This window comes from Ignavibacterium sp., from assembly GCF_025998815.1.
GTDB lineage: Bacteria > Bacteroidota > Ignavibacteria > Ignavibacteriales > Ignavibacteriaceae > Ignavibacterium.
The window spans coordinates 2,191,515-3,114,260 of the sequence record NZ_AP026678.1 but is presented as its reverse complement, the minus strand read 5'-3'; the positions used below and the strand labels follow the sequence as shown (position 1 = coordinate 3,114,260).

Below are 922,746 nucleotides of genomic sequence, written 5' to 3'. Positions count from 1 at the left end.
GATTTTTTTAATCTGAAATCAAATTCATTCAAATTAATATCATCAACAACAATAAGAACATCCTGAACCGGAATGTTGTAAGAACTAATCAGGTCCTTTACAGCTATTCCGGAATTATTAACATAAGTTGTTGGCTTTGCCAGTATAAAAGGATTTCCTTCAACATCCCCTTCAGTAAAATAATAATCATACTTTGAAGGTATGAATCTAATTTTTTGCTTTTCAGCAAAATGATCTAATGCAAGAAAGCCCACATTGTGCCTGTTGAACTGATATTTTTTACCAGGATTTCCAATTCCAACAACGGCATGCACAATGAGTTATTCTTCTTCCTCTTCTTTAGGTTTACCTTTGCCAATTACTTCTGGTTCTGCAGGAGCTTCACCCTCAGCAGCAGGGACTTCCTCTTTCTCTGCACGAGGATGAGTAACAGAAACAACCAAAGCATCGGCACTTGTGATAAATGAAATTCCCGGAACACTTAAATCAGAAACATGAATAGAATCTCCGATTTTAAGATTTGTTATATCAACTTCAATATGTTCGGGAATATCTGTTGGTAAGCATTCTACTTCCAGCTTGTGGGCAAAATGCTGAACAACTCCACCTTCTTTTACTCCAATAGCGGTTCCTTTTAATAATACCGGAACCTCGAATTGAATTTTTTCTCCAACCTGCAAACCAATTAAATCAAAGTGAACAATTTTATCCGTAACAGGATCAAACTGAACATCTTTAATTACGCAGTCATATTTTTCACCACTATCTAAACTAAGAGAAATCCAACTTGTTTTGGATGTGAATACCAATGGCTTTATTGCCGATTCAGGTACTTCTATAGTAATCGGTTCGTGATGTTTAGAATAGAAAACACCCGGAACTTTACCACTTTTTCTCAACTGATTTAAAGCTGATTTAGTAGGTGTTTGTCTTTTCTTTGCTTCTAAAGTTACTTTATCCATATTTACTCCAGATTCTAATTATCCTTTATCTATGTTAAATAATGAACTGATTGATTCATTGTTATGAGTTCTGATTATTGCTTCTGCAAATAAACCCGCTGCGGATACAACGGATATCTTTTCGCATTGAGTCTCATCAATATTTATAGAGTCAGTTACATATAGTCTTTCTAAATCATCGCAATTCTTTAATCTCTCAAATGCTTTTCCCGAAAGAAGCGGATGAGTGATTGCTCCATAAATTTTATTAGCACCTTTTGCCTTCAGAGCATTTACTGCACCAACAAATGTTCCGGCAGTGTCAATTAAATCATCAACAATTAAAATATCTCTTCCTTCAACTTCACCTATTATATTCATCACTTCTGCAACATTTTGCTTTGGTCTTCTTTTATCAATTACAATCAAACTTGAATTAAGCATTTTTGCATAAGCTCGTGCAATCTTTATTCCACCAACATCCGGTGAAACGATTGAAAGATTTTCTGACAGACCATTCAAACGATTTAAGAACACTGATGATCCGTAAAGATGATCAAAAGGTATATCAAAAAAACCCTGGATCTGTGATGCGTGTAAATCCATTGCAATTACACGGTCAGCACCAGCTTCAGTTATAAGATTAGCCATTAGCTTTGCTGTGATTGCAACTCTTGGCTGATCTTTTCTATCCTGTCTTGAATAACCAAAGTAAGGAATTACTGCTGTTACTCTTTTGGCTGATGCTCTTCTTGCAGCATCAAGCATAATCAGCAATTCCATTATGTTTTCAGCTGGAGGATTTGTTGATTGAATGATGAAAATATCTCTTCCGCGAATATTCTCACCATATTTTACCCAAATCTCGCCATCACTGAATCTTTTTAATTCAATCTGTCCTAAATCAGTACCAATCTTTTCAGCAATTTTTTGGGCTAACGGAAGGTTAGAGCTGCCCGAAAAAATCATAAATTCTGTTGAAATCATAAAATCCTTCTCAGCTTTTTAAAAAGCAGAGGCGAAATATAACCAAAGCACTCTGCTCTGTCAATAAAATTTAACTTCTGCTAACTACGGTTAATTAATCTTTTTTCTTTCGGAAAAGGTAAAATATTACCACAAGCAATACTAAACCGGCTAAATAATAAATCCATTTGGGTGTTTCTTTTAATTTGTATGGCTTAAAGGTAACTGATATGGTTTTACCCCTACCAATCTCATTCAAATTGTATTGCCAGGTTAAAATGTTTTTCTTTTGGCTTATAGCGTTATGCGTAATTATGTCTCCACGGATTTCATATACATATTTTACAAAAAATTTTGAACCATCAATTCCGAATCCTGTGGTTACCGGAGGAATAAACTGAGTAAAAATTTTCTGATTTGATGCTCCATCCTTTAGTGAAAATTCCGATTGTGCAAATGCCTTAATCGTGTTTAATGAATCAATGCTGCTGAATTCTATTTTTATCACGGAATGAATTGTTGAGTCGGTACTATCTGAATAGGATGTAATATCCAAAATTTTTACGAAGGGTGAGCTGAATTCATTGCGGATCGAATCAGGAATAAATATTCCGAGATTTGCAACTGATTTTCCTACCGTTGAATCCGGTATGTGCATCCAATAATGAATTTCCATATTTCCGGAACCATCCGGATAAATGAGAACCCTTTGTTCATAGTTAATGCAACCTGCTAATAAAAATGCCAATACAACTACAGAAAGAAAATTCTTCATTCACTGAAACCTGAATATTATTAACTGCATCAAAATTATAGAATTTTTTAATAATTCTGCTTAAGTTTGCCCACAAAATTTTAAGGAGATTGAGTTTATGCCTACATACGACTATAAATGTTCAGTATGCAATTATACATTTGAGTATTTTCAGTCAATGAAAGATCAACCACTTACAACTTGCCCAAAGTGTGGTGGTCAACTGAAAAGATTAATTGGGCCGGGAGCCGGACCAATATTTAAAGGTAATGGATTTTATCAAACCGATTATAAAAATAACTCTAACAACTCCAATTCAGGTAGTTCTAAGAAGAATAACACAAAAAGTGAAAGCACTGTAAAAGAAGCTGCTGCTTGAAAGGATATTCTGATTGATAAAATTAAAGAGACAACGAATTAGGTTGTCTCTTTTTGTTTAAATGCCTGATTAAGTTCTAAAACTAATTATTTATTATCAAAGAGTTTTACATAATCCAGATTTACTTTTTAGTAATCCAAACCTATCGAAAAATAAAATTTTGGTTCTGACCATTTTTCTACGAAATATGCCCAGGCAACATCAAACTTAAGTAAGAATCCTAAAAAGTAAACTCGTGAACCAACGCCGGTTCCAATGAGTAAATCCTTTGTTCTCGTTTGACCAAATTGATTTTTATCAAACAGTTGAAGTTGTTTGTTATCATTCCAGGCAGTGCCGATATCAAGAAATACAGTACCAAGAATGTTAGCAAAGAATAATGGAATGCCACGCGGGATTAAATAACCAATTAATGGATACCGGAATTCATAATTCATCAATGCGTATTTAGTTCCAATTCTTTCGGAATAATCAAATCCGCGCATTGGTAAAACAACTGTGAGAAATGCAAAATCAGTAGTAGAGTTAATCGGAATTTCTGTTGTTGCAAAACTTCGATTAATCCAGTTTTCAGTTCCTCCCATAAAAAATCTTTGGGCATTAGCGCCGGTTGAATATCCACCCGAGAATCTGATTGCAAAACTATAATCGGTAAAAAACCTGAAGTAAGTTCTGTAGTCTCCGGTTGCTGTCCAGAAGCTTAAATTCTTATTGCCAATTCCCGGGTTCCCGTATGTATCAAATCTGTATCTGGTTCCTTCAATTGGAGAGGTGTAACCCCAGAGCACATTGTCGTGAACAAAAGCTAATTGCGGAACAAAGAAACTTGCTTCTTCAAGCGGCACTGTATAGTCATCAAGATTTTCACTTCTTACATTCATATAACTTACGCCACCTTCAAATCTGTAAAAACGATTCAAAGGATAATTTGCATTTACAGATAGCTGAAAATTTCTGAAGCGATAGAGATTTATGTAATCACCTCTGATAAGATTTACAAACCTTGCTGTGTGAAATCCTTCAACACCATATTTAATTCTTCCACCGAGATAATAATAAGCTAAACCGTAATCACTGTTCTTTAAATCAATCTGTAAACCGGTAACACCAATCAGGCGGTGGTCACCAAGCACATCACTGAATGATAAAATTGTTGTACCAATAAGTCCATAAAAAGTGCTGTAACCAGCGTTTGCATAAACAAGGTCTGGTCCGAAAGTAACTTTATACTTCCTCACTTTGAAATTGCCTTCATCATCAAGATTATCCTGTGGCATAAATAAATTGGAAATCTGTTTTGCAGAATCCTGCGCTTGTGTAATTCCAAAGATATATCTTGAATAGTCTCTTTCAGCTTTACTTAAAGTGTCATTCGGATCAACCACATTTCCGGTAAAGATTGTAATATCATCAGCATTCTTTTGAGTTGTATCAGCGATGGCTTCATCAACAACAACTATTTGCCCATCTCCATCTAATTCTTTCTTACGCATTTTTTCAATAAACAAAGTTGGCTTCAGAGGTTTGAGATTTGTCTTTGGTTCAAATGGATTGTTCATAAGAAAGATATTAAATACAGATTCATAAAGCGAAGAGAAAGCCATTTTCTTTGTGTCATAAGAAAGCGAAAGCTGATACAATCCGGTAAGTGAATTTGTAATCGGAGTCAGATCAGTTTCTTCATTTGCAACTTTTAGTGAATTATCATCTCGTTTGTGGTCAAAAGTATAGATATTATTAATTCCGTTTATATCAGAAATGAAAATTAGATTTTTTCCATCAGCACTTTGATGGGGAAAAGTTTCATCACTTTCTGGAAGATTAGTTATTCTTTCAATTCTTCTATTCTCGAGGACAATGCGGTAAATATCTTTTTGCTTATAGTCTGTATTGTAGATTGAAACTCCATCAAGAACTTTATCAGTTTTAATATTATCACCACGATCTGAAGAGAAATAAATATATCGGTCGTCGTTTGACCACGATGGATCATAATCACCAAAAGAATCATTAGTAAGATTGGTTAATACATTCGTTTCAAGTTCATAGATATAAACATCGGATTGCTTTTTATCCTGTCCGATAAATGCCAATCTGGTTCCGTCGTGAGACCATGTTACACTGTGAATAGCTTCAAGTTTAACAGGAAGAGATTTTCTATCTTCTGTGTTTACATCAATAATGTAAATTATATCATATCCGTTACTCTTCGCTGAAAGAGCAATTTTATTTCCATCAGGTGACCAGGTTAATCCCGGAGTTAAAATATTCAGTTCTTCAAAATCCGGTGTTCTGTTTCCTTTCACAATTCGCTTGATAATTTTACCATCAATCGCATCCATTATAAAAACATCAAAATAAAAATTTCTGTTTGAAATAAATGCAATTTTATCTCCCTGAGGCGAAAGCGCAGGAGAAGTGTTATAAAATCCATCATCATTTTTTGGATTAGTAAGTCTCTTAGCGAACTGTTCCGGATCTTCTCTAAGCGCAATATCAGGCCAATAAGTTTTTTTAATTTCTTTTTTCCATCTTTCACCAAGTTCTTTCAAATCAATTCCAAGTGTTTGACGAAACGCTTCGGGAACATTTCCAACTCCTTTAATCTTATTCATAAGTTCACCAATTTTCTGGCGGCCATATTTATTTGCGATATAATAGAAAACAGATTGTCCGCCACGATAAGCAAAGTATCCATCAAGGTTCATCATATCAGGAAGATTTTCACTGATTGTTGCATCACGCAAAAACATATCTGTGTCAACATCCCAACCTAATGCTTCATATTCTGCTAGTCCTTCAGAAAACCAAATTGGGAACTGAAGCGAAATATTGCTTGAAATGATATTCTGAATTGAGCCACCATAATACATATCATTCATTACTGCGTGAACCAATTCGTGATGAATAAGATGTCTGAACTGTTTATATGAACCAGTAAACTGAATTACAACCCTGTTTTTGAATAGCTCTGTAAAACCCTGAATACCTTCGCTGAGATAAGTGTCCGTTACATTTGTTTCCTGAAAATCATTCTGCGAATTGTAAACAATAATTGTAATTCTGCTATTGATTTTATACTTAAAAGTATTTTGAATTGAACTTAAAGCATCTTCAGCAGCCTGCGCAGTAAACTCTGTTAAAGTTTCACCACCTTCATTAAAATAAATATCGAAGTGATCAGTCTGAATGTAATACCAGACATAATCTTTGTATTGAACTTTATTTTTTCCAAACTGTGCAAAACCAGTTTGCGAAGTGATAACAAATGCGAATAAGATTAAAAATATTTTCTTCATAAACTTTATCCTCGTTTATTCAACAATGAGAAAGTCCAATTCAAGTCTTTCTTCATTTACTCTTACAAGTTTAACACTAACTTTATCTCCAAGTCTATACATTTTTTTAGTTCTCTTTCCGATTATTGCATATTTCTTTTCATCATAGATATAAAAATCGTCTTCCAGATCTCTCAACCTTATGAGTCCTTCGGCAAGAATATCAGTGATTTTTACAAAGATTCCAAAATGAACAACACCCGAAATAATAGCGTGAAATTCATCTCCCACACGATTTGACAATAATTCAACCTGTTTCAGTTTAACCGAATATCTTTCGGCTTCCATTGCTGTTCTTTCACAAGCAGAGATGTGTTCGCAAATTTCTTCAAGCTCTTCAAGTGTATAACCAGGAAGTTTTGGACTTTCAATGTATTTGTACAAAAGTCTGTGAACAAGTAAATCACTATATCTTCTGATTGGTGAAGTAAAGTGCGTGTAATATTTAAATCCTAATCCGTAATGTCCAATATTTCTCGGTGAATAAAATGCTTTTGCCATAGAACGAATTGCAAGTTCATTGATAAGCGGCTCTTCTTCTTTTCCCTTAACCTGATCAAGTAACTTTTGAAACTCACTTGATTTCTTGATTAAGTTAGGATTAACCTGATATCCAAGCGATTTAACAAAGCGAACAAATTCAAATATTTTTTCCTGATCAGGTAAATCGTGCACACGATAAACAAACGGTTTTGCTTCTCCTCTTTTGGGTAAAGCAATATGTTGTGCAACAATTTTGTTGGCAAGAAGCATAAACTCTTCAACCAGCATATTGCTGTCTTTCATTGACTTGATGTAAGCTTCAAGTGGTCTCCCATATTCATCAAGTTTAAATTTCACTTCAAGAGTATTGAAGTCAAAACTTCCCTCTTTCATTCGCTTGCGTCTTAATATTTTTGCGAGCTTATCAAGGTTCAGTATATCCTCAGCGAAATCTCCTTCACCTGTCTCAATTATTTTCTGAACTTCATCATAATTAAATCTTCTTTTGGAATTGATGATGGTCTTCTTTATCTGATAATCAACAATTCTTCCTCTTGGAGTCATTTCAACAATTACAGAATAAGTAAGCCGATCTTCATTCGGAACAAGCGAGCAGATGTTATTAGAAAGGTTTTCCGGAAGCATTGGAATAACTTTACCAACAAGATAAACGCTATTTCCTCTTTGTTGTGCTTCCTGATCAAGAAATGAATCATAATCGACATAGTGAGAAACATCAGCTATATGAATTCCAACTATGAAATTGCCGTTTTCATTTTTCTCTATTGATAATGCATCATCAAAATCTTTTGCATCTTCAGGATCAATTGTAATTACATTCTTTTCACGGAAATCAACTCTGTGTTTTAATTCCTCGGAAGTGATTTCAAAAATTATTTCATCGGCTTCATTTACAACACTGGACGGAAAGCGATATCTTAATCCAAATTCTTTTGCAATTGAAGTTACTTCTGTGTCAAGAGAACCTGGTTTTCCTAATACTTCAATAATTTCTCCGATAGGATTTTGCGTTGGAATTTCCCAAACAAGATTTCCAACCACAACTTTATCACCGACTTTTGCTGAGTTAATCTTTTGTGGATCAATGTAAATATCACGATGGATTGTTGGTTCGTCAGGCGTAATGTAATAAAGTGATTTTTCTTTCTTAAGAATTCCGACATATTCTTTACGCTTTCTGGAAATGACATTTACAATCTGACCTTCAAGATTTCTTCCCTTCTGTTTTGCAAAAAGAACAACTTCAACTTTATCACCATCGAATGCAGTTCCAAGATTCCTGGCAGCGATAAAAATATCGCTCAGTTTGCGGTTATCCGGAATCACGAATCCATAACCACCTTCAGTCAACTCGAGTGTGCCAGTTATTTTATTTGTTGAAGGTATTTGATTGAGCTTGAATCTCTTGCCGGTTCGTGTGAGAAATTTTTCATCATAAAGTTTATTCAATGCGCTTTTTAATGCTTCATACTGATGATCAGAGTTTGCATTTAAGCGTCTGGCAATTTCTTTTGCTTTGTAAGATCTGCCGGGATTTTTTTTGAAGAATGCTTTTAATTCTTTTTTCATTAAAATTCGAATAAATATTTTAAACCGATTTCATTATAAAGCTCGGCGTTTACAACAGATTGATTAACAAAAGATTCTTTTCTTTCGAGCTTCAGCAAAAGTCTTCTTGAAACAGGCCAGTTAATTTTAACACTTGCTCTGCTAAGGTCCTGAAATACTTCTGTTGTTCCACCAATCTCATATCTGAAGTTGCCAACTTTGCCAATAAGACTGAATTTCGTCTCAGTTCCAACTTGTCTGAGCTGTATACTTCTAACATAATCACCGACAAATTGATTCAATACTCCGCCCAAAACAGAACCAGCCAGATCAGTTGCAACAGAAGCGACCGCGCTGCGTTCCTGAGTTGTTGCACCATCAGTAAATTTCCCTGAAATAATAAAGAAGACAGCATCGGATGGTCCTTTGGTTGGATCTCTCTGATCTTTCTGAATATTCTCTGCTCCGATATAAACTCCAATGTTTTCAGGATCTTTCACAAAATTCTGGTTGAGCTCGCTGAGCGGACCTTTTAATTTTATTTTTACTGCTACTTCCTGTTCTGTTGTTCCGCTTTCAGTTACAGGAGTATAGTAATCTTTATATGTTGCAGTTATGTCTATCAGCGGATTGCTTATGTTTTCAAATTTTATATTTCCACTTGCTTCAAAAGTCTTAATGAAAGTAAGCTTTGAACCTTCGAGAAGATTGAACTGTCCGCTGGTTCTCTGAAGTCCATCAACAGAAGTCAGAATCACATTTCCATCTAACACGGCAGTTAAATCCTGATTAAGTTCTTTTGAAAGCATAACAACAATTTTGGCTTCAGTATCAAGTTTAACATCAATTGTATAATTAAAAGTGCGCTTTCCATTAGTTGGAAGACTTGCAATTTCTCTTCTCTCAAATTCAAGTAACAAGCTATCAAGCTGAGACTCAATTATACTTCTTGAACTATCTGAATTTATCCATCTGTATTTGAAATCAGCAGCACCTGAATATGCAGATTTTGAAAGTGGGAAAACCAGATCAGCTTCCGTTACACTGATTGGCATATTCAAATTCATCTGCGTTTCATTCATTTCAAAAGTAATATCGCCTTTGGTTTGAATTACCAAATCTCCGTAAACATTCGGATTAACTTCCTTTGATATTTTATCCAGTACTTTTAAATCGCCATTAAATTTGAATTCAGCTGTTGACAACAAAAACTTTTTAAGTGTAATATTTCCGCTTCCTTTAATTGAGCCACCATTCTTTGTTCCTAACTGATTACTTAGCGAAATACTTTCAAAAGATATCTCTTCATTATCCCAATAGATTTTTGAATCAAAATTATAAACCAGATTATTAAATAAAGATTTAACCGTTGTTGAGTTGAAAGAAAGATAACCAGTAACTATTGGGTTATCAATTTGTCCTTCAAGATAAATTTCTGTTTCAAGAAAACCGCTTTTTATTTCAAGTGTTGGAATAAGATTTCCAAGAGAAGCCAGATTGAAATTATCAGAAAAAACATGCAAGTTAATTTCTTTAACAGGTTCATTTAAACTATCAGTCTGAGAAAGATTTAGCGGAATGTATCCTACTATAGAAAGTTCCGGTTCATTTATTCCTTCAGTTCTGTTAACAATTCTGATATCTGTGTTTAACAGATTATTGTCATAATCAAACTTAGCGATAAGCGAACCAAACTTTTTCTCATTAATAACGATATCACTCAGTGAGGCATCAATATTAAAAACAGGATTAGAAATGTTGCCTGTTAATTCTCCTTTAATATTAATACTGGAATGAATATAATTTTCCGGAGTGAGCGACAAGACTTTTTCACTTATTAGTTCGCTGCTTATATCCTTAACGCTTAGCGTAACCTTACCATCAGGACTTTCACCAAAAAACCCGTTTGCAATTATTTTCCCTTTTGCAGCATCAAGAACAAAATTATCAAAAATAAAATCGCCTTTGGAATAATAAATTCTCAGATCACTTTTGTTCTGAATCGGAATGCCTCTGTAGATAATGTTCAAATCAGAAAAATTGAACTTTAGAGTATCATCAGAAACTTTTCCACGTGCGTTAATATTGTAACTAAGATTATTCTGAATAAATCCACCGGAGGAAATTTGTAATAAGTCATTATCATAATTCACATTTAATCTGACATTGTAAAAGTTAGTACCAGCATAAATCCTATCAGAAGCAAATCCAACTTTTATGTTTGTGTTTATAGTGGAATCTGGTTTTCGTTCATTAAAAAGATTTACATTAAATCTTGATTGAGTCAGAAACACAAGATTTGTTGGTGACATCAACTTCAAATAGTTAAGATTGGAATTTAGTACTAACTCTAATGTGCTTGAAGTTGCTTTAATATTTCCCGTGATCATTCCACCGATTTCAATTTCATTCGAATTAATTTTAAGCGGAACAAACTCTTTGAAATCAAGAAGAATATCAGCGTAGAAAACCGAGTTGGTAATTACAGGATTATTAATCTGAATTTGAGTTGTCGCTTCATTTTCGATTCCGAGCACAGGATTAATTTTTTCCTTAATCTGATTAATGATAATCTGACTTTCATTTGCAAAAGCTTTAGCCAATGTTGTGATATAGAAATCACCTTTAAGAGTAATATCAGCAATATCAGAAACAAGATTGATAACTTTAATTCCACCGTCATTTCGTCTTACATCAAGAATTAATCTTGTGCTGTCAATTTCATATTCACTGAAGGAAGAATTTTTAATATCCGTAATAAGAAATAAATCCATACTATCCGGATTAAAGCCACGACCTTCTTCATCAAGACTGATATTAATTTTTGAATTTAAAGATTCATCATTGAGCAACTTTCCAATGTTAAGGTTATTTACAAAACCATCTATTTTATGATAAGGGTCATTCTGATTTAAGTAATCAACAATACCATTCAATGAAACATTCGCAGTGTCTGATAAAAGATTTAAATCAAACTGAATTCTTTTATCCTTTGCTGAAGCATTAATCTGAAAAGAGTTAATATCCAGTTTACCAAATGAAGAATTTAACGCATCTAACTGGACTTTTGCATTAACTGTTTCGGGATCAGTTCCTTCACCAATAATTTTAAGATTAGAATTGATTCTGCTCGGAATTCCGGTGAAAGTAGAAAAATCAAAATTTTCAGTGAACAATTCTGCATCATATTTCATATTATCGGATGAGAAATCGAGAAAGGATTTTCCTTTCAGTTTTCCCTTTTGAGATTCGAGTGCAAATGTTGAAGTAAATGAATTTGGTGTTCCAATGTATTTTAATTCATTAAACTTAATCAGACCAAAATCTTTATAATCATTAAATGATTGTGATTTAAGAATTGTACCGACATCAGGTAAAAAAATATATGAATTATCCAGTGAAGCGTTAATTCTCAAACTATCCGGACCGAGAAGATTTTTTAATTCGGCATTTGCAACAATCGAAGTTCTTCCTGTATAAAGTTCCAATTTTTTAACAAGCAAATCATTCATCGTTCCGGTAACACTTAATTTACCATTCAAATCACCACCAAGCATATCTAAATCAGGAAAAAAAGTAGAGATTGCATTGAAATTTAATTTATTGATATCAAGATCAATACGAAGTGGTGCAGTTTTAAGATCTTCTTCAGAGAAGTTTTCCAGGAAATCAACATAAGTAATACCTGCAGATAAATTAAGCTCTGTATCATCCGTTTCAATATTCAGATTATCAATTCCGGCAGCATTTCTTGTTAATAAAAATCTTCCCGACAAATTTTTAAGATTGAAAAATGTAAAGTTTGGTTCGAAAGAAAGTTTATCAATCTGAAGTTGATAATCATATTTATTCAAATCAGCGAATGCAGAAAGTGAAAGATTCAGGTTTTTGATTCTAAAGTCATCAAAATTCATCGAAGGATAATAAGCAGTGCTGCCAACAAGATTATATTTCTGAAAAGAGAAATTTATATTGTTAAGTTCAAGCGAAGCTACCGTAATTGTGAAAGGAAATTCTGATTTAGTTGTGTCTTCAGGTTCTTCCGATGAAGGAAATATTTTAAGCAGATTCAATTCACCATCTTCTTCTTCAACAAGTTTTGCATTCACATCACGCAGCTCAATGTGACGAGCATAAATATTTTTGAATAAAAGTTTAAGCGGACTTGTTCTTAATTCAATAAAACCAACACTTACAACCGTATCTTTCTGCAATGAAGTAAGAACAGCATTTTTTATCTGAAGTGAAGTGAAAATTGTTCCATCAATTTCTTCTACAGAAAGACTTCCTTTTATTTCTTTATTTAATGTTTCAACTAAAGTATCGCGTAGCCATTCTTTAAAGAAATTTGTCTGAGAAATAACAAATACAACCATCAGCAAAAAAATTAATCCAACTACAAAGTAAACGATTGTGTTTACTATGTACCTTAGAACACGACGCCAGGCTGCTATTTTTTTTTCTTCAGGCAATTTTATTTGTATCTGCTTAGAATTGTTTGAATAATTTTTGAAGTTGATTGGTCATTTACAAATTCAATTGTTTTAACTTCTCCGCCATTTGCTTCAACAACTTCTCTTCCGACAATTTTATCGATTGACCAATCAGCACCTTTAACTAATATATCCGGAATTAAATCTGAAATTATTTCTGCCGGAGTATCCTCATCAAAAAAAGTAACATAATCAACGGGTTTTAAATTAGAAACAATAAAAGCTCTTTCATCCTGTTTAAGGATTGGTCTTTTATCGCCTTTAATTCTTCTTACAGAATCATCTGTGTTAAGACCAACAATAAGAACATCCCCGAGTTGTTTGGCTTTTACAAGATAATCAACATGACCAGAATGGATTAAATCAAAACAGCCATTGGTGAAAACAACTTTTTTATTTTTTGATTTTAGCTCTGCTCTAACTTTTTTTATTTCATCCCGTGATAAAATCATTTTCATTTATTTTCTTTTAAAATTGTTTCGAATAAATAATCTGCTTCAATTGGAACAATTCCAACTTCTTCACAAACGAGTCCACCAGCATAATTTGCAAGATAAGAAGCTTCAATTACATCAGCACCTGCAGCAAGTGCAATTGTTAAAGTGGAAATAACCGTATCACCAGCACCTGAAACATCCGCAACCTTTCTTGCTTTAGTTGGCATTCTTCTTTCACCTTTACCTTTTTCAAAAACTGCAATACCACCTTCACCAAGAGTAAGCAAAATGTTTTTCGCATTTAACTTTTTCAAGAGAATATTCCCTGCTTTAGAAATATCTTCATCGGTTTTGATTTTCATACCTAACACATCTTCAGCTTCTTTTCTGTTTGGTTTGAATACTGTAACATTTTTGTAAGCAAAGAAGTTATGAAATTTCGGATCAACTGTAATCAGTACATTCTTCTTATTAGCGAGTGAAATAATTTTTTTAATAAGTGATTCCGAAAGAACTCCTTTATTGTAATCCTGAAGAATTATTCCATCAATCTTATCAATTATGCTTTCAAGATATTTATAAATTTTATCCTGAATGTTTTTGTTAATTGTATTCTTGCTTTCTTTATCAATTCTAACTACATGCTGGCTTCCGGCGATAACTCTTGTTTTAGCTGTTGTTGGTCTTTCATCATCAATGATAATTCCATCGTGAGAAATATTCATTTCCTGCAGAAGTGAATTAAATATTGAACCAAAGCTATCGTAACCGATTACTCCAATAGGTTCGGGAATTCCACCAAGTTTAAGAATGTTTAGTGCACAGTTTGCAGCTCCGCCAAATCTGAAAATTTCATTTTCAACTTCAAGTACAGGAACCGGTGCTTCAGGTGAAATTCTTTTAACATCTCCCCAGAAATAAATATCAAGCATCATATCGCCCACAATCGCAATGCGTTTATTTCTGAAGTTCTTTTTTAACTGTAATAATCTTTTTTCAGGAATTTTAATCATACTTTTTCTCTGATTATTGAAATTTGATTTGCAAAATAACTATAAAATAAGATGGTTAAAAAGGCAGGTTAACATTCTCACGAAATGATTGAATAGCTATCTGACGCCCCATTTGGCAAGCGGATTTGAGATTGTAATTCTTACAATTCCATTATCTGTTCCAAGCCAAAGGTAATTACCATCAAAATGGATTTTTCTGATTGTGGAAGTTGAGATATCAATCTGATTAAGATCAATCGGGATAACTTTTTTATTCAAACGATTTATCATATACAATCCTTTGCCATATTCGGATTTATCCTGCATCCGAAATTCATAAACACCGGCGAAGATATAATTGCCAACTTTTTCCAAAGCATAAATTCCATTTCCTCCAAGTCCATTTGCTTTACCTATTCTTTCCCAATTTAATTTTCTGTCATAAACATAAATTCCACCAATATTGTATTGAGGTTGTTCTTTCGTTATGAACTCATCCGTTCCGAACCAAATAGATTTTTTTTGAAAGAGAATATCAGTAACTGATACAGAAACACCTTCACCTTTAAACCAGCGACCTTTGTTTGTGAAATATTCCCAGGCAGTATTTTCATCTTTTGTTTTCAAGTTTAGTTTATGAACGCCGCTTTCAGCTCCAAACCAGATTGCGCTATCACCTTCTGCAGAGATACAGTTAATGTTATTTGTTTTTGAATTACCATTTATCTCTTTGTTGTATTCTTTGTAAGTGTTGGTTTTAAGATCGAACAATGTGATGTTTCTGAATCTTCCAATCCACAGTTTGTTGTTTCTTAAATCAAGATATAAAGTTCTTATCCAATTCCCGAACTCACCACCATCGGAAAATTTTTTGAGTGTCCATTTTTTAGTTTTCCTGTTAAAGATAAAAAGACCTTCATTACCACCACCCCAAATAAAATTTTTGTTAACCGCAACGCAGTGGAATAAATCATTATTTAATTCACTGGTTTTTGATGAGTAGTTGGTCCATTTGTTTTCTTTTGGATTGTATTGATAAATTCCCTGTCCGTAAGTGGCAACCCAAATTTCATTATCAAATTGTTTGATGTCAGTAATAAATGCTTTTTCAAGAAATAATCTTGATTCAATCTGAGCAAAAATTTTTTCTGAAGGAGAAAACAAGATTAGAATAAGTAAAAAACCAGTAAACTCAATACAATGATTTTTTTTATTGGAGAGAAAACTCTTTAACATCAACATCCGCATTAAAATGTTTTTTGAAACCTTGAATTAAACAATCAGAAAGATATTCATAATTAATTTCCTGTTTAAGAATTGACCTGAGATCAATTGTGGTTTCTGCAATTTCATTTTTTATCTGGGATTTTCTTTCATCATCAACATTCAGATAGTCTGTAATTTTCAGATGAAAATCTCCGCACAAAATTGATCCGTGCTGAAGAACAACTTTTCCTATTTTCCTTTGTGCACTGCCAACAAGTTTTTTATTTCTGAAATTTATTTCGCTCTTTGCAGATACAGCAAAACAAATTGCACTTTTATCTTCCTTATAAAAATTTTTGAAATCAACCTGATTGTGTTCTAATTCTAATTCGTTTAGTGAAGTATCAAATAAAATTAATCCTTCTCTGAGCGCAACATTAATTTCATTATAAATTTCTCTTGCAGAATAAATCAGTTCCAAAGGAAAAACAACCGAGTAAGTTAGTTCCTCTGAGTGAAGAATTGCTCTTCCTCCTGTCGGTCTTTTTACTACATCAATATTATCACTGAATGCTTTTGAGTAATTTACCTCATCCAATCTTTGATTTGCACCATGCGAAATACAATAAGGTTTCCATCTATAAAGTCTTAGAATTGGATTGGAAGGAAAACTTTTGGCAAGTTCAATATCAAAGTCCATATTGAATTTACCATTATTCTCTCCGGAGAGAATCACATCAAACTTCATTTGCCAATAATTCCTCGCTTACTCGAGCGGATAAATTCAACAACATGCTGAACATGTTTGTTATCAATTAATTCCTCTTCAATTTTCTTTAATGCCTGCGATACATTTAATGATTTGTCATAAATATAATTATAAGCCTTCTTCAGTGCTTCGATATCCTGAGTTGCAAAACCACGACGACGCAATCCTATAACATTTAATCCTGCAAACCGAAGTGGTAAATCTCCGCAAAGAATATAAGGTGGAACATCCTGAACAGCGCGCAAACCTCCGCCAACCATCGCGTGACAACCAACTTTACAAAACTGATGAACTGGTGTCATTCCACCAATGATAGCATAATCTTCGATATGAACATGTCCGGCAATCTGAACTCCATTTGCCAAAATAACATTATCACCTATTTCGCAATCGTGGGCAACATGTGAATAAGCCATCAGCAAACAATTTTTTCCTATTCGAGACATCTTTGTTTCTTTTGTTCCTCTGTGAAGAGTAACGAACTCATGAATCACTGTATTATCACCAATTATGAATACAGATTCTTCATTACCAAATTTTAAATCCTGAGGAACATGTGCGATTGAAGCAGATTGTTTAATCTTAACTTTGTTCCCGATTCTTGCACCATCATAAATAACAGCGTGAGGACCAATTTCACAATCATTTCCGATTTCAACATCATCCTGAATAATTGCGAACGGACCGATTTTATTATTATCACCAATTTTTGCTTTGGGGCTTACAATCGCGGTTGGATGAATAGAATTCATAAAAATTACTCTTCGGTTTTTTGTTCTCTATCTACAATACCAGCCATAAATTCAGCTTCAGCAACGAGAACATCATTAACATAAGAACGAGCAGCCATCATCACAACTTTACTTTTCTTCTGAGTTAATTCGACTTCCATAAAAAGCTGATCACCGGGAACAACAGGTTTTCTGAATTTGGCATTATTTATCTGCATAAAGTAAACTAATTTTTCTTCCGGATTTGGAAATGAGTTGAGAAGAAGTATTCCACCTGTTTGAGCCATTGCTTCGAGTATCAATACTCCGGGCATTATCGGTTGACCAGGGAAATGACCAACGAAGAAAGGTTCATTTACAGTAACTGATTTTACACCAATTACTTTTTTATCCATATCGAGATGAATTATCTTATCAACCAAAAGAAATGGATAACGATGCGGAAGAATTCTCTGAATTGCATTCGAATCGAAAACAACTCCTTCTTTCTTTACAAATTGAAATTTCTTTACAAGTTTTTTCTGTTGATAAAGTTTTCTTATCTGTTTTGCAAACTCAACATTTGCTTTGTGACCAGGACGAGCCGCAAGTATCTGAGCTTTAATTGGTGCACCAATCAATGCCAAATCACCCATTAAATCAAGAAGTTTATGCCTTACTGGTTCATTCTTAAATCTTAATTCTTTATTGTTCAGAATTCCTTTTTCACCTAAAACAAAATTTTCAGTTATTCCGATTTTCTTACCAAGTTCTTTCAGTTCATTATCATTTAAATTATGATCTACAATTACAACAGCATTATCCAAATCACCACCTTTAATCAAGCCCTGATTTGCAAGTGCTTCTACTTCACTTAGAAAACAAAATGTTCTTGCAGGTGCAAACTCTGTTACGAATTCTTTTTCAAGATCAAATAAACCAGTATGCTGACTGCCCAAAGCCGGATTCTGATAATCAACCATTACAGTAATTCTGTAACCATCAAGCGGAAGTGCAACAATATCAATTTGTTTTTCTTCATTGTGATACATTACAGTTTCATCAATCACAAGATAATCTTTTGGTGCTTCCTGCTGAACGAATCCTGCTTTCTGCAGAACCTCTACATAAGGTAAAGCACTTCCATCACCAACCGGCGGTTCAATTCCATCGAGCTCAATTATGATGTTATCAATTTGTAATCCTACGATTGCAGCTAAAACATGTTCTACTGTATGAACTTTAGCTTCACCAATTCCGATTGTAGTACCTCTCGAAACATCAACGACATGTTCAGCAACAGCAGGAATTTCCGGATTACCTCCCAAATCAACTCTTACAAATCTGATTCCGGTATTTTCTGCTGCAGGTTTAAAAGTCATCGTGCATTCAGTACCTGTATGAAGTCCGATTCCACTCATCGATACTGGATTAGCAATTGTTCTTTGTGTTTGAATCATATCCTTTCCTGATTTTATTTAAATTTTTTCGTGAGCCAAAATAAAAAGACAAGCTCATAAATACAATTTAAACGCTTCCTGATAATTATAATTGAAGGGCTTAATCACAAATTTTCACAACATCATTTAATAATAACCTGATAAAATTATTTTCAGGTTCGCTCATAATAGATTAATTTAACATTAGTTCTTCTCAACTCTTTACAACAACAATTCAACGGAGATTTGCTATGAAAAATTTATTATCTCTTACGGCAATCCTGACTTTATTTTTTCTTATCAATACTTCGGCACAGGTGCAATCAGGTACCTGGTCAGTAAAAGAAGGTCAGGCAGGATATAATCTTCATACCAATCAGGGTGAACGAGCAATGACAATAAGCGTACGCTTTCCAACACCATTCGAGAATAAACCAAAAGTTGCGTTGTCAGTTACCCAGATTGATGCTGATAAAAATGCAAATCAAAGATATAATGTTGAAGCAATTTCCATTTCGAGAGATGGTTTTACAATTAAAATAAGAACCTGGGCAGATTCAAAAGTATTCAGTATCAGCGGCTATTGGATAGCTCACGAATAATTAAACCATATATTTTTCAGAGAAAAAGATGAAAGCTAAAGTAATCATCACATTAATTCTTGTTGCAATATTTATTGTGTTTGTTATTCAAAATATTGAAGTAATAAATATTCACTTTTTGTTTTTCTCATTCCCTATATCGCAGGTACTGCTGATGTTTCTTGTTTTTGCTATCGGAGTAATTGTGGGAATGATGTTACCCGGTTTGCTTTCTAACAAAAATAAAAAAAGTGAGGTTTCTGATAAATGAAAGCCAAATTGATTTTGCTTATTGTCTCCTTTTCTGTTTTATTTTTTGGTTGTTTGAAAGAAATGCCTGATAAAGAACTAACCGTTTCAATTGAGAGTGAAGATCCCATTAAAAACTTACAGAAGCTTACACCTGATGAATTTAAATCCAATGTTCTGATACTTGGTGTTCCACCTTTGAATGTACTTAGGAAAGATTTTTCTCCAGCTTTACTTGATAGTTTGATTTTTGTACTAAAAAAATTCAATCCATCCTTAATTTGTATTGATGGAATATCACCCAAAGAAATAGAAGCATTTCAACATCTTGATGATTATCATTCAAAGCTTGTGAGTTCGCTTGCTCCTAAAGAAATTAAATTAGCTGAATTAGTAAGAAAAAAATATAAAATCAGTTACTCTAAAGCTGCTGATGAAGTTGATTCTTTGCTAAAAAAAGATTATTCACAAATTTCGTTTGATGATCGCTTGGAATTAATAAAAAATTTAATTGCTGCTTATGATATTTACAGTGCTTCGCTTCAATGGAGTTATTTTACAAAGGAAGAAAAATCCAGAGCTGAAATTGAACCATCAATAAAAGACGAGCTGGAAAATCTTGTAAACTCTAATGATGAAAATAGTTCAATTGGAATTCGGCTTGCCAGGCAATTGAAAATTCAAAAAATTTATCCGATTAATGATTACTCGGATAAATTTTATCTTGATAAAATTTCCGACAAACTTTATGAAGAAATGTTGATTAGTGAGGTTTATCTGAATTCACGAAAAGATGTTTTAGATTTTCAAACAGACAGAACACTAAAAGAAGGTTTGGCAAAGAAAAATCTTCTTCCATTTTTCAAACATATAAACTCATTAGATTATCTGATAAATTCATCAAATAAAAATTGGGGAATCTATTATAAAATGTTTCTTGATTCCGGTTTAGACAGAACAAGAGTTGCCCTTTGGGAAATGAAGTGTCTGAGAATTGCAGCAAACATCAGAGAGATAAGTTCATTCTATCCGGGCAAAAATGTTTTGGTAATAATTGATGTTTCTGCAAAACCTTTTCTTGAAGAATACTTAAGTTCAATGGGTGATGTGATTGTATCAAGTCTGGATAAGATTAATTAAAAGTAACACAACGATTTAAGATTGTAGTATTTATGGCTGCAGAATTTCAAAGAGAATTGGTATAAAGAAAAGATAGTCGCAGTTATTCTCTGCGACTATCTTCAAATCAACTTACACTTTCATTTTCTCAGTCGGGACTTTGGCTTTAGTTGAAACTCCCAACAGAGAATATGCAGGACAGAAGCCCATAAATGCAGTTATCAATGGAACAAGTCCTACTAATCCCCACCAACTTTCATTAAGATATCCGATTACAATAATTGCAAGACCAAGAACAATTCGGATAATTTTATCAGCGCTTCCAACATTAGCAGTCATTTTGACCTCCTTTAGTTTATTGAGAGAATTTTATTTTAACTTCTGATTCTAAAATACAGTTGGTGAGATGCAGGAAAAGTGACAAAGTCACAATATTATTTTTTTAGTTTTTCTTCGAGGGCTTTTGAATCAAGAATTGTGATACTTTTCCGGGAAAGAGTAATCAGGTTCGAATCTTCAAATTCTTTCAATAATCTACTCACAACTTCTCTTGATGTGCCAATATCGCTCGCAATTGCATAATGTGTTTTCAGAATTTCTTTATGACCAGGTTTGGCATTTTTAAGAAGATAATTAACAAGTCGTTTATCAACATTTCTGAAAATTATTTCTTCAACAATTGTGATTATATCAGCAAGTCTGTTACTTAATAAACCAAAAACATAAGAGCGCCAATGCTCATATTTATCAACCCATTCCAATAAAATTTCAGCTGGAATTGTTAAAACTTCGGTGTCAACTTCTGCCTGAGAAATTGCAGGAAATTTTTTCTTTGATAAGATGCAGGAAGCTGTAAGAATACACGAATCACCTTTGTTCAAATAGTAAAGTGTAATTTCCCTTCCGTTATCTGCAATTTTATAAACTTTTATTGAGCCATTCAGAACAAAAGAAAAATTTGAACAACTATCTCCTTCTGTTGAAATTATCTTCCCTTTTGGAATTCGGCTGTAAACCGATTGAGAAAGAAATTCCTCTGCTCCGGCTTTACTATAACCTTCCAGAAAAGGCAAGGCATTGAGTAATTCAGCTTGACTTATTTTTTGTCTGTTCAATTATATGATCTCTGCTTAATCTTTCTTCGGTAGCAGGTTCTACATGAACCAGAACATTTGAAATCTGTGGAAAGGTACTCTTAAGATAATCCTTCACATTGTGGGCAATTTCATGACCATCGTGTACTGTAAGATTACCATCAACGATTATGTGAATATCAATAAAATAGTCAAGTCCCATTTTTCTTACATAGCATTTATCAGTAGCAATCACTCCATCAACTGAGTTTGTTGCATTAATAATCTCCTGATTGATTTCTTTAGAAGGTGCTGCATCCATAATTTCATCAAGTGCAGGCCTTAGTAACCGATAAGCGTTAAAAATTATAACTCCGGAAGCAAACAAAGCCGCGAAATCATCAGCTTGTTCATAACCCTCACCACCTATTAAAGCAATTGAAATTCCAATGAATGCAGCACCGGAAGTTATAGCATCACTCCGATGATGCCAGGCATCGTTTTTAACTGCAACGCTGTTTACATCAGTTCCAACTTTAATGATGTATCTGAAAAGAAGTTCTTTTGTCAGAACAACAACAACCAACACTATTAAAGTAAATGGTGCCGGTGCATGATGTGGAGTTATTATTTCGTGAATGCTTTGTGTGATTATTATAATTGCAGCAACAAACAAGGCAATTGCAACAACTATTCCTGCAAAAGGTTCTGCTTTTCCGTGTCCATACGGGTGCTTCTGATCAGGAGGTAATTGGGCAATCCTTAATCCGGCTAAAACTATAATTGAAGTGAAAACATCAGAAGCAGATTCGATAGCATCAGCAACAAGTGCATATGAATTTCCCATTATGCCTGCAATTGCTTTAATTGCTGCAAGCAAAATGCTTGTGATAATTCCGAGTATCGTGGTACGAATTCCTTTATTAGCTGCTTCGAAGGAATTATTAGTGGTTAATATTTTTTTCTTCTTTAATGACATAAAAAAATTTTTTCTATGGGTTAAGCTATGAAAATTTAAATGAAAATATTATTTCTATTTTGGCTCCCATGCAGAGCCTTCACACGGAATAAAATCCTTCGTGGGATGCTTATCATACTTCATACAAAGAACTGCACTTTCATCAAAATGTTTACAGCTCGAACATAGCGAGGACTCAAGAACTTCTTTATTTTTCTCAACAAATTTTCTGTAGAAAGATATAGCTGGTGAGATTACAAAAAGATAAAAAGAAAGAGATACAATCAGCCAGAAATATTTCTCGCCCCAAACATCTTTACTAAACCAAAGAATTAAAATTAAAAATGCGGTTCTAATGATTGTCCAGAAAACTAATTCACCCATAAAATGCTCATTAAATGTCGGAAAAATTTACACTAAAATACATAAAATCTTTAGAAATTTGCTGATTTTAATATAATATGTTATTATTAGAGCGGTTCATTTGAAAAATTTGGCATGGAGGGCATAAAAAAAGCCACATTTAAGTGGCAATTTTTACTTGTTGTGAGCGCGGGTGGGCTCGAACCACCGACCCTCTGCTTAAAAGGCAGATGCTCTACCCCTGAGCTACGCGCCCTTAAAAATTTGAGTGCCAAATATATAGAACACTAATTTTTTATACAAATCATTGATAATTATTTAATGGTGGGATATGACAGAACTGGCAAAAAATTCTAAAATTCTCGTTTGTGATGACGAGGAAGCTTTATGTTACCTTCTTAAAGAGCAGCTTATCGAAGAAGGTTTTAATGTTGACGCCGTTTATGACGGCAAATATGCAATCGATGCAATTAAGCAAAAAAATTACGATGTTGTTCTTCTTGACCTTAATATGAGAGAGGTTCAGGGTGAAGAAGTATTGAAATTTATAAAAGATGAATATCCTTCGATAGAAGTAATAATACTTTCTTCACAAACGGAAATGAAGAAAGCCATTCAATGTATCAAAGCAGGTGCTTATGATTATATTCCGAAACCGCATGACCCCGAGGAATTAGTTTTAACAATCAACCGTGCGCTTGAACACAAAAATCTTCTTTTAAAGACCGAAATTTTAGAAAAAGAATTCCTTAAAAAACATCCTGTTAATATTATCGGTTCAAGTAAAGCTTTACACCGTGTTTTGACTTTGGCAAATAAAGCGGCAATGTCTGATTCAAATATTTTGATTGAAGGCGAAACAGGCACTGGTAAAGAATTATTTGCAGAATATATTCATAAGCAATCTGCACGAAAAGATAAACCATTTGTGGCAATCAACTGTGCATCATTGCCAGATCAGTTGATTGAAAGCGAATTATTCGGACATGAAAAAGGTGCTTTCACAGATGCAAAATCTACAAAGCAAGGTCTTGTTGAAATTGCTCACGGCGGAACTTTGTTTCTCGATGAAATTGGTGAACTTAGTTTATCACTTCAACCGAAACTTTTAAGATTTCTTGAAAATGGTGAATACAGAAGAATTGGTGGAGTAACAAATCTGACTTCAAATGTGAGAGTTATTGGGGCTACAAACAGAAATCTTTTGGAAGAAGCTGAAAACAGAAATTTCAGAAAAGATCTTCTTTTCAGACTGAATGTAATAACTTTAACTATTCCACCATTAAGAGAAAGAAGAGAAGACATAATTCCGCTTGCAAATTATTTTCTTGAATCAAAATCACCAATAAAGTCACCAAAGAGACTTTCACCTGAGGCAGCAGAGTTGTTAATGAATTATGATTTTACTGGAAATGTCAGAGAACTTGAACACATAATTGAAAGAGCAATTATTTTTGCAGATGGTGATGTAATCAAAGCGGAAGATTTAAATCTGCCAACTTCAAGAAGTGGCGTTGTTGCAAGAGGTAAAGGTCAGGTTGAAATTCCATCCGATATTTTAAGTATGGAAGAACTTGAAAAGTGGCATATTGAAAATGTTCTGAATGCAAACAAATGGGACAGAACACAAACCGCAATGCAACTTGGTATCAGTCCGAAGACTCTTTACACTAAAATTAAAAAATACGAACTCAAGCAGAATTGATTAAATGTCTGATGATTTGTTAAGAAGAATTAATGCAGCTGATTTATTTGAAATTCAGAATACAGGAATTGCATTAGCTGATAAAAACTTTAAAGTTACCTGGTTCAATAAAAGCTTTAAAAAGACTGCTGGCACCGGAAGGATAAAAGGAATTTCGCTCAGCAGTCTTTTTAATATAACATTACCTAATGAGAACGAAGTAATTTCGGGTTCCAAATCAATAGTTGTTCCTCTACCTTCTTACGGAAAAAATTTAATCATCACTCCAATATCTCAGGCAAAAAAAAATAATGAAGGGGCTTTCTTTGTAGAACTTTATCCTCTGTCAGATTACAGCGGTGATGTTCAAAATGACCAAATAATTCAGAATCTGAAGTTCCAGAAAGAGCTTCAGGAAATTTTAGTGTTACTTCTTAAAGAAAAATCAGTTGAATTAATTTCAGAGGAAGTTTTATCGAGATTATACAACATTACCAAGAGTGATTTTGGTATTGTCGTGCTTTATGAAAGAGATGATAAGCGTCATTACATTTATTTTGATCCTCAGAATGTAATTTCATCGAAAGAAGAAATTGAAAAAGTTTTAAGTTACAATTCTTCTTTTATTACAAAATGGCTCGATATAAACAGAAGACCTTTACTCGCATTAAATCATCAAAATAATATTGGTTATGGAATTGTTCAGTCGTTGAATTGTGAATCAGTTTGCATTGCTCCCTGCTATTTTGATAATGTTCTTGAGTCTGAAATAATTCTTGGAAAATTAAACAGTACTTTCTCGTCATCCCACATAAGTATAGTTGAACAATTCGCTACGATACTATCATTTGCAATAAGTAACATCAAGACACGTGAATTAAATCAGGCATTGGAATCAAGATTATTGCAGGCACAAAAACTTGAAACAATCGGGAAACTTTCAAGCGGAATGGCTCATGATTTTAATAATCTTTTATCAAGCATCTTCGGTAGCTTGAATCTTCTGAGAAGCAGAGTGCCTGCATCTGAATCTGTAACAAGATTAATCGATAATATTGAGAACTGCTCCGTTCGTGCTAAAGATCTTACAAAAGGATTATTATCATTTGGAAAACCAACACCCAAGCGAAAAGAAATTGTTTATCCAAATCTTTTACTAAACGAATTAATAAAAGTTATTATTCAAACATTTCCAAAGAATATTACTATTGAAGAAAAAATTGAAAATAATCTTCATAGCATTTTAGGAAACAGCACTGAAATTTATCAGATACTTCTTAATCTTTGTGTTAATGCAAGAGAAGCAATTGAAGGTAAAGGCAAGATTACTATTTCAGCAGAAAATATTCTTATTGATGAAAAGAATTCAATCAACTTCCCTCTTCTTGATAAAGGTAAATATGTTAAGCTTTCTGTAAGTGATACAGGCGTTGGGATTGACGAAGAAAATCTTTCAAAAATTTTTGATCCTTACTTTTCAACAAAGCAAAAAGAAACCGGCTCAGGGTTGGGCTTATATGTTACTTACGGAATAATAAAAGCACACAATGGTCATGTTGATGTTTCAAGCAAAGTTGGTGAAGGGACAACATTCGATGTTTACATTCCTGCTTTCGAGCCAAATAAAATTGATAAAACCAAATCAGGAAATAAAATAATAATGCTCGCTGACGATGAAGAAATGTTGAGTGACATCCTTGGTGAGATGCTTGAAACTTATGGTTACTATGTTGTTAAAGTAAAATCATCCGAAGAAGTGATTCAGGTTCTGACTGAAGAAATAAAAGTTGATTTACTTATAATTGACTATAACATGCCTGAAATGAACGGTCTTGAATGCGTGTCTGAATTAAGGAAAAGAAATTTTAATATGCCGGTAATTCTGTCTTCAGGAAGTTTAAGTTTTGATGATGAAGAATTAAAGAAAGTAAATATCCAAAGTAAACTTTTGAAACCTTATGAATTCGAAACTATGTTAAAGACAATTCAGGAACTGCTCTAATTTACTCTAAAACATCCTTGCCTTCATCTATCTGATCTTCATCCAGTTTAACCATTTTAATATTAGAAGTATACTTCGAAAGAACAGGTGTTCTTATTTCATTAAGTTGATTTAATACTTCCGTAATTTCTTTGATTGCAATATCGATATAATTCATTCGCTTTAAAATCATCTCTTTGGAAATTTCATCTTTCTCTAATTCTCTTTTTATCGCAGTTGATGATAAGCTTAATAATGTCAGTGGTTGTTTGATTTTATGATTTGCAGTTACAACAGTAGCCATAAAAGTATCTCGCTTCTCTGCCTCAAGCAGAAGCTTGTGTGCTTCAGATAATTTCAAAGCAGATTTAACTCTTGCAAGAAGTTCAACTCTGTTAAATGGTTTTTTAATATAATCAAAAGCTCCGGCTTCAAGTCCTTCTTTTGTATCTTCAGCGCCGGACTTAGCTGTTACAAGAATTATTGGAATATCTTTGGTTGCAGGATCATTTACAAGTCTGCGACAAACTTCAATGCCGGTAATATCAGGCATCATAACATCAAGCAAAATTAAATCAGGTAATTCTGTCAATGCTTTTTCAATACCTGTTGAACCATTGTATGCGGTTATTACTTCATAACCTTCATGCTCCAATCGGTCCTGAAGCATAAAAACATTTTCTGGTAAATCATCAATTACTAAAATTCTTTTCATAAATTATTTTGTTTAGCTTTTGAGAAAAGTTGACTAATCTTTGCTGATATTATCGTTGAGTTAACTGGTTTTGGGATGTAATCGTTAAATCCAAATTTAAGTATTACTTCTTTATCACCGGACATTGCTTTTGCAGTTACTGCAAAAACCGGAACATCGGATATAGCTTTATTTAATCTAATATTCTTCAGTGTTTGAAAACCATCCATTCCGGGCATCATAATATCTAACAAAACTAAATCAGGTTTGATATGATCCAACATTTTAAGACATTCATTACCGGATTTTGCCAGATATGTTTTATAGCCCATTGACTGCACTAATTCATTCATTGTAAAAAGTGTATCGGGATCGTCATCAACAATTAAAATTTCTTCTTGTTCTTTCGAAATGTTTTTCCGACTTGAGATAGTTTCGGAATCATCTTTCTTGATGTGTTGCTTAATTGGAGATAATTGTTTTGATTCTTCCTGAAGTTTGATTCTGTCGCGGACAATTTTCAGAACATCCATTGGATGTCCCTGAGATTTTACTGCGATATGTTCAACAATCGAATTAAGGGATTTCTTTTCATCATCAGTCAAATCTTTTGCTGTGCTAATTATGATAGGTATGTTTCTGGTTGTTCTGCTCGATTTAAGTTTATGTGTGAGCGAAATTCCATCCACTTTAGGCATAAGTAAATCAATTATTATCAAATCAGGCTGAACTTCAGAAATTTTATTGAAAGCATATTCGCTATCCTGAATATATTCTATTGAAATATTTTCAGATTTAAACGCTCTCTTAAATTTTTCAAACTCAAGTTCGTCGTCATCAACAATTACAATCTTTTGAATTTTTTTCTGTGTAGATGCTTCAAGTTTATCAAAAGCTTCAAGAAGATTATCGGCGTTTATTGGTTTAACAAGATAATCGAAAGCCCCCAAACCAACTCCAATACTTTTATCACCAACAAAAGAAACAAGAATAACGGGAATATCTTTCGTCGCTGGATTTTCTTTTAGCTCTTTTAATGCAGACCACCCATCTTTATCCGGAAGAATTACATCCAGAGTAATTGCAAATGGCTTATTTTCTATTGCAAGCTTGATTCCACTTTCTGCATCAGATGCGAAGATAACTTCATAACCTCGCGTGGTGAGATATTGTCCGATTGTAAAGCGTACATCAGGATCATCATCAATAACAAGAATAGGTTTGTTTGTATTTCTTTTTGCAACCTCAAGTGAATCAATTTCAAAATCTTTGTTCCATAAGTCACTTCGATAATTAATTGGAATTGTAAAAGAAAAGATTGAACCTTTTCCAACTATACTTTTAACCCAGATTTTACCACCAAGTAAATCGATAATCTTTTTGGAAATTGCCAGACCTAATCCTGTTCCACTATATCTTCTGGTTGTTGAACCATCTACTTGTCTGAATTCTTCAAAAATAATTTTTTGTGCATCCTCAGGAATTCCAATTCCGGTATCGCTAACGGAAAAGACCAAATAATTATCATCAGTCATAGCAACACTTAATTCAATATTTCCTTTGTCTGTGAATTTAACCGCATTACCGAGAAGATTAATTAGCACCTGCGTAACTCTGCCTTTGTCAGTAGTGACTATAATTCTTGTATCGCATTTACGATTTACAGTGAATCGTAATCCTTTTTCATTGACAAGCGGTTGGATTGTTGATGCAACATCTTCAATAAGTTCTTCCAGAAGAATCTCTTCTTCACGGATTTCCATTTTGCCTGCTTCAATCTTTGATAAATCAAGTATGTCATTAATAAGATTCATCAATCTCTTTCCGCTTTTTAATACTACTTCAAGTCTCTCACGGTTTTTATCATCAAGCTGAGCTTTGTCAAGAATCAGTTCAGTTAAACCAAGAATGGAATTCATTGGAGTTCGAAGTTCGTGCGACATACTTGCAAGGAATTGTGATTTTAACTTTGTTGATTCCTCTGCCTTCTGTTTTTGGATTTCCAGTTCTTTTGCTTTTTCTTTAAGCTGGTCAGAAAGTTCCAACAAAGTTTTATTCTGCTCTGTTATCTGCTTATTCTGCTTTTGCATTTCTTCGTTAAGGCGACTTAGTTCCTTCACAAAGTTTTCTAACTGAACAAAAGCTTTTGCATTAGTCAGACCGATTGCAAGTTGATCCTGGATTTTTGAAAGATAATTAATCGCTTCATCAGATGGCTTGTTCAATGAACCGAACTCCAGAACCGCTACAACTTTATTTGAATAAATTACAGGTCTTATGTGCAGATATTTAATTTTGATATCAAAAATTCCTGTCGAAGCAACCGGAAGAAAATTTTCAGATTCTATTGTCAGTGGTTCTTTAGTTTCAATAACTTTTTTATAAAAAATATTGTTCTCTACTGCAATTTTATTGTTTCCAAGTCCGAACGAAGTAATAAAACTAATCTCGTTATCATCGACTGAATAAATTGCACCAACAGTAAATCCGCAAGTGTTAATAATCTTTTTCAGTGCTGCTTCAGATATTTCAGTTAAAGAGGGATTTTGATTAATAAGAGTTATAAACTCAGTGTAGTCATTCATCGCTTTCTGATTTTTTACAATCTCATCAAGCATAAGATTGAACGCATCACCTAATCTGGCAACTTCATCCTTACCTTTTATAAGTACCCGTGTATTGTAATTGCCACTTCTTATTTCTTCTGTTGCAAAACTCAACTCACCAATCTGTCTTCTTATTTTGTTTGTAAGAAGGTAAGTAAGTATCAATGAAATTATAATTCCAACAAAACCAATGATGAACAAAACATTTTTTAAGGTATCCCTTAGGATTGCTGCTTCACCCATTTTGTTAAAAATCAGAAAAGAAAGATTGGTCTTCAGAACTTCATCTGAACCAGTTTTGTACAAGGTTGCAAGAATATCAGAAGCTTTAGTTCCCTGAGTATAAATTTCAAAACTATTCTTGCTCTTCAAATAGTTATATGCTGTATTAATAAGGTAAAGGTATTCTCTGTTAACAGTTGGATTTGAAAGCTCTGCTGCTGAATTTTCCCAAATAACGGCAATCTCTGCGTTTATTCTTTGTGCTATATCGTCAATAAATCCAGCGTTTATTATTTTGCCATAGATATAAGTTTGTCCTTCAAAATTTTTTCTTTTAACAATGGCAAGAGGATTAATTTCCAGAAATTTAGAAACAGTTTTTACATCCGGATTGATTAAAACATTTTTAGTTAAATAAATTTTTTCAATTGTTTTTTCATCATCTTTAACTGAGATAACAAAGTCTAATGTCCTGGAATTAATAAATTCAGTTTTATTTTTGTTTTCAAGAAATGATAGTAATTCTTCATCAAGATCAGATAACAATTTCTGAAAAGAATAAATAAAACTATTTGATGAATTGATTAGATTTTTGGTTTGCTGTGAGTTGAGTGTATTAAAAATCAGAGAGTAAAAAACTGTGGCGGCTGAAAGAAGAATAATAACTACTACAGTAAAATTTATTAGCAGTATTCGAAAGCTTATTTTCATTTGGTATCATTATCTCTACTCTTTTTGGAGTACTTTTCTGATTGTAATCAGTAGCTCGTCAAAATCGTAAGGTTTGCTGAGGAAATCATTCGCACCCATTTTAGCTGAATCAATAGCACTTTTAACATCAGCATAAGCCGTAAGAACAATCACTTTAGCTTTAAGATCACGATATTCCATCTCTTTCAGCACTTCAAAACCATCAATCCCCGGCATTTTAAGGTCAAGAAGCATTAGATCAACTGATTTTTTTCTCAGAAAATCTAATGCTTCAAAACCATTATTTACATAATTTACTTCGTAACCAACTTCTGAAAGTTCTTCACTGAGCACTTTGCATAAATTAACATCATCATCAACTATCAAAATTGATTCCATTTTAATTTACCTGTTTTCAATTGATTCAGTACCGTTGAGCTGATAATATTTAATTCTGTTGTTTGATTCTACTCTTTCCTTAAGAATTAAATTATCAGAAGTTGGATTGTTATGTCTTTCCTGCAGAGTAGGAAGCAACTCTGCTTTAAGTAATATTACCAGTTCTTTCTTTGTAACGGTAGTTTGATCCGACCCGAATAAATATCTTAATCCGAAAAACCATCCGGGCAAATCTTTCAAGAAAGGAATTCCATTTCTGGTCTGAGTTTCTTCGTTAACAAACAACCCACCAAGAACGGTCTCTTCGCCGTTGAGCATAAGAATCTGAGTAGAAGCGTTAGTCTTTCTGATTTCTGTCGTTTGTTCATTGAGAGAGAATGAACTTCTTTCAACAAGGATTTTAAGAAGTATATAATCAATTCCCTTCTCATTATAAATATATGGAGTAACTTCAATAATAGTTCCGGTTGGGAAGAACTTTTCAACAGTGTTTCCGGCAAAATCTCTGGTTCTAACAGAGAAATCTGAACCGACCTGAATTCTTCCCTGATTTTTATCTCTCACAACTACTGAAGGATTAGCGATGATTTCACCAAGGTTTTCTTCTTCGAACCATCTGAACAAAGCGGTTGCCTGACCGAAGAAACTTCCTACTTTACCAGATGCTTCACTTGTAATGTTTAATTCTGGTGGTCTTGTTTGCTGCTGTTGTTGCGAAGTGGTCTGAGTAAATAATTCAGCACCAACATTCCAATCTCCTTTTGATAATAATATTTTCCAGTCGATTCCTCTTTTCTTAGATTCTGAAACATTCATTTCAAAAAAGACAGCAGAAATTTTCACTTCTCTTGTATCAAAGGATGCATATTCTGGTAAAGATTTTAATTTATCTTCGCCAGGTCTCTTTACAATTATTACATCTTCAGTTTCTTCGAAGATATAACCATTATATTGAACAATAACGAGTAATGCTTTATCGTATGGCATACCTTCGATTTCAATTCCGATTGGATCTTTAGAATCAACTGTAGAAACGATTCTCTTTCCGGTAGTCATTTCACTCACTTTACTTAACAAAGCAATTGCTTCATTAAATGGAAGTGACTGAGAAAGAGTCACTAACTCATCGGGATTTCTGAAAGTCTTGAATTGTTTTTCAAGACGCTGCTGTGGGAGAACATCCCCAATTAAAACAAACACAATGATTAAGATTGAAGTTATTGTTTTCATTTTACTTCTCTTATTTTTTCTTATTAAACTCTGAACGATCTAATTCAAGATCTACATTTTCTATTATACCACCTTTATTAAGAACGAAGCTGACTTTGCTGTTCTGATAATCAATTTTAGTAAGATAACCCAGATAAACCTGCTCACCTTCCCAAACAAGATAAGTATTACCTTTAGTGTCAGCTATGAAAGCACCCTCAGGAATTAATGCAAGCAATCTTGCACCCTGAACATCAAGTAAACCATCAACATTAGGCGGAATCTCATTCCTGATCAACGGGAAGAATGCATCATAAATTTGACCAGTTCCAAGATTGTTTTCAACAGGCACAGCAGGTGCAAATCTGCTGTCGGTGGAAAAATATGCCACAACATCCATTGTAAAATTTACAAGGAACAATGGATTTTGGTTTTTATCCGTCTTAACAAGGTTTCCGAAACTTATAGTTTTGATTTTCTTCAACTCTTTACTCTGTTCGATTGCATAAATTAATCTGTACACTTCGTTGAAGTAACCAAAACCCGAAAGTTTATAGGAATGAGTTATAAACTCTTTATCCTGTTTTTGGTCTAGATATTCAACATTCACTTGTGTCTGGTCCGAAAAACCAGCAATGATACCATTAATAAAGTTAAAGAACTTTATAGATGATAGATTTTGTGGAATGTTGAATTTCCGGTTTGCAAGTATCGAGTCCAGTTCTGCTGATCTTTTTGCTAATTCCATATAGCGGTTGTTAAGCTCAACAGGGTCAATCACCTTTGCGTTAAGCTCTTTAAGTTTTTCTCTTTTTTCATCCAGCTTTTTGCCCTGGATAAAAATAAGATAAATTAGTCCCGCTGCAACTATTATAACAAGAAGACCAAGAAGAACCAGAGTGCTTCGTAGTTTTTTATTCATGTTTCTTCGGGTATGATGATATATCAAAAATTATATTGAATTTATATGCATTTTGCTCTCTAAGCGGTTCATAAAGAACACTCTTGAGAGTTGCTGATTCCAGGTTAGTTGCGAACTCACTAAGTGCAGGTCTGTCAAGGCCGTATCCTTCAAGTAAAACGGTCGGACCATCATCCTTGGAAATTCTTGAAAGCCATAAGTTCTGCTTTCTTCCTGCAAATGTAGAAATATCACTTATTACTTCGTGCCATACACCCGCACCAGCAGAAGCTGAGTCAAGAATAGCAACTGTTTGATCAAAGCTGTTAATCTTTCCTTCAAGTTCTGCAATCCTGGATAGAACTTCTTCATTCTGCCTTAACAGCAAAGTCTTCTGAGTTATTTCCTGATCCATCTGAGCAGCATCTTTATTATTCTGCAATACTTTTAGTGTAATCAAAAATGGAGCTAAGAATAATAAAGGTAAGACTGCGAAACTGTGCCAGGAAAACTGGAAGAACTTCTGCTCTTCAGAAATGTACTTTGGAAGAAGATTTATTCCTTTATGTTCTTTAGCAAGTTCATCAAAATATTCGGTGGCAATTGCCATCGGAACACTGAAAGAAGAAATCTTACTCTTTACTTCATCATTCAATGAAGAAAGGTCAAAATCGTCAAACTCAAGACGACTTACATTTGCTTCGGGAAATGTACCATAGAAAGATAGAATAAGATTTTCAGAATCATCTTCACCACAAACGATAATATTATCAAGTGATGATACACCACCTGTTTCCATCTCAAGAAGTATTTTTGAGAAGTAAACATCGTAAGTATGAAGATTAAGTGTACCTATATCAAGTGTAGTTCCGATGTGTTTTAATTTTCTTCCGTGTAAGAAAATTAATTTACTGTATTCTTTCCCGATATAGACAATCAGACTTTGATCATCCGGGAAGAATTTTTTGCGTTTAGCCACATAGTAAGCAAGTGCAACATCGGCACTTTTAATTGTAGGCACTTTGAAGAACTTCTTGCCGAAATGATTTGCAATTCCGTTGATCAGATTTACACAAGCAACTTGTCCGTCGACGAATGCTGCAAGTAAACCACCGTCGGAAAGTTCTGTATAGTCAATACTGCCTTTCTCCACATTAATATTTTTTGAATCTCTGATTTCATTAATCAAAGACTCAATAATTTTCTGAGGTTTAAGGTCTTTTCTTCCCTCATAAGTATGATAGAAAATGGCAGGTTCTGTAAGTGCCGGGATGAATTCAACTTTCGCAGGATTGATATTCTTAAATGCCTGAGCCATCGCAATGATGCTCGGAGAATCTGCTTCACCGATTAATCCTGCTGCTGCTTCAGGATTTGAATCAATCCCTTCAAGTTGAAGTCCTTCTGTATCGAGACTAAAGGGGGTAGTTGATTCTGTTCCAACTTTAGGAGACACAACATCAACTGCGGCAGTACTAAGCACTTTAAGCTTCGTACTTCCTTTTTCTTTAGTCACGACTGCAAGTTTTGTATCGTTGCCTTCGCAATATATGCAGGCGATTGTCTTCATTTTTTATGCTGCTAGTATTTGATGAATTCTTGTTTTGTTGTTTGCGTAAGTAATTGCTGTTTCCAAAGAAATTTTCTTCTCCAAATATAATCTCTTTAAATCTTGTTCCATAGTGATCATTCCCTGTGCGCCACCCTGATTCATCATCATATAAATTTCACTTGTGTTATTATTTTTTATTGCTGCTTTAACACTCGGGGTAACAATAAGTACTTCTTTTGCAAGAACTCGCTTACCATCCAGACTCGGAACAAGTTTCTGTGATACGATTGAAATAAGTACATCAGCTAATCTGTTTCGCACACGCTCCTGTTCTGTAGGATGAACTTCTGCTATAATTCTGTCGATGGATTCAACGGCAGAAGAAGTATGTAATGTTGAAAATACTTTATGACCTGTGTCGGTTACTTCGAGAGCAGCCATAATAGTATCCGGGTCTCTCATTTCACCAACGATTATAATATCAGGATCTTGTCTTAATGCCTGTACAATTCCATCTTTAAATGTTGCAACATCTCTTCCTACTTCACGATGTTTAATCAACGAAACATTTGAAGTGTGAACATATTCAATAGGCGCTGCAATTATTATGATATGACAAGGGTCAAATTTATTATGATGATCAACAATAGAATCAAGTGTTGTTGATTTACCGGAACCAGTTATACCTGTAATCAGAGATAAACCAAATTTAATATAACCATGGCTCATTGTCCGGACCACATTTGGATGAAACTCTAAACTCGCAAGTGGTCTTATTGTCTGGTTAATTGCTCTCATATTCAGAGTCAAAGTATCCAGATCAAAATAAGCATCTGCTCTGAATCTTACATTTACATTTCTTCTTTCATAAAGAAAAGTGTAACTGAAATCCAGGTTTTTATTTTCCCAAAGGTGTTTTCTTTGATTAGTATTCAGAAGGTTAATTATAATTGTTGCTGCTTCATCGTCTGAAAATTGCGGGAGGTCCTTTGCTCTTTCTTTATTACCATAGACTCTCATCCAGATATAACCGCAATTACCATGACCACCGACTTCAATATCTGAAGCATCGCGCTCAATCATACTAGTGAGAAATTTATTGAAAAGTTTACGGAGAAGTATTTTATCCTGATCTTTAATCTTGTCGATATTCTCTATTATATAATGAACACGATCAGGACCAAACAAGCCTTCGGGAATTGTTCTGCAGAAAACTTCAAGTACTTTTTTTTCTTCTTGAACGTTCACAATACTCCCTAAAATTTATTTTACATATATAATATTATATATAAAACTATACCAGACTTAGGAAAAAGTTTTAGTTACTTTTAGAATTTTTTTTATTCAGTTATCCTTAAATGTAAGGTAATTTTTACAAGGTGCAATAAAATTTTACTGTTCTGTTGTATTTGCCAGAACTTCTTCAATCGATGTTAAACCCATTTTAACTTTCTCTAAGCCGGCTTCCCTCAAGGTGAGTGTTCCATCTTTTCTTGCCTGTTCACGAATTTTTTCTTCATCAACTTCTTCACCTGCTTTAACTATAATATGTCTTATCTCTTTTGTAAAATATAATGCTTCGTGAATGGCAATTCTTCCTTTATATCCAGTATGATTACACTGATCGCAACCAACTGCCTGATAGATTGTATAATTTCTCCATTCAGCAATATTTAAACCAGCTGCCTGCATTAAATCTTCGTCGAAGTTTACAACTTTCTTTTTACAGTTATTGCAAAGTCTTCTGATAAGTCGTTGAGCAACAATAAGATTAATTGCATAGGCAATTAAGAATGGCTCAATGCCCATTTTATACAATCTTGATACAGCGCTTGGAGCATCGTTCGTGTGGAGTGTGGAAAATGTTAAGTGACCTGTATTAGCAAGTTTTATAGCGGTCTCAGCGGTCTCTCTATCTCTCATCTCACCAACTAATACAATATCAGGATCATGACGAAGTATAGACCTTATCGCTTGCTCAAAGTTCATCTTGAATCCAATCTTTAATTGTCGCGCACCTTCTATTACATATTCAACAGGATCTTCTACAGTAAGCACATTCACTTCTGGGGTGATTACCTGGTACAAAGCTGCAACTAATGTAGTACTTTTACCACTTCCCGTAGGACCGGTTAAGATTACCATTCCCTGTGGTTCGTTGATGGCTTTTTCAAATGCCTTTCTGGCGTAGCCCGCCAGACCTAATTTATCTAAATCCTTAATAACTTTTCTGTCATCAAGTATTCTTATTACAACACTTTCAAATTTGTTTTTAAGTTCAGTGCCAACCATTGGAAGAATAGAAACACGAAATCTTATAATATGATTATCAATCTCTCTTTGTATAAATCCATCCTGCGCCATTTCTCTTTCAAATCTGTCCATACCTTTTGAACGGTCTTTAACTACAGCTACAACAGCTTCTGGTAAAGTATTTTCCTGTGTGTGCCATAACTGTAAGTTTCCATCAATTCTGAACATAATATCTGTTTTATTTCCGGAGCGAGGAATGAAGTGTATATCACTTGCACCTTTTCTAACTCCTTCAATCAAAGCACCTTCAACAAGATTTATAAGAGCACTTCTATTTATTTCAGCTTCAAGTTCCTGTTCATCAATACCACTGTCATCAACGGGCGCTTCAAGAAATTCCTGCTGTTCTTTTTCAAGTTCCTTCAGGAATTCATTTTCAGGTGGGAGAATTATATTGATTAGTTTATCGTAATCTTTTTTCTTAATGAAGATTACTTCATGTTTTTTAGCATTTAAACCAAAAGCAATTTTAGCAATTTCTCTGTCAGTCGGATCGGTTGCAGCAAGTATAAGTTTATCACGATTTTTATCATCAAACATAAAAGGAATGACGCCATGATCAAGCATCATCTTCTTTAAGTTTTCTCCACCACTTTCAATTAGATTCCGAATTAATTGTAAACGACTTTCCGGTATTTCTTCAGGCTTGGTATCTAATTCACGGAAAGCATATAGAATTGCAACTTCACGGAAAATTACATCGTGATCATAACCAAAATCCTGCACAAGTATCTGCGCAAGATTTCTTTTGACTTTGCTTTTATCATTGTTCTTGGCGTTAATAGCCCTCTCAAGTGTCTGAGCATCGATTATCCCCTTTTTGTAAAGGAGATAACCGATTTTGTCGCTCATCTCGAGATTTGTATCAATCATGCTGACTCTGAATTCCGTATTAGTTGTTACTGATGCTGTTCCGGGGGTTTTAGGTCTTACGGTTGCAGTTTCTGCGGACACTAAAGTCAATGCAATCATAACAACCATTATTATCATAGCAATGGCAACCTGAATAAGTTCAATTAAGTTTTTGAGTTTATAGACTGTCTCAGCTTCATAGTAATTTGCTAAGCTGCAATGCCGTATTCTTAATGGTTCCGGTTTCCTCACCTGAGTGAAATCTTGACAATGCAGTTTCAGTAAATACACCTGAAGCTTCGAATGCTTCTGTAACTCCAACACCTTTTTTAATCATAAGAGGAATAGCAACATTTTTAATTCTGTCTTCAAAGTATCTGTTACCGGCAGCCTCTGCAGCAATTCTTATAGGTTCAATACTTTCTGCCGAACCACTGTATACAAGGCATAGAAAACACGACAGAAAACTTCGATTAATGTTTTGTGAATCAGATGGACCGATAACCGGTAATGTCAAAATCCATTTATCGATCAAGTACGCACCTTTATCTGTACGTGAAAAATAAAACAAGTGCAACCGGCGGAATTATCATAAAAGCGGCCACAAGATAAGGATTCTCAATCAAAAAATCACTAATCTTTAATGTAAAAGCAGTCATAGGGGGTAACTCAACTCCGAAGCGAACAAACAACTTTGCTGTTTCAGGGAAAGATATATCCGACATAGAAAATAACAGCCAGGAATAAAACAAACACAGTAACTAATAGGAGTGATAAGAGCGCTTCTTAAGTTTTTCCTGAACTCCTGTCTTCGCTCAAGAAACTTTGCTGTAGCTTTATAAATCTCAGTCATATTACCAGACTTTGAAGCAAGGCCAAGCATATAAGCAGTAAACTTACCAAATACATCCTGATACTTTAAAAATGTAACCTGGCTGTCAGCACCTTTTTTAAGTTCGTTATTAATTTCTTTTAGAGTGTTTTTGAGAGTTGCATTCTGAGTATCATTAATAAGCAGGTTCAGAATTTCACCATAGGAAAGTTTTTGCTCTAATAGTTCAGCACTGATTTTTACAAAGGTAACTATTTCCTGAACTGGTGGCTTTGCCTGAAGATCTATCAGCTTTTGGTTAACAGAAATTACTTTGTAACCAAGTCTGGTCAAAGCATCCTCAACTTCCTTTTTGTTGAATGCTTTCTGTTCACCTTTAATTGGCTTGTCATTTCCTTTTTGGGCTTTATATAAGAAAGTTCTCTTCTTTTCAATTGAAAGAACTTTTAATTGATTCTTCTCAGCAAGGGCGGAAAGTTTTTTCTTACCTTCACTAAGTGCATTAGCAGAGAGAGTGTACCGGTTATTGTCTGGCCGTTGACTTTTTGAGCTGTAAATTTGAATTCAACCATTTCTCACTCGTGTTTGTTTTTATTATCTACACAAGTGTCAAATATAGTTCCAGAATTTAAATGCGTTTTTTGTATTAAATAATCGATAGCTTTTTAATCGGATTTTAAAAAGTGATATGCAAAAAAGAAACGATAGTGTAAAAAATTCTTGCAATACACTTCAAAACATGTTGATTTTTTTCTTATAGTTAATTGAAAAGAAATAAATTTAACTTCAACTATCTTCAGCTCAGATGACTTATCCAGATAATTATGAAAAATTACTGCAAGTTTAAAATAAAAAGAGCTGACATCTCTGCCAGCTCTGTTACTGATCAGGATAGAGAACTAGTCATTTACAACTGAAACAATTGATGTATCACGAACAGTTGTTGTAACTGTCCAGGTATAGTCGTTTGGTGTTCCTGTTAGAACTACATTATCGGTACTAACTACAGCATTCCAAGAACCGGTTGGAGTATTTACAAGTTTAGAAGGAATAGTCCACCCTGTAAATGTGTTTCCACCACCGCCCATTGCTGTGGGTTTTTTGTAGTACTGCTGAGCTAAAGCACCGAGATTTGTACCCTCAGATACCATTGTATCTTTTGCTGATTCTTCAGCATTTGCGTTGAAAAGGTTAATACCAACTACTATAGCGATACCGACTATGATAACGCCAAGAACGATTAAGAGAAGTTGTTGTTGACCCATTTTAGATCTCCTTATATTTGTTTGTTATGAGTTAATTAAGTTATTGTTTAGTTAATGACTTCAGTTTTAATGCCATTTCGATCTACTGTTGTTTTACTTCAACTAATACGCCAGATGTAACATATTCATTACCAACTTCCGGTTATTACCACACTATCGTTGATAAACTTGAGCTGTATAATTACCATTATGTTGTGATTTCAATTTATTTGGTATATCCCAACCTGAAAAGAATATTCACCACCACCATACAGTCTAGCTTTCTTGTAATACTGTAATGCTAATGTTCCTATATTTACACTTTCATTTATTACAGTATCTCTCTTGTTTTCAACTGAATGAAGCTTTGAAAAGCATAAATACCGATAATACTGCAATTCCGACTATTATTACACCTAAAACTATTAAAAGTAATTGTTGTTGTCCCATTTTATTTTGCCTCGCTTATTTTTGATTATTAATTTTTATGCCGATGTGAGATGAAGCTGTTTAAATTTCTTCATCTAATTCCTATCTTATCGGCAAATTCTACAAGCAATATTTACAAGAACAATTCTTAGTTACAATCTTAATCAGAACACTTTAATTTCGCTTTCGGTTTATAATATTCAAAGAATTGTGCCAGTGCATCTTGGAATCATTACTATAGAAGTGAGATGAATTTTGATGTAGAAATAGGTGGAAAAATCGGATTTGAAATTTTTCCCGATAATTTTTACTGAAATTCGGTAATTAATTCTTGATACTCAGTACTGGTAGGAATGTTCAGAGTAACGATCAGCATCGGAAATATTTTCTTACTAACTGGGTAATCTTTTCCAGAAGAAATCTTAAGATCTCTCAGTTCTGAATATAAGGTCCTCAAATCCGGACTAAGTCGAATAATCGGGATAATCTTTCCTATGAATGAAAGTTATTAATTATTTTGCTTTGTCAATTCTATTCCGTGTATCGATCTCATATCTGGCTCGTGCTTCAATCATAAATCCAATCAGATGATAAATATATTCGTGAAAAATTGTTCTCTTTTCGCAGAAATCTCGTTTTCTTCGGTAACTGATAAAATTGCACTATAAGCACTATCGTTTGATACCCTGAAACAAAGTCCTTCAGGTATAAGTCGTTTTATCACCCAGATTAAACTTACCCTTTCTGTATGTAATCCTTAAATACATCAAAAGTAATATAATAATCATTCTTTCAAAAGATTTTCCACAGAACCAAATTTTTGCTTGACATCTAATTTGTAAGAAGGAAGAGGTAAGCATTTCAACGCCAAGTACTTCAACATCTTTTCTGTAACCAAGTGCATACTGAAGGAAAAAAGATGGAGCAGCAAACAAAGGCCAATCACTGGTAAGTAGAATTTTATTTTGAGGTATTTGATTCAGAACTTCTCTGCTATAGTCTTCCACAATAAAATCTTTACTTCGATCAATCTTCAGGAAAATTCAAATAAAGTTGCCAAAGAATTATAATCTACAAAAGAAACCCAATAGAAGCGGTTGAAATTTTTTGGAAACAGTTGAAAGGACTGCAACAATTATTGAAGATGCTATCGAAAATAATAAAAATATTACGAGGAAGTACTCATCTATATCCGGAATGGAATAATTGAGAACAAAGAATAATGATGTGGCTGATAAGAAGGAAATAAAACGTTCTTAATCTCTTCATAAAGCTAAATAAAAAAATCAGACCACTAAATACAGTAAGTAATGAAGAAACCCAAATTCACCTCCCGTAAACCCAGTTTGTTTATTGAAACTTAAAATATTCAGGAACTGATATGTCTGTTGTCTTATTGATTCAGCTCCCTGAAACATTTTACTCTCATAGTATTTCCCTCGTCACATAATCAATTAAAGCCGGGAATGATCTTGGCTCATTCATAAAAGTAAATTCAGGATTGCTCTGAGCTCGGAACATCATCAACAAATAGAAAAAGAAAGCAATTGAAAAAGAAATTAAGAATAATCTGATGAAGAGATAAAATGATTGTTTTTCAAAACGATTGATTAAGAAAAAGAGATAGACAGTTGCCGGCAAAAGATAGAGTGTCATCATATGATTCGAAAACGCCAACCCAATCATAACAGCAGTAAAATACCATTGTTTATTTTTTATCGTTTCAGACTTGAGATGGTTTATTAGGATACTAATCAACGAAAATATTATAATCGAAGTTAAAAATATTTGGAGAGAATAAACTTCAACCCGAGTTGCTTGCTTCCAAAAAGTTATACTGAATGCATAAGTCAATCCCCCTATTATAGATGTAATTATGAATAGTCCAACGATTAAATTTTAATTTTGATAACGCAGGAAATCTAACTTCATTTATGAATAAATTAAAATTGAACAGTACTTTCTCAATTAATTTTATTAAAACGACGACTGTAAATGAATTAAAAATGCATTGTAAAAGATTTAACTGAAATATTAATGGTTGAGCAAAAGGAATTTTCGAATAAATATAACCTGTAATTGCAAATAGTGGATAACCTGTCGGATGAGCAATTCCCCAGGTCGCCTGCACAGCAGCAAGTTCACCTGAATCAATTTCTCCAATAGAACGAGATGTTGTTAAATAATATACAACAAAAACAAAAATACCTGTCAGGATATGATAAGATTTTGATAGAATCCTAAAAAAAATTTCCGATCGATTACTTGTCATCATATAAAAATTAATATTAAAGGATTTTGTTTTTAATTAACTCAACTAAAGTTTTTTCAGATAATTTATAAGATGGAAAATTATTTTGAATGTCTTTAGTAATTTTTTTTGCAATATCTATTTTATTGAACTTTAGCTCATAAAGTAGCCGCTGCTCAAGCATATAAGGGATTAATTCTCTGATATATTTTTCGGATTCACTAGAAAGATATTTACTAAATCTTACTTTGTTCTCAACAAAATCAATCGGATAATAGCTGCTGTCAGTTCCAATCATAAAAAAATTTCTCATAGGAATTAAAGAAAAATGCTCGGGAATTTTTAGAATCCCTTTGCTAATAAGTTTATATGCGACATCGAATGCCACATATGTATTCGTCATAGGAATTAAAACATAATCTTTATCATAAATTTGTGTTGACTTAAATTTCCTATACCAATCAAATTCTATGTAACCGGATGGACTTATTATGTTAACATCCTTTCGGAAATTCTCAACATTCTGATAAAACAAAGCCGGCGATATTATTGAACTCCAGTTATCTGTCAATAATATCGAGTTTGGTGGTAATTCTCCAATTGAAGATTTTAAAAAGTCTTCTATCACAAAAAATTCAGATCTATCGGCGTATTTATAATTTACAAAGAACTGCAACACAATTAAGAAAGCTAATAAAAGAAAAACAATCCGTTTTAATAAAATTCTGACATCGATAATTAAAAGTAAAAAGATAACAGGCAGAACAGAGGCAAGACTCAATATCCAAAATGCAACCAGAAAATATTCGTTAATATCAGGAATATGATAAATTAAAGCGGTAGCGATCGAAACAATTAAAATTAAGTATTGATAAAGTGCTAATTCTCTTTTAAGAAAAGAAATAAGTATTACCCCGGCTATTCCCAGAAATAAAGATAACCCAAATTCCCCCATCGAAAATGTCGAAGGGATAAAATTAAAACTGAGCATCTTTAACAATTTGTAACTTTGTTGAAGTAATCCTTCAGTGCTATCTAAAACATATTTTGAATATTCTTTTGCAGTAATATGATCAATTAACCGATGAAAATCAGAAGGGTCGCCATATGACCAGGGCGGAGAAGTTTGCGCTCTGAACATCATCATCAAATAAAAAACTGAAGAGATAGAAATTCCAACTAAGACAAGAATCAAAAATCCTTTAATACTGTCTTTACTAATTTTATTAATAAGAAAAAATAATATGAAAGTAGCAGGCAATAGGTAAATTGTCATTAAATGATTTGAGAAAGCTAATCCAATTAATATTGCAACAAGTAGCCAGTCTTTTAATATTTTTTTGTAACATTTTTCAGCTAAAGAATTTACTTCCTTTAAGAAAATTTTCAGAGAATTATATACGATAAGAGATGTAAGAAAAATCTGTAGAGTATAAACTTCGACTTTAGTACTGTTTAGCCAAAATGTTGCACTAAATGCCAGCATTAATCCTGAAAAAATAGAAATGGCAATTTTATGAGATTGCGGAATATTGAAATTAATCTTTGATTGAAGAATTTTTTTATTAAATATTAGTTCCAAATTGTTTAATAATAATAAAGAGGTCTTTATTAAAACTATAACTGTTAATGTACACCAAATGGAATTCAATAAATTCAATTTGATTAAAGTTGAAATTGGTAATGGGATTTTACTAAATAGGAAACCAAGCAGAGAGAAAAGCGGATAACCGGTTGGATGAGGTATACTAAGTGTAGCTTGTGCTAATGCCAATTCACCAGAGTCAAATTCACCGATGGATCTTCCAACAGTCAAAATATAAACCAGGAAAACAAAAAAGCCAGTTAACTCAGTGTAATTTTCAATGAAAAAATTATATGGCCTTTTTGAATCTGTCATTCAATTATTTGTCAACTACCTTACCTTTATATGCAATTCTCTTAATTGAGCTTCATCAACATACGAAGGCGAATCATCCATCAGTGAAATCCCACTGGCAGTTTTTGGAAATGCAATTACATCACGAATGGAATTTTCTCCTGCAAATATCATAGCCATTCTGTCAAAGCCAAATGCGATTCCGCCGTGTGGTGGTGCACCATATTTGAAAGCATTCATCAAGAAGCCGAATTTTGTCTGTGCTTCTTCTTCAGAGATTCCGAGAACTTTAAACATCTTTGCTTGTAATTCGGAATTGTGAATTCTGATACTTCCACCGGCAATTTCATTTCCGTTAAGTACAAGATCATAAGCTCGTGCTTTAACTTTTGATGGATCAGTTTCCATCAGCGGAATGTCTTCAATTCTTGGTGATGTAAATGGATGATGCATTGCATAATATCTTTTTGTTTCTTCGTCCCATTCGAATAATGGAAAATCAGTTACCCAAAGCAATTTTGGTTCCGAATCAGGTTTAATCAAATCAAGTCTGCGCGCCATTTCTAATCTGAGTTGTCCGGCAATGTTAAGTGTTTTAATTCTGTTACCTGATAAGATGAAAATTAAATCGCCGGCTTTTGCATTCAGTTCTTTAATCAGATTTTGTTTTTCTTCATCTGTAAAAAATTTCATTGTTGGTGATTCAAGTTCAAGTCCGCTATCTGTCTGTTTAACTCTTATCCAAATTAAACCTTTTGCACCAAATCCTTTTACAAAATCTGTGAGCACATCAAGTTGATTTCTCGTATATTCGCCACAACCAGGGTGCAAGTAAACCTGATATAATTCCATCACTTTCGATTGCATCTTTGAAGACTCTGAATTCAGTCTTCTCAAAGATGTGATTTAGATTTTTCATTTCGAGATCAAATCGTAAATCAGGTTTGTCACTTCCGTATTTTTCCATTGCCTCATCGAATGATAATCTCGGAATCGGAGTCTGCAGGTCTTTATTCCAGATTTCTCTGAACATTATTTTCATCAATCCTTCAACAATCTGGAAATATATCTTCCTGATCGACAAAAGACATTTCAACATCAATCTGAGTAAACTCCGGTTGACGATCAGCTCTTAAATCCTCATCACGAAAACACTTTACGATTTGGAAATATCTGTCAAGTCCGGAAACCATAAGTATTTGTTTGTAAGTTTGCGGAGATTGCGGAAGCGCATAGAACTTTCCTTTATGCAACCGGCTTGGTACAAGAAAATCTCTTGCCCCTTCGGGGGTACTTTTCATTAGTACCGGAGTTTCTACTTCCACAAAATTATTCTGATCAAAATATTTTCGAGTAAGTTGATACATTTTATGCCGAAGCAACAAATTTTTCTGAAGTTTCGGTCTTCGTAAATCCAGATAACGATATTTCAATCTTAAATCTTCGTGAGTATCAATATCATCTCTGACTGGGAAAGGCGGTGTTGCTGCTTCATTAAGAATAATAAGTTTATTAACCATCACATCAATTTGTCCTGTTTCAAGTTCCGGGTTTTCTGTTCCTTCCGGCCGTTTTCTAACAACACCTTCAATTGAAATTACAAACTCACTTCTTAGATCTTTTGCTTCGTGATGAGCTTCTTTGTTAAAAGTTGGTTCAAAAACCACCTGAGTTATTCCGTAACGATCACGGAGCTCTATAAATATAACTCCGCCAAGGTCTCTTCTTTTATCAACCCAACCGTGAAGAATTACATTCTCTCCAATATTTTTTTCTCTAAGTTCACCACAAGTGTGAGTTCGTCTCTTAAAATGCATCTTAAGTTAAATACTCCTTCATTATTTTGTGGGCAAAGATAAATATTTGCCTGTGGCTATACAACAAAGCTCAAAATACTTGTTGTATTTGTTTCTTAAGTTAAACAACAATGAATGCTTACTTTTTACAAATATCAAAACTTATAATAAAAGAAAGATTTATATTTCGGTATGAACACAATAGAAATTATCCGCAAGAAGAGAGATAAACATTCTCTTACAAAAGAAGAAATAGAATTCCTTGTTTCTTCATACACAAAAGGTAAAATTCCCGACTATCAGTTTTCTGCTTTTCTGATGGCAGCTTTCCTAAATGGTTTGAACAAAACCGAAACTGCTGCATTAACAAAAGCAATGCTTTACAGCGGGAAGGTTGTTGACCTTTCATCAATCAAAGGCGTTAAAGTTGACAAACACTCAACGGGTGGAGTTGGTGATAAAACTTCACTTGATAATTGCACCAATAGTTGCCGCTGCAGGAGTTTATGTTCCAATGATTTCCGGAAGAGGTCTTGGTCATACTGGTGGCACTTTAGATAAACTTGAATCAATTCCCGGCTTCAGAACCGATTTGAATCTGAAAGAATACAAGAATGTTTTGAAGAAAACGGGCGCTGTTCTAATAGGACAAACAAAAGAAATTGCACCAGCCGATAAACTTATTTATTCACTCCGCGATGTTACTGCAACAGTTGAATCAATTTCTTTAATTACCGGAAGCATTATGAGTAAAAAACTTGCTGAAGGAATTGATGCACTTGTTCTTGATGTTAAAACCGGTAACGGTGCTTTTATGAAACAAATGAAAGATGCAGAACAACTCGCCTATTCCCTTTCCGATACTGCAAAAGCATTTGGCAAAAAATGTCTTGCATTTATAACCGATATGAACCAACCACTTGGAAATTATATCGGTAACTGGCTTGAAGTTTATGAATCAATTGAAGTATTAAGAGATGGTAAGAAAAACGACTTAACAGAACTTTCTTTAATACTTGCCGGTGCGATGATTTATCTTGGTAAAAAAGCAAACTCGCTCGAAGATGGAATTGAAAAAGCGATAACTTTATTAAACTCCGGAAAAGCTTTCGATAAATTTTTGGAAATTGTTAAAGCTCAGGGTGGAGATATCTCCTATATAAAAAATCCTGCTCGGTATCCAAAATCTAAATATCACAAGAAAATTAAAATGTTGAACGAAGGTTTTCTTTCTTTTGTTGATACTTATGAAATCGGAATGGCTGCAATTGACCTTGGCGCAGGAAGATTAAAGAAAGAAGACAGGATTGATCCGAAAGCGGGAATTATCTTTCATTACAAATTGGGCGATAAAATTAATAAAGGCGATGTATTTGCAGAGTTATTTTCAGATTCGGATGAAAAAATTAAATTAGCAGAAAATAGAATCCTCAATGCAATTAAGTTATCTAATAAAAAAACTAAAAGTCCTCTGTTAATTAAAAAAATAATAAACTAAAGGAGACAGGTTATGGCAACAAGACAAGAAATAGCAAAAGAACTTCAAAAAAGTTATTGGATGGAAATAGAAACAGTGATGAATTACATTTCCAACTCAGTTAATCTTGATGGTGTAAGAGCAGAGGAAATAAAAAAATCTCTGGCAGTTGACATTGCCGAGGAATTAACTCACGCTCAGACTCTTGCAAAAAGAATAAAAGAACTGGATGGACTTGTTGAAAGTTCAATGCACTTTAAAGCTGAGCAGAAATCTCTGCAAACAAAAGATGATACCACTGATGTTGTATCTGTAATTGAAGGAGTGATTGAAGCTGAAAAAGGTGCAATTGAGCAATACAACAAAATCATCAAACTTTGCGAAGGTGTTGATTATGTTACTCAGGATATGGTAATCGGTTTGCTTGCTCAGGAAGAATCACACTTACGGGAGTTCAAGGGCTTTTTAAAGGAATATAAAAAGTAATTTACATCATAATAACTGCCTTTAAAGCCACAAGTCAAAATTATCACACAATGTTAATGCGACTTGTGGCTTCCTTTATTATAAACCACTTCAAATGTATATTTAACAAGTAAAATAATCTTTTTAAGAGGAAAATATGCTATTTATTTTAGCTTCTCTTGCAGCAATTGCAGCTTTGTTTGTGCATATAAATGCAAAGAAAAAATTCAACAAAGCCGAAGCTACTTTTTCACTAATCGGATTTTTAGTTGCATTGTTCATCGCATTTGCGCAATTGTTCACAGTCATCCCAGCCGGACATGTTGGAGTAATTGATTTTTTTGGTAATGTTAGTGATAACACTCTCTATCCCGGAGTTAACTTAGTTAATCCTCTTGCAAATGTTGTTAAGTTCGATGCAAGAACACAAGAGTTAAAAGAAGAAATGACGGTGCCTTCAAAAGAAGGTTTGAGTGTTCAGTTAGAAATTAGTTTACTTTATTCTTTAAGTTTTCAGAATGCGAATAAGATTTACAAAACTGTTGGCGAAGACTATGTTGACAAGATTGTTGTGCCGCAATTTCGTTCAGTTGTAAGAGGTGTAACATCAAAATATGAAGCAAGAGCTTTATACACAGCTGAAAGAGAAAAACTCGCTAAACAAATTGAACAGGAACTTACATCTTTAGTCGGTCCGCGCGGAGTAACTATTGAAGCTGCAGCATTAAGAAAAATTACCCTTCCTCCAGGACTTACAGCATCAATTGAAGAGAAGCTTAAAGCTGAGCAGGAAAGTCAGAGAATGCAATTTATTCTTGAAAAGGAAAGACTCGAAGCAGAACGAAAAAAGATTGAAGCACAAGGAATATCTGATTTTCAGAAAATTGTTTCGCAAGGAATTAGTGAACAACTTTTAAAATGGAAAGGCATCGAAGCAACTGAGAAGCTTGCAAACTCTCCTAATTCAAAGATTGTTGTAATTGGATCCGGCAAAGAAGGTTTACCAATAATTCTTGGTGGTGATAAATAAATTCAAATTAAGTTAAATATTATGATACCTTTCATACATACTTTGAATGCTCTTCTTCCTTTTTTCTATCTGATTACCTTTATAATCTATTTATATGATTTTTATAAAGGCGGAGAAAAATTTCATAATTCTAAAAGATTATTTTTATTTCTGACTTTACTTCTTCATTTCCTTTATCTTATGCTCAGAACAATTGAGTTTGATCATCCACCTATTACAAATGTATTTGAAATATTTACTGTGCTCGCTTTCTCAATCAGCTTTTCATACTTTATTCTTGAGCTTGTTACTGATATCCGCGGAACAGGAATGTTTATTATCATCATTTCAATTCTGTTTCAGATAATTTCTTCATTCTTTATTGAAGATCTGATTGAAGTGAAGGAAGTATTACGAAGTAATTTACTTGGAAGTCATGTTTTCAGTGCACTGCTTGGATATGCCGGAATTACTATATCAGCCGTTTATGGATTTCTGTATTTGATTCTTTACAAAGAACTCAAGACAAGTAAATTTGGATTAATATTCGATCGACTTCCTAATCTGGAAGTACTTGAGAAGTTAAGTTTTTATTCTGCAGTTATTGGTTTTGTTCTACTTACTATTGCGATTATAATCGGAATTATCTGGTTGCCTCAGGCATTTCCGGATTTTTCATACACTGACCCAAAATTAATTGGAACAATGCTCGTATGGATTTTATATGGCATTGGTTTGATAAATAAAATTACCGGTAAATGGCGAGGCAAGAAACTTATAATACTTTCGATAATTGGTTTTACACTTGCAATTTTCTCAACTATTCTAACCAACTTTTTAGCAAGAAGTTTTCATTCATTTTATTAAGATACGATGAACTTATTAGGAATATCAATTAATCACAGAACTGCTCCGGTAGATTTAAGAGAAGCACTTCACTTAAGCGAAGAAGAAATCCGGAATCTTATTCAACAGACTAAAGATAAAATTTTATCTGAAGGAATAGTTATATCAACCTGCAATCGTACTGAGATTTACGGAATTCCGAAGCAGGAAGGAATTACTCATCTCGATCTACAGAATCTTATAATCAATTTTAAGTCGGCTGCAAAAGTTTCCGAAGAAAATTTTCAGAAATTTATTTCAAGAGAATCAGTTGAACATTTATTCAGAGTTGCAACTGGAATTGACTCACTTTTGATTGGCGATAATCAGATTTTCAAACAGGTGAAAGATTCCTTCATCATTTCTGAAGAGATGAACTTTGCAGGATTTTTAGTCAAGCGTTTAATGGATGCTGCCGTTCGTGTTGGCAAAAGAGCAATCAATGAAACTGCAATTAGTGAAGGTGCTGTCACCGTAAGTTACGCAGCTGTTCAACTTGTTGAAAAGATTTTTGCAAACCTTTCTAAAAAATCTGCTTTAGTAATCGGAACAGGAGAAACCGGAGAGATTGCTGCAAAACATTTAAGAGACAGAGGAATCGGAAGACTTACATTAACTAATCGTACTTTTGAAAAAGCAGAGAAGCTTGCAACTGAGTTAAATACTGCAGTCTTCCCTTTTGATACATTCAAAGAACATCTTCACAAGTTTGATATAATTATCAGTGCTACGAGTTCTGAAAATATTATCCTTACAAAGGATGATATTGAAAAGACGATGAAGAAAAGAAATTATGAGTCACTCGTTATAATGGATATTGCAATTCCGAGAGATGTTGATCCGGCTTGTAAAGATATTGATTATGTTTTTTATCATGATATTGATTCGCTGAATGTAATTGTGCAGCAAAATCTCGCAAAGCGACGGAATGAAATTCCGAAAGTAGAAAAAATTATTCAGGAAGAACTTGATGCTTTCTTTGATTGGTATAATTCACTTCAGGTTGCTCCAACAATTAAAGATCTGAGGGATTACTTTGAAGCTATTCGTGCAGAAGAAGTTGAAAAGAACATAAACAAATTTTCTGAAGAAGACAGAGAGAAGCTTGAGATAATTACCAAAAGAATAATCAATAAAATATTGCATCATCCGACTGTTGAATTGAAAAAACTTTCGGATGAAAACTCCGCTTCAGATTTATCTTCAATTAAGTTAAGTGTAATCAGAGAATTATTCGGTCTAACAGGAAATAAACAAAATCAGCAGGACAAAAATTGAATAAAAAATTAATAATTGGTTCACGCGGTAGTGAGCTTGCACTTTGGCAAGCAAATTTTGTTAAAAAGGAATTAGAAAAAAAACATCGCGGTCTTTCTGTTGAAATTAAAATTATTAAAACTAAAGGCGATAAAATCCTTGATGTTGCTTTGTCAAAAATTGGCGACAAATCTCTATTCACAAAAGAACTTGAAGTTGAATTACTGAATAAAAGAATTGATTTGGCTGTCCACTCACTCAAGGACTTACAAACTCAGATACCTGAAGGATTAAAATTAGCAGCAGTTACAAAGCGTCACGATGTTGAAGATGTTCTGATTGCCAGAAAAAAAGGAACAACAATTTTTTCACTTCCTGAAAATGCTGTTGTGGCTACAGGTTCATTAAGAAGAAGAGCACAGCTTCAGCATCTTCGTCCGGATATTAAAGTTGTAGATCTTCGCGGAAATGTTCCATCAAGAATAAAAAAATTTCTTGAATCTGATTGGGATGGAATTATACTCGCTCGTGCAGGAGTCGAAAGACTTGGTCTGAAAAAGTATATCTCATCATACATTAGTAAAGATGAAATTCTTCCGGCAGTTGGGCAAGGAGCTTTGGGAATTGAAATTCATTCAGAAAATCTTTTTGCCTTTGAACTTGTGCAATCTATTCATCATAACGATACTTTTATCGCAGTAACTGCTGAAAGAGCTTTACTCAAAGCACTCGAAGGCGGATGTCAGGTTCCCATCGGAGCTTTTGCGGAAATTAAACCCAACGGACTTTATCTCGATGCAATGGTTGGAAGTCTTGATGGTTCCATTACATTCAGAAAAAAAGTTCGTGGGAAAAAAGATGAACCGGAAAAACTTGGTAAGTCACTTGCAAAAGATTTGCTTAGAGCCGGTGCAAACAAAATTCTGGAAGAAGTTTATAACAATTCAAGAAAATAAAATGAAAGCAAAAAATTTTATTAAGCTTTTATCTATCGGAACACTTTTGGTTTTGATAACATCCTGTTCTGGTTCCAAGTTTGATTATGATGATACAGACATTCCGATTTATGTATTTAAGAATGCTGAGAAATATATCGCATCAAAAACCGGAGAAAACTTTTTTGAAAATTATATCCAACCTGATTTTGATAATTGCACAAAAGTTGAAAACGGATATTTTCTTGTTTATAAACTTTATGTTCCGGAAAAACCTTTTGTTAAAGGTGATATCAGATTTATTGTTGATACTTTAGGCAATGTAAATAATAACTTTGATGTATTTGGAATTCCTGAATGTGTTAAAAATCCCGGTGACTGTAAATTCTCTATTGACGAAAAAAGCGCGAGAGCTATCGCCGAGCAGCACGGACTTGAGAAAGGAATTAAGGATTGGAAATTATCATTCATTTATGATCCTGTCTATGGTAAATATGTCTGGAACATAAATTCAACTCTTACAGAAAATGAAGGTGAATTTGGTTACAGAGCAAGTGGTCAGGAAATGATTATTGATTCATCAACAGGCGAAGTACTTTCAAAAAATGATTGGAAAATCAACTGAGTTTGGTGTGAGTAAAAGCAGAGCTGTATTAAAGAGACAAAGAAAAGAAATTATTATTGATAAAGCCACAGAACTTTTTGCGAGGAAAGATTACTACGAAGTAATGATGGATGATGTTGCCCATCTCAGTAAAGTAGCAAAAGGTACTTTATACAATTACTTTGATTCAAAAGAAAAGCTTTACGAAGAAATCATTAATTCAAATCTCGAAAAGTTAGTAGCTTCAGTTAAATCAGGTTTGAATAATGAATCTTTCATAATCGAATCTCTTTATTCTTATGTTTCATCATTATTTCAGTTTTTAATATCACACAAAAACTTCTTTAAAATTTATTACAGCCATCTTTCCAAAGATGATGAAGTTATTAATTCTGCAGTTAAATTGAAGACTGAGGAGTTGAGTTCATTACTTAGTGATATTATTTATAAAGGGAAAAGAGAGAAATTGTTCAGAGATGTTGAGGAAGATTTTGCCGTCAGATTAATTATTGGAAATATTTTTAATTCAGTTAAAAGAAGTATAGAAAATAATTTTTCAGATGAACAATTAATTTCAGAAAAAGAAAATCTGTTTGTTTTTATTCTACACGCAATTTATGCCGGATTTGAAAACTCGATGATAAGACCTTTAAAGAACAAAACAATTGTATTAACCAGAACAGTTGAGCAATCTGCCGAATCAGCTTCTGCATTCAGTGAGCTTGGAGCAAAAGTTATAATCTTTCCTACTCTTGAAATCGTTCCGCCAACAAGCTGGAAAAGTTTTGATGAAGTAATATTTGGTAAAGATAGAATTGATTTTCTGATTTTTACTTCTGCACACACAGTAACAATGTTTGTCCAGAGATTGGATGAACTTCAGAAAGAATTTGATTACTCAAAAACAAAAGTAGTAGCAATTGGAAGTAAGACAAGTCAGGTTTGTGAACAATATAAAATTCCTGTAAATATTATTCCTGAGAAATTTTCAGGCGAAGGTGTAGTTGAAGCATTATCAAAATATAATCTTAAAAACAAAGTTGTATTTATTCCCCGCTCTGCAATTGGTCGTGCTGAACTACCCAAAGGATTAGAAGAGCTTGGAGCAATCATTAAAACAGTTCCTGTTTATAATGTTTCTCTTCCAAGAAAAAGTGTTATTGAAGAAAGTCTGAAACAATTAAAAGGATCAAAGCCCGATGTTTATGTTTTCACAAGTCCATCTACTTTCGAAAATTTCCTGACTATTATGAAAATTGATAATCCGACTTTGTATTTCAAAGGTGTTGATGTAGCTGCAATTGGTCCAACAACCAAATCAGCAATTGAATCGAAAAAAGTTAAAGTAAGCATTATGCCTTCTGAATTTACAATCAAAGGATTAGCAAATAAAATGATTGAGTATTATCGTTCAAAAGAAAAATAACGGAGTTTATTTTGGAAAAATTAAATAATGATTTATTCCTTCGTGCGTGTAAAAGACAACCTGTCGAAAGAACACCAATCTGGATAATGCGTCAGGCCGGAAGATATTTACCTGAATATCAGGCAGTTCGTGCTAAAGCAGATTTTCTTACTATGTGCAAAACCCCCGAACTTGCTGCTGAAGTGACAATTCAACCGATTGATATTCTTGGTGTTGATGCTGCTATAATTTTCTCTGATATACTTGTAATTCCGGAAGCAATGGGAATGCATCTGGAAATGCACGAAGGCAAAGGACCGATTTTTCATAAACCTATCAGAAATGAAAATGATGCGAAGCAATTAAAGAAAGTTATTCCTGAGAAAGAATTAAATTATGTTTTGGATGCAGTAAGATTGACAAAGAAAGAATTAAACGGCCGAGTCCCGTTGATTGGATTCAGTGGTTCACCATGGACACTACTAACTTATATGGTAGAAGGTCGTGGTTCAAAGAATTTTTCTGAAGTAAAAAAACTCATCTATAACAATCCGAAACTTGCTCATAAATTGCTGAATGATCTTTCGGATACCATTGCAGATTATCTTTCTGCAAAGATTGAAGCCGGTTGTAACGCCGTTCAGATTTTTGATACCTGGGGAGGAATTTTATCACAAAAAGATTTTCTGGAATTTTCTCTTCCTTATGTTGAAAAAATTATTACTCAACTTAAAAGAAAAGATGAGCCGGTTATTTTCTTTGCAAAAGGAGTTCATCATAATTTGATTAAGATGGCTAATATCGGAGCAGATGTTCTTGGTCTTGATTGGACTATGAATCTTGGTGATGTAAGAAAATTGGTTGGTAATCGTGTTGCACTTCAGGGCAATCTTGATCCTACTGTTCTTTATGCAAATAAAAATTATATTAAGCAGGAAGTAATTTCTGTGCTTCAATCCTTTGGTGAAGGAAGCGGACATATATTCAATCTTGGTCACGGTGTTCTTCCTGATGTTGATCCCGAAAATGTAAAAGCACTTGTTCAGTATGTGAAAGAAGAAAGTAAAATATTTCACCACAGAGACGCGGAGACGCAGACAAATTGAACAGAGATGAATTAAATAGACTGGGATCGATTATTTTAGATGCTTCAATCGAGGTAAATAAAATATTATGACCTGGATTATTGGAGAAAGTTTATGAATTATCTTTATTTAAAGAATTGACACTAAGAAAATTAAATGTAAAAAGACAAGTACCTGTTCCAGTTTTATGTAAAGGTGAAGATTTAAATGCTGAATTCAAAATTGATATTTTGGTTGAGAATGAAATAATTATTGAGTTGAAAGCAGTTGAAAGTTTACTTCCTGTTCATACTGCGCAACTTTTAACTTATCACGGATTAACAGAAAGGAACTTGGATATTTAAAAAACTTCAATGTTCCCAATTTAGTTGAAGGTTTTAGAAGAATTGTTAATAATTTTTAACTCTGCGCCTCAGCGTCTCAGCGTTTAAGAAAGGAGATATCATGTTCGAAATAGACTTAACAAAATTCAAAAAATATGACAAACCCGGACCTCGTTACACGAGCTATCCAACTGCGCCGCAGTTTAATGAAAACTTTACTCACGAAGATTATCTCGATGAAATAGTTAAAACAAATTACGGCGAGAATCTTCCTGATTTATCTCTTTACTTTCATCTTCCCTACTGCGATACTCTCTGTTACTTCTGTGGCTGCAATATGATTATTACCAGAAACAGAGACAGAATAAAAGAATACATCAGCTATGTTAAAAAAGAAATTGATCTGTTGAGACAATATCTTCTTCCTGACAGAAAAGTAGCACAGCATCACTGGGGTGGAGGAACTCCAACTCATCTTAGTCCGGATGAAATAAATGACCTTGCATCATACATCAATAAGAATTTTCAGTTCAAACCTGATGCAGAAATTAGTTGTGAAATTGATCCGCGTGAATTGACTAAAGCACATCTTGAAGCTTTGCGTAATAACGGATTCAACAGAATAAGTATGGGTGTTCAGGACTTTAATGAAAAAGTTCAGAAAGCTGTTAACAGAATTCAACCTGAAGATATAACCAGACAAACTGTTAACTGGGTAAGAGAACTTGGATTTCACAGCATCAATCTTGATTTAATTTATGGATTGCCTTTCCAGACAGTAGAAACTTTTGCAGACACAGTTGATAAAATAATTGATATCTCACCGGATAGAATTGCAGTATTCAATTATGCGCATGTTCCCTGGATGAAAAAACACATGGCACTTATTCATCCCCAAGATATACCTGCACCTGAAGTAAAACTTGAAATTCTAAAAATGACAATTGAAAAACTCACTTCAGCTGGATATGAGTTTATTGGAATGGATCACTTTGCGAAACCTAATGATGAACTTGCTGTTGCAATGAGAGAGAAAAAGTTATACAGAAATTTTCAGGGTTACAGCACAAATGCTGGTGCAGACCTCTATGCAATGGGAATTACTTCCATCTCACAACTGAAGAACATTTATGCGCAGAATTATAAAACCGAAAAAGAATATTACTCTGCTTTGGATGAAGAACGATTGCCAACTGCAAAAGGTTATCGCCTGACTGAAGATGATCATTTAAGACGTGATGTAATAATGAAACTGATGTGCAATTTCGAGTTGGACTTTGAAGAAATTGAAAATAAGTACAACATCAACTTTAAAAAGTATTTTGCCTGGGGATTGAGTAACCTTAATGAGATGATTGATGATGAATTAATCGAGCTTACCGATAAAGGTCTGAAAGTAAAAAATATGGGGAGAATGCTCATCCGTAACATCGCTATGAACTTTGATGGATATATCGAACGAAAGGAAGATAAGGCAAAATACTCGCGTACAGTTTAAAAGCTTCCTTAGACATTAAAAGTTACACTGAGAATAATTCAGAGATATCACGGAGAACCACAGAGATAAAATGACCTGAATTATTATTCAAATGCAAGTATTCTGTTGTAGATAAAATCGAATGAAAAGGTTTTTGATTCTGTTCTCTTCTCAACATACTCTGCAACTTTTTCTAATCTTTTTGGAATTGCAAGAATTTTTTCCTGAGCTTTTTTAGCAGCTTCATTTAAACCTGTAATCAATTCAATTTCCCAGAACTTAATTGCTTCTTCAACAATGTTTTTATAATCTCTCGGACCATAAATTCCAACTCTTCTTACAACATCAGCCATTTCTCTAAAGTTAGGCATTGAAAGTCCCGGCATATCAATGGCAGGCATTATTTCAGATGCTGAAACCATTGCGCGATTTGGATCAAGATTTAAAACTTCTTTAAATACATTTCTGTAAAATGTGAAATGCTTTGCTTCGTCTGCAGCAATGTTACTGAGTATTCCATTCAATAATGGTTCATCCTCGCCAACAAGTTTGCCTGTATTTTTATGTGAAAATTGAGTTGCTCTTTCCTGCAAAGTTGTATAGACAAAAACTTTGTATGGATCTTTATCCCAATCAGGATTAAAGCCTGCTTCCTGATAATAGAATTGCATCATTTCAACTTCTTTAAATCTGAACAAGCGTGAATCTCTTGCATAGTCACGAAGAATATTTCCGTGGCGATCCTCTTCTGCTGTCCACATATTATTCCATTTGGACCAGAAACTATCTGAGCCAAGATGATGAGCAATCAATCTGTGAAAGTGTGGTAAACCTTCTTCGGTTAAAAGATTAAGAGCAACGGCAACTCTTGCCGGATCTTTAATTCCTTTTGCCCTTTCTCTAAGTCCATCAACAATTTTATTTTGGTCATCAGAGTTTTTCTCATCCACAGGAAGAAAGTCACTTGAAAACCAAAGTTTACGCTTTGCAATATGTTGTTCCATCCATTGCTTAACTTTTGATTCGAGATAACTTAAAACTTCGGTTTTACTCTTAGTTTCATTTAGTTCTGTGTTTTTATCATTTATTAAAATTTCCATAATAGATTTTTCTTTCACTTATTGATTTATTTGAATTGAATGAAGCGAATGGTAATGCTCAATCAATAGTAATTGTTTTCAATTACTAAACAATATTAGGAATGTTTCGTTCAATTAGGAAGTGCGAATAAGAGTATTTACAATTTATTTACACTAAAGGATTTAATCGCTTGGTCTTTCGCCCATTTTTGCTGTTGCAAAGAAATCGTTATAAAATCTTTGAGTGTATTGTTCCACCAATTCATCTCTTCTTTTTTCATCAGGTGATGTGACAATAATTCCTGCGTGGTATTCTTTTTTCAATCTCCAGTAAACTTCGGGATCATTATAAACAGATAAATCAGGCCATTGTTGTTTTGCCAAAGAAGTAATTATTCCCGCGAAATAATTTTTTGGTGTTGGGAGCTGATAATCTTTTTCACCATTCAGAATTTCAATTTTAGCCCATTCACGCCAGAGATTTATCCCTGTTGCAGCTTCAACAAGTACAGAAAGATTTGCACCGCCTACTCTTGCTGATGTTTCAAGAAAATAAAATTTCCCGTCTTCAGATGACTCAATATATTCCGAATGAGAGACTCCCTGCTTAAGCCCGAGTGCTTTCAACAATTGTTTGTTCAACTCAAGAACTTGTTTTGATTTTTCATCATTAGGATTTAAAGTTTTACTTGTAAATACTCTTCCCTGATGTGCAACTTCAAAAGGCGGAGTTCCATAACGACTTGCAACTGCGTATTTGACTTCGTAGTTATATACAATTGAATCGACATGATAAATATTTCCCGGTACAAATCTTTCCATCAGAAAGAATGATTGTTCATCGCCAAGGAAATTTATTCTATCCCAAAGCTCCTGTTCATTATGAACTTTCTTTAATCCGTAAGAACCGGCGAGCAATCTTGGTTTCACCATATATGGAAATGGTACTCGCTTGATAAAATCATTAATTTTGTTGTAGTTAAGAACATGCTCAAATTCAGGAACAGGAATTCCGACTTCTTTAGCACGCATTCTCATTGCAAGTTTATCTCGGAAATATCTTGCAGTTGTATCGCCCATTCCACCAATTCTTAAATGTTCTCTGAGAGCTGCAGCTCGTTCAACATCAAAATCATCAAGTGCTACTATTCTGTCAATTTTCTCTGTTCTTGCCAGATAGCTAACTCCGTAAATAACATCTTTCATGTTCCAGTCTTTGTTTTTATCAGGTATATAGAAAATATCATCTATACTTTCTCTTGGCCAGTCAGCATTCTCAAGACTTTTGGATGTAAGAAGCAAAACTCTGCAGCCCTGAGCTTTAGCTTCTTTCATAAAGTCATGACCTTTTTCATAACTTGAGACGCAAAGAATTGTTAGCATATTTCCTCCGTGCTGATATATTTTAATCTAAATTGTCCTTGAGCGATTTGTTATTCAGGCAATAAGATTCATTAATAATAATTTGTAGCAAAGATTAAATTTTATAAATCAAAAATCAAATCTTTATTTATCAATAAGTCTCATAACCGGATATACATTTTCTCCTTTATCAAAGAATGAAGATTTTCTGTAGAAGAAATCTAATCTTTCCAAAGGATTATTTCTGAATTTTTCATCTGCTTCTAATCTTCTGTAAAATTCATTTTTCAATGATTGATCATTATCTATCATCACTTTTGCATAAGGTTCCATTACATAAGCTTCAGCATATTCTTTTCGTTCAAAGAATGCGTTGAAAAATCCCCAATGAACAAATGAATCCGGTGCATCTGGTTCAAGCAGATTTACTATTACTCGCAAAGCTCTTTGATTCGTCGGAACAACATAAGTTCCTTTTGGACATAAAACATTTTCTTCAAAGCAAACAGTATCGAAAGATGGAAGTTGTCTGCCTTCATAAGGTCGCGGTGCAAAATTTACATTTTTAAATCTGTAACGCTCTACTTTAAATATTTTATCACTTTGTAATTGAGTTAATTTAATATGATGGTGTTTTAAAACTCTGATAATATTTTCAAATTCCTGCGGAATAAGATAAGCTTCGGGTACAAATATTTTTTTAGCAGATTTTGCCTGATTGAAAATTGGTATTTCTATTTCAATTGGTTTGTTCGTGTATTTACGAACTGTTGAACCTGTGATTTCACTGTATTCATCATACCACTCAAAACCTTTGAATAAGAATTTTTCAAACTTACCATTACTTACAAGTACAAGTGGAAACTTCTTTTTCTCAACCAAATAATTTTTAACAGGATTTTTATCTGCCTGATTATTTATAATCATTATCTCTTTGAAGTTTTCATTCAAGAACTCAAGTGTATGTTCCATCATCGATTTGGTAGAAAACACACGATTGGCGAATGGTTTCAAGCTGTGAGTTTCAACCAGAAGGCAAACACGATTTTGAGCAGCACAGTAGCCGTGCGAAAGTCTTGGTGGCGATGGTAAATCAAGTATTCCGGATTCAACAGTTCCATCTTTGAATTCCATATAAGGCCCAATTATAAATCCATCATCTTCTACTTTTTTATGAAGATAAGGAAGATATTTATTCTTAATCCACTGAACTAAACTCCGGTCAATATTCTGATGAGTTTCAATTCCATATGTAACATGATATTGATAATCAGCACCATTCGTTGTGTGATTATCAATCATAAAATCCGGGAGCCATTCATTAAACAGTTTGAGAAATGATTGGATTTCCGGAGTGTCAGCTTTAAGATAATCACGATTGAGATTTAGGTTCAGAGCATTTGTTCGCCAACCCATTTGCTTTGGACCGTTTTGATTCGGACGATTGAATGGACTTATTCTTTCGTGTCCATCTATATTTAATACAGGAATTATTAAAAGAATCAGATTATCCAACAAATTAGATTTTTCTTTTGTAACAAGAATCTCACGAAGCAAAAGCATGCAAGCATCTTTACCTTCAATCTCACCGGAATGAATTCCATTCTGAATCAGGACAATTGCTTTTTTAGTCTTCCTGGCTTTGTGCGGAGTAAATGCTTTATCCTTTGAAACAATTATTACTTTTAATTTCCTACCTTGCGGAGTCGTTCCAATATCCTGGATTTTAACATAAGGAAAATTCTTTTCGAACTTCTCGAAATATTTTAGTGTGGCGTAATAATCAGGAGATTCAGTCATACCTGATTTTTCGAAATGCGTCAACCAGTAATTCATTGATTTAACTTTTTGTGATTGATAGACAAAGATAAAAATGTTGTAAATAAGAAATGAATTGTAATACTCTGAATCAATTCACTGACAAAGGCAAATAAATCCTGAATGTTGTTCCGATACCATATTCGGATTCAACTTCAATTTTGCCTGAGTATGAATCAACAATGCGTTTTACGATTGATAATCCGAGTCCTGTGCCGCTTATATTTTTTGTGAATTCATTCTTAGCCCTGAAGAATTCTGAAAAGAGTTTTTTCTTCTCTTCTTCTTTCATTCCAATTCCGGTGTCTTTTATTTCAGTGAGAAGGAAGTTCCCTGTTTGGTTGATACTTATCGTTATACTTCCCGAAGGTCTGTTATACTTGATTGCATTACTGATTAAATTGGTGAATAATCTTGTTATTTCATCTGCATCTGCATCAATACAAAAACTATTCTGTTGATAATTAAAATTAACAGTGATATTTGATTTCTGAATTTCAACCTGGAACAATTCAAGTATGTTTTTAATAATTTCAGTCAGACAGATTTTTCTTATTTCTCTTCTCACTGTTTTTAATTCCATTCTTGATATATCAAGAAGATCATTTACCATTTTCAGTAAACCATCAAGCCGAACCATTGATCGTTGAATATAATCTTTTTTCTGCTCCTCATTCAATTTAATGTTTTCATCAATCATCAATTTTAAGAAACCATAAACAGCAGCAATCGGTGCTTTTAATTCGTGAGAAACCATTGAAACGAACTGGGATTTTATCAGCTCAATTTTCTTCAGCTCAGTTATATCTTTAAAAACAATTACAACTCCGGCAAGATTATCACCAGGATGAAAAACAGGTGAAGCAGTCGCTTCGATAAAAAATTCACGATTTGGTTTTACCTCTAATTGAATTGTGTAAGACCTTTTTTCTTTCGAATCTGAAAGAAGAAATTTATTTATCAGTTCAAGTATTTCAGGGCGAAGTTTGTCAAGAATATATTCTTCAACTTTTATTTCGGAAAGCTCAAGGAACTTATAAACAGCAGGATTAAAGAGAACAGCAAGACCTTCTTTGTTAACAACAAGCACTCCATCAGTTATTGAATTGATAATTGTGTTAAGTCTTGTTTTTTCAAAAGCAACTTCAAGTAATCTTTCTTCTCTTTCTTTTCTCCATTTTTCTTCTTCAAGTAACAGTTGTCTTTTCTGATAACCGTTTTTTATCTCTGTAATTAGTTCTTCGGGCGTGAAAGGTTTTGGGATGTAACTTTGTGCGCCAAGTTTTGTTGCTTCAATTGCAGTATCATAACTAGCAAAAGCAGTGGCAATAAAACAAACTGTGTTCGGAAATTTTTGTTTAATGTTTTTAAGAACTTCAATCCCTTCAATATCAGGCATCTTTAAATCAATGATGGCAATGTCATAATCATTCTTCGTCCCGAGTTCAATCCCTTCCTTTCCGTTTTCTGCAACATCAACCTCATAACCTTCCATTTCTAAAAGTCGCTGCACACCAATGCGAAGACCTTTCTCATCATCAACGACTAATATTTTTGGTTTTGCGTTCTGCATACCGGTTAATGGCACACTGATGACACAGATCTGGCTGATTATCGCAGATTAAATCTGTGAAAATCAGTTGAATCAGTGTTATCTGTTTTCTATTTCCTTTGGTTCAATTCAAAATAATTCTCAAGCTTCTGAACAAACTCATCAATAACAACTGGCTTGTTAATCAGTTCATCAGCATTTATCCACTCTCTTTCTTCGCTTGTCGATGCACCGAATTTAAATCCAGTGTCATAAGTTGCAGAAGTTAATATGAAAACAGGAATGTTCTTTCCGTGTTCATCTTTTTTAATACGATGACAAAGAACAAAACCTGAATCATACTCCTCCATAATTAAATCTATCACACACGCATCAGGTTTTATCTTTTTAAAGATTTCCCAACCTTCTTTTGCACTGTTTGCAGTAATTACTTCATAACCTTTTGATTCAATAAGAATTTTATTTTGTTCAAGAAGATCGAGGTCATCATCAACTAAAAGTATTTTCTTTTTTTCATTCATAATTAATCTCTCCCATAATTTTTTCTAACCATTTGATAATTGATTCTTCGGTAAAGTTATTTTGAATATTGTTCCTTTACCTTCTTCGGAAGTAAAAGTAATATTTCCTTTATGCATTTTAATAATTCCGTATGAAATTGCCAGACCCAAACCCGTTCCTTTCCCAATACTTTTAGTAGTGAAGAAAGGAGTAAATATTTTACTTTGATTTTCTTTTGGAATACCTATGCCTGTATCTGAAAATTCAATCGTAATTTCTTTATCAGTGCAGTTCAAATTGACAGTAAGTACTTTCTTTTCAGACTCACTCATTGCATCACAGGCATTTTTAATGAGATTAATAAAAACTTGTTTAAGTTGATCTTCATCAGCTATAATCTTACAATCATTATTGGCAACATTTAAGATAAAATCAATATTTCTGTAAGATGGATTTACTGTAAAAGGTTTTAAAACATCTTCAACAGAATTTTTAACATCAAATTCCCTGAGATTTAATTTTCCCTGCCGTGCAAAGTTCAAAAGATTTGAAACTATATTTTTACATCTGTTTGCTTCTTCTATGATAAGTTCAAAGTCAGATTTATATCGATCATCATTATAATATTTTTCAAGTTCTTTCTTCAGCATTGAAGTATAAAGCAGAATAGTGCCAAGTGGATTATTAATTTCATGTGCAACACCAGCAGCCAGCTGTCCGATTGATGCAAGCTTCTCTGCTATTCTTAATTGTTCCTGAGTGTTGCTCAAATTTTCATAAGCGTTTCTCAGTTCATCAATAAGATAAGGCAAACACATTTCTTTTTCGGCAAGACCTTTTGCAATAGCAATAGCATATTCGCGACAGGTTTCATATCCACAAGCACCACAATTGAGTTCATCTTTGGGCGTGAACTTTTTTGTCTGTGCAAGTATCTCTCTGATTTTTTCTTCGCTCGGCATTGGCCGCCGCTGATTATCGGCTTTAAAATTTCTTATGAGATTTAATTTTCTTGCATTGTAGAGATTACTTTTCCAGACTCTTCTATCAACATTATTAATTTTATCGTTGATGTAATCAATAACTTTTTCTCGTCGTGAGTAATAGTTCAGAGTTGTATCAATTGCAGGACCGCTGATACAACCTTCACAGAAAAGAATGTCAGTAAACTTTGCATTGATGTTGTTATGAGCAATCTCTTCAATTATCTCAAGCACTTTTTTCTTTCCTTCAACAACAATGATATCTTTTTCGAGTACATCATCATTTATATCTGTTGTTTTAAGTAAACCTCCTGCAAGCGGATAAGCTTTTCCCATCATTGCATGTGGAGGATCAAATTCACTTTCTTCAAGTAAATTTATCTCAATCTGTTTTTCATCAAACATTTCTTTTAATTCGTGAAATGTTAAAACAGCATCAATCACTCCATAAACTTCATCATCAACAGCTTCCTGTTTTTTTGCAACACAAGGACCAATGAAAACAATTTTGATTTCATCGCCCGATTCCTGTTTAAGATATCTGCCAAGCGCAATCATCGGTGAAACAACTTTTGCAAGATTGGGAACAAGCTCTACATAATATTTCTGAATGAAGCTAACAACTGCAGGACAAGCCGAGCTAATAATAGTTTTATCAGCTTCTGATTTAAGAATTTCAGAATAATGATTTGCAATAAGATCAGCACCGAATGCAGTTTCAACTACCTGAGTAAATCCAAGTTTCCTCAGTGCTGTTGGAACTTTCTTATAATTTTCCGGAAATGAAGCGGCGAAAGAAGGCGCAACAATTGCAACTGCTTTGTTTGTATGAAGGAGTTCAAATGCGAGATCAATTTCAGATAAAATTTGTTTAGCATCCTGCGAGCAGACTTTAACACAATGTCCGCAAGCAATACAACGCTCCTCAATAACCTGCGCCTGAGCATCCACAACACGAATAGCCGCAGCCGGACATTCTCTTATGCACGAGTAACATCTTTTACATCTATCGCTTATTGTACTGACTATTGCGTGATTCATTCTTCCCTTCGTGTCCCTTAGTGCTCTTTGTGTCTTATTGGTGAGAAATGAGCTTTAACCAATTAGACAGTTGGAACACTTAGCTGCATCCTTCGACAAGCCTGACTGTCGTCAAGCAAGCTCAGGATGACATTTATGATAATATCTAATTTCTTAAAACCTTTTTCTTATCAAAGTACTCAGTATGAAGAATCTCATGAGCTTTGTGAGAATTTGGTTCACCGAAAAATTCTCTGTACAAAGTCTTAACTGATTCATTCTCGTGTGATCTTCTGTGCTTTGCATTCTCATCAATCTGATAAAGTACTTTAACACGTTTCATTACTTTTTCCGGTTTCTGATGAATTGGTTGTCCGCCACCGTTGATGCAACCACCGGGACAAGCCATCACTTCAATGAAATGATGTTTTGATTTTCCTGCTGCAACTTCTTCAACAATCTGCTTAACATTACCAATTCCATTCACCACTGCGATATTGATATCCATCCCATTGATATTGACTGTTGCTTCTTTAACGCCTTCCATTCCGCGTATTTCTTCAAACTCAAGTTTATCAAGTTCTTTTCCTGTAAGTTTCCAATAAGCAGTTCTTAATGCTGCTTCCATTACACCACCGCTTGTTCCGAATATTGCAGCAGCTCCGGTTGATTCTCCCAGCGGATTATCAAATTCACTTTCAGGCAAATCATTAAAATCAATTCCTGCAATTTTGAAGAAGCGAACTAACTCTCTTGTTGTCAGAACAGCATCAACATCAGGCAGAACTTCTTCTTTCAGTTCAGGTCTGGCGGATTCATATTTCTTAACTGTGCAAGGCATTATCGAAACGACAAAAATATCTTTTGGATCAATTCCCATTTTTCTTGCATAATAGGTTTTAAGAACTGCTCCCTCCATTTCGTGTGGAGATTTACAGGTTGAAATATGATCAAGTATTTCGGGATTGTTCATCTCAGCATATTTAACCCAACCGGGACAGCAGCTTGTAAACATCGGTAGTGAACCGCCATTCTGAATTCTGTTAATTAATTCGGAAGCTTCTTCCATAATTGTTAAGTCAGCGGCAAAGTTTGTATCAAAAACTTTTTTGAAGCCGAGGCGACGAAGTCCGGTAACAAGTAAACCAGTAACATCCGTACCTAAAGGCATATTATATTCTTCACCAATTGAAGCACGAACAGCAGGCGCAACCTGAGCGATACAATATTTTTTTCTGTCGTAAAGTGCAGAAGCTACTTCCTTTACAGAGCTTTTTTCTCTTAATGCTGCTGTTGGACATACAAGAATACATTGTCCGCAAAGAATACAATCGCTTACATTCAATCCTTTGTTGTAAGGAGTTGTAACGATTGATGCAAATCCTCTTTTCGTAAAATCAATCGCACCGATTTTTTGAACTTCGTGACAAGCACGAACGCATCTGCCGCAGAGAATACATTTTGCAGGGTCTCTTTCCATCGAAGCGCTTGAGATATCAATTGCGTGAGATTTTGTTTCACCAACATAACGATGCTCACGAACTCCGTATCTCTCGGATAAATCCTGCAACTCACAATTTTTATTTCTTACGCAGATTAAACAATCCTGCGGATGATTTTCCACAAGTAATTCAACAATAGTTTTTCTTGCTCTTCTTACACGAGGCGAATCTGTTTCAACAACTAATCCATCGGAAACGGGATAAGCACAGGCAGGTGTTAATCCTTTAAATCCTTCAACTTCAACAGAACATATTCTGCAAGCTCCGGATGGAAATAAGTTTTTCATATGACATAAAGTTGGAATTGTAATTCCAACAGACTTTGCAGCATCAAGAATTGTCATTCCTTCTTCTGCATTTACTTTTATTCCGTTTATTGTTAACTGAACCATTTGTTACTCCGAAATTTTCTTTTGATTCTATTGTCATTCTGAGCGAAGCGAAGAATCCTGAGCTATCAAAAGTTTCATATCATTTAAGTTTCAGAAGATTCTTCGTAATCCTTTGATGGATTACTCAGAATGAAATTTTCAAATTAATTAACATTTATCGCTTCGAATCGACAGTTTTCTACACACATTCCGCACTTAATACACTTTTCATCAAGTATATAATGTGCCTGACCTTTTTCTCCCACAATTGCTTCGACCGAACATTTTCTCAAACAGATTCCACATCCGGTGCATTTCTCATTATCAATTGTGAAAGTAAGAAGTTCTTTACAAACTCCGGCAGAACATCTTCTATCGTATAAATGTTCTTCATATTCTTCACGGAAATATCTTAATCCGGATAAAACAGGATTTGGTGCTGATTGTCCTAATCCACACAGTGAAGTATCTTTAATTACATCAGCGAGTCTCTGTAAGTGAATCATTCCTTTAAATCTTAACAACTGTTCATTCTTATCTTTGCCGGATGAATATCGCTGAGGAATTCTTTCAATAATTTCAAGCATTCTTTTTGTTCCTTCACGACAAGGAACACACTTACCACAACTTTCCTGCTGAATGAATGTTAAAAAGTATTTTGCAACATCAACCATACAGGTATCTTCATCCATTACAACAAATCCACCCGAACCCATCATCGCACCAATTTCCTTGAGTGATTCGTAATCAACCGGTGTATCAATCAGATGTTCAGGAATGCAACCACCTGATGGTCCTCCAATCTGAACTGCCTTAAATTCTTTTCCATTTGGAATTCCACCACCAATTTTGAAAACAACATCTGCCAGAGTTGTTCCCATCGGTACTTCTACAAGACCGGTGTTTTTAACATTACCACTAAGTGCAAAAACTTTTGTGCCTTTAGATTTATCCGTTCCGATTTTTGCAAACTCTTGTCCGCCCATCATTATGATAGGAGGAACATTAGCAAAAGTCTCAACATTATTTATAACTGTTGGTTTACCCCAAAGTCCGGCTTGCACAGGATATGGTGGACGAGGTCTTGGCATTCCTCTTTTACCTTCGATAGAAGCTATCAGTGCTGTTTCTTCACCACAAACAAAAGCACCTGCTCCTTTTTTAATTTTAATGTGAAGTGAAAATCCCGTGTTAAGAATGTTGTTTCCGAGAATTCCATATCTTTCACAAAGGTTAATTGCATTCTGAAGTTTTTCAATTGCAAGCGGATATTCGGCACGACAATAAATGTAAGCTTGCGAAGCTCCGATTGCATAAGCAGCAATCATCATTCCTTCAATTACTCTGAAAGGATCACTTTCAAGAAGTGAACGATCCATAAATGCACCAGGATCACCTTCATCAGCATTACAAATTAAATATTTCTGATCTGCTGTTTGTTTATGAGCTAATTCCCATTTCTTTCCCGTTGGAAAACCTCCACCACCTCTGCCTCTTAATCCACTGATAGAAATTTCTTTAATAACTTCTTCGGGTTTCATCAATCTCACAACTCTGTCAAAAGCTTTGAAACCACCATAAGCTAAGTAGGTATCAATTGAATCAGGATTTATTACTCCACAATTTGATAAAACAATTTTTCTCTGAAATTCGAAGAATGGAATTTCATTTATGTTTCTTGCATCATGATTTGTTTTGCCGTGAGTTCCCAAAAGTTTTTCTTTGAAGATTTTCTTTTCAACCAACACAGTATGTAAAAACTTAGGAACTATTTTGGGAATTATTTCGCAGTAAGAAACTCTGTCTTCACCAGGAAGTTTGACATCTACAATTGGTTCAACAGCACAATAACCAATACATCCTGTTGATTCAACGATAGCTTCAATGTTTAATTTTTTTAATTCCTCCTGAATTGCCTCTTTAACTTTTCCGGCACCAGAAGCAAGTCCGCAAGTTCCCATTCCAATTATTATGATTGGAAGTTCGTGTTCTTCATATCGCAATCTCTTTCTTAATGATGAAATTTCAATCCGACATTTCTCATCGCTGTGACAAAGTGGACCTTCTGTGCAGCACTGAATAAAATGTTCACAAGGATTTTGCGGTGTGTGCCAGCATTTTTCACAACATAGCTGATCAAAGTTTTTCATTCTGCCACCTCTGCTTTCTCGGGCTTTTTACTTGCCGGTGCAGTTTGATATTTCTTTAAAATTTTTGGAATGTCTTTAACGGTTATCCTTCCGTGATAATCATCATTAACCAGAATTACAGGTGCGATTGAGCAAGCACCGATACAATTAACAACTTCGATTGTGAATTGCTTATCGCGGGTAGTTTCTCCTGCTTTAATTCCGAGTTCGCTCTCAAGTGCATAAAGAATATTTGCTGAGTTTTTAACATGACATGCAGTTCCTCTGCAGACACGAATAATGTTTTCCCCTAATGGAGTTAATCTGAACTGATTGTAAAAAGTTGCAACTCCGTAAACTCTGCTTAAAGGAACTCCAACAAAGTCTGAAATATCTCTTAATGCGTTTTCAGGTAAATAGCCATAAATATTCTGAATATCCTGAAGAAGCGGAATCAGACTACTTCTGTCAAGCGGTTGATATGATTCAAAAATTTGTTTGTGCATTTTGTCCTCAATTAGTTAAATCGCAGTCACTGGATTTTGTCATATTAAATGCCATCAGTTAACAAAAAAAAGATTTTTTTAAATAAAAATTTCAAATCAACACTTTGTAATCAGCAAATAAATTTTCTTGTAAGTGAGAAGTAGTTTACTGAATTGAGGAATTATTTTGTGATTAATATCCTATATGGAAAATCATAATTCCTGATAAGAAGGATTTACTTTAAAAAATAATTATTCAGATATGATAAATTCTATAAGTTGTGAATTTCGATTGAGGTAAAAAACTACTTTTTGATTTTCAAATAAAGCGGCGGGAACGGGACCAAAAACTTTTATCCATTTCCTGTCTCTCATAAAATTTTCAAGTTCTGAGAATGGTCCAACCTTATAGCATAGATGATTTAGATGATTTCCGAATTTTTTGAGCGAATTGAAGGATGTTGAATTTTCATTTAACGGTTCAATAAGCTCAATATATGATTCATTAAAGTTTTCATATAAGGCAAGTTTCGAGTTCTGAATTTTATCTATTACTTCCCTGACCTTTTTGTTCGGAAGCATTTGTTTTTCATATTGCTCAATTGAGTTTACTACTATACCGATATGATGAAATTTGAAATTCATTAACTTTTAAAATATTTAACGACAAAATAAAAAAGTCTTATCATAAACCGAAAGTTTATGAATTGAAGAACTTAGCATTTAGTTTTATTTTTAAGGGAGAAATATTTATTAACTATCGGGCAATTAATGATTTCAGAAAAACTTAAAAGTATTATTCTTCGAGAGCTTAATTTGTCAGAATTCGAATTGAAAGAAGAAACTCAGGCAAATCAAGTCCCCGGTTGGGATTCTTTAAAAAATTTTACAATAATCTTAAGTATTGAAGAAGAATTCGGAGTTAAATTTTTAACAGAAGAAATTCTATCGATTAAAAATGTCGGAGATTTACAGAAATTACTTGAATCAAAGATTAGTAATAACTAAACCCCGGAAAATCTAAATTGAAAATTTATTTCTTATCAAATTACTCGATTGAATTATTATTCGATTCATTCAAAAAAAAATTAAATAACAATTCAATTGATTTTGAAATTATTTATCCCGGATTTAATCAATATCTGACTGAAATTTTAGACTCTAATTCGAAGTTGTATCAAAGCAAACCGGAAATTGTTTTTTTAAGTGTTGATATAAACTATTATTTGACCTCACACATTGATATAAAAAACAATCCGCCAATCTCTGAACAAGCTAAAAATCAGATTGATCAGCTATTCGATTCAATCAAAGCAGTTGCAAAAAAACTTCCCACTTCCATGATTTTTATTGATAACTTTTTTCTCGATTCATCTCTCAGCTTTGGTACGCTTGAATATAATTATTTCGGTTTGGAATCTTTTATCAATCAACTGAATAACAGACTTTTGGATTTAACCACAATTTTCAGAAACATCCGAATTGTAAATGTGAATGGGTTGATTAACAAGCATGGTCAGAAAAATATATTTGATTACAGATTATATTATCTGGCAAAGTTCAGGTGGAATAAAAAAGGTATTGAAGAATTTACGAATCTTTATTTATCACATCTAAAAGCCTATTTAGGAATTCGTAAAAAGTGCATTGCACTTGATTTAGACAATACTTTATGGGGCGGAATTATCGGACAAGACGGAATAGAAAACATCCGGTTAAGTTTAGATGGTGCTGGGAAAGCGTTCTACGATTTTCAACTTGCATTGTTAAATTACTTTAAACAGGGAATCATTCTAAGTATTTGTAGTAAAAATTCAGAAAATGCGGTTCAGGAAGTGTTTGATAAACATCCATATATGGTTTTGAAACCCGAACATTTTGCAATAAAAAAAATTAATTGGAACAACAAAGCTGAAAATTTAATTGAAACTGCTGAAGAACTTAATATCGGTTTAGATAGTATTGTTTTTCTTGATGATTCAAAATTCGAAAGAGAATTAATCAAGCAACAACTGCCTCAGGTTGAAGTTCCCGAATTGCCGGAAGACCCTTCGCTCTATACTAGTTTCCTCAGAGAACTTGATTATTTTAATTTTCATCAACTCACTGATGATGACTTTAAAAGAAATGAAACATACCGATTAAACTCAGAACGAAAAAAACTCGAAAACTCGTTCAATGATATCAAAGACTATCTCCGCTCCCTTCAAATGAAAGTTTTAATAAAAGAAATTGACGATTTTACCTTCCCGAGAATTGTTCAATTAATTCAAAAAACAAATCAATTTAACACTACGACTAAGCGTTACACCGAATCAGAAATTAGTCAAATGCGAAATTCTGACAAGTGGAAAATCTATTCTTTTTCTGTTTCCGATAAATTCGGAGATAATGGAATTGTTGGAGTTTTTATTCTTGAGTTCAATACTAATAAATCCGAAGTTTTTATTGATTCATTTATTATGAGTTGCAGAGTCATAGGACGGGAGATTGAAAACGTGATTTTATATTACATCATTAACCTTGGGAAGAAAAACAATATTAACAAAATTTCTGCTCAGATTATTCCGACATCTAAAAATGAACCTTGCAGAGATGTTTATAAAAAGTTTGGCTTTAAACAAGAAAATGAAAATAAATGGTTATTAAACATTTCAGATAAAGAATTTGAATTGCCCGATTATTTTGAACTGACCTCTTTATAAAAGAAAATTGTTTGACTATCACCTTCAATTGGGGATTGGGTCCATTTTTTCATTGTGTAATATTTGATGATGTTTTGATTATTCTTTCTGATAGTCGCTCGAACAGTTCCGACATTTCTTTTCTTTAACTCCTCAAAAAATTTTTTATATAAATCTTCAAGTATGAAAAAACCAAGGTTCATCCCGGACTTAAAACTTGAATCAATACCAAAACTAATAACGCTATAAATTGGTTGTTTTAGCTGTTGTTCATACTTACTTATTTCAGAATATTCTTCCTTACCAATCAGCGTTCTGAATTTTGGAGCAAGAAAAAGAAAAAACCTTTTATCAAAAATTAACCAGGGCTTTTTAAGAAATGATAAAATTGTTGGAACTAATAAATCCCTATTCATTTTACTTTGAAAACCCAAACGAGCTCCACAGATATATCCTATCGCTCTTTTTTCATCTTCATCAAAAGCACAGATAATAAAACTATCAAATTCATTTTTAGTACTAAGCCATTTCAAATACTCTTTTGTATAATGATTTCCAAGGCGCGAGTTGTAGTGATCCTTAAATGTTTCCCGATGAATTCTGATTAAGGATTCTAAAAATTCTGGTTTTAATTCTGAATAAGTTATTCTCATAAAAAAATTATTTTAACTGTACGAAATTAAGTAAATCCCACAATGATAATTTTTAATATATATATGAAAAAGATTTAATAAAGATTTATTGGGAAAGCATAAATAAATTAAAATGTTATCAACAAATAAAAATATTAAAAAATTGCCTCATTTCGTTATAATGGTACAAATTATTGTTTACTGAATTGAGGAATGACTTTGTGAGGTGGAGCAAAATATTGTTGCGGACAATTTTTGAGAAGATAGAACAACTAAGTCTTGAGGATTAAATACAATTTAAAAGATTTAATTTCAAAGCAATGGAATCGGTGGAACACAATGAGTTTACTTATTGAAAACAACTTAGTAGGGTTTAAAAAATCTTTGAATAAACTTGATGAAGATGAAAATATTTACAAGACTTATTTGGGATTAACTTTCAGTCTCTCCCACTCGGTAATTGCTTCTTCAAATGGACGAAGTGCACGAGGAATTGCTCCGTGCATATATGAAATAAGAACACCGTAATTAACTATTGGTACATCTAAAAGTTTTGCTTCATTCATTCTGGTTAACATTGCTCGTCTTGTGAGCATGCATCCGCCGCAATGAATAATTAGTTTATAATCGGAAAGATTTTCAGGATAATCAGCACCGTGCGCAATATCAATCTGCAAATCCTTTTTCGTATGATTTCGTAGCCATCTTGGAATTTTAACAGTACCGATATCATCTGCCTGAGCGTGATGTGTGCAAGCTTCTGCTATTAAAACTTTATCACCATTCTCAAGTTCTTCAACTCTTTTTAATCCTCTCACAAAGGTCGGAAGATCACCTTTATGCCGCGCCATTAAAATTGAAAATGTAGTAAGCTTTACTTTTTCCGGAACATCTGCCGCAACCCTCATTACTGCCTGGCTATCGGTAATAACCAAATCAGGATAGTTTTTCAGATTATCAAGTGTTGAACGGAGTTCTTTATCCTTACAAACAATTACTATTGTGTCTTCATCAAGTGCTTCACGAATAGTTTGTACCTGAGGTAAAATCAATCTTCCTTTTGGTGCGCCCAAATCAATTGGAACAACCATTACAACGACATCACCTTGCGAAACAATATCACTTATTAGTGGTGGTTCAATTTCAGCAGGAAGCATCCGAATCATTTTTCTTTTTAATTCATCAATTCCAACTTTCTCTTTGCATGAAACTTCAAAGTGGGTAATGCGAAGTTCCTTGAGTTCATTAAGTAACTGTGGATTAACTCCATATTCAATTTTATTTATTGCAACTATGTAGTTGACAGAAATTTTATCAAGATACGCTAACAATTCCAACTCTTTACTTTGTAATTGTTCTCGTGCATCGAGAACGACAAGTGCAAAATCAGATTGTGAAAGGATTTTAATAGTCTTACTTATTCTCTTTTGACCGAGTTCACCTTCGTCGTCAATTCCGGCGGTATCAACTAACACAACTGGTCCGTAAGGTAAAAGCTCGAATGCTTTTTTGACAGGGTCGGTTGTTGTACCTGGAACATCAGATACTATTGACAAGTCCTGACCAAGAAGAGCATTTACTAAAGAAGATTTACCTACATTTCTTCTTCCGACAATTGCTATATGGGGACGATTTGCTTCTGCTACTTTACTCAATGTTTACACCTATTTCACGATTAATTATTTCACTTAATTTTTGTTCATCAATAAGATTTTTTTCTTTCAAAAAAGAAATAAAAGCAACATTATTTTTATAAGCTTCTTTTACCCATTCAGAAATTTTATCATAACCAAATTCATTAACTAGAATTGCTGCTAAAGCAGAAGATCTTAACAAATTTTCTCTGCATCTAACTTTGTTTGCCTTGATGCCTTTAATACATTTTTCTGTTAAATTGTACAAAGCAACTTTCATAAGAGTTAAAGATTTAAGAAATAAATGAGATATTGCCGGCAGAAATGCATTCAGTTCTAAATTTCCACTTCCAACAAGATTGGTAATTACAATATCGTGACCTTTTACAAGTTCTGCAATCTGGATTGTATTTTCCAGAATTACCGGATTTACTTTACCCGGCATTATTGAAGATCCTGCTTGCATTTCGGGTAAAATAATTTCGCCAATCCCGCCTAAGGGTCCACTTGAAAGTAAACGAAGATCATTACAAATTTTTATCAGAGATGTTGCTCCTGCTTTTACAAGTCCGTGTGCCTCAACGAAAACATCAATGTTCTGAGTTGAATCAATTAAATCTTCAGATTTAGCAATTGGTAATCCTGTAATTTTTTTAAGTTCTGAACAAACATTAAGAACATAATCTCTGTGTGCATTTATTGAATTACCAACTGCAGTTCCGCCAAGATTTACCGAACGAAGTCTTTCTTCACCATTATATAATCTCCATCTGTCTCTGGCAATTGCCTGAGCAAAAGCACCAAACTCCTGTCCCAAACTAATTGGAACTGCATCCTGTAATTGAGTTCGTGCAAGCTTAATTACTCCGCTAAATTCTTTTTCCTTCTTTTGTAATTCTATCTGGAGAAAAGCAAATGCATCAGTCAACTCTCTCAAAAGATTAATTGAAGCAATCTTGAAAGCAGTCGGGAAAGTATCATTAGTAGATTGAGAAAGATTAACATCATCGATGGGATGAATAAAATAATATTCCCCGTAATTTCTTCCGGAAAGAGCGATTGCAGTATTAGCAATAACTTCATTAATATTCATATTAAGCGAAGTTCCCGCACCGCCCTGATAAGGATCAACAACAATCTTGTCGTAAATAAGAAGAGACTTTCCTTCAATAGCATCATTTGTCTCGTCGATTAATCTGTCAATAGCTTCAACGATGAATTTATATTTGTTTAGTTGAAGAAGTCCAACTTTATAATTTGTCTCTGCGGCAGCAAGTTTGACCTGCAGATAAGCTTTAATTAAATGTGGATTTATTCTTTCACCGCTTGACGGGAAGTTATGAATCGCTCTGTAAGTATGAATTCCATACAATAATTTATCTAGTAATTGAACTGAACCAAATATGTCATTTTCTGTTCTCATAAGTATTTCCAGAAATTTCAAATAGTGTTCCACAAGATTTGAGTTTTACTAGTGCATTTTGTAGGTAATAAACGCATAATATCTTTCACATTTATTAAACAATATCAAATCATGAAAAAGCATTTCTCTTTTTTAAGAATAATTCATAAATGAATGTTATCTGATAAAAATTTTTTAACCTTTCTGTGGTATCATAGTTGCATCAAGTGGTTGAACAGATTAATTCAACAGTGCAAAGAAAAAGGCACTACTTATTAGAACTAATATTCCGAGGGAATTATGGAGTTTATAAACGAATCATATATCAATTCTCTATTAGAAGATGAAAAACTGAACGATAAAAATCTTCAGCGCGAAATAATTCAGAAAGCATCAGATGCTAAAGGATTAACATTAAGAGAGAGCGCTGCGTTACTGAATATTTCTGACCCCGAGCTTTTAGATGAACTTTTTCACAAAGCAAAAGAAGTAAAAGAAAAAATCTATGGAAACAGACTTGTTCTTTTCGCACCACTTTATGTAACTAACCTTTGTGTAAATAATTGTCTTTACTGTGCATTCAGAAAGGATAATAAAGAATTAAAGAGACGAACATTAACTGTTGATGAGATTGAAGAAGAAGCAAGATACCTCGTTCTTACAGGACAGAAAAGAATTCTGCTTGTTGCTGGCGAGCATCCTAAAAAAGCAAGTATGGAATTTTTAGGTGAAGCTATATCAAGAATTTATAGTATAAACATCAACGGAAATAATATCAGACGGCTTAATGTTAATACTGCACCGCTTACTTTGAACGATTTTAAATTACTAAAAAGTTTCGGAATTGGAACTTATCAGTGTTTTCAGGAAACATATCATTATAAAACTTATAAAGAAATGCATCCGTCCGGACCGAAATCAGACTTCGCATGGAGACTTTATGCGATGGACAGAGCACTTCAGGCAGGAATTGATGATGTTGGAATCGGTGCTTTATTCGGATTAACTGACCATCGTTTCGAAACCCTGGCTCTTCTAATGCACGCTGCCGACTTAGATTTTAAATATGGAATTGGCCCGCATACAATTTCAATTCCACGACTTGAACCAGCACTTAATGCGCCTGCAGCAATGAATCCACCTCACGCAGTTGACGATTTATCTTTTAAAAAAATTGTTGCTGTTATCAGACTTTCGGTTCCATATACTGGAATTATTCTCTCTACACGCGAAAGACCTGAACTTCGTCGTGAATTGTTTGAAGTTGGTGTTTCTCAAATAAGTGCCGGAAGCAGAACTGCTCCGGGTGCTTATAAAGAATCCCAGGAAAGTCTTGATGAACATGAACTTGAGCAATTCCAGCTTGGTGATCACAGAAGTCTTGATGAAGTTGTGAAGGATATAACTTCACTTGGTTATATGCCAAGTTTCTGCACCGCTTGTTATCGCTCAAACAGAACCGGCGACAGATTTATGGAACTTGCAAAAACCGGAAACATAGGAAAGATATGCGTTCCAAATGCTATGGCAACTTTTGAAGAGTATCTTAATGATTTCGCTTCTGAAGAAACAAGAATGATTGGGAAACATTTTATTGATAATGAACTTAGAAAACTTTCCGGTGCAACAAAAAGAAGAACAGAAGAAATGATTCAAAAAGTTGATGCCGGTGAAAGAGATGTGTATCTATAAAAATTAGATAAGAACCGGATTATGAAACGGGAAATTTACATAGCTGAAGGCAAAAGTCTTTATGATGTTCTGAGTAAACCGGAATTGGATAAAAAAGATATTGTTTATCTTCTGAGTTTAAATGATGAAACAGAGATTTCTCAACTTTTTAGAAAAGCTGATTCGGTAAGAAAAGAATTCTGTGGTGATGATGTTCATCTTCGAGGAATAATTGAATTTTCAAATTATTGTGAACAGGATTGCATTTATTGCGGACTGAGGAAAAGCAATAAGCATTTAGAACGATACCGTATGAGTATTGATGAGATTATTGAAACAGCCAGGAAAATTTTTTCTGCTGGAATTAAAACTGTCGTTCTTCAATCGGGAGAGGATTTTTATTACTGCAAAGAAGATATTACAAGAATCATTAAAAGCATTAAAGATAATTGCGATGTTGCAATAACTTTAAGCTTAGGCGAAAGAAGTTTTGAAGAATATAATGAATGGAAATCTGCCGAAGCTGACCGATATTTACTTAAACACGAAACAGCCAATGAAAAATTATATTCGGCATTACATTCACATCAGAAACTTGAAGAACGTTTAGCTCACTTAAAATATCTGAAATCAATCGGATTTCAGGCGGGCAGCGGAAACATTATCGGTTTGCCCGGTCAAACAATTGAAGATATTGCGGATGATATTCTTCTTTGCGAAGAAATCGATTGTGATATGTGTTCATTCAGTCCGTTTATTCCATCACCTGAAACTCCGATGAAAAATATTCCTCCGGCAGATTTAAACTTAACATTAAAGACAATGGCAGTAGCGAGAATTGTTTTAAAAAATGTTCACATTCCAGCAACAACAGCTCTTTCAACACTCACTCCTGAAGGCAGAAAATTAGGATTAAACGTTGGTGCTAATGTAATAATGCCAAACTTCACTCCTGATGAATACAAAGACAAATACAGAATTTACGCTAACAAAAAAACCTACGACCCTATTGAATACGTATCAGAACTAAGACAAATGATTCATTCGATGGGAAGAAAAGTTGGTGAAGATAAAGGACATAGTTTTAAAAAATAAAAATCTTAAGTATAAAAATATCTTATACTATTTACTTTTAGTAATTTTCACATTAGTTTTAAGAAGCCAATCTCGAGGTAAACAATGAAAATTTACTGCTTATTCTCAACATTTCTATTATTACTAAATTCAATATCTTATCCCCAATGGCAATGGATAAGCCCAATTCCAACTGGAAATGATCTTTTGTGTACACATTTTTTTACTGAAGATACTGGTTTTATATATAGCTCTAAAGGTGAAATATTTAAAACAACTGATGGTGGAGCTAATTGGAATTTAGTAGAGAAAAATCTTGAAAAAGCTGCTGTTATAAACATTAAATATTTAAATCAAAATACTGGGTACATGTTAACAAGAGAAAAATTATTCAAAACAACTGATAGAGGAAATTCTTGGTTTGAATTAAATACTTCTAATCATTCAGGATTTAATGGAATCTATTTTTTAGATATAGGAAATTTTTGGATTGTTGGTGATAGTGGTTTAATTATTCATTCAACAAATGATGGTCTAAATTGGTCTAATCATTCATTAAACACTGGATATAAAAATACAACAATTTATTTTTTAAATGATTCATTGGGTTTTATTGGAAGAGAATTTTATACTAGTCTAAAAACTACTAATGCCGGATTAACCTGGAGCACCGTTCAAACTTCCGGTCATATGCTGATAACCAAATACTTTTTTTTAAATTCTGATACAGGTTTTGCAATAGGCAGGCAAGGAAAGATTTTCAGAACTACTAACAAAGGTCAGGATTGGCAAAATGTTTCACCATTTAACACATACAAATTTATAGATGCTTACTTAACCACTGATAGTATCCTGGTTTTATTCTCAAACACTGGAGAAATTGCTAAAAGCAGCGATTATGGTAACAGTTGGATCGCTCATTCACTGGGAAATTTTATATCCGATTTTTTCTCATATGTAGATTTCGTTAATGATTCAATATTCTATATAGTAGGAATAAATGGCAATATCTATAAAACAAATGATGCAGGAAATAGCTGGCAAAAATTGCGAAAAGGTTTAGAGATTTCTATACATGATATCAGCTTTATAAATAAGGATTCTGGTTGGATTTTAAGTAGTGTAGGGGAAATATTCAAAACAACTGATGGTGGTAGCAATTGGATAAGGCAAATTTCCGACAGCAGTTATCTTGCACTTAATAAATTATTTATTGTGGATGAAAATATTGGTTATGCTGTTGGACAAAAAATATTGAAGACTACCAATAGTGGAAATGATTGGACTAATATTTATGAGGATGGCAAGATTTATTATACTTGCTTTTTCTTAGACAGTGCAAAAGGATTGGTCGCAGGTCAGTATGGAAAAATCCTCATAACCACTAACGGTGGAAATAATTTTATAACTATTAACGATTCTGGTGGAAGTCCTTTAGTATCTATGTTTTTTGTCAATGAAAATGTCGGTTTTATAGGTGGATTAGGTACACTATTAAAAACAACTGATGGTGGCTTTAACTGGATTAATATTCAGGTGAGTGATAATTATATAAATGGTATTTTTTTCTGGGATGCTAGTAATGGTTGTATTGTTTCTATGGATAAAATTTACAAAACTAATGATGGTGGTCATACTTGGGTTAATACCTATACAGACTCGATATCAGACTGGTTTATGGACATTGAGTTCATGGATGAACAAGTTGGAATTGCCGTTTCAACCGGAGGTAATATTCTAACTTCCAACGATGGTGGCACATCTTGGATAGCAAACAAATATGTTACTAATAATCTTTCAGCCATGTGCTCTAGTCAAGATTCTTTGGTTTGGATTTGTGGCCCTGGAGGTAAAATTCTTTTTTCAACAATCAATCAAATAACATCTGTTGAAAAAGATAGTATAAATTATAATTTATCGTCTTATAAATTATTCCAAAATTATCCAAATCCTTTTAATCCCAGAACAACAATAACTTATGAGATTAATACTGCAGGATTTGTTAAACTCATTATATACGATCTACTGGGTAGAGAAATTAAAACTCTCATTAATGAAGAAAAAATGCCAGGGAAACATTCTATAGATTTTATTAGTGATAATCTGTCAAGTGGAGTTTATTTTTATCAATTAAGATTTAATAATTATATTGAAAATAGAAAAATGATGCTTCTCAAATAAGGAAGATTATTCTTTCACAAAATAAGATTCCTAATTCTTGACTAAATATTTTTTATAATAAATGTTTCAAATCTATAAAACTTCAATTGTGAATGCTTAATTTGTATCTTCAACCATTACATTCACAACTTCACTAAATCCATTCAGTTCAGGATAATACATTAGATAACCTTGTGCAGGCATTATTTTATATTCACCCGGAATTTGTGCTCTTATGATATATGAGAATTCCATTTTACTGCTACAATTGGTAACAAAGAAAGCAACTTTTTCATCACGATATTCTCTGTCAGCATAATGCCAACGCCAGGGTCTATAGCCCCAATCATCATAAATCGGATAATAACTTTCACCTTCTATTGCATAGCGATCAATATCTTTTACAACTTCAAAACCTGAAGGCAGCATATCTTCAAGAATAAAGTACTCCATTTCGGAAGATTTTGTTTCAACATAAGTTTTAACTAACAATTCTTTACCACTTGTTATTTGTCCGTTGAACTTTTCTTTTACATAAATAATTTTTCCATCAACCTGTTTTGGTTCGAGTGTAAAATATTCTCTCCTAACTTTGAAACCATTTTCATTATTCAGCGAATTAAAATCAACAGAGAAGTATTCCGTTAATCCAGAGAAATAAACTTTTCCGTCTCCGGATTTCTGAATAATAATTTTGTTCTTTCCCTTTTTTAACAAATTATCTTTTGAAGCAGCAAGTGATATTTCTTCAGGTTCTGTGTAAATATCATTTTTAGAAAAAGTTTTTGAGAAAATTTCCTTTTCATTTACAGACACCTTGATAGAATAATCAGGGTTTAATTCTTTGGTCAGTTTCAGATAATCTGTTAATGCAAATATCACATTCGCAGTCTCCTGAGTTGAACGCCAGGAAAATCCTTGTTTCTTTTTCAACAACCATCTTACTGCCTTTGATATTAACTCACTATCACCTTTAACATTGATTATTGCTTTAACAGCAAATGCAGTTCCTTGGACATTATCATTCTGCCAGCGATAATGCCAGGTTTCGCCACCCCAAACTGCAAATCCGGATTCCTCCCTGGCAAGTTTAATCAACCTATCAGCAGTTTGGTTTGCTTTTTCTTTTTCGCCAAAATTATTCAAAGCAATAGTTATAAGAGCAAGGGGATATGAACCCAGATCTCTTTTTAGTAAAACATCAATTGTTTGATAGTAAAGTTTCTTCTGATAATCGAAATCTTTCATTGCATAGCTTAAGGAGTATATCATATATGCAAGTGTCGTTTCGTCAATTTTAGGATCAGCAAGTTCTATTTGCTTTCTCAGATTTTTTAATCCTGATTCATAAATAGTTTGGTCAATATTATAACCGGCTTGTTTTGCAAGAGTTAAACCATAAATAACATAAGCAGTCATAAAAGGATTTGTATTGTCATTCGTCCACCAACCCCAACCACCGTCAGAATGTTGAAAATCATATAATCGTTTCAGTCCGGCTTCAACATATTTGGGAAGTTCTTCAATGGTTTTTGAATTCAGCGGAGCCGAAATTTCTTTAAAAGTATTTGCAACAATAACTGTTGGCAAAAACCTGCTCATAGTTTGTTCTACGCATCCATAAGGATAGCCAGCTAAATCATCCAATGCTTTAAGAATTGTTCCTGCAAGAGAAGGAGAAACGGAAAAAGAAAACTTTGCGGAAAGCAAATCAATGTTCTCAGGAATTTCAAACTCCAGTGTTTCATTAATTTTGTTCTCTGAAAAATTCGCAACCAATGGATTGACTATTTTTATTCCGTTGGGAAGAATAGGTACTTTTAATTCAAGTGCATCTGACTCCTCATTTGTTAATGCTTCAACTTTTAGTTTTGCTTCGCCTAGTGGATAATTAACTTTACATTTCCAATCTATCCTTAACTCAGAGTTAGCAGGAATATTAACTTCATAAATTTTCTTACCGGAAAAATTACTTGAATAAGAAACTGAATTTATCTTCGATGCCAGAAGTAAAAGTCTATCAGATGTGAATTCAACTTTAGTTTTCTTCTCAGTTGAAAGGTAATTATGAACAATGGTAGATATTATAACTTCATCTCCTTCTCTTAAGAACCGAGGTGTCTCCATTCTCACTAACAAGTCTTTTCTGCTTATAAACTTATCAACCTTCTGACCAACTTCTGAAGATTTTGTAATGCCTTTGACAGTCGTTCGCCAGGTAGTAAGATTATCGGGAATACTAAATTGAACTTCAGCAACACCATTATTATCAGTTACAAGATTTGCTTTCCAAATCAGAGCATCCAGAAAGTTCGAACGAATTTCGGCCTGAACATAATCTGTCTTTTGTTCAATCACTAATTCGGAAAATTTAGCTTTATCTAATTGTTCTGATTCGAATACAACATCTCCGCTAATACGCATTGCATTTGTAGTTGATCGTTGAATCATCGGTCGTTCATCGGAAACCATAACTTCATACATCTCAGGAATCATTGTGCGGTCAACTCTTATATCGTATCTTCTATCAGAATCAAGATTAAGAAATTCAATCAGTTGCATTCCTCCTATTTTTTTCCTTACAAGATAAACCTGATATTTCCCTACTCTAACATCCTTAAAGTAATAATTACCAAGTGAGTCAATATCAGATTGATACCTTCTTTTATCTCCTAAGAGAAGGATTTTATACTCAGTTCTGGTAATTGATGAATCTTCAAAAGTTACTTTTCCATAAAGTTTAATACTTTTATAATTAACCGGTTGTGATGGTTTATCAGAATTGAAATAATTCATCTCGAGAAATGTCGCCTCTCTGCTGTTTGTCGAGAACCTATAACTTTTTAATGAGTTATAAACCGGAAAGTAGCTTTGTCTTGGAGAATAAAAGAATGTTTCAATCGGCTGGGTTTGGTCTTCTTTGATTGCGTAAATGCTTTCATCAACTACTCCGAATGAAAGCTCAGTATTTCTGACCGGATAACCACGATAATTTTTAACTATGATTTTATAACTCGCTTTTTCACCTGGTTTGTAAACTTGTTTTGATGGTAATAATTCAATATCAAGAAATTTATCTTTAGGTAATACTCCGATTAACTTTGAGGTTGAATATAACATCCTGCCATTGATATAACTTACCGAGATTGAAAAACTCGGTGAAAACTTGTCTGTAAGTTTTTCTTTGATATGAAATGAGTTGTTGTTCGTTACTACTTTTCTATAATTAAAGATGTCGTCGCTTTCATAAGTTAAAAGCAACTCCTGGTTTTCATTCGGGACAAAAATAACAGCATTCAACTCTTCCCCTTTTTCATAAGCATCTTTATCTGTAACAATCTCAAGTCCTGATGAAGTTCTGTTGTAGTAATAATCTTTATAATTACCAATAAAAAATGAACTTGAGGCATTAATCTCTCTACCTTTTTCATCTGATGCGAAAACGGAATAACTAAATCGCCCTGTAAGATTGCCTTTAGGTCTGAAGCGGACTAATGAATTACCTCTTTCATCTGTTTTGCCAAACAAAGTGTCAGATATAATTCCCGGACGCATCAATTTATCCTGAGGATAAGTAATGATTACTTTAAAGTCAGTCGAGACAGGTTTATCATTAAAATCAAAGCAGTTAATTCTCAACTTTACTTCTGAATCAGTACCGTAAAAATACTTTTCAGGTGAGGTTGAGATTGTGAAAGAACCTCTCGTAACAAAAAAATCAACTGTACCTTCGGTAGCTCTTCTTGATGCATCAGTTACAGTCGCCACTACAGAATATCGGAAATCATTTTCTATTTTATCTTCAATAGAATAATTGAAGTGAAATTTACCTTCATCATCAAGTTCGCCTTCAATCTGTTGAATTAATTCTTTTCCACCGCCGTAGTAAGGAGACCACTTTTCGAAATTACGATAGAACCATTTGTACTCTGAAAAATACCACCAGGGACGCCAGAATCTTTCACGGTAAATGTTAACTTGAACAATACCATTTTTTACCGGAGAACCAAAATAATAATCTGCTGAAACAATACCGTTAATCTCATCTCCCGATGAATATTGATTCTTATCCAATTCAATATTCACTTTATATTCTGGTTTTTTATATTCCTCAACTGAAAAGGAACCATAATAATCTATCCCATCTACTTGAAGAAGGATACTGTAATTTCCCAAATCAGCTTCCTCATCAAGAATAAAGTTACCTGCAACGGTTCCAAATTCATTCGTTGTTAATTCTTTGAAATAAACTTCCTTGTTCTTTGGGGATTTTATTCTTACAGCCACTTTCTTGCCTGAGAAATTTTCCAACTCATTTTGGTTGACTTTTCTCATAATCGCCTTAAAGTTGACTTCCTGAGCTGGCCGATAGACTGGCTGGTTGGTATAAATGTAGGCCGTTAATTTTACAGCATTGCTTTGATCGAAATAGGAATAAGGATTGAAAACCAATGTTTCATCATCAGTAAAAGCAAAAATCTGAACCACTCCATTCGTTAGTTTAGTGTCTCTTAGCTCCTTAAATACAATTCCATCATTATCTGATTTTTGCTCAAAAAGAAAATTACTTCCAGCCAGAACTTTGAATTTAGTGTTCTTAATGAATTTTCCCGTTTTGGCATCAGCAACATAAGCCAGAATTTTCCTGTTGGATTTCTTGAATACAATTGCTTTATCCGTTACAACAATTGGACAATATGCTATTGCCTTCCCATTAACCACTTGTAAGAGGTAGATTCCGGGTGAATCGATTTTGCCAATGTTTATATTCTGATTATATCCTGAGAAGATATTTTTATCTGACCATTGCCTTATCAAACTCGTATATTGAAGCAGCAATTCGGTATCCTTACTCCATACATCAAAATTGTAGGTCCGTCTATTTTCGTCCAATTTGGAGAAAAAAGTCTCTATGTCATTGATTTTTAATAGTTTGTAGGAAAACTTATTCTTAACCGGACTATAAAGATAAAGATTTACTCTTACCTCATCCTCGGGTGAAAAGGTAGTATAATTCGATAAATAGAATCTCGGTTCAATCTTAGCAACTGAAAGGTTGATATTGGCCGATGCGGTCAAAATAAGAGTTACTAAAGAAAGAATTAATATTCGGAGAACTATTTTTGAATTTTTCTTTGACATATACGCTCCGGATTTTTTAAGCTTATACAAATATACAAAGTAAAAGTGCCCAACAGTCTTAAAACTACTTTTAATAAGAAGATTTCAACCTATAAACCATTAAAGTCGAATATTTAACTGGTTGTGATATAGATTTTCTGCGGCATAAGTAAATTGTTCAGTCATAAATGTCGGGTTAAATTTGTACTGTAAGTTATGTTAAACAAATAGTGAGGTACTTATTGAGATCGATAGTAAAAGCATTATTATTTCTGGTATTTATTGCGTTGGTTGGTTTTACATTTGTAATTAACGACGATGATACACCGACATTGCCAACCACGGATGCCAACGAGATCTCATTAGAAACAAAACTACCAAACTTTGATCCGAGCTTAGTGGATTATGTTGACCTCGGAACAATGAAAGCTTCCTGGTATGGACCAGGTTTCCATGGCAGGAAGACCGCAAATGGTGAAAAATTCGACCAAATGTCCTATACCGCAGCTCATAAAAGTCTTAGGTTTGGAACTTTGTTAAGAATCACCAATCCTAAAAACGGTAAATCAATCGTCGTTAGAATTAACGACAGAGGTCCCTATATCGAAGGCAGGGATTTGGACCTCTCTAAAGCTGCTGCCCACGAATTGGGATTGATGAGAAAGGGAGTTGCCAGACTTAAGGTTGAGGAGCTGAAAATTAACGGTTTGGACGAAATGGTAGCCAATTAAAATATTGTTTCTATTAAAACTGCACCTGGCAGGTTAACCCGACTCAAAAAGTCGGGTTTTTTTATGCCCATTTAGTTTTCTTTACTAAATTTGTATATGCTTTGCCTGAAAAATAAAACTAAGCCTGAGTGGATTAAATTTGCATTGGAAAATCTACCTTCTATTATAATGGATCATGCTCATTGTGAAAAGAAGGCAGCTGGTACAGGTATGAGTCTGCTTTCGACTTATTTTGATAAAAAAGAAATTTCTCTCATTATGTCTGACCTGGTTGAAGAAGAAATTGGTCATTATCGTTCGGTGATTAAACTTTTGGACAAAATGAATTTGACTTTGGGAAGAGATGAAGGTGATGAATATGCCAAAAGTTTGTTATCATTTGTAAATAAAAATGAGCCAATGAGAATGCTTGACAGACTACTGACTGCGGGCATTATTGAAGCACGTTCTTGCGAAAGGTTACAAATTCTTGCCGAAAATATAGAGAATGAAGACCTGAGGAAATTTTACAAAGAATTGTCGGATTCCGAAGCCGGTCACTATGTTACTTTTATAAAACTTGCTAAACTTTATTTTGATGAGGAATTGGTCAGAAAAAGATTGGATGAACTGACCCAAATTGAAGCTGAAATTGTAAAAAATTTACCCAACAAACCCTTGATGCATGGATAATGAAAAAACTTAATCTCGGTTGTGGAAAAGACTTAAAGGAAGGATATATAAATCTGGATATCGTAGATTATGGCGGAAACCAGATTCATGATCTGAATTCTTTCCCTTACCCTTTTGAAGATAATACATTCGATGAAATATTCGCTTCTCACATTCTGGAACATATAAATAATTTTAATAAAACTATCACCGAGCTTTACAGAATCCTGAAGCCAAACGGAATTTTAATCGTTTATGCTCCATTTTTCCTGAATACTAAGTATTTCGGCGATCCTGATCATAAAATTCCTTTTTCTATCCGAACATTTGACAATTACGAGTACATTGGAAATAAAAAGCTAAAGTTTTATGAAAAATGGAAATTGGATCATAGAACTAACTATGAAACCGGAGCTCAGTTTGAAGTTTTGGAGAAAAGATTTATTACTTCTCATTTCCCCATTCTGAAATGGATGGATTTTATTGTTAATATCGAGCCCGTTATCTATGAAAGGTTCTTTGCCGGAATTTTCTCGCCAGAGGAAGTTTACTTTAAACTACGAGCTATCAAGTAAATAAGATTATCCGTGATATGTTTTCCTTTTGTTCGGACTCTTCCTGCACTCATCTGAACAGCAATATTCATTTTTAACTTTACATTCGTGACAGCATACAATAATTCTATCGCAATCAACATTATGGCAATTGATGTAGTAAGAAGTGGGTTCGCCACAGAAATAACATTTTGCTATATGCTTCAATTCCGGTTTTGAATTTGGTAAGACAACTCTTCTCTCATCAAAGACAAACATTCCGCCTTCCCAATAAGTATCAGGATATTTTTTTATAAAGTTGAATATTCCTCCATTTATCTGATAGACCTCCTTAAATCCTTTTTCGACAAGATAAGCTGAAGCTTTTTCACATCTTATTCCGCCAGTGCAATAAGTTACCACCGGCTTATCTTTGAATTTGATAAGTTCTTCATCAACATATTTTTTCCATTCACGAAAATTTTTGAGAGGAGGTGTGATTGCATTCTTAAATCTTCCAATCATACTTTCATACCAGTTTCTCGCATCAATAATCACAAACTCTTTTCCTTCCTCATAAAATTTTAAAAGCTCTTCCGGAGAGAGTTTTTTACCACCATGCTCGAGCTTAACATCCTCCAAATCACCGTGAACAATTTCTTTTTTCAATCTAACATGTATTTTTTTGAAGGCGTGTGAATCCGAATCATCTTCTTTAAACCAGATATCAGAAAATTCGGGATAGCTTGTCAGATGTTTTTTATATTTTTCTATATTTTCCAGTGTTCCGGAGACTGTCCCATTAACTCCTTCTTTTGCAAAGAAAACTCTTCCAAGAATATCATTCTGTAAACACCAATTCAAATGTTCTTCAACTAACCTTTCCGGGTTGGGTACTTCTACATATTTATAAAAAAGTAGAACTTTGTAACTATTCATATGCTCATCTAATTTTTTAGAAACGATAAATAATCAGAATTAAAATATTCAATTTTACGAATGAAGAATAAATTAGATCTACTCTCCCTGAGCTTTCGAATATCCTAATTCGCCATCAAATAACTGAAGTTTTTCGATATGCATCCATTTGATTCCATAAGCAGAAACTTCTTTGATTAGGTTAAAAATTTCTTCATCACCGATATTAATTAAGTTATCATTTTCATCTCTGGCTACATATCGGCATCGATGATGATCCACAAGCCAGATTTTGGGCAATGGTCCGGGATAGACCTTTGTACCTCGATTAGAAATCATCTTAAGTTTAAGCTTACCTACTTGCTCTGGCATTTTTGGAATTCCACCAGGATTTTCTACGAATATATCAACTCCGTGACAATCCTCGGTAACTTCTTTATGAGTTGGGAGAAGTTCACTCAAAATTCTTAGTGGAGAAGGTTCTTTGAACTCATCTTTAGCCGGCTCTTCTAAATGAGAGATGATTGCATTAGCAAATTCAACCGTACCGGCTTTACCACCAAGGTCTCTTGTTTTAATTCCATCTTTCAGAGTTTCAATAAGTGCTTTTTCAATTCTTGCTTTTGTCAGATGAAGACCAATATGCTGCAACATTTGAAATGAAGATAACAAAAGCGCAGTTGGATTAGCAATTCCTTGTCTTGCAATATCAGGTGCAGAACCATGCACTGATTCAAATATTGCAACATCATCACCAATATTTCCACCGGGAGCTACTCCCAATCCGCCTACTAATCCTGCCGAAAGGTCGCTGACAATATCGCCATACAAATTCGGAAGAACCAAAACATCAAATCTTTCAGGATTTGTTACGAGCTGCATACAGGTATTATCAACAATTAAATCGCTTGATTGAATTTCCGGATAATCTTTTGCAACTTCATAAAAACATTTGAGAAAAAGACCATCTGTCAGCTTATGAATATTTGCTTTATGAACTGCCATAACCTTTTTTCTTCCATAAAGTCTTGCCATTTCAAAAGCATATTTTGCGATTCTGATTGAACCCGGACGAGTAATTAATTTTAATCCTTGTGCAACATCTGCTGTTTGATGGTGTTCAATGCCACCGTAAGTGTCCTCAATATTCTCACGAACAATTATTAAATCCACATTATCAAATCTTGTTCTTACACCAGGTAATGACTTTGCAGGACGAACATTAGCATACAACTCAAGTGATTTTCGCAAAGTTACATTTACAGATTTATGCCCTGTTCCAACCGGAGTGGTAGTTGGTCCTTTAAGCGCAACTTTATATGTCTGAATAGCTTCTAATGTATCTTCGGGAATTCCTGTTGGATGTTTTTCAATTACATTTAATCCCGCCTGTTTTTCAATCCAGGTTATTGGAACTTTAGCAGCATCAAAAATTCTGACAACAGCATCCGCTATTTCTGGTCCAATGCCATCGCCTTTTATCAAAACGACTTTAAACATTATAAAACCTTATGGTTAATTTATCGGATAATTCAGGTGTGCAAATATAATGAAGATAGGATAATCAGATGTGAGATTTGAAATCTATTTCTTTTCAACCTCTTTTGTATTATCTAGATTTTTCAGGACTGATAAATCAATTTCTCTATCGAATACAACAGAAAATACAGAACCTTTACCCTTTTCACTTTCAACATGAATTTCCGCATGATTTATTTCTGCATATTTTTTAACTAAAGCCAAACCAAGTCCATTGCCTTCATATTCTCTCTTATGGCCGGAATGCTCCTGAGAAAATGGAGTGAAAATATTTTGGAGATATTCCTTACTCATTCCGATTCCGGTATCACGTACTTCAACTTTAAGTTTTTTATTTGGCTGCTCTCTTAATATTACATCAATAAATCCTTTTTGTGTGTATTTGATTGCATTACCAATAAGATTCTGGAAAATCTGATTTACTGTATATCTGTCAGCAGTAATAAAAGTACTACCTGCAAGATTTGTGAAGTTAAGTGTAAGTCCTTTGTCTTCACTTAATGAACGGAACTCTTCTGTTAATTTCTTCAGATCATCAGATAAACTGAAACTTTCGTAATGAGGTTTATAATTACCACTTTGGACAGAAGACATATTCAAAATCATATCAATAGTTCTATGTAATCTCTTGCCGGCACTTTTAACTGAGTCAAGGATTACTTTCATTTCATCGTCACCCTCGGGAATTAAATCTTCAAACAGTGGAATTGAAGTTAAGATTACATTTAATGGTGTTCTGATTTCGTGTGACATCTGAGCAAGAAAAGCAGTTTTGAGTTTATCAGACTGCTCTGCTCTTTCGAGAGCTTTAATCAATTCCTGCTGAGCACGTTTAATTGCAGTTATATCAAGCAACTGCATTATATAATGGTCAATATCACCATTCTCATCTTCTACACCAACGGATTTCACTATTACATTTATTTCTTTACCATCTTTTTTAATCAATTTCTTTTCAGAATTGATATCAGAAATTCTGATTACACTTTCATTCTTACTATTCTTTATTATGTAAAATGGAATTTCATCTTTTTCAAAAAGGTATTTGATTGGCACACCAAGCAATTCTTCGTTATCATAATCCAGAGTATCACAGAAGGATTTATTAATGCTCATTATTCTTCCTTCAGACGATATGATAACCATTCCAATTGGTGCATTTTCAAAAAGAAGTTTGAATTGCTCTTCACTCTTCTTCAATATTCGTTTTGCATATTCCTGTTCGGAAATTTCCGCTCCAACTTCAGATAATCTTTCCCGAAGAACATCAGTTATTTTCTGATCAAGTTTTTCATTGTTCTCAGCTTTTTTCTGTAACTCATCAAGAACATCATTTATTTTGTCAACAAGCAATCCTAATTCATTCTTACCTTCATACTTAATTTTTACCGTATAGTTACCCTTTATAGTTCGGTCTAAAGCTTCAATAATTGCAAGAATTGGTCTGAATGAAAGTAAACTGAGGATATAAGTAATTATTATTCCAGTCAGCAAAACGGTTAAGCTGAAAAGTGCAGTTAAAAGTTTTATTCTTTCTAACTTCGATATCTGTTCTGATGCCTTAAACCCTGCATAAAATTTACCAGCAAGAATTTTTGTCGGATAGAGTTGTTTAGCAATTCTATAAATCTGTTTATCTGCAGAGATTCCACCTTCTACATCTGATCTTATGTAAAGATATTTTTCTGCCACATCAAGATTTATTGCATCAATAAGTTTTCCTCGACTGTTTTCAATTACAAGGTACTCAGCATTATTGAGCTCGGCTAATCTTTGTAAAAGTTCTTTATTATCAATTGAGTCAGTCCAAAAGAATTGAGGATTTTGTTCTAAGTAGTTTGCGAAAATAGAAGCTTTATATTCAAACTTTTCTTTGAGGTCGGTTTCAAATTTATCGGTAGTAAAAACATAAATTACGGCTGATACGATTATGAAAAAGATTGCAAATTCAATGGTGAGTTTTAACTGCAGTTTTTGTGAGTAATTTTTCATAATATCCCCGGGAAACCAAAACTCCTTTTATTTTAGGTTAATTTTATTTCCCAAAGATTATACCGAGTTAAAAATTCGATTATTGAAGAAAATTAAAGCTGTGGAATATTTATTTGCCCCAAATTGAGAATAAATTTGAAAAAATAACCTGTTTAGCTGATAAATTTTTTTATATACGAATCAACATCAAATTTCCTTTTTGCACCGTTTAGATTCATATATCTGATTTTACCAAAAACTGGTCTTTCTGTCCAAGCACGATCATGAACTCCACCAACTGACCAGGCACAACCAACATAGCCATTCGGATCTCTGCCATCAAGCTCATATTTATCATTAAGATAAATTGCAATCTTTAATGCATCCTCTGGTGATTTACTCCATTCAAGAATTTTTTTTGCCCAGTACATTCTCATATAACCGTGCATCTTTCCGGTTTTTACCATTTCAAGTTGAGCAGCATTCCATAAATCTTCGTGAGTTTTTGCTTGCTCAAAATCTTCAAGCGAATAAACAAATTCTCTTTTATCTTTTCTGTGCTCATTAAGTGTGTTCTTTGCCCAATCGGGAAATCCATCAAATGAATCGTATTTTGGATTGAAGTAACAAAAATTATCAGATAATTCTCTTCTTACAATTAGTTCTTCAAGAAAGGATTGTGCAGAAGGATGATTTCCATAAAATTGTTCTACTGTTAGCGCAATTCTTTGTGCTGAGATTTGTCCAAAATGCAAGTATGGTGAAAGATTAGATAAAGCATTTTTATTTGGATCGTTTCTATCTTCTGCATAATTATCGAATATGTTTTCCAGAAAATCTTTCAATACTTTCTGAGCATTTGCTTCTCCCGGTATTAGCCAGTCAATTTCTTTTACATCAAGATTTATATTCAGAGATTTCTCTGCTTTAGACCAATCAATAGATTCATAATTTAATTCGTGATTTTTCATAACCTTCAGCTTGGGAAATTCATCAAGAAATTCCGGAAGTGCTTTGTGAATTTTCGGTCTAATTGTGTAAGCACCAAACTCAACTTTATTCGAAACATAAAGACAAGGAACGATATTATGAGCATCAACTTCATAAAAAGGTATGGAAATTTTTTTAGCAACATCCCGTTTCCAGATTCTTTTGATCCTTAGAGGGTCAAAGTCACTAACCAGAATTGCTGCATTTATCCTTTTCAGAAAATCAGGAATTTCTTTTTCAGGATTTCCGAGTGAAAGGACGAAAGGAATTTTGTACTTCTTTAGTTCCACTTCTAATTGCTCAATTCCTTTCAGCATAAAACCATACTGTCTGATTGTTGCTTCCAGAAAATTCGGAACGAGATTAAATAAAACTAGGAGTGGTTTTTGTCTCTCTAATGCGAGTTGCTGAGAAAATATTAAAGCCCAGTTATCGTGAACTCGCTGATCTCTGCTCATCCAATAAACAATCGGACCGGGAGTTTCATTTCCTTTTTGAAGTAGCCGAACTCTTTTTTCGTTAACCATTATTAAATATTTTTTTTAGGAATGAATCTGCAATTTTCAGATGTCTGTTGAGTTTTGCTCCATCCATTTTATTCAACTGTACAACCATCATACTCATTCTCGGATTTTTTTCAAAGACTTTCTTATGCTTATAAATAAATCTCCAGAATAACGCATCCCAGATTTCACACCAATCAGCTTTATCAAAATTACTCATTTTTCTGATATAGTTGGAAGATGAGATGTAAGGTTTAGTACAGATCAATCCACCATCAGCATACTGACTCATTCCATAAACATTAGGAACCATTACCCAATCATAAGCATCAATGTACATTTCCATAAACCATTTGTAAACTTCATTCGGATTGATTTCACAGAGCAACATAAAATTTCCCAGTATCATCAATCTTTCAATGTGGTGTGAATATGCATTATCAAGAACTTTCTTAATGACATTATCAACAGGTTCAATTCCTGTATTGGCATCATAAAATGCTTTGGGCATTTTTTTATGAAAACCAAAATAATTGGTTGTTCGCTGTTTTACTCCTTCGAGCAAATAAATTGCACGAATATATTCACGCCAGCCAATAATCTGCCGGATAAAACCTTCTAAAGAATTTAATGGAATATTTTTCTTCTTGGAAATTTCAATTGCCTGATTTACTATCTGAGTTGGAGTTAATAGCCCTGAATTAACCAACGGAGATAACAATGAGTGAAACAGAAAATTCTCAGTTTTATCAATTGCATCTTCATAATCACCAAAAAGTTCTAATCTGTGCTCAAGAAAATCATTTAACCAATCTTCGGCTTGTTCAAATGTTACCGGATATTGAAAATCAAAACTGTTACCAGGATTATCCGGGAAATATTTTTCAACATATTCTATTGCTTCAACAACAAAGTCTGATATTTCGGGAAAATTAATTGACGGAAGTTTTATGTTAGAAGGAAGTTTCTTTCTGTTATCTTCATCAAAGCTCCATTTGCCGCCAGCCGGTTTATCATTATCAACCAGAATATTCAGTCTTTTTCTTTGTTCAATATAGAATGATGCCATCAGATATGTTTTTTGCATTGAGAAGAATTCTTTAAGAAATTTTTCATCGGTTAAAAACATTGGCGACTCATATCTAACTAAAACTTTATCAATGTTTTTCGACATTTTCTGTAATCGCTTCTCAAGAATAAAATCAGTAACATCTGCATAATGAAATGAACTGACTTTCACTTTATTGAATATTGTTGACAAATAATTTGAGCGAACATCTTTACCAAAATTTGAATAATTGATATAAACAACTTCATATCCATTATCCAATAAATATTTCTCATATGCTTTCATTGAAGCACGATGAAAAACGAGTTTCTTTTTATGAAATGATAAAGGATATCGCACATCCTTAAAGAAAAGTGGATCTTCGATAAGATAAATTATTCTGCTTTTCTCAATTGCAGGATGATTCCTGAAAAGCTGATGTGGAAATATTAGTGTTATTTCATTCATAATGCAGTAAACTAATTGCCTGGAAATTTAGTTCACTAATAAAATAAAAAAGGCAGCCGATGTGACTGCCTTATAGAGAATTCATAGTTTAGATTTCAATACTTCACACTGCAACCATAGGGAGTTGAGCTTTGAACTGATACTTGCTTACCTGAGAGAATTTCATCAAGTGCTGATGAAACATAATTCTTTGCTTTCTGTATGTCTTCAACATCGGTACTTGCTTTATCATCAATTCCTCCCGCATAAACAAGCTTTCCGTCTTTGTTAATAATAAACATGTGAGGAGTTGTTTTGGCTCCATACATTTTACCAACTTTACCATCTTCATCAATCAGATATGCCGTGAACTTTGCACCATGCTCTTTACTTCTTTTATTTATTTCATCAGTAGAAAAATTACCTTGCTTACCCGGCGCCGATGAGCAAACAGCTAACCAAATTACATCCTGCTTGGTGTATTTTTCCTGAAGTGATTGCATGTTTTTCGAGTTGTAGTGTTTTTTAACAAACGGACAATCGTAGTTTATCCATTCCAGCACAACTACTTTACCTTTAAAGTCACTTAAAGAATGTTCTTTGCCATTTGAGTCTTTCAGCTTAAAGTCAGGAGCTGCTTCATTTAGTTTTGCTGACTGCGCAAAAAGTGTTGTGCTCAGAAAAAAGATGAATGAGAAAAAGATTTTTAGTTTCATTGTAACCTCCTTTAGATATTATTGATTAGTTTAGTTTTACACTGATTTCATATCCAACTTTCTTAACTCCTTCTTCCGATGAAATTTCCAATAAAAGAATTCCTTCAATTAAATCAGGCGTTTTTGTTTTGAATTGATCATATTCGATTTCAAGTTGAATGGATTCATCATTCCACTTGAAATTCTGAGAAAGACTATTTCTGAAAATTCCATTTTCATAAGGGATAAAGTGTATGCTTTTAATTTTTTTCAGATTTAATCTTTGAGAGGTAATACTCATTAAAACTTTGTCTGCAATTTCTTTTGCATCAATCTCAATAAAAAAATTTTTTTCAGGTATTTGATTAAGGGCATTTTTAAAAAGTTCTTTTATTTCTGTTGAAGATTGATGAGTGGAATTCAAATCAAATACCTTACTTACTTCTGTGTTAAACGGCTTACAAACATCTTTACAAATAAGTGATTTAAGTTTTACTCTGATTGGAAATGAATTTAATGTTCTTTCAGTAGGCAATATTATTTGAAATGGAAATAATACTTTGTTTTCGTAACCATAGCTTGCATAACCTTCAAACTCAAATATTTTTGGAAGAGGCCATTTTAATTCTGTTAACCTGAAATTTTCGGGTAAATCAAATTCAAATGAAGTTGGTATTCCGCTATCACCGGAATTTCGCCAGTAGATATGCCAATCTTTTTCCAAAGAAACTAAGATTCCTGCATTGATTAAAGTATCATTTACAGAGTCAAATGAATCAAACACAATATCAGCGCTTGCCTCAACAGTAGAATTAGATTGGGCTTGAAGATATACCGTACAAATCACCAATAAAAAAATTCCAAAGTGTTTCATTTCCGATTAGTTTATTTATTGATTTGAAGTTAAAACAAGAATGTCAAATAAAAAATTCAATTGGCTGTATCAGTAAGAATTTCTATCCCGATTGGACAATGATCAGAACCCATTACATCAGAAAGAATAAAAGCATTTTTTACTTTGTCTTTAAAGTTTCCTGAAACAAAAAAGTAGTCAATTCTCCAGCCGATATTTCTTTGACGTGCCCGGGTTTGCATATTCCACCAAGTATAATTTCCCGGTTGATCGTTAAACATTCTGAATGTATCCACAAAACCATTTGCTAAAAATTTATCGATCCATTGTCTTTCGATTGGAAGAAAACCTGATGTTTTCTCATTTTCTTTCGGTCGTGCAAGATCAATTTCTTTGTGTGCAGTGTTCACATCACCACAAACAATTACTTTTCTTCCTTGTTGTATCAGTTTATTAGCATATTCAAGAAAGGCATCATAGAAGTCCAATTTATATTTTAATCTTTCATCCGACATTTTACCATTCGGAAAGTAAATGTTAAACAAAACAAATTCTTTGTAATCAAGGATGAGTGTTCTTCCTTCATCATCAAATCTGGGAATATCAAAACCATATTTAACATCAACAGGATTTAATTTAGTATAAACTGCAACGCCACTATAACCCCTTTTAACTTTTGAAGATGAAAAGAAAGATTGATAACCATTTATCGAAAGTAATTCTTTTGGTAACTGAGCCGGATGAGCTTTTGTTTCCTGCAAACAAAGAATATCAGGAATTTCTTTCAAGACCCAATCTACAAAACCTTTTTTGTGAACAGCACGAATACCATTAACATTCCAGGAAAGAAGTCGAATAGTTTTCATATAAACAAACTCACATTAATAATTTTAGAATTAAATCACCAATAACATATCCAACTGCTGCTACACCGAAACCAACAATAAACATATCAAATCCGCTTCTGAAAATTCCTCGTCCTGTGAAAAAACTTCTTGCCGCACCAACCAGAAAATGAGAAAGCATTGAAATAATAAAAGAACTCCATATAGCAACCGGACCTTTCAGAAAGAAAAACGGAAATATCGGGATCAAAGCACCAATTGCAGTTGATAATCCTGTTACCCAACCTTCAGTAAGAGGACTAATACTTCTTTCTGCTAAACCAAGCTCTTCGTGCATTTTATCATCCAATGCTTGTTCTGGATTCTGCATTATTTCTTTTGCCCGTTTGAGTGCTTCGTCTTTTGAAATTCCTTTTGCTTCATAGATTAAGGCAAGCTCTTCGGTTTCAAGTTCTGGCATTAATTTAATTTCCTCAGCTTCCATAGCTTTTTCATGTTCATAAACTTCTTTTTCACTAACAGCAGCCAAATAACCCGATGAACCCATTGAAAGAGCATCAGCTATCATTCCGGCAATTCCAGAAATCAAGATGATATGGGGATGAGCAGCTGCGCCAATTACTCCTGCAATTAAACCAAAGTTTGCAGTTAGACCATCGTTAAAACCATAAACAACATTTCTTAATAAACCGCCTGATTCTGCTGTATGCCACGGTTCGGATTGCGCCCCTGATGAGGACATTAATGATTGTGCGTGCATTGCAGAATCCTTTGCCAATTTCAATGCAATATCTTTCGTTTGAGATGAATCGGAATTTTTATACAAGTTCAGATATGATTTTACTTCTGATGATTCTTCCATCAACATCATTCTGTTAAGAAGTGATGGACCATACTTTTTACTGAATTTACTTAATAGCTTTGCTTTAATTGTTGGTTTAAGATTTTCGAAAGGAATTGAATTTTTTTTCAGATGTTCTATCCAAACATTTACATGTTTGTTTTCTATTTCAGATAATTTTTCATAAAGCGATTTCTTTTTCTCATCTTTTACAATTTCAGACAGAGTTTTATAAAGAAAAGCTGCATCAATTTCTTCCTGCAGTCGTTTCTTCCAGATTTTTTTCGTTTTAGAATCTACCATATTATTCATCATTAATTAGTTAATAATCTCCAGATTTGTGTAACAAAAAATGTTATAGTTAGTCCCATCGCTATTGGGAGAAAAGTTGAAACTAAAGTCCACTTCCAGCTTTTTGTTTCTTTATAAATTGTAAAGATTGTTGTTGAACAAGGATTGTGTAATAAACTAAAAAGCATAAGATTAATTCCGGTAAGAAGTGTCCAACCTCCGGCTTGCAGAATAGAAGCAACATCAGCAGTGGACTCAAGTTCAAACATAACTCCGCTACCAGCACCAACTCCCTGAATTCCGAGATTTGCAACTGTTAACATTAAAATTGTAGGAATAACAATTTCATTAGCAGGAATTGCAATTATATATGCGAGAAATATTACACCATTAAGTCCGAATACAAATGCAATAGGATTAGCATATCTGATAAAATGATTTGCGATAGAGACTCCATCAATTGTAACATTTGCAACAAGCCAGATTAACATTCCCGCTGGAATTGCAAACACTATTGCTCGCCATAATACAAAAATCGTTCTGTCGATTAAAGAAGTATAAAGTGTTTGAAGAATTCTGGGTGGTCTGTAAGGAGGCAATTCAAGACTAAATGCTGAAGCTTCGCCTTTTAATAAAGTTCTTGAAAGAAACCATGACACAAGTAAACTAAATGATATTCCCAACACAGCTACAAACACTACTGCGGCAGCTGAAACTATTCCTGCCAGATATGCTGGAACAGCACTACCAATAAAAACTGTTGCTATCAAAATTTGTGTTGGCCATCTTCCGTTACAAAGTGAAAAGTTATTTGTTATGATTGCAATTAATCTTTCTCTCGGTGAATCAATTACTCTTGTTGCAATTACTCCTGCAGCGTTGCAACCAAACCCCATTGCCATTGTTAATGCTTGTCTTCCGTGGGCACCAACTTTTTTATAAAGTGGATCCATATTAAAAGCCACTCTTGGCAGATAACCAAAATCTTCGAGCAAAGTGTATAATGGGAAAAAGATTGCCATTGGAGGAAGCATTACACTTACAACCCATGCCATAGCCAGATATGCTCCGTCTATTAATATTCCGCTTAACCACCAGGGAAGTCTTATATCAGTTGCAAATGCTTTCAAAGCAGGATGAATTGTATCAACCAATAAATTTGCTAAAAGTCCGGAAGGATAATTTGCACCTTGAATTGTTAACCAGAAAACTACTCCGAGCATAATGAACATAATAGGAAAGCCGAGGTACTTGCTTGTAAGAATCTTGTCTAATGTTCTATCGAAACTGAACGCTACCTCTTTGTCCGGATACCTGACTGTTTTTTTAGCAATATCAGAAGCGTTCTCATAAATATTTTCCATCAGAATATCATGAATATTTTCACCAAGTTCCCACCGAAGCTTGTTTGCTTCTGCGATTATTCTTTCCCGTGGATCAAAAACTTTTTCCATATTCTTTTACCTTATAATTACACAACAGTTATTTACACTATGCTTCCTGTAATTCAACAACTTTTGGTGAATTGAGATTTCCAAGTTCACCACTTCGTATAGCATCAATTATGTTCTGGTCTCCTTCAAGCAGTCTTAGAGCAACCCATCGTGTATTCGGAAGATTCGGAAATTCCTGCTGAATTGCTTTGCTTAATTTATCTATGGCTTCATTCAACTCTCTTGATTTACTTTTAATCCGGTAAGGTTTACATATATATGAACCTGTTGCAACTTCATAAATATACTTTAAAAGCTCGGTCATTCCTTCTCCCTGTCGTGCAGCAGCAGGAACAACGGGTACACCAAGTTCTTTTGATAGTGTTCGGGCATCAACTTCAATTTTATTTCGTCTTGCTTCGTCCATCAGGTTCAAACAAATTACAACACGGTCAGTTATTTCAAGAATTTGTAATACGAGGTTTAAATTTCTTTCAACACGAGTTGCATCAATAACAATTACTGTAACATCCGGCTGACCAAATAATATAAAGTCTCTTGCTACTTCTTCATCAACACTTGTTGAAAGAAGTGAATATGTACCTGGCAAATCAACTAGTTTGAACTTTTTACCATTATACTCAAAACCACCTTCGGCTCTTGTAACAGTTTTGCCAGGCCAATTACCAGTGTGTTGCTTTAACCCGGTAAGATAATTAAAAACTGTACTCTTGCCTGTGTTCGGATTTCCGGCAAGTGCTACAACATAATCAAAACTACTCATATCAATTCCAAGTTTTTTAAGATTGGAAAGATTATGAGCAGGACAATTAGCACAATTATCATTCATAATCAATTTTTCTCCTCATCTTTAACAAGATAAATTTTATCTGCTTGTTCTTTTCTTAATGCAATAGTAGCTCCTCTGACACGATAAGCAACAGGATCGCCGGAAATACTTTCAAGCTCGGCTTCTATTTCAGTACCAGGCACTATTCCTAAATCCATCAATCTTCTTCTTTGCTGTCCTCTTAAAGATTTTGCAATTCCCATTACAATTCCTTTTTCTCCAACTTTCAGATGTGAAAGAGTTTTCAATTTACCTTCGACAGGTTTTTCAAATTTTATCGGACCAATTGTAATACTTTTTGCAATTAATGGTGAAAGGATACATTCCTCTCCATTTGCTTCAAACTTTACTCTCTTATCATTTACTTCAATCATTCTTATCTGCATTCCCGGGTATAATCCTTCTGCAAGAATCTGACTGTAGATTGCGTGTGGTTCATCTTCAATATGAATTATAGTTGCCATTTCACCAGGTTGCATTTCAGTAAGATGCTTACCAGCTTTTTCAGGAATTTCTCCTGATGCGGTTGGTATTGGATCTCCGTGAGGATCAAAAACCGGATTGCCAATTTGTGCAGCTAACTTATCAGCTTCTTCTTCTGACAATTTATGTTCAATTTCTTCAGCAGCTTTATGCCATTCTTTTTCTGTCATACTCGTTTCATCAGCAAGAAATTTTTCCCACAATCTATGAACGCGTATTACTCTCAAAGCATAAGATTTACCCTCAGAAGTGAGAGCCAGATAATCCCTGTCAACCTGAAGCAATCCCATATTCTGAAGTTTTGCCACAATACCGGCAGCAAAATCTGCAGAGATGCCAAGATTACCTGCAATACTGTTTAATGTGCAATTAATATTGTTGTATTCACAGTTATAAATGAATTTCAATGCATCTTCGAGAAGAGTTTTTTGATTTGCATTTTTATTTTTTATCAGTAAAGTGATTAACCCGTTTTCAGGTTTCACCAAAACATAAACCAGAAGTATAATTGCAAATCCTATAAGCAAAAGTGTTAAAGGTTCACTCATAGTCTAATCGTCCTTTTGTATAAAAATATTTGAAGCGATCTTTTTGCTCAGACTTACTTCGTTTGAACTGGTCTTAATTAAAACTGAACCATCGAATTCAAGTTTGTCTTTTACCGAAATTTTTTGTCCAATTGTTAATCCTTGCCGTGTTGCGTATAAAAGTAATTCACTCTTAAAATCGCTTATCCGTGCAATTATTCCTTTATCATTTTTGTTGAGTTCTGATAAAGCTATAACAGGCTTATGTTTTGGAAGTGAACCCGATTTATCTGGAATCGGATAGCCGTGAGGATCAAATTTCGGGTAATTTAAAAACTCTTCAAGTTTATCAACTAACTCATCAGATGACGAATGCTCGAGCTTTTCAGCTTCATCGTGAATTTTTTCCCAGGGCATATTAAGTGTTTCATAAAGAAAAGTTTCCCAGAGACGATGCTTTCTGATCATATTGACAGCATACTTTTCTCCTTTTGATGTAAGCTTAATTCCTTTATACTTTTTGTACTGAACAAACCCATCAACGGCAAGTTTCTTAAGCATATCCGTTACAGCAGCAGGAGATATTTCAAGATTTTCTGCAATTAAATTTGGTTTAATTTCACCAGCTTCATCACGAAGTTTATAAATTGCACTCAGATAATCTTCTTTAGAAATGTTTTTCATTTAAGTCCAGTTTATTTAATATTTAAGCTCACTTAAATTTATATTAAAGTAAATTAAAAGGCAAAGATATTTCTTTGCCCTGCTTTTTTAATTATTCTTTTTTAGATAATCATCCAGTTCATAAATGGAGGCAATATGTTTAACATTCGGATATTTTTTAAGTAACTGATTTGAATTTTCTTCTAACGCTTGTCCGCCAACAATAATTTTCTTGGTTGGGAATAGTTTTGTAAGGCTATCTACAACTTCAAGAAAACGAGCAAGATTCAGATAGAGACTCCACGAAAGTGCTATTATATCAGGATCGGATTGTTTAACAAATTTAAGCAACTCTCTTAAAGGAACTGATGCACCTAAATAATAAGTTTTCCAACCATTTATTTCGAAGATATGTGCAACCATTTTAGCTCCGATTTCATGAAATTCTTTATCAATACAAGTTACAACTGCTTTATTCTTGCTATTAGTCGGTGAACTCGGAGCATACTTGCTAATCAATGCTTCCACAATCTGAGTTGCCATATGCTCTTCTGGAATTGTTATTTCATTATGATCCCAAAGTTTTCCAATCCTGTAAAGAGCTTTTTGAAAAAGTTCGACATATATTTCCTTTAAATCTACTCCTTCATCAATCAGTGTCTTTACTATTTCCGAGCATCTTTCCTTATTGCCTTCGACAAGATTGTTATAAAAGTCTAAAAAGTAAGATTGTTTTATTTGTGACATTGTTTTTAAAAGATTGTTGATACTAAAATGCTAATAATAAATGTAATTTCAGAGTAAAAAGTTCCCAATACCATTGCGAAATAATTTCTGTTTATCAATCAATTAGGATTCTATTCCTTTTCGTGAGGTAACGCCTTTTGAATAATAATGTTTGATTTCTTTCATTTCAGTTACCAAATCAGCTTTTTCAATCAATATTTCAGGACAATATCTTCCGGTAAGAATAAGCTCTACATCAGCAGGTTTATAATTTATAAAATCAATTATCTGTTCAACCGTTAGAAGTTTAAAGTAGATTGATACAATTGCTTCATCAAGAATTATGATATCATAATCTTTACTCATCATTTTAATTTTAGCTTTGTTCAATCCATCAATTGCTTTTTTAATTTCTGATTCATCGGGCAATTGTTTCTTATAAACAAATTCATCGCCGCAGAACTGCTCTATTGTTATAAACTCGTTTAGTAATTTCACACTCTGCAATTCTGAATAAGGATATTCTTTCATAAACTGTGCGATGTAAGTTTTTAATCCAGCACCAGCTGCTCGCAGTGCTTGTCCCAAAGCAGCAGTAGTTTTACCTTTTCCATTACCAGTATAAATATGAATAAATCCTTTTGATAACTTTGACATTAAATTGGATCTCCATATTGTTTGATAAATCTTACCCTTTCATCTGGCGTAACTGCAACTTCCCAATAATGTTTAAACATACATCCTGCGAGACAATCACCCCATCCCATAACAAATGTATAAATCTTATTCGAACGGGAGTAATTAAAAACTATATCATTACCATCACCAATAAGACCATCAGGACCAGCATCGAGCACACCATCAATTTTTTTGAAGAAATTTTTCAGAGCAAGTAAATTAAGAGGTTTAGATGAAATCAATGTGTGGTAATTACTAAAATACCACCTTTCACCAAGTTGTAAATCATATGTTAGTATCAAATCATCAATCTGCTGATATCCGGTTAATCTTTGTCCATTTATCCAGGCACGAGTCCATTCTTTTGTTGTATCAACCACAACGATTAATCGGGTTAAACTTGGATCCTCCCGAGCATGAATTTTAAAGTTGTCCACAAAAACGTTTATCGGACGATAGTTCTTCAAATTGTAAATACAAATAAGTCCGCGATAGATTTCATCAATTAAATTCTCATTAATTTCAGCTATGTTGTCTCTGGCAAAAGTATCTGCTATCATTATTCTTAATGCAAGAATTGAAGCATCCGTTTTGTAAAGAGTTTTTATAGAATCCGGGATTATTCTATCGTTACTCGTTGACTGTAAATAATCAGATGACCAATCGTGGTAATAGCCATCCTCCATCGATTCATTTAATTCACAGGAATTATTCATGAGTATAATCATAATAATGAAAAACAACTTTATTAAATCTTTCATTTTTATAACTCCTGTTTGATTTAGTTAAGTTAAATCAATCAGTTGACTAATTTGGAAAATTCTTATCACTTACAATTCTATTAATCTGCAATAAATGTCTTTGGTTATGTAATCGGATGATTTCTAAAACATCCGAAAAATTTTCTTTGATAAGTTTTGAAGCTGGTGAAGACATCACATATTTATTAAAATCAATATTGAGAGATATTGATACAAGATTTATTAAATCCTTTTGAATATTTATCAGTTTATCAATAACAGAATTATCAGATGAACTTTTTTCAGGTTTGAATACCGAGAAGGTCTTTGTTTTCTTAACATTGGCAGGATCAACTGCTTTTATTATCAACTTTCCGAAAAATTTATGTTTAACAATTTCTTCAGAGTCATTACAACTGATTTGCTTTTCAGACAACTGTTTTTCCATTTCATCAAAATACAGTTTGTTTGTTACTGCAAGATGCTCAACACATTCAGCAACACTCCATACATCAGAAGCTGGTTTCCAATTAAGTTGATTATCATTTAATGAATAAAGCTTATCAATTTCTTTAACAAAAAATTCAGAGTCGGAAATAAAATTTTCTTTAAGTTCTTTAATTGTCTGTTTCATAAAAATCAGGTTTCTTTAATTGTAAAAGTTTGTCCAATATCATCAATAACCAAATTAATTGAATAATTCTTTGATGATTCTTTCAGCCAGGATAATGGCTCAGTGATTGGCTCTGTTCCTTGCTTAAAAGTTTTAGTATGGATGGGAATAAAATATTTTGCTTTCAAATGTTCTGTTGCCATTATCAAAGCTTCCTCGGGATTACAATGATTTTTTCGCCAGGGACGATAAGCACCAATTGGCATGATTGCAATATCAATCTGTTCATCAACATCTTTAAACTTATCAGTCATTGCGGTGTCACCACCAAATAAAATATTTTTTCCTTTATAAGAAATGAGATAAGCGTTGTAACTTCTGCCATCTTCAAAAAATCCTTTCGAACGATCACGTTCCCAGGGATACCTCCAACCGAAATGTTGCACTTCATAAGCTTTGAATCTTATATCCCGAATCATAATTTCTTCATTCCAATCGACTTCCTGCAAAGACTTCCATTTCAGGTCTGCAATAACATCCATAGTATTAAAAGCAGTTAAGCAGTCAATTTTATTAGGAAACTTAGTTGTGATATCAAGTAAAGTCTGATAATCCATATGGTCCATATGAGCGTGTGAAAGTAAAATAATATCAGGTTCGGGCATTTCGTCAATATTCAATGCTGGATGAGTAAAGCGACTTGGTCCCCAGGTAATTCCAAGAAAATAAAGACCTATTCTTTCATACAAAACCGGATCGGTTAAAATTTTAACTCCAAAAAAATTAATCAGTACTGTTGAATGACCAATCCATGCAATATTTATTTCATCATCTTTCCACAAAGATGGATTTGGTTTGAAATTAATAGATTCATCCTCGGATTTTGAGTAAACTTCATTCCGAAAAAAGATAAACCCAAGTAAAGAAAAAATTGAAGTTCTAATAAAATCTTTTCGTTTCATATTCCTTTTTAAAATTTCAAACAATCTTGTGAGGAGATAAATTCACTTTAAATATTGTAAGATTTTCTCAGTAATAAAACTTATTTTTTGGGTGAATTATTCAGAGGTTAAGATGCTTGACATAATTATTTTACTGATAATAGCTGCTATCACTGGCAGTATTGGAAGAACACTTGTTGGATTTAAAAAAGGTGGATGCATAATTTCAATCGTAGTTGGCTTTATCGGTGCTTATTTCGGAACAATTCTGGCAAGAGAGTTTAACTTTCCCGATTTGATTTCATTTGAAGCTGGTGGCATTAAATATCCAATTATCTGGTCAATTGTTGGTGCTGCTTTATTTACTGCCATTCTCACTTTAATTGTTCCAAGGAGTAAGGATTAATGGGTTCAAAGTTCAATGGCTCATTTGAACAAAAGAATTCACTGGATAGTTTTATAAAATTATTTCGTGCTTCTGAAATTGTAAAAAGTAAAATCGCAGCAGTTACAAATTCTTATGGTTATTCTGATGGTCAGTTTTATGTGCTTGATGTTCTCTATCATCTCGGAAATCTGCCGCAAAAGATTTTAGCTGAAAAGATAATGCGAACTGAGGGTAATATGACGATGATCATAAACAACCTTCGTAAGCGGAAAGTAATCAAAAGAAACAGAAGCAAAGATGATGGAAGAGTTCATATTATTTCATTAACTGAGAAAGGCAAGTCAGAATTCGAAAAAATTTTTCCCGCTGTTGTGGTGGAAATAGAAAAAATTTTCGAAGCATTAAATCCGGATGAAAAAAATTTGTTACAAAATCTTTGTAAAAAATTAGGACTTTATTTAAAGCAGTAAAAACTTATTTAAAATTAATTTATGAAGGCAGTCTTCAGGGATTAGATGTCAGCCTACTCTTTAGTTCTTTTATTTCTTCTTCGAGCTTTTTAATCTTGTCAGCATAATCAGGCAGATTTCTTATGTGAGCTTCTAATTTCTGAGAGGTTCTTAATTCTTTGGCAGGATAACCAAAATAATATCCTGGTTTCTTTATTGATTTGGAAATTCCCGATTGAGCCATCAGTACAACATTATCTCCGATTTCAATATGTCCAACGATTCCAACTTGTCCTGCTATAATAACATGATTACCAACTTTTGTACTACCAGAAATTCCTGTCTGTGATGAAATGACAGTATCTTCGCCAATCACTACATTGTGAGCAATCTGAACTAGATTATCTATTTTGGTTCCGCGCTTAATTATTGTAGAACCTAATGCAGCTCTGTCAATAGCAACATTAGCACCAAGCTCAACATCATCTTCAATTATTACATTTCCAATCTGTGGAATTTTCTGATATACACCTTTCTCATCAGGATTAAAACCAAAACCATCACTACCAATTACAGTTCCGGAATGAATTATAACACGATTACCAATTTTGCATTTTTCTCTGATGCTTATGTTGGAAAAAATCAAACAATCATTTCCAATTTCAACATCTTCATAAAGGATTGTGTTATGAAATATTTTTGTGTTATTACCGATGCGACAACCTTTCGAGATAACTACATTCTTCCCAACAGCAACATTATTTCCCAACCTTGCCTCAGGATGAATGAATGCAGTATCATCTATTCCTGATAGTGGAAATTCAGGTGTGAAAAATTCACGAAGAATTAGGAAGAATGCCTTTTCTGGTGACTCAACTTCGATGTAGGTTATATCATTTCTTGTTTTTTGAAGATCAGGTTTGACTAAAAGAGCTGATGCTTTTGTTGTACTCTGAAATTTTTCGTAAGCTGGTAGATAGATAAAAGATAAATCGCCGGATTTTGCTTCGTCAATTTTTGCAACAGAATTAATAATTGCGTTTTCATCTCCGATTATTTTACCGGAGACTAATTTGGCAATTTCTTTTACTGTAAGACTAATCATTTAAATTTTAAGTTTGGCAAGAACCTTTGCAGTTATATCATATTTATCTTTTGCGTACAAAATCATTATGTCACCACTTCTATCAAAAACAAAATCGAGATCGTCTTCCTGTGCTACTTCTTTAATAGCATTAAAAACTTTATTCTGAACAGGTTTCATCAATTCATCCTGTTTCTGAAACAATTCACCGTTTGTTCCAAATTTCTTTTCACGAAATTCTGCAATCTGATTTTCAAGTTTAACAAGTTCTGATTCTGTTTCAGCACGGGTTTGCTCAGACATTATGAGTTTTCTTTTCTCATAATCATCATACTTAGTTTTCCATTCTGATTCAAGTCTGTTTAATTCAGTTTGCCATTCCTGAATAAGTGCATCAAGTCTTTGTCTGGCATCCTGAACATCGGGAAGTTGATCCATCAGCGCATTTGAATCAATGTAACCAATTTTAAGCTGAGCGAAAGTTAATGCCGGGAAAAATAAAAGGACAAATACAAAATATTTTTTCATTTTTAATACCTGCAGATTTTTTCTGAGGAAAAATTACAATAAAATAAAAAAGTTCTCCCACCAAAAATTATGGGAGAACTTTTCAAATATAAAATTAGCTGCCTCTTTTAAGTGTATCCAGGACTTTGAATGTTATATCAAAAGCAGAGTCAGCATAAAGTAAGAGAATGTCTCCGCTTTTATCGAAAACGAAAGACATACCTTCTTCTTTTGCAACTTTCTGAATTGCATCATAAATCTTTTTCTTTACAGGAGCAAAAAGTTCTTCCTGCTTTGCATAAATTTCTCCGGTTCCCTGCTGAAATTTCTGCTTTCTGAATTCAAGAATTTCCTGTTCCATCTTTACAATTTTCTGCTGAGCTTCGAGCTTTTTATCGTTAGGCATTGTTTCAGCCTGCTTCTGATAGTCCTGAATAGCTTTCTGATATGCCTGTGTCATAGAATCAAGTTGAGCTGACCATTTATTGGTTAAAGCATCAAGATCACCCTGAGCTTTAATTGCTTCGGAGAATTGTGTAAGAATAACTTCCGAATCAACATAACCGATCTTTAAAGGAGATTGTGCAAATAATGTAGTTGCAAAAAGAACGGAAAATAACACTAAGTACTTTTTCACTTTTTAATCCTCTTTCTTTATTTAATGTTGAACATTTATTAAAATCCTTTTCCAAACTGAAAATGGAAGAGCCACGCAGGATCATTTCCATTTACAGCTTTACGATCGAAGCCATAACCAAGATCAAAACCTATTAAACCAATTGGATTTATCAGTAATCTTGCACCAAATCCAACTGATCGACGGAGGTCAAAAATATCTGTTTTCTCAAAACTTTCAAAAACATTGCCTGCTTCAGCAAATGCCAGAACATATAATGGTATTGGTTCAATTGATACAGCTAATCTTAATTCAGTACCAAACTTTGCCATTACTCTACCACCGATGACTCTGCCATCAACATTTTTCGGACCAACTGATCTGTCATCATATCCGCGAAGTGATGTTGTTGCGATAATTAAACCATTTCCACCCATATAATAAAATTCAAACGGTTGGATGTTTGTACCTCGAACTATTTCATCAATGTATCCGAGATCAGCAATTGTATATAATGTTATTCTGTTTGTATTGAAAAGTCTTCTATACCATTCTGATGTAAAACCGATTTTCAGATAATCAACATCACCAGGTAAGAATGGACCTCCGGAAATTTCTGCATCAAGTTGTATTGAAGAACCGATTGATGGGAAAATTGGATTATCAATATCTTTTCTTGCAATCAATGCACCTAAAGTATATTGGTTGGTTTTACCTTCGGCATAAAAACCTTGTCCTTCGAGCACATTGTTATATTGGTATTTGACTCGACCTTGCACATAGAAAAAATCATCAGGCCAGCGAAGTTTACGCCCAACTCTAATAGTAGCACCTGTTTGTCTTAAATCATAAACATACTGTTGCCTTGTATCAAAGACTTCTGCACCAACAGAAGTTGGAGTATCAAACAACCAGGGTTCTGTAAATCCAAGTGTAAATGTTCTATATAGACTACCAACACCAAATTGCCAGTTGAAACTTAATATCTGACCACCACCAAGTCTGAATGGCTCGGTTATAGAAAAGTTTGTAAGTGTTATTCCAACTGCTCCGCTAAATCCAAAAGCACCACTATATCCAACTGATGCATTTAAATAATCGCTTGATTTTTCTTCAACCCGGAAAGAGATATCAACAGTGCTGTCGCTTGCTAGTTTTGTTCCAATTCCTTCTGCACCATAGAGTTTTTCTACATTAAAGTATTGAAGGTTTGCAAGATTCTGAATGCTCCTTAAGAGCAGCCCGCGATTGAAGTAGTCTCCGGGAATAGTATAAAGTTCTCTTCTGATTACTTTCTCTTTTGTTTTATCATTACCTTCAATATCAACTCTGTTTACAGTAAATTGATTTCGCTCTTCAATTCTGATTTCTATATCAACTGAATCTTCTGCTACTTTAATTTCCTTTGTCTGAAGATTGAATGTAAGATAACCGTTATCAAGATATAGCGAAGATACATCTGTTTGTTTTTCATTTCCTCGTAAATTCTTTTCAAATTTTTCAGCATCAAAAATGTCACCTTTACCAATATCTAATCTTTCTGCAAGAATGCTGCTTGGATAAACAGTGTTTCCAACCCAATTGATATTTCTAACTTTATACTGAGGACCTTCATAAACTTCCATCCGAATTGTTAAATCTTTTTTATCATTGGAATAAATTAGTGTATCGGAAACTATTGCAGCATCCCGGTAGCCATTCTTTCTGTAAAATTTTACGATTGCTTGTTTATCTTTTTTATAATTCTCAAAATCAAATTTGCCACTTCCCCAGAATTTCCACCATTTTGCTTCATTAATTTCATCCATTGCACCTTTCAAATCACCTTCATCGAAAGCTTTGTTACCAACAAATTCAATTTTTCTAACACGGACTTCTTCACCTTCCTCAATAATAAATTTGATAATTACTCTGTCCTTAATTCTAGAAATCAAATCAGAATATTTTGTATCACCTCTGTCATAGCGGTATTCATACTCATCCGAAAAATCTTTTTCATTTCTCCATCTTGTGATAATTTCATCTTTGGTTGTATCAGCGGCAAAAAAGGTATAGAATTTTTCCTGAATTTTTACGCTCAGCAAACCTTCTTTTTCATATTCTTTAATAATCTTTTGTTTTAGCTTGGCTATGTCCTGAGGTTTAATGACAGTGCCTCTGAGAAAGGTAACATTCTTTTCCAAATCACTTGTGCTTAACTCATCATTGCCTTCAAAAACAATTCGTTCGAATCGCGGATATTCTTCTACTTTAATCAGAAGAAAAATTCCATCACCAATTTCTTTATCAATCAATAGCTGAACATCTTTAAAAATATTGAGCGCCCAAAGATTTTTTATTGCATTGATAGTCTTATCTCCCGGAACCTGAATTTCATCATTAACCTTTATACCGCTTGCAGAGATAATTGCATTTGCATCTGCAGTTTTATTCCCGGAAACAGTTATACCAAGAATCTTATAAACTTTTGTTTGTCCTTGTGCAAAAGCACTTTGATATGAAATAATAATTGAAAGAGCAATGAATAGACTAGCTAATCTGAGAAGGAAGTTTTTCTGCATTCGTAACGCCTTTTGAGTTGACTTCTTTTTTAATTTGTTCACTAACTTTACCAAATCTTCTTTCACGCTTTTGAAATGCGCGGATAGATTCATACAAATGATGCCTGTTAAAATCAGGCCAATAAATATCAGTAATCACAAATTCGGAATAAGCAATTTGCCAAAGAAGAAAATTACTTACTCTGAATTCACCGCTTGTTCTGATAACCAGATCCGGGTCGGGCAAATCTTTAGTAGTTAAAAACTTTGAGAACAATTGCTCATTAATTTCATCTGGCTTCAAATCACCTTTTTCAACTGCTCTGGAAATCTTTTTTACTGCTTCAATAATTTCCCATCGTCCACTATAACTTAGAGCAAGATTCAGAATCATCTTTTTATTATTCTTTGTTCTTTCGATATCAGCTTTCAACTGTTTTTGAACTTCGTATGGAAGTGAATCAGTATCACCAATAGTTGTAAGCCGTATATCGTTTTCGCAAAGCTCATCGACACGATCGCGCAGACTATTAAGCAATAATCGCATTAAAGTTGAAACTTCTTCCTTAGGTCTTTTCCAGTTTTCGGTTGAAAAAGTATATAAGGTTAGATACTTGACACCAATTTCAGCACAAGCTTCAACTATGTCTTTGACGGTATCGACACCTCTTTTGTGCCCTGCTACTCTTGGAAGTCCCCTTTTTTTAGCCCATCTGCCATTTCCATCCATAATAATGGCGATGTGTTTGGGAATTTCACCGGACTTTTTCAGTTCATTCTGTAGTTTTTCATCAGAAGCTGATTTTTTCTTACTCAATTTCAAATCCTATTAATGATTGAGCGTGTAAAGTTAAATTCGGAGTGTTAGAAAATCAAGAAATTAAACAGTAGTATTATTCGGATTGATTAATTAAAGCGTAATATTTACATGATTTTTTCAGGAGAAAATCACATCATTATTTCTTCTTCTTGTTGGTTGCTCAATATTCTGTTTGTCAATAATCTGAATCAAACGAATATTTTTCCTGACTTCTTCGGGCAAATCATCAACAAGACTTTTTGCTTTCCTGTAATTCTTTAATGAAACACCAACGAATAGCGCAACCTTCTTACCATTATATTTAGTTTGCCGTGTTGATAGATAGGCAATTTTATTCTGAGTTTTAGCTATATCAAAAAAGTCCTCGTCGTTCAAAACAATTCCGATGGCATATGAATCTTTGTAGCGGGCGATAACATCCACATCATAAATACCCACTTTGTCAGGTTCTGGTAGATAAGTTCCATACTTTCTGCAAACAGTCAGATAACCTCTTTTCCAAAATTGCTCAATGAGTGCATCAACATCTTTTCTTCTATCGTAATTCATAATAACCTCCTTATGAAGCCATTGGAATAATAGGAATTACCGGAGAAAATTTATAATTATCGAAAACTTTTATGTTCGCCATTTTTTTGAAATCAAATTTTTTAACTTCATTAGTTGAAGACACTTTTGCATATAAAACCTTATTACCATTTCTGTCTTTAGCAACATAATATGGCTCAACAACCCATTGATGCAAACCATAATAAAATCTGATTTTATTTCTGTTTTTTATTGCCTCACGGAAAATGTCAGTTTTCATTTTAAACTCCTTTTTAATTAAACCATCTTAAAACGCCGATTACTTTCCCAACAAGTGAAAAGTTATTTTTTTCAGTAACGATTATTGGTTCATACTTTTCATTCTGTGGAATGAGAAAAACTTTATCGTTTTTCTTTTCATAATTCTTGACCGTAATTTCATCATCAACTCTTGCAACAACAATATCATGCTGTGATACTTTTTCATTTGGATTAACTATAACAAGATCACCGTCGAAAATTCCGGCATTTATCATACTATCACCTGATACCTTGAAAGCAAAGCAATTTTTACTATTTCCAAAAAAGTTTGAATCGATTGCAATTGTACCATCCAGATTTTCCTCTGACAGAATCGGAGAGCCAGCAGCAACTCTACCAACAACCGGAATTGAAATGATTTTTGAATTGTACTCGATTGTTGACGAATCAGATTCATCAAAAGATTTTTTATTAAGGGTAATTGCTCTGCTTGCGTAACTTTCAACTTTCAGATAACCTTTCTTTTTTAAGGCGTCAAGATGCCGCTTCACTCCAAATGTTGAAGCTAATCCAAAGTGTGCCGCAATTTCTCTTAAAGTGGGTGGAAATCCGTTATCTTCTACAAATTTTTGGATATAACTAAGAATTTCTTTTTGCCGGTCGGTTAATTTGTTTTTCATTTTACCTGCTCATTTGTTCACTACAAATATAGTGCTCTTGTGTGCACTTGTCAAGATTAAAATGAAGGAATTTTCGAGATTATTTTAAAAAGAAAAAGGCATCAGCTATTAACTGATGCCTTAAAATGTTTTTTGAAATTTGTGTGGGATTATACTTCTATTGCCTTCTTTTCAACTTTGAATATCCAATTGTGAGTATCTTCCTTTTCTCCGTAGTGAATTGCAGTTAATTCGTTGAACAACTTCAAATCGAGTTCACCAACATTTCCATTATTTATCATCATATCTTTTCCTTTGTAAGAAAGTAAACCAACTGAGGATATAATTGCTGCTGTTCCTGTTCCAAAAACTCCAACAAGATTTCCGGAATCATACGCGTCAATCACTTCACGAATTGAAATAAGTCTTTCAGTAACATTTAATCCCCACTCTTTTAATAATTGAATAACTGATCTTCTTGTTACACCTGGAAGTATTGAGCCAGTAAGTTTTGGTGTTGCAATTTCATCTTTGAAATGGATAAAAATATTCATAGTTCCGACTTCTTCAATATATTTTTGTTCAACACCATCTAACCATAGAACTTGAGTAAAACCTTTTTTTGCAGCTTCATCAGCAGCTAACAGACTTGCTGCATAGTTAGCAGCAGTTTTACATTCACCCAAACCTTTTCTTACTGCTCTTACATAATCATCCTGAGCAAGAATTTTTACCGGTTTAAATCCCTCAGGATAATACGCACCAACAGGTGAAAGAATTATAATAAACTTATAATTATATGAAGGTCTAACACCTAATGCCGGATCATAGCCAAACATAAATGGTCTTATGTATAATGCTTCTCCTTTCTTTGTTGGAATCCAATCGCTGTCAATTGCAATAAGTTCTTTCATTGCGTCAAGAACAAATTCAGTATCAACTTCAGGCATACAAATTCTTCTTGCTGAGTTATTTAATCTTTCAAGATGTGTATCAGGTCTGAATATCTGAATTTCATCATCAGCAGTTCTGAATGCTTTTAATCCTTCGAATATCGTTTGTCCATAATGAATGAATGAAGTAGCCGGATGAAGGTATAATTCACTGAGAGGTTTTATTGTTGCATTGTGCCAGCCCTTTTCTTTCGAATAATCCATCTCAAACATATGATCGGTAAAGTATTGACCAAACCCTAACTTCTCAGGAAGGATAATCTTTTCTTTTCTTTCTTTTAAGATATAATTGATTTTGTTTTTCATAACTGTTCCTTCCAAATTTTTTAATGCTTATTTGCTATTTAAATAAATTAGAGAACAAAAGAAATTGAATTCGACTTTAAATCACTGCTGACTAACAAATTTTTCAAAATATCAGCATCCAAAGAACATAATCAAGAATAAGAATTAAGGCTGCTGAAACAACAAATGATCTGATTGTTGCTAAACCAACGCCCTCTGCACCGCCTTCAGTTCTGAAGCCGATATGGCAACCAAGTAAAGCAGTCACTCCACCAAAAAAAATTGTTTTAACTAATCCGGCAATTAAATCTCCCATTATAAAAAATCTTTTTACTGAATTAAAAAATACTGCAAATGAAACTCCAAGAAAGTAATTTGAAACAATGTAAGCTCCAAGAACTGCGATTGCATTTGCAAATATTACCAGGATAGGCATCATTATAATCGCAGCAAGAAATCGTGGCATTGCCAGAAATCTTATCGGACTAATTGCCATTGTTTCAAGAGCATCAATTTGTTCGGTAACTTTCATCGTTCCTAATTCTGCTGCAATTGATGCACCAACTCTTCCAGCAATTACTATTCCGGTTAAAACAGGACCCAATTCAGTTATGATTGCACGACTTGTTGCGCCACCTAAAAATGATAATGGGGCAATTCCTTTTAACTGATAAGCTGCTTGCCATGCGGAAACCGCGCCGGTGAATATCGCAATAATCAAAACAAGTGGTAATGAATTAACGCCAATATGTTCCATTTGGAACAAAATCAATTTTCTGCTGCGAGGTATTTGAGGGAAAAACTTAATGATATTACCAAGAAGAGTGGAGATTTGTCCAAACTCCTGAAAGAAAAGTAATGTTTTATTCCCAACCGATTGTAAGAATTTTGTTATCAAAATAATTCTTATTTTTTGTATCAGAAATTTAATGAAACCTAAATTGCCATTGAAAAAAATTTATCAATGATTTCTATATCAATACATTTAACCAAAAAGAGACAAATAATTATTTCACAATTGAGAAATAATAGTGATAAAATGGAGTAATATTGTCATTTTATTGACTGTTGGTGGCACATAAATTATTCTAAATAATATGCTGTGCCTAAACCATTTCACAAAAAATTTATAATTAAATGCTGAAAAATTGGAAAATAAATTTAGAAATAATGCTGAAAAGAACTTTGATTTGAAGTCATTTGAAATTTTAAATGACCTTCCGATCGGTATTATCATTTCAAACAACAATCTTGAAATTGAGTTCATCAACAGAACTTTTCTGAATTTATGTGATTTCTATAATATTTCCGTTTCAGGTAATTTAATTTCTCAAAGTATCTTTTCAATCTCACCAATTTTCAACTCTCAGCTTAAAGATGAAATTGAATCTCTGCTGAATGGTTATCCTTTCGAAAAAGAAATCACAAATCCGGAATTACAGAATAAAGGAATATTAAGACTTATTCTTAAAGCCAATCCATTATTCGAAAAGAATGAATTCAGTGGAGCGGTATTTATAATTGAAGATATTAAAATTGTACTTGAGGCGATTTCAGATTACAGAAAAAAGCTGAGTCATCTGCAAAGTGTGATTGAAAAAAGTTATGATTTTTATTTTGTGCTTGCTGATGATTTCTCTGTTCTTCAGCATTCAAGAGAGCTTCCTCAAGAGTTTAATCAAATTACAGAAATTTCCGGATTCAACGATTTCAAATCAATTCTTACTCCACAAAGCAATTTTGAACTGATTCAAAATCTGGAAAAGTGTTTAAGCACTAAAGACATTACAACTCTTGTTTGCGAAACAGTTAATCATTCCAGATTTGAATGTCGGATAATTCCGGTAATAAATCAAAAAGAAGATATCCTTTTATTCTATCTTTTCTTCAGAAATATTGCGAATGAAATTATACAGGCAGAGTCATCTTCTGTTTTGTCTGAAGAACTTAACTACTATAAATCGTTATTTAATGCTTTTGATGAAATTGTTTTTGTTTATGATAAAGACAACAAAATTGTTTTCCTTAATTCTCAGGCAGAAAAATTTATCGGGAAAAAGAAAGCCGAACTTTACGATAAGCAAATTCATTTGTTCGTAAAGTTTTTAACTAAGGACTTTATCAAAGGGATTGAAGATAAACTTATTTCCAAACCTTTTCACAGAACTATTATTACTGAGTACGATGATTTAAGAAATAAAATTGTTCTGGAATGCACATTTACCAAACTTGAAGATGATAAAGATCATACGATTGTAAAATGCGAAGACATTACTTCAAAAATTCATTTTGAAGAAAATCTTATATCATCGCTCAAAGGGCTAAAACAGACAATCCTAAAAGCCCCTCAAATGATTTGTCAGGTTGATTTGAATGGACAAATTCTTTTTGCAAATGAAGCTTTAATCTTCACACTTGGTTTTAATGAAGAAGATCTTTTAGGCACAACAATTTACAACCTCATTGATCCCGAATATTTTGACAAAAATGTTTTTGAATTATCAGCATTCAGTGCAAAGCCATCGAGTGAAATTGAATTGCCAATCAGAACAAAGTGGGATACTCCGATTAATTTGCAATCTGTGTTCGTTCCTGTATTTGATGAGCTTGGAAACCTGCAGCATATAAGTTGTTACTTCAATCATCTGGAAGAGATAAAATCAAAAGAAAAAGAATTAAAACTTTATCAATCACTTGTTGAAGCATCAAATGATGGAATAGCTTTGGTTCAGGATGGAAGAATTATAATTGCGAACAAATCATTTGCAAACATTTTTGGTTATGATAGTGGTGAAGAATTACTGAACAAGGAAGTTCTTGATCTTTCTTCAAACGATGATATAATAAAAGTTGCAGAGTATTTCAGGTTACTTGAGCGAAAGAAAGAAGCGCCGTCACGATTTGATTTTCTTGGTAAGAAAAGAGATAACTCTTATCTCCATACTGAAATTTCCGTTGGAACTTTTGATGTTGATAAAAAAACTTATATAGTACTAATTGCGAGAGATATAACAGAAAGAATTCGTGCACAGAAAGCAATCAGAGAATCTGAAGAAAAGTACAGAAACATCACGGAAAATATTGATGACTTCCTCTTCACATTCGAAAGAATTGGATTTAGCTTAAGACCTGTTTTTTGCACATCATCAATTCAAAAAATTTGTGGATACACACAAACCGATTTTCTTTCCGATTCAAAACTGTTTCTAAAGATTATTCATCCTGATGATTTTAAGGTTCTTAAACCAAAGCTGATGAGCTTGCTTAAAAGCCGTATTCAGCTTTCAGGTGAGTTCGAGTTCAGGATTATTAACAAACAAGGAAATATTGTTTGGGTAAGAACAAAATTAAACTTAATTAGATCAGGCACAGGCAGGATTCAGAAATTATTTGGACTTGTAAGCGATATAACTTTCAGAAAGAGAGCAGAGGAAGAACTGAGAAAGTCAACTCAGAATCTTATTAAACTTAATGAAACGAAAGACAGATTTATCTCAATAATTTCACACGATTTAAGAACTCCTTTCAGCTCAATACTTGGCTTTACGGATTTGCTTGAAAACGATGATGAACTTTCTGATGAGGAAAGAAAACAATACATCAAATATATTCAGGAAGCTTCGCGCTCAATGCTTTCACTTGTTAATTCGCTGCTTGACTGGACAAGATTGCAAACCGGCAGAATAAGATTCGAACCACAGAAAATAGATATTACTGAGATTATCAATGATTCAATTTCTGCATTGCGTGGCTCTGCAATTCAAAAACAGATCGAGATAAAAAATGAAATAACCAACGAGTTGTTTTTGTTTATTGATAAAAGTCTTATTGCCCAGGTTTTCAATAATCTTATTTCAAATGCTATCAAATTCACAAACCGTGAAGGCACAATAACTATTAGTGCAACCCCTGCAGAAAATAAACGATTTGTAAAATTCAGTGTAAAAGATACAGGAATTGGTATTCAACCAGAAGATTTACCTAAGTTATTCAAAGTCGACTCTAAGTTTTCAACTGAAGGAACAGCAGGAGAAAAAGGAAGCGGACTTGGCTTATCATTGGTAAAAGAAATAATCGAAAAGCACGGCGGAACAATTTGGGTTGATAGCAAACCTGGTGAAGGATCTGATTTTCAGTTTACATTACCGGTTGCATCTGCAAATATCCTGATTGTTGATGATAGCAAAACTGATCGCTTACTCTATTCAAAAATTCTGAAGAACATTACTCCGGATTATGATGTTGATGTTGCTTCTAACGGAAAAGAAGCGCTTGAAAAAATTCTGGCTTCACCACCCGCACTTGTAATTACGGATCACGGAATGCCTGTTATGAACGGCTATGAATTTGTTAAAGAGTTAAAGAAAGCTGATATAAAAGGAAAACCGCCTGTGATTGTTTTAAGCAGTGATATTGACAGAACAATCGCTACAGATTATCACGAACTTGGGATTGAATTTGTTTTTCAGAAACCCGTCAATCTAAGTAGCTTTAAACAGGCAGTTGAAAAGTCGCTTCATAAAGGATTATCTATCAGCTGACTTTGAAAAATTTTTATTTCTTTTATCCAACAAAAAAGGCGAGTTATTCACTCGCCTTTTCTGATTTTTATAGATTCAATTACTACTTCACTAGCATCATTTTACGTGTTAAAGAAACACCATTAGCTTCCAAAGTATAGAAGTACATTCCGCTTGCCATATTTGGCGCACCGAATTTTACTTCGTAAGTGCCCGCAGTTTGCTCCTGATTAACCAAAGTTACAACTTCCTGACCCAGGATATTATAAACTTTTAGCGAAACAAGACCTTCTTTAGGCAAACTATATCTGATTGTTGTTACAGGGTTGAATGGATTAGGATAGTTTTGCTCAAGAACATAAGTTGCCGGAACAACATCACTAATCTGATCAACTGAAGAAGTGAAATCACCAAAACGATTATTGATAACAATTAATCCACCAGGTGCCTGGAATAAGAATAATCTGTGGTTCTGACCGAATCCAGCTTCATTATCAAGTGGATTTGAACCACCATTAACAGTATCAGCACCAGGATACATAACACCAAATTTATAAGCATAATTTCCGGCATTTGTTCCAGCTGGAGCAGTAACTGTTATAGTCCATTTGTTTGTTTGAGGAATTCTCTGAAGAACTTTCATCTGTCCTGTAGTAGTATCATCTGCACACCAGCAGCCACCTGAGTTCCAGCTTCCTAAGAAGTCTGCACCGCCACGCATACCTACGAATTCAATCTGATCAATTGGAACAGGTTCATTGTTGTAAAAGTTAACAGCTCCTGTCATATCAACAGTAATCTGAACATTGACATCAGAACTCAATGGTGCAAGAAGTGGGAAAATTTCAGGAACAATAACACCAAGATCCTGAGTAGTACCATCAGCTTCAAAAGTAACTACTCTGTTTGGTCTGTCTTCCCATCCAGTATTTGCAAATCTGTTATCAGGATAAGCTTTAAATTTCCATTCCTCATTTGCACCAAGGAAACCTGCAACATCTAAACTTGTTGTATAAATTCCCGGGTTGAATGGATCTGTATTAAAGAGTCTTCTGTTACCTTCATTAAGTACAGTTCCATTGCCTGACCAGGTCATTCCCATAACAAGCAGTGAGTCGGAGTTTGGATCAAAAGCACCACCAAGACCAATACCGAGAATTCCACTTATATCTGCAGTGAAATTAAAAGTATTTGTTACAGCTGTTCTGTACAAGCTATCATTGTTAAACCAATAAGTAGGTAGAACAACGCCAGGTGCTTGAACAGTAAAAGTTCTGTTCGGTGAACCTTCCCAACCATCAGGAGCGATTACGAATTTAAATTCATAATTATTACCATTGGTGGAATTCGGGAAATCAACTGTAAGAGTGTAGATGGTATCACCATCTGTATCACTCATAGCAAATAAGTTTCCTTGCCAGTTGCCGCCTGGGTCACCAGCGTCAGCCTGGAAATCTCCTCTGATCACAACCTGATCAGTAGATGGGTTAAATTGACCCTTGAAAGCAGCTACGCCCATATCAACATTAAATGTAACAGGAATTGTCTGAGCGAAGCTGAATGTAGTGAAAAGCATCAAAGCAGTAATCACTAGTTTTTTCATATTATACCTCATATTTAGTTAGGTGAATATTTTTTATAGACCAACACTTAAAGAGAATCTTGACACTTCATTAAAAATTCCGAGATTTGAATAGCTGTAATCAAACTTAGCAAAAAAATCCCCAAAGTCATATTGAACACCTACACCTGCAGTCAGACCATCAGAACTTTGGGAAGAAAATAATTTGTCGTTCTTATCTTTGAACAAACCATAATAGCCACCGCGCAAAAATAACATATTGTTCCAACCAACTTCAACACCAACATTTGTGTGTGTTGATTGGTTATTAGGAATCACAGCATCAGATGTTAAAGTAACTTTCCACTGTTCAAAAAAATTCAAATCATAAGCAAGCCCGACTGTAAAAACTAACGGAAGAGGCCAACTATCTGTATCAAGAGAACCTGCAATATTCGGATTGTTACCGGCATTTGAAGGATCAACATCTATTGGTCTCTTCAAATCTTTTCCATCAAGTTTCATTTCGGTTCCGAAATTAGAAATGTTTGCACCTAATCTTAATCCATCAAGTTCTGTGTAGAACAGTAAACCAATATCGAGAGCAAATGCAGAAGCACTTTCGTTCCAGATTTTCTGAGTTATGTATTTTACGGTTCCACCGATTGAAAATCTGTCTGTTAAATTGCGTGAATAAGATAAACTCACTGCAAGATCATTTGCTGACCATTTCTGACCAGTGCCATCTGGTTGGTCAGGTGTGGTTATCTCTTCTTCACCATAATCAAGTTGGTTTATACTTACACCCACGGCATTATCATCATCGAATTTGAATGCAAGCCCAATCCAGTTAAGTCTTGTATTAACAAGCCATTCAGCAGTGGTTACGGTAAACTCACTTCTGTTCATTCGTGATAAACCTGAGGGATTCCAGAATGAAGTTGTAGCATCATTAGCAACTGCAGAGAAAGCTCCTCCCATTGCAGTAGCTCTTGGTCCAACAGGAATTGTTAAAAAGTTTGCAGCAGTAGTTCCAACTTTCGATTGTGGAATTATTAAAGCGCTTGCTGCTATTATTAAAATCAGAGAGATTATTTTTTTATTCATATTAAACTCCACTTAAAATCTTATTTAATAATTGCAAGTTTGCCAGTCTTTTTCTCACTTACGCCATCCATTTCAACAACATAGAAATAAACTCCATATGCAACATCCAAACCTTCTTTTGTTCTCACATCCCAAACAACGGTGCCATCATTTAAATCTCCATCGTGTTCAATAGTTTTAACATGATTTCCACTCGAAGTATAAATATGAACTCTGCTCTTTGGAGGAAGATTTGTGAAGTAAATAACTCTTTCACCCCTTCCTCTTACAGTCGGTGGAAGTGGCTGTTCATAAACATTTGATACGACATAAGGATTTGGAACAGCTTTGACTCTTTCAAGTTGCTGCAGAGCGCTGTTAGGATCGTAAGCTGGTTTTGATGTTGAGAATGTAAATACATCCTGACCAGTTAATGGTTTATTTATATAGAGGAATAAAGTGTCTCCACCTATTGGGAAATTCGATGAACTATCACCGTTAAAAGTTATTCTCCAGGAGAATTTCTTTCCTTCAGCGTCTGAAAGAATCACAACATCATTAAATGATATGGTATCTCTTCTGAATGGTGAAAGTTCACTGAATCCAAATTGAACTCTAACGGGATTATTTTTATCAGTAATATCATACGCTCTGAAATTTACAAGCTTCGCAGGAGGCGCTGAGTTACCGAAAATCTGAGTTAATTTATTAGAAGAATCCTGATAAGCATCAGTGAAAACTAACATATAATCTCTTGGATATTTTGTAGCACTTAGATTTGCAGAGACAAATTGGTCCACAGTAAATCGCAAATTACCGGGTCTGTTGTTATTCCATCCACTTCTGTTTCTGTCGAGTCTGATGCTATCCAACGATTGATATGAAGGGTCGATTGATAATCTTGTTCCGTTAAATACTATTCCGTTTTCAGGTTGAATTGCTGCATTGTTTAATACCACATTATTAGTTGCAAGGTCAATAACAGAATATTTATCAGATATGCTGATACTATCTTTAAGATTACCTGGTGTTACATAGTATTTATCGTTGAAAACAATTTTATAATTTTTGTCAGCAACTCTTGTCGGATCAAGAACCTCAAAATAAGGGACCACATTTGAGTAACCGCTTTCTCTGGAAGCAGCTAATCCCGATGCCGGTGGAACATATCCGGCAACAGGCGCATTTGGAATTATTGCGACTGTGTTAATGTCTGTTGAAATATTTCCAAGAGCGTCCTTCGAAATAAATCTTGTATTCTCTGATGGGAAAATATCTTTTGTTGGATCTCCTCTGTCATAAGCAACTACTGCGTAATAATAAGTTCTTCCGTTTATAACATCATTATCAACATAGAAATTCTGAATACCATTATCAGAACCAAGATAGAAAGGAGCACCGCTTGTTAATTCATACAATGTTGCTGATGGAACAAACAATCCTTTTACTCCATTAATCAAATCAAATTGAGCAATAGGTTTGTAAAACACTTTGTTTCCATTGAAATCCGTAATTTGCAGTGCGTCAGATAAATCAGGATCAGTTCCTTTATAAATTTTATAACCTTCAAAATCCTTTACTCTTAAAGTTGGATCAACGGACTCTTCTGCAACTCGATCCCAATAAAGTGTAACTTTTCCATCACCGGCAACTGCTGTAACTGTTGGTTTTTCCGGTGGTTTTGGGAAATTGTAATTAGCATTATAAATAGTCTGAGCTATTTGTTTTGTCTTAAGAACGGCTGGGAAATCTGATCCGAAAGCAAGCGCTAATGAAAATCTCTCAGTCTTACCTGCAAGCAGTGGAAAATAACCTGAGCCATAAATAAAATCACCATCTTCGCCACGGATAGCAACATTATTTACGATTGATCTTGGTACCTGGAAAAATCCTGGTTTCATTCTTCTCCACATATCAAAATCATCACTCATCGTAATAACACCGGCAGGCACGAAATACTGAAATGATGTCAAACCAATCTGGTCTGATTCATCAACATCAGTAGCATCAAAGTTTGGTTCACCTGGTGTTGGAATACCATCGCCTTCACCAAAGTCATTTGTACCAGCTTTTCCATCTGCACCAACATCATCAAATTCTGCATCCCAATCACAATCATTATCAGCTAAATCACTTCTCGACTCATCGAGCATTTTATCAGTTGTTCCAAGATTTCCAACAAAATCTTTGTACATAACAGGTGCAAGCTGATCAATCAGGACAATCGGAACCTGTCCTGATCTGTCAATTTTTAAAACTCTGTAATGAACAAGAAAGCTTTCATCAATAATTCCGTCAAGGTCATTATCAATTCCATCTATCGCATTTGGATTAACTTCACTTGACTGCTGAATAAAATCCCCTTCTCTTAATTCTGTAACACCCGGCTGAAGGAAGAAAGGAACTCCCATCGAATAAACAGTTACTGTATCATTTGGCATGGTGAAAGCAGTTCTTTGAAAAGTATTCTTATCAATCAAGACTAATTTTTGTCCTGCCTGAACAGTTCTGGGTTGAAAATCCGCTTCAACAAAGTTTGTTGCGAAAGGTGAATAACAATCATAGCCGTTATCATTATCTGCATCGTTATCAATGCCATCATATTCGTTTCCGGGCGATTCAAGAAATGCATAAGCAATGTAGCCGACTTGTGTAGGATCAGGTAACCACCTTGGATTTGCAGATGGAGAAATATATCTGTCAAAATCCCAGGTATAAGTTATTGCTTCGCGTATGTCGAAGAAGGATACATCATCATTCCATTCAGGGTTTTCTACTCCAACATAAGTTCCGACCAATACACCAAACACTGCCTGATCATAATTTTCAGTTCCATCATTCTTAATATTATAAAGCCAGAAAATTACATCCTGGGCAAGGAAGTTTGACCACTGAAGTCCTCTCACCGAAACCTGAATTGCCTGTCCTCTTCTCGAGGCATCCAGACTATCAGGCAAGAATCCATAAGATAAATAAGCTTCCTGATCCCGGTTATCATCCATCCAGAAATAACTTTCCTGATCAGCATTTAGTTGTCCTCTTCCAAAAAATCCGTTCCAGTCAACCTGAGGAGTAACATCTTTTCCGTCAATAATTATCGGATCACCAGAGTAAGTCCAATCCGGATAATCTGGCCAGAATGGAGGCCAGGTTTCCGGTTGATGACTCATCGCAACACCTTTACCGACTTCCTTGGTAAATGGATTGGCAAATCCGGGAATTGGTTCGAAAGTATAAGAACCACCAATGCCACCTTCTCCACCTCCGGGACGATCAACCGGCGTAATTATAACAGAATAAATTGTATCAGGTCTGTTAAGTGAATCCGGTCTCCAATCTCTTATCGGAAGTCTGAGTCCAACAAGTGGTGAGACATCGCCAACATATCCATTAGCGTCATAACGCCAGGCACCTCTTGGTCCTTCATTACCAGGTTGAGCAATAACTCCGTAATTTGTAAACACGGTTCTAACCTGATTACCGCGATGAACTCCAACTTTTCTGAAATTAGGAGTTCCTCTTTCTGTAATTCGCTGTTGTGCAAATACTTCCAATGGAAGCATTGATAACAAAGCTAAAACTATTATCAGATATTTAACATTTACTTTCATAATTTTTAATCCGTTTTTTTCCATTAAAAGAATAATGTTGCTCCAACTTCTATTCTTCTTGGTTCAGAATAAAATGTTGGGTTTCGGTAATATTCATCAAGTGTATTAACTAATTCAGGATTTCCCTCTCTGCGTCTTAAATATTCATCAATTGTAAAATCTGCTGTGCCGCTGTCGTTGTAAACATTAACCTGATTCTGAATATCAAACAAATTGTAAACACGGGTGAAGAAACTAATTTTCATAAAACCAAGCTGAATATCTTTATAAGCTCTTAAATCAACATTGAATGAAGATGGTTTAAGTTCGCTATTTGTTAACAACGCCGATAGATTAAATGATTGTGTCGGAGTATAAGGAAAACCACTTCCATAAGAGCCAATCAAGCTAAAGCCCCAATCAGCTTCTGATGTATATGAAAATGTTGCATTAACCGTATGAGTCTGGTCCCAATCTAATCTGACTAACTGAATTTCTGGTTGAGCACCACCGGCGATAGCATTTCGTGTTGCTGCCGGATCAGATGCATTCCCTTTTGCTGATTGGAATGTGTAATCAATTGTAGCTGACCAGTTGTTCGACAATCTTTTTGTTAATGTGAAAACAATTCCTTTAACAAATCCAAAGTCACTATTCACAAACTGACTGTAAGTGGAAGTTCCGCCAAATATTCTTATTTCATCTGCTCTTGTTCCGGCAAGATTTCTTATATCTCTGAAATAACCTGTTAAGTCAAAAGTGATATCATCAGTTAAAGCTTGTTGCAATCCAATTTCACCACTTATTGTTTGTTGTGGCTTTAAGTCTGGGTTACCGGCAATTCCAAGGTTACCAGTTCCGAAACCAAACTTATATTCAGGGTTAGTGAAGAGAATATCAAAGTTTGGAATCTGGAAAAAGTGTCCGTATGAAAAGTGAATTACTCCTCTGTCGGTAATCGGAAAAGCTATACCAAGTCTTGGACTAAGTTGTATTTTATCAGTTGGATCTTTATACCATTTAGCTTTTCTTTCTTCAAGCGAAAGAGCAATATTTTCCGGTTTCTTTGGTCTGTAAACATCAGGATCAGTTGGATCAACCAGAAGCTTTCCATCTGGTTTAAAATAATCCATACGAACACCAACATTTATGATCATTTCATTTAATTCAATTTTGTCCTGTAGATATGCAGAAAATTCTATTGGCTTGCGGATATAACGATTGATGTTAAGATTTTCATTCGGGTCATCCGGATTAGGTATGTATCTTCTGACGAAAGGATTTCTTGTAACTCTTGGGTCTTCTGTATTTAGTGGTTGCATAAGATAAATATCATCAAATCCGAGGTTGTGATAATTAAATTCAACACCAAATTTTACCATATTAATTTTATCAACCTGCGAGGTGAAATCCCATTTCACACCGTAAGTATTTGTAAGTCTCTTAAAGTTTCCTGCCTGAGTTCCACCTGTTCTGAAACTTGGAACCTCAGCCGGCTGTTGACCGAGCAATACATCATTAGTATATCTTGGATCATTCGGATCTTCATACACATACTGTTTGTAACTCTTGAAGAAGTATGTAAAGTTCAGAGTGTAAAATGAATTTGGAGTAAGTGTGTGAGTTAAACCGAGAATGTTTGTATATCCTTTTCTGAATCTCTTATAATCACCATCAGGATTATAGGCAAATGAATGATCGTAATCCTGATAATCAACCTTATCGAGGAAATAGCTATAGTTTATTTTAAAATTGGTAAATGGTCTGTAAGTAAGTTTTCCCTGACCATAAATTTTTTCGTTCCAATTCATCGGAACAATTTTGCCATCGCCCAAACCACTATCAGGATTAACACTTAAAATATATCTTTCTGCAAGCGGGAAAGATGCGCCGCGATTTTCAGTTATGTTCCAAGGATTAAACACTCTCTTTCCGTTTATCCATCCGCCAAAGTAAATATATCTTGCATTCAGATAAAAGAATAAAGTGTTCTGAATGATAGGACCACTGAAACTTCCCTCGAAATTTCTGATATTAACTGGCTGAAAGTTTTTGATGTCGCGGAAGATTTTATCGTTAGTGCTGTAATAATCACCAATATAAGAAGTGAAAGTTCCGTTAAACTTATTATCACCATCTTTTGTTGCGATGTTAACATAACCAGAAAGTGCTCTTCCATATTCAGCATTAAATGCACCACTGATAAACTGAAGTTCCTGAATTGAATTTGCATTCACATCAACAACCGTTGAACCATCGTAAACATCTGTTACAGGAACACCATCAATTGCATAAACAACTTCACCTTTTCTTCCACCACGGACTGAGCCACCAACAATTCCTGCTTTAAGATTTAATACTTCCTGAAATTCAGTAACCGGCAAAACAGATATTTCATCAGCACCGATTATAGATGTTGACGAAGTTAAATCTTTAGTTACAGGTGGACGAGTTGCTACTACAACAACTTCTTCTTTCAGTTCAATACTTGTTTCATAAAGCGTAAAATTAACCTGAGTTGTCAGGTCAATTGAAACTTTAACTCCCTGAACAGTTTGCGGATTATAACCAATTGCAGAAGCTTTAAGATTGTATGTTCCCGGCGGAACTCCGATGATACTGTAATTCCCATCAATATCAGAGGCAGCACCATAATTAGTACCTTCAATAATGATATTGACAAAAGGAATACCTTCGTTACTTGTTCCGTCGATTACTTTACCTGCTATTTTACCGCTTTGTGAGAGGAGTGAAGTTTGAAATGAAATAAATATTAATAAAATGAAAATAAATTGGTAAGAAAATTTTTTCATGCGGACCTCCGCTGAGTGTTATGTTTCAACATTTTTAATTTCCTGGAAAGTGTAACAATTATGCTATAACTAATTCTCTCAAAAATTTTGTCAAAAATAGTTGTCCGTGCTTTAATTACCAATTACTTATGTCATAATTAAAGGGCAATTATTAGCCACATACAATGACTGAGAAACAACACTAATTATAAAATTAGTTCAGAAAATTTATTTTAAGGTCATTAAAAAAATATCGGAAATACAACCACAAAAGAAATTTGCTACTGCGGAAGGTTTAAATTTTCTAAATCTATTTATTCAGATTTTTTTTATTGTAGTATTCTGTCATTCCTCCGGTAACATAAATCGACTTATATCCGTTTTTATTTAAGAACTGTGAAGATGCATAAGAGCGATTCTGAGTTCGGCAGATTACGTAGATCTGTTTGTCTTTATAAGGTTTTAATTCATCTATCCGGTCAGGCAATTCCTGAATTGGGATGTTTATTGCTTTATTAATTTTACCTAATGGTCCGGCTAGTTCAGCAGGAGTTCTTACATCGAGAATGATTACAGATGAATCCTTCTCAATCAGATTTATAAATTCATCTATGTTTATTGAAGGTACATCAGAAGTTGATTGTGCAAACATATTGAAAGTTAAAATTATGAATAATGTGAATAACGCAGATAATTTCATTTAAGTTCCTTTAATTATTCGTCGCAGTCCGAAAGGTTCAGAAAATTCATTAATCGTTTGTGAGCATCCTGAGGAATCTCAACATTGTATTTTTTGTAAAGATCAATTGTAAGTTCAACGGTTTTAAAATAACTCTGACATCCTGAACAATTATCAAGATGATGTTTTATTGCAATACATTTTTCAGAGTTCAGGTCTTCACCTAAACTTTCACAAATGTGCTGCATAACTTCTTTGCAATTTGGATTTTCTTTACTCATCGGCTGAATGCCTCATTTAATTCTTTTCTTAAAAATGCTCTTGCTCTGTGTAATCTTGATTTAACTGCAGGAACAGATAAATCTGTTGCCTTTGCGGTTTCTTCAGTAGATAAACCTTCAACATCACGAAGTAAGAAAACAACTCTGTAATCCGGTGCAAGTTTATCTATTGATTCATCAAGTATTCTTCTTAGTTCATCGTTTTCAACATTAAGATTCGGAATTCTGCTCCAGTCAGCAACATATCTATCTTCATAAAGATCATCTTCATTATCTTCATTTATCGAAACAAAGTATCTGTTTTTTTCTTTTCTCGCTTGCATCAAACAGTGGTTGGAAACTATTCTGTATAACCAGGTTGAAAGTTTTGAGTTTCCATCAAACTGATTTAAGTGTTTTACCATACTCAGAAAAGTTTCCTGCATTATATTTTCAGCTTTTTCACGGTCGCGACAAATCTTAAAAGCAAAATTATAAACTGTTTGTTCGTGATCTTTTACAAGTTTTGCAAGCGCTTTTCTGTCACCATTTTTAGCAAGTTCTACTAATTCTTTTTCTTCCATTGCGTAAGATGATTTAGGAAAAATTTGGTTTCTTTTTGTGTAAAAATACCAAATAATTTTATTATGAACCTATTTTAAGCGGTTTTTCTTGACTTCTGTCAATCAACTTAATGGCTTAAATTTTGCCAAAATTTGATGTATTTAATAAATATTAACAGGAATACAAGTAAATGATTGCCACAAAAAATAACGATTCAATTTTTCTGAATATTCTTTTTAACGGAATAAAAAATAATTCCCTTCCAGTAAATCTTAACGGAAAATTGTATGAGGATTTTAAGGAAGGCGAAATCATTTATGAAAGTGGTGAAGAAAGTAATTTTGTTTATCTGGTTGTTTCAGGAAAAATTAAGATTAAAGAAAATGGTGTTAAGAAATTACAATTCAGAAGGGAGAATGAATTCTTTGGTGAAAAAGAAATTATAAAAAAATCCAACCGAACATCTTCAGCAATGGCTGAAACTGATTCAACTGTTTATAAAATCAGTAAACAGGATTTTGAAAATCTTTTGAAGAATATTCCAACCATAAAACAAAACATAATTGATTTTACTAATCTCACTGAAGAAGATTTCATTTCAGAAAGTCCGGATGAAGAACAACCCATTCAAAACGAAGAAACAAAAGATGAATTGGTTGATGTTGAAAATAATACTCAACCTGTTGCTGAAGAAAATAACAATAATGGAAAAGAGAAGATTGAACTTCCGGATTATCTTAAAGAGCTTGATGAGTTCGAAGAAATTTATCATAATGATGAAATAAAAGTCGAAGAAAAAAAATCAGAACCGGAAACTGAATTTCAGGAAATAGATCCGGAAGAAGATTTTGAATTATATAATCAAAATGAAGATGAAACCTTTCTTGATGCAGATTTCGTTTATGAAAACAATCCTGATGTTGAATTTAAAGAGGAAATAAACGATGTAGCTCAAGAACAAGAAGAACAAAAGGAGGAAGAAGAGCAAGCAAAAATAGTTCCTGTTGAAGAAGAACTTGAACCAATTCTTGAAGAAAAAATCAGTCTGAAAAATTTTAATCTTATTCTCAACCAGATTAGTGCAAATCAAAATCTTGATTTAACAGTTCAATCCATATTGAAAAATTTTCTTTTGCTTACCGGTTCAGATCGAGGATTAATTTTTCTTTATGATGAAAAGAAATCAGAATTAATTCCTGAGTATAACATCGGTGGCAAAACCGAAATTCCTTCTGTTAAGTTACCGGATGGAATTACGGGAAAAGCAGCATCTTCTAAAAAATTAATATTCGTCCCAAATCCTGAAAGCGATGCAAGATATATAGGTAGTTTCGATAATCCATTTGAATTCCCGGCTTCAAATGTTATTTATCTTCCACTGCTGGACAATCAACTCGACCTGCAAGGATTTGCAACTTTATCATTTAATGAAGAAACTCTTTCAGAAAATTTCATAAGGCAGTTAAAGATTTACAGCATCCTTGCTGGCGAAAGTATTCTGCTTTCAAAACAACTATCGCTTATCGAATCCAAGAAACATTTAAGTGTGATTGGAGATGTATCTAAATTTTTGCTTGGCGATATTAAATCCCCGATGCTTACAATAAAACATTACACAAGCATTATTTCACGATTTGATATTCCCGACGAAATAAAAAGAGTGATAACATTACTTACAATGCAGGCAAATTCTGTTCTCGATCTTCTTCAATCTACTTCTGACTTTGCTGAAAAAAAATCTAACATTAGAAAAACTTCTGTACAGTTAAATGATTTATTAAACAACATTCTTGATTTACTATCTGAATTTGTTGAATCAAAAAACATAAAGCTTTATAAAAAGTTTGCTCAGAACTGTACTGTTAATATTGATCCAAGAAAATTTCATGTTGCAATTTATGAACTGATTAAATATGCAAGTTCAGAACTACCTTCAGGTGGAAAAATATTTTTCAGTACAGAATATCTTGGCAAAGAAGTTCAGATAAGAATTTACAACGAAGGCAAATTTCAACAACCGGAAAGATTCCCGCTTGTTTCAAGAGGTGATTTAAGTTTAGACATAGCTGACTTTTTCCTGAAAGCAATGAATGCAAACTTTAATGTTGCTGAAAAAAGTAATGGCGGAGTTATCTTCATTATTAGTATTCCGGTTACTTCAAATTAAAGTTGCAGGGATTTATTTTCCCTGTTGATGAATTACAATTTAATCACAATACTCGGACCGACTGCTGTTGGCAAAACAAAACTTGCCGCTCAGCTTGCACATCATTTTAACGGCGAAATTATTTCTGCTGATTCACGCCAGGTTTACAGAAATCTCGACATTGGAACAGGAAAAGATTTAAATGATTATGTGGTTGAAGGAAAATTAATTAATTATCATTTGATTGATATTACAGAACTTCCCGAAGAATTTAATTTATTCGATTTCTACAAAAATTTTTTCAATTACTATCATCAGATAAAAGCAAATCATAAAACACCGTTTCTAGTTGGCGGAACAGGACTTTATCTCAGTTCAATAATTCAAAATTATGATTTGAAAGAAGTTGAAAATGAAAAGGAGTTTAGGAGTTCTCTTCAACAAAAATCTTATGATGAATTAAAAAAGATTTTACTCGAATTAAATCCGACTCCGCATAATATAACTGACTTTGAATCGAAAGAAAGAATTATTCAGGCAATTATTGTAGCAAAGGCACAAAAGCCGGTTGAGAATAAAGTAGAGATTCATTCTTTGAATATTGGAATAAATCCCGGTAGAGATGTAGTGAAGAAAAGAATAAAAGAGCGACTTGAAAAAAGATTGAAAGAAGGAATGATTCAGGAAGTAGAAGCACTGTTGAATAAAAATATTGAACCGAAAAGATTAATTCGCCTTGGCTTGGAATATAAATTCATAACTGAATATTTAATCGGTAAGATTTCATTTGAGCAGATGAAAAACGATCTGTACAAAGCAATCTGCACATTTGCAAAACGACAAATGACCTGGTTCAGAAAAATGGAAAGAGAAGGTGTACAGATATTCTGGCTTAATGAAGCTGATTTCAATAAAGCAAAAGAAATTATACAAAGTAATTATGAATTCGTTTGATAAACTTCCGGACTTTGTTGAAAGATATCTGAAAAAATTTTTTTTTCATGCCTGGATAATTTCTAATGATTACAAAAAACTTTTTGAAAATGTCATTGTCATTCCTTCGCTTGCAGAACTTGAACAACTTCCTAATTGTCTGAAATCATTAGAACAGAACGATGTAACTTTGCTCAATAAAACATTAGTACTCGTTGTTATTAACAACTCCGTAAGTTCTGATGATGAAATTAAATCAAATAATAAAAGAACAATTCAATTACTAAAAAGCTATAAAGGTAATCTTAATCTCTCATTCATTGATGCAGCTTCAAAAGGGAAAGAATTGCCTGATAAATTTGCAGGAGTTGGTTTAGCAAGAAAAATTGGTTGTGATTTAGCATTAAAAAAATTTGATTATAGTTCTGACAGTAAAAAAATCATTTTCTTTCTTGATGCCGATTGCACCGTTAGCTCTGATTATCTTTTGAAAGTTACATCAGAATTCCACAAAAAAGATTTGCACTCTGCTGTGATTGAATATGAACATCTTTATTCGGAAGATTCCCCTGAAGCTGAAGCAATTATTTGCTATGAAATTTTTCTGCGATATCATCGTTTGGGGTTGAAGTTTGCAAAATCATATTATGATTATCACACAATTGGTTCAACAATCATTTGTGATGTGCAATCATACATAAAAGCCGGCGGAATGAATAAAAGAAAAGCCGGTGAAGATTATTACTTTTTAGAGAAGCTTGCAAAACTTGAAAAGATTTCTACTGTTTCAGAACCACTTGTATTTCCTTCATCAAGAAAATCCTGGCGTGTTCCTTTTGGAACAGGACAAAGAATTACAAGACATTTAAGTAAAAAGCAAGATGAGTATGTTGGGTATAATCCTGAATCATTTAAAATATTAAAGAATTGGTTAAACTATTTTTCATCTGATAATGTTAGTGATACAAAAAGCATTCTTAATAAAGCAAAAGAAATTAATTCCGGACTTTACTACTTTTTAATAAGTCAGAATTTTGAAAGAGATTGGGAAAGAATATTAAAGAATAATCAATCGGCAGAAGAGATTCAGAAACAAAAAATTTACTGGTTCGATGCATTCAGAACACTTAAACTGATTCACTATCTCAGAGACAATGGATTTCCAAATATCAATTTGTTTGATGCGGTTGATCTTCTTCTTCAATGGTTGAAAATAAAATCCAATCTTCATCGTGATTCAGAAATACCGGACATAAAGATTCAAAAACAATATTTATTATTTTTAAGAAAGATTTTGAGAGAAAGATTTTCTGATGATAATTAAAACCAAACAAGACGAATTACAGAACTATCTGACTGATGCTTCAAATTATAAAGGAAGTTGTGAAGCAGTTTATATCCCTCAGAACAAAGAAGAGCTGAGAAAAATTCTCAAAGAAGCAAATGAACAGAAAACAAAAGTAACTATCGCCGGTGCAGGCACAGGTTTAACCGGCGCAAGGGTTCCGGAAGAAGGAATTGTTGTTTCAACAGAGAAACTAAATCATATTATTGAAATCAACACCGAAGAAAATTATGTAATCGTTGAACCTGGAGTTTACCTTTCTCACTTACTCGATGAGTTAAAAAAAGTTAACCGCTTTTATCCTCCCGACCCGACAGAAAAAAATTGTTTTATTGGTGGAACTGTTGCAACGAATGCTTCTGGCGCAAAAACATTTAAATATGGTGCAACGAGAAATTTTATTCTGGAGCTTGAAATAATTTTATCAGATGGCGATGAGATTTATCTCAAACGGGGAGAAGTTTTAGCAAAAGGAAATAAATTAAATCTCACAACAAAATCAGGAAAAGAAATTTCACTCGACCTTCCTGAAATAAATCTTCCTGTAACGAAAAATGCTTCCGGTTATTTTATCAGACCAAAAATGGATGCAATTGATTTATTCATCGGTTCGGAAGGAACACTTGGAGTATTTACAAAAATTAAATTAAAAATTCTTCCTTATCCTGAAAGAATAATTTCAATGGTTGCTTTCTTTAAAGATGAAATTGATGCAATAAACTTTGTTGACAGAGCGAGAGATATTTCTTTTCAAACCAGAGCAAAAAATCTTTCTGATGAAATTGATGCTCTGGCATTGGAATTTTTTGATAGCAATTCATTAAAATTTTTATCTTTTGATTTCCCGAACATTCCGCTGAAATCAAATGCAGCTGTTTGGTTTGAACAGGAAGCAACTCTTTCCACTGAAGATAAACTAATTGAGAAATGGTTTTCATTAATCTCAGAATATAATATTGATGAAGAAAAAATATGGTTTGCTACCAATGAATCAGAGAGAAAACAAATAGAAGAATTTCGTCACGCAATTTCCTGGAAAGTGAACGAATACATTACAAGAAACAATTTCAGAAAGCTCGGAACTGATGTTGCCGTGCCTGATAATGAAATGAAAAACTTTTATCATTTCCTGATTAATTTAATGTCAACATCAAATATAGATTTTGTTTTGTATGGTCATCTTGGTAATTCACATTTTCATTTAAACATCCTGCCAAAAAATGAAAATGAATTTCTAAGTGGTAAAGAACTTTACCGAAAGATTTGTCTTAAAGCAATTGAGCTCAAAGGCACAGTATCTGCCGAGCATGGAATTGGTAAAATTAAAACTGAATATTTGCTTGATATGTTCGGAAAAGCGATAGTTGAACGGATGAAAGCGATAAAGAAAGAACTTGATCCGAATTACATACTCGGTGTCGGGAATATTTTCAGATAATCATATCTTTTGAAGCAATTTATATATTATCAAAATTTTTCTTCAATATTATTTTTTTCTTGCTAAATAAATATTGTATATACATATTTAAGTAAAGACTCATCGAATTTTCTGGGCTAACAATCACAAATTATTTCAGGAGGTACTATGAAAAAAATCTATTTACTTCTCATTATTTTTTTATGCACCATCTCGATCTTTCCTCAAGCTGGCTCTGTTGAATTGAGAACTGGTGGAGGAACACTTGTAAGTACTCATGCATCAATTGCAGAAGCATACAATGCTATTCCAACTCCATTAAGCGATTCTTATTTAATTGAAATTCTTCCGGCTTATGATCAAAGCTCTGAAACCATTCCTATTACTCTTGGAGCCAAGGATGGCGCAAGTGCAACAAACACGATCACAATCCGGCCGGCTTCAGGAAATTCCGGTGAAATAATTTCAGCAACATCAACAGCTGGAGTTCTGATATTGAATGATGCAGATTATGTTATTATTGATGGAAGACCAGGAGGAGTTGGCAATTCTCCCGATTTCAAAATTCAAAATCTGGCAACTACAGGTACAAATTCGAATTCAATATGGTTACAAAACGGTGCTTCTAATAATGTTATCAAGTATGTGCATGTTCTGAATAACACTCAAAACACAGCCGGACCAAGAGCTATTGTTATTGGGACTTCGACTACAACGGGTAACGATAGCAACTTAATAACTAATTGTAAGATAGAAGGTGGAAGAAGCGGAGTGGGAATCGCTGGCTCTACAACTGTTCCAAACAATAACAACAGAGTTTCTCAATGCGAAATATTCAACTGGGGTTATGCGGGAATATGGGTAGTTTCCGGTGGAATGAACTTTACAGCAGACTCAAATAAAATTTATCAGACTGTTGGTGTAAGTAGTACAATTGTTTCCGGAATTATTATGACAACCATGGCTGGGGCTACATATGATTTAAGAAAGAACTGGATATATGATTTGCAAACTACTTCCACTTCATCATCAAGCATAAGAGGAATTTATTCGGCCGGGCCTGCTGCAGGAACGATTTTTAACGTTGAAAATAATATGATTTCAAATACACTCGATAATCTGAATGCTCAAACAATCGCCGGAATTGATTTTCGTGGAAGCAATGCTTACACAGCAAACATTTTTTATAACACAGTTCTGGTTGGTGGAAATCATTCAGGAGGCACTGCCGGAGCCACTACTTCTGCCGGAATAAGAATAAGTGCATCTGCTATAACCTTAAATATGAAAAATAATATTGCAATCAATCAGAGGACCGGTGGAAATGTTAATCATATTGGGTTTGCTCTCGTTGATACAAATGGTACTTACGATATTGACTATAACTGTTATTATGCTGATGGAACCAATAGTTTCCAGACATTCGTTGGTACTACGGGATATAATGATTTAACTGCTTACAAAACTGTTTTAGCACCTAATGAGCAAAACAGTATATTTAAAAATGTATCTTTCGTCTCTGTAACTGATTTACATCTGGTTCCTCCCTCCGATGGTGATTCTGATTTGGCTGGTTTACCGTTAGCAGGCATTCCCGATGACTTTGATGGTGATCCACGTAATAATCAATTTCCATACAAAGGCGCTGACGAAGCATCAACAATTCCGGTAGAATTAAGTTCTTTTACAGCTTCTGCTTCGGGAAATTCTGTAACTTTGATATGGTCCACTGCAACCGAGACAAACAATTCAGGATTTGCTATTGAAAGAAAATCGGATAAAAATGAATGGACAACAATAGGATTTACAAGAGGTAAAGGTACTTCAACCGAAATAAATAACTACTCTTTCACCGACAAAGGACTTATTCCAGGAACTTATTATTACCGATTAATACAAATTGATTTTGACGGAACTTACAAATACTATTTACTAAACGAATCAATCGAAGTCGGAGTTCCGGATGAATTTACTTTATCACAAAATTATCCGAATCCATTTAATCCGAGCACAACAATTGAATTTTCTTTACCAAAGGATGCAAAAGTAAAACTGGTTATTTACAACAGCATTGGTGAAGAAGTTGCAACATTGGTAAACAATCAGTTAAGCGCCGGATATTATAAGTACAATTGGAATGCATCTGATTTAACAAGTGGAATCTACTATTATAAATTAATTTCTGATGATGGATTTTTAGTTAAGAAGATGATGCTATTGAAATAATCTTCGATAAAGTTAAAAGAAAAACCCTCGTCGAAACCAGGCGAGGGTTTTTAGATTTTTTTAGGGTAAGATTTCTTTGAGACTTGAAACTAATTTTTATAGTTTAAAAATATTATTTAATATTTTTTAAGTTCAAGAAATCAGAAAAACTTTGGGTGATATATTTATATGGCAAAAAAATCGAAAAACTCCGAAAATGATCCCATCGAAAAACAACTCTGGAAAGCTGCGGATAAACTTCGCAAAAACATCGACGCTGCGGAATATAAACATATTGTTCTCGGTTTAATCTTTCTGAAATACATTTCGGATTCATTTGAAAGACATTATGAATTACTGAAGAAAGGCGAGGGTGAATACGAAGGCGCCGACCCTGAAGACAGAGACGAATACAAAGCGGAAAATATCTTCTTCGTTCCGCCGTCCGCAAGATGGTCTTATTTACAAAAACGGGCAAAGCTGCCTGAAATAGGAAAAGACATCGATTCCGCAATGGACGCCATTGAAAGAGACAACCCTTCGCTCAAAGACGTCCTTCCAAAAGTTTATGCGCGCGGCAACATAGACCCGACAAATCTCGGCGGCTTAATTGATTTGATAAGCAACATTTCAATGACTCAACAGAACGGCGATTTTCTTGGAAGGGTTTTCGAATATTTCCTCGGACAATTTGCTCTAGCCGAAGGTAAAAAAGGCGGACAGTTCTATACACCACGAAGCGTGGTTGAATTATTAGTTGAAATGCTTGAACCATACAAAGGAAGAGTTTACGACCCTTGCTGCGGTTCCGGAGGTATGTTTGTTCATTCCGAAAAATTTGTTAAGAGTCATCAGGGAAATGTAAATGATATTTCAATTTACGGACAGGAAAGCAACTTAACTACCTGGCGTTTGTGCAAAATGAATCTTGCAATTCGTGGAATAGACAGTTCTCAAGTTAAATGGAATAATGAAGGTTCATTTCTCAATAATGCTCACAAAGATTTAAAAGCTGATTTCGTAATTGCAAATCCACCGTTTAACGATAGCGACTGGAGCGGCGAACTTTTGAGAAAAGATGCAAGATGGCAATATGGAATTCCACCTGTTAACAATGCCAACTATGCGTGGATACAACATTTTATCTATCACCTTGCACCTAACGGACAAGCAGGATTCGTGCTTGCAAAAGGCGCACTTACATCCAAAACATCAGGTGAAGGTGAAATAAGAAAAGCTCTCGTCGAAGCCAGATTAATTGATTGCATTGTAAACCTTCCTTCTAAACTTTTTCTTAACACACAAATTCCGGCAAGTTTATGGTTCTTAAACAGAAATAAAGAAAATGGCGCTTCGACAGGCTCAGCAACCATTTTCAGGAATCGTAGGGATGAAATACTTTTTATTGATGCCAGAAATATGGGGCATTTAATAAATAGGAGAACAAGAGAATTTTCCGAAGAAGATATCCAAAAAATTGCAAGCACATTTCATAATTGGAGAAATCCCGACGGAAAATACGAAGATATAAAAGGCTTCTGTAAATCAGCCACAATCGAAGAAGTTGCGGCTTTGGATTATGTTCTCACTCCCGGACGTTATGTTGGTTTACCTGATGAAGATGATGATTTTGATTTTAATGAACGCTTTACAAAACTTAAAGCCGAGTTTGAAGAACAGCTTAAAGAAGAAGAAAGATTGAATAAACTAATAAAAGAAAATTTGGAAAAGATTATATTGAACTCTTGAAGTCACAATTTGTGACCTCATAAAAACTGAACAAGTGACCGCAAAACGCAAACGGTTTTAAAATTATGGCAAAATCAAATAAAGATATTGTTGTTTATAATTCCTCCGATATTCAGAAAAAGATTTTTACTATCCGTGATGTTCAGGTGATGCTTGATAGTGACTTAGCTAAATTTTATGGAGTCGAAACCAGAAGATTAAATGAGCAGGTTAAGAGGAATATTGAAAGATTTCCTTTGGAATTTATGTTTCGTTTAACTGATAAAGAGTATAAAAACTTGATGTCGCAAATTGCGATATCAAGTGAGAAACACGGTGGAAGAAGAAAACTACCTTATGTTTTCACCGAACAAGGAGTGGCAATGCTCTCCGCTGTGCTTAAAAGTGAAACAGCAACGGTCTCTGAGGTTCTCGAAGAGACCGTTACCCCAAATTTCGCTTCGAGTGCCTCAGCCAACAGCAAAGTGAAAAATATTAAAAAGGTTGTGAATAATGAATAAGTGGAAATATTGTAAACTTTTGAAGGTTGTGGCTGATGAGCGATGAATTGAACAAGCCGAAATTTGATAAATTGAATAAAGCGAAGGACACTGAGCCTGTCGAAGTGTCCGAGCGTAACGCCTTGAACTTGTCGAATAGCGATGCGCTGAACTCATCGAAGCGTGACTGGAAAGAATGTAAACTTGGTGATGTGATTGACATTTGGTAATGGTAAAGCGCGACCTGAAAAAGAAGGTTCTTTTCCTGTTTATGGTGGTAATGGGGTATTAGGATATGCCAATGAGTTTAAGCTATGATGGAGAAACAATAATCATTGGAAGAGTCGGCGCTTACTGTGGAGCAACTTACTACGAAAATAGACCAATATGGGTTTCGGATAATGCATTAGCAGCCAAACCTAGGGATAAGAATATCACAAAGTTTTTATATTATTTTTTGAAAAACCTTGATTTGAAACCAATTAGCAGAAGGCTCAAGCCACCCACTTGTTACTCAAACTTTACTGAATTCAATTGAAATAAAGATGTACAGATAATATTCCCGAGCAAAAATCAATTGCCGGTGTGCTCAGCAGTTTAGATGACAAAATAGACCTCCTCCACCGCCAAAACAAAACCCTCGAAGCAATGGCAGAAACACTTTTTAGACAGTGGTTTTTAGATAAAAAAACGACTGTAGGAAAATTAGGAAGTCTTATAAGTGAAACTTTTGGAGGTGAATGGGGCAAAGAGAATCCTATGGGTGATTTTAATTATCCAGTTTATTGCTTAAGAGGAACTGATATCGCTGACCTTCAATTAGGGTTAGCAAAAAGAACACCTTTAAGATATATAAAAGAAAAAAAATACAAAAAAATAGAGTTGCAGAATGGTGATTTAATTATGGAAATATCTGGAGGATCAGATGAACAATCTACCGGAAGAACAATTTTAATTGATGAAGATGTAAAAAGTCTTTTTGACCATCCATTGATTTTTTCAAATTTTTGTAGAGTAATGAGGCCAGTCAATCCAGAGTTCGGATTATATTTAATTTGCTATATTTTTATGCTTTATAAACAAGGTGAATTTTATAATTTGGAAAACGGGAGTTCTGGCATACGAAACCTTGATTATAAAGCATTTCTATATGAATTGGATTATGAATTGCACGAACATTCTGATATGATCAGAATTTAGCAAAAAAATAAAACCTTATATGGACAGAATGAGTAAAAATAAACTTCAAATCCGCACGCTCGAAAAACTGCGGGATACATTGCTGCCAATGCTTATGAGCGGCGAGGTGAGAGTGAAATATTAAACAAGCTCCGTAGGAGCGATATCTTTTTGTTTATTGAAATGAGTGAGATTTCACGGCTACGCTGTTTTATTTTATTGCATCTTTTATTTATTACAAAGATTTTGCAGCTACGCTGCATAGCGATACAAATCCAATAAGGATAAAATTTTTGCAAGAACAAATAAAACAAGCTCCGTAGGAGCGTAATCTTTGTAAAAGTGAAATGAGGAATAGCTAAAAGCTCCGTAGGAGCGATATCTTTTGGTATATTGAAATGAGTAAGATTTCACAGCTACGCTGTTTTATTCTATTGCATCTTTTATTTGTTACAAAGATTTTGCAGCTACGCTGCATAGCGATACAAATCCAATAAGGATGAAATTTTTGCAAGACAAATAAAACAAGCTCCGTAGGAGCGATATCTTTTTGTTTATTGAAATGAGTAAGATTTCACGGCTACGCTGTTTTATTTTATTGCATCTTCTGTTTATTACAAAGATTTTGCAGCTACGCTGCATAGCGATACAAATCCAATAAGGATGAAAATTTTTGCAAGAACAAATAAAACAAGCTCCGTAGGAGCGTAATCTTTGTAAAGCAAAACAAGAAATAACTTAAAGCTCCGTAGGAGCGATATCTTTTGGTATATTGAAATGAGTAAGATTTCACAGCTACGCTGTTTTATTCTATTGCATCTTTTATTTATTACAAAGATTTTGCAGCTACGCTGCATTGCGATACAAATCCAATAAGGATGAAAATTATGCAAGACAAATAAAACAAGCTCCGCAGGAGCGTAATCTTTGTAAAGTAAAACAAGAAATAACTTAAAGCTCCGTAGGAGCGATATCTATGTAAAATGGCAAATACTTACACACAACTATACGTACATATCATCTTCGCAGTAAAAGGCAGACAAAATCTAATTTCTGAAAAGCATCGCGAAGAATTGGAAAAGTACATTTGCGGTATCATAACTAACAAAAATTCAAAACCATTGGCTATTTACTGCAACCCGGATCATACGCACATACTTATTGGAATTAATCCGTCAGTTTCAGTTTCGGATATCGCCAGAGATATAAAAGCAAACTCGTCAAAGTTTATTAACGGAAAAAAATGGATTGCGGGTAAATTTAATTGGCAAGATGGTTTCGGGGCGTTTACATACGCCAAATCTCAAATAGACGCTGTTGTAAAATATATTCTAAATCAACCGGTGCATCATAAAAAGAAAACATTCAAGGAAGAGTATATAGAGTTTTTAGAAAAATTTAATGTTGAGTACGATCCAAAATATTTATTTGGTTGGAATGATTAAGATTTCACAGCTACGCTGTTATTACTTATGTTTTCTTACGTTCTATTACAAAGATTACGCAACTTCGTTGCTATCTTTGCAAAATTCTTTATTCAACAAAAATCTGCGGTTCAGACAATGAGAAGGATGATAGAATGCGACATTGGACAGTTCACCATCGAACTTTTCAAAAAACTGCGGGACACGCTGTTACCTGAGTTGATGTGCGGAGAAGTGAAAATGAAAAATTTAAAAAGCGAAACCCCGCCGAAGCGGGGTCAATCCAAGAGAGCTACTCTTGGAGATGTTCTTGTGATACAAAATTAAAAAAGTCTGTTTAATTAATCAAGAAAAAAAATATGAGTAACCAAGAAAAAGTAATGGTGTATGTAGATGGTTTTAACCTTTATTTCGGAATTGTTTCAAAATATCCGAATACTAAATGGCTTAATATTTGGCAACTTGCTCAAAACATTTTGAAACCTCATCAAAGTCTAATTGGAGTAAAATACTTTACTTCTTTAGTATCTAACAATCCTCAAAAAGAAAAAAGACAACGTGATTTTTTAAGCGCTATTCAAACTACTCCTGTCCAAATAATTTATGGACATTATCAATCGACACCAACTTCTTGTAAAAAATGTGGACATTCGTGGAATGACAATGAAGAAAAAATGACAGATGTTAACATTGCGGTAAATATGATTACTGATGCAATAGAAGATAAATACGATACTGCAATTTTAATTTCCGGCGATAGTGACTTAGTCCCGGCAATAAATTCAATTCACAAATACTTTCCCCAAAAAAGAGTTGTAGTATTATTTCCTCCGGATCGACATAATATAAGCGTAAAAAATTCTGCCAAAGGTTCTTATATTCTTGGTCGTAAAAAATTAGTTGCGTCACAATTTCCACAAGTTGTTACTACTTCGTTAGGTTATCAAATAACAAAGCCTAAAAGTTGGTGAAATATGTTTAGTAAATTGATAGAATCCGATATCGAACAATTCACTATCGAGCTTCTCGAAAATTTAGGTTACGAATATGTGAGCCCTGCATCTATTTCTCCCGACGGCGATCAACCCGAAAGACAAACATTCGACGACGTTCTTCTCATAAACAAATTAAAGAACGCCGTTGACAGAATTAATCCGACAATTCCAGCAGAAGCAAAAGAAGACGCGATAAAACAAATACTGCGAATAAGCTCGCCCGATTTAATTACAAACAACGAAACATTCCACAGAATGCTCACCGAAGGAATAAATGTAACTTACCGCAAAGACGGAAATCAAAGAGGTGATTTGGTTTGGTTGATTGATTTTAAAAATCCCGAAAACAATGAATTTACGGTTATCAATCAATTCACGGTGACTTCGACAAGCTCAGTCACCGGTACAGTTATTAAAAGGCCCGATGTAATTCTTTTTGTTAACGGAATTCCTCTTGTTGTAATAGAACTTAAAAACGCAGTGGACGAAGAAGCGACTATAAAATCCGCATTCAAACAAATACAAACCTATAAACAAACAATTCCTCAGCTATTTACTTATAACGGCTTCGCAGTAATTTCCGACGGATTGGAAGCCAGAGCAGGAACAATATCATCGGACTTTTCAAGATTTATGGCGTGGAAATCTGTCGACGGAACAAAAGAAGCGTCGCATCTCGTAAGCCAACTGGAAATTTTGATTAAAGGAATGCTGAACAAAAAGACTTTACTTGATTTGATACGACATTTCATTGTATTCGAGAAAAGCAAAAAGGAAGACCCCGTTTCAAATCTTACATTTATTCAAACAACTAAAAAATTAGCGGGTTACCATCAGTATTTCGCGGTTAATAAAGCAATAGAAAGAACCTTGCAGGCCGCTTCGGAAAACGGAAACAGAAAAGGCGGCGTTATCTGGCATACGCAAGGCAGCGGCAAATCGCTTACAATGGTTTTCTATGCCGGCAAAATTGTTCTGCAGTTGGATAACCCAACGATTCTTGTAATTACAGACAGAAACGATTTGGACGATCAGCTCTTCGATACTTTTGCCGATTCGAAACAACTGCTCAGACAGGAACCGGTACAAGCTGAAAATAGAGAGCGCCTCAAGGAATTGCTAAAAGTTTCTTCGGGCGGAATTGTTTTCACAACCATTCAGAAATTTTATCCGGATGATTCATTTACAAATAACAACACATCATCAGTAGATTCCGGATCAGAGTTTGAATTGCTCTCCGACAGAAAAAATATAATTGTAATTGCTGACGAAGCTCACCGGACGCAATACGGTTTCAAAGCAAGAACGATAGATGAAAAAGATGAAAATGGAAATCTTATTGGTAAAAAAACGGTTTACGGTTTTGCTAAATATCTCAGAGACGCCTTGCCTAATGCTACATTTATAGGTTTTACAGGAACGCCTATTGAAAAAACGGACAAAAACACACCGGCAGTTTTCGGCGACTATGTGGATATTTACGATATTGCTCAGGCGGTTGAAGACGGCGCTACTGTCAGAATATTCTACGAAGGCAGATTGGCAAAAATTAACTTGAGCGAAGAAGGCAAAAAATTAATTAAAGAACTTGACGCTGAACTCGAAAACGAAGATATAACTTCCACTCAAAGAGCTAAAGCAAAATGGACTCAACTGGAAGCATTGGTGGGAAGCGAAGACAGATTAAAACAGATAGCGGCGGATATTGTTTATCATTTTGAAGAACGACAGAAAGTTTTTGAAGGCAAAGCAATGATCGTTGCTATGTCCCGCCGTATTGCGGTTAAACTCTACGATGAAATTATTAAGCTCAGACCCGACTGGCACAATGAAGATTTGAAAAAAGGGAAAATTAAAGTTGTAATGACGGCGGCATCTTCCGACGGACCCGAATTAGCAAAGCATCATACCACGAAAGATCAGCGCAGAGTTTTAGCCGACAGGATGAAAAATCCCGACGACGAATTAAAAATTGTAATTGTTCGTGATATGTGGTTAACCGGATTTGATGTTCCCTGTCTGCATACGCTTTATATTGATAAACCGATGCAAGGTCACACTTTAATGCAAGCTATAGCAAGGGTCAACAGAGTATACAAAGACAAACCGGGCGGTTTAATAGTTGATTATCTGGGAATTGCCTCCGACTTAAAACAGGCGCTTTCGTTTTACTCTGATAGTGGCGGCAAAGGCGATCCCGCAATCGCTCAGGAAAAAGCCGTTCAATTGATGTTAGAAAAACTCGAAATTGTATCCAGAATGTTCCTCGAAAAACCGGTTAAACCTTACTCAAAAGATTACGAAGAATTAGTCAAAGATCCATCAGTTCCCTATTTGGGTAAAGATAAAGGATTGTTGTACGAGCAATACTTTACCGCAGACGCAAAAACAAAGCTCGATATTATTTTGGCTGCGGAAGAACATATTTTAAGTCTCGAGAACGGAAAGAAAAGATTCATTGACGAGGTAACCGCGCTGTCAAAAGCATTTGCAATCGCAATCCCTCACGAACAGGCGCTTGATGTAAAAGATGAAGTCGCATTCTTTCAAGCTGTAAAAGCAAGGCTATTAAAATTTGACTCTTCGTCACCAGGAAAGTCAAGCGAAGAAATTGAAACAACAATTAAGCAAGTTATTGACAAAGCTCTCGTTACCGATAAAGTAATTGATATTTTCGACGCCGCCGGAATTAAAAAACCGGATATTTCTATTCTGTCCGAAGAGTTTCTTATGGAAGTAAGAAACATGCAGCATAAAAACATAGCGTTGGAAACTTTAAGGAAATTATTGAATGATGAGATAAAGTCAAGGATAAGAACGAATCTTGTTCAGGGTAAAACTTTAATGGAGATGCTGGAAAAATCGATTAAAAAGTACCATAGCAAAATATTAACAGCCGCCGAAGTAATTGAGGAATTAATTGCGCTTGGTAAAGAGATTCAAAATTTAGACAAAGAACCGAAAGAAATGGGTCTCTCGGATTTCGAATACGCTTTCTATACGGCAATAGCAAACAATGATAGCGCAAGAGAAGTAATGAAAAAAGATAAATTAAGAGAATTGGCTATTGTTCTTTACGACAGAGTCAGAAAAAACGCCACGATTGATTGGACATTGAAAGAAAGTGTAAAAGCTAAACTCAAAGTAATTGTTAAGAGAACACTTCGTCAATATGGCTATCCACCGGATATGCAGAAGTTGGCAACAGAAACTGTTTTAAAACAAGCAGAGCTGATTGCAAATGAATTGACCGCTAAAGTTTAGAAAATGCGTACTATTTCTTTACCTTCTTAAAACTTGTTCCTTCTTTTGTATCCTGAAGAATCACTCCGAGATTTTTTAGTTCATCTCTTATTTTATCTGAGAGAGCATAGTTTTTATTTTGTTTAGCTTCTGTTCTTATTTTAATAAGTAGTTCAATCAAATCATTTTCAAGTGAAGGAAGACTTTTCTGCTTTTCAAAGTTTACAATTCCTAGAACTTTTTCGGCTGTTTTTTTAAGAAAAGCTTTTGCATCACTAAAGAATTGCTCATCAAGATTTTCATTCTCAGCAATAACACGATTTACTTCCCGTGTAAAATCAAACAGCACTGCAGTTGCCTGCGCAGAATTGAAATCATCATCCATTGCTTCTTCAAACTTTTTATACCATTGCTCAAAATTAAACTCAACTTTTTTGCCTTCAACTGATTTTGCCAGTTCTTCATTTAGTTTATCAGCAAGATTCTGAATTTTCTCAACACCTTTTTCTGCTGCCTGCAAAAGCTCATCACTGAAATTAAGAGGACCTCGATAATGTGCCTGAGCAAAAAATAATCTTATCGCTTCAGCAGAATATTTTTTAAGAATTTCTCTTGCGGTGAAAAAGTTGCCAAGTGACTTTGACATTTTTTCTTCGTTAATGTTGAGAAATCCAAAATGCAGCCAATACTTTGCGAACGGTTTTTCATTCGCAGCTTCACTCTGCGCAATTTCATTTTCGTGATGCGGGAAAATCAAATCATGTCCGCCAGCGTGAATGTCGAATGACTCACCTAAAAGTTTACAGCTCATTGCAGAGCATTCAATATGCCAGCCGGGCCGACCTTTTCCCCAGGGACTTTCCCAATATGGTTCGCCTTCTTTTGCTTTTTTCCACAAAGCAAAATCAAGCGGATGTTTTTTCTGTTCATTTACTTCTACTCTGGCACCGGCTTCAAGTTCTTCTGTTTTTTTACCACTTAATTTTCCATAGTCCATAAACTTTGATACATCATAAAAAACATTTCCATCAACATTGTATGCAATACCTTTTTCTTCGAGACGCTTTATCATTTCAATCATATCATTCATAAATTCTGTTGCACGTGGATAATATGTAGCGGGCTTTATTCTTAGTTTTTCAATATCAGTAAAAAATTCTTTGATGTAAAACTCAGCAACTTCCTTTGCAGTCTTTCCTTCTTCATTTGCCTTCTTAATTATTTTATCATCAACATCAGTAAGATTCATTACAAAAGTTACAACATATCCTTTGTACTCAAGATATCTTCTGACGATATCGGATATAATAAATGAACGTGCATTACCAATGTGGAAATAATCATAAACTGTTGGTCCGCACATATACATTTTAACCAAAGGCGGATTAAGCGGAGAAAATTCTTCTTTTTGTTTTGTAAGTGTGTTATAAATCTTAAGCATATCAGTCTTTGTTTTGATTTTAGCAATTCAAATATAACAAAATTGGTGTTTGTAATCGGAGTGATTTATCACGATAAAAATCTTACAGCAGGATTCAGATTGCTGTATGAACTGTAACTATATGTAGAGACTTGCCATAGTAAGGCTCTTCATTCAATTCATTCAGCCATTCAAAGATATATCCATTCTATTAAAGACTAATCTTTCTGAATATCATAATTTTAGTCAAAGTTGAGTATCATCCTTCGCAATCATTTGCTAAGACTTTGATTTGGTTAATATGTAAGAAATTAATTTCTCAGTTTTTCCAAAAGAAGCTTAAAATCCTGTGGTAATTCCGAGTCAAAGCGAACAATTTTTTTTGTGTGCGGATGAATGAAACCAAGTGTTTTTGCATGCAATGCTTGTCGGGGCATTATTTCAAGAAGATTGCTTACACGACTTTTTATTTTAGGTAAGTCACTGCCGAAATGAATTTTATCACCGCCGTAAGTTCTGTCGCCAAATATTGGTCTGCCAATTCCAGAAAGATGAACACGAATCTGGTGTGTTCTGCCTGTCTTTAAATTCAGTTTTATATAAGATGTAAATTCAAATTCTTCAATTACTTCATAATAAGTAATTGCAAGCTTTCCTTCACTTTGACTGATAGTAAATTTTTTTCTGTCTGATTTACTTCGTGTAATGTTAGTTTTTATTTCACCTTTTTTATCAGGAAGTTTTCCCCAACAGACAGCGTGATATTCTCTTTCTATTGAATGCTTTGAAAACTGTTCGGCAAGTTTAGCATGAGTAAAATCATCTTTAGCCACCACAAGCAAACCACTTGTGTCTTTATCAATACGATGAACAATTCCGGGTCTTCCGGCATCACTCAGTTCACTTAGTTTTTTTGTATGATGAAGCAGAGCATTTACAAGAGTTCCCGTATAGTTTGCATATGCAGGATGTGCAACCATTCCAGCGGGTTTGTTTACAACTATCAGATAATCATCTTCATAAACAATGTCGAGAGGAATTTCTTCCGGTTCAACATCTTCAGGTCTTGGAGTGATTGGTTGAATTGCAATTATAACATCGCCGGGTTTCACAGCGTAATTTGCTTTAGCAGGATTTCCGTTTACAGTAACTAATCCTGCTTCAATTGCTTTCTGAATTTTTGAACGGGTTGCGTTTTCAATCTGATTGACAAGAAAAGTATCTAATCGTTCCTTCTTTTTTCCATCAGGAACATTAATCTGATACTTCTTTTCGGTTATCAATTTGCTCATTGGTTTCTTCTGCTGTACTGACTGAATCTTCCGCAGAAGTTAATTCATCAGTTATGATTTGATGTGTTGTATTAGTTGTTTCAGCAGTGGCAGCAACCAAAGACTTTTCAATTTCTTTTTCTTCTTCGTGTTTCTTATAAAATAAAATTAAAATCAGAACGCCTACTGTTACGGCAGCATCGGCAATATTAAAAATTGGCCAGCGGTCATAACTTCTTCCGAATATGGTGAAATTAAAAAAATCAAAATCGAAGAAGTCAACTACTCTTCCGTAAAATAAAGGTGCATAACCAAAAATAATCCCGTAAAAAGTCCTGTCAATAAGATTACCAACTGCACCACCAAGAATAAAAGCAATTGCTACTCTTAAGCTTAAACTTTTGTTCCTGATAGCATAGAGATAAATCAACAAACCAATGCTTGCAACTAAAGAAAATAATGAGATTGCTAATTTGAATCCATCACCCGGATCAAAACCGAATGCCATTCCGGGATTTTCTATGTAAGTTAATCTGAAGAAATCACCAATGACAGGAATGCTTTGTCCGTAGTACATTCCATCAAAATTGAAATTTAGAAATGGAATGGAAAAACCTTTAACAAAAATTTTGCTAAGTTGATCGATTATTACAACAGCAATAGAAATATAAATTACTTTCACTCTGAAAAATCACTCCAAAAATCTTATCAAAAATAAAAAAAGGGGTTTGGCAATTCGATGTGAAATTCCTTACCCCAAAATCGGTTTACTTCTTTTCCTGTCTTTGCTTCATTGGTAAGCACAACTGACTGTGTGGAACGGCTTCCAATCTTGCTTTTGGAATAAGCGGACAGGTTTCACACAAATGCTGAGGTTCCTCAATACATTCAATACAAATTCCATAAGTACCGTTTTCAATTCTCTTTAATGCATCTTCAAGATAACCTAAAAATTTTGTTTCTCTCTGTGCATAGAGAAAAGTTTTTTCTCTTTCCATTGCATCGGTTCCCTGCTCAGCCATATGAAGTGAGTAAGGAGAATTTTCGTTAATGTACTCACCTGTTGAAGGATCGAGCATTTGTTCTTTCAGATTCTGTAGTTGTTCAAGAATTTCGTCACGCTTTTCAAGAATTATTTTCTTGAAGTGTTCGAGATCTTTTTTACTATATCCTTTAATCTTCTTTAAAGCTTCGGCTTTTCTTCTTGCTGCTTCAAGTTCTGCCTGATAGATTTCATCAATCTTGCTTTCATCTTCAATTGCTGCTTCAACCTGTGACTGAACTGCCGGCTGCTGCTTCAATGCTTTTTCTTCTTTAGGAGTTAATTTCTTCTTCTCGACTTTATTCTCTGTCTTAACTGGTTTTTTAACAGTTTCTTTCTTTACAGAAGTTTTCTTAGCAACAACTTTCTTAACTTCTTTTTTCTTTACAGCTTTCTTAGCAGGTGCAGCTTTTTTCACAACCTTTTTAACTGTTTTCTTTGCAGGTGCTTTCTTCACTTTTTTCTTTTCCTCCTTGCCTTTTTTTATCGTGGCTTTTTTAATTGGTTTCTTAGTTTGTTTTTTTGCCATTGTGTTTTCCTCCTTCGTTAAGGATTAAATCTTCTCGATTCGGATAGAGCATTCATAGTCACCGATTTTCCAATCTTGTCTGAATCCTCCATCTGAAATTTGTTCTGAAATTATTTTTTCCGCAAGAGTTTCGTTAGAAATATAATCAGAAAAGTTATTTATTGCTTTAACTAGTTCTGAATTTCCTGTAAAGCTTATGTTAATTTTATCCGTTACATCAAACCCAGCGTCCTTTCTCATATTCTGAACACGATTTACAAATTCTCTTGCAAGACCTTCTTCAATAAGTTTTTCATCGAGCTCTGTATCGATTGCAACTGTAACACCTTCTTCAGATTCAACAACCCAACCTTCAATCTGATGACTCATAATTTCAACATCATCTTTTGCGATTGAAAGTTTCTCACCATCAACTTCAATTTCAATATTCTCACCCGACTCAAGTTTTTTTATTTCATCCTTACCAAAGTTTTTAATTATTTCAGCTACAGCTTTTACTTTTTTCCCAAACCTTGGTCCGATTGATTTGAAGTTAGATTTAGCAGTTTTGTTTACGATTTCGGAGTCATCATCAAGAACGACTAATTCTTTAATGTTTACTTCATCAAGAATAACATCTTTCATTTTTCCAAGAGCATCTCTTCTGTCTTTTTCAACAACAACCATCATTCGTTTAAGTGGCTGACGAACTTTAAGATTATTCTTTGCGCGAATTGCTCTGGTCAGATAAACTACCTTCTGAGCAACATCCATTTTCTCTTCAAGTTCAGGTTCTCGGTAAGTGATTGATGGAAAATCTGCGAGATGAACCGATTCATAATTTTCTTTTTTTGTAACTGTATTAAGATTTCTGTAAATCTCTTCAGCAATAAACGGAGCGAACGGTGAAGTTAGCTTTGAGACAGTAATCAAGCACTCATACAAAGTCTGATAAGCAGAAAGTTTTTCTTTGTTCATCTCTGACTTCCAGAAACGACGACGACTTCTTCTCACATACCAGTTTGAAAGCTGATCAATTGTGAAATCACTTACAGCACGAGCAGCTTTAGTTACATCGTAAGCATCCATTTGTTTTTCATATTCTTCAACCAAAGCATTGAGTTTGGAAATTATCCATCTGTCAATCTCCGGTCTTTCACCATAAGGCACAAGTGAATCACTGAAATTGAATTTATCAATATTAGCATAAAGTGCAAAGAATGAATAAGTGTTTACAAGTGTTCCGAAAAATTTTCTCTGAACTTCAACTAATGCTTCTTCATCAAACAATGTTGGTCGCCATGGCGGACTGTTAGTAACCAGATACCATCTTGTTGTATCCGCACCGTATTTATCAAACAAATCAAAAGGATCAACAGTGTTTCCTCTCGATTTGGACATTTTCATTCCATTTTTATCAAGAATCAATTCATTCACAATCACATTTCTGAAAGCAACATTGTCAAATAACATAGTTGCGATTGCGTGAAGTGTGTAAAACCAACCTCGTGTCTGATCAATTCCCTCGCAGATAAAATCAGCCGGGAAAAATTTCTTTTCAAAGTTTTCTTTGTTTTCGAACGGATAATGATATTGTGCAAACGGCATTGCGCCTGAATCAAACCAAACATCAATCACTTCAGGAGTGCGTTTATAAATCTTACCATTTTTTTCAAAAAGAATTTTATCTACAAATGGTTTGTGCAAATCAATATTTTCAACATCAGCAACAGAAATTCTTTTACCGTTTTCTTCAATGAATCCCTGTTTTAATTCTTCAATACTTCCGACTGCAAACATATCACCATCATCACTAATCCAGATTGGAAGTGGTGTTGCCCAGAAACGATCGCGCGACAAAGCCCAGTCTTTATTTTCTTCAAGCCAATTACCAAATCTTCCAGCTCCAACTTCAGGTGGTTGCCAGTTAATTGTTTTATTCAGCTCAACCATTCTGTTGGCAATTTGAGTGGTGCGAATAAACCAAGATTCTCTTGCATAATAAATTACCGGAACATCCTGATGACGCCAGCTAAAAGGATATGTGTGAAGTATCGTTTCTTTCTTATAAAGTTTTCCATCTTTCTTTAGCTTAAGGATTATTCCGTTATCGGCATCTTTAACAAATTGTCCTGCAAAATCCGTTACTTCGTCGGTGAAAACCCCAGAGCGGGTGACCGGTTGAAGCATCGGAAGGTTGTATTTTTTCGAAACCTCATAGTCATCGGCACCAAACGCAGGTGCAATATGAACGATTCCTGAACCATCTTCCGTACTTACAAAATCACCTGCAATTACATAGAAAGCTTTCTTGTCAACATCACAATAATCGAAAAGTTGTTCGTATTCGATTCCCAATAAATCTTTGCCTTTCATCTCTTCAAGAATTTCATAATCACCATCAATAACTGACAATCTGTCTTTGGCAAGAATTAAAACTTTACTGTCAGTTCTGATTTTCACATAATCAATCTCAGGGCCTACAGCAAGAGCAACATTTGAAATCAATGTCCAGGGAGTAGTTGTCCAAACGAGGAAAAATTCATCAGCATCCGCTCTTTGAAATAAAACATAAACTGAAGGATCTTTTGTTTCGCGGTAACCAAGTGCAAGTTCGTGAGATGAAAGAACAGTCTCTGATTTCGGATCCTGAGGGACAATTTTATAATCTTTATAAATAAGACCTTTATCGAATAAAGTTTTAAGTGCCCACCAGACCGATTCGATATATTTGTTATCAAGAGTTATGTAAGCGGAATCAAGATCAATCCAGTAACCCATTCGGGTTGTCATCTTTTCCCAAAGATCGAGATAAGTAAAAACTGATTCGCGACATTTCTGATTGTACTTTTCAATTCCGTATTCAATTACTTCGCTTTTGTGTTTGATACCGAGAAGTTTTTCTACTTCAATTTCAACAGGTAATCCGTGAGTGTCCCAACCGGCTTTTCTTTCAACCCGAAATCCTTTCAATGTTTTATAACGGCAAACAAGGTCTTTTAATGTTCTTGCCATTACATGGTGAATTCCCGGTTTACCGTTCGCAGTTGGCGGACCTTCATAAAAAGTGAATGATTTGTTTTCATCTCTGGTGGTAACACTTTTTTCAAAAATTTTATTTTCCTGCCAGAATTTGAGAATCTCTTCTTCAATTTTCGGGTAATTAATTTTTTCTAAATTTTGTTTGAACATAGTTTCTCTGAAGTTGATTTTATAAATCCTTGTATTTTTTAATCAGTTCTTTCTCTGCCTGAATAAATTCTTTTAGTTCTCTTTCTATTCTTTCTTTTTTAAGAATAATATTTTTTGCCTGAGCTTCAGCATCGGTTAGAATTTCTTTTGCTTTTATTTCAGCTTCTTTCAGCGTCAGCTCAGCTTCTTTCTTTGAATCAATAATATTGTCTTCATAGATTTTAAGTTTTTCGCGAAGTATCACTGCTTCTCTTTCACCGCTAAGCACTTCCTGAACTGCCATTCCAAAAAATCCCATTGCACCAAGGGTAATATTTCTTAAACTAAAAAGAATCAGGTTTTCAGTAATTATTTGATTTGTTCCAAAGTATTCACTGAAGAATGTAACAGTGATCAGACTTAGAATAGTTATTGCAACGATAATTGCAAAAAGTACTTTCCCACCGTGATGCCAGCCAACCTGACGGTTGATAAACCATCCGCTTGCAAAACAAAATATTGAAAGCACGAACCAAACGACGAAATTATATTCACCAAAGTTGAATAAATCTGTGTTAAGAAAATTAGAGGTATAAATAAATACAGCAATCAAAAATGCAGCGAAATAATTTTTCAAAATATTTTTTAATGACACTGACATTACAACCTCTTAATTACTTCTTTCATAATCAAAGTCATTTTCGGTTCAGCTTCCATAGCTGTGTGAATAATTTCTTTAACATCAACTGGTTTTAGTGAATCGGGGAAACATTCATCGGTGATTATACTTATTCCAAGCACTTTCATTCCCATATGATTTGCAACAATATTCTCAGGCACAGTTGACATTCCAACAACATCAGCACCGGTAGCGCGAAGAAATCTGTATTCAGCTTTTGTTTCGAGATTTGGTCCCGGAACAGCAACATAAACACCCTTATGAATTTTTATTTTATTTTCCAGAGCAACTTCTTCTGCAAGTTTAATAAGCTCAAGTGAATATGGTTCACTCATATCGGGAAATCTTGGTCCAAGACTATCTTCATTTTTCCCAATAAGCGGATTATCTCCAAGCAGATTTATATGATCAATCATCAGCATCAAATCGCCTTTGCGATAAACTGGATTCATTCCGCCGCAAGCATTTGAAACAAGCAAAGTCTGAACACCAAGAAATTTCATTACACGAACGGGATAAGTAATTTGCTGCATCGAATAACCTTCGTAGTAATGAAATCTTCCCTGCATTGCAACAATTTTTTTTCCGTTTATTGTACCAAAAATTAATTTGCCCTGATGTGATTCAACTGTTGACAAAGGAAAGTGCGGAAGTTCAGCATAATCAATATGATTTTCGATATTTATTTCTTTAACTAATCCACCAAGTCCGGTTCCGAGAATAATTCCAATCGGGTAATTATCAGTGGTATGTTTTTTTATTACTGAAATCGTCTCGTTAATTTTGTTCAGAAGTTCACTCATAATAATTTCTCCACAATATCATCAATATTCAAATCAAGCTTTTTGTTTTCATCTTTGGTTTTCTTTTTCTGAACAACAACTTCTTCATCAATGTCTTCGATTTTTACCTCAAGTAAATGTGCCTGCGAACTGATAATCGCTTTAAGTCTTGAAATAAGCATATCTTTTTCTTCGCGAAGATTCAGAACTGCGTTTCGGATTTCATTTGCACTTTCTCTTGCTTTCTCAACAATCTGAGCGGCTTTTAATTCAGCTTCTTTAATCATCAATGCGGTTTGCTTCTTTGCAGATTCAATTGATTTGGTAGAGCTTTCCTGAGCTTTAAGTAAAGTATCCTGAAGATTTTTTTCAATCTTTTTGAATTCTTCAAGCTGCTGATTTAAGGTTTCGACTTGTTGCTTTAGTTCTTCATTTTCTTTGAGAAGTTCTTCAACATCGTCGGCTATTCTTTCAAGAAATGCTTTTACTTCATCAGGGTCGAAACCACGCATTTTTTTTGAAAACTCTTGCTGCCGGATTGAAAATGGTTGAAGTTTCATACTTGTCTCCAGTCTTTGGAGTAATCCCGTTCACCAAAAATTGCTGAGCCAATTCTCAACATAGTTGAACCTTCTTCGATAGCAATTTCAAAATCGCTTGTCATTCCCATCGAAAGCTCAGTAATATTTAATTCAGATTTGTTCAATTTATCTTTCAATAATCTTAAGTCTCTGAAACTTTTTCTTATCAGATTTTCATCATCAGTTAAAGGAGCAATTGTCATCAATCCAACGAGATTTACATTTTGATATTTTTTTGTTTCTTCTGCTATTCTGAAAATTTCTTCTTCATTAGTTAAACCGGATTTTGTTTCTTCATAAGATGTTTTCACTTCGAGCAGAATTTTCTGAACTTTGTTTAATGAAGAAGCTCGCTTATTAATTTCTTCCAATAACTCAATACTATCAACTGAATGAATATACTCAGCTGCTTTAACAGCGTATTTAACTTTGTTTTTCTGCAATGTACCTATAAAATGCCAGATAACCTGATTACCAATTTTTTCAAACTTCAGCATCAATTCCTGAGCACGATTTTCACCAAAATCCTTTACGCCTGCTTTATTAGCTTCCAGAATTGCATCAGTACCAAAATATTTTGATACTGCTATCAGTCTGATTTCCTCCGGATTTCTGCCAACTTCTTTACATTTTCTTTCTATTCGTTCGCGTAATCTGGCTAAATTTTCGGCAATCATTTCAAAATTAAGGTTGTGAATTTATCTTGTAATGCAATAAAAAACAATTAAAAGAGCATTTATAAAAGATTTGAAAAAATCTTAGCAAATATAATCTTATTTTAGCTGAAGTAATTAAGAAAAATTCTTTATTCATTTCAAATCAATGGAAGGTGTATGAAAAAATTTATATTGTTCGTAATTGCTTTAACAATTGTTTTGGGTTTTTATAAAACAAGCTTTGCTCAGGAAAGACCAATTCAGTTAGCTTTGTTTAATCCTGTACAAATTTTCCCGGAGAATGAGTCAATTGCAGGTTTAAGAATTTCGATTCTTTACGGAAAGAACAGAAATGTAACCGGAGTTGACTGGGGCTTTGTTAATTCTACCACAGGTAAGCAAGTCGGTTTACAATACGGATTTGTTAATCTCGTTGATGGTGGATTTTTAGGTTTAGAAGCCGGCTTTGTTAACATTACTGATTCTCAGTTTGAAGGTTTACAGTGGGGATTTGTAAACTATCACAAAGGCAAAGTCAGTGGTTTACAATTAGGGTTTATCAATTATGCCGGTAGTATGAAAGGACTTCAGATTGGATTGGTAAACATAATCAACAAAGGTGGAATGTTTCCATTCTTCCCGATTGTGAATTGGTCATTCTAGGAAAAGTTAAAGTATAGAAAAATGGCTCAATAGTCTATTGATATCATCCTGAACCAGTCTGTTAGTGGACAGGTTTGGGATGACTCTTACGAGAAAGTATCTACTCATTATCTGATAATATTTCTTTCAGCTTTCTGATTGTTAATGGTGCGCTTCCTTCATAATGATTATTAACATTTACATAAACATCGGTCTGTTTCTCGGATAAATAATTAATTATTTCCACAATTTTTGGTAGCTCTTCATCTTTGGGTTCGACAATTTGATTCCACACATTTCCTGTTTTCTCCTCAATGCCTGATCTGTCAGGTCCGTGAAGCCGGATTACAACCGGACTTAAAAGTAATTCTTTTGAAGTTTTAAAGACTTCCCATATCGGTGGCATATAATATCCTTGAAGAAATACCATCGACAATTTATTCTTTTTAAGGAATTCAAAATATTTTTTGTTAAGATAGTTTGGATTACGAATTTCAATTCCTAATTGATATTCAGTTTTAATGTTTTGAAGAAAAGCTTCAAACCTTTCCACAAACTCAATCTGATTGCTCATCTTTTCCCTATTCAGGTATTCAAACTGAAACATCAAAACACCAATTTTATTTTGCATAGGTTTCAGAGTTGAGAGAAATTCATTAAACAAATCCGGACTTAGAAAATGAGGATTTGGTTTCAACTCTTCAGATTTATTTTTTCTGTAGAAATGTGTAAGAGTTATACTGTTTGGAATTTTTATTGTAAATCTGAATTCATCTGGAACAGATTCAGCGTAAAGTTTCACATCACTTTCTTTTGGAAGAGAAATTTTATTCACTGCATATAGTGACCAGAACCACTGATCTATCTCAACAGAATTAAATTGTCTGGAATATTCTTCAAGCATATTAATTCCTTTTGGCTTGGAATATACTAATCCTTCCCACGAATCATATTTCCAACTACAAGTTCCGAAATAAATTTTTGATCTTTTGTTTTTCATTTTGTAATTGTGTTTTTTATATCACAAAATATTGAATAAACAGCAACTACTCAATTCCTTCATCTAATAATTAGTTAACTTTGTTTCGAACTTTAAAAAATTTTACGGAGATTATTATGGGAATGGAATTATTAAATCAGATTAAAGAAAAAGCAAGATTGAAGAACAAAACTATAGTTCTTCCTGAATCTCACGATGAAAGAGTTCTCAAGGCAGCAGAAATTTTAACCAAAGAAAAAATTTGCAAAGTGATTACCCTCGGAAATCCTGATAAGGTAAAATCTGATGCTCAAAAACTCGGAGTTAATCTTACCGGAGTAGAAATTATTGATCATCAACCTCATCCTAAGTTCGATGAGTTCTCAAACATTTACTATGAGCTAAGAAAGCAAAAAGGAATGACTCAGGAACAAGCTAAAGAGACTATGAAAAGGGATTTGTTTTTCGCAGCGATGATGTTAAGAGAAGGCCTTGTTGATGGAAGTGTTGCTGGTTCTTTTGCATCGACTGCAGATGTGATGAAAGCAGGAATTCAGATTGTCGGAATGCCTGAAGGGATTTCAATCGTATCAAGTTTCTTTCTGATGATATTTAAAGACAGAACATTCAGTTTTGCTGATTGCGCCGTTGTTCCAAATCCGGATGCAGAACAACTTGCTGATATTGCAATTTCCACTGCTGATAATCACAAAAAATTAACAGGCGAAGAACCACTTGTAGCTATGCTTTCATTTTCGACAAAAGGAAGCGCAACTCACGAACTTGTTGATAAAGTTATTAAAGCCACTGAGCTTGTAAAATCCAAAAGACCAGATTTGCAGGTCGATGGTGAACTACAATTTGATGCGGCAATTATTGAATCAATCGGGAAAAGAAAAGCTCCGAACAGTAATGTTGCCGGTAAAGCAAATGTACTAATCTTCCCCGACCTTAATGCCGGCAACATAGGATATAAAATTGCAGAAAGATTGGGCGGTGCTCAGGCAGTTGGTCCAATGGTTCAGGGATTAAGAAAACCATTCTTTGATTTGAGTCGCGGCTGCAGCGTTGATGACATTGTGAACACAACTGCTATAAATGTTCTGATGGGTTAAAAATAAAAGGAGCGAACAAATAATATTCAATTAGATTGTTCGCTCCTCAAATTTTTCTGGATAACTAAATAAGTTTGTTTGTTTCCTCAGCCAATTTTTTAATCACATCAACTGCAGATATACCTTCTGCTTCTGCTGAGAAGTTTGTTATTATACGATGACGAAGAACCGGAAGCATAGCTGCTTTAACATCATCAATATTTGGAGTAAATCTTCCCTGAATAACAGCCCGACTCTTTGCTGCAAGAATCATATATTGAGAAGCTCTTGGGCCAGCACCCCAGGTAATCCACTGTTTAATAAAATCAGGTGAATTACCATTTACAGGTCTTGTCATATTTGCAACTTTAACAGCAAACTGAATTACATTATCAGAAACCGGAACTCTTCTTATCAAATCCTGAAAAACTAAAATCTCTTCAGCAGTAACAACTTTATTAAGCTTAGCATTGTAACCGCTTGTAGTTGTTTGAACAACTTTTATTTCTTCTTCATAAGTTGGATAATCAAGCCATAGATTAAACATAAATCTGTCAAGTTGCGCTTCGGGCAATGGATATGTACCTTCCTGCTCAATGGGATTTTGTGTTGCCAGCACAAAAAATGGTTCGGGAAGCGTATGAGTTACTCCGGCAGCAGTTACTTTGTGTTCCTGCATTGCTTCTAACAGTGCTGCCTGAGTTTTGGGTGGGGTTCTGTTAATTTCATCAGCTAAAATCATATTTGCAAAAACCGGCCCTGCAATAAATCTGAAATTTCTTTTTTTGCTTAATTGATCTTCTTCCAAAACTTCAGTTCCAGTTATATCTGAAGGCATAAGATCAGGTGTGAATTGTATTCTGCTGAATTTCAGATCCATTACTTCTGCAAGAGTTTTGATAAGAAGTGTTTTTGCAAGTCCCGGAACACCAACAAGTAAACAGTGTCCTTTAGACATCAAAGCAATTATAAGTTGATCAATTATTTCGTCCTGACCAACAATAACTTTTGCAATTTCAGATTTTACTTCCGTGATTTTTTTATTAAGCTTTTGAACAAGCTCTACATCATTTTTATTTTCAATTGAAGTCAATTTTTTTCCACAGTTTGTTTATAAAATCAGATTCTTACTTCCCAGTAAATTTTTTGTTTTAGTTCGGCTATCCATTTCTGATATTCTTTTTGTTTTTTGTATTCCGTTGCCAGTCTTTTCAGTTCATCAAAATCTTCTGTTAGACTTACTTTGTGTTCCGGAATTCTTGTCTTCAGATAAACAATATGATAGCCATAAGTTCCGGGGGCATACTCAAGTCTTCTTGGAAAGCTGATATCTCCTTGTTTCAATTTACCAATTGCATCAAGTAAAGGTTTATCGAGTTGATTTCTATAGAATGTTCCAAGTTCGCCACCAAAGACTGCTGTTTCTTTATCTTCACTATATTTTTTTGCATAGTCTTCAAAAGTTCCGAAATCTTTGATTACACTATCTCTGATTGCTGTAAGGAATTCTATCGTCTGAAGATCTGCATCTTCATCAGCTTTAACTTTTATTAGTATATGACGAGTGTGAATTGATTCGCCTCTTCTTTCAAGAAGTTGAATAATATGAAATCCAACAGGAGTTTCAACAACATCAGAAAGCTCTCCTTCTTTCAATCTGAATGCAACGGATTCAAATTCAGGATAAAAAACTCCTTTCTTAACGAAGCCAAGATCACCACCTGCAGCAGCACTTCCCGGATCTTCGGAATATTTCTTTGCAAGTTCAGCAAAATCTGCTCCGGCTTTTATCGAATCCAGAAGTGCCTGAGCTTTTTCTTTAAACTTTTTCTTGATTCTTTCACTTGCTTTTGGATTTTGAAAGATGTGATAAATTGTAACTTTTTCGGGAATCATTCCAAGACTGTCTTTGAATGTTTTATAAAATTCTTCAACCTCAGGATATGTAACAGTAATGTTTCCGAAATTTTTTTCCTGAAGTCGCTGAACCATTACATTCTTTTTAACATCATCGCGAAGTTCTCTTTTAATTCTGTCAATGCTCATTCCGTATTGCTTTTCGATGTTTGCAACCGAACCAAGTTGCTGAGTTAATACTTTTATCTGATAATCAATTCTCTGATTTATTTCATCTTCAGTAACAATTATTGAATCAAGCTCTGCCTGAGCATAAAGTAGTTTTTCTTCGATCAGAGAATTAAGAATCTGCTCTTTGAGTCCCGGAGTATTTGGATCAATTTGTCTCTGAGCAGCAAACATTATTGCCTGGAAATCTAATTCACTCTGAAGAATAATTTCATTATCAACAACTGCAACAACTTTATCGAGTGCCTGCTGAGCAAATGAAATGTTAACTAAAAAAAGAATTATCGCAATTAAATTAAATTTCATTTCAATACCGTTCCTTTATTACTATTTCACTTTTAGAGTAAAGTTCCTTTAAAAAGTTCTCAAATTGTTTTGACTTTTGTTCGTCAATAAATCTTTTTTCAACTTCCTTTTCAATAACATCAAAAGGTAATACTTCAAATGCATTAAACTTTCTTTTCAGTTGTACAACATTGTATGTCATCTGTTTATCTCTTATAACAATACTTACTTCATCAGGCAGAAGAAATTTAACTGCATCTGCAACTTCAACAGGATAAATTTCTGTCAGCTCTTTAAGGCTTCCTCTCTCAGAAAATATAACTGAATTATTTTTGTCAAAAAATTGTGTGGCTTTTTCCCAATTACTTTCAAGAACAATTTCTCTGAATCTGATTGCAGTTAATTCATCTTTAAATCTTGCATGATTTATCAAATATGTTTCAAAGGGTCGAATAAAATAATTTTGATTCTTTTCGTAATATTCTAATAAGTCGGATGTTTTAAATTCAACTTCTGTGTCATTAAAAATTTTTTGTATCAATAAAGCAATCGCCAGTTTTTTGTAAGAACTCTGTAAAATATTATTAAAGTTATCATCATCAGTTATTCCTTCATCGAGAGCTTTTTGGTAAAGAAGTTCGTTATAAATCCAATCTTTAATCAATGCATTTTTTTCGGAAGCATCGAGGTTTGAAGTATCAACCAGGGAAGCTAATTCTTCCCTGGTCAGATATGAATCATTAACTTTTGCAAGATAGCTTTTCTGTTTTTCTTCTTTCGAACAACTTGTAAAAAGTATAATTAAAGATAACAGTAATAACTTATCAGTTTTCAGCTTTAAAAGCTTTTGAAAGTTCATCATAAAAGATAACTGGTTGATACTTCTTCTTTAACGAAGCAATGTATTCATTTTCAAGTCGTTTACTTTCTGCTTCCTGGAATGCGCCGGTTACTTCGGCTCTTGCTTCTTCAAATGTTTTTAATCTGGCTGAATCTCTTGCATCAAGTCTTAATATACAGAAGCCATTAGCTTGTGAAAACACTTCTGTGAAGTCACCAATATTTTTCAATTCATTTGCTTTTCTAGAAAGTTCTGAATTGTTCACTGGTGTCAGTTCATATTTCCCACCTTTTTCTTTCATACCAAATCTTTCGGTGTTCTTTGCAAGGGAATCAAAATCTGCTTTGCCTTCTTTCAACAAATTATAATAGTGTTTTGCAAGCGAATCATTTCTAACCCAAATTTCAGTGAATGCAACTCTGTCAGGCCATTTATAGTTTTCTTTAGTCTTCTCATAAAATTCTGAAAGTCTAACAGAATCTATTTCAACTTTATTCCACACTTCATCTTCCTGAAGTTTGAATATGAATATTCCGTTTTTATAATCTTGCATTAATTCTGCGAACTGAGCATCAACCGTATCTAAGCCCATTGCTTTGAACTCAATCAATTCATCATTGCTGTATTTTGTTACAGCTTTGTTGAGAATAATTTTATCGAATCTCTTTCCGGTAAACTCAGTATCTTTTTTCATTCTGTCATAAAACGGAGAAAATGTTTGTTTGACATTTGCATAAGAATAAACAACTTCATTACCAACTTTATCGAGATGCGGATAATCTGCTCCAATTAAAATCGAATCGGAATTTTCAATAATCATATCAAAAACATTTTCATTAACAGTAAAGTTATATTCTTTCTTCAGATTATTTACATAATCATTGTATATATCCTGATATCTTAATCTTTTCAGAATGTTTTTGAGATTTTCTTTATCCTGTTCAAATGATGGAATTTCTCCTCTTTCAAGAAGCTTGATAATGTGATAACCAAACTGAGTTTCAACCACATCAGAAATTTGTCCCGGCTCAAGATTGAAAGCAGCTTCATCGAACTGCTGAACCATCATTCTTCTTTCAAAGAAACCGAGATCACCACCTTTGTCTTTTGTTCCTGTATCATCAGAATATTCTTTTGCGATCTCTGCAAAGTCAGCACCTGCTTTTAACTTTGCTACAACAGTATCAATTTTAGCTTTTGCAGCGGCAGAGTCAACTTGTCCTTCAGAATTTGAAAAACTGGCAAGAATATGTGCAGCATGAATTCTTGGTATTCTTGGTTTTCTGTCTGTTACTTTTATTATGTGATAACCAAATTTAGTTCTTACCACTTGAGGATAAATTGAATCTTTTGGAGTTTTGTAGCAAGCATCTTCAAATTCATAAGGAAGCTGACCGGCAGTGAAGTAGAAAATATCTCCGCCTTTATTTTTTGAAAACTGGTCTTGTGAATGAACAGCAACCAGTTCTTCAAAAGTTTTTAAACCTGATTTGATGCTGTCGAGAAGAGATTGTGCAAATTGTTTAGCGGCTTCATCACCACCTGATTGTTCCGGTCTTATCATTAAATGACTTGCACGAACCTCAGTTTTTCTTCTTTCATACATTTCTTTGAGATTAGGTTCAACTAAATATTTCTCCTGAATGTAAGTTGAGCCAACTTTCTTTTTATAATCATTAAGTTCATCGAGCAAAGCTTTGTCTTTATCATATCCGCGCTCGTAAGCATCTTTTAATTTCATTCTGAAATTCATATAAAGATCAGCAAAGTTTTTGTAATTGCTCAAGCTATCTTTTGATGCACGCTCATAGCTTCCGGCATTCTTCGAATAAGCTTTTTCAAACTCTGCCATAGTTATTTTATCATCATTAAATTTTCCTACAACAATTTCTGAATGTTTTGTTGAACAGGAAATTAGAAATAATATCAGGACAGTAATTGAAGACTGTTTAAGCCATTGAATCATGATTCACTCCTTATTTTTTACAATTTGAACACAAAATTTTATTTAACCACTTTATAAAATCAAGGTAAATTCCGTTAAATGGTATAATCATTTTAACAGAATCATCTTCTTTATTTCAGAATAATTACCTGCTTGCAATTTGTAAAAGTAAGTTCCGCTTGACAGATTTGTAGCGTTAAACTCAATCTCATAAAATCCCGGTAGCTTTTCTTCATTAACGAGAGTTGCAATTTCTCTGCCTAACAAATCATAAACTTTAAGCGTAACAAATTGCCGACTGCCAATTGCATACTGCAGATTGGTTGTTGGATTAAACGGATTGGGAAAATTCTGATGTAGTATAAATTCCTGAGGTATTTTAATATCAACCATCACTTCAGTAGTATAACTTTCATCACCATTGTAATCAATTTGTTTCAGACGATAATAAATTTTATCTGATTTAATATCATTATCAGTATAAGTATAGGTTACACGATTTGTAGTTGTGCCATTTCCATTTACAAAAGCAATAGTCTGGAATTGTTCGCCATCGTATCTTTTCTGAACCTCAAAACCATAATTATTTTTTTCTGTAGAAGTAATCCAGGTGAGTTCTACAGCATTACCAAGATAATTTGCTGTGAAACTTGTAAGCTCAACAGGAACAGCAATTTCATTTAAAGCATCAAGTGCTTTGAGAATTCCCCAACCATAGAAATTATCAGGAGTATTACTTCGTGAAGATGTTTGTCGAAGTATGGTTCTTAGTTGAATCGGAGTTAAGTTTGGGTTTGCCTGAAGTAACAAAGCAACGACGCCTGCGGAAAGCGGACAGCTGAAAGAAGTTCCGCTTACATAAGTGTATTGAGTAGTGCCTGATGAACGGGCAGCATAAACATTGCTACCCATCGCCATAAAATCAGGTTTAATTCTACCGTCGAATGTTGGTCCAAAAGAACTGAAGCTGACACGAGTACCAGATGCATCAACAGCACCGATAGCAAATACACTATCACCGTCTGCCGGCGCTACTAATGAATTTGGTGTACTTCTCCAGCCTTCATTGCCAGCAGAGTTAACAACGACTATTCCTTTTTTCACAGCAAGATCAGCGGCAATCGTAATGATTGCTGTATTACCATTCATATCCTGCCAGGTGTAACTTGTAAAAGGCGGATCATATTCCAAATATCCAAGTGAAGTAGAAGTTACATCAACTCCAATGCTATCAGCCCATTCAAGTGCTGCGACCCAGTTATCTTCTTCAACGGGTGTTTCGCTATCAGTGTTTTCCGTTTTTGCAAGAATGTAATTTGAACGGTAAGCCGGACCAATCAGATTGCCGGGTGCATATCCACCAATTACAGAAAGAGTATTTGTTCCGTGGGAACCAGTTCCCATATCTCCTTCATCGCCTACATTCGGATCACCGTTAACAAAATCCCACATTGCAATTATATTCATTGAATCGAATGCGACATGCGCAAGGTTATTAAATCCTGCGTCCATTACACAAATTGTTACACCGGAACCATCATAACCTAAATCGTGAACTGCGGGAACCTGAAGTTGATTAAGCTGAGTATATGACTGTCCATAGTTGAGTGAATGAACTCCTTCCGGCTGCGGACCATAATTAAATTTTTCAATTCCGTTCTGATTAAATTCAAGTTCATCATCAGACTTTTTAAAAGTCTTCACCACATCAACAGATTTTATGAAGTTAAAACTTAAAATATTTTCAATCGTATTTTTATCTGCATATCCGCTAACTGCATTCAACCATTTTGATTTTTGTTTAATCTGAAATCCGTTATCTATCAATGTTTGAACATATTCCTGATTCAGTGGCAAATCTGTAAAATCAATTAAATGCTCGGAATCAACTTTTGCTCTTCTCTGAAGAGATTTTTCAGATAAGATTAAGTGGGGATTTGAATAATATGATTGCGGGGAACCGCCTTTGTCAGTAAAATAAATCCATACTAGAATTTTCTCTGATGCATTTACTGAGTTTAGCTTCGTTTCAAGTGCCGGAGAAATCTTCTGAAGCATTGATTGTGGATTAATAAAAATGCTGGTAAGTATTACCAACACAAGAACTATCTTTTTCATAGCCGACCTTATATTATTTAACTCTCGTTCCGTTTTTAACTTTTTCAGGAACAGTTAAAACATTAAGACCACCGTCTTCTTTTTCAACTGCCAGAATCATCCCCTTTGATTCCAAACCCATTAATTTTGCGGGTTGCAAGTTAGCAACAATCACTACTTTTTTACCAACCAAATCTTCGGGATTATAACTTTTTGCTATACCTGCAACAACCTGTCTTTCTTCATTTTCTAATTTTACTTTGAGGCGAAGCAGTTTTTCACTTTTCTTTACTTTTTCTGCCTCAATAACTTCTGCAACTCTAAGTTGTACTTTCATAAAATCTTCGTAAGAAACCAGTTCATCTTTCTTTGCTTCTGTTTGATTTGTTGAACCAAGTTTATTTATCTGAGCTTCAATTTTTTCATCTTCGATTTTTGGGAATAGAATTTCTGCCTGATTTAGTTGATGCCCTGCTGCAAGCTGAGGTTTACCACACAATTGCCAATCAACCGGCTTTGCATTCAACATCTTGAAAAGTTTTTCAGATGAAAATGGCAGCACAGGTGAATATAATTCAGCTAATGTGTAAATAGCTTGCAGGCAAATGTTGAGCGTAGTTCCACATCTTTCTTTATCTGACTTTACAGTTTTCCAGGGCTCGGTGTCATTGAAATACTTATTTCCTTCACGCGCAAGATTCATCAATTCATTAACACCATCTTTTATTTTATAATGTTCAAACAGGTCAGCTATTTTTTGTGGATAAGATTCGATAGCTTTCAACATCTCTTCATCAATTTTTTCAAGCTTCCCGAGAGATGGAACTTTTCCATCAAAATGTTTGAACACAAAGGTAAAAGTGCGGTTGATAAAATTACCAAGTATATCAGCAAGTTCGCTGTTGTTTCTTAACTGAAATTCCTTCCAGTAAAAATCCGTATCACGATTCTCAGGTAGATTTGCCGCAAGGCAGTAACGCAAGGGGTCTGCAGGAAATAAATCGAGAAATTCATCAACATCAATTCCCCAACCTCGACTTTTTGAGAATTTCTTACCTTCAAAATTCAAAAACTCATTCGCAGGAACATTTTGAGGAAGACAATATTTATCAGAGTTGCCTTCATTCCACGCCATAAGAATTGCAGGAAAAATTATTGTATGAAAAACAATATTATCTTTCCCGATGAATGCAATGTATTTAGTATTTTCATCCTGCCAATACTTTTTCCACAAATCAGGTTGATTAACTTTTTGCGAATATTCTTTTGTTGATGAGATATATCCAAGCACTGCTTCGAACCAAACATAAATTACTTTTCCATCAGCACCATCAATAGGAACTTTGATTCCCCAATCAAGGTCTCGTGTTATTGCCCTGTCTTTAAGTCCGTCTTTAAACCAACCACGACAATACTGAAGCACATTTTCTTTCCAGCCATATTTTTTATTCATTTCATCAATGTACTTTTCAAGTGCCGGTTGATACTTACCTAATGGAAAATACCAGTGAGATGTTTCTTTTAGTACAGGTCTTTCTCCGCTAACTTTACTTACCGGATTTATCAACTCAGATGGATCATATAACGAACCACAAACTTCGCATTCGTCACTTCTTGCCTGCTCGTTTCCGCATTTTGGACAAGTGCCTTCAACATATCTGTCGGGTAAAAACATTTTAGCTTTTTCATCATAAAACTGGAGTGATTTTTTTTCAATCAGTAATCCTCTGTTATAAAAGTTAAGGAAAAATTCTCTCGCAGTTTCGTGATGAATAGGAAGACTTGTTCTTGAGTAATTATCGAAGCTAATTCCAAATCGTTCAAATGCTTTTTTATTCTGCTCGTGGTAACGGTCAATTATAACTTTTGGAGAAACTTTTTCTTTATCAGCACTGATTGTGATTGGAACACCGTGTTCATCAGAGCCGCAGATGTAAATGACATCATCTCCATTTAATCTTTTATAACGTACATAAATATCTGCGGGAAGATATGCTCCGCTTAAATGACCAAGATGAATTGGTCCGTTTGCATAAGGTAAAGCAGATGTAACAAGAACTTTTTCTTTAGCCAATTTATAATTCCTGAATATTTTCTAAATAAAGAACATAAATGATTTTGAACTATTCAATAAACTTTACTTTCAATCCTGCTTTTTTAGCTGCGACGGATTGTCTTTTATCAGATGTTATAAATAAATCCGGTAACCAAAGAATTGCAGAGGCAATGTGAATAGCATCAAGTGTTCTGAGATTATTTTTTTCAAGCAAAGTTATTGATTTAGAGACAACTTCCGGAATAACATTAATTATTTCCAGCTCTTCAAACTCTTCTATCATTCTGTTTTTTATTGTCAGATAATCTTTTCTTTTAATAACTTTTTCGCGAAGTCTTCTGTTTAATGCTGAAATAATTTCAGGGAAGCATATACTTGAAACAGAAATAACCGAAGCATCAATACATAATGATTCAACTTCATCGCTTCCTGTCTCTTCAATAAACCTTTTTGCAAAAGCAGAGGAATCAAAAAACAATCTCACTTTTCTCTTTCTTCCAAAATTGCAGAAGATAAATTTCTACCTTTTATTACCAGTCTTAGTGCAGGTTTCTTCAAAGGTTTCTCCCCTTCTTCAATTTTATCTGCAGGGACAATCTTAGCGATTGGTTTTCCATGTCTCATAACAATTACCATTTCACCTTTTTCAACGGCTGAAAGGAGTAAAGAAGCGTTATTTCTGAATTCAGTAAAGTTTATAGTTCTCATATTTAATTTCTGATTATTTTGTACACGAATGTACAGAATTCTCTCTACATAAAAAAGTAATTGAAATTTACTTTTCGTAGTTTTAGGATAACAATTACAGGATTTTATATGAAAAACATTAAGATCACTTTAGTCTTTACATTAGTTTTACTGATAGATTGTTTTTCTCAAACTATCCCAACATTTATCACTGACAGTCTTGATACTTATGTTAATCGTGGACTTCAGCAATGGCAAATTCCCGGCGCTGCTGTACTTGTTGTAAAAGATGGGCAAATTGTGGTTGCGAAAGGTTATGGAGTAAAAGAACTCGGAACAAATGATAAAGTTGATGCAAACACTTTATTTATGATTGGCTCAAATACAAAAGCATTCACAGGAACAGCATTGGCACTACTTGAGCAGGATGGAAAACTTAATCTTGAAGACAAAGTAGTAAAGTATCTTCCGGATTTTAAAATGAAAGACGAATGGGTTACGCAACATCTGAATCTTCTTGATATTGTTTCTCACAGAACGGGACTTGAAACATTTCAAGGCGATTTTATGTATTGGACATCCGATTTAACTGCTGATGAAGTAATTCAAAAATTCGGAATGCTAACTCCCAAATATGATTTCAGAACAAAGTATGGTTATACAAATGCTGGTTATGCAATTGCAGGAAAAGTAATTGAGAAAGTGTCCGGACTGACCTGGGCAGAATTTGTTAAAGAGAAAATCTTTAAACCGCTTGAAATGGACAGAACAGTCCCTTTATCTGTAGATTATATGAAAGCAGAAAATATTGCAAGACCTCATACATTTGTTGATGGTAAGATGAGTGTTATTCCAATTCAAAATATTGATAATCTGGCTCCTTGCGGAAGTATTGGTTCATCAATTAATGATTTATCGCATTGGGTTATTGCACAGTTAGACAGCGGCAAATACAATGACCAAACTGTTATTCCATTTTCGGTAATTCAGGAAACGAGACAACTTCTTTCAATTCAAAGAAGAGTCCGGCATCCTTACAATAAAACACATTATTCACTTTACGGAATGGGTTGGGCATTTCAGGATTACGAAGGAAGAGAAATGATTATGCACACAGGCGGTGTAAATGGATTTGTTACTTCTGTTACTTTAATTCCGGAAGAAAAACTTGGAGTAGTCGTTTTAACTAATACTGATCAAAATGCTTTCTTTCAATCTTTGAAATGGGAAATTATTGATGCTTATCTTGGTTTACCTTATAGGAATTATGATTCAACTTTTTATGCGGGATTTGTTAAACGACAGGAAGCAAATAACAAATGGCTAAAAGAAGTTCGAGATTCTGTAGCGATGAAAATCAAACCTGAATTAAGTTTATCAGAGTTTGAAGGAAAATATAAGCATGAGGTTTATGGTTTTGCCGAATTGAAAAAAGTTGGTGATAAACTTGAACTAACATTAGAACATCATTCCAAACTAAAAGGGAAACTCGAGTACATTGGTAACAACAGATTTCTTTGCACTTACTCAGATCCGACTTACGGAATAAAAGTTTTTCCGTTTGAAATTGAAAATGGTAAAGTAAAATCTTTTGATTTATATGTTGATGATTTTATTGATTACGAGGCTTACAAGTTTGTTAAACAATAAATTTATTTATGTCTCGATTCAAGTTCTGTAATTACATCAGATAAATTAATATCATTATCCTGTAACATTACAATTAAATGATAGAGCAGGTCTGCGGATTCATAAATAATCTCGCGCCTGCTTTTATTTTTAGCAGCAATGATAACTTCCGTTGCTTCTTCTCCCACCTTCTGAATAATTCTATCAGAACCAGATTTAAATAATTCTGTTGTATAGGATCCTTCTGGCAAATTTTTCTTTCTCTGATAAATCAAATCATTTAAGTATCCGAGAAACTTCAAATTATTTTTTTCTAATCCAAAACAGGAATAGTTACCGGTATGACAGGTTGGTCCTTGTGGTGTTGCATAAACAATGATTGAATCATTATCACAATCCGTGATAATATCTTTTACGAACAAAAAATTTCCTGAGGTCTCTCCTTTTGTCCAAAGTGCGTTTTTAGTCCTGCTGAAGAAAGTAACTTTATTAGTTTCAATTGTTTTCTTAAGTGCCTGCTCATTCATAAATCCAAGCATAAGTATTTTGTCAGTTTCCGAATCAACAATGATTGCGGGAATTAAACCGTTTAGCTTACTGAAATTTAATGTTGAAATGTCAATCATAATCTTACATTTACTCCTTTTTGAAAAAGAAAAGATTTTAATTCTGAAATTTTTAATTCCTGATAATGGAACAAACTTGCAGCTAGACAAGCGTCAGCACCAGCATTGAAAGCATCAAGAAAATGTTTTTTATTTCCAGCACCACCAGAAGCAATAACAGGAATGTTAACAAGCTTTACAAGATTTGAAATGAATTCAACATCATATCCGCTTTTTGTTCCATCTTTATCCATTGATGTAAGAAGTATTTCACCTGCACCAAGATATTCTACTTTCTTACACCACGAATAACCTTCCCAATCTGTTTCTTCTCTTCCACCTTTGATAAAAACTTTGTAATTGTCAGAAATCTTTTTTACATCTACTGCAACGACAATTGCTTGTGAACCAAATCTTTTTGCTGCATCCGAAATCAGTTTTGGATTTTTTATAGCTGAAGTATTTAATGAAATTTTATCTGCACCATTGTTAAGCAAATCCGAAATGTCTTTAATGTCTGAAATTCCTCCTCCTACAGTAAAAGGAATTCTAATAACAGAAGAAACATCTTTAACCAACTGAATTAATGTTTTTCTCTTTTCAATTGATGCTGTTATATCAAGAAAAACAAGTTCATCAGCACCTTCCTGATAATATCTTTCAGCCAACTCAACTGCTGAGCCCGCATCACGGAGATTTATGAAGTTAGTTCCTTTTACAACTTTACCATCTTTTACATCAAGACAAGGAATAATTCTTTTAGCCAGCAATTTTCTTTAACTCCTTCAAATCAATTTTATTTTCGTAAATAGCTTTACCAACAACTGAAGCATAGATATTTAATTCTTTTAGTGAACCTAAATCCTGCAAAGAGCTTATTCCGCCGGAAGCAATAAAATCTGCAGAAGGAAATTCAGACAGAAGATTTTTGTAAAGTCCGAGATTTGGTCCTGTAAGCATTCCATCTTTCTTGATATCTGTGCAAAGAAATGTTTTTACATTTTTTGAAAGACAATATTTTATGTGATCGCTCAATCTTACTTCAGAATTTAATGTCCATCCTTTAACCATAACATAATCATCTCTGACATCAACTGAAGCAATAATTTTTTCAGGACCGATTTCCGAAATAATTTTTTCAAACTCTTGTTTATCGATTACTGATATTGACCCAATAACTAATCTGTCAACTCCTTTATCAATCAGCATCTTTGCATCACTCAGATTTCTAATTCCTCCGCCAACCTGAATTTTAAGTTTTGTTTCTGCTTTTATTCTACCAATCAATTCTGTAATAAATAGTTTTCCGGATTTGGCTCCTGACAAATCAACTATATGCAGCCATTCAAAACCAAAATCAGAAAAGGTGCGAGCCATCTCAAACGGATCATCGGAATAAACTTTTGCAGAATTGTATTCGCCTTTTTCAAGTCGTACAAGTTTGTTATCGAGAATATCAATTGCAGGAATAATTTTCATAAGCTTAAAAAGTTTTTAATTATCTGGATTCCTTGTCCAGCGGATTTTTCCGGATGAAACTGAACGCCAAAAAAATTTTTATATCTGATTGATGACGAAAAGTTAATCTCATAATTACAAACCGAAGTTGTAAATTGATTCTCAGACAGATAATAAGAATGAGCAAAATAAAAAAACGAATTTTCAGGAATATTTCTTAATAGATTTTCGTCATCGAAATTATTTATACTATTCCATCCCATATGTGGCACTTTTGATTTTGTAGAATCAAATTTTTTCACATCAACAGGAATAACATTCAAACAATCGGCATCACCTTCTTCGGTTTTTCTGCAGAGCAATTGCATACCAAGGCAAATTCCAAGAAAAGGTTTAGTTAACTTTTTAATTGGTGATATCAAATCAAGTTGCTGAAGTTTACTCATAGCACTTAAAGCTTCGCCAACTCCGGGTAAAATAATTTTTTCAGCATTTGAAATAATTTCTTTATCGTTTGTCAAAACAAACTCAGCGTTTAAATCTTTCAGAACATTTATCACTGAAGCTGTGTTTCCGGCACCATAATCAATTAATGCAATCATAATATTCCTTTCGTTGATGGAATACGATTATTGTTTCTTTCATCAAATCTTGCAGCTTCATTTAATGATTTTGCAAATGCTTTGAATATTGATTCAATTTTATGATGATCATTTTCACCTTTTGCTTTAATGTAAATGTTGGCTTTCATTGAATCTGCCAATGCTCTGAAAAATTCTTTTGTTAACTCTGTTGGGAATTCACCTACTTTTTCTCTTTTGAAATTACAATTGAAGTTAAGATAACTTCTCCCACCCAAATCAATTGTGCAAACTGCAACTGAATCATCCATTGGAATAAAAAAACCATAACGCTGAATTCCTTTTTTATCACCAAGTGCTTTGCGGATTGCTTCTCCGAGAGCAATTCCAGTATCTTCAACTGTATGATGTTCATCAATTTGTAAATCACCTTTAACTAAAATTTGCAGATCAAGATTTGCGTGTCTTGCAATTTGCTCAAGCATATGATCAAAGAAACCAATTCCTGTTTTTATTCTTGATTTGCCGTTTCTATCAAGATTCAACTTAACAGAAATTTTTGTTTCTTTCGTGTTACGAGTAACAACTGCTTTTCTTTCAATTGTGTTTTTCAATTTAACTTCCTCAGGGTTTTAATTAATAAATCATTTTCCTCCTGATTACCAACAGTAATTCTCAGACAATTTTTAAGTCTTTCATCATCATTTCGCATTCGCACTCTGATTTTTTTATCATTTAAATAATCAAATACAAATTTGGCATTATTCATTTCTACGAGAAGAAAGTTAGCTGCAGAAGGAAAAATCTTTTTTACAAAATTCAACTTTGATAATTCTATGATTAATTTTTCTCTTTCTTCAATGATATTCTTAACAAATAAATTTTTTCTTTTGGAATTTTGAATTGCTTTTCTAATCGTATTGGAAGTTAGTTTATTTATTGTGTAAGGAGCTTTTATTTTGAAAAGAAGATTAATAATCAACTCATCAGCAATACAATAACCGCAACGAACACCTGCAAGTCCCCAAGCTTTTGAAAATGTTCTGGAGATAATAACATTATTAAAAGCAGAGATTTGATTGATGGATGAATTTTCTTCAGCAAAATCAATGTATGCCTCATCAATGAAAATTATTCCTTCAAAACTTTTAGCAAGACTTTTTATTCTTTCTACGCTCAATAAATTGCCAGTCGGATTGTTTGGCGAGCAAAGAAAAATCATTTTGGTATTTCTATCAATTGCGTTTAATGTTTTTTCCAGATTCAAATCAAAATTCTCATCAAGATTGACTGACTTAACTTCAACATCATTAACAGCACAAGCAACCTGATACATTCCATAAGTTGGTGTTGGGATAATTACATTTGATTTTCCCGGTTCGCAAAAAATTCTGATTGAAAGATCAATTATCTCATCAGAGCCAACCCCAAAGAAAATTTTATCGGATGATATGTTGATTACTTCCGATAAAGCTTTTCTTAATTCTTTTTGATGTGGATCCGGATAACGATTTAAATCAACTATATCAGATTCGATAACACTTCCAAAAGAGTTTTCATTTGCGTCCAGAAAAATTCCATCCTGATAGATATCTCGCGCTGAGGTGTATGGCTTTAAATTCAAAATATTTTTTCTTACCAATGTTTCAATGTTTCTCATTTCAACCTCACTTTAACAGCATTAGCGTGCGCCTGAAGAGACTCTGTTTCAGCTAATTTGATAACTGTTTCCGATAAATTTTTCAAACCTTGTTTACTGATTGACTGAAATGTTATAGCTTTCATAAACATCTCAACACTAACTCCACCGGTTGATTTCGCAAATCCGTAAGTCGGCAGCGAATGATTCGTACCTGATGCATAATCTCCTGCACTTTCCGGTGTGTACTGACCGACAAAAACAGAACCAGCATTGATAACTTTGTTTAAGAATTTATCAGCGCTTTTTATGTTGATGATAAGATGTTCGGGTGCGAACTTATTTGAAAAATCAAATGCGTCTTCAATTGATTTTGTTATCAAACAAAAAGAATTTTTTAACGAAGCTTCTGCAAAATTTTTTCTATCCAAAAATCTTAATTGATTTTTTATTTGCTTTACTACCTGTTGATAAAGTGTTTCGCTGTCAGTAACTAAAATTGCTAACGAATCCTTTCCGTGCTCAGCTTGTGATAATAAATCAGCGGCAACAAAAGATGGATTGGCAAATTTATCTGCAATTACAAGAACTTCACTTGGTCCGGCAATCATATCAATCGAGCAGCCATCAGGATCAATACTAACCAAACTTTTTGCCTGAGTTACATACTGATTTCCCGGTCCAAAAACTTTATCAACCTTTTCAAAGTTCTCATCACCATAAGCTAATAATGCAATCGCCTGAGCACCACCGATTTTTATGAATTCACTTATGCCGCAAAGTTTTGCAGCAAACAAAATTGATGGATGAACTTTATCATTTGTTGGTGATGCTGCAACAACTCTTTTACATCCGGCAATCTGCGCAGGAATGCCAAGCATTAGCATTGTTGAAGGAAGTGGTGCTGTTCCTGCAGGTATGTATAATCCAACATTCTCTATTGGAATAATTTTTCTTTCACACTTTACTCCTTTTACTGTCTCAAAAAAATAGTTTTTAGGAATTTGTTCTTTGTGGAATTTATAAATGTTTTTGTAAGCGGATAAGATTGCTTCCTTTGTTTTTACATCAAGAGTTTTTTCAGCTTCTTCGAATTCGCGTTTGGTTACATATATTTCCTTTGAAGAAAATCCATCAAACTTTTTTGCATATCGCAAAGCTGATTTTATTCCGTTTGATTTAACATCAGATAAAATATTTTCAACGCTTTTCCGAACAGAAACTGATGAAAGATTTTTTCTTTTAGTCAGTTTTTTTATTTGTGCTTCACTGAGATTTTTTAAGTAATATTTTTTCATATGATTATATTCTCAATTGGTAATAATAAAATTCCCGATGCGCCGGCCGATTTCAGATCATCAACAATTTCCCAAAATTTTTCTGCTGGTATAACAGCATGAACAGCAAGTGATTCATCATCAGCAAGTGGCAGAACTGTCGGACTTTTAAGTGATGGAATTATCTGCAAAATATTTTTAAGAGAATTTTTAGGAACATTCATCATAATGTATTTTGAATTCTTTGCATTAAGCACGGATTCAATTCTTGAAAGAAGTTTAAGAAAGATTTGATATTTATCCGAATGATTTTTCAGATTTTTATTTTTTATAAGAACCGCTTCTGATTCCAGCACACTGATTGATGATTTCAGTTTATTCAGCTTCAAAGTATTTCCGGTTGAAACAAGATCACAAATGTAATCTGCAATACCAAGTGACGGAGCTGCTTCAACACTTCCACTAATGTTAACAATCTTTGCATCAATTTTATACTGTCTGAGGAAGTCTTTAAGAATATTTGGAAATGATGTTGCGATTCTTTTACCATTTAGATCTTCAATGTCCCGTAAATCATCATTTTCAGGAATTGCAATTCTCAGACTACATCTTCCAAATCCGAGTTTCGTAACTACTTTTACATCTGCTTTGGTTTCGTAAAGAACATCCTGTCCAACAATTCCCAGTTCAGCAACACCATCCTGAACATATTCAGGAATGTCATCATCACGAAGGAAAAGCAAATCAAGTTTAAAGTTCCTTACACTAACAACAAGTCTGTCGTTAAATTTTTCTATATCAAGATTGCAATTTTTAAGCAACTGAAGAGAGCTATCAGATAATCTTCCGCTCTTCTGTATTGCAAGTTTCAGATTTCCATTGTTTTTCATTTAAACTCCTTTAAAACAAAAAACCCGACTTACGCCGGGTTTAGTTCAATTATGTTTCTAACAAATTAAATACACATCACCGGCGCACTCCAAGAGCGTTAGAATGATGATGATGGTGATATGTATTATTAAAATTTTTCATCGCTTGCACAAAAATAAAAATTATAAATCATTTGTCAATAAGAACTGTGAGTTTAATTTAACTTTGGATATCAAAGAATACAGTTCTACAGATAAAACTTTCTTTCAAAAAAATTTTCTTAAGTTTGAGCAGTAAATTTTTATCATTATTAATTGGAATGTTCTATGAAAAACCATTCAAAATTCGATTTTCAAACCAAATGTGTCCATTCCGGCATTGATGAATATGAATACGGAGCAGTAGTTCCACCGATTTATCAAACTTCAACATTTAAGTTTAAGAATGTAAAACACGGTGCATCACTCTTTGCAGGCGAAGAGAAAGGTTATATCTACACAAGAATGCTTAATCCAACTGTCGAAGCAATGGAAAATGCTATTGCTGCTTTGGAAGGCGGACATAAAGCGCTTGGTTGTGGTAGCGGAATGGCAGCAATCAGTACTATATTTATTACACTTCTTCAATCCGGAGATCATGTTGTATGTTCATCTGCTGTTTACGGACCAACAACCACGGTACTGAATACCGTAATGAAAAAGTATGGAGTTGAAACCACTTTTGTTGATTCATCAAACAGTGAGAATGTTAGAAAAGCAATTAAACCAAACACAAAAGTAGTTTATATCGAAACTCCCGGTAACCCGACGCTTTGTATTTCTGATATTGGGGAGATCTCGAAAATTGCTCATGAACATAAAGCTACTGTTGTTGTTGACAATACTTTTATGAGTCCGGCACTACAAAATCCGCTTTTACTTGGAGCTGACATTGTAATGCACAGCTTAACAAAATTTTTAAACGGACACGCTGATGTAGTTGGTGGAGTAATTGTAGTAAAAGATGAAGAAACATATCAGCAGTTCCGAAAAACATTAAATCAGCATGGCGGAGTAATAGATCCGTTCAATGCTTTCCTTGTACATCGCGGATTAAAAACACTTGCAATCAGAATGGAGAAGCATTGTCAAAATGCACAAAAGATTGCAGAATGGCTTGAGAAACATCCTCTTGTAAAATCAATAAGATATCCGGGATTAAAATCTCATCCGCATTACAAAACAGGATTAAAGCAACACAAAGGTCCGGGCGGAATGATATCAATTGAATTAGCTGGTGGAATGGAAGCCGGAAAAATCATGATGGATTCTGTAAGATTATTTCAGTTGGCAGTAAGTCTTGGCGGTGTAGAAAGCTTAATTCAGCATCCGGCAAGTATGACACATTTCTCAATGGGTAAAGAAGCTCGAGAAGCTGCAGGAATTACAGATGGTTTAGTTCGCATATCAGTTGGAATTGAAAATGTTGATGATTTAATTGCAGATTTGGAGCAGGCACTAAATAAGGTGAAAGAAAATATTCCCAAAGAATTTGAGTTGCATGTTTGATTTGAACGTTTAATAATATTAGAGAGCGGACAACTTGTCCGCCCTTTTGAATTTTATTTAAAATCCCCTCTCCTTATGCAAAGCATCCTGTGGAGGAGAGGGGTTGAGGTGAGGCTTACTTAACCACCATCATTTTCTTACTTGAAGTAAATGAGCCTGCCGTTAGTTTGTAGATATAAACACCGCTTGCAAGACTGCTTGCATCAAACTCAACCTTATATCTTCCGGCTTCACGGTACTCATCCACCAATGTAACTACTTCGTTGCCAAGTATGTCGTACACTTTTAGTGTTTGATGACTGGCGACCGGAGACTGCCAACTGATTACTGTCGTAGGATTAAACGGATTCGGATAATTCTGACTCAATGCGAATTCTTTCGGAATTGTTTCTCCCAGATAATTCAATTCTTTTTTCTTTCCTTTTGCCAATGCACTTCCATTATCAATCCTGTCAACCATCGAAACTTCCGGTGTTATGTTTTCTTCTATTCGTAATCTAAGCTTTACTATCCTTTGACCGATTCCCTGTGTGTTGACCTGATACAATATATTCTCAAAGTCGGTAAGATTGTTCTGATCATAAACCACATCGTCAAATACTCCGAGTACTTGTCCTGTATTAATATCAACCAACTCTACCTTAAATCTTACCTGTTCTCCCTGAGAAAACATTCCCGATATTGTACTGCTGTCCACTATACCATATTGAACAGTGTACTCTAAGCCGCTGTTATCTGTTACTTCAAACGGCTCTGTTTCAAGATACTGATTAAGAAGGTTTACATTTGATATATCTACCTCAGGCGAACATTCGATAAATCCTACTTTCTGATCATCTATTGTTATGTCGCCCAATGCAAAATATATCTCTCCACCGTTTTTTCTCAACACTCCCGTTCTTCCGTTTGATACAACCAATCCATTTGATTTCTGAAGTGAATAATAGGTATTAAGATTTGAAGAGAGTGTAAAATAATACGGCTGACTTGTTGCCTTGAAAATATTGGCATACATATTTGTTTTTCCGTTACCGTTGCTTATTTGTACATCTTTACCTGGTATACCAATTATTTCATAAATGGACCTAAGATTATTATCAGCAAATTTTACAGTTGAGTTGTTCTGACTCCAGGCAAATGCATAATATGTATTGTCATTTGATTTATTGATATTAGGTCTGGATACATTACTGCCAAATGACCAGAAACGACTGTTTGCAGGGTCTTTTAAAACAACTGCACTTACAACAGGGTCTTCATCATTCCAGCCAAGCCAGCAGACTCTTGCACCCGTACCCAATGCTATTATAGACGGTGAAGTGTGAAACATATAACTGCTACCGTTTGATATAGTTGAATAATTAGTCTGTGAGATGTTTCCATTACCGTCTTCAACAAGTTTGCAATAGAGAATTGCTCCTGATTGTTCCCAGGCTAAGTGAAATAATTGACTTCCTCCATTAGGATGGATATAAGAATCTATTGTTGGGTTTAAAGAATAATTATTAGTGTTTGGAATCACCCCCTCTGAAGTTATACTCCAATTATCAGGATTAATCAATACATAATAAAGACTGGGATTGCCACAAAAAGGTGCATTCCCTGTTTTCCAGACTACCAATATTTTCGTCAGTGCAAATTGACTAAAAGAATAGGTTATGACTGGTGTTGCGGTATAATTTTCATTACAGGAGTAAAATGATAATCTGAGATATGCATTATCGAAAGAAGGCTCATACTGATACACCTTTAGTTCTCCCAATTCCTCAAACACAACAAGAGGAAAGCCATTGTAATTACAGACTGCTGGATTCTTTGAAACATTATTGGATAGCGGTAATCCGTGATTAGTTAATTGCCATTGTACTCCGTTGTTGGTACTTTTTTCAAGCCAAACTCTATTCATACTTTCATAGACATTATATAACACTCCATTAGCATCTCTAAATAACTTCCTCTGGCTGCCTTTTGAATAAGCGTAGCTGTTATTACTTAGCTGCGTACCTTTAAGGTTTGCCTGTACTGTTGCTCCTTCCTGCTTGAAGACAACAGGTGTCTGAAGTGCATTTGCATCCTGAAACTCTGCACTGCCCTGCGGACTTGCACTCCAGTTCTGAAAATAAAATTTATGTGTCCTGCCCGTTTGCTGTAAGTCTATATTCTGCACTGCATCTGCTTTTACGGAGTAGTAGGGTTTGTTAGGATTGTTTGGGTCAGGGACTTGATTTAAGAAGACGCCACCTGTTGTATAACTGTACTTACCAGTCGGTTGATAAGGGGAAAGTGGGCGTGGTGTAATGTAATTGCCCATTCCTAATTGATTATCATTTTCATCAAATACATACCAGGGATCACTAAACCATATGGGTAATTGATCATTAAAACTCACACCGTCTATCAGATTTCGAATCGTAGCACTCCGTAAATCGATAAATTGTGCATTTTGATCAATATCCCCTTCTGAAGTTACGTCAAAATCTCTTATTAAATAATAAAGTGATAAATTATTGTTCCAATTATTATGCTTTTTTAACTCAGACATAATAAATCTTTCATTTTTTGTCTTAACAGAGTATGTATTGTAACTGAGAATTCTAAAATCGCCAGAGTTAATAACATCATTATTATTTAACAATAATTGACCACCCAAGTTAAGCTGTGAATAGCTGTTACTAAACTTTACAGCTCTCTTTGCAGATACCGATGCCGAAAAATATCCTTGTCCACCGTTTCTTCCTGGTGTGAGACAAATTGGTATTAGTACAATTTTATTAATTTCTCTTTTTATAACTTCTATCGAACCATCGCCATAAGAATTAATTGGAAAAATATGTTTTGTAAAATTATTGTAACCATTATCAACAATGTATAATGCTTTCCATTCAATATTATCTTCACCGTTCATAATGATGTTTAAAACCTCGTAGTTCCCACTAAAAGTGATGTAATTAACACCACCCAATCCACCCATTGAATCGAATGATTTATTACCCGTTGGATATGAGTTATAATTTTTTATTTTTGCAGTAGGGAATAATCTTTTTAATGTGTTTTGATCTGCTCTTTCACCTGTGAAATATCGCCATACAGCATACTCTGTTAATGCAAGAGTCAGAGACTTCTCGTGAATTGGTTGTGATAGTATGAAATCTATATCGCTCATAATATTTTCACCAGGATTTTGGCCCATTCTTTCCCAAATATCTCTTATTATATCATTATCATTTGTCCATTCAACTAAAAACATGGGCCAGATAAAACCAGCATAAGGATATAAACCTATTCCTCTGCCTTGGGTATCAATTCTTAATTCCGGATCGTTTAATGGATCTACACCCCAAAAATTCTGGAAGTATTGATATATTTCAAAACCATAAATGTATTCACCAAAATAAGTTGCGCAATTTTCATAAAACCAAAAGTTATTTGGATAACCATCTCTGTAAGTATATGCGAATTGAGTTGCATGGCTAAATTCATGAGCAACGACAATCCTTAACTCACCATTGTTATCTCCATCCTCTAGGTTATTTCTGATTTCAATAAAGCTTGGGGCCCATTCATTTGTCCAAGAATTATTGAACTCTGCTTTACAAACACCTTTGGCGCCAGTAGATAAAATGTAAATATCATAACGATTATCCCCGCCTCTATTATCATCCGGTGGTGGAATTAACCAACCCCGCTGGATACAGATTTCTTCATACGCAAATTCTGCATAAGTAGCTACATTATTAGCATAAATGAAGTTAGTTTCGTAGGTGTTGTAATGTATTATAAAGTGTGTTGTATAAATCCTATCAGGTAGATTCGTTGGTCTTGGGTCCGATTCAAGTGATAAATTTACTATACCGATACAGGTAGAGTCCGTAAAAGCAAACATATTAAGATAGCCTATAACGAATAACAATAAAAAAAGTAACTTGTACATTTTAACCTCCATTAAATTATATTTATTATGTAAATGACTGCGGTTGAACCAACAATACCATAATAGCTGTAGCCAACAGCTACCAATAATTTATTTTTCGTATCAATCTTTAACAGATACCTATCCTGGTTCTTTAACTCTGTGATTTCCTTGTAAGTAACACCGTTAAAATGTCCTATCAGACTGTGCTGCCCCGATATGAATATATTATTGTGCGCTGTACCTCTTATTGTAAAGGCGACGTCAGAAAAATTAGGTGTTACTCTTTTTATATTAAGAATATTGCTGTCTGGTTGTCTATATATTTTACCCCAGCTAGCAACATATGTGAAAAATTTAGAGTTTGACCAAACACCTGAAATTGGACCTATATACTCATTATTATTTTGATTGTTTGGTGAACCCTCATATACTTTATTACTATTCTTCCCAACATAACGTAAAAGTACAGTTAAAGCATAACTGCTATTATATCCGCATGCCCAGATTGTTTCACCAACACTTCCCCAAACATCAAGTAAATCCACATCTGTCCCGCTTTCTATCTTCGTCCACTTTACTCCATCCCAGTGGGCTATGTTGCCATTGTTGCCTACCGCATATAAATCCTCACTCGAGCTGCCCCAGAGTTTGTTGATTGATACTGGTGTACAAATTGGCTCTGATTGGCTTTGCCCATTCCATCTTACCACTTGAGAACCATCCATTCCAATCCAAATATCATTCGGTCCGAAAGCAAAAATTGATTTTGCAGGATACGAACCCATACTTTGTTGACCACAAAAAGTATAAAAATATATCCTCTTCAACTCCCACTTAGTTCCATCCCAGTGGACTGCGTTGTATGCGTTCGGGTCAGGGTTGCCGAGTGAGTCAAGCATATAAATCTCACCCACTGCCCAGATGTTGTTTTCATCTATTATCGCTACATCGTAAAGCGTGCTGCTGCTGTGCTGCCCAAACTCCCAGCTCTGCCAGGTAAAGTCGTGGCTTGTGGTGTCCATTGTCGTTACCGTAAGCTCATTGCTTGAATGCCTGCCTTCGGCAGGGAAACCTGAATGATTGAATGGTTGAATGCCTGCCTTCGGCAGGTAAAGCTGAATGGTTGCCTGGAATTTGTATGTTTTGTTTGGCAGTAGTGAGTCAACATAAAGCAATGTATCTGCACTCAAAAGACTGATTGTTTCAGAAAGATTACCGTCTTGCAGCAGATTCATGGTTGCTGGCAGTTGGAGGTTTGTGGTTGTAAGTTTTATCCACGCCTCTGTGCAGCTTACATCTTCAAGTTCAAGTTTAAGCTCTGCCTCAAGCTTTGGCTCTGTGGTTTGCTTGCAGGATGTTGCAAACAGTAGTAGTTGTATAATCAATGTTAACAATGGCATATAGGTTTTTGATTTCATTTTACAATCCTGACTGATATTGCTTTGGTTCAAAATTAAGCTTTTCAATTAAACAAAACCAGATGTGTAAAAAGGGACTGAAATGTAATTAGCTAAGTTGTCAATCGTTAATTGATGGGAGGGGGTAATTGTTTTCGAGACTAAAATGTTATTTTGCTGCAGATGACTACTGAAGCTAAAAGACACAAAACAGAATTTTATGCTGTGCTTTAATATTACGACAAAATTGGTAGTTAATCGCATAGACTGCTCCACTTAACTCTAAATATTTCAAATTTTATTCCTTCAGATTTTCTTCGATTAGAAAAAATTTTTGAAGTCAGTGATTATTAACATCAAAATGTAAGTAAAGATTACAAGTTAAAATTAAAGAGGTGCAAAAATATTTTACGACAAAAATGGTGACAACTATGATTAGTAACAGGTGTCAGTTATGATGATATAAGAAAATAAGGAAATAAGGTAAAAGGTATAAGGGAAGATTAGGTTAATCAAAATAGTTTAAAGTTTATATGAAAAATTGTTTAATTCAGAACTTTATAAATTAACATTTAATTTTATTTTTAATTTAAATTATTAGTTAAGATTTTATATTGAATGGGATTGCTTCTTTAATTCTGTAACTCCCTATTATCGTTTTCTATCTTCTCTTCACCGACATTTTCCTGCCATTTACCGATTTTATGTTTGCCACTTAGTATATTTAACTTACTTTTCCATCAGAAAAAATGCATTACAGCATAAAGGAGACTGATATGGAAGATATCAACAACAAAACTGACAGAAGAATGTGGCTCGGTGGGGCATTCATTGTTCTAGGATTTCTTTTTTTCCTGAACTCACTTGACATTCTTGATTTTAGCATTTCAAGAATAATTTTCTCCTGGCCTTTCTTCTTTTTGGTAATTGGTGTTTTCATAACACTAAATACCAATAAAAAACTTCTTGGAGGAATTTTATCCGGACTTGGTGCAATATTTTTAATTCCAAAAATTTTTCCAAGCGTTGATTATAACGGCACAATTGTATTGGCAATAATATTCATTGCTTTAGGATTATATATAATTCTTAATCGTCGCGAAAAAGAAAAAATTGCTTTTGATCAGGAACGAAAGGATTATATTGATGATGTTGCAATCTTTGGCGGCGGCAATAAAGTAATTACTTCTGACAACTTTAAAGGTGGGAATATTACTGCTGTGTTTGGCGGTTCTGAAATAAATCTTAAAGGATGTAAACTTGCTGAAGGAACTAATGTAATTGATGTACTTTGTGTATTTGGCGGAACAACTTTAATTGTACCTCAGGATTGGAATATCGTTTTGAATATAACTCCAATCTTTGGAGGATTCTCAAACAAATTAATTAAAGATCCTAACGCAATTGCTGATCAGAATAAAACACTGATAATAAAAGGTCTGGTTGTTTTTGGCGGCGGTGAGATAAAATCATATTTATAACTGAATATGTTTGGAAATCCTATATTAAAAAGCCCGAAGAACTTTTTACTCTACCTTTTGTTTTGCGGTGGCTTAGCAGTTTTATATGTGAACCTGATCATTTTTGATAGTAAGCTTGATTCAAGTGTTGCACTTATTGATGTTTTAGCTTTTAATTTACTTCTGACAGGTATCGGAATAAACTATTGGTTTGCAGCAAAGTACTTATCAATAGAAAACACACAGGTTCCTAAAATAATTTTCAGTCATTTACTCGGTGGAGTATTTGTAACATTGTTCTGGCTGATAATCGGTTACTTTATTTCTTTCAGTCTGGTAAATGATCAGTCATCATACTCAACTTTCTTTTTTGCAACATTAAAGCTGAGAGTAATTGTAGGTTTACTTCATTACTTCTTACTTACTGCATTCTATTACATAGTAATTTATTATTCAAGCTTTCAGGAAAAACTCGTAAAAGAAACTGAACTGAGAAACTTAGTTACCGAAGCTGAATTACGTTCTCTCAAATTTCAGATAAATCCGCATTTTATTTTCAACGCGTTAAACTCAATGAGTGCTCTTACAGAAATTGATCCCAAAAGAGCAAAACAGATGATTATCAAGTTAGCTGATTTTCTCAGATATACTTTGGCAAACAATGACAGACAAAAAAATTCTCTTGCAGAAGAATTGAAAAACATTAAACTGTATCTCGATATTGAAAAAATCAGGTTTGAAGATAAGTTCGAATTTGTAGAGGAAATTGATGAAGCTTGTAAGAATACAGAAATTCCTTCGATGATACTTCAACCACTATTTGAAAATGCGATAAAACATGCTGTGTATGAAACGCTTGACAAGGTAATAATAAAATTAACTTGCAAACCGATTGAAGGATTTCTTAAGATAAGTTTATCAAACAACTTCGAAGGCGAATCACATAAAAAAGGTGCTGGTGTTGGATTAAAAAATATTCGTGAGCGATTAGCATTGATTTATCATCAGGACAATCTGCTTGAAGTGAAAAAAGAAAACGGTACATTTACAGTAAACATTTTTATCCCCTTGGATAAAACCATTTAATAAGCTTAACAGAACTAAAATCTATTTTTAGAAAATGCAAAACAAGATTAAAGTTATAATTATTGACGATGAAGCACTCGCACGTCAGATAACAAAAAATTATTTAAGCAAGCGAGACGATATTGAAATCATTGCCGAATGCTCAAACGGTTTTGATGCAATAAAAAAAATTAACGAGCTAAAACCTGATTTGATTTTTCTTGATATACAAATGCCGAAACTTACCGGCTTCGAAATGCTTGAATTGATTGAAAATCCTCCTGTAATAATCTTCACAACAGCTTATGATCATTTTGCAATTAAAGCTTTTGAAGTAAATGCAATTGATTATCTATTAAAACCTTTTTCAGAAGAGCGATTTAATTCAGCATTGCAGAAAGCAATTGGTCAGCTTGGCGACAGATTCAAACAAAATTCAGCAATTGAAAACATAATTAAAACCACTGATGAAAAAATTGAATTCCTGGAAAGAGTAGTAATTAAAGATGGTTCAAAGATTACAGTAATTCCGGTTGAAGAAATAAAATGGATTGAAGCTCAGGATGATTATGTTTTAATCAATTGCGACAAAGGTAGATTTCTCAAACAAAAGACTATGAAATATTTCGAGACTCATCTCAACGAAAATCAATTTGTAAGAGTTCATCGTTCATACATTATTAATGTTGATTTCATTCAACATCTTGAGCAAACAGAAACAGAATCCTACCGATTAGTATTAAAAAACGGAAAAGAAATTCCCGTAAGCAAAACGGGACTTCAGCGATTAAAGAATACCTTATAACAATTTTTTCCTGATAACACTTGACTTTAAACTCAGGTTGATTTAAGTTTTTATCGTTTGAAAAATAAAAAACGATAAAATCTATGTCCACCGAAGAAAAAATTAAAAAAGAACTTATTCAAAGATTCGGTGATGCTTACAAAGCTTTCGGATTAAATAAACTGATGGGACATATAATTGCGCTTCTCCTCTTCTCACCTGAACCATTATCCCTTGATGATATAACTAAACAACTTGGCAGAAGCAAAGGACCAATCAGTCAAATCGTTAGAAGACTTCGTGACAAAAGACTAATCCGAAAAGCCTGGATGCCGGAAAATAATCGTAAAGATTACTATGAAATTGAGCCGGAAGTTTTTGAACATGCTTTCCGTAATAATCTTGAACTCATAAAAAACAACAAAAGGATAGCTACTCAACTTAAAGAAAAAATTAAATCGGCAAACAAAGCATCACTTGCAACAATAAATACAAGAATGAAAGAAATGGAATTATTTTATTCATTAATGGAAGAGCATTATAATGCCTTCCTGAATGAATGGTCAAAAGAAAGAGCAAAACTTTACAAGTAATTTATTTTTAACTAATCGTTTGAAATTTTTCAAACGATAAAAATCAGGAGAGAATAAAAATGAAAAGATTGGAAAACAAAATCGCAATAATAACCGGCGGAGCTCAGGGAATCGGGAAAGCAGCAGTAAAACGATTTGCAGAAGAAGGTGCTGTTGTAATTATCTGGGATGTTAATGAAGAAAAAGCATCTGCAACAATAAATGAGTTAAAAAATATCAGCAGCAGAATTGAATTTAAGAAAGTTGATGTTACTAAACTTGAGTCTGTTTCTGAAGCAGCAAAAAAGATTATCGATAAATACAATAAAATTGACATCCTGATTAACAATGCCGGAATTACACGAGATGCTTCTTTTCTAAAAATGACTTCAGAGCAGTGGCAACAAGTTATTGATGTTAATTTGACAGGTGTTTTTAACTGCACTAAAGCTGTTGCTCCATTTATGGTCGAAAAACTCTACGGAAAGATTGTAAACACTTCATCGGTTGTTGGACTATATGGAAACTTTGGTCAGACTAATTATGTAGCAACCAAGTCAGGTATAATTGGTATGACTAAAGTTTGGGCAAGAGAGCTTGGAAGAAAAGGAATTAATGTTAATGCAGTAGCTCCCGGATTTATAGCAACCGAAATGGTTTCTACTGTTCCGGAAAAAGTTCTTGATATGTTAAAAGAAAGAACCCCTCTCGGAAAACTTGGTGATCCTGAAGATATAGCTAACGCTTATCTTTTCTTATCAAGCGATGAGGCAAAGTTTATTAACGGCGCTGTATTAAGTGTTGATGGTGGATTAGTTCTATGATTAGAAATGCTCAAATAGTCGCTTCGGGGATGTATGCCCCCGAAAGAGTTTTACCTAACTCATATTTCAATGAGTTACTTGGTGAAGATGTTGATACCTGGCTGAGAGAAAATCTTACAATCAGAGAACGAAGATGGTGTAATGAAAATCAATCAACAGCGGATCTCTGTGTTGAAGCAGCCAGAAAAATTCTTGATGATGCAAAAGTTAAACCTGAACAAGTTGATCTACTGATTATTGCAACTGATACTCCGGAATATATTTCACCATCTACAGCTTCTGTAGTGCAGTATAGAATTGGTGCAGTGAATGCAGGAACTTTTGATATCAATACTGCTTGTGCCGGTTTTGTTACTGCTTTGGATGTGGGTTCAAAATTTATCATTGCTGATAAAAGATATCAGAATGTTCTTATCATTGGTGCTTATGCAATGAGCAAGTATTTGAACCTGCAGGATAAAAAAACTGTAACACTTTTTGCTGATGGAGCTGCAGGAGTTCTTCTGCAACCGATTGAGAAATCTGAAAAAGGTTTTTTAACAAGCAAACTTTTTACTGACGGTCAGTACTGCGATTGGATGGGAATTTATGCCGGAGGAACACATACACCTGTCACTCACGAAATAATTGACAGAAAAGACCATCTTTTGAAGTTCGTAAAAAAATTTCCAAAAGAAACCAATCCAACCACATGGACTAAAATGATTAAAGAAGCTTGTGATGAGCTGAAAATTCAACCAGGTGATATTAACCATTATTTCTTCACACAAATTAATATTAACTCCATTTGGGAAACACTTGATAATCTTGGCGTTACAAGAGAAAAGGGATATGCAATTATGGATCGCTATGGTTATACTGGCTCAGCTTGCATTCCAATGACATTTGATGAGATCAGAAGGAAAGGATTGATTAAAGAAAATGATTTGTGTTTGTTCATTGGTTCCGGTGGTGGGTTAGCTTTTGCATTAACAATATTCAGGATGTAAAAATGGATATTGCATCAAAAGAATTAGTAACAGCCGGCTGGATTTTAGTTTTGGCTTACAGTGCAGTAATTCTGTTTTTTGTTTTTCGTGGTGCAAGAAAAACAAAAGACATAAATGATTACGCTCTGGGAAGTCTCTTATTCTCCCCTGTCGCTGTAGGATTATCACTCGCAGCTTCAATGACAAGTGCTGCAACATTCATAATTAATCCTGGTTTTATAGCTTACTACGGATTGAGTGCTTTTTTGTCTTACGGAATTTTTTTGCCAATTGCTGCAATTACTTCTTTAATAATTCTGACTAAAAGATTTCGCAAACACGGCACAAGCGTTAAAGCATTAACAATGGCTCAGTGGATGGGAACAAGATATCAGAGTAAAGGATATTCATTATTCTTCGCTTTCCTTTCTTTGCTTCTGATCACTTTCATTGTACTGATATGTGTTGGATTAACAAAAGTTCTTTCAAAGACTTTGAATGTTGATGAGTTTACAATCCTGATTGGAATAGTAGTTTTTATTTTCGGTTATATGATGTTTGGTGGCGCTAATTCGATGGTTTATACTAATACAGTTCAAGCAATTATTATGCTTGTGGTTGCCTTCATTCTGTTGGGTTCCGGTTATGAACATTTCAGTAACGGGATTAATAATTTCCTGAATAAACTTGCATCAATTGACCCAAAACTTGTTCAGACAACAAATGATTCAAGTTTTCTTTTCAGAGATTATTTTGAAATAATTATTGCTCAGATGGTAGTTGGAGTTGCAATAGTTTGCCAACCTCATATCATCACTAAATCTCTTCTTCTTAAAAATGATTCTGATGTAAACAGATATCTCATCACTGCTTCAATAGTACAGATGATTTTCTTCCTCGTTGTCTTTACCGGATTATATGCACGAATTGAATTTCCTGATTTAATGATTAATGGTTCTACACTAAAACTTGATGGCGTTATTCCGGCTTATGTCGTTAGAAAGTTTCCGGTATTTGTTGGTTTAATTGTAGTAATGGGATTAATCTCAGCAGGCATTTCAACACTTGAAGGATTAATTCAATCAATCTCTACAACTATCACTACAGATATTATTAAACCTTTGTTCGGGAAATATTTATCAACCGATGAGAACAAAAGTAAGTCATCACTTATACTGATTAATAAAATTGTCATTGCAGTTATCGGATTGATTTCAATTTATCTTTCATATGATCAGCTTGTAAATCCAAAACTCAGCGTAGGAATATTTGCACAGAATGGTGTTTATGCTTACTTCTCAGCAGCGTTTGTTCCGATTTTATTCGGAATGTTTTTTAAGAATGTATCAAGACTTTCAGTGGTTTCTGCTTCATTAGTTGCAATTGTAGTTCACTTTAGTTTTTTCTACGGACATATTAAAGTTCCATTTAGCATTGCAACAGGCGAAAACCCCGGTGTTGCTGCTGCTATTGCAATTTTATCATCGGTATTTGTTGGTGTGGTGATTCATTTAATACAAAGGAGAAAATCCAATGTATAATTTTCAAACTGACTGGCTTGCAAAGTGGGCAAAATATACTCCAAACAGAATGTTCATCAGAGAACATCAAAGAGATGTTCAATGGACTTATTCCGATTTTAATAAAAGAACAAACGCACTGGCTGAATTTTTAGTGAATCAGTACAAAATAAAAGAAGGCGACAGAATTGCCATCTATTCAAAAAATAAATCTGAGCATGTAATTTTATTTCTTGCCTGCATAAAAATCGGTGCTATTCTCATTCCATTAAACTTTCGTCTTACACCAAGAGAACTTGACATTTTAATTAACGATGCTGAGCCATCAATCTTTTATTATGATGAAGAATTTTCAGATCACATTCCAAAAATTTCAGCGGTTCAAAAAATAAAGTCAGTAAAAAAATTAGAAGAGATTGAAAAGTTTCTTTTGGAAAATTCCGTTCAATCAGATTTCAATCCTTCCGAAATATTTTCCGAAGATACTCCGGTAATGATTCTTTACACAGCAGGAACAACAGGATTGTCAAAAGGAGTTATCATAACACACAAAATGCTATTCTGGAATTCTGTTAACACTGGATTAAGATTAGACTTAACTTCAAAAGATCATACTCAAAGCTTCGCTCCGTTTTTTCATACTGGTGGCTGGAATGTTTTATTCACACCATTTCTTCATCACGGTGCTTCGCACACACTGCTTACTCATTTCGATGCTGATTTGATTTTGCAACTGATGGAAAAGGAAAGAGCAACAATACTATTCGGAGTTCCAACAATGCTTCAGATGATGGCAGATTCACCGTTATTTAATAAAGTTGATCTATCATCAGTGAGATATGCAATTGTTGGCGGTGCTCCTATGCCGATTCCGCTTATTAACATCTGGCATCAGAAAGGAATTTTTATAAGACAAGGTTACGGATTAACGGAAGTAGGACCAAATTGTTTTTCGCTTCATCAGGATGATGCGATTAGAAAGAAAGGTTCAATTGGCTTTCCGAATTTTTATATAGATGCAAAAATTATGAAAGACGATAATACAGAATGTGAACCGGATGAAGTCGGAGAGCTATGGCTTCGCTCCCCTGTTGTAACTCCCGGTTATTGGAGAAAAGAAAAAGAAACTTCAGAAGCTATTACTGATGGTTGGTTTCACACAGGTGATCTAGTAAAAAAAGATAGCGAAGGATACTTCTATGTAGTTGACAGGAAAAAGAATATGTACATCAGTGGTGGTGAAAATGTTTATCCCGCAGAGATAGAATCATTTCTTTATACGAACAACGCAATTAAAGAAGTAGCAGTTATTGGTGTACCTGATGAGAAATGGGGTGAAGTTGGAAAAGCTTATGTGGTGTTAAAAGAAAATTCATCATTAACCAGTGAAGATGTTATAAAATACTGTCTTGGAAATCTTGCCAAGTATAAAATTCCAAATTATGTGGAATTTTTAGAAGAGTTACCAAAAAATGATGCTGGTAAAATTGATAAAAAGAAATTGCTCGAATTACACTTGAATTCAATTAACAAATCTAATAACTAAATGAAAGGAGCTACTATGAAAAAGCTACTTATCTTCGCACTTTTTGCTTCATTGACATTCTTATATGTCGGATGCGACAGCAGTGATGACAATGGAACAACTCCTCCACCACCACAAGATCCGATTGTTGGTACCTGGATTTCAGAAGGCTCTGATGTTGCACCCGGATTGGTTGCCACATTAAAAACAGTTCGCATAGTTGCTACATTTAATGCAAACAATACCTATAATGTAGTTGCAACAGATAGTGCCGATGCTCAGGTAACCTACTCAGGAACTTATTCTGTAACTGAAAATGCCGGAACCTCTATAAAGTCAATTTCATTAAATCAGACTGTTCCAACTTCGGTAACCTCGCAGGGAATTTATCAGGTTGATTCGGATGGATTTCTTAAATATGAGGTGATTCAGACTACACCTGCAATTCCTGGTTTTACTCCTCCAACTGCAGCAGAAGGATTTGGAAGTACCAAATACAATGGAGTTCCACTTGGACAAACCTGGATTCAGAATTTTGTTCCTGCTAATCCAACAAAAGAATATCTCGTAGGAACCTGGGTTTCTGAAGGTGATAATGTTGCACCAGGATTAAAATCCACTCTCAAGACTAAGAAAATTGTTGCTACATTCAATGCAAACAATACGTACACAGTTGTTGCAACTGATAGTTTTGATGTCAGTGTTACTTATACCGGAACATTCACAACACAGGCAAATTCAAATACCTCAATCAGAAACATTACATTGAACCAAACAACTCCAACTTCTGTAACATCGCAGGGAATTTACAGAGTTACAACTAAAGACTTGACTTACGAAGTAATCCAAACAACTCCTGCTATTCCCGGCTTTACTCCCCCAACTGCAGCAGAAGGATTTGGAAGCACAAAATACAATTCTATTCCTCTGGGTGCAACCTGGATTCAAGTATTTGTTAAGCAATAATTTTTTCAATCAGGACGGCTACCTATGCCGTCCTTTTTATTTATTAATCATTGGAGGTTAACCAATGAAAAAAATCCTGATAATATTTTTTCTTGTTTTAATAAATATCATTTCATTCTCGCAGGATGATAACCGATTAAATGATCCACCGCCAAAAGAGTTTCAGTTTATAGGTTACTCATTCACAAGAATGACATCTTCCAATATCACACCAACTAATGATATTCTTCAGGGACAAGTGATTGGAAGATTATTCGGCCAGAATTCAACCAATACAGTTCCGCAAACCTCTGTTTATCTGGAACAACGATTCGTTCCTTTTATGGTTTATAAACCATCAATACTTGATGGCTTTGCAACTTTCAGAGCTTTGTTTAAAATTGATTATACCTGGGGTGATCAGGCGTATGGAGTTGGTAATAACAGAGGTGGAGCTATCAATGCAGGTCAAGTGAACATGCAAACTCTTCTTGCCAATGTTGAAATCAAACCCGACGAAAGGGATTGGAATGTTGTTGTTGGTCTGCAACGACTTTTTGATAATGTCCGTGACCCAAATGTAAATACATTACAGACTGCTCAAACAAGCGGCTACAAACTTTCATTTTGGGGAACTCAGGCAGTCGGAGTAAACATATTTGCGGATCTTTCACCTGTTACAAAAGGTCGTGCGGGATATTTTCAGTTGTGGGAAAATGAAATAAGTAAAAATGATGATGTCTCTTTGTGGATGCTTGATGTTGAATCAAGAGTTACTCCATTACTTGAGATTGGTGGAAGCTTATGGTATGTGTGGGATAAAGGAAAGGGCTCCGGTGGAATATCAGTACTTGGACAAGGACTAAACAGTGCTCTCGCAGAGTACAACGGCGCAACAAGAATAAAGCTTCCCGGTAACATTCAAAAGTATGAAGCAAACTTATTCTGGCTTGGAAGCAGATTTTCATTCAACAGAGATTTTCTTGCTGGCAGATGGTGGTTAGACGGTTTCGTTATGAGTAATCTCGGAATGATTGATACAGTCGGCTCTTCAAACGGTAAAGTTTCTGATGTGGTTGCACTTACAGCAAATGCTTCAATCTCTTATAAATATGGAATGACTGCAAATGATAAAATTTCTTTTGAGGCACTATACACAACCGGAGATAAAAACGGAATAAGCGATGGAACATTGAATAGTGTTATAACAGGAAATGTTTATGGTTCACCGGTTGGAATTTACAGCGCTCACAGAGCTTTACTTCTATTCCCGGACCCACAAGTAGTTAACAGATATTATTCTGCTGTTCACGATATTTCAAATATGGGACTTGGGGTAACTGCGGCTTTCTTAAACTTATCAAAAGATTTTATCCCAAATAAATTCTCAGGCAAAGTTGGTTTTGCTTCTGCTATTTCAAATGTAAAACCTGATGGCGGTGATTCATATATGGGAACAGAAGTGAATGTTGAGTTTAAGTATAACCTGAAAGTTTTTCTCACATTAGGCGTTAGTGCTGGTTATCTTGTGCTTGGAGATTTTTACAATTCACCCAATGTAACTTATGACAGAACCCGTCCAAAAGATCCATGGACATTCTTCACAACTTTAAGCTGGTTAATGTTTTAAGGAGGTATGAAATGAAAATAAAAAACTTTTTACAGTTAATCGGGTTAATTATACTTCAGGCATGTTCCGGTGGTTATCTTTATTGGGATAAACCAGCTTTAGAGTTCGATCAGATTGATTATGGATTTAATACAAAGAGAGCATTAGATAATCCCTACATTTCTTTTATTGATGAAGGTAAAGGCGAACAGACTGTCGTTCTCATTCACGGACTTGCAAGTAATGCAGGTTTCTGGCGATATAATATTCCCGAATTGTCAAAACAATTTCGTGTGATTGCTGTTGATTTGCCCGGATACGGAAAATCACAAAAAGGGAATTACCCCTACACACTCTCTTTTTATGCTGACGCAATAAAAAACCTGATTGATGAATTGAATCTTAAGAATGTTACACTTGTTGGACATTCAATGGGCGGACAAATATCAATAATCTTTGCTCTGAAGTATCATGAAAAACTTTCAAAGCTTGTGCTCGCTGCTCCTGCTGGATTTGAGGAATTCCAAAGAGGCGAAGGTGACTGGTTAAGAAGCGTAATAACAATGTCAGGAGTTAAAGCAACTACAGAAGAAGGTATCAGAAGAAATCTTTCAAACAATTTCTATAACTGGTCTGATAAATGGGAATGGATGGTTGAGGAAAGAGTAAGAATGAGGAAAGCAAAAGACTTTGATGAATTTGCGTATACTGTTGATCGCTGTGTTGATGCTATGCTTGATGAACCAACTTATAATAAACTTTCAGGAATAAGAGTTCCGACACTTATAATTCACGGCAAATATGATGGACTAATTCCAAATCCTTATCTTAATCCCGGCTTCCCTTCTGATGTTTTTGAAAAAGGGGAAAAAGAAATTCCAAATGCTAAAAGAGTTGAAATAGATTGTGCAGGTCATATGATTCAAATTGAAAAGCCGGAAGAATTTAACAACGCAGTAATCAACTTTTTGAAATAATTATTTCTGAGAATTAGCTGGATGTTTTGATTGTTCTTTGAGTCTTGGTGTCTTGGTTGCAACAGGAAAAATTATTCAATGCCACCAAGTCACCAGGACACAAAGTTAAAATGAATTGGTCAACCTTATCGCAAAGATTAATTATGTCTGAAATATTTTCTATTATGGTTTATCCTTTCGAAACGAAGTTCATTCAAGTTGATGATTACAGAGTTGCTTATGTTGATGAAGGACAAAGTAATAAAATCATTTTATTCCTTCACGGTCTTGGTAGTTATATACCTGCGTGGAAGTTCAATATACAAGAGCTCAAAAATCATTTCCGATGTATTGCAATGGATTTGCCTGGCTTTGGAAAATCTGACAAGAAAATTCATTCGGGTTCGATGGAATTTTATAGTAACATCGTTTTGAAATTTATCCAATCAATAGGAGTTGCCGAAGCAAATCTTGTTGGGCATTCGATGGGTGGGCAAATTGCAATCAACTGTGCACTGTATTTCCCTGACTTGATTGATAAGTTAGTTCTGATTGCACCAGCCGGCTTTGAAAGATTTACCAAAGAAGAAATTCAGATAATAAAAAACATTACTAAGCCCGAAAACTTTTTAACGACAGAGATTGACCAAATTAAAACTAATTATGAGATGAGTTTCTATAATTTTCCTGAAGAAGCAAAGTTTTTGATTGATGACAGAATTAAAATCTCAGAAGATGATGAGTTTTACAATTATTGTATTGCAATATCAAATTCAATTTCGGGAATGATTGAACAACCAATATTCGAAAGACTAAAGGAAATAAATCAACATACTCTTGTTATCTTCGGAAAGAATGACTCTCTCATCCCTAATAAATACCTGCACAGAACTACTACAGAAGAAATTGCAAAATCAGGCTGTGCTGAAATTCCACATTCAAATCTTATCCTGCTTAATGAATGTGGACACTTTGCACAGATAGAAAAATCCGAACAAGTTAATCAGGCAATTAAAAATTTCTTACTGTAACCATCAAACAAAACTTTTAGGAAATTTTATTCTCAGAGCTTCTGCTATTGTTTTCGCCGACTCTTCAAAAGTGAGTGCACCTGTATTAAGAATTAAATGATAAAGTGTTGGGTCTTCCGGATCACGGAAGAAGTGAGTCTTCAAGTATTTTTTTCTGTTTTTATCTTCTCTCTCAATGTATTCAATAGCTTTTTGTTTGGAGTAGCCAAAGACTTCCCGAACATGATTTATTCTGTTTTCTAATGGTGCAACCAGTCTGATATGAAATGCATTCGGAAGTTTTGAAGTTATAACATTTCCACCGCGACCTACAATAATCGCTTTACCCATACGGGCAATTTGTAAAATCGTTTCAGTGGTTTTGTGCAGCAAAGTCCAATCAGATGGTTTCACGCCAAGTAATTCATATACAGCATCGTTTATGTGCTGATATTTTGTTTCAGCTAAATAGCTGCTCACAATAGATGGCAGATTATGATCTTCAATTACTTTCTGAATTAATTCTTTGTTAAAATAAGTCCACTTTTGTTCGGACTCTTTCGTTTCTTTATCAAGTATTTTTATCAGATGTTCTGAAACCTCATAAGAACCAGCACCTGTCTGACGGGAAATTGTAATACATGGGAATTGTTCTTTTCTTCGTTGTGTTTCTGTTGCTTCTTTGGAGTGAGATTCGATATAACGCTTACATTTTTCGTAAGCTCCTAAGGTTAACATCGCACTTTCCTCCTTTCTATGGAGTTGTTTTGATGTGAATATTTTTTAAGAACGGAATTTTAATCTTCTACTGGTTCAACAATACCTAACTGAAACCACGATTTTATTTTCTCGTGTTCTCTGCCATCGTAAGTTTTATGAAAGAACTCATTCTTCGTTCTGTCATACCAATAATCTTTTGACCAATGATTTACATTCAGAACAATCTGGTCAATCGCATCAATGATATAGCTTAATTCATCATCTGTCATTGTTGGATGCAGCGATAATCTTACCCAACCCGGTTTTTCACTTAAATCACCTTCATCAATTTTTTCAGTTATTCTTCTTGAACGATTCGGATCAACATGCAAAAGATAATGACCGTAAGTTCCAGCGCACGAACATCCGCCGCGAACCTGAATACCAAATCTGTCGTTCAGCAATTTTACAATCAGATTGTAATGAATATCATCAACATAAAATGAAATTGCTCCAAGACGGTGTTCAACATTATCTGCAAGTATGTGGAGATTAGGAATTTTTCTTAAGCCTTCAAAAGCAATATGAACAAGTTCATCTTCACGGGCTCTGATATTCTCAACTCCCATTTCTTCTTTAAGTTTTATTGCAAGAGCGGCTTTAATAGTTTGAAGAAAAGCAGGCGTTCCGCCATCTTCCCGAATTTCAATGTTAGAACTGAATTTATGTTGTCCCCACGGATTAGTCCATTCAACTGTTCCACCACCTGGCAGATCAGGAACTTTATTCTTGTAAAGTTTGGAATCGAAGATAAGCACTCCGGATGTTCCGGGTCCTCCAAGAAATTTATGTGGCGAGAAAAATATTGCATCAAGTTTTGCTTCGGGATCTTCGGGATGCATATCAATCTTTATATAAGGTGCGGCACAGGCAAAATCAACAAAACAAAATCCACCATTACGATGCATAATTTTTGAAAGCTCGTAAATTGGTGGTTCAATTCCTGTAACATTTGAAGCAGCAGTGAACGCACCGATTTTTAACTTCCTGTTTTTATGTTTTATTAGTTGTTTTTCAAGATCAGAAACATCAACAAGACCATTTTCATCCGGTTGGATAATTACAACATCCGCAATTGATTCAAGCCAGCTTGTATGATTTGAATGATGCTCCATATGAGTAATGAAAACAACGGGACGAAGTTCTTCGGGAAGTTTTAAATAATCAATCAGTTGTTCTGGAACAATCAATCCTAAAATTCTTTGGAACTTCCGAACCATTGCTGTCATTCCGGAACCAGCAGTAATTATAACATCATCAGGACCAGCATTACAATGTTTTTTGATTATCTGGTGAGCTTCACGGTAAGATAAAGTCATCAGTGTACCGGTTTCACTTGCTTCGGAGTGAGTGTTTCCAACCATTGGTCCGAAGGTATTAAGAAGTTTTTCTTCAATCGGACGATATAATCTTCCGCTTGCAATCCAATCTGCATAAACAAGTTTTTGTTCTCCGTAGGGCGTCAAGAAAGTTGCATCAATTCCAACAATATCTTTTCTGAATTGCGCGAAGTATTTTTCTAACTCACTCATACAACAACCTGATATTTACTATTTGAAATATAATAATTTGTCCCGCTCAAATCATCATATCTAAAACCGATTGTTAACACTGTTTTTAGCTTTGATACATCGTTTTTTAATATCTATTTTTATCCATCAAATCATTTGAGGTTTTATTTATGAAACTTTCCGGAACAATCAAAATTTTATTTGGAATTTTATTCACCATCAGTATTGGATGTTCCTCGCAAGATGACAATGACAATCCTCAGATTAAACTGCCTCCCGGATTCAGAATCAGTATTTATGCCGATAATATTCCCAATGCCAGATCGATGGAATTAAGCGAAAGCGGAATTTTATTCGTAAGCACGAGAACTGCAGGAAATGTTTATGCTTTAATTGATAATAATAATGATTTCAAAGTTGATGAAGTAATAACAATTGCATCCGGACTTGATATGCCAAACGGAGTTGCTTTGAAGGACGGCGATCTTTATGTAGCTGAAGTAAGTCGAGTAATTAAATTTCCTCAAATTGAAAAAAATCTTCGAAATAATCCGACTTACATTGTTGTTCGGGATGATTTTCCAACCGCAAGAAGTCACGGTTGGAAGTTTATAAAATTTGGTCCTGACGGAAAACTTTATGTACCGGTTGGAGCGCCTTGTAATATTTGTCTGAGTGAAGACCAAAGGTTTGCTTCGATTATGAGAATGAATCCTGATGGAAGTGAACTTGAAATTTTCGCACACGGAGTTCGTAACACTGTTGGATTTGATTGGCATCCGATAACAAATGAATTATGGTTCACAGATAACGGAAGAGATATGCTCGGTGATGATATTCCGCCTGATGAACTTAATCACGCACCTGTAAAAGGATTGCACTTTGGTTATCCTTTTCTGCATGGCAAAAATATTCTAGATCCCGAATTTGGTTCACAGGCAGATACTTCACTTTACACCAAACCTGCTCAGGAACTCGGACCACATGTTGCAGCACTCGGAATGGAATTTTATACCGGACAAATGTTTCCTGAAGAATATCGTAATCAGATTTTTATTGCTGAACATGGTTCCTGGAATCGCTCAAAGAAAATCGGATACAGAGTTTCTCTGGTAAGATTAAAAGGAAATAATGCAGTCAGCTATGAACCATTTGCCGAAGGTTGGTTGAAAGGTGAAACTGTCTCAGGAAGACCGGTTGATATTGAGCAAATGCCAGATGGTTCATTACTGGTTTCAGATGATTTTGCGAATGTGATTTACAGGATTACTTATCAGCAATGATTGTGTTGTTTAATAAACCTTTTAATGTATTATGTCAGTTTACTGATAATGAAGGAAGAAAAACTCTTGCAGATTTCATTCCGATAAAAAATGTTTATCCCGCCGGCAGACTTGATTACGACAGCGAAGGATTAGTTTTACTTACCGATGATGGAAAACTTCAGCATATAATTTCAGATCCAAAGCATAAGTTGCCAAAAACTTACTGGGTTCAGATTGAAGGAATTCCAACGAAAGATGCATTAGAGAAATTAAGAAAAGGCGTTTTGCTAAAAGATGGGATTACAAAACCAGCAAAAGTCAGATTGATAAATGAACCAAATATTTGGGAAAGAATTCCACCAATCAGATTTAGAAAAAATATTCCGACAAGCTGGATTGAATTAACAATTTCCGAAGGAAGAAACAGACAAGTCAGAAGAATGACGGCGGCAGTTGGCTATCCGACATTGAGATTGATAAGATATTCAATTGGTGAATGGAATTTGGGAAATTTGAAAGTTGGAGAGTATCGGATTGTAAAAGGCAGAGAGGTAAGAGGTAAAAGGTATATGGTATAAGGAATAAGGATATAAGGTTGGATTGGATGAATCTTCATTGTAGGGTTCGGACTCTGTCCGAACCGCAACAATTCAACACATCAGGAACGAACAGGAGTTCGTTCCCTACAAAAATAAAATTGATTAATAAAAAAGAGCGGGTAATTAACCCACTCTTATTAGATTTAACTCAATAATATCTAAAAATCCCTTCTCCTTGGGATGGCACAGCCATTCCTAACGGAAGAGGGATTTAGGGATGAGGCTTACTTAATCACCATCATCTTCTTGCTTGATATATATGAACCTGCCGTTAGCTTATAGATGTAAACTCCGCTTGCAAGTGCACTTGCATTGAATTCTACTTTATAACTTCCCGCTTCTCTGTATTCATTTACTAAAGTAACTACTTGATTACCAAGCACATCATATACTTTTAATGTTTGCCAACTGCCTACTGGCGACTGCCAACTGATTACTGTCGTGGGATTAAACGGATTAGGATAGTTATCAAATAGTTTGTACTCGGTTGGTATTTCTTCAGAACTCGCGGTGAACATTGGTTTGTTTATTCCTTTCAGGTACAAACTGTCTGTTTCATACCTCCCTACTGTCTTCAGTATATATGCCTTGTTTCCTGTTGTTGTAGTTGTATTGAATGTCAAATCTATTCGCTCTGTTGGTCTCAATTCCCCATAATTACCATCTACATTGTTTAGCTTTCCCTTTATCTCTCCATTTAACGAATGTAATGCACTGTTTAATGTAAGAGTTTTAGTTTTTACTGTCCGTAAATTTATTACAAATGCAAAGTAATCCAACTCAAGTGGCTTATTAACTTGTAACTCTATTACTCCAGATGGCAGATTAGTTATTCTCTTGCTTATTATACTTTTATTTGGTCTGAGGAAGAATTCTGTTATCGGAATTATCTCTGTTACTTCTTCTCCCTGTTCTGTTATGGTTTGTTTCCTTAAATTCATTCTCAGTGAACTTAACCTTTTCTGAGACGGTGGTGGCTCTACTCCTCCAAGCACTACATCACCATCTGCTTCAACTCCTTCTGTAAACCGGGTGATTGTTATAACATCTCCAACATTTAGCTGAACTGTTACCGAGTCCATATTCCCAAGTGCGGAAGTTATATCTGTTTGACCATTGAGCATTATCCTCAGTGGTATTGTTGAACTGTAGTTTATTACCTGTCCTTGTTCATTTACAACTATATTCTCTCCCTGGTTTGCTGTTGCTTCAATCAGAGATATCTGATCAAACCAGCTATGCTCTGTCTGTGGCTCGTGAACTGTAAGTTTTATCTTATTATTTACGGGTGTTATCGGAGTATTGATAAGATAATAGTCTATTACATCTTTACCAGGGTTTCTTAGTGATGTAATAAGAAGAGGATTTTCATCGAAGAGCATTCCATTCTGTTCAAATGAAAGAGTTGGACAACCATTACAATCACTGAGTATAGGAGTATAACGCATAGTGCTTTCACCTACTGAATTGCTTACCGTACAACCAAAATCCCAGGTAGGTCCTTCAGCTCCAAGAGCAACTGCATCTGCGCTGCTGTAAGTAATTGTACATCTGTTTGAATTTGGACTAAAGTTGACTGTTACACCCGAAGGAGCATTATATGAAAACCAGTTATAAGTTAAATTACCATTACCTTGAGAAAGATTAACATAAACATATCCTGTTGTACCTTTACATATTGGATTGGGCGATTGTGTGAAGTTGGAGATTACAGGGGCAATCATAGGTTTTCCTAAAATAATAAATCTTTTTGAAGGGTTATAGGGAGCCCATTCATTAACAGATACTCCCCGACTATCATACTTCAAATAATAAAAATATGTAGCTAGAGTAATTGAATTTGAAGTAACTGACTTATATACCCATCCTGTTGCGTTATTTGGTTCATCAGAAGAGTAACCTTCAGAATCAACAAACCATCCCAATGGTGCCTCTGAAAATCCATTTAAGGTAATTTGTACTTTATATTTATCACAGATATAATAACCTGAAGCCAAGTCTGGTTTAGGCGGGGTTAAAAATCTAACCGGAATGTTTTCACCAATCCGATTAATAGAAGCAAAATCCTCAAAATAATTGTAGTCAGAATTTAGCTGTGATTTTAGTTTTGCCAGGGATTTACCGGCATCAAGTCGACCCCAACCATATAAATTATCCTTTCCTAGAGCACCGATATCTGTAGCATTTTGAGTAATTAAATCTTTTACTTGTTGCTCTGTTAAGTTAGGATCCAATGAAAGTATTAAAGCAGCAACTCCTGATACTTGAGGACAAGCAGCTGATGTCCCACCGAAATCTGACATATCATCCCCAGAATTTTTTCCAGCGCTTCCCATTCTGTCTAAAGTCCTTATATCCTGATCACCACCTATAGCAGTAATATCAATTCTGCTCCCTCTTGAACTATAATTTGCTATGGTTCCATATTTTGTAATGGCACTAACACATAACACTCCCGAAACAGTAGCAGGGTAAGTTACAAAACTTCCTGTATTTCCAGCAGCAAATACAACTATACAACCTTTTCCACTTCGTCCATTTGTTCTTGCATTATTTATTGCATTAGTTATAGCTGGCCATGTAAAACCATTTTGCGTGTAGCCCCAGGAATTACTTAATACATCTGCAGCTCCATTATTCCAAGCCCAATTTATACCATCTGCTATTTCATCATTAGTTGTACCGGGCACAAAAATATTTATGGTTAAGATTTTGACATTTGGAGCAACTCCTCTAACATTAATGTCATTGTGAGATGCTGCAATTATCCCAGCACACGCTTCTCCATGATATTCACTCATATACCATGGGGCACCATTTCCACCAGTATGTGGTGTGTAACCACCTACTATTCTACTATTTCCACTGCCATCTTTAAGATCATTGTGAGCTTCTACCCCGTCATCAATCACTGCAACTTTAATAGCTGAAGAACCTTTTGTTATATCCCAAGCTTCCGGGGCATCAATATCTGAATCTAGAACTCCCCCTATTCCTATTTGCTTGATATGGTTTAAAAAATATTGTGCGGAATAAAGTGGATCTTCGTGTCTTTCGATATTAGCAATAAAATCGGGATGACAATATTCAACAATACCACTTTCATAAATTTCATTTGCCAAAGATACTAGATCAACATTAAGTCCTGTGATCTTAATCTGAGGAGTTCCATAATGTGTATAATCAAATACAGCCCTTCCATTTATGATCTTTATAAGATCATTTAAAGCAACTCCTTCTTTTAATTTGAAAGAGATTCTATTTGTTGGTCTGAGTGGCGTTACACCGTTAGCAATGTAACCAAAGGAATACCACTCAATATCCTCCATCGTTAGGCCAATAGAGTTTAAAATTTCACTTTCTAGCTTTTGGTTAGCTCTTTCAAATATTAGGACCACCATTTTTTGGTCTCCCGATACAATTGCCTCAGTAAGTTGGGGAATGTTTTCATAAATAGATTTTGTGTTCTTATAATATCTTTCTTGCTTAAAAACTACTACTAATGTAGTGTAGTCGAAAACAATACTAACCCTCTGATCTCCTGCCCAAAAATAATTATTATTAGCAGTTAGTGTAGGAGAAAGGGTGAATACTGCAACTAATACAGTAATTATCATCATTATAAGTTTCATTTTTTTTACTCCTTTTTATATAATCCTTCGGATTGGAATAGGTTTACATTATTTTTATTTTTAATTAACAAACAAAAAGATGCCCGTTGGTTAAATCCAACGTCATTCCATCAGCATCATTTGTTTGTGTTTTATAGCCGTCATTGTGTTACGAGCACAGTGACGGTTTTCTTATTTTGTCATTCCACATTCACCTCCTTTTATTTGCTGTTATATATTTTCCCATCCTGACATTACGGGGAATATTTGTATAAAATCCCATAGAGTCATAAGAAACAGGATAATAATCTATTATTTGCCCATTCAAAGCATCTGCTTTAACTAGCCATGCTTTTACTCCGTTCTGAAAATCAAAAGCTACGGTTGGTGTTATAAACAGAGTGCGATTATCTTCAGCAACAGTTATTCTATCAGAGTAATAAAGGTTATTTATTAAAACACCCATTGTATTACTTTTTACATCGTAACGCCAAACTTTCCCGGAACTAGGGAAATTGTAAAGATGGCCTCCGGGATCGCTGATGTAAATACTTTGTCCATCAGGGCTAATTGCCAATTGTGAAAATGCTCCGACTTGAAATTCATTTATAATTCTTTCTTGAGTGAGATCAATTATAAAAAACGATCCGAACCCACCTAATCCTCGCCAATTCCAAGCTGACAAAAACAAAAATTTATCATCTGGAGTTATGACAAAGTCAACATCAATAAGACGTGGGTAATCAATACTATTAAACAATTTTATTTTTTTAATTACTTTCATTGAGTCAAGATTGTAAATTCCAAATCCAACGAATTCACGATTCTCAACCATTCCAAAGTAAAATACATTATTTTTTTTTGAAGCATAAATACCAGAATACGAATCGAAGATAGAAGAAGTGTCTTGATGTATTAAACTAAGAGATGCTCGATCAAAAATATCTATTCCTTTATAACCATAAGCAATCAAATATTTTTCGTCATAACTTTTAATTAATAAAGCTTTTGCATAGGGAAGCTGTACACCCTTAGTAATAGTAAGAGGTCGCAAGTTACATGAATATATAGAATAGTCAGCACTTCGCCCCCAACACGAATACCAAGTACTATAATCTGGGGAGAATTCAATTGTCCAAGGAACACCAGGAGCTGTTATCATACTATCAATTAATTCAAGAGAATTTGCATTGAGAATCCAAAGTCCTGCAGTACCATCCATAGAAAGATATACCGCGGCATCTTCTGATAAAGGTATTAAAGTCGTATCCTCTACATCATTCACATCACAAGAAGCAAAGAATAAAAACAGTACTGAAATTAAAATCTTTACCCAGAACATATTGTAAAAATTATTTAAACTGGTCATATAATATTTTTTTGTATTCATTTTGGTTTTAATATAAACTTTAACAAAATACATTTTAATTAAATTTATAACCTCAAAAAATCATAGTCAAATAAAACCAGAGGTGTAAAAAGGGATTGAAATGTAATTAGCTAAGTTGTCAATTGTTAATTGATGGGGGGGGGTAATTGTTTGTGGCGTGCAAATGTTATTTTGTCCCAAATAAATATAGAAAGTAACTGATATGAAAGTGAGTTTTATTCCGTGCTTTATTGCTGCGACAAATGTGGTAGTTAATCGCATAGATAGCTCCTCTTACATATAAATATTACAAATTTTATTCCTTCAAATTTTCTTTGATTAGAAAAAATTTTTGCGGTCGGCTTTTTAAAATAGTAATAGGCGAGTAATACTTACCTGTAAAAAGTAAATGTTTGTAAAATTTCTTTGCGACAATATTGGGGACAGATTTGTCGGTGAGAGGTATGAGGAATATGGTATAAGGAAATAAGGAATAAGGATATAAGGTTAGATTGGATTAATCTTCATTGTAGGGTTCGGACTTGTCCGAACCGCAGAAAATCATTCAGGAACGAACTGAAGTTTATTAACTGTTAAATTAATTCTCAGGCGGTGGTGAAAAGAATTTTTTCTTTATCATAAAAGAAAAATAAACTACTGCAATCCCGACAATCAATACAGCAACAAGAGGAAAAAGTATTGCGATTACAGATAATGCCGTTGAACTTGTTGCTTCGACAGTTGAGACAACCGGATTGGCAGTTCCACCAGTTAAAGCTGAAGATTTTAATCTAATAAGTCCCGTAGCTGCGTGAATCGTTCCGGCAACTCCTCCACCGGCAATTAAAGCCAAAGCCCATTTCACTAATGGTGAAAATTCTGTTACAACTGCGCCCGTTAAAATAATTCCGGCAAAGATTGAAAGCGGATGTTCAATTGTATCAAGAAAATTATCAAGCCAGGGAATGTAGTAAGCTCCTATTTCAACAATTGTTGCAACTGAAAAAGCAACCAATGCAGGTAATGTTCCAATCCATTGAAAATATGTCGAGAGCTGAAGATTGCCTGTATAAGCAGCAATTGAAACAATTAAAAACGGAATGAAAATTCTGAAACCAACTGCGGCTGCAAGTCCGACTCCGACAAAAACACTTAAGATTAATTCCAACATTTTATTCTCTTCCGACTATTAAAGAATAATTTTAATAACTCATATTAGTTAGTTTTACTTTACCACGGAATATCCAATAAATACTGATAGTATAAGCCAGCACAAAAGGAACTCCGATAGCCGCAATGATTAACATAATCGTCAAAGTCTTTTGTGAAGATGCAGCATTATAAATCGTGAGACTGAATTCGGGATTTGGGTTTGAGAGAACTATGTTTGGAAAAATTCCAACTGCAAAAAGTGCAAGCAACGATGCAATGCTTGCTGCAGATGAAAGAAATGCCATAAACTCTCTTCCGTGATGAATCTCTCGTGGGATGTTTGCAATTGCAAGCATATTAATTAAAGCCAAAGCAAAGAGCGGTGGAAAATCTTTAAAATGTTTGGCCATATTCGGGAAATATATCAATGTTGCCATCGTGGTAGTTACATAACAAATCACAAAAAAAATAATTGAATTATTCACCCAACCTTTTAATCTCTGATTCAGTTCGCCTTCTGTTTTGAGTACACCGTAAATTGAACCATGCATCATGAACAATGCAACTGTTGTAATACCGACTAAAACTGTGTAAGGATTAATCATATTCCAGAATGTTCCAACATACTCTTTGTTTGCATCGAGTGGAATTCCGGTAATAATATTTCCAAGCGCAACACCCATCAGGAAAGCAATTAGAATACTTGCAACACTGAAAGCTACATCCCACATTTGTCGCCACCATTTCATTGGTCTTTTACTTCTGAATTCAATGGCAACTGCTCTGAAGATTAGCATAAAAAGCAACATAATTATTGCATTATAAAATCCTGAAAACACAGTTGCATAAACATGAGGAAAAGCTGCGAATAATGCTCCACCACCAGTAACCAACCAAACTTCATTTCCATCCCAAACGGGCCCGATTGAGTTAAGCATAATTCTTCTGTCAATATCTTCTTTTACAAGAAGATGAAGAGCACCAATACCAAGATCAAATCCATCAAGTATTGCATAACCTGTAAGCAGTAATCCAATCAGAATAAACCAGATTGTATTTAAGTCTAATGTGAATTCCATAATCATTTCCTTTAAGCTTTTGGATGACCAATTTCCGAAGGAATTAAATCCGCTTCCTCAGGTCCGTGTTGTATTTTATTATTTAACAAATAAATGAATAGAATGAACAACCCGATATAAATTAATGTGAACATAATGAGTGAATACCATACTTGTCCTGCCTGCACTGCTTTTGATAATCCTTCTGAAGTTTTCATTAATCCATAAACTATCCACGGTTGTCTTCCGACTTCAGCGGTAATCCATCCGACCTGATTTGCAATTTGAGGAAGAAGAACTGAGAAAACGAATATCCACAACAACCAACGATGTTTGAACAATGTTCCTTTCCACCAAAGGAAAACCCCTAGAACAGAAATAGCAATCAGCATAAATCCAATTGCGACCATTAAATGATATGCCTGAAATACAATATTTACAGGTGGTCTTTCATCTTCAGGAAAAGAATTTAATCCGGTAACTTTTGTGTTTGCATCCCAGCCAATTAAATAACTAAGCATCGAAGGAATAGCGATTCCGAATTTTACTTCCTGATTATCTTCATTAACCCAACCAAACAAATACAATGGCGCATTTGTCTGATCATCAAATACAGCTTCCATTGCTGCAAGTTTTGCCGGTTGATTTTTTGCAACTCCAACAGCACTCTGATGTCCTGTAAACAACTGAAACAAAGAAGCAATCAATGCCATTACAAGTGCAATTTTAATAGAGGATTTTGCAAATCGAATATGTTTGTCTTTAAGTAGATAATATGCAGCAACACTTATTACGAGAAAAGCTCCGGCTAACCAACAACCTGAAATTGTATGTAGTAATCTGTCAATTGAGGAAGGATTGAATACCATTGCCCAGAAGTCAGTAATTTCTGCACGGGCATTTAAACCTTCTCCAACAATGTGATAACCCGCAGGAGTTTGCATCCACGAATTTGCAACCACAATCCAGATTGCACTAAACATTGATCCGAGCGCAACCATAAGTGTTGAGAGGAAATGCATTTTGGGTCCGACTTTATCCCAGCCAAAAACCAAAACAGCCAGAAAACCTGATTCAAGGAAGAAAGCAAAAATACCTTCGGCAGCAAGAGCGCTTCCGAAGACATCTCCGACAAATCTTGAATAAGTTGCCCAGTTTGTGCCGAATTCAAATTCCATTACTATTCCCGTTGCAACACCAATAGCAAAAGTTAAAGCAAACACTTTAACCCAGAATTTTGTCATCTGCTCATAAAATTTATCTTTTGTTTTCAGATACATTCCTTCTGTGATTACCATAAAAACGCCCAAACCAATGCTGAGCGGTGGGTAGATATAATGAAATGCAATTGTTACGGCAAATTGTAATCGGGAGAGAATCTCAACATCCATACTTTGACCTAAGATTTATTTTTTTGTATAAGCAAATTAGCAAAAGTTAATTGCTGGTTAAAGTGATTTTTGTGTTTTAAACAATTGTCAAGTATTTCAAAATTATTTCTTAAAGAGATTTAATCTCTCGGCAAAATCTGCTGCAAAATTTTTCATCAGCATTGCAGTATCTGAATCCTGAGTTGCACGCTGATAAGATTCGGCTAACTTTACCAGCATCTGATGATAGTGAATATTCATTTCTTCAATCAGCATTTCTTTTGTCCACAAGTCGAGACCCATTGTGACCGCATCTTCTTTATCCCAAAGAGAAAGAAAAAGAGTTTTAGCTTCTCGTGTTCCATCGAATCCTGCATCATCAGCTTCCCACTGAATTTTCTCAGGAAGATTTTTTTCATCAAGTTCAACAGTGAAAACTATTTTGGATGTTTTATTCATAACGGTTTTTCCTTTTTAAGATTAATACTTCTGATACTTTGCGAATTTATTTTTAACCATTTCATCATTGATATTGACAAATTTCCCTTCTGAATCTTTTAACCAGATTTCTCCAAGATACCTTCCGTATTTTTCTTTCGAATCCTTTATTGTCTCTATAATTATTTCTTTATCAAGAATTAAATTTTTTAGAAAATCCCGTGAAGCTAATCCTTTATTTCTTTCTTTGCCTTTTAACTCCGGGGCATTAATTCTGTTCAGACGAATTTTTTCTCCCCTAATCCATGTATGCAATCCCAAATCAATATCAATTGTACAGGTGTCTCCATCATAAACAGAAGTTACTTTTGCTTTATAGTGATATAATTGTTTATCCATTTTCATATCCTTTTATTTTGGTCAATAGCTGATTATTTTGATGCGCCAAAATTGGAAGATTAAATTGAAAATAAAAATTCCGTTTATACTTGTACTACTGTTTTCATCAAGTTTATTTGCTCAAGTTGCAATAAGTGCAGGAACAATACTTGGTGCCAGTTCATTCAGCAGCAATTCTCCTTCAGTAGGAGGTTTTGCTTCGGGACTTTTTATTGAAACTGATACTCCATTATTTGAAGAAGTTTTCCCGAGACTCGGAATAACTTTTATGAAAGACATTAACGCAGTATTACCTAATAACAGAAAAGCATATTATCCATCAATGCTTGGATTAAACTTTAAAGGTGTTACTTCACAATATTTTGATAGTAAAATTTTTCTTGAAGAAGGAATTGGTTTACTTGCTCTCAACGATAAAACTTTTGTTGATAAAAATTCCTGGGAGTTTGGTTTGGCACTTTCATTTTTAGCCGGATATGATATGAGAGATTTTAACCTAAGAGGATTAAAAACCGGTGCGGCAGTTGAGTATGGTTTAACTTTTACAGGTTCACTTCCTTCTTATCTGAATTTTTATCTGCAGTTTCATTACACTTTTTAGTTTGCTGTACCGATTTTTACCATTAAACCAAAGCTTGTTGTGATTTATCTTTGAACAGAAATTTTAAGTAGAAAAATGAAAAAGATTGTCCCTATAATAATTTTAATTTGCTTTCAGTCTGCATTAGCGCAGGTTAAAGATGGTTTTATTATTGCAAGATTGAAATACAATGGCGGAGGTGATTGGTATAATGATCCTTCCGCAGAAGTTAATTTGCTGAAGTATGTTGCAGCAAATACAAACATCAAAACAATTCCTGAATATAAATTTGTTGACATTCAGAGCGATGAAATTTTTTCTTATCCTTTTCTTTTTATAACTGGTCACGGCAACATTGTATTTAGCGATGAAGAAGTAAAACGCTTAAGAACTTATCTTGAAAACGGTGGCTTTCTTTACATTGATGATGATTATGGAATGGATAAAGCTATAAGAAGAGAAATGAAAAAAGTTTTTCCTGATAAAGATTTTGTCGAACTTCCTTTTTCACACAAACTCTTTAATATTTATTACAAGTTTGATAATGGTGCTCCTAAAACGCACGAGCACGACAAAAAACCACCTCAGACATTCGGAATTTTCATTGGCGAAAGAATGGCTGTGCTTTATACTTATGAATCAAATCCAAGTGATGGCTGGGCTGATCCTGAAGTTCATAAAGATCCGGAAGAAAAAAGAATTGAAGCACTTAAATTTGGTACTAACATTATTCTATTTGCACTAAGTCAATGAGTGAATCGCAATCAAAATATTATAGCGAAATAATCAGTAAGCTAGAAAAACTTGTCAGAAAAAATTTTTCATTGATTACTGCCAAAGGATTGTTGATAAGTCTTTCAATCATAATTGCTGCATTATTCCTGTTTATACTTGCGGAATCATTATTCAGATTTTCAGCTTCAATAAGAACTATACTTTTTTATAGCTGGGTTGTAATTATTATTTCATCACTTGCTTACTTTGTGTTCATTCCAATACTTAAACTATTCAACATAATCCCTTCGAGAAATTATTTTGAAACCGCTAAGATTGCCGGACTTCACTTTCCTTTTGTTAAAGACGAGTTACTTAATTCACTTCAACTTGTTAATGGCACTTCAACAATAAATCTTTATTCAGTTGAATTAATTGATGCGGCATTCAGTAATGTTTATCAGAAAGTTAAAGACATTGATTTTTCCGAAATCATCTCATTCAATTCACTCAAAAAACATTTCACAAATTTTATAGTAATTGCTGCTGTTGTTTTATTTTCGGTGTTGCTCATCTCACCAATCGCTACTGCAAGCGGAAGATTTTTCAGTTATGGAAAAAAATTTATTCCTCCTGCAGAATTTCAGTTTGAGGTTTTTCCCGGCAACACCAAAATCACTAAAGGAGAAAATGTTGAAGTTAAGATTAAAGTAACCGGAAAAGATCCTGGCGAAATATTTTTAGCAGAGAAAGATGTTACAGAAACAGGATTTACAAATCATAAACTTGAAAGAGATTCGGTGGGAGTATATTCCTACAAATTTCAGAATATCAGAAACACAACAGACTATTTTGCTTTTGCTAAAGAAATAAGAAGTGAAGAATATAAAATTGAAGTAACCGATCATCCTGTAATAAAACTTCTGGAAGTAAAAATTATTCCTCCGGCATATTCAAAACTTCCTGTAACCGAACAGAAAGATAATGGCAACATCACGGCACTTAAAGGTTCAATAGTAGAATACAAGTTGATTGCAAGTAAAGAGGTTAAAAGCAGTAAAATAGTTTTTAGTGATTCAAGCGAAGTTCTGTTAACCTCAAACAATAATCAGGCAAGTGGTTCAATCAGAATCTCGGGCGACAAAAATTATCAGATAATTATTACTGACTTAAACAATGATAACAATCTCCAACCGGTAACTTATAGTATTAAAGCCCTTGAAGATGCTTATCCGTCAATTGAACTGAACTTTCCAAGAACTGATATCAATCTTCCGGAAGACAATCGCGTTCCAATAAATCTTAAAGTTTCTGATGACTTTGGATTTACAAAACTTGTTTTGAACTACAGATTATCTTCATCACAATACGAAAAGCCGCAAGAGAATTTTTCACAGATTGAAATTCAGTTTGACAAAAACATCAAAGAACAGTTTGTTGATTACATCTGGAATCTGACAAAACTTTCTCCCGCAGTAAATGATGTGTTTACATTTTATCTGGAGATTTTTGATAATGATAACATCAGCGGACCAAAATCAGCAAAGACACAAACAATAAATCTTCGTGTTCCATCGCTTGATGAAATTCTCGCTCAAGTTGATAAAACGCAGGATGACGCACTGAAAGAACTTCAGGAAACAATCAAAGAAGCTCAGGAACTTAAAAAAGATATTGAGCAGATAAATCGTGACTTGAAGCAGGATAAGAAAGAATTAACCTGGGAAGAAAAACAAAAGATTGAAAAGGCACTTGACAAATTCGAATCTCTGCAAGAGAAAATGCAAAGTATTTCTGAAAAACTAAAAGATGTTCAGAATGAACTTCAACAGAATAAACTGCTTTCAAAAGAAACACTTGAAAAATATATGCAGCTGCAGGAATTGATGGAAGAAATGACAAGTGATGAGCTGAAAAAAACTTTGGAACAAATGCGACAAACACTTGAGCAGCTCAACAGAAATATGACTCAGGATCAGATGAAGAATATGCAGATTGATGAAGAGAAATTCAGAAAAAGCATTGAACGAACTATGAATCTTCTGAAGAGAATTCAGATTGAACAAAAGATTGATGAAATGCTTAAGAGAACAGAGAGAATGAATGAGAAACAGGAGGAACTTAGTAAGCAAACAGAAAAGAGTAATCCTAACGATCAAAAGGAAAATGAAAATCTAAGCAAGCAGCAGGATGAAATAAGTAAAGAGCTTCAGAACCTTGAAAACACAATGGAAGACCTTAAAGAAAAAATGCAGGATATGTCAGATGTTCCGAAAGAAGAGCTTGACAAACTGATGGAAGAGTTTGATAAACAGCAGAATGAACAGCTTTCAAAACAGGCATCACAAAATCTGAAGCAGGGACAAAAACAGAATGCACAAAAAAATCAGAAGCAACTGAGCAACAATATGCAGCAGATGCAGCAAATGATGCAGCAAATGAAAGATCAGATGATGCAGCAAAATCAGATGCAGACTTTTACTGATATGATGAGAATAATCGATAATCTGCTTTCATTATCAAAGAAACAGGAAGAATTAAAAAATCAATCGCAAAAACTTGATCCAAACTCATCACAATATCAGACACTGGCTCAGCAACAGAATGAAATTAAAAATAATTTGAACAAGCTACTTGAACAGCTTGCACAATTATCGCAAAAGACTTTTGCTGTTACACCTGAAATGGGTAAGGCGCTCGGACTTGCAAATAAAAATATGGAGCAATCACTGAGCAATATGCAGAACAGAAATCCAAAAAATTCTGCGATGTTTCAGCAGGAAGCTATGGGAAATATGAATCAGGCGATTATGATGATGAAAAGTCAACTTGAATCAATGATGCAAGGCGGAAGCGGACAAGGAGGAATGATGTCTTTGCTTCAACAGCTTCAGCAATTATCCGGTCAACAGATGACATTAAATAATATGACTCAAATGTTACAGCAAATGCAACAAGGAAATCTGAATCAGGAACAGCAGGCACAACTTCAGAGACTTGCTCAACAGCAGCAGTTAATTCAAAAATCACTTGAGCAACTTAATAAGGAAGCAAAAGAATCCGGCGAGTCAAAAAAAATTCCTGCAAATCTTGAGAACATCGCAAAACAAATGCAGGAAGTAATTACTGATATGCAAACCGAAAAACTGACTGATGATTTAATTCAGAAGCAGGAAAGAATTTTATCTAAACTTCTTGATGCGCAACGTTCAATCAATGAAAGAGACTTTGAACAGGAAAGAAAATCTGAAACAGGAAAAAATATTGTAAGACAAAGTCCTTCAGAGCTTAATCTGCTTAAACAAAAGAAAGATTTCCTGAAAGATGAGATTGATAAAGCAATTCGCGAAGGATATAGTAAAGATTATGAAGAACTCATTCGTAAATACTTCGAACTTATTCAGCAAGAGGTAAAACCTAATTGATATAAGTTTGATTTACTTTTCATTTCATACTATTTTCAGACCTCAGGAAACCTATCTTTATGAAGATGAGCAACATTTTGGAAAAAGATAAAATACGTGAATTATTACTGGAACATTTTGATCATCGGGCATTTTTACAATTTGGTGATTGGAGAGAATTATTCCTCAGTTTCTTTGATATATCTCAGGAATTGATATTCGTTCTCAATTCAGATGGATTTGTGGTTGCAGCTAATAATTATGGATGCAAAGAACTTGATTATTCACCCGCCGAGGTAATTGGTAAACACTTTACCGAATTCATTGACTCAGAAAGTATTGCAGCCGCAACAGATATGATTGACAAAGCTCTCAAAGAAGGTTCATCATCACTTGAAGTTCATCTAATTTCCAAATTCGAAGTTCCAAAGCTTTTTTCGATGAATGTCCGGACTGTAAAAAACGGTGAAAAGATTGCAGGACTATTAGGAGCAGGTAAAAACATAACCCAGGTAAAAAAGCTTGAAGCTGAGCTGAAGGAACTAAAACCCAAAATGATTGAACTTGAAAGATTGATTAATCTTGAACGCTCAAGAGTTCTTCAGCAAAAATCTGTTTTGGAAGAATTAAATAAGATGAAAAATGAATTTATGTCGAATATCTCTCACGAACTCCGGACACCGCTTGCTTCAATAGTTGGATTCTCTGAAACAATTGCTTCTGATCCGAATATGCCTGATGAAATGAAAATAGAATTTAATTACATAATTCTTAACGAAGGTAAAAGACTTGCCAGATTGATTAACGAAGTGCTTGAACTTTCGCGAATGGAAACAGGAAAAATTGTTCTGAGCAAATCAAAAATTGATATTGTTCGTACTTTGCAAAAAGTTATTGATGAATTTGTGACTCAAGCCGTAGAAAAAAATATTACTCTTAGTGTTGAACTGCCCGATGCCGAATTATTGATTGACGCCGATGAAGAAAGATTAAGAATGGCATTAAGAGCAGTTCTTAATAATGCAATTAAGTTTACAAAAGAGCTTGGCAGAGTAAAAATTATCCTTAACAACCTTTTCAGGGAAGTAGAAATTATCGTTGCCGATACAGGAATTGGTATCCCGCAAGACCAATTGCCTAATATTTTTCAGAAATTCCATAAAGCGAACAGACCGATTGAAGAAGCAGAAGGCGTTGGGGTTGGATTGGTTTTTGTAAAACAAATTGTAGATTTGCATAAGGGATTAATCAATATTCAAAGCGAAGAACATAAAGGAACAACCGTAATTATTCGATTATTAAAAAACATAAAGGATAAAAACTAACAGGTTCTAAATTGGAAAAACTTATTTTTATTGTTGACGACGAACAGGCGATTTCCAAATTGCTAACTTATTGGGTCAGAGATAAATGGAAATATAACGCCGAATCATTTGCTACGGGGGAAGATGTTCTTAAAAATTTACACAAACGTCCGGATGTTGTTCTGCTTGATATAATGTTGCCCGGATTAGATGGAATAGAAACATTAAAGCGAATAAAAGCTTTCGATGAAAACTTGCCGGTGATAATGCTTTCTGCACAAGGTAGCATTGAGGTTGCAGTTGACTCACTTAAATTCGGTGCATACGATTATTTCACCAAACCTATTGACCAACAAAAACTCGAGCTTGCAATTAAAAATGCAATTAAGAGTTATGATTTAACCAAAGAGTTACAAAACCTTAAAGAGAATGTTAAACAAACCTATAGCTTTGATAACATAATTTCTGCTGATGGGAAAATGCAGGATGTCTTTAAGCTTGTCTCAAAAGTTTTGGATAACGACATCTCTGTTTTGATTTATGGTGAAAGCGGAACCGGTAAAGAGCTTATCGCAAGAGCTATTCATTACAACGGTAAAAGAAAAGACAGACCTTTCATAGCAGTTAACTGTGCTTCAATTCCAAGAGAATTACTTGAAAGTGAATTGTTCGGACACGAAAGAGGTTCATTCACAGGCGCTCATCAGCGGAAGCTTGGTAAATTTGAAGTAGCCAGAGGTGGAACAATATTCCTTGATGAAGTTGGTGAGCTTGAAATGGTTTTACAGGCAAAACTTCTTCGTGTAATTCAGCAGAAGGAATTTGAAAGAGTTGGTGGAACTGAAATAATTAAAACAGATGTTCGTATAATATCAGCGACCAACAAAGACTTAAAGAAAGCTGTAGAGAATAAAGAATTTCGTGAAGACCTATTTTACAGATTGAATTCATTCCCAATACACATTCCACCATTAAGACAAAGACGTGGTGACATATTAATTCTCGCCGAACACTTTCTAAAAAAGTTTAATGAAAAACTCGGAAAGAATTGTAAAGGATTTACAAGAAGAGCATTAAAACTAATTTATGATTATAGCTGGCCCGGAAATGTTCGTGAAATGGAAAACACTATCGAACGATGTTTGATTATTTCCGAAGGAGAAATGATTGATGTGGATGATCTTCCACCGCATATCAGAACTGAAGATTATCCTGCAAGCTTTGATTTTGCGGGACCATTATTTACTGACGATACAATAATTCCATTCGAAAAATTAAAAGAAGAAGCTATCAGACATGCTCTTAAAGTAACCGACGGTAACATTGTTGAAGCAGCAAAAAAGCTTCAACTTGGAAGAGCAACAATTTATCGTCTGATGGATAAATATGGCATTGAACATTAAACTCTGGGAGTAAAATGTATATTGAGAAAAAAAATATCGGTGATGTTCTGATTGAAACAATAAATCTTCATCGTGCAACACTTCGTGAAGCCGAAGAATTTAAACAACAACTTACCGAAGATATTGAACTTGGAAACCGGAAAATAGTAATTGATTTATCTGCCTGTGAATTTATTGATTCAACTTTTCTTGGTGCTCTTGTTGTTTCACTCAAGAAAGTAACAAATCTTGGTGGTGATTTAAGACTTGTGGGTTTTCAACCTGCTGTTAAGTCAATGTTTGAGCTTACAAGAATGCACAGAGTTTTTGAAACTTTCAACACGGTTGAAGAAGCTGTTGATAGTTTCGGGAACTAATCTTAAAATAAATCTTTAATTTGATAATACGATGAGAGATGCGGATAAGAAATCTATTTTGGTAATTGATGACGATATAACCATTCGTAAACTTATTACTCACCATCTTAAATTAAACAACTATTCTACGCACGAAGCAAAAAATGCTGAGGAAGCTTTTCAGATTTTAAAAGAAAAACAAATTGATTTGGTGCTTTCAGATGTGACAATGGATGAAATGGATGGATTTGAATTTTGTGAGAAAGTACGCAGCAATGAAAAACACAGATTTTTACCTTTCGTATTTGTTACTGCGAAGAATACACTCGAAGATAAATTCAAGGCAATTGAATCCGGTGGTGATGATATAATCACAAAACCATTCGATATAAAAGAACTGATTCTTAAAGTTCAGGCACTTCTTAAACGAACAGAAATTTACCGCACATACGGATTGAAGAAAAGTATTCAGTCAACTTTCACCGAAAGAAAAACCAGAATTCTGTTTGTTGATGATGATGTTACAATAACAAAACTTTTTAAGTATAATCTGGAATCAGCAGGATTTGATTGCAATACTGTAAACAGTGTTGATGAAGCACTAAAGGTTGCCAAACATTACCATCCCGACATTATCATATCTGATATTATGATGCCTGGAACCAATGGTTATGATTTCAGAAAAAAATTACTCGAAGATGAAGAGTTGAAGACTGTTCCCTTTATCTTTTTAACCGCTAAAGCTACAGATGAAGATATTCTTGAAGGGTATGATTTAGGAATTACAGACTATGTAGTTAAAACTGCCGGTCCAAAGATTGTAATTGCAAAAGTTTCAGCAATTATCAAAAGCTTGAAAGACGAAAGGAACAAAGCCATTTCTGAATTGCATCAGGCAGCTTCTTCATTGGGAGCTAAAGTTGTACCTGACAGAGCACCAACTTTTAACGGATATGAAATCAAACAATGGCATATTCCTTATCGTGGAATTCCTGGTGGTGATTTTATTGACTACTACAAAGTTGATGATAACAATTTGCTTATCATTCTTGGCGATGTAATGGGTAAGAAATGGGGCGCTTGGTACTTTGCTTTTGCTTATGCAGGTTATATCCGGAGTTCAATCAGAGGGACTCTTCAGTCAGTTGATGCATATTCTCCCGCAGAAATTCTCAATCGGGTTAATGATGCTGTTTATCAGGATTCAAAAATTTCAGAAGTGTTTGTGGCGATTTCTGTTGTTTTAATTAACAATAAAACTTTTGAATTAAAATATTGTGGCGCTGGTGATTCACCACTAATCTTTAAGGAAACTATTTCTAATCAGATAAAGAAAATCAGTTCTGATGGACTGCTACTTGGATTTAATAAAAAAGGAAATTATTCTGATACGCTTTTGCAACTGAAAAGTGGCGATATCATTCTGATGATGACTGATGGAATAACTGAATCAAGAAATAAAGAAGGAAAGCAATTCGGTGAATTCAGACTCGAAGAAGTTTTGATGAGCAATGAATTTAATCATTCACCAATGGAAAAACTAAAAGAAGAATTTATCAACTTTACAAACCAATCTTTTGAGGATGATATAAGTTTAATCTCGGTGCGATTAAAAGATTAATGAAATTCTGCTGCCTGAAGTTTTTCTGCTTTATCAGCTAATTTCAACTGCTCAATCAGCTCGTCTAACTGACCTTCCATAATGTTTGAAAGATTGTATAATGTTAATCCGATTCTGTGGTCTGTAACTCTGTTTTGTGGAAAATTGTATGTACGGATTTTTTCACTTCTGTCACCGCTTCTAACCTGAGATTTTCTTTGTGCAGAGATTTGTTCCATCTGTTTACGCATTTCCATATCATAAAGCCTTGCCTTTAAAACTTTCATCGCTTTCTGTCTGTTCTTCAATTGTGATCTTTCATCCTGGCATTGAACAACAATACCTGTTGGTAAATGAGTAATACGCACAGCAGTTTCAACTTTGTTAACATTCTGTCCGCCAGCACCACCGGAACGGAAAATATCGATCTTTAAATCGTTTGGACTAATCTCAACTTCAACATCTTCAACTTCGGGTAATACTGCTACGGAAGCTGCAGATGTGTGAACTCGTCCGCTTGCTTCAGTTTCAGGCACGCGTTGAACACGATGAACACCTGATTCATATTTTAAATCGCCATAAACATTATCGCCACTTACTGATAAAATAACTTCTTTAATTCCACCAAGACCGGTTTCATTCAAATCGATAATTTCATATTTCCATCCTCTTACTTCAGCATAACGAGTGTACATTCTAAACAAGTCATTAGCAAAAAGAGCAGCTTCTTCACCACCGGTTCCGGCTCTTATTTCCATTATGACATTTTTATCATCATTGGGATCTTTGGGAAGTAACAACACTTTTATTTCTTCTTCAAGTTTTTCTCTCTGAGCATTAAGTTCATCCATTTCAGCATAAGCCAAATCAACCAAATCTTTATCGGTAGAGTTATTTATTATCTCTTTATTCCCTTCAATGTCCTTCAGAATTTTAACATATTTTTCATAAACCTGTACGACATCCTCTATTTCGCTTTTTTCCTTATTCAAAGCGATCATCTTATCAGGATTGTTAATATACTCGGGATTCGAATATAATTCATTAATCTGATCGTATCTTTGTTTAACTTTTTCAAGTTTATCTAAAAAATTCATCATCTTTCTCTAATTTTGGTGCGCAAATATAAAAAAGACAGCACACATTTTCTAAGTTATTAAAAGGTTGATTATGAAGCTTTACGAACAAATAAAAACTGTTCAGATAATATTTTTTGCATTACTTACAGGTCAGTTAATTTTTCTTTTCATCTCTGTTTATCTCGTGCAGTCCGGGAATATTAAATTGAATGAAGATTTATTTTTAATCCTGTTGATGATTGATCTGATGATCGTCTTTCCCGCAATAGTTTTGGGGCCTATGCTCTATCGAAGTTTCCTGAATAAAGCAAAATCGGGATTATCACTTCCTGAAAAATTTAATATGTATCGTCAGGGAGTAATAATCAAACTTGCATTGGTTGAAGCTCCGACTATTTTTTCAATTGTTAGTTATTTGCTGACTGGTTCAATTGTGTTCTTAATCATAGCGATTGGTGTATTGGTTTTATTTTTCTTCCATAAACCTACGATTGAAAAATTTGCTGAAGATTTTAATATTCCTTTATCTGAATTAGAGTGAATTGAACAATAAATTTCAGTTATTTGTTTTCAGAGATAAAAGCTAAATATGAAAAAATTTGATATTCCACAGTTTTACAGAAGTTCATTTATTACAAGAATCAAAAATGCGCGAAAAGACCTGGACCCGCGCAAAAAAGATTTTTCTCCGACAAAATTAGATTTTGGTCCGGTCAGATTTTTATTGGCAAGACATTTTGGATTTTGCTATGGTGTAGAGAATGCAATTGAAATTGCATACAAAACGATTGAAGAAAATCCTGATAAAAGAATTTTTCTTTTAAGTGAGATGATACACAATCCCGGAGTTAATCTTGATTTACAAAAACTTGGTGTAAAATTTTTAATGGATACTGCGGGAAATCATCTGATTGATTGGAGCGAATTATCAAAAGATGATATTGTTATTATTCCTGCATTTGGAACAACCCTGGAAATTGAGCAGAAGTTAAATGAACTTGGAATTGATCCTTACCGCTACAACACAACTTGTCCGTTTGTTGAAAAAGTCTGGAATCGAAGCGAGCAACTTGGGAAACAAAATTATACGGTGATCATTCACGGGAAACATTACCACGAAGAAACAAGAGCAACATTTTCGCACAGTAAAACAAGTGCACCTTCTGTAATCGTAAGAGATATTAACGAAGCAAAGATTTTAAGCTCGTTTATTTTAGATGAAAAGCCATCGGAAGAATTTTACAATATTTTTGCCGGTAAATATTCAGAAGGGTTTGATGTTAAAAAAGATTTAGAAAGAGTCGGAGTTGTTAACCAAACCACAATGCTTGCAACAGAGACTCAGGAAATTGCTGATCTGCTGAAAGCTACTATGATAAAAAAATATGGTAATGAAAATCTGAAAGATCATTTTGCCGATACTCGCGATACCCTCTGCTATGCAACCAATGACAATCAGGAGGCAACATATGCACTGTTGCAAGAGCAAGCTGACTTTGCAATCGTTGTTGGAGGTTATAACAGTTCAAATACATCTCACATTGTTGAACTATGCGAGGAGAAACTTCCAACATATTTTATTTCTTCGGAAGAAAAAATTATTTCCTCAACTCAGATAAAACATTTTGAAATTCATTCTCATCAGGAAAAAGTTACCAACGATTTCATTCCAGCTAAAGACAAAGTTGATATTATTTTAACAAGTGGGGCAAGTTGTCCCGACACAGTAGTTGAAGCAGTATTAAGAAAAATTCATTCCTTCTTCCCGGACGCAAAAGAGATTGAAGAGGTTGTTGGAGAAGTTATAAAATGATTAGGTATAATCATTCCATAAAGGGATTTAGTTTTAATAATGTTGAATGAAAGTCCTTGACTAAACGATCCATCAACTCTTTCACAGTTGGAATATCATTTATCAAACCAACTCCCTGTCCGGCTTCAAGTTCACCTTCAATTTCATCACCTTCAAATATTCCTGCACGCTCTCTTTTATTTCCAAGAAGTTCTTTTAATTTCATTTCATCCCAACATTCTTCTTCTGCTTTAATAGCACGCATCGCAAAATCATTTTTAATCATTCTTACCAAGCCAATTTTCTTAAATGCAAGTACAGTATCGTTATCCTTTGCTTCCAGAATTTTTCTTTTGTAGTTGTCGTGAGCAGAAGATTCAACAGTTGCAGCAAATCTTGTCCCGATTTGTACTCCTTCAGCACCTAAAGCTAAAGCAGCAATTATTCCTCTTCCATCAGCAATTCCACCTGCTGCAATTACAGGAACTTCAAGCGCATCAACTAACTGTGGAACTAATGCAAATGTTGTAATCTGATCTGCACCATTGTGGCCGCCTGCTTCAACACCTTCACCAACAACAGCGTCGCAACCTGCTTCCTGAGCTTTTAATCCATACTTAACATTAGGTACAACATGAATAAGTTTTATTCCATTATCCTTTAACAATTGAGAAAACTTTTTCGGATGACCTGCCGAAGTAAAAACGATTTTGACTTCTTCTTCAATTGTTACTCCTATAAGTTCATCCGCATCACCGCGAAGTAATGGTATGTTAACTCCAAAAGGTTTATCTGTGGCAGCTTTACATTTTTTAATATGTTCCCTTAATAAATCCGGTTTCATTGACCCGGAACCAATTAAACCAAGTCCACCACAATTTGAGACTGCCGAAGCAAGTTTCCAACCGGAAACCCAAACCATTCCCGCCTGAATAATTGGATATTGGATTCCAAATAATTCTGTAATTCTTGTTTTCATTATGTGCTTAAATCCTGGTTAAAATTCAGCACAAAGATAGATAATTCACTATAAAGATTTATTGTATATCATGAAGAGATTGGCTAAGTTTGTAACCTGAAAATCAACAAAAGCATATAATAATAGTTAAAAGGGATAACAAATTATGTCATTTTACTTCACTTCCGAATCAGTATCTGAAGGGCATCCTGATAAAGTTTGTGATGCGATTTCCGATGGAGTTCTTGATGCTATAATCAAACTGGATCCAAATGCAAGAGTTGCGTGTGAAACTTTTGTTACAACCGGGCTTGTCCTGGTCGGTGGAGAGATAACAACTTCAGCTTATGTAGAAATTCCCGAAGTTGTTCGTGCAACAATTAAAAAAATTGGTTATACAAGCGCTGATTATAAATTCGATGCTGAATCCTGTTCCGTGCTTAATGCAATTCATTCACAATCTCCTGACATAGCAATGGGTGTTGATAAAGGCGGCGCCGGAGATCAGGGTCTGATGTTCGGTTATGCTTGTGATCAAACTCCCGAACTTATGCCAATGCCAATTATGTTTGCTCATAAATTAGTTAAACGTTTAGCTGAAATCAGAAAGAGTTTTGATGGATTTATGCCTTATCTCAGACCAGATGCAAAATCTCAGGTTACAATTGAATATGATAATGAATGGAAACCAATTCGTGTTGATACAATTGTTGTTTCAACTCAACATGATCCTGATGTTACTCAGGAAAGAATTAAGCAGGATGTGATTGAAGAAGTGGTGAAAAAAGTTATTCCCGCAGAAATGCTCGATGGCAAAACCAAATATTTTGTTAATCCAACCGGAAGATTTGAAATAGGCGGACCTCACGGTGATAGTGGTTTAACCGGAAGGAAAATAATAGTTGATACATACGGTGGTTGGGCACCACACGGCGGTGGAGCTTTTTCTGGTAAAGATCCTTCAAAAGTTGATCGCTCAGCTACTTATGCCGCAAGACACATTGCAAAGAATGTTGTTGCTGCAGGTTTGGCAAAGGAATGTTTGGTTCAGGTTGCTTATGCCATAGGTGTTGCTGATCCGGTTTCAATTTTTGTAAACACCAAAGGCACAGGCGTTATTCCTGATACAGAAATTGCAAATATGATTTCTAAAGAAGTTGATCTCACTCCAAAAGGAATAATTGAACGTCTGAAATTAAGAAGACCAATTTATCAAAAGACTTCATCATATGGTCATTTTGGTAGAACAGAAGAAGAGTTCACCTGGGAAAAACTTGACCTTGTTGATGTCTTTAAAAAATATGCTTAAAAAATATAATGAAATTGAATTCTTATGCTGATTATATTGTTGAAGAATTTGATTAAAAGTTTTTAATAAAAATGTAAGGATAAAATAAATATGAGTACAGCAACAGAATTAAAGATAGACCTTTCACTTCCCTACAAAGTTAAAGATATTTCATTAGCCGAATGGGGAAGAAAAGAAATTAAATTAGCTGAAGCTGAAATGCCAGGTTTAATGGCATTAAGAGAAAAATACCGCGATTCAAAACCACTTAAAGGAGCCAGAATTGCCGGCTGCCTTCATATGACGATTCAAACAGCGGTTTTGATTGAAACCCTGATTGAATTAGGCGCCGAAGTCCGTTGGTCATCCTGTAATATTTTTTCAACTCAGGATCACGCTGCTGCTGCAATTGCTGCTGCAGGAATTCCGGTATTTGCCTGGAAAGGTATGACTGAAGAAGAGTTCAACTGGTGCATCGAGCAGACTTTATTCTTTGGTGATGAAAGTCGTCCTCTTAATATGATTCTTGATGATGGTGGTGATTTAACAAATATGGTTCTTGATAATTATCCGGAACTGGTTAAAGGAATTAAAGGAATTTCTGAAGAGACAACAACAGGTGTTCACAGATTGTATGACAGAATGAGAAACGGTACTCTTCCGATTCCAGCAATAAATGTTAATGACTCAGTAACCAAATCAAAATTTGATAACAAATATGGTTGCCGCGAGTCGCTTGTTGATGCAATTCGCCGTGCTACTGATTTAATGCTTGCGGGTAAAGTTGCTGTTGTTGCCGGTTTTGGTGATGTAGGTAAGGGTTCGGCTGAATCTTTACGCGGAGCTCATTGCAGAGTTATTGTTACTGAAATTGACCCAATCTGTGCACTTCAGGCAGCGATGGAAGGATATGAAGTTAAGAAGATGATTGATGCAGTTAAAGAAGCTGATATTATTGTCACTGCGACTGGGAATAAAAATGTTATCACTGAAAAACACTTCAGATTGATGAAGGATAAAGCTGTCGTTTGTAACATCGGTCATTTTGATATTGAAATTGATATGGCTTGGTTGAATAAAAATTATGGTCATACCCGCGATACAATCAAACCTCAGGTTGATAAATACACAATTGATGGTAAAGATATAATTGTTCTTTCGGAAGGAAGATTGGTTAATCTTGGAAATGCTACCGGTCATCCATCATTTGTTATGTCAAACTCATTTACAAATCAGACACTCGCTCAGATTGAATTATGGAATCATCCTGAAAGATATGAGAATAAAGTTTATACTTTACCAAAACATCTTGATGAAATGGTTGCGAGACTTCATCTTGCTAAAATTGGTGCTGAATTGGATGAATTGACTCCTGAACAAGCTGAGTATATTGGTGTTCCCGTTGAGGGTCCTTATAAACCTGATTATTACAGATATTAAAATCTTCAAGGGCTTGAGATTTCAAGCCCTTTTTTTATGATTAAAAATGTATCAGGAGCGAACGGGAATTATGTCCCTACATTTTTAATAAATCCTTTAGTGCTTCTTCAAGATTTTCAAACTTAAACTTATATCCGGAACTTAATAGCTTATCTACACTAACTCTCTGACCCATTAAAACAACATCGCCAGCTTCACCTATTGCAAGCTTAAGTGCAAATTTTGGAACTGAAAATAATGAAGGACGATTTAAAACTTTTCCAAGTGTTTTTGCAAACTCTTTCATTGTACAGATATTGGGCGAAGCAGCATTGATAGCACCTGATAGATTTTCATTTTCTGCGGCGTATTTATAAATCCCAACAATATCATCGATGTGTATCCAGGGGAACCATTGTTTGCCATTTCCGATTGGTCCACCAACAAAAAGTTTAAATGGTAGTAACATTCTTTTTAATGCACCATCTTCTGTTGATAAAACTATTCCTGTTCTTATGCTTACTCTTCTTACACCAACACTTTCAACTTCAGAAGCTTCTGATTCCCAAACTTTACATACTTCAGCAAGGAAATCATTTCCAGATGAAGAATCTTCTGTTAGAATTTTGTCTCCACCATCACCATAATAACCAATACCTGACGCAGATATGAAAACCTTTGGTTTGTTTGAAGAATTTTTAATCACATCAGCTAGAGCTTTAGTTGTATCTTTTCTTGAAGTGATAATTTCCTTTTTGAATTCATCATTCCATCTTTTTGCAAAAAGATTTATTCCTGCAAGATGAATAATGACATCTGATTCAGAAATTTTATCAGCCCATTTTAACGGATTACGATAATCCCAATCGACATATTCATAATCCTTTTTAAGAACATCCCTGGCTCGTATTGAATTTCTTGAAAAAACTATTATGTGATAACCAGATTTAAATAGTTCCTCAGATAATTTTTTACCAATTAAACCGGTTGCACCGGTAATGATTATTTTCTTCATATTGTTCCCTCAAGAAATTGTTTCCGTATTCTTTCCGGAAATTTTTCAATGGCATATCTAAGCATTGTTCGTGGCATTTCTTTATAATGTTTTAGTAAAAATTCTGTTTCGACATCACCATTTATTTTACCGATTTCTCTTAACATCCAACCAACCGCTTTATGTATAAGATCATGTTTATCTTTTAATAACAAGCGTGAAATGTTAAGAGTTTCATCAAACTGATTTTTTCTTATAAATGCTAATGTTGATATGATGGCAATTCTTCTGTCCCAAAGATTTTTTGATTGTGCTAAATCGAATAGAATTTTTTTATCTCTGTTCAACAAATAAGTTCCGATAATTTTAGGCGCTGTCAGATCAACTAAATCCCAATTGTTAATTCCCTTTCGGTTAGTAAGATAAAACCTATAAATTTTTTCTCTTTCATTTTCATTTGCCTTATTAAATTTTTCAACCAGTATTAGTCCTGCGGCTAATCTTTCTTCGTGCACTTCTGATGCTAGGAGAATTTTCAGTTCATTAAATGTTAGTTCAACAAATCTTTTCGCAATTGTTCTTGTTACCGGAACTTTGATTCCATAAAAAATGTCACCTTCACCATACTCCCCTTTTCCGGTTTTGAAGAATCTTTGGAGAATTTTAGCTTGTTCAGGGTTCTTCTTATTCTTCAATTCTTTTCTTAAATCACTCAGGCTCATTTAACCATAAAAATTTTTATTTCAATATTTCCTTCAACCAATTAAGCATTGTTTCCAAAGCAACAGGAGAAATTGTTTCTTCAATAACACCATATTCACCAATTGTTCCATACAGTGAAGTCTGAAACAAATGATTCAGTCCGGCTAATTCCTTTATGAGAAAATTCTTATTACCACCTCGTTTTAATGCTTCTTCAATTGCGGGTAGGTTTTGCTTTGGCGGAACTTGTAAATCTTTTTCACCATTTATTGCAAGAACCGGACATTTTATTTTCTCAATAAATGGTCGTGGATCAAATTTCAAAAATGTTCTGAACCAGGGGCTTGTCGCAATCCTGATTTCCATTTCCATATAAGTGTTTAAATCACCATAACGCTGTTTTTCTTCATCAGACATTTTCTCGAATTGTTGTCGATACTTTGCTTTTAATTTTTCTTTCATCTCTGATTCACTATAATCAGACTTTAAAATTGAATAAACTTCCCTTACTCCATTTAATATTTCCTGAATTTTTTCTTCGCTCTGTCCCTCAGCTCTGTAAATTAGTTCTGTCTGAAGATAAAGAATTGAATCACCAGGTAAACCAGGACCAGCCATTAAAACTATAAAAGCTATGTTATTATCAGTGGATGCTTATTGAATCATTTATTACTTTTACTTCGCCGCAAGGAATTCCTTTAACTCCCTGATCAGGACTATCAAGTGTTGCAGAATATATTCCATCTGAAAATTGGATATTGAAAACAATTGTAAGTTGAATTCCATTTGGCAATTTTAATTTGCCCGACCAACTTCCATTCAAATCATTTTCCTGTGCATTTAAGTTCAGAGTAATTAAAACAATCAGGAAAGAATACAGTATCGTTTTCATTATTCACCTCTGTAAAAATTAATTAAAAAATTTTCTTATTAGCCAGAATAATAATGTAAGAATCACACTCAGCAGAATCATACTTGTAATTGGAATAAAAAGTTTAAAGTTCGGTTTATCAACAACAATATCACCAGGCAACCGGAATAATGGAATTTTAGAAATGTATGGCCAGAGAAGTCCAATCAGAATAATCAGTGCTCCAAAAAGTATAATAATTTTTTGAGTGTTACTCATTCTTGATTACCTCCTCAAAAAATTCTTCAATCACTTTGTTATAGTTGAATGCAAGTTTTGTTTTCTGTATCTCATCAAAACTAAAATACTTTAACCTTTGTCCTTCGGTAAGAATTATTTCACTTGGATTAAGATTAATTCTTTTCCAGAAAATAAAGTCGGTAAGATTATCACTTGTATAAATTTTGAATAAACGAAAATCAGATAAGGATTTTAGTCCGAGCTCTTCTAACATTTCTCTTCGGATTGTAACATCGGGAGTTTCCCCATCTTCTATTCTTCCACCCGGAATATCCCATTGATTCGGATATGGAATCTCTGGTTTATCATCACGCAATAATAACAACACTTCATTGTTGTTATTGATTAAGATTATTCCGGCTCCAAATTCCATCTTATTTACTTGAGATTTTTGAAGAAATTTTGCTTAAATTGTGAAGGGGAAAAATCCTTCCAACTTCCCGTTATTATGGAACTAAATATAAATCAATTTGGTTTGAACTATTGTATGAAAAATCATAAATCAAAATCAGCTATTATCATTGGCTCCGGATTAGGTGGACTTTCCACAGCGCTCCGTCTTTCTCATCTTGGCTACGATGTTACTGTCATAGAGAAATATTCAAAACCAGGTGGAAGATTGAACCAACTTAAAATTGAAGGGTTTACTTTTGATGTTGGTCCTTCTTTTATGAGTATGAGTTACGAGCTTGATGAACTTTTTAATTCGGTTGGAATTAAAAATCCAATTGAACTTGAAGAACTCGATCCACTTTATCAGGTATATTTTGAAAATGATTCAAGACCTTATAAAATTTGGAAAACACTTCCGAAGCTCGAAGAAGAGTTCAAAGACATTGAACCAAATCTTGCTGCTAAAGTTGAAAAATATCTTTCGAAAGCCGGACAATTTTTCCACGACACCGAAGACAAAGTTGTTAAATCAAACTATGAAAATGTAGTTGATTATATTCTGAAACTTACACGAGTTCCATTAAAACATCTTCCATATCTTTTCAGAAAAATGTGGACAGAAGTTGAAAGAAATTTTGAGTCAGAACAAGTTCGTGTTATTTTCTCACTTGTTGCTTTCTTCTTAGGTTCAACACCTTTCCAGACTCCGGCAATTTACTCGCTTCTTAACTACACAGAAATGAAACACGATGGTTATTGGAAAGTTAAAGGTGGTATGTACAGAATTGTCGAAGAGTTAATGAAAATTTTGAAAGAGCGAGGAGTAAAATTTGTTTTCAATACAGAAATTGTTGGAGTTGCAAATTCAAATGGTAAGTTAAATTCTTTGATTGACAGAAACGGAAAAACCTGGGAAGCAGATATTTTCATTTCAAACTCTGATGCTGCTGCTTTCAGAGGAATGATTTTAGGACGAAAGAAATTTTCTGAAGAAAGACTTGATAAAATGGATTGGACTTTAGCACCATTTACAATTTATCTTGGTGTTAAAGGAAAGATTGATTCGCTCATGCACCATAACTATTTCTTAGGAAGTAATTTCAGAGGTTATGCTGATAAGATTTTTACTTCATCCATAATTCCTCAAAAACCTTATTACTATGTTAATGTATCTTCCAAATCAAATCCTGAGTGTGCGCCGGATGGTTGTGAAAATATTTTTATTCTTTGTCCGGTTCCTGACAGAAGATATAAAAGTAACTGGGATGACAAAGAAGAAATTGCAAACAATATAATTAAAGATTTATCTAACAGAACCAGATTTGATATTGAATCAAACATTCTTGTTAAAGAAGTCTATTCACCAATTGAGTGGGAAAAAATGTTCAACCTTTATAAAGGTTCAGGATTGGGATTAGCTCACGGCATCAATCAGGTTGGTGCTTTCAGACCAAAGAATAAAGATGAAGTGTTTCCGAATTTATATTATGTGGGCGCTTCTACAACTCCGGGAACAGGACTTCCAATGGTTATCATCAGTTCAAAACTTGTTACAGAAAGAATAAAGGCAGACTATGGAATTATACAATAAAACATCTTTCAACATCAGCAAACTGGTTACCAAAACATATAGCACTTCTTTCAGTTTAGGCATTGCCGCATTTGCGCCTCATTACCGTGATGCCATTTATGGTATTTATGGATTCGTTCGTCTTGCTGATGAAATAGTTGATACATTTCATGGTTTTGATCAAAAGAGACTGATGGAAAATTTTAGAAAAGAAACCGAAGAAGCTTTAAAAACCGGAATCTCTACAAATCCCATTTTACAAGCATTCGTTCAGACTGTTAATGAGTATAAAATTGATTATCACTACATTGATGCATTCCTTAAAAGCATGGAAATGGATTTATCAAATTCATATTATGAACACGATGAATACAAAGAGTATATTTATGGTTCAGCAGAAGTTGTTGGCTTAATGTGTCTTAAGGTTTTTTGTGGTGATGATAAAGAATTATTTAATCGTCTGATTGCACCTGCACGAAGTTTGGGTTCTGCATTTCAAAAAGTAAATTTTCTTCGCGACATTAAAAGCGATATGGAAGAAAGAGACAGAATTTATTTGCCCGGAATAAATCACGCTCAGAAAATTGATGACGAAAGTAAAAAGAATCTTGAAAAAGATGTTGAAAGAGAATTCAAGGAGGCGCTTGAAGGAATTAAAAAATTACCCTATGGAGTTAAGCTTGGAGTTTATTCAGCTTATCTTTATTACCTTGCATTGTTCAGAAAAATTAAACGGATGAAAGTTAAAGATTTAATGAAAGGAAGAGTACGTGTTTCTAATCCGACTAAGCTTGCTTTACTTCTAAGAGGTTTAGTTGAAGTAAGGTTACTTAAACTAACTTAAAATTATTTTATCCTAACTATTTTGCCGGTGTAAAAAACCGGCTTTTTTATGAGCACATATCTGATAATTAACATACTCATTATAATTGTACCGCTTATTTTATCTTTTGATAAAAATCTAAGATATTATAAAAAACTTCCGCATTTAATTTTCTCAATTCTAATTGTAAGTACAGCGTATATAATTTGGGATATCTTTGCAACAAAGCGTGGCGATTGGGCATTTAATCCAGACCATCTTGTGGGTATTTATTTTTTTGGATTACCTCTTGAAGAAATTTTATTTTTCATTACGGTTCCTTATTCCTGTGTTTTTATCTATGAAACAGTGAAATTCTATACTAAAGAGAAAAGATTTCAGCTTGATAAAAAATTATTCCTGATTGGAGCCATTGCACTGATTTTATTTGCAGCAATTTTTAATTATCAACATTACACCTTTACTGTCAGTATTTTTACAGGATTATTTTTTCTGTTTGCAGTTTATCTGAATTTGGATTTACTTAATTCATTTCACTATTGGCTCACAATGCTGATAAGCTTTATTCCGTTTCTGGTAGTAAATTATTTTCTCACATCAATACCTGTTGTAACTTACAATGATTCTGCTTTCTTTGGAAAAAGATTTATCACAATACCACTTGAAGATTTTCTTTATTCATTTTCTATGATTTCGCTCTGGATATTGTTCTATGAATTATCAAACAAAAGAAAGCGATGAAGAAGATTGCAATCATTGGAGCAGGTTTAGGTGGCTTATCTGCTGCAGCACGACTTGCAAATGCAGGATACGAAGTTCATATTTTCGAACAAAATTCTTACGCAGGTGGCAAAGCTGCAGAATTTTCTGAACAAGGATTCAGGTTTGATACCGGTCCTTCTCTTCTCACAATGCCTTATGTTATTGAAGACCTCTTTAACGAATGTAGCGAAAATATTTCTGAATATCTGAAGTTGGAAAAGCTGGAAACAATTTGCAGATACTTTTACAGTGACAAAACTGTAATAAATGCTTATTCGGATATCGAAAAGTTCGGAGATGAAATTTCCGAAAAAACAATTGATGATGATGAATCTCTTAAAGAATTTTTTAATTACTCTAAAACTATTTTCGATTTAACGGCTGATTTATTCTTATTCAATTCACCTTCATCATTAAAAACTTTTTTCAATAAAAAGGCATTTAGAACTTTATTTAACATAAATAAAATTGATTCATTCAGAACTGTCCATCAGGCTGTTTCGGATTTTTTCAAGGATAAAAAACTTATTCAATTGTTCGATAGATATGCTACATATAACGGCTCCAATCCCTATGAAGCTCCTGCTACACTAAATATTATTCCTTATGTAGAATATTTCCCTGGAAGTTATATGCCCAAAGGTGGGATTTATTCTATTACAAAAGCATTGACTAAACAATGTGAAAAGAAGGGAGTTAATTTCCATTTTAATACTAAAGTGGATAAGATAATATTAAAAGAAAAAATTGCTGTTGGATTAAAAATTAATGAAGACCCAATCTATTTCGATAGAATAATTTCAAATGTTGATGTGAATTTCACATTTCAAAAACTATTGGATGGTATTAGAACTTTCGAAAGCAGACGATATAATAAACTTAAACCATCGCTTTCAGGAGTTGTTTTTTATTGGGCAGTAAGCAAAAAATTTGACGAGCTTGAAACTCACAACATTATCTTTTCAGACGACTATAAAACAGAGTTCGATCAGCTTACCAAACAAAGACGATTGCCTGACGATCCTACTATTTACATTTACATTTCGAGCAAGTTAAACTCTGATGATGCTCCAGCCGGAAAAGAAAATTGGTTTGTAATGATAAACTCCCCTTTTGATGAAGGTCAGGATTGGGAAAATGAAATCCGGAATGTAAGAAAGAGAGTTCTAGAAAAAATAAATCGAACTCTTGAAACAAAGATTGAAGATTTTATTTTGTTTGAGAAAATTTTAACACCTAAAGATCTTGAAATCAAAACGGCTGCATTTCGTGGTAGCATTTACGGAATTTCTTCCGATAAAAAAACCTCGGCGTTTCTTCGTCAACAGAACAAATCGAGAACAATAAATAATTTATATTTCTGTGGTGGCAGTGCTCATCCCGGTGGAGGAATTCCGCTGGTAATTCTTTCAGGAAAAATTGTTTCTGACATAATTAAGAGTGAAGACAAAAAATGATTAAAGCAGAAAGAAAAAAGTGGGCTTTGTTAGTATTCGATTTTTATATTGAAAGATTATTAAAAAAATATTTTAAGGATTTCAGATTAATAAATTCTTTTCCTGAAACATCACCTGAGAGAAGTCTTGTTGTAGCGCCAAATCATTTTTCGTGGTGGGATGGATTCTTTGTTTATTTTTTACTTAAGAAGAAAACGAATAAAAAAATTTTTATTATGATGCTTGAAAATCAGTTGCGGAGATATTGGTTCTTTCAAAAGATTGGATGCTTTTCTACAAATCCCGCTAACAAGCAATCTACTGTTGCTACATTGCGCTATACATTAGATTTACTTGAGAATCCCGATAACTGTGTTGTTATTTTTCCACAAGGAGAAATTGAACCATTTGAAAAAACTTCTCTGAACTATAACGAAGGAATTGAATTTCTTGCAAGGTATTTATCAAAAGAATTTGATATTCTTCCTGTCGCTAATAAAATATTTTATTCAAATGAAAAACTGCCTTTTATCTTAACCAGAACAGATAAATTGATTCAGTCATCAGAAATCAAAAATGATAAAGAAGTTTTGTCAGAAAGGTTCAATGAAAACATAAATAAGCTAAAGAATGTTTTATCAACTGAAGGTGAGAGTATTTTTTAATCTATGATTACGATTGTTTATATAATCTCTGCAGTTATTGTTTCAATAATCTTTGTAGTTTCAATTATTAATTTTTTTACTGCGCCTGTTATTGAAGACAAATTCGAATTGAAAGAAGAATCAAAGCTAGTTTCAATTCTTATTCCTGCCAGAAATGAAGAGCATAATATATCAGATTGTGTGAAAAGCTGTCTTCATCAAACATATTCAAACAAAGAGATTGTTGTACTTAATGATAATTCAACTGACAGAACTTATGAATTGCTTCAACACTTTTCTGATAAAATCAAAATAATAAATGGCTCTGATTTACCCGAAGGTTGGCTTGGAAAGAATTGGGCTTGTCATCAACTCGCTAAGGAAGCAAGTGGTGAATATTTACTATTCATCGATGCTGATGTTAGACTGAATGAAAAAGCTGTTACATCAGCAATCAACGAAATGAATTTTTCTGAAGCCGGAATGTTATCTGTTTTCCCGACGCAGATTATCAAATCATTTTCGGAGTGGTTAATTGTTCCATTAATGAATTGGTTACTTTTGGGATTTTTACCTTTGATATTAGTTCACAAATCAAATAACAAATCTTTTGTTGCAGCTAATGGTCAGTTTATTCTGTGGAGAAAAAACATTTATCACAAAATTGGTGGGCACAGCAGTGTCAAAAATAAACCTGTCGAGGATATGGAGTTTGCACGACTTTGTAAATCAAATGGTATTAAGATAAAAACACTTCTGGGAGGTAATTTTGTTTTCTGCAGAATGTATTCCAATTTGAAAGATGCAATCAATGGATTTTCAAAAAATTTTTTCCCGGGATTCAATACAAGCGGATTAACTTTTCTTTTATTTGTCTCACTAATAACACTTGCTTCGTTAATTCCTTTGATGATATGGGAAAATTTATTTTATTCGGTTTTACTTCTTACTCTTATAATTTTTTCAAGAATATTTATTTCAATTAAAAGCAAGCAAAATGTTTTTGCTAATTTACTTTTACATCCAATACAAATGATTTTTGTTTTTGTTGTGGGAATAATTTCAGTTTATAAAACCTATAGTGGAAAACTCGAATGGAAAGAAAGACGAATTTAACTTTTACTAAAGAAGAAATATTTATTTATCTGATTTATACAGTAGGAATTATCGGGCATCTTACCAGCTCTCTTATAAACTATATGAAACTTCTTACACCATTGACTTTATTGATTACAGGCGGAGTTGTTTTGTTTTCTTCTTTAAGTAAAGCAAATAAAAATTTTTTAGCTTGGATAATTTTAACTTATGTAACAACATTTTCTTTAGAAGTAATTGGTGTTAAGACAGGTCTGGTTTTCGGTTCTTACTGGTATGGTGATACACTTGGTTTAAAGTTTCTTGATGTTCCGGTTATAATCGGATTTAATTGGACAATGGTAATTCTTGGAGCAATTCTTTTATCAGAAAAATTTCTTAATAAGAAAGTAATGATAATTATTTCAGCTTCACTGATGGCAACTGTATTTGATTTTTTTATGGAACCATCTGCAATAAAACTAGGTTACTGGAACTGGTCTGATATTTCTGTCCCGTTGCAGAATTATCTTGCCTGGTTTTTCATTTCAATGATATTTACAATTTTATATTTTAGAATGGGTATTAAACTTAAATCTGATTTACCGATTAAATTTTTTGCAACGCAATTTATTTTTTTCATAATTCTTTTTGTCTTTATGAGGTGAATATGGGAGTTTTAATAGCAATCACAATTATTTCTATCTGGGCGTTACATCTTTTTTACATTTTAAATTTTGCAGAGGTTAATTTTTCTTCACCTTTGTTTTATTTACACATTTTAATTCAGGCATATCTCTATACCGGATTATTTATAACCGGACACGATGCGATGCATCGAACTGTTTCTAAAAACAGAATCGTAAATGATTGGGTTGGAAGAATAGCTACTTTTCTTTTCGCAGGAATGTCTTACAACAGATTAATAAAAAATCATTTTATGCATCACAAACATCCGGGTGAAGAAAAAGATCCTGACTTTAATACCAAGTCGCAAAATTTTTTCTTGTGGTGGTTAACATTTCTGTATAGATACACAACCGTTACTCAGCTTATAGTTATGGCAATTGCATTTAATGTATTGAAAATCTGGTTTGATGAAATTTCTATCTGGATGTTTTGGGTAGTTCCTGCTTTTCTTGGAACATTTCAGCTTTTTTATTTTGGGACTTATCTGCCTCATAAAAAACCTCACACAGATGAGATGCAACCACACAACGCAAGAACATTAAAGAAGAATCATTTAATTGCAATGTTGACTTGCTACTTTTTTGGATATCATCACGAGCATCACGAATCACCACACACACCGTGGTGGAAGTTGTATCAACTAAAGTGAGTACTCTTTTGCTTCGTCGAGAACTTTAACAAGTTCTGATTTTCCGAAAGGTTTAATAAGAAATTTATTCGCACCGGCGTTATAAAATTCTCTGATTTTTTCTTCGATGAATTCACTTGAGATAACAATTATAGGTCTCTTGTAAGGATCATTTTTCTTTATGTCCTTACAAATCAGAATTGCCTGCTGCCAGAAATTCTTCTCAACATCAAAGACAATATGACTGAAAGAATTATCGCGTGTTAATTCTATTCTGAAATCCCTTAAAGTATAATTAACTATCTGATAATCCCTTTTCAGAAATGCTCTTATCAGCTCATAAGTTTCGCCGACATTATCAAGCATAAGAATTTTTTTGGATGCAAGAATTTCTGCTTCTTCTTTATCATCATATTTAATCTTACTCGATGATGTAAGCGGAAGAGTAAAAGTAAAAGTTGAACCGACTCCTTTTATGCTATCAACAAGAAGAGAACCACCGACTTTTTCAAGATATCTTTTGGCTAGTGCCAATCCAAGTCCGTTTCCTTCATAGCTTCTTCCTATATTCAAATCTTCCTGACTGAATGGTTGGAAAAGATGATCAAGATATTTTGTAGATATTCCTATGCCTGAATCACGTACTCTGCAAAGAGCCAGATTCTTATCTTCCATTACATCTACTTCAACTTCAATAAATCCCTGATTGGTGAATTTAACGGCATTACTGAGCAGATTATTAAATGCATTCATAGTGCATTGAACATCAGTATCAACGAAAACTTTTTTGTGAACGAAATTAGTTCTTATTTCCAATCCTTTTGATCGTGCTGCTTCTTCATACTGAGCTAAACTTCCCTGAATTATTCCCACCAAATCTGCTGTTTCAATAGTAATTGAATAATTGCCAGCTTCAATATGAGCAAACTCAAGCATCTGATTTATGGTATTAAATAATCTTTCGCTTCCACTGTGAAGGTTATCGAGATAAATCTTATCCTCTGTGCTTATTTTATCAGAAAGATTTTCTTTTATGAGAGACGAATAACCCAGAATAATATTAAGTGGAGTTCGCAGTTCGTGAGATAGCACATTCAGAAAATTATTTTTTAATCTTTCAGCTTCTTTACTCGCATCTCTAGCCCTTTTTATTTCCTCGCCGGTAAGAACCTGCTCTGTTACATCTTCGTGAATAAGCACTGCATATCTTTCGCCATTATTTTCAAATCCAAATACACTGGTTTTTATAAGAGGAACTACATTATGATGTGAACGAAGTAATGAATCCTCAAAATGTTCTATTGTTTTTTGTGAAAGATTATTTAATGCCTCACTAATTAAACTGATTTTACCCTGCTCTCTCATCACAAGATCATTAAAAACAGAGTATTCAATAAGTTCATCCTGAGAAAATCCCCACATTAAAGTGAAAGCTTCATTTACATAGATTATTCTTCCCTCGCTGTCAATTACTTCAACAGGAAAAAGTAATCGATTGTATAATATCTCTAAATATTTTCTCAGTTCATCCATAAATTATTTCAGAGGCAATGATATCTGAATTGCTGTTCCTTTTTCAACATCTAAAAATTTCATCTCACCATTATGTTTTTCGATAATACTCTTACACAAAAATAAACCGTAACTATTATTTCTCGGAGTGTAATTATTCACAATATCGTCTTTTATTTCTGAAGGCATTCCTGGCCCATCATCCTGAATTATAATGTGATTATAATCATCAGAAGTAAATGACTTGATTGTGATCGTTGCATCCTTTTTTGCATTAACTGAATTAGTAATAAGATGAACAAGAACATGCTGTATCTGTTCAGAATCAAAACTACAAGGAGGAATATTCGTGAGTTCTGTATTAAAAGTAGCAAGTTGAAATTTTTTCATCGGCACAAGATACTTAATCACAGACTGAACTGTCTTGTTCAAATCATTTGTATCTTTCACAAGGTTCATTAATGATGTTTCGAGCAATACCTGTGCATATTTCTGAATGCTTCTGATACTATCTGTTGAAATTTTAGCTTTTAATTTAAGTCTGTCAAAGATTATTGAGTCTTTAAACTCCGGACGTTTTTCAAACAGCTTTTGAATATCATCTATCATTCGGTACAAACTTTCTCCTTCAAGTAAAGCGAGGTGAACAAGCGATTGCAATGACTGACCAATTTCAGAATCAATACTTGATTTAAGTGCTTTTCTCTCAGCTTTTACTAATTGTTCATTTGCTTCCTGTAGTGCTTTGTTTGCATTTAACTGAGCATTGTATAATTGTGCATTTCTTATAGCACTCGCAGCTTGTCCTGCAAGAATTTCAAAAGTGTTTGTTATATCTTTTTCTTTAATCTTATGAAGTCGTTTGCTATCAACATAGATGACACCAATTTTTTGTCCGTCTGTAATCAATGGTGAGCAGAGAATTGTCTGAAGGTCAAGTCGTACAATACTTTTCGAAGGGACAAACATTGCATCACTTTGGGCACCTTCAATAAATCTGGATTGCCCGTTGTAAAAAACATCTTCTACGACTGAGGAACTAACCTGGAAAAGTTCTTCCGGTAATTCTTTATTATTGGAGTCCAGACCAAGTTTGAATTCGAGTTTACCAGTCGGAGATTTGAGAACTATAAAACCTCGCTCTGAATTTGTGAGGCGGATAGCATTTTTAAGAACGAGTTCTAAAACATCTTCCAGAACCAAAGAACGGTTTATGCTATTAATAATATTTAATATTATTTCAAGATTTTTTGTTCGCTCAGTGCTTTCCTCTTCAATCAGCGAAGTTTTAAGTCCCGCGTCTATATTTTTTTTAAATTCTGAAAATTTCATCTGTTAAATTATATAGAATAAACATTGAAAGTTGGCAAAAATAATACCGTCCAAATGAAGCAAAAAAATTGCAATTGTCAAATCTCTCAGGTAAAAAATACTCAAAAAATTTCTAATCTTTAAGTAATTTGTAGGAAAGAAACCACTCCCAGTTATTTCCATTATCCCACCAAGCTTTAGCAATGCCTGCGGAGAATGTCGATTCAAGATTAGACCAGTGGTTAAACATAAAATTAATCTGCGCTCCAACATCAACCAACTTTTTACTCATTTCAGAATTGACAAGTAATCCCTGCGTGTAAATTGAAATGTTGATATTTTTAAGTGATTGAGAAAATAATTCGATATTCGGAATTCTAATAGGTGGAAGATTATTAGAAATCATTAACTTAAGAAATTTATCAGTTGCGATACTATAAATAGGAACTCCGGGAAATCGAAATACTTTTTCAAATTGTTTAACCGGTTCATTTTCAATTTCCCGGTTACCAAATCCACCGAAATAAAAATATCCTTGTAAAAGATCAGGATCAGTTGTGTGATAGCCAGCTGAGAGTTTTAGATGCAAAGCGTTATGTTTGAACAAAAATAAATTGTAATTATCCCATTCGGCGTAAGTTCCAACTGCGTACTTTGGATCATCCGGAGTCGAAGCATACGCAATAATATTAAATCTCAATTGATTACCGTACTCCCAATCTACACTACCAATAGTTTTTCTCAGATCTCTTACATCAAGTTCAGTTTTAAATACTGCAAAATCCGGAATTTTAATTTCAAGCAAGTTATCGTTAATAAATTTTACCCCAGTATAAACAGAAAGCTCTGAATTATATTTTATCTTAAGTGGATTATCAAAAACGATGTAATCTGTATAGCCAATTGCAGAGCGGTTTCCTAACAACGATTTTTTTCTTTTATTGAATAAATCATAAAAATCCGGTGCATTGTGGTCAAAGGCCAGAGAAAATCTTTGCTTAAAGTTATATTTGGTTCTAAGATGATATCTCAGCTTCTGATTTTTTTCTTGAAATGGAGAAACTCCCGTTTCAATAACAAATTCCTGAATGAGAAGTGGGTCAGTTATGTGAGCAAAAATCCCAAGAACTTTCCTATCCTGAAATCCGGTGATTACAGGAATGAATGTTTGAAGATTTAAGTTCTTCAAACTGAAGTAACTATTTTCATCGCTGATTTTGTATTGCTCAATGTTTCCATCGTCATATTTAATCATCCAGTCAGCAACTTCGGGAGATTTTTTTAATATGTTTTGTCCCATATAATTAATTGCAGGTAATTTTTCTACTCTCTGATTCGGAACGATAACAGGAATAAATCCTTCTATCGAATATTCAAAAGCAAACAGAGAATCTTTGCTTATCTCAATCGGTCTGAAAAGACCTTTTATGGTATGCGTGACAGGAATAATTTTTCCATCCTCAATATTCATTTTATAAATATTCGAAACCCCATTTGTGTAAGCATTCCAGTATAATGTTTTTCCGTCTTCAGACCAGGAAACATTTTCAGGTGTACCTTCTGAAGTAATATTAAGATATTGAAGTCCTTCTTCTCTGTTAAGTTTTTTCAAGTCAATCAGAATTATGGATTGCTCACCAGAAACTTTGTGCAAAACTGCTGCGAGTAAATCACCAGACGGATTTGCTGCAAGCTGCTGAAGTTCATCACCTAAAGGGAAAACGGTAAGAACTTCTAAAATTGTATAAGGATATTTACTTTTTACGAGACTAACTTTTCCACTCGAATGTCTTACTCCGAATAATTCGTGAGTACTCTGCGCAACTGTTAAATGCCCCACTCTTGAATCTGGAAATAATTCCCTATGTTTTTTCTGTGTGAGGTTAAACAGATGAACATCTCTATATAACTGATTATTATTTGTCGTGTAGAAGAAATTATTATACTCTTCATCGAAAGCAGACGAAGCAACTTGAATCATACTAGGCGAAGGTAGAGTTCTAAAGTCATTTATAGTTCCATCGTAAAGATTCAATGTTCCCATCGAAGCTAACTTACCGGATTTGTGATAAACAAAGTGAATCGAGTTTTTCTTTTTGTCAAAGTATGGTTGTCCAACCCAACCGAGAGATTCTTTATTGATATAACGAATGTCGGTTGTTTTTATACTGCTCAGAATTTGGATATTTGATTTTTGAAATTCAGCTTCTCTATCAGAGAATTCTTTCCACTCCTCATAAAATGATTTACCAAATACATCATAAAATTTTCCTTTGTAAGAAGGATAAAACTCTGATTTTTTTGTATTGAACCACTCAATAACTTTTTCGGCGCCATATTTAATTGCGAGATGTGAGATAAACCTGGCACCATACATATAAAAAAGATGTTCGAGCAAAACAGTTTCGTGAGATTCAATTTCCTCAATTTCATTTTCTGTCGGGAATTCTATTCCATCAGCTACTCTTGAGCGAAAATACATTTCATCAAAATTGCCAAGAGTTCTTCCAAATCCTCCGCTTAACCAGGTTTCAAAAAAAACAGCGATTGCTTCCTGATGCCATCTTGGTGTGTACCTATTATGATTTGTAATCAGTGAGTAAAAAGTAGTAAGTGGCTGAGTTTTATCCGGGTTAACTTTACCAAAAACTTTTCGAAGTGCATCTTCAAAATCGGAATCCATATCATTTACAAAAACATGAACTAATTCGTGACTTAGCAACCAATGATATCTTTCGTTATACGGAACAACTTCATAGCCAGGTTCTAAAGGTTCAATTTCAAGTCTGATATAATTTTGTGGAACTGAAGTGGTAGCAGCAAAACCATAATCATTAACATCGTAAGTGTTAATAATGATTTTCTCGTTCGGATGAAAATCATAAAATCTGCTCAAAGCTTTAAAAGAATTTTCAGCAGATTTCAACAAATAGTCAGCTAGATGAGAGTGTGCATCTCTGTAAATTAGTTTAAAGTGGTCGCTTTCAATTGTGTACCAGCTTCCGAAATCTCTTTCGGCTATTCTGATAATAATTTCGTTATCAGATTTACCTTTCAACATTTCGGTAACGGTCTCATCTATTTTCAATGATACCTTAATCTGAACAAAATCTTTCTCATTTTGTATTACCAAATTGTTCAGAATTGACCAATCACCATTTTCAATTAATGAATCCGTTTTTGCCCGTACATTCCATAAATAGATAAAAAGATCTTTCCCTTTATAATAATTGTACAGATTTTCAATTTTTCTGTCTGTTAGAATTCTGATCTCAGATTTTTCGTCACTTTCTTTAATGCTTAGCGATAATAATTTTATAGGTAATTCTGGTTCTCTGAGAACAAACTCTTCTGATTTATCTGTAACTCTAATTCTGGTTGAACTAATGAACTGAAGATTCCTTTTCGTGTAAAGATTAATTACAAATGTAAATTCTTTCAGAGGTATGAAAAGTCTGTCACCCTCAAACTTTGGAATTACTGCTAATTGATAAATTTCCTCCTGGTTAGTTTTTTTATTTTTCAGTTTGGTGAATGGATTATCTGCATGGATTTCAATAGTTACACTATCATAATCTGCGATTAGAGTATTAACATCTCTTTGTATGAAAAATTCCAATCCCTTAAAGAACTGAATTGCATCCACATAGATAATTCCATTGGAGTTATAAGTTTCAACAGGATAAATTTTTGTGTCCGTTATTAATGTTAACCTGCTTGATGTCTGTTGCGGGAAAGAAACAGAACAGGTAAAAATCAGAAATGCAGTAAAGAAAAATTTCATCAGCAATAAAATATTTTGTAAAAATCAAAAGCGAATATATACAAAAAAAGCCTTCATTAATTTCTAATGAAGGCTCTCTCGAGAAAGCTGAAAGTTTATTTTACCCAACCCCAACGTCCGCCGAGTTCCTCTAACTGTGAGTTAGATTTTGTCCAGCCGAATCTTCCGCCGAGCTCCTCTAACTGTGAGTTAGATTTTGTCCAGCCGAATCTTCCGCCGAGCTCCTCTAACTGTGAGTTAGATTTTGTCCAGCCGAATCTTCCGCCGAGCTCCTCTAACTGTGAGTTAGATTTTGTCCAGCCGAATCTTCCGCCGAGTTCCTCTAACTGTGAGTTAGATTTTGTCCAGCCGAATCTTCCGCCGAGTTCCTCTAACTGTGAGTTAGATTTTGTCCAGCCGAATCTTCCGCCGAGCTCCTCTAACTGTGAGTTAGATTTTGTCCAGCCGAATCTTCCGCCGAGTTCCTCTAACTGTGAGTTGGATTTGTTCTGCAGAACCATCTTATCTGCTTTTTCAACATTGCTGTTAGTCGAATTTTGCTGTTGAGTGATCTGTACATTCTGATCAACTCTGTAACGAACAGCTTTTTCAACCTGAGCAAAGGTTGATACAGCAAATAAAACAATTACTGCAACTGCAGTGAATCGTAGCATAGCTCCCACCATATGATGTGAATGGATGAATTATTAATTATTTTCTTTTGACACACGATTAAAAGGGTATAAAAACCCCTTTTTTAGCAAGAGTTTAAGAGCAATGTGAGTGCCATCAAGTATGATTTATAAAATTGAAAATTTTTAGGAATTTGCAGAGAAGATGTAAATTTTTACCGAAATTGAAGGTTATTTATTGCCGAATTGTAAATATTTTTTACAGCTTGAAAGCGAAAAATTATCGCTTTTTCTTTGATAAAAGTGCATCAAGCTTTGGCCTTGAAACTCCAAGGAATCTGGCTGCCTGAGACTTATTTCCTCCAACTTTTTCCAATACCTGAATAGCATAATACTTTGATAACCTTTTTAAGTCTGTAGTGGCATAATTTAAATCGAGACGAATTACCTGAGGTGGAATTTCTTCTGCAGTGTTTGAAACTTCTGCATGAATAGGTGCTGATTTTATAATATTGGAAAAATCTGTCATCTTCAATTCATCCTGATCAGTTAAAAGCACAGCTCTCTCGATAGCATTTCTCAACTCCCTCACATTGCCTGGCCAGGTATAACCCAACAAAAAATGTTTAAGATGAGGTTGAACTTTCTTTATTGATTTTCCAAACTCTCTATTAAATTCATTAATAAAGTAATCAGCAAGAGGAATTATATCTTCCCTTCTTTCTCTTAAAGGAGGAATTTCTATGGTCACAACATTAAGTCGATGATAAAGATCCCTTCTAAATGTACCTTCTTCAACCATTTTAACAAGATTTTTATTAGTAGCTGAAATTATGCGGGCATTTATAGGGATATCAACTACACCACCAATTCTTTTGATAACTTTTTTTTCGATTGCTCTTAACAATTTTGCCTGAAGATTCAAACTTATGTCACCTATTTCATCCAGGAATAAAGTGCCGTTTCCAGCTATTTCAAATAAACCATATTTTCTTATTCTTGCACCAGTGAACGCTCCTGCTTCATAACCAAATAACTCTGACTCAAGCAGAGTTTCAGGTATTGCGGTGCAAACAATATCGACAAAAGGTTCGTATTTGAATTTGCTGTTATGATGAATTGCTCTTGCAAAAATTCCTTTTCCTGTTCCCGTCTCACCTAATAATAAAACATTTGACTGGCTGTTTTCAGAGACCCGTTTGGCTAATGAAACTACTTTAGTAAATGAAGGTGATTCTCCAATAATAAACTGAAAATCATATTGACTTTGAGACAAAGATGGATCGCTATCTTTATTAGTCAGATAAATTTTATTTAGAATGAGCTCCTTCAAACGATTAACAAATTTCATTATTTCATAAGGAAATACAAATACATCATTGATCCCAAACTTTACAATTGTACTGACCAGAAGCGCATTATTGTTACTAACTACAGCAAGGAATTTATTAGGATGTTCTTTAACCTGCGGACCTATCTCAAACAACATTTTTGAATCGAGTGATTCAGGTTGGATAATTATTATAGCATTCTCTTCCGGAACAAAATATTTTACATTCGTATAAACAATTGGAATACTGTCCAGTTCTATCTGCTTCAATGCTGAATTCAGCATTACCATATCATCGCTATCAGAAAATATTTTTATTTTAATTTTGTTGGAGTTCATTTTCTTTTACTTTATCACTTAGTTTTTTGAGGATTTCCAGAGCATTTTTTCTTTCTTTTTTTTCCAGAAATTTAACTCTTATTCTCGGATTTGAAATAGAATCTGCTATTAAATTTATAAGCTCCAATGCATAAAGTCTGGGTTTCTTTGCGCGGTGATAGTTACCTCTTTCAAGATACATTTCCGTTATAGCAACAAGAACTTTCCAGGTTAATTCACTTATGCTTTCATTTTCCAATTTAGAGTATGCAGATTCGAAATATTCCAAAGGAGATTTCATACCTTCAATCTTGTCGTAACGAACTATTAGCCCGTTAATAAAGTCAATATAAGCTGTAAAGTAATTACTTCCATTGTCTAACTTACTGAATCCTGAATGTTTAATAATGTACAGCGAATCATTTGTTCTGTTGTTATAACAAAATCTTTCAAGAATTACAAAGAATAAGTCTCCAAATAAACTCTGATTATTTTCATCTACCTTATCAAGCAGATTAATTACCTGGTCAACAGGAATCCGTTCGTCCTTTAAAATCATTGACATCAATTTCAAGAATTCATAAGTATTTGCATGTTCGTCTGTTAAAAAAGACCTTGTGTAAGAATAGTATTCAAATTGATTAATGATTTTTTCCAATTCGGATTCGTCACCAATAGTAAACCAAAATTTCCCCAGTAAGAAAAGAACTCTTAATTCTTCATCAACATTTCCAACCAAACTAAATTTTTCCTGTGCCTCAATCAATGATTCATAAGCATTTTGAAAATCGCATGAATTCAGATATGCTTCCCCTAAATTTGCATAACATAGACCTTCGAGATATTTGTTATTCTGAACTCTGAACAATGCTTTAGCATTTTTTAATAATTGGATTGCCTCTTCGAACTTAAGATCATCTAAAAACATAACTCCCTGATTCATTTGAATGGCTGCTTGTTGTTCATAATTACCCAATTTAATATTTATTTCTAATGCTCTAGAGATACATTTTTGGGCTTCGTCTTTATCGCCCAATGAGTGATTGATATAGGCAAGATTTAAATAAATACCAGCTAATTTTCCAAAGGATAAGGTCTTCTCAAATTCAGCGATTGCTTCATTAATAAGTTTAATAGCATTTTCTATATTTTTATTCCAATTGTACTCAACAAGCCCCTGTATATTAAGTAATCGACCTTTATCTTCTGAATCTAAGAGATCAAAACTTTTTCTTATTTCATCAATGTACGAAATTACCTTATCAAAATTCCCAAAATCAAACTCCAAATCAGCAAACTCAAAAAGAATTCTGTTCTTTAATTTGATATCATCATTTTTATACAGTTCATTAAATAAGTTTTTTGCTATTTCAAATTTTTGAGTATTTTTATAACCAACGGCAGCAACAAATTTCAATTCATTTTTAAGCTCAACATTTAACTTTTCAATTTTAATTTTTTCAAAATTTTCAATCACAGATTTGTAATCACTTAACTTATAATTTGTTCTTACAAGCTCAATTAAAAATTCCTGCTTCGTATCTTCGTTTAGGTCAAAGCTAAGAACTTTTTCAAGCAATGATTTTTTGTATGCGAATGCTGAGATTTTTTCTGCAGTTTCAATTTCTTTTTTAAGTACTTCGGCACTTTTTTCATACTCACCTGCAAGTTCATACTGTCTGGCTAATTCAATAGTATTAAAATTCGGGAAAAGTTTCTTTATCGTATTAGCAATAACTAAATGATATTTTGTTTTAGAACTGATTGTAGAATAAATATAACTTTTAAAGCTTACGGAATTAATGCGAGGTGTATTACTCAGGTTCAGTGAGTCAATAATATTTTTCTTTTCAAGTCCGTTGATAAGTTCTTTTAATTTATCCGAATTAATACCAAGCAATCCGGCAAGAGCCATCTGATCTATTCCGATTTCAAATGCAGAAATCAGTTGTGCAAGTTTCAATTCTTCTGCGGTAAGATTGCTTAACCTTATACGATAAATTTCTTCATTTGAACTTCTTAATGCAATCTCAAGCTCTTCAGAAACACTGAATGTAATCTCTTTGCCGGAATACTTTAAAATTCCAAGAACAATCAGATCTTTTATAAACTGTTTAATATTACCTGGTAATAAATCAGAGTAAAGTCCGATTATCTTTTTTAATTCTCTTTTGGGGAAATTCTGCCAGTAACTGATTTCAATAAAATCAGCAAGCTGACTATCAGTAAAATGAGAAATTTGAAATTCCCTGATATTAGCAAAGAGATTTATTGAGGAATCTAAGTTTGCATTTTCAGATAATAATATTTTAACATTGTTTATCTGAAATACTGGGAGAACTTCTTTCAAAACATCTTTTACAAAATCATCATAAAGATTGAAGTCATCTATTAGAATAATTGGGTTTGAATTTTTTAATGCTGAATCGGCAAAAACTTTAATCTTCTGAACAAACTCTTCTTTGTTACTGTCGAACAAAGAAGGCAAATCCTGCAGAAGTTCTCTTGTGTAGTTATCATAAATAGTTTTTGAATAAAATATTTTTTTGAAGATATACTTTACTGCATCAATACCTGACTTAGCGCTGAAGTTTTCAATTAATATTGTGTTTTCAAAATTTTCATATATCTCGATGAACAATGCAGTCTTTCCCGAACCTTCTGCACCTTTAACACAATAAATTTCATTATTCTTTATATCAGCGAGATACGAGCGAATAATATTCACTGCATCTTTTCTATTGGTAAAAATTTTCGCCGGCAGAAAATCTTTTGTTATCTCAATGTTAATTTCAATTCCCAGTTCTTCCAATACCTGAAGACTATTCTGATATCTGAGAGAAGCATCTTTATTTAAAAGTTTTTTAATTACCGAAATGAGCTCTCTTGAATATCTCGAAGGTGGAAAAATAAATTGTTGTTCAATTTGTGCTTTGTATATTTCAACTTCACTATCTGCTGAAAATGGAAATCTTCCGTAAACAATTCTGTAAAGCAAAATTCCAAGCGAATATAAATCAACAGTATGATCGTGATGTTCCCGTTTCAGTAATTCAGGAGCGATGTAATGTGCTGTTCCTCTTACTTCGATATTCAGCTCGGTTAACTGATATTCAGCAAGTCCGAAATCAATTAGTTTTATCTGCGGATTGTTTCCATTTACGCTTACTAAAATGTTTTCGGGCTTTAAATCATAATAAATGTAGTTTGATTGGTGCAGATAGTAAAGAACTGCACAAAGCTGTTTAAGAATTTGTTTTAATTTTCTTTCATCAATCAGTTCTGTATAAGCTAATAATTCTTTGGATGGAAAATATTCGAGAGTAATGAAGTCGGAGCCATACTCAATCTCTAAATCTTCAGCATCTTTAGTTACAACTGTACCGAATTCGAATGCTTTTATAATGTTGGGGTGATCAAATTTCTTTATTCTGAAAAACTCTTCGCGGAAAAAATCTTTTTCATCTGGCTTAGCACTAACAGGTAAAAATTTTATAGCTATTTCTTTGTCCGGGAATTCAGAATCAATCGCAGAGAAAACCTTACTGCGTCCTTCTCCAAGTTTTTTCTTAATTATGTAACGATTGTTTATCACTAACTGATCTTCGGGTTAAAGAATTTATTAACTTCTTTTGCAATATTATGAAATGAAAGCAAAGTTAAAACAAGAACAATTCCCGGAATAAAAATCATCCACCACGCTTCTGAAATATATTCCTGTCCTTTTTCAATCATCGCTCCCCACGAGGGATATTCACTGCCTGCTCCTAAACCTAAAAAACTTAATGAAGACTCAGCAAGAATTACATTGCTGAATTGAAAAACCAGATTAACAGTAACAGGAATTATTATTACAGGAATTATTTCCTTCGCTAGCAACTCTGAATTACTCAAACCAATTTTTTGTGCTGTGATAAAAAAATCTTTCTGCTTTACCGATGCAACTTCTGAACTGACAATTTTATATAAACTCATCCAACCCGAAAATCCTAATACGACTATTACAGATAATAAATTATTTCCAAACAATGCCAGCACAAGTATAACTAAAAATATTGAAGGAAATGACAAGAACAAATCAGTCAGACGATTCAAAACTGTGTTGATGATTGCATTGCCTGTTGAAGCAATATATCCCAAAACCAATCCGAGTAATAATGATATGATTACAGCCATCATTCCGATAAAGATAGAAATCCGTTCACCGAAAATTAATCTTGAAAAAATATCTCTGCCAAATTCATCCGTTCCAAGAAGTACCAATTCTGACTTAATAGATTTAACTTTATCAACAGATAAATCAGTACTTCCACCACCTGAATTGAAACGATACGAATTCTGTTTTAATGAATAGCTTCTGACAAAAATTTTATTCTCGTCAAATTCTTTCAACAAAACTTTTTCTTTAACTAGTAAAAATTTTTCTTCAATAGAATCAGATGTTGGTGAATCTTTTGTACTTAACTCAATTTGATAAATGTTACTCAGTGGTGAAAGTAATTTTATTTCAGAAATATTTTTTTGATAATCCGGATGTTCCCTTGTAATTAAAGTTGGGACAAAAAAACTATAAACCAATAAAATGATAAAACATCTGCTGAAATTAATTTCTGCCCCTAGAAATTTGTTTCTGAATTTTGATGATAAAAGAAGAGAAGGAATAATAAACATAACTGCAAGAGCAAATAGAGAATCAATTAGTTGAAAACTGATGTGTGAAGAAAGGAATTCAAAGTTTTTAAAAATTAAAATAACAGTTAACCAGAAAAGCTCTACTGTTTGAATAAGTAAATCAACTCTGAATATCAGAAGTATTATCCAAACGAACAGAACAAAGTGCCATAATTTTATTTTATTAAACTTCTTCAACTTAAAATTTCCTTCCAGATTCTTCTGTCAATTTTAACCTTGATTAAATCGAAGATGAAGTTTGATAAAATTATAAATAAAGCTGATATATAAGCACAGGCAATAACCATTGGAAAATCTCTGCTCAGAATTGAAGCAATCATTAATCTTCCCATACCCGGCAGACTGAAAATCACTTCTGTAACCAGAGTTCCACTTAATAAAAATCCAAGTTCAATTCCTGCAACTGATAATATTGGTTTGAGCGAATTTGGAAGAACATGTTTTCTTAAAATTATTTTATCACTAAAACCACTTGATTTCAGATAAAGGATAAAATCTTTATTCATAACATCTTCAATTCCATCTCTGAAGTAATTAAAAAACAAAGCTGCTCCAGGTAATGATAAAGTTAATAAAGGCAAAATGAGATGAGAAGCAATATCTTTTATCTTTCCAATAAATGATAGATCATCAAAGTAGATAGATTTAAATCCATTTGATGGAAGGATATCAAGTTGCACAGCGAATAAGAAAACCAAAATCAATCCAAGCACAAAGCCAGGAGTAACATACAAAATGATTGATGATTTCTTGAAAAGTTTATCAATGAAACCACCTTTTCTTTTTATTGAAAGTAAAGCAGTATAATATCCAAGCGACAGCTGAATTAATATGCTGAACAAAGCAAGCATTAAAGTAACCGGTAGAAACTCAGAAATAACTTTCAGAACAGGCATTCTGTATTCGTACGAAATTCCGAAATTGCCGGTAAAAATATTTTTCAGAAAATTTATGTACTGAAAAAAAATTGGTTCATCAATATTGAAAGATTTTCTGACTTCCTGTGCAAGTTCAGGACTGAGCTTTGGTGAGATGTACTTTAGTGATGGATCGCCCGGCGAAATTCTGATTAGAATAAATACCAGAGTGATTACAAGAAACAATATCAAGAATGATGAAAGTAATCTTTTAAGAATTAAATATAACTTTTCTTTTGTCATATTAATTCTCTAATCTCCATTCCCAGATTCGTTGAATAGATCCGAAGGGATTAATAGTAATATCTTTAATCCGGTTATTGTAGCAAACCACATTATCAAACCAATATAGAAATGTTACCGGCTGATCTTCTGAAATTATTTTCTGAAACCGCTTCATCAAATCTACATAATCATTGTGTGAATGTTTTTTCTCCAACTCAAGAATAATTTTATCAGCTTCATTACTTTGGTAACCGACAAAATTCATTTGCGTTTGATTGAGGTCAGAGTACCAATACGATTTGAGATCAATTGGAAGCGGAACAAACCAGGCAAGAATCCATGCATCAATTTTTCTGTTAAGCAATGCATCCATCAAAACTCCAAACTCCACCTTCTCAACTTTAACATCAATACCAACCTGTTTCAGATTGTTTTTGATTACTGTTGCAGCATATTCACGCAATGGATTTCCTGAAGGAATGTTAAGTGTAAATGAAAATTCCATTTTATCTTTTTCAAGAATTCCGTTTTTATCTTTGTCTATCCAACCAGCTTCTTTTAAAAGTTCTTTTGCTCTGTCAGGATTATATTCAAATCCTTCTAATGAATTATCGTATTCGTTTATAAATATTTCCGAGATTGGAGAATTACACAAAGAACCAAAACCCAAGAGATATTGATCAAGAATTTCTTTTCTGTTAATTGCATAGGATAATGCCTGTCTAACTTTTTTGTCACCAAAAAATTTGTGCGGTTTTATTTTCTTTGTTTCAGAAAAATATTTTCCATCAATATTATTCCAACCCACATAATCATATTGTCTTCCTTTTACAGAAGCTAATTTTAAATTTTTCTGAGCACTCAATTGTTTTGCATCCGAAGGACGAATGTCTTCAGCAAAATCAACTTCACCTTTTTTTAGTTGAGTTAATATTGAATTGTAATCCGGAATAATTTTGAAAATCACTTCATCAATCATACTATCATCATAAAGAAAAGAATTTTTATCAGATTCAAGTATTATGAACTGATTTCTTTCCCACTTCTTAAGTTTATAAGGTCCACTTGTAACCGGATTAAAATTTATTTCTGCTGTTTGAATTTCACTTCTGTTTAGTTTTTCATAAATGTGTTTTGGAATGATAGGGAAAGCCAAATCAAATAAAGAGATTACTTTATCTGGCAGGAAATTAATTATCAGATGAAAAGAGTCTTTTACAGCAAAAGTTTTTCCGAGATTAACTTCTCCTTTTTCATTATGATAAAAGTTTTTGAACATTCCATAAAATCTGCTTTGAACTTCCCTATCAGAATAAATATCAAAAGAATAAATAACATCATAAACAGAAATTGTTTTTCCGTCGGACCATTTAGCATCTTTTCTCAGATAAATATCAATAGAAGTTGAATCTGAATTCCACTGCCAGCTTTCTGCAAGCATTGGAAAAGCTTCTACATCTCCTTTTTTTTCGTTCCACTTTAAATCAAGCAAATACAGAAAAAGATGATCAGTAATTACTCCTTCATTTATACCGAATGCATAAATCGGATTAAGTGTTTCTGGTTCAGATTGAATTGCAATAACAACTCGTGATGATTTATTAATTTCTTCCTTTTCGCAAGAGGCAGAAATCAAAAGCAACAACAAAAGAGGGAAATAAAATTTCAATCTCATATTTTTGATTGAGCAGTAATTAGTAATAATTCGTGTGATAATTTATAATTTTGAATTACAATTAAAAAGAACTCTTTTACAAAGGATTGTACCTAATGCTTAAGGCAGAAATCAAAAAGATTTCCATAATCAGAGATGAAATTGAAAAGACACTATTAAGCAATATTGCTTTTACACTCCTACCAAATCATATCTATACAATACTTGGCAAAAACGGAAGCGGAAAATCTACTTTAATTAAATCATTAACTATACTTAATGATAAAAAAGTTTTCAGAGTTGAGGGAAAGATTTTCTGGGACAATATAGATTTATTGACAGCAAGCGATGAAGAATTAATTTCAATCAGAAAAAATCAAATCAGATATGTTTTTCAGGATTGTGTCAATTCTTTTGATCCATTAAAAAGAATAGGATATTATTTTGATACGATGCTCAATAATAAAAACGAGCTTAATGATTTGTTAGAATATTTTAATCTTCCTGAAGAAAAACTGCTTGGTAAATTATATCCATACGAATTGAGCGGAGGAATGGCGCAAAGAATTTCTGTCGTGCTGGCAGCAATTGCAAAACCAAAATTACTAATACTTGATGAACCAACTTCAGCAGCTGATACGGCAATAATTAATTTATTAATTCATTTCCTGCACGATTATGTTTCCAAACACAATAGTACTGCTCTGATTGTTACTCAGGACTTATTGTTTGCCCAAAAAGTTAGTGATATGATAGCTGAAATTAAGGATAACTCCTTAACTGAATTTGAATCAAATATTATCGATGGAAATAAATGAATAACTTATTAATTAAATGTGAAAATTTGTTTTATGCAGTTGTTGAAAAAAATTTTCTTAAAGAAGAAAAAAAAGTAATACTGGAGAATCTTTCATTTGGCATTCTTGATAAAGAAATATTTTCAATTGCCGGCGAATCCGGGAGTGGCAAAACTACTCTTGCTAAAATTTTGGCCGGAATAATTCTACCAACAAAGGGCGAAGTAAAATATTTTTTTAGTAACAATTTTCATTCGAATAAAATTTCTGCAGTTCAAATCCTTTTTCAGAACAACGGCGAGCTGATAAACCCTTACCGCACAGTTGAATCAATTCTGAAAGAAGCAATTGAGAAAAGTGGAAGCAATGCTTTATTCGATTCTGTGGATAAGCTACTTGACACTTTTTCACTTGATTATTCAATCAAAAAACAAAAAGGATATTCTCTCAGCGGTGGACAACAACAGAGAGTCGCGCTCGCCAGAATTCTTGCAGTCAATCCACAGATGATTATTCTTGATGAACCATTTTCTGCGCAGGATAAAGATTCGGTAGAAAATTTAGTTTTATTAATAAAAGATATAAATAAAAATTTCGGGAAAACTATTGTTTGTATTTCACACGATATAAATACAATAAGGAATATTTCTGATAGGATTTTGATAATGAAAGAAGGAAAGATTGTTGAAATGGGAAATGTTACAGAGATATTCTCAAATCCTCAAAATGACTACACAAAATTTCTGATAAAAGCTTCTGAACTTGAACTTTCAGCAGAAGAAGTAAAAAAATTTCTGAAAGAGTATGAACAAGACCAACGCAATAAGAATTCTTGAAACACACAACATCTCTTTTGATGTAAAAGAATATCAAGTCGATGAAAATGATTTGAGTGGAGAAACTGTCGCAGAAAAAATCGGAGCAGACCACGAGGAAGTTTTTAAAACCCTCGTTGCAAAAGGTGATAAAGAAAGTTATTGTGTTTTCTGTATTCCTGTTAACTTCGAACTGAATCTAAAAAAGGCAGCTAAAGCAAGCGGCAATAAAAATGTGGAGTTAATAAAAGTTAAAGAGCTTTTCCCCTTAACAGGATATGTGCGCGGTGGATGTTCTCCGATTGGAATGAAAAAATTATTCCCGACATTTATTGATGAAACAGCTCAATTGTTCGAAAGAATTTATATCAGTGCCGGCGTAAGAGGGATGCAAATTCATATAAATCCCGAAGACTTAAAAAATCTTATTGAAGCTGAATTCGCTGATTTAATTTGAACTGATAAAATTTCTTCGAAATCCTATCAAATAAGATTAATAATTAACCCATATACCTTATTCCCTTTCACCTTATTCCTTTATACCATATTCCCTTATTCCTTTTTAACCTTAACACCTCTTTCATTAAATTTCATTCAGTAAATGAAACTTTTTCAAATAATTAAAGTATAAGCACAGTTGGATAAACAGGAATTAAATCTTTTGACAGATGAAGAACTGATTCTTGAGTTTCAGAAAAGCAATGACCAAAGAGCTTTTGAAATTCTTGTTGAAAGATTTAAGAATCCTTTGATAAACTTTGTATTCAGATTTTTAGGTGATTACGAAGCTTGTGTTGATGTGGTTCAGGATACATTTGTGAAAGTTTACAGATATAAAGATTCATATACTTCGGTTGCAAAGTTTTCAACATGGATTTACACGATAGCGGGCAATCTTGCACGATCTGAATATCGAAGAAGAAAACGAAATAGCTTTTTCTCTATAAATAATTACGGAGAAGAAGGTGAAAATTATGAGATTCCTGATAACAAGCTTAGACCGGATGTTGAAACTGATAGTAAATTCAAAGCACAGAAAATTCAGGAAGCATTGTTAAAGCTTAAAGAGGTTTATCGTGAAGCTGTTATCCTTAGAGACATTCAGGGATTAACTTACGAAGAAATTGCTGAGATACTTGGAATTGAAGAAGGAACTGTGAAATCAAGAATTAACAGAGGTCGGGCACAATTGCAAAAATATCTGAAGAACATTTATAAAGATTGATTGAATATGGAAGAAAATATTAACAAGCAGTTATTAGACGATTTGAAAAATCTTCCTCAAATTTCTGCACCAGCAGATTTTGAAGAAGAACTTTGGAAAAAAATCTATTCTAAACCAGAGAAAAAAATAACATTCTGGCAGAAGATTTTATCTGTAAATAAATTTATTCCTGCTACTGCAACTTTAGCAGTTCTGATTATTATTTTCTTTTTATTGAATAATAACTCTTCAGATTACGAGGACCCGTTTATGATTGAACCTCCTGTTAGGACAGATATAATAACTGTATCCAATGAAGATAATGAAGTAACCAATATGATTGAGCAAAAACAGAAAGCAGAACAGCAGGAGTGGAAATCAACTCAATTAAGTAGGAAATCAACTGAAGAAAATTCTATAGCTCCGGAGATTGACTCTTCCTCCAAAGATAAAGCTGAAATGCCAACTTCAGTCAGTCAGGCACCAGCTGTGATTAATGACCAGGTTGAAAGTGGTATTGAAAAAGAAGAATTAAACTTTATGAAGCGAACTGTTACAGAACAGGAAAAACAGGAAATCCTTGAATTAAAGAAAAAAATCAAAGCTTCTGAAATGCCTAAAACTGAATAAAGCTTTCTGTTGGCTATAAAATGCTTTGGATTAATTAAGTCAGAAAGATATATTTGTCCACGATTTTTGAAAAAGAAAGGTGATTATATATGAAAAAAGGAATTCATCCTGAGTACAGACCTGTGGTTTTTCAGGATCCTTCTTGCGATTTTGCTATTTTAACCCGTTCGACTATAAAGACTAACGAAACAATTAAGTGGGAAGATGGGAATACTTATCCATTAGTAAAACTTGAAATCTCAAGCGGGTCTCATCCATTCTTTACCGGTAAACAGAAACTTGTTGATAGCGCCGGAAGAGTAGAAAAATTCAAAAGAAAATACAGCAAGAAGAGTTAATAAATTTTTCCCTCAGCAAAGCCGGTTACTCAGCCGGCTTTTTTATTCTACTCTTTAATTTAATTCATAAATTTAATAGAGTATCTTACCTCAAAAAGTATTAATTTTTCAAACAAATTTTTATGAGATAACAAAATGCAGATATGCATATTTGAGGATATTGAATTCTCTAATCTTGAACCTTTGATTTTCAACCGTCCTGTTTATGATTTGATTTGCGGGACGAGCACACTTAAAGAGAAAATTCTAAGAAGTTATGGTAATGTAAATTATTCTCTTCATACAAGACCGTATCTAAAAGCTTTGGTTGAACAGCAAAATCCCGGCATTTCTGTAAATCAGATTAGTGATGATTATTGTCTCTTTATTAACGGGAGAATTATCGCTCCCAAAAATCTTTCTGAAATTTTACCTTTGATTGAAACAGAGGATAAGGTTTTTGTGAATGAAGAAACTGTTGTAGCTGCATATCTTTCAGGTGAAAGATTAAAAAAAAGGAAAAGCTACCTTAACGATTTATTCTCTATTTCTGATTTTGAAGGTGTTCCGATTAAAATTGTTGATATCAAATGTGCAAAGTATATCTGGGATTTGATGAATTTAAATGGAAAGCAAATAACTGAAGAAGCCGATTACTTCATTAACGAAACCAGAAATAATTATACAAGTATTCTTCCTTCAAGTGTTCACACTATAAAACCGGAAAATATTTTTATTGGTAAGAACACAATTGTTAAACCCGGAGTTGTACTTGATGCATCAAACGGACCGATAATTATTGAAGAAGATGTGGAAGTTTTCCCGAATGCTGTAATTGAAGGACCTTGCTTTATCGGTAAAGGAAGTAAGATTAAAAGCTGTGCAACCATCTATGAAAATGTTTCTATCGGAAGTGTATGTAAAATAGGTGGTGAAGTTGAACAATCTGTGTTTATGCCTTACTCAAACAAACAACATTCTGGTTTTATTGGACATGCTTACATCGGAAGTTGGGTAAATCTTGGTGCCGATACTAATAATAGCGATTTAAAAAATAACTATTCTCCCGTAAAAGCAACATTAAGCGGAAAAGAGATTGAATCCGGATTACAATTTCTTGGATTGATGATGGGAGACCATTCCAAGTCTGCTATCAATACAATGTTTAATACGGGAACGGTTGTTGGTTTTTCGTGTAATATTTTTGGTTCAGGTTTTCCGGATAAATACATTCCATCATTCAGTTGGGGCGGTGCCGAAAAAATGATTACTTATGATCTTAAAAAAAGTATGGAAACAGCTAAAGTTGTGATGGCAAGAAGAAAAGTTGAATTTACAAAAGCCGATGAAGAGGTTTTTAAAACAGTTTTTGAATTAACAAGCAATGAAAGGCAAAAGAGAGGATTATGAATCATTCAGAGGAATTGAATAATATTTCTAACGAAGAAAATCTTTCACAATTTGGTGATGAACAAACAGAATCAAAAGAAGAATTTCATCTTGAAGAACATAAAGTAGTTGACCTTTATCAGGGAGTCAGAGGACTTGCTGTTAAGATTTTGAACAGAGTTGAAAAAACCGATGCATATCTTGAAAAGCTTCTTGATCATGAAATGCGCAACTCTGAATTAAGCGGGCAGGATAAAGCTCTGCTTTACGAAATTGTTCACGGAGTTACAAGATGGATGGGCAGACTTGACTGGATATTAACCGGCTTCTACAAAGGTCAGTTTTCCAAAGCAATTCCAAACCTCAGAAACGGATTGCGCGTTGCTCTTTACCAGATTTTGTTTCTCGATAAAATTCCTGATCACGCTGCTGTTAATGAAGCAGTTGAGTTTGTAAAAAAACTTCAGGGACAAAAACCTGCTGACCTTACTAATGCTATTCTCAGAAACATTATCAGAAGTAAAAATGCAATTCGTTATCCTGACCCGGAAGAAGATTTAATCGGATATCTTGCTGCTTATTATTCTCATCCATCGTGGATGGTTAAAAGATATTTGGAAAGATTCGGTAGAGAAGAAACTGAAAAACTACTTCTTGCAAATAACGAAAAACCATATCTTACTTTAAGAGTAAATGCAATTAAAACTAATCCCGAAGATTTTGGTAAACTTTTGGATTCAGTTCATCTTAAATATCGTCGGGGCAGATACAATCCCGAATTTTTCCAACTGCAAAATCTTACCAACATTACAGCGTGGGAATATTTTGCAAAAGGATATTTCAACATTCAGGATGAAAGCACCGGTTTAGCCTGCAAACTGCTTGATGTTCAACCAGGTATGAGAGTTCTTGATATGTGTGCAGCGCCCGGAGGGAAAACAGCTTTTCTTGCCGCACTTATGCAAGATAAAGGTGAGATTGTAGCGATTGATAAATTCGAAGCAAGATTAAAATTATTAAGAAGAAATAACGAACGGCTTGGTTTAACCTGTGTAAAAACAGTTGAAAGCGATGCGCTTGAATATGAAGGCGAACCATTTGATCGAGTGCTGGCTGATGTGCCTTGTTCAGGAACGGGAACACTTTCAAAGAAGCCGGATATAAAATGGAAAAAAGATATTTTTGATATCAGAAAAATGACCGAAACTCAATTGAAGCTTTTAAAGAAAGCGGCATCGTTGGTTAAAGTTGGTGGTGCAGTAGTTTACAGTACTTGTTCAATTGAGCAGGAAGAAAATTTTGAAGTTGTGAAAAAATTTCTTGAAGAAAATCCTGACTTTGAACTTGAGTCAGCAAAAGGAAAATTCTCTGATGATGTGATTGATGAACATGGTTGCGTTCAGACTTTTCCTCATCGTCATCAGATGGACGGAGCTTTTTCCGCAAAACTTGTACGCAAAAAATAATTCAACAACAATTAGATAGTTAAAAAATATGCTGGATAAATTTGCTGAAGAATTAAGAGAACAGAGAGAAAAATCCGGAATAACTATTCAACAGATTGCTGCTAAAACGAGAATCGATAAAAAATTTCTTGAAGCAATTGACCAGGGAAATTTCAGTTTCCTGCCGGAACTTTATGTAAAGGCTTTCATAAAGGAATATGCATCTGTTATTGGACTTGATGGTGAAGAAACTGTTAAAAAATTTATTATAGCCCGCGAAGGAAAAGATTATAATGAAGTTCTTGAACAGGAAAAACTTGAAAAAGAAAAAGCAAAAGAAATTGAAAAGTCAGAAAGCACACAACCAAAACAAACTGTAAAGACAACACCTGTTAAATCCTATTACGACGATTCACTAAACAAAAAAGAACAGGGTGACTCTGATGGAGATAAAACAAAATTAATGTATGCAGCAATCGGAGGGATTGTTGTTATTGTAATTGCAGTGCTGTACTTATTTGTTTTCAATAAGTCCGATGAAATAATTGTAGAGGAAACTCCGATAGAAGAAATTGTTGCAGATAATTCACAAAGATTTGAAGAAGAACCATTGCCTGCTTCGGATTCCGTAATTCCTGCAGATAGTTTGTCATTCGAAATTTCGTCAAGCGAAACAACCTGGGTAAATATTATTCCTGATAACGGACCGGCAATAGAATTCATACTTTATCCAAACCTGAGCAGAAAACTAACTGCACAAAATTCAATTGCAGCAACAGTTGGGAATTCGGGTGGTGTTTCTATTAAACTAAACAATAAACCGATTGAGTTCTCGGGAAAATCAAAAGCAGTAAAACATTTCAGAATTGACAGGACCGGTAAACTTGAATACTTAAACACTCCACCAAAATCCGGACAATAAAAATGAGCGAGAGTGTTGAAAAAAAAATTCAGAAGCTTCGAGAGGAAATTAATAAGTACGATTATCACTATTATGTACTTGCCCAACCATTGATAAGCGATGAAGAGTATGACAAGCTTTATAAAGAATTAGAAAAACTTGAAGCAGAAAATCCACATTTAATCACACCGGATTCTCCAACACAACGGGTTGGAAAAGATTTAACAAAAGAATTTAAACCAGTTAATCATCTTGTTCCTATGCTAAGCTTAGCAAATACTTATGATGAACAGGATGTTTATGATTTTGACAGGAGAGTTCGTGAAGGATTGCCCGAAGGAGAAAAAGTTGAATATGTCGTAGAATATAAAATTGATGGTGCATCGGTCAGTTTAAGATACATTGATGGGAAACTTTTTACAGCTGCAACGCGCGGTGATGGAACAGTTGGAGAAGAGATTACAAATAATGTTAAAACAATCAGAGCGGTTCCACTTAAAATCAAAAAACCTTCCGGCACAAATTATAAGTTGAATGATTTTGAAGCACGCGGCGAAATTTATATGAACATAGCTGACTTTGAAGAGTTGAACCGACGACAAGCTGAAAAAGGTGAAAAGCTTTTTGCCAATCCGAGAAATTCAGCAGCAGGAACTTTGAAACTTCAAAATCCACAGATTGTTGCAAGCCGTAAACTTAATATTTTTCTTTACTCTCTTATCAGTCTTGAAGATGAATTTGAATCTCAATCAGAAAATCTTGAATTGCTGAAACAAATGGGATTCAGAGTTAATCCCGATTACAGAGTCTGCAAGAATATTAACGAAGTATTGGACGTTTGCAAAGAGTTCGAAACAAAACGCGATTCACTCGAATATGAAATTGATGGCGCTGTAATAAAAGTAAATTCAATTCGGCAACAGAATATTCTTGGCAGCATTGCTAAATCTCCACGATGGGCTGTAGCATATAAATTCAAAGCAAAGCAGGCATTTACATTTGTACGCGATATTGTTTGGCAGGTTGGAAGAACCGGCGCAGTGACACCTGTTGCAGAACTTGAACCGGTTAAGCTTGCAGGTTCAACAATCAGTCGCGCTACACTTCACAACTATGATGAAATAAAAAGAAAAGATATTCGTGTTGGAGACAAGGTAGTAATTGAAAAAGGTGGTGATGTGATTCCGAAAGTTGTTGCTGTAATTACCGATGAAAGAAAAAAAGACAGCAAGCCAACTCTACCACCGGAAGTTTGCCCTGTTTGTAAATCAAAACTATATAAACCCGAAGATGAAGTTGCACTTTATTGTGAAAACCCCGAATGCGCGGCTCAGATTAAAGGCAGATTAATTCACTTTGCTTCAAGAGGAGCAATGGACATTGAAGGACTTGGTGAAGCTTTGATTGATTTGTTCGTTGAAAAGGGATTTCTTAAAACATTTTCCGATATTTACAATCTAAAGAAACATCGCGAAGAATTAATTCAGATTGAAAGACTGGGAGAAAAAAGTGTTGACAATCTTCTCAAAGCAATTGAAAAAAGTAAATCACAACCGTTTGAAAAAGTTTTGTTTGCACTTGGAATCAGATATGTTGGAGCCGGAGTTGCACAAAAACTTGCAGAACATTTTGGTAACATTGATGCTCTTATTAAAGCTGATGAAGATGAAATTCTCTCAGTCTATGAAATTGGTCCCAGCATCAGCAAAAGTCTAAAACAATTTTTTTCAGATAAACATAATCTTGAACTGATTGAGAAGCTGAAAAAAGCCGGACTTAGATTTTCATCAGAGCAAAAGAAACCTGTAAAAGACAATTTCTTTAAAGATAAAACTTTTGTGCTTACCGGAACTCTTTCAACTTTTTCAAGAGATGAAGCTGCTGCAAGAATAAAAAAACTCGGAGGCAAAGTTGCTTCATCGGTCAGTAAAAATACTGATTATGTGATTGCAGGAGAAAAAGCGGGTTCAAAACTGGATAAAGCAAAATCGCTGGGCGTAGGAATTATGAACGAAGAAGAGTTTCTGAAATTACTTGAAGAGAATAAAGTCTGATGATAGAACTGATAAAAAAGAAAACTGCAGAAATAATTGTATCGGGTAAACTGAAACATCAAAAAAACCCTGAGCTTTCGTTCTCTTCGGCGCTAAAGAAATCATTTTCGTTTCTTGTATTGATGCCTGCAGATGAAAAAGATTACAGAGAATCTTTTGAGATACTTGATTATTTAGATAATCAGGGAAAAACATTAACCATTCTGACAAATGATTTCAGAGTAAGTCTTCTTCCCGCAAAGTTCAGAAATAAAGCTATTGGTTTTGCGATAACTGAAGTAAGCAAACTTAATCTTCCCACACACAAACTGACTGAAAGATTACAGGAAAAACTTTTTGATGTTGTAATCGATCTAAACAGAGAAGAGAATTTATTTTATAGTTACATCGCAAATGTTGTTAAGTCAAAAATCAGAATCGGATTCAAGAAGAGAAAAGCTGATTCTTACTATAACTTTTTAGTTGACGGAAGTGATAACGATTCAGCCAAATCATACAATAATTTCTTAAATTGCATTAAAATGTTTTAGGAACTTTAAATGAATTACGAAACCAGAAAAATCGGCGACATAACAATTTTCAAACTGAACGAACAAAGACTTGACACAAACATTTCAGGATTGCTCAAAGGTGAATTCACCAAAATCCTTAAAGTAGATGAAGTGAAAAAGTTTATAATTGATTTAAGTCAGGTCGAAAGCTGTGATAGTTCCGGTTTAAGTGCCATTCTGGTTGCAAACAGAATAATTTCATCAACAGACGGACAAATCAGATTAGCTTCGCCGGGTGAAAAAGTTCTCTCACTTATCAGGATAACTCAATTAGACAGAGTTTTACCTGTAACCAAAACAGTAGAAGAAGCTATCGAACAATTAAAGTGAGAATCTTTTAACAAACTCGCTGTCTTCTTATCGGATTAAAATTCCCTTCTTAAGCAATATTCTCATTGAGCATATCAATAAAAAAATCATAGAATCAGTTAGTGTTATTACAATTTTTTATCAATTAAATAAAAGTACTTTTGCAGGGAAATTAAATTTTTAGGGAAAGAGTTTGCCCTACCCGCAATGTGTTATTTGTTCTTCATAATTATTATTCATAATTCTCTTGTAGAGACTTGCCATGGCAAGTCTCTACAATTCAGTCTTTCAATTAATGTGTAAAGTTATTCATTTGAACTATTTCGTTAATAACATTTTCTTGTTTTGTACAAATTCACCAGCTTGCAGCTTGTAGATATAAACTCCGCTTGGAAGATTTGACGCATTAAATTCAATTTCATAATTTCCTGCTTCTCTGTACTCATCTACTAATGTGGCCACTACCCTTCCCAACACATCATAAACTTTTAGTGTTTGCCAACTGCCTACTGGCGACTGCCAACTGATCTTTGTTGATGGATTGAATGGGTTTGGGTAATTCTGATAGAGATTGAATTCTTCCGGTAACGTATTACCAATATCATTTACATCAGTGATTTTATTTCTTTTCCAGAATAATGATTTAGTTCGATATGGTGGCCAGTGGTGTTTTTGCACTATAAATTCAGGCACACCGTCTGAATCAAGACCGGCTACGTCAGTTCCTTCATAATAATCCTGACTGTTATCCCAAGTATCTATTATGAAATCAAGATAGAATTTTCTTTCCGGTGAGTATTTGAAACAGAATACCAATGTACCGTTGTTAAGGAATATTTCCTTTACTCCGTCTCCGTCAACATCAACATATCTTATTCTTCCGTAAATTCCGGAGAAAAGTCCGCGTATATCTATCTGGTAAACAACCTGATAAGTACCGTTTCCATCCGGCTCAAGCACAAATACTCTTGTTACGCCTCCATAAAGACTGCTTGAAAAATCACTCCCTACCCATATCTCATTCTTTCCGTTGCCGTTCATATCTTCGCTCATTACAGAAAGAAATGCATTCAGAGTTTCAAGCTGAATCTGGTACTCAACCTGAATGTTATTACCCGATACATATTCATAAATGAAATAATTACCATCTATGCTTCCTGTACTGAAATTATTTTTACCGTCATTATCAAAATCCCCAGTTGCAAATCCGAATGTAAACCAGTGCGGTGATGGTCTGTGGTAATATATCAGTTCATAATTATTTATTGCCGGATTATATCTTGCCACGTGATTGCTTAATGCCCAGATACTATCTAATGAACCTGCATCAAGATAATAAATAATCTCCTGCACTCCGTCGTTATCAATGTCATAAAAGGTTACATCATTGGGCTGGTAAACCGATGGGAATGGGTGATAGATGAAATTAAGCTCTCTCACATAGCTTGTATCACCTGGTTGCCTGAAAACACGTAAAGAATTGTCTATACCTCTGCAAATTATATCGAGTAATCCATCATTTGTGATATCTCCAATATCGTAAACAGGGGCTAAGCTATCAGATATTTCGGATTTAAAAACAAATAACGAATCATTCAAATTTTCATAAAGGACTCCATAGGCAGATGTATCAGTTGTCTGGAATGCATAAATCTCATTTCTACCATTGTTATTAGCATCTGTGACTATAAATTTAGCATCACCAATATAATTAGCAGCATTCAGCTCTCCCCATTGCCTGTAAAGGTTTTCCCAGTAAACAAGGTTTAATGTATCAAGCTCTATTATTAAATCAGCATCTGTTGCATTTTCCGGTTCGGTGTAACTTTTTATGTCTTTCATCCAGCGCAGGTTGGTTTGCTTATTGTATATCTCTGCTATGCTGTCTGCATCTATCTTAACTTCATAGTTTGGATTTCGCTTCAGTTCTTCTATTGAATATGATTGTGCAGAAAGCAATAGAAAGGGAAGCAGGGTTAATATTAAAACTATTTTTATTTTTCCCGGCAGGACCGGGATCTTCGACATTTTATTCATCATTTATTACCATTAAATTTTTTCTACCAAAACTAAATAAATTGGGAAAGAGACTTTAATTTTCTTTAAACTATGTAAACCCCGTTGTATAAGTAAAGGGACAATTATTTGACGTGCAGCAGAAGATATTGAGGAAGTTATTTTTGTTGTGTTTTTTTTCAGAAGCATTGTATGCTTCATAAAGCTCTGTGTTGTTCTGAGTTGCATACTCTATCCATTTCCGCTCCGCCCAACAGAGAGAGAGAGAGAGAGAGAGAGTAAAACCGTGCCAGAATAATTTTCAGAAACTTCTGATTAAATATTCTTGTCATAGCGAGCCTCCTGCCTGACGGCAAAGCAGAAGTGAAATTTCTAAAGCTAATTAAATTCAAAGACTCTTCACTTCGTTCAGAGTGACAGATGAGTAATACTTTAGTTATCTTTTTTAATAACTTCCAGTAGTAAACAGGAATGATTTTCGTGCTAATTATTCCCACCGTCCACCCAATAAAAATCTCAAACTCAAATAGCAAAAATTTTTTCTTAAAGTCAAGTTAAATTTTTATGAAAATTAATTTTGCCGGTTTCAGACTTCTATATTAAACTCCTTTTTGCAAAGCTTTTCTTCTGAAAAATCACGGAATTATTCCCTACTTTTATATTTGATATATAATCTTTTCTTCTGTTAATTGAACTCTGAATTACCGATTTTTGCAGAGGTAATTTAAACTACTGAATATTATATGAATTCTGTTAAAAGAATAAACCCGGAACTCTTAAAAAAAATTAAGCTCGTTGTATTCGATGTTGATGGAACACTGTTAAGTGATGAAGGCATAATCGGAGAAAAATCTTTTACTCTCATTAAAGAATTAATGAAATCAGACATTAAAATTTCTCTGGCATCCGGAAGATTACATTCAGCGCTGGTTGAAATTGCTAACTCAATAGGAACATCAACGCCTTTGATTTCACTTGATGGAGCTTTGATAAAAAACGGCAAAGGTGATATAATTGTTCATAAATCAGCATTGAGGAAAAGCATCGTAAACAAATCCATTGAACTTGCTGAAAAATATTTTGTAAATATTGCTCTCTGTCATTCAGAAGCAATTTATTACACAGAGAATAATTCACTTATTCCGATGATACTTGATAAGTTTGGTGCTTTATACAAAGAAGTTGATTCGTATGATAGTTGCAAAGAGAATACACTTGAAATTGTTTATGCCGGTGATAACAGAAGAACTATGGAATATCTTCGCGACAGATTAAGCTTTCCTTTTGCGTTCGGAACTTCAGTTTCATTTTTTCGTTCTCATTCTCACGATAATATTTATTATCTTGAAATCAAAAAATCCGGTTCTACAAAAGCAAAAGGTTTGATTAGATTGTTGAAATATCTTAAACTTAATCCTTCAGATGTGATGGTAATCGGAGATTGGTATAATGATATTCCGATGTTCGAGACAAAAGCATTCAAAGTAGCAATGGCAAATGCTGTTCCCGAATTGAAAAGAATGGCAGATTGTGTTCTAACCAAAACAAACAACGAAGATGGAACCTCAGAAATTCTTGAGGCATTATTAAACGCAAAAAGAAAAAAGTAATATGAGCGATAAGTCTAATCCGGTTCAATCCAAAGGAATAAAAAGAAAAACTTTAATTTTTCTTATAACTACAATTGTGATTGTCTTTATGTTTCCTAAAGGTGAGTCACTTGATTTTCAGGTGAGTGAAGGAACCATCTGGACAAATGAAGATTTGATTGCGCCATTTAGTTTTCCGATTCTTAAAGATCCTCTTGTTTATGCAAGTGAAGTTAAACAGGCAGAAGAATCAGTTTATCCGGTTTTCGTAAGAAGAGAAATTAATATTCAGGATACAATTAAATCTTTCAACAAATATCTGATTGAAATATTAGATGAGAACCTCAAACAGGAAACATCCAATGTTTTAAATCCGACCTTCTTCTCTCCGGAAAATTTTTCTCTAATGTTATCTCTTCACAAAGAATACAAGAACTCAACAAGAAATCGTAAACCTTTAACTGAATATTTTGATTTGATAATTCCCGTCATCGAAAAATATGCTAAGAAGGGTTTGCTTAATATTACCTCGAGAGAAAGAAAGAAGGACAGTATTGCGGTAAGGATTGGCAACATTGATAAAATTGATCCTATAACAGAATACAAATTGCTTGACGAAGCTAAAAATGAGATTAAAACTGAAATTGAAAACCTCATTCTACCTGAAGATGTAAAGAAAATTTTAATTGAGTACGCGAACAATTTTACAATTCCAAACCTTATTTACGACCCACAGGCAACGGAGCTTGAGATTGAACAGGCAAAAAACAGTGTACCTCGTTACTCGGGAATTGTTAATGAGAATGAAAGAATAGTTGCAAAGCACGATAGAATAACCAAACAGGTTAAACTGAAAATTGAATCCTACAAAGAAGCCAAAGGCGATGAAGTTAGTCAGCTTGATTCTGCACTTCAATTCCTTGGAAAGTTTTTACACATCGGAGCATTGCTTGCTATATTCGGAATTTATCTTTATCTGTTCCGTAAAAGAATTTTTTTCGACACCAGAAAGGTTTTACTTATTTCATTTCTCTTCATCTTTTTATCATTCATAACATTTCTGGTTAATTCAGTTACTATTAAAGCTCCTATTCAGTATCTGATTTTCATTCCGGTTGCATCAATGATACTTACAATTACTTTTGATTCGCGTGTAGGATTTTATTCAACTGTAATCATAACACTTATTACTGGAGCTTTGCGTGGTAATGATTATACTTTTATGGCAACCAATTTCATTGCTGGTGCTTTATCTGTTTATACCGTTCGGGATATAAAAAACCGGACTCAGATTTTCAGATCGTTCCTTTTTATTATGATTGGTTATCTTACTTCAATCTTTGCCTTTGGGCTTGAAAGATTTGCCACACTGAATACAATGCTTTATGAATCTGCATTCGCTGTTTCAAACGCTTTGATAAGTCCCGCATTAACTTACGGACTTCTGATTTTCTTCGAACGAATTTTCAGAATTACAACAGATCTCACTTTGCTTGAACTTTCAAACTATGAAAGACCTTTGTTGAGAGAACTTGCTACAAAAGCTCCCGGAACATTTAATCATACATTAATAATGAGTCTGATTGCTGAATCTGCAGCAGAAAAAATTGGTGCTCATACTTTACTTGCAAGAGTTGGCGCACTTTATCACGATATCGGTAAGACAATTTCACCACACGCTTTTGTTGAAAATCAGATGAAAGGAGAAAATCTCCACGAAAATTTAAAGCCCGAAGAAAGCGTTCAGATTTTATTAAGACATGTTCAGGAAGGAATTGAACTTGCAAAACTTAATAAGCTTCCGCAGGAGATAATTGATTTTATTCCAATGCATCATGGAACAACTGTTATGACTTTCTTCTACGAAAAAGCAAAAGAAATTTATGGCGAAGAAAATGTTAATGTTGAAGATTACAAATACAAAGGACCTAAACCAAACACAAAAGAAACTGCAATTGTAATGCTTGCTGACGGATGTGAATCAGCTGTCCGTTCGATAACTGAGCCGGATGAAACTAAAATTGAAAATATGGTAAACACAATTATCAACTCTCGTTTGCGTGATGGTCAGCTTGATGATTCGCCGCTTACTTTTGCAGATATCAAAAAAATAAAGGAAGCTTTTCTTAATATTCTGATTTTACAAAATCACAAAAGAATAAAATATCCGCGTCAACAAGAAGCTGAATCAGGTATTGATACAACAGACAATAATTGATGGAAAGTTTTCTTAAGGAATATCTCGCAACTCTTAAAGTTGAAAAAAATCTTTCTGAGAATACTATTAATTCTTATAAAAGCGATTTGACTTCATTTCTTAATTTTATTTCTCAATCAGGAGTTGATGATTTATCTGATATAAAAGCAAATCAGATTGCTTCATTCTTTAAACTTCTTAAAGATGCGGGATTAAATGAAACCTCGGCAGCTAGATATTTTTCTTCGCTGAAAGGATTTTTCAAATATCTTTTCAGGAATGATTACATTAAATCAAATCCGATTGAAAGAATTTCTCCACCTAAGATTTCAAGAAAACTTCCTGAGGTTTTGAATGTTCGTGAAATAAATGCAATACTCGATCAGCCAAATGTTAAGCATACAATTGGCTTGAGAGATAAAGCTATTCTTGAAGTTTTTTATGCTTGCGGCACAAGAATTTCAGAGCTGATAAACATTAAACTGAACGATCTTTTTCTTTCGGAAGAAGTTATCAGAGTTTTTGGTAAAGGTTCTAAAGAAAGATTGATTCCGATTGGTTCATCAGCAATTAAATGGGTTGAAGAATATCTTCAGAAAAGCAGACCAATACTTGCAAAGAACTATAAAAGCGAAAATTATCTTTTTCTGAATCAGCGCGGAACAAAATTTTCCCGAATGGGAATCTGGAAGATTGTAAATTATTATGCCAGGCAGGCGGGTATTGAAAAGAATGTTCATCCGCACACATTCAGACATTCATTCGCAACTCATTTAATTGAAGGCGGAGCAGATTTACGAGCAGTTCAGGAAATGCTTGGTCATGCTGATATTTCAACTACTCAGATTTATACTCACATTGACAGAGATTATATTAAGTTAGTTCATAAAAAATATCATCCGAGAGGTTAAATGCCCGAGATTCAATTTAGTGAAAAGCTTGTGCTGTTTATAAAGTTTATTCCTGTTTTTCTTATTTCAATTACTATTCATGAATTTGCTCATGCTTTTTCTGCAAAGAAATTTGGAGATACAACTGCTGAACAGCAAGGAAGGTATTCTTTAAATCCTGTTAAACACATTGACCCGATTGGTTCTTTACTGTTACCGTTTTTATCTTTTTTCAGCGGTGCATTTCTGATTGGCTGGGCTAAACCTGTTCCTGTTAATCCAAATAATTTCAGAAATCCTTTAAGAGATAATGCATTAGTTTCTTTTGCCGGACCACTTTCAAATTTCTTGCTTGCAATAGTTTTGTTTTCTGTCTTTGTTGCTTTACAAAATACCCAATCAGGATTAACAAATATTTTTTACTACGGAACTGTGTTCAATATATTTTTATTTTGTTTTAATCTGTTACCCATTCCTCCGCTTGATGGTTCACACATTTTATTTTCAATCTTTCCAAACAGATTTACTGCCCAATGGTTGAATCTTGGTTTTTACGGTTCACTGATTTTATTGTTTTTTATTTTCAGTCCTTTGTGGAAATATTTTCTGATGCTGATTAACTCAATCCTGAAATTGTTTTTATTAATTGCAGGGATGAGATGAAACTATTTCTGATAAATATTTTAATACTTCTATTTTTACTTTCCTGCAGAAATAGTGATGAAAAAAATCCCGCTGATGATCCGGCAATTAAAGAAGCGTCTGTTGCGATAGTTAAAGAACTCAAAGGATTTTATTTCGTTGGAATGAATTCAAGAATTCCTTCAATCTATTACTATGATTTTGTTAATGATAAAATAAAACTTATAAAGAGCGGAAAGGATGAAAAGATTTATGAACTTGAAGTTGCACCAGATGGAAACGCATTTTTCTATCTCACATATACGGCATTGAATAAAAAAATTGCTATTCCGGAAATCAATGGAATTAAAATTTTCAGATATGAACCTGCTGTTGACAAATCAGAACTGCTACAAAGCTTAAAACCGGCAATCCAACTTTATTCTTACTGGATGGATAATGATCGTTTCAGAGTTGTAGCAATTTCGTTTGACGAAATTGTTGCATCATATCTGAATAAAAATGCGTTGACATTTAATTACTTCGGTAAGCTCTTATCAGATGAGAATGAATTATTCGACATTGTAAAAAGCGGTTATCCCGTAGTTGAAACGCCGGCTTTAGCTAATGTTTCTCCGTTGAAACGATTTGAAGTAATAGCAAAGAATGACTCGCTGTTAATCAGAAATAATTATGATGGCACAGAGAAGAAATTAAATCTGTTGAAAAATAATTTATTAAAAATTGCCTGGGCAGATAATCTTCAACAGGTAGTTTTATTTATGAAGAACCCTGAAGCTGATAAAACTGATGCAAGTCACAATATTATTCTCTATGATTTGTTAAAGAAAAAAATTGTTAAGACTTTTGAAGAGAAAGGAATAAAAAGTTTTTTGTTACTGGGAGATTATTTGATTTACGATTATAAACTTTCACAGAATTACAGTATAAATATTTTTCAGCTCAGCTCTATGAAAAATATTAAAACACTTTCTCTGAGAGATGGCTGTGCTTTAAAAAGTTTACCGATAAAATGAATACATATTTAAGAATCATTAGTTATGTTAAGCCCTATTGGAAGCATCTTGTGCTTACATTCATCTTTACAATTTTTTATGCTCTGCTAAATGGCGCTTCTGTTTATTTAACAATTCCATTGCTCGATACACTTTTTCAGGAATCAGCAACAAAGAAAGTTCAGCAGCAAACTCAGATTGAACAGGCGAAAAGTATTTTACCGGATTGGATTAAAGAAATTCAGCGTTCGGTTACCAAATCTTTTAATGAATATATTCTCAGTGGAGATAAAGCTGATATTCTGATAAAAATTTGTTTTGTCATTCTGATTGCATTTCTGTTCAAAAATATTTTTGCTTATCTGCAGGGATATTTTATGTCTTATGTTGAGTACGGCGCAATGAAAGACTTACGGGATGAAGCTTATCAGCATTTACATAAACTTCCAATAAGTTATTTCAAAAGAGAGCGCGTCGGAAATCTGATTTCACGATTTACAAATGATGTTAATATTGTCCAGTCAAGTATCTCTGCGACTTTTTCAAATCTTATCAAAGAACCTTTAACAATATTAGTCTTTCTCGGAATTGCTCTTAGCATCAGCTGGCAGCTAACATTATTTGCATTGGTAATACTTCCCTTTTCAATGGCAATTATCGCATGGATTGGATTTAAACTCAGAAGACAAACAACAAAACTTCAGGAAAAGCTTGCTGATATTACAAGCGTTCTTCAGGAAACAATTTCAGGAGTAAAGATTGTTAAAGCTTTTGGGATGGAAGAGTTTGAGAACAAAAGATTTATGAAAGAGACGAAAGAATTTTTCAGATTGGTTTTAAGAATTGTTAGAGTTCGCAATGCTTCTTCACCATTAACTGAATTTCTAAGTGTAATTGTAGGTGCTTTTATTATTTACTACGGCGGACTTTTAGTACTTGAGAAAAATACAATCACTGCAAGTGAATTTTTAGGATTCCTTTTTGCAATTTTTCAGATGATGCCACCGATTAAAGAATTAAGCAGTGTGAACAACAGAATTCAGGAAGCAAGTGCTGCCGGCGACAGAATTTTTGAAATACTTGATACCGAACCGGATATCAAAGATGCAACCGATGCAATAGAGTTGAAAGAATTTAAAAATTCAATTCATTTCAAAAATGTTTCTTTCAAATATGAAGATTCAGAAGAATGGGTTTTGTCAGATATTAATTTCTCAGTTAATAAAGGAGAGATAATCGCATTGGTTGGTCCGAGTGGTGGTGGTAAGTCTACACTTGTAGATTTGATTCCAAGATTTTATGACCCAACAGAAGGAAAAATTCTCCTTGATGATCTTGATATTAGAAAATATACTTTGAAGTCTCTTCGTTCAAAGATGGGAATTGTAACTCAGGAAACTTTTCTTTTCAACACAACTATCAGAGAAAATATCGCATATGGATTAACTGATTGTCCGATGGAGAAAATAATTGAAGCTGCTAAAACAGCAAATGCACACAACTTCATTATGGAAATGCCACAACAATATGAAACAATTATTGGCGAACGAGGCGTTAAACTCTCAGGTGGACAAAGACAACGATTAACAATTGCGCGTGCATTATTAAAAAATCCGGAGATAATGATTTTTGATGAAGCAACTTCAGCACTTGATAATGAATCTGAAATTCTTGTTCAGGAAGCAATCGAAAGATTAATGGAAAACAGAACTACTTTTGTAATCGCTCACAGATTAAGTACAATCAGAAATGCTACCAAGATTATTGTAATTGACCGTGGAAAAATTATTCAGCACGGAACTCACGATGAGCTTATTTCAGATGAAAAGGGCCTCTACAAAAAATTATATGAAATGCAGTTCAGAGATAACGGTGTTTAATGGATAATCTTATCAAAAGCAGATTTTCTGAAAAGATTATTTTCACATTCCTTTCTTTACTTGCTGTTAGTTTTGTGCTTTCATTATTTGTAATGCAACTTGCCGGAGCTTTGCTATTCATTTTATGGTTGTTCGAAAAGAAAAATGAAAAGAGAAAAGCATTTGATACAATCACAGCATTTATTTTGATTTTCGGTTTAGTCAGATTAATAACAATATTTCTTTCGGAATATCCACAAAGCAGCTATGAGTCAGTTTATAAAGAAGCTCTTTTCTATACAACTGCAGTCGCTTTACCATTTTATTTAAAGACACTTGAGAAGAAAAAAGTAATTGAATTGATGTTAATATTCATTTTAGGTGCTGCTGTAATTTCAATCATCGGAACCACAAGATTTTTTATTGGAGAAGTTGAAAGGGCACAATCTTTTTCTTCAAGTTATACGGTTTTTTCAGGATATCTTCTCACTGCTTTTGTTTCTGCACTTTTCTTTCCAAAGAAAGATAAAAATCTCAGTCAGCAAATATTCTGGGCTGTTGTTTACTCAATAATTTTCATCGGATTATTAACCTCACTTGGAAGAGCAAACATTGCGATTGCACTTTTAGCGTTATTAGTTGCAATTGTTTTAAAACAAATTCCTGCAAAACAAATCATTCTACTTTTGATTATTGCAATTATCGGATTTGGTGTTTATTCAATTCGTCCATCAAAGGTTATTGGAGAACGAGTTGAAAACATTACACAACTTTCTGACAGAGATATAATCTGGCAAGGCGCAAAAGAAATTTTATTTGAGCATCCGGTTTTTGGTTTTGGTCCGAGAAGTTTTCAGCAGGCATTTCCTCTTAAAGATAAATTTGCTGATAAAGGAATCGGCGGCTGGCATAACGATTTTCTTCAGATTTATTTTGAAAGCGGAATTATTGGTTTAATTTCTTTCCTGGTGCTTCTTTATGTAATTATCACAACTTCAATTAGTCAGATAAGAAATAAAAAAACAGATGCGGAATTAAAATCTCTTTCCACATCTGTTTTAGCTTCTGTAATTGCTCTGATTCTTTCTGCAATGGTTGCAGGATTTATAACTTCTGTTGTCTTATCAATTGTGTTTGTTTTTCTGATTTCGTTTTTATCAAGAATCGATTTTGAACTAATCCACAATCAAACTAATTAAAGAAAAATCTGAAACCAATTCCACCATTCATTGAAAATTCTGTGGCAGGGATTAAATCCATTATCGGAGCGATTTCGATGAACACATCAACCTGACTACCGCGTGGAATCCATACTAATCCAAGCACGCCACGGAAACCAATTCTTGCATCTTCATCTTCCTTAAATTTCATTCTCAATCCCGGACCATAATAGAGCGCAATATTTTCAGATGTCTGAAACATATTTGATGAGTGAAAAAGATAATCACCGTGAATATGCATCCTGCTTTTCTTCTCGAAAGAATAACCAAGTCCGAAATCAAAAGCATTTGTGCCTGAAGTCCAGTATTTTGCACTCAAACCTGTTGGTGAACCTATTATAGCACCGAGACCAAATCCTCTTGATTGAGCAAAATGTGTTGTGCCTGATAGAGCTACAAATAGCAACACAGCTACATAAAGTTTTTTCATTTTAATCCTTCCATTTCATTTTAAGTGACGCCGCAAATTTATCAGTATCGAAAGTAACTACAAAGGTAAATTTGTGATAAGAAACCACTTTGGTTTATTTTTCTACAAACAAAAATTCTTACTTCGGAGATTAGAAATGGCAAAAGAAAATAATTCAAACGAAATAATTAAAACAATAGAAGAACTCTCAACAGATTTCAGGGGTTCTGATGAGATTGCAATCATTCTTGCTGCAGGACATGGAAAAAGAATTAAATCGCAGCGATCAAAAATGCTTCATAAAATTTGGGAAGTTCCAACCGTTGAAAGAGTTTATCGTGCATGCAAAAACGGTATTGAGAATTGCAACACTGTTATTGTAGTTGGAATAAAAGCACTCGATGTAATGAAAGTAATCGGTAAACGCGAATCAAACAAGTTTGCTTATCAGAAAGAACAGAACGGAACAGGACACGCAGTACAGGTTGCACTTGAAGTTATTCCCGAAAGTGTTAAAGATGGAATTGTTTATGTTCTTCCGGGAGACATGGGATTACTCGATGCAGCAACAATGAAAAAATTCCGCGAAGATTTTCTTCAATCCGGAAACGATATGATGGTTCTAACCGGAATTTATAAAGGCGACCCGAAACAGAATTACTACGGAAGAATCGTACGCGTCAAAGAAAAAACAATTGATGGAAAATCATCAGGCGAAGACTTTGGGAAAGTGATTGAAATTATTGAGTACAAGGATATTCTCGCCTTAAGTGATGAAGCATTATATATTGTTGAATACAAGAAGAAAAAATATTCATTCACTAAAACCGAGTTACTTGAAATTAATGAATTCAATTCCGGTGTTTATGCTTTTAAATATTCAAAGCTCAGAGAATTAATTGGCAATCTTAAATCAGATAATGTGCAGAATGAAATTTATATCACAGATTTAATTTACCTTTTCAATCAAAAAGGTTACTCTGTTGGTGCTGTTTCACCTGAAGAAGATTATGTCGTGATGGGTTTCAACGATAAGAGCGTTCTTAAAGAAATGGAAGCAATCGCAAGAAGGAAAATTTATGATAGATTGAAAAACATAATCGAGATTGCTGATCCTGATGATTTCTTCATTCACGAGAAAGTTGTTGAGCAAATTGAAGAGATGGATAAGAAAGGAGTTCCTCTTGATATAAAAATTGGTAAAGGTGCATACATCGGTGAAAATGTTAAACTTAATTACAATATAGATTTTGGTCGTGCAACTTATGTTGATGGAAATGTGATTTTCGGAAAGAATGTAAAACTCTGGCTAACCGTTCATCTTTCTTGTTTCCCCAATCAGCAATTGATTATTGGCGATAATGTCGAAATACTTTGGGGAGATATAATTAAAGGTAATATAGTAATCGGAGATAATTCACGAATTGAATCCAGTGTTAATATGACCGGCAGTGATGAATATCCATTACGCATCGGCAAGAATGTTTTGATAAAAGGAACGAGCTATTTATTTGGTTCAATCGTCGAGGACGGATTATTTATTGAGCATTCAGTTCTTGTAAAGAAAAAAGTAAAAGCAGTAAAAGACAAAAATGGAAACATAAAACCCGTACGTTACTTTATTCCGAAACCGGAAGGCGAAGATCTACTCGAAGAGATTGATTGAAAACTTAAAAGCCCTCAGTATTGAGGGCTTAAGTTTAGCTCGCTAAAACTTTATTGAAATGTCTTGTTAGTGCGGCTTTTTTTCTTGAAGCATTGTTCTTGTGAATTATTCCTTTAGCAGAATTTCTGTCAATCAATGCAACAGCCTCTTTATAAAGCTTTTCTATTTCTTCTTTTTTATCTGTGGCTAAAACTTTTTTATACATTGTTTTAATTCTTGATTCAGCCATCTTATTGACAAGTCTTTTTCTTTCACTTGACCTGATTCTCTTTTTAGCCGATTTATGATGAGCCATTACTTAATCCTTATTTTTTCCTAAAATTTGCGCACAAATATATAGCTTCGTTCATTTGATGTCAAACCTCGACTTTGTAATTTTGCACACATTTATAGAGAGAAATTTCCGAATATTGTTTATTTCTTAATGATAATTAACAATGGCTAAAATAAACGAGATATATTATTCAATTCAGGGCGAAAGTTCATTTGCCGGAATTCCCTGCGTTTTTGTAAGATTTACTTATTGCAATTTACGCTGCACATATTGTGACACTGCCTATGCTTTTTATGAAGGTAGAGACGCTTCTGTTGATGAGATAATTTCAGAAATCCAGGAATATAAATGCAAACTGGTTGAAATTACCGGTGGAGAACCTTTAGTCCAGAGAGAAGAATGTCTTGAACTGATGAGAAAGCTCTGTCATCTTGGTTATCAGGTGATGATTGAAACCGGTGGAAGTCTTCCGATTAACGATATAGATCCGAGAGTTAAAATCATTATGGATTTAAAGTGTCCCTCCAGCGGAATGATGAAGAAAAATTTGTATGATAATATTTATTTTCTTAAACCAATTGACGAAGTAAAATTTGTTATCGGAACCAGAGAGGATTATGATTGGGCAAAAGAGATAATTACTCAATACGATTTATCAAACAGATGCACAGTTCTTTTCTCACCTGTGTTTGGTCAGATTGAACCTGCAGATATAGTTCACTGGATACTTGAGGATAATCTACCAGTGAGATTTCAATTGCAGATGCACAAATACATCTGGCATCCGGAATCGAGAGGAGTTTGATATTAAGAGATTTGACTAAAAATCATATTTGCTAATAAACAATATCAGAAAAAATTATCGATGAAAAATATATGAAAATTGCAAAAGAATTTCGTTGGGAGATGGGACACCGATTGCCCGAACATTTTGGTCTTTGTAAAAATATTCACGGTCATTCCTACAAAATGATTGTTGAGTTTGAAGGTGAATTAAACAAAGATCAGATGGTTATTGATTATTACGATGTGGAAAAAATAATCAATCCGATTATCAATAGGCTTGATCATGCTTTTATGGTTAACAAGAACGACAGTATTGTACTTGATTTTCTCGAAAAGATGAACTCAAAGAAAGTTGTTGTGGATTTTGATGCAACTGCAGAGAACATCTGTAAATTTCTGTTAAGTGAAATCAGTAAATCCATTTTGCCTGAAAATATTAATTCAGTTAAAGTTCGTGTTTATGAAACCCAGTTCGATTATGCTGAAGATACCCTTCAATTAAAATGAACAGGAAATTTAAAAGACCAGCAAAACCTCTGTTCAATCAAAAGAAAAAATCATTCACAAAAGATTTTTCAAGATTTAAAGTATTTCTTGAATACGAAGGCACGAGATTTTCAGGTTGGCAGAAACAACCAAATGCAAGAACAATTCAAGGTGAATTGATAAATGCTTGCGAAAAAATTTTTGGAGATGATTTTGTCGATTTACAAGGTTCGGGAAGAACAGACAGCGGTGTTCACGCACTTTGCCAGGTCGCGCATCTTGATGCAAAAACCGTATTAGCACCTGAAATTATTAAACTTAAGCTCAATGATTTACTCCCTTACGATATAAATATACTTGAAATTGAAAAAGTAAAAAGAAATTTTCACGCAAGACACGATGTAAAAAGTCGTAGCTACATTTATCAGATTTCCAGAAGAAGAACAGCTTTCGGGAAAAATTTTGTTTGGTGGATAAAAGATAATCTTGATTTCGAAGCAATGAATTCTGCATCCAAAATATTTTTGGGAATGCACGACTTCGTTTCATTTTCTGATGACGATCCTGAAGAAAAATCCACAAAAGTTTTGATTGACGATATTCAGTTGAAGGAAGAAGACGATTTAATTGTGATAAGAATTATTGGTTCCCATTTTATTTGGAAAATGGTAAGAAGAATTGTTGGAGTTCTTGTCGAAGTAGGAAGAGGAAAAAAATCTGAAGCTGATATTCTGTTTTATCTTAATAACCAATCAGATGAACCGGCAAGATTCACTGCTCCGCCATCCGGATTGTTTCTTGAAAAAGTTTTTTATGAAGAGGATGAATTCAATAAAGAGTTTAATTCTTTAATCAGAGTAAAAAATTTTTTAAATCTTTAAGCGGAAAGGGAAAGTACTTCCACAACAATTAATCTTATCCGACCATTTTCTTAAGTCGATTTATCTCATCTCGTAGATAAGCTGCTCTTTCAAATTCCAAATCTTTAGCCGCCTGATACATTTCTTCAGTTAACTGTTCAATTAAATCCTTTTTCTGATCTTTGCTCATATATTTTAATATTGGCTCTGCAACCTTGGAAAATGAATAATCTGGTTTGTCTTCTTTCTTTCTTACTTCTGCAAGAGATGTTGACGAAAGTATTTCTTCAACTGTTTTATAAATTGTTTCCGGTTTGATTCCATGCTTTTCATTGTACTCCTGCTGAAGTTTTCTTCTTCTATTAGTTTCCTCGATGGTCTTACGCATAGATTCAGTAATTATATCAGCATACATAATTACTTTTCCATTTACATTTCGTGCTGTTCTTCCTGCAGTCTGCATTAACGAACGTGCACTTCTCAAAAATCCTTCTTTATCAGCATCAATAATCGCCACAAGAGAAACTTCGGGCAAATCAAGACCTTCTCTTAAAAGATTTACACCAACCAACACATCAAATGCACCAAGACGTAAATCACGGAGTATCTCCACTCTTTCAAGTGAATCGATATCGCTGTGTATGTAACGAACCTGAATTCCAATTTTATCAAGATAATCTGCCAGGTCTTCAGCCATCTTTTTCGTAAGGGTTGTAACAAGAGTTCTTTCTTTTCTTTCAACACGCTTTCTAATCTCTCCAATCAAATCATCAATCTGTCCTTTAATTGGTCTTACTTCAATTTCAGGATCGAGTAAACCTGTTGGACGAATTATTTGTTCAACAATTACTCCGCCTGATTTTTCAAGTTCATAATCGCCTGGAGTTGCACTGACAAAAATCACCTGATTAAGCATTGATTCAAATTCTTCAAACTTCATTGGTCTGTTATCAAGTGCTGAAGGCAGGCGAAATCCGTACTCAACCAAAGTTTCTTTTCTGCTTCTGTCGCCGTTATACATTCCTCTGATTTGTGGAATCGTAACATGAGATTCATCAATTACCATCAGAAAATCATCCGGGAAATAGTCAAGAAGGTTAAATGGTCTTGTTCCCGGAGCTCTTCCGTCCATATGTCTTGAATAATTTTCAATACCGCTGCAATAACCAATTTCTTTCATCATCTCAATATCAAATCTTGTCCTTTGTTCAAGCCGGGCAGCTTCAAGATATTTTTCCATTTTATTCAACTCATCTAATCTTTCCTTAAGCTCTAACTCAATGTTGTGAATTGCTTTTTGCATTTTGTCTCTGTCGGTTACAAAATATTTGGCGGGATAAATGGGAACTGATTCGACTTCACTCAAAACTTTTCCTGTGACTGCATCAATTATATTAATTTTTTCAATTTCGTTATCCCACAATGAAATTCTTATTGCTTCTTCATTCTGATAAGCAGGAATTATTTCTATCACATCTCCTCTTGCACGGAATGTTCCCCGACCAAATTCTGCATCATTTCTTACATAATAAATATCAACAAGCTGACGAAGAAATTTTTTCTTATCAATTTTTTCACCTTTTCGAACAAAGATTATCTGATTTGCATATTCATCAGGTGCACCGATTCCATAAATACAACTGACACTTGCTACAACAATCACATCTCTTCTTCCTTCAATCAAAGCGGTTGTTGCTTTTAGTCGCAGACGATCTATTTCTTCGTTAATGGAAAAATCTTTTTCGATATACAAATCTCTTGAAACCACATAAGCTTCCGGTTGGTAATAATCGTAATAGCTGATAAAAAACTCTACTGCATTATGTGGAAAGAATGATTTGAACTCTGAATAAAGCTGTGCTGCAAGAGTTTTATTATGTGAGATAATTAATGTTGGTTTATTAACCTGAGCAATTACATTAGAAATTGTAAATGTCTTTCCACTTCCTGTTACACCAAGCAGTGTTTGAAATTTATCACCGCGTTTTATTCCCTCAACAAGTTGCTTTATTGCTTCCGGTTGATCACCGGCAGGGGCGTAGTTAGAAACAAGTTTAAATTCATTCATATCTTTAATCTACTTCAACGGCGTGAGCGTGAAATCCTCCCTGAGTTAAATGTCCTTTCAAAATAATTGTTTCGGCTTTATCAAAATCCTTGGGTAACTGCAATGCTCCGGAGACCATCATAACTTTTCCATTCCGGTCAACAACATAAAATACAATTTCACCACCTTGCATATTTACTCCACGTTCATTCAAAAGTTTAACGCGAATGTCTTTTACCGCATTATTATTCGGATCAAAATCATTAAAAGACCCTAAATCGGATTTGCCAGCAAAGTAAAAATTATAAATAACAAAGATTACCAAAGCAATTAAAAGTGGTAAAATAATTTTTTGCAAAAATTTCATATCACTTTCCTTTTGTTATTAATTTGCAAACAAATTTACTCAAAACAAGTTCAACAGTTCAATGCAAATGAGGATTTTATGAACAATAAAAAATTCTGGATTGTTATTTCTGCTGTATCGGGTTTTTCAGCTGTTGCAATCGGTGCTTTCGGTGCGCACGGATTAAAAGAGAAGCTAACTGCCGAAATGCTCGAGGTTTATAAAACCGGTGTACTTTATCATTTGGTTCACACGGTTGTTTTACTTTCACTTGCTTTATCGGAAAAAATTAAAACTAATGTGCCATCAATATTTTTTTTGGCAGGAATAATTTTATTTTCATTTTCACTTTACATCTACTCAACGAGCGGAATTAGATTTTTTGCAATGATAACTCCTTTGGGAGGTGTTTCATTTCTGATTGGATGGTTGATGATAATAGTTAGTGTAATGAAAAAAAAATTCTTAGTTGATAAATAGAACTATTTTACAATAATATTATTTGGTCGGGTAAAACGGACATTGAAATTTTATTCATTAAGTAGTCAGTTACGAAAAATTTTAACCAAAATACTTATACCTTCCACCCTTCCTCCCAAATTGCATTGCCCTTTATTTGACAATATATTTGTGAGTTAATTTTTAAGCATTATTAAACGATAGGATGCCTTTGAAAAGTAAGTTTTTTCTTGTTTTTACTACGATTTTTGTTTTGTTTAATCTCTCCGTTTTTCCTCAAATAGTTTTCAGAGATTTACCTAATTACAAAATAAATACATCAGATTTACTTTTTTACGATATAACCGAGACCCGACAGGTTATTCCACTTAACGGAATATGGAAAGTCTATCCGAAAAACGATCCGGAAAAATCTGTTAATATCAATGTTCCATCCGTGTTTAAAGGTTCCGGTGAATTTATTTTTCAGAAAAATTTTAAGCTTACTGAAAAGCAAATAAAAGAAAATAAAATTGACATAGTATTCTTCGGGCTGAACTATTCTGCTGATATTTCTCTGAATAAAATTATTATTTACAGACATACTGGTGGTGATCTTCCGTTTACTGTAAGACTACCGAGAGATATTTTGAAATCCGATGGCGATAACATTATTTCTGTTTCACTGGTTTATAAACTTGATGCCGAAAACACTATTCCTCTTAAACAAAGATTTTTCTTTCCGCAGAATTTTGGTGGACTTATCCGGGATGTTTATCTGCATCTGATACCAAACATAAATCTGCAAAAAACTGAGTTAAGCTCTTCAATTGACTTTAAGGGAAACAAAGCAACTGTTACTATAAATTCTCAAATAGTTAATAATCAATTCAGAAATCCTGGCGACACACTTCCGGAGCTATCAAACTTTACTTTTGTAACTCAGATTTTTTCTCCGGACGGAAGAACATTTTCGGTGAGCGATAAAAAAGATTTTGAACTGAAGCGCAACAGAGAAATTCAGATTAAAAATTCTTTAACTATTTCGAATCCGGTTTTATGGTCGCCGGAAAATCCTCAATCATATCTTGTAAGATTAGAAATCTTCAGTGGTGGAAATCTGATTGACAGATATGATCAAAGTATTGCTCTATATTCTTTAACTGCTTCAAATGAAAATCTTCTTTTGAATAATCAGCCATACAAACTAAACGGAGTAACATACATTCCATCATTCAAAACTTTTGGAAGTATGATGACTTACTCTCAGATGGAAGCAGATATAATCAAGATAAAAGATACCGGTTTTAATTCAGTTAGATTTGCTAAATCAATTCCTCATCCATATTTACTCAAGTTGTGTGAGACATACGGACTTCTTCCAGTAGTTGAATTACCACTTGGCAATATTCCCGAGGGACTTTCAAACTCAATAAACTTTACTGCAAGAGTTAAAAATTATTTAAATCTGCTAATTGACGCTTACAGTAAATTCTCTGCTTTTTCTGTTCTTAATCTTGGCTCATCATTTATTCAGAAATCAGAATCTCACAGATCATTTTTGAATAACATTTCTTCTTTCGTAAAATCGAAAAGAAATGTTCTTGTCGCGGCATCTATCTTCAGAACTGAAGCTGATGAAGTTGAAGGAATTGATTTATATGGAATTGAAATATTTAATAATTCTGTGAACAACTATGAGAACGAAATAAAATCACTTCAGGAAAAGATTGGTAAAGGCCGCCTTTTTATTTCTGATGCAACATACACAGCAAGCATTGGACAAACAGATGGTTATGTTAATGAATATTCATTCGAAGCACAGGCAAAATTCTTTGAAGATTTATTAAATTTTTCAGAACAGAATAATCTTTCAGGATACTTCGTTAATACGATGTTCGATTTGCGAGGAGATTACGCTTCTCTTACTTCCGGTTATGATGAAGACAATGTTTACAAAATCGGTTTGATAACTGAAGACAGAAAACAAGAACGTCTCGCTTATAAAGTTATATCAGCAAAACTCCGGAATGCAGAAAGAGTTACAATTCCAATCGGTGCAAAAAAAGATGATGCTCCGATGATCTTTATTGTTACAGGATTATTACTTGCTTTGGTTATGGGTGTACTTGTCAATTCTGGTAAAAAGTTTCGTGAAGATGCATCAAGAGCATTACTTCGTCCATACAACTTTTTTGCTGATGTGCGTGATCAAAGAATTATTTCAGCATATCATTCTATCTATCTAGCAATTGTGGTGAGTCTTGTAAACGCATTGATTTCCGCAAATGTCCTTTATTATTTGAAGACAAGTTTTTTCTTTGAAAAGTTTTTACTTTCTTTCGGAAGCCCGGCTATTATGAGCGCTGTAAGTTATCTTGCCTGGCATCCGTTCAATGCGATTGTTTGGTTGTTCGTTATAACAATTATGGTTTTAATTATACTTATGCTTTTAATTAAAGCTGCAGCATTTTTCGTCAAGACAAAAGTTTACTTATCAAGTACATTCTTTACTGTAATCTGGTCTTTGCTTCCGATTGTTCTTCTTATTCCTGTTGGAATAGTTTTATACAGATTACTCAATGCAGATGTTGCTAATCTTTATATTTTCATTTCTCTTATTATTATTAAACTCTGGCTACTTTACAGATTGATAAAAGGCATCTATGTTATTTACGATGTAAATCCATCAACAGTTTATTTTTATAGCATCGTATTTATTTTAGGAGTGATAACAGTTGTAACTGTTTATTACGAAGTTAACAGCTCAGTAGTAGAAAACATTTTACTAACATTAAAACAATTTAACATTATTTAAGTCACTTGTATCTATCAAAGCTTGAAATATTTGGATTCAAATCTTTTGCGCAGAAAACCGTAATTAATTTTAACGAAGGTATCACTTCGATTGTAGGACCAAACGGTTGCGGTAAAACCAATGTTGTTGATGCTATAAGATGGTGTCTTGGCGAGCAAAGAAGTGGTGTTTTACGAAGCGATAAAATGGAAAATGTTATCTTTAACGGAACTGCTAACCGCAAACCAATGGGAATGGCTGAGGTTTCGCTAACGATTCAAAATACCAAAGGAATTCTTCCTACCGAATACACTGATGTTACAATTACAAGAAGAATTTTCCGTTCCGGTGAAAGTGAATATCTTCTGAATAAAAACCTTTGCAGACTTAAAGATATAACAAATCTTTTTATGGATACCGGAATTGGCGCAAATGCCTATTCGGTTATCGAATTGAAAATGGTTGAAACTATTCTGAGCAGCAAAGCAGAAGAAAGAAGAATTCTCTTTGAAGAAGCTGCCGGAGTTAACAAATATAAATTACGAAGAAGACTAGCACTCAGAAAACTTGATGAAGTAAAAGCAGATTTAACCAGAGTAAACGATATTGTTTCTGAAGTTGAAAAGAAAGTTGCTTCACTTGAAAGACAAGCAAAAAAAGCCGACAGACACAATGCCCTTTCTACTCAGCTAAGAGAACTTGAGCTTGATTTGGCTGAAAGAGAATTTGCATTATTCCACATTAAGATTGATGAACTGAAAAAATCCCGCGAAGATAATTTTCAAAGAAAAATTCAGATTGAATCTGATATTGCAAGACTCGAAGATGAAATCAAAGATGCCCGTGATAAGCTTTTGATTATCGAACAGGAGCTTGCTGAAAAAAGAAATCTGATTACCGAACAGACAGACAAAATTTATCAGGTTCAGAAATCACTTTCAGTAAAGAATGAAAGAAAAAATTCTCTCGAAAGAAATAAAACAAAATATTCCGAAGAGCTTATCGAGCTTGAAAACGAACTTCGTAATGCTGAAGAGTTAATTTCAAGCGGAAGAAAAAATCTTATCACCTTTGATGAAGCACTTAAACAAAAAGAATTACAGAAGCAGGAAGTTGAAAAGCAGCTTGAAGAATTAAATTCTCTTTTAGAACAAAAAAGAAGTGAATTGAAAAATCATTCTGATATTCTTCTTTCAAAAGTAAAAGAGATAAGCAATAAAGAGAATGAACTGAAGAATGTTGAAAAATCTTTATCGGATTTTTACACCAGAATTGAGAAACTGAACGAAAAGATTCAGAATATCTCGAACACGATTGCAAAAACTGTTGGCTTTGTTGAAGAACTTGGTAATGAACGAGATGAAACAAAACGAAAGATTGAAGAAGCAGAACAACTTTTCGTTCAGAAGCAAAATGAAAAACTTAAGCTCGAAGGTGAGTTAACTCATCTCAAAGAAAAGGAAGTTGAACAAAAAAGTTTAATTAAATCAATAAAAGAAAAAGCCGAGTTCATTCAGAACCTGATTGAAAATCTTGAAGGCGTTTCGAAAGGTGCAAAAGCATTACTTGAGAATAAGTCCTGGCTTCGCGGTGAAACGACTATTCTTGCTCATATTGGAAACACAGATGAAAAATATCGCTTTGCAGTTGAAGCTTCGCTGAAAAACAATCTCAACAATATTCTTGTTGAATCAATTGATGATTTGTTAAAAGGAATTGAATACTTACGAAATAAAAAAATCGGGAAAGCGTCATTCTTCTTTCCTCCAAATGGAAATGAAAACAAACAAAGTTTCTTTGATAAAATTCAGAATTTCATTCTGAAGAATAAAGCCAGGAAGCTTTCACGGGAATCAGGTTTCATCGGATGGACTATCGATTTTATACAAACAGATAACAAGTGGAAAAATTTCTTTGATAAAATTCTTCAAAGAACCTGCATAGTTGATAATCTCGATTCAGCTTTTGCACTTTATAAAAAATATCCGCAATTCAATTTTGCAACTCTCAATGGTGATTTGATTTCAACTGATGGAATTATTGAAGCTGGTAGTGAACCAAAACTTGATGATTCGCTCTTCGGAAGAAAGCAATTGCTTGAGAATCTTAAAAATGAATTGCCATCTCACGAAAGAAAATTAGTCGAGCTTCAGAAAGAAATTCTCTGGAAAGAAGAACAACTAAATGAAATTGATTTAGCTGTGCTTTCTGAACGCGGCAGAATGCTTGTAAATGATCTCGCAAATGTTGAAAAGCAAATTGCACAGTTTGAATATGAGATTAAAAAATCAAATGATGAATCTGATAAAACACAGAAAGAAATTCAGGAGTTTGCTGCATTAGCAAATGAACTTGATAATCAGAAAATTAAAGTCTCAGAAGAGCTTTCTGTTTTGAAATTGCAGCAGGAACAACTTAATTCCGAACAAACAACGCTCGAAGAAGAATTCCGTCTGGTCAGAACAAAGCATGATGAAACACTTAACATTCTGAATAATCTTAAAATCGAAATTGAAAGAACAATCGGTGAAATAAAAAACACCAACAATGCAATTGCACGAGCCGAAGAATCAATTTCTTCAATCAAATCAAATATTGAAAGAAGAAAGAATGATATAGCATCTGCCGAGGAAGAAATTCAAACCATTCACACAGAGTTGGAAAGCGAGAATCAAAACCTACGATCGCTTGAAGATGCAAAAAATGAGCTGAACAAACTTCTCGAAGAAGTTGAGTCAAGATATAAAGAGTCAAGAGAAGAAGTGAATAAAAAAGAAAGCGAGTTAAAACAACTTCGTAATGAAAGAGAACAGCTTTCAAATCTTATTCATAAGTCAGAGATTGATCTTAAAGAACTTGATATGAAAAAAGAATCTCTGGTTGAACACATTAAAGAATCATATTCACTTAATCTTGAAAAGAAAGTGTTTGAAGACCTTGACACATTCAATTTCAGCGAAAGACATACGCAGGTTCAGGAAATAAAAGATAAAATTAAAAATCTCGGTCCAATCAACCTTCTTGCATATTCCGAATATGAAGAAGAAAAACAACGACTCGAATTTCTGCACAAGCAAAGAGATGATTTAATTGAATCAGAGAAAGATGTTATTAAAACAATTGAAGAGATCAATCAGACTGCTCAGGCGCAATTCAAAGAAACTTTTGATAAAATCAGAGAGAACTTTATTAAGATTTTCAGAACACTTTTCGATCCCGGCGATGAAGCTGATTTAAGATTGGAAGAAAATGAAGATCCTCTTGAAGCAAAAATTGAAATCATCGCAAAGCCAAAAGGTAAACGACCACAATCAATTGATTTGCTTTCAGGTGGTGAAAAAACACTCACAGCGATTGCATTGCTTTTTGCAATCTACCTTGTTAAGCCAAGTCCGTTTTGTATACTCGATGAAATTGATGCTCCGCTTGATGATGCAAACATTGATCGTTTCACCAGAATTTTGCACGAGTTTAAAAAAGATACTCAGTTCATAGTTGTAACCCACAATAAAAGAACAATGGAAGCAGCTGAAACTATGTATGGCGTAACGATGCAGGAAGAAGGAGTTTCGAAACTTGTTGCGGTTCGCTTTAATGAAGATTTTGATTTTGTGGATAAATAACTTTTGCTGATGATAAAAAGAAAACATATCGCATTAAAATATTGGCTTGTCACTTTTATTCTTTTCGGCTCAATTTTTCTGAAAGCACAATGGGCTTATGATCCTTCAACTAATACAAAGCTTGTTGTAAATCCTTCAGATCCGATTAATATTTTTTCAGTTAGTGATAAAAAAGGTGGCGCATTCATAGTTTGGCAGGATACCAAACTACCACAGAAAACTGATGTGCTTTTTCTGCATGTTAACAAAGATGGTGAAACAAGTTTTCGCTCTGATGGAAAATCTGTTTCTCTTAGCCTTGAAAACAAATACGAACCTCAATCAGCTCTTCACAACTCAGGTGATTTGTTAATATTATGGAAAGAAAAAATTTCTGAGAACGCATCAGAGATTTTTATTCAGAGAGTTAACAACAAAGGATTAAGATTGTGGAGCGATTTCGGAGTTCAATTAACAAGACTGAATAAAGAAATAAAAGAATATTCTGTTGATGTTGATAAAGATGGTAATGCGACAATTCTTTTCATAACCAAAGAGAGCAACAATCCGGCGACATCAGTATATGTTGTTAAACTGAACTCATCGGGGAAAATTATTTCTGAACCACAAAAACTATTGAACTCTTCTGAAAGTAAAATAAGTGATTGTAAAATTTTATCAGTTACAGATAATCAGTACTTTATAAGCTGGCTTGAAACAAAGGAGAGTCGGGCTACTCTGTTTTATAGTAAAATAAATCTTAACAATGATTCGGTTTTAGTTCAGAAGAAAAATATTTCTAAACCGACTGAAAATGTTTTAAGCTTTGAATCTTCGCTTATTGGCAATGAACTTTATGTTATCTGGTATTCACACGAAAAACAAAAAAGTATTTATCATCAACTCATTTCTAACGATGCAAATTTTAAGTGGGGTTCTGCAGGGAAACTGGTTACAACAAAACGCGGACAGAATTCCAATCCACAATTCGCTTTTTCAAACAAAAATATTTTTGTCAGTTGGGTTAACGAATATGGTAATGACAAAAATATTTATGCACAGCTATTTGATTTCAACGGTAGTAAACAATGGAAAGATAATGGCGCAACTGTAATTGAATATGAAGGCGATCAGTTTGGACAGAAAGTAATTTACGATAACAGAGATAATTATATCATTGCCTGGATTGACAGAAGATTTACCAAACAATTTGGAAATATCTACGCACAGAAAATCAACTCAAATGGTGAACTGCAATGGACTAATAACGGTGTTGATCTTGGAACTTATACAAATTCGGAGAAAAGTTATTTAAATCTTTTACCTGATGATCACGGTGGTGCAATTGCGATTTTCAAAGACAAGCGTGAGAAGAAAAGTGAAATTTACGGACAGAAAATTTACTCAACCGGTACTTACGCCGGCCAAATTCTCGGATTGAAATGCGAACCCGAAGGTGATACAGTTAAAGTCTTTTGGTATGCTGCAAATGAAAATGATGATGTTGTTTATGAAGTTCAACGGAAGCTAAACTCAGAGGAAAACTGGCAAACTGTTGAAGAACTTAAAAAAGGAAATTCAGCAACTATAAATTATTATGAATACGAAGACTCTCCTGATTCAGAAGGTTTGATTTCATATCGTGTAATTCAAAAATCAAAAGGCAATCAGCAAATTTCAGAAGTTGTTACTTTAGAAATTGTAAAGGAAGAATCGGACTATGCTTTATTTCAGAATATTCCCAATCCGTTTTCCGAAACAACATCAATAAGTTTTATTCTGCCAAAAGAAGAATTTGTTGAAATAGAACTTTATGATGTTAGATTAAATCAGTTAGGTACGATTACACAAAAAACTTTTCCGGCAGGAAAAAATACAATTACATTCGATTCTAAAAGATTAAGTCCGGGTGTTTATTTCTACAAAATGAAAGCTGGTGATTTTGTTGCTGTAAAGAAAATGGTTGTAAGCAAGTAATGGATGGAAGTAAACTTAAAGTGTTTGTTGACTTTGATGGAACAATTACAACTGAAGATGTGGGCGATTCAATTTTCAGAAAGTTTGGTGAACCAAAATGGGTTGAAACAATTATTGAGGATTTACACAATGATAAAATTTCATCCAGAAAATGTTGGGATTTATTGTGTGCTTCGGTTAACAAGATTGATGAAAACGATTTAAACAAATTTATAGACGAAATGAAAGTTGAACCGACATTTAAACCATTTGTTAATTTCTGTGATGAAAATAAGATTGAATTGTTTGTATTGAGCGATGGATTTGATTACTACATCAAAAGGATTCTGGAGCGGGAAGGATTATCCAATCTGAAATTTTTTTCTAATAAACTTCGGCTTATTAGTGGAAAATTAATTCCTGAATATCCTTACTTTAATCCGGACTATCCCTCTTCAGCAAATCCAAAACAGAATCATATAATAAACAACAGCAGCGATGATGATTATACAATTTATATCGGTGACGGAAATTCAGATAAAGAAGCTTCTCAGTACTGTGATTACATCTTCGCAAAAAATAGTTTACTGAAATTCTGTGAGCGCGAAAGAATTTCATACTGGCCATTTAAAGATTTTAATGATGTCACAATAAGAATCAAAGAATTGCTTTCAAAAAAAAGATTAAAGAAAAGACATCAGGCACAAATAAAAAGAAAACACGCATACGAGGCAGAGTAAAATGAAAAAACTTGCAGAACTTTTTTTCAGATACAGAAGCTACACACCAATTCCTTTTTTAATTGTTATGATAATTTTTGAAAACGCTTCTGTTTCATCATTGATTTCCGGTTTTATAATAGCACTTATAGGTGAAGCAATACGACTTTGGGGCGTAAGTTGGGCTGGCAGTGAAACAAGAACAACAGGCAAAGTTGGTGGAACTTATCTTATTATCAGCGGACCTTTTGCTTATGTTCGCAATCCGCTTTATGTGGGAAATATTTTGATTTATCTCGGTCTCGGAATAATGTCCTATGCCCTTTTTCCCTATCTTCAGATTATCGCTATGCTGTTTTTTATAATTCAATATTATTTAATTGTAAAAGCCGAAGAAGAATATCTTTTCAGTACTTTCGGAGAGCAGTATAAAAAATATTTTAACAATGTTCCAAGATTTTTCCCGAGATTTACTCCGCATCGTGATAGCAGCGTTGAGCAACCTCCATTCAAAATTAAAGAAGGACTAAAATCCGAACGCAGAACTTTGCAGGCATTATTTGTTGTTTCGCTTTTAATACTAATTAAATATTACATAAGTAATTCATAAGATTAAATTAAATGTCAAAATCTGTTTTGATAATTGCTGGCGAAGCTTCGGGAGATTTACACGGTGCTGCTTTAGTTAAAGAGTTAAAAAAACTCAACTCCGAAATTAGTTTTTTCGGAATAGGTGGCAGCAGAATGAAAGAAGCAGGATTGGAATTAATTTATCATTCTGATAGAATGTCTTTTCTTGGATTTGTTGAAGTTGTAAAACATCTGCCATTTATAAAACGAGTTCAGAATCAATTGCTTGAAGAAGTAAAAATAAGACAGACAAAATTTGCAATACTTATTGATTATCCGGGATTCAATATCAGCATTGCAAAAAAATTAAAACAGCTTGGTGTTGAAATTTATTACTACATTTCACCTCAGGTTTGGGCTTGGGGAAAAGGTCGTGTTAAAAAGATTAAAAAACTTGTAAGGAAAATTTTTGTCGTCTTCCCTTTTGAAGAAAAATTTTACAAGGACAAAGGTGTTGATGCTGAGTTTGTTGGACATCCTTTGGTTCGTGAATTAAAAGAGTATAATTATCTTCACAAAGAAGAGATGATTAAGAAATTAGACTTACTGCCTGATAAAGAAATTTTATTACTTTTGCCCGGAAGCCGCAAACACGAAGTCAAAGATATTTTTCCACAGATTTATACCGCAGCGAAAAAAATTTCCGAAAATTTCAATCTGCAAATTGTCGTAGCTTGTGCTTCGTCTGTTGATGAATCGCTTTTGAGAGAAGTAGTACATAAAAATGATTACAAAATAGTAGCAGGTTACACTTACGATTTAATGAAACATTCAAAACTTGGGATAATAAAGTCCGGAACTTCAACACTCGAAGCAGGATTGCTTAATCTGCCAATGATTATCGTGTATAAGACAAGTCCATTAACTTATCTTATTGGTAAGACATTAGTTAAACTTGAGAATATCGGAATTGTAAACATCCTTCTTGGGAAAACTCTTCTTCCCGAGCTTATTCAAAATGATGTTACACCAGAAAAGATTTTCTCTGAAGCAAAAAATATTTTGACTGATTCTGCAAGGTATAACTCAATACGAAATGAACTAAATAGACTTTGGGAATTACTTGGAAACCAAAACGCAGCAGAAAACACTGCGAAAAAAATTTATCAATTGATGAATGAAAAAAGTTAAACAAAGTATTCTCAGACTTCTCGGAAATTTATTACTTAAATGGGCAATCAATTTATTGTGTAAAACTCTCAAGGTTGAAAAAGTAAATAAAGAAGTCATTGATAAATTAAAAGAACAAAATCAGAATTATGTTTTAGCATTCTGGCATTCAACGATGCTTCTTCCCTGGTTTGTTCACCGAAATGAAAACTTTGCTGCACTTACCAGTTTGAGTAAAGATGGTGATTTACTCGCAAGACAACTTAAAAGCTGGAACTATAAAGTTGTCAGAGGTTCGAGCAGTAAAGGCGGTGATGTTGCACTTGGAATTATGATTGATTTGGCAAAGAGTAAATATTCAGTTGCTATAACGCCAGATGGTCCAAGAGGTCCGGTTAGAAAATTCAAAGCCGGAGCGGTAATCACAGCCAAAAAATCCGGAATACCCGTTGTGCTCGCAGGAGTAGGTTTTCAAAAGAAAAGAAAGCTTAAAAGCTGGGATAGTTTTGAGGTACCAAAATTTTTCAGCAAAGCAAAAATTGTGTATTCTGAACCGATTTTCGTCAATTCTGAGCTTTCTTATGAGGAAACTTCAGAAATAATAAAAAAATGTGAGCAAATACTTAACGAACTGCAGGATTCTGCATTAAATTTGTGATTTAAAATGATGACTTTTTTGAAAATACTGCTGACACCGTTTGTTCCTGTTTACGCTTTGTTGGTTTCATTAAGAAATATGTTCTTTGATAAGTCTGTTTTCAAATCAACAAAAGTTAATGCTAAAGTAGTTTCGGTTGGAAATCTTACGATTGGTGGTTCAGGTAAAACTCCCTTTGTAATTTACTTGACTAATCTGCTTAAAAAATCAGGATACAAACCATCGGTTTTAAGCAGAGGTTATGGAAGAAAAACAAAAGGATATATTCTTGTTTCTAAAGAAGGCGAACCATTAATTGATGTTCAAAACTGCGGAGATGAAATTTACCAAACAGTAATTGAATGTAAAGTTCCGGCTGCAGTTTGTGAAGACCGTGTAGAAGGCGCGAAAAAATTACTAAGTGAAGTTGAATCAAACATAATTGTTCTTGATGATGGATTTCAGCACAGATGGATTGACAGGAATCTCGATATCGTTTTATTTGACCAAAAATTTCTTCTTGATAATTCTGCTTTCAATCAGTCTTTACTACCATTAGGAATAATGCGTGAAGGTTTCGGCTCACTTAAAAGAGCTGATGCGATTATAATAAACAGAAAATTCTGTAAAGAAATAAATAACAATTTGATTAGTAACTTTAGCAGATATCGGAAACCTGTATTTACAGCTTACTATAAAGCAATAAGTTTTGTTGATATGACCAGAAAGACTGAATACTCTCTTGAAGAATTTAACGGTCAGGAAAGTCTGGTTATTTCTGGTATTGCAAATCCAACATCATTTCTCACCATTCTTCAGGATGTTGGTGTAAGCACAAAAAATAAAATTGTATTCAGAGATCATAAAAATTATACATTAAAAGAAGTACAGAAAATCAGAAGAGAATTTTATCAGACTAATTCTCATTCAGTAGTAACAACAGAAAAAGATGCTGTTAAACTTCTTCAGTTCTCAAAAGAATTTGATGATATCGATATCTTCTATCTGAAGATAGCACTTTGTATGGATGATGAAGAATCCTTTAAGGAATATTTATCAGAAAAACTTAATTAATGTTTCCAGAAATATTGTAAATCTTTTTACGGAGGTAATGTAACAATGGCAAAAACGCAGAAATATGTGTACTTCTTCGGCGGTAAAAAAGCTGAAGGTAAAGCTGATATGAAAGCTTTACTCGGAGGTAAAGGTGCTAACCTCGCTGAAATGGTTAATATAGGTTTACCGGTTCCTGCCGGTTTTACTATCACAACCGAAGTTTGTACTTACTATTATAAAAACAACCACAAATATCCCAAAGAACTAAAAGCACAGGTTCTTGATGCTCTCAAAAAGGTTGAAAAAGAAATGGGTGCCGTTTTTGGCGATCCAAAAAATCCTTTGCTCGTTTCTGTTCGTTCCGGTGCAAGAGCTTCTATGCCAGGAATGATGGACACAATTCTTAATCTCGGATTGAATGATGTAACTGTTCAGGGACTTATCGAAAAAACAAGCAATCCAAGATTTGCTTACGATTCATACAGAAGATTTGTTCAAATGTATGGAGATGTTGTTCTTGGCTTAAAGCCAAAAGACAAACACGAACACGATCCTTTTGAAGTAATCATCGAAAACAAAAAGCATGCTAAAGGCGTTAAGCTTGATACAGAATTAACCGCCGATGATTTAAAAGAATTAGTTCACGAATTTAAAACTGCAATCAAAGAAAAAACCGGACACGATTTTCCGGATGATCCGATGGAACAACTTTGGGGTGCAATTGGTGCTGTATTCGGAAGCTGGATGAATGAAAGAGCAATTGTATATCGTAAACTGAACAACATTCCTGAATGGTGGGGAACTGCTGTTAATGTTCAGTCAATGGTATTTGGAAATATGGGAGAAGATTCAGGAACAGGTGTTGCATTTACTCGTGATCCTGCTACGGGAGAAAATGTTTTCTACGGTGAGTATCTGTTTAATGCGCAAGGTGAGGATGTTGTTGCTGGTATCAGAACTCCGCATCCGATTTCAGAACTTGCAAAAGAAAATCCTGCTTTATACAAACAACTTGATAATATCAGAAAAATCCTTGAAAAGCATTACAAGGATATGATGGATATTGAGTTCACAATTCAGCAAGGCAAATTATGGATGCTTCAGTGCCGTGTTGGAAAGAGAACCGGATTTGCAGCTATCAAAATGGCTGTTGATATGGTTAAGGAAAGATTGATTTCGAAAGAGGAAGCTATCTTAAGAATTGAACCAAATCAGCTTAATCAATTACTAAGACCAATTTTCGATTCTGAAGAAAAGAAAAAAGCAGTTGAGTCCGGAAGATTAATTGCAAAAGGATTAAATGCTGGTCCGGGCGCAGCATCTGGTAAAGTTGCGTTAAGTGCTCAGGATGCTGAAGAGATGGCTAAGAATGGTGACAAAGTAATTCTTGTAAGAATTGAAACCTCACCAGAAGATATTAAAGGAATGAATGCTGCTGAAGGTATTCTTACTGCAAGAGGCGGAATGACTTCTCACGCTGCACTTGTTGCGAGACAGATGGGTAAAGTTTGTGTTGCTGGTTGCGGAGCATTAAAAATCAACTATGCTGATCGTTCAATTACTGTTGAAGGCAGAGATGATGTTTTAATTAAAGAAGGTGATTACATTTCTATTGATGGATCAACCGGTGAAGTAATTCTTGGTAAGCTTGAAACCAAACCTTCAGAAGTAATTCAGGTGCTAATCACAAAAACACTCGATCCAAAAGATTCACCAACATTCCAGACTTATAACAGTCTGATGAATTGGGCTGATAGCATCAGAAGACTAAAAGTAAGAACAAATGCTGATCAACCTGATCAGGCATCAAATGCAATTGCTTTTGGTGCTGAAGGTATTGGACTTTGCCGAACAGAACATATGTTCTTTGGTGAAAACAGAATTATGTCAGTTAGAAAAATGATTGTCGCAGATACAGTTGAAGAAAGAAAAGCTGCACTTTCAGAATTACTTCCGCTTCAGAGAGAAGACTTCGAAGGAATATTCAGAGTGATGAAAGGATATCCGGTTACAATCAGAACACTTGATCCTCCATTACATGAATTCCTTCCTCATACAGAAAAAGAAATTAATGAACTTGCTCAGGCACTCGGAATTAGCTACGAAACTCTTAAAGCAAAGATTGACAGTTTACACGAATTCAATCCGATGCTTGGTTTCCGTGGTTGCCGACTTGGTGTTCTCTATCCTGAAATTACAGAGATGCAGGCAAGAGCAATTATTGAAGCTGCAATCAATGTAATGAATGAAGGTATAAAAGTTAAACCTGAAATAATGATTCCGCTGGTTGGTCATGTAAACGAATTCAAATTACAGGAAGATATTGTTAGAAGAGTTGCTGCAGAAGTAATGCAGGAAAAAGGAAAGAAGATTGACTATCTCGTCGGAACAATGATTGAGTTGCCTCGTGCTGCTGTTACTGCTGATGAAATTGCAACAAGAGCAGAGTTCTTCAGCTTTGGAACTAATGACCTTACACAAACTACTTTCGGATTATCAAGAGATGATGCAGGTAAATTCCTTCCATTATATGTTCAACAGGAAATTCTACCAGCAGATCCTTTCGAAACAATTGATCAGCAAGGTGTTGGTAAATTGGTCGAAATGGGAACAAAGCTTGGTCGCTCAAGCAGACCAAATCTGAAAGTTGGAATTTGCGGTGAGCATGGTGGTGAACCTGCTTCTGTTGAATTCTGTCATAGAACCGGATTGGATTATGTAAGTTGTTCACCTTTCCGAGTTCCTATTGCAAGACTTGCTGCGGCTCGTGCAGTTTTGAACGAAAGAACTACTAAGACGACTAAATCAAAAGCTGCTGCAAAACCAAAAGCAAAGTCTGCTAGCAAAACAAAAGCTAAAGCAAAAAAGAAAAGCACAAAATAAGTAAGAGAAAATTAGCAGGCGGGAACATCTCTCGCCTGCCATTTAATAACAAAAATAAGATAAGGTGATCGTATGAAATTATCAGATTTCAGTTATAACTTGCCCAAGAATCAGATAGCGAAATATCCCGTTTCACCAAGGGATAAAGCAAAGTTACTGGTTCTTGACCGTAAAACTGGCGAAATGCAAGACAAGCATTTTTATGATGTAGTTGATTATATGGAAAAAGGTGATGTGCTTGTCGTTAATGAAACTAAAGTATTTCAGGCAAGACTATATGGAAAGAAGGAAAAGACCAATGCTAAAATAGAAGTTTTCCTCTTGAGAGAGTTAAACAAGGAAGATTGTATATGGGATGTAATTGTTGATCCGGCTCGTAAGGTTCGAATTGGTAATAAAATTTATTTTGATGATAATCTCTGGTGCGAAATTATTGATAACACTACTTCAAGAGGAAGAACTGTAAGATTTAATCAACCCGGAAAAGTTTTTCAGATGATTGAAAAAATTGGTTTGACTCCTCTTCCACCATACATCAAACGCGACCCTGAACCAAGTGATAAACAAAATTATCAGACAGTTTATGCTAAAGTTGATGGTTCAGTTGCCGCACCAACAGCAGGATTACACTTCACAGAAAAACTTTTACAAAAAATAGAAAAGAAAGGGATTCATATCGTTCCTGTAATTCTTCATATAGGTTTGGGAACATTCAGACCAGTTGAAGTTGAAGATTTAACAAAACACAGAATGGATTCTGAATATTATGAAATACCTGAAAAGTCTGCTGAAATTATTAACAAAGCATTAAGAGAAAAAAATAATGTCTTTGTTGTTGGAACTAGCACATGTCGTGCTTTGGAAACAAGTACAACCGCAGAAGGATTTGTAAAACCTGCTCGTGGCTGGACAGATAAATTCATCTATCCACCTTATACTTTCAAGGTTACTCAGAAACTAATAACGAATTTCCATGCTTCTGAATCGACATTGCTTTTGCTTGTTGCAGCGTTTGCCGGAACAGATTTGATAATGAAAGCATATAAGTATGCTGTAAAGAATAAATACAGATTCCTGAGTTACGGCGATGCAATGTTAATTTTGTAAAATGATATGAGCGTTATTGCTATTATTCCCGCTGGTGGAAAAGGTTTAAGAGCTGGCAATGTTGATAAAAAAGGCATTGCCACTCCTAAACAATATCTAAGAATCAACAACAAAGAACTGATAGCTTACACATTAGAAACCTTCCAGAAAAATAAACTGATTAATCGAATAATTATTGCCGCAGAACCAAACTATTTTGATTTACTAATAAGAATCATCAATAAATATAAATTCACTAAAGTTAAACTTATTGTTGAAGGCGGAGAAACAAGGCAACATTCGGTTTATAATGCATTACTTTCCTCAGATGCTAATGATAATGATTTAATTGTTGTACACGATGCTGCAAGGGCACTACTTCCTGATGCTGTCTTAACAAATTCTATAAAAGTTGCAAAAGAGAAAGGTAACGCACTTGTTTGTATAAAAGCAAAAGAGACTTTGATAAAGGCACATAAATTTGTTGATGATTATCTGAATCGAGACGAAGTTTATTATGTTCAGACTCCGCAGATATTCAAATACAAAGACTTGTTGAAAGCCATGAACAAAGCATTCAGAGAAAATTTCATTGGAACAGATGAATCAATGCTTGTTCAGAGAATCGGAAAGAAAATTAATATTGTTGAAGGTTCAGTATTTAATTTTAAGATAACCACACCAGAAGATATTGAGTTATATGAAAGATTGGTTAAAAATTCTAATAATTAAATCCATTCGAAGAATAATCACAGATAAGATTTAGATATGTCTAAAGTATAAGATTTGTTATTTGACTCGAATATCAACTCCAGCATTTTGATAGAAACCTCCTTATAATACAAGCAAATTACAAGACGATTACAGGTTGTAGAGACTTGCCATGGCAAGTCTCTACATTCAGTGATTCAATTAATGTGTAAAGTTATTCATTTGAACTATTTCGTTAATAACATTTTCTTGTTTTGTACAAATTCACCAGCTTGCAGCTTGTAGATATAAACTCCGCTTGGAAGATTTGACGCATTAAATTCAATTTCATAATTTCCTGCTTCTCTGTACTCATCTACTAATGTGGCCACTTCCCTTCCCAACACATCATAAACTTTTAGTGTTTGCCAACTGCCTACTGGCGACTGCCAACTGATCTTTGTTGATGGATTGAATGGGTTTGGGTAGTTTTCCATTAATTTGAATTCTCCTGAATTTATTGCTGTAATATCTTTACCTAAAAATTCTGCTCTCGTTGTCACTCCGACACTAAAATCTGAATAGTGGTTCCCTATATCTTTTGCTCTTATTTTATATGTTAATGTAAAATCTCCTGCACCCGGTGCATACAAATAATCATTATCAACAAAATAATTATTTGTTGTTGTCCCGATGTTTTGCCATACTCCACCCAGTTCAGCAACTTTTCTCCATACTTCATAAAAAGAAATATCTGCTTCATTATTTCTTGTCCAGCTTACTCTTACTTTATTATTTCCCGGATTTGCACTTAGCTGTGGGTTCTGTGGTGCCAGTGGTGCTGCATCGTATTGTTTGTACCTTAAAAAATTATCGCTGCCTCTCATAAATGTAAGAAATAAATCATTCGATACGCTTGTAAATCCAACATTTCTTCCATAGCTTGGATCAGTATCAAGAAGGATTGGGCTTGTCCAGATTGAACCATTAAAAGACCTTTAAGCCAAGCCAAAGTTGGGTTCAACATATTCCGGATAATAAATAAGATGAACATTATCATTTGTCGTTTTTGTAAGATTAAAGGCATTACCTGATTCTTCAATTGAATAAGCAAGCGTTGATGGACTTGACCAAGTTGTTCCCGTAACACTTCTTGTTCTGTACAATAAATCATTTCTAATTAATCCACCTACATTTACCCACTTTGCATAAAACATAAACAAAGTGTTTCCTCTAACCAACAATTTTTCCTTAACTGTTTCTTCCGAGCCAGAAACAACAGGCTGAGGAGTTTGCCAAACACCATCAAGTCTGTCTCTTGTTACAGCATTACCAGGAACCCAGGGATCATCATAATATGATGTGTTGAAAGAGACGTGAACCCTACCAGCCGAAAATGAAACCGAAGGACGACCACCGAATTGTGCTAAACTGTGGTCAGTTACATTTTTGAATTCTACCCATTGGTTGTTTGATGGATCTAATCTATAATAATAAGTTTCAAAGTTCGGGTAATTATCTCTAGTAGCCCATACAATATGAACTCCAAGTTGATCCTGATATTCAGCATCAACACCGTTACAAAGATTTGTCGTTGTATTAATATTATAAGGCAAATTACTCCAGCTTGTACCACCATTTGTTGAATATTTCCCTTTGATGTTGTTGCTTGTTTTATATAGGGCATAAATTATATTGTTTGAAGCAACAATGTTTGGGAAATCCCCGTTGGCTTCCATTGTATATGTTTTATTTACGTCTACAATTCCTGATGAATTGAGATAAAAATATACTATGTTTCCATTTGTTCTTTTAATTAGGACGTGAATGCCCGAAGCATTTGCAGCTAAATCCATTTTTTCAAGATTTGGTTCATTAATGGAAGTCATAACTGTGCCGTTCCATCCTTGTGCTAACGCAAAGGAACAGAATAAAGCAAAAAAGAAAAATATCTTTTTCATTTTTTAATTCCTTTATTTTAATAAAACTGTTTTTATTGTCTGCCGATAGTTACCGGCTGTCATTTGAATGAGGTAAACACCTCCGGGGAGTATGTTTCCTTCATTGTCTTTCCCGTCCCATTGAATTTTATGTTCTCCGGATGGAAGAGTTTTTTCTAACAGCAGTTTTATTTCTTTCCCTAAAATGTCATAAACTTTTATTGAAACATTTTCTGTTTTATTTAAACTAAACTTAATATTAGTTTCAGGATTAAAAGGATTCGGGTAGTTTTGATGCAACATTATATTCGATGGAAATATTTCATCATTCTTAACACTGGTCGTGCTATCAGGTTTATATATTTTAGTTAAATACCTACCAATTGTTGATTGACCCTCTATAATATGATACATTGAAATCAGAATTTCATATTTGTCAGTACTTTGCAGGTCATACATTATTGCTCCCATATAAACCTGATATTCTTCCTCTGTATTAAGTTCATTTTGCTTAATGTAATAAACCCCATAAGTATGATGATTTTTACTTCCATTGAACTTAAGAATCAGGAAATTATCATCAATGCACACAGCAACCTCTTCAGTTCCATTATTATCAACATCAATTGCCTGCATATTACCCGCATAGAAAGACATTATCCCAACAAGATCAATCCTTCCAACTGCTTGATAACTGTTCTCTCCATATGTTTCAAATATTGTTATCCTTGTTGTGCCTATACCGTTATAGTAAGCATCAGCTAAGACCCAGAACTCCGGCTTTCCGTTTTTATCAATGTCATTTGTCCAGGTATGAACATAAGCATTATTGCTTTCTACACTTCCCTGCCAAACATCGGAATATTGGTTATCACCTTCATTCTCAATTACGAAAACCTTTCCTCTGACAGTGCTGAATACAATATCTGTTTTTCCATCGAGGTCAAAATCTCCGACTGAATAACCGCCTATACCAAGGTCAATTGGATCGGGTACTTGAAAGTGATAAACAGAATCAAAATTATTTATTATGGGATTATACTCAAAGATGTAAACATTCGATGCCTTATCAAATACTAAATCAGTTTGCTGATCGCCATCAAAATCTCCCAAAGTAGGATCATCGAGTTGATAGGGCAGATCAGGATTAAATATAAAATTCAAGTTCGTTGCTAAAGATGTGTCAAAAGGTTTTGAGTAAAATCTCTGTTCATATGGTGTCAAAATGGAGGGTGTAAAATGAACTTCCTTTTTCCCGTCTCGATTTACATCATAAATATTTCGAATGTGTACAACAGTATCGTATTGAAATATCTCATAAAATATTTCAAAATTATTTAATTCATAAACTGTTACAGGTTCTGCCAAATCAGAAGATGAAAAATATTTTCTAGCGCCGTACAATTCTTGTTTACCATTATTATTAACGTCATCTATCCTTAAATAATCATACTGCAAATTGCTTATAGGCACTTCCTGCCAGAAAATGTATTTCTGGTAATAAAGTGTTGTATCAATTGTCGTAAGGTCTATTATTGTGCTGTCAAAGGTTGGGGAGTAAGTAGGTTGGTTGCGGGTCGCGTGTGGTTGGTAGTCAGCAATATTCTTTAGTATTGTTTTGCCCTCCGGAAATTCTATTTTTATTATGTCCTTTTCTACTTCGGTTACTTTTACTCCTTCTCTTTGTTTCAACCTCTGTAGTTTTTCTTCTCTCGTATTATATTTTGTTTGAGAGTAAGTTAAACCAACCGTAGCAGCTACTAATAAACTTAAGACTAAAATTCTATTTAACATCTTTTTTACCTATTTGTTTTTTACTTAGGGAAAGAAATAATTACTGTGTTTTTAATGTCATACTTCGACAATCCTGCCTACCGTCAAGCGGGCTCAGTATGATAATAGATTTTCTTACGCTATGTAAAACCCGTTGTAAAAGATTTTTCATATTTGCTGCAGAAGATATTGGGGAAGTTGTTTTTGTTGTGTTTGTTTTCAGAAGCATTGTATGCTTCATAAAGCTCTGTGTTGTTCTGAGTCGCATACTCTATCCATTCCCGCTCCGCCCAACAGAGAGAGAGAGAGAGAGTAAAACCGTGCCAGAATAATTTTCAGAAACTTCTGATTAAATATTCTTGTCATAGCGAGCCTCCTGCCTGACGGCAAAGCAGAAGTGAAATTTCTAAAGCTAATTAAATTCAAAGACTCTTCACTTCGTTCAGAGTGACAGATGAGTAATACTTTAGTTATCTTTTTTAATAACTTCCAGTAATAAACAGGAATGATTTTCGTGCTAAATATTCCCACCGGTCACCCATTAAAAAATCTCTAACCCAAATAGCAAAAAATTTTTCTTAATGTCAAGTTAAACTTTTATGAAAATTCAGAGTTAAGATTCTGTCAAATATTACCTTTCAACTTTTTTACATTCTCAAGTATTGCAGGCAATACTTTTCCTGCTTCGCCAAAGAATGAAATGTCTGCAATTGATGATACTTCTGTTTCTTCGATGTTCACTTCCACAATGTATGAACCAGCTCGTTTGGCAGTATAAACTAATCCTGCAGCAGGGTAAACTACTGCAGAAGTTCCAACAACAAAAAATATATCTGAATTGATTGCTGCTTTTTCACTTGCTTCCAGTTGATCAGCTGGAAGGAATTCACCAAACCAGACAACATCAGGACGAATCAATCCTCCGCATTTACATTTGGGAACGCCTTCTGAAAAATCTAATTCTTCGTTATAAAATGTTCGGCAATTGATGCAATAATTTCTTTCAATGTTTCCGTGAAGTTCATAAATTTTATTGCTTCCTGCACGACGATGAAGATTATCAATATTCTGTGTTACGACTGTTACATCATTAAAGTACTTTTCAAATTCAGCAATGGCAATATGTCCGGCGTTTGGTTTCGATTCGTGTATAATTTTTTTTCTGTGATTGTACCATTCCCAAACCATTTGCGGATTTCGTAAAAAGGCATTGAAGTTTGCGAGTTCTTCAGGTTTGAGTTTATTCCAGATACCATCTTTACCACGAAAAGTTGGAATCCCCGACTCAGCAGAAATTCCTGCGCCACTAAAGAATACTAACTTTTCAGAGCCGGATAGTTTGTCAATAAAATCAGTTGTTAATTTTATATCAGACATTGTTTGGTGAGATAAATTTTAATAATAAACTAATTAAAAATTGAGCTGTCCAAAAAGAAGAACATTGTCATAATGACCCGTTGACTAACAGATGTCGAAACCTGGCGTTTTGAATTCTATTCACACTTCGACAGGCTCAGTGTGACATAGAAAAAACTTATTGGACAGCTCAATAGCTTTTGCGAAATTAAATTTAAAATTACTATTCGTTTTTAATTTTTTCGTAAAGTTGTTTTGCTTCTTCCAAAACTTTATTATCATCTTCGTCGGCAACCGGCGCTTTTTCAATTTTCAGTAATAAATCTTTTGCTTTTGTATACTCATCTTCTTCCACATAAGCTTTTGCAAGTTCGAGCATAAACATTCGGAAATTCGGTCGCAGTTTATTAGCAGTTTCTAAAAGTTGAACAGCTTTTTCAGTATCACCCCAACCTAATCCGAGTGGGAGACGAACAAGGTAAGGTTTTTCACAAACTTTCAAATGAGTCCTGCCCAATACATAATGAGCTAATGCCTGGACATAATTTCCACCGTTTCCAAGTTGAATTGCTTTTTCACAATCTGACTTTACATCTTTAACAGTTCCAATTGCAGAAAAGACTCCTTCGAAAAGAGCAATTCTTCCATTAGCTATTGCCCTTCTTACATAAGTTATTGCCTGATTAGGTGCCATCTTTACGGCTTTATCTGCATACTCAAATGCTTTTTTATAATATTCGAGTTGAGTATCCTTCTCTTTATCAGTTTTATCGGGTAAATGTTCGCCAATATCAATATAAGCCCGGCTTAATCGCCAGTAAACTTCGTAATTGTTCGGGAAAAGTTTATCTGCTTTTAAATAAACTTCGAGCGCTTTTTGATTTTCGAACTGCGATACAAGATTGTCCCCCTCTTTTAATAGCTCTTCTAATGTTTGTGGAAAAATCAGAGAAGAGCAAAATACAACAAGAATTAACAGCAAAGTTTTGTAATTGAAGGGATTCATAATTTATCCTTTTATTAGTTAGTCAAATAAGGTTTTGTTAGTTAAATCTGAAAAATCTTCCAGATCGTGACTATATAAATCTGTTCCTGCAAGATTTATAAATCTTGTCCATTTACTATTCTGTTTAATTTCCGCTTGCAAAGTTAATTTGTATGCATTCACTTTTGCACTTAGTTCATCGGCATGGTAAAGTGTTATTGCTTCAAGTGTTTTGGGAACAACAGGAGAAGCGTGTTCAAGTTTTCCCTGATGACTTAATATCAGATGAAGCAAATTAATTTTTAGCTCTTCCGGAAAATCTTTTATTTTTTTTATTTCCTCATCAACTATCATAGAAGCAATTACAATATGTCCAAGCAGTTTTCCTTTATCCGTGTATTCAAAAGCTGAATCAAAACTTAATTCTTCAATTTTACCGAAATCGTGCAACATCGCTCCGGCAATTAACAAATCTCTGTTAAGCTCCGGATGAATGTCACACATCAAATCACATATCTTAATTATTTCGAGAGTATGTTCAATTAGTCCGCTAATGTAGCTATGATGCCAAAGTTTTCCTGCCGGAGCAGTAGTGTATTTTTCAAATCTTTCATTAGAAAAAATATTTTTAATAAGTCTGTTCAGGTGAGGATTAGATATTTTTTTTATCCGGTTTGTGAATTCTGTTTTCATCTCATCAAGATCACGATGAGACCTTGGAATGAAATCCAGAGGAGTAACATTATCTTCTTCTTTGGCAAGTCTTATTTCCGAAATTTTTATTTGTGGTGCACCCTGATACTCATCAAGCTGACCTTTTACCTTAACTACAGTACCTGTGTTAATATTGCTTTTTATGTTTTGGAAATTTTTTACATCGTCCCACAGATTTGACTGAACTGAAAGAGATTTATCACCCAGCTCCAATGCTATGTACTCTTTATTCTGTTTGGTTAATCTCAAATCACTTCTTTTAACTAACAAAAAATGATTTATTATATCACCTTTTGATAACGAAGCTAGTTCTGGTTGATCAAGCATTTTTCAAAATCCTATTGTTAAAGATCAAACTAATTAATACACAATGAAATATTTTCAGTAAGCTTATCTGGGTCAACAGGTTTAGTTAGAATAATTTTAACACCAATTTCCTGATAAGATTTAATTACATCTTCATCATAAGAATTTATAAGTGCTATAACCGGAGTATTAAACCTCTTATCACCACGAATGATAGATTTAATAAACTGAACTCCATTCATCAACGGTAACTCGTGAGAAGAAATAATCACCGAAGGATGTTGTCTCAGAACATAATTTATCGCTTCAAAACCATTATCAGCACCATAGACTTTAAATTGTGGGAATTGCTCTTTAATCATTCTTTCAAATCTGAAATAATCTTCCTTATTATTTTCTACAAGAAGAATACTATTCTCAGCACTCGGGACTGTAAAATGGAATTCACTCCCTTTACCTTCTTTCGAATAAAACCACACTTGCCCACCGTGTCGCTCAACAATTTCACGAACGAGCGATAAACCAAGACCCGTTCCTTTTTCCCCTTTCGTTCCGCGTGTTGAGAACAGCTTTTCAAACTTGAAAATTTTGGATTGATTGGATTCGGGAATTCCAACACCTTCATCAATTACAACGAACTCAACCATTTCCTGATTAAATCTGTCAACTGTTATTGACACCGATTTCCCTTCAGTTGAAAACTTTATTGCGTTACTAACAAGGTTTGTTAATGCCTGCAGAATTAATCTTTCATCCGCTTCGATGTAAATGGATTCGGGAACATTGGATTTTATTTCAATATTTTTTCTGATTGCATTGCCTGTAAGATTTGAGATACAGTTGAAAACTATTGACTGCGCCTGAATTCTTTGTGGAGCAGGATTTAACCTGCCAATTTGCATATTCGACCAATCGAGAAGATAATTAATCAGTTGTAGCTGATTAGAAGCAGAATCGTGAATGAAGTTAAGATATTCATTCCTATCGTTTTCATTAAGATTGGGATCGTTCATTAATACTTCGGTAAAACCGAGAATGCTGGAGAATGGTGCACGCAAATCGTGTGAAAGCACAGAAAGAAAATTATCTCTTGTAAAAATTTTATTTTGTTTATCCTCTACAGATTTTAAGAGTTCGTTCTCTCTTTCTTTAAATTCTGTGATATCAATTAAAGATGCTTTAAGAAACAAAATACCGTTCACATTTTTATACTGAACAACTTTTTCTTTAAGCCAAAGTATTTTATTGTCTTTACTTTTAATTCTGAAATTGTGTTCGAAGAAATTTGTTTTTCTTAAAGGAGACAGAGAATCGTAAGCTTTGTTGTATGCCGGAACATCTTCTCTTACGACTAATGATTTAAGTCCTTCAGGTAATGCCTGTATTTGCTCGCCACTATAGCCAATAACTTTTTTAATGTTACTTGAGTAAATACTGAATGTATCTTTACCATATTTTACACCGCTCCACCAAAATACATCTTCAAATTCTTCGGGAATTGTAGGAAGCACTTCTTTGAGCTGATTAGTATAAGTACTAAGGTGGCTTAGATTAAGATTATCAGTAAGATCATTAGATTTAATTGTATTTTTGCTCTTGTTCATTGCACTTTGTAAATATGCCTCGTAAATATAACAATAAAACAAAAACAGTGTTAAATGAACTTTATACTGATAAAATTGTTTAAAAATTGGAGTTAAAATTTTATTCAAGGAAGATGAAATACATTAAAATTTATTTGGTTATACTTTTATCATCAGCAAATATTTTTGCTCAAAATGGTTCCGGAGAAATCGTTGGTTCCGTTATTGATGCAGTGACCAGACAACCTCTTATCGGGGCAAATGTAATAATATTAGGAACCAATTTTGGTGCAGCGACTGATATCAACGGGAAGTATTCAATTAAAAATGTTCCCGCAGAAATGTATCAGTTGAGAGCTTCAGTAATTGGATACAATAACAGAGTGAAAACTGATGTAATGGTTCAACCGGGAAAACAAACTCAGGTTGATTTTGAACTATCTCCACAGGCAATTGAAATTGAAAATGTCGTAGTCACTGCAGATTATTTTGGCAAAAATATTCTTGAACCAACAAGTGTTAGAAATTTCAGTTATGAAGAATTGAGAAGAAGCCCCGGTGGTTTTGAAGATGTAATAAGAGCACTGTCTGTTCTTCCCGGAGTTGCACAGGCTGATGCAGGAAGAAACGATTTAATTGTTCGTGGCGGAGCTCCATCTGAAAATCTTTACCTTGTTGACGGAATTGAAGTACCAAACATTAACCATTTTGGAACTCAGGGCGCAACAGGCGGACCTTTAAGTTATATCAATCTTGATTTTGTGAAAGAAACATCATTTTCAACAGGTGGATTTCCTGTTTTGTATGGTGATAAACTTTCTTCAGTATTAAAAATAAATCTTCGTAATGGAAGAACCGACCGCATTGGTGGCAAAGCTACAATTTCAGCTTCACAATTCGGATTAAATGCCGAAGGACCATTGTTCAATGACAAATCATCTTTCATATTTTCTGCAAGAAGAAGTTATCTCGATTTTATTTTTAAGTCTGCCGGATTTTCATTTGTCCCTGAATATTACGATGTGTTAACAAAAGCAGATTACAAACTCGATAACACAAATTCATTCTCTTTCCTGTTTGTTAGTGCTTTTAACAATGTAAATTTCTTTAACGATGATGCTGATAAGAGATATGACAATTCCAGAATATTAGGCAGTGATCAAATACAATATTTTACCGGATTCAGTTATCAGCGACTTTTCAGCAATGGCTTTATGAATTTATCAATAGGCAGAAATTATACGGACTACGACACACAACAGAGTGATTCATTGTTAAATCCGATATTTAAGAACAAATCCAAGGAGGAAGAAAATAATCTAAGATTAGATGTCGTTCATAAATTTTCTTCCGTTACTGAAATGAATTTTGGTGTAACTGCCAAGCTGATTGAGTTTGATGCTGATATACTTTTCCCAACATTCATTACTTCATTTGGTGATTCATTACCAATTACTTCACTTAGCAAGTCAGAAAATTTCTTCAAAGGTGCATCTTATCTTAATTTTAATTTTCTATTGATGAAAAGACTCACAACTAATCTCGGAGTAAGAGCAGATTACTTTAATGCGATAAAAAACAAATTTTATTTCAGTCCAAGATTTTCTGCTTCTTATATGCTAACACCTATCACAAACCTGAATTTCAGCACAGGCATATATTATCAAACTCCGTCATACATCTGGTTGATTGCAGATGAAAAAAACCGCGAACTTAAAAATGTAAGAGTGAACCAATATGTACTTGGTTTTGATCATCAGTTAAATGAAGATGCTCTTCTTAAAGTTGAAGGATTTTATAAAGATTATTCTGATTATCCGACAAGTCTTGTGAGACCATACCTTGTATTAGCAAATACCGGCGCTGGTTTTTCAGGAAGTGATGATAATTTTTCTTCATTCGGATTGGAACCCTTGGTAAGTAATGGTTATGGTAAATCTCGCGGGGTTGAATTATCTGTGCAGAAAAAACTTTCTAACACCCCTTACTATGGAATTTTAAGTTTAACCTACAGCAAAACTGATTTTACATCTTTAGATGGAATTGAAAGAGACGGAACTTATGATCAAAACTGGATTTTCAATTTAAGCGGTGGTTATAAGATTGATAAGTATTGGGAAGTTAGTACAAAATTCCGTTTTGCTTCCGGAAGACCTTATACACCGTATCAACTTGATGGCAGCCAGTTAGTTTCTGATTACAACAGCAGAAGATTAAAGTCAGCTCATAGTCTTGATATAAGAGTTGATAAAAGATGGTTCTTCAGTGGTTGGACATTAATTACTTACATTGATGTTCAGAATGTCTACAACAGAAAAAATCCGAGCGGAATTCGTTGGGACAGACGAGAACAACGAATTGATGAATCAGCTTCCATTGGAATTTTACCTTCAATAGGAATTAGTGCTGAGTTTTAATGTCAAAATAGTACGCAGATTTTTATGATTAATTATGATTCCCACAAATCATATTAATCTGCGTACAAATAACTTCACACAACAAACACTTTAGCAATGTCAACAAGCAGTGATGGATTATTCATTAGCGCTGTCGTAAAAACTTTTCCCAGTGTTCTCTTCTCAACCGGAATTTTAAGTACAGAATGAGCAATGCTATTGAACTTTTCATCGGAAAAATTATAAATGCCTTCTTTTATTCTGTTAAAAGTTTCATGTCGTTTACCGAGTCTGTCGTGCCAAGCTTTATCATAAGTTAAGATATGATCAGGCTTATTCATCTTAACTGCTTCAGCAGCTATTCTTCCTGCAATTGAGCCACCAATCATTCCGCTTGCAATTCCACCACCACTTAACGGATTAACCTGTCTGGCAGCATCACCAACAAGCATTATTCCTGGTGCAGAAATTTTTTCAAGCGTAATTGAACAAGGCACTCCGCCAGCTATTTTAGTCAGAACAGGAGCATTTGGATAATGTTTATTCATAAAATCATCAAGAAAAGATTGTGCTGATTTTTTCTTACCGATTATTCCACTTACTCCCAAACCAATATTTGCTTTATTATGACCTTTAGGAAAAATCCAGAAGTATCCGTTAGGTGCAACATCTTTTCCAAAATAAAAGTAAAGCGTGTTTTGATCCACAGGTATATTTGCAGCAGTTATTTGAACCGCACTTTCCATATCACGGAAATCAATATGAGTTTTAAGTCCTGCCCATCTACCGACTCTCGATTCAACACCATCAGCAGCAATTACAACTTTGGATTTAATTTCTTTTTGCTCACCGTTGAATTCATACTTAACTCCGTTAACTTTTCCATCGCTATCGAAAAACAGTCCATTTACATAAGCACGTGTTACTATTTCAGCTCCGGCTTCAGCAGCAGTTCTTGCAAGTTCATAATCAAAAATTCTTCTTTCGAGTACATAACCTGCTTCACCAAATTCAATTATTACTTCTGTTCCATCAGGTGCATTAAATGAGAACTTACTAATTCGTGCCGCAATCCATTTATCATCACTTGCGATAAATTCTTCAACTCCCGCTTTACTTATTGCTTCACCACATCGGACAGGATAACCAACATCTCTGTCTTTCTCAAGCATCAGTACGGAAACTCCCCGTTCTGCAGCAAATCTTGCAGCCATACTTCCAGCCGGTCCAGCACCGACTACTATTATGTCGTACTCTTTATTCACTACTTCAACTATAAAATTGTTAATAGGCAATAAGCTGTAAGCAATAGGCAAATATTTTAAAGTTTATCAGCATTTCTCAAATAACTTTGCGGATTTTCAATCATATGATTTAATAATTTTCCAATTTCTTCTGAAAGAGCCATCAATTCTTCATAAACATCCTTTTTTATGTAATTGCATTCTAATGCAAATTGTAGCCAAACCTGAGTTTCAGAGTTTTCCATATCAGCATCGGAGGTTTTAGATATAAAATAAGATTCATATTTTCTTTTCCTATATGCCTCCGCAATAGATGTACACACCGATCGGGATGATCTTCTGACTTGATCTGTTAAAGAATATATTTCTTCTTTTGGGAAAGTTTTTGAGCAATGAAATATTTTCATTGCCATATCGAATGCCTTTTTATAAACAGTTAAATCCCTGAAAGACTGTTTCATAAAATTTTCCCTTCATCTATTTAGTAAAATTATAAAACCGATTTATTATCATTTGCCTACTGGCTTTTGCCTACTGCTTACTTGAAATCTCAGACTTAATATTATTTTAAAGCAACTCCGTCCTTATTAAATTTAATCACTTCAATCGGGCAAGACCAAACACACTTTGCACAATTAGTACAGCGTGGATCGATAATAAATATTTCTGCTTCTTTCAATTCAATTGCATCCTCCGGACATACTCCAACACAGCAACCACAAAAGTCACATCTGTCCGGAAGAATTTCTATCATTAATTTTCCGGTTTTCGCCTGACGATATTTAATTTCTGAATTTGACAAGTTTATTAAGTTAGATTAAATCCTTTGCGAAGTTAATCAAACGCTTAAACTTGATGAAATGAATTTCAGGATTGTTTAATAAGATTGAACTCTAGTGTAACCGACTCGGGATTAACATTAAAGTCAAGCTCAAGAGGAATTGTATTATCATCGATATGATATCTTAAATTCTGTGGAGAGATAATCAAATCAAAATTTTTAATTACCTCATATTGAGTTGAAAACACAAAAATCTTAGAGGAGTTTTCATAGTTTAATATTTTTATGATGTAAGTTTTATTATCATCATAAAAAGTTCGGGATGTAACAGTTGGTTTGTTGATGTTTTCGGAAGCAGCGGCAAGTATTAATCCATTTACTTTGCGTTTCTTCGCCTGCTCAACAGGATAAAGCTTAATAATATTAACCGGGTTATAAGCTGGAATCTTTTCTGCAATTAATTGTTTTTGTTCGGGAGTTAATTCTAATTGTAAAGAATATTTCAAGTCAGTAAAAAATTCTATTTCTTCTTTAAAGTCTTCAGAATTTTCCAAATATGAAATTTTTTCCTTTGATAACAGTGTCGGAAAGAAAACAAAATCAAATAAATCTTTTTCTGTTATATGTTCTCGCAATTTATAATCCTCATTTTATACTGTATATATAGTTAAAATTTTTGCTTTTTCGGAAAATGAACCGGGTAGAAATTAATGGTCTAATTCCTCAACAATGTATTGTTTAAGTAGTTTGAAAAGATATTCGAGAATATTCTGGTAGCGAAGTTTATACTCTTCAAAAGTAAGATTAGCGTAGTTCAATAAAAAATATTTATGCAAACCCGGATTAACTCCGCCGTTTTTTAAATCAACTGCAATATCAATAAGTGTTTTCTCAAAAACCGATAATTCATTATTTCTTAACTTACCTTTTTGAATATAAGTTTTATTCAGCTTCTCCAAAGTTCTCTTAATTGCAAGATCAACTAAATAATCCATATCTTTTTCTTCAATTTGCAATGATGTTGATTCCTGAACTGCAAAAAATGTAGTATCCGTTTCTTTAAGTTTAAATATCAATAAGTTTAAAGGAATTGCGGAAGCAAATGATGTTTCGGCATTAAGATAATTAAAGATTTTTTGAATAAAATTTTCACCGTACTTAAACAGTTCTATTGGAAGCTGATTAAATTCCTGCTCCGGTATAATTTTTCCACTTATTTCTTCTGAATTATCAGGAACAATATAAACACATCCCAGATAGTGAATTTTTCTAAACGAATTTTTCTTTATTTGATAATTAACTTTATCCAGAAGTTTAGAAAAAAATGGATCAGCTTCGCGAAGAAGTTTGGCAATATGCTGATTAACTTTGGAACGAATAATATTATTAAGAAACCTCTGTGCCTCGTGCTCATTATCCACTGCTGGCTGCCATTTTTTCAACGAGTCCTGTAAAACACAAAAATTATTTTGCTCGTCAGTCCCAAATAAAGAAGCGATTGCTTCAAGCGCAAGCTCATCAGCTGTAATTTCCTCCGAAAGGAGAACTTTTCTAACACGACGATGATTTAACCTTATATAATGAACAGCAATTTTAAAGGAAACTTCGATTAATTTGTTTCTTGAAGCAGAACAATCAAGAGATTGAAGTAAGGGTAATATTTCAATACCGGATTTCATTTAGCTCAAACATAAAAAATAATTTTGAAATTTTCCGAAACGGCCAAAAATTTTTTTATATATCATCATAGAAGCACCTCTGTCCCTGAATATGAATTTGCTTGGGGGATTGAAAGCCGCTGAAAGGCGGCTTTTTTTAATTTAAAAATTCTTCTTTTCTCAACCATTTTCCATCTTTCCAGTATAGCACATTGCTTATTAAAATTTTTTTATACTCTTTAGTGTCTGTAAAGGGCGGATTTAAATTGCCGTGTGCAACAAGAGAATCTCTGATAACTCTGAAATTGCTTCCAATTATAACATCTGATACCGTATAATTGGTATCAATTTCATAAGCCACTGTGTAGATTTTGGCTGAGAATTCTATGTGCGTTGTTTTAAAATTAAATAATGTAAAGGAAAATTTTTTCATTTCCTGCTTGTAGGATAGATCAAAAAATACGATCCCCGTCGTTCGATGTCCAACCAATATATCAAAATCATTTTTAGGAATCCTTAAATATGCAACGAGATTAGCTTCTTTTTTGTCTTTAATAATATATTCCTGTTTGGTAGGCCTGTAACCATCAAGGTCATTTAACCTTAATATCCAGAAAACAGCATCTTCATATCCATTATCTAATCCACAGGCAATAATTTCTTGTGCCCCATCACGATCAGCATCGAGTACTAATCCTCCATAAGTGTGTCCTGATCCCCAAAATGTTTCTTTAATTCTTTTTCCAGTTTGCAAATTTATTCCTGAGATAGCTGAACTGAATGAAGGTCCGTTATTTGCCCAAAATAATAAAATCTTTTCACCCTTATATGAGGTGGTGTCTATAAAATATAGAGAATAAATCGGCGGCAAATCTTCTCTTTCGGAATAGACCGTATCCTGAAAATTAAATTCCCATATTAAGTTTTGATTTTTATCAACACATAAAATTGTTCCTATCTCACTGTAAATAAAACCATCTTTTAACCTGTTTTTTACAAAAATGACTTCGTTTGAACCATCATTATTAATATCGCAGATTTTGAAGAATGCTTTTACAGCTCTTGGATCACCCAAATTCCTGGTATCGAAAGGATAATCAATTTGCCATAGAACTTTTCCATTTTTGTTTTTTATATGTGCTTTTTGTCCATCTAATGTTACTAGTGCAGGATTGTCATCAAAGTCAATTGTCAGAAGTGCTGTGAACAATACAGTTAGCAATAGGACAATAATTGTTGTGTAAATGTTTTTTCGTGCAAACTTTTTGGCTCTTACAACAGGATTCTGTTTTTTAATTGTCACTACATTTCTTCTGCTGAGTAAATCCTCAAGATCTTCAACAGCAACTATTTTTAGATTTCTATCCGGATATTCAGACTTTAATTCTTCGAGCTTCCCTTTTGCAGATGCTTCATCTTGTTTTGGAATTACAAAATGACTTACATCAGAATAAAATATTAATTCTGTTTTACGACTTATAATATCATTACCAACGGATAAGATTTTTCCATCCTCCGAAAGCCTTCCGGTAATTGCAATTCCCTGAACACTTTCAACAAGATATTTTGCGTTGTAATAGTTAAGTAACTCTTCTATAAACTTTATTGTTAATGCTGCGCCCAAAGAATTGCCACGACAAAATCCTGTTCGTTTATTAAAATGAATTATGACTTCGTGATAATTATCCAAATTTCTGATAAAATCTTTTACATAATTTTTTGCATTCATCCAAGAAACTTTAATCTGTTCTTCAAGCAATTGCTCAAGTTCTTTCTCACTGGGTACAATCAGAAAGTTATCGGAATTTTTGCTCTTGTTTATTTTAACAGTGATGGTCTCAAGTAAACCGAAAACAGTTTCATCGTGATTATAACTCTCAAGCAAAGGAATAATTAAATTTTTATCATCGGAAATTATTTCTTTACCATTTAATGCGTTGTTTAATTTATCATTCCAATCAGAAACTTTTTTGATTGCTTTTTCAATTTGCAGATTTAAAGAAGTGAGATACGGTAATGAATTCAAAATGCTCAGAATAAATTCAATGCGATCTAAATATTTCGGAGTGAATCCTTCAAGTGAAGAGTTAATTATTGAATTGATAAAATCAAATGATAGTTCGGTTGTATAAGCTTCAATAACATTTTGATTATCAGAAGATAGGATTTTTTCAAATACAGGAAGGTAAAGCCACAATTTTAATTTGTTGGAGTAGTATTCTGAAGATAGATGATGAATTTTTTTTAACTCATCCTCAATCTGTAATAGTAAAGAAGGTCCGAAATTCCCCGACATAACCCTCAACAGAAAATGTGCGGCTGTAAAATAATAAAAATTTTTTAAGAAGCTAACAAACGCTTATAATTTTTGTCCGGGAATAGTGATTTTAACTTCCCTTTTCTTTTTTTCCAGTTCCAGATTTTCTCTCATCAAATTCAAGGCGATTTCTTCACTGTCAGCATTTGCAATTGCTTTCTGATTTTCAGAAATTTTAATGTCAATATGTAATTGCCTGAATTTTGTTAACAAATCTGCAGTATATCTGTAAAGATTATTTTCGGAGTTGATTGATGGATGCTTTTCAAACCAGGCGTGACTTATAGTGTGCTGCTCGATAGTAATTTCACGGAGGTAAGATTGTATTTCATCATCAAACAAAGAAATTAAATCAGCAGGATTTGAGTTGGCTTCCTTACTAAAGTAATCTTTTATCTTCTCGAAAACTATTCTGTGAATTTCAAGTTCTAATTCTTCCACATCAATGTGTTCCAATATCAGTTCTATTATCACCGAATCATTTTCAAATAAAAGTTTGATTATTTCCTTTTCAATATTATAAAACTGAGGTGGAATGGACTTAATCTTTTCAGGTATTAAAACTTTCTGCGAGATCTTTTCTTCTTTATAAATTCTCTGCGTCTGTGTTCTTGCTATTTTCTTTTCTTGTTCAAGCGCTTTTTCAAGTTCCTTTTCAAGCAGCTTTTCTCGTAAATTAAATTTCTTCGATATGGTTTTGATGAGAAGATTCCTCTTTAATTCATCATCAATTATTGCAATCGGTTTAACGAGATCACGAATTGCTTCAGCAGCTTTTGTCGGATCGTCAAACATTCCCTGTTTTTCATAATAAGCTGTCTGATACTCAAGAAAATTCTCTGCTCTTTTTATCGTCTCTTCAAATTCTTCTTTACCGTATTTATTAACGAATGAATCAGGGTCCTCGCCTGATGGAAGTGTTGCAATCTTAACATCAAAATCTTTTCGTAAAAGTATTTCAATGCTTCTCATAGAAGCAGCTATTCCAGCGGTATCTGCATCAAAAAGAAGAACAACATTTTTGGTATAACGGGAAAGTAGTTGTGCCTGCTCATCAGTGAGTGCTGTTCCCGAAACAGCAACAACATTTTTAATTCCCGCCTGATAAAGAGAAATCAAATCCATATAACCTTCAACAATGATTGCTTTATCAAGTTTTCGTATCTCATCCTTTGCAAATGAAAGTCCGTATAAAACTCTGCCTTTTACATAGATTATTGATTCAGGTGAATTTATGTATTTGGCACCTGTATCATCTTCGCGAAGTTTTCTTCCGGCAAAGGCAACAACCCTTCCGTTCGGAGAGAAAATCGGAAAGATTATTCTGCCGGCAAGTTTATCATAAACTCTTCCATCCTTGTTTCTGCCAATCAACCCGAGCTGAAGAGCTTTTTCCAAATCAATATTTTTTTGTTTAAGAAAGCTTACAAGATTTTCCCATCCGTTGAGTGCATAACCTAATCCGAATGCTCTCATCGTTTGAACTTTTATATTTCGTTTCTGAAAATAATCTCTCGCTATCTGGCCTTCATCATCATTCAAAAGGTTGTTTGAAAAATATCTTGCTACTTCTGTGTTAATGTCAAAAAGAATTTCCTGCTCTGATTGACCTTCAGGGATTGAATCATCATAGTTCAGTTCAATTCCCAATTGCTCGGCGAGTTCCTGAACAGCTTCTACAAAAGAAATTTTTTTATACTCCATCAGAAACTTGAAAACATTTCCGCCGTTGTGACAACCAAAGCAATGATAAATTTGTTTTTCATCACTTACAGTGAAAGATGGTGTTTTTTCGGAATGAAACGGGCAAAGTCCGATATAGTTTCTTCCTCTTTTTCTCAACTGCACATATTCGGAAACAACATCAACAATATTTGCAGCATTTCTTATTTCTTCTATTTTAGATTCGGATATTCTCATATCTCAAATATACAAAGTTTGAAGCTCACTAATTTTCGGTTTTCTGCATCGTGTCAATTCTATTTATATTTGCCAAAAATTAAATGAATAATTGCCATTTTTCAGTTGAACGATATTTTAATTACTGGTTGAAACTATTTTTATAATTTTAAGGTTTTAATAGCTGTATGGAAACTAAAATTGAAAATCTGAAAAAATATTGCAATAGTCTTACTAAATATTCAAGATATAAAACCAGAGAAGTTTATATCGGTGATATTCCTTTAGGTGGAAACAATCCAATCCGTATTCAGTCAATGACAACTACCGACACAATGAATACGGAAGCTACGGTTGCCCAGACAATAAGAATGGTTGAAGCTGGTTGTGAGTATGTTAGAATAACCGCACCAAGTATAAATGAAGCACGCAATCTTGAAAATATTAAGAAAGAACTTCGCAAAAGAGGTTATAATGTGCCGTTGATTGCTGACATTCACTTTACTCCAAATGCTGCTGAACTTGCCGCAAGAATTGTTGAGAAAGTTCGCATCAATCCCGGCAATTATGTAGATAAGAAAAAATTTGAACTGATTGAATACACTGATGCAGAATACGAGGCTGAACTTGAAAGAATCCGGGAAAAGTTTGTTCCTTTAGTTCGTATTTGTAAAGAGTATGGAACTGCGATGCGAATCGGAACAAATCACGGCTCATTATCAGATAGAATTATGAGTCGTTATGGAGATACTCCTCTTGGAATGGTCGAGAGTGCACTTGAGTTTTTAAGAATATGTGAAGATGAAGGATATCATAACATTGTTCTTTCGATGAAAGCGAGTAATCCGCAAGTTATGGTTCAGGCATATCGGCTTCTTGTTAACAAAATGGAAGCAGAAGGAATGAATTATCCGCTTCATTTGGGAGTAACAGAAGCAGGTGGTGGAGAAGATGGAAGAATTAAATCAGCATTGGGAATTGGAACTTTGCTTGAAGATGGATTAGGAGATACAATTCGTGTTTCTCTTAACAGAAGATCCTGAATTTGAAGCTCCAGTTGCTATTTCACTTGCGAACAGATACAAAGGGAGAGAAAATCATCAACCAATTAAACCAATTGACGAATCGCCAATAGACCCATTCAATTACAACAAAAGAAAAACTTTTGAGATACTTGGTATTGGAGGTTCAAATGTTCCAAGAGTTGTGGCAGATTATTCAAACCGAAAAATTACCTCTCAAAAAGATTTGGAAGACATCGGATACACTTATGATGAACCAAGCGATAAGTGGTTTCTGTCAGATACTGCTGCAGATTTAATTTATCTCGGAAAAGAAACACTGCCCTTTGATTGTCCGAATGGTTTGAAAGCTATTTACGATTCTGATGTCTGGCAAAAACTTGAAAATCCTTATAACAGTTATCCGATTTTTGATTTAAAGAGTTATCTGATTGGCAATAAAAAATCAGATGAATTAAACTTTGTAAAAATCAATTCTGAAATTCTTGAAGATGATAACTTCAAACTTATCAAGAATGATAAAACAGCAGTATTGATTTTAGAAACGACCAATCTCCACGGAATGGCAGATCAAAGAAGAATTTTATTCGAATTGATTTTGCAGGATTTTCAAAATCCGGTAATCATAAAAAGAGATTATGATAAAATTTCTTTTGAGAATTTACAGCTTTATTCTTCAACTGATCTTGGTGCTTTGCTTATTGATGGATTTGGTGATGGCGTTTGGCTAAATGTTAATGAACTTACAAGCAAAGAAGCTGAAACCGGATTGTATGTTAAAAGCTTCATAAGGAAATCCGACTCCAAAGAGAAAGTAATAAACCGTTTACTGTTTAATATTCTTCAGGCAGCACGACAGAGAATTTCCAAGACTGAATACATTGCTTGCCCAAGCTGTGGGCGAACCCTATTTGACCTTCAGGAAACCACTGAAATGATTAGAAAAAGAACTGAACATCTGAAAGGTGTAAAAATCGCAATTATGGGTTGTATCGTTAATGGTCCTGGTGAAATGGCAGATGCTGATTATGGTTATGTTGGTTCAGGCGTGGATAAAATCACACTATACCGTGAAAAAAATATTGTAAGAAGGAATATTCCCACAAAAAATGCAGTGGATGAACTCATCAACCTGATCAAAGAGGATGGGAAATGGGTTGAGCCGTGATTTTAATCTCAACGCTTTCATTGGATATTTTGGACTATCATATTATATTTATAAACCAAATTATGAGAAGACTAAATCCAAAAGAATTGAAGCTACTTTCGATATCACTGAAAAATCTTCAAAACTCAAGTAGAAAATTTTAACCGAAATGCACCCCATAAAAGGGTGCATTTTTTTTGCTTTATGACGATTGAAAATATTACAAAATACATAGAGACCTGGGCACCAAAAGGTATCGCCTGGGAGAGAGATAATGTTGGTCTGCAGGTTGGCTCATCTCAGCAAAAAATAAAAAATATTCTTTTGTGTCTTGATGTAAACGAAGATGTCGTTGAAGATGCTATCAAAAAGAAGTGTAATCTGATTATAAGTCATCATCCCCTGATTTTCTATCCAATCAAAAAAATTACCGCAGGTGAAAAAACTTCCGATATTATAAACAAACTAATTAAAAATGACATCGCGGTTTATTCATCACATACTAATCTGGACTTTACAAAAGACGGTGTAAGTTTTCAATTAGCAAAAAAACTTGGATTAAATTCCATAAGATTTCTAAAAAATATTTCCGAAAATCTTTCGAAACTTGTGGTATTTGTACCCGTTGGATTTACTGAAAAAGTTGCTGAAGCCATTCATAATAGTGGTGGTGGAATTATTGGAGAATATACAAATTGCAGCTTCAGACTAATTGGCAAAGGAACTTTTCGTGGCTCTGATAAATCAAATCCATCAATTGGTGAAAAGGGTAAACTTGAGTTTGTTGATGAAGTAAGGTTAGAAATTCTAGTAAATAATTTTGATTTACCGAATGTTATTACTGCGATGAAAAATGCTCATCCTTACGAAGAAGTGGCTTATGATGTTTATCCATTAAAGAATGAAAATGTTAATTATGGAATGGGTGCATTTGGCGAACTTACTGAGGAATTATCAACAAAAGATTTTCTTAACTATGTATCCAAAAAACTTGGAATAAAAAATTTCAGATATACAAACGGCAAGAATAAAAAAATTAAAGCAGTAGCTGTTTGCGGTGGTTCAGGAAGTGATTTGTTAGCGACTGCAATTCATAATAATGCAGATGCATTTATCACTGCAGATATAAAATATCACACATTTCAGGATGCTGAAAAAAAATTACTGCTAATTGATGCCGGACATTACGAAACAGAAATTTTTATTCTGGATGAAATCGAAAGAAGACTGGAACAATTTATTAAAAGTTCCGGAATAGAAATTTATAAGTATAAGGGCACTACAAACCCGATAAGTTTTTTTAATAACTAAGGAGAAATAAAAATTGCAAACGCGATTAAAAATTCTGTATCAACTACAACTTATTGATGATCAACTTGATGAACTCGAAGAGCTTCGCGGTGATCTTCCCAATACAGTAAACACACTTAAAGCTCAGATAAATGAACTTCGTGAAGAAATAAAAAAGAAAGAAAAGGAGAAGGAAGAGTCACTAGAAAGAAGACAACTTAACGAAGAAGAAATTGAAAAGCTGAAAGAAAGCCAGAAGAAATTTAAAGCTCAGCTTTATCAGGTAAGAAACAATAAAGAATACGATGCTCTTACAAAAGAAATTGATCATACCGAGGAAACAATAAAAAGACTCGAAGCTGAAAATGACGCTCTTGCTGATAAGAGTAAAACTTTGAGCGCTGAAATAGAAGAAATAATTCCAAAGGTCGAAGAACTGGAAAAAGAATTGAAAGAAAAAGAAGCTGACCTAAAAGAAATTATTAAAGCAAACGAAAAAGAAGAGAATAAACTACTTGAAGAACGGAAGAAAGTTGAAGCATTGGTAAAAAAACCTGACCTTTCCGTTTATACAAGAATAAGAAAAGCGAAAAAAGGAAAAGCCGTAGTAACAATTAAAAGATCTGCTTGTTCAGGATGTCACAATATAATTCCGTCTCAGCGACAGCTTGAGATACGAAGAAATGATAAGATATTTACCTGTGAATATTGTGGTAGAATCCTGGTTTCGCAGGAAATTGCTGAAGAAGTAGAAAAATCTGTTTAAGTGTCTGAAACTGTCTGCTGATTTAAGTCAGACAAATATTTATATTCTCATTAGAATTATTTCAGACACAGAAATAAATTCATTTAATTAAAAAGTAATTGGCAGACTGATCGTAAAGCGATTGGTCATTTTAAAGAATAATCTGATAGACAAACCGGGCAATTGCCCCGATTAGTTCGGGGAGGAAAGTCCGAACTTCATAGAACAGGGTGCCGGATAACATCCGGGTATCCCAAAAGGGATAACTGATAGTGCCACAGAAAAAATACCGCCTCGACTTCTGTCGGGGTAAGGGTGAAAAGGCGAGGTAAGAGCTCACCGCTCCAACAGTAATGTTGGAGGTCCCGATAAGGGATTCCGCATTTGCGGAACACGGCAAACCACACCCGAAGCAAGGTCAAGTATAAAGGTCGTTTCTCTTCGGAGAAATAGAGTTGTTCGCTCAAATGATCACTTTGTGATCGCGATCTTTGGGTAGACCGCTGGAACCTGACAGTAATGTCTGGTCAAGATAAATAATTGCCATCCCTCTCGTCATTTGACGGTTTGATGGGATACAGAATTCGGCTTACAGGTTTGCAGCTATCAGATTTGTTCTTTCAAAATCTTAAATAACTATTTTATGATCAACAAGCGTTGGAAAATTAGAGAAGTTGAAGACTCATTTACAATCAAAACTCTTTCTGAATCACTGAACATTTCTGAAGTTCTTGCAAAACTTCTTGTTCAGCGTAATATCAAAACATTCTATCAGGCAAAAAAGTTTTTCCGTCCTTCTTTAGAATACCTGCACGATCCGTTTTTAATGAGAGGAATGGATGTCGCAACCCGCCGTGTAATTCAGGCAATTACTGAAAATCAGTTAATATTCATTTACGGTGATTATGATGTTGATGGAACCTGTGCAACTTCGTTGTTATATCTCTTTCTGAAAGAGCTTGATGCTAATGTTGATTTTTATATTCCCAAAAGACTTGAAGAAGGATACGGACTTTCCAAAGAAGGAATTGATTTCATTAAATCCAAAGATGCATCACTTGTAATTACAGTAGATTGCGGAATTACTGCTGTTGAAGAAACCGATTATGCCAAATCTCTTGAGCTTGATGTGATTATTTGCGATCATCATCAACCAAAAGATGAAATTCCAAAAGCGCTTGCTGTACTTGACCCTCTGATTCCCGAATGTAATTATCCATTTAAATATCTTTCAGGAGCGGGAGTAGCATTCAAATTAGCGCAAGGTGTTTCAGAAAAAATTGGCAAGCGTGAATTACCATTGGAATATCTCGATTTAGTTGCACTTGCCGGTGCAGCAGATATTGTCCCTCTTACTGATGAAAACAGGATTCTTGTTAAAACTGGTCTTGACAAAATAAATCAAAGTCCTCGTGCAGGTATTGAAGCTCTGATTAAAAGTGCCGGACTTCAACCAGGAACTTTAACTTCAGGCCAGGTTGTCTTTACAATTGCACCAAGAATAAATGCTGTGGGAAGATTAGGTGATGCACGACGAGCCGTTCAACTGCTTATTACAAACAATCCTGATGAAGCACACGAACTTGCAAAAGTTCTTGAAAGCGAAAATTATGAAAGAAGAAAAATTGATGTTGATACTTTTGATGATGCTAATCAACTTGTTGAAAATTGCATTGACCTCAAAAATGAACTTGCAATTATTCTTCACCAGGAAGAATGGCATCCGGGAGTAATAGGTATTGTTGCTTCGAGATTAGTTGAAAAGTATTATCGTCCAACAATTATGCTTACGACTATTGACGGAGTAGCAAAAGGTTCTGCACGAAGCATAAGTAATTTTAATATTTATGAAGCACTACAGAAATGTGAAGATATTCTTCTTCACTTTGGAGGTCATCAGGCAGCAGCAGGACTTGCAGTTGAAATTGATAAGCTTGAAGAATTTAAAGCCAGATTTAATGAGATTGTTAAATCCACAATAACCGAAGAAGATTTATATCCGGAAATTCTGATTGACTCAACAATTAAATTTTCTGAGATTACTCCAAAATTTATGCGTGTTTTAGATCAGTTTTCTCCATTTGGTCCGGAAAATATGCGACCAGTATTTTTAAGTGAAGGAGTTGAGCTTTCCGGATGGCCAAAGCTAGTTGGCAACAATCATCTTGTTGCATCATTCAAACAGAATTCGGCTCTTAAAGTATTTGATAGCATTGGTTTTAACCTTGGCGAATATTTAGATTTGCTTTTGAAAAATCAGCGTTCAAAGTTCGATATTGTCTATATTCTGGATAAGGTTATTAAAGACGAAAAGGTTTATCCACAATTAAAATTAAGAGATATCAGATTACACGAATAAGAAATTAAACAGGAGATAATTCGATGTCAGGTCATTCAAAATGGGCTACAATTAAAAGAAAAAAAGCCGCACTCGATGCTAAAAAAGGAAAAATTTTTACGAAGCTTATTAAAGAAATTACAATTGCTGCAAGACAAGGTGGTGGTGATCCGGCAGGTAATCCAAGACTTCGGCTTGCAATTGATAATGCTAAATCAGAAAACATGCCTGCTGAAAATATTGAACGTGCAATAAAGAAAGCTACCGGTGAGCTTGAAGGAGTTACATATCACGAGTTAACTTATGAAGGCTATGGTCCCGCTGGAGTTGCGATGCTCGTTGAAGTGGCAACAGATAATAAGAACAGAACCGTTGCCGAAGTTCGACACATATTCAGTAAGCACGGCGGCTCACTCGGTGAAACCGGCTCTGTTGCATGGATGTTTGAAAGAAAAGGTGTTATTACTATTCCGAAACAGGATAAATCTGAAGATGATATTCTTGCAATTGTTCTCGATGCCGGCGCAGATGATCTGCAGACTGAAGAAGAATTTTACGAAATCACAACATCTATCGAAAATTTTGAACCTGTAAGAAAAGCTCTGCAGGAAAATAATCTTAAGGTTGATAATGCATCTCTTCAGTGGATTGCAAAAAACACAATTGAAGTAAAAGGTGAAGATGCTGAAAAAGTAATGAAACTAATAGAAGCTCTTGAAGATTGTGATGATGTGCAGAATGTTTATTCAAATGCTGATATTGATGAAGCATCAATAAAATAAATTTTAATTTTTCTGGTGGGATTTTTACTTAACAGTTTAAATTTCACCAGATTTTTATTTATAAAATTATGACAATCATTGGAATCGATCCCGGAACAAATATTACAGGTTACGGGATAATAAAATTCTCCGGCGGTTCATTGAAAAGAATTGACAGCGGAATTATCAGATTACCATCCTCAAAATCAATTCACAAAAGACTTGAAATTATTTATGATGAGCTGTATAAATTATTAAAACTTTATAAGCCGGATGAGTTTGCAATCGAAACAGCATTCTATGGAAAGAATGTTCAGTCAGCGATGAAAATAGGTTATGCAAGAGGAGTATCAATTCTTGCAGCTGTTCATAACGGGATTAGTGTAAGCGAGTATTCGCCAAGAGAAGTGAAAAAATCAGTTGTAGGAAAAGGCGCAGCTTCAAAACAACAAGTGAATTATATGATTAAAAATATTCTTGGCTTATCCGAAGCAAAGATGAAGTCTGATGAAAGTGATGCATTAGCAATAGCTATTTGTCATGCATTTCGCCTTAAGCGTACAAAGTCTGTTAAGAATGATTGGAAAACTTTTATAGAAGCTTTTCCCGAAAGAGTAATCAGCTAAAGGAATTTAATCGTGATAGGATATCTAAGAGGAAAAATAATTTCTGCAAAACCAACTCAGATAATTCTGGATGTAAATGGTGTAGGTTATCTTGTAAACATTTCAATCAGCACCTTCGAAAAAATTTCTGACCAAAATGAAATTTCACTTTTCATTCACACTCATGTCCGCGAAGATGCTCTATCTCTTTATGGATTTTACACCGAAGTTGAAAAAGAAATGTTCGAGCTTCTTATTTCAATCAGTGGAATTGGACCTAAAGTAGCACTAAGTATTTTATCCGGAATTTCTGTCGATGAACTTCAGAATGCAATTCAGACAGAGAATGTTTCCAGATTAGTTTCTGTGCCCGGCGTCGGAAGAAAAACTGCTGAAAGAGTTGTGTTGGAACTTAAAAGTAAAGTTGGATTTATCGAAACTGCAGTTACAAAAGGTTTTGATTATACTATTAAGCAGGAAGCCGTGCTTGCCTTATCAACTTTAGGATATAACCAGAAGGTAGCAGAAAAAATTGTAAGAGAATTACTTAATGAAAATCCTAAACTTTCACTTGAAGATTTAATCAGAAAATCTCTTTCGGAACTAAACAAATAAAAATCAGGAAACACTACAACTCAAAGTTACAAGCCCTTCAATTCCTGCTTCAAGTTTATCGCCTTTATTCACTTTACCAACTCCTTTTGGTGTTCCGGTAAAAATCAAATCGCCTTCTTCAAGAGTCATAAGTGAAGAAACATATTCAACAAGTTCTGCAGGTTTAAACATCATTTTAGCAAGTGGATCTTTCTGTTTGTATTCACCATTAACTTTAAGATAAATTTCTTCATTAAGTGAAAGTTGATATTCTGATTTAAAAATGAAATCAGAAATAACTGCAGAAGTATCAAAGCATTTTGCAATAGTCCAGGGATGACCTTTTTTCTTAAGTTCGGATTGAACATCGCGTAAAGTCATATCCAGTCCTACACCATAAGCAAGAATTGCATCCTCAGAAGTTTGATGATCTGCATTTTTTATTGTTTTGCCAATAAGAAGAACCAGTTCAACTTCGTGATGCATATCGTTTGAAAATGCCGGATAGAGAATCGTTTCACCCGAATAAATCACTGCACTTGCTGGCTTAAGAAATACAACCGGTTTTTCAGGAATTTCATTTCCAAGTTCGTGAATATGTTCGACATAATTTCGACCGACACAAACAATTTTTCTTATTGGTATTTGACGATTTGAGTTTTTGATTTTAGCAGTCTTCATATATTTTTTTAGAGGTTGCTGTTAATAGATTATCCACTTCGGTTAATTTCATAATCTAAATTATTAGAACAATTAAAAATATTATTACAGCAACCTCTAATCAAATATTTAGGAATTATCTCAGCAACACCATCTTCCTGGTAGCATTAAAGTCTTCCGTTTTAAGATGATAGAAGTAAACTCCACTTGACAGATCACCTAAATAAACATTTATAGAATAGCTTCCCGCTTCTTTTGGTTCATCAACAATAGTTTTGATATTTCTGCCAAGTATGTCGTAAATAGTTAATGTTACCTGAGTTGATTTGGGTAAATCGAAACTTATTGTTGTGCTTGGGTTGAATGGGTTAGGGTAGTTCTGATACAAACTGAATTCCTTCGGGATAATTTTGATTCTTTCATTTTCTATCGATTTTCCTCTTGTACTTAACAATTCTGATATTATTTCTGAATAAGAAGAGTTTGTAGAAGTGGTTAAATATCCCGCTGCTCTTTTACCAACCAAAGTATCGGGTTCAATTAACAATGATGTTGTTAGTATGTCAATCATTCTGTATAGAGCAATATCATTATTTGACGCATTTTGAATATCGCTTTCAAACCTTGCCAATGCTTCTTCATAATTCTTTGACCACACAAAACATAAACTTGATAAATGTTTTAACACACCTATCATTATACTATCTGTTTGAATAGATGATTTCAGTAGATAAAACTGATGAAGCTGATTAAATTCATCTGGGGCTGAGTTTGTTATTGTTGCAATTTCATACAAACGTAAATATGCTTTAAGACTGTTTCTAAGTGTTCCGTATAGTTCAATAATGTTTTCATATTTATTCTTTGCCTGCGTAAATGACTTTGCATAGAAATAACTATTTGCCATTGCATATCTAGTTTCTATGTCCGACAATTGAGAAATGTTATTCATACTTGAATAAACAGTATCAAACACTTCACCATTTTGATCTGTAAGCAAAAGAATTTCTGAACCTGAAGAATAATTGCAGGGTTCGTTAAGATATCCTTCGTATTCAACGGTAATATTTTCCCCAAATCTTCCTTCCGGATTATGGTTGTTTATTTCACCCCAATAATTTTCTGCTGCATAGATTGTTTCTTCAATATGATCACCATCAATCAGGTAAAGATAATTGCAATGCAAAGCAGGGTCCTCTCTGTCATCAGCGATTGTATTGCAGCCGCCTTTAAGCTGAATATTTGAATTGGATAAATATATTTCACTGTAACTTGGGAAAAAATTACAAAGTCCGTTTTCTCTGATTGTATTATAACCGGAAACAGGATAAACATCATCATTGATTATAGTATATGAAAGATTAGGGTTCGAATAAGCTCCCACATAAATTCCATTTTCTGTATTTGAAGTTAATACATTTGCACCAATATTTGGTGAAGAACTCCCAAGCTCAATTCCATATTTAAACCCAGAAATACTATTTCCTCTTATTTCTCCATTGCAAGAAATAAGAGAGATTCCGGCGCCGGGAATATTCTGCTGCTGAAGTGATAGATTATTTGATATAATATGAGGATATGAAATCTGTGATAAGAAAATTCCTGTTTTTTGCAGAGATGAAATTTGTGAAGAAGAGTTGAACTGGTTATTGATTATTCTGATTCCATTCCCATTAGCAGCATTTATACCAAATGATTTAAAGTCAAAAAATGAATTATTGCGGATTAGCGGATTAAGATTATTAAGATTCAGAAGGTAAACGCATTCATTATAACCCGTGAATGAACAATTTTCTATTTTAAGGGAAGAAATCGATAAATCATTATTAGCCGTTGCAAATGATACAGAATAAACCGGTAATTCAGTTATTGGACATAAAAAATTACAGTTTTTTATTGTAATATTTTGATCTCGATTGACAGTTAAAGCTTCATCTGAATTCTTAATAATATAGATTCCTTTTAAAGTATTAAAGTATGAGTTCCTGATATTTAAATTTTTTATTTCATTGATTTTTACAGCAATACCATTTATCGCATCCGATACAAAATTACAACTATCTATTGTCAGGTTTCTCACTCCGACAGCATTTATGCCAACATTTGAAAAATTATTAAAATTATTATTTGAAATTAGTGCATCAACATCATTTAAATCTTTATCGATATCTAAAAAAATTAAGGGTCTAATAACATCTATAGTATAGTGAAAATTATTATCTGTGATTTCCAAAAAATGTATTCTATTTCTGCTTGAATGTATATTTAAAACAGAATTGATAAAACTACAATTAGTTATTTTAAGAGAATCAATCTTATCAAAAATAATGTCAGCAATAGAATCAGATCCATTAAAAATTATACGATTGTTTGCAGTACCGATTGAAACAAATATACCAGAAAATCTTAATTCTGAATTATATTTTTTGATAATTTCAGTACCCGCTAAAATATTTAATACACCTTCACTTATAAATTTTGAATTATTAAAAAAGCTTAAACTTGAATTAAAACCAACTGCTATTTCACCTTTGGAATTCACTAAGGAATTCCCATTTAATACTAATGCAGCATTGTCTCCAACATACAAAAAACCGTTTGCTGTCAAGTTGATTTTTGAATAGCCGGAAAGAATCAATGTGTTATTGCTTTCTATTATCAAACTACCATTGACAATGATATTACTATTTCGTTTTAAGTTAAAAGCCAAACCGCCTGCAATTGTAAGAGTTTTTCCTTCCGGAACGATTATTCTGCCGACAAAATCTCCACCAGTAATAGTTGTATCAGAAGTAACGGTTATAGTTTCATAGTTATAAATCCTTGTTAATGGATCTCCAACAATAACATTTCTCCATGCTAACATAGACATCCCCTGATAGGCGGCATCTATCTGATTATATCCAATTGCATAATATGGAAAATAAATGTTATCCTTTATTACACCCGTGGTAAAAGGTTCCCAAACATGACCAGCACCGCCTGTTCCGCCCATTAATAAAAATTCTGTCATTAATCCTTGTACTCTCGGTCTTATAGTTCCAATGCTCCATCCGTTATAGGATTCATAAGTATTGAATATAGCACCATTAGCATAGTTAAAATCCAGAGTGTCCTGAATATAAGTGATTGGCATCCCTTGATGAACGCCTGCAGAAGTGTAACCGATAACGCTATCCAAGCTTGTTGTTATCCATTCAGTTATGTTATTATTATATTTAGTAGAAAATCCTAAATAGTTTAACTTGTTATAAGCCTCAGTAATATCTCCGCTACCTGGTCCTCCTCCATCTAAAATCCATGTTTTTTCTCCGGATTTGTCTGCATTAACAGACTTATCAATAATATCTGTAATAATTTCATAGCTTAGCCCATCGAGTCTGCTGACAAGATATGATAATTTATAGTTCCAACCATTCCATGTACCTGTATAATGATCGGGTAAAAATCTTGCGTTCATTTGATAGTCGGGGTCTTGATTAAAATATGGATTTGATATAAATGGTATAGAGTAACAATCAGGAGCTGATGGATCGCACGAGGCGTAGCATTGCGTGGTATAAGCGTTAAATATTGCTTCTACAAAATCATCATAATTTGGTGTGTTAAGCATTGCTAATAGTCCATCTATACTGATATTACCCGGCACACTCCAATCACCTACAGCTTGAATTTTGTAAGGAACCCCTTGGCACATTACAATATAACGTATAGTTTCTGTGAGGTTATTGTTTACCAAATGGGTTCTGATGGGGTTTGCAACCTCTTCAATAAAATACTGCCAGGCGTGGAATTTTGCCGTGTCAACACAATGAGTAGAATCCCATTTTGCCCAGGTTGAATCCACTATATTTTGGTCATCAAAGCCAAGCTTTACAATATGCGGGTCTGACCAGTCGCCTACGCTTATTGGCTTGCGGGGGAGGTCTAATTCAACAACATTCGTTGGATAAGGTATTCCCCTTGCATTAACATAATAATGCATAATAGAATCCGACAATGCAACATTTCTATTGTAAACCACCAAAACATTCTCAGGACCTGGAATGTTTGCATTGGTTTGTCCATCTGCTATGTTATGATAGCAGAGAAGAAAGAAGAAATAAGAAAGAATAATATGTTTCATACATCCTCCTTGTATTATTTTATTATAGTTAGTTTATTAACGACAGTGAAACCACTGCCGGTTATCATCTTATAGAAATATACCCCTGAACTAATGCCTTCAGAAGTTAACATAACGGAATAGTATCCTGCTTCCATTTCCTGTTCTTTAATTTTTTTTATTTCTCTTCCAGTAATATCATATAATATTATCTTTACAAATGTCTTTTCCGGTAAGTTAAAATCTATGTTTGTGGTAGGATTGAAAGGATTAGGGTAGTTTTGCGAAAGATAAAAATTAAGCTTGTTTATGTAATCAACTTCTATCTCATCACTATATTCATACTGACCATTGAAGTCAATTTGTTTTAAACGGTATTTATATTTACCGAAATAAGATAAATTATCATTATAGTAGTAATGCTTTATTGATGTAGAGGTCCCCACACCATTGATAAAAGCTAAATTTGTCCAATCAAATTCATCCTCTTTTTTTCTTTGAATAAAAAATCCTTGATTGTTGGTTTCTGTAGCAGTAATCCATTTCAAAGTAACTATATTTCCCTCAAGCTCAGAATTAAAACTAATTAGTTCTACCGGCACATCTTCATCAAAATATTTTATAACTAACCCTAAATCACCAACTGCATAACCTAGCCCTGCTCCGAGTAAACTAATCCCATTTATTCTTACCCCATTTAATTCATTGAAGTCTTTCCAGTCTTCACCAGCATTTAAAGAGCGATAAGTTTTGAATCCTGTAATAAAGATAATATCATCATAATGACTAAATCTTGCTGCTATGCTAAAACCTGTTATACCAAGGATTATATTCCATGTAATACCTCCATCTATAGACTTATATAATATATTGCTTTCAACAATAAACCCATTTAAAAAATTTCGAAAATAGATATCCCGACTAAAACCAATATTTATATTACTTTGATGAACCCAATTATTTCCTCCGTCAGTAGTTTTATAAGGCCTTGCATTTGAATTAGCTGTCCAACCATATAACGAATCAACAAAATAAATACTAGAAAAAATAACACTAATACCTGCATTCAACTGAGCAAACCAGTTTTCTCCAGAATCAGTTGTTTTAAGTATTCCTCCTCTTGTGGTTACTGCCCAGCCGGTTGTTGGGTTAATAAAGAAAAACCTGTTTATCAATCCTATTGTATCTGTTAACCCTGTTCTGTTTACAACATACCAGCTATTACCTGCATCTGTTGTCTTTACTATTCTTGCGGGCATACCACCTCCAAAGCCTGTTAAGCTGTCTGTAAATATCACACATCTTAACGACCCGGTAAACGCATTGGAAGGGAAATTTGGCAAGCCAAACCAGGTTATTCCTCCGTCTGTGGTTTTGTATAATGGTCCGCCAGTCCATCTTCCATCTGCTGCATAACCCGTAAGTTCATCTGTAAAGAAAACATCAACAAATTGTGCATTAAGGAATAACCCTTCCCAGTTGTCATATCCTCCTGTGGTTTTGTTTATCCATAAGGTGCTTCCAACCGAGTAACCAATTCCACCGGGCAGCAGTTCAAGTTCCCATTCACTTAAATTTGGTGATGGAGGACTAAACCAGGTTACACCTCTATTAGTAGTTTTTCTTATTCCCCAGCTATCTCCTCCGTAAGTACCTATCGTATAACCTGTATCAGCATTTATAAATTTTATGCTGTTAAGTTCATCGTGCTGCAGGCGGTTGTTTTGTACCCAGTTTATTCCGCCGTTACTGCTGTAAACATTCTTTCCGTTAAATCCTGCTGCTGCTATATGCAGAGAATCAATTATATCTATCGCATATAATGCGCTTGCATCACCTGCCTGGTGTTCAGTCCAGGTGTTTCCTCCATCAGTTGTCTTTAATATTTTTCCTCCTCCACAGGCAATCATTCCATATTGTTCATTAAGAAAATCTATTGCCCAGTAATGTGCATTTAATCCTGCACTAACAGACTGCCAGCTTAATCCTGCATCTGTTGTTTTTAGTAAAGTCTGGTTTAATCCGCAGGCAAAACCCAAAGTATCATTCAGCATTTGCAATCCCCATAGGTCATTTGTTGTTCCGCTTGGTATTTGTTCAAATGTTTCTCCTCCATCACTTGAGCGAAGTATCATTCCATTATAACCTGCTGCTATTACTATTTGTCCATCAAAAGAATGCACTTTAAGAAGAAGTGTTGTTGTATTTGTTTCTGAGATTGTCCAGTCATCTCCTCCATTAGTTGTTTTGATAACAGCACCCAAATTCCCGACTGCCCAGCCAATATCAGTATTGACAAAGTGAACACCAAAATAAGTTACTCTTGGTATCCGGGGATGAAGTTCTGTCCATACTCCTGTGCTTTCTATTGGGAATAATCTTCTTTTTTCTTCAAGCATATCTTTATCTGAGTAGTATTCATCATAGCTTATGTATCCTTCCTGCAATGCTATGCCGCGGCGGTATTGGATGGGTTTGGATTTGGCTGTATCCTCTTGCCGGGCAATAATAAAATCACATAGTGACAAGCAATTCAACAATAAATAAATTATTATTATGCTCTTTCCCGTATAATGGGATTTTACTGTGTTTAACATTTCCTTATCTCCAAATCGTTGTTCTTAATACTTTTAAACTTAAATTAAAATTTCATAAGCCTCACCACATTTACCGCAGGTATGTTGCGGGCGGTGGTGTAGTATTGCATAACTGAATCGAAAACCCAGCCTAAAGTATCCATAGGTCCGGTTGGTTGCTTATAAACTACCAAGACGTTTTCGGGTCCGGGTATGTTAGCATAGGTCTGTGCTTTTGCAAGACTATTGCAAAGAAGAATGAAGAAACAGAAAACAATGAAATGTTTCATATCAGTGCTCCTTATTTTATTTGTGTTATTTTGATTACTGCACTGTATCCAGTGCTTGTTATCATTCTTACAAAATATATCCCCGACGGGAGCTTAACATTTTCTAATGTCGTTGTATATATTCCTTTCTCTTTTTCCTCATTTACCAATTCTAAAATCTTTTCACCTTTTATATCATATATTGAAATGTTAATCTGGCTTTTTACGGGAACTTGATAATCAATTATTGTTAATGAATTAAAGGGATTAGGATAGTTTTGAAATAATTGGTAGGATGTAATAGTTAAATCAGAATTAACCTCTATAACTTTTGAATACTCGAAACTGCCGTTAAAATCTAATTGCTTCAATCTGTAGTATTGAATTTCAGACGGAATTTCATTATCAGTAAATGAGTAATAATTTAAGTTTGTAGTTGTACCACCACCTTCGACAAAACCCAAAGTAAACCAGTTTTCTTTATCAAATGATTTTTCAATTTCAAAACCTTTATTGTTAAGTTCCGATGCTGTTTGCCAGGTTAAAATTATTTTGTTGTTTTGAGTTCTTCCTTCAAAGGATATTAATTTCACAGGTATATATGTTGTGTCATCGTATCTTAAAATTAAGCCAATGCTACCTCCAGCATACCCAATAATGTCGGTAATAGCAGAAAAACCACTAAACCCAGTGGGTACATCATTACTTAAATCAATCCAATTATTTCCTGCATTGTATGTTATATATGTTTTATACAAAATAATATTTGACACAACGGAACCAGCTACCATCCAATGAGATTCATCAGGAAAAAGATAAATGCTTGATGCACCTAAGATTGCGGGAATCCCTGTCCAGTTTAATCCACCATTTGTAGTTTTAAAAAGTGAAGTATTAAGTGATGACCGACGGGCTACCCAGCCAGTATCTAAGTTTTGGAAATAAACATCTGTTGAAAAGGTAAATGGTATATCTGTTCTTTGAATCCAGTTCTCTCCCCCATCAGTAGTTTGATGAACATATCGTGAGGTTGCCCATCCATTGAAACTATCAACAAAAAATATGCTTGTAAAGCTGTCATTGATATGAGTAAACTGCACAACCCAATTATCGCCGCCATCTGTTGTTTTATAAATATTACTTCCTCCTACTGCCCAGCCAATTAAAGGATTAATGAAAAAGATTTTAGTTGCCTGCCCTGCGCCATTTGTTGCATACCAGTTTTCTCCACCATCTGTTGTTTTATATATTGTACTGCTACCTGAAAATCCTGTTAGACTATCCAGAAATAAAATATCATAATTCCACTCCGGGCTGTTTTCTATTATTTCATAAGTAATGCCTCCATCTTCTGTCTTATATAGTTTTTCGCCAAGTGATGCGCTTGCAAAAAAGCCTTTCATCTCATTTATAAAAAATACATCGCTCCAGTTTTTATTAAGAAATAAATTATAACCTTTGTTAAATCCATCTTCTGTTTTTGTTACAGTTAAGCCAGCTCCAACTCCATAACCCAGGTCTTCATTAAGCAACTCAAACTGCCATTCTCCTGCAGCACCAAATCCGGGATTAAACCAGCTTTGTCCTCTGTCTGTGGTTTTGTGCAAATGTACTGTTCCTAGTGTAATATATCCTGTATCCCTGTTAATGTATTGTATCCAGTTTATTGATAATGCTGTGTATTGGTTTTCTGTCCAGGTTGCTCCACCATCACTGCTGTAAACATTCTTTCCATAATTTCCCGCTGCTGCTATGTGTAAGCTGTCTATTATATCTATTGTGTATAAATCCTGTGTGCTGCCTGCCTGGTACTCTGTAAAACTTTGTCCTCCGTTTGTTGTCTTTAATACTCTTCCCTGACTACAGGCAATCATAAAATAGTCTTTTGTTAAGAAATCAAACTGCCAGTAGTGATAATTATATCCTGTAACAACCGCCTGCCAGCTTAAGCCCGCATCTGTTGTTTTTAACAGAGTATTATTTCTTCCGCATATCCAGCCAAGTGTATCGTTCAGCATCTTGACTCCCCACAACTCCTGTGTGGTTATGCCTGTTAATAAACTAAAACTTTCTCCTCCATCAGATGAGCGTAGTATTGTTCCGTTATGCCCTACGACTATTACGACCTGTCCGTTGTAGCTGTGTACTTTAAGAAGTATTTCACCTGTTGGTGTTGGAATTGTTTTCCAGCTTTGTCCGGCATTTGTGGTTTTTATTACTGCTCCCCATAATCCAACTGCCCAGCCAGTGTCAGGATTTATAAAATCAACACCTATGTAATCAACTCTTGGCACTTTGGGGTTTAGTTCTGTCCAAACGCCTGTGCTTCTTAACGGGAAATATTTTTCTTTATCATTTGTGTGGTAGTTTTCAAGAAATGTATTATCGTTTCTCTTGTAGTGAAGCGTTTTTTGAGTTGTATCCTGCACTTGCGCAATAACAAATGGGCATTCATTTATTAAAAGCAAACTAATTATCATTATACATATTTTTAATAATTTTTTCATCTCTTCCTCAATTGCTGTTTTAGTTATTCTTACAGTTACATAAAACTAAGTATTTTGTTCTATTCTTTCTACTAAAAGTGCATCTTCATTTTCCATTGTTTCACCGAGATGAGTTAGTAAATTGGCACATATAACATTCGTTCCTCTGCTGTCGGCATCTTCTTTCCGTGCGTCAATTCGGAAAGGCACTCCTTTGCAAAGTACAATAAATCTTATTTTATTTTTGAGAGTATCACCATTAACAACTGTGGTTTTGAGGTAATTTGCAATTGGTTTAGCAATCCTTTCATTAAAGTATAGCCAGGCGTGGATGCTTGGTGTTAAGGAATTCTGATTAATACTATCTCTTATTATTTCGCCTTGCTGGTCTAATATGATCCTGTGAGTTATGTTTGATACGGGGTCGTAAATATCATCGTCTATCAGGTTTGTTAAACCTAAAATATTTGATTCTGGTATTTGCCGTGCATCTTTATAATACTCTTTAACAGAATCTGACACAAATCCTAAAGTATCTGTCAGACCAGTTGGTTCTTTATAAACTACAAGAACATGTTCTGGTCCAGGCGGATCAGCAAAAGTGGGAGTTTGCTGAGCTTCTACAATATGATTGTAGAGAGATAAAAGAAACAGAATTGTAAAAAATTGTTTCATAGTAACCTCCGATTATTTTATGATTGTTAGTTTTTTAACAGCGGTGTATCCGCTGGTTGTTGTCAGCCTATAGAAGTATATACCAGAGCTTAATTCACCTCCTTTCAATTTTATGGTATAATATCCAGGCTGTTTTTTTTCGTTAAATAATTCTTTTATCTTTCTTCCAGTTACATCGTATAACGAAATGTTAACAAACGTTTCTTCTGATATTCTATAGTCTATTTTTGTTTCGGGATTAAAAGGGTTGGGGTAATTCTGAGAAAGAAAAAATTCCGAAGGAGTTCCAACTTCAACTTCTAATATATTTGAATATTCAAAAGTTCCATCAAAATCTATTTGCTTTAATCTGTAAAATAATTTTTGAGAATTATTTTCATATAAATTATCAGTAAAAGTATAATTACTAATTTCTGTAGTTGTCCCATTTCCTTCAATAAAATCTATTATTTCCCATTCAGTTTTATTCGTACTTCTTTCAATTTCAAACCCTTTATTATTTAGTTCTGATGCAGTTGACCAGTTTAATATTATATTATTACCATTAACATTTGCAGCAAAAGAAGTCAGCTCTACAGGGACATAAGTTGTGTCATCATATCTTAAGATTAAGCCTAAATTGCCAACAAAGTATCCCAATTTATCATTTGGTGCAGAGAAGCTAACTAATCCTGTTGGTACTTCTTCGGTGAACTCTAACCAGCTATTACCAAAATTATTTGTTATATAATAGCGTGAAAAACCAATGATGAACCAATGAATCGGGTCGGGGAAGAAATAAAATTTTCTAGCTCCTGTAACTTCAAGGATTGGATCCCAGTTTATTCCACTATCAGTTGTTTTAAAAAGTGAATTATTTATGGAAGAATATTTTCCAAACCAGCCGGTATTTATATCTTGGAAATAAACATCATCTGAATTCCAAATAGTCGTATTTGTTTGCTGAACCCAACTATCTCCACCATCAGTGGTTTTATACGGTCTTCCACCAGCCGTCCATCCATAAAGCGAATCAACAAAGTGAATGCTCTGAAAGATAACATTCGCGCCAGCATTCAACTGAGCAAACCAGTTTTCACCAGCATCCGTGGTTTTTAGTATTCCGCCTCTTGTTGTTACTGCCCAGCCGGTTGTTGGGTTAATGAAGAAAAACCTGTTTATCAATCCTATTGTATCTGTTAACCCTGTTCTGTTTACAACATACCAGCTATTACCTGCATCTGTTGTCTTTACTATTCTTGCGGGCATACCACCTCCAAAGCCTGTTAAGCTGTCTGTAAATATCACACATCTTAACGACCCGGTAAACGCATTGGAAGGGAAATTTGGCAAGCCAAACCAGGTTATTCCTCCGTCTGTGGTTTTGTATAATGGTCCGCCAGTCCATCTTCCATCTGCTGCATAACCCGTAAGTTCATCTGTAAAGAAAACATCAACAAATTGTGCATTAAGGAATAACCCTTCCCAGTTGTCATATCCTCCTGTGGTTTTGTTTATCCATAAGGTGCTTCCAACCGAGTAACCAATTCCACCGGGCAGCAGTTCAAGTTCCCATTCACTTAAATTTGCTGATGGAGGACTAAACCAGGTTACACCTCTATTTGTGGTTTTTCTTATTCCCCAGCTATCTCCTCCGTAAGTACCTATCGTATAACCTGTATCAGCATTTATAAATTTTATGCTGTTAAGTTCATCGTGCTGCAGGCGGTTGTTTTGTACCCAGTTTATTCCTCCGTTACTGCTGTAAACATTCTTTCCGTTAAGTCCTGCTGCTACTATATGCAGAGAATCAATTATATCTATCGCATATAAATCATTTGCATCACCTGCCTGGTGTTCTGTCCAGGTGTTTCCTCCATCTGTTGTCTTTAATATTTTTCCTCCTCCACAGGCTATCATTCCATATTGTTCATTAAGAAAATCTATTGCCCAGTAATGTGCATTTAATCCTGCACTAACAGGCTGCCAGGTTAATCCTGCATCTGTTGTTTTTAGTAAAGTCTGGTTTAATCCGCAGGCAAAACCCAAAGTATCATTCAGCATTTGCAATCCCCATAAGTCACCTGTTACTCCGCTGCTAACCTGTGTAAATGTTTCCCCTCCATCTGTTGAGCGGAGTATCATTCCATTGTAACCGCTTGCAATAACAACCACCCCATTATAACTCCGAACTTTTAGTATTAGAGCTGTTGTGTTGGTTTGGCTTACTGTCCAACTACTGCCTCCATTGGTTGTCTTTATCATTGCACCGAGATCACCAGCTGCCCAGCCGGTATCTTTGTTTATGAAATGAATTCCCAGATAATCTACTCTTGGTACTTTGGGATTAAGTTCTGTCCAAACATCTGTGCTTTGTAAGGGAAACTGTCTTCGTTTTTCTTCAAGCATATCTTTACCTGAGTAGTATTCGTCATAGCTTATGTATCCTTCCTGCAATGCTATGCCGCGGCGGTATTGGATGGGTTGTTTGTCTATTGTATCGGGTAAAGTTTGTGACAGGATAAATGAATTCAGCAGAAGATGCAAAAACAGTGCTGCGGAAAAGCATTTGGATTTCATTACTGCTCTCCTTTGGTGATTAGCTTAAATAAAATTATGAAATGGGATTTTAGTTAGCAAGAATTTAATTTAAAAATTATTATGCCCTGAATCTTAGTAAATAAAAACTAACTCAAGTTTTCTGTTTTTTCTTTGTTGCTGCGGGGAATAAAATATTGTTTAATATTAATCTGTAACCGGGTGAGTTTTTATAAAGATTTAAATCAGTTGGCGGATCTCCAACAGCGTGTTGATAATCTTCAGGATCGTGTCCACCGTAGAAAGTAAAAAATCCTCTTCCGAAATTTCCGTGAATGTATTTAACCTGGTCAGTTCCCTGTCGTTCAGCAAGTATTGTAACAGAATTTTTAATAAGATTTTTTCTGAACATTGTTGTCTGACCCATAAACCCACGAATTACATTCACATGATTTTGTGTCAACATCGTCGGCACAGGATCATATTTGGCTGAGAATTCAAACAAAGTGAAATAATCATTTTCCATATTACCAACTTCTAATGGTTGGATGTCAATATCACTATACTCATAAACATAAGGATTCATTTCAAGTTTGAAATTTGTAAATGCAAGCGTCTTGCTGTAATCAAGTTTTGACTGTGCCTGAGGGTCTGCAGGATCACCATCATACATTTGAGCACATATATCAACATTCTCGGCTGCAAGAGCAATATCATAAGAATCAGTTGCGCTGCACATTGCAAAGAGAAATCCTCCCTGCCCGACATAAGATTTAATTGTTCTTGCGACTTCTTTCATCATTTCAGAAACTTTCTTAAAACCGTTCTTCTTTGCATTATTTTCATAAGCGATTTGCTGATCTATATACCATTGAGCATTGCTGAAACTAGCATAAAACTTTCCATACTGTCCTGTAAAATCTTCGTGATGAAGATGCAACCAGTCATACTTTGATAAATCACCACGCAGGATTTCATCATTCCAGATTTTTTCATACGGTACTTTTGCATATTCGAGCACAAGAGTAACTGCATCATCCCAGGGTTGAAATCCTGGCGGAACATAAACAGCTATCTTTGGAGCTTTTTCTAATCTTACAACATCCATATTGTTATCTTCACTTTGAATTTCTGCATAGATTGCGCTTGCATCCGACATTGAAATATTTTCCGAATAAACTCCTTCAACCAGGCATTCAGTTGCGATTTCATTTGAGTAATCTATAAGAAACGAGCCGCCGCGGTAATTCAGTAACCAATCGGCTTTATAACCTTTTTCCAATGCGTGATAAGTTATTCCATAAGCTTTGAGATGATCGGTTTGTTGTAAATCCATAGGAATAAAAATTTTTCCTTGTGGAAAAGAAAAAGATGAAATTAAAATTAAAGCGGAGATTATCTGGGTAATTTTCATAAATATTAAAGAAATTGGCTGTCATTTCAATTTAACACTGTCAGTCTTCGACTAGCTCGGACTGACAGATTAAATTTAAAACACAATTTGATTCATTCACTTAAAAATTAAATTAACTTAATCAGACAGCTCACAAAAAATTATTAAGCAGACTTTGCATCAGCTTTAATATAAATGGGTTCAGCACCATTTTCTACTACATCACGGGTTATGATACACTTTTCAACATGCTTTTTATTCGGAAGCTCGTACATAATATCGAGCATAAACTCCTCAACAATTGAACGTAATGCTCTTGCACCCGTTTTCCTTTCGATGGCTTTTTTGACAATCGCTTCAAGTGCAAAAGGATCAAACTCCAGATCAATTCCTTCCATAGCAAAAAGTTTTTTGTACTGTTTTATAATCGCATTCTTAGGTTCGGTAAGAATGCTCTTGAACGCTTCCGGACTTAAAGGATGAAGTGGAGCGATAATAGGTAATCTTCCGATTAGTTCCGGAATAAGACCAAACCGCAGTAAGTCTTCAGGTTGAATAAACGGCAGTAAATCTTCCTCTTCAATGTTTTTCTTTACATCAGCATTGAAGCCCATTTTATTTTTGTTAATTCGTTTGGCAATAATTTTATCAATACCTTCAAACGCACCACCGACAATAAAGAGAATATTTTTTGTGTTCAGATTAATCAGACTTTGTTCGGGATGTTTTCTTCCGCCTTTTGGTGGAATTCCCGCAATCGTTCCTTCCAGTATTTTAAGAAGTGCCTGTTGAACACCCTCACCTGAAACATCTCTGGTAATTGAAGTGCTTTCACTCTTTCGTGCAATCTTATCAATCTCATCAATGTAAACAATACCCTTCTGAGCTCTTTCAAGATTATAATCTGCTGCCTGAAGTAAATGAACCAAAACAGTTTCAACATCATCGCCAACATAACCTGCTTCTGTAAGAGTTGTTGCATCTGCTATTGCAAAAGGAACATCAAGTATTTTTGCAAGTGTTTGTGCAAGTAAGGTTTTTCCAACTCCTGTTGGTCCTATTAAAAGAATGTTGCTCTTTTCGATTTCAACATCATCGAGTTCAAAGAAACTGTTTCTTGAGGTTATTCTTTTATAATGATTATAAACTGCAACGGAAAGAATTTTCTTTGCTCTTTCCTGACCGATTACATAATCATCAAGAGCTTTTTTAATTGTTGCCGGTGTATGATAACTCCACTTCGGAGTTTTGTAATATGAATTGTTATTGTTATAAGCAGCAAGATTTGTTTTCAGAATATCTACACTGCTTTGCACACAAATATCACAGATATAAACATCAGGACCTGCGATGAGACTATTTACTTCACTACTATCTCTTCCGCAAAATGAACATTTGATTATTTTATTTCCTGGTTTTTTAGACATCAGTTTTACCTTCCTTCATTTTTTCTCTTAGATGCTGAATTCTTTCTCTGGCTTCATCAAGATAGATTGATTTCGGAAACCTGGCAAGTAGTTTCTGATATGAATCTATCGCCTTTGAAAAATCAACTATTCCATATTCATAGATTTTTGCTGTCAAATATAAAGCTTTGTCAGAATATATGTTTTTCTCTTCCTCATCAACAATTGCACCCAATTTCTTTAATGCTTCCGGATAATTATTCAAGGCCATTTCCATTTCTGCACTTCGTAATTTGCAGATTGAATGAAGAACAAATGCCTGTGGATTAAGCGCTATTTCTTCATAAAGATTTTTAGCTGTTGTAAAATTTTTCTGCTCGGTAAAAATTTCAGCTTTACAAAATTTCACAAGGTTAGACGAATCATTCTTTGCTGTGTTCAATATAAGTGAAAATTCCAGTGCATCATTAGTTAAATCATTCTTAGTATTTAATGTAACCTTCTTCAGTGCTTCAATTGCTGAATTAAAATTTCCTTCGGATGCCAGAATTTTGGATAACTGAAGTGATGCAATGTTTCTATCATCTTCAAAAACCCGGTTACTGTTTTGCGCTGTAAGATATTTTTCTTTTGCAATTTCAACCTGACCAGTTTGAAGATAGATGTTTCCCAACTCAATTAGCGCTTTTGGAAAATATGTTGAAGTCGGATAAAGATTTACAATTTCATTTAATTGCTCTATTGCTTTTTCAGGTTTGTTGTTCACATAAAAAAGAATCAGTGCAGAACGATATCTTGCTTCGATTGCAATTTCAGAATGCTTGTATAAATCGGCTACCTCTTTATAAGCCGAAAGAATTTTCCGGGTTTTTTCTTCACTCAAATATGTTGATGAATAAAATGTCTTCCACTCAGGATTATTTTTTCTGAATTCCTGAAGAACAATTAACTCGAGTGTTTTAGTCAACCCAAGTTTGGCATTAGCAATTAGTTTAGATTCCGGAAAGTTTTTAATTACATATTCAAAAACATCTTTAGCAAGCTGAAAGTTTTCTTCATTCAGTAAGAAGTTTGCATAATCAAGCAGAAGTTGACCGCCTGAATTCCGGGCTTTGTCCACATCAACATAAAGCTCAAATGCTTTGTCAAATTCTTTGTTTTCGACCATCAGTTTTGCAAGCAATAGTTTGAAGGAAACATCCTGAGATTGATATTCCGATACAACTTTAATAGTTGGCTTTAACGCTTCGGGTTTATTAATAAAAGAAAAAATCTTTGCTTCCACTGTTGAATAAAGTCCGGGATTTTTTTTAAGCAATTCACAATATTCTTTCGTTGCATTTTCATATTGCATAGTTAGTGAATACAATTCACCTAAGTCAAAAGCATACAATGTAGGATCTTCTGATTCTTTCTTTCCTCGGTTTAATATTTCAATTGCAGTTTCAAATGCTCTTCTTTCAATTGCATAATTTGCAATAACTCTGAAATTAATGCTGTTTCTGTTTGCTTTGGAAAGAGGAATTTCCCAGACTTCTTTTGCTTTTTTATAATCACCCATCATATAGTAAACAGAACCAAGCTGACCAAAATTATTAGGATCCTGAGGATACATTTTTATTCTTGACTCGAGCAAAGAAATTGCTGCGTTATAATTTTTTGAGGTGATATAAAGATTTACAAGTTTGTTAAAATAATTTGGATTTTGGGTATCCTTACTATAAAGCTGTTCAATTATTTCGATAGCTTTTGAATAATTACCCTGCTGCTCGTAAGCTTCGGCAAGCATAAACTGATTTGCATCAAAAGGGTTATGCTGAGCAACGAGATTGATGCAACAAAAAAGGATGAATAATATTTTCTTCATATCAGTAAAATATAAATTCTTTGTTTGCTATCAAGTGTAAAAAAATCTTATTAAAGATAGTCTAAATGAATGATAAGCATTATATTGGGGTTGTATTGTAAATTACTTATTCACTAACCATCATAGAGGCTCAAAAATGAAAAAATTCTTTTTACTCGCTTTTGCAATTTTGTTATCTATTTTCATAGTTTCCTGCGATTCTGATAAAAATGAAAATATGAATTCCGACATTCCGCCCGACCCATCTGGTGTAAATGTTCCAGCACCCACTAAAAACAATGTTTTACCCACAGCAACATTTAATCCGGTTGGAAATAGAATACAAATCAATTTATTAGGTTTGTTAGATCCAGCAACAAATCAACCATTGAATATTGCATATAATGTTAGCAACCCACAAAGTTCATCTATTTTTGTCGAAGAGGACGGAGTTGTTAAAGGATTAAAAGTAACAAAAGTTGGTTCGGGAACTGTACTGAAGGCTGATATTGTATTCCTCGTAGATAATTCAGGTAGTATGGATGAAGAAGCAGATTCAGTTGCAGCAAGTATTATTGATTTTGCAAATTTTCTGCAGGCAAATGGACTGGATGCAAAATTTGCTGTAGTTGGTTATGACTACGGAGTTAATGGTGGAATTAATTTTACAAATGCTCAAACTTTAAGTAATTATCTCAACAGATCAACGGGTACCTATAGAACATATAACTTTTCCGGAGCTGACAGTGCTTCTCTAACAAATCGTGCTTATCTTTTTGGATATCCAACAGGAGAAAATGGAGTAATTGCAGCAATATTCGCTGATAGTGTTTATGCCTGGAGATCAGGCGCACAAAGAGTATTCATTAATTTTACTGATGAACCAACCCAATCAAATGGTTCTGAGTGGAATAATGCAATGGGCTGTTCACTGCTTGGTGGAAAAGCCACAGTTCATACCGTATTCAGTGAAGATTCAACTTATTACTCTGGATATTGGAGCAACACAAATGAACGTCCTTGGGAACTTTCAAAATGTACTGGAGGAACAATTAAATTTATTCCAAATGATGCTGCAGGGTTAAGTCTGAGAGATTTGCCTGTTGCCGGTGCATTGGCAAACAGCTATCTTGTTGAATATGTATCATCGAAAACAGGACAAGCCCACACTGTTAAAATTACAGTTTATACTTCCACTGCCGATGGTGTAAGAACTTACAATATCAGTTATTAAATTCACAATAAACATTCATCAGATTTGAAGCCAGCTTAATGGAGCTGGCTTTTTGTTGTAATATTTCTTCCATTTTCTAAATCAGAAATTTGAATCACAAAAAGTGAATTTTTTAGTAATTTTTTTGTTTTATTTATCGTCCTCCTGCTCTATTACATTGATAATCTTTGCATTCTTTGATACTTTTCAATGTTAAATTATTAGAAAATGAAGAAAGTTTTAATATTAGGTTCTACGGGTTCTATTGGAGTTAATGCTCTGAATGTAATACGGAAATTCCCCGATAAGTTTGAAGTCGTGGGTTTAACGGTTAATTCAAACATTTCCGTTCTAAAAGAGCAAATTGATGAATTCCATCCTGAATTCGTTGTCGTAAAAGACGAACAAAAAGCTAAAGAATTATCTCAAATATTAAATTCTAAAGTTGAAATTTTCTCAGGCGAATCCGGTCTAATTAAAGTAGCCCAAAGCAAAGATTTTGATATTCTGATTGGTGCAATGGTTGGGTTTGCAGGATTGATTCCAACTCTAGAAGCAATTAAAAGAGGTAAACGAATTGCACTGGCTAATAAAGAAACACTTGTTGTTGCGGGAGAAATTGTTACTCGCCTGGTAGCAGAAAACGGCTCTGAAATTATTCCGGTTGATTCAGAACACTCGGCAATTTATCAATGTCTTATTGGTGAAAATTTAAAGGAAGTTGAAAAACTAATTCTTACTGCTTCCGGCGGACCTTTTCTTAACAAAGACAAATCCGTATTCGATAATGTTACTGTTGATGAAGCACTTAATCATCCGAATTGGAAGATGGGAAGCAAAATTACAATTGATTCGGCAACAATGATGAATAAAGGGCTTGAAGTTATCGAAGCACATTGGCTGTTCGGATTACCATTTGATAAAATTGATGTTGTAATTCATCCGCAATCGATAATTCATTCAATGGTTCAGTTTGTTGATGGTTCTATAAAAGCTCAGATGGGTTTACCTGATATGAAACTGCCAATTCAATATGCTCTTTCTTTTCCTGAAAGATTTGAGAATGATTTTGTAAGGACAGATCTTCCACTGATCAATAACCTGACTTTCTTTGAACCGGACTTTGATAAATTTGAATGTCTGAAACTTGCTTATAAGGTTCTTGAAACCGGTGGAACAGCACCTTGTATTCTAAACGCTGCAAATGAAGTTGCTGTTGATAAATTTTTGAAAGGATTAATTAAATTTTCAGATATACCAAAGTTTATCAATACGGCGCTCAATAAAATTGAAAATCATTCGAACCCTGATATTGAAACTATCATCGAATGTGATAAATTAACACGCAAATTTGTAAATACTTTGAATTAGTTAAGGAGATCATCTTTTAATGGATTATATAATTTATTTTGCAATAACAATCGGAATACTCGTATTCATTCACGAATTTGGTCATTTTGCTGCTGCCAAATTAAGTGGAATGCGTGCTGATGTTTTTGCAATTGGATTTGGCAGAAGACTTTTTGGCTGGAACAGAAAAACCGGATTTACTTTTGGCGAACTTCCAAAGGATTTTGATGGCGAAGGTCATACTGATTACAGATTATGTCTTCTTCCGCTTGGTGGCTATGTAAAAATAGCCGGAATGGTTGACGAAAGTATGGATGCAGAATTTGCTGATCGACCTCCTCAGCCATGGGAATTTCGTGCTAAACCATTGCTTTCAAAAGTATTTGTTATTACTGCCGGTGTGATAATGAATTTACTTCTTGCCTGGTTGATTTTCTGGGGTGCTAATTTCTTTCAGGGAAAACCATTTACAGAAACAACAACAATAGCTTATGTTGAAATTAACAGTCTTGCCGACTCTCTCGGTTTTAAGAGCGGAGATAAAATTCTGAGTATAAATGGTAAAGAAGTCAATAATTGGGAAGATGTAAGAAATGAAATTTTTATTAACACACTTGGTGAAGATGTTCGGATTTCTTTACTGAGAAATAATGAAACTATTTCACTTACGATACCGAGAAATAAAATTCCGGATGATGAAACTCAGGCAGCTTTTCTTTTGCCCGAAGGCGTTAAACCTGCTGTTGGTGAAGTATTAAAAGATTCTCCGGCAGAAAAAGCCGGATTCAAATCAAACGACATTCTTCTTGCAGTAAATGATGAAGTTGTTTTTACACCCAAACAAGTTACTCAGATTATTTCATCAAATAAAGGAAGTGAAATTAGTGTAAAAGTTCTGAGAGACAAGGATACAACACAGCTTGCTGTTGTTCCGAATAATGAAGGTAAAATTGGTGTGGCAATTGGGACAGTATTCACAGGAAAAGTTCATTACAAAACTTATGGCTTCTTCGAATCATTTTATTATGGTTGGTTAGATATTGTAAGGATGACTGATTTAACATTCAGTATGCTTGGTAAAGTTTTCTCAGGCAATATCGAATTCAAAAAAGCATTTGGCGGACCTATCAAGATTGCACAATATGCAGCAAAATCTGCTGACAGTGGACTCTCGAGTTTCTTATATTTTCTTGCACTTTTAAGTTTAAGCCTGGCAATACTTAATATAATGCCTTTCCCTGTTTTGGATGGCGGACATCTTGTAATGATTGTGGTAGAAGCAATTATAGGAAAAGAAATTCCTGTTAAGATTAAGCTTGCAATTCAGCAGGTCGGTATGGTTTTGCTTCTCCTCTTAATGGCATTTATAGTTTACAACGATATTCTTTCACTTTAATCTTATCGTAGCTCAACTCTCCGGGGTTGAGCTACTTTTTACAACTCTCATTTTTCCCTTTTATCAAATTTTATAACCATTCATAAAATTATATAGCCACTCCCTTTTAAGGTTATTTATGTTAACTCAGAAACTTTAATTCTATTTTGTGTTTTATGGGATTATATTTGTTTCAGAATTATGATAATCAATGACAATTAAACTTTAATTAAAAAATAGATGAACCTGACGAGAACCTGGATATATTGGATTTCGCAATTTTCTGGCTGGACACTTTTTGTTGTGCTAAACATTCTGATCTCATCCACTTTTGAGGAATTTAAAAGCGAATATATTTATTCCTGGATATTCCTGGGAATACTTGGACTATTTTTAAGTCATCTCTACAGAAATTTTATTAAAAAACGCGGATGGAAAAATCTTTCACTGAAATCAATTGTACCAAGAATTTTTATTGCAAGCTTAATACTTGGTATTATTCATTTCATATTAGTTTTTCTTTTTAATATTGGATTCAAAATAATTTCCATTGAAGAATATCAGCTTGGCGGGATTATTGCAAGATTAGTTAACCTTAGTAGTTTATTTTTATTCTGGTCAGTGATCTATTTTGCTGTTCATTATCTTGAAAACTATAAAAAAGCAGAAATTGAATCTTTAATCTTTGAAGCCGCAGTTAAAGATTTCGAACTCAAGACTCTTAAGGCACAATTAAATCCTCATTTTATTTTCAATGCAATGAATAGCATTCGTGCTCTTATTGAAGAAGATCCTGAATCAGCAAAAAACGCTGTTACCAAACTTTCTAATCTGATGCGCTACACTTTGAAGATAGAAAGAACCGAGACTGTTCCACTTGCTGAGGAATTAAGAACAATTAAAGATTATCTTGATCTGGAAAAAATCAGATTTGAAGAGAGATTGAATTATAAAATTAATTCAAACTCTGAAGCTGACAGAGTTGAAATTCCACCAATGATGATTCAAACGCTTGTTGAAAACGGAATAAAACATGGAATTTCAAAATCTACTTCCGGTGGTGAAATAAATATTGATTGCAGCATTAATTCTGATAAATTATATATCAAAATCATTAACACCGGAAGCTTTGATGAAGAGCAACTAAAAAATTCAAAAGGATTTGGAGTTAGCAATACAATTCAGAGATTAAATTTACTTTACGGTGAAGAAGCATCTTTCATAATTAAAAATATCAATCACAATCAGGTAATTACTGAAGTAAAAATACCTTTAGGAGGAATAAAACATGAAAGCTTTAATTATTGACGATGAAAGACTCGCACGAACTGAATTAAGAAGACTGCTTGAACCTTTCAAGGATATTCAGATTGTTGGCGAAGCTGTTAATGCAGATGACGCTGCCGAGAAAATTGCACAACTGAATCCCGAGTTATTATTTCTTGATATTCAAATGCCGGGCAAAAGTGGTTTTGATTTACTTGAAATGCTGGATAAAGTACCGAAAGTTATTTTCACAACTGCTTATGATGAGTATGCACTAAAAGCTTTTGAATATAACGCGCTCGATTATCTGCTCAAACCAATTGAACCCAAACGACTTGAAGAAGCAATAAGAAAAATTGTTGAGCACGAGAAAAAAGATGTGCAGGTTAAATCTGCTTTGCCTGAAATTTTGTCAGCAGAAGATCAGGTGTTTGTGAAGGACGGAGATCGTTGTTGGTTTGTGAAACTTGAAAGAATAAGACTGTTTGAATCCGAAGGAAATTATGTAAGATTATATTTTGAAGATAACAAACCACTTATTCTCAGAACACTCAACTATCTCGATGAGCGATTAGATCCAAGGTCATTTTTCAGAGCAAACAGAAAACACATTATTAACCTTAAATGGATTGAAAGTATTGAACCATGGCTTAATGGAGGATTGTTAGTGAAACTTAAAGGCGGACAAAAAGTTGAGGTATCTCGCCGGCAAGCTGTTAAGTTCAAAGAAATGCTTAGTCTCTGAAAGCTAATTAAGGAATTCCCAGGCAATTCCAAATCTGAAATTTCTTTCAGGCATTGGATAGTAAGATGTAATGTAGTATTTCTTGTCGAAAATATTTTCGATTATAAAATATACTATTGCCGCTCTCCTTACTTCTCCCGCTAAAGTAAAATCCAATCTCGTAACAGATGGAACTTTAAGAATTCTTGTTTCAACTGAACTGAAATTTTGCTCTCCGATATAAGTAAAAATGAATCCTGTTTTAAGATCAAGATTATTATCAAATAAGAAATCATTATAGAACAATCCTGTTCTGCTGGTAAAATCAGGAATGAAATATAATTCGCTTCCGGAAGGAGAATTGTACAAAGCGTTCTGAGATTCAAGAAGAATAAAACTGTACTTTGCTTTTAATGAAAATCCTAAAGCACTTGTTTTCTCCGCTTGTTTGTAGTAGTGGTAGTAATTTGCAGAGTTAACAAGATATTCGTTTATGATATAGTATAAATCTGCATTCAGAAAATCATTCGAGAAATTAATTCCGGATTGAAAAAGAAAAGATTCCTTAGCTGATGATGAAGTTGAATAAACATCAAGGAATGAACCGCCTAAATAAAATTTAAAATTATCATTTAACTTATAGTGCACATCTGCTCCAGTGCCTGAGTTACTCGGATTTACTGAATAACCAAATGGAGATATGATAATCTCGGAATCGTCAATAATTATTCCTCTTTCAAAATTCTTATCAACACTTGAGTATTTATAGAACAAGCTAACATTTAGTTTGTCCTGCAGTAACTTTGCCGAAAGAATTCCGCCAAGAGAGAATACTTTAAACTCATCTTTTAAAAAATATGTATCAATAGCAGGGAAAATTCTGTCATCTCTTATTCTTGCTGATTGTTTTTGATTCTCGTAATCAACAAAAAGATTAAAATCAAAATTCTTGACCGATAACTTATTCCTAAAAGATAATCCTAAAATTTTTTCTTCAGTATAATCAAACAAAACATCTCTTTGGGAGACTTTACTAAATCTGTAATAAAGATGTAAATCTGATTTCAACCAATTGAATAAATTCGTTAGTAAACTCAATTTCGGAAAATGTTGAAGTGTCTTTAATTCATCGTTTGGATTATTCACTGGAGCTAAAAAATTATCATACAGAATTGAGTTGACATCAGATGTTAAAGCTGAGATGCTATCTATATCAACTCCACCGTTAAAACCAATTTTATAATCGTTATAATTATACGAAGCAATGAGATTAATATCATTAGAAAGAAAGTATTTCAATCTTGTTTTAATTTGCCATATGCTGAATTCAGTATTGCGAAAAGTGCTGTCTTTAATTCTGTTTGTTATGTCAAAAGAAAATAAAAAATTTTTTGAAACCAAAGCATGAAAATTTGCATCAACACTTGCTTCTCTGTCTGGTCCCTGTATGTATCTTATTCTTGAATAAGGTTGTTTAGGAATAAAATCTCTTGTAATAAAATTGACAGTAACAGGATACATATAACTGCCATACAAAAATCCTCGTGGCAATGGCAAAACTTCAATCGAATCAATATCTTCTGTTTGAATCAGATTAAGATTGAATGAATTGCGGAATCTGTCGTTAAGCGAAATTCCATCAGACATCCAGTTAACAAATGGATTTCCGATACCATATAATAATACTTCATTCGGATAACCAACGAAGCCATAATCTCTTTGAAATGATAAAGGAAATTCGTTCAGCAAGTCGCCGGCAAATCTGTAGTTGCTTTTAATTATTCTTTCACGAGAAATAAAAAGATTGTTCTGTTCAAGTTCTTCAATTGTTAAAATGTTAACTGAATCTGTTTGAACAATAAATGTAGAATCGGGAATAAGTGTTGTGTCATCAACTGTTTGATTAAGATGAAGCGAATCAATTACCTGAGCGAAAGAATTTATTGAGATAAGCGTAATTATGGTTAACAGCTTCATTTTTTTTTCCTGAGATTTGCATATCAAATATATGTTCCATTTACAAAGACATCAAAGTAAAATTCAATAGCTTATGCTCTTACAATATATTAAATGGCTATCGGAACAAATGCAGCAAGAAAAAATATTGTTGCGAGAATATTTCATTTGAGATAAAAACTCTTTATTTTCGCTTGTGTAAATAACAAACAATTACATTAACATAAAGGAGAGGGCATATATATGGCCGCAAAACCAATGACCAAAAATCAGATTCTTGATCATCTCGCAAAGAAAACCGGCGTTACAAAAAAATTAGCTGGTCAATTTCTTGATGAGTTCGTTTCTCTTGCTTACAAAGAAGCAAAGAAATCATTTGTTATTCCAGGTCTTGGAAAGCTCGTTGTTGTTAACAGAAAAGCAAGAATGGGAAGAAATCCTGCTACCGGTGAAACAATGAAGATTCCTGCAAAGAGAGTTTTGAAATTCAGAATTGCAAAACAAGCTAAAGATGCTGTTCTAAAATAGTTTATTCCCACTCTCACAATAGTATTGCTTTCTACTCATAATTGGCGGAGGATGTAGCCCACTACTGACCTTCGCCTTTTTTATTTTAAATTTAATTTGAAAAATCTTCTTGTGAAGTAAACATTCTATTATTAGTCCTGAATTCTAATTTCTGATTTCTTATATTTTGAACAACAAAAACTCATCTTTATTTATATGAAACCAAGATCAGCAAAAATCAAAGAACTTAGTCTGGAAAATGTTTTCAGTGCACGCATCAAAAAATTTCAAAGATTGATGCGTTATAAAATTCGTGAGATACTTCTTGTTTCAAGCATTTATGATAATTACCTGTTCGAAGAAGATGGAAGACTTTACGAACTGATAAGAGAAGAATATCAGAATCTGAATTTAAGTCAGGCACCGGAAATAACTCATGTAACAACAGGCGAAGAAGCTCTTGAGCTGTTAGCTTCTAATGAATATTCCTTCGATTTGATTATTACAACGCTTCATATTGAAGATATGCATGTTATAAAGTTTGCACAGATGGTTAGACAATCCGGCAACAATGTTCCTATTATTCTTCTCGCATACGATAACCGTGAGAGAAAAGATCTTGTAATGAATTATGATACTTCGATCTTCGAGAGAATTTTTATCTGGAGCGGCGATTACAGATTGCTAATCGGAATGATAAAACTTGTTGAAGACAGAATAAACATTGATAATGATACTAAAAATATTGGTGTGCAGGTAATCATTCTTGTTGAGGATAATGTAAAATTTTATTCTTCATACCTTCCAATTATTTACACTGAAATTTTCAAACAGTCACAAAGGTTGCTGGAAGAAGGTGTAAACATTACTCACAAATTTTTACGAATGCGTGCAAGACCGAAAATTCTTCTTTGCACCAATTATGAAGAAGCATGGAATTATTATGAAAAATATCATGAATATATTCTTGGGATTATTCTCGATATTAATTTCAGACATCAGGGAGTAAAAGACCCTGAAGCAGGAATTAAGTTCGCTCAGAATGTAAAAGCACAACAAGATGATATACCGATTTTACTTCAGTCAAGTGATTTGAAATTTAAAGACCGCGCAACAAGCATCGGTGCTGCATTCCTTCATAAAAATTCTCCAAGATTGCTACATGACTTGCGTGACTTTATGCTCGATAATTTTGGTTTTGGTGATTTTATTTTTCAAACTCCCGAAGGAAAAAGAGTTGGCAGAGCATCAAATCTGGATGAGTTGGAAGAAGCACTCGAAAAAATTCCGGAAGAATCATTAGCATATCATGCTCAACGAAATCATTTTTCCAAATGGTTAAAAGCGAGAACTGAGTTTTGGCTTGCTCATAAATTAAGACCAAGAAAAGTAAGCGACTTTCCATCTGTTAATGACTTAAGACTTCATCTGATAAATTCAATAAGAGAATATAAAAAACTCCAGAGACGCGGTGTAACAATAGATTTTTCAAAAGATAGTTTTGATCCCAAAAATACTTTTGCAAGAATTGGTGGTGGCTCGCTTGGTGGAAAAGCAAGAGGGCTTGGATTTATTAATACACTTATAACCAATTACGAAATCTCTAAAAAGTTTGATGGTGTTGAAATTTCAGTTCCATCAGCCGTAGTAATTGGCACCGAGGTTTTCGATCAGTTTCTTCAGATGAACAACCTCGAATCATTTGCTTATCAGGAAACTGATGATTTACTGATTACTCAGAAATTTATTGATGCCGAAAAATTTCCGGAAGATGTTCTGGTAAGATTGTACGATTTTCTTGAATTGGTTAATACACCTCTGGCAGTTCGATCATCAAGCTTGCTTGAAGATTCTCAGTTTCAACCTTTTGCCGGTGTTTATGAAACTTATATGATTCCGAATAGTAATCCTGATATTAAAGTGAGACTTGAAGAATTACTTCAATCAATAAAATCAGTTTATGCATCAACTTTTCATCAGCGTGCAAAGGATTATCTGAAAGCAACTTCATATCGTCTTGAAGAAGAGAAAATGGCAGTGATCGTTCAGAAGCTTGTCGGCTCAAGTCATGAAAACAGATTTTATCCTGATTTTGCCGGTGTTGCAAAGTCTTATAATTTTTATCCATCTCATCCTCAGAAATCCGAGGATGGAATTGCACATGTTGCTTTGGGTTTAGGAAAATTAGTTGTTGAAGGTGGAAATTCTGTAAGATTCTGTCCGAAATATCCCAAACACTTACTACAATTTTATTCAACCAAAGAGACTTTGAGAAATTCGCAATCATATTTTTATGCGCTCGATCTCAAAGGTACGCTTTCAAAGAAAATTGAAAGCATCGAAGATACTTTAGTAAAAAGCTATAATCTTGAAATTGCCGAGAAAGATGGAACACTTGGAAATGTAGCTTCTACTTATTCTCCTGAAAACAATACTATCTATGATGGGATATCAAGAGATGGTATTCGTGTTGTAACTTTTGCGCCAATATTAAAACATCAGATTTTCCCTTTACCTGAAATATTAGATTTACTTCTTGATCTTGGTGCATGGGGAATGGGAACTCCCGTAGAGATTGAATTTGCTGTTAACCTCAATCTACCTCCTGGCGAACCAAAAGAATTTGCAATGCTGCAAATGCGTCCGATGGTTTTAAGTCGTGAAATTGATGAGCTCAGAATTGTTGATGTCAAACAGGAAGACCTTCTTTGTAAAAGCAATCATGTTTTGGGTAATGGAGCAATTGATGGAATTTATGATATCGTTTTTGTTGATAAGGAAAAATTTGATCGTTCGAGGAGTAAAGAAGTTGCTGCTGAGGTAAGTAAATTTAATCATGTGTTATTCAATGAAAAACGACCTTATATTCTAATCGGTGTTGGAAGATGGGGTTCACTTGATCCGTGGCTTGGAATCCCTGTTACCTGGGATCAGATTTGCGGAGCTTCAGTTATCGTTGAATCAGGATTTAAGGATTTTCAGGTTGCGCCATCACAAGGTTCACACTTCTTTCAGAATCTTACTTCATTCAGAGTTGGATACTTTACTGTTAACTCACTGGATAATTCCGATTTTATAGATTGGGAATGGCTTAAATCTCAACCAGCTATATCAGAACTGACTTTTACAAAACATCTTCGATTTGATAAACAAATTGCAGTAAGAATTAATGGTCACGAAAACCGGGGAATAATTGTTAAACCCGGCGTTGATATTTCGGAAAAATAATTATTAAAGCTTGGCTCCACCTATATGAAATACAAAAACCTTAATCTTGCTTTTCTGTATGAAATTGTTGTTGGCTTCGGATGTATTCTATCTGTTGCAATCTGGGGACAAAACGGATTGGCAACAATTGCTTTAATTGCTTTACGTCCAATCATACTTGAAAAAGAGCAGATTAAAGATGAAAAAAATTATTTCACACTTTCATACAAAATACTTTCGAGCAGTATCGTAATTGTTGCGATGCTTATCATAGCAATATTTATAATATTAAATTTTGTACCTCACTTAATTCCAAAACTTCCGCCTCGCGATAAAATTCTTTTTCTGCTTCTTCCTTTTTTTCTTATGACTCACGGTGTTGTCGGATTTATGTACAATCAGAAACACTGAATGTTTCCAAACTTTTTTGCTTTTATTTCAATATCTTTCGAAAGAAAAACTGAGTAATAAATGAACGAGTTTCTTGTAATACAAGACATTGTTATAATTCTTTTAGTTTCACTTCCGATAATTTTTATTTTCCGAAAAATTAATCTTCCCTCTCTGGTTGGATTTCTGTTAGCCGGAATGATTATTGGTCCTTATGGCTTTAAATTGATAAAAGCAGTTGATGAAATTGAAGTAATGGCAGAAATAGGCGTGATACTCTTAATGTTCACAATCGGTCTGGAAGTCTCATTCACACAAATAAATAAGATTAAAAAAATCTTAATCACAGCGGGTGGACTTCAATTTCTGATTACATCAGCAATTGCATTTTTAATTTTTGCTTTTGCAGGTATACAAATAAACCAGGCAATCTTTCTCGGGTTTTTAGTTGCTCTTTCGAGTACTGTAATAATTATGAAGTTACTTTCGGAAAGAAATGAATTAGAAAGTCCTCACGGAAAAATTTCCGTTTCTATTTCACTGTTTCAGGATTTAATGATTGTACCGCTGTTCTTAATTCTGCCAATCTTAAGTACAGATAAAAACATCGATACAATAAATGCCTTAATAAAAATAGGAGTTGCCTTTGGTGCAACTGCTATTTTGCTCTTTGCGGCAAAATATTTTATGCCTCCAATTATTCATCAGATTGCACGATTGAGAATGCGCGAAGCTTTTACTGTTGGAATTATTCTTCTGATTCTCGGAACTGCATATATAACTCATCTCGCCGGATTATCTTTTGCAATCGGAGCTTTCATTGCCGGATTAATTTTAGCTGAATCTGATTATAATCATCAGATACTTGCAGAGATTCTTCCCTTGCGAGATGCTTTTAATAGTATATTTTTCGTCTCAGTTGGATTGCTTTTGAATATTCATTTTGTTATCGACAATCCAGCACTTATTTCAGGAATAACTGTTTCTGCATTTTTATTTAAAACGCTCATTATAATTCTTATTGTCCTTGCCTTGAAATACCCTCTGAGGATTGCAATACTTTGTGGAATTGGACTTGGACAAATTGGTGAGTTCTCATTTGTTCTTGCTCAGGCAGGAACAAAGTTTAATTTAATTGGCAACGATATTTATAATTCATTTCTTGCTTCTTCAATATTTACAATGATTCTTACACCTATAATTTTTCAACTTGAACCATGGATTACCAGACAAACAGCAAAGCTTAAATCACGAATCGATGATGAAGAAGTTAAATATGCCGAAAAACTTTCTGCTCATGTTATTATTGCCGGTTATGGATTAAATGGAAGAAATCTTGCAAGAGTGTTAAGGGAAACAGGAATAAAATATATTGTAATTGAATTGAATCCCGATACTGTCCGACAGGAAAAGCAAAATGGTGAATTCATAATGTTTGGAGATATAAGTCGTGAAGACATTCTCAAAATAGCCGGAGCAGAAAGAGCTAATGTAATTGTCTTTGCTATCTCCGATCCGTTGATAACAAGAATGAGTTTGAAAGTTGCTAAAAGTCTTAATCCTTCCATTTATGCGTTGGTACGAACCAGATATATTAACGAAGTTGATGAGTTGATAAAACTCGGTGCTGATGAAGTAATTCCCGAAGAGTTTGAAACTGCTCTTCAGATTTTCAGAAAAGTTCTGGAAAAATATCATATTCCATTAAATGTAATCATGCAGCAGGTTACACTGCTAAGGCAAGAGTCATATTCTCTCTTACGTAAAGAAGGAATGGATATTTCCGCATTTACTCACCTCGATGAAATTCTGGCTCAGGGACTAACCGAAACTTTCTTTGTAAACGAAGAAAATCCGTTTATTAACAAATCCCTTTCCGAAATTAATCTTCGTGCACAAACAGATGCAACAATAATCGCTATTGTTCGCGATGGAAATATGATTTCCAATCCTTCAGGAAAAGATATTCTGATGGCTGGAGACACAATAATTCTCTATGGCACTCACAAATCGGTTGACCGTGCGATTGAATTATTGAATGGTGGTAAGTTTGAGTAAATCATTTCTGTTTAGCCGTTAAAATATTTTTCCATTCATCATTAAAATATTCTGTTCAAGTAAAAGTTTTCTCGGCTCATCAACTAACAGAATATCTTTACATCAGCTAATTATAAAAGGTGAGAAACATGAAACATTATTTAACCACACTTCTGCTTTTAACTTTTACTCTAATGAGTAGTTCTTTTGCCTCAAATCTTTTCAAGAAAGATTTGGAGCTTATTCATCATAAAAATTTTAAAATCGAATCCGGAAAACTTCTGAAACTTTCTACAGATGGTGGAGATGTGGCAATTACTCCCTGGCACAGAAATGAAGTTGAGGTAAAAATTTACGGGAACGAAAACGCTAAAGAGAAGTTCGAGTATTATTTTGATGCCGATGATCAATCCATCAACATCAAAGGAGAAAGAAAAAAGAAGTGGAATTTCTTTTCAAATATCAGACTGAAGTATGAAGTTAAAGTGCCCGCTAATTTTAACCTCCAAATTTCAACTGCTGGCGGAGATATAAAAGTTGGCGCTGTTAATGGCGAAATTTCTTTAAATACATCTGGTGGAGATATCTGGGCTGACAGACTTACCGGCGTAGTAAAATTAAACACTTCAGGCGGAGATATTAAAATTTTCTCAAACGATGCCTCAATTGAAGCAAGAACTTCCGGTGGAGATATTACTCTTGAATACACAGGACAGAATAAAGGAATTGAACTCAGAACCTCAGGTGGAGATATTGAAATAACTTTACCCTCTGACTTCGGTGCTAAAGTTGAGCTTTCAACATCTGGTGGTGATGTTTCCTGTAACTTTAAGCTTAATAATGTTGAAAAGATGAGCAGAACAAGAATTATTGGTGAAATAAATAATGGCGGTAATAAACTTATCGCAACAACATCAGGTGGAGACATAGGAGTTCGTCGCAGATAAATTCGGTATTTAAATTAAGATTGGCTCGTAATTATAGCCGAGCCAATCTTCTTCACATTTTGAAATTTCAAATTCATTCCTGATTTTGACATCAACAAATTTTTAATTGCCAGAATGAGTAAAAGAATAATCTACAATTACCTGAATGATGATGAATTACTGAGAATTTCAAACACAATTAAAGATGTTGAAAAGAAAACCTCTGCTGAAATTCTTGTAGTAATTAAAGAGAGAAGAAATTTTTTTGAGAAACGAAAATCAATCAGAGAACTTGCAGAAACTGAATTTCAGAAATCCGAAATTACAGCAACGATAGAAAAAACGGGTATTTTAATTTTTATTTTACTAACTGATAAGCAATTCTACATTCTTGCTGATAAAAAAATCAGTGACAAGATTGAACAAAAAATTCTTGACAATATTGCAAATCAAATGAGCAACACTTTCCGCTCAGGAAATTTTCCAAAAGGGATAATTGAATGTATAACTGCTCTGTCCGATATCCTTTCAAAACACTTTCCTGTTTTACCAGATGATATTGACGAAATATCAAACAAAGTAAGATTTTCTTAAAGACTAAACTCATAACATCTCAGATTTAATAGGTCACTAAAATTTCCCTCTTTTTTTTGGAACTATAAAAAAAATACTTCGGTTATGGAATTATCATCCATAAACTAATCAAAGGAGTCACTATGAAAAAACTAATTGCTCTTTTTGTCTCATTCCTGTTTCCTTTCATTTCGGTTGCTCAGACAGATGTTCTTTACAGCTCTAAAACTTCAGGAACATCCAAAGGAGAACCTATAAAAATTGATCAAACTGAAAGTACTGTAATTTTTCAGGATGATTTTAATGGAGATAATACTGAAACAGGTCTTAATTCCCGTGGCTGGATCACATTAAATGTTGATGGGGGCGGAACAACTTCCTGGTTCCAGGGAAATCCTACAGTATTTAGCGCTTATGAAGGCCCTACAGATGGTTATGTTGGTCAGAATTATAACGGAGCTAATGGATTTTTAATTGATCAATGGCTTATTTCTCCACCGATAACTGTTAATGCAGGAGATACTTTAAGTTTCTGGCATCGCTCGCCCGATAACTCAACTTTTGATGATTCAATATTTGTCAGATATTCAACTACAGCAGGTACTACTCCTAATGATTTTGATGTTACCTGGGGAAGATATAAAGTCAGCAATACAGGTTGGGCAAGATGGACAGGAACTTTTCAACACTCTGGTACAGTTCGATTTGCAATTCAATACTATCACACTAATGGTGGACCAAGCGGAAATTATTCAAATTATTTTGGTTTAGATTATTTGCAAGTTATTTCATCAAGTTCTACTGCAAGAGTTCAGGTTATTCATAATTCAGCCGATGTATTAGCCGATCCTGTTGATGTATATGTAAATGGAACTCTTGCTCTAGATAACTTTGCATTCAGAGCAGCTACTCCATTTATTGACTTACCTGCTGGTGTTACATTAAATATAGGAGTTGCACCAGGAAATAGTACATCTGTAAACGATACATTAAAAAATTTCCCGGTAGTTTTATCTGCTGGAGAAAAATATGTTGTTTTTGCAAATGGCGTTCTTAATCCAAGTCTTTATGCAGCAAATCCTGATGGAAGATCAACAGCATTTACTTTATTTGTAAAGCCACAGGCAAGAGAAACTGCTGTAGGTAGTGGAGTTGATATCTTTGTATTGCACGGGTCCACTGATGCCCCGACTGTAGATGTTAAAGCAAGAGAAGCAGGCAACCTTGTGCTTGTTGATGATGCTGCTTATGGTGATATCACTCCTTACTTTACCGTTCCGGCTGGTGACTATACATTAGATCTTTACCTTGCTGATGGAACAACATTAGTTGGTTCATTCATAGCGCCACTCTCAGGATTAGATGGAAGCTCTTTAGCTGTGTTTGCTTCAGGATTTTTAAGTCCTGCTGGCAATCAGAATGGTGCTGCATTCGGTTTGTTTGCTGCGCTTGCAAACGGAACAGTTGTACAACTTGTTCCGGGAGTTGTTCCTGTTGAGCTCTCTTCATTCACAGCAAGTGTAAATGGTACAAGTGTTTCATTAAATTGGACCACAGTTACTGAAACAAATAACCGTGGTTTTGAAGTACAGAGAAAATCTTCCGAAGGTGATTTTGTGACTGTTGGTTTTGTAAACGGAAGAGGAACAACTACAGAAATTCAGAATTATTCCTTCACTGATTCTGATTTACCAATCGGAAGCTACGCATACAGATTAAAGCAAATCGATTTTGATGGTAAATTCGAATATTCAAAAGTTGTAGAAGTATCTGTTATCGCTCCAAAAGAATTTTCTTTAGAGCAGAACTTCCCCAATCCGTTTAACCCAAGCACTCAGATTACTTTCAATCTGAAAACTGATTCTGATGTAAGCTTGAAGGTATTTAATCTTTTAGGTCAGGAAATTGCAACCTTAGTTAACGGAAGATTATCTGCAGGTACTCAGCAAATTGAATTCAGAGCCGACAATCTTTCAAGTGGTGTTTATTTCTACAGAATAGATGCAATAGGCATTGATGGTACAAACTTCTCTTCTACAAAGAAAATGATTTTAAGCAGATAGATGATGGTTGGATAGTTAGTTAGTTGCTCTAAATGAAAGCCGGCGTAAGCCGGCTTTTCTTTTTAATTTGCTTTCATTTCTGATTCGTAATGATCCCGATATTTTTTTATCGCTTCGAATATATATGCTGCCATTTCTTTCTGACCAGTCTTTGAAGCAAGATATTTCGCATCGGAAGGATTAGATAGGAATCCGGTTTCAATCAAAACATTTGGCATTGATGCACCAACGAGTACATAAAATCCTGCCTGCTTAACTCCTCTTGAACTTAACTTCGGATGTTTTGTAAACTCATTATGAAGTAACTCTGCAAATTTTTCTGAGTAACGCATATATGCAGACTGAGCCATCGAGACTAAAATAAAATTTTCATCAGTAAGTTTTTGATATCGCTGTGGATTTTCTTCATACTGAATTACACTGTTTTCGAACTCGGCAATTGCTATTGCTTCTTTGGTTCTTCCGGGACGCAAAAGATAAACTTCAAATCCATTTGCATCTGTAGGTTTTTTAGGAGTTGAGTTACAATGAATGGAAATAAAAAGTTTTCCGTTTTTTTCGTTTGCAATTTTTCCGCGTTTATATAAATCAACGAAAGAATCATCTTTTCTCGTAAAGACAACTTTAACATCTTTCATCTGAGATTGAATTAATTTTCCAAGCTCCAGTGCAATTCCAAGATTAACATCCTTTTCTTTAACACCGTTTACTCCAATGGCACCTGCATCTTTTCCACCGTGTCCAGGGTCTATCACAATAACATCAAATTCCCATTTTTCTTTTTTAGGTGATTTATCCGTTTTTACAAAAAGCTTATTATGAATTGTAATAAGAATATCGTTACTCTTTTCAACATTTATTACTTCGTTTGTAGTGTATTCGGGTCCGACAAATATTTTTAACTCCAGATCATTACCAACATTTCTTGATTGAATTTTTTTTACGACACCACCAGTTCCTTCAAAACCTGTATTTGAAATATCTGCATTAACTTTTCTGAAGATAAGTGTTAACACTCCATCTTTGAATGAACTTGCATAAGAAGGAATTCTTTTGTTTGATTTTAACCTGATTAAAGTGCCGTTTGCTTTTTCATCTATTTCCAAACCGGTTACTTCAAATTTTGAATCTGATTTAACTTCACTAAGATCCGTTTGAATTGAACCACGTCTCAGAATCAGTTTATTCGGAGCTTCATACTTTAAGGTTGTTCCCAGGAATTTTTGCAATACATCAACACTATACTTTAATGGTATGAAAATCTTATCTGCCACATAATAACTTGATGTTGCAAGTTGATATACTTCCTGCGAATTTTTTCTTCTATCAGTAATAACTATGAAAGGATTTCTTGAAGATACTTTGAACAAATAACTATCATTCTTTAATTCAATTTTCTTTGCAGACTGATTATAGTAATAATTAATCTGCGATTTATCAGCAAAATCCTTAAGCGACAAATAATAAGTTCCCTCTCTAATGAATGCAGGAACCGGGAAAGTTTTTGTTCCATCAACAATAATTATCTGATTCTTATTCTGCGATAGAATATTAACAGCTAATGAAATAAAAATCAGAAAAGATAAAAGTCTGTGCATTCTTCTATCCGATAAATGGAAACAAAAAACCGGATTTTTCTTTATACGATTTGAATTCTTCCGGTAAATATTTTTGAAAAAGTTTCTCTTCTTCCTTTGCACGAAGTATAAGAAATGGTATTTGAATTAAAGTCAATGGTAATAAGATGTAACTAAGAGTTGCAAGCGCTCCGGCTAAATCTACAAAAATTTGTGAGAGATACTGTGGATGACGAATTATTTTGTAAGGACCGACTTTAATAATCTTATGCTCTTTTCTGATTGCAATCTCCTGTGAATAATATTCTCCCAAAGTTCTGAAAGACCAAATTTGTATCCAGGAGAAAATCAGATAAACAACCAAAGCAACAACTCTGAGCGAAAAGTATTTCTCTTCATACACTAAAGTACCAATCTGAAAAACTGCAAGAATCAATACTAACAGATTAACTGTTGATATTGCCAGAGGAAGAGTCTGTAAATAGGTTTTTGGCTTATCACGAAAAACAGCAAGTTTGTCTTTAACACCTTTTTTTGCTGCACCAATGTTTGCTGCAAAAGTAGCAATTATGTTAATTGCAATCAGAATGTTTATTGGGTCCATCGTACTTCTTATTTTTTTTCGCACAAATTTAATGATTATTGCAGTAAGAGGAAGAAAAAAATTTAGGTATTTGCTTTTATCCAAAAGCATCATTCAAATATTTATATCAACACACACCAATTAATTCATTTTGTTCAAAGGTAGATTTAATAAATCCTCGCACAGCACTGAACATATTACATTATCTAATCTATTTTCATTATTTTTATCAGAAATTTTTTAATCTATGGAAACAGATAAACGAAAAATAGCTGTTGTTGCTGTAAGTGGCGGAATGGATAGCTGTGTAACCGCTGCAATCGCCAATCAGGAATATGAACTTGCATTAGCTCATATTAATTATGGACAAAGAACTGAAAAACGAGAGTTGAAAGCTTTCAACGATATTGCAGATTATTTCAATGTAAAATATCGCTTGATTATAGACTACACTCACCTTTCAAAAATAGGTGGTTCATCACTAACTGATTTTAATATTAAAGTCAGTAAAGCTAATCTCAACAATAAAGAAATTCCCTCTTCTTATGTTCCATTCAGAAATGCGAATATACTTGCCGCTTGTGTTAGCTGGGCAGAAGTAATCGGAGCAGAAGCAGTTTTTATCGGCGCTGTGTATGAAGATTCATCCGGTTATCCTGATTGCCGCCCTGAATTTTTTGAAGCATTTGAAAAAATGGTTGAGCTTGGGACAAAACCTGAGACACATATCAAAATAAAAACTCCAATCATAAACTTTTCAAAAGAACAAATTGTTAAAAAAGGCATAGAGCTTAACGCTCCATTGCAATTAACCTGGAGTTGTTATCAAAATGAAGACGAAGCCTGCGGCATCTGTGATAGCTGCGCTCTTCGCTTAAGAGGATTTCAAAAAGCAGGAATTGATGATCCAATTCCATATAAAACTAAACCAATTTATATCTAACAAAAGGAACAAATATGAACGATAAGAGAAAAATTCTTGAAGTATTTGAAAACAAATATCCGGACAGAGATTATACAATTACTCATGTTGCACCTGAGTTTACTTCACTTTGTCCTAAAACAGGGCAACCGGATTTTGCTACAATTACTGTTGAATATATTCCTGATTTACTTTGTGTTGAATTAAAATCACTTAAACTTTATTTCCATTCATATCGTAATGATGGAATTTTCTATGAAAGTCTGACAAATCAAATTCTTGACGACCTTGTTGCTGTTGTAAAGCCAAGATATATGCGAATTACAGCTGAGTTTAATGTTCGTGGTGGAATTTCTTCAGTTGTTGAAGCAGAATATTACAGCGATGATTATTATGATGAAGACATAAACTTTTCTTAAAAATGTAATTTGAATAAATGACTGAGCTGTTGCAAATAAAAAAAACTTTTCATTCTGAAAGACATAAAATTTTTTCAGAGCTTCACAAAGATTCTGATGCACTTGAGTTCAGCAAGAAGTACAGCATTCTTGTTGAAAATACAATCAGACAAATCTTTTCTGAAGAGAAATTCTCTTTTTCAATTGCGGCAGCAGGAAGTTTCAGCAGAAGAGAACTCTCTCCTTATTCTGATATTGACTTGATGATAATAACCGATAATGTTGAAAAACACAGAACTGAAATCGTATCACTGATAACAAAACTCTACGATGCAGGTTTTGAAGTTTCTCACACTGTAAGAGAATTTTCTGACATACCAAAGTTCCGCGATTCTGATCTTCACGCATTCACACAATTCTTTGAAACGAGATTTATACTTGGAGATTTCGGAATCTACAATAATTGGATTAGTACATTAATTAATTCAATTGATCAGAATACCGTAATGAATTTGCTCAGGGAATTTATAAATGATCAGAAACTGCGATATTCAAAATTCGGTGACTCTCCGAAGATGCTTGAACCAAATATTAAAATGTCTGCTGGTGGATTGAGAGATTTACAATCAATTGAGTGGATGTTTATACTTGATCATAAAGATTTAATTAACTGGCAGTTTGAGCAAACACAAACCGAAGCACTATTAACTGTATTAACAGAAAATAAATTTACAACCGAACAGGAATCGGCAAAGATTTTATCTGCTTACAAGCACATATTGAGAATCAGACATTTTCTTCACCTTATTACAAAAAGCAAAACAGACCGATTTGAATTTATGCATCAGCAAAAGCTGCTTGAAGTATTTGGTTTACCGCAAAGTGAACTTCGGAATTTTATGAAAGAATATTTTGAAGCAGCAAATACCATTTATCGTTTTTCCAAATCGGTGTTAAAAAAATATCTGCTCGAGGTTCTTGAACCCGTGCCTGATTCACTAGCATTTGAATTAGATGAGGATTTCATAATTAAAGGTAAAGTTCTTTCTGCAACCAAACCTGATGAGCTGTCTTTCTCAGATATACTTCGTGCATATTACTATCGCGGACTTCATAATCTCTACTTTGATGATAATCTCAGAAGAGCAATTATCGAGAAAGTCTCAAATCAGAAATTTGATTTAATTGAAAGTGAATCATCAGTATTTTTCAGAGAAATACTTCGACTGCCAAGAAATGTTGGCGATACTCTTTATGCAATGAATGAACTTGGTGTGCTTGGCGCTTTTCTTCCGGAGTTCAGAGAGTTAAATGGTTTTATGCAACCGGGAGTTTATCATTGTTATACTGCAGATGAACACACACTCGTTACAATCAGAAATTTAGAAAAGCTTGCAAACGACGATTCACATCTTGGGAAAATTTACAGAAGCATTTCCGAAAAGGAAATTCTTTTTCTTGCAATGATTTTCCATGACATTGCCAAACCAATCAACATTGCAGGGCACGAACTTTTTGGTGCTGAAATTGCATCATCGGTTATGTTTCGTCTCGGTTATGATGAAAGTGAAGTGGATAAAGTAGCATTTCTCGTTCGTAATCATCTTTTAATGGAACAAGTCGCCTTCCGCAGAAATCTTAACGATCCCGAAACTCTTAATTCATTTGTTTCAAACTTCAATACTACCGAAGAACTTGATTTGCTTTACCTTGTTACTTATGCTGATTTATCTGCTGTAAATCCCGCTGTGTGGACAACCTGGAAAGCAGAATTGTTATATGAACTTTACAGAAAATCCCGTGCAATGATTGAGGATAAAATTTCGGGCGAAGAACTTCTTTACTCAAATACTTACATAGTTCCTAAAGAAATTTCTAAACACTCCGACTTAATTTCTGAATCGGATGTAAAAGAACATCTTGAATCAATGCACGATGATATCGGATACAAAAGTCATTTTTCTGAAGAAGAAATTGCCAGACATATTGAAGAGATTGGAGCAGAGAAAGAAATTGCCGTAATGTTTAAAGAGTTTGGTGATTATACAAACATAACAATCATTACAAAAGATTTTCCGGCGCTGCTTTCAAAGCTTTGTGGAGTGCTCGCAATAAATGATGCGAATATTCACGACGCAAAAATTTTCACCCGAAAGGACGGAATTGTTATAGACACTTTTAATGTAACTGACTTTCGAACACATAAAAAAATTGATCCTTCCAAATATCAAAAAATTGAAAACGATTTAACTAAAGCTCTCACAGGTTATCTTGAAGTTAATAAAGAAGTTTCAATGTTAAAATCAAGATGGAAAAGACTTGAGCAAAAGTTATTTAAAAGAAGCGGACAGGTTAAAGTAAGCTTCGATAATCACGAGCGTTATACAATAATAGATGTTTTTTCTCCTGACCGACTTGGCTTTCTTTATCATATCACTCGAAAGATGAGTGAGCTTGGTCTGGTCATTCACTTTGCAAAAATTTCTACGAAGGGTGATGATATTGTTGACTCATTTTATGTTCTGAATCAAAGCGGCAAGAAAATTTCTCCTTCCGATCTGGCATTTATTAAAGAAGAACTTATCAATACAATCGAACAGATTTTATAATCAATAATGATTTTTTCTTAATCTGTTTTTCATTTCTCCGATTTACTTATTACTTATTTCCAGTAGGAACATTCCTTCATTTGGAATAATGAACTTAAAAATATCTTTAAGAGCCACTCAACATTATTTTTTTATTCATTTGTTTTATTCATAAGAAAATTTTATTTGCTAATTTTACCTCACTTATTAAAAAAATAATTGAGGAATTACATTGAACTTTATGGAAAAAGAAAAGCCGATTGGAGTTTTTGATTCGGGCATCGGCGGATTAACTGTTGTTAAAAGACTTATGTCGGTTTTGCCGAAAGAAAGTATAGTTTATTTTGGCGATACTGCAAGAGTGCCTTATGGTTCAAAATCGAATGAAACGGTCATTGAATATTCAGTTCAGAATACAAAGTTTTTACTTAAGAAAAATGTAAAAGCAGTTGTAGTTGCCTGCAACACAGCATCATCAATTGCACTGAACGAATTAAGAAAACAATTTGATGTTCCTGTAATTGGCATGATTGAGCCGGGCGCTGAAATGGCTGTTAATCAGACAAAGAATAAAAAGATTGGTGTTATCGGAACAAGAGCAACAATCACAAATAAAGCTTATTCAAAAGCTATTACAGAAATTAATCCTGATATAGAAGTTTTTGAAAAAGCTTGTCCTTTATTTGTTCCACTTGCTGAAGAAGGTTGGATAAATCACAAAGCTACTTATGAAATTGCAGAGGAATATTTAAAAGAACTAAGAGATAAAGAGATTGATACACTTGTGCTTGGTTGCACACACTATCCTATTCTCGCTGATGTAATTCAGGATGTAATTGGAAAAAATGTTAAGCTTATTGATTCAGGAGTTGCATCATCAGAAGTTGTGAGAGAGGAACTCAGAAGAATCGGATTGGAAACGAATTCTGCTGTTCCTGGGAATGCATTCTTTTATGTAAGTGATATTCCAACAACCTTTAAGCAGGTAGCGGAATTATTTCTTGGAAAGGAAATAAAGGAAGTTGTAAAAGTTGATGTATCAGAACTTGGAAAGTGATGGTGCTACTTGTTAAATCCGGAAAATTGGTGAAGGAAAGAAGGTAGAGAGGAATAAGATATAAGGAAATAAGGTGTAAGGGAATAAGGTATAAGGAGTAATTTTGAGCAGGACTCGGTCTCTGATTGAACCGATGTATGAAAATAAATCAGGAACGAACAGGGGTTCGTTCCCTACAAAAAAATGTTAAATAAAAGAAAGAGCGGACAACTTACCCGCTCTTTATAATTTTTCACAAAGAGTTTAGAATCTTTTCTGATTAAGTTCTAAAAAACATAATTGTCATTCTGGGGAGCGAAGCGACGAAGAATCTTCCTTCCAACAAATCAGAACAAAGAGTGACAAATAATTCCTGGACTGTTAAATTAATTTCATTTTTAATCTCCTTTTTTTCAATTTCTTTTTCCAACTATTATAATTGCTTTATGATATATTGCATTCTCCACCTTTGTTCCGACTCCTACTATAGTATTCAGTTTTGAATCAGCACCATACAATGCTGATGTTGATGTGAAGTCTATATATACTTCTCTTTTATTTATTCCATTGTAATGATTAATGCTTGAGCTTGTACCAACCGTATAAACATCATTTGACTTTTCTCCCGTTATCCGATATACTCGTCGAGGTATTGGAAATAAATATTTTGTCTGATTATTTATTCCTATGGTTTCTCTATATATGCCTCTGTTACTTGAAAGAAATAAATTATTGTCTATTACTTTTGAACTGTATATTATGTTTCCGTATGGATCGATGCCATTTATATTATTATTATACCAAACTGTTCTTGTTTGATAATTTGTTAGTCTCAACAGCACACTCTCACTCTGATCTAAAGAGTAGCCAGTAATAAACAAATCATTATCATTTCCGGATACAGACTTTAAGTTCACAGTTGTCCCGCTCTCTATCTTCGTCCATTTACGCCCATCCCAGTGCGCTATGTTGCCATTGTTGCCTACCGCATATAAATCCTCACTACTGCTGCCCCAGAGTTTGTTGATTGATACTGGTGTACAAATTGGCTCTGATTGGCTTTGCCCATTCCATCTTACCACTTGAGAACCATCCATTCCAATCCAAATATCATTCGGTCCGAAAGCAAAAATTGATTTTGTGGGATAAGAACCCATACTTTGTTGACCACAAAAAGTATAAAAATATATCCTCTTCAACTCCCACTTAGTTCCATCCCAGTGGACTGCGTTGTATGCGTTCGGGTCAGGTCTGCCAAGTGAGTCAAGCATATATATCTCTCCCACTGCCCAGATGTTGTTTTCATCTATTATCGCTACAACATACAATGCACTGCTGCTGTGCTGCCCAAACTCCCAGCTCTGCCAGCTAAAGTCGTGGCTTGTGGTGTCCATCGTAGTTACCGTAAGCTCATTGCTTGAATTTGTTATTGATTGATTTGGTAACTGTATGATTGTTCTGAATCTGTAACTCTGATTTGGCAGCAGGGAATCAACATAGAGTAATGTGTCTGCACCCAACAGTTTGATTGTTTCAGAAAGATTACCGTCTTGCAGCAGATTTACTGTTGCTGGCAATTGGAGATTTGTGGTTGTCAGTTTTATCCAAGCTTCTGTGCAACTTACATCTTCAAGTTCAAGTTTAAGCTCTGCCTCAAGCTTTGGCTCTGTGGTTTGCTTGCAACCAAATAGCAGTATAGTCATACTTAAAAAAAGGAATAACTCAACAGAGCGTAGAAATGGTTGAGTGATTGAATGAATGAATGGCTGAATGAATGGTTGAATGACTGAATGATTATTAAATTGATTGATTGACTTATAAAAGGATAATATTAGCATTAGGATTTCTCCGTTGCTGTTATCAATAATACAAACACTGTGCAAAAGAAAATTAGTTTATCGTTGCTTCAAAAACCAGATAAATTTAAAGATTCCTCACTTCGTTCGGAATAACTTAATAAATTTTTTCAGAGGTTTGTGAACTCAGAATGTTGTAAAAAAGTTTGACGATAGATTTGTTGACAAGCTGATTAAAAGGAAAACAAAATTGTCATTTTGAGCAGCGAAGCAACGAAGAATCTATATTCTACGAACATTTTAGAATCTTCATTGTAGGGTTCGGACTCAGTCCGAACCGCAAATCAACACATCAGGAACGAACAGGAGTTCGTTCCCTAAATTAGTTGAAAACTAAAAGACAAATGTTAATCCTAACTTGAATTGATCAAATGATAATGGAGCTTCGCTTTTAAATGGCCAGTTCATTTTTTCCTGTCTTAATTCATAAATACCATAACTCAGAGCATTCTTTAGTACGAAACTAACAACAGGACCAGCATAAGGTGAAGACTCAAAAATTTCATCTATAAATTTATCAAGTAATCCCTGTGCAGCAGATTCAATGATTGCACTTCCCGCCCATTTCCAGAAAAGATGTCTCTGAAAAACTATTGATCTTTCATAAGAAGCATCCAGCATAAGATTATCAATCATTTTTATTCTTATTCCACCAACTCCGCCTGTTCCAAATCTGAATGACTCATCGTATAAATTCAGAGTTTCAATTTCTGAATCAGGGAGTAAAGTGAGAATATTCGGATATTTGAAATCAATTCTGGACCAGTTTAATGTATATCCATTGTATAAAATAAGTGCTGAACTTTCGCCAAGTTTATAACCAAAACCTTTTGTTCTTTCAAATCCCAAACGCCACATATCTGATTCAATCTCTAATCCAACAGGATCTTTACCGGAAAGTTTATTTGATTCATTTGATATATATAAATTTCTGTAACTGTGATTTATCAAATCATCTTTTCCCCACGCAGATTTGTCTTTAATATATCCTAATTTCAGTTCAACTAAGTTTGGTTTAACGAAACCTTTGTTCATACCATTTCTGTTGATTTGACCAAAGCCATAATTAAGAGAAATAGCAGGACGGGATTTTGAAAAACCGAAATCGAAATCATCATCCCAACTCCATTTCCAATCCCAGTTTTCACTTTCGTCCCAATGCCACTTCCATTCTTCATTTGTTTTTGTGGAATCTTCCTGAGCGAAGACAAGTGATGATAAACTGATAAAACTCATTACAATTAAAGGGTATATGGATTTCATTTTTAACTCCTTTTTCAAATCAAAATTAGAAATATTTCTTCAACTCAAAAATATTCAGGAATTATTCGGGAGTGTATTTATTTATAACAACAGAACTTTAATAATGATAAGTGGTGATATAATTTGATATCAGGATTTTGCATTTAGCAAATACTTAATCACTTCATCAAGATAAAGATGAAACCTTTGTGGAAGGTTTTTATACTTTGATGCAAATTTAGATTTGAGCATTTCAAAGTCTTTTGATTCAAACGAATTGATATCTTCTTCCAGATTTTCAATCCACAGGTTAAACTTCTGTTCAACTCTTTTTACTACATCAGCTTCATCACTATTTGCAATTTGCCTTATTGTAACATTCTTATCGAAACTATTTTCTACAAAAAGTTTAAAAGAATAACCACGAAAATTTTCTGCAACAATTGTTCGATTAATGTTTCCCAATTCCTTTGCTGTTTCAGTTATGGCTGAGTGAGAAAATTTCTTTTGTCTCAGACTCTGAATTACCAAATCTTCAATATTCGTTTTTACTGCACTGGTTATGTTATCAGGCAAATCTCTGAGTTGAATAATATTCCTTCCTTCCGACGAAGCAAAGATGACTGCACGTTTAATGACTGATTCAAGTTCTCTAACATTTCCTTTCCAGTCATATTCATTAAGAGCTTTTAGTGCCGCAACTGAAATATTAATCTTCTGTTCAGACTGCTTTAACAAATAATCAACTATTATATCAATGTCTTCTTTGCGCTCACGAAGCGGTGGAAGGTTAATATTTATAACATTAATTCTGTAGAACAAATCCTCACGAAATTTTTTCTCACTTACAAGCTTCTCAAGATTTTTATTTGTTGCTGCAATTACTCTTACATTAACTTTTTTCGATGTAGTAGCGCCAACCTTTTCAATATCACCTGATTGAAGAACTCTCAACAGTTTCACCTGAAAATTTTCTGATGTTTCACCAATCTCATCCAGAAAAATTGTACCGTTGTCAGCTACTTCAAACTTACCCTGTTTGTCTGAAACAGCACCTGTGAAAGCTCCTTTAACATGACCGAATAATTCACTTTCTAACAAAGTTTCTGTTAAAGCTGCGCAGTTAACAACAACAAAATTTTCTTCCGCTCGCTTGCTAAGCTTATGAATTGCATTTGCAACAAGCTCTTTACCCGTGCCGCTTTCACCAGTAATTAAAATTGTTGAATCGGTCGGTGCAGCCTTTTTTATCAACTCAACTACTTCATTCATTTGCCTTGACCTATATGCCATTCCAAAAAATATTTTTGCTTCACTTTCCTTTAATTCATCAGCTTCGGCTAAATCCTCTTTGTTTTCTTTAAGCCGGTTTATTTCTTCCTGAAGTTTTTCTATTTCGGATTTCAGGATATCAGATTTATCTCTGCTTACGCCTTCCGATTGCTTTTTAAGTGATGTGAGTTCTTCTTCCTTTTTTTGCAATAATGATTTTAATAATTCTTTTTCCTTCTCTGAAATATTCAGTTCTTCTTTACTTTCAAAATACAATTGAATTAACTGTGCAATTCCGGTAAATGCAAAGCCGAGCAGAAAATATGAAGCATTTAATTTCTGATAAAGAATTTCCTGGACCACAAATACTATTATGATGAAGCCAATAAAGAATAACAGATAAATTATTGCTGACTTATCTTTAAACTTTTCAGTAAGATATATCATCAGCAAAATCAATAGCACAAATGCAAAAGAAGAAATGATATTTAAATCATCACGGAAATATCTTTCATTAAGAATATTATCTGTTGCAAAAGCGTGAAGTGCTAGTCCCGGTAATTCATTATCAAATGGTGAAGTAAACTGAGGCGCAATTTGACTATCAGTTACTCCAATCAGTACAATTTTATTTCTGAAAATTTTTTCAGCTTCCTCTTCCCGATTTACTAAATCAAAAAACTCAAGCAGTGAATAACTTTTGAACTTACTCCATGATGAAACAAAATTTATTATTATGTTTTTATCAGCAGATGTTTTATCTGATAATTTAACTGAAAAAGCTTTTTCAACCTGATTGAAACTTATTAGTTCAGATGGAACAATAATTTCTTTCGAACCAATAAAATTAATATGTCCTGTTTCAAATGATTCATTAAGAAGTTTGGGAGTTGGAAAACTCAATGAGTCGGTGAAGTAAACACCGTTTCTTTTATAAATTTCTCCTGCAACGGAGCTAAGTACAACATTTCCTGCATTTGAAATTTCTGATTCCAGGAGATTATCATAAACTGTTTGTGAAGTAATTCTTGCAGAAAGAAAAACTTCCAAACCGATTTTTTTTACTCCCAAAGATTTAAGATTACGGATTAGCAAAGCGTAATAACTTCTTTTCACAGGCCATGGACCAATTCTTTCAATATCTTCGCTTGTGATTTTGATAAGAATTATTGATGAGTCGGGTGACTTTTCAGGCAGAACATTTTTAATGAGACTTTCGGAGGAATGATTTATAGATTCCTCTATGGCAGGGATAAATAAAACAGAAATAATTGCAATAAAAAGTAAAAATATTTTGAGCAAAAGGAACTTATTTTTTTGTAAAAAGCTTTTAAGCATTAGTAAATTTGTTTCAGGAATTTATATCGAAATATACAGAATTTAGTCAATAAGCTTTTTAATAATTTTTCAAGTGGCATAATGAATTTAGATAAAAACCAACTCTACAAGATATCAAGATTAAACAGCAACTATCCAAATTATCAACAAATAATAAAACTCCACAAAGAAGCAATCGAAAATGGTCAGGATATTTACTTTGATCCTGATACAGGATTTGCTGTATTAACCGCAGAGTTCCTTTTAAAAAGAGGTTATTGCTGCGGAAGCGGTTGCAGACATTGTCCGTATGAAACAAATAAATGATAATGAAATCCAATAATAATACGGCAACTTTAAATCAATCATTAATTATTAAAAATCCACTTCAATACATATCAACGGAGCAGTTATGAAATTAAAAAATTTCATTCTCGTAATTCTATTAATTGTTTCGACAACTTCAATCTTTTCACAAAATGAAGACAAGAAAGAAGACAAATCACCTTACAAGTCTTCAACTTTCAGCGGATTAAAATTCCGTTCGATTGGACCAGCAGTAACATCCGGCAGAGTAACTGACTTTGCAGTAAATCCAAACAACTATCACGAATTTTATGTTGCAGTTGCTTGTGGCAATGTATGGAAAACTACTAACTCCGGAACAACCTGGGAGCCAATATTTGATTCATACGGTTCACATTCAATTGGTTGTGTAACTCTCGATCCGAATAATCCTCATGTTGTTTATGTTGGAACAGGAGAAAATAATTCTCAAAGAAGTGTTAGCTGGGGCGATGGGCTTTACAGAAGTGAAGATGGAGGAAAAAGTTTTAAGAAAATCGGATTGGAAAAATCCGAACACATTGCAAAAGTGCTTATTGATCCCCGCGATAGCAAAGTAATTTATGTAGCTGCACAAGGTCCTCTTTGGGGAGATGGTGGACAGCGTGGACTTTATAAATCAACTGATTATGGAGCTACCTGGGATTCTGTTCTTTATATTAGTCCAAGAACTGGTGTAACTGATGTTGTAATGGATCCAAGAAATCCGGATGTACTTTATGCTGCTTCTTATCAGAGAAGAAGACATGTCTGGACATTGATAAACGGTGGACCTGAAAGTGCAATTTACAAATCAACAGATGCGGGAAAAACCTGGAAGAAACTTGAATCCGGTTTACCTTCAGGCGATGTGGGAAGAATAGGATTAGCAATCTCACCAGTTAATCCCGATTTTGTTTATGCAATAATTGAAGCCGCAGATGATGCAAGTGGATTTTACAGAACAACAAATCGAGGTGCGAGCTGGGAGAAGATGAGCGACTACAAAAATGTTAGCGCTCAATATTACTCTGAAATTTTCTGTGACCCAATTGATGTTGATAAAGTTTATGTTCTTGATACATTCTCATCAATAACTACTGATGGTGGAAAAACTTTCAAACAAATTTCTACCAAAGGAAGACATGTCGATGATCATGCTTTCTGGATTAATCCAGATAATCCTTCTCACTATTTAATTGGTGGTGATGGTGGTATTTATGAAACATTCGATGCCGGAAATACTTTTCATTTTAAAAACAATCTTCCAATTACACAATTTTATCGCGTAAGTGTTGATAACTTCCAACCGTTCTATCGTGTAATGGGAGGAACACAGGACAACAACAGTATGATAGTTCCTTCGCAAACCATTAATGAAGAAGGAATTGTTAATGCTGATTGGATTCCACTTGTTGGAGGTGATGGATACGAAGCACTCGCAGATCCATCTAATCCAAATATAATTTATTGTTTATGGCAATATGGTGGTTTAACAAGATATGATATGCAAAGTGGTGAGTTATTCAGTATTAAACCTCAGGAAAAAGAAGGTGAAGAACCTTACAGATGGAATTGGGATACTCCGCTAATAATAAGTCCGCACAGTAATACAAGACTTTATGTTGCAGCCAATAAATTATTCCGAAGTGATGACAGAGGAAATAGCTGGCAGGCAATAAGCGATGATTTAACAAGAAGAATTGACAGAAATAAATTGACTGTTATGGGAAAAGTCTGGAGTGTTGATGCAGTTGCAAAAAATGCTTCGACATCTTTCTACGGGAATATAGTTTCATTAAGTGAATCACCTTTGGTAGAAGGTTTAATTTATGTCGGGACAGATGACGGACTAATTCAGGTAACTGAAGATGGAGGGAAAAATTGGAGAAGAATTGAAAAATTTCCAGACGTTCCGGAGACAACTTATGTAAGTTGTATTTACGCATCTTTATTTGATGCAAACACTGTTTATGCAACTTTTGATAATCACAAGCGAGCTGACTTCAAACCTTATATCCTTGTAAGTAATGACAGAGGAAAAAGCTGGAAATCAATTACCGGGGATTTGAAAGAGCCATTCGTTGTTTATTCAATTATACAGGATCATATCAAACCGGATTTACTATTTATCGGAACTGAGTACGGAGTTTTCTTTACCATCAATGGTGGAAAGAACTGGATTCAACTTAAAGGAAATCTTCCAACAACTGCTGTTCGTGATCTTGATATTCAAAGACGAGAAAATGATCTTGCGTTGGCAACATTCGGACGAGGTTTTTATATACTTGATAATTATTCGCCTTTAAGAGATATAACTGAAAAAAATCTTGAGGAAGAGAATTTCAAAATCTTCCCGGTTAAAGATGCACTTATGTTTATAAAACGTAATGCTACTTTCAGTTCACTTGGTTCATCTTTTTATAAAGCAGAAAATCCACCATTCGGAGCAACCTTTACTTATTATGTTAAGGAAGCTCCAAAGACTTTGAAAGAACAAAGAAAAGAAAAAGAGAAAAAATTAATTGAAAAAGGTGAGCCTGTTTATTATCCAAGTTGGGAGGATTTAAGAAAAGAAGATGACGAAATAAAACCTTATCTTTTATTTACTGTTTATGATGATGCGGGAAACATCGTCAGGAAAATTAAAAGCGATGTAAAAGAAGGTATTAACAGAGTTAATTGGGATTTAAAATATCCCTCAGCTAATCCTGTTAAAAAGGCAGATTCACAGGATGAAAGTGGTTATCCCGTAATGCCGGGAAAATACAAAGTCAAAATGACACTTTATGATAAAGGAGAATTTAAACAAGTTGCTGGTCCTGTTGAGTTTGAAGCCAAAGTACTGAACAATGTAACATTACCTGCTGAAGACAGAACTGAATTAGTTGCTTTCCAAAAGAAAGTAACAGAACTTAATCGTGCTGTTCAGGGAGCGATTGAATCTTCTAATGAATTAAAAAATAAAATTGTTTTAATTAAAACGGCACTTTTAAGAACAGAAAACGCTCCACACAAATTATTAGAAGAAACAGATAGAATTGCTTCTGAAAACACATCGCTTTACAGAAAACTTGCCGGTGATGATGTAATTGCTAAAAGAAATGAACCGGTTTATCCAAGTATTGCAGATAGAGTTGGTGAAGTAGTTTACGGAATGTGGCAAACAACATCTGCACCGACACAAACTTATCGTGACAATTATCGCATTGCTTCGAATGAATTTAAACCAGTGTTAAGTGCGTTGAAAAAGCTTATTGAAGTTGATTTGAAAAATCTTGAAAGTGAATTAGAAAAATTAAAAGCACCATACACACCGGGAAGAGTTCCTGACTGGAAAGATTAGTAATCTTTGCGGCTTTGCGTCTCTGCGTGAAATACTTCGTGCAGAGGCGCAATTGAGCTGCAGGTTGAGAACTTTTTAATCTCTCTCAAAAAGATTTTTACAACAAAAAGAAATCACTTTATTCCTTTTACTAATTCCTCACTCATCTCCCACAAATTTTTCTGTAAGGCTTTATCATAAGAAAGTTGTGAAGATTTTTTTTCATTCATATCAAAAAAATATTTTGCTGTTTGTCCTTTTACTTCAACTGAATTAGCCAGATAAACAATTGTTTGCGCAGCTTGTTTTGGAGTAATCAATTGTCTTTTCAATAAGTAATAAACAAGATGTTTAATCCAGAACTTTAATCCGTTATTCCTTGCGAAGTTTGTTGCCACGCCACCTGGATCAACTGCGAACACACCAATCTTATGATTACTTAATCTTTCAGCCAACTCATAAGTAAAAAGAACATTAGCCAGTTTAGAATTTGAGTATTGCAATCTTCCATCATAAGTGGATGAATCAGATATATTTTCAATCAGCCCTTTCCCTCCGCCGTGTGCCGCAGAAGAAATATTAATTATCCTTGCATCGTCAGAATTTTTTAATAAAGGAAGTAGTTCATTTGTTAAAACGAAATGTCCGAGATGATTTGTAGCAAGAGTTAATTCAATTCCCTCACTGGTTAACTGATGCTGAAGAAATCTTGCACCGGCATTATTTATCAACACATCAATTCTGTGATAATCATTTTTTATTCTCTCACTTAGCATCTTTACTTCTTTAATTAATGAAATATCAGCCACATAGTAATTAACTGTCGTATTATTATTTCTACTTTTTATTTCCCGAACGACTTTTTCACATTTGTTTTCATTTCTTCCGATTAAAATCAATTCATAATTTTTTTTCGACAGCTCAAATGCTACAGCTTTACCAATACCCGAAGTTGCACCGGTTATAAGACAAATTCTGTTATTCATTTTATACTTTCCAGTTTTTCTAAAATTTTTACCATTGCAAAAGTATCAAGCTTGCAATATTCAAGAAGTTGATTTCTTTTTTCTTTTATTATTTCAGAATCACTTTCCCCAAACAGACTTTCAAAAGTAAGTGAAGCTAATCCGCCTTCATTGATAGCCAGATTATCATAATTTAATTCCGGTACAAGTGCCGGCAGAACATATTTAATTGAATAGGAACCTTTCATTTCATTTGTGTAGTAATATTTTTTCTGGAAAGGAATTATCAAATCTTTTATTCTACCGATAATATTTTCAATCTGCTTTTTGTATTTCGGAAATGCCTCGGCAATTTCTTTAAGTCGTGTTATCTCAAAAGATTTATTATACACAAGGATATCGCCCCTGGAATCGATAGCATTTATCAGATTCTCAATAAATGGAATTCTCGGATCATCTTTAGCTTCAGCAAGAAATTCATAATGTTCTAAAGCACTCCTTTTATTTTTTTTATAATGTAGTGAATACTGAAAAGGTATTTGCATATATGGTCTTGAGTTATCAAACATTGGGATTGCCGGTTGAAAGGTTTCGAAGTCCATAAAGTAAATGGGATAATTAATCTCAGATAAAAAACTTTTTATTGCATCCGCATCAATAAGATTTTTTCCATTCCTGAAAACATCAACCTGAATCTTTGCCCCTTGCGGAAGATTTATTTCATCAGTTATCTCATCGAGCGAAATTATTCCGCTTCTGTACATTTGGTATTTAGTCGAAAGATGAACACCGCTCAAATCGAAAACAGAATTTTCCGGAATATGTTTTCTGCAATAATTATAAAAGCCACATAAGTAAGGCGAATAACAATGTACGCCAATGTCAATTTCCGGAATTTTACTTTGTGATAGTACTTTTTTCAATCTGCCAATATTTTCTTCAACCCATTTTTGTAATGACAGAATTTCTTCGAGTACTGATTCAACAATAAACAATTGCTTTAAATCCAAATCTCCATTTCTTACATACTGATTATTTATATATACAATTGAAAAATCTTTGATACGATAACCTGAATTTGATATCACCCAATATTGAAGTGCTGCATCCATCAGATAAACATCAGTTACAGAAGTCGAGCTTTTAACTTCAAATACTTTCAAGCCGGACTTATTATTTACAAGAATATCTGCAACTGAAAGTACTTCGTCAAATTGAAAAGCTGCTTCGTAAATAATTTTCTTACCTGATTTCAGACTTTCTTTAGTATTAATTATTGCCTCATCATAATCTGTATGAGATTCGGGAGACAAATCAATTCCACCGGGGAAAAGTTGTTGCGCAAGTTTTCCAACATCAGTACCTCTTTTAAAAATTGCCTTCTGCATTTCAGAAAGTTCATCCATCTCATCATAATGATATTTATAAAGGTAGAGATGTTTTTCGCATTGAATTCCGCGAATAAAAGATGATTTGCTAAGAAGATGAGAGCCCATTTAATGTGTCCGAATAGATTATCAAATGACTTTTAACTGCTATACAAATTTAGTTTATTTGCAATAAGATTGGAAAATTTTTGTTAATGTAATTCTTATGAAAAAATTCAATTTCATATTTGTTTCCATTTTTATCCTGATATTTCAAATATTGAGTTTCGCGCAGGATAAAAGGTATACTAAAGGTGCAGAGAATGGATATATGTGGATTGATTATGAAAAGTATTCAATTATGCGCGATATGAAATATGATTATTTAAGCTCAATGCTTGAGAGACAAAGAGTTATCAACTTATTTCAGTTCAATTATGATTCGCTTGGTTGCAGAGATGATATTAAAAATTTGTTGGAACAGAATAAATTGAACGAACTTGACTTAAGTATGATGGTTAAAAAGATTGACCAGTTTTACAGTGATGATAAGTTAAGAATTGTTCCGATTGTTTTTGCTTATTGTTATTGTATAAAAGAATTGTCGGGAAAATCGAGGAAGGAATTAACTGAGTACTTAATCAAAATTCTGAAGTTTTCAGAATCAGAAGAGTAGTGGTTCATCAGGTTTCTTTTTTACTTTCTTTTCTTTTTTCTTTTGCTGACTTTTCAGAAAATCACCAAAGTCTTCCTTTGCAATGATATAGATTTTTCCCACCTGTTCAGCTTTAAGATTTCCGGAACGAATGTGATAAAGAACCGCTGAATGACTTACATTCAGCAATTTGGCTACTTCCTGAACGCTGAAAAATTCTCGCATTGATAATCCTGCAAATATGAATCAATCTTGCTGAGGCAATTTAATCAGCATTCGAAACATATTCAATCTTCATTGAATGTTTTAAGCTCGTGAATTATGTTATCTGAGAAGAAATAAAAATTCATTCCTTCAGGAAAATATTATGAAGCTAGCACAAAAAATTTTTACTGTTTTGTTGTTAAGTATCGCAATGGCTTATCTTGAATCTGCTGTAGTTGTTTATTTAAGAGAGCTTTATTATCCAAACGGTTTTACTTTCCCATTAAAAATAATACCCGAAAAAATTTTGATTATTGAACTTGGAAGAGAGCTTGCAACAATTATAATGCTTGGAACTATAGCATTGATTGCCGGGAAAAAATTTGTGGAAAAAGTTGCTTACTTTTTATTTGCATTTGGTGTGTGGGATATTTTTTATTATCTGTGGTTAAAGGTTTTTATCAATTGGCCCCATTCTCTTTTGACTGATGATTTACTTTTTCTTATCCCCGTTCCCTGGATTTCTCCAGTTCTTGCACCGGTTTTAGTATCAGTAATCTTTATTTTATTTTCTGTTGTTGCTTTGAGGCAGAATGAAGCTGGTAATAGAATTAAATTTATGAAATCAGATATTATACTTATTCTAATTGGCGTGATTCTGATTTTATTTAGCTTTGTCCGGAACTTTGAAGAAAGATTAAATTCAACTTCTCCGGTTGAGTTTATGTGGGGAGTTTTTCTCGTTGGCTTGCTGTCTTTATCCGCCGGATTTCTTCGAACTGCATTATCAATTAAAAAATAAATAAATTTCTCGCAAAGACGCAGAGCCGCAAAGATTAAACTCTCTGCGACTCTGCATTTGCAAACTTAATTTATAACATTTCCATCTTTATCAAGTAAAATCGGATCACCAAAACCAAGCTCTTTTAATTTATCGAATTGAGTTGCTTTATCACCTACAATCAAATAAATCATCTTATCAGGGTGCAGATATTTTTGTGCAATTGTTTTATGCTCTTCAATTGTCATATCCTGAATTTGTTTTTCCTGATTCTTTACATAATCAAACGGAAGATTATATTTTGCAATTTGTGAAAGCATCACACGCAAAGCACCAATTGTTTCAAATCTTAAAGCATTAGACTTCAACAAAGAATTTTTTGTGAAGTTTATATCTTCAGGAGATATTCCATTACGATATTTAATTATCTCATCCCTGAAAATCTGTGCCGATTCTAATGTAGCATTTGTTTGAACTGCAGAAGTAGCTATAAAATAGCCGGGCAACTCTGTGCCACGGAAATCTGTTCTGGCGCCATAAGTAAATCCTTTTTCTTCTCTCAAAATCAGATTTACAATTCCGTTGAAACTACCACCGAGTTTATAATTCATTACATAAGCTTTGAAATAGTCGGGATGTGTGTAAGAAATTCCCAAATGTCCTATACGAATTTCCGATTGTTTTGCGTTAGGAAAATCAATAAAGTAAACAACAGCTTTATCTGTCATCTTTGGTTCAGGATAAGTTTTAATCGTAACCGGCTTTTCTTTCCACTTATTTTCCAAAGCTGAAAATGTTTTGACCACATCATCTTTATTAATCTTGCCTACAAAAGAAATGCTTGCAAGCTGAGGTGCAATATTTTTTTCGTAGTAATTTTTCAAATCATCTAGAGTAATTGCATTTACAGATTCTTCTGTTCCAAGAATATTCTTTGAAAAAATATGTTCATCTCCATAAATAAGCTTGTTAAAAACATTCGAAGCTACTGCGGCAGGATTTGATTTACCTCTTCTTATGCTCTCCAAAGTTTCCTGTTTCAATCTTGCAAATTCCTTTTCATCCCATCGGGGCTCTAAAAGAATTTCCTCAGCAAGTTTATAAACTTCATTAAACTTAGAACTAAGGCAATTTGCCTGCAACACAATTGATTCATTCGTTGCAAAAACATTAATACGTGCGCCAAGTTCTTCGATTGCATCTTCAAGTTCTATCGGAGTTTTGTTTTTTGTTCCCTGAGTCAGCATTCTTGCTGTAAGATTGGCAACTCCAACTTTGTTCATATCATCCTGCAATAAACCGCCTTTGATTTCAATCTGAAAATCGAAAAGAGGTAATTCGTTATATTCAATTCCGTAAATCTTAATTCCGTTTTTAAGTTGTGCATCCCATACTTTTGGAACATTGATTAAAGGATCTGCACCAAGCGCCGGAACAATGTTTCTGTCGAATGAAGATGGAATTGGATCAACTTTCACCTGATTGTCAGGATTTGAATTGCGTGCCTTTATTTCTTCTTCATTCAATGGTTTGATTTGCTCTTCGGGAACTACAAATCTTTCAGAAGGCGAAGCAACCAAATCGGTTTTGCCGATAGGAACAAAACTTGTCAAAACATAGTTTTTATTTTTAATATATTTATTATAAACACGCCAAACATCTTCTTTTGTAACTGCGAGACTGTTTTTCAAATCTTCCGAAATGAAATCAGGTGAGCCGGCATATTCATTATACTGTGCTAACTGAAATGATTTGCCCAATACACTTGCAATCCGGTTATAAAAGCTTGTTTCGATTCCTGCCTTAATTCTTTCCAGATCTTTATCCGTAAAACCTTCTTTCTCAAATTTTTCAAATGCTTCAAAGATTGCCTTTTCTACTTCGGTAAGATTTTTATCCGGGAAAGTTCTTACTCTTATTCTGAAATTACCTGCGAGTTCACTACCATTTTGAAATACGCTTACAGAAGGTGCAAGATTTTTCTCTTCAACTATTACTTTGTAAAACGGTGAGCGTTTCCCTTTTGCCAGCAAATCTGCCAAAACATCAAGTGCATAGCCATCTTTATTAAATTGTTCAACTGTTGGGAATACCATATTTAATTCAGGTGACTGTGCAAATTTATCTTCATAAAAAGCTCGCTTAATTTCTTTCAGTTGAACAGGCATCGGTTTAAGATCAGTAACGGGGGCAGAAGGTTTTAATTCACCGAAATATTTTTCAATAAGTTTTTTTGTTTCATCCTTATCGAAATCGCCTGCTACTACCAGTGTTGCATTATTTGGACCATACCAGGTTCTGTAAAAATCATGAACATCTTTTACGGTTGCATTCTGTAAATCGATTAATTCACCGATAACTTCCCAACTGTAAGGATGTCCTTCCGGATAAAGAAGTTTGTCGATTACATAATTTGTATGTCCATAAGGTTGGTTATCAACTCTTTGTCGTTTTTCATTCTGAACAACTTCCTGCTGATTAAGAAAAGCTTCCTGAGTTACTGTTGGTAAGAGATAACCCATTCTGTCTGACTCAAGCCAAAGAACAAGCTCCAATGCATTCTTTGGAACAATCTGATAATAAATTGTTCCATCCTGCCATGTTCCTCCGTTAAGTGTTCCTCCATTTTCCTGGATGTATTTGAAGAATTTATCCTGACCTACATGTTGGGATTCCTGAAACATCATATGTTCAAAAAGATGAGCAAACCCGGTCTTACCAGGTTTTTCCCTGTTTGAACCAACATGATATAAAATCGTAACAGAAACTATCGGATCGGATTTATCTTCATGAAGAATTACCTCAAGTCCATTTGAAAGTTTATACTTTTCATAATCAAGCTTAAACTTTTCAGCGGACTGCGGAAATAAGACCACAGTAAAAAGCACTAAAAAAGTTGCTAAAGAAATTTTTTGCGAGAACATTTTTCCTCCGTATATAGAATTTTAGGACACAAATATCGGAAGAGAAACGTATTTACAGAAATGGAAAAATGACGAGCGGTAATAAAATTATATTAATTCATTTCAAATAAAGCTGTGCTCAGTTTCTTTTTCTCATTTCTGTCTTTAATGTAAGCTCTGAAAAGGGCTATTGAAAAAACTGAAACTGAAGAAACTAAAATTGCAATCCCCAATAACATTGGATTAATCCTTCCGAATAGAAAGTGAAGTGCCTGAATGGCAAAAAATATCATAAAAGATTGGGCTACAAGAATTATGTTTGTATAAAGCCTCGAGTTCATAAATCACCATAATTTTTGCGTTAAACTTAATCCCTGATTATTAAGCTAATATTAAGGGAATGTTAAAGAATTGTTATCTATTTGGGAAAGGAAATCCGGTGACACGAATAAGACTATTATTAGATTAGAGGGTTTAAGAGATCTTTATAATTGCAGTTACTTTAATGTAAAATGAAGTCATAAGAGCTTTTAATGATTTTCATATAGAATTCAAATCATTAACTAAACGAAAATCATTAAACATATCTGAAATGTATTTTTTCAGTTCATTCGGTTCAATAATCTCCATTGCATCCCACCAACTGATGCACCAAGCAGCTAATCTGTTAGTTATTGGTTGATTGGTTTTTAAAATTATGCGTCCATCAGATTGTTTTTGTATTTCAAAATCTTCGAACCAGATTTTATAGTAAAGTTCCTGTTCAACTTCTGGAACAAACCTTAGTACAATTTCTTTCATTTCGCCAGATTTCTCTTCAACAGAGGCTTTATTGAATTTCTTTTTTGTAAGTGACAGTTCCTTAATTCTACTTAAGTAAAAAGTTTTCAAGATTGTTTCATCGTCCTTTACTGCGTGTAGAATCCAATTATTGTTTGTTTCAATAAGATTATACGGTTTGAGTAAATATTGTGAGGTAATATTGTTTGTCAGTTTTTGATATTCAATTTGAATAACTGTCTGCTCTTTAACTGCCTTTGCAAGCAGAACGATTTTGGAAAAGAACCTCGGATCAATTTTAGAATATGTATTTATTGATTTAGTAAAGTAATCGGAATTTAGTTTTATAGAAATATAATATGAAGCGAGGGTGACTAAATCTTCTTTTTTAGGTTTGTTAAGAATTTTGATCCCCGATTTTCTTCCAAAAGCTTCTATTCCTAATGAGCGATAATACTGGAGTATTCTTGATATGGTGATTTCTTCTACATTGAATTGTTCTGCTGCTTGTGATTTTGTGATCGATTCCCCATTTAGAAGTTTTGCAAGCAGTTCTACTTTTCTTACCGAATCGAGATAATTTTTATCACTCATAATTTTTCAATAAATAATATAATTAATTAGTCGTGACTAAAACTAAAAATCGGGGATTTTTTCAGCTCGTTTACAATTTTCCTGACATAAGTATCAGTAAAATATTTATGCCTATTCCGTTTACTTGGATGATAACAAAGAATAGATTGATGTTTATCACTTATTGTAACTAAGCTATGTTTTATCAGTTCGATATTTTTCTTAAAGATTTTTCTTAATAAATCTTGAAAATCAGTCTGATAGCTGACTCCCAAACAAATAAACACTTTTGGTTCTTCTAATATGTGAAATTCCTTTATAAAATTGTTAAACGCATCAATTCGCTCCTCCCAATAATTCTTTTTCCATTCATCAAATGATGAAACATGAAAATACTTTTCAACAAACAAACCAAAACTATTATCTGAGGTATTGTCCCTCCCGATAGGAAACAAATTACTAAGAAAAATTTTTACTTCGGAATTGCCTATGCTTGATCCAGTATATTTTGAATTACATAGATTATTAAAAATTTCTAAAATACCACTGTAAGTAGGGTTGTTATCTGCCTTTTGTTTAAGCTCTTGTACCTGAATATCCAATAACATGGTGTTGATTTTATCTTCCGTGATATAATATGGCTTTCCCTGGGAGTTTTCAAAACAATCATAAAAAACATTAAGCTTTTTTATTTCATTTTGTTCATCTTCCATTTTGAATTCTCCATGTTCATCAATTCCAATAAACCAGAGAGGTGATTTTGGATCACCATAACCAATAAAATTATTCAGTGCTCTTAAGTTCGGGCTCATAGATTTTTGAGAATTTATGTCAATCCAATTTATAAAAATATTTTAAACTAATTATCCTTGAATGATAAGAAATGTATGATTTCTCTTAGCAAATTAATAGCAGTTATGGAAATAATAATCATCGTAATAATATTTTACTTGTTAGGACCCTTAGTCAAAGGATGTATGAAAATATTTCTTATTATCTTATTTATAATTCTGATATTAGCATCACTTGACTGAAATTAGCGGTCATAATTTTAAAAATTAAATCTAATATTTTCTCTTCTGTCGCTTTGTATAAGCTTTAGAAGCCAAGGATCTATATCAAGACCGCTTCTCTCTATATTCAGAAACTCTAAGGAGTTCATTTCAAAAATATCCTCTGGTAAAGATTCTAATTTGTTCCCTGAAAGATTTATGTATCGTAGATTCTCCAATAAAGTTATTTCTGCTGGCAATTCTACCAGCAAATTATCGTTCAGGTGGATTATTTCAAGCTTCTCAAGTTTACCGAACTGATTGGGAAGACTTTTTATTCTGTTCGCGGACCAATAAGCTTTTTTGAGATTTTTTAAATTAACAATTGATTCAGGTAAGTAGGAAAGATTTCTGTTTCCTTGTAACATAAACACCTCGAGATTTTCAAGATTACCTATTGATTCGGGTAATGACAATATTGAGGTGTTATTGATCGTTAATTCTTTTAGGTTAATTAAGTTACCAATTGACTCAGGTATTTCTTCCAGGAATTTAGTACTCAGTTCAAAGTGTGTAAGCGATTTCAGCTTGCCAATATCTTCCGGCAAAGCATTCAAAAGCACATCACTGATCTCAAGTTTCTCTAGCTTTCTGAGATTGCATAATTCAGCAGGTAGTTCAAACAAAGTATTTTCTCTAATACTTAGTTCCTTTAGGTTTTTTAATTTTCCGATTTCTTTGGGAAGATATTCAATTTCATTTTCATCAAGAATTAAGTTCTCAAGTTCCTTTAGTTGACCTATCTCTTTTGGAAGTTCAGATATGTTGTTATCTGAAAGATTAAGAGTCTTAATTCCTTTAAGTTTAAATATTTCATTTGGAACTTCTTTTAGGTTTAGGCTTGACAGGTTTAACATACCTGAATCAAATTCAATGAAATCCATAAGAATGGCTTTTAAGTTCCGTTCATTTGTTTCATTGGTTAATATTATTTCCGGAACTGAAGTTTCAAAAGTAAAATTCCATTCTTCCGGATTCTGAACCTTGGTATAGATTTCGGATGTAAGCGAATATTTCTTCTTGATAAGGGTGAAAACTTCATTAATAAATATTTGAAAATCTTTCCATTTAGGATCTATATCAATGTCCACTATTGTGTTTTCATACGTCTCCAAGAAATACGTCTCTTTATTATCTTCATCTAAACAACTGAAAACCGAGTAAATGATATCGGATTCCTTATGATATTTAGCCTTAGCAGCAGCTATCCAATGACACCTAAAATATCCCGGGCACTTAATTTTTGTAAGTAAAGCAACTTCAATATTTTCGCAAACAAATGCAGCAGTGAATTCTGCTGAAATTATATCTCCATCAAATTTGCTCATATCTTAATCCGGAATGTTGTTACTTCTTTTATTGTAGGAATTTTATTTTCCGTTAATTTAAGTATTTGATTATTCTCTAAGGCAACTGAGGCTAGAGATTCACCTTCTTTAGAAATAAAATCCACTTCAAACAATCTGTTAGATTTGTAGATATATATTACTGTCCCGACAGTGCCTTTTTGAAAAGGTGGATTGGAGATGTCCTCCTTTAGGTAAATAATATCATAAAGATTAAATTGTTCCACTGCATTAAATAAGAATTAAGTTAAGTAATTCAATGTCTTTTGTTTTTTCTTTGTGAAGCCAGATTGTTTTCAGATAGAATTTTTTATTATTTATAGCTATACTTGTCACATATTGTATCCTGTAAATAAATCCAAGTTTATAGAGAACCTCGATGTGAAGATATTCCTGCTCAAGAGGGATACGATTAAGTGATTCAATCAGCGTTTCAACATTTTCAATTGAAACATTTATCCTTGCAAAAGCCTCTTTCGTAAATCTGCCCATAAAGTGATCTTTGTTAAGTAAGTAATCAGTAAAAAGGCTTTTATTAATTTTTGGTTTTAGATTATCCGGGAGTTTCATAAAAGAATAATTTTTTATTGGTAAGTATAGTTGGTGAGAAAAAGAAATTCTTATCATTGGATGATAAAAACTTATTGATTTCTTACATCGTGGCCTCGGAACTTCGTCAAAAGAGGTTTCTTAAATGACAACTTATTAGCGAGTGGATCTTGGTTGACCAGATAAAAACAATATTACTTTAATAATCCCTTACTTCTTTTATTGAATGCAATTATACTAATTAGTAATTATGAGTTGATTTTATTTTTGCCCTCGACTAATCTTCAATTGTGCTGGCTTGGGGAGTGCCTAAAATTGTAATATGTTTAAAAGTAATGACCATTTCAATTATAGGATATCTTATTAAACAATTAAATGTTCTTTTGATAGTGAAAAAATTGCTCAGAAAATTGCTTATAAACTAAGATTGTTACCCTTAAAAAAAGGCTAAAAATACAATTAGCAATTTTGTGGTAATCAGAGACAAGTCCGCCGCGGCGGATTGAACCTGCAACTTTCATTCTATAATTGTTTTTAGGTATTCTCTACCTACTCCGGTTTTTAACCACTTCTCTCTTTTCAATGCTTCTGTCTTATTATCAAATTCTTCTGTATAAACTAAGCCCCAGTTTGTTCCTCTCTTTGTCCAGAATGATAACGACTTGTTAAAACAAAAAAACCCTCACAAAGTGAGGGTTTTTTTATTTTTAGTAGCGGGGGCAGGACTTGAACCTACAACCTTCGGGTTATGAGCCCGACGAGCTACCAATTGCTCCACCCCGCGATATAAACTTTTTATTTGAGTTTTTTGTGAATCCCTTGAGAGCTAATACCTATTGGGACTCAACCCCGCGATGTTTAATTTCTTCTAAAATCGTGTGCGAATATAATCAAAAATGCGCGGCCGAGCAAATGAGTTTTTTTGCTCTAACCATCAACATTATTGAAACTTGATGCAATTCCATCAAGTGTTTGAGAGCGAACATGAATTTCGTTCAGCTTCTGAATCAAACGAAGAATAACTTTTCGTTTTTCATCTACAAGTTCGTTCATAAATGAACTTACTTCGGGAATGTTGCATTCATCAAGAACACTTTCATAAAATCTAACCATTGCTGTTTCCCGACGCAAAGCTTCATTCAATGTAGCGCAAGTATTTTTACAAGCGTGCTGGCATTTGATATCATTTTCTGCCATAGCTAACCTCTGTTGTTTTCTTTGAATTTAATTGCTGAACTATCAAGCAAGCTCAGCTTGTTTAACTAATTCTCTTCCACGATTCAATGCCTGTTCATTCAAAGGAATAAGATTGTGCCTTCTGGGTGGAAGAGCTTTCTTTAATGCTTCGATTAAGGTTTCAATTTTCAGTATTGGTTTCTTCTCAAGAAACGCTCCAGCCATAATCATATTTGCAACTTGTTTAGCATTAAGTTTATCAGCTTCTTCAATAGCAGGAATAGGTATTATTTCAATATCGGTTCTTGTTGGTGGATGAATTACAGTTGATTGTTCATATATCAACAAGCCACCAGGTTTAACTGCTTTTTCAAATTTATCAACTGATGGTTGATTAAGAAGAATTGCTGTATCAAATCTTGTAATTATTGGTGAACTGATTCTTGAGTCGGAAACGATTACTATACAATTAGCAGTACCACCACGCATTTCAGGACCGTATGAAGGCATCCAGCTTACTTCTTTTCCTTCAATCATACCGGCATAAGCAATTAATCTTCCCATCGAAAGAACACCTTGTCCACCAAATCCGGCAATAATTATTTCTTGTTCTTTAATCATTTCATTTTCCTCTGATTTAATTATTCTTTTGGAACTTTAAGATCACCAAGTGGATAATATGGGAACATTACTTCTTCAAGATATTTAATTGTTTCAACTGGTGTCATCTTCCAGCCGGAAGGGCAGTTTGAAACAACTTCAATAAAACATGTTCCTTTGTTCTGCATTTGATATTCAAAAGCTTTGGTGACAGCTTTTTTAAGTTTTCTAACTGCATTTGGATTATGAACGGATTGTCTTGTGACATAATAAGCGCCAGGCAATTGAGCAATCAATTCAGTAATCTTTAACGGATAACCAGCCATATGAACATCTCTTCCATATGGTGAGGTTGAAGTAACCATTCCGGGCAAGGTTGTCGGAGCCATTTGCCCACCAGTCATTCCGTAAATTCCATTGTTTATGAATACAATGAGAATATTTTCACCACGGTTAACTGTGTGTATTGTTTCAGCAGTTCCAATTGCTGCTAGATCGCCATCTCCCTGATAGGAGAAAACTAATTTATCGGGAAGAACTCTTTTAATTCCGGTAGCTACCGCACTTGCTCGTCCATGTGCAGCTTCCTGCATATCAATATTCATATAGTGATAGGCAAATACAGAACATCCAACAGGTGCAACACCAATTGTTTTATCCTGAATGTCAAGTTCATCAACTACTTCCATTAAAACATTATGAACAACGCTGTGGCCGCAACCCGGACAGTAGTGATATGGAACATCAGTTAATGTATCCGGTCTGCAAAACACCTGTTCGAGCTCTGTCCCGTCTTCTAATAATAATTTTTCATTCATTTTAATTTCTCCTAATCGTGAAGCACATTTTGTTTTTCAAGAATTGATTCAACTTCGTGAAGTATTTCTTCAGGAGTTGAAATCATTCCACCCATTCTTCCTTTGAAATAAACCGGAACTTTTCCTTCAACAGCAAGGCGAACATCTTCAACCATTTGTCCTGCATTCATTTCAACATCAAGAATAAATTCAACTTTTTCAGAAAGTTCGGCAATTCGTTTATAAGGGAATGGATAAAGAGTAATTGGTCTTAACAATCCAACTTTAATTCCTTTTTCTCTGGCAAGATCAACAACCTTCTGACAAATTCTTGCAGAGAGTCCAAATGCAACCAGCAGAACTTCGGCATCGTCTGTTTGAAACTCTTCCCATCTGACTTCACTTTGCATATCTTCATATTTTTTCTGGAGCTGAAGATTAACCTTTTCCATTTCTTCCGGTTGAATGAAAAGCGAAGTAATGATATTATGATTTCTGTCTTTAGTCTTGCCTGTAGTTGCCCAGGGAGCTGGAGTTTTTGGTAATCCACCATCGGGCGGAAGAACAACTTTTTCCATCATCTGGCCGAGAGCACCGTCAGCAAGTATCATAGCAGGATTGCGGTATTTCTCAGCCAGACGAAATGCATCGAATACAAAGTCCGCCATCTCCTGAACAGATGCCGGAGCTAATACAATAAGGTGATAATCTCCATGACCACCTCCCTTTGTGGCCTGAAAATAATCACCTTGCGATGGTTGGATTGTTCCCAATCCAGGACCACCACGAACAACATTTACAATTAAACACGGAAGTTGTGCTGAGGCAATGTATGATATACCTTCCTGCATCAAGCTGATTCCAGGAGAAGATGATGAAGTCATAACTCTTGCACCAGCACCAGCAGCACCATAAACCATATTTATTGATGCAACTTCACTTTCTGCCTGAAGAACAACAGTCTTTTTATCTTTTCTGTTTGGAACTTCGCGCATCAGATATTCAATTACTTCTGATTGCGGAGTAATGGGATAACCAAAATATGCATCTATGTTTGCACGAATCGCTGCTTCAGCAAGCGCTTCGTTACCTTTCATTAAGCGAGGTTCTTCTGTTCTCAATTCTTTTTCCATATAAAAATTCCTTTACTCTGATTTAACCTGAGTTTTCTTTGAGGGTTTAGCTTGTCTGTAAACTGTTATCGCAGCTTCGGGACAAACTAAAGCACAATTCACACATCCTGTACAAGCATCGTAAATCAGTTCCACATATCTGTAACCTTTTTCATTAAAATTTGGTGATAGACCGAGTGCATTTTGCGGACAGGCGACAATGCAAAGCTCGCATCCTTTGCAAATCTTTGCATCTATTTTAACCGTTCCTTTAATCATTGCTATACTCTTGAATTATTATTAGATGTAAGAAGAAACCAACCTTAGTGCCATACATTCCATAGCATTATATTATTAAAAAGGTTGATTATAGATTAAATTTTTCAGATTTAGGAAGTGAGATTATTAGAGCTTTCCTAAGTTTGAGAAGGTATTTTACTGTTAGCAATTATCAACCAATGAAGGTTAAATCAAGTGAGTCCGTACCAAAATGGTTTATATGAAGATTTAATGCTTTTAACCAAGTCAGTTTCAAGTGGTCCTTTGTTTATAATTTCTATATTGGATTTAAGATGGTTTATATCAGTTGTACCAATAACAGATGAATGAACTCCATCAGCAAAAGCACTGAATCTTAAAAATATCTCAAGCCAGTTTTTTTGATCAGGAAGATTCATTTCTTTCCATCTTATCCAATAATCTTCCGCATAATTACCAACGGGTCTTTCTGCAAATCTCCATGGTGCATTTGCAATTGCTCTTTTAGCTATTACGCCAAGATGTTTTTCTTTTGCAAGTGGAATTAAATTATTCAGTGAGTGTTGATCACAAATATTTACAGAAGTCATTATGCTATCAAACTTATTCGAATGAATTGCATATTCAAGTGATTCATTCTCTCCCGAGTAAGCCGCAAATTTTATCTTTCCCTGTTCTTTAGCTCTTTGCAGTGCTTCAATAACTTCTCCTCTTTTCAGGATGTTTATATCACAGGAATGCAGATGAACAATATCAATGTAATCAGTTTTCATCGTGCGAAGTGCTTCTTCAATTCCGGCAAGAACAATTTCATAAGTCCAATCCTGATAACCATCTATTCCATAACCAACTTTAGTTGAAAGAATAAAATCATTTCTTCGATGTGAAATAAATTTTCCTATTCTTTCTTCGCTTGCGTAATAACCGCGAGCTGTATCAATAAGATTTATTCCCAAATCAAGTGCTGTATTTAATAATTTATCTACCTGTATATCAGGTATATTATAATCACCGATCTCGCCGGCACCAAATCCAAGTGCTGAGACATTTAAACCTGTTTTACCAAATTCTCTGTAAATCATGTGCACTTAATAATTCTCTGTGGCTCTCCGTGTAAGTCCGTTTGGTTATTGAGTCGCTTCTCGTAAATCTTTGCCTTCCCTAACCATTCTGGAAAAGAGTGAAAGATTTGGATCGGTTAAAAATTTTATCCAGAGTTTTGTCCACGATTTATGATACACCAGATTATCATAAAACTCCGGAGCAGTTGCTTTTACTTTAGGAAGGTTATTCCATGGAATTGAAGGAAAATCATGATGTTCATTATGATATCCGACATTCAGCGCTACAATGTTAGCCGGACCGTAATAGCTATAAGTCTCCTGTGGTGGCGCAATAAGATAATGTTCCTGAATCCATCTCGCACCAAGCGGATGAAAGCCAATTGAAAAGAAAAAAGAAAATACGAGATAAAGAAAAGATGTCCAGCCGAAAAAGATAATTACCAAAGCATCAATACCGAAAACAACAATCCAGTTTATGATAGTCCAGAAATTCATAAATGGAATATCTTTTAATCTGGGTGTGCGCAATGCCTGAAATACCGGGAACATCATTTCCCAGAAAGCTTTCCCAATCAGAGAATTTCCAATCAGCTTTGCTTCCCATTTGCTTGCAAGGTCTGCATCAAGATAATAATCGCCCTGATATGAATGATGTTTCAGATGATAACTTCTGAAAGAAATTGCACTTGGTACAACATTCGGAATATCAGCCAGTATTCCTGCAATGTGATTCATAATTCTGCTTTTGAAAATTAGGTTGTGTGCAGCTTCGTGAATAAGAACATAACAAGCATGATTTGCAAATGCCCCAACAAAGAAGGCAACAATAAGAGCAAGCCACCAGGACTGATCTTTTAACAAGTAGGCAACAAATAGTTGTAACCCTGTTACGAATAAAATAATCAGAAAACTATAAGGATTTCTTCCTATAAAATTTCTTACTTCGGGATGAGCGTTTAGAATCGCTCTCGTTCTTATTTTATGTGGCTCTGGTTGATTTGAATATTGGAAATCTTTTTTTGAGGTAGTCATTTTAGATTTGTCCTTAAATAATTTTTCTCTTCGACAATTCTAAATTAGCACTCAATTATTTAAAAAATAAAAGCAGACCCGTTTAATTGAGTCTGCTTTCATTATCAATCATCAAAACTTAAAATGCCGAAACAAAGCCAAGGTTCATTTTGCCATATTTATCAGTAAAGTTGTGTGAATATTCAGCGACCAATCTAATATTCCTTCTTAGTACATAACCGAAATGAACACCAAGTTGTTTGAGATTTAACTCTCTGAAGTCCGATTCAATCCAGTTAAAAATTGCTACGCCATACCATTTACTTGCATCTCCTTCTGGCCTGTAAATAAGCTCGCCAAAAGCACCACGGGTTTTTGCATCAGATTTATTATCCACAAACAATGCATTATCATCATTTCTTTCAATGTATTGCAAATTCAATTCTAAAGGATCGAAGGAAATAGTCGCATCGCCTCCAACCATCCAAAGTTGATTTGTATAAGTAATATCCGAAATAGTTTTTTCTTCTTTACCATAATATCCAAGTGCTCCAAGTCTTAAGTGTTCACCGGCATCCTGTGATATTCTTCCAAAAAAGTTTTTATACTTATCATCATCAAAAACATTTGAAACACCCTCTCCGATTCCATTTCCATTCACAACTTCAATTGTTAAATCAGTTCCGGATTCAAACCCGTAGTTTAGCATAATTCCTCTGTCATAAGTCAAATCAACATTAGATAAACCAGGTCTTACTTTGTAGATATAATAATCATCTCTTGTTAATCGAAGTTCTCTTTTGAATACCGGATCAGAAACCTGAAATTGTCCGATTGTAAAATCAAGTTTGCTTCCGAATAAATCATTGAACATTAACCAGGCATCTTCAATTTTTCCTGGTTCACCATTCTCAAGAATATAGTAAACATAATAAGCAACATCTTTCGTGATTGCACCACCAGAGAGGATTTTAAATAGCAGCGGTGCATTGAAATCAGATTTCTCAAGATTGCTTTGATTGTATGTAACATAACCTTCCAATCTGAAAGCTAATGGAACATCACGAATAAGAGATAACTCAGGATCACCTGTATCAAGAAAATATCGCGGTGCATCCTGATCTTTAAGAACGAAACCATTTGCAGCAAATTCTTCTGCATAAGGTTTCAATTTTGGGAATGGAGAATGACAAGTTTTGCAAGTCATATTGTATTTCCTTGCAAAAGCTGGAATAGCAAGAACTTCGCTTGCAAAGAAAACAATTACGATTAAAATCAAACCCGAAAGTGATAAAATTTTCTTCATTTCATTCCTCTTTTTTTTAAGATGTCACCTTACGACTGCCTGACAGCAATCAGACATGCCCAAGTGTGACTTTGTTAAACATATGTCAGGTTTCGACAGTCTCAACCTGACAACAACATTAATTCTTTCAGTAGTTAAAACGGCTTACAGAAAAATTACTGCAACACCGTAACATAAGTTGTATGTTCATTTACTTTTATGGTCTCGTATTCATCAGCCGGAACATTAAGAAATCTAGCGACCGAAGGAACAAGCCGTTGATAATAAAGTGTTGCTGTTACTTTCATTTTTCCGGGTGCAACATTATTCGGCAAGTTGAATGTTAATGTTTCAAGCTTTGTCTCACGTGGACCAATTCTGTAATCAGTTCCCAACGACTTTGTGTTCCATTGCTGAATGGTCATTCTTCCCTGCGGATCAAAGTAAGCCATTCTGAAAATCCGATCGCCTACGGGAACATCTCCATCTCTTCTGACTCCTTTAAAGTTAGGATCATTCTTTGCGATACTCATATCCTGATACGCAAGATCATCAGAAGCAATTGTATATTCTTCTCCCGGAAAACCTTTCTTATCAACTTTCAGATGATAAACTTTTCCGGCAGCGTCAACTGCTTCAACATGCATCCAAACAATTCTGTCTTCAACAGAACCTGAAGGAAATTTATGTCCGGTCTTTGCATTGAAAAGTGCAACTGTGAATTTAACAGCTTCACCGGGTTCTGCCTCATTCAGGTCAGGATGAATTCTCAGTTCAATTGTACCCTGAACTTTTCCCGGGTCATGTGCACCGTGAAAGAGATGTTGCTTAGCATCAGGATATTTATTTCCCATCGCAGCTGTGTAACCTTCTGCAGGTGGCATATGACAGGTTTGACACTGAACTCCTTGTTTTGAATACGGTCCTTCTTTCCATTCAAGATGTGTTGATTTTACCCAAACACCATAAGGACTTTTTTCGTTATGGCATGTTCCGCAGAATTCAGCTGTTGATAGAAAATCATTTTTCTGAATCTGATGCTCTGGTGATTCACCGGTTCCTCTTGTTCCATATTTAGTATTTCCGGGATTTAAAATGTAATTGAAGTTGTAGGGTACATCGCCTTTAAATCCTGAAATTGAATGACAAACATCGCAGGAGACACCTTCATTTGCTCTTGTTTTAAATTCAGGTCTTTTGGGTGGAACATCACCTGCAGCAAAAGCCAATGGTGAATGACAACCATTGCAGCCTGCTTTTACTTCTGCAACGACCGGATCCTTTTCAGCATGCGGAACAGCAAGCTCAAAGTATTCAATTTCATCCCAATGATGCGTAAATGCCTGTGACATCATAGCTTGTTTCCACTGCTGATAAAAATCTGCATGGCAAGCTGCACCACAATACTCCGGTGTTTTAAAGTCATCGTACTTAAATGCACCAAGTAATTCGTTTCCGGCTTTCTGCGGATAAATACTTATCACAGAAAAGGCAAGCAACAAAGAAAGAAGAAGTATTTGTCTCATAACCCACCTCTTATAATAGAAAATTATTGAGAAAATAAATTGAAAAGATTTTTTTTATCGATGAAAGTTCTATTGATGACATTTTTCATAATCCGATGCATATTAATTCCCCTGACCAATTCAAAACTAAAAAATATTTTTTTAAAAATCTTTTCTTAAAAAATAAAAAACGGAAAGCCGACTAATTATGTCGACTTTCCCGAATAAAATTAATTTCGTGATTGATTAGTTAGCAACTTTAATCTGAGGTATTCCCGTTAAACATTTATTAAAAGCAGCAAGATGACTTTCCGAAGCTGATTTTAAATTCTGATAAACACGAATTATATCCGGATTATCAACAACATTATTTAATTGATTCTCAAGATCAGTTATATCAAGTTCCTCGATTGTCTTACCAACCATAAATGCCTCATAAGCACTAACATTTCCCTGTGTAACATACTGATCATAGAGTGCCTGAAATTGTGGATCGGAGAATACTCCAACTTCATCATTTGTAATTGGATCCTCAACACCATATTTAACAAGCAATCTTTTTACTGCTTCCATATGTGCTTGTTCTGATACCTTAATGTTCATAAATACCTTGTAGTTCCAGGTATTTCCCAAAGTTGTATAAACATCTCTTGCAAGTTTCTCTTCAAGACGCATATGAATTAATCCATCTCTTTCTTCCGGCGATAAATCAAAAACTACTAATTCCGGTTGAAGTCCCTCGGTTAAGTTTGCTTTTGAAATTGTTCCTGATGTTTCAGGTGATGTGATACTGCTTTCGGTATTGCAACCGAAGAAGAACAAGAAAGAAACAGAAATCAGAATTGCCAAAAGTGATTTGAAAGTTTTCATTTTTATATCTCCTATATTTTTTGATTATTTAATTAGAATGGGACAGCCAAACTGACTGTCCCAAACCTTTGTTTGTTTATTATCTTCTTCCACCTCTTGTATAACCCTTTGGTCCGGTTCCATCACAATTGCCTGTACCTGTACCACTACCTGAGCCATATCCAGTACCATCCTTTGGACCAACTCCATTATTACCTGTACCATCACCAGAACCAAAACTGTTTCCGCCAAATTTGTTCTGATAATTTTTTCCGTTCATAAATTTCTGTCCAGTTCCATCCTGTGGTCTTACAAAGTCAGGATCTTTTCCGTTTGGAATTCCATCGCCGTCAGAATCAATAGCACGATCGTTAATTCCATCACCATTAAGATCAACAAATCCTTTTGAGTTGTTATTTCCTTTGCGGAATTTTGAGCCAGTATAATCTTCATCTCTTCCGTTTGGAATTCCATCACTATCTGCATCCGGTGCATTATCATTATAACCATCACCGTTAGCGTCAACGAATTTGTTACCGTGTTCTTTGAACTGGGACTGAGTTTGGGTTTGGGTTTTAATTTCGTTCTTCACAGTTGATTTAACCTGGTTCTGATTTTTTACCTGGTTATCCTGTGAAAAAAGATTTGAAACAGAAAAAACAACTGCAAGCACTGCTATTGCAAAAGTGCTTAAAAGATTTTTTGTTTTCATTTTACTACTCCTTTTATTTTGTTAATGAATTATTGTTTCGGATACAGTTAGCCAAAGGATGTGCCGAATAAAAGATGCGTTTTTTAATACTATAAACAGGGCTTACAATTAAGTTCGACGATGTGGGCGAGTTTAAACGACTTGTTTGTCGAAAATAAAATCTGATTGATGTAAACTTTTATAATTCTTTATTAGCATAAAATTATAAATTAAGTTTGTATATGAAATTTCAGATAAAACTACCACCGAAAGCTATCATTTCAATTTCTTCAATCATTGCTTTGGTTATGATTATCTCCTCATATGTAGAACTTAATCAAAGCAAGAAAGAAATCTTTCAGCTACTTTACGAACATTCAAGCTCACTTTTGCAATCAATTATTATCAGCAGTGAAAACACTCTTAATTCAGGATTCGAAATAGAAGATATTGTTACAGAAAGATTACTTGATAATGCAAGATTAATCAGAAAGCTTGATAGTCTGAATGCTCTTAACAAAGATGAGTTGATAAAAATTGCCGGGAAAAATAATCTTTACAGAGTGAATGTGTTCGATAAAATTGGTAATCGGGTTTTGTCTAACAGAGTTCCTGAACCAGGACACATTCACGGTGAAGAAAACATAAACAGATACGAAGAGTTGGCGCCAATTCTTAAAGGAGAAACAGAAGAATTAATAATTGGATTAAAGAAAGCCGAATTCAGTGACGAAGAACGCTATGCTGTTGCTGTTGCCAGAGTCAATAATAAAGGCGCAATAGTAGTGAATATGGATGCAAAAGATTTTCTTGAGTTCAGAAGAAGAATTGGTATTGGGGTAATTCTGCAGGGAATTTCAAATCATCACGGAATTGAATACATAATTCTTCAAGACTCATTGGGAATTTTAGCCGCAACAGAAAAAATTGATAGCGTCGAATCAATCTCTGAATCAGAATTTTTACAGAATGTAATTAAATCAGATTCCGTTTTCAGCAGGGTTATTAAATTGAATGATAATGAATTGTATGAAGTTTCAAGAAGATTTATGCTTAACGGTGATTTGGTGGGAATATATCGTGTTGGTTTATCGCTTGAAGATATCAGAAAAGTTGAAAGCAGGATGCTGAGAAGACTGATAATTATCTCACTGATACTTGCAGCGATATCAATCATAGTATTAAGCATGATTTTCACAAACCAGAATCTGAAAAGTATTTCAGATGAATATCAAAGATTTAAAACCTTTGCATCTTCGGTTCTGGAAAATATGACCGAAGCAGTGATTGTATTTGATAAGAAAGGAATAATATCATTTATTAATTTATCAGCAGAAAAACTTTTTAACATCAAATCATCCGATTACCTGAACAGAAAATTATCTGAGTTAAACAATTTGATTGAAGAAACTTTTCTTAAAAAATTATCTGCACACGATAGTAAAAGTTTTGAACTGGATATATCACTCAACAATGAAAATAAGACTCTATTCTGCAGTTTATCTGAATTGGAAGAAAATCAGAATGAATCAAAATTTATTGCGGTAATCAGAGACATCACTGATATAAAACTTCTTGAGGAAGAAGCCAGAAGAAATGAAAAACTTTCTGCAATGGGTGAATTAGCTTCCGGAGTTGCACACGAAATCAGAAATCCGATTAATGCAATTGGAATGATTGCTCAAAGACTTAATAAAGAATTTACACCAACTGAAAATCAGGATGAGTATAAAAAGATTACAGAGCTTTTGAGAAATGAAGTTAACAGAATAAATAAAATCATTACTCAGTTCCTTAACTATGCTAAACCACTTGAATTAAAAATTTCACAAATAAATTGTTCCGGATTCTTTGAGGAGATTTATCAACTTTTCATTCCGCAAGCGAATCAAAAAAATATTAAGTTCATCAAACAAGGCGATGATAATCTGATTGTAAGATTTGATGCAGATTTAATTAAGCAATCTTTGATGAACATAATTCAAAATGCATTTGATGCAGTGAATGAAAAAGGCAAAGTGCTTTTAAAATATTATCTATCCGGAAATCACTTTATAATTGAAATATCTGATAATGGAATTGGAATTACGCCGGAGCTTCAGAAAAAGATTTTTGATTTGTACTTTACAACTAAAAAAGATGGTAACGGACTTGGATTAAGCATTGCACAAAAAATTATTAATCAGCATAACGGAACAATTTCAATCAGCAGTAAAATAAACCATGGAACAACATTTAAAATTAGTTTGCCAATATGAACAAAGAATATTCGATTCTAATCATAGATGATGAAGCAGCTCAAAGAGAAATTCTTAAGGGATTTCTTGACAAGAGGGGCTTCAGAACATTTACAGCTTCATCAGGAAATGAAGGTCTTGCTTTTATAGATAAAGAACAGATTGATATAATTTTATCAGATTATAAAATGCCGGATAAAACCGGAATTGAAGTTCTTGAAGAAGCCAAAAGAATTAATCCTGAAATCAGTTTTGTTTTGATGACTGCTTATGGCACAATTGAAAATGCAGTTAAAGCAATGCGGCTTGGTGCTTATGATTATCTCTCTAAACCTGTTGACCTTGACGAACTTGAATTGCTAATCGAAAAGATAATTGAAAATAAAAATCTTAAATCCGAAGTCTCTTTTCTCAAACAACAGCTTCAGGAAAAATTTAAGATTGATTCTTTTATTTCTTCTTCACCAAAGATGCAGGAAGTGTTAAGCGTAGCTGCACGTGCTGCTGAAAGCAAAGCTACAGTTTTAATTACAGGAGAAAGCGGAAGCGGCAAAGAAGTGCTCGCGAAATCAATTCATTATATTAGTTCAAGAAAAGACAAACCATTTGTTGCGGTTAATGTTCCTGCTCTACCGGAAACTTTGTTGGAAAGTGAATTATTTGGTCACGAAAAAGGTGCATTCACAGGAGCAGATAAAGCCCGAATCGGAAGATTCGAATTGGCAAATAAAGGAACTATTTTTCTTGATGAGATTGGTGACATACCAATGAACCTTCAGGTAAAGTTACTTCGCGTTTTACAGGAACATAAGATTGAACGGCTTGGCTCAAATGAAAGTATTGAAATTGATGTTAGAGTAATTGCAGCAACACATCAGAATCTGGAGCAGAAAATTGAAGATGGAACTTTCAGAGAAGATTTATTTTACAGATTAAATGTGATTTCAATTCATATCCCTCCGTTAAGAGAAAGAAAAGAAGATGTGATGCCATTGATTGAGCATTTCATTAAAAAGTATGCTGAAGAAAATGGCAAACCCAAAATTGAAATTTCAAAAGAAGCAGTAGATTATCTGATGAAGTACAATTATCCGGGCAATGTGCGAGAACTTGAAAACATTATAGAGCGCGCTGTTGTGCTTTCTCGACAAAACATTATCACAGTTAATGATCTTCCCTCAAATGTTAAAGGATTTAAAACCGAAACTGATCCGATTCTTGATGAGAACAAAACACTTAACGAACAGGTTGAGGCACTTGAGAAAAAATTAATTTATGATGCTCTGATGAGAGCAAACGGAAATCAATCGCTTGCAGGTAGAATGCTCGGAATTACAGAGAGAAATCTGAGATATAAAATGCAGAAGTATGGAATTAAAAAATTCGGGGACTAAAAGCCATAATCAATTGAAAATGAAAAAATTGTATTCGAGTAATCATAATAAAAATCGTTCGACTTATTCCTTATATAATTAAATGTTGCAGATAAGACAAATCCACTTATAAATCTATCAAGATCGTACTCAATCCCTAATCCAAAACTAAATTGATTATCTTTTCTTAATTCGTTCAGTTCAGTTCCAAATAAATCTGCAGCAAACAAGCCATTGAAAAATCTTCCTGAATATCTCAGTTCAGAGCTAAGCTTTACATCATCTCCAAATATTTTTGTGAAGCCAATTCCAGCATCAAAACTATCGAAGGCATATAAGTCATTAAAAATTTCTTCTTCATAATAAATCAATGAATCGTTTACCACATAGCGACTCTTATCGGTAAGATTTTTTCTATATATCAAGAAAATATTTCCACCGGTATTTTCAGAAAAGGATTGAGCTATATTAAGATGAAATTTTATGAACGAACCATCATTTGCATAACCTTCAAAGTTGTACTTATCAAAATAATTTTTGTAATTAAACTCAGATGATATCATTAACGAAGTTTCGCTCTCAAAATTTGAAATCCATTTTAGGAATGCTTTATGTTCATAATTTGAGAACACACTGAAGTTCGTGTATTCATTTCGCAGAAAAATATATCCTGGCAAAATGAAATTCGTTTCTGATAATGAATGTCTGTAATTAATATAAGCTGAAATCTGTCTGAAATTATAAACTTCAAACTCATCGCGATTATTTCTAAAAGAATAGTTAACTCCGATGTTCAACGGATTATAATCTTCTGAAAAAAGATGAGTGTTAACGATTCCGACTTTATTGGAATTAAATGATTTTATTTTGTTTGTTTTGTAATCACCTAAAACACCTTCATAATAAAACTGAAGATTGTTGATTTCACTTTCAAAATTGTAAGCAGTACCGATTTGAAGATTGTTAATCAGATCAGAAGTGTTCAGATAATTGTTATAGATATTGTCATCATAAATTAACTGATAGCCGGTATAAAAATTAAACTGAGAATGAATTTCCGAATTAAGAAGAAATAAATTTATCAGAAGAAAAATTGGCAGGAGAGAATTCTTAATCATAAATTTTACTTTCCACCATGATAACCATTTTGTTGTTGTGAACCACTTCCGGAACCACTACCAGAACCAGAGCCGTGTGGACCACCAGGACCTTTCTGACTACCACTTCCTTTTCTGTTTCGCATCTTATTAAAGCTAAGTCCACTTTGACGGTTATCGCAGATTCCATCACCATCTTTATCAATGAACACATCCATCTTTGGTCTGTTAATATTTTTTCCATCTTCCGGATTTTCTTTTGAACCAACTCTTTCCTGAATTCTGTTAGTCTCTTTCTGCTGAAGTTGAATCTGATTTTGCTCACGATTCATTTCTTTGTTTCTGACTGAATCGGGTGATGTCTGCGCAAAAGCTAAACCCGATATGATAAAGAATATTATCAATAATGTTTTCATAATTGTTCCTCCTGATTTGAATTTCCCAAAGAGAGTGCCAGAGAAAAATTCACTATATCACGGATAAATCCATTCAAAATTAAAAATGTTCGACGAAAAAGATGAGTTGCGACCAAATTGACGAATGAAGCAAATTTTAATTAAAAATTAAGTTTACAAATAGCAAACAAAAGAACCCTAACATTATTTATGTTTGAAATGTAAATTCAAACAGACTTTAAGGGGAATATTTATGAAAACAATTCTTTTAATTCTCATTGGAAACAGAAAGCAGGCAGCAGTTCAGGTTCAGAAAGTTTTGACCGGATGGGGCTGTATGATTAAAACAAGATTAGGGATTCACGACGGTGTAATGGAAAATTGCAGCGACGAAGGGTTGCTGATACTTGAACTTTATGGCGACAGAAAAAAGATGGAAGAGCTTGCGCGCAAAGTATCTCTGGTTAAAGGCGTTGCTTCAAAGCTTATTGATATAAGTATTTTTGATGGCGAAAAAGTAGAAAAGAAATTAAAGGGAACAAAAAAAGTTACACGCAAGGCAACGAAACAATAAAACAAGCGCCGGGTTTTCCCGTTTCCTGGAGCCGTGATGGGCTTTGCAGTTTAATTGTGCCGTGATGTTTTTCAATTATCTCTTTAACAAATGACAAACCAAGTCCGGCTCCTTCGGTAACCATTTTTCTAATATTGCTTGCACGGAAGAAATCCTGAAAAATTTTTTCCTGCTCATCCTTTGGAATGCCCGGACCATTGTCACAGAATTCAACGAAGCAGGTTTTATCTTTATTATAAAGTTTTACTTCAACTTTTCCGTTTTCATAATTGTACTTAATTGCATTGCCAAGAAGATTTGAAAATGCAATAAGAATCAGAAACTGATCTCCCTTTATTTTACAGTATTCTTTTCTTTCATCAATAAGCTTTATCTCAACTGATTTTGACTCTGCAAATTGTGAATGTCTCCGGATTGCAGATTTTAATAAATCTATCATTTCAAACTCTTCTTCATTAACCTGATCCATAAGTTTCATCTGAGAAACTTTCAGAACAGTGTTAATCATTTCCAAAGCTTCGTCTGATCTTTTCTTTGCGCGTTTCAGTTTTTCTTCAACAGCTTCATCTAAAGGTCCGAGAAATTTTTGTAAAACCAAATCAAGATAAGAATGCATTGCATTAAGCGGAGTTTTAATTTCGTGCACAACACCAAGAATGTATTTTGTCTTTTCTTTTTCTGCCTGATTTAGTTTATCAATGTAAGAATAAAGCTGTTGTTCCTTCTGATAAAGCTGTCGCGCAATATTATTTGTAAGCACAACTGTTATCAGAATAACCATAGCAAAAACTATGTTCACAGATAACACATAATTAAAATCCTGATGTAAGTGAAAAGGAATAAACCCCTTGATATGTTGATGGTCAAATAATCCATAATACTCACCAACTGTAATTCCCCAAAAAACGAAAAGAACAGCAAATGCAAATGAATAAACAATTATGCCGGGAAGAATCAGACTTCCAACTATCATATGAAATATCAGGAAGAAAATTAGCGGGGACTCAACTCCACCCGAGTAATAAATGAGTATCAGAAGCATTGACAAATCAAGTATCATCTGTACGATGGAAAGATGAAGCGGATTGAATGATTCTGATTCGTGTTTGAGAAATTTTCTTATATAATGAAGTGTGATATTATATAAAAGAATGAATGCAGTACAATATTGAAGAGAAGAAATCTGATCATCGCTTAGTTCAATTGAAAGAAAAAATTTATAAGAGACCATAAACAAAGCAAGAATCACCACCGTAGCATAACGCAGTTTTATGAACCAGAGATTCCGCCGTCTTATCGACAGCCAGAACTCTTCATCGTGAACAGCCCAATCAGGAATAAGTTTAATCATTCTCCCCTACAGTAAATTAAAAAAGAACATAAACTTAATAGTGTATCAATCTTTTTTAAGAAATTTTTATATTATTTATTTCTTCCTTATGAATTAAACGATGACCTTCGAATACTGTAAGTATTTCTATTCTTCTCTTTTTTAACAAATAAACAATTCTGTAATTTTTATATAATAATTCTCTGATAACTTTAATTGAAAACTCAGGAACTATTCGTCCTCTTTCAGGATTTTTGGACAAACTTTCAGCAAGAGTAATAAGCTTATCAATTAATTTTTCCGCAGCGATAGGATTATCTTTCATAATAAATAATTTGATTTCATTTAATCGCTCTACTGCTTCTTTTGTCCAATAAACTTTCATTTAATTAAAAGAGCTATTTTCTGATTAAAGCTTTTAGCTCAGTACTGGATATAACATCACCTTTCTCAGCATCAGATAATCCACGGGCAACAGATTCGATAAATTCTTTAGTCTTCCTGAGCTCATCAAACTCGGCAGGAGATAATAAAACTCCTGCCGGTCTACCGTTTTGCGTAATTACTAAAGTATTTCCTTTGTTCTGAATTTCTTTAAGAAAAAAAGCTAATTTCGATTTGAACTCGCCAACAGGAATTATATCATTAGATATATTTATGTTTTTCATAACAGCTCCGTATTTTGTCTTTTTACGGACTTAATATAGCACATTATTCCAACTTAATCAATTTATAAAAAATTAAAGCTGTTAAGATCAACAATGATTTCCAACCTATCCTTATTGATCGAAAAACTTGACAAGTTCCGCGCTATACAAGTTTATCTACGCTATATACTTACCTCTTTTTACATAATGAGTATGAAGCAGTTTATGAGATTTATGTCCGCAAGGTCCATCAGTTAAGAATAAATCATATAACTCTGTTATATGTCTGTTTTCGTGAGACTTTCTTACAGGCAATGATTTATCTTCATTATAAATTGCTTCGGCTCTCTTCTTTCTTATTTCTTCATTAGTCGGAATTGGTTGTCCACCACCTCCCAAGCAACCACCGGGACAAGCCATAAATTCTATGAAATGACATTCGCTGAACTTACCACCAGCTTTAATATCTTCCATTACTTTCTTTGCATTTGCTGTTCCGTGACACACTGCAATTTTAAGTGTTGCACCTTTAAGCCAATTCCAGTCAGGGACTAAGTGCTGCAAAAGTTTTGGGACCGGACCAACTTCAGTAATTGGAATTTCGGCATAACGAATTCCTTCAAATCCGCGCACAGGAGTAATGTCTGCATTTGCATAAACATCTTCAACTCTTTTCCCTGTTACAAATTCTATCACAGACCTTAGGGCAGCTTCCATCACTCCGCCCGTTGCACCAAAAATTAATCCTGCACCTGAAGCTTCACCAAAAGGATCATCAAAATGTGATTGAGGCATTTCCGGCAAAAAGATTCCTGCTTCTTTTATCATCTGTGCAAGTTCTCTTGTTGTTAAACCATAATCAACATCTTTGTATCCACTTGAATTCATCTCAGGTCTGTTGCATTCAAATTTCTTTGCAGAGCAAGGCATTAGTGCAACTGACACAATATTAGCAGGATCAATTCCGGTTTTCTCTGCATAGAAAGTCTTTATCAATGCACCGAACATTTGCTGTGGAGACTTCGCAGAGCTCAGATTATCAATGTATTCCGGATAAAAATGTTCAAGATATTTTACCCAACCTGGTGAACAGGATGTAAACTGAGGAAGAGCAACTTTTTCTTTTTTCACAAGAGCTTTGTACAGACGAAGAATAAGTTCTGTGCCTTCTTCAATAATTGTTAAATCAGCGGTGAAGTTTGTATCAAATACTTTGTCAAATCCGATTCTTCGCAAAGCAGTATTTAACTCACCTGTAAATGATTTACCGGGACCTTGTCCAAACTCTTCACCGATTGCTGCACGAGGAGACGGAGCTGTTTGGATAACTACATGTTTTGTCGGGTCATCAATTGCAGCCCAAATTTCATCTCTCGGATCGTTTGCCCGCAATGCACCTGTGGGACAACGATTGATACACTGACCACAATTTATACAGATTACTTCAGCAAGAGGTTTTTCCAAAAATGTTCCTATGTGAGTTCTGTGTCCTCGATCTATTGCTTCCAGTACACCAACTTCCTGAAGATCAATACATGTTCTTACGCATCTTTTACAGAGCACACATTTATCCATATCTCTGACAACAGAGTATGATGAATTATCAACTTCAAATCTTGGTTGAGTAACATGACCAAAGTTATAATGATCAACACCGTACTCTTTTGCAAGTGATTGTAGCTCACAATTATTATTTCTGAAGCATGAATAACATTCGCCATAATGTTCACTGATTAATAAATCAATGATATGCTTTCTTGCTTTGCGAACTGCGTTTGTTGTTGTTTTAATTTTTATCGGTGCAGTTATCGGAAATGCACACGAAGCCTGAAGCGTTCTCATTCCTTCAACTTCAACAACACAAACACGACAAACACCTGCGACACATAAATCTTCGTGATGACAGAGCGTTGGAATATGAATCTGTGCCTGTTTACAAGCCTCAAGTATTGTTGTACCGAAAGGAACAGTTATTTTCTTTTCATTAATTTCAACAGTAATGCTTCCACCTAAATACTCAGGATGTTCCGGCTTTGGAATTACATGCGGTTTCTGACTAACAGGTGCGCGTAATGATTTTTTATCTTCCATTTCTACCTCCGTTACCGCGATTGAAAATTTCATCTTTAAAGTTTTCTAAAATTGAAATGAATGGATTCGGGCTTGACTGACCCAATCCACATTTTGAAGCAAGCTGCATCGTTCTTCCGAGATCTTTCAGTTTGTTAATGTGAGCAAAAGTGTAGTTACCCTTTTCAATCATTTCAACTCCTTCAAGCAGCTTAACATTTCCGATTCTGCAAGGCGTGCATTGACCGCATGATTCATCAACAAAAAATTCCATAAAGTTTTTGAGAACTTTCAGCATATCTCTGCTTTCGTTAAAAATCATCACAGAGCCACCTGTTGGAATATCTTCATAAGCAAGTGTTCTGTCGAATTGGGATTTGGGTATGCAATGACCGGAAGCTCCGCCAATCTGAACAGCTTTTGCATTTTTAGCTCCAACCAATTCAAGTAACTCAGATACTTTTGTTCCCCACGGAAGTTCATAAACACCAGGTCGTTCACAATCGCCCGAGACAGAAAATAATTTTGAACCTGATGATTTATCAGTTCCGTATTTTGCGAACCACTTTCCGCCTTTAACTACAATGTGTGAAACTGCCGCAAGTGTTTCAACATTATTAACAGAAGTTGGTCTTCCGAGAAATCCGGTATTAATAGGATAAGGTGGACGATTTCTTGGTTCGCCGCGATGACCTTCAAGTGATTCAATCAATGCTGTTTCTTCACCGCATACATAAGCACCTGAACCTAGAACAATTTCAATATCAAAATCAAATCCTTCTTTACGAAGAATATTTTTTCCGAGAAGATTATCTTTTCTCATTCCTTCGAGATAATCTTCAAGCGGTTTCAATAGATATTCATACTCACCACGTAGATAAACGATACCAAGCTGAGCTCCGATTGTATAACCGCCTACAACCATTCCATCAAAAACAAGCTCAGGATATTCCATCAATAAAACTCTGTCTTTGAATGTTCCGGGTTCGCCTTCATCTGCATTACAAATGATAAATTTCTTTTCAGCTTTTGCTGCTGCAGTTAACATCCATTTTGTTGATGTGGGAAATCCCGCTCCGCCTCTTCCTTTTAATTTTGAATCTTTCAATTCAAACAAAATATCTTCGCGGGACATTGATAAAGCTTTTCTTATTGCGTCGCCTCTTTTATACTCTGAGAAAATTACCGGACCTTTGCGGTCTTTTTTCTCACCAAGTTTTACTTCTAAATGATTCTGCATATTCACCTCACTTTACCTTTGCCAAAAGTTCAACTGCTTTTTCCGGAGTCAGATTAACAAAAACCTGATCGTTAATTGCCATCGCAGGTCCCATATCACACAGTCCAAGACAGTTAGCATATTCAACAGTGAATTTATTGTCTTTGGTTGTTTCGCCGATTTTAATTCCAAGTTCTCTTTCGATTGCTTCAACAACCTGTTTCTTTCCTTTCATATCACAGGAAATTGTCTGACAAATTCTTACAAGATTTCTGCCTTTTGGATTTGTGTTAAGGAAAGCAAAGAAAGATATAACGCTGTAAACTTCTACAGGATGAATATTAAGTAATCGTGCAACTTCCTGCTGAGCAAATTCAGAAATGTGTCTGTGTTTCTTCTGAATTTCATGAAGAATCATCAGAAGTGCCGAACGATCATTCCCATATTTTTCTACATAGCTCTCTATCTCTTCGGAGAGAGCGTTTTTTTCTACAACTAACATTTCACTCTACTCCTTTGATTGAATTGCTAATAGTTTTTCAACTTTGTCAATTAAAGTCTCAGGAGAGATAGGTTTCTCAACAAAATCATCAACAGGAATCATTTCACCGGCAGCAAATTCCAATCCCAAAGTTTTTGAAACGGATGTGTACATTATAATCGGAGTTTCTAATTTTTCTCTCCTTAATTTTTGAGCAAGGAAAAAACCATCATCAGGTTCGTTCATCATTACATCAAGAATGATGAGATCGGGATTTTGCTCTTTGATTATTTTGTAACCATCATCAGGATTTGTGGCTGTGATTACTTCATATCCTTTTGATTGCAGAACAAGACTGCTTGCATCAAGGATATCAGGATCATCATCTATGATAGCTATTTTAGCCATAAGTAATTCCCCTATGTGTAAAGTGGATAGATAGAAATTATTTACTTTTATCAACTCGCTTTTAAGCACAACTGCAAAGGCATGTTAAATGCCACTTTACTCCTCAGTAAAAAATTATTTTAACGCAAATAGTGACAGATAGAAATGCAGAGCCAATTATTTTTTCTTATTAGTAAGAAGTTTTATTTCTCAAACTCAAAGAAGTCATAACAAATATCAGATATTGCTAAATGCGAAATGATGAAGTTTAATCGGACAGGATTAACAGTTCCGGATAAGAACATGAATTTAGTAAGTGAATGCCTAACTTCGGTAGATAAAATGAATGCCTACCTTCGGTAGGTAAAGTTGAATGATTGTCTGACTTTGGTAAGTGAAGTTTAATATTCGAATATAAGAGAATTTTTGTTTGCTAGATGTATAGAGTATGTTCGGCAAAAAATTCTTTATACTAAATTTCGGGAAATAAAATCAATTATCACTTCAATCAATTAATTTCTTTGGATAAATAACTTCCTTACTTCAGTAACATAATTTTTTTTACTACTCTTGAATTAGTATAGCTTACTGAAACCAGATAAACTCCGGAGCTTAAATTATCAGATGTAAATTTATAATAATTTTTTCCTGCTGAAAGATTTTTTAACTCATCGTATTTAACTCTATTACCAAGTATATCGAATACTTCGATAGTAACATCTCCGCTATAAGGAAGATTGAATTGAAGTTTTGTCTGATTGTTAAAAGGATTTGGATAATTTTGAAAAACTTCAAAGTTAGTTGGAATATCATTTCCCTCTTCAACAGAAACCAAGTCTCTATTTACTATTGAAAAAGCGATATCAGGATTTACTGTTAACGAATTAAGTGTTAATGTGCTATCACTTCCAACAACCTGGTTAAAGCTCTGAAGTTCATCGCCTGTATTTGTATTGTAAATAATAACACGGTAATTGCCGGGAATTAATTTTCTGATAATGTAATTACTTATCTGTTGCGCAGGCATTCCGTTGTTGAGAACATATCTCCAATAAAAATTTTTATGAGATGAATAATAGTAAACCTGATTTCCACTTTCTTCTGCAATTCCCCATCCACGAACATCAGCATTAGAAATCTGAACATCAGCATCTTTAAAGTGATATCTGTTAAACGGAATTTTTTTGAAGAATGTTGAAACAGGTTTATAGACGTGGTATAAGTTGTTGTTTCTTAAATTGTCAGGATTCCAGAATAATCCACTAACTCCGCCATCATTCAGATGTCCCCACAAATAACCCCTTAACCAAATTCCTTGAGTATCAAGTGCAAGATCAGGATCGGGTGCCTGGTCTCCCGGCATATCAAAATCTGTTTCGCCTATAATTACTGGTTTATTTCTGAGTGGATCATTTCCAATATGTTTTGAATAAATGTAAGCAAGTGCAGCAGGATCATTTTTCATCTGCTCACGGTTATAAGTTTGTCCCGCAAATGTGCCATTATTTAAAAATCCTGTTGTCATTGCATAAGCGTGAACATCTCCGTAATCACTGTTTGATGAACTCCAGTATTCCGGAACCCACATTGCCCAAAATGAAGTTGTGGTTAATTTCTGATAAGGTGAATGAGTATTGAAGTAATCAGAAAAATCATTGACAAGCTCAAAATAACTTCCTGGTGCACCTTCGTTAACAAGCTCAAAAGAATGGATTGCATCAGAATAACCCCAACGAGCGATAATGTTTCGCCAATAATATTCGTAAAGTCTTCTGAGTTTGCTTCCAGCAGGCGCATCAAAACTTCCGTTGTAGTTGCTCGGATATCCACCTGGATCTATATGATTGAGTATATAGTCGTCTTTTTCGAATATCACAACTTTGAAATGGACATTTTTATTTGTCGCTTTGTCAACAAAGTAATCAAAGTATCTTGGTTTAATAGGGTCGAGGTAGTAATGAGGATTAGCACTCCATTTACTCATAATATTTTCTGAAAGACTGCCATCAGGAAAAACTTCCTGCAAAAGAATCATATCAATATAAGCTTCACCAGTTACATCGCCTTCAAGCACTGCATAGAGAAATGGCAATTCAGTTTCATTACCTGAAGAAGTATAGTTTGCAACTCCGATTATCCAGTCTGTTGATCCTTTAACAGGTCCATATACTCTGTTGCCAACATTTAAATTAACAATATCAGTTCCTGCCCAGCCGGAAATTTTAAGCGAGAATCCTCCATTATTCCCAACAACATTTTCAAGTTTATATCTAATTGTAATTCTGTAATTGGTATTTGGTTTAATGTTCGTTCCACCATCATAAAAACCTCTGAAAACTGCTGGAGTATTCAGATCATTAATCGCCGGTGATGCAATACGAATACTAAAATCACCATTCTTGTATCTTCTGTTGAATCGGTACAACGGTGGATTCATATAACCATTGTTTGTCATCTGATGATGAGAAGTCCAGGCACACCAGGGATCAGAAAATTGAGAAATAGAGCTTAACCAGATTCGCAAAAGATTAATTCCGTTTTGTGAGTATGTATTTACTTTGAAATCCATTTTCTGAGGAGTATCGGTTCCATCATTAAAACCCAATCCAAGAAATGAAGAGCCCGTTGAATATTCAAAATATTTATTATTCTGTTCACTTACTTTAAGATATCCTTTGTTTTCAGATTGAACTACATTGATATTTCCAAGCGAATAAGTTTTTGTCCCCAAACTGTCAGTTGCAACCAGAGTAACAGAATATTGTCCCGGTTCATCGAAAGAAGCTCTTACTTTCCAGACATATCTTCCGGTAGGAAGAAGATAATTGTTAAATCTTTGATAAGGCATATCATAGAATGCAGGAAATGTGATTACTTTATTGCCTTTTGTAAAAATACAATCAACTGTTACACCTTTTCCTGTATTCAGATTCGAAGGTAGATTTTCTTCGTAAGGGAACCAATAATTATCTGCCACGGAATTCAAATCAAATTCTATTTCCAGCTTCTCAAAAGTTCCAACCTGATTTGATGAGAAGATTACATTGCCGAGAATTGGTCCGTCATAATTTGCTGGTTTTCTGTAAACGGTAAATTCTTTTTTATAAAAAATATTATTCGGAAGCTTTGCTTGTAGAATGATTTCATTCTTACCAAATCTTAGAGGAAGATTAAAAGAAAAATTATTTCCGTTGAGTAATGGATTCCCGCTTTGATGATTTTTTTCATTGAACCAGAGAAATTCATTCGGTGGAGAAGAGAGTGTCCCCTGAATATTCAAGGAAGGTTGGTCAGTTTCAAAATAATCTCCCTGAAATGGGGAGGTAAGCTGAATGACAAAGTTTTGCGAACCTGATACAGTAACATATTCTGTTGCAGATACAATTCCTCCATCATCATCTCTCAGAAATCCTGTTATAGAATGATTTCCCGGCGAATAGAAAATATGTGTTGCTTGTTCACCTTCGTAAAAAGATCCATCGCTTGTCTGGAAATAAAATCCTTCAACTACGCCATCAATATCATAACCTGCAATGCTCATATTAACAGTCAGAGGTGCACTTCCGGAATTTGGACTAACTGAAAAGTTTGTTAGTACCGGATTGAGATTAGTTTGATTCTTTACAAACAGCTTTACTTCATCAATGTTGAAAGAAGCATTCCATCCATTACCACCAAAAAATCCTATCTGCAATCTAACCAAAGATGAAGGTCCCGAATTAAAGTGAATTGCAAATTGTATCCACTGATTTCTTGGTCTGTTTTCCGGGGAAATGAAAATTGAGCTACCGAGTGAATTCCAATTATTGTCAAGAACTTCACATAACGCTCCACCCCAATCACTTCCGGTAAAATTATTTTGCAGATAAATCCAGAATGTAACTTTGTACTCGGTGTTCTGCTGAACATTTATTATTTGGTCAATCATTCCCTGTGCATTGGTAAATCTTGCTGAATAGTTACCTGAATATTTTATTGAACCATCAAGTATTGCCGATGAACTCCAACCATTAAAACCATTTTCAAATCCGCCATTAACCAGAAGATTTTGCGGTGGTGTTTGTGGTAATACTGAGATGACAATTGATATTACAACTAAAAATATCTTGGTTATGCTTTTCATTTTAACAAAACTGACTTAATTGTTTTGGTTATAGTTTTTCCTGAGTTCAGATTTTCAGAATAAATTGCAATCAAATAAACCCCAGAAGAAATATTCTTTGGTGACCATTTGAATGAGTACTCACCTGCAGTAATTATTTTCTCTTCAGATATAGTGTCAACAAGTTCGCCAACAACAGAATATACTTTCAAACTAACTTTCGAAATTTCAGGCACTGTAATTCGAATGATAGTTTGCGGATTAAATGGATTAGGGTAAACAGGATATACAAAAAATTCTTTCGGGATATATTTATCATCAATGCCTACAAGTGTTGTGTTGAACTGAACCTGATTAGAAATCTCTGATATATTACCAAAATCGTCAGATGATTTTACCGCTATATAATAAACAGAATCATTGCCCAGAGCAGGGATTCTTAAAGTATCAACTTCGCCGGCAGCTTTAACAGATTTATTAAATGGAATTTCAGGATACTGATTCCACTGACTATTGTTTATTGGTGAATTGGAATATTTGAAATAATAATTAAATGGTCTTCCCAGCAATCCATTATCCGAAGGAGTGGTCCAGATCAGATATCCTGTTGAATCAATATATTCAACTCTCAAGTCAGTAATTGCAGAAGGTGGAATTGAATCGTTAAAACTTCTAACATCAACCCAATCAGTTTGTCCATAAAGCTCAATTGCATCAACAAGCATTTCGAGCCAGTGAGAATCACCAATACAATATGGAGCACTTCTGGTGTAAAGTGAAAACTGATTTGCATTTCTTTTAACTATCCATCTTTCAATTGGTGAAGCCATTCCACAAACTTCTGATGGTAAACCGACAGATTCATCTCCTGTCCATCTTGACCAGTAAGGAACAGATCTAACCCACCATAATGGAAATTTATTTATTTCGTTTTGATGATGCTGAAGAACTTGTTGCTGATAAAAGTCGTCAAGAAATCTGCATATTTCTGGCGAGATGTTCAGATAAATCCAGCCCATAAAAATTAAATCTCTTGCTCTGTCCGTATCATAAGGATAAGGCGCATCCCAACCACTGAACCCATTATAAGCAAAATTCATTGATGATTGAATAAGTCCTGTAAATGTCAGATAACTATTTATATGATTTGTAACTGTCTGAAGCATTTGGTTATCATTCATTATCTGAGCCATTCTTGCTACTGCAACTGCAGCACTTAATCCACTCAGTAAATTTAATTCCCGATTACTGTGCTGATTATAATACTGCTTTATGTTACTCCAATTTTCCTGAATAATTGCAAAATCTTTTGAGTTATACGCATAAAGCCATATGCCATAAAGAACATGTAAAACCGGTCTGTTGTCCAGCGAAGACATATTATCATATCCCCAAATTTGGTCAAGCTGATGATATTCTCTTCGCTTTCCTTCTGTTCTGCTAAGAATAGGATCATTACGTCCCCACGGAGTTGAGATTGGATTTGATAGTTCCTGCCGGATATAATTTCCTACTTGCTGCCTCTGAGCAGGAGTTAGGTGTTTATATGCTTTGGCAAGTGTTGTTATTACTCTTGCTGGTTCGAGATAACTGAAATATGTTTCCCAGATTATATCTCCAAAATAAACCCGAAGTGGTGCCAGAGCATTGTATCTCAGAAGCGTATCAACTTCCTTGCGAAGTTCGTTTATCATTTCAGAAGGTGCATTCACATTATAGGTAACAGGTGTTTCCCAGATATACTTTGCTCTGTTCTGGGCAAATATTGAAATCGAGATAAAAACTATTATTAAAACTATCCTGCTTTTCATATCAAACTCCTTATGGTTTTCTTTCTATGCAAACTATGCCGTAAGGTTCTACAATAAAGATATATCCGCCGGCAAATGAAGGAGCGATTCTGCCCTGCCAATGAGTCTGTGGATTTTGAGGTAAACTACTCTCATCAGCAACATAAGAAATATCTGAACCAGTAAAATTGCCTCCGTCGCGGATTTGAGCTTCGACCTGAACATAAACATGATTTGCGTTTGAAAGATTAATCATTTGTGTACCACGAAAATTCTGCCGCATCCAGATTTGATTTCCTGAAATTGAAAGTGCATATAGATTATCTGATTCAAGCATCCACATTCCTGCATAAGTTCCAAGATTTATTCTTACACGTTTACCATCATTCGGATCAATTGACATCAAATCCATTCCATAAGCTGAACCAAAACCAACTGTCGGATTTGTTAAAGTTGGAAATCTGGTTTTAAACCAGCTCAGAACTCTGCCCTGATTATCAACAACCATTGAAGGTGGTGGTGAGCCACATCCGTCATTAGGTCCTGAAGCAACCTGAAATGGTTGTTCAAGCTGTGGAAGATTAAAAACATATTTTGTTCTCCAATCTGGGGAAGCAAAAGGATACGGACTATTTCCTTCTAACCAGTTAAGAATTTTTGTTTCTTCATCCTGAAAAGAATTTGAACCTGCCATTACTTCTTCCATCATCCACTCGCTGCCAAACATTGCAGCCGGTACTGCGGTTACATAAACCCTGTCGTTGAAAATTACCGGATGCGTATCCCTGAATGATTGTCCGTAAACTCTTTGTGAATTCAGTTTCAAACCGGAATTGTGATCAATTAAATGCACATTCATATCTTCAGAACAAACTACAAGATAATTTTGATTAGCTGCCGGAGTTGATTGAACCGGATAACCCAACTCGATTGTCCACAAAGGCAAACCACTTTGCAAATCAAGAGCAACAACTCTACCTGAATGATCAGCACAAAATACTTTTCCTGAATTTATTACCGGAGCGATTGTTATCGCTTTCGGAAAAGTGTAACTCCAGAGGATATTCCCTTCCGGGATATTCAATCCAAATATTTGTCCATAAAGATTTGCAAATACTGCAACATTTCCCTCCACTGCAGCCGATGAAACAATCGGATAGCCAAGATTAACTTTTCTGATAGTCTCTCCATCAAAAATCCTGACGAAGTAAGCATCCCCTTCCATTGTTCCGAAAAACAGCAATGAATCATTTGCAACAACCTGAACATTACCAGAAATCGTAAAGTTGATATTCGATGGAAGTGGGAATGAATAACCAGGACGAGAGTTTAAGTCGTGTGGCCAGCCGGGATGGCTGCTCATATTTCTAAGTGTAAGATTTTCTCCAACCCAAAACCATCTGACACGATAAGGTGGTTGTATTTGTGAGGTTACTCTTCCGTGATGTTCTGAGTTTTGCTGAAATTGTTTCCAGTTTTGTGCTTCACTATCAACATAAAGCATTAAAATTAAGATTATATTGATGAATATTTTCATAGTCATCCTCTTGATAATTGACCTCTCAGATATAAAAATTTTTTAGTACATCTTTCCGGTGCTTTGATAAGAGCAGAATTTTACTTTCATTAATTGACAATTTTTTAGCCAATACAGATTCTAAAAATTCAAAAATTTTATTTACAATAACTGAAAATTTTTCGTGAATAATAGGAAAGTTTTTAACTGAATTAGTAATAATTACAATTCAGATTTCAGCGACTAAAAAAGAATGTTTCAGCGATAATGTTACGACATTGAACGAATAAATGAATGGATGAATGAATGAATGGATGAATGGATGAATGGGTGAATGAATTTCATTGAAGTAATAAATATTATCTATTTACTACCTGGCGTTAATATGAATAATTAGTCTTAACAGAAAAATCTCTTACTTCCTTATCAGTCCGAGCAAAAGTGCAGATAAAATTCCCAAACACAAGCAACTAATCCACAAAACCATTGAACCAAAATTCTGATATACAACTGTTCCAAGCCAAGGACCGGCGGAGAAGGCAAAGCTGAATGTCATTTGATAATATCCCATATACTCGCCTCTTCTGTTATCTGGTGCAACTTCTGAAGTATATGCTGCAGTGACGGGAAAGAAAATCATTTCTCCGAATGTGAAAACTGCAATTGCAATTACTAATGGAATTAATGTCTGTGCAACGGCAAAAAGTCCGAATCCAATTGCTGCCAATAATGCACCAAGCACGAGAGACTTTTTATAAGAAATTTCACTTAGCAAATCATTTAAAGGAACTTCAAGAAAAATTATCATTACAGTGTTTATTGCACTTAAAAGTCCAAACGCTGCAGTAGAAAAACCAAGCTCATCTACAATATATAAAGGCAAAGCACCGAGATGCTGAGAGAAAACCAGATTAACCGGAACTACAGCAACAAGAAAGAATAGAAAAAGTTTGTCAGAAAAAATTCTGATTTTTTCTTTTGGTTCAATTTCAGGAACCTCAGAGCTTGAAGCTGATTGAAGCGATGTCCATTTAACTCTGCTCAGATAAATCCACGATGCAATTGATGAAAGTGCGTTGGCATAGAACAAAAAATGAAAATCAATAAGAGTCAGAAATCCTCCTATTACCGGACCAACACTCATTCCGGCGTTGATTGCCAATCTGTTTAAAGCAAAAGCAATTCTTCTCTGAGATGGTTCTACAAGCTCTGAAATTAATGAAAGATTTGCCGGACGAAATGCTTCATTAATTGCAGCAAGAAAAAAAGATGCAACGAGAATGAGATAGTAATTATTAAGAAAAGAATAGAGAATAAAAAATAATCCCGAACCAAGTAAAGCAAATTTCATAACTTTAAGAGAACCAACTCTGTCAGCAATTCTACCTGTTAATGGTGCAGCTAGGAATGCAGCAATTCCATACACAAGTAATGCTGTGCCGGCTTCAGCGGGTGAAGTCCCGATTTTTTTAGTAAGGTATAAAGTAAGAAACGGCAGAACCATTGTTCCCGAACGATTAATGAGTGAAGTGAAAAACAACACCCACATATCGTGCGGTAAACCTTTTAAACTTTTCTAGGGATTCATTAAATAAAAATTTTTTGGAAAGCAATCTAAAAAGAATTGTAACCAAAAAATGAATTAATTAAATGAGCGGTGAAATAATTCAAAAGAGAATTATTGAATTCCCACCTTCGGTAGGTAAAGTTGAATGCCTGCCTTCGGTAAACAAAGTTGAATGTTTGAATTATAATAAATTGTCATTTCGAGTCCGATTTATCGGAGGAGAAATCTTTCAAAATGATTAGCATAAAACCGGATGCCTACCTTCGGTAGGTAAAGATGAATAAAAAATTAAAATAAAATTAATTGCCACGCTCTTCAGAGCGTGGACAAAATGTTAACTCAAATTATATGGACTTTAGTCCAAATACTTTTATTGATTATTGGGCTAAAGCAAAGAGTATTTTCTGGAATTATATTTTCACCGGCAGAAATGCCGGTGCAATTAGAAGTATCAATTAATAAATCAATTTATCATTCCCAATTCCTGATTTATTGGAAAGAGAAATCCTCAATTTTGAATGAATGCTTGCGTTCCGTTAGCACAGCTGAATTCATACCTTCGGTAGGTAAAGATGAATAAAAAATTAAAATAAAATTAATTGCCACGCTCTTCAGAGCGTGGACAAAATGTTAACTCAAATTATATGGACTTTAGTCCAAATACTTTTATTGTTCATTAGGCTAAAGCCAGGAGTATTTTCTGGGATTTATTCTCACCGGCATAAATGCCGGCGCAATTAGAAGTATCAATGAATAAATCAATTTGTCATTCCCAATTCCCGATTTATTGTAAAGAGAAATCCTCAATTTTGAATAAATGCTTGCTTTCAGTTAGCAAAGCTGAATTCCTACCTTCGGTAGGTAAAGATGAATAAAAAATTATAATAAATTTAATTGCCACGCTCTTCAGAGCGTGGAAAAAGTAAACTCTAATAATATGGACTTTAGTCCAAATACTTTTATTGTTTATTGGGCTAAAGCACGGAGTATTTTCTGGGATTTATTCTCACCGGCATAAATACCGGTGCAATTAGAAGTATCAATGAATAAATCAATTTATCATTCCCAATTCCTGATTTACCTGAAAGTTTAACCTTTACTTTTGAATGAATGTCTGCTTTCTTTAGTGAAAATTAGAAATTGATCAATTGTCATTTCGACTCCGACTTGTCGGGGGAGAAATCTTTCATCACGATAAGCATAAAACTTTAGTCCAATTACTTTTATTGATTGGGCTAAAGCCCGGAGTAATTTCCGGGATTATATTCTCACCAGCATAAATGCCGGCACAATTAGAATTACGAACAAATGAACCAATTTGTTTATCCAACTTTACTTGCCTTTAGACAAATAACAATTTTGAAAGAGTATATTGACTTAACACAATTATTTTTTTAAGTTCAAGCAGAAAAAGAAAGAATACTTTTGCAGGGAATAAGACAAAATATTTTTTCAACCTCCGGCAACAATTCAGTACTTAAAAGCAAACCGAAGTTACCCGAGCAGGTAATAAATGTAATACGAGTAAATCACTATAGTTCAAAGACTGAAGAGGCATATATAAGTTGGATAAAGAGATTTATTCTTTTCAACAATAAAAGACATTTCAATGAAATGGGACAAGACATAAAAACAATACAAGAATTGCTTGGACATAAATCTATAAGAACAACTATGGTTTATACTCACGTTATGAATAAATTTAAGGGAGTAAGGAGTCCGCTTGATAGTATTTTATAATAGGGTGTTGACTATACGGAAAATTTAAGTGAAAGTATTTGAAAAACAATAAAAAATAAAGTTTTCGTTAGAATATAGTATGCAGAACCGCCATGCATACTATACGGAATTTTGGCGGGTTAAATAATAGTTATACACTCAAATTAAGCTTAGTATGAAGAGCAAAATTATTATTTATTGTTTGGGTTTGATACTGATAGTAGGATGTAACGAAACCATAAAAAGCCCTATAATTGAAGAAGAGCATTACTATTCTGTTGAAGGAAATATCTATTTTGAGGGTGTCCAATTGCAAGGTGTTGAAGTATTTTTAGGATTATTAACTTGTTTAAGTGATAGTAATGGATATTTCAGATTTGATAGTATAAAAGCTGGTCAAAGTTTGCTTACTCTCACTCATCCGAGATACATTCCATTGGATACTTTGCTCATTATTGATAAAAATATTATTGTTAATATTTCTCTTTTACTTAGAAGCAACTCTTTTTACCCTTGTAATATTGGCAATAAGTGGTTTTACAAAGAACCTCATAGTAATTATGAATTATTTATTGAAGTTATTGATTCTGTGCAGATAGATAATGAAATATATTATAGATTTTTATATGCTGAATTCGCACCTCATTTTAATGATACATCAAAGTACATATATCTGCGCCAAATTAAATCAGATACTCTTTATGAGTACAGTTGCAATGAAAAACAATTACTTGCTCCTTTTTTATCAGTGATTAATCAAGAATTTATTTTTAAGAGGTGCACCTTATATAGCACTAATATTTACGATAGTTATCTATATGAATCGAATGATGATTTAAAGAAATTCTACTATAGATTAAGATACGCTTTGGACGGTGATTTTGATATTACATTTCAAAGAGGGATTGGAATGGTTAGATATATGAATCCACCTTGGATAAATTATATATTAGAAAATTATGAGATTAAATATTAGTCGTGTATAACAAGTGCATCAAGCCGACAACGTTTTCGCACCTGCCTGCCGGCAGGCAGGTTTGGCATTTGTGCAATTTAAAAGTTTGTAATTACGTTTTGGCTTTGTTGTTTAACGTTGTTTGTAAATGTAAGTTTGTTTTAATTAAAAAGTTATTTAATAAATGTGTTATTGTTGTCCGTTAGCTAACGGATGGGCAGCGGGTTATCGGCAATGCCGTTATGTGGTTTAAAAGGTATGCTAATCAACATATTTAACTTTCTTCTTTTTATAAGTCTTTTGTTACCAATTGAATTATTAGCTCAAAAAGATTACGCGCTAATTTATGATTCGTCATACATTTTTAATATCCATTCTAATTTATCTCCTGTTATTGGAAAGTTCACTATTTTAAAAACAAAAGATGAAAATAAACGAACGAATATTTATAAGATATCAATTTTTAATTTTAAGGATAGCTCACTTTCTCAGGAAATTGTTGATACGTCTGATTACTCTAATTTTTGGCCAGACATTATTTTCAATGATTTTAATTTTGATGGGTATAAAGATATTAGCTTGGTTACATATAGAGATGTAAAAGCACAAGCATTATATGATTATTGGATATACAACCCTCAAACACATTTATATGAACTTAGTGATGAATTTTCGGGTCTACTCTCTTGTGAAGTAGTCTTGGACTCTACGTCAAGAACCATAATCTCAACTTGTCGTGATGGGTGTGGAGGATTGTGTTTTACTATTTCAGTATACAAAATTGATGAAAATCATTTAGTATTAATTGAAGAAACTAATGCTGAACAAGAAATTACTAATGATAAATGGCGAATTAAAGTTACAACCCAAAAGTTAATTGATGGCGAAATGAAGATAACCAATGTTCAGTATCAAGATGAGTAATAAAAACCACCTAACCGCTTAAAAAGTAAAAAGTCCCCAAAGGGGCAGGCAATAGGGCATAAAAATTTAAAGGGACATAAGTCTCAAAAAGTTCTTTAAATAAGTTAAAAATGGATAACTGCTTTCACTATATAAACTGAAGTGTGCTCCACTTTCCAAATACAATTTTATAAGATAGCATTTATTAGTTCTTACTTATGAGTTTGTTTCCAGGTACAATAATCACAAATCAATTTTCCTAAAATCAATAATGCGATTTCCATCATTTGAAAAATTCATTTCATAATTAACAATCTTTAACTCAATAATTTTGAATTAAACTCAAATAAAAAATTTTTTCAGGTGGCACAAATTCTGAAAAAACAGAGCGCGCACTTTTAATGTGTTCACATTTGTTATTCAGAAACTATATAAAGAGTTTATGTCATCAAAAACATTTCGTGGTGGTGTTCATCCAAAAGAATACAAAGAACTAACCGAGCATCTTCCTTTTGAATATTTTCCAGCTCCGGATGAAATAATTCTTCCTCTCTCACAGCATCTCGGCAAAGAAGCAAAACCATTAGTAAAAAAAGGTGATGAAGTAATTCTTGGTCAGCTTGTTGCTCAGCCAGATGGATTTATATCCGCGCCAATTCATTCATCAGTTAACGGAAAAGTTTTAAGCATCGGAAAGGAAGTTACTCCGCTTGGATTTCCGAAAGATTCAATTGTAATTAAAGCATCGGAAAATTCCGTTGATAAAAAATTTACTTTTCCACCATTAGATCCCGAAACAATTACTCCCGATGAAATAAGACAAAGAGTTGCCGAAGCCGGAATTGTTGGTCAGGGTGGCGCTGCATTTCCGACTTATGTTAAACTTTCTCCACCTAAAGATAAAGTGATTGATGTAGTAATCATCAACGGTTGTGAATGCGAACCTTATTTAACACGCGATTACAGATTTATGATTGAACGACCTGATGATTTAATATCCGGATTAAAATTGATAATGAAAGCACTCGGAGTAAAACGCGGAGTAATTGGAATTGAAGATAACAAACCCGAAGCAATTAAAATTCTCTCGCACAAAGTTGAATACGAAGAAGGAATTGAAGTTGTATCTCTAAAGACAAAATATCCGCAAGGCGCTGAGAAGATGTTAATAAAAGCTGTAACAGGAAAAGAAGTTCCACCGGGAAAATTACCAATGGATGTTGGAGCGGTAATTCAGAATATCGGAACAGCAATTGCAATTCACGACGCAGTTGTAAAAGGTGAACCGCTCACTCACGCAGCTTTAACTGTCTCCGGATTGGGAATTCGTCAACCAAAGAATTTGTATGTACCTGTTGGTACAGCGATTCAAAATATAATTGAGTTTTGTGGTGGAGTAACTGAAGACGCTGTGAAAATTATTGTAGGCGGTCCGATGATGGGTATTGCTCAGTATGATTTACAAGCACCGGTTATGAAAGCAACTTCGGGAATACTTGTGCTTACAAAAAAAGAAGCCACCGAAAGCGAAGAAACTCCATGCTTAAGATGTGGTCAATGTGTTGATGCTTGTCCATTAAACCTTATGCCAACAAAACTTGCGCGATATACTCAGTTAAAAAGATATGAAGATGCAGAAGGAATAGGAATTACTGTTTGTATGGAATGCGGAACCTGTGCTTTCACTTGTCCGGCAAATATTCCTTTGGTTCAATGGATAAGATTAGGCAAACAAAAAGTTTTACAAATGCAAAAGGAAAGAGCTACGACTAAGTGAACCTGAGTGTTCTTAGTAGCTCAGTGGTAAAGTTTTTTTACCACTTAGACACTTAGCGCACAAGAAACACTAAGAAAGAATTATGGAAACAACAATTACAGTAGAACCAAAACAAAAAGTGTATTTTGATTTAACTACATCGCCACACTTGCATTCTCAATGGTCAACTGCAAAGGTGATGTGGTTCGTTAATCTTGCTTTAGTTCCTTGCATTGCATCGGCATTAATCTTTTTTGGAATTCAACAAATTCTGATAATGCTTGTAGCAGTTTTATTCGCAGTTGGAACTGAAGCTGCAATACAGGCAATAAGAAAAAAGAAAGTAACTTTGTTTGATGGCAGCGCTGCACTGACAGGATTGTTACTTTCGTTAACACTTCCGCCAAATTTTTCTTTATCAGCAACAGCTATTGGTTCTGTTGTTGCAATCGGATTGGGCAAACAAATTTTTGGTGGAATTGGCTATAATATTTTCAATCCCGCTCTTGTTGGAAGAGCATTTTTACAGGCAGCTTTTCCGGTGCAGATTACAACCTGGACGAAACCAAACTACGCAGTTGATTCAATTACGAGTGCAACTCCATTAGCAGCATTCAAATTTGATAATCTTCTAACAGAAACTTATTCGCTTGCTATCGGAAATGTTGGTGGTTCTTTGGGTGAAACTTCTGCAATCGCTGTTTTGATTGGTGGAATTTTTCTTATCGCTGTTGGAATTGTTAACTGGAGAATTCCTATCTCAATGATTATTGGAATGTTTGTGTTTGGTGGTGCTTTGTGGATAATCAATCCGCAACAATATCCTTCGCCTGTTTTTCAAATCTTTGCCGGAAGTTTTCTTTTCGGTGCGATGTTTATGGCAACCGATTGGGTAACATCTCCAATCACAGGAAAAGGAATGTGGATTTTTGGTTTGGGAATTTCATTGGTGCTTATTCTAATAAGAACATTTGGTGGATTGCCAGAAGGAGTTATGTATTCAATTTTATTTATGAATGCTTTCGTTCCGATTATTAACCGTTACACAAGACCGAGAATTTTTGGTGAGCAGAAAGAGGTGAAGAAATGAAAGTAGTTCACATCGTTGCAACGCTTACACTAATAGGAATTATTGCGGGCGGATCATTATCACTTGTGAATAACTGGGCTGCACCCAAAATAGCTTTAAATCAGAAAGCTGAAACTGAAAGAGCAATCTTTCTCGTTCATCAGGAAGGAAAAAATTATGAACAACTGAACGCAAATGGTTTTGAGGTTTTTAAAGTCTATGATGAACAAAAAAATTCACTGGGTTATTCGCTTGTTTATTCCGGCAATGGATTTCAGGGTAAAATAAAAATTATGATTGGTCTTACAGAGAATTTAAATAAAATCACTTCGATTGAAATTCTTGAGCAATCAGAAACTCCGGGACTTGGAACAAAAATTCTTGAACCACCATATAAAGATCAATACAAGGGATTAACTCCTGTTCCAGCGATTAAACTTGTAAAAGGAATTCCACCAGAAAACCCAAATGAAGTTCAGGCAATAACCGGCGCAACAATTTCATCCCGTTCTGTTGTTAACATAGTTAATGAAGGAATATCAAAGTTGAGAGAATCATTAAACAAAGGAGCAGCAAAATGAAAAAACAGGTTTCGCTCCTTAAAGAATTCACAAAAGGTTTGTGGGAAATAAATCCGACATTCAAACAAATTCTTGGAATGTGCCCAACGCTTGCAGTAACAGTTTCTGCAATCAATGGAATTGCTATGGCACTTGCTACAACTTTTGTACTTGTCTTTTCAAGTTTGCTTATTTCACTTGTAAGAAAATGGATTCCAAATCAGGTTCGAATAGCTTCGTATATCGTTATCATTGCAACATTTGTAACTATAGTTGATTTGGTTATGAAAGCTCAGTTTGTTGAACTCAGTAAAGCTCTCGGACCTTTCATTCCTTTAATTGTAGTTAATTGTATTATCCTTGGCAGAGCAGAAGCATTCGCATCAAAGAATAATCCATTAAGATCTGTTCTTGATGCACTTGGAAACGGTGCGGGATTTTTAATTTCACTTTTTGTGCTTGGAAGTATCAGAGAATTAATTGGTTCGCGAACAATACTTGGCTATCAGATTTTACCAAACGGTTTTGAGCCATGGTTGATAATGATTTTACCTGCAGGTGCATTTCTGACTCTCGGATTGTTAATGGGATTTGCAAATCTTTATATCGAAAGAAAGAAAAACCTTGAAAGAGAATCTCTTATCGCGCAATACAAACGTGTTGGCAGAGAAGAAATCACAGATGAAGTTTTGAAAGAAGCAGGAGTTTAAAGATGGAACTGTTTATAATTTTTATTTCAGCAGCACTGATAAATAATTTTGTTCTTTCTTACTTTCTTGGCATTTGCCCTTTTATCGGAGTATCAAACAAATTAACATCAGCCATTTCGATGGGAATGGCTACTACATTTGTAATGACATTAACTGCAATAGTAAGCTGGTTGCTTTACAACTTAATTTTAATTCCGTACAACCTGGACTTTCTGCAAATTCCATCTTTCATTTTAGTTATTGCATCACTCGTACAGTTTGTTGAAATGGTAATCAAGAAAGTCAGTCAGCCACTTTATCGTGCACTTGGGATTTTTCTTCCGTTAATCACAACCAATTGTGCGATACTTGGTTTAGCATTGTTAGCTTCTATGCGCAATTATAATTTTCTTGAAAGTGTTATATTTGGTTTGGGTGCCGGAGCAGGATTTACTCTTGCTTTGGTGATTATGGCTGGAATAAGAGAAGAGCTTGATTTGGCAGATGTTCCAAAACCATTTCGCGGCGCACCAATTACATTAATTGTTGCGGGAATTTTAGCGCTCGCATTTATGGGCTTTGCCGGAATGATTTAGTTTTAATGTCATTCTGAACCCCGATTAGATCGGGGTGAAGAATCTATGTAGTACAAAAGATCCTTCACTTCGTTCAGGATGACTAAGAAGTCGAAATAAAAATTATAATTTGTTTGAAATTTATCGTCTGAAGTTTGAAAGTAAAGGAGAAAAAATGATATCAAGAAGAAATTTTTTGAAACTTGCAGGATTAGGTTCCGTTGCAATTGCTGCGGGTTACACAACTAGTAAATTTACCGGTAATTCAAAGTCTGTGAATTTTGTTGTTCATGGATTTATTCCTGCAGATGAAACCATAATTGAAAATCTTGTTTTATCATTTAAGAATAAAATTAAGAGTAATGCAGAACCAGTTGTGTTTGCCGATAGTAAATTCGGTGAAGTAATTGTAAAATATCACAATCAGCATTCAACTGATCTTTTTAAGAACAACGGTAAAATTGTTTACAGATTAAAACGACTAAATAAACAAGTTGATTCGGATATAATCATAAGCGATTCTGCAAATCCAATTTATTCAATAGATGAGTTGAATTATTCTTTCAATGAAATAAGAAGAAACATAAGAAACAGAAAAGCTGATTATTTATTCACCGCAGAATACAAAGAAGAAGATTTAATCTCATCAATCTTTAAGTCAAACAAAAAAGAAATCGTAATTGAAAATGAAAAAGGTTTGGTTGATCGAATTTCCCTTGATAAGAATTACAAAAACATTTGGATTGATGGTCCACAAGGTAAAACAGGATTAAAAATTGAAAACGGTATTGCACAAGTTCATACTTCTGCTTGCAGACACGGAATTTGTAAACACTCAATTGCAACAGAAGTTGGAAATATAATTGCCTGTGCGCCAAACAAAGTTTTAATAAAAATTGAAGCAGTATAATTTGAAAAGAGTTACTGGTTACACAGTCTTAGCATTTGTTCTTTTTCTTATTGGATTTTTCATTGCGAGAAACAACAGCGATGAAGTAAAAACATTTAAACGAACACAGATTTTACTTGGAACAGTTGTAGAAATTCAGGTTCGTGACAAGGATGAGAAAAAAGCTGAAAAAGCTATTTCAAATGCATTTGCCGAAGTAAAAAGGATTGATGATTTGTTCACGACTTACAACGAAGAAAGTCCTGTTTGGAAGATTAATATTTCATCAGAAACGATAATTAAAATAGATGATGAAATTTATAACCTTCTGATTCTTTGCGATTCTGTTACAAAAATTTCTAACGGCTGTTTTGATGTAAGTCTTGATAACTTAACGCGAGCCTGGGGATTTTATACTGATAATCCTCATCTGCCAGCAAAGACAGCAATTGATTCGGCATTGCTTAATAGTGGTTGGAACAATGTTAGGTTAATTGGCAACAATTCAATCATTAAAAAGAAGAATATTGGATTTAATTTTGGTGCGATTGCCAAAGGTTACGCAGTTGATAAAGCAATTGAATTACTTAAAACATTTGGAGTTCAATCAGCATTAGTAAATGCAGGGGGAGAGATTAAAGTAATTGGGAATGATTGGAAAGTTGGAATTCAACATCCTCGTGATGAAAGAGATATTGTTGCGGCAGTTAAACTTGAAAATAACAGCGTCGCAACATCAGGTGATTACGAACAGTTCTTTGAAGTTGATGGGATTCGTTATCATCATATTATTGATCCCAAAAGCGGATATCCAGCAAGAGGATTACAAAGTGTTACAATAATTAATCAATCAAATACTTTTGCAGATGCTCTTGCAACAGCAGTTTTCGTGATGGGAAAAGATAAAGGACTGGAATTAATTGAAACTCTTGATGATACTGAAGCAATGATAATTGATGAAAAAGGAAAGATTTTTTATTCATCGGGATTTGAGAAGTTTTTAATAGAATAAATTGTGGAGTCATGCTGAATCTGCCTGTCGGCAGACAAGCTTGTTTCGGGATCTATGATACATTTTGAAGATGCTGAAATAAATTCAGCATGACAAAGTAAAAGGAATAAATATGGATATAACATTAATAATAGCTATCGCCACAATGGGCGGACTGGGATTTATCTTTGCAGGTGCTCTGGCATTTGCAGATAAAAAACTTCGCGTGGAAGAAAATCCTAAAATTGCTGAAGTGAATGAAGTGCTTCCGAATGCAAATTGCGGAGCTTGTGGTAACGCAGGATGTTATGACTTCGCAGTAAAAGTTGTAAACGGTGAGGCAAAAATTAACGGTTGTCCCGTTGGCGGACAGGAAGTAGTTGATGAAATTGCCCGCATACTCGGAATGGAAAGTTCACAAAGTGTTAAACTAGTTGCAAGAATTCTTTGCAACGGCGGACTTGCAGAAGCAAAATTCAAAGAAGGTGTTGAATACATCGGACCTGAAAGCTGTGCTGTTAAAACAGTAGTTGCTGGTGGAGAAAAGTTGTGTTTGTACGGCTGCCTTGGTGGTGGCGATTGTGTTGAAGCTTGTCATTTCGGTGCAATTTTCATGAATGAAAATGGATTACCTGTAGTAGTAGAAGAACTCTGCACAGGTTGCGGTCAGTGTGTTGAAGCTTGTCCAAGAGGTGTGATTGAAATTCATCCTGAAGACAGAGAGCTGTTTGTGTTCTGCAAAAATCATGATGATCCGAAACGCTCAAAAGAAGTTTGTAAAGTAGCTTGTATTGGTTGCGGAATTTGTGCACGCAAATCTGATGGCTCAATTGTAATGAAAGATTTTCTGCCGGAGATTGACTACTCAAAACTTGATATATCAAAAATTCCTTTTGATAAATGTTCAACCAAAGCAATCAGATTTGTTCATCCGGAAAAAGCTGCTGAGATATTGAAAGAAGAAAACATAGAAGTAAAAGTAAATTAACTGTAGGGACAGGGCTTGCCCTGTCCGATTGAATTAGAAGTAATGGGAAAGGCAAGCCTTTCCCCTACAGAACAACATCATATTAAAATGTATAAAGAAGAATTAACAGAATCCGGCATCGTTAAAGAATCAAAAGATGGAATTGCAGAAATTATCATTCCAACTTCTGCTCACTGTGAGGAATGCACAGCAAAAATTTATTGCAAACCAAGTTCAAATTCTGATAGAACAATAACCGTAAGAGATTCTATCGGATTAAAACCCGGCGACTTTGTTCTTGTTTCAGTTTTCGGATTAAATATTCTCCAAACTTCTTTTTTCATATATGGTTTACCATTACTCATTCTGATTTCAGGTTTACTATTGGGATTTAAATTGTTTGATTATCAGAAGGAATTCTTTTCAACTATCTTCTCTTTTTCACTTGTAGCTATCTATTACTTTGCTTTAAAACACCGACTTAAAAAAATCAGCACTCCTTTGGAATCAAGGATAATCATTCAACGATACGCCAAAAATTTGTAAATTCGGTTGCTTAATTGACGGAATTTATGCAAATTCCGTCAGTTAACTGACGGAATTTTTATGATTATACCAAGAATTGCCTTAGAACTAATACAAAAGAAAATAACATCTGGTAAGGTTATAGTTTTAACCGGAGCCAGACGAGTTGGAAAAACATTCCTTATTTCGCAATACTTAAAGAACTTAAATGAAAAATATCTTCTGTTTAATGGTGAGGATTTTGCCGTCCATGAGTTATTTAAGAGAAGGAGTATTCAACATTATAAAAATATTATCGGTGATAACAAATTATTAGTAATAGACGAAGTTCAGAAAATTCCTGATGTTGGGAGAATATTAAAACTTATAGTAGATAATTTTTCTGATTTGAAGATATTAGTATCAGGATCTTCAGCGTTTGATATTTCGAATGAAACAGGCGAACCTTTGACAGGAAGAAAAAAAGAAATCATCCTCTTTCCTATATCTGAATCAGAATTAAAAAATTTCGAAAAGCCACAAGAAAAGTTTGATAATCTTTCATTAAGATTAATCTTTGGTAATATGCCGGAAATTTTATCAATAACTTCTACTCAGGAAAAAGCAGAATATTTAAGAGAGATTGTAAATTCATATTTGCTAAAAGATATACTTGCTTTTGAAAGTTTAAGGAATTCAGATAAACTATTCTCTCTATTAAAATTAATTGCACTTCAAATCGGTAGTGAAGTTTCTCTTCAAGAGCTTGGTAAACAATTAGCAATGTCCAAAAATACAATAGAAAGATACCTGGATATACTATCTAAGGTCTTCATAATTTATAAACTTACTGGATTCAGTAGAAATCTGAGAAAAGAAATTGTGAAAAATTCTAAGTGGTATTTTTATGACAATGGAATAAGAAATGCTATTTTGGCTAACTTTAACTTACTAAATAATCGGAATGATGTGGGAATGTTATGGGAAAATTATATGATGAGTGAAAGATTAAAGTATAATCATTATAAAGAAGTGATTTATAATAAATACTTTTGGCGTACTTATGATAAACAGGAAATCGATTTAATTGAAGAGAGAGGGGGTAAATTGTTCGCGTTTGAATTCAAGTGGAATCCGACCAAAGTCAGAATTCCGGCTGCCTGGAAATCCGCTTATCCTGATTCAGAGTATCAACAAATAAATAATCAGAATTATTTAGAATGGGTTTAACAAATTGAAATGTCAAATAAAAATAGCTCAACTAAAAATGTACAGGTAAAATTATGAAACCAGTTCTTGTTCTTCTCCTTTTTACATTTCAGATTTTTGCACAAGTGCAACCTGATGATGTAAAATCATTCACGCTAAAAAACGGAATGAAGTTTTATGTTCTTGAAGATAACTCAATTCCGAATGCGAATATGTATCTATTCTTCAAAGTAGGTTCACGAAATGAATACATCGGTATTACCGGAATTTCCCATTTCTTTGAACATATGATGTTCAACGGCGCAAAGAAATACGGACCAAAACAATTTGACAGAGTAATGGAAGCTAATGGCGGCTCCAATAATGCTTACACTACGGAAAACATCACAGTCTATACGGATTGGTTTCCAAAACAATCACTTGAAGTTATTTTTGATCTCGAGTCAGACAGGATTGCAAATCTAAACTTCGACCCTAAAATGATTGAAAGCGAGAGAGGTGTTATACTTTCGGAAAGAAGCACCGGACTTGAGAATAATCCTTTGGAACAACTGTGGCAAGAACTTCAGGCAACAGCATTTGTTGCTCATCCTTATATGTGGCCAGTGATTGGGTGGGAATCAGATATTAAAAATTGGACTAAAGAAGACCTCGAAAATTATTTTCACACTTACTATGCACCGAACAATTGCGTTGTTGTTATAAGCGGTGATGTGAAATTTAATGAAGTAAAAAAGTTAGCCGAAAAATATTTTGAGCCAATTCCGGCCGGACCAAAACCAAGAGACGTTCACACTATTGAACCTGAACAAACCGGTGAAAGAAGACTTTTTGTTAAGCGCGAAGTCCCATCTCCATACCTGATGATTGCCTATCATGTTCCTCAAACCGGTAGCGAAGAATATTACGCTATTGAATTACTTAATTCGATTTTATCTGAAGGTGCATCCTCACGATTGTATCAATCAATTGTTGAACAGAAACAACTTGCTATTGAAGTTGGTACTTACTATCCAAACGCATTTGATCCTACACTTTTTTACTTCTACGGAATTTGTAATGACGGAGTAAAAGCATCTCAGTTAGAAAAAGCTATTCTTGAAGAAGTTGATAAAGTAATAAACGAAGGAGTCAACGAAGCAGAACTTCAAAAAGTTAAAAATCAAAAGCTGATGCAGTTTTACAGAACCACGGAAACAATAAACGGAATGTCAAACACAATCGGAACTTATGAATTATTCTTTGGAGATTATAAAAAATTATTTACTGCGCCGGATGATTACAAAAAAGTTACCGTGAGTGATATTCAAAAAGTTGCTGCAAAATATTTTACCAAACAAAACAGAACCGTTGGCATTCTGAACACGGAGGAAGAACAATGAAAAAATCAATAAAGCAATCATTAACAATAGCCATTCTTGGATTAGTAATTACAAGCTCTTTAAGCTTTGCACAATTTAAACTTCCGCACTACGAAGTTGTTGAGTTGAAAAACGGTTTAACAATTTATCTGATGGAGAAGAAAGATGTTCCATTGATTTCTTTTGCTATGGCTTTTGATGCTGGCGCAATAAAAGATGGCTCAATTGCCGGACTTGCATCATTTACTTCCGAAGCACTGAAGTTTGGAACTGCAAATTATTCCAAATCACAAATTGATTCTCTTTTCAATTTTTATGGAAGTAATCTTTCAACCAATGCAAATTATGATTACTCCGGATTATTCGCTCAGATTATGAAGGATAACTTTGAAACTCTTCTGCCTGTTCTGAGTGAAGTTGTTTTAAAACCAACCTTTCCATCCGATGAAGTTGATAAAAGAAAGCAAAGATGGCTTGCAGAATTAGATCAGGCAAAAGAAAGTCCGAGAAGAGTTATCGGTGATTACTTCAACAAATTAATTTTTGATGATGCTCCTTATTCAAGTCCTGTAAACGGCACTAAATCATCTATTCAGAAAGTTGATACTCAGAACATAAAAGAATTTTATTCAACCAATTACCGGCCGGAAACTTCTGCAATTGCAGTGGTTGGCGACTTTGAAACAAACAAAATGAAAACTCTTCTCGAAAAGTATTTTGGTAATTGGCAGAACACTTCACCAAAAATTATTTCTGATGTGAGATTAAATCATAAAACATTTGAAGAACCACGAGTTTATCTGATAAACAAAGACAATGCATTTGAAACAACCTTTATGATTGGTGGTTATGGAGTTCCTATGAGTAATCCCGATCAGATTCAGATTGATGTTATTAACACAATACTTGGTGGAAGATTTACATCATGGCTTAATGATGAGCTTCGTGTAAACGCCGGCTTAACTTACGGTGCTCGAAGTCGTTTTAATTCTTATAAACATTCTGGCACTTTCTACATTTCGACTTTTACTGCAACAAAAAACACAGAAGCAGCAATTGAGCTTGCAGTTAAAACTTATAATCGTTTATTTGAAAAAGGAATTGACGAGGCAACGCTTAATTCAGCAAAGAATTATGTAAAAGGACAATTTCCACCAGACTATGAAACATCATATTCTCTTGCATCATTTCTTATTCAGAAATATGTTTTTGGTATTGATGATTCTTACATAAACGATTTTGAAAAGAAAGTTGATGAACTCGATGTGAAGAAAGCTAACGAGATAGTTAAAAAATATTTTCCGAAAGAAAACTTACAGTTTGTACTGATTGGTAAAGCAGATGCAATTCGTGATGTTGCGAAAAAATATGGGAGAGTAATTGAAAGAAACTTAAGTGAAGATGGGTTTTAGTTTTTGTCATAAATTCATTCAAATCGTTGGGGAAGTCTGTAAATAATATTTTGGTCAATCAGCATCCCGACAAGTCGAGATGCTGATTTTAAAGTGTTTGCAAGATTAGAGACTCTTTGTCGCTTCGCTCCCTAGAATGACAAATTTGTTTTCTGTTCAGACAGTCTCGATTATTCATCAAAATTATTTCTGAAGTTTATTAAAAATGTAGCCACCTTTTTCTGCTCCCCAGACTTGCTCATCTTTATCATTAAATCCTCTATCCCAGCTTATCATTTTATCTTTTGTAATTACAACTTCAGTAGTGGCATAAGTTGCACCACGAAGATTACTCGTACAGTTTTTATCAACTGTACTTCCAATAAAAGTATTTTCATCTTTTCTTTTAATTATTACTTCACAACCATCCCGTGCTTCAAGATTTTCCGGTGAAAGTTTATCGAACAAAGAAATGTCTTTCCATCCGCCAACAAAATTCTTTTCATCAGGAATTGAATAAATCACACTTTTAATAACATCGTTGTCTTTAAAAATGTGATAAATTCTCTGTCTGTATGGTTTATCTTTATTTGCTGCAACAGCCTGTTCCACATATAACCAATAACCATCGTTTCTGCTGTTCCAGATTCTATGCATTTCAAGAGAAATGTTATAATAATCCGAATCGTTTTTAGATTGTTCTTCACTGTTGAACGAACCAATCATCCAGGATAGAAGAACATCAATGTCAGAATTAATTTGAGCAGAAATCTGAGTTGAAAGAAAAACAACAAAGAACAAAGAGAGAAGTTTTTTCATAAGATTACCTTTTTTACTGTTAAGTTTACGATAAACGAATTTAATTTCTCACCCTAAAAAATATCATCGGAAAGTAAATAAAATCAAAATTACGAAGATGTCTTATGCACGATATTTAAAAATATCGTCACTAATAAATCATATTATTTTATTCCTGTTTCCAAATCAACAAGTCAAAAGCAAAACTGTAACTTATACTTTAGTTGGATGAGCAAACTCCAGCACCTTTGGCTGAACAAGTTTTTCAAAATCTTTGTACTGCATTTGGATTAACTCTGTATGAGTACAAGAATTAAAATAAATATACTCATCTTCTGTTAAAGCTTTTGCTACATAAACATCCATCCCATACAGATTTCCAAAAGGTGGCATTGCACCAACCTCGCAATCCGGAAACAGGTTCATAAATTCTTTTTCATGAGCAAGTTTAACTGCGTCAGTTCCAAGTTGCTCTTTTAATTCCTCAACATTAACCTTATAAGAAGCTGGTAGAACTGCCATTGCAAGTTTTCCCTTTACATTTATCATAACAACCTTTGCAAGACTTTTTCCGGGAATGTGTGTAACAGCGGCAATCTCCTGAGCTGTAAATGCCGGAGAATGTTTTATTGTTATGTATTTTATATTGTTCTCATCTAAGTAAGAACGAAGTCGTGCTGATGGCATATTAAACTCCTTTCCTAAACTATTATTCCTTGCTTTGAAATTTCATCAGTAAGTTCAAGAAATCTTTTATATGGAATTGCGATAAGACTTTGTGCCTGATAAGCTCCGTTTGCAAGACTAATCATAGAAACTTTTGCAGCAGTTTCTTCATCAGGCGCTTCATAAATATCCAGAAAGTCATATTCACCGAGAAGTGCATAATGTGCAATGAATTTAACTTCGGGACATTTTTCTTTTACTTGTTCAAGCCAGTTACGGCCGAGTTTAGCACGATCTTTAATTTGTCTGGCTGTATCAGCAGAAAGTTTGGTGAGAAGTATAAAGGTCTTCATAAGCGCTACTCCTTTCTCTTGTTAATAAAAGAGTAACTCAGAGGAAAATCAGAAGAGTAATTTTTAGTTTATTTAAAACTAACAAGTAAAAATTAATTTCTCAAAGCTTCACAAAAGTCAACTTTTTTCCATTACCATTCTTTAAACTAAGGCAGTTTATTTCGATATTAACATAGGATTTTTTGATAACTTTTTTTTGAATGGACATATTAAATCTGAAAAGCAAAGTTGATTATCTGATACTCGCTGCCGCCTTAACAATAGTTATCATTGTAATCGGTTTACTGATTTTTGTGAACCAACGGCAGTCCCGCCTCGAAGAAGGCGAAAAAGAAATCACCTCAGTTGCAAAATCAAAAATAGAGTACTTAACAAGATGGTACTCAGATGAGTACAATGATGCAATTACCATTGTATCCGGAAAGTCATTATTAAAAAAAATTAAGAACTGGATTTCAGAACAGAATCAATCCAATGAGAATGAGTTAGTCGAAGCTTTATACCAACGGAAGTTTGAACACGATTATGAGAACATCTACATTGTTAATGAAAAAGGGGAAATTGTATTACCTGCCGATGAAAATTCTTGCAAAGAAAAATATATATCAACACTAATTCAATATTCTCCGAAAAATTTTGAAGTTCTGTTTTCAGACATCTTTTATTGTGAAGATGAAAATCATAGTCATATTTTTTTCATAGCTCCTGTAAAAGAGACAAATTATTCCGTAGCATTTGAATTAAATCCTGAAACTTCCGTTTATTCTCATCTAACTGGTTGGCCAACTAAATCAAACACTTCTGAAATATACTTAGCCCGGCAGGAGAAAGATTCAGTTTTAGTCATCAGCGAATTGAGATTTAAGAAAGGTTCAGCATTAAAACACAAATATTCTATTGATGATAAAGAAGCTGCTGTTGTTAGAGCTGCAAAAGGACATTCCGGTATTCTTTACGCAACGGATTACAGAGGGGAAAATGTAATTGCCTATGTGGATAAAATCCCCGGAACCAATTGGTTGTTCGTTGCTAAAACAGACATTAACGAGATTCTTTCGGATTTCAAATTCGAAGCTTTGCTTCTTGCTGTATTTATTATTTTGTTAGTTTCAATGCTTTGGCTGGGATTGGCTTTTTTCTTCAATTATCGACAAAAGAATTTGTTCCGAAATTTGTGGCGCTCACAGGCAGAATTTCAAACAACACTTTACAGCATTGGTGATGCAGTTATAACTACAGACAGAGAAGGAAAAGTTAAATATCTTAATCCTGTTGCTGAAGAACTAACCGGCTGGAAAGAATCTCAGGCACGCGGAAAAAAGCTGAACAAAGTTTTTTATATCATCAATGAAGAGACTCGTCAGGAAGTTGATAATCCGGTTGATAAGGTTTTGGAAAAAGGAATGATTGTTGGACTCGCTAACCACACTCTTTTAATTTCAAAAGACGGAAGAGAAATACCAATTGCAGATAGCGGTGCACCAATCAAGGATGAAGATGGAAATATAATTGGAGTTGTGCTTGTTTTCAGAGATCAGACAAAAGAAAGAGAAACAGAAAAAACTCTGAAAGAAAGTGAAGAAAGTTACCGTGGATTGTTTAACAGCGTTCAGGAAGCAATTTATATTCAGGATGAAAACGGTGTATTTCTCGATGTCAATGAAGGCGCTGTTAAAATGTATGGATATGACAAAGAATATTTTATTGGTAAAACACCTGAGTTTGTGAGTGCTCCGGGATTAAACGATCTGCCCAAAGTTGTTGAATGTGTTAAAAAAGCTTTTAATGGTCAACCTCAGCAGTTTGAATTTTGGGGAGTAAGAAAAAATGGCGAGGTATTTCCTAAAGATGTCCGTCTTTATCCGGGAAAATATTTCAATAAGAAAGTGGTAATTGCGCTTGCACAGGATATCACTGAAAGAAAAAGAACCGAAAAAGAACTTATTGAAAGAGAAAGAGAGTATTCATCTTTAATTAGTAATTTACCCGGCTTTGTATACAGGTGTGCTAATGATAAAGATTGGACTATGTACTTTATTTCGAATGGATGTGAAGCAATAACCGGTTATACCTCCGAAGAATTTCTATTCAACAAAAAAATTTCCTTTAATGATATAATTCATCCTGATTATCAGACCAAACTCCATTTGATTTGGGAAGATGTTCTTCAAAACAGAAGTACATTTGAATTTGAATATCCAATCATTACAAAAACAGGTGAACAAAAATGGGTTTGGGAGAGAGGTTATGGAATATTTTCTGCAAACGGAGAATTACTCTTTCTCGAAGGATTTATAACAGATGTTACTGAACGAAAAAGTGCTTCTGAAAAATTAAAACAAAGTGAGCAAAATTACCGACAGGTTATCGAACATCTTCCGGACGCAGTTGTAATTCATCGGGAAGGGAAATTCTTATTCGCAAATTCGGCAGCTTTGAAACTTATGGGGGCAAAATCATTCGATGAATTTAGAGATCTGCCTCTAATGAAATTTGTCCATCCTGATTATCAACAAACAGTTAGCGAGAGAATAAAGAAAGCTTTAGTTACTAATAGTCCTCTTCCAATGATTGAAGAGAAATTTATCACTCTGGAAGGACGAATTATCGATGCTGAAGTTACCGCGATTCCAATTATGTTCGAAGGTAAACTCGCAGTTCAAACAATTATCAGAGATATTACTGATAAGAAGAAAGCTGAGCTTAAAATTCAGGAAACTCAACAGCGAATTGAAGAACTTGTCAACACAATTGACGGTATTGTGTGGGAAGCAGATGCTCAAACATTTCAATTCCGATTTGTTAGTAAAAGAGCGGAGAAAATTCTTGGTTATCCAACCAGTGATTGGTTAAAAGAAAATTTTTGGGCGGATCACTTGCATCCTGATGATAAAGGATGGGCGATTAATTTCTGCATTTCAGCTACTCTTGCTGGAGAACCACACCAATTTGAATACAGAATGATTGCTGCAGATGGCAGACTTGTTTGGTTCAGAGACAATGTGACTGTTGTAAAAAAAGATGGTAAGCCATATTTACTTCGTGGAATATTGGTTGATATAACAGAGCAAAAAACTTTCTCAGATAAAATAGAAGCTTCTGAAAAGAAACTTCGTTCAATTTTCAGGGCATTACCCGATATTTTCTTAATACTTGATTATGAAGGCAGATATATTGAAATAGCGCCATCGAATGAAAATTTGCTTTATCGCCCTGCACAAGAACTTCTTGGAAAAACATTACATGAGGTCTTTCCAAAAGAAACTGCTGATAGATTCTTAAATCTTGTCCGCACAACTCTTTCAACAAAGCAACCAGCAACAATGGATTATGATCTTGAAATAAACGGTAGAAATATCTGGTTCTCGGCAACAACAGTTCCTTTTGAAAATGATAAAGTCATTTATATAGCCAGAGATATAACTGAAAGAAAGATTTACGAACAAACTTTGCGGACAAGTGAGCAAAGATTACAAGCAATCTCTTCCTTAACTTCAGATTATTTATTCGCAACAGAAATTGACGAAGATGGAAATAGTAGAACTACCTGGGTTGCCGGTGCGTTTGAAAAAATGACTGGATACACCGTTGATGAATATATAGCGATTGGGGGTTGGAGAAGCACTTTACATAAAGATGATATTGAACTTGACAGACACGCTTTTGAAAAACTGCAAAGGAATGAAGATGCAGAAGTTGAACTCAGAACATTTCATAAAGATGGTCACATTGTTTGGGTAAGAAGTTATGGACATCCAATCTGGAGTAAAGAAAAAAACCGTTTAATTGGTATCGTTGGTGCCGTAAAAGATATCACACAGGAAAAAAGAAATTCCTTAATAAAAGAAATTCAATACAATATTGCAGAAGCTTTAGTTACATTCAAATCACTTCCTGAACTTTTTGAGATTGTCAGAAAAGAACTTTCAGCGATTATAAATGTCAGAAACTTTTATATCGCCCTTTATGACGAGAATACGGGAATGTTCAGAGCCGATATTGAAGAGGACGAACTGGAAGAAAATCCTGAATGGCCCGCAGAAGGTTCGATGTCTGGTTACATTATTAAAACCGGCAAATCTTTAATGCTTACCAAAACTGAAATTGAGGAAATGATTTCTAAAGGTGAAGCCGGAATGATTGGAATTATTCCTCAGCAATGGGTTGGTGTTCCCCTGAAAATAAGCAACAAAGTAATCGGAGTATTGGTTGTCCAGAGTTATAGAAATCCAAAGAGATACGATTTCGCAACTCTTGAATTGCTCGAGACTGTTGCAAATCAATTGAGCATATTTATTGAGAGAAAGCGTGCTGAAGAAACCACTTTCAAGCTTTCAAAAGCTATTGAACAAAGTCCGTCAAGTATTGTGATAACTGATATAAACGGGAATATTGAATATGTTAATCCGAAATTCTCTCAGATAACAGGTTATAATCTCGAAGAAGCAATCGGACAAAATCCAAGAATTCTGAAATCAGGTACACACGATAACAGCTTCTATGAAAATTTATGGCAGACAATCCTTGCTGGCAAAGACTGGCGAGGCGAATTTCATAACAGAAAAAAATCCGGCGAACTTTATTGGGAAGAGGCTGTTATCTCGCCACTATTTAATGAACAGGGAGAAATCACTCATTTCATCGCTGTTAAAGAAGATATAACTGAAAAGAAAATGATGCTTGAGCAGATTGTTGAATCAGAGGAAAGGTTCAGATCGATTTGGGAAAATTCTTTGGATGGAATGAGATTGCTGGATGAGAACGGAATAATTGTAGATGTAAATCCCGCCTATTGCAAATTGGTCGGAATGAAACTTAATGAATTAAGAGGGCGACCACTTAATACAGTATATGAGATGAAAGATTCTTCAGATGAATCAGTTAGAAAGTTTAGAGAAAGATTCAGAAATAAAACGGTTGATAAAAAATTCGAGGTTGAGACGAACCTGTGGAATGGAAAGAAAATCTGGCTCGAGCTTTCAAATTCATTTATTGAATTTCCCGGAAGTAAAACTCTGCTTCTCAGTATATTCAGAGATGTAACAGATAAGAAACAAATGATTGATGAGTTGATTGATGCAAAAGTCAGAGCAGAGGAAATGAACAGAGTAAAGTCATACTTTTTTGCAAATATGAGTCACGAACTGCGAACACCTCTTGTGGGAATTCTTGGATTTTCAGAGGTGCTTAAAGGTGAACTTAAAGACCAACCAGATCTTTCAAGAATGATTGATTTGATTAATACTTCAGGCCAGAGGTTGCTCGAAACATTAAATATGATTCTGAATATCTCAAAGCTCGAAGCAGGAAAGCTTGAAGTCAGATTAACTGATGCAAACATTATTCCTCTTCTTGAAACATCATTTAACTTGTTTTCATCCATCGCCAAAAAGAAAAATCTTGAATACAAATTAATCAAACCCAAAGATGAAATTATTTGTAGAATTGATCCGTCATTATTCCAGAATATATTTAACAATCTTATAAACAATGCTGTTAAGTTTACAAAGCAAGGAAGTATTGTTGTAAATGTAAAACTGAACGATGAAAATGTTACAATAGAGGTTTCTGATACTGGAATAGGAATTCCTGAAACTCATCAGGCAGTAATTTGGGAAGAATTCCGGCAGGCAAGTGAAGGTATTAACAGAAGTTTTGAAGGCACCGGACTTGGCTTAACAATAGTTAAGAAATACACAGAACTCCTCGGCGGTAAAATTAGTTTGAAAAGTAAAGTTGGAGAAGGAAGCACATTTACCGTTGAGTTTCCTCGTGTAAAAGCAAAACTTGACCCTGATTTAGAAAAAGCTGCTGAACGTATTCAAAGGCAAATAGAAAAGCAGCTAGCAAGCCTTAATTACCAGATTCTTTATGTTGAAGATGATTCCGCAGCGATTGATGTAGTTTCACTAATGTTAAGAGGTATGTACTCTCTCGATTTTGCACGTAATGCTGATGAAGCTTTATCAAAAGTTAAAGCAAAAAAATATGATGCAATTCTTATGGATATAAATTTACGAAGAGGCATGGATGGTTTGCAGCTTACACAATTAATCAGAGAAATGCCAGAATACAAAGAAACACCTATAATTGCCCTCACAGCATATGCAATGGAAAAAGAGAAACAGGAATTTCTTTCGAAAGGATTATCTCACTATTTATCAAAACCATTCCGAAAGAATGATTTGTTAATGTTATTGCAGAATATATTCACAAAGAAATAATTTTTTTAATCTCTCATTGCCCACTTCTTCAGGAATTCCATAAACTTTTGTTCATCATAATCTTTATCTTTTTCCAGCACACCGGTATCCTGTGAATGTAGAAATTTTCCATCCTTATCAAGTACAAAGAAATGAGGATATCCTGGAATTTGTGGATAGTTGGAAAGAAATTTTTCGTTTTTATTTTCTTTGCTGTAATTGACTTTTAAAACAACAAAATGTTTATCTAAAAAATCTTTTATGTCTTTGTGAGATTCAATAAAAGAATCGATCCTATGACACTAAATGCACCATTCTCCACCAACATCAAGAATAATTCTTTTGTTTGTTTTCTGTGCATATTCAATCGCATTTTTAAGATCTTGCTCTGGATTTCTTGTGGGATCAAACTTTTTGATAGTTTCATACTGCTGAGAAAATAATGGTAAAGTAAAAATCGTTAATGTTATAAATAAGATTATTTTCTTCATAAAATTTCCCTTTCTCTCAAATTGCATATTTGATTACGACGAATCCGCCTATTAATAAAACGGTAAAAGCGATTGCCAGCCAGTTAAAATATTTGTCAATAAAAGTTCTTATCTGTGGCCCGAATTTCCATATCAGAAAAGCCACCAAAAAAAATCTTGCACCTCGACTTATGACTGAAGCAAAAACAAACATCGGTAAATTGATATTAAACGCACCTGACGAAATAGTAATTACTTTATAAGGTATCGGCGTGAAGCCGGCAGTAAAAACAATCCAGAAATCGTATTGATCGTACATTTTCTGAACATCGAAAAAAAGTTTTTCCGTAAAGCCAGGGATGTTATTAAAAAAAAACATTGCAATTGAAGTGAATTCGTTTGAAGGTGTCCACCACAGAAAATGTCCGATGGTATAACCAAGCAAAGCACCCAGAACTGAAGCAATAGTGCAATTTAGTGCAAACCTGAAAGCTTTTGTCGTAGCACCAAGTACCAAAGCAATCAAAAGAGCGTCCGGTGGTATTGGGAAGAAAGATGATTCTGCAAAAGCAAGAATAAATAAAGCTATCGGTCCATAAGGAGTTTCGGCCCAGTGAAGAACCCAGTCGTAAAGTTTTCTTAACAATTTCATTTTAACCAAAAAATATTTGTGCAAACATAAGTATTTACACTAAAGTTGAAAACTTCAAAAGCAAAAATTCATTTTATAAAAATGAAAATCCGCCCGTGATTTAGAACACTTCTTTAAATTGATGCAGTTAACTCTTTCAAAAAAAATAAGTTACTGCCCTCTTGACTATGGCACAAAATTGTTTAATTTTTAGCAGCCAAAAATTTGGCGAATTTATAAACAATTAAAAGGAGATTCTATGAAGATTTCTAAAGTTCATTTTTTATCAAAAGGGTTGGCGATTCTTTCGCTTTTCTCTTTTATAATAATTTTTTCTTCATCCGTTTTTGCTCAGGATGGAGTAAAGGACAATCGTTATGGCGGTTATGCCCGTTTATACAGTATGGGCGATAACCCTTACATCGTTGATCCGGATAATATCAAATATAATTCTGCTTATTCATCAGTTTATTCAAATTTCTTTTGGGGAGATATTGGCGGAAACAATGGAAATCCGGAAGATGGATTCGGACAATTTGTGGGATTCAACTATCAGGTTTCTAAAGGATTTACACTAGGTGCTTTACTTACCAGAAATGATTTCTTATCAAGCAGCTCTATTGCTTACTTAGATCCAAATAATGTTGTTGGAATTGTTAACTCAAATCCAGCAGCAGATGTAATTCCTTTGAATAATAATTTTACATTATTGGGTTCCTATAATCTTGGAGATTTTACAGTAGGTTTGGGCGTTTCTTATGCTTCAACCACAAATGATTTCAAACCGGCAACAGGTAATGGTGATAAAAACAGTGCAAGCCAATTTGGTTTAAATTTAGCTACTGTTGGTAAAATTTCTTCCACATTCAGTTTGGATGCTGCATTCTCTTTATCGATGCCTTCAGCTACTTACACTCCGGGAACTGGTGATAAAGAAGAAGCTTCTGCAACAAATTTAATGTTTAATGCCCGTGGATTCTTCAAATTAGGTGGCAAGTTTTCTTTAGTTCCATCAGTAATGTTCTACAATTCAACAGGAACATATAAAGTTGGTAGCAATTCAACTGATTTACCATCATTTATGGGGCTTGGTGTCGGTGCAGGATTGGTTTATCAGAGCGGTAGCTTGTTAATTTCTGGTGGTCCGGCATTTATGTACGAATCACAGACAATCTCATCAGTCTCAGGCGTTAGTCCCGAACTTTCTGATTCACGCATAGTATTCCCTGCCTGGAATCTTGGTGCTGAATGGCAGTTTACAGAATGGTTAGTTGGTAGAGCAGGTTATGTAGCTAGCACATTCTCACTAACAAATCAAACAATCGCATCACCAACTACAGTTGATGAGAACACACGTACTGGTTTTGGACAAGGCGATGTAAGACTTGGTGTGGGTTTCCGATTTGGTGGTTTTACACTTGATGCAACAGTCAACGATGATGTATTAAGACAAGGATTTAATCTTATCGGCGGCGGTGTAAGATCATTTGCATACTTATCAGGAAGCTTTGCCTTCTGATTTTATTTTCAATGGGGTTGTAGTCCCACAACCCCTTTAATTTAAATTTGCAAAATTTTAATGATTATTTATTTTTGCATCGTACTAAATAACTAAACTTTCAACAATCGCAAGGGTAATCATATGAAAAAACTTCTTCTCGTTCTATTTGTAACTGTATTCGCAGTTGCATTTACAAACGCTCAAAGTAAAATGGGCGCTTCTGTTCAGGGTTTAGTTTCATTCCCAACCGGGGATTTCGGTGATGGAGCTGGAACAGGATTTGGCGCTACCGGTACTTTTACCTACTCAGTATCTCCAATGTTAGATGTAACCGGATCAGTAGGATATGTTAAATGGGGAACAAAAGAAAGCATTCCTGGTTATGAAGTGTCTTTCTCAGATATTCCAATATTAGTTGGATTGAGATATGCTTTCGGCAAAGGGCATTTTCTACCTTATGTCGCAGCCGAAGCAGGATTGCATATGCTGGCTTCTTCGGTTAAAGGCTCACTTTTCGGATTCACGATTGACGACTCTTCTACCGAAACTAAATTTGGCATCGCACCCGGAGTTGGTTTCTTATACAAATTTAATCCTAAAACCTCACTTGATGTGACAGCTAAATATAATATGATATTTACTGAAGGATCATCAACCACGCACTTAAGTGTTAATGCCGGTGTAGCTTTTGCATTATAAAATTTAACACATAGTTTCCAAATCAGGCGGGCGAAAATCTTGTCCGCCTTTTTTATGCACTTCGAATTCAACTTCTCAATAGTTTATCTTTGCAAAAGTATTTTTTTTAATTTATAAAGGACTATTTATGAAATTTGAGCGCAATGCTGGAATTCTTCTTCACCCGACTTCCCTTCCTTCGAAATACGGAATTGGAGATCTCGGAAATGATGCTTTTTTGTTTATTGATTTTTTAGAGAAAGCAGGACAAAAACTCTGGCAGGTTTTTCCTCTTGGTCCAACCGGATATGGTGATTCGCCTTATCAATGTTTTTCTGCATTTGCCGGAAATCCAAATTTAATTAGTCCTGATAAACTTAAGGATGAAGGATTGCTTTCAGATAATGACTTAAAAGATATTCCTGACCACAATCCACATCAGATTGATTATGGTCAGGTAATTGAATATAAAAAATCATTACTCAGAAAAGCATTCCAAAATTTTAAAGATAAATTCAAAAGTTATAAGAATGATTTTGAATCCTTTGAAAAAGAACATTCAGATTGGCTCGATGATTTTTCCTTTTTCATGGCTGCAAAAGATGCTCACGGAGGAATTGTCTGGAAGGATTGGGATAAAGGTCTTGTGCACAGAGATAAAAAAACGATGAGTGAATGGAAAGAAAAATTATCCGACGATATTTTTTATCACAAGTTTGTTCAATATGAATTTTTTAATCAATGGTATGCTGTTAAAGAATATGCAAACTTAAAAGGAATTAAGATAATTGGTGATATGCCTATTTTCATTGCTTATGATAGTGCAGACCTTTGGGCAAATAAACATTTGTTCACCGTGGATGAAAACGGAAAACTTGAAACAGTAGCGGGAGTTCCACCGGATTATTTTTCACCGACAGGACAACTTTGGGGTAATCCTCTTTACAAATGGAAAGAAATGGAAAAAGATGATTTCCTTTGGTGGAGAAAAAGATTTGCAAATTTGTTTAAGCTGGTTGACATAGTTCGTATTGATCACTTCAGAGGATTCGAAGCTTACTGGGAAATTCCCGGCGATGCACCAACAGCTGAAACAGGCAGATGGGTTAAAGCTCCCGGAGAAAAATTATTCAAATCAATTATCAATCATCTTGGTGATGTTCCTATTCTGGCTGAAGATCTTGGTGTTATTACACCTGAAGTTGAAGCATTGAGAGATATGTTTAATTTTCCCGGAATGAAAATACTTCAGTTTGCTTTTGGTACTGGTATGGAGACAAAATTTCTTCCACATAATTATGTTCAGAACTGTGTTGTCTACACCGGTTCTCACGATAATGATACAACGCGTGCTTATTTCGAAAAAGCAAAACAGGATAAAGATTCAGATATTTATGAGCATATGCAAAAATATCTTAACTATTTTGGTGATGATGTGGTATATGAATTAATTCGTTTGGCTTATGCTTCTGTTGCTAATCTTGTAATCATTCCGATGCAGGATATTCTCAATCTTGGCGGTGAAGCACGAATGAATTTCCCGGGGAAATTAGGTGGAAACTGGACATGGAGATTTACCTGGGATCAAATTGATAAGAATCTTCATCTGAAATATCTCGGTCTTGCAAAGCTTTACGAAAGACCGCCTGCACCAAAAAAGGTTGAAAAAATAGAGACAGTAGAAGCCGATTAAAAATATTATAAATAATTCAGAAACTAATTTTCATATACTTAATCTAACATCAATAAAAAATCAGGAGATTGAATTGAAAAAAATATTTTTATCATTCGTTTTAATACTTTCAGTATTAGCAGGTTGTAAAAAAGCCGGCACAACAGATAATCTTGATTGGGAAACAAATCTGGAAACAGCTTTACAAAAAGCTCAGAAAGAAAATAAAACTGTTTTAGTGAACTTCACCGGAAGCGATTGGTGCATCTGGTGTCAGAGATTAAGTAATGAAGTGTTTTCACAAAGCGAATTTGAAAAATTTGCAAAAGAAAATCTGATACTTGTAAAAATTGACTTCCCGAAAAACATCGAGCAATCGATGGAAACAAAAATGTATAACAATCAGCTTGCTCAGAGATTTGGTGTAGAAGGATTTCCAACAATATTTCTTTTGAATAAAAACGGAGATGTTATTTTACAAACCGGATATCAACCGGGCGGACCAGTAAATTATGTTAATCACTTGAAGTCTTATATGTAAAACATTTTTTATTTGCAGCACAGACTTTCATTAAATTATTTTTTAATGATGTCTGTGCTGCCTCTTATTTTAATTCTCTCTTCTTTAATACCTTCCTAAATACTTTCGCTTTCACTAATTTTGACCACAAAAATTTCAAAAGATTATGTCAAAAACTATCGTAGTTATTGGTGCAGGAATTTCAGGACTTACAACAGCCTACCTTCTTTCTAAAAGAGGATTTAATATCAGAATATTAGAAAGAAAATCTGAAGTTGGTGGCTCAATTGAAAGTATTAAAGAAAATGGTTTTCTGTTCGATCGTGGTCCTAACAGTGCACTTGAAACAACTCCATTAATATCACAACTTGTAGAAGAACTGAATCTAAAAGATGAACTACTATACGCAAACAAGGCAGCTAATAAAAGATATATTTTAAGAAATGATGAACTACACGCTCTTCCGATGTCTCCGCCTGCTTTAATCAAAACAAAATTATTTTCTACAAAAGCAAAATTCAGATTACTCGCAGAACCATTTATCGGACGATCAGCAGATGGTTACTATCAAAGTCTTGCAGAGTTTGTAAGAAGAAGACTCGGACAGGAATTTCTGGATTATGCAATCAATCCTTTTGTTGCCGGAGTTTATGCCGGGAGACCTGAAGAGTTGAGCGTTAAATCAGCATTCCCAAAACTTTATGCTTTGGAAGAAAAATATGGTGGATTAATTATCGGAACAATCAGAAGCATTCGAGAAAGAAAAAGAAGAGCTGAAAAATCCAAACAGTCTGCAAAAATGCTGTCATTCAAGAGCGGTATGATTGCTTTGCCAAAAGCAATTGCTAATTATTTTGGAGATAGATTAATCCTTTCCGCAGAAGTTAATTCTATAGATAAAACTGCTGATGGATACATTGTATCATACAGACATAACGGAATAGATGAAGCAATAGTCTGTGATGCCGTGCTTTCCACTGTTCCATCTTATGTTGCCGGAGATTTATTTACAAAATTCAACGGGAAATTTAAAACACATTGTGATTCAATTTATTACCCACCAGTATTGGTTTATTTTCTTGCTTACAATAAAAAAGATATTCAGCAGCCGCTTGATGGTTTTGGTTTTTTAATTCCGGAAAAAGAAAAAAAATCTTTTCTTGGTGCTTTATGGAGTTCAGTTATTTTTCCATATCGTGCAGATGATGGCTTTGCTACTTTTACTTTATTCATTGGCGGAAGCCGCAATCCCGATTTTGTTAAAGAAGACAGGAATAAATTGCTCGAGAAAGTTAGAAGAGAATTTGAACATTTGATGAAAATAAATGGTCAGCCGGTTTATTCTGCTAACAGATTTTGGGAAAAAGCTATTCCACAGTACAACATTGGTTACATTGAACACGAAAGATTTTTTGACGAATTTGAAAAGCAAAATCCGGGATTATTCATAAGTGGAAATTTCCGAGGTGGAATTTCTGTTGGAGATTGCATAAAGAATGCAGAATTAGTAACTGAAAAAATTGTAAATCAATTATAACTTATTAGTGACTTTGGTTCTCATCGTGAACATATTTTTTCGCAAAGAGTCAAGGCCGCTAAACAAAAAAGGAGATTAAAATGTCAACTTATCCGATCATTCGTCACCGTCGTTTAAGATATAATCCTATTATCAGAGATATGGTGAGAGAAACCGTTCTTACCAAAAACGATCTTATCTATCCATTGTTTGTTGTTCCCGGAAGCAATGTAAAAAATCCGGTTAAGTCAATGCCGGGAGTTTATCAAATGTCTATCGATAAAATTGTTGAGGAATGCAAAGAAGTTCGGGATCTTGGAATTCCTGCAATCATTTTATTTGGAATTCCGGAACACAAAGATGAAAAAGGTTCTGAAGCTTATGACCCGGAAGGAATAATTCAACGAGCTGTAAGGGCAATTAAAAAGGAAGTAAAAGATTTAGTTGTTATAACCGATGTATGTATGTGTGAGTATACTTCACACGGGCATTGCGGACTTTTACACGGAGAAGAAATTCTTAACGACGAAACAGTCGAACTCCTTGCAAAAGAAGCACTCACTCACGCTCAGGCAGGCGCAGATATGATTGCACCATCTGATATGATGGATGGAAGAGTTGCTGCAATCAGAAAAATTCTTGATGATAACGGATTTAATAAAATTCCAATTATGAGTTACGCCGCTAAATATGCAAGCGGATTTTACGGACCTTTCAGAGATGCGGCAGAATCAACTCCGGCTTTTGGTGACAGAAGATCACATCAGATGGATATTGGTAATATTAACGAAGCAATTCGTGAAGTTGAAGAAGATATTAAAGAAGGTGCTGATATTGTTATGGTTAAACCAGCGGGACCATATCTTGATGTAATCAGAGAAGTGAAACAGAGATTTGGAATGCCAACGGCAGCTTATCAGGTTAGTGGTGAGTACTCAATGATTAAAGCTGCTGGTGCAAATGGATGGATTGACGAAGAACGCGTAATGGTTGAAGCGGCATTTGCGATTAAAAGAGCAGGCGCTGATATGTTCTTAACATATTTTGCCAAAGATTTAGCAAAGTGGATAGATAAAACAAATAAATAGTTGGTGTATTAAATCACAAAAGAAGAAATTAACATTCTCGTCGTTCGCCAGCATAATCAGATTGGCGATATGTTATGTTCATTGAGTCTTTTTAAAGCAATCAAAAAAAAGTATCCTGATTCTTACATTACTTTAGTTGCTTCCAAAACAAATTATGAAATACCTTTTTTTGAAATCAATCCATATATAAACCGTGTTTTGATTTATGATAAATCTTCCTCCAAAACTGTTCTGAATTTTTATAAGCAACTTCGTGACAGGAAATATCAGTATGGCTTTGTTCCTTCTACAATAAAGATTTCGAGAACATCACATTTGATTAATTTTTTATCCGGTGCGAAGGTAAGAGTTGGTGTTAATTCTGTTGATGGAACTAAAAACAAATCGGCATTTTTACTTAATCTTAAAAATGATTTTACCTGGAAAAACAAACATCAACTTGTTCGTAATCTTGAAATTGCAAGACTTGCAGGATTTGAATTGACAGACGATGAGATGGACGAAATAAAATTTTCATTCACTGAAAATGAGATTACTTTCGCAAAAATGTTTCTTAAAGAAAATTTTAATAATTCTTCAAAGAAAATAGTTGCATTTCATCCCGGCGCTGGTAAAAAAGCGAACACTTATCCAACAGAAAAATTTATTCAGTTAATCAAAATGATTTATCAAAAATACAGGAATTATATTTTAATTACTTCCGGGTGGACTGACGATTTAATAATCAGCAAAATAAAATCTGATTTGGATAATGAAAAAATTGAATATACAATTGCCCACAATTTTCCTGTTAAAAAACTTGGAGCAATTTTATCACTCGTAGATCTTTACATAACTAACGACACAGGAACAATGCACATTGCAGGATTTTCGGGAGCTAAAATGATTTCTCTTTTTGGTCCGACTAATCCTTATGAATGGGCACCAATAAATAAAAACTCTTTCTTCATTAAATCACAAACGGAAAAGATTGAAGACATAGCCGTTGAAGATATTTATACTCTGGCTGAAAAAGTAATTGAACTAAAATGAAAATAAATCAGAAAAGAGTTTTTATAAGATTTTATGAAGAGTTAAACGATTTCCTTCCAAAAGAAAAACAGAAAAAAAGATTTACTCACAACTTTATCGACAGAACCTCCGTAAAGGATTTGATTGAATCACTTGGTATCCCTCACACCGAAGTTGATCTGATTCTTGTTAATGGCAAATCGGTTTCATTTAACTATCTTATTAAAGACGGAGATGATATTTCAGTTTATCCGGTTTTTGAAAGTCTTGATATTTCAGATGTGCAACATCTTCGTCCGAAACCTTTGCGTAAACCAAAATTCATTTGCGATGTTCACCTTGGAAAGCTTACAAGAAATTTAAGAATGTTCGGAATAGATGTTCATTATAAAAATAATCTGAGCGATGAAAAAATCGTTGAAGTAGCGCTATCAGAAAAACGTACAATTCTTACAAGAGATATTGGCTTATTAAAAAGAAGCGAAGTGACTCATGGTTATTTTGTGCGAAATGATGATCCTGAAAAACAAACATCAGAAGTCTTGCAAAGATTTCAGCTTCATAAAATAATCAAACCGTTCACACTCTGTCTTGAATGCGGCAATAAGTTGGTAAGAATTGCAAAGAAGGATATCATCGATTTGCTTCCCGAGAATGTTAAAAATCAACAAAATAAATTTTTCTATTGCGTCAATTGCAAAAAAATTTATTGGGCAGGAAGCCACTTTAATAACATGAATTTGTTCATAAAAACATTTTCGAAAATGTTTTAATTAATATTTCATTTCTTTTTTCCTCTGCTTCTTTAATCCGATTTTCTTACATTTACACAAAAGTTTTACAAAGGGAATATTAAAATGAAAATCAATAAAAATCTTCGTTTAATTGTTTTGTTAAGAGAGATACTACACGATAGATTTAATCTTGAAGAAGACAAAGCATCTGAAGAAGAAATTATTGAGAATGTAAAAAAAGGAATTGAGTTCCGCGGAATGAATCTGTGGGTTTTAATTTTTGCAATCTTTATCGCATCAATAGGATTAAATGTAAATTCAACGGCTGTGATAATCGGTGCAATGCTTATCTCTCCGCTTATGGGACCAATAATGGGCATCGGATTAGGAATTGGAATAAACGATTTTGAGCTGATAAAAAAATCTTATAAAAATCTTGGCGTTGCTGTTTTAATAAGTGTAATCACTTCAACATTCTATTTTCTTATTACACCACTTAGCGATGCTCAATCAGAATTACTTGCAAGAACAACTCCGACAATATGGGATGTTTTTATTGCATTATTTGGTGGGCTTGCCGGAATAGTTGCTGCAACGAGAAAAAGTATAAGCAATGTAATTCCGGGAGTTGCTATCGCCACAGCTTTGATGCCTCCGCTTTGCACTGCTGGATTCGGACTTGCAAGTGGTAACCTGTCATATTTCTTCGGAGCGTTTTATCTTTTTTTTATAAACAGTGTGTTTATTAGTCTTGCCACTTATATCATCGTTAGGTTTATGAAATTCCACAAGAGAGAATTTCTTGATCCACTAAAAGAAGTGAAAGTTAAAAGGTCAATAATTGCAGTTGTTCTTATCACAGTTATTCCAAGCATTATTATGGCTTACAACATTGTTAACAGAACCTTCATTGAAAAGAATGCTCAACAGTTCATTCAGAATGAATTAAACTTTCCAAATTCTCAGGTAATCAGCAGAAAAGTTAATTTTGATTCCAGTCGTGTGAAGATTGAAGTATTTATGCTTGGGGCACCAATTGAATCAAGTTTAATTGATATTGCAAGACAAAAGTTACCCAAGTATAAACTACAAGATGCAGAGCTGGTTGTAAAGCAAGGGGTTGCGGAAGGAAGTCGTGTTGATTTAAGTGCACTTCGTGCCGGAGTGATCGAGGAACTTTATCGCAAGAATGAAGAGATAATTAAAAACAAAGACAAACAGATACAATTGCTGGAAAGTCAGATTGCATTGTATTCAAAAAATCAATTTAATGTAGAAGAAATATCCCGGGAAGCCAAAGCTCTTTTTAATAACATTACTGAATTGTCTGTGCAGCGTTCTTTTGTGATGAACTTTAAAGAAAATAAAATTGATACTGTTACAATCGGATATGTAAGATTTGGCTCTCGAGTTTCCGGAACTGAAAGAAGAAAGCTTAATAACTGGCTTAAAGAAAGAACTAACTCCGATAATTTTAAGTTGATAGTTAATTAAATATTATGAGTTTGACACTAACTGAAATTTTTGTTTATCCTATTAAATCGCTCGGTGGAATCTCTTTAACTGAAGCTTTTGTTGAGCGAAGAGGACTTCAATACGATAGAAGAATGATGCTTGTTGATGAGAATGGAATATTTATCACTCAAAGAGACTTCCCGCAAATGGCATTATTAAAAACAAAAATTGAAGATAATACTTTAAAAGTGTATCACTCTCAATTAAACCATTCAATCATTCTTTCACTCAATAACGAAAATGTTACCTCACTTAATAAAATAAAAGTGAAAATCTGGGATGACATCTGCGAAGCTTCCCTCATATCAAAAGAAGCAGATGATTTTTTTTCTGATATGATTGGTACAAAATGCAGGTTAGTTTATATGCCCGAAGATGAAATAAGAATTGTTGATCGTGAAAGAAAATATGTGACTGATGAACACATCGTTGGTTTTGCTGATGGATATCCTTTCCTGATAATCGGACAATCATCACTTGATGATTTAAATCGCAGATTAGAAAATCCATTACCAATAAATCGTTTCAGACCAAACCTGGTATTTTCGGGAGGACAACCTTTTGAAGAAGATAATTGGAAAGACTTTTTTATTGGCGAAATAAAATTTCGTGCTGTAAAACCTTGTGCGCGTTGTGTAATTACAACAACCGATCAGCAAACTGCGGAAAGAAGTAATGAGCCGCTGAGAACTCTTTCAACATTCAGAAGAAATGGAAATAAAGTTTTGTTCGGAATGAACCTGGTTGCTTACAATTCTGGCAATGTAAAAGTTGGTGATAATATTACACTTCTTTAGTTAGCTTTTAATTACTTGTTGTACCCCGAAGAAGTAAAACAAAACCATCCGGAAAAAAACTCTTTTAGTGTGTTGAAAAATCAATTCAAATTTCTTTTATTCACGGCAAAAAATTCTGATTGGTATGAAAAACACTTTATTATTTTTTCTGATTACATTTTCTTTCCTTTCCTGTTCTTCAAACAGAGATTATTTGCCCGAAGAATTCTGGGGCATGAAGTTGAACAGAAAACTTACCGGAAAGGAAGCTAAGGATTTTGTTGACAAGCTGCATTTTCAGAATGTTGCAACAGAAAAAAATGAAGTTGGATTTTATACTGGTGAAATTGGTAATGCAACAATCTACATAACTTATTACACTGATGAAAAAACGGCATATCAGGATTTCAGGAAAATGACCGGGAAAATATCTCCGGAGAACTCAATGTTTGTTCGGGGAACTTATCACAATATAAATAACAAACAACTTTATAGTTGCATGGGACTTGGTCAGGTGCATTATGTTTTCGCACACCAGAATCTGTTATTCTGGATTTCTGTTGACCCACACTTCAGTCGCAATTTTCTGGATGAATATATGAAGCTTGTAATGAATTAGATTTTATACAAGCAAAATCATTTTAGCAACATCATTTTTCTTGTTTCAGAGAAATTACCAACCTGAAGCTTGTAGAAATAAACCCCACTTGGCAGTTTAGAACCAGCCGTGTAAGATATGAAATGATATCCTGCTTCATAATATCCATCAGTTATTGTTTCAATCTCTCTTCCAAGCAAATCATATAATTTTATTGTTTGCCAACTGCCTACTGGTGACTGCCAACTGATTTTAGTACTTGGGTTGAATGGATTCGGAAAGTTTTGTTCAAGATAAAATTCATTAAGTAAACTTTTATCGTCTGATTCAATTGAATTTGGTTCGAATGGTGAGAAGAAAATGAGCATATTATCAATTGTTGCACGCCATAAACCCCAACTGTGTCCTTCGTGGCGTTCTTCCCAACTTAGCTGATAATTATTTTGAAGAAGAAAATCTCTGAAGTTTCTCATATTTGCAGGTAACGAACCCTCATAAGTTCCCCAAACCGAACACCATTTAATATTTTTTACAGGACCATTTACAACAAGATTATATGCTTCGTAATTGTTTGGCCAGAATGCACCTGAATGTAATCCACAATAACCAAAAACCTCTGGATGATTGTAACTTATCAGTGCGGAAATGTTCCCTCCGAATGAATCTCCAAGTACAAGTCTTTTATCTGCAGAAGCAATTGTTTTAAAACTTGCATCAATGTAAGGAACCAATTCATTCACAAAAAATAATCTGTATTGAACGCGAACTGAACCGGCATATTCTTCGTTTCTGTTATTTGGTCTGACAAATACAGCAATAACAGGATTGATTTTATTGCTGTCTATCAGATTATCAATCACATTTACAGCGCTTCCAAGCGTTATGTATTCAAATCCGTCCTGAAAATAAACTGTTGGATATCTCTCTGCTGAAGTAGAATCATATCCTGGTGGAAGGTAAATTCTTAATTGATAGTAAGCGCCAACATTTATGCTATAAATGGTTTTGTTTACAATCGTACCGTGAGGAATATTACTTCGATAATTAATTTCCCATGGCTGAATGTAATCCGGCATGGCAAGCTCTGAATTAGGTCCGAATCCACCACTTACCTGTCTCGGATTTTCCGGATCAAGTATCCAATCATTTCCATTTCTTACAAACTTATAATCGAGTCTTGCATCTGATTCAAAAACTTTGGAGTAGTACCAGAAGTTTGTTCCTGAAAGATTCGTCATATTCCAGTTTGGAGTCCATCCGTTAAAATCTCCGGCAATTGAAATTGAGCTTACACTTCCGCGATAAATAAAATTAGCCGAGTCGCCGGTTATAAAAGGAATACCCTGGGTTCTTGCATAAACAACAAAACTATCAACTGCAGTTTGTTTTGAAGTCGGATCAGGAAGTGAATTAACATAATTTATAAACTGCTGAAATTGATTTTGAGCGTTTACAGTTGCAACTAAAATTAATAGAAGGATTGTTAGATATAATTTCATAGTATTACTATTTTTAATTAATCATTTATTCTAAAATAATCAGAGCATTTCAAAGATGGACATATCAAAATTTATCGCAAAGCACAACAGCAAATTTGATTTATCAAAATTTAAAACCGATTACACTGCAGATATTGATTCTAAAGATCAAGCTGAAAAGATGTTGAAAAAAAATATTGAAACTATGGCTGAGCTTCAGGATAAACTTTATGCGCAGGACAAATATTCAATTCTGATAATCTTTCAGGCAATGGATGCTGCAGGTAAAGACGGTGCAATAAAACATGTAATGAGTGGACTTAATCCTCAGGGCACTCAGGTTTATAGTTTCAAGCAACCATCAAAAGAAGAACTTGACCACGGTTATCTGTGGAGAATTCAGAAAGCGGTTCCGGAAAGAGGAAGAATTGGAATTTTCAATCGCTCACATTATGAAGATGTTTTGATTGTAAGAGTTCATAACTTAATTAAGTATCAGCAACTTCCGGAAGAGTTAATTGATGATAATATCTGGGAAAAAAGATACCGGCAGATAAATGATTTTGAAAAATATTTATATGAAAACGGAACATTTATAATCAAATTCTTTCTAAACATTTCCAAAGAAGAGCAGAAGAAAAGATTTTTGTCAAGAATTGAAGACCCGGCAAAGAACTGGAAATTTTCTGCTGCAGATGTTGATGAAAGAAAATTCTGGAATGAGTATATGAAAGCATATCAGGATGCAATCTCAGCAACAAGCACAAAATACGCGCCCTGGTATATCATTCCGGCTGATAAAAAATGGTTTGCGCGTTTGGCTGTAAGTGAAGTGATTGTTCAGACAATGAAAAAACTGAAGCCGGATTATCCTAAACTTTCTGATGAACAAATAGCACAACTTCAGAAATGCAAAGAAATCCTGCTGAACGAAAAATAAAATTTGGTTCTTCTATTTAGAAAAATATCTAAGAGTTTCTTCTCCTGGTTTTGACTCAATAACAATTGTCATCCAAACTTTAATAAAGGGATAAAGCTTTTCTGATGAACATTTTCCAACTCCGTTAATCCTTTCCTGTTACCTTTCTTTGAATTACAACTTAATGCACGAAACAATTTAAAATTCGTTTAAGTCTTAATAATCAGAAATAATAACTAATGAGGTTAATATGAAACAAATAGCTACAACAAAAGAGTTTGGATATTTTTTTCTTTCCATTTCTTTTTCATTGCTACTTTTAACTGCCTGTTCTTCGGGTGAAACTGTCAGGAACTCGGAAACTGCAACAGCGGACAAAACCTTCATTTTCAAAGATGGAAGTGACAACTATCGAGTTGAATTCGATGGAGATAAAATCAAATCGATTTATAAGAATAATCAGAAACTTCCCGACAATGAGATAGATAATTACAAAGATCTCGTTATGTATGAATTAAAGAATCTCACAAAGGATTCCTATTCTAACAAGGATAAATCAAAACGAATAAAAATTTTTATTGATAAAGATTCTGCCGGGCGGGATACATCAGAGTCAGATGAAGATGAATTTGACTTCCCGATGTCATTCAAATTTAAAATTGATGATGACTTCCTAAAAGATATGAGAATTGAACTTGACAGTATGCTGAAAGAATTGAAAGACAAAGATTTTGAAATCCACATAAATCCTGATGATATGAAATCAGAGATGCACAAGTTTAAAAAGCACTTCAAAAATATTATTCCACCAGAACCACCTGAATTCGACAGAGATAAGTTCAAAGAAGAAATGAAAAAGTTTCGTGAAGAGATGAAAAAACTTGATAGCATTGATATTGATTTGAAAGGAAAGTTCAGAGATTTAAAGAAAAGAAACATTGAAATTATCGAATTGAAGAAGAATGCAGCTGAACACAAGAAAACAAAGTCTTTTGTAAATGAATTAAAGGAAGAACTTGTTAAAGACGGATACCTTGATTCGATTGATTCAGAGTTAAGATTCAAGATGAATGACGATAAAATATCTGTTAATGGTCAAGATTTGCCAAAGGAATTAGTAAATAAATACAAAGAGCTTTTCAAAAAACATCACGAAAGAGATTTTGATGGACAGATTTTGATTGAGATTGAGTAAATGATAAAAATATCTCTCCTCTTCACCTTATTCAAAAGCCCATCTGTCGATGGGCTTGATTTTTATTACGAACAAAAATTTTGCTGTTCCTCACAGCATTTTACCGCTTGTGAATTTTTAACAACCACTTAACAACTCCGTTACTATTTTTATAATCAAAATTTCTTCATCTATTGAACAATCACGGGTCTCTAATGAAAAATAAACTGATCTTTAATTTACTTGGACTCATTCTGTTTATCTCTCCATCATTTTCCCAAAACAGGATATTAAATCTCGACGATGCAATTAACATCGCTCTTGAAAACAATCGTGATATCAAGCTGGCAAAAATGACCGTTGAAAAAGCTGGTGCTGCTGTTGATGAAGCATTTGGATATGCGCTTCCAAGTCTTGATTTAAATGGAACATTCACTCACTTTTTGCGCAAACCCAAAATGCCTTTCCCGGATTTCGGAGCTTTATTAAAAAACGCAACCTACTCAATATTATTTGACGAAAATGTTATTCCGAGAGATAACAACAAATTCGTTCCGGTTGAAACACAACTTCAATCATTTGCGCAATCAAATAACTATGAAGCACAACTGCTTCTTACTCAAACTCTGTTCAGCTCAACTGTGTTTCGTGGAATTGGTGCTTCAAGAATTTATTATAATTTATCAAAAGCAGAATTGAATAATACAATTTCAAAAACTGTTTTATCAGTTCAGACAACTTTTTATGGTGTGTTACTCGCAAAACAACTCTATGAAATAACCAACGCAAGTTTTCTGAATGCGCAGGATAATCTCAGAAATGTTAAAGCACTATTTGACCAGGGACTTGTATCTGAATTTGATATGCTTCAGGCAGAAGTTCAGGTTGAAAATATTCGTCCTCTTGTTTTACAAATGGAAAACACTTTGAAGAGTGCAAAAGATGGTTTGAAAGTTTTACTTGGTATTCCACAGGAAGAACCAATTGATATAACAGGAGAAATTGTTTATACACCCGAAGAACTTCCTGATGAATTTGATTTGATTTCAGAAGCGCTTCAATCAAATTTTGGTTTGAAAAGTCTTGATCTGAAAAAACAAGTTGATGAAGCATTCGTTCAGATTGATGTTTCTGAGTATTGGCCAAACATTGCAGCATTCGGAAGTTATTCTTATGCTGGCTCATCTGATAAATGGAATTTTCAGAATTATTCCTCTCTTACGGTTGGTTTAAGTTTTTCAATCAATCTTTGGAAAGGTAACAGAACAAAAAACCGTGTTGAGCAATCAACAATTACTTACAAGCAAACCGAAGAACAGATGAATCTTTACAAAGATTTTCTTGTAACGCAGGTAAGAGCAAAGTACAGCGAGTTAAAACGGGTTCAGACACTTGTTGATGCTCAGAACAAAAATGTTAAAGTTGCAGAGCGCGCTTACGAAATTGCAAAAGTAAGATATAAAGAAGGAACGGGAAGCCAATTAGAAATTCAGAATGCTGATATTGCTTTGAAACAAGCGCGAACAAATTATATTCAATCTGTTCACAGTTATCTTGTTACAAAATTTGAAATGGATCAACTTCTTGGAAGAACTAACCAGGAATATTTATTAAAGTACGAAACAGAATAAGTTTAAGAATTCAGGAGTAATAATTAAATGAAATCAATAATTCAAAACACAGCTTTAATTTTTTTCATCACAATTGTTTCGCTTCTTATTGTTTCCTGTGGTGATGATAAACCGGAATCAAAAAGTATGGATGAAATAAGAAAAGAAGAAGGCGTCCCGGTTCGTGTTGAAGAAGTGAAATATCAACCGTTCACAAAATATCTTACATTCTTCTCAAAACTCACCGGAATAAAAGAAGCGACCAAAGGTTCAATAGTTGGTGGAAAGATTGAAAGAATTAACGCCTCGGTGGGTGATTATGTTCGTGAGAAACAGGTAATTGTTGAGTTCGATGTTTACAATCCGGGCGTTCAGTATGAACAGGCAAAATCAGCTTATGAAAATCTGAAAAAGAATTACGAGCGTGTTAAAGCATTGCTTGCAGCGGGAGAAACATCTCAGGCAAATTATGATGCAATCGAAACACAATATCTTGTTGCAAAAAGAAATTATGAATCTGTACGACAAATGCTTTTTATCGAAGCACCTTTTGATGGAATTCTTGTTGATATGAAAGTTAATCCCGGCGATAATGTGAAAGGTGATGTGCCTCTTTTCACCGTTTCTCAAACAAATAAGATGAGAAGCAAAATCTGGGTTTCTGAAAAAGAAATTTCCCAGTTCAAAAAAGGAATGAAAGCAATCACTGAATACAATGGACAGCAGTTTGTTGGAAAGGTAGTTGAAATTTCTTTGGCAATGGATCCTGCAAAACAAGCATTCTTTGTTGAGGTTGAATTTGATAATCCGAAAGGAATAATTAAAAGTGGCGTTACAAATGAAATAAGAATACTTACTTATGAAAAACCAAATGCAATTATTATTCAGAGAAATCTGGTTAACCACGATGAAAATGGAGCTTATGTTTTCGTTGTTCAGAACGACAAAGCTGTTAAAAGATATATAACAAACGGAAATGAAAGCGGTTTGTTTTATGAAGTATCCGGTGGCTTGCAGGTCGGTGATATGCTGGTAGTTAAAGGAGCATCTCAACTTGAAGATGGCTCAAAAGTAAATGTGATTCAATAAAAAGGAATTGAAAAATGTTTCTTGCAAAAATATCAATTAATCGTCCTGTTCTAACAACAGTTGGAATACTAATCTTTCTTATTTTCGGTTTAATTGCTTACAACAGATTAAACCTTAATCTTCAACCTGATGTGGAAATTCCCTTTGTTACAATACAAACCGTTTATCCCGGAGCAGGACCAAAAGAAATCGAAACATTAATTACAAAGAGAATTGAAGATGCTATATCAACAATAAGTCAGATTGAAAGAATAGAATCATACTCATTGGATGGTGCTTCAATTATAATTATTGAGTTTCAGCTTGGCAAAGATGTTAATGTGGCAAATCAGGAAACAAAAGATAAAGTGGATGAAATCATTAACGACTTACCAACCGATGCAAAGAAACCTATAGTGCAAAAAGTTGACTTGCGACTGTTCCCGGTTGTTGATGTTGTATTAAGCGGAAATCTGGATTCACGGCAACTTTATGAAATTGCTGATAAAACTCTAAAAGATCGATTCTCACAGATTGATGGAGTAGCAAAAGTTCAGATAACTGGTGGGCAAGAAAGAGAAATCCGGGTTCAGCTTGATAATAAAGTTGTATTCGAAAATAATATTTCATTACCTCAGCTCACGCAAATTCTTCGGATGCACAATATGGATATTCCGGGAGGTTATTTCCAGATAGGTAATCAGGAATATACAGTGCGACTTGATGGACAATTTCACAACCCTGAATCAATCAGAGAGTTGGAAATACCAACTGCATTTGGTCCTAAAAAAATTAGACAAATTGCTGATGTATTAGACTCCGGAAAAGATATTCGTCAAAGAGCAACTTTCTTTAATGTTAAGCAGAATATCAGAAATGAAAGTGTTATACGATTAGGTATTATCAAATCAAGTGAAGGTAATGTTGTTAAAGTTGCTGATGCCATCCGGACTTCCCTTCCGGAAATTCAGGCGGCATTGCCCGAAGGTTGTAAACTTGAAATTGTAAATGATGCTTCTGAGTTCGTTAAAGCAAGTGTTGATGATACGATGAGTAATATTTATCTCGGAGTAATTTTCACTGCTATTGTTTTATTTCTGTTCTTGCACGATTGGCGTTCAACATTAGTGGTTGCGATGTCTATGCCAACATCAATCATCTCAACATTTCTTCTTCTGCAGGTGTTTGGTCTTTCATTGAATATGATGACATTAATGGGATTATCTGTTTCTGTTGGTGTACTTGTTGCAAACTCAATCGTAGTAATTGAAAACATCTTCCGTTACAAAAAAATGGGAGAAACAATCAAACAAGCATCTTTCAAAGGAACTTCAGAGGTTACGGTTGCAGTTCTCGCATCAACACTAACAAACATTGTTGTATTTCTGCCAATTGCAAATATGTCTTCTATGGTAGGTTTGTGGTTACGCGAACTTGCGCTGGCTGCTGTATTCGCAACTATCTTCTCTTTGATAATGTCTTTTACTCTGACACCCTTACTTTCTTCACTGATACTTTCGAAAGAACATAAAACCGGAAGACTCGCAACCTGGTTTAATAATTTTGAAGCGAGACAAACCGAATTGTACAAAAAACTTTTAGGCTTAGTGCTGCATAGTAAATTCAGAAGTCTAATGACTGTTGTTACTTCAATCGTGATATTCATTCTTGTCCTGATGATTTTCGGACCAAAACTTGGATTTGAGTTTATACCACAGACTGATGATGGCAGAGTGAGAATAACTGTTGAACTTCCGGCAGGTTACAATCTTGAGGAGACCGCTAACACTATTCGTTTAATTGAAGATAGAATTAAAAAACATAAAGAAGTAAAACATATTCTTACAAATCTTGGTAAACTCAGTGACCTTGATGTTGGAACAAATATGGCAAGTATTGATGTGAAGTTAGTTGATGTGAAAGAAAGAGATCTGAAATTACTTGATGCAATTCCAATTTTCACTAAAGAACTTGCAGATATTCCAAATGCTAAAATTAAAGTTGATGTGGGCGAAGATATGGGTGGTGGCGAAGCACCAATTCAATTCTTTTTACTCGGACAAGACCTTGAAGAGCTTGAAAGATTAAAGGATGAAACTGTACAAAAGCTTAAAGATGTTCCCGGACTTATAAACTTTGATAATAGTTCAAGAGCAGGTAAACCTGAAATTACAGTTTACCCAAAGCGCGAGAAACTTACAGAAGTCGGAATGACAATAACCGATCTTGCATTCACTCTACGCTCAGCAATTGAAGGAATTCAATCAGCAAAATACCGTGAAGCTGGTGATGAGTATGATATAACAGTTACACTTGATGATGAATCTGTAAATTCACCAGAGAAAATTGGGAACATAACTGTTGCAACTCAGTTTGGTTCATTCAGATTAGCACAACTTGCTGATGTAAAATTCACAACTGGATTTACAAAAATTCTGCATCGGGATAAATTCACATCAGTAATGTTCACAGGTTCTGCTGCTCCAGGTTATCCGCTTGGCGATGTTACAAGTGAAATAGAAAAAAGATTTGCTGAAATAAATCTGCCTTCGGGATATTCCTTCAGATGGGGCGGAAATGTTAAGATGATGAATGATATGATACAGGATATGATTTTTGCATTCTTCTTAGCTGTTCTTTTAACATATATGTTGCTTGCGGCAATACTGGAAAGTTTCTGGCAGCCGGTAATTATAATGTTTACAGTTTTATTAGGTCTATTGGGAGTTGTTCTTGCTTTATTTATAACAAACACATCATTTAGTATAACATCTTTGATGGCAATAATAATGTTGATAGGAATTGTTGTGAATAATGCAATTCTTATTCTTGATTACACAAACCAGTTGAGAAGAGAGCAAGGATATCTTCCAAAAGATGCTTTGATGGAGGCTTGTCCCACTAAGCTCAAACCACAGATAATGGCATCTATTGCAATCATACTTGGTATGCTTCCATTGGCGTTGGGAATTGGTGATGCAGGAAAAGAAATAAGAATGCCATTGGGAATTGTTGCAATAGGTGGATTACTTGCGTCAACAATTCTGACTTTGTTTGTAATCCCGGCAATTTATAACCTTACTTCCCGCGCAAAATTCATTGACCCAATGAGCAGAGAGAAGGTTGGATAATTGAGCAGGTATAACGGGATGAGGTATAAGGTGGTAAGGTATAAGGTATAAGGGAATAAGTTATAAGGTAAAAGGAATTATTTTAGGATTGAGTTGATTTTAATAATTGGGTTAGGACTCTGTCCGAACCGCAACAATTCAAATCATCAGGAACGAACAGGAGTTCGTTCCCTACACAAAAATAAAATTGATTAATAAAAAAGAGCGGATAATTTGCCCGCTCTTTGAACATTTGCTTTAATTGAAAATCTTTTCTGATTAAGTTCTATGAAATTTTAAAAGCCCCTCTCCTTAGGATGGCACAGCCATTCCTAACGGAAGAGGGGTTGGGGTGAGGCTTACTTAATCAACATCATCTTCTTTACATCTGAAAAATTACCAACAGATAATTTGTAGTAATATACTCCGCTTGGTAATTCACTTGCATTTCCAATGGATCCTGTGGAGAATTCTACTTTATAACTTCCCGCTTCTCTGTATTCATTTACTAAAGTAACTACTTCGTTGCCAAGTACATCATAAACTTTAAGTGTTTGCCAACTGCCTACTGGCGACTGCCAACTTATTACTGTTGTTGGATTGAATGGATTAGGATAATTCTGCTCGAGTGAAAATTTATCCGGTGTAAGTACATCAACTTCTATTCCCTTTGAACTTGCCTGTCCGGTAGGCAGGTATTCAAATGTTCCGTCGAAATCTATTTGCTTCAATCTATAAGCATATTTTCCTGAAGTAAGATTTTTATCAACAAACACATAGTTCTGAGGTTCTGAAGTTGTTCCTTTACCATCTACAAAACCAGCAGTTTCCCAGGAAAGATTCCTCGCTCCGCTCGGAATGACACTTCGCTGAATTTCAAAACCACGATTATTTATTTCAGTTGCAGTTGACCAGTTTAATTCAACATTGTTACCAACTGATATTGCTGTAAACGATGTGAGCTCAACTGGAATGATATTCTGGAAATCAACAAAGTCTACATATTGAGCACTTACTCCGGCAACAATTGTTCTGACAAGAGTATTTGAAGTGGTTATTTCGTGCACACCTGAACCATTAGTTACAATATAATTTCCATTTGGTAGTTTATACGCTCCTCGTAGTCCAGTTATTACATTATAAGAAGCCAGAAGAGTCCCTAAAGAATCATACACATACAAAGCTGAAGGAGTTGAAAACCCTGCAACAGCCACATTACCATTACTCTCAAGATGGATCTGCTGAGGGAATGCTAATCCTGAAGAGACAAAATCATTTAAATAATTTCCACTCAAATCATAACGATGGACTTTATTACTCGAGCTTCCATCAACAAGAACATCATTGCTTCTGAAAACAATATCAAACGGGCTATTTAGACCACCTGCACCTGCTGCAATAAACTGACCAATATAATTCCCCGCATTATCAAACTCAGCAACAGCATTCTGATTTCCACCACTTCCAACAGTTACAACCAAATTACCGTTTGGTCTGTAATTGTGTCCCCTAACATTATCAAGTATTGTATTATTAACCCCACCTGCAGGCGCAAATATTCCCAAATAAGTTCCCATTGTATCATAACTCTGAACAACATCGTCAATCTGATCAGAGACAGAAACAAATCCCTGAGGAGCCAACCTTGCTTGTTTTGGAGAAGAGAGATTGGTCGGATCGACAATAAAACTCTGATTTAATAAATCACCTGTTGTTGCATCAAATAGCATAACACCATCGGCAGTCCAATCAGGAATTAATAAATATTGACTACTTTGAGTACCTTCAGGTCGAATTGTTATGTTATATCCGAGAGAGGGATTTTGCGTAGCTTTCTTTACATAATTTAATCTTGCAGCCGAAAGATCAAATCTATTTTGTATTTGTTGCCAGGTTAATACTTCCGCATTATCATAAATATCAAGAAGATTATTAATCACTGCATAAACAACTCGATCGTTCTGAACAGCCCGTGCTTCTATAAAAATTCCCTGAGGTAAGTAAATTGAATGAGGAATTTCAAGTAATGAAGTCATTTCTCTTGCTTCAACAATCATCTGAGGATTTTCTTCTGTAATTCTCATAAGTTCTTCAAATGAATAGAGCGGTTCATACTGTGAATAGACAATGGAAGTGGATATTAGAACCCCAACGAGAAATAGAAAAATTCTTTTCATAGCATCTCCTTTTATAGTTAAACAATTAGTTGGTTTGGTTTCAAAATCAATATGTGAATAATTTGAATTTATGTCAAGAAAAAATTAAGATTTTTTTATTTGATTGTAACGAAAGCAGGAAACCAGATGATCGTTCACCATTCCTGTCGCCTGCATATGAGCATAAATAACGGTTGAACCAACAAATTTGAATCCTCGCTTTTTAAGGTCTTCACTTATTTTATCGGAAAGTTCTGTTCTGGCTGGTAGTTCTTTTATAGAAGTGAATTTATTATTGATTGGTTTGTAATTGATAAAGCTCCATATGTATTTATCAAATGTCCCAAATTCCTTTCTTATCTCAATGAAAGATTTTGCATTAGTTACTGCAGCTTGTATTTTAAGTTTGTTTCGTATAATGCCCTCGTCTTTCATTAAAGAATTTATTTTTCGTTTGTCATACTTTGCAATTTTATTAAAATCAAAGTTATCAAATGCTTTTCTGAAATTTTTTCTTTTGTGTAAAATTGTTCTCCAGCTCAATCCCGCCTGAAATCCTTCGAGCAAAAGAAACTCAAAAAGTTTTCTGTCATTATGCTGAGGAACACCCCACTCTTCATCGTGATATTTAATCATAAGTTTATCATCTGCAGGCCAGGGACATCTGGAAATATTTTTCATTCTTTCTTTCACAATAATGTTTTTAATGAATTTTTTAATTCATCAAGTTTAGTTTTATCAATAAAGACTTCATTGAATATTTCTTTAATCAATGCTTTATCAATTCTGTTAAAATCTTCTTCGCGAGGGAATATACAAACTCCGCCAAGATCAATTGCGGCAGGACTAACAAGCAGTTTATTTTCACCTTCTTCAAAATAGTGATGTGAGCGATGCTTTGCACGAAGAAATACGATTACCCTCCAACCAAATTCAGAATCATAAAATGAAACGATATTCATCAATGGTTCACTTGATTCATTCATTAGTTCAGAGTATATCTTATAAAACTTTGCGAAGGAATCAACCAATAAATTCTTTTGAATACTTTCAAATAAAATAAACTTTCTTAATCCATCATCAACTGTTTGAATCAGAAGATCTTCTTTATCAACCACAATAGAACCATATTCATTTGCAATCAGATCTGCCTCATCATCAATCGGCATAAAAAATTTATTGCCTGCCTGAAAGTGTAAATGATCCGGAGCAGAGGCACCACATCTTGGTCCATTATAAATTACAGTGAAATGTTTTGATAAATCTTTACTGAAATCGAGTAAGTCTCTGAAAGTGTCTGATATTCTTTGCGGCTGATGTTTTGTGTGAGTCAAAGTAAAATGGATTGGAAAAATTGGATATGGATTTATCAGTATGATATACTCATCCTTGTACAGTATTCCTTTTTGTTCAGCAGGAAGATTTTGTTCGCAGAGAAAACATTTTCTTTCCTGAATTGATTTCGGATCAACCTTAGCTGAAGTGGAAATTATTCTGCCCGGATTAAACTGTGCTTTAATGGAATATCCTTCAAACTGAAATTTTTTGACTCTGACATTTTTCAACTGCTCATAATTATCACGGCAAAGTTTCCAGTCGTTACATTGAAGTTCAAACAGATATTTTGAAGCATCGGCGATTTCGTTTTTTGAAATCAGTTCATTCAAAATTTCATTGTCATAAACTCTGTGATTCATTTACGGTTTATCCTTTTAAAGAATTTTTATAATGTTCAATTGTGTTCTGCATTATAACATTCAGGTCAAATAATTCTTTTGCTCTCTTTCGTGCATTAGCACCAAATCGTTCTCTTAATTGGGCATCTTTAATAAGTACCTCAAGTTTATCAGCAAGATCATCAGCATTTTTTGTTTCAAACAGAAGTGAGGTTTCTCCATCAACCGCAATATCAAGCACACCATCAGAATTTGAACAAACTGATGGTAATGCCATAGAGTGAGCTTCTGCCAAAGCAATTCCAAATGCTTCTGCGTGCGAAGGGAAAACAAAAATATCCATTGCTGAAAGAACATCAGGTGTATCACTTCTGAATCCGGCAAAGATAACATTTGTTAATCCATAATCACTTGCAAGCTTCTTAATTGAAGCTGCATATTCATCCTCGCCACGACTTGCTTCGCCAACTATTATGAATTTCAGATTATCAAACTTTGCTGACAATTTCTTTGCAGCCATAAGAAACTCTTCGTGACCTTTACCGGGACTAAAACGTGCAAGCATTCCGACAAGCAATTCATTATCGGCTATTGAAAATTCTTTTCTTACTTTTTTTCTGTCAGCATTTGTTGGATTAAACTTTTCAGTATCAATTCCGTTGAAAACAAGTTCAATTTTCTTTTCATCAAGTGGAGTGGTTTCAATAAGATTTTTTTTAATCACTCTGCTGATGGCAAATGCTTTTGTAACTCTTTTGTATAAAAATCTGTGTAAAAAATCTTTTTTAACAATGAACGAACCAACCTGTTTTGTAAGAAAAAGAGGAATGTTTGATTTAATTATTCTTAATGCTGGCACAAGTATCCATAAATCTTTCGATGCCTGCGTATGGATTAAACTGAAGCGTCCTTTTCTGATAAGATATCCAACTTTTATTACAGTAAACGGATGAAAATATCCTGATGCTTTTACGGGATGTGTAATAATTCCTGATGTACAAGCTTCAACATGAATTCTTGATTCTTTGAGACAGAGAAGTTCGACCTGAATGTTTCTTTTGAGAAGTTCTTTCACAAAAGTCAAGGTAATCATCTCCATTCCGCCCCAGCTTTTCGATAAGCAAGAATATAAAACCTTCATCGTCTTCAGCTATAAATCCGTTTTATCTGAGCATTTGGGAAATAATGAATGAGTATCTCATCAAACTGATAACCTTGCTCTGCCATTACTGCCGCACCAATCTGGCATAAGCCAACACCGTGTCCCCACCCAGCCCCGAATAAAATAAATTTCTGTGGAATGCCCTCGCTTATATTTTCCTTTTCAACATAAAATGCACTGCTGTAAAGATGGCTTGGAGAAAGCACTCTTCTGATTTCCAATTCTTTGCCAATGACTAAAGATTTTTTAGTTCCAACAATTTTCAATTTAATTAATCTTGCAGAGTAACCTCTTTCAACGGGAACAAGATCAACTATGTCTCCGAAATCAATTCCAAGTTTCTCTTTAATCAGATTACTCAATTCGTTTTGTGAATACTCAACTTTCCAGCGATAAAAATCTTTTGTTTCCTGGTCATAATCCAGTAAAATCTGATTAAGAATTTTTGGGTCGCTTGTATTACAGAATGCAGGTGGATTGGCTTTAATCCACTTAACAGCATTTTCTTCTTTTGTTAAATCAAGCTCAAGATTTTCAGGTTCAAACTTATAATCAATAACCGGTTGTAAATATTTATACTTCACAGGTTCCCAAACATTTTCATAAGATTCACTCATTCCTCCACAGGATTTGGAATATCTTGTATCACAAATTTCATCATCACTAATCAGAACAATTCCTCGTGTATCTTTAATAGCTTTGAATGCTGTATCTGTTGTAACTTTTGTAACTCCCTGAAATCTCTGGCAATGGTCATCCGCACAAACATCAAAAAGTGTGTGAGCTTCGCGGTCATACCAGGTAATTAGTTCTTCGTCAGTTTTTACCGGCTTGAGCGAAGGGTCTTTAATTTTTTCTTTTTCCTTATTTTGAAGTTGAGCAAGTAACCAACTTCTTGCAACAACTGCTTGTGAGCGAAGCAAATTAATTGAACACTTTGCACTCATTTCTGATGAAATAACGCTTGTCAGATAAGCTTCAACAGGAAGATAGTTTATTGCGGTAAGCTGATTTCCGTTTTTAATTATTTTCAGAAAATAATTGAATCGTTGCTTCTCTCTTCTTTCCCAGTGAAACTTAACTCCAATAATAACATCACGAAGCAAGAAACTTTCTGATACCGGGTCAGAAGGTTCAAAGATTATTTCTTCTTCTGCTTCAACAGTGATGTTATTTCCTTTACAAATAATTTTATTGTTTTTCAGCTCTGCGGTAAAAACTCCATTTAAAGTTTTGTTTGTTACAATGGAACTGAAATCACCGTAAAGTTCAAAATTAATTTTATCGTCAGTAAGAATACCAACATTTAGCCAGGGTTCGGTATTAAACTTCATATTAAAATTTTATGTTTTTCTTATTCCAAAATTACTGATAATCAGTCAAAGAATTTCGGAGTATGATTGGAAATCTTGGCAAAATATTATGAATGGCATTAACTTGCTTACAACAAAATGATTGTTTTATGCCAAGAGAAAATATTTCAATAATCGGATTTCCAATGGATCTCGGCTCAGGCAGAAGAGGTGTTGATATGGGTCCTTCTGCATTGAGAATTGCTAACCTTGAAAGACGACTTCGTAACCTCGGTTATAAAGTTGAAGATTTGGGCGACATCAAAATCAAAATAATGGAGAAGCAAAGAGTCGGGGATCCAAAACTTCGTTATTTGAATGAAGTTTTAAAGACCTCATTAACACTTGCCAGAACAGTTGAGAAAGTTCTCGATAAAGGAAATTTCCCTCTTTGCATCGGAGGTGATCATTCAATGGCTATAGGAACGATTGCCGGAATTGCTGCTCATTGCAGAAAAAATAAAAAGTCACTCGGTGTTATATGGATTGATGCACACGCTGATATGAATACTCACGAAACTACGCCAAGTGGGAACATTCACGGAATGCCTCTTGCTGCTTCAATGGGACTTGGTCATCCGTCGTTGGTAAATTTTTATGGATTCAAACCAAAACTTAAACCGGAACATTGTGCACTGATTGGAATAAGAAGCGTTGATATTGAAGAAAGAAAAAATATCCGAAAGTTGAATCCAACTGTTTATACAATGAGTGATATCGATAAACTTGGTATTCACAGAGTCATATCTCGGGTATTAAAACAATTTCGTCAACAGGTTGATCATATTCATATCAGTTTTGATGTTGATAGTGTTGATCCGTCAATTGCACCGGGCGTTGGAACTCCGGTTAAAGGCGGATTAAATTATCGCGAAGCTCACTTACTAATGGAAACAATAGCTGAGTGTGGTTGTATGTCTTCGCTCGAAGTTGCCGAAGTAAATCCAATTCTCGATGTTCATAATACAAGCGCAGTGTTTGCTGCTGAACTTATTGCTTCAAGTATGGGACAAAGAATATTGTGAAAAATTTTAAAACTGTTTTTGCTGTCATAATATTTTTAATAACCGTCCTGCTGTTTTTTAATTTGATTGGTTTAGCAGACTTTTCTCTGATTGAAATGATTTCATACATTTTTCTGGTTGCAGGGATAAGTCTTTGGTTCAACTCATTTGTAGAATCAAATAAGGGTGGGATTTTTACAGGCAGTTTTATTTTTCTTTCAGGAATTGTACTTGCAGTTGAATCATCATTCACAATCTGGAATCCTGCACGAATGATATTTCCTTCAATATTTATTATCAGCGGAATATCTCTTTTGTTCGTTTATCTATCTGATAAAAGGAAAATTGTTTTTTTATTTCTTTCGATATTGCTGTTTGCAGTTGGAATGTTTTATTTGTTTGATAGGATTAACTTTAAAGCATTTGTTTTTATTGAAGCTATCTGGCAAATTATTTTGAGGTTCTGGTTTATTATTATTCTGATTGCGCTTATACTCTTCATCATTGCAAACCGCAATCAACAGACTGATGATTATGAAAACTCAGATAAAATTTTATGATTATAATAAACGCTTCCAACCGAACTTGATTTTTTTATTATATCAATCTCATTTTCAAGCTTCTTTATATCAGCTGTGAACTTAAAGAAAATAAAGATTGAAATTGCAAGCAGTACAGCACAAATTATAATAAGCGAAATTATACTCTTAAAAAGTTTTGATTCTGATTTATCAACTGTTCGTTTAATTGCTTCTATGTCCATCTGAAATGACTTCTGCAATTTTTCAGCAATTGTTCTGGAAGTAATATCTGCAAATTTAGATTCAGCGTAAGAGTGATCGACTTTTACTGGTCCGGCATACGACTCAACAATCTTTTTAGGTTCTTCGGATTTCGGTTCTTCGTATTTAATATCTTCAATCGGCTCAATTGTTTCCTCTGCTATTTCCTGCTCGATTGTTCTCTCATCTTCTTGCTGAAAAATATCGCTTTCTAATTCCTTCGTTTCCGGTTCTTCTATTTCTGTTTCAATTATTTCATCAACAAAAATTTCTTCCTCTATTGGAACATCTGGAATATCTTCTGTTTTAGTTATATCTTCAGCCAGATAACTCTCAGGAATTGGTGCTTCAATTACTTCCGGAGTTTCAATTTCTAATTCCTGTGGAATTTCTTCAACCGAAGGTTCAGATGAAATTTCAGAAGACAAATCTTCAACAGGAGTTTCCGAAGGTTTTATTTCTTCATTTATTTCAGATGTATCCTCTACTTTAACTTCTGGCAATTGTGATTTTAATTCTGCTTCTCTCTTAGCACGCAGCTCTTCTTCAATTCTTTTCAATCTTAATGCAACATTATCCTTTACAATATCACCGAGATTTATTATCTCAAGCGAGAATGGAATTAAAGCACACAATGTTTGATATGAAGCCAGCTCAAACTGTAATTCACTATCAAACTCAAGAAGTTCTTTCAGTTCATTTAGTTCATTTTCATCCAGGCAACCTAAAGCAGCGGCTTGTAAATAATCTTTGGCTTCAATTCTATCCATATCACACTTCCTCTGAATTCATTTTTTCTTTTAATGTGTTCAATGCAACTTTAATTTTTGATTTGACTGTTGGGAGAGGGATTTTAAGTTTTGCGGCTATTTCGCTTTGAGTCATTCCCTCAAAGAATGCTAACTGAAGAACATATCTTTGTGCTTCTGTAAGTTTTGAAACCGCTGATTTTAATTGTTCGCTTTTGTTTACTGCTTCATCAAATCCAAAATCATTATAATCATAAATTGTTGGAATGATAAAAGTGTTTTCGAATTCATCACTGTACTCAACTTTTACATTACCGTTTTTTCTTCTTAATGTATCAACGGCTTTGTTTTTTGTAAGTAAAACAATCCAACCGAAAACATTTCTGTAATCAAAATTATATAGATTTGTTTTTTGCCAGATAATAACAAATACATCAGCCAGAACTTCTTCCGCAAGTTTATCATCTTTAACAATTCTTTTTATAAGTGTGAACAATAAAGGAGAGTATTTATCATACAATGCCTCGAGTGCTTTGGAGTCTCTTTTAAGTACTCTCTGCAATAATTCGTAATCACTTGAATTTGGTTTATTCACTTGTGCCAATCCCTTATGTTAGATTTTTCTTGTTGAAAAAGTATATGTATCGGATTTAAAAATCAATTTTGTTTTGTTTTGAATTCAATCAGATGTTGTGTCTTTCGAGCACATCTTCGGGAATTCTAACAGGTCTTCCGGAAGAAAGAGAAACAAATGTATAAACTATATAACCTTCTGCAGCTACTTTATTGGTTTGCTTGTTCATTATCCAGAAATTGATTATTACCTGAGCACCGCTCCATTCTTTAATCTGAGTTTTTACAACAGCAATATCACCAAACTTTAATGAACGCTTGAACTCAATGTGTGCTGTGCTTGCATACCAGTTGTATCCCCGCTCAAGATACTCTTCCATAGGAAATTTATAATTATCACGCATCTGAATGTAACGGGCGGTTTGAACATAATCGAGATATTTTGAATTGTGAACATGATTGTTCATATCAATATCATCTGGTCTTACAATTATTTCAGTTTCGAATGAAGAGAATTCTTTTCTTTTTTCCATAATTCAGTTTATAAATTTATTTATCTTAAAATAAATATTGTCTTAAAGCTTTATGAAATTTTCCAGAAGTTTCAATCCTGCTTCGCCTGATTTTTCAGGATGAAACTGAACCCCAAAAGATAAATCTTTTTGAATAGCTGAAGTAAACTCTCTGTCGCCTCTCTTACTTGTTGCAACAGTAAATTCATTTATTGGTAAAAAGTAAGAATGCTTAAAGTAAAACTCTGAATCGGTTGGAATGTCAATGAATAACGGGCAATCTTTAATTATCTTCACTTTATCAAAACCTTCGTGTGTTTCACTTTGATTTGAATTTTCAATCTTGATTATACCTCCAGGAAATATTCCAAGGCAGGAAAGATTTCCTTCTGAAGTGTGTTCACACATTATCTGCATACCCAAACCGATACCGAGCATTGGTTTATCAATTATTATCCGAAGCACTGAAAAAAGGTTAAGCAGATGAATCTTTTTCATTACATCTTTTGCACTTCCTGCACCAGGAAAAATTATTTTATCAGCGCGACAAATATCAACCTCACTCGATGATACGATAAAATCATCAGTTATATTTTTAAGTACTTCTGCAACTTCCCTAGAATTGATATCACCAAAGTCAACAATTGTTGTCATAAATTTCCTTTTTTGTCAGGGCAAAATTCAGCAATTCTTTTCTCCCGAACAATCCTTTATTTTGAACCAGATTAAAAATCAGTTTGTTTGATTAAACAATATTAATAAATAAGCAACCAGATGAAATTCAAATCCGAAATTAAAATTATAGTTAAACCCTTGGCATTTATTATATCAACAGTATTTATTTCACTAATATTTTTTTCTTGTGATAACACCGTCTCAAAAAATAATCAGGAAAAGGTTATGGACAATCAAGTTAAAAGCAATTTAGAAATCGCAACCTTTGGTTCAGGTTGCTTCTGGTGCACGGAAGCAATATTCGAAAGAGTTAAAGGTGTTCAAAAAGTTATTTCAGGTTACTCAGGTGGCACAACTGATAATCCCACTTACAAAGAAGTTTGTACCGGCACTACGGGTCACGCTGAATGTACACAAATTTATTTTGACCCATCAATAATAACTTATGATGAATTGCTTGAGATATTTTGGAAAACTCACGATCCGACAACATTAAACCGACAAGGGAATGATGTTGGTACTCAGTATCGTTCGGTAATCTTTTATCACAACGAAGAGCAGAAACAAAAAGCAGAGTACTATAGAAAGAAACTTGAAGAAGAAAAAATCTGGGACAACCCAATTGTAACAGAGATAGTTGAGTTTAAAAAATTCTATCCAGCAGAAGACTATCATCAAAATTATTATGAGAATAATCCATATCAGGGTTATTGTGCTTTTGTTATTACACCCAAGGTTGAAAAGTTTGAGAAAATATTTAAGGATAAACTGAAAAAGTAATTCATCAGAATGCAAGAATATCCTTGCATTATCAGATTATTTCAGATAAAATCCCGCTGACAAAAATCCGACCCAATGCTTGAGGGAAAATGGAGCTGTCAACCCCATTTCAGATTTATTGAATGATAAAACTTTTTCTGAAAAAGTATCTGAATAACAGAAGAGTTTCCCACTAATACTCTTTCCTAATTTTTCTGACAGATGCTTTGCTGTTAGTAATCCCATTATTATTGGATATCTTCCACACCACAGAGGATAAATTTCTTTTGCCTCAGTTTCTGTCCAAAGCTCTTTTGTTAAATCCGCAATTTTCCCGGTTGAAATATCGCCGTTAAAAAGAGAAGCAATTCTTCTATCTTCATTAGTTGCTCTTTCATGTGCAACCTCATCAAGTCCATAAGGATAATTGTTAAAATCCTCTCCGTAATGATTTGCATCATTAGAAATAAGAAGAAATAAATCTTTTCCTGGTTTAAGATTTTTCTCATTAGCATAGTTTAAAATTACTTCTGATAGCTTTACTGCAATAGAATCCATCCTATCAAAAGGCATTCTTGTTACCATAACCGGTGTGATTTTTATTTCCCGATTATAATGCTGTAGAAATGGAATCAGTGCTTCGATAGAATGCTCGAGTGAATGAGCAAGATTATTAACTTCATAAAAATCAGTGTCAAGTTTCGACTTGATTTCATTTCGTAAATCCGAAACTTTTATATTTCCATAAGGTCCTTTCCAATAATCAAATCCATCCATTATTAAAATATTCTGAGGATCATTGATTGCTTTTCGAACTGCTCCGTGAGTAACACCAAATATGATTATCTCTTTTGCTTTAATCATTTTGTAAACCGGATAATAAATTCTTCCGGCATATAAATAATCATCGTGTGGTGAAATTGCGGCAAATAAATTTTCCGATTCAAAGTCCTCATTTACTATCTTATTATTATCCAGCCAGTAAATAAACGAATCCATTTCGCTGCCATTCCAACAAAATCCGACACTATCACGAATTTCTCTTACGGATTGTCCTTGAACAGAAAATGAAATCATTAGCAGAACAAACAGAACTTTAAACAGGAAGTGGTTTCTGTTAATCATAACAATCTTTTTTTACAGCTAAAATATCGAAGCTTTTAATAAATATCACTCTCTACATATTAATACTCTTCAGAACATTCGTTTTGCCATTAACTCGGAAAAAAATTTTCAAAATGGTATTGACTTTTTGATATTATTATGATATCATTACGATAGCAATTTTCAAAAGGAGTGTAAAAATGGAAAAAATAGCAGAAAAAAAAGCAAATAAACTAAATGGCTTTTTAATGCTTTTAGTGCTTCTCGGCTTAATAGCCCTGGAAATTTATCTTTTAGTTTCGGGTATCCGGACAAATAATGCACCAATTCTTTGGATTTTCATTCCAATGCTCATTGTAATTATTCTCATAGCAAGTGGATTTATTGTAGTTCAACCGAACGACTCAAGAGTTTTAATTTTATTCGGTAAGTACACAGGCACCGTTCGGGAATCCGGATTTTGGTGGGTAAATCCATTTACAGTAAGAAAAAAAGTTTCATTAAGAATCCGGAACTTTAACAGCCAGAAAATAAAGGTGAATGATCTTCATGGGAATCCGATTGAAATCGGAGCTGTTGTTGTCTGGCGTGTGATTGATACAGCCAAAGCTGTTTTTGATGTTGAGAACTACGAACAATTTGTTGATGTTCAAAGTGAAACTGCAATCAGGCAGCTTGCTTCTGAATATCCATATGATGTTGATCAGGAAGATATGCCAAGCTTACGAGGAACTCCGCAGGAAATTGCAGAAAGTCTTAAAAACATGCTTCAGCTTAGACTTGAAGTTGCTGGAGTTGAAATAATTGAGGCACGAATTTCTCATCTCGCATATGCACCTGAAATTGCTCAGGCAATGTTGAGAAGACAGCAAGCTCAGGCAATCATTGCAGCAAGAACTAAAATTGTTGAAGGTGCTGTTGGAATGGTTGAAATGGCATTGAAAGCTCTCAGTGACCAAAACATTGTTAAACTTGATGAAGACAAGAAAGCAACAATGGTAAATAATTTAATGGTTGCTCTGGTCTCAGAAACAGAAGTTCAACCAATTGTAAATACCGGAACTCTTTATCAATAAGACATGAAAAAATTATCAGATTATCTTGGTAAAAGTCTAATCATAGAGCAACCATCAATCTGGAAAAGATTTTATGAACTTCGTTCAGATAATGAGGTGCTGGGTGAAATGAAATATCCAAAACTTCTTAGCGAGATGGTTGAGTGTATAATTGGCGATGAAAAACTAACTTTCAGGAGACCACATATTTTCAGTAATGAGATAGAAATAAGGAAACAAGGATTTGAGTTACCGATTGCAAAAATGGATTCAAATTTTTTTGCTACTAGAGGAATACTTGATTTACCAAGAGGCAAAAAGGTGATAATGAATTTTGGATTACTAACTAATCAGGCAAAAATCTTTTATAATGAAAAAGACTTGTTGGTAACGCTTCATAATAAAATCTCATTAAAAGAGAAAAGTAATGTAATAATTGAAAACCGCTCTGAAATTATTGATGACTTTCCGTGGATAATTATGCTGGCATTTTATTTTGCACAGTTAAAAAGAAGGAACTCTGGAATTACATATTAGAATTTAATTATGGCTGAAAAGAAAAAATTTTTGCTGAGAATTGATGAGAAAATCTATGCCGCCCTTGAAAAATGGGCGGCTGATGAATTGAGAAGTATAAACGCTCAAATTGAGTTTCTTCTGACCGATGCATTAAAAAAATCCGGTAGAATGCCTCAAAGAGATGAAGAAAACAAAGACAATCCGACCAATCCCAACCCTTAATTAACAAGTCCAAATTTTATCAAGCAATTAATTAAAGAAATTGTTTAAGTTTGCTGCGAGAAATATTATCAGGAGGAAAAATGAGAATCTTTGTTGCTTTAATATTAACGGTGATTGTTTCAACAGCATGTTCTTCATTAAAACTTAGTCCGGCTGAATTCAGTTGGCCAATTGAATCAGTTCAGAAAATAGATAAAGACGGTTTTGTAAAAGAAGATCGTTATTCATTTAGTTTCAATACAAAAGCTCTTTTTATGGAAGAGATGCAGGATTCAATGGCTTATAAGGGAAAAGATTTGAGAATGATAAGAAATCAGGATGGATATTATTTTATTACATCAAAGGGGTTCAGGAATGTTTATATTTTTCAACCTGCAGAGGCAAGCCTTGAATTAAAGGAAAAAGTATTGATTAATGAAAACGGGTTGAACAATCCTTTCTTTAATCAAAGAAATCCTTACATAGAATTGGTTGATGGCGACTTCAAAGTTTACTTAACCAGCGAAGGAATTTATGGAGGTGCCAAATGAAGAAATATATTTTCATTATTAATGTAATCGTTGCGCTGATTGCTTCTAATCTTTTTGCACAATCCGATTATGAAATTGTTCAGAATTTCAAAAATCGTTATCAGCAATTCGAGCAACAGATCAAAAATGCTGTTACTCTTGAAGAATTAAATTCTCTTACAGGCGAGATTGAAAGATTCAAAAATGAATTTTCAACCTACAAAGAATTGCTTGATAAAAGTCTTTATCCGGATAATTTTGAAAAATCATTCGACAAGCTCGGTAACTCACTGGTATTAAGAAAAACAGATTTCACACAAATAGAAACATTACAAACGGAAGTAATAACACTTCGTTCAGAAGTTGATGAGCTTAATAAAAAGAATGCCGAATTATTAAATCAAATTCAACTGCTTGAAGTGCAACGGAAAAAGGATGCTGAAACAATTGCAAGATTGGAAAAACTTGTAAGCGAATTAAGAACCTCTTTGAAGAAACGAGATGAACTTGTTTATGCAATAATTGATAGTTTATCGCCAAAACTTTCCGGAGATGTTTCTGCTTTAACTCAAAAAGAAAAAGAACAGATTATTGCCGAAACCGAAAAGAAAAATGTGCTTTATATAGTCAAAAAATCTTTGCGTGATAATACAAGATTTCTTGAAGTAACTACTTTAAAGCCGGAAGACTTAAAGGATGTTAAAGAACAGCAATCAAACTTTGTTTCTATGTGGCAGAAAGTTGGACCCAAGCTGGTTGATGTTTATGCCAGCAGGAAAGATAAAACTCAGGAATTAAAAGATATTGACGCTTTGTTCACAAGCTGGAAAACAGGAATTCAGAGAGAAGCCTGGGAATCAATTCGTGAAGATTTTGCTCTGAATAATATTAATCTTCAAAGCTTCTACAATGGAAATGAGTTCACAGAAATTATTACGGCATTTATCAACGATGAAATAAAGAGCTACGGTGTAAAAAGCAAAGAAGAATCACAACGAGTGTACAGCGTATTTGTTGACAGCGTTTGGTACAAAACTATTTCCAATGAATGGATGCCGTATCTACTTGAAAACAATATGCTGACTACTCAGCAAAAGGAAATCATTGAAAAGAAGATAGCTGAATGGAAGGAATTAATTTCACCAAAGGACTTAACACTTATTTATGTTGGAGCAGGAGTTTTAATTGTGCTGATTGTCGCTTTCTTCCTGCTGAGAAAAAAGAATGGAACAAAGGGAGTCCAGAACACAAATTAACTGATAACTAAAAATTAATTTAAGGCGACTTTCGGGTCGCCTTTTTTATTTTTACTTAAAATTCCGCTATGGATTTTGGGTCGTTGGCAATCCCGTAAAAACATTTATTGAATGAGTCATCAAATCAATGATTGTTTTAATTCCCATCAGAAGTAAAATTACGAGGAAAGAAGTATCGGTATTAAAAAATGAACCCGATGCAGCAATAAATCCACCCAAAATAATTGCTAAGTGCATTGGAATAATTCTGAAATATGGCAGAAACATCACTGTTCCGAGATTGGGAATTTCATCAGTTAATGTAGTTTGTTCTTTGTAAAATTCAATTCCATAATTTATAAGAAAGACAACTCCTGTAAACAGGAGATAAAATCCTCCTTCAAACTTTTTCTCTTCGCCCAGAATGGTTGGAAAAGAAAAAAGAAATGCAGCATAAACCAGGTGAAAAAATCCGTAATGAAATAAAAAGAATATTGCTGTAGAGATTTTTGTTGCTTTGGTTGGAAGGACTTCTTTGCCGTTTGCGGACAATCCCTTTGTAGTAAAATTTTTTAACATCATTATTCTGAAAAAATTAAATATTCCTATAATCACGCTTTGAATCCAATAAATCCACATAACTTCAGTAGCAGTGAGTTTATCAACTATTGCAAAAAATATAACCGCTAAGTTTGAACCAATTACTCCCCAGGCAGATGGTTTACTAAAATCAACATTGTTCCATAATTCACTGAAAGAAATTTTTCTTTTCGTTTTTAATGATTTCAATTTTTTTGACTTTCTGTTTTTTCAAGATAAATGTTTTTCTTTTTGAGATAATCTAAAATGAATCCGTAATTCTTTTCATCTTCGCCAATTATTTCGGGAGCGATTATTCCTGATAACTGAAAATTCTTTTCAAGAATAAGTCAACTGCAGTGCCCATATGATAATCGAGGTAAGAAATATTTAATCCTGCTTTAAGAGCTTTTTCAATCTGAGCACGGAGTTCAATTTCAACCTCTTCAACAGAAGGATTATTTTCAAAAAATTTTGCTCTTGAAGGGAAGAAGTAACCAAGTGAATCAACTAATGATGGAACTCTTGAAACTCCAGCAACCGGACCCCAACGATAATTTTTCCATTCTGAATTTAATGTAAGATGAACACCGATGCTCACATTTTTTGCTTCTTTCAATATTGAAACTGCTTCATCAAACCACGCACAGGGAACCATAACTGACGTAGAAAATTTTAATCTCGCATCAATTAATTCTTTTGCAGCTAAGTTTACCGAGTGAGACATTCCAATATCATCACACCTTATCAGCAGAATCTTTTCTTCTTGTTTATTTTGAGCATTCAAAAGAATAAATGCCGATAAAACAAAAATTAATATGCGAAGTTTTTTCATGATAACTCCGAATTATATACCCAAAACTAAAAATAAAATATTTCGCATTGATTAAAATATTTTAGTTGAATTAAAACTGATTGCGATTAATATTTCAGAACAAAATTTCAAAAGTTAATTTCTTAAACAGGAGACATTATGATTGAAAGAATTAAACCCGCTATAGCTTATTTGATAATAATTCTTTTCGCCTCTTTTGCAAATCATTCTGTTGCTCAGAAAAAGCAGCTTACTTTTAATCAGGTTTATATGTTCGGCGAACCAAGATTGATTAATCAATTGCCGCGCAACATCGTTTGGTTTGATGATGAAAATTATCTTCAACAAAAAAGAATTGATGGAAGTACTGCAATAGTAAAAGTTAACGCATCAACCGGCAAAGAAGAAGTGCTTATTAAGTACTCTGATTATGATGATGTTTTGCTTGAATACGAATTAACTTTAGATGATAACATTCTGAAGACAGATGATTATAAAGGATTCATCTTAAAGAAAGATAATGATTTTTATTTCTTCTCATTAACCACCAAAGAACTGAAACGGCTTACAACTGATAATCAGGAAAAAGCAAATCCAACATTATCTCCTGACGGGAAAAAATTAGCGTACACAAAAAACCGGGATCTCTACTATGTTGATATTGAAAGTGGGAAAGAAACGCGAATTACATTTGATGCCTCCGAAACTGTTTATAATGGTTGGGCATCGTGGGTTTACTATGAAGAAATACTTGGTCGCTCATCAAATTACAGAGCTTTCTGGTGGTCGCCAAACAGTGAAATGATTGCTTTCCTCAGAACAGATGATTCACCTGTTCCAAAATTTCCTTTGTATAAAGCTGATGGTGTTCACGGCGAACTTGAGTGGGAACACTATCCCAAATCAGGTGATCCAAATCCAAATGTGAAAATGGGAATCGCACATCTTTCAGACAATAAAATTATTTGGGTTGAAGAAGATGAAACTGCGGATCAATATACTGCATGGCCTTTCTGGACACCAGACAGCAAAGAACTTTTCTATCAGGTTTTGAATCGCGGACAAGATCATCTTCAGATTCTTGCTGCAAATCCCACAACAGGAAAAAACAGATTGGTTTATGAAGAAAAACAGTCGAGCTTTGTTGAATTCTTTGAAGATATACACATTTTTAATGATGGCAGCGGATTTATACTTCGCTCCGATAAAGATGGATACAGACATCTTTATTATTACGATATGAAAGGAAATCTGAAATCTCAACTTACCAAAGGGGATTGGACTGTAACAGAAATAAATCTTGTTGATGAAAAAAATAAAAAAGTTTACTTCGAAGGAAATAAGGACAATTCGCTTGATAATCATCTTTTTGTTGTAAACCTTGATGGAAAAGGATTAACCAGGCTGACTAAAACTTCAGGCACACACGATGCTAAACTTTCAAAGCAAGGTTCATTCTTTATCGATACTTATAGTTCATTAAATGATCCGGGCAAAATGGAATTATTTAATTCAAAAGGTGAATCAATACGAGTTCTTGGCGAAAGAAAAAGTGCCTTAATGGATGAATATCAGTTCGGGAAGGCAGAATTGTTCAAGATTAAAACTTCAGATGGAATTGAACTTCCGGCAATGTGGGTGCTTCCACCGGATTTTGATCCGACTAAAAAATATCCCGTTCTGTTTTCAGTTTATGGTGGTCCTGGTGTTAAGGATGTTAAGAATGCATTCTCATCTTTCCTTGACAGATTTTTTATCTCACAAAATGGAATAATTTATTTTGTTGTTGATCATCGGGGAAGCGAGCATTTTGGTAAGAAAGGTTTGGCAATGATGCACCGCAATTTGGGTAAATGGGAAATGAATGATTATATCGAAGCAGTTAAGTATCTGCGAACTCTTCCTTTTGTTGATTCAACAAAAATCGGAATCACAGGCGGAAGCTACGGAGGATATGTTACCTGTATGGCATTAACTTATGGAGCAGATTATTTCACTCACGGTATTGCTGACTTTTCTGTTACTGATTGGCATTTATACGACAATGTTTACACAGAAAGATATATGGATAAACCGGAAGAAAATCCGGAAGGTTATAAATTTGGTTCGGCTTTAACTCACGCTGATAAATATAAAGGATACCTTTTGATCACACACGGAACACTCGATGATAATGTTCACATGCAAAACACAATTCAGCTCGTTGACAAATTCACAACTCTGAATAAAGATTTTGAGTTAATGCTTTATCCTAATGAAAGACACGGAATTGGTTTTCCTAAATGGACACATGCAAGAAGAGAATATGTTCAATTCTGGTTTAAACATTTTCTCGGGAAAGATTTTGTGAATGAATAAATACTATGGGAACACGGATTTAATCTGTTTAAATCAGTTGGAGCTGTTAAATCCGTGTTCCTATTTTCTTATACGGTTCTGATCACTCTTCTGAAATGATAACCATAAACAGCAAGTGTCATAGCAGTAGTAAATTTTTTAGGATATTTGAATACCGTTATAAACAGAAGCTTCCAGAAATATTTTTTACCTCTCTCAACAATTCCAAGTATCCAGATTAATCTGAGGAAAGCTTTTATTTCACGAATTGAAATTTTGCTTGATTGCCATTTAGGTACTTTGTATTCTCTTAGAAATTCGCTGACTCTTTTAAAGTATTCCTTCTGAGAATAAATCGTATGAAGCAGATTACTGTAACCACGAATAAGAGTTTTGTAATTCATTTTCGGAATAAAATTGATTGAGGCATCCATGTTATTTCCGGAAAACATATCAAGTAATCTTCCTTCGGCTTTCATTCGCTTATAAAGCTTTGTTCCGGTTGGTGCATTTAGCAAACCAACCATTGCATTTGTAATTCCGCTTTGTTGAATGAATTGTATTTGTTCTTCAAAAACTTTTTCGGTGTCATTGTCAAAACCAACTATAAATCCACCTGAGACAATAAATCCAGCGCGTTGTAATTTCTTTACTGAATCAACAAGATTACGTCTAAGGTTTTGTGCCTTTCCACATTCAGCAAGACTTTCACTATTCGGAGTTTCTATTCCGACAAAAACACTATTAAAGCCCGCTTCTATCATCATATTCATAAGTTCATCATCATCAGCCAGATTAACAGAAACTTCTGTAATGAAATTGAAAATGTAATTATGTTCTTTAGACCAATTGATTAGTGCGGGCAAAAACTCATCTTTAAGTTTTCTCTTATTACCGATAAAATTATCATCAACAACTGAGATTGCACCTTTGTATCCAAGTTCGCACAAACGGTTTAATTCTCTGATAAACTGTTCTGAGGATTTAGTTCTCGGCTTTCTTCCGTTAAGCATTGTAATGCTGCAAAACTCACAATCATAAGGACAGCCACGTGAATATTGTACACTCATTGATGCATATTTTTTCATATCAAGTAACTCAAACAAAGGGACCGGAGTTAAACTTACATCCGGAAATTCATCTGAGCGATAAACTTGTTTTGGAGTTCCATTCTGCAAATCTTCTAAAAACATTGGCAGTGTTATTTCTGCTTCATTCAGAACGAAGTGATCAACTCCGAGTAAATCATTGTACTGGGTGGTTGCAAACGGGCCTCCGGCAACCACTTTAATTCCAAGCTTATTGCAACGTCTTACAATCTCTCTGAATGAATTCAGATGTACATTCATTGCTCCGATAAAAACATAATCAGCCCAGAGAAGGTCTTCGTCTTTGAGTTTGCTTACATTCAAATCTATTAATTTTTTCTGCCATTCTTTTGGAAGCATTGCAGCAACTGTAATTAGTCCGAGTGGTGGTTCAGCTGCTTTCTTCGAAATGAATTTTAATGCATCTTTAAAACTCCAGTAAGTTGAAGGGGTTTCGGGATAAACAAATAAAATTTTCATTTTACTTTTCTTTCAAATTTGTTACTCAAATCTGCACATAAAAGTGATGCAGTAGTGTAAAAAAACAGTAAATAGATTTTATATTTAATTGAACTTGAATTAAAGTTAATTGATATTTCGTGTAATAAAATTTTAATTATATTCAAATGCGAAAGAGATATTCGCTCGCTTATAATCTCGCTATCTTTATACTTGCACAAATAGTCTGGCTTGCACTGCTTGGATTGTGGATTTACTGGTATGTATCTAACTATCTGATTTTTGAAAAAGTCGGCGAAAAAGTTTCACCTCAAATTGTAATTGATACACCAAATGTTTTTCCGTTTGTCGGTGGAATTGTTTTACTTGTAGGACTTTCATTCAGTATGGTTTTAATATTCAGGCATTTAAATGTTCAAATCAGATTGACACGATTGTATGATAATTTTATAGCCAACATTACTCACGAACTAAAATCACCACTATCGTCACTGCAACTTTATCTCGAAACATTGAACACAAGAAATGTTCCGCCCGAAAAACAAAAAGAATTTCTTGAACAGATGATAAGAGACACAGCAAGATTGCAGAAACTTATCAGCACAATTCTTGAAATCTCTGCACTCGAAAGCAGAAAGAACAAAGCTAACTTTGAACTTTATGATTGCTGTGAAATAATTAGCCGTTTACTGAAAGAAGCTGCCGAACAATTCCGATTAGAAGATAACACTATCGACTTTAATTGTGATAGTAAGGCAAATATTTCAATTGATGTTAATGCCTTCAAAATGGTTATTGACAATCTTATTGATAACTCTATCAAATACACAACAGGTGAATTAAAAATTAATGTTTCAGTAAAAACATCTTTAAATAAAGTTGAAATTCATTTCACAGATAACGGAATAGGAATTCCCCCTCAGGAACAAAAAAATGTTTTTCAGAAGTTCTACAGAATTTATGATGCAGACATACCCAATGTAAAAGGAACAGGACTTGGTCTTTATTGGGTAAAAGAAATTATAAAGAATCACAAAGGAAAAATTTCCGTTAAAAGTGAAGGCAAAGGAAAAGGTACAACTTTCATTATCGAACTTCCGATTGTAAAGAAACCACACGAAGGAAGAGGGAAAAATGAGTGATGAAAATATTTTAAATGCCAGAATTCTTTTGGTTGAAGATGAAGAAAGTCTTGCAACAGGACTTGAATATAATCTGACCGAAGAAGGTTATATTGTTGATTGGGCGAAGGATGGCAAACAGGCAATAGAAAAATTTAATAAAGGCGAATATGATTTAATTGTACTTGATATTATGCTTCCATATCAAAATGGTTTTGAAGTTGCCGCTAAAGTAAGGCAGAAAGATCCTCAGATTCCGATTTTGATGCTAACAGCTAAAACAACTGTTGATGACAAAGTTAAAGGACTTGAGATTGGTGCTGATGATTACATCACAAAACCGTTTCATCTGAAGGAATTATTACTCAGAATTAAAGGAATGTTGAAAAGAAAAAACTGGTATGTTAAATCAATAAAGTTGAACCCTGTATATAAACTCGGTAAATGTGAAATCAATTTTGACAACCTGAAATGCAGAAAGGGTAAAACAGAATTTAGTCTTACTCACTTCGAAGCAATACTTTTGAAATATCTGATTGAAAATAAAGGAAGAATAATCAGCCGAAAAGAGTTACTGGAAAATGTCTGGAATATGAATCCGGAAGTAGAAACCAGAACTGTTGATATTTTCATATCACGATTAAGAAAATACTTTGAGGATGACCCTTCAAATCCTGTTTATATAAAAAGTGTTAGAAGTTCAGGTTATATATTTGAATCTGAGTAAAAGAAGCAATCAGTTGATGTAATGAAAAGAAATATTTTTCAGAAAGAATAAGTAAATCGTAAACTCAGGTGATCTGCAGAGTTTCTGTAAGATTTAAAGTTTAAACCGACATAAATATTTTCAAAAAGATTATAAACTAAACCCCATCTTTGATAAGTTCTGTCTTCAAAAGTTCTTGCCGGAAAACCATCTGCAACAAAATGTCTGAACGGGATAAACAAATAACCACCAAACTGAACGGAGAATAAAGTCCTTCCCATTAAAAACTCAACACCACCAAGTAAAGAAAATCGATATGGATTTACATATTCATCCGGTCTGTATCTTCTGAACAATTCAACTGCTCTTCCGTTTCTTTCTAGTTCTGCACCAAAGAGTAAAGCCATTATCCTGTATACCTGAATGCTTCTGTTAATTGTAATACCATACATTGGAACTTGTCCCGGCTCGGGATAAGGCATCGAAGAAATTCCCCACGAGAAAGAAACATCCCATCTTTTCTTTTTCGGTTGATTAAGATAAGGATCATTAAGAACGCTTCGTGGTTTAAATTGAACCGGTTTAAGCAAATAATTTAAAGAGGAACTTGCAGCCCAATAATTTATTCCACCATTTGGTTCAAGCAACGCAGCATTCGATTGATGATTCATACTACCTTCTATTTGTAATTCAAGTTGATCAAGAAGCTTAATTGTAATTCCAGCTCCCGCCGACAAAATGTAATTGAAGTGAGTTGAGTAAGACATATTCTGCGGATGCGTTTGCTTGTCAAAGGGTTTAGTTAGGTAAGCAAATCCTGCTTTACCCTTCAGGTGAAAATTGTAATCGGAAGGAAGACCGAAGAAGTAAGTAAAATTAATTCCGCCGGAAAAGCCATAACCAAGAACATCAGTAATATCAAAATCATAAAATGACAGGAAACCACCAATGCGCGGATAGCATTCACAATCAAGCCAAACCTCATCATTATTTAGATGTGAGTAATAAGCAAATTCAATTCCACGAGGGTTTGTGCCCCGGACATTCATCACTTCTTTTGCGTGTGGAATCATATAGCCTGTTATGTAAGTTAATCCAATAACATCGCTACTGCTGCAGCATTCAATATTTTCTGATGAATTATTTGAAGATGAGTCAGATGCCTGCGAGTAAATGTTTGATATAAGAGCCAGAGATATTAAAAAGCAGGACAATATTGTTTTGTACATTTCTAACTCCAGATAATTGAATAATTCCGGAATCAAAAAGTCTTAATATCCTGAAAGCACACCCGTAAAAATAAAAAACCGCAACTTAAGAAGTGTAATTAAAAGTTGCGGATATTCTGAATAGGGGAAGTTATCAAATATTATCTTAAGAAGATCATCCCCTTTGTTTCATAAGTAAAGGTCCCTCCTAAACCCTCTCCAAAGGAGATGGCCTTTAAAATTTTCATCGTAGCAATACCATCTTTTTTGTTTGTTTAAACTCACCAGCAGTCAGTTGATAAAAATAAACTCCTGATGATATTATTGATGCATCGAACTCTACCTCATAACTACCTGCAGGTTTGTATTCATCAACAAGAGTTGCAACTTCATTACCTAAAACATCATAAACTTTAATTGTTTGCCAACTGCTAACTGGCGATTGCCAACTGATCCAGGTACTTGGGTTGAATGGATTTGGATAGTTTTGGTTTAAACTTAACTCTGTCGGTTGATTTTCTTTAAGTTGAACATTGATAGGTGAATCAATAAAAAAATTTAACTCATCACTAAAAACACTTGTTGTATCAGAGCTATATGCTTTTACTTTCCAATAATACATCCCATTCTGAAATTGAGTTGTATATGTTGTATCGCTTAATTGCTCAACCTGTAAAACAATATTATTAAATTGATCATCTCCTGCTACAGTTAAGTCATATCTTATTTCATCAAACAGATTTAATGAATAAGTTGAGTTCCATAAAAATGAAACATCATTTTGATACAAAGTATCTTTGGGCGAAATCAGGTTAAAGCTTTTTGGTACCAAAGGTTTTAATACTGACTGAAAAATTATGGAACTATCATTTTTTGCTAAGTTTCCTAATGAATATTTAAAGTACGAGGAATCTTCTTTCAGAAATAAATTGAAGATACCGGCCAAATATTTCCTTGTTATTAAAAGCTGCTGTGATGCAGTTAAATAGCCATTAGGATCAGTCCAATCCCACAATCTTGTATCCATAAACTTAGTATGATTAGCTCCTTTAATATTGACCAATGCTTTGACCGGATTCGAGTTGTTATACATTGGAAGCTGATTTGAATTTACCGGAGTAATACCATCATTCTGAGCTGCAATAAGATATACAACTCCTTTTATCTGATTCATAGCATTAATTGCTGAAGGATTAGTCTCTGCAGCAGCTAAAGGTGCAACTACAGTTATTGTAGAGTCATATGCTGCAGCTAAAAGACTTGCCCCTCCACCCATTGAGTGTCCCGATAAACCCGATTTAGTTGTATCCACCAGGCTAAAAAATCTTGAAGACTGATTTGTGTTTTGGGATTGGATAAATTTTATACAATGAATTAAATCATAACCAAGTTGAAGATGATTATTATCCGGAAACTGAGGTGCAATTACAATAAAACCATAGCTGGCAAGATGTTTATATATAGAAATATAATAGCTGTTTTGCATAAAGAAACCATGTCCAAAAGCAATTGGTTGATAAGGACCATTAAGCGTATCAATTTGTGCTTCACTTCCTTCGATAAATGACGGATAATAAATGAGTGCATTAAAATTTCTACCATCTCTGTTTAATGAAACACTAGTCCACCCGGCTTGAAATGGGCCTTGATTTGAGGGTTGAGCTATAGGTTCTAAAACAAATACAATTATAAAAAGTATAATTAGCATAATAGCTTTTTATTTTAAAAATAACATTTTCTTTGTCTCAACAAAAGCTCCTGCTTTTAATTGATAATAATAAACTCCGCTGGGCAGATTAGGGTTCGCACTGTATAATGTAGAATGAAAACCGGCTTCATAATAATCGTTTACAATAGTTTCTATTTCTCTGCCCATTAAATCATATATTTTTATTGTTTGCCATCCGCTTACAGGCGATTGCCAACTGATTTTAGTGTCTGGATTAAATGGGTTCGGGTAATTCTGATTTAATGCAAATTCTTTTGGGCGTTGAGTCTCATCTTCAACACCAGTTAAATTAACTGTGAAATGGTAAACATCTGACCATGGACTTACTCCACCATCATTATTTGTCCGCACTCTCCAGTAGTAATCAACATTTGGATTAAGCGCACCGCTTTCAACTAAATATGAAGCAGCATTTGAAAACTGTAACAAAATGATTGTATTAAATAAGGAGTCAGTTGCTACCTGAACCGAATAATTTGTTGCTGTAACCAAACTATCCCAAACCAATAGCGGTGTTAATGTATTTACAATTGAGTTGTTTGCAGGAGATTGAAGATTTGGTGCAGATGTGGTTGATTTATACATCTGCAGGATTACCTGATCAGAAAATGATTTATTAAATATTTTTACTTCATCAATCTTTCCATTAAAGAATTCCTGGAAATTTCCCGATGAATATTGTCTGCATCCGATACTCATTAAACTGTTTGAGTTAGATGGGTAATTGATAGTTTGAACTCCTGCTTGCATACCATTATGATAAAATTTTATCTGGTCAGCAGATTTTGAAATTGTAACAAAAGCCCATTCACCTGGTGAGTAATTTATAATTTCCTCAGAACTAAAATCTCTGAAGGCATTATCACTGTAAAGAAAATAATTAATTCTGATGCCATTACCCCAAACAGGATGAGAACCGAAACCAAGTCCCCAGATATTATCATTTTCATCATAACCTGCAGAAACAATTCTTGAAGTACCCACCACAGATACATTTACCCAGGCACTCATTGTAAAATCTCCAAATCCAAAATCATAAAGAGAATTTTGTGGGACCTGTATTCTGCTATCCGAACCGTTAAAGTAGTAAGCAGCATCCTGATTAGCATATCTGTCGGTTGTTAATAAAGCATTGACAGCGCTGCCATTATTATGAAAAACACTTTCATCATTTGCATTACCATTGAACGGGAAATATGCAATTAAGCTGTCAGGAAAATAAGTAGTTGAATCGTTATATAAAGCTAAAATCTCGTTATCATTTAAAACGCGGTTATAAATTCTGAAATCATCAAGATAACCTTTAAAGAAATTTCCGTTATGATTTTTCCCGATGAAAAAATCAGGACCAGGAGCATAATCCATTGCCAAATTATGATTATCTGTCTGTTTTAATTCACCGTCAACATAAATTGAAGTGGTTGAGGTTGTTTCGCTAAGTTTTTTATATGTAACAACAACATTCTTCCAAACATTTAAATCATTTAGCCCATAAATTGGGTTAAAGTATATTCCGGGCTGTGCAACATTGTATCCATTCAAGTATGATAATTGTCCTCCGCTAAAAAACTGCTGATATCTATGTCCGCCGTCTACCCAGCCAATTACAACAGCTGCTGGGCCTGGAATTTCAGTTAATTTATACCACCCGGAAATTGTTAGCTCGTCAGAAAATAAATTTGGATTATCAGGGATTGATATAAAATCACCGGTCCCAATAAAGTAATATGCTTTTCCAGGTATACCAAATCTATCCTGAGTTAAGGTGGCACCATTAACAGTTCCATTATTGTTGTTGCCACTTTCATCATTTGCATTTCCGTTAAATGGAAAGTAAGCAACAAGCCCTGAATCAAGATTTGTTTGAGCAGAAATTGAAAAAGAAATTAAAGAAAGAAACAAAGTGATAATTAATGTCTTCATAATTCACCTGATTGAAATTAAAGTTTGGGAGGGTTTTGTGATGTCTAATTTCGAGGAGAGTATAATAAGTCCATGCCTTGAGGAGTGCGTTAAAAGGTTCTGACTGCATATATTCCCCTGAATGTAAAACTACACTCGAAACTTAATTATTCACAAGTACTATAGCAATGTTCAGAAAAAAATTTTAAAATTATTTTTCAGAATCATCTTCCTGCTCAATTAATTTGTCTATCTCATCAAGATCGGGAACTTCTTTAAATTTTATGTTTTTAGGTATCTCAAAATATTTTTTATCAACGGGAATATTAACCTTTATGGAAGTAGCTTCCTGCTTACTCTTCACTCCGCTGAAATCTGATTCTGTATATAAAAGAATTCCATTCCATATTAATATTTTACCCAATTCGCCCTTATATGCAATACAATCCTTACCAAGATATTTTTCTGTTCCGACTTTTTTGTAACCCATTTTTGAATAAAATTCTTCAACAAACTTATCGAAATCAGTTTGCTGCATTTCGAAAAAACCTTCGAGTAAAGGATTTTTCATTTTGGTTCCTTCGTTCGGCTTTGCCGGATCATATGTGTATTGTTCATCCTTTAATGATATTACCCAATTGTTATCTTTTGAGTATTGTGTAGATATTTCATTTTTCATTGCACTCTTTAATCCGTAATCATCAAAATATAAAATACTTTTTCCTGAACGAACTCCGGAATATTTGTATTCAATTATACCTGACTTTATGCCATAAGGTTTAAGAGAAGTTTTTTGTGCATTAACAACAGGATTAAAAACAATTAATGTTAAGAATAACAATACAAAACCTGATTTGATTTTTGATGATAACATATTTCCTCCTTCTATTTTTTGTTTCTTGATAAGATAACACAATCATTATTGTCAGATTGAAAGTGACTTTGCTCTTTGTCTGATAAACCACATTCTGCTGGTTGTATTTGTGATTTTTTAATTCCCATTTTGATAAGCAAATTGATAATGTTAGTAGTTCTCTTTTGAGAAAGTCTTTTATCGGCAGATGTATCACAACAAACTGCTATTGAAAATTTGTCTTTGGGAAAGTTTTTTATTACTTCGGTAATATCATCTATCTCCGATTCAGAACCGGGTTCAATTGTTGATTGTCCGGGTGTGAAAGGATTATTAAAAGTTGTCTTATCTGAATTTATCAACTCATCAATTTTATTTTTTATCCGCTCTTCTTTTTTCTTCCTTTCCTCTTGCTTTTCCTTTTCAGATTTGATTTCATCTTCAGATAATGGAGTAGTAAGTTTATATGCACGCCAGGTATATTCATATTCATGCCACATTGATTTATTATTTCTGTGTGTGCCTGTTTTGTGAAATGTGGCAAATGGTAAATCGTGTAAAACTTTTTTCTGCTTGGTTTGTTTTTCTGGTACAGTTATTTCCGTAATCTTTCCGGTTTCTTCATTCTTAATCGGAAATTTTTTTTGAATGGTTACATATTCATAAAGTGTCTCTTCACCTGAAGGATAAACATCAGCCGGTTCATTAAGAAATGGAGTCCAGCAGGGAAACTTTGCTCTTTCTTTTTTATAGTTTACCATATACTCTATTGTAAGATCTTTATCTCCACCCTTAACATCTCCGTCCATCTCAAGATATAATGAATTGCCGGAAAGTTTACCGCTTATATCAAAGGTTCTGTTTTCAGGTCCGTTAACAAGTCCTTTATAATAATATTGAACCTGAGTAATTCCGGGAATTGATAATACCAATCCTGTTGGGGGCGAACCAAGTGCAACATCGAACATCAAAGTTGTCGCAACATCAGGGCCAAGTGCTAATACCAATTCTTCCAATGTTGTTGGACCAACTTTAGCTCCTGCATTAACTGATATTCCTGCACCGCAACGACAAAGCTCTTCTCCCATTTCAGATTTTTGTGAAATGTATTTCATAGCTTCATTATATTTTTCTGACAGTTCACCCATTATCTGATTCATTAGTTCATCAAGTGCAATTTCTTTCCACGATTTTAACTCAACTTCTTCAAATGAACGGAAAAGTAATGAAGCACAATTTAATCCTGCTCCTATAGTATGAGTACCAGCACCGCAACGATTTGTAACTAATGCCGAAGCCATTTTTCTTATATCTTCGTTAATAGTGTTGTTCTTTAACCAATTAAGAAAATCTGATTTTATTTCTTTTCCTTCTGTGCTTTTGGGATCAATCTTAGAAAATCTTTTTGTCAGATTCTGAAATACCTTCATATCCATCGCAAATTTGTTTTGTTCTTCATACCATTCTGAATTAAAATTCTGCACAGCATTTTTACCAAGTTCTGCAGCCCATTTGAAAATGCTTGGGATAAGGTTCATTAGATTTATTCTTTCATTAACCTGCTGAGTAAGCGCAGCCAGTCCACAAAGATTCGGAATGAGATCATAGGTTATTATTCCTTTGCCGGTTATACTTCCATCCGGATGAATAGTAAAGTAGTAATGAGAAACATGCGTGACCATCAGAGACATGATTATCTTTTCATTTTCAAACGGGAGATTGAACTTGCCTTTTGTGAATTGCCTGGCAAACTCACCGGCTGTTTGTTTAAATCTTACTTCCCAACCCCAGCCGGAGCCAACCCAATCGCCGATGAAAGGTTTTATGTCTTTATTTTGCGACGACAAATTTGCATTAACAATGATAATGATCAGATATAAAAAATATTTTTTCATCTTATCATCTCATTTATTTTTTCCTTTAATTAAAAAATCATTCTCAAGGCATAAATATCAAATGCAAAATCCACTTGAAGTGTCCCGTGGTTCCCGGAATTGGCATAATTAGTTCCGCACCATCCTGAGCCAATATTCTGATATTATGTGTAACATCCGGCGGATTAAATGGAAGTGTATGATTGATGCCATCACAACCAGCCGTAACAGTTCCGGATGCATGTTCATATATTTCAAATTCCATCCATAGAACTGCCTGATCGTCAAGCACCATTTCACCGCCAAGGGTAACATTTACAGTTCCCACTTCATTATAAATACAATTAGAAGGTAATCCGGTCATTGTCCCTGTCCAATCAAGGTTGCCGCTGCCGTTTATCTGACCGTGGGGCTCTATAGTAGTATTAACATTGAAAGGAATAAATCCAGTAATGGTTCTGCATATTTCAGCTCCTTCTGCTGAGACACAATAATCATAAGAGAATTCCAATTCGCCCCTCACATAGCAACGATTTAGAACTTCATTTAATTTTTCACTCATTTGTTCTACAATGTGTTCATCAGCACCGATTAAGATTGCCATTTCGTGATACTTTAATAAAGTCTTTAAATAATAACCACAAGGTTCATCAGGAATTGGCTGATTCATAAACAGATTTACCCGTTCCGTAACTTTTTGAACTATTGTATTATGAAGCTGTTCTGACAAATCTGTTTCGCCAATTAATTCAAGCATAGACTCGTACTTTAATAGTGCAGTTATCAAATCATAAAAAGATTGCCAATCCCAAACATTGCTGTTTTGTTCCTGACTGGCATTCTGAGCTTGAGAAATTATTTCATTACTTGTGGGTATCGCTCCACCATAATCACTAAAATGAAAAATAAAAGCTTCAACAGTTCTGTTGTTTAGCCATTTGCTTTTAAGAGGATGAGCGAGATTGTTTTCTTTTCTATAGTAGAGAATCGCTTTGGATGTGTCTGAAATGTCTTTATTAAAAGTAACTTTAATAGTTGCTGCAGAATCCAATTTTAATCCATCGGGAAGAATCCTGATAGTTGTAAGAATATTTTGTGAGAATGGATTTGTAAGTACACTGTTCATTACTTCTAAAGTAATTGCCGTTGTGTCCTGAAGGGCATAAGCGGGTATTATCAGTTTAATCTGATCACCGTTATTATTAGTTAGTTCTATTATTCCATCACTGTTGGGTAAAATAGTTTTGGTTGACGATGCAAATGTTTGAATGTTATCAACCGGGTTGCTCTCGTCTTTGCAAGAGAAAAGTAGCAAGGTTGCCAGCAGTAGAATTAGTAAATAAACTAGTCTGCCCATAATTTTTGTTTTCATAGAATCCCCTTTAAATGTTCTTAAATTTATTTTTTCAAACTCATCTTCTTTGTTTAAACTCAAACATCACCAAAACCCTCTCCTCCATAGAATGCTTTGCATAAGGAGAGGGCTTTAAAAAATTATCTTATTAAAATCATTTTTTTAGTCTGAATAAAATCTCCTGCTATAAGTTGATAGAAATAAACTCCGCTTGGTAGTGATGCTGCGTTAAACTCAACTTCGTATCTTCCTGCTGGTTTGTATTCATTCACCAATGTTGCAACTTCATTTCCCAACACATCAAACACTTTTATTGTTTGCCAACTGCCTACTGGCGACTGCCAACTGATCTTTGTGCTTGGATTAAATGGGTTTGGGTAGTTTTGAAATAGTTTGAATTCTGCTGGTGAGAATATACTGCCATTTTCATCTTCTATATTAACTGCTGATTGGGTATCAATGATGTAAGCAGACGATTTTCCTGTTGCACTATTATATCCACTGCCAATAATAAATCGCCCATCGGGAGTAATTTTATTTGCAGTTCTAAGTTCTGAGCCATAAGTGATTATATTACTAAACACCTGTTCTAATTTTTTCATTCCATCTTCTTCTGTCCATAGAAAGGCTCTATGAAGATTTCCTCCCAAATCAATTGTTCCGACAATCTTTTTACCATCAGCAGATACAGAGTAAGCTGTACTAAAAGCAGAGCCAACGTTATCATTATGAATATCAACCATCCCATTTGTTATAGTCCATTTAAAAGCATGACCTCTGGTTCCATTTGGATGATTGACATCAGTTCTTCCGACAACTATTGATCCGTCTTCAGAAACCCCATTCGCTTCACTTTGATATCCACCTAGTCTGCCAAGATCCTGCAATCCCAAATTTGGTGTCCATCTGAATGCATTATGATATGTGCCATATTCAGCATAACCTACAATTACACTTCCATCATAAGATACTGCATTAGCCCTGCTGATACACCCGTTGCAAAACGAGCCAAGATTATCCATCACGCCATTTTGTAATCTTCTGAAAGCCATGAGTATTCCATAATACCCATCTTCTGATTCGCCAACAATAATTTTTCCATCACCGGAAATGTCATGAGCAATCGCACAGTCTCCGCCTAGCGTTCCGATATCAACAATTCCGGTTGTATCTGTCCAGAAAAATGCCCTGCCAATAACATTGATTATATTATCCTGGGCATTTCCAACTATGATTGTTCCATCTCCGGAAACTCCATAAGCGTGGGTGTTTAAGCCGGCAAGCGTTCCCAAATCAATAAACCCTTGATTTCTTTTCCATCTAAACGCCTGAGGATGAGAGTATGGTTGGCTAACGCTATATTCTCCAACGACAGTATTTCCATCATCACTTACATCATAAGCTTGTGAAAATGGAAAAGCGCTTGAGTCAATCCAAGTTATTGATTGCGAAAAGCTAATCTGATTAGAAAAAATAAAAGATGTTAAGATTATCAAAAGAGTATTGATCCTTTTCATATCTCTATCTCCTTTTTATTTGTCTTCCTTTCCATTAGTACTACAATTAAAAAAGATTTATTTTTTTACTTCAACAGCATCATCTTTTTTATGCTTAAATAATTTCCTGCCTGCATTCGGCAGAAATATATTCCTGATGCTAAACCGGAAGAATTAAATTTAACTTCACTTCGTGTTATCTTAATTTTCTTTCGAAAAAGTTGTTGATCTTTTATCAAACCGTCTCTTAGTTAAAAAATTTAGACGGGATACCCTTGTCTTTAATATTTAATTGATACTTATTTTCTTTCCAATGCCTCTATTCTCCTGGTTAAATCTTCAATTATTTTCTGTTGTTCCTGAATTGCTTTTACAAGCGGCACTACAAACTCTGCATAACGCAAGCTGTATAAATTGTTTTCATCTTTTGGTTTTTCTACTCCACTGAATTCAAAACCAAGCTCTGTTGCTGCCTGTTCTACTTCCTGAGCAATAAAACCAGTGTATCGGATGGCTTCTTTTTCTTCTCTTGATTTGCGGTCTATTTCATCTGGCTCAAAAGTAATATTGCCATCTTTGTCTCTTTTCTGATCTTCTTTAAGAAATGCAGAAATTTCATTAACAGCAACATTATAAGTAACTGGTCGCAGTTTCATAATAAAATCAAGTCCCCTAACATCTTCTCTTACATTCTTTTTATAACGACCATCGGAGTATGTGCTCCAGTTTACCTGTCCGCCTATCCAGGTTATTGATGAGTTTCCGATATGCACTCTATTGCTTCCCGTAGGTCTTGCTTGATATCCAAGCCCCATACAGTTAGTATAGCCACTTGCATTTGGGTAGGCATTACTACCAACAAAAGTACCTTCGCTAAAAGTATAATCATCACCAGCACTAAAACCTATTGCGGTATTATGGTCTTGCGTGGTGATGTCATTAAGAGAATACGAACCACTGGCGGTATTGTAGCCACCTGTTGTATTGTAATAAAGCGCTCGAAATCCGTTGGCGGTATTATCATATCCTGTGGTGTTGTAATAAAGTGCGGTAAATCCGTTGGCGGTATTATAGTATCCTGTAGTGTTGGAATAAAGTGCCTTAAATCCGTTAGCGGTATTATCAACTCCTGTGATGTTGGAATAAAGTGACATATATCCAATGGCGGTGTTATCATATCCTGTGGTGTTGGAATAAAGCGATTGGTATCCAGCGGCGGTATTATAACCTCCCGTGGTGTTTAAAGAACCGGAATTAAAACCGACGAAAACATTTTCATTACTGCTTAAGTCATCATTCGCCCCAGCACCTTGTCCAACAAAAACAGAAAGGCCGGTGTTGTAAGTTTCTATTTGTCCTTTGGTGGTAATGCGGGTTCTTAAGATATTATTTGTGCGTATATCAAATGCTTTTGCATCCGTAGTACCAATGAAATTAGTTCCTGGAGTTGTACCTGCATTACCAGTGAGATTCCAGGAGTAGTCCGCACCGGTCTCGTCCGGGGCTGTTATCCAGGCAGTGTTTGAGGCATTGCGTTTAATTACTTGATTTGCAGTCGCTCCATTTGTACCAATATCTTCAAATAAAATAGTACCATTAAGAATTTTTGTAGTCGTAACAGCGTCGTTTAAAATCTTTGCAGATGTAATTGCGTTATCTGTAATATCTGCAGATGTAATTGTAGCATCTAATATTTTTACAGAAGTTACAGAGTTGTTTCCTAAATCTGCCTCTACTATCGTTCCATCTGCAATCTTTGTGCTTGTTACAGAATTGTTTTGAAGCATTGCATTTGTTATTCCATCATTTGCAATACTTATTGTTCCAGTTGTTGTTATTGGTCCGCCTGTTAATCCAGCGCCTGTGTTAACCTGTGTGACTGTACCACCGCCGCCGCCAGAAGCAGATATTGTTAAGTTCTGTCCACTTGGTGTTATTGTAACATTACTTCCTGCTACAAGATTTACATTATCTTTTAATGAGTTGATTGATTTTACTACTTGTGTATTTGCAATGTCCGTTGCTGTTATTGTTCCATCAACTACTTTATCTGTTGTAACCGAGTTATTTGCCAGGTCTGATGTTGATACTGTTCCATCAACTATCTTTGCGGAAGTTACTGAGCTATCTGACAGATCATTTACAGTAACAGAACCATCTGCAATCTTTGTGCTTGTTACAGAATTGTTTTGAAGCATTGAATTTGTTATTCCATCATTTGCAATACTTATTGTCCCCGTTGTTGTTATAGGTCCGCCTGTTAAGCCGGAACCTGTGTTAACCTGTGTTACAGTTCCTCCTGCTCCATTTGCAGCTGATATTGTTATATCATTTCCGCTTGGCGTTATTGTAACATTACTTCCTGCTACAAGATTAATGCTATCCTTCAAACCATTTATGCTTTTAACTAACTGTCCGGTCTGAATTTTAGATGCGGTTAAACTATTATCAGGAACAGTAAGACTCATTCTGCTGTAAGGTACTGATGAGAAAGCAACTCTGGGCGTTAGTTCGCTGCCACCACTGACTGTTATTCCGAGCCAGTAAGCTGCATCAAAAGGAAGATTGATTGGGGTTGCACTGCCCAGCTGAGTTGAGAAAATTCCGTCAACAACATTTACGAGTTTCGTTTCTGTCCATTGTGCTGTGCCGCCGGTTTCAGCGTTGTAAATTTTAAATGTCAGGTTATAATCTCCGTTGGAAACTATATTACCGGAAGCATCTTTGAGAACACCTTGAAAATTAATCGTTTGGGGTATGCCTTGTGAAAATATTTCACAGATAAATAAAAGAGCACAAAAAATAATTGAAAAGATTTTGAGTTTCACAATCTTTTCTCCTTTTAATTTTTTTAACCTTTCAATAAGTGATTAGAAAAAACTATTTAACTGTTTTATTGTTACCATTACGATCTTACTTCAACAGCATCATCTTCTTAATGCTTACATAACTTCCTGCCTGCATTCGGCAGAAATATATTCCTGATGCCAGATTATTTCCGTTAAACTCAATCTCATAACTTCCTGCTGGTTTGTATTCATCAACAAGTGTTGCGACTTCATTTCCAAGTACATCATAAATTTTTAAAACGGTCAGGGCAAGCCCCGACCCTACATTTGGAATACTGTATCTGATTTTTGTAGATGGATTAAATGGGTTGGGGTAGTTTTGATAAACTCTATACTCCTCCGGAGAAAGTGTATTATTCTGTTCAACTCCGGAGGGGTCCTGAAGATATTTGATAACAATGTAATCCCAGTAAGTTGAATCCGTTGAAGTTTTACCAGCTACATAAACTTCCTTATTCTTACCCATCAATATTAAGTTGGCTTCTTCCTCCCAGGGCTGAGCATATTTCTGTATCCATTTTCTGTTTCCATCCTGATCGTATTTTATTGTAACAATATCGTTCCCTGAAGCAGAGGCGTATTCAAATCCTGTTACATAAATATTGTTTTGATCATCTGATGCTATCGCTTTACCCGCATCATAATAATTACCGCTTCCTGAATATTTTTTTGTCCAAATAGTGTCTCCGTTAAACGGATTATATTTTATTGTAAGAATATCTTCAAATGTTCCAACTATATAACTGCTGCCTGTAACATAAATAAAACCAGATGCATCAACAGTTATAGCATTTCCTTCATCTTGTCTGTTTGCGTAACCTTTATATTCGGATACCCATTTCTCATTTCCATCTTTATCATATTTTATTGTAACAAGATCTTCATAAGAATCAAGACTACTTCCTGTAACATAAATATTGTCATCACCATCAATCGCAATTGCATTTGGTTGATCGTGACTGTTAGCTGGTCCGGAATAAGTTTTTGCCCAAAGACTATCTCCGTCAGTGTTATATTTGATTACCTGTATGTCTCGATTATAGGTGGGATTATTTGGATTCTGGCATATTCCGGCAATGCAGGGATTACCATCGTTATCTATCGCCATTGCAGAAGCAACATCAAGATAGCTTTGTGGATTATGATAAAGTCTTGTCCATAAAGCATCGCCATCAGGATTATATTTTACTGTAAAGATTACATTCGCAGTTATAATCGAATTTAAATCTGTATCTACTGTTCCCGTTATGTACAAATTATTGTTTCTGTCGGTATTAACAAACAGCGGAGGTTGCACCCAATCCAAATCACTTCCTTCCCCACCGAATTTACGAGTCCAGATAGTATCACCATCCGTGTTGTATTTAATAGTAATAGCAACATACCTGCTTGAGCTAAGTTCCCAGCAATATCCTGTAACATAAATAAATCCTGCGCTGTCCATTGCTATTGCTGTTGGGATATCATAACCAATCCAATTCCCGGGAAAATTGTAACGATTTATCCACAGCAATTCTCCGTCGGGACTATATTTAATTGTCGAGTAATCGTATTCAGACCCAATACCTATGCTCTGCCCGGTTATAAATACATTTCCCGAATTGTCCACCAGCATAGCATTTATTATATCCTCATAGTTTCCGGGACCATTGTATGTTTTTACCCAATCAGTTTGTACCGATTGACAGAAAACATTAACTGATATGAGGAAAAAACATCCTATAAACATATTAATCCAATGCATAAAAGTCTCCTTTGTTATTTATTTCAAATACAACATTTTTTTTGTGCTGATAAATTCTCCCGCCCGTAACTGATAAAAGTACACTCCGCTTGAGAGATTCTGACCATTAAACTCAACCTCATAACTTCCCGCTGACTTGTATTCGTCTATAAGGGTGGCTACTTCGTTTCCAAGCACATCAAACACTTTTATTGTTTGCCAACTGCCTACTGGCGAATGCCAACTGATCTTTGTGCTTGGATTAAATGGGTTTGGATAGTTTTGATAAAGTTCAAATTTTTTAACTATTAGATCTTCATTTTCCGCATATGTTGCTGTATCTACTGAATCGACTATCACAAATTGAGATAAGGTGTTGAATGGTATTGTGCTATATAGATAATTATCAGAAACTTTACCTCCTATATATTCCCAGGGACTATTCTCATTCGTTCGTTTTAACCAACAGAGGTGATTCTCTAAATTACTTTTCTTTCCCAGATTATTTAAATCTGCCCCAATCATTCCGTCTTGAAAATCAAAGCCATTCTGTGCGTTGATGTTCCATGCTTTTTTTGAATGCAGAATCATATTATGTGGTAATTGTCCGGGATAATTAATTGAGGATGTGTCGATCGAAATTGTTCCAGAATGAATTGTTGATGCAAAAAACGTTAGATTATGCCCTTTACCCAACTTAGCCGGAGAGTATATATATGCCGAACCACAATTGGTAAAATTATTTACATTATCCTGATGTGCTCCAATTACATAATTATTTTCAAACAATCCTACCGAAACACCAAATTGATCATTTTCTTCTCCGTCCTCTGCTACAATTTTTTTCTTGAAAACATAGTTCCCATCCTGAAAGCTATAAAGATAAGCTGCACCCATATAATTATTTTCATAACAAGCCCCGATTAGTAATTTATCACCGTAGGCACTAATTGAATATCCAAAGAGAGCATTTGGTTTAGGTTCAGGGGAGAGGATTCTTTGTGTTTGTTGCCAGCCAATTGAAGGATTGTACTTATAAACATAAACTGCTCCTTGACAAGCAAGAGGATCAAACCCGTAATTGTATGAGCTAATAATAATAGTTGAGCTATTGGGTGATTCTATAGCCCATCCAAAACCAAAGTTATTTCCAGGAGTTGGATTGGTAAATAAATACTCTGTCCAGGCACCACCATTTCTAACTTCAAGATATACAGTGCTATGGAATTCATCTCCAATCAAATATCCTGCAACCGTATCGGGTATAAAGGAAACAGCATTGCCAAATGTTTTGGAACTGTCATTTGGATAAAATATTTTAACTATTCCCCAACCCGAATTAAAAGAATATAGATAAGCTCTTCCGGTAGCCCCCAAAAAACCTGCAGGACAACCAATGAGTATTGAATTATAATGATTAACTTGTACAGATTCTCCAAACCAATAATGTTGTTCTTCTAAATATATGGTAGATCTGTAAGTCCAAGAACCACCAACATTTTGATAAATCAACACAACTCTTCTTCCATAACCAGCAATAGCCGCAGTATTTTCTTTGATATCAATTGCATTTCCAAAAAACTCACCAGGAACCGAATTAGGATCTTCTAGAAATTGTGTTTGAAACCACCCCGAATCCGTCTTTGTAAAAACATAAACTGCCCCTCTAAAGTTATCATGACCAGTTGAGCCAATCATTATTGTTGTGCTATCTATCGCCACTGCTGAACCGAAGTAATAATTTGCTGCGCCATCTTGAGCGATTTTTTTATCAACTTGTGCTTGAAAAATTACAGGTTGAGCAGTGGTAATAGAAACTCCTATTATCAGTATAAGAATTATTAAGAAGATCTTTTTCATTTTATTCAACCCTTATGAATATTTTTTTATTACTAAAATTAGTTCTTCAGGCAGGCAGAGAATTGTTTTTTTGTTCCAGACTTTTGTTATTTTGTGTCAATGAAGGCAGTTTTGACGGGTTGATTGTAAAGCAGCAATTGTTGAGAGGTAACATTATATGGAAAACAGCAAGTCATATATGGTGATTATGGCTTGCTGTTTTTACCATCAAGCACGAAATATTTATTATCTGAGCAATATCATTTTTTTCGTTTCGGAGAAATTACCAACCTGAAGTTTGTAGAAATAAACCCCACTTGGCAGTTTAGAATCAGCCGTGTAAGATATGAAATGATATCCTGCTTCATAATATCCATCAGTTATTGTTTCAATCTCTCTTCCAAGCAAATCATATAATTTTATTGTTTGCCATCCGCTTACAGGTGATTGCCAACTGATTTTTGTGTTTGGATTAAATGGGTTCGGGTAATTTTGTTCAAGTTTAAATCCAGTAACAACTAAGTTATTTTTATCATCAACGGAAACAGGATTGTACAACGGAGCTTCATAAACTCCGTTTCCGTGAGTAACCGCACGAATTCTGTTTGAAGCACGTACAACGCTCAGATCCATTACAATACATCCAAAAGGAAGTCCGACTGAATAATCTGACCAGCTTTGCCCAGCATCTGTTGAAACATAAACTCCGATATCATTACCAAAGTACAAAATGTTTGAGTTGTTTGGATCAATTGTGATAGCACTTGACGGAACATCAGGTAAAGATGAGCCAATGTCCATCCAGCTGTTTCCTGCATCTGTTGACTTAAATAAATGCGATGTTCCGAAACCGGAAAAAACTATGTACACAGTTTTTGAATCATTAGGGTCAACAGCAATATCATCAGGATATCTATCAGGCAATGTTCCTGTAATATTTGTAAAAGTGTTTCCTCCGTTAGTGCTTCTGAAAATTTTTGCCCGTGAATTTATCGGTGCTGTACCAACATAAATTGTATCTGTTGAAGTTGCTGAAACACCAATCGATAGAATTTGATTTCCATCCAATACCGCTCCTCCATTTCCGGCAATCCAGTTTGAACCTCCATCAGTTGATTTATGAAACTTTTTACTTCCGGCGTAAATGACATTTGAGTTTGAGCGACAAACTATAAACGGTGCAACAAAAGCCGGACTTTCACTTCCCGAAGGTCCAATTGATGACCAGTTTAAGCCGCCGTCAACACTTTTAAGAATATTCAAATACTGATAAGTACCATACATAATATTATCATTGTTTGGATCAATTCCTGTCTGACAACCATCACCTCCAATTGTTCTGTACCAGGCAACATTTCCCTGATAAATCGCAGTTGCGTTGTCCTGCATTCCACCTATTGCTAGATCGGGTAAATTGTAGGAAGATGAAAATCCATTATAAAACTGTGTCGATTGATATCCACCATTACAACCTGCAAATGTTTCACCCGCATCAGTTGATCTGAAGACTCCACCATCGGTTCCAAAGTAAATAATATTTGGATTTGTAGGATGAAAAGTTATCGAATGCTGATCAGCATGAACATAATCCGGAGGTCCTTCGGGTCCACCAGGAGGAGTTACACCAAAATCCCAATTATACCAATAAGATTTTTGTGTAAGGGTATATCCACCATTTGTAGATTTAAAGACATCTATACCACCGGTTAAAACTAAGTTTGGATTAAACGGACTAACACCAACCCAATGTGAATACCAACCCTGATAAGTTGCATAATCAGTTGTATTCAAAATTACCCAGTTATTTCCTCCATCCATTGACTGACATAACCAGGTTCCTGTCCCGGAACTACTTCCGTTTCCAATTGATGCAAAAATAATATTAGGGTCAGGTGGATAAATAGATAGAATTGCTTTGCCATTAAATGAGGCCGGTAGTCCGCTTCCTAATTTTGTCCATATATTTCCACCGTCTGTAGTGCGATAAATTCCGTGTCCTGTTGAACCAAAATTGCCGTGTGTTACAAAAACTATATTGCTGTTTATTGGATTTATTACAACATCAAAACCCATTATAACCGGATGAACATTTTCCCATGTTGTTCCTGAATCAGTTGATTTAAAGATTCCCTCTGTTGTTGCAGCCCAGACGATTGATGGATTATTCGGATCAATCTCGACATCATTTACACCTCTTTGTTGATTATAAGACCAGTCAAGAGATTTAGTCCAGGTTTGTCCGTAATCTGTTGTTTTCAAAATACCAATTCCATAGCTGCCACGAGTAGTTCTTATTACTTCACCACCTAAAGCTAACTGATAATTATAAACTTCGCCTGTTCCTATGTAAATTGTGTTTGAATCATCAGGTGCGATTGCAATTGAACTCACACCAAGCACAGGATAACCTGTTTCAATTCTCTCCCAAGCTAAAGGACCAACACCGGCGGTATAACTTCTCCACAAACCTCCGCTTGCTGCTGCAGCAAAAATTGTATTTGGGTTTTGTGGATTGAATTCAACATCAAGAGTTCTTCCTCCGATGTTATGTGGTCCAATCTCTTCCCATTGATAATTAGCACCTGTAATCTTTCTCAGATTTTTTCTGGCAGAAACAAAAGCAGCATAATATTTTGCAGCAGGAATATCAGGTTCGGGATAAGCTCTTTTGTGAGTCCAGTTTTGTAATGCCTGCAAAGCTCCTGAAGTCTTTGGGGGCTTTTGATAAACATCTCTGTTTTTACTGAAATAGAGGAAGGACATTGAAATCAGTAAAAGAAATAAAAAGAAGATTATAATAGATTTAAATTTCATAGCCGCCTCATCTGATGATATAACTTAGATTAAAAATTATTTGTGTAACTAAAAGTTTTATTGTTGTTTGTTTCTTCTTGCATCAATAAATGATTTAATGGCAAAGATTAAAAATAATAGACAAAGAATTGCCATTATTGCCTGAACTGTAACCGCTGCAGGTCTTTGCATTTCTTCTCCGCCAAGCATTCTGAAGAATTTAAATAATCCGCCAACTGTTCCGGCAAATCCAAGCAGATGTAAGTACTGCTGCGCCGTGCATTGTGTGTTTTAAATATTTTTCATTCAGACCAAGCCAACCAAGAATCAGTAACGGAATTCCAAAAAATGTTGGAATTAATGCAGTAATACTTTCACTACTAATACCAAAGTATCCGTAAAGCCCATTACAATAAATATTACACATAAACAATTGAAGTTTGCCATGATCTCCATATTGAAAATTTTAGCTAAAATGAAATAATTTTTTTTAATTCAAATTCAGAATTTTTTCAAATGTGATTTAGGATTTAAATTGGACTACACAGGTGGCAAAACCCTTCTGAGAATGTCAGGCAGCGTAATCTCAAATTTCGTATCCTGGATTAATATGCCAAAGTACCGGCCACGGGTAAACCAATGGGGTCTGACCCTGTCGTGATGTAATAATCACAATCAGCATATATTCTTTACTGGTTCGGTCATGAAATAGGGATGTTTAATAAAAGCAGCTTCATGGTTTTCGGCTCCAACCGATGCTCATTACTTCTGATTAGGTTATCACCCTTTGATGGCAGTCTTAGACCAGGGATAATAAGCTGCATCAGATAGTTTTAATCCTAAATCGTCTCTTGGTTTTTTACTCCTCTGCCATAACTGGATGTCACGAATCAACAAAGCTCATTGTTCGAATCACCATAACATTTTGTAAACACTGTATTATCAACCCAACAGACTATCTCCGATACTCACCTGGAGTCAGATTAATCAATACTTCAATTTGAATCTGTAAGGAGTCGAAGTCAACCCAGGTCCGCCTAATATCTATCAGCGCAGGAAGGGAGAATTCTATGCATCATGCAGATTTTGAACGCTAAATCTGATAATAGTTCTGTTATAAGAAAAGGACCAAGAAGTCATTTGAAGCAAATGTAAAGATCAGTACCATCTTCGCTGCATAAGATAACCATGATTTACCATGTTCGGAAAATGCTGCATTATTAATCCAGCCGATCTAGTTTGTTAAACTTTGATTTAAATTCTTGAGCAAATTTTTTAATTGATTTGAAGGAAGCTATATCAACCTGCATGAGGTGAACATCTGAATTCTGCAGATGAGATTGTAGTGCTTGCCGGAGTGCAGATTCACTTCTTTTTAGATGCACGACATGCCATAATAGCACAGTACGATATTCAGAGGCAAATTTAACTTGCTGCAGCTTTTCCAATTCCCGAATTTGCACCGAGTCATTATGACTATCCTTCGTTTCCTTCTATTCTAGCTTGAATATGAAAAATTTGTATCCAATTCCGCTGAAGACAAGAACTAATCTTACTCATTAGCAACAGTGAATGCTCTTTCCCGGCTAACAAGATCTAGTGCGCTCGACTTAATTTGTACAACGCTGGAAGAGCAATAGCTATATCATTTTGTCCGGCTTTGAATTTTTGTTGACGATAACTGTAAGTATCCTCTCATTCATATCAGAACGTATATAAGCATAAATATTTTCATCAGCTTGAAGAGTTAAAAAATCACCGTAACGTAAAGCCGGATGTTCTTTTCTGATATGAATAAGTTTACTTACATCTTCAAGGGTTTGTTTTTCATATTGATTTAGCTCATCATCAAAGCGCATCATTCTTCTATTATCAGGATCAGCAGCTCCGGTCATTCCGATTTCATCACCATAATAGATAATCGGAACACCTGGAATTGTTAGGAGGTAAGCCATATAAACTTTCAGCTTTTCATAGCTGCTTTGATTATCAACTTGCGGAGGATTTGTCCAACCAATTTCACCTGCGCGTCCATCATTAATTTCAAGATCACCATCTGCATAAGCCATATAACGAATCTTATCGTGGCTATCCATTATATTGCCCATCAGATTATTGTAACCAAATACCTGAAAACTTTTCTGCATTTGATAATCAACTAATTTAAAGGATGCCTTTTCATCAAGGAAGGTGGGGATTGCAACATCATATAAATTAAAATTAAACTGCGCATTCAGTTGTCCGTTGCTCACATAAGAAGCTATTAAGTCAATTCCACCGAAAGTTTCTCCAATCTGATAAATTTTTTTCTTCTTTGGCAGCTCAATATTCCGCTTGAGTTTTTTAGTCAGCATTCTCCAGAATTTATTCGGGACATGCTTAACTGCATCGTGACGAAATCCATCTGCACCTGTTACATTAAGCCACCAGACAGCGTTATCTGTCATAAACTCAAGTGCATCATAAGCTCCGATGTAATCAAATGAAGGCATATAAGGTTCAAACCAGGTTGTTAAACGGTATTCGTCCCAAAGTCTCAGATTTTTTCTTCCGTCAGAAAGCTCAAGAACACCAAACCAGTCCCGATGCTCTTTCCAGAATGGATGTTCCATATGAATATGGTTAGAAACAAAATCAAGAAGAATATTAATTCTTCTTTGATGGGCTACTTCAACAAGCTCTCTTGCGAGATTCATATCACCGAAGTGTTCTTCAACTTTTGTAGATGAGACCGGCCAGTAACCGTGATAACCTGTGTACCATCTGTGCGGCGCTGGATATTCTCTGTACGCGTTATTAGTATTATCAACAATCGGTGAAATCCAAAGAGTATTTATTCCAAGTTTATCAAAATATCCTTCTTCAATTTTTTTGATTATGCCAGCTAAATCACCACCATTGTAGTTTGCAGGCTTGAACAGAGAATCGTGAACTACTGGTGAATCGTTTGTTGTATCACCATTGTAGAATCTGTCAATCATTAGCGAATAAATTATCTGGTCGTGCAAAGTTCTTTTATCATTTGAGCCGGCAATTGCACCATCGATTATGTGAACTGCCTGAATATTGCTGTGTTTTCCCATTCGGTTAATTGCTATTCTGACAATGTGTTCTCCTTTAAGCATTTCATTTTTAACAGACAGATGAATTTCCCGACCGATAACTTTTATTAATTGTCCGGGAAACTTTTGATTATCAAACAATGCAATTATACTTTCTTCACTAACCAGATTGCTGCGATCAGTATTTTCAAAATAAAATTTTAATGTCAGTTCATTTGCGGTTTTTTCTTTCCCGATAATGTGGAGAAACATTTTATCTTTTGCTTCTTCTTCAATTATGCGAACCGAATTAAAATCACCCATTCCATTCGGAACTTTAACAGGATTTTCGGGATCAACAATTTCTTTTCCATCGACAAAAAATTTGTATTCGTATCTTCCCGGATCTAATGGAATTTCAATCTCAAGCACACCATCACCATTAGAATCTTTCATCGGAAAGTTTTGTCTGTTCCAGCTATTAAACTGACCAAAAAGATTAACTTGTTTTTCTCCCGCTTGCAGTTTGTATGTGAAAAGATATTTTTTCGTTTTATTTAGCTTAACAGGAATTTCATAAATCTTGTCATAATATTTAAAGGTGATTAAAGTCATTCCGGAAAAATCTTTTATCGGTGTAAATGAAACTTCGTCTTTTAATGAGTCATACTTCACATCCACAAATTCGTTTGGCAGAAACTCAACCGGATAATCTTCCGAATAAAAAATATCACAAAGCGGAATCGAAACAGTTTCGTTTTCAATAAGATTTATTGGTTGAATTAAATCATGGATGTTCTGTGGATGAATTGATGTTATAAGAATAAATGAAAGGAGTAATAATTTTTTTAACATAGGATTCTCTTTTATGATTAGGAAAAAGTCACAGACAAAGTTAATAAAAGCGCATTAAAATGATTGTAGAAAAAGAAGTGATTTAAACTTTGAAGCAATTACTCCTGTGCAGCCATTCCGAAATTTGTCCATTCCTCTTTTGCTGGTCCGTAGATGCCCGGAACTTTTAATCCCAATAACCTCATTACTACTGTTAATTGAGCGCGATGATGAATCTGATGATTTATAATTACAGATAATGTTGTTCCTCGTTTCCATTTTTCTCCGTACATATCATCTTCCTGCTGCAGAGTTTCATCTGTCCATTTTTCTTTTATCTCATTCAATAAATTTTCTGAAGAGGTTTTATAAGCATCAGCTATTTCTTTAACTGTTGCGGGAAAAGAATTTTCATCAACTGCTTGGAATGACAATCCTGTCCGTTGTGCCATTTCGCTGATTGATGTTGTAATATGCCAGGCAAGTCTTCCTGCTGTTCTAACATTTTCATTTACTTTTTTGGTTAGTGATTCATCTGTGAGATTATTGAAAACTTTTAAAGTTGCTTCGGACTCGTAAGTCCAATCGTTTATGAAATCGGATATTTTGTAATACATTCTAAATCCTTTCAATTGCCTTGGTATTTGGTTGGGTAAAAATAGAAAAAGAGAACATTGAGCATTAACTCATATTTATTGCAAATGGTACTAAAGTCTTTTGATTTAATTTTCGTCCTGCAATTTTAGATAGTGTTGTGTAGCTCCAAAATAGCTCCGGCATTTATGCTGGAGAATGTTAAATCCAAAAAATATTCCGGGCTTTAGCCCAAACAACAAGAACAATAATTGGACTAAAGTCCATTTTATTAGTTATCATTTTTTTCCCACGCTCTGAAGAGCGTGGCAATTATTATAATTAGTCGTACAAAACTCTATTCAGCAATCCACTATTTAATTCAAACTCTCAAAAATCTCTTTCAACTTTTTCAGATTCTCCTGCCAATCTTTTTGTTTTGCTCTTTCTTTCTCAACTACCTCTGCGGGAGCGTTGTTAACAAATTTTTCATTGCTCAGTTTTTTTTCAACTCCGGCAATTGAATTTTCAAGTCGCTGAATTTCTTTCTGCAACCTTTGTCTCTCAACTTCAAGATCAATAAGTCCTTCGAGTGGAATGAATATCTCAACATCTCGTAAAACAGCCGAAGCACTAGCTTTTGGTTTTTGAACATTCGCATTAACTGTAAGTTCTTCAACCTTTGCAAGTTTTTTTATGTAGTCAATCTGATGTTCTTTTACTTCGTTGGATTTTATCAGAGCATTAACTTTTTTAGAAGGTGCAATGTTCATTTCACCACGAATGTTTCTGATTGCAGTGATGATATCTTTTACAAAATCCATTTCATTTTCCGCGACTTCTTTAATCAGACTTTCATCAGCTTTCGGAAATTCTGATACAGAAATACTTTCACCTTCTTTTCTTGGTTGTAGTAATTGCCACAACTCTTCAGTTATAAATGGCATAAAAGGATGAAGCATTTTTAATGCATCTTCAAAAATTGAAATGGCTCTGGTTAATACTGCAGATTTAACTTCATCATTATCACCATACAATCTGCCTTTAATCATTTCTACATACCAATCACAGTAATCATTCCAGATGAACGAATAAACAATTTTAATTGCATTGTTAACTTCAAAATCATCCATCGCTTTATTGAATTGAAGAAGAGTTTGATTAAGTCGTGAGATTATCCACTCATCCGCAAAGTCTTTGTGTTTGTCAATCAGAGATTTATCCGTTTTAATAGTTTCTTTGTTCATCAAAAGAAATCTGCCGGCATTCCATATCTTATTTGCAAAGTTTCTTCCGAGTTCACATTTCTCTGTACTAAATAGAACATCCTGTCCGAGAGGTGCGAGATAAATCACCGTAAACCTTAAAGCATCCGCACCATATTCTTTAATCACTTCAAGTGGGTCTGGAGAGTTGCCAAGCGATTTGCTCATCTTTCTTCCCTGAGCATCGCGAATGATGCTTGTGAAGTAAACATCGCGGAAAGGAATATCTTTCATAAAATGCATTCCAGCCATTATCATTCGTGCAACCCAGAAGAAAATAATATCAGGACCTGTAACGAGTGTGTCAGTTGGATAATAATATTTTCTTTCTTCTTCAGTTCTGAAAATTGCGTGCGCCCATAGCCAGCTTGATGCCCAGGTATCAAGTACATCTTCATCTTGTTTATAATTCTGCAAATCTTTTGGAGGATTTACATCACAATAAATTTCGCCCGTTTGTTTGTGATACCAAACAGGAATTCTATGTCCCCACCAAAGCTGACGTGATATACACCAGTCTTTAATGTTTTCCATCCAGTGGAAATAAGTTTTTTCCCAGTGTTTTGGATAAAATTTTATTCTTCCTTCTTTCACAACATCAATGGCAGGTTTGGCAAGTTCGTCCATTTTCATAAACCATTGTTCACTTAAGTATGGTTCAATGGGAACATTGCCTCTTTCGGAGTATCCGATTTTTGTTTGATAATCTTCAATCTTGTGTAACAAACCAAGCTCTTCAAACTTTGCAACAACTTTCTTACGAACTTCATATCTATCCTGATGTTGCAACCAATCCGGCACATTTTCATTTGTTGTTGCATCATCATTAAAAATATTAATGAACTGAAGTTTATGTCGCATTCCCATTTCGTAGTCGTTTACATCGTGTGCTGGTGTTACTTTCACAGCACCTGTTCCGAATTCCTTATCAACATACTCATCAGCTATAATTGGAATTTCTCTTTCAACAATCGGAAGTTTTACTACCTTTCCAATAAGATGTTTGTATCGTTCATCATCCGGATTAACAGCAACAGCAGTATCGCCCAGCATTGTTTCTGGTCGTGTTGTTGCAACAATTATAAATTCATTACTATCAACAACAGGATATTTGAAATACCAGAGCTTTCCATTAACAGTTTTATAAATTACTTCTTCATCAGAGATTGCAGATTTGTTGGCGGGATCCCAGTTAACCATTCTGTAACCGCGATAAATTTTCCCTTCTTTGTACAAATCAACAAAAGCTTTAATCACTTCGCGATAGTAATCCTCATCCATTGTGAATCGCTCGCGTCGCCAATCGCAGCTAACACCAAGTTTTTTCAGTTGCTGGATTATTATTCCGCCATATTGTTCTTTCCACTGCCAGCAATGTTTAAGAAATTCCTCTCTTCCGATTTCTTTTTTCTTTATTCCTTTTTCTTCTAAAAATTTTGTTACTTTTGTTTCGGTAGCAATTGAAGCGTGATCAGTTCCCGGAACCCAGCAGGCATTATAACCTTGCATTCTCTTTAAACGAATGAAAATATCCTGAAGAGTATTATTAAGGATATGACCCATCGTTAACATACCTGTTATATTTGGCGGTGGAATTGGAATTACATACGGTTTTTTGTTTTTATCAACTTCTGAATGATAAAGTTCGTAATCGTACCAGTACTTATACCATTTATCCTCAACATCAGCTGGATTATATGCTTTGGGAACTTGCGAAAAACTATTTTCAGACATTAAATACTATCCTTCGAAAAAATCTTTGTGAAAGAAAAAATTTGAGTGCAAATATAAGGATTAATTGCCTTAAGCCTTAAAATGAAAACATATACTTTAATTGCGCATTTTATTTTATTCCTACACAATATTTTGAATATAAAAATATCCTGAAATCTCTAATTTTGTAATGAAATCTATTTTTCGCTGAAAAATTACTTCCCGAATAAAAATATTAAACTTTATAGTTTAATATTTAAACTTTATATGCATATATTAAATTTTATAGTTGACTTGTATTATAAATAAATTTAATTTTGATTGTGGAAAAAGAAATAGTCGAAAAATTTCTTCGAGATCTAAAAACCAAAATCAAAATTTACGATATCATATTCCGTAATGATAGAAATAAAAACCTACAAACACTGGCTGCTCTTGAAATTACTCCTATTGAACGAAAAAAATATATAGAAAAGCTAAGCGTTGATAATTACTGTTCAGGACCGAATAGAAATACATTATATCCCGAGCATGCTGATTATTGGGAATTTGGTATGAAAATAAAATCTCAAGAGGTATACATAAAAATTGAAATGGGTTTGCCAAACTCCTCTGTAATCTGCATTTCTTTTCACATCGCAGAACATAAATTGAAATATAAATTCAAGAGAGGAAAATGAAAATGAATAATATAAAATGCCCGTTTTGTGGAAATGAAAGGTTGACCTTAAAGAGAGAGCCGGCAAAAATTATATTCAGAAATGAAGAATATAGAATTCATAAGTTGTTTTATGAATGTGAGTCGTGTAAAGAAAGATTTACAAACACAGAGTTGGATGAAAAAAATTTGCAGCAAGTTAAAAATCAATATAGAGAAATTCATTCAATACCTTTCTCTGAGCAGCTTATTCGTACCCGTAAAAAGTATGGACTCTCTGCTGCAAAAATGTCCGAAGTACTGGGATTTGGAGCTAATATTTATAGAAATTATGAAAAAGGAGAGGTGCCAAATTTAAGCAACGGAACATTGTTAAACCTTGCAATAAGACCAGAAGAATTTCTAAAAATTATTGAAAATAAAAGAAATTTATTTTCTGAAAACAAATTTGAGCAGTTAGTGCAAAAAATAAAATCTTTTATAGAAGTTGGAAATTCTTATCAAAGATTAAAAAAAGAAATTTGGAATGAAGAACTTATTCCAAATGAATTCACTGGTTATTCTGTACCTAATTTCGAAAAATTTGCCAATCTGGTTTTATTCTTTTTGAAGAAAAATAGAAATATTTTTAAAGTTAGAATGAATAAGTTATTGTTTTATTGTGATTTTTATTTCTTCAAAAATTATGGTTATTCTATAACAGGTAACAGATATCAAGCAATTCAGATGGGACCGGTTCCATTCAGATATGATTTGAACTATGATTTTCTTACAAATGAAAATTATATCGAATTCGAGCTTAAAGAAATTAATTCTTCAATTGTTGAATCCCCAGTGCCTTTAAAAGATTTCAATGATAAATTATTTAGTGAAGACGAACTAGAAACAATAGAATTCATACATAATAAATTTAAAGATGTAAAAACCGAAGACCTTGTTGAAAAAAGTCATAATGAGAAAGGTTGGTTAATGGAACATAATAGAAAAGGTTTAATTAGCTATCAAAAGTACGGTTTTGATTTAAGTATATAAATTAAAACAATCTAAATTTCTTTCACTCAATCATCTCACCAACCACTGATTTATTTCTTTTATTTCTTCCGTTAATGTGCGTGTTTTAAAAAAAATTAAATAGCTAACCTAATCCGTTAAAAATGATTATAAGCTTTTATTGTGTTTGATTTAATGAGTAGAGTATCCCTGCATCCAGATATAACTGTAAATATTATCACCAACCTGTGGTTTATAACCACTTTCAATTATCTTTTCAGTGGCATATAAAAATAATTTAATTGGCTTTTCGGGATGGCCAATGGATAATTTTAACTGATATATTTTTTGTTTTTCCAGTTCAAATTCCGAAACTTCCTCAATGAAAGATTGAACGAAACAATCATCTAGGTTATAGTTGTAAGGCAAATCTCTCATCTCAGCAAGATTATAAAAAGCTGTTCCGTTTTCTGATTTTAATTTAGTGAACATTTTAAGATGTTCAATAGAACCCTTTAATTCTGCTTCTTCAAGAACTTTTTCATCAATTAAACTTATTATATTGGGTTTAGTTTTAAAGAGTGAATATGCCAAGCCAGCAATCCGAAATATTCTGAAAGTATCTTTCATATAAACATCCATATTCATTAAAAATAATGGGTCATAGAAATTAATTTTAATTCCATCAATTGTTGAGCTTTGAATTATTGCTTCATAGGTTTCACTATCAACATAAACTTCATCTATTTTTAAGAAGATATCTGTGCCCGCATAACAAAATGGTATTGAGTTTATAATCTCAAGAGATTCTGATTGAGAATTCCTTATGCCAAAAGCTATGAATCTGAGATTTGTATCTGGGTATGTATAATATTTAAAGGTTTTATTGCCTTCATTTAATGAATAAGTTTTGGGATCAGATGGTATTCCCTGTTTTAATATTTTCTTCATCAAAGTCGAAAGAACTCCTTTTTCCTCAATGTTTATTACCGATTCCCAGTGATTTCCGTGTACCATAAATTACCTCAAAATTATTTTGACTAACTTATCAATCTCTTTCATTTCTTCGGAAAGGTATTTTTTTATTTCCATTCTTAATCTGCCAAGACGTGTGGCTGATAACTCTTTTTGTGGCGGATTTTTCTCCAAATATTCTTTTGCTTTTTGATGCGCCGCTTTACTTAATTCTGCAAGTTGTCTGTGTGCTTCATTTGACTCATCATAACGCGGAAAATATATGTCGAGGATTTTTTTTGAACATGCCTTGCACCAAACAAGCCTCGCGACTGAAATTCTTTCATCATTAAATTAGGAATTGATGAATTTAAAATAGAGCTTAAGATAATAAGCTTCATTCTCAGAAAATAAGTCGTACGAAAAGTTGCATAATCAACTATAAAGTTGAAATCCAATCCTGGTTCTATCAATAACCGTAGCACTAAGCGTCTTTCCCGACATATTGTATGTATAGCAAAACCAAATAGTCGCATTTAGATTTTGTTCGTAAGTTTATTTTGCCAATTAAGATAATCCACGCTTGAAATACTTTGATTCTTTTCTGTCCTTAAAAGCTGCCAAGTGTCTTCAACATTCTTAAACCATCTTGCTGCATTAAGATAACCTTCTCTTCTAAGTTCCTCGCTTTCAAGCAGTTTAATTGTTTTGTTGTTTGTGTGATCAGTTTCAATCAAAACCGGCAGCACTACCAAATCAGGATTGTAAAGTGCAAAGGGCAAAATGCTTTTTGCAAGTGCCGTACGAAAAAGAAATCTGCTCTCAATCTTTCCGTTAAACTTCAAGCCTTTCCAAGGTCTTTTCGCATCAGCTTCAATTGCTTCGGAGGTTTTAATATTCAAAATTCTATCTTCAAAATCGGGTGGAATTTGTTGGTCAAGTTCTACAAAGTAAAAACATCTCGGAACAATGGTAGCGCCCTGTTTAAAATTTTTCTTATATGGATTTTCTAACTGATTGCTTTTTGTTTTTCTGATTGAAATTGCAGAAGCATTCCCTTGTTTGATATAATGAAACTTAACTTCCTTTTCTTCGAGCAAAGAAGAAGCAACTTTAAGATTACAATTGTGTTCGGGTAATTTACCGGAAATTATTTTTCCATTAACATTACTAATGGGAACAGATTTTACATCTTTATACTTTTCAACAAAGAACACACAACTCGGAACCCGAAACAACGGATTAACTTTATCGAGATCCCAGATTTTATTTATTCTGAATCCTTTTGCTTTTCCGCTTCTTGTATTATCGTGATGGTCTGCACTAAAAAAACTTCTTGGTAAAACGAAGGCAAGTTTTCCTTTTGGGTTTAAAAAATAAGAGGCACAATGCGCCTGAAAAATTGCAGCAATTTCAAGATGAGGAAAATTTGCAACCTTTGCCGGTTTAACATTATAATTCTCTGCAAGTGTGTTAAGAATATTTTGATATTCTTCATTTTTAATTGAACTATAAGTAAACCAGGGAGGATTTCCGATTACATAATCAAACTTGCCAGCAAGGAAGTAAGGCTTGTAAAGATTTTGAACAATAAATTTCCAGATGCTATCTCTTCCTTTTTCTTTAACTGTTTTTAAGCCGATATAAACCTTATAAAAACTTTCAACAATCTGTTTTGTCAGTTGATGATTTTTAAGTCGCTTGCGTAAAATATATTCAAAGGTTTCTTCGTCTTCTTTTTTAGTATTTTGAGTTTGCTCGGCAAGTTCATCACAAACTTCAAGCGCATCATCAAAAAGATTTACATCTTCAAGAATCTGAGTGTTAAGTTTAAATTTTTCTTTATCAATATTTAATGAAAACTCTTTACCAAAAAGATCCTGCACGCCTTCAGGTGCAAGTAAAGTATTTGCAAGAATTATATTCAGATAAACAGGTTGCTTTGCGTTTATAATTTCTTTTCCGAGAGCAAGCAGCAATGTTGTTTTTGCAATTTGGACGCTGAGAGGATGAATATCTATTCCGAATATGTGGTTATTAATTTCTTCAACACTTGATTCGGGATTAAGCTGTTTGAAACGATGAATCGCAGCTCTTAAAAATGAGCCGCTTCCACAAGCCGGATCCAAAATTTTATCAGTGTTCGTAAAAGAAAACTCATTAATAATTTTCTCACAGAGCCAATCAGGTGTATAATACTCGCCAAGAGAATGTCTTGTGTCAATATCAATTAATTCCTGATAAACACCCTTTAATACATCTTCATCAACATTATTAAAATCAAAAGATGAAATTTCTTGCGCAATTATTCGAAAAGTATTCTTCAGATTTTTGAAGTTTCTGTCACTTACAACCCAATGAAAAAAATCATTTTCAACAAAATTTCGAATATTGTATTTGTGGAAAATTGTTCCATCAAGAATTGCCTTAAGTTCGCTATCATCAATATAATCGTCGTTTGATATAACACTATAAGCAAGCATCTTTGCGAAGACGCTAAGATAACTGTGTATTATGAAAACTTCTTCTTTGGCATCGAACTGTCCGTAAGCAATGCTTAAAAACTTTTCCCACTGTTCAAAAGAGACCTGAACTTCACCGAATTTTTTTGCCTGCTTGAACCAAGCATACATTTCTCTAAAGCATTCAATAAAAACTTTACTCTGATATCCAAATGATTCTTCAATCGCTTTAAGAGTTGCTTTTTGCTTTTCTTCACGAAATAAAAATCTATCAATCCAATAATAGAATTCTTCACTGTTCCTTTCTGTTAAAGTGAATGAAGCTGATTTAACTTCATCAAGTTTAAGTTCATCTTCTTTTAAATCTGAAAGTCTGTTTAATGAATCAACATCAGGGGCAAAAACTTTCCAGGTAATAAAATCCGATGCAATTAAGGTGAAATTATATCCTTCGCCGGAATTAAACTGACCAAGTAAATAGCCGGCTAATTGTTCTTTTGCATGTTCAAGTGTTAACTTTAAATCGTTTTCAAACTCTATTATTATTTTGTTGTAAAGAGTATCTGCGCTGCCTCTGTGAGTTTTTTGTTTTCGTGGAATATTCAGAATGGTAGTTTCAGCACCCAAAGTTATTTTATCCACAATCTTTTTTATTTCACTATCGTTGCCATATAAACGATTAAGTAAATCTTTGAATGCTTCTTTTTTTGTAAGCTCTTTATGCGATTGTTTTACCTTTTGAAGGTACTCTTTGATATGAAGTAATTTTTCTTCAGTTGGCATTAAAATACCAGATGGAATGTGATTATTATTCTTATTCGACTTTGAGTGCAAATATAAGGAAATTGGAGGAGTAAGGGTTAAACCAAATAGCACGCAGGTGACACTGATCTAGCAGATTTCAACATGATATTAATTATCAATAAACTTCTCTGTGGTTCTCCGTGCTTTCTCAGGGTAACTCCGTGTGATGAATATTTGGATATGCGAAAATGCTCGTTATCTGTATTTAAGTCTATTTTGTCTCATACAAATAATTTGGAAGTTTTACTTTTATTCTCGTGTAATCTCCCTCAAAGTCCGTCCACTGATCTCCAACACAGATAATTATTTCATAACCGTTCTGAATTAGCTCTTTTCTTTTTTGTGATTTGAACTGAGCCGCACCCAGTTTTCTCTCTTGTTCACTCCTCATAATCAAAGTATCAAAATCAGTATAACCTTGCTCCATAAGGTTTCTGTATGTAGCATCATATTCCTCGATTTGTCTGCCCGTGAGAAATATAAGTTTAATTCCTTTTGATTTGAGATAATTATAGAATTCAAGGGTCTGTTTTATTGCCGGAAGTTTTGCACTCATCACCCAATCCTGAATTATCTGATAATCATAGCCATAATCAAGTCGCTTACTTATTTCATAATTCGATAACGCAGTATCATCAACATCAAATATTGCTGCGGAGTTTGGCTTCACTTCAATTTTATCAATTTTACTTTTTGCATCAAGATATATTTCTTTTAATTCTTTATCGTATTTGCCGGATTCATAATAATCTTTCACTCTGTCTTTTGCTACACGAAGATTAACCAATTCATTGGAAGAACAACTTAAAAGAGTGAGAGAAAGAGAAAGAATAATAGTAAGATTACGAGTAGTAGTAGTAAGAGTATTTCTGAAAAAGAATGATTTCATAAAGTTTTTTTTAATAATTAAGTGTCTAACATTACAACCATTCATTAATTCAATCATACAGCAATACAGGAAAAAAAATCAAAAGATTATTTTTCAGAATATATCGGGATAGTAATTACTAAGTTTTCTTAAAGAAAAACAGTAATGGTCTTTCCAATCTTGCAGCCCATTCCTTTTCATTGTGTTCTGCGCCAGGAGCATAATAGTAATCAATATCCTGTCCAAGCACATATCCTTTTTGACTTAGAAGACAAAACATTCTCTGACCGCGAATTAATCCATCTTCTCCGTGATCAATATAAAACTTAATATTCTTTTTAGGTCCTTTATAATCTTCAACTAACTTCAATGCATGGTCACTATGATAATAGAATGAGCTTGACATACAACCAACTTTCGAAAAAACTTCGCCGTAAAACCATCCTGCATAAAATGAAATTAAACCACCCATTGATGAGCCAATCATTGCTGTATTTTCCCGGTCTGGTAGAGTTCTGTAATTCGAATCAATAAATGGTTTTAATTCCTCAACAATAAATTTAAGGTAAAGCTGACCTTTATCACTCCAGCTATATTCATCCAGTCTGTCTGGTGTATTATAAATTCCCACAACTATTATGTCTTTTATTTTTCTTTTTCTTATCAGCTTCGATAATGTTTCATCAACACGCCAGTCTTTTCCTGCATAAGCTGTTTTCGGGTCAAGAATATTTTGTCCGTCGTGCATATAGAGCACAGCATATCTTTGTTCTTTTTTCTTATAAGAGTTATAACCTTTTGGCAACCAGACCACAATATCTCTCTGATTATTCAAAAATGAAGATGAAAAGCCGCGATGATATTTTACAATTCCCACTATTTCATCTCTTTCGGCATTTGACTTTGGTCTTTTAGGTTTTTGTTGGCGAAACATAGAAATTCTTTTCTTAGATTTTATTCCTGCAAAGATAAGTAAAACATTCTGATGCGATAAAATATTTTTTACGGAAATTTCCTGCCCGAATGTGTGGTTTGTCATTGGCTTATTAGTAATATTTTGTGGATTTTTGAGCAAGAAGTTTTCGAAAATTTTGTAAATATCCGGAGACAAAAATGGCAGTAATCAGACCTTTCAAAGCACTTCGTCCAACAAAAGAAAATGCTCATTTAGTTGCAAGTGTTCCTTATGATGTTATCAATAAAGAAGAAGCAAAAGAACTTGCAAAAGGAAATCCATTAAGCTATTTGCATGTTACAAGATCAGAAATTGATTTGCCTGATAATGTTGATGTCTATTCAAAAGAAGTTTATCTGAAAGCAAAAGAAAATCTTGATAAGCTGATTAAAGATGCACCATTGGTATTGGACGAAAAACCTCACTTTTATCTTTACAGATTAATTATGAATGCAAGAGCTCAAACCGGAATTTGTGCAACTTTTTCAGTTGATGATTATGACAATGATGTAATTCTGAAACATGAAAAAACCAGAAAGGTAAAAGAAGACGATAGAACAAATCATATAATTACAACTAACGCACAAACAGGTGTTGTGTTCCTTACTTATCGCGGAGTTAAAACCGTTAATGAACTTGTTGAAAAAACAATTAGTGCAGTTCAACCGGAATATGATTTCACAGCACCGGATGGAATTCAACACACAATCTGGATTTTGCCTGATGAATACAATGAAATGATTATATCTGAGTTTGCTAAGATAAACAAGCTGTATATTGCCGATGGACATCATCGTGCAAAAAGTGCGAGTCGTGCGCGGGAAGAAAAAATGAAATCAAATCCAAACCACAAAGGAGATGAAGAATACAATTATTTCATCGCAGTAATTTTTCCGGCAGAACAATTACAGATATTACCGTACAATCGGGTTGTATTTGATTTGAACGGATTGAGCAAAGAAGATTTCTTAAATGCTGTCAGTGAAAAATTTGATGTGAAGCCAACAGATGAAAAAGAACCAAAGAAACAAAAAGAGTTTTGCATGTATCTGGATCATCAGTGGTATCATCTGAAAGCAAGGGATTCCGTGCTTGCAAGTTTATCGCTTGAAAAATCTGTCGGAGAAAAACTCGATGTTAGCATTTTGCAAAATTTTCTTTTAAATCCGGTTCTTGGAATTGATGACCCGAGAACAAACAACAGAATTGATTTCATTGGCGGAATACGAGGTACAAAAGAATTAGAGAAGCTTGTTGATAGTGGCAAAGCAGCAGTTGCATTTTCACTCTATCCTGTTAGTCTTGATGATTTGATGAACATTTCTGATGCGGGAGAAATAATGCCACCAAAATCAACCTGGTTTGAGCCAAAATTGAGAGATGGATTATTAACTCATTTAATCTAAGTGCAACTAAGTGGACTTAGTGTCTAAGTGGTAAATCATCTTTCACCACTAAGACACTTAGAGCACAAAGATTCACTAAGAAAATAAAATAAAAGGAAAAATCATGGAAAACAGAATATATAATTTCAGCGCTGGCCCGGCAGTTTTACCGGAAGAAGTATTGCTCGAAGCTCAGAAAGATTTATTTGCACTTCCCGGAGTGGGAATGTCAATTCTCGAAATTTCACATCGTTCAAAAACTTATGATGCAATTCATCAGGAAGCAAAGGAAGGATTGAAACAACTTCTTAATATTCCGGATGATTATGCAATTCTGTTTCTTCAGGGTGGTGCATCATTACAGTTTTCAATGGTTCCGTTAAATCTTATGCCGCCTAAAAATAAAGCAGATTATATTCTCACCGGTTCGTGGTCAAAAAAGGCAATGAAAGAAGCAAAACGAGTTGGAACCGCTAATGTTGCTGCAACCACAGAAGAGGGAGAAGGTGATAAAAAATATTTTAAAAGAATTCCAAAACAAAGTGAATTGAAACTTGATCCTGATGCGGCTTATGTTCACTTCACATCAAACAATACAATATACGGAACTGAATGGCAGACAGAACCTGAAGTCGGCAATGTTCCATTAGTATGCGATGCTTCTTCAGATATTCTCAGCAAACCTCTGGACATAAAAAAATATGGATTGATATATGCCGGCGCTCAGAAAAATATGGGTCCTTCGGGAGTAACTCTTGTAATTATCAGAAAAGATTTGCTTGAAAGAAGTCAGGATTCTCTGCACACAATGTTGAACTATAAAATTCACGCTGAAAACGATTCGTTGTACAATACTCCAAATACTTTTGGAATTTACATTATCAAACTTGTTACGAAATGGTTGTTAGGACTTGGCGGACTTGAAGAAATGTATAAGATTAACAAAAAGAAAGCTCAATTACTCTATGATTGTATTGATCAAAGTGGTGGATTTTATAAAGGACACGCTGAGAAAGATAGCCGTTCATTAATGAATGTAACATTCAACCTTGCAACAGAAGAACTTGAAAAGAAACTGATTGATGAAGCAACCAAAGCCGGATTCAGCGGATTGAAAGGACATCGTTCAGTTGGCGGACTAAGAGCTTCGATCTATAATGCTTTTCCAATTAAGGGTGTTGAAGCTCTTGTGGACTTTATGAAAGATTTCCAAAAGAGAAACGGTTAGTACTAACGGTATAGGGAATAAGGCAATAAGGGAATAAGGTATAAGTTAAAATTTTTTATAAATTGTCCTTATACCTTATACCCTAATCCTTATACCTAACACCTTTTATCCAACTTAAACAAATGAAGAGAACTATGAAAAATATAATTTTATTTGCACTTACACTTTTACTATTTACATTCTGCAGTAAGAAGGAAGAAAAGTTTGAAGCATTCAGTACTGAAGCATTTGCTTATGATTTGGGCGGAAGCTGGGAAGTAAATGCAACAGTCAGGATAAAAGGATTTAATCAGATTATTGATAAAGAAACCGGAAATTATGCGGCAACAATTTCACTTGTTGTTGATCTTGTAAAACCCGATAGTTCAGTTGAAGCAGGAAAGTTTTCCTATGTTCACTCAGAAACCAGTAAAGAAAAAATTTCTGATGTTGGTTTAGAAGCTCAATTCACACTTGATTCTACTTATCAGGAAGGAATTTACAAAATAATATTTCATATAAAAGATGCTAATTCGGATAATCAAACAAGCATTGAAACTGATTTGGAGTTAAGTAAATAGCAATCAGAACAACGATCCTTCAAAATATTGTGGGGGAATTTTTTTTCGTCCCTGATAACCGGCATCAACTTCATGGTAGTATAGAATATCATCTTCATCACTTCTCCAGCAAAGATATACTTCACGTCCATCAAACAGTGCAGGAAAATCTACCAGACCAATTTGAAAATTTGAATCTTTATAAAAACAACCTATCTCTTCAAGTTCTTTGAGAAATCCGTTTACTTCATCAGCAAGTTTTTTAATTCGCGCATCTTCCTCAAAATCGCCTTGTAAATCTTCAGCGATTAAACGCATTTCTCTTGTGGTATCAAGAATATCCTGAACTATTTTTCTTACCAAAGGAAGTGTTCTTCTGGCTTCTTCCGGTGTGAAATATTTTGTTGCTGTTGTCATATAAATTAATTCTGTTTTTAAGTCGCTGTAAAAATATAATGAAAAATGAATAAAAAAAGTTCAAATTTCACGAAATTTATTAAGTTTTTCTGAAACCAAAGAGATTTTTTCTATTCTAACTATGACAATTTATCTTATTAAAAATGCAGGTGAAGAATGACTAAAAATCTAATGTTATTAAAAGAAAAACTTAGTGGTGCACTTACTTATCCACAATTTAAAGAGATTAGCGAAAAGAATGTAAAGGATGTTAATCCAGATATGCTAAATGAAATGGAACTTGCATATTATGAATATAGAAAATTAAATCTTGCAAGAGTATCAAGACTTGAAAAATTATATAAGCCAACCGATGAAGCTTTAAATACCATCAGTAAAATTCAAAGTCATCAGATTTGGTTTGTAATTACTGAAGATTGGTGCGGAGACTCTGCTCAAACATTACCTGTCATCGCTGCGTTGGCAAATCTTAATAAAAATATTGACTTGAAAATTCTTCTGCGAGATTCGAATCCTGAAATAATGGATGTGTATTTAACAAACGGGAAAAGAAGCATCCCAAAACTTGTTGTATTTGATGAAGAATTAAATGAAATATTTCAATGGGGACCTCGTCCGAAAGCAGCAAAATCACTTGCAGAAGACTTACATAAAAAAGGAATTGAAAAGCAGGAAGTGATTAAACAACTTCATCTTTGGTATGCAAAGGATGGAGGATATTCCACCGAGAAGGAGATTATCCACTTACTTAGCGACAATCTGAAAACAAATGCTAATCATCAAACAACTTTTTAATAATTCTCATTTAGGAAAAATTATTTTTCAAATCTTATAATTAGAGATTGAAAATTTTGAGGGAAGTTTGATTATACGAAAAAATCAAACTAAGTTTAGAGGGAATAACATTTGATGGTTATTCTGTTCGTTGATAGCAATTATTAGTTGCTAATCCTCCAATAATTATTATACCACTAACATCACAGGTTGTGTTATGAAAAAACATTTACAAACCCTCTGTGTATTTTTTCTTTTCGTTTTTTCTTTTTCATCTTTTGCTCAGAATCCTACAGTACAACAGATAATAAATTCTGTAAGACAGGATTCTCTTGTTTATTTCGTTCGTGAACTTTCCGGTAATGTTCCAACAGTTGTTAACGGACAGACTGTTACTATTGTATCACGACATAAGAACAATTCTGCAAATGAACTTGCAAAAGATTATATAAAGCAGAAATTGCAATCGTATGGAATTACAACAACAATTCAGAATTTCAGCTCAACGGGAAATAATGTTATCGGAACTCAGCCGGGAACACAATTTCCTAATCAGAAATTAATAATATGCGCTCACTATGATGATATGCCTTCCGGAACAACTGCGCCCGGAGCTGATGATAATGCAAGCGGAACAGCCGCAGTAATTGAAGCTGCAAGAATATTATCTCAATATACTTTCCCTTTTACCATTGTTTATGCACTTTGGGATGAAGAAGAACAAGGTTTGGTTGGAAGTAATTACTATGCTACTCAGGCAAGAAATGTTAATGATTCAATTGTTGGTGTGATTAATATGGATATGATTGCTTACGATAGCAATAATGATGGAATAGTGAATGTTCATAACCGTGCGGTTGCAAATTCAGTTGAATTATATCAGAAAATGGTTGAAGTAAATTCACAATATGGAATAAATCTTACCATAGTCTCATACAATCCTGGTTCTACTTACAGCGATCACGCATCATTCTGGTCAAAGAATTATGGTGCAATATTATTAATTGAAGATGACAATGACTTTAATGCATACTATCATACTACAAGCGATTTGGTTCAGTATTTCAATCAACCTTATTTTACAAAATCTGCTAAACTTGCAATTGGAACTTTCGCAACACTTGCATTAAATCTTAATCTGCAGATTTTTCACACTCCAATTGCTTCGATGACACAATCTCAGCCAATCTTAACTACAGCACAAATTACAACAGGATTAGAAGTAGGAACAGGTATTTCAGCACCGAGACTTTATTACAGAACAAGTAACGGAAGTGGATTTGGTTCTTTCAATGAAGTTGTGGGCACTAATTCGGGTGGAAGTAATTATAGCTTTAACATTCCCGCGATACCTCTTGGAAGTATAGTTCAATATTACATTGCAGCACAGGATGCAAATTCAACTATCGTTAAAACACTGCCTGCTGGCGGAAGTGGATTTAATCCTCCGGGAAATGTTCCACCTCCAACATTTTATCAGTTTTATGTTGCACCAGTATCAGTTGCGTTGTATGATGAAGCAAATAATTTAAACAACTGGACTTCTGTAAGCGGCTGGAATACTACAACATCAAAATTTGTTACTCCACCAACATCATTCACTGATTCACCTGGCGGGACATATCCTCCAAATGTAACAGCAACATTAACTTATAATAGTAACATAAGTTTGGCTGATGTTCTCGGCGCTGAACTGGAATTTGATACTCAGTGGGATATCGAAAATAATTGGGATTATGGTCAGGTTCTTGTTTCCACAAATAACGGTTCAACGTGGACACCGCTTGCCGGTAATTATACAAATACAGCAACAGGCAGTTTTCAACCACCAAACGAGCCGCTGTATGATGGAACACAAACTACCTGGGTTCACGAGAAAATGAGTCTTTCAAATTTTATTGGGCAGACAATTAAGTTAAGATTTTTATTACGTTCAGATGGTTCTGTTCAAAACGATGGATGGTATGTTGATAATATCAAAATATCTACTTACAATACTGTCATTCCAGTTGAGCTTACATCATTCACAGCAATATCTGTTGGTAACAATGTTGAATTAAACTGGTCAACTGCAACTGAAACAAATAATCGTGGTTTTGAAATTCAGCGAAGTGTCATTCCGAACGAAGCGAGGAATCTTTCCTGGGAAGCTGCTGGTTTTGTAAATGGTAAAGGAACAACTACAGAACCTCAGAACTATGTATTTGTTGATAAAAATCTTACTTCAGGAAAATATGCTTATAGATTAAAGCAAATAGATTTCGACGGAACATTTGAATATTCAAATCAAGTAGAAGTTGATGTACTTACACCGGATAAATTTTCACTTGAGCAAAACTATCCGAATCCATTCAACCCTGTTACAACAATAAGATACGAGTTGAAAAAAGAATCTTTTGTTGAGCTTAAAATATTTGATATATTAGGCAATGAACTAATGACATTGGTAAATGATTATAAAGATGCTGGTTCTCATAATGTAATCTTTGATGCAAGTGGTTTTTCGAGCGGAGTATATCTGTATAAACTTATCACAACAGAGTTTACAGACATTAAAAAACTTGTTATCTTAAAATAAAATTGGTCCAAGCAGAGCAGAAATTTCTGCTCTGCTTCTTGTATATTAACTCATAGGTGATTGCAATGAAAAAATATTTTATACTTTGTTTAATTATTATTTCGTACGTAAACCATTATTCTCAACCAATGCCTTTGAGTCTAGGAAATTCTTGGGTTTGGGAAGGTGAAAATGGTACGCGACATAAAGTTACAATTATTGATTCGGGTGTCGTGTTTAATGGTAAGCGTTATTTTACTAGTGGAAGTGGTAGTTATGCGAGATACGATGATTCGGATAGTATTTATTATTACGTAAATATGATTGACAGTCAAGAAGTTGCCTATTATAAGAAAGGCATTAATACTTACGACACAATAAATTTTTTGTACTATGGTCTGCCATCATTTTTCTACCTTGAATCAGAAATTCCCGCTATTGTATTTGATTCATTAGTAACAATAAAATGGGTATCATATGATTATTTTGGTTTAGTTAGGAACGATCGTTTATGGACTGAAGAGTTTGGAATGCTCTCCGAAAGAGATGCTGTTACAGGAACTGTATTTTCTACTCTTTTAGGTTGTGTAATAGATGGTAAAGTTTATGGTGATACAGTAACAGTAAGTGTAGATGATTATTTGACAGAAGTTCCGAATCAGTTTAAGCTTTATCAGAACTATCCGAATCCATTCAATCCAACAACAGTAATAAGTTGGCAGTCGCCAGTAGGCAGTTGGCAAACACTTAAGGTTTATGATGTACTTGGCAACGAAGTAGCTACTTTAGTGAATGAATACAGAGAAGCGGGAAGTTATAAAGTAGAATTCTCCACAGGATCCATTGGAAATGCAAGTGAATTACCAAGTGGGGTATATTACTACAAATTATCAGTTGGTAATTTTTCAGATGTAAAGAAGATGATGTTGATTAAGTAAGCCTCACCCCAACCCCTCTTCCGTTAGGAATGGCTGTGCCATCCTTAGGAGAGGGGCTTTTAAAATTTCATAGAACTTAATCAGAAAAGATTTTCAACTAAAGCAAATGTTCAAAGAGCGGGCAAATTGTCCGCTCTTTTTTATTAATAAATTTTATTTTTGTGTAGGGAACGAACTCCTGTTCGTTCCTGATGTGTTGAATTGTTGCGGTTCGGACGGAGTCCTAACCCAATTATTAAAATCAACTCAATCCTAAAATAATTCCTTTTAGCATATACCTTATTCCCTTATTCCTTATCCCTTTACAATAAAAAAATCCCGATGAGTTGAAGGAGGCGCAAACAACCCATCGGGAAGATAAAGCGACGAGCACAGCAATTATCAGTACGAGATGTCGCTTATTTCTATAAGCTCTGCAGTTCGATCATATTTTTTCAGGAAATCTACAAACTCTTTGTTAATAAATTTCTGATGAGTCTTCTCATAAGCTTTCAGATATTTTTCAACTTGTTTATGAGTGAGTTTACTCTTCATATAATTCTTTGCTTCATTATCATCGAAGAATATTCTGTAATAATATGTCTTTGGACGTTTTGATTTAGCTTTTGCAGCGGTTGTTTTTTTAGCAGGCATAGTTTTATTCCTTATATACTTTTGAAATTATAGTCTTCCGCTTTTCTTAATTATATCACGTGCAATGATTCCCTTTTGAATTTCATTTGTTCCTTCAAAAATTCTATTAATTCGGGAATCACGATAAATCCTTTCAATCGGAAGTTCCTGAGAATAACCCATTCCTCCGTGAATCTGAACAGCATAATCAACAATTTTATCAAGCGACTCTGAGCAGTAAAATTTAACCATTGCCGATTGTCTCGAAATGTCTTTGTGTAAATCATAATCAACTGCGGTACGATAAACAATGCTTTCCATATTATAAATCATCACTGCCATTTCAGCCAGCATAAATTGTATTGCCTGAAATTGTGCAATCGGATGATCAAACTGAATTCTTTCTTTCGCATACTTTGTTGAAAGTTCTAAAAGCTCTTTGGATACTCCGAGACAAGCAGCGCCCAAACCAAGTCTGCCCGCGTCAAGAGTTTTCATTGCATAAATAAAACCACGACCTTCCTGTCCGATTAAATTTTCTTTCGGCACACGAACATTTTCAAAGCTGAGCGCATTTGTTACGCTTCCGCGAATACCCATTTTCTTTTCGGGTGGTCCTGCTTTGAATCCAGGTCTGTCAGTTTCAACCGCAAAAAGTGTTATTCCCTTTTCTGTGCGTGCAAATAAAGAAATAATATCTGCAATGCCACCATTCGTAATCCACAATTTTTCTCCGTTAATAACCCACTCATCTCCATCAGGTTCAGCATGAGTTTTAAGGTGAAAAGAATCTGAGCCGGCTTGTGCTTCTGTTAATCCGAATGCGGCTATCTTTTCACCAGCAGCAAGCGGAGGTATAAATTTTTTCTTCTGTTCTTCTGTTCCACCAATGAAAAGTGCATTTGTACCAATTGATTGATGTGCACCAATGAAAGTTGCTGTTGACATACAACCACGAGCAATCTCTTCCTGCATAATACAATAACCAACCTCTCCGAATCCACCACCACCATATTCTTCAGGAAATGAAATGCCCAGAAAACCAAGTTCAGCCATTTTGCGAATCAGTTCTTTCGGAATCATTCCTTCCTGATCAATCTTTGAAGCAATTGGTTTAATTTCGTTGTTGGTAAAATCCCGGACGGTTTCTCTGAGCATATTCTGCTCATCTGTGAATTTAAATTCAAACATCAATGTTGCGCTTCCTTTTAGTTGACAGTGAACAATTACAAATAATATTCCACTGTCATTAAAAAGTCGTGGCTGCTTTTTTTAATAAAATTGATACAATATTAAAAGCAAATTTTCATTAGTTAGAACTTCATTTCAAATATCTTCTAATTACTGAGAAGATAGTTTATAAAGCACAATTATTATTTGACGATGATTAAATCAACAGCTTAAGTTCAATTTTATTCTTCTCTGTGAACTGTATCGGGTGAAAATGCAGGAATACACACAGCCACATATTCTGCTCCATCTTCAAACGGCGTGCTGTATCTAATCCATTCACCGGCTTTTGTTAGTATTGCTGAACCTTCTTTAACATCGAACACTTTGTCTTTTGTTTCAACACGCAAAACACCCCTTAACACAACAGTGTATTCATCAAATTCAGGTTGTTGTGCTGGTTCAACCCAACCGGCAGGACTTTTCATTCTTGCAATACTTACCTGACTGGTGTTTGAGTTTACTCGACCAAAATACTCCTCAATAATTTTTGGTTTTGTTCCTGCCGCTGGAATTACAGTTGGTTTATCAATCAGAACCGGCATTTAAGATTCCTTTCTTGCTTTTGTTAAGTAGAATTTAATATCAGTGATAAATTTTGTTTCTGGTTCAACAGAAATTTTATGTTTAATTCTCTCAATCCCTTCCTGATATTCTTCTTCTGAAAGATTTGCAAGCTGAGAGTTCATATGTTTTTTAAGAAATGGATCTGAAAAAACTTCGTTGCCAATTCTTTCAGAATATACTTTTTCAACAATCATTTGTTCTTCGATACGAAGTCCAAACAACTCACATAATTGTTTGGTTTCTTTTAATGATGGAAATCTTTCCAGGTCTTTTTCATATACGTCGTTAAAGTAATCATACACATACCAGTCTTTATCAATTTGTGGATCAACTCCATAAATACAGATGATACCATTTTGCGTTAATGTCGCTGTTGCTTCAGAAAAAAATAGTTCTTTGTTTGGAAAGTGATGAATTGCGTTTATACAAAAAATCATATCAAAACTATTTTTTGCAAACGGAAGTTTACAAGCATCAGCATTAATCAGCACCAAATCGCATTGTCCAGTGGCTGCAACTTTCAACATTCCAATTGAGTAATCAAGTCCGACTAACTTTTTACTGTGCGAAGAAAGCGCTCTTAACCATCTTCCTGTGCCACATCCAACCTCGAGAATTGAATGAATATTTTTATCAGATGCAATGCTTAATAAAGATTTCTCAACTTCCGTCAGATAGTTTGATTTATATCTCTCATCATAAGCCGAAGCAATCTTGTTGTAGTTTGTTTTTAGTTCCATAACAAAGTCTCTTTTAATGATGCAAAGTAAAAAAGAAAATGTGAGGCACAAAATTGTTGCAAAGAAGCTTGAAGAGTTTATTTTAATGTAAATAAAAATTCAAATTATTAAGGAGTATAAATGAACTTGAAAATTATTATATCAATTTTGTGGCTTGGTTCGATGTTCACATTTGCACAAAATCAAAATGAGCTTTCTTCGCAAATCGAAAAGCTGAATAAAATTTATGCTCAATCAATGATTGATAATGATACTAAAACAATGATGTCACTTTACACCAATGATGTTGTTTCTCTTCCAAGCTATCAACCTATGATAAGAGGCATTGAAACTTTAAAGTCACTTAGTGAGCAGGTAGAAAATTCAGAATGGAAAACAACATCGTTTGATATGAAAACCACAGATTTAATTCCTGCCGGAAACTTTGTTATTGAAATTGGTAATTATAAAATGACAATGACTGGTCCTGGTGTGCCTGATTGGAGTGATGAAGGCAAATACATGACAGTCTGGCAAAAGCAGGATGATGGTGGTTTGAAAATAAAAATTGAAATGTGGAACACCGACTTAAATCCCTGGCTTCAAATGCAGCAATCGGAAGGTGAACAAAAATAATTTTAAGATTTGCTGTTGAGGAAAACTATTTCCTTAACAGCAAATCCAATTGAACCGATTAGTACTTTTCCAAAGTAAAATATTCTAACTTTCCTTCGCGATTAACCGAAGGACCAAACATTTTTTTCAAAACTTCTTTGCGGTATTCGAAAATTTCCAGAACTTTTTTTCTCACAAACAAACTGTTTGCAATTCTTCCAAGGATTCCAAACGGAACAACATAAGTTACAATATCCTGCATTTCCACACCGACATCGGGAATCTCAGTAAAGATATGTTCGTGATGCCACATTTTGTAAGGACCGAATCTTTGTTCATCAACAAAATAAAATGGTTCGTTAACATGAGTAATTTCCGTAACCCATGTTTGAGGAATATTCAGCATTGGTCTTACTTTATATGAGATAATCATTCCGGCATACATTCTGTTTGGTAAATCCGAAGTGATTTCAAAATTCAACCATTTCGGTGTAATTTTAGAAAGGTTTTTAGGATCAGAGAAAAATTTCCAGGCCGTTGTTAAAGAAACCGGCAATATTTGCGATGATTTAAGTTGATAAATTTTCATTTAAATTCCATATTGTTATTGTAAAAAGTAAACAAGTTGAATTAAATAAAAATTCCATTTGTATGAAAATAACTTCTATTGGAGAGATTCTGTTCGATCTTTTCCCGAATCATAAAAAACTCGGTGGCGCTCCACTTAATTTTATTTTTCACATTCACAAACTAACAGGCGAAGGAAACATTATTAGTCGTGTGGGCAAAGATATCCTCGGAACAAAAGCAGTTGATGAAATTAAATTTGCCGGACTTAACACAGAATACATTCAAATTGACCGGATTCATCCAACCGGAGTTGCAAATGTAACTTTGGATGAAGACGGCAATCCGGAGTTTGAAATAGATGTTGAAAGAGCTTTTGATTTTATAGAAGCAACGGATGAGGTAAAGCATCTGGTAAATAATGAAACCAACTGTTTGTACTTTGGAACTCTGGCTCAGCGTTCTGAAACTTCTCGAAAAAGCATTCAATCACTTTTTAATAATCGGGATTTAAAATATTTCTGCGATCTGAACCTCAGAAATGATTTTTTTGATGAAGAGATTGTTGAAGCATCATTAACAGCAGCAGATTTTCTAAAAGTTAATTACAAAGAGATGGGTTTGTTAAATGATATGATAACACAAATTGATTACAATACTGAAAAAGTTGCTTATGAACTGATGGAGCAGTTTAATATCAGTATGATTGCGGTTACAAGGGGCAAGGATGGTTCTACAATTTTTGAAAACGGAAAACGATATGACTACTCCTCCACAGATGTAAAAGTAAAAGATACAACCGGTGCCGGCGATGCTTTTGCTGCAATGTTATGTCTTGGATATTTACAAGGATTAGAAATTAATCGAATCAATAAACTTGCAAATGACTTTGCTGGTGAAATTTGTATGATTGATGGAGCAATTCCAAAGAATGACAGAATATATGATAACTTCAGAGAATTGATTGGTATTTATTAATCCTTATCAGGATTTATTTCTAACAACTCTGATTTCAAGTAAAATAAAAATCAAAAAATTGATAGTCTCTGACCTTTGATATTTCTTTCAGTTACAACTTAAACACGATTGGAATTGTAATCTGTACACGAACATTCTTACCGCGTTGCTTACCAGGTGTAAATTTTGAACTCTTAACTGCATCGAGTGCTACTTCATCACAACCGGAGCCAATACCTTTTATAACTTTTGCTTTTGCTACATTTCCGTTTTCATCAATAATCGCCTGAATAAGTACTTTACCTTCAACACCAAGATTCTTCGCAGCTAAAGGATATACAATTTTTTGTTGTATTCTTGCCAATCCACCTATCGGCTGTGGTGGTTCTTCAACTGCAACAAAGAATGCCGGTTCTTCGCTTAAAGGTTTTTCTTCTTTCGGTGGAATTACTTCTTCGATTTTCTTTTCGACTTTGGTTACTGCAACATCATTAGGTTTTTGAGTATTCTCCGAATCATTTCTAGAATTACCATTTGTAACCTGCTCAATAATTTTAGGAGCTTCGGGCAAAGGCGGATAAACTACCTTTTGCTCATCTTTCTTCGGTTGCTCTGTTTGCTGTTGATTATTGTTTTGTTGATTTAAATTTTGTTTTTCATTTGGTTGCTGAGTCAAAGGTTTTTCAGTATTCAATTGCGCTGATTGATTTTGATTTACATTTTGTTGCTGTGATGGATTGTTTTCAGTTTCAATTAAAGTTTTCTGGGGTTTTGATTCACTTACAACCGGCTTTTCAACTTTTGTAACAAGTTTATCAGAACCTTTCTGCATAGTTAAAAATATTGCTGCTGCACCACCAAGAAGAAGAACAATCAGTCCAACTGTTATCATTATGTTTCTTCTTAGTTTTTTCTGCAACTCACCTATTTCTTTTTCATAATTGTGCTTGTAATCTTCAATTAATTTTTCAATCTGATGGTCATCATTGCCAACCGCTTTATGTTCTGTTTTTGACTCGGTTACTTTTTCTTCTTTTGTAAAATTCTTTTGTTCAACTGGTTTCTTTACTTCTTCCTTTGGCTTTTCTGTCTTAACTGAAGTTTGTTCAGCTTTATCCAGAATTTTATTTAAATCTTTTACGGTTGTTTTGGCAGCTGGCTTTGATTCCGGCTTTACTTCTTTTATAATATTTTTTTGCTCGGGCGCTTTTGATTCCTGTTTTGGTAATTCCGTCTTTACTATAGCAGGCTTTTCATCAACACTTTTCTTTTCTTCAACAAGTTTATTTTTTTCTTTTATTTCTTCAGTCTTCGATAGTATCTGATTAATTTTTTTGTTGATTGTTGCCGGATCAACTGTATGCGGATCAATGTTTATTGATTGCTTTGCTGGTTCAGATTTAGTTGGCTGAGAAATTTTACTCTCAATTGAAAACGAAGTTTTGCTCTCAATCTTGCTTTCAGAAATTTCTTTCTTATTAATCGAAGGAATTTCCTGTGGTTTGTTTTCAATAACCGGAGCTTGCTGAATTTTATTTTCAACAACAACCGGTTTTTTCTCAACCGGAATTTCTTCTTTCTTTTCTTCAGCTACTTTAACCGGCTCGGGAACTGTATGAGATATTTCTTCTAATATTTCAAGATCTTGTTTACTTGGTTCTTTGAATCTGATTGGAAATTCTTCGGTCGGATTACTTTCAACCTTTTCTTCAGATTTTGTTTCGCTAACAGAAGGAATATTTATTTTGTTTGGTATTACAACATTATATAGCTCTGTTTTTCCAATTAAAACATTGCCGAAAAGATTTTTTATTTCGCCGGTTAAATCCGTTGCTGGTTTTTCGGGAACAACAACAGAAGAAAGCAAAGCAACAAGATTCTGATATTCACCAAGAATTGCCCAGGGAAATTCGGGATCTTCTAACTTCTGATTTGTGAGATATTCCTTTTCATCTTGTGATAATCTTCCGATTGCTTCGAGCTTTATCAAATCAATAACTTTTTTATTACCACCTGCTTCAAGATTTTTACCCGAAAGATTTTGCATCAAAGTTCCAAGAGTGGTTTGAATTTTCTGCTTAACTGTTGCTTCGGGAATATTTAATTTTTTTGATATTTCCTCATCAGTTAATCCTTCAAAGAAAACCTGATTTAATACAAGATTTTGTACTTCTGTTAACTGACTTCTGTAAAATTTTATCCTTTCACCAAAGGCAAGCGCCAGTTCAAGAGTAATTGGTTTAATAACGGGTGAAAGTTTCGGAAGTATTTTTTCATTTTCAAAATTATCATCATAAAGAGGCGAAAGTTTATGCTCATCCATTCTTTTAAGAACATCAACAGCGCGGTTTCTTGTAAGCATCGAAAGGAAGGTAAAAACATTATTTGTGGTGGTATCATATTGTTCAATTCTTTTCCAGAATATTGCAAACACATTTAACAAAACTTGTTCAGAAAGTTTTGGATCGCCAATAATTTTTTTTATCAATCCATAAAGAAATGGAGAATATCTTTCGAAAAGCTGTTCAAATGCCTGGGCATTATATCCGGCTAACTTTAATACGAGTTCGCCGTCACTGACCTGATTTTTTGTTTCAACCATTATTTTGTCTGCATTTTGTTTGAATTCAGCATAATTCTGCAATTTTATTGCCACAGGATTTCACAAATTTTATTATGGCTCTGTGTGTATCAAAAGTTTAAGCTTAGGCGTCATTTTGTTATTTTTACAAGTAAAAATTCCTTAAAGGTAAATATGACTTCACAAGAAATACGACAACAATTTTTAGATTTTTTCAAAAGCAAAGATCATAGAATTGTTCCATCTTCGCCCGTTGTTCCGTTTGACGACCCTACTTTGCTTTTCACAAACGCAGGTATGAATCAGTTTAAAGATGTGTTTTTGGGAACGGGCACAAGAGAATATAAAAGAGCTGCAGATACACAAAAATGTATTCGTGTAAGCGGCAAGCATAACGACCTCGAAGAAGTTGGTCACGATACTTATCATCATACATTTTTTGAAATGCTTGGCAACTGGTCTTTCGGAGATTATTATAAAAAAGAAGCTATAATGTGGGCTTGGGAGCTCCTTACTGATGTGTGGAAACTTCCTAAAGAGAGACTTTGGGCAACAGTTTATAAAGATGATGATGAAGCTTTTGAATTATGGAAACAGGTTACCGATATAAATCCAAAACATATTCTACGATTTGGAGAAAAAGATAATTTCTGGGAAATGGGTGACACTGGTCCTTGCGGACCTTGTTCTGAAATTCATATTAATCTTAGCGATGATTATGATAATCCTTCTTATGTGAATGCCGGAACTCCTGAGTGTATTGAAATCTGGAATCTCGTATTCATCCAATATAATCGGGATGAAACCGGAAAGTTGCATGAACTTCCCGCAAAACATGTTGACACAGGAATGGGCTTCGAAAGAGTCTGTGCGGTACTTCAGAATAAATCTTCAAACTATGACACCGATATATTTATGCCTTTGATTAATGAGATAGTAAAATTATCCGGAGTAAAATATGAAAACGAAGAAGATAAAATTCCTATGCGTGTAATAGCAGATCACATTCGTGCGCTGACTTTTGCAATTGCTGATGGTGCTGTTCCCGGTAACGAGGGAAGAGGTTATGTGCTAAGAAGAATATTAAGAAGAGCTGCCCGATATGGAAGAAAAATTAATCTTAAAGAACCATTTCTGTTTGAACTTGTTGATATTCTTGTTTCTACGATGGGAGGTGTTTTTCCCGAAATAAAAGAGAAACAGGATTATGTTAAAAAAGTAATTAAAGCGGAGGAGGAAAGTTTTAACGCTACACTCGATCGCGGAATTGAATTGTTTGAAGATGTTGTGCGAAGACTCAACAAGAATAATCAGAAAGTTATTCCCGGAGAAGATGTCTTTAAACTTTACGACACCTACGGATTTCCTGTTGATCTTACAAGCTTAATGGCAAGAGAAATTGGTTTTTCAGTTGACGAAGCTGGTTTTAATAAACTGATGGAAGCTCAGCGCAAAAAAGCGAGAGAAGCTTCTAAAGAAAAATTTGCCTCAGTAAATGTTGTGCTTACAGATTTATCTTCATTTAACATTACAGATAACAAACAGGTCGAGTTTACTGGTTACGATGAGTTGAAATCAGAAGCAAAAATTATTGGAATAAAAAAAGAGGGAAATGCAAATCTGATAGTTCTCGACCGAACTCCATTTTATGTCGAAGCAGGTGGTCAGGTTGATGATATTGGAAAAATATTAGCTCCTTCGGCTGAGATTGAAATCGTTGATGTTGCTAAAATAGAAAATGCTGTGATTCACATTTCAGAAAATTCAGTTGCAGAATCTTTACAACCGGGAATGAAAGTAATTGCAGAAGTTGATGAAAAGCGTCGATGGGATATTATGAGAAATCACTCAGCAACACACTTCCTTCATAAAGCATTAAGAACAATACTTGGAACACATGTGCAACAAGCTGGTTCTTATGTTGGACCAGACAGATTAAGATTTGACTTCACACATTTTGCAAAATTAAGTCCCGAAGAAATTGAAGATATTGAAGCATTAGTCAATGAACAATTGAGAAGAAATCTTCCGCTTATTCATCATCGCAACATTCCTTTTGATGAAGCAAAGAAGATGGGCGCATTGATGTTCTTCGGAGATAAATACGGTGATCGTGTTAATGTTGTTCAGTTCGGTGATTTTACTATGGAATTCTGTGGTGGAACTCATGTTAATAATTCCAGTCAGATTGGTTTATTCAAAATTGTAAGTGAACAATCAATAGCAAGCGGAGTAAGAAGAATTGAAGCTGTTACCGGCGCAGGTGTTGAAAAATTCATTCACACTCAGCTTGAACATCTCAAAGAATCAGAGAAAAAAATTGAAGAGCTTCTTGACTTAAAGAAAAAACTTGAAAAAGAAATCTCTGAATTAAAGATGCGGGAGAAACTTGAGCAACTTGATCATATTCTTTCACTTCACTCAGAAGAAAAAGGTGTGAAGATTTATAAGGGCAAGGTCCACGCTGACAATATGGATGAACTCAAATCACTTGGCGATGAGCTTCGCAATAAAATGGGCAGCGGAGTTGGTGTTCTTATCTCACAGATTGAAGATAAAGTTGGAATAGTTGCAGTTGTTTCTGATGATCTTATCAAAAAGAAAAATCTTAGTGCGGGAAAAATTGTCGGTGAACTGGCTAAATTGGTTGGTGGCGGAGGCGGAGGTCGTCCACATCTTGCAACTGCCGGAGGAAAGGACATTAAGGCAATAACAAAAGCATTAGCTAAAGTTGAAGAAATCGTTTCACAGCAGAATAAGTAAAACAATTTTACCACTTAGACACTAAGCGCACTTAGATACACTAAGAATGAAAGTAACAAAGAAATACATAAACGAGCTGGCTTATAAAGTTGTTGGATGTGCAGTTGAAGTTCATAAGAACTTGGGTCCCGGCTTATTTGAGTCAGTATATGAAACCTGACTTGTTGATGAATTACAATCAAACGGATTAATTGTAAATCGCCAGGTTCAGGTTCCAATTATTTATAAAGGTAAAGATTTGGGAACTTCATTGATTTTAGACTTATTAATAAATGATTTAATAATAGTAGAATTAAAAGCTGTCGAAACAATGATTCCGGTTTATAAAGCACGACTATTATCATATTTAAAATTAACGGGAAAGCCCAAAGGATTACAGATCAGCTAGTCCCATTAGTAACAGATGTTTTTGCAGCTCTTCCGGAATCTAAGTAAAACTAAGTGTTCTAAGTGTCTAAGTGGTGAAAATTCTCCTTTATGTCAAAACAAAAAATAAAATATGTTTGCTCAAACTGCGGATACGAATCTCTTCGCTGGATAGGAAAATGTCCCGAATGTGAAAGCTGGAATTCATTCACAGAAGAGTTTATTGAAACAGGAAAACACAAGTCTGCAAAAGCAGTTCTAAAATCTCCCATTCACAAATTATCAGAAATAACCGCAACTGAAGAAGAGCGAATAATTACAGGTATAACAGAATTTGACCGTGTACTTGGTGGCGGCTTAATGCCCGGCTCTGTTGTTTTACTTGGTGGAGATCCGGGAATAGGAAAATCAACTCTTGCAATGCAGGCAGCAGCGGGAATAAAAGAGAAAGTTTTATATGTAACCGGCGAAGAATCCGAAAAACAGATCAAACTCAGATCATCGAGATTGAAAATAAAATCAGATACCCTTTTTATTCTGGCAGAGACAGAACTAAATCAGGTAACTGCTGCAATTGAATCACTTAAACCTTCCGTTGTAATCATAGATTCTATTCAAACAATGTACAGAAACGAGCTGGACAATTCTCCCGGCACAGTAACACAAATTAGAGAATGTACTGCTTTACTGATGGACGAGGCAAAGAAGAAACATTTATCTGTAATTATAATTGGTCATGTTACAAAGGAAGGAATTATTGCCGGACCAAAAATTCTTGAACATATGGTTGATACGGTTATTCAGTTTGAGGGAGAAGCAAATCACTCATTCAGAATTTTAAGATCACAGAAAAACAGATTTGGCAGCACAAATGAAATCGGTGTTTTCGAAATGCGTGAAGATGGTCTCAGAGAGGTAAAAAATCCGAGCGAACTGTTTTTAAGCGAAAGAGAAAAACAAACTCCCGGCTCGGTTGTAACTTCAACAATTGAAGGAAGCCGTCCGATACTACTCGAAGTTCAGGCGTTGGTAACACCTTCAATGTATGGTTATCCCCAGCGTGTTTCAAATGGATTTGATCAAAGAAGATTGTCCATCTTATTAGCAGTACTTGAGAAAAGAGCTCTGGTGAAAGTTTCATCAGCAAATGTATTTATAAATGTTGCTGGCGGAATTAAAATAACTGAACCGGCAGCAGACCTTGCAGTTTGTTTAAGCATAGCATCAAGTCTTTCGGAGAAAGTGATTGACAGTCAGACAATTGTAATCGGTGAAGTTGGTCTCGGTGGCGAATTAAGAAGTGTTGGAAATATTGAAAAGCGAATTCAGGAAGCAGAAAAACTTGGTTTTAATACGGTAATAATTCCTCAGGCAAATTCAAGAGGATTGAAGCAAAACCCTAAAATAAAGGTAATTCCGCACGAAAATCTTTCTGATACAATCAACCTTTTAATTCAGTAAAAACCAAAAAATTAATTTTGTTTCGAACAATAAGAGTATTATTTTTTCTTGGCGTCATAAAGGCGCTTTTTTGTTCAATTAATTAAAGGTTCGTTAAGTGAGTACCAAATTGTTCGTGGGAAGTCTTCCCTGGTCGGTTAACGATGCTGAATTAAAAACTTTATTTGAACCATACGGTAAAGTTGCTTCAGCAAAAGTTGTAACCGATAAACAGACCCGCAGATCTAAAGGTTTTGGTTTTGTTGAATTCGAAACCGAAGCTGAAGCTTCTGCAGCAATCAATGCATTAAATGGCTCTGAAGTTAAAGGCCGCAACATAATAGTTAGCGAAGCAAAGCCGAAAAGCTAAGAACTTATTTTAATGCAAAATATTTCAAGCGCTCTCTTTATCCGTGAGCGCTTTTTTATTATTATCTGCTCAGATTAATTTTTAATAAATTTCATCTTGTACTAACAAATCAATTTTCTTTATGACTTTTGCTGATAAAGCAATAAAATATTTTTCAGGTCTGAAAGCACCGGAAATAAATTTTAATCAAACAGAAGTGATGAATCCCTATTCATCACCCGAAGTAAAAAAGATTATCAGAGAATTCTATCTTAAATTTTATAATGATGACAATGAAAGAATTTTTATCATCGGTATAAATCCCGGGAGATTTGGTGGTGGGTTAACCGGAATTTCTTTTACTGATCCTGTGGCACTTGGGGAGGAATGTGGAATTAAAAATAATCTTGGAAATCAGAAAGAGCTTTCAAGTAAATTTATTTATTCTGTTGCTAACCAATCTGGCGGAGTAAAAAAATTTTTCTCCAAAGTATTTTTAACTGCACTTTACCCTTTCGCTTTAATTAAAAACGGAAAAAATTATAATTACTATGATGACAAAGTTCTTGCTGAGCGACTTAAAGTTGATATCGTGAAAAACATTAATTCGCAAATTAAGTTTGGCGCAAGAAAAGATTTTGCAATTTTACTCGGAAAGAAAAATGCAGCATACTTTAAAGCATTAAATGATGAACATAATTTTTTCAAAAAGATTATAATTGTTGAACATCCAAGATACATTATGCAGTATAAGCTGAAGAACATTGATAATTATATAAATAAATATCTCAAAGCAATTATCACATAAATTTTTTACTGAAATGAACGAAGAAAATTTTATTCCGGGAATTTACAACTATTGCGACCGCTGGTGTGAAAAGTGTAATTACACTGATCGCTGTCGTCTGTTTCAATCCGATGCTGAGAAAAACATTCAGCACATTTTGGATGACAAAAATCCTAACGATCCTGAAGTAGTTATGAAAGATGTTGAAGAAAATCTTAACCTGGCTATGCAAATGCTTATGGAAAAACTCGAAGAGATGAATATTGATCCTGAAGATATTAAATCTGGGGAATTACCGCCAGAGCCCGATTTTAATTCTTACCAGATAAATAATCTTGCAGAAGATTTTACAAAATCAATGAATGAAATGGAAGAAATTTTTGATTACTACAACCCTCAAATAAACGAAGCTGTTATTACTGGAAATTTGACAAATGAACTGAAAGAAATACAGGAGAGTCTTTCTGTTCTCGGTTGGTATTCACCGCAGGTTTTTGTTAAAACCAAACGGCTTATTCATGCTCACGAAGATTATCTTGCTGAGAAGGACGAAGATTTTAAAGAAGCAAATGAAGAAGAACTTTATGTTACCGGAAAGTTGTTATACATCGCAGTAACAAATTGCCTGTCAGCACTTAATAATCTGCACGAGCATTGCCCTGAATTCAACAACCAGATTTTGAATCAGATAATATTGCTGACAAAAATTAAGGATGAACTTCTGAAAATGTATCCCGAAATTCCACAGTATAAACGACCCTATTTCGATTAAAACAGAGAAACTTTATGCAATTCTTTTTAAGTGCGGGATTTATAATACTTGGTTTATGCGGACTAATATTTCTGTTTGCGGGAATAGTTCAAATAAAATTTCCTCCGAAGAAAATTAACTTACTCTACGGTTACCGGACAAGCTCATCAATGCGTTCACAGGAAGCATGGGACTTTGCACAGAAATATTCTGCTAAAGTTTCAATTTGGGTTGGAGTAATAATGATAATATTTGGTCTTATTTTTTTATTGCTTCCAAATATATCAAACGATTATCAGGTGTGGTTCAGTCTATTAATAATTTTCACCCTGGTTGCTTTTCTTATTATTTCTACAGAGATAAAGCTTAAACGAAAGTTCGGCAAAAAATAATTTTTTTTTCGAAGATTATTCGGAAAGAAACTTAATAAACCTGTTCGACGATTTAAGCTTAATAATCCGATTTAACGAATACTTCCCCGGACCTGTTATAAAAAGGAAAACATAAATAAGTAAAAACAAAAGTGCTTTTTCTTTTTGAGCAAAAGGATCGGCAGAATGATGAACAAAACCTGCAACAAACATCGTAATGATTAAAGGAATAAGCGAAGCTCTTGTGAACAATCCAAGTATAACCAGAATTGAACAAAAGAATTCTGAAAAAACTGCAAGGGCAAGACTTGGCACTGTACCAATTCCCAATGGATCAGCAAAATTAATTTCACCTGAAGAAAATAAACGGTTAAGTTTCGGTAATCCGTGAGCAAATAACATAAAGCCACTTGAAACAGTGCGGAGTATTAAAAGAGCAAAATCATTCATTAACTTTCTCCGAAAATATTTTAGTCCAATTTATTTAAAAAATTAATAATTGCTATGTTGACTTCATCTGGATTTTCAATTGGCGTCATATGTCCTGCATTTTTTATTTCAACAAATTCAGCATTGGGAATTTTATGAAACATTTCTTTCATCACCGATGGCGGAGTTAAAGCATCTTTCTCACCACAAATAAGCAGAGTTGGAATTTTTATCTGACTTAAACTTTGTGTTGTATCTGTTCTGCTCAACATTGCAAGCAAGCATCCTTTTACTCCAACCGGATTAAATGCAGATGATTTTTTAATTATACTATCAAGCTCATCTTTTTTATTCTGCCGGAAATCTTCTGCAAAGCAATTTGTGATAAAATCTTTTGCAAATGGTGACAAACCTTCAGTGTTAATTCTTTTAATTCCTGCTGCGCGTTTAAGTTTGCCCTCGTTGTTATCGGCTTCGGACCTTGTGTCGCATAAAATTGCTGCAGAAAATTTATCCTGCATTCTCTCCAAAGCTCGCAAAGTAATATATCCGCCCATTGATAAACCGCATATAACAGGTTTATTTAGATTTTTCTTGTTAATTATCTCTTCAAGATCATCAACAAACGATTCCATTGTGAATTGTCCATCGCCTGCGGGTGATTCGCCAAGACCACGAATATCATAACTCACACAAAAATATTTTTCCTTTAGTGCTTCCATCTGGGCATTCCACATTGTATGGTCATAAGGAAATCCGTGTATAAAAATAATTGATTTGTTTGTGTTGTAACCTTCAGAGAAAACTGACAAACCATTAATGATTTCTTTCATTTATATTCCTCTTGAAATTTATTGAGAATATTTTCTTAATAAATGAACATAAAAAATCTATTTAAACATTTGTTCTTGTTTATTATACTTCATTCTTCCAGCACTTCTCAGTTTACAGATGAAAATTAATTCATTATGCCTTATTATTCACATAAGAAATAAAATAATTTTTTTTACAAGAATTGTGTCTTTGTATCCTTGTGGCAAAATATTTTCTTTCTTTTCAATGACACAAAGTCACTTTGAGGTAACAAAACAATGAAACTAGCATTTGCAACAACAGAATGCGTTCCATACGCAAAAACAGGTGGCCTGGCAGATGTTGCCGGCTCACTTCCAAAAGCTCTTGAAAAGCTTGGAGTTGAAGTAAAAGTTTTTATGCCCAAATATCTTTTTATTGATGAATCAAAACACGGACTTCATTATAACTGGGATGTTGGTGAAATGCTAATCCGTGTTAATGGTAAAGTACATTCTGTCCATCTTCACCAGGCAAAACTTCCGAACAGCAATGTTGAAGTCAACTTTATTGACTGTCCACACTACTATAACCGCGGAACTGTTTATACAAATGATTCAGACGAAGATGAAAGATTTATTCTCTTCAGCAAAGGTGTCATTGAAGTTCTTCAACGATTACAATGGACTCCCGATGTAATACAATGCAACGACTGGCAAACAGGATTGATTCCTCTATACATAAAAGACAATTACAGTTGGGACAGAATGTTTGATCATACTGCGACTGTTTTTACAATTCACAACATAGCTTATCAGGGAAGATTTTCGAAATCAACTCTATATGCCGCCGAAATAAGACCGGAACTATTTTATCCCGGCGGACCGGTTGAATTTGAAGACACCGTTTCATTTATGAAAACAGGAATCGTGTTCGCTGATATAATAAATACTGTAAGCAATAAATATTCCCACGAGATTCTCACCCTGGAATACGGTGCTGGATTAGACGGAATACTTCGCGCACGCAAACCTGATGTTTATGGAATACTTAATGGAGTTGACTACGATGAATGGAATCCGGAAACAGATAAATTTCTTCCGTACAAATATTCGATGAATGACCTTTCGGGAAAATTAAAGAACAAAAAATTTCTGATGGAACATTTTAATCTTCCTTTTGATGAGAACCGTCCTTTGATTGGAATGATTTCACGACTGGTTCTGCAGAAAGGTTTTGATATTTTTGCCGATGCAGTGAATGAGCTGATGAATCTGAATGCTCAATGGATAATTCTCGGTAGTGGTGAATATCGTTATGAAGAAATGTTCAGATATCTTTCACATAATCTTAAAGGGAAACTTGCCGCATACATTGGCTATAACAATGAACTTTCACATTTGATTGAAGCCGGCGCAGATATTTTTCTGATGCCTTCGCGTTATGAACCTTGCGGACTTAATCAGATTTATTCTCTTAAGTATGGAACGGTTCCCGTTGTAAGAAAAACGGGCGGACTTGCAGACACAGTTAAAGACTGGGACGAAGAAAACTACTACGGCTTTGATCACGGAAATGGTTTTTCATTTTATGATTATTCCGGATTTGCACTTTACAAATCAGTTGAACGGGCAGTAAACACATTTGCGCATAAAGATATCTGGAGAAAAATTCAGTTAAACGGAATGAAGATGGATTTCAGCTGGTCACGCTCAGCGGAGAAGTATGTAGAACTTTATAAAATTGCAAAAGAGAAGAGAGGGTGAATAAGTTAATTCATCAACCGATCTTCAGTTATAAAAACAAAAAACGGACAAAGATTTTTTTCTCTGTCCGTTAAATAATTTTACTTTACAATCTTATTGCTCTTACTACATCCCATCAATGATTTTATTAAATACAGTGCTTGGTCTCATTACTTCTGTTGCTTTTTTATCATCGGGCATATAGTAGCCACCAATGTCAACGGGTTTTCCCTGCACAGTAATTAAATCATTAAAGATTTTTTCTTCGTTTGCAGAAAGTTCTTTATATATTTTTTCAAAGCGTGATTTTAATTCAGCATCATCATTTTGATTTGCTAAAGCTTCTGCCCAATACATTGACAAATAAAATGAACTTCCTCTGTTATCAATCTCGCCTGCTTTGCGTGAAGGCATTTTTCCGTTTTCAAGATATTTGAGAATTGCCTTATCAAGTGTGTCGGCTAAAACCTTTGCTTTTGGATTTTTAGTTTTTTCATAAACCATTTCAAAAGATGGAACGAGTGCACAATACTCGCCGAGTGAATCCCATCGTAAATGATTTTCTTTCAGTAACTGTTCAACATGTTTTGGTGCAGAACCACCGGCACCGGTTTCAAACAATCCGCCGCCCTTTAACAACGGAACAATCGAAAGCATTCTTGCGCTTGTGCCTAATTCGAGAATCGGGAATAAATCTGTAAGATAATCTCTAAGTACATTACCTGTAACAGAAATTGTATCCAATCCTTTGCGACTTCTTTCGCAAGTATATTTCATTGCATCAACCGGTTTAAGAATTTTTATTTCAAGTCCGGTTGTGTCGTGTTCAGGCAAATATTTTTTAACCTTTGCAATTATTTCTCTGTCGTGTGCACGATTTTCATCTAACCAGAATATTGCCGGAGTATTGGAAGTTCTTGCTCTGTTTACCGCAAGTTTTATCCAATCTTTTATTGCTTCATCTTTTGCCTGACACATTCTGAAGATATCGCCTTTCTCAACCTGCTGTTCGAGTAAAACCTTGCCTTCGGAATTTATCACTCTTACAAATCCATCATCTTTCATTTCAAAAGTTTTATCGTGTGAACCATATTCTTCGGCTTTCTTCGCCATTAAACCAACATTTGAAACGGCACCCATTGTCGCCGGATTAAATTGACCATTTGCTTTGATGTCATCAATCATTGCCTGATACATTGTTGCGTAACTTCTGTCGGGAATCATTGCAATTGTATCCTGCAGTTCATCTTTGCGATTCCACATTTTCCCGCCATCTCTTATCACAACAGGCATTGAAGCATCAACAATTACATCATTCGGAACATGCAAATTTGTTTTGCCGGTTCGTGTATCAACCATAGCAAGTCCGGGCTGTGTTTCATAAACTTTGTTAATGTCATCTTCAATTTCAATTCTTTTTTCGTCGGGAAGTTTTTTAAGTTTTTCTAAAATGTCCATTAAACCATTATTTACATTAGCGCCTATTTGCTTGAGTGCATCGGAGTGTTTTTCAAGTGCATCTTTGAAATAAACCGAAACAGCGTGACCGAACATTATCGGGTCAGAAACTTTCATCATAGTTGCTTTCAGATGAAGCGAAAGAAGAACATCATCTTTCTTTGCTTCTTCAATTTGTTCTGCATAAAATTTTCTAAGTTCTTTAACATTCAAGACTGCTGCATCAATAACCTCACCTGCAAGAAGTTTAAGACTTTCCTTCAGAACCGTTGAATTGCCATTCGCATCAACAAATTCAATTTTAACAACATCATCTTTCTCAAGTGTAGTGGATTTTTCTGATCCGTAAAAATCCTTTTGATTCATATGTGCAACACGAGTCTTTGAAACGGGTGGCCACGGCTTTATCATTTTGTGCGGATATTTCTGTGCAAACTTTTTTACTGAAGCCGCCGCACGACGATCTGAGTTTCCTTCTCTCAGAACTGGATTAACCGCTGAACCGAGTACTTTGGAGTATCGTTCCTTGATGGATTTTTCTTCATCAGTTTTTGGTTCATCAGGATAATCCGGAACCGCAAATCCTTTTTGCTGAAGTTCAGCTATTGCAGCTTTCAATTGTGGTATTGTTGCACTGATATTGGGAAGTTTTATAATGTTTGCATCGGGATGTTGGGTGAGTTCTCCAAGCTCAGCCAGGTGATCCGGAATTTTTTGATCTTCTTTCAGATACTCGGGAAATGTTGCAAGAATTCTTCCTGCAAGCGAAATATCTTTTTCGAGAAATTCAATTCCGGTTCCTTTTGTAAAAGATTTTAGAATCGGAAGAAGGCAATAGCTTGCAAGAGCTGGTGCTTCGTCGGTTTTTGTCCAGATAATTTTGAAGCTCATTTTTCTCACCTGTTTTAAAAATTATTGAAAACTATCAAACTAAAATACTGAATAGCTTAGTACGATAGAAGAATACATCGGAGGATTTATATTAAATATATTGCTTAGCCATAGTTATAATTTTAACTTTGACAAGTTTAATAAGAAACTATTTTATATGATAAGAAATAACATTAGAAATTTCGTTGAAAATAAGTCAGTACAAAGTTTCATTGTAGCTCTGATAATTTTTAACTCAATTACAATCGGAATGGAAACTTCTGATGCGATAATGCATTCATTCGGTAAAACGCTTTTGCTGATTGACAAAATAATCCTTGGAATTTTTGTAATAGAAATTTTATTAAAACTTTATGCTTAATGGAATGTTTTTGATTTTTCCATAGTAGCAATTGCTCTTCTGCCTGCTTCTGGTGCGCTTGCAGTGCTTCGTTCACTCAGAATTTTCAGGTCGTTGAGACTGATTAAAAATCTACCCAGATTAAGATTTATTGTTGAATCATTGTTGCTCTCACTTCCCAGTATTGGGTGGATTTTTGTTTTGCTTACTCTTGTTTTCTATGTTTTTTCGGTTGTTGGAACCAAATTGTTTGGCAATTCTTATCCGGAATGGTTCGGAACTCTTTGGGCATCAATGTTTTCTCTTTTTCAGATAATGACATTGGAGGGTTGGGCAGATATCGCACGCACTATAAGCGATAAATATCCTCTTGCTAATTTTTATTTTATCTCTTTTATACTTATTGCTTCTTACACAACTTTGAACATTTTTATTGCTATCGTTGTTAACACAATGTCAGATATTCAGCAAAAAATAAGCACTCAGCAAACAATTAAAGTGGAAGAGATTATTCAGGATTAAAATGAAGAGCTAAGAAACGATATCAAGAATCTAAAGGAACAAATAATAAGAGTGGAAGAAAAGCTCTCAAGAAAAGTTAATAAATAATATTTTTATTCACATTCAATAAAATTGAACTATCTGAAATGAAAGGAGGTATTTATGACCTGTCCGGTTTGTAATGTTGATTTACTTATATCTGATAAACAGGGAATCGAAATTGATTACTGTCCCAAATGCAGAGGAATTTGGCTCGACAGAGGCGAACTTGATAAAATTATTGAGAGATCAGTTAAATACGAAGATCAGATAAGAGACAGAGATTTCAGGGATTCAGATAACTATAAATACAAAAGTCAGGATTATCATAAGTATAAAAGAAAATCGTTTCTTGGCGAGTTGTTTGATTTCTAAATTTATTATGTTAAAAATCACTTGTCATTTATTTCCAATCAAACATAAAGAGGTAAAAAGTGGATATACTAAACACAATTCAATCGGCACTTGGCGGCGGAGATAAAAAAGACGATCTTATGTCATCAGTTATGGGTTTGCTTGGCGGACAAGGCGGCCTGCAAAATCTCATCAGCCAATTTGATGCAAAAGGTTTGGGTGATATAATTGGTTCCTGGGTTGGAACAGGACAAAACAAATCCATTTCGCCTGATCAGATTCAAAATGTTTTTGGTTCAGATGTATTAAGCGGAATTGCTTCAAAGCTTGGTTTAAATGTTAGTGATTTGTCCAGCCAGCTTTCAAATCTTCTGCCCGATGTCGTTGATAAACTCACTCCGGAAGGTAAGGTTCCTGAAGGTGATATTCTCAGTCAGGCCGGCGATTTGCTAGGCGGATTGTTTGGTAAAAAGTAAAAACTCAAATCTTTTCTTTAATAGGTCGTGTTAAGATCATCACGGCCTTTTATTACATACGAAATAAAATTCTTTCGACATTCATTTCTTAATAATAAAGCCAAAAAACATTAAAAAAATTTTTCTTAACTACCTGCTTCCTAATGAAATGGATATACATAAACCCGGTTTGATTTTGATCAGTGGTAAATAATATTCAGGATTTACAGGAGTTATCAATTTTTCTGAGATATACATAAGAGAGTATGAGAATAAGCTTTTTGACGCCTTGCATAAAAATTAAAAATCAGATGTGACTTATATTGTGGAGTAAACGATTCCCGAACTGAGAAAAGAAATAGTAATAATAAATAGCATATAATAAGAGGTAAATTCTATTATAAACTCAGAGCAAAATAAAACAGTTATTTATTAAATTGTATAAATAAAAAACAAGTATTCAATCATTTTAACAGAAGGAGGTAAATTATGACAAGAATAACAGTTGCAAAAGGTGATGGCATTGGTCCGGAAATTATGGATGCCACATTAAGTATAATTTTAGCTGGTGGTGCAAAAATAGAAATAGATGAAATTGAAGTTGGAGAAAAAGTCTATCTGGCTGGAAATACATCGGGCATAGCAAAAGAATCGTGGGATATTATAAGGAGGAATAAAGTTTTCCTGAAAGCACCAATTACCACACCTCAAGGTGGTGGATATAAAAGTCTTAATGTTACAACAAGAAAGTTTCTTGGTTTGTATGCAAATGTAAGACCGTGTATTAGCTTACATCCGTTCGTTAGAACAAAACATCCGAATATGGATGTGGTGATAATCAGAGAAAATGAAGAAGATCTTTATGCGGGAATCGAACATCAACAAACTGATGAAGTTGTCCAGTGTTTGAAACTTATCAGCCGGCCAGGTTCGGAAAAAATAATAAGATATGCATTTGAATACGCAAAGCAATATGGAAGGAAAAAAGTTACTTGCTTTACAAAAGATAATATTATGAAACAAACCGATGGGTTATTCCATAAAATCTTTGACGAAATTGCAAAAGAATATCCGGAAATAGAAAATGAGCATTGGATTGTAGATATCGGCTCGGCAAAACTTGCAGACACACCTGAAGCTTTTGATGTAATTGTTCTTCCAAATCTCTATGGCGATGTTTTATCTGATGTTGCAGCACAAATCGCTGGTTCAGTTGGTTTGGCTGGTTCAGCAAACATTGGTGAAGAATGTGCAATGTTTGAAGCCATTCACGGTTCAGCACCAAGAAGAGCAGGGCAGAATCTTGCTAATCCATCCGGATTACTTCAAGGTGCAATTATGATGCTGGTTCATATTGGTCAGAATGATGTTGCAGAAAAAGTTCAGAATGCCTGGCTCAAGACTATTGAAGATGGAATTCACACTTATGATATTTTCAAAGAAGGAATTAGCAAACAGAAAGTAGGGACAAAAGAATTTGCAGATGCTGTGATTGAAAGAATTGGGCAAAAACCATCTCAGTTAAAAGCAGTCAATTATGAAAAAGGCTCTGCACTTAAACTTCCAAAGTATGTAAGAAAAGCGCCAGCTAAAAAAGAATTACTTGGGGTTGATATCTTTGTTCATTGGAGCAGAACAAATCCAAATGAATTAGCAGAATTACTGCAGAAGATTAACCTCGAAAATGTTAAACTATCTATGATAACTAATCGAGGTATTAAAGTATGGCCTGAAGGTTTTGAAGAAACATTTTGCACAGATCATTGGAGATGCCGTTTCAAAGATAAGGATGGTAAAAATATTACAAAGCAAGATATAATTAGTTTACTGATTAAAGCCGAAGAAAATAATATTGATGTCATCAAAACTGAAAACTTATATGCATTTGATGGAGTTCACGCGTTTTCACTTGGACAGGGACAGTAAAATTATTTTAATTGTTCTTTTTATTAAGCCGTGGTAGAAATGTCACGGCTTTTTTTATATTACAAATAGAATAAAACACTTTTTAAACATTTCATTTCTTAAGGAGGCATCTTTTATGAACCTACCGGCTATAACGCCTTGCTTTTGGTTCGATAACGAAGCTGAGGAAGCAGTAAAGTTTTACTCATCACTTTTTGATAAATCTTTGGTCAAAAGAATCACGCGATATGGAAAGGAAGGATTTGAATTTCATCATAAGCCAGAAGGTTCTGTAATGACTGTTGAATTTGAATTAAACGGACAGAATTTTCTTGCTCTCAATGGAGGAACAGATTTCAAGTTTAACGAATCTGTTTCATTGTTTGTTTACTGTGGTTCAGAAGAAAGAATTAATTTTCTTTATAAAAAACTTTCTGAGGGCGGTTCGGTCAATATGCCTTTGAATAAATATGACTGGAGTCCAAAGTATGCGTGGGTTAAAGATAAATTTGGTGTTTCGTGGCAGCTTGATATAGAAGATATAAACTCACCTCAAAAAATTGTTCCTGCAATTTTATTCGCTAACGAAAAGTTCAATCTGGTAAAAGAAGCCGCAAATCATTTTACATCAATCTTCCCGAATTCAAAAATTATTATGGAATATCCTTTCGATAAATCAATGAATCTGCCCGAAGGTACTTTACTCTTCGCTCAATTTAAACTGAATAATTATTTATTCAATGCAATGAGCGGCGGAACGATGAAACATAATTTTGATTTCAACGATGCGATCTCTTTTATAGTTTATTGCGATACTCAGGAAGAAATTGATTATTACTGGCAGAAACTCGCTGATGGTGGACAGGAAATTCAATGCGGTTGGCTTAAAGATAAATTTGGAATATCGTGGCAGGTGATTCCAACTATATTAAATGAATTATTGGATGAGCCCAATAAAAGGAGTAAAGTGATGAATGAAATATTTACGATGAAAAAATTCGACATAGCAACTTTGATTAAAGCATCTGAATAAGAATAGGTATTCAATGGAAAAATCTGAATTATATCAACATCAGTCCCAAAGATTAATTTTTTTAGGCGTAACTCTTTTTCTTCTTGGATTAATTGTTGGATTATTCGTTCCGATATTTGCAAATCCGAGGATGGGATTATCAAGTCACATTGAAGGGGTTTTGAACGGTATACTTTTAATCGTGCTCGGATTGATTTGGAGCAGAATTGATTTATCTGATAGGTGGTTAAAAATTAATTTCTGGCTTGCAATTTACGGAACATTCGCAAATTGGTTTGGAATTCTTGTTGCAGCAATTTTCAATGCGGGGAAAATGTTAAACATTGCTGCTCAAGGTAAAGAGGGTCCTGTAATTGCAGAGGCAGTTGTGACTTTTTCTCTCTTTTCATTATCAATTGCAATGATAATAGTTTGCATGTTAACATTGGTTGGATTAAAAAGAAATCTTAAAACAGCTCGAAAGCAACTAATGACTGATAAAACAAGAATATCTGTTGAAATAAATATCAAAGCACCAATTGAAAAAGTTTGGGAATGCTTCACTAAGCCGGAACACATCATAAACTGGAATTTTGCATCTGATGATTGGCATTGCCCGCGTGCTGTAAATGATTTGAAACCTGATGGAAAATTTTCCTGGAGAATGGAATCAAAAGATGGCTCGATGGGATTTGACTTTGAAGGAATTTATAGCGAAGTAAGAGAATTTGAAAAGATTAAATACAAACTCGGTGATAACAGAGAAGTTGAAATAACATTTCAATCCGAAAATAATTTTACAATCATCACAGAAACATTTGACGCAGAAAATGTTTTCTCACTTGAACAGCAGCGGCAAGGTTGGCAGTCAATTCTGAATAATTTTAAAAAGTATGTTGAAGGAAATTAAATCGGATTTTCATTTTTGTAATCACCTCAATGCACAATCAAGCCATTCCTTTTTTGCTTTAACTCATCAGGAATAACTTTTAATATTTCTTCTTTCAGTGCATTGGATAAATGTTTTTTGATAAATGTATGAGTATAGATAAATCCGACTTCACGCTTTGGAACCGGATTGTTAAACTCTCTTATTTGATTCAGCTTTTTCTTGTCTTTGATATACTGCAATGCAAGAAAAGGTAATAGTGTCATCCCAAATTTCTGTTCTACTAATTTGATAAGTGTCTCAAGATTTCCGCTTTCAAAAACTACTTTACTGCTTTTTTCAATCCATTCATTTTCGTTACTTCGGCAAACTGAAAGCGTCTGTTCTCTCAAACAATGACCTTCTTTTAAAAGAAGAAAATCATTCACATTTAAATCATCCTGACTTAATTTCTTTTTCTTCATCAGCTTATGATCCGGCGGAAGGAAAGCAACAAAAGGTTCGTAATACAAAGTCTCTGTTAAAAGATTTTCATGATTTGAACGTAGTGCGATTATTCCCACATCAAAATGATTTTTTGTCAAACCTGCAATTACTTCATCCGTTGTAACTTCATCAATTATCAATTCCACTTCGGGATATTTTTTTGTAAAATTGCCAAGGAACATAGGTAGCAGATAAGATGAGATAGTAGGAATTATTGCAACCCGAAGAGAGCCGACAAACTCACCTCTTTCCATCTGAAGAATGATGTGAAGTTTTTCTTTCTCTTTCAGTATCAGTTTTGCCTGCTCAAGAATTTTTCTTCCGATATCAGTTGGCTCAATTGGTTGTTTGTCTCTACGGAAAATTTTTATTCCAAGTTCTTCCTCAAGCTTTTGTATCTGCATACTTAAAGTTGGCTGAGTAACAAAACAACTTTTTGCTGCTTCAGAAAAATTTCCGAATCGTTCAATTGCTATTAAATATTCAAGTTGAGTAAGTGTCATACTGTTATAAGATTAAGTTATACAAATATAAAAATTATCAATTTGATTTATGAAGATATTTATACGATTTTAGTGGACGAAAGAACGATTATTCATACAGAAGTATCAGTAATGTTTGTCACTCTGAACAAAGAGAAGAGTCTTTTTTAAAAGCAAAGAGATTCTTCACTCCACTTTGTTCCGTTCAGAATGACAGGTCAGGGTTGTCACTCTGAACGAAGTGAAGAGTCTTTTATAGAAGGAAAGAGATTCTTCGTCACTTCGTTCCTCAGAATGACAAGGACAGCAATGTCACTCTGAACAAAGAAAAGTGTCACATACTTAGAGAGGATAGTTGGGAAAAGCTTTGCTAAACTAATTGTGATAAGAAAAGTTTTATACTCTTATAAAAACCTTTTCCTAAATATGAAATCAAAATTTTATTAACAAATAAAGAAAGGGTTCAACTATGAGCAACAACTCTAATAACGGAAGTAAATGTCCGTTTCCACATCCAACCGGAGTTAGCGCTTTCGGAACAAGCGTTAATGATTGGTGGCCCAATCGCTTAAAGCTCAACATTCTTCGCCAAAATTCTGAAAAGTCTAATCCAATGGATAAAGACTTTAACTACAAAGAAGCATTTAACAGTCTTGATTACGATGCTTTGAAAAAAGATTTGAAAGAACTTATGACACAATCACAGGATTGGTGGCCCGCAGATTTTGGTCATTACGGTGGATTGTTTATCCGACTTTCCTGGCACGCAGCCGGAACATACAGAATTGGTGATGGAAGAGGTGGCGCAAGCGGAGGATTACAGCGTTTCGCACCAACTAACAGCTGGCCTGATAATGCAAATCTTGATAAAGCCCGCAGACTTCTCTGGCCAATCAAAATGAAATATGGAAATAAAATTTCGTGGGCTGATTTACTGGTACTTGCTGGTAATGTTGCGCTTGAATCAATGGGATTCAAAACATTTGGATTCGCCGGCGGAAGAGAAGATTACTGGGAACCAGACGAAGCAATTTACTGGGGCTCTGAAAAGGAATGGCTTTCTGATAAGAATCGTTATTCGGGTGAAAGAAATCTTGAAAATCCTCTTGCTGCAGTTCAGATGGGATTGATTTATGTTAATCCTGAAGGTCCTGGTGGAAATCCGGATCCTGTTGCAGCTGCTAAAGATATTCGCGAAACTTTCCGAAGAATGGCAATGAACGATGAAGAAACAGTTGCACTTATCGCTGGTGGACATACTTTTGGTAAAGCACACGGTCAGGGCGATCCAAAGTTAATGGGACCGGAACCTGAAGCAGCGGAAATTGAGCAGCAAGGTTTGGGTTGGAAGTATGGCTACAAATCAGGTAAAGGTCCGGATACTCTAACCGGCGGACCGGAAGTAACCTGGACAACTACTCCAACAAAATGGAGTCACGATTTCTTCAAACATCTTTTTGAATATGATTATGAGCTAACAAAAAGTCCTGCAGGAGCTTACCAATGGGTTGCAAAAGACGCTCCTGAAATAATTCCCGATGCTTACGATCCAAACAAAAAGCATAAACCAACAATGCTTACAACAGATCTCTCGTTAAGATTTGATCCTGAGTATGAAAAGATTTCAAGAAAGTTCTATGAGAATCCGGACTTGTTTGCAGATGCATTTGCTCGTGCGTGGTTCAAACTTCTTCACAGAGATATGGGACCAAAATCTCGCTATTTAGGTCCGGAAGCACCGAAGGAAGATTTAATCTGGCAAGATCCTGTTCCGGCAGTTGATCACAAGCTTGTTGATGATAAAGATATTGACGAACTGAAGAAGAAAATTCTCTCATCAGGACTTTCAGTTTCAGAATTAGTAACAACTGCCTGGGCATCAGCTTCGACATATCGCAACTCAGATAAAAGAGGTGGGGCAAATGGTGCTCGTATCAGATTAGAGCCGCAGAAAAACTGGGAAGCTAATAATCCGAAACAATTGCAAAAAGTACTTGGCGTATTGGAAAAAATTCAAACCGAATTTAACTCGGCTCAGAAAGATGGAAAGAAAATTTCGATTGCAGATTTAATTGTACTTGGCGGATGTGCAGCAATTGAAAAAGCAGCCAAGGATGCCGGCTATGATATTAAAGTTCCGTTCACACCGGGAAGAACAGATGCATCACAGGAATGGACAGATGTTGAATCCTTTGAAGTACTCGAACCAATTGCAGACGGATTCCGTAATTACGCAAAAGACAAAGCAGGGGTTTGTGCAGAACATCTTTTAGTTGACAAAGCTAACTTGCTCAACCTTAATGTTCCGGAGATGACTGTTCTCGTTGGCGGTATGCGTGCTTTGAAAGCAAATTGGGACGGCTCAGATTATGGTGTGTTTACAGATAAACCAGGAGTTCTTACAAACGACTTCTTTGTTAATCTGCTTGATATGAGTACCGAATGGAAAGCAACTGATGAGTCCAAAGATAAATTTGAAGGTTACGACAGAAAAACAGGTAAGCTAAAATACAAAGCCACGCGAGTAGATTTGATATTCGGACACAACTCCGAGTTAAGAGCAGTAGCTGAGTTCTATGCTTGCAACGACAACAAAGAAAAATTTGTCAAAGACTTCGTTGCTGCGTGGAATAAAGTAATGATGGCAGACAGATTCGATTTACAATAACATTATAATGTCATCCTGAGCGGATCGAAGGATGACATAAATTATTTTCACTAAAGAGATGTCTTTAGTATAACTTAACGAACCGATTAATGAAAGCCGCAACAGAAATGCTGCGGCTTTTTTATATCTGATATAAATTCTCCCTTCATATATTTGCAATAAATAATGAGAGACTTATGAAACAATTTTTTATTGAATTATTCGATTACAATCATCAATGTAATTTAAAGTTATGCGAAGCATTTGTAGAAAATCAGGATAAAGTTTCTGAGAAAGCAATAAAAATTTTCAATCATCTTCTTAATGCACATCAGATCTGGAACAGCAGAATTCTGCAGAAAGAAATATCAACTTCTGTTTGGGAAATTCGCCCACTTTATGATTTGGAAGAAATTGAAATTAACAACCACAATCAGTCGCTGGAAATTCTTAACTCAAAAACTCTTGATGAGAAAATTCATTATTCCAACACAAAAGGACAAAAGTTCAGCAACAATATCCTTGATATTCTTTTTCATATAATAAATCATTCCACTTATCACAGAGGACAAATTGCTTCTGACTTCAGGCAAAATGGTTTGGAACCAATTGTAACCGACTTTATAGTTTATAAAAGGCAATGAAAGAAATACATTTATAATTTTATACAAACTACTGCATTCTATTTACTTTTATTATTTATAAAGAAATACTTCATTTAATTTTCTCTAAAGAGCTAAACATGAAAAATTCATCAACTCAAGACGAAAGAATCGCAAAAATGTCTTTTGCTTCCATTTATCCGCACTATCTTGCAAAAGTTCAGAAGAAGGGCAGAACTAAAGAAGAACTTCATCGGGTGATTAAATGGTTAACCGGTTTTGATGATAAAAAATTAAATCAATTTATTGATGAGAAGACTACATTCGAAACATTTTTTAAGAAAGCGAAACTTAATCCAAATGCTCATCTTATAACAGGAGTAATCTGCGGTATCCGCGTTGAAGAAATTAAAAATCCTCTGACACAAAAAGTAAGATACCTGGATAAACTTGTAGATGAACTCGCAAAAGGAAAAGCGCTGGAAAAGATTTTGAGGAAGTGATTCATTGTACTTAATTCATAAATTACTCTGAATTTAATACATTATTTCAGATTGTGGTTGAAAAAAGCTTTAGCAAAAACACTGCGGCTATTGGTTTTTACTTTTAAACCTGGTTACATCTTTTGACCTAAGTGAAAGATGTTTTGTTTTCCTTCCGCTTACTCTCTTGCGCCACATTCTAAAACTCGAAGGCTTTAATTTCTTTCGCATAATTTCGCGTACATCATTTTCTTTCAAACCAAATTGATTTTCAATTGCTTCGAAAGGTGTGCGGTCTTCCCAAGCCATTTCGATTATTCTGGATATGTCTGATGGTGAAAAGTTTTTCATAAAAAGTTAAACCGAATAAATAATTTATGAGTTCAACACGACAGAATTAATTGTAGGGGAAGGTTTTGCCTTTCCTGCCTTCTTCTGTTTTCGGTCGAGGCAAGTCTCGGCCATACAATAACACAACGGAACGAATTCGTATCCATTATTGTTCTTAAATTAGTATAATAAAAATGAAAAAGAGGAAAAAATGAAAGATAAAGTAGTAATTATAACCGGAGCCAATAAAGGCATTGGCAAAGAAGCCGCTAAACAACTTGCTAAGCTCGGAGCTAAAGTCTATATGGCTTGTCGTTCACTTGATTCAGCTAATCAGGCAAGAGAAGAGATTGTTAAAGAAACCGGGAATCAGAATGTTTTTGTAAAGCATCTCGATCTCGCCTCTGTTGATTCAATTAAAAATTTTGCAAATGAGTTCAGGCAAACTGAAAACAAACTTGATGTGCTTATTAACAATGCTGGACTCTGGACAAAGTCAAAGCAAATTTCAGAGCTTGGAGTTGAAATGACTTTTGCTGTTAATGTTCTTGGTCACCAGCTACTGACCGAACTGCTTTTAGATGAGTTAAAGAATGCTGCTCCATCACGAATTATAAATGTCGCTTCTCATTACGCAGGCGGACTTGAAATAGATGATATTAATTTTGAAAGAAGAAAATTCAACGAAACTCTTGCTTATAAACAAACCAAACAAGCTAACAGAATGCTAACCCGTGAATGGGCAAGAAGATTGGAGAAAGATAATATTTCTATATATTCATTGACTCCCGGATTTGTTCCGACGACGGAACTTTTCAGAGAGCAAAACGCTATTGGTAAATTTCTGTTAAAAGTTTTTGCGTTGATTGAAGGCAGAACAATTGAGGAAGGTGCTGATACAATTGTCTGGCTCGCATCTGCTGAAAAAATTGATGGAAGTAATGGTGGATTTTTCAATCAAAGAAAAGAAGAAAAATGCAAATTCAATAATCCCGAAGAAGAGAGACGATTGTGGGAAAAGTGTGAGGAGTTTCTTTCAGCAGTAAAAGAAAAATCAGTTGAAATGATTAAATAATCTTTAGGTGGTTCTCTGTGACTTCTTAGTGTAACTCCGTGAAAGAAAATAATTACACAGAGAACCACAGAGCAATCACGGTGAAACATAAAGAACAAAAAGAGGTAATTATGAAAGTCGGAATTATCGGAAGCGGAATGGTTGGTGCAACATCAGCTTATGCAATAATGATGCGCAAAGCTGCAAGCGATATTGTGCTGATTGATGCGAATGAAAAGCGGGCAATCGCAGAAGCTCAGGATATTATGCACGCCGTTCCGTTTGCTTCGGCAACAGACATATACGCCGGGACTTATAATGACTTAAAAGATGCTAAAGTCGTTGTAATTGCTGCAGGTGCAAATCAAAAACCCGGTGAAACAAGACTAATGCTTATGGAAAAGAATGCCTCAATTATGAGAGATATTATATCTAAAACGGTGGAAGTTAATCACAATGTAATTTTTCTTGTCGCGACAAATCCCGTTGATATAATCACTCACATTTGTATAAGCATCGCTAAAGAATTCGGAATTCCCTCAACAAGAATAATCGGAAGTGGAACAACTTTAGACACAGCACGATTTCGATCTTTGCTTGGAAATCATATCGGAGTTGATCCCCAGCATGTTCACGCATATGTTATTGGCGAACACGGTGATTCAGAAGTACTTTGCTGGTCAAATGTAGATATTGGAGGAGTTCCATTAGAAGATTTTATAGCACATAGAAATATTGATTTTAACGATGAAATAAAAAACAAGATTGATGATGGTGTTCGTAATGCTGCTTATAAAATAATAGAAGGTAAAGGTTCAACATATTACGGAGTAGCCGGAGCCATCGCTAAACTTGTTGAAGTAATTAATCGTGATAATCGTGCAGTACTTACAATCAGTGCCCTCAAGGATGATGTTGAAGGAATTAAAAATGTTACTCTTTCACTGCCTCATCTTATTGGGGGAGAAGGTGATCTTGGAGTTTTACCAATTAAACTTAGTGTTAAAGAAAAGATGTTGTTAAAAAAGAGTGCAGAGATTATTCGTTCTAAAATTGATGAGTATGAAAGGAAATGAAAAAAGAATTTCTTCCGCAGAAGATTTGCGTTGTATGTAACAGACCATTCTTATGGCGAAAAAAGTGGGCAAAGGTTTGGAATGATGTGAAATACTGCAGCGAGAAATGCAGAAGAAATAAAAAAACCTCAATTTAAAAAATTCAGTTTCTTCCCTCTTTAATTTTATATGAAAAAAATCATCTACTGGTTCAGAAACGATTTAAGATTGCACGACCAGCCATTGCTAAAATCTTTCGAAAGCCGAGAAGATATACTTCTTTTGCCCGTCTTTTGTTTTGATGAAAGATGGTTCAGAAAGCACAAATTGGGTTTCCCTAAAACCGGTAGTTTCAGAGCAAAGTTTTTAATTGAAACTGTAAATAACCTTAAAAGCAATTTTCAGAAACTCGGCTCTGACCTTTTGATAACCTTTGGTAAAACCGAAGATGTAATAGCAGATATTGCAGGTAAATTTTCTGCAGATGAAATTTATGCAGTAAAAGAAGATACGAGCGAAGAGATTCTTATCGAAACAGAATTAAAAAACCGTCTGAACATTCCAATCCATTTTCACGAATCGAAAACATTGCTAAAGGAAAATCAACTTCCTTTTTCACTTAAAAATTTGCCGGATGTATTTACTAACTTCAGAACGATGGTCGAACCATTGCTTTACTTAGTTGATACAAGTGATACTCCGGAAAAACTTCCGCCATTTCCTGATGAATTCAGAAGCGAAAAGAAATTTTCTTTATTTGACTTTGGTTTAACTGAATCTCAAAAAGATGAAAGAGCAGTGATGAATTTTATGGGCGGTGAAGATGAAGGATTAAAAAGATTGAACAAATTCATCTGGCAGGATAAGAATATTCTTAATTATAAAGAGACAAGAAATAAAATGATTGGCGAAAGTTATTCTTCAAAATTTTCACCGTGGCTTGCCAATGGTTCTTTATCTGCAAGAAAAATTTTTTCTGAGATAAAAAAATTCGAAAAAGAAGTGGAAGCAAATGAATCAACCTACTGGCTCGTGTTTGAATTGTTGTGGAGAGACTATTTCAGATTTGTTGCAAGAAAATACGGAAATAAAATTTTTCTGAAAGGTGGAATCAAAAACAAAAAGTTTGACTGCAGAAATGACCCTGAATTATTTGAAAAATGGCGATCCGGAAAAACAGGAAATGATTTCGTTGATGCTAATATGATTGAATTACTGAAAAGTGGATTTATGTCTAATCGTGGCAGACAGAATGTTGCAAGCTTCTTGTGCAAAGATTTAATGATTGATTGGCGCTGGGGTGCAGGCTGGTTCGAATCACAACTTATCGATTATGATGTCGCAAGCAACTGGTGTAACTGGATGTATGTAGCTGGCGTTGGTAATGATCCTCGCACGAACAGATATTTTAATGTAAACAAACAAGCTGAGATATATGATAAAGATGGGTCTTATAGAAAGCTTTGGCTTTATGGGGAAACGTAATTAAATGAATTTCAAATATGATTCTATTTTATTGGGATTTATACTTAAAGAATATAATAAATTCATTTGATTGAGATAATTTTATTTTGCTGAACAATAATCATTGAAGCATCATTGAGGTGAGAAATAATATCTGACCAGTTCTTCTCAAAAAATTTGTGCAAATCAGAAATTTTAATATTACCAAGTTGCAGATAAATTACCTTTGGTTTTTTCAATGACGAAATAGAAAGATTATAAAAATCGGTGTCTTTTGTGACTATTACCAAATTATTATTTAATGCATATTCCCATAATTGCATATCTGACATTCTTGGATCTAAGTCAGCCACAAAATGAAAATTACTTTTGTTGAAAAAAGAAAACCTTTTGGGCAAATTAACATCAATGAGAAATTTAAACTCTTCAGAGAGCATTTATCTGATAAGTAATAAATGATTTATCTGTTACTGCTTTAGCAAATTCAAGACAAGCTTTAATATCTTCCTCTTCAAGCATGGGATATGCTTTGAGAATATTTTCAATTGTTTCGCCAGCGGAAAGATATTCTAAAATTGTTGAGACGGTAATTCTTAAACCTCTTATAGTAGGTTTCCCGTTACAAATTTCAGGATTTATTGTAATTCTCTCAATTAAACTTTTCATAGTTTTTTTTGTTTTTAGTTAAAATAAACAATTAAACCTTATGCTTCAATGTTTTTGATTAGATGAAAACAATGCTTACAAATGCCTTTGAGAATAAACAATTTTTGATGAATTAAATAATGTTAAAATGAAAACTGCTATCAACATAGTCTGGTTCAAAAGAGATCTTAGATTGAAAGATCATTTGCCACTAAAAACTGCGATTGAAGAAGGTTTACCAATTCTTATGATTTTCATCTTTGAACACTCTTTGATAACAGCTCCTTATTCAGATGAAAGACACTGGAGATTTGTTGTTGAGTCAATTAAAGATTTGAATGAACAGTTGAAAAAATACTCTCAACAAGTTTATATGTTTTATGGGGAAGCTATTCCTTTATTTGAAAAGATTCTCTGTTACTATGAGATAAAAAATGTTTTCTCTCATCAGGAGACAGGAACCTGGCTGACTTATCAGCGAGACATCCAAGTGAAAAATTTTTTCAAGAATAATGGTATCAGATGGAAGGAATTTCAAAGCAATGCTGTGATACGAGGATTAAAAAATCGTGATAACTGGAATGAGAGACGAAATGAATACTTATCCAAACCGATAGAAATTCCTCAACTCGACAAGTTAAAACCTTTTATAATAGAGAAAGAGATATTAGAAAGTTTCTCGGCTGATAAACTCATTTCATCATTAAACTTTAACCATCAAATGCAAAAAGGCGGAGAAACAGAAGCTAACAGAGTTTTAAATTCTTTTCTGAATGAAAGACATATAGGTTATACAAAAAATATTTCACGTCCTGAAGAAAGCCGCAAACACTGTAGTCGTTTATCACCATATCTTGCGTGGGGGAATTTATCAATCAGACAAGTAGAGCAAGCAACTATTCAAATATATAAGAAACGTCCGTCAAAGAGAGATTTACTTGCATTTCAATCGAGAGTTGCATGGCATTGTCATTTTATTCAGAAACTTGAAACAGAACCGGAATATGAATTTAAAAATATCAACTCAGCTTATGATAACATCAGAACAGAATGGAACGATACTTATTTCAATGCCTGGAAAGATGGATTAACCGGCTATCCATTGATTGACGCTTGTATGAGATGTTTAAAAGAAACCGGCTATATCAACTTCAGAATGAGAGCTATGCTTGTCTCATTTCTCACTCATCATCTCTGGCTTGATTGGAAAGAAGGCGCAAATTTTCTGGCAAAACAATTTTTAGATTTTGAGCCGGGAATTCACTTTCCACAGTTTCAGATGCAGGCAGGAACAACAGGAATTAATACAATAAGAATTTACAATCCAACAAAACAAGCTTTAGAACACGATAGCAATGCAATCTTTATAAAAAAGTGGATTACTGAGCTATCCAATCTTCCTTCGTATCTTGCTATTGAACCCTGGAAAATTACTCCGGTTGAAGAAATAAGTTATAACTTTCATTATGGAAAGGATTATCCTGAAAGAATAGTCAATACTGAGTTAACTTACAGACAAGCAAATAAAGTTTTATGGGATATTAAAAAGTCTGAAGCTTCAAAAAGCGAAGCAGAAAAAATATTATCTAAACATGTTAAATCGGGTTGAAAAATGAAAAACGAGATAAAATTTTTTGCGGGCATTGATGTTCAAATCAAAAGAGGATGTTGTTATTACATAATTGATGAAAACAAAAATTATTTTGAAAGCGGCTGGGTTACGGAAAACATTCCACAATCATTAAAAGAAATTTTTCTTAAAGTATCCAGCAACAATCCGTACAAAATTGCAATCGGAATTGACTCACCAAGAATGCCCATCGACAAACTTCGCAAAAGAAGCTTTGAAAGAAAAACTAATTCGTGGAAAAATAATGATGAAGGAAAAATCGGAAGAGAATGCGAAGTGATAATAAAATCTTACAACATTGCAAATCCACAATGGACAAGAACATTACAAAATTCTCCCGATTGGATGAAGCTGGGATTCTCAATTTACGATACATTAACGGGTTTCCATTTTGTTTATGAAGTTTTCCCATCTGCTTCTTACAGAATGCTTGAGAAGGAGAATATTAAATATGAACTATGTCTGAATAATTTTATTGGTGGAGTAAAAGATATGCTTGATGCTTCAGTTGGCGCAATAACTGTTTATGAGTTTATCAATGGCAGGGGATGTGAAGTTGGTGGTGAAGATGGATTGGGAACAATTGTGTTGCCACGAAAAATAGAAAATTGGATTGCCGATTTAACAGATTAAACTGATAGGAGTGGACTTTTCATACAGGAATTATTCTGATTATTACTTTATTTTATCAATATGAAAATACTTTTAACCGGTGCTACCGGATATATCGGCAAAAGACTTTTACCTGTTCTGATTGAAAAAGGACATCAGGTTATTTGCTGTGTTCGTGATAAAAACAGATTTCCCACAGATGGAATCTATAAGCATCCCAATGTTTCAGTATTTGAAATAGATTTTCTGAAAGAGGTTCAAAGTTTAAGTTTAAGTTCAAGTTCAGGTTTAAGTGAAGGTCTTATTAAAGATATTGATGCAGCTTACTATCTTATTCATTCAATGAGTTCCAATGTAAAAGACTTTTCGTCACTTGAAGAAACCTCCGCAAAAAATTTTATCAAACTTGTCAAGCAAACTTCGATAAAGCAGATTATTTATCTAGGTGGAATTACAAACGAAGAAAAACTTTCAAAACATCTTTCTTCCAGAAAAAGAGTTGAAGAGATTCTTTCAACAAGCGGCATTCCTTTGACTTCAATAAAAGCGGGAATAATCGTTGGTTCCGGAAGCGCATCATTTGAAATCATTCGTGATCTGGTTGAAAAGCTTCCTGTGATGATTACTCCCAAATGGCTTAACACAAAACATCAGCCAATTGCTATCAGAAATGTTCTTGAGTTTTTAACCGGTGTTTTACTTAAAGAAGAAACATTCAATCAATCTTATGATGTTGGCGGACCGGATGTTTTATCATACAAAGAAATGCTTTTACAATTTGCCGAAGTAAGAGGACTAAAGAGATTTATTTTTACTGTGCCTGTAATGACCCCAAGACTTTCATCTTACTGGCTTTACTTTGTTACATCCACATCATATATGCTTGCAACAAATCTTGTTAACAGTATGAAGGTTGAAGTTGTTGCAAAGGATAACCGGCTTGAAAAAATGCTTGGCATTAAACCGATATCTTACAAAGAAGCCGTGCAACTTGCATTTCAGAAAATTGAACAGAACAATGTTATATCAAGTTGGAAAGATTCTCTTATTTCGAGTTATGTAGATAATTCCCTCCTCGAACACATAAATGTTCCCATCAACGGTTGTTATGTAGACAAAAGAGAAAAAGAAATTACAACAAGCATTGATCAGGTGCTTGATAACATCTGGTCAATTGGTGGTGAACGCGGATGGTATTATGCTGATTGGCTCTGGCATATTCGCGGTTTTCTGGATAAGCTTGTCGGTGGTGTTGGGCTGCGAAGAGGAAGAACAAACAAAACAGAAATTCATACCGGAGATACACTCGACTTCTGGCGTGTGCTTGCTGCTGATAAAGAGAACAAACGACTACTTCTTTATGCAGAAATGAAACTCCCCGGTGAAGCCTGGCTTGAGTTTAAGATTGTTGAAAGAAACGGCAAAAATTATTTACAACAAACCGCAACCTTCCGTCCAAAAGGCTTACTTGGCAGATTGTATTGGTATTCTGTTCTCCCGTTTCATTATTTTGTGTTTGATGGGATGGCTGAGAATATTATCGCAAGTAAAAATTAAAATGTATCAAAGGGATTTTTAATTTTATTAAGCTGTGATTTACTTATTTGTGTATAAAGAAGAGTTGTTTTAATATCTCTATGTCCAAGAATTTTTTGAATAATAGAAATGTCAGTCCCTTGCTCAAGCAAATGTGTTGCATAAGAATGTCTTAAAGAGTGAACGGTTATATGCTTTTTAATATTACATTTTCTTAATGCTCTTTTAAGAATAGCCTGTATGCTCCGTGTCGAATAATATTTTTCAAACTGTCCTTCAAAAATAAATTCATTTGGTTTATATACTTTATAATATTCTCTTAATAAAGCTAACATTTTGTCAGATAGCGGAACAAACCGATCTTTATTTCCTTTTGATTGCTCTATTCTTAAAAGCATTCGCTTAGAATCTATATCTTTTACTTTTAGATTTACACATTCACTGATACGCAAGCCACAAGAATAAATAAGCGAAATGATAGTTCTGTGTTTTAGATTTTCAATGCAATTAATAATTGATTTAACTTCTTCAATACTTAAAACATCCGGTAGCTTTCTTTCTTTTCTGTATCCTCTTAAAAAATTGCTGTTTAATTTTACACCAAAGACAATTTCTGAATAAAGTTTTACCGCCATTATGGAGTTTTTAATGTGACTAAAAGATAAATTTTTCTCTTTAAGATGTAATGCAAATTTATATAACGACTGTTGACTGGGATTTTGCAAACCAGAAAAAGAGTTGTACGTTTCAACTGCTTTTAAATATGTTTTTATAGTTTGAGGAGAATAATTTCTTAAAGAAAGGACTTCCCGCAACAAAGCTATTTTATTAGTTTTCATACCGTAAAACTCCTTAATTAGTGGTTTTCCCGCAGTAAATTTATAAAAATAAATTGTTTTTATTATTATTGCAGGAAATAAATAGTTAGCGGCAAGTATAGCACAAAGTTCAACCTAGACTATAAATAACGACTGACAATCAACAAAAACGATAGACAATGACAACAGTTTTAATCATTTTGACAATCATCTTGCTTCCTGTTCTTTACAATATGTTGGTTCCTTTAAAACCACCACGACTTGACGGTTACTTTAAATCAGGACAAACCTTTAGCAGCAAGATGGAAGGAGTTACACAGACCATAATTAAACAGGTTGGCGACAAAGTTTATAGTGAGTTGACACTTGCTCCAGGGGCAGCGGGACCACCAGAACATCTGCACATTAGCTTTGACGAAAGTGCGACCATAACACAAGGAACATTGACAGTAAAGTTGAATAATGAAGTAATTGAAATGGGTGCAGGTAGCAGAATAAGTTTTCCAAAAGGACAGTATCATACTTTTTCCAACAAGACCAATTCAGAAGTTGTAATCACTTGCGACAAAGACAGCGATTATGTCCCTGTGGGCTTTGCATACACCCTAGCACAGTTTTATCCACTTATGGACAGCAGTTCAAAATTAAAAATGGTTCATTTCTTTTTCAAAATGTCAATGTTTGGCGACCTGTTCGACAGCTATGTTGTTGACGCACCTGTAAACGCTCAAAAGACAATTAAAAAGATACTAAGACCATATGCAAGAGTGTTGGGATACAAACTTTACGACAGCAAATCAAAGCCATGACACTGGGACAGCTACAATCGGACAGCAAACCAGCCGCTAACAAGGGGTTTTCAATAGCGGGGGTTCCGTGCTTCGCAGACACATTTGTGCAAGGTGTAAGTTCAGTTCTCCGAACAAAGTTTAGTGCTAAAACTCCCCGCCATCGCAAACCCCCAAACCGTTGGGTGCAACCCATAGGATCTAAGTGGAATAAAATAATGTACGACAAACTTTTCAATTACTTATCACAATATGTTACGCTCACAGAGGAGGAAAAAAGGGCTATTATATCCTTTGACACTTTTCGTTCGGCAAAAAAAGGCACTGTATTATTAAAGGAAGGACAAAAGTCCGATTACAGCTATTTTGTTCTTCAAGGTTGTATCCGAACCTATTATGTGATTGACGGTGAAGAAAAAACTACGGCTTTCTATACCGAAATGGAAGGCGTTACTCCACATTGTGTTATCAACAAAAAGCCTTCTGAATATTACATCAGTTGTGTGGAGGATTGTATTTTGGTTATCTCAAATTCCAAAATGGAAACAGAAACCTTTGAAAAATTCCCAAAGCTTGAAACGCTTTGCAGAATTATGGCAGAGCAGGAATTAGCGAAAGAAAAAATCAATTTTGACGAATTTAAAACCTCATCGCCCGAACAACGTTACCTGAACTTATTAAAAAAACGCCCCGACCTCATTCAACGTATACCGCAACATCAATTAGCAAGTTATCTGGGAATAAAACCGCAATCGTTGAGCAGACTAAGAGCCAGAATTTTGAAAAAAAATAAACCGTAGATTTATTTCTTAACTTAAGTGAACGAATTGTAGTGTGTCTCCAATCTACTTTTGCAGTATCGTTTAACATCAATTAAAAAGATATGCAAAAGAAAATTTTATGGATTGGACTGGCGCTTATGATGCTAAGCAATTTAAAGGTACAAGCTCAATATAGTGAGCAAGACAGCACCTACAAAAAATTCTTTGTTGGTAGTACTTTGTTTTTGTTGGGTAATTTTGATAAGGTAGATCCACCCCATTTTGCACAACTCAATTTGGGGTTTCGTGTTACAGGAAAAGATGTGATTTCTCTTGAATTGGTAACATGGCAACATTCTTGGCCACTTGGCATTAATCCTTTTTATAATAAAGCTTACGGAACACCTGAAGAGAAATTCCCAGGGTATATAAAAGAAATAGGTTTTGGTTTTGCGTACCAAAGATATTTTTGGAAAGGTCTGTATGCTGCTGCCCACGTCCAAGCAATGTGGCAAACCTTCAAAAATGAAAATGATAAAAAAGTTGGTAGTGGGTTTAATATTTTTAATACCTACCGTGTTGGCTATCATATTAAACTCTTTAATGACAAATTCTTTTTTGAGCCATCACTTGGTATAGCCGGTCGTCCATATTACACTGAAATGCCTATAGGTTTCAAAGAAAAAGATGACAAGTGGCCAAAGTGGACACCAGAACCTGGGCTGCATTTTGGATTTAATTTTTAAATAATGAATACCCAAATGCATTTGGAAGACAACCAAGTTAATGTGAGACTAAAACTCGCTTCACTATGGGTGAGTTTTATGTTTCTCTACATCTATGTGGATTACTTTGCCTTGTATATGCCAAATAAGATTGACGATATCACCAAAGGTAAAGTATTTGTATTTGATATTACGGAAGGCTTTATTTTTACAGCACTTTTTTTAGCCACTATTCCGATATTAATGATTTTTCTATCATTAGTATTACCCGCTAAAATAAATCGCATAACAAATATTATTGTGGCTATCATTCTTATTCCTTACATGCTCTTCAATTTGGCAGGAGAAGCTTGGTGGCATATGTATTTTGCAGCAGCCGTAGAAGTTGTTTTGCTTTGTATTATTATACGCTATGCTTACAAGTGGGTTTAACTTGATAAACGGAAATGAAAAAATCAGTTAAAGTATTATCTATTGTTGTAATATCATTCGGGTTTTATTTTGTTTTTGATGAAATGTTTTTCAAAATCATCAGAAAATGGTTGTTTGAACAAACAAATCAACTCGGAATTAGTCATATATTAACTTATCTGATTACAGGAATCCCATTTTTTATTGGCACTTTATTGATTGGGAAAAGATCGGATTTTTTTCAAAATTTAGGGCTTGATAAGTCTATATTCAAAGGATTTTTATTTGCCCTAATCTGTACTTTACCAATGTATATTGGTTTTAGTGCGATTTTTGAATTCAATCCAAGCATAAAACCGGATGCAATTTTAATAGGAGTTGTTTCTGCCGGCTTTTTCGAAGAACTATATTTCAGAGGTTTCCTATTCGGACTGCCTTTCAGACATTCAAAACTTGGATTTATTCTTTCGGTTCTATTCGGAGCACTTTACTTTGGCTTTTTACATTTGTATCAAAGTAATGACTTCATTGAGTTGACGGGTATATTCTTGATCACCTTTTTGGGCGGTATCTTATTTGCTTGGGTATATGCTGAATGGAATTTTAACATTTGGATTCCCATTTTCCTGCATATGTTAATGAATTTAGCATGGGAAATATTTTCCGTGAGCGACAATGCTCTGGGTGGAATTTATTCAAATGTTTTTCGGTTTTTAACAGTTGGCCTGGTAATTATCTTGACAATACTTTACAAAAAAAGAAATGGATTAAAGTTATCGGTTAATAAAAATACTTTTTTGCTTTTAAAAACCAATCAAACTGCATAATGATAAAACAATAAAAAAATGATAAAAATACTGATAATTAACGGTCATCCAGACAAAGAAAGTTTCAATTTTGGACTTGCTGAAGCCTACAAAAAAGGAGCCTTATCCAGAGGTCATGAAGTAAAGGAAATTATCATCAGGGATTTGAATTTTAATCCTAATCTACAATTTGGGTATCGAAAACGAACAGAACTTGAACCCGACTTATTAGATGCACAAGAAAAAATAAAATGGGCAGACCATTTAGTGCTAATTTATCCGGTTTGGTGGGGTTCAATTCCTGCAATTATGAAAGGTTTTTTTGATAGAGTATTCTTACCCGGATTTGCTTTTCAAAAACGAGGAAAATCTGTTTGGTGGGACAAATTACTAAAAAACAAATCCGCAAGAATTATTTCGACTCTTGACCAACCTGCGTGGTATTATTGGCTTGTTTATGGAAAACCAAGTAATAATGCAGTTAAAAAATTGACTTTGCAGTTTTGCGGAATTAACCCTGTAAGAGTTACGAATATTGGACCTATTCGACTTTCTAAAGAAATCTATAGACAGAAGTGGATTAACAAAATTGAAAGGTTTGGAGAACAAGGTAAATAAACAACGACCCGCCAACAGGCGTTTGGCTCAATGGCGGATGACGTGGTTAATTGAACAAGTGCCTGCCGGCAGGCAGGGAAACCCGCCACTGCACCAAGTGTCAAAACGTTAACTCAATTATCTACTATGCACAATAAAATTTTTCTCTTCACAATTCCTTCACTTTAGTTCTTGGTTTGGCATAAGTGAGTCTTGCTATTCGTTTTGTCTCGTGGTAACTGTCCAGTGCACTGATTGCTATTGTTCCGGCTTTTTCAATATCAACATATCCATCATTGGTTAGCACATCATCCGGTATAATTACTTCAAGTATTTCTCCAACTATAAAAATTGTGTCGTTAGTTTTTATTAAATGTTCTTCGACAAAACGGCAGCCAATTTTTATATTCGACTCTTTTACATAAGGGGCTTTGATTGTATTTGCGAATTCAGGTGTCAATCCGCATTCATCAAATTCAGAAACATCTTTATCATATCTTGCGGATGTTTGATGTGCTTGTTTATAAATTTCTTTGTTGATATGATTTATTGTAAAGTAACCGGCGTCTTTAATGTTTTCATAAGTGTGGCGAGGTACAGATGCAGGACGAACCAGCATTCCAATCAGCGGTGGATTTGCACCAACGTGAATTACAGAGCTGAATATGGCAAGATTTGTTTTGCCCTTTTTTGAAATTGTTCCGATTAAGTTTGCACTCTTAAATCCCGAAAGAGAATTAACAAAGTTAGTTCTGAATAACTTCTCAAATTGTAAAATGTTTTCGTTTGTTATTTTCATTTTTTTCACGGAAATCTTCTTTTCGGCAGACAGGGACGCTAAGTCGCAAAGTTTAAATAGTTTTAATGGAAGAAATTCCGCCATCAATTTTTAATATTTGTCCGGTTATGAATGAAGCAGAATCAGAAAGAAGAAAAGCAACTGCTTCTGCAATTTCTTTTGCATCACCAATTCTTTTTAACGGATGTCGGTCTTCTGATGATTTAACTTTTGTTTCATTGTTTAAAAGTTTTTCTGCAAGCGGAGTATTTGTTATTGAAGGCGCAATGCAATTAACACGAATGTTTGGTGCAAACTCTGCCGCCAGAGAACGGGTTAATCCCTCAACCGCACCTTTTGCTGAAGCGATAGAAGCGTGATAGGGCATTCCAGTTTGAACAGCAACTGTGCTGAACAAAACTATGCTTGATTTGCCGGCTTCTTTTAAGTTGTTAAAATATTTATTGATTACTTTAACAGCGCCAAGAAGATTCACTTCAAAATCATTTTGAAAATCTTTAAGCTTTAAACTCTTTAATGGTTTTAAGTTTATTGTGCCGGGACAATAAACAATTCCGTTAAGTGGTTCGCTGATTTGCGGAAGTTCATCCATTGGTTTTGTTACATCTGCGGAGATGAATTTAACATTGTTTAATCCGTCAAGATTTTTTTTCTCTCTGCTTAAAACAATAACACGATTGTTCTTGCTCAGATGCTTTGTCGTTTCCAATCCGATTCCGGATGTTCCTCCAATTATTAAATATGTACTCATTAATATTCTCTCATTTTATTTTTAGTTATTGTAAATCTAGTTGTGCTCTCCGTGTTATCAGTGCAAACAGCTGGCTCCGTGGTTCTCCGTGTAACCAGTTCCGATTGATTTCACAGAGAAGAACAAATTATAATTTCAAATTAATTCCAACACCAACTCCACCGGAAAGCAGACTTTCTATATGAGGATAAAGATTAATGTTAGCATTGTTCTGATGAATGAAATACAAAGTCACATCAAACAGCAATAGAAATCCGCCCTGAAGTAATAAACTGTTGCCATATCCTTTCAATCTTTCTGCACTTGAAGAATTCTTTGATCTTTCTTTCAAATAAAACCCCGTCATTATGTAAGCAGCATCCAGTCCGGCGTTAAGTAAAAGAAAACTTTGCAGTGAATTATAATCTTTCAGAATTTCTAAATTCGTCATTGATGCAGGATCAGAATTTACAGCATTGAAATATCCAAACGCAGCAATACCTAAATTCACAACATTCCACATTGCATTAAACTGATGAAAATATTTTGCCTCTCCACTTGCCTTAAAGTTTCCGTAAGTTCCTACCAGAATATTTCCAACTACCCATCCACCAAGCACAAGCATTGCAGATTCGTTTATGTTCATTCTCTCAAGATGAAAGTCTTTCAATAAAGAATCACTTTGTGGATTTGCAGACAGTGTGAAAAAGAATAGAAAAATACTGATGTAAAAAAGTATATTCATAATGTTTGTAAAACAGTCTAATTTGAATAAAAGTTCATTGATTTTGAATGAGTTTTCATCTCTTCATTTTACAGGTTCATCTGGCTGATAAACCAGTTCATCGTCTTATTTTTTCCAACCCCATCTGTGCCTCTTAAGTTTGGAACAGAAACTTAAATACATTTATTCACAAACTTATAAGGATACAAAAATGAAAAAGTTACTTTTAACAATCGCTGCTTTAACACTCTTTGCCGTTTTTAACCAATCTTATTCTCAAGACAAATGGAGTCTGGAATTGAGACCTGGCATTAATTATGCAACTCAGGATATTTCAGATGCTGATCTTGGTTTAGGATTTGGGGGAGAGTTAACCATAGCTTACAGATTTATGCCTCATCTTGCAGCTTATGCAGGTTGGAGTTATAATAATTTTGCGGTTGATCAATCGTTTGCTGGTTCTGATGCAAGCTTTGAAGAAACAGGTTACACATTCGGGTTTCAGTTCATTCATCCAATCGGAGAATCAGATATAAAATATCTTGTTAGAGCTGGCGGCACGTACAACCACATAGAAATTGAAAACAATAATGGCGATATAACTATTGATTCCGGACATGGATTGGGTTGGCAAGCTGAAGCAGGTCTGGTAATTTTATTAAGTGAAAAGTTTTCATTATTACCTTCTGTCAGATATCGCTCACTTAACAGAGATATTGATATAAATAATGTAAGCACATCTGTTGATTTGAATTATTTGTCAGTTGGTGTTGGATTGTCGTGGTCGTTTTAGCAATCCAGTATGTCATTCTGAACGGAACGAAGTGAAGTGAAGAATCTCTGAAATTAATTTTAAGAGATTCTTCGCTTTGCTCAGAATGACGAGAAAAAGAGTAATCATCTGAAAATTTTTTTAACGAATTTAGAACAGAGAATAATAAAACTAAATCTATGGAGAATAGAGAATGAATTTACTTATCAAGCAAACATCCCGGGAAGATTTTAGTATTACCGAAAATATTACACGCGAAGCATTCTGGAATGTTTATAAACCTGGTTGCAGTGAGCATTTGGTTCTACATAATCTAAGAAAAAGTCAAAGCTATATTAAAGAACTCGACCTTGTTGCTATCCGTAACAACCAAATTGTTGGGCATATTATCTCGACAAAGGCAAAGGTAGTTGATTCACTAAATAAAGAATACGAAGTCTTATGCGTTGGACCTTTGTCAGTATTACCAAATTTTCAAAAGAAAGGAATTGGTGAAAGATTGTTGAAAGAATCTATTGAAATAGCAAGAAGATTAGGATTTCGGGGAATGATTCTTTTTGGTAATCCTGATTACTATCATCGTTTTGGTTTTAAGAATGCTAAAGAGTTTGGGATTACAACAAAAGACTATCAAAACTTTGAGCCGTTTATGGCTTTAGAGTCATTTGAAAACTCTTTAATTGATGTTGGGGGAAGATTTATTGAAGATGAAAGTTTCGATGTAAATGAGGATAAGTTAAACGAATTTGAAAAACAATTTCCTTACAAAGAAAAACAGGTTACTGATACGCAGCTTGAAATGTGATAAAATTTTTCGCAATAAGTTAATTAGAAGGTATCTAATATAATTTTTGACGATTTTTAAAGTGTGAAAATGAAATTAAATAAATATACCGTACTTACAATTCTGCTTCTGGCATTCTTTGTCCAGCTGATAATTATAACATACAATTATGTTACAGGATATATTATTGTTCCAAACATTGGAAATTATTTAACACGATTAGCAATTGGCACTTCTTTCAGTTTTGTTTTTGCTTTAGTGCTGGTTTATCTCGACCTTCAGATTATTAACAGACTTGATAAAATATTTCCTCTACCCCAAAAACTATTACCAAGAATACCTGCAGAGCTTTTATTTGCCGTGTTTGCTGCAATTGTTATCGGTTCATCAATAACTATTCTAGCCAATTCGCTAATGCCTTATCCGGATGGATTATCAAAGAACATGATTAATAACTCGCTGATCACTTCGGTTCTCAACATTATCATTATAACTGTTATTGAAGCTATTATCTGGTTCAAAAGAAGTCAGCAGTCTTTAGTAAAAGCAGAAAGACTTGAAAGAGAAAACTCACAAATAAGATTTGAAACACTGAAGAGTCAGCTCAATCCACATTTTTTATTTAACAGTTTAAATGTGCTTTCATCATTAATAAAAAAAGATTCTGACAAAGCGCAAAATTTTGTGGATGAGTTTTCTTCGGTTTACCGATACACACTTGATGTGATTGAGAAACCTGTTGTTGAATTAAGAGAGGAAATAGATTTTGCTAAGTCCTTTTTGTTTCTTCAAAAGATCAGATTTGATAACGCTGTTGATATGGAAATAAATATAGATGTCGCCAAATTAAACTATCTCGTTCCGCCACTTGCGGTGCAGACATTACTCGAGAATGTTTTTAAACATAATAGAGCTTCCGTTGATAATCCTTTGAGAATAAAAATATATAATGAGAATGATTGGCTTGTGGTTGTTAATAATCTTCAGCCCAAGATTAAAGGAGTAGAATCAAAAGGAGTTGGATTGAATAACCTTAGAAAAAGATATGAACTGCTGGGAGAAGAACTTCCGCATTTTACAGTTACTGAAAAAGAATATGTTGCAAAAATACCGTTAATAAACCCTGATTAATTTCGGTGGCTCTCAGTGCCTACTCCGTGATCCTCTGTGAAAGAACAAAGGATTGTTACACGGAGAACCACGAAGGATACACAGAGTTACACAGAGGAAGAAATGAAAACAATAATAATTGAAGACGAAAAACTTGCCGCAGAAAGATTGGAAGAGTTAATCAAAGAGATTGATTCGTCTATTGAAATTTCTGCAAAGCTTACTTCTGTTGAGCAATCCATAAAGTATCTTAAACAGAATAAGCCGGATTTAATCTTTCTTGATATTCAGCTTGAAGACGGATTAAGTTTTTCAATCTTTGAAAAGGTTGATGTTGATGTCCCGATTATCTTCACGACCGCTTATGATCAATATGCGATTAAAGCATTCAAGCTTAATAGCATAGATTATCTTCTTAAGCCCATTAAGAAAGATGAACTGCGTGAAGCATTAAATAAATACAAAAATATCAAATCATCTTACCTGATGGATTTTGAAGAAATAATCAGAAGCATTCAAAACAAAGACATTAGTTACAAGAAAAGGTTTTTAATCCAGTACGGACAAAAGATTAAAAAAGTTGAAATTGATGAGGTTGCTTACTTCTATGCATTGGAGAAAAATGTTTTTCTGACAACGTCATCTGGCAGCACATTCCCGATTGATTTTACACTCGATAAACTTCAGGATGTGATTGATCCGGAAAAATTTTTTCGTATCAACAGAAAAATGATAGTTGCATTTAGTGCAATAAAGAATATGATTCCATATTCCCGCTCAAGAATAAAAATTGAATTAAATCCCCCCGAACCAAAAGAAGTTGAAGCACTTGTAAGTGTGGAAAGATCATCTGCATTTAAAGAGTGGATGGATAAATGAAATAAAACGAGAATTAAAATGAAAAAGTTGATTCTTTTACTTTTATTAAATAACATCATTTATTCCCAAACTAAAAAGGATATGAAAGGGTTTACTAACATTTGAATAATCAGCGCTCAAACCCCTGTATGAAGAGTCTGATAAGACAAATAAAATCTTAACTAATGATGTTAAGAATTTAAAGACAGAGTTGGCAGATAAATGATTTATTCAAAGTTTTATTCTTTCATTACTCTTTGGTTGTACTTCACATCATAAATCTCAAGTTTATACCAGGTGAAATCTCCATCCTCAAGTTTCCAGGTTGCTTCACCTTTAACCGGAATTTTTATTCCATCATAAATTTTGTATTCATTCAAAGTTATTGTCCACTCTTTTAATTGCGAATCATTCTCTGTTCCCATATAACGCATTGCACTGAATTTTACAAAATCACCATTCTCATTAAAATAAAATAACGCCGAACCTGTTGTTTCTTTGTAACTCATTGTTGCTTTGGCTGTCATCGAATCAACTTCTTCCCACTTAATAAAAGGACTAACTGCTGCCGAAGGAAACCAAACTATTTCGCCAAGGTATCTTTGCAGTGTGCCTTGATTTATTTTTTCGTTGTCACTTGAGTTTACAATATTTATAAGCGATAAAATTTTTATCAGCATACTCCCTTTGCCATCGGAAAATTTATCTCGTCCTGTAAAAAACACGAGCGGCATCATATCAACTTTAACTTTCCATATAAACGCCGGATTATCAACAGTAAACCATTGCTCGGCTTGTGCATTGTACCATTTTTCCTGTTCGGGTTTCAACCGGATTTTACCGCGCTGTTTCAGATAAACCGTATGTATCTTTTCTCTTCCAACTGCTCCGGAGTTTTTTAACCACTTTTGAATAACTGGTGGAAGATGAGATATTCTTTCTTCAGTCAAAATTTCTTTTTTATCAACGGAATTTTCAGAAAGCATTTCTGTAACTTCACTTTTAACATCTCGATTAAATGACCAACCGGCAAAGGCAACTATTGTAACAAGAAGTATTATAATGTTTGGTATCGTTCCAAACTTTGCATCCTGCCAGAATAATATGATTAGAATTTGTGATAAGATTACTGCGGCAAGTCCGGTTATCCACCACAAATCATGATTACTTATAAACTGAATTGCTGCCGCAAGTAAAAGTATAAATGCAAGCAGCCAGAGTATACCCATTGGTTTGGATATGTGTTGAGTGAGCTGGTTGATTTCTGCAAGCTGAAATGCTTTGAAGAATCCAAGCAGATGAATCAGCGCATGAACAAGAACGATAAAGAAAAAAATCCATTTCATAATAAACTCTAATTGTTATGATAGTAAAAATATGAGATTATTAACCAAGTATTTTTATTATTTTATAAACAAACAAATTTTTTAGTAAAGAATGGTTGACAAAACAAAATCTGATAATGGGTTTATTCCTGATCACGGAGGTTATAAAAAACTTTTAACTTATCAGAAGGCAGAAATTATTTATGATGGAACAGTTTATTTCTGTAATAAATTTTTGGAAAGAAGTGATCGTACAAGAGATCAAATGATCCAGGCTGCAAGATCGGGAAAACAAAACATTGCTGAAGCAAGTATGGCGTCAGCAACTTCGAAAGAAACGGAAATTAAACTTACCAATGTTGCCCGTGCAAGTTTGGAAGAATTATTAATTGATTATCAGGATTTTCTTCGAACACATAAACTGAAAGAATGGGAAAAAGAACATAAGTATGTCAAAAGATTAAGAGAATTAAACAGAACACCAAATGCTAATTACGAGACTTTTAGAAAAGGCATTGAGCACCCAAACCCTGAAATAAGTGCTAATGTGTTGATTGGACTTATCAAAATTTCTTCTTACTTACTAAGTCGGCAAATTAAAAGACTGGAAGAAGATTTTGTAAAAGAAGGTGGCTTGCGGGAAAGAATGACCAAAGCCAGGATAAATTATAGAAACAAGGGACAAAAGTGACTGTTGCGACATTTGCAGTCCCGCTTGTCACAATTGTCCCAGAAAAAAATTTTTAAAGCCTAACCATTTCCCTTATTCCATCTTCCGGTGAAATTGGAGTAAAATTAAACCTCTTGTTAAACTTACTGCTGTTGAAGAAATAATCCTGCTTAAACTGATAACCAACATCTTGTAACTCTTTAAGAATCGGCATAAACAAACCAACTAAACTTATCATCCAATCCGGCATTGTCTGGATTTTCTTTTGCTTATTCATTGCGGTCATCATTAGTTCAATCCACTGTTGGTTTGTAAGTTTTTTATCTGTCGTGGGAAGATGCCAAACCTGATTATATGCATCTTTTGTATTGCCGAGTAACGCAACAGCTTTCCCGATATCTTTACTGTAAATAAAATTATGAATTACATCCAGGTTGCCAAGCCATTGCGGACTTTTATCTTTAAGAAGATTTAAGTAAACGCTTTGATAAAGCATACTGCCTATAACTCCAGGTCCATAAAAATCTGGTGCGCGTGCTATGATTGCTTCAACTTTGTTTTTATCAACAGCGTCCATCAACATTTTTGCTACTTCTGCACGAACTTTGCCTTTTTGTGAAATTGGATTTATAGGGGTTTCTTCTGTCATATTATTGAGATACTTCGGATCATACATATAGACATTATCAACAAAAACGATTTTTGTTTTGTACTTAATGCAAGTATCAATCAGGTTTCTCATAAACTTTGGCCAAAGCTCACGCCAGACTTTTATATTGTATGGAAAAGCAATTGTTACATAAGCAACTTCTGATCCTTTTACTGCTTCGTCAAGCTGCTTTGGATCAGTTAAATCTGCTTTCATTAGTTGGTCTGTATCGTTAACCTTTTTCGGATTACGGCTAACAACACGAATTTCTTCTGTATAGTTAAATAACTCTCTTGTTATCTCTGTACCAGCACCTCCGCCGGCACCAAGTATTGTTTGCATAGACTCTCCTAATTATTTACTGTTTCATTTCAAAGATAATTTAATGACTTATAAAAATCTTTTCTTTAAAATAAAAAAGGCGTCTGTTGTGACGCCTTTCTCAGAGCTTAATAAAAGAATATCTTTTTAATTACGCGATTTTGCTTCATTAACTACGATATTTCTACCTTTAAGTTCCGAATCATTGAGTGCTTCAATTGCACTTTTTGCATCGGCTGAGTTCTCCATTTCAACGAATCCAAATCCTCTTGATCTGCCTGTTTCGCGATCTTTAATCACTTTAGCAGAAACAACATTTCCATGTTCTTCAAATGTTTCTCTTAATGTTTCGTCATCAACTGACCATGGGAGAGAACCCACAAATAACTTAGTACTCACTAGAACCTCTATAAATAAATATTAAAAAATCCCGGACTATTTCCGGAGCACTTCAAACATAGGTATAATAACATTATAAACCTAATTTAATTGTTCATAATATGTGTTGTACTTAACAAGCAATGTGTATGATATTTTATTCCTCTTCTATTTCATCACAGAATATTATTTTTTCACAGAAAAAAAGATTGATTTATGAGTTTTATTCCTTCTTATAAGAAAATTTCAGAAAGCGAATTTGATGAAAGAATTCGTGTTGCCGACAGCATAATCAAAAGCTGTACAAGCTGTCCGCGTAATTGTATGGTTGACAGAACAAATGGTGAATTAGGAACCTGTCAAAGCGGTGATAAGCCAATTGTTTCTTCATACACTTTGCACTTTGGTGAAGAACCAGTTTTATCAGGTACAAACGGAGCCGGGAATATTTTCTTTGGCAATTGTAATCTCAGATGTGTTTATTGTCAAAACTTTGTAATCAGTCAGAATCCCAAAATCGAAAAAAGAAATGAAATCACCGTTGAACGATTAGCTGAAATAATGATTGAGCTTCAGAATATGGGAAGTCATAATATTGGATTAGTTTCTCCAACTCACTTTGCAGTTCCGATTCTTAAATCAATTCGAATCGCTTCGCAACTTGGATTAAATCTTCCGATAATTTATAACACTAACGGATATGACTCTGTTGAAATGTTAAAACTCTACAAAGATGTAATTGATATTTATCTGCCCGATTTCAAATATGGCAATAATGAAAACGGCAGAGTTTATTCAAAGGTTAGCGACTATTTTGATAAAGCAAAGCTGGCCATAAAAGAAATGTATAATCAGGTGGGCAGCGAGCTTGTTTATGAAAATGGAGTTGTTGTAAGAGGTTTAATCATCAGACATTTAATTCTTCCAAATGATTTATCTGAAACCGAAAAAGTCTTTAAGTTTATCAGCGAAGAGCTTGATAAGAAAGTTCATATCTCTTTGATGACTCAGTATTATCCAACAAACCGAAGCGAGAAGCATATTCTTATAAACAGAACCATCCGATATAAAGAATTTGTGAAAGCTGTTGAGTTACTTGAAAAATACGGACTTGAAAACGGATGGATGCAGGAACTTGAAAGTAATGAATTTTATCGTCCATCATTTGAAGTTAGTCGTGATGATCCGTTTAATAATAAGAAACTAAACCTTGTTTAATTTTCCGGAGATAAAATGAATATTGATGTAACTACTCCTGCTCTTCTTTTCCCGGCAATCTCACTTCTGTTGCTGGCATATACAAACAGATTTCTTACAATTGCAACGTTAATTCGTTCGTTGCATAAAAACTATAAAGAAAGTCCGGATACTGCTCTTCTGGGTCAGATTGAAAATCTTCGCAAGCGTGTTTATCTGATTAAGCATATGCAGGGAGTTGGCGTTGCAAGCTTATTCCTTTGTGTTTTGTGTATGTTTCTCCTTTTTGCTGGTCAAATTGAGATTGGGAAATATGTTTTTGGATTAAGCATACTTTTATTGATGCTTTCGCTTATTCTGTCTTTGAAAGAGATTGCCATATCTGTTGATGCCTTAGAGTTGCATCTTAGTGATATAGAATCAAGAAAATAAAATAACCCGAGCGGGCAAAACCGTTCGGGTTAATGGTTCGTTAAGATGAGAAAATTTTAGAAGCGTCTTCTGTTCTGTCCGTAACCACCGCCACCATTACGATTTCCGCCTCTTCCACCACCACCTCTCCGGTTGTTATCCCGTTTTGGTCGAGCTTCATTAACGGTAATCTTTTTTCCTTTAACCTCAACTGTGTTCAATTCATTGATTGCTTTTTGAGCATCTGCTAATCCTGGCATTTCAACGAATCCAAAACCTTTTGACTGTCTTGAAAACATATCACGGATAATTTTAACTTCTTTTACTTGTCCGAACTCAGAGAAAAGATTCATTAAATCTTCTTCCTGAACTTCATTTGACAGATTGCCAACGAAGATATTCATAATAAAAACTCCTGAAATTTTTATAAAAATGTTAAATAATTATGAGAGACTTTTAACTCTCACCTCCTGTAGATAAAAACTAGAATGAGTAATCGGGAATGATTATCTTAATTTTTAAGCAGGCACTTGTAAATTAGCGATAAATAAATTAGAAACAAATGAAATCTTTGTAACATTATAAACTTCTTCAAATGCTTCTAACCAAATTACCGCTGCAAAATCATTTTCTTTGTAAGAGAAACATTATCTGTTTGCAATCTGTAATAATAGACTCCGCTTGAAAGATTTGATGCATCAAATTCTACCTGATATTTTCCAGCTTCTTTATATTCGTTAACAAGTATTGCGACTTCATTTCCAAGTACATTATACACTTTAATCGAAACAAGTTGTCTGTTTCCGATTGCATACTGAATAATTGTTTTGGGGTTAAATGGATTAGGATAATTCTGCTCAAGAACAAATTTATCTGGTGAAATTATTTCTACTTCAATCTTTTTTGAATATTCGAATGTTCCGTTAAAATCAATTTGCTTTAGTCTGTAGTAGTATTTTCCCGGAATCAAATCTTTATCTGTAAAAGAATAATTCTGAGGATTTGTTGTTGTTCCTTTGCCTTTTACAAAACCGAGAGTTCTCCACTCATTGTCATTCTGAGTGAATCGAAGAATTTCAAAGCCAGAATTATTAGTTTCTGTTGCGGTTGACCAATTCAGTTCAACAACATTGCCATTTACAATTGCCGTGAATGAAGTTAGTTCAACAGGTATTTGTAAGCTAAACGGAACAAATCTCACAAGTCCATGCAGCGGATCATCGGCTTTATGAAAAATATGGTTTTCAATTGAAAGAGAATCGTAAACTCCCCAATCGTTGTTTTGTGCATAAATATCATTTGTACAATTATTATAAAGATCATAAACATTTGTTCCCTGAACATTTCCAAATATTATATTCATTCCATCATCGGTTGTATCAGAGTTTTCAACATTTCCAATATTTGGCTGAGGTCCTGCCTGAACAGTTGAACCATTTTGAATTGTAATTCCCCACCAGTTTCCATAAATGATATTTCTCTTTATAATCGGTTGATTAGCAGGACTTCCATTAATATTAATTCCGCTTCCTGATACCAAAGGATTTGGATTTATGTTGTTATTATAAATCACATTATCCTTAACAACTGCGTTAATAATTCCGTTTGATGTACTGTATAAAGTAATTCCAAAACTGTTGTTGAAAATCTGGTTTCCCTCAATCACTGCATTTGAAAATGCTGTTGAACCACTTACCCATAAACTAATACCTCCGGTTGGAACGCTTTCTCCGCCCTCAATGATGTTGTTACGAATAATCGGCGAATTATTTCCCTGCAACCCGATGCTTATCTGATTCATTACAGATGTTGCTTTGGTGTTATTCTTTATTAAATGATTACCTTCAATAAGTGGTGAAGAACTTAAAGTCATAGTTATTCCATATTCATAACTTCTTTCAATAACATTATTAGTGATTGTTGCATTTGATGAACTTAGCTGAACACCTCTTCCACACTTATATAAATATGAATTACTGAGCGTTGGACTTGCATCAATGCATCTGAAACCATAATCAGCAAAATAGATTCTTGCATACTTAATCTGAGACAAATTTGAATTCGGATTTGCATTAAATCTGAATCCAACATAGTAACCTGTTGAATCTTCAACTGAAGAAGTGAAAATAATTGAGTCTGTTGGTGTTCCAATAGCTTTGAAAATTCCGTTGACTTCTATTCCGGCAGTAGCAGAAGTGAAAGTTACATTTGAACCCGCTACAACATTCAGTTCATCATTTGCTGCAACAATAACATTGTTGTTTATCTGATAATTCGGGAATGAACCAACAACTACTCCGGATGAATAAAGAACAAGACTATCGAGATTCCAGATTACTCCTGTTCCGGGAGTTGTGTATTGAGCGAAAAGACTTGCAGATGCGAATAAAACTATTATTAAAATATTTTTCATTTTTCAAATTCCGATCAAGTTGATATAAAATTATGCTTATTGTTTAAAGAGTATTAAAAGTTACTCCATTAAGATAATTCAATTACTATATTTTATACAGCACTAATTCAATCAAATTTATTTTATTAATTTCACAGGGCAAAATAAAAACTTTAAGCGGAGCTGAAATGGAAACGCATATTAAAAGTGTTATTAAACGAACAGGCGCTATTGTTCCCTTTAATCAGGAAAGAATAGCAAATGCGATTTATCGCGCTGCTGTTGCTGTTGGTGGAAGAGATAAAGACAAAGCCAAAGAGCTCTCTGACAAAGTAGTTGCTCTGTTGAATGAAAAATTTCCTGAAGGAAGTACGCCACATATTGAAGACATTCAGGATATTGTTGAAAAAGTATTGATTGAAAACGGACATGCTAAAGTTGCCAAAGAATATATTCTCTACAGAGATGAACGAAAAAGAGCAAGAGAAGCCGAAAACAGATATGCTTCCAAATTAAATGAAAATATTCCCTGGCAAAAAGTATGGAGAAATCTTGATTGGGCAGTATCTCATAATCTTCATACTGTTGCACATTTGAACGAAAGAATTGCGAAAGGAGAATTTCCGCAAATCGTTCACGAATCTGAATGTCTTTACGAAGATGATGTTGAGCTTGCTGCAAATCTGATTATTGAAAGACTTGATTCGCTCAGAATGGTAATGATTAGTGGTCCTTCTTCATCGGGTAAAACAACAACCACTATAAAACTTGAACAGAAGCTCATTAAAAAAGGATTTAAGTTCAAAGCTTTGAATGTTGATCATTATTTTTTTGATTTGGAGCTCCACCCCAAAGACGAATTTGGTGATTATGATTTTGAAACTCCTCAAGCATTAGACCTTGAGTTGATTAACGAACACCTTGTAAAGCTAAGTCGCGGTGAAGAAGTCATGATTCCAAGATACGACTTTAAAACAGGAACAAGGACATTAAATGTTACTCCAATGAAACTTGAAAAAGATGAACTCCTCTTGATTGACAGTCTGCACGGACTTTATCCTGCGTTCAGTAAAGACATTTCGATTGATTTAAAATTTAAACTTTATCTTGAACCGCTTCTTCAAATGAAAGGAATGGATGGAAAATATGTGAGATGGACAGATATAAGATTAATCAGAAGAATGCTTCGAGATTCTGTATTCCGTGCATACAATCCGCAACAAACTTTAGAACACTGGCATTATGTTCGTTCAAGTGAATTAAGAAACATTATTCCATACAGCAACACTGCAGATTTTGTTATCAGCAGTGCAATGCCCTATGAGCTTCCCATCTATGCAAACAGAATGCTAAAGCTTTTTGAAGAATGGAGTGTTAAGTATAAAGATGATGTTCTGAAACAGGACGCTTTCGAAAGAGCAAACAGAGTTTACAATTTACTTAAAACAGTTACGCCAGTTGCAGATGAATCACCAATACCGGGCGATTCTGTAATCAGAGAATTTATTGGTGGAAGTACATTACAATATCATTAATTACATCTGATGCTTAAATCACTCGAAATAAAAGATTACGCACTTATTGATCATATTCAAATTGAATTTGAAAAAGGTTTGAACATTATTACCGGCGAAACCGGTGCTGGAAAATCTATTCTGATTGATGCAATGAGTCTTCTGCTTGGTGAAAGAGCTTCATCAGAAGTGGTTAGAAAAGGTGCGCAGAAGTCTATTGTCGAAGGCATTTTTGAAGTTGAAGGAAACAAAAAAGTAAAAGCCATTTTGGAAGTAAATGATATTGAGTTTCTTCCGGGATTAATTGTACGAAGAGAAATATCGCTTAAAGGTTCTAACAGATGTTTTATAAACGATTCTCCTGTTTCTCTTAACCTTATAAAAGAAATTGGTGATTTGCTTGTTGATTTACACGGACAGCACGAACATCAATCTTTACTTAAAACCGAAACTCACATTGATTTTGTTGATGATTTCTCTTCGAATGAAAAACTACTTAATGAATATCAATCTCTTTATCATCTGCTCAAAAGAAAAAAAGCAGAACTTAATGAATTAAAAAACAAAGAAGCTTCGATCAAAGAGAAAAAAGATATTTACCAGTTTCAAATAAATGAAATTGATGCTGTAAATCCAATGCCTCAGGAAGATGAGCAGCTTGTTGAAGAGCTGAATGTTCTCGAAAATTCAGAAAAACTTCTTCTGCTAAGCGATGAAATTTATAATTTGATTTATGAATCAGATAATTCAGTAAATGATATGCTTGGAGAAGTTAAGCATAAACTATCTCATCTTTCGTCAATTGATAAATCTATGCTTGAAGCAGAAGGCGAATGTGAGTCGGCACTAACAATTATAAAAGAACTTGCTTCAACAATTCGTGCTTACAAATCAAAGATAGATATTGACCCAAAAGAAGTAGAAGAGAAAAGAGAACGACTTGCAGCAATTAATCTTCTAAAGAAAAAATATGGCGGAACTTTACAGAAAGTAATTGAACACAGAGAAAAAATCGGAAACGATTTTAATCTTGCAGAAAATTTCAGTGAAGAGATTGCAAGATTTGAAAAAGAGTTAAAGGAACTTCAGAAACAAGCAGGCGAAGCAGCCCAAAGATTATCAGAGTCACGAAAAAAACAATCAAAGAAAATTGAAACGGAAGTAAAAAAAGTTCTTTCTCAACTTGGAATTACCGAACCACAATTCGAAGTCAGAATTACTTCTGAACTTTCAGATAACAACGAAGATTATATTCTTATCAATTCAAAAAAATATTCGTACTCTGAAAAAGGAATTGATGAAGTAGAATTCTTTATTTCTACAAATCCCGGAGAAGATTTAAAACCACTTGTTAAAGTTGCTTCCGGTGGCGAAGTATCCCGAATAATGCTTTCACTAAAAACAATTCTTGCAAAGAATGATAAACTTCCTCTGTTAATTTTTGATGAGATTGATACCGGTGTAAGTGGAAGAATTGCTCAGAAAGTTGGTCAGGCACTTCGGGATTTAGCTTCATTTCATCAGATTATTGCAATTACACATTTGCCTCAGATAGCTGCAATGGCAAATCATCATTTTGTTGTTGAAAAAACTCAGGAAGATAATCGCGCAGTCAGTCACATAAGAAAATTAGATGAACAAGAACATATCCGTGAAGTAGCAAAATTACTTAGCGGTGAAAAACTTACCGACGCAAGTATCCAAAGTGCCATTCAGCTTATAAAATCTTCAGAATAACCCTTCACTTATCCTTCATTTTATACGATAATTTATTGTCGCTAATGGTATTATAATTGAATTTTATCAGTGATTATTCACAGGAGATCAAAGAATGAAAAGAAGTTTTCTTATTCTGCTAATTGTCTTATCAACACATAATATTTTTTCTCAGGGAGGAATCCGTGTTGATAATCTTCCGAGCTGGGAAGCAGAAAAATATGTTAAACCACTCGCAACTTACTTTGGTACTTATTTCAACACAGGAACTTATCACAGTGCAGATGTTGCTGATTTGTTCGGGTTTAAATTCAGCATTATCGGAATGCTTACAGTAATTCCGGAAAGTCAGAGAACTTTCAAAGCTGATCCAAGAGTTGAAGGTGGAAATGGCCTTACCGAAACAGCAACTGTTTTTGGTAACAAAGGAGAATATTATTTAAGCAACAATGGATTTGTAATTTATCCTTCGGGACTTGGATTGAAAACAGTTCCGCTTGGTATTTATCAAATCTCAGGAAGTTTGTTCGGAACAGAGTTAATGCTCAGATACTTCCCAACTTTAAAGTTTGAAGACATTAAAGCTGGTTTGTTTGGATTCGGATTGAAACATGAAGTAAGCCGATACTTCCCTTTGTTGCCACTAGATATTTCTGTTCAATTACTTTACAACACATTATCAATTGAAAATAAAACCGAAGATCCTTCAGATTATGTGAAATTTAACTCGAAGAATTTTGCATTTAATGTTCACGCAAGCAAAAGTATTGGCGTACTGATTGTGTACGGAGGTTTGCAATATGAATCTTCGGGACTTGATGTATCATATTACTTCAAAGATCCGGATGGAATTTATCCATCACTTGCAAACAAGGTTTATGATATTTCTGTTGATGGCGATAATCACTTTCGATTTACTGTCGGCAGTGCTTTGAAGCTTGCTTTCTTTGTCCTGAATGTTGATGCGAACATTACATCACAAACAACTTATTCACTCGGAATGTCATTTGAGTTTTAAGGAGAATTAAAATGAAAAGATTAATCATAATTTTAACTTTTACTGGTTTAATATTTTTCAACGCCTGCGATCCATTCGAGGATTATTTCATTAACCTGAAAATGGAACAACAGTTTCAACTTGTTGGAATAGGACCAAACATTGAGCAGCAGGTAGATTTTTGTCTTAGTAATTATGATGATTATAATGATAATGTTGATAAGATTGAGCAGATAAAATATCTCGATGCTGCATATCTTACTATTGATGCATCGGCAAACCTGTCTGGTGAAAATATGATTCTGAGACTTTATCAATCTGATGGAAATACTTTATTGTTTGAATATCGCCTTCCTTCTTTCGTTGCAGAAGATTACAAAAATAAACCATTGCATATTCAGCTTTCGCAATCAGATAAAGATCGACTCAACCAATATCTGGCAAATCATAAAAGAAATAACTGTTTCAAAGCCATTCTCTCTGTTGAAAATGTTCAATCAGACAATCCGTTAACATTGTTTTTTCTTAATGCAAAGATTGAGTTCGTTGCTGAATTAAAGCTTAAGCCATAAATCGGAAACTGTGCTCTGCTGTTGCTAAATTATTTTCAATTTGCAGAGCACATTTTACTTATTCTTTTTACATTTGTTAGTGAGATACAAAATAATTGTAAACAAGAATAAGTTTTGAAACCGACCGCTTTATATATTCATATTCCCTTCTGCGATCACAAATGTATCTATTGTGATTTTTATTCAATTATAACATCAGATAATATTGAGCATTTTCTTTCTGCTCTGAAGAAGGAAGCTGATTATTATTCAAGCCTCTATTCAACAAACAGAGTAATTACATCTCTTTTCTTTGGGGGCGGAACGCCATCGTTAATGAGCACTGAATACATTTTTGAAATTATAAATCACCTGAAATCCAAATTTCATTTTTCTGCTGAAGCAGAAATTACACTTGAGACAAATCCTGGCACTGTTAATAAAGAAAAATTAATTGGTTTCAGAAATTCAGGTATAAACAGAATAAGTATTGGAATACAGTCTTTTGATGAAAATGATTTAAAGTTTTTAACAAGAATTCACTATAAACAAACGGCTATCAAAACCGTTTATAATGCTGCTGAAGCCGGATTTGAAAATATCAATATAGATTTGATATTTAATCTGCCCGGACAATCAAAAGAAAAATGGAAATTAAATCTGCAACAAGCAATTGAGTTGCCGATAAAACACATATCTGCTTATAGCTTAATTCTTGAAAGAGGAACAATTCTTAACAAACTTGTTCTTGATGGAAAAGTTCAGATTCAGGATGAAGATTATGATGCTGAGCTTTATGAACTAACCATTGATTTCCTTTCCGAAAATGGTTTTATTCAATATGAGGTTTCAAATTTTGCCAAACCGGGATATGAATGCATTCACAACAAAGCATACTGGCATCATCAGGATTATATCAGTCTGGGTCCATCGGCTCATTCTTTTGTTGAAAATAAACGATGGTGGAATTATTCAAGTTTAAAGAGATATATTAACGAAATAGAACTCAATCAAAATGCTGTGATGAATTATGAAACCCTTACTCAGCACCAATTACAGGTCGAATATATAATGCTTGCTTTAAGAAGCGACGGGATTAAAATAGAAGAGTTCATTAATCGCTTTGGTAACGACTGGCTTGATGAGCACGCAAAAGATTTTGAAATCCTGAAGAACCAAGACCTGATTGAAGTAAAACACAATACAATTAAACTTACTTCAAAAGGTTATGCAATTTGCGATGAAATTCTTTCAAAAATTCTCTGATTAAATACTATGTTAAAAATTAAACTTCACTGGCAAATTCTGATAGCATTTGTACTGGCAGTATTATTTGGATTATTACTTCCTCAATATTCGGATTATGTAAGATGGCTTGGGGATTTATTTCTGCGCGCACTGAAAATGATAATTGTTCCTCTTGTATTTACTTCAATCGTTTCGGGTGTTACTAATCTTGGTAGCACTCAGAATCTTGGGCGATTAGGCATTAAAACTATCACATATTATATATCAACAAGTCTTGCAGCAATTGTTACTGGTTTGGTTCTGGTTAATATTATTAAACCAGGCGTTGGTGCTGATTTGGGATTCAAAATGGATGTGCCTGAACTGACTAAGTCAACAGGAAGTATTGGTGATATTTTTCTGCGAATGATTCCATCAAATATTTTTGAAGCACTTGCTTCAGCAGATATGCTCGCACTGATTTTCTTTGCTATTCTGTTTGGAATTTTTATAACACGCGTTGATGAAAAACCTCAACAGTTTATGACCGACTTCTTCAGCGCTGCATTTGAAGTAATGATGAAGCTTACTTCGTTTATAATACTTTTTGCGCCAATAGGAATTTTTGGAATAGTTACAGGAATTGTAGCCGATCAGGCGGCAGATAAGACAAAACTGATTTCTATGATTCAGCATCTTGGGGTATATATGCTTACTGTATTAAGCGGTTTAGCATTTCATATGTTTATCACACTTCCTTTACTTCTGAAATTTATTGGAAGAGTAAATCCCTACTTACACTTCAGAGCTATGTCACTGCCTTTAATAACCGCTTTTTCAACATCCTCTTCATCAGCAACACTTCCCTTTACGATTCAGGCAGTTGAAAAGGAGTGCGGAGTTTCAAATAAAATCTCCAGTTTTGTTTTACCGCTTGGTGCAACAATAAATATGGACGGAACGGCTTTGTATGAATGTGTTGCCGCAATGTTTATTGCACAAGCATATGGAATTGAGCTCGGATTTCTTCAGCAAATGATTGTTGTTGTAACAGCTTTACTTGCATCAATTGGTGCGGCAGGCATTCCAATGGCAGGACTTGTGATGATGTCGGTTGTTTTAACAGCAGTTGGATTACCACTCGAAGGTGTAGGATTAATTCTTGCTGTTGACAGAATACTTGATATGTGCAGAACTGCGGTAAATGTTTTCAGTGATAGTTGCGGAACAGTTATAATCGCAAAAACCGAAGGTGAGAGTTTGAAGGTTTAGAGGGATTTGGAAATAAGGTATAAGGTGATAAGGGAATAAGGGAATATGGTATAAGGTAAAAGGAATGAATAAAAGATTAAACTGTATTTAACAAAAAAACCTTCAAGGTTTCAACAACCCCGAAGGTTTTAATTATTATTTCCTGAAGTCCGGTAGATTTATGACTTCTTAGAAATAGTTAAACAGTTTTATGCAATTGTAACTTCTTTAGTAAGGTAAACATCCTGAATGAGATTAAGAAGTTTTACACCATCTTCCATCGGTCTCTGGAAAGCTTTTCTTCCCGAGATTAATCCCATTCCACCGGCGCGTTTATTAATAACTGCAGTTCTTGCTGCTTCTGCAAAATCATTTTCACCACTGGCACCACCGCTGTTAATCAATCCGGCACGACCCATATAATTGTTAATTACCTGATATCTTGTTAAATCAATCGGATGATCTGATGTTAAATCCGAATAAACTTTTTTGTGAGTCTTTCCGAAATTCAAAGCTGTGTAACCGCCGTTGTTTTCCGGTAACTTTTGTTTGATGATATCTGCTTCGATAGTAACACCAAGATGATTTGCCTGTCCCGTTAAATCCGCAGAAACATGATAATCTTTTTCTTTTGTTTTGAATGCCGAGTTTCTCAGATAGCACCATAGAATTGTTGCCATTCCAAGTTCGTGTGCATAAGCAAAAGCATCGCTTACTTCCTGAATCTGTCTTGTGCTTTCTTCTGAACCAAAATAGATTGTTGCACCAACAGCAGCAGCACCCATATCATATGCTTGTCTCACTCCTGCAAACATTATCTGATCATATTTGTTGGGATATGTCAGCAATTCGTTATGATTTATTTTTACTATGAAAGGAATTTTATGAGCGTACTTTCTTGCAGTCATTCCAAGTACACCAAGTGTTGAAGCAACTGCATTACAACCGCCTTCGATTGCAAGTTTAACTATGTTTTCTGGATCGAAGTAATCGGGATTTGGTGCGAATGAAGCACCAGCGCTGTGCTCAATTCCCTGATCAACGGGAAGAATTGAAAGATAACCAGTGCCTGCTAATCTTCCGGTGTTAAAAATCCACTGAAGATTTCTTAACACATTTATGTTTCTATCTGACGGTGCAAAAATTCTGTCAACAAAATCTGGTCCCGGCAGATGAAGTTTTTCTTTTGGAAATTTTGCTTTGTAATTGAGCAGTGAATCAGCTTCGCTTCCAAGCAGTTCTTTAATTTTGTCTATCATATTAGCTCCTGAGATTTAATTTATATTTTCTTTTTTCTACGGTGTAAAAATACTAACGGCTGAAAGGTATTACAATCAATAGTGAATTATGATTTTTTACTTGTGATATAGTTAAAAATCTTCTCTGCATGATCTCTTGAATTTTCAATAAACCATTTATTTGTTTCCATTCCTCCGCAAACAACTCCTGCAAGAAATAATCTTTCAACATTTGTTTCGAAAGTATCGGGATTAAATATCGGAACTTTGTTTTCATCTGATGTGAACCTTATTCCTGCTTTTGAAAGAAAATCATAATCGGGATGATAACCTGTCATCGCAAAAACAAAATCATTTGGAACTGATTTTGTTCCCTCGGGAGAATTAATAATAATTTCTTCTTCCTTTATTTCTTCAACGGTTGAATTAAAGAAAGCTTTGATTGACCCTTCTTTAATTCTGTTTTCTATATCCGGTTTAACCCAATATTTTACGCTGTCCTTCAGTTTGTCTTCACGAATAATCATCGTCACTTCTGCACCTCGCCGGTATGTTTCCAATGCAACATCAACTGCAGAGTTACCTGCACCAATTACTGCAACTTTTTTATAAGCATAAGGATGTGCTTCTTTGAAATAGTGAAATACTTTTGGTAGGTCTTCTCCCGGCACATAAAGCAGATTTGGATAATCAAAAAATCCTGTTGAGATAATTACATTTTCAGATTTATAAATTGACTTTGATGTGTTAATGATAAATTGATTTTCTTTCTTTTCAATTGAAAAAACTTTTTCATATGTGTTGATTTTTAATTTCCAAGCATCAACAACTCTTCTGTAATATTCGAGCGCCTCTCTTCGTGTTGGTTTATCACCGTGCGAAACAAACGGTACTCCACCGATTTCAAGTCTGTCGGAAGTTGAAAAGAAAGTCATATTAACAGGATAATTAAAAACCGAATTGACAATGCAACCCTTTTCTATAATGAGGTAGGATATATTTCTTTTAACTGCTTCGATTCCGCAAGTCAGTCCAATAGGACCAGCACCAATTATAATTGTATTAACTTCCATTTTTTTAGTTGTAAAGATAAGATAAAATCAGGTTGGCTTTGATGGGATAAATTAAGAGACGGCATGTCATCCGTCTCTTTGAAAAAGGTACTAAGAATATTTTTTACTATCTGATAATTTCAATCAGTGCGCTTGCAACTGTTTTATCATCTTCATCAAGCAAAAATACTCTGTAAAATCCGGGATCATCAAATCTCATATCGCTTTCCTCATTCTTTGAGAAGAAGATATATTTCATATCCGGGTCAACAGAGAAGTAAAACTTTTTGTAATAATCAAATCTTCCTGTTCTTTCGTTGTACTTGTCATATTGAATTGCACAATCTGAAAGATTAAGTGCATAGTCGCATTTTACCATCACTGTTAAAAAGCCGGTTGTAAACCTATCACTTACTCCGACCTCGCCTTTTCTGCTATCATATCTTTCGCAGAAATAAAGCACAGGTTCTGATTGTGCGTAAGATATTGCACTTGCAGCAAACATAACTGCAAATACAAAAAGAATAAACAAAGAGATCCTTTTCATGTAATTTACTCCTTATGATTGATTAGTGGTTAATTAAATTAGTTGATAAACCCTTGTAAATAGAGTGCCAATCGGATTATTTTTTTACGAAGCGAAAATGCTATCAAAATCAATTAAATACAAGATTTATCTTTATTTTTATGAAAGAAATATTGTTTAATAATAAAAATTACTTGCAAAGATTTCTCATTATGGAAGGAAAAGAAAAAATCATCTGTAACTGGTGTAATCAACCAACAACTATTATCTGGGTTCACGGACATGGACAATGCTCGGTCTGTGGTTATAATATTGATGAGTGTTGCCGTGGCGAAAATCTCCAATGCAATTACCCAACTAAATCAGAAAAAGGAAAAGAAAATTCTGATGACAAAAATTAAGCATGCTTCTTTTGATCTTGACGGTACTTTAGTCAAATCTGCAAAAACGATTTATAAAACTACTACCAACTCTCTTGAGCAATTGGGAATTCAATTCAACTTACCCGAAGCTGAATTTAATAAAATGATTGGTCAGCATTTCAATGATATATTCAAACACTTTAAGATTATCGTTCCTGACTTTGAACACTTCATAAAGATTTATAAGAAAAATTATTTTGATTTCATGAATGACTCTGAATTATATGATGGCGTTTGTGAGACACTATCATATCTGAAAGAAAATAATATTAAAATTTCTTTACTAACCACTAAAGCTCAGGATCAGGCAGAAAAGATCATCACACATTTTAATCTGGATAAATATTTTGATTTGATTATGGGAAGAAGAGATGGTATTCCACATAAACCATCACCCGAACCCTTGCTGATGATTTGTAAAGAATTGGATATTAAGCCAACCGAAACTATTATGATTGGTGATACGGAGCTCGATATTCTTTGCGGAAAAAATGCTGGCTCGATAACCTGTGCGGCAACTTTCGGATATCGTGAAATTGAAATATTAAAGTCTTATAATCCTGATTATCTCATCAACTCGTTATCAGAAATAAACCAGATTTTAATTTAACATCTTAAATAAAATAAAAAAGGCGAGCTGTTAAACTCGCCTTTAATTTTTATAAGAGATAGTTTTGATTACTTAATCAATACCATCTTCTTTGTTTGTGTGAAAGTCTTGCTTCCATCAACTGAAGTTGCTTTGATATTATAGAGATAAATACCCGAAGCACTTCCTCTAACATCGCTCATATTGAATTGAACTTCATGTTCACCCATTGTATATAATCCATTAGCTAATTCCTTAACAACTTCACCATTGATGTTGTAAACAGTTAGTTTAACATTACTGTCATAAGGCAATGCAAACTTAATTGTTGTTGATGGGTTGAACGGATTAGGATAGTTCTGAGCAAGAGTATATTTATCAACAACATCACCAAGATTAACTTTTAGTTCTCTTGTGTATGTTGCATTACCATTAAAATCAACCTGACGAAGTCTGTATGCTACACTTCCACTTAATCCGTTTTGTTTTGGATTATCTGTGAATGAATATCTTGAGATTTCTGTTGTTGTTCCATTTCCTTTAACAAATCCGATTCTTACCCAGTCGTTACCTGCCTTTCTTTCAACTTCAAATCCGTGGTTGTTTGTTTCAGATGCAGTCTCCCACAACAGAACAACTTTTCCATCTCTAACTTCTGAAGTAAATGAAGTCAGTTCAACAGGAATTACCTGACCTAATGCAACTTTGGTCTTTAAGAGAACATCAAATGCAAACTTGGAGTTATGCATTCCTTTACTACCATCATTATTAACGAGCTGGTAGTTCCAGTAAGCTTTTCTAACTGTAAGATCATTCATATCTCGAATCATCTGCCAGGAAATTGAGTCTATTCCTGTTGGTGGTAATAAGATTCTTATTACTTGTAACAAACCTTCTAATTCGTTTGGAATGCTTTCAACAGTACCATCGCCATCATAATCTGTTAATGCCATAAAATCATTCCAGCCACTAATTGTACCATGGCAAGGTGTGCAAGCTGCGGTATGTTCATAGCCAGTATCAGGATTATAAAGCTTGAATGAATGTTGACCAACTTTATCTCTGTTTACATTACCTGTATCAACCGTAGCAACCATATGACATGTAACGCAAGCATCTCCAACTGCAAACTTGTGTGAACCACTCAGATACGAAGAAGTAAATTCAGCGGCATTCTGTCCAAGGAATACATCTGTTTGAACTGAATGATGAGGTCCCCAGTGTGAAGATGTAACATTAGTCTGTGTATATGTAACATTGTCTCTTCTTGCTTTGTGACAATTCATACAAATATTACCTTTACCACCCATTCCGGTATAGCTATAACCATTTCCTAATGTATCCGAGCCAACAGGTGTAGGTCTTAATGCATATTCATTGCCGTTTCCGTGAGGATCGTGACAGGTTGCGCAACCAATCATTGTATGTCTTGCTGATGTCCAACCTGTTGTATTGGTTGTTTGTCCTTTCGTGAAGTTAACAAACCCTCTTCCATCATGACAACGAATACAGTTATTTAAACTATTGTTTTGTGAAGAGGAACCCTGAGCAAATGAATTAGACCAAAGAGCTTCACTATGAACCGAATTCTCCCACTGAGCGTATCTGTTATGTCTCCATGGTTCATCGTGGCATTGGCCGCAATTACCAGAATTTGCCAGAAGCATATCACTTTGGGAAATATCTCCTGTGATATTATTTCCGGTTAAAGTACCCGGGTGAGAACCGGCAGCACCGTGACAATTCTCGCAACCAATTGTTGCAACCTTAACCAATCCGGGAAAATGTGTTTTTATTGAATCCCACTTTGTTGCTTCGGGAGGTCCGTACCACACCCAACCAAGTGACAGAGCAACATCATCAAAGCCATTGTTGCTCGCAGCGTTGTTATGGTCATAACCCATTGTATGACATTTCATACATGAAGTTGAGTAATATACGGGACCTGTTGTAATCATAGTTTTGAACATTTGGGCATGCGGAGAATCTTTCCAGTTATCATAAATTGCAGTAAACCAGGAAGATCCGCTGTGGCATTGAGTACAACCACCGGAACCGGAAACACCATCAAAATCTCCCACCCCTCTGTAGTTTGAAGCGTAAATATTGATTGTTGTATCATGAGTTCCACTGGCAGTAACTATGTTTACCGATACTACATACTGACCGTTTACATCCGGTTTGAGCATTGTCCATAAAGGCTGACCGGGAACCGCTTCTAAAGCCGCATTTGAACCTGAAGGTTTTGTGGGAAGAGTAAATGTTGCTGATGTTATCGGTTCAGTATTACCTACATTCTTTGCTGATAAATATACATAGGTTTCTTTGGCGATAACATTCAGTCCATTTGAAACTGCATCGGTAACACCGGCTAATCCGAGTGTTTCAAGTCGATGAGGAGTGACTGGTTCAACGGTTATCTTTCCTCTTGGTTGAGGAAGTATTGTTCCGCTTAAAAAGAGTAAACAAATAAGAGCTAGTAGTACTTTTTTCATAGGATACCCCTATAATATGTGTTGAATTACTCAACTCTTACTCAAATTGAATTCCAACGAATTTTAAATTCCTATGTTTAAAAAACCTTTTTTTTAATAAAATTTTTCAGTTTTTAAAGTAAGTTAGCTCGTGAAATTCTTAGTTATGACAAAGAGATATATATTCTCTTTTCATTGTTGAGATAAGTTAAGTATTGTTTAGAGATAACAATTGTTCAAACTTGATAAATGGCAATTAAAATTTCCGTATTTACACAAAACATTTTAATCCTTAGTTTTGAGTGAAAATCAGAGGAGGATTTGTTATGTCATTCAGAATTCAGAAGGTTGAATATTTCTATACATCTGTAGTTGATCAACCCGGTGAAGCTTATAAGTTTCTCTCAACTCTTGCAAAAGCAGGGATTAATCTTTTAGCATTTACAGCTGTGCCTGTTGGACCAATGCGAACACAGCTTTCAATTTTTCCCGAAGACCCATCTAAGTTTGTTGTGCAGGCAAAGGATGCGGGCATTCAGATAGATGGTCCTTATTCAGCGATACTTGTTCAGGGGGATGATCAGCTTGGTGCTTTTGCCGAGGTTCATCAAAAACTTTACGAAGCAGATGTAAATGTTTACGCCTGCACAGGAGTTACTGACGGAAAAGGAACTTTCGGTTATTTACTTTATATAAGACCAGAGCAGTTTGATGCTGCGATTAAAGCGTTGAATCTGTGATTTATTGTAGTAGATTTAATTTAACAAAATAATCTTTCGTTATTACGGACGAAATTCTTTTTCGATTAAAAATTTTACTGCCCGTATTTTCTTACTTCAACTTTTTCCATTGTAAGCATTGCACTGCAATTTGATTCGTCAAGGATTTTATGTAAGTCAGCGATAAAATCTTCAACCTTATCAAGTTTATCAACAATTTCAATAATCATAGGAAGGTCTTCTGATAATCTTAAAATCTTTGCAGTGTGAATGATGCTTTTTTTCCCAAACCCCATTACGCCCTTTGTAACTGTTGCACCGGCGAGACCTTTTTCTCTTGCGAGCATTACAATCTTTTCATATGCGGGCATTCCTTTGATCTTATCGCTTTCCCCGATAAATATTCTTAAAAGTTTTGCTTCGCCTGTCTGAAACATAATTCACCTATAAAATTTTAGATAAAAGGTAAGCCAGATAAATTGCTGCAATAGAAAGAATAACATTCAGCAGAATGTTATAAGTTGCCTGAAGAAATTCTGCCGCTTGGAGTAGTGCTAATGTTTCGTATGAGAAAGTCGAGAAGGTTGTAAACCCACCACAAACTCCAACCGTTAAAAACAATCTTATTTCCGGAGAGATGATTTCCCTTTCACCAAGAAAGAAGATAATAAATCCAAGCAGAAAACTTCCGAGTATGTTTACCGTTAAAGTTCCAAACGGAAAAATTATTTTCGAATTTCTTTGAACAACATCTGCAACAACATAACGAAGCAATCCGCCAATCGCAGCTCCGGCCATAACATAAAAATAATTGAGTATCATTAGTTTAATCTTTAGTTTTCTAAAAGCTAAAATAAAAATATTGTAAAACTTTCTGGAATTAAAATGATTAAACATATTGTAATGTGGCGATTGAATGATTCGGCATACGGAAAATCAAAATCAGAGAATGCTCTTGAATTGAAAAATAAACTTCTTGCAATGAAAGGAAAAGTTAGTGGTTTGATTAATATTGAAGTTGGTTTTGATTTTAGTAATGAAAAAGATTCGTGTGATGTTGTGCTTTACTCTGAGTTTGAGAGCAAACAATCATTGAACGAATATCAAAAACATCCGGATCATGAAGAAATAAAAAGGTGGCTTTCTGAAGTAAGATATGAAAGAAGAGTTGTTGATTATGAGATATAGTCATTTTGTATTTTAAAGATTTTTAAGGGGACATTTATGAAAAAAATAATATTCGTCGTTTGTTTGCTTATTTCATCAACAAACATTTTATCTCAGGTAAGAATTGATTCCCTTTCTTATGTTTTAATTCCATTTTATTCCACTGGCCTGGATGAAATCTCAGTTAAAACTTCCGAATCAATTCTAAGAATGGAATTGGAAAAACTTGGATTTAAGAATTTAATATCTGAGCAAAAGACCCAGGCTGTAATCGGAAGTGAACCTTGCAACAACACCGAATGCTCTGTTTCAATTGCAGAAAAACTTAATGCTGACAGAGTAATATTCATCAAACTAAATCCACTCGGAGAAAAAATAATCGTTCAATATTATCTGATCGATGTTAAGTTAAGAAACAACCTGCTCATTGAACAAACAACTGCAACAAGCATTGAAGATCTTGAAAATGTTATGAAAAGAATAGCAAAAAGTATTTCTTCGGCGAAATCTTTTTCAGAAAGTGCTGAGGTTGGAAGAATTACCGAAACAGAAACGCTTGAATCGCTTCGTCGTTCATCAAAGTATAACTTCGGAATTACTTTTGGTTATCTGTTTCCGCAAACGGGATACGATAGTGATTTCAAGAAGACTTTTGTCTTCAACACTCACTTTGATTATGAATTACAGGATTATGCGATTGGTTTAATGTTCGGATTAAGAAGAGGTTTTGCTGCAAACATTTATGGAAATTATTTGTTTTCTAAAACAGATTTTTGTCCATATATCGGCGGTTCATTCGGTTTTCATTGGGTTACGCATAAGGCTGAGATTTTTTTCAGCAATGAAAAGAAAAGCTCTGACGGCTTTGAACTGGGCTTTGCAACGGGATTAAGATTATTTCACACTTATGACTTTCAGGTTGTTCTGAATTTTGAATACATAATTACATTTAACGACTACAACGATAAAGCGATCGTTTTTACAATCGGGATTTTGTAATCGAAAGATAGAATAAAACAGGAGATTGGTTCATTGAATATTTAAATGATTTTTTTTAGGTTATAATTAAAGATGGAAAGCATTTTAAAGATTTTTTGGATTCAAGGCTGTGGAAGGACATCTAATACAAATTACTCCAACTAACTATAGATATAAATTATTTATTTCTTGGGGATTTAACCTACTGGCTCGCTCGGTTAAACTAGTCAAAAAGCATATTAGTATTTACTATATTCTAATTATTATACTTAGCGCAAGTTGTGGCGTTGGGTTAAAAACACTAGTTCCGCCGCCACAAAGAATTCCAATTCAAATTGATGAAGAGAACTTGCCTAAGATATTAGTTGCAAAAATTAATAGCCAACTTCTACCTGGACAAGTAATAGGTGGCCACTTTGATGGATTTGCGAAAATGAGGATACGAGATTATTATGCCCAAGGTATGATTGATTCTTGGCAGGAGGCAAAATATAAAGAAATAATATATTCTGAACTTCAAAAAGCTGGTTATAGTGTACCAGATTATTCTAATTTATTCGGAGAAACACAAAAGTATAATATCAGATTTTTATTGGGTGCTAATATTACAAACATTATCATGCAAAGCTTTGGCCCAAACGCTGGTAATTTTACTGAAGTATTTTTAGAGGTTGAGTGGGAGTTATTTGACCGTGATCTAAACAAATCTGCATTCTTATTTAAAACACACGGCTATGGCAAATTTAGCGGAGTGACGTCTGAGGCTACTCTAATTGCATTTAGAAATTGCATAAGGAATTTATTAGCAGAAACTTCTTTCGTTGAATTAGTAAGAAAACAAAAAGTTTCATCTAATCAAAATATTTATAATTCCGATATATTTTATAACTCCTTTAACCCCGATTACGATACTTCCCAAATCAATTTTGACAAATATTTGGATGCAGTATTTGCAATTAAAACAGAAGATGGACACGGTTCTGGGTTTATTATTAATTCTGAGGGGTATTCGATTACGTGTCATCATGTGGTTGAAAATAGAAGTTCACTGGAGGCTATTTTTTCCGACGGAAAAACTATAAGACTTAATGTGGTATCCATTTATCCAGATATGGATTTAGCTTTGCTCAAATTAACTGGCTCTAAGTACCCTTATTTACCACTGAATGATACAGATATGATAAGTATTGGACAAGATGTGTTTGCGATTGGAACCCCTCTAGCAATTAATCTCTCTCAATCAGTTTCAAATGGAGTTATAAGCGGTTTTAGAGTAATAAATAATGTAAATCTTATCCAAACAGATGCACCAATTAATCCAGGGAATAGTGGAGGACCGATAATTCTTAGAAATGGGAAGGTTGTTGGAGTTGTATCATTCAAATTTTCATCTTATGGTATTGAGGGACTAGGATTTGCTATACCGATTAAAGATATTATACAAAAACTAAACTTGAAAAAGCATAATTAAAAATTAAAAATACAAGGTATAATAAATACTTTCCCTTTCTTCGCATTTCTATTCAATTTATTACATAATTTTTCAGGCTTTTATAGACTCCTTCAATCTCATTCCCGAAAAGTTTAATCACTCTTTTACTAAAATCAATCAATTCATTCAACACATCTTCTGGTTTTACTGATTTGTTCTCTTTCACAAGTTTCATAACATCCTTTTGCTGCACGAATTTATATTCATTTTTATACTCATCAAGAATAAATCTCATAAGCTCAATAAATCTAACTTTATAATAATCTTCCTTATCACCTTTTGGAAGAATTATACTAATGTTTTTTCTTTGTATAACAATTCTCTCGAACAAAGCATAAGATGCATAAAGTCTTAAAGTAGCTGTCTGTAAAAGTAGGTTTACAATTTCAGGATAATCACCAAAACGATCTGTCAGCTCTTCTTTCAAATCATCTATTTCCTGCTGCGATTGAACTGAATATAATGCCGTATAAAAGTTTAGTCTTTCGCTTTGATCTGGCATATATTCTTCCGGAATTCCAATCTCAAAGTAAGTATCAATTGTTGGCTCTGTTCTTTCCTTTGGTTTCGGAAGTGATTTGAACACTTCTTTGAATTCTTCGTATTTCAATTCTTCAACTGCTTCATTTATCAGCTTGATATATAAATCAAATCCTATTTCATCAATAAAGCCGGTTTGTTCTTTGCCAAGCAAGTTTCCTGCGCCGCGTATTTCAAGATCCCGCATTGAAAGATTAAATCCCGAACCTATTTCTGTAAATTCTTCTATTGCCTGAAGTCTTCGTAATGCCTTCTTAGTTATTCCCGTTAATGAAGGAACAATAAAATATGCATAAGCTTGTCTGTCACTTCTGCCAACTCTTCCTCTCAACTGATGAAGTTCTGCAAGACCAAATCTATCAGCCCGATTTACAATTATTGTATTAACATTCGGAATATCAATTCCTGATTCTATGATTTTTGTTGAAAGAAGAACATCGTATTTTCTGTTGAGAAAGTCATGAATAACTTCTTCAAGCTTTGTTGGAGTAAGCTGACCGTGAGCAATTCCAATTTTAATTTCGGGAATGTATCGATGAAGATACTCAGCAAGCTTTTCTATCGATTGAACTCTATCATGTACAAAATAAACCTGACCGTTTCGACTAACTTCATTTAGAATCCATTCTCTTATTTTTTTAATATTAAATACAGATACGCTTGTATAAATTGGTTGACGATTTGGAGGTGGTGTCGCAATAATTGACAAGTCTCTTGCACCAAGCAAGGAAAGATTAAGTGTTCTTGGAATAGGGGTAGCCGTTAAAGTAAGAGTATCAATATTAACTCTTATTTGTCTTAGCTTTTCTTTAGCAGTAACACCGAAACGATGTTCTTCATCAATTATAAGTAAACCAAGATCTTTGAACTTCACATCTTTTGAAAGAAGGCGATGTGTTCCAATTATAATATCAATCTTTCCTTCTTCAAGCCGTTGTACAATTTCTTTTTGCTTTGCTTTGGATTGAAATCTTGATAGCACTGCAATTCTAACCGGAAACTGAGATAAGCGGTCAGAAAAAGTATTAAAATGTTGTTCGGCTAAAATTGTTGTTGGAACTAATATAGCAACTTGTTTTCCGTCCTGCACTGCTTTGAAAGCAGCCCGAACAGCAACTTCTGTTTTTCCAAAACCAACATCTCCACAAACAAGTCTGTCCATTGGATTTTCACTTTGCATATCCTGTTTAACCTCTTCTGTTGCTCTCGCCTGGTCGGGTGTATCTTCATAAAAGAATGAAGCTTCAAGCTCTTTCTGCCATATTGTATCATCACTGAAAGAAAAACCTTTTGATGCTTTTCTTCTGGCATAAAGTTCAATTAATTCCCTTGCTGCTTCTTTAATTTTTTTCTTGGCTCGAGTCTTTTTATTTATCCATTCTGCTGTACCAAGTTTTGAAAGCGTTGGTTGAAGCTTCCCTTCTGAATCGCCTGCAGAATATTTTTTAACTAACGAGAGATAATTCAGATTAACATAAACAACTCCCCCCTCAGCAAAAAGAATTTTCATTGATTCCTGTTGTGCATCACCTATCTTGATTGTTTCAAGTCCGGCGTACTTTCCAATTCCATAATCTTCGTGAACAACAAAATCACCTTTCTTTATAGAGCCAAGAGTTGCTGCCTTAGATTTCTTTATTCTTTTTGAAGTTGGAATTTTTGTTCGGTATGGTTTATTAAAAATCTGATAATCTGTTAGAACTAACAGCTTATCTTCTGCAGAAACAAATCCCTCTTTTATCGGAAGCGTGATGATTTCAACTTCTTTTTTCTCAATTAGTAAAGATAATTCCTCATTGTATTCAGTAAACAAATCCTTTAATCTTTCAGTTTGCAGTTCATTTTCGGAGGTTACTATCACATTAAATTTTTTATTCGAATATTCCTTAATTGTATTAAAGAGTAGTTCAAAGTTAGAATGAACTGATGGTGCGGGTATTATTCCAATTTCTATTCTTTCCGGTAATGAAAAATTTTTTTCAATTATCCATTTTGCAGAAGAATTTTTTAATTCAAAGTTAACTTGATGATATGTGTTATCAACATTGAGATTATTCTTTTCTTCTGACGATTTTATTTCAGAAAGTTCATCATCAAAATCAATATCATCTGAATAGTCTTCCACTGTTAAAAATTTTTCAACTGCTTTATTAAGGTTTGACAAATCCTGCTCGGTAGCAAAAACAAGAGGATTATTTAAATAAGAAAAAATATTTGTAAACTCTTCATCTTTTATATCATTAATCGAAGCTGATAAGGTTGTTTCTTCTATTTTGGCTGTTGATCGCTGCGATTCGGGATCGAAATATCTGATTGACTCTATAAAGTCACCATCAAATTCCAATCTCGTCGGATTTTTTTCTGAATAAGACCAGAAGTCAATAATTGAACCGCGAACAGAAAAATATCCCGGTGCTTCAACAAATTTATCCCGGGTGTAATTCATTAGTTTCAGGTACTCGATCAATTCATCATAATTAATTTCACCCCCGATACTGATTTTTGTTGAAGACTTATTAATTTTTTCTTTCGTTGGAATTCCGAAATTGAGTAGTTGATATGTAGAGACAAGTATTAAATCATCTGAATTTAGAATATCTGTAAGCTTCTCCTGAACAGATTCTAAATCAAATTCTTTGATTAAAATTATTTTTTGCTTTGGATTTAGAAGAGAAAGCTCGACAAAAATTTCATCAACTAATTTTATTTCCGGAACAAGAACAAGAATCTGTTGCGTGAAATCTTTTATTTCAGAAATTAAAAGCGACCTGGACGAGCCGTGTAAAGGGCTAATGTTCACTTCCTGTAAATCTGATTTCAGAGCATTTAAAATCTTTTCAAATACCTTGATTGAAATCGTATCTCTAAGTTCGTTCATAACCAAAAATGCATTTTTATAAATATCATATTATCTGAGATCAGAAATTAAGAAATTTTCTGAGCTGTAAACAGGATTTGGAGAGATAAAGCCCAACCTCAAAGTTATTTCTGCAATTCAATTACAATAAGTTTCTTGCCTTTTTTGTTTCTTATATTCGAGGGCTTATATGCAAGCTCGTAGATAGTTGATTTCTTGATGTTGGATTTATATTTCATTTCAGCTTTTGTAAATTCCTCATCAAGATCCCCCCCTTTAATAGAAATCAAGTACGATTTTTCTTTTGTAATAGGAAGAGCATATCTTATCAGAATAATAAGCGGAACAGTTCCCCGGCTTATTACCATATCAAAACTTTGTTTATACTTCTCGATAAATTCGGGGCTTTCAACGCGATAATTTTCAGCTATAACATTGCTCAATTTAAGTTTGTCTATAAACTCATTAACCGCGTTAACTTTTTTAGCAATAGAATCAACGAGCACACCCCTTAAATCAGGACGCATAATTGCAATTGGAATTCCGGGAAATCCACCGCCAGTACCAATATCCACAAATCTCATTATTTTATCGGGGAAAAATTTTGTTACAAAAGCTGAGAGGAAAACATGCTTCTCGATTATCCCATCTACATCAGCCCTTGAAATAAGATTAACTGATTTGTTTTTTTCCGAAACCAATGTGGCAAAATAGGCAAGTCGGTCAGCTTTGGTAACTTCAGAAGTTAAACCGTTCTCCCAGAAAAATGTTTGAAGCTCTTTAAAGTATTCTTCTTGTTTATTGGGGGGCATACAATAATTTCCAAAATTAACTTTTCAAATATATCAATAAAACAGAAATATCTGAAGGAGTAACACCGGAGATTCTCGATGCTTGTCCTATTGAGCGCGGTCTGAATCTCGAGAGTTTTTCCCTTCCTTCAGCTGAAAGTTGTTTCAAATCAAAATAGTTTAATGTTAAAGGAATTTTAACATCTTCATATCTTTCAAGTTTTTCGATGGTTTCAAATTGTCTTTTTATATAACCTTCATATTTAAGTTCAATTTCTACTTGCTCTAAAGCTTGCTCATCTTTAAGAAGATTTTTAACAATATCAGAATCAAATCCATTTGAATTCAATATATCTTTCAATTTTATTTCCGGTCTTTTACAAATCTTCGAAATGGTTTCTGAGGAATCTACCAATGATGAGCCCTTTTCAGATAGAAATTCGTTTATTGCCTTAAAACTAATTTTAGTGCTCGAACAAAATTCTATTCCTGACTGAATTAAAATTTCCCTTTGCTTATACTCCTCATAAGCTTCTTTTGGAATCAAGCCAAACTCATATCCATATTTAAATAATCTCCTATCCGCATTATCTGGTCTGAGTAAAAGTCTGTGCTCTGCTCTGGAAGTAAACATTCTGTAGGGTTCATCTGTAGATTTACTAACAAGGTCATCTATCAACACACCGATATAAGCTTCGCTTCTCTTCAAAACAAACTCTGGTCTTTTTTGAATTTTTAATGCTGCATTTATTCCCGCAACAATTCCCTGAGCGGCTGCTTCTTCATATCCCGAAGTTCCATTAATTTGTCCTGCAAAATAAAGTCCTTCAACAAGTTTCGTTTCTAAAGTTAAATCAACTTGGTGCGGAGGGAAAAAATCATATTCAACAGCATAACCCGGTCTAACCATCTCAACATTTTCCAGCCCACGAATTTTATGTAATGCCTCAAGTTGAATTTCTTCGGGAAGTGAGGTTGAAAAACCATTCAAATAAATTAAATCCGAATCCAGTCCTTCAGGTTCTAAGAACAATTGGTGTCTTTCTTTATCGGCAAATCTAACTATTTTATCCTCTATTGATGGACAGTATCGCGGTCCCACACCCTTTATAAGTCCAGTAAACATAGGCGACTGATCAAAACCTTTTTCAAGAGTCTTGTGAACCGATTGATCTGTATAAGTAATAAAGCAGCTCAACTGAGGTAGAAACGGGAAGTTTTCGGTATCTGTAAAATGTGAGAATGGTTTTGGATCTTGATCTCCTGGTTGCTCTTCAAGAATTTCCCAGTTGATAGAATCTCTTTTTAACCTTGGTGGGGTTCCTGTTTTCAGTCTTCCTGCTTCAAATCCAATTTTAACGAGCGATTCTGTAATTCCAACTGCCGGCTGCTCACCAAACCTTCCTCCCCTTACAGATTTAAGCCCCGTGTGCATTAACCCATTGAGGAATGTTCCCGAAGATAAAATTAGAGCACTGCAACCGAATTCTTTACCTGAAGCTGTTTTGACACCTGCAATTTTTCCTCCCTCTACAACAACCTCAACAACAGATTCTTCAACTAATTCAAGGTTCGGAATATTATTAACGATTTTCGATGCTTCAAGAGAGTAAAGCTTTCTATCATTTTGGCTTCTTGGGGACCATACAGCAGGACCTTTTGATTTATTTAGCATTCTGAATTGAATACCTGAACGATCGGCTATTTTCCCCATTTCTCCTCCTAGAGCATCAATTTCACGAACCAAATGTCCTTTTGCGGTTCCTCCTATAGCCGGGTTACAAGACATTCTTCCAAGAGCATTTTTATCCATCGTAAAAAGTCCTACCAAACAACCCATTCTAGCACCAGCTGAAGCAGCTTCAATTCCGGCGTGACCGCCTCCAACGACTATTATATCATATTTTTTAATCATATTCTCAACTTTTGTTTCCACGTGAAACTGTTTTTTTGAAATCAAAAGTTTTTCACGTGAAACGCTTTTTACTTTCCAATGCAAAATTTCATAAAAATATTGTTTAGGATATCATCCGTTGTCACTTCTCCAATAATTTCTCCCAAGCTTATAGAAGCATTTCTAAGATCTACCGATATGAACTCTCCACTAATCTTGTTGATAACAGAGTCCCTTGCGTTTAGGAGTGATTCTCTGGCTTTTTTTAGACAAGTATAGTGTCTAATGTTAGTAACAATAGCTGATTTTTCGGTATAATATTCTGTTCCTATCGCCTTTTTAACAAGAATTTTTGATAAATCATTCATTCCTTGTCCAGTCTTTGCCGAAATTTTAACATCGGCATCGTAATGGCTTTTTTCCCCTAAATCAATCTTATTTAGAACCCGAACGATTTTATCCCCGGATGTTAAATTCAAGATGCTATCTAACAAATCTCTGGCACTGCCCTGCTGAGTATCCTCAACAAACAAAATAATATCCGCATTTCTGAGCGCTTCCCGACTCCGTCTAATTCCTTCTTCTTCAATCGGGTTTTCTGATTCCCGAAGACCAGCGGTATCAAATAGTCTGAAAAGAATCCCGTCGATTGATATTTCTTCGCGAATTACATCCCTGGTCGTTCCAGGAATATCACTAACGATTGCTCTTGATTCATTAATCAGATAATTCAAAATTGATGACTTCCCTACATTTGGCTTCCCGACCAAAGCTACATTAACTCCATCACGGATTATTTTCCCGATGTTATAGGTTTCAAGTAACGAATCAATTTCAATTATTATTTCATCAATTCTTTTCAGTAACTCGTCGGTATTTACAAACTCAATATCTTCTTCAGCAAAATCGAGTTCTAATTCAACAAAAGATGTAGCATTAACTAAGGATTCTCTAAGCTTCCCCACTTTTTTGGATAGTAGTCCATCAAGCTGGTTTCTCGCTCCCCGAAGAGATGCTTCACTTCTTGCGTGAATAACATCTGCAACTGCTTCGGCCTGAGATAGATCAATTTTATTATTTAAAAATGCTCTCTTAGTAAACTCCCCTGGCTCTGCCAATCTGATTTTTCCTAATTTTAAAAACTCCCCTATTATTTTTTGAGCTATCAATGGATTGCCATGAGTGCTGATTTCGACGCTATCTTCTCCGGTATATGAATTTGGCGCTCTAAAAACCGAAATTAAAACATCATCAATATGACTTTCGTTTGAATCAACAATATTTCCATAATGAATTGTGTGGCTGGCAGAATTAATGATTTTGCTTTTACCCCTGAATAGCTTATCGGCGAGGTAAAAACTATCCGGTCCACTTACTCTAATAACGGAAATAGCTCCAACACCAGGTGGAGTTGCGAGCGCAATTATTGTATCTTCTTTCAACTTAATATGCTCAAAATTTAGATTACAAAAATAAGCAATTACTTTACTTGGAAAAAGAATGATTAATTTGCACCAATTCCCTCTCACAATTTGTCATATTCTTGTCGATTTGTCACGCACATTGCACTATTTTAGTCATATTAGGCAGATTTTTTCAAGTTGTTTGTCAAATTGTCAACCCATCTAAAATCAAGCTCAAATTCCTTTAACTTATTTATTTATAATGAGTTATGGGAATGTTAATGAATTGGCACATCTTCTGAGTAATAATAGGCGAAATTGAAAATTAAAAACGAAAGGAGGTTGATAAATATGACACTCGTAAAATTCAATCCGGTTCGTGATCTTCTGAACTTCGAAAGAGAGTTTAACAGAATGTTCAATGCTTTAGAAAGCCGTTTTGGAATTTCCAGAGCTCCAGAAATTGATGAAGAATACGAGAATGCTGTTTGGATGCCATTAACCGACATTTATGAAGACAATGATAAATATACATTGAAAGTTGATCTTCCTGGAATCAAAAAAGAGGATGTAAAGATCAACTATGCTAATGGTAAGCTTAGCATTAGTGGTGAAAGAGTTCAGGAGAGCGAAACCAAGGATGCTAAATGGCACAGAATAGAAAAATCATATGGCAAATATTACAGATCCTTCACATTGCCAGAACAAATTCAGGAAGACAAAATCTCTGCTGAGTTCAAGGATGGATTATTAACCATCACAATACCAAAAGCTGAAGAAGCTAAACCAAAAGAAATAGAGATTAAGGTTAAATAACTCTGAGTGTCTCTACTTAGAGCCCAGAGTTTGGGAAAGGGTAACTGGGACGGTTACCCTTTTCTTTTAAATTAAATAAGCATAAGATTGAATGCTTATTTGAGGTGATTTTATGGAATTCAAAGATTATTACAAAATTTTAGGCGTAGATAAAAACGCAACTCAGGAAGAGATTAAAAAAGCTTATCGCAAGCTTGCAATGAAATATCATCCTGATCGAAATCCGGGTGATAAATCTGCAGAAGAAAAATTTAAAGAAATAACCGAAGCCAATGAGGTTCTTAGCGATCCTGAGAAAAGAAAAAAGTACGATGCACTTGGTGCTAATTGGAAACAGTATGAACACGCTGGTCATGGTTTTGATGACTTTTTCTCGCAATTTGGCGGTGCTCAAACTGGTGGGGGAAGAACATATACATTTTCAGGTGATTTAGGCGACTTGTTTGGTAACTTAGGTGGTTTTTCTGACTTTTTTGAATCATTCTTTGGTTCAAGAGGAAGAAGACAAAGTGGTGGCTTTACTGCTTCTGATTATCAGCAACAAACCGCCCCGGGAGGAATTGATCTGGAAGCAGATTTAAATATTACCCTCGAAGAAGCATTTAATGGCGGCGAAAGGATATTAACAATAGATGGGAAAAAAGTTAAGATAAAAATTGCCCCCGGTACTAAAGACGGACAGAAATTAAGACTGAAAGGGCTTGGAAGAGCACGCTCTCAGAATGTTCAGAGGGGAGATTTATACCTTAACATTCATATACTTCAACATCCTTTTTACGAAATAAAGGATAGTGATTTATACTATAATCTCGATATCGACCTTTATACAGCTGTATTGGGAGGAAAAGAATACATCAGAACACTGGATGGAAAAACTATTAGCATCAACATACCGGAAGGAACCGATTCCGGCAGTATACTGAGATTGAAAAACCTTGGAATGCAGAAAGGAAACGGAAGGGGAGATTTATTTGTAAGAATTAATGTAACCGTTCCCAAAAATCTTTCTGAAGAAGAAAAACAATTATTTAGAAAATTAAAGAGTTTAGGAAAAAAATAATTTAAAGGAGTTATTATGGCTGAAGTTCAAACAAAAAAATATGAGTTTAAAGCAGAAGTAAAAAAGCTTTTGGATATTCTTGTGCATTCGCTCTATACAAGCAGAGAGATTTTTCTTCGCGAATTAATTTCAAATGCTTCTGATGCTCTTGATAAAGTTAGATTTGAAATTACAAAGGGAACCGATGTTGCAGACAAAGAATTGCCATTAGAAATAAAAATTGATTTCGATGAGAAGAAGAACACTATAACAATTTCTGATACCGGAATTGGAATGACTCACGATGAGCTTATAACGAATATTGGAACGATTGCTAAATCCGGTTCAGAGGAGTTTTTGAAACAGCTCTCTGAAAATAAAGAAGCTGCCAACAATATAATCGGGAGATTTGGTGTTGGATTTTATTCAGTATTTATGGTTGCAAAAGAAGTTGTTATTAAATCAAAATCATTTAGAAAAGATGATGCTGCTGTTTGGTGGAAGTCTGATGGAAGCGGTGATTATGAAATTGCCGAATTGATTGAACCATTAAAAAGAGGAACGATCATTGAAATTCACTTAAGGGATGATGCGAAAGAATTTGCTGATAAATACAGACTTGAGGGGATAATAAAAAGACATTCTAACTTCATCTCGTTTCCAATTTATCTGAAGAATGAAAAAATAAATACGATAGCTGCTCTTTGGCGTGAACCAAAAACTTCCATCAAACCAGAGCAATACAACGAGTTTTATAAATTCTTGACACACGATACAGAAGATCCTCTTGAAGTGATTCATACTTCTGTTGATGCTCCTATTCAATTCAATGCGTTGCTGTTCATACCAAAAAGAAGTTACGAATTCTGGCGTTGGAGTAAAGATGATTATGGACTTGATTTGTATGTAAGAAGAGTTTTAATTCAACATCAGAACAAAGATTTACTTCCGGAATATCTCAGCTTCGTTAAAGGCGTTGTTGATTCTGAAGATCTACCACTTAACATTTCAAGAGAAACTCTTCAGGAAAATATAATCTTCACAAAAATTGCAAACAGTGTTACGACAAATGTTCTTTCTCATCTTTTGAAGCTAGCGAAAGAGAATCCTGAAAGATACAACGACTTCTGGAAGGAACACGGAAGAGTTTTCAAGCTTGGTTATATGGATTTTACAAATGCTGACAAATACCAGCAGTTGTTGAGATTTAATTCTTCTGCCAGCACAGATGAGAAAGAGCTTATTTCATTAGATGATTATGTTTCCCGAATGAAGAAAGATCAGAAAGAAATTTATTTTGCATTGGGCTCAAGCAGGGAAGCAATCGATTTGAATCCACATCTTGAGATTTTCAAATCAAAGGGACTTGAAGTTTTATACCTCTACGATCCTGTTGATGAGTTTGTTGTGACTTCAATAAGAAAATACAAAGATTTTGAATTTAAATCTGTTGATACTGTTGACTTAAAATCATTGGAAAAATTTGAAGATATAACCGAAAGCAAAGAACAAGCCGAACCATTATCCAAAGATGATGAAAAACATTTTGACAGTTTACTTGATAAGATGAAGAAGATTTTGGGAGACCGTGTAAAAGAAGTAAAAGAGACAAAGCGTTTGAAAGATAGTCCTTCGTGCTTGGTAAATGCTGACGATTCTATTTCCTCTACTATGAGGAAAATTCTGAGGATGTCTAACTCCGAAGTTGAGCTTCCTAACCAGGAAGTAATTTTGGAAATAAACAAAGACCATAAACTCATCCGAAACCTTCTTGAAATATTCAAGAAGAATTCTGATGATGAGTTTATTAAAGATACAACAGAGCAACTCTATGAGTCTGCTTTGTTGCTTGAAGGAAATCTAGATGATCCTCACAAGCTTGTTAACAGACTAAATAAAATGTTAACCGAAGCTAGTGATTTATATAAAAATAAAATTGAATAAATAACTTTGTGTCTTTGAGTCTTTGTGGCGAAAAACTTTCTGCCACCAATTCATTAAGACACGAAAATGAAAGGAGATTGAAACTATGGCATTTAATTTTAACCGACTGACAGTGAAAGCGCAGGAGATTGTTCAGAGTGCTATTGAGATTGCACAAAATTACAATAACCAAATTGTTGAACCTGAACACATTCTTGCAGCTATAGTTCAGGAAAGCGGAAATATTGCCGAAACTATAATTAAAAAAACTGGCGGTAACTTTAACGCTATAAAAATTAAAGTAAATGAATTGCTCGAAAAACTTCCGAAGGTTAGCGGAACAGGTTTGGGCAATCAACAAATGTCCGGTGCATTGGCAAAGCTATTTGATAATGCAGCCGACGAAGCAAAAAATCTTAAAGATGAATATGTATCCACAGAACATCTTCTGCTTGCATTAGCAAATGATCCGGGCAAAGCCGGTCAACTCTTAAGAGATAATGGAATAACTTATAATGAAGTTCTTGCTGCTTTAAAAACTGTGAGGGGAACTCAAAGAGTTACTTCTCAAAACCCTGAAGATACTTATCAGGCGCTGGAAAAATATGGAAGAGATTTAAATGAACTCGCGCGGCAGGGAAAGCTCGATCCGGTAATCGGTAGAGATGAAGAAATCAGACGAGTGCTTCAGGTTTTATCAAGAAGAACCAAGAACAACCCCGTGCTTATTGGTGAACCCGGTGTTGGTAAAACTGCAATTGCGGAAGGAATTGCTCACAGAATAATTTCAGGAGATGTTCCCGAAAATCTTAAAACAAAAAGAATAGTTGCTCTCGATATGGGGGCATTGATTGCCGGCACACAATTCCGCGGACAATTTGAAGAAAGATTGAAAGCAGTAATAAAAGAAGTTCAGGAATCAAATGGAGAAATAATTTTATTTATAGATGAACTTCATACACTTGTTGGTGCTGGTGCAACACAGGGTGCAATGGATGCAGCAAATATTCTTAAGCCGGCGTTAGCGCGCGGTGAACTTCACGCAATTGGCGCAACAACACTGGACGAATACAGAAAGCATATTGAAAAAGACCCTGCACTCGAAAGAAGATTTCAACCGGTGTTTGTTGACGAACCATCAGAAGAAGATGCAATTTCAATCTTAAGAGGATTGAAAGAAAAATACGAAGTTCATCATGGTGTTCGCATTACCGATGGTGCAATTGTGGCTGCGGTTCAATTATCAGTAAGATATATCACCGACAGATTTCTGCCTGACAAAGCAATTGATTTAATTGATGAAGCGGCTTCAAAACTGAGAATTGAAATTGATTCAATGCCGGAAGAGCTTGATACACTTGAAAGAAAAATCAAACAACTTGAAATTGAAAGAGAAGCATTAAAGCGTGAGAAAGATGAAGCTTCTGCAAAACGACTAAATGAACTAGAACAGGAGTTGGCTGAGTTAAATGAAGAGCGAAACCAACTTAAAATGCATTGGGAACTTGAGAAAGAAAAAATTCAAAAGATTCGCTCAATGAAAAGTGAAATTGAAAATCTGAAACTCGAAGCAGAAAGATATGAACGAGAAGGAAACTTTGGTAAAGTTGCTGAAATAAGATATGGAAGAATTGTTGAACTCGAAAAGAAATTGCGGGAGGAAACTCAAAAGCTTGCTGAAATTCAAAAAGATAAAAAGATGTTAAAGGAAGAGGTTGATGCTGAAGACATTGCCGAAATTGTTTCCAAATGGACAGGCATCCCTGTCAGCAAAATGCTCGAAAGTGAAAGAAGTAAATTACTCAGATTGGAAGAAGAGCTTCATAAGAGAGTAGTTGGACAGGAGGAAGCTGTATTTGCGGTTGCAAATGCAATAAGAAGAGCAAGAAGTGGTCTGCAGGATGCCAACAGACCAATTGGCTCTTTTATCTTTCTTGGAACTACCGGTGTTGGTAAAACAGAACTCGCAAGGGCACTTGCAGAATTTCTTTTTGACGATGAACATGCGATGATACGAATTGATATGAGTGAGTATATGGAAAAGTTTTCTGTTTCAAGATTGATTGGCGCTCCTCCCGGATACGTTGGTTATGAAGAAGGCGGACAGTTAACCGAAGCCGTCCGCAGAAGGCCTTATTCGGTAGTACTGCTTGACGAAATTGAAAAAGCCCATCCCGATGTTTTTAATGTTCTGCTTCAGGTGCTTGATGATGGAAGATTAACTGATAATCAGGGCAGAACTGTTAACTTTAAGAATACAATTATCATAATGACATCCAACATTGGTTCACATATTATTCAGGATAGACTTGATGCAGTAACAGAAGATACAATTGATGATGTTATGGGTGATTTAAGACAAAGACTTTTTGATCTATTGAGAAAAACAATACGTCCCGAATTCTTAAACAGAATAGATGAGATTGTTCTCTTCAAGCCATTGCTGAAATCTGAAATAAGACAGATAGTTGATCTGCAGCTTGAACGAGTTCAGAAAATGTTAAAAGATAAAGAAATCATTCTTGATGTTTCCGATGAAGCAAAAGACTGGCTTGCACAACTTGGTTATGATGTAACATACGGCGCTCGTCCATTAAAGAGAGTAATACAAAAATATCTTGTAAATCCACTCTCGCAGGAACTGCTTGCCGGTAATTTTACTGATGGAGATACAATAAAAGTTGATGTTGCTGAAAGAGTTGGGCTAGTGTTTACAAAGTAGATACTTGAGTCTCGATTCCTGATACCGTATTGCTGTTCCTAAAAACTATTTAACCGCAGGAGAAAATCTTCTGCGGTTTTTTTTGTCATTAACCGCTATTTTGTTTGAACAGAAAATTCAGTCAACCGCTTATTTTATTCCTCGTTTATAAAAAATCATTTGCTAAAGCATTTGTAAATAAGTTTCTGCCTTCTTAGTTTTTGCGCTGAAATTTTACAATATCACTTTAGCAATGAAACCGCTACTTCAGTTCTTTTCTTAATTAAAACATCATTCATCATTTATCATTCTAAGGAGGCAACCAGAATGAAAAAATTCTTTAAAATTCTGAAATGGTTTACTATAACCTTGGTATCGGTCATTGTTCTGTTTATTCTTTATGCTCTTATCCGACCCGAATCAACATTCGATGCACCTTATCCTGAAATTACTGCCAGCAAAGATTCTTCTGTAATTGCAAGAGGTAAATATCTTGTTTACGGTCCGGCACATTGTGCATACTGCCACTCAACAGCAAATGAATTTAAACGAGTCGAAGCGGGTGAAGTGGTGCCATTAAGTGGAGGCTATCTTTTTGCTTTGCCAATAGGGAATATTTATTCTCCGAATATTACATCAGATAAAAACACGGGAATTGGTTCATATACCGATGGAGAATTAGCAAGGACTTTGAGATATGGAGTAAAACGAAACGGACATGCGCTTCTTGACTTTATGCCTTTTTATGATTTAAGTGATGAAGATCTAACTGCAATAATTTCTTATTTACGTTCAGAGCCTGCGGTTAATAATTCTGTCCCGCAGAATGAGTGGAGCTTTTTAGGAAAAATTATTAAAGCATTTGGGATGATAAAACCAATGGGAGATGGAGTCGTTCCTCCTTCACCCGAACCTGATTCAACAGCGGAATATGGTAAGTACCTTGCAGGTAGTGTTGCTAATTGCAGGGGCTGTCATACAAAACGCGATATGACAGATGGCTCATATATCGGGGTAGATTATGCAGGTAATATGCAATTTGAGGTGCTTGATGAAAACGGAAAAATAATTCCGGGTAAACATATTGTAAGTCCTAATCTAACTCCTGACAAAGGGACCGGAAGAATTGCTTTTTGGACTCAAGATGCTTTTGTAAAAAGATTTCAGGCAGGGAGAATGATCCAGGGGTCGCCGATGCCTTGGGGAGCTTTCAGCAGACTGAACGAAAGTGACCTGATTGCAATTTATAAATATTTAAAAACATTAGAACCGGTAAAATCCCAAACCCCTTCAGGTGTACAGGAAGGAGATCCAGAATAAGTTGATCTGCGGCTTATTGTTTTAAACCGTTGTTTTCTTTGGGAAGAATTGAGAAGTTTAATAGAGAAGCTATTAGCTTTGGTTAACTTTTAACGTATAAATTGTAACCCACGGATTTATCCGTGGGTATAAAATGAAATACTAATTACATTTCAACGGTTTCAACCGTTTTACATAATAATATGCCACACTCACTAACTAAAATATGGATTCATCTGATTTTCGGAACAAAAGAAAGATTTCCGCTAATAAATCAGTCCTTTGAGAATCAACTATACAATCATATCAGAAATCTGCTTGAAAAAGATTTTGATTGTAATGTTGATATAATTAACGGAACTGCAGACCACATTCACATTTCATTTTTACAAAATCAAAATTATTCGCTTGCTGAAATTGTAAAGAATATAAAAGGAAATTCTTCCCACTGGATAAATCAAAGTAAATTTTTGAAAGCTAAATTTGCCTGGCAAACCGGCCACGGGGCTTTTTCTGTAAGTGAGTCGATGATCAATGAGGTAAGAAAGTATATAGCCAATCAGAAAGAGCACCACAAGAAGATTAGTTACGCAGAAGAATACAGGCGGTTTGCTGAGAAGTTTGGTTTGAGTGTAGAAAACCGATGAATCGGTTTCTTTATGAAAAAATTCTGTGTTTGGTTCCCACGACTGAAGTCGTGGGTTAAAAATTATTTCCTCCTTGTTTTTTTCTTTAGAAAGAATTGGGAAGTTTGATGGAGAGAATTATTTATTGTATGCAAGTGATGGTTTAAAATAATGAACAACCTACAAAATCTCGGCTTCGATAATTGGTTTAAAGAAAGAATTGATTTATCAAAAACTGATTTTAAAATTGTAAGAGTAATAAGCGTAAATAAAAACAGCTTTGTTGTTTCAAACGGTGAAAAAGATATTTATGCTGAGCTTACAGGGAAGTTTTTATATCATTCAGAGGACTCGCTTGATTTACCTGCTGTTGGTGATTTTGTTTATGCGCAGTTGTTCGATGATGATGAACTGGCAATTATTCACGATATCCTTCCGCGTAAATCGTTACTAAAAAGAAAAGCGTCTGGCAAAAAAGTTGAGTACCAACTTATCGCCGCAAATATTGATACTGCAATCATTATGCAATCGCTCGATTCAAATTTCAATTTGAGAAGACTCGAACGCTACCTTGTTATGATAAACGAAGGCAAAATAAATCCAGCAGTATTCTTAAGTAAAAGCGATCTTATAAGTGCAGAAGAAATTGATCAAAAGAAAAATGACATCTGTAAAATTCTTCCGGATGTTACCATTACAACTTTTAGCAATAACAACGCAAGCGATATCGAAAATATTAAAACATTCTTTGAACCATTTAAAACTTATTGCCTTCTTGGTTCATCCGGTGTTGGTAAAACCACTTTGCTGAATAATTTAATTCAACAAGATCTTTTCAAGACACAGCCGATAAGAGAAAAAGACGGAAGGGGAAAGCACACAACAACCCGCCGTGAACTTATTATTCTTGAAAACGGAGCAATAATAATTGATAATCCCGGAATGCGGGAACTCGGAGTAATTTCTAATGAGTCGGGACTTGGTGATACATTCAATGAAATTGATGAACTGTCAGATCAGTGTAAATACAAAGACTGCACTCACACTGTCGAAGCCGGCTGTGCAGTTCTGGAAGCCGTGGATAAAGGAGATATTTCACAAGAGAGATACAACAATTACATAAAAATTTATAAAGAGTCGCAATACAATGAAATGTCATACATAGAAAAGAGAGAGAAGGATAAAAAGTTCGGCAAGTTCTTTCATTCAACTATGAGAGATGTAAAGAAGATGAAGGGGAGATGAGATTCCGAGTACATCATTCATGCCCATTTAATCTGAACAAAATTAAAGGACTGCTAACACTTATCCGCCTTGAACTTCCTTTCTCTGCAGGAGTTTGCGTTGTGATGGGACAGTTGTTAGCACTCGGTCAGTTTGCTTCAATTCCAGTAACTGTATTTGGATTTTTGTCTGTGTTTTTAATTTCTGCATCAATACTGGTAATGAATGATTACTTCGATGTTGAAACGGACAAAATAAATGCACCACATCGTCCAATTCCTTCAAATCTTGTTACACCAAATGAAGCTCTGTTCTTCTCATTAATTCTGCTATTGATAGGAATTGCATTAAGTTATTTTATTAGTATTGCTACATTTATAATTTCAATTATCCTGGCGCTAATAGGATTTCTTTACAATCGTTTTTTCAAGAAGAGCGGATTGCCAGGCAACCTGATGGTAAGTTTTTCTGTTGGAATGACTTTCATTTATGGTGGTGCAAGCGTTGATTTGTCTTTTCATAAAATGGTTTTATTCTTTGGATTGATTGCCGCACTTATTGATCTGGGAGAAGAAATAGCAGCAGATGCAATGGATGTAAAAGGCGATGAGCTTATTGGTTCAAAATCCTTTGCAATTATTTATGGCAGAACTGCTGCAATTAAATTAAGTGTTATTATTTTCTTTTTGGTTGTCATTCTTTCAATTATTCCATTCTTATTAAATTGGTTTCAAACAATTTATTTAATACCCATCGGAATAATGGACATTTCTATTGTTTATTCTGCGCTAAGATTTTTGAATTCCCGAAATGAAGAAGGAAGAAAATTTATTCGATGGATTTATCTCGGCGCAACTTTCGGAATAATTATTTTTATTGTTATGAGATTGTTTGGAATCTAATTGATTTATAATTAATCAATCCGCTTAATGGAATTCAGAAGGGAAGTATCGTAACTGGAGAAACAGGTAACCTTCGTATTTCAATATTCAGAAATATTCCGAAAGAACTTTTTAAAACAAAAAAGGCGAGTTGATACTCGCCTTATTTTTTTTTAATTCCAACTAAACCAACTCACCATTGCTGCTTTTACCATTTCCGTTTCCATTACCATTTACATCTTCATCTTCCGGAATTACTCTTGCGATATCAGCAATTGAGTCTCCTTCATTTAATCGGATAACTCTTACGCCCTGAGTGTTTCTTCCCATCACACGAATATCTTTAACGCTTTGTCTGATAACCATTCCTTGTGTTGATATTATTACCAATTCATCTTTATCAACAACTTCCATCATCGCAATCATTTTTCCGACTTTGTCCGTAGTCTTAACAGTAATAACTCCTTTTCCGCCACGCTTTGTAATTCTGTAATCATTTATATCCGAACGTTTTCCATAACCTTTTTCAGTTACAACAAGTACGCTTGTTTGCGGATGACGAATCACAAGCAGTCCAACAACTTTATCGCCTTTGGTTAATTTTATTCCGCGAACACCGGTTGCTGTTCTTCCCATATCACGAACATCTTTTTCGTGGAAGCGAATTGCAAATCCGTTTCTTGTTCCGATAACAATATCGTTGTTTCCGTCGGTCATTTTAACTTCAATCAATTTATCACCGGGAACAAGATTGATTGCATTTATACCACCCTTACGAACATTTCCATAAGCCGAAAGAACTGTTTTTTTAACTGTTCCTTGTTCAGTAACCATCATCAGATATTGATCGTCGCGGAATTCTTTCACTGCGACAAATGCAGTAATGTTTTCTTCTTTATCTTTTTCAAGAAGATTTACTATTGACCTGCCACGAGCTGTTCTTCCACCTTCTGGAATTTCATGAACTTTTAACCAATAGCATCTTCCTCTGTCGGTAAAGAAAAGAATATATTGATGAGTGGATGCTACGAACATATGCTCAATAAAATCATCTTCTTTTGTTCCAACACCTGTTACGCCTTTTCCACCTCTTGCTTGTTTTCTGTAGCCACTTACAGGAAAGCGTTTAATAAATCCCTGATGCGAAATGGTTACAACAACATCTTCTTCTGCAATTATATCTTCGAGCGAAAATTCTTTGTAGTCTTTGATTATATCTGTTCTTCTTTCGTCGCCGTATCTTTCCTTTAATGCAATGAGTTCTTCTTTAATGATTTGCTTTCTTTTCTTTTCGCTGTCAAGTATTCCGCGAAGTTTTTCGATCAGCTTTATTGTTTCTTTGTATTCGTCTTCTATCTTCTTTCTTTCAAGTCCGGTAAGACGCTGGAGACGCATATCAAGTATTGCTTTTGCCTGAATCTCGCTTAACCTGAATCGCTTCATCAAATTGTTTTTAGCGGTCTCAACATCTTTGGATTTTTTAATCGTTTCAATTACTTCATCAATATTATCAAGGGCAATTATATAACCTTCAAGAATGTGAGCGCGTTTTTCGGCAGCATCTAATTCAAATTTAGTTCTTCTTATCAGCACATCCATTCTGTGATCGAGGAAGTGCTGCATCATTTCCTGAAGTGTGAGTACTTTCGGAACTCCATGAACCAAAGCGAGCATTATTACTCCGAAAGTAACCTGCATTTGTGTATGCTTGTAAAGTTGATTAAGCACAACAGTTGGTTGAGCATCACGTTTCAGTTCAATTACTATTCTTAAGCCATCTCTGTCTGACTCGTCTCTGATATTTGATATGTCATTAATCTTCCCTTCACGAACAAGTTCCGCTATCTTCTCAATAAGATTAGATTTATTAACCTGGTAAGGAATTTCTGTGATGATAATATTTTCTCTATCGTTCTTTAATGTTTCAACATTTGCTTTTGCACGAAGAAGAATTCTTCCTCTGCCAGTTGTGTAAGCTTCCTTAACTCCTTCATAACCATAAATTATTCCCCCTGTCGGAAAATCTGGTGCTTTAACATATTTCATCAAATCAGCAGAAGTAAGTTTTGGATTATCAATCAGCGCAACCAATCCATCAATAACTTCATTAAGATTATGAGGGGGAATGTTTGTGGCCATTCCTACAGCAATTCCACTTGAGCCATTTACAAGTAGATTTGGTAAATAAGATGGAAGAACAAGCGGCTCCTGAAGAGAGTCATCGAAGTTCGGACCAAAATCAACAGTGTTTTTATCAAGGTCGCGCAGCATCTCTTCTGAAATTCTGGCGAGACGTGCTTCTGTGTATCTCATTGCTGCCGGTGAATCGCCATCAATTGATCCGAAATTTCCCTGTCCATCAACCAAAGGATAACGAAGAGAGAAATCCTGAACCATTCTTACCATTGTATCATAAACAGCGCTATCGCCGTGGGGATGATATTTACCGAGAACTTCTCCAACTATTCTTGCTGATTTTTTATAAGGTCTGTTGTATGCAAGTCCAAGTTCATGCATTCCGAATAAAACACGACGATGAACTGGTTTTAGTCCATCACGAACATCCGGTAAAGCACGGGCAACTATAACGCTCATTGCATAATCAATGTAAGAGGATTTCATTTCCTCTTCTAAAGTAACGGGTACAATTTTTTCAAATATTGTTGTCATTTTAATTCAATCGTGTTTGAAATAGTTAATTAAATATCAAGGTTAGCATACTTTGCATGCTTTTCAATAAATTCTCTTCTTGGCTCAACAGCATCACCCATCAGGGTTTCAAATATTTTATCTGCTGCTGCCGCACTTTCAAGATTCACCTGAAGTATTGTTCTTGTTTCAGGATTCATTGTTGTTGACCAAAGCTGTTCCGGATTCATTTCTCCCAATCCTTTATATCTTGTAATCACAACTCCTTTGGGCTGACCTTCTTCGTCTGTTTCGATTACTTGTTCGCCTTCGGTTTCAATTTCTTTTAATTTTGCTTTCGCTGCTTTACCATCAGCTTTGAATCTCTTTAATATCTGATCAAGTTCTTCGTCATCAAAAGCAAATACTTCTTCTTTTCCTTTTTTAACTTTATACAAAGGTGGTTGGGCGATGTAAACTCTTCCGGAAGTAATTAGCTCTTTCATATGACGATAGAAAAATGTGAGAAGAAGTGTTCTGATATGGCTTCCATCAACATCAGCATCGGTCATAAGTATGATTTTTCCGTATCGGGATTTTGTCGGGTCAAAATCTTCACCAATACCAGCACCAATTGCAGCAACTATTGCCTGAATTTCCTGATTCTCAAGAATTTTATTCAACTTGGCTTTTTCAACATTCAGAATTTTTCCTTTAATTGGAAGTATCGCCTGAAATCTTCTGTCTCTTCCTTGCTTTGCAGAGCCACCTGCAGAATCACCTTCAACAATATAGATTTCGCAATGCTCAGGATCGGTGATTGAACAATCGGCAAGTTTGCCAGGCAGATGCATTGAGTCGAGAGCGTTTTTCCTTCTAACAAGCTCGCGTGCTTTTCTTGCTGCTTCTCTCGCTTCGGCAGCTTTAAGAGATTTTTCAATTATCTTTTTTGCAACAGAAGGATTTTGTTCAAGATATTCTGAAAGTTTTTCACCAACAATTGTTTCAACAACAGATTTAACTTCGCTGTTACCAAGCTTTGTTTTTGTTTGTCCTTCAAATTGCGGTTCCATTACTTTTACAGAAACAACAGCAGTAAGTCCTTCTCTGAAATCATCTCCTGTTAAAGTTATTTTATTGTTCTCTTTAATCAGACCATTTTTGTAAGCGTAGTTATTAAATGTTCGTGTTAATGCCGTTCTGAAACCAACCAGGTGAGTTCCGCCTTCTATTGTGTTAATGTTGTTAACATAAGAATGAACATTTTCAGAATATGAATTGCTGTATTCAAATGCTATTTCAACAGGAGTGTTTTCTTTTTCTCCTTCAATATAAATAGGTTTATGAATCGGCTCGCGTTGTTCATCAAGATACTTAACAAAATCAATCAGTCCGCCTTTAAATCTATAAGTTTCTTCCGTTCCTTCATTCTCGTCTTTCAGAATCATAGTTACATCTTTATTCAGATAAGCAAGCTCGCGTAATCTTTCTGCAACTGTTTCAAAATTAAATTTTGTTACTTTGAAAATTGTTTTATCCGGCATAAAAGTAATTTTTGTTCCGGTTTGTTCACCCTTATAAGTACCAATCTCTTTCACTTTTTCAACAGGAGCACCTCTTCTGTATTCCTGAAAATAAATTTTATTATCTCTTCTTACTTCTACTTTCATCCATTCAGATAAAGCATTAACAACCGAAACACCAACGCCGTGCAATCCACCGGAAACTTTATAAGAATTTTTATCAAATTTTCCACCAGCGTGTAGCACTGTCATTACAACTTCAAGCGCTGATTTCTTTTCAACAGGATGTATGTCAACCGGAATTCCTCTTCCTCTGTCTTCAACAGAAACGCTTCCATCTTTGTGAAGTGTAACGATAACACGATCGTTAAATCCTGCAAGTGCTTCGTCAATACTGTTGTCAACCACTTCGTTGATAAGGTGATGTAAACCTCTTGTTCCAACATCACCGATGTACATTGCAGGACGTTTTCTTACGGCTTCAAGTCCCTTAAGAACATTTATATTTTTAGCACTGTATTCATTCGAATTATTATTCTTTGTCATACTCTCACTTTACTTATTTGAAAACTTTATTCTTGTTACTCTTTCTTGTTTATAGAATGAATTAATTTTTTCTATAATTTCTTTCTCGCGGAATTTAAGTTCATTCCGAACTGTCGGATTATCTGATTTCAATGTTAAAGTTTGTTTAATACACTTTACAGCTTTAACCACAGTTTTGAATTCAGGAAATATTTTGTGAAAATCTTTAACAATATCTCCGTCGTCTATAAGTTGTTTAATGTTCTTCAGCTCCGGAGATGATTCAATTATTTCTTTTATAGATTTAAATGAATCAGGCATAAACGGGCTCGCCATCCTGAAGTTTAATCACAACATCTGTTTCTGATTTACTCAGGTATTTGAAATTTGCAAAGTCAGTGAGTGTTATAAATGCTTGTCCTACTTCTTTAAGATATTCACTTACTTTTGAAGCTCTGAAAGCATCAAGTTCACCAAAAACATCATCGAGTAAAAAAATTGGTGTGTTGCCGGTGATATCTTTCAGATAAAAAAATTCTGCAAATCTTAAAACTGTTTGAAAAGTTTTATTCTGTCCCTGAGAACCAAATGTTTTTAAGTTTATTCCATTAATCTCGAAAATAAAATCATCCCGATGTGGACCAATCAGATTGGTGCCTCGTCTTATTTCATTATCTTTATTCTGAATTAGTAATTCTGTTAGTTTCATTTTAATATTTTCTGAATCATCAACATCAATTGTCTGATACTTTATTTCAGGCAATTCATCATTTCCCATAATCTTATAATATGATTGCTTAAGGTAATCATTAAAGCTATTGATAAAATTTTTTCTATGAGAAATTATTTCAGCTCCGTTGTTAATAAGATTTTCTGTCCAGGCATCAAGTTCATCAAGCAGAGAAGGAATTATTCTTTCCGAAAGTTTTGCTAAAACAACTGCGCGATGCTTTAATGTTTTATTGTAATCAATCAGAATTTTAAGATAAGCTTTACTTGCCTGAGATATCACCGAATCAACAAATCTTCTTCTTTCTGCCGGAGCTCCTTGCGTAATTGAATGATCATCCGGAGTAAGAGTAACAACAGGAAATTTTCCGATTACATCAGAAGATTTATTTACAAGCTTTTCATTAAGAAAATAATATTTCTTTGATTCAGCGGAGTTATAATAAACTCTTACCTTGTCCGAAGTAATTCCGTTGAACAAACCTTTCACTTCAAATTCTGAAGCATTAAAGTTCAGCATTTCAAAATCTTTTGCGTAAAAACTTTTCGTTGAACACATTAAATAAATTGCCTCAAGCACAGTAGTTTTTCCGATGCCGTTTCCACCAACGATGTAATTCAACCCTTCTGAAAACCGGAGATTTGTATTGATATGTTTTCTGAAATTTCTAAGCTCCATTAAAGAAAGGATCATTTCGACGAGGATCCTAAAAAATTAATTATTCAATCTTACCGGCATTAACAACATCATTACTTCTTCATTTTCTGAAGTCTTGTCTGGTTCAATTATACAAGCTTTTGTTGGTGAATGAAGTTTAAATATAACTTTCTCAGAATCCATATGAGATAAAATATCATTCACATAAGCTGTATTAAATCCGATGTCCATAGCTTCGCCGCTGTATTCACATTGAACATTCTCAACTGCATTAGAACCAGTATCAATATTCTCAGCTGAAATTTCTAGATTGTTTGCTGAAATTGAAAACTTAACCTGCTTGGATGTTCCTGATGAAAAGATTAACATTCTTTTTACAGTTGAAAGTAATTCAGAGCGGTCAACTGTTAAAAGATTTTCATTCTCCAAAGGAATAACGCTGTTGTAAGCAGGATATTTTTCACCAATCAATCTTGTGATGAACTCAATATCACCTGTGATAAATGATGCGTGTGTTTTGCTTAAATAAATTTTAACATCACCATCACTCAAAAGTTTTGATAGAACCGAAATTGCTCTTTCGGGAATTATATATTGTTCGGTGTAATCAGTAAGAATCGATTTGTTTACATATTTAACAAGTCTGTGACCATCTGTTGCTACGAATCTTAATCCATCTTTTGCGAATTCGAGAAGTGTTCCGGTCATAGCAGGACGCATATCTTCTTTACTCATAGCAAATGAAGTTTTATCAAATGCTCTTTTCAAATCATCCGAAGCAATTATAATTTCTTTATCACGAGCGACAACAGGAATTTCTGGAAAATCTTCAGGTGAAAAATAAGAAATATGATAAACGCCTTTGTCGGTTTTTAATTTTAATCTTGAATTTGAATCAGTGGAGATACTAAGCTGAATATCCGGTAGTGAACGAACAATATCATATAAAAGTTTTGCCTGAACAACCATTTTAGCATTGCTGTCAGCTGCTACATTCTGCGAAGACTTAAGCGAAATTTCAAGATCAGTTGCCTGAACAGTAAGTAATCCATCCTTTATTTCGAACAGAAAATTTTCTAAAACAGCCATTGGTGTTCTGGTTGGAACAGCAGGAATAACTTTAGAAAGAAGTTTATCAAAACTTTTACTGTTGATCTTAAATTCCATAAAAATATCTCCTTTTGAAGCGAACAAAAATAAGGATTTATGAGGGCAATCTCAATTTATTTTGATGGTAAAATTAAAGAAATTCTTCTTCTGTGGAAGGATTATTCCCGGTAAAGAATTTTTGAAAAGCTGGCTCGGATTATTCCGGATTTCCACTGTGAACAATATTGTTTTAATTATTCTATTAAACTTTAAATAAGTCAATAATATTAGTAAGTGTGTTAATATGTTAATAAAACTATAAACCTTTTCAGATAATGATTTTAAGATTAACAATTACTAACATAAACTTAAGATAAAATTTCTTTTACCAACAGTAATAATATTTCTGTGAATAAGAAGCAAGTTGTTAACAGATTATCATTGAGTTGTTAACAGGTTTTTAACTGAAATTAGTGATATGTATGATTATTGAGAGGCTGTTTAATAGCCCATAGAAATGCTTTAAAAACAGGTTTTGAATTAAAAATCTTTAAAAAAATCTAATGTAGTAGAGTTTAATTATAAGAAAGCTCAATTTTGCTTTTTAGTTTGTTAACCAGCTCAGCTAGCTGTATGTCATCTTTCATTTCAACTTCAATACTATTGCAAGCGTGAATAACTGTTGAATGGTCTCTTCCTCCGAAGTGTAAACCAATTGTTTTTAGAGATGATTTAGTATATTCTTTTGCAAAGTACATTGCAAGCTGACGGGCAAGAACAATCTCCTTTTTGCGTGTTTTGTCACGAACCTTATTTTCTGGCACATTAAGAAATTCACAGACTATTTTTGTTATGTCATCAATGCTTAAGTTAACTTTTCTGTCAGATGCAATTTCACGGACAATCTTTCTGGCAAGATCAAGTGAAATATCTTTAGAATTTAATGATGCTGTTGCAAGCATTTTAATTAAACATCCTTCAAGCTCACGAATGTTGGAAGTGATGTTGCTGGCTATGTATTCAACAATATCATTTGAAATTGTCATACCGAATTCTTCTGCTTTGTTTTTCAGAATAGCGATACGCATTTCGTATTCTGGTGGCTGAATATCAGCAGCGAGTCCCCACTTGAATCTTGAAATTAATCTTTCGTCCATTCCTTTTAACTCTTTCGGTGGACGATCGCTGGAAAGAATAATCTGCTTTCTTGCCTGGTGAAGCGTATTAAAAATATGAAAGAATAAATCCTGAGTTTTCTCTTTGCCGGTGAGGAATTGGATGTCGTCAATAATCAGAACATCAATGTTTCTGTAAAAATTCTGAAATTCATTTACACGGTTAGACTGAATCGCTTCAACAAATTCAACTGTAAAAGAATCAGTTGAAAGATAGATAACTTTTTTCTCCGGGAATTTTTCAATAATTCTGTTACCAATTGCCTGAATGAGATGAGTTTTGCCCAATCCAACTCCGCCGTAAACAAAGAAAGGATTGAATGATGTTTCTCCGGGATTATCGCTTATCGCTCCGGCTGTTGCTCTTGCAAGCTGATTACCCTCACCTTTTATGAAATTATCAAATCTGTATCTAGGATTAAGATTAGAATTGAATGAAGAATTCCCGTTTGATGGTTTAATTGTTTGTGGTTGTGTTTTAACTTCATCATCACTTTTAGCAACAGATATTTTCAATTCACTATCAGATTCTTTTTCATCGGCAATTATGTATGTTAACTTACCCTGCGGACCAAGGACGGTTTGAATTGCTTTGTTCAGAATATGATTATAATGCTCATCAATCCATTCCCAAAAAAACTGAGTAGGAAGCTGAATCTTAATTACATTATTTTCAAAGCTTACGGGTCGGATAGGTAAGAACCAGGTATTGAATGTCATTGGTTTGACATTCTCTTTAATTATAGTTAAACAGTTTTTCCAAACGGAGATAGCGTCTGTATTTTTTGATTCTAATGTATAATCAGCCAATTGAACTTTTAAGTTATCCACAGTTTTACCAGATTAAAAAGTTTTAAGTTAAGGTTAATAAAACAAAATTTTATATGAACATCACAAATATATCCACAACTTGTTAACATCAGTTAAGAAGCGCTAACAGCCCAAAATAAAAGCAATTATAAAATATTATCTTAAACATTTTCACAAACAGATGTTAAAATTGCCCTTCGACACGGGGAAAATCAATTGTGAAACATTGCCACAAAACCAACATATCAACAAGTTATCCACACAGATTTATTTGTCTTGTTGTATTGTGAAAATAGAAAGTAAGGGCATTCCAAGCAAATTAATTGATGAAAAATTTTTAAAAAGTTTTTAATCATATGATAATTAAATCAGAATTCTTCAATATTCATTCTTGCATAGTCGTCTGTGAGGTCTGCTATACTAAAATCCTTGTTAAATAGAGGGCATATTCATATTTTTACGCACTTTTTTATAAACAAGGAGACGAAAATCAAATGAAAAGAACATTTCAGCCAAGCAATAGAAAAAGAAAAAATAAACATGGCTTTCGTGAAAGAATGAAAACCAAAGACGGAAGAACCGTTCTTTCGAGAAGAAGAGCTAAAGGCAGAAAAAAATTAACAGTAAGCGACGAAAAGTAAACACACATTGAAACTCTTTTCTCTTTCAAAATACGAGAGAATAAAAGAGAAGAAAAATATTCATTTACTAATACAAGACGGATCTTCGGTATTCTCGTCAAAGAACTCTCTTAAAGCAATATATTTAATTCAAGATTCCAACGAACCAGGGGTTAAAATTGCCGTTGGCATCTCCAGAAAAGCCGGTAAGGCAGTCTGGAGAAATAAGCTGAAGAGATTAATCAGAAATGCTTACAGATTAAACAAAATTCCTTTGGTAAAATCAGCACAACAGTATAAAAAACAAGTGCTGATTTTGTTTACATCTTTGAGCTACAATGAACAAAACAGTAAAAAATTACATTATCGGGAAATAGAGACCGAAGTTAAATCGTTATTAAATAAGATTGAAAAAAGAATTTCAGGTTCAGTAAAAGAAAATCAACATAAGCTCAAATAGAACTTATGCTGGTAAATCATCAGAAAGAAAAAGATGGATAGACAGACAACATTAGCTTTTATTCTTATTGGAATTGTACTGATGGTGTGGTTGTATATCACAGCCCCGACACCAACAGATGTACAGCAACAGAAGAAATCTCAGGATACAACCTCAGTTGTTGAGAAAGAAGTTGAACAACAGAAACCAGTGGTCAAACAGGAAAGACCAACGGACTCAACGACAATTAAAATTCTTCCTGAAAGCTTATCAGCAAAAGAATCCTTTGTTACTATAGAAACAAACCTTGCCCGTTATGAACTCTCAACAAAAGGCGGCAATTTCAAAAAAGTATTTCTGAAGAAATTTAATAATTGGTATGCTTCACACAGCAAGGGCGACGAAGAGGATTTTAGTAAACATGTTCAACTGATAAATTACAGTAAAGGCGGGTCTTATGATTTTGCTTTAGTAACTGAAGATGGAGTTGCACTTAATTCTTCTGAGTTGTTTTTTAATTACACAGGCAACTACAATTACAAAATAAAAGATAAAGACTCGCTCCTGGTTGACTTCACGCTTAATCTTAAAAACGGAAAGTCAATTGTTAAAAGATATCTGTTCTTTTCTGATAGTTATGAGATAAAGAATGAAATTATTTTCAATGGCTTTAATGACTATGTAAGTAATAACTCATTTGATATAGTTTGGAATAATGGAATAAGATTCGTTGAACATAATTCTGTGGATGAAGCTAACTACTCAAATGCAAGCGCATATTCTGGTGGTGAACAGGTTATAATTGATGCGTCTTCTGTTGGAGAAAAAATCTCAAAAGACTTTAGAGGCAGAGTTGATTGGGTTGCGGTAAGAAATAAATACTTTGCAGCAGTTGTTTTACCTGATAATCCGGATAATGTTGAAGGTGCTTATCTTGAAGGCACTCGTTATGTTGTTGGAAAAGACGGAATAAAAGAAATTTATGAAACAAGACTAACATTACCTTTCAAAAACCAAATTCAGGAAACACATAAATTTTCAGTTTACATCGGTCCGGTTGATTATAAGCAGCTTGAAACACTTGGACGAAATCTAATCGCACTTGTTGATTTTGGAAGTTTCTTCGGGCTGAAATTTATTGTAAGACCAATTGCCGAATATGTTCTGCTTCCATTGTTTCAGTTTCTTCATATGTTTATTCCGAATTATGGATTTGTGATTATAATCTTTTCGTTGATTATAAAGCTTGCAGTTTATCCTCTTACAAAACAAAGCTACCAGTCAATGAAAAAGATGCAGGCACTTCAACCCAAGATAGCAGAACTTAAAGAAAAGTATAAAGATGATCCGCAGAAGCTTAATTCAGAGACGATGAAGTTATATTCAACTTATGGAATAAATCCGGCGGGAGGATGTTTACCAATCTTATTGCAAATGCCAATTTTCATTGCGCTTTGGGGAATGTTTCAATCTGTAATTGAATTAAGACAACAGCCATTTGTCTGGTGGATAAAAGATTTATCCACACCAGATGTTATTTATGATTTAGGATTTAAACTTCCGCTGTTTGGCGTTCAGCAGATTAGCGGGTTAGCTTTGCTGATGGGAATAACAACTTTCTTCCAGCAAAAGATGACGATGAAAGATCCATCGCAAAAGATGCTTGTTTACTTAATGCCAATTATGTTAACAATTTTGTTTATGACCTTTCCATCGGGTTTAAATCTTTATTACTTTATGTTCAATGTTTTTTCAATTGCTCAGCAGTATTATATTAACAAAGTGGGTAAAGATGTTGAATTAGTTCCGGTTGCAAATCCAAATAAGAAGAAGGGTTTTATGGCAAGATTGATGGAAGCAGCTGAGCAACAGGCAAAGCAGCAACAAAAGAAAAAGAAATAGTTCTCTAAAATTTATCAGAGAACCATTAATGTTAAAATCTCTCAAAATAATTTTGATGTGCTTGTGTGTTATTAGCACAAGCACATTCCCTCAGACTATCTATGAGTTCAACATTCCTTTAAAAGAAAAGCAACTTCCTTTCGGATTAAAAACACAAATATCTGCGAACAAACCCGTCGTAGGATTTGCACTAAGCGGTGGAGGTGCTCGCGGCATTGCGCAAGTTGGTGTTTTGAGGGCATTGGAAGAATATCAAATTTTTCCCGACATAATTGTCGGAACAAGTATGGGCAGTATAGTCGGTGGACTTTATTCTGCCGGTTACTCTGTTGATGAGCTTGATACAATTGCAAGAAAAACAAATTGGAACGATTTACTTACTTTAAACAGGCAATCAAACCGAAGAGATTTTTTTGTTGATCAGAAAGTAACTGAAGACAGAGCAGTGCTAACTTTACGGCTCGATGGATTAAATCCGGTTTTTCCCACATCATTTAACGATGGACAGAAACTTTCAAATTATCTTAACATTTTAACTTTTGATGCTCCGATTCATTCGCAAAGAAATTTTGATTTACTGAAAAATAAATTCAGAGCTGTTTGTACAAATCTTATTGATGGCTCGCCAGTCGTACTTAGAGGCGGTTCTTTAAGTAAAGCACTCAGAGCAAGCTCAAGCGTTACATTTTTTCTTGCACCCGTTAAATATGATTCATTAACACTTGTTGATGGAGGACTTGTTGCAAATGTTCCTGTAGAAATAACAAAGCAAACAGGGGCAGATTTAGTCGTTGCTGTTGATGTTACAAGTCCGCTTTGGTCAGAAAAAGAATTAAACTATCCATGGATAATTGCAGACCAGATTGTAAGTATTCCGATGAGATTGGTTAATCGCCGACAACTTGAATACGCTGATTTTATAATCTCACCAGAGTTAAATGATTTTACTTCAGCAGACTTTGGAAAAGCAGATAGCTTAATTTTACTCGGATATGAAAATTCTGTTGAATCCGCCAGGAAACTTAGATCAATTATTGATTCGATCTACTCAAACAATATCTCAGAAGAAGAAATTGTGTTTGAGAATGTTTCTATTACAGATTCATTAACTGAAGACGAGTTAAAAGTTTTCGGGTCAAACTTTATTAAGAAAACATCAAACATAGAAATTCAGAAAAAGTTAGAGCAACTTTTTGAAACCGGCTATTACAAAAATCTTTCTGCTACTTTGGTAAATGATTCGGATGTCAATAAGCTCATTCTTAATAAATCTTATAATCAGAAAGTAAAAGATATAGTTCTGATAGGTGTATCGCTTATAAGTTCAGATGGAATTGATGAAATATTCTCAGATATAAAAGGCAAGCCATACTCTTCAGTTAAACTTTCAGAAGCACTTACAAAGCTAATGAGTTTATACCGGAAAGGAGGTTTCTCGCTAGCAGAAATTCAGGAAGTATCTTATGATGAGGAGACAAATATTCTGAAAATTTTTGTTGACGAAGGAATTATTTCTAAAATCATTGTTGAAGGAAATTATAGAACCAGTGAAAGAGTAATAACACGCGAGCTACCTTTTTCTGAAGGAGATTTTTTCAAAATAATTGATGTTGAAGACGGATTAAAAAATTTAAGAAGCACCGGTCTCTTCGAAAGTGTTGATGTTTCGGTCTATGATGAGAATGGTCAGAATGTATTGCTGGTTAAAGTTGATGAAAAACAAACCGGACAGCTTAGAGTTGGTTATCGTCTTGATAACGAATACAGGTTTCAGCTTGGACTTGATATTCGTGAAGAAAATCTTTTTGGAACAGGGACCGAACTCGGATTTATTTTCTATGGTGGAATAAGAAGCCGTTCATACATTCTTGAGCAAAAAGCAAACAGAATTTTTGATACATACTTTACTTATAAGATAAATGCTTTTTATAAGTTGAAAGATATTTTCAACTATAAAGATAAACCTATGCAAACCGACAGCAGATTTTCCAGAGTAAATGAAGGAGAGTACAGACAGATAAATTATGGATTCTCGCTTGGTGTTGGTACTCAGGTTGGAAGATTTGGTAATCTGATTGTTGAAGGGAAATATCAAACGGATAAAATTAAAAACATACAACTTTCACCTGTCGACCCATACGAATACAAAACAGTTAGTCTTAAAATAAGCTCAACAATAGACACTCAGGATAAACTTCCTTATCCGGAAAAGGGTATTTACTTCAATGGCTTTTATGAAACTGCGCAAACATTTTTAGGCGGTAATCTTAGTTATACAAGCTTTGGTTTTGAATACAGGAATTATTTCTCAGAAAATTCAAGTCATGTTATATCTCCCAAAATTGTTTTGGGCTTTGCTGATAAAACCACACCACTTGGCCAGCAATTTTCTCTTGGTGGTCAGGAATCCTTTTATGGAATGCATGAATACGAATTCAGAGGAAGACAAATATTTCTTGCATCACTTATGTACAGATATAAATTTCCATTTAAAATATTCTTCGACACTTATTTTAAAATCAGATATGATTTGGGAAACACCTGGGCAGTGCAGGAACAGATAAGATTTAAAGATCTTCGACACGGTATTGGTGGAGCCGTTTCTTTTGACACACCAATCGGTCCTGCCGAGTTCGCGGTTGGCAGAAGTTTTCTTTTCAGAAAGGATCTACCAGAGAATCCAATAAGCTGGGGAGATGTTCTCTTCTATTTTTCGATAGGATATTACTACTAGATTTTTCCTTCTTTGAAGTTTTCACCCCAGTTTCTTAAGCTATCAATTATTGGGATTGTTGTTTTACCTTTTTCTGTTATAGAGTATTCTACTTTAGGTGGAACACTTGCATAAACTTTTCTGCTTATCAAACCATCTTCTTCAAGTTCTTTTAATTGTTGTGCCAGCATTTTATGAGTAATCTTTCCGATGCTTTTCTTCAACTCACTGTAACGCCACGATTTATCTTTCAATCTCCAGAGAATTGGCATCTTCCACTTTCCACCAATTATGTCCAGAGAAAGCTCGACTGGATTGTTATAATACTTTCCCCGAAATTCAAATCTGGGCATAAAAAATTACCCTGCTAAGTTTAATCGTTAAATTCATTTCTTACCAATAAGTGAGTATGCTACTTTTTTGTGCGTTCTTGAAACCATATAAGAACAAAAATATCTTGTTAGAAAACTATTAAATATTTTATTGAAAGGAAAAAAATATGAGCGCAAACATTGATGTTCTAAATCCCGAAAAAAGAAAAAAAGTTTTGCTTGTTGCAGCAAATCCATCAGTATCCAAACAAACCGGCTGGCCAATTGGATTTTGGGCTGCGGAATTAACGCATCCGTATTTCGAGTTTACAGAAAAAGGATATGAAGTTGAAATTGTCAGTCCCGATGGCGGAAAACTTGAGCTTGATGGATTCAGCGATCCAAGACACGAAAGCGGATATTCTGCACACGATTTAATTAGTTTGGGATTTTTAACTTCTCCAAATCACTCAAAGCTACTTGAAAATACAAAAAGCATTTCGCAGGTAAAGATTGAAGATTATGATGCTTTGTTCCTGGCTGGCGGGCAATCACCGATGTACACCTTTATTGATAATGTTAAACTTCACAAATTCGTTTCTGATTTTTATGAAGCAGGAAAAGTTGTTGCAATAGTTTGTCACGCAACTTGTGTTCTTCTCAAAGCGAAAACAAAAGACGGTAAACTTTTGGTTGATGGAAAGACCTGGACTGGCTTTGCAAACAGCGAAGAGCAATTCGCAGATAATTTTGTCGGAATGAAAATTCAACCTTTCTGGATTGAAGAAGAAGCAAAGAAAATTCCCAATACAAATTTTATTGTTAACGGAATGTTCAAACCATTTGCAGTCAGAGATGGAAGACTGATTACCGGTCAGCAGCAATATTCCGGAGGAGCAGCAGCAAAACTTGTAATCGAAGCATTGGGAGTTTAATAATAACAATATGGAAAAAAATCGTCTCGAAGCTTTCAGCGATGGAGTGATTGCAATTATTATCACGCTGCTTGTTCTGGAAATAAAAGTGCCCCACATTGATGGAGAAGTAAATACTCAAAAAATTATTGCAGCTTTAGTTTCTATTGCACCTAAATTTTTCAGCTGGGCATTAAGCTTCTTTATGCTTTTAATAATGTGGGTGAACCATCACAGAATTTTTAATGAAATTGATAAGACAAATAATACTTTGCTGTGGTTAAATGGATTATTGCTTTTCTTTATGTCATTCGTTCCGTTTCCAACAGCTTTTCTTGGTGATTACTTCACTCAATCAGCCTCAACATTCTTCTTTGGAATTTGTTTGATGCTGGTTGGCATTGCTTTCTATTTTCTGCGAATATACATAGTTAAAAATCCGGAGCTGCTGAAAAAAGAATCAAATGTTGGACATCAACAGAAGCTGGCAATAAAAACTTTAATTGGTCCGGCGTTTTATTTTATTGGAGCAATCGGTTCATTTATCAGTGTTATAATTGCATACATAATTTATGTCGCCGTACCGATTTATTATATTTACTTCGGAATAAAAAGAAAGGATTAAAAATGAAAATAGCAATCATTGGAGCTGGAAATGTAGGCGGAGCTTTAGCCAAAAGATGGGCAAAAGCTGGTCACACAATATTACTTGGATTAAGAGATTTGAATTCAAGTGATGCAAAAGAATTAGAAAAATTTTCTCAAAATATTTCATCACATACAATAAGTGATGCAATTGAAAATTCTGAATTAGTATTATTCGCAACTCCGCCTGAAGCCGCAGTATCAATTGCAAAGCAAAACCCTTCGCTGAAAAATAAAATTGTAATTGATGCAACAAACGCTGTCTTCAAAAAACCGGAGCCGTATAAAACAGCTTTCGAAGGAATAAAAAAAGAAAGTGGTTGTGAAGATATTGTTAAATGTTTTAACTCAACAGGATTTGAGAATATGGAAAATCCCAAGTACGGCGAGGTTGCTATTGATATGTTTGCCGCCGGCTCAAGTTTAAAAGCAAAAGAAATTGCTAAGCAATTATCGCTCGATGCAGGTTTTGCTGAATGCTATGATTTTGGTGGCGATGATAAGGTGGAATTACTCGAGCAGTTTGCATTAAGCTGGATAAATCTTGCAATACTACAAAAGCAGGGAAGAGATATTGCATTTAAAGTTCTGAGAAGAAAATAACCTTGTATGGATTGAATTCTATCTTCCGAAAAGTTTATTTAGACGGCTTAAAATTGCACCTCTGGTTCTACCCAGACTTCTGGAAATTTCATTAATGCTGATATTCGATTTTACCATTGCGAGAAGTTTTGCTTCTTCTTCAGGTAGCCATGCTTTATAAGCGTCCGGATGATTTTTTCTAACATCATCGAATGAAGAAGATTTATGTTTTTCATTTCTATTCCTGAAAGTATCAAGCTTTTTTCTGTTGTCGAAATCCCGTTCTTCCGTCTCACCACCAATGATTTTAATATTTGATGATCGGGGAAAAGATGTCGGCAGATAATGCTGAGGAATAAATAAATTATTAATTGCTCTTGTTACAGCCACATAAAGTATATTTATTTCTTCATTAATTTTTGCAACATCAAGAGGTATTTCGTTTTGTTTTTCTATCAGTCGTTTAATCTTCTTTTGTGAAATAAAATCATTATGTAGATAAACCGTTCCATATTCCATTCCTTTTGAACGATGAACAGTCGAGAATATCATCTTCGCATCATTTTTGTTTTCCACTGTTGAATCCCGTATTAATTTAATTAATCTGGGTAGGTCGTCCTCATATTTTTTAACTATTTCAACAAGCATTGCAAGCTGAGTGTCTTCTGTCTTTTCAACATACTCTTCAAGTTCGGAAAAATCACTCATACTCTTTATGAGATTGTCTTTAATCATTTCATGGTTATGATTGTATAAATTAAGAACATCAAACAGGGATGCCCCTTCATCTGAATAAAAATATGAATTTACATTTCCTTCAAAGTAAAGAGTTTGTGATTTGGATTTTTCAGTAACAAATTCTATTGCCTTACTTAATAAACCAAGGTTTGTTCGTGCAAGAGTTGCTTTTAGTTTGTTTAATTCTTTTCCGCCCGTCCCTTTGATTGGTAGAATTTCTTTTGTATCCAAATGATTTTTCCAATTCAAAATTTCAACAGCGAGATTTGCAATATCCTGAGGAAAGCGGAAACTAATGGTCAGAGGAAATCTTCTAAAGTCAACACTTTCTAAAGAATTAACCGCAAATCGCCACGAATAAATTTGCTGGTGAGAATCACCAACAATAACTTTTGTTGCCGGCTGATTCAGAAATACATCAAGCATAGCTGGTGAAGCATCCTGTCCTTCATCAAAGAGAATATAATCAAATCCAAGATTTGGATAAGACAATTGAAATTTTTTAAGATAAAAATCATGAGTTATCTCAATTTCTCCCTTATCCATTTTAGCAAGAAATTCTCTTGTATGCTTTTCGATGTAATCATAATTCTTCTTTACGAATTCAAATGCAAGCGGATCGGAAACAACATCAAGATAATTTAACTGACTTACTTTTTTTGCTTTACTGTTACAGAAATAATTAACAAAGCGATTGATATGGTTAGCGGCAATCAACTCAAAATGTTTTTCTTTGCGGCGACGAAGCTTGAGAATTTCAGCTACTTCATAAGTTTTGTAGCCCTGTGTTTTAACATTATAATTAAAACGAAAAACAGTATTCTTATAAGCAAGAGAATGTGCGGTTTCGACCTTGACATTATCAAGTCCAATTGAACCGAATCTTTGCTCAGCTTCAGTTTTAACGGAACGATTAAATGCGAGATAAAGTATTTTATTTTTCTTCGGGCGTGATTTGGAATATTCTATTATGGTTGTTGTTTTCCCGGAACCGGCAACAGCATTTATCTTAATATCTCCGGTTGAATTTATAATATCGTATTGTTCGTTAGTGAGCTTCATCAATAAAAAACCCGGAATTACTTTTCAAACATTTTGAGTGTTCAAAAAATAAAACAATAGAAGTAAAATTAATTTTTAAGTAATATATTCTTGAAATTAGATTAAACAGAAATGCAAATTATACAACAACCTCTTTCCATTTTCCTTTTGTAAAAAGCCAGAGTGTAAAAAGACCAACAGAAGTTTCAGAAATAAAAATAGCCCAGAAAACACCCTCGACATCCATTCCCAACACTTTAGACATTAAATATGATAACGGAATTTGTATCAGCCAGAAGAAAACAAGATTAATTTTAGTAGGAGTTAAGGTGTCCCCGGCACCATTAAAAGCTTGTATTGCAACCATCCACCATGCATAAACAAAATATGAATACGAAACTATTTTTAACCACATAGCGCCTATTTCAATAACATCTTTTTCTTTTGTGAATATGCCAACAAGGATTTCGCTTTTGAAATAAAAAACTACAGCCACAATTGAAAGGAAAATCATATTCCATACGCCTGTTATCCAAACAGATTTTTCGGCTCTGTCCGGTTTTTTTGCCCCAAGATTTTGGCCTACAAGAGTTGCAACAGCATTTGACATTCCCCAGGCAGGCATCATTGAAAACATCATAATTCTGATTGCAATAGTTGCACCGGCAACAGCAGCACTTCCAAAATCAGAAATTATTCGCATAATAAAAATCCAGGATGTCATTGCAACTATCATCTGACCAATTCCACCAAGTGATTTACGAAGAATATTTGAAATGATATCGGCTTGTAATTTAAGATGTGTTTTGAAAACACGAATATGTTTTCCGCCTTTGAATAATAACCAAAGTTGAATAATAACACCGGTGCCTCGTCCAATGTTTGTTGCAATTGCGGCACCCTCAATACCAAAAGCAGGAACAGGACCAAATCCAAATATTAAAAGAGGATCAAGAACGATATTAATTCCGTTTGCAATCCAGAGAACGCGCATTGCTATTGCAGCATCACCAGCGCCACGGAAAATAGCGTTAATGATAAAAAGTAACATTATTACACCATTACCACCCAACATCCATTGTGTATAACGAAAACCCGTTTCGATAACCCACTCATCTCCGCCCATTATTGCAAGCAAATCTTTTGAAAAGAAAATTCCTGCCAGAGCAAATGGAGAAGAGACAATCACAGCAATTAAAATTGCCTGAACAGCGGTTAATCCTGCTTTGTCTTTTTCTTTCTCGCCGATTCTTCTGGCAATGATAGCAGTAACTGCTAATGATAATCCCATTCCAATTGAATAAAGCAGGAACAAATAAGTTTCTGTTAATCCAACAGTTGCAACTGCAGAAGCGCCAAGCTTTCCAACGAAAAAAATATCTACTACTGCAAAAGTTGATTCCATTATCAACTCCAGAATCATCGGAACGGCAAGAAGAAAAACTGCCTTACCAAGTTTTATTTCTGTATAATCAGCTTCGCTTCCGTTTATTGCATCTTTTAATTCATTCCAAAAGGAAGATTTAACAGATTGATTTGAGTTGTTAACGGGTTGTATGGATTTATTTGAATCTTCTCTCACAAAAATTTTCTATGAATAATTTTAACTATTATTTAAAGCGTTAATATCCGAATAAAAAACTTCCCACTGATGTCCATCCAAATCTGCAAAGCTGTGTTGATACATCCAACCGTGGTCAGAAGGTTCGGAGTAAATTGTTCCTCCTGCATTAACAGCTTTCTGAATCATAGAATCAACAGCTTCTCTGCTTTCAACATCTATAGCGATAAGAACTTCTGTAACTTTTGTTGCATCCGCTAATTCTTTTTTGGTAAATGTCTTAAAAAACTCTTCGTGCAGCAACATTGCATAAATGTTTTCACCAATCACAAGGCAGGCGGCTTTATCATCAGTAAATTGCATATTAAAACTAAAGCCAAGCTGAGAGAAGAAATTCATCGAGCGCTTGACATTCTTAACAGGCAGATTAACAAAAATCTGTCTTGTCATTTTTGCCTCCTTTTTTCAAATGATTAATTAGCTGTGCTTTTCTTTTTCTTTCTGTACTTCAATATAATAACGGCAATAATCAAAGCAAGAATAATAAATGGCCAGAGACTAATCATTATTATTATGAACCATAATAAGGCAGTCCAACCGTTATGTAATGCTTGTTTAATTTTTGAGAAGAAACCAAACGGAGTTGAAACCTTTTCATAGAAAGTAATTGTAAGAGTGCTTAAAGAAATTCTGTTTTTAAGATAATTCATTCTTCCTTCAAGAGACTCAATCTCTGAACGAAGATTTCCCATTTCTCTTTCGATATTTAATATTTCATCAACACGAGTTGCTTTCTTCAGAATTTCCTTGTACCGAGCTTCAAGTTCTTTTTTGGTTTTTATTCGGGCTTCAACATCAATAAATTCTTCGGTTACATCGAGTGAAGAAACATTTTTGCTTTCTATTTTTTCTGCAACGGATGAAATTTTATCAAGCAGTGTATTGAATTTATCTTCAGGCACTCGTGCAATAAGAGTATGTTCAACCCGGTCTTCAAAGTTGTAAACATTTTCGTTTCCAACATAACCACCCAGCTCTGCAACAGCGGTACGAATAAATTTTTCCGTTTCTTTTACATCTGAAGTTTCAAATCTGATGTTGCCTTCTTTTATAATTTTCCGTTCAACAGAAATGTCGGGATTTTGCTGATTGGTAAAGCTTTCAGTTCTTTTTTCAGATGGAATAAAATCAGCAGATACCTGATTTTGGTTTTCACCTGAATTGCAGGCAGCAAACAGTAAGAGCACAGCAAAAGAAAAAAGATGAAGTGATTTTTTAAGAAATTTATTTTGCGCAATCATTGTTATTCCTTTGATAAATATTTGTTGTGAGATTATACTGCTTTACATAAAAAATGTTTCGGAAAAAATATAGTGAATAAAATCAGAGGAAAGTATCCACGAATATTATTTCGATAACTTCAAAATTCTAATAGCGCCGTTTATTACTATTACAAAAACAATTGAACCAATAACAAGATCGGGTATTCCGGAATTTAGAAGAAGAACCAAAGCTCCGGCGATGATGACACCAATGTTTATTATTACATCATTTGAAGTGAAAATCATGCTTGCACGCATATGTGCTTCTTTGCTTTTAGATTTTTGAAGAAGATAAAGACAAATGCTGTTGGCAATCAAAGCAAATATTGAAACGAGAATCATAGTTTTGAAATCTGGCAATTCTTCAATTCCAATAAATCTGCGAAGTACTTCAACGAATCCAACAACAGCAAGCGTAATTTGAAAATAACCGGCAAGCTTTGCGATGTTCTTTTTTCTTGTAATAGTTCCACCGACAACATAAAGACTAATTCCGTAAACAAAAGCATCTGCAAGCATATCAAGACTATCCGCAACCAATCCCATTGATTTTGAAACTATTCCGAACACAATTTCAATCAGAAAGAAAGCGAAGTTAATAAGAAAAACTATCCACAAAACTTTTCTTTGTGTTGATTCCTCAGAATTAATTTCATCATTGAAGGTTTCTGTGCTGATAACTTTGCTATCAAGATTTAAATCAGCGATTGATTTTTCAATCAGTTCAAGTTTGTTGTTATGAAATATGGTTAGCGTTCTGTTCTCAATATCAAAATCCAGTCGTGATATCTCTTTAATTCCATCAAGTTTTAGTCGGATAAGATTTTCTTCTGATGGGCAATCCATCTTTGATATTTTGAATATGGTTTTGTGCATAGATTGCTATAAAAACTAAATTATTATTCGAATTCAGTAAAGAATGGTAGATTCCTTAAAAAGCTTCTAAACACCCGAATACTCAGATAATAATTCTCTTTTATAATTTTTATCATTATCCTCAAAGAGTGGGTTATTTTTAGTTACAAGAACATCAATTGTTCTAACTCGTTTAAGGAACTTAGTATAATTTTTGGCATTTATTGATGGATATTTTAATCGAGCCACGATTTCGAATATTTCTTGTATATTAAGGCAATTTATATCATAGCCTTCTTTAAGACAAAATCTATGTATACCAATTGAATGACTAAAGTTATACTTGATAAAGTATGCTCTTAGTATCTTTTCTTTTGAAAATTCTCTTTCAATCAATGACGCAAGAATTATTTCTCTAATTTTACGCCGGATTGTTAACTCTCTGTCGTTGGTTATTGTTCTAACGAGCTGTTGAGTAATGGTACTAGCCCCTTCAATTTTATTATCAAATACTAATCGGAAAATCGCTCTAAATATTGAGTAAATATCTACCCCTAAATGATAAAAAAACCTTCTGTCTTCAATAAAAACAATAATCTTTGATAAATTCTTCGGAATAATTATTTGAACGATTTCGCTATCAATAATAGAATTTCTAAGGTTATTATAGCGTAATTTTATGGAGTCGTTAATCCTAAAACAAGTTATAGAAATTATCCTTATACAAAACCCCAAAATTTTGTTGAATATATTTATCAAATTAAAACTCTTTTTAATTTTATATCACCAGTTGTATTAGCCGCCGTTGATATAAATTTTCCAATTAACAAATTCTCATTTTCTAGTATTAAAAAATATGTTGTTCTGCTTTCTCTGATTCGTCCATCTTCTACAATATTAATATAAATTTTGCTCTTACTTAAAAATTTTCGTTCGAAATAACCATCAAGCGACTATAATTTTTCAGGTAAAATGGCAAAAAAGACGAACTTAAGAAATAGAGCATAAGTATAATAAAAATAAGGATTTAAGTGATGTTTTGCCAAAAATGTGCGTGGCAAAGAATTTTACACTTTTTTGCGCTTTTTTGCACAAATTTGGCAAAACTATTTTTATCATTTCTTTGGCTTTTTCTTACCTTTTTTATGTGCTTCTACCTCTTGTGCGAGGAGAATAAAACGGCCAATACTATCCCTAAGTCTGGCATTCTCCTCCTCAAGCTCTTTTAGGCGAGCCTGCAATAGCTGGTTTGTCTCTGGTGGTGGATCCGGGCTGTCGCTTAATAGCCAATTGATGTCGCAACCGAGGTCCTTGAGCTTCATAATAAAATCTAAGCCTGGTTTAACTTCCCCAGATAAATATCTTGATAAACTCGGCTGAGCAATGCCAAGAGCTTCTGCTAAAGTTGAGATTGAACCAAATTTTTCTGCAAAAATCCTTAATTTTTCAACAAAATTCATAATATTACAAAATTGTTATAAAAAAAACTTGACAAGACATTCCAAATATGTTATATTTGTTATAGAAGTTTAACAAATTTTTAATAAAAAAATGACTGAACAAAAACAGCCATTAAAAATACAGATAGACAAAAAGCTTATTAACCAAGAAGAAATAGCAAGAAGACTTGGCGTATCAGGAGCTTATGTGCATTATCTGTTAAATGGTAAAAGAAAGAACGATAGATTATTAAAAAAAATAATCGAGATAATCAAAAGTGCTGCTTAAAAGCCTAATAAATGGCTTTAAAGCGGCATTTTTTGTTTTATGTAAATTAAGCAATTATTAAATAAGAAACAATTTAAATAATCCGGGAAGTTTCTAATGGCACATTCAAAGAGCATTAAAACAATTCTTTATGAGGCAAATGGAGCTGGAGCTATGAAAGACCCTTTCTCAACGGAAAATTTGATGAAAAGCGGTTTACGCCTTTCCCTAAAAGGTGTAAACTATGGTGTAAACCAGCAGAAAAAGGTGGAAACTGAGCTTAAATATTTAAAAAATAATGATTTACAGGTATCAGTTAAATGGATGACAGTTGCCGAAGGTGTAAACCGATTAGGCATCACAAAAATGGCAATAGTAAAACATTGTCAGCAAGGACATTTTGTCACACGTAAGGTGAAGATGAATGGCGGTTTTGGGTATGAAATTGCCCTTGAAAGTGTGTTTAATTACTACAATAAACTGGGCGACTGGGATAAATGTGAGAAGATTTTGAACTGGATTAAGGAAAGTAGTGATTTTGGATTGGGACTAAAGGGTCAAGAGGGACAAAATGGACAAAATGGATTTTTGGATGATACTGCATTGGCAAAATACCAGGTTTGTAAGCTGCTTGATGAAATTATTTTGAAAGCTGATAAGAAGACAATAGCTATAGAGAGATTTGTGAATAGTTTCAATAATGGAAGTTATCCGGAGCTACTAAATGTGCTTGGGAAGATAAGTGTAAGATCAGTTTACAGATGGTATGGTGACATAAAGGACAACTGGGACATAAGCGTATTTGAAAGGGAAATGAAACCTACTGCAAGAACAATATCAAATAAAGAAGCAGAGATTTTAATACCGATGTTGATTAATCCCAATAGACCACTTGTAAGTGAGATATTAAAGAGAGCTAAAGAGGAGTTTTTGAAGCGTGGAATAACAGTTAAAAGCGATGTTACTTACAGAAGATTTATAGAAGATTGGACAAGAAAAAATATTGACCTTTGGACGCTTGGACGATATGGAATGAAATCGTTTAATGACAAGATTATGAAAGATATTTTGCGTGATAAAGACAGAGTTGAAGTTGGTGATATTGTAGTAGCTGATGGTCATACGCTTAATGTAATGGTTATAAATCCATTGACCGGCAGGCCGCAGAGGATGACCTTGATAATGTTCTTTGATTTTAAGTCGTCAATGCCACTTGGTTGGGAGATTATGCCTACAGAAAATATACTAACAATTGCGAGTGCATTGCGAAGGACGATTTTACTGCTGGGAAGGTTTTTTGAGGATGTCGCTCATCGGAAAGCTCAGGGTGACACGGGCTATATACCAAAAATTGCATATCTGGATAATGGCAGAGCTTTCAGAGCAAAATATTTTAGAGGCATTAAAGATTTTAAGGACTCGATTGTGCCAGGTTTATTTGGAAAACTGGGAATTGAAACGATGTATGCAACACCATATCACGGGCAGAGCAAGACAATTGAACGATGGTTCAGGACACTTGGCGAAATGGAAAGAAGATTACCTGCATACACCGGGACTAATATCGCAGGCAAACCGGCAATGCTAATGAGAAATGAGAAACTGCATCAGAGACTTTTTGATAATACACCAATAACGATTGACAGTTTAAAGGCAACACTGGAAGAATATGTTAAGGAATATGCAGAGCAGGAACACCAGGATGGGCAATATAAGGGTTTATCGCCAGCTGAAGTGTTTATGCACTCTGTTAATAAGATTAAAAGCGAACCGGAAAGATTAGAAGGCAGACTGATAAGTAGGCAGGAATTAAATTATCTGATGCTTAGTGATGAGACAAGGACAATAACCAAGAATGGGATAAGATTTCGCGGAAATTATTATTACAATGAAGAGATGCCAAGGATAATTGGCAGCAAAGTGATAGTTAAATATGACATTTGGGACGATAAGGAAATTATTGTATTGGATGAGAAGGAAAGGTATTTGTTTGGAGCTGATAAGGATGATTTGCGTTATCATCCGGCTGCAAGGTTATTGGGAACAGATGAAGATGTGGCAATGCTGCAAGAGGCATTGCGTAAGAAACAGCAGATGAAGAATGAGACAGTGCAGATTTTTAAGGGATTGGTTGAAATGCAAAACAATGATGTTAAGGAAGAAAAAAGAGAAATAATATCACGTAGGGATGCAAAGAACGCAAAGGGAAAACCAAAGAAAAATGCTTTTAAGGAATATATGAAATTGTGCGGGATTGAACCGAAAATTTATTCTAATCCCGTTGAGGAATTGTTAAAGAGAGGATAGCTTAGACATAAAAAACTCCGCAAGTCTCGCACACTTGCGGAGTAAATACATAAACAATTAATTAACGGACAATGCAAGCATTGTCCCTACAAATAATAATAAAGAAAGGATTGCTTATGCAACACAAATCTAATGAAAATCTTCCAAATCCGGAAGGAAATCTTCTTAACAAGCTGCGGGACTTTGTTGACAGGAAGAATATTTCTATCAACAGAATAGCCAAGCAAATTGGTTACAGTGCCAGCGTAGTATCAACATATCTTGCCGGGAAATATCCTGGCGATGTACAAAAGCTTGAGTGGGCAATTGCATCATTTCTTGTAAGGCAAGAAGAAATAGAAGCGATGCCTAAAGAGATGATTCCGTTCTGTCCGATTACAAACTCAGAGTTATTATTTCAGGCGGCAAAGGTAGCCCATCTTGACCAGGAAATTGGGGTTGTAGTTGGGGAGGCAGGAACGGGCAAGACAAAAGCAGCAAAAGAATATGCACGGCAAAATCCTGATGTAATATTGATTGAAGCCGATCTGAGTTATTCGACAAAAGTATTTTTCCGTGAATTGCACAAAAAACTTGGGATGGATGGCAGTGGTGGCATTTATGATTTATTCTCAGATTGTTGTGATAAACTTAAGGACAGTAACCGGCTTGTAATAATTGATGAAGCTGAAAACTTACCATATAGAGCGCTGGATATGGTGAGAAGACTATATGATAAAGCAAACGTAGGAATATTGCTGATAGGATTGCCGAGATTAATTGCGAATCTCAGAGGAAAACGAGGCGAATTCAAGCAATTATACAGTCGTGTGGGCATAGTAACACAACTTGAAGATTGGAGCGAAACAGATGCCAAGCTGATAATACAAACCGTTTTTCCATCAACAAACGGTGTTTATAAGACCTTTTATGAACTATCAAAAGGTAACGGGAGAAAGCTTGAAAAACTAATATTAAGGACCAGCAGAGCGGCAAGAACCAGCAAAAAGGAAATTAATGATAAGCTTGTAAGAAGTGCTGCGGAGGTGTTGATATTATGAATGCAACAAAAGTAAAAGTGAGCGTAAGAATATCTGAACATGCGATCAAACAATTTTTAAGCAGGATAATGTTAAATGATATGCTTGGCAGAAGAGAAATAATTGAGCATATAAAATTATTATTCTCACAGTCAAGATATATAAGCGACAATGAGAATGGGATTTTGTTCCGGAACGAAGATTTAGACATTGAATTCATTGTCAAAAACAAATGTATAGTAACTTTATTTCCGGTTAGGAAGAAAGGAGAAAATTAAATGGAAATGCTGGCAAGAATAGTAGGAAGCATAATGATGGATGTAATTCCGGAGGCTGATAATGCTTACGAAGCTATTGATAGATACTGTGCGATTTTATACAAGAGGATTAAGTTAAAAGATAATGCTGGGATTGACTATGAACGTGATCTTGAATTGTTCTTATTCCTGAATGGCTACAAAAGCAAGATTGCAGAAATTATACACAAACAAACAATGGCACAGAGAGGAGGGCTAAAATGATTTGCTTTCTATTGGGAGTATTAGTCGGTGAATTTTCCGGATTATTCATAATATCATTGCTAAAAATAAACAAACCATCGGAAGAAACAAGAGAAAGGGAACAACAATGAAAGCATTAAAACTATATGCAAAATACTACAAGAAGATGAAAGCCATGGATGAGATCCTAAAAGATTTGCATCCGCTTGCACTAAGAGAATTGAAAAAATATCCTGAAGGCAAAGCAGATTTTGAAGGCGTTGAATTTCATCTTACAAAAAAAGTTGAGAAAAAATTTGATGAATTTATTGAAGCCGAGTTAAAAGAGATGCGCGATAAAATAAATCAGCTTAAGCAGGAGGCCGAAGAAAAGGGACGGGTTATTCTGAACGAAAGAGAAACCTTTGATGCCTATATCCCCAGGAGCTCTAAAGACCAGGTATTGGCCGGGATCCCTGATTACAGAAAATATTTTGCAATAGGAGGTTAATATGGTATCATTAGCTGTTAAATCGCATTGGAAGCTTGCTTTAAGAGCCCTTAAAAGGGCAATTAAAGTAACAATTCAGGAGTTGAATCAGATAAGAAAATCAAGAAAATATCACAATAAAATTATTGACGATCTGGATCGCAGAAGAAAATTTTTCGAATTGGAGAAAAGTATAAATGGCTAAGAGCAAAATCACCCCGGAGCTTATTGAAAAATATGCTGCCAAACAGATAAACAGGGATTATATAGTCGAAAAAACCGAATTATCTGACTCAAGGGTAAGGGCAGTGCTTTTGAGGGCTGGGGTGAAACTTTGGGATTTAAAGAATATAAGAAATAATTCCACTGAATATCTTAACGAAATATGCCAGCTCTACAAAAAGAAGAAGATGACGAGAGCGGAGATATGCAGCAAATACAATATTCCAATGGACAAATTGCATGCTGCATTATATTGGAGAAAAATTGATGTTTGGGATCGTATGAAAAAGAAAAAAAGAAAGGTAAAAAACAGCAGATATTTTGACTGGAGAGAATTCAAAGATCACATTTTCTATACTTATAACAAATGAAGAAAGTAAGAGAAGGATATTTCAGCGAGAAGTTGAGAGACATTGCATATGCCGAGCAGCTTGATAAGCTCGGCAATATGCAGCGCAAGGTTTATGATATTATAAGACAATATGGACCTTGCAGCACAGAGTTTGTTGCGATTACATTAAACTGTTATCCACATCAAATAACTCCAAGGGTTAAAGAATTGCGCGAGATGAATCTGGTTTATTTTTATGACGTTGGAGTAAGCCCAACGAGCGGGAAAGCAGTGAGTCTCTGGAAAACAACAAAAGTTGATCCTCAATTAAAATTGTTCTGATATGGAAATAAATAAAAAACAAATATCGAAAATTCACTTACTTAAAAATCAACTTCATTTGTCTGATGAAGAATATGGTGCAGCACTTGAAAGCTATGAAGTTAGTAGTAGTAAGGATTTGAGTTATGAGCAGGCTGCTGATTTGATAAAAAAGTTGATTAAGCTGCTGCCAAAAGAGTTAAGGGAAAATTTCACGCAAAGGCACAAAGACGCCAAGAAGAAATATGATGAATTCGGTATACGATGGAACGAAAGATTAAGAGAACATTATGCAACACCTAAACAGCTTAGAATGTTGGAAGCTATGTGGATGACTTCACCGAGAGTTGAAAATAAAAATGAAGATGCTTTTAAAAGATTTGTTAAAAGAATCTCAGGTAAAGAGAAACTCGAGTGGGTTATGATGAGTGATGTAAGGAAAATAAAAAAAGCAATTGAGTCGTTATGAAGATGCATTGGATAAAGGAAATAGATTACAGCAAGTTTTTAGATGGAGATTTGAGACTCCTGGTTGATATTATAGGTATTGATAAATTTATTGAGTTATATAGCCACTTTGCCAAGACAGCAATTTATTTTTCAGAAAAACCTTTGATGGAAATGAAACAGGAATATATTAGGAAATATTTTGGGTTTAAAAATGAAAAAGAACTCGCAAGGATGCTCGGGGTAAGTGAACGGCTTGTCTATAAGATCGGGTCACAGAAAGTTACAATTAATAATCAGCAGGATTTGTTTAATGACTAACGAATTTAAATCTCCGGAAATAATAGAATTGCTCAATAAAAGATTAACCGGCAACAGAAATCTTATGTTATCAATTGCAGAGACGATGCGAGTAAGTGTGCTTAAAAATTTTGAAAGCGAAGGCAGCAGACTTGGCAGCAAATGGCAGCGACTTTCACCGGCAACAATAAAGCAGAGACAAAAGAAAAAATATTGGCCGGGGAAAATATTGCAAAGGACAGAAGAACTAAAAGATTCAATTACATCGCAAGCAGATGAGACAACGGCAAGTGTCTCAACAAATCTTATTTATGCAGCAATACATCACTATGGTGGGTGGATACATAGAAGTTCGTTGAAGACTTATCTAAGAAAAAAACGAGAAGGCAAAGAAGCTAAGACGCCAAGTAAGAATAAAATGAGTAGTTTTTATATACCTGCAAGACCATTCCTGAAGTTGAATGAGAGTGATTTGAGGGGAATAAAAGATATAATCATTAAAAAATTAACTAAGGCGAGATAATTAAGTTTTTAACAATTTTGAAAGCCCACCATTTCTCAATATTAAAAAGTTCTTTCCTCTCTTTAATATTGACCTTTTTTATTTTCATTTCTTTCAAATCGTCATCGTCCAGAGGAATTATTGAACAGCGGCAATTCCAATCGCTTACTGGGAATATTTCATACCATATTTGGTCATCGGCAAAAAATACTTTGTTGCTTAATGCACGATGTGCTGGTCGTGTGTTTTGATCAAGCACAGCTGAATACATCCAGTAAGGTCTGTTTTTGATATTTTCAATCATATTTTTGTAATGGCCAGCAGAGTAAGCAACTTTTAATATATAAGAAACCATAATTTGATTAATTTTATCAAATTTTTCTTTGATAATTAATCTTCGTAAATACTCCATATCGTAAGTTTTAATATCTGCAAGACTATCAACATATTCTTTAATTACAGAGATATTATTTATAATCCATTGGTAAAATTCTTGTCCATTTAATAAACTTTGTAAGTTTTCCAAGTTATTAAAGTTTTTATCTTTAAGGAAATTATAAAAAGCATCTAATAAAATTAATTTCGGTTCTTTTGTCATATTCAATTACTTCTTTAATAAAAAGTTATATATGATTTTGTAGAAAATTAAGTAAAATAAAGTTCAAATTAAAGGAATTGACAAAGGGATGATGATTGATTAATTTTGAGTAGCGTTTTAAGGTGCTTCCGTGAGCATAACCTTAAAGCGTCTGATGGCAGGCACGGAACTGTTAAAACCATCAGTTTTGGTTTTACCAGCCCCGCTAACGGCGGGGTTATTTTTTATAATATATTAAAGTGCCTTTTCTTGATTTGTTGATTTCTTTAGTGTCTTTTGGAAAGGCATTCCAGAAAATAGTTGAATCTTTTTCTTGTTTAGCAATAACGAAAAAAGGTCTTTTTCTATTGTCTTTGAATAGCCCGATATAGTGTTTTCGATATTCAACAAATCCTTTATCAGATTGATAAAGTGCCATATAAACTTCAAAAGGATTTTTGAGAGTCAATTCAATAAGAGGAATAAATTTTTCTCTGCCATCCTGTTTATCTAAGATATGGGATAGTCTTTCAAATGTAAATACAGACTTATCATCATCTACAGTATCAACAATTTTATAAGTTTTTTTTCCAAGAAAATTTTCCTTCAATAAAGTGACGAATTCTTTTTTACCTATTTCTTTAATAGTTGGGAATAAGTCTGGCATAGAGGAATAGAACTCGTCTGGTAAATCTTCAACTGGGGGTCTACCATAATCTTTATATGTTTTTTGATGAGGATAGATTTTAAAGTTACCGAAGCCAGTATCAAAGTTCAGGAATGCTTTGGCGGGATTGTAGTCCCAGCCTTTGCCAATTTTGAAGGACATCGGAAGCCGGGAGGCTTCCGCTACTTTTAAATTCATTTCCTCAAGATCATCATCATCGAGAGGAATTACAGAACATCGACAGTTCCAATCATTCGGTGGGTAGATTTTGTCCCAAATAGGATCGTCAGCCCGGTAAACTTTGCCGTGTAATACCCGGTGCGATGGTCGTGTGTTTTGATCAAGCACAGCTGAATACATCCAGTAAGGTCTGTTTTTGATATTTTCAATCATATTTTTGTAATGGCCGGCAGAGTAAGCAACCTTCATATTGGTGCGATAGATTGTTCTGAGCCGCCAGGGAGAGCCGAGTAAGACTTCTTTCTCAGGATCGACATCTGGAGGCAGTGGAAAGTCGGAAGGGACATCTTTGGCTTTTACTTTTCCCCACCAGCCTTTTGCTTTGAGCGTTGGTTTTAAGTTTTCTTTAAATTGTTGAAAAGATAAACCATTATCAATAGCGTTTTGAAGTTCATTACGAATATCCGAAAGAATATCGAGCTTCATCGCCTTGGCAACAGTGAAGGCTTTTGTATTTGCTTCTTTCCAGGTGTCCTGCCAGTTCCAGCTTATCTTGTATCCTTTGCGTTTGAGATATTGGATAATCTGTTCTGGCTTAAGTCCTATTAAAAGCTTTATGTCAATGTTTTCTGGCATATTTCCTCCATCATCCTTCGACAAGCTCAGGATGACACTGAGTTTCTGCCGGTTATTTCGCTGATGAATAAAAGTTTTGTGAGTAATTCTTCGAGCTGATTCGTACTCATTGCCGGATAAGTTTTAGCAAGTTCTTCCATAATAGTTTCGTAAGTTTCACCATTTTCGATGAGTGATAAAACAGGCTTTAAGGTGCTTTCGATTTGTAGTTGAAGAAGCTTGTCCGGAAGTTGATTGATAATTTCATCGGTTATTTTTTTTTCATCGGGCAAAGCAATCTTTGTGCCTACATTGTTCTTTTCTGCAAATTCGGGGTTAACAGGTTTTTCTGTAATATCAAAATCTTCAGGCAATAAATTATAATTTCTGATATAATAATCTTTGGTGAATTTAATGCCTGTATTGACTAATATTTGATCTCTTTCTGCGAGTAGTTTATCAACATCTTCATCTGCATAAAGAATAAATTTTGGTTTATTAATTGAATTGAAATTAACCTGGTAAATTAAATCTATGATTTTATTTATTGCCCTTTCAACAAGTCGTTGGTCGGCTTGTTGAACTTTAGCGAGCATGTCGCCCATTGTTTTTGAAGCTGCATAAGTGCCAGTGTCTTGAACTTCTGTTGTAAGTGTTTGAGTGAGAATTGCTTTGGAAATTTCATTATTCTGGAAATTCATCAGTTCACGAAAGACTTCAACAGAACTTGAACGCTGGGCTTCTTTGATGTCAATTGATGAATCATCCGGAATGACAGCCACTGCATCCTGGATCATATTTTCAAGGCTCGTAAGCAGATTATCAATTTCCTGTTGAGCTGACCCTCGTGGCAGTTTACCAATTAAAAACGGATTGCCGTATTTCTCCGTGAATGTGATCCAGAATTTCAATCCGCCGCGCTTAAATGTAACGGGCCAAAAGCAACGGCTAAGAACACGCTCGCCGTATGGATTCTGATAAGTTGGTTTATGTTGAACGAGAATAAATTTAAGAGGATTTACAATTTCGCCATCTAATTTAATTGAGTTTAAATTCTTTTTGATGTTTAGATTATTAAATTGATCAAAGAAAAACCATTCCTGAGGTTTCTCATCAATCCTGTTTGGTATTAAGAAATTACCTTGCTTTTCCCAAACTATTTCAAAAACCGTGAAGCCAAATAATGGAGTATTGAGTAGCTGGTCAATAAGATTTTCAAGATTTAATGTATTAAGAAATTCATTAATTAAATCAAATTCATTTTGAGATGAGTTCTGTTGCTGCAATTCCCAATTAAGGGATAATACCCCAGCTTTGCGCTGCTGAACTGTTGAAAAAAGATGTGGATCAGTAAGCAGCTCACGATAGACAGTGATGTCTTTTCCAATTTTGCGTAAAATTGGGTCTGGGTCTGGAAGCATATTCCAGTAAGTTACAATTTTATCGAAACTTTGTCTTACTGCGATTTCTGTTGTTAAAATTTTTGTATCCATTTAAAATCCTTTAAGCAAAATTTTCAATTATTTTATAACTTTCTCTCTTGTTTTTTGATTTTGCAAATGTTACTCCAGCGTTGCTTTTAGCAGCATAGCAGCAGAGCGCTAATGCCCAAAATCTATCTGCGTGCCCTGATACTTCGGATTGCTGCACATCGAAGCGGATATTATTGCTTGCTGTTGTTACTTTGCGAATGCTGTGCAAATCTTCCCGGATATTTTTATCCGGCGGAATAAAAACTTGTCTGTCTTCTACTAATCTTAAAAGATTATAAGCAAGTTCTTCTTTTGTTTTGCCGGTAAAAGTAATTGGTTCAACTCTGTAACGACCGAATCTATCCTGAGCTTCTTCTGCGAGCTGCATTCCTAAGCCGGTTGCATCGATGCAGGCTCTTCTGAATCCTGGTAAACTTAAGTAAGTAAACAAAATTTCTTTTTGTGATTTGAATGGAGTTCGTTCAAGTTCAATAACTTTCCTGGTGAATAAAAACTTCTCTACTTCTTCAGCAATCCAGATGACGGTTAAGTCTTTTTTGCGACCAATATCAACGCCAATATAGAGATTCTTCGCTTCGCTCAGAATGACATCATCAAACAATCCATCTCGTTCGATTGAGAAGATTTGTTCATAACTTAAGAATGCAGTTGCTTCGTCAACCGGAGTGCAACAATATTCTTCGAGCCAGGTTGTGCGATCAAATGAATTTTCTTCCTGCTCTTTTAGCCAGGCTTCTCTTTCTTCCTTTGTGGTTTTGCGTTTGTAGATTTTATCTACCAATCCCTGCTCTACTGCATCAAAGATTGTGGTTGTATGTAAAGACCAATTAAGCTTACCGGATTTTATAGATTCGATGAATTTATAAAATAAACTCTGTTTGCCTTTGTGGGTTGACAGAATTCTTAGCGGGAAACCCCAGGTAATTACAGGTTTAGCTGCTTTCCAAAGAGCAACAGCGTCACTATGGAATGCAAATTCATCAAGGACAACCTTCCCTCCCTTTGAACGAAAAGCTTTTGGGTTACTGGAGAGAGCATTTATTCTTTTGCCGTTTGTGAACTCTATTGTAAAAGTTTTGATGGATTTATCAGATTCTAAAACTTGCTCTCCTAAATCACGAGCGCCTTTATCGAATAGTTTCGCCCATTGAGCACAATAGAGAATATATTCTTTAGCAGCGGATTCGTCTGCAGAAGAGAACCAGACTGCAGGCACATTGCCTAGCACAACATCACGCACATCTTCGTATGCCTGGACATAAGTTGCCCCTATGCGGCGTGACTTTTCCCAAACTTTATGCTGGCTGTTGTCATTAAGCCATTTAAGTTGATAATCAAGGAAATACTTTCTTTCCTGTTTGCTCATCACATACCGAGTAATTCTTCAACAAATTTAATTGTTTCAGGACTTGCGGCTTTTACTTTCTCTTCGCCTTCATCATCAGAAACATCAATCCCCTGCATAAGTTTAAGCGCAGAAAGGGCCTTAACAACCGCATAAATATTGTGTGGAGTAGGGTTTGCTTTAGCTTCTTTGATTGCGATACGGGCAATATCTCTGATTTCCTTCTGCAGGTCTTCATTTTCCTGCTGATATATTTTCCGCTGTTCGTCCCAATTGTTTGCTGTCTTCCAGTTGTACAGTGTTTTTCTGGCAACTTTATTCTTTAACAGTTCAACAATTGCATCAATGCTAAAACCCTCAATAACATAAAGCCGTTTTGCCTCTTCATAGAGGGCTGCATTTTTCATAGATTATAAGTCTCCTTTAATCTATCTATCTGAAAAAGGCATTCTCTTGCGTTAAGTTGCAGAACTCTGAATTCCTTGGCCATCATCAATACCCTTTCGAGATCGAGTTCCAAAAAATCTGAGAGCGGGTTTAATATTTCTCTTAATTGAATCAGAAGAGACTCAGCCTTCATTTCAAATTCCTTATAGCGTTCATTAAGCTCTGAAAGCCGCCCTTTGGCTATGAGCAATTCATTATTACTCATTTCTATTTCTCCTTTCGTGTATATCTATTTTGGTTTCGAGCCTGGTAAGGATGCCAATCAAAAGCTCTTTGTATTTGAGGTCCTGTTCAATTTGTTTGAATAATCTTTCCACCAGGTCGGTATAAGATTTTGATTGCGTTTTATATGTAACGAACCAGATAACGAAAATAATTACGGCAATGCCTCCATTGGCGAGCACCTTTATTAAATCGGGAGTTAAATCCATATTATATCCATTTTTTTTTGCAAATTTAATTGCGGGGAGGACTAAATTATTTTGAATGGTGCAGTTTAGAGGGTAAAAGGGTTAGAATAATTTTGACACAGCAAAATTAAATAAAAATTTTAATAAAGCAAGAGGTAAAAATGAAATGGTTTGCAATATTCAAAACAGGTAAACATACCGACAGTTCCGGGAATGAAAAACAATGGACTGAAAAAGACCTTGATAAAATAGTAGAAACTTATGATCCATCAAAGCACGAAGCCCCGATTGTGATTGGTCATCCGAAATCAAACGCCCCCGCGTTCGGTTGGGTAGACAAACTGAAAAGAGTCGGAGATACTTTGTATGCATTGCCTAAACAGCTTGCGAACGAATTTGTCGAAATGGTTAATAAAGGACTATTTAAAAAGCGGTCAATAAGTCTTTATCCGGATGGAACGCTGAGGCACATAGGTTTTTTAGGTGCCCAACCCCCAGCGGTCAAGGGGTTGCCTGATGTTGAATTTAAGGACGACGATCAGTCAGCGACTATAGAAGGAGAACAGTTTACTGATCTGGAAGATGCAGGCGATCAGAAATCTGACAATGAAAAAATTAAGGAACTGCAAAAGCAAATCGACATTTATCAGAAACAGTTATCTGATATGTTAGCCAAAGAAAGAGAGTTTGAACAATTGCAGAGTAAGTATGCTGAAATTATTGTTGAGAAAAACAGACTCGAAGCGGAATTGAATAAACAAAAAAGGGAATCTGAAGAAAAAGAATTTGAAGAATATCTTGATAAAGCAATATCGGATGGCAGGCTGCTTCCGAAGATGAAAGAACCAATTACAAAAATTTTTAGAATCATATCGCTTACACCGGAATTTGAATTCTCCGAGGGTGTTAAAACTCAATCTACAGATGTGATTAAAGAATTTATAGAAAAGATGCCTAAACTTATTGACTTTAAGGAACACAAAGATCAAAACAGTCAAGCCTCTGATAATGAACCTGTAAGCAAAATAGTCGCCGAAGAAATAAGAAAACAAATGGGAAACAAATAACAGAAACCAAATCCAAATTAAAGGAGAACCAATGAAACTACAACAAATTTCAGCCAATGATACAATCACTCAGCAGGTAGTTGCCCAAATGATCAGCAGGGCAACTGTGCTTGAATTCGCTGAGTTTTATCCGATTGTCGGCAATGCAGATTATGCGCGTAAAGCTGCAACAGCAAGCGGAGGACAATTCAGAGCGCTCGATGCGGATTATCCTGCAAATGTCATCACACCGGCATTTGCTAATCCAACACTCAAAATCCTTGGCGACAAGGTACAGGTTGACAGAGCTCACGAAAGAAGAGGATTGGATTTAGCAAGTGTAAGAGCCAGAGAGCTGATGAATTTTGCCGGAAATCTTGGGAAACAATTCCAGTATTATTTCTTTAACGGAACATTATCGGGCACTCAATTTAACGGGTTGAAAGCAATCGTGCCATCCGGGCAAAAAATAACCGCAGCTACAAATGGACATAGCGTGCCTCTTGGTAATGATACTACATCAAAAACCGCACAACAGAAGTTCCTTGAGTTGCTTAATCAACTTATCCAGAAAATTGACGGCGGTGCTCAAGTATTATTTATGAATGCGTTTACATTAAGCCGGTTAACAACAATTGCCCGTGAATTTATTCAGTGGCAGGTTAATTCGTTCGGTGTTCTACTCCCATATTATAATGGTATCCCGATCAGAGATGCAGGTTATGATAAAAACGGAGCATTAGTGATACCACAAAACGAAACAGTTGGAACCAGCACTGATTGTACTTCAATATATGCTGTGAGATTCGGCGAGGGTGCCGATTTGAGTATCGCAACTAATGTTGGTGTAGAAGTCAAAGATTTGGGATTAGTTGGTGTACATTATGTTCATAGTGTTGAATTTGATGCCGACTTAGTATTGTTGAATGATTTGAGCGTTGCAAGATTAGAGGGTATCAGGTTACCGTAAACGTTTTGCGTATTGCTGACGTTGTCAATTTAGAAGCACAAATGTTTAATTTAAAATAAAAAGTTGAAATGGAATACAAAATTCAAATAACAGATGAAGCTGGCAATGTTCGGCAATACGTTGTTAGCCGTAATTCTTCTTCCAAAGATAAAAGTTTGAATGACTTCATTTTAGAGGCATTACAAATTTCAGAAGATAAACGAAAGCTACCATTAAAAATACAATGTCCAAACGGATTAGAAGTTTATCCTTCAATTAAAATGAAGTTTGAAAACTATGGCAGTCCGATACTTGGTGATAAATTAGAAGCAATGCATATTACGTGGCGTGATTAGAATTACGGCTAAACTGTTCGGATTGGAGTATAATTTCTGTAGCCGGGAAGGGCAAGCCGAATGGAGGGAAGGGCAAGCCCTTCCCCTACAAAAACAGCTAAAAATGATAATTTTTCTTGGATGGGCGAAAAAACGGGTTAGATGGTAATCTTAAAAGCGTTTAAAAACCATTTAAACCCCATTTAAAAACTCAAAACTTTTTAAAGACGACCCATAATATGGCTAAGCCCGAGATCGTGGCTTATAAGCGATTTATGGAAGAATTTAACAATCCTTAACAAAAGGCAATGGCTTATATAAATCAGGAAATACTTGAACGGTATATATCGAGAGAAGAACTTACCAGACTGACCGATGATAGTAACAACGGTTCTGTTAATCCAACTGTCCTAGACGAAGCAATCAATGTTGCAAGCAATGAGTTTGATAATTATCTGAGAGATATTTATGATACACTGCAATTCCCGTTTCCTCTTCCGGATATGTTAACTCAAATCATTGTCGACATTACTATTTATAATTTATATAAAAGACGCTACAGACTGGATATGCCCGAATCAATAACTAAAATTTATGAGACGGCGATTGATAAATTATCAAAAATATCACGTGGCGAAATCCAGCTTACGCTTCCTAAAAAGAGTACCGCGGGTTTTATAAAAATAAATAAGACAGATAGCGACAGATTATTCAGCAGAGAAGAGCTTGACAAATTATGATTAAAGAAACAAAAGAGCTGATTAAAACATTACTTACCCTGGCAACATCGGAATTGCCGGGACATTTACAAATACCTGTTGAAATACCGGTATCTATTGATGAATATAAGTTGAGTCATCCGATAGGGTCATATCTTGTTGCTTACAAGGGAAGCTTCTTCAAACAGAAAGATGTAAAAAACATTATTGCCCAGGATAGAGATTTGGAAATAATGCTTATTGTTACAGCACGTTACCGTAGTGAATTTACACCGGAGGAATATCTTGATTATGCTATCACCAAACTGAGCGGTTATAAAACGGATGCAAAACGAACTGACAGAATGATTTACTGCAGCCAGGATGAATGGTTGGGCGAAGAAGCCGGGGTTTGGTCTTATGCAGCTACATTCGTTGTGCCGGTTGAGTTTTATCAGGTGGGGATATGATAAGACCAAACAGTACAAAAACAATAAGTAAAAAAGGATTAGACCTGATTAAGAAATATGAGGGGTTAAAGCTTGAAGCTTATAAAGACCCCGCCGGTATATTGACAATTGGATACGGGCATACAAAAACGGTAAAACCTGGTATGGTGATAAACAAGGATATGGCTGATTTGCTTTTGAAAACAGATATAATGGATGCAGAGAGTGCGGTCCGGGCGCTTGTGGATATTGAGTTAACACAAAACCAGTTTGATGCTCTTGTAAGTTTTGTCTTTAACGTTGGCAGAAGAAATTTTCAAAGAAGTACTCTATTGAAGTTATTAAATGCAGGCAAATTACTTGAAGCCGGAGAAGAATTCATGAAGTGGACCAAAGCAAGACAACCGGGTGGATTAAAAGATTTGCCCGGATTAATTAAAAGGCGGGCTTGTGAAAAAGCATTGTTTCTAAGTAAAGAGTGATGATTATGGATTTAATAATACAAATAGCAAGCGGACTATTATTTATACTATTTGCTGCATTTGCCGAGGGGATAGAATGGAAGGAGCGTTATCTTGCGATTACTTACACTGAACAGGAAAAACTTAATCGCATCTGGCACTGGCTGCAATTCTTTGAGAGAGTTTTTGCTCTATTGTTTGGTTTCTCGGTGGGAGTGGTTTCCGGATTAAGCATACTTTCTGTTAAAATATTTTTTTTAATATCGGTTTTATTCTGGATAATTTATGATGCAGTAATAAATATGTATGCTAAAAGAGATTTATTTGCCCCCAGCAAGCATTCAACAAGTCCCTTTGAGAAGTTTTATTGGTTTAAGCCCATATTACTGATTCTTGTACTAGCATTTATTCTTTTAGGATGTGGATCGACAAGGGTCGTTGAAAAAGTAAGAATAGATACAATAAAAGTTGTCAGCCCGGTGATTGAAGATTCATTGATGGCAAAAGTTATAACTGATACGGTTGTGGTTACTAATAAGATAATTAAAAAAGATACTGTTATTGATGTGCGTTATTATCCTGTGGATAAAAAATTCTATTTGAAAGTTAAACCAGATACAGTTTTAATAACTAAAATTGATACAGTAACACAAATAAAGACTGAAGAGGGTAATTCCAATTCTTACAAATGGATTGTAATAGTTGCTCTTGCAATCATAGGACTAATAAGTTTAATAATAATAAAAATTAAATAGGAGATAAAAATGAAAATTTATTTCTGGCAGAAAAAAGAATTTTGGGCTTTGATTCTCTTTGTTGTTAAGGGAGTTAATGCCCTTAGTAAACCTGAATCATTTGTTTATCAGCTATCTGACTATCTGTTACAGGTGGGAATTCCTCTTTTACTTGCTGCATTTGGGATTAGTGATGGCATAAAGAGCAACAGCTTAATGTTTCCATTTAATAAAATTTTCGGACAAAAAAAACCGGAGGCTAAAGTATGAAATATCTGATAATTGCACTTATAATTTCATTGTATACAACCGGATGCGCTCAGCCAAATACAAAGACTACCATAGAATTCGGTATCACTAATCCGCAGCCCGGTAAAATTTATAAAATTTTTGCTGAGGTTAAGTCAGATACGAGCACATCGAGATTAGTTAATGATATGGATTATCTGTCTCCGGATGTAAGCGATTTGGAAATCCAATTAAAAAATTTCAGAACAGTTGGAGATACACTATTTGGCGAATATAGTTTCAACGATACTACAGTAAAACAATATTTAAAAGCGGGATGCATACAAGTTAACATAAGCAATCTCAAATACAGTGCTATGATCACAACAAGCTGGGCTGCACTTGATATGATAGAGCCAAAACCCGGCGGGTTTTTTATAAGGAGAAAAAAATGATTAAAGCTTTATTGATAGCATTAATCATCACAACAATATCGGTCGCCCAGCAGCATTACATCCGGGTCATATTCAGTGAAAAAATGCAAATAGAAACAATCCTCAATAAAAATAATTATACTCTTTATGACCAATCGATGAGGATAGTCCCGATTGACAAGGTTGGGGCAGTGAATGATAGTATTGTAATACTTTTTGTTCCATTTCTTGACTACAAAACCAATTATCTTGTAAAGGTGATAAATGTTAAAGACCTTGCCGGAAATTATATAAATGATAAAAATACTGCCTGGTTCAGATTCGATGGATATGATACAACCCAAACCAAACCGAAAATTAAAATAAGGAGTAAATAAAATGCCATACGCAGCCGCAGGACTTAAACAAATTGTAATGTGCAACAAAGGGACACTGGCAACCACGCCGGTTGACCCGATTGCACTTGGCATACGAAAAGATGCTGTTCTGTCAATCAATCATTTCAAACAGGTCGAAGATTACAGAAAGAGAAAACTGCGCAATTATCTCAACTTTAAACTTGAAGGTGAGACAATGCAGCCAACAGTCTTCCTATTCAAAAAGTTATTGGACTGGATAAACGGGAATGTTGATTTGCAGGTGGTTACGCAAAATCAATCATCCACCGCAAAAGATGTCTGGAAATTCAATGCAGGCAAAGAGCTTGGGATTGATTTTGACTGGACTTATAACCAGGACGGCAGAAGTTGCAAAATCAGTTTTGAAAGAGCTTTCCCTTATAATGATGCAGTAACATTTATTGATGCTGCAGATAGCACCACATCTGTTACATTTGCAGGAATTACGGATGACGGTACTGATCTTACACTTTACAGAGGTGCAAGTCCGGATAAATTTGAGAAGCCAGCTGCATCATCGCTCGGAAGTTCATCGCTCATTACAGTGCGGCAGATGAACATTAAGACCGAAAACAAAAAATCAATAGATAATCTTTCGCTTGTCGATAATTTGATGGTCACTCTTGAAATGACAGGAAGAGAAGCTGCTATTGCAGATTTCGTAACAAGGTTAAATAAAGGGATGCTGGATGAAGTTATCTTCCAGGAAAAAAACTCCGGGGCATATTATGATAAGTTTATGTTCAATGCAAATGTACTATCACAAACCGACGAATTTGTAATTAATGACGAGGAAAGAACGCTAAAGATTGTTCTTGAGGGAAGAGTCCCAATTTATTCAGTATCGTTTTTATATGGTACTCCTAATGGTGGCGATGCCGCGGATACAAAAGGAACAACAGGCGGCACAGTTAAGTTTGGTTATTAAGATGCCTTACCCTAAATCCCTCTCCTCCACAGGATGCTTTGCATAAGGAGAGGGACTTTTAAAGAAAGGAGAATTTATGGAGCTTAAGATAAAAATTGGAAAAGGCAATTATGCTTTGAGAACTTTCGATAAAAACGGCAACCAGGTTTTTTATAGTTCAAGTCGCTTGAAAGGATTTGATTATGTTAATAATGAATTGGTTTGCAATGTGCCTGAAGAATCAGAAACCTACGAACTTAAAGACTTATCAACATTAAAAATTGTTTCGCAAGGAGAAATTAATGACAGAAACAAAACCCTACACAATAAATCAGCAGATATATCATCTAAAAAATAAATATACACTAAAAGATTGGGGACGGATACTTAAAATACTCAGCGGTTTAAATACTGACGATAAGAATTCTATTATGCTACTATTAACTGATAATCGTGTAGAGGATTTGCTGGGGGTTATACTCGATAGGCCTGTTGAAGGTGATATTTTTGAAGAAGATTTTAATGAGGTAAGCCGTGCGATAAACGATTTTTTTACGCGAAAAAAAAGTTTGATGAAAAATACAACGGGCTCTTCAATAAGCTGAACGATGAACATGAAAGAACAAGCGGAGAGCTTGAAAGATTAAGCGAACTTCGAATATCATATTATGACCCTGCAAGTGTAGATATTGACCCGCTGTTGTTTAAGCTCTCCGGAGGTGACATATCAAAAACAAACATAATTAATGATCTGGAAGTTGAATATTGTTATGATTGGTATTACTTGATTAAAGTGAGTGAATTGAATGAGATGAGGTTGAGGATTGCAGAATGGAAAAAGCACATTAAATAAAGAAAAAGTTACATAAGATTATTAAAAAAACGATTCCCTAAGTAACTAATTAACTCGCCAAGAAGGACAAAAACAATAATGGCTGATAATATAATAAAACTAAAAATAAGTATAGACAATAAAGAAGCCATTGCATCAATCCAATTAACTGATGAAAATATACAACAATTGTATAAAAGTTTCAAGTTCGGACAGCAGGCAGTAAATGGCTTTGAGACATCAATTGCCAGGGGATTCGATAATGCACGCCAGATAATTCAAGGTTTTAGAGAGACATATTCAGCACTACAAAATATATTAAGCACACCGGTACAGGCTGCAATCGATTTGGAACAATCAATTGTATCATTTGAAATATTACTTGGAAACGGTGATAAAGCCAGGCAAATGATTAACGACTTGCGGGAATTTGCATCCAAAACCCCGCTTCAATTATCCGGGTTGCAGGAAAATGCCAAATTATTATTAAGCTTCGGAGTCGAAGCACAAAATATATTGCCCTATCTGAAAATGCTTGGAGATATATCCGGTGGTAATGCCCAGAAAATGAACCAGTTGACACTTGCCTTTGCTCAGATGCAATCAACAGGCAGGTTAATGGGACAGGACCTGCTGCAGATGATAAACGCGGGATTTAACCCGTTGCAGATTATAGCTGAAAAAACCGGTAAATCAATTGGTGAATTAAAAAAAGAGATGGAAGATGGAACAATAAGCTCTGAGATGATTATCCAGGCATTTAAAGATGCTACAAGTGAAGGGGGAAAATTTTATGGAATGCTCGAAAAGCAAAGTGAAACACTTGGCGGTAAACTGTCAACCCTGGAAGATAACTTTCAGCAACTGCAGCAACAAATCGGAGGAACAATTGCTATTGGACTATCGCCTCTTATCGAAGAATTCAGTAAAGCTTTAGAGACAATTAATGATTTTTCTCCGGAACTGGCTGGATTAATAGGCACATTTGGGACATTAAGCGCTGCGGCATTTACATTAAAAACCACTGGTCTTCTGCCTCTAATAGGTAACTTACAAGGCTTAAAAAGTATATTTCCTTTATTAAGAGAGCAGATGTCTGCTGCAGGGGCTGGAGTCGGATTATTGCAAAAATCATTTATTACCTTAGGAACAACATTGAAGGGATTGGCTGCCTCTATTGGACCTGCGGGATGGGTAGTAATTGGCATAACAGCAATAACAGCTGCAATTAATTTATTAAGCAGCTCATACGATAAATTGTCTGACTCAGAGCGGCAGGTGGTTGCAAGCGCCGATGCCGAAAAAATTAAATTTGATCAGCTTACAAAAACCATATTAGATCAGAACAAATCAATCCAGGAACGTAACAGAGCCAAAGAAGAGGCACAAAAAATTTATCCTGGATTTTTAGAAAATCTATCTATTGAAAAAACAAACCATGATAAACTGGCTGAAGCTGTTAAAAGGCAAACAGAGGAATTCAGGAAGCTTATTGATCTAAAAATTTTAAATCAGCGGCTCGATTTGGCAATACAAAATTTGGCATCTAAACAAAACGAAAATATATCGCCCGACATTTGGGATTATCTATTAGGTGAGGCGCAGCGACTTATTAATGGTACACCAGGGATTATCAATGCCCAGGTAAATGCTGCTATAAAACACGCTGAAAGTATTACTGAAGCACAGAAAAAAATAGATGATTTGTTGGCCGAGATAGATGCTAAAAACAAAGAGACCGGGGAAATAAGGAAAACCCGAGACAAACTGACTGAGGAGGAGAAGAAAAAACTTTTTGAAAAAAACAAGATATTATTATCCGAAGCACAGCGACATCAGGCGGCAATACTGAAACTTGAAACAGATAATGATATAATTATTCTGCAGCAGAAGGCTAAACACATCAATGAGATGATTAAATTATATAAAAATTATGGGCAGGATGTTACTGCTCTTGTTAACCAGCTGAAAGAAACGGAACTTGAGCTCGCTATTAAGCTTAAACCACCCGAAATAAAAATTGATGAACAATTACCTTTTGAAGCGGAAGAACTGCCGGATATACAATATGGTAATATATTGGATTACGCCAGATTAAGTAAAGAGCAGGAACTTGAACTTTGGCGTAAAACAGAGTTGGAAAAAGTTGCTGCATATGAAAATAGCGCCGAAATGACTACAGCAATCGAAGAAGAATATAAGAGAAGAAGGGAAGAATTAAAAGAACAGGAACTACAGAATACCCTGAATAATTACACTTTATTGTTCGAAAACATCGGAGGAATCTTTGCTCAACATACGGCAGCTTATAAAGCGATGGCAATTGCGCAAACAATCATTGAAACTTATCGCGCAGCAACAGCTGCGTTATCACCACCCCCAATTGGAGCCGGACCAATATTAGGTCCAATACTTGCAATTGCAACTATTGCCAAAGGCATGGCTAATGTTGCAAAGATACAGTCCACAAAGATTGGTGGTTTTGCACTCGGCGGAAGACTTAGAAAAGGCGAGCAAGGATTTTTCGAAGGTTTTGAAAACGAAATTATTGCACCTGAAAAAACATTTATAGAGATATTTAAAAGCGAATTAAGACCCAAAATATATGCCGATATGAGTGTAGATAACAGCAAATTAATTAATGAAATAAAGCTCTTACGTAAAGACCTTAGTAGCGGTGCAATCAAGGCGGTTGCTTATCTTGATGATAGAGAGGCACGCAGAATTTACAATATAGGTAATTATCAGCGAAGGAAGCTGACCCTTGATTAGTAACATTAAAATTGAGTTTAAAGATTATCCGTCCGGCAATTGGGAAGATTGGAGTGAATATCTTGCCGACATATCCTCGTTATCAAAAAATGTAGAGAGCGATAATCCTGGTGAAGCAGGAACAATAGTCTTTGACGAAGTAAAGATTTCTTTGAGGTATTTGAATGGAGAACCGCCATACAATAAATTTTCTATTGACCTGAGTAATATTAACAGATACCTTTTCCGCATATCATCGCTTAAATCTGATGGTACATTTGTCCCATTGTTTGAAGGGATAAGTGATTTTTCGAGCATATCCTGGAATGATTATGAAAATGTAGTAGAATTCAGTGTCGTTGATAAATTATCAGCATTGGGAATATTAACTGCTGAACAGATAAGAGACCACTATCTTATAAAAGACAGATTATCCGATGCAGCACCCCTTTCTACGGAATACCAATTCCAATATAATAACGGAGTACCCAACCATATCTGGATATGTGCTGCACATCCTAATGTATATGATGATTTAAACAGTGTTCTAGTAAATCCCGGTGAAGTTGTTGATATACCTGAGATTGTTAGTGGTGAGAGCAGATTACGAGTGATAACAAAATCCTGGCTTGAGATACACCCTATTTATAACAAAATATGTAACAGGGTGGAATTTGTGCCTCATCTTGATTCTACTAATTACAATACTATAATTTATGATGGAAATAATTGGCTAAATCACAAAGCTTATAAATCCCTGGTTTATGGAGAAGATATTAACAATATTGTATCAGACGAACTAGTTAGTCTTGATGGTCTTAAGTTAATTAAAGCTTTGTACAACCAGGCCTGGCCGGGGACAAATTTTACTGTAATACCCGGGTCGTTGACATTTAATGTCCCAGCAGAATATGCAGTCAGATTAGTTGAAAATAATCCTTTCGGGAAAAGCCCCCTTGATGCTATAATTACATTAGTTAATTCAATTAAGCCGGCGGGAGGAATAAGCGGATCTTATCTATATGTGAATAAACAAGGGAATCTTGTTTTACAATCTAAAAATGAATTAACCGGAGGCAATCAACGGGATTTAAGCAATACTAAAATATTCGGCAACCGTAAAAAATATTTCTGGGATAAACTTGCAGATGCCTGCACTGTTAACCTTAAGAGTTGGATAATAGATAAAAAGACGGGCGAATACTTGCAAATAAAGCAAACTGTTACACTAAAACCCCCTTATGCAACAGGATTTATTAAACCTAAAAATGAGATTAAAAAAGAACTTATAACTACGGAGTTGCCGGGTGTAAATGAAGACCCGTTATTATTCCTGAAAAACAAAGCTATTGAGCTGGCACAGGATTACTTAACATTCTATGGTAAAAGGAGAGTTGCCTGGGATTTAACTCTGAATCTCGATGATAACACTGTGGCATGGGACATACTCGATTTCCTAACAAAAGGTTCCGAGAGCTACATAATTACAAATATTCAATACAATCTTATTACCAGGGAAATTACTTTTCAGCTTGTTGGCACTACCGGTTATAATTATGATATTAGACAGGTTATATTTGCATCGCCGGACTACTCCTATAATGGAGATACTACCTCTGGTTATGTATCATCAATCAATACTATCATTGGGACATCAGAATTAAATTTCCTGGCACCACTGGATTTGACAAGCTTAAATGTAAGCTTAAAATTTACCGGTAACCTGAAACTAACAAATGGTGAGTTGGATATTGTACAGGATATTATGACCACATCAACTCCAACTTTTGCTCAATTAACACTTAGCAGTGCCGGAACTACAACATCAAACGCTGTAAGAGCGGATAGAGCTATAAATACAAATTATCCTTTGACTGGTGGCGGGAATTTAACTGCCGACAGAACAATCGGATTAAACTACAACACAACAAATTTAAAGCTAACATCAAACCAATTAAACACTATACAAGATATAGGCACAACCGCAACCCCTACCATTTGCGCACATTAATTATTAGCAATGCCTGGAACACAATACAACAAATGTCGTTAGGCTAGATAGAAACATAAAGTACAAGTTATCCTTAACTGGTAGGTGGCTAATCTTAACGAGCTGAAGAACAATTCGGAGCTTAGTATATCAATGCAACTAATTTGAAACTAACTTCAAACCAATTAAATACTATACAAGATATTGTCAACCTCAAGTTACTCCATCTATTTTCTAATTTAACTATTAACTAATAGCTTTAACTGTTACATAGAAATGCAAGCATTTCAAGAAGCTGAAATTACACTACAAGCTGGTGACAGACACAACATTATGTTGTTTCAACTAAGTGTATAGCAAACCAAAGCGGAAGTTATGATATAGACAAAATAATTTAACAGCTCAATTATTCTTGGGGTGCTGGTAATAGTAATCCTTCCTGGTGGGTTAGAAATATAAACAGTCGGCATGTTTTTAGACCATACAAGTTCAGATTACTAGTTACTGAATTATCGAATGCTGTTTTTACATTAGAAAAAAGAATAGTCGGAAATGTCACAAATTCACATGGATTTTATAGTTGTATTTAGTGATTATGGTGGTGCTGGAAGTGGAACTATTACAAACTTATCGTTATTAAAAGTTGAAAGTAATTACTCAAAGCCTCTCTATATATTACAACTGGATATAGGGTTACATATACCAGTATTTAAGGCACAAAATGCTTATGGGATAAAAATTGATAGTGTTATTGGTTCAACCGATACTTATGCTATTTATTCGGGCGCTAATGTTAAATCATATTTTAAAGGCAGTCTTGGAATAGATACTACTGCACCTTCTTACAAGCTTGATGTTAATGGAACCGGAAGGTTTGTTAGTGCTTTAACACTTGATAATGTTCTTGAACAAAAAGGCACTACTGGAGCAAATTTATTTTATACAAGCATTGAACAATTTGGAGATAAATCAATTGGCACAAATCCCTTTGCATCTGGCTGGACAGGAGCAGGTTGGCGGCATTGACAAAGGAATTACTACTGCAGGAAGGACGCACCTTGAACTTGATGACCTAACGGTTCGAGGAACGATGCGAGTTTACGAGCTTATCATCAACCAAATAAGGGCAACAAACGGCTCGCTGTTTGTGTCAAGCAGCGCAAAGGTTTTATCCGCTACTTTGACACCAGGAGACCCTGAAACTTACACTATAACTTTTGAAGACCCGGAAGGTCACAATGTATGTCCGTTTTTAGTTAATGATATTATTCTTGTCCAAAGAGTAAGGCTTGATTCAACACTATGGTTAAGCAAATAGTTTGTCAAGTAACAAATGTAACTGGCACAACTGTTACTGCAAGTGTAATTTATCGAAATGGTACAATTGATAAAAATGACTTATGTGTAAGAATAGGAAACACTTCCAACACTTCAAGGCAGGGAAGTGTATATTTAACAAGTGATGATTCCAATGCTCCATATATTGATATAGCTGACGGAGTAAACAGCTGGAGCGCCTGGAGTAGTGCTAACAAAATAAAAGTTAGAATTGGTAAGCTTACCGGAATAACAGACACTTTTTTTGGTGCATTATCAGGATATGGTTTATACGCAAAGTCAAATGCCTATTTAAGAGGCAAAATATACGCTGAACAAGGTGGATGGATTGCTGGTTGGACAATAGATTCCTCAAAATTAGTAAGTCCAACAGTACAAGATGGTAATGGTTATGAAACAAATTTTGAATTAGTTGCTGATAGTGGTGCTTTGGCTATAGGCGCTTATTTGAATTATGATTTAAGTGTAATTGATACGCCGTTTTTTATTTCATTTGGAAATATTAAAGATGGTGCAGGTAATTATACAGGTTATTATGGTCTTTCATTTAGACAAGGCAGTTCAAACTTATTTGAATTAAGCAATGGTCAGACACAAATAGCAGGCTGGAATTTCGACGCAAGTAAATTTTATAAATCCACCAATATTGAATTGAATGCAAGCACTAATTCGGTTGGAGTTAATTCCAATAAAGTTAAAATGTTTTATACAAATTCAGGCTCTTGGGGTCTTGAAGGAAGAGATGTAAGTGATAATTTAGTATTTCAATTAGGTTCAACAAATAAAATTGCAAGTTGGAATTTTATTCCCGACCATATTTATAAATTAACAAGCGGAACACCTACATCAAGTCCTGCTTATGGACTTACTATAAGTGCAACTTCTGCAGCATCAGTTGTTATTGCTTATGGTTCTAACTGGCAGCGCTATGTTAAACTTGGCTATCAAACTTCGGGTAACTGGTTTGGACTTGAGGGTACCGACACTAACGCAAATATAGTATTTCAACTTGGTTCAACAAATAAGATTAGGGATGGAATTTTGATACTACAAAATTGTATCAACGGATTGTAAGTCTTGAAGCTCTGCAAGTATGAAAGGGCTTGTAGTTGATACTGATAAGATTAAAATAGGTAGCTTTACATATACTGCCCTACTAATAGTTATTCTGATATAACTACATATATACTAATGGATAGTTCTGGTATACAATAGTGGTGATACAGTGGTGGGTATTACGGTCAAACATTACATACACAAACATCAACATCAGTTATTCTATATGAGTAAAGCATTAAATACATTATATCATTACGTTAACACAGATGCAGGAGCAACGAGCAACTGATATTGATGAATTAACTTATGGTACAATACAGGGACTGTTTAGTGATACAGATAGGGTTTTAAATAGAAAAATTAAAATTGAATTCAAATTGAGAGGTATTAAATACGAAGCAGGAACATACCACAATTTAAACGGAACTGTTAATGTAATTTATTTTAATGTCATCGTGGGGAGCGGTTATCAAAAGAGAAATTATTCATACTTTTCAATTTTTGGAATCTAATGTTCCTGGAGTTGGATATGCAAGCGCTTCTGTTATTGATAAAAACTGGAAGCAAATGCTATTGAGCTGATTGTGCCTGGTAATATTCCTGATATTTATGCTGTATATATTGAATTTAGAGCCGGATTTTTAATAGGAGGTGTTCATAAAAGAGCATTAGATTTTGAAGTATAGTGATTTAAAGTTCTACGGATATGAAGGAACAAAACACAAGTATAAATGAAGAAGGATTGAATGTATGATATAATTCGGATATGAATTATTTATCATTTAGAAAGAAACGCATTTGAAATTAATGCATATGATATAAAAGTTGCTAATTATCCTGTTGTTAGATTTTTCAGGTAGATATTCAACTTCACCACTATATGGAATTAAACTTTCTGATATGTATTTAAATTCAAGCGATGGTAAAGTATATATGTGTACTTCATTTAACTCAGAGTACACCAGTATGGAGTGCTTTAAATTAAAAGATAATAATATATTAATATTAAAATAAATTAAGTAAGTTTGAAATGACAAAAATTTCATCAAGAAAGGATAATTAAATGGGTATAAAATTGTTACAAATAGTAAATTCTATTAGTGTATTGAATAAGATTTCAAACAGCGATAAACTACCTATTAAGCAGGCATATATGCTAGCTAAATTTATTCCAAAGGTCCAGAAAGAATTAGAGACTTTTGAGTCGCTGAGAATTAAATTATTGGAAAAATATGGGGAAAAAAGAGAAGATGGACAAATCCAAGTAAAGGAAAATAATTTAGAAGAATTCCAACAAGAAATTTCCAAACTTTTGGATGTAGAGATCAACTTTGACAGTCCCAAGCTGGCCCTTTCCGACCTGGATAAAATAGGTCTGTCTGTGATTGATCTAATGACAATTGATTATCTTATAGAGAGCGAACAAGCGGTATGACAAAATGACACATTTTAACCGACTCAATAGGGATATAAAGTCAAATTATTATCTAAAAAAGCCAAAAAATTTTTTGCCAAATTGGGTGATAATTTTTGCCAAATTGGGTGAAAAGTTATAGCGACAATGTGACTCTTTTATCAAATTCAAATTCATGGAAATATCCATCATCTCGTTTTTCTTTAACCTTTTCTCCGGTTCCACTCAATTCATTTCCTTTATGTAATAAATGTATCTTGTAAAATACTGTTAGGCCCTCGTAGGGTTTGTATTTTGTATTTTTAATTATCAAAGCAGCCTCCCACTCACCAGTGAGATTCTTTTTAGGAAAAATCTTCTCATAGATAATAAAATAAATAATAGATAGTAATAAACCACCTAAAATAGTTCCTAAAGTATTAGTTAATAAATTTTCTATAAACATAAGCACCTCAATTTTTCAATAAAAATTAACATCATACCCAACAAACTTTCCATCTTCATAATTAAACTTTGCACTAAAGAACTTTTCCTGAAATAACCACGGAATAAAAATTTTATCTCCTTCCCAAAGATTTATTTCTGTAAGTTTATCATTTGGTATCCACTCAAGATGTCCTTCCGGCGAATCAATCAAATCTCCTTCAAATTCATCAGCGGTAAAAAGAAAAACATACCAATCATCTTTACCATCAAATAAAGGAAAGGTAATGAAACCTTTCATATTAACAGATTTTACTTTCAGTCCGCTTTCTTCTTCAATTTCTCTAATTGCACATTCTTCGGGTGATTCTCCTTGTTCAAACTTTCCGCCGAGCCCGTTCCATTTGCCTTCGTGATAATCGTTTTGTTTTTTGTTCCGGTAAATCATTAAAGTTGAATTAGTATTTTGGTCAAGAACATAACAGAGAGTTGCGAGTTTCATAAGATAAAATTTTTTAATTGACTGTTATTAATAAAGCAAGTATGTTTTTAATGCGTGTGAAATATAACAAAAAATTTTTTGGATTTTTATTTTTCTGTTTGGAGATTTACACAGCAACTATAAATTAACTTAAGAAATTACAAAGATTATTTGGAGACTATTAAAGATGGAAATGAATGAATTAAATTTTCTTAATAACGAACAAAACGAAGTCAATAAATCATTCTGGAGACTTCTTGCAGAGCAGGAACTTTCTGCAGCTAAAAGAAAAAACCCTGATGAAGACGACGATTTTGATGATTATGATGATGAAGAAGATGATGATCTTGTTGATGATGATGATTTATTTGATGAAGATGAAGACGATGATTTCTTCGACGAAGACGAAGAGCCTGCAGATGATTTAATTGATGACGATTTTGATATTGATGATCTCGATGATGAAGATGATCTTCTGGATGATGACGAAGAAAAGTTTTAAAAAAAGAGTGAGCTAACCGCTCACTCTTAATCTCACCTTTATTCTTAGTCTTTTCAGTAACCTAGATATAAATTTTTCAGTAAATAATTCTTAACATAATCAGTTACTCCATCCTCTAAAGAAGTAATTGATTTATTATATCCGGCCCTTTTGATTTTAGAAAGATTAGCTTCGGTAAAGTATTGATACTTTTCCCGGAGATGTTCGGGCAAATCAATAAACTCAATGTTTACCGGTTTACCAACAGCATTGAATAAAGCTGTTACAAGATCAATCCAGGTGCGAGCTTTTCCGGAACCAACATTGTAAATTCCGTTTTGGTCTTTATGCTCAAGAAAATGAAGTGTCATATCAACAGCATCCTTTACATAAACAAAATCACGCATCTGCTCGCCATCTTTATATTGAGGATTTAAAGATTTGAATAATCTAACCTTTCCTGTATCACGAACCTGTTCAAATGCTTTGTGCACAACCGAACGCATATCTCCCTTGTGATATTCGTTAGGTCCGTAAACATTGAAATATTTTATTCCTACTATTTTATCAAGAACATTATTTCGTTTTGCCCAAAGGTCAAATAATTGTTTTGAGTAGCCATACATATTTAATGGACGAAGACTTTCCAACTTCGATTCATCATCATCGAAACCAAGCGAGCCATCTCCGTATGTTGCTGCAGAGGAAGCATAGATAAATCTAATCTCTTTTGATAAACAATACCTGGCAAGTTCCTGAGTATAGAGATAGTTATTCGAAAAAAGGTGATCTGCGTCTTTTTCTGTAGTAGAAGAGTTGGCTCCCATATGAATTATTGCTTCAACAGGAAATTCAATAGAGTCTTCAACTATAGAGTTAATAAAATCATTTTTGTGAATAAACTCCTGAAACTTTAATCCGACAAGATTTTTCCACTTTTCTGTAGTGCCGAGCTCGTCAACGATAATAATCTTATCATTCCCGAGATTATTTAATCTCCACACAATAGCGCTTCCGATAAAACCAGCGCCACCAGTTACAACTATCATATGAAACAATCCTTTGATTTTTGCTGTTTGAAATTTAAAGATAATTGACAAGCTATAAAAGAAATGCGGACATCATTTAGTTCAGTATTAAACGATCAACTTGACAAAGCAACTATTATTCATATATTTGAAACAGGATTTAATAGTTCTTTTACATAATAAAATCTTATCAAGAACGGTGTAGGGAACAGGCCCGTTGATACCGTAGCAGCCGGTCAAGACTTTGTCGTGATGTCGGGTGCTAAATCCTGCCCCTGTTTATCAGGGGGAAGATGAGATGAAGAAGTTTTGATTGCCTCTTCATATCATCTGAAGAGGCAATTTAGTTTTAAATCTCTTTGTGTCTTCGAGTCTTCGTGGCAAAAAATCTTTTCCGCCACGAAGGCACAAAGACACTAAGAAAATAATTTTTTATGGTTTGATAAATAAAGGTATTCGTAATGAATGTAGAAATTTTCAAAAAACTTTTGTCTGAAAGAATCCTCATTCTCGATGGTGCAATGGGAACAATGATTCAGCGCCACAAACTTACAGAAGAACAATATCGCGGTGAGAGATTTAAAGATCATCCATACGATTTAAAGGGTAACAATGATATTCTTTGTCTTACTCAACCAGAAATAATTAAAGGTATTCATCGCGCTTATTTTGAAGCAGGTGCCGATATTGTTGAAACTAACACATTTAACGGAACCCCAATTTCACAGGCAGATTATCATACCGAGCATCTTGTTTATGAAATAAATTTCGAAGCTGCCAGAATTGCAAAAGAAGTTGCGGAAGAATTTAATAAAACTGATCCTATCAAGCCGAGATTTGTTGCAGGCGCATTAGGACCAACAAACAAAACACTTTCGATTTCACCGAATGTTAATGATCCGGGTTATCGTGCCGTTACTTTTGATGAAATGGTTGATGCGTATTATCAACAGACAAAAGGACTTGTTGATGGCGGTGTTGATATCCTTTTGATTGAAACAATCTTTGATACATTAAATGCAAAAGCTGCAATCATAGCAATTCAAAATTATCTCGAAGAGAAAAATATTGAGCTTCCGCTTATGATATCGGGAACTATTGTTGATATGAGCGGAAGAACTTTATCAGGACAAACAGTGGAAGCATTTTATATTTCAATTTCTCACGCTAAAAATCTTGTAAGCGTAGGATTAAACTGTGCTCTTGGTGCAAAGCAGATGAGACCATTCGTTGAGGACTTATCGAATATAGCTGATAAATTTATTTCTGTTTATCCGAATGCGGGACTTCCAAACGAAATGGGAGGATATGACGAAACTCCGCAATCAATGGCAAGTGTGCTTGAAGATTTTCTTGCAAGTGGATTTGTGAATATAGTTGGTGGATGTTGCGGAACAACTCCTGACCATATCAGAGCAATTGCAGAAATAGTCAAACATCATAAACCACGAATTCCAAAACCTCAGGAACCATATTTAAGATTAAGCGGACTTGAACCCGTCATACTTCGTCCCGATTCAAATTTTATGAACATCGGTGAAAGAACTAATGTGGCCGGTTCGAAAAAGTTTGCGAGGCTGATTAAAGAGGAGAAATATGATGAAGCACTTTCGGTTGCACGAGATCAGGTTGAAGGCGGTGCTCAGGTGCTTGATGTTAATATGGACGAAGGTATGCTCGACTCAGAAAAGGCAATGACAAAATTTCTGAATCTACTTGAAGCAGAACCTGATATTGCGAAACTCCCGATAATGATCGATTCATCAAAATGGTCAGTTATAGAAGCCGGATTAAAATGTTTGCAGGGAAAAGGAATTGTAAATTCCATATCATTGAAAGAAGGCGAGGAAGTATTTAAAGAACATGCAAAGAAAATTTTAAGTTATGGTGCAGCAGTTATAGTGATGGCGTTTGATGAGAAAGGTCAGGCAGACACTTTTGAAAGGCGTATAGAAATCTGTAAAAGGGCTTATGATATTCTAACCAAAGAAGTTGGATTTCCACCACAGGATATAATATTTGATCCGAATATTCTTGCTATTGCAACAGGAATGTCTGAGCATAATAATTATGCAGTTGATTACATCGAAGCAACACGCTGGATAAAACAAAATTTGCCACTTGCAAAAGTAAGTGGAGGCGTTAGTAACCTTTCTTTTTCATTCCGTGGTAACGATGTTGTTCGTGAAGCTATGCACTCGGCTTTTCTGTATCACGCTATTAAAGCTGGAATGGATATGGGAATTGTAAATGCCGGACAGCTTGTAGTGTATGAAGATATTCCCAAAGATTTACTCGAGCTGGTTGAAGATGTTATTCTTAACAGAAGAACTGATGCAACGGAAAGATTAATTGATTTTGCTGAAAAGATTAAGAAGCAAGACAAAGTTCATATTGAAGAAAAGAAAGATGAATGGCGAAATCTTTCGGTTGAGGAAAGATTAAAGCACGCACTGATTAAAGGCATCACTGATTATATTGATGATGATATTGCAGAAGCTCTTGAAAAATATTCCGCACCGCTTGAAATAATTGAAGGTCCTTTGATGGCAGGAATGAATGTAGTCGGTGATTTATTTGGTGCAGGCAAAATGTTTCTTCCACAGGTTGTAAAAAGCGCGAGAGTTATGAAAAAGGCAGTGGCGATACTGGAACCTTTTATTGCCAAACCCCAAATCTCCTCGGGAAATGAAAGCCTCATCCCCAGCCCTTCTCCAAAGGAGAAGGGAGCAAATGCCTCTTCCTCAGAGTCAGATAAGTTTGATTGGATGACAGCAGATCCGGGCGTTTATGGATTACTTAAGGAATTCGTTAAACAAAACCGTTCTAATCCTACTGAAGCAGAAGAAAAAATGTGGGAGCTTTTACGGGATAGAAGACTTGAGAACTATAAATTCAGAAGACAACACATAATCGGAAAATATATTGCCGACTTTGTTTGCCTCGAACAGAAACTTATTATAGAAATTGATGGACTGATTCATCAACTTCCTGATAACAAAGAATCAGATGAAATTCGAACTCAATGGCTAAATGAAGTTGGCTTTAAAGTGATTCGATTTACCAATGAGCAGGTAATTAAAGACACTAAAAATGTATTGGAGGAAATTATAAAGAATTTAAAAGTCCCCTCCTTTGGAGGGGATTTAGGGGAGGCTTCTAACAGAGAGGGTTTTGACGAAGCAAAAGAGGAGGATTTAGGAGGGGCTTCAGTATTATTGGCAACAGTCAAAGGCGATGTTCACGATATAGGTAAAAATATTGTTGCTGTTGTGCTTGGCTGTAACAGCTATAATGTGATTGATCTTGGAGTTATGGTTCACGCCGAGAAAATCATTCAAACGGCAATTGACAAGAAAGTTGATGTTATTGGTTTAAGCGGGCTTATCACTCCATCGCTCGATGAAATGGTTCATGTTGCAAAAGAAATGCAAAGAAGAGGACTGAAAATTCCTTTGCTTATTGGTGGTGCAACAACATCCCGCGTTCATACAGCTGTTAAAATTGATCCAAGCTATGATGGAGCTGTAATTCATGTTCTCGATGCATCGCGCAGCGTTCCTGTTGTTTCTTCTTTACTTAATCCTGATGAAACAGAAAGAAGAAAATATATTCAATCAGTAAAAGATGAATATAAAAAACTGCGCGAAGATTATCTGAAGAAAAAAACCGATAAACAACTTATTCCTATTGAAAAGGCAAGAGAGAATAAGTTGAAAATAGATTGGAGCAAATCGCAAATTAAAAAACCAAATAAGTTGGGTGTTACTGTTCTGAAGAATTATTCGCTTTCAGTATTAAGAAATTATATTGACTGGACTCCGTTCTTTCAAACATGGGAATTAAAAGGGAAGTATCCCGCAATTTTTGATGATGAAAAAATCGGAAGCGAAGCTAAAAAACTTTTCGATGATGCAAATAAGCTTTTAGAGAAAGTTGTATCCGAAAATCTTTTAACTGCAAATGCTGTATTCGGATTGTTTCCTGCTAATTCCGTTGGAGATGATATTGAAGTTTACAGCGATGAATCCAGGAAAGGAGTTCTTACCGTTTTACACACACTTCGCCAGCAAATGCAAAAGACAGTAGGACAGCCCAACATTGCTCTGGCTGATTTTGTAGCACCAAAAGATTCCGGACTAATCGATTATATTGGCGCATTTGCTGTTACTGCAGGAATCGGAATTGAGAAACTGATCCGGGAATTTGAGAAAAATCACGACGACTATAACAGCATAATGATTAAAGCAATAGCTGACAGATTAGCCGAAGCATTTGCAGAACATCTTCACGAACTTGTCAGAAAAGAATATTGGGGTTATGCATCGGATGAAAATCTAACTAACGAAGAACTTATAAAAGAAAATTACATCGGTATTCGTCCGGCACCCGGATATCCTGCACAACCGGATCACACAGAAAAGCCAATCATATTTGATTTACTAAAAGTTGAAGAACACTCTGGCATTAAACTTACTGAATCAATGGCAATGTATCCCGCCGCAAGTGTAAGCGGATTGTATTTTGCCCATCCTGAAGCAAAGTATTTTCAGGTTGGAAAGATTGATAAAGATCAGGTGCTTGATTATCATCGCCGCAAAGGAATGAGCGTTGAGGAAATTGAAAGATGGCTCAGTCCCAACCTCAATTACTGATTTTTATTTTACAAATTACTTGACAGGTATTTCTTTAAGGATTATATTAGTTAGGAATCCTAACTAATTTATTTAAATCAAAAAAAGGAGTGCTTTATGAAAAAACAAATCATTCTTTCTTTCGGTCTTTTTGCTGCAATAGTAGTCGGAACAGCAGTATTGTTTGGCTTCGGTAATGATGAAGTCAAATATCCCGATGGTTACAGAAACTGGACGCATGTAAAAACACTTATTCTTGAAAAAGGTCATCCGCTTTACGATGCTTTCGGTGGAATTCATCATATCTATGCAAACAAAACTGCACTCGAAGGATATAAAGCCGGAAATAAATTCAAAGATGGTTCTGTAATAGTTTTTGATTTGCTGGAAACAGTTTCCGCAGATAATGCAATTGCAGAGGGAAACAGAAAAGTTGTCGGTGTAATGGAAAAAAACTCAAAAAAATACAAAGACACCGGCGGTTGGGGATTTGAAGGATTTAAAGGTGACACTAAAGAAAGAGTTGTGAAAAATATGTACGGCGAATGTTTCAGCTGTCATCTTTCGCAAAAAGATAAAGATTATGTTTTTAGTGAGTACAGAAAGTGAGTTGTAATATCAGTTCCTGTTAATCGGGTGTCACCCTGCGTTTCGGGACTGTGTCTTAGCTGCCATTGCGAATTTATTTTGGAATCTGAAACAGGTTCAGATTGACAAATTATTATGACACAGTCGCTTATCGAAGGGTGACATTTCTGTTTTCTATCCTTTTAATTATTTAATTTTGTTTTGTGAAATCTATATTCAATCATAAATATCAGCACAGCGATCTGGATTCAAAACTTGTTCTTGCACTTGAGAGAATAAGTCACATTTTCAGAGTACTGCTTTGGGAACAGACCAAACAGTATAATCTCAGTCCGATTCAGACACAGATTCTTATTTATGTTTACCATCAGCCGAAAACCGACAGAAACATCACCACACTTGCCCGGCGATTAAATATTACAAAAGCAACCGTAAGCGATGCTGTTAAATCTTTGGTCCAGAAAAAACTAGTAAAAAAACTTTCTGATAAAGAAGATGCAAGATTCTTTTATCTTGAATTGACTTCAAAAGGGAAAGAACTTGTAAAGAAAATTGAAAGCTGGGGTGAAAAGTTCAGAAGAAATTTCAAAGATATTTCCATAGATAAAAAAATAAACCTTTATGAAACTCTTCTTCAGATACTAATCAGCTTTGAAGAAGAAGGAATAATAAACCGCAACCGAATTTGTATTACCTGCAGACACTTTCAAATTCAGAAGAAGAACAGAAAAGAAACCTATTTCTGCCAGCTTCTGAATCTTCCACTTCGAACTGAAGAACTCAGAGTTGATTGTCCTGAGCACGAATTAGCAGTTGGATGAACATAGCAGTTTTTCTGATTTCACAATTGTTTGATTATTTTTATTCAGTTCATCAAAACAAAATTGTGATGCAATGAAAACACTTATCTACATTCTTCTTCTAATCGGTTTTACAATAATTAAACCACAGGATAGAAACGCAGTTTCTCAAATCACAAAAGAATCATTAATAAAAACTGTTTCAATCCTTTCATCCAAAGAATTTGATGGAAGACTGCCTGGCAGCGAAGGATATGATAAAGCCGCAAAGTTTGTCGCAAATAAATTTCTCGAAATGAAATTAAAACCTTTTGGTGATGCCGGCTATTTTCAGTTTCTGAATGTTGAATACAACAAAGTTGATACACCTGTAGTCTTCGAAGCAATTATTGATTCAGAAACAATCACATATAAACACGGAAAGGATTTTGTTTTAAGAGGATTCAGCGGAGCTAATAGTTTTACTTTGCCGGTTGCATTTTGCGGATATGGAATTTCAAGACCTGATTTAGGTTATGATGATTATCAGAATGTAAATGTCAAAAACAAAATTGTAATTGTGTTCAAGCAAAATCCAAAATGGAAAATTGATGACAAAGAATGGGGCTCGGCTTATCCAAGAGAAAAATCATTGGTTGCAAAACAGAAAGGTGCAAAAGGAATTCTTTTCGTTTCGCTTCCGAATGATGAAAAGCCACAGCCGCTGATTGGAAGTGTGATGCACGGTGAGGGAGAACAACCAACAGATTTTCCACAACTGCATATTTCAATCGAAGCTGCCAATCAAGTGTTACAGAAAGTCGGATTAACACTCAGTGAATGTCAGACTAAAATTGATGAAAAGAAAAAACCATTTTCGTTTTTAACAAGAACAAAAGCGAAAGTAATTACTACAACATATTATCAGAAAGAAGCTAAGACAATGAATGTGGTCGCCTTGCTGGAAGGTAGCGATCCCGTTCTAAAAAATGAATATGTTGTTATTGGTGCTCATCTCGATCATGTAGGTTCGCAGGCAGGATTACTTTTTCCCGGTGCAAATGATAATGCCTCCGGTTCGGCTGGTGTGCTCGAAATTGCAAAAGCATTTGTTGCTGATAAAGTTAAACCCAAACGCTCAATAATTTTTGTTTTGTTTGCAAGTGAAGAACAAGGATTAAACGGCTCAAAACATTTTGTTGAAAATCTGAAAGTATCTAAAGAAAAAATTATAGCAATGCTTAATCTCGATTGCATCGGCTATGGTGATAGCATTCAGGTTGGAAATGGAAAAAGCTCTCCGAAGCTATGGCAGATTGCAAAAGAATTTGATGAGAAAAATTTTAAGCTAATGGTAAATGATACCTGGAGCGGTGGAGGAGCAGATGCAACACCTTTTCACGAAAAAGGAATTCCCTCACTTTACTTTGTTTCAAAGTACAGTTATGATCATCTTCATCTTCCTACTGACACAGTAGAAACACTTAATCCTGATTTATATGAAAAGATTGTTAAGCTTGCTTTCTTAGCTGCAAAACATATTGCGGATGGAAAGTATGAAAGAGAAATCATAAAATGAATGTTATATAAATAGAGTCATCCCGAGCCAGTCGAAGGATGACCACAAATTATAATTCTTATTAAGAGAGCATCAAAATAAAATAGAAAGGAATATTCAATGGCATCGAGAAAAGTTGAAGTAGCAGGAATAATGGGACCAATCTGGTTTATGGGTTGGTTATTTACAATCGGATTTCTGAAACTAACTTTCTTCAAAGGATTACTCGCACTGTTTGTCTGGCCCTACTACATTGGAGAGTATGTAGGAAATTTGATGAAGTAAAGGTCTATACAAGAGAGTAAATTAAAACCACCAGAAAATTTACAATTTTATTTTGCCTATTAGCCAATTAGGATTCACTTCTTCTGCATTGGAAAATTGAAATAACTTTACTTCACAATTTCCCGGGAAACTGCTTTGTATCATCAGTTTGTTTCTAAAAATTTCACAAATGCTAAATATTCCCACTTTTTAATTTTAGTAAGAAAATAAAATACTTGACTTACTTTTTTAGTGTTTGTAAGTTTGCAAAAGAAAGGAGTAAGAAAATGGAAACTGCTGTAGTAACTTCAAAAGGACAAATTGTAATACCGGTTAAGATTAGAAGGAAACTTGGTATTAAAGGCGGCTCCAAGGTTGCTTTAATCGAACAGGGAGATAAGGTAATAATTCAGCCGCTTGATAAAGAATACTTTAATAAGCTTGCCGGTATCCTTGGAGAAAAAGGTAAAATGCTTAAGTCGCTGATGGAAGATAAAAAGAAAGAAAGAGAACTATGAAGCCGGTGGTTCTTGACAGTTATGCTTTGATTGCATATCTGAACAAAGAAGAGGGTTACGATCGTGTTTCTGAAATTTTTGAAAAATGCTCAGAAGCTGATGAATTTGCACTTATGTGCGTCGTAAACCTGGGTGAAGTATATTATCATGCATTGCGTGTTGGAGGTGAACAGAAAGCTAAATTTTTTCTTGAGATAGTAAAAGCACTTCCAATTGATATTGTTGAGGCAAATATAAATCTGACTTTGGCTGCAGCAGAAATTAAAGCCTTCAATAAAATGTCTTTTGCGGATGCGTTCGCTGCAGCTTTGGCTAAATTAAAGAAAGCTACTCTAGTTACAGGAGATAAAGAATTTAAAGTCCTTGAAAATGAAATTAAAATAACCTGGATATAATATATGAACGGAATTAAATGGAGATTTAAAGCTTTATCGGTTGGTGATCCCTATGAAAGAAATAATCCGATTCTAATTTTTTTAATAAATACAAATGAAACACTTATTTTATAAACCTAACTTTAAAGTAGACGATATTATTTCTTATGCTGAATTAGTTTCGGCAGAAGGTGTCAATTTACAAAAAGGGATGAATTTTCAAATTAAGCCTGAGTATTCCATCTTTCTAATGTCTGTTCGTAAAAATGCACCATATAAAGATGAATGGGATGATAAAACTAACACTTTAATTTATGAGGGCCATGATGTGCCTGGCAATTTGTCTGATGATCCAAAAGAAGAAGATCAGCCATTAACGACTCCAAAAGGTTCCCTAACAGAAAATGGAAAATTTTTTACTGTTGCCCAAGCTTACAAAATTGGCTTAATAAAAGAACCTCACAGAATAAAAGTTTATGAAAAAATAAAGGATGGAATATGGTGCTACAAAGGATTCTTCAACCTTGTTGACGCTAATTATTTGAATAAAGGGAAAAGAAGAGTATTTAAATTTTACTTAAAGCCAGTTGAATTTATTTCGAAGAAAAAAGAAGTTGAACTGCCTCACTCGAGAATAATTCCAACAGCAGTTAAGTTGGAGGTCTGGGCAAGAGATAAAGGGCAATGTGTTCTTTGTGGCTCAAAAGAAAATCTGCACTTTGATCACGACATACCGTATTCTAAGGGGGGCACAAGTTTAACTGCAGAGAATGTGAGAATACTTTGCATGAAACATAATCTGAAAAAGTCAAATAAGATTTTAACAATACCACCTATCTTTTTAAGCATTTCCTGAAGTAGTCCTTAATTTTTTGATTTTAGTTTCAAGTGCATAACCTCACTTACTCATTCCAAGAAACATTCCGCCAAAGTAGGGAATTAACCAAACCAACCAGACAAAAACACTGAAGCGGTGAAAAGTTTTTAATAGCCGTTCATCTTTTTTTATTATTGCCCTTGTTGCCCATATCGCGTGAAAAAACATTAACCATAATGCAATCTGTCCTGTTAATGTATGCAGTTCTGTAATATCAAAAGGACCGGTTGCAAGCAAGTGCATTGCATAAGTTCCGGATACATCAAATATAAATCCCGACCAGAAAAAGAGAACATGCCAACGTTTCAGATATTTTGCAATACGTTCTGCCCATACACCAATACTGTAACAGATTAATGCTGCTGTAATTAAAACAACGGATAATATTTGTAAGGTTGACATTAAAAAACCAGATATTAAAAGAGCAATTTAGTTTTCAGACTTAAAAGGAGAATCTCAGCTATGCCTTACGGAAATTATATCACCGTCTTTAACGATGTATTCTTTGCCTTCGAGTCGCCATTTGCCAAGTTCTTTTGCTTTTTCGAATGAACCACTGCATTCAATAAAGTCGTGGTAGTGAACAACTTCTGCACGAATAAATTTTTTGAGCAAGTCTGCTAAAATTCTCTCAATACCACCAATATTCTTAAGCTGATTATTAAAAAAATTAATTAGTTGTATTATTAAATTATTAAGGAACTTTTCAAAAGCATATTTACTTGTTTATAATTTTAAATCAAAAGTATTGATTGATATGAAAATAAGTTACTTAAAAGCTACCATAAAGCATTTACAGGTATAGCAAAAAGATTTTTACCAAAGGGAACTATCTGCGCTCCTGTGTAAAAAACTATTCCTCTGAGAAATTTCTTTCCGTTTTCTTCTGCAAAAGTTCTTATGTGTCTGAAATCAGAGTCGTCTACTTTCGATGAAGCTTTAACTTCGACAGCGATAATCTTTCCATCATCCTTTTCAATAATAAAATCAATTTCTTGTCCGGATGCAGACCTGTAATGAAAAAGAGATAAATTTTTTCTGCTCCAGCTTGCTTGTTTAATTAGTTCCATAAGAACAAAATTTTCTAATATTCTTCCCCAGGATAAAGGATCCGAGGTAACTTTATTTTCTTCAAAGCCGGTTAAATAAGATAATATTCCCGTATCGATTAGATAAACTTTTGGTGTCTTTATAATTCTTTTGGATAAATTTCCTGACCACGCGGGCAAAAGACTAATCATAAAAGTAGCCTCGAGTAAGGCCATATATCTTTTTAATGTTGTCTGTGGGATTGCTGATGAACGTGAAAGCTCGGCAATATTTAGTAATGTTCCGGCTCTGCTTGCGAGCAAAGACAAAAGTTTTGGTAAATCACTTAGTTTTTCAATATTAGAAATATCTCTTACATCACGCTGAAGTATGGTTGTTATATAGGAAGAAAACCATGCTTTTAATCTTTCCAAATCTTTTCTTGTTAAAACTTCGGGATAGCCGCCACGTATTATTTTCTCTGTCAGATTATTTTTTTTTATCTCAAATGTTAAGGGATTAAAATGATTTGATGAGAGCTCATCAATAAAATTCTTTTCGGTTCCACTGATTTCGCTTTGTGAAAAGGGAAATAGTTTTAGAATTTCAACCCTTCCTGCAAGAGATTCTGATATTCTGGGTAAGAAAAGAATGTTCGCTGAACCAGTCAAAATAAATTTTCCGGGCTTTCTGTCCCGATCAACAAATCTCTTTATTGCTAAAAATATTTCAGGAACCCTTTGAACTTCATCAATGATAACACTCCCCGAATATGCCGATATAAAATCAATTGGATTGCTTTGGGCTGCTGATAAAATGGTTAAATCATCAAAAGTCAGATAGGTCGCGGGGTATATTTCTTCTGATAAATATTTTACGAGCGTACTCTTTCCTGTCTGACGGGCACCCTGAATAACCACAACCGGTGAATCGGATAAAGACAGAAGTAATTTTGATGTAATCTTTCTCTTTATCATACGGAACAAATTTAAGGTAAGCATTGCTGATAATCAACCACTAAGTGGCTGATTATCAGCCGTTTAATGATATATCTGAAAAAAGAATTATTACCAACAACTACCGGATAATCCTTTAATGCTTTTTCAAAGAAGTGAATCGAATGAGAAAACCGATTAAAATTAAGATTTCTCCCCCGATAAATCGGATTTGAAACGACAAATAATATTGAGCAGTTCTCTCCGCCACAATTTTTATTAAACTCAGCTATGCCTTACGGAAATTATATCACCGTCTTTAACGATGTATTCTTTGCCTTCGAGTCGCCATTTGCCAAGTTCTTTTGCCTTTGCGAATGAACCACCGCATTCAATAAAGTCGTCGTAGTGAACAACTTCTGCACGAATAAATTTTTTGAAAAAGTCTGTGTGAATTTCTCCGGCAGCTTCCTGAGCGTTCATACCTTTTTTAATAGTCCAGGCACGACATTCATCTTCACCAACGGTAAAAAAGGACTGTAAGCCAAGTAAGTCATAAGCTTCGCGGATAAGTTTATCAAGAGCTGACTCCGTAATTCCATAATCCTGCATAAATGCTTTTGCATCTTCTTCTGATAAATCCGCCATTTCCATTTCAATCTTTCCGAAGAAGAAAAGCACTTTTGTATTATGTCCGGATTTATGCTTAATCACTTCATTCAGATATTTCTCTGTATCATTAACCTGAGTTTCATCAAAGTTAAGAGCTATCAGCATTGGTTTAATTGAAAGTAGCTGATAGGTTTTTAACATCTGAAGCTCATCTTTTGTAAAGTGATGATCTCGCAAAGGTTTTTCTTCCTGCAAAAGCTCAAGACACTTCTCAAGTACAGGTAATTCTTTTTTTAGTTTTTCATCCTGAGTTTTCAGTATCTGCTTCTTAATACTTTCAATCCTCTTTTCAATCAAAGCCATATCTGAAAGAATAAATTCTGTTTCGAATGCGTTTACATCACGCATCATATTAATTGAACCATCAGGATGCGGAACAGCAGGATTGTCGAATAATCTTACTACCTGCACAAGTGCATCATTTGTTTTAACTTTCGATAAAAAGTTTCCTGTAAATTGAGTTGATCCCGAATCTCCCTTCTGCAATCCAACCACATCAACAACTTCTATTGTTGCATTAACTTTTTTCTTCGGATTAAAAATTTCTGTAAGCTTATCTAATCTTTCATCAGGCACTTTTATTACCGCCTGATGAGTTTCTGACTTTGTTAATTCTGTTGGATCTAAAAGTGTTTTTGTTATTGTTTGAAATAAAGTTGTTTTACCAGAGTAGGGAAGTCCTACAATTCCAATTTGCATTTTATCCTCTTAATTCATTTTTATATATACAAATATACCTCAATCAAAAATCAGAATTTGTGGCTGAGATTAAAGCAGAGAAATAATTTTCTGAATTTCTTATCTTTTAATAGGTAAATAAAAATCATAAGGAAAGAAAATGAAAAAATTAACAATCTATTTGTCTCTTATTCTTCTTTCACTGCTAACTTATTATTGTAGCACCGTTCCCATTACCGGACGAAGTCAGCTTAGTCTTGTTCCAGCATCACAAATCAATGCACTCAGTTTTCAGCAGTATGGAGAATTTATTAAGAACAATAAATTAAGTGAAGACAAAGAATCAGTTGCGATGGTTAAAAGAGTTGGTGCAAATATTCAGAAAGCAGTTGAAACTTATTTTGCGCAAAACAATTTATCAGATCAGCTTAAAGGATATGAGTGGGAATTTAATCTTATTGAAAGCGAAGAAGTAAATGCCTGGTGTATGCCCGGTGGTAAAGTTGTTGTTTATACTGGAATTCTACCTCTAACTAAAGATGAAACCGGCCTCGCTGTTGTAATGGGACATGAAATCGCTCACGCGATTGCTCAACACGGTGCCGAAAGGATGAGTTATGGTTTATTGCAGGAGTTGGGTGGAATGGCGCTATCCGTTGCTTTACAAAATGAACCGGAAGCAACTAAAAATATATTTCTTACTGCCTACGGAGTCGGAACAACTGTAGGAGTAATGCTGCCATTCAGCCGTTCACACGAAAGCGAAGCAGACAGACTAGGATTAATTTTTATGGCAATGGCAGGATATAATCCCGAAGCAGCAATTGATTTCTGGACAAGAATGTCTCAAAAGGGCGGACAAGCATTACCCGAATGGTTAAGCACACATCCATCGGACGAAACAAGAATCGCGGATATAAAAAAACATTTACCAGAAGCGTTGAGATATTATAAGAAATAGAATAAACAAGCAAGCCCTCCTGAAATCGGAGGGCTTTGTATTTGTGCATTAATAAAACTTTAACTTATACCTAAACTCACACATACTCCTCCCAGCTTTTTACAGGAAGTTTCTGTGGTGTGTATTGTTCGAGGGCTTTAATGAACCTTTTCGCAATCTGAACATTTGTGAGTAAAGGAATATTCAAATCAACGGCTTTTCTCCGGATTATATAATCACTGTCCAGCTCAACTTTTTCTGCAGTTTTTGGAATATTAATAACCAGATCAATTTTCCCTTCGCTCATATAAGTAAGGATGGAAGGTTCCTGATTATCAAAAGGACGATATAAAACTTCAACATCGATTCCACCGTTATGTTTATAAAAATCTGCTGTGCCTTTGGTTCCGTAAAATTTTAATCCCATCTTTTTCAGAATAAGTAATTCATCAATTAGTTCGGCTTTATTTCTTGGAGTTCCGGTTGAGAGCAAAACTGCTTTTTGTGGAATTTTATATCCTGTAGCTAAAACTGATTTCAGGAATGCTTCGTTGAAATCATCACCAAGACAAGCAACTTCTCCTGTTGATGACATTTCAACTCCTGTTACAGGATCGCTTCCTTTTAATCTGGTAAAAGAAAACTGAGAGGCTTTTACTCCGACATAATCAAGATCAAAAGACGATTTATCAATACGCGGAACTTTTTCACCGAGCATCAGGCGAGTAGCTATTTCAATAAAATTAATTTTTAAAGTCTTTGATACAAATGGAAAACTTCTCGATGCACGCAGATTGCATTCGATTACTTTTACTTCATTATCTTTGGCAATGAACTGAATGTTAAACGGTCCTGTTATCTCAAGAGCTTTGGCTATTTTTTTTGTGATAAGTTTTACTCTGCGCATTGTTTCAAGATAAGTTCGCTGCGGAGGTAAAACAATCGTTGCATCACCGGAGTGAACTCCGGCATTTTCAACATGCTCTGCAATTGCATAGCAGAAAAGTTCCCCGTCTGTTGCAACTGCATCAACTTCAATTTCTCTTGCATCAGTAATAAACTTGCTAATCACAACAGGATGTTCTGTGTTAAGTTCTGTTGCTTTTTTAAGATACAATTCAAGCTCATCTTCTGTTAACACGATACTCATCGCAGCGCCACTAAGAACATAGCTTGGGCGAATCAAAACCGGATATCCGACATTTCGCGCAAACTGTTTTGCATCTTCAAGCGTGGTTACCTCTCTCCATTCGGGTTGATCAACTTCAATATCATCGAGAATTTGTGAAAATTTGTGGCGGCTTTCAGCATTATCAATCTGCCTGGGAGAAGTGCCGATAATTTTGATGCCAGCTTTATGAAGTCTCATCGCAAGATTGTTTGGAGTTTGTCCGCCCATTGATACAATTACTCCCGCAGGATTTTCTTTATCGCAAATATCCAGAACACGCTCGAGGGTTAATTGCTCAAAGTAAAGTTTGTCGCATATATCGTAATCGGTACTAACTGTTTCCGGATTGCAGTTTATCATAATTGATTTGTAACCGCTCTTGTTAACCTGAGTTGCGGCATTAACACAACACCAATCAAACTCAACTGAAGAACCGATGCGATAAGGTCCGCTTCCCAAAACAATTATCTGATCTTTCTCTCCGGATTTAATGTCATCTTCAACACCATGATAAGTCAGATAAAGATAATTTGTTTGCGCAGGAAATTCAGCCGCCATTGTATCTATTTGTTTTATAACGGGAACAACACCAAGAGATTTACGAAACTTACGAACAGACATTTCATCACTGTTCACAAGCTGAGCAATTTGCAAATCCGAAAAACCATTTTGCTTTGCTTCTCTCATTATATCTGCATTCAAACCTTCGAGGTTTTTGAAACCTCGAAGGTTTTTAATTACCCGCTCAGTCTCTACAATGTTTTTCATTTTATACAAAAACCATTTTGTGATTTTTGTAAGCTCGTAAATACGATCAACAGAATATCCTCGCTTCAATGCTTCGGCAATTGCAAATATTCTTTTGTCTGTTGGTTCGCTAAGTTCTTTATCAAGATTCTCAAACTGTAATTCGTTACCAACAAATCCTTTCATTCCAACATCAAGCATTCTTATTGCTTTCTGAAGAACTTCTTCAAAGCTTCTTCCAAGCGACATTACTTCGCCAACTGATTTCATCTCGGAGCCAAGTTGCGTACTGACTTGTTGAAACTTTTGTAAATCCCATCTTGGAAATTTTAAAGCTACATAATCAAGCGCGGGCTCAAAGTTTGCAGAAGTTTCCTGAGTGATTGCATTAACAACTTCATTAAGTGCATAACCAAGCGCAAGTTTAGTAGCGATGAAAGCAAGAGGATAACCGGTTGCTTTGGATGCAAGCGCAGAGCTTCTGCTCAATCTTGCATTAACTTCTATGATGCGATAATCTTCTGAGTTGGGATCAAGTGCATATTGAATGTTGCATTCACCAATAATTCCGAGATGACGAATTAATTTTATTCCGATAGAACGAAGTTTAAAGTTTTCTCTTGCTGATAAGGTTTGAACCGGTGCAATTACAACGCTGTCTCCTGTATGAATTCCCATCGGATCAATGTTTTCCATCGAACAAACAGTAATGCAGTTGTTGTATTTATCGCGGACAATTTCATACTCAACTTCTTTCCATCCATATAAAGATTCTTCAATCAAAATCTGATTTGTAAATGAGAATGCTCTTCGTGCTTTTTCGAAAAGTTCATTTTCGTTATTCACGATTCCCGAGCCCAAACCACCAAGTGCATAAGCAATGCGAACCATCAGTGGATAGCCAACCTGTTTACCTGCCTCAATTGCTTCATCAAGGTTTGTTGCGGTTCTGCTTTTTGCAACCTTTAATCCAATTTCTTCAACCCGTTTGGCAAAGAGTAAACGGTCTTCGGTATCTTTAATTGTCTCAACCGGTGTTCCCAAAACTTTCACATTGTGTTTTGCGAGAATTCCTTTGTCATACAATTCAACTCCGACATTCAAAGCTGTTTGTCCGCCAAACTGAAGAAGTATTCCATCCGGTTTTTCTTTTTCGATAACTCTTTCAACAAAGTCTGCTTTTATCGGAATGAAATAAACTTTATCGGCAAAGTTTTCTGAAGTTTGAATGGTAGCGATATTAGGATTTATCAGAATAGTCTCAACGGCATCTTCTCTTAGAGCTTTAATTGCCTGCGAACCGGAATAATCAAACTCACCTGCTTGCCCGATTTGCAAAGCACCGCTTCCGAGTATTAAAACTTTTTTTGGTTTTCCTTTTTTTATCATAGTTGTTTTTTGTTGCTTGGCGTCTTAGCGTCTTTGCGAGAAAAACATTTCACGCAGAGACGCAAAGCCGCAGAGAATAATTACTTTAGTGCACGAACAAACATATCAAAAATGAATTCGCAATCATCAGGTCCTGGAGATGCTTCCGGATGAAACTGCGATGCAAAAAATGGTTTTGATATATGAATTATTCCTTCATTCGTTCCATCATTATCATTAACAAACCACTCACGCCAATCTTCAGTTAAAGTTGATGCATCAACTGCATAGCCGTGATTTTGCGAAGTAATGTAACATCTTTTTGTTCCAAGTTCATTGCAAGGTTGGTTATGTCCGCGATGACCATATTTTAATTTATAAGTATCTGCTCCTGCTGCAAGAGCCAGTATTTGCGAACCAAGACAAATACCAAGAATCGGTTTGTTCTTCTCCATTGCCTTCTTTGTGTGTTCAATTGTTGCAGCATTCATTTTAGGATCGCCGGGACCATTTGATAACATAATTCCATCAGCTTTTATTGTATTAAAATCAAAATCATAAGGTACACGGATTACAGAGATGTTTCTTAAAAGAAAAGCGCGGATAATATTGTTTTTTGTTCCGCAATCAACCAATATAATTTTTTTCTTTCCTGCAGAATACTCGATTGGCTCTTTTACGCTAACCTCAGCTACCAAATCTGTTTTATTCGGATCTTCAAAATCAATTGCAGAATTTTCATCAAATACTATTTTACCGAGCATCGTTCCTTTATCGCGCAATTTTCTGGTAAGCATTCTTGTATCAATTCCATAAAGGGCGGGAATCTTTTCTTCCTTCAACCAGTCAGCAAGACTTTTTTCAGCGCTCCAATGCGAATACTCAAATGAATAATCTGAAACAACTAAACCGCGAACCTGAATTTTGTCCGATTCAAAATTTTTGAGTAATCCCAATTCACTTTCTTTGGACGGAACACCGTAGTTTCCAATAAGCGGGAAAGTGCAAACCAAAATTTGTCCGCGATAAGATGGATCTGTTAGTGTTTCCGGATAGCCAACCATACCGGTATTAAAAACAACTTCGCCATTTGTGTTGCCTTCATAACCAAAGCTGTAACCGGAAAACTCTGTTCCGTCTTCAAGAATTAGTTTGGCTTTTGTTTTTTCTTTATTCATAATTCAATATGTACATTCAGATAAAAAAATAGCCACTCAATGAGTGGCTTGTTCAACTCTTAAAAAATAAAATCTTATTTGTTCGAATAATATGCTCAATTCTCTTTCTGTTTTTGGTGAGCAAATATATAATCGTCACTAACCATAAACAAAACTTTCGGTTTTTTCTATGTCCGGGAACTTCCCTTGCTTGATATGTGTTATAACACATATATTTAAGTGTATTTTATTAACAATTATAAGGAGAAAAAAATATGGCAACCTGGAAAATTGATCCGGCACATTCTGAAATAAAATTCAAAGTAAAACATCTTGTTGTTTCAACTGTAACCGGACAGTTTAAAGTTTTTGATGCAACTGTTGAATCCGAGAAATCAGATTTTTCAGATGCTAAGATTTCATTTTGGGCTGATGTTAATAGCATCGATACCAGAAACGAACAAAGAGATGCACATCTTAAATCAGCAGACTTTTTCGATGCAGAAAATCATCCAAAGATTGTTTTTGAGTCCAAAGCGATTAATAAAAAATCTGATAATGAATATGAAGTTGTAGGTGATTTAACCATTCGAGGTGTTACCAAAGAAATTAAATTGAATGTGACCTACAACGGAACTGTTAAGGGATTTGGTGGAGGAGAAGTTGCCGGATTTGAAATGACAGGCAAGCTCAACAGATTTGATTATGGCTTACAATGGAATGCTCTGACCGAAGCCGGTGGAATTGTAGTTGGTGACGAAGTTAAAATTGAAATCTCTTGTGAGCTGACTAAAGTTAACGGTTAATTGTCCTTTAATTAAAGGTTGTTTCTGAAGATAAATATTGCTTTGGAAACAACCTTCCTTTTTAGATTTCACATCTCATTTTATACTTTTCAATAATTTATTTCTCATTACTAATTAATAATGTTGATTTGATTGTATATTTAGCACCGAAAAATTTTTATACTTAATTATTAAGTGAATAAATCTATTATCTATGGGCACGAAGAGTAAAAATCCTTTCATTTTTTTAATTATATATTTATTACTTCTAAACCTTAGTCTGTTTGCCCAGACCAATATTGATTCATTAATAAATCTTGCAGAAAAATCTGAGGGAAAAGAAAAAATTTCTCTACTTATAAAGTTGGGTTATTATCTTGGTTCTGATAATCCGGCTCAGGCAATTAAATATCTTGACGAAGCAATTTCCCTTTCTGATAAACTAAATCTGAAGGGAAGAAAAGCCGATGCGCTCTTTAACAAAGGAGTTGCTCTGTGGCATCTAGGAAATATTCCTGAATCAGAAAATTATTACAGCCAGGCAAAAGTTATTTATGAAGAACTGAAAGACACACTGAGCTTAATTAAATTATACAATTCAGAAGCAATCAACTACTCAATGCGTGGAAGGTCTGATATAGCTCTTGAAATTTTTCTTAAATCACTTGATTATGCAAATAAGATTAATGATCGACCGACAATCTTTAATACATTATTCAATATCGGAATTGTTTTTGATAATCGCGGCGAGTTTGATAAAGCAATTGAACACTACAATAAATCCCTGCAATATGCAGATGATAAAGGTTCAAAAGCTCTGGTTGAAAATTATCTTGCCGAAATTTATCTGACCAGGAAAGATTTAAAGAAAGCGGAAGAATTTCTTAACAGAGCAATCTTAGATGCAGAAGCGTCCGGAGATATCAACAGTCAAATTTGGTCATATACCAATCTTGGAAGTTTAAATTTTGAAAGAGGAAATCTGACCGAAGCCGAGAAAAATTTTAATTCTGCTTTGGAATTATCAAGAAAGTCGGAATATAAACTTGATATTATTCATTCACTTACTGAGCTTGGTAAATTTTATTTCAAGACCAAAAGACTTAAAGAAGCCGAGAAGTATTTGCTGGAAGCTTTTGATATCGCAAATCAAATTAATTCAGTACAGGATCTGAGTAATATTACAAATGTTCTGAAAGATGTTTATGCCGAACTGAATAATTATAAACAAGCATTTGAATTTCTAAAGTTAAATAAACAATATTCTGACACCTTACAGGCAATAAATCAAAACGAGAAGATATTAGAGATAGAAACAAAATATGCTGTCAAACAGAAGGAGAAAGAAGCACAACTTCTGAAAAACGAAAACGAACTTCAGAAGAAAGTTATTGAAACACAAAAGCTTATTGCAATTGTAGTTTCTGTGCTTGGTTTGTTCCTTGTAATACTGATTGCGCTTTTGATACGAAGCCGAAGAAAAATTTTAGCTGCGCAAAAAGATTTGATTATGAAAAATGAAGAGATTGAGCTAAGCAGAAAAGAAATAGCTGCGAAGAATAAAGAACTGGAAATTCTTAATTCAACAAAGGATAAATTCTTCTCAATAATTGCTCACGATTTAAGAAATCCGATAGCAGGTTTTGTAAGCATATCAGATATACTCGAAACTGATTACGATAGAATATCAGATCAGGAAAAGAAATCTCTTCTCTCCCAGATGAATAACTCATCAAAAAATCTGATTGCTCTACTTGAAAACTTACTTACCTGGGCAAGATTATCAAGTAATAAAATTGAAGTGGTCAGATCAAAATCAAAATTATCCGAACTTATATTTTCTGCTGTCAGTCCTTATGAACATTGGGCAAAGAGCAAGCGGGTAAATCTTCGAATTGAAATCCCGGAGGATAAAAAAATTGAAACTGATCCGTTTATCTTTCAAACAGTTGTTGGAAATCTGATAAACAATGCAATAAAATTTTCTAACTCAGGAGACACTGTTTCAGTTATCGCAAAACTGGAAAACGGCAAAATAAGACTCAGTGTAAAAGATAATGGAGTGGGAATTCCGGAACACAGATTAAAAAACATTTTTGGTTTTGATAATAAAAAAACAACCAAAGGAACAATGAATGAATCAGGAACAGGGTTGGGACTTGTTCTGGTTAAAGAATTATCTGATAAAATGAATTGGCAAATTGAAGTTCATAGTCAGCCACAATTGGGTAGCGAATTCATACTTAATATTTTTGATAATTAAAATTTTGTTAAATCTTTTTAGTGCAGTATTTGATTATTGAAATTCACATAATCATTTCTGATTTTTGCACAGGAAATAATAGAAACAATTAAGTTTATTTTGAAAATATTTATTCATACCGAAAACAATTCCGCATTATTTCAAAAATCCATCAACCTCATTAATCAATTTCATCTTAATTTATGAAGTCAGAAAAAACAGTTAAGACTAAAAAATCCCCTAAAACATTTGTACTCGACACAAATGTAATTCTTCACGATGCAACATCAATTCAAATGTTTCAGGAAAATGATGTTGTTATTCCACTTACAGTAATTGAAGAACTTGATCACTTCAAAAGAGGTAGTCAGGTTATCAATTTAAACGCAAGAGAATTTGCCCGAACACTCGACTCACTTACCGGCTCTGCAATTTTTAATGGCGGAGTTTCGCTGGGAAAAGGAAGAGGCAAATTAAAAATAGCAATTTCAAAAGGACTTCATCCTGAAATTAAAGATGTATTCAGAGATGACACACCGGATCATCGTGTATTAAGTGTTGCTTTGGACTGGAAAGAAAAGTTGAAAAACAGGTCGCAGGTAATTCTTGTTAGTAAAGATGTTAACCTGAGAATGAAGGCAAAAGCACTTGGAATTCCGGCTGAAGATTATACAACTGACAGAGTTAAGAGCATTGAAGAACTATATTCGGGAAAAGGAATTATTGAAAATTTTGATGATGAACTACTGATAAAACTTTTTCATCCTCCTTATGAAATTACTGCGCAGCCATTTTTAAAAAAATTAAACGGAGAAGCACTTCCAAACAAATATTACATTCTTAAAAATCATAATCGTTCTGTTCTTGCGCAGCTCGATATGAACAGAGAAGTTTTGCGAAAGATAGATAAAATTTCTGTTTATGGAATTACTCCACGCAATGCAGAACAAACTTTCGCAGTGGATGCATTGGTAAATCCGGCAATTCAACTTGTATCAATGACTGGTAAAGCAGGAACTGGAAAAACATTGCTCGCTCTTGCAAGTGCGCTTGCAGTCAAAAAGTACTATCGTCAGATATTTATTGCGCGTCCAATTGTACCACTTAGTAATAAAGATATTGGATTTCTTCCCGGAGATGTTGAAAGTAAACTCGCTCCTTATATGCAACCATTGTGGGATAATCTGAAAGTGATTCAGGACCAATTTCCTGAACACGACAAGCAGCATCAGGCAATTGATACAATGATTAAAGATGAAAAGCTGGTAATTGAACCTTTATCATACATTCGCGGAAGAAGTTTGCAAAGAATATTTTTTATTGTTGATGAAGCACAGAACTTAACTCCGCACGAAATTAAAACAATAATCACTCGTGCCGGTGAAGGTGCAAAAGTAGTTTTCACCGGTGATATTTATCAGATTGATCATCCTTATCTTGATGGACAATCAAACGGACTTTCATATTTAATTGACCGGTTCAAAGGGCAGAAACTTTATGCTCACATAAATCTGGAAAAAGGTGAACGCTCTGAATTGGCAGAACTTGCTAGTAATTTATTATAAGAAAGGAAAATTATATGAAAACAATCTTTCACGGTGCAGTTTTTATTTTGTTCACCATATTTCTGTCCGGATGTCTGCAGGTCGAAACAAATGTTTATGTTAATAAAGACGGAAGTGGTACGATTGAGGAGACAGTACTATTTAAAGATGAAGTAATCGATATGATGAAACAATTCATAATGGCTTTTGATACAACACAAACAGAAGAATTCAATTTAATTAAAGAAGAAGAATTAATTTCAAAAGCTTCGAAATACGGCGAAGGTGTAAGTTATGTTTCAAGTGAGAAACTAAAGTCAAACGGATTTGAAGGAGCTAAAGTCGTATACGCTTTTAATGATATTACAAAACTTAACTTAAGTCTCATTTCTGATGATGCAGTTCCGTCGCTGGGTGAAGATGAATCAACGCCAACGGAAAACGAACAAATAAAATTTGTTCTGGATAAATCTTCATTACAAACAAAATTAAAAATAATTCTTCCGAGCATGAAAATGGATTCAGAAGATGAAACATTAAATCAGGAAGTTAACGATTCGACTTTTAACGATGAGTTTGAAAAAGCAAAAGAAATGTTTACTGATATGAAAATGTTGCTTAGAATTATTCCCACCGATAAAATTATACAAACAGATGCTGACTTCGTTCAGGATAATAAAGTTACTTTGATGGAAATGAATATGAATTCTTTACTTTATAAACCTGAACTTTTCAAGGAATTATCCGGAAATAAGGTTAAATCTCTCGATGAATTCAGAGAGCTTATTAAGAATGTTGAGGGATTCAAAGTTGAATCAAAAAATGAAATTCTTGTAACATTTTAAAATTGCCCGAAAGCTTTTCAATATATATTTTTCACAAGCAAATTTAATAATCACAAGGAGCAACTATGATTAAACAAATTTTTTCATTGGTAATATTAATTTCTATAATTTCTTTTGCACAGACAGAAAAACTCGGTAAAGAAATTACTCTTTCAGAGAAAACAAAAATTTCTGAAATAACTTCCAATCCGGAAGAATTTTTAGGTAAAACTGTTCTTGTTGAAGGAGAAGTTCTTGAAGTATGTCCTGCTGCTGGTTGCTGGATGGAGCTAAAGAGTGATGACGGTGTTGGTAAAATTAAAATTAAAGTAAGAGACGGTGATATTGTTTTTCCTATGGCAGCAAAAGGAAAGAAAGCCGTTGTTGAAGGAACGGTTTATAAAATCGAACTAACAAAAGAAGAAGCGATTGAATATTACAAACACCTGGCAGAAGAATCGGGAAAAGAGTTTGATCCTTCAACAGTAACCGGACCAGTAACTATTTATCAGATAAAGGGACTTGGGGCGGAGATAAATTAGAGTTAATAATTTTAGTCCGAATTTAAGCCGCCTTAGAGCGGCTTTTGTTTTTTCATTACATCAGAAATCAAATAGTTATCTTTGTATGATTAAAAAATAAATATATGGAAAAGTTCGATTATCCGGTTTTAATAAGAATCCTTTATAGCTATGGAAACATTTTCATTACCTTGCTGATGATTATGAATTTAATTCCACTTGTAATCAGTGTTGATTCCAATGCTATTCTGATAGTTCCGATAGTCATAACTCTGTTAGTAATTTATTTCACTAATAAGTTTTATTTCATGCTTTATAAATCATTTCCGTTTTTAATAGAAGCAGATGATGAGAAAATGATTTGTACAGACTTTATGTTCAGAAAAAAAGAAGTAGTTATTTATTATAAAAATATAAAATCAATTGAAGGTGGAATTTTTGAAGGAAGACTTTCCGGAATAATGAAAGTCTGCGACACAGAAACAGGAATTTGTATTGCATTCTCTCATAGAATTAAAAACTCAACAAAGCTAATTGCTCTTATACTTAGCAGGATTGATAAAAAACTGTATGATGAAAAAATTGATGCTCTTCAGAAAATCAGTTCGAAACTCAGAAAAAAATGACCTGCAAGCACACAACCAGTTAGTTAATTTTGGATAAATGATTTGATATTAAAATGAAAGTAGCAGTATTATTATCAGGTGGAGTTGATAGTTCAGTTGCGCTTAGACTTCTCAAAGAAGAAGGTCACGATGTAACAGCATTTTATCTTAAAATCTGGTTACAGGATGAATTCTCATTTCTTGGCGACTGTCCCTGGGAAGAAGATTTAAACTTTGCAACAGCGGTTTGCAAACAAGCAAATGTTCCTCTTGAAGTTTTGCCTTTGCAAACTGAGTATTGGGAAAATGTTGTTTCATATACAATAGCAGAAATTAAAGAAGGAAGAACACCAAATCCGGATATGTTCTGCAATCGCCTGATTAAGTTTGGTGAGTTCTATAAAAAGATTGACAACTCTTTTGAAAAAGTAGCAAGCGGTCATTATGCCCGCGTTGAAAAATTATCAGATAAGTATTTATTAAAAACTTCCCCCGACCCGATTAAAGATCAAACTTATTTTCTTGCTTACTTAACTCAGGAACAATTATCGAGAGCTTTGTTTCCAATCGGAAAATTCACAAAGAGGCAAATAAGAGAGCTTGCAAAAAAATATGAACTTCCGAATATGGAAAGAAAAGATAGTCAGGGCATTTGCTTTTTGGGAAGAATAAGTTTTAACGAATTTATTAAACATCATCTTGGTGAGTTGCCTGGCGATATTGTGGAGCTTGAAACCGGAAGCATTAAGGGAAAACACAAAGGATATTATTTTTACACAATTGGTCAACGCTCTGGATTAGGTCTGGGCGGAGGTCCGTGGTATGTTGTTAAGAAAGATGTGAGCAATAACATTATTTATATTTCTAAGCAGGATTATCATAACCGGGCAAGAAAAGATTTTTTTGTTACGAAGTTTAACTGGATTGCAGATAAACCACAAAGTGGCGAACAGCTGAAAGTAAAAATCAGACACGGAGCAAAGTTTTATAACTGTGTTCTTGAATATGAAAATGATAAGGGAAAAGTAATTCTCAATCAGGAAGATCAGGGAATAGCGCCGGGACAATTTGCTGTATTTTATAAGGAAGATGTTTGTTTGGGTGGAAGTATAATCGCTGAGTAAAGTTGATTTAAATCTAACTAATCGATAAAAAGCCCAATCTTATTTTTATTGAAATATCGGAAATCCTTCTTTTACAAGATAAGTTTTATTCTCCTCAATTAACTTTGTAAGCGCTTCAACAGGAATTATTCTGGTTATTCCATATCTGATTGAAGAATGTTTTTTCACATATATATCTCCTTTGTATGGAATCACCGGATTGTATTTTGCTGCTTTATCAGTTATATCCGGATAAAGCATTTCTTCTTTTTCTTCGGGAACGGATTGAACTATTCCAACTAATTCAAAATTCGGAACACCATCTCTGATTGCAAGAACAATTCCACCACTGAATCCCGGATTGATTACAGCATCAACAAGGAAAGAACCAATATCGTCTTTGTTAGGACTGCTTACTATTCCTTTGGTAATCATTTTATTGTTCATTGGAAAGCCAAGAAGATAAACAAAAGTTCCCCACGATAGATCCTTAGCTTTACCAATCCTGAATTTAAATGTAGGAAAACGAACGCCGCTTTGTACGCCATATTTTCTACCAAGAATTGCTATATCAGTCTTTGGATCATCTAAAAGAATATCAACAGTGCTGCCTTCCGGAAATCCGGCAACATAAACAACCTGTCTTTCTTTGATAGAAATTGATTCGATAAATTTTGTTGGATTGCCTTTTGTGTCAGCTTTGTATGCGATTAATGTATCCGGAAAATTTATTGTGTGAGAACATGTAACTAATGCCACATTTCCATTTTCAGAATATACGACTAATGCTGTTCCTGAGCTGGAATTATCAATCAGAATTTCCCTCTCCGCAAGCTTTTCAAGTTTCTGTCTGCCCAATTCTTCCAAAGTAATGTTCGCATCCTTTGGAAAAACATAAACTCTGTAAAACGCAGATGAAATAATCCTCTGAATTGCATTACTTATTTTTTCAAGTTCATCTGAAGTTGAACGATATGGAAACTCACTATCATACTGACCATCCTTAAGAGCAGGATAGATTGAATCATAAGTTACTGTTGAGCAACTTAGATGCAAGAGTGACATTAAAATAATAGAAACAATGAAAGCTCGTTCGGTGTTTTTCATAACTCACCTTTCAAAATAATTTTTATAACGAGCTGAACAGTTTAATTTATTCCTGATGTTTAACTTTAAATCCTTTCAGCATCCATTTTCTTGCAAGCAACAAACCAATGGGACTAACAATAGCAATTAGTCCATAAATAAACCACATCATTTCAGTGTTCATTTCGGATGGTGGTTTATCTGCCGGACAATATTTCATCAGAAACCAACCGGAGTATAAACTTGTAATAACTTTTGTTAAAAACCATGGAAACTGTCCAATTCCCATATAAATTCCTGTCATATTCTTTGGGGCAATTTCAGCAACCCATTGAAGAAATCGTGGTTGCCACATTGCTTCACCGATTGTCATAATCAGAATATATGCAATCAAAGTATTAATGTTTGGTCCAAGTGCCAGAATAAATGTTGGTGATGCCATAACAAATGTTCCGATTATCATCATATCATAAGCATTTTTCTTTGCTGTTAATGCTGCCACCATCGGAGTGAGAATGAAAATTAAAATCGGATTAAGATTTACAAAAAATTCAAAGTTATCGCTTACGAATCCTTCAAATGCACGACTAGTGTATTGCGGGATTGTAAGCCAGTTGTGAGCAAAGAGTGTTTGTACGAAAATCAAAATGAAAATGAAGTAAAGAAATCTTAAATCGCGCAAAGGAAAATTTTTGAAATAGAAAATCATTTTTTCTTTAGTTGACATGCTTGCCATTTCATCGCTTTCTTCCTTCTGAGCTTTTACAAAATCTTCTCCCTTTTTTGAAATTGCATCACTCATTGCTTTCTTTGTTATAAGAAAATAAACGACCGCAATTCCCAGAACAGTTAAAGCAACATAAACCCAATAAACACCGGTTATACCATAAGCTTTTCTTACGGGCGGAGAAATAATCCCGGGAAGAAATCCTCCAAGGTTCATTAATGCATAAAGCATTGCATAACCCATTGCGGCAGTTTTTTCATCTGTTAATTGTTTAACGCCTGCATAGCAAGCCGGTTGATAAATTCCATAGCCAAGAATTATAAATAATATTCCAACCATTGCAATTGTGTGAGCAGAATCCCATAAGCCCGGCTGACCAGTTGAAGGAGCAATTGTAAGAAATATTCTTCCCAGAAGCATAAGTGACAGAGCAATCAGCAATGATTTTCTTAATCCAATCCAATCAACTGTTGCACCTAAAAATAACATTGCGAGAGTAATACCAGCTGTAAGCACACCAACCATTCTTCCTGCATCAATATCATTTAGTCCGATAAACTCATTGAAATAAATCGCAAGTAAACCAAGCACACCGAAGTAAGTTAATCCTTCAAGAACATAAGAGATATTTACTCCGAGTAATGCTCGTGATGTATGGGCTAAATCGATGAACGGTTGGGTAAGTTCAAGAACGATGTTATCAAAAGCACTATAATCTTCTTTAGATTTTTCTTTTTTAACCGGAAGTGAAAGTATAATCACATAAGCAATCGGCGGAATTACTAATGATAACAAAAACCAAATCAATCCATTATAACCTTTAAAGATTGCATTTCTTGAAGTTGCCAGAACAAAAAAGAAATAGAGAATTAACCCCAGACCGATGAAGACAATAATTAGATCACTCATAAATATTCCGAAGTTTATTTTTATAATTAGTTTTTGGGAATCGTAACTCTGAAAATTGAACCTTTGCCAAATTCACTCTCAAACGAGATTGTTCCTCCGTTCTTCTCGATAAAATCTTTGCAGAGAACCAATCCCAGACCAGTTCCTTTTTCCTGATCTGTACCTCGCGTTGATATCTGAGTATCAATCTGAAAAAGTTTTTGCTGAATATCTTTTGGAATACCAGTTCCGTAATCCTTAACGGAGAACTCTGCAAAGTCATCGTTCAGATTTTTACAAACTACTTCGATACTTTTTCCCGATGGAGTAAACTTGATTGCATTCGAAACCAGATTCCTTATGACAGATTCAATCATATATTTATCTGTGTAAACGAAACAAGTGTCATCGCATTGAGAGTGAACAGTGATTTTTTTCCTTTCAGATTGCTCGGAATAAAGCTCTAGAACCTGATTTACAATCTCACATAAATTAAATTGTGTTTTCTTTACTTCAATTTTTCCGGTATGAAATCTTGACCACTCAAGTAAATTGACAAGAAGATTATAAACATTACTTGCAGCACGATAAATATTTTGAGCTGTTTCTTTAATTTCTTCGATACTCATATCGGATGAGTAGTGTGCCAGAAGTTCTGAAGCTCCGAGAATTGTATGAAAGGGATTTCTTAAATCATGTGCAATAATTGAAAAGAAATTATCTTTTGCTGTGTTACTTCTCTTGAGATCATCCGCATAGTGCTTTAATTTTTTTTCGGTTTCTTTCAGTTCAGTTATATCGGTGAGAGTTCCTACAATTTTTATTTTATTACTTACTTCATCTTTAACAAGATTTCCTTTTGAAATAACCCATCTGATTTGTCCATCAGCTCTTTTAATTCTATGCTCAAAAGAATATGTATCAACCTTGCCGGAAACAAGATCATTTAGTTTGGAATTAATTAATTCAAGTTCCCCGATCGGTACAAAATCTATCCAATCATTTCCTTCGGTTGATTTTCCTTCGCCGGATATTCCCATTAACTTCAGAAAACCGCTATCAACAATGGTCTTTCTTTCGGATGGAATATACTCCCAAACACCTGTTCTGCCGGCTTCAACTGCTAGTTGATATCTTTTCTTTGTTTCGACTAATTCCTTTTTAATTTTATGATTGAAAAGAGTAAGTTGAATTATTCTGTTTAACTCATCGAGGTTAAATGGCTTTGAAAGATAAGCTGCGGGTTCAGTAAGCTTTGCTTTTTCAAATGTATCTTCGTCAGTGTATGAAGTAAGAAAAATAACCGGAATATCTTTTTGTTGTTTTATTCTTTCTGCGGCTTCAATTCCACCAATTTCGCCTTTAAGTTTAATGTCGAGTAAAATTATATCGGGATTTTTTTCTATTCCTGATTTAATCGCATCGTTACCGGTAAAAACTGTATCAACAACTTCATAGCCGGCTTTAGTAAGTTTTGACTCAATATTCTTTGCGATAATAGCTTCGTCTTCAACGATAAGTATTTTTATTTTATCCATTACAGGTCATATTAAAATATTCAGTCGAAATCTAAGAAAATAATAATCAAACTTCACGGGTAAGAATGAATGGTTGAATGACTAACTTCGGTAGTTAAAACTGATTGTATGACAGATTGCTTGCCTTCGATTGATAAAACCGAATGGGTGAATGATTGAATGGCTGAATGATTGAATGGTTTTTAAACCTAATCCTTTATACCATATACCTTCTACCTTCTGCCTTATACCTTATACCTAATTCCCTTATACCTTATCTCCTTCTACCACTTACTTCCAAATCTTTCTTTCGATTAAACCTTTTAGTCCCTGTAATCCACCGGAGTGATAAGCTACTATTGTACAGTTTTCGGGAAAGAAATTTTTCTTTGTTAAATCATAAATAGCAAAAAGCATTTTGCCTGTGTAAATCGGTTCAAGTGGGATGTTAAATTTTTTTTCAAAATATTTTATGAATTGAATCAACTCATTATCAAATTTTGCATAGCCACCAAAATGATAATCAAGTAAAATCTCCCAGTTTGATTTTTTAGTTTGTGAAATTTTAGAAATATCATTCTTGAGGAATGATGCATTTTTAAGAACAGCAACACCAATTACTTTTGATATTTCATCTGAGCCATCAATTATTCCGGCAATAGTTCCGCCAGTACCACAAGCACAAAAGATATAATCATAGTTGGCTTCTATTCTTTTGGGAATTTCTGAACATCCTCTGACTGCAAGAAAATTACTTCCGCCTTCGGGAATAAGATAGAAATCGCCAAATGTTTTTTTCAAATGGGATAAAATCTCCTCTGAATACTTTTTTCTATAGTCGCTTCTGCTTAAGTAATAAAACTCCATTCCACATTCTTTAGCGAAACTAAGAGTTGGATTAAGTGGAAGATGTTCTTCTCCCCTGATTACTCCGATCGTTTTGAAGCCGAATATTTTGCCTGCATAAGCAAGTGAATAAATATGATTCGAGTAAGCTCCACCAAAGGAAAGCAGTGTTGAATAATTATTCTCAGCGGCGTCAATCAGGTTATACTTTAGTTTGAAAAATTTATTACCGCTCAGGTATTCATCAATCAGATCATCACGTTTTATGAAAAGGTTGATTTTCTTTTGCAGGAAAATCTCATCATTAACTTGCTGAAGTGGCGTTTGTCTGGATGAGGAAAAATAATTTTTAATCTCTTCGACATTCATAAATATTCATAACAAAAATACGAAAGAGAGAAAATAAAAAATCCCGTCAACAGGCCGGGCTTACCTGATGACGGGGGAAATGAAGAATATCCAACAATCCAAGAGGGTCTATGATCTACTTACCTGTTTTGGAGGGTTATGCACTATTTTTCTGATTGTATCGAATTGTAGATACGGATATTCTTCTCGCAAAGCATCAATTGCATCGCCTGTTCTAATTTTTTGTGAACGAAGCATTTTAAATTTCTTTCGAATCAGATAATCTCTAACTGAGCGATCGTTAATTAATCCGCGACTGTAAAGTAAATCCCAAACTTCATCGCTTATTAAATCGGCTAATGGATTACTCAATTTTTTTTCAACTGTGTTTTCCATATTTCCTCCTTTTCAAATTGATCGGTTAGGTTGAGATAACATTTCACTCAGGAGGTATCCGAAAGAAGTGACTGTTATCTGATTGTAAAACTATCAGATTTAACCAGCTAAACAACTACACAAATGTGCGGTTTTTATTTTTTGACCTTATTTCCAAAATTTATGCTACACAGGTGTACAGTTTGTTATAAAAAGAATTAATAGAATCAAAAGAGAAATGAGGTTGAAGATTAGCGAATTACATTCAGATAATTTTTTTTCTTATTGCTTTTGCAACAGCTTCCGATTGTGAATGAACATGAAGTTTTTTATAAATATTTCTGATATGATGTCTTACAGTGTCAACGCTGATAAACAGTGTTTCTGCAATTTCCTGATAGTTATAGCCATCAGCTAATAGATTCAATACTTCAATTTCTCGTGAACTAAGATTATAATTTTCATCAACTGCGTCTTTTGTTTTTGTTTCTTTGAATGCATTGATTACCTGTCGCGCAATTCCCGAACTCATAGGAGAGCCACCTTCGTAGGCATCTTTAATTGCCTCAAGAAGTTTTGCCGGTGGAGTTTTCTTAACAAGATATCCGGTTGCACCTGCACATAATGCGTCGAAAACTTTTTCGCTCTCTTCGTAAATAGTAAGCATCAGGATATTAAGATCCGGATTTTTATTTATTGCTTTCTGAACTCCTTCGATTCCACTCATTCCGGGTAAACCAATATCCATAAGTACAACATCAATTTGTAACTGATTTAATTTTAATAGAAATGATTCACAATCTCTGAAAACGGCAACACATTTATAGCCATCTGTTCCGTTAATTAAAGCCGAAAGTCCTTCGCGGATAGTATCGTTATCTTCTACTATTGCAACATTAATCATTTAAGTAACTCAGATAATTTTCTTGATTTAATTTTACCACTGAATATTATTGCAGTTCCATCACCTTCTCTTGAATCAATTTCCAGTTTCCATCCAATTGACTGTGCTCGCTTTTTCATATTAGAAATTCCATTACCAAAAATAATTTTATTTAAGTCCATTCCTATTCCATTATCCCGTAAAATAATTTTTAGAAAATCATCTTCGGTTTCAAAGCTCATTAGTATCAGCGATGCATGGCTGTGCTTTATTGCATTGTTGAAAGCTTCTTTAAGAATAAGATACAGATTCTGTTTTATATCAATTGGAATTTTAATTCTTTTCAGTTTCTGAATATCCTTTATTTTCAGTTCGCAATTCATTGATGAAAGTATTTCAGAGTAAGAATTTTTTAATCTGATAATCAAATCATGTAGCGAATCTTTTTCGGGATTAACAACCCAAACTATATCGCTCATATTATCAACAAGTTGTCTTGATAATTCACTTATCTTCATAAGCTCGTTTGAAGTTGTATTTAAATTTTTTCGTGATGCAACTTCACTAAGAATTGATATCTCGGTTAAACCTGAACCAACATTGTCGTGAAGATCCGCTGCAAGGCGTGACTTAAGTTTTTCTATTGCTAACTGACTTTTAATTCGTATGGTGAATACATAATAAAGAATTAAAATTACAATCAAAGATGTAAGAGCAATAAACCAATATGTTTTCCAGAATGGTGGTGAAATTATTACTGTTATTGATGCATAGTTTTCATTCCATATACCATCGCTGTTACTTCCTCTCACTTTAAAAACATATTCGCCCGGTGACAGATTTGTGTAGGTAGCAATTCGCAAAGAAGAGTTTGTGAATTGCCAATCGTTATCAAAACCTTCGAGTATATATGCATATAGATTGTCTTTCGGATCAGAATAATCCAGAGAAGCAAACTCAAAGCTTATTGTGTTTTCATCATAGCGAAGATTTAATTCGGAAGGTTCGCCTTTAATAATATTATCCAAAACTTTTATTGATGAAATTACAACAGGAGGAATAAAAGTATTGGTCTTTATTTCTTCCGGTCGGAAATAATTAATTCCGTTTATTCCACCAAAGTACATTATTCCGTCATTTGAATAGAGATAAGCTCCGCCACTGAATTCAAGACTTTGCAAACCATCTTTAATATCGAATCGTGTAAAATCTTTGTTGATTAAATCGTATTTATAAATTCCGTTATCAGAACTTATCCAGAGATTTTTTAATCTATCCTCTAAAATTCCATAAACAACTGCGCTGGACATTCCTTCTCTAACAGAATATCTTGTAAACTTACCCGATTCAATATCAAAACTGAACAATCCATCTCCATAAGTTCCAACCCACATTGTGTTGTAAGAATCTCTTAAGATTGTCATCATATTATTTGCTGTAATGTTCTCTTTTTCAGCAGCTGTATTCGGATATTTTTTGAATGTTTCAGAATCGGGATTAAATAGATTTACACCACCTCCATAAGTGCAAATCCAGATTATTCCTTTTTCATCTTTATAAATTTTATAAATACGGTTATCAGAAACCGAGTATTCATCATCATCTTTATGTTTAAAATTTCTGAACTTTAATTGTTGAGTAAATGGATTGCCAATTACTGAAACTTTATTTATTCCTCCGCCAAATGTTCCGATGTAATAATCATTTCCATCAATCAGAATTGTTTGAATCTGATTGCCGGCAATTGAATTTGTATCATTTGGATTGTGGCTATAAACTTTTATCTCGCCAGTTTTTTTATTGAAGATATTTAATCCTCCATCATAAGTACCAATCCAAAGATTTTCGTAATTATCTTCAGCTATCACACGAATGTGATTACTGCTTAATTTACTGTTCGATTTATCTTTATAGAATAATAATTTGTTTCTCAAAGGATCATAACAATTAAGTCCGCCTTTATAAGTTCCAATCCATAATAAACCGGATTTATCTTTATGAATTGCCCAAACAACACCATCATTAAGATACTTTGGATTGTTAGGTTGAAAACCAATCAGATTAAACTTGGTTGTATTGCGCTGAATTTTTGTTATGCCCTTACCAAGATGTGAACCAACCCAAACAATTCCTGATTTATCAACACAAAGCGAAAGAACATCATTATCGGCAAGTGAATTTTGGTTAAGCGGATCGGATTTAAAATTTGAAAAAGATTTTGACTTTGTATTGAATCTGTCGAGACCACCGCCCAAAGTTCCAATCCAGATGTTTCCTTCTTTATCTTCATCAAAATACATTACAGTATTGTTTGATAATGAATTTTCACTAACTGAATTTTTATACTGTATGAAGTTTACTTGCTTTGGATTTAGATTCTTTTCGTCTGCCGATAAAAAGAAAACGCCCGAATAATAAGTTCCAATCCAGATATTTTTCTTTTTATCTTCAAAAACTTTTATGATAAAATCATCGCCAGCGATATCAGAATTTTTGTTGAGAAAGGTGTTGAACTTTACAGAATTATATTTATTGCCGTTCAATTCAGCTTTCAGTAATCCTTTGCCAAAGGTTGCAATCCAGATGTTTCCGTCGCTATCACATTGAATATCCATTATTCTGTTTGAAGGCAAAGTTGAGTTATTATCATTTGAGTCATTATAAAAATGATTCAACAGATTAAAGTTTTTATCAATTACAATTATTCCTTTTCCCCAGGTTCCAATCCAGAGATTATTATTTAAATCTTCACAAATTGCTGTGATAGTTTGTGAAAGATTTCTTGCAAATGAAATCGGATAATCAAAGTAATAATCAGAGGGAAGTTCAGATTTTTCAATCAGTTCAGAAATATTTTTATGAGAAAACTCTTCTTTGGTTCTGTCAAAACGATTGATGTTTCCTGCTGAAGTTCCAATCCAGATAATCCCTTCTTTATCTTCGAACATTGAAATTATTCCGTTATCAGAAATTGTGGTCGAATCAACCGGATTATTGGAGTAAATTAAAAATTTATATCCATCATATCTATTTAAACCGTTTCCTGTCCCAAACCACACAAAACCTTTTTTATCCTGAATGATAGAATAAACAGTGCTTTGTGAAAGACCATCTTCAATCTTCAACTGAGTGAATTTGTAATCAGGATTTTCTGTGATTGCCAGCAGACTTGTAGTAATAATCACAAAAAACAGGGAAACTGAAAAACTATTTAACTTTTTATGAATCAATCTTTTATTATTTTCGTTTGTAGTTTTAACTAAATCCGATTTTATAATAAACTAAAATAGAACATTAATCCACAAAATTTTTTATGGATAATTTATAAGGAGAAACTATGAACTACTTAATTCATCGCTCTGAAGAAAGAGGGAAAGCAAACTATGGCTGGCTTGATACTAAATACAGTTTCAGTTTTGCACGATATTATGATCCCGACAAAATGGGATTTGGTTTGTTAAGAGTATTAAATGATGATATTGTATTGCCCGACTCAGGATTTGGAACTCATCCGCATGATAATATGGAAATCATCACGATTATTCTTGATGGTCAGCTTCAGCACAAAGACAGTATGGGAAATGGCTCGGTCATTAAGAAAGACGAAGTTCAGGTTATGTCGGCTGGAAGCGGAGTTACACATTCAGAATTTAATCCGTCAAAATCAGAAAAAGTTAATCTTTTGCAAATCTGGATTTATCCGAAAGAGGAAAACATTACCCCACGATATGATCAGAAATCATTTCCGAAAGAAGAACGAAGAAATAATCTTGTTACAGTAGTTTCCGGATATAATGAAAACGGTTCGTTGTATATTCATCAGAATGCAGAAATAAAGTTGGGATATTTTGATAAAGGAAATAAAATTAAATATAAAATCAGAGAAGGAAGTGGTGTTTATCTTTTTATTATAGAAGGACATTTGAAAGTTGGCGATGAAGATCTATTCAGACGAGATGCTATTGGAATTTATGATACAGGTGAGTTTGAAATTGAAGTAATTGAAAATTCTGAGTTCGTTCTTCTTGAAGTTCCGATGAATTAATTTTTGTTGAGATGAAGTTGATATATAAAATTCGCTTCCCAAAAAAATTTCTTTGATTCGATTAACTTCATCTCAACATTATTTTTATTTGCAATTGCTTTAATCTTTTTAATGTCGCAATCTTCAGACAGAACCATTAATGCGGTTGTTTGTGGAAAAAGAAAATCCGTAATCTGTTTGAACAGCTTTTCAAAGTATTGAAACTCGTTTCCACAAAACCACGCAAACTCGGATTCATTCTTTGGATTTTTGGGAAAGTAAGGTGGATTAATTATAATGAAATCAAATTCTTGTTTGGAAATTGAATCAAACAGATCGGAATAAATAACATTTATGCTGCAATCATTTAACGATGCGTTTATTTTAATATTCTCAATCACTGATAAGCTAATGTCACTTGCTGTAACATCAGCTCCCTTTTTAGCAGAATAAACTGAAATCATTCCACTACCAGCGCCAGGTTCAAGCAATCGTTTATTTTTCAAATCATATTTATCAAGATGTGAAATGAGAAATTTTGTACTGAAGAAAAATCCCGGATGAAAAACACCTGGCAGAACTTTTAATTTAAGATTTCTGAAATTGCAATTTCTTGTTTTGGTTGAATAAATTTTGTAAGCACGACTTAAAACAGAAAACAATACTCTTTTGAAAACATTCATTCTGCGTAAAACCCTTCTATTTCCGGTTGACGATACTTTAACCAGAACCGTTGTAAGAATTTTATTTCATAAGGAAAGTAATAAAATCCTGTTTTATATCTCCAGGCAGAAAAAAACTTAATTACTTTTCGCTGAAATGAGGTGAGCTTATAATCAGATACTGTGGGAAAATAACCATTTAACACAGTCTCAAAGTTTTTTATTCTGTCAATCATAAAAGGCTTAAGCCACGGTGTTAATGGATTTTTTCTCAGATCAAAATTTTCCCACGAAGGACTTAACCATTCTTCAAGATTTGATGGGAATTTAAATCCGGCTTTTGTTACCTGCTCATAAAGTTCAGAACCTTCTGTGGGAACGGGAGAATAAACATAAATTATGATTTCGGTATCGGGATTAACTTCTTTAATTTCTTTAATGAAGTTTATATCATCATTGATTTGCTGATAAACTTTGCTTTCTGAATCTGCCGGCAAACCAAGCACAAAAGAATATTCCGGAATGATATTAAACCTGCGAAGTCTCTTCGCAAAACCTATTATTTGTTCACGACTCTGAGTTCCGCCTTTATCCATTTGTTTAAGAATATCATCGTTACCTGTCTCTGCTCCGAAGAAAATCATTTTGCAGCCAGCTTCTTTCATCATTTCAAGCGAATCATCTTTGTACTTATCTATTGTATCAATTCTTCCTTCTCCCCACCAATTAATTTTCTCGTTCTTTACAAGTTCAGCAAATTCAACGGTTCTTTTTTCAGAAACAAAAAAATTGTTATCGTGAAATTCAACGGCATCTATTTTAAACCTTTCTTTAAGGTACATCAAATCATTAAAAACATTTTTTGCAGATTTTCCTTTCCATCTCGCCTGGTAAATTGGGACTACAGCACAAAACGAACAAGTAAAAGGACAACCAACGCTTGAATGATAAGCTGCTGTTCTCTTTCCTAAAAAAGTTTTGCCAAGATATTTTTCGATTGAATAGAACCGGTTGAGATAATCATAAGGCAAAGGAGGTAGAGTATCCTGATCAATTAAATCAGATTTGTGAGTTTTAACTATTTGATTTTCTTTTCTGTAAATCAGATTGTTTATAGAAGAGTAGTCAGCATTTTTTTCTAAAGCGTCAATCAATTGTGGGAAAGCTTCATCACCAGGACCATTGATAATGAAATCCACAAAACCAGATTCAAGACAAACTTTATATTGATTAGAAGCAAAATATCCGCCCCAGATAATTTTTACTGAAGGAAAGCTTTCTCTTACTTTTTTAGAAAAGGGAATTGCTTGCCTTAGTTGCATTCCGGGCATTACAGTTACAGCAAAGTACTTATACTCATTTGTATCAAGATATTTTTTAATTTTATTCCAGCAATCGGTCTCTAAGTTTCCATCAACAAAAACATATTCATGCTTGTTGTGAATAGAAGCGCCAATCTGAAGTATTGAGTTTGGAATCCGATGTTTCCAATTTGCACTTTTGGGATTAAAGAGAATGATTTTGTTCATATCAGTTAATTAAGCCGTAAAGCTTTGCGTAGTCGTTAATTGTTTTTTCAATAGGAAACAGGTTTTGAGCAGAATGATTAAGTTCAGATGATAAAAGTTTTTTAACATTGCTGATCATCTCTTCGTCACTGTTAGCAATTTGCCAGTTAGAATTTTTCTGTGCATAACCGACATTAAATGAAACTATATGCATTCCGTTTGCAAGTGCTTCGGCAAACACCATTCCCGAACCTTCGAATGTTGAGGGATGAAATAGAATTTTGCTTCTTCGCATATATTCAAAGACTGAATCTCTGGATTGCTTTCCGAGAAATTCAATATTCTTATCAAGATTATTTTCTTTACATAACTTCTTAAGTTCATTTGCCTGATTTCCATCACCAATAAGCTTGCAATTAATTTCCGGAAAATCTTTTTTGAGGACTTTAATCGTTTTAATCATCAGCTTAAAATTTTTAAGCGGTATTAAAGAACCTACGCCGATTAAATCTATTTCTCTTATTGAACTGTAATCATATTTCTGAGTTGGAATACCCCAAAATATTTTTTTATCAACTTCGCGTTTTGTAAGTGATTTAAAAGCTTGCGATTGATTTTCCGATAGAGCGACAATTTCCATCTTTCTCTGGTTCAGGATTTTCAGATAAACATTTTTGGGACTAACATCCTGTCCCATCAGAGTGCAGATATGCTTGACATTATACTTTGCAGCAATTCTGTTTCCGATTAAAGCGCATTCGCCAAGCCAAAGCGAATGAACGACATCAAGTTTATTTTGTCCTGCTAAATATTTAGCCATTGTTAAAGCGCCATCCCAAACAAAAATTTTTTCACGCTTCAGATTTTTTCCGCGCAAGCTTAAAACAAACATATCGTGCCATTTGTAAAAAGATTTATCAAAGGGATATTGGAATGCTATAATTGTAAATTCAACCTCAGGATATTTTTCTTTGAAGTGCAATAAAAAATCCTGCAACGGCGGAACACACACCGAATCGTTTTCATCAGTTGGGAAACCGGGAGTCAGAATCAGTATGTGTTTTACTTTTTTCATCTTTTAATTTTTATCCAGGGGAAGGGTGAGTCGGATTTAAATGCAAAAGCCAGGAGTTTGTTTTTCAAAGTGCGCGGATCGAATAAAATCTGGTGATTGAAATCGAGTAAGTTTTTATATGTATGATGAAAATAAAATTTACTCATTTCGGGAAAGCCAAGTTTTCTGTAATATTCTTCGGTTCTTTGTTTTGCAAGTTGAACTTCTTCAATCTCATAAAATGGCGAATCAATTATGTGTATTTCGCCATCAAGTTTGAGAGTAAAAATCAATTCCTTAAGTAATGAGGTAATGTTTTCGAAATATTGGATTGATGAATTCAGCACAATTAAGTCAAAAGAATTTTTCGCCAACTCCATTTTGAAAATATCACCGTAAACAAATTTGATGTTTTCGTTTTTGAATAATCTTGCTCCTTGTTTTAATTCATATAAGTTTATATCAGCGCAATAAAAATTATGTGGGAATGACTTTGCCAACTCACCGGCAAACCAACAATTTCCACAACCAAGATCAAGTATATCAATTTGTTTATTAAAGTTTTTCAGATATTCTTTGAATCTGATAAATGATTTTGCGCGATTATCCCATTCTTTTTTATGAGGATTAAGTGAAGATGCAAACGGAAGTAGTTTAACTTCATCATCACTGTATAAACGCTTCTCTTTTCTTCTTATTTTCAGATAATTTTCTTCGAATGGATTTTTTTCTTTTTCAAAAAGATATACCCCGTCTGATTTCGGTAGTTGCAGTACTTCAGATAAGTTCATTCATACACTTTCATTTTGTTTTGGGATTAAATTGAGCAACCAAAATTAAGTGATCGCCGATTAAATTAAATGGAAAATGTTTGCTTAAAATTTGGTCTGACTTTTTAAGAATCTTCATCAAGCGAGGATGTTTGATAATAAAATTTTCCATTTGTGGAATAGGCGTGAACACTCCTAAACCTTTCAATTGAATTACCCTAAACTGTTTTCCTAGCGCTTCTTTAATTTTTTCTGCTGAAAAGTAAAATGTCCTGATTTCAATTCCTTCAACATTTGCAGATGCGCCATTTTTACGAAATCTTCTTAAAGCAAATTTTAATTTTCCTTTAAATGCTGTTGCTAATTCCCAAAGACAAACAGGAGGCATAATTACAAGAATAACTTTTCCGCCGTCATTTAATAAAGTTGGAAAGAAACGGGTTACTAATCTTAAATCATTAATGCAATTTAATCCGCCAAAGTTTGAGAATATCAAATCAAATTTATTCGGAATAAGTTTATCAAGTTCTGTAAATGAGCACTTAAAAATTTTTACTTGCTCTGCAAGATTTTCTTTTTTTACTTTGATTGAAATCTTTTCAATCATTCCATCGGATAAATCTGTGCAGGTAACATCATAACCTTGCTTTGCAAAGAAGATTGCATCGGTTCCTGTTCCACTGTTCAGTTCAAGAATTTTATCGCCTTTTTTTAGATGACTTAAAACCACATCATAAACCTGCTGGCGCATCCACAAGAGAATTGGATTTGATTTTTCGTATTCATCATAAATAATTGATTGCATCGAAAACGCAAGATTAACTTTATCAAAATTCTGAGAATCATTAATCATATTTCAGCTGAGCGTCTCAAGTTTTTTTAGTGATATTCTGTCAATCAGTTCAGCAGGGAAATAATAAAATGACATTAGAGCCGAGCGGAGATAATTCTTATTAAGCTGAATGGGTTGAGTAATAATTTTCTTAATTGCTTCTATGCTTACTTTTTTCTTGTAAACCTTATGGACATAACGATGAAGTTTTTTGTAGTATGCAGGATGATAAGTATTTCTGAACATCAAAGAAAGATCATCCGAATCTGTCCAGTTTGTTTTTTCTTTCATTTGTTCTTTTACAATTTCATAAAATTTTGTTCCGGGTAACGGATAAGACACGGAAATTCCTATCTCGTCTGGCATAAGTTCTAAAACCATTTTGATTGTTTTCTTTATATCTTCTTTTGTTTCATTCAGATAACCGAACTGAAGAAAGAAAGCAACTTTAATATTTTTTGATTTAAGAAGTTTGGTTGCTTTATAAATTTCGTCAACAGTTGTTCCCTTATCCATTGCATCAAGAATTTTTTGTGAACCGGATTCAGCTCCCACCCAAACAATATCAGCACCGGATTCTGCTAATGCATCAATTGTATCTTCTTTCAAAAGTAAATCAACACGCGATTGAATTTTGTATCTGAAACTCAAATTTCTTTGCTTAACCAAATCTCTGAACTCCTGAACCCAACCTGGTTTTAGGCCAAAAATATCATCACAAAACCAAAAGTATTTTACACCAAATTTTCTCTGAAGGAATTCAATTTCATCAACCACATTTTGTGGAGAACGGGAATTGTATCTGTTTCCATAAATTGGTTTTGCACACCAATTACATTTGAAAGGACAACCTCTTGTTGTTGCAATGTTTAGAGTAAATTCTTTTCTTCCTTCACTCCAAATTTTTTTATAATCATCAATGTTTAGTAAATCCCAGGCAGCCATCGGGAATACATCAAGATTTCTTTCAATCTGTCTGGGATTTGTTTTTATAATCTGATTAGCACTTTTATAAATAATTCCATCAACATCAAAAACATTATTAGTATTTGTAGTTAATTCATCCAGAAGCTCTTTCAATGTATGTTCCGCTTCGCCAATAATAACAAAATCTGCTCCGGCATTTAAATATTTTTCATAATGATCGGTTGCATCGGAAGAAGATACTATAACGGTTATATTTTTTTGTTTTGCAATTTCAGTCATTCGGAAAGCAGCTTCACGCATATTCGTAAGACACATTTTTGTCAGATAATTAAATCCATCATCATAAATAATCAGGTAATCGGGTTTGTAATTGGAGATTGCAGTAATTATATCTTCGGGAGATTTTCTCAATGCAGTATCAAATAAATTTACTTCGTAACCAGATGCTCTGAGGAAAGATGCTGCAGTAATAGTTGCAAGAGGCGGAAATGGTTGTTTTGCTTTCCATTGTTTTGGATCGAATCTATAAAAGTAAGAATGAGTAAATAAAATTTTTTTAGTCATCACATCAAGGTAATATTTAATTTTTGCTGAAGTTGAATAAGCTTTTGATCTAAGGAGATTAAAACTTTCTTCTGAAAAAATTTCGGATGATATTTAGATTCACACTTAGTTGCTTTGAATGCAAGAGCAAAATCTTTTTCATCAAAATAATTAAATTTTTTCCTGGTAGCGTTTGAAAAAATTTTCATTGCAAGGTCATCAAGCATATCACCAAAGCGATTGTTCAATAAAAACTCAATGCTCTTTTGAAAGCGGCTGCTTTTATTATCAATCAATTTATTATTTCTTTTGGGAAAATTGGGAAAGAAATTTTTAATCCAGATATTCCTAGAATAAAATTCATCATAATATTTTTTACCGAATGTCGGAATAAGTGTGGCTATTTCAGTTGCAGTGAATACATTCTTTTCCTCTATTTCAAGATGATTATAATCAATGTAATAGTTTATGCAAAAAACTTTTCTTGAGTTGAGAAGAAATATTTTTTTGAACAATGTAAGAAAAAGTCTGGCGACCCAAAGTCTTCCGGGTTCGGTAACAATCAGATAATCCACATCTGAGTCTTTCTCCATATATCCTTTTGAAATTGAACCGGTAAGAAAAATTGCACGCACGTAAGGAAACTTTGAAATAAATCTTGACATTCTGAAAGCAGATTTGATTTTCTTTTCGCAGAGAGAATTTCCTTTTAATCTTCTTGAAACAAATTCAGGATTGTTTTGAAGGAGGTAAAAATCATTTATTCTGCAAACCAGTTTGTTATTATAAAGTTGTTCCAACTCTGAAGTAACTTCAGCTGTGCTGCAATGATTAACCGGCAGATTGTGATAAATCTCTTCGGCTTTAAGTGGATAAGAGAAAATATCGTAATAAGCCAGTGTTTTTATAATATTTTTACTTAGTAGTGACAACATAAAATGATTGGGAAAACATCCGCTTTCCATTAGTGAAAATAATCAAAGAAAGGTGACATAAAAAGTTGCGATTAGTTTTTACTGGCTTTTTTAATAAGTATTTTTGATAATAAAAAAACTAAAAATTATTCACGGGGAAAGAAAAGGTTCTTTATGGAAAAATTACTTTTACTCGGTGCCGAAGCAATTGCTCAGGGTGCAATTGATGGAGGAATGTCTGGCGTCTATGCTTATCCGGGAACACCTTCAACAGAAATAACCGAATATGTACAAAATAACAAAATTGCGATTGAAAGAAATATTCATCGCAATTGGTCTGCGAATGAAAAAACCGCAGTTGAAGCAGCGCTCGGAATGAGTTATGCGGGCAAGCGTGCAATGGCTTGTATGAAGCATGTTGGTTTAAATGTCGCAGCCGACCCTTTCATCAATGCCGCAATAACAGGAGTTAATGGCGGACTTGTAATCACAGTTGCAGATGATCCGTCAATGCATTCATCGCAAAATGAGCAGGACTCAAGATTCTATGGAAAGTTTGCAATGATTCCAATGCTTGAGCCGTCAAATCAGCAGGAAGCTTATGATATGGCTTATGAATCTTTTGAATTATCTGAGAAGTTTAAAATTCCTGTGCTTATCAGAATCACAACAAGATTATCTCACTCACGCTCAGGTATTAAAAGAAAAGAAATTAAACAGGAAAATCCACTAACTTATCCTGATGATCCGATTCAGTTTGTTCTTCTTCCATCGAATGCACGAAAGAGATACAAGGGTTTATTGGGAATTCAATCTGCCATAGAAGAAGCTGCGGAAAATTCAAAGTATAATAAATTCATTGATGGTAACGATAAATCACTCGGAATTATTGCCTGCGGAATCGCTTTTAATTATCTGATGGAAAATTATCCAGAGAATAATTGTCCGTTTCCAATTTTAAAGATCGGGCAGTATCCTATGCCTTATTCTTTGCTTGATAAAATTGTGAATGAGTGTGAGAAAATATTGGTGCTTGAAGATGGATATCCATTTGTTGAAGAACAGATTAAAGGTTACTTTGATAAAAGCGGCAAGATTACAGGCAGACTAAGCGGCGCAATTCCAAGAGATGGCGAATTAAATCCTGATATCGTTGGAAAAGCATTGGGAAAAGAAGTAAAACAGTTTTTCAAAATTCCGGAAATAATAAAAAATCGTCCGCCGGAACTTTGCTCGGGTTGTGCACACAGAGATATTTACAATGCACTTAATGAAACGATGAAAGAATTTGGTAAACAAAAAGTCTTTTCTGACATCGGTTGTTATACACTTGGTGCACTTCCACCCTGGAATGCAATCAATTCTTGTGTTGATATGGGAGCTTCAATTACAATGGCAAAAGGTGCTGCTGATGCCGGCGTTCGTCCTTCTGTGGCTGTAATCGGTGATTCAACTTTTACTCACAGCGGAATGACTGCTTTGCTTGATTGTGTTTATGAAAACACTCCGGTTACAATTATAATTGCTGATAATGCAACAACGGCAATGACCGGTGGACAGACTTCTCCGGCAACAGGAAGACTTGAAGAAATTTGTATCGGACTTGGGGTTAAACCTGAGCATGTGCGTGTGCTAACTCCACTACCAAAATTTCATGAAGAAATGGTTAAAGTAATCCGCGAAGAACTTTTATATGAGGGTGTTTCTGTAATTATTCCAAGGCGAGAATGTATTCAAACAGCAACGAGAAGTAAAAAAGAACAGAAAGTTAAAACTGAAGAGGTTGCACAATGAAAGCAGATATAATTTTATCAGGTGTTGGTGGACAGGGAATAGTATCAATTGCTGCAACAATTGCGCAAGCAGCATTGGATAACAATCTTTTTATCAAACAATCAGAAGTTCACGGAATGAGTCAGCGCGGAGGAGCAGTTTACTCACACCTAAGAATTTCTGATAAAGAAATTGCAAGTGATCTTATTCCGCTTGGTCGGGCAGACATTATTATTTCTGTTGAACCGATGGAATCTCTCAGATATTTACCCTGGCTTAAAGAAGATGGATGGCTTGTAACTAATTCAACTCCGTTTATTAATATTCCCGATTATCCCGATTTGAAAGTATTACATTCAGAGATAGAAAAATTTCCAAATCATATATTAATTAATGCAGATGAAATAGCTCGGCAGGTTAAATCACCGCGTTCATCAAATATTGTTATGCTTGGAGCAGCTTCACCTTTTTTAGAAATTCCTTTTGAAAATTTTGAAGAAGCAATAAAAAAAATCTTCGGAAGAAAAGGGGAGAAAATAGTTGAGCTGAATATTCAGGCACTTCACGCTGGAAGAGAATTCTCACTAACACATCAGAAAGAAAAAGTGTAGAAAAAGAATGTATGTATGACTGAATGCCTACCTTCGACAGGTAAATTTGAATGGTGGAATGATTGATTGAATGATGGTGTATAAAGGAAGATTCGAAGAGTTTTGTGTCCTCAAATAAATCAGAATTGTTTTAGTAGCCGCAACCTTCAGATTGTGGTTGATGTAAAATCACGCTGGCTGAAGCCTGCGGCTACTTTTGCTAATCAAACTGCACTATACGCAGCTTCTACATCAGAAATTTCTTTTGGTATTGGTCTTCCTAAAACTTTGTAACCTGTTTCTGTTACAAGAATATTATCTTCTATTCTGATTCCACCGAAGTTTCTGTATTCTTCAACTTTGTCGTAGTTAATAAAGTTTTTTAATTTCTTCTTTGCTTTCCATTGATCAATAAGTTCGGGAATAAAATAAATTCCCGGTTCACAGGTGAATACAAATCCGGGCTTCAGTTCTTTTGCAAGTCTGAGATAAGCTAATCCAAACTGTTCGCTTCGTTTAGTTTTGTCGTCGTAACCAACAAATTGTTCACCGAGTCCTTCCATATCGTGGACATCAAGCCCCATCATATGTCCAAGTCCGTGTGGAAAGAACAATGCGTGTGCGCCGGCTTTAACAGCTTCGCCCGGATTGCCTTTCATTATGCCAAGTTGAATTAGTCCGGCAGCAATAATTTTTGCCGCAGTTAGATGAACATCAACGTGCTTAACGCCGGGTTTTATCATATTAATTGCATTCTTCTGGGCTGTAAGAACTATTTCATAAATGTCTTTTTGTCGCTGAGAAAATTTTCCGCCAACGGGAATTGTTCTCGTAATATCGCTTGCATAAAATTCATAAGACTCTGCACCAGCATCGCAAACAAGTAACTTGCCTTCCTGAAGCTGATTGCCGTGAAAGTGATTGTGAAGAGTTTGTCCGTTAATCGAAATTATCGGATGAAATGAAACTCCGTTTCCAAGAGAAAGTGCAATTCCATTCAGTGCTGCATAAATATCGTTCTCGGTTAAACCGGGTTTTGCCATTCTCATTGCAGTTGTATGCATCTGATAGGCAATTTCGAGTGCATATTCTATTTCGGCAACTTCTTCAGCAGCTTTAACTGATCTTTGTTCAACCACAGCTTCAATTAATTTCTTTGAAGCTTTCTTATTTACTTTATAAGGATCATCATCAAGAAGTGATGCAAGCTTCAGATTGTGTTCGCTGCGATACAACGGTAGAAAGTGAATCTTTACTCCTTTGCTGATTTTTGTTTTCAGGAATTTTTTAAGATTAGAAATTGAATCAGAATTCTGCACACCAACTCTTTCAGCAAGTTCGGCAAGTTTTGGCTGAGGTCCCATCCAAACAATATCTTCAAGAGTGTATTCGTATCCAAACAGATATTCTTTGTTTTCATCTACATCAATAATTCCGGCAAGATTAGGAATCGGCAAACCAAAGTAATAAAGAAAAGAACTATCCTGTCTGAAGTTGTAAGTATTAGCAGGATAATTTATCGGTGCCTCATCATTGCCTAAAAATAAAAGTAATCCTGATTTGAAATTTTTCTTCAGTTCTTCTCTGCGGTTGATATAGATTTGACGGTCAAACATAAATTCTCCTGTGAATGGAAATTGAAAATAATCTTATAGCAAAATTAACAATAAATTTTTGCAATTCTTGGAAGGTTAATTATAAATGAGTTAAAAAATTTTGTGGTGATTATCGAAATACTTTCTTAACAGACATTACAATAAAAAACAATAATGCCTGAAGCAGAATTATTGTTGCACCACTTGGAACATCGAGATAATATGAAATCCACAATCCAACAATTGCTGTGGTAATTCCAAAGACAATTGAAAAGGTTGTCATTTTACTGAAAGATTTGTTTATCAGTCTTGAAGCAGCTGGTGGAATTACCAGAAATGCTGCAATCAGAACAATTCCCACTACTTTAATTGAAACTACAATTGTAACTGCAATTAAAATACTAAGAATATAATCATCAAACTGAACAGGAACTCTGTCAGCTTGTGCAAGTTCCCTGTCGAAAGAAGAATAAGCCCACCGCTTCCAGAAAGGCGAAAACAAAATCGTAATAAAAATTAATATGGCAGGTGCAATAACATCGGTAATTGATACGGCGAGAATTGATCCGAACAAATAATTAAAAGCATCGCTTGAATATTGTCTTTTCATAAAAATGAAAATAATTCCTAGTGCCATCGAGATAGAAAAGAAAATACCGATAGTTGTATCGCCTGCAAGATTGGTTTTGTTTTTTACATAAGTGATTCCGATTGCAACAAGAATTGTAAACGGAACAGCAGTTAGAAGAGGTTCCTGATCGAGTAAAATTCCCAAAGCAACACCACCGAAAGCAGCATGAGCAAGTCCGCTTCCCAAAAAACCCAATCCGCGCTGAACAACAAAAACTCCATAGTAACTTGCAAGAAAACCCACAAGTATTCCCGCAATTAAAGCGCGCTGCATAAACGGAAGTGATAAAAATTCAAACACAGAAATAAACCTTAACGTTTTGCTTTGTTAGTTTCTAATTGTCCTCTTTCGATGAACTCAAGATGATAAAGTAATAATCTAAGTTTCCTAATCATACAATCATTCAACCATTCATTCATTCAACCATTCATCCATTCATACTTACCAACCTAAGGCAAGCATTCACACTTTCAATCATTCATCAATTCAGTTTACTTAAATGAAGTTAGCCATTCATTCACACATTCATCTTCACCTGCCCAGGGTAGCCATTCAACCATTCATTCAATTAATTCTGACTTTATGTTCGTGTCCGATATGACCGAAAGCTGTTCTTAAATTCTGTTCGCTCAATGCTTCTTCCGGATGACCAAAACTAACTTGCTTTCTGTTGAGTAGCAAAACAAAATCAGAATGATGATGTGCAACATGCCAATCGTGAGTAATCATTAACACTGTTGCATTTGATTTATGCTGATAAGCTTCCAGCAGATTATAAAGATCTGCTTCTCCGATTGCATCAATTCCTGTTGCTGGTTCGTCAAGCACTACAAGTTTTGGATTGCGAACGATACTTCTTGCAAGACAAACTCGCTGAAGTTCTCCACCTGACAGTTCCGTAATCGGACGATAAGCCAGATGTTCTGCTTTAACCATTTCAAGTGCTTTAACTGAATTTGTTTTATCATTTCCCCTCACTGACCACGGCCATTTTCTTAGTAAACCCGACGCAACAAGTTCAATTGCAAGAGCAGGAAAATTTCTGTCCATTGTTTTTATCTGAGGAACATAACCAATTAACTGCGGATCAATCTCATCAGGATGTTTATCAAAAATTTTTATTTGACCAGAATAATCCTTTATCAAACCGAGAAGTATTTTCATCAATGTTGTTTTGCCGGCACCATTCGGACCCACAACAGAAACAAAAGAATTTTCCGGAATAGAAAAGTTAAGATTCTCGAGAACTTTAATATCACCGTAACTCAGTGAAAGATTTTTTACTTCGACGGCATTCATTTTAATTCATTTACAATTGTTTTCAGATTTTCTGATATAATCTGCTCATAAGTTTTTAAATCACCTGTTCCACCGAAAGGATCCAATTCAACTGTTTTGATTCCGACTGATTCAGCCAAAACTTTAGCAGGTTTACTGATGTGTTGCTTATTTATAAAAATTGCCTTCACATTTTTTCTTTTGATTTCTTCTGAAATATTCTTCAGAAATTTTGGTGTAACCTGCTGTCCCGGTGAAATTTCGAGTGAGCCGACAACATCAATTCCATATCTTTTGAAAAAGTAATCATAAAACGGATGCGCTGAAAATACTTTATTGTGTTTAACTGATTTTATTTCAACTCTTATTTTACTATCAAGTTGAATTAGTTTTTGAGAAAACAACTCAGAATTTTTTCTGAATAAATCTTTCTTTTCCGGATAATATTCAGAAAGAATTTTTGTAAGTGAATCAAGCATTGAATTAACAGTTAACGGATCTGACCAGAAATGCGGATCTGTTCCGTAATGATGATGTGTGTGATCATCTGTATGATGCGAATGATCATCACTCATTTCAATGTTTAACAGAAAATCTTCCGGAACCAGTTTTAGTAACTCAACTTTGGTTTCAACATCAATTTTTGCTGCCCAACCGTCAAGAGATTCAGCACCATAAAAAAATATTCTTGCACTCTGAATTTTTTTATAGTCTGAAGGTGACATTTCATAGGTATGAGGATCAGCGCTGCCAGGAAGTAAAACATCTATTGTAATATCGCTTCCAGCAATTTCCTGAACTATTGCTTTGAACGGATAAATCGTAACAACAATATTTTTTTCTTCAGATTTTTTGTTTGAACAACTGGCAAATATCAGAAGAGATAATAATAAAAGTATGGCTTTAAAGGATTTCATTTCTTTGCTGAGTTAACATTCTGCTTTTTCCGAAAGATGTAATAAAGTCCTAATAAAACAAATGGAATACTTAAAATTTGTCCCATATTAATTGGTAAAGCGGATTCAAAAGCAGATTGGTTTTCTTTCAGAAATTCAACAAAAAATCTGAACCCAAAAATCAGGATAAGAAATAATCCGAATAAATATCCGGGCTTAAGTGAAGAGGATTTTTTATTATAAATCAGATATAGAATGATGAATGAAAGAAAATAAAATAAGGATTCGTAAAGCTGAGTAGGATGTCTGGGTATTTCATCAACACGAACAAACACAAAAGCCCATGGAACATCAGTAGCTTTACCGATGATTTCAGAATTAAAAAGATTACCAAGTCTTATCAAAGCACCACCAAGAGCAACAACGATTACAAGCCGGTCTAAAATCCAGATCATATTCTGATCTTTTTTCTTTCGTGAGAAAAGATAAAGTGCGGTAAGAATTCCGATTGCAGCACCGTGTGAAGCTAATCCGCCCTGCCAGACTTTCAGTATCTCGACCGGATTTGTTAGATAATATGCCGGATCATAAAACAAACAATGACCTAACCTTGCGCCAATAACAGTTCCGAGAATAACATAAATCGAAAGTTGCTCGAGATCTTCAAGCGGTTTCTTTTCCCGTTGATACACTTTTGTTAGGATCATATAACCGAATACAAAAGCGAGAGCAAATAAAAGTCCATACCATCTCAATGAAAACGGACCAAGTTTCATTATTTCCGGACTAACCTGCCACCAGATAGAGCTGATAATCATAATCTTCAGTAAAATATTTTTTTATACAAGTAATATAGCTAAGATTTCTTTTTACTTGTTTTCTTTTTGCTCTTTGATTCTTCCTTGTTATTCGCAAGTTCAACACATTCTTCAAAAGTGAAGGATGATGGATCACGATCTTTGGGAAGTTTAATGTTTTTCTTTCCGGCTTTAAGATATGGTCCCCATCTTCCGTTTAATATTTGATATGTGGGATCTTCATCAAAGACCTTGATAAATTTTTCTGAGTCAGAAACACGTTTTGCATCAATTACCTGTATTGCTTCATCAAGCGTAATTGTATGCGGATCAAATTGCTTTTTAATTGAAACATATTTGTTATCGTGTTTGATGTATGGACCAAATCTTCCGATACCCGCAATTACTTCTTTGCCCTCATATTCTCCAACAACTCTCGGGAGTTTAAACAACTCAAGAGCTTCTTCAAGAGTTATTGTTTCTATTTTCTGATCTTTACGCAAAGGCGCATAAACCGGTTTGGCTTCAGGATTATTCGGATCGGTTTTTTGTGCAACCGGACCAAAGCGAGCAATTCTTACAGAAACAATCCAACCGTTTTCCGGATCATTACCCAAAATTCTTTCTCCCGAAACTCTTTCACCTGTTTCAGTTGTATGAATAACTTTATCGTGGAATGGGAAATAAAATTCCTTCAGCATTTCTTCGTACTTCAATTTTCCCAATGCAATTTCGTCAAGTTCTTCTTCAACTTTTGCTGTAAACTGATAATCCATTATCTGCGGAAAATGTTTCATCAAAAAATCTGTTACAACCATTGCGATATCCGTAGGAAAAAGTTTTCCTTTATCTGCGCCGGTAATTTCAGTTTTAATTTCTTTCTTAAGTTTTCCGTTTTGCGCAAGAGTAATTACACGATACTCTCTTTCTTTTCCATCTCTTTCTTCTTTGTGAACATAACCACGCTTTTGAATTGTGCTTATTGTTGGAGCATAGGTAGAGGGTCTTCCTATTCCAAGTTCTTCAAGTTTTTTAACAAGACTTGCTTCTGTATATCGCGCTGGCGGACGAGTGAATCTTTCTGTTGCTGTAATTAACTGGGCATTAAGCTTCATATCTTTTTTAACCGGCGGAAGAATTCCTTCTTCACCATTTTCAATATTTTCTTCATCGGTATCTTCAAGATAAACTTTCAGGAATCCGTCAAACAGAATTACTTCGCCTTTGGCAGTGAACAAATCATCAAGCTTTGAACCTTTTATTTTAACAGTAGTTCTTTCTATTTCTGCATCACTCATCTGAGAAGCGATTGCTCTTTTCCATATCAACTCGTATAGAGCTTTTTCATCTTTAGAACCACTTATAGTTTCTCTTGAAAAATCTGTTGGACGAATTGCTTCGTGAGCTTCCTGTGCATTTGCTGATTTTGTCTGATAAGTTCTTTTGTGATGATATTCTTCTCCGAAATCTTTTTTAATTGTTTGCTCGGCAGCATCAAGAGCAAAATCAGAAAGATTAACCGAGTCAGTTCTCATATAAGTTATATAGCCCGCTTCATAAAGTTTCTGAGCAATAAGCATTGTTCTTGAAACAGAATACCGAAGTTTTCTTGCAGCTTCCTGCTGAAGTGTTGATGTTGTAAAAGGTGCTGCAGGCGATCTCTTAAATGGTTTTGTTTCTATTTCCTGAATGACAAATTCAGAAGCGGAACACTTATTAAGAAATTCTTCAACTTCTTTTTCGTCTTTAAGAAATCTGGCAAGTTCAGCTTTTAAAGTTTGTTCTTTTCCTGATTCGTCTTTAAATGAAAACAATCCAACAACTTTAAATCTTGATTCAGGAACAAACGCATCAATCTCTCTTTCGCGTTCAACAATTAATCTTACTGCAACAGATTGTACTCTTCCTGCAGAAAGTCGGGTTTTTATTTTTCTCCAGAGAATCGGTGAGATTTCAAATCCCACCAATCTGTCTAAAACTCTTCTTGCCTGCTGAGCATCAACAAGATGATAATCAATTCCTCTCGGATTCTGAATGGATTCAAGAATAGCTTTCTTTGTTATTTCATCGAACACTATTCTTTTAATTTTTTCTTCGGGAAGTTCCAAAGCTTCTTTAAGATGCCAGGAAATTGCTTCACCTTCGCGGTCTTCGTCAGTTGCAAGCCAGATTGTTTCAGCTTTCTGAGCAAGTTTCTTTAATTCTTTTACAACCTGTTTTTTATCTTCGGGAATTTTATAAATCGGTCTGAAGTGATTTTCAATATCAACTCCTTTATCTTTCTTTACAAGATCGCGTATGTGTCCGTAAGAAGATGCAACAAGAAATTCTTTGCCGAGATAATTTTCTATTGTCTTTGCTTTAGCAGGGGATTCTACAATAACAAGATTTTTTGCCATAACTTTCTTTATGTTTTGAAAAACGATTGCAAATTTAACCTAAACTTATCGGAAATATCAAAGTCAATTACAAAGTAGCAGATTAAAATCACTTTATTTTAGCAATAATCTGTTTTTTGTTGATATTTGACCTGTAAAAATTTTTTATGTTGATGATTAAAGATATACTGAACAAAATTTTAAAGGTACTGGCATTTCCGTTTATACTTCTTATCAAAATCTATCAGATTTTTATTTCGCCGTTATTTCCATCTTCGTGCAGATATACTCCAACCTGTTCGCAATACACATTGGAGGCATTAAAAAAATACGGTTTGCTCAAAGGGCTTTGGCTTGGAATAAAAAGAATTTCCCGTTGTCATCCCTGGGGCGGAAGTGGTTATGATCCTGTTCCATAGGTTTTAATTATGGCAAATACTAATCAGTCATTCGGAAAAAAAATTTTATTAGTAATAAAAGCAATATTCAAATTTTTACTGCTGATGTTTGTGTCATCGGTAATAATTGTTTTTTTACTCAGGTGGATAAATCCTGTTACAAGTTCAATAATGGTTCAGAGACAAATTGAATCAATATTCAATGGTGAGTTTGATTACATTAAATATTCCTGGGTTGATTATGATGATTGCTCTCCTTATCTGCCAATAGCTTTTGTTGCTGCAGAAGATCAGAACTTTCCGAATCATTTTGGTTTTGATGTGCGGGAAATTAAAAAAGCACTTAAGCAATACGAAAGAGGAAGAAGAATTCGTGGTGCAAGCACAATTACTCAACAGGTTGCCAAAAATCTTTTTCTTTGGGAAGGAAAAAGTTTTATAAGAAAAGGAATCGAAGCTTACTTTACTGTGTTGATTGAACTGCTGTGGGATAAAAAAAGAATTCTGGAAGTGTATATGAACATTGCCGAGTTTGGTGATATGATTTTCGGAGTTAAGATGGCGAGTCTTGCATACTATAAAAAACTTCCTGCAAAAGTTTCTCCTGCACAGGCAGCACTACTTGCTGCTGTTTTACCAAATCCGTTACGGTATTCTGTTGTCAGACCTTCCGGATATGTACGCGGAAGACAGAACTGGATTTTAAAACAAATAAATTCATTAGGCGGACCGGAATATCTGAAAGAACTTTAGTTGAATGTAAGAAGTTAAAGTCAGAGCTCGAAAGTCAGAAGATTTTAGAATTGGTTGTTAAATGTATAATGACTGCCTGAGAAATATATCAGATTATATTAATCTTTTAGAAAACACTTAAGTTTAACAATTGCGAGATAAGTTTAATGATTTACAATTTGACTTTAATGAAGAACATAAAAAATTAAAGCAAGATGTGTATTAAAAAATTTCGTCAAGAAATTACAAAAAAGTTTATGCTAAACCACCGCAAGAAAATGAGAGCTAAGTTAGAATCAAATAAGAGTCAGTAATCATTTAAATTTTATTTTACTGAAAACTGCTGAGGAACAAACTTACAAACTTTAACAGAGTCTCTAATTTGAACACTATCGTGTTGAAATAGAGATAGCTTTAATCTATTTATTTTTCTTTGGCTTTAGTCTATCCAATATTAATTGTGCTATTTGCGTCGGATTTTTATTTGAAATATCAACATATCCATCAATTGAATAAATGCCAGGAATATCAACATTTTCTAATTTTAGCAATAGTATATCTTCATCTTTTCTTTTTTTAATCAAATCTCGAATTGCTCGCCATTCAAGTCCACACCATTCTTTTGTGTTATAATCTTCACATAAAAAAATCACAATCAATTCTGATTGATCATGATAAATATCTTGTAGATATACATCTAAATTTGGACGTGCAAGTTCTGCTTCAAAATTTTTATCATAGAATACTTTGTCTTTTCCAAGTTTATCAATAAGTTTTTTAGATACCATTTGAACTAGTGATCTTTTTTCACCAGGGAAAGAAAGTGCAACAGTAAACCTTTTATCAGTTGTGAAAGCTTTTTTTTCACATTCGTTTACTATTGAGAATGTTAATTCACTTTTATTATCAGCAAGATTGATTGCATCTAAGACAAGAACGGTAAGAAATACGGCATCTGGTGAACTCGCTGAGGTCCAATAGCCATAATCATTTCTTTTATTAATTAACCAATTCTTTGCCAATTTAACGGATCGTTTCCAACCCCGAGGTTTTGCGACTGCAAGTGCATGAATAGCCATTGCTGTGGTTTCAATATCAGGCAATTTATCCAATTCCCAACAATTCCAACTGCCATCGGAGTTTTGGTGATCAAGAATCATTTCAAGAGCACGATTTATTATGGTTTTGTCACCTGAGCAAAAGTTAAATAACTTATAATTCGCAAAAACAATTGAACAAGCAAGTGGAATATGATTCATTTTATTTAACTTTCTTTTATCATCAATAATTATATCATTATGAATTAGCCATGGAAATTCTGAATCAAATTCAGGAATATATAATGCTTCTAAAGTTCGCTCTAATGCTTTTCGCATTATTTTAATTGAGTAGTCAGAACGACAATGATAAAAGAGCCAAAAAGAACTTGGTATAGGAAAAATACCATACTGAATTACATTTTCATTTGTAGTTTTAGCTAAACGCTCCCACCAGTCATTAAAACCTCGTATTTTACACCATTCAACAGCCCTCAATATCGTTGAATCAATAGAGAGTTCTTGATGATCGTTATAACCCCAAAAATTTCTCAATTGCCATACAGATAAATTTTTAATTTGTGAAGCTTCTTGGATACTCATTCTCCCAACTGATGTTGATTTACCAGTGTTATTATCAATCAAACTAGCCCCAGCAGCACATTCTTCTATCGATTTTCTTTCTGCATCTTTCCATATTGTAATTAATTTTTCAATTTTTTCATCACAATTAAATCCTCTACTAACTAAGAATATCAATGATTCTACGTCTCCGTAATTCGACAAATCATCTGCTACATATTCTAACCAAGCTGTTGTTCTTTTTTCTACTGGAAGTTTAAACAAGCTTCTCAAAAATTTATTATAAGACAAATAATGTCTATTTTCTTCATCAAGCCAATCCTTGATTTCTTTAGGAAGTTTGTCTATATATTTTGTTTTTTTCTTTTTCATACACGCAAATTCGTTAAATATTTTATAAAGCTAATGGTATGGTAATTAACTTGCTGCTAGAACAGTAATGCTTGACCAACAATCAATGCTTATAATTTGTACCCGCCAGTAAAATTAAAGGCACCGGCGCGATCTAATCTATTTAAAAACTACCTAGAATAAAATGCTGAACAAAACATGAGAAAAATAAACATTAAACTCAAACCAAACCGTATCTTCTGTCGGTATTTAGGGGTAAGATAGATTGCTTTTAGTATAATTCATTTTCCAAATTCTTATTTGAAGGATTATATCTTTGATAATAAACTGGAATTGAAAACTCTTTTCGTAACTTATTCAAATATTTTTTTGTATCAATTGTAATTTCGTTTTCAGATACTATGATTAACTTTGATGCAACATTTCTGTTAGGATAGTAAGCATATTCAAGAAGCTGAGGTAAGGCTTCACGAATACATTTCAGAATTGATTTACTTGTCTTAATTTCATAGAAAATATAATTGCTTTTATCTTTTACAACTAAATCAATGTGTGTCCCATAACCGGAACTATGTTCTACTCCCACGTTTAATTCACCATATTGTTTAATCAAATTATTATAAATATTTTCTTGTATAGATTTATGAGTTGCGTTAACAGTTCTGTTTGAAGGTACTTGATTAACAAAATATTGTTTCTGAAAATCATTCATACCGGGTTTGAAAACAAACTTACCGGAATAATCTTTCAAATTCTTTTTACCTTTTTCATTTTCAACAAAAATGTATAAATCTAAAAGGTCATCAAATGTCTCTAAAATATTTCTGCAATCTTCATTTGTGATTTCGTGGATTTTTTTGGGAAAATATTTACCAATAAAAATAAAGGTGTGATTTTTCTTCAATTCACTTGTTATCTTATTTACATTATAATTTTTGCTACGAATATTATTATTATAATGCCACATTTGCATTTCGGATAATATAAAATGTTTGGATTTTAGATACAGATTGAATCTGTCAATTCTAGGGAATAATACTTCAATATTAGGCAGGGTTTGACTTTGTTCTAATGAAAATGCTAAACCAAAGCGAAATATACTTAGCTCTTTTTCATAACCAATGTTGAATTGAAATTCTGACCTCCCGCCTATATGAAAAGCATAATAATCAAAAATAGTTCTGTAATCAAAAATACTTTTTGAAGGAATTTTAGATAATCCCCTTAATTCCTTTCTGATGTTTTGAAGATTGCCGATTTTATAATCCACTGACAAGGAATTAATTAGTTCAGCAATTTCTTTGATATTCATATTCACCGCTTAGCAATATAATTATTAAATAACTAACAAATAAATATCAGCTTTTTGAATGACCACCAAATATTTATAAAGTAGTATTAAAATTCTTATTCACTTTGAAATGTTAAATTTCTTTATTGCTCTTCAGGATTTCATTCGAGTGATAAAATATTTTTTTCAGTTCCGTGCAAAATTTTCTTTCTGTTTCCATTCGAACTTAAAAAGTTTTAAGAACGAATTCAAAAATTTTTTCAGGAAATTTTTATTTGTCTGATGGCAACTAAAACTAATTCATTGATTGAAAGGTTATATATAAACTATTCAATTTCATCAACTGAAGACGGACATTCAACCATTCACCCAATCTCTCTTTGCTGTGTTTTCAGTCCAACATTTTTGTGTTATAAAGTTTTCAGCAATAAATCTTAGAGATAAGTTTGTGATTGGCTCATAAGATTTGAAAGAAATCTGAGATAGCGTGATTTTGAATTGGATAGAATGATTTTGATAATTGCAGTTATCGGCACTGAGATCAGCATTCCGATGATTCCCCAAATGTATCCCCAAATCAATACTGAAAGTAATATCAGCAAAGGATTAAGGTTTAATCTTCTGCCGATAATCATTGGCTCAGCCAAGTTAAAAGCCAACGTTTGAATTACAGCCATTACAATTGCAATAAGTATAGCAGAGCTTGTCGAATCAAACTGAACTAATGCAAACAGCACGGGAAGTACAAGTGCTGCAGCAGAACCAATAGTCGGAATAAAATTGAAAAGAAATACAAACAACCCCCACACAACAGGAAAATCAAGTCCGGCAATTGAAAGCGCAACTGAGGTTACAATGCCTGCAAGCAGATTTATTCCAAACTTTGCAATAATATATCGTTGTATCTGGTTTGTAATTGTGTTAAAAGTTTCGGCAAGTTGTTTTTCTCTTTGAAGTTTTTCGTTCAGTAAATCCAACTCAGTGTCTCTAGTTTTATCATCAACAGAGACTTTAAGTGATCTTTTAATTTTCTTAACCTGTGGTTTTACTTTTCTGTAAACATAATAGTTCTTTATTGCTTCATACACAGTCTTTTCACCGGACAACACAAAAACAAAAAAGAACAGCACAAACAAAACGCTTCCGACAAGATTAATCGTTGAGCTGAAAATCCCACCAGCCAATCCTTTATAATCAAGTTGCTGAATTATTCTTTCAAGATCAAACTTTATGAAAAACGGATCGCGGATATTTAATTCTTTTGCAAAATCTTGCACAATGTTATTTAGTTTATTTCCGTAAGCAGGCAAACCATCTGCAAACTGAAGTAGCGAGTCAACCACAACTCTTCCCGCGCCGTAAAGAATAATTCCTGTTATAACCAAATCAAGAATGGTAATAATAAATCCCGGAACTCTTTTATTCATCAGAAAATTATTTAAAGGTGCAAAAACAAAGAAAAGGAAAATTGCAATTACCAATGGAATAAAAATGTGGCTTAATTCTTTAAGCACGATTCCAATGGTAATCAGTCCAATTACAGTTATAAAAAATTTGGTAGTATTATCGGAATAAATTTTGTGTGCCATAGTTTTATTGCCTCAGTCCACCCGGAGTTTGTGGTGTAGATAATAAATTTTTAAACAGTTCCCATCTTCTTGAAGAATTATCTGATGTTCCTCCGTTTCTTTCAATATATTTTTTTACGATATCCAGTCCCACATTATAATTAATTACATAAGAACGATATTGTTTTATAAAATCAAGATACTTTGCTGCGCTTTCTTTAGAGCGAAGGTTGTACTTCATCAACCATTCAATTGTCTGCTGTTCATTCCATTTTCCGTCAAGAAAATTTCTTGCAGCTTCGTTACCAGCATATGAAAGATTATCTAACTGTTCTAAAACTTTATTATAAAGTTCTGCTTCGCTTGAGTCTAATCCGGCTAAAGGGAAAAGAACTTCTTTTTCGAATTTTATTCTTTCATTTCCGGGAAAAGCTACTTCAATTCCGTAGTTTGCAGTTCCTTCAGCAATAAGTGATTGTGGTGAGAATAAAACATAAACAGAAAACTCAAGCCATTCTTTTTTTCGATATAAGTTCCACTCAAGTAAAGCATTATAAACATGATGACCCGGATAACCTTCGTGAGCAGCAAGATCAATTGCCCGGTCAATATAAATTGGTAAATCTGTATTAACCTGAATAACACTATAGAAATTTCCTTTGTACCAGTTATAAGCTCCCCAAGGTTTGTTTTTAACATATTCAACGGTGAAACTTTCCGTCGGTGGAAGCTGAATATTTTTTAATGTTCTTTTTCTGCACTCATTAATTGCAGCATCAAATACGGATTTTAATCTTTCCTCAGGAATTTTAAATCGTTCTTTGAATTTCTGAAGTCTTTCAGAAATAGTCCCTTTCCCCGGAAGCAGTTTATCGAGTTCTGTAATTGATTCTCTGAAAAAGTCTTCATTGTGGATTGGAACTTCTGCATCGTAAAGTGCTTTTGCTTCTTCATCAAATGAGAGAGTAACGCCATTGAGCATAAAGATTTTTGTTTTGCATGCAAGAAGTTGTTTATAGAGATAACGATATCTTAATTTTTCCAATTCGGTTGCATTATAAACACTTAGAGATTCCAACTCATCGAGCAGTGAATTAGCTTTTGAGTTCAGTTGTTCATAAATGGTTTGATTAAATTCAGCCGAATCAGCTTGTGGTCTACAGTTTTCGGGTCCGTAATAAGCATCAATAAAATCGCCGTCATATTTTCCGATGTTAAGAGCAAGCTTAACATACTCTTCTGCAATTTTATTCATTTTAATTTCCAAATCGCTTTTGGTTATTGGTTCTTTTTTTTCACTGCAGTTTATTACAAGTAATGAAACAGTAATTATTAATAAGACTAATTTGATGGGGAAATTTCTTTTCACTTTATCACCAGCATTTTTTGTAGTATGAAATATAATTTAATTGAAGGGAATTGAGTATATGTTAAAAGGAAATAAATGAAAAACCTTCAGAGTTTTCAGATTATAAGCAAAACCCTGAAGGTTTAAATAAATCTTTTTTCGTAATCAGATGTTTTTAATTAAATCTACAAACCACTACAACTATTTTATTAGCATCATCTTCTTAACATCTGAATAATTGCCTGCAGAAAGTTTATAGTAATAAATTCCGCTTGGTAAATCAGATGCATTAAATTCAACCTTATAACTTCCTGCTTCTTTATTTTCGTTTACAAGAGTTGCAACTTCATTTCCCAAAACATTAAACACTTTAATTGATACAAACTGCTTACTGCCAATTGAATACTGAATGCTTGTTGTGGGATTAAACGGATTGGGATAATTCTGTTCAAGAGCAAACTTGACTGGCACACTGAAATTCACAGCGACAGAATTAAATATTTTGTAGCTTCCATCGTAATCGATTTGTTTTAATCTGTAAAGATTAATTCCTTTGAACGGATTTTTGTCAACGAATGAATAAGCATTAGTTTCAGTTGAGGTGCCACTTCCTTTAACAAATCCGATTTTTGTCCATTCAGAATTTTCACCTAAAACTTTTCTTTGAATTTCAAATCCGGAATTATTGGTTTCACTTGAGGTAATCCATTGTAACTCAACTGAATTTTCTAATGTTGTTGCTGTGAATGATGATAACTCAACAGGAACAACTGCATAAATGTAAATTCCGATATCATCAATATACCAGCCGTCTTTGGTAACGGAACCATCGGTTCTTAATTCAAATCGAAGTTTGTTTTGCGTAGAAGTTAATCCGGATAAACTCATTTCTTCCTGTACCCAGGTTGTTTGTGTGGCATCATAAACCGGTTCACCGGCAGGTGTTTGCGCTCCCTGACCAGAAGCAGCATTTGTGTAAAGTCCTTGCAAAGGAATCCAGCTTACGCCATTGTTGGTTGAAAATTTAACTTGTCCGCAATCCCAACTATTTTCAATATCCCACTTAGTCCAGAAACTTAATTTCGGATTTGAATATGAACTTAAATTGAGGGCATCTGTTAAAGTCATCGCAGTGTTTGAGCTATTGATATATTGACCAGATGGACTGTCAGTATATGAATTCGGAGCTGAATGAAATGATGCAGTTGTAACTCCCCAAAGCGGTGCTGATGTCGGTGTTCTTGTAAGTGTCCAGAGAGTATTAATATTGTTTGTTGTATCAGCTAAAAGTAAAACAGGAGTTCCAACGATGAATTTTAATGTGTCAACCTTCATCGGGGTTCCGTCGGTTAATGTTGTAATCATCATTTTTACATTTACATCAGCAGGAATATTTCCAATCGTGAATGTGAAATTCTGATTTAAGTTTATAGAAGACCTTGCAGCAACATTCCCAACATTGATTGTTCCGTTTGTTATTGTTATTTCCGGATTGTCCGATGTTAATGTAAGAGTAACATTCTGTGCATTCGAAAGACCCTTGTTTCTTACTGAAGGAATTAACAACTGAACATTATCCCCGGGATTGAAATACTGTTGTGAAAAACTCGGATTGACAACACTAACATAAGAACCCGCAACCCAGGTTATGTATAAGTTTGGTTTTAAGTTTTCTATTGCAAGCGGGAAAATTTCTCCCTGAGAAGGCCAGAATCCAGTTGATCCAACTTCGGGTGTCATAGCAAAAATTTTAGGTTTGGTTGTTTGCTCGCCATACATCCAATCATCGGAAGAACCATTTACATCATACAATATCACAGGTGGCTGACCGTTTTCATATCCATTATAGGCAACCATATCAGTTGAGTATTCAACAAAGATATCATTATCAGGTGTAGGTGTGTTAACATATCCCCACGGATAAAGCAATAAATTTGAATATGTATGATAGTTAAGAGTAGTCTTAAAAGTTTTTGAATTTGTAAAATCCCTTATTGCCTGAGTTTCCGGTTCACTGAAAGGTGCTGTTCCTCTGTAAGTTTCACTTGAAGGAGTACCACTGGACCCGCTGTTATTTATTCCCCACATATAACCGAAATTACGATTTAAATCTACTCCGTAACTTCCATCACCATTTTGTCTTCTGTTCTTTCTCCACATTCCACCACCGGATGGATTTGTCTGTCGGTTATATTCATATCCATCAGGATTGATGCAGGGAATAAAATAAATCTCTCTGTTGTTAACCAGATAAGTTACTTCCGGGTCAGTTCCATAATTTTCAAGAAGGTAGTACATATAATACATAACTGTCATCATTCCCTGCGGTTCGCGGGCGTGAATCAAAGCATTGAACTGAACTTGTGGTTCGTCTTCATTCACATTTGGATTATCAGAAATTTTAACTGCATAAATTGGTCTGCCCTGTAATGTAGTTCCTATCTGAAATTTTTGTGTGATGATATTAGGATAAAGTGCGTACATCGAATCAAGTCTTGCATTGATTTCATCCAGAGTAAAGAACCCACCCATCGAACCGTAACCAAAACCTTCAACATTATAGTTTTCTTTACTCATTTGTCTGAAGAATTGCTTTTCTGATTCGGACAATTTTGGAAGATTTGCATAGTAAGTATTCCAATCATCAATTAATACATCATATCTGAAAGATGAGTTTTGAAGAATTTCGAATTCGCGGTCGCTGATAAATGTAGTAATTGAGTTGTCCTTGCCCCATTTGAAATGATCAAACTCCAAACCCATGTTATAAAGCGTTGAAATTTGTTCTTTAGAATCAAGATAGATTTTTACTTCTTTATAATTTTGTGCTGATATTGTTAGTGCGGCCAAAAGAAGTAAGGTGATAGTAAATAAACGAAACATAACCTCTCCCTGTGAGAAATTGATTGTTGAAAAATTTATTAACTAAACTTAACTGAAAATTAATTAAATAATAAGTATAATTACACTACAAATTTTATGAGCAACATTTTGTTTCTGTAAAATTCAGACCAAAAGAAGGAGTATTTTTATGCAAAAAATAACCATTTATGAAAAGCCAACCTGTACCACTTGTAGAAAAGTATCAAAAGCATTAACCGAAGCCGGAATTGATTTTGAAAAAGTTAACTATTACATCGAACCATTTTCGAAAAAGAAACTTTATGAGATTCTGAAAAAAATGAATATGAAACCATCAGAACTACTGAGAAAAAATGATGATGCATACAGAAAGCTAAAAGCTAAAATTGAAAAATTATCTGAAGATGAAATACTGAGTTTGATGATTGAAAATCCTGATCTTGTTCAAAGACCAATTGTTGAGGTTGGTAATAAAGCAATTCTTGCTCGTCCACCTGAAAAGATAAAAGAATTATTTAAATAAATTTTACGGTAGCCGCAAGCTGAAGCCTGCGGCTACAATTTTTTAATCTTCTACAACAGCAAGAACATCTGAGCGCTGAAGAATTTTATAAACAATGTTGTTCATTTCAACTTCTTCTCCGCCATATTTTGCAAATAAAACTTTGTCGCCTTCGGAAATTTTTTCTCTTAAATCTTCATCAGTTCCAACTGCAATAACTTTTCCCATTCTTGGTTTTTCTTTTGCAGTATCCGGAATGTATAAACCTGAAGAAGTTCTTTCTTCTTCTTCAATTGGTTCAACAAGTAAACGATCATCAAGTGGTTTTATTTTCATTTTTATTTCTCCTTAATTCTTAATGTTTAACATTGCGTTTATTTTCGGTCTGTCAAAACCAACTATCGGACGATTGTTAATTAGTATCACAGGAACTCCCATTTGTCCGGTTCTCCTTACCATATCCTGAGCTGCTTTCTGATCGCGGGATACATCAACTTCTGTAAACCTGATATTCTTTTCACGAAAATATCTTTTCGCAGCATTACAAAAGCTGCAGGTTGGTGTTGTGAATATTACAACTTTTGGTTGAGTAGCTGTTTGCATAAATAATTCTTCCTTCATTTACAAAAAAATTTTTTGCAAGCGTTTGATGAAAGAGTTAAAAGAAAGTTTCAAACACACATTCTGAACCTTTTGATTTAACAAATCATCACACTCAACAAAAAAAATAATCATTTAATAATTTCAAGGAGCAGAAAATGTTAAGAACAAATCTCACACACATTTTATCAGAGCAGGAACACGCAAAACTTTTACAGGAAAATGAAAATGTTATGGTATGCTGCGGAAGAATGGGACCAATGTGTATTCCTGTTTATGAAGTAATGGAAGAACTCGAAAACGAATATCCACATGTAAAGTTTGCTGATATGGAGTTTGATATTCCGGATGCAAGAGTTATAAGAGACTTACCAGAATGCAGAAATTTTGCCGGACTTCCGTTTGTTGTTTATTACAAAAACGGAAAAGTTGTTAAAGCAACAAGCAGCATTCAATCAAGGGATCAGATTACTTCTATTCTTGATCAATATTTTAGTCAGGAAGTTAAGGAAACAGCAACAAAGTAATTTTCGAATGATTAAGTCATCCTTAAAAATTATTGAGGATGACTTTTCTTAATATTCTTATTCGGGAGAAAAATTATGAATCATTATGATGCTATAATTATTGGAGCAGGAGCTGCGGGGCTTACAGCAGGAATTTATCTTTCAAGAGCTAAAGTAAAAACACTAATTCTGAATGAAGGTGCTGTTGGTGGTCAGATGGTACTTACTCACGAGATAGCAAACTATCCGGGAATCGAAAGTATCAGTGGATATGAACTTGCAAGAAATATGAAACTTCAGGCACAAAAGTTTGGAGCGGTGATTAAAAGCAATATCAAAATCACATCATTTGATTTGAAGTCAAATCCTAAAAGATTTGTTGTGAATGGGAAAGATGAATACACATCTGATGTTGTTATTATAACAACTGGCGGAAGATCAAGAACACTTGGCGTTCCGGGTGAAAATGAATTTAAGGGGAAAGGAATTTCTTATTGTGCAACCTGCGATGGTGATTTTTTCCAGGATAAGGAAATAATAGTTGTTGGCGGAGGAAATTCGGCACTTGAAGAAGCCGTATCTCTGACTAAATATGCGTCGAAGGTTACAATAGTCCATCAGTTCGACCATTTCCAGGCATTTGAGCATTATGTAAATGAAGCAAAGAACAATCCTAAGATTGATTTCATTATGGAATCAAAGATTATTGAATTTATCGGTGATGAAAAACTTCGGAAAGTAAAAATTCAGAATCAGAGAAACGGTGAAGTCTTTGAAAAAGATATTGATGGAGTTTTTATATTTATCGGATATGTTCCCAACACAGAAATGTTTGAAGGTATTCTTGAGTTAAATCAGTATAAAGAAATAGTTGTTGATAAAAATATGGCTACCAATATTGAAGGTGTTTATGCTGCCGGAGATTCAATTGCAAAAAGGTATCGTCAGGTTACAACTGCTGTTGGTGAAGGAACTGTTGCCGCACTTAGCGCAGCAGAGTATCTGAATAAATTTGAAAAAGCCGAACAGGTTGCTGAAGTAAGTGTAGCATAATTTTGCTTTTAATCAGAACTTAGTGAAAAATATGTTTGAACAGCAAATACAGGTAATTACCCTGAAGAGTAATTAAATAAAGGATGAAATATGAATAGCAATTTTAAAGTTGCATTTGCAACTAATGATGGCGTTACAACTTTTGCTCATTTCGGAAGAGCAAAATATTTTGAAGTCATAGAAGTAAAAGATGGAAACATTACTTCCACAGAAAGAAGAGAAAAGCCGGATTTCCATTCCGGGAACAACCACAATAATGATCATCATAGCAATCATAGGGAAAGACACAATACTATTTACACACTTGTTGAAGACTGCGATTTTGTAGTTGCTGCAGGAATGGGATATGGTATTTACGATTTTCTGATTTCAAAAGGAAAGCAACCGATTGTGACAACTGAAAAAAATATTGAAGATGCTTTGAAAAAGCTTATCTCCGGGCAACTTGTAAATCATACAGAGAAGATGCACTGATAAAATTTTGATTTGGAATTTAGTTTTTGTTTTGTATTTTTAATCAGATAAAAAAATCTGATTATGATTTCCCCTGTCAAAAAATATTTTATAATCTTGTTAGCGATAAGTTATCTGGTAGCTGTAAATGCAAATCTGGTTGCCTGGATAGAATACAATGTGAATTACGATTTCATAGTAAAATTTCTTTGTATTCAAAAAGATGAGCCTGAAAATTTATGTCACGGCTCATGTCATCTTAAAAAAAATCTTGAACAGAATGAAGAACAAAATAAACCTGCTGATAAACAGAATCGTGAACTCCCAAATTATTCAGTGTCTTATCATATAGATATAGTTAAGAATGATAAAGAAAATTTAGAAGGAAAAGCTGCACGATACATTTCTTTCATCTCAAATAATTTTAAACCTAATATAATAGAGCCAGATTCCCCACCACCAAAGTTGCTTTGATAAATTTTATTATACTATTTAATAAATAACCTCATTAAGAGGTGATTTGTATTTTTTAAATATTTATCGGAGTAACTATGAAAAGATTTTTCATTTTTATTCTGTGCATACTTTCATTTGAAATTATTGCACAGCAGAAAGAGGAAATAAAAACTTATCAATTACCAGTAATTGAAATAATATCCAAAAGAGAAATTCCGTTTGTTGATAAATATTCATACGGAACTGATTATAGCAGCTCTATATTAAATAAGAATGGCTTTTCGTTGGTAAGAAGAGGATTGAATTTTACACAGGATTTGTATGTGGAAGGATTCAAACGCGGAGATATAAAAGTGGTAATAGATGGCGAGCAATATCACAATGCTTGTCCCAACAGAATGGATGCGCCATCAACAAGATTAAATCTTATTGATATGGAGTCAGTTGAATTAACAAAATCAGCATCTCTGTTAAATTCAGGAATCTATGGTAAAGTTGAATATCGTAGAGCAAAATTAGATGAGGCATTCAGAATTAAAGCATTAGCAAATGGAAACTTTGGTGCACAGAATGATTATGATGCGTCAATCTCTGCTGCAGCAAAATATTCCAATCTGACTTTGCGATATTCTTCTGGTAACCCTTATGAAAATGGCGAAGGAAAAACATTCAAAGATTTATACGGATATAAAGATAATTTCCGCTATTCATATTTAAATGCATCCTTCCGACAGGAAATTTCAGAGCATGAAATTGAATTTGGAGGAATCTTTACTCAAGCTAAAGATATTTCCTTTCCATATCTGCAGATGGATGAGAGAAACAGTAAAGTATTTGGTGGTTATTTTTCATACAAGAAAAATAAATTCTATTTTAACTTCACAGACCATCTGATGAATAACGGATTACGGTCAAATTATTCCAATATGCAAATGGAAACGGATGCTAAAAACTTTACTGCAGGACTAACAGGAAACTTTTATGAGTTTATCTATCGTAACTGGAACGCAGATAATTTTATCAGCATGCCAATGATGGGACACTTTGTTTCCAATAAACTAATGCCAAATGTTGATCAATTCAGTCTTAATTTATCAACTGATTATTCGGTGAATAAATTTCAGACATATCTGAAAGGTGGGATTCAATATTTCAGATATAAGGATGAATCAAGAAATGACTTTTATAAAGAGTTATATTCAGATGCTTCAAATAAGAGATTTTTCGTAAGCGCTGGTTTACTTGGGACATATTCAACTCAGTTAGCTGATGATTTTATTATTACCACCACAGCAGAAATTGCTACAGACGCACCTGAAGCAGAGCAACTATTCATTGCAGTAAAACGACTGATGACAAACCCTGATTGGTCTGGTAATCCGACACTTAATCAACCAGTAAAAGGAGGGTTGAGAACCTCTTTCAGCTATAAACTAATTGGTGTAGAACTTTTTGGAAATTATGTTGCAAACTATGTTGAAACTGTTAAGAAGATGAAAACAATGAAGCCATCAATGACTTATGAAAATATAAATGCATTAATCGCCGGCACAAATATTATTTTCAAATACGAATGGCTCGAATCTAATTTCAGCTTTCTATGGGGTGAAAATTATGATAACAAAAAACCTCTCGCAGAAATTGCACCACTTTCAGTTTACACAACTATCAGATTGCCGGAATTTTCCGGACTTAAGTTGATTCTGAATCATCGGTATGAAAATTCACAAACAAGAATTAATGAAGATCTTAAAGAGTTTAAAACAGCAGCCTGGAATTCAATTGGTTTAGGTGTAGAGTATTCAATTGATTATTTGACTTTTAATTTTCAGGCAAACAATGTATTGAATCATAATTATAAAAGATATTTATCATACTCCCGAAGTCCATTCTCAGCAGGAATGCCTGTATATGAACCCGGCAGATCATTCAGTTTGACAATAAGTCTCAACAAATCATTCTGATTGCTTTTAAGAGATGACATCATATCATCTGATGTCATCTCTTTTCATCTGTTTTCACAAATAATAATTTTGCAGAAAAAATTTTGGTAAGATATGCTAAAACACTTATCACTTTTGATTTTATTTTCAATTTCATTTTCTGTTCATCCACAAAATTTCAGTTGGTATAAAATCGGGAACGGAGTAAACTACACATTAACAGAAAACAAAAGAGGCAACAACATTTTTATAGCAATTGGCGGATGGCAGGCAAAACAGGATTGGGTTAATAGGTGGTGTTCGGAGTTATATAAAGCCAGATTAAATGAGCTTGGTATACAACATATTTTTTCTGTGAAAGGTCCTGATGAACTTTGTAACAGAAATAAAGAAATAAACATCAAAGCACTTGCGGATTATGTGAAGAATATAATTTATGCAACTTACTATGTTGATAAAGTTGTAATAGCAGCACATTCAAGCGGTTCTTTTGTGGCTAACGAATTACTCGATATTCTTTACGGAGAAAATGGAATAGCGAAGGACAGCTTTTATGTCAACAAAGTTCATTATTTCAATCTTGATGGTGGAATTGGTGGCGGAGATTGCGGAACAGCTTTGAGTGATAGTGTAGTAAAGTATATTTCGAAAGTTTATGCAGTTGCTGTTTATGATTCTTCTTCTCAAATGTATTCCAGTAATTATGAAACAATGAAAAAATTATCGGAAATGTTTGGAGGAAAATCAGAGATGATAATACTTGATGTTAAGGACAGTGGTTGTACAGATAAATGGTGTTTGCACGATGCAGTTATAATACACAAACCACACAATCCAGATAAATATGATCTTGAGAGAGATTATACTTTATTTGATGATGAACATAAAGTTCAATCTGATTATTTGAATGTTCTTATTAGTAAATAAAATTCTTTGCGATATCCTTGCGGTGAAAAAGAAAATTAACCGCCAGGAGCGCAAAGAATCCTTTAACTAACGGACGCAGAGGAACGCAACTACTCAACTATTATTTCGTCAATCATTAACCAGACTTTCCCTCCAAATGCCGGATGCCATTCTGGAACTGACATTTGATTCTTCGCAAAGATTTTTATGTAACGAGCTTTGCTTTTATTAGTATCAAGTGAAAAATCTATTCGTCTCCACGAAGGATCTTTGATTGAAAATATTTGTGTTACTTTACCAAGTGAAATAAAGTTTACTCCATCTTTGGAAACAAAGTACTCAACATATTCAGGTAAAAAAACAAGCGATGATGACGCAGTGAAAAATCCGGTTGTAATTTTAATAATATCTGTAACAGTTTCTAAATCAATAGTTGCTTCGAAATCTGTTGATTGAAAGCCAAGATAACCGCCAATTCTGTAATTGTTTCCACCTCTAACTCCATCTGTAAGAATTGAAGAGCTTCCTCCTTCGAATCTGGTTGAAGCTGCATTTGTAAGAGTTACTGTTTTATTATTCGATTTAGATATTGAGTAAAACTTTTCAATTGTCTCGCCAACTTTTTTAGAGTTTCTGAACAAACTTATTTTTAATTCTGTGCTCTTGTTGAAAATCAATTTTCCGGAATACTCATTTGATTTAACTGTAGGTTCTGTTCCATCAGAAGTATAGTATAATTTAAGTCCTTTCTGATTTATTCCAATTTCAATTTCAAACTGATTTTTTTCTAAATCAAATTTTTCTGAAAATGTAAGAGGTTGAATTTCATAAGTGTAATTGACATTCATTTCGTCAAGTTTATCATAAAATTTTTGAAGCCGACTTGCAAACTCTTCATAGTTTCTTTCATTAGGATAAGTCCACAAAACTTCTGCAAGTGCTGTTAATCTTGGAAACAATCTGTAATCAACAAGATGTTGAGGGGCATATTCTGTCCACATATTTCCTTCACTTCCCAGAACATGTTTTGCTTCTTCTTCATTTAGTTCATCGGGAATCGGATTGAATGAATAGACTTTTGGAACATCAGTGGTTTCAATCGGATAATCGAAATAGCAATGACTTGTTGGAGAGACAATCACATCGTGATTCATTTTAGCTGCATCAATTGCACCTTTTGTTCCGCGCCATGATTGAACAGTAGCACCGGGAGCTAATCCGCCTTCAAGAATTTCATCCCAGCCAATAATTTCTTTTCCTTTCGAGTTAAGAAAATTTTCAACTCGCTTTATAAAATAGCTTTGCAATTCGTGTTCATCTGCCAAACCTTCTTCTTTAATTCTTTGCTGACACTTCGGACAATTTTGCCATCTGTCCTTTGGTGCTTCATCTCCGCCAATGTGAATATACTTTGATGGAAACAACTCAATTACTTCTGAAAGCACATCTTCTATAAAATTAAAAGTTTCTTCATTACCAGCGCAATAGATATCTTTATAAACTCCCCAAAGTGTACCAACCTCAAAAGGACCGCCGGTGCAGGATAGTTGAGGATAAGTTGCAATTGCTGCTGTTGAATGTCCGGGCATTTCAATTTCTGGCACAACTGTTATGAATCTGCTTTGAGCATAGGTTACAATTTCTTTTATATCATCCTGAGTGTAATAACCACCATAAACAGTTCCGTCATCATACTTTCTGAAAGCACCAACTTTAGTTAATTCCGGATATTTTTTTATTTCAATTCTCCAACCCTGATCTTCTGTTAAGTGCCAATGCAACACATTCATTTTTTGAAATGCTAATAAATCAATGTATCGTTTGATAAATTCTTTGCTCATAAAATGACGACAACAATCAAGGTTTAATCCACGCCATTTGAATTTCGGATAATCGAAAATTTCCACACATGGTATTTTCAATTCATTCAGCTCATAAGATTCTTTTACAATAGGGATTAATTGTTTTAAAGTTTGAATTCCATAAAATAATCCGATTTCACGAGATGCTTCAATAAGAATTTCTTCATTATCAACAATAAGATGATAACCTTCCCCATTATAATTTATTTCTTTTATAGGGTTGAGAATTAAAGTCAATGATTTTTCTTTTTGAGGAAATTCAGTTGTGTCAAGTTCGAAACCTAATGTTGATTTCAGAAATTCATTCAAATATTCCTTTATTCTTTTAGTTTCATCGTTAAAGAAAATTTTTGTGTCGGGAGAAAGTATAAAATGACCTTGAAGTAAATTAAAAGACTGCGGTTTTGGAATAACATTTATTTGTGCAGGTGAGTTTAATATAAAAACTGCAACTAAAAACGTTATTAATTTTTTCATATCGAGTGTTCCTTCGAAAAATATTTATTTCAAAATTAAAAATAATCCAAGAGTTGGCACAGCATTATTTACAAATGGCAATTATGATGTTCACACTAATATTGTTTTTTTTCTGAAAATAATTTTGTTTTATAGAGAAGAATTTTTATTACTTGGGAATCAGCATCAGTTTAGTGGTTTATTTCTTTTGGGGGAAATTATTATTAGCCGGGCAGTTATGAACGCAAAAAAAGTTTTCAAAAATATTTTATTTTTTTTACTGGTAAACTTAACTGTCTTCGTATCAGAATATTTTCCGCAACAAATTCATTTCGATAGAATTTCAACAAACAACGGTCTTTCAAACAATTTAATTTACGATATACTTCAGGATAAATCAGGATTTCTCTGGATTGCAACGGATGATGGTCTTAATCGTTATGACGGATATGAATTTAAGATTTTCAGAAATGACCCTAATGATATAAGTTCACTTTCTGATAATTCTGTTTGGTCTCTTGCAGTTGATAAATCAGGGAAAATATGGGTTGGAACAAAGACGGGATGGATAAATTGTTACGATCCGGTAACTGAAAAATTCAGCAGATGGTATATTGCTTCGAACATTACGAAAGATAATTCAATTACAACAATTTTTACAGAGGATGAGAATAAAATTTGGATTGGCACTTACAGAAGCGGCTTATATTTATTAAATCCAAAAACTGGCGAAATAAAGAATTGGACGTTAAATCCCCTTGATTCAACATCACTTACAAACAACTACATCTCATCAATAGTCTCTGATAAAGCCGGAAATCTTTGGATTGGTACATATAATGGTTTAAATAAATTTAATTATAAGTTGTCGCAAAATAAATTTCAAAGATTTTTTAAATCGAACAACGATTTAAACTCACTGTCAGATAATTTGATATGGAGTCTTACAATTGATAAAGTTGATTCAAGCATTATGTGGATTGGGACCGCAACTGACCTGACCGAGTTTAATCTTTCTACCGGAAAATTCAGAAGACACAAAATTTCCAATCCTTTGAATCTTCAGTTCGGTTCGGGAAGCGGTAATGTAATTCCGGAAATTGACAAAAATCAGAAGTTGCTATGGATTGACTCTTATGCCGGCTTGTTGAGATATAATTTATTCACGGGAAATGTGGACAGATTTGTTTATGAAAAAAATAATCCAAACAGCCTACCCAGTAATCGTATTAACAAAATTTACAAAGACAAATCCGGAGTTATCTGGATTGGAACAGACAATGGTTTGGCAAAATTTTCAACTAAAAACAAAAAATTCAATTACAGTATATCTGAAGAAATAAATTTCTTAAACAGTGATGAACTTTATGATATAAGTATAAACGCATTAACTCAAACTACCGATGGTACAATCTGGTTTGGTACTGAGAAAGGATTGTTTTTTTCATCGCGTGATAATAGAAAACAAACTATTAAAAAGTATAATCTGCTTGGCGATATAAATGTCTGGTCTCTCTCGGCAGATGGAAATAATAATCTTTGGATTGGCACTTACGGCAAAGGAATATTTCAGCTTGATAATAATAACAGAAAACTTACTGAATGGAATTTTGTTGACAATAAAACCAGATCTATGTCAAGATTTTTCAACAAATCAATATTAATTGATGATAATAATAATATCTGGATTGGATATTGGGGCTTGGGGCTTGCAAAGCTTAACCCCACAACAAAAGAATTTACCAGATGGATTCACAATAATGAAGATTCTGCATCCCTGAGCTATGATGATGTATGGGTTATATATCAGGATTCTCGGAAGAGAATATGGATCGGCACTAACGGTGGAGGACTAAATATTTATGACAAATTATCAAATTTTTTCATTCATTTTACTACTGAAGAAAATTCTCAGATTAAACTAAGCAGTAATAGTATATACTCAATTTGTGAATCAAAATATGGCGGACAAAACGGAAAAACAATTTTATGGGTGGGAACAAATAACGGGTTAAACAAAATCACAATATTAAATGATAAAAATAATTCCCTTAAAAATGTCACTATAAAAATTTATTCTATCTCGGATGGATTACCTGATAATTCAATTAAGAGTTTGGTCGAAGATAAGTCGGGCAATATATGGATTGGAACAAGTTCAGGCATATCATTATTTAATCCTTTAACGGAACGGTTCACTAACTTTACAACTGCTGATGGATTGGTCAGTAATGATATGAATCTTTCATCAGCTGTTTTATTGGAAAATGGTTTAATACTTATGGGTAGCAAATCCGGTCTGAATTACTTCAAGCCTGAAGAAATAAAACTTTCGGATTTTATACCACCAATTGTTCTTACTGATTTAAAGATATTTAATAAGTCTGTTATTGTGGGAGAAAAATCTCTGCTCAAAAAAAGTATTACATTCTCCGATGAAATTAATATTCCATATTCGGATAATGTTTTCTCAATTCATTTTGCGGCACTTGACTTTACTTCCGCTGGTGAAATTGTTTATTCCTATAAACTTGAAGGTTTCGATAAAGATTGGAATATCGAGACAAAAAACAGATTTGCAACATACACTAACCTTAATCCCGGTAAATATATTTTCAAATTGAGAGCAACTAACAGCGATGGTGTTTGGTCAGATAATATTAAAACTCTTACTATAATTATTACTCCTCCGTGGTGGCAGACTTACTGGGCTATTGGTTTGTACATAATAATTTTTGTTTTAGGAGTCTGGGGAATAATCAGATTTCAGGTGAACAGAGAAAAGCTGAGAAGCGAACTACGCAGACAGGAATTTGAAGCTCATCATTTGCGCGAATTAGAAAAAATGAAATCAAGATTTTTTGCAAATCTTTCTCACGAGTTCAGAACACCGCTGTTATTAATAAAAGGACCACTTGAACAACTTATTGAAGGAAAGGTACAAGGAAATCTTCCTGAATATTATCAGATGATAAAACGAAATGCTGATAGGCTTCAGAATCTGATTGACCAACTACTGGAGCTTTCGCAACTTGAATCTGAAACAATTCCACTGAACAAACAGCTACAAAATATTGTAAGCGTGATAAGAGGTTGTGTTAATAATTTTATTCCTTTTGCCCGACAGAAAAATATTGAGTTGGGATTTAATTCGTTTTATAAAGATATAACCCTTTCATTTGATCGGGATAAACTTGAAAAAATAATAAATAACCTTTTGAGTAATGCATTCAAGTTCACACCAAAATATGGAGCTATTTCAGTTGATATAATAGTAGAAAGTCCCGGGCAAGAATATAATCTGAAAATCATAGTTAGTGATACCGGAGTTGGAATTGCAGAAGAACATTTACCTAAAATATTTGAAAGGTTTTATCAGATTGAAGATTCTGAAAACAAATCAAACGGATTTGGAATAGGATTGGCGCTTGTTAAGGAGTTAATATCAATTCAACAATGGAATATCAGGGTTGAAAGCAAACTTAACGAAGGAACAAAGTTTACAATTGTAATTCCATTAACTCAGGATGAATATTACCAAATAACATCTGATGCAAATGTTGATTCGATTGAAGAGGGGGAATTTGTATCAGAATCATCTTTGGAAAACGAAAATGATTTTCCTGATCATACAAATGAAAAACCTTCTATACTTTTTATCGATGACTCTGAAGATGTAAGGTTATATGTTTCTTATTTACTTAAGCCGCTCTACAATCTTTTCGATTGCAGCAATGCAAAAGAAGGAATTGAAGTGGCTATTAATCATTCACCCGATCTTATTATAAGTGATGTAATGATGCCCGAAATGGATGGAAATGAATTTTGCAGAATAATAAAAACAGATATAAGAACAAGTCATATTCCCGTAATACTTCTTACTGCAAAAGCAACGCTTGACAGTAAAATTGAAGGACTTGAAACAGGTGCTGATGATTATATCGTTAAACCTTTTGAATCGGAAGAACTTCTTGTTCGTATCAAAAATCTGATAGAGCAGAGAAAAATTCTTCGTGAAAAATTCAGCAAAGAAATATATCTCAAACCCGAATCACTCGTTTCAAATATTCTGGATAAAGAATTTATTCAAAAAGTAACAGAAGCAATCGAAAGAAATATTTATAATTTTAATTTTGATTCAGAAAAACTTTCAGAAGAAATTGGTGTTAGCAGAAGTCAGCTTAGCAGAAAGTTGAAAGCTTTAACCGGAGATGGACCGGGCGAGTTTATAAGAAGTGTAAAGTTGAGAAAAGCTGCTCAAATGATTTTAGAAAATAAGTTCGGAATCACACAGATTGCACTTGAGATTGGTTTTGCAAGTCCGGGTCAGTTTTCCAAAGCATTCAAAAAATATTTTGGTTGTCTTCCTTCGGAATTCAGAGAAAAGTGTAAAAATCTCACAGAAGAAAAAAATAACTAATAGAAATCAATTTTTGATTTTTATTAATAGTACTCGTCTTTCAATCACTCCTGACACAAAACAGCAAAACTTTGATACAAAAGAACAATACACGCCTTTATTAGAAATGTAGTTTAGCATCAGTTCTTTTTTTAAGCCGTTTCAAGTAATTCCTATTTAAGCTGAAAGAAAAGATCAATGATGAAAAATAATCTCAGGTTATTTGGTAGGTCAAATTCAAAGAAGGAAAATCTTCCGGATACTGAGAAAACAATATCAAGGTTACAACGGCAGGAAAAGATTATGACAATTGCAATTTATTCGCTTGTAATTATAACAACGATTTCAATTATGCTGATAATCTTCATTCTTTTATTAAATGAATAAATACTAATAGTTAAATAAACTCAATCAATCAACTAACAAAAGGAGTAAGTACTATGAAAAGAATGAATATCTTCTTCGTTATTCTGCTTTCTGCTTTGTTTTCCTTTGAATTGTATTCACAAAGCATTCCACAAACAATTAACTTTCAGGGCGTTCTGAAAGATGCCTCGGGGAATATAGTTTCCAACGGAGACTATAATGTTACTTTCAAAATTTACAATGCTGAAACCGGCGGAACAGAATTATGGACCGAAACAAAGCTTGTAAATGTTGTGGATGGAATTTTTTCAACACAACTTGGCACCGTAACACCAATCACTCTTCCTTTTGATGCTGCATACTGGCTCGGAATTACCGTTGGAAGCGGTAGCGAATTAACACCAAGAGTTCCATTCTCATCGGTTCCATACAGCAGAATGAGTCTTTCTGTTCCTGATAACAGTTTAACTGCTTCCAAAATTCACAGCGGACAGATTGTAAAAAGTCTGAACGGATTAAAAGATGATGTTAATCTTGTTGCAGGTAGTAATGTTACAATTACGCCAAGCGGAAATGATTTAACAATTTCTGCTTCCGGTGGAGGCGGAGGAACTGTTACACAGATTAATACTGGTGCAGGACTTACAGGCGGACCAATAACTACAACCGGAACAATAAGTGTAGCCAATGATGGAATTACAACTGCAATGCTGCAAAATAACTCAGTTACAAGTTCTAAAATTGCTGATGGTACGATCACAGCTACAGACATTGCAAACTCACAGGTTGTAAAATCTATAAATAATTTAAAAGATAATGTTAACCTCGTTGCAGGTAGCAATATTACAATTACACCAAGCGGACAAAATCTCACAATTTCATCCACATCCGGAGGAATTGGAGGAAGCGGAACAACCAATTACATTCCTTTATTTACAGGAAGTTCAACACTTGGTAGTTCAGTCTTATATCAATCAGGAAGTAAAATTGGTATTGGGACAACAACTCCGGATTATTCACTTACAATCAATGCTAACCCTACGGCAGGCCTGGGGTTAAAAATTTCACGCGCCGGTGGATTTGGGATGGCATTTATAGAGGAAGGACAACCAGTGGATGAAAAAGGTTGGGAATTTGATGTTTACCAGAAGAAATTTTCGATTAACACAACTCATGATAATGGTTATTCTGAGATTAAAAAATTAATGACTTTTGATAGAAATGGTAATGTTGGTATTGGTAATTCTAATCCACAGGCGAAAGTTGATATTCTAGGAGGAAATTGGGACTTATTAAATACAGAGGGGGATTTTAAAATTGGAAATGAAACAATTAGATTAAAAATTGGCGTGCCAACCGATGGTGCTGGTGCTGGTAATAACACTATTGTATCACAAGGTGGTCAAAACAGGCTAATCCTGGGTGCCGGAAATAGTTGGGATGAATTTAATACTCTAACTATTTATAAAAAAAATGTAGGTATTGGCACAACCTCTCCGGAATATCCGCTGCATATATCAACGAACCGAAGATACGCAGGTTATTTTACTTCTGACTCACTATCACCGAGTACTCATGTTTTACACTCTGAGTATACCGGAATCGGGAATTCAGATGCGAAAGCAGTATATGGTATATCAGTTCCGGCAGATTATTATGGCTATGGTGGTTATTTTGTAGGAGGATACAAAGGCGTACATGGCTCCGTCTTTCCCACGGGCTCAGCTAATTATACTGGTGTAGATGGATATGTATCCGGTGGAAGCGGAACTAACTATGGCGTTTATGGTAGGGCTTCCGGCAGCGGAACTAACTATGGCGTTTATGGTAGGGCTTCCGGCAGCGGAACTAACTGGGCAGGCTATTTCAATGGCGATGTAAATGTAACAGGCACAATCTCTAAGGGTGGTGGTTCTTTCAAGATTGATCACCCTTTAGATCCACAGAATAAATATCTCTATCACTCCTTTGTTGAATCACCGGATATGAAAAACATTTATGATGGTACTGTTATAACCGATGCTTCAGGTTATGCAACAGTAACTTTACCGGAATGGTTCGAAGCATTAAATAAAGATTTCCGTTATCAGTTAACTGTTATTGGTGATTTTGCTCAGGCAATTGTGGCCCAGGAAATTCAGAATAACCAATTCACAATTCGCACCGATAAACCAAATGTAAAAGTCTCCTGGCAGGTTACCGGAATCAGACATGATCCGTTTGCAGAGAAATATCGTATTCCTGTTGAAGAATACAAGAAAGGTGATGATGTTGGAAAATATTTATATCCTGAAGCATTTGGATTACCGGAAACAATGGGTATAGATTATAAACATATAGCCAGAGAAAAAGAGAGAGGGAAGTAATCATAAGCTGTAGGAGTGCATAGTGTTAGTTAGTCCGGGCAGTGAAAAAACACATTGCCCGGAAGATTTACAAAAAGAAAAAGGAGAACATTAATTATGAAAATAAAAAATCTGATTACGGTAATGATACTTTTACTTCCGCTTGGATTTACATTCTCTCAGAATCAGATTGATTATGGGGTAGTTGGTTCTGGAGGAGGTAAAGTATCAGGCACAACAAACATTATAGCATTTACTCTGGGTGAACCGGTTATAGGTAAAGTTGCCGGCACAACAAACATTACCACTTTTGGATTCTGGAATGTTTATCAGCAGGATGTTCTTACATCGGTTGAAGATGAAGATGTTTTACCAACACAATATAAGCTTGAGCAGAATTATCCTAATCCGTTCAACCCAAGTACAATAATAAAGTATGCCGTTCCGGAAAGAAGTAATGTTTCTATCAAAGTTTATAACATAGCAGGTGAAGAAGTCGTAACATTAGTTAATGAAGAAAAAGACAGGGGATGGTATGAAGTAAAATTATATTCAACAGGGCTATCTTCCGGAATATATTTCTGCAGAATGCAGGCAGCTAATTATGTGAGTATAAAGAAGATGATGTTGTTGAAGTAGAAAAATTAATTCGGGGGTTATGCAAAAATGAATAGCGTAACCCCTGAACAATTTAATCAATTATATTATGTGTTGGGAGGGAAGGGAAATGAAAAGAAAATTTATTTTTTTCTTTGTTTTTTCTTTTATCCTTTTTTTTAATACAGAATTACTCTTTGCCCAGTATGGAGTCAGAGTAGTTTGTGATGCAAACGGTAACCAATGGCAAAGCGATATGGACGGGAACTACATTGTTTGGATAGATGAAAGAGACGGAACCCCTCAAGTTTATATGTATGATATCTCGGATAGCACTACTCAACAAATTACTACCAGTTCAAATTACAAATACCGACCGCATATTTCAGGAACACGTGTTATCTGGGAAGAGGAGATAAATGGAGAAACTGATATTTATATTTTCGATATTGCAAATCCTCAATACGGAATTTATCCATTAATTGATTTTCCAGATCTTCAATTCATTATGGCTTTCAAGGAAGGCAAATTATTGTTCAGAGATTTTTCATGTTCAACAACCGGATGTCTTGTTTATTATGATCTCAATACAACTCCACCAATATTATATAATATTACTAATCAGAATGATGGTCCTGTCAGTGGAGCGGATATTGAGGGACACCTTGTTGTGTACTGTATGAATGAAGATATCTATCTCTACAATACTTACAATTCATCTACGGTTCAAATTACAGATGATGAAGTGCGACAGCAAAATCCTTCAATTTCAAATTATAAAGTTTGCTGGGAATCCTGGGATAGCGATGATGATATTGATATATACATTTTCGATTATTTACAGTATTTATACTTCAACCATGTTTTTTACTTTAACATCTCGAAAAGGTTTATTGAAAAAAACAGAAGTCATCCATCGAATCAAATAACCCCTTGCCTTAAAGGAAAACAACTTGTTTTTTCTGATGATTATTCTGGTAGGTATGGAATCTATAATTATTCACTGAATATGGGGATAGTTGGACAGGTAACGGAGATATATTCCTCAAATTATAATAATTTATTTCCTGTTGTGAGAGATAATAAAATATGTTGGTGGGATGATAAAAGGAATCCCTGGAGTTATACGCCTTTAAATGCAGATGTATATTTATGGCTGAAACCACCAGGAGCTGATTTGTCAGTTACCTCTTATTTTAACTCAAAATCAATTCAACTTAATTCTGTTTTCACTTTAACAATGCTGCTAAGCAATTTGGGACCACAGACTGCTACAAATGTTCAGTTCATCGATTCGTTGTCAAACAAGATTGAAATTATCTCTGTTTCTTCCAACGCAGGTGCAATCGGATGGAACAGCGATAATGTAATATTTTGGGGAACTTTTAACCTTCCTCCGGATAGTAGTGTTGAAATCACAATTACAGGCAAAGCTATATTAACAGGTAATGCAAGTAATCGTGGATCATTAACATCTGATCAACCGGACTATATTTTAAGTAATAATTCAATTAACCAGTTATTTCAAATCAGGGATGTCCAAACAAATGGTCTCGGAATAGAAAATGCCGGAACAACTCCTAAAATAAGAGTAGATAAAAACGGTTTCATTCATATACTAACCTTTAATGATTATCCGGTGTTGGTTACTTACATTACAAACAAATCAGGTTCCTGGCAGCAAGAAGTTATTAATAGTTCGCAAGGCGATTTATTTGTAATAGGTGCTGATTTGGATGTTGATGATCAGGGTAATGCACACATCGCATATGTTATATCTCCTTACGGACCATATAATCCGAATATGACTCTTTACTACACAAATAACTCTTCCGGGCAATGGCAATCTACTTTACCAATTGGTCCGCAAGGTGGACAAATGTTCTCACCAATTATTCGGACAGATAGTAATGGTAAAGTCCATATAGCATTTATGACAGGTTACTTTAGTGGACAGATATTCTATCTGAACAATGTTTCCGGTAGCTGGAGTTCACCGGAACTGATTTCCGATTCATACAATTCATTTTCAATGGATGTTGATAAAAATAACTACGTTCATTTTGCAACTTATAATATAGCAATGAACCAGGGTCCGGTGTATATTACAAATAGCCCCGACGGACAATGGCATCAGCCTGAAGTGGTAGAACAGGGTTGGACTGGTGGGCAGATGGAGACTCTTGTTTTGGATATAGCAGTTGATTCTTCGAACATACCTCATATCTCCTATGTTGGCGATTATATCAATAATGAAGATTACAAATATGCATTTAGGATTAATAATTCCTGGCAAACTTTCTTTGTTGATACTGGCGGATTTATGGGTGGACCCAATGCAATTGCTGTTGATAATAACGGTATTCCGTACATTCTTTATGTATCATCTGATAATGGAGAATTGAGATATGCAAAAAAAGTAGGAAATTTCTTTGTTACCAGAAATATTGAATCGGGGATGGATTATTTTATGACTAATTTTTTTGATGTTGACTGTGACCCCTCCAATAACATCCATTTTGTTTATTATAAAGATGAATTATTGTATGGCACAAACTCTCCATACACAATAAACTTTGGTGGTGGAGATGAAAATTCAGGAGGCTACTTTTTTGCAAATTCAATTTCGGATGGTTCACCGAGTCATCCGGAATATAATTGGTTAGACCCTGTTTCATTTGGGCATAACATTGTTACAAACTGGACTGCCGGTGATGCCGATGACGGATATTTGGGTCCCGTTGATTTACAGTTTAACTTTCCGTTTTATTCTGGTTCGTATAATCAGATATTTATAAATTCAAACGGGTATTTGTCTTTTGGAAATGGTTATACTTTAACAGCATCAAATGCTATAATACCCTTTGTACTTGAACCGAATAACATTCTGGCTGCTTGTGCTATGGACCTTGTGTTGGATGGTAATCTATTCCCTGATGCTAAAATATACTATGGAATAGTTGGTAATAAATTCGTAGTAACTTATTTCCACGCACATCCTAAATTATCTTCCAATGATTATATCACTTTTCAGATAATACTTTATCCCAATGGAAATATTTTATATCAATATAACGACACGGAATCAACAATTCCGGTTCCGGAGGAAATTGCAAACGATGCATTAATAGGTATAGAAAATCAATACGGAACCCAAGGAATAAGTTACAGAAATAACGGAGCCGGAGGTCCAATATTTTCTTCCCCGTTGGCCGTAATGTTCGGAATGAACAGTCTGATATTACCAGTTGATGATAAGTTAAAAATTACACCCGATAAATTTGAACTATTCCAGAATTATCCTAATCCATTTAATCCCGTTACAACAATCAGATACTCGGTTCCTGAGCGAAGTACTGTTAGACTTGCTGTATATAACATTCTCGGAGAACTTGTGCAAACTGTTGTTGATGAAGAAAAAGATGCAGGAACTTATGAAATAACATTTAACGGAAGTAATTATTCAACCGGAATTTACTTCTGCAGAATGCAGGCAGGAAATTATGTAAGTATAAAGAAGATGCTGCTACTGAAGTAAAGTAAAAAGGAGTAGAACTATGACAAAAAAAAATAATTCCTTTGTAAGCTATGTTACAATCATCTCCATTATTTTTCTCATTATTTTTCAGATAGGGTGCCAAGAAAGTAATAATCCGGTTGGTGTAGAAGATATTGTTGCATCAAAAACTGAAACTATAATTCCTCTAACAGGAGGTATAATTGAAATTACAACAGAGAATGTTGGTATAATTCAATTGATTGTTCCACCGATGGCAGTATCTGATACCGAACGAATCACTATTCAGGTATTAAATAAATATTTGTCAAATCCATTCTCAAATAATATTATTCCGACAATTAGAATTTTACCGGATGGATTGAGGTTGGATTCCCTTGTTACTTTAAAATTAGTTTTAAATAATCCCGTATCAGACACATCAAAAACGATATTATATTATCTTATGAAGCCAGACCTTGCTTTGCCATTAAAAACCCGATGGGTAAATAAATCCGAAGTGATTGGAGAGATTTATCATTTTAGCGATTATGGCGGAGCAGTTCCAACAGAACAGGAAATTCAAAGTCAGGCGGGCAGTTTAATAAATCAATTTAGTTGTGATGTTTGGAATTGGCAGTCATTTAGTCAGTTTATTTCGGCGATGCTTGAATATATTGAACTTGCACAACTACTCGGGTATGATGATTTGGCTCAGCAGCTGATAAATCAACTTGAACAGAGAATTATTGATCAGGTGAATTCTTTTCTGGATCAACCGATTCCTGAAGAGCCATGTGGCTATTATATCAATACCTTACTTAAGTATTCTGAAATGGTTTTTACAATGGTTAATAATGAAGCACTGGTTGAAAGATGTCAGAATAGGATTAGTGAAGTATTAAACCGATGTTATATCCGGGGTGAAATTGAATTTGACTATGATTATTCTTATTCAGACGCAAACGGAACTATACATAGATCTCATTCCGGTTTTGTACCATTCTACGTTAATACGCTAAGTGAACCTCATGGACAAGTTAATGGAAATGGTACTGTTGAATGGACAGGAGAAGAGCACGCTGGGGAATGTGTTGGGACTGAGGTATTAACCGGCAATGTAACTTTAACAGGTGAGTTGGAAATTGATAATCAGGGCATTGCATGGTTAAATGTTCAAATCACTGAAACATATTCGGGTTCAGTTACTGTAGTATGTCCAGGAGGCTCGCGTGTTTTACCGATGAATCCACCAACAACAGAAACTAATGTTAGATTTCTAATGGAAGATGGCGCTTATGTTATTAATCCACCACCAACGCCTATGACAGGTTATTTTAAGTGGATACTGCATCTTCAGCACTTACCGGGAAAAGCTTATTGCTTTGAAAATGATTAGGAGTGATTAAAACAGGGAATAAAATAATTATTATTCCCTGTTTATCACAAAAGATTAGCAAGTTTATTTAATTAGAATCATCTTCTTTGTCTGTGCAAAATTTCCGGCCTGAAGTCGGTAGAAATAAATACCTGTCGGAAGAGACACACCCTGGCGTGTCTCTTTTGCATTAAATTCAATTTCATATGTTCCGGCCGATTTAAAATCATTTACCAAAGTTGCAACTTCATTACCAAGCACATCATAAATTTTTAATGTGTGATGACTGCTGACAGGCGACTGCCAGCTAATTTTAGTGCTTGGATTAAATGGATTGGGATAATTCTGGTAAAGAATAAAATTATCAGGAATTAAAAAATCATTACCTGTAGAAGATGTATTAAAAATTATAGAAATATTGCTAACATCCGGATGGAGTGAATCAATTACAAAGGACTCACTTGTGCTAACGGGATATCCTATTTTATGAGCTATCAGTTGATATGTGCCGTAAGGAAGGTTGCTTACTCTGAAATTGCCATCGCTCTTTACAAAATTATATGCATAAAGAGCACCATTATCAATTGATTTTGCAAAAACGGAAATTCCATCATAATCACCTGACTCAAGAAATGAGTTCACAAGATTACCAAATGCATTTCCTCCACCATAAGCAGAGTCTCTCTTCAATACGATGTTTTTATTTTGAACAATTTGATTTATGTAAACTGAATCTGCCTCCTGCCATAATAATGCGGGAGTTCCTTCATCATTATAAAATGAGGGAAGATAATAGTCTGAAAATCCCTGAATAAAATAATAAGATGAATCACTTACAGTTACGGAATAACTGCCGTCTGACTTTACGAATCCGGCGAAAATAGATGAATCAACTGGTGCAGCATTACCTTTAAGCAATGTCGGTGTGTGAGTTCCTTTTCTGATAACCACCACACCTTTGTTAACTATTACATTTCCTGATGAATCAATTAAACTTCCGGAAATCCGGAATCCCGTATTTCCGATAAACGGCATCTCAAGATTCAAATTAACTGTTTGTCCGGAATCGATGTCAACGGGATATGCAAGAAACGGATCGGGAGTGTTTCCATAAAAAATAGTTTGGTATTGCTCCCTCTCTGCCGCTACTGTATAGCTTCCTTTGGGTAAAAGAGAAGAATAATTTCCATTATTATCTGTTGAGGTTGAGTCAATTATATAAATTCCCCAATAAAGAAAATAAATTTTAACATCCGCAAGAGGTTGAAGTTGTTCGTCGGTGATAACTCCGGAACAGGTTCCGCGATCATCATCATCGAAAAAATCGATTTTTATTCTTAAATCTCGCGGACCTGAAGGGTCATTGCTGTAAAACCATAGAGTATCAACAGTATCATTAACTGTTATATTGTAAAAGTTTGAAAGCAATATGCTCATTCTTATCGTATCGTTCGGTTGAATGAAGAATGGTGTCACTAAACCATTCTCAAAATTAACTATGTAAAACTGATTTTGTGATACTAGACTATCGAGACTCAAAGGTTGATCTCCTCGGTTGATGATGTCTGCAAAGCCGATTCTGTTAAAAATATCCTTGAATACAACATTTCTGGGTTCTATCCTAAGATCTGGTTGAGCCGAAACGGAAATGTTGATGAGCAAAATAAATGAAATTATTGCCGATGTCTTTATCATAATAGTAAATGTTTTATATTTTAGTGTATATTATAATCAATTAGTGACAATTTAAAGAGAGAAAAAAATCGACTTCTTAAATCTATCAAAATCAGAACTGGATTCACTTCTCGCTTTGGCTAAAGAGGGAAATTCGGATGCATTTACAAAAATTTCAGGACATATCCACGAAATTTCGCATTCTTATTTTCTTTCCAAATATCGGGGTAAAAAGATTTTAAATAAAGATGATGTAGATGACCTAACTGCTAATGTCTACATTGCTTTTGCAGAGCAATATCAGAAAATTGAATCAATTGAGAATTGGCTAAGAAGGGTTTTATTTCTGACCTTTGTAAGATTTTATAAACAAAATAATCTTAAACGCACAACTCAGTTAAAAGAATCCATAGCTGCTGATGATTCATATATCGGAACTGATCAGCAACATGATATTAATGCCATTCTGAAAGAAATTGACACACTTAGTGATGAAAAACAGGAAATAATTAAACTTAGATTTTGGGGCGATATGCAGTTTAATGAAATAGCCGAGAAGCTGAATAAAAATGAAGCTGCTGTTAAAAAGATGTTTTACCGCTCGATTGAAGAAATAAAAAATAAACTAAGATAATGTCACTATTTATTGTTTAACATTACTAATGTTTAACGAGTAAAAGAAGGTTAATTGATAATGATTGAAATAGAAAAAATAATTGATTTGCTTGAAAAGAAGGATTTAAGCGATTCTGAAAAGAAATGGCTTAAAGAAATTTCTGCTTCTGATCCTGAAGCAAAGAAAATAATTGACACTTATACTGCAATTAAAAATTCTCTTCATCGTAATGAACATTTGGATGAAGAACTTATTGGCGAATATGTTCTGTACAAAAATGGTCTGCCGGAATACAATAAAGTGTTACCATTTCTTTTGGTAAAGATTGAAGATCATTTACGAAAGTGTGAACAGTGTCAGAATGACTTTAAAGAGCTAAACTCACAATATGAAGATGTTAATCACTTCGTAAGTAAAAGTATTTCTCCAGAAGCAAAGAAATCATATACTCCTGTTACACAAATTATTTTAAGAGAGAAGTTTAACTCACTTAAGTATGCCATAACTTCTATTGCTGCTGTTGTGATTATTTATTTTGGACTTTTCGTTTACTCTGATTTAACTACCCCGGATTACATAAAGACCCCTTTTGCTCAGGATAGAGATTTTTATAACACTCGTGGAAGAACTACAGAGCTTTTCCAGCGAGGACTTGATGCACTTGATAAAAAAGATTTTGATAATGCAATCAAATTTCTTAATGATGACCTTAAAGAAAACCCAAATCAGGAATCTGTTTTTTATACTCACTTTGTACTTGCATTGGCTTATGTAAACAAAGCTGAAAAGGATTTTCTTGGTTTGTTCAAGTCGTTTGAGAGAGAAGATGTTCTTAAAGCTATAAGCCATTTTGAAAAATCAATTGAGCTGAATCAAAACGACAGATTTCAGAATTTAAAACTCGATGCTCACTTTTATATCGGGAAAGCTTACTTACTGATTAACGATAGGAATTCTGCAAAGCAGCATTTACAAATAGTTGTTGATGAAAAAGGAAGTTATTACAAAAATGCGGAAGAACTCCTTAAATCATTTTAATGATGAAGAGAAATTTAATTATGATGATGAAGCTCGCTACAAAGATTTCATTGGCGTTGATTGTTGTGGTTCCGATTCTTTTGGTTTTTACAATCGGATTTAGTTCGAATGAGAATAAGTCTAACCAAAATTCCATTTTATACTCAAAAGATTTTCAAACATTATACTTCTCTTTAACATCACAAAAAATTGATGCGAATGAAATTCAAAAATCAATTTCTCTGTTACAAGATTCTTTTGAAAAAGATTTTGCAAACGCTCTGCTCTTAAAAAGAAAACAAAAATTTGAAGAAGCTTTCAAGCTGCTCGAAAAATATCTTACCGAACTTCCTGATGATTACAGATACTATGATGAATTGGTTTTTCTTGCTCAAATCATTAACAAGTCAGATTATATAAAGAAGAAATTACAGAACACAAATGAAAACAATTATAAAAAATACTTGAATGCACTTTTTGCTTATCATAATGGAAATTATTCAGATGCAATTGAATTACTTAAAGAGATAAATGATATAGAACCACTTTTTCTTCTCTCACACTCTTACAGAGCAATCGGAGATTACCAGAAAGCTTTGGTAATAATTGATTCCCTAATGAACAATTATCCGAAAGACAAACCAGAATATTGCAGATTAATAATTTCAAAAGGTTCGTTGTTTCTGCTTTCAGGAAAAAATGAAGAAGCGAGTAAACTTTACAAAGCAGGATATAATATCGCAGTTGAGAATAAAAATCAAAAAGAAGAAGCTAAAGCTCTTATCAACCTTGCAATATTGGATGATTACAATGGAAATGTTGAAAGTGCACAAGAAAAGTTAAAATTGGCACTTCAATTAGCTAACGACATTGAAGATATTGAATTGCAGGCAATTGCTTATTCCGAAACAGGTGTTTCTTACACATACTCCGGAGAAATTGTTGAGGCGAGAAAAAATTATGAAAGAAGTTTTGAACTTTTCAGCATATTGAAAAACACAGAGAGACTTGCAAATCTTTCCGCTAATATTGGTTCGCTTTACATTCAGACAGCAAATTTTTCTGCGGCGATAAAAAGTTTTGAGGAAGGATTAAAATTAGCTGGTGAAAATGCTGTGTCTCGAATATTAAATTTTCGCGGACTTGGTGATGTGTATTCGAATCTTTCTGATTATTCAAAAGCCCTTGAATATTATAACAAAGCGAAGGAACTCTCTGATAAAATTAAAAATGTAGATCAGAAAGCTCTTTCCGAAATCAGTATCGGAACACTTTATTATAATCTCAACAAACCCAACAAAGCTCTTTCGGTTTTTAGAAAAGTTGAAGATGAAATTGCAGAAGATGATGATCCTTATCTGGTTGAAGATTTACTTTTCAAAAAAGCACTTGCATTAACAGACCTTGATAGTTTCGCAATCGCTGAACAACAGTTCAAAAATGCTCTTTCAATTGCTGAAAGTGTTTCCGATGTCTATTACAAATCTTTAATTCTGACTTATCTTGCTGATAATTATATCAGGCAAAAAAAATTTCGCGATGCAGAAGTTATTCTGAATAAAGTAATGAAAACCTCTGCCGATAATAATTTTACCCAGCTTCTTGCATTGCAGAATCTTTATCTTGGAATTTCAAAAATTCATCAGAAAAATTTCTCAACCGCAAAAAACTACCTGGTCAAAGCTGATAAAACAGCTCTTTCGGTGAATGATTTTAACACTTCGATTGAATCAAAATATTATCAGGCACTTTATTTCGAAAGTGAAAATAAAATTTCAGAAGCGGAAAAAATGTATACGGAAGCTATTGAACTGATAGAAAAATCTTCTTCATCAACTTTGCTTAACTCTCAGATCGATGTATATCGCTTTGCAGGATTAAAAGATTCTTATGTGAAATTAACGGATTTATATCTCAGTCAATCCAGATTTTCTGATGCTTTTAATTTGATTGAAAAGTTCAGAGCCAGAAATACTTTCAGAAATCTTAACGAATTGAAGTTACAGAATATTGTAAGTGATGAAAATTTAGTCAGAAATTATTATGACATAAATTGGAAGATAAATTCCGGAATCTACCTTCAAGCTGAAAAAGATTCGCTTGAAAGTATTTTTAATTCAATTAAGAAACAGATGTTTACAAAGTATAATTTTAATCCCGATAATCAAACAGAGCATTTTAATCTTGGTTCTGATTTGAATAAAATTCCTGATAATGAAACTTTAGTTTCATATTATTTCAATGACGAATTTTGTTTCGCATTTGTTATTAAGAAAAATGGTTTTACTCCGGTTAAGCTTTCCAGTAAGAAAAATGAAATTTTGAATCTTGTAAAAGAGATAAGTCCTGCTTATGATAATCAATTCAATTTGAACGAAGCGTATTACAATCAGGATTTATTTTCATTTAATGCAAAAGCTGCTAATGAATTGTATAAATCAATAATAGAACCGGTTAAAGATTTTATTCCTTCAGATGGTAAATTAATTTTTTCGCTTCCGGTAGAGTTATCAATTGTACCTATCGAATTTCTTGTTACGGACTTTAAATTGAATGACAGTCCATTTTATTATGACAACAAAAAATTTCTGATTGAAGAATATTCGGTTACATATACTCCTTCTGTTTCTGTTTATTTGCTTCAGAAAGAAAAACCAGTAATTGAAAATGAAAAATTATTATTGGTTGGCGATCCACAAATTACTAGCGGTGATTTTGCGCAGAGTTATCGCGGCAGTTTAATTGAGGACCAGAGCTTTAGTTCGAGAAATCTCAGATTATTTCCATTGAAGTATTCAAAAGAAGAAGTTGAACAAATCGAGTCAATGTTTGCTGATGCTTCTGTTCTTCTTTCTGAAAATGCAACCGAGGAACAATTTATTAATAATTCATCAGATAAAACTCTTATTCATTTATCAACGCATTCTTTTATTCACAACAATCAACCATTTATAATTTTCTCGCAAGAAGAGAAATCAAATTCAGATGGCTATCTCGAGATTGGAGAAATTGTAAAGCTAAAACTCAATTCGGAACTTGTTGTTTTAAGTTCCTGTAAAAGCGGATTGGGAACAATTGATGCAACAGAAGGAATGATAGGAATGCAGAAATCATTTTTCGAAGCGGGTGCCAAAAGTGTTGTGGTTTCTCTTTGGGATGTTAATGATAAATACACGGCTTTCTTTATGAAAAGTTTCTATGAATACTTAAGCAAAGGTTATGACAAGTCTGAGGCGCTCAGAAAAGCGAAAATATTCTTTAAAGAAAATTATTCGGCAAATCCTTATTACTGGGCAGCATTTGTGCTTTCAGGTGATAATTCAGCCTTGAAGTTAAATAAGTCGGTATCATTCCCTAAAAAATACATTACAATTCTGTTTACACTTCTTCTTTTATATTATCTTTTCAACAGATACAATCTGGCGAAGAAGAGATAATTTAGCTTTAATTCTATATTTCTTTTTGCCTGATTATTGTTTAAACTTATGTAGCAATTATTTAATAAATAGGAGAAACCATGCCAATTGGCGCTAACAAAGTTGTAACACTCAACTTTACATTAAAAGACGAACAGGGAAATATTCTCGATACCACAGAGAATGCTCAGCCATTTTCATACATAAGCGGTCAGGAACAGATTCTGCCAAAACTTGAAGCTGAAGTAGATTCAATGCTAATCGGCGGAAAGAAACATATTTCAATTCCTGCTGCTGAAGCTTACGGTGAATATAATGAAGAAGTTGTTCAGGTTGTTGGAAGAGAAAATTTTCCTCAGGATTTTCTGCTGGAAGTTGGAATGCAGTACATTGCTTCTGCACCCGACGGAACAAAAATGCCTTTCACAATTACAAATGTTGAAGGTGATGATATAACAATTGATTTCAATCATCCTCTTGCAGGTAAAGATCTCGAGTTTGATGTTGAACTTCTTGATGTGCGTGATGCTACTCCAGAAGAATTAGCTCACGGACATGTTCACGGTCCTGACGGACATCATCATCACTAATTAACAATAAAAACGAACAATAAAGAATTGAGGATTGATTTTATCGATCCTCTTTTTTGTTTTTATGGAAAACAATTCAATAATCAGTTTTGCCAATTTTAAAGAATCTGTTGAAGCGAATCCTGCTGTTTGTTTTTATCTCAGCACACCGCAATGCAATGTTTGTAAGGTTCTTAAACCCAAAGTGATTGAACTTATTGAAACAAAATATCCCAAGATAAAATTTGTTTATGTTGATTTGAACGAAGCAAAGGAAATTGCCGGACAGCTTTCTGTTTTTGCTGTCCCGACAATAATAATTTTTTTTGAAGGGAAAGAAATAATCAGAGTTTCAAGAAATGTCTCTATCGAAATTCTCAGTGACCAAATCGAAAGATATTATCAAATGATATTTGGATAAATCAATTTTCTCCAATCAGTTTTATACTGCCTTCTTCGGGAATTTTAATAACATACTTTTTCCCGTTTTTATTTTTAAGTGATGTATCTCTAAGCCAGGGATTATAAAGCTTCAAAGTTTTATAATTGATTCCGAGTGATGCAGCATAATTCGCGAAATCAGTAACAGAAGAATCAAGAACAACTTCTTTATACTTCAGCGGCTGATATAAATCTTTTTCTGAAAGATTAAAACCATACTTCTGCGGATTTTCCATTATGATTTTGATTGCAGCGACTCTTGCAATATAACGAGATGTTTCAATTCCCAGAACAAGGTTATAATAGTTCGTGGTTTTTTGTAATGAACTCCACTTATCAATTCCATTCATACCAGCGTTATAAGCAGCTGCAGCCATTGTCCAGCTTCCGAATTTTTGATATGCATCCTTTAAATATCTGCAAGCAGCTTCCGTTGATTTTTCAACATCATATCTTTCGTCAACTTCATCATTTACTTCAAGTCCGTATTGTGTGGCTGCTGATTTAATAAATTGCCAGAAGCCTGTTGCCCCTGCCGGCGATATAACATTTTCAAGATTACTTTCTGCAACGGCGAGATATTTAAAGTCTAAAGGAATATTATTCCTTTTCAAAATCGGTTCGATTACAGGAAACCATCTGTTGGCTCTTTTGAGTGCAAGTATTGTTGCCGAGTGCCAGTAAGCATTTACAATCATTTCCCGATCAAGTCTTTCGTATACTTCAAAATTCTCAAGCGGAAGCTTTTCTCCGAATAAATAAACCTCATCAGGAATTTCTGGTTGAGTAATTATGAATTGTGATGAACTCTGATTTTTATCGTTGTCATTTTTAGTGTTCGATTGGAAGCCGAATATCAATGCAAAAAGCAAAATAGTTAGTGCTGCACCTGATGCAAAAAAATGAACGGGTTTTAATTTTGTCAACGAATAATTTTTCATAACACCTTATAATTATTTAAATACAAATTTCAATCTGGTTTTAATTCTTTAAAAGGAATTTCGATTTGCACTGTAGTACCATCTTCACGATAGATTTTATAATCTCCGTTTAACTGACTTACCAATAGTTTAATTAATTGTAATCCCAGGCTTTTACTATTCTCAATATCCAGATTCACCGGAACGCCGATTCCATCATCTTTAATTGTTAATTTGATTTTAGAATTATTCTTCTCAAGACTAATATCAATTTTGCCTTTGGGTCTTTCAATAAAAGCATGCTTAATTGAGTTTGTAATAATTTCATTTACAATTAAACCTACAGGAATAGCTAAATCAAAATCTGTAAAAACGCTATCCATTTTATAGTTAATCATTAACTCTTTTTTAATATCAGCGTAAACTGCTAATAAATTATCAGCCAGAGATTCGATGTAAAGAGAAAGATCAATTGCAGATTGATTTTCGCTTCTGTAAAGATATTCGTGAATAATCGCCATTGAACGAATTCGATTAATGCTTTCTCTGAACATTTCTTTGACGGCAACATCTTCAATATTCTGGCTTTGTAATTCGAGCAAACCGATTATTATGTTAAGATTATTTTTAACACGATGATGAATTTCTTTAAGGAGAATTTTCTCATCGCTTTTTTTCTTTTCTTCTTCATTCATTTATGAGCTCCACGACAAATTCTCAAAATAAATGTGATTATTTTTATTCCAACGATTAATAATTTTAATGAAAAAGATATGGAAACTTTCCAGGCAATTATAAACAGAAGAAGTATAAGAAAATACAAATCTGAAAAAATTGAAGAAGAAAAAATTCAATCACTTCTGAGAGCAGCAATGTATGCTCCAAGTGCAATGAATTTGCAACCCTGGCATTTTATTGTCATAAACTCTGAAGATGTTATTAACGAAACAGTAAAATCAGTTTCTCACGCTGAGATGATTAAGCAATCGGGCGCAGCAATTTTGGTTTGCGGAGATTCATCTCTTGAAAAAAATGATAGCTGGCTTATTCAGAATTGCTCTGCTGCTGTTCAGAATATTTTACTCGCTGCCTTTGATCTTGGACTTGGCAGTTGCTGGATTGCTGTTCATGGCATGGATGAAGTAGTGAAAAATCTTAAAGACCAGTTTAAATTGCCTTCGGAAATTATTCCGATTGCACTGGTTGCTATTGGTTATCCGGATGAAGAAGTAAAAGCAGAAGAAAGATTTAAGATGGAAAAGGTACACTTTAACAAATGGTGAGTAATATTAAGATTTAAAGTAATATAAAAACTCTTGCTCTTAATCCGAAAAAAGGAGAACAAATTGAACGATATAAAATCAAATAAAAATTACGATCCACGAATGCATTCCGCTGAACACATTCTTAATCAAACTATGGTTAGAATGTTTAATAAAGGAAGATCATTCAGCAACCATATTGAAAAGAAAAAGTCAAAGTGTGATTATCATTTCGACAGAAACTTAACTGAAGAAGAAGTTAGATCAATCAATGAAAAAGTTAATGAAATAATCCAAAAGGATTTGCCTGTTTATGAAGAATTTATGAATCGCAACGAAGCAGAAAAATATTTTCAATTATCAAGATTACCTGAAGAAGCCGGAGATACAATTCGTATTATTAAAATTGGTGATTATGATGCTTGTCCTTGCAGCGGTGTTCATGTAAAATCAACCAAAGAGATTGGAAAATTTCAGATAATATCTACAAGTTTTGAAAACGGTGTTTTGCGAGTAAGGTTTAAACTTCCAAACGAATAATAAAAAGGTGTTTTATGAAAAAGTTGCTTGTTCTTTTATCATCATTAGTGATTTTATCTTGTGGTGAAAAACAAAATCAAATTAAAGAGGAAAGTCAGGTGGAACTACTTAAACAAAAAATTTCAAAGTTTATTCCGGTAGAAATTCAATACGATGAAAATCTTTTAAGTGAAAGAGAAAAAGTTGTATTAGAAAAACTTTATCGGGCATCAAAACTGATTGATTCAATTTATCTTGACCAGGTCTATTCAAAAAATCATCAGATTAAAGCTGAGTTGCTTGCAAAGCTTTCAGACAAAACAGTTGTAAATGATCCGGAGCAGAAAGCTAAACTTAATCTTCAACTAGAACTCTTCAACATAATGTTTGGTCCTTTTGACAGACTTGAAGATGACGAGCCATTTATGGGTACTGAGAAGAAACCTCTCGGAGCGAATTTTTATCCTGAAGATATGACCAAGGAAGAATTTGAAAATTGGATTAAGCAAAATCCGGCAGATGAGAAATCTTTTACATCAGAATTTACTGTTATACGAAGAAAAGATGGAAAACTTGTTGCAATCCCCTATAGTGAGTATTACAAGGAATATTTAACTAAAATTTCTAACCTTCTTAAAGAGGCAGCTGAGTATGCCGATAATCCTTCTTTGAAAAAATATTTGCTCTCCCGCGCAGATGCTTTTCTATCAAATGATTATTATCAAAGTGATATGGATTGGATGGATTTGAAAGATCATAACATCGAAGTAGTTATTGGTCCCTACGAAGTTTATGAAGATGGTTTGTTCAATTATAAGGCTTCGTTTGAAAGTTTTGTTACAATTAAAGATCCTGTTGAAACAAAAAAGCTTGAAGTGTTTGCAAAATATCTGAATGATATTGAAAAAAATCTTCCGCTTGATGAAAAACATAAAAACTATCAGCGCGGAAGTGAATCACCGATTGTGGTAGTTAATGAAGTATTTACTGCCGGCGATACAAAAGCCGGAGTTCAAACGCTTGCATTCAATCTTCCGAATGATGAAAGAGTACGCAAAGCAAAGGGCTCAAAGAAAGTAATGTTAAAAAATGTTCACGAAGCAAAATTTGAAAAACTGTTGAAGCCAATTGCAGAACTTGTACTTGAACCTGAACTTCTGCCATTTGTTACATTCGATGCTTTCTTCAACCACACACTTATGCACGAAATGTCTCACGGTGTTGGTCCGGGATTTATCACAGTGAATGGAAAAAAAACAGAAGTAAAGAAAGAGTTGAAAGAAACTTATTCAACAATGGAAGAATGTAAGGCGGATATTCTTGGAATGTACAACAACATTTTTATGATTGAAAAAGGTGTTTATCCAAAAGAAATGGAAAAACAGGTTTGGGTAACTTTTCTTGCAGGAGCTTTTCGTAGTATGAGATTTGGAATTGGAGAAGCTCATGGTGGTGGCAATGCAATCATTTATAATTTTCTGCTTGAAAAAGGTGCTTATGTTTATGATGAGGCAACCCAAAAAGTAAAAGTTGATTTTGAAAAAATTTATCCGGCACTTAAAGAGCTTTGTAATTTGGTGCTAACAATTCAGGCAGAAGGAAATTATCAAGCAGCAAAGGATCTGATTGCTAAGTATGCGGTGAAATCAAAAACAATTGAAACATTAACAAAAAAACTTGAATCACTACCAGTTGACATTAAACCAGTTTTTGAAATTGAACAAAAACTCAGATAAAAAACTTATTGTCAGGTATTCATTAAAATTATTTTTTTATTTGTGCTGATGTATTAAGTACGGTTAAACTTTTTGTTATCGTTCTTTAACATCAGCACAAACTCGCCTTTAAGATTTTCTTTTTGTGCTATATTAAAAATCTGCAAAGCTGTGCCGCGATAAAATTTTTCTTTTTCTTTGGTTAATTCATAAGCCAGAACTATATAAACTTTTTCGCCAAGAATCTTTACAACATCTTCAAGAAGGGTTTGCAAACGATATGGAGTATCAAGGATAATTATTGTTTCTTTAATTCTCTTCAAATCAAATAATTGTTTTTTACGAATTTCTTTTTTGGGAGAAAGCCAGCCGTAGTAATAGAACTTCTCAAAGTCCAGTCCGCTTCCAACCAGCGCTGAAAGTAATGAACTTGCACCGGGCACGGGAATAATATCAAATTTATTTTGAATGGCAAGACTAACAAGAAAATGTCCCGGATCAGAAAACAATGGAGTTCCACAATCAGATATTAAAGCCGCTGTTTGACCGGATTTGATTCGCGAGATTATTTCCGACGATACTTCTTTTTCATTATGTTCATTAAGCGCAAGCAATTCTTTCTGAATTTGATAATGCGAAAGTAATCTTCTTGCTTCTTTATATTCCTCACAAATTATAAAATCACATTCCTTCAGAACCCTTAAAGCTCGAAGAGTGATATCTTCGTAGTTACCAATCGATGTTGAGACAATGTAAAGCTTTGATTTCATCAAATAAATTTTCTTTTAAAAATTCTGAGTAATTGTCCTTAAATTTCGCAACACATTAAACTTATTTTTGCTTAATGAAAAAATACAACAATTCATTATACCTTTCAGAATTCATTTCGAACACAGAAAAAATTTTTTCTCTAAATATTAAAACAAAACTTATATGGATAATAAAATGAAAGCACTCAGAATTCTTTTTGTTTTGCTCTTGTTAAGTTCTCTTTCTTTCGCCCAGGAAAGTCAGACATTTCTTGCTCTTAAAAGCACTGGTGTAGAAGATTTTATAAAACAACATCCCGAGTATGATGGCAGAGGAACAATTATTATTGTGCTTGATACAGGTGTGGATATTGGAATTGATGGCTTGGTTAAAACATCAACCGGACAGGTAAAAGTAATTGATGTTCAGGATTTTACTGGTGAAGGTGATATGCAATTTTATCCGGCAGAAAAAAGAACTGAGAATGGAAAAACGATTTTTGAAAACTCAGATAAAAAATTTTCTGTTAAAGCTGATTTGGAAAAATTACTTCCACCTTCGGATAACAATTATTTTATCGGAGCTTTTCCTGAAAAACATCTTATTAATTCAAACAGTGGCTCTGCTGACCTTAACGGAAATGGCTCAACTGATGATGTCTATTATTTTATAGTTTATAAGACTTCAAACGATAATTGGGTTGTTTACTTTGATTTGAATGGAAATGGTGATGTGTCAGATGAAAAACCCTTGAGAAACTATAGAGAAAATTTTGATGCTTTTACTGTTGGAAGAGCAAAAGGCTTGGCACCATTTACGATGGCGTTAAATATTTTCCCCGAAGAAAACAAAGTTGTATTCTTTTTCGATGATGGTTCACACGGAACTCATTGCGCGGGAATTGCAGCAGGATACAATATTGGCGAAGTCGGTTTAAATGGAGTAGCTCCTGGCGCAAATATTATTGCTTTGAAAATCGGTCATAATAACTTTCCCGGCGGTGCAACAGTTAATGAAAGTATGAAGAAAGCTTATCTGTATGCTGATGAACTTTCGCGCGAAAGAAAAGAACCTTGTATTGTAAGTATGAGTTATGGAATCGGCAGCGAAATAGAAAATCGTTCAGAGATGGAAAATTTTCTCGCGAAACTCTTAAAAGAAAATCCCTATCTCTATGTAAGTGTAAGCAATGGTAATGAAGGACCCGGAATTTCATCTTCCGGATTACCTGCTTCAAGTAATTATGTTTTCTCATCCGGAGCTGTGCTTGCAAAAGAAGTTGCGCGAGATAATTATGGAAATGAATTACCGAACGATGTAATTCTTCATTTCAGCTCAAGAGGTGGCGAAGTAAGCAAACCGGATGTTGTATCTCCCGGTGCTGCAACTTCAACTGTACCGAATTTTACTCCCGGTGATAGATTTTGGGGAACAAGTATGGCTTGTCCTTATTCTGCGGGTGTGATGTCTCTTTTATTAAGTGCAGCGCAAAAAGAATTTCCGGATGTTAAAATTCCATCACAACTTTTATATAAAATAATTAGAGAGTCCGCAACATATTGGAATCAGTACACAGTTCTTGATCAAGGTGGTGGATTTATAAATGTTATTAATGCTTATGATTTGATGAGAAAGTTTTTGAAGAACGGTGAGCATAAAAAATTTGAGACTTATACAATAAATTCTTTTGCACCAAATCAGCCGGATAACAAAGCAAATAATCTTTATATAAGAGATGGTTCATTTCTTACAACTGATGAAGTATTCACTTTCAACATAAAAAGAGAAAACTCAATAAACTCAGACAAGTTTTACAGAACTTATAACTTAAAAACAGATGCAGACTGGTTAAAACTTATTCAGAAAAAAATTTACATTCGGAATGATCAATCGGCTGTTGTTAATGTTAGACTGGATAAAACAAAGTTGAAATTGCCCGGACTTTACACAGCTAAAATTATAGCAACAAGAGATGATGCATCGTCATTCCCTGAGTTTGATATGCTTGCCACTGTTGTTATTCCGTATGAATTCAATTCATCAAACAATTATAAAATGATTTGGAAGGATGAAACTGTTCAGCAGGGAATGATTAAAAGATATTTTATAAAAATTCCTGCAGGACAAAACTCAATGAAGATTGTTTTGAGCCGAGACAAAATGTCGAAGGAATATGCGCGCTGCAGATACTTTTTGCACAACAATGATGGAATTCAGGTAGATGTTTCAAAAGTTCTTTATTCTGTAAATAATGATGAAAAGGTTGAGAATGTTTATTATGATTTAACTCCAGGCATTTATGAAATAGTTGTTGATGGATTTTTCCTTGCTTCCGAGCCATCTGTTTATAATCTCGAAGTTGAATTCAGTTCTATTAGTAGATTGAGTAATGAACCACTTACTTCAGATAATTCATCAATCGAAGTTGTAAATTATTTTAACGAAGCAAAAACTTATAATTTGAGTGGTGAATTGTTTGGCTTCAGGAAAAACTATTTTATTAAAGTTGATGGTAGCGGCACAACGAAAATTCCATTCACTCTTATTAAGGGAGAGAAGACGAAAGAATTTTCTTTTACACTTACCAAAGAAGACTTTAATAAAGTAACAGATTTTTCATTTCAGATTTTGGATTCATCAGGAAAAGCAGTGAGTAAAAACGCACTATCATACAGAAGCGGTGGAAATGTAAGTGTTAACTTGCCGGATGGAAAAGACAGTGCGAACTATGTTTTAGAATTAGTGCCGGCTTTTGTTAGCAAAGATTTTAATGCAAATGTATCTGTTGAGGAATTAACTTATCTTTCTGCGCCCATAAAACTTGATGTTAAAAGTGCAGGAAGAAATTCGATTACTCTTTATCCAAATAATATTAAGACACTCGATGTTAAATTTGTAAAACCCGAAATGAATTATTCAGATGACAGTTTTGGTTTTGGAAAAATCTATTTCAAATCAACATCAACAAATAACGCGGAATATGAACTACCTATTAATTTCAATTATTGAAAGGTGAAGTATGAGTGAACACACAAGCGGACCAATTAAAGGTCTACCGGAAAATGCTTACACTGAACTTAAACCCGGTGAGGTGTATCGTCCTTTAATGCCTCCGGAATCAACACCGAGAGAAATTACACCTTACTCAGTAATATGGGGATTGCTGATGGCGGTTTTGTTTTCTGCAGCAGCAGCTTACCTTGGTTTGAAAATCGGACAAGTGTTTGAAGCAGCAATTCCGATTGCAATAATTGCAGTTGGACTTTCGGCTGCGCTTAAAAGAAAAGGCGCACTTGGTGAAAATGTGATTATTCAATCAATCGGGCAAAACTCAGGATTGATTGTTGCAGGGGCAATATTCACAATTCCAGCTTTATACATATTAAATCTGGAAGCACATTTTTATCAGATATTTCTTGCCTCAGCATTTGGAGGAATTCTTGGAATTCTTTTTCTGATTCCTTTCAGAAAATATTTTGTTGCAGAAATGCACGGCAAATTTCCTTTTCCCGAAGCAACTGCAACAACAGAAGTTTTGGTAGCAGGTGAAAAAGGTGGTAAGCAGGCACTTGTACTTGTTGTAAGCGGTTTAATAGGAGGTGTATATGATTTCATAATCGCAACATTCGGATGGTGGAGTGAAACATTTACAACAAGAGTTTTTGCTTTTGGTGAAATGCTCGCTGATAAATTTAAACTTGTGTTCAGATTGAATGTTGGTGCTGCTGTGATGGGTCTTGGTTACATTGTCGGATTAAAATACGCTGCGATAATTGTAGCAGGTTCTTTTGTTTCCTGGTATTTACTTGTTCCGGTGATTTCATACATTGGCGCTGGACTAACAGAACCTTTCGGTACAGGAGCATCAAAACTTATTTCTGCAATGACTGCAGAAGAAATTTTCAGACAATATGTCCGGCACATTGGTATCGGTGGAATTGCGATGGCTGGAATAATAGGAATTATTCGCTCTTCGAAAATTATACGAGATGCAATATCGCTTGGAGTAAAAGAAATTTTTGAAAAGAAAGATGGCTCAAACAATATTATCAGAACACAACTCGACCTTCCGATGAAAACTATTGTAATCGGAATTATTGCTACTGCAATTCTGTTGCTTGCTTTCTTCCACTTTGGTGTATTGAATAACCTTGGTTGGGCTGTAACAGGTTTGCTGATTGTTCTGATAATTTCATTCTTATTTACAACTGTTGCTGCAAACGCAATTGCAATTGTTGGAACAAATCCTGTGAGTGGTATGACATTGATGACTTTGATTCTATCATCAATAATTCTTACCTCAGTTGGATTGAAAGGTCAACAGGGAATGATAGCTGCTCTGATAATAGGAGGAGTAGTTTGCACTGCATTATCAATGGCAGGTGGATTCATCACCGATCTAAAGATAGGTTACTGGTTGGGCTCTACTCCAAAGAAACAGGAACAATGGAAATTTCTTGGTGTACTTGTCTCTGCTTTAACAGTTGGATTTGTTATAATGATATTGAATGAAACTTATGGATTTGTTGGTGAAGGTGCCCTTGTTGCGCCTCAGGCGAATGCTATGGCTGCAGTAATTCAACCGTTGATGGATCAACAACCAGCACCGTGGACTCTCTATATCGTCGGTGCGATTTTAGCTGCGACCTTAACTATGATAAAAGTTCCGGCACTGGCATTTGCACTCGGTATGTATATTCCTCTTGAATTGAACACACCCTTACTTGTCGGTGGACTGATTGCTCATTTTGTTTCAACAAGAAGTAAAGATGAAAAACTTAATAATGCAAGAAGAGAACGAGGAACATTAATCGCATCAGGATTTATTGCAGGCGGAGCTTTAATGGGAGTTGTGAGTGCATTTTTAAGATATCTTGGCTACAATTGGGTTGATGTTGAATGGGCGGAATCGCACTCAGCCGAACTACTTGGTTTAGTAATGTTTGCGGTAATATGTTTTTATATGATTTGGGATTCATTAAGAGGAAAAGCAGAAGAGTAAAAAATTTATTCATTCAACAGATATGGAATTTTTATAGCGGGCTTTATGCCCGCTTTTTGTTTTATAATACTATTTGGAGACTCGTGGTAGTTCTATTCTTTTATAGTTAATAATCTATTCCACGAAGGCACATTGCTTTTGAGCGATAATGATTATGAATCTGAATTTCAGTTGTGGGAAATTCAATTATAGCAACAGAATCCACTTTTTTTGATAAATTTTCTCCTACCTGTACAATTAGCAGTTCCTGAGATGGCGGTTTACTTGTCTCTATATCAGAATTTGTAGTTGAAATTTCTTTTGAGCAATCAACTGACATTAAAAGAAAGATAATCAGTATTATTGCAAAAAGGTTCAGATAATCTTTCATAATTCAGTAGGATAGTTTTTTGTTAAGAGATTTTTCAGTTACCAACCATCTGCCGCACCATTTACATCTCAGAGCATTTTTACGAATTTCTTTATGGCAATGTGGACAATTTTTGATTTTTTTTTGTTTGAATAAACTTATGAGCCTCATTTTTAAATACCTCCGGTCCCCCAGAACCGGAGAAACAGAATATTGGGGGACACCAATTATTCTAAATATTTTCTTTAATTGATCTCAAATAAAATGCTTTTGGGTTAACAAAAGGGCTAAAAAGCGGGTTAATTTTGGGTTAATTATGAAAAAATTTTTATGAAGAGATAAATTCTTCAAAAGAAAGCGGGAAGTTTTCATCGTATAACTTTTTATAATCAGCAACAAATAAATGGAATGAACTTTTGGCATTGTGAATTTTGCCCATTTCGATGAGAGTTTTAATTTTAATTTTCACTGCATCCTGTTCTACACAATCAAACTTTAGGATTGTATCGCAAATCCGGATAATCTTTTCAGGGTTACTTTTAATTTCCTGGTGATCAAAAAATGATTTAAGGAATCCTATCAATTCATTGTTGATTGCAAATTTTATTGAATCAAGCCACTCATAACTAATGTCTCTAAGAAATTCTCCTCCATCAAAGACATTCAGGATATAATCCACCGATGAACCATTTAATCTTTTGCCAGCTTTAAATGAGGAATAAAGTTTTAGATATTCAGCATAATCGCATTTTGCGCCATTGTCAATTTTTATAAACCAAAGTTTGTCAGAAAATTCAATAGTAATTCCTTCGACATTTGAAAGAAATTTTCTGATTTTATTAATTGCTACGCCGCGATTGGATTTTGCACTTTCAGGTGATGAATCAGGCCAGATTATTGAAGATAACTCTTCTGATGAAATTCCGCCACGATGATTATTAAAACTTTTTATTAGTATCAGCAAAAATATTTCTTTCAACCTTGGCGAAAGATTATTAGAAATTTCATTTCCGTCTCTGTCGTAAATGAAAAATCCACCGAATATTTTGATTGAATTTTTACTTGATTGTTTTTTATCAACAGGGATTATTATTTCAGAATTACTTTGGCTTTTTCGTTTTCGTTTTATCATTAGTAAGTAACCAAGAGTCAATAGCGCAACAGAACTCAGGACAATCATAATGAAAGGGAATTGTTTTTCGATTTCCGTCGGTTGAACTATTGCAGCAATTTCAGTTTGTTGAACAGGCGGGAATTTAAGTCCATAAATAAAAACCTTTGATGAATCTAATGCTTGTTTTACTAAAATGAATTCTTGTGTCTTTGAATCAAAACAAAAGAATTCGCTCCGCGTTGTTCTATCTGTATCGAAAGAAATTTCATCGCCAATTCTTGAGATGATGGAATTCTTTAAGTCAGCTTTGAATAAATGATAATACTTTTTTTCAGGTGTATCACTATTCATTAAAAAATAAAAAGTGCTATCGTCTTTACTCAAGAATGCATTTGAAAGAAGATAACTATACTTTCGGAATAGATTTCCATTTTTATATTCCCAGATTTTTGTAAACTCTTTATTCACTAAGTCAAAAGAATATAAATCACTAAATAACTGAAATCCTTCTTCCTGTTTACCCGTGTAATTACCCTTGCCTCCCCAGAAAAGATAATGTCGGCTGTCAAATCCCTGGAAAATTGATACATTGAATCTGTATCCGATATTATTATCTAATTTAATTTCTTTCCAAGACCCTGTCATAAAATCATATTGAAAAAGATTATCTTTTGCTGTGTACCAACCATATCCACCAAATGAATAGATTAAGCTATCTGCAGGATTAATAAATCTTACACTTCCATAATAATGGCCATTTTCTTCTTTGGATGTATCAATGGTTGTCCATTCGTTGGTACTAAATTCATAAATAGAAACAGGACCAAGTGCTATAAAAGTAGAGTACAGTCTGTTTCTGAAACTGTCATAATACAAATTATGCCATTTGCCTGGTCTGTGATTCTTATAGTAGATCACGGAATCTTTATAATCTTGCAGATTAAATATTATTAATCGATTCTTATCATCTATAAAAATTCTTGAGTTTACAGAGTCGTGAGCAAATAAAGGATAATTATTTACATTAGCTTCATACTTTTTGTCCCAATAATAATGATCCTTAATTACCCAATCTGTGTTTTTCAGGATTATTTTTTGACCACTTATTTTGTCATAAATGTTATCCTTTTCAAAGGGATTCAAAGGCCAGAAAAATTTTTTCTTATCACTTTCTTCAATAAGAATATTTTTAAGGTAAATTGCCGCTAAATCAAGATCCATGTTGTCTGAATAATCATACAAACCGAAATACATTTTTAATTTTATTTCATCAGGAATTCTGTAATAAGTGCTATCAACTGCACGATTATTAAGGTAAAGTGTTACCTGATCTTTTTTTGCATCGAATGATATCTTTACATTTATCCATTTATTGACAGTGAAAGATTTTCGATCAAGTTTAATTAGAAGAGGATTGCTTAATCCTTGAAGAAATAATTGAAGCAGGTAATTTTCATTATCAGCGAACTGATTAAATACAAAGCGAATAAATTCTTTATCGCTGTGGTTTGCTCTAAAGATGGGTCCAAAATATGCTAAAGACCAAAATGAAATATCAAAAGAAATCGAAAAATCATTTTTAAGAGAAATTGGTTTATTGTCGTTCAGGTAAATAGAGCTTCTTTCCCATTCGGGTTTGTTCTTTGAATGAAACTTTACACCATAAAATTCATCTTGTGGAAAGATTGTGGTGATGAAGATTAGCAAAAGAAAGACGAAAATGACTTTCACAAATGAATCCAGGATTTAATTTAACCTGATTTAATATACTCTAATTTTTCTGATAGTCAAATAATTTCTTTGACTTTGCTGATAATATCCTTCAGCTCTACATCAAATCTTTCATCTGTTTTTCTGATTTTAACTTCAACTTTATTCTCTTTCAATTTCTTTTCTCCAATCACAACCTGAACCGGCATTCCAAGTAAGTCTGCATCGTTAAACTTAAATCCAGGCGAAGCATCTCGGTCATCGTACAGAACTTCAATTCCGTTTTGTATTAATTCATCATAAACTTTTTCACAGGTCTGTGCAACTTTTTCGTTCTTCGGATTTATGCTTATCAGATGAACAGAAAAAGGAGCCAGAGTTTTATTCCACACAATTCCTTTTGTATCGTGGTTTTGTTCTATGAAGCAGGCAATCACTCTTTCGACACCAATTCCATAACTTCCCATAATGATTGGCTTTTCTTTTCCACTTTCATCAAGAAAAAATGCTTTCATTGATTCAGAATATTTTGTGCCGAGTTTGAAAATGTGTCCAAGTTCAATTGCAGGAAATACTTCAAGAAGCTTATCGCATTTGGGACATCCTTCTCCGGACTGAACTATTCTTAAATCAGCATATTGAATTTGAGGCACATCTCTGTTCAAATCAATTCCGCCAATGTGATAATCATTTTTATTTGCGCCACTGAAAAGATTGTTTCTGTCTTTTAATCTGAGATCAGCAATTATTTTTCCCTTAAAGCCAATAGGACCTATTGAACCAGCATCAGCACCGGTAATTTCTTTCAGCTCATCAGGATGAGCCGGCCGAACATTGCCAAAAACTTTTTCGAGTTTTGTTTCATTTACTTCATCGTTTCCTTGCATTAAAATCAGAATAGCTTCACCATTTGCAATATAAACTCTCGACTTTGCGCAAACTTCTTCTTCAATATTCAGGAAAGCACAAAGCTCGTCGATGCTTTTGACATTTGGTGTGTGAATTTCATAAACAGATTTACTTTCAGAATCTCTTTCTCTGATGAAAGGTTTTGAGGTAGCAACTTCGACATTTGCAGCATAGCCACAGGATTCACAATAAGCAACGGTGTCTTCGCCCGCAGAAGATTTAACCATAAATTCTTCAGAGCCGGTTCCACCCATAGCACCGCTTGAAGCACCGACGACAAAATATTTCAATCCGCATCTGTCAAAAATTTTTCTGTAAGCTTTATCGTGAAGTTCATAGGATTTATCAAGTGCTTCCCAGCTTGTATCGAATGAATAAGAATCTTTCATTAAAAACTGTCTTCCACGAATAACTCCACTTCTCGGTCTGGGTTCATTTCTGAATTTAGTTTGAATCTGATACCAAATCTGTGGCATGTCTTTATAAGACTTAACAACATTGCGTGCGTGAAAGGTCATAATCTCTTCGTGAGTTGGTGCAAGAACATAATCTCTGTTTTTAATATGAAACAGAATATCTCCGAATGCTTCTACTCTTCCTGTCTCTTCCCAGATTTCTTTTGGGTTCAAAGCAGGCAGATGAAATTCCTGACCACCAATCGCATCCATTTCTTCGCGGATAATTTCACAAACTTTTTTTACTACTCTGTAACCAAGCGGAAGGAATGAATAAATTCCTGCTGAAACCATTCTTACCATTCCTGCTCGCAGCATAAGAATATGGCTTGGAACAGTTGCATCACTTGGAACTTCTTTTAATGTCGGAACAAAATATTTTGATAACCGCATAACTCTTTATCTTTTTGTTTATGATATTCAGGGCTCAAAAATAAAGATGAATAAAAGGTTATCAAAGTTTATTGATGCTGATTTGGGTTGCGTTTTCATAGGTTTGTGATAAATGAAATAAATCAATTGCACAGTAATTAATTTTGACTATGTTTGAGCCAATTATTTTTAAGATTCAGAAATAGTTGGACAACAAATGGAAAACTCACATAATATTCCTTTAATAAGTATCCTTCCTTTTGTACTTATGCTTGGCGCTATTGCTGTTTTTCCTCTTACCTGGAATCACTTTTGGGAAAAGAATAAAAACAAACTAATCATATCAATTGTGCTCGGAATACCTGTTCTGATTTATCTTTTGATAAATGGATTTACTCATGAAATAATTCATACAATGTTGTTCGATTATGTTCCGTTCATAATTCTTTTGGGTTCACTTTTTACAATAACCGGTGGAATACTATTGACCGGTGATATTGAAGCTAAACCATCAATCAACACATTGTTTCTTGGAATAGGTGCAGTGCTCGCATCATTTATGGGAACGACTGGTGCTGCAATGCTTTTAATCAGACCAATTATTCAAACAAACAGAGAAAGAACTTTTAAGGCACACACAATTCTTTTCTTTATTGCTATTGTTTCTAACTGCGGTGGTTTATTAACTCCACTTGGCGATCCACCATTATTTATGATGTACTTGCGCGGGGCTCCGTTTGAATGGTTCTTCAAACTTGGAGTGGAATGGTTTTTTACAAATGCGATTTTATTATTGCTATATTTTCTTGTTGATTCTTATTACTATAAAAAAGAACCAGCTTCAGCAATTAAAATAGATGAATCCGCAATTAAGCCAATTAAAATTCAGGGAAAAAGAAATTTCATTTTTCTCGCAGGCGTAGTTTTATCAGTAGCTTTTCTTAACGAACAATATCTTTCATTCATAAACATAAATCCATATTTCAAATTTGTAAGAGAAGCAGTAATTGTGTTGATGGGTTATCTTTCGATGCTTTTTACTCCAAAGCTTCTGAGAACGGAGAACAACTTTACCTGGCATCCTATAGAAGAAGTTGCATATCTGTTCCTTGGAATTTTTATAACAATGATTCCCGCGTTGCTTTATCTGGAAACTAACGCAAAACATCTTGGTGTGCAGACGGTAAGTCAGTTTTATTATTACACGGGATTACTCAGCAGTTTTCTTGACAATACTCCAACTGCAGTTACATTTCACTCTCTTGCGATGGGACTTGGGATAACAACCGGAAATCTTGTTGCAGGAATTCCGGAAGAATTATTAAAAGCGATTTCAACTGCTGCAGTTTTTTTTGGTTCTATGACTTATATTGGAAACGGACCGAACTTTATGGTTAAAGCAGTTGCCGAAGAGAATAATATTAAGATGCCGGATTTCTTCAGTTATATGATTAAGTTTTCAATTATTGTTTTATTACCGATTTTTATTCTGATTCAATTATTATTTATTAATTGAAAATTTTATCTAAACAAGAATATACAGATAGGCAACATATCCGATTAATAAAAACGCTCCTTCTAATCTGCTTATTCGAAAACCAGTATAACTAAGTGGCAGCAGAATTAAAGCTGCTACTAGCATAACTCCAAAATCCAGATAACTCATTTGAGCGGAATTAATCGGAACAATCAATGCGCTAATGCCAAGTATTGAAAGAATATTAAATATATTAGATCCAACAACATTACCAACAGCGATATCAGATTCCTTTTTAATTGTTGCAACAATTGAAGTAAATAATTCTGGTAAGCTTGTACCGACGGCGACTACAGTTAAACCGATTACTGCATCACTCACGTTAAAAATTTTTGCCAAAGCAACAGCGCCTTTAAGAAATAAATCAGCACCAACAAACAATAAAACTAATCCTGCAACTATAAACAAAATAGAAAGAGGAATATTTAGTTTACTTTTCAATCCTTCTTCAAATTCGTTTTCAATTTCTTTGTTCTCTTTGAGTGATAGAATTATGTTAGTTACTGTGTAAACAATTAACAAAATCAGAAAAACCAAACCCTCCCCAAAACCAAGATTACCATCTAACGAAAAAATTATTAACAAGATTGTAAGAGCAATCATAATCGGAATTTCTCTTCTGATAACATTTGCGTGAACCTGAATGGGTCTGATGATTGAAGAAATTCCAAGTATTAAAGCGATGTTCGCAATATTAGAACCAATAACGTTTCCAAGCGCAATTGTACTGTTTCCCATGAATGCAGCTTTTAAGCTTACGAGTAACTCCGGACTACTTGTTCCGAATGCAACAACAGTTAATCCCACAACCAAAGGGGAGATTCCTATCCGAATCGAAAGAGAGGCACTACCACGAATTAAACCTTCACCCCCTAGGAAGAGGCTGATTAATCCTCCAATAAGATAAAAAACAATCTCATTAGTTGAAATCATTTGTTCTCCCTACACATTTTCAATCAGATAAACTTTATCATTCCTTCTTACTAAAGTTGGAATCTGAAGTGTTACTTCGTCTCCTTTGACTGCCTCAGTGCTTTCAACTTCGTTTACAAACATCTTTTTGATTTCAACTTCAAGTACACCTGTGGTTTCGCCGATGAATAAAATTTTATCGCCTGTTTTTACTTTTCCCGATTCAACAAGAATGTGCGCGACCTGTGGTTGTTTGTAGTAGTTCAATACTTTCCCGACATAAACTTTTCTTGTTGTTGCTTTACTGCCTTCAACACCAGCATAATCTTCCGATGAAGGAATTCCAAAGTAAAAACCGGATGAAAATCCTCTGTTGTAAACAGTTTCCAACTCGCTCAGAAATTCTTTTTTCTTTTCTATTGTTAGTTTGCCCTCAAAATAAAGGTCAATTGCATTTCTGTAAACACTCACAACCTTTGCAACATATTCGGGTGCTCTTTTTCTTCCTTCAATTTTGAATGAATCAATTCCTGCTTCGATCAGTTGGTCAATAAATTCTATTGTGCATAAGTCTTTTGGCGACATCACATAATCTTCACCAATGATTAACGATTTTTCGGTGGCAGAATCAATTACTTCATATTCTCTTCTGCATGGTTGAACACATTCACCACGATTTGCAGATTGGCCGAACAGATGATGACTCATAAAACATCTGCCACTTATCGCAATGCACATTGCACCATGAATGAATGCTTCAATTTCGAGATCAGTGTTTGCACGAATCTTTTTTATTTCTTCCAGAGAACATTCTCTTGCCAGAACAATTCTCACAGCTCCAAGTCGTTTATAAACAGAAGCTGCAAGAGAATTTGAAATTGAACCTTGCGTGGAAATGGCAAATGGGAAGTTGTGTTTGTGACAAAGTTCAGCAACTGCTAAATCCCAACAAATAATTCTGTCGATTCCGGCTTCTTTAGCTCTAATTATTATATCTTCAACTTCACTAATCTCTTCTTCAAAAACAATTGTGTTTAAGGTGAGATAACTTTTTACATTATTGATTTTGCAAAAATTGGAAATCTCCGGAAGATCATCAGGAGAAAAGTTTTTTGCTTTTGCACGCATATTCAGTTTATCAACACCAAAATATACTGCATCAGCGCCGTTGTGAATGGCTGCACGAAGCATAGTCCAATCTCCCGCAGGTGCCATTAATTCAGGTTTTTTGATAAACGATTTCATATAAATTTATGGCACACTGATGACGCAGATGTTACAGATTTGCACTAATCAAATCTGTGGAAACCTGCCCAATCTGCGTAATCAGTGTGCTATTTGAATTAGCTTTTTTCTTCCCAAACTTTTGCGATTTCAACAATCAGTTTTACTGCTTCGTACATATCCTGAACAGCAACCCATTCTGTTTGTGAGTGAAAGCTATGTTCACCAGCAAAAATATTCGGAGTTGGTAATCCCATAAAGCATAATCTCGAACCATCCGTGCCACCGCGAATCGGATGCATAATTGGTTTCATTCCAATTCGTTTCATTGCTTCAACAGCATAATCAGTTACCTGAGGATGTTTGTCAAGAACTTCTTTCATATTTCTGTACTGCTCGATTACCTGAAATTCCATTCTGGAACCAGGAAACTTTGCGACGGCTTCTTCTGCAAGTTTTTTCAGAAGATCTTCGTACTCTTTCAGCTTTGGTGTTTCAAAATCACGAATGATAAATTTTAATGTTGTTAATTCTTCGTTACCATTTATTGAAGTGCAATGAACATAACCTTCTCGGCCTTCGGTAGTTTCGGGAGATAAACGATCTTTCGGAAGCGATTCAATAAACGATGCAGCAATCTTTATTGAATTAATCATCACTCCTTTGGCATAACCAGGATGAATGTTTTTCCCAAAAAATTTTATTACTACAGCATCAGCAGAAAATGTCTCGGTTTCAATTTCACCGCGACTCGAACCATCAACTGTGTATGCATATTTAGCACCCAACTTTTTCAAATCAATTTTTTCCGTGCCTCTTCCTACTTCTTCATCAGGAGTGAAACAAACTTTGATATCGCCGTGTTTAATTTCAGGATGTGTAATTAAATAATTTATTGCATCCATAATCTCAGCAACGCCTGCTTTGTTATCTGCTCCGAGAAGAGTTTTTCCATCTGTTGTGATTATGTCAAAACCAATCATGTTCTTTAAATCAGGATTTTCACTTTCTTTAATCACCCAACCGCCATTTTCCAAAACTATATCGCCACCTTGATAATTCTTTCTTATAACAGGATTAACATTTGCACCACTTACTGCCGGCGATGTATCAACATGCGCAATAAAAGCAATAGGAGGAACATCTTTGCTCGTGTTTGATGGAAGAGTTGCCATTACATAACCCCACTCATCCATATGTGCATCTTTAAGTCCCATCTGTTTTAATTCTTCTGCTAAATCTTTAGAAAGAATTTTTTGTTTTTCAGTGCTTGGGAAAGATGTGGATTCTTCATCGGATTGCGTATCATACTTAACATATTTCAAGAAACGATCAACGCAAGTAAATTTATAATTCTGATCGAACATAAGGACCTCCGGTAATGATTATTAAAAAAGTATCATATTAAAGTTTTAAGAATTTGTTAAAAATCTTATTGAAATTCTTTTTTCTCACACGGCAGATTTATTCAATTAACAGTGAGTTAACTTTTAACTTTCTTTTCCTTTTTACAAGTAAATTTTAACTCTTAAGCACTAAACTAAAAATTTAGTATGTTAATTTAACTTTAATGTATTTCCTGACCAATATAGATAAAACGCCTTTGTAAAGCATTCAATAGGTTTTTCGATAATGAATTAGTGTTAAAAATTTGTATTGGTTATTTTTTGGAAAATATGTTTATCTATTAGTATGATTTTTGATTAAATTATTACCACATAAATTTGATTTTTAAGGAGAGCAAAATGTCTTTCTGGGATAACATTGACGGTTTACAAAGAATTCTAAGCATTGTGATTATTGCGTGGGCTGTAATTTCTGCTGCACTTGGAGTATTTAGCTGGAAGGTTCAATCGAGAATTTCTGAGTTGACTTCCATCAAACAAATGGCTTTAGAGCGTGAACTTTCTGAAGCTCAGCGTAAAGCCAGTGAATTCAAAGACAAACCAACTTTTCCGGATCAATCAGTCCTTACAGAAACCTTTAAACCAAAACCTGAAACAATAGTTATTCCCAAAACAATAATTGAGAGAACAGAACCGGAGCCAACAAAAGTAACTTCGCCACCTGTTGAAGAACCTAAACCACAGGTAATTACTTTTGAAAACAGTGCAGAACAAAAGTTCATTCAATTCCTTTCCAACAAGCCCAAGGGAGATTTTACAATAAAATGTATCTCAGGTGATGAAGGTTCTTTCAGATATGCAAAAGAAATTGAGAAACTTTTAATTGCTGCCGGATATAAAAGTAACGGAATTGCTCAAACAGTTTTCAGAACTCCGCCAAGAGGAGTTTCAATAATTGTTAAAGGAATTAACTCGGCACCTCCATATGCCGGTGCGATTCAAAAAGCGTTTGAGTTGATTGGGATTGATGCACCTGCAGAAGTGAATGCATATTATCCTGAGAACACTCTAACACTTGTGGTCGGACAGAAAGATTAATCGGAATTAGAAGAGGATATTAGTATCCTCTTCTTAGAACTTTTTCCATATCTGCTTTAATCATTATTTCAACAAGGTCAGAAAATTTTGTTTTCGCTTTCCATCCGAGCAGCTTCTCAGCTTTCGATGAATCACCAATCAGCAAATCAACTTCAGTAGGTCTGTAGTAATTCGGATTTACCCTAACAAGCACATCGCCTTTTTTCAATCTCGTTGTAAAATCACTTCTTGTTCTTTCCTTTGTTACATCAAATCCAATCAATGATTTTGCTTTGTCGAGATTTATATTTTTTATTTTTCCAACTTCGTTAACACCTTCACCAATCCATTCAAGTTCAATTCCCAAATGTTTGAATGTTAAATCAGCAAACTCTCTTACAGTATGAGTTTCTCCAGTTGCAAGTACAAAATCATCTGCTTCTTTATGCTGAAGAATTCTCCACATTCCTTCACAATATTCCGGAGCATAACCCCAATCTCTTTTTGCATTAAGATTTCCCAAAGCCAAATCAGACTGTAATCCCGCAGCTATTCTTGCAGCTGCGCGAGTGATTTTTCTTGTTACGAATGTTTCTCCTCTTCTTGGAGATTCGTGATTGAACAGAATTCCGTTGCAGGCAAAAAGATTATATGCTTCTCTGTAGTTGACAATTATCCAATAACCATAAAGTTTTGCAACTCCATAAGGTGAGCGTGGATAAAATGGTGTTTTTTCTGTTTGTGGTACTTCCTGAACTTTTCCATAAAGTTCTGAAGTTGATGCCTGATAAAACTTAACTTGTCTTAATCCGACTTCTCTTATTGCATCAAGAAATCTCAATGTGCCCAAAGCATCCACTTGTGCAGTATAATCCGGAATCTCAAAAGAAACTTTAACATGACTTTGTGCAGCAAGATTGTAAATTTCATCAGGTTGAATTTTTTCGAGTAAGCGATTCAGATTACTTGTGTCAACAAGATCACCATAATGAAGAAAAAGTCTGTTGTTAAGTATTTCAGAATTTTCATAAAGATGATCAATTCTTCCAGTATTGAAAGAACTGCTTCTGCGGATTATTCCGTGAACTTCATAACCTTTTTCAAGAAGTATTTCAGTAAGATAACTTCCATCTTGTCCGGTGATGCCTGTAATTAATGCTTTCATTGATAAAGCTTCCTTTAATTTTTTATTAAACTTTTGAAATCAGTCAAATTGATTTTATTATTATCAAGTTTTGTAAAACAAAAATATACATTTGCTTCTAACTTATAAACTTTAATCAAAGCTTTAACGGTTAGAAAACAAATAGATAATAAATCATTTATTTTTGTCAGTGCAAATCAACGCAAAAATGATTTTGAGTTCAAAATAAATCTTATGAAAGAAAAAGTAAGATACATCTCTGCTGATTTACTACGTGGACTTGTTATCATAATAATGATTGAAGTTCATGTTTTTAATGCATTTCTTCAACCACAACTAAGACAAACATTCTGGTTCAGCATACTTAACTTTATAAATGGTTTGGTTGCACCATCATTTTTATTCGTATCCGGATTTGCTTTTGAAGTTTCTTCAGGAAGTAAACTTGATGAAATGAGAAAGCTTGGAAGAGCTTTCTGGAAAAAAATTGGTAGAATTTTTCAGATAATAATAATTGGATATGCACTTCATCTTCCGTTTTACTCGCTTTCTAAAGTTATACATAAATCTACTCCCCAGCAGTTAGAAAGTTTTTTTGCTGTAGATGTTTTGCAATGTATTGGTTTTGGTCTGTTGTTTTTATTCCTGGCAAGATTGTTAATTAAGTCTGACAAATTTTATCATATTTTTATTCTGCTTTCTCTCATTATTGTTACTTTAATTTCACCATTATTGTGGAAAATAGATTTCAATCAATATGTTCATCCGTTAGTTGGAAATTATTTTAACAGATTGCACGGCTCACTTTTCCCAATATTTCCGTGGTTAAATTTTTTATTAGCCGGAGCTCTTTTTGCAAGATATTTTATTAACGCAAGAGAGCAGGGCAAAGAAGAGAATTTCATTCGCAAGATTTCAATCACAGGAATCATAACTCTTTTATCAGGACATATTTTTTATTCCGGCTTGTTCCCCAAAGAATTAACTTCGATTATTCCGAATCCAATATTTTTTCTTGAAAGACTTGGTTACATATTGGTTTTATTTTATTTCTGTTGGATAGCAGATCAGAAATTAAATTTCAGACCTGAATCAGTTCTTGATGCAAGCAGAGAATCATTACTTATTTACTGGCTTCATCTGATTATCATTTATGGAATGTTCTGGAACGGTAAAAGTCTGGCGATAATTATTGGCAATAACTTAACAGTATTGGAATCAACAGCCATTACAATTCTGTTAATAACTTTAATGATAATTATTGCAAAATTCTGGGGCTGGATAAAAAAGAAATATCCGGCATATTCTTCAATCTTTGTTAAAGTATCTTTAACTGTTTTGATTATAACCTTTGTTATCTCTTAATCAAACATATTAATTGTTAATCCAAAGAATATTTTGATTATCCGTATTTAATAATTTAATAGAATATACCTTCTTGTAAATACACTATTTTTTAATTAAAATAATTTTAATCAATTCCTACTTTTTCCGAGCACAATTTAATTTACGTAAAATAGACATTAAAGATAGATGATAGATAAAACAATTTTACACTATAAAATCATTGAAAAGCTTGGCGAAGTCCGTCTCGTTCGGCAGAGCCGAACGGCCGAGACCTCGTCCCAAAATATTAGTTATCGTTGGATAGGAAGATGGTAGGGCAAATTATATTACACTATAGTATTCTCGAAGAATTGGGACGGGGCGGAATGGGCATCGTCTATAAAGCTGAGGATACAAAACTTAAAAGAGAAGTTGCAATCAAATTCCTTCCACAAAGTTTTAATGTAAGCGAAAAGGATAAAGAAAAACTAAAAGCAGAAGCTCAAATTGCTGCCGGATTGAATCATCCAAACATTGCGACTGTTTATGCCATTGAAGAATTCGGTGATGATACTTTTATTGTGATGGAGTATGTCAAAGGGAAAGAGTTAAAAGATTTATTTAAAGTTCCATCCGGAAGGAAAATTAAACTTTCTGAAATAATCGATTACGCAATTCAGATTACTGAAGGAATAAACGCTGCTCATAAAAAAGGAATAATTCATCGTGATATAAAAAGCAGCAACATAATGCTCTCAGATGATGGGCGAATCAGAGTGATGGATTTTGGTTTAGCTCACATTCATGGCGATCCGAACATTTCAAAAAAAGGTTCTACTCCCGGAACAACTGCATATATGTCACCTGAACAATTGCGTGGTGAAGAAGTTGATTTCGTTTCGGACATCTGGTCATTAGGCATTGTTCTTTTCGAAATGCTTACAGAACAAACTCCATTTCAGGGAAATTTTGATCAGGCAATTATTTATTCAATCCTTCATGAAAAGCCAAAGTCATTAAAAAAAATTAATCCCGAAATTCCTGATGAACTCGAACAGATAGTTCTTTCCTGCCTTGAGAAAGATCCGAAGAAGAGAATTCAATCTGCCGAAGAGCTCCTCTCAAAACTAAAAGCAGTTAAAAATCAGAACGTAACTTCAGATTCCTATAAGTTCAGTACATCAAGATTAAGAATAAGTAAGGCTGGTTTGGTTGTAGCAACGATTATTGCAGCCGTACTGATAGTTCTTGTTGCTTTTCTTCCCCTTAAAAAAATATTTAATGACGAAAACTTGCCTGAGATTCGTGAACGATTACAGCAATTAGTAAATGAAGAAAAATATTATGAAGCATCTCTTCTGGCTGAAGAGAATAAATCTGTCCTTGAGAATGATTCTGTATTCAAACAACTGAGTTTAATTATTTATGATACACTTTCTGTTTCATCGGAACCACAGGGAGCAAAGGTATATTTACTGAGATATAATCCTGAAAAAATTGATTCAGGCAATAAAGGAGAACTTATCGGTAGAACACCCTTAAAAGATTTTCAAATCGTAAGAGGTGATTATCTTATAACTCTCGAGAAAGAAGCAGAGCCAGTTAAAAACACTGAAAATGAACTTACGTTTCCATTTGGGAGAGTTGAATATGTTCCTGTAAAAAGAGTTGCTTCCAGTTATCCGATTATGAAAGAATTTCCGGTAGTTGTGCGTGGAATAAATATAAGTGTTGAGTTAATTGAAAAGGATAAACTTCCTGAGAATATGATTTTTGTTCCGGGAGGAAATCATAAATTAATGAGTAGTAGTGTTCATCAGGAAAAACCCGTAACTCTTAATGATTTTTTTATTGATAAGTATGAGGTAAGTAATGCTGAGTATAAAAAATTTATTTCAGCCGGAGGTTATCTCAGAAAAGATTTCTGGAAACATAAATTTATAAAACAAGGAAAGGAAATTACCTGGCAGGAAGCGATGAAATTATTTATTGATCGAACGAATCTTAACGGACCAAGAAGCTGGGTGAATCAAAATTATCCTGAAGGAAAAGAAAAATATCCTGTAACTGATATTAGCTGGTACGAAGCAGCAGCATATGCAGAATTTCTTGGAAAAAGTTTACCAACTGTATATCAGTGGGAAAAAGCGGCGCGAAACGGTGTCCCCAATTATCATAGTACCTCAATGCCCTGGGGTTTGATTTATCCTCTTGACGATATATCGGGAAGAACTAATTTCAACGGCAATGGAACTGCTCCGGTTGATAAATATGATTTTGGTATTAGTTATTACGAATGCTACAATACCGCTGGCAATGTTGAAGAATGGTGTCTGAATAGAAGCACGGATGGATATGTTTATGCAGATGGTTCATACGAAGACTCAAATTATGTTTTTGGAACTTTTAAAAGTTCAGATGGATTTTATAGTTCTCCTTCATTAGGATTTCGATGCGTAAAAAATGTTGAAGGGAAAAATTCTGACCAGGGAGGGATGCAAATAAATTTAGCTCCACATATTCCCGTTTATCATCCTGTTGATGATTCAAAATTTGAATCAATCGGAAAATTATATGAATATGAAAAGAATCCACTTAATCCTAAAATTATTTTAAGTGAAGAAAACGAATACTGGACTAAACAAAAAATTTCCTTTGATAGTCCTTTTGGTGACAGGATCTCAGGATATCTCTTCCTGCCAAAAAATGCTGCTCAACCTTATCAATGTATTATCTGGAATCCTCATAGCGGAGTTTATCGCTATGGTTATTCTGCGGACTGGGCTGCTGAAAAATTGTACGCGGAAAATATAAAGTACGGCAGAGCACTTTTTGTAATCATACCAAAAGGAACGACTGAAAGAAAATGGGAGTATGGAGATCAAAGGACTGACATATCAAGCAAGCTGTTTCGTGACCGCGTTATCAGATGGGTAATTGAACAGAGAATCCTTTTAGATTATCTTAATTCAAGAAGTGATATTGATGCAAGTAAAATTGCTTACATAACAACGGCTAATGATTATGATGGATTTATTGTTCCGGGAGTAGATAATCGTTTTAAGTGTAACATAATAATTGCAAATGGTATTTATGAAGAAGACCAGAAAAAACTTCCTGCAGAAATTAATCCGGTTAATTTTCTATCTAGATATAAAGCACCAACATATTTGATAAATGGGAAATATGATGAAGCGGTTTATTTTTCATCATCAGTTCTGCCGGCATATAATCTTCTTCCTGAGATGAAAAAGTTAGAAGCACTCAATACAACACATGTACCTCCTCTTGCAATGAGAGTTCCCTTAATTAATAAATGGCTTGATGAATCTTTGGGCCGGGTAAAAACTAAATAATCGAGTTATATTCAATAATGAGTAAAGCAGAACAAAAGTTAATTCAGGAAAATGAAGAGCTAAAGCAAAAGCTCGAACAATATAAGTCTGCTGTTAATGAACTTCAGCTTCTGAATGAAATAGCGATTGCTTCAGGTTACTCTAAGAATGTTGATCAGACATTGAACACGATTATTCAGAAAGTTTTACGAGCGGTAAATGCCGAACAAGGTTCAATCATGCTTTTAACGGAAGATGAACAGGATCCTTTTCGAACATTTTTAAGAAAAGAAGATTTCAGCACTCTTCAACCTCATTATCATATTAACACAAGCATCTCGGGCTGGGTTTTGAAGAATGAAGAATCGTTGTTAATAAAAAATCTGGCAAAGGATAACAGATTTAATTCTACCAAAGAAGAACGAGAAGATATCAAATCCATTCTCTGCACACCAATCTGGTTTGAAGGAAAAATCATTGGTGTGATGACGATGGTGAATAAAAAGGATAAAACTGAATTTACTGAAAGTGACCAGACCCTTCTTTCAATTATCTCCATTCAGGCAGGGCAGTTAATTAAAAATTCGCAGCTTCAGCAGGAATATTTCAAGAAAACTAAAGAAGCAGAGCTGTCAAGATGGGAATCTGAAAGATTGAAAGAACTTGATACAATCAAAACAAATTTTTTCACAAATCTTTCTCACGAATTTAGAACACCATTGACTCTTATTCTTGGCCCACTGGAAAAATTATTAGAAGGTAAAAGCAAAGGCGATCCATCATCTCAATACCGATTGATGTATAATCACGCATCAAGATTGCTTCAACTCGTTAATCAACTTCTTGATCTCTCCAGTATTGATGCGGGAAAAATGAAACTGGAAATCGGCATTTATGATATTGTTGGTTTTACAAATGGAATTTTAAATTCGTTTGAAAGTTTTGCAGTTGAGAAAAAAATTCAACTCAGATTCGAGTCAGAAAAAGATAAATTAGTTTGCTGTTTTGATAAAGATAAACTTCAGAAGATAATTACCAATCTTTTATCAAACGCTATTAAGTTCAATCGGGAAAATGGAATTGTTAATCTTTCAGTCAAAGAGAGAGTCAAGAAAGGCTTATCGCTTATTCAGATTGAAGTTGAGGATAACGGCCCGGGAATGACAGAGGAAGTTCAGAAAAATATTTTCGACCGCTTTTACAAGTCTCAAGGACAATCCAATATTGAGGGATCAGGCATAGGTCTTGCGTTAGTTAAAGAACTTGTTGAATTACATTTTGGCGAAGTCGAAGTGAAAAGTTCTGTTGGTAAAGGAACGAAATTCAGAATAACAATTCCGGTTGATGAAGAATTTTATGAAAAGAAAAATGTGGCAATTCAAAAAACAATTCAAACTGAAGCTAGAGTCAGACCAGTCGTGAAAACATTAGATTCTGAAGATGTAAAGGATGATATTTCCGAAGAAGCTCCAATAATTCTTATCGTTGAAGACAACAATGATATGAGACATTTCATTAAAGAAAATATTCAGTCAAACTATAAAGTTATTGAAGCCATTGATGGAGAAGACGGATTAAATAAAGCATTAGAAAACATTCCCGATTTAATTATCAGTGATGTGTTGATGCCCAAACTAAACGGTTATGAATTTTGTGCACAAGTTAAAGCGGATGAAAAAACAAGTCACATTCCCATAATACTTTTAACATCAAAAGCAGAAACTAACAGCAGGTTAATGGGGCTTGAAACCGGTGCAGATGATTATTTAACAAAACCATTCAACAATACAGAACTTCTGCTCAGAATAAAAAATTTAATTGATCAGCGTAATAGATTGCGGGAGATATTCAGCAAAGAAATCACACTTGAACCAAAGGATATAACCATTAATTCCACTGATGAAAAATTTCTCACTCGTGTATTGGAGATAGTCGAGAAGAATGTTAGTAATGAAAATTTTTCTGCTGAGGAATTTGCCAAAAGTGTTGGAATGAGCAAAACACATCTCAACAGAAAATTAAATGCGCTGACTGATACTTCAGCAAATGAATTCATCAGAAATTACAGATTGAAAAAAGCTGCAAGATTACTTTCCGGTAAAGCCGGAAACATTTCCGAAATCGCTTATGAAGTTGGTTTCAGTAATCCATCTTATTTCGCTGAGTCATTCAAAAAATATTTTGGATGTTCACCTTCTGAATATCTGCAAAAACAAAGCACTTCTTTTTCCTAAAGTCATGCTGAACTTGTTTCAGCATCCCCTTTAGAGATGATAGACTAAGACCCTGAAACGAGTTCAGGGTGACGTGATTGAAGTGATGTTCCATTTGTTATAGCTTTTGTTTCATTTCTGGTAGAATAACCATTCATTATTCTCGACATTTGTCACCAGATAAATAGCCGGATTCTATAAAAAGAATTACACGGCAAATCAATTAAAAATAAAAAGGAGAATAAAATGAAAAACTTTTTACTAAAACTTGTTGCAATAGTTATAATAATTATTGCGAATCAAAAAACCTTTAGTCAGCCGACGGTTCAGGTTTACGCAACCGGATTCGTAAATCCTATTGGGATTGATATTGATTCAAATGGTAATCTTTGGGTCGCGGAACAAGGAACAGGAAGTGGAAACACTGCAAAAGTTTCTATGGTAACAACTGATGGACAAGTTCACACATTTATGGTTGATCTGCCGTCTTCGGCACCGGCTTTTGAACCGATTGGGGCAACTGATGTCGGCTTTGATATTGATGGAAAACTAATGATAGTTCAGGGGCAAAACACTAACGGCGATACACTCGGCAGCAAAGTTATATTTGTTGATACTACCGGATTTTCACAAAATTTTAGCGTAAAGAACAGAAGCAACATTCAATCAGTTATCAGTATGAACAGTATACAATCAAATGGAAATCCATATAAAATTATAACAGGATTTGAAAATGATTTATTCATCGTTGATGCTTATTATAACAATATACTCCGATGGCACAGAAACAATGGCTCATTATCCGTCTTCAGTACATTTGCGCCGATTGGACAGGTAGAAGCTGTTCCGACTTGCATCGCCAGAAATAATGATACAAGTTATTTTGTTGGCATTCTTACAGGACTTCCAATTCCGGTTGGTGCTGCAAAAATTTATTCGGTTAATCTGGCAGGTGTCAATTCAGTTTATCAGGATGGATTAACAGCTATTATTGATATAGCAATTCATCCGGTTGACCATACAATTTATGCTTTACAGCATGCACAATTTGGCCCACCTTGGTTGGATAACAAAGGAAGACTTTTCAGAATACATAATGGAATAGTGGATACTTTAATTAGTGATATGCCAAGACCATCAGGAATGGTATTCGACTCAAATGGTAATCTGTTCATCACATCTTTTTCACAGGATAACATTCTGAAAGTATCAAACCTTCCTACTGCCGTAGAAACTGAAATTAACTCAGTTGTAAATAATTTTATACTTGAGCAGAACTATCCAAACCCATTTAACCCAAGCACTAAGATCAGTTGGCAGTCACCGGTAGGCAGTAGGCAAACAATAAAAGTATATGATATACTCGGGAATGAAGTAGCAACATTGGTAGATGAATTCAGAGAAGCAGGCAGATATGAGATAGAGTTTGATGCCTCTAAGCTTTCAAGTGGAATGTATCTGTATAAATTAGAAACCGGCAATTATACCGAAATAAAGAAGATGATCTTAATAAAATAATACAGAATAAAATAGGAGAGTAATAATTGAAGTTAAGAAGCATATCATTGTTAATAATACTTTGTGCCACCTTTGGAAAGGCACAAACAATAAACAATCAGAGTAAAGATGAAATAATAGCTCAAATAAAACTGCTCGAAGCAGCACAAGTAAAAGCAATTTTGCAATCAGATACTGTTACACTGTCAAAAATCTGGGCGGAGGATTTTCATGTAAACAACCCATCAAACATGGTTGTAAACAGAAGCCAGGTTTTTCAAAGAATAAAAAATACTTTTATTAAGTACTCAACTTATACTCAGGAGCCAGAGTATTATGGAGTATTTGGTGATGTTGTGGTTGTTATGGGAAAAGAAATTGTTGTACCTATAGGAGATAATCCTGATAAAGGTAAAACAATTATTCGCAGATATACTGATGTTTATAAAAATATTAATGGTGAATGGAAAGAAATATCAAGACATGCTAACATTATAAGGTAGTAAATGAAATTATTTAGAGCAGCAATTGTCTTAAGTTTAGTTTCTATAACTCTTGTTTTAGCCCAAACAGCTTTGCCAACAGGTACCTCAGTACTGTTCAGCGGTTCGGGTAATTGTGTTCTTTGTCATAAAAGCAGCGGAAATGCAATGACCTGGAACGGTCAGGATGTTTCACCAATTACCTACTGGCGCTCAACAATGATGGGCAATGCGAGTAAAGATCCGTTTTGGCGCGCAATGGTTGCAGAAGAAGTAAGCAATTTCCCTCAGCATCAGCAGATGATAGAAACAACTTGTACGAAATGCCATTCGCCGATAGGATTTACTCAGGCAATGTACAATGGACAGAGTGGATACTCCATGGCTGAACTAAAACAAGATCCATTAGCAAACGATGGGGTTAGCTGTACAGCTTGTCATCAATTAAAACCGGATAATTTCGGAACGCAGCAATCGTATTCCGGCAATTACATAATTCACGCTGATAGTATTTTATATGGTCCATATGAAGATTCGGATACAACATTAATGAAATCTGTTGTTGGATATAAAGCCCAATATAGTACTCACGTAAATCAATCAGAGCTTTGCGCAACCTGCCATACTTTATTCACCCCAACTCTTAATGAGCAAGGCAATGTAGTTGGAAGTTTTGCGGAACAAACTCCTTATCTTGAATGGAAGAACAGTATTTACTCATCACAAAATATCCAGTGCCAGGATTGTCATATGCCGAAGATTTATGATCCAATAAAAATTTCCGGAATGGGAAACTTTCCTAATCGTACTCCTTTCTGGCGGCATACTTTTGTCGGCGGAAATGTTTACATGTTAAAACTGCTTAAGAATAATATTGACTCACTTGGACTTACTGCTGATCCTGTGCATTTTGATTCAACTATTTCCAGAACCGAATATAGTCTGAAAGAAAATTCAATTGAGCTGACAACATCTACAACTTATCAAAACGATTTGTTAAATGTTAAACTCTACATTAAAAATTTAACAGGACACAAAATTCCAACAGGAATTCCGTTCAGAAGAATGTGGATACATTTAAAGGTGGAAGATCAAAATAGTAATGTGGTTTTTGAATCGGGTAAATGGGATGGAACAGGTAAAATTATTAATTACAACTCTGATTATGAACCTCATTATGATTTAATAGATTCTGAAGATAAAGTTCAGGTTTATGAAGGAGTTTTTGCGGATGTTAATAATCAGGTTACATATACACTTTTAAAAGCATCTCACTATGTAAAAGAGAATCGCCTTCCGCCCATCGGATTTATAACAACGCATCCGAGTTATGATTCTATAAAAATTGTTGGTAACGCAAATGATGATACCAACTTCAACAAATACGGAACATATCAAGGCGGCACTGGTGGAGACAGTGTAACATATATCATTCCCGCTCTTCCAAATACTTCGTATACGATCACTGCTGAAGTTTGTTATCAATCAGTAAAACCACAGCTAGTAGACCATATCAGACAAATCAACAATGACGACATAAACAGGTTCATAAATATGTATGATGCCTTGCCCAACATTCCATTTATTATGAAGCGGGAAGTATTTGATGTTGTTACAAAAGTTGAAGCTGAAAATTTAGCTGTTACAGAATTCTCTCTTGATCAAAACTTTCCCAACCCATTTAATCCATCAACAAAAATTATATACAGTATTCCAAATGTAGGGTCGGGGCTTGCCCTGACCGTTTTAAAAGTTTATGATATACTCGGGAATGAAGTAGCAACATTGATTGATGAATACAAACCAGCAGGAAGTTATGAGATTAATTTTGATGCTTCAGAACTTTCATCAGGAATATATTTTTATCAATTAAAGGCTGGTTTGTTTGTTGAGACGAGAAAGATGGTTCTGCTTCGTTAGCAAATAATCGTGAATTGGTGGATGGGTACTTTTGAGAAATTCTTGTTCATATTGGTTGTTAAGCTTGGCTACCCATTCATTTTTTAACTATTTGTTAAATCAACAAACTCTTTATTGTCAAAGATCGAGACATCGTTGATTTGATCTATTGATACAAAACTCTAATTAATTTAACCGGGGCTTTTTAAATTTTGCATAATCTGTAATATAAACTCCAGCCATTCTATCCAAAATTTTATTTTCAGAATAATCGTCTTTCAGTATATTTGTTCTATTATGATCCGGCTTCAATTAAAAATCTACATAATAATCTTATTCTTAGAAGTTTCAACTCTTTCGGTAAGCTTTGGACAATCTTTAATTTTCAATCACTTGACAATTGGCGATGGTCTATCCAATAATGCAATAAATGCAATTATACAGAACAGAGAAGGTTTTATCTGGGTCGGAACAGATGACGGTTTAAATCGTTATGACGGTTACAGTTTTAAAACATACCGACATATACTAAAAGATTCTTCCTCCATATCAGACAACGGGATTTGGTGCTTATTAGAAGATCGTTCCGGTTTTATTTGGATAGGGACAAAAAATGGCAAACTCAATAGATATGACCCCTTTAAAGATATCTTTAAACATTGGCGGCTTCCGTCAGATATTGTTCGGGAAAATTCTATACGTTCTCTATTTGAAGATCATAATGGATTTATCTGGATAGGTACTTATAAAAGTGGGTTGTACAGATTTGATCCCACAACGGAAGAAATAAAGCACTGGAAAAGCATTGCCGGAGATCGTAAAAGCTTAAGCAACAATTATGTAACCGGAATAGTTGAGGATTCTGATTATAATATCTGGATAAGTACTTACAACGGTTTTAACAAACTTATCGAGGTTAATTCTGAGATTTATTTTGAAAAATATTTTAAAGACTCTTTAAATGAAAATAGTATTTCAAGCAATATTATCTGGTCAATTACAAAATCAAAAATTGATCCTGCATTACTCTGGCTTGGAACTTCAGAAGGCTTAACAAGTTTTAATACAAAAACTAAAGTATTCAAGCAGATACCAATTCCAAATCCAGGTAAATTGCAATTTGGAGAGTCTGCAGGTAATGTTATCGAAGAATTTTCTGGCAATGAAAAAATTTTGTGGGCTGATTCTTATGCCGGATTATTAAGAATTGACCTAAGCGACGGCAGAATAACCAGATTTATAAATGATGAAAAAAATCCTAAAAGTATAATAAGCAATCAGATTAACGGATTACTAAAAGATCGTTCAGGTGTGATATGGATAGTCACACAAAACGGTATAAGCTATTTTTCAGAGAAAAGTTTAAAGTTTAATAATTTACAATCTGCATCAGAAAACGGATTTGATTATAATCTATTAAATAATAAAAGTGTTAACGCAATAACTTTAGATTCCCATAATACAATCTGGTTCGGAACAAACAAGGGACTTTACTTTCTTGATGGCAAATCGAATAATAAATTTATTCAAAAATATAAGGCACTCGGCGACATAAACATCTGGTCTCTTACGGAAGGCAATCAAAATGAATTATGGATCGGAACATATGGTTACGGTATTGTAAAATTACATACTGCTACCGGCAGAATAGAAAAAATTAATCCAGACCTTCCTCAAACCAGAGTAGCTTCAGCAAATTTTAATAGAGTTGTTTACAGTGATAATAAAAAAGATATCTGGGTAGGATATTGGGGCATTGGTCTTGGGCGGATAAACAGTTCAGACAATAAATTTGAGATATGGCAAAATGCCGGAAATCAAATCACGGAAAGTTTAAGCCATAATGATGTTTGGGCAATTTATCAGGATCGAAAAGGAAGAATGTGGATTGGCACTAATGGCGGCGGCTTAAATTTACTAGTTGAAGAGCGTAGTGGAAAATTTTTAAAGTGGATGGCTGATGACGATGGCTTAAGCAGTAATAGTATTAATGCGATTACTGAATCCACAAATAAAAAGTATGCGTCTGATGATAAAACAGTTTTATGGATTGCTACAGACAACGGACTGAATAAATTTACAATTAATGATTCCGCTGCGGATATATTTTTTGATAATTCTAAAATTGAAATTAAACAGTATTCGTCCAAACAAGGATTGTTAAATAATTCAATAAAAGCTATCGTAGAAGATGATAATGGTAATTTATGGTTAACCACCGGGAAAGGAATTTCCCTTTTTGATGTTGAAAAAGAAATCTTTTTAAACTTTAATAATGCAGATGGAATATTCGACGGCGATTTTAATACTTCATCAATCTTAAAGGATAATAACGGTAAAATTTATGCTGGCAGTGTAAAAGGACTTAATGTTTTTATTCCCCAAAATATTAAACTCTCTTCTTTCAACCCGCCAATTGTTTTTACGAATTTTCAGATATTTAATCAGCCGGTAAAAATAGGTGAGAACTCACCGATCAAGAATGAGTTAAATAAATCAAAATTAATTGAGCTTTCTTACAGTCAAAATGTTTTCTCTTTTGAATTTGCAGCTCTTGATTATAATTCATCAGAATCAATTCAGTATAAATATTTTATGGAGGGATTTGATGAGAAATGGATTGAAAGCGGCAGCAGAAGATATGTTACTTACACAAATCTTTCTCCGGGTGAATATCATTTTAAAGTTAAATCCACTAACGCTGATGGCGTTTGGCAGGACAATACAACTGAGCTAAAAATTATTATTGCATCTCCCTGGTGGGCTACAAGCTGGGCTTATACAATTTATGTTTTGATTATAGTTATTGGGCTTTATGTGATAAGAAGATTCGAACTTAACAGAACCAAACTGAAAAATATTTTAAAGATGCGGGAGTATGAAGCAATAAAACAAAAAGAACTTGATGAAACAAAATCCCGTTTCTTTGCAAATCTATCCCACGAGTTTAGAACACCCTTAATGTTAATTAAAGGACCACTTGAGCAATTGATGAATGATGAATCCAACATAAAAAATATTGATCGTTATAAATTGATTCATCGGAATACAGAAAATCTTCAATTGCTGATTGATCAACTGCTTGAACTTACTCAACTTGAAACGGCTTCGATTCCGTTAAAAGCAAAGCTGGAAAATCTATCAAACCAAATTAGGGGATTAGCTTATTCCTTTAAATCTTTTGCTGATAAAAAAAATATTAATCTTGCATTTAAATCAGTTGAAGATTCAGTAATAGCCTGGATTGATTCTGATAAACTCGAGAAGATAATTAATAACCTTCTTTCTAATGCGCTCAAATTTACTCCGGAAGGTGGAAGCGTTACCGTCGAGCTGGTAAAAAAAATATTGAATGGAAAGAAATATGCAGAGATAACAATTTCAGATACTGGAATTGGGATTCCGAAGCAAAAAATTGATAAAATATTTGATCGATTCTATCAGGTTGATGATTCTATCCAGAGGGCGTACGGTGGTTCGGGAATAGGGCTGGCACTTGTTAAAGAATTGGTTGATCTGCACAGATGGGAGATTTCTGTAAGCAGTGAAACAAATAAAGGAACTGAATTCATTTTATTAATTCCTCTTTGGGATGATTATCTGGATGAAGATCAAAAAGTAAAATCAGAATTTCTGAATTACTCACTAGTAACTTCGGAAAAGAATAGTTCGTTTGAAGAAAATGATCATAAGGACTCAGATGAAATTGAAAACGATGAAACAGCGAATAATAAGTCATCAATACTTATTGTTGAAGATTCATCAGATGTTCGTTTGTATCTGATAGATTTATTAAAATCAGATTACACCCTTTTTGAAGCCGCAAACGGCAAAGAGGGAATAACCGTTGCAAAAGAAAAAATTCCTGATTTAATAATAAGCGACGTTATGATGCCTGAAATGGATGGAATGGAATTCTGCAGCAAAATAAAATCTGACTTTCTTACAAGTCATATTCCAGTTATAATGCTTACAGCAAAAGCCTCCGGCGAAAGCAAAATACAAGGACTTGAAACCGGCGCAGATGATTATCTTACAAAGCCGTTTAGCTCTAAGGAATTATTTGTAAGAATAAAAAATCTTCTTGAGCAGAGAAAACTTTTGAGAGAAAAGTTTAGTAAAGAAATCAATCCTGTACTTCAAAAAGTAACCTCAAATTCGCTTGATGAAGAATTTTTACAAAAAGCTTTTTCCCTTGTTGAAAAAAATATTGACAACGTAAACTTTGATACAGAAACTTTTGCAAAAGAAATGTTCTTAAGCAGAATGCAGCTTCACAGAAAATTAGAGGCGATTACAGGACAAACTCCCGGTGATTTTATAAGAACATTCAGATTAAAACGCGCTGCTCAATTACTGAAGGAAAATAGATTGTCCGTTACACAAATAGCTTATGCGGTTGGATACAATAGCCCATCTCAGTTTAGCAGAGCATTTTCCAAACAATTTAATTGCACACCAACAGAATATTTAAACACGTAGGGAGCAGATTCCCATCCGCTCCGTATTTCTCTCCAATATTCCATCATTCCTTTAGTTTCTCGCATTTTCATTCGAATTCGAGAATTATGTTACAAAACAGCAAGAGAATGTTACAAAATCGAGCGCATTGGTTTAGTTATTAAAATACTTTTGCACATAAAAACAGAAACTATATGAAGAGTGTATCAACGCAAATGACTTACAATGACAAACAAATAAAAACAGAGATTAAAAAAATGACAGTAGCAATAATTGTAGTTTCTGTTATAATACTTCTTTCCCTTGTAATGATAATAACAAACTTTTTCAATTAAATAACCTTTTACATAATAGGAGATCATGTATGAAGCTGGTTTACGTGCTCATTTTTCTGTCTACAATAAAGATATTTTCTCAGCCCGCGTATAATTTTAGTCAAATAGATTTGCCCGCTTCACCCTCCGTATCAAATGTGGAATTCTATGCAATTAACGATTTTAATGAAGTAGCTGCAAGCGGTTATATAAACTCTGATCAATATTACGTTTTGCGTTGGAAAAAAACTTCCGGATATTCAATTGCTTACACAAGTCCTTCCGGATCATTTATATTTCCAAGTTCTATAAATAAATTAGGAACTATTACTGCAAACAGATACAGCTTTTCTGGCGACAGAGGAATTATCATTTCAAATAGTAATTTTATATCAATTCTTCCAGCGGGTACCGGGTCAGGCAGCAGTTATGCCTGGGACTCTAACGATTCAAATAAAGTAGTAGGATTTTCTTCCGGTAATGCAGTCATTTGGGATAATGGTAATATCACGGATATCTTAACAAATGCTGAAGCTTTTGCAATAAACGATTCTGGCGATGTAGTTTATTACAGCAACGGAAATACATTTGTTAAGTATAATAATGGCACAACAATTCAATTGCCGGTTACAGAATGGAGACCCTCTTCAATTAACAATCGTCGCGAAGTTGTTGGATTTGGAATATTTTCATCACAACCAATGCTCTGGTCTGAAGCTGCAGGATTGATTCAACTTCCTGATTTAGGCGGATTTCAAATTACTAACCCCGTTGCAATTAATGATTCAGGAATTATTGTCGGGCATGTTGTAAATGCTGGGGATCCTCCTGTAGCTGTAATGTGGTATAAGGATAATTCTGGAAATTATATTATCAAAGATTTAAACGATTATGCTCCTTCAGCATCGGGGATCCTAAGATATGCAGAAGATATTAATAATAAAGGAGTAATTGTTGGAACAATCTATACAAATGAAGGACACCGTGGATATATTTTAGAGCCGCCTAAATTACGTAAGCCTGTTTTTATTGTTCCGGGTATTGCAGGCACATATTCTAAGTATTCAGGTACAGATCAGTTTTGGGTAACGGAAAGAGGGATAGTACCAGAGTTATTACAGATTGATCCCTTAGCAAGAGTTTATGATGACATAATTAAAACTTTTCAAAATGTTGGATACGTATTGGATGAGGATTTATTTGTAGTCAATTATGATTGGCGGGTAATTCCGGGACCAATCGATAATAATTTTGATGGATACATAAATGGAATCTCTGCGACTTCAATTACAAGCCGGCAGTTTAAATATGGAGTAGATTATCTTGGTTGGTTTCTAAAACAAGCTTGCGAAACATGGAGACTAATTCATAATGGTGAAGAATTAGATTCGATTGACATTATCTCGCATAGTACAGGTGGTCTTGTTGCAAGAACATATATTCAAAGCGATGCTTACGGTGGTGTTTATGATAACACGAACAATTATAAATTACCCAAAGTAAGAAACCTTGTTATGATAGGTGTTCCTAATCGTGGAGCGTCTAAACCCTGGAATCCGCTAAACGATAACTGGATTGCTGATCCTGCGTACAGATTTGTTTTATCTAAAATGATAAACCGTGCATATCAAAAAGTTAAGCAAGGTGCTACTATAAATGGTCCTGATTATAGTATCGATCTTCAGTCAATAATGGGAAATAATAATCAGCCCGACTCAATATTGTTTATTCAAAAATATGTACCAACCATTAAGTATCTATTAGCCACTTATGATTTTATTGATTTTGATGAAGATGGTGTTGCTAATTATACAAATGTGAATAGTGATCCGGATAAACGAAATTCAGTTATTCTTGATCTTAATAATGGATTGGACCTTAATCAAAACGGTGATCCAAATAAATTTTTAGACTCTTCATTTACAGCAATTATATATGGCATAGGTGTAAGTACCCCTAGTTTAGTTGAAAAGCGTTCAGATTTTGAAATCAATGCTATTCATAGATTTACTGATTTTACCAGAACCAGCGTTTTACCCGGGACAGTCTGGTATAATGATATTTCATCAGATAATAACGGCGATGGTACAGTTCCAACAGTTTCATCGGCAGGACAATTTACGGGTGATAATCGTGCAAATCTAATTCCGATTGTCTCAGGAAATCATACTGAAATTGTGTCTCAGCCAAATGTTCAAAGTATCATACTTAATCTTCTTGATGTTCCATTTAATCAAAATCAAATATCCACAGGTTCCTCCAATAATTACGATAGAATCCTAAGCGTTATTAGTGATCCGGTTGATCTCGTAATTACAGATGGGCTTGGCAGACGTTTAGGCTATACGGAGGATACCGATGTATTAACTGAAATTCCTAACAGTATTTGGTTTGGTAATGCCGATGGTATTGGTTATGTCTTTGGGCCCGTTGAAGAACCAATTACTTTACAGTTAACCGGCTTGGGTGAAAACTATTATGTAATGGTAAGTGTTGAAGATACTGGAAGAGCAGGTGGCGTTGTATTGGAAGGATTTCTTGCAGATGGTGAAGTTATAAATTACCAGATAACACTAGACCCTGTTTCGGTCGAGGAAATTAGCTCCGTAATTCCTCAAAACTTTGCACTTGCCCAAAATTACCCAAATCCGTTTAACCCAAGCACTAAGATCAGTTGGCAGTCTCCAGTGGGCAGTCATCAAACATTAAAGGTATATGATGTACTTGGAAATGAAGTAGCAACAATTGTAGATGAGTTTAGAGAAGCAGGCAGATATGAAATAACATTTGATGCTTCTAATCTTTCATCAGGAATTTATTTCTACAGATTGCAGACAGGTTCGTTCGTTGAAACAAAGAAAATGATATTCATGAAATAACTTTTCAAAAGGAGGCAATATGAAATCATTAATTTATACACTGTTTATAGTTCTGATATTAGCATCAGTTGTTATTTCACAGGTTAAATACACATGGAATGGCGGTACGGGTATTTGGCAAACTGCTAGTAACTGGTCTCCAACTGGAGTTCCCGGTACAACAGACACCGTTGTTATAAATAGTGGTACGATTACTAGCGATCAGAATGTAACTGTTGCAAGTATTTATCTGAATTCTGGTACAATAAACGGTGCGGGAAATTTCATTATTACCGATACATTAATTGTTAATTCCGGGAATCTTGTTGGAACAGGTACAACTACTATTGCCTCCGGTGCGGTAGCCAAATTTGTTAGTTTATTGAATAAGAATCTCTCCAATTTTATTGTTGATGGTGTATTAACAGTAGTAGGAGCCGGAACTGTAAGTATCACATCAGGCGGTCAGTTGATAAATAATGGTACTGTTGAGATTCAAAACAGTAACAATTTTGGAAATGCTAGTGGCAGTATTGTTAATAATGGAAACTTTATCAGAACTACTCAAACAGGTACAGCAACAGTTCTTAGTCCATTTACAAATAATGGTAATGTAACAGTTCAAACCGGAGTTCTGGTACTAAACAATATATCAGGTGCAGGTTCATTTAATATGAGCACTGGAGCTGTATTCAGAATAAACTTCGGAACAAACACACTCGGAGGAAATACAATTTCCGGTGAAGGCACTTTTGAATGTGTAGGTGGCACATTAAACTTTTCCGGTAATGATGTGGTAGTTTCAAATGCTACAACATTCAGGCAGGCAGGTGGCACAGTTGGAGGCAGTGGAAATTTGGTAATCAATGGTAATTTTATTTTTGAATTAGGGACACACGGTGGAACAGGAACAACCACTATTGCTTCAGGGGCTAATTTAGATTTTACAACTTCCTTTGGTAAAACAATAACAAGAACTTTTGTTGTTGATGGTGTATTAACAGTAGTAGGAGCCGGAACTGTAAGTATCACATCAGGCGGTCAGTTGATAAATAATGGTACTGTTGAGATTCAAAACAGTAACAATTTTGGAAATGCTGGTGGCAGTATTGTTAATAATGGAAACTTTATCAGAACTACTCAAACAGGTACAGCAACAGTTCTTAGTCCATTTACAAATAATGGTAATGTAACAGTTCAAACCGGAGTTCTGGTACTAAACAATATATCAGGTGCAGGTTCATTTAATATGAGCACTGGAGCTGTATTCAGAATAAACTTCGGAACAAACACACTCGGAGGAAATACAATTTCCGGTGAAGGCACTTTTGAATGTGTAGGTGGCACATTAAACTTTTCCGGTAATGATGTGGTAGTTTCAAATGCTACAACATTCAGGCAGGCAGGTGGCACAGTTGGAGGCAGTGGAAATTTGGTAATCAATGGTAATTTTATTTTTGAATTAGGGACACACGGTGGAACAGGAACAACCACTATTGCTTCAGGGGCTAATTTAGATTTTACAACTTCCTTTGGTAAAACAATAACAAGAACTTTTGTTGTTGATGGTGTATTAACAGTAGTAGGAGCCGGAACTGTAAGTATCACATCAGGCGGTCAGTTGATAAATAATGGTACTGTTGAGATTCAAAACAGTAACAATTTTGGAAATGCTGGTGGCAGTATTGTAAACAATGGAAACTTTATCAGAACTACTCAAACAGGTACAGCAACAGTTCTTAGTCCATTTACCAACAATGGCGTGATAGAAATATTAACCGGCACATTGAGTTTCACTTCATCATTGAACAATACTGCACAGGGAGAAATTAAGGGGCTTGGAACACTGTCCCCGGGAAGTAATTTTACAAATGATGGTGCGATATCTCCGGGTACTTCGCCCGGCGTGTTAAGAGTCTCGGGAAATTATCCTCAATCCTCAAGCGGTGTTTTGAATATTGAAATCGGTGGTTTTGATTTGAATGACAGAGATAGTTTATCCGTTACACAGCAAGCGCAACTTAATGGAACTCTGAACATAGTATTTACAAATAACTTTACTCCGCAAATCGGAGATGTTTTTCCGTTTTTATCGTACCAAAGTCGTAGCGGAGAATTCTCGCAAGTTAATTTTCCTGCAAATGTAATTGGCTATATTCAATATCTTTCAAATGGGGCGCGGATAGTTATTGATTCAACTACAAGTGTTGATGAAGAAGACTTAGATCAGCCGGATTCTGAAAAAAATAAAATTCCAACCACATACGAACTTGCACAGAACTATCCGAATCCATTTAACCCAAGTACAACAATCAGTTGGCAGTCTCCAGTGGGCAGTCATCAAACTTTAAAAGTTTATGATGTTTTGGGGAATGAAGTAGCAACTTTAGTCGACGAATATCGGGAGGCGGGCAGATATGAAGTGACATTTGATGCAAAAAATATTGCAAGTGGAATTTATTTCTATCAATTAAAGGCTGGTTCTTTTGTTGAAACGAAAAAAATGATTTTAATGAGATAGTATCAAATATGCTTATTAAAAAGGTGATCTGTTGATCACCTTTTTAATTAGAAATAATACAAATATTTAATCTTGAACACACCTGCTCTATCTTTAGTGTGCATTCTGTTTGGAAGAAGGTTGTTGCCAGAATCATATTCATCACTACGATCTTTTATTTCATTAATTGCAAGATATATCCAACTCTTTGGAAGGAAATTCCAGCTGAACAAAAATCCGGCAATAATTCTTTCCATCCTGTCTGAAGACTTCACAAACACATTATCTACATAAACTCTTAGGTTCAGATTATTAAATGGAGTAAATGAAAAGAAAGGACGAGCATTGTAAGTTATATCTTCAATTTCATTCTCCGGATTACCTTCAATAAACATTTCATAGCTGCTGCCAACTTCTAAAATATCAATTGGTTTCCACTCTGCACGGACACCGAACCATGAATAAAATGAAAGATATTCGCGCGAAAAATTATAAGTGTGCTCATAACCACTCCACATATTGGCATTCCATTTTTGTGAAATGTCAAACCACGAGCTGAGATTGATTGAGTAAGAATTGTATTCAATTCCTTCATCTTTGCTCTTTGCAAATGAGGAATTTATTTCATAACCCCAACCCGACCTGAGTTGCATATTAAATCCGATAACTCCACCATAATCAGTAAATAGATCAGCATCTTCATAATTTATTAATGGACCGAAGTAAAGAAAGATGTTATTTATTTCTCCATTATCATAATAAAATCTTGGTCCTGTTAGCAATAAAGAATTTATTGTACCTGTCCATGGAACAAAACCAATTTGTTTAATATTAAAGTCTTTTCCAATAGCTCTTATACGAAATAAATTTCCCCAGCTGTTTGTCATCTGATTGAAACCAGCAGACATTGCATAATCACCTTTTGAATTTTCAAATGATCTTGCGAACTGATATGCAAGCTGCCAATCAGAACCTCTTAAAGCTCCATCAATGTCTATTACACCGTAAGAATTATCTTGTGTTTGTTTTCCAACTACAAGCACACCAACTGATGAATTGTCAAGAATTTTTTTCTTAATTCTTCCTGCGCCAAACAATGCTCGTTCTTCAACAAGATTTTCATCATCATCAACATAATCTACTTTTCCGGTCATCGCCAGAAAACCTCCGTACTCCCACTCGTTTATTCTACCAAAAGCTTTTGTACCAAAGATAAGAGGAACTTCCTGTCCGTCGGGTAATAATTTTCCAACTCGTCTTGAGTAAAAAAGTTCTAATGGTCTATAGAAGCCGGAATTACTTTGCCGTCCTGATGGATTGAATACTTCATTACCTTGTGTAAAGAAAGGTCTTCTTTCGTTAAAATAAGTTTCGTATCTGGAAATATTGAAATTAAAAGGGTCAGCTTCTATTTGGGCAAAATCAGGATTAGCAGTTAATTGAAATGTAAGTTTTTCAGAAGGATTATAAAAAACATCCAATCCGGCTGCGGGGTCAAATTTATATTTATTATCTCCGAGATATTTTGCCTTAGCTAATCCGACCGGAAAGATTTCGAGATTTAATCCTGTAACGCTGGGAGAGAAATTATCAAAAACCAGTTTACCAAATTTAGAAATTCTCATACCTTCACTTTTTTCATATTCACACCAGTACAGATCTTCGCGCGTAAAGGAACGCCAACGATCGAAATCAATTCCCCACTCAGTTAAACTTTTATCATACTTTATAGATTTAAAAGGTATTTTCATTTCAACCACATAGCCCCACTCATAAATTTTTGAAGCTGCGAACCAAATTCCATCCCAACTGTAATCTCTGTTTCTTCCGTCATCCAGTAATCTTGAGTCTGCTAAAACACCGGATGCATTTACAGCGAACTTGTATGCAGTTTGCTTATCATTAAAAGTATCAAGCATAATTGAAACAATATCTCCTGTAAACCAGTCGTGCATTCCGGCATTTGTCTGAAGTTTATCAGGTTCATCGTAACAAATCATTAGACAATATATTGCTTCTTCATCCGCGAGAACTTTTGCAACAGTTTCAACTGAAGGCTTCTGGCCATAAAAAGGATCGAATTGAAAAAAGTTGTATGCTGAATCTGCAAAACTCCATTGACTTTCTATAACGCCGTCAATCTTTATTTCGAAATTTATCTTCTTTAAGTGCAGAATTTTATTGGCATTCTTGTTAGGTGAAGCGATTAAGAAGATTGTCGGAATTATAAACAGCAGTAATAATCTTTTCATAAATAAGTAATTATGGTTAAAAAATTTTCATTGATAAAATCGTGAAGTCATTCTTGAAAAAATACTGAAGTTATATAAACGGCTAATAAAAATTATAAATGAAAAGATTTAATGATTTGTCTGTATTCCCCTGATTAAAATAAAAAAGCCCCTCAAAAATAAGGGGCTTTAATAACTAACCTAAATAAGCTTTAAGTCTTGCGCTCTTTTTAGATTGTCTCAGATTTCTGAGAGCTTTTTCTTTAATTTGTCTTACTCTTTCTCTGGTAAGATTAAATCTTTCACCAATCTCTTCCAAAGTGGCTGAATGATCTCCATCAATTCCGAAGTATAATTTAATTACTTCTGCTTCTCTTTCAGAGAGTGTTGAGAGAACATTCGCGACTTCCTTTTTCAGAGATTCGGTCATAAGCTTCTGGTCAGGTAATGGTTGATCTTCATTAGGAAGAATATCAATCAATGAATTCTTTCCATCATCACCTTCTTTAAGAGGCGCATCCATAGATACCTGACGACCAGCAATCTGAAGAGCATAAGCAACCTCTTCTGAGGTCATATCGAGCATCTGAGCAAGTTCGTCTGTAGTTGGTTTTCTTTCATATTCCTGCTCAAGATCTCTGTAAGCTTTGCTGATTTTAGTAAGATTACCAACTCTGTTAAGTGGTAAACGAACTACTCTTGATTGATCAGCAATTGCCTGCATAATAGATTGTCTTACCCACCATACGGCGTAAGAAATGAACTTAAATCCTCTGGTTTCATCAAACCTTTCAGCGGCTTTTATTAAGCCGATATTTCCCTCGTTAATTAAATCACCGAGGGACAGCCCTTGATTTTGAAATTGTTTAGCAACGCTCACAACAAAGCGGAGATTAGCTTTAATAAGTTTTTCTTTTGCTTTTTCATCTCCCTTTTTAATTCTTATCGCAAGATCAATTTCATCTTGTGGAGTAAGTAAGTCAACCTTACCAATTTCCTGTAAGTATTGATCAAGCGATTTGCTCTCTCTGTTTGTGAATTGCTTTGTGATCTTCAATCTATTTCATCTCCTTTATTGTGAGGAAATATTTGTTGTTATTTATGGTATCCCATAAGGGACATTTTTGAGTTGCTTATTTTGAAACCTTTAAATATAGCAAATTTTTAGATGATGTAAATAGAAAAAAGTTTCTTTTTTTATGATTTAAATCTCATAAATACTGCCTGAAGCGGGAAATTCAACGGTTTTGTAGCCCTTAGTCAATAATTTTTGCCTTAAAGGAATGGCCTGGTCCTCCTCTCCGTGAACCAAAAAGATGTTCTTTAACTTCTTTGTTGGATTTAGACGAAGATAATCCAATAATTCATTTTGATCAGCGTGGGCACTAAAATAATCCATAGTTTTTACTTTTGCTTTTACCTCATACTCTTCGCCGAAAATATTCACCCTTTTTTCACCATCCATAATTTTTCGTGCCAAGGTTTGTTCCGCAGCGTAACCCACAAATAAAATAAGATTTTTAGGATTTTCAATATTGTTTGCAAGATGATGTAAAATTCTTCCCCCTTCTGCCATACCGGAAGCAGAAATGATAATCATTGGTCCGGGCTTGTCATTTAATTCTTTAGACTCCTCAACTTTTTTGATGTACTTTAGTCTCGAAAATCCGAAAGGATCTTCTCCGTTCTGGAGAAAAACTCTGTATGTTTCTCTATCAAGACATTCAGGATGAGAGCGAAAAACATTTGTAGCATCAACTGCAAGAGGTGAATCAACATAGATTGGTATTTCCGGAATTCTGTTTTGGTCAAATAATTTGTGAAGCACATAAACAATAGTTTGTGTTCTACCAACAGCAAATGCAGGAATAATTATTTTCCCACTATTGTTCACAATTTGATTTATTGTTTGTGCAAGCTCTTCTTCAACCTCTTCTGAAGGCGAGTGTAACCTGTTACCATAAGTTGATTCCATTATCAGAATATCAAGGTCTCTGAGAACATCAGGACTTTTTATTACGGGCGATTCCGGTCTGCCGATATCACCACTAAATCCAAGTGATATTTTTTTATTTGAATTTTCCTTAATCTCAAAATGAACTCCCGCAGATCCAAGAATATGACCCGCATCTCTGAAACTAAAATTTATTCCATCAAACAGTTCTATTGTTTTATTATATTGAACACCGATAAAGTGCTCCATTGATTTTTCTACATCATCAAGCGTGTATAATGGTTCAACAGGTGGTTCACCTTTCTTTGAGCGTTTTTTATTTACCCACTCGATGTCTTTTTCCTGTAAGTGTGCTGAATCTCTTAACATTATCTGACACAAATCAACAGTAGCTGCAGTTGCATAGATTAGTCCATCAAAACCTTTACTAACCAGATTGGGAATGTTTCCGCTATGGTCAATGTGTGCATGAGAGAGGATTAAAACATCAATTTCTTTGGGGTCGAAAGGGAAGTTTTTATTTTTTTCGTAAGTGTCTTTCCTTCTTCCCTGAAATAAACCACATTCAAGAAGAATTTTTTTGCCGTTGATGTGAAGCAGATGTAAAGAACCGGTAACTGTTCTTGCCCCACCAATAAAATGAATTTTCAATATTTTATTCCTTAATATTTCTGTTACAATGAGAAAATATTATCTGATTAAACTTAAAGAAATTTAACCGTTCTATAAACTGAATTATAATCATAAAATTATGTGGAAGAGGGATACTAATATTTCATAAATCTCTGTTTCAGAAAAAGCTCATTTGATCCGAGCCAACTATTGAATCGAAAGATTTACCAAGTAATCCCAACACAGAATCAGCGATTGGCTTTAACTGCTTTTCAATGTAATGAGAATAATCAATATCGTTATATTTTAATTGTATTGGAATAGGTCCTCGTTCTGTAATCACATAATAAACAACATCACCTGGTTCTCTTAACATTTTTGCTGCTCTTACATGCGGAGGAACATTTTTAGTGTAATCTTCAACTTCTTTCCTTAGTCGTTTCCGGTAAATAAGCTTTTCATCATACTTACCTTCTTTAAGGTTTTTAACTGTTTGCCGGATGAAATCTTCCACCTCTTCTCCCGAAAAAATTTTCATATAAAGTTCTTCCTGAAATTCCTTTGCCAGCTTAGTCCAGTCAGAACGCACGAATTCCATCCCAACAAATTCTATTTCTTTTTTACCATCTTTGGTGATCAAACCTGCGTATCTTTTTTTAGCACCTGTTTCTGAACCACGCGCGGGTGTGATGATAAACTTTTCATAAAATTTTTCAAACTCAAGCTCAAGGTATGATTGAACATTATATTCATTCTTCAACTTTGTTTGCCAATAGTTATTCAGTTCTTCTGCAATTAATTTTCCTTGTGTCTCTCCATCGTTTGAGCTAACTTCTTTTAATTTTATAAAAAGTGAGTCTGTATCACCATATACTACTTTATACTTTTTGCTTTCAAGATAATCTTTGCTTCCAATCAAAAGTTTGTGTCCTGTGCCAGTGATTGCTCTTGGCAAATCCGGATGATAAAATCTGCAACCGTAAGAGCCCATAACCCCATAGAAGCTATTCATCAGAATTTTTATTGCCTGCGAGAGTTGTTTATCACCTTTGGCAATAGCTTCTTTTCTCTGAGCCATTAATTCATCAATATAGTCCGGGAGGATATGTTCAGTTGCAGAAAATTTATAATCATTTAGCGTTTGAATTGTATTCTTATCTTTCATAAGAAGAGAGTAAGGATCAATCTTAAAAGTTCGGATAATAGAGGGATACAAACTCTTAAAGTCGAGTACAACTATGTTATCGTAAATTCCTGGCTCGGGTTCAATTACATATCCACCTTCAGCATGCTCTGTTGTTTTGATGTCACGAAGATTCGGTGCGACAAAACCTTTGCGGTGCAGAAGTGGCAGATAAAAGTGGTCAAATGCATTTGTCATCATTCCAAGCTGATCAATAAACAACCCTGATATTTGCGAGCGACGGACAGATAGTTCAAGCAAACCTGTTTTTCTGAATATATCTGTAACAAGAACGGCATCATTCAGATTATATTCTGCAAGAGCTATTTTATCTTCTGCGAATAGTCTGTCTATTTCATCAACCTTTTTCTTTTCGGGGTTAATTGTTTTTCCGGTACCTAACAACTCCTGTGCTACTGTTTCAAGTTTAAAGTCTTCAAAGTTGAAAAAGGAAGCTCGTAAAGATGAAGGACCATCAATGATAATTCTTCCTGTAATGCTTGCAAAAAATCCTGATGGCTTTCTGGCTCTGATTGTTACTTTACCATTTGATCGTGCGATGTTAAATGGAATATTTAATTCATTGCATCTGCTTTCAAGAAAAAGCAAATCAAATCCGATAACATGCCACCCAATAATTATATCCGGATCAACTTCATTAAACCACTGTATAAAATTATCAATCAGTTCGTTTTCGGTTGAGTGGAATGAAATATAATCCGGAGATTTTTTTAGCTGCGCTCCAAGCATAAAAACTTTTTTGATTTCGCCTTTCCTTCCTGTGAGATGAGCGGCAATTGAATAAAGTTGATTTATGCCAGTCTCAATATCAAGTGAAGCAATTACAAATTCCGGATTAACTGTTGTTGGCTTAATCCTGGGGTTAATAAATCTGATAATATTATTTTTTTTCTGAACTTCTCCTTCTACTTCAATTTGCGCATAAATAAATTTCTCCATTAGAAATCGTCTTAATGGGTCAACATCTGATTCAAAAGTTCTGATATTTTGCTCAATCAATTCAGCATCATATTTCTGAAGCGCAGATTGAGTGTTGAAGTAAAGTGCGTCGACATCTTTTCTGTCAAAGTTTTTCAGCTTTGTTTCTTTTCTGAAAAAATTTTTTCCAACAGGATTAAGAATAGTATTCCGTTCAATAAAGAAAACGGGTTTATTGTTAGTTATAAGAATTTCAACAGCACCCAACTCATTTGATGTGCCGATTAGTCTGATTATGTTCTTTCCCTTATAATCGAACCAATCGCCGGTTAGCAGGAATACTTTTGCTGTTGAGGTTGACATAGCTTAATAATTTTTTACGAAGTCATAAAATAGTTTTTGAATTTTTCGAGTAAACTTGCCGGGCAAACCATCGCCAATAATGTTATCATCTATTTTTACAACCGGCGTAATCTCTGTTGTAGTTCCTGAAAGAAAGAATTCATCGTAGTTGAATATGTCTGTTAATAAAATGTATTCTTCTTCAATTGGAATATTATTCTCATTACAAATCCTAAAAACAATGTTTCTTGTAACGCCATTCAGAATAAAATTGGATAATGGTGCTGTAATTACCTTTCCATCTTTGATTGCAAAGAAATTTGTATGCGAACCTTCTGTAATAAAAGTATCTCTGTAGAAAACAGCGTCATAACAACCTTTTATAAAAGCATTTTGATTTGCCATTACATTTGGCAGAAGTGAAATGGATTTAATATCACATCTGTTCCATCTTATATCGCGTTCAAGAATTACGCTTACACCTTCGTTTAATTCCCTTTCACGATTTTTTAATTCTGTAGTATAAACAAAAAGATTGGGTTTAATTTGATGATGGTAATGATGAGTTCTCGGAAATGAAACTCCTCTGGTTATTTGAATATAGACACTAAAGTCCTGAGAAATTTTATTTTTTTGTGCGCAGGTAAAAATGATTTCTTCAAGCTTGTCGAACTCAGAAAAGTTAATGCCTGTTTGTTCCAAACTATATTTTAATCTGTCAATGTGTTTCTGAAGCATAAACAATTTTTTGTTATAAGTTCTTAATGCTTCATAAACTCCATCAGAAAATAAAAATCCACGGTCAAAAGGTGAGATTGAAATATTTTCAACGGGTAAATAATCGCCGTTATAATAAGCAATCATAAGTTTTTATCAATAATTACAATTAAGATAACTAAAAGTAGAATTAAATTCGATTGAAAGAATTGTTAAAATAATTGAATCACTCTCTGTTTATTATCTCTGGAGATAGTTTGAATATTGTAATTAAAAGAGGTGTTGACTAATTTTGTGCAGGTAATCCATCAATTAATCACAAAAAAAAGGAGAAAACAATGAAGAGACTATTAGCAGTTGTAGCAATATTTTTAGCCTTAACAGCTTTAGTATCAGCACAAACAAAAGTTCAAAGCGGCACATGGTCAGTTAATCCTTCAGTTGCCGGATACAATATGGATAAAAATACCGGCGAACGAACAATGACCATTGATGTTGAATTCCCAAAGCCATTTGATACAAAACCAACAATATTTTTATCAGTTACTCAGCTTGATACTGACAAGGATGCAAACAGCAGATTTAATGTAGAAGCAATGTCGGTATCGAGAGATGGTTTTACTATTAAGGTAAGAACCTGGGCTGATTCAAAGGTTTATAGTATAAGTGGTTATTGGTTAGCACACGCTGAAAAATAAATGTGTTAAAATTTTATAAAGCCGTTTCTGAATAAGGAACGGCTTTTTCATTTTAAAGCTTTCAGATGCTTTGAAACTCTGTCTTTCAATATCTCAATAAGTTGCGATTGCATAAAATCATATTCGTCAGGAATATTAAGACAGATTAACTTTTTACCCCTCAGCTTTCCTGAATATTTCTTTCTGATTTTATCGAGATGAATATTCTCCATTACGAAGATTATATCTGCCCAGTCAACCATTTCAGATGTGAGATGAACTTTGGCGTGTGGATCCAAACCTGCAGACTTTGCCTGAATTCCACGGTAATTACTGAAAACATTTTCAGCTGTTGGACTTCTTAACCTGTTTTGTGTGCAGACGAATAAAACTTTTTTCATAATTCCGGACACAATATAGTCTAATCAGAAATTTATTACTTCGGTCTTTTTTCAAAAACCAAAGAAACAGAATTAATGCAGTATCTTAATCCGGTTGGTTCCGGACCATCATCAAAAACATGTCCAAGGTGTCCACCACATTTAGCACATAAAACTTCAGTTCTTATCATTCCATAACTTCTATCTTCTTTATAGATAACTCTATCTCCTGCAAGGGGAGTAAAGTAACTTGGCCAGCCACAATGTGAATCAAATTTTGTGTCCGAAGAAAATAGTTCCGCCCCACATCCCGCACATTTATAAACGCCTTCTTCAAAGTGATTCCAGTATTCTCCTGTGTAAGCTCTTTCTGTTCCTTTTTCCCGAAGCACTCTGTATTGTTCGGGAGTTAAAATTTTCTTCCATTCCTCTTCAGACCTTATGATTTTATCGTCCATTTTTTTCTCCTTATTCTTTGTTGAATCTGCAACTGATAAATTATAATTACCAGATCGTTCTTGTTGACTGTAATTGTTAAACGAGATTATAAAAACAGTAGCAAAAATTATAGTAATACCAATTAACAAAATTCTTAACATAAAAATTCCTTCTTTTATTAAGTCAATAATCAGTAATTATGTTTTAAGATTCAATGCTTTTAATACAGGAGGAAACAGATAAGCACACGCAGCCATTCTTCCTATTACGAAGGCAATGGTTGCCGCAACAGCACCAACCAAATCAAAATATTTTATACAAATGCCAAGTACAATTATAATGCTGATAAACTCTGTTGCAGTTCCTATAGTTATGGTTTTTGTATGCTTATTTTTTACAAGTATCGCTCTTTCAAAGCTGATGAGAACTGTCATTGCCGGAAAGAAGGACATAATCATTAAAGGAAGATGAGCAAATACTGCAAGTGATTGACTTAATCCCGAAACACCTTCCAGCCATAAATCTCTCAAAGGAGAAAAAGCAATAATAATCAAAGTGCCCGCAGTGATTGATGCAAGTTTAATTGCGAATGATTTTATCTGAGGTGCATATTCAAAATTGTCCCCGATTAAAGCAATCACAACTTCCTGATATGAAAGCCCAAGTCCTCTGAAAATGAAAACGAACGAAGTAACAACAGGTAAGACTGCGAATGACTCCAAAGCATTTCTACTCTGTCCCACAAAAAATGTAACAAAGGGCTGAACACCAAGGGTTAATATAGAAGTTAGTGCAAGTGGGTAATAAAAAGTGAAGATTTCTTTCTGTGATAATTCTGAAGTTTGTTCGATTGATGAAATGTCTGATTTTATTTTTTTCAGAAGATTGTTTGCCATTATCCTACTTGCCAAAGCTTCCATAATTACTGCGGAAGATAAAGCTGAAGCACCAACTGCTGCTCCCGGAATTTGGGTGAATAAATAAAGCAATAGTGCAACTGCTGACATTGAAATTAATCTTATCAATGTTCCAAATGCTACAAATCTCGTTTGATTATTCCTTATCAAAATTCCCTGATAAAATCTTCTGTAGCCAATTGCACCAGGCCAGGGAATTAAAATGATGATACTCAGATGAGTCAGATATGCAACATTATGCGGAAGACCAATTAGATCTTCAGTAACAAAATAAAAGACAGGTGAAATGCTGAATACAATCATTGCAAAAGTTAATGCGAGACTTAATCTATAATTAAATTTTCGTAATGCAACAAATGATTTATAATCCTTAACCAAAGCCGTGGATGCACTCATCATCATAATTATAGGAGCTTCTACAATCATTGCAAGAGAAAATGCAACACCATAAGCAGCAAGATTAAATTTGGGTTCAGGTAGTCGTGCAATCAGTGCTGCAAGATAAGGTCCTTCAAGCGACATCATTAACCATGTTGCAGCAAGGGGAAGCCAGAATTTAAAAATATCTTTTTGAGTAAGAGGTTGTTCAGAATGGAGTTGATTCATCAGAATTCATTACAAAGTTTATTTCAAACTTATAAATATTTATTAAATAAAGATGTTATTACCATAAAGATTTTTTATTTTTGAAACAGAAAGGAGAGATGTTTATGAAAAAGATTATTGGTTTCTCCATTTTAACTTTGTTCATTCTGGTTTCGTGCTCGCAGAAAGACAAACCTGAAATAACCGAAGAACTAAAAACTGCTCTTCGGTCCGACGCAAAAACTTTTATGGAATCCCTCAAATCTGTTTTGATTAAAGAAATTCAAACAAATGGAATTGTGAATGCTGTTTCTGTTTGCTCTGACACAGCTCAGATACTAACTAATAATTATGGAGTGTCAAAAGGCATCTACATTAAGCGGGTTAGCTTTAAGAACAGAAATCCTTTAAATGTTCCTGACGATTTTGAATCAAAAGTATTAAAAATGTTTGAAGAACAATTCAACAAAAACCAACTTAAGCCCGAAAGCGATTATGTTGAATTAATTGAGCAGAACGGAGTTTATAAAGTAAGATATATGAAACCGATTTTCGTTCAGCCGGAGTGTTTAAACTGTCACGGCACTGAAGAACAAATCTCTCCACAGGTTAAAGACCTGATAAATAAAGTCTATCCCAATGATAAAGCAAAGGGTTATCAAATGGGCGATTTAAGAGGCGCTGTTTCAATTCAGAAAACTTTATAACAAGGAGAAAAAGATGGTAAAGAAATATGCGCTATATGATGTTCCTAAAATTTCTTCTATTCAGGATATGCTTTTACGATCTGCTAATGAATATCCTGACAAAATCGCTTTAGAAGATTTAACTGATTACCCGATTCCAAAGGTTACATATAAAGAGCTTCGCGATTTTGTATTCAGATTTGGGAAAGCATTAAATGAATTGGGTTTTAAAGAAAGAGATCATATTGCTGTAATTGGGGAAAACAGAGTACAGTGGGGAATTACATATCTTACAGCGATGACATTCAATATGGTAATTGTTCCGATTGATAAAAACCTGACGACCAACGAAATTCTGAACATCATTCATGAATCTGATGCCAATGCGATTGTCTTTTCAAACACATTTAAAGAAATGTTGCTTGAGAAAAAATCATCTTTAATGAAATTGAAATATCTGATAAGTATGGATGATGAAAAAAGTACACAAGAAGTTTATTCTATGACAGAGATGATTGAAAAACAAAATTCTTATGTGGAAAAATTACCTAAGATTGATCCGACAGAAATGGCTGAGATAATTTTTACTTCCGGTTCGCTCGGAAGGGCAAAAGGTGTTATGCTCACTCAGAAAAATCTTGCTGCAAATCTGATGTCGATGACAAGTATGATAAAGATTGGTCCTGAAGACAGGTTTCTTTCTGTGTTACCAATTCATCACACATATGAATGCACCTGCGGATTCTTATGTCCATTGTATGCCGGGGCATCAGCACATTATGCCAGATCATTAAAAACAGTTGTAGATGATCTTCAGAAAGTTAAAGCAACTATTTTACTTGGTGTTCCACTACTTTATGATAAAATGTTTAAGAGAATATATAAGGGCATTCAGGAAGACAAAGTTAAATCCAAAATAGTTCCGCCTCTTGTTAAGCTTACCAATATAGCAGATGCAATTGGTTGGAAGAGTGCTAAGAAAATTATTTTCAGCGAATTACATAGCAGATTTGGCGGATCAATAAGATTATTCATTGCTGGTGGCGCAGCTCCTGATCCTAAAGTTGCTAAGGGTTTAAGAGAATTTGGTTTTAATTTTGTCCAGGGTTACGGTTTAACTGAAACCGCACCAATTGTTGCTCTGAACAGATTATATGCATTTAAAGATAATGCTGCAGGATTACCATTGCCTGGTGTTCAGATAAAAATTAATAATCCGGATAATGATGGTGTGGGTGAAATATTTATTAAAGGCGATAATGTAATGCTTGGTTACTATAAGAATCCTCAATTAACTCAGGAAGCATTTGAAAATGGTTGGTTCAAAACCGGAGATCTTGGTTTCTTTGATGAAGATGGTTTTCTTCATATCGCAGGCAGAAAGAAAAATGTAATCATTGCCAATAACGGTAAAAATGTTTTTCCCGAAGAGATTGAAGATTTACTTAACAGAAGTCCTTTTATTCAGGAATGTATGGTTTATGGCGAAAAGGATGAAAAACATGATGAAGTAATTGCTGCACAGATTGTCACTGATGCAGAAGCATTTATTGAATACTCTGAAAAAAATAATATTCAGATTACACCTGAACTTGTTAATAATATTATCTCCGAGGAAATAAAAAAGGTGAATAAAGAACTCGCTAACTATAAACAAATCCGAAGGTTTTATATAAGGGATACAGAGTTTGAAAAAACCACTACTCAAAAAATCAAAAGATATTTAGTTAAACAACAACCAGAATAAATCAAGGAGGATTTTATGGCTTCAAAAAAAATTTTAATGCTTGTTGGCGACTTTGTTGAAGACTATGAAGTAATGGTTCCATTCCAGGCGCTTCAAATGGTTGGACACAAAGTCCACGCAGTTTGTCCGGATAAAAAAGCTGGTGAAAAAGTTCGTACTGCAGTTCACGATTTTGAAGGCGATCAAACCTATAGCGAAAAACCAGGTCATAACTTTGCTTTGAATTTCACCTTCGATAATGTAAATCCTGCGGATTACGATGCTCTTGTTATTCCTGGTGGAAGAGCTCCCGAATACATTCGGTTGAATAAAAAAGTAATTGAATACACAAAGCATTTTGTTGATGCTAAAAAACCAATTGCAGCAATTTGTCATGGAGCGCAGTTACTTGCTGCTGCAGGTGGGGTTAAAGGAAGAAAAGTTTCCTGCTATCCTGCTGTTGGACCTGAAGTAAATGCAGCCGGAGGCGAGTATCAGGATATTCCGGTTGATAAAGCTTTTATTGATGGAAATCTTGTAACTGCACCTGCCTGGCCAGCTCATCCGGATTGGTTGGCAAAATTTCTTGAAGTTTTGGGAACAAAAATTTCTTAGGCAGGAATAACAATTTTATTCAAAGGTCTGAGTTTGCTCAGACCTTTTGTTTATTTAAAGATTATTTACCCGACCGTTTTACCGTGTCTTTTCATTATCTCAGTCCATTCTTCAAGACTAAGTTGCTCGGATTCTTCAACAAGCATTATCGGAATATCATCTTCAATACGATATCTTCTTCTTGTGTTTTTATCAGTCGAAACGAGATAATTTCCATCAAGCACTAGCTCTGCTTTTGTTTCAGGGCAAACCAGAATGTCAAGTAATTCCTTGCTAATCATTTTTTATTTCCTTTGAAGATTATTATTACTTATCAAAATTTATATTTGATTCTGAATAATTGCAAAGTGGAAAAAATCACAACCGCATTCCTTTCATCCGATTTTCCGTGACTATGGAAATAGTTCTGGTTAATTTTCAATAAGTAATTTTTTGAAATATAAAAGTGAAATTCATTATGTTCACATCAAACTTCTTGTCGGCAATAAAAATTATTTTAATTCTTTTCTTTATACTTCCCGCAAAAGCGCTTTCACAGAATGCTACTGAAATAGTGAAAAAAGCAGACGAGCTTATGCGGGCAAAGTCAAGCTATACCGAATTAACAATGAAAATTATAAAACCAAACTGGACCCGCGAAATGTCAATGAAAGTATGGGCATTAGAACCTGATTATGCTTTGATTTTCATTACCTCTCCTGCACGAGATAAAGGAACTGTTACATTAAAAAGAAAAAATGAAGTTTGGAATTGGTTGCCTTCGGCTCAAAAAGTAATTAAAATTCCCCCATCAATGATGTTGCAAAGTTGGATGGGAAGTGATTTTACAAACGATGATTTAGTGAGAGAATCTTCAATTATAAATGATTACACTCATAAAATAATTGGTGAAGAAAAAATTGATGGATATGATTGTTATAAAATTCAGCTTACTCCCAAACCCGAGGCCGGTGTTGTGTGGAGTAAAATTATAACATGGATTGCGAAGGATTTATATCTTCAACCTCTTACAGAATATTATGATGAAGATAATAAAATTGTTAAAAGGTTTGAGGGCTCAGACTTAAAGACAATGGACGGAAGAAAAATTTTTACTCATTGGGAAATGATACCTCTAGACAAACCTGGAAACAAAACTGTAATGGATTATACTAAGATTCAATTCAACATAAAGATTGATGATTCTTTCTTTTCTGAACAGAACATGAAAAAAGTAAGATGATCACTTATATAAAACTTGCCTGGAGAAATCTTTGGCGAAACAAAAAGAGAACACTGATATCAGCGGCTTCAGTTTTCTTCGCTGTTATACTCTCTTTGATCATGCGTTCAATGCAAAAAGGTTATTATGATTATATGATTGATTCATCAGTTCGTCTTTATACTGGTCACATTCAGATACACGGAAAAGATTTTTGGGAAAAGCGTTCGCTTGAAGAAAGTATATATTTTGACGAAACAGTAATCCAAAAACTGAAAAAGAACAAAAATATTTCTCAGATTATACCAAGGTTGGAAACATTTTCTTTAATCTCATCCGGTAAAGTGAGCAAAGTTGTTCAGGTTAATGGAATCAATCCTCAAATTGAAAACGATGTAACAAAACTCAGTGAAAAAATTGTTGAAGGTAATTATCTGAAAGAAAATTCCAGCGGAATTCTTATTGCTGAAGGACTCGCAAAACTTCTTGGAGTTAATGTCGGAGACTCTGTAATTCTATATGGGCAAGGATATCACGGAGTAACAGCTGCAGCAGTAATTCCAATTGAAGGAATTGTTAAGTTCGCAATTCCTGATCAGAATAAATCGTTTACATACCTTGCGCTTAATAATTCGCAGCAGTTTTTCTCAGCTTATGACAGAATTACCTCTCTTTCAATTCTTCTCAACGATGCTGATGAAATTGAATCAACAAAAACATTCCTTAAAAATTATTTTGACAACTCATACGAAATAATGGATTGGGCAGAACTTTCACCAGAACTCGTGCAATCAATTCAGGTTGATAATGCATCGGGAATAATTATGCTTGGTATTCTCTATGTGGTTATTGCTTTTGGAATTTTTGGAACAATTATGATGATGACAGCAGAGAGAGTTAAAGAGTTTGGTATTCTTATATCAATCGGAATGAAAAAGGGAAAGCTTGCAATTGTTACAATTCTTGAAACGATATTTATTTCATTTATTGGAGTTGCTGCCGGCGCATTGATAAGTATTCCGATTCTTTTGTATCTGGTAAATCACCCAATTCCACTGACAGGTGAAACTGCAGATGCAATACTAGCGTGGGGGTTTGATCCAATCATTCCATTTGCTTTTTATCCGGGAATGTATTTCGCACAAATTTGGACTGTTCTGGCAATCGCTTTCGTTTCGGCTTTGTATCCTGTTAACTTCATCCGTAAACTAAAACCATCAGTTGCGTTAAGAGGTTAGTATGCTTTTTATTCTTGCCTGGAGAAATATCTGGAGAAATAAGAAACGAAGTTTGATTATAATTGCTGCTATCACTGCTGGACTTAGCTGCGGACTTTTTGCAAGTGCTGTGATGTATGGTATGTATGAGTCGCTAATCAATTCAACAATTGACAGAGAGCTTGGTCATATTCAGATTCATTCAAGCAAATTTGAAGATGAAAAAATTCTTAACGATACAATTCCTGATTTCAAATCTGTTCTTAATGAAATAAAAAAAATTCCTGAAATAAGTGGTTTATCATCACGAGTAATTATTGAAGGAATGTGCTCATCTGCTTCTTCTTCTCGTGGTGTTAAAATTAATGGAATAGTTCCGGAAGATGAGAGTAAAGTAACCACGATTCAAAAACAAATAATAGAAGGCAGTTACTTCAATTCTAATTTATCTGCAGAAGTTGTAATTGGTAAAAAGCTTGCCGAAAATCTTGATGTAAAGATTAGATCCAAAATAGTTCTTAGCTTCCAGGATTTTGAGGGTAATATCGTATATGCTGCATTCAGAGTCGCAGGAATTTATAGAACAGAATCTTCTTTATATGATCAATCGGTGATCTTTGTAAAACAAAATGAATTATTTAGTCTGTTTAACACTAAAGATTTTTCACACGAAATTTCCTTAAGATTAAATTCCTTACAACAAGTTGATTCTATTTATTCAAAACTTTCAAAAACATTTCCAACACTTTCGGTTAAAGATTGGAAATTACTCGCCCCGGAAATAAAAGTTTATTACGATATTCTTGATATTCAGCTTTACTTTTTTATGGGAATAATTCTTTTTGCACTTCTGTTTGGAATAACAAATACAATGCTGATGTCAGTGATTGAAAGAATTCGTGAGATTGGAATTTTGATTGCACTCGGAATGAAACGAAGCAAAATATTTTTAATGATTATTATTGAAACAATAGCTCTTTCATTAGTCGGAGGAATGGCGGGATTAATTGTCGGTGTAATTGTAATAGAAATTGTGAACTCAACGGGAATTAATCTTTCTGCATTCACCGAAGGACTTTCACAATTCAGTATCTCAACAGTTTTATATCCGGTTTTGCCTTTGAGCTTTTATCCGATAATTACTATAATGATTATTTTCTCGGCAATCATAGCAGCCATTTATCCTGCTATAAAAGCAATCAGATTAAAACCAGCAACAGCAATCAGAACTTATTGAGGTTTAAGATGAAATTGATTGAATTAACAGATGTCTCCAGGATTTATGATGAAACAATCGTTCCGGTTAAAGCAGTTGATAATGTTTCTCTGCAAATAGATAAAGGGGAATTCACGGCAATTGTGGGTCCATCCGGTTCCGGAAAAACAACACTGCTTAATTTAATTGGTGGACTCGATCAGCCAACTTCAGGTAAAATATTTGTTGATGGAACTGATATATCAACTTATAAAGAAGATGAGCTGATAAATTTCCGGCTTCATCATATTGGTTTTGTTTTTCAGGCATACAATCTCATTCCGGTTTTTACTGCAAAAGAGAATGTTGAATTTATTATGCTGCTTCAGAATATATCTAAAGAGGAAAGGGAGAAGAAAGCTATTTCTTTTCTTGAAGCGGTTGGATTAAAAGAACGAATAAATAATTTTCCTACCGAATTGTCCGGTGGTCAGCAGCAACGGGTTGCTGTAGCAAGAGCATTGGCATCCACACCATCTTTTGTTTTGGCTGATGAACCAACGGCCAATCTTGATTCTGTTTCAGCAGAGTCACTTCTTGATTTAATGGAAGACTTAAATGAAAAGCATAATATGACTTTTATTTTTTCAACTCACGATGAAAAAGTAATCAAAAGAGCTCATCGCATAATTCAACTTCGTGATGGAAGAATTGAAAAAGATATCGTCACTAAAAACAAATAATTGATTTTCCGATGATGAGAAAATCACTTTTGTATTTTTTGTTATTAATTCTTCTTTCACCTATAACCCCTGCTCAGGATAATTTTGAAGCAGGAGGTTACGCAAAATATCTGTTCAGCACATCAGAATACCCACAATTGAATGAGCGGTTATACGATCACATTATTCACAGCCGTCTGAACACAAAATATTTTTTTGATGATTCATTTTCTTTAACGGCTGAATTCCGCTTTCGTTCATTTTTTGGTAGCAGCATAAAAAAAATTCCCAACTTTTCTGAACTAATTAAAACCAATCAGCCATTGCTTGATATGGATTGGTTGGTGTGGCAAAGTCAGAATACAGTTGGTTATGCTGAAATTGACAGATTATATTTTGATTATAATGCAAATGATGTTCAGGTAACAGTTGGAAGACAAAGAATTGCCTGGGGAACAAGCTGGGTTTGGAATCCAACAGATTTATTTAATCCATTGTCAATCCTCGATTTCGATTATGAAGAATTACCGGGCAACGATGCGTTAAGAGTTCAATATTACACAGGTGCAGTTAGTAAAATCGAATTTGCATTAGCACCTAATCGGAAAAAAAATAAACCAACTTCTGCCGCTTTGATTTCGTATAATGCTTTTGATTATGATTTTAATTTTATTGCAGGGATTAAGAACAATCGTTGGATTACAGGATTTAGCTGGGTTGGTGATATCTTGGGTGCTGGCTTCAGAGGGGAAGTTACACTTCAGGAAAAACCTGAAAGACTCTCTGAGTATGAACTTCTTTATTCCCAATTCGAGCTTCAACCAATTTCATATTCCAATAACAATATATTCTCATTTGTGCTTTCCGGTGATTATACATTTCCGAATTCATTTTACATTCATACAGAAATTCTATTCAATAACATTGGAGTTAAAAAGTTCTCCGGAATTTTTATAAAAGAAGCATCTGAAACCGGAATGCTTTCACCAGCAAGATTATCAGTCTTCCAGGAGTTTTCATACAATATTTCTCCATTGGTTAGAGCAAGCATATTCGGAATATTCAATCCAAACGATAAATCAAAAGTCATTGTGCCATCAATCAGCTATTCAATAATTACAAATCTCGATTTGTATCTTATTGCACTAATTTTTAAAGGAGATCAATTCACACAATTCGGAGATTACGGAACTTCAGTTTTTGCAAGGATTAAATATTCATTTTGATACTATTGAGATGAATGTAATAATTATTTAAGTTTCACAAGCATAAACTAAACACTTCTTAAACTTTATCATTTGGGAGGCATAAATGATAAAAAATTTTTTGGTCATATCTTTATTTACTTTCTTTCTAATTTTGGGTTGTGGGGAGAACAAACAAAATCCCGAGAATCAAACGAGTAACACAGAGTCCGGCAATAAGAAAGGAGACCTTGAAAACTTTGCCGAGAACATGAAAAATCTATCTGAATCTTTTAACGAGGGGAAAAAAGTTACTCCTGTTGACTTCCGTGAACTTAAAGCGTTATTGCCTGAAAACATTGCTAATCTTAAAAGAACAAATGCAAGCGGAGAAAAATCCTCTGCTATGGGAATAAATATTTCCAAAGCAGAAGCAGATTATAATGATGAGCAGGGCAATAAAAGTATTGATGTTGAAATAACAGATCTGGGAAGCGTTTCCGGCCTGACTGCTTTTGCAGCTTATGGTTGGTATATGGCTGACATTGATAAGGAAACTGAAAATGGTTATGAAAAAACTTTTTTGTACAAAGGGAATAAAGCATTTGAAAAATATAACAATAGTTCACAGAATGGAGAGATATCTGTGCTTGTAGCAAAACGATTTATCGTCGAATTAAATGGTAATAATGTTACAATGAATGAATTAAAAGCAGCGCTTGATATGATAGATGTCGGAAAACTCGAAAGTATGAAAGACATTGGAGTAGAAAAATAAATTATCCACCAACCAACAATAGGAGAAATCTATGAACATATTCGAAAGAGCAAAAAACATTCTCATTTCACCTAAAACAGAATGGGAAGTTATAAAGAACGAGCAGAGCACAGTTGCCGATTTGTTTACAAAGTATGCTCTGATTCTTGCCCTTATTCCGGTTATAGCTGGATTTATTGGTCAATCCCTGGTGGGAATTTCGTTGGGTCCTTTTGGATCATTCAAAGTTCCAATTGTAAATGGATTGATTTATGCAGTCCTGTATTATGTTCTCACTCTTGCCGGAATTTATCTTGTTGCTTTTGTTGTTGATGCATTAGCTCCATCATTTGGAGCTCAGAAAGATATGGTCAGCTCATTGAAAGTTGTAGTTTATTCTTACACTGCAGCGTGGGTTGCCGGAATATTTCAGATTCTCCCAATGCTTGCCATACTCTCAATCCTTGGCCTGTATTCTCTTTATCTTCTCTATCTTGGATTGAACATAGTTAAAGGTTCGCCTTCAGACAAAGTTGTTGGTTACACTGTTGTAGTAGTTATAATTACGATTGTAGTATATTTTATAATTGGAGCTATTGTTGGCGCAATTGCGCTTGGCGGATTGATGATGAGTGGGATGAAGGGCTTTTAATCAGACATTAAACTGAAAAAGGGTTGCAAGCGTTAAAAGCAACCCTTTTTCCCGAACATATTAGGGGGAGAGCCAAGAAAAAACCTATTTAAGTAATTTCATAATTGCTTCAATTTCTACTATTTCTGGTTCAGCTTCAATCTGTTTGAAATATTCCAATGCTTCTTTAAATCTCAGTTCGCTGTCTTTAATTCTTCCCATATCTCTGTAAAGCAATCCAAGTTCATTTGAAGTTTCTGCTACATTTAACTGATTGCCTGCTTCTTTATTTAAACGAAGACTCGTCAGTAAGAAATTTTCGGCAAGAGTGTAGTTCTTTAAATTTCTTTGTATCATTCCTTTGATTCTATAGACTTCAGCGATTGTAAGTTTATCACTGAGTTTGTAAGCAACCTCCATTGCTTTATCTGCAAATGCATTAGCTAATGTGAAATCGAAAATCTTTGTGTAGATAAGAGCTTTTGTAATGTAGGAAATTCCAAGTTCCTGCAGATAGTTTATTTTTCTTGATGCTGCAATTGCTTCATCAACTTCTTTAGATGCAAGATCATAATCTTCTTTTTTAAGATAAACCATCGAAAGATTCTGATGAATTTCTGCTATGCGCATATTATCGCCGGCTTTCTCAAAATTAAGTAAGCTTCTACGGAAAAATGAAAGTGCTTCATCAAATTTCCCAAGTATTGTGTTTACTATGCCGAGATTTACTTCAACTTTACCTTGCATTATAAAATCTTCTTTATCCTGTGCAAGATTTAATGCTTCTTCAAAGGATTCAATTGCCTGCTTAAGATCACCCATATCACCATAAATAGTTCCGATTATATTTTCACACTTTGCAGCGCCAATAAAATCTCTCTTTTTAAGGAATAATTCTTTTGCTCTTCGAAGATGAGTAAAGGAAGTTTCCCATTCAGCCTGACGACTTTTTGTTTCTCCAATAGTTAATAAAGCATTTGCAAGGATGTTTTCATAATCTTTCTGACCATCTGTAATCTCAGCGAGTTTTTCTGCCGTTTCTATGGCAGTGCTGAATTCACCAATTGTTATTGCAGTTTTACTTAGATGAAGAAGTAATGTAACAAGCTTTTCTTGTTCAAGACGATTGGAAGCAAAAGTGATAAGCAGATCAACCTGGGTTTTAAAGATTAAACTTTGCTTGTTGTTTGTCTCAGATGCTTCATCTTTAGGTGAGGTTTTATAGGCAAGTTGTTCGCAGAAAGAATTAAATTCCTGTATATCCGATTTCTTGAAATAATTCTCCGCAACCTCTCTGATATTTTTATGTATTAAATCTTTCACTTTCCCTGATTTTAATTTTGTTTATATACAATAAACCGACCGAGTTTTACAATTGATATGCCATTAGGATTTATGATTGAATGATTTAAAAACCTTCGATTTGTGCAGAAAAACAAAGATTATTCTTTTAATTACAAGTAATTGTGCCGAAGTGTAAAGAATTTTTATAGTCTCATTTCTTAACAGTGTAGGGTAATTAAAATGAATTAATTGAGAATGCTTGTTAAAGGTTATCTAATGTTACTTTAATCGCTTTCTAAAAAATAATCCTGGAAAGGTGTATCTGATATCCTAATTTTTCTATTGTCACTATTCAACCCACCTGAACACTACTTGTTTCAAAGAGCATTTAATAATCACAAACAAGGAGTAAAAAATGAAAAAAGAAAATTTTCCACAAAACAGTTTTAGTAAAAACTCTAAAACCTTTTTGATATCGCTTTTATTTCTGTTAATCAGTGCAAATTTATTTGCAGAGGATCTTGAATTAACAGGTAACATAACTCAACTAGGAAATGACTGGCTGGTTGTTCAGGGTTATACTTTTTATGTTGATCAAAACACCGAGCTCAAAGGACCAAATGGGAACACAGTTCCGTTTTCTTTTTTTCAATTAAATGATCTTGTTCAGGTTAAAGGGAATAATCGTGGTGATGGGACATATCTTGCAACAAGAGTGAAATGGGAAGACAATCCTAATAATCCGAATGAAGTTGAATTAACCGGATATGTAACTGCAAAGAATTCTAATTCCTTTGATATTAACGGGACAACATTTTTAGTTGATGCAAATACAGTTTATCGGGGCAGACGCGGAAACCCATTTTCATTTGATATGATTCAGGTGGGAATGCTCCTCGAAGTTAAAGCAACTCTGCAGGCAGGAAATCTGCTCGCCACCAGAGTTAAAACAGAAGATGATCACAATAATCAACACGGCAACGAAATAGAACTTAAAGGTTTTATAGATGCGAAAACAGCTAATAGTGTATTTGTAGGACAAAAAGAATTTTTAGTCAATTCCCAAACTGTAATTCTTAACCATAACAATTCTCCAATCACATTTTCTCAATTGAATGTCGGAGACTTTGTTGAAGTAAAAGCATATCGCCAATTGGATAGTTCGTTTCTTGCGGTAAGAATAAAATTAGAAGATACACCCCAGAACCAAATTGAGTTAAAAGCAAAAATAGAAAGTATTATTGGGAATGATGTAACTGTTGGTGGAATTACTTTCAACACCGACTCAAACACAGTTTTTCTTGATAACAACAGAATGCCGACTACTCTTAGTTTCTTCTCTGTAGGAATGTTGGTAGAGGTAAAAGGATTCAAAAGACAGGATGGCTCACATTATGCAAGTCGTATGAAAATGGAGGACTTTATAACTAATGAAGTTGAAGTCAGAGGAACCATTACTGATTTAAGTACCACTTCAATAACGGTTGCGGGTGTGGCTTTTGATGTTGACAATTCAACCCAGGTGTTTGATCATCAGAACAATCCTATCAGCTACTCATCTCTTCAGATCGGACAGTTAGTTGAAGTTAAAGGTTTAAGAACAAGTTCAACTTCGGTTAAAGCAGTTCGTATCAAGCTTGAAAACAATGAAGATATTGAAATATTCGGAAGAATTACCGCTATCAACTCAGATAATATTGAAATAAATGGATTGGTTGTATTTGTAAATTCAAACACAGTGTTTCTGAATCATGCTAATCAATCAATAACATTTTCAGATTTGGCTGTTGATTTGTTTGTTGAAGTTAAAATGACCAGACTTCCAAACAATTCTCTGTTAGCTTTAAGAATAAAAATTGAAGACTCAAGAAGCTTTTCCAAAATAAATGGTTTCATTGGAGTTGTTAACGGAACATCAATTCAACTTCCCACAGGAACATATAACATTACAAATCAAACGATAATAGTTGATCTGAATTATAATTTCATAAACTCAAATCAGCTTAGTAATGGTCAGCAGGTTATCGTATGGGCTTCAACTGAAGGTTCTTCGGGTAACACGGCTCTTCAGATCAGATCAATGGTAACATCTCCAACCGGAATAGACGAAGCAATAACTGTAGCTGATGGTTTTGAGCTTACTCAGAACTATCCGAACCCATTTAATCCCACAACAAAAATTTCTTTCACAATTCCTGTTGATCAACAAGTTGTTCTTAAAGTTTACAATTCTCTTGGAGAAGAAATTGCAACACTCATAAATAGTAATATGAGTAAAGGAACCTATACAATAAACTTTGATGCAAATGGATTAAGCTCAGGATTATATTTCTACAAACTCGAAAGTGGTAACAAATTGTTAGTCAGAAAAATGATGTTGTTAAAATAACACATAACTATTGGGGCGGCTTGTTTTAAGTCGCCTCAATTAAACTAAAAAACATCTTAAAGTTTAAGGATAATAATATGAATAAAATAAAATCATTTTCTGTTTTGTTAAGTCTTATTTCAATAATACTTATTTCTTGTTCAGACGAAGAGGCAACAGCACCATCAACAAATAATTCAAATGCACCACTAGCAAAATTCAGCGAGCTTCAGGTAAAAGTCTTTAATAATTGTCTCGGTGCTCAGTGTCACTCGTCTACTGCCAATCAGGGAAATCTTACTCTCGAACCCGGAGTATCTTATAATAATCTGGTAGGTGTACAAAGTGCTTTGTTTCCACAATTTAAAAGAGTAGAGCCTGGCAATAGCACAAACAGTTTACTTATAAAAATTTTAAAGGGTGAAGTTAATCCAAGAATGCCGTTAAACAGTTCTCCACTTTCAGCTGCAATTATTGATAGTATAGCCAGGTGGATTGATCAAGGAGCTCTAAATAATTAATAACAAAACAATGAGAGGTGAGTTATGAAATACAACTTAACATTAAAACTATTAGTAATTTTTTTCTTTTCTATTATACTAACAGGATTTTCATCCGTACAACATGAAAATGTTACTGTGAATTTTTCAAATATGTCGCCACATTTAAATCAAAATCTTTATTTAAGGGTTATTGATAAAAGCACTCTGCGTGAGACTGACAGAACAGTGGTTCTAATTTCTTCGGCAAATTTCAGCATAACACTACCGGCAGTTGATGTCGGAGGAAGTTATTTTATAGACTTTTTTGCAGATCATAATTCAAATGGATTATACGATGCGCCACCGACAGACCATGCGTGGAGATTAAATCTTGATAATGCAATCGGTAATGATACACTAAACTTTTCACATAATGCTAATTTTACAGATATAAAATGGCAATATGTCCTTACAGTCAATTTTAACGGTATGACCCCGCACATAGGTCAAATGCTTGAACTGAAAGTAGAAAACAGCACTCTTGAAAAAGAAATAGGCAGAATAAAAATTCCCGCAATAGCTTCTGCTTCTTTCCCGGTGCAAATTGTAGGTTTAAGTGAACCCGGTGATTATAGTGTTGAGTTTTATGCAGATCATAATGGGAACAGTTTATACGATGTGCCGCCTGTTGATCATGCGTGGAAATTAAGCTTTAACTATACTGCGGGAAATGTTGATTTATCTTTTACCCACAATACTTCTTTCGAAGATATAAACTGGAAATATTTATTAACTGTTAACCTGGCTTCGATGAATCCTCATTTAGGACAGCTATTTGAGCTGAGAGTTGTAAAAGTAGAAAACTCCGAAGAAGTTGGCCGGTTTTCGTTACCAGAAATACTTGTTCCCAATTTTTCCGTTTTTATACCGGGGTTCGATCTTAATAAGGATTATAACATTGACTTTTATGCCGACCATAATGGCAACGGTACTTATAATCCTCCCCCAACAGATCATGCTTGGAGATTAACATTTAATTCTCCTAACGGAGATTTTGTTTCTAACTTTTCACATAACACTAATTTCACCGATATACAATGGCCGGGAGCAACATCGGTAAATGAAAATCAATTAATCCCCGATGCTTTTTCACTTGAGCAAAACTATCCCAATCCATTTAATCCAACTACAAGAATTATTTGGCAATCACCTGTAAGTGCTCATACCATATTAAAAGTCTACGATATGTTGGGAAATGAAGTTGCTCTACTTGTTAATGAAACAAAACCTGCAGGAAGTCATGAGGTTGAGTTCAATGCATCTGATTTACCAAGCGGAATTTATATTTACAAACTTTCAACCGGAAGCATAAATCTGACAAGAAAAATGACTTTAATGAAATAACCCTCACTCACACCCTCCCCCGATGCATGTAGTAGTGATGCAGAAAAGCGAGCCGATATGGCTCGCTTTATTATTGTATGAGAAAATATTTATACCCGCCAATAATTTCCTGAACTAAAACTCTTGCATTAATTGTCAAAAAAAATTAATTTCGAAAAAAAGAAGGAGGCTTTGTGCAATGTTTGCAAAAGTTACTTTTTTTAAAATATTGCTGATTGCTAATCTTTTATTAATCATTTCCTGTTTTAATACACTCTATTCCCAATCCTTAACCTGGCTGGGTACGTTGGGAGGCAATACCAGTATTGCCAAAGATGTTTCGGATGAAGGACCAGTGGTAGTGGGATATTCTTATACCTCTGATGCCAGCAAGCGGGCTTTTTCATGGTCACCCACAAGCGGAATGGTAAATCTTGGCGCCCTCGGTGGTGATGAAAGTGTTGCCAACGCTGTTTCTGCAGACGGAAGCATAATTGTTGGTTACTCAAAATTATTGAACCTTGACAGGCTTTCATTTCGTTGGACACAGGCAACAGGTATGGTAGCGTTGCAGGCATTCTCGCAAGATGTTAATCGCCATCAAGCAACGGCCATCTCCGATGATGGTTCGTTTATCGCAGGAATCTATTTCGACAACGATTCATCAAACCCTCAACGTGCATATATCTATACCACCCAAATGATTGACATGTTACATCTTAATGTATATAATGGAACCACTCACCAAACCCCAACAGATTTATCATCTTCCGGTGCCTGGATGGTAGGGCATTTGGAAGATGATCCCAATAATTCTTTCCAACGTAAAGCATTTCGTGTATCTGGTGACCCTGGTTCTCAGCCCGACTTATTAGGCACGCTTGGTGGTAACATTAGTGTAGCAACGGCCATTTCATCTGATGGCTCCGTTATTGTAGGTTATTCTACCAATGCAAACGGTGAATACCGGGCATTCAGGTGGAGAAATACGACCGGAATGGTTGCGCTGCCTTCATTCGGACCAAGCACTTTTGCAAACGATGTATCATCAACAGGCAGATACATTGTGGGTCATTATGATTTACAGAATACTCCTTACGAGGATGATGACCGCGCCATCCTGTGGGATGCTTTCACTGTCCCAGCAACTTTACGCAGTCTGAACTACTATTATGCTGACCTGCTTCAGGATGGGTCAATTCTTGAAAATGCTACTGCCATATCGCCCAATGGCAGATATATTACCGGCTATGGTTTCAACGCTGCCACGCAAAGGCGGGAAGCATTCCTTCTGGACAGACAAGGAACAACAGGTATATCAGAAGGGGTATCTATAATTTCTGACTTTAATCTAAAGCAAAATTATCCGAATCCATTCAATCCAAGTACAATAATCAGTTGGCAGTCGCCGGTCAGCAGTCATCAAACATTAAAAGTTTATGATGTACTTGGTAATGAAGTAGCAACACTTGTTGATGAATACAGAGAGGCGGGAATCTATGAAGTGACATTTGATGCTTCGCAATTGACAAGCGGAGTATATTTCTACAAATTGCAGGCAGGTGAGTTCTCTGCTGGCAGGAAAATGATTTTAATAAAATAATATTATCGGTGGATAGAGTGGGAGGAACCTATACTCCCACTTTTCTATTCATACTTTTTCTTTATCTCAACTACCTTGTTTTTGCTATAATCCATTACTCCAACCATTAAGCCAGCAGTTGTGGTAACTGCTCCAGCTATCTGATAACCAGTTACTTCTCTTCCAAACAAAATCATAATAAATGGAAGTAATGCAAGATAAACATTAGTGTAAGGTACCCAGAAATGTGCAGCAAATCTTGATAACTTAAAGAAACCGAAACTATAGATATATCCCGTCAAACCGGCAGCAATCACAAACAATATCGGTAACCAATTGTTTGGTAATATGTTTCCTTCAAACAGAGCAAAGAATCTGTTGTATTCAGTTTCTTTTATTATTTCTTTTATTGCAAACTCGTCATTCTCGGAAATATTTTTTCTTAAGACATACTCGTCTTCCTGAAGTGAATAATAATTTAACAATACATCTTTTTTATGTTCATCAGTTTTTGCAAGAATCCGGGTTTCAAATTCTTTCTTATCAACACTCGTTGGCATATTTGCATGCAACAGGTTACCGATAACCGGCATGATAAAAATCGCTGTTGAAATAAAGATCATTTTCCAGATTTCCCTCCACACAACAAGTGCATTCGGACCAACGCCCGGCAAAGCTGTTTGAACTGTTTTGTTGTTCAATACTTGCTGGGAAAGAAGACAACCATTAATAACTAAGATCCAGATTATAGCAGTTGAGTCGAAAACTGCATGAGATTGAGAATTTGAAAAAAATCTTGGAAGATGTGGTATAGCAAGTCCGATTATCACTAATGTAATTCCAATCCAATGTTCTTTTCTGATTGGAGCATTAAATAAAATTTTCCCGAAGAAAGGAAGAAATGCGAGATAAACATTTACATAAGGCGCATAAATATGAGGCGAGTAATATCTTGGTAAATAAAAAAATCCGATGTTCTCAATTACTCCTGTAAATGCACAGATGATAATTGTAGAAAGCGAAAGAAATCCCGGCCAAAGATATTTGATTTCTTTACCACGGATAACTTCAATTGTTACGGCTACAACAGCCCAGGCAAGTTTTGATAACTCACGCCACCAGGTCATTACTCCCGGTGATATATCAATCTTCTTTCCGCCGGTAAAGTCTGGTTGATTGCCCATCCAGTTCAAAATGTACTGACCACCAAGACCACCATTTATAATCAGGAGCCAGATGATAATTAAAATCCATTCCATAAAAACTGCCTGATGAAATTGTAAATAACAGGTGCGAAAAATAATTAAAGTTTTTTTAAGAAGTGAAGGTTTAAATTTCAAACTCTGTGATATTTAATAAAAATTTTTATTTGATGAATGTTAATTGATAAAACAACAAAAAAAATTTATGTTTCTTTTGAAAGATTGTACTGCATTTAATTCCACTTCCGTAATCAAGGGTTAATAAATAATAATCTCAGGAGACAAAAATGAAAAAATTATTTTTTGCATTCTTAATAATTCTTCTGACATTTTCTTGTGATACAAGAAAATCTGTTCATAAAGATTTGATAACAGGATTATCGACCGAAGGTGATGGGCTTTCGTGTGATGAAGTTACTATTTTCTCCGGTGATAAAACGATTCAAAGGAACTCATTCATATTCGGAGAAGAAATCTCTTTTAATTTTAGTAACATTAAAGGATTTAATGAATCAAACGGAAAAATTTTTCCCGGAATGAGTATCGTTGTAACAGACAGAAATAAAGATACAATTATCAAAGCAGATGATGTTTATGATAAATATTCAGATGGAGTTACATTAAATCCTCCAACTCTTAAAGCTGATTTAACGCTTGCAAGACCGATTCGCTCGGGGAACAGTTATAGTTTATTCATAAATATCTGGGATAAAAAAGGTGATGGGAAATTTTCAGCGGAGATGAATTTCGAAGTGAAACCAAATGAAAAAATCAAAGCTGCCAGGCACAATTGCAACTATGATGAACTATATCTTTTTTCTGACCAGAATCAAAAAGTTATTACTGACAATGTAATCACTTTTGGAGATAATATTTTCTTAATTTTTGAGGGCATGAAAGAATTTTCAGAAACTGACAACAAAATATTTCCTGGTTTAAGTCTTGAAATTAAAGATGGAAGGGATGAAGTAGTTTTATTTGATGAAGATTTATTTAAAGATTATGAAAATTCGGGAATAGATGCTGATAGCTTCAAAGACAGAGTTTCTGCAAATTTCTGGTTTAATGGATCTGAGGCAAATAACCCATTAAAACTAACAGCAAAGTTGTGGGATAAATCCAGTGATAAATATGTTTTGGCAGAAACCATTCTTACTTTGAAATAATAGACTGCTTAAAAAATTTATCACTATGATAAATCAGTAATAAAAACGCTGGTTAAAATAACATCAGTACAAGATGAGTTTTAACCAATTATCATTGCGGTGCATCTGCAGTATATTTTTGTTTTACTGCTTCAGCTGTTTCAATATCTTTAACACCAGAAATTCTTTTTGCTAATGATTTTCCGTCAAGCTGGTGATATTCAAGAACTTCTAATGGTGTTCCGCATTCGGGATATTCACGCAATCCAAAGTTGGTGAATTCTTTGCCACTAATTTCACCAATTTCCACCAATGCATTTAAAATTCGATCACCTAATCCTCCAATAGCAGAATGATCTTCCAATACAAAAATTCTTTTCTGATTTTTTACAATATCTTTCAACCAATTTAAATCAATTTTATTCAGCCAAGGCATATTCACAACCTTCAAACCGAATCCGATTTTTTTCAGATAGTCCGCAGCTACAAGTGCTTCGTGAAGCATAACAGGACCGTAACCAAAGAGAATAGCGTCATTGCCTTCTGTCAGTTGTGCACCAACTCCAACTTTGAATTTATAATCATCAGGTAGTTGAATTCTTTCAGGAGATGGACCGATGACCAATCTCAACACACAATTTTCTTCTGCAACATTAATGCAATAGTCAGTTGCCCATTTGGTTTCCTGAGCATTGCACGGTTGAATAATTGTTACATTCGGTAATGCACCAAATAAAGAAATATCTCTTACGCTTTGATGCGATTTGCCCGGACCTGCAGGGATCATTCCTGCAAAATGACAAGTGTAAATTATTTTAGTTTTCTCACCGGCATTGTTATAAATCTGTTCGTTTGCTCTTGCTGCAAGAAAACTTGCAAATGTATTCACAATCGGAATCAAACCCATTCTTGCCAGTCCGCCAGCCATTGAAACCATATCTTGTTCGGCAATTCCGTTTTCTATAAATCTGTCGGGATAAGTTTTTTCGAAGTTACGAAGTTTGCAATCTGCAGAAAGGTCTCCGTCAAGCACAACAAATTTTTTATTTGTCTTTGCGAGTTCCACCAATGCTTCGCCATAAGCTTCTGTTACAAATTCTTTATCAAGTTTTGTTGCAACTTTGCCTTCGGTTTTGTTCTCGGGAATTTCGATTTTATCAATACCAAGTTCCTGAGCAAGTTTGTTGATTGATTCTGAAAGTTCATTCAAACCTTTAATATAGCTTTCATCATCAGGTGCGCCGGAATGCCATTTATAAAGTGTCTTTCCCTGAAATGTTTCTGTTAAAGGTTTTTCCATAAAAGAAACGCCTTTACCTTTTATTGTATCGGCGATAATCATCTTTGGTTTGTTTGTAATTTTTTTAAGAGCATCAAAAGTTTTTTTAAGTTCATTGAAATCGTGTCCATTAATTCTCACAACATACCATCCAAAAGCAGAAACTTTTGTAACCACATCTTCAATGTTATTCACATCAGCGACAAGCATATCAGTCTGATATTTATTGTGATCCATAATAGCAGTAACATTATTCACTTTCTGATGGGCTGTTGCCTGAAGTGATTCCCAAATTTGTCCTTCCTGAAATTCACCATCACCTGTCAGAACATAAACATTGCCTTTGTTTTTATTATAAGTTTTTGCCCAGGCCATTCCTTTTGCTTTCGAAATTCCCATTCCGAGTGAACCAGTGCTTGCTTCTATTCCGGGTTGACGAACTTCCGGATGACCATCAAGTCCGTGCAATCTTCTTAACATTAATAATTTTTCTTCGGGAAGAATTCCAAGTGCATAGAACAATGAATAAAGTCCCGGAACATCATGCCCTTTTGATGAAAAATAAATATCACGATCAGGAGAATTGAGTCCGACTTCAAGAACATTCAGTTCATTCAGATAAAGATAAGTTACAATATCCATTGCACTAAGTGAAGAACCAAGATGGCCTGAACCAGCTTTTTTAACTGCAACAAGTGTGTTGTAGCGGCACATATCAGCAAACAGTTTCATTCGTTTTGCCCAATCACCGCCATGTGATTTTACTTTGTCAAATTCTGATTTCTTAATAAGATTGTAAAACATTAAAGCTCCGTGGAATATGGTGTTTTTTTAACTGCACAAAAATATTATTGCCTTGTGAGAAAAGATAAGCTTATAATCACAACTAATTTTAATTTTGTGTTAAGTTTATGAAGAAAAAATAATTTTATGGAAAAATCATTTGATGAATTGCTAAAATTCTACAATGAAGTTGACAAGCTAACTTCATTATTAAATGAAAAACACAAGAACAGATTAAAATGTAAAGCTGGTTGTTTTTCTTGCTGTGTTGATGATATAACAGTTTTCGAAATTGAAGCAGAAAATATAAAACAAAACTTCAAGAGCTTACTGAACAACGAAATGCCTCATCCAAAAGGTTACTGTGCTTTTCTGAATGATAAAGGTGAATGCAGAATTTATGAGCATCGTCCTTATGTGTGCAGAACTCAGGGATTACCACTAAGATGGATTGAAGAAATCAATGAAGAGGAATTATATGAAATGCGAGATATTTGTCCGCTTAATGAAGAAGGCGAGCCCATCGTAAATTTAAAGGCAGAAGATTGCTGGACAATCGGACCATTTGAAGAAAAGCTCGCGCTTATTCAGAAAAATTTTTCAAATAAACCTTTCGGAGAAAACAGAGTAAGGTTGAGAGATTTATTTCTTAAATAAAAAGCGAGCCAGTCGTGACTCGCTATTGAATTAAAATTATAATCAGGTTAAAGAACTATTTTAACAGAATCATTTTTCTGGATTGGCTAAACGAACCTGCTTGCAATTTGTAAAAATAAATTCCGGATGTTAATTCCGATGCATCAAAATCAACTTTGTAAATTCCTGCTGATTTTTCTTCATTAACTAATGTAGTTACTTCACTCCCAAGCAAATCATAAACTTTTAGTGTTACCAGATTCCTCACTCCATTCGGAATGACATATTCTATCGTAGTAGATGGATTAAACGGATTGGGGTAATTTTGTTGGAGTGAGAATTCTGTTGGTAATGAATTATTATCTTCAACATCCAAAACAATTATTTCCTGATACTTTATTCTTGCCTGATTTACAGCAGCATCGAGCATTGACTTATCATCAGCAGCAAGAATTGCAAATGCAACTTTAACGCTGTCTCCGGGATTTATTGTAAATGGTCCTGCAGAAGTAACATTGGAAACATCGCCCGGACCTGCTGTGGCTTTTCCGATTCCACTCGATATTGCCTGCCATTTTTCTGCGTCATCAAATCCATCGTAAATCTGGAATCCGCCATCACCACCATCATTCTTAATTGCATAAAATCCATAGTTTGTTCCTGACAGCAAAGCGACACCATTATAATTTGTCGGACCACCGGTTGTGTTTCTTACGAAGCCATAATTCAATGTGTTATCCCATTCGGTTCTGTCGCCCGCACCGCTTCCGTCAATCATATCCCAATCGAAAAACAATCCCGAATAAAGATTTGTTATTGCTGTGCCGGAATTATTTATCAAAGTGTAAACAAGAATTATGAAATTATTATTGGGTGAAGATGAATAAGAATAAGATTTAAGCTTGGCAGTAATTCCTATTTTTGTTGCACCGGCATTATTATCATTCATAATTGCCGAACCTTCAGCATCTGCAATATTACCCGGCACATTTAATATAAACGGTTGAACTACGGCAAAGTCATCATTTTGTATACCTTGATTTGAACCTCTTGCTGCATCAGAAATTTTTGTTGATGAAGTTCCGAGAATCAAAGCTCCTTCAAACAATTGATTCGAACCCCCGAGATATTTAAAGCCGCTTCCCTGCAGATTATCGGGATAATCATTAAAAGCGAAAGCACCTTTACTCGTAATTGTTAATGCAACATCATTCACTGATTGTGTTGCATAGGTTGGATTACCGATTGTTTCAATCCATTGAAAATCAGAGTATGACCCATCACTGAACTTTAAAAGGAAATTCAGTTTTGCATTCTGAGGAACCGAGTTTGAAATTGAAAAAGTAAACTTTGATGAGTAATTATTAAATTCATTAAGTGTTCCAACGGTACCTGCATTAAAGTTTCCATTAAGAACATTTGAATATGAATTTCTTGATTCAAGCTGAATTGAAAGATTGGAAGTAGGATTGAGATAATTTTTAAAGTTGATAGCTACAGAAATAATTTCGCCGCCTTCAAATATTCCATCTCCGTCTCCGCCGGGAGCTTCATCACTGAAGGCAACATCAATCGCACGAACAGAAATTGAATTGATATTATTCAAAGCATTAAATGCATTTATTCTGCCGAAGCCAAGCTGATACTGAAATGACGGATTTAAATTATCAATGTTATCACAATTTACTCTTATCTGTTCTCCAACCTGTTCAGCATTATAGGATGGAAATTGAGAAAATACCAAAGCAGCCAATCCTGCTGTTAATGGCGAAGCCATTGAAGTTCCGCTCAAAGTTGCATAAGTGTCATTCTGCCAGGTGTTGAAAATACTGCTTCCAGGCGCAGATACATCAATAGAATATCCGAAATTAGAAAAACTTGATTTTGTATCTGTTGAAGTTGTTGATGCAACTGATAAAACACCTTTGTAAGAAGATGGATAATGACTGCCCGAACTGTTTGAATTTCCTGCAGCCGCTACAACTAATGAACCTTGTGACAAAGCATAATTAATTGTTTCCTGTCCGAACATTGAAAATCCGCTTCCACCCCAACTGCAATTAATAACTTTTGCACCATTATCAGTAGCATAAACAATCCCTTCGTATCCGTAAACTATGTAAGGACCATTAGAACCTCTTTGATCATTGCGGGAAGTTTTAACGGGCATCAGTTTGCATTTAAATCCGATTGATGCAACGCCAATTCCGTTATCAGTAACAGCAGAAGAAATTCCTGCAACATGAGTTCCGTGATCAGGTTGGTCTTCCATTGGATCGTTGTCAGGTGTTCCACTCAGACCACCAAAATCCCAACCTCTTATATCGTCAACATAACCATTGTTGTCATCATCAATTCCGTTGTTGGGAATTTCACTCCAGTTTCTGTAAATGTTCGCAGCCAAATCAGGATGATCCCAATCAACACCTGTATCAACAATTCCGATTACTACACTTGTATCACCATTGTTTATATCCCAAGCAAGCGCTGCACTGATTTTTGAAAGTGCATACTGAGAAGCATAACTTGGATCATCGGGAACATAATCAAGTTCATATACAAATTTTGGTTCAGCCCATTCTACTTCATTGAATCCGGAAATTTTTGAACTGATATAAAACGGGTCAACTTCAGATTCATATTTTATCATTACTATTCTGGAAAGGGAGGAGTTCTCTTTTAATTTTTCGGGAAATATTAGCTTCGCTTCACTTATATTCAGTGATTTTAACGACTCAGAAAGATTATGACTAAAGCTAACATTTCCTTCTGCACTTGATGAAGGAATATATTTTAATTTTAGCACCAAAGTATTAGCAAGATATTTTATTCCATCTTTCTCAAGAATTGTTAAATTGGAATTACCGGCATTAAATCCGAATAATAACAAAGGAAGAAAGAATAAAGCGATGCGCACAAATCTGAAACGGAAGTTATTTTTCATAGCACTCCTTTTTTGAAAGTTAAATTAAACCCATCCGCGCTTTTTGTAAAGCTTAAAACCTATCTCCAGAGATTTTTTTATTTGTGTGAGAAGTTTCTTATCCAGTTTTTTGATATGAAAACAAGATTTGCCTTTGAGGGTTGAAAGAAGTTCGGGTTCAAAAATTTCTTTCAGTGAAGTGTCAGTATAAACAGGCATAAAATAAAATCCGACATAGTTTGATTGAATTATCAATCCGGCAAAATAAATTTCTTTTCTTTTTCTTCCGCCAATTTCAATTTCCTTTTCAGACCAAAGCTCATAACGGGAATCAAAATCATTTCTTGCTTTGAAAGGCGGTTCATATTTCTTCATCAGATTTTTTATCTGATCGAAGATTTGTTTGCGTTCATCAGTTGTCATTTGAGGCTCCGTATTATTAAAATTTATTCAAAAATTATTTAATTAAAAATACGAGTGGTTGAAGAAAGATTGAAAATCAAAACAAAACCACGTAAACCTTTCTTTTATTTTTAATATAGTCGTTATCAGATTTTAATAGATTTTATTTCATTATCATTTACCAGCATAATCTTGTTCCAAAATGCAGCAGATATGATTACCAAAATGGAAATGATTATTCTCATCGGAAAATCTGTCTCAATGAGATTGAATGGTTGATTGATTAATGCATGAATACCGATTAAAAACAGAAGGTTTCTGGTTATAATAAATATTAATGTTAATACCGAACCCGCAGTAAAAAGAATCATTAAATCGGTTCCAAGATTATTCACCTGATTAATAATTAAACGATTAGGAATATGAATTAATGCAAAAATAATTTGAGATATAATTACCGAATAGAATAGTGATTTCTTTATGTTATTTTTAGTTTTCAACAACAGATAAAATTGTAAAAATAGAATCCCCCGATAGATCAATTCTTCAAAAGCTGCATTTCCAAATAACTGTCCGAGTAAACTACCGATCAGAATGTTAATATTGCCAGACATTCGAACCGCCCCCTCACTTACAAACACCCAGATAAAAGTTATTACTTGAGATACAAACCAAATTAGAAAGACAAGCAGCAAAGTCTTTTTCCATTTTTCTTTCGGAAACTAAACCGAAAATAAATCATGCTTGCCTTTTATAAAAATCAGAAAAGAAAATACTGCAAGGCTAAAAAGATTTGTCAGAAGAGTTGGCTGTATAAGGAAAAAAGTTGATTCTGCAACCGAATTAAACACGCGATACTTAAATAAATAATTTAATGCTATTTGATTTAAGGGAATCAATATTAGAATTAAAAATAATATCGGCGGTTTTAGTTTTTTTATTTTTTCTTTCAATTGTTATAGTTTATAAATGAATAATGCTCTTAATTCTCTCTAATTTATTTAATATCCGTTTGGTTTAATAAAGCCGGGAGTAATTTCCGTTACTTTTTTTGCAAAGCCCAGTAGTTCCGGTTCGCTCCAGTATTTTCCTACTACCTGCAGACCAATCGGCAGACCCTCTTTGCCAAGTCCCAAAGGAATTGTTACCGAAGGATTTCCCGATGCATTAAAGCAGGCAACATAAGGCCAAACGTATCTGAAATAATTCATTTCCTTTCCATCGTAATTCAGTCTGCTTCCAATCTTACATCGTTTGAAAGCCGGTCCGAATGCAACAGGAGCTATGAGAAAATCATACTCGTTGAAAAAAGTCTCCCATCTTTGTGTAATCAAATGGCGCTGCAGAATCGTTTCGCCGTAATGATTAGCATCAAATCTGAATGCACTACTAAAGATTTTATCCAAATCAGGAAATTCTTTTTTCATTCCCTTCAGCAATCCTTTATTGAATTGCATCTTTATAAGCGTACGAACAAATGGGTTGTTTCCCTGTGCAACTATATACGGAATTAATCCGGCAAAAACTTTCAGGGAATCGAAATGAAGAGTTTCATCCGGAATTTTCTTTTCAATTTTGCACCCCTTATCATTTAAATTATCTGCAAAAGTTCTGATGGCATTACTTATTTGAGTACTTGTTTCAAATCCCGGCCAACCGTCAGTCCAGGCAATCTTAAATTCACTGAATGATTTTTTTTCAGCAGGTTTCCAATTTATATCAGGAATGTTGCGGTCGCTTTCATGCGGTCCTGCAATTATTTTCCAGAGTAATTCGACATCATCAATAGTTCTTGCCAGCGGACCTGCCTGAACCATATGCACAATTAATGTTCGGGTATTCTCGGGTAATGGAATATTTCCGTGCAGAGGAACTGTATTTTCGGTGGGCTTCAAACCATACAATCCGCAGAAAGAAGAAGGTACCCTTATTGAACCGCCCAAATCACCACCCAGTTCAAGTGGTGTAAAACCTGATGCAAGCGCCGCTGCACCGCCGCCGGTACTTCCTCCAGGTGTGTATTCAGTATTGTATGGATTCTTTCCTTCGGGATAAATATCGCCGGCAACCTGATAATCAGTTAAATTTTTAGGAACATTGGTTTGTCCGAGAATTATCGCTCCGCTTTTTCTGATTCTGCTGACAATGACCGCATCTTCGGGAGCGACGAAATTTTCAAGCATTTTAAAATTATTGTTGCTCTTTTTTCCTTTAATCCAGAATTGTTCTTTAATGGTAACTGGAACTCCGTGAAGCAGTCCGCGAAACCTGCCTTCCTTAGCTTCTTTATCACACAACGATGCTTCCAGCAGGGCTTCTTCTTCAAAAACAGAAATCAGAGCATTCAGTTTGTGGTTGTGTTTTTTAATTTGCTCAAGATGTTCTTTAACAATATCCCTGCTTTCTGCTTTCCCCTCGCGAATCAAACCGGCTAATTCTGTTGCAGATTTATAAATGTATTGACTCATTTGCTGCCTGCTGTTTGTTTGTAATTAATTTATTTATCTGAACGGGAATTTACTATTTGATTGGAATAATGCAAAAATATTTTATCTCAATTTACTGTGCAGAAATTAATGTGGCAAAAAAATTTTAATTATGAATATTGTAGTACACATTTCTTGATAAGCTTTTTTGTTAATGAAGATTTAATTAATTAAAAAGACAGGTTTGAGGGTAGATAACGGCTGAGCGTATATGACTTGTGGCGGTTTTCTTAGCACTTACTTGTCGGCTTGCAATAAACTTACTTAAAAACACATAGCTTCGAATTACCACATTGGCCACCTTAAGTTAAATACGTTGTTAGCGGTTTGTGCTTTATTATCGGTCATATCAATTGTTACAATTTCCACTATCATTATCTGATATAATGATGTCATGTCAACATAAAAATATTTATCATTATACATTTTTTAAGTTACTCAATCCTCTCCAAATAACTTTCCACGAACCCTGATGGCGTTCAAAAACCATAATATCTGTTCCTGTTTCATGATATGTCTTTTTATTCTGTTCGTATTTCATTTCAAAGTCATAAGTTACAATGGCAGTATTTGCAAATAGTTCGACTGTCGGATTGCCTTCATTGTATATGAGAACTTTTGAGTTATTCATAAAATCACTATATGTCTGAATACAGTTGTCTTTACCAATGATTTGATGCTTGAAGTCAGGACTATTAAACACAATATTTGGGTCAAAAAAATCCGAAAGTTGTAACGGGTTTCCTTTGTACCAACAATTGTTGATTTTTTGGACTAGTTCCCAAAGTTGTTTTTGGTCTTTGTTCAATGTCGTTTCGTTGCTCATATTTTTTACTTGGTTAAAAATTTGAAATACTGTTGTTCGGTTATGATGTCGCCATAGCATGACCGCTAACTTATTATTTCCCGCAATTATACTAAAATCAATTTATTTTGCTTAATCAAATCTAAAAAAAATATTAACCCTAAAGGCTGCCTAAACTTCTCTATGCGCCTCAATCGTCTTATCCAAATCATCTTATATCATAAGTCAAAATCATTTCTTGCAGAAAAAGGCGGTTCATATTTTTTCATCAGAGATTTTATCTGATCGAAGATTTGTGTACGGTCATCAGTCATAAAATTTTTTATTGTTTGGAAATTGTTTCCAGCGCCTCTCTGTGTGCCTTAATTGTTTTATCCAAGTCTTCTTTGGTATGTGCTGTTGAGACGAACAGTGCTTCAAACTGTGCCGGGGCAAGATAAATTCCCCGCTTTAACATTTCATGAAAATATTTTCCATATAATGCTGTATCGGACTTCACTGCACTTTTGAAATCGTTTACCGGCTCTTCTGTAAAGAACATACACATCATTGAGCCGACACGGTTCATTGCATAATTTTTTCCGACGGCTTTCAGATTCTCTTTAAATCCGTTTTCAAGATACATCGAGCTCTTTTCTAACTGAACATAAATTTCCGGATGCTCTTTGATGTAACTAAGCGCTGCATAACCTGCAGCCATTGCAAGCGGATTTCCGCTTAATGTTCCCGCCTGATAAACCGGACCGGCAGGTGCAACCATTTCCATAATTTCTTTTTTACCACCGAATGCACCGACTGGCAAACCACCACCAATTATTTTCCCGAATGTTGTTAAGTCGGGTTTGATTCCAAGTATTTCCTGTGCGCCACCTGCAGCAACCCGAAACCCTGTCATCACTTCATCAAAAATCAGAACAATGTTTTCTTCGTTGCAAAGATTTCTTAATTCAACAAGAAAACTTTCATCGGCTTTTACAACTCCCATATTGCCGGCAATCGGTTCAATAATTATTGCGGCCACATTGTTTTTGTTTGCATAAACAAGTTTCTTTACCGATTCAATGTCGTTGAAATCAGCAAGTAATGTGTCGGCAGCATTTCCTTTTGTAACACCTGGAGAGGTTGGAACTCCAAGTGTTAAAGCACCGCTTCCGGCTTTGATAAGAAAATAATCAGCGTGTCCGTGATAACATCCTTCAAACTTGATAAACTTTTCTTTGTTGGTGTAACCTCGTGCGGCACGAATCGCCGACATTGTGGCTTCTGTTCCGCTGTTAACCATTCTTACCATCTCAACCGAAGGAACTAAATCGGTGATTAACTGAGCCATTCTGACTTCAAGTTCTGTTGGTGCACCAAAGCTTGTTCCTTTTTCAAATGCTTCTGCCAAAGCTTGTTTGATGAATGGCGGATTATGTCCGAACAGATGCGGTCCCCAGCTTCCGATGTAATCGATGTACTCATTGCCGTCAACATCATAAAATTTTGAGCCGCTTCCTTTTTCAATAAAGATTGGCTCACCGCCAACTGATTTGAATGCACGTACGGGAGAGTTAACTCCACCGGGGATATATCTTTTTGCTTTTTCGAATAACTGTTTGCTTTTTGTTGTGTTCATAATTTTTATTACCAATTACTGAATTATTTCTAATTGAAATTTAAATATATAATTAGTTCTTTTCACTCTTATTGGAGTATCTTAATTAAAATTCTATATTTTCGGTGAAGATAAAATAAGCTTATCTGTATGAATCCTGAGGAAATTCAAAAAAAATATTTCATACCTGGTTCAAAGGGTTATAAAGTTCTCAGCTTCTATTTTAATCGCTACCGTGATTTGTTTGTAAAGACAATTTATTCAGAACTTGATGAATTCATTAATCAGGTTTATTTAAATATTTGTAGTATTAGTTTATCTGATGAAATCAAAAACCCTGATGCTTATTTAATTGCTGCAATAAAGATTCAATGCAGAGTACAGCTTGATCTTGCTCTTAAAATAAAAAAAAAGCAACAAAATGAAATTCCAATAGAATATGAAAGTGATGACGAAGATATGAGCTCTTTGTATTTTAGTCAGAAAGAAAAACAAAAAACATACAGCAAGGTTGAGAGTGAAGAGTTATTTAGTATTATAAATTTATTTAAGCTTTCACTCAAAGAACAGGAGAGAGCCTTATTTAATTTATTGGTAAATGATATGCACAGGACAGAAATTGCCCGAATTACAAAAAAGAATTTAAACACAATTGACACTCAGATAAGAAGACTGAGAATTAAATTCTTTTCCTATTTAAAGAAAAACGGATACAACTTTCCAATGTTTAATAAATTTGATATTCAATAAATTAATTGAAAGTGTTTTGATAATATTTAAACTTATAATTATATAATGATGAAAAACTTTTTAGAAGAATATTCAATGCTGCTTAATAATTCAAGGGAACATCTTTCGAATCAAGCGATCTCAACTTATCTGAACTTAAGAGAAGTGTTATCTGAAAAAGAGCAGGCGTTTGTTGAAAATCATCTGAAATCCTGCTCAGAGTGCAGAATTAAATATGAAAAAATTATTTCTGAAGATAAAGAAATGGATGAGATTTTTTCTGAAAATACTTCAGAAATCTCCGAACATAGCTCAATAAAAAATTTTCAAATAATTAAACTTTTCAAATATTCCGCAGTTGCTTTGATTTCAATTGCTTTAGGCCTCAGCTTTTATTACATATTAGTTGTGAAAGATGATTTGAAAATAGTTCAAAAAGTTGACAGAAAATTTGAAATTGATAGCCTGTCAAATATTCAAAAAGTGGACAGCAACAAAACTCCTGAAATTGCCTTCAATGAAAAAACTGAAGTTAAAAGACAATGGAATAATTTTGATAAAGAAGTTTTTGCTACAAATGCAGTTCTTGAAAATTTTATTAACCGAAATACAAGATCAAACCTTAATTATGAAATAATTAGCCCAGCAAACGGAGACACTGTAAAAAGCCCTATCACATTCAATTGGAAACAGATCAAACAATCAAAATCAAACACAATTGTTATTGTTGATAATAAAAACAGAACAGTTTACCAGAAAACCATAATCGGTTCCGAAATTAAAGTAAATCAAAAATTTAACAGAGGTTTGTATTACTGGAAATTACTTTCTGATGATAAGCTTGAATTAGTTGGGAAATTTTTTATCCGATAAACTTACAAATCTGACATTAAGCAAAAGTTTATTTGCCAATTAAAATAAACGGACTCCACTCGAGTGGATAAGAGTATGTTCCATCTTTCAAAATTTCAAGTTTAGCTTCCCTTAAAGCAGAAGTATAGCTTTTTCCTTCTAATAATTTTTCATAAAACTTTAACATTAAAACTGATGTCGATTTATCGGCAACACGCCAGAGTGAAACAATAATGTTCTCAGCTCCTGAATACAAAAATCCTCTTGTCAATCCGAGAATTCCTTCACCATTGATTATTGTTCCCAAACCACTTTCACAAGCGCTTAGAACTATCAGTTTTGCATTCAACTTTAAATTAAACACCTCTTCAGAATATAGAATCCCATCTTCCTGAGCTTTAGAATCAATGGACATAATTAAACCGGAGAGTCTGGGCTTTGATTCATTAATAAAACCATGAGTTGCAAGATGAACGCAGCTATACGAAGTTATTTCATCAGATTTCAAATTTGTCTCAGTTGCATTTTTATACTTGAATATTTTACTCTTATATCCTTTTGAATTGAACAATTTGGATATCTCAGTTATTTCAGTATCACTTTCCGGCAAAGCAGAATAATCATCTTCTTGTCCTTTGTTGCTTCTTTCACTTAAAAATAAAGTTGAATCAATTACTTGCTGAATCTTAAGCTTGTCTATGTTTTCATCAATAAAAACCGGTGCAAAGCCGGCAAATGATAATTTAATATTATTTGAATCGGATTTTCTGTTTAACAACAATTTTATAGAATAGCTATAGACGAATTCATATTGGTTCAGAAGATATGGCAGTGTCTTGAAATCCAAATTATTGGTAACGGAAATCTTTTTGTACAAAAGTGCTTCGAATGGGAGATAAAGCGTAATGCCATCGGGTATGATGATAATTCTTTTTTTGTCAGATAAGAAGTTTTCTGCGGGTTTCATCAGAATAGAATAAAGTTTATATGCTGAATGAAGATATGTTTCGTAATCCAGATTTTGTAGTGAGGCTCTGAATTTTTTCGTATAGTCATAAATTTCTGAGCAAGTTGTTTTTAATACAGCATTTTGGTTTTTATCAACAATAAAGATGTAAGCTAAACTATCACCAATAAAATATTCAAGTAATACTGTTTGATCATCCAGAACATCCTTTTGGACTAATTTTATATCAGGTGTGTTATCATCAAACTTAAGTCTGTAATATTCGGGGTAATTTGTTTCAAAGAAATTAATCAGGCTGTCATATTTTGAACTCAACGCGAATAATTCTTTTTTCATTAGAAGCATTTCATCTGAGTCCGGTTGTTCTGCTTCAAACTCTAGTATTTTTGTTTCAAGAAAAGTCTTTTTGGTTTTAATCGATTTTTCTAGTTGCAAATATTGTTCATCAATTCCTGCAAATTGTTTTGCGTTTGATTCTGTAATCGCCTCGTACAATGATTGAGCTTTGCTTTGCTCAGAGAATGCAAATGCTTCACTCTTGTATTTCTCATCACCGGTTAATTCATAGAGTTCAAGCGAAATTCCTATCAACTTTTCTATTACTTCAAACTTTTTCTTACCCAGAAATAATTTTGAAGTTTCATTTCTGTATTCTCTTTTTATTTTTTCAAGTACCTGATTATATCTTTTGTACCAGAAATAGGAACTTTTTAAAGAATTATGATCGATTTGTATATATTTTTTGTCAGGATGCAGCAGTTGATTTGATTGATATTTTGAATAAATCTCTCCTTTAAGAAATATCGCATTTAATAATTCAGTTCTCATTGGAGTTAATGTTAAATTATCCACATTAAAATCAGTATTCAACACTTCCGGAAGAGTATAAATTAATACTGTATCACAGTTTTTTAATGCTTCTTCATATCTCCCTTCTCTCAAATTCAAATCTGCTAAATCGAGAAGTGCTTGTAATTTGTAAGGATTTGAATTTGGATACTTTTTATAGATTGCAAAAGCTTCATTGAAATATTGTCGGGATTTTTCAAACTCTCCTGTTTTTGTATATATACTTGCTATATGTGCCAGAGAATTGGCTGTTTCGATATGTTCATTACCAAAGATTTTTTTTCTAAGATCCAGTCCAATTTTGTCAGTTTCAATTGCTTCGTTGTATTTGCCAATAGTTTCATATGTATCAGCAAGGTTATTGTATGCCATAGCTACATATTGATGATCTTCACCTAAAACTGATTTCCATACATTTAGTGATTTTAATGCGTATTGAATTGCTTTATCAAAATCTTCCATAAGATAATATGCATTGGCAATATTAAGATAACAATTTCCGACAGCGGAGTGTTTTTCTCCGATTAAAGAAAGCCAGATGTAAAGTGATTTTTCAAAATATTGTAAAGCTTTGTCGGAGTCCATTTGCCAGTAATAAATTAGTCCAACATTGTGATAACCTCTTGCAGTATTTTTATGATTTTCACCAAAAGCTGATAAACTAAGATTCAGTCCGTTTCTATAGTACACCAGAGCGCTGTCAAGTTCGCCTGTTTCATAGTAGTAAGAACCGATGCTATTATAAATATCTGCCAAAATAGGTTCATTGCTCCCAAGTTGTTCAAGTCCAATGCTTAAAGCTTCATTTAATGTATTAAAAGATTCATCATACATCGAAAGATATCTCAGATTAATTCCCGCATAATTTTTTGAAATGAGGTAATCCTTCCAGCGTTTTTGAGACTTGAATTCATTTGCTGCTTGTTTGTAATAATATGTTGAACTGTCGTATTCACCTCTTTCATAAAAATGTTCTGCCTTTTCAAAATAATAATTCCCTGCTGAAGAATCTGACAAGACAGTTATTTGTTGTCCAAATGAATTCGGACAGTTAAGAAAAAGAAAAGTTATAAAAAGAATATATGAAAAAAGTATTCTCATAATTTTTTGTGAAAGATAATTAAAACTAATTGCTATATTACTGAGGAAATCTGCAATGGAAAAAATAAGACATAAATTTTCATTTTAAAATAACCAATAAGAATTATCGGATATTTGTGAAAATCACCCACAGGGAATAAAAGTTTCAGAAAAGATAGAATTATACAATCTAATAGCGACTCGGTAATTGCAAAACAAAAAAAGTTCAAATTACCTGTCTGGTGATTAGCGATTAAAACCAATTAAATATTCGACGATTTAATAATTCACAACCCAAAGAATGTGAATATCAAATACACTTTACAAGAACTTGGGCTCTTTAACTAAAAAAGATCAAATTGGATAAAAAATTTTTTTTGATTCTTGAAAGTTTTTTGCCTGTTTACAAACTATAATAAATATAGAGAACTATTTATTTAACTAATCGGGAGTCCTTGATATGAAAAGTATTATAAAACTGGTGTTTAGCATTTTGATAATCTGTAATTATACTTTTATCTATCCGCAATATCAAAAAGAATGGCAGGATATATTCTCGTTTTTATCTAACTCATCTGTATCTTCTGTTGGAGTAGGTTCTGATAATATGGGGAATTTATATATTGGAGGAACAGCAACTCTCAACTCTAACAACTCTGACTTTTTGATAATAAAATATAATTCACAGGGTGATACTGTATGGACCAGGTTATATGATATCAATTCCGAAAATACTGTTTTGGTAAAAGATTTTTTTGTGGATAGTTTGGGTAATTGTTATTTGACAGGTTCAAGTACTACAACAAGTTTTTCCACAGCAATTGTAACAATTAAATTTAATTCTGATGGAGTCCTTCAATTTAGTTCTATTTATAATACAAACTCTTTTTCTGCAACTGCCAAATCGTTAATTGTTGACGATGATGGGTCTGTATTGGTTTTAGTATCAGAAAATACCGGGCTTACATTAATTAAGTATAATTTCGATGGCTCCGAAGTGTGGACAAATAATTATGTGAATGACTTTGCAACTATGACACCGGAGAAAATGGTTATGGATAATAATGGATTTATACTTGTGGGCGGTTCAATGACTAACCCAAACAATTTTTCCCAGGATTTCTTTGTTATGAAATTAAATAGTTTTAATGGTGATTCAATATGGACTCAAACTTATGATAGAGCTGGATTTGATGATTATTTTTCTTCTATTACAGTTGATAATCAAGGTAATATTTTTATAGGTGGCAGTGCAAATTATGCACAAAATTTTTTAACATCTGATTTTGCTGTAGTCAAGCTTAATTCCGATGGTCAGTTCCAATGGGCAAGATTTTATAATGGAAATTCTGATCAGCGGGATGAAGTGATTGATATAATTTCTGATTCGGATGGAAATATTTTTGTTGGAGGTAATTCATATGACCCCACATTTCTGAGCACAGTGGTTTTAATTAAATATTCTCCTACAGGAGATTCTCTATGGGCTGCTACTTTTAATGGTGATTCAATTATAATTAATTCTTCAGTCAATAATTTCAAATTAAATAAAGTTAAGAGATTTGGTCCGGACGCACGCTTTTTCGGATTCACGTTTAATCCTTTTTTCCCTTCACCAGATTTAATTATATCAGGAATCATGGCGGCAACAGCCACATCACCAACAGGTGCATTTGCATTAATATTAAATACTAATTCGTTACTATTTGAAAATTTTATAGCAGAGCATGTTGTGAATTATAATTTTTTTGAAGCTCTTGCAATACTATCTCTTTTAAATGATTTGATCATAGTTGGAGATGCCCAGCGATCCCTTAGCAGTAATATCGTTATCATAACTACAAAATATAAACATTCAATCACTAATGTTGAGAATTTAACGAATCTTCTCTCTGATTTTACTCTCGATCAAAATTATCCTAATCCATTTAATCCATACACTAAGATTAGTTGGCAGTCGCCAGTAGGTAGTTGGCAAACATTGAAAGTTTATGATGTGCTTGGAAATGAAGTAGCGATATTGGTTGATGAATACAAGGCGGCAGGAAATTATAGTTTAGAATTTAATGGAGGAAATCTCCCAAGTGGAGTTTATATCTATAAACTTATTGCCGGTTCATATACTTCTAGCAAGAAGATGGTATTGATGAAATAGTGAAAACACTTTAAATAAAGACCTGTTCTTAACTATGAGCAGGTCTTTATTGTTTTAAATTTAATTAAATTTTTCCTGTTGCAGTTAATTGAGAAGCGGAGAAAAAACTACAGCATAGTTATTAAAAAAAATCATCAGATTAATCAAAAATTAAGATATAATCTTTTTGTTTGCCTGCTTGCCAGAAATTTTCCGGTACAACTTTCCAGTTACCGAGTAGTTTTGGTTCAACGGATTTTTTTTCTTCAATCCATTTCATCATATAATAACGAAGATCTTTGTCTGTTGAACTGATTAACCTTTTGTTAAGTTCATCTTTCGGAATTTTTGCTCCTTTTGTCAAATGATCTCCTCCGCCGTTGCCACGATATGAGTTCAAAGCGACTTTATAAACTGAGTTCAAATCAAATTCACGACCATCAGATAACTTTAATATATTAACCCTTTCACCGATTGGTTTGGTTACATTAACAACATAATCAATTCCTGCGGCCGCATCAAAATTATAAAATCTTTCATAGAGTTCCGGTGAGTTTGTTCTTTGTGAATAAACAATCTTTCCGTTATCATCAAGACGGAATCTTAAGAGATGATCATTTTCATCTTTCATCTGATTAAACCAGTTGCCGTAAGAAAACTCGAGATAATCCTTTATTTCCTGTCCGCTCATTTCAATTGAGTAAAGAAGATTTTCATAACGATATAAATTGAACATATCTTTAACGAACAAATCTCCTTCTTTAATTGTGGCATTAAATGAAAGCGGCGCAGTAAAAGAAATATCTGCATTTGTTAATTCAAGTTGTACTGAATTAATCAAATCAACAAACTCTGATGGACCAAAGAGAGCATCACGCGATGAAATTGTTTTTGTGAATAGTCCAATTGGTCGCGAAACATATTTTTTTACTTCATCAAAAGCAGGGGAAAATCTTTTCATAAAATCTTCATCTGGTTTGTAGTTTTTAACTTCTACTATTTCTCCCGACATCTCATCTGAAGCAAAGAATCCGCAGAACTTATCAAAAGTTAATTTAATGTTCGCAACTGCCAATGTGCGGGCGCTTGCCTGAGTTCCCAGAACGAGCACTTCCTTACCATTTGGATTTCGTGTCTTGAAATTCCATCCTTCGTGATCGTGACCAACAAATATTACATCAAAGCCGGTAACTTTTTCTGCGATAAGTTTTGAAGCGTTTTCATTTTTGTATATAGTTGAATCTTCATCGCTGTAATTATAATTTACTCCGGCGTGAAATAATCCAATCAGCAAATCCGGCTGCTCGGTTTCACGAATCTTCTTTGCCCACCTCTGAGCAGATTCAATCATATCATCGAATTGCATTCCTTCCCAGATTTTTTCGGGAAGCCATTTGGGAATTGCAGGAGTTATCAAACCAAAAACGGCAATTTTAATTCCACCTCTTTCGATAGTTGTATAAGGTTTAAAGTAAGGTTTACCATCAGAAGTTCTTATAGCATTTGCAGCAAGCCAGGGAAAATTTATTTCATTATTGAATTTATCATAAACATTGTGACCGGTTTCGATATCATGATTACCGATTGTTGCTGCATCATATTTCATATAATTCATAACATCTGCATATAGATGAATTGTATCAGTCTTTTCGAAGTTGTAATAATAAACAACCGGATCTCCCTGAAGAATATCGCCGTTGTCAAGAAGAAAAATAATCTGGTTTGTATCTGCACGTTGTTCATTAAGATAAGTCATAACCTGTGCAAGAGATGAATTTGACGGACGATCATTTACAAGATCATAAGGAAATATTGCCCCGTGAACATCAGATGTTTCGATGATTTTGACATTAACAGTCTGAGCAAAGGAGATATTAAATATTAAAAGAAGAAAGACAAGTAAATGAAATCTTTTCAGCATAAATAACATCCGATAATTTTTGCTTTGCAAGATAATAAATTGAGGGATAAGAGATTATGATAAAGACAATAAGTAGGAAAGATTGCTTGATTTTGTCGCTTAGATCTTTATTCTGATTTATTTCTTTAACGAAAGATTTAACATTCCGATATGGGGATTGTTCTATTGCAAAAGCTTAAGTGAGATGCAGCAGGTACAATAACAATACTTATTTTTAAAATAAATGAACGAAGCAAGATTAAATCTCTTATAAAGATTCTTTACGCCTGCCTGTCATTCCAGGCAGGTCGCTTAGAATTACATCAGAGCTTTCAATCATTCATTCAATTATTTTCTGTCTTGTTAAATTTGTAAGGAAAGATTTCTCCCCCGACAGGTCGGGGTCGAAATGGCAAACAGACATTCAGCCATTCAATTATTCATCAATTCAAATCTTTATTCATTTTGGCAAAGAACTAATGACATAAAAATTCCTCACCCCACTTCAGCGGGATGAGGAATTGAAGGTTAAATAAATTTATCTTTTCTCATACTCCGGTTGTTTTGGATTAACCGTTGGATTTTCTTTTAGTAATCTCAACGCTTCCTGAATAGCTTTCTCAAGTTGAACATCAACACCCTTTGCAAGCATACCGGGATCTTCAGGAACTTCAATATCAGGGTCAACGCCGTGTCCTTCTTTGAACCACTTACCATCAGGGTCATACATTCTGAATGTTGGAACAGTTACACTTCCGCCATCAATTAGAGTTGGTGCGCCTGTAATTCCAATTAATCCTCCCCAGGTTCTTGCACCAACCAAAGGACCGAGTTTTGCTTTTCTGAAATAATCAGGAAATGCATCTCCTCCCGAGCCACTCCATCCGTTAATCAACATAACTTTGGGACCAAAATTTGCAACGGGAGGCCATTGCCAGTTAGCACCATCTCTTACTGCCCAGAATGCAAGAGGTTTTCTGTCGAGCAATTCAATAAATCTGTCAGGAATTTGTCCGCCGTTGTTAAATCGTTCATCAATTATCAATCCTTGTTTATTAAACTGAGCGTAGAATTGTCTTGCCAATTCTGTTTGTCCGTCAATTCCGGTGCTTGGAACATAAATGTATCCGATCTTTCCGTCAGTTGCTTCATCAACTCTTTTTCTGTTTGATTCAATCCACTCAAGATTTCTTAATCGAGTTTCATCAGATAATGTTTTAACAACAACAGTCCACGCTCCATCAGTTGATGGTTTATTGTTGATTGTAAGTTCAACTGTTTTGTCGGCGAGTCCTTCAAATGCTGAAGACGGATCTTTTGTTACATCAATCTTTACTCCGTTTACTGCAAGAATATAATCGCCTTCTTTAACTTTGATTCCCGGAGTCAACAGAGGAGAACGAACCTCGGTTTCCCATGAAGCACCTTTCACAATTCTTTTTATTCTGTATGCGCCATTATTTAATTCCCAATCGATTCCGAGATAACCAACAGCACGCTGCAACGGAGTTTCGTCATCACCACCACCGCGATATGTGTGAGAAGCATTTAATTCTGCAATCAATTCACCAATTATATAATTAACATCAGACCGTGTAACAGCATTGTCAATTAATGCGCCGTATCTTTTCTTCATTTCTTTCCAGTCAACTCCGTGCATATTCTTATCATAGAAAAAGTCTCTTTCCAATCTCCACACATCATTAAAAATTTGTTTCCACTCTTCTTTTGGTACAACAGTCATTTCAAGTTGATTTGTGGGAAGTTTCTTATCAAGTTTCTGATCCGGTGCAACATCAACAATTGAATAAGAGTTTTTATTTGCAACCAGAATTTTCTTTCCATCTGCAGAAATCTGATAAGCGTCAGCATCATCAACAATAGTTTTTTCTTCGCGCTTATCGAGATCATAAAACATTATTGGTTTTTTCTTATCTGCAGAACCTGAGTTTGGCGCTTTGTGAAAAACAACTTTTCCTGAAACAGCAGACAGACTTCCATAATTTCCTGCTGAAGGTGGAAGTATTACTATTCTTTCTTCAAAACCATCAAAATCAATTTTAACTTCTTTTACTTTTGCCTCTTCCTTCTTTTCAGTTTTCTTTTCATCGGTTTTTTTCTCATCTGCTTTTGATTCCTCGTCTTTCTTTACGGTTAAAGAATCATTTTTTGGAAAGATTGGTGAAGGCGTTTCTTTTGAAAGAGTAACAGCAGCAATCAAAGTTGAGTTTGGATAAATCCAGGTATTATCAAAATCACTGTAAACAGGATTGTAATTTCTGTTTGTGAGAAAGTAAAGATATTTCCCATCAGGATCAAAAACAGGATTTGAATCACTGTAAAAACCGGTTGTAACCTGATGTAACTTTCCTTCTTTCGTGTCATAGATCGCAATCGCACTTGCTCTGTTTGATTGATCTTTTCCATAAGTAAAATATCTGCTATCCGAAGACCAATTAACGGAAAAATTTCTCAAACCACCTTCATAATACCATAATTGTTTGTCAACCTGTGTGAGTTTATCTGTGTTCATATCATATAAATTAATTCTCATTGCCTGATCTATGAACACAAGTTTCTTACTATCTGGCGACCAGTAAATATTATATCTGAAACCATCATCGAAAGAAGTTAAAACTTTTTCTTCGGCTGGATTTTCAATGTCACGAATAGTTAGTTGATATTCACCGGTTTTATCACTGAAGTATGCAACATATTTTCCGTTTGGTGACCAGGAGGGAAATCTTTCTGCAGCACCTGATGATTGAGTTAAGTTGATTACAGCTCCGTTTTCAGCGGGCACAGAAAATATTTCTCCTCGTGCTTCAAACAATGCACGATTACCGTTATATGAAACCGAAAAATTCTGAATAAGTTTTTCAACATTTTCATTCTGGGCTAAAAGAGTTGAACCATCGGTTACAACATTAACTTTTACTTCACGGATTTTTTCTGTTGATAAATCCAGAAGATATAAAAGTCCACCGGCTTCAAATACAATTTCATTTTCACCGATTGAAGGAAAGTGAACATCGAACTTATCGAAGAATGTTAGTTGTCTGTTTTGCTTCGTTGATACATCATAAACCCAAATGTTGTAACGTTGATTTTTATCTCTGTCGGACAAGAAATAAATTTTATTTTCTTTCCACATTGGAATTTCATCGTTGGCAGGATTATTTGAAATATTTTCTGAGGTCATTTTATCCAAATCAAAGATATAAATATCGGCAGCCATTCCGCCGAGATACCTTTTCCAGGTTCTGAACACTCTTGTCCGGGTTGTGAAAGCTATTTTCTTTACATCAGGTGAAACAGAGCCAAACTCTGCGTAAGGTAACGGAAGTTTCTCTGCTAAGCCACCATCTTTTGAAACTTTATAGAATTGATTGAATCTTTGTTTGCCGCTTTCACGGGATGAAGAAAACAATAAATTCTTTCCATCGGGATACCAATCAACAATTCTGTCAGTCATTCCGTGGTGAGTAATTCTTTTCGGTAATCCACCAAGAGTTGGAATTACATATACATCTGTATTGCCATCATAATTTCCACTAAATGCTAATAACGAACCATCGGGAGAGAATTTTGCAAAACCTTCAACTCCTTTAGCTGAGGTGAGTTTATAAGCTGTTCCACCTTCTTTTGCAACAATCCAGATATCACCAGCATAAGTAAATGAAATATGTGATTTTGAAACATCAGGATATTGAAGCATCCTTGCATCAACCTGTGCTGTTAATCGGGAAATTAAAAGAAGTGAAAAAACAAAGCAGGAAACGAAAATGTTTTTCATATTGCGCTCGCTTTAGTTAATATGATATTACCGATTATTAAATTAATTAAAAACTGTATCAACATAATATGTTTGTTTTATCAGTGGTTAAATAAACTTATAAATGGTATTAAGTTTTTTCGTAAAGGAAAGAAGCATGAACTTTTAACGAGTTCAATTTTTCAGGAAGGTTTTTCAATTTTTGCTTTTGCTTCGGGTTTACCTTCGGTAATATTATTATAGAATCGCTGAGTCGGATAAGCAAAATCAATATCATCACACTGGGCAAATCTATCAAGAATGTCTTCCCAGATTTTTTCGGTTGTTAATCGTCTTTCTCTCGGGTCACACATATATCTCAGTGTTAATAAAACACCGCTATCTTCAACCGAGGTATAAACAATCGGAGTAAGTTTTGTATAAAAAATAAGAAATTTTTTTGCGGCTTCTTTAATTTGTTTTTCTGCCTCACCGCTTAACAGTACGGCATGTTTGTTAACTACTTCGGTCAATATTTGTTTGGCTTTTTTCCAATTGCTCTCAAAAGTTACGAGCACAGGTATTTCGTTCCAGATATATTTAAATCCGGCAGTATAATTTGCCTGCGGTTCTATAAAAATGGTTCCGTTGGGAACATGGATTATTCTGCCCGTACTCTGATCGGCATTCACCCAATTGCCAATTTCATTGAGTGAAAACTGAAATAATCTTATATCAATTACATCACCGGCAAATTTTCCAATCTGAATTCTGTCGCCAACTTTAAATGGTTGTCTGATCAAAATAAAAATCCAACCTACCATATTCACAAGAGGATCTTTTAATGCAATTGCAATTCCCGCCGAAACCAATCCCAGAAAAGTACCTACGGAACCGAAAGCTTGTAACCAAACATTTGATAGAATTAAAAGAATCAAAAAGACGGAAAGATACAATGAAATCTTCTGCCACTGATAGCGAACCTTTAAATCTTCGACCTTAGAAACAAGAATTCTTTTGACAATTCTTTGAATGATAACGATTAAAACAATATAGATTACCGATTCTAAAAGTTTGTATTGTGTATCAGCAGGTATTCCAAGAACCTTGGTAAAAAATTCTTCCATTTTTATAATTCAATCCTGAAAAATTTATGTATTGTAAACATAAACATCACTCAATCATTTCTTCAACACTACTTCGTAAAGGTCCTGCCTTCTATCGAACCAATTTAATGTACTTCCCTGCGAACGATGTCTTTTCAGCAGCTCAAGATCTAAATCGTGAATTACAACGGTTTCAACATTTGGAGTACATTCGGCAGCAATAGCGTCTCTTGAAAACATAAAATCAGACGGAGTATAAATTCCGGATTGTGCATACTGGATATCCATATTCTCAACAAAGGGAAGATTTCCGACATTTCCTGCCATAGCAGCATAAACTCCGTTCTCAATACAACGAGCCTGAACACATTGTCTTACTCTTAAATAGCCGTAGCGTTCATCAGTGCAGAAAGGTACAAATATTATTTCCGCTCCTTTAGAAACAGCAATTCTGCTCAGTTCGGGAAATTCAACATCGTAACAAATTTGAATGTTGATTTTTCCACGATCGGTTTCAAACACTTCAATTTTATCGCCCGGCTTTATTCCCCACCATCGTCTTTCATTTGGAGTAATGTGAATTTTATATTGTTTTTCAATTGTTCCATCTCTTCTGAACAGATAAGAGATGTTATAAAGATCATCCCCTTCTTTGGTAAAATGTGAGCCACCAATAATGTTAATATTGTATTTTATAGCGAGATTGTTAAACAGATCGAGGTACTGATTTGTAAACTCTGCAAGTTTTCTTACTGCCAGTCCGGGCCTTTCGTTAGGCAGAAACGAAAGTAATTGAAGTGTAAATATTTCGGGGAAGAGAACGAAATCAGATTTATAACCCGAAGCCACATCAGTAAAGTATTCGCATTGGGTTGCAAATTCATCAAACCCATTTATGGGGCGCATCATATACTGAACAGCACATATTCTTACTTTCTTTGAAGTTACAACCTTTTTAGCAACCGGTGGAATATAATCTATATTTGACCATTCAAGTAGTGTTGCATAACCATCTGATTCTTCATCGCTTGTAAGATATTGGGGAATGATTCTTTTCAAAACAAAGCCATTTGCAAGCTGAGATGTTAGAACGGGATCATAGATGTCTTTATTTATAACTTTTTCCACATATTCACGTGGGGTGAGTTTGTTTTTATACTTTTTATAACCGGGAATTCTACCACCAACTACTATATTCTTAAGATTTAATTTAACCGCAAGTTCTTTTCTTGCATTATAAATTCTTCTTGCTATTTTCATTGATCTGAAATCCGGATGAACCATTATTTCAATTCCGTAAAGAGTTTCCGCATCGGGATCATGATTTGTAATATAACCCGAATCACTCAATGTTTGCCAGTTATCGCTTTCCTGATATAAATCAAAATCAATTATCAGGCTGCTTGAAGAAGCAATTATTTTCTTATTCAGTTCTACACATATTTGTCCTTCGGGAAAGATTTCTATCTGGCTATAGAATTGTTCTTTTTTCCATGGTTTCATTCCCGGAAAACATAATTTCTGTAACTCAACTACATCATCATAATCTTCTTTCTTTAGTGTTCTTACCTTAATTTTTTTTTCAATCGCTCTTAAATCTATTTTCTTCATAGTATTTCCTTAATTTTATTTTTCGATCGCCCAAATTTAATCAATCCAGTTACATATTAAATCGGTAGCTTCGATAATGTTGAAACAATAATTCTTTAAAAATTTGTCATCTGGTAACTTATAAGCGGGCAAAGTTTCAATTGCAGCCAAAGCTTTCGCACCATCAAAATCCACATATGCAAGACGCAGAGTTAACTCTTCGGGAGGTCTGCCGAAGTGAGTGCCGGGCAATAAAGCAACTCCGGTATCCTGAAGAAGTTTTTCGGCAAGCTCATTGCTGTTTGTAATTCCGCGTTTTTTAAGTTTTGCTGCATGTTTTCTAAAGTTAATAAACAAATAAAAACCCCCTTCAGGTTTGGGAGTGAGAATATCAGCTTTAGAAAGTTTTTTATAAATATAAAGTCCGAGTGCTTTTAAAATACGCCTTGAGTTGACAAGATATCTTTCAATGCTGATATTTCCCCTGAAAGCAGTGATGGCTGCATACTGAATAGGTGCACTTGTAGATGTATAAGTCTCGCTTGCAACCGTGGCCATGGTATCAAGAAGCCATCGAAGAGATGGTGGAAAAGTAAAGGTTCCAAGCCGCCAACCGCCGGCTCCACACCATTTACTCAATCCGCTTGAAATAATTGTTCCCTCGGGGTAAAACCTTGCAATGGATATATGTTCACCTTCAAAATGAAGTTCTCCATATATTTCATCAGATAGTAATATAACACGATATTTTCTTGCGATGGCTGTAATTTCTTTCAGTTCTTTTTCCGAATATGTTATGCCGGTGGGATTTGAGGGATAATTAAGAATTACCAGACGTGGTTTATCAGGATCTTTTTTAAAGATTTTTTCCAATTCATCAGGAGTTAGTTTCCATTTGTTAGATTCTTTTGTGTGAAGCCAATCAATATTTCTACCGATAAATTTCGCCTGCGGTGCATAAGAAACCCAACTTGGAGTGGGAATGATTATATCACCATAGTAAACAAATTGTAATAAAAACATCAGTTCTTTAGAGCCAGGTCCGATTAGCACATCATCAGAACTTCGTTTAACTCCGGTTCTCCTTGAATGAAATTCTGCAACCGCAGTTCTTAATGCCTCGAGACCCTTAACCGGCAAATAATCTTTCTGATATGCATTCAGCTTAAGAGAATCAACAACCACTTGCGGCACGGGAAACGGAGATTGCCCCAGGCCAAATTTATAAACCTTCTTTCCTTCTTTCAGAAGCTTGTTCGACAATTCGTTTATCCATAGAGTGGCTGAGATAGGAAACCCTCTCACATTAAGGTTAAGACTTATATCAAAATTGTTTCTGTGGTTGTTGTTTTTACTCATAATCGGCTTCAATTTCCTCCGGTGATATAATTTTATTTAACTCATCTGTAAAGAAAAATTTTTCTTCTCCAAAAGCAGGCTTTAAATCGCTATACCAAATTGCTTTCTCATCATATTCTGCAAAGAACGGGCGTGCTGCCCAATCAGGATTTCTTCCCTGAATCATCCGGAACACCATTACTTTTTCTCCCTTTACTTCACTTACCCCAAGTATTTGTACTTTACCCGGCAAGCAAGACATACTTGGTCCTCGAACCGTCCTGCAGATTCCGCTGACTGATTGATATGCTTCTCTGAAAATTTTCCAGGCATCAATCAAAGGAATTGAAAAATAATGTTGTGCACCGGTGTTTCTGGCAACGAACATATAATATGGTATCAGTCCAAGTTTAACTTGCTTTCTGAACATTTCAGCCCAAACTTCGGAGTCATCATTTATATGTTTTAGAACGGGAGATTGTGTTCTTATTACGGCACCGGTGTTTAGAATTCTTTTAATTGCTTTTTCAACCACCTCACCTTCAAGTTCAACCGGATGGTTGAAATGAGCCATAAATGCAAGGTGTTTTCCTGCTTTCTGAACATCTTCAAACAATCTCAATAAATCATCTGAATCATCATCGGTCAAAAATCTGTAAGGCCAGTAACCGAGTGCTTTTGTACCAATTCTGATATTTCTCAAATGTTCGATATTGGATTCGAGCAATGGTCTTATATAAGTTTCAAGATGTTTTGTTTTCATTATCAACGGATCACCGCCAGTGAAAAGAACATCAGTTACTTCTTCGTGTTCTTTAACATATTTAACTAAAAGCTCAGCTTCCTTTGATGCAAACTTTAGATCCTCCATTCCAACAAACTGAGGCCAGCGAAAACAGAATGTACAGTAAGCGTGACAGGTCTGTCCCTGACTTGGGAAGAATAAAACAGTCTCCCGGTATTTATGCTGCATTCCGTGAAGTTTCTCACCCTCAATCATCGGAACATTATATTCAATTTGTCCTGCGGGATGAGGATTAAGCTGCATTCTTATTTCATTAGCAGCTTCTTTGATTTTTTGTTTATCCGCACCATTCAAAACAACAGATTTCATCTTTTCATAATGATGCGGAAGAAGCATATCCTTCTGCGGAAAAGTAAGTTTGAACATCGGATCATCTGGCACTTTAGACCAATCAATAAGATTATCAACAACATAGTTATTGGTTTTAAATGGAAGAACAGAACCAACAATTTGTATATCATCCAGATATTGTTGTTCCAGATTCTTCATCTGTTGAATATTTTTGAAATTACTTTGCAGATATGAAATATATTTCATATTGCACCTCCGTAAATTGTTTGTAGATTTGAAATGTTCGGAGTATTCGAACTAATTGCAATATATCATTTTAGAAGTGAGAATCAATTCAATTCGTAAACAGAAATTTAATTTTTGTTTAATCTCAATTTTAAATCAGATGTTATTTACAAGCCATTGATGAAGTGGATTCATATCTTTAAACACATTGTAAGTGAATTCTACAATATCTTTTTTATGAAACATGTTTAATGATTCAATTTCATAGAATGAATAAACTCCGCTATGCAAAAGAAGTTCTGAATATTTATAATCTGAATCATAACCACGCGGAGTTTTCTTATAAGTCTTTCCGCCAATTGAATAATTTTTATTCTTGAGGATAGATGAAATTATATTGGAAAGTTCTCTTCCCTTATCTGGATTATAAACAGTGTCTCTGTATTTTTTCAATTGCTGTGGACTGAATACATACATTCCTGCTCCAAGAAAAAAATTATTCGGTTCAATGTGAAAATAAAATCCCGAACATTCCATTCTTTTTCCTTTACCTTCCCAAAAGTAAATTCCAAGATTAGTTTTGTATGGCGATTTATTTTTTCTGAACCTTACATCCCTGTGCAAACGGAATATTGATTTATCAACTCTTGGAACAGCCATAATATTTGGAGCAAAAGTTTGTATCCTCTCACCAAGATCAATTACAAACTGCATAGCGGGCTGCAGAAACTCGATATCAAATCTCTCTCTGTTTTTCAGAAACCATTCACGGTTGTTATTTTTAGAAAGGTCTGATAGATACTTTGCAGTTACAAAAGGAAATGTCATCGCTTTCATCTGAACCTCGTCTTAATCTTTTTTATCTCTGTCAAAATATAATTAAAATGTTCTTCCATTACACCAATTTTTATTATTAAAAGTTTATTTTGTTTTTTATACATTGCCCGATAACAGAAATAATTTTATGAAAAAGTTAGTAATAGTAAATATTTTATTTCTAAGTATTAATATTTATTCACAGCCACAATGGGTTAGAATAGATTCACCAACTAATAATTTGTTGAGAAAAATTGTTTTTGCTGATTCTTTGAATGGCTGGGCTTGCGGACTTAACGGTACAATCATTCACACATCAGATGGTGGTGATAGTTGGATAATCCAGAATACCAACACATCTGATCCTGTAATTGATATACATTTTATTGACAATCAAAATGGTTATGCGTTAACCTGGGAATTGAACAATCCACCTCTTGGCACTAATATGCTTAAAACAACTGACGGTGGTATAAATTGGATAAAAGAATTCATTCCGATTGAAACAGAATTTTTCAGATCAGTATTTTTTTTGAACGAGCAGTTTGGAATGATTGGAGACAGATTCACATATTATACAACTAACGGAGGAACGAATTGGAACTTATCTCAAAGGGATAGTGATATTGTTGCAAATCTTCCTTTTCTTCAAATTCAGATGTTAAATGATTCACTTGGTTTTGCCTGTGGAGGTGTTCTTGATAATTCTGGTATAATCTGGAAAACAACGGACGGCGGAAGAAACTGGAAAACCAACGGAATAAGTCCCGATGAGATTTTTGAAATTGTCATTTTTGATTCACTAAATATTTTAGCTCTCTCCGGCGACCCAGAATATCTCTACGGAGTTGGATTAATTAAATCATCAGACGGCGGAGAAACCTGGTCCTATGAAGAGCTTCCGATTAATGCAGTTTGTTTTGGGATTGATTTCAGGAATGAACTCGAAGGTTGGTCAGCAGCAGGATACAAAATACTTTTTACCAATGATGGAGGAAATAGTTGGTCTGAAATGGATACTCCAGACAGCTCTGCAGTTTATGATGTTCAATTTGTAAACGATAGAAAAGGATTTGCCTGCGGACAAGATGGAGTTTTATTTAAATATATCCCGGATCCAAATAGTGTTGAGCAAGCAACAGTGTCAAATGAAATTGATTACAAACTTTTCCAGAATTATCCGAATCCTTTCAATCCTGTTACCAGTATACAGTATGCAATTGGCAGCAGGCAATTTGTTCAAATAAAAGTTTATGACTTACTTGGTAATGAAGTTGCAACACTGGTTGATGAAGAAAAACCTGCTGGTCGATATGAAGTTGAGTTCAATGCAAATCAGATTTCTAAAACTGGTATTTCAAGTGGCGTTTACTTCTACAGATTAAAACTGATAAATTCTTCGGTCGCTTCAGAAAAAGTTACTACTGAAACGAAAAAGATGATTTATTTAAAGTGAAATTTTAGCTGGAAATTAAGAATTGGTGCACCCTGGGGGACTCGAACCCCCGACCAATAGATTAAGAGTCTACTGCTCTACCAACTGAGCTAAGGGTGCGATGCAAAAATAAAGAAAATTTCTTATTCTGAAAGTGACTGAAAAAGTGATTTATATTTTAGAATTGAAATTATGCGAGATTGATTTAAGGGTTAAATTTAATAGTCAGGCGTGCTCTCCTTCACGCCTTCAAAGCAAAATAGATTATTTCTGTGCAAATACTTTATCCGGAGGCATATAATCCGGAACTTTATTTTTAACCGGCTTGAGTGATTTTAAATAGGCAAACATTGCCTTCAGATCATCATCAGAATGTTGCCCGGTTAACTCCCAAGGCATTGGCGGCATAATAGGCCTTCCGGCACCAAGGTGTTTACCGGTTCTTAAAGCATTTATAAACATTTCTTCATTCCAGGAACCAATTCCGGTTTCAATATCGGGAGTTAAGTTAGCTGCAAATGATGCTCCCCACGGACCAACAGCTGCGGTAATATCCTGTGTAAACAAAATCCATTTCCCTGGCTGAACTAACTTATTATCAACCTCATTAATTTGTGTTGTTGAAGGTGAGCCGGAAAGAAGTCTGGTTGTATCCGGAACAGGACCTTGTGGAGTGAAAACTTTGGGTGTGTGGCAATCACCACAACCTCCAAATGTTACAAGGAATTCTCCTCGTGCAACTTTATCTGCCTGTGTCATCTCAGCTTTTTCATTTGCAGAGTTGTTACAAGCAGAAAAAATAACCATTAAAAAAGTTGTTGTAATAACAACAGAAAACAAGATTTTTAACCTAAACATGGTTGCCTCCTTTTTAGGTTTTAATTTATAAATAGAAATTGTGAATTATTGACAAGTCAAAATTGCAATAATATTCCTTAACTACAATTATAAAACTGTTTAATGGTAGAATTTATAAACTGAAGGTAAAATAACATTTCGGCTTGATGTTTGTTTAAGGAAAATTAAAAAAGGAAAATATTATGAAAAAGTTTTTAGTCTTTGTCATCGTAGTTATTGCCGGATATCTTTTATACGATAACTTCATTAAAGAAAAAGAAGTATTAGAAGTGAAAGGAAATCTTGTTAAAGTTAAGGAAGCCGTTGATATAGATGCGCCAGCAATTCAACCAAGAACCTGGGGACATATTGAAGGAAAGGTTAAAAATGTTAGTGAAAGTGATGTGGATAATATTGAAATCATTTATAAAATTAATGGAAAAGAATCTATTGCAAGATTAACAAAATTATCGGCTGGCGAAGAAAGTAACTTTAAAACAGAAAAAGTTATGCTTAACAGTTATGAAGCTTCTCATTTTCTTGAAAAAGTAACTTTCGATACGAAGTAAGAAAAAATTATAAAAAGTTTCTAAAAAAATTTTTTATATCACTTCACTTTAAATATTAATCTTTATAGATTGCCTCACGCAAAAAATAAAAATTAATTTTGTGACAAATCATTTTTTACTTTCGTAATGATATGATCAGACAAAAGAAATCCAAGAAAGATCTTCAGAAAAATCCTAACCAGCTTGAATTAGATTTTAGTGAGAAGGAAGTAGTTGTAGATATTAAACTTCCAAGAGCATCAGTTAATACTGCAAAGCAGCAATCCAACAACAGAAAAAGACTTGCTATTCAGTTAGCAGAAAATTAATTCTTTAATACTGTTTTTTAGCGATTACATTTTTTATTGCAGCATCAATCCAATTCTCTAGTATTGATGGCAATGTTTTTTCTGGTATTACCAGTGCCTGACTTCTACTGAATAGAAATACAGTATCACCGTGAGCTTTGCCAGCATCAATTTTAGTCTTTAACCACTCCTGAAGTTTCTTTAACCAGTTATCGCGGTCGCGATCTTTAACATCTGTTTCAAGGATGTAAAGTTCTTCATCTTTATAAACACAGCGCACTTCATTAAATCTAAATTTCTGTCCGTCACCGCCAAGCTGATTAAATAAATTGTTTGAAAGGTAATTTAATCTGTGTTCGTTTACTGCGATATCTATATCTTTCCAAACTTTCGATATAGGATCCTTTTCAAATTTAACCGGAGGATTAACCATACAAACATTGTATTGGTTAAAGAGTGCTTCGAGAAACTGAGATACTTCATAAAGTTTCTGATATGAATCCAAAGCATCCCATCTTTTTCTCGCATTGGTTAATCTTTTATTTTCCGGACTTGTAAGATTGCTATATCCTTCTTTAACATTCTGAAGATTTGCCCACTTCTCAAGTGGATTGTCCTGATATATCCAGCAGTTTGTAGAAATCCAGTTTTGTGTTTCCTGATCAAGAGCATCTGTAAAGAAATAGAAAAAGTTTGATTCGATAGAGTTGTTTAATCTGTACTGAGCAAATACTGATTTAATTAACTTAACAGCTTTTGCCTGGTCATCAATTGCACCAATTGAATTTATTGATTTGGTTATCGCTTCATCTCTTAATGATTTTATGCTTGAGGAGTTTGAAGTATCCAGCCATGCAAGAAAAGACAAAGGTGGTTCAACTTTATTTAACTCGCCTAACATATTCAGACAAGTAAGTAACAAATATGTTTGAAGAGCTGAAACCTCAAACGATTCGTTTGTAACAGTAATCCATTTTTTAACTTCGTCTTCAGTTAAAGTGTTAGCAAGGTTTATTCTTCTTAACACCGACTGTATTTTAATCTGAAGTGACCGGTCAATCCGATCCCAGTTTGGGAGTTGCTCAACCTCGTGCATTTTTGAAGTGGTGATTTTTTCTACTGATAATTCGTATTCTTCTGTTACTTTGTCTATTAAACTACCGGATGTGATTGGATCTTGCACCCTTCAACCCTACTTTCTGTTGATTGTTTATTAATAATGTTTTTGTCCAGATTTCTCAACTTTTATTCCACTTAACTTCTCTTTTAATTGCTGAAATTGTAGTGTTATTTTACAGGTGTTAATTAAAAATCCCGTTTGTTGGTAAAATTTACAGTAAAAAATTTACATTGGTTTTTGAGTTATCTTTGTTGTGCAATTGAATTTTTACTGTGAAACTGATAATAATGTCAATAGTTTTTCATAAAAAAGTATGATTAAAAACGAGTCTAAAACACAAGTTTTTCCTGCTTCTTTGGTTTCAATTGCTGCAACGCTTTGGGCAATTGATGGAATTGTACTAAGACCTTATTTATATAATCTTCCAGTTCCATTGGTTGTATTCATTGAAACTACAATTGTTGCAATAATTCTCACCCCGTTTTTTTATAGGCAATTTTCTTCATTAAAAAAACTTCAATCTAAAGATTGGATTGCATTTATAGGTGTTGCTTTTTTCGGTGGAGCGCTTGGAACTATGGCAATTACGAGAGCGCTGTTCTTTGTTAACTATGTTAATCTTTCAATCGTAATATTTATTCAAAAACTTCAGCCCGTATTTGCTATAATTCTTGCCGCAATAATTCTAAAAGAAAAACTGACAAAAGAATTTATATTTTGGGCAACTCTTGCAATCATCGGTGCCTATATAATTACTTTTGGTTTTAATCTTCCTATGCTTGATGCAGGAGATAAAACGGCAGTTGCTGCTTTGTTTGCTTTGGTTGCGGCATTCAGTTTCGGATTTTCAACTGTACTTAGCAAAAGAGCTTTAAGGAATATTGGTTTTCAACTTGGTACTTATCTTCGTTTCGCAATAACTGCAGTAATTATGTTAATTGTTGTCTCAATAACAAATGACTTCAAATCTTTTTCAAACATTTCTTCAAATCAATTTTATGTTTTTTTAATTATTGCATTTTCAACCGGTGGTCCGGCAATTTTTATTTATTACTATGGCCTGAAAAAAATCAGTGCATCTGTTGCAACAATTTGTGAACTGGCTTTTCCTCTTTCTGCAGTAATACTTGAATACTTTGTTCACGGAAAGATTTTAAGTCCTGTTCAATTGATTGGCGCACTAATTCTTCTGCTCAGTATTATAAAAGTTAGTGGAATTGAAATTCCGTCATTCTTTAATAATAAAGAAGAATAAAATAATATCTTTCATGCTTCCTCTTTATTTGGAAAAACTTACTCCTGCTGAATTAAATAGCAGAGCTGACACTCTTAAAAATATGTTGGAAGAGTGTAGACTTTGCCCGAATGAATGTTCTGTAAACAGATTAGCTGGTGAAACAGGCAACTGTCATTCAACCGATGAAGTTGTCATCTCAAGCTATGGTCCTCATTTCGGGGAAGAACCAGAACTTGTTGGACTTTATGGTTCCGGAACAATTTTCTTTACAAACTGTAATCTATCCTGCATCTACTGCCAGAATTATGATATAAGTCAGTTAGGTATCGGAAATAGAATTTCAATTGATGAACTTGCAAATATCATGATTTCCCTTCAAAGCAGAGGTTGCCATAATATTAATCTGGTAACTCCGACACATTTTGTTCCTCAGATTGTAGAAGCATTGATTATAGCCATTGAAAAAGGACTTGAGATTCCGCTTGTTTACAATTGTGGTGGATATGAATCTGTTGAAACTCTCCGGTTGCTCGAAGATATAATTGATATTTATATGCCTGATATAAAATACTCAGATAATGAAATTGCCACACGACTTTCGGGCATAAAAAATTACTGGAATGTTGTGAGATCTGCAATCAAAGAAATGCACAGACAGGTGGGTGACCTTCACATTGACAGAAAAGGAATTGCAAAAAGAGGTTTACTTATAAGGCATCTTGTTTTGCCAAATAATTTAGCCGGTTCGGAAAAGGTTATTGATTTTATTGCAGATGAAATCTCCAAAGAAACATATCTGAATATTATGGATCAATATCATCCTGCATTCAAAGCCGCTGAAGATAAAAAGCTAAAGAGAAGAATAAAACCGGATGAGTATGAAAGAGTAGTTGAATATGCAAGGTTCAAAGGATTACACAGAGGTTTATAAAAGATTAAAGTTCCACAGCAATACATTTGAACTTTGAGATTGTTGAAATAGCTTTGCATATCAAATAATAATAATCAGGCATCTATGAAGAACTTATTCCTAACAACTGTAGGGCTCATAACAATTTTAATTCTATTTTCCTGCAAGAGCGAAACATTCGAAACCAAAGGTTCACCAGAATATCTTGAAGAAATTAAAAAATGGGATGAAAGAAGAGTAGAAAGACTTAAAGCTCCTGACGGTTGGTTAAATCTTGTGGGAAGAACCTGGTTAAAGCCGGGAGTAAATAAATTTGGTTCAGCAAAAGATAATGATGTAATTATTGAATCTGACAAAGTACCCGCTTATATGGGAGAATTTATTTTTAAAGATTCAACAGTAATAATGAAAATTTATGACGGAGTTCAGGTGTTACTTGACGGAAAACCAGTTAAAGAAGTAATAATGATAGATGATCAGAAAAAAGATATGACTGTGTTTGAATATGGAAGTATCAGATGGAATTTAATTATTCGTGGCGATAAATATGGAATTCGATTCAGGGACCTTGAATCACCGTTAGTAAAAAACTTTAATGGAATAGAAAGATTTCCGGTTAATCAGTATTGGAAATTGACTGCGAGATTTGAAACATATAATCCACCGAAAAAAATATTTGTCCCGAATGTTCTTGGCCAAATTGAAGAGGAGTTATCTCCCGGCGCAGTTGTTTTTGAAAAAGATGGTAATACTTTCCGCATTGATGCAATTGATGAAGGTGAAAGATTATTTCTCATCATTGCTGATGAAACAAGTGGTGTTGAAACTTACGGTGGTGGAAGATTTATGTATGTAGATAAACCGGATTCCACAGGAAAAATAATTCTGGACTTTAACAAAGCTTATAATCCGCCTTGTGTTTTTACCAAATATGCAACTTGCCCTTTGCCACCAGAACAGAATTATCTCAAGCTAAGAATCACAGCAGGTGAAAAAAATTATGGTGAAGGGCATTGAGGATTTAAAGGAATAAGGTATTAGGAATAAGGAATAAGGTATAAGGTAAAAGGATTAAGGTATATAGAATTGGCGACAGGCAGTAAGTAATGAAGTATTAAATATGGATATGATTTAAAAAATTCAGAGAGAATTATACTTTATTTTTTAATCCATACAATAAAAGCAAGCAAAAGACTTACTGATGCTGAGATGATAAAAGGAATCTGAGAGCCAAACTTATCCCAAAGAATTCCGGTAATAAAAGAGCCAAGCATCACACAAACACCCATAATTAAAGTAGCCAGACCAATAGCTGTCCCTCTGTTTTCATCGGAAATCAAATCGGAAATCCAAGCTTTTGAAATACCTTCTGTTGATGCAGCATATATTCCATACAGTGCAAACAACAGCCACAGTAGATAAATGTCAGGAACGAGAGCGAAACCAAAGTAAACAAGGGAGAAAAGAATTAATCCAAATGTGAAAACTTTTTTCTTACCAATTTTATCAGATAAATGCCCCATAGGATATGAAGTTGCTGCATAAACAATGTTATAAAAAATATATCCAAAGATTGCAAGTGTTGATGATTCAGAAATATCGCGGGATTTTAATATCAGAAATACATCACTGCTGTTTACTAAAGAAAATGCTGCAAGTAAACCTAGAATTCTCTTATAACTTTTCGGAGATGATTTTAAGAAATCAAAATAACTATGCTTAATTCTTTTTTCTGATGATATAGTTTTATCCTTTATCATCAGAGTTAATGTTACAGCAATAATGGAAGGAATAAAAGCAATAAGAAATATCAGCTGATAATTTTCCGGATAAATTTTTAATAACACAAGGGCTGCTACCGGACCAATTGCAGCACCAAGTGTATCCATTGCTCTGTGAAACCCAAAAACTGCACCTGAATTTCCATTGCTGTATGAACCAAGCAATGCATCTCGTGGAGCAGTTCTGATTCCTTTTCCAATTCTGTCCGTAACGCGGGTAATAAAAACAGTTGGAATGTTTTGGAAAATTCCGGGCAGTGGTTTTGAAATTGCTGATAAACTATAACCAAGTGTAACGAATATAGAGCGTTTCCCAACCTTATCTGATAAGTTCCCGAAATAACCTTTAAGAAGTGCTGAAATGAATTCTGCAATACCTTCAATAATACCAACCATCGCCATTGAAGAGCCAAGCACAGCAGTTAGGAAAATCGGAGTAACAGGATAAAGCATTTCGCTTGCAATGTCTGTGAATAAACTCACCAGACCAAGTAAAATAACCTGTTTATGTAATTTGGTTTTCATCTCGGGTTATCTCTGTAAGTATGATTTTTGTATGAAGCAAATTAACAATAGATAGTTGAATAATATTTATTTTTGTTCACAACTTTTAATTAATTGAGGATAAAATGAGAAGAAAAGTTATTGCCGGCAACTGGAAGATGAATAATGATCTCCAACAGTCTGTTTCATTAATCGAAGAGCTTAAAAATAAACTTGTAAACAAGTCGTTAAACTGTGATGTAATCATATGTCCACCATTCACTTCACTTTATGAAGCAAAGAAATTAATCGATGGAAGTGTAATCAAACTTGGTGCGCAAAATATGTTTTATGAAGACTCAGGTGCTTTTACAGGAGAAATATCAGCTCAAATGCTTAAATCAGTTGGATGTGAGTATGTTATTCTTGGTCACTCAGAAAGGCGGACAATTTTTGGTGAAAAGGATGAAATGATAAATAAGAAAATCAAAAAGGCTTTATCACAAAAACTAAAACCAATTTTCTGTGTTGGTGAAACTCTTGAAGAGCGCGAAAAAGATATAACCGAAAAAGTCATAAAGAAACAAATTGAAAAAGGATTAGTTGATATTACACCTGATGAAATTCTTGATGTAATAATTGCTTATGAACCTGTTTGGGCAATCGGGACAGGAAAAACCGCCACTCCTCAGCAAGCGCAGGAAGTTCATCAATTTATAAGAAAACTTTTGACAAATATGTATTCAAAGGATTTTGCAAATATGATTGTTATCCAATACGGAGGAAGTGTAAAGCCTGATAATGCCAGAGAATTGCTATCACAAAAAGATATTGATGGAGCTTTAGTTGGTGGGGCTTGTCTTAAAGCGGATTCATTTCTGGGAATTATTGAAGCAGCATAATTGTATTTTAATGATGCCGCAATCACGCCGGTTGCGGCTATTGTTAAAAGTTTTTTAAGATTACTCCAATCACTCATTCATCCTTCCAATCAATCATTCATTCAAACATTCAATAATTCAACCATCCAAACATTTAACCATTCATTCATTCCCTCATTCAACCATTCACTTTTTATACTTCGCTCTTGGACCTTCAAAATATCTTCTTATTTCATTTATGTCTTTTGTCTTTCCAAGAACAATTATGAGCTTAATTCTTGCTTTTTGTCCGTTAATGTAATCTGCAAATATGACTCCGATATCGTGTAAATGTTTTCCGGCACCGGGATAACTGTAGATGTAGTCTGTTTCACCTGCCGGACATCGCGATGTCAGTACCACAGGAATTCCTTTCTGAACAGCATATTTAATTCCTTCAAAAGCAGGAGGAGGAACATTTCCAACTCCAAGTGCTTCAACAACAATTCCGGATGCACCACTGTCAGCAGAAAATCTGAAAAACTTTTCGTTCATTCCAGCATAAACAGTAAGCATATCAACATTGTCATCTATTACATCTGTTTCAATTTTTTCAAGATAATGTGGAAGACGATTGTAAATCACTCTTTCATTCTGAACAAATCCAAGAGATCCAAAATCCAAACTCTTAAACGACTCAACCGAATCAGAATAAATTTTTGTTACCTCGCTCGCTGCATTTATCTCACCATTCAAACAAACAAGCACACCTAAATTTTTAGAGTTATCATTTAGACAGATATGAATCGCATCAATTAAATTTTTCGGACCATCCCAATCTGGTTCGGAACTGTTTTTCATTGAACCAATCATAACGATTGGAATTTGAGTATTTATTGTTAAGTCAAGGAAGTAGGCGGTTTCTTCAAGAGTATCGGTTCCGTGCGTAACAATTACTCCGTCATAATGTTTTTCTGATAAAAGTTGTTTTATTTTTTTTGAAAGCTGAAGCATAAGTTGTGGTGTAACATGCGGGCCTGGATATTTTCCAAAATCAAAGTATTCAATTTCCGCTAGCTCTTTTGCTTGTGGAATCATATCAAGCAACTCACTTCCGGAATACCTTGGAATCGCACCTCCGGTAGTTTGGTCTATCATCATTGAAAATGTTCCGCCGGTAAAAACAACCAAAATCTTTTTCATAAAACTCCTTTATTTTCATCGTAAAAATAAGTGGCTGTTTGATTGGAATGAAAGCTGATTGCTCACATTTAAAATTATATGACTTGCCATAGAAAAGATGTTAATTTATTTTCGAAACAAAATAAAGAGAGGTTTTTTATGTTAATGGTTCAAGATGTTGATTTAACTCCAAATCCACACGCATTAAAATTTATCTTGAATGAAAAATTACTTAATTACGAAAGTCGTCAATATTCAAGCAGGGAAGAAGCTGAAAACGATCCATTTGCAAAAGGAATTTTCCAAATTCCAGGCGTTGTTTCCGTTTTCTATATGGATAAGTTTGTAACAATTGAAAAAACTAAAGAAACAAACTGGGGTCAGATACAAAGACCTTTTATTAATTTCCTCAAAGATTTTGATAAGAGTCTTATCCCTGCAGAAAAAGAAATTGAAATGTCTGAGCAGGAATCTAACGAGCTTCTGAAAAAGATAAATGAACTGCTTGATCAGAAAGTAAGACCTGCTTTAGCTGGTGATGGCGGCGGTCTTGAAGTTCTTGGAGTAGAAGGTTTCACTGTCAAGATTCGTTATCAGGGCGCTTGTGGCAGTTGCCCGAGTTCCATTTCCGGAACACTCATGGCAATTGAAGGATTATTGAAGCGAGATATCAATCCTGCTATTCAGGTTATTCCTGCTTGAATGAATTGCCAGAATATTTTTATTCCGAAAAAATTATTTCGGGTATTCATTTCATCGTAATCACAGATGGTAAAGCACTAAAACAGGTTTTGATTAACTCAGCTTTACCATCTTCTTTACATAAACTCATCAAAACAAATTCATCAGATAGAAATTTATTGAATACTTTTTATCAGTTAGAAGAATATTTTTTTGAAGGAAGAAAAGAATTTTCAATCCCAACTGATCCGGACGGAACTGAGTTACAGAAAAAAGTATGGAAAGAACTTTTGAAAATTCCTTTTGGAAAAACAATTTCATACAAGCAACTTGCTGAGCGACTCGGCGATAAAAGTCTTATTCGTGCGGTTGGAAAAGCAAATGCTGCGAATCCTATTCCAGTAATAATTCCGTGTCACAGAGTTATAGGAACTAATGGTTCGCTTGTTGGTTATTCGGCAGGTCTTGAGATTAAAAAGAGATTATTGAAACTCGAAAAAAGTTTAGAGTCAAACCTTTTTGAATAAAAAAAGAGAAGCAAACCGAAGTAAGCTTCTCTTCAAATTAATCAAAGGAGTGATGCTATTTAATTTCAGTTACTTTACTGATATCCGGTAACTTTACGAATTTCTCGTTGAATTTGAATGTGCCTTTATCAGTTTTTACTGATTTAACCACTTTTACCATTACAAAATCAACTTTTTTCTTACCCTTTGCTTTATCTGCAAATGATTGCTGTTTTGCCATTTATATCTCCTGATAAAATTGTGCGCAAATATATCATATTAGCCCGTAAAATGAAAGATTTAAATAATTATGAGTAAAAGCACTTTTGATTTTAGAGCAAATTTCAGGGTATTTTGTAAGTAATTTTTTCTTAAAATCACACTTTAATTAAAAAATATTGGTACGATTATACATTAATTATAGGCATAATTATAGGAAGTAACTTTATTGCTAAACCTTTATTTAAGGAATAGCATCTAATATTCTGTAAAAAATCAACATTTCTCAAAAATTTCGTTGTTTATTTACCAAAGTTTAATTAGGTTTTTACAACAAAATTTAGGAATTATAAATGTTTTTATTAGCTACTATAATAATACTTTCTTATCTGGTTGGTTCAATTCCAACTAGCATTATTATTAGTAAAGCTGTAAAAGGAATTGATATCAGAAATTACGGAAGTGGAAATGCCGGTGGTACAAATGTAATGCGTGTACTCGGCTGGAAACACGGAGTTCTGGTTATCTTTCTTGATGCTCTTAAAGGTGCGATTGCAGTAGTACTTATTGCAAGATTACATTACGGAGTTCTTCCTTTCCAGAATGTTTCTCCATTTGATGATTTTACTCTTGTTCAGATTATTGCAGGAATTTCTGCTGTCATTGGACACATCTGGACAGTGTTTGCAGGATTTCGTGGTGGAAAAGGTATTGCCACAGCATTAGGAATGCTACTTATGATTATTACAGTTGATATGTTAATTGCTGTTGGTATCTTTTTAATAGTTGTTTCTATTTCGCGATATGTTTCTCTTGGTTCTATTGTAAGTGCTATGGCTGTTCCATTAAGTATGATTTTCCGGGAAAATGTTCTTCATACACATATCGAAGGTTATAATACACTCTTACCATTTGTAATAGGTGTATCACTTCTTGTAATTTTCACTCACAGAAAAAATCTTGTTCGTTTGGTAAACGGAACAGAGAACAAATTAAGTTTCAGTAAAAAGAAATAACAGAAATGAAAGTTTCGGTGCTTGGCGCAGGCGGCTGGGGAACAACCCTTGCCGTCTTGCTGCACTACAACGGTCATAGTGTTACACTATGGGAGTATAAAAAAGCTTACGCCAAAGAGCTTGCAAAAAGAAGAGAGAATAAAATTTATCTCCCGGGAATTCAAATTCCGGATGAAATAAAAATTTCTTCTGATCTTGAAGATTCCACTGTTCATAAAAATCTTATTGTGCTTGCCGTTCCTTCGCAGTTTCTTAGAAAAGTTATAGAGAAGATTGATTATCATTCCATTAAAGACACAATTCTTGTAAGTGTTTCCAAGGGAATTGAAAAAGAAACTTTGATGACTATGTCGCAGATGATTAAAGATGTTCATCATCGTTTGGATAAAAATCAAATTGGTGTTTTATCAGGTCCAAGTCACGCTGAGGAAGTTTCCAAAAGAGTTCCAACTGCAGTTGTTGCTGCTTCAGTGAGCAGAGAAACATCCAAAACAATTCAATCAGTTTTTATTAATTCTTATTTCAGAGTTTATTCTTCTACTGATATACTTGGTGTTGAGTTAGGTGGAGCTTTCAAAAATGTTATTGCTATTGGTGCGGGAATTATTGATGGAGCCGGATTTGGCGATAATACTAAAGCAGCTATTATGACAAGAGGAGTTGCGGAAATTTCACGTTTGGGTTTGGTAATGGGCGCTCGTCCCGAAACTTTTGCAGGACTATCAGGAATGGGAGATTTAATTGTTACCTGTATGAGCAGACATAGCCGAAACCGTTTTGTTGGTGAACAAATTGGTAAAGGTAAAAAGTTAAAAGATGTTTTAAAGTCAATGGAAATGGTTGCTGAAGGTGTTGAAACAACCAAATCTGTTAATCAGCTTGCAGATAAATATAAAGTAGAAACTCCAATTGCAAATGAGGTCTATAAAATTCTTTTTGAAGATAAAGATCCGATTAAAGCCACAAACGATTTAATGAATCGTGATATGAAGTTCGAATAAATTTTTATTTACTCTTACCGTTAATAAATATTTCATTCAACAAAGCAATGATCTGCGGCTGCGTAAATGGCTTTGATATGTAGTGCGAGCATCCCTTGGCTAAAAATTCTTCTTTATCACCCTTAAGTGCAAATGCAGTAACAGCAACAATAGGAGTTTTCTCATATCCTTTTATCTTTCTTATCTGCTGAGTTGCTTCAACACCATTTATTCCAGAGCCAAGATTTATATCCATCAGTATTGCATCATACTGCTTCTCCGAAGCTTTCTTTACTGCATCTTCGCCTCTTCCAACAACTTCAACATCATAATCTTTTTTAACATAAGCTTCAATTACAGCAGCATTTATTCTGTCATTTTCGACAATCAAGAGTGATTTTCTTTCCTTTGGTGTTCTGCCAAGAATCTGATCTCTGATTGAACGCTCATCAGTTGTTTTAGTTTCACTTGCTGATTTGGTCGAAGGACTATAAGGTAATACGACTGTAAATGTTGAACCAAGTCCTACCTGACTTTCAACGAATATTTTTCCGCCAAGCAATTGAACAAATTTTTTCGTAATACTTAAGCCGAGTCCGGTGCCTTCAAAGTTTCGTGCAAGTCCTTCACTTGCTTGCCTGAATTCTTCAAATATGATATCGAGTTTATCTTTTGGTATTCCAATTCCGGTATCTTTTACGCGAATCATAATCTCGCCGGTAAGTTCATTTCTTTTCACTTCAATCAATACGCTTCCTTTTTCAGTGTACTTTACAGCGTTATTAACAAGGTTATTAAATATTTCTCTTAAAATTTTTGCATCGCTTTTAATAGAAAGTCCCTCTTTCGGATAAACAGCTTTCAGTTCTATGTTTTTCTTTCTTGCAACAGAGTCAAAAAGAATTCTTACTTCATCAACTAATTCAGTTAATGAGACATCAGATAAGTTTAGATTTACTTTTTCACTTTCAACTTTTGAGAGAGTGAGGATCATATTTAAAGTTTCAAGTAACCTGCTTCCGCTTTGATAAATTGTAGAAGCCATTTCACCATAGTTTGAATTAGCAAGTTCATTCATCATAATTTCTGAGTAACCCAGAATTCCAATCAATGGTGTTCTGAGTTCGTGACTCATATTAGATAAAAAGTTAGATTTTAATCTGCTTGCTTCTTCAGCTTTTTCTTTAGCTTTAAGAATTGCTTCTTCGGCGAGCTTTCTTTCAGTTATATCAATCTGAGTTCCCCAGTTTGCAACAAGTTTATTATTCTCAATTATTCCGATAACATTATTAAGAACATACAACTGTGAGCCATCAATCCTGATTTCAACTGTTTCACTGTTTTCTACTTTGTATCCATTCATTATAAAAGATTTGAATGATTCAATGTTTTCAGATTTATTTTTACCTCCGTGAATCTCAGCTAATGATTTGCCGATTAGTTCTTTACTTGAAGATAAACCATACATATTTGCCATTGCATCGTTTGCCTCGGCAATGTAACCATATTCATAGAAGAGTTCAATTTGTTTGTTTACGGGAAGAGTGGTATCAATTGGTTTTCTGAATTGAAGAAGATAAATGCCCTCCATACTTTTTTCTATAAAGTTTCGGTATTTCTCTTCACTCTTTCTCAGAGCATCCTCAATTGATTTTCTCTGGAAGACACCGCCAATGCTTGATGCAATTGCGTTAAGTACTGACATTTCACTTTCAGTCCATATTCTTTCCGAATGGCAATCATCAAAACCGATGAATCCCCAGAACCTTCCCGAAACAAATATCGGAACGATGAGAATTGATTTAATCCCTTGACTTTCGAGAATTGGCTTTTCTTCTTCAGGAAAATCTTTAATTAATCCAAAGATGTTCCCTCCATGAGAAAGCTCATCATACCATCGTTTGAACAATGGCTCATAGGGGAGATTGATTAGTTCTGTATTATCAATTTGTGGTATGGCTTTTTCAGAGCACCATTCATATCTCTGACTCATCAGAACTTTTTCATTTTCAGCATCGTAATGATTTTCAAAAATGTAAACTCTGTCAACTTCAACAGCTTTACCAATTTCAGTCAAAGCCAGCTGAACGCTGAAGTATAAATCTTTTTTTGTTAACAAGTGTGATTGTGCTCTCGATACAGCTGATAACAATTCGTTTAATCTGTTCTTTTCACTTTCTGTCCTTTTTCTTTCAATTGCCATTGCAACCTGATCTGCAACAAACACGAGATGATCCAAATCTTCAATTGTGTATCTTTCGCTCGAGCTGTATGACTGAACTACCAAAACACCAATTGTATTGTTCTTTATTTTAAGAGGAACTCCAAGCCAGTCAAATGAATCAACACCAACAAGCTCTACTTCACCTCTGTTAACAAGTTCCTGAAATACTTCAGGCGAAGCGAATAGTGGTTCGCCGGTTCTCAAAACATATTCAGTAAGTCCTCTTCCGGGTGGTGAAGGTGGAAGTGGTTCATCAACCTCATCAACAAAATAAGGGAATGAAATCAAATCAGAATTTTTATCATACAACGCAATGTAGAAATTTTTTGCGGGCATTATCGTTGCGATAATTTGATGAATCTCTTTAAAAAGATTATCAAGATTTTCTGCTGTGTGTGTTGCTTCGGAGATTCTGTAAACGGCTTCTCTGATTTGATCTGATTTAATTTTATGGGTTACATCTCTTGTAACACCAATTATCGCTTTTGGTTTGTTGTTTTCATCCCGGACAAAGCTAACCTGATTTTCAGTCCATATTATGTGTCCGTGTTTATGTCTTTCTTTGATTAGAATCGTTCGGGTTCTGGTCGGTTCAGCATGAGGATTTTTGTCATACTCAAGCTCTTCTTTCAAAACATGATTAACATAGTAGAAAGATTCGGGTGTGAGTAAATCTTTCAGTTTAATGTCTTTGAATTCTTCCGGCGAATATCCGTGAACCTTAAGACAAGATGGACTTGCATAAATCAAATTTAAATTAAGATCTCTAACCCAGATTTCATCAATTGAGTTTTCAGTTATAAGCTTAAATTTTGCTTCGGTTTCTTTCAGACTCTTTTCTGTTTTTTTGTAGTCAGTAATATCAATCACAATTCCCGATACAATTCTTTCATTATCAGAAGAAATTTTTAATCTTCCTATATTTCTGAAAATTCTGTAATCACCATCTTTATGCTTTATCCGATACTCGATATTATGTTCAGTAATTTTCCCTGCAAGGTAATCCTGCATTGTAGAAGTAAGAATTTGTCTATCAGCTTCGTGAATCAAAGAAATTAAACCATCGAATCCCGAAGGCATCTCAGTTTTATTATATCCGAGGAGTTCTGTTCTTTGGGAAGAGTAGTATATCTGATTTTTATCGAAATTAAATTGCCACCAGGCAATTTTCCCGACAATCATTATTTCATTTAACTTCTCTTCAAGCTCATTAGAAGAAAAATTTTGTGCAGGATGATTGAACTTATCAAATTTCATTTTACTTTTTTTTTTGCTTTCTTTATGACCGCTGATTGTAAACATTTTTTACAAATAAATTTTAAATTGAACAGAGTAAACTGGCAACTATCAAGCCATCTGAGTTTATTATCGTTAGCTGAATATGAGATTTGAGGGCTAATTTTTAGTGTTAAAAGTTAAATTTTTTAGAAAGGTTTTTCTATCAGAATCGGGACGACAATTTTGACTTACATATTTACATGTAATTAAAAACTTTTTACTCAGTTAACCGGCTACCTGGCAGTGAAATTCCTTTAATTTTTCTGAACAAAGAAACAGCAAATGAGTCAGTCATACCCGAGATAAAATCAATTATCATCAGAAGTCTTTCATAAATTTCAGTGCCTGAATTAGCATTAAACAAAATTCTTTTAGGTAGAAGATTGACCAGGGTTCTGTTCTTTGGTTTAATATTTCCATCAAGCCATTCATTGAAAGAATTTATGAATGCATCCAACAACCCTCCAAGCACTTCGTATCCGGCCGCTTCTCTTTCAACAACTGTCCGATGACGATAAATTTTTTCAACTGAAAGTTTTTCAATTTCGGTTAAGCCATTTGCTGCAGGAATAAGGGAAATCAGTTCATCATTAAGTTTTGCAGAGAGAATATCACTTTCGTGTTCAAGAAAAACTTCTGCAAGTTCTTTTACCAATTCGCTTATTGCTTTAGCTCTGAGATAACCAATTTTTTCTGCATCATCTCTCTGATTGTAATCTGACACAAGATCAATTCGAATAAGATTTTTAAGTAGTTGTTCAGTCTCATTAAATGTTACAAGTCCTAATCTGTAGCCATCTTCCAAATCCATAATTCTGTAACAAATGTCATCTGCAGCTTCAACAAGAAAACTTAGTGGATGCCTGCACCAGAAATAATTCTTATCGTCAATTCTTATAAGCTCTGTATGCTCAGCAACTGATTTAAAGATTTCTTTTTCAGATTGAAAGAATCCGAACTTTCTGTAAATCTTAGAAGTATCAACATTATTATTAGTTAAAGACTCTTTCGGATATTTAGTTAATGCTGCAAGAGTTGCGTAAGTCAATCGGAGTCCGCCAACTACTTTTGGATTTTGTAATTTGGTTATTATACGGAATCCTTGTGCATTACCTTCAAACTTTGTTAAGTCGTTCCATTTCTTTTCATCATTAATTACTTCTTTAAACTTTTTTCCATTTCCGTTTTTAAAGTATTCGGAAATTGATTCTTCACCCGAATGACCAAACGGTGGATTTCCTATGTCATGAGCAAGGCAAGCAGCGGCAACAATTTCACCAAAATGAAATTTTGTGAAGTCATCTTTTAATTCCGGATGTCTTGAAATTATTTTTTCACCTACGAGATTACCAAGTGATCTTCCAACAACTGACACTTCAAGACTATGGGTTAATCGGGTATGAACAAAATCACTTTCGGGTAAAGGAAAAACCTGTGTTTTATCCTGCAACCTTCTGAATGCAGGTGAGAAAACAATCCGATCAAAGTCTCTCTGAAACTGACTTCTGCCATCGTGACTGCTTTTATAATTTTTTTCATCTGTTCCTAATTGAACTGAGGATAAAAGTTTTTTCCAATCCACAACAAATTCCTTTAATTAACAGGGTCAAAATAATAATAAATGATTTATGAGTATAAGTATAAGTTTATGTTTAAGTTAAAGAGATGGTTTAATTCTGTTGATTTAGGTTCGTTTCAAATATTATTGAGTTTACATTAAGGTTGATTTATTTTTCGAACAATGAATTCAATAAAAGCAAATATTCTTGAATCTTCTGTTCAGTACATTAAATCTGTTGGACCGAAAAGAGCAGAGTCATTCGCAAGAATCGGAATACAAACTATTCGTGATCTTCTATTCTATTTTCCTTCCCGGCATCTTGATCGTTCAACTGTTCTTACTGCTGCAAAAGCTTACAGCTATATCTTAAATGGTTATGAAGGTGAAATAACTGTTTTAGGAAAAGTTATTGAAAGAGAAAAAATACGTGTTCGAAACAAAGAGATACTCAAAGTTCAGATGAAAGATAATACGGGATTTTTTGAATGTGTTTGGTTTCAAGGCGCAAAATATTTTTATGATGTATTTAAAGAAGGAGAATTCTTTGCTGTTTCAGCAAAACCCACGATTGATAAATATGACAGATTTCAGTTTGTTCATCCTGATTTTGACAGGATAACGGAGGAAGAATCACAAAGTTTTCTTCATACTGGAAAAATTATTCCGTTCTATAGAATTCCAAAAGAACTTAAAGCAAGAAACATTGGTGATTTCAGCTTAAGAAGAATAATTGCTTATGCCGTTGAACATTATGCAGATGAAATTGAAGAAACATTACCAGGGGAAATTCTACATCAGCATAATTTGCTTAGATTAAACGAAGCAATTAAAAATTTTCACTTCCCACAAAGTCAGGAATTATTTTTAAAAGCAAGATACAGATTCAAGTTCGAGGAGATTTTTTATCTTGAATTACTTCTTGCGCTTCGGAAAAATAAAATTCAGAAAAAGAGTAAGCCGATTAAGTTTGAAATTAAAACAGATTTAATTAAAAACTTTTTAAAAATTCTTCCTTTCGAATTAACAGATGCACAGAAAAAAGTTTTGTCTGAAATAAAAAAAGACATGCTTTCAGACAAACCAATGAACAGATTACTTCAGGGAGATGTTGGAAGCGGAAAGACTGTGGTTGCATTGATTGCAATGCTTATAGCAGTTGATAGCGGGTATCAGGCAGCATTGATGGCACCAACAGAAATTCTTGCAGATCAACACGCAAAAAATATTTCTCTATTGATGAAAAAACTGAATGAAGTAAATAAAAGTAAGCAGATTAAAGTTTCACTATTGCTTGGTGGACAAAGTAACTCAGTAAGAGCAAAAAAGGAAAAAGAAAAAGAGTTACAGGAAGCAGATATAATAATCGGAACTCACGCATTGATTGAAGAGAAAGTCTCATTCAGAAATCTTGGACTTGTTGTAATTGATGAGCAGCATCGTTTTGGAGTTAAGCAACGTGCTGACTTGCTTGCAAAAGGTTTAGCTCCTGATGTTCTTGTTATGAGTGCGACTCCAATACCAAGAACTCTTACTATGACAATTTATGGTGATCTTGATGTTTCAGTAATTAATGAAATGCCTAAAAACAGAAAACCAATAAAAACTGTTTTAAGAGGAGAAAATAAACTTCCCGAGATTTATAAATTTATTATTGATAAAGCCAGAGAAGGTTATCAGACATTTATCGTTTATCCATTGGTTGAAGAATCAGAAAAACTTGATTTGAAAGCAGCAACAAACTATTACGAAGAATTGAAGAATACTTATCTCAAAGATTTGAATGTTGGATTGATTCACGGAAGAATGAACTGGCGTGAGAAAGAAGAAATGATGTTTAGATTTTTGAAAAAAGAATTTGATGTACTTGTGGCAACAACTGTAATAGAAGTTGGGATTGATATTCCTGATGCAAACATAATTTTAATTAATGATGCACACCGTTTTGGTCTTTCACAACTTCATCAGCTTCGCGGAAGAGTTGGAAGAAGTAATAAGCAAGCATATTGTATTCTAGTAACACAAGATAAAATTGCCGCAAAGCAATCTGCCAATGAACTGAACTTTGAATATTTATCTCCAACTCAACTTGAATATTACAAAGCATCTGTTCGTTTGCAATCAATGGTAAAGTTTAATGATGGTTTTAAGATTGCAGAAATTGATTTGAAGCTCAGAGGTCCAGGAGATATTTTCGGAACAAAGCAAAGTGGTTTTCCTGAATTGAAGTTTGTAAACATAGCAGAAGATTCAGAATTAATTTTTGAAGCAAAGAACTCGGCGTTTGAATTAATTTCTTCCGATCCAACACTTTCACAGAAAAAAAATTTTTTAGTAAGAAAAAAACTTTTAGAGAGTTATAAAGAAAATATTCTTTATGCTGACATCGCCTGATCAACTTACATAAAAAACACAAATTCATTTCAGGCCTGTAAATAAATGCTCCGATTGATGTCAAAAAAATTTTTATGATCCTACTGTTACTCTGAAAATTAATTTTAAACCTCTTTAAACTCATTCAAGTGTCTTTAAAAAATTTTTTTCAGCTGCTTCAAACTTCTTGACTTAAATTTTATAACTCATATATTTGCTTGTGAAAAAAATTTTTTCGGAGAAGTTATCTTATCAATACAGTTTAAAGAGAAGTTGAGTGTTGCATTAGCATTTAATGTAAAGCCGGAAAGTGAAACTTTCATTGAATCAGTGTCTCCGAACTCACAAAAATCAAACTCACCTTATAAAACATCTCAAGATACTTTTGCTGAATGGGATACATGGGAAACAATCAATGCATTGCGTGATGCTCTTTCCATTTATCATGATGTTACTTTAGTTGAAGCTAACGAAGAAGCATTTGAAAAATTCAGACAACTAAGACCAGATATTGTATTCAACATTGCTGAAGGAGCATTTGGCGTAAGTCGCGAAGCTCAAATTCCTGCAATGCTTGATATGTTGCAGATTCCTTACACGGGTAGCGATGCTTTAACTCTCGCAATTTGTCTTGATAAAGCAAGAACCAAAGAGATACTGAGCTATTACAAAATTCCGAATGCAAAATTTTTTGTTGCTGATAGAGTTGATGAAGTAAGACAGAATCATTATTCATATCCGTTGATTGTTAAACCAATATGCGAGGGTTCAAGCAAAGGAATTTTTTCTTCATCATTCGTTACGAATCAAAATGAATTACTAAGCGAGGTTGAAAGAATAAACTCTGAGTATTCTCAATCTGCATTGATTGAAGAGTTTTTACCCGGAAGAGAATTTACTGTTGCAATTTTAGGAAATGGTAACGAGGCAAAAACACTTCCGATAATTGAAATCAGATATGACAAGTATCCCGAAGGAGTAAAACCATTATACTCTTATGAAGCAAAATGGATACTCGATACTAAAGAATCTGAATTTGAGGTTTTTGATTGTCCGGCAAAGTTGGATAAATCACTGGAAGAAAAAATTATTAAAGTTTGTCTCAACACATACAAAGTATTGAGGTGCAAAGATTGGAGTCGCATTGATGTTCGATTGGACAGTAAGGGTGAGCCAAACATTATTGAGATTAATCCTTTGCCCGGTATAATGCCTGACCCAAGAGAAAACTCGAGTTATCCTAAAGCTGCAAGAGCAGCCGGAATGACTTATGATGAAATGATAAATTCTGTTTTGTTAGCTGGATGTAAAAGATACAATCTTGCATGAAAAAAGAAACACGAATACTCGTTTGTTATAATTCTCCTGTAAGTATCTTTCCCGTTTATAACGGAAAGCCGGGAGAAAATTCTCAGCAAGGAATTGATTTATCAGAGTATTCATTTGTCTCTCAGATTAATCAGATTGTTGAAATGCTTTCAACAAAGTTTCAGGTTGTTGAGTCTTTTGCTGTAAACAGAGATATTACTTTATTGATAAATAAATTGAACTCTTTTCAACCTGATGCAGTTGTGAACTTCGTTGAATCTGTTGAGGGTATTACTAATTATGAATATTGTGTTGCTGCTTTGTTCGAGTTACTTGGTTTTGAGTTTACAGGAAATACTGCAGTTACTTTGGGAAATTGTCTGAATAAGTTAAGAACGAAATCAATTCTCAAGTCTTATGGAATAAAAACGCCGGAAGCAATTACAGTTGAACCGGATGAAACTTTAAGTAAGAATAAAATAAAGCTGAAGTTTCCATTAATAATGAAACTTGAAGAAGAAGATGCGAGCATAGGAATATCTGAATACTCGGTAGTAAACAATTTTAATCAACTGAAAAAACATTTTGATTTTTTGAAGAAGACTTACAACAAAAGAGTTATTATAGAAGAATATATCGTTGGAAGGGAACTTAATGTTGCAATTCTTGATGGGAAAATTCTTCCAATATCAGAGATAGATTTTACAGGTTTGCCGGAAAACTTACCAAAGATTGTAACCTATGATGGTAAATGGATTGAGAACAGCACTTATTACAATCATACAAAACCCGTTTGCCCGGCTAAACTAAGCAGCAGAATAAAAACCAGAATAGAAAAAGTTGCACTCGAAGCATACAGAGTTATGAACTGTCGTGACTATGCAAGAGTAGATATAAGATTAAGTAAAGAAAATATTCCTTATGTAATTGAAGTTAATCCGAATCCTGATGTGTCCTCAGATTCAGGATTTGCGAGAGCTGCAGCAGCAAGAGGAATTGATTATACAAGTTTATTAGAAACCATAACGAATTTAGCATTAAACAGAAAACGCAATGATTCGCTCAATCAAGCCATCTGATGTTGAAGGACTTGAAAAGTTATTAAAGAAAATTCCGAACTTTAATGAAGCAGAAGTTAAAGTAGCAATGGAATTAATTGAAATAACAGTTAACAATCCTGATCAAACTGATTACAACATCTTCGTATATGAAGAAGATGGCAAGATTCTTGGATATCATTGCACAGGAAAGCGCCCGTTAACAGACGCAGTTTATGATCTCTACTGGATTGTTGCTGATCCCGAACATTCAGGAAAAGGAATCGGCAAGAATTTATTAGAGCATGCAGAAAACTTTGTTAAAGAAAGAAAAGGAAGATGGATACTTGCCGAAACATCTTCCAAAGAAAGTTATCTTTCAACACAAAGTTTCTATCTCAGAAATAATTATTCAATCATCTCTGAGATAAAGGATTTTTATTCAGTAGGAGATAACCTGCTGATTTTCGGGAAGTATTTTAATAACAAGAATAACTGAGGATTCGTTATGGAACTTTGGCAGCAAATGATACGGGACAGTGTTCACACTGTTGACCAACTTGTTGAAAAATTCGGCCTTGACCGTAAAGTGGCTCAAGAGCTCGATGGATTTTTCCAGGCCCGTATTAATCCTTACTACTTAAGCTTAATCCGTTATCCAGGGGATCCAATCTGGTTGCAGTGCGTTCCTGATAAAAAAGAATTAGAGGATTTTGATGCAGAAGAAGATCCTCTGATGGAAGACGCAATGAGCCCGGTTCCAAATATAACACATCGTTATCCCGACAGAGCATTATTCCTTGTTACAAGCCAGTGCGGTATTTACTGTCGTTTCTGTACGAGGAAAAGAAAAGTTGGTGACCACGAAAAAATTTCTATGAAGGGATTAGAAAGTGCATTCAAATATCTTGAAGAGCATACGGAAATCCGTGATGTAATTTTATCAGGCGGCGATCCATTGATGCTTACTGATGCAATGCTTGAAAAAATTCTTCAGCGACTAAGACAAATTCCTCATATTGAAATTATTCGTCTTGGTTCCAAGATGCCTTGCGTATTGCCTCAACGCATTACGCCTAAGCTGGTAAATATGTTAAAGAAATATCATCCGATTTATTGCAACACACATTTTAATCATCCCTGGGAAATCACTCCCGAGAGTTCCAAAGCATGCCAGATGATGGCAGATGCAGGAATTCCAATGGGTAATCAGATGGTTATTATGAAAGGTGTTAATGATGATCCTGCTGTAGTAAAGGAATTGGTTCAGAAGTTACTTAAAATCAGAGTGCGACCTTACTATATGTATATGGCTGATGAGACCAAAGGTGCAAATCATTTCAGAACATCAGTTGAAACCGGATTAAAGATTCTTGAAGCATTAAGAGGTCATACATCAGGATTAGCAGTCCCTCATTTTGTAATTGATGCACCAGGCGGTGGAGGAAAAATTCCTTTGGTTCCAAATTATGTTCTTCATCATGATGAAGAAAAAATTATTCTCAGAAACTACCAGAATAAAATTTATACTTATAAAAATTATGCTGATAAAAATAATCCCGAAGGGTTTGGAACTAAGGTTAAGAAGAATGGAAAGAATGGTAAAGTTAAAAAAGAGGAATTCAAACCGCGAAGAATTGTTAAAGTACCTGTTTTAGAAGAAGTCTGATAATTTAATTTAGTCATAAAAAAAGGAGTGATGTTCTCACTCCTTTTTTGTTTTAAATGTTTATTACCCTATTAAAGAATCTTTTAATCTTCTTGCAACAGCAACAAAGAATCCCATTACCATTACAAGAACACCAATCCAAACCAAACTTACAAAAGGTTTCACACTTGCATTAACAGTAAGCACTTCCTGTTTTTGTTCAACTTTAGTTTCTGTTTGAGAATCCAAAGATGAAGGAATAAGCTCTATTCCTGTTGCTGACAAATTAGCTAACTGTAATTTTAAATTCAGGTCTTTTGACTCGTAAGCTGTGAACTCAACTTCACCACCACTTTGTTTTCTCAGCAACTCAACTTCGTCCTTCTTGCCATTTCCTTCGATTGTAATCACTGCTCCAATCTGAAAATCTCTTCCTTCCTGCATTGCTTTCATAACATCGGGTGACATATTGAACTTTGTAAAAGTTATTTTAACTCCGTTATAATCAGCCGTTTCACCTTTTGCAATACTGATGGAATTATTTTTTGTCTGTCCACTTCCTTCATCATAACCAAGCGGTGCTATATAGATATCTTTCGTTGGCATAACAAGAATTGATGGTTCGCGCATCAAGCTATTGTTATACTCTGCAATGTACATCACAGGAGCAGCCGAATATTCCTTTCCATCTTTATTCAACTTTATCTTGAAAGCGTACTTTGTTCCATTTTCTATGGGTTCATAACCGGTAAATACCATCTGATAGCCAAATGCTTCGACGGGTTTCCCTTTTACAAGATCAATTGTCTTTTCTGTACTGTGAGCAGCCGAGCCAATGACTCCAAGAATGAAAATTGCTAATCCAATATGAGCAAGATAAGCTCCGAGCATTTTAAGATTTTTGCGAATAATATTAATTGCAATCTCAGCATTAACAACTAAAGCAAAAGCTGAAGCGAAAGTAAGAAGTATCATCATTATATCTGTTACGCCACCAAAGACTACAATAAGCACAGTAATCAATAAACTTATGGCAAGAGCACGAAGCGAGCCGTTAATTAATTCTTTTGTACTGGTGTTTTTCCATTTGAGAATTAAACTAATACCATTCAGTAATCCCACAATGATTGCAAGAGGAACATGCATCTCGTTATAGAATGAAACATCAACTGACTGTCCGAACAATGGTGAAGAAGTTCCAACAAACACAATCAATGCTGAAGCGCATAAAACAACAGCAGCTGTAAAAAGAGCTAACTCCCTCGAGAGTAAACCTTCGTCCTGCGGTGCCTGCTGATTCAAACTTTTCCATCTGTAAGCAATCATTCCGAAACCAAGAAGAGCAAATGAACTTATAAAAACTATCAGGAACAAATAGACCAACATACCAGGATCAACAAAAGAATGTACTGAAGCATCACCAAGTACTCCGCTTCTCGTTAGAAAAGTACTATAAAGAACTAATACATAAACAAGTATGCTGAGAATCAGATTGGTCTTGGCGTATCTTCCAATTCCTTCACCTTTTTGCTGAGATCTTTTTTGCACAAGCATTGTGTGAATTGCTGCAACACCAATTAACCAGGGAATTAAGCTGGAGTTTTCAACCGGATCCCAAGCCCAATAACCACCCCAACCAAGCATTTCATAAGCCCAATAACCACCAAGCATAATTCCAAGTCCAAGAATTCCGGTACCTGCAAGTGTCCAAGGGAATGCCTGGTTAATCCATTCCTTGTAATCATCTTTCATTAAGGCAGCTAAGGCAAATGCAAATGGAACTGTAGCCATTGCAAAACCGATAAATAAAATTGGCGGATGAATCTGCATCCAGAAATTTAGTAACTGAGGATTTAATCCTCTTCCATTTATTATGAAGTCGTTTACCGAAATTCCACTAAGTGTTAATTGAGCATACAAATCTTTACTCATCTGAACAAAACTTCCACCAGTCTGCTGATCAGAGAAAATAAAATTCTGAATAAAAGGCATGTTCAGAAATTGGGGATTTATAGATTTCAGTTCAATAAACACCGGAGTAACCCAGATATATTCAAAAGGATTTTTGAACCAGGGAGAAACCATTACCAACAAAAAGGTTGTTGCTAATGTGAAAACAGTCATTACTCTCGGTTCAAGATCACCTCTTTTGGAAGCATAAGATTGAAGTATTACTCCAATAATTGCAGTAAGAAGCAACCATAACATAAAGCTTCCTTCTTGTCCGCCCCAGAAAGAAGACAACAATAATCCTGTTGAAAGAGAGTTATTACTGTAGCTGAAAATATATTTATACTGATATTGATGAGTTAAGATTGCATACCACAAAAAAGTAGAAGAGGCAATAACAAAAATTGCCATTGCGTGATAAAATACCCGTGCAAAATTTAATGTGTTGTTATAACCTTTGAATGTAAGGTAATAAAGTACCATTGAGATGATACTGAAAACGAGAGCGAGTGAAAGTATTACACTGCCAACCATAAAATATCCTTTCTGATTTTATTATCATCTCCCCTTAAGTTTTACATACTTGAAGTTTGAGCTGATTGCTGATCCTGATATTTACTTGGACATTTTGTTAAAATGTCTTTAGCATGAAAATATCCATTCTTATATGTTCCGGTTACAACCACACTTGTGGCTGACTCGAAGTTGTTAGGCATAGCACCTTCATAAACAACTTTCATTTCATTTCCTTTTTCATCTTTCATAAAGAAAGTGAAAGTTCGTGCTTCATTATTCATTTCATAACTTTTTTCTTTTACCCAGCTTCCGGTTGCTTTAACAGTTTTATCAGTTGTTTTTACAACCGAAAAATCACTTTCATATTTGATGTTGCTTTGGGTGAATAGATAAGCCATTATTCCAAGGAATAATGCAATGATTACACCACCGAAGATATATTTATTTTTCATGTTTCTCTCCTTTTATTTCTTTCTCAACATTTTTAATTCTTTTATCAAGATTCAACATATAAAAGAAAATCCCTGTCCAAACAATCAGGACGATAATCATAACAATATAGATTGCATTTTTTGATAGAAATTCTTCCAATTTAACCTCTTATAAATTGTTTCTGAATTTTTTCTTTATAAATAAGTGATTTGTAACCTACCTGCCACATCCAAAAATATAAAATTGTAAAACCAATCAGAGACAAAAAGAAAATCAATAACATATTTGAGTTCATCTTAAAGTTAACAACAGGACCAGCGTTAGTATCATCTGCAGAACCAGGATGAAGTCCTGTCATAATTCTTGGCATAACAAAAATGAAAAAAGGAACTGTAACAAAAGCAATTATTGAATAAACCGAAGAGAGTGTTGCGCGTTTTTCTTCAGATTCGATTGAAGAGCGCAAAGCAAACCACGCACCGTAAATTAACAATAAAGCAAAAATGCTCGTTTGTCTTGGATCCCAGCTCCAGAAAGCTCCCCACGCAAACTTTGCCCAAACTGCACCAGTTACTGTTGCAAGTATACAGAATATAATTCCAAGCTGAGCAGCTGCATATGATTTTAAATCATCATCAAGATTTTTGTTCTTCAGATATTTGAAACTAAAAATGGTTGACATTAAAAATGCTATAACAGTTACCCAGGCAGTTGGAACATGGAAAAATATAATTTTTGCATTTTCCTCAAGTCCGGGAATGAATGGAAATTCATACCACGCAGAGGGCTTCTCAACTATGGGAAATGCTATTCCAGCCACTGAGACGAAAGCCAATAACAGAAATAAAAATATTTTCCAGATCATAGGATTAGTTATTTAATTATTGTTAAAAATTGTTATTCTTTCCAAATAAAGTCAAACAAAAGATACGAAACAGTAATCATAATCACATCATAGCTAACAACAATTGCCAATTCAAACTTGGATTTTTCAAAGCTTGTGCCATCGAACGAGAACAATGTTAATTGAACGCAAGTTAAAATTAAAGGCAATAAAATCGGAAAAGAAAGTACCGGATAAAGAGTTCCTTTCGCTCCGGCTTTAGCAATTATCGCTGCAATTATTGTTGAAGAAACAGCTAATCCGATATTTCCTAAAACAAAAGTTGCAAGAAATAAAAGATAATTCTTAATTATAAAATCTTCGAATAGAGCACCGTACAACAAAGCAATAATGGCATTCATTGCGAAAACAAGAATAACATTAAAAATCAGTTTGCCTGAAAATACTGTTGTTGGTGAAGCAATCAACTGAAGTGTTAAAGTTGTTCCTCGTTCTTCCTCTGAAACGAAAGCTCTTGAAAGTCCACTCATTGCGGTGAAAAAAATCACTACCCAAAACAAACCAGCAGTTAAATTTTCATTTATCTTTTCATTACCAATTGAAAAAAGAATAACGCTGATTGCTACTATTATGAACATTGCAAGTGCGTTAATAGCATATCTTGTTCTAAGTTCAGATCTGAAGTCTTTCAGGAAAAGATTATATGCTTTTGAATTCATGAGTTTAACTGTTTGTAATTCTCAAGAAAAATTGTTTCTGTGCATTGATCAAGATCGTTCTTTTCATTTGATGCTACTAAAACTATGTTCTTTTTTCCTTCTTCACGAATAAGTTCATAAACTGAATTTTTACCTTCGTCATCAAGATTTGATGTCGGTTCATCAAGAATAATTAATTGAGGTGAATGCATAAGTGCAAAAATAAATTTCAGTCTTTGTTTCATTCCGGATGAATAAGTTTTTACTAAATCATCTTTTCGTTTCAGAAGCAAAAATTTTTCAAAGAGATAATCAACTCTTGACTTGTCGTATTCCACACCTCTGATTTTTGCGAACATCAGCAGATTTTCCTCGGCGGAAAATTCCTCATATAAAACCAGATAAGGAGAAACAAATCCGATATGGTTGTGAATCTTTTCAGGTAAAACTTCTTTCCCATCAAGAAAATGTTTTACTTCACCTTTGTTAGCTCCAATAATTCCGGCAAGCATTTTCACAAGTGTTGATTTACCGGAGCCGTTTGGACCTGAAATTCCAAATATACCACTATCAACAAATCTGAAATTTAGATTACTGAAAATCAGTCTTCTGCCAAAATATTTGGTAAGTTGATTTACTTCTAAAGAATAGTTACTCATTAAATACTACAAACTTTCCTGTAACTGTTTTATCCTGAATTTTAATTGTGTAAATATAAATTCCAGATGCAAGATGCTTTCTGTCCAAATCTTTTACTTCGTATTTAATTCCTTTGGCACCGTTCGGCAGAAATGAAACAGATTCTTTTGAATTATAAACCAGTTTCATTGCAGTTGTGAAAATACTTAAATCAACTTCATCACCAAGTTCTGCCTGAATTTGAAAGTAAACAAAATTTCCCAAACCATATTTTTTACTGTATCTGTAAGGGTTGGGGAATGCAAAGGTTTCTTTATCGTTGCCAAAAATTTTGAAAGTCGAATCACCATTAACAACAAAATTATTCAATACTTCAGAAGCACTCCAGAAATTCTGAGGAGATGCATTTAATGTAGCTGAATATTTGTCAGCTAATTTTCTGTCGGCAACAGAAGTGTCGCTATAAAGTATGTATTCGAAACCAAAAGAATTATTTACGCTATCTATTCCGGAAATAATATCTGAGTTTGAAATGATTGAGATTAGTGTGTCTCTTCCATCAACAATCTTAAGGAAATAGTTGGTTGTTGGTCTTGTACTCATTGTAAAAGATTTTGATGGTGGAGTAAATGCCATCGGACTTGTAGTTCTGATTAAAGGATAATTAGCTGCTTCCTCAAAATATTTTCCGGGAAATGTTCGATAGTTGGTGAAATATGTCCACACACCAAATCTGTTAAGTTCATTCCGGAATGTTGAACCTTTTTCATTAAGACTAATATTTATTGCATTTAATGCTCTTGCCGAAGGAAGCAGTTCCCATTGTCTTTTCAGAATATCAAACCCAAATCTATCTTTCAAAAAAATGTTCCAGATTGCAAGATTGTAACCATTGTTCTGTGCAAAAGCTCTTGTGGGATTATTGAAGTAATCAGGCATATAAGCGTAGTAATCGTTCACATCATCAAATACAAATTCTTCCATTGCAGTCGAAGTAATTTCATAATAGAATAAATCTGAATCGCGGTAAATATAATTTCCCGCCTGAATACCGTGATGAAATTCGTGAGCAACAGTAACTCGTGCTCCGTTTATTCCTGTTGAGAAATATCCCTGATAGTCATTATCAATTACAGTAAATGTTAAATATTTTCCGTTACCAATCTGATCTTCGAACTGAGTATAACCATAATAACTTCCGCCAAGATCAAGTATGTAAATGTCATATCTGTCATCTCCTCCGGCACCATTATCAGGTGGTGGTGGAGGATAACCAAGAAAATTAACTTCAAATTCATAAGCCGAATCGAGAGCCGCTGCGAGTTCAGTTAAAGAATATCCCGGCGCATTGGTACCTGTTTGATCATAATGTATTCTGAAATATCCTTTGGGCGTAACAATGCTGGTTTGCAAAGACGGTCGTTGAAGAAGAACTTTCAGAATAGCTTGTTGTTCAGGTAAGAACTTATCAATATTCAGAACAATTGTATTTACGAAACCAAGACCGCACTTCTCCGGCTGTTCATTAAAATCAGATGGTCGTTCGGACTCAACTTTATTCTCACTTCTAACATAGAGAAATCGATTGTACAACGAGTCAAGCTGACTTCTTGTAAATTCCTGTGCAAAAATTCCCTGATAAAATATAATCAGAAATATGTAGAAAATTTTTTTTGTCAAGTTATCTTTTTCACCTTAATTAAGTTGTCAACTGCGTCAATATAAACCAGATGTTTATTCCTTGTATCGAGTTTTGTAACGAGAAATTTTTTAATGTTTATATCTTCAAAAATTCTTACAATATTAAATCTGTTATAATACCTGTTAACAAAAACTCTGTTAAAATTTTTCAAACCTTCATTATAAAAATATAATAAGTTATCATTTCCAAAAGATATATGATTACCGTTTGTTATCCTATTCAAAGAATTTTTCATTTTTATATTTTCATAAATTTTTCTTGAAAATACAGCAATATTCTGATCAAACATCAATAACCTTATTCTTGTGCGGTCTTCGATGACTGATGAGAAAAGAAACAAATCTTCGGATAATAAAGCTTTGGTGGAATAGGTTTTTATTTTGTTTTCAGTACTGATACTGTATATAATTTCTTTTTTATTACTGTTAGTTAAAAATTCATTAAAGATAAGCTGATACTGATTTTGAGTTTGTGCCCAATATGCAATTTGATTTTTGTATGGATTTAGTATTAATGCATCAAACCAGTTTTCAGGAACTTCCGGATAGCTAATAAAAATGTATTTGATAGAAGAAAATGTATAGACACCGTACTTAAGTTTTTTATTCTTTTCTATAAGGATATGAAGGTTTGGTTTTGATTCGGGTGAAGAAGTTACCATTAAATCGAGAAGTTCACCATCAACATATAAATTCTCTCTGCTGAATTTAAATTTTGAAAAATCAACATAAAGAATTTCAATCAGTTTTTGGTTTGATGAATAAGTATAAAATATTTTTTTACTGTTTTCCTGATCGAAAAACAAAATTCTATTGTTATCGCCAAACAGTTTTATTGAATAATAATAAGCAGGGATTCCAACATTATTTCTTAAAATGAATTTTAACTGACGATCTTTCTTATCAATAAAGGCAAAGTCATTTATTCCATTGTTGTTATAATCAAAATCAATTATATCTTCAGGAAGAATTGCAAGCGATATAGTAATATCATCTTTTAGTGAATTAACTTCTGACAAGATTCCTATTTCGCCGGCTTCATTCAGATAAACAGCACCATAAATAAACTTGGTAAAGAATGGAATTAAATCAGATAAAGTTGAAGTCTGGAGATAAATCAATTCTTCATAAAAGGAGAATTGATTTTTTGTGAACAATGCAGACACAATTCCATTTTCATTTGATGAATATAGGATATCAAAAAGACCATCGTGATTAAAATCAGCAATTGCAATGTTATCAACTTTGTAATTAGTCGAATTAGAAGTACTTTTTTCAAAAAGATAAAGCGGGTCGCCGAATAAAATTTTTATTCCATTTTCATCTGAATAAATGATATCCTTGAAAGAGTCCAGATTTATATCAAAAATGTGCAGATAGTTAATCTGATTATCAAGTTGAATTTTTCTTGAAACATTAAATTCGTTTCTCCCGTTATTTATTAAGAAGAATAATGACTTTTCAAACAAGTTGTATGCGATGATATCAATTATATCATCACTGTTAAGATGAATGAATTGAGCAAATGAAAATGAAGTACCGGAAATAATTTTTTCTTCTTCAAGTTTTTCATTTGATGAGTTGAATATGGAAATCCCATCGAATGATTTTCCACCAACAAGAAAGATTGGTTTGCCATTGTTATCCGGATCAATTTCATCAATGACCTCCGGATAGGAATTTAATTTTACAGACTGAATAATTGTTGGATTCCCATTTTCATTGAATGTCAAAGTTCCAAACAATCTGCTTCTTCTTGATGTGAAAGCATAATAAGAAATCTGAAAAAGAGAATCATAAACAGGTTTGAATTGAGCTGGTTCAAAAGGAAACTTAATTGTCTTTGGCTTTGAAAATTTTAAGTTCTGTTCACCTGTTAAAAGAGATGCTTCTGTTTTAAGAGGATTAAAAAGTAATAAGTCAGTATAAGAATCTTTGTTATAGTTGAACGAGAAAATTTTGTTATAACCTTCCGGTGCAGAAAGTTTATCGAGTTTGCAGAAACCATTTATGGGAATCTGATTGAATGAAGTTGAGGAAAAGAGTAAAATAAAAAAAAGAATTTTACTGCTTATGTGAGCGGGTCTTAAGTCGGTTTTCTCTTCTGATAAGAGCTTCTTCATATCTTCTCTTTTCATCTTCCGATACAGGAATTGCTTCCGGAGCGGGAACAGGTTTGCCCTCAGCATCAACGGCAACAAAAGTGAGATAAGCTGTGTTTGTATGAATCTTTGTACCTTCGCGAAAATTCTGTGCATAAACCTTAACACCAACTTCCATAGATGTTCTGAATACTCTGTTTACTGAAGCAACAAGTGTTACTGCATCACCAAGTCTTATCGGATGGTGAAAATCAATTCTGTCAACCGAAGCAGTGACACAAACACGATTGGAATGTTTTGCAGCACTTAATGCAGCACAGATGTCAATCCAATGCATAAGCTGTCCGCCCAAAAGATTACCAAGCTGATTTGTATGATTAGGCAACACAAGTTCAGTCATTACAATTTGTGAATCACTTACAGGTTTGGCTGTCATATCAGTTGCTTGCTGAGATTTTACTTTCCAACGATGCTTTAATTTTTTCTACCGAAGAAAAATTTGAATCGTTCGGATATTTCTGCAGAAATGAATTAGCAGCATCAAGTGCTTCCTGGTTTCTGTTCTTACTTACTAGCAGATTAATTTTATTGTAATGTGCAAGCGGAGCGTACTTTGTGTCGTGATAAATTTCCATCACATTGTCATAATACTTTAATGCTGCTTTAGTGTATTCAAGTTTTTCATAAATTCTTGCGGTATCAAACTCTTTGCGGGCAAGTTTATCATTCATTTCATTAATTTTTTTCTCTGCTTCGGCAACCTTGCTGTCGAGAGGGAAGAAATCGATAAAAACCTGAAACTCTTCTATAGCTTTTTTTGTGTATTTCTGATCTAATGAATAATCCGGAGAAAGCTGATAATAACATTCAGCCAGCATATACTGAGCTTCAGGAACGAATTCGCTTGTAGGCATTCCCTTGATGAGTTTACTGAATTCGTATGCACCGATTATGTATTCACCTCTTTTATATCTTGTCATCCCAAGATAGAATTGAGCATCATCGCTAACTGCACTACCGGGAAATTGCAACAACAAAGCTTCAAATTCTTTTGCAGCTTCTTCGTAGTCCTCATCTTCATAAAGTTTTTTGGAATGAGCCAATCTTTCCTCGGCAGTAAGATTTGAGGTATCCAATGAACCTGAACAGGAAGTTATAATGAAACCTAAAAAGCCAAACACTAATAGTTTCTTCAGCATAAAATTCTTTAAAATTGATTAAAAAACTGCACAATTATAATTAAAATCGCAGAGGCATCAAAGGTAAAATTTCTACTTGGATCTGATTGTGAAGAATAAAATTACAGCTGTTGCCGCTGCTCCAATAGCAATCACCGGTTCAATCAAACTTGAGAAGAATGGTTCGGAAGGATGATTGTTTTGAGTGAAAGGATATGCCCGGTTTTCAATTTCATTTAATTGATCATATTTAATGGTGTCGGTATAACTGTAAGAGAAATCTTTGGAATAATTTTTATCCGGAATTAAGAAATTCCCGTTAAGATTTATTTCTCTTTCAACAAGAATATCGCCAAACAAACCATCACGAAAAGAATCGTTGTATTTTACAATTGCTTCAGTAATAGTAAAATTTATTAAAAGCTGAGAAGATTCTTCTCTTGAGATTTTAAAGTTATTCTTTACAAAAAATGAGGTTAAACGATTTTCAAGTATTGAATACTCAGGACTTGAAAGAAAATTAAGTTTTAAAGGTAAATTTTTATCCTGAACATTTTGCCGAACTTGCATTCCAACTGAGTCAATCTGAGCAAAAAATATTTCAAGATTTGATTTTGATTGACCGAAAGCTGAAATGAAACCCGAGATTGTAAGAAATAAAAAAAGCCGGAACGAAAAGTTTCGTAATCCGGCTGTATTATTTAATTTCGTTTTCATCACACTGCGAATATCATAAGAATGCAGATTCTATTCAAGCATTTGAAAAATTTTTATCTTCTTCCCGCTGCAAGCTCCTGAAGTCTTTTTATTCTTTCTTCAACAGGTGGATGTGTTGAAAATAATTTGCCCAATCCTCCAAACAACGGACTGATTATAAACATATGAGCTGTTGCAGGATTAACATCACGCATATGATGAACCTGATTTGCACGAGAAATTTTTGCGAGGGCATTAGCCAATGCTAATGGATTTCCGCTAATCTTTGCACCACCTTCATCTGCCATATATTCTCTTGATCTTGAGATTGCCATTTGAAGCATCATGGCAATAATTGGTGATAAAATAATTAAGAATAAACCTCCCAAACCACTTCCTCCTTCTCTGTCATCATTTCTTCCGAACATTGCAAGCCAGCCAGCCATTTGTGCAATGTATGAAATTGTTCCCACTAAAGTGGCAGCAATTGTGCTGATCAGAATATCTCTGTGCTTAACATGCGCAAGTTCGTGAGCCATTACACCGGCTATTTCTTCATCATTTAATGTTTGAAGAATTCCTGTTGTAGCCGCAACCGCTGCGTTCTGTGGATTTCTTCCGGTTGCAAATGCATTCGGAGTAGGGTCGTTAATTATATAAACTTTGGGCATCGGCAGGTTTGCATTCTTTGCAAGTCTTTCAACCATATCATAGAATCTCGGAGCTTCTTCTCTTGTTACTGGCTTTGCACGATACATAGCCAGAACAATTTTGTCCGAAAACCAATATGAACCAAAGTTCATTGCAAGTGAAAATATAAAAGCGATGGTCATTCCTGATTTACCACCGAGCAGATAACCAACAACCAGGAATAAAGCCATCATCAATGACATTAAGAATACTGTTTTAATTGCGTTCATTTTTCTCCTTATTAATTTTCTGTAGCAAATTTATCAGTGCAAAAATGCACTGTCAAGGTAAATAGATTTTTTCAGAATTAGATGTGATTAAGTTGAAAATGTTTCATTAAAGATTGCTTACTATTCCCAGCAAATCCTTCTCTAAACTTTCCTGTGGAGTTTCAATTATTCTACCGATTTCTTCGCCGTTGCGATAAAAGATAATTGTGGGGACTAATTCGATATTCAAATCATCGGCTTCGTTTGATAATCCCTTTTTCTTTCTGTCAACACAAATAAGTTTTACTTTTTCAGAGGGATAATTAATCTCATCCAAAATTTTGTAGAATGAAGGTACTTGTTCTCTTGAATCACTGCACCAGGTACCCATTACAATTGTTATTGAAATGTCTTCAAGTTTACCTTCCAACTTATCAAGTATTTCGAAATCCGGTTGATAGGAATTGTAACTTTCATCAAACCAATCCTTAAAAGCAGTATCCTGAAATGCTTCTCTTGTGCAGTAACCAATTAACATTTTCTTATTCTTTACAGTGTCTATTGTTGTATTTTTGAACTGCTGAGCTTCAGAAATTCCTGAAGCGAATAACAGAATTGCAATTATGAAATTTTTCATTTCTTATTTTCCTTATTCGAATATCTTGTATCAATTCCCCAAAGAAGTTTTGTTCGTAATGTTTGGAAATAAGTTGTTAATGAAGTATGAACAAGCTTTAATGATTTTTCACTCTTCTTTATTATTATCTCCATCGGAGGTGGAAAGGAATATGAGCGCTGACCATCACAATTTACTTTTATATCCCTGTGAAGTGAATCGGCTTTAATTGTAATTTCACTTTTGCTCGGCAGAACAATTGGTCTTATCGTTAAGCTGTGAGGTGAAATAGGAGACAGAGTGATCACATCTGCTTTGGGATTTACTATTGGTCCGCCAACCGAAATTGAATAACCTGTTGAACCAGTCGGAGTCGCAGCAATAAGACCGTCTGCAGTGAAAGTTGTAACATATTCACCGTCAACCCAGACTGTAAGTTCAATCATTTTGGGCCAGCCGCCTTTATCAATTACAAGGTCATTTATTGCAATCATTTTTTCGCATTCATAATCTGAGCAATTACCTTCAATAATCATTCTTTCTTCGATTGTGTATTTTTTATTTTTAATCGTATCAATTACCACATCAAGATGAGCAACATCTGCTTCAACAAGAAATCCGAGTTTGCCGAGATTAATACCCAGAACCGGTTTATCAAACTTTTGGGCATTGAATGCAGTTGCAAGCATAGTTCCATCGCCGCCGAAAGAAATTATTAAGTCACTTTGCTGATAAAGATCAGAGTCGTCAACAATAAATTCATCATCAATTTCAATTTTTACTTTACCATCTCGTTCATTAAGTGAATGAGTTAGCAGATAATCAAGCTTATTATCTTTTAATTTCCTGATGAAAGTAGCAACAACTTCCATCACACTTTCTTTTGTTATGTTGGCAACGATTCCGACTTGCATAACTTCATTTTAAAATTGACACATATAAATATATATAAATTATTTCACAAGCTTTATAATAACAAATTACCAGGAGGCTACAATGGTTAATAAACATTATCTCTTCATTTTCAGGGGTATATTATTTTATTTGTGGGGTTGCGATTTTAATAATCCACCAGACTATTCAGAAGACTCTTCCGTTAAAAATTCGGATCTGCAAAAAATAAAGATTTATTTTATATCTATTATATTTAAGTAATATTAGATTAATCTTAAGGCTGATAGAAGAAACAATAAAGCAATCGTTAGATAGCTAATTGAGGTTAATGTCTGGTCCTCAAAGGGATATTATTTTATTATTCGGTGTTTGATCTATCGACATTAAATCTTTATGATCTTTTTGAAGTCCATAGGTATGAAATGTTTTATACTACTAACTACTGTGGAGATCTTATTCTAAATATTGAACAGTTTATAGGACCCAAATAAATCCATTTCGAGAATCCTTATCCGTTCGGCAAGATCATTATCTTCCGAATGAAATACACAAATATCCATATACATATCACTTTGTCTTCCGGAGTAATATAAATGCAATTCTTCTAAAAGCTGTTTATTACTTAAAGTTAGTGAGAGTAAAAATTCACCGGTGTTATTATAAATTAAGGCTTTATTGTAACCCAAACCGAGTAGTGTCTGAAATACAGTTAGACCATTCTCTTTGTTAAGATCCAAGAAATAAGGATCATACTCAAAAAATATTACGGGTTTAAATTTTTCAATAAAGCCAACATTTTCTCTAATAATTTTACAATCAAATCCATCGGTATCGATTTTTAGAAACTTTATATTATCAAATCCTTTATATGAGCTTACTATATTTATTAAAGATTTAAATTCAATTGTTTGGTTCGGTTTTTCATTTACTGCCAATCTTGCGCTGCCTTTATAATTAAGAAAATTAATTTCTACTTTTTCGTCAGTTCCAACAAATGAATTATCATAAACTATATTTTTAAGATTTGCTGTGTTTTTCTTGAGTAGATCAAAATAAAATTTATCACCTTCAACACATAAAATTGGCACATCAATTTGTGATTTAATAATTATTGCAGTGTCGCCAATGTTAGCTCCGACATCTACCGCTTGAAATTCAGAATACTTTTCTTTTAGATACCGTGCAGTTCTTCCAATATTCGAATTATAAAAGGGGAAAATTCTTTTAATTATTGGAAGGTCATGTTTTAATGGAATTAAAATATCAAAACCATCTAATTCATATCTCACAAGCCTCTTAGAATTAAATTTTATAAGAAGATCTCTTAATATTTCAAGTAACCTTATAATAATTTTTGATATTAAGTTCTTCTTTCGTTTTTTTATTAGCTGATTAAATACCTGTTGACTAAACATTATTTATACCTTTTAAATTACTTATTATAAATTTATTTATTTCGTTCTTTAATCTATCCAAACTTATTTCATTAATATCCAAATTCGAGTTAAACCTAAAATTTCTTTCTAAATATTGCCTGTCATTTAAATGATTTTCAATTACAGTTGGAAAAATAAATTTCCCAAATACTTTCATATCGTTAGGATAAGGCATAAATCTTCCAAATCGTTGTCCGTTCGATATACAAATAAAAGGTATATTAACTGCTGCAGCAAAATGCACAGCGCTTGTTTCGTTAGATATCAGCAGTTTTGCCTTTGAAATAATTTTGCCAAACTGGGTTAATGTGGTTTTGCCTGAAATATCAAAAACCCTTTGAGAATTAATTCTGTCTATGATTTTCTTTATAATAATTTTTTCCGAAGTTGAACCTGCTAATAAAATATCGTAATGATATTCTTTAAGTAAATGTTCAATCAACTGCTTAAAATTTTTTTCAGACCATCTTCTTGCTTTTTCCTGTGCCCCGGGAACAATAACAATAAATTCATTTTCAACAGGGAATTTGTATTCTACTTTTTCAAAATTCATTGATGGTTTGGTTATGTCAATTTTGATTTTCAAAACTTTTTCAAAAAATTCTTTATTGCGGTAAAACTCAAAAATGTTTTTTTCACTTTGAGTTATCAACTTCGTGTAATAGTCATCAGAGAAAATTTTTCTTTTCCATTTGAGATGGCTGTCTGGACTTCCTGTTGAACCAATTCTTTCTTTTGCTTTTGATGCTTTAACTATTGTATCTCCAAACAATATTTCCCTTGTGAATGTAGTTTCAATTACAGTTTCATATCCTGCTTTAAAGATTTGTTTAAGTAATGAATATTTGTAAAAGAAATTCCATCTGAATTTTTTTCTGTTAATCCAGATAAATGAATCAAATATGTCTTCATTAAGATATTCCGCAAGGTCTTTCCAGATAATATTGCCGCAAAGTGTGACTTTATAATCCTGGTAAACAGGATGATTTCTGAAAAAAGAAAAAAAGTTTTGAACCAGAATATAATCGCCGATAGAATCTAATCTGATAAGTAATGATGTTTTGGGAATAATCTCGCGTTGTTTCAAATGAAGTATTTTTATTATCAATGATGTGATAATAAAATTTATAAGATTACCGATTTTTATAAATATCAGTTGGACTTTTTCCATCAGTGAAGCTTAAGCATATTTTTATTATCTGATTCAGTAAGAGAATTCATCCTTAACTTTATGTAAATATTCAAACCAAAGTGAGAAAGAATAAAAATCAGTTTTAACTTAAAAGGATTTAATTTTTTCTTAGCCATCAGGAAAAGATTTTTGAACGGATAGAAATTCAATCCAAATTTTTCTGCAAGAGTTCTTAAAGTTTTATCTGAATAAAAAGAAATATGCTGTCCGTGTTCGAAGCCATAATACCACCAATCCTTTGAAGGAATATCTTTTGGCAAGGTAACAGTTGAAAACAAAATGCTATCCGAATGCTTGAGCATTTTATTAAGTTCATCAACAGGTTTATCAAAATGCTCAAACACTTCAAATGCAGTTAGCAATTCATATTTGGAATCAGATTTTTCAAATCCTCTTGCTAAAAGATTTGTTGTGTAGTCATCGTGCCAGTAAAAATCAAATCCGATGTCACGCATAAGTCTTGTGAAAATTCCATATCCACCGGCATAATCCAGAAACTTTGCTGATTTATCAAAACAGAAATAAATAATTGAGGAAACGATTTTAGAGAAATAAATATTTCTCATCATTATTCCGGTATCTGAAATGTTGATTGGACTTTTATAAGCTTCATCAAGCCAGTAAGGATTTTCTGTGAATAAATATTCACAGGAATTACATTTAAAATATTTTACATCATACTTGTTCAAAACTTTTTCAGTAAATGCAAGCGATGATGTATTGCCACAGATTTTACAATTTATCTGTTCCATATTCCTTTTGCTGTTCGTGTAATAATTTTTTTGTATTGAATCGGTGCCCAGATTGATGCAAATCCAATGCAAATTATTGTTGCAGTAATTACCCCTGTAATTCCCATTTCCATTTGCTTCGCTAGAAAAATAGAAAGGGGAATGTTTATAACCGCAGCAAATATTGAATAGTAAAATTGCAATCGGATTTTTCCAACTCCATTCAGAAAGAATGCGAAAATGTTGTTCCAGTTGCTGATGATCATAAAAATTCCCATTGCAACCGAAAGTGAAAACGGAATTTTTATTTCACTTCCAATCCAGATCGAGTAAACTAAATCCGAAACTAAAATCATTACTATTGTTGCAATTGAAAGCAATGCCCAAACCTGAACGAGTCTTTTGATAACTTGTTTTATCCACTCAAAATCCAATTTAACAAATGCATCCGTAAATGCACTCCAGAACGGAGAGAGAAAAACATTAAACACCAATGTAATAAAGAAAAAATATTTATGAGCAATATTGTAAATCGTAACTTGCGAAGGATCATATAAATGAGTGATTATAAGATTATCAGTTGCAAAAACAATTAACGCAGAAATCTGAATCACAAAAAATTGCATACCAAGTGAAACAAGACTCCGTGAACTTTTCAAATCAATAGATTTAAATGATGGCGCAATGTGTTTGTATCTGCCTTTGAATAAAATGTAAGACGCAATCAATAAAACGGCAAATGGAATTATACTGATTATAAATCCATACAAGTATAAGGATGATTTTGAAATCAGGTAAAGAAGCAGAACAACAGCTAATGTTAATATATTGATGCAAAGCGTTATAAAACCATTCAAAGCTGGCTTTTGATCAGCGTTTATCAGAGAGGTTAATAATCTTAATAAAAACTGAAACGCAAAAAAGACAAAAACTATCAGAACAAAATTATTTAGAGATTTTACATCATAATTTCCGGCATTAAGAATAAAGACCCAGTTAAGAAACGGATGAACGATCAGATAAATAATTAAGGATGAAAAAATTCCAATTGCAAAAACGGCATAAGCTGTACTCAAATATTTTTTTGCAGATTGAAAATCCTCCTTTGCAAATGACTCGGCGAGTTTGTTTCTTAATCCATTGCCGATTCCAAAATCAAGATTGCCAAGCCACATAAAAACTGAAGATAATGTAAGCCAGATTCCATATTGATTTTCTCCAAGATACTTAATTGTGATTGGTACAAGCGCCATCAATGAAATGAAATTGAAGATATGAATTATAAAAAGAACAACAATATTCTTTTTAGCTTTTTCTGTTCTTGAACCTGTTCCTATTCTTAAAAGCTCTTTTATGTTGAAATTAATATTCAATAAATTACTCACCCTTGATTATCATTTCGACCATTTGAATTTACGCCATAGCTTTACAATAAAATTCAATCCAAGTTTAGCAAAAACTTTTTTTGCATAAGTTCTGAAAATTCTCATTGAATAATGAAAAAATGCTTTCAGATTCCAATAGTTATGTTTCTTTAGTGCAATCTTCGTTTCTTTAATTGACTTTATTTCATTTAACCACGAAGCTCCGCCTGCGCTCATTACAACCATTGGATTTACATCAAAATAATATCCCGATTTTTCTAAATCATATTTCTTTATCAGTCGGCAAATAAACTCAAAGTCCATTGAATAGCGAAAGTTCTTATCAAACAATCCGACTTTATTGAAAACTTCTTTCCTGAAAAACATTGTAGGATGGTTAAAAGGCATTGCAACTCTTACATCGTACATCAAAGGTTTTCTTACATTAGTGCCAAATTTTCTATCCTTAAAAAGAATGTCTCCGTGAACAAACAAAACATTTTTCTCTTCAAAGATTTTTATAACATCCTTAAACAAATTGAAATAAAAATAGCTGTCATCACTGTTCAGAATAGTTATTATTTCACCCGAAGCTTTACTGATTCCTTTGTTAAAAGCGTCTGCAATCCCATCATCTTTCTCGGAAATTATGATTAGTTTTTCGATGCAATTATTTTTTGAATAGATTTCTTTGGCTAATGTTAAAGTAGAATCAGAACTCTTATTGTCAACGATAAT

Annotated in this window: 776 protein-coding genes, 3 tRNA genes, 1 other RNA gene, 7 pseudogenes and 1 riboswitch (2 of these 788 running past the window's edge); of the genes and pseudogenes, 387 read left to right on the top strand and 400 right to left on the bottom strand. The window is 34.3% G+C overall.

What is annotated here, in order from left to right; translation table 11 throughout:
• The 4 genes from pth to Q0X14_RS13430 form a co-directional block, all read right to left on the bottom strand.
• A protein-coding gene (pth, locus tag Q0X14_RS13445; protein WP_297839632.1) for an aminoacyl-tRNA hydrolase crosses the window boundary here: on the bottom strand, nucleotides 1-314 show its 5' portion. It extends 292 nt beyond the left edge of the window; the window shows 314 of its 606 coding nt (coding positions 1-314); the start codon lies at nucleotides 312-314; the stop codon falls past the left edge of the window.
• Between the two features lie 6 nt (nucleotides 315-320).
• Nucleotides 321-962, bottom strand: a complete 642-nt coding sequence (locus Q0X14_RS13440; RefSeq protein ID WP_014559460.1) for a 50S ribosomal protein L25 — start codon at nucleotides 960-962, stop codon at nucleotides 321-323.
• An 18-nt stretch (nucleotides 963-980) separates the two neighbouring features.
• Entirely contained in the window at nucleotides 981-1,928 is a 948-nt protein-coding gene (locus Q0X14_RS13435; RefSeq protein ID WP_297839627.1) for a ribose-phosphate pyrophosphokinase, read from the bottom strand.
• 94 nt (nucleotides 1,929-2,022) lie between these two features.
• Nucleotides 2,023-2,682, bottom strand: coding sequence for a hypothetical protein (locus Q0X14_RS13430; RefSeq protein WP_297839624.1), 660 nt, complete (start codon nucleotides 2,680-2,682; stop codon nucleotides 2,023-2,025).
• A gap of 97 nt (nucleotides 2,683-2,779) precedes the next feature.
• Here Q0X14_RS13430 and Q0X14_RS13425 point away from each other — a divergent pair, with 97 nt between their 5' ends.
• On the top strand, nucleotides 2,780-3,040 hold the full coding sequence (locus Q0X14_RS13425; RefSeq protein WP_297839621.1) for an FmdB family zinc ribbon protein: 261 nt from the start codon (nucleotides 2,780-2,782) through the stop codon (nucleotides 3,038-3,040).
• A 128-nt stretch (nucleotides 3,041-3,168) separates the two neighbouring features.
• Here the strand turns inward: Q0X14_RS13425 and Q0X14_RS13420 are convergent, their stop codons facing one another.
• The 9 genes from Q0X14_RS13420 to Q0X14_RS13380 all read right to left on the bottom strand — a co-directional run bounded on the left by Q0X14_RS13420 (nucleotide 3,169) and on the right by Q0X14_RS13380 (nucleotide 18,497).
• Nucleotides 3,169-6,339 (bottom strand): biopolymer transporter Tol, encoded by a 3,171-nt coding sequence (locus Q0X14_RS13420; protein ID WP_297839618.1) that lies wholly within the window; start codon nucleotides 6,337-6,339, stop codon nucleotides 3,169-3,171.
• Between the two features lie 15 nt (nucleotides 6,340-6,354).
• Nucleotides 6,355-8,451 carry a ribonuclease R gene (rnr, locus tag Q0X14_RS13415; protein WP_297839615.1) on the bottom strand — a complete coding sequence of 699 codons (2,097 nt, stop codon included), beginning with the start codon at nucleotides 8,449-8,451 and terminating at the stop codon, nucleotides 6,355-6,357.
• Nucleotides 8,451-12,902 (bottom strand): hypothetical protein, encoded by a 4,452-nt coding sequence (locus Q0X14_RS13410; protein ID WP_297839612.1) that lies wholly within the window; start codon nucleotides 12,900-12,902, stop codon nucleotides 8,451-8,453. The genes rnr and Q0X14_RS13410 overlap by 1 nt, the downstream gene beginning before the upstream one ends.
• Nucleotides 12,903-12,904: 2 nt before the next feature.
• A complete protein-coding gene (gene rfaE2 / locus Q0X14_RS13405) occupies nucleotides 12,905-13,381 on the bottom strand; it encodes a D-glycero-beta-D-manno-heptose 1-phosphate adenylyltransferase (RefSeq protein ID WP_297839609.1) in 477 nt (158 codons plus the stop codon).
• Nucleotides 13,378-14,373, bottom strand: coding sequence for a D-glycero-beta-D-manno-heptose-7-phosphate kinase (gene rfaE1 / locus Q0X14_RS13400; RefSeq protein WP_297839606.1), 996 nt, complete (start codon nucleotides 14,371-14,373; stop codon nucleotides 13,378-13,380). Before rfaE1 ends, rfaE2 begins: the two co-directional genes overlap by 4 nt.
• A 96-nt stretch (nucleotides 14,374-14,469) precedes the next feature.
• Complete coding sequence (locus Q0X14_RS13395) at nucleotides 14,470-15,588, bottom strand: hypothetical protein (RefSeq protein ID WP_297839603.1); 1,119 nt, start codon at nucleotides 15,586-15,588, stop codon at nucleotides 14,470-14,472.
• Complete coding sequence (locus Q0X14_RS13390) at nucleotides 15,563-16,306, bottom strand: hypothetical protein (protein WP_297839600.1); 744 nt, start codon at nucleotides 16,304-16,306, stop codon at nucleotides 15,563-15,565. Before Q0X14_RS13390 ends, Q0X14_RS13395 begins: the two co-directional genes overlap by 26 nt.
• Entirely contained in the window at nucleotides 16,303-17,079 is a 777-nt protein-coding gene (gene lpxA, locus Q0X14_RS13385) for an acyl-ACP--UDP-N-acetylglucosamine O-acyltransferase (RefSeq protein ID WP_297839597.1), read from the bottom strand. The genes Q0X14_RS13390 and lpxA overlap by 4 nt, the downstream gene beginning before the upstream one ends.
• Nucleotides 17,080-17,084: 5 nt before the next feature.
• Nucleotides 17,085-18,497, bottom strand: a complete 1,413-nt coding sequence (locus Q0X14_RS13380) for a bifunctional UDP-3-O-[3-hydroxymyristoyl] N-acetylglucosamine deacetylase/3-hydroxyacyl-ACP dehydratase (RefSeq protein ID WP_297839594.1) — start codon at nucleotides 18,495-18,497, stop codon at nucleotides 17,085-17,087.
• Nucleotides 18,498-18,727: 230 nt separating this feature from the next.
• Here Q0X14_RS13380 and Q0X14_RS13375 point away from each other — a divergent pair, with 230 nt between their 5' ends.
• Genes Q0X14_RS13375 through Q0X14_RS13365 form a run of 3 tightly spaced genes read left to right on the top strand, consistent with a single transcriptional unit; the run spans nucleotide 18,728 to nucleotide 20,446 of the window.
• Nucleotides 18,728-19,078 carry an H-type lectin domain-containing protein gene (locus tag Q0X14_RS13375; protein WP_297839591.1) on the top strand — a complete coding sequence of 117 codons (351 nt, stop codon included), beginning with the start codon at nucleotides 18,728-18,730 and terminating at the stop codon, nucleotides 19,076-19,078.
• Between the two features lie 28 nt (nucleotides 19,079-19,106).
• Entirely contained in the window at nucleotides 19,107-19,328 is a 222-nt protein-coding gene (locus Q0X14_RS13370) for a LapA family protein (protein ID WP_297839588.1), read from the top strand.
• Nucleotides 19,325-20,446 (top strand): DUF5694 domain-containing protein, encoded by a 1,122-nt coding sequence (locus Q0X14_RS13365; RefSeq protein ID WP_297839585.1) that lies wholly within the window; start codon nucleotides 19,325-19,327, stop codon nucleotides 20,444-20,446. Before Q0X14_RS13370 ends, Q0X14_RS13365 begins: the two co-directional genes overlap by 4 nt.
• A gap of 111 nt (nucleotides 20,447-20,557) precedes the next feature.
• On the opposite strand, the gene Q0X14_RS13360 is transcribed toward Q0X14_RS13365, so the two are convergent.
• From Q0X14_RS13360 to Q0X14_RS13340, 5 genes are all read right to left on the bottom strand, one after another.
• Nucleotides 20,558-20,764, bottom strand: coding sequence for a DUF2892 domain-containing protein (locus tag Q0X14_RS13360; RefSeq protein WP_297839583.1), 207 nt, complete (start codon nucleotides 20,762-20,764; stop codon nucleotides 20,558-20,560).
• Between the two features lie 95 nt (nucleotides 20,765-20,859).
• Entirely contained in the window at nucleotides 20,860-21,540 is a 681-nt protein-coding gene (locus Q0X14_RS13355; RefSeq protein ID WP_297839579.1) for a Crp/Fnr family transcriptional regulator, read from the bottom strand.
• The gene (locus tag Q0X14_RS13350; RefSeq protein WP_297839576.1) at nucleotides 21,512-22,477 is read right to left on the bottom strand and encodes a cation diffusion facilitator family transporter; all 966 of its coding nucleotides are present in this window, start codon (nucleotides 22,475-22,477) and stop codon (nucleotides 21,512-21,514) included. The genes Q0X14_RS13355 and Q0X14_RS13350 overlap by 29 nt, the downstream gene beginning before the upstream one ends.
• 54 nt (nucleotides 22,478-22,531) lie before the next feature.
• A complete protein-coding gene (locus Q0X14_RS13345; RefSeq protein ID WP_297839573.1) occupies nucleotides 22,532-22,840 on the bottom strand; it encodes a hypothetical protein in 309 nt (102 codons plus the stop codon).
• A 163-nt stretch (nucleotides 22,841-23,003) separates the two neighbouring features.
• Nucleotides 23,004-23,075, bottom strand: a tRNA-Lys gene (locus Q0X14_RS13340).
• 75 nt (nucleotides 23,076-23,150) lie between these two features.
• Between Q0X14_RS13340 and Q0X14_RS13335 the strand changes: the two genes are divergently transcribed.
• Together Q0X14_RS13335 and Q0X14_RS13330 are read left to right on the top strand one after the other, a co-directional pair.
• Entirely contained in the window at nucleotides 23,151-24,524 is a 1,374-nt protein-coding gene (locus tag Q0X14_RS13335) for a sigma-54 dependent transcriptional regulator (protein ID WP_297839570.1), read from the top strand.
• Between the two features lie 4 nt (nucleotides 24,525-24,528).
• Entirely contained in the window at nucleotides 24,529-26,505 is a 1,977-nt protein-coding gene (locus Q0X14_RS13330; protein ID WP_297839567.1) for an ATP-binding protein, read from the top strand.
• 1 nt (nucleotide 26,506) lies between these two features.
• Here Q0X14_RS13330 and Q0X14_RS13325 read toward each other — a convergent pair whose 3' ends face one another.
• From Q0X14_RS13325 to aspS, 16 genes and pseudogenes are all read right to left on the bottom strand, one after another.
• Entirely contained in the window at nucleotides 26,507-27,199 is a 693-nt protein-coding gene (locus tag Q0X14_RS13325) for a response regulator (RefSeq protein ID WP_297839564.1), read from the bottom strand.
• Entirely contained in the window at nucleotides 27,196-30,717 is a 3,522-nt protein-coding gene (locus Q0X14_RS13320) for a response regulator (protein WP_297839562.1), read from the bottom strand. Before Q0X14_RS13320 ends, Q0X14_RS13325 begins: the two co-directional genes overlap by 4 nt.
• A gap of 15 nt (nucleotides 30,718-30,732) precedes the next feature.
• Nucleotides 30,733-31,095, bottom strand: a complete 363-nt coding sequence (locus Q0X14_RS13315; RefSeq protein WP_297839559.1) for a response regulator — start codon at nucleotides 31,093-31,095, stop codon at nucleotides 30,733-30,735.
• A gap of 6 nt (nucleotides 31,096-31,101) precedes the next feature.
• Nucleotides 31,102-32,325: a type II secretion system protein GspD gene (locus Q0X14_RS13310; protein ID WP_297839556.1), complete on the bottom strand. Its 1,224-nt coding sequence runs from the start codon at nucleotides 32,323-32,325 to the stop codon at nucleotides 31,102-31,104.
• A gap of 10 nt (nucleotides 32,326-32,335) precedes the next feature.
• Entirely contained in the window at nucleotides 32,336-33,226 is an 891-nt protein-coding gene (locus Q0X14_RS13305; RefSeq protein WP_297839553.1) for a hypothetical protein, read from the bottom strand.
• Complete coding sequence (locus tag Q0X14_RS13300; RefSeq protein ID WP_297839551.1) at nucleotides 33,219-34,775, bottom strand: hypothetical protein; 1,557 nt, start codon at nucleotides 34,773-34,775, stop codon at nucleotides 33,219-33,221. Before Q0X14_RS13300 ends, Q0X14_RS13305 begins: the two co-directional genes overlap by 8 nt.
• A 3-nt stretch (nucleotides 34,776-34,778) precedes the next feature.
• A complete protein-coding gene (locus Q0X14_RS13295) occupies nucleotides 34,779-36,005 on the bottom strand; it encodes a PilT/PilU family type 4a pilus ATPase (protein WP_297839548.1) in 1,227 nt (408 codons plus the stop codon).
• Between the two features lie 144 nt (nucleotides 36,006-36,149).
• Nucleotides 36,150-38,174, bottom strand: a complete 2,025-nt coding sequence (locus Q0X14_RS13290) for a GspE/PulE family protein (RefSeq protein WP_297839544.1) — start codon at nucleotides 38,172-38,174, stop codon at nucleotides 36,150-36,152.
• Nucleotides 38,119-38,457 (bottom strand): hypothetical protein, encoded by a 339-nt coding sequence (locus tag Q0X14_RS13285; RefSeq protein ID WP_297839542.1) that lies wholly within the window; start codon nucleotides 38,455-38,457, stop codon nucleotides 38,119-38,121. The genes Q0X14_RS13290 and Q0X14_RS13285 overlap by 56 nt, the downstream gene beginning before the upstream one ends.
• Before the next feature lie 120 nt (nucleotides 38,458-38,577).
• Nucleotides 38,578-39,087 carry a type II secretion system F family protein gene (locus Q0X14_RS13280; protein ID WP_297839539.1) on the bottom strand — a complete coding sequence of 170 codons (510 nt, stop codon included), beginning with the start codon at nucleotides 39,085-39,087 and terminating at the stop codon, nucleotides 38,578-38,580.
• Nucleotides 39,088-39,653: 566 nt separating this feature from the next.
• Entirely contained in the window at nucleotides 39,654-40,019 is a 366-nt protein-coding gene (locus tag Q0X14_RS13275; protein ID WP_297839537.1) for a hypothetical protein, read from the bottom strand.
• A gap of 1,109 nt (nucleotides 40,020-41,128) precedes the next feature.
• Nucleotides 41,129-41,434, bottom strand: coding sequence for a hypothetical protein (locus Q0X14_RS13270; RefSeq protein ID WP_297839535.1), 306 nt, complete (start codon nucleotides 41,432-41,434; stop codon nucleotides 41,129-41,131).
• A gap of 418 nt (nucleotides 41,435-41,852) precedes the next feature.
• Entirely contained in the window at nucleotides 41,853-42,281 is a 429-nt protein-coding gene (locus Q0X14_RS15655; protein ID WP_366522782.1) for a DUF2723 domain-containing protein, read from the bottom strand.
• Nucleotides 42,232-42,699, bottom strand: a complete 468-nt coding sequence (locus tag Q0X14_RS13265) for a DUF2723 domain-containing protein (RefSeq protein ID WP_297839533.1) — start codon at nucleotides 42,697-42,699, stop codon at nucleotides 42,232-42,234. The genes Q0X14_RS15655 and Q0X14_RS13265 overlap by 50 nt, the downstream gene beginning before the upstream one ends.
• A 16-nt stretch (nucleotides 42,700-42,715) precedes the next feature.
• The gene (locus Q0X14_RS13260) at nucleotides 42,716-44,578 is read right to left on the bottom strand and encodes a DUF2723 domain-containing protein (RefSeq protein WP_297839530.1); all 1,863 of its coding nucleotides are present in this window, start codon (nucleotides 44,576-44,578) and stop codon (nucleotides 42,716-42,718) included.
• Between the two features lie 15 nt (nucleotides 44,579-44,593).
• Nucleotides 44,594-46,374 (bottom strand): annotated as a pseudogene (aspS, locus tag Q0X14_RS15650) (aspartate--tRNA ligase).
• Nucleotides 46,375-46,545: 171 nt separating this feature from the next.
• On the opposite strand from aspS, the pseudogene Q0X14_RS13235 reads away from it, so the two are divergent.
• The 11 genes and pseudogenes from Q0X14_RS13235 to hemN all read left to right on the top strand — a co-directional run bounded on the left by Q0X14_RS13235 (nucleotide 46,546) and on the right by hemN (nucleotide 57,296).
• Nucleotides 46,546-47,851, top strand: a pseudogene (locus tag Q0X14_RS13235) (thymidine phosphorylase).
• Nucleotides 47,852-47,863: 12 nt separating this feature from the next.
• On the top strand, nucleotides 47,864-48,316 hold the full coding sequence (locus Q0X14_RS13230) for a ferritin-like domain-containing protein (protein ID WP_297839514.1): 453 nt from the start codon (nucleotides 47,864-47,866) through the stop codon (nucleotides 48,314-48,316).
• Nucleotides 48,317-48,452: 136 nt separating this feature from the next.
• Nucleotides 48,453-49,325, top strand: a complete 873-nt coding sequence (locus Q0X14_RS13225) for a prohibitin family protein (protein ID WP_297839511.1) — start codon at nucleotides 48,453-48,455, stop codon at nucleotides 49,323-49,325.
• Nucleotides 49,326-49,346: 21 nt separating this feature from the next.
• Entirely contained in the window at nucleotides 49,347-50,171 is an 825-nt protein-coding gene (gene ccsA / locus Q0X14_RS13220) for a cytochrome c biogenesis protein CcsA (protein WP_297839508.1), read from the top strand.
• 6 nt (nucleotides 50,172-50,177) lie between these two features.
• On the top strand, nucleotides 50,178-51,467 hold the full coding sequence (gene hemA / locus Q0X14_RS13215; protein ID WP_297839504.1) for a glutamyl-tRNA reductase: 1,290 nt from the start codon (nucleotides 50,178-50,180) through the stop codon (nucleotides 51,465-51,467).
• The gene (gene hemC, locus Q0X14_RS13210) at nucleotides 51,464-52,402 is read left to right on the top strand and encodes a hydroxymethylbilane synthase (protein WP_297839501.1); all 939 of its coding nucleotides are present in this window, start codon (nucleotides 51,464-51,466) and stop codon (nucleotides 52,400-52,402) included. Before hemA ends, hemC begins: the two co-directional genes overlap by 4 nt.
• 1 nt (nucleotide 52,403) lies before the next feature.
• Nucleotides 52,404-53,006, top strand: a complete 603-nt coding sequence (locus Q0X14_RS13205; protein ID WP_297839499.1) for a hypothetical protein — start codon at nucleotides 52,404-52,406, stop codon at nucleotides 53,004-53,006.
• Nucleotides 52,987-54,411, top strand: coding sequence for a uroporphyrinogen-III synthase (locus Q0X14_RS13200; protein WP_297839495.1), 1,425 nt, complete (start codon nucleotides 52,987-52,989; stop codon nucleotides 54,409-54,411). The genes Q0X14_RS13205 and Q0X14_RS13200 overlap by 20 nt, the downstream gene beginning before the upstream one ends.
• Nucleotides 54,412-54,422: 11 nt before the next feature.
• On the top strand, nucleotides 54,423-55,496 hold the full coding sequence (gene hemE / locus Q0X14_RS13195) for a uroporphyrinogen decarboxylase (protein WP_297839492.1): 1,074 nt from the start codon (nucleotides 54,423-54,425) through the stop codon (nucleotides 55,494-55,496).
• Nucleotides 55,497-55,576: 80 nt separating this feature from the next.
• Nucleotides 55,577-55,819: a GxxExxY protein gene (locus Q0X14_RS13190; RefSeq protein WP_297839489.1), complete on the top strand. Its 243-nt coding sequence runs from the start codon at nucleotides 55,577-55,579 to the stop codon at nucleotides 55,817-55,819.
• A 100-nt stretch (nucleotides 55,820-55,919) separates the two neighbouring features.
• Nucleotides 55,920-57,296 carry an oxygen-independent coproporphyrinogen III oxidase gene (gene hemN / locus Q0X14_RS13185; RefSeq protein WP_297839486.1) on the top strand — a complete coding sequence of 459 codons (1,377 nt, stop codon included), beginning with the start codon at nucleotides 55,920-55,922 and terminating at the stop codon, nucleotides 57,294-57,296.
• Nucleotides 57,297-57,379: 83 nt separating this feature from the next.
• On the opposite strand, the gene Q0X14_RS13180 is transcribed toward hemN, so the two are convergent.
• From Q0X14_RS13180 to Q0X14_RS13135, 10 genes are all read right to left on the bottom strand, one after another.
• Nucleotides 57,380-58,375 carry an acyl-ACP desaturase gene (locus Q0X14_RS13180; RefSeq protein ID WP_297839483.1) on the bottom strand — a complete coding sequence of 332 codons (996 nt, stop codon included), beginning with the start codon at nucleotides 58,373-58,375 and terminating at the stop codon, nucleotides 57,380-57,382.
• Between the two features lie 162 nt (nucleotides 58,376-58,537).
• On the bottom strand, nucleotides 58,538-59,737 hold the full coding sequence (locus Q0X14_RS13175) for an ATPase (protein WP_297839480.1): 1,200 nt from the start codon (nucleotides 59,735-59,737) through the stop codon (nucleotides 58,538-58,540).
• 123 nt (nucleotides 59,738-59,860) lie between these two features.
• On the bottom strand, nucleotides 59,861-61,552 hold the full coding sequence (locus Q0X14_RS13170) for a M14 family metallopeptidase (protein WP_297839477.1): 1,692 nt from the start codon (nucleotides 61,550-61,552) through the stop codon (nucleotides 59,861-59,863).
• 73 nt (nucleotides 61,553-61,625) lie between these two features.
• On the bottom strand, nucleotides 61,626-63,107 hold the full coding sequence (locus tag Q0X14_RS13165) for a response regulator (protein WP_297839474.1): 1,482 nt from the start codon (nucleotides 63,105-63,107) through the stop codon (nucleotides 61,626-61,628).
• An 89-nt stretch (nucleotides 63,108-63,196) separates the two neighbouring features.
• Nucleotides 63,197-63,607: a response regulator gene (locus tag Q0X14_RS13160; RefSeq protein ID WP_297839472.1), complete on the bottom strand. Its 411-nt coding sequence runs from the start codon at nucleotides 63,605-63,607 to the stop codon at nucleotides 63,197-63,199.
• Nucleotides 63,608-63,631: 24 nt separating this feature from the next.
• Complete coding sequence (locus Q0X14_RS13155) at nucleotides 63,632-65,611, bottom strand: [Fe-Fe] hydrogenase large subunit C-terminal domain-containing protein (protein WP_297839469.1); 1,980 nt, start codon at nucleotides 65,609-65,611, stop codon at nucleotides 63,632-63,634.
• A 145-nt stretch (nucleotides 65,612-65,756) separates the two neighbouring features.
• On the bottom strand, nucleotides 65,757-67,484 hold the full coding sequence (locus Q0X14_RS13150; RefSeq protein ID WP_297839466.1) for an NADH-dependent [FeFe] hydrogenase, group A6: 1,728 nt from the start codon (nucleotides 67,482-67,484) through the stop codon (nucleotides 65,757-65,759).
• 143 nt (nucleotides 67,485-67,627) lie between these two features.
• On the bottom strand, nucleotides 67,628-69,613 hold the full coding sequence (locus Q0X14_RS13145; RefSeq protein ID WP_297839464.1) for an NADH-quinone oxidoreductase subunit NuoF: 1,986 nt from the start codon (nucleotides 69,611-69,613) through the stop codon (nucleotides 67,628-67,630).
• Nucleotides 69,610-70,098 (bottom strand): NADH-quinone oxidoreductase subunit NuoE, encoded by a 489-nt coding sequence (nuoE, locus tag Q0X14_RS13140; protein WP_297839462.1) that lies wholly within the window; start codon nucleotides 70,096-70,098, stop codon nucleotides 69,610-69,612. Before nuoE ends, Q0X14_RS13145 begins: the two co-directional genes overlap by 4 nt.
• A 231-nt stretch (nucleotides 70,099-70,329) precedes the next feature.
• Nucleotides 70,330-70,722, bottom strand: coding sequence for a VOC family protein (locus tag Q0X14_RS13135; RefSeq protein WP_297839459.1), 393 nt, complete (start codon nucleotides 70,720-70,722; stop codon nucleotides 70,330-70,332).
• A 171-nt stretch (nucleotides 70,723-70,893) separates the two neighbouring features.
• Between Q0X14_RS13135 and Q0X14_RS13130 the strand changes: the two genes are divergently transcribed.
• Nucleotides 70,894-71,085 carry an acyl carrier protein gene (locus Q0X14_RS13130; protein WP_297839457.1) on the top strand — a complete coding sequence of 64 codons (192 nt, stop codon included), beginning with the start codon at nucleotides 70,894-70,896 and terminating at the stop codon, nucleotides 71,083-71,085.
• Between the two features lie 17 nt (nucleotides 71,086-71,102).
• Entirely contained in the window at nucleotides 71,103-72,782 is a 1,680-nt protein-coding gene (locus tag Q0X14_RS13125) for an HAD family hydrolase (protein WP_297839454.1), read from the top strand.
• Here the strand turns inward: Q0X14_RS13125 and Q0X14_RS13120 are convergent.
• From Q0X14_RS13120 to Q0X14_RS13110, 3 genes are all read right to left on the bottom strand, one after another.
• Nucleotides 72,758-73,414: a hypothetical protein gene (locus Q0X14_RS13120; protein ID WP_297839452.1), complete on the bottom strand. Its 657-nt coding sequence runs from the start codon at nucleotides 73,412-73,414 to the stop codon at nucleotides 72,758-72,760. The genes Q0X14_RS13125 and Q0X14_RS13120 overlap by 25 nt on opposite strands.
• 401 nt (nucleotides 73,415-73,815) lie before the next feature.
• Nucleotides 73,816-75,048, bottom strand: coding sequence for a [FeFe] hydrogenase H-cluster maturation GTPase HydF (gene hydF, locus Q0X14_RS13115; protein ID WP_297839449.1), 1,233 nt, complete (start codon nucleotides 75,046-75,048; stop codon nucleotides 73,816-73,818).
• Nucleotides 75,041-76,450, bottom strand: a complete 1,410-nt coding sequence (locus Q0X14_RS13110; RefSeq protein WP_297839445.1) for an aspartate ammonia-lyase — start codon at nucleotides 76,448-76,450, stop codon at nucleotides 75,041-75,043. The genes hydF and Q0X14_RS13110 overlap by 8 nt, the downstream gene beginning before the upstream one ends.
• Nucleotides 76,451-76,729: 279 nt before the next feature.
• Here Q0X14_RS13110 and hydG point away from each other — a divergent pair, with 279 nt between their 5' ends.
• The 3 genes from hydG (at nucleotide 76,730) to Q0X14_RS13095 (ending at nucleotide 81,355) form a co-directional block, all read left to right on the top strand.
• On the top strand, nucleotides 76,730-78,121 hold the full coding sequence (gene hydG / locus Q0X14_RS13105) for a [FeFe] hydrogenase H-cluster radical SAM maturase HydG (RefSeq protein ID WP_297839441.1): 1,392 nt from the start codon (nucleotides 76,730-76,732) through the stop codon (nucleotides 78,119-78,121).
• Between the two features lie 21 nt (nucleotides 78,122-78,142).
• Nucleotides 78,143-79,195, top strand: coding sequence for a [FeFe] hydrogenase H-cluster radical SAM maturase HydE (gene hydE / locus Q0X14_RS13100; RefSeq protein WP_297839438.1), 1,053 nt, complete (start codon nucleotides 78,143-78,145; stop codon nucleotides 79,193-79,195).
• 84 nt (nucleotides 79,196-79,279) lie between these two features.
• Entirely contained in the window at nucleotides 79,280-81,355 is a 2,076-nt protein-coding gene (locus tag Q0X14_RS13095; protein WP_297839435.1) for a YCF48-related protein, read from the top strand.
• A gap of 96 nt (nucleotides 81,356-81,451) precedes the next feature.
• Here the strand turns inward: Q0X14_RS13095 and Q0X14_RS13090 are convergent, their stop codons facing one another.
• On the bottom strand, nucleotides 81,452-86,476 hold the full coding sequence (locus Q0X14_RS13090; RefSeq protein WP_297839432.1) for an MG2 domain-containing protein: 5,025 nt from the start codon (nucleotides 86,474-86,476) through the stop codon (nucleotides 81,452-81,454).
• 221 nt (nucleotides 86,477-86,697) lie between these two features.
• Here Q0X14_RS13090 and Q0X14_RS13085 point away from each other — a divergent pair, with 221 nt between their 5' ends.
• The 3 genes from Q0X14_RS13085 to Q0X14_RS13075 all read left to right on the top strand — a co-directional run bounded on the left by Q0X14_RS13085 (nucleotide 86,698) and on the right by Q0X14_RS13075 (nucleotide 88,412).
• Nucleotides 86,698-87,186: a septal ring lytic transglycosylase RlpA family protein gene (locus tag Q0X14_RS13085; protein WP_297839431.1), complete on the top strand. Its 489-nt coding sequence runs from the start codon at nucleotides 86,698-86,700 to the stop codon at nucleotides 87,184-87,186.
• Between the two features lie 96 nt (nucleotides 87,187-87,282).
• Complete coding sequence (locus Q0X14_RS13080) at nucleotides 87,283-87,858, top strand: tRNA-(ms[2]io[6]A)-hydroxylase (RefSeq protein WP_297839429.1); 576 nt, start codon at nucleotides 87,283-87,285, stop codon at nucleotides 87,856-87,858.
• Nucleotides 87,858-88,412: a class I SAM-dependent methyltransferase gene (locus Q0X14_RS13075; RefSeq protein ID WP_297839427.1), complete on the top strand. Its 555-nt coding sequence runs from the start codon at nucleotides 87,858-87,860 to the stop codon at nucleotides 88,410-88,412. Before Q0X14_RS13080 ends, Q0X14_RS13075 begins: the two co-directional genes overlap by 1 nt.
• 6 nt (nucleotides 88,413-88,418) lie before the next feature.
• Here Q0X14_RS13075 and Q0X14_RS13070 read toward each other — a convergent pair whose 3' ends face one another.
• From Q0X14_RS13070 to Q0X14_RS12985, 17 genes and pseudogenes are all read right to left on the bottom strand, one after another.
• Nucleotides 88,419-89,309: a rhodanese-related sulfurtransferase gene (locus Q0X14_RS13070; protein WP_297839426.1), complete on the bottom strand. Its 891-nt coding sequence runs from the start codon at nucleotides 89,307-89,309 to the stop codon at nucleotides 88,419-88,421.
• Between the two features lie 78 nt (nucleotides 89,310-89,387).
• Nucleotides 89,388-90,788, bottom strand: a complete 1,401-nt coding sequence (locus Q0X14_RS13065; RefSeq protein ID WP_297839423.1) for an NADP-dependent isocitrate dehydrogenase — start codon at nucleotides 90,786-90,788, stop codon at nucleotides 89,388-89,390.
• Between the two features lie 84 nt (nucleotides 90,789-90,872).
• Nucleotides 90,873-92,819, bottom strand: a complete 1,947-nt coding sequence (locus tag Q0X14_RS13060) for an ATP-binding protein (protein ID WP_297839421.1) — start codon at nucleotides 92,817-92,819, stop codon at nucleotides 90,873-90,875.
• 152 nt (nucleotides 92,820-92,971) lie between these two features.
• Nucleotides 92,972-94,315, bottom strand: coding sequence for a deoxyribodipyrimidine photo-lyase (locus tag Q0X14_RS13055; protein WP_297839419.1), 1,344 nt, complete (start codon nucleotides 94,313-94,315; stop codon nucleotides 92,972-92,974).
• Entirely contained in the window at nucleotides 94,308-95,807 is a 1,500-nt protein-coding gene (locus Q0X14_RS13050; RefSeq protein ID WP_297839416.1) for a cryptochrome/photolyase family protein, read from the bottom strand. Before Q0X14_RS13050 ends, Q0X14_RS13055 begins: the two co-directional genes overlap by 8 nt.
• 95 nt (nucleotides 95,808-95,902) lie before the next feature.
• On the bottom strand, nucleotides 95,903-96,502 hold the full coding sequence (locus Q0X14_RS13045) for a thioredoxin family protein (RefSeq protein ID WP_297839413.1): 600 nt from the start codon (nucleotides 96,500-96,502) through the stop codon (nucleotides 95,903-95,905).
• Between the two features lie 25 nt (nucleotides 96,503-96,527).
• Nucleotides 96,528-97,355: a protein-disulfide reductase DsbD domain-containing protein gene (locus Q0X14_RS13040; protein ID WP_297839410.1), complete on the bottom strand. Its 828-nt coding sequence runs from the start codon at nucleotides 97,353-97,355 to the stop codon at nucleotides 96,528-96,530.
• A 56-nt stretch (nucleotides 97,356-97,411) separates the two neighbouring features.
• Nucleotides 97,412-98,200, bottom strand: a complete 789-nt coding sequence (locus Q0X14_RS13035; protein ID WP_297839407.1) for an exodeoxyribonuclease III — start codon at nucleotides 98,198-98,200, stop codon at nucleotides 97,412-97,414.
• A 10-nt stretch (nucleotides 98,201-98,210) separates the two neighbouring features.
• The gene (locus tag Q0X14_RS13030; RefSeq protein WP_297839404.1) at nucleotides 98,211-99,323 is read right to left on the bottom strand and encodes a VIT1/CCC1 transporter family protein; all 1,113 of its coding nucleotides are present in this window, start codon (nucleotides 99,321-99,323) and stop codon (nucleotides 98,211-98,213) included.
• An 11-nt stretch (nucleotides 99,324-99,334) separates the two neighbouring features.
• Nucleotides 99,335-101,594, bottom strand: a pseudogene (gene feoB, locus Q0X14_RS15645) (ferrous iron transport protein B).
• 2 nt (nucleotides 101,595-101,596) lie between these two features.
• On the bottom strand, nucleotides 101,597-102,625 hold the full coding sequence (locus Q0X14_RS13015; protein WP_297839397.1) for a metal-dependent transcriptional regulator: 1,029 nt from the start codon (nucleotides 102,623-102,625) through the stop codon (nucleotides 101,597-101,599).
• A gap of 3 nt (nucleotides 102,626-102,628) precedes the next feature.
• Nucleotides 102,629-103,288 carry a metal-dependent transcriptional regulator gene (locus Q0X14_RS13010; RefSeq protein WP_297839394.1) on the bottom strand — a complete coding sequence of 220 codons (660 nt, stop codon included), beginning with the start codon at nucleotides 103,286-103,288 and terminating at the stop codon, nucleotides 102,629-102,631.
• Nucleotides 103,289-103,375: 87 nt separating this feature from the next.
• Entirely contained in the window at nucleotides 103,376-104,014 is a 639-nt protein-coding gene (locus tag Q0X14_RS13005) for a B12-binding domain-containing protein (RefSeq protein WP_297839391.1), read from the bottom strand.
• A gap of 102 nt (nucleotides 104,015-104,116) precedes the next feature.
• Nucleotides 104,117-104,650, bottom strand: coding sequence for a cob(I)yrinic acid a,c-diamide adenosyltransferase (locus tag Q0X14_RS13000; protein WP_297839388.1), 534 nt, complete (start codon nucleotides 104,648-104,650; stop codon nucleotides 104,117-104,119).
• Nucleotides 104,650-105,432: a hypothetical protein gene (locus tag Q0X14_RS12995; protein ID WP_297839384.1), complete on the bottom strand. Its 783-nt coding sequence runs from the start codon at nucleotides 105,430-105,432 to the stop codon at nucleotides 104,650-104,652. Before Q0X14_RS12995 ends, Q0X14_RS13000 begins: the two co-directional genes overlap by 1 nt.
• Before the next feature lie 46 nt (nucleotides 105,433-105,478).
• Entirely contained in the window at nucleotides 105,479-106,045 is a 567-nt protein-coding gene (locus tag Q0X14_RS12990; RefSeq protein WP_297839383.1) for a DinB family protein, read from the bottom strand.
• 5 nt (nucleotides 106,046-106,050) lie between these two features.
• On the bottom strand, nucleotides 106,051-106,986 hold the full coding sequence (locus Q0X14_RS12985) for an MBL fold metallo-hydrolase (RefSeq protein WP_297839380.1): 936 nt from the start codon (nucleotides 106,984-106,986) through the stop codon (nucleotides 106,051-106,053).
• 112 nt (nucleotides 106,987-107,098) lie between these two features.
• Here Q0X14_RS12985 and Q0X14_RS12980 point away from each other — a divergent pair, with 112 nt between their 5' ends.
• Both Q0X14_RS12980 and Q0X14_RS12975 read left to right on the top strand, forming a co-directional pair.
• On the top strand, nucleotides 107,099-107,371 hold the full coding sequence (locus Q0X14_RS12980; RefSeq protein WP_297839378.1) for a hypothetical protein: 273 nt from the start codon (nucleotides 107,099-107,101) through the stop codon (nucleotides 107,369-107,371).
• Nucleotides 107,371-107,823 carry a MarR family winged helix-turn-helix transcriptional regulator gene (locus Q0X14_RS12975; protein ID WP_297839376.1) on the top strand — a complete coding sequence of 151 codons (453 nt, stop codon included), beginning with the start codon at nucleotides 107,371-107,373 and terminating at the stop codon, nucleotides 107,821-107,823. The genes Q0X14_RS12980 and Q0X14_RS12975 overlap by 1 nt, the downstream gene beginning before the upstream one ends.
• Nucleotides 107,824-107,857: 34 nt before the next feature.
• On the opposite strand, the gene lpxD is transcribed toward Q0X14_RS12975, so the two are convergent.
• The 10 genes from lpxD to Q0X14_RS12925 form a co-directional block, all read right to left on the bottom strand.
• Nucleotides 107,858-108,907 carry a UDP-3-O-(3-hydroxymyristoyl)glucosamine N-acyltransferase gene (gene lpxD / locus Q0X14_RS12970; protein WP_297839374.1) on the bottom strand — a complete coding sequence of 350 codons (1,050 nt, stop codon included), beginning with the start codon at nucleotides 108,905-108,907 and terminating at the stop codon, nucleotides 107,858-107,860.
• Nucleotides 108,908-109,414 (bottom strand): OmpH family outer membrane protein, encoded by a 507-nt coding sequence (locus Q0X14_RS12965; RefSeq protein WP_297839371.1) that lies wholly within the window; start codon nucleotides 109,412-109,414, stop codon nucleotides 108,908-108,910.
• A 94-nt stretch (nucleotides 109,415-109,508) separates the two neighbouring features.
• On the bottom strand, nucleotides 109,509-110,030 hold the full coding sequence (locus Q0X14_RS12960) for an OmpH family outer membrane protein (RefSeq protein WP_297839368.1): 522 nt from the start codon (nucleotides 110,028-110,030) through the stop codon (nucleotides 109,509-109,511).
• Between the two features lie 38 nt (nucleotides 110,031-110,068).
• A complete protein-coding gene (gene bamA / locus Q0X14_RS12955; RefSeq protein WP_297839366.1) occupies nucleotides 110,069-112,570 on the bottom strand; it encodes an outer membrane protein assembly factor BamA in 2,502 nt (833 codons plus the stop codon).
• Nucleotides 112,539-113,366, bottom strand: coding sequence for an isoprenyl transferase (locus Q0X14_RS12950; RefSeq protein WP_014559366.1), 828 nt, complete (start codon nucleotides 113,364-113,366; stop codon nucleotides 112,539-112,541). Before Q0X14_RS12950 ends, bamA begins: the two co-directional genes overlap by 32 nt.
• Before the next feature lie 120 nt (nucleotides 113,367-113,486).
• Nucleotides 113,487-113,918: a hypothetical protein gene (locus Q0X14_RS12945; RefSeq protein ID WP_297839362.1), complete on the bottom strand. Its 432-nt coding sequence runs from the start codon at nucleotides 113,916-113,918 to the stop codon at nucleotides 113,487-113,489.
• A gap of 10 nt (nucleotides 113,919-113,928) precedes the next feature.
• Nucleotides 113,929-114,177 carry a hypothetical protein gene (locus Q0X14_RS12940; protein ID WP_297839359.1) on the bottom strand — a complete coding sequence of 83 codons (249 nt, stop codon included), beginning with the start codon at nucleotides 114,175-114,177 and terminating at the stop codon, nucleotides 113,929-113,931.
• A gap of 13 nt (nucleotides 114,178-114,190) precedes the next feature.
• Entirely contained in the window at nucleotides 114,191-114,838 is a 648-nt protein-coding gene (lexA, locus tag Q0X14_RS12935; protein ID WP_297839356.1) for a transcriptional repressor LexA, read from the bottom strand.
• Between the two features lie 149 nt (nucleotides 114,839-114,987).
• Nucleotides 114,988-116,076: a branched-chain amino acid aminotransferase gene (locus Q0X14_RS12930; RefSeq protein ID WP_297839353.1), complete on the bottom strand. Its 1,089-nt coding sequence runs from the start codon at nucleotides 116,074-116,076 to the stop codon at nucleotides 114,988-114,990.
• 103 nt (nucleotides 116,077-116,179) lie between these two features.
• A complete protein-coding gene (locus Q0X14_RS12925) occupies nucleotides 116,180-116,953 on the bottom strand; it encodes an ABC transporter permease (protein WP_297839351.1) in 774 nt (257 codons plus the stop codon).
• Nucleotides 116,954-117,203: 250 nt separating this feature from the next.
• Here Q0X14_RS12925 and Q0X14_RS12920 point away from each other — a divergent pair, with 250 nt between their 5' ends.
• Nucleotides 117,204-120,596: a PAS domain S-box protein gene (locus Q0X14_RS12920; protein WP_297839349.1), complete on the top strand. Its 3,393-nt coding sequence runs from the start codon at nucleotides 117,204-117,206 to the stop codon at nucleotides 120,594-120,596.
• Between the two features lie 82 nt (nucleotides 120,597-120,678).
• Here the strand turns inward: Q0X14_RS12920 and Q0X14_RS12915 are convergent, their stop codons facing one another.
• The 7 genes from Q0X14_RS12915 to Q0X14_RS12885 form a co-directional block, all read right to left on the bottom strand.
• Nucleotides 120,679-122,178, bottom strand: coding sequence for a T9SS type A sorting domain-containing protein (locus Q0X14_RS12915; protein WP_297839347.1), 1,500 nt, complete (start codon nucleotides 122,176-122,178; stop codon nucleotides 120,679-120,681).
• A 33-nt stretch (nucleotides 122,179-122,211) separates the two neighbouring features.
• Nucleotides 122,212-123,243: a PorV/PorQ family protein gene (locus Q0X14_RS12910; RefSeq protein WP_297839345.1), complete on the bottom strand. Its 1,032-nt coding sequence runs from the start codon at nucleotides 123,241-123,243 to the stop codon at nucleotides 122,212-122,214.
• Between the two features lie 20 nt (nucleotides 123,244-123,263).
• The gene (locus tag Q0X14_RS12905) at nucleotides 123,264-126,857 is read right to left on the bottom strand and encodes a hypothetical protein (RefSeq protein ID WP_297839343.1); all 3,594 of its coding nucleotides are present in this window, start codon (nucleotides 126,855-126,857) and stop codon (nucleotides 123,264-123,266) included.
• A complete protein-coding gene (locus Q0X14_RS12900) occupies nucleotides 126,857-129,625 on the bottom strand; it encodes a TonB-dependent receptor (protein WP_297839341.1) in 2,769 nt (922 codons plus the stop codon). The genes Q0X14_RS12905 and Q0X14_RS12900 overlap by 1 nt, the downstream gene beginning before the upstream one ends.
• A 289-nt stretch (nucleotides 129,626-129,914) precedes the next feature.
• Nucleotides 129,915-130,304 (bottom strand): rhodanese-like domain-containing protein, encoded by a 390-nt coding sequence (locus tag Q0X14_RS12895; RefSeq protein WP_297839339.1) that lies wholly within the window; start codon nucleotides 130,302-130,304, stop codon nucleotides 129,915-129,917.
• A gap of 14 nt (nucleotides 130,305-130,318) precedes the next feature.
• Nucleotides 130,319-130,564 carry a zf-HC2 domain-containing protein gene (locus Q0X14_RS12890; RefSeq protein ID WP_297839336.1) on the bottom strand — a complete coding sequence of 82 codons (246 nt, stop codon included), beginning with the start codon at nucleotides 130,562-130,564 and terminating at the stop codon, nucleotides 130,319-130,321.
• The gene (locus Q0X14_RS12885) at nucleotides 130,561-131,127 is read right to left on the bottom strand and encodes a sigma-70 family RNA polymerase sigma factor (protein WP_297839334.1); all 567 of its coding nucleotides are present in this window, start codon (nucleotides 131,125-131,127) and stop codon (nucleotides 130,561-130,563) included. Before Q0X14_RS12885 ends, Q0X14_RS12890 begins: the two co-directional genes overlap by 4 nt.
• A gap of 170 nt (nucleotides 131,128-131,297) precedes the next feature.
• Here Q0X14_RS12885 and Q0X14_RS12880 point away from each other — a divergent pair, with 170 nt between their 5' ends.
• From Q0X14_RS12880 to Q0X14_RS12825, 13 genes and pseudogenes are all read left to right on the top strand, one after another.
• Nucleotides 131,298-133,274, top strand: a complete 1,977-nt coding sequence (locus tag Q0X14_RS12880) for a cyclic nucleotide-binding domain-containing protein (protein WP_297839331.1) — start codon at nucleotides 131,298-131,300, stop codon at nucleotides 133,272-133,274.
• A 27-nt stretch (nucleotides 133,275-133,301) separates the two neighbouring features.
• Entirely contained in the window at nucleotides 133,302-134,207 is a 906-nt protein-coding gene (miaA, locus tag Q0X14_RS12875) for a tRNA (adenosine(37)-N6)-dimethylallyltransferase MiaA (protein ID WP_297839328.1), read from the top strand.
• Nucleotides 134,194-135,510 (top strand): glycosyltransferase family A protein, encoded by a 1,317-nt coding sequence (locus tag Q0X14_RS12870; protein WP_297839325.1) that lies wholly within the window; start codon nucleotides 134,194-134,196, stop codon nucleotides 135,508-135,510. The genes miaA and Q0X14_RS12870 overlap by 14 nt, the downstream gene beginning before the upstream one ends.
• The gene (locus tag Q0X14_RS12865) at nucleotides 135,500-136,969 is read left to right on the top strand and encodes an FAD-binding oxidoreductase (protein WP_297839322.1); all 1,470 of its coding nucleotides are present in this window, start codon (nucleotides 135,500-135,502) and stop codon (nucleotides 136,967-136,969) included. Before Q0X14_RS12870 ends, Q0X14_RS12865 begins: the two co-directional genes overlap by 11 nt.
• A 147-nt stretch (nucleotides 136,970-137,116) precedes the next feature.
• Complete coding sequence (locus tag Q0X14_RS12860; protein ID WP_297839319.1) at nucleotides 137,117-139,174, top strand: T9SS type A sorting domain-containing protein; 2,058 nt, start codon at nucleotides 137,117-137,119, stop codon at nucleotides 139,172-139,174.
• A 168-nt stretch (nucleotides 139,175-139,342) separates the two neighbouring features.
• Complete coding sequence (locus Q0X14_RS12855) at nucleotides 139,343-140,902, top strand: class I SAM-dependent DNA methyltransferase (RefSeq protein WP_297839316.1); 1,560 nt, start codon at nucleotides 139,343-139,345, stop codon at nucleotides 140,900-140,902.
• A 65-nt stretch (nucleotides 140,903-140,967) separates the two neighbouring features.
• Nucleotides 140,968-141,402: an ORF6N domain-containing protein gene (locus tag Q0X14_RS12850; RefSeq protein ID WP_297839313.1), complete on the top strand. Its 435-nt coding sequence runs from the start codon at nucleotides 140,968-140,970 to the stop codon at nucleotides 141,400-141,402.
• 35 nt (nucleotides 141,403-141,437) lie between these two features.
• Nucleotides 141,438-141,611 (top strand): hypothetical protein, encoded by a 174-nt coding sequence (locus tag Q0X14_RS12845; protein ID WP_297839311.1) that lies wholly within the window; start codon nucleotides 141,438-141,440, stop codon nucleotides 141,609-141,611.
• 65 nt (nucleotides 141,612-141,676) lie between these two features.
• Entirely contained in the window at nucleotides 141,677-141,919 is a 243-nt protein-coding gene (locus Q0X14_RS15640; protein ID WP_366522781.1) for a restriction endonuclease subunit S, read from the top strand.
• A 20-nt stretch (nucleotides 141,920-141,939) separates the two neighbouring features.
• Nucleotides 141,940-142,065, top strand: a pseudogene (locus tag Q0X14_RS15635) (restriction endonuclease subunit S); the annotation flags it as partial.
• 1,478 nt (nucleotides 142,066-143,543) lie between these two features.
• Nucleotides 143,544-144,005, top strand: a complete 462-nt coding sequence (gene tnpA, locus Q0X14_RS12835; protein ID WP_297839305.1) for an IS200/IS605 family transposase — start codon at nucleotides 143,544-143,546, stop codon at nucleotides 144,003-144,005.
• A gap of 338 nt (nucleotides 144,006-144,343) precedes the next feature.
• Nucleotides 144,344-144,955: an NYN domain-containing protein gene (locus Q0X14_RS12830; protein ID WP_014855960.1), complete on the top strand. Its 612-nt coding sequence runs from the start codon at nucleotides 144,344-144,346 to the stop codon at nucleotides 144,953-144,955.
• Nucleotides 144,956-144,958: 3 nt separating this feature from the next.
• Nucleotides 144,959-148,243: a type I restriction endonuclease subunit R gene (locus tag Q0X14_RS12825; protein ID WP_297839300.1), complete on the top strand. Its 3,285-nt coding sequence runs from the start codon at nucleotides 144,959-144,961 to the stop codon at nucleotides 148,241-148,243.
• A 10-nt stretch (nucleotides 148,244-148,253) separates the two neighbouring features.
• On the opposite strand, the gene cysS is transcribed toward Q0X14_RS12825, so the two are convergent.
• The 9 genes from cysS to Q0X14_RS12780 all read right to left on the bottom strand — a co-directional run bounded on the left by cysS (nucleotide 148,254) and on the right by Q0X14_RS12780 (nucleotide 158,353).
• Nucleotides 148,254-149,663, bottom strand: a complete 1,410-nt coding sequence (gene cysS, locus Q0X14_RS12820; protein WP_297839297.1) for a cysteine--tRNA ligase — start codon at nucleotides 149,661-149,663, stop codon at nucleotides 148,254-148,256.
• A 290-nt stretch (nucleotides 149,664-149,953) separates the two neighbouring features.
• Nucleotides 149,954-150,934, bottom strand: coding sequence for an RluA family pseudouridine synthase (locus Q0X14_RS12815; RefSeq protein ID WP_297839295.1), 981 nt, complete (start codon nucleotides 150,932-150,934; stop codon nucleotides 149,954-149,956).
• On the bottom strand, nucleotides 150,897-151,595 hold the full coding sequence (lspA, locus tag Q0X14_RS12810; protein ID WP_297839293.1) for a signal peptidase II: 699 nt from the start codon (nucleotides 151,593-151,595) through the stop codon (nucleotides 150,897-150,899). The genes Q0X14_RS12815 and lspA overlap by 38 nt, the downstream gene beginning before the upstream one ends.
• Before the next feature lie 85 nt (nucleotides 151,596-151,680).
• On the bottom strand, nucleotides 151,681-152,484 hold the full coding sequence (locus tag Q0X14_RS12805; protein WP_297839290.1) for a conjugal transfer protein TraR: 804 nt from the start codon (nucleotides 152,482-152,484) through the stop codon (nucleotides 151,681-151,683).
• A gap of 24 nt (nucleotides 152,485-152,508) precedes the next feature.
• Entirely contained in the window at nucleotides 152,509-155,655 is a 3,147-nt protein-coding gene (gene ileS / locus Q0X14_RS12800) for an isoleucine--tRNA ligase (RefSeq protein ID WP_297839288.1), read from the bottom strand.
• A gap of 19 nt (nucleotides 155,656-155,674) precedes the next feature.
• Nucleotides 155,675-156,295: a hypothetical protein gene (locus Q0X14_RS12795; protein WP_297839286.1), complete on the bottom strand. Its 621-nt coding sequence runs from the start codon at nucleotides 156,293-156,295 to the stop codon at nucleotides 155,675-155,677.
• A complete protein-coding gene (locus tag Q0X14_RS12790) occupies nucleotides 156,295-157,116 on the bottom strand; it encodes a purine-nucleoside phosphorylase (protein ID WP_297839283.1) in 822 nt (273 codons plus the stop codon). The genes Q0X14_RS12795 and Q0X14_RS12790 overlap by 1 nt, the downstream gene beginning before the upstream one ends.
• Nucleotides 157,113-157,655 (bottom strand): DivIVA domain-containing protein, encoded by a 543-nt coding sequence (locus Q0X14_RS12785; protein WP_297839280.1) that lies wholly within the window; start codon nucleotides 157,653-157,655, stop codon nucleotides 157,113-157,115. The genes Q0X14_RS12790 and Q0X14_RS12785 overlap by 4 nt, the downstream gene beginning before the upstream one ends.
• Nucleotides 157,652-158,353, bottom strand: a complete 702-nt coding sequence (locus Q0X14_RS12780; RefSeq protein WP_297839278.1) for a YggS family pyridoxal phosphate-dependent enzyme — start codon at nucleotides 158,351-158,353, stop codon at nucleotides 157,652-157,654. Before Q0X14_RS12780 ends, Q0X14_RS12785 begins: the two co-directional genes overlap by 4 nt.
• Nucleotides 158,354-158,509: 156 nt before the next feature.
• Here Q0X14_RS12780 and Q0X14_RS12775 point away from each other — a divergent pair, with 156 nt between their 5' ends.
• Nucleotides 158,510-158,995, top strand: a complete 486-nt coding sequence (locus Q0X14_RS12775) for a hypothetical protein (protein WP_297839276.1) — start codon at nucleotides 158,510-158,512, stop codon at nucleotides 158,993-158,995.
• Nucleotides 158,996-159,095: 100 nt separating this feature from the next.
• Here the strand turns inward: Q0X14_RS12775 and Q0X14_RS12770 are convergent, their stop codons facing one another.
• The gene (locus Q0X14_RS12770) at nucleotides 159,096-159,974 is read right to left on the bottom strand and encodes a DUF72 domain-containing protein (protein ID WP_297839274.1); all 879 of its coding nucleotides are present in this window, start codon (nucleotides 159,972-159,974) and stop codon (nucleotides 159,096-159,098) included.
• Between the two features lie 122 nt (nucleotides 159,975-160,096).
• On the opposite strand from Q0X14_RS12770, the gene pta reads away from it, so the two are divergent.
• Nucleotides 160,097-161,068: a phosphate acetyltransferase gene (pta, locus tag Q0X14_RS12765; protein WP_366522810.1), complete on the top strand. Its 972-nt coding sequence runs from the start codon at nucleotides 160,097-160,099 to the stop codon at nucleotides 161,066-161,068.
• A gap of 64 nt (nucleotides 161,069-161,132) precedes the next feature.
• Here the strand turns inward: pta and Q0X14_RS12760 are convergent, their stop codons facing one another.
• From Q0X14_RS12760 to Q0X14_RS12725, 8 genes are all read right to left on the bottom strand, one after another.
• The gene (locus Q0X14_RS12760) at nucleotides 161,133-162,140 is read right to left on the bottom strand and encodes a MoxR family ATPase (protein ID WP_297839269.1); all 1,008 of its coding nucleotides are present in this window, start codon (nucleotides 162,138-162,140) and stop codon (nucleotides 161,133-161,135) included.
• Between the two features lie 26 nt (nucleotides 162,141-162,166).
• On the bottom strand, nucleotides 162,167-163,438 hold the full coding sequence (locus tag Q0X14_RS12755; protein ID WP_297839266.1) for a peptidylprolyl isomerase: 1,272 nt from the start codon (nucleotides 163,436-163,438) through the stop codon (nucleotides 162,167-162,169).
• 1 nt (nucleotide 163,439) lies between these two features.
• Entirely contained in the window at nucleotides 163,440-164,279 is an 840-nt protein-coding gene (locus Q0X14_RS12750) for a peptidylprolyl isomerase (protein ID WP_297839263.1), read from the bottom strand.
• A complete protein-coding gene (locus Q0X14_RS12745; RefSeq protein ID WP_297839261.1) occupies nucleotides 164,242-166,224 on the bottom strand; it encodes a peptidylprolyl isomerase in 1,983 nt (660 codons plus the stop codon). The genes Q0X14_RS12750 and Q0X14_RS12745 overlap by 38 nt, the downstream gene beginning before the upstream one ends.
• A gap of 87 nt (nucleotides 166,225-166,311) precedes the next feature.
• Entirely contained in the window at nucleotides 166,312-168,321 is a 2,010-nt protein-coding gene (locus Q0X14_RS12740) for a S8/S53 family peptidase (RefSeq protein WP_297839259.1), read from the bottom strand.
• Between the two features lie 13 nt (nucleotides 168,322-168,334).
• A complete protein-coding gene (metG, locus tag Q0X14_RS12735) occupies nucleotides 168,335-170,374 on the bottom strand; it encodes a methionine--tRNA ligase (protein WP_297839256.1) in 2,040 nt (679 codons plus the stop codon).
• 49 nt (nucleotides 170,375-170,423) lie between these two features.
• Nucleotides 170,424-170,840 carry a type II toxin-antitoxin system VapC family toxin gene (locus Q0X14_RS12730; RefSeq protein WP_297839254.1) on the bottom strand — a complete coding sequence of 139 codons (417 nt, stop codon included), beginning with the start codon at nucleotides 170,838-170,840 and terminating at the stop codon, nucleotides 170,424-170,426.
• Entirely contained in the window at nucleotides 170,837-171,064 is a 228-nt protein-coding gene (locus Q0X14_RS12725; protein ID WP_297839251.1) for a type II toxin-antitoxin system prevent-host-death family antitoxin, read from the bottom strand. The genes Q0X14_RS12730 and Q0X14_RS12725 overlap by 4 nt, the downstream gene beginning before the upstream one ends.
• A gap of 108 nt (nucleotides 171,065-171,172) precedes the next feature.
• On the opposite strand from Q0X14_RS12725, the gene Q0X14_RS12720 reads away from it, so the two are divergent.
• A complete protein-coding gene (locus Q0X14_RS12720) occupies nucleotides 171,173-172,693 on the top strand; it encodes a serine hydrolase (protein WP_297839248.1) in 1,521 nt (506 codons plus the stop codon).
• Between the two features lie 2 nt (nucleotides 172,694-172,695).
• On the opposite strand, the gene hisIE is transcribed toward Q0X14_RS12720, so the two are convergent.
• From hisIE to hisG, 8 genes are read right to left on the bottom strand one after another with little or no spacing between them, the layout of a single operon-like run.
• Nucleotides 172,696-173,298 carry a bifunctional phosphoribosyl-AMP cyclohydrolase/phosphoribosyl-ATP diphosphatase HisIE gene (gene hisIE / locus Q0X14_RS12715; protein WP_297839245.1) on the bottom strand — a complete coding sequence of 201 codons (603 nt, stop codon included), beginning with the start codon at nucleotides 173,296-173,298 and terminating at the stop codon, nucleotides 172,696-172,698.
• On the bottom strand, nucleotides 173,295-174,047 hold the full coding sequence (gene hisF, locus Q0X14_RS12710) for an imidazole glycerol phosphate synthase subunit HisF (protein WP_297839242.1): 753 nt from the start codon (nucleotides 174,045-174,047) through the stop codon (nucleotides 173,295-173,297). Before hisF ends, hisIE begins: the two co-directional genes overlap by 4 nt.
• Entirely contained in the window at nucleotides 174,037-174,756 is a 720-nt protein-coding gene (gene hisA / locus Q0X14_RS12705; RefSeq protein WP_297839239.1) for a 1-(5-phosphoribosyl)-5-[(5-phosphoribosylamino)methylideneamino]imidazole-4-carboxamide isomerase, read from the bottom strand. Before hisA ends, hisF begins: the two co-directional genes overlap by 11 nt.
• Entirely contained in the window at nucleotides 174,753-175,337 is a 585-nt protein-coding gene (hisH, locus tag Q0X14_RS12700; protein ID WP_297839236.1) for an imidazole glycerol phosphate synthase subunit HisH, read from the bottom strand. Before hisH (Q0X14_RS12700) ends, hisA begins: the two co-directional genes overlap by 4 nt.
• Nucleotides 175,334-175,930 carry an imidazoleglycerol-phosphate dehydratase HisB gene (hisB, locus tag Q0X14_RS12695; protein ID WP_297839233.1) on the bottom strand — a complete coding sequence of 199 codons (597 nt, stop codon included), beginning with the start codon at nucleotides 175,928-175,930 and terminating at the stop codon, nucleotides 175,334-175,336. The genes hisH (Q0X14_RS12700) and hisB overlap by 4 nt, the downstream gene beginning before the upstream one ends.
• A complete protein-coding gene (gene hisC / locus Q0X14_RS12690; RefSeq protein ID WP_297839230.1) occupies nucleotides 175,927-176,976 on the bottom strand; it encodes a histidinol-phosphate transaminase in 1,050 nt (349 codons plus the stop codon). Before hisC ends, hisB begins: the two co-directional genes overlap by 4 nt.
• Entirely contained in the window at nucleotides 176,973-178,253 is a 1,281-nt protein-coding gene (gene hisD / locus Q0X14_RS12685; protein ID WP_297839227.1) for a histidinol dehydrogenase, read from the bottom strand. Before hisD ends, hisC begins: the two co-directional genes overlap by 4 nt.
• Nucleotides 178,250-179,122 carry an ATP phosphoribosyltransferase gene (gene hisG / locus Q0X14_RS12680; RefSeq protein WP_297839224.1) on the bottom strand — a complete coding sequence of 291 codons (873 nt, stop codon included), beginning with the start codon at nucleotides 179,120-179,122 and terminating at the stop codon, nucleotides 178,250-178,252. Before hisG ends, hisD begins: the two co-directional genes overlap by 4 nt.
• Nucleotides 179,123-179,428: 306 nt before the next feature.
• On the opposite strand from hisG, the gene Q0X14_RS12675 reads away from it, so the two are divergent.
• A complete protein-coding gene (locus Q0X14_RS12675) occupies nucleotides 179,429-180,649 on the top strand; it encodes an aminotransferase class I/II-fold pyridoxal phosphate-dependent enzyme (protein WP_297839222.1) in 1,221 nt (406 codons plus the stop codon).
• 115 nt (nucleotides 180,650-180,764) lie between these two features.
• On the opposite strand, the gene Q0X14_RS12670 is transcribed toward Q0X14_RS12675, so the two are convergent.
• Together Q0X14_RS12670 and Q0X14_RS12665 are read right to left on the bottom strand one after the other, a co-directional pair.
• Nucleotides 180,765-184,580, bottom strand: a complete 3,816-nt coding sequence (locus Q0X14_RS12670; protein ID WP_297839220.1) for a T9SS type A sorting domain-containing protein — start codon at nucleotides 184,578-184,580, stop codon at nucleotides 180,765-180,767.
• 11 nt (nucleotides 184,581-184,591) lie between these two features.
• The gene (locus Q0X14_RS12665; RefSeq protein ID WP_297839218.1) at nucleotides 184,592-185,980 is read right to left on the bottom strand and encodes a glucosyl transferase; all 1,389 of its coding nucleotides are present in this window, start codon (nucleotides 185,978-185,980) and stop codon (nucleotides 184,592-184,594) included.
• A gap of 755 nt (nucleotides 185,981-186,735) precedes the next feature.
• Here Q0X14_RS12665 and Q0X14_RS12660 point away from each other — a divergent pair.
• The 12 genes from Q0X14_RS12660 (at nucleotide 186,736) to Q0X14_RS12605 (ending at nucleotide 199,218) form a co-directional block, all read left to right on the top strand.
• A complete protein-coding gene (locus Q0X14_RS12660) occupies nucleotides 186,736-187,440 on the top strand; it encodes a LiaF domain-containing protein (RefSeq protein WP_297839216.1) in 705 nt (234 codons plus the stop codon).
• An 87-nt stretch (nucleotides 187,441-187,527) separates the two neighbouring features.
• Nucleotides 187,528-188,505, top strand: a complete 978-nt coding sequence (locus tag Q0X14_RS12655; protein ID WP_297839214.1) for a histidine kinase — start codon at nucleotides 187,528-187,530, stop codon at nucleotides 188,503-188,505.
• A gap of 34 nt (nucleotides 188,506-188,539) precedes the next feature.
• The gene (locus tag Q0X14_RS12650; protein ID WP_297839211.1) at nucleotides 188,540-189,289 is read left to right on the top strand and encodes a LytTR family transcriptional regulator DNA-binding domain-containing protein; all 750 of its coding nucleotides are present in this window, start codon (nucleotides 188,540-188,542) and stop codon (nucleotides 189,287-189,289) included.
• 83 nt (nucleotides 189,290-189,372) lie between these two features.
• Nucleotides 189,373-189,861 (top strand): MarR family transcriptional regulator, encoded by a 489-nt coding sequence (locus Q0X14_RS12645; RefSeq protein ID WP_014559311.1) that lies wholly within the window; start codon nucleotides 189,373-189,375, stop codon nucleotides 189,859-189,861.
• Between the two features lie 59 nt (nucleotides 189,862-189,920).
• Nucleotides 189,921-190,664, top strand: a complete 744-nt coding sequence (gene fabG / locus Q0X14_RS12640; protein ID WP_297839208.1) for a 3-oxoacyl-ACP reductase FabG — start codon at nucleotides 189,921-189,923, stop codon at nucleotides 190,662-190,664.
• A complete protein-coding gene (locus tag Q0X14_RS12635) occupies nucleotides 190,661-191,653 on the top strand; it encodes a ketoacyl-ACP synthase III (RefSeq protein WP_297839205.1) in 993 nt (330 codons plus the stop codon). Before fabG ends, Q0X14_RS12635 begins: the two co-directional genes overlap by 4 nt.
• 2 nt (nucleotides 191,654-191,655) lie before the next feature.
• Nucleotides 191,656-193,173, top strand: coding sequence for a sodium:solute symporter (locus Q0X14_RS12630; RefSeq protein ID WP_297839202.1), 1,518 nt, complete (start codon nucleotides 191,656-191,658; stop codon nucleotides 193,171-193,173).
• A complete protein-coding gene (locus Q0X14_RS12625; RefSeq protein WP_297839199.1) occupies nucleotides 193,166-194,698 on the top strand; it encodes a long-chain fatty acid--CoA ligase in 1,533 nt (510 codons plus the stop codon). The genes Q0X14_RS12630 and Q0X14_RS12625 overlap by 8 nt, the downstream gene beginning before the upstream one ends.
• Before the next feature lie 15 nt (nucleotides 194,699-194,713).
• Nucleotides 194,714-195,643, top strand: a complete 930-nt coding sequence (locus tag Q0X14_RS12620) for a hypothetical protein (protein WP_297839196.1) — start codon at nucleotides 194,714-194,716, stop codon at nucleotides 195,641-195,643.
• A gap of 64 nt (nucleotides 195,644-195,707) precedes the next feature.
• Complete coding sequence (locus Q0X14_RS12615; RefSeq protein WP_297839194.1) at nucleotides 195,708-197,252, top strand: hypothetical protein; 1,545 nt, start codon at nucleotides 195,708-195,710, stop codon at nucleotides 197,250-197,252.
• An 11-nt stretch (nucleotides 197,253-197,263) separates the two neighbouring features.
• Nucleotides 197,264-198,208 (top strand): alpha/beta hydrolase, encoded by a 945-nt coding sequence (locus Q0X14_RS12610; protein WP_297839191.1) that lies wholly within the window; start codon nucleotides 197,264-197,266, stop codon nucleotides 198,206-198,208.
• A gap of 143 nt (nucleotides 198,209-198,351) precedes the next feature.
• Nucleotides 198,352-199,218: an alpha/beta hydrolase gene (locus tag Q0X14_RS12605; RefSeq protein ID WP_297839188.1), complete on the top strand. Its 867-nt coding sequence runs from the start codon at nucleotides 198,352-198,354 to the stop codon at nucleotides 199,216-199,218.
• A gap of 3 nt (nucleotides 199,219-199,221) precedes the next feature.
• On the opposite strand, the gene Q0X14_RS12600 is transcribed toward Q0X14_RS12605, so the two are convergent.
• Nucleotides 199,222-199,935: a cytidylate kinase-like family protein gene (locus Q0X14_RS12600; protein WP_297839185.1), complete on the bottom strand. Its 714-nt coding sequence runs from the start codon at nucleotides 199,933-199,935 to the stop codon at nucleotides 199,222-199,224.
• A 59-nt stretch (nucleotides 199,936-199,994) separates the two neighbouring features.
• Nucleotides 199,995-201,488, bottom strand: coding sequence for an aminotransferase class V-fold PLP-dependent enzyme (locus Q0X14_RS12595; protein WP_297839182.1), 1,494 nt, complete (start codon nucleotides 201,486-201,488; stop codon nucleotides 199,995-199,997).
• A 149-nt stretch (nucleotides 201,489-201,637) separates the two neighbouring features.
• Here Q0X14_RS12595 and Q0X14_RS12590 point away from each other — a divergent pair, with 149 nt between their 5' ends.
• Both Q0X14_RS12590 and Q0X14_RS12585 read left to right on the top strand, forming a co-directional pair.
• Nucleotides 201,638-202,750: a sorbosone dehydrogenase family protein gene (locus tag Q0X14_RS12590; protein WP_297839180.1), complete on the top strand. Its 1,113-nt coding sequence runs from the start codon at nucleotides 201,638-201,640 to the stop codon at nucleotides 202,748-202,750.
• Nucleotides 202,747-203,310, top strand: coding sequence for an rRNA large subunit pseudouridine synthase E (locus Q0X14_RS12585; protein WP_297839177.1), 564 nt, complete (start codon nucleotides 202,747-202,749; stop codon nucleotides 203,308-203,310). The genes Q0X14_RS12590 and Q0X14_RS12585 overlap by 4 nt, the downstream gene beginning before the upstream one ends.
• Nucleotides 203,311-203,555: 245 nt before the next feature.
• On the opposite strand, the gene Q0X14_RS12580 is transcribed toward Q0X14_RS12585, so the two are convergent.
• The 7 genes from Q0X14_RS12580 to Q0X14_RS12550 form a co-directional block, all read right to left on the bottom strand.
• On the bottom strand, nucleotides 203,556-206,963 hold the full coding sequence (locus Q0X14_RS12580; RefSeq protein ID WP_297839174.1) for a S8/S53 family peptidase: 3,408 nt from the start codon (nucleotides 206,961-206,963) through the stop codon (nucleotides 203,556-203,558).
• A gap of 190 nt (nucleotides 206,964-207,153) precedes the next feature.
• A complete protein-coding gene (locus Q0X14_RS12575; protein ID WP_297839173.1) occupies nucleotides 207,154-208,332 on the bottom strand; it encodes a hypothetical protein in 1,179 nt (392 codons plus the stop codon).
• A gap of 577 nt (nucleotides 208,333-208,909) precedes the next feature.
• Nucleotides 208,910-209,482 (bottom strand): DUF4126 domain-containing protein, encoded by a 573-nt coding sequence (locus Q0X14_RS12570; protein WP_297839171.1) that lies wholly within the window; start codon nucleotides 209,480-209,482, stop codon nucleotides 208,910-208,912.
• Nucleotides 209,483-209,513: 31 nt separating this feature from the next.
• Nucleotides 209,514-210,542 carry a cytochrome d ubiquinol oxidase subunit II gene (gene cydB, locus Q0X14_RS12565; RefSeq protein ID WP_297839168.1) on the bottom strand — a complete coding sequence of 343 codons (1,029 nt, stop codon included), beginning with the start codon at nucleotides 210,540-210,542 and terminating at the stop codon, nucleotides 209,514-209,516.
• An 11-nt stretch (nucleotides 210,543-210,553) separates the two neighbouring features.
• A complete protein-coding gene (locus Q0X14_RS12560) occupies nucleotides 210,554-211,912 on the bottom strand; it encodes a cytochrome ubiquinol oxidase subunit I (protein WP_297839165.1) in 1,359 nt (452 codons plus the stop codon).
• Nucleotides 211,913-212,014: 102 nt separating this feature from the next.
• Nucleotides 212,015-212,350 carry a gliding motility protein GldC gene (gene gldC / locus Q0X14_RS12555; RefSeq protein WP_297839162.1) on the bottom strand — a complete coding sequence of 112 codons (336 nt, stop codon included), beginning with the start codon at nucleotides 212,348-212,350 and terminating at the stop codon, nucleotides 212,015-212,017.
• Between the two features lie 21 nt (nucleotides 212,351-212,371).
• Nucleotides 212,372-212,728 carry a thermonuclease family protein gene (locus Q0X14_RS12550; protein WP_297839159.1) on the bottom strand — a complete coding sequence of 119 codons (357 nt, stop codon included), beginning with the start codon at nucleotides 212,726-212,728 and terminating at the stop codon, nucleotides 212,372-212,374.
• Between the two features lie 64 nt (nucleotides 212,729-212,792).
• On the opposite strand from Q0X14_RS12550, the gene Q0X14_RS12545 reads away from it, so the two are divergent.
• The 7 genes from Q0X14_RS12545 to Q0X14_RS12515 all read left to right on the top strand — a co-directional run bounded on the left by Q0X14_RS12545 (nucleotide 212,793) and on the right by Q0X14_RS12515 (nucleotide 222,089).
• Nucleotides 212,793-213,329, top strand: coding sequence for a hypothetical protein (locus Q0X14_RS12545; RefSeq protein WP_297839156.1), 537 nt, complete (start codon nucleotides 212,793-212,795; stop codon nucleotides 213,327-213,329).
• 75 nt (nucleotides 213,330-213,404) lie between these two features.
• Nucleotides 213,405-214,061 carry a DUF4159 domain-containing protein gene (locus tag Q0X14_RS12540; protein WP_297839153.1) on the top strand — a complete coding sequence of 219 codons (657 nt, stop codon included), beginning with the start codon at nucleotides 213,405-213,407 and terminating at the stop codon, nucleotides 214,059-214,061.
• Nucleotides 214,058-217,447, top strand: coding sequence for a DUF4175 family protein (locus tag Q0X14_RS12535; protein ID WP_297839150.1), 3,390 nt, complete (start codon nucleotides 214,058-214,060; stop codon nucleotides 217,445-217,447). The genes Q0X14_RS12540 and Q0X14_RS12535 overlap by 4 nt, the downstream gene beginning before the upstream one ends.
• A gap of 65 nt (nucleotides 217,448-217,512) precedes the next feature.
• The gene (locus Q0X14_RS12530; protein ID WP_297839148.1) at nucleotides 217,513-218,751 is read left to right on the top strand and encodes a PAS domain-containing sensor histidine kinase; all 1,239 of its coding nucleotides are present in this window, start codon (nucleotides 217,513-217,515) and stop codon (nucleotides 218,749-218,751) included.
• A gap of 11 nt (nucleotides 218,752-218,762) precedes the next feature.
• Complete coding sequence (locus tag Q0X14_RS12525) at nucleotides 218,763-220,133, top strand: sigma-54 dependent transcriptional regulator (protein ID WP_297839145.1); 1,371 nt, start codon at nucleotides 218,763-218,765, stop codon at nucleotides 220,131-220,133.
• Nucleotides 220,134-220,147: 14 nt separating this feature from the next.
• Nucleotides 220,148-220,489, top strand: coding sequence for an STAS domain-containing protein (locus Q0X14_RS12520; RefSeq protein ID WP_297839142.1), 342 nt, complete (start codon nucleotides 220,148-220,150; stop codon nucleotides 220,487-220,489).
• 31 nt (nucleotides 220,490-220,520) lie between these two features.
• The gene (locus Q0X14_RS12515; RefSeq protein WP_297839140.1) at nucleotides 220,521-222,089 is read left to right on the top strand and encodes a response regulator; all 1,569 of its coding nucleotides are present in this window, start codon (nucleotides 220,521-220,523) and stop codon (nucleotides 222,087-222,089) included.
• Here Q0X14_RS12515 and prfA read toward each other — a convergent pair.
• On the bottom strand, nucleotides 222,086-223,165 hold the full coding sequence (gene prfA / locus Q0X14_RS12510) for a peptide chain release factor 1 (RefSeq protein WP_297839136.1): 1,080 nt from the start codon (nucleotides 223,163-223,165) through the stop codon (nucleotides 222,086-222,088). The two genes, Q0X14_RS12515 and prfA, sit on opposite strands and share 4 nt — an antisense overlap.
• 73 nt (nucleotides 223,166-223,238) lie before the next feature.
• Between prfA and Q0X14_RS12505 the strand changes: the two genes are divergently transcribed.
• Both Q0X14_RS12505 and Q0X14_RS12500 read left to right on the top strand, forming a co-directional pair.
• Nucleotides 223,239-223,688 (top strand): hypothetical protein, encoded by a 450-nt coding sequence (locus Q0X14_RS12505; protein WP_297839134.1) that lies wholly within the window; start codon nucleotides 223,239-223,241, stop codon nucleotides 223,686-223,688.
• 48 nt (nucleotides 223,689-223,736) lie between these two features.
• On the top strand, nucleotides 223,737-224,960 hold the full coding sequence (locus Q0X14_RS12500; protein ID WP_297839132.1) for a 4-hydroxy-3-methylbut-2-enyl diphosphate reductase: 1,224 nt from the start codon (nucleotides 223,737-223,739) through the stop codon (nucleotides 224,958-224,960).
• A 10-nt stretch (nucleotides 224,961-224,970) separates the two neighbouring features.
• Here the strand turns inward: Q0X14_RS12500 and Q0X14_RS12495 are convergent, their stop codons facing one another.
• Nucleotides 224,971-225,918: a nitronate monooxygenase gene (locus Q0X14_RS12495; RefSeq protein WP_297839129.1), complete on the bottom strand. Its 948-nt coding sequence runs from the start codon at nucleotides 225,916-225,918 to the stop codon at nucleotides 224,971-224,973.
• A 145-nt stretch (nucleotides 225,919-226,063) separates the two neighbouring features.
• Between Q0X14_RS12495 and metK the strand changes: the two genes are divergently transcribed.
• Together metK and ahcY are read left to right on the top strand one after the other, a co-directional pair.
• Nucleotides 226,064-227,206 (top strand): methionine adenosyltransferase, encoded by a 1,143-nt coding sequence (metK, locus tag Q0X14_RS12490; RefSeq protein ID WP_297839127.1) that lies wholly within the window; start codon nucleotides 226,064-226,066, stop codon nucleotides 227,204-227,206.
• Nucleotides 227,207-227,296: 90 nt separating this feature from the next.
• Nucleotides 227,297-228,625 (top strand): adenosylhomocysteinase, encoded by a 1,329-nt coding sequence (gene ahcY / locus Q0X14_RS12485; RefSeq protein WP_014559276.1) that lies wholly within the window; start codon nucleotides 227,297-227,299, stop codon nucleotides 228,623-228,625.
• Between the two features lie 76 nt (nucleotides 228,626-228,701).
• Here ahcY and Q0X14_RS12480 read toward each other — a convergent pair whose 3' ends face one another.
• From Q0X14_RS12480 to Q0X14_RS12455, 6 genes are read right to left on the bottom strand one after another with little or no spacing between them, the layout of a single operon-like run.
• Nucleotides 228,702-229,619 carry a TIGR01777 family oxidoreductase gene (locus Q0X14_RS12480; protein ID WP_297839121.1) on the bottom strand — a complete coding sequence of 306 codons (918 nt, stop codon included), beginning with the start codon at nucleotides 229,617-229,619 and terminating at the stop codon, nucleotides 228,702-228,704.
• The gene (locus Q0X14_RS12475) at nucleotides 229,616-230,320 is read right to left on the bottom strand and encodes a DNA alkylation repair protein (RefSeq protein WP_297839118.1); all 705 of its coding nucleotides are present in this window, start codon (nucleotides 230,318-230,320) and stop codon (nucleotides 229,616-229,618) included. Before Q0X14_RS12475 ends, Q0X14_RS12480 begins: the two co-directional genes overlap by 4 nt.
• A gap of 16 nt (nucleotides 230,321-230,336) precedes the next feature.
• The gene (locus Q0X14_RS12470; RefSeq protein WP_297839117.1) at nucleotides 230,337-230,918 is read right to left on the bottom strand and encodes a hypothetical protein; all 582 of its coding nucleotides are present in this window, start codon (nucleotides 230,916-230,918) and stop codon (nucleotides 230,337-230,339) included.
• A gap of 25 nt (nucleotides 230,919-230,943) precedes the next feature.
• The gene (locus Q0X14_RS12465; RefSeq protein WP_297839115.1) at nucleotides 230,944-231,192 is read right to left on the bottom strand and encodes a hypothetical protein; all 249 of its coding nucleotides are present in this window, start codon (nucleotides 231,190-231,192) and stop codon (nucleotides 230,944-230,946) included.
• An 18-nt stretch (nucleotides 231,193-231,210) separates the two neighbouring features.
• Entirely contained in the window at nucleotides 231,211-231,429 is a 219-nt protein-coding gene (locus Q0X14_RS12460) for a DUF2905 domain-containing protein (RefSeq protein WP_297839113.1), read from the bottom strand.
• Nucleotides 231,422-231,823 (bottom strand): NUDIX domain-containing protein, encoded by a 402-nt coding sequence (locus tag Q0X14_RS12455; protein WP_297839111.1) that lies wholly within the window; start codon nucleotides 231,821-231,823, stop codon nucleotides 231,422-231,424. Before Q0X14_RS12455 ends, Q0X14_RS12460 begins: the two co-directional genes overlap by 8 nt.
• Nucleotides 231,824-231,937: 114 nt before the next feature.
• Between Q0X14_RS12455 and crtI (Q0X14_RS12450) the strand changes: the two genes are divergently transcribed.
• From crtI (Q0X14_RS12450) to Q0X14_RS12415, 8 genes are read left to right on the top strand one after another with little or no spacing between them, the layout of a single operon-like run.
• Nucleotides 231,938-233,434, top strand: coding sequence for a phytoene desaturase family protein (gene crtI, locus Q0X14_RS12450; protein ID WP_297839108.1), 1,497 nt, complete (start codon nucleotides 231,938-231,940; stop codon nucleotides 233,432-233,434).
• Nucleotides 233,418-234,257, top strand: coding sequence for a phytoene/squalene synthase family protein (locus Q0X14_RS12445; RefSeq protein WP_297839106.1), 840 nt, complete (start codon nucleotides 233,418-233,420; stop codon nucleotides 234,255-234,257). The genes crtI (Q0X14_RS12450) and Q0X14_RS12445 overlap by 17 nt, the downstream gene beginning before the upstream one ends.
• A 48-nt stretch (nucleotides 234,258-234,305) precedes the next feature.
• Nucleotides 234,306-234,977: a lycopene cyclase domain-containing protein gene (locus Q0X14_RS12440; RefSeq protein ID WP_297839104.1), complete on the top strand. Its 672-nt coding sequence runs from the start codon at nucleotides 234,306-234,308 to the stop codon at nucleotides 234,975-234,977.
• The gene (gene crtI / locus Q0X14_RS12435; protein ID WP_297839102.1) at nucleotides 234,974-236,455 is read left to right on the top strand and encodes a phytoene desaturase family protein; all 1,482 of its coding nucleotides are present in this window, start codon (nucleotides 234,974-234,976) and stop codon (nucleotides 236,453-236,455) included. Before Q0X14_RS12440 ends, crtI (Q0X14_RS12435) begins: the two co-directional genes overlap by 4 nt.
• Nucleotides 236,452-237,099, top strand: coding sequence for a lysophospholipid acyltransferase family protein (locus Q0X14_RS12430; protein WP_297839100.1), 648 nt, complete (start codon nucleotides 236,452-236,454; stop codon nucleotides 237,097-237,099). The genes crtI (Q0X14_RS12435) and Q0X14_RS12430 overlap by 4 nt, the downstream gene beginning before the upstream one ends.
• Before the next feature lie 3 nt (nucleotides 237,100-237,102).
• A complete protein-coding gene (locus Q0X14_RS12425; RefSeq protein ID WP_297839098.1) occupies nucleotides 237,103-238,194 on the top strand; it encodes a glycosyltransferase family 2 protein in 1,092 nt (363 codons plus the stop codon).
• Nucleotides 238,173-238,820: a carotenoid biosynthesis protein gene (locus Q0X14_RS12420; RefSeq protein ID WP_297839088.1), complete on the top strand. Its 648-nt coding sequence runs from the start codon at nucleotides 238,173-238,175 to the stop codon at nucleotides 238,818-238,820. Before Q0X14_RS12425 ends, Q0X14_RS12420 begins: the two co-directional genes overlap by 22 nt.
• 2 nt (nucleotides 238,821-238,822) lie before the next feature.
• The gene (locus tag Q0X14_RS12415) at nucleotides 238,823-239,491 is read left to right on the top strand and encodes a fatty acid desaturase (protein ID WP_297839085.1); all 669 of its coding nucleotides are present in this window, start codon (nucleotides 238,823-238,825) and stop codon (nucleotides 239,489-239,491) included.
• Here Q0X14_RS12415 and Q0X14_RS12410 read toward each other — a convergent pair.
• From Q0X14_RS12410 to Q0X14_RS12370, 9 genes are all read right to left on the bottom strand, one after another.
• Nucleotides 239,483-241,003, bottom strand: a complete 1,521-nt coding sequence (locus Q0X14_RS12410) for an ATP-binding protein (protein ID WP_297839082.1) — start codon at nucleotides 241,001-241,003, stop codon at nucleotides 239,483-239,485. The genes Q0X14_RS12415 and Q0X14_RS12410 overlap by 9 nt on opposite strands.
• Before the next feature lie 3 nt (nucleotides 241,004-241,006).
• Nucleotides 241,007-242,314 (bottom strand): ATP-binding protein, encoded by a 1,308-nt coding sequence (locus Q0X14_RS12405; protein WP_297839079.1) that lies wholly within the window; start codon nucleotides 242,312-242,314, stop codon nucleotides 241,007-241,009.
• A 112-nt stretch (nucleotides 242,315-242,426) separates the two neighbouring features.
• Nucleotides 242,427-246,077: a hypothetical protein gene (locus tag Q0X14_RS12400; RefSeq protein ID WP_297839076.1), complete on the bottom strand. Its 3,651-nt coding sequence runs from the start codon at nucleotides 246,075-246,077 to the stop codon at nucleotides 242,427-242,429.
• Nucleotides 246,078-246,172: 95 nt separating this feature from the next.
• Nucleotides 246,173-246,730: a hypothetical protein gene (locus Q0X14_RS12395; RefSeq protein ID WP_297839074.1), complete on the bottom strand. Its 558-nt coding sequence runs from the start codon at nucleotides 246,728-246,730 to the stop codon at nucleotides 246,173-246,175.
• 238 nt (nucleotides 246,731-246,968) lie between these two features.
• Nucleotides 246,969-248,357, bottom strand: a complete 1,389-nt coding sequence (locus tag Q0X14_RS12390) for a sigma-54 dependent transcriptional regulator (RefSeq protein WP_297839071.1) — start codon at nucleotides 248,355-248,357, stop codon at nucleotides 246,969-246,971.
• Nucleotides 248,338-251,931 carry a serine/threonine-protein kinase gene (locus tag Q0X14_RS12385; protein ID WP_297839068.1) on the bottom strand — a complete coding sequence of 1,198 codons (3,594 nt, stop codon included), beginning with the start codon at nucleotides 251,929-251,931 and terminating at the stop codon, nucleotides 248,338-248,340. The genes Q0X14_RS12390 and Q0X14_RS12385 overlap by 20 nt, the downstream gene beginning before the upstream one ends.
• On the bottom strand, nucleotides 251,931-253,205 hold the full coding sequence (locus tag Q0X14_RS12380; RefSeq protein ID WP_297839065.1) for an ABC transporter permease: 1,275 nt from the start codon (nucleotides 253,203-253,205) through the stop codon (nucleotides 251,931-251,933). The genes Q0X14_RS12385 and Q0X14_RS12380 overlap by 1 nt, the downstream gene beginning before the upstream one ends.
• Nucleotides 253,202-254,188, bottom strand: coding sequence for an ABC transporter permease (locus tag Q0X14_RS12375; RefSeq protein WP_297839063.1), 987 nt, complete (start codon nucleotides 254,186-254,188; stop codon nucleotides 253,202-253,204). Before Q0X14_RS12375 ends, Q0X14_RS12380 begins: the two co-directional genes overlap by 4 nt.
• 1 nt (nucleotide 254,189) lies before the next feature.
• Nucleotides 254,190-255,839 (bottom strand): ABC transporter substrate-binding protein, encoded by a 1,650-nt coding sequence (locus tag Q0X14_RS12370; protein WP_297839060.1) that lies wholly within the window; start codon nucleotides 255,837-255,839, stop codon nucleotides 254,190-254,192.
• A 101-nt stretch (nucleotides 255,840-255,940) separates the two neighbouring features.
• On the opposite strand from Q0X14_RS12370, the gene Q0X14_RS12365 reads away from it, so the two are divergent.
• The 12 genes from Q0X14_RS12365 to Q0X14_RS12310 all read left to right on the top strand — a co-directional run bounded on the left by Q0X14_RS12365 (nucleotide 255,941) and on the right by Q0X14_RS12310 (nucleotide 266,257).
• Nucleotides 255,941-256,642 (top strand): ATP-binding cassette domain-containing protein, encoded by a 702-nt coding sequence (locus Q0X14_RS12365; RefSeq protein ID WP_297839057.1) that lies wholly within the window; start codon nucleotides 255,941-255,943, stop codon nucleotides 256,640-256,642.
• Entirely contained in the window at nucleotides 256,639-257,457 is an 819-nt protein-coding gene (locus Q0X14_RS12360; protein ID WP_297839054.1) for an ATP-binding cassette domain-containing protein, read from the top strand. Before Q0X14_RS12365 ends, Q0X14_RS12360 begins: the two co-directional genes overlap by 4 nt.
• Entirely contained in the window at nucleotides 257,426-257,893 is a 468-nt protein-coding gene (gene ybaK, locus Q0X14_RS12355; RefSeq protein WP_297839052.1) for a Cys-tRNA(Pro) deacylase, read from the top strand. Before Q0X14_RS12360 ends, ybaK begins: the two co-directional genes overlap by 32 nt.
• 204 nt (nucleotides 257,894-258,097) lie before the next feature.
• Complete coding sequence (locus tag Q0X14_RS12350; RefSeq protein WP_297839049.1) at nucleotides 258,098-258,661, top strand: sigma-70 family RNA polymerase sigma factor; 564 nt, start codon at nucleotides 258,098-258,100, stop codon at nucleotides 258,659-258,661.
• Between the two features lie 6 nt (nucleotides 258,662-258,667).
• Nucleotides 258,668-259,270, top strand: coding sequence for a hypothetical protein (locus Q0X14_RS12345; RefSeq protein WP_297839045.1), 603 nt, complete (start codon nucleotides 258,668-258,670; stop codon nucleotides 259,268-259,270).
• Between the two features lie 89 nt (nucleotides 259,271-259,359).
• Nucleotides 259,360-259,608, top strand: coding sequence for a type B 50S ribosomal protein L31 (locus Q0X14_RS12340; RefSeq protein ID WP_014559248.1), 249 nt, complete (start codon nucleotides 259,360-259,362; stop codon nucleotides 259,606-259,608).
• Between the two features lie 135 nt (nucleotides 259,609-259,743).
• Nucleotides 259,744-260,997, top strand: coding sequence for a GlmU family protein (locus Q0X14_RS12335; RefSeq protein ID WP_297839038.1), 1,254 nt, complete (start codon nucleotides 259,744-259,746; stop codon nucleotides 260,995-260,997).
• Nucleotides 260,994-262,442, top strand: a complete 1,449-nt coding sequence (gene rsmB / locus Q0X14_RS12330; RefSeq protein ID WP_297839035.1) for a 16S rRNA (cytosine(967)-C(5))-methyltransferase RsmB — start codon at nucleotides 260,994-260,996, stop codon at nucleotides 262,440-262,442. Before Q0X14_RS12335 ends, rsmB begins: the two co-directional genes overlap by 4 nt.
• Before the next feature lie 28 nt (nucleotides 262,443-262,470).
• Complete coding sequence (locus Q0X14_RS12325; RefSeq protein ID WP_297839031.1) at nucleotides 262,471-263,343, top strand: helix-turn-helix domain-containing protein; 873 nt, start codon at nucleotides 262,471-262,473, stop codon at nucleotides 263,341-263,343.
• A 2-nt stretch (nucleotides 263,344-263,345) separates the two neighbouring features.
• Nucleotides 263,346-265,376 carry an NAD-dependent DNA ligase LigA gene (gene ligA, locus Q0X14_RS12320; RefSeq protein WP_297839028.1) on the top strand — a complete coding sequence of 677 codons (2,031 nt, stop codon included), beginning with the start codon at nucleotides 263,346-263,348 and terminating at the stop codon, nucleotides 265,374-265,376.
• Nucleotides 265,376-265,906 (top strand): hypothetical protein, encoded by a 531-nt coding sequence (locus tag Q0X14_RS12315; RefSeq protein WP_297839025.1) that lies wholly within the window; start codon nucleotides 265,376-265,378, stop codon nucleotides 265,904-265,906. Before ligA ends, Q0X14_RS12315 begins: the two co-directional genes overlap by 1 nt.
• A gap of 9 nt (nucleotides 265,907-265,915) precedes the next feature.
• Nucleotides 265,916-266,257, top strand: a complete 342-nt coding sequence (locus Q0X14_RS12310; RefSeq protein ID WP_297839022.1) for an STAS domain-containing protein — start codon at nucleotides 265,916-265,918, stop codon at nucleotides 266,255-266,257.
• A 297-nt stretch (nucleotides 266,258-266,554) separates the two neighbouring features.
• Here Q0X14_RS12310 and Q0X14_RS12305 read toward each other — a convergent pair whose 3' ends face one another.
• Complete coding sequence (locus Q0X14_RS12305; RefSeq protein WP_297839019.1) at nucleotides 266,555-268,264, bottom strand: T9SS type A sorting domain-containing protein; 1,710 nt, start codon at nucleotides 268,262-268,264, stop codon at nucleotides 266,555-266,557.
• Between the two features lie 185 nt (nucleotides 268,265-268,449).
• The gene (locus Q0X14_RS12300) at nucleotides 268,450-268,584 is read right to left on the bottom strand and encodes a hypothetical protein (protein ID WP_297839017.1); all 135 of its coding nucleotides are present in this window, start codon (nucleotides 268,582-268,584) and stop codon (nucleotides 268,450-268,452) included.
• A 411-nt stretch (nucleotides 268,585-268,995) separates the two neighbouring features.
• Between Q0X14_RS12300 and Q0X14_RS12295 the strand changes: the two genes are divergently transcribed.
• Genes Q0X14_RS12295 through Q0X14_RS12265 form a run of 7 tightly spaced genes read left to right on the top strand, consistent with a single transcriptional unit; the run spans nucleotide 268,996 to nucleotide 277,623 of the window.
• Complete coding sequence (locus Q0X14_RS12295) at nucleotides 268,996-269,862, top strand: Cof-type HAD-IIB family hydrolase (protein ID WP_297839015.1); 867 nt, start codon at nucleotides 268,996-268,998, stop codon at nucleotides 269,860-269,862.
• Between the two features lies 1 nt (nucleotide 269,863).
• Nucleotides 269,864-272,059, top strand: coding sequence for an HDIG domain-containing metalloprotein (locus tag Q0X14_RS12290; protein WP_297839011.1), 2,196 nt, complete (start codon nucleotides 269,864-269,866; stop codon nucleotides 272,057-272,059).
• Nucleotides 272,059-272,949, top strand: a complete 891-nt coding sequence (xerD, locus tag Q0X14_RS12285) for a site-specific tyrosine recombinase XerD (protein ID WP_297839008.1) — start codon at nucleotides 272,059-272,061, stop codon at nucleotides 272,947-272,949. The genes Q0X14_RS12290 and xerD overlap by 1 nt, the downstream gene beginning before the upstream one ends.
• A complete protein-coding gene (locus Q0X14_RS12280; RefSeq protein ID WP_297839006.1) occupies nucleotides 272,950-273,591 on the top strand; it encodes a site-2 protease family protein in 642 nt (213 codons plus the stop codon).
• Nucleotides 273,588-274,586: a hypothetical protein gene (locus Q0X14_RS12275; RefSeq protein WP_297839003.1), complete on the top strand. Its 999-nt coding sequence runs from the start codon at nucleotides 273,588-273,590 to the stop codon at nucleotides 274,584-274,586. The genes Q0X14_RS12280 and Q0X14_RS12275 overlap by 4 nt, the downstream gene beginning before the upstream one ends.
• Nucleotides 274,583-276,445, top strand: coding sequence for an ABC transporter ATP-binding protein (locus Q0X14_RS12270; protein WP_297839001.1), 1,863 nt, complete (start codon nucleotides 274,583-274,585; stop codon nucleotides 276,443-276,445). The genes Q0X14_RS12275 and Q0X14_RS12270 overlap by 4 nt, the downstream gene beginning before the upstream one ends.
• The gene (locus Q0X14_RS12265) at nucleotides 276,445-277,623 is read left to right on the top strand and encodes an O-antigen ligase family protein (protein WP_297838999.1); all 1,179 of its coding nucleotides are present in this window, start codon (nucleotides 276,445-276,447) and stop codon (nucleotides 277,621-277,623) included. Before Q0X14_RS12270 ends, Q0X14_RS12265 begins: the two co-directional genes overlap by 1 nt.
• Here Q0X14_RS12265 and Q0X14_RS12260 read toward each other — a convergent pair.
• Nucleotides 277,616-278,074, bottom strand: coding sequence for a hypothetical protein (locus Q0X14_RS12260; RefSeq protein ID WP_297838997.1), 459 nt, complete (start codon nucleotides 278,072-278,074; stop codon nucleotides 277,616-277,618). The two genes, Q0X14_RS12265 and Q0X14_RS12260, sit on opposite strands and share 8 nt — an antisense overlap.
• Nucleotides 278,075-278,210: 136 nt before the next feature.
• Here Q0X14_RS12260 and Q0X14_RS12255 point away from each other — a divergent pair, with 136 nt between their 5' ends.
• On the top strand, nucleotides 278,211-279,719 hold the full coding sequence (locus tag Q0X14_RS12255) for an NTP transferase domain-containing protein (RefSeq protein ID WP_297838996.1): 1,509 nt from the start codon (nucleotides 278,211-278,213) through the stop codon (nucleotides 279,717-279,719).
• 34 nt (nucleotides 279,720-279,753) lie between these two features.
• Here Q0X14_RS12255 and rpsT read toward each other — a convergent pair whose 3' ends face one another.
• On the bottom strand, nucleotides 279,754-280,014 hold the full coding sequence (gene rpsT / locus Q0X14_RS12250; RefSeq protein ID WP_297838993.1) for a 30S ribosomal protein S20: 261 nt from the start codon (nucleotides 280,012-280,014) through the stop codon (nucleotides 279,754-279,756).
• Between the two features lie 142 nt (nucleotides 280,015-280,156).
• On the opposite strand from rpsT, the gene Q0X14_RS12245 reads away from it, so the two are divergent.
• The 3 genes from Q0X14_RS12245 to truA all read left to right on the top strand — a co-directional run bounded on the left by Q0X14_RS12245 (nucleotide 280,157) and on the right by truA (nucleotide 282,146).
• The gene (locus Q0X14_RS12245; protein ID WP_297838991.1) at nucleotides 280,157-280,798 is read left to right on the top strand and encodes a radical SAM protein; all 642 of its coding nucleotides are present in this window, start codon (nucleotides 280,157-280,159) and stop codon (nucleotides 280,796-280,798) included.
• Between the two features lie 71 nt (nucleotides 280,799-280,869).
• Nucleotides 280,870-281,286: a 6-carboxytetrahydropterin synthase gene (locus Q0X14_RS12240; protein ID WP_297838988.1), complete on the top strand. Its 417-nt coding sequence runs from the start codon at nucleotides 280,870-280,872 to the stop codon at nucleotides 281,284-281,286.
• Entirely contained in the window at nucleotides 281,283-282,146 is an 864-nt protein-coding gene (gene truA, locus Q0X14_RS12235) for a tRNA pseudouridine(38-40) synthase TruA (protein ID WP_297838985.1), read from the top strand. Before Q0X14_RS12240 ends, truA begins: the two co-directional genes overlap by 4 nt.
• Before the next feature lie 34 nt (nucleotides 282,147-282,180).
• Here the strand turns inward: truA and uvrB are convergent, their stop codons facing one another.
• Both uvrB and Q0X14_RS12225 read right to left on the bottom strand, forming a co-directional pair.
• A complete protein-coding gene (gene uvrB / locus Q0X14_RS12230; RefSeq protein ID WP_297838982.1) occupies nucleotides 282,181-284,193 on the bottom strand; it encodes an excinuclease ABC subunit UvrB in 2,013 nt (670 codons plus the stop codon).
• A gap of 4 nt (nucleotides 284,194-284,197) precedes the next feature.
• The gene (locus Q0X14_RS12225) at nucleotides 284,198-284,539 is read right to left on the bottom strand and encodes a hypothetical protein (RefSeq protein ID WP_297838980.1); all 342 of its coding nucleotides are present in this window, start codon (nucleotides 284,537-284,539) and stop codon (nucleotides 284,198-284,200) included.
• 78 nt (nucleotides 284,540-284,617) lie between these two features.
• Between Q0X14_RS12225 and Q0X14_RS12220 the strand changes: the two genes are divergently transcribed.
• From Q0X14_RS12220 to ispD, 12 genes are all read left to right on the top strand, one after another.
• Nucleotides 284,618-284,998 (top strand): DUF423 domain-containing protein, encoded by a 381-nt coding sequence (locus Q0X14_RS12220; protein WP_297838977.1) that lies wholly within the window; start codon nucleotides 284,618-284,620, stop codon nucleotides 284,996-284,998.
• A 190-nt stretch (nucleotides 284,999-285,188) separates the two neighbouring features.
• The gene (locus Q0X14_RS12215) at nucleotides 285,189-287,774 is read left to right on the top strand and encodes a glycoside hydrolase family 2 TIM barrel-domain containing protein (protein WP_297838974.1); all 2,586 of its coding nucleotides are present in this window, start codon (nucleotides 285,189-285,191) and stop codon (nucleotides 287,772-287,774) included.
• Nucleotides 287,775-287,779: 5 nt separating this feature from the next.
• Nucleotides 287,780-291,376: a chromosome segregation protein SMC gene (gene smc / locus Q0X14_RS12210; RefSeq protein ID WP_297838970.1), complete on the top strand. Its 3,597-nt coding sequence runs from the start codon at nucleotides 287,780-287,782 to the stop codon at nucleotides 291,374-291,376.
• 9 nt (nucleotides 291,377-291,385) lie between these two features.
• Nucleotides 291,386-293,332, top strand: a complete 1,947-nt coding sequence (locus Q0X14_RS12205; RefSeq protein WP_297838967.1) for a T9SS type A sorting domain-containing protein — start codon at nucleotides 291,386-291,388, stop codon at nucleotides 293,330-293,332.
• Complete coding sequence (locus Q0X14_RS12200) at nucleotides 293,332-294,051, top strand: MtnX-like HAD-IB family phosphatase (protein WP_297838964.1); 720 nt, start codon at nucleotides 293,332-293,334, stop codon at nucleotides 294,049-294,051. The genes Q0X14_RS12205 and Q0X14_RS12200 overlap by 1 nt, the downstream gene beginning before the upstream one ends.
• 1 nt (nucleotide 294,052) lies before the next feature.
• Nucleotides 294,053-294,640 (top strand): isoprenylcysteine carboxylmethyltransferase family protein, encoded by a 588-nt coding sequence (locus tag Q0X14_RS12195; protein ID WP_297838961.1) that lies wholly within the window; start codon nucleotides 294,053-294,055, stop codon nucleotides 294,638-294,640.
• Nucleotides 294,641-294,651: 11 nt separating this feature from the next.
• The gene (lpxB, locus tag Q0X14_RS12190) at nucleotides 294,652-295,791 is read left to right on the top strand and encodes a lipid-A-disaccharide synthase (RefSeq protein WP_297838958.1); all 1,140 of its coding nucleotides are present in this window, start codon (nucleotides 294,652-294,654) and stop codon (nucleotides 295,789-295,791) included.
• Nucleotides 295,778-296,428 carry a lysophospholipid acyltransferase family protein gene (locus tag Q0X14_RS12185; RefSeq protein ID WP_297838956.1) on the top strand — a complete coding sequence of 217 codons (651 nt, stop codon included), beginning with the start codon at nucleotides 295,778-295,780 and terminating at the stop codon, nucleotides 296,426-296,428. Before lpxB ends, Q0X14_RS12185 begins: the two co-directional genes overlap by 14 nt.
• Nucleotides 296,429-296,437: 9 nt before the next feature.
• On the top strand, nucleotides 296,438-297,481 hold the full coding sequence (gene lpxK / locus Q0X14_RS12180; RefSeq protein WP_297844751.1) for a tetraacyldisaccharide 4'-kinase: 1,044 nt from the start codon (nucleotides 296,438-296,440) through the stop codon (nucleotides 297,479-297,481).
• Between the two features lie 45 nt (nucleotides 297,482-297,526).
• Entirely contained in the window at nucleotides 297,527-300,346 is a 2,820-nt protein-coding gene (gene ppdK, locus Q0X14_RS12175; protein ID WP_297838953.1) for a pyruvate, phosphate dikinase, read from the top strand.
• 72 nt (nucleotides 300,347-300,418) lie between these two features.
• Complete coding sequence (gene queA, locus Q0X14_RS12170) at nucleotides 300,419-301,453, top strand: tRNA preQ1(34) S-adenosylmethionine ribosyltransferase-isomerase QueA (RefSeq protein ID WP_297838950.1); 1,035 nt, start codon at nucleotides 300,419-300,421, stop codon at nucleotides 301,451-301,453.
• Between the two features lie 6 nt (nucleotides 301,454-301,459).
• Nucleotides 301,460-302,164 carry a 2-C-methyl-D-erythritol 4-phosphate cytidylyltransferase gene (ispD, locus tag Q0X14_RS12165; RefSeq protein ID WP_297838947.1) on the top strand — a complete coding sequence of 235 codons (705 nt, stop codon included), beginning with the start codon at nucleotides 301,460-301,462 and terminating at the stop codon, nucleotides 302,162-302,164.
• A gap of 206 nt (nucleotides 302,165-302,370) precedes the next feature.
• Here the strand turns inward: ispD and Q0X14_RS12160 are convergent, their stop codons facing one another.
• The 8 genes from Q0X14_RS12160 to Q0X14_RS12125 form a co-directional block, all read right to left on the bottom strand.
• Nucleotides 302,371-303,009, bottom strand: coding sequence for a T9SS type A sorting domain-containing protein (locus tag Q0X14_RS12160; protein WP_297838945.1), 639 nt, complete (start codon nucleotides 303,007-303,009; stop codon nucleotides 302,371-302,373).
• Between the two features lie 111 nt (nucleotides 303,010-303,120).
• A complete protein-coding gene (locus Q0X14_RS12155) occupies nucleotides 303,121-304,083 on the bottom strand; it encodes a hypothetical protein (RefSeq protein ID WP_297838943.1) in 963 nt (320 codons plus the stop codon).
• A gap of 12 nt (nucleotides 304,084-304,095) precedes the next feature.
• Nucleotides 304,096-305,856 (bottom strand): FG-GAP-like repeat-containing protein, encoded by a 1,761-nt coding sequence (locus tag Q0X14_RS12150; protein ID WP_297838940.1) that lies wholly within the window; start codon nucleotides 305,854-305,856, stop codon nucleotides 304,096-304,098.
• Between the two features lie 216 nt (nucleotides 305,857-306,072).
• Nucleotides 306,073-306,201 (bottom strand): hypothetical protein, encoded by a 129-nt coding sequence (locus Q0X14_RS12145; protein WP_297838938.1) that lies wholly within the window; start codon nucleotides 306,199-306,201, stop codon nucleotides 306,073-306,075.
• A 258-nt stretch (nucleotides 306,202-306,459) separates the two neighbouring features.
• Nucleotides 306,460-307,212, bottom strand: a complete 753-nt coding sequence (locus tag Q0X14_RS12140) for an NAD-dependent deacylase (RefSeq protein ID WP_297838936.1) — start codon at nucleotides 307,210-307,212, stop codon at nucleotides 306,460-306,462.
• 202 nt (nucleotides 307,213-307,414) lie between these two features.
• Nucleotides 307,415-308,197 (bottom strand): tetratricopeptide repeat protein, encoded by a 783-nt coding sequence (locus Q0X14_RS12135; protein WP_297838934.1) that lies wholly within the window; start codon nucleotides 308,195-308,197, stop codon nucleotides 307,415-307,417.
• An 18-nt stretch (nucleotides 308,198-308,215) separates the two neighbouring features.
• Complete coding sequence (locus Q0X14_RS12130; protein WP_297838931.1) at nucleotides 308,216-309,217, bottom strand: HD domain-containing protein; 1,002 nt, start codon at nucleotides 309,215-309,217, stop codon at nucleotides 308,216-308,218.
• Between the two features lie 29 nt (nucleotides 309,218-309,246).
• Nucleotides 309,247-310,800, bottom strand: a complete 1,554-nt coding sequence (locus tag Q0X14_RS12125; protein WP_297838927.1) for an ATP-binding protein — start codon at nucleotides 310,798-310,800, stop codon at nucleotides 309,247-309,249.
• A 113-nt stretch (nucleotides 310,801-310,913) separates the two neighbouring features.
• On the opposite strand from Q0X14_RS12125, the gene Q0X14_RS12120 reads away from it, so the two are divergent.
• Complete coding sequence (locus tag Q0X14_RS12120) at nucleotides 310,914-313,196, top strand: TonB-dependent receptor (RefSeq protein ID WP_297838924.1); 2,283 nt, start codon at nucleotides 310,914-310,916, stop codon at nucleotides 313,194-313,196.
• Between the two features lie 74 nt (nucleotides 313,197-313,270).
• Here the strand turns inward: Q0X14_RS12120 and Q0X14_RS12115 are convergent, their stop codons facing one another.
• From Q0X14_RS12115 to dnaG, 7 genes are all read right to left on the bottom strand, one after another.
• Nucleotides 313,271-314,440, bottom strand: coding sequence for an NAD(P)/FAD-dependent oxidoreductase (locus Q0X14_RS12115; RefSeq protein WP_297838922.1), 1,170 nt, complete (start codon nucleotides 314,438-314,440; stop codon nucleotides 313,271-313,273).
• Between the two features lie 56 nt (nucleotides 314,441-314,496).
• The gene (locus tag Q0X14_RS12110) at nucleotides 314,497-314,880 is read right to left on the bottom strand and encodes a four helix bundle protein (protein ID WP_297838918.1); all 384 of its coding nucleotides are present in this window, start codon (nucleotides 314,878-314,880) and stop codon (nucleotides 314,497-314,499) included.
• 101 nt (nucleotides 314,881-314,981) lie between these two features.
• On the bottom strand, nucleotides 314,982-315,173 hold the full coding sequence (locus Q0X14_RS12105; protein ID WP_297838915.1) for a 4Fe-4S binding protein: 192 nt from the start codon (nucleotides 315,171-315,173) through the stop codon (nucleotides 314,982-314,984).
• 113 nt (nucleotides 315,174-315,286) lie between these two features.
• Entirely contained in the window at nucleotides 315,287-315,835 is a 549-nt protein-coding gene (locus tag Q0X14_RS12100; protein ID WP_297838913.1) for a hypothetical protein, read from the bottom strand.
• A gap of 72 nt (nucleotides 315,836-315,907) precedes the next feature.
• Complete coding sequence (locus Q0X14_RS12095; protein WP_297838911.1) at nucleotides 315,908-316,879, bottom strand: hypothetical protein; 972 nt, start codon at nucleotides 316,877-316,879, stop codon at nucleotides 315,908-315,910.
• Nucleotides 316,880-317,015: 136 nt separating this feature from the next.
• Nucleotides 317,016-319,154: a hypothetical protein gene (locus tag Q0X14_RS12090; protein ID WP_297838908.1), complete on the bottom strand. Its 2,139-nt coding sequence runs from the start codon at nucleotides 319,152-319,154 to the stop codon at nucleotides 317,016-317,018.
• A 63-nt stretch (nucleotides 319,155-319,217) separates the two neighbouring features.
• Nucleotides 319,218-321,095: a DNA primase gene (gene dnaG / locus Q0X14_RS12085; protein WP_297838906.1), complete on the bottom strand. Its 1,878-nt coding sequence runs from the start codon at nucleotides 321,093-321,095 to the stop codon at nucleotides 319,218-319,220.
• 167 nt (nucleotides 321,096-321,262) lie between these two features.
• On the opposite strand from dnaG, the pseudogene ispG reads away from it, so the two are divergent.
• The 8 genes and pseudogenes from ispG (at nucleotide 321,263) to ruvA (ending at nucleotide 329,597) form a co-directional block, all read left to right on the top strand.
• A pseudogene (gene ispG / locus Q0X14_RS15630) lies at nucleotides 321,263-323,264 on the top strand ((E)-4-hydroxy-3-methylbut-2-enyl-diphosphate synthase).
• A 183-nt stretch (nucleotides 323,265-323,447) separates the two neighbouring features.
• On the top strand, nucleotides 323,448-324,554 hold the full coding sequence (locus tag Q0X14_RS12070; RefSeq protein WP_297838896.1) for a Nif3-like dinuclear metal center hexameric protein: 1,107 nt from the start codon (nucleotides 323,448-323,450) through the stop codon (nucleotides 324,552-324,554).
• Nucleotides 324,555-324,567: 13 nt separating this feature from the next.
• Nucleotides 324,568-325,299 (top strand): C4-type zinc ribbon domain-containing protein, encoded by a 732-nt coding sequence (locus Q0X14_RS12065; RefSeq protein ID WP_297838893.1) that lies wholly within the window; start codon nucleotides 324,568-324,570, stop codon nucleotides 325,297-325,299.
• 146 nt (nucleotides 325,300-325,445) lie between these two features.
• Nucleotides 325,446-325,888, top strand: an RNA gene (gene rnpB, locus Q0X14_RS12060) — RNase P RNA component class A.
• 33 nt (nucleotides 325,889-325,921) lie between these two features.
• Entirely contained in the window at nucleotides 325,922-327,637 is a 1,716-nt protein-coding gene (gene recJ, locus Q0X14_RS12055; protein ID WP_297838891.1) for a single-stranded-DNA-specific exonuclease RecJ, read from the top strand.
• 23 nt (nucleotides 327,638-327,660) lie between these two features.
• A complete protein-coding gene (locus Q0X14_RS12050) occupies nucleotides 327,661-328,398 on the top strand; it encodes a YebC/PmpR family DNA-binding transcriptional regulator (RefSeq protein ID WP_297838888.1) in 738 nt (245 codons plus the stop codon).
• Between the two features lie 68 nt (nucleotides 328,399-328,466).
• A complete protein-coding gene (gene ruvC, locus Q0X14_RS12045) occupies nucleotides 328,467-329,003 on the top strand; it encodes a crossover junction endodeoxyribonuclease RuvC (RefSeq protein ID WP_297838885.1) in 537 nt (178 codons plus the stop codon).
• Nucleotides 329,004-329,015: 12 nt separating this feature from the next.
• A complete protein-coding gene (gene ruvA, locus Q0X14_RS12040; protein ID WP_297838883.1) occupies nucleotides 329,016-329,597 on the top strand; it encodes a Holliday junction branch migration protein RuvA in 582 nt (193 codons plus the stop codon).
• A 3-nt stretch (nucleotides 329,598-329,600) separates the two neighbouring features.
• Here ruvA and Q0X14_RS12035 read toward each other — a convergent pair whose 3' ends face one another.
• The 10 genes from Q0X14_RS12035 to Q0X14_RS11990 all read right to left on the bottom strand — a co-directional run bounded on the left by Q0X14_RS12035 (nucleotide 329,601) and on the right by Q0X14_RS11990 (nucleotide 347,530).
• Complete coding sequence (locus Q0X14_RS12035; RefSeq protein ID WP_297838880.1) at nucleotides 329,601-330,257, bottom strand: fumarylacetoacetate hydrolase family protein; 657 nt, start codon at nucleotides 330,255-330,257, stop codon at nucleotides 329,601-329,603.
• A 115-nt stretch (nucleotides 330,258-330,372) separates the two neighbouring features.
• On the bottom strand, nucleotides 330,373-334,362 hold the full coding sequence (locus Q0X14_RS12030) for a TIGR03790 family protein (RefSeq protein WP_297838878.1): 3,990 nt from the start codon (nucleotides 334,360-334,362) through the stop codon (nucleotides 330,373-330,375).
• A gap of 14 nt (nucleotides 334,363-334,376) precedes the next feature.
• The gene (locus tag Q0X14_RS12025; protein ID WP_297838875.1) at nucleotides 334,377-336,938 is read right to left on the bottom strand and encodes a YCF48-related protein; all 2,562 of its coding nucleotides are present in this window, start codon (nucleotides 336,936-336,938) and stop codon (nucleotides 334,377-334,379) included.
• A gap of 44 nt (nucleotides 336,939-336,982) precedes the next feature.
• Nucleotides 336,983-337,207 (bottom strand): hypothetical protein, encoded by a 225-nt coding sequence (locus Q0X14_RS12020; RefSeq protein WP_297838872.1) that lies wholly within the window; start codon nucleotides 337,205-337,207, stop codon nucleotides 336,983-336,985.
• Nucleotides 337,208-337,218: 11 nt separating this feature from the next.
• Nucleotides 337,219-339,693 (bottom strand): T9SS type A sorting domain-containing protein, encoded by a 2,475-nt coding sequence (locus tag Q0X14_RS12015; RefSeq protein ID WP_297838871.1) that lies wholly within the window; start codon nucleotides 339,691-339,693, stop codon nucleotides 337,219-337,221.
• Nucleotides 339,694-339,738: 45 nt separating this feature from the next.
• A complete protein-coding gene (locus tag Q0X14_RS12010) occupies nucleotides 339,739-340,347 on the bottom strand; it encodes a hypothetical protein (protein WP_297838868.1) in 609 nt (202 codons plus the stop codon).
• 12 nt (nucleotides 340,348-340,359) lie between these two features.
• The gene (locus Q0X14_RS12005) at nucleotides 340,360-342,906 is read right to left on the bottom strand and encodes a YCF48-related protein (RefSeq protein WP_297838866.1); all 2,547 of its coding nucleotides are present in this window, start codon (nucleotides 342,904-342,906) and stop codon (nucleotides 340,360-340,362) included.
• A gap of 112 nt (nucleotides 342,907-343,018) precedes the next feature.
• Nucleotides 343,019-344,278: an asparagine synthetase B gene (locus Q0X14_RS12000; protein ID WP_297838863.1), complete on the bottom strand. Its 1,260-nt coding sequence runs from the start codon at nucleotides 344,276-344,278 to the stop codon at nucleotides 343,019-343,021.
• Between the two features lie 143 nt (nucleotides 344,279-344,421).
• Nucleotides 344,422-345,684: an ATP-dependent Clp protease ATP-binding subunit ClpX gene (clpX, locus tag Q0X14_RS11995; protein ID WP_297838861.1), complete on the bottom strand. Its 1,263-nt coding sequence runs from the start codon at nucleotides 345,682-345,684 to the stop codon at nucleotides 344,422-344,424.
• Nucleotides 345,677-347,530: a tetratricopeptide repeat protein gene (locus tag Q0X14_RS11990; RefSeq protein ID WP_297838858.1), complete on the bottom strand. Its 1,854-nt coding sequence runs from the start codon at nucleotides 347,528-347,530 to the stop codon at nucleotides 345,677-345,679. Before Q0X14_RS11990 ends, clpX begins: the two co-directional genes overlap by 8 nt.
• A gap of 136 nt (nucleotides 347,531-347,666) precedes the next feature.
• Here Q0X14_RS11990 and Q0X14_RS11985 point away from each other — a divergent pair, with 136 nt between their 5' ends.
• From Q0X14_RS11985 to Q0X14_RS11965, 5 genes are all read left to right on the top strand, one after another.
• Nucleotides 347,667-348,743, top strand: coding sequence for a vWA domain-containing protein (locus Q0X14_RS11985; protein ID WP_297838856.1), 1,077 nt, complete (start codon nucleotides 347,667-347,669; stop codon nucleotides 348,741-348,743).
• Nucleotides 348,744-348,950: 207 nt separating this feature from the next.
• Complete coding sequence (locus tag Q0X14_RS11980; RefSeq protein WP_297838853.1) at nucleotides 348,951-350,093, top strand: 1-deoxy-D-xylulose-5-phosphate reductoisomerase; 1,143 nt, start codon at nucleotides 348,951-348,953, stop codon at nucleotides 350,091-350,093.
• Between the two features lie 19 nt (nucleotides 350,094-350,112).
• The gene (gene rseP, locus Q0X14_RS11975; protein ID WP_297838850.1) at nucleotides 350,113-351,468 is read left to right on the top strand and encodes an RIP metalloprotease RseP; all 1,356 of its coding nucleotides are present in this window, start codon (nucleotides 350,113-350,115) and stop codon (nucleotides 351,466-351,468) included.
• 219 nt (nucleotides 351,469-351,687) lie between these two features.
• On the top strand, nucleotides 351,688-352,755 hold the full coding sequence (locus Q0X14_RS11970; protein ID WP_297838847.1) for a histidine kinase: 1,068 nt from the start codon (nucleotides 351,688-351,690) through the stop codon (nucleotides 352,753-352,755).
• Nucleotides 352,736-353,458, top strand: coding sequence for a LytTR family transcriptional regulator DNA-binding domain-containing protein (locus Q0X14_RS11965; protein WP_297838844.1), 723 nt, complete (start codon nucleotides 352,736-352,738; stop codon nucleotides 353,456-353,458). Before Q0X14_RS11970 ends, Q0X14_RS11965 begins: the two co-directional genes overlap by 20 nt.
• 3 nt (nucleotides 353,459-353,461) lie before the next feature.
• On the opposite strand, the gene Q0X14_RS11960 is transcribed toward Q0X14_RS11965, so the two are convergent.
• Nucleotides 353,462-355,414 carry a TonB-dependent receptor plug domain-containing protein gene (locus tag Q0X14_RS11960; RefSeq protein ID WP_297838841.1) on the bottom strand — a complete coding sequence of 651 codons (1,953 nt, stop codon included), beginning with the start codon at nucleotides 355,412-355,414 and terminating at the stop codon, nucleotides 353,462-353,464.
• Nucleotides 355,415-355,636: 222 nt separating this feature from the next.
• On the opposite strand from Q0X14_RS11960, the gene Q0X14_RS11955 reads away from it, so the two are divergent.
• From Q0X14_RS11955 to Q0X14_RS11925, 7 genes are all read left to right on the top strand, one after another.
• A complete protein-coding gene (locus Q0X14_RS11955) occupies nucleotides 355,637-355,921 on the top strand; it encodes an HU family DNA-binding protein (protein WP_304143972.1) in 285 nt (94 codons plus the stop codon).
• A gap of 195 nt (nucleotides 355,922-356,116) precedes the next feature.
• Nucleotides 356,117-359,128 (top strand): PEP/pyruvate-binding domain-containing protein, encoded by a 3,012-nt coding sequence (locus Q0X14_RS11950; RefSeq protein ID WP_297838838.1) that lies wholly within the window; start codon nucleotides 356,117-356,119, stop codon nucleotides 359,126-359,128.
• Between the two features lie 24 nt (nucleotides 359,129-359,152).
• Nucleotides 359,153-359,518, top strand: coding sequence for a hypothetical protein (locus Q0X14_RS11945; protein WP_297838835.1), 366 nt, complete (start codon nucleotides 359,153-359,155; stop codon nucleotides 359,516-359,518).
• A 60-nt stretch (nucleotides 359,519-359,578) separates the two neighbouring features.
• The gene (locus Q0X14_RS11940) at nucleotides 359,579-361,555 is read left to right on the top strand and encodes a cation:proton antiporter (RefSeq protein ID WP_297838833.1); all 1,977 of its coding nucleotides are present in this window, start codon (nucleotides 359,579-359,581) and stop codon (nucleotides 361,553-361,555) included.
• A 128-nt stretch (nucleotides 361,556-361,683) separates the two neighbouring features.
• On the top strand, nucleotides 361,684-362,481 hold the full coding sequence (locus tag Q0X14_RS11935; protein ID WP_297838831.1) for a DUF4097 family beta strand repeat-containing protein: 798 nt from the start codon (nucleotides 361,684-361,686) through the stop codon (nucleotides 362,479-362,481).
• 114 nt (nucleotides 362,482-362,595) lie between these two features.
• Complete coding sequence (locus Q0X14_RS11930) at nucleotides 362,596-363,054, top strand: TPM domain-containing protein (RefSeq protein WP_297838828.1); 459 nt, start codon at nucleotides 362,596-362,598, stop codon at nucleotides 363,052-363,054.
• A 122-nt stretch (nucleotides 363,055-363,176) separates the two neighbouring features.
• Nucleotides 363,177-365,096, top strand: a complete 1,920-nt coding sequence (locus Q0X14_RS11925) for a choice-of-anchor J domain-containing protein (RefSeq protein ID WP_297838824.1) — start codon at nucleotides 363,177-363,179, stop codon at nucleotides 365,094-365,096.
• Between the two features lie 62 nt (nucleotides 365,097-365,158).
• On the opposite strand, the gene Q0X14_RS11920 is transcribed toward Q0X14_RS11925, so the two are convergent.
• Together Q0X14_RS11920 and Q0X14_RS11915 are read right to left on the bottom strand one after the other, a co-directional pair.
• Nucleotides 365,159-366,694 carry an N-acetylmuramoyl-L-alanine amidase gene (locus tag Q0X14_RS11920; RefSeq protein WP_297838821.1) on the bottom strand — a complete coding sequence of 512 codons (1,536 nt, stop codon included), beginning with the start codon at nucleotides 366,692-366,694 and terminating at the stop codon, nucleotides 365,159-365,161.
• Nucleotides 366,695-366,698: 4 nt separating this feature from the next.
• A complete protein-coding gene (locus tag Q0X14_RS11915; protein ID WP_297838818.1) occupies nucleotides 366,699-367,277 on the bottom strand; it encodes an isoprenylcysteine carboxylmethyltransferase family protein in 579 nt (192 codons plus the stop codon).
• A 226-nt stretch (nucleotides 367,278-367,503) separates the two neighbouring features.
• Here Q0X14_RS11915 and queC point away from each other — a divergent pair, with 226 nt between their 5' ends.
• The 4 genes from queC to murI all read left to right on the top strand — a co-directional run bounded on the left by queC (nucleotide 367,504) and on the right by murI (nucleotide 372,221).
• Entirely contained in the window at nucleotides 367,504-368,199 is a 696-nt protein-coding gene (gene queC / locus Q0X14_RS11910; RefSeq protein WP_297838816.1) for a 7-cyano-7-deazaguanine synthase QueC, read from the top strand.
• 14 nt (nucleotides 368,200-368,213) lie between these two features.
• Nucleotides 368,214-368,597 carry a preQ(1) synthase gene (queF, locus tag Q0X14_RS11905; protein ID WP_297838814.1) on the top strand — a complete coding sequence of 128 codons (384 nt, stop codon included), beginning with the start codon at nucleotides 368,214-368,216 and terminating at the stop codon, nucleotides 368,595-368,597.
• A gap of 29 nt (nucleotides 368,598-368,626) precedes the next feature.
• A complete protein-coding gene (locus tag Q0X14_RS11900; RefSeq protein ID WP_297838811.1) occupies nucleotides 368,627-371,185 on the top strand; it encodes an HD domain-containing protein in 2,559 nt (852 codons plus the stop codon).
• Nucleotides 371,186-371,405: 220 nt separating this feature from the next.
• Nucleotides 371,406-372,221 (top strand): glutamate racemase, encoded by an 816-nt coding sequence (gene murI, locus Q0X14_RS11895; protein WP_297838809.1) that lies wholly within the window; start codon nucleotides 371,406-371,408, stop codon nucleotides 372,219-372,221.
• A gap of 392 nt (nucleotides 372,222-372,613) precedes the next feature.
• Here the strand turns inward: murI and Q0X14_RS11890 are convergent, their stop codons facing one another.
• From Q0X14_RS11890 to Q0X14_RS11880, 3 genes are all read right to left on the bottom strand, one after another.
• On the bottom strand, nucleotides 372,614-374,038 hold the full coding sequence (locus Q0X14_RS11890) for a glucosyl transferase (protein ID WP_297838806.1): 1,425 nt from the start codon (nucleotides 374,036-374,038) through the stop codon (nucleotides 372,614-372,616).
• A 351-nt stretch (nucleotides 374,039-374,389) separates the two neighbouring features.
• Entirely contained in the window at nucleotides 374,390-375,319 is a 930-nt protein-coding gene (locus Q0X14_RS11885; protein WP_297838803.1) for a hypothetical protein, read from the bottom strand.
• A 129-nt stretch (nucleotides 375,320-375,448) separates the two neighbouring features.
• Nucleotides 375,449-377,872: a sigma 54-interacting transcriptional regulator gene (locus Q0X14_RS11880; RefSeq protein WP_297838800.1), complete on the bottom strand. Its 2,424-nt coding sequence runs from the start codon at nucleotides 377,870-377,872 to the stop codon at nucleotides 375,449-375,451.
• Between the two features lie 117 nt (nucleotides 377,873-377,989).
• On the opposite strand from Q0X14_RS11880, the gene Q0X14_RS11875 reads away from it, so the two are divergent.
• Both Q0X14_RS11875 and Q0X14_RS11870 read left to right on the top strand, forming a co-directional pair.
• A complete protein-coding gene (locus tag Q0X14_RS11875) occupies nucleotides 377,990-378,214 on the top strand; it encodes a DUF5522 domain-containing protein (protein ID WP_014559155.1) in 225 nt (74 codons plus the stop codon).
• 85 nt (nucleotides 378,215-378,299) lie between these two features.
• Nucleotides 378,300-381,557: a glycosyl hydrolase gene (locus Q0X14_RS11870; protein ID WP_297838795.1), complete on the top strand. Its 3,258-nt coding sequence runs from the start codon at nucleotides 378,300-378,302 to the stop codon at nucleotides 381,555-381,557.
• A gap of 113 nt (nucleotides 381,558-381,670) precedes the next feature.
• Here Q0X14_RS11870 and Q0X14_RS11865 read toward each other — a convergent pair whose 3' ends face one another.
• Nucleotides 381,671-382,522: an SDR family oxidoreductase gene (locus tag Q0X14_RS11865; protein WP_297838792.1), complete on the bottom strand. Its 852-nt coding sequence runs from the start codon at nucleotides 382,520-382,522 to the stop codon at nucleotides 381,671-381,673.
• A complete protein-coding gene (locus tag Q0X14_RS11860) occupies nucleotides 382,519-383,997 on the bottom strand; it encodes a DUF2779 domain-containing protein (RefSeq protein ID WP_297838789.1) in 1,479 nt (492 codons plus the stop codon). Before Q0X14_RS11860 ends, Q0X14_RS11865 begins: the two co-directional genes overlap by 4 nt.
• Nucleotides 383,998-384,094: 97 nt before the next feature.
• On the opposite strand from Q0X14_RS11860, the gene Q0X14_RS11855 reads away from it, so the two are divergent.
• Nucleotides 384,095-384,544: a hypothetical protein gene (locus Q0X14_RS11855; protein WP_297838786.1), complete on the top strand. Its 450-nt coding sequence runs from the start codon at nucleotides 384,095-384,097 to the stop codon at nucleotides 384,542-384,544.
• Here Q0X14_RS11855 and Q0X14_RS11850 read toward each other — a convergent pair.
• Nucleotides 384,533-384,748 carry a helix-turn-helix domain-containing protein gene (locus tag Q0X14_RS11850; RefSeq protein ID WP_297838783.1) on the bottom strand — a complete coding sequence of 72 codons (216 nt, stop codon included), beginning with the start codon at nucleotides 384,746-384,748 and terminating at the stop codon, nucleotides 384,533-384,535. The two genes, Q0X14_RS11855 and Q0X14_RS11850, sit on opposite strands and share 12 nt — an antisense overlap.
• A 142-nt stretch (nucleotides 384,749-384,890) precedes the next feature.
• On the opposite strand from Q0X14_RS11850, the gene Q0X14_RS11845 reads away from it, so the two are divergent.
• A complete protein-coding gene (locus tag Q0X14_RS11845) occupies nucleotides 384,891-385,529 on the top strand; it encodes a hypothetical protein (protein ID WP_297838780.1) in 639 nt (212 codons plus the stop codon).
• A 65-nt stretch (nucleotides 385,530-385,594) separates the two neighbouring features.
• Here Q0X14_RS11845 and Q0X14_RS11840 read toward each other — a convergent pair whose 3' ends face one another.
• From Q0X14_RS11840 to Q0X14_RS11755, 19 genes are all read right to left on the bottom strand, one after another.
• Nucleotides 385,595-388,432 carry a pitrilysin family protein gene (locus Q0X14_RS11840; RefSeq protein ID WP_297838778.1) on the bottom strand — a complete coding sequence of 946 codons (2,838 nt, stop codon included), beginning with the start codon at nucleotides 388,430-388,432 and terminating at the stop codon, nucleotides 385,595-385,597.
• Nucleotides 388,433-388,524: 92 nt separating this feature from the next.
• Nucleotides 388,525-388,752, bottom strand: a complete 228-nt coding sequence (locus Q0X14_RS11835; RefSeq protein ID WP_297838776.1) for a hypothetical protein — start codon at nucleotides 388,750-388,752, stop codon at nucleotides 388,525-388,527.
• A gap of 199 nt (nucleotides 388,753-388,951) precedes the next feature.
• The gene (locus Q0X14_RS11830; protein ID WP_297838774.1) at nucleotides 388,952-389,785 is read right to left on the bottom strand and encodes a WYL domain-containing protein; all 834 of its coding nucleotides are present in this window, start codon (nucleotides 389,783-389,785) and stop codon (nucleotides 388,952-388,954) included.
• A 26-nt stretch (nucleotides 389,786-389,811) separates the two neighbouring features.
• On the bottom strand, nucleotides 389,812-390,576 hold the full coding sequence (locus tag Q0X14_RS11825) for a uracil-DNA glycosylase family protein (protein WP_366522778.1): 765 nt from the start codon (nucleotides 390,574-390,576) through the stop codon (nucleotides 389,812-389,814).
• Nucleotides 390,577-390,815: 239 nt separating this feature from the next.
• Nucleotides 390,816-392,144, bottom strand: a complete 1,329-nt coding sequence (locus tag Q0X14_RS11820; RefSeq protein ID WP_297838770.1) for a hypothetical protein — start codon at nucleotides 392,142-392,144, stop codon at nucleotides 390,816-390,818.
• Nucleotides 392,141-392,389 carry a DUF4926 domain-containing protein gene (locus tag Q0X14_RS15625; protein ID WP_366522777.1) on the bottom strand — a complete coding sequence of 83 codons (249 nt, stop codon included), beginning with the start codon at nucleotides 392,387-392,389 and terminating at the stop codon, nucleotides 392,141-392,143. The genes Q0X14_RS11820 and Q0X14_RS15625 overlap by 4 nt, the downstream gene beginning before the upstream one ends.
• A gap of 4 nt (nucleotides 392,390-392,393) precedes the next feature.
• Nucleotides 392,394-392,732, bottom strand: a complete 339-nt coding sequence (locus tag Q0X14_RS11815) for a DUF6883 domain-containing protein (protein ID WP_366522776.1) — start codon at nucleotides 392,730-392,732, stop codon at nucleotides 392,394-392,396.
• 690 nt (nucleotides 392,733-393,422) lie between these two features.
• Nucleotides 393,423-393,495 (bottom strand) — tRNA-Met (locus Q0X14_RS11810).
• Between the two features lie 143 nt (nucleotides 393,496-393,638).
• Complete coding sequence (locus Q0X14_RS11805; RefSeq protein ID WP_297838765.1) at nucleotides 393,639-393,908, bottom strand: hypothetical protein; 270 nt, start codon at nucleotides 393,906-393,908, stop codon at nucleotides 393,639-393,641.
• Nucleotides 393,909-393,950: 42 nt separating this feature from the next.
• Nucleotides 393,951-394,508: a 2-oxoacid:acceptor oxidoreductase family protein gene (locus tag Q0X14_RS11800; RefSeq protein WP_297838763.1), complete on the bottom strand. Its 558-nt coding sequence runs from the start codon at nucleotides 394,506-394,508 to the stop codon at nucleotides 393,951-393,953.
• Between the two features lie 20 nt (nucleotides 394,509-394,528).
• Nucleotides 394,529-395,305, bottom strand: coding sequence for a thiamine pyrophosphate-dependent enzyme (locus tag Q0X14_RS11795; protein WP_297838760.1), 777 nt, complete (start codon nucleotides 395,303-395,305; stop codon nucleotides 394,529-394,531).
• An 11-nt stretch (nucleotides 395,306-395,316) separates the two neighbouring features.
• Nucleotides 395,317-396,417: a 3-methyl-2-oxobutanoate dehydrogenase subunit VorB gene (locus tag Q0X14_RS11790; protein WP_297838757.1), complete on the bottom strand. Its 1,101-nt coding sequence runs from the start codon at nucleotides 396,415-396,417 to the stop codon at nucleotides 395,317-395,319.
• Between the two features lie 12 nt (nucleotides 396,418-396,429).
• Nucleotides 396,430-396,675, bottom strand: a complete 246-nt coding sequence (locus Q0X14_RS11785; RefSeq protein ID WP_014559142.1) for a 4Fe-4S dicluster domain-containing protein — start codon at nucleotides 396,673-396,675, stop codon at nucleotides 396,430-396,432.
• A 191-nt stretch (nucleotides 396,676-396,866) separates the two neighbouring features.
• On the bottom strand, nucleotides 396,867-397,736 hold the full coding sequence (locus Q0X14_RS11780; RefSeq protein WP_297838749.1) for an aldo/keto reductase: 870 nt from the start codon (nucleotides 397,734-397,736) through the stop codon (nucleotides 396,867-396,869).
• A 45-nt stretch (nucleotides 397,737-397,781) separates the two neighbouring features.
• Entirely contained in the window at nucleotides 397,782-398,750 is a 969-nt protein-coding gene (locus Q0X14_RS11775; protein ID WP_297838747.1) for a fatty acid desaturase, read from the bottom strand.
• A 118-nt stretch (nucleotides 398,751-398,868) separates the two neighbouring features.
• On the bottom strand, nucleotides 398,869-400,035 hold the full coding sequence (locus tag Q0X14_RS11770; protein WP_297838745.1) for a hypothetical protein: 1,167 nt from the start codon (nucleotides 400,033-400,035) through the stop codon (nucleotides 398,869-398,871).
• Nucleotides 400,036-400,190: 155 nt separating this feature from the next.
• On the bottom strand, nucleotides 400,191-401,540 hold the full coding sequence (locus Q0X14_RS11765; RefSeq protein WP_297838743.1) for a multiheme c-type cytochrome: 1,350 nt from the start codon (nucleotides 401,538-401,540) through the stop codon (nucleotides 400,191-400,193).
• A 225-nt stretch (nucleotides 401,541-401,765) separates the two neighbouring features.
• Nucleotides 401,766-402,389 (bottom strand): DUF2202 domain-containing protein, encoded by a 624-nt coding sequence (locus Q0X14_RS11760; protein ID WP_297838741.1) that lies wholly within the window; start codon nucleotides 402,387-402,389, stop codon nucleotides 401,766-401,768.
• Nucleotides 402,390-402,468: 79 nt separating this feature from the next.
• On the bottom strand, nucleotides 402,469-403,080 hold the full coding sequence (locus Q0X14_RS11755; RefSeq protein WP_297838739.1) for a hypothetical protein: 612 nt from the start codon (nucleotides 403,078-403,080) through the stop codon (nucleotides 402,469-402,471).
• Between the two features lie 221 nt (nucleotides 403,081-403,301).
• Here Q0X14_RS11755 and Q0X14_RS11750 point away from each other — a divergent pair, with 221 nt between their 5' ends.
• Together Q0X14_RS11750 and Q0X14_RS11745 are read left to right on the top strand one after the other, a co-directional pair.
• Nucleotides 403,302-405,317 carry an ATP-binding protein gene (locus Q0X14_RS11750; protein ID WP_297838737.1) on the top strand — a complete coding sequence of 672 codons (2,016 nt, stop codon included), beginning with the start codon at nucleotides 403,302-403,304 and terminating at the stop codon, nucleotides 405,315-405,317.
• Nucleotides 405,314-406,690, top strand: a complete 1,377-nt coding sequence (locus tag Q0X14_RS11745; RefSeq protein WP_297838734.1) for a sigma-54 dependent transcriptional regulator — start codon at nucleotides 405,314-405,316, stop codon at nucleotides 406,688-406,690. Before Q0X14_RS11750 ends, Q0X14_RS11745 begins: the two co-directional genes overlap by 4 nt.
• Here the strand turns inward: Q0X14_RS11745 and Q0X14_RS11740 are convergent.
• On the bottom strand, nucleotides 406,687-407,787 hold the full coding sequence (locus Q0X14_RS11740; protein WP_297838732.1) for a hypothetical protein: 1,101 nt from the start codon (nucleotides 407,785-407,787) through the stop codon (nucleotides 406,687-406,689). The two genes, Q0X14_RS11745 and Q0X14_RS11740, sit on opposite strands and share 4 nt — an antisense overlap.
• Nucleotides 407,788-407,792: 5 nt before the next feature.
• Complete coding sequence (locus Q0X14_RS11735; protein WP_297838729.1) at nucleotides 407,793-408,182, bottom strand: hypothetical protein; 390 nt, start codon at nucleotides 408,180-408,182, stop codon at nucleotides 407,793-407,795.
• Nucleotides 408,183-408,414: 232 nt separating this feature from the next.
• On the opposite strand from Q0X14_RS11735, the gene Q0X14_RS11730 reads away from it, so the two are divergent.
• A complete protein-coding gene (locus Q0X14_RS11730; RefSeq protein WP_297838727.1) occupies nucleotides 408,415-408,735 on the top strand; it encodes a hypothetical protein in 321 nt (106 codons plus the stop codon).
• Here the strand turns inward: Q0X14_RS11730 and Q0X14_RS11725 are convergent.
• From Q0X14_RS11725 to Q0X14_RS11675, 11 genes are all read right to left on the bottom strand, one after another.
• Nucleotides 408,710-410,086 (bottom strand): HAMP domain-containing sensor histidine kinase, encoded by a 1,377-nt coding sequence (locus Q0X14_RS11725; RefSeq protein WP_297838724.1) that lies wholly within the window; start codon nucleotides 410,084-410,086, stop codon nucleotides 408,710-408,712. The two genes, Q0X14_RS11730 and Q0X14_RS11725, sit on opposite strands and share 26 nt — an antisense overlap.
• 55 nt (nucleotides 410,087-410,141) lie before the next feature.
• Entirely contained in the window at nucleotides 410,142-410,450 is a 309-nt protein-coding gene (locus Q0X14_RS11720) for a type II toxin-antitoxin system RelE/ParE family toxin (protein ID WP_297838721.1), read from the bottom strand.
• A 13-nt stretch (nucleotides 410,451-410,463) separates the two neighbouring features.
• Complete coding sequence (locus Q0X14_RS11715) at nucleotides 410,464-410,733, bottom strand: type II toxin-antitoxin system Phd/YefM family antitoxin (protein ID WP_297838719.1); 270 nt, start codon at nucleotides 410,731-410,733, stop codon at nucleotides 410,464-410,466.
• 156 nt (nucleotides 410,734-410,889) lie between these two features.
• On the bottom strand, nucleotides 410,890-412,803 hold the full coding sequence (locus tag Q0X14_RS11710; RefSeq protein ID WP_297838717.1) for an NADH-dependent [FeFe] hydrogenase, group A6: 1,914 nt from the start codon (nucleotides 412,801-412,803) through the stop codon (nucleotides 410,890-410,892).
• A complete protein-coding gene (locus Q0X14_RS11705) occupies nucleotides 412,793-414,022 on the bottom strand; it encodes an NADH-ubiquinone oxidoreductase-F iron-sulfur binding region domain-containing protein (protein WP_297838715.1) in 1,230 nt (409 codons plus the stop codon). The genes Q0X14_RS11710 and Q0X14_RS11705 overlap by 11 nt, the downstream gene beginning before the upstream one ends.
• A gap of 7 nt (nucleotides 414,023-414,029) precedes the next feature.
• Nucleotides 414,030-414,503, bottom strand: coding sequence for an NAD(P)H-dependent oxidoreductase subunit E (locus Q0X14_RS11700; RefSeq protein ID WP_290659921.1), 474 nt, complete (start codon nucleotides 414,501-414,503; stop codon nucleotides 414,030-414,032).
• Nucleotides 414,504-414,509: 6 nt separating this feature from the next.
• Nucleotides 414,510-414,890: a response regulator gene (locus Q0X14_RS11695; protein ID WP_297838708.1), complete on the bottom strand. Its 381-nt coding sequence runs from the start codon at nucleotides 414,888-414,890 to the stop codon at nucleotides 414,510-414,512.
• A 517-nt stretch (nucleotides 414,891-415,407) separates the two neighbouring features.
• Entirely contained in the window at nucleotides 415,408-418,992 is a 3,585-nt protein-coding gene (locus Q0X14_RS11690; RefSeq protein WP_297838705.1) for a T9SS type A sorting domain-containing protein, read from the bottom strand.
• Nucleotides 418,989-420,782 (bottom strand): T9SS type A sorting domain-containing protein, encoded by a 1,794-nt coding sequence (locus tag Q0X14_RS11685; protein WP_297838703.1) that lies wholly within the window; start codon nucleotides 420,780-420,782, stop codon nucleotides 418,989-418,991. Before Q0X14_RS11685 ends, Q0X14_RS11690 begins: the two co-directional genes overlap by 4 nt.
• Before the next feature lie 10 nt (nucleotides 420,783-420,792).
• Nucleotides 420,793-422,298 (bottom strand): PQQ-binding-like beta-propeller repeat protein, encoded by a 1,506-nt coding sequence (locus Q0X14_RS11680; protein WP_297838700.1) that lies wholly within the window; start codon nucleotides 422,296-422,298, stop codon nucleotides 420,793-420,795.
• 394 nt (nucleotides 422,299-422,692) lie between these two features.
• The gene (locus Q0X14_RS11675; protein WP_297838696.1) at nucleotides 422,693-423,826 is read right to left on the bottom strand and encodes an MFS transporter; all 1,134 of its coding nucleotides are present in this window, start codon (nucleotides 423,824-423,826) and stop codon (nucleotides 422,693-422,695) included.
• Nucleotides 423,827-424,147: 321 nt separating this feature from the next.
• Here Q0X14_RS11675 and Q0X14_RS11670 point away from each other — a divergent pair, with 321 nt between their 5' ends.
• From Q0X14_RS11670 to Q0X14_RS11595, 16 genes are all read left to right on the top strand, one after another.
• The gene (locus Q0X14_RS11670; RefSeq protein WP_297838693.1) at nucleotides 424,148-424,303 is read left to right on the top strand and encodes a hypothetical protein; all 156 of its coding nucleotides are present in this window, start codon (nucleotides 424,148-424,150) and stop codon (nucleotides 424,301-424,303) included.
• Nucleotides 424,304-425,269: 966 nt separating this feature from the next.
• Nucleotides 425,270-425,584, top strand: coding sequence for a phage integrase N-terminal SAM-like domain-containing protein (locus Q0X14_RS11665; RefSeq protein ID WP_297838691.1), 315 nt, complete (start codon nucleotides 425,270-425,272; stop codon nucleotides 425,582-425,584).
• Between the two features lie 187 nt (nucleotides 425,585-425,771).
• Nucleotides 425,772-426,539: a hypothetical protein gene (locus Q0X14_RS11660; protein ID WP_297838689.1), complete on the top strand. Its 768-nt coding sequence runs from the start codon at nucleotides 425,772-425,774 to the stop codon at nucleotides 426,537-426,539.
• A gap of 192 nt (nucleotides 426,540-426,731) precedes the next feature.
• Entirely contained in the window at nucleotides 426,732-427,442 is a 711-nt protein-coding gene (locus tag Q0X14_RS11655) for a hypothetical protein (protein ID WP_297838686.1), read from the top strand.
• Between the two features lie 421 nt (nucleotides 427,443-427,863).
• Nucleotides 427,864-429,198, top strand: a complete 1,335-nt coding sequence (gene rsxC, locus Q0X14_RS11650; protein ID WP_297838683.1) for an electron transport complex subunit RsxC — start codon at nucleotides 427,864-427,866, stop codon at nucleotides 429,196-429,198.
• 82 nt (nucleotides 429,199-429,280) lie between these two features.
• Nucleotides 429,281-430,267 carry an RnfABCDGE type electron transport complex subunit D gene (locus tag Q0X14_RS11645; RefSeq protein WP_297838681.1) on the top strand — a complete coding sequence of 329 codons (987 nt, stop codon included), beginning with the start codon at nucleotides 429,281-429,283 and terminating at the stop codon, nucleotides 430,265-430,267.
• The gene (locus Q0X14_RS11640) at nucleotides 430,264-430,827 is read left to right on the top strand and encodes an FMN-binding protein (protein ID WP_297838678.1); all 564 of its coding nucleotides are present in this window, start codon (nucleotides 430,264-430,266) and stop codon (nucleotides 430,825-430,827) included. Before Q0X14_RS11645 ends, Q0X14_RS11640 begins: the two co-directional genes overlap by 4 nt.
• Nucleotides 430,824-431,516, top strand: a complete 693-nt coding sequence (locus Q0X14_RS11635) for an electron transport complex subunit E (protein ID WP_297838675.1) — start codon at nucleotides 430,824-430,826, stop codon at nucleotides 431,514-431,516. Before Q0X14_RS11640 ends, Q0X14_RS11635 begins: the two co-directional genes overlap by 4 nt.
• A 2-nt stretch (nucleotides 431,517-431,518) precedes the next feature.
• Nucleotides 431,519-432,091: an electron transport complex subunit RsxA gene (gene rsxA / locus Q0X14_RS11630; protein ID WP_297838672.1), complete on the top strand. Its 573-nt coding sequence runs from the start codon at nucleotides 431,519-431,521 to the stop codon at nucleotides 432,089-432,091.
• 154 nt (nucleotides 432,092-432,245) lie between these two features.
• Nucleotides 432,246-432,980: a NusG domain II-containing protein gene (locus Q0X14_RS11625; RefSeq protein WP_297838668.1), complete on the top strand. Its 735-nt coding sequence runs from the start codon at nucleotides 432,246-432,248 to the stop codon at nucleotides 432,978-432,980.
• 1 nt (nucleotide 432,981) lies between these two features.
• A complete protein-coding gene (locus Q0X14_RS11620) occupies nucleotides 432,982-433,971 on the top strand; it encodes an FAD:protein FMN transferase (protein ID WP_297838665.1) in 990 nt (329 codons plus the stop codon).
• A 112-nt stretch (nucleotides 433,972-434,083) separates the two neighbouring features.
• The gene (locus Q0X14_RS11615; RefSeq protein ID WP_297838663.1) at nucleotides 434,084-434,938 is read left to right on the top strand and encodes an RnfABCDGE type electron transport complex subunit B; all 855 of its coding nucleotides are present in this window, start codon (nucleotides 434,084-434,086) and stop codon (nucleotides 434,936-434,938) included.
• An 87-nt stretch (nucleotides 434,939-435,025) separates the two neighbouring features.
• Nucleotides 435,026-435,463: a SoxR reducing system RseC family protein gene (locus tag Q0X14_RS11610; RefSeq protein WP_297838660.1), complete on the top strand. Its 438-nt coding sequence runs from the start codon at nucleotides 435,026-435,028 to the stop codon at nucleotides 435,461-435,463.
• Between the two features lie 60 nt (nucleotides 435,464-435,523).
• The gene (locus Q0X14_RS11605; RefSeq protein ID WP_297838658.1) at nucleotides 435,524-436,651 is read left to right on the top strand and encodes an ATP-binding protein; all 1,128 of its coding nucleotides are present in this window, start codon (nucleotides 435,524-435,526) and stop codon (nucleotides 436,649-436,651) included.
• A 53-nt stretch (nucleotides 436,652-436,704) separates the two neighbouring features.
• Nucleotides 436,705-438,012, top strand: a complete 1,308-nt coding sequence (locus Q0X14_RS11600) for a pitrilysin family protein (RefSeq protein ID WP_297838654.1) — start codon at nucleotides 436,705-436,707, stop codon at nucleotides 438,010-438,012.
• Complete coding sequence (locus tag Q0X14_RS11595; RefSeq protein ID WP_297838652.1) at nucleotides 438,009-439,403, top strand: pitrilysin family protein; 1,395 nt, start codon at nucleotides 438,009-438,011, stop codon at nucleotides 439,401-439,403. The genes Q0X14_RS11600 and Q0X14_RS11595 overlap by 4 nt, the downstream gene beginning before the upstream one ends.
• Nucleotides 439,404-439,586: 183 nt before the next feature.
• On the opposite strand, the gene Q0X14_RS11590 is transcribed toward Q0X14_RS11595, so the two are convergent.
• The 3 genes from Q0X14_RS11590 to Q0X14_RS11580 form a co-directional block, all read right to left on the bottom strand.
• Entirely contained in the window at nucleotides 439,587-440,201 is a 615-nt protein-coding gene (locus tag Q0X14_RS11590; RefSeq protein WP_297838650.1) for a chromophore lyase CpcT/CpeT, read from the bottom strand.
• Between the two features lie 192 nt (nucleotides 440,202-440,393).
• Complete coding sequence (locus Q0X14_RS11585) at nucleotides 440,394-440,867, bottom strand: aminoacyl-tRNA deacylase (RefSeq protein ID WP_297838648.1); 474 nt, start codon at nucleotides 440,865-440,867, stop codon at nucleotides 440,394-440,396.
• A 14-nt stretch (nucleotides 440,868-440,881) separates the two neighbouring features.
• Nucleotides 440,882-441,199: a GYD domain-containing protein gene (locus Q0X14_RS11580; RefSeq protein WP_297838645.1), complete on the bottom strand. Its 318-nt coding sequence runs from the start codon at nucleotides 441,197-441,199 to the stop codon at nucleotides 440,882-440,884.
• Between the two features lie 200 nt (nucleotides 441,200-441,399).
• On the opposite strand from Q0X14_RS11580, the gene Q0X14_RS11575 reads away from it, so the two are divergent.
• Nucleotides 441,400-447,423 carry a PAS domain S-box protein gene (locus tag Q0X14_RS11575; RefSeq protein ID WP_297838642.1) on the top strand — a complete coding sequence of 2,008 codons (6,024 nt, stop codon included), beginning with the start codon at nucleotides 441,400-441,402 and terminating at the stop codon, nucleotides 447,421-447,423.
• A gap of 281 nt (nucleotides 447,424-447,704) precedes the next feature.
• On the opposite strand, the gene Q0X14_RS11570 is transcribed toward Q0X14_RS11575, so the two are convergent.
• Together Q0X14_RS11570 and Q0X14_RS11565 are read right to left on the bottom strand one after the other, a co-directional pair.
• Nucleotides 447,705-447,893: a hypothetical protein gene (locus Q0X14_RS11570; RefSeq protein WP_297838639.1), complete on the bottom strand. Its 189-nt coding sequence runs from the start codon at nucleotides 447,891-447,893 to the stop codon at nucleotides 447,705-447,707.
• Between the two features lie 16 nt (nucleotides 447,894-447,909).
• Nucleotides 447,910-448,524: a YqaA family protein gene (locus Q0X14_RS11565; RefSeq protein ID WP_297838636.1), complete on the bottom strand. Its 615-nt coding sequence runs from the start codon at nucleotides 448,522-448,524 to the stop codon at nucleotides 447,910-447,912.
• A gap of 238 nt (nucleotides 448,525-448,762) precedes the next feature.
• On the opposite strand from Q0X14_RS11565, the gene Q0X14_RS11560 reads away from it, so the two are divergent.
• From Q0X14_RS11560 to Q0X14_RS11510, 11 genes are all read left to right on the top strand, one after another.
• Complete coding sequence (locus Q0X14_RS11560) at nucleotides 448,763-450,022, top strand: hypothetical protein (protein ID WP_297838634.1); 1,260 nt, start codon at nucleotides 448,763-448,765, stop codon at nucleotides 450,020-450,022.
• A gap of 123 nt (nucleotides 450,023-450,145) precedes the next feature.
• Complete coding sequence (locus Q0X14_RS11555; RefSeq protein WP_297838631.1) at nucleotides 450,146-450,703, top strand: outer membrane beta-barrel protein; 558 nt, start codon at nucleotides 450,146-450,148, stop codon at nucleotides 450,701-450,703.
• Between the two features lie 127 nt (nucleotides 450,704-450,830).
• Entirely contained in the window at nucleotides 450,831-452,375 is a 1,545-nt protein-coding gene (gene malQ, locus Q0X14_RS11550; RefSeq protein WP_297838629.1) for a 4-alpha-glucanotransferase, read from the top strand.
• Between the two features lie 73 nt (nucleotides 452,376-452,448).
• Nucleotides 452,449-452,895: a thioredoxin family protein gene (locus Q0X14_RS11545; protein WP_297838626.1), complete on the top strand. Its 447-nt coding sequence runs from the start codon at nucleotides 452,449-452,451 to the stop codon at nucleotides 452,893-452,895.
• Between the two features lie 142 nt (nucleotides 452,896-453,037).
• A complete protein-coding gene (gene hemG, locus Q0X14_RS11540; protein ID WP_297844749.1) occupies nucleotides 453,038-454,411 on the top strand; it encodes a protoporphyrinogen oxidase in 1,374 nt (457 codons plus the stop codon).
• Nucleotides 454,412-454,491: 80 nt separating this feature from the next.
• Complete coding sequence (gene hemB / locus Q0X14_RS11535) at nucleotides 454,492-455,478, top strand: porphobilinogen synthase (protein WP_297838623.1); 987 nt, start codon at nucleotides 454,492-454,494, stop codon at nucleotides 455,476-455,478.
• Between the two features lie 81 nt (nucleotides 455,479-455,559).
• The gene (locus Q0X14_RS11530; RefSeq protein ID WP_297838620.1) at nucleotides 455,560-456,510 is read left to right on the top strand and encodes a glycosyltransferase family 9 protein; all 951 of its coding nucleotides are present in this window, start codon (nucleotides 455,560-455,562) and stop codon (nucleotides 456,508-456,510) included.
• Nucleotides 456,507-457,262, top strand: coding sequence for a Mut7-C RNAse domain-containing protein (locus tag Q0X14_RS11525; RefSeq protein WP_297838617.1), 756 nt, complete (start codon nucleotides 456,507-456,509; stop codon nucleotides 457,260-457,262). The genes Q0X14_RS11530 and Q0X14_RS11525 overlap by 4 nt, the downstream gene beginning before the upstream one ends.
• 84 nt (nucleotides 457,263-457,346) lie before the next feature.
• Nucleotides 457,347-458,717, top strand: a complete 1,371-nt coding sequence (locus Q0X14_RS11520) for a TIGR00341 family protein (protein WP_297838614.1) — start codon at nucleotides 457,347-457,349, stop codon at nucleotides 458,715-458,717.
• Nucleotides 458,718-458,722: 5 nt separating this feature from the next.
• Nucleotides 458,723-459,535: an MOSC N-terminal beta barrel domain-containing protein gene (locus tag Q0X14_RS11515; RefSeq protein ID WP_297838611.1), complete on the top strand. Its 813-nt coding sequence runs from the start codon at nucleotides 458,723-458,725 to the stop codon at nucleotides 459,533-459,535.
• 124 nt (nucleotides 459,536-459,659) lie between these two features.
• Nucleotides 459,660-460,133: a hypothetical protein gene (locus tag Q0X14_RS11510; RefSeq protein ID WP_297838605.1), complete on the top strand. Its 474-nt coding sequence runs from the start codon at nucleotides 459,660-459,662 to the stop codon at nucleotides 460,131-460,133.
• 17 nt (nucleotides 460,134-460,150) lie between these two features.
• Here the strand turns inward: Q0X14_RS11510 and Q0X14_RS11505 are convergent, their stop codons facing one another.
• Nucleotides 460,151-461,611, bottom strand: coding sequence for an alpha/beta hydrolase-fold protein (locus Q0X14_RS11505; RefSeq protein WP_297838604.1), 1,461 nt, complete (start codon nucleotides 461,609-461,611; stop codon nucleotides 460,151-460,153).
• Nucleotides 461,612-461,666: 55 nt separating this feature from the next.
• Between Q0X14_RS11505 and Q0X14_RS11500 the strand changes: the two genes are divergently transcribed.
• The 5 genes from Q0X14_RS11500 to Q0X14_RS11480 all read left to right on the top strand — a co-directional run bounded on the left by Q0X14_RS11500 (nucleotide 461,667) and on the right by Q0X14_RS11480 (nucleotide 469,492).
• On the top strand, nucleotides 461,667-462,530 hold the full coding sequence (locus Q0X14_RS11500) for a polyphosphate kinase 2 family protein (RefSeq protein WP_297838602.1): 864 nt from the start codon (nucleotides 461,667-461,669) through the stop codon (nucleotides 462,528-462,530).
• A gap of 229 nt (nucleotides 462,531-462,759) precedes the next feature.
• Nucleotides 462,760-463,704: a hypothetical protein gene (locus tag Q0X14_RS11495; protein ID WP_297838600.1), complete on the top strand. Its 945-nt coding sequence runs from the start codon at nucleotides 462,760-462,762 to the stop codon at nucleotides 463,702-463,704.
• Nucleotides 463,705-463,898: 194 nt separating this feature from the next.
• A complete protein-coding gene (locus Q0X14_RS11490; protein ID WP_297838598.1) occupies nucleotides 463,899-465,314 on the top strand; it encodes a TolC family protein in 1,416 nt (471 codons plus the stop codon).
• A gap of 27 nt (nucleotides 465,315-465,341) precedes the next feature.
• Nucleotides 465,342-466,382 carry an efflux RND transporter periplasmic adaptor subunit gene (locus Q0X14_RS11485; protein WP_297838596.1) on the top strand — a complete coding sequence of 347 codons (1,041 nt, stop codon included), beginning with the start codon at nucleotides 465,342-465,344 and terminating at the stop codon, nucleotides 466,380-466,382.
• A gap of 14 nt (nucleotides 466,383-466,396) precedes the next feature.
• The gene (locus Q0X14_RS11480) at nucleotides 466,397-469,492 is read left to right on the top strand and encodes an efflux RND transporter permease subunit (protein ID WP_297838594.1); all 3,096 of its coding nucleotides are present in this window, start codon (nucleotides 466,397-466,399) and stop codon (nucleotides 469,490-469,492) included.
• A gap of 338 nt (nucleotides 469,493-469,830) precedes the next feature.
• Here the strand turns inward: Q0X14_RS11480 and Q0X14_RS11475 are convergent, their stop codons facing one another.
• From Q0X14_RS11475 to Q0X14_RS11455, 5 genes are all read right to left on the bottom strand, one after another.
• A complete protein-coding gene (locus Q0X14_RS11475; RefSeq protein ID WP_297838592.1) occupies nucleotides 469,831-471,648 on the bottom strand; it encodes a T9SS type A sorting domain-containing protein in 1,818 nt (605 codons plus the stop codon).
• A gap of 84 nt (nucleotides 471,649-471,732) precedes the next feature.
• Complete coding sequence (locus tag Q0X14_RS11470; protein WP_297838590.1) at nucleotides 471,733-472,308, bottom strand: DNA-3-methyladenine glycosylase I; 576 nt, start codon at nucleotides 472,306-472,308, stop codon at nucleotides 471,733-471,735.
• Between the two features lie 8 nt (nucleotides 472,309-472,316).
• A complete protein-coding gene (locus Q0X14_RS11465) occupies nucleotides 472,317-473,324 on the bottom strand; it encodes a DUF4922 domain-containing protein (RefSeq protein WP_297838577.1) in 1,008 nt (335 codons plus the stop codon).
• Between the two features lie 7 nt (nucleotides 473,325-473,331).
• Nucleotides 473,332-474,444 carry a glycosyltransferase family 4 protein gene (locus Q0X14_RS11460; protein ID WP_297838575.1) on the bottom strand — a complete coding sequence of 371 codons (1,113 nt, stop codon included), beginning with the start codon at nucleotides 474,442-474,444 and terminating at the stop codon, nucleotides 473,332-473,334.
• Between the two features lie 5 nt (nucleotides 474,445-474,449).
• Complete coding sequence (locus Q0X14_RS11455) at nucleotides 474,450-475,799, bottom strand: SpoIID/LytB domain-containing protein (RefSeq protein WP_297838573.1); 1,350 nt, start codon at nucleotides 475,797-475,799, stop codon at nucleotides 474,450-474,452.
• A gap of 128 nt (nucleotides 475,800-475,927) precedes the next feature.
• On the opposite strand from Q0X14_RS11455, the gene rocF reads away from it, so the two are divergent.
• Both rocF and Q0X14_RS11445 read left to right on the top strand, forming a co-directional pair.
• Nucleotides 475,928-476,842 carry an arginase gene (gene rocF / locus Q0X14_RS11450; RefSeq protein WP_297838571.1) on the top strand — a complete coding sequence of 305 codons (915 nt, stop codon included), beginning with the start codon at nucleotides 475,928-475,930 and terminating at the stop codon, nucleotides 476,840-476,842.
• Complete coding sequence (locus Q0X14_RS11445; RefSeq protein WP_297838569.1) at nucleotides 476,839-477,381, top strand: hypothetical protein; 543 nt, start codon at nucleotides 476,839-476,841, stop codon at nucleotides 477,379-477,381. Before rocF ends, Q0X14_RS11445 begins: the two co-directional genes overlap by 4 nt.
• Here the strand turns inward: Q0X14_RS11445 and Q0X14_RS11440 are convergent.
• The 4 genes from Q0X14_RS11440 to hisH (Q0X14_RS11425) form a co-directional block, all read right to left on the bottom strand.
• Nucleotides 477,354-478,373 (bottom strand): hypothetical protein, encoded by a 1,020-nt coding sequence (locus tag Q0X14_RS11440; protein WP_297838566.1) that lies wholly within the window; start codon nucleotides 478,371-478,373, stop codon nucleotides 477,354-477,356. The two genes, Q0X14_RS11445 and Q0X14_RS11440, sit on opposite strands and share 28 nt — an antisense overlap.
• A 1-nt stretch (nucleotide 478,374) precedes the next feature.
• On the bottom strand, nucleotides 478,375-478,947 hold the full coding sequence (locus tag Q0X14_RS11435) for a sigma-70 family RNA polymerase sigma factor (protein ID WP_297838563.1): 573 nt from the start codon (nucleotides 478,945-478,947) through the stop codon (nucleotides 478,375-478,377).
• 88 nt (nucleotides 478,948-479,035) lie between these two features.
• Entirely contained in the window at nucleotides 479,036-479,458 is a 423-nt protein-coding gene (locus tag Q0X14_RS11430; protein WP_297838561.1) for a thioesterase family protein, read from the bottom strand.
• A 42-nt stretch (nucleotides 479,459-479,500) separates the two neighbouring features.
• Nucleotides 479,501-480,091: an imidazole glycerol phosphate synthase subunit HisH gene (gene hisH, locus Q0X14_RS11425; protein ID WP_297838559.1), complete on the bottom strand. Its 591-nt coding sequence runs from the start codon at nucleotides 480,089-480,091 to the stop codon at nucleotides 479,501-479,503.
• A gap of 246 nt (nucleotides 480,092-480,337) precedes the next feature.
• Between hisH (Q0X14_RS11425) and msrA the strand changes: the two genes are divergently transcribed.
• A complete protein-coding gene (gene msrA, locus Q0X14_RS11420) occupies nucleotides 480,338-480,892 on the top strand; it encodes a peptide-methionine (S)-S-oxide reductase MsrA (RefSeq protein ID WP_297838556.1) in 555 nt (184 codons plus the stop codon).
• A 36-nt stretch (nucleotides 480,893-480,928) separates the two neighbouring features.
• On the opposite strand, the gene amrB is transcribed toward msrA, so the two are convergent.
• Complete coding sequence (gene amrB / locus Q0X14_RS11415; protein WP_297838553.1) at nucleotides 480,929-481,996, bottom strand: AmmeMemoRadiSam system protein B; 1,068 nt, start codon at nucleotides 481,994-481,996, stop codon at nucleotides 480,929-480,931.
• 179 nt (nucleotides 481,997-482,175) lie between these two features.
• On the opposite strand from amrB, the gene Q0X14_RS11410 reads away from it, so the two are divergent.
• From Q0X14_RS11410 to Q0X14_RS11390, 5 genes are all read left to right on the top strand, one after another.
• A complete protein-coding gene (locus tag Q0X14_RS11410; protein ID WP_297838551.1) occupies nucleotides 482,176-483,051 on the top strand; it encodes an SPFH domain-containing protein in 876 nt (291 codons plus the stop codon).
• A gap of 3 nt (nucleotides 483,052-483,054) precedes the next feature.
• Nucleotides 483,055-483,567 (top strand): hypothetical protein, encoded by a 513-nt coding sequence (locus Q0X14_RS11405; protein WP_297838548.1) that lies wholly within the window; start codon nucleotides 483,055-483,057, stop codon nucleotides 483,565-483,567.
• A 9-nt stretch (nucleotides 483,568-483,576) separates the two neighbouring features.
• A complete protein-coding gene (locus Q0X14_RS11400) occupies nucleotides 483,577-483,771 on the top strand; it encodes an Arc family DNA-binding protein (protein ID WP_297838546.1) in 195 nt (64 codons plus the stop codon).
• An 80-nt stretch (nucleotides 483,772-483,851) separates the two neighbouring features.
• Entirely contained in the window at nucleotides 483,852-484,301 is a 450-nt protein-coding gene (locus Q0X14_RS11395) for a hypothetical protein (protein ID WP_297838543.1), read from the top strand.
• The gene (locus Q0X14_RS11390; RefSeq protein ID WP_297838541.1) at nucleotides 484,298-485,536 is read left to right on the top strand and encodes a hypothetical protein; all 1,239 of its coding nucleotides are present in this window, start codon (nucleotides 484,298-484,300) and stop codon (nucleotides 485,534-485,536) included. The genes Q0X14_RS11395 and Q0X14_RS11390 overlap by 4 nt, the downstream gene beginning before the upstream one ends.
• A gap of 66 nt (nucleotides 485,537-485,602) precedes the next feature.
• Here Q0X14_RS11390 and Q0X14_RS11385 read toward each other — a convergent pair whose 3' ends face one another.
• Both Q0X14_RS11385 and Q0X14_RS11380 read right to left on the bottom strand, forming a co-directional pair.
• Nucleotides 485,603-486,304 carry a DUF6498-containing protein gene (locus Q0X14_RS11385; protein WP_297838538.1) on the bottom strand — a complete coding sequence of 234 codons (702 nt, stop codon included), beginning with the start codon at nucleotides 486,302-486,304 and terminating at the stop codon, nucleotides 485,603-485,605.
• 103 nt (nucleotides 486,305-486,407) lie between these two features.
• Nucleotides 486,408-486,929 carry a ChbG/HpnK family deacetylase gene (locus tag Q0X14_RS11380; protein WP_297838535.1) on the bottom strand — a complete coding sequence of 174 codons (522 nt, stop codon included), beginning with the start codon at nucleotides 486,927-486,929 and terminating at the stop codon, nucleotides 486,408-486,410.
• Between the two features lie 138 nt (nucleotides 486,930-487,067).
• Here Q0X14_RS11380 and Q0X14_RS11375 point away from each other — a divergent pair, with 138 nt between their 5' ends.
• The gene (locus tag Q0X14_RS11375) at nucleotides 487,068-489,266 is read left to right on the top strand and encodes a S9 family peptidase (RefSeq protein WP_297838532.1); all 2,199 of its coding nucleotides are present in this window, start codon (nucleotides 487,068-487,070) and stop codon (nucleotides 489,264-489,266) included.
• A gap of 68 nt (nucleotides 489,267-489,334) precedes the next feature.
• Here Q0X14_RS11375 and Q0X14_RS11370 read toward each other — a convergent pair whose 3' ends face one another.
• Nucleotides 489,335-490,813, bottom strand: coding sequence for a B12-binding domain-containing radical SAM protein (locus Q0X14_RS11370; RefSeq protein WP_297838530.1), 1,479 nt, complete (start codon nucleotides 490,811-490,813; stop codon nucleotides 489,335-489,337).
• A gap of 146 nt (nucleotides 490,814-490,959) precedes the next feature.
• Between Q0X14_RS11370 and Q0X14_RS11365 the strand changes: the two genes are divergently transcribed.
• On the top strand, nucleotides 490,960-491,934 hold the full coding sequence (locus tag Q0X14_RS11365; RefSeq protein ID WP_297838526.1) for a HAMP domain-containing sensor histidine kinase: 975 nt from the start codon (nucleotides 490,960-490,962) through the stop codon (nucleotides 491,932-491,934).
• Nucleotides 491,927-492,640, top strand: coding sequence for a response regulator transcription factor (locus Q0X14_RS11360; RefSeq protein ID WP_297838523.1), 714 nt, complete (start codon nucleotides 491,927-491,929; stop codon nucleotides 492,638-492,640). The genes Q0X14_RS11365 and Q0X14_RS11360 overlap by 8 nt, the downstream gene beginning before the upstream one ends.
• A gap of 38 nt (nucleotides 492,641-492,678) precedes the next feature.
• On the opposite strand, the gene Q0X14_RS11355 is transcribed toward Q0X14_RS11360, so the two are convergent.
• From Q0X14_RS11355 to Q0X14_RS11285, 15 genes are all read right to left on the bottom strand, one after another.
• Nucleotides 492,679-493,848, bottom strand: a complete 1,170-nt coding sequence (locus tag Q0X14_RS11355) for an acyloxyacyl hydrolase (protein WP_297838521.1) — start codon at nucleotides 493,846-493,848, stop codon at nucleotides 492,679-492,681.
• Nucleotides 493,849-494,071: 223 nt separating this feature from the next.
• Nucleotides 494,072-495,535: a T9SS type A sorting domain-containing protein gene (locus tag Q0X14_RS11350; RefSeq protein ID WP_297838518.1), complete on the bottom strand. Its 1,464-nt coding sequence runs from the start codon at nucleotides 495,533-495,535 to the stop codon at nucleotides 494,072-494,074.
• 9 nt (nucleotides 495,536-495,544) lie between these two features.
• On the bottom strand, nucleotides 495,545-497,479 hold the full coding sequence (locus Q0X14_RS11345) for a LamG-like jellyroll fold domain-containing protein (RefSeq protein ID WP_297838515.1): 1,935 nt from the start codon (nucleotides 497,477-497,479) through the stop codon (nucleotides 495,545-495,547).
• Nucleotides 497,480-497,669: 190 nt separating this feature from the next.
• Nucleotides 497,670-498,332, bottom strand: coding sequence for a hypothetical protein (locus Q0X14_RS11340; RefSeq protein ID WP_297838512.1), 663 nt, complete (start codon nucleotides 498,330-498,332; stop codon nucleotides 497,670-497,672).
• A gap of 11 nt (nucleotides 498,333-498,343) precedes the next feature.
• Nucleotides 498,344-500,206: an OmpA family protein gene (locus Q0X14_RS11335; protein WP_297838509.1), complete on the bottom strand. Its 1,863-nt coding sequence runs from the start codon at nucleotides 500,204-500,206 to the stop codon at nucleotides 498,344-498,346.
• Nucleotides 500,207-500,249: 43 nt separating this feature from the next.
• A complete protein-coding gene (locus Q0X14_RS11330) occupies nucleotides 500,250-501,557 on the bottom strand; it encodes a hypothetical protein (RefSeq protein WP_297838507.1) in 1,308 nt (435 codons plus the stop codon).
• A 122-nt stretch (nucleotides 501,558-501,679) separates the two neighbouring features.
• A complete protein-coding gene (locus Q0X14_RS11325; RefSeq protein ID WP_297838504.1) occupies nucleotides 501,680-503,056 on the bottom strand; it encodes a T9SS type A sorting domain-containing protein in 1,377 nt (458 codons plus the stop codon).
• A gap of 278 nt (nucleotides 503,057-503,334) precedes the next feature.
• Entirely contained in the window at nucleotides 503,335-505,863 is a 2,529-nt protein-coding gene (locus tag Q0X14_RS11320) for a tail fiber domain-containing protein (RefSeq protein WP_297838501.1), read from the bottom strand.
• A gap of 85 nt (nucleotides 505,864-505,948) precedes the next feature.
• The gene (locus tag Q0X14_RS11315) at nucleotides 505,949-507,628 is read right to left on the bottom strand and encodes an SBBP repeat-containing protein (protein ID WP_297838499.1); all 1,680 of its coding nucleotides are present in this window, start codon (nucleotides 507,626-507,628) and stop codon (nucleotides 505,949-505,951) included.
• Between the two features lie 18 nt (nucleotides 507,629-507,646).
• Nucleotides 507,647-509,467: a T9SS type A sorting domain-containing protein gene (locus tag Q0X14_RS11310; RefSeq protein ID WP_297838496.1), complete on the bottom strand. Its 1,821-nt coding sequence runs from the start codon at nucleotides 509,465-509,467 to the stop codon at nucleotides 507,647-507,649.
• A 225-nt stretch (nucleotides 509,468-509,692) separates the two neighbouring features.
• Nucleotides 509,693-512,260 (bottom strand): T9SS type A sorting domain-containing protein, encoded by a 2,568-nt coding sequence (locus Q0X14_RS11305; RefSeq protein WP_297838493.1) that lies wholly within the window; start codon nucleotides 512,258-512,260, stop codon nucleotides 509,693-509,695.
• A gap of 199 nt (nucleotides 512,261-512,459) precedes the next feature.
• A complete protein-coding gene (locus Q0X14_RS11300; protein ID WP_297838489.1) occupies nucleotides 512,460-512,666 on the bottom strand; it encodes a hypothetical protein in 207 nt (68 codons plus the stop codon).
• Between the two features lie 1,213 nt (nucleotides 512,667-513,879).
• Nucleotides 513,880-516,135 (bottom strand): alpha-amylase family glycosyl hydrolase, encoded by a 2,256-nt coding sequence (locus Q0X14_RS11295; RefSeq protein ID WP_297838486.1) that lies wholly within the window; start codon nucleotides 516,133-516,135, stop codon nucleotides 513,880-513,882.
• 98 nt (nucleotides 516,136-516,233) lie between these two features.
• On the bottom strand, nucleotides 516,234-516,731 hold the full coding sequence (locus Q0X14_RS11290) for a DinB family protein (RefSeq protein ID WP_297838483.1): 498 nt from the start codon (nucleotides 516,729-516,731) through the stop codon (nucleotides 516,234-516,236).
• Nucleotides 516,732-517,064: 333 nt separating this feature from the next.
• Nucleotides 517,065-519,686, bottom strand: a complete 2,622-nt coding sequence (locus Q0X14_RS11285) for a valine--tRNA ligase (protein ID WP_297838480.1) — start codon at nucleotides 519,684-519,686, stop codon at nucleotides 517,065-517,067.
• A gap of 302 nt (nucleotides 519,687-519,988) precedes the next feature.
• On the opposite strand from Q0X14_RS11285, the gene Q0X14_RS11280 reads away from it, so the two are divergent.
• Together Q0X14_RS11280 and Q0X14_RS11275 are read left to right on the top strand one after the other, a co-directional pair.
• Nucleotides 519,989-520,345, top strand: coding sequence for a hypothetical protein (locus tag Q0X14_RS11280; protein WP_297838476.1), 357 nt, complete (start codon nucleotides 519,989-519,991; stop codon nucleotides 520,343-520,345).
• Nucleotides 520,346-520,347: 2 nt separating this feature from the next.
• Nucleotides 520,348-521,355, top strand: coding sequence for a type II TA system antitoxin MqsA family protein (locus Q0X14_RS11275; protein WP_297838473.1), 1,008 nt, complete (start codon nucleotides 520,348-520,350; stop codon nucleotides 521,353-521,355).
• 150 nt (nucleotides 521,356-521,505) lie between these two features.
• Here Q0X14_RS11275 and Q0X14_RS11270 read toward each other — a convergent pair whose 3' ends face one another.
• From Q0X14_RS11270 to Q0X14_RS11255, 4 genes are all read right to left on the bottom strand, one after another.
• On the bottom strand, nucleotides 521,506-522,330 hold the full coding sequence (locus Q0X14_RS11270) for a hypothetical protein (protein WP_297838469.1): 825 nt from the start codon (nucleotides 522,328-522,330) through the stop codon (nucleotides 521,506-521,508).
• 473 nt (nucleotides 522,331-522,803) lie between these two features.
• A complete protein-coding gene (locus tag Q0X14_RS11265) occupies nucleotides 522,804-525,512 on the bottom strand; it encodes an N-6 DNA methylase (RefSeq protein ID WP_297838466.1) in 2,709 nt (902 codons plus the stop codon).
• Between the two features lie 232 nt (nucleotides 525,513-525,744).
• On the bottom strand, nucleotides 525,745-526,422 hold the full coding sequence (locus Q0X14_RS11260) for an HAD family acid phosphatase (protein WP_297838464.1): 678 nt from the start codon (nucleotides 526,420-526,422) through the stop codon (nucleotides 525,745-525,747).
• A 118-nt stretch (nucleotides 526,423-526,540) separates the two neighbouring features.
• A complete protein-coding gene (locus Q0X14_RS11255) occupies nucleotides 526,541-527,440 on the bottom strand; it encodes an alpha/beta hydrolase-fold protein (protein WP_297838461.1) in 900 nt (299 codons plus the stop codon).
• Between the two features lie 74 nt (nucleotides 527,441-527,514).
• On the opposite strand from Q0X14_RS11255, the gene Q0X14_RS11250 reads away from it, so the two are divergent.
• From Q0X14_RS11250 to Q0X14_RS11240, 3 genes are all read left to right on the top strand, one after another.
• Entirely contained in the window at nucleotides 527,515-528,762 is a 1,248-nt protein-coding gene (locus Q0X14_RS11250) for a DUF1015 family protein (RefSeq protein ID WP_297838458.1), read from the top strand.
• A 103-nt stretch (nucleotides 528,763-528,865) separates the two neighbouring features.
• On the top strand, nucleotides 528,866-529,969 hold the full coding sequence (serC, locus tag Q0X14_RS11245) for a 3-phosphoserine/phosphohydroxythreonine transaminase (protein ID WP_297838455.1): 1,104 nt from the start codon (nucleotides 528,866-528,868) through the stop codon (nucleotides 529,967-529,969).
• A gap of 134 nt (nucleotides 529,970-530,103) precedes the next feature.
• Nucleotides 530,104-530,529 (top strand): hypothetical protein, encoded by a 426-nt coding sequence (locus Q0X14_RS11240; RefSeq protein ID WP_297838452.1) that lies wholly within the window; start codon nucleotides 530,104-530,106, stop codon nucleotides 530,527-530,529.
• A gap of 3 nt (nucleotides 530,530-530,532) precedes the next feature.
• Here the strand turns inward: Q0X14_RS11240 and Q0X14_RS11235 are convergent, their stop codons facing one another.
• Nucleotides 530,533-530,925 (bottom strand): DUF2203 domain-containing protein, encoded by a 393-nt coding sequence (locus Q0X14_RS11235; protein WP_297838449.1) that lies wholly within the window; start codon nucleotides 530,923-530,925, stop codon nucleotides 530,533-530,535.
• A 156-nt stretch (nucleotides 530,926-531,081) separates the two neighbouring features.
• Between Q0X14_RS11235 and Q0X14_RS11230 the strand changes: the two genes are divergently transcribed.
• The 3 genes from Q0X14_RS11230 (at nucleotide 531,082) to Q0X14_RS11220 (ending at nucleotide 535,194) form a co-directional block, all read left to right on the top strand.
• Nucleotides 531,082-531,720 (top strand): thioredoxin family protein, encoded by a 639-nt coding sequence (locus Q0X14_RS11230; protein WP_297838446.1) that lies wholly within the window; start codon nucleotides 531,082-531,084, stop codon nucleotides 531,718-531,720.
• Nucleotides 531,721-531,916: 196 nt separating this feature from the next.
• On the top strand, nucleotides 531,917-534,277 hold the full coding sequence (locus Q0X14_RS11225; RefSeq protein WP_297838443.1) for a M28 family peptidase: 2,361 nt from the start codon (nucleotides 531,917-531,919) through the stop codon (nucleotides 534,275-534,277).
• Nucleotides 534,278-534,342: 65 nt separating this feature from the next.
• Nucleotides 534,343-535,194 carry a T9SS type A sorting domain-containing protein gene (locus Q0X14_RS11220; protein WP_297838440.1) on the top strand — a complete coding sequence of 284 codons (852 nt, stop codon included), beginning with the start codon at nucleotides 534,343-534,345 and terminating at the stop codon, nucleotides 535,192-535,194.
• Nucleotides 535,195-535,575: 381 nt separating this feature from the next.
• On the opposite strand, the gene Q0X14_RS11215 is transcribed toward Q0X14_RS11220, so the two are convergent.
• The 4 genes from Q0X14_RS11215 to Q0X14_RS11200 form a co-directional block, all read right to left on the bottom strand.
• On the bottom strand, nucleotides 535,576-535,827 hold the full coding sequence (locus Q0X14_RS11215; RefSeq protein WP_297838437.1) for a hypothetical protein: 252 nt from the start codon (nucleotides 535,825-535,827) through the stop codon (nucleotides 535,576-535,578).
• Nucleotides 535,828-535,854: 27 nt separating this feature from the next.
• A complete protein-coding gene (locus Q0X14_RS11210; RefSeq protein WP_297838433.1) occupies nucleotides 535,855-536,997 on the bottom strand; it encodes an acyl-CoA dehydrogenase family protein in 1,143 nt (380 codons plus the stop codon).
• 221 nt (nucleotides 536,998-537,218) lie between these two features.
• Nucleotides 537,219-537,581: an AraC family ligand binding domain-containing protein gene (locus Q0X14_RS11205; RefSeq protein WP_297838429.1), complete on the bottom strand. Its 363-nt coding sequence runs from the start codon at nucleotides 537,579-537,581 to the stop codon at nucleotides 537,219-537,221.
• Nucleotides 537,582-538,343 (bottom strand): class I SAM-dependent methyltransferase, encoded by a 762-nt coding sequence (locus Q0X14_RS11200; protein ID WP_297838426.1) that lies wholly within the window; start codon nucleotides 538,341-538,343, stop codon nucleotides 537,582-537,584. It lies immediately after the preceding gene.
• 120 nt (nucleotides 538,344-538,463) lie between these two features.
• On the opposite strand from Q0X14_RS11200, the gene Q0X14_RS11195 reads away from it, so the two are divergent.
• Nucleotides 538,464-538,958 (top strand): DUF4440 domain-containing protein, encoded by a 495-nt coding sequence (locus Q0X14_RS11195; RefSeq protein WP_297838421.1) that lies wholly within the window; start codon nucleotides 538,464-538,466, stop codon nucleotides 538,956-538,958.
• A gap of 58 nt (nucleotides 538,959-539,016) precedes the next feature.
• Here Q0X14_RS11195 and Q0X14_RS11190 read toward each other — a convergent pair whose 3' ends face one another.
• On the bottom strand, nucleotides 539,017-539,526 hold the full coding sequence (locus tag Q0X14_RS11190; RefSeq protein WP_297838418.1) for an SRPBCC family protein: 510 nt from the start codon (nucleotides 539,524-539,526) through the stop codon (nucleotides 539,017-539,019).
• 62 nt (nucleotides 539,527-539,588) lie between these two features.
• Here Q0X14_RS11190 and Q0X14_RS11185 point away from each other — a divergent pair, with 62 nt between their 5' ends.
• On the top strand, nucleotides 539,589-540,482 hold the full coding sequence (locus tag Q0X14_RS11185; RefSeq protein ID WP_297838415.1) for a carbohydrate kinase: 894 nt from the start codon (nucleotides 539,589-539,591) through the stop codon (nucleotides 540,480-540,482).
• A gap of 91 nt (nucleotides 540,483-540,573) precedes the next feature.
• Here Q0X14_RS11185 and Q0X14_RS11180 read toward each other — a convergent pair whose 3' ends face one another.
• Nucleotides 540,574-543,117: a TonB family protein gene (locus tag Q0X14_RS11180; RefSeq protein WP_297838412.1), complete on the bottom strand. Its 2,544-nt coding sequence runs from the start codon at nucleotides 543,115-543,117 to the stop codon at nucleotides 540,574-540,576.
• A gap of 99 nt (nucleotides 543,118-543,216) precedes the next feature.
• Here Q0X14_RS11180 and alaS point away from each other — a divergent pair, with 99 nt between their 5' ends.
• The 7 genes and pseudogenes from alaS to Q0X14_RS11150 all read left to right on the top strand — a co-directional run bounded on the left by alaS (nucleotide 543,217) and on the right by Q0X14_RS11150 (nucleotide 549,890).
• Nucleotides 543,217-545,805 carry an alanine--tRNA ligase gene (gene alaS / locus Q0X14_RS11175; RefSeq protein WP_297838409.1) on the top strand — a complete coding sequence of 863 codons (2,589 nt, stop codon included), beginning with the start codon at nucleotides 543,217-543,219 and terminating at the stop codon, nucleotides 545,803-545,805.
• 46 nt (nucleotides 545,806-545,851) lie between these two features.
• Nucleotides 545,852-546,193 (top strand): annotated as a pseudogene (locus Q0X14_RS15620) (GxxExxY protein).
• An 89-nt stretch (nucleotides 546,194-546,282) separates the two neighbouring features.
• The gene (gene radA, locus Q0X14_RS11170; RefSeq protein WP_297838406.1) at nucleotides 546,283-547,632 is read left to right on the top strand and encodes a DNA repair protein RadA; all 1,350 of its coding nucleotides are present in this window, start codon (nucleotides 546,283-546,285) and stop codon (nucleotides 547,630-547,632) included.
• A gap of 97 nt (nucleotides 547,633-547,729) precedes the next feature.
• Nucleotides 547,730-547,981 (top strand): RNA-binding protein, encoded by a 252-nt coding sequence (locus Q0X14_RS11165; protein WP_014558911.1) that lies wholly within the window; start codon nucleotides 547,730-547,732, stop codon nucleotides 547,979-547,981.
• Nucleotides 547,982-548,102: 121 nt separating this feature from the next.
• On the top strand, nucleotides 548,103-548,768 hold the full coding sequence (locus Q0X14_RS11160) for a uracil-DNA glycosylase family protein (RefSeq protein ID WP_297838400.1): 666 nt from the start codon (nucleotides 548,103-548,105) through the stop codon (nucleotides 548,766-548,768).
• 13 nt (nucleotides 548,769-548,781) lie between these two features.
• Nucleotides 548,782-549,519, top strand: a complete 738-nt coding sequence (locus Q0X14_RS11155; RefSeq protein ID WP_297838398.1) for a hypothetical protein — start codon at nucleotides 548,782-548,784, stop codon at nucleotides 549,517-549,519.
• Between the two features lie 14 nt (nucleotides 549,520-549,533).
• Nucleotides 549,534-549,890 carry an SdpI family protein gene (locus tag Q0X14_RS11150; protein ID WP_297838395.1) on the top strand — a complete coding sequence of 119 codons (357 nt, stop codon included), beginning with the start codon at nucleotides 549,534-549,536 and terminating at the stop codon, nucleotides 549,888-549,890.
• Between the two features lie 15 nt (nucleotides 549,891-549,905).
• Here the strand turns inward: Q0X14_RS11150 and Q0X14_RS11145 are convergent, their stop codons facing one another.
• Both Q0X14_RS11145 and Q0X14_RS11140 read right to left on the bottom strand, forming a co-directional pair.
• Nucleotides 549,906-550,319, bottom strand: coding sequence for a DoxX family protein (locus Q0X14_RS11145; RefSeq protein WP_297838392.1), 414 nt, complete (start codon nucleotides 550,317-550,319; stop codon nucleotides 549,906-549,908).
• A 20-nt stretch (nucleotides 550,320-550,339) separates the two neighbouring features.
• Nucleotides 550,340-551,131 carry an alpha/beta fold hydrolase gene (locus tag Q0X14_RS11140; protein ID WP_297838389.1) on the bottom strand — a complete coding sequence of 264 codons (792 nt, stop codon included), beginning with the start codon at nucleotides 551,129-551,131 and terminating at the stop codon, nucleotides 550,340-550,342.
• A 258-nt stretch (nucleotides 551,132-551,389) separates the two neighbouring features.
• Here Q0X14_RS11140 and glgA point away from each other — a divergent pair, with 258 nt between their 5' ends.
• Nucleotides 551,390-552,856 (top strand): glycogen synthase GlgA, encoded by a 1,467-nt coding sequence (gene glgA, locus Q0X14_RS11135; protein ID WP_297838386.1) that lies wholly within the window; start codon nucleotides 551,390-551,392, stop codon nucleotides 552,854-552,856.
• Nucleotides 552,857-552,961: 105 nt separating this feature from the next.
• Here the strand turns inward: glgA and Q0X14_RS11130 are convergent, their stop codons facing one another.
• Entirely contained in the window at nucleotides 552,962-555,184 is a 2,223-nt protein-coding gene (locus tag Q0X14_RS11130) for an NADP-dependent isocitrate dehydrogenase (RefSeq protein ID WP_297838383.1), read from the bottom strand.
• A 157-nt stretch (nucleotides 555,185-555,341) separates the two neighbouring features.
• Between Q0X14_RS11130 and Q0X14_RS11120 the strand changes: the two are divergent.
• From Q0X14_RS11120 to Q0X14_RS11095, 6 genes and pseudogenes are all read left to right on the top strand, one after another.
• Nucleotides 555,342-556,046 (top strand): annotated as a pseudogene (locus Q0X14_RS11120) (ion transporter).
• A gap of 141 nt (nucleotides 556,047-556,187) precedes the next feature.
• Nucleotides 556,188-556,439 (top strand): zf-TFIIB domain-containing protein, encoded by a 252-nt coding sequence (locus Q0X14_RS11115; RefSeq protein ID WP_297838377.1) that lies wholly within the window; start codon nucleotides 556,188-556,190, stop codon nucleotides 556,437-556,439.
• A gap of 59 nt (nucleotides 556,440-556,498) precedes the next feature.
• Complete coding sequence (locus tag Q0X14_RS11110; RefSeq protein WP_297838374.1) at nucleotides 556,499-556,894, top strand: YidB family protein; 396 nt, start codon at nucleotides 556,499-556,501, stop codon at nucleotides 556,892-556,894.
• 468 nt (nucleotides 556,895-557,362) lie between these two features.
• Nucleotides 557,363-558,799, top strand: a complete 1,437-nt coding sequence (locus tag Q0X14_RS11105) for an NADP-dependent isocitrate dehydrogenase (protein WP_297838371.1) — start codon at nucleotides 557,363-557,365, stop codon at nucleotides 558,797-558,799.
• A gap of 115 nt (nucleotides 558,800-558,914) precedes the next feature.
• Entirely contained in the window at nucleotides 558,915-559,811 is an 897-nt protein-coding gene (locus Q0X14_RS11100) for a VOC family protein (protein ID WP_297838368.1), read from the top strand.
• Between the two features lie 13 nt (nucleotides 559,812-559,824).
• Nucleotides 559,825-560,700, top strand: coding sequence for an SRPBCC family protein (locus Q0X14_RS11095; protein ID WP_297838365.1), 876 nt, complete (start codon nucleotides 559,825-559,827; stop codon nucleotides 560,698-560,700).
• 26 nt (nucleotides 560,701-560,726) lie between these two features.
• On the opposite strand, the gene Q0X14_RS11090 is transcribed toward Q0X14_RS11095, so the two are convergent.
• The gene (locus Q0X14_RS11090) at nucleotides 560,727-561,668 is read right to left on the bottom strand and encodes a hydrogen peroxide-inducible genes activator (RefSeq protein WP_297838363.1); all 942 of its coding nucleotides are present in this window, start codon (nucleotides 561,666-561,668) and stop codon (nucleotides 560,727-560,729) included.
• Nucleotides 561,669-562,116: 448 nt separating this feature from the next.
• On the opposite strand from Q0X14_RS11090, the gene katG reads away from it, so the two are divergent.
• From katG to Q0X14_RS11075, 3 genes are all read left to right on the top strand, one after another.
• The gene (katG, locus tag Q0X14_RS11085; RefSeq protein WP_297838360.1) at nucleotides 562,117-564,315 is read left to right on the top strand and encodes a catalase/peroxidase HPI; all 2,199 of its coding nucleotides are present in this window, start codon (nucleotides 562,117-562,119) and stop codon (nucleotides 564,313-564,315) included.
• Between the two features lie 176 nt (nucleotides 564,316-564,491).
• Nucleotides 564,492-564,938 (top strand): DinB family protein, encoded by a 447-nt coding sequence (locus tag Q0X14_RS11080; RefSeq protein WP_297838356.1) that lies wholly within the window; start codon nucleotides 564,492-564,494, stop codon nucleotides 564,936-564,938.
• Nucleotides 564,939-565,036: 98 nt separating this feature from the next.
• A complete protein-coding gene (locus Q0X14_RS11075; RefSeq protein ID WP_297838352.1) occupies nucleotides 565,037-565,399 on the top strand; it encodes a DUF2200 domain-containing protein in 363 nt (120 codons plus the stop codon).
• Between the two features lie 87 nt (nucleotides 565,400-565,486).
• On the opposite strand, the gene Q0X14_RS11070 is transcribed toward Q0X14_RS11075, so the two are convergent.
• Complete coding sequence (locus tag Q0X14_RS11070) at nucleotides 565,487-565,729, bottom strand: TIGR03643 family protein (protein WP_297838348.1); 243 nt, start codon at nucleotides 565,727-565,729, stop codon at nucleotides 565,487-565,489.
• Nucleotides 565,730-565,919: 190 nt separating this feature from the next.
• Between Q0X14_RS11070 and Q0X14_RS11065 the strand changes: the two genes are divergently transcribed.
• The 4 genes from Q0X14_RS11065 (at nucleotide 565,920) to Q0X14_RS11055 (ending at nucleotide 569,302) form a co-directional block, all read left to right on the top strand.
• The gene (locus Q0X14_RS11065; protein ID WP_297838345.1) at nucleotides 565,920-566,783 is read left to right on the top strand and encodes an SDR family oxidoreductase; all 864 of its coding nucleotides are present in this window, start codon (nucleotides 565,920-565,922) and stop codon (nucleotides 566,781-566,783) included.
• 110 nt (nucleotides 566,784-566,893) lie between these two features.
• Entirely contained in the window at nucleotides 566,894-567,838 is a 945-nt protein-coding gene (locus Q0X14_RS11060) for an L-lactate dehydrogenase (RefSeq protein ID WP_297838343.1), read from the top strand.
• A complete protein-coding gene (locus Q0X14_RS15615; RefSeq protein WP_366522772.1) occupies nucleotides 567,835-567,975 on the top strand; it encodes a DUF2256 domain-containing protein in 141 nt (46 codons plus the stop codon). Before Q0X14_RS11060 ends, Q0X14_RS15615 begins: the two co-directional genes overlap by 4 nt.
• A 31-nt stretch (nucleotides 567,976-568,006) precedes the next feature.
• The gene (locus Q0X14_RS11055; protein ID WP_297838340.1) at nucleotides 568,007-569,302 is read left to right on the top strand and encodes a DASH family cryptochrome; all 1,296 of its coding nucleotides are present in this window, start codon (nucleotides 568,007-568,009) and stop codon (nucleotides 569,300-569,302) included.
• Between the two features lie 62 nt (nucleotides 569,303-569,364).
• On the opposite strand, the gene Q0X14_RS11050 is transcribed toward Q0X14_RS11055, so the two are convergent.
• Nucleotides 569,365-569,718 (bottom strand): DUF5615 family PIN-like protein, encoded by a 354-nt coding sequence (locus Q0X14_RS11050; RefSeq protein WP_297838337.1) that lies wholly within the window; start codon nucleotides 569,716-569,718, stop codon nucleotides 569,365-569,367.
• On the bottom strand, nucleotides 569,708-569,947 hold the full coding sequence (locus Q0X14_RS11045; RefSeq protein WP_297838334.1) for a DUF433 domain-containing protein: 240 nt from the start codon (nucleotides 569,945-569,947) through the stop codon (nucleotides 569,708-569,710). Before Q0X14_RS11045 ends, Q0X14_RS11050 begins: the two co-directional genes overlap by 11 nt.
• Before the next feature lie 127 nt (nucleotides 569,948-570,074).
• Between Q0X14_RS11045 and Q0X14_RS11040 the strand changes: the two genes are divergently transcribed.
• From Q0X14_RS11040 to Q0X14_RS11030, 3 genes are read left to right on the top strand one after another with little or no spacing between them, the layout of a single operon-like run.
• The gene (locus tag Q0X14_RS11040; protein ID WP_297838331.1) at nucleotides 570,075-571,535 is read left to right on the top strand and encodes a deoxyribodipyrimidine photo-lyase; all 1,461 of its coding nucleotides are present in this window, start codon (nucleotides 570,075-570,077) and stop codon (nucleotides 571,533-571,535) included.
• A gap of 3 nt (nucleotides 571,536-571,538) precedes the next feature.
• Nucleotides 571,539-572,189: a hypothetical protein gene (locus tag Q0X14_RS11035; protein WP_297838328.1), complete on the top strand. Its 651-nt coding sequence runs from the start codon at nucleotides 571,539-571,541 to the stop codon at nucleotides 572,187-572,189.
• A gap of 60 nt (nucleotides 572,190-572,249) precedes the next feature.
• Complete coding sequence (locus Q0X14_RS11030; protein WP_297838325.1) at nucleotides 572,250-573,725, top strand: SDR family oxidoreductase; 1,476 nt, start codon at nucleotides 572,250-572,252, stop codon at nucleotides 573,723-573,725.
• Here the strand turns inward: Q0X14_RS11030 and Q0X14_RS11025 are convergent.
• Nucleotides 573,722-574,543, bottom strand: coding sequence for a tyrosine-type recombinase/integrase (locus Q0X14_RS11025; protein WP_297838322.1), 822 nt, complete (start codon nucleotides 574,541-574,543; stop codon nucleotides 573,722-573,724). The two genes, Q0X14_RS11030 and Q0X14_RS11025, sit on opposite strands and share 4 nt — an antisense overlap.
• Before the next feature lie 158 nt (nucleotides 574,544-574,701).
• Here Q0X14_RS11025 and Q0X14_RS11020 point away from each other — a divergent pair, with 158 nt between their 5' ends.
• The 6 genes from Q0X14_RS11020 to Q0X14_RS10995 all read left to right on the top strand — a co-directional run bounded on the left by Q0X14_RS11020 (nucleotide 574,702) and on the right by Q0X14_RS10995 (nucleotide 578,631).
• The gene (locus Q0X14_RS11020) at nucleotides 574,702-575,331 is read left to right on the top strand and encodes a cupin domain-containing protein (protein WP_297838319.1); all 630 of its coding nucleotides are present in this window, start codon (nucleotides 574,702-574,704) and stop codon (nucleotides 575,329-575,331) included.
• 197 nt (nucleotides 575,332-575,528) lie between these two features.
• Nucleotides 575,529-576,110, top strand: coding sequence for a Crp/Fnr family transcriptional regulator (locus Q0X14_RS11015; RefSeq protein ID WP_297838316.1), 582 nt, complete (start codon nucleotides 575,529-575,531; stop codon nucleotides 576,108-576,110).
• A gap of 83 nt (nucleotides 576,111-576,193) precedes the next feature.
• Nucleotides 576,194-576,817, top strand: coding sequence for a hypothetical protein (locus Q0X14_RS11010; RefSeq protein ID WP_297838313.1), 624 nt, complete (start codon nucleotides 576,194-576,196; stop codon nucleotides 576,815-576,817).
• A gap of 3 nt (nucleotides 576,818-576,820) precedes the next feature.
• Complete coding sequence (locus tag Q0X14_RS11005) at nucleotides 576,821-577,228, top strand: DUF6326 family protein (RefSeq protein WP_366522771.1); 408 nt, start codon at nucleotides 576,821-576,823, stop codon at nucleotides 577,226-577,228.
• 110 nt (nucleotides 577,229-577,338) lie between these two features.
• Nucleotides 577,339-578,034, top strand: coding sequence for a CPBP family intramembrane glutamic endopeptidase (locus Q0X14_RS11000; RefSeq protein WP_297838311.1), 696 nt, complete (start codon nucleotides 577,339-577,341; stop codon nucleotides 578,032-578,034).
• An 18-nt stretch (nucleotides 578,035-578,052) separates the two neighbouring features.
• Nucleotides 578,053-578,631 (top strand): NAD(P)H-dependent oxidoreductase, encoded by a 579-nt coding sequence (locus tag Q0X14_RS10995; RefSeq protein ID WP_297838309.1) that lies wholly within the window; start codon nucleotides 578,053-578,055, stop codon nucleotides 578,629-578,631.
• 148 nt (nucleotides 578,632-578,779) lie between these two features.
• Here the strand turns inward: Q0X14_RS10995 and Q0X14_RS10990 are convergent, their stop codons facing one another.
• The 3 genes from Q0X14_RS10990 to Q0X14_RS10980 form a co-directional block, all read right to left on the bottom strand.
• The gene (locus Q0X14_RS10990; RefSeq protein ID WP_297838306.1) at nucleotides 578,780-579,409 is read right to left on the bottom strand and encodes a flavin reductase family protein; all 630 of its coding nucleotides are present in this window, start codon (nucleotides 579,407-579,409) and stop codon (nucleotides 578,780-578,782) included.
• 52 nt (nucleotides 579,410-579,461) lie between these two features.
• Nucleotides 579,462-580,160, bottom strand: a complete 699-nt coding sequence (locus tag Q0X14_RS10985; RefSeq protein WP_297838303.1) for an SDR family oxidoreductase — start codon at nucleotides 580,158-580,160, stop codon at nucleotides 579,462-579,464.
• A gap of 127 nt (nucleotides 580,161-580,287) precedes the next feature.
• Nucleotides 580,288-580,884: a hypothetical protein gene (locus tag Q0X14_RS10980; RefSeq protein WP_297838300.1), complete on the bottom strand. Its 597-nt coding sequence runs from the start codon at nucleotides 580,882-580,884 to the stop codon at nucleotides 580,288-580,290.
• 190 nt (nucleotides 580,885-581,074) lie between these two features.
• Here Q0X14_RS10980 and Q0X14_RS10975 point away from each other — a divergent pair, with 190 nt between their 5' ends.
• From Q0X14_RS10975 to Q0X14_RS10960, 4 genes are all read left to right on the top strand, one after another.
• Nucleotides 581,075-581,656, top strand: a complete 582-nt coding sequence (locus Q0X14_RS10975) for an outer membrane beta-barrel protein (protein WP_297838298.1) — start codon at nucleotides 581,075-581,077, stop codon at nucleotides 581,654-581,656.
• A gap of 172 nt (nucleotides 581,657-581,828) precedes the next feature.
• Nucleotides 581,829-582,440 (top strand): N-acetyltransferase, encoded by a 612-nt coding sequence (locus tag Q0X14_RS10970; RefSeq protein ID WP_297838295.1) that lies wholly within the window; start codon nucleotides 581,829-581,831, stop codon nucleotides 582,438-582,440.
• A 69-nt stretch (nucleotides 582,441-582,509) separates the two neighbouring features.
• Nucleotides 582,510-583,550: a histidine kinase gene (locus Q0X14_RS10965; protein ID WP_297838293.1), complete on the top strand. Its 1,041-nt coding sequence runs from the start codon at nucleotides 582,510-582,512 to the stop codon at nucleotides 583,548-583,550.
• Between the two features lie 102 nt (nucleotides 583,551-583,652).
• Entirely contained in the window at nucleotides 583,653-584,408 is a 756-nt protein-coding gene (locus tag Q0X14_RS10960) for a LytTR family DNA-binding domain-containing protein (RefSeq protein ID WP_297838290.1), read from the top strand.
• Nucleotides 584,409-584,626: 218 nt separating this feature from the next.
• On the opposite strand, the gene Q0X14_RS10955 is transcribed toward Q0X14_RS10960, so the two are convergent.
• Entirely contained in the window at nucleotides 584,627-585,733 is a 1,107-nt protein-coding gene (locus Q0X14_RS10955) for a DUF6544 family protein (protein WP_297838287.1), read from the bottom strand.
• A 91-nt stretch (nucleotides 585,734-585,824) separates the two neighbouring features.
• On the opposite strand from Q0X14_RS10955, the gene Q0X14_RS10950 reads away from it, so the two are divergent.
• Complete coding sequence (locus Q0X14_RS10950; RefSeq protein ID WP_014558999.1) at nucleotides 585,825-586,403, top strand: four helix bundle suffix domain-containing protein; 579 nt, start codon at nucleotides 585,825-585,827, stop codon at nucleotides 586,401-586,403.
• Between the two features lie 52 nt (nucleotides 586,404-586,455).
• Here the strand turns inward: Q0X14_RS10950 and Q0X14_RS10945 are convergent, their stop codons facing one another.
• Together Q0X14_RS10945 and Q0X14_RS10940 are read right to left on the bottom strand one after the other, a co-directional pair.
• On the bottom strand, nucleotides 586,456-587,373 hold the full coding sequence (locus Q0X14_RS10945; protein ID WP_297838279.1) for an NAD-dependent epimerase/dehydratase family protein: 918 nt from the start codon (nucleotides 587,371-587,373) through the stop codon (nucleotides 586,456-586,458).
• Between the two features lie 126 nt (nucleotides 587,374-587,499).
• Nucleotides 587,500-587,751, bottom strand: a complete 252-nt coding sequence (locus Q0X14_RS10940) for an RNA-binding protein (protein WP_014559001.1) — start codon at nucleotides 587,749-587,751, stop codon at nucleotides 587,500-587,502.
• Nucleotides 587,752-587,946: 195 nt separating this feature from the next.
• Between Q0X14_RS10940 and Q0X14_RS10935 the strand changes: the two genes are divergently transcribed.
• Nucleotides 587,947-588,948 carry a radical SAM protein gene (locus Q0X14_RS10935; RefSeq protein ID WP_297838274.1) on the top strand — a complete coding sequence of 334 codons (1,002 nt, stop codon included), beginning with the start codon at nucleotides 587,947-587,949 and terminating at the stop codon, nucleotides 588,946-588,948.
• A gap of 15 nt (nucleotides 588,949-588,963) precedes the next feature.
• On the top strand, nucleotides 588,964-589,359 hold the full coding sequence (locus tag Q0X14_RS10930; protein WP_297838271.1) for a DUF2721 domain-containing protein: 396 nt from the start codon (nucleotides 588,964-588,966) through the stop codon (nucleotides 589,357-589,359).
• A 56-nt stretch (nucleotides 589,360-589,415) separates the two neighbouring features.
• Here Q0X14_RS10930 and Q0X14_RS10925 read toward each other — a convergent pair whose 3' ends face one another.
• Nucleotides 589,416-589,742, bottom strand: coding sequence for an RNA-binding protein (locus Q0X14_RS10925; protein ID WP_014559004.1), 327 nt, complete (start codon nucleotides 589,740-589,742; stop codon nucleotides 589,416-589,418).
• A 206-nt stretch (nucleotides 589,743-589,948) separates the two neighbouring features.
• Nucleotides 589,949-591,751 carry a right-handed parallel beta-helix repeat-containing protein gene (locus Q0X14_RS10920; protein WP_297838267.1) on the bottom strand — a complete coding sequence of 601 codons (1,803 nt, stop codon included), beginning with the start codon at nucleotides 591,749-591,751 and terminating at the stop codon, nucleotides 589,949-589,951.
• Nucleotides 591,752-591,918: 167 nt separating this feature from the next.
• On the opposite strand from Q0X14_RS10920, the gene Q0X14_RS10915 reads away from it, so the two are divergent.
• The 6 genes from Q0X14_RS10915 to Q0X14_RS10890 all read left to right on the top strand — a co-directional run bounded on the left by Q0X14_RS10915 (nucleotide 591,919) and on the right by Q0X14_RS10890 (nucleotide 599,007).
• The gene (locus Q0X14_RS10915) at nucleotides 591,919-593,265 is read left to right on the top strand and encodes an ATP cone domain-containing protein (RefSeq protein ID WP_297838263.1); all 1,347 of its coding nucleotides are present in this window, start codon (nucleotides 591,919-591,921) and stop codon (nucleotides 593,263-593,265) included.
• Nucleotides 593,266-593,274: 9 nt separating this feature from the next.
• Complete coding sequence (recN, locus tag Q0X14_RS10910) at nucleotides 593,275-594,981, top strand: DNA repair protein RecN (RefSeq protein WP_297838260.1); 1,707 nt, start codon at nucleotides 593,275-593,277, stop codon at nucleotides 594,979-594,981.
• Between the two features lie 94 nt (nucleotides 594,982-595,075).
• Nucleotides 595,076-595,978: a DUF6588 family protein gene (locus tag Q0X14_RS10905; RefSeq protein WP_297838258.1), complete on the top strand. Its 903-nt coding sequence runs from the start codon at nucleotides 595,076-595,078 to the stop codon at nucleotides 595,976-595,978.
• 11 nt (nucleotides 595,979-595,989) lie between these two features.
• Nucleotides 595,990-596,529, top strand: a complete 540-nt coding sequence (locus Q0X14_RS10900) for a hypothetical protein (protein ID WP_297838255.1) — start codon at nucleotides 595,990-595,992, stop codon at nucleotides 596,527-596,529.
• Nucleotides 596,530-596,643: 114 nt separating this feature from the next.
• The gene (gene hemW, locus Q0X14_RS10895; RefSeq protein ID WP_297838253.1) at nucleotides 596,644-597,774 is read left to right on the top strand and encodes a radical SAM family heme chaperone HemW; all 1,131 of its coding nucleotides are present in this window, start codon (nucleotides 596,644-596,646) and stop codon (nucleotides 597,772-597,774) included.
• Nucleotides 597,775-597,783: 9 nt separating this feature from the next.
• The gene (locus tag Q0X14_RS10890) at nucleotides 597,784-599,007 is read left to right on the top strand and encodes a dicarboxylate/amino acid:cation symporter (protein WP_297838249.1); all 1,224 of its coding nucleotides are present in this window, start codon (nucleotides 597,784-597,786) and stop codon (nucleotides 599,005-599,007) included.
• Nucleotides 599,008-599,195: 188 nt separating this feature from the next.
• Here the strand turns inward: Q0X14_RS10890 and Q0X14_RS10885 are convergent, their stop codons facing one another.
• The 3 genes from Q0X14_RS10885 to Q0X14_RS10875 all read right to left on the bottom strand — a co-directional run bounded on the left by Q0X14_RS10885 (nucleotide 599,196) and on the right by Q0X14_RS10875 (nucleotide 601,823).
• Complete coding sequence (locus tag Q0X14_RS10885) at nucleotides 599,196-600,245, bottom strand: class I fructose-bisphosphate aldolase (RefSeq protein WP_290664521.1); 1,050 nt, start codon at nucleotides 600,243-600,245, stop codon at nucleotides 599,196-599,198.
• Between the two features lie 86 nt (nucleotides 600,246-600,331).
• On the bottom strand, nucleotides 600,332-601,297 hold the full coding sequence (locus Q0X14_RS10880; protein WP_297838242.1) for a YpdA family putative bacillithiol disulfide reductase: 966 nt from the start codon (nucleotides 601,295-601,297) through the stop codon (nucleotides 600,332-600,334).
• Between the two features lie 106 nt (nucleotides 601,298-601,403).
• Nucleotides 601,404-601,823 carry a hypothetical protein gene (locus Q0X14_RS10875; protein ID WP_297838240.1) on the bottom strand — a complete coding sequence of 140 codons (420 nt, stop codon included), beginning with the start codon at nucleotides 601,821-601,823 and terminating at the stop codon, nucleotides 601,404-601,406.
• A 140-nt stretch (nucleotides 601,824-601,963) separates the two neighbouring features.
• Between Q0X14_RS10875 and Q0X14_RS10870 the strand changes: the two genes are divergently transcribed.
• Entirely contained in the window at nucleotides 601,964-602,203 is a 240-nt protein-coding gene (locus Q0X14_RS10870) for a hypothetical protein (protein WP_297838238.1), read from the top strand.
• Entirely contained in the window at nucleotides 602,190-602,834 is a 645-nt protein-coding gene (locus Q0X14_RS10865) for an HAD-IA family hydrolase (protein ID WP_297838235.1), read from the top strand. The genes Q0X14_RS10870 and Q0X14_RS10865 overlap by 14 nt, the downstream gene beginning before the upstream one ends.
• Before the next feature lie 68 nt (nucleotides 602,835-602,902).
• Here the strand turns inward: Q0X14_RS10865 and Q0X14_RS10860 are convergent, their stop codons facing one another.
• Nucleotides 602,903-605,308: a multiheme c-type cytochrome gene (locus Q0X14_RS10860; RefSeq protein ID WP_297838231.1), complete on the bottom strand. Its 2,406-nt coding sequence runs from the start codon at nucleotides 605,306-605,308 to the stop codon at nucleotides 602,903-602,905.
• Nucleotides 605,309-605,613: 305 nt separating this feature from the next.
• Here Q0X14_RS10860 and Q0X14_RS10855 point away from each other — a divergent pair, with 305 nt between their 5' ends.
• Nucleotides 605,614-606,027 carry a hypothetical protein gene (locus tag Q0X14_RS10855; protein ID WP_297838229.1) on the top strand — a complete coding sequence of 138 codons (414 nt, stop codon included), beginning with the start codon at nucleotides 605,614-605,616 and terminating at the stop codon, nucleotides 606,025-606,027.
• A 74-nt stretch (nucleotides 606,028-606,101) separates the two neighbouring features.
• Here Q0X14_RS10855 and Q0X14_RS10850 read toward each other — a convergent pair whose 3' ends face one another.
• Together Q0X14_RS10850 and crcB are read right to left on the bottom strand one after the other, a co-directional pair.
• A complete protein-coding gene (locus Q0X14_RS10850) occupies nucleotides 606,102-606,443 on the bottom strand; it encodes a DUF190 domain-containing protein (protein ID WP_297838228.1) in 342 nt (113 codons plus the stop codon).
• Between the two features lie 7 nt (nucleotides 606,444-606,450).
• On the bottom strand, nucleotides 606,451-606,828 hold the full coding sequence (gene crcB / locus Q0X14_RS10845; RefSeq protein WP_297838225.1) for a fluoride efflux transporter CrcB: 378 nt from the start codon (nucleotides 606,826-606,828) through the stop codon (nucleotides 606,451-606,453).
• Between the two features lie 63 nt (nucleotides 606,829-606,891).
• Between crcB and Q0X14_RS10840 the strand changes: the two genes are divergently transcribed.
• The 3 genes from Q0X14_RS10840 to Q0X14_RS10830 all read left to right on the top strand — a co-directional run bounded on the left by Q0X14_RS10840 (nucleotide 606,892) and on the right by Q0X14_RS10830 (nucleotide 609,622).
• Nucleotides 606,892-607,194, top strand: a complete 303-nt coding sequence (locus Q0X14_RS10840; protein WP_297838222.1) for a Dabb family protein — start codon at nucleotides 606,892-606,894, stop codon at nucleotides 607,192-607,194.
• 36 nt (nucleotides 607,195-607,230) lie between these two features.
• Nucleotides 607,231-608,172: a hypothetical protein gene (locus Q0X14_RS10835; RefSeq protein ID WP_297838220.1), complete on the top strand. Its 942-nt coding sequence runs from the start codon at nucleotides 607,231-607,233 to the stop codon at nucleotides 608,170-608,172.
• Nucleotides 608,173-608,281: 109 nt separating this feature from the next.
• Nucleotides 608,282-609,622 (top strand): S1C family serine protease, encoded by a 1,341-nt coding sequence (locus tag Q0X14_RS10830; protein ID WP_297838218.1) that lies wholly within the window; start codon nucleotides 608,282-608,284, stop codon nucleotides 609,620-609,622.
• 52 nt (nucleotides 609,623-609,674) lie between these two features.
• Here Q0X14_RS10830 and mfd read toward each other — a convergent pair whose 3' ends face one another.
• The 4 genes from mfd to mnmE form a co-directional block, all read right to left on the bottom strand.
• Nucleotides 609,675-613,061, bottom strand: a complete 3,387-nt coding sequence (mfd, locus tag Q0X14_RS10825) for a transcription-repair coupling factor (RefSeq protein ID WP_297838216.1) — start codon at nucleotides 613,059-613,061, stop codon at nucleotides 609,675-609,677.
• A 104-nt stretch (nucleotides 613,062-613,165) separates the two neighbouring features.
• Nucleotides 613,166-613,852, bottom strand: a complete 687-nt coding sequence (gene rsmG / locus Q0X14_RS10820) for a 16S rRNA (guanine(527)-N(7))-methyltransferase RsmG (protein WP_297838213.1) — start codon at nucleotides 613,850-613,852, stop codon at nucleotides 613,166-613,168.
• Nucleotides 613,853-613,868: 16 nt separating this feature from the next.
• Nucleotides 613,869-615,746: a tRNA uridine-5-carboxymethylaminomethyl(34) synthesis enzyme MnmG gene (gene mnmG / locus Q0X14_RS10815; protein WP_297838210.1), complete on the bottom strand. Its 1,878-nt coding sequence runs from the start codon at nucleotides 615,744-615,746 to the stop codon at nucleotides 613,869-613,871.
• A 68-nt stretch (nucleotides 615,747-615,814) separates the two neighbouring features.
• Nucleotides 615,815-617,167, bottom strand: coding sequence for a tRNA uridine-5-carboxymethylaminomethyl(34) synthesis GTPase MnmE (gene mnmE, locus Q0X14_RS10810; RefSeq protein ID WP_297838207.1), 1,353 nt, complete (start codon nucleotides 617,165-617,167; stop codon nucleotides 615,815-615,817).
• A 312-nt stretch (nucleotides 617,168-617,479) separates the two neighbouring features.
• Between mnmE and Q0X14_RS10805 the strand changes: the two genes are divergently transcribed.
• The 8 genes from Q0X14_RS10805 to Q0X14_RS10770 all read left to right on the top strand — a co-directional run bounded on the left by Q0X14_RS10805 (nucleotide 617,480) and on the right by Q0X14_RS10770 (nucleotide 627,658).
• Nucleotides 617,480-617,944, top strand: coding sequence for an Hsp20/alpha crystallin family protein (locus Q0X14_RS10805; RefSeq protein WP_014558885.1), 465 nt, complete (start codon nucleotides 617,480-617,482; stop codon nucleotides 617,942-617,944).
• A gap of 112 nt (nucleotides 617,945-618,056) precedes the next feature.
• A complete protein-coding gene (locus tag Q0X14_RS10800; RefSeq protein WP_297838203.1) occupies nucleotides 618,057-619,004 on the top strand; it encodes a J domain-containing protein in 948 nt (315 codons plus the stop codon).
• Between the two features lie 15 nt (nucleotides 619,005-619,019).
• The gene (gene htpG, locus Q0X14_RS10795) at nucleotides 619,020-620,927 is read left to right on the top strand and encodes a molecular chaperone HtpG (protein WP_297838201.1); all 1,908 of its coding nucleotides are present in this window, start codon (nucleotides 619,020-619,022) and stop codon (nucleotides 620,925-620,927) included.
• An 85-nt stretch (nucleotides 620,928-621,012) separates the two neighbouring features.
• Nucleotides 621,013-623,628: an ATP-dependent chaperone ClpB gene (gene clpB / locus Q0X14_RS10790; protein WP_297838198.1), complete on the top strand. Its 2,616-nt coding sequence runs from the start codon at nucleotides 621,013-621,015 to the stop codon at nucleotides 623,626-623,628.
• Nucleotides 623,629-623,934: 306 nt separating this feature from the next.
• Complete coding sequence (locus tag Q0X14_RS10785) at nucleotides 623,935-624,927, top strand: c-type cytochrome (protein ID WP_297838195.1); 993 nt, start codon at nucleotides 623,935-623,937, stop codon at nucleotides 624,925-624,927.
• A 182-nt stretch (nucleotides 624,928-625,109) separates the two neighbouring features.
• Nucleotides 625,110-625,553: an IS200/IS605 family transposase gene (gene tnpA / locus Q0X14_RS10780; RefSeq protein ID WP_297838192.1), complete on the top strand. Its 444-nt coding sequence runs from the start codon at nucleotides 625,110-625,112 to the stop codon at nucleotides 625,551-625,553.
• A gap of 150 nt (nucleotides 625,554-625,703) precedes the next feature.
• A complete protein-coding gene (gene rsgA / locus Q0X14_RS10775) occupies nucleotides 625,704-626,777 on the top strand; it encodes a ribosome small subunit-dependent GTPase A (protein ID WP_297838190.1) in 1,074 nt (357 codons plus the stop codon).
• On the top strand, nucleotides 626,774-627,658 hold the full coding sequence (locus Q0X14_RS10770) for a UbiA family prenyltransferase (RefSeq protein ID WP_297838188.1): 885 nt from the start codon (nucleotides 626,774-626,776) through the stop codon (nucleotides 627,656-627,658). Before rsgA ends, Q0X14_RS10770 begins: the two co-directional genes overlap by 4 nt.
• 162 nt (nucleotides 627,659-627,820) lie before the next feature.
• On the opposite strand, the gene gyrA is transcribed toward Q0X14_RS10770, so the two are convergent.
• From gyrA to dnaA, 6 genes are all read right to left on the bottom strand, one after another.
• A complete protein-coding gene (gene gyrA, locus Q0X14_RS10765; RefSeq protein ID WP_297838185.1) occupies nucleotides 627,821-630,307 on the bottom strand; it encodes a DNA gyrase subunit A in 2,487 nt (828 codons plus the stop codon).
• 29 nt (nucleotides 630,308-630,336) lie between these two features.
• Entirely contained in the window at nucleotides 630,337-632,334 is a 1,998-nt protein-coding gene (gyrB, locus tag Q0X14_RS10760) for a DNA topoisomerase (ATP-hydrolyzing) subunit B (protein ID WP_297838182.1), read from the bottom strand.
• 9 nt (nucleotides 632,335-632,343) lie between these two features.
• Nucleotides 632,344-632,634 carry a DciA family protein gene (locus Q0X14_RS10755; protein WP_297838180.1) on the bottom strand — a complete coding sequence of 97 codons (291 nt, stop codon included), beginning with the start codon at nucleotides 632,632-632,634 and terminating at the stop codon, nucleotides 632,344-632,346.
• Nucleotides 632,627-633,736, bottom strand: a complete 1,110-nt coding sequence (recF, locus tag Q0X14_RS10750) for a DNA replication and repair protein RecF (protein WP_297838177.1) — start codon at nucleotides 633,734-633,736, stop codon at nucleotides 632,627-632,629. The genes Q0X14_RS10755 and recF overlap by 8 nt, the downstream gene beginning before the upstream one ends.
• A 21-nt stretch (nucleotides 633,737-633,757) precedes the next feature.
• Nucleotides 633,758-634,867 (bottom strand): DNA polymerase III subunit beta, encoded by a 1,110-nt coding sequence (gene dnaN, locus Q0X14_RS10745; RefSeq protein WP_297838174.1) that lies wholly within the window; start codon nucleotides 634,865-634,867, stop codon nucleotides 633,758-633,760.
• A gap of 497 nt (nucleotides 634,868-635,364) precedes the next feature.
• A complete protein-coding gene (gene dnaA / locus Q0X14_RS10740; protein ID WP_297838170.1) occupies nucleotides 635,365-636,795 on the bottom strand; it encodes a chromosomal replication initiator protein DnaA in 1,431 nt (476 codons plus the stop codon).
• Between the two features lie 473 nt (nucleotides 636,796-637,268).
• On the opposite strand from dnaA, the gene rpmH reads away from it, so the two are divergent.
• Genes rpmH through Q0X14_RS10720 form a run of 4 tightly spaced genes read left to right on the top strand, consistent with a single transcriptional unit; the run spans nucleotide 637,269 to nucleotide 642,469 of the window.
• Nucleotides 637,269-637,415, top strand: a complete 147-nt coding sequence (rpmH, locus tag Q0X14_RS10735; RefSeq protein WP_014562043.1) for a 50S ribosomal protein L34 — start codon at nucleotides 637,269-637,271, stop codon at nucleotides 637,413-637,415.
• A gap of 7 nt (nucleotides 637,416-637,422) precedes the next feature.
• Nucleotides 637,423-637,854, top strand: coding sequence for a ribonuclease P protein component (locus tag Q0X14_RS10730; protein ID WP_297838164.1), 432 nt, complete (start codon nucleotides 637,423-637,425; stop codon nucleotides 637,852-637,854).
• Nucleotides 637,855-637,887: 33 nt separating this feature from the next.
• Entirely contained in the window at nucleotides 637,888-639,735 is a 1,848-nt protein-coding gene (yidC, locus tag Q0X14_RS10725) for a membrane protein insertase YidC (protein ID WP_297838161.1), read from the top strand.
• A 28-nt stretch (nucleotides 639,736-639,763) separates the two neighbouring features.
• A complete protein-coding gene (locus Q0X14_RS10720; RefSeq protein WP_297838159.1) occupies nucleotides 639,764-642,469 on the top strand; it encodes a patatin-like phospholipase family protein in 2,706 nt (901 codons plus the stop codon).
• Here Q0X14_RS10720 and Q0X14_RS10715 read toward each other — a convergent pair.
• Nucleotides 642,466-642,801: a helix-turn-helix domain-containing protein gene (locus tag Q0X14_RS10715; protein WP_297838156.1), complete on the bottom strand. Its 336-nt coding sequence runs from the start codon at nucleotides 642,799-642,801 to the stop codon at nucleotides 642,466-642,468. The genes Q0X14_RS10720 and Q0X14_RS10715 overlap by 4 nt on opposite strands.
• A 146-nt stretch (nucleotides 642,802-642,947) precedes the next feature.
• Here Q0X14_RS10715 and Q0X14_RS10710 point away from each other — a divergent pair, with 146 nt between their 5' ends.
• Genes Q0X14_RS10710 through Q0X14_RS10700 form a run of 3 tightly spaced genes read left to right on the top strand, consistent with a single transcriptional unit; the run spans nucleotide 642,948 to nucleotide 644,921 of the window.
• Nucleotides 642,948-643,694, top strand: coding sequence for a type 1 glutamine amidotransferase domain-containing protein (locus Q0X14_RS10710; protein ID WP_297838153.1), 747 nt, complete (start codon nucleotides 642,948-642,950; stop codon nucleotides 643,692-643,694).
• 10 nt (nucleotides 643,695-643,704) lie between these two features.
• Complete coding sequence (locus Q0X14_RS10705) at nucleotides 643,705-644,298, top strand: TMEM175 family protein (RefSeq protein ID WP_297838150.1); 594 nt, start codon at nucleotides 643,705-643,707, stop codon at nucleotides 644,296-644,298.
• Nucleotides 644,299-644,300: 2 nt separating this feature from the next.
• On the top strand, nucleotides 644,301-644,921 hold the full coding sequence (locus Q0X14_RS10700; RefSeq protein ID WP_297838148.1) for an NAD(P)-binding domain-containing protein: 621 nt from the start codon (nucleotides 644,301-644,303) through the stop codon (nucleotides 644,919-644,921).
• An 18-nt stretch (nucleotides 644,922-644,939) separates the two neighbouring features.
• Here Q0X14_RS10700 and Q0X14_RS10695 read toward each other — a convergent pair whose 3' ends face one another.
• From Q0X14_RS10695 to Q0X14_RS10665, 7 genes are all read right to left on the bottom strand, one after another.
• Nucleotides 644,940-646,700: a UvrD-helicase domain-containing protein gene (locus Q0X14_RS10695; protein WP_297838145.1), complete on the bottom strand. Its 1,761-nt coding sequence runs from the start codon at nucleotides 646,698-646,700 to the stop codon at nucleotides 644,940-644,942.
• 118 nt (nucleotides 646,701-646,818) lie between these two features.
• Complete coding sequence (locus Q0X14_RS10690; RefSeq protein ID WP_297838142.1) at nucleotides 646,819-648,261, bottom strand: MATE family efflux transporter; 1,443 nt, start codon at nucleotides 648,259-648,261, stop codon at nucleotides 646,819-646,821.
• 21 nt (nucleotides 648,262-648,282) lie between these two features.
• Complete coding sequence (locus Q0X14_RS10685; RefSeq protein WP_297838139.1) at nucleotides 648,283-648,690, bottom strand: VOC family protein; 408 nt, start codon at nucleotides 648,688-648,690, stop codon at nucleotides 648,283-648,285.
• Between the two features lie 23 nt (nucleotides 648,691-648,713).
• The gene (locus Q0X14_RS10680; protein ID WP_297838136.1) at nucleotides 648,714-649,541 is read right to left on the bottom strand and encodes a DUF4349 domain-containing protein; all 828 of its coding nucleotides are present in this window, start codon (nucleotides 649,539-649,541) and stop codon (nucleotides 648,714-648,716) included.
• 105 nt (nucleotides 649,542-649,646) lie between these two features.
• Entirely contained in the window at nucleotides 649,647-650,438 is a 792-nt protein-coding gene (locus Q0X14_RS10675; RefSeq protein ID WP_297838133.1) for a cation transporter, read from the bottom strand.
• Between the two features lie 66 nt (nucleotides 650,439-650,504).
• Nucleotides 650,505-651,176, bottom strand: coding sequence for a biosynthetic peptidoglycan transglycosylase (locus Q0X14_RS10670; RefSeq protein ID WP_297838130.1), 672 nt, complete (start codon nucleotides 651,174-651,176; stop codon nucleotides 650,505-650,507).
• A 356-nt stretch (nucleotides 651,177-651,532) separates the two neighbouring features.
• Entirely contained in the window at nucleotides 651,533-651,877 is a 345-nt protein-coding gene (locus Q0X14_RS10665; protein WP_297838127.1) for a helix-turn-helix transcriptional regulator, read from the bottom strand.
• Between the two features lie 91 nt (nucleotides 651,878-651,968).
• Between Q0X14_RS10665 and Q0X14_RS10660 the strand changes: the two genes are divergently transcribed.
• From Q0X14_RS10660 to Q0X14_RS10605, 12 genes are all read left to right on the top strand, one after another.
• A complete protein-coding gene (locus Q0X14_RS10660; RefSeq protein WP_014558978.1) occupies nucleotides 651,969-652,145 on the top strand; it encodes a helix-turn-helix transcriptional regulator in 177 nt (58 codons plus the stop codon).
• Nucleotides 652,146-652,241: 96 nt separating this feature from the next.
• Nucleotides 652,242-654,431: a transposase gene (locus Q0X14_RS10655; RefSeq protein ID WP_297838121.1), complete on the top strand. Its 2,190-nt coding sequence runs from the start codon at nucleotides 652,242-652,244 to the stop codon at nucleotides 654,429-654,431.
• Between the two features lie 116 nt (nucleotides 654,432-654,547).
• The gene (locus tag Q0X14_RS10650) at nucleotides 654,548-655,471 is read left to right on the top strand and encodes an AAA family ATPase (protein WP_297838118.1); all 924 of its coding nucleotides are present in this window, start codon (nucleotides 654,548-654,550) and stop codon (nucleotides 655,469-655,471) included.
• Nucleotides 655,468-655,728, top strand: a complete 261-nt coding sequence (locus tag Q0X14_RS10645; RefSeq protein ID WP_041294000.1) for a hypothetical protein — start codon at nucleotides 655,468-655,470, stop codon at nucleotides 655,726-655,728. Before Q0X14_RS10650 ends, Q0X14_RS10645 begins: the two co-directional genes overlap by 4 nt.
• Complete coding sequence (locus Q0X14_RS10640) at nucleotides 655,729-655,971, top strand: hypothetical protein (protein WP_297838108.1); 243 nt, start codon at nucleotides 655,729-655,731, stop codon at nucleotides 655,969-655,971.
• A 106-nt stretch (nucleotides 655,972-656,077) separates the two neighbouring features.
• Nucleotides 656,078-656,440 carry a hypothetical protein gene (locus Q0X14_RS10635; RefSeq protein ID WP_297838105.1) on the top strand — a complete coding sequence of 121 codons (363 nt, stop codon included), beginning with the start codon at nucleotides 656,078-656,080 and terminating at the stop codon, nucleotides 656,438-656,440.
• A 1-nt stretch (nucleotide 656,441) separates the two neighbouring features.
• On the top strand, nucleotides 656,442-656,624 hold the full coding sequence (locus Q0X14_RS10630; protein WP_014558971.1) for a hypothetical protein: 183 nt from the start codon (nucleotides 656,442-656,444) through the stop codon (nucleotides 656,622-656,624).
• A complete protein-coding gene (locus tag Q0X14_RS10625; RefSeq protein ID WP_014558970.1) occupies nucleotides 656,617-657,012 on the top strand; it encodes a hypothetical protein in 396 nt (131 codons plus the stop codon). The genes Q0X14_RS10630 and Q0X14_RS10625 overlap by 8 nt, the downstream gene beginning before the upstream one ends.
• On the top strand, nucleotides 657,009-657,314 hold the full coding sequence (locus Q0X14_RS10620; protein WP_297838103.1) for a hypothetical protein: 306 nt from the start codon (nucleotides 657,009-657,011) through the stop codon (nucleotides 657,312-657,314). The genes Q0X14_RS10625 and Q0X14_RS10620 overlap by 4 nt, the downstream gene beginning before the upstream one ends.
• A 1-nt stretch (nucleotide 657,315) precedes the next feature.
• Nucleotides 657,316-657,762 (top strand): regulatory protein GemA, encoded by a 447-nt coding sequence (locus Q0X14_RS10615; RefSeq protein ID WP_297838101.1) that lies wholly within the window; start codon nucleotides 657,316-657,318, stop codon nucleotides 657,760-657,762.
• Nucleotides 657,759-658,061 carry a hypothetical protein gene (locus Q0X14_RS10610; RefSeq protein WP_297838098.1) on the top strand — a complete coding sequence of 101 codons (303 nt, stop codon included), beginning with the start codon at nucleotides 657,759-657,761 and terminating at the stop codon, nucleotides 658,059-658,061. The genes Q0X14_RS10615 and Q0X14_RS10610 overlap by 4 nt, the downstream gene beginning before the upstream one ends.
• Nucleotides 658,054-658,563 carry a phage virion morphogenesis protein gene (locus tag Q0X14_RS10605; RefSeq protein ID WP_297838096.1) on the top strand — a complete coding sequence of 170 codons (510 nt, stop codon included), beginning with the start codon at nucleotides 658,054-658,056 and terminating at the stop codon, nucleotides 658,561-658,563. The genes Q0X14_RS10610 and Q0X14_RS10605 overlap by 8 nt, the downstream gene beginning before the upstream one ends.
• Here Q0X14_RS10605 and Q0X14_RS10600 read toward each other — a convergent pair.
• The 6 genes from Q0X14_RS10600 to Q0X14_RS10575 all read right to left on the bottom strand — a co-directional run bounded on the left by Q0X14_RS10600 (nucleotide 658,550) and on the right by Q0X14_RS10575 (nucleotide 664,071).
• A complete protein-coding gene (locus Q0X14_RS10600; RefSeq protein WP_297844742.1) occupies nucleotides 658,550-659,140 on the bottom strand; it encodes a phage minor head protein in 591 nt (196 codons plus the stop codon). The two genes, Q0X14_RS10605 and Q0X14_RS10600, sit on opposite strands and share 14 nt — an antisense overlap.
• Before the next feature lie 217 nt (nucleotides 659,141-659,357).
• A complete protein-coding gene (locus Q0X14_RS10595) occupies nucleotides 659,358-660,602 on the bottom strand; it encodes a phage minor head protein (RefSeq protein ID WP_297838092.1) in 1,245 nt (414 codons plus the stop codon).
• Between the two features lie 26 nt (nucleotides 660,603-660,628).
• Entirely contained in the window at nucleotides 660,629-662,074 is a 1,446-nt protein-coding gene (locus Q0X14_RS10590) for a DUF935 family protein (protein WP_297838089.1), read from the bottom strand.
• Between the two features lie 10 nt (nucleotides 662,075-662,084).
• A complete protein-coding gene (locus Q0X14_RS10585) occupies nucleotides 662,085-663,440 on the bottom strand; it encodes a terminase family protein (RefSeq protein ID WP_297838087.1) in 1,356 nt (451 codons plus the stop codon).
• Nucleotides 663,440-663,826 (bottom strand): hypothetical protein, encoded by a 387-nt coding sequence (locus Q0X14_RS10580; RefSeq protein ID WP_014558962.1) that lies wholly within the window; start codon nucleotides 663,824-663,826, stop codon nucleotides 663,440-663,442. The genes Q0X14_RS10585 and Q0X14_RS10580 overlap by 1 nt, the downstream gene beginning before the upstream one ends.
• Nucleotides 663,823-664,071, bottom strand: coding sequence for a hypothetical protein (locus Q0X14_RS10575; RefSeq protein ID WP_014558961.1), 249 nt, complete (start codon nucleotides 664,069-664,071; stop codon nucleotides 663,823-663,825). The genes Q0X14_RS10580 and Q0X14_RS10575 overlap by 4 nt, the downstream gene beginning before the upstream one ends.
• Nucleotides 664,072-664,437: 366 nt before the next feature.
• Here Q0X14_RS10575 and Q0X14_RS10570 point away from each other — a divergent pair, with 366 nt between their 5' ends.
• The 20 genes from Q0X14_RS10570 (at nucleotide 664,438) to Q0X14_RS10475 (ending at nucleotide 680,320) form a co-directional block, all read left to right on the top strand.
• Nucleotides 664,438-665,343 carry a hypothetical protein gene (locus tag Q0X14_RS10570; RefSeq protein WP_297838078.1) on the top strand — a complete coding sequence of 302 codons (906 nt, stop codon included), beginning with the start codon at nucleotides 664,438-664,440 and terminating at the stop codon, nucleotides 665,341-665,343.
• A 31-nt stretch (nucleotides 665,344-665,374) separates the two neighbouring features.
• The gene (locus Q0X14_RS10565) at nucleotides 665,375-666,292 is read left to right on the top strand and encodes a major capsid protein (RefSeq protein ID WP_297838075.1); all 918 of its coding nucleotides are present in this window, start codon (nucleotides 665,375-665,377) and stop codon (nucleotides 666,290-666,292) included.
• A gap of 68 nt (nucleotides 666,293-666,360) precedes the next feature.
• Nucleotides 666,361-666,627 (top strand): hypothetical protein, encoded by a 267-nt coding sequence (locus tag Q0X14_RS10560; protein WP_297838072.1) that lies wholly within the window; start codon nucleotides 666,361-666,363, stop codon nucleotides 666,625-666,627.
• A 287-nt stretch (nucleotides 666,628-666,914) separates the two neighbouring features.
• Nucleotides 666,915-667,346 (top strand): DUF1320 domain-containing protein, encoded by a 432-nt coding sequence (locus Q0X14_RS10555; RefSeq protein WP_297838070.1) that lies wholly within the window; start codon nucleotides 666,915-666,917, stop codon nucleotides 667,344-667,346.
• Nucleotides 667,343-667,774 (top strand): Gp37 family protein, encoded by a 432-nt coding sequence (locus tag Q0X14_RS10550; protein ID WP_297838066.1) that lies wholly within the window; start codon nucleotides 667,343-667,345, stop codon nucleotides 667,772-667,774. The genes Q0X14_RS10555 and Q0X14_RS10550 overlap by 4 nt, the downstream gene beginning before the upstream one ends.
• Nucleotides 667,771-668,235 carry a lysozyme gene (locus Q0X14_RS10545; RefSeq protein ID WP_297838063.1) on the top strand — a complete coding sequence of 155 codons (465 nt, stop codon included), beginning with the start codon at nucleotides 667,771-667,773 and terminating at the stop codon, nucleotides 668,233-668,235. The genes Q0X14_RS10550 and Q0X14_RS10545 overlap by 4 nt, the downstream gene beginning before the upstream one ends.
• A 5-nt stretch (nucleotides 668,236-668,240) precedes the next feature.
• Entirely contained in the window at nucleotides 668,241-668,969 is a 729-nt protein-coding gene (locus Q0X14_RS10540; RefSeq protein ID WP_297838060.1) for a hypothetical protein, read from the top strand.
• A gap of 9 nt (nucleotides 668,970-668,978) precedes the next feature.
• Nucleotides 668,979-669,218: a hypothetical protein gene (locus Q0X14_RS10535; RefSeq protein ID WP_297838057.1), complete on the top strand. Its 240-nt coding sequence runs from the start codon at nucleotides 668,979-668,981 to the stop codon at nucleotides 669,216-669,218.
• Nucleotides 669,215-669,631 (top strand): hypothetical protein, encoded by a 417-nt coding sequence (locus Q0X14_RS10530; protein ID WP_297838054.1) that lies wholly within the window; start codon nucleotides 669,215-669,217, stop codon nucleotides 669,629-669,631. The genes Q0X14_RS10535 and Q0X14_RS10530 overlap by 4 nt, the downstream gene beginning before the upstream one ends.
• Nucleotides 669,628-669,987, top strand: coding sequence for an Ig-like domain-containing protein (locus tag Q0X14_RS10525; RefSeq protein ID WP_297838052.1), 360 nt, complete (start codon nucleotides 669,628-669,630; stop codon nucleotides 669,985-669,987). The genes Q0X14_RS10530 and Q0X14_RS10525 overlap by 4 nt, the downstream gene beginning before the upstream one ends.
• A gap of 1 nt (nucleotide 669,988) precedes the next feature.
• A complete protein-coding gene (locus tag Q0X14_RS10520; RefSeq protein WP_297838049.1) occupies nucleotides 669,989-670,936 on the top strand; it encodes a hypothetical protein in 948 nt (315 codons plus the stop codon).
• A 76-nt stretch (nucleotides 670,937-671,012) separates the two neighbouring features.
• Nucleotides 671,013-671,273: a hypothetical protein gene (locus tag Q0X14_RS10515; protein ID WP_297838047.1), complete on the top strand. Its 261-nt coding sequence runs from the start codon at nucleotides 671,013-671,015 to the stop codon at nucleotides 671,271-671,273.
• Nucleotides 671,218-671,520: a hypothetical protein gene (locus Q0X14_RS10510; protein WP_297838044.1), complete on the top strand. Its 303-nt coding sequence runs from the start codon at nucleotides 671,218-671,220 to the stop codon at nucleotides 671,518-671,520. Before Q0X14_RS10515 ends, Q0X14_RS10510 begins: the two co-directional genes overlap by 56 nt.
• 326 nt (nucleotides 671,521-671,846) lie before the next feature.
• The gene (locus Q0X14_RS10505) at nucleotides 671,847-674,519 is read left to right on the top strand and encodes a tape measure protein (protein WP_297838042.1); all 2,673 of its coding nucleotides are present in this window, start codon (nucleotides 671,847-671,849) and stop codon (nucleotides 674,517-674,519) included.
• Nucleotides 674,512-676,509 carry a hypothetical protein gene (locus tag Q0X14_RS10500; RefSeq protein ID WP_297838039.1) on the top strand — a complete coding sequence of 666 codons (1,998 nt, stop codon included), beginning with the start codon at nucleotides 674,512-674,514 and terminating at the stop codon, nucleotides 676,507-676,509. The genes Q0X14_RS10505 and Q0X14_RS10500 overlap by 8 nt, the downstream gene beginning before the upstream one ends.
• 531 nt (nucleotides 676,510-677,040) lie before the next feature.
• The gene (locus Q0X14_RS10495) at nucleotides 677,041-677,514 is read left to right on the top strand and encodes a hypothetical protein (protein ID WP_297838037.1); all 474 of its coding nucleotides are present in this window, start codon (nucleotides 677,041-677,043) and stop codon (nucleotides 677,512-677,514) included.
• Nucleotides 677,515-677,578: 64 nt separating this feature from the next.
• Complete coding sequence (locus Q0X14_RS10490; protein ID WP_297838034.1) at nucleotides 677,579-677,806, top strand: hypothetical protein; 228 nt, start codon at nucleotides 677,579-677,581, stop codon at nucleotides 677,804-677,806.
• Nucleotides 677,791-678,900 (top strand): hypothetical protein, encoded by a 1,110-nt coding sequence (locus Q0X14_RS10485; RefSeq protein ID WP_297838031.1) that lies wholly within the window; start codon nucleotides 677,791-677,793, stop codon nucleotides 678,898-678,900. Before Q0X14_RS10490 ends, Q0X14_RS10485 begins: the two co-directional genes overlap by 16 nt.
• 251 nt (nucleotides 678,901-679,151) lie before the next feature.
• Entirely contained in the window at nucleotides 679,152-679,397 is a 246-nt protein-coding gene (locus tag Q0X14_RS10480) for a hypothetical protein (protein WP_297838028.1), read from the top strand.
• A 551-nt stretch (nucleotides 679,398-679,948) separates the two neighbouring features.
• Nucleotides 679,949-680,320 (top strand): hypothetical protein, encoded by a 372-nt coding sequence (locus tag Q0X14_RS10475; protein WP_297838025.1) that lies wholly within the window; start codon nucleotides 679,949-679,951, stop codon nucleotides 680,318-680,320.
• A gap of 115 nt (nucleotides 680,321-680,435) precedes the next feature.
• Here the strand turns inward: Q0X14_RS10475 and Q0X14_RS10470 are convergent, their stop codons facing one another.
• Nucleotides 680,436-680,744 carry a hypothetical protein gene (locus Q0X14_RS10470; RefSeq protein ID WP_297838022.1) on the bottom strand — a complete coding sequence of 103 codons (309 nt, stop codon included), beginning with the start codon at nucleotides 680,742-680,744 and terminating at the stop codon, nucleotides 680,436-680,438.
• Nucleotides 680,745-680,759: 15 nt separating this feature from the next.
• Nucleotides 680,760-681,224 carry an 8-oxo-dGTP diphosphatase gene (locus Q0X14_RS10465; RefSeq protein WP_297838019.1) on the bottom strand — a complete coding sequence of 155 codons (465 nt, stop codon included), beginning with the start codon at nucleotides 681,222-681,224 and terminating at the stop codon, nucleotides 680,760-680,762.
• Between the two features lie 172 nt (nucleotides 681,225-681,396).
• Between Q0X14_RS10465 and Q0X14_RS10460 the strand changes: the two genes are divergently transcribed.
• Nucleotides 681,397-681,705 (top strand): hypothetical protein, encoded by a 309-nt coding sequence (locus tag Q0X14_RS10460; RefSeq protein ID WP_297838017.1) that lies wholly within the window; start codon nucleotides 681,397-681,399, stop codon nucleotides 681,703-681,705.
• Between the two features lie 53 nt (nucleotides 681,706-681,758).
• On the opposite strand, the gene rfaD is transcribed toward Q0X14_RS10460, so the two are convergent.
• Nucleotides 681,759-682,733 carry an ADP-glyceromanno-heptose 6-epimerase gene (gene rfaD / locus Q0X14_RS10455; protein ID WP_297838014.1) on the bottom strand — a complete coding sequence of 325 codons (975 nt, stop codon included), beginning with the start codon at nucleotides 682,731-682,733 and terminating at the stop codon, nucleotides 681,759-681,761.
• A 163-nt stretch (nucleotides 682,734-682,896) separates the two neighbouring features.
• Nucleotides 682,897-683,012: riboswitch (SAM riboswitch) on the top strand.
• 161 nt (nucleotides 683,013-683,173) lie between these two features.
• Between rfaD and metH the strand changes: the two genes are divergently transcribed.
• The 8 genes from metH (at nucleotide 683,174) to Q0X14_RS10415 (ending at nucleotide 692,283) form a co-directional block, all read left to right on the top strand.
• The gene (gene metH / locus Q0X14_RS10450) at nucleotides 683,174-687,367 is read left to right on the top strand and encodes a methionine synthase (protein ID WP_297838012.1); all 4,194 of its coding nucleotides are present in this window, start codon (nucleotides 683,174-683,176) and stop codon (nucleotides 687,365-687,367) included.
• Between the two features lie 96 nt (nucleotides 687,368-687,463).
• Nucleotides 687,464-687,955, top strand: coding sequence for a cytochrome P460 family protein (locus tag Q0X14_RS10445; RefSeq protein ID WP_297838009.1), 492 nt, complete (start codon nucleotides 687,464-687,466; stop codon nucleotides 687,953-687,955).
• 182 nt (nucleotides 687,956-688,137) lie between these two features.
• Nucleotides 688,138-688,755: a MarR family winged helix-turn-helix transcriptional regulator gene (locus Q0X14_RS10440; protein WP_297838007.1), complete on the top strand. Its 618-nt coding sequence runs from the start codon at nucleotides 688,138-688,140 to the stop codon at nucleotides 688,753-688,755.
• A 73-nt stretch (nucleotides 688,756-688,828) separates the two neighbouring features.
• The gene (locus Q0X14_RS10435; protein ID WP_297838004.1) at nucleotides 688,829-690,292 is read left to right on the top strand and encodes a M20/M25/M40 family metallo-hydrolase; all 1,464 of its coding nucleotides are present in this window, start codon (nucleotides 688,829-688,831) and stop codon (nucleotides 690,290-690,292) included.
• Between the two features lie 99 nt (nucleotides 690,293-690,391).
• Nucleotides 690,392-690,556, top strand: a complete 165-nt coding sequence (locus Q0X14_RS10430) for a hypothetical protein (protein WP_297838001.1) — start codon at nucleotides 690,392-690,394, stop codon at nucleotides 690,554-690,556.
• A 266-nt stretch (nucleotides 690,557-690,822) separates the two neighbouring features.
• Nucleotides 690,823-691,053, top strand: a complete 231-nt coding sequence (locus Q0X14_RS10425) for an AbrB/MazE/SpoVT family DNA-binding domain-containing protein (RefSeq protein ID WP_297837999.1) — start codon at nucleotides 690,823-690,825, stop codon at nucleotides 691,051-691,053.
• The gene (locus Q0X14_RS10420) at nucleotides 691,050-691,448 is read left to right on the top strand and encodes a PIN domain-containing protein (protein ID WP_297837998.1); all 399 of its coding nucleotides are present in this window, start codon (nucleotides 691,050-691,052) and stop codon (nucleotides 691,446-691,448) included. The genes Q0X14_RS10425 and Q0X14_RS10420 overlap by 4 nt, the downstream gene beginning before the upstream one ends.
• A 94-nt stretch (nucleotides 691,449-691,542) precedes the next feature.
• Entirely contained in the window at nucleotides 691,543-692,283 is a 741-nt protein-coding gene (locus Q0X14_RS10415; protein ID WP_297837995.1) for an HNH endonuclease, read from the top strand.
• Between the two features lie 42 nt (nucleotides 692,284-692,325).
• Here the strand turns inward: Q0X14_RS10415 and Q0X14_RS10410 are convergent, their stop codons facing one another.
• From Q0X14_RS10410 to ychF, 4 genes are all read right to left on the bottom strand, one after another.
• Nucleotides 692,326-692,706, bottom strand: a complete 381-nt coding sequence (locus tag Q0X14_RS10410; protein WP_297837992.1) for an HsmA family protein — start codon at nucleotides 692,704-692,706, stop codon at nucleotides 692,326-692,328.
• A gap of 54 nt (nucleotides 692,707-692,760) precedes the next feature.
• Entirely contained in the window at nucleotides 692,761-692,979 is a 219-nt protein-coding gene (locus Q0X14_RS10405) for a DUF933 domain-containing protein (RefSeq protein ID WP_297844740.1), read from the bottom strand.
• A gap of 104 nt (nucleotides 692,980-693,083) precedes the next feature.
• On the bottom strand, nucleotides 693,084-694,334 hold the full coding sequence (locus Q0X14_RS10400; protein ID WP_297837990.1) for an ATP-binding protein: 1,251 nt from the start codon (nucleotides 694,332-694,334) through the stop codon (nucleotides 693,084-693,086).
• A gap of 219 nt (nucleotides 694,335-694,553) precedes the next feature.
• Complete coding sequence (ychF, locus tag Q0X14_RS10395; RefSeq protein ID WP_297837987.1) at nucleotides 694,554-695,639, bottom strand: redox-regulated ATPase YchF; 1,086 nt, start codon at nucleotides 695,637-695,639, stop codon at nucleotides 694,554-694,556.
• A gap of 139 nt (nucleotides 695,640-695,778) precedes the next feature.
• Between ychF and Q0X14_RS10390 the strand changes: the two genes are divergently transcribed.
• On the top strand, nucleotides 695,779-696,579 hold the full coding sequence (locus Q0X14_RS10390; RefSeq protein ID WP_297837984.1) for a M48 family metallopeptidase: 801 nt from the start codon (nucleotides 695,779-695,781) through the stop codon (nucleotides 696,577-696,579).
• A 76-nt stretch (nucleotides 696,580-696,655) separates the two neighbouring features.
• Here Q0X14_RS10390 and carB read toward each other — a convergent pair whose 3' ends face one another.
• Nucleotides 696,656-699,865, bottom strand: a complete 3,210-nt coding sequence (gene carB / locus Q0X14_RS10385) for a carbamoyl-phosphate synthase (glutamine-hydrolyzing) large subunit (RefSeq protein WP_297837982.1) — start codon at nucleotides 699,863-699,865, stop codon at nucleotides 696,656-696,658.
• 80 nt (nucleotides 699,866-699,945) lie between these two features.
• Nucleotides 699,946-701,022, bottom strand: a complete 1,077-nt coding sequence (gene carA, locus Q0X14_RS10380; RefSeq protein ID WP_297837980.1) for a glutamine-hydrolyzing carbamoyl-phosphate synthase small subunit — start codon at nucleotides 701,020-701,022, stop codon at nucleotides 699,946-699,948.
• A gap of 254 nt (nucleotides 701,023-701,276) precedes the next feature.
• Between carA and Q0X14_RS10375 the strand changes: the two genes are divergently transcribed.
• The 7 genes from Q0X14_RS10375 to mnmA all read left to right on the top strand — a co-directional run bounded on the left by Q0X14_RS10375 (nucleotide 701,277) and on the right by mnmA (nucleotide 708,646).
• Nucleotides 701,277-701,807 carry a YceI family protein gene (locus Q0X14_RS10375; RefSeq protein ID WP_297837978.1) on the top strand — a complete coding sequence of 177 codons (531 nt, stop codon included), beginning with the start codon at nucleotides 701,277-701,279 and terminating at the stop codon, nucleotides 701,805-701,807.
• A 193-nt stretch (nucleotides 701,808-702,000) separates the two neighbouring features.
• Complete coding sequence (locus tag Q0X14_RS10370; protein WP_297837975.1) at nucleotides 702,001-704,049, top strand: tetratricopeptide repeat-containing sensor histidine kinase; 2,049 nt, start codon at nucleotides 702,001-702,003, stop codon at nucleotides 704,047-704,049.
• A gap of 182 nt (nucleotides 704,050-704,231) precedes the next feature.
• Nucleotides 704,232-705,593, top strand: a complete 1,362-nt coding sequence (locus Q0X14_RS10365) for a PhoH family protein (protein WP_297837974.1) — start codon at nucleotides 704,232-704,234, stop codon at nucleotides 705,591-705,593.
• A gap of 14 nt (nucleotides 705,594-705,607) precedes the next feature.
• Nucleotides 705,608-706,417, top strand: coding sequence for a hypothetical protein (locus Q0X14_RS10360; protein ID WP_297837971.1), 810 nt, complete (start codon nucleotides 705,608-705,610; stop codon nucleotides 706,415-706,417).
• 65 nt (nucleotides 706,418-706,482) lie between these two features.
• Nucleotides 706,483-706,938, top strand: coding sequence for a DUF4920 domain-containing protein (locus tag Q0X14_RS10355; RefSeq protein ID WP_297837968.1), 456 nt, complete (start codon nucleotides 706,483-706,485; stop codon nucleotides 706,936-706,938).
• 104 nt (nucleotides 706,939-707,042) lie between these two features.
• Nucleotides 707,043-707,543, top strand: coding sequence for a hypothetical protein (locus Q0X14_RS10350; protein ID WP_297837965.1), 501 nt, complete (start codon nucleotides 707,043-707,045; stop codon nucleotides 707,541-707,543).
• A 53-nt stretch (nucleotides 707,544-707,596) separates the two neighbouring features.
• A complete protein-coding gene (gene mnmA / locus Q0X14_RS10345; RefSeq protein ID WP_297837962.1) occupies nucleotides 707,597-708,646 on the top strand; it encodes a tRNA 2-thiouridine(34) synthase MnmA in 1,050 nt (349 codons plus the stop codon).
• A gap of 45 nt (nucleotides 708,647-708,691) precedes the next feature.
• Here mnmA and Q0X14_RS10340 read toward each other — a convergent pair whose 3' ends face one another.
• From Q0X14_RS10340 to Q0X14_RS10310, 7 genes are all read right to left on the bottom strand, one after another.
• Nucleotides 708,692-709,732: a serine protease gene (locus tag Q0X14_RS10340; RefSeq protein WP_297837960.1), complete on the bottom strand. Its 1,041-nt coding sequence runs from the start codon at nucleotides 709,730-709,732 to the stop codon at nucleotides 708,692-708,694.
• Nucleotides 709,733-709,778: 46 nt separating this feature from the next.
• Nucleotides 709,779-711,347 carry an MFS transporter gene (locus Q0X14_RS10335; RefSeq protein WP_297837958.1) on the bottom strand — a complete coding sequence of 523 codons (1,569 nt, stop codon included), beginning with the start codon at nucleotides 711,345-711,347 and terminating at the stop codon, nucleotides 709,779-709,781.
• A 26-nt stretch (nucleotides 711,348-711,373) separates the two neighbouring features.
• Entirely contained in the window at nucleotides 711,374-712,864 is a 1,491-nt protein-coding gene (locus Q0X14_RS10330; RefSeq protein ID WP_297837956.1) for an ATP-binding protein, read from the bottom strand.
• A gap of 270 nt (nucleotides 712,865-713,134) precedes the next feature.
• Nucleotides 713,135-714,058, bottom strand: coding sequence for a pyridoxal-phosphate dependent enzyme (locus Q0X14_RS10325; protein WP_297837953.1), 924 nt, complete (start codon nucleotides 714,056-714,058; stop codon nucleotides 713,135-713,137).
• A gap of 108 nt (nucleotides 714,059-714,166) precedes the next feature.
• Nucleotides 714,167-714,433, bottom strand: a complete 267-nt coding sequence (locus tag Q0X14_RS10320; RefSeq protein ID WP_297837950.1) for a hypothetical protein — start codon at nucleotides 714,431-714,433, stop codon at nucleotides 714,167-714,169.
• A 244-nt stretch (nucleotides 714,434-714,677) separates the two neighbouring features.
• Nucleotides 714,678-715,316, bottom strand: coding sequence for a response regulator transcription factor (locus tag Q0X14_RS10315; RefSeq protein ID WP_297837948.1), 639 nt, complete (start codon nucleotides 715,314-715,316; stop codon nucleotides 714,678-714,680).
• A complete protein-coding gene (locus Q0X14_RS10310; protein ID WP_297837945.1) occupies nucleotides 715,313-718,480 on the bottom strand; it encodes a sensor histidine kinase in 3,168 nt (1,055 codons plus the stop codon). The genes Q0X14_RS10315 and Q0X14_RS10310 overlap by 4 nt, the downstream gene beginning before the upstream one ends.
• 152 nt (nucleotides 718,481-718,632) lie before the next feature.
• Here Q0X14_RS10310 and Q0X14_RS10305 point away from each other — a divergent pair, with 152 nt between their 5' ends.
• A complete protein-coding gene (locus Q0X14_RS10305) occupies nucleotides 718,633-719,340 on the top strand; it encodes a pirin family protein (RefSeq protein ID WP_297837943.1) in 708 nt (235 codons plus the stop codon).
• Here Q0X14_RS10305 and Q0X14_RS10300 read toward each other — a convergent pair.
• From Q0X14_RS10300 to Q0X14_RS10270, 7 genes are read right to left on the bottom strand one after another with little or no spacing between them, the layout of a single operon-like run.
• Nucleotides 719,337-720,002 (bottom strand): methyltransferase, encoded by a 666-nt coding sequence (locus Q0X14_RS10300; RefSeq protein WP_297837940.1) that lies wholly within the window; start codon nucleotides 720,000-720,002, stop codon nucleotides 719,337-719,339. The two genes, Q0X14_RS10305 and Q0X14_RS10300, sit on opposite strands and share 4 nt — an antisense overlap.
• The gene (locus Q0X14_RS10295; protein ID WP_297837937.1) at nucleotides 719,999-721,510 is read right to left on the bottom strand and encodes a radical SAM protein; all 1,512 of its coding nucleotides are present in this window, start codon (nucleotides 721,508-721,510) and stop codon (nucleotides 719,999-720,001) included. The genes Q0X14_RS10300 and Q0X14_RS10295 overlap by 4 nt, the downstream gene beginning before the upstream one ends.
• 1 nt (nucleotide 721,511) lies before the next feature.
• Nucleotides 721,512-722,564: a glycosyltransferase gene (locus tag Q0X14_RS10290; RefSeq protein ID WP_297837934.1), complete on the bottom strand. Its 1,053-nt coding sequence runs from the start codon at nucleotides 722,562-722,564 to the stop codon at nucleotides 721,512-721,514.
• Nucleotides 722,561-723,334, bottom strand: coding sequence for a class I SAM-dependent methyltransferase (locus Q0X14_RS10285; RefSeq protein WP_297837932.1), 774 nt, complete (start codon nucleotides 723,332-723,334; stop codon nucleotides 722,561-722,563). Before Q0X14_RS10285 ends, Q0X14_RS10290 begins: the two co-directional genes overlap by 4 nt.
• A gap of 10 nt (nucleotides 723,335-723,344) precedes the next feature.
• Nucleotides 723,345-724,166 (bottom strand): class I SAM-dependent methyltransferase, encoded by an 822-nt coding sequence (locus Q0X14_RS10280; protein WP_297837930.1) that lies wholly within the window; start codon nucleotides 724,164-724,166, stop codon nucleotides 723,345-723,347.
• Between the two features lie 3 nt (nucleotides 724,167-724,169).
• Nucleotides 724,170-725,636, bottom strand: a complete 1,467-nt coding sequence (locus Q0X14_RS10275) for a radical SAM protein (RefSeq protein ID WP_297837928.1) — start codon at nucleotides 725,634-725,636, stop codon at nucleotides 724,170-724,172.
• Complete coding sequence (locus Q0X14_RS10270) at nucleotides 725,636-726,550, bottom strand: nucleotidyltransferase domain-containing protein (protein WP_297837926.1); 915 nt, start codon at nucleotides 726,548-726,550, stop codon at nucleotides 725,636-725,638. The genes Q0X14_RS10275 and Q0X14_RS10270 overlap by 1 nt, the downstream gene beginning before the upstream one ends.
• A gap of 153 nt (nucleotides 726,551-726,703) precedes the next feature.
• Between Q0X14_RS10270 and Q0X14_RS10265 the strand changes: the two genes are divergently transcribed.
• A complete protein-coding gene (locus Q0X14_RS10265; RefSeq protein WP_297837924.1) occupies nucleotides 726,704-728,323 on the top strand; it encodes a thiamine pyrophosphate-dependent enzyme in 1,620 nt (539 codons plus the stop codon).
• Complete coding sequence (locus Q0X14_RS10260; protein ID WP_297837921.1) at nucleotides 728,320-728,913, top strand: indolepyruvate oxidoreductase subunit beta; 594 nt, start codon at nucleotides 728,320-728,322, stop codon at nucleotides 728,911-728,913. The genes Q0X14_RS10265 and Q0X14_RS10260 overlap by 4 nt, the downstream gene beginning before the upstream one ends.
• Nucleotides 728,914-729,116: 203 nt before the next feature.
• On the opposite strand, the gene Q0X14_RS10255 is transcribed toward Q0X14_RS10260, so the two are convergent.
• The 6 genes from Q0X14_RS10255 to topA all read right to left on the bottom strand — a co-directional run bounded on the left by Q0X14_RS10255 (nucleotide 729,117) and on the right by topA (nucleotide 736,488).
• Nucleotides 729,117-730,508, bottom strand: coding sequence for an aminopeptidase P family protein (locus Q0X14_RS10255; protein ID WP_297837918.1), 1,392 nt, complete (start codon nucleotides 730,506-730,508; stop codon nucleotides 729,117-729,119).
• Between the two features lie 109 nt (nucleotides 730,509-730,617).
• Nucleotides 730,618-731,418, bottom strand: coding sequence for a metal ABC transporter permease (locus Q0X14_RS10250; protein ID WP_297837915.1), 801 nt, complete (start codon nucleotides 731,416-731,418; stop codon nucleotides 730,618-730,620).
• Nucleotides 731,419-731,682: 264 nt separating this feature from the next.
• Complete coding sequence (locus Q0X14_RS10245) at nucleotides 731,683-732,417, bottom strand: metal ABC transporter ATP-binding protein (RefSeq protein ID WP_297837913.1); 735 nt, start codon at nucleotides 732,415-732,417, stop codon at nucleotides 731,683-731,685.
• Entirely contained in the window at nucleotides 732,414-733,313 is a 900-nt protein-coding gene (locus Q0X14_RS10240) for a metal ABC transporter substrate-binding protein (protein ID WP_297837910.1), read from the bottom strand. Before Q0X14_RS10240 ends, Q0X14_RS10245 begins: the two co-directional genes overlap by 4 nt.
• Complete coding sequence (lgt, locus tag Q0X14_RS10235; RefSeq protein WP_297837908.1) at nucleotides 733,310-734,110, bottom strand: prolipoprotein diacylglyceryl transferase; 801 nt, start codon at nucleotides 734,108-734,110, stop codon at nucleotides 733,310-733,312. Before lgt ends, Q0X14_RS10240 begins: the two co-directional genes overlap by 4 nt.
• Before the next feature lie 38 nt (nucleotides 734,111-734,148).
• Nucleotides 734,149-736,488 (bottom strand): type I DNA topoisomerase, encoded by a 2,340-nt coding sequence (gene topA / locus Q0X14_RS10230; protein ID WP_297837906.1) that lies wholly within the window; start codon nucleotides 736,486-736,488, stop codon nucleotides 734,149-734,151.
• A gap of 152 nt (nucleotides 736,489-736,640) precedes the next feature.
• Between topA and yidD the strand changes: the two genes are divergently transcribed.
• On the top strand, nucleotides 736,641-736,886 hold the full coding sequence (gene yidD, locus Q0X14_RS10225; protein WP_297837903.1) for a membrane protein insertion efficiency factor YidD: 246 nt from the start codon (nucleotides 736,641-736,643) through the stop codon (nucleotides 736,884-736,886).
• 9 nt (nucleotides 736,887-736,895) lie between these two features.
• Nucleotides 736,896-737,618, top strand: coding sequence for a monofunctional biosynthetic peptidoglycan transglycosylase (mtgA, locus tag Q0X14_RS10220; RefSeq protein ID WP_297837901.1), 723 nt, complete (start codon nucleotides 736,896-736,898; stop codon nucleotides 737,616-737,618).
• A 398-nt stretch (nucleotides 737,619-738,016) separates the two neighbouring features.
• Here mtgA and Q0X14_RS10215 read toward each other — a convergent pair whose 3' ends face one another.
• From Q0X14_RS10215 to Q0X14_RS10195, 5 genes are all read right to left on the bottom strand, one after another.
• Nucleotides 738,017-739,588: a TIR domain-containing protein gene (locus Q0X14_RS10215; RefSeq protein WP_297837899.1), complete on the bottom strand. Its 1,572-nt coding sequence runs from the start codon at nucleotides 739,586-739,588 to the stop codon at nucleotides 738,017-738,019.
• Between the two features lie 250 nt (nucleotides 739,589-739,838).
• Nucleotides 739,839-740,879, bottom strand: coding sequence for a hypothetical protein (locus tag Q0X14_RS10210; protein ID WP_297837896.1), 1,041 nt, complete (start codon nucleotides 740,877-740,879; stop codon nucleotides 739,839-739,841).
• 413 nt (nucleotides 740,880-741,292) lie between these two features.
• Nucleotides 741,293-742,447 carry an AI-2E family transporter gene (locus Q0X14_RS10205; protein WP_297837894.1) on the bottom strand — a complete coding sequence of 385 codons (1,155 nt, stop codon included), beginning with the start codon at nucleotides 742,445-742,447 and terminating at the stop codon, nucleotides 741,293-741,295.
• Between the two features lie 4 nt (nucleotides 742,448-742,451).
• Nucleotides 742,452-743,681, bottom strand: a complete 1,230-nt coding sequence (locus Q0X14_RS10200) for a hypothetical protein (protein ID WP_297837892.1) — start codon at nucleotides 743,679-743,681, stop codon at nucleotides 742,452-742,454.
• A 294-nt stretch (nucleotides 743,682-743,975) separates the two neighbouring features.
• Nucleotides 743,976-746,657: a M14 family zinc carboxypeptidase gene (locus Q0X14_RS10195; protein ID WP_297837889.1), complete on the bottom strand. Its 2,682-nt coding sequence runs from the start codon at nucleotides 746,655-746,657 to the stop codon at nucleotides 743,976-743,978.
• Nucleotides 746,658-746,805: 148 nt separating this feature from the next.
• On the opposite strand from Q0X14_RS10195, the gene Q0X14_RS10190 reads away from it, so the two are divergent.
• On the top strand, nucleotides 746,806-747,159 hold the full coding sequence (locus Q0X14_RS10190; RefSeq protein WP_297837886.1) for an ArsC/Spx/MgsR family protein: 354 nt from the start codon (nucleotides 746,806-746,808) through the stop codon (nucleotides 747,157-747,159).
• 42 nt (nucleotides 747,160-747,201) lie between these two features.
• Here the strand turns inward: Q0X14_RS10190 and Q0X14_RS10185 are convergent, their stop codons facing one another.
• The gene (locus Q0X14_RS10185) at nucleotides 747,202-747,474 is read right to left on the bottom strand and encodes a co-chaperone GroES (protein WP_297837883.1); all 273 of its coding nucleotides are present in this window, start codon (nucleotides 747,472-747,474) and stop codon (nucleotides 747,202-747,204) included.
• Nucleotides 747,475-747,486: 12 nt separating this feature from the next.
• Nucleotides 747,487-747,759, bottom strand: coding sequence for a glutaredoxin domain-containing protein (locus Q0X14_RS10180; protein WP_297837880.1), 273 nt, complete (start codon nucleotides 747,757-747,759; stop codon nucleotides 747,487-747,489).
• A gap of 137 nt (nucleotides 747,760-747,896) precedes the next feature.
• Here Q0X14_RS10180 and Q0X14_RS10175 point away from each other — a divergent pair, with 137 nt between their 5' ends.
• The 6 genes from Q0X14_RS10175 to Q0X14_RS10150 all read left to right on the top strand — a co-directional run bounded on the left by Q0X14_RS10175 (nucleotide 747,897) and on the right by Q0X14_RS10150 (nucleotide 753,076).
• The gene (locus Q0X14_RS10175) at nucleotides 747,897-748,265 is read left to right on the top strand and encodes a thioredoxin family protein (RefSeq protein ID WP_297837877.1); all 369 of its coding nucleotides are present in this window, start codon (nucleotides 747,897-747,899) and stop codon (nucleotides 748,263-748,265) included.
• Between the two features lie 75 nt (nucleotides 748,266-748,340).
• Nucleotides 748,341-749,297 (top strand): thioredoxin-disulfide reductase, encoded by a 957-nt coding sequence (trxB, locus tag Q0X14_RS10170; protein ID WP_297837874.1) that lies wholly within the window; start codon nucleotides 748,341-748,343, stop codon nucleotides 749,295-749,297.
• Between the two features lie 90 nt (nucleotides 749,298-749,387).
• The gene (locus Q0X14_RS10165) at nucleotides 749,388-749,771 is read left to right on the top strand and encodes a NifB/NifX family molybdenum-iron cluster-binding protein (RefSeq protein WP_297837872.1); all 384 of its coding nucleotides are present in this window, start codon (nucleotides 749,388-749,390) and stop codon (nucleotides 749,769-749,771) included.
• A 63-nt stretch (nucleotides 749,772-749,834) separates the two neighbouring features.
• Nucleotides 749,835-750,224 carry a hypothetical protein gene (locus Q0X14_RS10160; RefSeq protein ID WP_297837869.1) on the top strand — a complete coding sequence of 130 codons (390 nt, stop codon included), beginning with the start codon at nucleotides 749,835-749,837 and terminating at the stop codon, nucleotides 750,222-750,224.
• Between the two features lie 77 nt (nucleotides 750,225-750,301).
• The gene (locus tag Q0X14_RS10155; protein WP_297837864.1) at nucleotides 750,302-752,170 is read left to right on the top strand and encodes a hypothetical protein; all 1,869 of its coding nucleotides are present in this window, start codon (nucleotides 750,302-750,304) and stop codon (nucleotides 752,168-752,170) included.
• A gap of 93 nt (nucleotides 752,171-752,263) precedes the next feature.
• Nucleotides 752,264-753,076, top strand: coding sequence for a hypothetical protein (locus tag Q0X14_RS10150; RefSeq protein WP_297837861.1), 813 nt, complete (start codon nucleotides 752,264-752,266; stop codon nucleotides 753,074-753,076).
• An 89-nt stretch (nucleotides 753,077-753,165) separates the two neighbouring features.
• Here the strand turns inward: Q0X14_RS10150 and Q0X14_RS10145 are convergent, their stop codons facing one another.
• A complete protein-coding gene (locus Q0X14_RS10145) occupies nucleotides 753,166-755,394 on the bottom strand; it encodes a family 20 glycosylhydrolase (protein ID WP_297837858.1) in 2,229 nt (742 codons plus the stop codon).
• 217 nt (nucleotides 755,395-755,611) lie between these two features.
• Here Q0X14_RS10145 and Q0X14_RS10140 point away from each other — a divergent pair, with 217 nt between their 5' ends.
• The 6 genes from Q0X14_RS10140 to Q0X14_RS10115 all read left to right on the top strand — a co-directional run bounded on the left by Q0X14_RS10140 (nucleotide 755,612) and on the right by Q0X14_RS10115 (nucleotide 767,975).
• Nucleotides 755,612-759,793, top strand: coding sequence for a hybrid sensor histidine kinase/response regulator transcription factor (locus Q0X14_RS10140; protein WP_297837855.1), 4,182 nt, complete (start codon nucleotides 755,612-755,614; stop codon nucleotides 759,791-759,793).
• Nucleotides 759,794-759,973: 180 nt separating this feature from the next.
• The gene (locus Q0X14_RS10135; protein WP_297837853.1) at nucleotides 759,974-760,159 is read left to right on the top strand and encodes a hypothetical protein; all 186 of its coding nucleotides are present in this window, start codon (nucleotides 759,974-759,976) and stop codon (nucleotides 760,157-760,159) included.
• A gap of 53 nt (nucleotides 760,160-760,212) precedes the next feature.
• Entirely contained in the window at nucleotides 760,213-762,504 is a 2,292-nt protein-coding gene (locus tag Q0X14_RS10130; RefSeq protein WP_297837850.1) for a hypothetical protein, read from the top strand.
• A 96-nt stretch (nucleotides 762,505-762,600) separates the two neighbouring features.
• Complete coding sequence (locus Q0X14_RS10125) at nucleotides 762,601-763,122, top strand: T9SS type A sorting domain-containing protein (protein ID WP_297837848.1); 522 nt, start codon at nucleotides 762,601-762,603, stop codon at nucleotides 763,120-763,122.
• A gap of 88 nt (nucleotides 763,123-763,210) precedes the next feature.
• Nucleotides 763,211-766,618 (top strand): T9SS type A sorting domain-containing protein, encoded by a 3,408-nt coding sequence (locus Q0X14_RS10120; protein ID WP_297837846.1) that lies wholly within the window; start codon nucleotides 763,211-763,213, stop codon nucleotides 766,616-766,618.
• 19 nt (nucleotides 766,619-766,637) lie between these two features.
• A complete protein-coding gene (locus tag Q0X14_RS10115; protein WP_297837844.1) occupies nucleotides 766,638-767,975 on the top strand; it encodes a hypothetical protein in 1,338 nt (445 codons plus the stop codon).
• 63 nt (nucleotides 767,976-768,038) lie between these two features.
• On the opposite strand, the gene Q0X14_RS10110 is transcribed toward Q0X14_RS10115, so the two are convergent.
• Complete coding sequence (locus Q0X14_RS10110; protein ID WP_297837841.1) at nucleotides 768,039-769,649, bottom strand: carboxypeptidase regulatory-like domain-containing protein; 1,611 nt, start codon at nucleotides 769,647-769,649, stop codon at nucleotides 768,039-768,041.
• A 115-nt stretch (nucleotides 769,650-769,764) separates the two neighbouring features.
• Between Q0X14_RS10110 and Q0X14_RS10105 the strand changes: the two genes are divergently transcribed.
• The 5 genes from Q0X14_RS10105 (at nucleotide 769,765) to Q0X14_RS10085 (ending at nucleotide 775,667) form a co-directional block, all read left to right on the top strand.
• Entirely contained in the window at nucleotides 769,765-770,262 is a 498-nt protein-coding gene (locus tag Q0X14_RS10105; RefSeq protein WP_297837838.1) for a sigma-70 family RNA polymerase sigma factor, read from the top strand.
• A gap of 60 nt (nucleotides 770,263-770,322) precedes the next feature.
• Nucleotides 770,323-771,282, top strand: a complete 960-nt coding sequence (locus Q0X14_RS10100; RefSeq protein ID WP_297837836.1) for a hypothetical protein — start codon at nucleotides 770,323-770,325, stop codon at nucleotides 771,280-771,282.
• A gap of 2 nt (nucleotides 771,283-771,284) precedes the next feature.
• Nucleotides 771,285-774,698 carry a CHAT domain-containing protein gene (locus Q0X14_RS10095; RefSeq protein ID WP_297837831.1) on the top strand — a complete coding sequence of 1,138 codons (3,414 nt, stop codon included), beginning with the start codon at nucleotides 771,285-771,287 and terminating at the stop codon, nucleotides 774,696-774,698.
• An 80-nt stretch (nucleotides 774,699-774,778) separates the two neighbouring features.
• Nucleotides 774,779-775,267 carry a peptidylprolyl isomerase gene (locus Q0X14_RS10090; RefSeq protein ID WP_297837829.1) on the top strand — a complete coding sequence of 163 codons (489 nt, stop codon included), beginning with the start codon at nucleotides 774,779-774,781 and terminating at the stop codon, nucleotides 775,265-775,267.
• Nucleotides 775,268-775,331: 64 nt separating this feature from the next.
• Nucleotides 775,332-775,667 (top strand): thioredoxin family protein, encoded by a 336-nt coding sequence (locus Q0X14_RS10085; protein WP_297837826.1) that lies wholly within the window; start codon nucleotides 775,332-775,334, stop codon nucleotides 775,665-775,667.
• Nucleotide 775,668: 1 nt separating this feature from the next.
• On the opposite strand, the gene Q0X14_RS10080 is transcribed toward Q0X14_RS10085, so the two are convergent.
• Together Q0X14_RS10080 and Q0X14_RS10075 are read right to left on the bottom strand one after the other, a co-directional pair.
• Complete coding sequence (locus tag Q0X14_RS10080; protein WP_297837823.1) at nucleotides 775,669-776,628, bottom strand: lytic transglycosylase domain-containing protein; 960 nt, start codon at nucleotides 776,626-776,628, stop codon at nucleotides 775,669-775,671.
• 29 nt (nucleotides 776,629-776,657) lie between these two features.
• Nucleotides 776,658-777,302, bottom strand: coding sequence for a sensor histidine kinase (locus tag Q0X14_RS10075; protein ID WP_297837820.1), 645 nt, complete (start codon nucleotides 777,300-777,302; stop codon nucleotides 776,658-776,660).
• Between the two features lie 33 nt (nucleotides 777,303-777,335).
• Here Q0X14_RS10075 and Q0X14_RS10070 point away from each other — a divergent pair, with 33 nt between their 5' ends.
• The 3 genes from Q0X14_RS10070 (at nucleotide 777,336) to Q0X14_RS10060 (ending at nucleotide 780,124) form a co-directional block, all read left to right on the top strand.
• Nucleotides 777,336-777,890, top strand: coding sequence for a nitroreductase family protein (locus Q0X14_RS10070; protein ID WP_297837817.1), 555 nt, complete (start codon nucleotides 777,336-777,338; stop codon nucleotides 777,888-777,890).
• Between the two features lie 63 nt (nucleotides 777,891-777,953).
• Nucleotides 777,954-778,409, top strand: coding sequence for a hypothetical protein (locus Q0X14_RS10065; protein WP_297837813.1), 456 nt, complete (start codon nucleotides 777,954-777,956; stop codon nucleotides 778,407-778,409).
• Between the two features lie 14 nt (nucleotides 778,410-778,423).
• Complete coding sequence (locus tag Q0X14_RS10060; protein ID WP_297837810.1) at nucleotides 778,424-780,124, top strand: peptidase; 1,701 nt, start codon at nucleotides 778,424-778,426, stop codon at nucleotides 780,122-780,124.
• A gap of 53 nt (nucleotides 780,125-780,177) precedes the next feature.
• Here the strand turns inward: Q0X14_RS10060 and rsmI are convergent, their stop codons facing one another.
• Entirely contained in the window at nucleotides 780,178-780,873 is a 696-nt protein-coding gene (rsmI, locus tag Q0X14_RS10055) for a 16S rRNA (cytidine(1402)-2'-O)-methyltransferase (RefSeq protein WP_297837807.1), read from the bottom strand.
• A 175-nt stretch (nucleotides 780,874-781,048) separates the two neighbouring features.
• Here rsmI and Q0X14_RS10050 point away from each other — a divergent pair, with 175 nt between their 5' ends.
• Nucleotides 781,049-783,862 carry a S8 family serine peptidase gene (locus Q0X14_RS10050; RefSeq protein WP_297837804.1) on the top strand — a complete coding sequence of 938 codons (2,814 nt, stop codon included), beginning with the start codon at nucleotides 781,049-781,051 and terminating at the stop codon, nucleotides 783,860-783,862.
• 10 nt (nucleotides 783,863-783,872) lie between these two features.
• Nucleotides 783,873-785,855, top strand: a complete 1,983-nt coding sequence (locus Q0X14_RS10045) for an oligopeptide transporter, OPT family (protein WP_297837802.1) — start codon at nucleotides 783,873-783,875, stop codon at nucleotides 785,853-785,855.
• Nucleotides 785,856-785,961: 106 nt separating this feature from the next.
• Here the strand turns inward: Q0X14_RS10045 and Q0X14_RS10040 are convergent, their stop codons facing one another.
• The 3 genes from Q0X14_RS10040 to Q0X14_RS10030 form a co-directional block, all read right to left on the bottom strand.
• Entirely contained in the window at nucleotides 785,962-786,225 is a 264-nt protein-coding gene (locus Q0X14_RS10040; RefSeq protein ID WP_297837799.1) for a hypothetical protein, read from the bottom strand.
• 307 nt (nucleotides 786,226-786,532) lie between these two features.
• Nucleotides 786,533-789,049, bottom strand: coding sequence for a hypothetical protein (locus Q0X14_RS10035; protein WP_297837796.1), 2,517 nt, complete (start codon nucleotides 789,047-789,049; stop codon nucleotides 786,533-786,535).
• A gap of 56 nt (nucleotides 789,050-789,105) precedes the next feature.
• A complete protein-coding gene (locus tag Q0X14_RS10030; RefSeq protein ID WP_297837793.1) occupies nucleotides 789,106-790,785 on the bottom strand; it encodes a proline--tRNA ligase in 1,680 nt (559 codons plus the stop codon).
• Nucleotides 790,786-790,981: 196 nt separating this feature from the next.
• Between Q0X14_RS10030 and Q0X14_RS10025 the strand changes: the two genes are divergently transcribed.
• Nucleotides 790,982-792,280, top strand: a complete 1,299-nt coding sequence (locus Q0X14_RS10025) for a sodium:proton antiporter (RefSeq protein WP_297837792.1) — start codon at nucleotides 790,982-790,984, stop codon at nucleotides 792,278-792,280.
• Nucleotides 792,281-792,289: 9 nt separating this feature from the next.
• Here Q0X14_RS10025 and Q0X14_RS10020 read toward each other — a convergent pair whose 3' ends face one another.
• The 3 genes from Q0X14_RS10020 to pepT form a co-directional block, all read right to left on the bottom strand.
• The gene (locus tag Q0X14_RS10020; protein WP_297837790.1) at nucleotides 792,290-793,234 is read right to left on the bottom strand and encodes a calcium/sodium antiporter; all 945 of its coding nucleotides are present in this window, start codon (nucleotides 793,232-793,234) and stop codon (nucleotides 792,290-792,292) included.
• Between the two features lie 9 nt (nucleotides 793,235-793,243).
• Nucleotides 793,244-794,458, bottom strand: a complete 1,215-nt coding sequence (locus Q0X14_RS10015; RefSeq protein WP_297837786.1) for a U32 family peptidase — start codon at nucleotides 794,456-794,458, stop codon at nucleotides 793,244-793,246.
• Between the two features lie 98 nt (nucleotides 794,459-794,556).
• Nucleotides 794,557-795,804 (bottom strand): peptidase T, encoded by a 1,248-nt coding sequence (gene pepT, locus Q0X14_RS10010; protein ID WP_297837784.1) that lies wholly within the window; start codon nucleotides 795,802-795,804, stop codon nucleotides 794,557-794,559.
• 378 nt (nucleotides 795,805-796,182) lie between these two features.
• Here pepT and Q0X14_RS10005 point away from each other — a divergent pair, with 378 nt between their 5' ends.
• The gene (locus tag Q0X14_RS10005; protein ID WP_297837781.1) at nucleotides 796,183-796,881 is read left to right on the top strand and encodes a hypothetical protein; all 699 of its coding nucleotides are present in this window, start codon (nucleotides 796,183-796,185) and stop codon (nucleotides 796,879-796,881) included.
• Nucleotides 796,882-796,900: 19 nt separating this feature from the next.
• On the opposite strand, the gene gmd is transcribed toward Q0X14_RS10005, so the two are convergent.
• Nucleotides 796,901-798,025 (bottom strand): GDP-mannose 4,6-dehydratase, encoded by a 1,125-nt coding sequence (gmd, locus tag Q0X14_RS10000; protein ID WP_297837777.1) that lies wholly within the window; start codon nucleotides 798,023-798,025, stop codon nucleotides 796,901-796,903.
• A 213-nt stretch (nucleotides 798,026-798,238) separates the two neighbouring features.
• Here gmd and Q0X14_RS09995 point away from each other — a divergent pair, with 213 nt between their 5' ends.
• The 9 genes from Q0X14_RS09995 to Q0X14_RS09955 all read left to right on the top strand — a co-directional run bounded on the left by Q0X14_RS09995 (nucleotide 798,239) and on the right by Q0X14_RS09955 (nucleotide 818,910).
• Nucleotides 798,239-799,369: a heparan-alpha-glucosaminide N-acetyltransferase domain-containing protein gene (locus Q0X14_RS09995; RefSeq protein ID WP_297837774.1), complete on the top strand. Its 1,131-nt coding sequence runs from the start codon at nucleotides 798,239-798,241 to the stop codon at nucleotides 799,367-799,369.
• Between the two features lie 290 nt (nucleotides 799,370-799,659).
• The gene (locus Q0X14_RS09990; protein ID WP_297837771.1) at nucleotides 799,660-802,686 is read left to right on the top strand and encodes a bifunctional serine/threonine-protein kinase/formylglycine-generating enzyme family protein; all 3,027 of its coding nucleotides are present in this window, start codon (nucleotides 799,660-799,662) and stop codon (nucleotides 802,684-802,686) included.
• 17 nt (nucleotides 802,687-802,703) lie between these two features.
• A complete protein-coding gene (locus tag Q0X14_RS09985; RefSeq protein ID WP_297837768.1) occupies nucleotides 802,704-804,899 on the top strand; it encodes an ATP-binding protein in 2,196 nt (731 codons plus the stop codon).
• A 225-nt stretch (nucleotides 804,900-805,124) separates the two neighbouring features.
• Nucleotides 805,125-806,396: a ScyD/ScyE family protein gene (locus tag Q0X14_RS09980; protein ID WP_297837765.1), complete on the top strand. Its 1,272-nt coding sequence runs from the start codon at nucleotides 805,125-805,127 to the stop codon at nucleotides 806,394-806,396.
• Between the two features lie 26 nt (nucleotides 806,397-806,422).
• The gene (locus Q0X14_RS09975; RefSeq protein ID WP_297837762.1) at nucleotides 806,423-806,878 is read left to right on the top strand and encodes a nuclear transport factor 2 family protein; all 456 of its coding nucleotides are present in this window, start codon (nucleotides 806,423-806,425) and stop codon (nucleotides 806,876-806,878) included.
• 3 nt (nucleotides 806,879-806,881) lie between these two features.
• Nucleotides 806,882-808,777 (top strand): T9SS type A sorting domain-containing protein, encoded by a 1,896-nt coding sequence (locus Q0X14_RS09970; protein WP_297837760.1) that lies wholly within the window; start codon nucleotides 806,882-806,884, stop codon nucleotides 808,775-808,777.
• Between the two features lie 276 nt (nucleotides 808,778-809,053).
• A complete protein-coding gene (locus tag Q0X14_RS09965; protein ID WP_297837755.1) occupies nucleotides 809,054-813,238 on the top strand; it encodes a two-component regulator propeller domain-containing protein in 4,185 nt (1,394 codons plus the stop codon).
• A gap of 343 nt (nucleotides 813,239-813,581) precedes the next feature.
• Complete coding sequence (locus Q0X14_RS09960; protein WP_297837753.1) at nucleotides 813,582-816,410, top strand: T9SS type A sorting domain-containing protein; 2,829 nt, start codon at nucleotides 813,582-813,584, stop codon at nucleotides 816,408-816,410.
• Nucleotides 816,411-816,429: 19 nt separating this feature from the next.
• Nucleotides 816,430-818,910, top strand: coding sequence for a T9SS type A sorting domain-containing protein (locus Q0X14_RS09955; protein WP_297837751.1), 2,481 nt, complete (start codon nucleotides 816,430-816,432; stop codon nucleotides 818,908-818,910).
• Nucleotides 818,911-818,957: 47 nt separating this feature from the next.
• Here Q0X14_RS09955 and Q0X14_RS09950 read toward each other — a convergent pair whose 3' ends face one another.
• From Q0X14_RS09950 to Q0X14_RS09930, 5 genes are all read right to left on the bottom strand, one after another.
• Nucleotides 818,958-821,141 (bottom strand): DUF5916 domain-containing protein, encoded by a 2,184-nt coding sequence (locus tag Q0X14_RS09950; protein WP_297837748.1) that lies wholly within the window; start codon nucleotides 821,139-821,141, stop codon nucleotides 818,958-818,960.
• Between the two features lie 175 nt (nucleotides 821,142-821,316).
• The gene (locus tag Q0X14_RS09945; RefSeq protein ID WP_014561989.1) at nucleotides 821,317-822,177 is read right to left on the bottom strand and encodes a sigma-70 family RNA polymerase sigma factor; all 861 of its coding nucleotides are present in this window, start codon (nucleotides 822,175-822,177) and stop codon (nucleotides 821,317-821,319) included.
• A gap of 147 nt (nucleotides 822,178-822,324) precedes the next feature.
• Complete coding sequence (locus tag Q0X14_RS09940; protein WP_297837743.1) at nucleotides 822,325-823,725, bottom strand: MBL fold metallo-hydrolase; 1,401 nt, start codon at nucleotides 823,723-823,725, stop codon at nucleotides 822,325-822,327.
• A 139-nt stretch (nucleotides 823,726-823,864) separates the two neighbouring features.
• Complete coding sequence (locus tag Q0X14_RS09935) at nucleotides 823,865-826,171, bottom strand: DNA polymerase II (protein ID WP_297837739.1); 2,307 nt, start codon at nucleotides 826,169-826,171, stop codon at nucleotides 823,865-823,867.
• A 3-nt stretch (nucleotides 826,172-826,174) separates the two neighbouring features.
• Nucleotides 826,175-827,014 carry a D-amino acid aminotransferase gene (locus Q0X14_RS09930; protein WP_297837735.1) on the bottom strand — a complete coding sequence of 280 codons (840 nt, stop codon included), beginning with the start codon at nucleotides 827,012-827,014 and terminating at the stop codon, nucleotides 826,175-826,177.
• 191 nt (nucleotides 827,015-827,205) lie between these two features.
• Here Q0X14_RS09930 and Q0X14_RS09925 point away from each other — a divergent pair, with 191 nt between their 5' ends.
• The gene (locus tag Q0X14_RS09925; protein WP_297837732.1) at nucleotides 827,206-827,565 is read left to right on the top strand and encodes an H-type lectin domain-containing protein; all 360 of its coding nucleotides are present in this window, start codon (nucleotides 827,206-827,208) and stop codon (nucleotides 827,563-827,565) included.
• A 47-nt stretch (nucleotides 827,566-827,612) separates the two neighbouring features.
• Here Q0X14_RS09925 and Q0X14_RS09920 read toward each other — a convergent pair whose 3' ends face one another.
• From Q0X14_RS09920 to Q0X14_RS09910, 3 genes are all read right to left on the bottom strand, one after another.
• A complete protein-coding gene (locus tag Q0X14_RS09920) occupies nucleotides 827,613-827,945 on the bottom strand; it encodes a phosphotyrosine protein phosphatase (RefSeq protein ID WP_297837728.1) in 333 nt (110 codons plus the stop codon).
• A gap of 35 nt (nucleotides 827,946-827,980) precedes the next feature.
• A complete protein-coding gene (gene msrB, locus Q0X14_RS09915; RefSeq protein WP_366522809.1) occupies nucleotides 827,981-828,382 on the bottom strand; it encodes a peptide-methionine (R)-S-oxide reductase MsrB in 402 nt (133 codons plus the stop codon).
• A gap of 177 nt (nucleotides 828,383-828,559) precedes the next feature.
• Entirely contained in the window at nucleotides 828,560-829,885 is a 1,326-nt protein-coding gene (locus Q0X14_RS09910) for a hypothetical protein (protein ID WP_297837722.1), read from the bottom strand.
• A gap of 104 nt (nucleotides 829,886-829,989) precedes the next feature.
• Between Q0X14_RS09910 and Q0X14_RS09905 the strand changes: the two genes are divergently transcribed.
• From Q0X14_RS09905 to Q0X14_RS09895, 3 genes are read left to right on the top strand one after another with little or no spacing between them, the layout of a single operon-like run.
• Nucleotides 829,990-830,571, top strand: a complete 582-nt coding sequence (locus Q0X14_RS09905; protein WP_297837719.1) for a DUF3365 domain-containing protein — start codon at nucleotides 829,990-829,992, stop codon at nucleotides 830,569-830,571.
• Nucleotides 830,572-830,584: 13 nt separating this feature from the next.
• On the top strand, nucleotides 830,585-832,297 hold the full coding sequence (locus Q0X14_RS09900) for an AMP-binding protein (RefSeq protein ID WP_297837716.1): 1,713 nt from the start codon (nucleotides 830,585-830,587) through the stop codon (nucleotides 832,295-832,297).
• A gap of 15 nt (nucleotides 832,298-832,312) precedes the next feature.
• Nucleotides 832,313-832,891, top strand: coding sequence for a DJ-1/PfpI family protein (locus Q0X14_RS09895; RefSeq protein ID WP_297837714.1), 579 nt, complete (start codon nucleotides 832,313-832,315; stop codon nucleotides 832,889-832,891).
• 65 nt (nucleotides 832,892-832,956) lie between these two features.
• On the opposite strand, the gene Q0X14_RS09890 is transcribed toward Q0X14_RS09895, so the two are convergent.
• The gene (locus tag Q0X14_RS09890; RefSeq protein ID WP_297837711.1) at nucleotides 832,957-833,172 is read right to left on the bottom strand and encodes a Trm112 family protein; all 216 of its coding nucleotides are present in this window, start codon (nucleotides 833,170-833,172) and stop codon (nucleotides 832,957-832,959) included.
• A 176-nt stretch (nucleotides 833,173-833,348) separates the two neighbouring features.
• Between Q0X14_RS09890 and Q0X14_RS09885 the strand changes: the two genes are divergently transcribed.
• The 7 genes from Q0X14_RS09885 (at nucleotide 833,349) to Q0X14_RS09855 (ending at nucleotide 839,819) form a co-directional block, all read left to right on the top strand.
• Nucleotides 833,349-834,113, top strand: a complete 765-nt coding sequence (locus Q0X14_RS09885; RefSeq protein WP_297837708.1) for an outer membrane lipoprotein-sorting protein — start codon at nucleotides 833,349-833,351, stop codon at nucleotides 834,111-834,113.
• The gene (locus tag Q0X14_RS09880; RefSeq protein ID WP_297837705.1) at nucleotides 834,110-835,330 is read left to right on the top strand and encodes an FtsX-like permease family protein; all 1,221 of its coding nucleotides are present in this window, start codon (nucleotides 834,110-834,112) and stop codon (nucleotides 835,328-835,330) included. Before Q0X14_RS09885 ends, Q0X14_RS09880 begins: the two co-directional genes overlap by 4 nt.
• Nucleotide 835,331: 1 nt before the next feature.
• Nucleotides 835,332-836,546: an FtsX-like permease family protein gene (locus Q0X14_RS09875; protein ID WP_297837702.1), complete on the top strand. Its 1,215-nt coding sequence runs from the start codon at nucleotides 835,332-835,334 to the stop codon at nucleotides 836,544-836,546.
• Nucleotides 836,547-836,554: 8 nt separating this feature from the next.
• A complete protein-coding gene (locus Q0X14_RS09870) occupies nucleotides 836,555-837,247 on the top strand; it encodes an ABC transporter ATP-binding protein (protein WP_297837699.1) in 693 nt (230 codons plus the stop codon).
• Nucleotides 837,248-837,261: 14 nt separating this feature from the next.
• Entirely contained in the window at nucleotides 837,262-838,452 is a 1,191-nt protein-coding gene (locus Q0X14_RS09865; RefSeq protein ID WP_297837695.1) for a hypothetical protein, read from the top strand.
• Between the two features lie 85 nt (nucleotides 838,453-838,537).
• The gene (locus Q0X14_RS09860) at nucleotides 838,538-839,188 is read left to right on the top strand and encodes a hypothetical protein (RefSeq protein ID WP_297837692.1); all 651 of its coding nucleotides are present in this window, start codon (nucleotides 838,538-838,540) and stop codon (nucleotides 839,186-839,188) included.
• Nucleotides 839,189-839,219: 31 nt separating this feature from the next.
• Complete coding sequence (locus Q0X14_RS09855) at nucleotides 839,220-839,819, top strand: Yip1 family protein (RefSeq protein WP_297837690.1); 600 nt, start codon at nucleotides 839,220-839,222, stop codon at nucleotides 839,817-839,819.
• An 84-nt stretch (nucleotides 839,820-839,903) separates the two neighbouring features.
• On the opposite strand, the gene Q0X14_RS09850 is transcribed toward Q0X14_RS09855, so the two are convergent.
• Nucleotides 839,904-841,121, bottom strand: a complete 1,218-nt coding sequence (locus Q0X14_RS09850; RefSeq protein ID WP_297837687.1) for a tetratricopeptide repeat protein — start codon at nucleotides 841,119-841,121, stop codon at nucleotides 839,904-839,906.
• A gap of 376 nt (nucleotides 841,122-841,497) precedes the next feature.
• Here Q0X14_RS09850 and Q0X14_RS09845 point away from each other — a divergent pair, with 376 nt between their 5' ends.
• The 4 genes from Q0X14_RS09845 (at nucleotide 841,498) to Q0X14_RS09830 (ending at nucleotide 846,918) form a co-directional block, all read left to right on the top strand.
• The gene (locus tag Q0X14_RS09845) at nucleotides 841,498-843,471 is read left to right on the top strand and encodes a DUF5666 domain-containing protein (RefSeq protein WP_297837684.1); all 1,974 of its coding nucleotides are present in this window, start codon (nucleotides 841,498-841,500) and stop codon (nucleotides 843,469-843,471) included.
• Nucleotides 843,472-843,548: 77 nt separating this feature from the next.
• On the top strand, nucleotides 843,549-843,971 hold the full coding sequence (locus tag Q0X14_RS09840; protein WP_297837681.1) for a hypothetical protein: 423 nt from the start codon (nucleotides 843,549-843,551) through the stop codon (nucleotides 843,969-843,971).
• Between the two features lie 24 nt (nucleotides 843,972-843,995).
• Nucleotides 843,996-845,336 carry a T9SS type A sorting domain-containing protein gene (locus Q0X14_RS09835; protein WP_297837678.1) on the top strand — a complete coding sequence of 447 codons (1,341 nt, stop codon included), beginning with the start codon at nucleotides 843,996-843,998 and terminating at the stop codon, nucleotides 845,334-845,336.
• Between the two features lie 178 nt (nucleotides 845,337-845,514).
• Nucleotides 845,515-846,918, top strand: coding sequence for a T9SS type A sorting domain-containing protein (locus tag Q0X14_RS09830; RefSeq protein WP_297837675.1), 1,404 nt, complete (start codon nucleotides 845,515-845,517; stop codon nucleotides 846,916-846,918).
• Between the two features lie 44 nt (nucleotides 846,919-846,962).
• Here Q0X14_RS09830 and Q0X14_RS09825 read toward each other — a convergent pair whose 3' ends face one another.
• Nucleotides 846,963-848,156 carry an EamA family transporter gene (locus Q0X14_RS09825; protein WP_297837672.1) on the bottom strand — a complete coding sequence of 398 codons (1,194 nt, stop codon included), beginning with the start codon at nucleotides 848,154-848,156 and terminating at the stop codon, nucleotides 846,963-846,965.
• Between the two features lie 230 nt (nucleotides 848,157-848,386).
• On the opposite strand from Q0X14_RS09825, the gene Q0X14_RS09820 reads away from it, so the two are divergent.
• Nucleotides 848,387-849,265, top strand: coding sequence for a hypothetical protein (locus tag Q0X14_RS09820; RefSeq protein ID WP_297837668.1), 879 nt, complete (start codon nucleotides 848,387-848,389; stop codon nucleotides 849,263-849,265).
• Nucleotides 849,266-849,356: 91 nt separating this feature from the next.
• On the opposite strand, the gene Q0X14_RS09815 is transcribed toward Q0X14_RS09820, so the two are convergent.
• Nucleotides 849,357-851,327: a transketolase C-terminal domain-containing protein gene (locus tag Q0X14_RS09815; RefSeq protein WP_297837665.1), complete on the bottom strand. Its 1,971-nt coding sequence runs from the start codon at nucleotides 851,325-851,327 to the stop codon at nucleotides 849,357-849,359.
• A gap of 126 nt (nucleotides 851,328-851,453) precedes the next feature.
• Here Q0X14_RS09815 and Q0X14_RS09810 point away from each other — a divergent pair, with 126 nt between their 5' ends.
• Complete coding sequence (locus tag Q0X14_RS09810; RefSeq protein WP_297837662.1) at nucleotides 851,454-851,963, top strand: YkgJ family cysteine cluster protein; 510 nt, start codon at nucleotides 851,454-851,456, stop codon at nucleotides 851,961-851,963.
• A gap of 55 nt (nucleotides 851,964-852,018) precedes the next feature.
• Here Q0X14_RS09810 and Q0X14_RS09805 read toward each other — a convergent pair whose 3' ends face one another.
• The 6 genes from Q0X14_RS09805 to hemL all read right to left on the bottom strand — a co-directional run bounded on the left by Q0X14_RS09805 (nucleotide 852,019) and on the right by hemL (nucleotide 860,179).
• A complete protein-coding gene (locus tag Q0X14_RS09805; RefSeq protein ID WP_297837660.1) occupies nucleotides 852,019-854,886 on the bottom strand; it encodes a S8 family serine peptidase in 2,868 nt (955 codons plus the stop codon).
• A gap of 24 nt (nucleotides 854,887-854,910) precedes the next feature.
• Nucleotides 854,911-855,288 (bottom strand): hypothetical protein, encoded by a 378-nt coding sequence (locus tag Q0X14_RS09800; protein ID WP_297837658.1) that lies wholly within the window; start codon nucleotides 855,286-855,288, stop codon nucleotides 854,911-854,913.
• A 125-nt stretch (nucleotides 855,289-855,413) separates the two neighbouring features.
• Complete coding sequence (locus Q0X14_RS09795; RefSeq protein ID WP_297837656.1) at nucleotides 855,414-855,881, bottom strand: CPBP family intramembrane glutamic endopeptidase; 468 nt, start codon at nucleotides 855,879-855,881, stop codon at nucleotides 855,414-855,416.
• Nucleotides 855,882-856,268: 387 nt separating this feature from the next.
• Nucleotides 856,269-857,735, bottom strand: coding sequence for an amidase (locus Q0X14_RS09790; RefSeq protein WP_297837653.1), 1,467 nt, complete (start codon nucleotides 857,733-857,735; stop codon nucleotides 856,269-856,271).
• 436 nt (nucleotides 857,736-858,171) lie between these two features.
• A complete protein-coding gene (locus tag Q0X14_RS09785) occupies nucleotides 858,172-858,579 on the bottom strand; it encodes a nuclear transport factor 2 family protein (RefSeq protein ID WP_297837650.1) in 408 nt (135 codons plus the stop codon).
• A 301-nt stretch (nucleotides 858,580-858,880) separates the two neighbouring features.
• Nucleotides 858,881-860,179, bottom strand: coding sequence for a glutamate-1-semialdehyde 2,1-aminomutase (gene hemL / locus Q0X14_RS09780; protein WP_366522808.1), 1,299 nt, complete (start codon nucleotides 860,177-860,179; stop codon nucleotides 858,881-858,883).
• A 126-nt stretch (nucleotides 860,180-860,305) separates the two neighbouring features.
• On the opposite strand from hemL, the gene Q0X14_RS09775 reads away from it, so the two are divergent.
• Nucleotides 860,306-860,905: a hypothetical protein gene (locus Q0X14_RS09775; protein ID WP_297837643.1), complete on the top strand. Its 600-nt coding sequence runs from the start codon at nucleotides 860,306-860,308 to the stop codon at nucleotides 860,903-860,905.
• A gap of 48 nt (nucleotides 860,906-860,953) precedes the next feature.
• On the top strand, nucleotides 860,954-861,757 hold the full coding sequence (locus Q0X14_RS09770) for a zf-HC2 domain-containing protein (RefSeq protein ID WP_297837641.1): 804 nt from the start codon (nucleotides 860,954-860,956) through the stop codon (nucleotides 861,755-861,757).
• A gap of 28 nt (nucleotides 861,758-861,785) precedes the next feature.
• On the opposite strand, the gene Q0X14_RS09765 is transcribed toward Q0X14_RS09770, so the two are convergent.
• Nucleotides 861,786-864,653, bottom strand: coding sequence for a CHAT domain-containing tetratricopeptide repeat protein (locus tag Q0X14_RS09765; protein WP_297837639.1), 2,868 nt, complete (start codon nucleotides 864,651-864,653; stop codon nucleotides 861,786-861,788).
• Between the two features lie 439 nt (nucleotides 864,654-865,092).
• Between Q0X14_RS09765 and Q0X14_RS09760 the strand changes: the two genes are divergently transcribed.
• On the top strand, nucleotides 865,093-866,787 hold the full coding sequence (locus Q0X14_RS09760; protein WP_297837637.1) for a T9SS type A sorting domain-containing protein: 1,695 nt from the start codon (nucleotides 865,093-865,095) through the stop codon (nucleotides 866,785-866,787).
• 139 nt (nucleotides 866,788-866,926) lie between these two features.
• Here the strand turns inward: Q0X14_RS09760 and Q0X14_RS09755 are convergent, their stop codons facing one another.
• The 7 genes from Q0X14_RS09755 to Q0X14_RS09725 all read right to left on the bottom strand — a co-directional run bounded on the left by Q0X14_RS09755 (nucleotide 866,927) and on the right by Q0X14_RS09725 (nucleotide 878,612).
• Entirely contained in the window at nucleotides 866,927-868,687 is a 1,761-nt protein-coding gene (locus Q0X14_RS09755) for a bifunctional UDP-sugar hydrolase/5'-nucleotidase (RefSeq protein ID WP_297837635.1), read from the bottom strand.
• 517 nt (nucleotides 868,688-869,204) lie between these two features.
• Nucleotides 869,205-872,462, bottom strand: a complete 3,258-nt coding sequence (locus Q0X14_RS09750; RefSeq protein ID WP_297837633.1) for a S41 family peptidase — start codon at nucleotides 872,460-872,462, stop codon at nucleotides 869,205-869,207.
• Nucleotides 872,463-872,623: 161 nt separating this feature from the next.
• Nucleotides 872,624-873,547 (bottom strand): mechanosensitive ion channel domain-containing protein, encoded by a 924-nt coding sequence (locus Q0X14_RS09745; protein ID WP_297837631.1) that lies wholly within the window; start codon nucleotides 873,545-873,547, stop codon nucleotides 872,624-872,626.
• A 54-nt stretch (nucleotides 873,548-873,601) separates the two neighbouring features.
• The gene (locus Q0X14_RS09740; protein ID WP_297837628.1) at nucleotides 873,602-875,137 is read right to left on the bottom strand and encodes a bifunctional GNAT family N-acetyltransferase/carbon-nitrogen hydrolase family protein; all 1,536 of its coding nucleotides are present in this window, start codon (nucleotides 875,135-875,137) and stop codon (nucleotides 873,602-873,604) included.
• Between the two features lie 36 nt (nucleotides 875,138-875,173).
• Nucleotides 875,174-876,475 (bottom strand): pyridoxal phosphate-dependent aminotransferase, encoded by a 1,302-nt coding sequence (locus Q0X14_RS09735; protein WP_297837626.1) that lies wholly within the window; start codon nucleotides 876,473-876,475, stop codon nucleotides 875,174-875,176.
• Nucleotides 876,468-877,796 carry a lysine 2,3-aminomutase gene (locus tag Q0X14_RS09730; RefSeq protein ID WP_297837624.1) on the bottom strand — a complete coding sequence of 443 codons (1,329 nt, stop codon included), beginning with the start codon at nucleotides 877,794-877,796 and terminating at the stop codon, nucleotides 876,468-876,470. The genes Q0X14_RS09735 and Q0X14_RS09730 overlap by 8 nt, the downstream gene beginning before the upstream one ends.
• Nucleotides 877,797-877,931: 135 nt before the next feature.
• Nucleotides 877,932-878,612, bottom strand: coding sequence for a DUF2461 domain-containing protein (locus tag Q0X14_RS09725; RefSeq protein ID WP_297837623.1), 681 nt, complete (start codon nucleotides 878,610-878,612; stop codon nucleotides 877,932-877,934).
• Nucleotides 878,613-878,739: 127 nt separating this feature from the next.
• On the opposite strand from Q0X14_RS09725, the gene Q0X14_RS09720 reads away from it, so the two are divergent.
• Nucleotides 878,740-880,047: a YCF48-related protein gene (locus Q0X14_RS09720; protein WP_297837621.1), complete on the top strand. Its 1,308-nt coding sequence runs from the start codon at nucleotides 878,740-878,742 to the stop codon at nucleotides 880,045-880,047.
• A 23-nt stretch (nucleotides 880,048-880,070) separates the two neighbouring features.
• Here Q0X14_RS09720 and Q0X14_RS09715 read toward each other — a convergent pair.
• A tRNA-Lys gene (locus tag Q0X14_RS09715) sits at nucleotides 880,071-880,146 on the bottom strand.
• A 144-nt stretch (nucleotides 880,147-880,290) separates the two neighbouring features.
• Nucleotides 880,291-880,884, bottom strand: a complete 594-nt coding sequence (locus tag Q0X14_RS09710) for a diheme cytochrome c-553 (RefSeq protein ID WP_297837619.1) — start codon at nucleotides 880,882-880,884, stop codon at nucleotides 880,291-880,293.
• A gap of 182 nt (nucleotides 880,885-881,066) precedes the next feature.
• Here Q0X14_RS09710 and Q0X14_RS09705 point away from each other — a divergent pair, with 182 nt between their 5' ends.
• Both Q0X14_RS09705 and Q0X14_RS09700 read left to right on the top strand, forming a co-directional pair.
• Complete coding sequence (locus Q0X14_RS09705) at nucleotides 881,067-881,432, top strand: hypothetical protein (protein ID WP_297837617.1); 366 nt, start codon at nucleotides 881,067-881,069, stop codon at nucleotides 881,430-881,432.
• 131 nt (nucleotides 881,433-881,563) lie between these two features.
• Nucleotides 881,564-881,740 carry a hypothetical protein gene (locus Q0X14_RS09700; protein WP_297837615.1) on the top strand — a complete coding sequence of 59 codons (177 nt, stop codon included), beginning with the start codon at nucleotides 881,564-881,566 and terminating at the stop codon, nucleotides 881,738-881,740.
• A gap of 4 nt (nucleotides 881,741-881,744) precedes the next feature.
• Here the strand turns inward: Q0X14_RS09700 and Q0X14_RS09695 are convergent, their stop codons facing one another.
• Nucleotides 881,745-882,902, bottom strand: a complete 1,158-nt coding sequence (locus Q0X14_RS09695) for a hypothetical protein (RefSeq protein ID WP_297837613.1) — start codon at nucleotides 882,900-882,902, stop codon at nucleotides 881,745-881,747.
• A 250-nt stretch (nucleotides 882,903-883,152) separates the two neighbouring features.
• Between Q0X14_RS09695 and Q0X14_RS09690 the strand changes: the two genes are divergently transcribed.
• The 3 genes from Q0X14_RS09690 to Q0X14_RS09680 all read left to right on the top strand — a co-directional run bounded on the left by Q0X14_RS09690 (nucleotide 883,153) and on the right by Q0X14_RS09680 (nucleotide 886,003).
• Nucleotides 883,153-884,094, top strand: a complete 942-nt coding sequence (locus tag Q0X14_RS09690) for an EamA family transporter (protein WP_297837611.1) — start codon at nucleotides 883,153-883,155, stop codon at nucleotides 884,092-884,094.
• A 13-nt stretch (nucleotides 884,095-884,107) separates the two neighbouring features.
• On the top strand, nucleotides 884,108-885,007 hold the full coding sequence (locus Q0X14_RS09685) for a radical SAM protein (protein WP_297837608.1): 900 nt from the start codon (nucleotides 884,108-884,110) through the stop codon (nucleotides 885,005-885,007).
• Between the two features lie 84 nt (nucleotides 885,008-885,091).
• Nucleotides 885,092-886,003 (top strand): DUF1684 domain-containing protein, encoded by a 912-nt coding sequence (locus Q0X14_RS09680; RefSeq protein ID WP_297837606.1) that lies wholly within the window; start codon nucleotides 885,092-885,094, stop codon nucleotides 886,001-886,003.
• 140 nt (nucleotides 886,004-886,143) lie between these two features.
• Here the strand turns inward: Q0X14_RS09680 and Q0X14_RS09675 are convergent, their stop codons facing one another.
• Nucleotides 886,144-887,292, bottom strand: coding sequence for an MFS transporter (locus Q0X14_RS09675; RefSeq protein WP_297837604.1), 1,149 nt, complete (start codon nucleotides 887,290-887,292; stop codon nucleotides 886,144-886,146).
• Nucleotides 887,293-887,396: 104 nt separating this feature from the next.
• Between Q0X14_RS09675 and tpiA the strand changes: the two genes are divergently transcribed.
• On the top strand, nucleotides 887,397-888,152 hold the full coding sequence (gene tpiA / locus Q0X14_RS09670) for a triose-phosphate isomerase (protein WP_297837601.1): 756 nt from the start codon (nucleotides 887,397-887,399) through the stop codon (nucleotides 888,150-888,152).
• 165 nt (nucleotides 888,153-888,317) lie between these two features.
• Here tpiA and Q0X14_RS09665 read toward each other — a convergent pair whose 3' ends face one another.
• Complete coding sequence (locus Q0X14_RS09665) at nucleotides 888,318-889,313, bottom strand: asparaginase (RefSeq protein ID WP_297837597.1); 996 nt, start codon at nucleotides 889,311-889,313, stop codon at nucleotides 888,318-888,320.
• Between the two features lie 138 nt (nucleotides 889,314-889,451).
• On the opposite strand from Q0X14_RS09665, the gene Q0X14_RS09660 reads away from it, so the two are divergent.
• Both Q0X14_RS09660 and Q0X14_RS09655 read left to right on the top strand, forming a co-directional pair.
• Entirely contained in the window at nucleotides 889,452-889,994 is a 543-nt protein-coding gene (locus Q0X14_RS09660) for a NifU family protein (protein WP_297837594.1), read from the top strand.
• A gap of 5 nt (nucleotides 889,995-889,999) precedes the next feature.
• Nucleotides 890,000-890,500: a methylated-DNA--[protein]-cysteine S-methyltransferase gene (locus tag Q0X14_RS09655; RefSeq protein WP_297837592.1), complete on the top strand. Its 501-nt coding sequence runs from the start codon at nucleotides 890,000-890,002 to the stop codon at nucleotides 890,498-890,500.
• Nucleotides 890,501-890,555: 55 nt separating this feature from the next.
• Here Q0X14_RS09655 and Q0X14_RS09650 read toward each other — a convergent pair whose 3' ends face one another.
• Nucleotides 890,556-890,720 (bottom strand): hypothetical protein, encoded by a 165-nt coding sequence (locus tag Q0X14_RS09650; RefSeq protein ID WP_297837589.1) that lies wholly within the window; start codon nucleotides 890,718-890,720, stop codon nucleotides 890,556-890,558.
• A 331-nt stretch (nucleotides 890,721-891,051) separates the two neighbouring features.
• Between Q0X14_RS09650 and plsY the strand changes: the two genes are divergently transcribed.
• Nucleotides 891,052-891,714, top strand: coding sequence for a glycerol-3-phosphate 1-O-acyltransferase PlsY (gene plsY, locus Q0X14_RS09645; RefSeq protein WP_297837587.1), 663 nt, complete (start codon nucleotides 891,052-891,054; stop codon nucleotides 891,712-891,714).
• A 5-nt stretch (nucleotides 891,715-891,719) separates the two neighbouring features.
• Nucleotides 891,720-892,715: an NAD(P)H-dependent glycerol-3-phosphate dehydrogenase gene (locus tag Q0X14_RS09640; protein WP_297837584.1), complete on the top strand. Its 996-nt coding sequence runs from the start codon at nucleotides 891,720-891,722 to the stop codon at nucleotides 892,713-892,715.
• Between the two features lie 4 nt (nucleotides 892,716-892,719).
• Here Q0X14_RS09640 and Q0X14_RS09635 read toward each other — a convergent pair whose 3' ends face one another.
• Both Q0X14_RS09635 and Q0X14_RS09630 read right to left on the bottom strand, forming a co-directional pair.
• Nucleotides 892,720-896,175: a PAS domain S-box protein gene (locus tag Q0X14_RS09635; protein WP_297837582.1), complete on the bottom strand. Its 3,456-nt coding sequence runs from the start codon at nucleotides 896,173-896,175 to the stop codon at nucleotides 892,720-892,722.
• Nucleotides 896,176-896,413: 238 nt separating this feature from the next.
• A complete protein-coding gene (locus Q0X14_RS09630) occupies nucleotides 896,414-897,778 on the bottom strand; it encodes a deoxyguanosinetriphosphate triphosphohydrolase (protein ID WP_297837579.1) in 1,365 nt (454 codons plus the stop codon).
• 159 nt (nucleotides 897,779-897,937) lie between these two features.
• Here Q0X14_RS09630 and recG point away from each other — a divergent pair, with 159 nt between their 5' ends.
• The 5 genes from recG to Q0X14_RS09605 all read left to right on the top strand — a co-directional run bounded on the left by recG (nucleotide 897,938) and on the right by Q0X14_RS09605 (nucleotide 904,141).
• Complete coding sequence (gene recG, locus Q0X14_RS09625; protein WP_297837577.1) at nucleotides 897,938-900,148, top strand: ATP-dependent DNA helicase RecG; 2,211 nt, start codon at nucleotides 897,938-897,940, stop codon at nucleotides 900,146-900,148.
• A 252-nt stretch (nucleotides 900,149-900,400) separates the two neighbouring features.
• Nucleotides 900,401-901,456, top strand: coding sequence for an ATP-grasp domain-containing protein (locus Q0X14_RS09620; RefSeq protein ID WP_297837574.1), 1,056 nt, complete (start codon nucleotides 900,401-900,403; stop codon nucleotides 901,454-901,456).
• The gene (locus Q0X14_RS09615) at nucleotides 901,453-902,514 is read left to right on the top strand and encodes an ATP-grasp domain-containing protein (protein ID WP_297837572.1); all 1,062 of its coding nucleotides are present in this window, start codon (nucleotides 901,453-901,455) and stop codon (nucleotides 902,512-902,514) included. The genes Q0X14_RS09620 and Q0X14_RS09615 overlap by 4 nt, the downstream gene beginning before the upstream one ends.
• Nucleotides 902,489-902,971 (top strand): GNAT family N-acetyltransferase, encoded by a 483-nt coding sequence (locus tag Q0X14_RS09610; RefSeq protein WP_297837569.1) that lies wholly within the window; start codon nucleotides 902,489-902,491, stop codon nucleotides 902,969-902,971. Before Q0X14_RS09615 ends, Q0X14_RS09610 begins: the two co-directional genes overlap by 26 nt.
• A 9-nt stretch (nucleotides 902,972-902,980) precedes the next feature.
• Nucleotides 902,981-904,141, top strand: a complete 1,161-nt coding sequence (locus tag Q0X14_RS09605) for a KamA family radical SAM protein (RefSeq protein ID WP_297837566.1) — start codon at nucleotides 902,981-902,983, stop codon at nucleotides 904,139-904,141.
• 63 nt (nucleotides 904,142-904,204) lie between these two features.
• Here the strand turns inward: Q0X14_RS09605 and Q0X14_RS09600 are convergent, their stop codons facing one another.
• From Q0X14_RS09600 to Q0X14_RS09510, 19 genes are all read right to left on the bottom strand, one after another.
• Nucleotides 904,205-906,604 carry a cytochrome c-type biogenesis CcmF C-terminal domain-containing protein gene (locus Q0X14_RS09600; protein WP_297837563.1) on the bottom strand — a complete coding sequence of 800 codons (2,400 nt, stop codon included), beginning with the start codon at nucleotides 906,602-906,604 and terminating at the stop codon, nucleotides 904,205-904,207.
• A gap of 41 nt (nucleotides 906,605-906,645) precedes the next feature.
• Entirely contained in the window at nucleotides 906,646-907,038 is a 393-nt protein-coding gene (locus tag Q0X14_RS09595; protein ID WP_297837559.1) for a cytochrome c maturation protein CcmE, read from the bottom strand.
• Nucleotides 907,028-907,177: a CcmD family protein gene (locus Q0X14_RS09590; RefSeq protein ID WP_297837556.1), complete on the bottom strand. Its 150-nt coding sequence runs from the start codon at nucleotides 907,175-907,177 to the stop codon at nucleotides 907,028-907,030. Before Q0X14_RS09590 ends, Q0X14_RS09595 begins: the two co-directional genes overlap by 11 nt.
• Nucleotide 907,178: 1 nt before the next feature.
• The gene (gene ccsA, locus Q0X14_RS09585) at nucleotides 907,179-907,883 is read right to left on the bottom strand and encodes a cytochrome c biogenesis protein CcsA (protein WP_297837554.1); all 705 of its coding nucleotides are present in this window, start codon (nucleotides 907,881-907,883) and stop codon (nucleotides 907,179-907,181) included.
• A gap of 32 nt (nucleotides 907,884-907,915) precedes the next feature.
• Complete coding sequence (locus tag Q0X14_RS09580; RefSeq protein WP_297837552.1) at nucleotides 907,916-908,581, bottom strand: heme exporter protein CcmB; 666 nt, start codon at nucleotides 908,579-908,581, stop codon at nucleotides 907,916-907,918.
• Nucleotides 908,578-909,219 (bottom strand): ABC transporter ATP-binding protein, encoded by a 642-nt coding sequence (locus tag Q0X14_RS09575; RefSeq protein WP_297837549.1) that lies wholly within the window; start codon nucleotides 909,217-909,219, stop codon nucleotides 908,578-908,580. The genes Q0X14_RS09580 and Q0X14_RS09575 overlap by 4 nt, the downstream gene beginning before the upstream one ends.
• A complete protein-coding gene (locus tag Q0X14_RS09570; RefSeq protein WP_297837546.1) occupies nucleotides 909,212-910,879 on the bottom strand; it encodes a T9SS type A sorting domain-containing protein in 1,668 nt (555 codons plus the stop codon). Before Q0X14_RS09570 ends, Q0X14_RS09575 begins: the two co-directional genes overlap by 8 nt.
• The gene (locus Q0X14_RS09565; RefSeq protein WP_297837543.1) at nucleotides 910,876-913,023 is read right to left on the bottom strand and encodes a VCBS repeat-containing protein; all 2,148 of its coding nucleotides are present in this window, start codon (nucleotides 913,021-913,023) and stop codon (nucleotides 910,876-910,878) included. The genes Q0X14_RS09570 and Q0X14_RS09565 overlap by 4 nt, the downstream gene beginning before the upstream one ends.
• Nucleotides 912,965-913,438 (bottom strand): acyl-CoA thioesterase, encoded by a 474-nt coding sequence (locus tag Q0X14_RS09560; RefSeq protein ID WP_297837540.1) that lies wholly within the window; start codon nucleotides 913,436-913,438, stop codon nucleotides 912,965-912,967. Before Q0X14_RS09560 ends, Q0X14_RS09565 begins: the two co-directional genes overlap by 59 nt.
• A 1-nt stretch (nucleotide 913,439) precedes the next feature.
• Nucleotides 913,440-914,201, bottom strand: a complete 762-nt coding sequence (gene bamD, locus Q0X14_RS09555) for an outer membrane protein assembly factor BamD (RefSeq protein WP_297837537.1) — start codon at nucleotides 914,199-914,201, stop codon at nucleotides 913,440-913,442.
• Between the two features lie 72 nt (nucleotides 914,202-914,273).
• Entirely contained in the window at nucleotides 914,274-914,897 is a 624-nt protein-coding gene (locus Q0X14_RS09550; RefSeq protein ID WP_297837534.1) for a hypothetical protein, read from the bottom strand.
• Between the two features lie 53 nt (nucleotides 914,898-914,950).
• A complete protein-coding gene (htpX, locus tag Q0X14_RS09545) occupies nucleotides 914,951-915,796 on the bottom strand; it encodes a zinc metalloprotease HtpX (RefSeq protein ID WP_297837531.1) in 846 nt (281 codons plus the stop codon).
• A gap of 106 nt (nucleotides 915,797-915,902) precedes the next feature.
• Entirely contained in the window at nucleotides 915,903-916,412 is a 510-nt protein-coding gene (locus tag Q0X14_RS09540) for a thioredoxin family protein (protein WP_297837528.1), read from the bottom strand.
• Nucleotides 916,409-917,305 carry an NAD(+)/NADH kinase gene (locus Q0X14_RS09535; RefSeq protein ID WP_297837525.1) on the bottom strand — a complete coding sequence of 299 codons (897 nt, stop codon included), beginning with the start codon at nucleotides 917,303-917,305 and terminating at the stop codon, nucleotides 916,409-916,411. The genes Q0X14_RS09540 and Q0X14_RS09535 overlap by 4 nt, the downstream gene beginning before the upstream one ends.
• Nucleotides 917,306-917,743: 438 nt before the next feature.
• Nucleotides 917,744-918,574, bottom strand: a complete 831-nt coding sequence (locus Q0X14_RS09530) for an FkbM family methyltransferase (protein ID WP_297837522.1) — start codon at nucleotides 918,572-918,574, stop codon at nucleotides 917,744-917,746.
• Nucleotides 918,575-918,692: 118 nt separating this feature from the next.
• A complete protein-coding gene (locus Q0X14_RS09525) occupies nucleotides 918,693-919,892 on the bottom strand; it encodes a glycosyltransferase family 9 protein (protein ID WP_297837519.1) in 1,200 nt (399 codons plus the stop codon).
• Nucleotides 919,892-920,665, bottom strand: coding sequence for a class I SAM-dependent methyltransferase (locus Q0X14_RS09520; protein ID WP_297837516.1), 774 nt, complete (start codon nucleotides 920,663-920,665; stop codon nucleotides 919,892-919,894). Before Q0X14_RS09520 ends, Q0X14_RS09525 begins: the two co-directional genes overlap by 1 nt.
• The gene (locus Q0X14_RS09515) at nucleotides 920,653-922,017 is read right to left on the bottom strand and encodes an oligosaccharide flippase family protein (protein ID WP_297837514.1); all 1,365 of its coding nucleotides are present in this window, start codon (nucleotides 922,015-922,017) and stop codon (nucleotides 920,653-920,655) included. Before Q0X14_RS09515 ends, Q0X14_RS09520 begins: the two co-directional genes overlap by 13 nt.
• Before the next feature lie 21 nt (nucleotides 922,018-922,038).
• A protein-coding gene (locus tag Q0X14_RS09510) for a glycosyltransferase family 2 protein (RefSeq protein ID WP_297837511.1) crosses the window boundary here: on the bottom strand, nucleotides 922,039-922,746 show its 3' portion. 99 nt of this gene lie beyond the right edge of the window; 708 of the gene's 807 nt are visible here — the last part of the coding sequence; its start codon lies off the right edge, out of view — the gene reads right to left on this strand; its stop codon occupies nucleotides 922,039-922,041.

Coding starts and splice junctions, on each gene's coding strand:
- Q0X14_RS12110 (WP_297838918.1), bottom strand. CDS start 314,880: ATGAAACAGTCTTTCAGGGATTTAACTGTTTATAAAAAGGCATTCGAT.
- Q0X14_RS13360 (WP_297839583.1), bottom strand. CDS start 20,764: ATGACTGCTAATGTTGGAAGCGCTGATAAAATTATCCGAATTGTTCTT.
- Q0X14_RS10415 (WP_297837995.1), top strand. CDS start 691,543: ATGAAACACTTATTTTATAAACCTAACTTTAAAGTAGACGATATTATT.
- Q0X14_RS10090 (WP_297837829.1), top strand. CDS start 774,779: ATGCCAATTGGCGCTAACAAAGTTGTAACACTCAACTTTACATTAAAA.
- Q0X14_RS09860 (WP_297837692.1), top strand. CDS start 838,538: ATGATAAAAAATTTTTTGGTCATATCTTTATTTACTTTCTTTCTAATT.
- Q0X14_RS11430 (WP_297838561.1), bottom strand. CDS start 479,458: ATGGAAAAAAGAAAAGAATTCTCTTCATTCGAAACTGAAATAATTGTA.
- Q0X14_RS10335 (WP_297837958.1), bottom strand. CDS start 711,347: ATGAGTGATCTAATTATTGTCTTCATCGGTCTGGGGTTAATTCTCTAT.
- Q0X14_RS12870 (WP_297839325.1), top strand. CDS start 134,194: ATGAATTCGTTTGATAAACTTCCGGACTTTGTTGAAAGATATCTGAAA.
- Q0X14_RS11755 (WP_297838739.1), bottom strand. CDS start 403,080: ATGAAAACAAAAAATCTTTTAAGCACTTTTGCAATAGCAGTGCTTGCA.
- Q0X14_RS12120 (WP_297838924.1), top strand. CDS start 310,914: ATGAAATACATTAAAATTTATTTGGTTATACTTTTATCATCAGCAAAT.
- mfd (WP_297838216.1), bottom strand. CDS start 613,061: ATGAACGAACTTAGAGATACGATTTCAATCAAGGTATTTGAAAAGATT.
- Q0X14_RS11160 (WP_297838400.1), top strand. CDS start 548,103: ATGACTTTTGCTGATAAAGCAATAAAATATTTTTCAGGTCTGAAAGCA.
- Q0X14_RS10620 (WP_297838103.1), top strand. CDS start 657,009: ATGAAGAAAGTAAGAGAAGGATATTTCAGCGAGAAGTTGAGAGACATT.
- Q0X14_RS13395 (WP_297839603.1), bottom strand. CDS start 15,588: ATGTTAAAGAGTTTTCTCTCCAATAAAAAAAATCATTGTATTGAGTTT.
- Q0X14_RS11210 (WP_297838433.1), bottom strand. CDS start 536,997: ATGTTTGAATTTAAATTCACAGATGAGCAGAATATGCTCAGAGAAACC.
- Q0X14_RS10095 (WP_297837831.1), top strand. CDS start 771,285: ATGAAGAGAAATTTAATTATGATGATGAAGCTCGCTACAAAGATTTCA.
- Q0X14_RS10540 (WP_297838060.1), top strand. CDS start 668,241: ATGGATTTAATAATACAAATAGCAAGCGGACTATTATTTATACTATTT.
- Q0X14_RS12975 (WP_297839376.1), top strand. CDS start 107,371: ATGGGTTCAAAGTTCAATGGCTCATTTGAACAAAAGAATTCACTGGAT.
- Q0X14_RS15615 (WP_366522772.1), top strand. CDS start 567,835: ATGAAAAAAGAATTTCTTCCGCAGAAGATTTGCGTTGTATGTAACAGA.
- Q0X14_RS10525 (WP_297838052.1), top strand. CDS start 669,628: ATGATTAAAGCTTTATTGATAGCATTAATCATCACAACAATATCGGTC.
- malQ (WP_297838629.1), top strand. CDS start 450,831: ATGAAATTTGAGCGCAATGCTGGAATTCTTCTTCACCCGACTTCCCTT.
- Q0X14_RS10430 (WP_297838001.1), top strand. CDS start 690,392: ATGGCATCGAGAAAAGTTGAAGTAGCAGGAATAATGGGACCAATCTGG.
- Q0X14_RS09965 (WP_297837755.1), top strand. CDS start 809,054: ATGATCCGGCTTCAATTAAAAATCTACATAATAATCTTATTCTTAGAA.
- Q0X14_RS09815 (WP_297837665.1), bottom strand. CDS start 851,327: ATGTTTTACAATCTTATTAAGAAATCAGAATTTGACAAAGTAAAATCA.
- Q0X14_RS11390 (WP_297838541.1), top strand. CDS start 484,298: ATGAAGAAATATATTTTCATTATTAATGTAATCGTTGCGCTGATTGCT.
- metH (WP_297838012.1), top strand. CDS start 683,174: ATGAATGTAGAAATTTTCAAAAAACTTTTGTCTGAAAGAATCCTCATT.
- hisD (WP_297839227.1), bottom strand. CDS start 178,253: ATGAAAAAATATTACTTAAAAAATCTCAGTGAAGCACAAATAAAAAAA.
- dnaN (WP_297838174.1), bottom strand. CDS start 634,867: ATGGAATTTAAGATCAACAGTAAAAGTTTTGATAAACTTCTTTCTAAA.
- Q0X14_RS10755 (WP_297838180.1), bottom strand. CDS start 632,634: ATGCCTGATTCATTTAAATCTATAAAAGAAATAATTGAATCATCTCCG.
- Q0X14_RS10475 (WP_297838025.1), top strand. CDS start 679,949: ATGGGTATAAAATTGTTACAAATAGTAAATTCTATTAGTGTATTGAAT.
- Q0X14_RS12845 (WP_297839311.1), top strand. CDS start 141,438: ATGAGCGATGAATTGAACAAGCCGAAATTTGATAAATTGAATAAAGCG.
- Q0X14_RS11360 (WP_297838523.1), top strand. CDS start 491,927: ATGAGTGATGAAAATATTTTAAATGCCAGAATTCTTTTGGTTGAAGAT.
- Q0X14_RS10480 (WP_297838028.1), top strand. CDS start 679,152: ATGCAGGAGCAACGAGCAACTGATATTGATGAATTAACTTATGGTACA.
- cydB (WP_297839168.1), bottom strand. CDS start 210,542: ATGGAATTCACATTAGACTTAAATACAATCTGGTTTATTCTGATTGGA.
- Q0X14_RS13110 (WP_297839445.1), bottom strand. CDS start 76,450: ATGAGAACAGAAAATGACATATTTGGTTCAGTTCAATTACTAGATAAA.
- Q0X14_RS12585 (WP_297839177.1), top strand. CDS start 202,747: ATGATTGTGTTGTTTAATAAACCTTTTAATGTATTATGTCAGTTTACT.
- Q0X14_RS11105 (WP_297838371.1), top strand. CDS start 557,363: ATGACAAGAATAACAGTTGCAAAAGGTGATGGCATTGGTCCGGAAATT.
- Q0X14_RS10685 (WP_297838139.1), bottom strand. CDS start 648,690: ATGACAAGACAGATTTTTGTTAATCTGCCTGTTAAGAATGTCAAGCGC.
- Q0X14_RS12830 (WP_014855960.1), top strand. CDS start 144,344: ATGAGTAACCAAGAAAAAGTAATGGTGTATGTAGATGGTTTTAACCTT.
- ybaK (WP_297839052.1), top strand. CDS start 257,426: ATGAACAAGACCAACGCAATAAGAATTCTTGAAACACACAACATCTCT.
- Q0X14_RS11525 (WP_297838617.1), top strand. CDS start 456,507: ATGAAAATAAATCAGAAAAGAGTTTTTATAAGATTTTATGAAGAGTTA.
- Q0X14_RS09980 (WP_297837765.1), top strand. CDS start 805,125: ATGAAAAACTTTTTACTAAAACTTGTTGCAATAGTTATAATAATTATT.
- Q0X14_RS12635 (WP_297839205.1), top strand. CDS start 190,661: ATGATTAGAAATGCTCAAATAGTCGCTTCGGGGATGTATGCCCCCGAA.
- Q0X14_RS10420 (WP_297837998.1), top strand. CDS start 691,050: ATGAAGCCGGTGGTTCTTGACAGTTATGCTTTGATTGCATATCTGAAC.
- Q0X14_RS10355 (WP_297837968.1), top strand. CDS start 706,483: ATGATTAAACAAATTTTTTCATTGGTAATATTAATTTCTATAATTTCT.
- nuoE (WP_297839462.1), bottom strand. CDS start 70,098: ATGCACAAACAAATTTTTGAATCATATCAACCGCTTGACAGAAGTAGT.
- Q0X14_RS10215 (WP_297837899.1), bottom strand. CDS start 739,588: ATGAAAAAGAAAAAAACAAAATATATAGACAAACTTCCTAAAGAAATC.
- Q0X14_RS11860 (WP_297838789.1), bottom strand. CDS start 383,997: ATGGGCTCTCATCTTCTTAGCAAATCATCTTTTATTCGCGGAATTCAA.
- Q0X14_RS10280 (WP_297837930.1), bottom strand. CDS start 724,166: ATGATTAATGATTCTCAGAATTTTGATAAAGTTAATCTTGCGTTTTCG.
- Q0X14_RS11965 (WP_297838844.1), top strand. CDS start 352,736: ATGAAAGCTTTAATTATTGACGATGAAAGACTCGCACGAACTGAATTA.
- Q0X14_RS10110 (WP_297837841.1), bottom strand. CDS start 769,649: ATGATAAAGACATCGGCAATAATTTCATTTATTTTGCTCATCAACATT.
- Q0X14_RS13045 (WP_297839413.1), bottom strand. CDS start 96,502: ATGAAACTAAAAATCTTTTTCTCATTCATCTTTTTTCTGAGCACAACA.
- Q0X14_RS11930 (WP_297838828.1), top strand. CDS start 362,596: ATGAGTAAAAGAATAATCTACAATTACCTGAATGATGATGAATTACTG.
- Q0X14_RS11985 (WP_297838856.1), top strand. CDS start 347,667: ATGAAAAAATTCTTTTTACTCGCTTTTGCAATTTTGTTATCTATTTTC.
- radA (WP_297838406.1), top strand. CDS start 546,283: ATGTCAAAACAAAAAATAAAATATGTTTGCTCAAACTGCGGATACGAA.
- Q0X14_RS11410 (WP_297838551.1), top strand. CDS start 482,176: ATGGAAAAAATAGCAGAAAAAAAAGCAAATAAACTAAATGGCTTTTTA.
- Q0X14_RS13225 (WP_297839511.1), top strand. CDS start 48,453: ATGCTATTTATTTTAGCTTCTCTTGCAGCAATTGCAGCTTTGTTTGTG.
- Q0X14_RS11050 (WP_297838337.1), bottom strand. CDS start 569,718: ATGCTCTCTGAAGAGTTTAAATTTCTCATTGATGTTAATTTGCCCAAA.
- Q0X14_RS11955 (WP_304143972.1), top strand. CDS start 355,637: ATGGCCGCAAAACCAATGACCAAAAATCAGATTCTTGATCATCTCGCA.
- Q0X14_RS11725 (WP_297838724.1), bottom strand. CDS start 410,086: ATGATTAAACTTATTCCTGATTGGGCTGTTCACGATGAAGAGTTCTGG.
- Q0X14_RS10390 (WP_297837984.1), top strand. CDS start 695,779: ATGAAAAAATTAACAATCTATTTGTCTCTTATTCTTCTTTCACTGCTA.
- Q0X14_RS09700 (WP_297837615.1), top strand. CDS start 881,564: ATGATCAGACAAAAGAAATCCAAGAAAGATCTTCAGAAAAATCCTAAC.
- Q0X14_RS12550 (WP_297839159.1), bottom strand. CDS start 212,728: ATGGATAAACAATTATATCACTATAAAGCAAAAGTAACTTCTGTTTAT.
- Q0X14_RS11265 (WP_297838466.1), bottom strand. CDS start 525,512: ATGCCAACTGAAGAAAAATTACTTCATATCAAAGAGTACCTTCAAAAG.
- yidD (WP_297837903.1), top strand. CDS start 736,641: ATGATTAAAGATATACTGAACAAAATTTTAAAGGTACTGGCATTTCCG.
- Q0X14_RS10340 (WP_297837960.1), bottom strand. CDS start 709,732: ATGAAAAACACCGAACGAGCTTTCATTGTTTCTATTATTTTAATGTCA.
- ppdK (WP_297838953.1), top strand. CDS start 297,527: ATGGCAAAAACGCAGAAATATGTGTACTTCTTCGGCGGTAAAAAAGCT.
- Q0X14_RS12430 (WP_297839100.1), top strand. CDS start 236,452: ATGATTAAAGCAGAAAGAAAAAAGTGGGCTTTGTTAGTATTCGATTTT.
- Q0X14_RS09820 (WP_297837668.1), top strand. CDS start 848,387: ATGAAAAAATTATTTTTTGCATTCTTAATAATTCTTCTGACATTTTCT.
- Q0X14_RS11475 (WP_297838592.1), bottom strand. CDS start 471,648: ATGAAAAGAATTTTTCTATTTCTCGTTGGGGTTCTAATATCCACTTCC.
- Q0X14_RS12090 (WP_297838908.1), bottom strand. CDS start 319,154: ATGTCGGGGAATTTCGGACCTTCTTTACTATTACAGATTGAGGATGAG.
- Q0X14_RS11045 (WP_297838334.1), bottom strand. CDS start 569,947: ATGAAAAGTTTAATTGAGAGAATTACAATAAATCCTGAAATTTGTAAC.
- Q0X14_RS12725 (WP_297839251.1), bottom strand. CDS start 171,064: ATGAGAACTATAAACTTTACTGAATTCAGAAATAACGCTTCTTTACTC.
- Q0X14_RS10640 (WP_297838108.1), top strand. CDS start 655,729: ATGGAAATGCTGGCAAGAATAGTAGGAAGCATAATGATGGATGTAATT.
- recG (WP_297837577.1), top strand. CDS start 897,938: ATGAATTCAATAAAAGCAAATATTCTTGAATCTTCTGTTCAGTACATT.
- Q0X14_RS12360 (WP_297839054.1), top strand. CDS start 256,639: ATGAATAACTTATTAATTAAATGTGAAAATTTGTTTTATGCAGTTGTT.
- Q0X14_RS11010 (WP_297838313.1), top strand. CDS start 576,194: ATGCAAAAGAAAATTTTATGGATTGGACTGGCGCTTATGATGCTAAGC.
- Q0X14_RS11300 (WP_297838489.1), bottom strand. CDS start 512,666: ATGTGTAATATTTATTGTAATGGGCTTTACGGATACTTTGGTATTAGT.
- Q0X14_RS11575 (WP_297838642.1), top strand. CDS start 441,400: ATGGACATATTAAATCTGAAAAGCAAAGTTGATTATCTGATACTCGCT.
- Q0X14_RS12205 (WP_297838967.1), top strand. CDS start 291,386: ATGATAAAAAGAAAACATATCGCATTAAAATATTGGCTTGTCACTTTT.
- Q0X14_RS12310 (WP_297839022.1), top strand. CDS start 265,916: ATGAATTACGAAACCAGAAAAATCGGCGACATAACAATTTTCAAACTG.
- Q0X14_RS12785 (WP_297839280.1), bottom strand. CDS start 157,655: ATGAAACTTCAACCATTTTCAATCCGGCAGCAAGAGTTTTCAAAAAAA.
- Q0X14_RS11400 (WP_297838546.1), top strand. CDS start 483,577: ATGGCTGAAAAGAAAAAATTTTTGCTGAGAATTGATGAGAAAATCTAT.
- Q0X14_RS12305 (WP_297839019.1), bottom strand. CDS start 268,264: ATGTCGAAGATCCCGGTCCTGCCGGGAAAAATAAAAATAGTTTTAATA.
- lpxB (WP_297838958.1), top strand. CDS start 294,652: ATGTCAAAATCTGTTTTGATAATTGCTGGCGAAGCTTCGGGAGATTTA.
- rsmI (WP_297837807.1), bottom strand. CDS start 780,873: ATGAAATCAAAGCTTTACATTGTCTCAACATCGATTGGTAACTACGAA.
- Q0X14_RS12200 (WP_297838964.1), top strand. CDS start 293,332: ATGGATGGAAGTAAACTTAAAGTGTTTGTTGACTTTGATGGAACAATT.
- Q0X14_RS10645 (WP_041294000.1), top strand. CDS start 655,468: ATGAATGCAACAAAAGTAAAAGTGAGCGTAAGAATATCTGAACATGCG.
- Q0X14_RS11625 (WP_297838668.1), top strand. CDS start 432,246: ATGATATCAAGAAGAAATTTTTTGAAACTTGCAGGATTAGGTTCCGTT.
- Q0X14_RS11825 (WP_366522778.1), bottom strand. CDS start 390,576: ATGAGCCCGAACTTAAGAGCACTGAATAATTTTATTGGTTATGGTGAT.
- Q0X14_RS09720 (WP_297837621.1), top strand. CDS start 878,740: ATGAAAAAGTTAGTAATAGTAAATATTTTATTTCTAAGTATTAATATT.
- Q0X14_RS11700 (WP_290659921.1), bottom strand. CDS start 414,503: ATGTTAGTTGTAGAAAAAAACGCTCTCTCCGAAGAGATAGAGAGCTAT.
- Q0X14_RS11940 (WP_297838833.1), top strand. CDS start 359,579: ATGAACGAGTTTCTTGTAATACAAGACATTGTTATAATTCTTTTAGTT.
- Q0X14_RS11030 (WP_297838325.1), top strand. CDS start 572,250: ATGAAAATACTTTTAACCGGTGCTACCGGATATATCGGCAAAAGACTT.
- Q0X14_RS11375 (WP_297838532.1), top strand. CDS start 487,068: ATGATTGAAAGAATTAAACCCGCTATAGCTTATTTGATAATAATTCTT.
- Q0X14_RS10120 (WP_297837846.1), top strand. CDS start 763,211: ATGAAAAGAAAATTTATTTTTTTCTTTGTTTTTTCTTTTATCCTTTTT.
- Q0X14_RS11200 (WP_297838426.1), bottom strand. CDS start 538,343: ATGGAACTAAAAACAAACTACAACAAGATTGCTTCGGCTTATGATGAG.
- Q0X14_RS13345 (WP_297839573.1), bottom strand. CDS start 22,840: ATGGGTGAATTAGTTTTCTGGACAATCATTAGAACCGCATTTTTAATT.
- Q0X14_RS09615 (WP_297837572.1), top strand. CDS start 901,453: ATGAAAAAAGAAACACGAATACTCGTTTGTTATAATTCTCCTGTAAGT.
- ileS (WP_297839288.1), bottom strand. CDS start 155,655: ATGTTCAAACAAAATTTAGAAAAAATTAATTACCCGAAAATTGAAGAA.
- Q0X14_RS12475 (WP_297839118.1), bottom strand. CDS start 230,320: ATGAGCCTGAGTGATTTAAGAAAAGAATTGAAGAATAAGAAGAACCCT.
- gyrB (WP_297838182.1), bottom strand. CDS start 632,334: ATGACAAAGAATAATAATTCGAATGAATACAGTGCTAAAAATATAAAT.
- Q0X14_RS13230 (WP_297839514.1), top strand. CDS start 47,864: ATGGCAACAAGACAAGAAATAGCAAAAGAACTTCAAAAAAGTTATTGG.
- Q0X14_RS12965 (WP_297839371.1), bottom strand. CDS start 109,414: ATGAAAAAATATTTTGTATTTGTCCTTTTATTTTTCCCGGCATTAACT.
- Q0X14_RS09765 (WP_297837639.1), bottom strand. CDS start 864,653: ATGAGAATACTTTTTTCATATATTCTTTTTATAACTTTTCTTTTTCTT.
- Q0X14_RS11225 (WP_297838443.1), top strand. CDS start 531,917: ATGAAAAAACATTTACAAACCCTCTGTGTATTTTTTCTTTTCGTTTTT.
- Q0X14_RS13420 (WP_297839618.1), bottom strand. CDS start 6,339: ATGAAGAAAATATTTTTAATCTTATTCGCATTTGTTATCACTTCGCAA.
- Q0X14_RS11920 (WP_297838821.1), bottom strand. CDS start 366,694: ATGCACAGACTTTTATCTTTTCTGATTTTTATTTCATTAGCTGTTAAT.
- Q0X14_RS12070 (WP_297838896.1), top strand. CDS start 323,448: ATGACGATTGAAAATATTACAAAATACATAGAGACCTGGGCACCAAAA.
- Q0X14_RS13135 (WP_297839459.1), bottom strand. CDS start 70,722: ATGAATTTCAAATTTCATCATATCGGTATAGTAGTAAACTCAATTGAG.
- Q0X14_RS11275 (WP_297838473.1), top strand. CDS start 520,348: ATGAATAATATAAAATGCCCGTTTTGTGGAAATGAAAGGTTGACCTTA.
- rpmH (WP_014562043.1), top strand. CDS start 637,269: ATGAAAAGAACATTTCAGCCAAGCAATAGAAAAAGAAAAAATAAACAT.
- Q0X14_RS09665 (WP_297837597.1), bottom strand. CDS start 889,313: ATGAAAAAGATTTTGGTTGTTTTTACCGGCGGAACATTTTCAATGATG.
- Q0X14_RS09995 (WP_297837774.1), top strand. CDS start 798,239: ATGAAAGAAAAAGTAAGATACATCTCTGCTGATTTACTACGTGGACTT.
- Q0X14_RS13315 (WP_297839559.1), bottom strand. CDS start 31,095: ATGGAATCAATTTTGATAGTTGATGATGATGTTAATTTATGCAAAGTG.
- Q0X14_RS11790 (WP_297838757.1), bottom strand. CDS start 396,417: ATGGAAAAAGAATTGAGAACAGAAGAACCTCGCTTAATGAAAGGTAAC.
- Q0X14_RS12745 (WP_297839261.1), bottom strand. CDS start 166,224: ATGATTCAATGGCTTAAACAGTCTTCAATTACTGTCCTGATATTATTT.
- Q0X14_RS10870 (WP_297838238.1), top strand. CDS start 601,964: ATGAAAGAAATATTGTTTAATAATAAAAATTACTTGCAAAGATTTCTC.
- Q0X14_RS10460 (WP_297838017.1), top strand. CDS start 681,397: ATGAATGAATTAAATTTTCTTAATAACGAACAAAACGAAGTCAATAAA.
- Q0X14_RS11500 (WP_297838602.1), top strand. CDS start 461,667: ATGGACATATCAAAATTTATCGCAAAGCACAACAGCAAATTTGATTTA.
- Q0X14_RS12740 (WP_297839259.1), bottom strand. CDS start 168,321: ATGAAAAAGATAGTTCTTGTGTTGGTAATACTTACCAGCATTTTTATT.
- Q0X14_RS09735 (WP_297837626.1), bottom strand. CDS start 876,475: ATGAGTAAAAACAACAACCACAGAAACAATTTTGATATAAGTCTTAAC.
- Q0X14_RS13000 (WP_297839388.1), bottom strand. CDS start 104,650: ATGTCAAAGTTATCAAAAGGATTTATTCATATTTATACTGGTAATGGA.
- Q0X14_RS12265 (WP_297838999.1), top strand. CDS start 276,445: ATGGATAATCTTATCAAAAGCAGATTTTCTGAAAAGATTATTTTCACA.
- Q0X14_RS13425 (WP_297839621.1), top strand. CDS start 2,780: ATGCCTACATACGACTATAAATGTTCAGTATGCAATTATACATTTGAG.
- Q0X14_RS12280 (WP_297839006.1), top strand. CDS start 272,950: ATGCCCGAGATTCAATTTAGTGAAAAGCTTGTGCTGTTTATAAAGTTT.
- Q0X14_RS11655 (WP_297838686.1), top strand. CDS start 426,732: ATGGGCAGCGGGTTATCGGCAATGCCGTTATGTGGTTTAAAAGGTATG.
- Q0X14_RS11635 (WP_297838675.1), top strand. CDS start 430,824: ATGAAAAAACAGGTTTCGCTCCTTAAAGAATTCACAAAAGGTTTGTGG.
- Q0X14_RS11285 (WP_297838480.1), bottom strand. CDS start 519,686: ATGTCTGAAAATAGTTTTTCGCAAGTTCCCAAAGCATATAATCCAGCT.
- Q0X14_RS10320 (WP_297837950.1), bottom strand. CDS start 714,433: ATGGAAAACACAGTTGAAAAAAAATTGAGTAATCCATTAGCCGATTTA.
- Q0X14_RS10515 (WP_297838047.1), top strand. CDS start 671,013: ATGGAGCTTAAGATAAAAATTGGAAAAGGCAATTATGCTTTGAGAACT.
- Q0X14_RS11395 (WP_297838543.1), top strand. CDS start 483,852: ATGAGAATCTTTGTTGCTTTAATATTAACGGTGATTGTTTCAACAGCA.
- Q0X14_RS11915 (WP_297838818.1), bottom strand. CDS start 367,277: ATGGACCCAATAAACATTCTGATTGCAATTAACATAATTGCTACTTTT.
- Q0X14_RS11595 (WP_297838652.1), top strand. CDS start 438,009: ATGAAAAAATCAATAAAGCAATCATTAACAATAGCCATTCTTGGATTA.
- Q0X14_RS10040 (WP_297837799.1), bottom strand. CDS start 786,225: ATGAAAGATTATCTGAACCTTTTTGCAATAATACTGATTATCTTTCTT.
- Q0X14_RS12410 (WP_297839082.1), bottom strand. CDS start 241,003: ATGGATGAACTGAGAAAATATTTAGAGATATTATACAATCGATTACTT.
- rsmB (WP_297839035.1), top strand. CDS start 260,994: ATGAATCATTCAGAGGAATTGAATAATATTTCTAACGAAGAAAATCTT.
- Q0X14_RS11095 (WP_297838365.1), top strand. CDS start 559,825: ATGGAAAAATCTGAATTATATCAACATCAGTCCCAAAGATTAATTTTT.
- Q0X14_RS11925 (WP_297838824.1), top strand. CDS start 363,177: ATGAAAAAACTAATTGCTCTTTTTGTCTCATTCCTGTTTCCTTTCATT.
- rocF (WP_297838571.1), top strand. CDS start 475,928: ATGCCAAGAGAAAATATTTCAATAATCGGATTTCCAATGGATCTCGGC.
- Q0X14_RS09810 (WP_297837662.1), top strand. CDS start 851,454: ATGGAAAAATCATTTGATGAATTGCTAAAATTCTACAATGAAGTTGAC.
- Q0X14_RS12050 (WP_297838888.1), top strand. CDS start 327,661: ATGTCAGGTCATTCAAAATGGGCTACAATTAAAAGAAAAAAAGCCGCA.
- Q0X14_RS10720 (WP_297838159.1), top strand. CDS start 639,764: ATGTTAAAATCTCTCAAAATAATTTTGATGTGCTTGTGTGTTATTAGC.
- Q0X14_RS09525 (WP_297837519.1), bottom strand. CDS start 919,892: ATGGAAAAAGTCCAACTGATATTTATAAAAATCGGTAATCTTATAAAT.
- Q0X14_RS13120 (WP_297839452.1), bottom strand. CDS start 73,414: ATGAGAATAACTTATTCAGAATTAAAACCAGAATTTTTAGAATCCTTA.
- Q0X14_RS11695 (WP_297838708.1), bottom strand. CDS start 414,890: ATGGCTAAAATAGCTATCATAGATGATGATCCTGATATCCTTGATGCA.
- Q0X14_RS11495 (WP_297838600.1), top strand. CDS start 462,760: ATGAAACAAATAGCTACAACAAAAGAGTTTGGATATTTTTTTCTTTCC.
- Q0X14_RS10325 (WP_297837953.1), bottom strand. CDS start 714,058: ATGAATGTCGAAGAGATTAAAAATTATTTTTCCTCATCCAGACAAACG.
- Q0X14_RS11155 (WP_297838398.1), top strand. CDS start 548,782: ATGAACGAAGAAAATTTTATTCCGGGAATTTACAACTATTGCGACCGC.
- Q0X14_RS11770 (WP_297838745.1), bottom strand. CDS start 400,035: ATGAAGAAAATTTTATCACTTTCGGGTTTGATTTTAATCGTAATTGTT.
- ccsA (WP_297839508.1), top strand. CDS start 49,347: ATGATACCTTTCATACATACTTTGAATGCTCTTCTTCCTTTTTTCTAT.
- Q0X14_RS09930 (WP_297837735.1), bottom strand. CDS start 827,014: ATGATTGCTTATTATAACGGCGATTATTTACCCGTTGAAAATATTTCA.
- Q0X14_RS11510 (WP_297838605.1), top strand. CDS start 459,660: ATGAAAAACACTTTATTATTTTTTCTGATTACATTTTCTTTCCTTTCC.
- Q0X14_RS10195 (WP_297837889.1), bottom strand. CDS start 746,657: ATGTTTCGTTTATTTACTATCACCTTACTTCTTTTGGCCGCACTAACA.
- metK (WP_297839127.1), top strand. CDS start 226,064: ATGTCATTTTACTTCACTTCCGAATCAGTATCTGAAGGGCATCCTGAT.
- Q0X14_RS09865 (WP_297837695.1), top strand. CDS start 837,262: ATGAGAAAATCACTTTTGTATTTTTTGTTATTAATTCTTCTTTCACCT.
- Q0X14_RS11710 (WP_297838717.1), bottom strand. CDS start 412,803: ATGGAAGATAAAAAATCATTACGCGCACCTGTTAGTCAGAAACCGCAT.
- Q0X14_RS10255 (WP_297837918.1), bottom strand. CDS start 730,508: ATGTTTGACCGTCAAATCTATATCAACCGCAGAGAAGAACTGAAGAAA.
- Q0X14_RS10655 (WP_297838121.1), top strand. CDS start 652,242: ATGGCACATTCAAAGAGCATTAAAACAATTCTTTATGAGGCAAATGGA.
- Q0X14_RS13440 (WP_014559460.1), bottom strand. CDS start 962: ATGGATAAAGTAACTTTAGAAGCAAAGAAAAGACAAACACCTACTAAA.
- Q0X14_RS11065 (WP_297838345.1), top strand. CDS start 565,920: ATGAAAGATAAAGTAGTAATTATAACCGGAGCCAATAAAGGCATTGGC.
- Q0X14_RS12605 (WP_297839188.1), top strand. CDS start 198,352: ATGTCTGAAATATTTTCTATTATGGTTTATCCTTTCGAAACGAAGTTC.
- uvrB (WP_297838982.1), bottom strand. CDS start 284,193: ATGAATGAATTTAAACTTGTTTCTAACTACGCCCCTGCCGGTGATCAA.
- Q0X14_RS10530 (WP_297838054.1), top strand. CDS start 669,215: ATGAAATATCTGATAATTGCACTTATAATTTCATTGTATACAACCGGA.
- Q0X14_RS15640 (WP_366522781.1), top strand. CDS start 141,677: ATGCCAATGAGTTTAAGCTATGATGGAGAAACAATAATCATTGGAAGA.
- Q0X14_RS11565 (WP_297838636.1), bottom strand. CDS start 448,524: ATGAAATTGTTAAGAAAACTTTACGACTGGGTTCTTCACTGGGCCGAA.
- Q0X14_RS10800 (WP_297838203.1), top strand. CDS start 618,057: ATGGAATTCAAAGATTATTACAAAATTTTAGGCGTAGATAAAAACGCA.
- Q0X14_RS09635 (WP_297837582.1), bottom strand. CDS start 896,175: ATGAAATTTGATAAGTTCAATCATCCTGCACAAAATTTTTCTTCTAAT.
- truA (WP_297838985.1), top strand. CDS start 281,283: ATGAACAGGAAATTTAAAAGACCAGCAAAACCTCTGTTCAATCAAAAG.
- Q0X14_RS13320 (WP_297839562.1), bottom strand. CDS start 30,717: ATGAAAATAAGCTTTCGAATACTGCTAATAAATTTTACTGTAGTAGTT.
- Q0X14_RS10015 (WP_297837786.1), bottom strand. CDS start 794,458: ATGAAATCGTTTATCAAAAAACCTGAATTAATGGCACCTGCGGGAGAT.
- hisH (WP_297838559.1), bottom strand. CDS start 480,091: ATGACAACAATTGTTGACTTTGGTGATATCAATTCTAGGGAAGTTGCA.
- Q0X14_RS13330 (WP_297839567.1), top strand. CDS start 24,529: ATGTCTGATGATTTGTTAAGAAGAATTAATGCAGCTGATTTATTTGAA.
- Q0X14_RS13145 (WP_297839464.1), bottom strand. CDS start 69,613: ATGAAAAACTTTGATCAGCTATGTTGTGAAAAATGCTGGCACACACCG.
- Q0X14_RS12000 (WP_297838863.1), bottom strand. CDS start 344,278: ATGAAAATTACCCAGATAATCTCCGCTTTAATTTTAATTTCATCTTTT.
- Q0X14_RS10175 (WP_297837877.1), top strand. CDS start 747,897: ATGTTAAGAACAAATCTCACACACATTTTATCAGAGCAGGAACACGCA.
- Q0X14_RS10700 (WP_297838148.1), top strand. CDS start 644,301: ATGAAAATAGCAATCATTGGAGCTGGAAATGTAGGCGGAGCTTTAGCC.
- trxB (WP_297837874.1), top strand. CDS start 748,341: ATGAATCATTATGATGCTATAATTATTGGAGCAGGAGCTGCGGGGCTT.
- Q0X14_RS12500 (WP_297839132.1), top strand. CDS start 223,737: ATGAAAAAATTTGATATTCCACAGTTTTACAGAAGTTCATTTATTACA.
- Q0X14_RS10270 (WP_297837926.1), bottom strand. CDS start 726,550: ATGTTGTCACTACTAAGTAAAAATATTATAAAAACACTGGCTTATTAC.
- serC (WP_297838455.1), top strand. CDS start 528,866: ATGGAAAACAGAATATATAATTTCAGCGCTGGCCCGGCAGTTTTACCG.
- plsY (WP_297837587.1), top strand. CDS start 891,052: ATGTTTTTATTAGCTACTATAATAATACTTTCTTATCTGGTTGGTTCA.
- Q0X14_RS09610 (WP_297837569.1), top strand. CDS start 902,489: ATGATTCGCTCAATCAAGCCATCTGATGTTGAAGGACTTGAAAAGTTA.
- pta (WP_366522810.1), top strand. CDS start 160,097: ATGGAATTATTAAATCAGATTAAAGAAAAAGCAAGATTGAAGAACAAA.
- Q0X14_RS10680 (WP_297838136.1), bottom strand. CDS start 649,541: ATGATTGCGCAAAATAAATTTCTTAAAAAATCACTTCATCTTTTTTCT.
- Q0X14_RS11785 (WP_014559142.1), bottom strand. CDS start 396,675: ATGATTAAAGGAACGGTTAAAATAGATGCAAAGATTTGCAAAGGATGC.
- Q0X14_RS09600 (WP_297837563.1), bottom strand. CDS start 906,604: ATGGTTGGCAGTGTAATACTTTCACTCGCTCTCGTTTTCAGTATCATC.
- Q0X14_RS11555 (WP_297838631.1), top strand. CDS start 450,146: ATGAAAAAACTTCTTCTCGTTCTATTTGTAACTGTATTCGCAGTTGCA.
- Q0X14_RS10140 (WP_297837855.1), top strand. CDS start 755,612: ATGAACGCAAAAAAAGTTTTCAAAAATATTTTATTTTTTTTACTGGTA.
- Q0X14_RS12775 (WP_297839276.1), top strand. CDS start 158,510: ATGAAAAAATTTATATTGTTCGTAATTGCTTTAACAATTGTTTTGGGT.
- Q0X14_RS13150 (WP_297839466.1), bottom strand. CDS start 67,484: ATGGTTCAGTTAACAATAAACGGAATAAAAGTAAATGCAGAAGAAGGA.
- Q0X14_RS13090 (WP_297839432.1), bottom strand. CDS start 86,476: ATGTCAAAGAAAAATTCAAAAATAGTTCTCCGAATATTAATTCTTTCT.
- rfaE1 (WP_297839606.1), bottom strand. CDS start 14,373: ATGATTAAAATTCCTGAAAAAAGATTATTACAGTTAAAAAAGAACTTC.
- Q0X14_RS11800 (WP_297838763.1), bottom strand. CDS start 394,508: ATGATTAAAGAACAAGAAATAATTATTGCCGGATTTGGTGGACAAGGT.
- lexA (WP_297839356.1), bottom strand. CDS start 114,838: ATGAAAAACAAATTAACCGACCGGCAAAAAGAAATTCTTAGTTATATC.
- Q0X14_RS10950 (WP_014558999.1), top strand. CDS start 585,825: ATGGTTGACAAAACAAAATCTGATAATGGGTTTATTCCTGATCACGGA.
- Q0X14_RS12025 (WP_297838875.1), bottom strand. CDS start 336,938: ATGTTAAACACAGTAAAATCCCATTATACGGGAAAGAGCATAATAATA.
- Q0X14_RS13310 (WP_297839556.1), bottom strand. CDS start 32,325: ATGAAAACAATAACTTCAATCTTAATCATTGTGTTTGTTTTAATTGGG.
- ahcY (WP_014559276.1), top strand. CDS start 227,297: ATGAGTACAGCAACAGAATTAAAGATAGACCTTTCACTTCCCTACAAA.
- Q0X14_RS09790 (WP_297837653.1), bottom strand. CDS start 857,735: ATGAGTCAATACATTTATAAATCTGCAACAGAATTAGCCGGTTTGATT.
- Q0X14_RS10925 (WP_014559004.1), bottom strand. CDS start 589,742: ATGAATATCTTCGTTGGCAATCTGTCAAATGAAGTTCAGGAAGAAGAT.
- Q0X14_RS12625 (WP_297839199.1), top strand. CDS start 193,166: ATGTATAATTTTCAAACTGACTGGCTTGCAAAGTGGGCAAAATATACT.
- Q0X14_RS10625 (WP_014558970.1), top strand. CDS start 656,617: ATGGCTAAGAGCAAAATCACCCCGGAGCTTATTGAAAAATATGCTGCC.
- Q0X14_RS11490 (WP_297838598.1), top strand. CDS start 463,899: ATGAAAAATAAACTGATCTTTAATTTACTTGGACTCATTCTGTTTATC.
- Q0X14_RS10260 (WP_297837921.1), top strand. CDS start 728,320: ATGAAAGCAGATATAATTTTATCAGGTGTTGGTGGACAGGGAATAGTA.
- Q0X14_RS12795 (WP_297839286.1), bottom strand. CDS start 156,295: ATGTCAGTGTCATTAAAAAATATTTTGAAAAATTATTTCGCTGCATTT.
- carB (WP_297837982.1), bottom strand. CDS start 699,865: ATGATAAAAAAAGGAAAACCAAAAAAAGTTTTAATACTCGGAAGCGGT.
- Q0X14_RS10955 (WP_297838287.1), bottom strand. CDS start 585,733: ATGAAATGGATTTTTTTCTTTATCGTTCTTGTTCATGCGCTGATTCAT.
- Q0X14_RS12610 (WP_297839191.1), top strand. CDS start 197,264: ATGAAAATAAAAAACTTTTTACAGTTAATCGGGTTAATTATACTTCAG.
- Q0X14_RS10485 (WP_297838031.1), top strand. CDS start 677,791: ATGGTTAAGCAAATAGTTTGTCAAGTAACAAATGTAACTGGCACAACT.
- Q0X14_RS10945 (WP_297838279.1), bottom strand. CDS start 587,373: ATGCAAACAATACTTGGTGCCGGCGGAGGTGCTGGTACAGAGATAACA.
- Q0X14_RS11240 (WP_297838452.1), top strand. CDS start 530,104: ATGAAAAATATAATTTTATTTGCACTTACACTTTTACTATTTACATTC.
- Q0X14_RS10445 (WP_297838009.1), top strand. CDS start 687,464: ATGAAAAAACAAATCATTCTTTCTTTCGGTCTTTTTGCTGCAATAGTA.
- Q0X14_RS10615 (WP_297838101.1), top strand. CDS start 657,316: ATGGAAATAAATAAAAAACAAATATCGAAAATTCACTTACTTAAAAAT.
- Q0X14_RS10190 (WP_297837886.1), top strand. CDS start 746,806: ATGCAAAAAATAACCATTTATGAAAAGCCAACCTGTACCACTTGTAGA.
- msrA (WP_297838556.1), top strand. CDS start 480,338: ATGGACAATCAAGTTAAAAGCAATTTAGAAATCGCAACCTTTGGTTCA.
- Q0X14_RS13265 (WP_297839533.1), bottom strand. CDS start 42,699: ATGACAAGTAATCGATCGGAAATTTTTTTTAGGATTCTATCAAAATCT.
- Q0X14_RS11780 (WP_297838749.1), bottom strand. CDS start 397,736: ATGATTTACAGAGAATTTGGTAAAACAGGTTTAAATGTCTCAGCACTT.
- Q0X14_RS09675 (WP_297837604.1), bottom strand. CDS start 887,292: ATGAAAACCAAATTACATAAACAGGTTATTTTACTTGGTCTGGTGAGT.
- bamA (WP_297839366.1), bottom strand. CDS start 112,570: ATGCAGAAAAACTTCCTTCTCAGATTAGCTAGTCTATTCATTGCTCTT.
- Q0X14_RS12885 (WP_297839334.1), bottom strand. CDS start 131,127: ATGGAAGAAAAAGAATTAGTAGAACTTGCTAAAAATGGTGACAGAAAA.
- prfA (WP_297839136.1), bottom strand. CDS start 223,165: ATGAATTTTTTAGATAAACTTGAAAAAGTTAAACAAAGATACGATCAG.
- Q0X14_RS10510 (WP_297838044.1), top strand. CDS start 671,218: ATGACAGAAACAAAACCCTACACAATAAATCAGCAGATATATCATCTA.
- Q0X14_RS10470 (WP_297838022.1), bottom strand. CDS start 680,744: ATGTTTATAGAAAATTTATTAACTAATACTTTAGGAACTATTTTAGGT.
- Q0X14_RS10875 (WP_297838240.1), bottom strand. CDS start 601,823: ATGAAAAGGATCTCTTTGTTTATTCTTTTTGTATTTGCAGTTATGTTT.
- Q0X14_RS10590 (WP_297838089.1), bottom strand. CDS start 662,074: ATGGATACAAAAATTTTAACAACAGAAATCGCAGTAAGACAAAGTTTC.
- Q0X14_RS11815 (WP_366522776.1), bottom strand. CDS start 392,732: ATGAAACTCCCGGATAATCTAAAACCAAAAATTAATAAAAGCCTTTTT.
- Q0X14_RS11250 (WP_297838458.1), top strand. CDS start 527,515: ATGGCAGTAATCAGACCTTTCAAAGCACTTCGTCCAACAAAAGAAAAT.
- Q0X14_RS11980 (WP_297838853.1), top strand. CDS start 348,951: ATGAAGAAAGTTTTAATATTAGGTTCTACGGGTTCTATTGGAGTTAAT.
- Q0X14_RS12315 (WP_297839025.1), top strand. CDS start 265,376: ATGATAGAACTGATAAAAAAGAAAACTGCAGAAATAATTGTATCGGGT.
- tpiA (WP_297837601.1), top strand. CDS start 887,397: ATGAGAAGAAAAGTTATTGCCGGCAACTGGAAGATGAATAATGATCTC.
- Q0X14_RS11350 (WP_297838518.1), bottom strand. CDS start 495,535: ATGCTAATTATACTTTTTATAATTGTATTTGTTTTAGAACCTATAGCT.
- Q0X14_RS13200 (WP_297839495.1), top strand. CDS start 52,987: ATGATTGGAAAATCAACTGAGTTTGGTGTGAGTAAAAGCAGAGCTGTA.
- Q0X14_RS10025 (WP_297837792.1), top strand. CDS start 790,982: ATGGAAAACTCACATAATATTCCTTTAATAAGTATCCTTCCTTTTGTA.
- Q0X14_RS12755 (WP_297839266.1), bottom strand. CDS start 163,438: ATGAAATTTAATTTAATTGCGATAATTCTTTTTTTAGTTAACATTTCA.
- Q0X14_RS10155 (WP_297837864.1), top strand. CDS start 750,302: ATGAAAAGATTTTTCATTTTTATTCTGTGCATACTTTCATTTGAAATT.
- rsgA (WP_297838190.1), top strand. CDS start 625,704: ATGAACAACCTACAAAATCTCGGCTTCGATAATTGGTTTAAAGAAAGA.
- Q0X14_RS10930 (WP_297838271.1), top strand. CDS start 588,964: ATGAATATTGATGTAACTACTCCTGCTCTTCTTTTCCCGGCAATCTCA.
- mnmG (WP_297838210.1), bottom strand. CDS start 615,746: ATGATTAAAAAATATGATATAATAGTCGTTGGAGGCGGTCACGCCGGA.
- Q0X14_RS09605 (WP_297837566.1), top strand. CDS start 902,981: ATGGAACTTTGGCAGCAAATGATACGGGACAGTGTTCACACTGTTGAC.
- Q0X14_RS10300 (WP_297837940.1), bottom strand. CDS start 720,002: ATGAATGTTTTCAAAAGAGTATTGTTTTCTGTTTTAAGTCGTGCTTAC.
- Q0X14_RS12750 (WP_297839263.1), bottom strand. CDS start 164,279: ATGATGAACTTTCAAAAGCTTTTAAAGCTGAAAACTGATAAGTTATTA.
- Q0X14_RS09725 (WP_297837623.1), bottom strand. CDS start 878,612: ATGAAAGCGATGACATTTCCTTTTGTAACTGCAAAGTATCTATCAGAC.
- Q0X14_RS09840 (WP_297837681.1), top strand. CDS start 843,549: ATGAATAAAATAAAATCATTTTCTGTTTTGTTAAGTCTTATTTCAATA.
- Q0X14_RS12325 (WP_297839031.1), top strand. CDS start 262,471: ATGCTGGATAAATTTGCTGAAGAATTAAGAGAACAGAGAGAAAAATCC.
- Q0X14_RS11365 (WP_297838526.1), top strand. CDS start 490,960: ATGCGAAAGAGATATTCGCTCGCTTATAATCTCGCTATCTTTATACTT.
- hemA (WP_297839504.1), top strand. CDS start 50,178: ATGAACTTATTAGGAATATCAATTAATCACAGAACTGCTCCGGTAGAT.
- Q0X14_RS11520 (WP_297838614.1), top strand. CDS start 457,347: ATGAAAATCAATAAAAATCTTCGTTTAATTGTTTTGTTAAGAGAGATA.
- Q0X14_RS13035 (WP_297839407.1), bottom strand. CDS start 98,200: ATGAAAACTATTCGACTTCTTTCCTGGAATGTTAATGGTATTCGTGCT.
- Q0X14_RS09885 (WP_297837708.1), top strand. CDS start 833,349: ATGTTCACATCAAACTTCTTGTCGGCAATAAAAATTATTTTAATTCTT.
- Q0X14_RS10555 (WP_297838070.1), top strand. CDS start 666,915: ATGGCTTATATAAATCAGGAAATACTTGAACGGTATATATCGAGAGAA.
- Q0X14_RS11615 (WP_297838663.1), top strand. CDS start 434,084: ATGGATATAACATTAATAATAGCTATCGCCACAATGGGCGGACTGGGA.
- Q0X14_RS12140 (WP_297838936.1), bottom strand. CDS start 307,212: ATGTCTGATATAAAATTAACAACTGATTTTATTGACAAACTATCCGGC.
- Q0X14_RS10020 (WP_297837790.1), bottom strand. CDS start 793,234: ATGATTTCAACTAATGAGATTGTTTTTTATCTTATTGGAGGATTAATC.
- Q0X14_RS13070 (WP_297839426.1), bottom strand. CDS start 89,309: ATGAATAGTTACAAAGTTCTACTTTTTTATAAATATGTAGAAGTACCC.
- Q0X14_RS10545 (WP_297838063.1), top strand. CDS start 667,771: ATGATAAGACCAAACAGTACAAAAACAATAAGTAAAAAAGGATTAGAC.
- Q0X14_RS09895 (WP_297837714.1), top strand. CDS start 832,313: ATGGCTTCAAAAAAAATTTTAATGCTTGTTGGCGACTTTGTTGAAGAC.
- Q0X14_RS10275 (WP_297837928.1), bottom strand. CDS start 725,636: ATGACTAAAAAAATTTTATTTACTCATTCTTACTTTTATAGATTCGAT.
- Q0X14_RS10375 (WP_297837978.1), top strand. CDS start 701,277: ATGGCAACCTGGAAAATTGATCCGGCACATTCTGAAATAAAATTCAAA.
- Q0X14_RS09950 (WP_297837748.1), bottom strand. CDS start 821,141: ATGAAAAGATTATTACTGCTGTTTATAATTCCGACAATCTTCTTAATC.
- Q0X14_RS12375 (WP_297839063.1), bottom strand. CDS start 254,188: ATGACAAAAGAAAAGTTATATTTAATTCTTAAAAGATTACTTTCATCA.
- Q0X14_RS11960 (WP_297838841.1), bottom strand. CDS start 355,414: ATGAAGCTGTTAACCATAATTACGCTTATCTCAATAAATTCTTTCGCT.
- Q0X14_RS10125 (WP_297837848.1), top strand. CDS start 762,601: ATGAAAATAAAAAATCTGATTACGGTAATGATACTTTTACTTCCGCTT.
- Q0X14_RS11185 (WP_297838415.1), top strand. CDS start 539,589: ATGAAAATAACTTCTATTGGAGAGATTCTGTTCGATCTTTTCCCGAAT.
- Q0X14_RS12670 (WP_297839220.1), bottom strand. CDS start 184,580: ATGTACAAGTTACTTTTTTTATTGTTATTCGTTATAGGCTATCTTAAT.
- rseP (WP_297838850.1), top strand. CDS start 350,113: ATGGATTATATAATTTATTTTGCAATAACAATCGGAATACTCGTATTC.
- Q0X14_RS11040 (WP_297838331.1), top strand. CDS start 570,075: ATGAAAACTGCTATCAACATAGTCTGGTTCAAAAGAGATCTTAGATTG.
- yidC (WP_297838161.1), top strand. CDS start 637,888: ATGGATAGACAGACAACATTAGCTTTTATTCTTATTGGAATTGTACTG.
- Q0X14_RS11580 (WP_297838645.1), bottom strand. CDS start 441,199: ATGAAGACCTTTATACTTCTCACCAAACTTTCTGCTGATACAGCCAGA.
- Q0X14_RS13365 (WP_297839585.1), top strand. CDS start 19,325: ATGAAAGCCAAATTGATTTTGCTTATTGTCTCCTTTTCTGTTTTATTT.
- Q0X14_RS10285 (WP_297837932.1), bottom strand. CDS start 723,334: ATGAACTTATCTGAAGTACTGCAACTACCGAAATCAGACGGGGTATAT.
- Q0X14_RS10305 (WP_297837943.1), top strand. CDS start 718,633: ATGAACTACTTAATTCATCGCTCTGAAGAAAGAGGGAAAGCAAACTAT.
- Q0X14_RS10605 (WP_297838096.1), top strand. CDS start 658,054: ATGACTAACGAATTTAAATCTCCGGAAATAATAGAATTGCTCAATAAA.
- miaA (WP_297839328.1), top strand. CDS start 133,302: ATGAATTACAATTTAATCACAATACTCGGACCGACTGCTGTTGGCAAA.
- Q0X14_RS09955 (WP_297837751.1), top strand. CDS start 816,430: ATGAAATCATTAATTTATACACTGTTTATAGTTCTGATATTAGCATCA.
- rsmG (WP_297838213.1), bottom strand. CDS start 613,852: ATGCCCCCCAATAAACAAGAAGAATACTTTAAAGAGCTTCAAACATTT.
- Q0X14_RS09870 (WP_297837699.1), top strand. CDS start 836,555: ATGAAATTGATTGAATTAACAGATGTCTCCAGGATTTATGATGAAACA.
- Q0X14_RS13380 (WP_297839594.1), bottom strand. CDS start 18,497: ATGATTCAAACACAAAGAACAATTGCTAATCCAGTATCGATGAGTGGA.
- Q0X14_RS12275 (WP_297839003.1), top strand. CDS start 273,588: ATGAAACTATTTCTGATAAATATTTTAATACTTCTATTTTTACTTTCC.
- Q0X14_RS10245 (WP_297837913.1), bottom strand. CDS start 732,417: ATGAATGCCGTCGAAGTAAAAAATCTTTCACTGAGTTACGGTGATATT.
- Q0X14_RS11270 (WP_297838469.1), bottom strand. CDS start 522,330: ATGGTACACGGAAATCACTGGGAATCGGTAATAAACATTGAGGAAAAA.
- Q0X14_RS12595 (WP_297839182.1), bottom strand. CDS start 201,488: ATGAGTGAGTTAGAAAAATACTTCGCGCAATTCAGAAAAGATATTGTT.
- Q0X14_RS12615 (WP_297839194.1), top strand. CDS start 195,708: ATGAAAAAAATCCTGATAATATTTTTTCTTGTTTTAATAAATATCATT.
- carA (WP_297837980.1), bottom strand. CDS start 701,022: ATGAATAAAGAAAAAACAAAAGCCAAACTAATTCTTGAAGACGGAACA.
- Q0X14_RS11610 (WP_297838660.1), top strand. CDS start 435,026: ATGTATAAAGAAGAATTAACAGAATCCGGCATCGTTAAAGAATCAAAA.
- Q0X14_RS11745 (WP_297838734.1), top strand. CDS start 405,314: ATGAACAAAGAATATTCGATTCTAATCATAGATGATGAAGCAGCTCAA.
- Q0X14_RS11715 (WP_297838719.1), bottom strand. CDS start 410,733: ATGAAAAACATAAATATATCTAATGATATAATTCCTGTTGGCGAGTTC.
- Q0X14_RS12470 (WP_297839117.1), bottom strand. CDS start 230,918: ATGGCTGGTCCTGGTTTACCTGGTGATTCAATTCTTTATCTTCAGACA.
- Q0X14_RS10890 (WP_297838249.1), top strand. CDS start 597,784: ATGTTAAAAATTAAACTTCACTGGCAAATTCTGATAGCATTTGTACTG.
- Q0X14_RS10265 (WP_297837924.1), top strand. CDS start 726,704: ATGGAAAAATTACTTTTACTCGGTGCCGAAGCAATTGCTCAGGGTGCA.
- Q0X14_RS13010 (WP_297839394.1), bottom strand. CDS start 103,288: ATGAAAAACATTTCTAAAGAAGATTATCTGAGTGCAATTTATAAACTT.
- Q0X14_RS10365 (WP_297837974.1), top strand. CDS start 704,232: ATGAAGTCAGAAAAAACAGTTAAGACTAAAAAATCCCCTAAAACATTT.
- Q0X14_RS13170 (WP_297839477.1), bottom strand. CDS start 61,552: ATGAATTACTGGTTGACGCATTTCGAAAAATCAGGTATGACTGAATCT.
- Q0X14_RS12805 (WP_297839290.1), bottom strand. CDS start 152,484: ATGGCAAAAAAACAAACTAAGAAACCAATTAAAAAAGCCACGATAAAA.
- lpxD (WP_297839374.1), bottom strand. CDS start 108,907: ATGATTAGTCTTACAGTAAAAGAAATTGCCAAATTAGTCTCCGGTAAA.
- Q0X14_RS11855 (WP_297838786.1), top strand. CDS start 384,095: ATGAAAAAATTCAATTTCATATTTGTTTCCATTTTTATCCTGATATTT.
- mtgA (WP_297837901.1), top strand. CDS start 736,896: ATGGCAAATACTAATCAGTCATTCGGAAAAAAAATTTTATTAGTAATA.
- lpxA (WP_297839597.1), bottom strand. CDS start 17,079: ATGAATTCTATTCATCCAACCGCGATTGTAAGCCCCAAAGCAAAAATT.
- Q0X14_RS13390 (WP_297839600.1), bottom strand. CDS start 16,306: ATGAAGTTTGATGTGATTCTCTCCGGAGAGAATAATGGTAAATTCAAT.
- Q0X14_RS11970 (WP_297838847.1), top strand. CDS start 351,688: ATGAACCTGACGAGAACCTGGATATATTGGATTTCGCAATTTTCTGGC.
- Q0X14_RS09580 (WP_297837552.1), bottom strand. CDS start 908,581: ATGAATTCAAAAGCATATAATCTTTTCCTGAAAGACTTCAGATCTGAA.
- Q0X14_RS13005 (WP_297839391.1), bottom strand. CDS start 104,014: ATGTCACAAATAAAACAATCTTACTTTTTAGACTTTTATAACAATCTT.
- Q0X14_RS11355 (WP_297838521.1), bottom strand. CDS start 493,848: ATGTACAAAACAATATTGTCCTGCTTTTTAATATCTCTGGCTCTTATA.
- Q0X14_RS11455 (WP_297838573.1), bottom strand. CDS start 475,799: ATGAAGTTTAATACCGAACCCTGGCTAAATGTTGGTATTCTTACTGAC.
- Q0X14_RS10135 (WP_297837853.1), top strand. CDS start 759,974: ATGAAAAATAATCTCAGGTTATTTGGTAGGTCAAATTCAAAGAAGGAA.
- Q0X14_RS11020 (WP_297838319.1), top strand. CDS start 574,702: ATGACAACAGTTTTAATCATTTTGACAATCATCTTGCTTCCTGTTCTT.
- Q0X14_RS11750 (WP_297838737.1), top strand. CDS start 403,302: ATGAAATTTCAGATAAAACTACCACCGAAAGCTATCATTTCAATTTCT.
- Q0X14_RS09920 (WP_297837728.1), bottom strand. CDS start 827,945: ATGAAAAAAGTTTTATTCGTCTGCACACAAAACAGGTTAAGAAGTCCA.
- Q0X14_RS11505 (WP_297838604.1), bottom strand. CDS start 461,611: ATGAAATTATATCTAACAATCCTTCTATTAATTTTAGTTGCAACTGTA.
- Q0X14_RS13205 (WP_297839499.1), top strand. CDS start 52,404: ATGAAAGCAAAAAATTTTATTAAGCTTTTATCTATCGGAACACTTTTG.
- Q0X14_RS09685 (WP_297837608.1), top strand. CDS start 884,108: ATGCTTCCTCTTTATTTGGAAAAACTTACTCCTGCTGAATTAAATAGC.
- Q0X14_RS09855 (WP_297837690.1), top strand. CDS start 839,220: ATGAACATATTCGAAAGAGCAAAAAACATTCTCATTTCACCTAAAACA.
- Q0X14_RS13275 (WP_297839537.1), bottom strand. CDS start 40,019: ATGGGTCAACAACAACTTCTCTTAATCGTTCTTGGCGTTATCATAGTC.
- Q0X14_RS11720 (WP_297838721.1), bottom strand. CDS start 410,450: ATGAAAGTTTATTGGACAAAAGAAGCAGTAGAGCGATTAAATGAAATC.
- Q0X14_RS12905 (WP_297839343.1), bottom strand. CDS start 126,857: ATGGAAAAAAACGGATTAAAAATTATGAAAGTAAATGTTAAATATCTG.
- Q0X14_RS09640 (WP_297837584.1), top strand. CDS start 891,720: ATGAAAGTTTCGGTGCTTGGCGCAGGCGGCTGGGGAACAACCCTTGCC.
- Q0X14_RS11885 (WP_297838803.1), bottom strand. CDS start 375,319: ATGAAATCCATATACCCTTTAATTGTAATGAGTTTTATCAGTTTATCA.
- Q0X14_RS10970 (WP_297838295.1), top strand. CDS start 581,829: ATGAATTTACTTATCAAGCAAACATCCCGGGAAGATTTTAGTATTACC.
- Q0X14_RS11150 (WP_297838395.1), top strand. CDS start 549,534: ATGCAATTCTTTTTAAGTGCGGGATTTATAATACTTGGTTTATGCGGA.
- Q0X14_RS09985 (WP_297837768.1), top strand. CDS start 802,704: ATGAGTAAAGCAGAACAAAAGTTAATTCAGGAAAATGAAGAGCTAAAG.
- Q0X14_RS12580 (WP_297839174.1), bottom strand. CDS start 206,963: ATGAAACTTATAATGATGATAATTACTGTATTAGTTGCAGTATTCACC.
- katG (WP_297838360.1), top strand. CDS start 562,117: ATGAGCAACAACTCTAATAACGGAAGTAAATGTCCGTTTCCACATCCA.
- Q0X14_RS13370 (WP_297839588.1), top strand. CDS start 19,107: ATGAAAGCTAAAGTAATCATCACATTAATTCTTGTTGCAATATTTATT.
- Q0X14_RS09990 (WP_297837771.1), top strand. CDS start 799,660: ATGGTAGGGCAAATTATATTACACTATAGTATTCTCGAAGAATTGGGA.
- Q0X14_RS10850 (WP_297838228.1), bottom strand. CDS start 606,443: ATGTTTCAGACAGGCGAAGCAAAACTTTTAAGAATATTTATCGGGGAA.
- Q0X14_RS10990 (WP_297838306.1), bottom strand. CDS start 579,409: ATGAAAATAACAAACGAAAACATTTTACAATTTGAGAAGTTATTCAGA.
- Q0X14_RS12130 (WP_297838931.1), bottom strand. CDS start 309,217: ATGCTTGATCAACCAGAACTAGCTTCGTTATCAAAAGGTGATATAATA.
- Q0X14_RS12095 (WP_297838911.1), bottom strand. CDS start 316,879: ATGAAATCCGGTATTGAAATATTACCCTTACTTCAATCTCTTGATTGT.
- Q0X14_RS10185 (WP_297837883.1), bottom strand. CDS start 747,474: ATGAAAATAAAACCACTTGATGATCGTTTACTTGTTGAACCAATTGAA.
- Q0X14_RS13435 (WP_297839627.1), bottom strand. CDS start 1,928: ATGATTTCAACAGAATTTATGATTTTTTCGGGCAGCTCTAACCTTCCG.
- Q0X14_RS09680 (WP_297837606.1), top strand. CDS start 885,092: ATGAAGAACTTATTCCTAACAACTGTAGGGCTCATAACAATTTTAATT.
- Q0X14_RS10330 (WP_297837956.1), bottom strand. CDS start 712,864: ATGGATAAAATAAAAATACTTATCGTTGAAGACGAAGCTATTATCGCA.
- Q0X14_RS09705 (WP_297837617.1), top strand. CDS start 881,067: ATGAAAAAGTTTTTAGTCTTTGTCATCGTAGTTATTGCCGGATATCTT.
- Q0X14_RS10060 (WP_297837810.1), top strand. CDS start 778,424: ATGAAAAAGTTGCTTGTTCTTTTATCATCATTAGTGATTTTATCTTGT.
- Q0X14_RS11405 (WP_297838548.1), top strand. CDS start 483,055: ATGAAAAAATTATCAGATTATCTTGGTAAAAGTCTAATCATAGAGCAA.
- Q0X14_RS12260 (WP_297838997.1), bottom strand. CDS start 278,074: ATGAAAAAACTTTATGTAGCTGTGTTGCTATTTGTAGCTCTATCAGGC.
- Q0X14_RS09775 (WP_297837643.1), top strand. CDS start 860,306: ATGAATCCTGAGGAAATTCAAAAAAAATATTTCATACCTGGTTCAAAG.
- Q0X14_RS12480 (WP_297839121.1), bottom strand. CDS start 229,619: ATGAAGAAAATAATCATTACCGGTGCAACCGGTTTAATTGGTAAAAAA.
- Q0X14_RS10935 (WP_297838274.1), top strand. CDS start 587,947: ATGAGTTTTATTCCTTCTTATAAGAAAATTTCAGAAAGCGAATTTGAT.
- Q0X14_RS09755 (WP_297837635.1), bottom strand. CDS start 868,687: ATGCTGAAAAGATTTCATTTACTTGTCTTTCTTCTTTTAATATTTAAT.
- Q0X14_RS12405 (WP_297839079.1), bottom strand. CDS start 242,314: ATGAAATTTTCAGAATTTAAAAAAAATATAGACGCGGGACTTAAAACT.
- Q0X14_RS09875 (WP_297837702.1), top strand. CDS start 835,332: ATGCTTTTTATTCTTGCCTGGAGAAATATCTGGAGAAATAAGAAACGA.
- Q0X14_RS12135 (WP_297838934.1), bottom strand. CDS start 308,197: ATGAATCCCTTCAATTACAAAACTTTGCTGTTAATTCTTGTTGTATTT.
- lpxK (WP_297844751.1), top strand. CDS start 296,438: ATGACTTTTTTGAAAATACTGCTGACACCGTTTGTTCCTGTTTACGCT.
- Q0X14_RS11690 (WP_297838705.1), bottom strand. CDS start 418,992: ATGAAAAGCATAACCAAGATATTTTTAGTTGTAATATCAATTGTCATC.
- Q0X14_RS10805 (WP_014558885.1), top strand. CDS start 617,480: ATGACACTCGTAAAATTCAATCCGGTTCGTGATCTTCTGAACTTCGAA.
- Q0X14_RS12015 (WP_297838871.1), bottom strand. CDS start 339,693: ATGAAAAAATTATTAAAAATATGTATAATGATAATTAGTTTGCTTTTA.
- Q0X14_RS12910 (WP_297839345.1), bottom strand. CDS start 123,243: ATGAATAAAAAAATAATCTCTCTGATTTTAATAATAGCAGCAAGCGCT.
- Q0X14_RS13305 (WP_297839553.1), bottom strand. CDS start 33,226: ATGAATAAAAAACTACGAAGCACTCTGGTTCTTCTTGGTCTTCTTGTT.
- Q0X14_RS10665 (WP_297838127.1), bottom strand. CDS start 651,877: ATGAATTTTGTTGAAAAATTAAGGATTTTTGCAGAAAAATTTGGTTCA.
- Q0X14_RS12420 (WP_297839088.1), top strand. CDS start 238,173: ATGGAAAGAAAGACGAATTTAACTTTTACTAAAGAAGAAATATTTATT.
- Q0X14_RS11865 (WP_297838792.1), bottom strand. CDS start 382,522: ATGAATAACAGAATTTGTCTTATAACCGGTGCAACTTCGGGTATTGGT.
- Q0X14_RS13060 (WP_297839421.1), bottom strand. CDS start 92,819: ATGAAAAATTACTCACAAAAACTGCAGTTAAAACTCACCATTGAATTT.
- Q0X14_RS10535 (WP_297838057.1), top strand. CDS start 668,979: ATGAAAATTTATTTCTGGCAGAAAAAAGAATTTTGGGCTTTGATTCTC.
- Q0X14_RS10595 (WP_297838092.1), bottom strand. CDS start 660,602: ATGCCAGAAAACATTGACATAAAGCTTTTAATAGGACTTAAGCCAGAA.
- Q0X14_RS12460 (WP_297839113.1), bottom strand. CDS start 231,429: ATGAGTAACACTCAAAAAATTATTATACTTTTTGGAGCACTGATTATT.
- Q0X14_RS09520 (WP_297837516.1), bottom strand. CDS start 920,665: ATGGAACAGATAAATTGTAAAATCTGTGGCAATACATCATCGCTTGCA.
- Q0X14_RS12035 (WP_297838880.1), bottom strand. CDS start 330,257: ATGAAGACTGCTAAAATCAAAAACTCAAATCGTCAAATACCAATAAGA.
- Q0X14_RS11460 (WP_297838575.1), bottom strand. CDS start 474,444: ATGAAGGTTTTATATTCTTGCTTATCGAAAAGCTGGGGCGGAATGGAG.
- Q0X14_RS11290 (WP_297838483.1), bottom strand. CDS start 516,731: ATGTATTACAAAATATCCGATTTCATAAACGATTGGACTTACGAGTCC.
- ruvC (WP_297838885.1), top strand. CDS start 328,467: ATGACAATCATTGGAATCGATCCCGGAACAAATATTACAGGTTACGGG.
- bamD (WP_297837537.1), bottom strand. CDS start 914,201: ATGCTGAAGAAACTATTAGTGTTTGGCTTTTTAGGTTTCATTATAACT.
- Q0X14_RS12930 (WP_297839353.1), bottom strand. CDS start 116,076: ATGAAAAACAAAATCAATTATATCTTAAAAGAAAGAAAAGAAAAGATT.
- Q0X14_RS11325 (WP_297838504.1), bottom strand. CDS start 503,056: ATGAAAAGGATCAATACTCTTTTGATAATCTTAACATCTTTTATTTTT.
- Q0X14_RS12365 (WP_297839057.1), top strand. CDS start 255,941: ATGCTTAAGGCAGAAATCAAAAAGATTTCCATAATCAGAGATGAAATT.
- mnmA (WP_297837962.1), top strand. CDS start 707,597: ATGAAAGTAGCAGTATTATTATCAGGTGGAGTTGATAGTTCAGTTGCG.
- Q0X14_RS13095 (WP_297839435.1), top strand. CDS start 79,280: ATGAAAATTTACTGCTTATTCTCAACATTTCTATTATTACTAAATTCA.
- Q0X14_RS12290 (WP_297839011.1), top strand. CDS start 269,864: ATGAGCGATAAGTCTAATCCGGTTCAATCCAAAGGAATAAAAAGAAAA.
- Q0X14_RS10495 (WP_297838037.1), top strand. CDS start 677,041: ATGTCACAAATTCACATGGATTTTATAGTTGTATTTAGTGATTATGGT.
- Q0X14_RS11740 (WP_297838732.1), bottom strand. CDS start 407,787: ATGATTAAGAATTCTCTCCTGCCAATTTTTCTTCTGATAAATTTATTT.
- Q0X14_RS10580 (WP_014558962.1), bottom strand. CDS start 663,826: ATGAAAAATGCAGCCCTCTATGAAGAGGCAAAACGGCTTTATGTTATT.
- cysS (WP_297839297.1), bottom strand. CDS start 149,663: ATGCTTAAGATTTATAACACACTTACAAAACAAAAAGAAGAATTTTCT.
- Q0X14_RS10985 (WP_297838303.1), bottom strand. CDS start 580,160: ATGAGTACATATTTAATAATTGGAGGAACATCCGGAATCGGATTGGAA.
- Q0X14_RS12010 (WP_297838868.1), bottom strand. CDS start 340,347: ATGAAACAATTTTTTACAATTCTGTTTCTTTTATCTCTCTACAATCAT.
- Q0X14_RS12240 (WP_297838988.1), top strand. CDS start 280,870: ATGAAAATTGCAAAAGAATTTCGTTGGGAGATGGGACACCGATTGCCC.
- Q0X14_RS12335 (WP_297839038.1), top strand. CDS start 259,744: ATGCAGATATGCATATTTGAGGATATTGAATTCTCTAATCTTGAACCT.
- Q0X14_RS10575 (WP_014558961.1), bottom strand. CDS start 664,071: ATGAGTAATAATGAATTGCTCATAGCCAAAGGGCGGCTTTCAGAGCTT.
- Q0X14_RS11190 (WP_297838418.1), bottom strand. CDS start 539,526: ATGAAAATTTATCAACTTAAATCATCGCAAATATTGCCGGTTTCTTTA.
- Q0X14_RS10785 (WP_297838195.1), top strand. CDS start 623,935: ATGAAAAAATTCTTTAAAATTCTGAAATGGTTTACTATAACCTTGGTA.
- htpG (WP_297838201.1), top strand. CDS start 619,020: ATGGCTGAAGTTCAAACAAAAAAATATGAGTTTAAAGCAGAAGTAAAA.
- Q0X14_RS11075 (WP_297838352.1), top strand. CDS start 565,037: ATGAAAAATTCATCAACTCAAGACGAAAGAATCGCAAAAATGTCTTTT.
- Q0X14_RS12030 (WP_297838878.1), bottom strand. CDS start 334,362: ATGAAACATATTATTCTTTCTTATTTCTTCTTTCTTCTCTGCTATCAT.
- Q0X14_RS10900 (WP_297838255.1), top strand. CDS start 595,990: ATGAAAAGATTAATCATAATTTTAACTTTTACTGGTTTAATATTTTTC.
- Q0X14_RS13065 (WP_297839423.1), bottom strand. CDS start 90,788: ATGTTTAAAGTCGTTTTGATAAAAGGCGATGGCATTGGACCAGAAATA.
- Q0X14_RS09805 (WP_297837660.1), bottom strand. CDS start 854,886: ATGAAAAATAACTTCCGTTTCAGATTTGTGCGCATCGCTTTATTCTTT.
- Q0X14_RS10240 (WP_297837910.1), bottom strand. CDS start 733,313: ATGAAATCCTTTAAAGCCATACTTTTATTATTATCTCTTCTGATATTT.
- lgt (WP_297837908.1), bottom strand. CDS start 734,110: ATGATTATCAGCTCTATCTGGTGGCAGGTTAGTCCGGAAATAATGAAA.
- Q0X14_RS12650 (WP_297839211.1), top strand. CDS start 188,540: ATGCAAAACAAGATTAAAGTTATAATTATTGACGATGAAGCACTCGCA.
- Q0X14_RS12770 (WP_297839274.1), bottom strand. CDS start 159,974: ATGAAAAACAAAAGATCAAAAATTTATTTCGGAACTTGTAGTTGGAAA.
- Q0X14_RS11195 (WP_297838421.1), top strand. CDS start 538,464: ATGAACTTGAAAATTATTATATCAATTTTGTGGCTTGGTTCGATGTTC.
- Q0X14_RS11260 (WP_297838464.1), bottom strand. CDS start 526,422: ATGAAATCATTCTTTTTCAGAAATACTCTTACTACTACTACTCGTAAT.
- Q0X14_RS13325 (WP_297839564.1), bottom strand. CDS start 27,199: ATGAAAAGAATTTTAGTAATTGATGATTTACCAGAAAATGTTTTTATG.
- Q0X14_RS11345 (WP_297838515.1), bottom strand. CDS start 497,479: ATGAAGACATTAATTATCACTTTGTTTCTTTCTTTAATTTCTTTTTCA.
- Q0X14_RS11070 (WP_297838348.1), bottom strand. CDS start 565,729: ATGAAAAACTTTTCACCATCAGACATATCCAGAATAATCGAAATGGCT.
- gmd (WP_297837777.1), bottom strand. CDS start 798,025: ATGAAAGCATTAATTACAGGCATCACCGGACAAGATGGAAGTTATCTT.
- Q0X14_RS11850 (WP_297838783.1), bottom strand. CDS start 384,748: ATGCGAGAATTTTTCAGCGTTCAGGAAGTAGCCAAATTGCTGAATGTA.
- recJ (WP_297838891.1), top strand. CDS start 325,922: ATGATCAACAAGCGTTGGAAAATTAGAGAAGTTGAAGACTCATTTACA.
- Q0X14_RS09970 (WP_297837760.1), top strand. CDS start 806,882: ATGAAATTATTTAGAGCAGCAATTGTCTTAAGTTTAGTTTCTATAACT.
- Q0X14_RS12590 (WP_297839180.1), top strand. CDS start 201,638: ATGAAACTTTCCGGAACAATCAAAATTTTATTTGGAATTTTATTCACC.
- Q0X14_RS12425 (WP_297839098.1), top strand. CDS start 237,103: ATGATTACGATTGTTTATATAATCTCTGCAGTTATTGTTTCAATAATC.
- Q0X14_RS10290 (WP_297837934.1), bottom strand. CDS start 722,564: ATGAAAAAAGTAAAACACATACTGATTCTGACTCCCGGTTTCCCAACT.
- Q0X14_RS10675 (WP_297838133.1), bottom strand. CDS start 650,438: ATGCACAAAACCATATTCAAAATATCAAAGATGGATTGCCCATCAGAA.
- Q0X14_RS13175 (WP_297839480.1), bottom strand. CDS start 59,737: ATGCTAACAATTCTTTGCGTCTCAAGTTATGAAAAAGGTCATGACTTT.
- hisIE (WP_297839245.1), bottom strand. CDS start 173,298: ATGATTGACATTTCAACATTAAATTTCAGTAAGCTAAACGGTTTAATT.
- Q0X14_RS11845 (WP_297838780.1), top strand. CDS start 384,891: ATGAAGCTAGCACAAAAAATTTTTACTGTTTTGTTGTTAAGTATCGCA.
- Q0X14_RS11730 (WP_297838727.1), top strand. CDS start 408,415: ATGAAAACAATTCTTTTAATTCTCATTGGAAACAGAAAGCAGGCAGCA.
- Q0X14_RS10835 (WP_297838220.1), top strand. CDS start 607,231: ATGAAAAAAATAATATTCGTCGTTTGTTTGCTTATTTCATCAACAAAC.
- Q0X14_RS10085 (WP_297837826.1), top strand. CDS start 775,332: ATGGAAAACAATTCAATAATCAGTTTTGCCAATTTTAAAGAATCTGTT.
- Q0X14_RS13180 (WP_297839483.1), bottom strand. CDS start 58,375: ATGGAAATTTTAATAAATGATAAAAACACAGAACTAAATGAAACTAAG.
- Q0X14_RS12790 (WP_297839283.1), bottom strand. CDS start 157,116: ATGAGTGAACTTCTGAACAAAATTAACGAGACGATTTCAGTAATAAAA.
- Q0X14_RS09910 (WP_297837722.1), bottom strand. CDS start 829,885: ATGAATCAACTCCATTCTGAACAACCTCTTACTCAAAAAGATATTTTT.
- Q0X14_RS11295 (WP_297838486.1), bottom strand. CDS start 516,135: ATGTTAAAAAAATTATTACTCCTTTCATTTATTCTTATAACATCAATT.
- Q0X14_RS11990 (WP_297838858.1), bottom strand. CDS start 347,530: ATGAAGAAAATATTATTCATCCTTTTTTGTTGCATCAATCTCGTTGCT.
- Q0X14_RS12465 (WP_297839115.1), bottom strand. CDS start 231,192: ATGAAAACGATACTGTATTCTTTCCTGATTGTTTTAATTACTCTGAAC.
- queA (WP_297838950.1), top strand. CDS start 300,419: ATGAAATTATCAGATTTCAGTTATAACTTGCCCAAGAATCAGATAGCG.
- Q0X14_RS10205 (WP_297837894.1), bottom strand. CDS start 742,447: ATGGCACACAAAATTTATTCCGATAATACTACCAAATTTTTTATAACT.
- Q0X14_RS13160 (WP_297839472.1), bottom strand. CDS start 63,607: ATGAATGAAAAAAAGAAAATACTTTTAGTTGATGATGACCTCGATCTT.
- Q0X14_RS11370 (WP_297838530.1), bottom strand. CDS start 490,813: ATGAAAATTTTATTTGTTTATCCCGAAACCCCTTCAACTTACTGGAGT.
- Q0X14_RS11055 (WP_297838340.1), top strand. CDS start 568,007: ATGAAAAAAATCATCTACTGGTTCAGAAACGATTTAAGATTGCACGAC.
- Q0X14_RS09880 (WP_297837705.1), top strand. CDS start 834,110: ATGATCACTTATATAAAACTTGCCTGGAGAAATCTTTGGCGAAACAAA.
- Q0X14_RS10705 (WP_297838150.1), top strand. CDS start 643,705: ATGGAAAAAAATCGTCTCGAAGCTTTCAGCGATGGAGTGATTGCAATT.
- Q0X14_RS09650 (WP_297837589.1), bottom strand. CDS start 890,720: ATGGCAAAACAGCAATCATTTGCAGATAAAGCAAAGGGTAAGAAAAAA.
- Q0X14_RS12220 (WP_297838977.1), top strand. CDS start 284,618: ATGAACAATAAAAAATTCTGGATTGTTATTTCTGCTGTATCGGGTTTT.
- Q0X14_RS13155 (WP_297839469.1), bottom strand. CDS start 65,611: ATGAATCACGCAATAGTCAGTACAATAAGCGATAGATGTAAAAGATGT.
- clpB (WP_297838198.1), top strand. CDS start 621,013: ATGGCATTTAATTTTAACCGACTGACAGTGAAAGCGCAGGAGATTGTT.
- ligA (WP_297839028.1), top strand. CDS start 263,346: ATGAGCGAGAGTGTTGAAAAAAAAATTCAGAAGCTTCGAGAGGAAATT.
- Q0X14_RS12245 (WP_297838991.1), top strand. CDS start 280,157: ATGGCTAAAATAAACGAGATATATTATTCAATTCAGGGCGAAAGTTCA.
- Q0X14_RS12675 (WP_297839222.1), top strand. CDS start 179,429: ATGAAAAACCATTCAAAATTCGATTTTCAAACCAAATGTGTCCATTCC.
- clpX (WP_297838861.1), bottom strand. CDS start 345,684: ATGTCTAAAAAACCAGGAAATAAAATAATCAAATGTTCATTTTGCGGA.
- Q0X14_RS12505 (WP_297839134.1), top strand. CDS start 223,239: ATGAAGCTTTACGAACAAATAAAAACTGTTCAGATAATATTTTTTGCA.
- Q0X14_RS10425 (WP_297837999.1), top strand. CDS start 690,823: ATGGAAACTGCTGTAGTAACTTCAAAAGGACAAATTGTAATACCGGTT.
- rsxC (WP_297838683.1), top strand. CDS start 427,864: ATGTCATCAAAAACATTTCGTGGTGGTGTTCATCCAAAAGAATACAAA.
- Q0X14_RS09535 (WP_297837525.1), bottom strand. CDS start 917,305: ATGCAAGTCGGAATCGTTGCCAACATAACAAAAGAAAGTGTGATGGAA.
- Q0X14_RS09565 (WP_297837543.1), bottom strand. CDS start 913,023: ATGAAGAAGCTCTTATCAGAAGAGAAAACCGACTTAAGACCCGCTCAC.
- Q0X14_RS10050 (WP_297837804.1), top strand. CDS start 781,049: ATGAAAGCACTCAGAATTCTTTTTGTTTTGCTCTTGTTAAGTTCTCTT.
- rfaD (WP_297838014.1), bottom strand. CDS start 682,733: ATGATAGTTGTAACTGGTGGCGCTGGTTTTATCGGAAGCGCTATTGTG.
- Q0X14_RS10130 (WP_297837850.1), top strand. CDS start 760,213: ATGAAAAGAATGAATATCTTCTTCGTTATTCTGCTTTCTGCTTTGTTT.
- Q0X14_RS12850 (WP_297839313.1), top strand. CDS start 140,968: ATGGCAAAATCAAATAAAGATATTGTTGTTTATAATTCCTCCGATATT.
- Q0X14_RS11765 (WP_297838743.1), bottom strand. CDS start 401,540: ATGAGACAAATACTTCTTCTTTCTTTGTTGCTTGCCTTTTCTGTGATA.
- Q0X14_RS09575 (WP_297837549.1), bottom strand. CDS start 909,219: ATGAGTAACTATTCTTTAGAAGTAAATCAACTTACCAAATATTTTGGC.
- Q0X14_RS13015 (WP_297839397.1), bottom strand. CDS start 102,625: ATGAGTGAACCTTTAACACTTTTGCTTATAGGATTTGCAATTATACTT.
- Q0X14_RS11805 (WP_297838765.1), bottom strand. CDS start 393,908: ATGGCAGAAAATGATATCAAATGCCAGCACGCTTGTAAAAATACTTGC.
- Q0X14_RS09660 (WP_297837594.1), top strand. CDS start 889,452: ATGTTAATGGTTCAAGATGTTGATTTAACTCCAAATCCACACGCATTA.
- Q0X14_RS13050 (WP_297839416.1), bottom strand. CDS start 95,807: ATGAATGAAATAACACTAATATTTCCACATCAGCTTTTCAGGAATCAT.
- xerD (WP_297839008.1), top strand. CDS start 272,059: ATGGAAAGTTTTCTTAAGGAATATCTCGCAACTCTTAAAGTTGAAAAA.
- Q0X14_RS12185 (WP_297838956.1), top strand. CDS start 295,778: ATGAAAAAAGTTAAACAAAGTATTCTCAGACTTCTCGGAAATTTATTA.
- Q0X14_RS12815 (WP_297839295.1), bottom strand. CDS start 150,934: ATGAGCAAATTGATAACCGAAAAGAAGTATCAGATTAATGTTCCTGAT.
- Q0X14_RS12225 (WP_297838980.1), bottom strand. CDS start 284,539: ATGAAATTTTTGCAAAAAATTATTTTACCACTTTTAATTGCTTTGGTA.
- Q0X14_RS10005 (WP_297837781.1), top strand. CDS start 796,183: ATGTCTTTCTGGGATAACATTGACGGTTTACAAAGAATTCTAAGCATT.
- Q0X14_RS13075 (WP_297839427.1), top strand. CDS start 87,858: ATGAAAAAACTTAATCTCGGTTGTGGAAAAGACTTAAAGGAAGGATAT.
- Q0X14_RS10180 (WP_297837880.1), bottom strand. CDS start 747,759: ATGAAGGAAGAATTATTTATGCAAACAGCTACTCAACCAAAAGTTGTA.
- Q0X14_RS11680 (WP_297838700.1), bottom strand. CDS start 422,298: ATGAAAATATTCATCAATATAATCTTAATTTTAATGCTTTATGTTGAT.
- Q0X14_RS12125 (WP_297838927.1), bottom strand. CDS start 310,800: ATGAACAAGAGCAAAAATACAATTAAATCTAATGATCTTACTGATAAT.
- topA (WP_297837906.1), bottom strand. CDS start 736,488: ATGGCAAAAAATCTTGTTATTGTAGAATCCCCTGCTAAAGCAAAGACA.
- Q0X14_RS12880 (WP_297839331.1), top strand. CDS start 131,298: ATGATTGCCACAAAAAATAACGATTCAATTTTTCTGAATATTCTTTTT.
- Q0X14_RS10295 (WP_297837937.1), bottom strand. CDS start 721,510: ATGAACAAAATCATTCTCTTTAATCCCAAAAGTGCAAATTGGAAACAT.
- hisC (WP_297839230.1), bottom strand. CDS start 176,976: ATGAGAAACATTGAAACATTGGTAAGAAAAAATATTTTGAATTTAAAG.
- Q0X14_RS12560 (WP_297839165.1), bottom strand. CDS start 211,912: ATGGATGTTGAGATTCTCTCCCGATTACAATTTGCCGTAACAATTGCA.
- Q0X14_RS12855 (WP_297839316.1), top strand. CDS start 139,343: ATGGCAAAAAAATCGAAAAACTCCGAAAATGATCCCATCGAAAAACAA.
- Q0X14_RS10115 (WP_297837844.1), top strand. CDS start 766,638: ATGACAAAAAAAAATAATTCCTTTGTAAGCTATGTTACAATCATCTCC.
- gyrA (WP_297838185.1), bottom strand. CDS start 630,307: ATGACAACAATATTTGAAAAAATTGTACCCGTTACTTTAGAAGAGGAA.
- dnaG (WP_297838906.1), bottom strand. CDS start 321,095: ATGAGAATATCCGAATCTAAAATAGAAGAAATAAGAAATGCTGCAAAT.
- Q0X14_RS11140 (WP_297838389.1), bottom strand. CDS start 551,131: ATGAAAGAAATCATTAATGGTTTGTCAGTTTTCTCTGAAGGTTACAAC.
- Q0X14_RS12890 (WP_297839336.1), bottom strand. CDS start 130,564: ATGAGTAAAGAAAATCCAAATTGCAAAGAAGTTATGCAGCACATTTGT.
- Q0X14_RS13080 (WP_297839429.1), top strand. CDS start 87,283: ATGCTTTGCCTGAAAAATAAAACTAAGCCTGAGTGGATTAAATTTGCA.
- Q0X14_RS11330 (WP_297838507.1), bottom strand. CDS start 501,557: ATGAAAACAAAAATTATGGGCAGACTAGTTTATTTACTAATTCTACTG.
- Q0X14_RS11835 (WP_297838776.1), bottom strand. CDS start 388,752: ATGAACTCGAGGCTTTATACAAACATAATTCTTGTAGCCCAATCTTTT.
- Q0X14_RS11795 (WP_297838760.1), bottom strand. CDS start 395,305: ATGAATGAAAAATTATTATTAGAAGACGGGACAGAGCTCGAACAGGTG.
- Q0X14_RS12860 (WP_297839319.1), top strand. CDS start 137,117: ATGAAAAAAATCTATTTACTTCTCATTATTTTTTTATGCACCATCTCG.
- Q0X14_RS10520 (WP_297838049.1), top strand. CDS start 669,989: ATGCCATACGCAGCCGCAGGACTTAAACAAATTGTAATGTGCAACAAA.
- ccsA (WP_297837554.1), bottom strand. CDS start 907,883: ATGATCTGGAAAATATTTTTATTTCTGTTATTGGCTTTCGTCTCAGTG.
- hisA (WP_297839239.1), bottom strand. CDS start 174,756: ATGAAAATTATTCCTGCAATTGATATTCTCGATAACAAACTTGTACGA.
- hydE (WP_297839438.1), top strand. CDS start 78,143: ATGAAACGGGAAATTTACATAGCTGAAGGCAAAAGTCTTTATGATGTT.
- Q0X14_RS12515 (WP_297839140.1), top strand. CDS start 220,521: ATGAGAGATGCGGATAAGAAATCTATTTTGGTAATTGATGACGATATA.
- alaS (WP_297838409.1), top strand. CDS start 543,217: ATGACTTCACAAGAAATACGACAACAATTTTTAGATTTTTTCAAAAGC.
- Q0X14_RS10505 (WP_297838042.1), top strand. CDS start 671,847: ATGGCTGATAATATAATAAAACTAAAAATAAGTATAGACAATAAAGAA.
- Q0X14_RS12720 (WP_297839248.1), top strand. CDS start 171,173: ATGAAAAACATTAAGATCACTTTAGTCTTTACATTAGTTTTACTGATA.
- Q0X14_RS11605 (WP_297838658.1), top strand. CDS start 435,524: ATGATTATACCAAGAATTGCCTTAGAACTAATACAAAAGAAAATAACA.
- Q0X14_RS12455 (WP_297839111.1), bottom strand. CDS start 231,823: ATGGAATTTGGAGCCGGAATAATCTTAATCAATAACAACAATGAAGTG.
- crcB (WP_297838225.1), bottom strand. CDS start 606,828: ATGATACTCAATTATTTTTATGTTATGGCCGGAGCTGCGATTGGCGGA.
- Q0X14_RS09690 (WP_297837611.1), top strand. CDS start 883,153: ATGATTAAAAACGAGTCTAAAACACAAGTTTTTCCTGCTTCTTTGGTT.
- Q0X14_RS12985 (WP_297839380.1), bottom strand. CDS start 106,986: ATGAAACGAAAAGATTTTATTAGAACTTCAATTTTTTCTTTACTTGGG.
- Q0X14_RS12415 (WP_297839085.1), top strand. CDS start 238,823: ATGGGAGTTTTAATAGCAATCACAATTATTTCTATCTGGGCGTTACAT.
- Q0X14_RS10315 (WP_297837948.1), bottom strand. CDS start 715,316: ATGATTAATGTTGCAATAGTAGAAGATAACGATACTATCCGCGAAGGA.
- Q0X14_RS10660 (WP_014558978.1), top strand. CDS start 651,969: ATGACTGAACAAAAACAGCCATTAAAAATACAGATAGACAAAAAGCTT.
- Q0X14_RS09905 (WP_297837719.1), top strand. CDS start 829,990: ATGAAAAAGATTATTGGTTTCTCCATTTTAACTTTGTTCATTCTGGTT.
- Q0X14_RS11015 (WP_297838316.1), top strand. CDS start 575,529: ATGTACGACAAACTTTTCAATTACTTATCACAATATGTTACGCTCACA.
- Q0X14_RS12390 (WP_297839071.1), bottom strand. CDS start 248,357: ATGAACTCCAACAAAATTAAAATAAAAATATTTTCTGATAGCGATGAT.
- Q0X14_RS11130 (WP_297838383.1), bottom strand. CDS start 555,184: ATGAGCTTCAAAATTATCTGGACAAAAACCGACGAAGCACCAGCTCTT.
- Q0X14_RS12630 (WP_297839202.1), top strand. CDS start 191,656: ATGGATATTGCATCAAAAGAATTAGTAACAGCCGGCTGGATTTTAGTT.
- Q0X14_RS11080 (WP_297838356.1), top strand. CDS start 564,492: ATGAAACAATTTTTTATTGAATTATTCGATTACAATCATCAATGTAAT.
- Q0X14_RS11005 (WP_366522771.1), top strand. CDS start 576,821: ATGAATACCCAAATGCATTTGGAAGACAACCAAGTTAATGTGAGACTA.
- Q0X14_RS11705 (WP_297838715.1), bottom strand. CDS start 414,022: ATGCAGAATCATTTAGAAGTAAAACTTGGTGAGAAAAAAGACCGCAAA.
- Q0X14_RS10075 (WP_297837820.1), bottom strand. CDS start 777,302: ATGAATGAAGAAGAAAAGAAAAAAAGCGATGAGAAAATTCTCCTTAAA.
- Q0X14_RS09795 (WP_297837656.1), bottom strand. CDS start 855,881: ATGTCTGGCAATATTAACATTCTGATCGGTAGTTTACTCGGACAGTTA.
- Q0X14_RS10410 (WP_297837992.1), bottom strand. CDS start 692,706: ATGTCAACCTTACAAATATTATCCGTTGTTTTAATTACAGCAGCATTA.
- Q0X14_RS09900 (WP_297837716.1), top strand. CDS start 830,585: ATGGTAAAGAAATATGCGCTATATGATGTTCCTAAAATTTCTTCTATT.
- Q0X14_RS12575 (WP_297839173.1), bottom strand. CDS start 208,332: ATGAATACAAAAAAATATTATATGACCAGTTTAAATAATTTTTACAAT.
- glgA (WP_297838386.1), top strand. CDS start 551,390: ATGAAACTAGCATTTGCAACAACAGAATGCGTTCCATACGCAAAAACA.
- Q0X14_RS10860 (WP_297838231.1), bottom strand. CDS start 605,308: ATGAAAAAAGTACTACTAGCTCTTATTTGTTTACTCTTTTTAAGCGGA.
- Q0X14_RS11935 (WP_297838831.1), top strand. CDS start 361,684: ATGAAACATTATTTAACCACACTTCTGCTTTTAACTTTTACTCTAATG.
- Q0X14_RS09785 (WP_297837650.1), bottom strand. CDS start 858,579: ATGAGCAACGAAACGACATTGAACAAAGACCAAAAACAACTTTGGGAA.
- tnpA (WP_297839305.1), top strand. CDS start 143,544: ATGGCAAATACTTACACACAACTATACGTACATATCATCTTCGCAGTA.
- Q0X14_RS11600 (WP_297838654.1), top strand. CDS start 436,705: ATGAAACCAGTTCTTGTTCTTCTCCTTTTTACATTTCAGATTTTTGCA.
- Q0X14_RS12535 (WP_297839150.1), top strand. CDS start 214,058: ATGAGTGAATCGCAATCAAAATATTATAGCGAAATAATCAGTAAGCTA.
- Q0X14_RS10400 (WP_297837990.1), bottom strand. CDS start 694,334: ATGCTTACCTTAAATTTGTTCCGTATGATAAAGAGAAAGATTACATCA.
- Q0X14_RS10880 (WP_297838242.1), bottom strand. CDS start 601,297: ATGGAAGTTAATACAATTATAATTGGTGCTGGTCCTATTGGACTGACT.
- hemB (WP_297838623.1), top strand. CDS start 454,492: ATGTCAACTTATCCGATCATTCGTCACCGTCGTTTAAGATATAATCCT.
- Q0X14_RS11760 (WP_297838741.1), bottom strand. CDS start 402,389: ATGAAAACTTTCAAATCACTTTTGGCAATTCTGATTTCTGTTTCTTTC.
- Q0X14_RS11485 (WP_297838596.1), top strand. CDS start 465,342: ATGAAATCAATAATTCAAAACACAGCTTTAATTTTTTTCATCACAATT.
- Q0X14_RS12520 (WP_297839142.1), top strand. CDS start 220,148: ATGTATATTGAGAAAAAAAATATCGGTGATGTTCTGATTGAAACAATA.
- Q0X14_RS12660 (WP_297839216.1), top strand. CDS start 186,736: ATGGAAGATATCAACAACAAAACTGACAGAAGAATGTGGCTCGGTGGG.
- Q0X14_RS12980 (WP_297839378.1), top strand. CDS start 107,099: ATGCTTGACATAATTATTTTACTGATAATAGCTGCTATCACTGGCAGT.
- crtI (WP_297839102.1), top strand. CDS start 234,974: ATGAAGAAGATTGCAATCATTGGAGCAGGTTTAGGTGGCTTATCTGCT.
- Q0X14_RS10145 (WP_297837858.1), bottom strand. CDS start 755,394: ATGAAAAAATTAATAACGTTTTTAGTTGCAGTTTTTATATTAAACTCA.
- Q0X14_RS10585 (WP_297838087.1), bottom strand. CDS start 663,440: ATGAGCAAACAGGAAAGAAAGTATTTCCTTGATTATCAACTTAAATGG.
- Q0X14_RS11115 (WP_297838377.1), top strand. CDS start 556,188: ATGACCTGTCCGGTTTGTAATGTTGATTTACTTATATCTGATAAACAG.
- Q0X14_RS11585 (WP_297838648.1), bottom strand. CDS start 440,867: ATGCCATCAGCACGACTTCGTTCTTACTTAGATGAGAACAATATAAAA.
- Q0X14_RS10210 (WP_297837896.1), bottom strand. CDS start 740,879: ATGAATATCAAAGAAATTGCTGAACTAATTAATTCCTTGTCAGTGGAT.
- Q0X14_RS11735 (WP_297838729.1), bottom strand. CDS start 408,182: ATGAAAACATTATTGATAATATTCTTTATCATATCGGGTTTAGCTTTT.
- Q0X14_RS12005 (WP_297838866.1), bottom strand. CDS start 342,906: ATGAAATCCAAATGCTTTTCCGCAGCACTGTTTTTGCATCTTCTGCTG.
- Q0X14_RS12105 (WP_297838915.1), bottom strand. CDS start 315,173: ATGATAGAAATTCTTCCGGACAGATGTGACTTTTGTGGTTGCTGTGTT.
- Q0X14_RS12020 (WP_297838872.1), bottom strand. CDS start 337,207: ATGAAACATTTCATTGTTTTCTGTTTCTTCATTCTTCTTTGCAATAGT.
- Q0X14_RS12995 (WP_297839384.1), bottom strand. CDS start 105,432: ATGAAAGATTTAATAAAGTTGTTTTTCATTATTATGATTATACTCATG.
- Q0X14_RS11035 (WP_297838328.1), top strand. CDS start 571,539: ATGAAAAACGAGATAAAATTTTTTGCGGGCATTGATGTTCAAATCAAA.
- Q0X14_RS13350 (WP_297839576.1), bottom strand. CDS start 22,477: ATGTCATTAAAGAAGAAAAAAATATTAACCACTAATAATTCCTTCGAA.
- Q0X14_RS12160 (WP_297838945.1), bottom strand. CDS start 303,009: ATGAGAGGCAGCGATAATTTTTTAAGGTACAAACAATACGATGCAGCA.
- Q0X14_RS09760 (WP_297837637.1), top strand. CDS start 865,093: ATGAAAAGTATTATAAAACTGGTGTTTAGCATTTTGATAATCTGTAAT.
- Q0X14_RS10855 (WP_297838229.1), top strand. CDS start 605,614: ATGTCATTCAGAATTCAGAAGGTTGAATATTTCTATACATCTGTAGTT.
- Q0X14_RS13030 (WP_297839404.1), bottom strand. CDS start 99,323: ATGGTAGATTCTAAAACGAAAAAAATCTGGAAGAAACGACTGCAGGAA.
- Q0X14_RS11945 (WP_297838835.1), top strand. CDS start 359,153: ATGAAATACAAAAACCTTAATCTTGCTTTTCTGTATGAAATTGTTGTT.
- Q0X14_RS10710 (WP_297838153.1), top strand. CDS start 642,948: ATGAGCGCAAACATTGATGTTCTAAATCCCGAAAAAAGAAAAAAAGTT.
- Q0X14_RS12345 (WP_297839045.1), top strand. CDS start 258,668: ATGGAAGAAAATATTAACAAGCAGTTATTAGACGATTTGAAAAATCTT.
- Q0X14_RS12270 (WP_297839001.1), top strand. CDS start 274,583: ATGAATACATATTTAAGAATCATTAGTTATGTTAAGCCCTATTGGAAG.
- msrB (WP_366522809.1), bottom strand. CDS start 828,382: ATGGACGATAAAATCATAAGGTCTGAAGAGGAATGGAAGAAAATTTTA.
- Q0X14_RS11640 (WP_297838678.1), top strand. CDS start 430,264: ATGAAAGTAGTTCACATCGTTGCAACGCTTACACTAATAGGAATTATT.
- Q0X14_RS11215 (WP_297838437.1), bottom strand. CDS start 535,827: ATGCCTGCTAAAAAAACAACCGCTGCAAAAGCTAAATCAAAACGTCCA.
- Q0X14_RS10200 (WP_297837892.1), bottom strand. CDS start 743,681: ATGAATAAAATTGCAGAAGAGTATGTTAAGCTTGCTCTTAACATCGGA.
- Q0X14_RS10045 (WP_297837802.1), top strand. CDS start 783,873: ATGAGTGAACACACAAGCGGACCAATTAAAGGTCTACCGGAAAATGCT.
- gldC (WP_297839162.1), bottom strand. CDS start 212,350: ATGAATAAAACATCCAAAATAGTTTTCACTGTTGAACTTGATGAAAAA.
- Q0X14_RS10920 (WP_297838267.1), bottom strand. CDS start 591,751: ATGAAAAATATTTTAATAATAGTTTTATTCGCATCTGCAAGTCTTTTC.
- rnr (WP_297839615.1), bottom strand. CDS start 8,451: ATGAAAAAAGAATTAAAAGCATTCTTCAAAAAAAATCCCGGCAGATCT.
- queC (WP_297838816.1), top strand. CDS start 367,504: ATGGAAACAGATAAACGAAAAATAGCTGTTGTTGCTGTAAGTGGCGGA.
- Q0X14_RS11820 (WP_297838770.1), bottom strand. CDS start 392,144: ATGAGCAAATTTGATGGAGATATAATTTCAGCAGAATTCACTGCTGCA.
- Q0X14_RS11870 (WP_297838795.1), top strand. CDS start 378,300: ATGAAATTAAAAAATTTCATTCTCGTAATTCTATTAATTGTTTCGACA.
- Q0X14_RS12895 (WP_297839339.1), bottom strand. CDS start 130,304: ATGAAATTATCTGCGTTATTCACATTATTCATAATTTTAACTTTCAAT.
- Q0X14_RS12570 (WP_297839171.1), bottom strand. CDS start 209,482: ATGTTGGAATTAATCTTAAGTGTTTTTGTCGGAGTCGGACTTGCAGCC.
- Q0X14_RS13375 (WP_297839591.1), top strand. CDS start 18,728: ATGAAAAATTTATTATCTCTTACGGCAATCCTGACTTTATTTTTTCTT.
- Q0X14_RS12150 (WP_297838940.1), bottom strand. CDS start 305,856: ATGTTAAATAGAATTTTAGTCTTAAGTTTATTAGTAGCTGCTACGGTT.
- Q0X14_RS09825 (WP_297837672.1), bottom strand. CDS start 848,156: ATGGAATGGATTTTAATTATCATCTGGCTCCTGATTATAAATGGTGGT.
- Q0X14_RS12865 (WP_297839322.1), top strand. CDS start 135,500: ATGATAATTAAAACCAAACAAGACGAATTACAGAACTATCTGACTGAT.
- Q0X14_RS12195 (WP_297838961.1), top strand. CDS start 294,053: ATGAAAAAACTTGCAGAACTTTTTTTCAGATACAGAAGCTACACACCA.
- Q0X14_RS10610 (WP_297838098.1), top strand. CDS start 657,759: ATGAAGATGCATTGGATAAAGGAAATAGATTACAGCAAGTTTTTAGAT.
- Q0X14_RS10165 (WP_297837872.1), top strand. CDS start 749,388: ATGAATAGCAATTTTAAAGTTGCATTTGCAACTAATGATGGCGTTACA.
- Q0X14_RS09925 (WP_297837732.1), top strand. CDS start 827,206: ATGAAGAGACTATTAGCAGTTGTAGCAATATTTTTAGCCTTAACAGCT.
- Q0X14_RS11235 (WP_297838449.1), bottom strand. CDS start 530,925: ATGACAACAGCAACAAAATATTTCACACCGGAAGAAGCCAGAAGAACA.
- Q0X14_RS12780 (WP_297839278.1), bottom strand. CDS start 158,353: ATGATTGCCGAAAATTTAGCCAGATTACGCGAACGAATAGAAAGAAAA.
- Q0X14_RS10715 (WP_297838156.1), bottom strand. CDS start 642,801: ATGCCCAGATTTGAATTTCGGGGAAAGTATTATAACAATCCAGTCGAG.
- Q0X14_RS10560 (WP_297838072.1), top strand. CDS start 666,361: ATGGAATACAAAATTCAAATAACAGATGAAGCTGGCAATGTTCGGCAA.
- Q0X14_RS09800 (WP_297837658.1), bottom strand. CDS start 855,288: ATGACAACTGATGAACGCAAACAAATCTTCGATCAGATAAAAAATCTG.
- Q0X14_RS11560 (WP_297838634.1), top strand. CDS start 448,763: ATGAAGATTTCTAAAGTTCATTTTTTATCAAAAGGGTTGGCGATTCTT.
- queF (WP_297838814.1), top strand. CDS start 368,214: ATGAACGATAAGAGAAAAATTCTTGAAGTATTTGAAAACAAATATCCG.
- Q0X14_RS11675 (WP_297838696.1), bottom strand. CDS start 423,826: ATGTGGGTGTTGTTTTTCACTTCACTCATTAATCGTTCGGGAACAATG.
- Q0X14_RS11255 (WP_297838461.1), bottom strand. CDS start 527,440: ATGACAAACCACACATTCGGGCAGGAAATTTCCGTAAAAAATATTTTA.
- Q0X14_RS12915 (WP_297839347.1), bottom strand. CDS start 122,178: ATGAAAAAACTAGTGATTACTGCTTTGATGCTTTTCACTACATTCAGC.
- Q0X14_RS10160 (WP_297837869.1), top strand. CDS start 749,835: ATGATTTCCCCTGTCAAAAAATATTTTATAATCTTGTTAGCGATAAGT.
- Q0X14_RS12620 (WP_297839196.1), top strand. CDS start 194,714: ATGAAAAAGCTACTTATCTTCGCACTTTTTGCTTCATTGACATTCTTA.
- Q0X14_RS11875 (WP_014559155.1), top strand. CDS start 377,990: ATGAATTTAGATAAAAACCAACTCTACAAGATATCAAGATTAAACAGC.
- Q0X14_RS11570 (WP_297838639.1), bottom strand. CDS start 447,893: ATGAAGAAAATAATCTTATTTATAACATTAACGATTTTTACTTTACCA.
- Q0X14_RS12145 (WP_297838938.1), bottom strand. CDS start 306,201: ATGACAAGAATATTTAATCAGAAGTTTCTGAAAATTATTCTGGCACGG.
- Q0X14_RS12600 (WP_297839185.1), bottom strand. CDS start 199,935: ATGTTAACCTTAGGAGCTTACGAAAAATGTAAGCGTTATATCGAATCT.
- Q0X14_RS13055 (WP_297839419.1), bottom strand. CDS start 94,315: ATGGTTAACGAAAAAAGAGTTCGGCTACTTCAAAAAGGAAATGAAACT.
- Q0X14_RS12340 (WP_014559248.1), top strand. CDS start 259,360: ATGAAAAAAGGAATTCATCCTGAGTACAGACCTGTGGTTTTTCAGGAT.
- Q0X14_RS11950 (WP_297838838.1), top strand. CDS start 356,117: ATGAAACCAAGATCAGCAAAAATCAAAGAACTTAGTCTGGAAAATGTT.
- htpX (WP_297837531.1), bottom strand. CDS start 915,796: ATGAACGCAATTAAAACAGTATTCTTAATGTCATTGATGATGGCTTTA.
- fabG (WP_297839208.1), top strand. CDS start 189,921: ATGAAAAGATTGGAAAACAAAATCGCAATAATAACCGGCGGAGCTCAG.
- Q0X14_RS09960 (WP_297837753.1), top strand. CDS start 813,582: ATGAAGCTGGTTTACGTGCTCATTTTTCTGTCTACAATAAAGATATTT.
- Q0X14_RS10350 (WP_297837965.1), top strand. CDS start 707,043: ATGGAAAAGTTCGATTATCCGGTTTTAATAAGAATCCTTTATAGCTAT.
- Q0X14_RS09710 (WP_297837619.1), bottom strand. CDS start 880,884: ATGTTTAGGTTAAAAATCTTGTTTTCTGTTGTTATTACAACAACTTTT.
- Q0X14_RS09750 (WP_297837633.1), bottom strand. CDS start 872,462: ATGAAAAACATTTTCGTTTCCTGCTTTGTTTTTTCACTTCTTTTAATT.
- Q0X14_RS11335 (WP_297838509.1), bottom strand. CDS start 500,206: ATGAAAAAATATTTTTTATATCTGATCATTATCATTGTTAATGCAAAT.
- Q0X14_RS12440 (WP_297839104.1), top strand. CDS start 234,306: ATGAGCACATATCTGATAATTAACATACTCATTATAATTGTACCGCTT.
- recN (WP_297838260.1), top strand. CDS start 593,275: ATGCTTAAATCACTCGAAATAAAAGATTACGCACTTATTGATCATATT.
- pepT (WP_297837784.1), bottom strand. CDS start 795,804: ATGTTCGATCAGAATTATAAATTTACTTGCGTTGATCGTTTCTTGAAA.
- tnpA (WP_297838192.1), top strand. CDS start 625,110: ATGCCACACTCACTAACTAAAATATGGATTCATCTGATTTTCGGAACA.
- Q0X14_RS10965 (WP_297838293.1), top strand. CDS start 582,510: ATGAAATTAAATAAATATACCGTACTTACAATTCTGCTTCTGGCATTC.
- Q0X14_RS12945 (WP_297839362.1), bottom strand. CDS start 113,918: ATGAATTACGATAGAAGAAAAGATGTTGATGCACTCATTGAGCAATTT.
- Q0X14_RS11830 (WP_297838774.1), bottom strand. CDS start 389,785: ATGAGTGATAAAAATTATCTCGATTCGGTAAGAAAAGTAGAACTGCTT.
- Q0X14_RS12990 (WP_297839383.1), bottom strand. CDS start 106,045: ATGAAACAGACAATTAAAGAACTTAAAGAAAATTTTATTTCCGACTCT.
- Q0X14_RS10080 (WP_297837823.1), bottom strand. CDS start 776,628: ATGAAAAATTATTCGTTGACAAAATTAAAACCCGTTCATTTTTTTGCA.
- Q0X14_RS12395 (WP_297839074.1), bottom strand. CDS start 246,730: ATGCTACGATTCACTGCAGTTGCAGTAATTGTTTTATTTGCTGTATCA.
- Q0X14_RS11340 (WP_297838512.1), bottom strand. CDS start 498,332: ATGTTATCATCAAAAATCAAATCAGGTTTTGTATTGTTATTCTTAACA.
- Q0X14_RS10465 (WP_297838019.1), bottom strand. CDS start 681,224: ATGAAACTCGCAACTCTCTGTTATGTTCTTGACCAAAATACTAATTCA.
- amrB (WP_297838553.1), bottom strand. CDS start 481,996: ATGATTAACAGAAACCACTTCCTGTTTAAAGTTCTGTTTGTTCTGCTA.
- Q0X14_RS09540 (WP_297837528.1), bottom strand. CDS start 916,412: ATGAAAAATTTCATAATTGCAATTCTGTTATTCGCTTCAGGAATTTCT.
- Q0X14_RS09550 (WP_297837534.1), bottom strand. CDS start 914,897: ATGAAAACGAAATTAAATAATACAGCCGGATTACGAAACTTTTCGTTC.
- Q0X14_RS12255 (WP_297838996.1), top strand. CDS start 278,211: ATGGCAAAAGAAAATAATTCAAACGAAATAATTAAAACAATAGAAGAA.
- Q0X14_RS11645 (WP_297838681.1), top strand. CDS start 429,281: ATGGAAACAACAATTACAGTAGAACCAAAACAAAAAGTGTATTTTGAT.
- Q0X14_RS12445 (WP_297839106.1), top strand. CDS start 233,418: ATGGAATTATACAATAAAACATCTTTCAACATCAGCAAACTGGTTACC.
- Q0X14_RS10995 (WP_297838309.1), top strand. CDS start 578,053: ATGATAAAAATACTGATAATTAACGGTCATCCAGACAAAGAAAGTTTC.
- Q0X14_RS11465 (WP_297838577.1), bottom strand. CDS start 473,324: ATGAATCACAGAGTTTATGACAATGAAATTTTGAATGAACTGATTTCA.
- Q0X14_RS13165 (WP_297839474.1), bottom strand. CDS start 63,107: ATGCAGAACGCAAAACCAAAAATATTAGTCGTTGATGATGAGAAAGGT.
- hisH (WP_297839236.1), bottom strand. CDS start 175,337: ATGATTGCATTAATTGATTATGGTGCCGGAAACACAGCTTCAGTGATA.
- Q0X14_RS12300 (WP_297839017.1), bottom strand. CDS start 268,584: ATGACAAGAATATTTAATCAGAAGTTTCTGAAAATTATTCTGGCACGG.
- Q0X14_RS11305 (WP_297838493.1), bottom strand. CDS start 512,260: ATGAAATTTAAATCTATTATAATCTTCTTTTTATTTCTTTTACTGATT.
- Q0X14_RS10565 (WP_297838075.1), top strand. CDS start 665,375: ATGAAACTACAACAAATTTCAGCCAATGATACAATCACTCAGCAGGTA.
- Q0X14_RS12665 (WP_297839218.1), bottom strand. CDS start 185,980: ATGAAATCAAAAACCTATATGCCATTGTTAACATTGATTATACAACTA.
- Q0X14_RS11205 (WP_297838429.1), bottom strand. CDS start 537,581: ATGCCGGTTCTGATTGATAAACCAACTGTAATTCCAGCGGCAGGAACA.
- Q0X14_RS10635 (WP_297838105.1), top strand. CDS start 656,078: ATGAAAGCATTAAAACTATATGCAAAATACTACAAGAAGATGAAAGCC.
- Q0X14_RS11775 (WP_297838747.1), bottom strand. CDS start 398,750: ATGACTACCTCAAAAAAAGATTTCCAATATTCAAATCAACCAGAGCCA.
- Q0X14_RS09835 (WP_297837678.1), top strand. CDS start 843,996: ATGAAATACAACTTAACATTAAAACTATTAGTAATTTTTTTCTTTTCT.
- Q0X14_RS11590 (WP_297838650.1), bottom strand. CDS start 440,201: ATGAAAAAACTTCTCTCTTTGTTCTTTGTTGTTTTTCTTTCAACTCAG.
- Q0X14_RS10435 (WP_297838004.1), top strand. CDS start 688,829: ATGAAAACACTTATCTACATTCTTCTTCTAATCGGTTTTACAATAATT.
- Q0X14_RS11100 (WP_297838368.1), top strand. CDS start 558,915: ATGAACCTACCGGCTATAACGCCTTGCTTTTGGTTCGATAACGAAGCT.
- Q0X14_RS09890 (WP_297837711.1), bottom strand. CDS start 833,172: ATGATTAGCAAGGAATTACTTGACATTCTGGTTTGCCCTGAAACAAAA.
- Q0X14_RS10980 (WP_297838300.1), bottom strand. CDS start 580,884: ATGAATATACTTTTTTACATCAGTATTTTTCTATTCTTTTTCACACTG.
- Q0X14_RS12940 (WP_297839359.1), bottom strand. CDS start 114,177: ATGAAAACTGACATTTTCCGTGAGGCAATAAAAAACAGAAATAAAATC.
- Q0X14_RS11380 (WP_297838535.1), bottom strand. CDS start 486,929: ATGAAAAAACTTCGCATATTAATTTTTGTTTTATCGGCATTTATTCTT.
- Q0X14_RS09830 (WP_297837675.1), top strand. CDS start 845,515: ATGTTTGCAAAAGTTACTTTTTTTAAAATATTGCTGATTGCTAATCTT.
- Q0X14_RS10695 (WP_297838145.1), bottom strand. CDS start 646,700: ATGAAGCTCACTAACGAACAATACGATATTATAAATTCAACCGGAGAT.
- Q0X14_RS11230 (WP_297838446.1), top strand. CDS start 531,082: ATGACTAAAAATCTAATGTTATTAAAAGAAAAACTTAGTGGTGCACTT.
- Q0X14_RS12540 (WP_297839153.1), top strand. CDS start 213,405: ATGAAAAAGATTGTCCCTATAATAATTTTAATTTGCTTTCAGTCTGCA.
- Q0X14_RS10840 (WP_297838222.1), top strand. CDS start 606,892: ATGATTAAACATATTGTAATGTGGCGATTGAATGATTCGGCATACGGA.
- Q0X14_RS11145 (WP_297838392.1), bottom strand. CDS start 550,319: ATGAATGATTTTGCTCTTTTAATACTCCGCACTGTTTCAAGTGGCTTT.
- Q0X14_RS11470 (WP_297838590.1), bottom strand. CDS start 472,308: ATGAAAAATATTTCCAGATGTCCCTGGCCTGCAGATGATAAACTTATG.
- crtI (WP_297839108.1), top strand. CDS start 231,938: ATGAAAAATCATAAATCAAAATCAGCTATTATCATTGGCTCCGGATTA.
- Q0X14_RS11685 (WP_297838703.1), bottom strand. CDS start 420,782: ATGAAAAGCAGGATAGTTTTAATAATAGTTTTTATCTCGATTTCAATA.
- Q0X14_RS09935 (WP_297837739.1), bottom strand. CDS start 826,171: ATGTCAACCTCAACAGCAAAAGTATTCCTGCTAACCGGCGATTGGTTC.
- Q0X14_RS10570 (WP_297838078.1), top strand. CDS start 664,438: ATGAAATGGTTTGCAATATTCAAAACAGGTAAACATACCGACAGTTCC.
- Q0X14_RS10550 (WP_297838066.1), top strand. CDS start 667,343: ATGATTAAAGAAACAAAAGAGCTGATTAAAACATTACTTACCCTGGCA.
- Q0X14_RS12900 (WP_297839341.1), bottom strand. CDS start 129,625: ATGAAAAAATTTTCTTACCAATTTATTTTCATTTTATTAATATTTATT.
- rfaE2 (WP_297839609.1), bottom strand. CDS start 13,381: ATGAAAATGATTTTATCACGGGATGAAATAAAAAAAGTTAGAGCAGAG.
- Q0X14_RS10865 (WP_297838235.1), top strand. CDS start 602,190: ATGACAAAAATTAAGCATGCTTCTTTTGATCTTGACGGTACTTTAGTC.
- Q0X14_RS11890 (WP_297838806.1), bottom strand. CDS start 374,038: ATGCTAATATTATCCTTTTATAAGTCAATCAATCAATTTAATAATCAT.
- Q0X14_RS09595 (WP_297837559.1), bottom strand. CDS start 907,038: ATGAAAAATAAATATATCTTCGGTGGTGTAATCATTGCATTATTCCTT.
- murI (WP_297838809.1), top strand. CDS start 371,406: ATGGAAAAAGAAAAGCCGATTGGAGTTTTTGATTCGGGCATCGGCGGA.
- Q0X14_RS09770 (WP_297837641.1), top strand. CDS start 860,954: ATGAAAAACTTTTTAGAAGAATATTCAATGCTGCTTAATAATTCAAGG.
- Q0X14_RS09730 (WP_297837624.1), bottom strand. CDS start 877,796: ATGAAATATATTTCATATCTGCAAAGTAATTTCAAAAATATTCAACAG.
- recF (WP_297838177.1), bottom strand. CDS start 633,736: ATGATCCTTTCTTTAATGGAGCTTAGAAATTTCAGAAAACATATCAAT.
- Q0X14_RS09740 (WP_297837628.1), bottom strand. CDS start 875,137: ATGAAGAAAATAGATTTAAGAGCGATTGAAAAAAAAATTAAGGTAAGA.
- Q0X14_RS10150 (WP_297837861.1), top strand. CDS start 752,264: ATGCTAAAACACTTATCACTTTTGATTTTATTTTCAATTTCATTTTCT.
- ispD (WP_297838947.1), top strand. CDS start 301,460: ATGAGCGTTATTGCTATTATTCCCGCTGGTGGAAAAGGTTTAAGAGCT.
- Q0X14_RS10490 (WP_297838034.1), top strand. CDS start 677,579: ATGCGAGTTTACGAGCTTATCATCAACCAAATAAGGGCAACAAACGGC.
- hisG (WP_297839224.1), bottom strand. CDS start 179,122: ATGAAAAACAATGGAAATCTGAAACTTGCAATACAGAAGAGCGGAAGA.
- Q0X14_RS09745 (WP_297837631.1), bottom strand. CDS start 873,547: ATGGAAGAATTTTTTACCAAGGTTCTTGGAATACCTGCTGATACACAA.
- Q0X14_RS12530 (WP_297839148.1), top strand. CDS start 217,513: ATGAGCAACATTTTGGAAAAAGATAAAATACGTGAATTATTACTGGAA.
- ychF (WP_297837987.1), bottom strand. CDS start 695,639: ATGCAAATTGGAATTGTAGGACTTCCCTACTCTGGTAAAACAACTTTA.
- Q0X14_RS13300 (WP_297839551.1), bottom strand. CDS start 34,775: ATGAAGACAATCGCCTGCATATATTGCGAAGGCAACGATACAAAACTT.
- Q0X14_RS13335 (WP_297839570.1), top strand. CDS start 23,151: ATGACAGAACTGGCAAAAAATTCTAAAATTCTCGTTTGTGATGACGAG.
- Q0X14_RS10360 (WP_297837971.1), top strand. CDS start 705,608: ATGAAAACAATCTTTCACGGTGCAGTTTTTATTTTGTTCACCATATTT.
- Q0X14_RS09845 (WP_297837684.1), top strand. CDS start 841,498: ATGAAAAAAGAAAATTTTCCACAAAACAGTTTTAGTAAAAACTCTAAA.
- Q0X14_RS11480 (WP_297838594.1), top strand. CDS start 466,397: ATGTTTCTTGCAAAAATATCAATTAATCGTCCTGTTCTAACAACAGTT.
- Q0X14_RS10370 (WP_297837975.1), top strand. CDS start 702,001: ATGGGCACGAAGAGTAAAAATCCTTTCATTTTTTTAATTATATATTTA.
- Q0X14_RS11090 (WP_297838363.1), bottom strand. CDS start 561,668: ATGACACTTACTCAACTTGAATATTTAATAGCAATTGAACGATTCGGA.
- Q0X14_RS12495 (WP_297839129.1), bottom strand. CDS start 225,918: ATGAAAACAAGAATTACAGAATTATTTGGAATCCAATATCCAATTATT.
- Q0X14_RS11315 (WP_297838499.1), bottom strand. CDS start 507,628: ATGCATTGGATTAATATGTTTATAGGATGTTTTTTCCTCATATCAGTT.
- Q0X14_RS10030 (WP_297837793.1), bottom strand. CDS start 790,785: ATGCGGTTATCAAAATATTTTGTTCCGACATTAAAAGAAGTTCCAAGT.
- hydG (WP_297839441.1), top strand. CDS start 76,730: ATGGAGTTTATAAACGAATCATATATCAATTCTCTATTAGAAGATGAA.
- Q0X14_RS10600 (WP_297844742.1), bottom strand. CDS start 659,140: ATGACAAAAGAACCGAAATTAATTTTATTAGATGCTTTTTATAATTTC.
- Q0X14_RS12825 (WP_297839300.1), top strand. CDS start 144,959: ATGTTTAGTAAATTGATAGAATCCGATATCGAACAATTCACTATCGAG.
- Q0X14_RS10975 (WP_297838298.1), top strand. CDS start 581,075: ATGAAAAAGTTACTTTTAACAATCGCTGCTTTAACACTCTTTGCCGTT.
- Q0X14_RS11060 (WP_297838343.1), top strand. CDS start 566,894: ATGAAAGTCGGAATTATCGGAAGCGGAATGGTTGGTGCAACATCAGCT.
- Q0X14_RS10905 (WP_297838258.1), top strand. CDS start 595,076: ATGAAAAGAAGTTTTCTTATTCTGCTAATTGTCTTATCAACACATAAT.
- Q0X14_RS10915 (WP_297838263.1), top strand. CDS start 591,919: ATGGAAACGCATATTAAAAGTGTTATTAAACGAACAGGCGCTATTGTT.
- Q0X14_RS10885 (WP_290664521.1), bottom strand. CDS start 600,245: ATGATAGACAAAATTAAAGAACTGCTTGGAAGCGAAGCTGATTCACTG.
- Q0X14_RS10650 (WP_297838118.1), top strand. CDS start 654,548: ATGCAACACAAATCTAATGAAAATCTTCCAAATCCGGAAGGAAATCTT.
- Q0X14_RS12295 (WP_297839015.1), top strand. CDS start 268,996: ATGAATTCTGTTAAAAGAATAAACCCGGAACTCTTAAAAAAAATTAAG.
- Q0X14_RS13040 (WP_297839410.1), bottom strand. CDS start 97,355: ATGAAACACTTTGGAATTTTTTTATTGGTGATTTGTACGGTATATCTT.
- Q0X14_RS10770 (WP_297838188.1), top strand. CDS start 626,774: ATGAGATTCCGAGTACATCATTCATGCCCATTTAATCTGAACAAAATT.
- Q0X14_RS11440 (WP_297838566.1), bottom strand. CDS start 478,373: ATGGATAGAATTGAAGCCAAAGATTATTTACAAGCCGCTGCTTTAGGT.
- Q0X14_RS11025 (WP_297838322.1), bottom strand. CDS start 574,543: ATGAAAACTAATAAAATAGCTTTGTTGCGGGAAGTCCTTTCTTTAAGA.
- Q0X14_RS12645 (WP_014559311.1), top strand. CDS start 189,373: ATGTCCACCGAAGAAAAAATTAAAAAAGAACTTATTCAAAGATTCGGT.
- Q0X14_RS10100 (WP_297837836.1), top strand. CDS start 770,323: ATGATTGAAATAGAAAAAATAATTGATTTGCTTGAAAAGAAGGATTTA.
- Q0X14_RS12155 (WP_297838943.1), bottom strand. CDS start 304,083: ATGAAAAAGATATTTTTCTTTTTTGCTTTATTCTGTTCCTTTGCGTTA.
- Q0X14_RS13260 (WP_297839530.1), bottom strand. CDS start 44,578: ATGACAGATTCAAAAAGGCCATATAATTTTTTCATTGAAAATTACACT.
- Q0X14_RS11840 (WP_297838778.1), bottom strand. CDS start 388,432: ATGTTCTCGCAAAAAATTTCTTTAGCAACTTTTTTAGTGCTTTTTACT.
- Q0X14_RS13430 (WP_297839624.1), bottom strand. CDS start 2,682: ATGAAGAATTTTCTTTCTGTAGTTGTATTGGCATTTTTATTAGCAGGT.
- hemN (WP_297839486.1), top strand. CDS start 55,920: ATGTTCGAAATAGACTTAACAAAATTCAAAAAATATGACAAACCCGGA.
- Q0X14_RS12400 (WP_297839076.1), bottom strand. CDS start 246,077: ATGAAATTTTTCTTTACTGCATTTCTGATTTTTACCTGTTCTGTTTCT.
- rsxA (WP_297838672.1), top strand. CDS start 431,519: ATGGAACTGTTTATAATTTTTATTTCAGCAGCACTGATAAATAATTTT.
- Q0X14_RS10960 (WP_297838290.1), top strand. CDS start 583,653: ATGAAAACAATAATAATTGAAGACGAAAAACTTGCCGCAGAAAGATTG.
- rpsT (WP_297838993.1), bottom strand. CDS start 280,014: ATGGCTCATCATAAATCGGCTAAAAAGAGAATCAGGTCAAGTGAAAGA.
- Q0X14_RS11310 (WP_297838496.1), bottom strand. CDS start 509,467: ATGAAAAAGATCTTCTTAATAATTCTTATACTGATAATAGGAGTTTCT.
- Q0X14_RS11220 (WP_297838440.1), top strand. CDS start 534,343: ATGAAAAAATATTTTATACTTTGTTTAATTATTATTTCGTACGTAAAC.
- Q0X14_RS10630 (WP_014558971.1), top strand. CDS start 656,442: ATGGTATCATTAGCTGTTAAATCGCATTGGAAGCTTGCTTTAAGAGCC.
- Q0X14_RS09560 (WP_297837540.1), bottom strand. CDS start 913,438: ATGACAGCCAAACCTGTAAGTGATTCACAAATTGTAATGACTGAACTT.
- Q0X14_RS11515 (WP_297838611.1), top strand. CDS start 458,723: ATGAGTTTGACACTAACTGAAATTTTTGTTTATCCTATTAAATCGCTC.